Annotated in this window: 840 protein-coding genes, 8 tRNA genes, 1 other RNA gene, 8 pseudogenes and 1 riboswitch (2 of these 858 only partly in view); of the genes and pseudogenes, 521 read left to right on the top strand and 336 right to left on the bottom strand. The window is 67.3% G+C overall.

Translation table 11 applies throughout. The annotated features are described in order from the left end of the window. The 5 genes from ilvC to ACOGI8_RS13225 all read left to right on the top strand — a co-directional run. On the top strand, positions 1–82 hold the 3' end of the coding sequence (gene ilvC / locus ACOGI8_RS13245) for a ketol-acid reductoisomerase (RefSeq protein WP_419854261.1). It extends 956 nt beyond the left edge of the window; only the last 82 of its 1,038 coding nucleotides appear in the window; its start codon lies beyond the left edge, outside the window; its stop codon occupies positions 80–82. A gap of 30 nt (positions 83–112) precedes the next feature. Continuing rightward, positions 113–736 carry a YqgE/AlgH family protein gene (locus ACOGI8_RS13240; protein WP_419854260.1) on the top strand — a complete coding sequence of 208 codons (624 nt, stop codon included), beginning with the start codon at positions 113–115 and terminating at the stop codon, positions 734–736. Between the two features lie 117 nt (positions 737–853). Beyond that, complete coding sequence (locus ACOGI8_RS13235) at positions 854–1,375, top strand: RDD family protein (RefSeq protein WP_419854259.1); 522 nt, start codon at positions 854–856, stop codon at positions 1,373–1,375. A 42-nt stretch (positions 1,376–1,417) separates the two neighbouring features. After that, positions 1,418–2,296 (top strand): RDD family protein, encoded by an 879-nt coding sequence (locus ACOGI8_RS13230; protein WP_419854258.1) that lies wholly within the window; start codon positions 1,418–1,420, stop codon positions 2,294–2,296. Positions 2,297–2,533: 237 nt separating this feature from the next. Continuing rightward, the gene (locus ACOGI8_RS13225) at positions 2,534–3,109 is read left to right on the top strand and encodes an RDD family protein (protein WP_419854257.1); all 576 of its coding nucleotides are present in this window, start codon (positions 2,534–2,536) and stop codon (positions 3,107–3,109) included. A 52-nt stretch (positions 3,110–3,161) separates the two neighbouring features. On the opposite strand, the gene serC is transcribed toward ACOGI8_RS13225, so the two are convergent. Further along, positions 3,162–4,304 (bottom strand): phosphoserine transaminase, encoded by a 1,143-nt coding sequence (serC, locus tag ACOGI8_RS13220; protein ID WP_419854256.1) that lies wholly within the window; start codon positions 4,302–4,304, stop codon positions 3,162–3,164. A gap of 186 nt (positions 4,305–4,490) precedes the next feature. Here serC and ACOGI8_RS13215 point away from each other — a divergent pair, with 186 nt between their 5' ends. Next, positions 4,491–5,684: a pyridoxal phosphate-dependent aminotransferase gene (locus ACOGI8_RS13215; RefSeq protein WP_419854255.1), complete on the top strand. Its 1,194-nt coding sequence runs from the start codon at positions 4,491–4,493 to the stop codon at positions 5,682–5,684. 1 nt (position 5,685) lies between these two features. Next, entirely contained in the window at positions 5,686–6,627 is a 942-nt protein-coding gene (locus ACOGI8_RS13210; protein WP_419854254.1) for a hydroxyacid dehydrogenase, read from the top strand. A 63-nt stretch (positions 6,628–6,690) separates the two neighbouring features. On the opposite strand, the gene ACOGI8_RS13205 is transcribed toward ACOGI8_RS13210, so the two are convergent. The 4 genes and pseudogenes from ACOGI8_RS13205 to ACOGI8_RS13190 form a co-directional block, all read right to left on the bottom strand. Further along, positions 6,691–6,822 carry a hypothetical protein gene (locus tag ACOGI8_RS13205; protein ID WP_419854253.1) on the bottom strand — a complete coding sequence of 44 codons (132 nt, stop codon included), beginning with the start codon at positions 6,820–6,822 and terminating at the stop codon, positions 6,691–6,693. A 269-nt stretch (positions 6,823–7,091) separates the two neighbouring features. Continuing rightward, positions 7,092–7,700, bottom strand: a complete 609-nt coding sequence (locus ACOGI8_RS13200) for an RDD family protein (RefSeq protein WP_419854252.1) — start codon at positions 7,698–7,700, stop codon at positions 7,092–7,094. Between the two features lie 36 nt (positions 7,701–7,736). Next, positions 7,737–8,504 (bottom strand): annotated as a pseudogene (locus tag ACOGI8_RS13195) (amidohydrolase family protein); the annotation flags it as partial. A 15-nt stretch (positions 8,505–8,519) separates the two neighbouring features. Next, positions 8,520–9,035: a hypothetical protein gene (locus ACOGI8_RS13190; protein ID WP_419854251.1), complete on the bottom strand. Its 516-nt coding sequence runs from the start codon at positions 9,033–9,035 to the stop codon at positions 8,520–8,522. A gap of 451 nt (positions 9,036–9,486) precedes the next feature. On the opposite strand from ACOGI8_RS13190, the gene ACOGI8_RS13185 reads away from it, so the two are divergent. Continuing rightward, positions 9,487–10,761, top strand: a complete 1,275-nt coding sequence (locus tag ACOGI8_RS13185) for an ATP-binding protein (protein ID WP_419854250.1) — start codon at positions 9,487–9,489, stop codon at positions 10,759–10,761. A 100-nt stretch (positions 10,762–10,861) separates the two neighbouring features. On the opposite strand, the gene ACOGI8_RS13180 is transcribed toward ACOGI8_RS13185, so the two are convergent. From ACOGI8_RS13180 to ACOGI8_RS13140, 9 genes and pseudogenes are all read right to left on the bottom strand, one after another. After that, positions 10,862–15,151: a hypothetical protein gene (locus ACOGI8_RS13180; protein WP_419854249.1), complete on the bottom strand. Its 4,290-nt coding sequence runs from the start codon at positions 15,149–15,151 to the stop codon at positions 10,862–10,864. 335 nt (positions 15,152–15,486) lie between these two features. Next, positions 15,487–19,575 carry a hypothetical protein gene (locus ACOGI8_RS13175; protein WP_419856412.1) on the bottom strand — a complete coding sequence of 1,363 codons (4,089 nt, stop codon included), beginning with the start codon at positions 19,573–19,575 and terminating at the stop codon, positions 15,487–15,489. Between the two features lie 54 nt (positions 19,576–19,629). Beyond that, positions 19,630–19,734 (bottom strand): annotated as a pseudogene (locus ACOGI8_RS13170) (hypothetical protein); the annotation flags it as partial. Positions 19,735–20,148: 414 nt separating this feature from the next. After that, positions 20,149–21,144, bottom strand: a complete 996-nt coding sequence (locus ACOGI8_RS13165; RefSeq protein WP_419854248.1) for a CobW family GTP-binding protein — start codon at positions 21,142–21,144, stop codon at positions 20,149–20,151. A gap of 69 nt (positions 21,145–21,213) precedes the next feature. Next, on the bottom strand, positions 21,214–22,893 hold the full coding sequence (locus ACOGI8_RS13160) for an amidohydrolase (protein WP_419854247.1): 1,680 nt from the start codon (positions 22,891–22,893) through the stop codon (positions 21,214–21,216). After that, positions 22,893–24,781: pseudogene (locus ACOGI8_RS13155) on the bottom strand (dipeptide ABC transporter ATP-binding protein). Before ACOGI8_RS13155 ends, ACOGI8_RS13160 begins: the two are co-directional and overlap by 1 nt. A 3-nt stretch (positions 24,782–24,784) precedes the next feature. Beyond that, on the bottom strand, positions 24,785–25,714 hold the full coding sequence (locus ACOGI8_RS13150) for an ABC transporter permease (protein ID WP_419854246.1): 930 nt from the start codon (positions 25,712–25,714) through the stop codon (positions 24,785–24,787). Beyond that, positions 25,707–26,690, bottom strand: a complete 984-nt coding sequence (locus ACOGI8_RS13145; RefSeq protein ID WP_419854245.1) for an ABC transporter permease — start codon at positions 26,688–26,690, stop codon at positions 25,707–25,709. The genes ACOGI8_RS13150 and ACOGI8_RS13145 overlap by 8 nt, the downstream gene beginning before the upstream one ends. 67 nt (positions 26,691–26,757) lie before the next feature. Further along, positions 26,758–28,539, bottom strand: a complete 1,782-nt coding sequence (locus ACOGI8_RS13140) for an ABC transporter substrate-binding protein (RefSeq protein ID WP_419854244.1) — start codon at positions 28,537–28,539, stop codon at positions 26,758–26,760. 171 nt (positions 28,540–28,710) lie between these two features. On the opposite strand from ACOGI8_RS13140, the gene ACOGI8_RS13135 reads away from it, so the two are divergent. Continuing rightward, positions 28,711–29,823, top strand: coding sequence for an LLM class flavin-dependent oxidoreductase (locus ACOGI8_RS13135; protein WP_419854243.1), 1,113 nt, complete (start codon positions 28,711–28,713; stop codon positions 29,821–29,823). A gap of 7 nt (positions 29,824–29,830) precedes the next feature. Beyond that, the gene (locus ACOGI8_RS13130) at positions 29,831–30,583 is read left to right on the top strand and encodes a glutamine amidotransferase-related protein (RefSeq protein WP_419854242.1); all 753 of its coding nucleotides are present in this window, start codon (positions 29,831–29,833) and stop codon (positions 30,581–30,583) included. 19 nt (positions 30,584–30,602) lie between these two features. On the opposite strand, the gene leuD is transcribed toward ACOGI8_RS13130, so the two are convergent. Both leuD and leuC read right to left on the bottom strand, forming a co-directional pair. Then, positions 30,603–31,193, bottom strand: coding sequence for a 3-isopropylmalate dehydratase small subunit (gene leuD / locus ACOGI8_RS13125; protein ID WP_419854241.1), 591 nt, complete (start codon positions 31,191–31,193; stop codon positions 30,603–30,605). A gap of 94 nt (positions 31,194–31,287) precedes the next feature. Beyond that, positions 31,288–32,709 (bottom strand): 3-isopropylmalate dehydratase large subunit, encoded by a 1,422-nt coding sequence (leuC, locus tag ACOGI8_RS13120; protein ID WP_419854240.1) that lies wholly within the window; start codon positions 32,707–32,709, stop codon positions 31,288–31,290. Positions 32,710–33,251: 542 nt separating this feature from the next. On the opposite strand from leuC, the gene ACOGI8_RS13115 reads away from it, so the two are divergent. Beyond that, positions 33,252–34,025: a hypothetical protein gene (locus ACOGI8_RS13115; protein WP_419854239.1), complete on the top strand. Its 774-nt coding sequence runs from the start codon at positions 33,252–33,254 to the stop codon at positions 34,023–34,025. 57 nt (positions 34,026–34,082) lie between these two features. On the opposite strand, the gene ACOGI8_RS13110 is transcribed toward ACOGI8_RS13115, so the two are convergent. Further along, a complete protein-coding gene (locus tag ACOGI8_RS13110; protein ID WP_419854238.1) occupies positions 34,083–34,562 on the bottom strand; it encodes a GreA/GreB family elongation factor in 480 nt (159 codons plus the stop codon). A 66-nt stretch (positions 34,563–34,628) separates the two neighbouring features. On the opposite strand from ACOGI8_RS13110, the gene ACOGI8_RS13105 reads away from it, so the two are divergent. The 13 genes from ACOGI8_RS13105 to ACOGI8_RS13045 all read left to right on the top strand — a co-directional run bounded on the left by ACOGI8_RS13105 (position 34,629) and on the right by ACOGI8_RS13045 (position 48,975). Further along, on the top strand, positions 34,629–35,627 hold the full coding sequence (locus ACOGI8_RS13105) for a 3-isopropylmalate dehydrogenase (protein ID WP_419854237.1): 999 nt from the start codon (positions 34,629–34,631) through the stop codon (positions 35,625–35,627). A 7-nt stretch (positions 35,628–35,634) separates the two neighbouring features. Further along, positions 35,635–37,302 carry a citramalate synthase gene (gene cimA, locus ACOGI8_RS13100; RefSeq protein WP_419854236.1) on the top strand — a complete coding sequence of 556 codons (1,668 nt, stop codon included), beginning with the start codon at positions 35,635–35,637 and terminating at the stop codon, positions 37,300–37,302. A gap of 116 nt (positions 37,303–37,418) precedes the next feature. Further along, positions 37,419–37,940 (top strand): hypothetical protein, encoded by a 522-nt coding sequence (locus ACOGI8_RS13095; RefSeq protein ID WP_419854235.1) that lies wholly within the window; start codon positions 37,419–37,421, stop codon positions 37,938–37,940. A 7-nt stretch (positions 37,941–37,947) separates the two neighbouring features. Then, positions 37,948–38,634, top strand: coding sequence for a hypothetical protein (locus ACOGI8_RS13090; protein ID WP_419854234.1), 687 nt, complete (start codon positions 37,948–37,950; stop codon positions 38,632–38,634). Further along, complete coding sequence (locus tag ACOGI8_RS13085) at positions 38,628–39,944, top strand: glutamate--tRNA ligase (protein ID WP_419854233.1); 1,317 nt, start codon at positions 38,628–38,630, stop codon at positions 39,942–39,944. Before ACOGI8_RS13090 ends, ACOGI8_RS13085 begins: the two co-directional genes overlap by 7 nt. A 43-nt stretch (positions 39,945–39,987) precedes the next feature. Continuing rightward, a tRNA-Gln gene (locus ACOGI8_RS13080) sits at positions 39,988–40,062 on the top strand. Between the two features lie 228 nt (positions 40,063–40,290). Beyond that, a complete protein-coding gene (locus tag ACOGI8_RS13075) occupies positions 40,291–41,052 on the top strand; it encodes an ABC transporter ATP-binding protein (protein WP_323672600.1) in 762 nt (253 codons plus the stop codon). Next, complete coding sequence (locus ACOGI8_RS13070) at positions 41,049–41,762, top strand: ABC transporter ATP-binding protein (RefSeq protein WP_419854232.1); 714 nt, start codon at positions 41,049–41,051, stop codon at positions 41,760–41,762. Before ACOGI8_RS13075 ends, ACOGI8_RS13070 begins: the two co-directional genes overlap by 4 nt. A gap of 22 nt (positions 41,763–41,784) precedes the next feature. Further along, a complete protein-coding gene (locus ACOGI8_RS13065) occupies positions 41,785–42,843 on the top strand; it encodes a branched-chain amino acid ABC transporter permease (RefSeq protein ID WP_419854231.1) in 1,059 nt (352 codons plus the stop codon). A gap of 29 nt (positions 42,844–42,872) precedes the next feature. Continuing rightward, positions 42,873–44,699, top strand: coding sequence for a branched-chain amino acid ABC transporter permease (locus tag ACOGI8_RS13060; RefSeq protein ID WP_419854230.1), 1,827 nt, complete (start codon positions 42,873–42,875; stop codon positions 44,697–44,699). Between the two features lie 79 nt (positions 44,700–44,778). Continuing rightward, complete coding sequence (locus ACOGI8_RS13055; RefSeq protein WP_419854229.1) at positions 44,779–45,723, top strand: branched-chain amino acid ABC transporter permease; 945 nt, start codon at positions 44,779–44,781, stop codon at positions 45,721–45,723. Beyond that, the gene (locus tag ACOGI8_RS13050) at positions 45,720–47,030 is read left to right on the top strand and encodes an ABC transporter permease subunit (RefSeq protein ID WP_419854228.1); all 1,311 of its coding nucleotides are present in this window, start codon (positions 45,720–45,722) and stop codon (positions 47,028–47,030) included. Before ACOGI8_RS13055 ends, ACOGI8_RS13050 begins: the two co-directional genes overlap by 4 nt. A 229-nt stretch (positions 47,031–47,259) precedes the next feature. Further along, the gene (locus ACOGI8_RS13045; protein ID WP_419854227.1) at positions 47,260–48,975 is read left to right on the top strand and encodes an ABC transporter substrate-binding protein; all 1,716 of its coding nucleotides are present in this window, start codon (positions 47,260–47,262) and stop codon (positions 48,973–48,975) included. 147 nt (positions 48,976–49,122) lie between these two features. Here the strand turns inward: ACOGI8_RS13045 and ACOGI8_RS13040 are convergent, their stop codons facing one another. Next, entirely contained in the window at positions 49,123–50,304 is a 1,182-nt protein-coding gene (locus ACOGI8_RS13040; RefSeq protein WP_419854226.1) for a nitroreductase family protein, read from the bottom strand. Positions 50,305–50,378: 74 nt separating this feature from the next. Here ACOGI8_RS13040 and ACOGI8_RS13035 point away from each other — a divergent pair, with 74 nt between their 5' ends. Next, complete coding sequence (locus tag ACOGI8_RS13035) at positions 50,379–51,521, top strand: acyl-CoA dehydrogenase family protein (RefSeq protein ID WP_419854225.1); 1,143 nt, start codon at positions 50,379–50,381, stop codon at positions 51,519–51,521. Positions 51,522–51,535: 14 nt separating this feature from the next. On the opposite strand, the gene ACOGI8_RS13030 is transcribed toward ACOGI8_RS13035, so the two are convergent. Further along, positions 51,536–52,414, bottom strand: a complete 879-nt coding sequence (locus ACOGI8_RS13030) for a polysaccharide deacetylase family protein (protein ID WP_419854224.1) — start codon at positions 52,412–52,414, stop codon at positions 51,536–51,538. 109 nt (positions 52,415–52,523) lie between these two features. Here ACOGI8_RS13030 and ACOGI8_RS13025 point away from each other — a divergent pair, with 109 nt between their 5' ends. From ACOGI8_RS13025 to ACOGI8_RS12995, 7 genes are all read left to right on the top strand, one after another. Beyond that, positions 52,524–54,140, top strand: a complete 1,617-nt coding sequence (locus ACOGI8_RS13025) for a DUF3179 domain-containing (seleno)protein (protein WP_419854223.1) — start codon at positions 52,524–52,526, stop codon at positions 54,138–54,140. Positions 54,141–54,188: 48 nt separating this feature from the next. Further along, a tRNA-Glu gene (locus tag ACOGI8_RS13020) sits at positions 54,189–54,261 on the top strand. A 99-nt stretch (positions 54,262–54,360) separates the two neighbouring features. Further along, positions 54,361–56,025, top strand: coding sequence for a class I adenylate-forming enzyme family protein (locus ACOGI8_RS13015; protein WP_419854222.1), 1,665 nt, complete (start codon positions 54,361–54,363; stop codon positions 56,023–56,025). A gap of 129 nt (positions 56,026–56,154) precedes the next feature. Next, on the top strand, positions 56,155–57,738 hold the full coding sequence (locus ACOGI8_RS13010; protein ID WP_419854221.1) for an FAD binding domain-containing protein: 1,584 nt from the start codon (positions 56,155–56,157) through the stop codon (positions 57,736–57,738). Further along, entirely contained in the window at positions 57,735–60,113 is a 2,379-nt protein-coding gene (locus tag ACOGI8_RS13005) for a xanthine dehydrogenase family protein molybdopterin-binding subunit (protein WP_419854220.1), read from the top strand. The genes ACOGI8_RS13010 and ACOGI8_RS13005 overlap by 4 nt, the downstream gene beginning before the upstream one ends. 77 nt (positions 60,114–60,190) lie before the next feature. Beyond that, positions 60,191–61,225 carry a helix-turn-helix transcriptional regulator gene (locus ACOGI8_RS13000; protein WP_419854219.1) on the top strand — a complete coding sequence of 345 codons (1,035 nt, stop codon included), beginning with the start codon at positions 60,191–60,193 and terminating at the stop codon, positions 61,223–61,225. A 17-nt stretch (positions 61,226–61,242) separates the two neighbouring features. Further along, the gene (locus ACOGI8_RS12995) at positions 61,243–62,298 is read left to right on the top strand and encodes a helix-turn-helix transcriptional regulator (protein ID WP_419854218.1); all 1,056 of its coding nucleotides are present in this window, start codon (positions 61,243–61,245) and stop codon (positions 62,296–62,298) included. A 10-nt stretch (positions 62,299–62,308) separates the two neighbouring features. On the opposite strand, the gene ACOGI8_RS12990 is transcribed toward ACOGI8_RS12995, so the two are convergent. Beyond that, positions 62,309–63,115 (bottom strand): endonuclease/exonuclease/phosphatase family protein, encoded by an 807-nt coding sequence (locus ACOGI8_RS12990; RefSeq protein ID WP_419854217.1) that lies wholly within the window; start codon positions 63,113–63,115, stop codon positions 62,309–62,311. 77 nt (positions 63,116–63,192) lie between these two features. Between ACOGI8_RS12990 and ACOGI8_RS12985 the strand changes: the two genes are divergently transcribed. After that, entirely contained in the window at positions 63,193–63,924 is a 732-nt protein-coding gene (locus tag ACOGI8_RS12985) for an alanyl-tRNA editing protein (protein WP_419854216.1), read from the top strand. A gap of 50 nt (positions 63,925–63,974) precedes the next feature. Next, the gene (locus tag ACOGI8_RS12980) at positions 63,975–65,531 is read left to right on the top strand and encodes a DNA-methyltransferase (protein ID WP_419854215.1); all 1,557 of its coding nucleotides are present in this window, start codon (positions 63,975–63,977) and stop codon (positions 65,529–65,531) included. 6 nt (positions 65,532–65,537) lie between these two features. Here the strand turns inward: ACOGI8_RS12980 and ACOGI8_RS12975 are convergent, their stop codons facing one another. From ACOGI8_RS12975 to ACOGI8_RS12955, 5 genes are all read right to left on the bottom strand, one after another. Beyond that, positions 65,538–66,278: a PIG-L deacetylase family protein gene (locus ACOGI8_RS12975; RefSeq protein ID WP_419854214.1), complete on the bottom strand. Its 741-nt coding sequence runs from the start codon at positions 66,276–66,278 to the stop codon at positions 65,538–65,540. Beyond that, positions 66,268–66,876 carry a 2-phospho-L-lactate guanylyltransferase gene (gene cofC / locus ACOGI8_RS12970; RefSeq protein ID WP_419856411.1) on the bottom strand — a complete coding sequence of 203 codons (609 nt, stop codon included), beginning with the start codon at positions 66,874–66,876 and terminating at the stop codon, positions 66,268–66,270. Before cofC ends, ACOGI8_RS12975 begins: the two co-directional genes overlap by 11 nt. A gap of 60 nt (positions 66,877–66,936) precedes the next feature. Further along, positions 66,937–67,143 (bottom strand): hypothetical protein, encoded by a 207-nt coding sequence (locus tag ACOGI8_RS12965; protein ID WP_419854213.1) that lies wholly within the window; start codon positions 67,141–67,143, stop codon positions 66,937–66,939. Next, a complete protein-coding gene (locus ACOGI8_RS12960; protein ID WP_419854212.1) occupies positions 67,130–67,387 on the bottom strand; it encodes a toxin HicA in 258 nt (85 codons plus the stop codon). The genes ACOGI8_RS12965 and ACOGI8_RS12960 overlap by 14 nt, the downstream gene beginning before the upstream one ends. A 63-nt stretch (positions 67,388–67,450) precedes the next feature. Beyond that, entirely contained in the window at positions 67,451–67,672 is a 222-nt protein-coding gene (locus tag ACOGI8_RS12955; RefSeq protein WP_419854211.1) for a CopG family transcriptional regulator, read from the bottom strand. A gap of 74 nt (positions 67,673–67,746) precedes the next feature. Here ACOGI8_RS12955 and ACOGI8_RS12950 point away from each other — a divergent pair, with 74 nt between their 5' ends. From ACOGI8_RS12950 to ACOGI8_RS12935, 4 genes are all read left to right on the top strand, one after another. Further along, complete coding sequence (locus tag ACOGI8_RS12950; RefSeq protein WP_419854210.1) at positions 67,747–70,293, top strand: hypothetical protein; 2,547 nt, start codon at positions 67,747–67,749, stop codon at positions 70,291–70,293. Positions 70,294–70,337: 44 nt separating this feature from the next. After that, positions 70,338–71,045 (top strand): ribonuclease HII, encoded by a 708-nt coding sequence (locus tag ACOGI8_RS12945; protein ID WP_419854209.1) that lies wholly within the window; start codon positions 70,338–70,340, stop codon positions 71,043–71,045. 106 nt (positions 71,046–71,151) lie between these two features. Next, on the top strand, positions 71,152–72,048 hold the full coding sequence (locus tag ACOGI8_RS12940) for a class I SAM-dependent methyltransferase (protein ID WP_419854208.1): 897 nt from the start codon (positions 71,152–71,154) through the stop codon (positions 72,046–72,048). 91 nt (positions 72,049–72,139) lie between these two features. Further along, complete coding sequence (locus ACOGI8_RS12935) at positions 72,140–73,282, top strand: carboxylate-amine ligase (protein ID WP_419856410.1); 1,143 nt, start codon at positions 72,140–72,142, stop codon at positions 73,280–73,282. Positions 73,283–73,352: 70 nt separating this feature from the next. Here ACOGI8_RS12935 and ACOGI8_RS12930 read toward each other — a convergent pair whose 3' ends face one another. Continuing rightward, complete coding sequence (locus ACOGI8_RS12930) at positions 73,353–74,351, bottom strand: hypothetical protein (RefSeq protein WP_419854207.1); 999 nt, start codon at positions 74,349–74,351, stop codon at positions 73,353–73,355. Between the two features lie 182 nt (positions 74,352–74,533). On the opposite strand from ACOGI8_RS12930, the gene ACOGI8_RS12925 reads away from it, so the two are divergent. Together ACOGI8_RS12925 and ACOGI8_RS12920 are read left to right on the top strand one after the other, a co-directional pair. Further along, positions 74,534–75,787 (top strand): sulfotransferase family protein, encoded by a 1,254-nt coding sequence (locus tag ACOGI8_RS12925; RefSeq protein ID WP_419854206.1) that lies wholly within the window; start codon positions 74,534–74,536, stop codon positions 75,785–75,787. A gap of 13 nt (positions 75,788–75,800) precedes the next feature. Further along, on the top strand, positions 75,801–76,925 hold the full coding sequence (locus ACOGI8_RS12920; RefSeq protein ID WP_419854205.1) for a DUF1214 domain-containing protein: 1,125 nt from the start codon (positions 75,801–75,803) through the stop codon (positions 76,923–76,925). 47 nt (positions 76,926–76,972) lie between these two features. On the opposite strand, the gene ACOGI8_RS12915 is transcribed toward ACOGI8_RS12920, so the two are convergent. Both ACOGI8_RS12915 and ACOGI8_RS12910 read right to left on the bottom strand, forming a co-directional pair. Then, a complete protein-coding gene (locus tag ACOGI8_RS12915) occupies positions 76,973–77,824 on the bottom strand; it encodes a TIGR03619 family F420-dependent LLM class oxidoreductase (RefSeq protein WP_419854204.1) in 852 nt (283 codons plus the stop codon). 10 nt (positions 77,825–77,834) lie between these two features. After that, positions 77,835–79,118, bottom strand: coding sequence for an acyl-CoA dehydrogenase family protein (locus ACOGI8_RS12910; RefSeq protein WP_323670979.1), 1,284 nt, complete (start codon positions 79,116–79,118; stop codon positions 77,835–77,837). 202 nt (positions 79,119–79,320) lie between these two features. Between ACOGI8_RS12910 and ACOGI8_RS12905 the strand changes: the two genes are divergently transcribed. From ACOGI8_RS12905 to ACOGI8_RS12890, 4 genes are all read left to right on the top strand, one after another. Further along, positions 79,321–79,611, top strand: coding sequence for a hypothetical protein (locus ACOGI8_RS12905; RefSeq protein WP_323670980.1), 291 nt, complete (start codon positions 79,321–79,323; stop codon positions 79,609–79,611). A gap of 110 nt (positions 79,612–79,721) precedes the next feature. Beyond that, positions 79,722–79,988 carry a cupin domain-containing protein gene (locus ACOGI8_RS12900; protein ID WP_419854203.1) on the top strand — a complete coding sequence of 89 codons (267 nt, stop codon included), beginning with the start codon at positions 79,722–79,724 and terminating at the stop codon, positions 79,986–79,988. A gap of 116 nt (positions 79,989–80,104) precedes the next feature. Further along, on the top strand, positions 80,105–80,947 hold the full coding sequence (locus tag ACOGI8_RS12895) for a hypothetical protein (RefSeq protein ID WP_419854202.1): 843 nt from the start codon (positions 80,105–80,107) through the stop codon (positions 80,945–80,947). Continuing rightward, positions 80,913–82,757, top strand: a complete 1,845-nt coding sequence (locus ACOGI8_RS12890; protein WP_419854201.1) for a DNA polymerase Y family protein — start codon at positions 80,913–80,915, stop codon at positions 82,755–82,757. The genes ACOGI8_RS12895 and ACOGI8_RS12890 overlap by 35 nt, the downstream gene beginning before the upstream one ends. A gap of 52 nt (positions 82,758–82,809) precedes the next feature. Here ACOGI8_RS12890 and ACOGI8_RS12885 read toward each other — a convergent pair whose 3' ends face one another. From ACOGI8_RS12885 to ACOGI8_RS12860, 6 genes are all read right to left on the bottom strand, one after another. Next, positions 82,810–83,076 carry a hypothetical protein gene (locus ACOGI8_RS12885; protein ID WP_419854200.1) on the bottom strand — a complete coding sequence of 89 codons (267 nt, stop codon included), beginning with the start codon at positions 83,074–83,076 and terminating at the stop codon, positions 82,810–82,812. A 215-nt stretch (positions 83,077–83,291) separates the two neighbouring features. Beyond that, positions 83,292–84,779, bottom strand: coding sequence for a D-alanyl-D-alanine carboxypeptidase family protein (locus ACOGI8_RS12880; protein WP_419854199.1), 1,488 nt, complete (start codon positions 84,777–84,779; stop codon positions 83,292–83,294). Positions 84,780–84,998: 219 nt separating this feature from the next. After that, positions 84,999–85,850 carry a fumarylacetoacetate hydrolase family protein gene (locus ACOGI8_RS12875; protein WP_419854198.1) on the bottom strand — a complete coding sequence of 284 codons (852 nt, stop codon included), beginning with the start codon at positions 85,848–85,850 and terminating at the stop codon, positions 84,999–85,001. Positions 85,851–86,031: 181 nt separating this feature from the next. Beyond that, positions 86,032–86,541 (bottom strand): hypothetical protein, encoded by a 510-nt coding sequence (locus tag ACOGI8_RS12870; protein ID WP_419854197.1) that lies wholly within the window; start codon positions 86,539–86,541, stop codon positions 86,032–86,034. Continuing rightward, positions 86,538–88,202: an amidase gene (locus ACOGI8_RS12865; protein ID WP_419854196.1), complete on the bottom strand. Its 1,665-nt coding sequence runs from the start codon at positions 88,200–88,202 to the stop codon at positions 86,538–86,540. Before ACOGI8_RS12865 ends, ACOGI8_RS12870 begins: the two co-directional genes overlap by 4 nt. Before the next feature lie 41 nt (positions 88,203–88,243). Further along, a complete protein-coding gene (locus tag ACOGI8_RS12860) occupies positions 88,244–89,728 on the bottom strand; it encodes an amidase (protein ID WP_419854195.1) in 1,485 nt (494 codons plus the stop codon). 136 nt (positions 89,729–89,864) lie between these two features. Here ACOGI8_RS12860 and ACOGI8_RS12855 point away from each other — a divergent pair, with 136 nt between their 5' ends. Continuing rightward, complete coding sequence (locus tag ACOGI8_RS12855; RefSeq protein WP_419854194.1) at positions 89,865–93,422, top strand: error-prone DNA polymerase; 3,558 nt, start codon at positions 89,865–89,867, stop codon at positions 93,420–93,422. A 19-nt stretch (positions 93,423–93,441) separates the two neighbouring features. On the opposite strand, the gene ACOGI8_RS12850 is transcribed toward ACOGI8_RS12855, so the two are convergent. Beyond that, positions 93,442–94,479: a hypothetical protein gene (locus ACOGI8_RS12850; protein WP_419854193.1), complete on the bottom strand. Its 1,038-nt coding sequence runs from the start codon at positions 94,477–94,479 to the stop codon at positions 93,442–93,444. A 156-nt stretch (positions 94,480–94,635) separates the two neighbouring features. Between ACOGI8_RS12850 and ACOGI8_RS12845 the strand changes: the two genes are divergently transcribed. The 5 genes from ACOGI8_RS12845 (at position 94,636) to ACOGI8_RS12825 (ending at position 99,465) form a co-directional block, all read left to right on the top strand. Beyond that, on the top strand, positions 94,636–95,202 hold the full coding sequence (locus ACOGI8_RS12845; RefSeq protein WP_419854192.1) for a TlpA family protein disulfide reductase: 567 nt from the start codon (positions 94,636–94,638) through the stop codon (positions 95,200–95,202). 295 nt (positions 95,203–95,497) lie between these two features. After that, the gene (locus ACOGI8_RS12840) at positions 95,498–96,739 is read left to right on the top strand and encodes a magnesium transporter (protein WP_419854191.1); all 1,242 of its coding nucleotides are present in this window, start codon (positions 95,498–95,500) and stop codon (positions 96,737–96,739) included. Positions 96,740–96,891: 152 nt separating this feature from the next. Next, positions 96,892–98,142 carry a potassium channel family protein gene (locus ACOGI8_RS12835; RefSeq protein ID WP_419854190.1) on the top strand — a complete coding sequence of 417 codons (1,251 nt, stop codon included), beginning with the start codon at positions 96,892–96,894 and terminating at the stop codon, positions 98,140–98,142. 106 nt (positions 98,143–98,248) lie between these two features. Continuing rightward, complete coding sequence (locus tag ACOGI8_RS12830; RefSeq protein WP_419854189.1) at positions 98,249–99,106, top strand: PIG-L family deacetylase; 858 nt, start codon at positions 98,249–98,251, stop codon at positions 99,104–99,106. Beyond that, entirely contained in the window at positions 99,103–99,465 is a 363-nt protein-coding gene (locus tag ACOGI8_RS12825) for an SCP2 sterol-binding domain-containing protein (RefSeq protein WP_419854188.1), read from the top strand. The genes ACOGI8_RS12830 and ACOGI8_RS12825 overlap by 4 nt, the downstream gene beginning before the upstream one ends. Before the next feature lie 16 nt (positions 99,466–99,481). Here ACOGI8_RS12825 and ACOGI8_RS12820 read toward each other — a convergent pair whose 3' ends face one another. From ACOGI8_RS12820 to ACOGI8_RS12805, 4 genes are all read right to left on the bottom strand, one after another. After that, positions 99,482–100,327 carry a ChbG/HpnK family deacetylase gene (locus ACOGI8_RS12820; protein WP_419854187.1) on the bottom strand — a complete coding sequence of 282 codons (846 nt, stop codon included), beginning with the start codon at positions 100,325–100,327 and terminating at the stop codon, positions 99,482–99,484. A 9-nt stretch (positions 100,328–100,336) separates the two neighbouring features. Next, positions 100,337–100,804: a thermonuclease family protein gene (locus tag ACOGI8_RS12815; RefSeq protein ID WP_419854186.1), complete on the bottom strand. Its 468-nt coding sequence runs from the start codon at positions 100,802–100,804 to the stop codon at positions 100,337–100,339. 167 nt (positions 100,805–100,971) lie between these two features. Beyond that, positions 100,972–102,165, bottom strand: a complete 1,194-nt coding sequence (locus ACOGI8_RS12810; protein WP_419854185.1) for a steroid 3-ketoacyl-CoA thiolase — start codon at positions 102,163–102,165, stop codon at positions 100,972–100,974. Between the two features lie 73 nt (positions 102,166–102,238). Beyond that, positions 102,239–102,409 (bottom strand): hypothetical protein, encoded by a 171-nt coding sequence (locus ACOGI8_RS12805; RefSeq protein WP_323673672.1) that lies wholly within the window; start codon positions 102,407–102,409, stop codon positions 102,239–102,241. A 110-nt stretch (positions 102,410–102,519) separates the two neighbouring features. Between ACOGI8_RS12805 and ACOGI8_RS12800 the strand changes: the two genes are divergently transcribed. The 6 genes from ACOGI8_RS12800 to ACOGI8_RS12775 all read left to right on the top strand — a co-directional run bounded on the left by ACOGI8_RS12800 (position 102,520) and on the right by ACOGI8_RS12775 (position 109,135). Beyond that, positions 102,520–103,506 carry an LLM class F420-dependent oxidoreductase gene (locus tag ACOGI8_RS12800; RefSeq protein WP_419854184.1) on the top strand — a complete coding sequence of 329 codons (987 nt, stop codon included), beginning with the start codon at positions 102,520–102,522 and terminating at the stop codon, positions 103,504–103,506. 132 nt (positions 103,507–103,638) lie between these two features. Next, positions 103,639–104,427 (top strand): enoyl-CoA hydratase/isomerase family protein, encoded by a 789-nt coding sequence (locus tag ACOGI8_RS12795; RefSeq protein WP_419854183.1) that lies wholly within the window; start codon positions 103,639–103,641, stop codon positions 104,425–104,427. 11 nt (positions 104,428–104,438) lie between these two features. Beyond that, the gene (locus ACOGI8_RS12790) at positions 104,439–105,563 is read left to right on the top strand and encodes a RidA family protein (protein WP_419854182.1); all 1,125 of its coding nucleotides are present in this window, start codon (positions 104,439–104,441) and stop codon (positions 105,561–105,563) included. Positions 105,564–105,591: 28 nt separating this feature from the next. Then, entirely contained in the window at positions 105,592–106,641 is a 1,050-nt protein-coding gene (locus tag ACOGI8_RS12785) for a MaoC/PaaZ C-terminal domain-containing protein (RefSeq protein ID WP_419854181.1), read from the top strand. 122 nt (positions 106,642–106,763) lie between these two features. Next, positions 106,764–107,930, top strand: a complete 1,167-nt coding sequence (locus ACOGI8_RS12780) for an acyl-CoA dehydrogenase family protein (RefSeq protein WP_419854180.1) — start codon at positions 106,764–106,766, stop codon at positions 107,928–107,930. Next, positions 107,927–109,135: a CaiB/BaiF CoA transferase family protein gene (locus tag ACOGI8_RS12775; protein ID WP_419854179.1), complete on the top strand. Its 1,209-nt coding sequence runs from the start codon at positions 107,927–107,929 to the stop codon at positions 109,133–109,135. Before ACOGI8_RS12780 ends, ACOGI8_RS12775 begins: the two co-directional genes overlap by 4 nt. A gap of 34 nt (positions 109,136–109,169) precedes the next feature. Here the strand turns inward: ACOGI8_RS12775 and ACOGI8_RS12770 are convergent, their stop codons facing one another. From ACOGI8_RS12770 to ACOGI8_RS12760, 3 genes are all read right to left on the bottom strand, one after another. Continuing rightward, positions 109,170–109,502 (bottom strand): DUF7508 domain-containing protein, encoded by a 333-nt coding sequence (locus ACOGI8_RS12770; RefSeq protein ID WP_419854178.1) that lies wholly within the window; start codon positions 109,500–109,502, stop codon positions 109,170–109,172. A gap of 70 nt (positions 109,503–109,572) precedes the next feature. After that, a complete protein-coding gene (locus tag ACOGI8_RS12765; protein ID WP_419854177.1) occupies positions 109,573–110,757 on the bottom strand; it encodes an amidohydrolase family protein in 1,185 nt (394 codons plus the stop codon). A 134-nt stretch (positions 110,758–110,891) separates the two neighbouring features. Then, complete coding sequence (locus ACOGI8_RS12760) at positions 110,892–111,821, bottom strand: DapH/DapD/GlmU-related protein (RefSeq protein WP_419854176.1); 930 nt, start codon at positions 111,819–111,821, stop codon at positions 110,892–110,894. A 75-nt stretch (positions 111,822–111,896) separates the two neighbouring features. Between ACOGI8_RS12760 and ACOGI8_RS12755 the strand changes: the two genes are divergently transcribed. Together ACOGI8_RS12755 and ACOGI8_RS12750 are read left to right on the top strand one after the other, a co-directional pair. Further along, positions 111,897–113,033, top strand: coding sequence for a nitronate monooxygenase (locus ACOGI8_RS12755; protein WP_419854175.1), 1,137 nt, complete (start codon positions 111,897–111,899; stop codon positions 113,031–113,033). A gap of 37 nt (positions 113,034–113,070) precedes the next feature. Beyond that, the gene (locus tag ACOGI8_RS12750) at positions 113,071–113,955 is read left to right on the top strand and encodes an SDR family NAD(P)-dependent oxidoreductase (protein WP_419854174.1); all 885 of its coding nucleotides are present in this window, start codon (positions 113,071–113,073) and stop codon (positions 113,953–113,955) included. A 21-nt stretch (positions 113,956–113,976) separates the two neighbouring features. Here ACOGI8_RS12750 and ACOGI8_RS12745 read toward each other — a convergent pair whose 3' ends face one another. Then, a complete protein-coding gene (locus ACOGI8_RS12745) occupies positions 113,977–114,876 on the bottom strand; it encodes a metal ABC transporter permease (protein WP_419854173.1) in 900 nt (299 codons plus the stop codon). A gap of 71 nt (positions 114,877–114,947) precedes the next feature. Continuing rightward, positions 114,948–116,234 carry a metal ABC transporter solute-binding protein, Zn/Mn family gene (locus ACOGI8_RS12740; protein ID WP_419854172.1) on the bottom strand — a complete coding sequence of 429 codons (1,287 nt, stop codon included), beginning with the start codon at positions 116,232–116,234 and terminating at the stop codon, positions 114,948–114,950. Positions 116,235–116,427: 193 nt separating this feature from the next. On the opposite strand from ACOGI8_RS12740, the gene ACOGI8_RS12735 reads away from it, so the two are divergent. Together ACOGI8_RS12735 and ACOGI8_RS12730 are read left to right on the top strand one after the other, a co-directional pair. Continuing rightward, positions 116,428–117,261, top strand: coding sequence for a metal ABC transporter ATP-binding protein (locus ACOGI8_RS12735; protein WP_419854171.1), 834 nt, complete (start codon positions 116,428–116,430; stop codon positions 117,259–117,261). A 62-nt stretch (positions 117,262–117,323) separates the two neighbouring features. Next, the gene (locus tag ACOGI8_RS12730; protein WP_419854170.1) at positions 117,324–117,782 is read left to right on the top strand and encodes a Fur family transcriptional regulator; all 459 of its coding nucleotides are present in this window, start codon (positions 117,324–117,326) and stop codon (positions 117,780–117,782) included. A 25-nt stretch (positions 117,783–117,807) separates the two neighbouring features. On the opposite strand, the gene ACOGI8_RS12725 is transcribed toward ACOGI8_RS12730, so the two are convergent. Continuing rightward, a complete protein-coding gene (locus ACOGI8_RS12725) occupies positions 117,808–118,278 on the bottom strand; it encodes a phosphoribosyltransferase (protein WP_419856409.1) in 471 nt (156 codons plus the stop codon). Between the two features lie 220 nt (positions 118,279–118,498). On the opposite strand from ACOGI8_RS12725, the gene ACOGI8_RS12720 reads away from it, so the two are divergent. Then, positions 118,499–118,936, top strand: coding sequence for a nucleotidyltransferase domain-containing protein (locus ACOGI8_RS12720; protein ID WP_419854169.1), 438 nt, complete (start codon positions 118,499–118,501; stop codon positions 118,934–118,936). 59 nt (positions 118,937–118,995) lie between these two features. Here ACOGI8_RS12720 and ACOGI8_RS12715 read toward each other — a convergent pair whose 3' ends face one another. Next, complete coding sequence (locus ACOGI8_RS12715; RefSeq protein ID WP_419854168.1) at positions 118,996–119,568, bottom strand: carboxymuconolactone decarboxylase family protein; 573 nt, start codon at positions 119,566–119,568, stop codon at positions 118,996–118,998. Positions 119,569–119,913: 345 nt separating this feature from the next. Between ACOGI8_RS12715 and ACOGI8_RS12710 the strand changes: the two genes are divergently transcribed. From ACOGI8_RS12710 to ACOGI8_RS12695, 4 genes are all read left to right on the top strand, one after another. Continuing rightward, complete coding sequence (locus ACOGI8_RS12710; protein ID WP_419854167.1) at positions 119,914–120,507, top strand: hypothetical protein; 594 nt, start codon at positions 119,914–119,916, stop codon at positions 120,505–120,507. Next, the gene (locus ACOGI8_RS12705; RefSeq protein ID WP_419854166.1) at positions 120,504–120,860 is read left to right on the top strand and encodes a hypothetical protein; all 357 of its coding nucleotides are present in this window, start codon (positions 120,504–120,506) and stop codon (positions 120,858–120,860) included. The genes ACOGI8_RS12710 and ACOGI8_RS12705 overlap by 4 nt, the downstream gene beginning before the upstream one ends. 140 nt (positions 120,861–121,000) lie before the next feature. Further along, the gene (locus ACOGI8_RS12700) at positions 121,001–121,198 is read left to right on the top strand and encodes a hypothetical protein (protein WP_419854165.1); all 198 of its coding nucleotides are present in this window, start codon (positions 121,001–121,003) and stop codon (positions 121,196–121,198) included. A 55-nt stretch (positions 121,199–121,253) separates the two neighbouring features. Next, positions 121,254–122,384 (top strand): HNH endonuclease, encoded by a 1,131-nt coding sequence (locus ACOGI8_RS12695; protein ID WP_419854164.1) that lies wholly within the window; start codon positions 121,254–121,256, stop codon positions 122,382–122,384. Between the two features lie 169 nt (positions 122,385–122,553). Here ACOGI8_RS12695 and ACOGI8_RS12690 read toward each other — a convergent pair whose 3' ends face one another. From ACOGI8_RS12690 to ACOGI8_RS12680, 3 genes are all read right to left on the bottom strand, one after another. Beyond that, positions 122,554–123,714, bottom strand: a complete 1,161-nt coding sequence (locus tag ACOGI8_RS12690; RefSeq protein ID WP_419854163.1) for an exonuclease domain-containing protein — start codon at positions 123,712–123,714, stop codon at positions 122,554–122,556. Between the two features lie 34 nt (positions 123,715–123,748). After that, positions 123,749–124,294, bottom strand: coding sequence for a hypothetical protein (locus ACOGI8_RS12685; protein ID WP_419854162.1), 546 nt, complete (start codon positions 124,292–124,294; stop codon positions 123,749–123,751). Between the two features lie 99 nt (positions 124,295–124,393). Continuing rightward, a complete protein-coding gene (locus ACOGI8_RS12680) occupies positions 124,394–124,675 on the bottom strand; it encodes an ion channel (RefSeq protein WP_419854161.1) in 282 nt (93 codons plus the stop codon). Between ACOGI8_RS12680 and ACOGI8_RS12675 the strand changes: the two genes are divergently transcribed. From ACOGI8_RS12675 to ACOGI8_RS12665, 3 genes are all read left to right on the top strand, one after another. Beyond that, positions 124,674–125,315: a nitroreductase family protein gene (locus ACOGI8_RS12675; protein ID WP_419854160.1), complete on the top strand. Its 642-nt coding sequence runs from the start codon at positions 124,674–124,676 to the stop codon at positions 125,313–125,315. The two genes, ACOGI8_RS12680 and ACOGI8_RS12675, sit on opposite strands and share 2 nt — an antisense overlap. Positions 125,316–125,320: 5 nt before the next feature. Further along, entirely contained in the window at positions 125,321–126,676 is a 1,356-nt protein-coding gene (locus tag ACOGI8_RS12670) for a hypothetical protein (protein ID WP_419854159.1), read from the top strand. Between the two features lie 155 nt (positions 126,677–126,831). Continuing rightward, positions 126,832–127,638, top strand: a complete 807-nt coding sequence (locus ACOGI8_RS12665) for a 2-keto-4-pentenoate hydratase (protein WP_419854158.1) — start codon at positions 126,832–126,834, stop codon at positions 127,636–127,638. A 47-nt stretch (positions 127,639–127,685) separates the two neighbouring features. Here ACOGI8_RS12665 and ACOGI8_RS12660 read toward each other — a convergent pair whose 3' ends face one another. The 3 genes from ACOGI8_RS12660 to ACOGI8_RS12650 are packed head-to-tail and all read right to left on the bottom strand — an operon-like array spanning position 127,686 to position 129,369. Then, positions 127,686–128,072 (bottom strand): RidA family protein, encoded by a 387-nt coding sequence (locus ACOGI8_RS12660; RefSeq protein ID WP_419854157.1) that lies wholly within the window; start codon positions 128,070–128,072, stop codon positions 127,686–127,688. Positions 128,073–128,126: 54 nt separating this feature from the next. Further along, positions 128,127–128,414 (bottom strand): DUF1330 domain-containing protein, encoded by a 288-nt coding sequence (locus tag ACOGI8_RS12655; RefSeq protein ID WP_419854156.1) that lies wholly within the window; start codon positions 128,412–128,414, stop codon positions 128,127–128,129. A gap of 31 nt (positions 128,415–128,445) precedes the next feature. Then, a complete protein-coding gene (locus tag ACOGI8_RS12650) occupies positions 128,446–129,369 on the bottom strand; it encodes a TauD/TfdA dioxygenase family protein (protein WP_419854155.1) in 924 nt (307 codons plus the stop codon). A 79-nt stretch (positions 129,370–129,448) separates the two neighbouring features. Between ACOGI8_RS12650 and ACOGI8_RS12645 the strand changes: the two genes are divergently transcribed. Together ACOGI8_RS12645 and ACOGI8_RS12640 are read left to right on the top strand one after the other, a co-directional pair. After that, the gene (locus ACOGI8_RS12645) at positions 129,449–130,699 is read left to right on the top strand and encodes a mandelate racemase/muconate lactonizing enzyme family protein (protein ID WP_419854154.1); all 1,251 of its coding nucleotides are present in this window, start codon (positions 129,449–129,451) and stop codon (positions 130,697–130,699) included. Beyond that, positions 130,692–132,290, top strand: coding sequence for an MFS transporter (locus ACOGI8_RS12640; RefSeq protein WP_419854153.1), 1,599 nt, complete (start codon positions 130,692–130,694; stop codon positions 132,288–132,290). Before ACOGI8_RS12645 ends, ACOGI8_RS12640 begins: the two co-directional genes overlap by 8 nt. Before the next feature lie 31 nt (positions 132,291–132,321). On the opposite strand, the gene ACOGI8_RS12635 is transcribed toward ACOGI8_RS12640, so the two are convergent. The 5 genes from ACOGI8_RS12635 to ACOGI8_RS12615 form a co-directional block, all read right to left on the bottom strand. After that, positions 132,322–132,744 (bottom strand): DUF3237 domain-containing protein, encoded by a 423-nt coding sequence (locus tag ACOGI8_RS12635; RefSeq protein WP_419854152.1) that lies wholly within the window; start codon positions 132,742–132,744, stop codon positions 132,322–132,324. A gap of 49 nt (positions 132,745–132,793) precedes the next feature. Then, positions 132,794–133,582 carry a maleylpyruvate isomerase family mycothiol-dependent enzyme gene (locus ACOGI8_RS12630; RefSeq protein ID WP_419854151.1) on the bottom strand — a complete coding sequence of 263 codons (789 nt, stop codon included), beginning with the start codon at positions 133,580–133,582 and terminating at the stop codon, positions 132,794–132,796. Between the two features lie 71 nt (positions 133,583–133,653). Continuing rightward, positions 133,654–134,565 carry an LLM class F420-dependent oxidoreductase gene (locus ACOGI8_RS12625; protein WP_419854150.1) on the bottom strand — a complete coding sequence of 304 codons (912 nt, stop codon included), beginning with the start codon at positions 134,563–134,565 and terminating at the stop codon, positions 133,654–133,656. Between the two features lie 18 nt (positions 134,566–134,583). Next, positions 134,584–135,027, bottom strand: a complete 444-nt coding sequence (locus ACOGI8_RS12620) for a MaoC/PaaZ C-terminal domain-containing protein (RefSeq protein ID WP_419854149.1) — start codon at positions 135,025–135,027, stop codon at positions 134,584–134,586. Further along, positions 135,024–135,515 (bottom strand): FAS1-like dehydratase domain-containing protein, encoded by a 492-nt coding sequence (locus tag ACOGI8_RS12615; protein ID WP_419854148.1) that lies wholly within the window; start codon positions 135,513–135,515, stop codon positions 135,024–135,026. Before ACOGI8_RS12615 ends, ACOGI8_RS12620 begins: the two co-directional genes overlap by 4 nt. 109 nt (positions 135,516–135,624) lie before the next feature. Here ACOGI8_RS12615 and msrA point away from each other — a divergent pair, with 109 nt between their 5' ends. Continuing rightward, the gene (gene msrA, locus ACOGI8_RS12610) at positions 135,625–136,278 is read left to right on the top strand and encodes a peptide-methionine (S)-S-oxide reductase MsrA (RefSeq protein ID WP_419854147.1); all 654 of its coding nucleotides are present in this window, start codon (positions 135,625–135,627) and stop codon (positions 136,276–136,278) included. 27 nt (positions 136,279–136,305) lie between these two features. Here the strand turns inward: msrA and ACOGI8_RS12605 are convergent, their stop codons facing one another. Beyond that, complete coding sequence (locus tag ACOGI8_RS12605) at positions 136,306–137,301, bottom strand: LLM class F420-dependent oxidoreductase (RefSeq protein WP_419854146.1); 996 nt, start codon at positions 137,299–137,301, stop codon at positions 136,306–136,308. A 175-nt stretch (positions 137,302–137,476) separates the two neighbouring features. Here ACOGI8_RS12605 and ACOGI8_RS12600 point away from each other — a divergent pair, with 175 nt between their 5' ends. Then, the gene (locus ACOGI8_RS12600; RefSeq protein WP_419854145.1) at positions 137,477–137,701 is read left to right on the top strand and encodes a hypothetical protein; all 225 of its coding nucleotides are present in this window, start codon (positions 137,477–137,479) and stop codon (positions 137,699–137,701) included. A 9-nt stretch (positions 137,702–137,710) separates the two neighbouring features. On the opposite strand, the gene ACOGI8_RS12595 is transcribed toward ACOGI8_RS12600, so the two are convergent. From ACOGI8_RS12595 to ACOGI8_RS12550, 10 genes are all read right to left on the bottom strand, one after another. Further along, positions 137,711–138,295 carry a phosphatase PAP2 family protein gene (locus tag ACOGI8_RS12595; RefSeq protein WP_419854144.1) on the bottom strand — a complete coding sequence of 195 codons (585 nt, stop codon included), beginning with the start codon at positions 138,293–138,295 and terminating at the stop codon, positions 137,711–137,713. After that, a complete protein-coding gene (locus ACOGI8_RS12590) occupies positions 138,295–138,690 on the bottom strand; it encodes a LysM peptidoglycan-binding domain-containing protein (RefSeq protein WP_419854143.1) in 396 nt (131 codons plus the stop codon). Before ACOGI8_RS12590 ends, ACOGI8_RS12595 begins: the two co-directional genes overlap by 1 nt. A 47-nt stretch (positions 138,691–138,737) precedes the next feature. Beyond that, entirely contained in the window at positions 138,738–139,097 is a 360-nt protein-coding gene (locus tag ACOGI8_RS12585) for a LysM peptidoglycan-binding domain-containing protein (protein WP_419854142.1), read from the bottom strand. Between the two features lie 3 nt (positions 139,098–139,100). After that, positions 139,101–140,102 (bottom strand): type I methionyl aminopeptidase, encoded by a 1,002-nt coding sequence (gene map / locus ACOGI8_RS12580; protein ID WP_419854141.1) that lies wholly within the window; start codon positions 140,100–140,102, stop codon positions 139,101–139,103. 64 nt (positions 140,103–140,166) lie between these two features. Continuing rightward, complete coding sequence (locus ACOGI8_RS12575; RefSeq protein WP_419854140.1) at positions 140,167–141,414, bottom strand: CaiB/BaiF CoA transferase family protein; 1,248 nt, start codon at positions 141,412–141,414, stop codon at positions 140,167–140,169. Between the two features lie 29 nt (positions 141,415–141,443). After that, on the bottom strand, positions 141,444–142,241 hold the full coding sequence (locus ACOGI8_RS12570; protein ID WP_419854139.1) for an enoyl-CoA hydratase/isomerase family protein: 798 nt from the start codon (positions 142,239–142,241) through the stop codon (positions 141,444–141,446). A gap of 11 nt (positions 142,242–142,252) precedes the next feature. Then, complete coding sequence (locus ACOGI8_RS12565) at positions 142,253–142,738, bottom strand: HIT family protein (RefSeq protein WP_419854138.1); 486 nt, start codon at positions 142,736–142,738, stop codon at positions 142,253–142,255. Between the two features lie 20 nt (positions 142,739–142,758). Beyond that, positions 142,759–143,718, bottom strand: coding sequence for a type I pantothenate kinase (gene coaA, locus ACOGI8_RS12560; protein WP_419854137.1), 960 nt, complete (start codon positions 143,716–143,718; stop codon positions 142,759–142,761). 4 nt (positions 143,719–143,722) lie between these two features. Further along, the gene (locus ACOGI8_RS12555; protein ID WP_419856408.1) at positions 143,723–144,985 is read right to left on the bottom strand and encodes an NAD(P)/FAD-dependent oxidoreductase; all 1,263 of its coding nucleotides are present in this window, start codon (positions 144,983–144,985) and stop codon (positions 143,723–143,725) included. A gap of 10 nt (positions 144,986–144,995) precedes the next feature. Continuing rightward, complete coding sequence (locus ACOGI8_RS12550; protein ID WP_419854136.1) at positions 144,996–147,152, bottom strand: VanW family protein; 2,157 nt, start codon at positions 147,150–147,152, stop codon at positions 144,996–144,998. A gap of 144 nt (positions 147,153–147,296) precedes the next feature. Between ACOGI8_RS12550 and ACOGI8_RS12545 the strand changes: the two genes are divergently transcribed. Further along, complete coding sequence (locus ACOGI8_RS12545; protein ID WP_419854135.1) at positions 147,297–148,214, top strand: SDR family oxidoreductase; 918 nt, start codon at positions 147,297–147,299, stop codon at positions 148,212–148,214. 52 nt (positions 148,215–148,266) lie between these two features. Continuing rightward, on the top strand, positions 148,267–149,148 hold the full coding sequence (locus ACOGI8_RS12540) for a MaoC/PaaZ C-terminal domain-containing protein (protein WP_419854134.1): 882 nt from the start codon (positions 148,267–148,269) through the stop codon (positions 149,146–149,148). Positions 149,149–149,179: 31 nt separating this feature from the next. Here the strand turns inward: ACOGI8_RS12540 and nucS are convergent, their stop codons facing one another. Both nucS and ACOGI8_RS12530 read right to left on the bottom strand, forming a co-directional pair. After that, complete coding sequence (gene nucS, locus ACOGI8_RS12535; RefSeq protein WP_419854133.1) at positions 149,180–149,839, bottom strand: endonuclease NucS; 660 nt, start codon at positions 149,837–149,839, stop codon at positions 149,180–149,182. Positions 149,840–149,843: 4 nt separating this feature from the next. After that, on the bottom strand, positions 149,844–150,875 hold the full coding sequence (locus ACOGI8_RS12530) for an MBL fold metallo-hydrolase (protein WP_419854132.1): 1,032 nt from the start codon (positions 150,873–150,875) through the stop codon (positions 149,844–149,846). Between the two features lie 124 nt (positions 150,876–150,999). Between ACOGI8_RS12530 and ACOGI8_RS12525 the strand changes: the two genes are divergently transcribed. Then, positions 151,000–152,799 carry a PEP-utilizing enzyme gene (locus ACOGI8_RS12525; protein ID WP_419854131.1) on the top strand — a complete coding sequence of 600 codons (1,800 nt, stop codon included), beginning with the start codon at positions 151,000–151,002 and terminating at the stop codon, positions 152,797–152,799. 4 nt (positions 152,800–152,803) lie between these two features. Here ACOGI8_RS12525 and ACOGI8_RS12520 read toward each other — a convergent pair whose 3' ends face one another. Both ACOGI8_RS12520 and ACOGI8_RS12515 read right to left on the bottom strand, forming a co-directional pair. Next, complete coding sequence (locus tag ACOGI8_RS12520; RefSeq protein ID WP_419854130.1) at positions 152,804–153,625, bottom strand: enoyl-CoA hydratase-related protein; 822 nt, start codon at positions 153,623–153,625, stop codon at positions 152,804–152,806. Between the two features lie 57 nt (positions 153,626–153,682). Further along, positions 153,683–154,450, bottom strand: a complete 768-nt coding sequence (locus ACOGI8_RS12515) for a 3'(2'),5'-bisphosphate nucleotidase CysQ (protein WP_419854129.1) — start codon at positions 154,448–154,450, stop codon at positions 153,683–153,685. Positions 154,451–154,667: 217 nt separating this feature from the next. Here ACOGI8_RS12515 and ACOGI8_RS12510 point away from each other — a divergent pair, with 217 nt between their 5' ends. From ACOGI8_RS12510 to ACOGI8_RS12495, 4 genes are all read left to right on the top strand, one after another. Then, positions 154,668–155,837: an amino acid ABC transporter substrate-binding protein gene (locus tag ACOGI8_RS12510; RefSeq protein ID WP_419854128.1), complete on the top strand. Its 1,170-nt coding sequence runs from the start codon at positions 154,668–154,670 to the stop codon at positions 155,835–155,837. A 179-nt stretch (positions 155,838–156,016) separates the two neighbouring features. Continuing rightward, the gene (locus tag ACOGI8_RS12505; protein WP_419854127.1) at positions 156,017–157,561 is read left to right on the top strand and encodes an amino acid ABC transporter permease; all 1,545 of its coding nucleotides are present in this window, start codon (positions 156,017–156,019) and stop codon (positions 157,559–157,561) included. A gap of 1 nt (position 157,562) precedes the next feature. After that, positions 157,563–159,599: an amino acid ABC transporter permease gene (locus ACOGI8_RS12500; RefSeq protein ID WP_419854126.1), complete on the top strand. Its 2,037-nt coding sequence runs from the start codon at positions 157,563–157,565 to the stop codon at positions 159,597–159,599. A gap of 165 nt (positions 159,600–159,764) precedes the next feature. Then, positions 159,765–160,487 carry an amino acid ABC transporter ATP-binding protein gene (locus ACOGI8_RS12495; RefSeq protein ID WP_419856407.1) on the top strand — a complete coding sequence of 241 codons (723 nt, stop codon included), beginning with the start codon at positions 159,765–159,767 and terminating at the stop codon, positions 160,485–160,487. Between the two features lie 11 nt (positions 160,488–160,498). Here the strand turns inward: ACOGI8_RS12495 and ACOGI8_RS12490 are convergent, their stop codons facing one another. Continuing rightward, on the bottom strand, positions 160,499–160,777 hold the full coding sequence (locus ACOGI8_RS12490) for a hypothetical protein (RefSeq protein ID WP_419854125.1): 279 nt from the start codon (positions 160,775–160,777) through the stop codon (positions 160,499–160,501). A gap of 227 nt (positions 160,778–161,004) precedes the next feature. On the opposite strand from ACOGI8_RS12490, the gene ACOGI8_RS12485 reads away from it, so the two are divergent. The 3 genes from ACOGI8_RS12485 to ACOGI8_RS12475 are packed head-to-tail and all read left to right on the top strand — an operon-like array spanning position 161,005 to position 164,184. Then, a complete protein-coding gene (locus ACOGI8_RS12485) occupies positions 161,005–161,643 on the top strand; it encodes an HAD-IA family hydrolase (RefSeq protein ID WP_419854124.1) in 639 nt (212 codons plus the stop codon). 49 nt (positions 161,644–161,692) lie between these two features. Further along, entirely contained in the window at positions 161,693–163,387 is a 1,695-nt protein-coding gene (gene ettA, locus ACOGI8_RS12480) for an energy-dependent translational throttle protein EttA (RefSeq protein WP_419854123.1), read from the top strand. Between the two features lie 23 nt (positions 163,388–163,410). Continuing rightward, positions 163,411–164,184 carry an exodeoxyribonuclease III gene (locus tag ACOGI8_RS12475; RefSeq protein WP_419854122.1) on the top strand — a complete coding sequence of 258 codons (774 nt, stop codon included), beginning with the start codon at positions 163,411–163,413 and terminating at the stop codon, positions 164,182–164,184. 5 nt (positions 164,185–164,189) lie between these two features. Here ACOGI8_RS12475 and ACOGI8_RS12470 read toward each other — a convergent pair whose 3' ends face one another. The 3 genes from ACOGI8_RS12470 to ACOGI8_RS12460 all read right to left on the bottom strand — a co-directional run bounded on the left by ACOGI8_RS12470 (position 164,190) and on the right by ACOGI8_RS12460 (position 167,058). Further along, positions 164,190–166,079: an ATP-dependent helicase gene (locus ACOGI8_RS12470; protein WP_419854121.1), complete on the bottom strand. Its 1,890-nt coding sequence runs from the start codon at positions 166,077–166,079 to the stop codon at positions 164,190–164,192. A 32-nt stretch (positions 166,080–166,111) separates the two neighbouring features. Then, positions 166,112–166,381, bottom strand: coding sequence for a hypothetical protein (locus ACOGI8_RS12465; protein ID WP_419854120.1), 270 nt, complete (start codon positions 166,379–166,381; stop codon positions 166,112–166,114). Positions 166,382–166,485: 104 nt separating this feature from the next. Continuing rightward, a complete protein-coding gene (locus ACOGI8_RS12460; RefSeq protein WP_419854119.1) occupies positions 166,486–167,058 on the bottom strand; it encodes a hypothetical protein in 573 nt (190 codons plus the stop codon). Positions 167,059–167,148: 90 nt separating this feature from the next. Here ACOGI8_RS12460 and ACOGI8_RS12455 point away from each other — a divergent pair, with 90 nt between their 5' ends. The 10 genes from ACOGI8_RS12455 (at position 167,149) to ACOGI8_RS12410 (ending at position 174,835) form a co-directional block, all read left to right on the top strand. Next, complete coding sequence (locus ACOGI8_RS12455; RefSeq protein ID WP_419854118.1) at positions 167,149–167,868, top strand: helical backbone metal receptor; 720 nt, start codon at positions 167,149–167,151, stop codon at positions 167,866–167,868. A gap of 102 nt (positions 167,869–167,970) precedes the next feature. After that, a complete protein-coding gene (locus tag ACOGI8_RS12450) occupies positions 167,971–169,122 on the top strand; it encodes a CaiB/BaiF CoA transferase family protein (RefSeq protein ID WP_419854117.1) in 1,152 nt (383 codons plus the stop codon). Positions 169,123–169,444: 322 nt separating this feature from the next. Next, entirely contained in the window at positions 169,445–169,636 is a 192-nt protein-coding gene (locus tag ACOGI8_RS12445) for a hypothetical protein (protein ID WP_419854116.1), read from the top strand. After that, on the top strand, positions 169,633–169,938 hold the full coding sequence (locus ACOGI8_RS12440) for a hypothetical protein (RefSeq protein ID WP_419854115.1): 306 nt from the start codon (positions 169,633–169,635) through the stop codon (positions 169,936–169,938). The genes ACOGI8_RS12445 and ACOGI8_RS12440 overlap by 4 nt, the downstream gene beginning before the upstream one ends. Positions 169,939–170,463: 525 nt before the next feature. After that, positions 170,464–171,861: a hypothetical protein gene (locus ACOGI8_RS12435; RefSeq protein ID WP_419854114.1), complete on the top strand. Its 1,398-nt coding sequence runs from the start codon at positions 170,464–170,466 to the stop codon at positions 171,859–171,861. Positions 171,862–171,902: 41 nt separating this feature from the next. Beyond that, positions 171,903–172,166 (top strand): hypothetical protein, encoded by a 264-nt coding sequence (locus ACOGI8_RS12430; protein WP_419854113.1) that lies wholly within the window; start codon positions 171,903–171,905, stop codon positions 172,164–172,166. Next, entirely contained in the window at positions 172,136–172,369 is a 234-nt protein-coding gene (locus ACOGI8_RS12425) for a hypothetical protein (protein ID WP_419854112.1), read from the top strand. Before ACOGI8_RS12430 ends, ACOGI8_RS12425 begins: the two co-directional genes overlap by 31 nt. A gap of 158 nt (positions 172,370–172,527) precedes the next feature. Then, positions 172,528–173,370, top strand: coding sequence for a hypothetical protein (locus ACOGI8_RS12420; RefSeq protein WP_419854111.1), 843 nt, complete (start codon positions 172,528–172,530; stop codon positions 173,368–173,370). 647 nt (positions 173,371–174,017) lie between these two features. Beyond that, positions 174,018–174,446 (top strand): hypothetical protein, encoded by a 429-nt coding sequence (locus ACOGI8_RS12415; RefSeq protein ID WP_419854110.1) that lies wholly within the window; start codon positions 174,018–174,020, stop codon positions 174,444–174,446. Positions 174,447–174,463: 17 nt separating this feature from the next. Beyond that, positions 174,464–174,835: a hypothetical protein gene (locus ACOGI8_RS12410; RefSeq protein ID WP_419854109.1), complete on the top strand. Its 372-nt coding sequence runs from the start codon at positions 174,464–174,466 to the stop codon at positions 174,833–174,835. A 45-nt stretch (positions 174,836–174,880) separates the two neighbouring features. On the opposite strand, the gene ACOGI8_RS12405 is transcribed toward ACOGI8_RS12410, so the two are convergent. Next, positions 174,881–176,707, bottom strand: coding sequence for a phosphoenolpyruvate carboxykinase (GTP) (locus tag ACOGI8_RS12405; protein WP_419856406.1), 1,827 nt, complete (start codon positions 176,705–176,707; stop codon positions 174,881–174,883). Positions 176,708–176,756: 49 nt separating this feature from the next. Continuing rightward, on the bottom strand, positions 176,757–176,954 hold the full coding sequence (locus tag ACOGI8_RS12400) for a hypothetical protein (protein ID WP_323672712.1): 198 nt from the start codon (positions 176,952–176,954) through the stop codon (positions 176,757–176,759). A gap of 153 nt (positions 176,955–177,107) precedes the next feature. Here ACOGI8_RS12400 and ACOGI8_RS12395 point away from each other — a divergent pair, with 153 nt between their 5' ends. Both ACOGI8_RS12395 and recG read left to right on the top strand, forming a co-directional pair. After that, positions 177,108–178,949 carry a DAK2 domain-containing protein gene (locus ACOGI8_RS12395; protein ID WP_419854108.1) on the top strand — a complete coding sequence of 614 codons (1,842 nt, stop codon included), beginning with the start codon at positions 177,108–177,110 and terminating at the stop codon, positions 178,947–178,949. Then, on the top strand, positions 178,946–181,216 hold the full coding sequence (gene recG, locus ACOGI8_RS12390; RefSeq protein ID WP_419854107.1) for an ATP-dependent DNA helicase RecG: 2,271 nt from the start codon (positions 178,946–178,948) through the stop codon (positions 181,214–181,216). Before ACOGI8_RS12395 ends, recG begins: the two co-directional genes overlap by 4 nt. 4 nt (positions 181,217–181,220) lie before the next feature. On the opposite strand, the gene ACOGI8_RS12385 is transcribed toward recG, so the two are convergent. The 4 genes from ACOGI8_RS12385 to ACOGI8_RS12370 all read right to left on the bottom strand — a co-directional run bounded on the left by ACOGI8_RS12385 (position 181,221) and on the right by ACOGI8_RS12370 (position 189,782). After that, positions 181,221–184,661 carry a helicase-related protein gene (locus ACOGI8_RS12385; RefSeq protein ID WP_419854106.1) on the bottom strand — a complete coding sequence of 1,147 codons (3,441 nt, stop codon included), beginning with the start codon at positions 184,659–184,661 and terminating at the stop codon, positions 181,221–181,223. Next, the gene (locus ACOGI8_RS12380; RefSeq protein ID WP_419854105.1) at positions 184,658–185,437 is read right to left on the bottom strand and encodes a hypothetical protein; all 780 of its coding nucleotides are present in this window, start codon (positions 185,435–185,437) and stop codon (positions 184,658–184,660) included. The genes ACOGI8_RS12385 and ACOGI8_RS12380 overlap by 4 nt, the downstream gene beginning before the upstream one ends. Then, positions 185,434–186,186 carry a hypothetical protein gene (locus ACOGI8_RS12375; protein WP_419854104.1) on the bottom strand — a complete coding sequence of 251 codons (753 nt, stop codon included), beginning with the start codon at positions 186,184–186,186 and terminating at the stop codon, positions 185,434–185,436. Before ACOGI8_RS12375 ends, ACOGI8_RS12380 begins: the two co-directional genes overlap by 4 nt. A 386-nt stretch (positions 186,187–186,572) precedes the next feature. Beyond that, the gene (locus tag ACOGI8_RS12370; protein WP_419854103.1) at positions 186,573–189,782 is read right to left on the bottom strand and encodes an Eco57I restriction-modification methylase domain-containing protein; all 3,210 of its coding nucleotides are present in this window, start codon (positions 189,780–189,782) and stop codon (positions 186,573–186,575) included. A 310-nt stretch (positions 189,783–190,092) separates the two neighbouring features. Between ACOGI8_RS12370 and ACOGI8_RS12365 the strand changes: the two genes are divergently transcribed. Next, complete coding sequence (locus ACOGI8_RS12365; RefSeq protein ID WP_419854102.1) at positions 190,093–191,883, top strand: HNH endonuclease signature motif containing protein; 1,791 nt, start codon at positions 190,093–190,095, stop codon at positions 191,881–191,883. A gap of 85 nt (positions 191,884–191,968) precedes the next feature. On the opposite strand, the gene rsmD is transcribed toward ACOGI8_RS12365, so the two are convergent. Then, positions 191,969–192,544 carry a 16S rRNA (guanine(966)-N(2))-methyltransferase RsmD gene (gene rsmD, locus ACOGI8_RS12360; protein WP_419854101.1) on the bottom strand — a complete coding sequence of 192 codons (576 nt, stop codon included), beginning with the start codon at positions 192,542–192,544 and terminating at the stop codon, positions 191,969–191,971. A gap of 98 nt (positions 192,545–192,642) precedes the next feature. On the opposite strand from rsmD, the gene ACOGI8_RS12355 reads away from it, so the two are divergent. From ACOGI8_RS12355 to ACOGI8_RS12270, 18 genes are all read left to right on the top strand, one after another. Next, complete coding sequence (locus tag ACOGI8_RS12355; protein WP_419854100.1) at positions 192,643–192,822, top strand: hypothetical protein; 180 nt, start codon at positions 192,643–192,645, stop codon at positions 192,820–192,822. Positions 192,823–192,941: 119 nt separating this feature from the next. Continuing rightward, complete coding sequence (gene coaD / locus ACOGI8_RS12350; protein ID WP_419854099.1) at positions 192,942–193,427, top strand: pantetheine-phosphate adenylyltransferase; 486 nt, start codon at positions 192,942–192,944, stop codon at positions 193,425–193,427. After that, on the top strand, positions 193,424–194,197 hold the full coding sequence (locus ACOGI8_RS12345; protein WP_419854098.1) for a hypothetical protein: 774 nt from the start codon (positions 193,424–193,426) through the stop codon (positions 194,195–194,197). The genes coaD and ACOGI8_RS12345 overlap by 4 nt, the downstream gene beginning before the upstream one ends. A 236-nt stretch (positions 194,198–194,433) precedes the next feature. Beyond that, positions 194,434–194,913, top strand: a complete 480-nt coding sequence (locus ACOGI8_RS12340; RefSeq protein ID WP_419854097.1) for a YceD family protein — start codon at positions 194,434–194,436, stop codon at positions 194,911–194,913. Positions 194,914–194,958: 45 nt separating this feature from the next. Beyond that, positions 194,959–195,180, top strand: coding sequence for a 50S ribosomal protein L32 (gene rpmF, locus ACOGI8_RS12335; RefSeq protein WP_419854096.1), 222 nt, complete (start codon positions 194,959–194,961; stop codon positions 195,178–195,180). 49 nt (positions 195,181–195,229) lie between these two features. Further along, positions 195,230–196,222, top strand: a complete 993-nt coding sequence (gene plsX, locus ACOGI8_RS12330; protein ID WP_419854095.1) for a phosphate acyltransferase PlsX — start codon at positions 195,230–195,232, stop codon at positions 196,220–196,222. 13 nt (positions 196,223–196,235) lie between these two features. Continuing rightward, the gene (locus tag ACOGI8_RS12325) at positions 196,236–196,526 is read left to right on the top strand and encodes an acyl carrier protein (RefSeq protein WP_419854094.1); all 291 of its coding nucleotides are present in this window, start codon (positions 196,236–196,238) and stop codon (positions 196,524–196,526) included. A 1-nt stretch (position 196,527) separates the two neighbouring features. Then, positions 196,528–197,292, top strand: coding sequence for a ribonuclease III (gene rnc / locus ACOGI8_RS12320; RefSeq protein WP_419854093.1), 765 nt, complete (start codon positions 196,528–196,530; stop codon positions 197,290–197,292). Continuing rightward, positions 197,285–198,115 (top strand): DNA-formamidopyrimidine glycosylase family protein, encoded by an 831-nt coding sequence (locus ACOGI8_RS12315; RefSeq protein ID WP_419854092.1) that lies wholly within the window; start codon positions 197,285–197,287, stop codon positions 198,113–198,115. Before rnc ends, ACOGI8_RS12315 begins: the two co-directional genes overlap by 8 nt. Positions 198,116–198,142: 27 nt before the next feature. Beyond that, complete coding sequence (locus ACOGI8_RS12310; protein ID WP_419854091.1) at positions 198,143–201,400, top strand: chromosome segregation SMC family protein; 3,258 nt, start codon at positions 198,143–198,145, stop codon at positions 201,398–201,400. An 11-nt stretch (positions 201,401–201,411) separates the two neighbouring features. Next, positions 201,412–202,515, top strand: coding sequence for a signal recognition particle-docking protein FtsY (ftsY, locus tag ACOGI8_RS12305; RefSeq protein ID WP_419854090.1), 1,104 nt, complete (start codon positions 201,412–201,414; stop codon positions 202,513–202,515). 12 nt (positions 202,516–202,527) lie between these two features. Continuing rightward, positions 202,528–204,009: a signal recognition particle protein gene (ffh, locus tag ACOGI8_RS12300; RefSeq protein WP_419854089.1), complete on the top strand. Its 1,482-nt coding sequence runs from the start codon at positions 202,528–202,530 to the stop codon at positions 204,007–204,009. Between the two features lie 140 nt (positions 204,010–204,149). After that, positions 204,150–204,638, top strand: a complete 489-nt coding sequence (gene rpsP / locus ACOGI8_RS12295) for a 30S ribosomal protein S16 (protein WP_419854088.1) — start codon at positions 204,150–204,152, stop codon at positions 204,636–204,638. After that, entirely contained in the window at positions 204,635–204,907 is a 273-nt protein-coding gene (locus ACOGI8_RS12290; RefSeq protein WP_419854087.1) for a KH domain-containing protein, read from the top strand. Before rpsP ends, ACOGI8_RS12290 begins: the two co-directional genes overlap by 4 nt. Then, positions 204,855–205,385 (top strand): ribosome maturation factor RimM, encoded by a 531-nt coding sequence (rimM, locus tag ACOGI8_RS12285; protein WP_419854086.1) that lies wholly within the window; start codon positions 204,855–204,857, stop codon positions 205,383–205,385. Before ACOGI8_RS12290 ends, rimM begins: the two co-directional genes overlap by 53 nt. Continuing rightward, entirely contained in the window at positions 205,363–206,181 is an 819-nt protein-coding gene (gene trmD / locus ACOGI8_RS12280) for a tRNA (guanosine(37)-N1)-methyltransferase TrmD (protein ID WP_419854085.1), read from the top strand. Before rimM ends, trmD begins: the two co-directional genes overlap by 23 nt. A 51-nt stretch (positions 206,182–206,232) precedes the next feature. Continuing rightward, positions 206,233–206,577: a 50S ribosomal protein L19 gene (rplS, locus tag ACOGI8_RS12275; protein ID WP_419553838.1), complete on the top strand. Its 345-nt coding sequence runs from the start codon at positions 206,233–206,235 to the stop codon at positions 206,575–206,577. Between the two features lie 38 nt (positions 206,578–206,615). Then, positions 206,616–206,960 (top strand): YraN family protein, encoded by a 345-nt coding sequence (locus tag ACOGI8_RS12270; RefSeq protein WP_419854084.1) that lies wholly within the window; start codon positions 206,616–206,618, stop codon positions 206,958–206,960. 13 nt (positions 206,961–206,973) lie between these two features. On the opposite strand, the gene ACOGI8_RS12265 is transcribed toward ACOGI8_RS12270, so the two are convergent. Beyond that, the gene (locus ACOGI8_RS12265) at positions 206,974–207,192 is read right to left on the bottom strand and encodes a hypothetical protein (protein ID WP_419854083.1); all 219 of its coding nucleotides are present in this window, start codon (positions 207,190–207,192) and stop codon (positions 206,974–206,976) included. A 355-nt stretch (positions 207,193–207,547) separates the two neighbouring features. On the opposite strand from ACOGI8_RS12265, the gene ACOGI8_RS12260 reads away from it, so the two are divergent. The 15 genes and pseudogenes from ACOGI8_RS12260 to ACOGI8_RS12190 all read left to right on the top strand — a co-directional run. Then, complete coding sequence (locus tag ACOGI8_RS12260) at positions 207,548–209,065, top strand: YifB family Mg chelatase-like AAA ATPase (protein ID WP_419854082.1); 1,518 nt, start codon at positions 207,548–207,550, stop codon at positions 209,063–209,065. Positions 209,066–209,099: 34 nt separating this feature from the next. Then, a complete protein-coding gene (dprA, locus tag ACOGI8_RS12255) occupies positions 209,100–210,323 on the top strand; it encodes a DNA-processing protein DprA (RefSeq protein ID WP_419854081.1) in 1,224 nt (407 codons plus the stop codon). Positions 210,324–210,386: 63 nt separating this feature from the next. After that, on the top strand, positions 210,387–211,304 hold the full coding sequence (locus ACOGI8_RS12250; protein ID WP_419854080.1) for a tyrosine-type recombinase/integrase: 918 nt from the start codon (positions 210,387–210,389) through the stop codon (positions 211,302–211,304). Between the two features lie 68 nt (positions 211,305–211,372). Further along, positions 211,373–211,867 (top strand): murein hydrolase activator EnvC family protein, encoded by a 495-nt coding sequence (locus ACOGI8_RS12245; protein WP_419854079.1) that lies wholly within the window; start codon positions 211,373–211,375, stop codon positions 211,865–211,867. Between the two features lie 190 nt (positions 211,868–212,057). After that, complete coding sequence (rpsB, locus tag ACOGI8_RS12240; protein ID WP_419854078.1) at positions 212,058–213,122, top strand: 30S ribosomal protein S2; 1,065 nt, start codon at positions 212,058–212,060, stop codon at positions 213,120–213,122. Position 213,123: 1 nt separating this feature from the next. Then, positions 213,124–213,930 (top strand): translation elongation factor Ts, encoded by an 807-nt coding sequence (gene tsf, locus ACOGI8_RS12235; protein ID WP_419854077.1) that lies wholly within the window; start codon positions 213,124–213,126, stop codon positions 213,928–213,930. A 29-nt stretch (positions 213,931–213,959) separates the two neighbouring features. Continuing rightward, complete coding sequence (gene pyrH / locus ACOGI8_RS12230; RefSeq protein ID WP_419854076.1) at positions 213,960–214,709, top strand: UMP kinase; 750 nt, start codon at positions 213,960–213,962, stop codon at positions 214,707–214,709. 43 nt (positions 214,710–214,752) lie between these two features. Then, positions 214,753–215,319, top strand: coding sequence for a ribosome recycling factor (gene frr / locus ACOGI8_RS12225; protein WP_419854075.1), 567 nt, complete (start codon positions 214,753–214,755; stop codon positions 215,317–215,319). A gap of 20 nt (positions 215,320–215,339) precedes the next feature. Then, a complete protein-coding gene (locus ACOGI8_RS12220; RefSeq protein ID WP_419854074.1) occupies positions 215,340–216,779 on the top strand; it encodes a phosphatidate cytidylyltransferase in 1,440 nt (479 codons plus the stop codon). A 4-nt stretch (positions 216,780–216,783) separates the two neighbouring features. Further along, on the top strand, positions 216,784–217,938 hold the full coding sequence (gene dxr, locus ACOGI8_RS12215; protein ID WP_419854073.1) for a 1-deoxy-D-xylulose-5-phosphate reductoisomerase: 1,155 nt from the start codon (positions 216,784–216,786) through the stop codon (positions 217,936–217,938). Continuing rightward, positions 217,935–219,176 (top strand): M50 family metallopeptidase, encoded by a 1,242-nt coding sequence (locus tag ACOGI8_RS12210; protein WP_419854072.1) that lies wholly within the window; start codon positions 217,935–217,937, stop codon positions 219,174–219,176. Before dxr ends, ACOGI8_RS12210 begins: the two co-directional genes overlap by 4 nt. A gap of 13 nt (positions 219,177–219,189) precedes the next feature. Beyond that, positions 219,190–220,401 carry a flavodoxin-dependent (E)-4-hydroxy-3-methylbut-2-enyl-diphosphate synthase gene (ispG, locus tag ACOGI8_RS12205; RefSeq protein ID WP_419854071.1) on the top strand — a complete coding sequence of 404 codons (1,212 nt, stop codon included), beginning with the start codon at positions 219,190–219,192 and terminating at the stop codon, positions 220,399–220,401. A gap of 248 nt (positions 220,402–220,649) precedes the next feature. Next, on the top strand, positions 220,650–221,225 hold the full coding sequence (gene rimP, locus ACOGI8_RS12200; protein WP_419854070.1) for a ribosome maturation factor RimP: 576 nt from the start codon (positions 220,650–220,652) through the stop codon (positions 221,223–221,225). Continuing rightward, positions 221,222–222,511, top strand: coding sequence for a transcription termination factor NusA (gene nusA, locus ACOGI8_RS12195; protein WP_419854069.1), 1,290 nt, complete (start codon positions 221,222–221,224; stop codon positions 222,509–222,511). The genes rimP and nusA overlap by 4 nt, the downstream gene beginning before the upstream one ends. Before the next feature lie 99 nt (positions 222,512–222,610). Then, positions 222,611–222,748: pseudogene (locus ACOGI8_RS12190) on the top strand (translation initiation factor IF-2 N-terminal domain-containing protein); the annotation flags it as partial. Positions 222,749–223,029: 281 nt separating this feature from the next. Here the strand turns inward: ACOGI8_RS12190 and ACOGI8_RS12185 are convergent. Further along, the gene (locus ACOGI8_RS12185; RefSeq protein ID WP_419856434.1) at positions 223,030–223,425 is read right to left on the bottom strand and encodes a hypothetical protein; all 396 of its coding nucleotides are present in this window, start codon (positions 223,423–223,425) and stop codon (positions 223,030–223,032) included. Positions 223,426–223,705: 280 nt separating this feature from the next. On the opposite strand from ACOGI8_RS12185, the gene infB reads away from it, so the two are divergent. The 8 genes from infB to ACOGI8_RS12145 all read left to right on the top strand — a co-directional run bounded on the left by infB (position 223,706) and on the right by ACOGI8_RS12145 (position 232,868). Then, positions 223,706–225,502, top strand: coding sequence for a translation initiation factor IF-2 (gene infB, locus ACOGI8_RS12180; RefSeq protein WP_419856405.1), 1,797 nt, complete (start codon positions 223,706–223,708; stop codon positions 225,500–225,502). Positions 225,503–225,550: 48 nt separating this feature from the next. Continuing rightward, positions 225,551–225,913: a ribosome-binding factor A gene (locus ACOGI8_RS12175; RefSeq protein ID WP_419854068.1), complete on the top strand. Its 363-nt coding sequence runs from the start codon at positions 225,551–225,553 to the stop codon at positions 225,911–225,913. A gap of 5 nt (positions 225,914–225,918) precedes the next feature. Beyond that, the gene (gene truB, locus ACOGI8_RS12170; RefSeq protein ID WP_419854067.1) at positions 225,919–226,782 is read left to right on the top strand and encodes a tRNA pseudouridine(55) synthase TruB; all 864 of its coding nucleotides are present in this window, start codon (positions 225,919–225,921) and stop codon (positions 226,780–226,782) included. A gap of 38 nt (positions 226,783–226,820) precedes the next feature. Continuing rightward, the gene (locus ACOGI8_RS12165) at positions 226,821–227,765 is read left to right on the top strand and encodes a bifunctional riboflavin kinase/FAD synthetase (RefSeq protein ID WP_419854066.1); all 945 of its coding nucleotides are present in this window, start codon (positions 226,821–226,823) and stop codon (positions 227,763–227,765) included. A 151-nt stretch (positions 227,766–227,916) separates the two neighbouring features. Then, on the top strand, positions 227,917–228,189 hold the full coding sequence (gene rpsO, locus ACOGI8_RS12160) for a 30S ribosomal protein S15 (protein ID WP_323673084.1): 273 nt from the start codon (positions 227,917–227,919) through the stop codon (positions 228,187–228,189). Positions 228,190–228,221: 32 nt separating this feature from the next. Next, positions 228,222–230,771 (top strand): polyribonucleotide nucleotidyltransferase, encoded by a 2,550-nt coding sequence (locus ACOGI8_RS12155; RefSeq protein ID WP_419854065.1) that lies wholly within the window; start codon positions 228,222–228,224, stop codon positions 230,769–230,771. A 79-nt stretch (positions 230,772–230,850) separates the two neighbouring features. Further along, positions 230,851–231,618, top strand: coding sequence for a 4-hydroxy-tetrahydrodipicolinate reductase (gene dapB, locus ACOGI8_RS12150; RefSeq protein ID WP_419854064.1), 768 nt, complete (start codon positions 230,851–230,853; stop codon positions 231,616–231,618). Positions 231,619–231,689: 71 nt separating this feature from the next. Next, a complete protein-coding gene (locus tag ACOGI8_RS12145; RefSeq protein ID WP_419854063.1) occupies positions 231,690–232,868 on the top strand; it encodes a sulfite oxidase in 1,179 nt (392 codons plus the stop codon). A 17-nt stretch (positions 232,869–232,885) separates the two neighbouring features. Here ACOGI8_RS12145 and ACOGI8_RS12140 read toward each other — a convergent pair whose 3' ends face one another. Together ACOGI8_RS12140 and ACOGI8_RS12135 are read right to left on the bottom strand one after the other, a co-directional pair. After that, positions 232,886–233,317 (bottom strand): XRE family transcriptional regulator, encoded by a 432-nt coding sequence (locus ACOGI8_RS12140; protein WP_419854062.1) that lies wholly within the window; start codon positions 233,315–233,317, stop codon positions 232,886–232,888. A 53-nt stretch (positions 233,318–233,370) separates the two neighbouring features. Then, on the bottom strand, positions 233,371–233,811 hold the full coding sequence (locus ACOGI8_RS12135) for a hypothetical protein (protein ID WP_419854061.1): 441 nt from the start codon (positions 233,809–233,811) through the stop codon (positions 233,371–233,373). 790 nt (positions 233,812–234,601) lie between these two features. On the opposite strand from ACOGI8_RS12135, the gene ACOGI8_RS12130 reads away from it, so the two are divergent. Then, entirely contained in the window at positions 234,602–235,978 is a 1,377-nt protein-coding gene (locus ACOGI8_RS12130) for a fibronectin type III domain-containing protein (RefSeq protein ID WP_419854060.1), read from the top strand. Positions 235,979–236,098: 120 nt separating this feature from the next. Here the strand turns inward: ACOGI8_RS12130 and ACOGI8_RS12125 are convergent, their stop codons facing one another. Both ACOGI8_RS12125 and ACOGI8_RS12120 read right to left on the bottom strand, forming a co-directional pair. After that, the gene (locus ACOGI8_RS12125) at positions 236,099–237,346 is read right to left on the bottom strand and encodes a hypothetical protein (protein ID WP_419854059.1); all 1,248 of its coding nucleotides are present in this window, start codon (positions 237,344–237,346) and stop codon (positions 236,099–236,101) included. Positions 237,347–237,862: 516 nt separating this feature from the next. Then, positions 237,863–239,470: a hypothetical protein gene (locus ACOGI8_RS12120; protein ID WP_419854058.1), complete on the bottom strand. Its 1,608-nt coding sequence runs from the start codon at positions 239,468–239,470 to the stop codon at positions 237,863–237,865. 231 nt (positions 239,471–239,701) lie between these two features. On the opposite strand from ACOGI8_RS12120, the gene ACOGI8_RS12115 reads away from it, so the two are divergent. Further along, positions 239,702–244,858, top strand: a complete 5,157-nt coding sequence (locus ACOGI8_RS12115; protein ID WP_419854057.1) for a discoidin domain-containing protein — start codon at positions 239,702–239,704, stop codon at positions 244,856–244,858. 138 nt (positions 244,859–244,996) lie between these two features. Here the strand turns inward: ACOGI8_RS12115 and ACOGI8_RS12110 are convergent, their stop codons facing one another. The 4 genes from ACOGI8_RS12110 to ACOGI8_RS12095 all read right to left on the bottom strand — a co-directional run bounded on the left by ACOGI8_RS12110 (position 244,997) and on the right by ACOGI8_RS12095 (position 250,356). Further along, positions 244,997–246,802: a ribonuclease J gene (locus ACOGI8_RS12110; protein WP_419854056.1), complete on the bottom strand. Its 1,806-nt coding sequence runs from the start codon at positions 246,800–246,802 to the stop codon at positions 244,997–244,999. Further along, entirely contained in the window at positions 246,799–247,683 is an 885-nt protein-coding gene (gene dapA / locus ACOGI8_RS12105) for a 4-hydroxy-tetrahydrodipicolinate synthase (protein ID WP_419854055.1), read from the bottom strand. The genes ACOGI8_RS12110 and dapA overlap by 4 nt, the downstream gene beginning before the upstream one ends. 305 nt (positions 247,684–247,988) lie before the next feature. Then, the gene (locus ACOGI8_RS12100) at positions 247,989–248,723 is read right to left on the bottom strand and encodes a transcriptional regulator (RefSeq protein ID WP_419854054.1); all 735 of its coding nucleotides are present in this window, start codon (positions 248,721–248,723) and stop codon (positions 247,989–247,991) included. Positions 248,724–248,730: 7 nt separating this feature from the next. Next, positions 248,731–250,356, bottom strand: a complete 1,626-nt coding sequence (locus tag ACOGI8_RS12095; RefSeq protein WP_419854053.1) for a long-chain fatty acid--CoA ligase — start codon at positions 250,354–250,356, stop codon at positions 248,731–248,733. A gap of 101 nt (positions 250,357–250,457) precedes the next feature. Here ACOGI8_RS12095 and ACOGI8_RS12090 point away from each other — a divergent pair, with 101 nt between their 5' ends. Both ACOGI8_RS12090 and ACOGI8_RS12085 read left to right on the top strand, forming a co-directional pair. Further along, positions 250,458–251,189: a hypothetical protein gene (locus ACOGI8_RS12090; protein WP_419854052.1), complete on the top strand. Its 732-nt coding sequence runs from the start codon at positions 250,458–250,460 to the stop codon at positions 251,187–251,189. A gap of 48 nt (positions 251,190–251,237) precedes the next feature. Continuing rightward, on the top strand, positions 251,238–253,604 hold the full coding sequence (locus ACOGI8_RS12085; protein WP_419854051.1) for a DNA translocase FtsK 4TM domain-containing protein: 2,367 nt from the start codon (positions 251,238–251,240) through the stop codon (positions 253,602–253,604). Positions 253,605–253,631: 27 nt separating this feature from the next. On the opposite strand, the gene ACOGI8_RS12080 is transcribed toward ACOGI8_RS12085, so the two are convergent. Further along, the gene (locus ACOGI8_RS12080; protein ID WP_419854050.1) at positions 253,632–254,870 is read right to left on the bottom strand and encodes a cytochrome P450; all 1,239 of its coding nucleotides are present in this window, start codon (positions 254,868–254,870) and stop codon (positions 253,632–253,634) included. A 125-nt stretch (positions 254,871–254,995) separates the two neighbouring features. Between ACOGI8_RS12080 and ACOGI8_RS12075 the strand changes: the two genes are divergently transcribed. After that, positions 254,996–255,949 carry an MBL fold metallo-hydrolase gene (locus ACOGI8_RS12075; RefSeq protein ID WP_419854049.1) on the top strand — a complete coding sequence of 318 codons (954 nt, stop codon included), beginning with the start codon at positions 254,996–254,998 and terminating at the stop codon, positions 255,947–255,949. A 73-nt stretch (positions 255,950–256,022) separates the two neighbouring features. On the opposite strand, the gene ACOGI8_RS12070 is transcribed toward ACOGI8_RS12075, so the two are convergent. The 3 genes from ACOGI8_RS12070 to ACOGI8_RS12060 form a co-directional block, all read right to left on the bottom strand. Further along, complete coding sequence (locus tag ACOGI8_RS12070) at positions 256,023–256,946, bottom strand: SMP-30/gluconolactonase/LRE family protein (RefSeq protein ID WP_419854048.1); 924 nt, start codon at positions 256,944–256,946, stop codon at positions 256,023–256,025. 61 nt (positions 256,947–257,007) lie between these two features. Further along, on the bottom strand, positions 257,008–258,039 hold the full coding sequence (locus ACOGI8_RS12065; protein ID WP_419854047.1) for a hypothetical protein: 1,032 nt from the start codon (positions 258,037–258,039) through the stop codon (positions 257,008–257,010). A 4-nt stretch (positions 258,040–258,043) separates the two neighbouring features. Then, positions 258,044–258,841 carry an SDR family NAD(P)-dependent oxidoreductase gene (locus tag ACOGI8_RS12060; protein ID WP_419854046.1) on the bottom strand — a complete coding sequence of 266 codons (798 nt, stop codon included), beginning with the start codon at positions 258,839–258,841 and terminating at the stop codon, positions 258,044–258,046. Between the two features lie 150 nt (positions 258,842–258,991). Between ACOGI8_RS12060 and ACOGI8_RS12055 the strand changes: the two genes are divergently transcribed. The 3 genes from ACOGI8_RS12055 (at position 258,992) to ACOGI8_RS12045 (ending at position 261,075) form a co-directional block, all read left to right on the top strand. Next, on the top strand, positions 258,992–260,131 hold the full coding sequence (locus ACOGI8_RS12055) for a DMT family transporter (protein WP_419854045.1): 1,140 nt from the start codon (positions 258,992–258,994) through the stop codon (positions 260,129–260,131). A 112-nt stretch (positions 260,132–260,243) separates the two neighbouring features. Then, positions 260,244–260,804 carry a DUF6159 family protein gene (locus ACOGI8_RS12050; RefSeq protein WP_419854044.1) on the top strand — a complete coding sequence of 187 codons (561 nt, stop codon included), beginning with the start codon at positions 260,244–260,246 and terminating at the stop codon, positions 260,802–260,804. Next, positions 260,704–261,075: a DUF6159 family protein gene (locus ACOGI8_RS12045; RefSeq protein ID WP_419854043.1), complete on the top strand. Its 372-nt coding sequence runs from the start codon at positions 260,704–260,706 to the stop codon at positions 261,073–261,075. Before ACOGI8_RS12050 ends, ACOGI8_RS12045 begins: the two co-directional genes overlap by 101 nt. 22 nt (positions 261,076–261,097) lie before the next feature. Here ACOGI8_RS12045 and ACOGI8_RS12040 read toward each other — a convergent pair whose 3' ends face one another. Continuing rightward, on the bottom strand, positions 261,098–261,934 hold the full coding sequence (locus ACOGI8_RS12040) for an LLM class F420-dependent oxidoreductase (protein ID WP_419854042.1): 837 nt from the start codon (positions 261,932–261,934) through the stop codon (positions 261,098–261,100). A 172-nt stretch (positions 261,935–262,106) separates the two neighbouring features. Continuing rightward, positions 262,107–263,330, bottom strand: a complete 1,224-nt coding sequence (locus tag ACOGI8_RS12035; protein WP_419854041.1) for an aspartate aminotransferase family protein — start codon at positions 263,328–263,330, stop codon at positions 262,107–262,109. A 104-nt stretch (positions 263,331–263,434) separates the two neighbouring features. On the opposite strand from ACOGI8_RS12035, the gene ACOGI8_RS12030 reads away from it, so the two are divergent. Beyond that, positions 263,435–264,622: a CaiB/BaiF CoA transferase family protein gene (locus tag ACOGI8_RS12030; RefSeq protein ID WP_419854040.1), complete on the top strand. Its 1,188-nt coding sequence runs from the start codon at positions 263,435–263,437 to the stop codon at positions 264,620–264,622. A 57-nt stretch (positions 264,623–264,679) separates the two neighbouring features. Here ACOGI8_RS12030 and ACOGI8_RS12025 read toward each other — a convergent pair whose 3' ends face one another. Beyond that, positions 264,680–265,894, bottom strand: a complete 1,215-nt coding sequence (locus ACOGI8_RS12025; RefSeq protein ID WP_419854039.1) for an acyl-CoA dehydrogenase family protein — start codon at positions 265,892–265,894, stop codon at positions 264,680–264,682. Between the two features lie 74 nt (positions 265,895–265,968). Between ACOGI8_RS12025 and ACOGI8_RS12020 the strand changes: the two genes are divergently transcribed. The 3 genes from ACOGI8_RS12020 to ACOGI8_RS12010 all read left to right on the top strand — a co-directional run bounded on the left by ACOGI8_RS12020 (position 265,969) and on the right by ACOGI8_RS12010 (position 268,346). Further along, positions 265,969–266,604, top strand: a complete 636-nt coding sequence (locus tag ACOGI8_RS12020) for an NUDIX hydrolase (RefSeq protein WP_419854038.1) — start codon at positions 265,969–265,971, stop codon at positions 266,602–266,604. Between the two features lie 94 nt (positions 266,605–266,698). Then, positions 266,699–267,553, top strand: a complete 855-nt coding sequence (locus tag ACOGI8_RS12015; protein WP_419854037.1) for an SMP-30/gluconolactonase/LRE family protein — start codon at positions 266,699–266,701, stop codon at positions 267,551–267,553. A 25-nt stretch (positions 267,554–267,578) separates the two neighbouring features. Next, positions 267,579–268,346, top strand: a complete 768-nt coding sequence (locus ACOGI8_RS12010; protein ID WP_419854036.1) for an alpha/beta fold hydrolase — start codon at positions 267,579–267,581, stop codon at positions 268,344–268,346. Between the two features lie 9 nt (positions 268,347–268,355). On the opposite strand, the gene ACOGI8_RS12005 is transcribed toward ACOGI8_RS12010, so the two are convergent. Further along, positions 268,356–269,135: an SDR family NAD(P)-dependent oxidoreductase gene (locus tag ACOGI8_RS12005; RefSeq protein WP_419854035.1), complete on the bottom strand. Its 780-nt coding sequence runs from the start codon at positions 269,133–269,135 to the stop codon at positions 268,356–268,358. A 74-nt stretch (positions 269,136–269,209) separates the two neighbouring features. On the opposite strand from ACOGI8_RS12005, the gene ACOGI8_RS12000 reads away from it, so the two are divergent. Further along, complete coding sequence (locus ACOGI8_RS12000; protein ID WP_419854034.1) at positions 269,210–270,481, top strand: MFS transporter; 1,272 nt, start codon at positions 269,210–269,212, stop codon at positions 270,479–270,481. Between the two features lie 52 nt (positions 270,482–270,533). On the opposite strand, the gene ACOGI8_RS11995 is transcribed toward ACOGI8_RS12000, so the two are convergent. Together ACOGI8_RS11995 and ACOGI8_RS11990 are read right to left on the bottom strand one after the other, a co-directional pair. Continuing rightward, positions 270,534–273,080, bottom strand: a complete 2,547-nt coding sequence (locus tag ACOGI8_RS11995; protein WP_419854033.1) for a DNA polymerase — start codon at positions 273,078–273,080, stop codon at positions 270,534–270,536. A gap of 72 nt (positions 273,081–273,152) precedes the next feature. Continuing rightward, complete coding sequence (locus tag ACOGI8_RS11990; RefSeq protein WP_419854032.1) at positions 273,153–274,247, bottom strand: DNA recombination protein RmuC; 1,095 nt, start codon at positions 274,245–274,247, stop codon at positions 273,153–273,155. 118 nt (positions 274,248–274,365) lie between these two features. On the opposite strand from ACOGI8_RS11990, the gene ACOGI8_RS11985 reads away from it, so the two are divergent. Both ACOGI8_RS11985 and ACOGI8_RS11980 read left to right on the top strand, forming a co-directional pair. After that, on the top strand, positions 274,366–274,644 hold the full coding sequence (locus ACOGI8_RS11985; RefSeq protein WP_419854031.1) for a type II toxin-antitoxin system RelE/ParE family toxin: 279 nt from the start codon (positions 274,366–274,368) through the stop codon (positions 274,642–274,644). Positions 274,645–274,654: 10 nt separating this feature from the next. Then, positions 274,655–274,966 (top strand): HigA family addiction module antitoxin, encoded by a 312-nt coding sequence (locus tag ACOGI8_RS11980; RefSeq protein ID WP_419854030.1) that lies wholly within the window; start codon positions 274,655–274,657, stop codon positions 274,964–274,966. A 53-nt stretch (positions 274,967–275,019) separates the two neighbouring features. On the opposite strand, the gene ACOGI8_RS11975 is transcribed toward ACOGI8_RS11980, so the two are convergent. Then, a complete protein-coding gene (locus tag ACOGI8_RS11975) occupies positions 275,020–276,105 on the bottom strand; it encodes an aminotransferase class IV (RefSeq protein WP_419854029.1) in 1,086 nt (361 codons plus the stop codon). 129 nt (positions 276,106–276,234) lie between these two features. On the opposite strand from ACOGI8_RS11975, the gene pgsA reads away from it, so the two are divergent. From pgsA to ACOGI8_RS11955, 4 genes are all read left to right on the top strand, one after another. Beyond that, positions 276,235–276,837, top strand: a complete 603-nt coding sequence (pgsA, locus tag ACOGI8_RS11970; RefSeq protein ID WP_419854028.1) for a CDP-diacylglycerol--glycerol-3-phosphate 3-phosphatidyltransferase — start codon at positions 276,235–276,237, stop codon at positions 276,835–276,837. A gap of 34 nt (positions 276,838–276,871) precedes the next feature. After that, positions 276,872–278,338 carry a molybdopterin-binding protein gene (locus ACOGI8_RS11965; protein ID WP_419854027.1) on the top strand — a complete coding sequence of 489 codons (1,467 nt, stop codon included), beginning with the start codon at positions 276,872–276,874 and terminating at the stop codon, positions 278,336–278,338. A gap of 96 nt (positions 278,339–278,434) precedes the next feature. Next, complete coding sequence (locus ACOGI8_RS11960) at positions 278,435–279,337, top strand: TIGR03560 family F420-dependent LLM class oxidoreductase (RefSeq protein WP_419854026.1); 903 nt, start codon at positions 278,435–278,437, stop codon at positions 279,335–279,337. Positions 279,338–279,386: 49 nt separating this feature from the next. Next, entirely contained in the window at positions 279,387–280,238 is an 852-nt protein-coding gene (locus ACOGI8_RS11955; protein ID WP_419854025.1) for a TIGR03619 family F420-dependent LLM class oxidoreductase, read from the top strand. A gap of 161 nt (positions 280,239–280,399) precedes the next feature. Here the strand turns inward: ACOGI8_RS11955 and ACOGI8_RS11950 are convergent, their stop codons facing one another. The 3 genes from ACOGI8_RS11950 to ACOGI8_RS11940 are packed head-to-tail and all read right to left on the bottom strand — an operon-like array spanning position 280,400 to position 283,912. Then, positions 280,400–281,728: a CaiB/BaiF CoA transferase family protein gene (locus ACOGI8_RS11950; RefSeq protein WP_419854024.1), complete on the bottom strand. Its 1,329-nt coding sequence runs from the start codon at positions 281,726–281,728 to the stop codon at positions 280,400–280,402. After that, positions 281,712–283,016 (bottom strand): MFS transporter, encoded by a 1,305-nt coding sequence (locus ACOGI8_RS11945; protein ID WP_419854023.1) that lies wholly within the window; start codon positions 283,014–283,016, stop codon positions 281,712–281,714. Before ACOGI8_RS11945 ends, ACOGI8_RS11950 begins: the two co-directional genes overlap by 17 nt. Before the next feature lie 11 nt (positions 283,017–283,027). Beyond that, positions 283,028–283,912 (bottom strand): enoyl-CoA hydratase/isomerase family protein, encoded by an 885-nt coding sequence (locus ACOGI8_RS11940; protein ID WP_419854022.1) that lies wholly within the window; start codon positions 283,910–283,912, stop codon positions 283,028–283,030. 218 nt (positions 283,913–284,130) lie between these two features. Here ACOGI8_RS11940 and recA point away from each other — a divergent pair, with 218 nt between their 5' ends. The 4 genes from recA (at position 284,131) to miaA (ending at position 289,868) form a co-directional block, all read left to right on the top strand. Then, on the top strand, positions 284,131–285,216 hold the full coding sequence (recA, locus tag ACOGI8_RS11935; RefSeq protein WP_419854021.1) for a recombinase RecA: 1,086 nt from the start codon (positions 284,131–284,133) through the stop codon (positions 285,214–285,216). 143 nt (positions 285,217–285,359) lie between these two features. Then, the gene (locus tag ACOGI8_RS11930; RefSeq protein ID WP_419854020.1) at positions 285,360–287,162 is read left to right on the top strand and encodes a flavin-containing monooxygenase; all 1,803 of its coding nucleotides are present in this window, start codon (positions 285,360–285,362) and stop codon (positions 287,160–287,162) included. Positions 287,163–287,243: 81 nt separating this feature from the next. Beyond that, positions 287,244–288,809, top strand: coding sequence for a MiaB/RimO family radical SAM methylthiotransferase (locus ACOGI8_RS11925; protein ID WP_419854019.1), 1,566 nt, complete (start codon positions 287,244–287,246; stop codon positions 288,807–288,809). Positions 288,810–288,914: 105 nt separating this feature from the next. Next, a complete protein-coding gene (miaA, locus tag ACOGI8_RS11920) occupies positions 288,915–289,868 on the top strand; it encodes a tRNA (adenosine(37)-N6)-dimethylallyltransferase MiaA (protein WP_419854018.1) in 954 nt (317 codons plus the stop codon). Between the two features lie 41 nt (positions 289,869–289,909). Here the strand turns inward: miaA and ACOGI8_RS11915 are convergent, their stop codons facing one another. Next, complete coding sequence (locus tag ACOGI8_RS11915; protein ID WP_419854017.1) at positions 289,910–291,109, bottom strand: aminotransferase class I/II-fold pyridoxal phosphate-dependent enzyme; 1,200 nt, start codon at positions 291,107–291,109, stop codon at positions 289,910–289,912. Between the two features lie 92 nt (positions 291,110–291,201). Between ACOGI8_RS11915 and ACOGI8_RS11910 the strand changes: the two genes are divergently transcribed. Beyond that, positions 291,202–291,900 (top strand): DUF4328 domain-containing protein, encoded by a 699-nt coding sequence (locus tag ACOGI8_RS11910; RefSeq protein WP_419854016.1) that lies wholly within the window; start codon positions 291,202–291,204, stop codon positions 291,898–291,900. 94 nt (positions 291,901–291,994) lie between these two features. On the opposite strand, the gene ACOGI8_RS11905 is transcribed toward ACOGI8_RS11910, so the two are convergent. The 10 genes from ACOGI8_RS11905 to ACOGI8_RS11860 all read right to left on the bottom strand — a co-directional run bounded on the left by ACOGI8_RS11905 (position 291,995) and on the right by ACOGI8_RS11860 (position 299,438). Beyond that, entirely contained in the window at positions 291,995–292,399 is a 405-nt protein-coding gene (locus ACOGI8_RS11905; RefSeq protein ID WP_419854015.1) for a type II toxin-antitoxin system VapC family toxin, read from the bottom strand. After that, positions 292,390–292,653, bottom strand: a complete 264-nt coding sequence (locus ACOGI8_RS11900) for a hypothetical protein (RefSeq protein WP_419854014.1) — start codon at positions 292,651–292,653, stop codon at positions 292,390–292,392. The genes ACOGI8_RS11905 and ACOGI8_RS11900 overlap by 10 nt, the downstream gene beginning before the upstream one ends. A gap of 59 nt (positions 292,654–292,712) precedes the next feature. Then, on the bottom strand, positions 292,713–294,122 hold the full coding sequence (hflX, locus tag ACOGI8_RS11895; protein ID WP_419854013.1) for a GTPase HflX: 1,410 nt from the start codon (positions 294,120–294,122) through the stop codon (positions 292,713–292,715). After that, a complete protein-coding gene (dapF, locus tag ACOGI8_RS11890; protein WP_419854012.1) occupies positions 294,122–295,129 on the bottom strand; it encodes a diaminopimelate epimerase in 1,008 nt (335 codons plus the stop codon). The genes hflX and dapF overlap by 1 nt, the downstream gene beginning before the upstream one ends. Before the next feature lie 214 nt (positions 295,130–295,343). Then, positions 295,344–296,303, bottom strand: coding sequence for an SDR family oxidoreductase (locus tag ACOGI8_RS11885; RefSeq protein ID WP_419854011.1), 960 nt, complete (start codon positions 296,301–296,303; stop codon positions 295,344–295,346). 22 nt (positions 296,304–296,325) lie between these two features. Continuing rightward, positions 296,326–296,402 (bottom strand) — tRNA-Gly (locus tag ACOGI8_RS11880). A gap of 74 nt (positions 296,403–296,476) precedes the next feature. Continuing rightward, positions 296,477–296,701, bottom strand: a complete 225-nt coding sequence (locus ACOGI8_RS11875; RefSeq protein ID WP_419854010.1) for a hypothetical protein — start codon at positions 296,699–296,701, stop codon at positions 296,477–296,479. A gap of 13 nt (positions 296,702–296,714) precedes the next feature. Then, complete coding sequence (locus ACOGI8_RS11870; RefSeq protein ID WP_419854009.1) at positions 296,715–296,924, bottom strand: hypothetical protein; 210 nt, start codon at positions 296,922–296,924, stop codon at positions 296,715–296,717. Beyond that, positions 296,921–298,159, bottom strand: coding sequence for a homoserine O-acetyltransferase MetX (gene metX / locus ACOGI8_RS11865; protein WP_419854008.1), 1,239 nt, complete (start codon positions 298,157–298,159; stop codon positions 296,921–296,923). The genes ACOGI8_RS11870 and metX overlap by 4 nt, the downstream gene beginning before the upstream one ends. 109 nt (positions 298,160–298,268) lie before the next feature. Next, positions 298,269–299,438 (bottom strand): DEAD/DEAH box helicase, encoded by a 1,170-nt coding sequence (locus tag ACOGI8_RS11860; RefSeq protein ID WP_419854007.1) that lies wholly within the window; start codon positions 299,436–299,438, stop codon positions 298,269–298,271. Between the two features lie 239 nt (positions 299,439–299,677). Here ACOGI8_RS11860 and ACOGI8_RS11855 point away from each other — a divergent pair. After that, positions 299,678–299,748 (top strand) — tRNA-Cys (locus ACOGI8_RS11855). A gap of 79 nt (positions 299,749–299,827) precedes the next feature. After that, positions 299,828–299,901, top strand: a tRNA-Val gene (locus tag ACOGI8_RS11850). Between the two features lie 318 nt (positions 299,902–300,219). Here ACOGI8_RS11850 and ACOGI8_RS11845 read toward each other — a convergent pair. Together ACOGI8_RS11845 and ACOGI8_RS11840 are read right to left on the bottom strand one after the other, a co-directional pair. Further along, the gene (locus tag ACOGI8_RS11845) at positions 300,220–300,807 is read right to left on the bottom strand and encodes a hypothetical protein (protein ID WP_419854006.1); all 588 of its coding nucleotides are present in this window, start codon (positions 300,805–300,807) and stop codon (positions 300,220–300,222) included. Further along, positions 300,804–301,724, bottom strand: a complete 921-nt coding sequence (locus tag ACOGI8_RS11840) for a DNA-methyltransferase (protein WP_419854005.1) — start codon at positions 301,722–301,724, stop codon at positions 300,804–300,806. Before ACOGI8_RS11840 ends, ACOGI8_RS11845 begins: the two co-directional genes overlap by 4 nt. Positions 301,725–302,198: 474 nt before the next feature. On the opposite strand from ACOGI8_RS11840, the gene ACOGI8_RS11835 reads away from it, so the two are divergent. From ACOGI8_RS11835 to ACOGI8_RS11820, 4 genes are all read left to right on the top strand, one after another. Further along, entirely contained in the window at positions 302,199–303,401 is a 1,203-nt protein-coding gene (locus ACOGI8_RS11835) for a CaiB/BaiF CoA transferase family protein (protein ID WP_419854004.1), read from the top strand. A gap of 127 nt (positions 303,402–303,528) precedes the next feature. Next, complete coding sequence (locus ACOGI8_RS11830) at positions 303,529–304,596, top strand: 6-phosphofructokinase (RefSeq protein ID WP_419854003.1); 1,068 nt, start codon at positions 303,529–303,531, stop codon at positions 304,594–304,596. A 49-nt stretch (positions 304,597–304,645) separates the two neighbouring features. Beyond that, a riboswitch (TPP riboswitch) is annotated at positions 304,646–304,754 on the top strand. After that, positions 304,742–305,878, top strand: coding sequence for a thiamine ABC transporter substrate-binding protein (locus ACOGI8_RS11825; protein WP_419854002.1), 1,137 nt, complete (start codon positions 304,742–304,744; stop codon positions 305,876–305,878). Its footprint overlaps the riboswitch before it by 13 nt. Before the next feature lie 40 nt (positions 305,879–305,918). Continuing rightward, complete coding sequence (locus ACOGI8_RS11820) at positions 305,919–307,643, top strand: ABC transporter permease (protein ID WP_419854001.1); 1,725 nt, start codon at positions 305,919–305,921, stop codon at positions 307,641–307,643. Positions 307,644–307,679: 36 nt separating this feature from the next. On the opposite strand, the gene ACOGI8_RS11815 is transcribed toward ACOGI8_RS11820, so the two are convergent. Further along, positions 307,680–308,066, bottom strand: coding sequence for a hypothetical protein (locus tag ACOGI8_RS11815; RefSeq protein WP_419854000.1), 387 nt, complete (start codon positions 308,064–308,066; stop codon positions 307,680–307,682). 122 nt (positions 308,067–308,188) lie between these two features. Beyond that, on the bottom strand, positions 308,189–310,282 hold the full coding sequence (locus ACOGI8_RS11810) for an acetoacetate--CoA ligase (RefSeq protein ID WP_419853999.1): 2,094 nt from the start codon (positions 310,280–310,282) through the stop codon (positions 308,189–308,191). 98 nt (positions 310,283–310,380) lie between these two features. Between ACOGI8_RS11810 and ACOGI8_RS11805 the strand changes: the two genes are divergently transcribed. The 7 genes from ACOGI8_RS11805 (at position 310,381) to ACOGI8_RS11775 (ending at position 316,961) form a co-directional block, all read left to right on the top strand. After that, entirely contained in the window at positions 310,381–311,160 is a 780-nt protein-coding gene (locus tag ACOGI8_RS11805; RefSeq protein ID WP_419853998.1) for a TIGR03084 family metal-binding protein, read from the top strand. A 58-nt stretch (positions 311,161–311,218) separates the two neighbouring features. Beyond that, positions 311,219–311,845: a dephospho-CoA kinase gene (gene coaE / locus ACOGI8_RS11800; RefSeq protein ID WP_419853997.1), complete on the top strand. Its 627-nt coding sequence runs from the start codon at positions 311,219–311,221 to the stop codon at positions 311,843–311,845. Continuing rightward, complete coding sequence (locus ACOGI8_RS11795; protein ID WP_419853996.1) at positions 311,842–312,696, top strand: hypothetical protein; 855 nt, start codon at positions 311,842–311,844, stop codon at positions 312,694–312,696. Before coaE (ACOGI8_RS11800) ends, ACOGI8_RS11795 begins: the two co-directional genes overlap by 4 nt. 64 nt (positions 312,697–312,760) lie before the next feature. Then, the gene (locus ACOGI8_RS11790) at positions 312,761–313,678 is read left to right on the top strand and encodes an HAD family hydrolase (protein WP_419853995.1); all 918 of its coding nucleotides are present in this window, start codon (positions 312,761–312,763) and stop codon (positions 313,676–313,678) included. After that, positions 313,671–314,132 carry a hypothetical protein gene (locus tag ACOGI8_RS11785; protein WP_419853994.1) on the top strand — a complete coding sequence of 154 codons (462 nt, stop codon included), beginning with the start codon at positions 313,671–313,673 and terminating at the stop codon, positions 314,130–314,132. The genes ACOGI8_RS11790 and ACOGI8_RS11785 overlap by 8 nt, the downstream gene beginning before the upstream one ends. Before the next feature lie 87 nt (positions 314,133–314,219). Then, positions 314,220–315,497 carry an acyl-CoA dehydrogenase family protein gene (locus ACOGI8_RS11780; RefSeq protein ID WP_419853993.1) on the top strand — a complete coding sequence of 426 codons (1,278 nt, stop codon included), beginning with the start codon at positions 314,220–314,222 and terminating at the stop codon, positions 315,495–315,497. A 66-nt stretch (positions 315,498–315,563) separates the two neighbouring features. Next, positions 315,564–316,961 (top strand): hypothetical protein, encoded by a 1,398-nt coding sequence (locus ACOGI8_RS11775; protein WP_419853992.1) that lies wholly within the window; start codon positions 315,564–315,566, stop codon positions 316,959–316,961. 35 nt (positions 316,962–316,996) lie between these two features. Here ACOGI8_RS11775 and ACOGI8_RS11770 read toward each other — a convergent pair whose 3' ends face one another. From ACOGI8_RS11770 to ACOGI8_RS11750, 5 genes are all read right to left on the bottom strand, one after another. After that, positions 316,997–317,707 carry a hotdog domain-containing protein gene (locus tag ACOGI8_RS11770; protein ID WP_419853991.1) on the bottom strand — a complete coding sequence of 237 codons (711 nt, stop codon included), beginning with the start codon at positions 317,705–317,707 and terminating at the stop codon, positions 316,997–316,999. 6 nt (positions 317,708–317,713) lie between these two features. Next, on the bottom strand, positions 317,714–318,208 hold the full coding sequence (locus ACOGI8_RS11765) for a nuclear transport factor 2 family protein (protein WP_419853990.1): 495 nt from the start codon (positions 318,206–318,208) through the stop codon (positions 317,714–317,716). 80 nt (positions 318,209–318,288) lie between these two features. Further along, positions 318,289–319,122, bottom strand: a complete 834-nt coding sequence (locus ACOGI8_RS11760; RefSeq protein WP_419853989.1) for an ABC transporter ATP-binding protein — start codon at positions 319,120–319,122, stop codon at positions 318,289–318,291. Between the two features lie 6 nt (positions 319,123–319,128). Beyond that, a complete protein-coding gene (locus ACOGI8_RS11755; RefSeq protein WP_419853988.1) occupies positions 319,129–321,366 on the bottom strand; it encodes an ABC transporter ATP-binding protein in 2,238 nt (745 codons plus the stop codon). Next, a complete protein-coding gene (locus ACOGI8_RS11750) occupies positions 321,360–323,297 on the bottom strand; it encodes an ABC transporter ATP-binding protein (protein WP_419853987.1) in 1,938 nt (645 codons plus the stop codon). Before ACOGI8_RS11750 ends, ACOGI8_RS11755 begins: the two co-directional genes overlap by 7 nt. Positions 323,298–323,493: 196 nt before the next feature. Between ACOGI8_RS11750 and ACOGI8_RS11745 the strand changes: the two genes are divergently transcribed. From ACOGI8_RS11745 to lysS, 3 genes are all read left to right on the top strand, one after another. Continuing rightward, the gene (locus ACOGI8_RS11745) at positions 323,494–324,828 is read left to right on the top strand and encodes a hemolysin family protein (protein WP_419853986.1); all 1,335 of its coding nucleotides are present in this window, start codon (positions 323,494–323,496) and stop codon (positions 324,826–324,828) included. Further along, positions 324,825–325,949: a hemolysin family protein gene (locus tag ACOGI8_RS11740; RefSeq protein ID WP_419853985.1), complete on the top strand. Its 1,125-nt coding sequence runs from the start codon at positions 324,825–324,827 to the stop codon at positions 325,947–325,949. Before ACOGI8_RS11745 ends, ACOGI8_RS11740 begins: the two co-directional genes overlap by 4 nt. 61 nt (positions 325,950–326,010) lie before the next feature. Further along, a complete protein-coding gene (lysS, locus tag ACOGI8_RS11735) occupies positions 326,011–327,639 on the top strand; it encodes a lysine--tRNA ligase (protein WP_419853984.1) in 1,629 nt (542 codons plus the stop codon). Between the two features lie 105 nt (positions 327,640–327,744). Here the strand turns inward: lysS and ACOGI8_RS11730 are convergent. Further along, positions 327,745–327,818, bottom strand: a tRNA-Gly gene (locus tag ACOGI8_RS11730). A gap of 168 nt (positions 327,819–327,986) precedes the next feature. Next, positions 327,987–328,766, bottom strand: a complete 780-nt coding sequence (gene fabI / locus ACOGI8_RS11725) for an enoyl-ACP reductase FabI (RefSeq protein WP_419853983.1) — start codon at positions 328,764–328,766, stop codon at positions 327,987–327,989. A 198-nt stretch (positions 328,767–328,964) separates the two neighbouring features. On the opposite strand from fabI, the gene npdG reads away from it, so the two are divergent. The 60 genes and pseudogenes from npdG (at position 328,965) to ACOGI8_RS11425 (ending at position 390,986) form a co-directional block, all read left to right on the top strand. Next, positions 328,965–329,771, top strand: a complete 807-nt coding sequence (gene npdG / locus ACOGI8_RS11720) for an NADPH-dependent F420 reductase (RefSeq protein WP_419853982.1) — start codon at positions 328,965–328,967, stop codon at positions 329,769–329,771. Between the two features lie 54 nt (positions 329,772–329,825). Next, entirely contained in the window at positions 329,826–330,944 is a 1,119-nt protein-coding gene (locus ACOGI8_RS11715) for a cysteine--tRNA ligase (protein WP_419853981.1), read from the top strand. Between the two features lie 162 nt (positions 330,945–331,106). Next, on the top strand, positions 331,107–331,703 hold the full coding sequence (locus ACOGI8_RS11710) for a hypothetical protein (protein WP_419853980.1): 597 nt from the start codon (positions 331,107–331,109) through the stop codon (positions 331,701–331,703). 2 nt (positions 331,704–331,705) lie between these two features. Continuing rightward, positions 331,706–332,299, top strand: coding sequence for a CDP-alcohol phosphatidyltransferase family protein (locus ACOGI8_RS11705; protein ID WP_419853979.1), 594 nt, complete (start codon positions 331,706–331,708; stop codon positions 332,297–332,299). Positions 332,300–332,394: 95 nt separating this feature from the next. Then, positions 332,395–333,363 carry a phosphatidylinositol mannoside acyltransferase gene (locus ACOGI8_RS11700; protein ID WP_419853978.1) on the top strand — a complete coding sequence of 323 codons (969 nt, stop codon included), beginning with the start codon at positions 332,395–332,397 and terminating at the stop codon, positions 333,361–333,363. Positions 333,364–333,515: 152 nt separating this feature from the next. Continuing rightward, the gene (locus ACOGI8_RS11695; protein WP_419853977.1) at positions 333,516–334,601 is read left to right on the top strand and encodes a glycosyltransferase family 4 protein; all 1,086 of its coding nucleotides are present in this window, start codon (positions 333,516–333,518) and stop codon (positions 334,599–334,601) included. An 85-nt stretch (positions 334,602–334,686) separates the two neighbouring features. Continuing rightward, entirely contained in the window at positions 334,687–335,502 is an 816-nt protein-coding gene (locus ACOGI8_RS11690) for a hypothetical protein (RefSeq protein ID WP_419853976.1), read from the top strand. Positions 335,503–335,548: 46 nt separating this feature from the next. Continuing rightward, positions 335,549–336,448, top strand: coding sequence for a pyridoxal 5'-phosphate synthase lyase subunit PdxS (pdxS, locus tag ACOGI8_RS11685; RefSeq protein ID WP_419853975.1), 900 nt, complete (start codon positions 335,549–335,551; stop codon positions 336,446–336,448). Between the two features lie 84 nt (positions 336,449–336,532). Next, positions 336,533–337,192, top strand: a complete 660-nt coding sequence (gene pdxT, locus ACOGI8_RS11680; RefSeq protein WP_419853974.1) for a pyridoxal 5'-phosphate synthase glutaminase subunit PdxT — start codon at positions 336,533–336,535, stop codon at positions 337,190–337,192. 67 nt (positions 337,193–337,259) lie between these two features. After that, positions 337,260–338,048: a YebC/PmpR family DNA-binding transcriptional regulator gene (locus ACOGI8_RS11675; protein WP_419853973.1), complete on the top strand. Its 789-nt coding sequence runs from the start codon at positions 337,260–337,262 to the stop codon at positions 338,046–338,048. Positions 338,049–338,107: 59 nt separating this feature from the next. Continuing rightward, positions 338,108–338,668, top strand: a complete 561-nt coding sequence (gene ruvC, locus ACOGI8_RS11670; protein WP_419853972.1) for a crossover junction endodeoxyribonuclease RuvC — start codon at positions 338,108–338,110, stop codon at positions 338,666–338,668. Further along, positions 338,665–339,282: a Holliday junction branch migration protein RuvA gene (ruvA, locus tag ACOGI8_RS11665; RefSeq protein ID WP_419853971.1), complete on the top strand. Its 618-nt coding sequence runs from the start codon at positions 338,665–338,667 to the stop codon at positions 339,280–339,282. The genes ruvC and ruvA overlap by 4 nt, the downstream gene beginning before the upstream one ends. After that, positions 339,279–340,337 (top strand): annotated as a pseudogene (ruvB, locus tag ACOGI8_RS11660) (Holliday junction branch migration DNA helicase RuvB); the annotation flags it as partial. The gene ruvA and the pseudogene ruvB, both read left to right, overlap by 4 nt. 188 nt (positions 340,338–340,525) lie before the next feature. Beyond that, complete coding sequence (locus tag ACOGI8_RS11655; protein ID WP_419853970.1) at positions 340,526–341,770, top strand: S-adenosylmethionine:tRNA ribosyltransferase-isomerase; 1,245 nt, start codon at positions 340,526–340,528, stop codon at positions 341,768–341,770. Beyond that, positions 341,770–343,035: a tRNA guanosine(34) transglycosylase Tgt gene (gene tgt, locus ACOGI8_RS11650; protein WP_419853969.1), complete on the top strand. Its 1,266-nt coding sequence runs from the start codon at positions 341,770–341,772 to the stop codon at positions 343,033–343,035. The genes ACOGI8_RS11655 and tgt overlap by 1 nt, the downstream gene beginning before the upstream one ends. 167 nt (positions 343,036–343,202) lie before the next feature. Then, entirely contained in the window at positions 343,203–343,523 is a 321-nt protein-coding gene (gene yajC, locus ACOGI8_RS11645) for a preprotein translocase subunit YajC (protein ID WP_419853968.1), read from the top strand. 45 nt (positions 343,524–343,568) lie between these two features. Continuing rightward, complete coding sequence (secD, locus tag ACOGI8_RS11640) at positions 343,569–345,209, top strand: protein translocase subunit SecD (RefSeq protein WP_419853967.1); 1,641 nt, start codon at positions 343,569–343,571, stop codon at positions 345,207–345,209. Further along, the gene (gene secF / locus ACOGI8_RS11635; RefSeq protein WP_419853966.1) at positions 345,206–346,327 is read left to right on the top strand and encodes a protein translocase subunit SecF; all 1,122 of its coding nucleotides are present in this window, start codon (positions 345,206–345,208) and stop codon (positions 346,325–346,327) included. Before secD ends, secF begins: the two co-directional genes overlap by 4 nt. A 106-nt stretch (positions 346,328–346,433) precedes the next feature. Then, positions 346,434–348,740 carry a RelA/SpoT family protein gene (locus ACOGI8_RS11630; protein WP_419853965.1) on the top strand — a complete coding sequence of 769 codons (2,307 nt, stop codon included), beginning with the start codon at positions 346,434–346,436 and terminating at the stop codon, positions 348,738–348,740. Between the two features lie 67 nt (positions 348,741–348,807). Further along, positions 348,808–350,160, top strand: a complete 1,353-nt coding sequence (gene hisS, locus ACOGI8_RS11625) for a histidine--tRNA ligase (RefSeq protein WP_419853964.1) — start codon at positions 348,808–348,810, stop codon at positions 350,158–350,160. Beyond that, positions 350,160–352,037, top strand: a complete 1,878-nt coding sequence (aspS, locus tag ACOGI8_RS11620) for an aspartate--tRNA ligase (RefSeq protein ID WP_419853963.1) — start codon at positions 350,160–350,162, stop codon at positions 352,035–352,037. The genes hisS and aspS overlap by 1 nt, the downstream gene beginning before the upstream one ends. After that, entirely contained in the window at positions 352,034–352,438 is a 405-nt protein-coding gene (locus tag ACOGI8_RS11615; protein ID WP_419853962.1) for a hypothetical protein, read from the top strand. Before aspS ends, ACOGI8_RS11615 begins: the two co-directional genes overlap by 4 nt. A gap of 2 nt (positions 352,439–352,440) precedes the next feature. Beyond that, positions 352,441–352,710: a hypothetical protein gene (locus ACOGI8_RS11610; RefSeq protein WP_419853961.1), complete on the top strand. Its 270-nt coding sequence runs from the start codon at positions 352,441–352,443 to the stop codon at positions 352,708–352,710. Positions 352,711–352,778: 68 nt separating this feature from the next. Then, positions 352,779–355,406, top strand: coding sequence for an alanine--tRNA ligase (alaS, locus tag ACOGI8_RS11605; RefSeq protein WP_419853960.1), 2,628 nt, complete (start codon positions 352,779–352,781; stop codon positions 355,404–355,406). Between the two features lie 17 nt (positions 355,407–355,423). Beyond that, positions 355,424–355,840 carry a Holliday junction resolvase RuvX gene (gene ruvX / locus ACOGI8_RS11600; protein WP_419853959.1) on the top strand — a complete coding sequence of 139 codons (417 nt, stop codon included), beginning with the start codon at positions 355,424–355,426 and terminating at the stop codon, positions 355,838–355,840. A gap of 352 nt (positions 355,841–356,192) precedes the next feature. Further along, positions 356,193–357,269, top strand: coding sequence for an endolytic transglycosylase MltG (gene mltG / locus ACOGI8_RS11595; RefSeq protein ID WP_419853958.1), 1,077 nt, complete (start codon positions 356,193–356,195; stop codon positions 357,267–357,269). A gap of 44 nt (positions 357,270–357,313) precedes the next feature. Next, a complete protein-coding gene (locus ACOGI8_RS11590; protein WP_419853957.1) occupies positions 357,314–358,228 on the top strand; it encodes a shikimate dehydrogenase in 915 nt (304 codons plus the stop codon). Positions 358,229–358,276: 48 nt separating this feature from the next. Further along, positions 358,277–358,948 (top strand): prepilin peptidase, encoded by a 672-nt coding sequence (locus tag ACOGI8_RS11585; protein ID WP_419853956.1) that lies wholly within the window; start codon positions 358,277–358,279, stop codon positions 358,946–358,948. 104 nt (positions 358,949–359,052) lie between these two features. Further along, on the top strand, positions 359,053–360,138 hold the full coding sequence (locus ACOGI8_RS11580; protein ID WP_419853955.1) for a 3-dehydroquinate synthase family protein: 1,086 nt from the start codon (positions 359,053–359,055) through the stop codon (positions 360,136–360,138). An 8-nt stretch (positions 360,139–360,146) separates the two neighbouring features. Then, a complete protein-coding gene (locus tag ACOGI8_RS11575; RefSeq protein ID WP_419853954.1) occupies positions 360,147–360,635 on the top strand; it encodes a type II 3-dehydroquinate dehydratase in 489 nt (162 codons plus the stop codon). A gap of 152 nt (positions 360,636–360,787) precedes the next feature. Beyond that, the gene (gene efp / locus ACOGI8_RS11570) at positions 360,788–361,354 is read left to right on the top strand and encodes an elongation factor P (RefSeq protein WP_419853953.1); all 567 of its coding nucleotides are present in this window, start codon (positions 360,788–360,790) and stop codon (positions 361,352–361,354) included. 38 nt (positions 361,355–361,392) lie between these two features. After that, the gene (locus ACOGI8_RS11565; RefSeq protein WP_419853952.1) at positions 361,393–361,815 is read left to right on the top strand and encodes a transcription antitermination factor NusB; all 423 of its coding nucleotides are present in this window, start codon (positions 361,393–361,395) and stop codon (positions 361,813–361,815) included. 136 nt (positions 361,816–361,951) lie between these two features. After that, entirely contained in the window at positions 361,952–363,964 is a 2,013-nt protein-coding gene (locus ACOGI8_RS11560) for a hypothetical protein (protein ID WP_419853951.1), read from the top strand. Continuing rightward, a complete protein-coding gene (locus tag ACOGI8_RS11555; RefSeq protein WP_419853950.1) occupies positions 363,961–366,405 on the top strand; it encodes a hypothetical protein in 2,445 nt (814 codons plus the stop codon). Before ACOGI8_RS11560 ends, ACOGI8_RS11555 begins: the two co-directional genes overlap by 4 nt. Continuing rightward, complete coding sequence (locus tag ACOGI8_RS11550; RefSeq protein WP_419853949.1) at positions 366,402–367,178, top strand: hypothetical protein; 777 nt, start codon at positions 366,402–366,404, stop codon at positions 367,176–367,178. The genes ACOGI8_RS11555 and ACOGI8_RS11550 overlap by 4 nt, the downstream gene beginning before the upstream one ends. A gap of 3 nt (positions 367,179–367,181) precedes the next feature. Further along, positions 367,182–369,257: an ATPase, T2SS/T4P/T4SS family gene (locus tag ACOGI8_RS11545; RefSeq protein ID WP_419853948.1), complete on the top strand. Its 2,076-nt coding sequence runs from the start codon at positions 367,182–367,184 to the stop codon at positions 369,255–369,257. After that, the gene (locus ACOGI8_RS11540) at positions 369,251–370,024 is read left to right on the top strand and encodes a hypothetical protein (RefSeq protein WP_419853947.1); all 774 of its coding nucleotides are present in this window, start codon (positions 369,251–369,253) and stop codon (positions 370,022–370,024) included. Before ACOGI8_RS11545 ends, ACOGI8_RS11540 begins: the two co-directional genes overlap by 7 nt. Before the next feature lie 96 nt (positions 370,025–370,120). Then, positions 370,121–370,888: a type II secretion system F family protein gene (locus ACOGI8_RS11535; RefSeq protein WP_419853946.1), complete on the top strand. Its 768-nt coding sequence runs from the start codon at positions 370,121–370,123 to the stop codon at positions 370,886–370,888. Between the two features lie 65 nt (positions 370,889–370,953). Continuing rightward, positions 370,954–371,166: a hypothetical protein gene (locus ACOGI8_RS11530; RefSeq protein ID WP_419853945.1), complete on the top strand. Its 213-nt coding sequence runs from the start codon at positions 370,954–370,956 to the stop codon at positions 371,164–371,166. 148 nt (positions 371,167–371,314) lie between these two features. Further along, on the top strand, positions 371,315–371,743 hold the full coding sequence (locus tag ACOGI8_RS11525) for a hypothetical protein (RefSeq protein ID WP_419853944.1): 429 nt from the start codon (positions 371,315–371,317) through the stop codon (positions 371,741–371,743). Positions 371,744–371,866: 123 nt separating this feature from the next. Beyond that, positions 371,867–372,286: a hypothetical protein gene (locus ACOGI8_RS11520; RefSeq protein ID WP_419853943.1), complete on the top strand. Its 420-nt coding sequence runs from the start codon at positions 371,867–371,869 to the stop codon at positions 372,284–372,286. Positions 372,287–372,377: 91 nt separating this feature from the next. Beyond that, positions 372,378–372,767, top strand: a complete 390-nt coding sequence (locus tag ACOGI8_RS11515) for a hypothetical protein (RefSeq protein WP_419853942.1) — start codon at positions 372,378–372,380, stop codon at positions 372,765–372,767. A 4-nt stretch (positions 372,768–372,771) separates the two neighbouring features. Continuing rightward, positions 372,772–372,993, top strand: a complete 222-nt coding sequence (locus ACOGI8_RS11510; protein WP_419853941.1) for a hypothetical protein — start codon at positions 372,772–372,774, stop codon at positions 372,991–372,993. Next, the gene (locus tag ACOGI8_RS11505; RefSeq protein WP_419853940.1) at positions 372,990–373,268 is read left to right on the top strand and encodes a hypothetical protein; all 279 of its coding nucleotides are present in this window, start codon (positions 372,990–372,992) and stop codon (positions 373,266–373,268) included. The genes ACOGI8_RS11510 and ACOGI8_RS11505 overlap by 4 nt, the downstream gene beginning before the upstream one ends. 176 nt (positions 373,269–373,444) lie before the next feature. Beyond that, complete coding sequence (gene pyrR, locus ACOGI8_RS11500; RefSeq protein ID WP_416246650.1) at positions 373,445–373,990, top strand: bifunctional pyr operon transcriptional regulator/uracil phosphoribosyltransferase PyrR; 546 nt, start codon at positions 373,445–373,447, stop codon at positions 373,988–373,990. Next, positions 373,987–375,066 (top strand): aspartate carbamoyltransferase catalytic subunit, encoded by a 1,080-nt coding sequence (locus ACOGI8_RS11495; RefSeq protein WP_419853939.1) that lies wholly within the window; start codon positions 373,987–373,989, stop codon positions 375,064–375,066. Before pyrR ends, ACOGI8_RS11495 begins: the two co-directional genes overlap by 4 nt. Further along, complete coding sequence (locus ACOGI8_RS11490) at positions 375,059–376,420, top strand: dihydroorotase (RefSeq protein ID WP_419853938.1); 1,362 nt, start codon at positions 375,059–375,061, stop codon at positions 376,418–376,420. Before ACOGI8_RS11495 ends, ACOGI8_RS11490 begins: the two co-directional genes overlap by 8 nt. Further along, complete coding sequence (carA, locus tag ACOGI8_RS11485; protein ID WP_419853937.1) at positions 376,417–377,607, top strand: glutamine-hydrolyzing carbamoyl-phosphate synthase small subunit; 1,191 nt, start codon at positions 376,417–376,419, stop codon at positions 377,605–377,607. The genes ACOGI8_RS11490 and carA overlap by 4 nt, the downstream gene beginning before the upstream one ends. Then, positions 377,607–380,951: a carbamoyl-phosphate synthase large subunit gene (gene carB / locus ACOGI8_RS11480; RefSeq protein WP_419853936.1), complete on the top strand. Its 3,345-nt coding sequence runs from the start codon at positions 377,607–377,609 to the stop codon at positions 380,949–380,951. Before carA ends, carB begins: the two co-directional genes overlap by 1 nt. A gap of 37 nt (positions 380,952–380,988) precedes the next feature. Next, positions 380,989–381,915 carry a dihydroorotate dehydrogenase gene (locus ACOGI8_RS11475; protein WP_419853935.1) on the top strand — a complete coding sequence of 309 codons (927 nt, stop codon included), beginning with the start codon at positions 380,989–380,991 and terminating at the stop codon, positions 381,913–381,915. Next, positions 381,912–382,700: an orotidine-5'-phosphate decarboxylase gene (gene pyrF / locus ACOGI8_RS11470; RefSeq protein ID WP_419853934.1), complete on the top strand. Its 789-nt coding sequence runs from the start codon at positions 381,912–381,914 to the stop codon at positions 382,698–382,700. The genes ACOGI8_RS11475 and pyrF overlap by 4 nt, the downstream gene beginning before the upstream one ends. Before the next feature lie 64 nt (positions 382,701–382,764). Further along, positions 382,765–383,091 (top strand): integration host factor, actinobacterial type, encoded by a 327-nt coding sequence (gene mihF, locus ACOGI8_RS11465; RefSeq protein WP_419853933.1) that lies wholly within the window; start codon positions 382,765–382,767, stop codon positions 383,089–383,091. 131 nt (positions 383,092–383,222) lie between these two features. After that, on the top strand, positions 383,223–383,843 hold the full coding sequence (locus tag ACOGI8_RS11460; protein WP_419853932.1) for a guanylate kinase: 621 nt from the start codon (positions 383,223–383,225) through the stop codon (positions 383,841–383,843). A gap of 13 nt (positions 383,844–383,856) precedes the next feature. After that, positions 383,857–384,195: a DNA-directed RNA polymerase subunit omega gene (rpoZ, locus tag ACOGI8_RS11455; RefSeq protein WP_323672173.1), complete on the top strand. Its 339-nt coding sequence runs from the start codon at positions 383,857–383,859 to the stop codon at positions 384,193–384,195. Positions 384,196–384,235: 40 nt separating this feature from the next. Then, positions 384,236–385,456, top strand: a complete 1,221-nt coding sequence (gene coaBC, locus ACOGI8_RS11450; protein WP_419856404.1) for a bifunctional phosphopantothenoylcysteine decarboxylase/phosphopantothenate--cysteine ligase CoaBC — start codon at positions 384,236–384,238, stop codon at positions 385,454–385,456. 125 nt (positions 385,457–385,581) lie between these two features. After that, positions 385,582–386,742, top strand: a complete 1,161-nt coding sequence (metK, locus tag ACOGI8_RS11445) for a methionine adenosyltransferase (RefSeq protein ID WP_419853931.1) — start codon at positions 385,582–385,584, stop codon at positions 386,740–386,742. Between the two features lie 107 nt (positions 386,743–386,849). Further along, positions 386,850–388,712: a hypothetical protein gene (locus ACOGI8_RS11440; protein ID WP_419853930.1), complete on the top strand. Its 1,863-nt coding sequence runs from the start codon at positions 386,850–386,852 to the stop codon at positions 388,710–388,712. Positions 388,713–388,750: 38 nt separating this feature from the next. Then, positions 388,751–389,320, top strand: a complete 570-nt coding sequence (gene def, locus ACOGI8_RS11435; protein ID WP_419853929.1) for a peptide deformylase — start codon at positions 388,751–388,753, stop codon at positions 389,318–389,320. 108 nt (positions 389,321–389,428) lie between these two features. After that, positions 389,429–390,328, top strand: coding sequence for a methionyl-tRNA formyltransferase (locus ACOGI8_RS11430; RefSeq protein ID WP_419853928.1), 900 nt, complete (start codon positions 389,429–389,431; stop codon positions 390,326–390,328). Between the two features lie 82 nt (positions 390,329–390,410). Further along, positions 390,411–390,986 carry a YfcE family phosphodiesterase gene (locus tag ACOGI8_RS11425; protein ID WP_419853927.1) on the top strand — a complete coding sequence of 192 codons (576 nt, stop codon included), beginning with the start codon at positions 390,411–390,413 and terminating at the stop codon, positions 390,984–390,986. 143 nt (positions 390,987–391,129) lie between these two features. Here the strand turns inward: ACOGI8_RS11425 and ACOGI8_RS11420 are convergent, their stop codons facing one another. Continuing rightward, entirely contained in the window at positions 391,130–392,461 is a 1,332-nt protein-coding gene (locus tag ACOGI8_RS11420; protein ID WP_419853926.1) for an ATP-binding protein, read from the bottom strand. A gap of 73 nt (positions 392,462–392,534) precedes the next feature. Here ACOGI8_RS11420 and ACOGI8_RS11415 point away from each other — a divergent pair, with 73 nt between their 5' ends. Beyond that, positions 392,535–392,732: a hypothetical protein gene (locus ACOGI8_RS11415; RefSeq protein ID WP_419853925.1), complete on the top strand. Its 198-nt coding sequence runs from the start codon at positions 392,535–392,537 to the stop codon at positions 392,730–392,732. A gap of 72 nt (positions 392,733–392,804) precedes the next feature. On the opposite strand, the gene ACOGI8_RS11410 is transcribed toward ACOGI8_RS11415, so the two are convergent. Together ACOGI8_RS11410 and ACOGI8_RS11405 are read right to left on the bottom strand one after the other, a co-directional pair. Continuing rightward, positions 392,805–394,493, bottom strand: coding sequence for an ATP-binding protein (locus ACOGI8_RS11410; protein WP_419853924.1), 1,689 nt, complete (start codon positions 394,491–394,493; stop codon positions 392,805–392,807). Continuing rightward, complete coding sequence (locus tag ACOGI8_RS11405; protein WP_419853923.1) at positions 394,490–395,158, bottom strand: response regulator transcription factor; 669 nt, start codon at positions 395,156–395,158, stop codon at positions 394,490–394,492. The genes ACOGI8_RS11410 and ACOGI8_RS11405 overlap by 4 nt, the downstream gene beginning before the upstream one ends. A gap of 177 nt (positions 395,159–395,335) precedes the next feature. On the opposite strand from ACOGI8_RS11405, the gene ACOGI8_RS11400 reads away from it, so the two are divergent. Together ACOGI8_RS11400 and ACOGI8_RS11395 are read left to right on the top strand one after the other, a co-directional pair. Further along, positions 395,336–395,911, top strand: coding sequence for a hypothetical protein (locus ACOGI8_RS11400; RefSeq protein ID WP_419853922.1), 576 nt, complete (start codon positions 395,336–395,338; stop codon positions 395,909–395,911). A gap of 331 nt (positions 395,912–396,242) precedes the next feature. Then, the gene (locus ACOGI8_RS11395) at positions 396,243–397,922 is read left to right on the top strand and encodes a hypothetical protein (RefSeq protein ID WP_419853921.1); all 1,680 of its coding nucleotides are present in this window, start codon (positions 396,243–396,245) and stop codon (positions 397,920–397,922) included. A gap of 11 nt (positions 397,923–397,933) precedes the next feature. Here the strand turns inward: ACOGI8_RS11395 and ACOGI8_RS11390 are convergent, their stop codons facing one another. Continuing rightward, the gene (locus ACOGI8_RS11390; protein ID WP_419853920.1) at positions 397,934–400,387 is read right to left on the bottom strand and encodes a fibronectin type III domain-containing protein; all 2,454 of its coding nucleotides are present in this window, start codon (positions 400,385–400,387) and stop codon (positions 397,934–397,936) included. A gap of 403 nt (positions 400,388–400,790) precedes the next feature. On the opposite strand from ACOGI8_RS11390, the gene ACOGI8_RS11385 reads away from it, so the two are divergent. After that, positions 400,791–400,991, top strand: a complete 201-nt coding sequence (locus ACOGI8_RS11385; RefSeq protein WP_419853919.1) for a hypothetical protein — start codon at positions 400,791–400,793, stop codon at positions 400,989–400,991. Positions 400,992–401,144: 153 nt separating this feature from the next. Here the strand turns inward: ACOGI8_RS11385 and ACOGI8_RS11380 are convergent, their stop codons facing one another. From ACOGI8_RS11380 to ACOGI8_RS11370, 3 genes are all read right to left on the bottom strand, one after another. Then, positions 401,145–401,729 carry a hypothetical protein gene (locus ACOGI8_RS11380; protein WP_419853918.1) on the bottom strand — a complete coding sequence of 195 codons (585 nt, stop codon included), beginning with the start codon at positions 401,727–401,729 and terminating at the stop codon, positions 401,145–401,147. A gap of 200 nt (positions 401,730–401,929) precedes the next feature. Then, on the bottom strand, positions 401,930–404,476 hold the full coding sequence (locus ACOGI8_RS11375; protein ID WP_419853917.1) for an HAD-IC family P-type ATPase: 2,547 nt from the start codon (positions 404,474–404,476) through the stop codon (positions 401,930–401,932). Between the two features lie 35 nt (positions 404,477–404,511). Beyond that, entirely contained in the window at positions 404,512–405,309 is a 798-nt protein-coding gene (locus ACOGI8_RS11370) for an RNA-binding domain-containing protein (protein WP_419853916.1), read from the bottom strand. 168 nt (positions 405,310–405,477) lie between these two features. On the opposite strand from ACOGI8_RS11370, the gene ACOGI8_RS11365 reads away from it, so the two are divergent. The 11 genes from ACOGI8_RS11365 (at position 405,478) to ACOGI8_RS11315 (ending at position 416,479) form a co-directional block, all read left to right on the top strand. Continuing rightward, complete coding sequence (locus ACOGI8_RS11365; RefSeq protein WP_419853915.1) at positions 405,478–406,836, top strand: ferric reductase-like transmembrane domain-containing protein; 1,359 nt, start codon at positions 405,478–405,480, stop codon at positions 406,834–406,836. Between the two features lie 207 nt (positions 406,837–407,043). Then, the gene (locus tag ACOGI8_RS11360) at positions 407,044–407,463 is read left to right on the top strand and encodes a hypothetical protein (protein WP_419853914.1); all 420 of its coding nucleotides are present in this window, start codon (positions 407,044–407,046) and stop codon (positions 407,461–407,463) included. 1,180 nt (positions 407,464–408,643) lie between these two features. Next, positions 408,644–408,952: a type II toxin-antitoxin system VapC family toxin gene (locus ACOGI8_RS11355; protein ID WP_419856403.1), complete on the top strand. Its 309-nt coding sequence runs from the start codon at positions 408,644–408,646 to the stop codon at positions 408,950–408,952. A gap of 135 nt (positions 408,953–409,087) precedes the next feature. Further along, positions 409,088–409,369 carry a helix-turn-helix transcriptional regulator gene (locus tag ACOGI8_RS11350; RefSeq protein ID WP_419853913.1) on the top strand — a complete coding sequence of 94 codons (282 nt, stop codon included), beginning with the start codon at positions 409,088–409,090 and terminating at the stop codon, positions 409,367–409,369. Continuing rightward, positions 409,366–410,664, top strand: coding sequence for a HipA domain-containing protein (locus ACOGI8_RS11345; protein WP_419853912.1), 1,299 nt, complete (start codon positions 409,366–409,368; stop codon positions 410,662–410,664). The genes ACOGI8_RS11350 and ACOGI8_RS11345 overlap by 4 nt, the downstream gene beginning before the upstream one ends. Before the next feature lie 360 nt (positions 410,665–411,024). Then, positions 411,025–411,648: a hypothetical protein gene (locus tag ACOGI8_RS11340; protein ID WP_419853911.1), complete on the top strand. Its 624-nt coding sequence runs from the start codon at positions 411,025–411,027 to the stop codon at positions 411,646–411,648. A 112-nt stretch (positions 411,649–411,760) separates the two neighbouring features. Further along, positions 411,761–412,060, top strand: coding sequence for a type II toxin-antitoxin system RelE/ParE family toxin (locus tag ACOGI8_RS11335; RefSeq protein ID WP_419853910.1), 300 nt, complete (start codon positions 411,761–411,763; stop codon positions 412,058–412,060). An 11-nt stretch (positions 412,061–412,071) separates the two neighbouring features. Continuing rightward, positions 412,072–412,359, top strand: coding sequence for a HigA family addiction module antitoxin (locus ACOGI8_RS11330; RefSeq protein ID WP_419853909.1), 288 nt, complete (start codon positions 412,072–412,074; stop codon positions 412,357–412,359). A gap of 1,468 nt (positions 412,360–413,827) precedes the next feature. Then, the gene (locus ACOGI8_RS11325; RefSeq protein WP_419853908.1) at positions 413,828–414,874 is read left to right on the top strand and encodes an amidohydrolase family protein; all 1,047 of its coding nucleotides are present in this window, start codon (positions 413,828–413,830) and stop codon (positions 414,872–414,874) included. Between the two features lie 157 nt (positions 414,875–415,031). Next, entirely contained in the window at positions 415,032–416,348 is a 1,317-nt protein-coding gene (locus ACOGI8_RS11320; protein WP_419853907.1) for an ATP-binding protein, read from the top strand. After that, positions 416,345–416,479 (top strand): hypothetical protein, encoded by a 135-nt coding sequence (locus ACOGI8_RS11315; protein WP_419853906.1) that lies wholly within the window; start codon positions 416,345–416,347, stop codon positions 416,477–416,479. The genes ACOGI8_RS11320 and ACOGI8_RS11315 overlap by 4 nt, the downstream gene beginning before the upstream one ends. Here ACOGI8_RS11315 and ACOGI8_RS11310 read toward each other — a convergent pair. Together ACOGI8_RS11310 and ACOGI8_RS11305 are read right to left on the bottom strand one after the other, a co-directional pair. Further along, positions 416,476–416,871, bottom strand: coding sequence for a type II toxin-antitoxin system VapC family toxin (locus ACOGI8_RS11310; RefSeq protein ID WP_419853905.1), 396 nt, complete (start codon positions 416,869–416,871; stop codon positions 416,476–416,478). The genes ACOGI8_RS11315 and ACOGI8_RS11310 overlap by 4 nt on opposite strands. Further along, entirely contained in the window at positions 416,868–417,122 is a 255-nt protein-coding gene (locus ACOGI8_RS11305; protein ID WP_419853904.1) for an antitoxin, read from the bottom strand. The genes ACOGI8_RS11310 and ACOGI8_RS11305 overlap by 4 nt, the downstream gene beginning before the upstream one ends. A 258-nt stretch (positions 417,123–417,380) precedes the next feature. Between ACOGI8_RS11305 and ACOGI8_RS11300 the strand changes: the two genes are divergently transcribed. Both ACOGI8_RS11300 and ACOGI8_RS11295 read left to right on the top strand, forming a co-directional pair. Then, positions 417,381–418,109, top strand: a complete 729-nt coding sequence (locus ACOGI8_RS11300; RefSeq protein WP_419853903.1) for a DUF433 domain-containing protein — start codon at positions 417,381–417,383, stop codon at positions 418,107–418,109. Next, complete coding sequence (locus tag ACOGI8_RS11295) at positions 418,084–418,494, top strand: hypothetical protein (RefSeq protein ID WP_419853902.1); 411 nt, start codon at positions 418,084–418,086, stop codon at positions 418,492–418,494. Before ACOGI8_RS11300 ends, ACOGI8_RS11295 begins: the two co-directional genes overlap by 26 nt. A 23-nt stretch (positions 418,495–418,517) precedes the next feature. Here the strand turns inward: ACOGI8_RS11295 and ACOGI8_RS11290 are convergent, their stop codons facing one another. After that, on the bottom strand, positions 418,518–419,285 hold the full coding sequence (locus ACOGI8_RS11290) for an N-acyl homoserine lactonase family protein (protein WP_419853901.1): 768 nt from the start codon (positions 419,283–419,285) through the stop codon (positions 418,518–418,520). Positions 419,286–419,340: 55 nt separating this feature from the next. Further along, positions 419,341–420,201 carry a crotonase/enoyl-CoA hydratase family protein gene (locus ACOGI8_RS11285; protein WP_419853900.1) on the bottom strand — a complete coding sequence of 287 codons (861 nt, stop codon included), beginning with the start codon at positions 420,199–420,201 and terminating at the stop codon, positions 419,341–419,343. Positions 420,202–420,349: 148 nt separating this feature from the next. Between ACOGI8_RS11285 and ACOGI8_RS11280 the strand changes: the two genes are divergently transcribed. Together ACOGI8_RS11280 and ACOGI8_RS11275 are read left to right on the top strand one after the other, a co-directional pair. Then, entirely contained in the window at positions 420,350–421,603 is a 1,254-nt protein-coding gene (locus tag ACOGI8_RS11280) for a CaiB/BaiF CoA transferase family protein (protein WP_419853899.1), read from the top strand. 437 nt (positions 421,604–422,040) lie between these two features. Further along, on the top strand, positions 422,041–422,862 hold the full coding sequence (locus ACOGI8_RS11275; protein WP_419853898.1) for a fibronectin type III domain-containing protein: 822 nt from the start codon (positions 422,041–422,043) through the stop codon (positions 422,860–422,862). Positions 422,863–422,992: 130 nt separating this feature from the next. On the opposite strand, the gene ACOGI8_RS11270 is transcribed toward ACOGI8_RS11275, so the two are convergent. Then, positions 422,993–424,270, bottom strand: coding sequence for an ATP-binding protein (locus tag ACOGI8_RS11270; protein ID WP_419853897.1), 1,278 nt, complete (start codon positions 424,268–424,270; stop codon positions 422,993–422,995). 377 nt (positions 424,271–424,647) lie between these two features. Here ACOGI8_RS11270 and ACOGI8_RS11265 point away from each other — a divergent pair, with 377 nt between their 5' ends. The 9 genes from ACOGI8_RS11265 (at position 424,648) to ACOGI8_RS11225 (ending at position 432,855) form a co-directional block, all read left to right on the top strand. Further along, complete coding sequence (locus ACOGI8_RS11265; protein ID WP_419853896.1) at positions 424,648–425,508, top strand: fibronectin type III domain-containing protein; 861 nt, start codon at positions 424,648–424,650, stop codon at positions 425,506–425,508. Positions 425,509–425,772: 264 nt separating this feature from the next. After that, positions 425,773–426,027, top strand: coding sequence for a helix-turn-helix domain-containing protein (locus tag ACOGI8_RS11260; protein WP_419853895.1), 255 nt, complete (start codon positions 425,773–425,775; stop codon positions 426,025–426,027). Further along, entirely contained in the window at positions 426,020–427,267 is a 1,248-nt protein-coding gene (locus ACOGI8_RS11255) for a HipA domain-containing protein (protein ID WP_419853894.1), read from the top strand. The genes ACOGI8_RS11260 and ACOGI8_RS11255 overlap by 8 nt, the downstream gene beginning before the upstream one ends. 14 nt (positions 427,268–427,281) lie before the next feature. Next, complete coding sequence (locus tag ACOGI8_RS11250; RefSeq protein ID WP_419853893.1) at positions 427,282–427,500, top strand: helix-turn-helix transcriptional regulator; 219 nt, start codon at positions 427,282–427,284, stop codon at positions 427,498–427,500. A gap of 244 nt (positions 427,501–427,744) precedes the next feature. Beyond that, the gene (locus ACOGI8_RS11245; protein WP_419853892.1) at positions 427,745–429,016 is read left to right on the top strand and encodes an ATP-binding protein; all 1,272 of its coding nucleotides are present in this window, start codon (positions 427,745–427,747) and stop codon (positions 429,014–429,016) included. Positions 429,017–429,459: 443 nt separating this feature from the next. Continuing rightward, positions 429,460–429,708: a ribbon-helix-helix domain-containing protein gene (locus ACOGI8_RS11240; RefSeq protein WP_419853891.1), complete on the top strand. Its 249-nt coding sequence runs from the start codon at positions 429,460–429,462 to the stop codon at positions 429,706–429,708. After that, positions 429,705–430,013 carry a type II toxin-antitoxin system PemK/MazF family toxin gene (locus ACOGI8_RS11235; RefSeq protein ID WP_419853890.1) on the top strand — a complete coding sequence of 103 codons (309 nt, stop codon included), beginning with the start codon at positions 429,705–429,707 and terminating at the stop codon, positions 430,011–430,013. The genes ACOGI8_RS11240 and ACOGI8_RS11235 overlap by 4 nt, the downstream gene beginning before the upstream one ends. A 246-nt stretch (positions 430,014–430,259) precedes the next feature. After that, the gene (locus ACOGI8_RS11230) at positions 430,260–431,660 is read left to right on the top strand and encodes a hypothetical protein (RefSeq protein WP_419853889.1); all 1,401 of its coding nucleotides are present in this window, start codon (positions 430,260–430,262) and stop codon (positions 431,658–431,660) included. A 256-nt stretch (positions 431,661–431,916) separates the two neighbouring features. Continuing rightward, positions 431,917–432,855 (top strand): fibronectin type III domain-containing protein, encoded by a 939-nt coding sequence (locus ACOGI8_RS11225; protein WP_419853888.1) that lies wholly within the window; start codon positions 431,917–431,919, stop codon positions 432,853–432,855. A gap of 17 nt (positions 432,856–432,872) precedes the next feature. Here ACOGI8_RS11225 and ACOGI8_RS11220 read toward each other — a convergent pair whose 3' ends face one another. Next, entirely contained in the window at positions 432,873–433,301 is a 429-nt protein-coding gene (locus ACOGI8_RS11220) for a hypothetical protein (RefSeq protein WP_419853887.1), read from the bottom strand. 75 nt (positions 433,302–433,376) lie between these two features. Further along, the gene (locus ACOGI8_RS11215) at positions 433,377–434,540 is read right to left on the bottom strand and encodes an amidohydrolase family protein (protein WP_419853886.1); all 1,164 of its coding nucleotides are present in this window, start codon (positions 434,538–434,540) and stop codon (positions 433,377–433,379) included. 103 nt (positions 434,541–434,643) lie between these two features. On the opposite strand from ACOGI8_RS11215, the gene ACOGI8_RS11210 reads away from it, so the two are divergent. The 5 genes from ACOGI8_RS11210 (at position 434,644) to ACOGI8_RS11190 (ending at position 438,884) form a co-directional block, all read left to right on the top strand. Beyond that, positions 434,644–435,177 carry a MogA/MoaB family molybdenum cofactor biosynthesis protein gene (locus ACOGI8_RS11210; protein ID WP_419853885.1) on the top strand — a complete coding sequence of 178 codons (534 nt, stop codon included), beginning with the start codon at positions 434,644–434,646 and terminating at the stop codon, positions 435,175–435,177. Then, positions 435,177–436,310 carry a bifunctional diaminohydroxyphosphoribosylaminopyrimidine deaminase/5-amino-6-(5-phosphoribosylamino)uracil reductase RibD gene (ribD, locus tag ACOGI8_RS11205; protein ID WP_419853884.1) on the top strand — a complete coding sequence of 378 codons (1,134 nt, stop codon included), beginning with the start codon at positions 435,177–435,179 and terminating at the stop codon, positions 436,308–436,310. Before ACOGI8_RS11210 ends, ribD begins: the two co-directional genes overlap by 1 nt. Positions 436,311–436,490: 180 nt before the next feature. Beyond that, positions 436,491–437,111, top strand: a complete 621-nt coding sequence (locus tag ACOGI8_RS11200) for a riboflavin synthase (protein WP_419853883.1) — start codon at positions 436,491–436,493, stop codon at positions 437,109–437,111. Continuing rightward, positions 437,104–438,402 (top strand): bifunctional 3,4-dihydroxy-2-butanone-4-phosphate synthase/GTP cyclohydrolase II, encoded by a 1,299-nt coding sequence (locus ACOGI8_RS11195; protein ID WP_419853882.1) that lies wholly within the window; start codon positions 437,104–437,106, stop codon positions 438,400–438,402. The genes ACOGI8_RS11200 and ACOGI8_RS11195 overlap by 8 nt, the downstream gene beginning before the upstream one ends. Positions 438,403–438,464: 62 nt before the next feature. Beyond that, positions 438,465–438,884 carry a hypothetical protein gene (locus tag ACOGI8_RS11190; protein WP_419853881.1) on the top strand — a complete coding sequence of 140 codons (420 nt, stop codon included), beginning with the start codon at positions 438,465–438,467 and terminating at the stop codon, positions 438,882–438,884. A gap of 27 nt (positions 438,885–438,911) precedes the next feature. On the opposite strand, the gene ACOGI8_RS11185 is transcribed toward ACOGI8_RS11190, so the two are convergent. Genes ACOGI8_RS11185 through ACOGI8_RS11170 form a run of 4 tightly spaced genes read right to left on the bottom strand, consistent with a single transcriptional unit; the run spans position 438,912 to position 441,259 of the window. Further along, positions 438,912–439,361, bottom strand: coding sequence for a hypothetical protein (locus tag ACOGI8_RS11185; protein WP_419853880.1), 450 nt, complete (start codon positions 439,359–439,361; stop codon positions 438,912–438,914). Between the two features lie 31 nt (positions 439,362–439,392). Further along, positions 439,393–439,878 (bottom strand): prepilin peptidase, encoded by a 486-nt coding sequence (locus ACOGI8_RS11180; protein WP_419853879.1) that lies wholly within the window; start codon positions 439,876–439,878, stop codon positions 439,393–439,395. Beyond that, on the bottom strand, positions 439,875–440,504 hold the full coding sequence (locus ACOGI8_RS11175) for a hypothetical protein (protein ID WP_419853878.1): 630 nt from the start codon (positions 440,502–440,504) through the stop codon (positions 439,875–439,877). Before ACOGI8_RS11175 ends, ACOGI8_RS11180 begins: the two co-directional genes overlap by 4 nt. A gap of 8 nt (positions 440,505–440,512) precedes the next feature. Beyond that, positions 440,513–441,259, bottom strand: a complete 747-nt coding sequence (locus ACOGI8_RS11170; protein ID WP_419853877.1) for a hypothetical protein — start codon at positions 441,257–441,259, stop codon at positions 440,513–440,515. A 39-nt stretch (positions 441,260–441,298) separates the two neighbouring features. Between ACOGI8_RS11170 and ACOGI8_RS11165 the strand changes: the two genes are divergently transcribed. Further along, on the top strand, positions 441,299–441,868 hold the full coding sequence (locus ACOGI8_RS11165) for a hypothetical protein (RefSeq protein WP_419853876.1): 570 nt from the start codon (positions 441,299–441,301) through the stop codon (positions 441,866–441,868). 7 nt (positions 441,869–441,875) lie between these two features. On the opposite strand, the gene ACOGI8_RS11160 is transcribed toward ACOGI8_RS11165, so the two are convergent. The 6 genes from ACOGI8_RS11160 to ACOGI8_RS11135 are packed head-to-tail and all read right to left on the bottom strand — an operon-like array spanning position 441,876 to position 447,352. Continuing rightward, the gene (locus ACOGI8_RS11160; RefSeq protein ID WP_419853875.1) at positions 441,876–442,412 is read right to left on the bottom strand and encodes a hypothetical protein; all 537 of its coding nucleotides are present in this window, start codon (positions 442,410–442,412) and stop codon (positions 441,876–441,878) included. Between the two features lie 3 nt (positions 442,413–442,415). Beyond that, the gene (locus ACOGI8_RS11155) at positions 442,416–443,240 is read right to left on the bottom strand and encodes a hypothetical protein (protein ID WP_419853874.1); all 825 of its coding nucleotides are present in this window, start codon (positions 443,238–443,240) and stop codon (positions 442,416–442,418) included. After that, positions 443,237–444,184 (bottom strand): type II secretion system F family protein, encoded by a 948-nt coding sequence (locus ACOGI8_RS11150; RefSeq protein WP_419853873.1) that lies wholly within the window; start codon positions 444,182–444,184, stop codon positions 443,237–443,239. The genes ACOGI8_RS11155 and ACOGI8_RS11150 overlap by 4 nt, the downstream gene beginning before the upstream one ends. Continuing rightward, positions 444,181–445,464 (bottom strand): CpaF family protein, encoded by a 1,284-nt coding sequence (locus ACOGI8_RS11145; protein WP_419853872.1) that lies wholly within the window; start codon positions 445,462–445,464, stop codon positions 444,181–444,183. The genes ACOGI8_RS11150 and ACOGI8_RS11145 overlap by 4 nt, the downstream gene beginning before the upstream one ends. Further along, positions 445,461–446,366, bottom strand: a complete 906-nt coding sequence (locus ACOGI8_RS11140) for a hypothetical protein (protein WP_419853871.1) — start codon at positions 446,364–446,366, stop codon at positions 445,461–445,463. The genes ACOGI8_RS11145 and ACOGI8_RS11140 overlap by 4 nt, the downstream gene beginning before the upstream one ends. Beyond that, complete coding sequence (locus ACOGI8_RS11135; RefSeq protein ID WP_419853870.1) at positions 446,366–447,352, bottom strand: SAF domain-containing protein; 987 nt, start codon at positions 447,350–447,352, stop codon at positions 446,366–446,368. The genes ACOGI8_RS11140 and ACOGI8_RS11135 overlap by 1 nt, the downstream gene beginning before the upstream one ends. Before the next feature lie 344 nt (positions 447,353–447,696). Between ACOGI8_RS11135 and ACOGI8_RS11130 the strand changes: the two genes are divergently transcribed. From ACOGI8_RS11130 to ACOGI8_RS11085, 10 genes are all read left to right on the top strand, one after another. Beyond that, positions 447,697–454,416, top strand: a complete 6,720-nt coding sequence (locus ACOGI8_RS11130) for a hypothetical protein (RefSeq protein WP_419853869.1) — start codon at positions 447,697–447,699, stop codon at positions 454,414–454,416. Between the two features lie 40 nt (positions 454,417–454,456). Further along, positions 454,457–455,548, top strand: a complete 1,092-nt coding sequence (locus ACOGI8_RS11125; protein ID WP_419853868.1) for a hypothetical protein — start codon at positions 454,457–454,459, stop codon at positions 455,546–455,548. Positions 455,549–455,560: 12 nt separating this feature from the next. After that, positions 455,561–456,445 (top strand): hypothetical protein, encoded by an 885-nt coding sequence (locus ACOGI8_RS11120; RefSeq protein WP_419853867.1) that lies wholly within the window; start codon positions 455,561–455,563, stop codon positions 456,443–456,445. A gap of 971 nt (positions 456,446–457,416) precedes the next feature. After that, positions 457,417–458,463 (top strand): hypothetical protein, encoded by a 1,047-nt coding sequence (locus ACOGI8_RS11115; RefSeq protein ID WP_419853866.1) that lies wholly within the window; start codon positions 457,417–457,419, stop codon positions 458,461–458,463. Positions 458,464–458,475: 12 nt separating this feature from the next. Further along, the gene (locus tag ACOGI8_RS11110; RefSeq protein WP_419853865.1) at positions 458,476–463,584 is read left to right on the top strand and encodes a hypothetical protein; all 5,109 of its coding nucleotides are present in this window, start codon (positions 458,476–458,478) and stop codon (positions 463,582–463,584) included. A 329-nt stretch (positions 463,585–463,913) separates the two neighbouring features. Continuing rightward, on the top strand, positions 463,914–465,080 hold the full coding sequence (locus tag ACOGI8_RS11105) for a hypothetical protein (protein ID WP_419853864.1): 1,167 nt from the start codon (positions 463,914–463,916) through the stop codon (positions 465,078–465,080). A gap of 97 nt (positions 465,081–465,177) precedes the next feature. Further along, positions 465,178–465,291 (top strand): hypothetical protein, encoded by a 114-nt coding sequence (locus tag ACOGI8_RS11100; protein WP_419853863.1) that lies wholly within the window; start codon positions 465,178–465,180, stop codon positions 465,289–465,291. 266 nt (positions 465,292–465,557) lie between these two features. After that, positions 465,558–471,071, top strand: coding sequence for a hypothetical protein (locus ACOGI8_RS11095; RefSeq protein WP_419853862.1), 5,514 nt, complete (start codon positions 465,558–465,560; stop codon positions 471,069–471,071). A gap of 94 nt (positions 471,072–471,165) precedes the next feature. Continuing rightward, positions 471,166–471,891 (top strand): hypothetical protein, encoded by a 726-nt coding sequence (locus ACOGI8_RS11090; protein ID WP_419853861.1) that lies wholly within the window; start codon positions 471,166–471,168, stop codon positions 471,889–471,891. A gap of 109 nt (positions 471,892–472,000) precedes the next feature. Next, entirely contained in the window at positions 472,001–472,807 is an 807-nt protein-coding gene (locus ACOGI8_RS11085; protein WP_419853860.1) for a hypothetical protein, read from the top strand. 50 nt (positions 472,808–472,857) lie between these two features. On the opposite strand, the gene ACOGI8_RS11080 is transcribed toward ACOGI8_RS11085, so the two are convergent. Continuing rightward, complete coding sequence (locus ACOGI8_RS11080; RefSeq protein WP_419856402.1) at positions 472,858–473,463, bottom strand: RDD family protein; 606 nt, start codon at positions 473,461–473,463, stop codon at positions 472,858–472,860. Between the two features lie 155 nt (positions 473,464–473,618). Beyond that, positions 473,619–474,908 (bottom strand): ATP-binding protein, encoded by a 1,290-nt coding sequence (locus ACOGI8_RS11075; protein ID WP_419853859.1) that lies wholly within the window; start codon positions 474,906–474,908, stop codon positions 473,619–473,621. A 225-nt stretch (positions 474,909–475,133) separates the two neighbouring features. Between ACOGI8_RS11075 and hisD the strand changes: the two genes are divergently transcribed. The 7 genes from hisD to ACOGI8_RS11040 all read left to right on the top strand — a co-directional run bounded on the left by hisD (position 475,134) and on the right by ACOGI8_RS11040 (position 482,088). Continuing rightward, positions 475,134–476,450 carry a histidinol dehydrogenase gene (gene hisD, locus ACOGI8_RS11070; protein ID WP_419853858.1) on the top strand — a complete coding sequence of 439 codons (1,317 nt, stop codon included), beginning with the start codon at positions 475,134–475,136 and terminating at the stop codon, positions 476,448–476,450. Then, positions 476,447–477,520: a histidinol-phosphate transaminase gene (hisC, locus tag ACOGI8_RS11065; protein ID WP_419853857.1), complete on the top strand. Its 1,074-nt coding sequence runs from the start codon at positions 476,447–476,449 to the stop codon at positions 477,518–477,520. Before hisD ends, hisC begins: the two co-directional genes overlap by 4 nt. An 81-nt stretch (positions 477,521–477,601) precedes the next feature. Further along, positions 477,602–478,195 carry an imidazoleglycerol-phosphate dehydratase HisB gene (gene hisB, locus ACOGI8_RS11060; protein ID WP_419853856.1) on the top strand — a complete coding sequence of 198 codons (594 nt, stop codon included), beginning with the start codon at positions 477,602–477,604 and terminating at the stop codon, positions 478,193–478,195. A 10-nt stretch (positions 478,196–478,205) separates the two neighbouring features. Beyond that, a complete protein-coding gene (hisH, locus tag ACOGI8_RS11055) occupies positions 478,206–478,847 on the top strand; it encodes an imidazole glycerol phosphate synthase subunit HisH (protein WP_419853855.1) in 642 nt (213 codons plus the stop codon). Continuing rightward, entirely contained in the window at positions 478,844–479,647 is an 804-nt protein-coding gene (locus tag ACOGI8_RS11050; RefSeq protein WP_419853854.1) for a HisA/HisF-related TIM barrel protein, read from the top strand. The genes hisH and ACOGI8_RS11050 overlap by 4 nt, the downstream gene beginning before the upstream one ends. A gap of 31 nt (positions 479,648–479,678) precedes the next feature. After that, the gene (gene hisF / locus ACOGI8_RS11045) at positions 479,679–480,461 is read left to right on the top strand and encodes an imidazole glycerol phosphate synthase subunit HisF (RefSeq protein ID WP_419853853.1); all 783 of its coding nucleotides are present in this window, start codon (positions 479,679–479,681) and stop codon (positions 480,459–480,461) included. A gap of 70 nt (positions 480,462–480,531) precedes the next feature. Further along, a complete protein-coding gene (locus ACOGI8_RS11040) occupies positions 480,532–482,088 on the top strand; it encodes an acyl-CoA synthetase (RefSeq protein WP_419853852.1) in 1,557 nt (518 codons plus the stop codon). Between the two features lie 9 nt (positions 482,089–482,097). On the opposite strand, the gene ACOGI8_RS11035 is transcribed toward ACOGI8_RS11040, so the two are convergent. Beyond that, positions 482,098–482,844, bottom strand: coding sequence for an alpha/beta hydrolase (locus tag ACOGI8_RS11035; RefSeq protein WP_419853851.1), 747 nt, complete (start codon positions 482,842–482,844; stop codon positions 482,098–482,100). Between the two features lie 25 nt (positions 482,845–482,869). Between ACOGI8_RS11035 and ACOGI8_RS11030 the strand changes: the two genes are divergently transcribed. The 11 genes from ACOGI8_RS11030 to ACOGI8_RS10980 all read left to right on the top strand — a co-directional run bounded on the left by ACOGI8_RS11030 (position 482,870) and on the right by ACOGI8_RS10980 (position 491,657). Then, on the top strand, positions 482,870–483,328 hold the full coding sequence (locus tag ACOGI8_RS11030; protein ID WP_419853850.1) for a GroES family chaperonin: 459 nt from the start codon (positions 482,870–482,872) through the stop codon (positions 483,326–483,328). Positions 483,329–483,371: 43 nt separating this feature from the next. Beyond that, positions 483,372–485,621, top strand: coding sequence for an anthranilate synthase component I (locus ACOGI8_RS11025; protein WP_419853849.1), 2,250 nt, complete (start codon positions 483,372–483,374; stop codon positions 485,619–485,621). Then, the gene (locus tag ACOGI8_RS11020; RefSeq protein WP_419853848.1) at positions 485,618–486,502 is read left to right on the top strand and encodes a YgfZ/GcvT domain-containing protein; all 885 of its coding nucleotides are present in this window, start codon (positions 485,618–485,620) and stop codon (positions 486,500–486,502) included. Before ACOGI8_RS11025 ends, ACOGI8_RS11020 begins: the two co-directional genes overlap by 4 nt. Positions 486,503–486,575: 73 nt before the next feature. After that, positions 486,576–486,890, top strand: a complete 315-nt coding sequence (locus tag ACOGI8_RS11015) for a putative quinol monooxygenase (RefSeq protein WP_419853847.1) — start codon at positions 486,576–486,578, stop codon at positions 486,888–486,890. Between the two features lie 60 nt (positions 486,891–486,950). Beyond that, positions 486,951–487,625, top strand: coding sequence for a phosphoribosylanthranilate isomerase (locus ACOGI8_RS11010; RefSeq protein ID WP_419853846.1), 675 nt, complete (start codon positions 486,951–486,953; stop codon positions 487,623–487,625). A gap of 11 nt (positions 487,626–487,636) precedes the next feature. Continuing rightward, positions 487,637–488,848 (top strand): tryptophan synthase subunit beta, encoded by a 1,212-nt coding sequence (gene trpB / locus ACOGI8_RS11005; protein WP_419853845.1) that lies wholly within the window; start codon positions 487,637–487,639, stop codon positions 488,846–488,848. Between the two features lie 10 nt (positions 488,849–488,858). Then, positions 488,859–489,665, top strand: coding sequence for a tryptophan synthase subunit alpha (gene trpA, locus ACOGI8_RS11000; RefSeq protein ID WP_419853844.1), 807 nt, complete (start codon positions 488,859–488,861; stop codon positions 489,663–489,665). A gap of 3 nt (positions 489,666–489,668) precedes the next feature. Beyond that, entirely contained in the window at positions 489,669–490,118 is a 450-nt protein-coding gene (locus ACOGI8_RS10995) for a hypothetical protein (protein ID WP_419853843.1), read from the top strand. 29 nt (positions 490,119–490,147) lie between these two features. Continuing rightward, entirely contained in the window at positions 490,148–490,576 is a 429-nt protein-coding gene (locus ACOGI8_RS10990) for a c-type cytochrome (protein WP_419853842.1), read from the top strand. A 10-nt stretch (positions 490,577–490,586) separates the two neighbouring features. Next, positions 490,587–491,045, top strand: coding sequence for a 3-hydroxyacyl-ACP dehydratase FabZ (gene fabZ, locus ACOGI8_RS10985; RefSeq protein ID WP_419853841.1), 459 nt, complete (start codon positions 490,587–490,589; stop codon positions 491,043–491,045). 102 nt (positions 491,046–491,147) lie between these two features. Continuing rightward, positions 491,148–491,657 (top strand): hypothetical protein, encoded by a 510-nt coding sequence (locus ACOGI8_RS10980; RefSeq protein WP_419853840.1) that lies wholly within the window; start codon positions 491,148–491,150, stop codon positions 491,655–491,657. A gap of 15 nt (positions 491,658–491,672) precedes the next feature. Here the strand turns inward: ACOGI8_RS10980 and ACOGI8_RS10975 are convergent, their stop codons facing one another. The 4 genes from ACOGI8_RS10975 to ACOGI8_RS10960 all read right to left on the bottom strand — a co-directional run bounded on the left by ACOGI8_RS10975 (position 491,673) and on the right by ACOGI8_RS10960 (position 493,991). Next, positions 491,673–491,927, bottom strand: coding sequence for a hypothetical protein (locus ACOGI8_RS10975; protein ID WP_419853839.1), 255 nt, complete (start codon positions 491,925–491,927; stop codon positions 491,673–491,675). A 55-nt stretch (positions 491,928–491,982) separates the two neighbouring features. Further along, complete coding sequence (locus tag ACOGI8_RS10970; protein ID WP_419853838.1) at positions 491,983–492,426, bottom strand: DUF5615 family PIN-like protein; 444 nt, start codon at positions 492,424–492,426, stop codon at positions 491,983–491,985. Then, positions 492,398–493,063, bottom strand: a complete 666-nt coding sequence (locus ACOGI8_RS10965) for a DUF433 domain-containing protein (protein WP_419853837.1) — start codon at positions 493,061–493,063, stop codon at positions 492,398–492,400. Before ACOGI8_RS10965 ends, ACOGI8_RS10970 begins: the two co-directional genes overlap by 29 nt. Positions 493,064–493,196: 133 nt before the next feature. Further along, positions 493,197–493,991 (bottom strand): SDR family NAD(P)-dependent oxidoreductase, encoded by a 795-nt coding sequence (locus tag ACOGI8_RS10960; RefSeq protein WP_419853836.1) that lies wholly within the window; start codon positions 493,989–493,991, stop codon positions 493,197–493,199. A 158-nt stretch (positions 493,992–494,149) separates the two neighbouring features. Here ACOGI8_RS10960 and ACOGI8_RS10955 point away from each other — a divergent pair, with 158 nt between their 5' ends. After that, the gene (locus tag ACOGI8_RS10955) at positions 494,150–495,034 is read left to right on the top strand and encodes an alpha/beta hydrolase (RefSeq protein WP_419853835.1); all 885 of its coding nucleotides are present in this window, start codon (positions 494,150–494,152) and stop codon (positions 495,032–495,034) included. A gap of 42 nt (positions 495,035–495,076) precedes the next feature. Here ACOGI8_RS10955 and ACOGI8_RS10950 read toward each other — a convergent pair whose 3' ends face one another. From ACOGI8_RS10950 to ACOGI8_RS10940, 3 genes are read right to left on the bottom strand one after another with little or no spacing between them, the layout of a single operon-like run. After that, positions 495,077–495,775, bottom strand: a complete 699-nt coding sequence (locus tag ACOGI8_RS10950; RefSeq protein ID WP_419853834.1) for a type 1 glutamine amidotransferase — start codon at positions 495,773–495,775, stop codon at positions 495,077–495,079. Further along, positions 495,772–497,070, bottom strand: coding sequence for a cytochrome P450 (locus ACOGI8_RS10945; RefSeq protein ID WP_419853833.1), 1,299 nt, complete (start codon positions 497,068–497,070; stop codon positions 495,772–495,774). The genes ACOGI8_RS10950 and ACOGI8_RS10945 overlap by 4 nt, the downstream gene beginning before the upstream one ends. Further along, on the bottom strand, positions 497,070–498,374 hold the full coding sequence (locus ACOGI8_RS10940; protein WP_419853832.1) for a cytochrome P450: 1,305 nt from the start codon (positions 498,372–498,374) through the stop codon (positions 497,070–497,072). Before ACOGI8_RS10940 ends, ACOGI8_RS10945 begins: the two co-directional genes overlap by 1 nt. A gap of 115 nt (positions 498,375–498,489) precedes the next feature. Here ACOGI8_RS10940 and ACOGI8_RS10935 point away from each other — a divergent pair, with 115 nt between their 5' ends. Next, positions 498,490–499,872, top strand: a complete 1,383-nt coding sequence (locus ACOGI8_RS10935; protein WP_419853831.1) for a glutamine synthetase family protein — start codon at positions 498,490–498,492, stop codon at positions 499,870–499,872. An 82-nt stretch (positions 499,873–499,954) separates the two neighbouring features. On the opposite strand, the gene ACOGI8_RS10930 is transcribed toward ACOGI8_RS10935, so the two are convergent. The 4 genes from ACOGI8_RS10930 to ACOGI8_RS10915 form a co-directional block, all read right to left on the bottom strand. Beyond that, a complete protein-coding gene (locus ACOGI8_RS10930) occupies positions 499,955–501,988 on the bottom strand; it encodes a Calx-beta domain-containing protein (protein ID WP_419853830.1) in 2,034 nt (677 codons plus the stop codon). A 290-nt stretch (positions 501,989–502,278) separates the two neighbouring features. Then, positions 502,279–503,604, bottom strand: a complete 1,326-nt coding sequence (locus tag ACOGI8_RS10925) for an AAA family ATPase (RefSeq protein WP_419853829.1) — start codon at positions 503,602–503,604, stop codon at positions 502,279–502,281. A gap of 185 nt (positions 503,605–503,789) precedes the next feature. Beyond that, entirely contained in the window at positions 503,790–509,360 is a 5,571-nt protein-coding gene (locus ACOGI8_RS10920) for a GLUG motif-containing protein (protein ID WP_419853828.1), read from the bottom strand. Between the two features lie 105 nt (positions 509,361–509,465). After that, the gene (locus ACOGI8_RS10915; RefSeq protein ID WP_419853827.1) at positions 509,466–510,770 is read right to left on the bottom strand and encodes a glutamine synthetase; all 1,305 of its coding nucleotides are present in this window, start codon (positions 510,768–510,770) and stop codon (positions 509,466–509,468) included. 104 nt (positions 510,771–510,874) lie between these two features. On the opposite strand from ACOGI8_RS10915, the gene ACOGI8_RS10910 reads away from it, so the two are divergent. The 9 genes from ACOGI8_RS10910 (at position 510,875) to ACOGI8_RS10870 (ending at position 518,598) form a co-directional block, all read left to right on the top strand. Beyond that, positions 510,875–512,155 carry an ABC transporter substrate-binding protein gene (locus ACOGI8_RS10910; protein ID WP_419853826.1) on the top strand — a complete coding sequence of 427 codons (1,281 nt, stop codon included), beginning with the start codon at positions 510,875–510,877 and terminating at the stop codon, positions 512,153–512,155. Between the two features lie 98 nt (positions 512,156–512,253). Next, entirely contained in the window at positions 512,254–512,985 is a 732-nt protein-coding gene (locus ACOGI8_RS10905) for an ABC transporter ATP-binding protein (protein WP_419853825.1), read from the top strand. After that, entirely contained in the window at positions 512,982–513,869 is an 888-nt protein-coding gene (locus ACOGI8_RS10900) for a branched-chain amino acid ABC transporter permease (protein WP_419853824.1), read from the top strand. Before ACOGI8_RS10905 ends, ACOGI8_RS10900 begins: the two co-directional genes overlap by 4 nt. Before the next feature lie 8 nt (positions 513,870–513,877). After that, positions 513,878–515,785, top strand: coding sequence for a branched-chain amino acid ABC transporter ATP-binding protein/permease (locus ACOGI8_RS10895; protein ID WP_419853823.1), 1,908 nt, complete (start codon positions 513,878–513,880; stop codon positions 515,783–515,785). Positions 515,786–515,842: 57 nt separating this feature from the next. Continuing rightward, complete coding sequence (locus tag ACOGI8_RS10890; protein WP_419853822.1) at positions 515,843–516,625, top strand: Phenylacetic acid catabolic protein; 783 nt, start codon at positions 515,843–515,845, stop codon at positions 516,623–516,625. A gap of 6 nt (positions 516,626–516,631) precedes the next feature. Further along, positions 516,632–516,925 (top strand): hypothetical protein, encoded by a 294-nt coding sequence (locus ACOGI8_RS10885; RefSeq protein WP_419853821.1) that lies wholly within the window; start codon positions 516,632–516,634, stop codon positions 516,923–516,925. A 22-nt stretch (positions 516,926–516,947) separates the two neighbouring features. After that, on the top strand, positions 516,948–517,397 hold the full coding sequence (locus ACOGI8_RS10880) for an FAS1-like dehydratase domain-containing protein (protein WP_419853820.1): 450 nt from the start codon (positions 516,948–516,950) through the stop codon (positions 517,395–517,397). Continuing rightward, positions 517,394–517,771, top strand: a complete 378-nt coding sequence (locus ACOGI8_RS10875; RefSeq protein ID WP_419853819.1) for a MaoC family dehydratase — start codon at positions 517,394–517,396, stop codon at positions 517,769–517,771. Before ACOGI8_RS10880 ends, ACOGI8_RS10875 begins: the two co-directional genes overlap by 4 nt. A 38-nt stretch (positions 517,772–517,809) precedes the next feature. Next, complete coding sequence (locus tag ACOGI8_RS10870; protein ID WP_419853818.1) at positions 517,810–518,598, top strand: enoyl-CoA hydratase/isomerase family protein; 789 nt, start codon at positions 517,810–517,812, stop codon at positions 518,596–518,598. A gap of 54 nt (positions 518,599–518,652) precedes the next feature. Here ACOGI8_RS10870 and ACOGI8_RS10865 read toward each other — a convergent pair whose 3' ends face one another. Then, a complete protein-coding gene (locus ACOGI8_RS10865; RefSeq protein WP_419853817.1) occupies positions 518,653–519,120 on the bottom strand; it encodes a PPOX class F420-dependent oxidoreductase in 468 nt (155 codons plus the stop codon). A gap of 157 nt (positions 519,121–519,277) precedes the next feature. Here ACOGI8_RS10865 and ACOGI8_RS10860 point away from each other — a divergent pair, with 157 nt between their 5' ends. Next, positions 519,278–521,728: a CaiB/BaiF CoA transferase family protein gene (locus ACOGI8_RS10860; protein WP_419853816.1), complete on the top strand. Its 2,451-nt coding sequence runs from the start codon at positions 519,278–519,280 to the stop codon at positions 521,726–521,728. A gap of 5 nt (positions 521,729–521,733) precedes the next feature. On the opposite strand, the gene ACOGI8_RS10855 is transcribed toward ACOGI8_RS10860, so the two are convergent. Continuing rightward, positions 521,734–523,038, bottom strand: coding sequence for a CapA family protein (locus ACOGI8_RS10855; protein ID WP_419853815.1), 1,305 nt, complete (start codon positions 523,036–523,038; stop codon positions 521,734–521,736). A 178-nt stretch (positions 523,039–523,216) separates the two neighbouring features. Here ACOGI8_RS10855 and ACOGI8_RS10850 point away from each other — a divergent pair, with 178 nt between their 5' ends. Continuing rightward, positions 523,217–524,383 (top strand): serine hydrolase domain-containing protein, encoded by a 1,167-nt coding sequence (locus tag ACOGI8_RS10850; protein WP_419853814.1) that lies wholly within the window; start codon positions 523,217–523,219, stop codon positions 524,381–524,383. 43 nt (positions 524,384–524,426) lie between these two features. On the opposite strand, the gene ACOGI8_RS10845 is transcribed toward ACOGI8_RS10850, so the two are convergent. From ACOGI8_RS10845 to fabD, 5 genes are all read right to left on the bottom strand, one after another. Next, entirely contained in the window at positions 524,427–525,602 is a 1,176-nt protein-coding gene (locus tag ACOGI8_RS10845; RefSeq protein ID WP_419853813.1) for a beta-ketoacyl-[acyl-carrier-protein] synthase family protein, read from the bottom strand. Positions 525,603–525,612: 10 nt separating this feature from the next. Then, entirely contained in the window at positions 525,613–525,846 is a 234-nt protein-coding gene (gene acpP / locus ACOGI8_RS10840; RefSeq protein ID WP_419853812.1) for an acyl carrier protein, read from the bottom strand. 106 nt (positions 525,847–525,952) lie between these two features. After that, on the bottom strand, positions 525,953–526,699 hold the full coding sequence (gene fabG / locus ACOGI8_RS10835) for a 3-oxoacyl-ACP reductase FabG (RefSeq protein WP_419853811.1): 747 nt from the start codon (positions 526,697–526,699) through the stop codon (positions 525,953–525,955). Positions 526,700–526,724: 25 nt separating this feature from the next. After that, complete coding sequence (locus ACOGI8_RS10830) at positions 526,725–527,690, bottom strand: beta-ketoacyl-ACP synthase III (RefSeq protein ID WP_419853810.1); 966 nt, start codon at positions 527,688–527,690, stop codon at positions 526,725–526,727. Positions 527,691–527,719: 29 nt separating this feature from the next. Then, positions 527,720–528,904, bottom strand: coding sequence for an ACP S-malonyltransferase (fabD, locus tag ACOGI8_RS10825; protein ID WP_419853809.1), 1,185 nt, complete (start codon positions 528,902–528,904; stop codon positions 527,720–527,722). Between the two features lie 196 nt (positions 528,905–529,100). Here fabD and ACOGI8_RS10820 point away from each other — a divergent pair. The 5 genes from ACOGI8_RS10820 (at position 529,101) to coaE (ACOGI8_RS10800) (ending at position 534,965) form a co-directional block, all read left to right on the top strand. After that, positions 529,101–529,183, top strand: a tRNA-Leu gene (locus tag ACOGI8_RS10820). A gap of 81 nt (positions 529,184–529,264) precedes the next feature. Then, a complete protein-coding gene (locus ACOGI8_RS10815) occupies positions 529,265–529,840 on the top strand; it encodes an ANTAR domain-containing response regulator (protein ID WP_323673653.1) in 576 nt (191 codons plus the stop codon). A 69-nt stretch (positions 529,841–529,909) separates the two neighbouring features. Further along, entirely contained in the window at positions 529,910–532,645 is a 2,736-nt protein-coding gene (polA, locus tag ACOGI8_RS10810) for a DNA polymerase I (protein ID WP_419853808.1), read from the top strand. 305 nt (positions 532,646–532,950) lie between these two features. Continuing rightward, positions 532,951–534,276: a 30S ribosomal protein S1 gene (rpsA, locus tag ACOGI8_RS10805; protein WP_419856401.1), complete on the top strand. Its 1,326-nt coding sequence runs from the start codon at positions 532,951–532,953 to the stop codon at positions 534,274–534,276. Between the two features lie 65 nt (positions 534,277–534,341). Continuing rightward, a complete protein-coding gene (coaE, locus tag ACOGI8_RS10800; protein WP_419853807.1) occupies positions 534,342–534,965 on the top strand; it encodes a dephospho-CoA kinase in 624 nt (207 codons plus the stop codon). Positions 534,966–534,969: 4 nt separating this feature from the next. On the opposite strand, the gene ACOGI8_RS10795 is transcribed toward coaE (ACOGI8_RS10800), so the two are convergent. Then, positions 534,970–535,494, bottom strand: a complete 525-nt coding sequence (locus ACOGI8_RS10795) for a hypothetical protein (protein ID WP_419853806.1) — start codon at positions 535,492–535,494, stop codon at positions 534,970–534,972. A gap of 173 nt (positions 535,495–535,667) precedes the next feature. On the opposite strand from ACOGI8_RS10795, the gene uvrB reads away from it, so the two are divergent. Next, on the top strand, positions 535,668–537,782 hold the full coding sequence (gene uvrB / locus ACOGI8_RS10790; RefSeq protein WP_419853805.1) for an excinuclease ABC subunit UvrB: 2,115 nt from the start codon (positions 535,668–535,670) through the stop codon (positions 537,780–537,782). Here the strand turns inward: uvrB and ACOGI8_RS10785 are convergent. Beyond that, positions 537,779–538,870 carry an S-(hydroxymethyl)mycothiol dehydrogenase gene (locus ACOGI8_RS10785; RefSeq protein ID WP_419853804.1) on the bottom strand — a complete coding sequence of 364 codons (1,092 nt, stop codon included), beginning with the start codon at positions 538,868–538,870 and terminating at the stop codon, positions 537,779–537,781. The genes uvrB and ACOGI8_RS10785 overlap by 4 nt on opposite strands. A gap of 154 nt (positions 538,871–539,024) precedes the next feature. Here ACOGI8_RS10785 and uvrA point away from each other — a divergent pair, with 154 nt between their 5' ends. Further along, on the top strand, positions 539,025–541,877 hold the full coding sequence (uvrA, locus tag ACOGI8_RS10780) for an excinuclease ABC subunit UvrA (RefSeq protein ID WP_419853803.1): 2,853 nt from the start codon (positions 539,025–539,027) through the stop codon (positions 541,875–541,877). A 39-nt stretch (positions 541,878–541,916) separates the two neighbouring features. After that, entirely contained in the window at positions 541,917–542,495 is a 579-nt protein-coding gene (locus tag ACOGI8_RS10775; RefSeq protein WP_419853802.1) for a carboxymuconolactone decarboxylase family protein, read from the top strand. Here the strand turns inward: ACOGI8_RS10775 and ACOGI8_RS10770 are convergent, their stop codons facing one another. From ACOGI8_RS10770 to ACOGI8_RS10750, 5 genes are all read right to left on the bottom strand, one after another. Next, positions 542,496–544,799: a sensor histidine kinase gene (locus ACOGI8_RS10770; protein ID WP_419853801.1), complete on the bottom strand. Its 2,304-nt coding sequence runs from the start codon at positions 544,797–544,799 to the stop codon at positions 542,496–542,498. Further along, the gene (locus tag ACOGI8_RS10765) at positions 544,796–546,118 is read right to left on the bottom strand and encodes an ABC transporter substrate-binding protein (RefSeq protein ID WP_419853800.1); all 1,323 of its coding nucleotides are present in this window, start codon (positions 546,116–546,118) and stop codon (positions 544,796–544,798) included. The genes ACOGI8_RS10770 and ACOGI8_RS10765 overlap by 4 nt, the downstream gene beginning before the upstream one ends. Further along, on the bottom strand, positions 546,111–546,539 hold the full coding sequence (locus ACOGI8_RS10760) for an ATP-binding protein (RefSeq protein WP_419853799.1): 429 nt from the start codon (positions 546,537–546,539) through the stop codon (positions 546,111–546,113). The genes ACOGI8_RS10765 and ACOGI8_RS10760 overlap by 8 nt, the downstream gene beginning before the upstream one ends. A gap of 91 nt (positions 546,540–546,630) precedes the next feature. Then, positions 546,631–547,803 carry a PP2C family protein-serine/threonine phosphatase gene (locus ACOGI8_RS10755; protein WP_419853798.1) on the bottom strand — a complete coding sequence of 391 codons (1,173 nt, stop codon included), beginning with the start codon at positions 547,801–547,803 and terminating at the stop codon, positions 546,631–546,633. A gap of 8 nt (positions 547,804–547,811) precedes the next feature. After that, the gene (locus tag ACOGI8_RS10750) at positions 547,812–548,147 is read right to left on the bottom strand and encodes an STAS domain-containing protein (RefSeq protein ID WP_419853797.1); all 336 of its coding nucleotides are present in this window, start codon (positions 548,145–548,147) and stop codon (positions 547,812–547,814) included. Between the two features lie 177 nt (positions 548,148–548,324). On the opposite strand from ACOGI8_RS10750, the gene uvrC reads away from it, so the two are divergent. From uvrC to ACOGI8_RS10710, 8 genes are all read left to right on the top strand, one after another. Beyond that, complete coding sequence (uvrC, locus tag ACOGI8_RS10745; RefSeq protein ID WP_419853796.1) at positions 548,325–550,199, top strand: excinuclease ABC subunit UvrC; 1,875 nt, start codon at positions 548,325–548,327, stop codon at positions 550,197–550,199. A gap of 35 nt (positions 550,200–550,234) precedes the next feature. Next, on the top strand, positions 550,235–551,149 hold the full coding sequence (gene rapZ, locus ACOGI8_RS10740) for an RNase adapter RapZ (protein ID WP_419853795.1): 915 nt from the start codon (positions 550,235–550,237) through the stop codon (positions 551,147–551,149). Between the two features lie 89 nt (positions 551,150–551,238). Then, positions 551,239–552,243 (top strand): type I glyceraldehyde-3-phosphate dehydrogenase, encoded by a 1,005-nt coding sequence (gene gap, locus ACOGI8_RS10735; protein ID WP_419853794.1) that lies wholly within the window; start codon positions 551,239–551,241, stop codon positions 552,241–552,243. Between the two features lie 14 nt (positions 552,244–552,257). Beyond that, positions 552,258–553,427 carry a phosphoglycerate kinase gene (locus tag ACOGI8_RS10730; protein ID WP_419856400.1) on the top strand — a complete coding sequence of 390 codons (1,170 nt, stop codon included), beginning with the start codon at positions 552,258–552,260 and terminating at the stop codon, positions 553,425–553,427. Positions 553,428–553,589: 162 nt separating this feature from the next. Beyond that, complete coding sequence (gene tpiA / locus ACOGI8_RS10725; RefSeq protein WP_419853793.1) at positions 553,590–554,363, top strand: triose-phosphate isomerase; 774 nt, start codon at positions 553,590–553,592, stop codon at positions 554,361–554,363. An 88-nt stretch (positions 554,364–554,451) separates the two neighbouring features. Next, positions 554,452–554,730: a hypothetical protein gene (locus ACOGI8_RS10720; RefSeq protein WP_419853792.1), complete on the top strand. Its 279-nt coding sequence runs from the start codon at positions 554,452–554,454 to the stop codon at positions 554,728–554,730. Continuing rightward, on the top strand, positions 554,730–555,119 hold the full coding sequence (locus ACOGI8_RS10715; protein ID WP_419853791.1) for a helix-turn-helix domain-containing protein: 390 nt from the start codon (positions 554,730–554,732) through the stop codon (positions 555,117–555,119). Before ACOGI8_RS10720 ends, ACOGI8_RS10715 begins: the two co-directional genes overlap by 1 nt. Before the next feature lie 6 nt (positions 555,120–555,125). Further along, positions 555,126–556,721, top strand: coding sequence for an AMP-binding protein (locus ACOGI8_RS10710; protein ID WP_419853790.1), 1,596 nt, complete (start codon positions 555,126–555,128; stop codon positions 556,719–556,721). A gap of 42 nt (positions 556,722–556,763) precedes the next feature. On the opposite strand, the gene ACOGI8_RS10705 is transcribed toward ACOGI8_RS10710, so the two are convergent. Together ACOGI8_RS10705 and ACOGI8_RS10700 are read right to left on the bottom strand one after the other, a co-directional pair. Then, entirely contained in the window at positions 556,764–557,996 is a 1,233-nt protein-coding gene (locus tag ACOGI8_RS10705; RefSeq protein ID WP_419853789.1) for an alpha/beta hydrolase family protein, read from the bottom strand. Positions 557,997–558,035: 39 nt separating this feature from the next. Then, entirely contained in the window at positions 558,036–558,644 is a 609-nt protein-coding gene (locus tag ACOGI8_RS10700; protein WP_419853788.1) for a MarR family winged helix-turn-helix transcriptional regulator, read from the bottom strand. A gap of 267 nt (positions 558,645–558,911) precedes the next feature. Between ACOGI8_RS10700 and ACOGI8_RS10695 the strand changes: the two genes are divergently transcribed. The 12 genes and pseudogenes from ACOGI8_RS10695 to ACOGI8_RS10640 all read left to right on the top strand — a co-directional run bounded on the left by ACOGI8_RS10695 (position 558,912) and on the right by ACOGI8_RS10640 (position 569,465). Beyond that, positions 558,912–559,292: a poly(R)-hydroxyalkanoic acid synthase subunit PhaE gene (locus ACOGI8_RS10695; RefSeq protein WP_419853787.1), complete on the top strand. Its 381-nt coding sequence runs from the start codon at positions 558,912–558,914 to the stop codon at positions 559,290–559,292. Positions 559,293–559,339: 47 nt separating this feature from the next. Then, on the top strand, positions 559,340–560,491 hold the full coding sequence (locus ACOGI8_RS10690; RefSeq protein ID WP_419853786.1) for an alpha/beta fold hydrolase: 1,152 nt from the start codon (positions 559,340–559,342) through the stop codon (positions 560,489–560,491). Positions 560,492–560,543: 52 nt separating this feature from the next. After that, a complete protein-coding gene (locus tag ACOGI8_RS10685; protein ID WP_419853785.1) occupies positions 560,544–561,554 on the top strand; it encodes a patatin-like phospholipase family protein in 1,011 nt (336 codons plus the stop codon). Positions 561,555–561,620: 66 nt separating this feature from the next. Further along, complete coding sequence (locus ACOGI8_RS10680) at positions 561,621–563,216, top strand: thioredoxin (protein WP_419853784.1); 1,596 nt, start codon at positions 561,621–561,623, stop codon at positions 563,214–563,216. Positions 563,217–563,271: 55 nt separating this feature from the next. Beyond that, complete coding sequence (gene secG / locus ACOGI8_RS10675; protein ID WP_419856399.1) at positions 563,272–563,499, top strand: preprotein translocase subunit SecG; 228 nt, start codon at positions 563,272–563,274, stop codon at positions 563,497–563,499. An 87-nt stretch (positions 563,500–563,586) separates the two neighbouring features. Continuing rightward, positions 563,587–564,426 (top strand): TIGR03560 family F420-dependent LLM class oxidoreductase, encoded by an 840-nt coding sequence (locus ACOGI8_RS10670; protein WP_419853783.1) that lies wholly within the window; start codon positions 563,587–563,589, stop codon positions 564,424–564,426. A gap of 81 nt (positions 564,427–564,507) precedes the next feature. Beyond that, positions 564,508–564,591: transfer RNA gene (locus tag ACOGI8_RS10665), tRNA-Leu, on the top strand. A gap of 202 nt (positions 564,592–564,793) precedes the next feature. Next, positions 564,794–565,240: pseudogene (locus tag ACOGI8_RS10660) on the top strand (tyrosine-type recombinase/integrase); the annotation flags it as partial. Continuing rightward, entirely contained in the window at positions 565,241–565,897 is a 657-nt protein-coding gene (locus ACOGI8_RS10655; protein ID WP_419856398.1) for a tyrosine-type recombinase/integrase, read from the top strand. Positions 565,898–566,204: 307 nt separating this feature from the next. Beyond that, positions 566,205–567,365: a Fic family protein gene (locus ACOGI8_RS10650; protein ID WP_419853782.1), complete on the top strand. Its 1,161-nt coding sequence runs from the start codon at positions 566,205–566,207 to the stop codon at positions 567,363–567,365. A 1,654-nt stretch (positions 567,366–569,019) separates the two neighbouring features. Next, the gene (locus ACOGI8_RS10645; RefSeq protein WP_419853781.1) at positions 569,020–569,229 is read left to right on the top strand and encodes a hypothetical protein; all 210 of its coding nucleotides are present in this window, start codon (positions 569,020–569,022) and stop codon (positions 569,227–569,229) included. Then, positions 569,226–569,465, top strand: coding sequence for a hypothetical protein (locus ACOGI8_RS10640; protein ID WP_419853780.1), 240 nt, complete (start codon positions 569,226–569,228; stop codon positions 569,463–569,465). The genes ACOGI8_RS10645 and ACOGI8_RS10640 overlap by 4 nt, the downstream gene beginning before the upstream one ends. A gap of 216 nt (positions 569,466–569,681) precedes the next feature. Here the strand turns inward: ACOGI8_RS10640 and ACOGI8_RS10635 are convergent, their stop codons facing one another. Further along, on the bottom strand, positions 569,682–570,566 hold the full coding sequence (locus tag ACOGI8_RS10635) for an IS3 family transposase (RefSeq protein WP_419856397.1): 885 nt from the start codon (positions 570,564–570,566) through the stop codon (positions 569,682–569,684). 29 nt (positions 570,567–570,595) lie between these two features. Here ACOGI8_RS10635 and ACOGI8_RS10630 point away from each other — a divergent pair. Together ACOGI8_RS10630 and ACOGI8_RS10625 are read left to right on the top strand one after the other, a co-directional pair. Beyond that, positions 570,596–570,736: pseudogene (locus ACOGI8_RS10630) on the top strand (hypothetical protein); the annotation flags it as partial. A gap of 127 nt (positions 570,737–570,863) precedes the next feature. Then, the gene (locus tag ACOGI8_RS10625; protein WP_419853779.1) at positions 570,864–572,681 is read left to right on the top strand and encodes a leucine-rich repeat domain-containing protein; all 1,818 of its coding nucleotides are present in this window, start codon (positions 570,864–570,866) and stop codon (positions 572,679–572,681) included. 91 nt (positions 572,682–572,772) lie between these two features. On the opposite strand, the gene ACOGI8_RS10620 is transcribed toward ACOGI8_RS10625, so the two are convergent. Then, entirely contained in the window at positions 572,773–573,615 is an 843-nt protein-coding gene (locus ACOGI8_RS10620; protein ID WP_419853778.1) for a phytanoyl-CoA dioxygenase family protein, read from the bottom strand. Between the two features lie 196 nt (positions 573,616–573,811). On the opposite strand from ACOGI8_RS10620, the gene ACOGI8_RS10615 reads away from it, so the two are divergent. Next, positions 573,812–575,113 carry a Rieske 2Fe-2S domain-containing protein gene (locus ACOGI8_RS10615; RefSeq protein WP_419853777.1) on the top strand — a complete coding sequence of 434 codons (1,302 nt, stop codon included), beginning with the start codon at positions 573,812–573,814 and terminating at the stop codon, positions 575,111–575,113. Between the two features lie 3 nt (positions 575,114–575,116). Continuing rightward, a complete protein-coding gene (locus ACOGI8_RS10610) occupies positions 575,117–576,523 on the top strand; it encodes a glutamine synthetase family protein (RefSeq protein ID WP_419853776.1) in 1,407 nt (468 codons plus the stop codon). A 31-nt stretch (positions 576,524–576,554) separates the two neighbouring features. Here the strand turns inward: ACOGI8_RS10610 and ACOGI8_RS10605 are convergent, their stop codons facing one another. The 6 genes from ACOGI8_RS10605 to ACOGI8_RS10580 form a co-directional block, all read right to left on the bottom strand. Further along, positions 576,555–578,918 (bottom strand): xanthine dehydrogenase family protein molybdopterin-binding subunit, encoded by a 2,364-nt coding sequence (locus tag ACOGI8_RS10605; protein WP_419853775.1) that lies wholly within the window; start codon positions 578,916–578,918, stop codon positions 576,555–576,557. Next, a complete protein-coding gene (locus ACOGI8_RS10600; protein WP_419853774.1) occupies positions 578,915–579,403 on the bottom strand; it encodes a (2Fe-2S)-binding protein in 489 nt (162 codons plus the stop codon). Before ACOGI8_RS10600 ends, ACOGI8_RS10605 begins: the two co-directional genes overlap by 4 nt. After that, positions 579,396–580,256: an FAD binding domain-containing protein gene (locus ACOGI8_RS10595; RefSeq protein ID WP_419853773.1), complete on the bottom strand. Its 861-nt coding sequence runs from the start codon at positions 580,254–580,256 to the stop codon at positions 579,396–579,398. The genes ACOGI8_RS10600 and ACOGI8_RS10595 overlap by 8 nt, the downstream gene beginning before the upstream one ends. Before the next feature lie 6 nt (positions 580,257–580,262). Further along, complete coding sequence (locus ACOGI8_RS10590; RefSeq protein ID WP_419853772.1) at positions 580,263–581,288, bottom strand: hypothetical protein; 1,026 nt, start codon at positions 581,286–581,288, stop codon at positions 580,263–580,265. Next, the gene (locus ACOGI8_RS10585) at positions 581,285–582,418 is read right to left on the bottom strand and encodes an aromatic ring-hydroxylating oxygenase subunit alpha (protein ID WP_419853771.1); all 1,134 of its coding nucleotides are present in this window, start codon (positions 582,416–582,418) and stop codon (positions 581,285–581,287) included. The genes ACOGI8_RS10590 and ACOGI8_RS10585 overlap by 4 nt, the downstream gene beginning before the upstream one ends. Positions 582,419–582,613: 195 nt before the next feature. Continuing rightward, positions 582,614–583,783, bottom strand: a complete 1,170-nt coding sequence (locus ACOGI8_RS10580) for an ATP-binding protein (RefSeq protein ID WP_419853770.1) — start codon at positions 583,781–583,783, stop codon at positions 582,614–582,616. A gap of 92 nt (positions 583,784–583,875) precedes the next feature. On the opposite strand from ACOGI8_RS10580, the gene ACOGI8_RS10575 reads away from it, so the two are divergent. The 3 genes from ACOGI8_RS10575 to ACOGI8_RS10565 all read left to right on the top strand — a co-directional run bounded on the left by ACOGI8_RS10575 (position 583,876) and on the right by ACOGI8_RS10565 (position 586,669). Further along, positions 583,876–584,106, top strand: a complete 231-nt coding sequence (locus ACOGI8_RS10575) for a hypothetical protein (RefSeq protein ID WP_419853769.1) — start codon at positions 583,876–583,878, stop codon at positions 584,104–584,106. A 139-nt stretch (positions 584,107–584,245) separates the two neighbouring features. Then, on the top strand, positions 584,246–585,472 hold the full coding sequence (locus tag ACOGI8_RS10570; RefSeq protein WP_419853768.1) for a Fic family protein: 1,227 nt from the start codon (positions 584,246–584,248) through the stop codon (positions 585,470–585,472). Between the two features lie 96 nt (positions 585,473–585,568). Further along, positions 585,569–586,669 (top strand): hypothetical protein, encoded by a 1,101-nt coding sequence (locus tag ACOGI8_RS10565; RefSeq protein ID WP_419853767.1) that lies wholly within the window; start codon positions 585,569–585,571, stop codon positions 586,667–586,669. An 8-nt stretch (positions 586,670–586,677) separates the two neighbouring features. On the opposite strand, the gene ACOGI8_RS10560 is transcribed toward ACOGI8_RS10565, so the two are convergent. The 3 genes from ACOGI8_RS10560 to ACOGI8_RS10550 are packed head-to-tail and all read right to left on the bottom strand — an operon-like array spanning position 586,678 to position 588,118. After that, positions 586,678–587,496: a phytanoyl-CoA dioxygenase family protein gene (locus ACOGI8_RS10560; RefSeq protein WP_419853766.1), complete on the bottom strand. Its 819-nt coding sequence runs from the start codon at positions 587,494–587,496 to the stop codon at positions 586,678–586,680. 40 nt (positions 587,497–587,536) lie between these two features. Further along, positions 587,537–587,797 carry a DUF4160 domain-containing protein gene (locus ACOGI8_RS10555; RefSeq protein ID WP_419853765.1) on the bottom strand — a complete coding sequence of 87 codons (261 nt, stop codon included), beginning with the start codon at positions 587,795–587,797 and terminating at the stop codon, positions 587,537–587,539. An 18-nt stretch (positions 587,798–587,815) separates the two neighbouring features. Continuing rightward, entirely contained in the window at positions 587,816–588,118 is a 303-nt protein-coding gene (locus tag ACOGI8_RS10550) for a DUF2442 domain-containing protein (RefSeq protein WP_419853764.1), read from the bottom strand. A 113-nt stretch (positions 588,119–588,231) separates the two neighbouring features. Between ACOGI8_RS10550 and ACOGI8_RS10545 the strand changes: the two genes are divergently transcribed. The 3 genes from ACOGI8_RS10545 to ACOGI8_RS10535 are packed head-to-tail and all read left to right on the top strand — an operon-like array spanning position 588,232 to position 589,601. Beyond that, positions 588,232–588,915 carry an O-methyltransferase gene (locus ACOGI8_RS10545; RefSeq protein WP_419853763.1) on the top strand — a complete coding sequence of 228 codons (684 nt, stop codon included), beginning with the start codon at positions 588,232–588,234 and terminating at the stop codon, positions 588,913–588,915. Between the two features lie 38 nt (positions 588,916–588,953). Further along, entirely contained in the window at positions 588,954–589,112 is a 159-nt protein-coding gene (locus ACOGI8_RS10540; RefSeq protein WP_419853762.1) for a hypothetical protein, read from the top strand. Positions 589,113–589,121: 9 nt separating this feature from the next. Then, positions 589,122–589,601: an LLM class flavin-dependent oxidoreductase gene (locus ACOGI8_RS10535; protein ID WP_419853761.1), complete on the top strand. Its 480-nt coding sequence runs from the start codon at positions 589,122–589,124 to the stop codon at positions 589,599–589,601. Positions 589,602–590,575: 974 nt separating this feature from the next. Here the strand turns inward: ACOGI8_RS10535 and ACOGI8_RS10530 are convergent. Continuing rightward, positions 590,576–590,812 (bottom strand): type II toxin-antitoxin system HicB family antitoxin, encoded by a 237-nt coding sequence (locus tag ACOGI8_RS10530; protein ID WP_419853760.1) that lies wholly within the window; start codon positions 590,810–590,812, stop codon positions 590,576–590,578. A gap of 136 nt (positions 590,813–590,948) precedes the next feature. On the opposite strand from ACOGI8_RS10530, the gene ACOGI8_RS10525 reads away from it, so the two are divergent. Continuing rightward, a complete protein-coding gene (locus ACOGI8_RS10525; RefSeq protein WP_419853759.1) occupies positions 590,949–591,179 on the top strand; it encodes a hypothetical protein in 231 nt (76 codons plus the stop codon). Further along, on the top strand, positions 591,173–591,490 hold the full coding sequence (locus ACOGI8_RS10520; protein ID WP_419853758.1) for a type II toxin-antitoxin system PemK/MazF family toxin: 318 nt from the start codon (positions 591,173–591,175) through the stop codon (positions 591,488–591,490). Before ACOGI8_RS10525 ends, ACOGI8_RS10520 begins: the two co-directional genes overlap by 7 nt. A 389-nt stretch (positions 591,491–591,879) precedes the next feature. Here the strand turns inward: ACOGI8_RS10520 and ACOGI8_RS10515 are convergent, their stop codons facing one another. Continuing rightward, the gene (locus ACOGI8_RS10515) at positions 591,880–592,437 is read right to left on the bottom strand and encodes a hypothetical protein (RefSeq protein ID WP_419853757.1); all 558 of its coding nucleotides are present in this window, start codon (positions 592,435–592,437) and stop codon (positions 591,880–591,882) included. Positions 592,438–592,945: 508 nt separating this feature from the next. Between ACOGI8_RS10515 and ACOGI8_RS10510 the strand changes: the two genes are divergently transcribed. Next, the gene (locus tag ACOGI8_RS10510) at positions 592,946–593,152 is read left to right on the top strand and encodes a ribbon-helix-helix protein, CopG family (protein ID WP_419853756.1); all 207 of its coding nucleotides are present in this window, start codon (positions 592,946–592,948) and stop codon (positions 593,150–593,152) included. A gap of 129 nt (positions 593,153–593,281) precedes the next feature. On the opposite strand, the gene ACOGI8_RS10505 is transcribed toward ACOGI8_RS10510, so the two are convergent. Further along, complete coding sequence (locus ACOGI8_RS10505; RefSeq protein ID WP_419853755.1) at positions 593,282–593,824, bottom strand: hypothetical protein; 543 nt, start codon at positions 593,822–593,824, stop codon at positions 593,282–593,284. Positions 593,825–594,069: 245 nt separating this feature from the next. Continuing rightward, the gene (locus tag ACOGI8_RS10500) at positions 594,070–594,615 is read right to left on the bottom strand and encodes a hypothetical protein (protein ID WP_419853754.1); all 546 of its coding nucleotides are present in this window, start codon (positions 594,613–594,615) and stop codon (positions 594,070–594,072) included. A 593-nt stretch (positions 594,616–595,208) separates the two neighbouring features. Between ACOGI8_RS10500 and ACOGI8_RS10495 the strand changes: the two genes are divergently transcribed. Genes ACOGI8_RS10495 through ACOGI8_RS10485 form a run of 3 tightly spaced genes read left to right on the top strand, consistent with a single transcriptional unit; the run spans position 595,209 to position 597,594 of the window. After that, positions 595,209–595,532 carry a hypothetical protein gene (locus ACOGI8_RS10495; RefSeq protein WP_419853753.1) on the top strand — a complete coding sequence of 108 codons (324 nt, stop codon included), beginning with the start codon at positions 595,209–595,211 and terminating at the stop codon, positions 595,530–595,532. A gap of 59 nt (positions 595,533–595,591) precedes the next feature. Continuing rightward, positions 595,592–596,575 (top strand): CobW family GTP-binding protein, encoded by a 984-nt coding sequence (locus tag ACOGI8_RS10490; RefSeq protein WP_419853752.1) that lies wholly within the window; start codon positions 595,592–595,594, stop codon positions 596,573–596,575. Beyond that, a complete protein-coding gene (locus ACOGI8_RS10485; protein ID WP_419853751.1) occupies positions 596,572–597,594 on the top strand; it encodes a WD40 repeat domain-containing protein in 1,023 nt (340 codons plus the stop codon). The genes ACOGI8_RS10490 and ACOGI8_RS10485 overlap by 4 nt, the downstream gene beginning before the upstream one ends. 8 nt (positions 597,595–597,602) lie before the next feature. Here ACOGI8_RS10485 and ACOGI8_RS10480 read toward each other — a convergent pair whose 3' ends face one another. From ACOGI8_RS10480 to ribA, 4 genes are read right to left on the bottom strand one after another with little or no spacing between them, the layout of a single operon-like run. Beyond that, positions 597,603–598,238 (bottom strand): alpha/beta hydrolase, encoded by a 636-nt coding sequence (locus ACOGI8_RS10480; RefSeq protein ID WP_419853750.1) that lies wholly within the window; start codon positions 598,236–598,238, stop codon positions 597,603–597,605. Between the two features lie 36 nt (positions 598,239–598,274). Beyond that, on the bottom strand, positions 598,275–599,453 hold the full coding sequence (locus tag ACOGI8_RS10475; RefSeq protein WP_419853749.1) for a M20 family metallopeptidase: 1,179 nt from the start codon (positions 599,451–599,453) through the stop codon (positions 598,275–598,277). A 51-nt stretch (positions 599,454–599,504) separates the two neighbouring features. Continuing rightward, on the bottom strand, positions 599,505–600,692 hold the full coding sequence (locus tag ACOGI8_RS10470) for an iron-containing alcohol dehydrogenase family protein (RefSeq protein WP_419853748.1): 1,188 nt from the start codon (positions 600,690–600,692) through the stop codon (positions 599,505–599,507). Then, on the bottom strand, positions 600,673–601,356 hold the full coding sequence (gene ribA / locus ACOGI8_RS10465) for a GTP cyclohydrolase II (protein ID WP_419853747.1): 684 nt from the start codon (positions 601,354–601,356) through the stop codon (positions 600,673–600,675). The genes ACOGI8_RS10470 and ribA overlap by 20 nt, the downstream gene beginning before the upstream one ends. A 186-nt stretch (positions 601,357–601,542) precedes the next feature. On the opposite strand from ribA, the gene ACOGI8_RS10460 reads away from it, so the two are divergent. Both ACOGI8_RS10460 and ACOGI8_RS10455 read left to right on the top strand, forming a co-directional pair. Continuing rightward, positions 601,543–602,331, top strand: coding sequence for an alpha/beta hydrolase (locus ACOGI8_RS10460; RefSeq protein WP_419856396.1), 789 nt, complete (start codon positions 601,543–601,545; stop codon positions 602,329–602,331). 52 nt (positions 602,332–602,383) lie between these two features. After that, complete coding sequence (locus tag ACOGI8_RS10455) at positions 602,384–602,827, top strand: Fur family transcriptional regulator (protein WP_419853746.1); 444 nt, start codon at positions 602,384–602,386, stop codon at positions 602,825–602,827. On the opposite strand, the gene ACOGI8_RS10450 is transcribed toward ACOGI8_RS10455, so the two are convergent. The 4 genes from ACOGI8_RS10450 to ACOGI8_RS10435 all read right to left on the bottom strand — a co-directional run bounded on the left by ACOGI8_RS10450 (position 602,741) and on the right by ACOGI8_RS10435 (position 606,099). Next, positions 602,741–603,160, bottom strand: a complete 420-nt coding sequence (locus ACOGI8_RS10450) for a (2Fe-2S) ferredoxin domain-containing protein (RefSeq protein WP_419853745.1) — start codon at positions 603,158–603,160, stop codon at positions 602,741–602,743. The two genes, ACOGI8_RS10455 and ACOGI8_RS10450, sit on opposite strands and share 87 nt — an antisense overlap. A 13-nt stretch (positions 603,161–603,173) precedes the next feature. After that, positions 603,174–603,938, bottom strand: coding sequence for an ABC transporter ATP-binding protein (locus ACOGI8_RS10445; RefSeq protein ID WP_419853744.1), 765 nt, complete (start codon positions 603,936–603,938; stop codon positions 603,174–603,176). Between the two features lie 7 nt (positions 603,939–603,945). After that, positions 603,946–604,941: an ABC transporter substrate-binding protein gene (locus ACOGI8_RS10440; RefSeq protein WP_419853743.1), complete on the bottom strand. Its 996-nt coding sequence runs from the start codon at positions 604,939–604,941 to the stop codon at positions 603,946–603,948. A 78-nt stretch (positions 604,942–605,019) separates the two neighbouring features. Beyond that, complete coding sequence (locus ACOGI8_RS10435) at positions 605,020–606,099, bottom strand: FecCD family ABC transporter permease (RefSeq protein ID WP_419853742.1); 1,080 nt, start codon at positions 606,097–606,099, stop codon at positions 605,020–605,022. A 134-nt stretch (positions 606,100–606,233) separates the two neighbouring features. Between ACOGI8_RS10435 and mog the strand changes: the two genes are divergently transcribed. The 3 genes from mog to ACOGI8_RS10420 all read left to right on the top strand — a co-directional run bounded on the left by mog (position 606,234) and on the right by ACOGI8_RS10420 (position 608,865). Continuing rightward, entirely contained in the window at positions 606,234–606,818 is a 585-nt protein-coding gene (gene mog / locus ACOGI8_RS10430) for a molybdopterin adenylyltransferase (RefSeq protein ID WP_419853741.1), read from the top strand. 95 nt (positions 606,819–606,913) lie between these two features. Continuing rightward, positions 606,914–607,705 carry a uridine phosphorylase gene (gene udp / locus ACOGI8_RS10425; protein WP_419853740.1) on the top strand — a complete coding sequence of 264 codons (792 nt, stop codon included), beginning with the start codon at positions 606,914–606,916 and terminating at the stop codon, positions 607,703–607,705. After that, positions 607,702–608,865: an enolase C-terminal domain-like protein gene (locus ACOGI8_RS10420; protein ID WP_419853739.1), complete on the top strand. Its 1,164-nt coding sequence runs from the start codon at positions 607,702–607,704 to the stop codon at positions 608,863–608,865. The genes udp and ACOGI8_RS10420 overlap by 4 nt, the downstream gene beginning before the upstream one ends. Before the next feature lie 18 nt (positions 608,866–608,883). On the opposite strand, the gene ACOGI8_RS10415 is transcribed toward ACOGI8_RS10420, so the two are convergent. The 7 genes from ACOGI8_RS10415 to ACOGI8_RS10385 form a co-directional block, all read right to left on the bottom strand. After that, a complete protein-coding gene (locus tag ACOGI8_RS10415) occupies positions 608,884–609,669 on the bottom strand; it encodes a hypothetical protein (RefSeq protein WP_419853738.1) in 786 nt (261 codons plus the stop codon). A gap of 18 nt (positions 609,670–609,687) precedes the next feature. After that, the gene (locus tag ACOGI8_RS10410; protein WP_419853737.1) at positions 609,688–610,050 is read right to left on the bottom strand and encodes a hypothetical protein; all 363 of its coding nucleotides are present in this window, start codon (positions 610,048–610,050) and stop codon (positions 609,688–609,690) included. A 44-nt stretch (positions 610,051–610,094) separates the two neighbouring features. After that, on the bottom strand, positions 610,095–610,865 hold the full coding sequence (locus ACOGI8_RS10405) for a TIGR03084 family metal-binding protein (protein WP_419853736.1): 771 nt from the start codon (positions 610,863–610,865) through the stop codon (positions 610,095–610,097). Between the two features lie 135 nt (positions 610,866–611,000). Beyond that, complete coding sequence (locus ACOGI8_RS10400; protein WP_419853735.1) at positions 611,001–611,663, bottom strand: maleylpyruvate isomerase N-terminal domain-containing protein; 663 nt, start codon at positions 611,661–611,663, stop codon at positions 611,001–611,003. Next, positions 611,660–612,388, bottom strand: coding sequence for a hypothetical protein (locus tag ACOGI8_RS10395; RefSeq protein WP_419853734.1), 729 nt, complete (start codon positions 612,386–612,388; stop codon positions 611,660–611,662). The genes ACOGI8_RS10400 and ACOGI8_RS10395 overlap by 4 nt, the downstream gene beginning before the upstream one ends. Continuing rightward, on the bottom strand, positions 612,385–613,734 hold the full coding sequence (locus ACOGI8_RS10390; RefSeq protein ID WP_419853733.1) for an LLM class flavin-dependent oxidoreductase: 1,350 nt from the start codon (positions 613,732–613,734) through the stop codon (positions 612,385–612,387). The genes ACOGI8_RS10395 and ACOGI8_RS10390 overlap by 4 nt, the downstream gene beginning before the upstream one ends. 47 nt (positions 613,735–613,781) lie before the next feature. After that, on the bottom strand, positions 613,782–614,195 hold the full coding sequence (locus tag ACOGI8_RS10385; protein WP_419853732.1) for a DUF1330 domain-containing protein: 414 nt from the start codon (positions 614,193–614,195) through the stop codon (positions 613,782–613,784). A gap of 265 nt (positions 614,196–614,460) precedes the next feature. On the opposite strand from ACOGI8_RS10385, the gene ACOGI8_RS10380 reads away from it, so the two are divergent. After that, positions 614,461–615,369 carry an alpha/beta fold hydrolase gene (locus tag ACOGI8_RS10380; protein WP_419853731.1) on the top strand — a complete coding sequence of 303 codons (909 nt, stop codon included), beginning with the start codon at positions 614,461–614,463 and terminating at the stop codon, positions 615,367–615,369. Positions 615,370–615,390: 21 nt separating this feature from the next. Here ACOGI8_RS10380 and ACOGI8_RS10375 read toward each other — a convergent pair whose 3' ends face one another. After that, complete coding sequence (locus tag ACOGI8_RS10375; RefSeq protein WP_419853730.1) at positions 615,391–616,569, bottom strand: acyl-CoA dehydrogenase family protein; 1,179 nt, start codon at positions 616,567–616,569, stop codon at positions 615,391–615,393. A 221-nt stretch (positions 616,570–616,790) separates the two neighbouring features. Here ACOGI8_RS10375 and ACOGI8_RS10370 point away from each other — a divergent pair, with 221 nt between their 5' ends. Continuing rightward, the gene (locus ACOGI8_RS10370; protein ID WP_419853729.1) at positions 616,791–617,543 is read left to right on the top strand and encodes a maleylpyruvate isomerase N-terminal domain-containing protein; all 753 of its coding nucleotides are present in this window, start codon (positions 616,791–616,793) and stop codon (positions 617,541–617,543) included. A 22-nt stretch (positions 617,544–617,565) separates the two neighbouring features. On the opposite strand, the gene ACOGI8_RS10365 is transcribed toward ACOGI8_RS10370, so the two are convergent. Next, positions 617,566–617,847: a hypothetical protein gene (locus ACOGI8_RS10365; protein ID WP_419853728.1), complete on the bottom strand. Its 282-nt coding sequence runs from the start codon at positions 617,845–617,847 to the stop codon at positions 617,566–617,568. Between the two features lie 327 nt (positions 617,848–618,174). On the opposite strand from ACOGI8_RS10365, the gene ACOGI8_RS10360 reads away from it, so the two are divergent. Together ACOGI8_RS10360 and ACOGI8_RS10355 are read left to right on the top strand one after the other, a co-directional pair. Continuing rightward, positions 618,175–618,396 carry a type II toxin-antitoxin system HicB family antitoxin gene (locus ACOGI8_RS10360; protein ID WP_419853727.1) on the top strand — a complete coding sequence of 74 codons (222 nt, stop codon included), beginning with the start codon at positions 618,175–618,177 and terminating at the stop codon, positions 618,394–618,396. Next, a complete protein-coding gene (locus tag ACOGI8_RS10355) occupies positions 618,389–618,616 on the top strand; it encodes a type II toxin-antitoxin system HicA family toxin (protein WP_419853726.1) in 228 nt (75 codons plus the stop codon). Before ACOGI8_RS10360 ends, ACOGI8_RS10355 begins: the two co-directional genes overlap by 8 nt. 65 nt (positions 618,617–618,681) lie before the next feature. On the opposite strand, the gene cysC is transcribed toward ACOGI8_RS10355, so the two are convergent. The 5 genes from cysC to ACOGI8_RS10330 are packed head-to-tail and all read right to left on the bottom strand — an operon-like array spanning position 618,682 to position 625,688. After that, entirely contained in the window at positions 618,682–619,296 is a 615-nt protein-coding gene (cysC, locus tag ACOGI8_RS10350; protein WP_419853725.1) for an adenylyl-sulfate kinase, read from the bottom strand. Next, positions 619,293–621,236 (bottom strand): sulfate adenylyltransferase subunit CysN, encoded by a 1,944-nt coding sequence (cysN, locus tag ACOGI8_RS10345; protein WP_419853724.1) that lies wholly within the window; start codon positions 621,234–621,236, stop codon positions 619,293–619,295. The genes cysC and cysN overlap by 4 nt, the downstream gene beginning before the upstream one ends. Beyond that, positions 621,236–622,159 carry a sulfate adenylyltransferase subunit CysD gene (gene cysD / locus ACOGI8_RS10340; protein WP_419853723.1) on the bottom strand — a complete coding sequence of 308 codons (924 nt, stop codon included), beginning with the start codon at positions 622,157–622,159 and terminating at the stop codon, positions 621,236–621,238. Before cysD ends, cysN begins: the two co-directional genes overlap by 1 nt. Further along, positions 622,156–624,504, bottom strand: coding sequence for an SDR family NAD(P)-dependent oxidoreductase (locus ACOGI8_RS10335; protein WP_419853722.1), 2,349 nt, complete (start codon positions 624,502–624,504; stop codon positions 622,156–622,158). Before ACOGI8_RS10335 ends, cysD begins: the two co-directional genes overlap by 4 nt. Beyond that, complete coding sequence (locus tag ACOGI8_RS10330; RefSeq protein ID WP_419853721.1) at positions 624,501–625,688, bottom strand: DUF1214 domain-containing protein; 1,188 nt, start codon at positions 625,686–625,688, stop codon at positions 624,501–624,503. Before ACOGI8_RS10330 ends, ACOGI8_RS10335 begins: the two co-directional genes overlap by 4 nt. Positions 625,689–625,967: 279 nt before the next feature. Here ACOGI8_RS10330 and ACOGI8_RS10325 point away from each other — a divergent pair, with 279 nt between their 5' ends. Then, positions 625,968–626,201 (top strand): hypothetical protein, encoded by a 234-nt coding sequence (locus tag ACOGI8_RS10325; RefSeq protein WP_419853720.1) that lies wholly within the window; start codon positions 625,968–625,970, stop codon positions 626,199–626,201. 73 nt (positions 626,202–626,274) lie between these two features. On the opposite strand, the gene ACOGI8_RS10320 is transcribed toward ACOGI8_RS10325, so the two are convergent. Together ACOGI8_RS10320 and ACOGI8_RS10315 are read right to left on the bottom strand one after the other, a co-directional pair. Beyond that, positions 626,275–627,021, bottom strand: a complete 747-nt coding sequence (locus ACOGI8_RS10320) for a sulfotransferase family protein (RefSeq protein ID WP_419853719.1) — start codon at positions 627,019–627,021, stop codon at positions 626,275–626,277. A gap of 49 nt (positions 627,022–627,070) precedes the next feature. Next, on the bottom strand, positions 627,071–628,084 hold the full coding sequence (locus ACOGI8_RS10315; protein ID WP_419853718.1) for a sterol desaturase family protein: 1,014 nt from the start codon (positions 628,082–628,084) through the stop codon (positions 627,071–627,073). Between the two features lie 178 nt (positions 628,085–628,262). Between ACOGI8_RS10315 and ACOGI8_RS10310 the strand changes: the two genes are divergently transcribed. The 5 genes from ACOGI8_RS10310 to ACOGI8_RS10290 all read left to right on the top strand — a co-directional run bounded on the left by ACOGI8_RS10310 (position 628,263) and on the right by ACOGI8_RS10290 (position 633,423). Next, on the top strand, positions 628,263–628,652 hold the full coding sequence (locus ACOGI8_RS10310) for a hypothetical protein (RefSeq protein ID WP_419853717.1): 390 nt from the start codon (positions 628,263–628,265) through the stop codon (positions 628,650–628,652). A gap of 15 nt (positions 628,653–628,667) precedes the next feature. Then, positions 628,668–629,798: a methyltransferase domain-containing protein gene (locus ACOGI8_RS10305; protein ID WP_419853716.1), complete on the top strand. Its 1,131-nt coding sequence runs from the start codon at positions 628,668–628,670 to the stop codon at positions 629,796–629,798. Positions 629,799–629,844: 46 nt separating this feature from the next. Then, positions 629,845–630,267 carry a DUF1330 domain-containing protein gene (locus ACOGI8_RS10300; RefSeq protein ID WP_419853715.1) on the top strand — a complete coding sequence of 141 codons (423 nt, stop codon included), beginning with the start codon at positions 629,845–629,847 and terminating at the stop codon, positions 630,265–630,267. An 89-nt stretch (positions 630,268–630,356) separates the two neighbouring features. Continuing rightward, positions 630,357–632,504, top strand: a complete 2,148-nt coding sequence (locus ACOGI8_RS10295) for a heavy metal translocating P-type ATPase (protein WP_419853714.1) — start codon at positions 630,357–630,359, stop codon at positions 632,502–632,504. Between the two features lie 4 nt (positions 632,505–632,508). Continuing rightward, positions 632,509–633,423, top strand: coding sequence for an oxidoreductase (locus ACOGI8_RS10290; protein WP_419853713.1), 915 nt, complete (start codon positions 632,509–632,511; stop codon positions 633,421–633,423). An 11-nt stretch (positions 633,424–633,434) separates the two neighbouring features. Here the strand turns inward: ACOGI8_RS10290 and ACOGI8_RS10285 are convergent, their stop codons facing one another. The 3 genes from ACOGI8_RS10285 to ACOGI8_RS10275 all read right to left on the bottom strand — a co-directional run bounded on the left by ACOGI8_RS10285 (position 633,435) and on the right by ACOGI8_RS10275 (position 635,888). Next, complete coding sequence (locus ACOGI8_RS10285) at positions 633,435–633,863, bottom strand: rhodanese-like domain-containing protein (RefSeq protein ID WP_419853712.1); 429 nt, start codon at positions 633,861–633,863, stop codon at positions 633,435–633,437. 168 nt (positions 633,864–634,031) lie between these two features. After that, positions 634,032–635,159 carry an alcohol dehydrogenase catalytic domain-containing protein gene (locus ACOGI8_RS10280; RefSeq protein WP_419853711.1) on the bottom strand — a complete coding sequence of 376 codons (1,128 nt, stop codon included), beginning with the start codon at positions 635,157–635,159 and terminating at the stop codon, positions 634,032–634,034. An 84-nt stretch (positions 635,160–635,243) separates the two neighbouring features. Next, positions 635,244–635,888 carry a dimethylsulfonioproprionate lyase family protein gene (locus tag ACOGI8_RS10275; RefSeq protein ID WP_419853710.1) on the bottom strand — a complete coding sequence of 215 codons (645 nt, stop codon included), beginning with the start codon at positions 635,886–635,888 and terminating at the stop codon, positions 635,244–635,246. A gap of 144 nt (positions 635,889–636,032) precedes the next feature. Between ACOGI8_RS10275 and ACOGI8_RS10270 the strand changes: the two genes are divergently transcribed. The 4 genes from ACOGI8_RS10270 to ACOGI8_RS10255 are packed head-to-tail and all read left to right on the top strand — an operon-like array spanning position 636,033 to position 640,675. Continuing rightward, positions 636,033–636,473: a Fur family transcriptional regulator gene (locus tag ACOGI8_RS10270; protein ID WP_419853709.1), complete on the top strand. Its 441-nt coding sequence runs from the start codon at positions 636,033–636,035 to the stop codon at positions 636,471–636,473. Between the two features lie 55 nt (positions 636,474–636,528). After that, the gene (gene katG, locus ACOGI8_RS10265; protein WP_419853708.1) at positions 636,529–638,745 is read left to right on the top strand and encodes a catalase/peroxidase HPI; all 2,217 of its coding nucleotides are present in this window, start codon (positions 636,529–636,531) and stop codon (positions 638,743–638,745) included. Between the two features lie 48 nt (positions 638,746–638,793). Next, positions 638,794–639,627, top strand: a complete 834-nt coding sequence (locus tag ACOGI8_RS10260) for a phosphate/phosphite/phosphonate ABC transporter substrate-binding protein (protein ID WP_419853707.1) — start codon at positions 638,794–638,796, stop codon at positions 639,625–639,627. 22 nt (positions 639,628–639,649) lie between these two features. Continuing rightward, positions 639,650–640,675, top strand: a complete 1,026-nt coding sequence (locus ACOGI8_RS10255; RefSeq protein WP_419853706.1) for an LLM class flavin-dependent oxidoreductase — start codon at positions 639,650–639,652, stop codon at positions 640,673–640,675. Between the two features lie 44 nt (positions 640,676–640,719). Here the strand turns inward: ACOGI8_RS10255 and ACOGI8_RS10250 are convergent, their stop codons facing one another. The 3 genes and pseudogenes from ACOGI8_RS10250 to ACOGI8_RS10240 all read right to left on the bottom strand — a co-directional run bounded on the left by ACOGI8_RS10250 (position 640,720) and on the right by ACOGI8_RS10240 (position 642,812). Then, on the bottom strand, positions 640,720–641,640 hold the full coding sequence (locus tag ACOGI8_RS10250) for an aminotransferase class IV (protein ID WP_419853705.1): 921 nt from the start codon (positions 641,638–641,640) through the stop codon (positions 640,720–640,722). Next, positions 641,637–642,542, bottom strand: a pseudogene (locus ACOGI8_RS10245) (redoxin domain-containing protein); the annotation flags it as partial. The pseudogene ACOGI8_RS10245 and the gene ACOGI8_RS10250, both read right to left, overlap by 4 nt. 12 nt (positions 642,543–642,554) lie before the next feature. Further along, positions 642,555–642,812 carry a hypothetical protein gene (locus tag ACOGI8_RS10240; protein WP_419853704.1) on the bottom strand — a complete coding sequence of 86 codons (258 nt, stop codon included), beginning with the start codon at positions 642,810–642,812 and terminating at the stop codon, positions 642,555–642,557. A 107-nt stretch (positions 642,813–642,919) separates the two neighbouring features. Here ACOGI8_RS10240 and ACOGI8_RS10235 point away from each other — a divergent pair, with 107 nt between their 5' ends. Both ACOGI8_RS10235 and ACOGI8_RS10230 read left to right on the top strand, forming a co-directional pair. Continuing rightward, positions 642,920–643,795 (top strand): alpha/beta fold hydrolase, encoded by an 876-nt coding sequence (locus tag ACOGI8_RS10235; RefSeq protein ID WP_419853703.1) that lies wholly within the window; start codon positions 642,920–642,922, stop codon positions 643,793–643,795. Between the two features lie 111 nt (positions 643,796–643,906). After that, a complete protein-coding gene (locus ACOGI8_RS10230; protein ID WP_419853702.1) occupies positions 643,907–646,159 on the top strand; it encodes a xanthine dehydrogenase family protein molybdopterin-binding subunit in 2,253 nt (750 codons plus the stop codon). A gap of 6 nt (positions 646,160–646,165) precedes the next feature. On the opposite strand, the gene ACOGI8_RS10225 is transcribed toward ACOGI8_RS10230, so the two are convergent. From ACOGI8_RS10225 to ACOGI8_RS10205, 5 genes are all read right to left on the bottom strand, one after another. Further along, on the bottom strand, positions 646,166–647,233 hold the full coding sequence (locus tag ACOGI8_RS10225) for an NAD(P)H-dependent flavin oxidoreductase (protein ID WP_419856395.1): 1,068 nt from the start codon (positions 647,231–647,233) through the stop codon (positions 646,166–646,168). 100 nt (positions 647,234–647,333) lie between these two features. Continuing rightward, positions 647,334–648,551, bottom strand: a complete 1,218-nt coding sequence (locus ACOGI8_RS10220) for an LLM class flavin-dependent oxidoreductase (protein WP_419853701.1) — start codon at positions 648,549–648,551, stop codon at positions 647,334–647,336. A gap of 48 nt (positions 648,552–648,599) precedes the next feature. Continuing rightward, the gene (locus ACOGI8_RS10215; protein WP_419853700.1) at positions 648,600–649,343 is read right to left on the bottom strand and encodes an SDR family oxidoreductase; all 744 of its coding nucleotides are present in this window, start codon (positions 649,341–649,343) and stop codon (positions 648,600–648,602) included. A 219-nt stretch (positions 649,344–649,562) separates the two neighbouring features. Then, positions 649,563–650,762, bottom strand: a complete 1,200-nt coding sequence (locus ACOGI8_RS10210) for a CaiB/BaiF CoA transferase family protein (RefSeq protein ID WP_419853699.1) — start codon at positions 650,760–650,762, stop codon at positions 649,563–649,565. Between the two features lie 260 nt (positions 650,763–651,022). Next, positions 651,023–651,682 carry a hypothetical protein gene (locus ACOGI8_RS10205; RefSeq protein ID WP_419853698.1) on the bottom strand — a complete coding sequence of 220 codons (660 nt, stop codon included), beginning with the start codon at positions 651,680–651,682 and terminating at the stop codon, positions 651,023–651,025. Positions 651,683–652,108: 426 nt separating this feature from the next. Here ACOGI8_RS10205 and ACOGI8_RS10200 point away from each other — a divergent pair, with 426 nt between their 5' ends. Then, complete coding sequence (locus tag ACOGI8_RS10200; protein ID WP_419853697.1) at positions 652,109–653,590, top strand: 4-hydroxyphenylacetate 3-hydroxylase family protein; 1,482 nt, start codon at positions 652,109–652,111, stop codon at positions 653,588–653,590. A 4-nt stretch (positions 653,591–653,594) separates the two neighbouring features. On the opposite strand, the gene ACOGI8_RS10195 is transcribed toward ACOGI8_RS10200, so the two are convergent. Then, positions 653,595–654,275: a TetR/AcrR family transcriptional regulator gene (locus ACOGI8_RS10195; protein WP_419853696.1), complete on the bottom strand. Its 681-nt coding sequence runs from the start codon at positions 654,273–654,275 to the stop codon at positions 653,595–653,597. Between the two features lie 88 nt (positions 654,276–654,363). Further along, the gene (locus ACOGI8_RS10190) at positions 654,364–655,602 is read right to left on the bottom strand and encodes a cytochrome P450 (RefSeq protein WP_419853695.1); all 1,239 of its coding nucleotides are present in this window, start codon (positions 655,600–655,602) and stop codon (positions 654,364–654,366) included. 169 nt (positions 655,603–655,771) lie between these two features. Between ACOGI8_RS10190 and ACOGI8_RS10185 the strand changes: the two genes are divergently transcribed. After that, the gene (locus ACOGI8_RS10185) at positions 655,772–656,161 is read left to right on the top strand and encodes a RidA family protein (protein ID WP_419853694.1); all 390 of its coding nucleotides are present in this window, start codon (positions 655,772–655,774) and stop codon (positions 656,159–656,161) included. Between the two features lie 77 nt (positions 656,162–656,238). Next, positions 656,239–657,084, top strand: a complete 846-nt coding sequence (locus ACOGI8_RS10180) for a TauD/TfdA dioxygenase family protein (RefSeq protein WP_419853693.1) — start codon at positions 656,239–656,241, stop codon at positions 657,082–657,084. 10 nt (positions 657,085–657,094) lie between these two features. Here ACOGI8_RS10180 and ACOGI8_RS10175 read toward each other — a convergent pair whose 3' ends face one another. Together ACOGI8_RS10175 and ACOGI8_RS10170 are read right to left on the bottom strand one after the other, a co-directional pair. Further along, complete coding sequence (locus ACOGI8_RS10175; RefSeq protein ID WP_419853692.1) at positions 657,095–658,057, bottom strand: alpha/beta fold hydrolase; 963 nt, start codon at positions 658,055–658,057, stop codon at positions 657,095–657,097. A gap of 61 nt (positions 658,058–658,118) precedes the next feature. Further along, positions 658,119–658,751 (bottom strand): GNAT family N-acetyltransferase, encoded by a 633-nt coding sequence (locus ACOGI8_RS10170; RefSeq protein ID WP_419853691.1) that lies wholly within the window; start codon positions 658,749–658,751, stop codon positions 658,119–658,121. Between the two features lie 167 nt (positions 658,752–658,918). On the opposite strand from ACOGI8_RS10170, the gene ACOGI8_RS10165 reads away from it, so the two are divergent. The 5 genes from ACOGI8_RS10165 (at position 658,919) to ACOGI8_RS10145 (ending at position 662,694) form a co-directional block, all read left to right on the top strand. Continuing rightward, positions 658,919–659,806, top strand: a complete 888-nt coding sequence (locus ACOGI8_RS10165) for a phytanoyl-CoA dioxygenase family protein (protein WP_419853690.1) — start codon at positions 658,919–658,921, stop codon at positions 659,804–659,806. Positions 659,807–659,921: 115 nt separating this feature from the next. Next, entirely contained in the window at positions 659,922–660,326 is a 405-nt protein-coding gene (locus ACOGI8_RS10160) for a nitroreductase/quinone reductase family protein (protein WP_419853689.1), read from the top strand. 93 nt (positions 660,327–660,419) lie between these two features. Next, on the top strand, positions 660,420–661,613 hold the full coding sequence (locus tag ACOGI8_RS10155; protein ID WP_419853688.1) for an aminomethyltransferase family protein: 1,194 nt from the start codon (positions 660,420–660,422) through the stop codon (positions 661,611–661,613). A 36-nt stretch (positions 661,614–661,649) separates the two neighbouring features. Continuing rightward, positions 661,650–662,162: an adenine phosphoribosyltransferase gene (locus ACOGI8_RS10150; protein ID WP_419853687.1), complete on the top strand. Its 513-nt coding sequence runs from the start codon at positions 661,650–661,652 to the stop codon at positions 662,160–662,162. A gap of 106 nt (positions 662,163–662,268) precedes the next feature. Further along, positions 662,269–662,694 carry a PPOX class F420-dependent oxidoreductase gene (locus tag ACOGI8_RS10145; protein WP_419853686.1) on the top strand — a complete coding sequence of 142 codons (426 nt, stop codon included), beginning with the start codon at positions 662,269–662,271 and terminating at the stop codon, positions 662,692–662,694. A gap of 77 nt (positions 662,695–662,771) precedes the next feature. Here ACOGI8_RS10145 and ACOGI8_RS10140 read toward each other — a convergent pair whose 3' ends face one another. Continuing rightward, positions 662,772–665,114 (bottom strand): CotH kinase family protein, encoded by a 2,343-nt coding sequence (locus ACOGI8_RS10140; RefSeq protein ID WP_419853685.1) that lies wholly within the window; start codon positions 665,112–665,114, stop codon positions 662,772–662,774. 162 nt (positions 665,115–665,276) lie between these two features. Here ACOGI8_RS10140 and ACOGI8_RS10135 point away from each other — a divergent pair, with 162 nt between their 5' ends. The 11 genes from ACOGI8_RS10135 (at position 665,277) to ACOGI8_RS10085 (ending at position 677,106) form a co-directional block, all read left to right on the top strand. Beyond that, positions 665,277–666,098 carry an MBL fold metallo-hydrolase gene (locus ACOGI8_RS10135; RefSeq protein WP_419853684.1) on the top strand — a complete coding sequence of 274 codons (822 nt, stop codon included), beginning with the start codon at positions 665,277–665,279 and terminating at the stop codon, positions 666,096–666,098. Between the two features lie 49 nt (positions 666,099–666,147). Further along, on the top strand, positions 666,148–668,430 hold the full coding sequence (locus tag ACOGI8_RS10130) for an arylsulfatase (protein WP_419853683.1): 2,283 nt from the start codon (positions 666,148–666,150) through the stop codon (positions 668,428–668,430). Between the two features lie 10 nt (positions 668,431–668,440). After that, positions 668,441–668,980, top strand: a complete 540-nt coding sequence (locus ACOGI8_RS10125) for a hypothetical protein (RefSeq protein WP_419853682.1) — start codon at positions 668,441–668,443, stop codon at positions 668,978–668,980. Continuing rightward, the gene (locus ACOGI8_RS10120) at positions 668,977–669,885 is read left to right on the top strand and encodes a haloalkane dehalogenase (protein WP_419853681.1); all 909 of its coding nucleotides are present in this window, start codon (positions 668,977–668,979) and stop codon (positions 669,883–669,885) included. The genes ACOGI8_RS10125 and ACOGI8_RS10120 overlap by 4 nt, the downstream gene beginning before the upstream one ends. A gap of 50 nt (positions 669,886–669,935) precedes the next feature. Beyond that, positions 669,936–671,405: a N,N-dimethylformamidase beta subunit family domain-containing protein gene (locus ACOGI8_RS10115; RefSeq protein ID WP_419853680.1), complete on the top strand. Its 1,470-nt coding sequence runs from the start codon at positions 669,936–669,938 to the stop codon at positions 671,403–671,405. Next, positions 671,402–672,775 carry a carotenoid oxygenase family protein gene (locus tag ACOGI8_RS10110; RefSeq protein WP_419853679.1) on the top strand — a complete coding sequence of 458 codons (1,374 nt, stop codon included), beginning with the start codon at positions 671,402–671,404 and terminating at the stop codon, positions 672,773–672,775. Before ACOGI8_RS10115 ends, ACOGI8_RS10110 begins: the two co-directional genes overlap by 4 nt. Continuing rightward, entirely contained in the window at positions 672,772–674,001 is a 1,230-nt protein-coding gene (locus ACOGI8_RS10105) for a hypothetical protein (RefSeq protein WP_419853678.1), read from the top strand. Before ACOGI8_RS10110 ends, ACOGI8_RS10105 begins: the two co-directional genes overlap by 4 nt. Before the next feature lie 7 nt (positions 674,002–674,008). Continuing rightward, positions 674,009–675,175, top strand: a complete 1,167-nt coding sequence (locus ACOGI8_RS10100) for a hypothetical protein (protein ID WP_419853677.1) — start codon at positions 674,009–674,011, stop codon at positions 675,173–675,175. Between the two features lie 31 nt (positions 675,176–675,206). Further along, positions 675,207–676,361 (top strand): redoxin domain-containing protein, encoded by a 1,155-nt coding sequence (locus ACOGI8_RS10095; protein WP_419853676.1) that lies wholly within the window; start codon positions 675,207–675,209, stop codon positions 676,359–676,361. An 81-nt stretch (positions 676,362–676,442) separates the two neighbouring features. Continuing rightward, on the top strand, positions 676,443–676,742 hold the full coding sequence (locus ACOGI8_RS10090) for a hypothetical protein (protein ID WP_419853675.1): 300 nt from the start codon (positions 676,443–676,445) through the stop codon (positions 676,740–676,742). Next, positions 676,726–677,106, top strand: coding sequence for a twitching motility protein PilT (locus ACOGI8_RS10085; RefSeq protein WP_419853674.1), 381 nt, complete (start codon positions 676,726–676,728; stop codon positions 677,104–677,106). Before ACOGI8_RS10090 ends, ACOGI8_RS10085 begins: the two co-directional genes overlap by 17 nt. Before the next feature lie 81 nt (positions 677,107–677,187). On the opposite strand, the gene ACOGI8_RS10080 is transcribed toward ACOGI8_RS10085, so the two are convergent. After that, the gene (locus ACOGI8_RS10080) at positions 677,188–677,607 is read right to left on the bottom strand and encodes a DUF5367 family protein (RefSeq protein ID WP_419853673.1); all 420 of its coding nucleotides are present in this window, start codon (positions 677,605–677,607) and stop codon (positions 677,188–677,190) included. A gap of 216 nt (positions 677,608–677,823) precedes the next feature. Here ACOGI8_RS10080 and ACOGI8_RS10075 point away from each other — a divergent pair, with 216 nt between their 5' ends. The 9 genes from ACOGI8_RS10075 (at position 677,824) to ACOGI8_RS10035 (ending at position 688,000) form a co-directional block, all read left to right on the top strand. After that, positions 677,824–678,792: a nuclear transport factor 2 family protein gene (locus ACOGI8_RS10075; protein ID WP_419856394.1), complete on the top strand. Its 969-nt coding sequence runs from the start codon at positions 677,824–677,826 to the stop codon at positions 678,790–678,792. A gap of 84 nt (positions 678,793–678,876) precedes the next feature. After that, a complete protein-coding gene (locus ACOGI8_RS10070) occupies positions 678,877–679,896 on the top strand; it encodes a LacI family DNA-binding transcriptional regulator (protein WP_419853672.1) in 1,020 nt (339 codons plus the stop codon). Further along, positions 679,893–681,023, top strand: a complete 1,131-nt coding sequence (locus ACOGI8_RS10065; RefSeq protein WP_419853671.1) for a cupin domain-containing protein — start codon at positions 679,893–679,895, stop codon at positions 681,021–681,023. The genes ACOGI8_RS10070 and ACOGI8_RS10065 overlap by 4 nt, the downstream gene beginning before the upstream one ends. Before the next feature lie 44 nt (positions 681,024–681,067). After that, the gene (locus ACOGI8_RS10060) at positions 681,068–682,594 is read left to right on the top strand and encodes an ABC transporter substrate-binding protein (protein WP_419853670.1); all 1,527 of its coding nucleotides are present in this window, start codon (positions 681,068–681,070) and stop codon (positions 682,592–682,594) included. A 163-nt stretch (positions 682,595–682,757) separates the two neighbouring features. Further along, positions 682,758–683,624, top strand: a complete 867-nt coding sequence (locus tag ACOGI8_RS10055; protein ID WP_419853669.1) for a carbohydrate ABC transporter permease — start codon at positions 682,758–682,760, stop codon at positions 683,622–683,624. 40 nt (positions 683,625–683,664) lie between these two features. Further along, positions 683,665–684,714 carry a carbohydrate ABC transporter permease gene (locus tag ACOGI8_RS10050; protein ID WP_419853668.1) on the top strand — a complete coding sequence of 350 codons (1,050 nt, stop codon included), beginning with the start codon at positions 683,665–683,667 and terminating at the stop codon, positions 684,712–684,714. Between the two features lie 3 nt (positions 684,715–684,717). Beyond that, positions 684,718–685,782, top strand: a complete 1,065-nt coding sequence (locus ACOGI8_RS10045) for an ester cyclase (protein WP_419853667.1) — start codon at positions 684,718–684,720, stop codon at positions 685,780–685,782. 2 nt (positions 685,783–685,784) lie between these two features. After that, on the top strand, positions 685,785–686,960 hold the full coding sequence (locus tag ACOGI8_RS10040; protein ID WP_419853666.1) for an ABC transporter ATP-binding protein: 1,176 nt from the start codon (positions 685,785–685,787) through the stop codon (positions 686,958–686,960). Then, a complete protein-coding gene (locus ACOGI8_RS10035) occupies positions 686,957–688,000 on the top strand; it encodes an ester cyclase (RefSeq protein WP_419853665.1) in 1,044 nt (347 codons plus the stop codon). Before ACOGI8_RS10040 ends, ACOGI8_RS10035 begins: the two co-directional genes overlap by 4 nt. 125 nt (positions 688,001–688,125) lie before the next feature. Here ACOGI8_RS10035 and ACOGI8_RS10030 read toward each other — a convergent pair whose 3' ends face one another. The 5 genes from ACOGI8_RS10030 to ACOGI8_RS10010 all read right to left on the bottom strand — a co-directional run bounded on the left by ACOGI8_RS10030 (position 688,126) and on the right by ACOGI8_RS10010 (position 694,083). Next, positions 688,126–688,938: an SDR family oxidoreductase gene (locus ACOGI8_RS10030; protein ID WP_419853664.1), complete on the bottom strand. Its 813-nt coding sequence runs from the start codon at positions 688,936–688,938 to the stop codon at positions 688,126–688,128. A gap of 110 nt (positions 688,939–689,048) precedes the next feature. Beyond that, positions 689,049–689,525 (bottom strand): c-type cytochrome, encoded by a 477-nt coding sequence (locus ACOGI8_RS10025; RefSeq protein WP_419853663.1) that lies wholly within the window; start codon positions 689,523–689,525, stop codon positions 689,049–689,051. Then, the gene (locus tag ACOGI8_RS10020; protein ID WP_419853662.1) at positions 689,522–691,138 is read right to left on the bottom strand and encodes a copper resistance CopC/CopD family protein; all 1,617 of its coding nucleotides are present in this window, start codon (positions 691,136–691,138) and stop codon (positions 689,522–689,524) included. The genes ACOGI8_RS10025 and ACOGI8_RS10020 overlap by 4 nt, the downstream gene beginning before the upstream one ends. A 72-nt stretch (positions 691,139–691,210) precedes the next feature. Then, entirely contained in the window at positions 691,211–691,735 is a 525-nt protein-coding gene (locus tag ACOGI8_RS10015) for an O-acetyl-ADP-ribose deacetylase (RefSeq protein ID WP_419853661.1), read from the bottom strand. Continuing rightward, positions 691,732–694,083 carry a CoA transferase gene (locus ACOGI8_RS10010; protein ID WP_419853660.1) on the bottom strand — a complete coding sequence of 784 codons (2,352 nt, stop codon included), beginning with the start codon at positions 694,081–694,083 and terminating at the stop codon, positions 691,732–691,734. The genes ACOGI8_RS10015 and ACOGI8_RS10010 overlap by 4 nt, the downstream gene beginning before the upstream one ends. A 97-nt stretch (positions 694,084–694,180) precedes the next feature. On the opposite strand from ACOGI8_RS10010, the gene ACOGI8_RS10005 reads away from it, so the two are divergent. Together ACOGI8_RS10005 and ACOGI8_RS10000 are read left to right on the top strand one after the other, a co-directional pair. Continuing rightward, a complete protein-coding gene (locus ACOGI8_RS10005; RefSeq protein ID WP_419853659.1) occupies positions 694,181–694,411 on the top strand; it encodes a DUF433 domain-containing protein in 231 nt (76 codons plus the stop codon). Beyond that, positions 694,408–694,776, top strand: coding sequence for a DUF5615 family PIN-like protein (locus ACOGI8_RS10000; protein ID WP_419853658.1), 369 nt, complete (start codon positions 694,408–694,410; stop codon positions 694,774–694,776). The genes ACOGI8_RS10005 and ACOGI8_RS10000 overlap by 4 nt, the downstream gene beginning before the upstream one ends. A gap of 23 nt (positions 694,777–694,799) precedes the next feature. Here ACOGI8_RS10000 and ACOGI8_RS09995 read toward each other — a convergent pair whose 3' ends face one another. Beyond that, on the bottom strand, positions 694,800–695,570 hold the full coding sequence (locus ACOGI8_RS09995; protein WP_419853657.1) for a glucose 1-dehydrogenase: 771 nt from the start codon (positions 695,568–695,570) through the stop codon (positions 694,800–694,802). Between the two features lie 176 nt (positions 695,571–695,746). On the opposite strand from ACOGI8_RS09995, the gene ACOGI8_RS09990 reads away from it, so the two are divergent. From ACOGI8_RS09990 to ACOGI8_RS09930, 13 genes are all read left to right on the top strand, one after another. Continuing rightward, positions 695,747–696,931, top strand: a complete 1,185-nt coding sequence (locus ACOGI8_RS09990; protein ID WP_419853656.1) for an NAD(P)/FAD-dependent oxidoreductase — start codon at positions 695,747–695,749, stop codon at positions 696,929–696,931. 66 nt (positions 696,932–696,997) lie between these two features. Then, positions 696,998–698,008 (top strand): LLM class flavin-dependent oxidoreductase, encoded by a 1,011-nt coding sequence (locus ACOGI8_RS09985; protein WP_419853655.1) that lies wholly within the window; start codon positions 696,998–697,000, stop codon positions 698,006–698,008. Positions 698,009–698,064: 56 nt separating this feature from the next. Then, positions 698,065–698,547, top strand: coding sequence for a nuclear transport factor 2 family protein (locus ACOGI8_RS09980; RefSeq protein ID WP_419853654.1), 483 nt, complete (start codon positions 698,065–698,067; stop codon positions 698,545–698,547). Between the two features lie 90 nt (positions 698,548–698,637). Further along, positions 698,638–699,321: a VOC family protein gene (locus ACOGI8_RS09975; protein WP_419853653.1), complete on the top strand. Its 684-nt coding sequence runs from the start codon at positions 698,638–698,640 to the stop codon at positions 699,319–699,321. Positions 699,322–699,437: 116 nt separating this feature from the next. Further along, positions 699,438–701,519 carry a 4Fe-4S dicluster domain-containing protein gene (locus tag ACOGI8_RS09970; protein WP_419853652.1) on the top strand — a complete coding sequence of 694 codons (2,082 nt, stop codon included), beginning with the start codon at positions 699,438–699,440 and terminating at the stop codon, positions 701,517–701,519. Between the two features lie 68 nt (positions 701,520–701,587). Then, positions 701,588–702,628: a hypothetical protein gene (locus ACOGI8_RS09965; RefSeq protein ID WP_419853651.1), complete on the top strand. Its 1,041-nt coding sequence runs from the start codon at positions 701,588–701,590 to the stop codon at positions 702,626–702,628. A gap of 110 nt (positions 702,629–702,738) precedes the next feature. After that, the gene (locus ACOGI8_RS09960) at positions 702,739–702,948 is read left to right on the top strand and encodes a type II toxin-antitoxin system CcdA family antitoxin (RefSeq protein WP_419853650.1); all 210 of its coding nucleotides are present in this window, start codon (positions 702,739–702,741) and stop codon (positions 702,946–702,948) included. Between the two features lie 11 nt (positions 702,949–702,959). Then, positions 702,960–703,253: a type II toxin-antitoxin system PemK/MazF family toxin gene (locus ACOGI8_RS09955; protein WP_419853649.1), complete on the top strand. Its 294-nt coding sequence runs from the start codon at positions 702,960–702,962 to the stop codon at positions 703,251–703,253. Positions 703,254–703,268: 15 nt separating this feature from the next. Then, positions 703,269–704,135, top strand: coding sequence for an FAD binding domain-containing protein (locus tag ACOGI8_RS09950; protein WP_419853648.1), 867 nt, complete (start codon positions 703,269–703,271; stop codon positions 704,133–704,135). Next, complete coding sequence (locus tag ACOGI8_RS09945) at positions 704,135–704,626, top strand: (2Fe-2S)-binding protein (protein ID WP_419853647.1); 492 nt, start codon at positions 704,135–704,137, stop codon at positions 704,624–704,626. The genes ACOGI8_RS09950 and ACOGI8_RS09945 overlap by 1 nt, the downstream gene beginning before the upstream one ends. Continuing rightward, positions 704,623–707,121 (top strand): xanthine dehydrogenase family protein molybdopterin-binding subunit, encoded by a 2,499-nt coding sequence (locus ACOGI8_RS09940; protein ID WP_419853646.1) that lies wholly within the window; start codon positions 704,623–704,625, stop codon positions 707,119–707,121. The genes ACOGI8_RS09945 and ACOGI8_RS09940 overlap by 4 nt, the downstream gene beginning before the upstream one ends. 29 nt (positions 707,122–707,150) lie before the next feature. After that, positions 707,151–708,737 carry a hydantoinase/oxoprolinase N-terminal domain-containing protein gene (locus tag ACOGI8_RS09935; protein WP_419856393.1) on the top strand — a complete coding sequence of 529 codons (1,587 nt, stop codon included), beginning with the start codon at positions 707,151–707,153 and terminating at the stop codon, positions 708,735–708,737. Then, positions 708,734–709,723: an LLM class flavin-dependent oxidoreductase gene (locus tag ACOGI8_RS09930; RefSeq protein WP_419853645.1), complete on the top strand. Its 990-nt coding sequence runs from the start codon at positions 708,734–708,736 to the stop codon at positions 709,721–709,723. Before ACOGI8_RS09935 ends, ACOGI8_RS09930 begins: the two co-directional genes overlap by 4 nt. Positions 709,724–709,804: 81 nt before the next feature. Here ACOGI8_RS09930 and ACOGI8_RS09925 read toward each other — a convergent pair whose 3' ends face one another. Genes ACOGI8_RS09925 through ACOGI8_RS09905 form a run of 5 tightly spaced genes read right to left on the bottom strand, consistent with a single transcriptional unit; the run spans position 709,805 to position 714,620 of the window. Beyond that, on the bottom strand, positions 709,805–710,875 hold the full coding sequence (locus ACOGI8_RS09925) for a DUF917 domain-containing protein (RefSeq protein WP_419853644.1): 1,071 nt from the start codon (positions 710,873–710,875) through the stop codon (positions 709,805–709,807). Between the two features lie 45 nt (positions 710,876–710,920). Then, positions 710,921–711,919 carry a phosphotransferase enzyme family protein gene (locus tag ACOGI8_RS09920; protein WP_419853643.1) on the bottom strand — a complete coding sequence of 333 codons (999 nt, stop codon included), beginning with the start codon at positions 711,917–711,919 and terminating at the stop codon, positions 710,921–710,923. Further along, positions 711,912–713,201 carry an aspartate aminotransferase family protein gene (locus ACOGI8_RS09915; protein WP_419853642.1) on the bottom strand — a complete coding sequence of 430 codons (1,290 nt, stop codon included), beginning with the start codon at positions 713,199–713,201 and terminating at the stop codon, positions 711,912–711,914. Before ACOGI8_RS09915 ends, ACOGI8_RS09920 begins: the two co-directional genes overlap by 8 nt. Before the next feature lie 53 nt (positions 713,202–713,254). Then, a complete protein-coding gene (locus ACOGI8_RS09910) occupies positions 713,255–714,127 on the bottom strand; it encodes a phytanoyl-CoA dioxygenase family protein (protein WP_419853641.1) in 873 nt (290 codons plus the stop codon). A gap of 25 nt (positions 714,128–714,152) precedes the next feature. Next, positions 714,153–714,620, bottom strand: coding sequence for a hypothetical protein (locus ACOGI8_RS09905; protein WP_419853640.1), 468 nt, complete (start codon positions 714,618–714,620; stop codon positions 714,153–714,155). Positions 714,621–714,795: 175 nt separating this feature from the next. On the opposite strand from ACOGI8_RS09905, the gene ACOGI8_RS09900 reads away from it, so the two are divergent. The 3 genes from ACOGI8_RS09900 (at position 714,796) to ACOGI8_RS09890 (ending at position 717,318) form a co-directional block, all read left to right on the top strand. Beyond that, entirely contained in the window at positions 714,796–715,767 is a 972-nt protein-coding gene (locus ACOGI8_RS09900) for a DUF7065 domain-containing protein (RefSeq protein ID WP_419853639.1), read from the top strand. Next, a complete protein-coding gene (locus tag ACOGI8_RS09895; RefSeq protein ID WP_419853638.1) occupies positions 715,764–716,195 on the top strand; it encodes a hypothetical protein in 432 nt (143 codons plus the stop codon). The genes ACOGI8_RS09900 and ACOGI8_RS09895 overlap by 4 nt, the downstream gene beginning before the upstream one ends. Positions 716,196–716,262: 67 nt before the next feature. After that, the gene (locus ACOGI8_RS09890; RefSeq protein WP_419853637.1) at positions 716,263–717,318 is read left to right on the top strand and encodes a phosphotransferase family protein; all 1,056 of its coding nucleotides are present in this window, start codon (positions 716,263–716,265) and stop codon (positions 717,316–717,318) included. Between the two features lie 62 nt (positions 717,319–717,380). On the opposite strand, the gene ACOGI8_RS09885 is transcribed toward ACOGI8_RS09890, so the two are convergent. Further along, positions 717,381–718,376: an LLM class flavin-dependent oxidoreductase gene (locus ACOGI8_RS09885; protein WP_419853636.1), complete on the bottom strand. Its 996-nt coding sequence runs from the start codon at positions 718,374–718,376 to the stop codon at positions 717,381–717,383. A gap of 118 nt (positions 718,377–718,494) precedes the next feature. On the opposite strand from ACOGI8_RS09885, the gene ACOGI8_RS09880 reads away from it, so the two are divergent. From ACOGI8_RS09880 to ACOGI8_RS09870, 3 genes are read left to right on the top strand one after another with little or no spacing between them, the layout of a single operon-like run. Continuing rightward, entirely contained in the window at positions 718,495–720,078 is a 1,584-nt protein-coding gene (locus ACOGI8_RS09880; protein WP_419853635.1) for a pyridoxal-phosphate dependent enzyme, read from the top strand. Positions 720,079–720,125: 47 nt separating this feature from the next. Then, positions 720,126–721,409 carry a Zn-dependent hydrolase gene (locus ACOGI8_RS09875; RefSeq protein ID WP_419853634.1) on the top strand — a complete coding sequence of 428 codons (1,284 nt, stop codon included), beginning with the start codon at positions 720,126–720,128 and terminating at the stop codon, positions 721,407–721,409. Next, positions 721,406–722,332, top strand: coding sequence for an N-carbamoyl-D-amino-acid hydrolase (locus ACOGI8_RS09870; protein WP_419853633.1), 927 nt, complete (start codon positions 721,406–721,408; stop codon positions 722,330–722,332). Before ACOGI8_RS09875 ends, ACOGI8_RS09870 begins: the two co-directional genes overlap by 4 nt. 69 nt (positions 722,333–722,401) lie before the next feature. Here the strand turns inward: ACOGI8_RS09870 and ACOGI8_RS09865 are convergent, their stop codons facing one another. The 4 genes from ACOGI8_RS09865 to ACOGI8_RS09850 form a co-directional block, all read right to left on the bottom strand. Beyond that, complete coding sequence (locus ACOGI8_RS09865) at positions 722,402–722,851, bottom strand: nucleic acid-binding protein (RefSeq protein ID WP_419853632.1); 450 nt, start codon at positions 722,849–722,851, stop codon at positions 722,402–722,404. A gap of 50 nt (positions 722,852–722,901) precedes the next feature. Beyond that, on the bottom strand, positions 722,902–723,441 hold the full coding sequence (locus ACOGI8_RS09860; protein WP_419853631.1) for a hypothetical protein: 540 nt from the start codon (positions 723,439–723,441) through the stop codon (positions 722,902–722,904). A 174-nt stretch (positions 723,442–723,615) separates the two neighbouring features. Continuing rightward, complete coding sequence (locus ACOGI8_RS09855; RefSeq protein ID WP_419853630.1) at positions 723,616–724,230, bottom strand: hypothetical protein; 615 nt, start codon at positions 724,228–724,230, stop codon at positions 723,616–723,618. 316 nt (positions 724,231–724,546) lie between these two features. Beyond that, positions 724,547–725,968 carry a fibronectin type III domain-containing protein gene (locus ACOGI8_RS09850; RefSeq protein WP_419853629.1) on the bottom strand — a complete coding sequence of 474 codons (1,422 nt, stop codon included), beginning with the start codon at positions 725,966–725,968 and terminating at the stop codon, positions 724,547–724,549. Between the two features lie 376 nt (positions 725,969–726,344). On the opposite strand from ACOGI8_RS09850, the gene ACOGI8_RS09845 reads away from it, so the two are divergent. After that, positions 726,345–727,658, top strand: coding sequence for a cadherin-like beta sandwich domain-containing protein (locus ACOGI8_RS09845; protein ID WP_419853628.1), 1,314 nt, complete (start codon positions 726,345–726,347; stop codon positions 727,656–727,658). A 75-nt stretch (positions 727,659–727,733) separates the two neighbouring features. Here ACOGI8_RS09845 and ACOGI8_RS09840 read toward each other — a convergent pair whose 3' ends face one another. After that, positions 727,734–730,115, bottom strand: a complete 2,382-nt coding sequence (locus tag ACOGI8_RS09840) for an ATP-binding protein (protein WP_419853627.1) — start codon at positions 730,113–730,115, stop codon at positions 727,734–727,736. A gap of 291 nt (positions 730,116–730,406) precedes the next feature. Next, positions 730,407–730,739: a hypothetical protein gene (locus tag ACOGI8_RS09835; protein WP_419853626.1), complete on the bottom strand. Its 333-nt coding sequence runs from the start codon at positions 730,737–730,739 to the stop codon at positions 730,407–730,409. Positions 730,740–730,951: 212 nt separating this feature from the next. Here ACOGI8_RS09835 and ACOGI8_RS09830 point away from each other — a divergent pair, with 212 nt between their 5' ends. Continuing rightward, a complete protein-coding gene (locus tag ACOGI8_RS09830) occupies positions 730,952–733,573 on the top strand; it encodes a molybdopterin cofactor-binding domain-containing protein (protein ID WP_419853625.1) in 2,622 nt (873 codons plus the stop codon). Between the two features lie 7 nt (positions 733,574–733,580). Here ACOGI8_RS09830 and ACOGI8_RS09825 read toward each other — a convergent pair whose 3' ends face one another. Both ACOGI8_RS09825 and ACOGI8_RS09820 read right to left on the bottom strand, forming a co-directional pair. Further along, positions 733,581–733,898, bottom strand: coding sequence for a type II toxin-antitoxin system PemK/MazF family toxin (locus ACOGI8_RS09825; protein WP_419853624.1), 318 nt, complete (start codon positions 733,896–733,898; stop codon positions 733,581–733,583). Then, the gene (locus ACOGI8_RS09820) at positions 733,895–734,149 is read right to left on the bottom strand and encodes a ribbon-helix-helix domain-containing protein (RefSeq protein ID WP_419853623.1); all 255 of its coding nucleotides are present in this window, start codon (positions 734,147–734,149) and stop codon (positions 733,895–733,897) included. The genes ACOGI8_RS09825 and ACOGI8_RS09820 overlap by 4 nt, the downstream gene beginning before the upstream one ends. A 113-nt stretch (positions 734,150–734,262) precedes the next feature. Here ACOGI8_RS09820 and ACOGI8_RS09815 point away from each other — a divergent pair, with 113 nt between their 5' ends. From ACOGI8_RS09815 to ACOGI8_RS09800, 4 genes are all read left to right on the top strand, one after another. Further along, complete coding sequence (locus ACOGI8_RS09815) at positions 734,263–735,198, top strand: LLM class flavin-dependent oxidoreductase (protein ID WP_419853622.1); 936 nt, start codon at positions 734,263–734,265, stop codon at positions 735,196–735,198. A 131-nt stretch (positions 735,199–735,329) separates the two neighbouring features. Then, the gene (locus ACOGI8_RS09810; RefSeq protein WP_419853621.1) at positions 735,330–736,379 is read left to right on the top strand and encodes an amidohydrolase family protein; all 1,050 of its coding nucleotides are present in this window, start codon (positions 735,330–735,332) and stop codon (positions 736,377–736,379) included. Positions 736,380–736,419: 40 nt separating this feature from the next. Next, the gene (locus ACOGI8_RS09805) at positions 736,420–737,586 is read left to right on the top strand and encodes a diaminopropionate ammonia-lyase (RefSeq protein WP_419853620.1); all 1,167 of its coding nucleotides are present in this window, start codon (positions 736,420–736,422) and stop codon (positions 737,584–737,586) included. A gap of 108 nt (positions 737,587–737,694) precedes the next feature. Next, positions 737,695–738,471 (top strand): enoyl-CoA hydratase-related protein, encoded by a 777-nt coding sequence (locus ACOGI8_RS09800; RefSeq protein ID WP_419853619.1) that lies wholly within the window; start codon positions 737,695–737,697, stop codon positions 738,469–738,471. 16 nt (positions 738,472–738,487) lie between these two features. Here ACOGI8_RS09800 and ACOGI8_RS09795 read toward each other — a convergent pair whose 3' ends face one another. The 10 genes from ACOGI8_RS09795 to ACOGI8_RS09750 all read right to left on the bottom strand — a co-directional run bounded on the left by ACOGI8_RS09795 (position 738,488) and on the right by ACOGI8_RS09750 (position 747,089). Then, positions 738,488–738,982, bottom strand: coding sequence for an aromatic-ring-hydroxylating dioxygenase subunit beta (locus ACOGI8_RS09795; protein WP_419853618.1), 495 nt, complete (start codon positions 738,980–738,982; stop codon positions 738,488–738,490). A gap of 9 nt (positions 738,983–738,991) precedes the next feature. After that, positions 738,992–740,302 (bottom strand): aromatic ring-hydroxylating oxygenase subunit alpha, encoded by a 1,311-nt coding sequence (locus ACOGI8_RS09790; RefSeq protein WP_419853617.1) that lies wholly within the window; start codon positions 740,300–740,302, stop codon positions 738,992–738,994. Positions 740,303–740,366: 64 nt separating this feature from the next. Further along, a complete protein-coding gene (locus ACOGI8_RS09785; protein WP_419853616.1) occupies positions 740,367–741,203 on the bottom strand; it encodes a phytanoyl-CoA dioxygenase family protein in 837 nt (278 codons plus the stop codon). Positions 741,204–741,343: 140 nt separating this feature from the next. Beyond that, positions 741,344–741,661, bottom strand: a complete 318-nt coding sequence (locus ACOGI8_RS09780) for a Rieske (2Fe-2S) protein (RefSeq protein ID WP_419853615.1) — start codon at positions 741,659–741,661, stop codon at positions 741,344–741,346. A gap of 25 nt (positions 741,662–741,686) precedes the next feature. After that, positions 741,687–742,778, bottom strand: coding sequence for a toluene hydroxylase (locus tag ACOGI8_RS09775; protein ID WP_419853614.1), 1,092 nt, complete (start codon positions 742,776–742,778; stop codon positions 741,687–741,689). Further along, positions 742,775–743,401 (bottom strand): MmoB/DmpM family protein, encoded by a 627-nt coding sequence (locus ACOGI8_RS09770; RefSeq protein WP_419853613.1) that lies wholly within the window; start codon positions 743,399–743,401, stop codon positions 742,775–742,777. The genes ACOGI8_RS09775 and ACOGI8_RS09770 overlap by 4 nt, the downstream gene beginning before the upstream one ends. Continuing rightward, positions 743,398–744,921 (bottom strand): toluene monooxygenase, encoded by a 1,524-nt coding sequence (locus tag ACOGI8_RS09765; RefSeq protein WP_419853612.1) that lies wholly within the window; start codon positions 744,919–744,921, stop codon positions 743,398–743,400. Before ACOGI8_RS09765 ends, ACOGI8_RS09770 begins: the two co-directional genes overlap by 4 nt. Before the next feature lies 1 nt (position 744,922). Further along, positions 744,923–745,408, bottom strand: coding sequence for a nuclear transport factor 2 family protein (locus ACOGI8_RS09760; protein WP_419853611.1), 486 nt, complete (start codon positions 745,406–745,408; stop codon positions 744,923–744,925). 100 nt (positions 745,409–745,508) lie between these two features. After that, entirely contained in the window at positions 745,509–746,057 is a 549-nt protein-coding gene (locus ACOGI8_RS09755) for a nuclear transport factor 2 family protein (protein ID WP_419853610.1), read from the bottom strand. Next, positions 746,058–747,089, bottom strand: coding sequence for a type 1 glutamine amidotransferase domain-containing protein (locus tag ACOGI8_RS09750; RefSeq protein ID WP_419853609.1), 1,032 nt, complete (start codon positions 747,087–747,089; stop codon positions 746,058–746,060). 251 nt (positions 747,090–747,340) lie between these two features. On the opposite strand from ACOGI8_RS09750, the gene ACOGI8_RS09745 reads away from it, so the two are divergent. Then, a complete protein-coding gene (locus ACOGI8_RS09745) occupies positions 747,341–748,246 on the top strand; it encodes a nitroreductase family protein (RefSeq protein ID WP_419853608.1) in 906 nt (301 codons plus the stop codon). Between the two features lie 104 nt (positions 748,247–748,350). Here ACOGI8_RS09745 and ACOGI8_RS09740 read toward each other — a convergent pair whose 3' ends face one another. The 3 genes from ACOGI8_RS09740 to ACOGI8_RS09730 all read right to left on the bottom strand — a co-directional run bounded on the left by ACOGI8_RS09740 (position 748,351) and on the right by ACOGI8_RS09730 (position 751,820). Further along, the gene (locus tag ACOGI8_RS09740) at positions 748,351–749,589 is read right to left on the bottom strand and encodes an acyl-CoA dehydrogenase family protein (protein WP_419853607.1); all 1,239 of its coding nucleotides are present in this window, start codon (positions 749,587–749,589) and stop codon (positions 748,351–748,353) included. Between the two features lie 181 nt (positions 749,590–749,770). Then, entirely contained in the window at positions 749,771–750,562 is a 792-nt protein-coding gene (locus tag ACOGI8_RS09735) for an SDR family NAD(P)-dependent oxidoreductase (protein WP_419853606.1), read from the bottom strand. Positions 750,563–750,617: 55 nt separating this feature from the next. Continuing rightward, positions 750,618–751,820 carry an LLM class flavin-dependent oxidoreductase gene (locus ACOGI8_RS09730; protein ID WP_419853605.1) on the bottom strand — a complete coding sequence of 401 codons (1,203 nt, stop codon included), beginning with the start codon at positions 751,818–751,820 and terminating at the stop codon, positions 750,618–750,620. Positions 751,821–752,028: 208 nt separating this feature from the next. Here ACOGI8_RS09730 and ACOGI8_RS09725 point away from each other — a divergent pair, with 208 nt between their 5' ends. The 6 genes from ACOGI8_RS09725 to ACOGI8_RS09700 are packed head-to-tail and all read left to right on the top strand — an operon-like array spanning position 752,029 to position 758,795. Next, the gene (locus ACOGI8_RS09725; protein ID WP_419853604.1) at positions 752,029–753,249 is read left to right on the top strand and encodes a cytochrome P450; all 1,221 of its coding nucleotides are present in this window, start codon (positions 752,029–752,031) and stop codon (positions 753,247–753,249) included. Positions 753,250–753,283: 34 nt separating this feature from the next. After that, positions 753,284–754,171: an LLM class F420-dependent oxidoreductase gene (locus ACOGI8_RS09720; RefSeq protein WP_419853603.1), complete on the top strand. Its 888-nt coding sequence runs from the start codon at positions 753,284–753,286 to the stop codon at positions 754,169–754,171. 43 nt (positions 754,172–754,214) lie between these two features. Then, positions 754,215–755,876 (top strand): amidohydrolase, encoded by a 1,662-nt coding sequence (locus ACOGI8_RS09715; RefSeq protein ID WP_419853602.1) that lies wholly within the window; start codon positions 754,215–754,217, stop codon positions 755,874–755,876. Positions 755,877–755,893: 17 nt separating this feature from the next. Next, positions 755,894–756,667: an SDR family NAD(P)-dependent oxidoreductase gene (locus ACOGI8_RS09710; RefSeq protein ID WP_419853601.1), complete on the top strand. Its 774-nt coding sequence runs from the start codon at positions 755,894–755,896 to the stop codon at positions 756,665–756,667. Then, on the top strand, positions 756,664–757,746 hold the full coding sequence (locus tag ACOGI8_RS09705) for a DUF1295 domain-containing protein (RefSeq protein ID WP_419853600.1): 1,083 nt from the start codon (positions 756,664–756,666) through the stop codon (positions 757,744–757,746). The genes ACOGI8_RS09710 and ACOGI8_RS09705 overlap by 4 nt, the downstream gene beginning before the upstream one ends. A gap of 5 nt (positions 757,747–757,751) precedes the next feature. After that, complete coding sequence (locus ACOGI8_RS09700) at positions 757,752–758,795, top strand: CobW family GTP-binding protein (RefSeq protein WP_419853599.1); 1,044 nt, start codon at positions 757,752–757,754, stop codon at positions 758,793–758,795. Between the two features lie 29 nt (positions 758,796–758,824). On the opposite strand, the gene ACOGI8_RS09695 is transcribed toward ACOGI8_RS09700, so the two are convergent. The 10 genes from ACOGI8_RS09695 to ACOGI8_RS09650 form a co-directional block, all read right to left on the bottom strand. After that, a complete protein-coding gene (locus ACOGI8_RS09695) occupies positions 758,825–759,715 on the bottom strand; it encodes a VOC family protein (protein WP_419853598.1) in 891 nt (296 codons plus the stop codon). Continuing rightward, on the bottom strand, positions 759,712–762,075 hold the full coding sequence (locus ACOGI8_RS09690; RefSeq protein WP_419853597.1) for a xanthine dehydrogenase family protein molybdopterin-binding subunit: 2,364 nt from the start codon (positions 762,073–762,075) through the stop codon (positions 759,712–759,714). The genes ACOGI8_RS09695 and ACOGI8_RS09690 overlap by 4 nt, the downstream gene beginning before the upstream one ends. Continuing rightward, positions 762,072–763,553, bottom strand: coding sequence for an FAD binding domain-containing protein (locus ACOGI8_RS09685; protein WP_419853596.1), 1,482 nt, complete (start codon positions 763,551–763,553; stop codon positions 762,072–762,074). The genes ACOGI8_RS09690 and ACOGI8_RS09685 overlap by 4 nt, the downstream gene beginning before the upstream one ends. A 129-nt stretch (positions 763,554–763,682) precedes the next feature. Beyond that, positions 763,683–764,114 carry a TA system VapC family ribonuclease toxin gene (locus ACOGI8_RS09680; RefSeq protein WP_419853595.1) on the bottom strand — a complete coding sequence of 144 codons (432 nt, stop codon included), beginning with the start codon at positions 764,112–764,114 and terminating at the stop codon, positions 763,683–763,685. 6 nt (positions 764,115–764,120) lie between these two features. Next, positions 764,121–764,351, bottom strand: a complete 231-nt coding sequence (locus tag ACOGI8_RS09675; protein WP_419853594.1) for a CopG family transcriptional regulator — start codon at positions 764,349–764,351, stop codon at positions 764,121–764,123. 79 nt (positions 764,352–764,430) lie between these two features. Further along, positions 764,431–766,104 carry a thiamine pyrophosphate-binding protein gene (locus ACOGI8_RS09670; RefSeq protein ID WP_419853593.1) on the bottom strand — a complete coding sequence of 558 codons (1,674 nt, stop codon included), beginning with the start codon at positions 766,102–766,104 and terminating at the stop codon, positions 764,431–764,433. Beyond that, the gene (locus ACOGI8_RS09665; RefSeq protein ID WP_419853592.1) at positions 766,101–766,850 is read right to left on the bottom strand and encodes a 3-oxoacyl-ACP reductase family protein; all 750 of its coding nucleotides are present in this window, start codon (positions 766,848–766,850) and stop codon (positions 766,101–766,103) included. The genes ACOGI8_RS09670 and ACOGI8_RS09665 overlap by 4 nt, the downstream gene beginning before the upstream one ends. Before the next feature lie 29 nt (positions 766,851–766,879). Further along, positions 766,880–767,338, bottom strand: coding sequence for a cupin domain-containing protein (locus tag ACOGI8_RS09660; protein WP_419856392.1), 459 nt, complete (start codon positions 767,336–767,338; stop codon positions 766,880–766,882). A 119-nt stretch (positions 767,339–767,457) separates the two neighbouring features. After that, entirely contained in the window at positions 767,458–768,657 is a 1,200-nt protein-coding gene (locus ACOGI8_RS09655; RefSeq protein WP_419853591.1) for a Rieske 2Fe-2S domain-containing protein, read from the bottom strand. 70 nt (positions 768,658–768,727) lie between these two features. After that, positions 768,728–769,819, bottom strand: coding sequence for an LLM class flavin-dependent oxidoreductase (locus tag ACOGI8_RS09650; protein ID WP_419853590.1), 1,092 nt, complete (start codon positions 769,817–769,819; stop codon positions 768,728–768,730). A 222-nt stretch (positions 769,820–770,041) separates the two neighbouring features. Between ACOGI8_RS09650 and ACOGI8_RS09645 the strand changes: the two genes are divergently transcribed. Next, positions 770,042–771,646 carry an acyl-CoA carboxylase subunit beta gene (locus ACOGI8_RS09645; RefSeq protein ID WP_419853589.1) on the top strand — a complete coding sequence of 535 codons (1,605 nt, stop codon included), beginning with the start codon at positions 770,042–770,044 and terminating at the stop codon, positions 771,644–771,646. A gap of 31 nt (positions 771,647–771,677) precedes the next feature. On the opposite strand, the gene ACOGI8_RS09640 is transcribed toward ACOGI8_RS09645, so the two are convergent. Further along, on the bottom strand, positions 771,678–772,067 hold the full coding sequence (locus ACOGI8_RS09640; protein WP_419853588.1) for a PIN domain nuclease: 390 nt from the start codon (positions 772,065–772,067) through the stop codon (positions 771,678–771,680). Continuing rightward, positions 772,064–772,258, bottom strand: a complete 195-nt coding sequence (locus ACOGI8_RS09635) for a type II toxin-antitoxin system VapB family antitoxin (RefSeq protein ID WP_419853587.1) — start codon at positions 772,256–772,258, stop codon at positions 772,064–772,066. The genes ACOGI8_RS09640 and ACOGI8_RS09635 overlap by 4 nt, the downstream gene beginning before the upstream one ends. A 135-nt stretch (positions 772,259–772,393) precedes the next feature. Here ACOGI8_RS09635 and ACOGI8_RS09630 point away from each other — a divergent pair, with 135 nt between their 5' ends. Then, on the top strand, positions 772,394–773,287 hold the full coding sequence (locus tag ACOGI8_RS09630; RefSeq protein ID WP_419853586.1) for an LLM class flavin-dependent oxidoreductase: 894 nt from the start codon (positions 772,394–772,396) through the stop codon (positions 773,285–773,287). On the opposite strand, the gene ACOGI8_RS09625 is transcribed toward ACOGI8_RS09630, so the two are convergent. Further along, the gene (locus tag ACOGI8_RS09625; RefSeq protein ID WP_419853585.1) at positions 773,284–774,501 is read right to left on the bottom strand and encodes an ABC transporter ATP-binding protein; all 1,218 of its coding nucleotides are present in this window, start codon (positions 774,499–774,501) and stop codon (positions 773,284–773,286) included. The genes ACOGI8_RS09630 and ACOGI8_RS09625 overlap by 4 nt on opposite strands. A 188-nt stretch (positions 774,502–774,689) precedes the next feature. Here ACOGI8_RS09625 and ACOGI8_RS09620 point away from each other — a divergent pair, with 188 nt between their 5' ends. Together ACOGI8_RS09620 and ACOGI8_RS09615 are read left to right on the top strand one after the other, a co-directional pair. Next, positions 774,690–775,094: a nuclear transport factor 2 family protein gene (locus ACOGI8_RS09620; protein WP_419853584.1), complete on the top strand. Its 405-nt coding sequence runs from the start codon at positions 774,690–774,692 to the stop codon at positions 775,092–775,094. 33 nt (positions 775,095–775,127) lie between these two features. Continuing rightward, the gene (locus ACOGI8_RS09615) at positions 775,128–776,396 is read left to right on the top strand and encodes a PLP-dependent aminotransferase family protein (protein ID WP_419853583.1); all 1,269 of its coding nucleotides are present in this window, start codon (positions 775,128–775,130) and stop codon (positions 776,394–776,396) included. Positions 776,397–776,554: 158 nt separating this feature from the next. Here the strand turns inward: ACOGI8_RS09615 and ACOGI8_RS09610 are convergent, their stop codons facing one another. The 3 genes from ACOGI8_RS09610 to ACOGI8_RS09600 form a co-directional block, all read right to left on the bottom strand. After that, positions 776,555–778,303: an N-acyl-D-amino-acid deacylase family protein gene (locus tag ACOGI8_RS09610; protein WP_419853582.1), complete on the bottom strand. Its 1,749-nt coding sequence runs from the start codon at positions 778,301–778,303 to the stop codon at positions 776,555–776,557. 148 nt (positions 778,304–778,451) lie between these two features. Then, the gene (locus tag ACOGI8_RS09605) at positions 778,452–779,231 is read right to left on the bottom strand and encodes an SDR family NAD(P)-dependent oxidoreductase (RefSeq protein WP_419853581.1); all 780 of its coding nucleotides are present in this window, start codon (positions 779,229–779,231) and stop codon (positions 778,452–778,454) included. Between the two features lie 7 nt (positions 779,232–779,238). Continuing rightward, positions 779,239–779,625 (bottom strand): limonene-1,2-epoxide hydrolase family protein, encoded by a 387-nt coding sequence (locus tag ACOGI8_RS09600; protein WP_419853580.1) that lies wholly within the window; start codon positions 779,623–779,625, stop codon positions 779,239–779,241. Between the two features lie 194 nt (positions 779,626–779,819). Between ACOGI8_RS09600 and ACOGI8_RS09595 the strand changes: the two genes are divergently transcribed. The 3 genes from ACOGI8_RS09595 (at position 779,820) to ACOGI8_RS09585 (ending at position 782,663) form a co-directional block, all read left to right on the top strand. Next, positions 779,820–781,208 (top strand): CaiB/BaiF CoA transferase family protein, encoded by a 1,389-nt coding sequence (locus ACOGI8_RS09595; RefSeq protein WP_419853579.1) that lies wholly within the window; start codon positions 779,820–779,822, stop codon positions 781,206–781,208. Further along, a complete protein-coding gene (locus ACOGI8_RS09590) occupies positions 781,205–782,431 on the top strand; it encodes a CaiB/BaiF CoA transferase family protein (protein ID WP_419853578.1) in 1,227 nt (408 codons plus the stop codon). The genes ACOGI8_RS09595 and ACOGI8_RS09590 overlap by 4 nt, the downstream gene beginning before the upstream one ends. A gap of 106 nt (positions 782,432–782,537) precedes the next feature. Then, entirely contained in the window at positions 782,538–782,663 is a 126-nt protein-coding gene (locus tag ACOGI8_RS09585; protein ID WP_419853577.1) for a hypothetical protein, read from the top strand. An 82-nt stretch (positions 782,664–782,745) separates the two neighbouring features. Here the strand turns inward: ACOGI8_RS09585 and ACOGI8_RS09580 are convergent, their stop codons facing one another. Further along, entirely contained in the window at positions 782,746–785,469 is a 2,724-nt protein-coding gene (locus ACOGI8_RS09580) for a choice-of-anchor R domain-containing protein (RefSeq protein WP_419853576.1), read from the bottom strand. Positions 785,470–785,690: 221 nt separating this feature from the next. Next, positions 785,691–785,843 carry a hypothetical protein gene (locus tag ACOGI8_RS09575; RefSeq protein WP_419853575.1) on the bottom strand — a complete coding sequence of 51 codons (153 nt, stop codon included), beginning with the start codon at positions 785,841–785,843 and terminating at the stop codon, positions 785,691–785,693. A 53-nt stretch (positions 785,844–785,896) separates the two neighbouring features. On the opposite strand from ACOGI8_RS09575, the gene ACOGI8_RS09570 reads away from it, so the two are divergent. Continuing rightward, positions 785,897–786,025 (top strand): hypothetical protein, encoded by a 129-nt coding sequence (locus ACOGI8_RS09570; protein WP_419853574.1) that lies wholly within the window; start codon positions 785,897–785,899, stop codon positions 786,023–786,025. A 19-nt stretch (positions 786,026–786,044) separates the two neighbouring features. Here the strand turns inward: ACOGI8_RS09570 and ACOGI8_RS09565 are convergent, their stop codons facing one another. The 3 genes from ACOGI8_RS09565 to ACOGI8_RS09555 all read right to left on the bottom strand — a co-directional run bounded on the left by ACOGI8_RS09565 (position 786,045) and on the right by ACOGI8_RS09555 (position 787,772). Beyond that, complete coding sequence (locus ACOGI8_RS09565) at positions 786,045–786,464, bottom strand: type II toxin-antitoxin system VapC family toxin (RefSeq protein ID WP_419853573.1); 420 nt, start codon at positions 786,462–786,464, stop codon at positions 786,045–786,047. Continuing rightward, positions 786,461–786,688 (bottom strand): ribbon-helix-helix domain-containing protein, encoded by a 228-nt coding sequence (locus tag ACOGI8_RS09560; RefSeq protein WP_419853572.1) that lies wholly within the window; start codon positions 786,686–786,688, stop codon positions 786,461–786,463. The genes ACOGI8_RS09565 and ACOGI8_RS09560 overlap by 4 nt, the downstream gene beginning before the upstream one ends. A gap of 178 nt (positions 786,689–786,866) precedes the next feature. Then, positions 786,867–787,772: an MOSC domain-containing protein gene (locus ACOGI8_RS09555; protein WP_419853571.1), complete on the bottom strand. Its 906-nt coding sequence runs from the start codon at positions 787,770–787,772 to the stop codon at positions 786,867–786,869. Between the two features lie 80 nt (positions 787,773–787,852). On the opposite strand from ACOGI8_RS09555, the gene ACOGI8_RS09550 reads away from it, so the two are divergent. Further along, positions 787,853–789,175 (top strand): M24 family metallopeptidase, encoded by a 1,323-nt coding sequence (locus ACOGI8_RS09550; RefSeq protein WP_419853570.1) that lies wholly within the window; start codon positions 787,853–787,855, stop codon positions 789,173–789,175. A 37-nt stretch (positions 789,176–789,212) separates the two neighbouring features. Here the strand turns inward: ACOGI8_RS09550 and ACOGI8_RS09545 are convergent, their stop codons facing one another. The 8 genes from ACOGI8_RS09545 to ACOGI8_RS09510 form a co-directional block, all read right to left on the bottom strand. Next, positions 789,213–791,240 (bottom strand): acetyl/propionyl/methylcrotonyl-CoA carboxylase subunit alpha, encoded by a 2,028-nt coding sequence (locus ACOGI8_RS09545; RefSeq protein WP_419853569.1) that lies wholly within the window; start codon positions 791,238–791,240, stop codon positions 789,213–789,215. A gap of 203 nt (positions 791,241–791,443) precedes the next feature. Beyond that, positions 791,444–793,066, bottom strand: a complete 1,623-nt coding sequence (locus tag ACOGI8_RS09540; protein WP_419853568.1) for a carboxyl transferase domain-containing protein — start codon at positions 793,064–793,066, stop codon at positions 791,444–791,446. Further along, positions 793,066–793,362 (bottom strand): hypothetical protein, encoded by a 297-nt coding sequence (locus ACOGI8_RS09535; RefSeq protein ID WP_419853567.1) that lies wholly within the window; start codon positions 793,360–793,362, stop codon positions 793,066–793,068. Before ACOGI8_RS09535 ends, ACOGI8_RS09540 begins: the two co-directional genes overlap by 1 nt. Before the next feature lie 4 nt (positions 793,363–793,366). After that, a complete protein-coding gene (locus ACOGI8_RS09530) occupies positions 793,367–793,612 on the bottom strand; it encodes a hypothetical protein (protein WP_419853566.1) in 246 nt (81 codons plus the stop codon). A 64-nt stretch (positions 793,613–793,676) separates the two neighbouring features. Continuing rightward, positions 793,677–796,466: a DNA methyltransferase gene (locus ACOGI8_RS09525; RefSeq protein WP_419853565.1), complete on the bottom strand. Its 2,790-nt coding sequence runs from the start codon at positions 796,464–796,466 to the stop codon at positions 793,677–793,679. A gap of 129 nt (positions 796,467–796,595) precedes the next feature. Continuing rightward, positions 796,596–797,060: a hypothetical protein gene (locus tag ACOGI8_RS09520; protein WP_419853564.1), complete on the bottom strand. Its 465-nt coding sequence runs from the start codon at positions 797,058–797,060 to the stop codon at positions 796,596–796,598. Beyond that, a complete protein-coding gene (locus ACOGI8_RS09515; RefSeq protein ID WP_419853563.1) occupies positions 796,942–799,629 on the bottom strand; it encodes a DEAD/DEAH box helicase in 2,688 nt (895 codons plus the stop codon). Before ACOGI8_RS09515 ends, ACOGI8_RS09520 begins: the two co-directional genes overlap by 119 nt. 150 nt (positions 799,630–799,779) lie before the next feature. After that, positions 799,780–800,946, bottom strand: a complete 1,167-nt coding sequence (locus tag ACOGI8_RS09510) for a hypothetical protein (protein WP_419853562.1) — start codon at positions 800,944–800,946, stop codon at positions 799,780–799,782. A 120-nt stretch (positions 800,947–801,066) separates the two neighbouring features. Here ACOGI8_RS09510 and ACOGI8_RS09505 point away from each other — a divergent pair, with 120 nt between their 5' ends. The 3 genes from ACOGI8_RS09505 to ACOGI8_RS09495 are packed head-to-tail and all read left to right on the top strand — an operon-like array spanning position 801,067 to position 807,095. Continuing rightward, entirely contained in the window at positions 801,067–803,562 is a 2,496-nt protein-coding gene (locus tag ACOGI8_RS09505) for a CoA transferase (protein WP_419853561.1), read from the top strand. 51 nt (positions 803,563–803,613) lie between these two features. Continuing rightward, entirely contained in the window at positions 803,614–804,714 is a 1,101-nt protein-coding gene (locus ACOGI8_RS09500; RefSeq protein ID WP_419853560.1) for an LLM class flavin-dependent oxidoreductase, read from the top strand. Next, positions 804,711–807,095 carry a molybdopterin-dependent oxidoreductase gene (locus ACOGI8_RS09495; protein ID WP_419853559.1) on the top strand — a complete coding sequence of 795 codons (2,385 nt, stop codon included), beginning with the start codon at positions 804,711–804,713 and terminating at the stop codon, positions 807,093–807,095. The genes ACOGI8_RS09500 and ACOGI8_RS09495 overlap by 4 nt, the downstream gene beginning before the upstream one ends. A 25-nt stretch (positions 807,096–807,120) precedes the next feature. Here the strand turns inward: ACOGI8_RS09495 and ACOGI8_RS09490 are convergent, their stop codons facing one another. Then, positions 807,121–807,810: a TIGR02453 family protein gene (locus tag ACOGI8_RS09490; protein ID WP_419853558.1), complete on the bottom strand. Its 690-nt coding sequence runs from the start codon at positions 807,808–807,810 to the stop codon at positions 807,121–807,123. Between the two features lie 121 nt (positions 807,811–807,931). Between ACOGI8_RS09490 and ACOGI8_RS09485 the strand changes: the two genes are divergently transcribed. The 5 genes from ACOGI8_RS09485 to ACOGI8_RS09465 all read left to right on the top strand — a co-directional run bounded on the left by ACOGI8_RS09485 (position 807,932) and on the right by ACOGI8_RS09465 (position 813,887). Beyond that, entirely contained in the window at positions 807,932–808,186 is a 255-nt protein-coding gene (locus tag ACOGI8_RS09485; RefSeq protein WP_419853557.1) for a DUF6457 domain-containing protein, read from the top strand. 67 nt (positions 808,187–808,253) lie between these two features. Next, complete coding sequence (locus tag ACOGI8_RS09480; protein WP_419853556.1) at positions 808,254–809,543, top strand: O-acetylhomoserine aminocarboxypropyltransferase/cysteine synthase family protein; 1,290 nt, start codon at positions 808,254–808,256, stop codon at positions 809,541–809,543. Next, positions 809,540–810,049, top strand: coding sequence for a CoA-binding protein (locus ACOGI8_RS09475; protein ID WP_419853555.1), 510 nt, complete (start codon positions 809,540–809,542; stop codon positions 810,047–810,049). The genes ACOGI8_RS09480 and ACOGI8_RS09475 overlap by 4 nt, the downstream gene beginning before the upstream one ends. A gap of 122 nt (positions 810,050–810,171) precedes the next feature. Further along, positions 810,172–812,301 carry a thioredoxin-like domain-containing protein gene (locus ACOGI8_RS09470; RefSeq protein WP_419853554.1) on the top strand — a complete coding sequence of 710 codons (2,130 nt, stop codon included), beginning with the start codon at positions 810,172–810,174 and terminating at the stop codon, positions 812,299–812,301. An 89-nt stretch (positions 812,302–812,390) separates the two neighbouring features. Next, positions 812,391–813,887, top strand: a complete 1,497-nt coding sequence (locus tag ACOGI8_RS09465) for a glycoside hydrolase family 3 protein (protein WP_419853553.1) — start codon at positions 812,391–812,393, stop codon at positions 813,885–813,887. Positions 813,888–813,890: 3 nt separating this feature from the next. On the opposite strand, the gene ACOGI8_RS09460 is transcribed toward ACOGI8_RS09465, so the two are convergent. Continuing rightward, positions 813,891–815,048, bottom strand: coding sequence for a hypothetical protein (locus ACOGI8_RS09460; protein ID WP_419853552.1), 1,158 nt, complete (start codon positions 815,046–815,048; stop codon positions 813,891–813,893). Between the two features lie 64 nt (positions 815,049–815,112). Further along, positions 815,113–815,793, bottom strand: a complete 681-nt coding sequence (locus ACOGI8_RS09455; protein ID WP_419853551.1) for a thiamine diphosphokinase — start codon at positions 815,791–815,793, stop codon at positions 815,113–815,115. An 89-nt stretch (positions 815,794–815,882) separates the two neighbouring features. Between ACOGI8_RS09455 and ACOGI8_RS09450 the strand changes: the two genes are divergently transcribed. From ACOGI8_RS09450 to ACOGI8_RS09435, 4 genes are read left to right on the top strand one after another with little or no spacing between them, the layout of a single operon-like run. Then, the gene (locus ACOGI8_RS09450; protein ID WP_419853550.1) at positions 815,883–818,150 is read left to right on the top strand and encodes a transglycosylase domain-containing protein; all 2,268 of its coding nucleotides are present in this window, start codon (positions 815,883–815,885) and stop codon (positions 818,148–818,150) included. Positions 818,151–818,184: 34 nt separating this feature from the next. Next, on the top strand, positions 818,185–818,970 hold the full coding sequence (locus ACOGI8_RS09445) for a zinc ribbon domain-containing protein (RefSeq protein WP_419853549.1): 786 nt from the start codon (positions 818,185–818,187) through the stop codon (positions 818,968–818,970). Positions 818,971–819,012: 42 nt separating this feature from the next. Continuing rightward, positions 819,013–819,537 carry a hypothetical protein gene (locus ACOGI8_RS09440; protein ID WP_419853548.1) on the top strand — a complete coding sequence of 175 codons (525 nt, stop codon included), beginning with the start codon at positions 819,013–819,015 and terminating at the stop codon, positions 819,535–819,537. Positions 819,538–819,559: 22 nt separating this feature from the next. Continuing rightward, a complete protein-coding gene (locus tag ACOGI8_RS09435; RefSeq protein ID WP_419853547.1) occupies positions 819,560–820,156 on the top strand; it encodes a histidine phosphatase family protein in 597 nt (198 codons plus the stop codon). Between the two features lie 10 nt (positions 820,157–820,166). Here the strand turns inward: ACOGI8_RS09435 and rnpB are convergent. Both rnpB and ACOGI8_RS09425 read right to left on the bottom strand, forming a co-directional pair. Beyond that, positions 820,167–820,554: RNase P RNA component class A (rnpB, locus tag ACOGI8_RS09430), an RNA gene on the bottom strand. Between the two features lie 46 nt (positions 820,555–820,600). After that, positions 820,601–821,041 (bottom strand): hypothetical protein, encoded by a 441-nt coding sequence (locus ACOGI8_RS09425; RefSeq protein ID WP_419853546.1) that lies wholly within the window; start codon positions 821,039–821,041, stop codon positions 820,601–820,603. A 152-nt stretch (positions 821,042–821,193) separates the two neighbouring features. Between ACOGI8_RS09425 and ACOGI8_RS09420 the strand changes: the two genes are divergently transcribed. Genes ACOGI8_RS09420 through ACOGI8_RS09410 form a run of 3 tightly spaced genes read left to right on the top strand, consistent with a single transcriptional unit; the run spans position 821,194 to position 822,837 of the window. Then, positions 821,194–821,508, top strand: coding sequence for a WhiB family transcriptional regulator (locus tag ACOGI8_RS09420; RefSeq protein ID WP_419853545.1), 315 nt, complete (start codon positions 821,194–821,196; stop codon positions 821,506–821,508). Further along, positions 821,508–822,599, top strand: coding sequence for an anthranilate phosphoribosyltransferase (gene trpD, locus ACOGI8_RS09415; protein ID WP_419853544.1), 1,092 nt, complete (start codon positions 821,508–821,510; stop codon positions 822,597–822,599). Before ACOGI8_RS09420 ends, trpD begins: the two co-directional genes overlap by 1 nt. A gap of 1 nt (position 822,600) precedes the next feature. Further along, on the top strand, positions 822,601–822,837 hold the full coding sequence (locus ACOGI8_RS09410; RefSeq protein WP_419853543.1) for a hypothetical protein: 237 nt from the start codon (positions 822,601–822,603) through the stop codon (positions 822,835–822,837). Positions 822,838–822,867: 30 nt separating this feature from the next. On the opposite strand, the gene ACOGI8_RS09405 is transcribed toward ACOGI8_RS09410, so the two are convergent. Then, the gene (locus tag ACOGI8_RS09405; RefSeq protein WP_419853542.1) at positions 822,868–823,758 is read right to left on the bottom strand and encodes a serine/threonine-protein kinase; all 891 of its coding nucleotides are present in this window, start codon (positions 823,756–823,758) and stop codon (positions 822,868–822,870) included. Between the two features lie 172 nt (positions 823,759–823,930). Between ACOGI8_RS09405 and queG the strand changes: the two genes are divergently transcribed. The 4 genes from queG (at position 823,931) to ACOGI8_RS09385 (ending at position 828,031) form a co-directional block, all read left to right on the top strand. After that, positions 823,931–825,118: a tRNA epoxyqueuosine(34) reductase QueG gene (queG, locus tag ACOGI8_RS09400; RefSeq protein ID WP_419853541.1), complete on the top strand. Its 1,188-nt coding sequence runs from the start codon at positions 823,931–823,933 to the stop codon at positions 825,116–825,118. Next, a complete protein-coding gene (locus ACOGI8_RS09395; RefSeq protein ID WP_419853540.1) occupies positions 825,118–826,230 on the top strand; it encodes a glycosyltransferase family 4 protein in 1,113 nt (370 codons plus the stop codon). Before queG ends, ACOGI8_RS09395 begins: the two co-directional genes overlap by 1 nt. A gap of 150 nt (positions 826,231–826,380) precedes the next feature. Further along, the gene (locus ACOGI8_RS09390) at positions 826,381–826,821 is read left to right on the top strand and encodes an SRPBCC family protein (protein WP_419853539.1); all 441 of its coding nucleotides are present in this window, start codon (positions 826,381–826,383) and stop codon (positions 826,819–826,821) included. A gap of 25 nt (positions 826,822–826,846) precedes the next feature. After that, positions 826,847–828,031, top strand: coding sequence for an aminotransferase class I/II-fold pyridoxal phosphate-dependent enzyme (locus ACOGI8_RS09385; RefSeq protein ID WP_419853538.1), 1,185 nt, complete (start codon positions 826,847–826,849; stop codon positions 828,029–828,031). A gap of 3 nt (positions 828,032–828,034) precedes the next feature. On the opposite strand, the gene ACOGI8_RS09380 is transcribed toward ACOGI8_RS09385, so the two are convergent. Next, positions 828,035–829,540 carry an FGGY family carbohydrate kinase gene (locus ACOGI8_RS09380; RefSeq protein ID WP_419853537.1) on the bottom strand — a complete coding sequence of 502 codons (1,506 nt, stop codon included), beginning with the start codon at positions 829,538–829,540 and terminating at the stop codon, positions 828,035–828,037. Between the two features lie 59 nt (positions 829,541–829,599). Between ACOGI8_RS09380 and trkA the strand changes: the two genes are divergently transcribed. From trkA to ACOGI8_RS09365, 3 genes are read left to right on the top strand one after another with little or no spacing between them, the layout of a single operon-like run. Next, positions 829,600–830,943, top strand: a complete 1,344-nt coding sequence (gene trkA, locus ACOGI8_RS09375; RefSeq protein ID WP_419853536.1) for a Trk system potassium transporter TrkA — start codon at positions 829,600–829,602, stop codon at positions 830,941–830,943. Continuing rightward, the gene (locus ACOGI8_RS09370; protein ID WP_419853535.1) at positions 830,940–832,640 is read left to right on the top strand and encodes a TrkH family potassium uptake protein; all 1,701 of its coding nucleotides are present in this window, start codon (positions 830,940–830,942) and stop codon (positions 832,638–832,640) included. Before trkA ends, ACOGI8_RS09370 begins: the two co-directional genes overlap by 4 nt. Continuing rightward, positions 832,637–834,199: a TrkH family potassium uptake protein gene (locus tag ACOGI8_RS09365; RefSeq protein WP_419853534.1), complete on the top strand. Its 1,563-nt coding sequence runs from the start codon at positions 832,637–832,639 to the stop codon at positions 834,197–834,199. Before ACOGI8_RS09370 ends, ACOGI8_RS09365 begins: the two co-directional genes overlap by 4 nt. On the opposite strand, the gene ACOGI8_RS09360 is transcribed toward ACOGI8_RS09365, so the two are convergent. The 4 genes from ACOGI8_RS09360 to ACOGI8_RS09345 all read right to left on the bottom strand — a co-directional run bounded on the left by ACOGI8_RS09360 (position 834,196) and on the right by ACOGI8_RS09345 (position 837,386). After that, positions 834,196–834,801, bottom strand: a complete 606-nt coding sequence (locus tag ACOGI8_RS09360) for a GerMN domain-containing protein (RefSeq protein WP_419853533.1) — start codon at positions 834,799–834,801, stop codon at positions 834,196–834,198. The two genes, ACOGI8_RS09365 and ACOGI8_RS09360, sit on opposite strands and share 4 nt — an antisense overlap. 101 nt (positions 834,802–834,902) lie before the next feature. Continuing rightward, positions 834,903–836,240, bottom strand: a complete 1,338-nt coding sequence (locus ACOGI8_RS09355; RefSeq protein WP_419853532.1) for a sensor histidine kinase — start codon at positions 836,238–836,240, stop codon at positions 834,903–834,905. A gap of 157 nt (positions 836,241–836,397) precedes the next feature. Further along, positions 836,398–837,078: a response regulator gene (locus ACOGI8_RS09350; protein ID WP_419853531.1), complete on the bottom strand. Its 681-nt coding sequence runs from the start codon at positions 837,076–837,078 to the stop codon at positions 836,398–836,400. Next, positions 837,075–837,386: a hypothetical protein gene (locus ACOGI8_RS09345; protein WP_419853530.1), complete on the bottom strand. Its 312-nt coding sequence runs from the start codon at positions 837,384–837,386 to the stop codon at positions 837,075–837,077. The genes ACOGI8_RS09350 and ACOGI8_RS09345 overlap by 4 nt, the downstream gene beginning before the upstream one ends. A gap of 146 nt (positions 837,387–837,532) precedes the next feature. Here ACOGI8_RS09345 and ACOGI8_RS09340 point away from each other — a divergent pair, with 146 nt between their 5' ends. From ACOGI8_RS09340 to ACOGI8_RS09330, 3 genes are all read left to right on the top strand, one after another. Then, on the top strand, positions 837,533–838,039 hold the full coding sequence (locus ACOGI8_RS09340) for an NUDIX hydrolase (protein ID WP_419853529.1): 507 nt from the start codon (positions 837,533–837,535) through the stop codon (positions 838,037–838,039). Further along, on the top strand, positions 838,036–839,415 hold the full coding sequence (gene dinB, locus ACOGI8_RS09335) for a DNA polymerase IV (RefSeq protein ID WP_419853528.1): 1,380 nt from the start codon (positions 838,036–838,038) through the stop codon (positions 839,413–839,415). Before ACOGI8_RS09340 ends, dinB begins: the two co-directional genes overlap by 4 nt. A 92-nt stretch (positions 839,416–839,507) precedes the next feature. Continuing rightward, the gene (locus ACOGI8_RS09330; RefSeq protein WP_419853527.1) at positions 839,508–839,885 is read left to right on the top strand and encodes a DUF3040 domain-containing protein; all 378 of its coding nucleotides are present in this window, start codon (positions 839,508–839,510) and stop codon (positions 839,883–839,885) included. Here ACOGI8_RS09330 and ACOGI8_RS09325 read toward each other — a convergent pair. From ACOGI8_RS09325 to ACOGI8_RS09315, 3 genes are read right to left on the bottom strand one after another with little or no spacing between them, the layout of a single operon-like run. Continuing rightward, positions 839,882–842,122, bottom strand: a complete 2,241-nt coding sequence (locus tag ACOGI8_RS09325; RefSeq protein WP_419853526.1) for a transglutaminaseTgpA domain-containing protein — start codon at positions 842,120–842,122, stop codon at positions 839,882–839,884. The two genes, ACOGI8_RS09330 and ACOGI8_RS09325, sit on opposite strands and share 4 nt — an antisense overlap. Positions 842,123–842,142: 20 nt before the next feature. After that, positions 842,143–843,336 (bottom strand): DUF58 domain-containing protein, encoded by a 1,194-nt coding sequence (locus tag ACOGI8_RS09320; RefSeq protein WP_419853525.1) that lies wholly within the window; start codon positions 843,334–843,336, stop codon positions 842,143–842,145. 13 nt (positions 843,337–843,349) lie between these two features. Then, a complete protein-coding gene (locus ACOGI8_RS09315; RefSeq protein WP_419853524.1) occupies positions 843,350–844,327 on the bottom strand; it encodes an AAA family ATPase in 978 nt (325 codons plus the stop codon). Between the two features lie 554 nt (positions 844,328–844,881). Here ACOGI8_RS09315 and ACOGI8_RS09310 point away from each other — a divergent pair. The 21 genes from ACOGI8_RS09310 to ACOGI8_RS09210 all read left to right on the top strand — a co-directional run bounded on the left by ACOGI8_RS09310 (position 844,882) and on the right by ACOGI8_RS09210 (position 863,870). Further along, a complete protein-coding gene (locus tag ACOGI8_RS09310; RefSeq protein WP_419853523.1) occupies positions 844,882–845,517 on the top strand; it encodes an HNH endonuclease in 636 nt (211 codons plus the stop codon). 259 nt (positions 845,518–845,776) lie between these two features. Then, the gene (locus ACOGI8_RS09305; RefSeq protein ID WP_419853522.1) at positions 845,777–845,980 is read left to right on the top strand and encodes a hypothetical protein; all 204 of its coding nucleotides are present in this window, start codon (positions 845,777–845,779) and stop codon (positions 845,978–845,980) included. A gap of 2 nt (positions 845,981–845,982) precedes the next feature. Next, positions 845,983–846,219 (top strand): hypothetical protein, encoded by a 237-nt coding sequence (locus tag ACOGI8_RS09300; protein ID WP_419853521.1) that lies wholly within the window; start codon positions 845,983–845,985, stop codon positions 846,217–846,219. Positions 846,220–846,364: 145 nt separating this feature from the next. Further along, positions 846,365–846,811 carry a division/cell wall cluster transcriptional repressor MraZ gene (locus ACOGI8_RS09295; RefSeq protein WP_419853520.1) on the top strand — a complete coding sequence of 149 codons (447 nt, stop codon included), beginning with the start codon at positions 846,365–846,367 and terminating at the stop codon, positions 846,809–846,811. Next, positions 846,808–847,764, top strand: a complete 957-nt coding sequence (gene rsmH, locus ACOGI8_RS09290) for a 16S rRNA (cytosine(1402)-N(4))-methyltransferase RsmH (RefSeq protein ID WP_419853519.1) — start codon at positions 846,808–846,810, stop codon at positions 847,762–847,764. The genes ACOGI8_RS09295 and rsmH overlap by 4 nt, the downstream gene beginning before the upstream one ends. A 33-nt stretch (positions 847,765–847,797) precedes the next feature. Then, a complete protein-coding gene (locus tag ACOGI8_RS09285; RefSeq protein WP_419853518.1) occupies positions 847,798–848,256 on the top strand; it encodes a hypothetical protein in 459 nt (152 codons plus the stop codon). Next, positions 848,240–850,195 carry a penicillin-binding transpeptidase domain-containing protein gene (locus ACOGI8_RS09280; RefSeq protein ID WP_419853517.1) on the top strand — a complete coding sequence of 652 codons (1,956 nt, stop codon included), beginning with the start codon at positions 848,240–848,242 and terminating at the stop codon, positions 850,193–850,195. Before ACOGI8_RS09285 ends, ACOGI8_RS09280 begins: the two co-directional genes overlap by 17 nt. Next, positions 850,188–851,681 carry a UDP-N-acetylmuramoyl-L-alanyl-D-glutamate--2,6-diaminopimelate ligase gene (locus ACOGI8_RS09275; protein ID WP_419853516.1) on the top strand — a complete coding sequence of 498 codons (1,494 nt, stop codon included), beginning with the start codon at positions 850,188–850,190 and terminating at the stop codon, positions 851,679–851,681. Before ACOGI8_RS09280 ends, ACOGI8_RS09275 begins: the two co-directional genes overlap by 8 nt. After that, positions 851,678–852,730, top strand: a complete 1,053-nt coding sequence (gene mraY, locus ACOGI8_RS09270) for a phospho-N-acetylmuramoyl-pentapeptide-transferase (protein ID WP_419853515.1) — start codon at positions 851,678–851,680, stop codon at positions 852,728–852,730. Before ACOGI8_RS09275 ends, mraY begins: the two co-directional genes overlap by 4 nt. Next, positions 852,727–854,127, top strand: coding sequence for a UDP-N-acetylmuramoyl-L-alanine--D-glutamate ligase (murD, locus tag ACOGI8_RS09265; RefSeq protein ID WP_419853514.1), 1,401 nt, complete (start codon positions 852,727–852,729; stop codon positions 854,125–854,127). The genes mraY and murD overlap by 4 nt, the downstream gene beginning before the upstream one ends. After that, positions 854,124–855,254, top strand: coding sequence for a putative lipid II flippase FtsW (gene ftsW / locus ACOGI8_RS09260; protein ID WP_419853513.1), 1,131 nt, complete (start codon positions 854,124–854,126; stop codon positions 855,252–855,254). Before murD ends, ftsW begins: the two co-directional genes overlap by 4 nt. A 3-nt stretch (positions 855,255–855,257) precedes the next feature. Next, a complete protein-coding gene (locus tag ACOGI8_RS09255) occupies positions 855,258–856,448 on the top strand; it encodes a UDP-N-acetylglucosamine--N-acetylmuramyl-(pentapeptide) pyrophosphoryl-undecaprenol N-acetylglucosamine transferase (RefSeq protein ID WP_419853512.1) in 1,191 nt (396 codons plus the stop codon). Continuing rightward, positions 856,445–857,869: a UDP-N-acetylmuramate--L-alanine ligase gene (murC, locus tag ACOGI8_RS09250; protein WP_419853511.1), complete on the top strand. Its 1,425-nt coding sequence runs from the start codon at positions 856,445–856,447 to the stop codon at positions 857,867–857,869. Before ACOGI8_RS09255 ends, murC begins: the two co-directional genes overlap by 4 nt. Beyond that, positions 857,859–858,824 (top strand): UDP-N-acetylmuramate dehydrogenase, encoded by a 966-nt coding sequence (murB, locus tag ACOGI8_RS09245; RefSeq protein ID WP_419853510.1) that lies wholly within the window; start codon positions 857,859–857,861, stop codon positions 858,822–858,824. The genes murC and murB overlap by 11 nt, the downstream gene beginning before the upstream one ends. Positions 858,825–858,890: 66 nt before the next feature. Then, positions 858,891–859,580, top strand: coding sequence for a cell division protein FtsQ/DivIB (locus ACOGI8_RS09240; protein ID WP_419853509.1), 690 nt, complete (start codon positions 858,891–858,893; stop codon positions 859,578–859,580). A 131-nt stretch (positions 859,581–859,711) separates the two neighbouring features. Further along, positions 859,712–860,788 carry a cell division protein FtsZ gene (ftsZ, locus tag ACOGI8_RS09235; RefSeq protein WP_419853508.1) on the top strand — a complete coding sequence of 359 codons (1,077 nt, stop codon included), beginning with the start codon at positions 859,712–859,714 and terminating at the stop codon, positions 860,786–860,788. After that, on the top strand, positions 860,745–861,581 hold the full coding sequence (locus ACOGI8_RS09230) for a laccase domain-containing protein (RefSeq protein WP_419853507.1): 837 nt from the start codon (positions 860,745–860,747) through the stop codon (positions 861,579–861,581). Before ftsZ ends, ACOGI8_RS09230 begins: the two co-directional genes overlap by 44 nt. Further along, entirely contained in the window at positions 861,574–862,257 is a 684-nt protein-coding gene (locus ACOGI8_RS09225) for a YggS family pyridoxal phosphate-dependent enzyme (RefSeq protein ID WP_419853506.1), read from the top strand. The genes ACOGI8_RS09230 and ACOGI8_RS09225 overlap by 8 nt, the downstream gene beginning before the upstream one ends. A 74-nt stretch (positions 862,258–862,331) precedes the next feature. Next, positions 862,332–862,844: a cell division protein SepF gene (locus tag ACOGI8_RS09220; RefSeq protein ID WP_419853505.1), complete on the top strand. Its 513-nt coding sequence runs from the start codon at positions 862,332–862,334 to the stop codon at positions 862,842–862,844. A gap of 36 nt (positions 862,845–862,880) precedes the next feature. Then, on the top strand, positions 862,881–863,135 hold the full coding sequence (locus ACOGI8_RS09215; protein WP_323673199.1) for a YggT family protein: 255 nt from the start codon (positions 862,881–862,883) through the stop codon (positions 863,133–863,135). 21 nt (positions 863,136–863,156) lie between these two features. Beyond that, a complete protein-coding gene (locus ACOGI8_RS09210; protein ID WP_419853504.1) occupies positions 863,157–863,870 on the top strand; it encodes a hypothetical protein in 714 nt (237 codons plus the stop codon). On the opposite strand, the gene ileS is transcribed toward ACOGI8_RS09210, so the two are convergent. Continuing rightward, positions 863,867–867,052 (bottom strand): isoleucine--tRNA ligase, encoded by a 3,186-nt coding sequence (ileS, locus tag ACOGI8_RS09205; RefSeq protein ID WP_419856391.1) that lies wholly within the window; start codon positions 867,050–867,052, stop codon positions 863,867–863,869. The two genes, ACOGI8_RS09210 and ileS, sit on opposite strands and share 4 nt — an antisense overlap. 151 nt (positions 867,053–867,203) lie before the next feature. Here ileS and ACOGI8_RS09200 point away from each other — a divergent pair, with 151 nt between their 5' ends. The 3 genes from ACOGI8_RS09200 (at position 867,204) to ACOGI8_RS09190 (ending at position 869,297) form a co-directional block, all read left to right on the top strand. Further along, a complete protein-coding gene (locus ACOGI8_RS09200; protein ID WP_419853503.1) occupies positions 867,204–867,815 on the top strand; it encodes a TraR/DksA family transcriptional regulator in 612 nt (203 codons plus the stop codon). A 97-nt stretch (positions 867,816–867,912) separates the two neighbouring features. Then, positions 867,913–868,350, top strand: a complete 438-nt coding sequence (gene lspA / locus ACOGI8_RS09195; RefSeq protein ID WP_419853502.1) for a signal peptidase II — start codon at positions 867,913–867,915, stop codon at positions 868,348–868,350. Further along, entirely contained in the window at positions 868,347–869,297 is a 951-nt protein-coding gene (locus ACOGI8_RS09190; protein ID WP_419853501.1) for an RluA family pseudouridine synthase, read from the top strand. Before lspA ends, ACOGI8_RS09190 begins: the two co-directional genes overlap by 4 nt. Before the next feature lie 4 nt (positions 869,298–869,301). Here ACOGI8_RS09190 and ACOGI8_RS09185 read toward each other — a convergent pair whose 3' ends face one another. Further along, the gene (locus tag ACOGI8_RS09185; protein WP_419853500.1) at positions 869,302–869,754 is read right to left on the bottom strand and encodes an RrF2 family transcriptional regulator; all 453 of its coding nucleotides are present in this window, start codon (positions 869,752–869,754) and stop codon (positions 869,302–869,304) included. 48 nt (positions 869,755–869,802) lie between these two features. Between ACOGI8_RS09185 and ACOGI8_RS09180 the strand changes: the two genes are divergently transcribed. The 7 genes from ACOGI8_RS09180 to ACOGI8_RS09150 all read left to right on the top strand — a co-directional run bounded on the left by ACOGI8_RS09180 (position 869,803) and on the right by ACOGI8_RS09150 (position 876,284). After that, positions 869,803–870,939 (top strand): alkaline phosphatase family protein, encoded by a 1,137-nt coding sequence (locus ACOGI8_RS09180; RefSeq protein ID WP_419853499.1) that lies wholly within the window; start codon positions 869,803–869,805, stop codon positions 870,937–870,939. Between the two features lie 155 nt (positions 870,940–871,094). Beyond that, on the top strand, positions 871,095–872,387 hold the full coding sequence (locus tag ACOGI8_RS09175) for an ISL3 family transposase (protein WP_419853498.1): 1,293 nt from the start codon (positions 871,095–871,097) through the stop codon (positions 872,385–872,387). A gap of 78 nt (positions 872,388–872,465) precedes the next feature. Then, entirely contained in the window at positions 872,466–872,960 is a 495-nt protein-coding gene (locus ACOGI8_RS09170) for a proteasome activator (RefSeq protein WP_419853497.1), read from the top strand. An 85-nt stretch (positions 872,961–873,045) separates the two neighbouring features. Continuing rightward, positions 873,046–873,711: a hypothetical protein gene (locus ACOGI8_RS09165; RefSeq protein WP_419853496.1), complete on the top strand. Its 666-nt coding sequence runs from the start codon at positions 873,046–873,048 to the stop codon at positions 873,709–873,711. Positions 873,712–873,757: 46 nt separating this feature from the next. Beyond that, positions 873,758–874,426 carry a nitroreductase family protein gene (locus ACOGI8_RS09160; RefSeq protein ID WP_419853495.1) on the top strand — a complete coding sequence of 223 codons (669 nt, stop codon included), beginning with the start codon at positions 873,758–873,760 and terminating at the stop codon, positions 874,424–874,426. Positions 874,427–874,599: 173 nt separating this feature from the next. Further along, positions 874,600–874,989 (top strand): Zn-ribbon domain-containing OB-fold protein, encoded by a 390-nt coding sequence (locus tag ACOGI8_RS09155; protein WP_419856390.1) that lies wholly within the window; start codon positions 874,600–874,602, stop codon positions 874,987–874,989. An 83-nt stretch (positions 874,990–875,072) separates the two neighbouring features. Next, entirely contained in the window at positions 875,073–876,284 is a 1,212-nt protein-coding gene (locus ACOGI8_RS09150; protein WP_419853494.1) for a thiolase family protein, read from the top strand. A 184-nt stretch (positions 876,285–876,468) separates the two neighbouring features. Here the strand turns inward: ACOGI8_RS09150 and ACOGI8_RS09145 are convergent, their stop codons facing one another. From ACOGI8_RS09145 to ACOGI8_RS09130, 4 genes are read right to left on the bottom strand one after another with little or no spacing between them, the layout of a single operon-like run. Further along, entirely contained in the window at positions 876,469–877,356 is an 888-nt protein-coding gene (locus ACOGI8_RS09145) for a TIGR03619 family F420-dependent LLM class oxidoreductase (protein WP_419853493.1), read from the bottom strand. A 54-nt stretch (positions 877,357–877,410) separates the two neighbouring features. Next, positions 877,411–878,154, bottom strand: coding sequence for an SDR family oxidoreductase (locus tag ACOGI8_RS09140; RefSeq protein ID WP_419853492.1), 744 nt, complete (start codon positions 878,152–878,154; stop codon positions 877,411–877,413). Further along, positions 878,151–879,926, bottom strand: a complete 1,776-nt coding sequence (locus ACOGI8_RS09135) for a glutamine--tRNA ligase/YqeY domain fusion protein (protein WP_419853491.1) — start codon at positions 879,924–879,926, stop codon at positions 878,151–878,153. The genes ACOGI8_RS09140 and ACOGI8_RS09135 overlap by 4 nt, the downstream gene beginning before the upstream one ends. Before the next feature lie 6 nt (positions 879,927–879,932). Beyond that, complete coding sequence (locus ACOGI8_RS09130) at positions 879,933–880,832, bottom strand: SCO6745 family protein (protein ID WP_419853490.1); 900 nt, start codon at positions 880,830–880,832, stop codon at positions 879,933–879,935. 167 nt (positions 880,833–880,999) lie between these two features. Between ACOGI8_RS09130 and ACOGI8_RS09125 the strand changes: the two genes are divergently transcribed. Both ACOGI8_RS09125 and ACOGI8_RS09120 read left to right on the top strand, forming a co-directional pair. Beyond that, the gene (locus ACOGI8_RS09125) at positions 881,000–881,470 is read left to right on the top strand and encodes an SRPBCC family protein (protein ID WP_419853489.1); all 471 of its coding nucleotides are present in this window, start codon (positions 881,000–881,002) and stop codon (positions 881,468–881,470) included. Positions 881,471–881,497: 27 nt separating this feature from the next. After that, positions 881,498–881,923 carry a DUF1761 domain-containing protein gene (locus tag ACOGI8_RS09120; protein ID WP_419853488.1) on the top strand — a complete coding sequence of 142 codons (426 nt, stop codon included), beginning with the start codon at positions 881,498–881,500 and terminating at the stop codon, positions 881,921–881,923. A gap of 22 nt (positions 881,924–881,945) precedes the next feature. On the opposite strand, the gene ACOGI8_RS09115 is transcribed toward ACOGI8_RS09120, so the two are convergent. Further along, the gene (locus ACOGI8_RS09115; protein WP_419853487.1) at positions 881,946–883,493 is read right to left on the bottom strand and encodes a phosphotransferase family protein; all 1,548 of its coding nucleotides are present in this window, start codon (positions 883,491–883,493) and stop codon (positions 881,946–881,948) included. A gap of 69 nt (positions 883,494–883,562) precedes the next feature. Beyond that, positions 883,563–884,468 (bottom strand): phytanoyl-CoA dioxygenase family protein, encoded by a 906-nt coding sequence (locus ACOGI8_RS09110; protein ID WP_419853486.1) that lies wholly within the window; start codon positions 884,466–884,468, stop codon positions 883,563–883,565. A 101-nt stretch (positions 884,469–884,569) separates the two neighbouring features. Here ACOGI8_RS09110 and ACOGI8_RS09105 point away from each other — a divergent pair, with 101 nt between their 5' ends. Then, the gene (locus ACOGI8_RS09105) at positions 884,570–885,871 is read left to right on the top strand and encodes a dihydroorotase (protein ID WP_419853485.1); all 1,302 of its coding nucleotides are present in this window, start codon (positions 884,570–884,572) and stop codon (positions 885,869–885,871) included. A 50-nt stretch (positions 885,872–885,921) separates the two neighbouring features. Here the strand turns inward: ACOGI8_RS09105 and ACOGI8_RS09100 are convergent, their stop codons facing one another. Continuing rightward, a complete protein-coding gene (locus ACOGI8_RS09100; protein WP_419853484.1) occupies positions 885,922–887,112 on the bottom strand; it encodes a CaiB/BaiF CoA transferase family protein in 1,191 nt (396 codons plus the stop codon). Positions 887,113–887,251: 139 nt separating this feature from the next. Here ACOGI8_RS09100 and ACOGI8_RS09095 point away from each other — a divergent pair, with 139 nt between their 5' ends. The 4 genes from ACOGI8_RS09095 to ACOGI8_RS09080 all read left to right on the top strand — a co-directional run bounded on the left by ACOGI8_RS09095 (position 887,252) and on the right by ACOGI8_RS09080 (position 891,281). After that, positions 887,252–887,575, top strand: coding sequence for a hypothetical protein (locus tag ACOGI8_RS09095; RefSeq protein WP_419853483.1), 324 nt, complete (start codon positions 887,252–887,254; stop codon positions 887,573–887,575). Positions 887,576–887,635: 60 nt separating this feature from the next. Further along, positions 887,636–888,595 carry a D-erythronate dehydrogenase gene (denD, locus tag ACOGI8_RS09090; protein ID WP_419853482.1) on the top strand — a complete coding sequence of 320 codons (960 nt, stop codon included), beginning with the start codon at positions 887,636–887,638 and terminating at the stop codon, positions 888,593–888,595. Positions 888,596–888,761: 166 nt separating this feature from the next. Continuing rightward, on the top strand, positions 888,762–889,976 hold the full coding sequence (locus tag ACOGI8_RS09085; RefSeq protein ID WP_419853481.1) for an NAD(P)-dependent oxidoreductase: 1,215 nt from the start codon (positions 888,762–888,764) through the stop codon (positions 889,974–889,976). Between the two features lie 33 nt (positions 889,977–890,009). Then, positions 890,010–891,281, top strand: a complete 1,272-nt coding sequence (locus tag ACOGI8_RS09080) for an MFS transporter (protein WP_419853480.1) — start codon at positions 890,010–890,012, stop codon at positions 891,279–891,281. Here ACOGI8_RS09080 and ACOGI8_RS09075 read toward each other — a convergent pair. From ACOGI8_RS09075 to ACOGI8_RS09065, 3 genes are all read right to left on the bottom strand, one after another. Further along, on the bottom strand, positions 891,243–891,935 hold the full coding sequence (locus ACOGI8_RS09075; protein WP_419853479.1) for a hypothetical protein: 693 nt from the start codon (positions 891,933–891,935) through the stop codon (positions 891,243–891,245). The two genes, ACOGI8_RS09080 and ACOGI8_RS09075, sit on opposite strands and share 39 nt — an antisense overlap. Then, a complete protein-coding gene (locus tag ACOGI8_RS09070) occupies positions 891,932–892,774 on the bottom strand; it encodes a methylenetetrahydrofolate reductase (RefSeq protein ID WP_419853478.1) in 843 nt (280 codons plus the stop codon). Before ACOGI8_RS09070 ends, ACOGI8_RS09075 begins: the two co-directional genes overlap by 4 nt. Before the next feature lie 134 nt (positions 892,775–892,908). Next, on the bottom strand, positions 892,909–894,618 hold the full coding sequence (locus ACOGI8_RS09065; protein ID WP_419853477.1) for a formate--tetrahydrofolate ligase: 1,710 nt from the start codon (positions 894,616–894,618) through the stop codon (positions 892,909–892,911). A 233-nt stretch (positions 894,619–894,851) separates the two neighbouring features. On the opposite strand from ACOGI8_RS09065, the gene ACOGI8_RS09060 reads away from it, so the two are divergent. From ACOGI8_RS09060 to ACOGI8_RS09050, 3 genes are read left to right on the top strand one after another with little or no spacing between them, the layout of a single operon-like run. Beyond that, entirely contained in the window at positions 894,852–897,374 is a 2,523-nt protein-coding gene (locus ACOGI8_RS09060; protein WP_419853476.1) for an FAD-dependent oxidoreductase, read from the top strand. 28 nt (positions 897,375–897,402) lie between these two features. After that, positions 897,403–898,167, top strand: coding sequence for an electron transfer flavoprotein subunit beta/FixA family protein (locus ACOGI8_RS09055; RefSeq protein WP_419853475.1), 765 nt, complete (start codon positions 897,403–897,405; stop codon positions 898,165–898,167). After that, the gene (locus tag ACOGI8_RS09050; RefSeq protein WP_419853474.1) at positions 898,164–899,210 is read left to right on the top strand and encodes an electron transfer flavoprotein subunit alpha/FixB family protein; all 1,047 of its coding nucleotides are present in this window, start codon (positions 898,164–898,166) and stop codon (positions 899,208–899,210) included. The genes ACOGI8_RS09055 and ACOGI8_RS09050 overlap by 4 nt, the downstream gene beginning before the upstream one ends. Here the strand turns inward: ACOGI8_RS09050 and ACOGI8_RS09045 are convergent. After that, complete coding sequence (locus ACOGI8_RS09045; protein ID WP_419853473.1) at positions 899,207–899,962, bottom strand: IclR family transcriptional regulator; 756 nt, start codon at positions 899,960–899,962, stop codon at positions 899,207–899,209. The two genes, ACOGI8_RS09050 and ACOGI8_RS09045, sit on opposite strands and share 4 nt — an antisense overlap. A 211-nt stretch (positions 899,963–900,173) precedes the next feature. On the opposite strand from ACOGI8_RS09045, the gene ACOGI8_RS09040 reads away from it, so the two are divergent. The 5 genes from ACOGI8_RS09040 (at position 900,174) to ACOGI8_RS09020 (ending at position 907,182) form a co-directional block, all read left to right on the top strand. Beyond that, positions 900,174–902,189, top strand: coding sequence for a molybdopterin oxidoreductase family protein (locus ACOGI8_RS09040; RefSeq protein ID WP_419853472.1), 2,016 nt, complete (start codon positions 900,174–900,176; stop codon positions 902,187–902,189). Then, positions 902,182–903,966, top strand: coding sequence for an NADH-ubiquinone oxidoreductase-F iron-sulfur binding region domain-containing protein (locus tag ACOGI8_RS09035; RefSeq protein ID WP_419853471.1), 1,785 nt, complete (start codon positions 902,182–902,184; stop codon positions 903,964–903,966). The genes ACOGI8_RS09040 and ACOGI8_RS09035 overlap by 8 nt, the downstream gene beginning before the upstream one ends. After that, positions 903,963–904,919: a 2Fe-2S iron-sulfur cluster-binding protein gene (locus ACOGI8_RS09030; protein WP_419853470.1), complete on the top strand. Its 957-nt coding sequence runs from the start codon at positions 903,963–903,965 to the stop codon at positions 904,917–904,919. The genes ACOGI8_RS09035 and ACOGI8_RS09030 overlap by 4 nt, the downstream gene beginning before the upstream one ends. Before the next feature lie 93 nt (positions 904,920–905,012). Further along, positions 905,013–906,329, top strand: coding sequence for an MFS transporter (locus tag ACOGI8_RS09025; protein ID WP_419853469.1), 1,317 nt, complete (start codon positions 905,013–905,015; stop codon positions 906,327–906,329). Positions 906,330–906,357: 28 nt separating this feature from the next. Continuing rightward, positions 906,358–907,182 carry an EamA family transporter gene (locus tag ACOGI8_RS09020; RefSeq protein WP_419853468.1) on the top strand — a complete coding sequence of 275 codons (825 nt, stop codon included), beginning with the start codon at positions 906,358–906,360 and terminating at the stop codon, positions 907,180–907,182. Positions 907,183–907,201: 19 nt separating this feature from the next. Here ACOGI8_RS09020 and ACOGI8_RS09015 read toward each other — a convergent pair whose 3' ends face one another. The 6 genes from ACOGI8_RS09015 to ACOGI8_RS08990 all read right to left on the bottom strand — a co-directional run bounded on the left by ACOGI8_RS09015 (position 907,202) and on the right by ACOGI8_RS08990 (position 915,384). Continuing rightward, positions 907,202–908,734 carry a trimethylamine methyltransferase family protein gene (locus tag ACOGI8_RS09015; RefSeq protein WP_419853467.1) on the bottom strand — a complete coding sequence of 511 codons (1,533 nt, stop codon included), beginning with the start codon at positions 908,732–908,734 and terminating at the stop codon, positions 907,202–907,204. Beyond that, the gene (locus ACOGI8_RS09010) at positions 908,731–910,824 is read right to left on the bottom strand and encodes an ASKHA domain-containing protein (RefSeq protein WP_419856389.1); all 2,094 of its coding nucleotides are present in this window, start codon (positions 910,822–910,824) and stop codon (positions 908,731–908,733) included. The genes ACOGI8_RS09015 and ACOGI8_RS09010 overlap by 4 nt, the downstream gene beginning before the upstream one ends. 111 nt (positions 910,825–910,935) lie before the next feature. Further along, positions 910,936–911,865 (bottom strand): dihydropteroate synthase, encoded by a 930-nt coding sequence (locus tag ACOGI8_RS09005; RefSeq protein WP_419853466.1) that lies wholly within the window; start codon positions 911,863–911,865, stop codon positions 910,936–910,938. Next, entirely contained in the window at positions 911,862–912,617 is a 756-nt protein-coding gene (locus ACOGI8_RS09000; RefSeq protein ID WP_419853465.1) for a DUF1638 domain-containing protein, read from the bottom strand. Before ACOGI8_RS09000 ends, ACOGI8_RS09005 begins: the two co-directional genes overlap by 4 nt. 91 nt (positions 912,618–912,708) lie before the next feature. Further along, the gene (locus tag ACOGI8_RS08995; RefSeq protein ID WP_419853464.1) at positions 912,709–913,431 is read right to left on the bottom strand and encodes a corrinoid protein; all 723 of its coding nucleotides are present in this window, start codon (positions 913,429–913,431) and stop codon (positions 912,709–912,711) included. 240 nt (positions 913,432–913,671) lie between these two features. Then, positions 913,672–915,384 carry a proline--tRNA ligase gene (locus tag ACOGI8_RS08990; protein WP_419853463.1) on the bottom strand — a complete coding sequence of 571 codons (1,713 nt, stop codon included), beginning with the start codon at positions 915,382–915,384 and terminating at the stop codon, positions 913,672–913,674. A gap of 247 nt (positions 915,385–915,631) precedes the next feature. On the opposite strand from ACOGI8_RS08990, the gene ACOGI8_RS08985 reads away from it, so the two are divergent. After that, positions 915,632–919,210, top strand: a complete 3,579-nt coding sequence (locus tag ACOGI8_RS08985; protein ID WP_419853462.1) for a DEAD/DEAH box helicase — start codon at positions 915,632–915,634, stop codon at positions 919,208–919,210. Beyond that, on the top strand, positions 919,207–919,629 hold the full coding sequence (locus tag ACOGI8_RS08980) for a hypothetical protein (protein ID WP_419853461.1): 423 nt from the start codon (positions 919,207–919,209) through the stop codon (positions 919,627–919,629). Before ACOGI8_RS08985 ends, ACOGI8_RS08980 begins: the two co-directional genes overlap by 4 nt. Positions 919,630–919,674: 45 nt before the next feature. On the opposite strand, the gene ACOGI8_RS08975 is transcribed toward ACOGI8_RS08980, so the two are convergent. Next, positions 919,675–920,388, bottom strand: a complete 714-nt coding sequence (locus ACOGI8_RS08975; RefSeq protein WP_419853460.1) for a DsbA family protein — start codon at positions 920,386–920,388, stop codon at positions 919,675–919,677. Positions 920,389–920,513: 125 nt separating this feature from the next. Further along, the gene (locus tag ACOGI8_RS08970) at positions 920,514–922,250 is read right to left on the bottom strand and encodes an N-acyl-D-amino-acid deacylase family protein (RefSeq protein ID WP_419853459.1); all 1,737 of its coding nucleotides are present in this window, start codon (positions 922,248–922,250) and stop codon (positions 920,514–920,516) included. Positions 922,251–922,507: 257 nt separating this feature from the next. On the opposite strand from ACOGI8_RS08970, the gene ACOGI8_RS08965 reads away from it, so the two are divergent. Next, positions 922,508–922,746: the beginning of a hypothetical protein gene (locus tag ACOGI8_RS08965; RefSeq protein WP_419853458.1), read on the top strand. It continues 535 nt past the right edge of the window; the window shows 239 of its 774 coding nt (coding positions 1–239); the start codon lies at positions 922,508–922,510; its stop codon lies off the right edge, out of view.

Here is a 922,746-nt window from a genome sequence, read left to right as displayed (position 1 = left end):
TGCGGAGCTGCGGGCGATGATGCCGTGGATCACCGCGGGCCGCCAGGACGTCACCGCAGCATCAGGCGGCGCCGTTTCCTGAACCTCCGGGACACGGTGGCAGAATCGGGGTGTGGTCGACGTTGTCGTGACGCCGGTGCGGGTGCCCACTGCGGGTGACCTGCTCGTGGCGACGCCACGCTTGGTGGATCCCAACTTCGATCGCACGGTCGTGTTCGTGATCGAGCACCAGGAAGCGGGCACCCTGGGCGTGGTCATCAATCGAGCGTCGGACATCTCGTGCGCGGCGGCGGTTCCGCGCTGGGCGTCGCGTTTTGCGACCGAAGCTGCAGTTGGGCTCGGCGGTCCCGTGGAGCCTCAGGGCCTGCTTGCGCTCGGGGCCACATCAGATCCGTCCGCGGGCCAATTGCCGTCGCCCTCGGATTCCAGCGGTGGGTCCGCTGATGCCGACGGCGTCTGGCGCACGGTCAATGGGACCGTCGGATTGGTCGACCTCACCGCCGATCCGTCTGAACTCGATGCTGAAGTCACTGCCGTCCGGATCTATGGCGGGCACGCCGGATGGGGGCCCGGCCAGCTGCGAGGCGAGCTGCAGGCGGGCTGCTGGTGGGTGTTCGACTCGGCACCTGGCGATCTGACGGCGAATGCAGCGACGCTCTGGCACGACGTGCTGGCGCGCCAATCGCCCCCCGCGCGGTTGCTCGCGAATTACCCCGACGACCCGGCCCACAACTAGCGCTTCGGATCAGCTCGCGGCACCGACGCTGGCCGATGTGCGCCGGGGACTCCCCATTGGAGCGCGCTAGGTTCCACTGGCGTCTGTCGACTGCGTCAACGTCCGCGGAGGTCACTCATGAGCGATTACGGCGAGTCCCCGTCCTACGACGGAGACCGGCGCACTGGCTGGGCTGAACTCGGATCTGGGGAGACCGTCGAGCTGGCGCGCATCGGCGCGCGATTCGGTGCCCGGATTCTCGACATCATCTTCGTCTTTGTCATCTACATGGTCGTGCTCATGATCATGCTCGGCGGATGGGCCCTCTCCGACGAGGACTCGGGGGTCTTCTCCGGCGGGCTGGCCATGGCGACGCTCATCGGCCCGATCGTCTGGTTGGTTTACGAGGGTGTGCAAGTCGCTGTGTCGGGACGAACCTTGGGTAAGCGGATGACCGGCATCAAGATCATCAACGCGGCACATGGCGGAGTGCCTGGCTGGGGCAAGTCAGTCGGCCGGTGTGTGATTCCTGGCCTAATCTCACTGATTCCCCTCGCCGGTCTGCTCTTGGCGATCCTGTGCTACGTGAGCGCGACTTGGGATCGTGTGTATCAGGGTTGGCACGACAAGGCGGCAGGCACCCTCGTCATCAATGCCTGAAGTTCATCCACCGACGCCTTGAGGGAACAGGGGCGCTATTCGATGAGCGAGTACCGAGAACCTCCGCCGTCTGACGGCGGGCGACGCACCGGCTGGGCTGAGCTGCCGGACGGCGGCATCGTCAGGCTTGCTTCTGCAGGGGCCCGCTTCGGTGCGCGGGTGTTAGACGCAGTTCTCCTATTCGCAGTCGACATGGTCATCATCTTGGTGAACGTCGACTGGAGTGCATTCGGTGATGAATTGCAGGAGGAATCGCCCGACTTCACCGGAGTGTTTCCGGGTGCAGGATTCTTCTTGGTCCTCTCTGCTGTCTCGATCGCCTACGAGATCATTCCGGTCGCGTTGTGGGGACGAACCTTGGGCAAGCGCGTGGTGGGCACCAAGGTCGTGAACGCCCAGTCGGGTGAGGTACCCGAATGGGGCAAGGCCATCGCGAGGTGGGCCATTCCGGGCTTGCCTGTGACGATCGCGGGCTTGCCCGCATTTGGCTTCGGAATTTTGTGGATTGGCTGGCTGTGGTGGATCCTGTGTTACGTCAGCCTGACATGGGACCGCGTGTACCAAGGCTGGCACGACAGAGCCGCCGGTACGCTGGTCATCAAGGTCGCGCAAGCGCAGAGATCAACTAAGCAGATCGAAGGGGTTCAACCAGAAATGAACCGCGTGCAACCAGACATGAATGCCCCCTACAGCGGTCTCGCCATAGCGGCGATGGTGTGCGGGATTTGCGGGTTCATCACCTGGGGCATCGCAGGCGTCGTGGGCATTGTCTTGGCAGTCCGTGCGAAGCGGGACACGCAGTTCGGGGGCAAGCGGGGCGAAGGAATGCGCGTCGCAGGGTTAGTTTGCGGCATCGTCTCGGCGAGCATTTTGGCCGGATGCACTGCGCTCGTGGTCGTGGGCGCGGCGGCGGGATCGTGATGGCGCTGCGCTGAGAGTCGCTCCGTCGGCGACTAACTGCTCGCGCCACATCTCGGGAAGAACCTCGGCAAAGCGCGTGGTGGTCAATCCCGGATTTAGCCGCGGCCATCCCGTTCCTCGTGTGGATTGGCTGGCTGTGGTGGATTCTGTGCTATCTCAGCCTGACATGGGATCGCGTGTATCAGCGCTGGCACGACAAGGCCGCGGGCACCCTCGTCATCAAGCCGTGAGCAGCAGATGAGTGACCTCGGCAAGGCGTCTGCCGCGCAGAGCAGATGGCGGACCCGTTCAGTCGGTGTGGGCGACCTCGGGACCGTGCAGCTTGCGGGCCCCGGAACTCGATTGGCTGCACGGGTCCTGGACATTGGGGTCGTGTACACGCTCTGGTTGATCACCCGGGATGTCGTCGGCCTTTACATTGTCGAGCCCAGGGTCAGCTCTGCAGCAGGCAGGTTCTTCGTAGCCCTCGTGGTTCTGCCACTTGTCTTCGTCGGGTATGAGGTTGTCCAATCAGCGTTGTGGGGACAGACCGTGGGAAAGCGGATCGTTGACATTCGAGTGGTGAATGAATCGACGGGCCGCCCCCCGGGATGGGGCAGGTCGTTGATTCGCTGGGCGGTCCCGCTGGTTCCCTTTGCCGTGTTGGCCGTTTTTCTGTCGTTGGCAAGTGAGTTCCTTGCGCTGCTTGCCGCCGTCGCGTCGGTGGCTGTGTGTGACCTGAGCATCACGTGGGACCGGAAGAACCAGGGTTGGCACGACAAGGCTGCAGGCACGTTTGTCGTCAAGACGGGCGTTCTCGTCTCCGAGCGCTGAGGCGAATCAGCTGTCGCCCTGGGGCCGTTCGACTGCGTTGCCAGTTGCGGTATCAGAGTCGCTCGACGATGTAGTCGATGCAGGCGGTTAGGGCCTCGGCGTCGATCGGATCGATCGCAGGGAATGCGGCAATGCGGAGCTGGTTACGGCCCAGCTTCCGGTACCCCTCGGTGTCGATGATGTCGTTGGCTCGCAGCGCTGCCGCGATGTCATCGGCGCTCACGCCGTCGAAGTCGATGGTGCATACGACGGGGGAGCGCATCTGGGGGTCTGCGACGAACGGCGAGGCGAAGTCCCGGGCTGCAGCCCAGTCGTAGATGCTGCTGCTGGAGGCTGCCGAGCGAGAGGCCGCCCAGGCGAGGCCGCCGCCGTCCAGCATCCACTCGGCGGTTTCGAGCGTCAGCAGAATCGTGGCCAGCGCTGGCGTGTTGTAGGTCTGGTCTTGGCGAGAGTTGCGCGCCGCGATGGCCAAGTCCAGCGTGGCGGGCTTGTAGCGGCCGTCGCTGTCGATCCGCTCTATCCGCTCGATCGCGTTCGGTGAGCACAGCGCGATGAACAGTCCGCCATCGGCGGCGAAGGCCTTCTGGGGAGCGAAGTAGTAGCAGTCGACGTCAGCCGGGTCCCACGTCATTGCGCCGGCGGCAGAGGTCGCGTCGACCAGGACCAGCGCGGGCGAGGCGCCTTGCCTGAACGGGCCCAGTTGCGGTTGCGCCAGCGGCATCGCCACCCCGGTGGAAGTCTCGTTGTGGGTCAGCGCATACACGTCGATCCCGGCGTCGGGCTCAGGCGTCGGGTGGCTGCCATAGGGCGCTGTGATCACCACTGGGTCTTCCAGGTGCGGCGCGGCAGCAGTCACAGCAGAGAACTTCTCGGAGAACTCGCCGAAGGCCAGGTGCTGTGCCCGGCGTTCGATCATCGAGAATGCGGCGGCGTCCCAGAAGCCGGTGCTGCCGCCGTTGCCCAGCACCACCTCCCAGCCATCGCCCAGCCCGAACAATTCAGTCATGGCTGCGCGCAACCGGCCCACCACAGATCGCACGCCGGTGCGACGATGCGACGTGCCCATGTAGTCGAGCGCACGAGCTTCCAGCGCTTTCACAGCTTCGGGACGAACCTTGGACGGGCCCGAGCCGAAGCGCCCATCGGCGGGTCGCAGCTCGGCGGGAAGAGAAATCGATGAGGGAGAGGCAGCCATCGGCTGCCACTATTGCGCCCGGGCCAGTCGCCGACAACCACATTTTCACTACAAATCGCCGACGAGATTCATCGGCGACTTCACGCCTGGCTGCGCCGACAGGGTGGTTCCGCGCCTGATGCGGTCGCTGGGCGGCGAGACTGTCGGGCGCTCGCGGCAGCGCGTCGAGCAGACGGGAGACGCTCAATGAGCAATCGAGTATCGACGGCACTGGCGGGCATCGCCCCGTCGGCCACCCTCGCCGTGGACGCGAAGGCCAAGGCGCTGCGGGCGGCGGGCGAGAACGTGATCGGCTTCGGCGCCGGCGAGCCCGACTTCCCGACGCCGGAACACATCGTCGATGCTGCAGCGGCTGCATGCCGCGACACGGCGAACCACCGCTACTCGCCTGCCGGCGGTCTGCCTGCCTTGAAGACAGCGCTGGCTGCCAAGACCAAGCGCGACAGCGGCCTTGACTGGGAGGCCAGCCAATTCCTGGTCACCAACGGGGGCAAGCAGGCCGTCTACAACACCATGGCTGCGCTGATCGATCCTGGTGACGAAGTGCTGCTGCCGGCGCCCTACTGGACGACCTATCCCGAGGCGATCCGGGTGTTCGGCGGCGTACCGGTCGAGGTGTTCGCCGGCATCGAGAGCGGGTTCCGCGTGAGCCTGGACCAGCTCGAAGCAGCACGAACCGACCGCACGAAGGCGCTGCTGTTCGTCTCGCCGTCCAACCCGACCGGTGCCGTCTACCCGCGCGACGAGATCATCGCAATCGGCCAGTGGGCCGTCGAGCACGGTCTGTGGGTAATCACCGACGAAATATACGAGCACCTCATCTACGGCGACGCCGAGCACCATTCGCTCCCCGTGCTGGTGCCCGAGATCGCCGACCGCTGTGTGGTGCTGAACGGTGTGGCCAAGACCTACGCCATGACCGGCTGGCGCGTCGGCTGGATGGCCGGGCCCCCAGACGTGATCGGCGCGGCCACCAACCTGCAGAGCCATGCCACCTCCAACGTCTGCAACGTGGCCCAGGCTGCGGCGCTCGCTGCCGTGTCGGGCGACCTCGAGGCGGTCGCGATGATGCGCGCTGCGTTCGACGTGCGGCGCCAGCGCATCACCGAGATGCTCAACTCGGTCGACGGCGTGGAGTGCCCGGAGCCCGAAGGCGCGTTCTATGCATTCCCCAAAATGGAGGGCTTGCTGGGACGCCGCCTCGGCGGTACGGACGTCGACACCACGCTCGATTTGGCGGCAGCAGTGCTCGAGCAGGCCAAGGTGGCGTTCGTGCCTGGCGAGGCGTTCGGTGCCCCCGGCTATGCGCGTTTCTCATTCGCGATGGGGCTTGACGATCTCTCCGAGGGCATCAGCCGCATCGCAGACCTGGTCGGGTGACGTGGCGCGGGTCCTGGTTGCCGAGACGTTGGCCGATGCCGGCCTCGACTTGCTGCGCGCGGCTGGCCACGACGTCGACGTCCGAACGGGGCTCAGCGCCGACGAGTTGCGCGACGCCGTCGCCGGGGCGCAGGCGCTGGTCATCCGCTCGGCCACCCAGGTCGACGCCGATGTCCTCGCAGCGGGCGATTCGCTGGTGGTCGTCGGGCGTGCCGGCGTAGGGCTCGACAACGTCGATGTGGCCGCGGCGACCGAGCGCGGAGTGATCGTCTGCAATGCGCCGTACAGCAACGTCGTGTCGGCAGCAGAGATGACCGTGGCGCTCATGCTGGCGCTGGCGCGCCATGTGCCTCAAGCACACCAGGCGCTCGCCGATGGCCGCTGGGAGCGCAGCCGCTGGGGCGGCATGGAGATCTACCGCAAGACAATCGGGATCGTGGGCCTCGGCCGAGTCGGCCGCTTAGTCGCGCAGCGGATCGCCCCGTTCGACGTAGAGCTCATCTCCTATGACCCCTATGTGAGCGCGGAATCGGGCCGAGCCGCCGACGTCGAGATGGTGGAGTTCCCCGAATTGCTGGAACGGTCGGACATCATCACGCTGCACATGCCCCGCACGCCCGAGACGGCGGGGCTGCTGGGGGCCGAGAACCTGGCCAGGTGCCGCCCGCATGCGTTGATCGTCAATACCGCTCGTGGCGGCATTCTCGACGAGACGGCGGCTGCCGCAGCTTTGGAGGCCGGGCGCCTTGGCGGCGTAGCAGTAGATGTCTACGCAACCGAACCGGCAACCGAGTCGCCGCTGTTCGGCCGACCCGATGTGGTGGCCACACCGCACCTCGGCGCCAGCACCACCGAGGCCCAAGACCGCGCCGGCACCCAGATCGCCGAACAGGTCAACCTGGCCCTAGCCGGCGACCCCGTGCCCTACGCCGTCAACGCCTGACACCACGTGTCCCGTCCGTCGCGGCACGCACGGCCGACGACAGCAGTCACGGGGCGTTCAGTGTCAGCGCTGCTGCTTGTAACCGTCTGAAATGACTTGGCCGAGAATCTTCTCGCCAGGCGGACTGTTGCCGGTTCCCACGGCCGCTGTGCCTCCTGCGCCCTCGCCCATGTTGGCGACATGAGTGGCGTCCATCAGTTGTCGCGCAATTTTCTTGCGCGGGTCCGGTGCTGATGACTTTGAGCTCGGGTGCGAGAGTGCAGCAACAAAGTGGCCGAAGCTCCGCAGTCCACTGCCGATTCTCTTGACCACTTTGCGCACCATTTCCACCCCTTGACCAGATGGCTCCTGGAAATCGACCCTACATCTCGCCGAAGGTCAGGAGGCTCCAGCGATGTGTCCGAGCTGGTTTCAGTGCCGAGCGGCGACAGCGGCCGCGTCGGTGCCGGAGCAGGGCTCGGGCCTCAAGGCACTCGGACGACGAGCGTTTTCGCAGAGCGGTCGTGCCAACCCTGCCGCTGGGCATGCCACGTGATTGACAGGTAGCACAGGCAGGTGCCTACGAGGCCTGCGACGAGAAAGAACACGGCGGTACCTGTATTGCCACCGACAATGCCGAACACGAACCAGAAGTACAGGCCTGCGAGTGAGATGAGACCGCCAGCCAAAGGAATGATGGTGCGCGCGAAGGCCTGACGCCAGCGAATCCGTCGACCCGTAGTTCTGTCGACAACTCGGATACTCAGTGCCCGCTTTCCCAGCGTCTGGCCCCACAACGCGGTAGCCAACATCCGATAGACGACGACCATCACTAGCTGTAGGGCTGGAAATAGAGGGAACAACAGCGAGTTCCCAAATGGTTCATCGGTGTTGTCGATGTCCCATGACGCAAATGACAACCAGAGTCCGATCAAGAGGAACCCGGCAGAGATACCGAAGTCAATGACGCGAGCCCCGAGCCGCTCACCGTTTGACGCGAGCGTCAACTCTGATCCGTCGCTCAGTTGGACGCTTCGGTGCTTCGATGTGCGCGAGAACCTTGCAGGCTGCCATGTCCCGTCAGCCGCGGTCATGACCGTGTTGTCCGCCGTTGCACAACGCCGTCTTGTTCAGCGCAGGGCGGCGACGGCGGCCGCGTCGGGGTGATGCAGGTAACGCTCGGGGATGTCGAAGCCGAAGATGCGGGCGGCGTTGAGGCCCAGGATCTTGGCCCGTTCGCCGTCGTCGAGGTGGCTCATCGTGCGCTCGATGGCCTGGGCGGAATAGGGCCATGAGCCCTCGTGGTGCGGGAAGTCGTTCGCCCACAGGAAGTTGTCGACCAGGCCGTGCTCGCGGGCGAGATCCAGGCCGGCGGGATCTTCCTGGAAGCTCGCGAAGCCCTGCCGTTTGAAGTACTCGCTGGGCAGCATCTCGAGCTTGGGCCGCACCCACATGTGGTGCTTGAGGTACGCCTCGTCCATGGCGGTCAGCATCCACGGCACCCAGCCGATGCCGGCCTCGATCGATCCGAACTGCAGTTTCGGGTGCCGCTCGGCGACGCCCGAGGCGCAGATGTTGACCAGCGGCTCCATGGTCGGCGCCAGCGAGTGCACGGCGTAGTTGATGACGGCGCCGCCTTGGCTGCGTGACGTGCGCGGATCACGCCCGGTCGAGACATGGAACGTGACGGGCAGCTCGACCTCGTCGATGCAGTCCCACAGCGGCTCCATCTCGCGCAGGTTGTAGTTGAGGTCGTCCACGTCGGGCGGGCCGAAAACCGGTTTCGCCGGCAGGCTCAGCCCTTTGAACCCGAGCGCTGCGCAGCGCTGGATCTCGGCGATGGCTTTGTCCAGCGTTGCGGGAGCGATGCAAGCCATCGGGGCCAGCCGGTCGTTGTAGTCGGCGAACTCCTCTCAGGCCCACTCGTTGTAGGCCCGGCACATGGCGTGGCTGAAGTCGGCATCGGGCGTGGCCCAGATGCTCAGGCCCTTGTTCGGGAACAGGATCTCGGCGTCGCAGCCATCCAGCGCCAAGTCAGCCAGCCGGGCCTCGGGGCTGCGCCCGGATTGGTTGCGCAGCTTCTCGTGGCCTTCGAAGGGCTTGGTCCAGTTGAGCTTGGCCGGTCGGAACCCCTCGGCCTTCTGGAAGAACTGCTCTTCGGTCGCGCCGCCGCCCTTGCCCTTGCCGTCGTCGCCCTTGCCATGAACGTCCATCGCCTTAGTGACGGCAATGGTCGGCAGCCGGTGGTGATACGCCGGGTCGATGCGGCCATACAGAAATGTGTTCGGCTCCTGCACATGCCCGTCCGCCGAGCACATGAAGAACTTGTCGTCGGCATCGGGCCGAGCCGAGCGCAGCCACCCCTCGTTGCCCGGCGTCTCGGTCCGCCACACGTTGTTGACATCAGGTTCAGGGATCGTGATCGCCACGTCGGCACTCCAGGCTCGGAACTCAGGATCAGCGTCTCGGTGCAGTCGACTGCCCGCCCGATGAGTCTGGCATGCAACGGCCCCGGCGGCCTGAGCGCCCGTGCCAGCGGCACAGCCGCAAGCTCAATCTCGGCGGATTGCGCAGCAGCGACGCTGGTGTCTGCGCAAAAGATGCATCACCGAATGCGCAGTACATACATTCGAATGTGCGCAATAGAGACATTCCGGCCGACACGGGCCCCGGATCGGTTCACCCTCGGCGATCACATTGAGGCCAATCCGGCTTGCGCCCTCTGGGACTGACTGCTGCTATAGGTTGGTAAAACACCTAATAGCTATGCGGTAAAACAACTAGTAGCCTTATCTGGCCAAGGAGAGTGAGGACGCAAACCGGCGCATTTGCCGGGTCCGACATATCGCGCCGGGACGAGGGCAAGGGGGCATATCGGTGGTGACCGGACACGTTGAAATCCATCGTCGCCTTGAGCCCAAGTTGCGGCATGCGCTTGACACCTTTCGAGTTGTCGTGCTCGGGGGTCCACGGCAGTCGGGCAAGACGACCTTGGCGCACCGGGTCGTGGGCAGTGGCACCTATCTCAATCTCGACGATCCAACAGTTCGCTCGTTCGCGCTCGACGATCCGACAGGCTTCATAGCCGACCGCCCCCGGCCGATCGTTATCGACGAGGTGCAGCGGGGTGGTGATGACCTCGTCCGTGCCGTCAAGCTGGCAGTCGATGCCGACCCGACCCCGGGTGGCTTCCTGCTGACCGGTTCGACGAACTTCCTGACGGTTCCGGTGTTCTCGGAGTCGCTGGCGGGCCGAGCAGTGTTCTTCGACCTGGCGCCGTTCTCGCAAGTTGAGATGGAAGGCACCGGCAACGGGTTGTTGACCTTCTTGCTTGATGACGGTCGCGCCCAAGCGACCGCGACCCAAGAGCTGCTGCATGCTTCCCCGTCAACAGTGACCCGGGCCGACTATGCCGACCGCATCTGTCGTGGCGGATACCCCGAAGCAATCAACTTGGGGGAATCAGATCGTCGGCTGTGGTTCGACGCATATGTGCATACCGCTGTGACTCGCGACATTGTCGAGGTCACAGGGGCTCGACGGTCCACCGAGCTGGCGCGCCTGCTCCGAGCGGCCGCGGCCAGGACGGCCTCAGAACTCGTGATGAGCGACATTCATCGCGACCTGGAGTTGGGCAGCATCGACACCACTGCCGACTACCTGTCGTATCTGGAGATGACTCACCTCGTTACCGGCATGTCCGGCTGGGCTACCGGCGCGGCCACACGCGCTAAGCGCCGCCCGAAGGTCCATGTCAACGACACCGGACTCGCGACGGCGCTGCTGGGGCTCACCGCGAGGTCGCTGGATGGTCCGGCCAGCGAGCAGCGCGGACCGCTGCACGAGACCTTCGCGGTCAACGAACTGCGTCGCCAAGCCGCAGCGATGGGCCAGCCTCTCAACTTCTGTCACTACCGCGACTCCCGCGGACGCGAGGTGGACCTGCTCATCGAGCGACCGGATGGTCGGGTGATCGCAGTCGAGATCAAGGCCGGTGCGACGGTGCGGCCCACCGACGCCAAGTGGCTGACATGGCTCAGGGATCTCATCGGAGACAGGTTCGAGATCGGCCTCGTTCTCTACACAGGCTCAGCACCGCTGCCCGTAGCGGACCGAGTCGTGGCCCTTCCCCTGTCCTACCTCTGGGAGATCTGACCCCACTTACCGGCGCAACCGGTTCAGAGCCTCGATCACAGGGAGCCGAACTGGCTCGCGCCGCAGGTCGCGTACTCGGCCGCGGAGCGATGAACCGGTCTCAGTAGGCGATAAAGCCGGGAATACCCCAGCACTCGATGGCGCCGTCGGTGCGCACGCCGCAGACATGACCGCGACCTGAGCTGATCGATGTGAAGCGGCTGCGCGGGTCAGGCTCATGGCGGTTGTACGGCTTGTTCGGCGTGTACACGCTTCCCCAGCAGTCGACGACACCATCGACCCGCAGTCCGCACGCATGCGCCGGGTACGTGATACGGCCCTCGTCATCTTCGTACGTGCCCCAGTAGCCGCCCCCTGCACCGACAACGACATCTGAGTAGCGCTGGGTTGATGACGGCCCTTCGTCGTGCCTCAGACCTTGACCCCAGCATTCGATCCTGCCGTCCGTGCGGAGACCGCATGCATGAACCCCGCTCGCCGCCACTTTGACGAAGTCGTTGCCTGCTGGGGGAGTCGACTGGTCGACGCTGTTGTCGCCCCAGCACCGAATCGACCCGCTTGTGTCTACGGCGCAGGCGTGCCCGACATGACGCCGCTCGCCTCTCCAATACTCCGAGACAGCGCCAGTGGCCACCTGCACGTAGTCGCCGCCCCTCGGCATCGTCTCGCCACCGTCGCTGCGATCCGAACACGTCACCTCGCCCGCCGAGCCCAAGGCGCACAAGAGATGCCCGGAGTCACTGAACTGCACGATGTCTTCGTCGGTTGCTCCGACGGGGACATCGCGTTCGGCATCCAGAGACCAGCACCGCTGCGTGCCGACTTCCGTTCGGCCGCAAGCGAAGCTGCTTCCCGTGGTGAGTGACGTGAAGCTCAGTCGTTCGGGAGTGTTCGATGGCAGGTCTTGATACTCGCCACCCCAGCACTGCACTGTCCCGTCGGTCCGGCGACCGCAGGTCAACTCCTCGTTCGCGCTCACCTCGATGAAGCCAGCATCGTTGTCGAGCGATCGGCGGAATCGACCCGAACCCCAGCACCGCGTGCTGCCATTGGGGCGTTCAACGCACACGTAGTTGCCGACGGCTGTGATCGATGCGAATTCCTGACCTCGGACGTCCTCGGGTGGCTGCGCTCCGCCCAAGTCGCCCCAGCACGCGACCAGCCCATCGCGCGTAAGGCCGCAGGTGAACGAACTGCCAGCTGCGATGTCCTTGAACGTCAAGGGCGATGGCTCGGTGGTCGGTTCGTAATCTGCGTCGTCGGTTTCCTCAACGCCATGTGCCGTCGTTGGCGGCGTGAGCCGACCATCCCCGCCATACCCCCAGCACTCCGGCGTTCCATCGGCACGAAGACCACACGAGTGCCTGGACCCCAAGGCAATCGCTGAGTATCGAGCGCCTTGGGGCGGGGACCTGACGCCATACTCGTCCTCGTCCTCGCCATACATGTCAGAGCTCCAGCACACTGGGCTGCCGTCGAGTCTCAGACCGCAGCTACGACCGCCACCGACCGCAACGGCGGTGAATTCCCCTTCAGGGACATTCCAGTCATGAACCGGTCCTCGCGTTCCGATGGATGAGGCGACGATGCACTCGAGTGATCGATCAGCAAGCAGGCCGCAGGAGTGGCTGAGGCCGATGGACGCCTCCGCTCGTTGAGACAACGACACTGACGCGGCGACATGGGTATGTCCATAACCCCCGTCCCAGCCACCGCAGATCAAGTAGTGATCGACCCTGAGGCCGCACCACATCGTGCCGTCCCAATGGACGTCGAGGACGCGCGCATTTGACGGGACATAGGTCACTCCAGTGCTGTCGTGCCCCCAGCATTCGACTGAACCGTCCGAACGCGACCCGCAGCCGCCGCCGTTCGCGCCCGACGCGGATGTGAACACAGGTCGGTCGAGTCGCCGGAGGTGCAGTCTGAATCTGTTGAGCACAGTTGCTGCCTGCCCGCGCGTCATGGCACCTTGGCGGCACCTTTCGGGCGAGCGGTCGATGCACATGCTGAGGACATCTGCTCCGACCGCAGCGACGGTATGGGCCACGGCGACCGATGATCTCGCCTGCTGGTCGCTGTCGTTTCGCACATGCAGAGCGCGCTGCAGACTCAGATTGAGTTCGCCTCGGGTCACCGGCTCATCGGGGCAGAACGTCCGGGCTGCCGAATCGCATGGCCGCATGACATCCGCAGCGACGAGCCTTTGAGCGTGATCTGCCCACCAGACATCGGCCGCGACATCGTCCCACGGCTTCAGTGTCGCGGCGTATTGCGCAACAGTCGTTCGCGACAGCTTTGCGGCACCGAGTGGGTCGCCCCGATGTTTCGGTGTCGCGGCGTCTTGTGCAACGGCGGGCAGATCGGCGCCAATCAGCCGGTCGAGCCAGACGGCCAACGTCGCACGCGAGAGCGGTGCGTCGGTGCAGAATCGCTGCGTCGTGCACTCCGTGCCTGCGATGACGCCGAGTTGGTCGAGTTCCAGGACATCGGCGGAATGCCATCTCGGAAGATTGACGTCGAAAGGCACCAGCTGCGCAGGGGCGGAGTAGTTGTGGTGGCCCCAGCAGACGACACTGCCGTCAGCGCGCAATCCGCAGGTGCTGTCGTGATCGGCTTGCAGATCGCTGAGGGCTTCACTAGTCGGCGGCGTCGATTGGCCAGCGTTGTCGGCCCCCCAGCAGCGCGTCAGCCCCTCGAGGGTCACGCCGCAGCTGTGCTTGCCGCCCGCGGTGATACTGCGGAAACGAACCCCGCTCGGAGGCGATGACTGGCCAAACTCATCGGCCCCCCAGCAGACGGCGCTTTGGTCCTCGAGTAAGGCACATGCGTGATGGCGGGTTCTATCTTCCGAGCCGCCGGAGCTGTACCAAGCCCCGTCGCTGAGAGCCAGTGCTCGGTACTTGCGATCGAGACTCTCATTCCGGCCGAAGTGTTCACCGATCGACGTGGTGCCTCGGTACGGATGCACGATCTGCTCGAGTTCTTCGGGAAGGCCGTAGGCGTTGTCCCAACACTTGATACGACCGGCATCATTGATGGCGCATGCGAAGTACTCGCTCGTAGCGATCGCGATGTGCTTGCCAGATGGCGGTGGCGGCAGGTCTTGGCTGAGCCAATTCTGGTTGGCTCCCCAGCAGTGGATAAAGCGTTCTGACGTCAGGCCGCATGCTCGGTCAGCGACAATCACGAGCGTTGAGAATGTGAGTTCGTCAGGAATGTTGTCGACGACCGCATCGAGTCTTGGTTCGGAGTAGTTCGCGTAATGCCGCCAACACGTCGCATGACCGTCAAGGAGGAGACCGCAGGTGAGATCGTTACCGATAGCAATCTCAGCGAAGCGCGCACCGCCGTGGACCGGCGCTGTTGGGTCATGACCCGCGCCCCAGCATTGGGCGAGACCGTCGGCTCGCAGGCCGCAGGAGAGCACCGGTCCATGGCTGCCTCGCGCATTCCAATCGGTGAACAGTCGCGAAAAGTGCGCGAGCGCCGGGGGAGGCGTCGACTGCCCGTAGGCATCTGAGCCCCAACAGAGTGCTTCACCGGTCGTCGTCAGTCCGCAACTGTGCTGAGAACCAGCGGAGATTTCTGCGAAGACCACGCCGCGAGGCGGGCTGACTTGACCGTCGATATCGCTGCCCCAGCACAACGCGGTGCCTTCCGGCTGCAGCCCGCATGTGTGCAGACCTCCGGCCGACAGGGAGCTGAATCGAGCTTCGGCCGGCGGCGTGCTCTGGCCGTATGAGTCGTCGCCCCAGCACACGGCCGCACCATCGGTCTTGAGAGCGCATGTGTGCCCAGCCCCAGCGGCGATGTGTACGAAAGACTGCTCGGTGGGTGCATCGAGCTGGCCGGTGTCATTGTTGCCCCAGCACAGGACGCGTTTGTCGTCGCGTAGGCCGCAGACATGCGCGGTGCCTGCATTGATGGCCAAGAACTGAGAATCGGCTGACTCGTCGAGCCAGTCGGCCGTGTTCGGCTCCTCCCAGTCCCAGTAGTACCTGCCCCAGCAGCGAATTCGATTGTCACCATCGAGGGCGCAGACATGCGATACAGCGGTTGCGATTGCCTGATATGTCTCTTGCTCGAACGGTGGTGTCGGCTGATCTAAGCCGGTCAGGTATCCCCCAGGGAGGTTGCGAACCTCGTCCCAGCAGTGGATGCCACCGTTCGCGCGGAGTCCACAATTGTTGTCACCCTGAGAGTCGATCTCGACGAAGTTGCTGGATGCGAGGCTCGAAGCGTTGCCCTTAAAGGGGTAGAGACTCGTCTCTCTTCCCCAGCATCTCGCTCGGCCGTCCGCAAGCAAGCCGCATGTGTGTCGACTGCCGGCAGCGATTGAAACGAACACCTCCGGCATAGGTCGTTCCCGAACGCAATAAGTGTCCATCGTGCATGGCGAACCTGGGATGAACGGGGCCCCGTCTGCTTCGACAGCCGCCTGGTCAACCGACCGTGTGTCGCCGTGACTCGCGAATCTGTCTTGCTCGCTGAGCGCCAGTGGCGTCGCGGGCGAGGTCGACGTTCTCGCAGGAATCGGACCTCTCGGGATGACTGAATCCGACGAAGAACTCTCTCCGCTCGTTCCGGACTGCTGAACGCCGGAAGCATCGCGCTCGCTTCCGCTCGCGCTGTTCGGCAGGGACACCACCGTTGCGACCACGATCGCGCAAATGCTGGCCCTGAGAGCTCGAGCGCCGATCCTGCGAGACACCTGTCAGACTCCTAGTAGGCGATGAAGCCGGGAATGCCCCAGCATTCGATGGCGCCGTCGGTGCGTATGCCGCAGACATGGCTGTTGCCAGAGCTGATGGACGTGAACCGGCTGCGGGAGTCCGGCGTGTACCGGTCGTAGTGTTTGTTCGACGAATACGTGTCACCCCAGCAGTCGACTTTCCCGTCGACACGCAACCCGCACACATGCTTGGAATGCCAGATCGTGCCATCGTCGCCCGTGGAGTCGTACCCGCCGCCGGCACCGACGACGACATCGGTGTATTGCTCGGTCGCCCGCAGAGGCCTGCCTCTCACCAACTCTTGACCCCAGCACTCGATGTCTCCATTGCGTCGGAGCCCGCATGCGTGGACTCCGCTCGCCGCGACTTTGACGAACTCGTTGCCCGGTGGAGGAGCCGATTGGCCATAACTGCTGTCGCCCCAGCACTCAATCGCCCCATCCACCCTCACTCCGCAGGTGTGCGCGAGATAGGTCACATCGGCGGTTGCCCTCAGCTGCACTGCCCCAGTTGAGATCTGTGCGAAACGACTTCCTGGGGGTGGCGTGGCTTCTCCGGCGTCGTTGCGCCCCCAGCAGTCCACCACGCGATCCGATCCCAACGAGCACGTATGGGAGCCGGAGTCGCTGAGTTGTTCGAAGTCTCTGGTGGCTGTTTCAACGGGCACTTGGTGCTCTGGATGCAGGGTCCAACACAATGGTGAGCCATCATCGATCTCGCCGCAGGCGTACGTGCGCGCTGTCATTACCGCCGAGTAGCTGCCGGCTGTCTCCAGAGCGAGCCCGAGATTCCAGTGATCCCAGTGATCCCAGCACTGCACGGATCCGTCTATGCGACGTCCGCATGTATACCGATCACCGGCACTCACCTCAATGAATCTGGTGCCGACGCCCAAGGATCGTCGGAATGATCCGGAACCCCAGCAGCGCGTACCCCCATTAGGCCGCTGTGCGCAAAACACGCCTCCGGAGGCACTGATCGAAGTGAAGACCTGACCGTCGACATCCGTCGGCGGTGCCGTTGTCGGCGGGTGAAAGTTCCACCAATCCTCGGCATCGCCCGAGGAGGTGCGCGAACTCGACGTGCCCCAGCAGGTGACGAGGCCCTCGACAGTGAGACCGCAGGTCGCGGCGCCGGTCGCTGCCAGAGCCCTCAGGCGCATGGGTTGTGCCCGCATACTGCCGAGAATGCCGACCGCGGGTCCGACGCGGGCGGCTGGTGTGACGAGCCGTATCGATGGCGGTGATGACCGTGCGTCCGCGTCATATCCCCAGCACGCGACAGATCCATTGAAGCGAAGTCCGCACGAATGGCTGACGCCCAGAGCCAAGTGCGAGAATCGCTCGGCAGCGGGTGGGGACGCCTCTCCAAACTCGTTCTTGCCCCAGCACACGGCCCTGCCGTCAGTCTGCAGTGCGCACCTGTGGAGCTTCCCGACGGCCACGTGCACGAAGCGGCCTGTCCAGGGCAGCCATGTCCGCCGAGCTCGACGCCAATGTTCGTATTCGTGGCGGTCGACTTCCGTCAGGAGCATCGGCGAGTAGGTCTCGTCGTACGGCGGGCCGCCATCTGAGATCACGCCGCCGACGCACGTCACGGCGCCGTCGGGTTCGATACCGCAGGCGTAGATGCTTCCAAAGGCGAGTTCTTCGCGTGACTCAATATCGAGTGACTCACGGACGTGAGAATGGAGGTATCCGTCCCATCCTCGGCAGATGGATTGTCGACTGGCGCTCCTGCCGCACCAGTAATAGCCGTCGTAGTACACGTCAATGACGCGGTCACCGGATGCGACATATGTTTCGCCGCTTGAGTCTGCGCCCCAGCATTCGACGGTTCCATCAGCACGCCGGCCGCATCCATGGCCGCCCTCGGTCGAGACCGAGGTGAACTCCGGCGGTTCGAGTTCGTCGAGGTGCTGCCTCCATCTATTGAGCACGGTGGCCGCTTGGCCCCGTGTGACTGTGCTCTGGCGGCAGGCCTGGGGGGAATGATCGATGCATGCGGACATCACATCGGCGCCGATCGCCGCCCGCGCATTCGCAACCGCCGCGTCCGAGGCCGGGCTCGCGTCATGGCGAAGGTGAAGCTCGAATGACCGCACCAAGGTGTGTTCGAGCCTCGCTCGGGAAACGTGGTCGTTCGGGCAGAAGAGCCGTGCGATGTCGTCGCAGGGGAGAACCACTTTAAGAAATGCAAGTCGGCGGGCGCTGTCGGCCCACCAGAGTTCCGCCGGTACATCTTCGAATTCGATCGATGCGACGCTCTTGGTGACGACGCTCGGCGCCCCGTGCTGCAGCAGCCGGTCCAGCCATACCGTCAAGGCCGCACGCGTCAGGGGTTCGTCAGTGCAAAAGCGATGCGTTGAACACTCGGTGCCGTCGAAGATGCGGAGTCTGTCGAGGTGTTCGACGTCGTCGGAGTGTCGCTTGGGCAGGTTGACGTTGAATGGCACGAGCTGTGCTGGCGACGACCAGTCGCGGTCCCCCCAACAGATCACACCGCCCTCGGCTTCTAGACCGCACGTGTGGTCATTGTCGGCCGCCAACTCGACGAACGCACGGCCCGGTGGGGGCGCCGACTGGCCAGCTTCATTGGCCCCCCAGCACTGAGTAGCGCCCTCAACCGTGATGCCACAGGTGTGCCTTCCGCCGGCGACGAGGCTGCGGAACTGGTTCACGAGCGGTGGAGATGCTTGGCCGAACTCGTTGGCGCCGGCGCACCGGACGAACCCGGTGAGCCGGATCAGACAGCCGTGCCACCGCGTCGACTCGTGGCCTTCGGGTCCGTAGTGAGCGCCTGTGCCGACCGCAAGCGGCCGGTTGATCACGCGGTCGTCGATACCGAGTCGCTGATCCTTGGTGATCAGCCGACGGGCTTGCCGCAAACCGGCGATCTCGATCGCATCCGGCGGCAGTTCGCTCTTGTTGCTCCAGCACGCGACAGCGCCTTCGAGGCTCAGCGCGCACGCGAGATTGAGCCCGGCTTCCAAGGCGAGATGCTCGCCGCCGGGCGGCAGCAGATTCCCCCAAGAGGGGTCCGGGCCCGTTGCCCAGCAGCGGATCCTTCGCTCCGTTGTCAAACCGCAGGCGCCGTGTCCTGTCAGCGCGATTTCGGTAAGGCCGGGATCGTTGGGCGCACTCCAGATTACTGCGTCCGCGGTGCCGCCGATGTGCGTCGGCCAGCATGTAACGCGGCCATCGGCGAGCAGTCCGCAGGCCCCGTCATGCCGCGACGGCCCGAGGGCGATCTCGGCGAAGCGGGTGTTTCCCAAGATCGGCTGTGACGGATACTGCTCTGCGCCCCAGCATTGTGCGAGACCGTCGTGGCGGATGCCGCATGTCACCCCCGGACCTGTGGTCAGGCGGGCAAATACCGCGTCATCCGGTGGCGGGGTCAATCTGTTGTCGGCATCAAGTCCCCAGCAGCGTGCCTCGCCCGAGGCCATCACGCCGCAGGTATGCAGGGCGCCTGCGGTGATGGCAGCGAAGGCGATGCCCGCCGGCGGGCTGGCCTGACCGTCGAAATCACCGCCCCAGCACAGGGCCGTGCTGTCACGCAGCAAACCGCACGTGTGAAGCTCGCCAGCGGTGAGATGGACGAACTGCACGTCGGCGGGCGGGGAGCTCTGGCCGAAGTGATTGTCGCCCCAGCACACTGCAGCACCCGCGTCATCCAATGCGCAGGTGTGCCCGACACCGGCTGAGAGATGGACAAAGGACCCGCCCGCTGGCGCGTCTAGCTGCCCGGCCTCGTTGCTTCCCCAGCACAGGATGTGGCCGCTGTCCCGAATACCGCATGCGTGGACATCGCCGGCGTCGATGTCGGAGAAGCGCGCGGCGGCCAGTGTTCGTTCCCAACCGACCGTTATCGGCTCATCCCAGTGAAAAAAGGGCCAGCACCCGACGCGGCCGACCTGATCGAGGGCGCAGACCTGCCTGGCGCTTGCGGCGAACCCTCGGTAGCTGCCCTCCTCGTATGGCTGGGACTCGGAGAATCCTCCCTCGCTGTGCCAGCAGAAGAGGCCACCGTCAGCGCGCTGGCCGCACGTGGCGCCACCTTGGGCGTCGATCCTCACGAAGCCGTTCGATGCCAGACTCCATGCGTTGCCGACATGGCGGGCGCCCCAGCAATCCACTCGCCCGGTCGATCGCAGCCCGCAAGTGTGCGCGCCGCCGGCAGCGAGGGAGACGAAGCGAGTGGGTGAGGGCCATGCCCGAACGCAGTACTCATCCATCGAGCAGGGCGAGCCGGTGAGATGTGCTGGCTCACCACGGAAGGATTCAGCAACGTAGACCGGGGGATTGAGGTGCTCTGTCAGCTCGGTTCGCGGCGGCTGCGACAGTCCGGTGATCGCGGCATTCCATCGTTCAGCCGCTGAGATATCCGGAGCGGTCGGCAGGACGAGTTGGGGTGTGTGCGCCGGTTCCGCTCCGGCTCTCGCCTCCGCAAGGGCGCTGGTCGCTACCGGTGCCGCTTCCTCAGAGGACGGCACCGGCGAACACGCCGACGCGGTAATCGCTATACAGCAGAGTGCGACGCAGAGGCTCCCGCGCATGCCTGTGAATCGCACGGCTTCACTCTATGAGAGCACCTCACGTTGCTCGGAAGGCTCGTGGAGTTATCGCGTGCCAATGGTGAACTGGGTGGTTCAGCAGCCTGATTGCAGCTGTGACCGCAGCCAGTCGGGGGGCAGCGTGCCTTTGTGGGCGATAAGGCTGATGGCCCAGTGGGGTGGTGGCTGGGTGGGGTCCGTGGCGTGGGGGGTGATTGAGGTGCGTTTGCCGACGGCTTCGACCAGGTAGGCGGTTGCGTCAGCGGTCTCTGTGGCGCTCGTGTCGCTCGTGCTGGCGGCCGGCGCTGCTTGTACCAAGCCCTTGAGACGGGCGACGCCATCAGGCAGATCGGCGAGCAACGCCTCGATGACCGGCATGGGAACTGGTGTGTCGAGGACGACGGTCTGCGATTCGAAGAGATCCTCCACGACGTGCCATCCGGGAGCAGCGGCCCCCTCGGGCGCTGGTCGTTCACCGGCGCCGACCGCGTCACTGGCCGATCGGGGGCCGAGCAGCACATCGATAGGCACGGCTGCTCGACTGGCGCGGACAACGGTGGCGCCGGGTGAGAGTCCTGCCAGCCAGTCGCACAGGTCGTCGGCCTTGCTGGCATCGTCGAGCAAGTCGATCTTGTTGACCACCAGCAGGTCTGCAGCCGCGAGCTGCATCCGCACGGTGTCGGCCACCCAGCGGTCGTTGGCTTGACGTCGGACCTGCTCTGCATCTGCCATGACCACCACGGCATCCAGTCGCAGCCCGGGCGTGTGGCCATAGGCCGCGATCTGGGTCGGGTCGGCGACACCGCTGGCCTCGATGAGCAGGCGTTGTGGGAGCGTGCCCGCTGAGCGGATCTGCATGAGTGCGGCGGCGAATCCGTCGGCGAGCGTGCAGCAGATGCAGCCGTTGGCCAACGTCAGCTTGTCGCTGTCGGCGGCCACGATCAGGTCTTCGTCGATGGAGATCTCACCGAAGTCGTTGACGATCACCGCGATGCGCTCGTCGGACGAGCGCAGCACATGGTTCACCAGGGTCGTCTTGCCCGCGCCGAGATACCCGCCGACGACGGTGACCGAAATCGTGTGCGCGTTCATCTCCCGCCCATCTTGCCCCTGGCTGCGACACTCTGGCGCGACAGCACGTTCCGCCCGCCGGAGCGACCCCTACGCGTCGCTGATCTCGGCGGGCTGGGGCACGCCGCCGAGCACCGTTCCCCATACCCCGATGTCGCGCAGCGCCATCGGATCGACGGTGAGCGGGTCGTCTTCCAGGACGGCGAAATCAGCCAGCTTGCCGGCTTCGATGCTGCCGATCTCGGCGTCCATCTTGATCTGCCGGGCGGCCTCGATGGTGATGGCCCGCAGCGCGTCCGGCACGCCGATTCGCTCGTCGGGTCCCAGCACCTGGCCCGACGCGGTCACCCGGTTGACCGCGCACCACGCAGTGTGCAGATGGCCCAGCGGCGTGATCGGCGAATCCGAGTGGATCGAGAAGCTGACGCCGCTGGTCAGCGCGGTGGCACAGGCATCCATCCGTGCCGCACGCTCGGGCCCCACGGTCACGTCCCGATGCTGGTCGCCCCAGTAGTAGATGTGGTTCGAGAAGATGTTGGCGCACATGCCCAGGGCTGCCATGCGGCGGTACTGGTCGGGCGTGGTGAGCTGGCAGTGCTGCACCGTGTGGCGGTGATCCCAGCGGGGATAGCGCTCCAGCACCTGCTCGACGGCTTCGACGAACGCCTCGGTGGCCTCGTCGCCATTGCAGTGACAGTGCACGGTCAGACCGGCTCGGTGGTACGGCTCCACCAGGTCGGCCATCTGGTCGGGCGCCGTCAGCCACATGCCGTTGCCGATGTGCCCCGGCGGCGGCTTGTAGTAGTGGGGCCAGCTAATGCGGGCCGTGAATCCCTGGATCGATCCGTCCAGGATCAGCTTGACGATGCCGAAGCGCAGCTTGTCGGTCTGCTCGCTCTTCAACTGCACGCACAGCTCGGCCAGTTCCGCCGGGTCGGCCGTGGCCCCGAACAGGTTCGACATCGCCACCATCACCCGCGCCGGGTATGCGGGATCGCTGGTGACCTTCTTCCAGTTGCCGAGCTGGTCAGGATCCCAGAGCTGCGTGGTGCCCAAGTCGGTCAGCAACGTGTGCCCTGCATTGCGTGCCTCGTTGGCGTAGCGCCAGCGGGCCTGCTCGCTGCGGTTGGCCTGCATCATGTCGACGAACGCTTCGCCGGCCAGCATCATCCCGGCGGGCTCATGCAGTTCGCCGTTGGGCAGGCCGTCGCCGCCGCGGGCCACGCCGGGGCTGGTCGCCGTCTCGTCGATGCCGCAACGCTCCATGAGCGCCGAGTTGATGGTGGCCAGATGCCCGCTTGCATGCAGCACGAGCGTCGGCCGGTCGCCGGTCACCGTGTCGAGGTGGCGCGCCACCAGCCGCTCGCCCGGGAAGTAGATCGGGTCGAGACCCCACGCCAGCAGCGTCTGGGAGTCGTCGGTCATGTCCGCGGCAGCCTTGCCCAACCGTTCGAGCACATCGTCGATGGAGGTGCAGCCCGGCCACAGCTGTCCCTGGGGGTCACGGCGGTCGAAGTAGCCGACGTAGGTGGAGTTCCACAGCCCGCCCGACATGACGTGGCAGTGCGCCTCGATGAACCCGGGCATGAGCACGTGTTCGGCAAAGCGGTTGTCGATCCGGTGCTCGCCCCAGGTCACCAGCTCGGCGGCACTGCCGACGCCCAGGATGCGATCGCCCGACACCGCCACCGCCTCGCCGAAGGGGAACGCGGGATTGATGGTGATGACCCGACGTGCTGGGTAGATCACGAACGGCTGGTTCGTCCCCATCAGGCGTGCCCCTGTCGTGCTACACCGTGCTGGTCGCTCGTGGCTTGCGCCACGAGGTGTCCCGGTTCCACTTCGACCAGGGTCACGCGGTCGGGGGCGGTGCCGGCTTCGAAGACCGGGCTGGGCACCTCATCGGTCTGCACTGAGCGGTCAGTCCGGCGACGCCCCGGATCGGCGATCGGCACCGCGTCGAGCAACCGCTTGGTGTAGCCGTGCTGGGGGTTTTCGAAGATGGCTCGGCGCGGACCCAGCTCCACAATCTGGCCGAGGTACATCACGCCCACCCGGTGGGCGATCCGTTCCACGACAGCGAGGTCGTGGCTGATGAACAGGTACGACAGGCTCATCTCGTCCTGCAGGTCCATCATGAGGTTGATGACTTGCGCCTGGATCGAGACGTCCAGCGCAGACACCGCCTCATCGGCGATCACCAGCTCGGGCCGCAGCGCCAGGGCCCGGGCGATGCAGATGCGCTGCCGCTGGCCCCCGGAGAATTGGTGCGGGTACTGCCGCATGTCGTCGGGCGACATGCCGACCCGTCGCAGCAGGTCGGCGACCACATCATTGATCTCGCGCTTGGGCGCGGCACGATGGATCTCGAGTGGCTCGGCGATCGCCTTGCCTACGGTGCGGCGGGGATCCAGGCTGGCGAAGGGGTCCTGGAAGACGATCTGCGCCTTGCGCCGGTGAGGCCGCAGCGCCCGCGGCCCGAGGTTCGTGATATCGGCGCCGTCGAGCCGGATGGTGCCGCTGGTCGGATTCAGCAATCGGATGATCAGGTATGCCAGCGTCGACTTGCCGCAGCCGCTCTCGCCGACCACCGCCAGCGTCTCGCCGCGATCGATGTGCAGGCTGACCTGCTCCACGGCGTGCACGCGGGCGCCGTGACTGGCCGGGAAATGCTTGGTGAGCGCTTCGACCTCGACGATCGGCGCCGCGGCATCGTGCTGCGTCACGAGTCCGAGCCCCCCTCGCTGTCCGCCCCGGAGCCCGCAGCCGCCAGCGCATCGGGATCGATCAGCTCGAAGCGCTGCGGGGCCTCGACGCCCGCCATCGATCCGAGCCGTGGCACCGCCGCCAGCAGCGACTGCGTGTAGGGCTCGCTGGGCCGCTCGAAGATGTCCGAGACATGGCCGCGCTCGACCAATCGCGACTGCTGCATCACCACAACTTCGTCGGCGATCTCCGCCACCACGCCCATGTCGTGGGTGATGATCAACACGGCTGCGCCGGTCTCGCGCTGCATCTCGGCGATGAGGGCGAGGATCTGCGCTTGGATCGTCACGTCGAGCGCGGTGGTGGGCTCGTCCGCGATCAGGATCGCCGGGTCGCAGGCAAGCGCCATGGCGATCATCACCCGCTGGCGCATCCCCCCCGACATCTCGTGGGGGTACTGGTCGATCCGGCGCGCAGCGTCGGGAATGCGCACCCGGTTCAGCATCTCCAACGTGCGCTCGCGCGCCTCGCTGCGGTTCATGCCACGGTGGAGCCGCAGCGCCTCGCCGATCTGGCTTCCGACGGTATAGACGGGGTTGAGGCTGGTCAGCGGTTCTTGGAAGATCATCGAGATGCGATCGCCCCGGATCGATCGCATCTGGGGTTCGGGCAGCTGCAGCAAGTCGTCGACGCTGCCGTCATCGTGGCGGAACAGCACCTCGCCGCTGCGGATCTCCGCCCGGGTGCCGATCTCGATGAGCCGCATGATCGACAGCGCAGTCACGGACTTGCCCGAGCCCGACTCGCCGACCACCGCCAGCGTCCCGCCGTCGTGCAGGTCGAACGACACGTCGTTCACGGCGATGAACTCATCGAAGCCGACGGTCAGGCCCCGAACCCGCAGCCGTGGCGAATTGCCCGGCGCACCGTCGCCGTTCGCCAGATCGCTCATCGCTCAGCGTCCCCGCAGCTTGGGGTTGTAGGCATCCTGCAGCCCGTCGCCGATGAGGCTGAAGCTCAGCACGGTGAAGAAGATCGCCAGGCCGGGGAACGTCACCGACCACCACGCCGTCAGGAAGTTCCCTCGGTTCAGCCCGATCATCAAGCCCCAGCTCGTGGTGTTGGGATCACCGAGGCCCAGGAACGCCAGCCCCGCCTCGAACAGGATTGCCGTGCCCATGATGAGCGTGGCCGACACGATGAGCGGCGGCAGCGCATTTGGGAACACCACCTTGCGAATGATGCGCCAGTCCGTCGCTCCCACCGCTCGGGCTGCCCGCACGAATTCCAGGTTCTTCAGTCTCAGGAACTCAGCACGAGTGATGCGAGCGATCCCCGGCCACGCCACTACGCCGATGGCGAACGAGATCGTCCACATCGACGGTTCGAACAGCGCCACCAACACCATCGCGAACAGCAGCGCAGGCAGCACCTGGAAGAACTCGGTGAAGCGCATGAGGGCGCTGTCGAGCCAGCCGCCGTAATAGCCGGCGAGTGCGCCGATGCTGATGCCGATCACCAGCACCATCGCAGCCGCCATGGCAGCCACCGTCATGCTGGTTGTGCCACCCCCGATCACCCCGGCCAGCACGTCACGTCCCAGATAGTCGGTGCCCAAGCGGGCCTCGGCCAGCTCTCCGGGACCAGTGAGCGGGATGGCCACGATGTCCTTGGGATCGTTGTCGTAGATCCGCGGCCCGGCGACCGTCATGAAGACGATCCCGATGAGCATCACCACACCGGCCACTGCCGCCTTGTTGCGCACGAACAACCGCAGTGTTTCGCGACCTGGGCGACCCGATCCGCCGTCGCCGCCGGCGCCCAGGCCGGGTGCGACGGGCAGATCGGCGGCGGCCACCTCGCCACGTCCCATCGCGTCAGACATTGGAACGCTCCCGCAGCCGGATGCGCGGGTCGATGATCGTGTACAGCAGATCGGTGAGCAGGTTGGCCACGATGACCATCACCGACGACACCATCAGCACTCCGAGCAGCACCGAGGTGTCCCGGCGGAGAATCGAGTCGAACGCCAATCGGCCGAGCCCGGGCCAGTTGAATACGGTCTCGACGAGCAGCGCCCCAGACAGCAGCGCGCCGAACTGCAGACCCACCACGGTCACCACGGGGATGACGGCGTTGCGCAGCGCGTGCTTGTATACGACTCGGCGCTCGTTCAGGCCCTTGGCCCGCGCTGTGCGCACATAGTCCGACTCGAGCACTTCCAGCATCGACGCCCGAGACAGCCGGCTGTACTGCGCCAGGTAGATGAGGCCGAGCGTGAGCGCGGGCAGCACCAGGTGCTCGCCCACGTCGAGCACATTCGCGAGCAGGCCCTCGCCGTAGTTCACGTCGTGCCATCCCTGCACCGGCAGCAGCTTCCAGGCAGAGGCGAACAGGATCACCAGCATGATCCCGGTCCAGAAGACCGGCATCGAGAAGCCCACCAGCGCCAGCACGGTCGCTCCATGGCTGAGCGGGCTCTCGGGACGGCGCGCGGTGGCAACGCCCACCATCGTCCCAGCCGCTACGGCAAACGCCAGCGCGGTTCCCACCAGCAGCACGGTGGGCCACAGGCGTTGGAGGATCAGCGACGTCACCGACTGGTTGAAGAAGTACGAGTCACCCAGATCGCCGGTGGCGACCCGGCCGACATACGACGCGAGCTGCACGATGACCGGGCGGTCGAGTCCGTATTGCGCGCGGATCTCCTCCAGCAGCTCAGGATCGCCGGCCCCGCTCTCGCCCACGATGACGGTGGCGGGATCGCCCGGCGTGATGTGGATCAGCAAGAAGTTGAGGCACATCACTGCCAGGATCAGCCCGAGTGCTTGGGCGATCCTGGCAGCGATGGACCTCAGCATGCTCCGTCCTTGTCGAGCGAGATTCCGGCGGTCACCTCGGTGTTGCCGGAATGGTGCTCAGTTGCCGCTACTCGTCCAGCCAGACCTCGTGCATGGGCGACATCTGCCCCCAGATGTTGTTGGTCGGCGGGTTCATGACCGCCGGGTTGTAGGCCTGCCAGAACGAGGGCGTGTTCAAGAAGAAGATCGGCATGTCTTCGGCCACGATCTCCTGGAACTCGGCATACAACTCGGCACGCTTGTCAATGTCGAACTCCTGGCCGGCCGCATTGAGCAGCGCGTCGACATCGGGGTTGCAGTAGCCCGTGTTGTTCGTCCAGATCACGCCCACCCGGTTGTCGCACAGGTAGGTGCGGTGCACGCCGATGACCGGATCGCCCCAGTTCCAGACCTGGTTGATCGTCATCTGGTACTCCCCGGCGGCGACTCGTTGCGCCCAGGTCGGGAAGTCGGGTGACACGCTCAGTTCAACCTCGATGCCGGCTTCCTCCAGTTGCTGCTGCACATACTCGGCTTGCACCACGAATGCCGGCGGGATGTAGTCGATGGAGAGCTGCAGCTCTCCTGGGCCATAGCCAGCTTCAGCCAACAACGCCTTCGCTCGATCGATGTCCTTGTCGTAGTGGTTCACGTTCGGGTTATGGAACGGGCTGGCGGCCGCAATGCCGGTCGGCACGGGGAATGTGATCCCCTGGTCGATGACCTCGGAGAGGAAGTCGCGATCGATCGCGTAGGCGATCGCCTGCCGCACCCGCTTGTCCGAGAGCGCCGGGTCGTTCACGTTCATCTCCAGCCAGTTGATCTGGCCGATGGCTTCGTGGCCCTTGGCACTCACCTCGACGTCGGGGTTGTCCAGCAGACGCAGCACGTTCGCTGACGGGCCCAGCGTCGACGACAGGTGGGTCGTGCCGTTCTCGAGCCCGAGCACGATGGCTGTGCTTTCAGGTGTGATCTCCATCACGATCTCGTCCAGGCACGGCGTGCCCTCGATGAAGAAGTCGTCGAAGCGCTCCATCCGGATGATCGTGCCCGGCTCGTACTCGGTCAGCCGGAACGGTCCCGAACCCACGAAGTCCTCGGAGTTGCGGGGGTGGGTCGGCATCTCCTGGCCGTCATCGAAGATGTGCTTGGGGATGATCGGCAGCAGGCCGGGCGACATTGCCAGCAGGATCGCAGGGTGCGGCTGGCTCAGGTTGATGACCGCGGTGTGCTCGTCGGGCGTGTCCACGTTCGTCACCGGTGCGTACATCGTCTTGAACGGGTGATGTGCCTGCACGGTCTGGATCGAGAACGCCACGTCGGCCGATGTGATCGGCATGCCGTCGTGGAATACCGCGTCTTCGACCAGATGCAGCGTCACCGAGAGGCCGTCATCGGCGACGTCCCAGTCGTGAGCCAGGTACGGCATGGGGTTGTACTCGGCGTCGTACAGCAGCGGGCTGGCGTTGAGCTGCGTCCCGGGCACGGCGGTCGCATAGCCCGACTGCACGGTGCCGTTCAGGTGCCGCGGCACCTGGGTGCTGCCGATGATGAGCGTCCCGCCGACGTTCTGCCCGCCATTGCACGCAGCAGAGGCCATGTCGTCGGCCATGTCGTCGTCGGCCATGTCATCACCGCTGGCATCGCCGTCGTCCTCGTCGTGGTCGTGGCCGTCGTCCTCGTCGTGGCCGTCGTCGGCCATGTCGTCGCCGGCATCACCGCCCGAGTCCGCCGCGGCAGTGGTCGCCGGTGCGGCGTCATCGTCGTCGTCACTGCTGCACGCAGCAGCGACCAATGCGAACACCGCAAGCAGCGCAACTAGCAGCCGGCCGAAGCTCCGCTGCCTGTCGCGCGTCGTCGTGGTCCTCATGAGGACGTCTCCCTCCCTGGAGGCACCCACCGGTCACACGACGACGGGTGCAAATGTTGGCTAGGCCCTGCGTGAGCCTGCGCTACCGTAACCGACGATGTCGTTGCCATTGACGACGACGCACGCAATTCTCGATGTGCGGCACGGTGGCGTCAGCAGGGTGGTTGGCCGATGAAGGTCCACTGGTTCTTGCCAACGGGAGGCGACTCTCGCGACGTGCTGCCCGACGAGCCGGGCGCGCACTGGCGGGCGCCGTCCATGGACTATCTGGCCCAGATCGCGACTGCCTGCGATCAGCTCGGCTATGAGGGGATGCTCACGCCGTGCGGCACGATGTGCGAGGACGCGTGGCTCTCCACGATTGCGCTGGCGCCGCTGACCAAGCGCGTCAAGTTCCTCGTTGCCTTCCGGCCGGGCTTCCTGTCACCCACGCTGGCTGCGCAGATGGCCTCGACGTACCAGCGGCTGTCGGGCGGGCGGCTCCTCATCAACATCGTCACCGGTGCTGAGCCGCGCGAGCTGAACCGCTTCGGCGACTGGCTCGACAAAGACACTCGCTATGCCCGGACCGGCGAATTCCTGCGCATCGTGCGGGAGGCGTGGTCGGGTGAGCCGTTCGATTTCGAGGGCGACTTCTACAAGGTCGCCGCCGCCACCACCCGGGAGGCGCCCGATCCGCTCCCGGCGATCTACTTCGGCGGGGCGTCACCAGCGGCCGAGCAGATCGCAGCGCAGCACGTCGACGTTTACCTGGCGTGGGGCGAGCCTCCCGACATGGTGACCGAGCGGCTGGACCGGATGCGTGCGCGGGCCGCTGAGCACGATCGCACGCTGCGCTATGGCATCCGTTTCCACGTCATCACCCGGCCCGAGGCAGCCGACGCCTGGGCCGTGGCCGATGACATGCTGGCGCACATGAGCCCCGAGGCCATCGCCGCTGCCCAGGCCGACTTCGCCACGACGATGTCGGAAGGCCAGCGCCGCATGGCCCAGCTGCACGCCGAGGGTACGGGGCGGCTGGAGATCCACCCCAATGTGTGGTCGGGCATCGGACTCGTCCGCGGCGGTGCCGGAACGGCGCTGGTCGGCAGCTACGGCGAGGTGGCGGACCGAATCGCCGAATACCACGCGCTGGGCTTCGACGAGTTCATTCTGTCGGGCTACCCGCACCTCGAAGAGGCGTACTGGTTCGGCGAGGGCGTCATGCCGATCCTGCGTGAACGCGGTCTGCTCGAACCGCTTGCGCACGGCGCCGACAGCGCCCTGGTCTCGTCGTTCCGCTGAGATGCAGGTGCCAGAGAGCCCTCGAGGAGGAACCGGCGCGTCTGGCGAGCACCGTCCGCTGCGCCTGGGCCTGCTGCGCTGCGACGATCCAGTCCCCGAGCTGAGATCGATCTGCGGCACCTATTCGGACATGTTCGCCGACGTGATCGCGCGGGTCGACCCCAGCGTGCAGATGGACACGTTCAGCCTCCCCGATGACGAATGGCCTGACGACCTCGATGCCTACGACGGCTGGATGACCACGGGAACCCGCGCCTCGGTCTACGACGATGCGCCGTGGATCAGCCGGTTCGCCGACTTCGTGCGGCAGCTGCACGCCGAGGGTCGCAAGATGTTCGGAGTCTGCTTCGGGCACCAGATGATCGCCCACGCGCTGGGCGGCACGGTGCAGCGGGCCTCGCACGGCTGGACGGTGGGCGCCAACGTCTGGAAGATCCACGAGCGTCGCCCGTGGATGGACCCATCCACGGATGAGATCCGGCTCATCCACAGCCACCAGGACCAAGTGCTGACGCTGCCCCCGGGTGGGGTGGTGCTGGCGGGTGCCGATCGGTGCCCGATCGCGATGCTGGCGGTGGGGGAGCACCTTGTCGGGCTGCAAGGCCACCCGGAGTTCCAGCCCGAGTTCGTGGGCCCGCTGTATGAGAGCCGCACTGAGCTGCTGGGCGCCGATGCCGTCGCCGAAGCCCAAGCCAGCCTGGCAGCACCGTGCAACCAGGAGCTCGTCGCCGGCTGGATGCTGCGCTTTTTCGCGGGTTGAGCGGATCCGGCAACCCGAGCTAGGTCGTGGGCAGCCACCCAGGCCGGACCTGCTCGTAGCTGTCGATCTCCGATGCGCTGCGCAGCGTGATGCCGATGTCGTCGAGACCCTCGAGGAAGCGCTCTTGCGTTGCGTCGTCCATCGGGAACGGTTCTTCGATGCCCGCAGCGGGTGCGCTGAGCAGGCGCCGCTCTACGTCGACTGTCACCATCAGGTCGGGGTCGGCAGCCACGGCGGCCCGCAGGCGGGCGGCAGCCTCCTCGGACACCTGCACCGGCACCAGCCCGTTCTTGGTGGAGTTGTTGCGGAAGATGTCCCCGAAGCGGGGCGAGACCACCGCCACGAAGCCGTAGTCCATCAGTGCCCACACGGCGTGCTCGCGTGACGATCCCGTGCCGAAGTTCGACCCTGCCACGAGCACCGTGGCGCCCGCAAAGCGTTCGTCATTCAGCACGAAATCGCGCTCGTCGCGCCACTCGCTGAACAGCCCCTTGCCGAAGCCGGTGCGCTCGACGCGCTTCAGCCAGTCGCTGGGGATGATCTGGTCGGTGTCTACGTCGGAGCGATCGAGGGGCACCGCCCGCCCCTCATGGACTCGCACTGGTTCCATCGACTTCTTCCTCCTGGATCAGCTTTTTTTCGCTCTTGTTCGCTGCGCTCACGGGCCGCTCGGGCCACGGCTTTGCCTACCGGCTCAGCCTCCGTCAGCCCAGATCGTCGGGCGTGACAAAGCGACCTGCGATTGCTGTCGCCGCGGCCACTTCCGGCGAGCACAGGTGCGTGCGACCGCCGCGGCCCTGCCGGCCCTCGAAGTTGCGATTCGATGTGGACGCCGAGCGTTCGCCGGGCGAGAGCTTGTCGGGGTTCATCGCCAGGCACATCGAGCAGCCGGGCTCGCGCCAGTCGAACCCGGCCTCGACGAAGACCGCATCCAACCCCTCCGCCTCGGCCTGTGCTTTGACGGCGAATGAGCCGGGCACGACCAGGGTGCGGACGCCGTCGGCCACCGTGCGACCGCGGGCCACCGTCGCAGCAGCCCGCAGATCCTCGATCCGCGAGTTCGTGCAGCTGCCGATGAACACCGTGTCGACCTGCACGTCAGACAACCGGGTGCCCGCTGTGAGCCCCATGTAGTCCAACGCCCGCTGGGCGGTCGTCGCCTCTACCGGGTCGTCGAAGTCACCCGGGCCCGGCACGGCGCCGTCGATGGGAATGACGTGTGCAGGGTTGGTGCCCCACGTGACATGCGGCCGCAGCGAGGTGCCGTCGATGGTCACCGAGCGGTCGAAGGCCGCGCCTTCGTCGGTGACGAGCGAGCGCCAGTCGGCCACCGCGGCCTCCCAGTCGGCCCCGGCCGGGGTGTGTGGGCGACCTGCCAGGTACTCGAAGGTAGTTTCGTCGGGCGCCACCATGCCCGCCTTGGCGCCCGCCTCGATGGACATGTTGCAGACGGTCATCCGCCCCTCCATCGACAGCGCCTCGATGGCCGAGCCGCGGTACTCGATGATGTGGCCGATGCCGCCGCCGGTGCCGATGCGTCCGATGATCGCCAGCACGATGTCTTTGGCGGTCACGCCCGCTGGCGTATCGCCGTCGACGCGGACTTCCATGGTGGACGGCCGTGCCTGCGGCAGCGTCTGGCTCGCCAGCACGTGCTCCACCTCGGAGGTGCCGATGCCGAAGGCCAGCGCGCCGAAGGCACCATGGGTCGAGGTGTGGCTATCGCCGCAGACCACGGTCATGCCGGGCAGCGTGAGGCCCTGCTCGGGGCCGATGACGTGCACGATGCCCTGGCCTGGATCGCCCATCGGGTACAGCGTGATGTCGAACTCGTCGCAGTTCGCCCGCAGCACCTCCACCTGCTTGGCCGAGATCGGGTCGGCAATGGGCAGGTGCAGATCGGCGGTGGGGACGTTGTGGTCCTCGGTCGCCACGGTCAGGTCGGGGCGGCGCACGGTGCGCCCCGACATGCGCAGGCCGTCGAAGGCCTGCGGAGAGGTGACCTCATGGATGAGGTGCAGGTCGATATAGAGGAGATCGGGCTGCCCGCCGCCAGTGCGAACGACGTGGCGGTCCCAGACCTTCTCGCTGAGGGTGCGCGCACCCGTCGCGGCGGCGTTTGTCACGATGTCAGTCTGCGTCTTTGGCGCCGCGGGTTCCAACCTGCTGCCCGCGTGGCCGGCAGATGCCGTCGCGATCCGCTGTGTCAGAGTCGTGGTGTCGACCTACCGTCGGTTCGAGAGCCGCACTTGTGACCAACGATCCTCCGCCTCCGCAATCGGCCCCGCCGCCGCCCGGGAGCCCTCCGCGGTCGGAGCCGCGGCCCGCCCCGCCGCCGGCGAGCCCTCCGTGGTCAGGGCCGCGGCCCGCCCCGCCGCCGCCTGGGAGCTCTCCGTGGTCAGGGTTGCGGCCCGCCCCACCGCCGCCGGTGCGGCCGGTCGATTCCCGCCCGACAAGACGCCGACGGCTGCGGGGCATAGCCAGGATCTTCTTCAACGATGGCGGCATGGGCCCTCCCATCCGGCGAAGGCGTGGTGGGCCACGGCTGCCCCTGCCGACTGCGCCGCCGTCAAGCCAGCAGGTGCTGGAACGTGCTCGTCCGAAACGGCCGCCGCGGCCGAGACCCGTCCCCGCGCCTGCTCCCGACGGTCAGCCACGCGAGTGGGAAGTGACACCCACGACGACCGCGCGCAAGTGCGACAGCTCTGCCTGGCGCCATCTGAATCCTGTGGTGCTGGTGCGGCCCGACGGGGAGCGCTGCCATTCGCGGCGACACATAGCGCAGTGCCTGCTGATCTTCACTGCCCTCGACTTCGGCGGCGGTGTGGCCTTGGGGATCTTCGCTGAGGTGGTGCTGGCCATCGGGGATGTGGGGAGCCGGTTCACCGAGATCACCGGCGACACGTCACTGCTCGTCTGGGTGTTGCTGCTGCTGGTGTACGCGCCGCTCGGCGAGGAGGCGATGTGCAGATGGCCCATTGCGCAACGGCCGCGGACGTTCCTCCTGCTTCCCGGCATCTACATCGCCGTCGTGGGAATCACGGGCTATCCCGGTGCAGCTCAGGATCTCGGCGTCGAGATCCTCCTGGACGCCGTCGCGATAGCCGTGGGCCTCGGGCTTCACCTGCTGAGTGGGCGCGTGCAGGTGCTGACGGCGATCGATCAGCGCGTCGACCGGTGGTTGCTGCGATGGCCAGCCGTGCCGATCTGGCTCATGATCTCCTGTTTCGCCCTGGCGCATCTCGCGCGCTACGAGGTCGATTGGTCCGTGACGGCGGCACTGGTGATCCCGGCCGTGGTGCTGCCATGGCTATGGTTCGGCGCGCTGGCGAGCATCGCCCGCATCCGGTTCGGATGGTGGTCCGCGGTGATGCTCCACGCCGCAGTGAATCTGGTGGTGCTGCTCATCGACGTAGTGTTCGGACTGCTCGTGCTGCTGTGAGCTGGTGCGCCTCGCCCGCTGCAGCAGCCGCTGAACGCGTCTCGCTGTGCTGTGCGGTCAGGCTTCGACGGCGACGACTTCGATGCTGAGCTGGTTGCCGTTCGCCTCGTAGGTGACCGTCTGACCGGCTCGGGCGCCCTCGAGCGCTTGGCCCATTGGCGACCCCGGTGACACCACCTCGATGCCCATCCGGCGTTCCTCGATCGAGCCGAACAGGTACTGCTCGACTTCGTCATCGCCTTGGAAGCGGATGGACACCATGAGGCCCGGTGCCACGACGCTGTCGCCCGACCTGTCCTCCGAATCGGCGACGATCTCGCAGTTCTCCAGGATCGCCTTCAGCCGCATGATGCGGCCTTCCATCTTCCCCTGCTCTTCCTTGGCGGCGTGGTAGTCGCCGTTCTCCGAGAGATCCCCCAGCAGCCGGGCTGCCTCGATCTGGGCTGCGATATCGATGCGACCTCGCCCGGTCAGATCGATGAGCTCGGCCTGGAGTCGATCGCGGGTCTCCGTTGAGATGTGGTGGATCTCGGGCACCCCGCGAGGTTACCGAGGGCTTCTGTTGGCACACTCTCTGTGCCTTTCGAGCGAGGGGACATCACAGTGACGCATCGCATCGCAGTCGTCGGCGGAGACGGAATCGGACCCGAGGTGATCTCGGTTGCGCTTGATGTGATTGCTGCCGCCGGAGCCGGCATCTCGACCACCGAGTTTGAACTGGGCGGGCATCGCTACCTGCGCGACGGCACGGTGCTCGATGACGAGACCCTCGAAGAGCTTCGCACGTTCGACGCCATCCTGCTCGGAGCGGTGGGTACGCCCGAGGTGCCCCCGGGCGTCATCGAGCGCGGCCTGCTGCTGAAGGCTCGCTTCGAGCTGGACCTGTATGTAAACCTGCGGCCCTTCACCCTGCCTGACGGCCACAGCTTCACGGTGATCCGCGAGAACACCGAAGGCACCTATGCAGGCGAGGGCGGGTTCCTGCGCAAGGGCACGCCGCACGAGATCGCCACCCAAGGCTCGGTCAATACCCGCATGGGAGCTGAGCGCGCCATCCGGTACGGCTTCGATCTGGCTCGCGCACGGGAGCGCCGTCACCTGACGCTGGTCCACAAGACCAACGTGCTGACGTTCTCGGGCGACCTGTGGGAGCGCACGTTCAACGAGGTCGCTGCGGAGTACTCCGACGTCGAGACCGCCTACAACCACGTCGACGCAGCCTGCATCCACTTCGTCACCGATCCGCACCGCTACGAGGTGATCGTCACCGACAACCTCTTCGGCGACATCCTCACCGACCTCGGCGGGGCCGTGGCAGGCGGCATCGGGCTCGCCGCTTCAGCCAACCTCAACCCGGACCGAACTGGGCCGTCCCTGTTCGAGCCGGTGCACGGCTCGGCACCCGACATCGCTGGCAAGGGCCTGGCCAACCCCACGGCTGCGGTCCTGTCGGCAGTGCTCATGCTGGAGTTCCTGGGGGAAGCCGAGTGCGCCGAGCGTGTGCGAGCTGCATGCGAAGCCGTCATTGTCGATGACGCTGTGCCCGATGTGGGTACCGACGAGATTGCCAAGGCGATCCTGTCGGGCGTCGAGCAGGGGTGATGCAGCGATGAGCACCTCCGACCCGGCGGACGCGAGCACCGAACCGGGATCATCGGCTCCGCTTGTCCGTGAGGGTGAGCGTGACCCTGCGTGGCCTGAGCGAGTCGAGATCTTCGATACGACGCTGCGCGACGGCGTCCAGTTCGAGGGCATCTCGGTGTCGCCTGACGACAAGCTCAAGGTGGCCCGTCAGCTCGATGCGCTCGGCATCGGTTGGATCGAAGGCGGCTGGCCCGGTTCGAACCCGAAGGACGAAGAGTTCTTCACCCGGGCGGCTACCGAGTTGCAGCTCCAGCACGCCACGCTGGTGGCCTTCGGCTCGACGCGCCGGCCCCGCGGCCGCGTCGACGACGACCAGACCTTGGCAGCACTCGTTGCGGCCGGTACCTCCACGGTCTGCATCGTGGGCAAGTCGTGGGACTACCACGTCACCGAAGCGCTCCGGCAGCCGCTCAGCGAAGGCGTCGCCATGGTCGGCGACTCCGTCGAGTTCCTCAAGGGGGAGGGGTTGCGCGTCTTCTTCGACGCGGAGCATTTCTTCGACGGCTACAAGCGCAACCCGGAGTTTGCGCTGTCGGTTCTCGAAGCCGCGGCCGTCAACGGCGCCGACTGCTTAGTGCTGTGCGACACCAATGGCGGCTCGCTGCCCCATGAGGTGGAGACGATCGTGCGCAAGGTGGTCGCGCACTTCGATGGCGTCCAGATCGGTATGCACACCCAGAACGACACTGGCTGCGCCGTTGCCAATGCCGTTGCGGGTGTCGTCGCGGGCGCGACGCATGTGCAGGGAACCGTCAATGGCTACGGGGAGCGCACGGGCAACTGCGACAACACCGTGCTGGTTCCGAACCTGACGCTCAAGATGGGCATCGAGACGGTGCCACGCGAGTGCCTATCGCGCTTCACCTCGGTGGCACACCACGTAGCCGAGCTCATGAACATGCCGCCTCAGAACCAGCAGCCGTATGTGGGCGCCTCGGCATTTGCCCACAAGGCGGGCCTGCACACGAGCGCCATCGCGCGTCGCCCCGACAGCTACGAGCATGTCGATCCGGCGGCAGTCGGCAACAGCACACGCTTCCTGCTCGGCGACCTGTCGGGACGGGCGTCGGTGGAGTTGAAGGCGACCGAACTCGGCATCGAGATTGACAAGGCCGCCATGTCCGACGTTGTCGACGAGCTGAAGCGGCTCGAGCACGCCGGCTACCACTTCGAGGTGGCCGACGCCTCGCTGGAAATGCTGCTGCGCCGGGCCGCCGGACAGACCTTCGACTTCTTCAACGTCGAGTCGTTCAAGGTGCTGGTGGAGCGCGGCCGGGAGGCCGAGTTCGACACGGAGGCGACGCTGCGCATCGTCGTCGGCGGTGACCGGCGGGTAACCGTCGGCGAGGGCGATGGACCGGTGAACGCGCTCGACAACGCCTTCCGGCAAGCCGTGCGAGACGACTACCCGGAGCTCGATGCAGTTCGCTTGACCGATTACAAGGTCCGGGTGCTGGATGCTGACCGGGGCACTGAGGCAGTCACGAGGGTGCTCATCGATTCCACCGACGGCGAGACCACCTGGACCACCATTGGTGTGTCGGAGAACATCATCGAATCGTCCTGGCTGGCACTGCGCGATTCGGTCATCTACGCGCTCATGCGTCATCGCCTGGGCGACAGCCCGAGCTAGCAACGGCCTGCGCTCACGGGCCGCTCGGGCCACGGCTTCGCCCTGCGCTTTCCGCTCTAGTTCGCTGCGCTCACGGGCCGCTCTGGCCCGGGGCTCAGCCTCTAGGCTGCGCGGCAATGGCTGCGCCACGACACGTCCGGGTCGAACCGCTTTCGGCAGTGCGTTCATACTCCTCGCCCGAAGTCACGCCTCGGCGCTGGAAGGCCGCCCGTCCCGGCGATCTGGCCGGGGGTCAGCCCACAGGTGCGCTGAGGGGACACCAAGGACCCGACCAGGGGTACGCCTACGGACTGGTCCATCTCTTCGACGATCGGGTGTACCTCACCGAGAACGAGAATCGTGACGACGTCGACGCCGGCTGCGTCGCGGTAGCGCTCAAGCGTGCGTCGATCTTCGGACGTGCGCCGGTGGTGTGGGACCTTGAAGCGGGGTACCTGGCATTTGGCTTCCTCGACCAGCACCCGCCTGCGGAGCTGGTCGCGCGTCGCATGCCGCTGTTCGAGGGCGCCGCGGAGGCGCACCACTACAAGCATGTGCGCGAGCTGGTCGCCCGCGTCCCGACCGAAGTGCTCTCCCTTGCGCCGTCGGCGATCAGGCGTCGGTATGAAGCAGATCCCCTGTCACTGACGCGAGATTGAGAAACCCATGGCCCAGATAGCGAACGCCCCGACGACCGCCCAACCGCCCGGCGCGACCGCCACCATGCAGCCCGACCGCGAGCTCTTGCGGCTGCATCGCCGGGCCTGCACCGACTTCGCCGCGAGGATGCGGTTGCCCGCCTGGGAGCACATGGGCATGGGTTTGGCCCCGCCGCTGGGCGACTACACCGTGGCCGACCTGCTGGAGCGAGCCGTCAATGGCAACCTCGCGGCTGCGGCCGAGATGTGCGGGCAGCCGGCACCACCGCCGGTGCGGATCCCGACGCCCGCAGCCGGCATCGGCCTGGGCTTCGGCACCGGTGCACAGGATCGCCCCGATCCGACGCAGCCTGTCGTCGAGAGCGTCCGCACGGTGCTGTCGATGGCGGCCAGCCTGGATGCAGGCGCCGGATTCAGCCCGCGGCTGCGCGATCTCTTGTGGACGCGCGTCACCGAGCTGACAGTGCTGGGATACGACCTGCAGCAGGCCATCAGTGCCGGCGCGGGCCTCGACGAGCTCCTGGTGGATCGGATACTCGCTGCGGCCCCCGCCGTGACGGTCTGGCCGGGGCTCGAGGTGCTCCCGGTCGACCTGTCCACCCCACCGCTGCAACGGCTGCTGGCGATGGCGGGCAGGCCGGTAGGTCGCTGGGTCGATTCGAGCGACCCGAACTGCAGCACCGGTCAGTGCTGAGCGGCGCCCCTCGGCTGCGTTTCGCTCCTGCCCCCACCGGGCTGCCGCATCTCGGCACGGCGCGCACGGCGCTGTTCAACTGGCTATATGCCCGTCACTGCGGCGGGGAGATGGTGCTGCGTATCGAGGACACGAACGCGGCACTCGCCACAACCGCACACATCAATCAGATCCTGGAGACGCTCGAATGGCTCGGGCTCGACTTCGACGGCGACCCCATTTTCCAGAGTCAGCGCGGCGCTCTCTACGACGCCGCAGTCGACCGCTGGCTCGACGAGGGACGTGCCTATGTCGACGACGGGGCGGTGCGGTTCGCTGTTCCTGACGACGGCGTGACGGCATTCGACGACAGCGTGCGGGGCCGCGTCGAGTTCCCGAATGCGTCGATCGACGACTTCGTTGTCCGCCGCAGCGACGGCAGCGCGACCTTCTTCGTAGCGAACGCCGTCGACGATCTCGATCTGGGTATCACGCACGTCGTACGAGGCGAGGACCTGCTGAATACGACACCGAAGGTGGTGCTGCTGCGTGCTGCGCTCGGCGCGCCCGATATGCCGACCTTCGCCCACCTGCCGCTTATCGTCAACAAGCAGCGAAAGAAGCTGTCCAAGCGGCGCGACGACGTGTCGCTCATCAGCTATCGCGACCAGGGTGTGCTGCCCGAGGCGATGGTGAACTACCTGGCACTGCTGGGATGGGGACCTCCCGACGACATCGAGGTACGGCCGCTCAGCGAGATCGTTGACCTCTTCGATCTCGCCGACGTCAATGCGGCGCCTGCAATGTTCGACATGGACAAGCTCACGGCGATCAACGGCGAGTACCTGCGGTCGCTCGACGATGCCGGCTTTGCCGCTGCAGTCGAACCGTGGGTGCGCGCGGAACCGTGGGGCGCTGATCTCGAGACAGCGACCCTGAGCACGATCGCACCGCTTATCCGCGAGCGCACTCGCCTGCTCGGCGACGCTCCGGACCGCATCGCCTTCCTCTTCGCCGAACCCCAGATCGACCCCGACGACTGGGCCGCCGCGATGGCGGCACCGGCAAGCGACATCCTCGATCGCGCGCGCACAGCGTTCTCCGACGCGGAGTGGAGCGCCGCGACGCTGCACGCCGAGCTGCGCGCGATCGGGGAGAGCTTCGGCTTGAAACTGGGCAAGGCGCAAGCGCCGGTTCGCGTCGCCACCACGGGCCGCGCCGTCGGCCCCCCGCTGTTCGAATCGCTCGCGTTGCTCGGCCGCGACATCACGCTCGCGCGCTTGGACGCTGCGCTGGCGAAGCTCGTAAGCGCAGCAAACTCCGGGGAATAACCAAGGCCACCGAAAGAGCCGCGGCGCTAGCCTGTTCCCGCCCTCGGGGATGGTGTAATTGGCAACACAACTGGTTCTGGTCCAGTCATTGGGGGTTCGAGTCCTCCTCCCCGAACCAGGCCGTCGGTGGCATGTCCCCACGCATCAGGCGCTTGCCGCGCTCGACAAACATCCACGTCCTCGGCGTCGCCGGCACGATTTGCACCATCCGTCGATTTGTGTCCTAGCATCACCCGCTGGCCCGGCCCGCTTGAGGCTCCACGCGGAAACTCACGCTGCTGGGCCGACCTGATAACTTGCCTGCGGCCGGTCACCTGATCGGCGAGGACCGGAGGGGGTTCAGCGCGTGGCGTTGCTCGAAGTCCAAGACATCTCCGTGCAGTTCGGCGGTATCCGTGCGCTCGACGATTTGTCGTTCACTCTGGACGAGGGACAGATCCTCGGACTGATCGGCCCGAACGGTGCGGGCAAGACCACGCTGTTCAACGTGGTCAGCCGGATCTACGACCCGACGACCGGCTCGGTGACATTCGACGGGCACGATCTGCTGGCGATGCCGGCGCACCAGATCAGCCGCGTCGGCGTCTACCGCACGTTCCAGAACCTGGCCCTCTGGCGAGGCATGACTGTGATCGAGAACGTGATGGTGGGCGACCACACCAACACCAAGGCGAACTTCTTCACGGCTGCGTTCCGCCTCGGCACCCGCAGCGAGGAAAACGATCTGAGGCGGAGGGCCTGGGAGGCGCTCGAGGAACTCGGCCTCGAGGAGTACGCCTATCACCCCGCTGCCGGTCTGCCCTTCGGCACGCTGAAGCGCATCGAGCTCGCACGGGCTCTGATCTCCAACCCGCGCCTCATCATGCTGGACGAGCCGGCGTCAGGCCTGACACACCAAGAGGTCGACTCGCTCGCGCAAGATGTCAAGGACATCCGCGATCGGCACAACCTGTCGGTCCTGTTGGTCGAGCACCACATGCGCATGGTGCTCAACATCAGCGAGCACCTCGTCGTGCTCAACTTCGGCCGCAAGATCGCCGACGGTCACCCCGATGTCGTGCGCAACGACCCGGAGGTCATCGAGGCGTACCTGGGGAGTTCTTCATGACAGAAATGATGCTGAAGGCCGAGGACCTCCACGCGCGCTACGGCGCCGTCGAGGTGCTCCGCGGCCTCGATTTCGAAGTGCCCGACGGCAACGTCGTGGTGATTCTCGGCGCCAACGGCGCCGGCAAGACCACCACGCTGCGGGCGCTGTGCAACATGTGCACCACAACCGGCACGGTCACGATGGAAGGCGACGACATCTCCCGTGCCAAGACCGCCGACATCGTGCGGCGCGGCGTCGCTCACGTGCCCCAGGGCCGGGGCACCTTCCCCGAGCTCTCGGTCATGGACAATCTCAAGATCGGCGCTTACACCCGCAGGGACAACGAGGTCGGCGCCGATGTCGACCGCTGGTTCGAGATCTTTCCCCGGCTCGAGGAGCGCCGCGATCAGCTCGCCGGCTCGCTCTCGGGCGGCGAGCAGCAGATGCTCGCCGTCGCCCGGGCGCTCATGTGCCGGCCGAGGCTGCTGCTGCTCGACGAGCCGTCGCTGGGCTTGGCGCCGCTCATCATCGAAGACCTCTTCGAGCGCTTCGCCCAGCTCAACAAAGAGACCGGGCTGACGATGCTGCTCGTCGAGCAGAACGCCAACCTGGCACTGGACATGGCCGACTACGGCTACGTGATTGAGAGCGGCGAGATCGCTCTGCATGGACCAGCCGATCAGCTCAAGAACGATCCTGCAGTGCAGGAAGCGTACTTGGGCGCCTGATTCGTAGGTACGGGGGCAGACCGTGAACTGGAACTTCGAGATCCTCCCGGATTTCATTTTCAACGGCCTACGCGACGGCGCCGTCTACGCCGCCGCTGCGTTGGCGCTGGTGCTGATCTTCAAGGCCACCACGCTGATCAACTTCGCCACCGGTGAGTTGGCGATGCTCGGTGCGTTCTTCGTCTATGTGCTCAACATCGAGCAGGGTCTGTGGCTCTGGCTATCGATCGTCATAGCGATGGCCGTCAGCGCTGCAATCGGTGCGGCCGTCGAGCGAGCACTCGTCAGACCGTTCGACCCGGCCGACCACCTGCCTGTGGTGCTCATCACCCTAGGTTTGTTCCTGATCATCAATGCCGTCGCTGGCGATGTCTGGAACTACCAGGTCCGGCGGGTGAACGACCCCTTCGGTCACTTCCCGAGCTGGGTGCCGAACGGCAGCGAGCTCAAGACCTCCAGTGAAGGCACCATCGCGTGCCTCGAGAATGCCGACGGCGAACTTGTCACGGCAGCTGACGGCACCGCCGGTGCCGAGATGTGCGAGATGGTGGGCCGCACCTTCTTCGAGGTCATCGGAGCCCGCCTGCACTACCGCACCATTGGCACGTGGATCGCACTGGCCCTCGCACTGATTGCACTTGCAGTCATTCTTGGCAAGACGAAGGCGGGCCTGGCCTTCCGGGCGGTGTCGTCCAATACCGAGTCGGCACGGCTGGTCGGCGTCAACACCGGCCGCACGCTGGGGTTCGGCTGGGCGCTGGCCTCGGTGTTCGGCACGCTCTCCGCCGCCCTGGTGGCACCGGCGCTGGGCGGCGTCAACCCCAACATGATGCTGACGATCCTCATCTACGCCCTGGCCGGCGCCGCCCTCGGCGGCCTCGACAGCCTCGGCGGCGCCGTCATTGGCGGCTTGGTCGTGGGGCTCATCAAGTCGGTGTTGGTCTCATGGTTCGGCGTGGTCGTGCTCGGCCAGGCCTATTTCTCGATCTTGCAGCTGGCCATGGCATTCCTGCTGATCTTGATCGTGCTGTTGTTCCGTCCAGCGGGTCTCTTCGGAACCCGCCGTATCGAGCGCGTCTAGCTCAACGACCCAAAGGGAGTTGCTGAGGTATGAGTTCACCACTGCTCATCGTTTCCAGGGGCAGCACACAGCACCGCCAGTGGCGGTTCCTGAGCTGGGGCTACGCCGTGGCGCTGGCGATCCTGGTGCCACTGGTCCTGCAGCCGTTCGAGATCGGCAAGATGAACCGCGCACTGGTCCTCATGGTGGCCGTGCTGGCGGTCAACCTGGTCGTTGGCTTCAACGGCATGCTCGCACTCGGGCACTCGGCGTTCATGGGCATCGGTGCATTCGTTGCCGCGTCGATGGTCCAAGACGAGCTCTGGGACTACTGGATGATCATCCCGGTCGTCGTGATCGTGGGGTTCGCCATCGGCATCATCGTTGGCCTGCCTGCGCTGCGTGTACGAGGTCTCTACCTAGCCTTGGTCACCATCGCTCAGGCGGCGGTGTTCCCAACGCTGGTGAACATCGACGAACTCGGCATCGCACGCCGTACCGGCGGCCCGAATGGCCGAGACGTCATCGAGGAAGTCGATCGGCAGGAGAGCGGCTTCTCCAGCTTCTTCGAGTGGCTGCCCGGTGTCGACGGTGCGCGTGGCGCGAATGCGTATCGCTACTGGATCCTGCTGATCATGACAGCGATCGTCATTGCGCTGGTCCGCAACATCATGCGCAGCCGGCCGGGCAGGGCGGTGCTTGCGATCCGCGACAGCGAGGCTGGCGCTGCGGTGTACGGCGTGAACCTGCCGCTGTACAAGACGGTGAACTTCGCGCTGAGCGCCTCGCTGGGTTCGCTGGCGGGCCTCATGTGGTGCCTCGACAAGGGCTTCGTGGCCGGCCAGGACTTCACGTTCCTGCTGGCAGTCGACCTCATCATCGGTTTGGTGATCGGCGGTGTCGGCACGCTGCAAGGCTCGATATTCGGTGGCTTGTTCGTGGTGTGGGTGCGAGATCTCACCAAGAGAATCTCCATCCCGTTGGGCTTCTACACACTTGACGGCGATGGCCCGCTCTCCGCGGCCATCTTCGGCCTCATCCTCATCCTGTTCACCTTCTTCGCCCCGGGCGGCATCGCCTCGATGGTCACGGCGATACAGAAGAGGATTATCCAGGTGGTCCCGCTGACGCCGTCTGGCGACCCCATCACCCCGCTCGAGGATCTCGACCCCGGTCCATCCTCCACCCGAGCTACGTGGGCGATGAGATTCGCCATCGCCGGCCCGGTGCTGCTGGTCATCGGTTGGGTGCTGATGAACGTCGACAACCTCATCGTCGGCACGCTGGCATTCGCATTGCGCTTTGCCATCGTGGTGCTCGCACCGGTCGTGATATTCGTCTCGATGAACGAGCTCCGTGCGGCGAAAGCCGGCCGGCGCGGCGAGAACGCCGCTGCAGTGAGCTCGCAGGCCAAGACAGCCGGCGTCCTCGGTGTGTTGAGCTTCGCCTACATCCAGGCGTTCGCCCTGAACATCGCGCTGCGAGCCCACCACGTCGGACACCTCGCCCGCGAATCGGTCGCAGTGAATCCCGACGGCAAGACGGTGCCGGCTATCCCGCTGGTCAATGAGGCAGCGAAGGCGAAGGACTTTGTGGGCACGCCGGGCGAATTCTGCGGCACCTCGCCCTCGGGCGAGATCAGCGACATGTCAGTCAGCGAGTTGTGCAACGTGGCATCCGATGCCATCGATGCCTCCGAGACACCGGTGGGCTTCTGGCTCATCGGCTGGCCGACACAGAGCATGCTGTCGCTGGTGCTGAGCATCGTCGTCATCGTGGCGACGATCATTGTCGGCCTGCGCTACTTCGTGTTCGCCGACGAGAAGGCCGAGACGGCTCCCGAGCCAGCGCCTGAAGACGTCGGCGCCTCTGCGTAGATGTAGAGCGACGCCGAGCTTCCCGCCTCCATTGGAGCGCTGGGGTTCGGTCGACATTGCTGAAGGCTGAGCAGTAGCGATGGATGTAGTACTGCTGCTGCAGCGAATCTTCGATGCACTGTTCAACAGCGCTATCTACTCCTCGCTGGCGCTGGCGCTCGTCATCATCTTTCGATCCACCGGGCTGCTGAACTTCGCCCAGGGCGAGATGGCCACCTTCTCGGCCTACATCGCCTTCGTTCTGCTCGCCGGCGCGGCACCAGGTGTCACCGGCGGCGGGCTGGCGTCGTGGATCGGAGCACCGCTCGTGACGCCGCTGGCGATCGGAGGCGCGGTCGTCATCGGCATCGCGGCCGGCGCAGCGACCGAACGCGTGCTGATACGGCCGTTACGAAACGCGCCGGAGCTAGCGCTCGTCAATGTGACGATCGGCATCTTGCTGGCGCTGAACTCGTTGATGGGCCAATGGTGGGGAACTGGACCGCGTGTCTTCCCGCCGTTCTTCCCATCGAATCCCGGTGATCACTTCGCGATCGCAGGTGCCCGCCTGCGCTTCTCCACGGTCGGGGCGTGGCTGGTGCTGTTCGCGCTCCTGACCGTGCTGGCCCTGTTGCTGCGCTACACGAGAGCCGGTCTCGCTTTCCGGGCGGTGTCCATCGATTCGGAATCGGCCGCGTTGAACGGCATCCGCGTTGGTCCGACGCTGATGTACGGCTGGGCGCTGGCGGCGGGCCTCGGTGCCATTGCGGCAAACATGAGCGCGAATTCGGTGCTCCTTGAGCCCACCATGATGGTGCGGGTGCTTGTGTACGCCTTCGCCGCGGCGACGCTAGGCGGGCTCGACTCGCCCAAGGGAGCGCTGGTCGGCGGTGTGGTTATTGGCCTGAGCCAGACGCTGATCCCGGCATATGTGCCGTTTATCGGCTTCGAGCTCAGTGTGCTGCCCGCGCTGGTCGCCATGGTGGCGGTGCTGATCGTGCGCCCGGCTGGCTTGTTCGGCACTCAGCGGATCGAGCGGGTGTGAGCGACGACAACTGGCCCACGCCGCTGCCGCGCCCAGGCGACGATGACGAAACCCCGGGCGCCGATGCCAGCGTGTTCGCTGTCTTCGCCCCGCCCGACGACCCAGCCGCCGAGGCGCCCGTCAGAACGCCGCCCGAAGCTGGCGAGCCGGCCGAGACTGCAACATCGGCCGAAGCTGACGAGCCGTCTGGATCAGAGGCGCTGGGCGCCGAGCCTGCCGGGGCCGCGCTCAGCGTGCGCAGCGGCCCGCCAGCCGCATCCGACGTTGGCACAGCCGTGCTCGGCGCCGGCGGCGCAGATCGCGTTGTGGGTTCGCGGCGGCGGATCGGCCCGCTCAGCTGGATCGGCGCTGTATTGCTGGGTGTGTGGCTTGTGGCGATGCCGCTGACCAGCTCGGTGACCGAACTGCGGCAGAACACCCAGATCATCGTCATGGTCCTCGCCGTGCTGGGCGTCAATATCGCCACGGGCTACGGCGGCATGATCAGCCTCGGCCATGGGGTCTTCGTGGCTGTCGGCGCGTTCGCAGCCGCCTACGCAGTCGACGACTTGGCGCTGCCGTGGGCCCTCTCGATCCTGGCCGGAGCCGCGTTCGCAGGCGTCATCGGCGCATTGGTCGGCCTGCCAGCGCTCCGCATCAAGGGCATCCACCTTGCACTGGTGACGCTCGGGCTGGCCATCGTGTTCCAGCCGCTCGCCAAGCGAGTGCCGGCGTTCTCCGGCGGCGTCAGCGGCAGGGCGGTCGGCGCCGAATTGGTGCCGCCGTCGTGGTTCGGCACCAGCCGCTGGGCCGAGGGGCTGTACCACTACCTCATCTGCCTGGTGGTGGTGGGGTTGGCGATGTGGCTGACGCACAACATCATCAAGAGCAGACCCGGCCGCGCCATGCGTGCGGTGCGCGACAACGACACCGCAGCGGCTGTGTACGGGGTGAACCTGGTGGCCTCCAGGGTCAGCACGTTCGCTGTGAGTGCATCGCTGGCAGGCCTCGCAGGCGCCCTCGGCATCGTCTTGGTGCCGTTCGCCTCACAGGAGTCGTATCCGTTCCAAGAGTCGCTGGTGCTGTATGCCACCGCCGTGCTCGGCGGATTGGGCTCGCTGTGGGGTTCCGTGCTGGGTGTCGCGATCCGGGAGGTCTTCTCGAGGATCGGCGAACTGCTCGGCGATGTGAGCGGCTTGGGCCCGCTCGGGGAGTTCCTGCGCCTGCTCGACGAGGAGCAGTTCGTGTTCGGTGTGCTGCTGGTGGCCCTGACGTTCGTCTTCCCACGCGGTCTCATCGGCATGTTCAATCGCCGGCGGGACGACTAGGCAGTTCGTGCTGCAATACGGCCCATCCGGACGCGGTGAGCGAACACCCGCAGACGCGCTGCTCACACCTGCGTCGGGCGGATCACAGATTCGAAATCGTCGCAGAATTGACATAACCCGCCCGGTGACCAGTCCCAGGACGCGAACTAGCGTCTCGATGGACCGGTTAGGGCATCTGTGCGATTCCGCTGCCGGTTCATCATTTTGCAACCAATTGGGGAGACACAACATGACGAAGCGTCGAATGTGGCGCTTGCTAGCTCTGCTCTTCGCGTTCTCGCTCGTAGCCGCTGCGTGCGGCGGCGGCGATGACGACGCAGACGCTGACGCTGGCGAGACAGAGACCGAAACCACGGCCGCTCCGAGCGAAGGCGAGGAGATGGCCGAGGAAGAGGAGATGGCAGAGGAAGAAGACGAGGGTGCCACTGGTGCTCTCGGCGGCGCCGCTGCTGAGGAAGACATCGAAGCCGCCGTTGCTGGCGAGGACGAGGAAGAGGAGATGGCCGACGAGGAGATGATGGAAGAGGAGGAGATGATGTTTGATCGCTCCACTCTCCAAGGCATCTTCGACGAGGCCGCCGCCAGGCGTGCCGCCGCTGTTGCATCGCTGACTGAGAAGATCGAGTCCGGCGAATACGGCGTCGGCGACGACGGCATCCTGCGCGGTCCTGCGGGCTTCAACATCGACATTTCCGCGTGCCCCGACGACTGGTCGGACACCACGGGCATCACCGACTCGCAGATCCGCATCGGTCACACCACGGCCCAGTCGGGCAACCTTGCCGCCTACGGCAACATCGCCTACGGCTGGGAGAACTACTTCAACTGGATCAACGACAACGACCCGATCATGGTCGGCGGCTCGCCGCGTGACCTGACGCTGATCATCAAGGACGACGCCTATGTCGCCGCTCAGACGATCGAGTTCGTGGACGAGCTGATCGAGGCGGAGAACGTGTTCTCGATCCTGACGCTGGGTTCGCCCAACACCCTCGCGGTGTACGACAAGATCAACGAGGAGTGCATCCCGCACCCGTTCGTGATGACTGGCCACCCGGCCTGGGGCGACCCGGTGAACCACCCGTGGACCACCATCATGCAGATGTCGTACTCGACGGAGTCGATCCTGTGGGGCGCGTGGATCAGGGAGAACCTGCCTGACCTGCTGCCGGTGAAGGTTGCCGGTCTGGTGATGGACAACGACTTCGGTCTGGCTTACGAGCTGGGCTTCGAAGAGTGGGCACACGCCAACACTGATGTGGTGAGCGAGTACCTGCCTGTGCGTCACGACCCGGCTGCGCCGACGCTGACCAACGAGATGACCACCATCCTGGCCTTCGAGCCGGACGTGTTCATCTCGATGACGGCGGGCAACCCGTGCTTGCTGGCCATCCAGGAAGCCGGCCAGAGCGGCCTGATCGATGACATCAAGGCCAAGGGCGGCGCGCTGTTCACGCCGTCGGTGTGCAAGGGCATCGAGGCGTACATGAAGCCCGCTGGCGACTTCGCCCACGACTGGTGGATCATCGGCGGCGGGTCGAAGGACTCCACCGATCCGAAGTTCATCGATGAGCCGTTCATGTCGTTCGTCAACAGCAACCTCGAGGCGGGTGGCTTGGACCCGGCGGTGTCGCTGTACGCCATCGGTTACACCTATGGCTACCCCTACGGCGAGGCGCTGCGCATTGCTGCTGAACTGCCGGGCGGTTTGAACCGGACGAACTTCATCTTGGCGGTGCGGTCGATCGACATCTACCACCCGATGCTGCTCGACGGCATCATCACCCAGCTCAACGGCAACGCGGATGCGTACTTCGTTGAGGGTTCGGACTTCAGCCAGTTCGACGCCAACGAGCAGACCTGGAGCCAGGTCGGCGATGTCGTGGACGTCAACGGCAAGTCGACGAACTGCGCCTGGGACAAGGACAACGGCGGCTGCCGCTAGGCAAACGCCACCAGGAGGTCAGACGCCCAGCGTCTGATTCCTGACTGACCAAAACGGTCAATGGAGAGGGCCGGCGGGCAACAGCCCGCCGGCCCTCCCGCGTGCGTGCAGTGTTCGGCGGCCGCCAAGTGAATGTCTGGCAGCTCGTCAGTCGCCGTCGACGATGGCTTTGACGCCCTCGACCACGCGCTGCATGTTGGCCCGCAGCACGTCGCGGCGCCGGTTCAGCACGCGCTGCTCCTTGGCGGGATCGCGCAGAGCCATGGGCACTGTGCCGTTGTTCTCCTGGCCGATGAGCATCGAGAACCGCAGCCGGCTGCCGCCGCCCTGCTCGGCGAGGTCGAACCGCCACACGGCACCGGGGTTCTCGGTGTCGGTGACGCGCCATTCGAACGCCGTGCGCTCGTCCCAGGCGGTCACGATGCAGTCGGTCTCCCAGTCGAACACGTCGGGGATGGAGTTACGGCCCCGGAACGTCGAGCCCACGCCCGGGTCGCCATCCGAGGTCCACTCGGCGCCCAGGAATTCCTCGGAGAACTGCGCCGGCATGCTGATGTCGGTGATGACGTCCCACACGGCGCGCGGTCGGGCGTCGGTGTCGATCTCGGCCACCACGCCCTGACCGTCGGCCACCCGGGCGGTGCCGTCGTCGCTGGGCCGCTGGCGGGTGAAGCCCCACTGGTCGAAGTAGGTGATCTCGCTCGCCGGTCGGCGGGGGGCAGGCGAGAAGTCGGTTCCCTTGGTGTAGGCCACCGGGAAGCACACCAGCGTGGTGAGGCCCGGCGGCATGCCCAGCAGCTCGGCCACCTCGTCGGACTTGTTGTTGAGCATGGTGGCGTAGGCGGTGCCGAGGCCGCGGGAGCGCAGCGCCAGATTGAAGCTCCAGGCGGAGGGGATGGCGCTGTCGAACAGTCCCGGTCGGCCGCTGTCGTCGTGGATGCCCCAGATCGCCAGCATCACGAGCGCCGGGGCCTTTGCATAGTTCTCCACGAGGTAGGCGCTGGAGCTGACGATGTGCTCCTTGGGATGGCCGGTGCCGTCGAGCCGCCCCCGGGCATTGATGAAGATGGTGCCCACCTCGGCGTAGAGCTCGCCGAGCCGATCCTTCAGGTCTTGGTCGCGGATCACGACCCAGCGGCGGCTCGCATCGTTGCCGCCCGTCGGGGCCTGCTCCGCGAGGTCGATGCACTCGAAGATGAGCTCGTCGCTGACCCAGCGGTCGAAGTCGAGCCGCTTGCGCACGGCCCGGGTGGTGGTGAGCAGGCGATCCACCTGGTCGAGGTCGAAACCGGCCTCGGAGGTGCGTTCCCCGGAATCAGAATTCTGCATTTCGGTACCCTAAATCGCCGCTGCACAGCGGTGCCGAGCCCCGCTGTCCGGTGGCCGAACCCGAGGAGAGCGCAGTGCAGTTGACCGACGAGCAGCAGCAGATCCGCGACGTGGCCAGAACGTTCGCGCAGCGCGAGATCGCGCCCCACGCCGCTGAGTGGGACCGCGCCGGCGGAACGCCCCGCGAGCTCTACGCCAAGATGGCCGACGTCGGGCTCATGGGGATGATGGTCGACCCCTGCTGGGGCGGCGCAGGCGCCGACTTCGTGTCCTATGCGCTGGCCATCGAGGAGGTCTCCGCTGCCGACGGCGGCATCAGCAACATGATGGCGGCGAACAACTCGCCGGTCGCCGTGGCGATCCAGCAGTCGGGCACCGAGCAGCAAAAGCGCGACTACCTCACCAAGCTCACCAGCGGCGAGTGGCTGGGCTGCATCCACCTCACCGAGCCCCACACGGGCTCCGACGCTGCGGCCATCCGCACCCGGGCCACCCGGGACGGCGACGAGTACGTCCTGAACGGCCACAAGGCGTTCATCACCGCCGGCTCGACCTCCGACGTAGCGATGATCGTGGCGGTGACCAATCCGAGCGCCGGCAAGCGGGGCATGACGACGTTCATTACGCCCACCGACAACCCCGGCTACCGCGTGATCGCCAAGGAAGACAAGCTCGGCCACCGCACCAACGACACGTGCCAGGTGGTCTTTGAGGACATGCGCGTGCCGGCAAGCGACGTCCTCGGCGAGATCGGGCGCGGCCTCGGCATCGCGCTGGGCAACCTGTCGCTGGGCCGCATCGGCGTCGCGGCCCAGGCCACCGGCGGGGCACGGGCTGCGCTGAAGGCCGCTCATTCCTATGCCCAGGAGCGCGAGACTTTCGGTCGTCCCATCGTCGAGCACCAGGCGATCTCGTTCACGCTCGCCGAGATGGCCACCCAGATCGAAGCCGCACGTCAGCTCTACCTGCACGCAGCACAGATGCGCGACCAGGGGCTCGAATGCGCCCGAGAGGCCTCGATGGCGAAGCTGTTCGCGTCGGAGATGGCCGAGCGGGTGGCGTCGAAGGCCATCCAGATCCACGGCGGGTACGGCTTCCTGAACGACTACCCGGTGGAGAAGATCTACCGCGACGTGCGGGTGTACCAGATCTACGAGGGCGCCTCAGAGGTCCAGAAGCTGCTGATCAGTCGCATGCTCGACGGCGTCGAGGGCTAGAGGCAGAGCCGCCGCTACTCGATGCCGAGCTGGCGACCGGCGCGCCAGGCGTCGGCCACGTCGCACATGCGGGTGTAGCTCACGCCCAGGTCGGTCATCTGGTCGATCCACCGCTCCATCTCGTACAGGCGCCCGCCGCGGCCGATGGCCTGCGGATGGAACGTGACTGTGCACACGCCGTGCTGCACCTCGCTGGCCATCCACTTCACATCCGACAGGAACGTGTCGAACATCGTTCTGGGGTTCTCCAGCCCGGTCAGAATCGTGTTCTTGAACGTCACGAATTCGAGGTGGACGTAGTCGTCGAGATGCCAGCTGAACGGCAGCTCTACCAGGTCGACCTGCTCGCCGAACTCCATGGGCCCGTCGAGCGGGAACTGATCCCCGGTGCGCAGCCAGTAGGGCGCGTAGTCGTGGCCCATGAGCGACGAGTCGTAGCTCAGGCCGTATTCCATCAGCAGGTCGATCGTCCACGGGTTGATGTCGCCCGAGGGCGCCCGGTAGCCCTTCGGCGGAGCACCGGTGAGCGATTCGATCTGGGCGAAGGTGCGCTCGAGGATGGCTCGCTCCTCGTCTTCGCTGAGCCGGGGGTTGTACTCGTGGGCGTAGCCGTGCAGCCCCACCTCGCATCCGGCGTCGACCACCATGCGGGCCGCATCGGGGTAGGTGTCGATGGAGTGGCCCGGGATGAAAAAGGTGCTCGGGATGTCGTGGCGGGCGAGCAGCTTGAGGATCCGCGGCACGGCCACGGCGCCGAATTCGCCGCGTGAGATGGGCGTCGGGGTGGTCTGGCGTCGCGCTATCCACAGCGACGGTCCGTCGAAGTCGAAGGTCAGGCAGACGTACCCCGCCGGATTGTCAGGTATCGCCCCGTTGCTTGCACCGTTGTCCATCGTGATTCCCCCTTCGTGATGCCGCCGCAGCGGCCGCTCACGCTTGCCGTTCTAGCCCACCCGGCCCGACCATGGCACAGCGGGGGGCTGCCATAGGCTCGGCCGCCGTATGCGAAAGCTGATCTGCGCAGCCGTGGCGATGAGCCTGCTTGCCGCGGCCTGCTCGAGGGCATTCAATCCGGTGCCGCCCGAGACGTCGCAGCCAGATGCCGCGACGACCCAGGCTCCCGTCGGCGAATCTCCCGAAGAACAGGCAACGGCCACCGAGCCCGCCGCTGACGACATGGGGCCACCCGACACCACGCCGTCCGACACGGCACCGCCGCCGACCACCCAGCCGTTCTTTCCGGGCACCGAGGACGGTCGGCCGTTCCTGGAGCTGACGCTGACCGAGAAGATCCACGAGTTCCTGGAGCTGCCGAACACCGCATTCGCCGCGAACATCGCCGGCGAGATGGGCCTGACCGGCGACCAGCGGTGGGTGCCCTGGGTCATGGACATCATGCGCACCGCCGGTTCCCGCAACGTTTCCGATACGTCGATGGGGGCGCTGGAGCGGCTGACGGGCATCGAGAGCTCAGGCGACTTCAACACCGACTACGTGCGATACGGCTCGTGGTACCGCACCAACGGCGTCGATCCCGGCGAGGGCTACGAGACCTTCAAGAGCGAGCTGTACGCCTACCTCGACTTCCGCTTCGGGGACATGCTCGCCCAGGTCACCGACCGGGTCACGCTGGGCGCGATCCAGTTCGGCGGGGTGCGCCGGGGCGGCATTCCGGAGCTGAACAACCCTGAACGGCTCACCCCTGCCCAAGCCGACTTCATGACCGATGAGGAATTGGTGCTGGGCGTGGTGATCGGTGGCGAAGCCGCGGCGTACCCGGTGCGGTTCCTGGCACGCCACGAACTGGCGAACGACGTGGTCGGCGATGTGCCGGTGGCGCTCGGCTACTGCACGCTGTGCCTCACGGCGCTCATGTTCGACCGGCGGCTGCCCAACGGCGACGTGCTGTCGTTCCAGACCTCGGGCCTGCTGATGGACTCGAACAAGATCATGATCGACAACGAGACCGAGAGCCTGTGGAACCATCTCTCGGGCACCGCGTTCGCCGGCCCGCTGGCCGGCACGAAGCTGGAGCAGTTCCCGGTGGCCACGACGCGCTGGTCGGACTGGCTGGCCGTTCACCCCGACACGTTCACGCTCGACACACCCCCGCCGACGTATTTCCCCGAGATGCCGGAGCGTCCGCCGATCACCTACGACTACACGCCGGGCGCGGCGTACCGCACGTACTACTCCAGCGAGGATCTGTGGTTCCCCACCTTCGAGACGCCCGATGTGTTCGAGCTGAAGGAGGAAGTGGTCACCGTTGATCGCGGCGGCCACACATTGGCGCTGGGGCTGGCGGAGCTGGAGCGGCAAGGCGCGTTCGTGTACGTGCTGGGCGGCGAACCGCTGGTGATCGTGCCGAACCAGGGCGGCGCCAGGGTGTACAGCGCCGCCGATGCGGCCGGCGTGCCCGCCGAGGCGTGGCGCCACGGTGCCCCCGTGGAGGTGGCGCCTGGGGGAGTGCTGCACGACGAGCTGCGCGTCAACGGCGTGGACGGCCGCAATCGCATCGACGTCACGCTGCCGCGCATCGTTTCGTCGCAGTCGTTCTGGTTCGCCTGGTACGGCCTGCACCCCGACACCGACATCTGGCCCCCCGCCGACCAGCGCTAGCGGTCCAATCTGGGGCGGTGGCTATGCTGACTCCTCGCATCTCAACCAGCCCCCATCGTCTAGCGGCCAAGGACACCACCCTCTCAAGGTGGCGGCACGGGTTCGAATCCCGTTGGGGGTGCGCTATGCCCGCTCGATCCGGGTGCTCGGCGGGCGCCAGTCCGGTTGAGCCGCCCGAGAGCCGGGCACCGGTGCCGGTGTGCCGAGGGAGCAGCCCGAGATGAGCGATGGGCAGGAGTCGCACTGGTCCCGGCACCTGCCGGCCGGCGGCAGCGCTGCCGACGTTGATCTGAGTGCTGGTGGCACGCTGCCCGCGGTCTGGCTGGACCGCTGGTCGACCGATCCGCAGCGGTACGTGGTGTGGGATGGGCGTGACGGCTGGGTGACCGGCGGCCAACTTCTGGAGCGCGCCCAGCATGTAGCCGAACGCTTGGTAAGTGCGGGCATAGTCGCCGGCGACCGCGTGTTGATGAGCGGTCCGAGCTCGTCCCGTTTGGTTGCCGCTCACGCTGCACTGCTGGCGATGGGTGCTGTGGTGGTGCCGTTGAACGGTGCCTACCGAGCCGATGAGGTGCGCGGCGTGGTGGCCGATTGCCGTCCCGCAGCAGCGTTGGTGGAAGGCGTCGGCAAGCCTGGCGAGTGGCACGAGTGGATTGCTGGCGCCGATCCAGCAGTGCTGATCAGCGATTTCGATGCCGCCAACCTGCTCGCGGGCCGCGTAGGTGCCGCCGGGCACTCCGCTGGCAGCGCTGATGCAGTCGTTCCCGGTGGCGTCGGTGCCGCGCCCCATGAAGCGTCCGGATTCGATCTGTTGGCGTTCGCGCATCAACGTCGGGGTGACGATCCCGCGCTCATTGGGTACACGTCGGGCACAACCGGGCAGCCCAAAGGTGCGGTGCTGAGCCATGCGAACCTGCTGGCGTCGGTGCGAGCGTTGGAGCTGGCGTGGCGCTGGACACCCGACGACGTGCTCGTGCTGGCGCTGCCGCTGTTCCACATGCACGGCCTGGGCGTGGCGCTGCACGGCACGCTCACCGTGGGCGCCCGGGCTGTGCTGCAGCCCACATTTGAGCCCGACGCCGTCTTCGATGCCATCGCAGGCCGAGATGGCACGGGGGAGCACCAAGCCACCATGTTCTTCGGCGTTCCGACCATGTACTCGCGGCTCGTGAACTCGCCGCGGGCCGCTCAGCTGTCGGGGCTGCGGCTGTGCGCGTCGGGTTCGGCACCCATGCCTGCTGAGCTGCACGACGCTGTGCGGGAAGCCAGCGGCCAGCACGTGATCGAGCGCTACGGCATGACCGAGACCGTCATGCTGGTGTCGAACCCGCACGACGAGCCTCGCCGAGCGGGTACGGTCGGCTTCCCGCTGCCCGGCGTGGAAGTGCGTCTTGAAGCGCTCGACGTCAGTGACGGCGAGGGCGAGCCGGCGGCTGGCCCCGATGCTGCGGAGATCCTGGTGCGGGGGCCCAACGTGTTCTCCGGCTACTGGGAGCGGCCCGCCGAGAATGCGGCGTCGTTCAGCGACGGCTGGTTCCGCACCGGCGACTTGGGCCAGTGGGATGACGGCTACCTGCGCATTGTCGGCCGCGCCAAGGAGCTCATCATCTGCGGCGGCTTCAACGTGCACCCCCGCGAGGTCGAGGAAGTCATCGCCTCGCACCCCGATGTCGCCGAGTGTGCAGTCGGCGGCGAGCCCGACTCCGAGTGGGGCGAGGTGGTGGTGGCCTACGTGGTCGCGGAGCGCGACTTCGACGACGACGAGCTGAAGGACTTCGTGGGCGAACGCCTCGCCTTCTACAAGCGGCCCCGACGCACTTACCGCATCGCAGCGCTGCCCCGCAACGCCCTCGGCAAGGTTCAGCGCCAGATGCTGGGCGGGTAGGCGAAGGCAGAGCCCGGGCGGCCCGTGAGTCCCATCGTGCGCGAACGGGCGACATGAACGAGCAGCACGAAGTGCATCAGCGCAATGCGTTCTCTGCTGGCGGCGCAATCTGACACCCTTGTATGCGGCATGTTTCAGCTTCATGAGGTGCAGCGGGCGGTCCCGCTGCCGGGCCGGTATGTGGCCCCCAGCTCGCTCGACGAGGCCGTTGAGCTGCTCTCGTCGCACCGCACGGCGGCGCGGCTGATCGCTGGCGGCACCGACCTCATGCTCGAGCTCTCGCGCGGAGCGCGTTCAGGTGTGAAGCTGCTGGTGGACATCTCGGGGCTGCCCGGTCTCGACCGGATCTCCTACGAAGGCGAGCGGGTCACGCTCGGGCCGCTCGTCACCCATGCCGATGTCATCGCCTCGGAGCCGATGCGCACGGCCGGCCTGCCGCTCGCCCAGGCGTGCCTGGAGGTGGGCTCGCCGCCGCTGCGCAACCGGGCCACCGTGGTCGGCAACATCGTCACCGCCAGCCCGGCCAACGACACCATCTCGGCGCTCGCGGCACTGGATGCCACAGTCACCATGACCTCGGTGCGCGGCGAGCGAACTGTTCCCATCAGCGAGTTCTTCGCCGGCTTCCGCCAAACCGTGCTGGAGCCCGACGAGATCGTCACCGCTGTTTCGTTCGGTGCCCTCGACGGGGCGAACCGGCCCCATGATCGGCGCGGTGTGTTCGTAAAGCTTGGCCTGCGGAGGGCGCAGGCGATCTCGGTGGTGCACGCCGCCGTGGTCGCGGAGTTCGACGGCGGCCGGGTGGCTGACCTCGTAGTCGCTCTCGGCAGCGTCGCGCCCACGATCATCGCCGTGCCCGAAGCGGCCGAGCTGGCTGCTGGTCGGGAACTGGCCGAAGCCAGCGCCGACATCACGGCTGCTGCATGCCGGGCGGCAACGCCCATCGATGACATCCGCGGCAGCGCCGAGTACCGCTCGCACACGGTCGGCGTCGTGGTGGACCGGGCGATCGCGGCCCTCGCCAGCGGCACCGAATCCGACCGCTGGCCGGAGCAGCCGCCACGGCTCGCACCCACCGCAGCCGGCGATCAGTCGAGTTCCGCGGCGACCTCGACGGCCGCGTGGGGCGGCGGTGTGACAGCCGGTGCAGGCGCTGAGCCGAGCCGAGAGGCTGACGTACGCGGCGGCGAGACCCGTGGCGAGCTGGCCGACCGCGACGACACGATCACCGCGACGGTGAACGGCGTGCGGCGCAGCGCAGCGGGGGCTGCGGGCAAGACGCTGATGGACTGGCTGCGCGACGATCTCGGACTCACGGGCACCAAGGAGGGCTGCGCCGAAGGGGAGTGCGGCGCCTGCACAGTGCATCTTGACGGTGCCGCGGTGTTCTCGTGCCTGGTGCCTGCGGGCCGAGCTGACGGAGCGAGCATCACCACCGTCGAAGGCGTGGCTTCGCCCGGCGGCGACCTGCATCCCTTCCAGCAGGCCATGGTGGACACCGGCGGCGCCCAGTGCGGGTTCTGCACGCCGGGTTTCGTGATGAGCGCCGTGGCACTGCTCGACGAGATTCCCGAACCCACTGCCGAACAGATCACCGTGGGCCTGTCGGGCAACCTCTGTCGCTGCACCGGCTACTGCTCGATCATCGAAGCGATGCACATCGCTTCGAGTGACGCAGCAGCGGTGCACACCGCGGCCGGGGACCCGTCGTGAGGGAGGGCGCCGCCCCAGGCGAGACCGGTGCGGTTGTCGAGCTGGAGATGCCCGCAGCGACGGCGGGCGGCACCGGCCAGTCGCCGCCGCGTGCCGACGGTCCTGCCAAGGTCGCCGGGCTGGCCGGCTACCCGGCGGATCGTATTCGTGCCGATGCGCTGTGGGCCTTCGCCGTGTTCACCGACCAGCCCCATGCCCGCATTCGGCGCCTCGACCTCGCCTCAGCCGAGCGCGCCCCGGGCGTGGTCGCGGTGCTGGGCTCAGCCGAAGTGCCCTGCAACGAGTACGGGCTGACCAAGTTCGACCAGCCGGTGTTCATTGGTCTCGAGCACACCGGCCGCAGTTCGGTGCCGTGCGACGTATCTCGGTGGGAGGCCGACCACCTGGCGCTGATCGTCGCCGAGAGCCTCGACGAGGCGCGTGCCGCCGCTGCTGCCATCGAAGTCGAGTGGGAGCCGCTGCCGGTCGTAGCCGATCTGGACGCGGCGCTGGCGCCCGACGCTCCACTCGTGCACCCCTACGAAGACATCGGCTCGAACCTGTACGAGTCGATGCGGACCCGCAAGGGCGATCTCGATGCCGGCTGGGCCGCCGCCGCCGTCACGGTCGAGGCCACCTACGAAGTGCCTTACCAGGAGCACGCCTACCTGCAGCCCGAAGCGGGCACGTCGTGGGTGGATGCCGAGGGCATCATCAACGTTGAGATCGCCGGCCAGTGGGTGCACGAAGACCGCGAGCAGATCGCTCACGCACTCGATCTGCCCGAAGATCGCATCCGGGTTCGCTATCCGGCCATCGGCGGCGCATTCGGCGGGCGCGAGGACACGTCGATGCAGATCGTCCTGGCGCTGGCCGCCCGTCGGCTGGCCGAACGGGGCATCGACCGCGCCGTCGCCATGCAGTGGTCGCGTGAGGAGTCCATCGTGGGCCACCACAAGCGGCATCGCGGACGCATCTGGGCCCGCTGGGGCGCCGACCGCGACGGCAGGATCACCGCAGCACAGGCCGAAGCCTGGCTGGATGCCGGGGCCTATAACTACACCTCCAACAAGGTGATGGGGAACCTGCATCTGGGTCTCGGCGGGCCCTACGAGCTGCCCAACGCCGCCATCGACACCCATGTCGTGTACACCAACGCCACGCCCGGGGGAGCGTTCCGGGGCTTCGGCGCTCCGCAGGCGGCCTTTGCGGTGGAATGTCAGGTGAACAAGCTGGCAGAAGCGCTGGGCATGGACCCGGTTGACATCCGCCGCGTCAACACCCTGCGCGAGGGATCGCCGAGCATCGCCCACACGCCGATGCCGGCCGGTGTGACCATGCCCGAGGTGATCGAGGCATGTGCCCACGCCGCGGCGCAGCCGGCCGGCTCAGGCAGCGCCTCCCTGGAGAGCGACGCCAGCAGCTCGGGGTCCGATGACCCGATGCCCGATGGGCCGGCGCTCTTCAGCCCGTTCGTTTCGCTGCCGGCGCGGCCTTCGTCGCTGCGCCGCGGTCGCGGCTTCGCCTGCGCATTCAAGAACGTCGGGTTCTCCTTCGGCTTCCCCGAGCGATGCGAGGCCACGATCGTGTTGCACGGCGAGTCTGGCGATGACATGCCCGCGTCGGTCGAGCTGGCCCACGCCGGTGCCGATGTCGGGCAGGGCGCGCATACCGCGTTCTTGCAGATGGCTGCCGAGGCGACCGGCGTCGACCCGTCCCGTGTCGTGGGCCGCTTCAGCGACACCGGCACATCGGGCGACTCGGGCTCGGCGTCGGCTTCCCGCCTGACGTGGATGGCAGGCAACTCGATCCTGGGTGCCGCCGAGGAAGCCGAGAAGGCATGGCGTGAGGGCGCCCGGCCGGCCGTCGGGCACTTCCGCTTCACGCCCCCGCCCACCACCGAGCTCGACCCCGAGACCGGCGAGGGCACCCCGAACTTCACCTACGGCTACGTCGCCCAGCACGTCGAGCTCACCGTCGACATCGACACGGGACACATCCGCATCGACCGAGTGATCAGCGCGAACGACGTTGGACGGGCCATCAATCCACGCTTCGTGGTCGGCCAGATCGAGGGCGCGGTGGCGCAGGCGCACGGTCACGTGCTCAGCGAGCACCTGCGCAGCCGGGACGGCCGGCTGCTGAACCCCCGCTTCAGCACCTACTTGATTCCGGGCATCGGCGACATCCCGGTCACCACAGAAAGCGTCGTGTTGGAGCTGGCCGACCCGCTGGGCCCGTTCGGTGCCCGCGGCATGGCCGAGATGGGCGTGATCCCCTATGCACCGGCAGTGGCCGCAGCGCTGGCTGACGCAACCGGCGTCTGGATGGACGACTTCCCGCTGACGCCGGAGCGTGTCTGGGCGGCGCTCAAATCCGCACGCGACAACGGCTGAGACCCGGTTTCGGGCAGCACCGCCGTCGGGCCGATAACCCAACGGGCCCCCGACACCGCAGTCCTACACTCCGAAGCGTGGCAGCGAGATCACGGCCGGATGCGACCGAGCGCGTGATGGAGCTGGTGATGTACCTGCTCGCTCGCGATGTGCCCAAGACGCGTGAGGAAATCTGGCGTGACACCGGGCTGTACGCGCCCGACGGCACCACCGACAAACGCCAGCTGGACAGTGCCCGCGCCTCGTTCGAGCGCGACAAGGCGCTGATCCGCAACCTCGGCGTGCGCATCACCGAGTCGATCGAGCACGACGGCGCCACGTCGTACACGATCCGCCGCGAGGACTACTTCCTGCCCGACCTGCAGCTGACTCCCGACGAGCAGCTCGCGCTGCGCTTCGCCGCATCTCGGGTGGATATCGGCGAGACTTGGGATCTCGAAGCCGTCGCCAAGCTCACGAGCACCGAAGCTGGCGCAGGCGCCGAGGGCGGGGCGGCAGCGGGAGGCGGGGATGCGGCTGGCCACAATGCTGAGTCGCTGTCAGCAGATGTAGCGCTGGAGACGGCTGCCGCGCAGCAGACCGCCGGGTCGCTGCTGCCGAAGCTGGCCGCCGCTGCTGCCGAACGCGCGCAGGTCCGTTTCGCGTACGGGGGGCGTCGGCGCGACGCTCAGCCGCTCGGTCTGCTGTGCCGGGCGGGCTACTGGTACTTGGCCGCACGCGAAGACGACGTGGTGAAGACGTTCCGGGTGGATCGCATGGAGAGCGACGCGGACGTGGGGGAGCGAGGGGCATTCGCCCGCGCCGACGTCGATGTCGCGGCGCTGCTGCCGAGCGAGCCGATGGAGATCGACTTCGGCGACGACTTTGTGGCCCGGGTGCAGATCGACACCACCATGGCGCAGCAGCCCACGGCCGAACGAGGCCGCGTGGTCGAGCGGCATGACGACGGCTCGGTGACGGTGACGGTGCGGGTGCGCAACCGCGCCGCGTTTCGCGTCTGGCTGCTGGACATGGGACGCCACGCCGTCGTGGAATCGCCGCCGGAACTGGTCGACGAGATCACGTCGTGGCTGCGAGCACTGGCGAGCGATGCAGGGGACGGCGACCGGTGAGGGGGCCCAGTACGTCGGTGAAGATCGAGCGCCTGCTGGCCATCGTGCCGTGGGTGGTCGAGCGAGGCGGAGCCACCGTGGGCGACATCGCCGAGCGATTCGAGATGCGTCCGGCTGCCGTGTACGACCTGCTGCTCGCCGCCATGTGTTACGAGGTGACCGGGGCAAGCGCCTATGAGAATCTCGGCATCGTCGTGTTCGGCGACGACGACGAAGCTGGCGAGGCGTGGGTGCATGTCGAGCCGGGAGCGATGCTGGATCGGCCGCTTGACTTGTCGGTGCCGCAGGCGTTCGGGATCCTCGTAGCGGGTCAGTCTGCGCTGGCCTTGCGCGGCGCCGACCGGACGGGCGCGCTGGCGACGGCGCTCGACAAGCTGCGTGCGGCGTACGGCGAGCGAGTACGGGTGTCGGTGGAGCTGCCGCTGCCGCGCAGCCTGCCGACGCTGCGGGAAGCCGTACGCGCTGGCACCACCGTCAGCATCCACTACTACACCCCGAATACCAACGCCGTCAGCGAGCGTCGGGTGGACCCGCTGGACGTCTCGCTGGCCGACGGCCACTGGTACCTGCGGGGCTGGTGTCACCTGCGCCAAGACCTGCGCTCGTTCCGGGTCGACCGCATCGAGGAGTGCAGCGACACCGGCGAACTGCATGGCCGTTCGGCCGAGCCCCGCGAGGCGCCAGGCAGCCCGGCCGAGCCGCGCGAGGCGCCAGGCAGCCCGGCCGAGCCCAGCGAGGCGCCAGGCAGCCCGGCCGAGCCCAGCGAGGCGTCAGGCGAGCCGGCCGGTCTCGGAGCTGTTGCGCCGGCCGAGTCCGACGAGACGACCGATGTGGTGCTGTCGATTCCGCGCAGCGACTTGTGGCGAGTGGAGGCGTACCCATCACGGGAGGTACGCGACGACGGCGACCGGTGCATCGTGACGTACGCGATCCGCAGCCCGTTCGTGCTGAGCCAGATGCTGCTGCGCCTCGGCGCCGAGACGCACGTCGTGAACGCGGCAGAGCTGCCGCCCGAGCTCGCCGAAGCGGGCAGTGCTGCCGCTGCGTCGATCCTGGAGCTCTACGAGACCTGACGCCTCCGGCTCAATCGACCAGGTCCACGACCAGTCCGTAGTGGTCGGATGGCACGACCCCGTCGACGGATTCGGCGCCGATCAGCCGGATACTCGTGATGTTCCCCTGCGGAACCGGGCGCGGTGTCGACACGAACACATAGTCGATGCGCCGGTTCGGCCACATGGCTTGGTGCAGGTAGGGGTTCTGGCCGCTCCAGGTGAAGCCGGGGCCGTCACCCGCCTGCGCCCACGCGTCGCTCCAGACCAACTTGGGCACTGGTGGCGGGCGTTCGCCGGTCAGCAACCGGATCTCCTCGGAGCTCGGGACGGCGTTGAAGTCGCCTGCCATGACGATCGGGAAACCCTCGGGATCGTGATGAGGCGCTGCCAGCTCGCACAGCGTCGACACCTGTGCCTGGCGGATCTCGCTGAGATGGAAGCGGTGCTCGAGGTGGGTGCAGATGACGGTCATAGCGCCGTCTGCGCGGGCGATCCGGGCCACGACAGCGGTCCGGTGCCCGGACTGCTGGCCCTCGGGCGATGAGGGGTCGCCGACCGCCAGCGAGTGCGAGCTGGATTCGATGATCGCTGTGCGGCTCAGGATCGCGTTGCTGAACGACAGTCCTCGCCGCCCGAAGCGCGGGTGGTGTGCGACGTTCATGCCCAGCGTGTCGCCGAGCAGATCGGCCTGATTCTGGCCATCGCGCTCGGCCCAGATCTCTTGGCAGCACACGACGTCGGCGTCGAGCTCGGCAAGCGTCGCGGTAATGGCCTCGTGGCGGGCCTCCCAGTTGTCCCCGAATCGCCACCACAGGTTCCAGGTCACGATGCGCACGGCGTCACCGTAACGGCCACCGCCACCGCCGGGCCGACTGACCGATGCGGCGGCCGGGCGCCGTATCGTCTGCGGCGATGAGCGCCGAAGCGAATACCGACCAGATCTACCTGCGCGATGCGTACCAGCAGACTGTCGAGGCGATGGTGGTCGCTGTGCGTGACGATGCGGTTGCCCTCGACCAGACGGTCTTCTATGCCACCGGCGGAGGGCAGCCGCACGACACCGGCACGCTCGCCGACCAGGGCGGCAACACCTGGCAGGTGCACAACGTGCGCAAGGAAGGCGACCTCATCTGGCACTGGGTAGGCGGCCAGCCTCCACCGGAGGGAACTGCAGTCACCGGCACAGTCGACTGGGAACGCCGCCTGCAGCTCATGCGCACCCACACCGCGCTGCACATCCTGTGCGGGGTCATCTGGAACGAGTGGGGAGTGCTGGTGACCGGCGGGAACATGGAGCCGCTGGCTGCCCGGATGGACTTCGAGTTCAACCCGCTGCCCGAGGGCTTCGCTGCACGGGTCACCGAGCTGGTCAACGCCGAGATCGCCGCGGACCGGCCCATCGAGGTGAGCTTCTTGGAACGGTCGGTGGCGCTGGCCGATCCCGAGCTGATCCGCACCAAGGTCAACCTGATCCCCGAGTGGGTGACCGACATCCGGGTGGTCGACATCGTCGGGCTCGATCGCCAAGCCGACGGAGGCACCCATGTGGTGTCCACCGGCGCCGTGGGCCGCTTCGAGATCACCAAGACCGAGTCGAAGGGCAAGGGCAACAAGCGCGTCCGCATGGTGCTCCACGACGCCTAAGCAGCGGCCCGCTCTTGGCGGGCGCGCGCTTGTTCGGTACCTTGGAACAAATGACTCCCCGGGAGCCATTGGTCGGAACGCGCACCGTCGCGCCGTCTGCTCGCCGTACGGCAACGTCTCGCTTCGGCGCCTCCCGGCGCGAGGGCCACGATGCTTCGGCGTTCTACGAGCGCTTCACCCCGCCGGTGCTGTCCGATGACGACACGGTGGCTCGGGGACCCGACTTCGACCCTGAGCTGGCCGAACGTCTCGACGATGGCTGCTTCTGCGGCGACGCCCGGCAGATGGCCGAACTGCCCGATGCGTGCGTGGCGCTCGTGGTCACCTCACCGCCGTACTTCGTGGGCAAGTCGTACGAAGATGCCATCGCTGCCGGCACCGACAGCCGCATTCCCACCAGCTACTTCGACTACCTCGACATGTTGCGGGACGTCTTTGCCGAGTGCGTGCGGGTGCTGGAGCCAGGCGGCCGCATTGCCGTCAACGTGGCGAACCTGGGTCGCAAGCCGTACCGCAGCCTGTCGGGCGACGTCGCGAAGATCTTCGAGGAGCTCGGCCTGCTGCTGCGCGGCGAGATCGTGTGGCAGAAGAGCAAGGGCTCGAGCGGGTCGTGCGCATGGGGATCGTTCCGCAGCCCGTCCAACCCGACCCTGCGCGACACCACCGAGCGCATCGTGATCGCCAGCAAGGGCCGCTTCGATCGGGCGCGCTCGGCGGCACAGCGCGAGGAGGAGGGACTGCCGCATCGCAGCAGCCTGTCCACCGACGAGTTCATGGAAGCCACTATCGACGTGTGGGACATGGGGCCCGAGAGCGCGCAGCGGGTGCGACACCCGGCGCCGTTCCCGCTCGAGCTGCCCCGGCGCCTGATCGACTTGTACACCTACGAGGACGACCTCGTACTCGACCCGTTCATGGGTTCGGGCACCACCCTGGTTGCAAGCGTGCTGTGCGGCCGGCGGCCGGTGGGCTACGACCTGAATCCCGACTACGTGGACTTGGCACGCGCACGGGTCGCTGCCGCAGCCTCAGCGCAGCCCGACGCGCCGCCCAACACGGAACAGCCACCGTTGTTCGAGTTGAGCACGGCCGCGCCGAAGGCAGTTGCTGATGCGATGACCGCCGACGCGTTCGTCCGTCAAGCCACGGAGGCAGGACGCAAGGCCCACGACATCGCCGCCGACCTGTTGGAACGCTGTGGTTTCGAGGTGCTGCGAAGCCCCGCGACAGTACGGGGCGCCGGGGTGAAGTTCAGCTTCTTGGTGGCCGACCGGGCGAACCGTGAGTGGTGGATCGATGTGGCCGGGGCGTTCACCACCGTGCGTCCCGGACTGCTGCGCGCCGAGACACTGTGGAAGGCACTGGGCCGGGCGTCGGTGCTGGCTTCGGCCCAGCCCGGTGCACGCTTGCTGCTGTTGACGCCGCACCTGCCCCGTGTGGGTGCCGAAAGCGACCGTGCACTGCGCACGCTCGGACCAACTGCAGTCTTCGACGTCATCGAGCTGTTCGACGAAGCTGCCGTGGCCAGGCTCGCGAGTTACGCCGATGGTGCCGCGACTCCGCTCGCGGGCTTCTGGGACGACAGCGAGATTGACACCGCGCCCTAGCGAAGCTCAGATGCCGTCGATGCGCTTAAACAGCTCCGCGTAGGCGAGCCCGGCCTGCTGGCCGCTGGCCGCTGCGACGGCGTCGACCCAGTCGGCGAAGCGCTGCACCTGGGCGGGGTTGTCAGGGTCGGTGATGTCATGGGTGGTCACGAACTGGGTGTGGTGGCACAGCAGCGCCTCGGTCTTGGCGGCAGTCCAGCCCTCGACGTTCTCCGCGTGGTCGGGTTCGTCGGCCTCGAACAGCAGCAGCTCCTCGGGTCGGTGCGGCGGCAGGCCCTGCTCGGGGAAGAAGAACGGGTCGCGTGCGGCGACCACGCTCTCGACGGCCAGCAGACCCGCGTGGCGATGATCGGGATGCAGCCGGTAGCGCTTCCATGGGTCATGGCCCAGCACGACGGCTGGGCGCAGTTCGCGGATGACCCGCGCGACCTGGGCTCGGGTCGCGAGATCGCTGTCGAGCTCGCCGTCGACGTGGCCGCCGAAGCGCACCTCGCCGGTGCCGCCGAGCGCGCCAGCGGCGGCGCGCTGCTCGTCCTGGCGGGTTCGCACCAGCGCCGCCTGGTCGCACTCGGCGTCCCACGTGCCCTTCGAGCCGTCGGTGCAGATGAAGTGGTGGACCACCGCGCCGGCGGCTGCCCACTTGGCCAGCGTCGCCCCGCAGTCGAACTCGGCATCATCGGGGTGCGCGGCAATGACCAGCGCCGAAGCCGGCACCGCCAGGTCAATCGAGAAGCCCTCAGCGCCCATCAGCAGTTGCAGACCCGGTCAAGCCTGCTGCGTCGAGGTCGTCGGGTGTATCGATGTCGAACTCCAGGTCGGCACTTCTCCTCACCCGCAGGTCGAGGCCGCGGCGCAGGGCTTCGGTGCAATGTGCCCTGAACGAGCCAGGCCCGTAGTGGAATTCGAAGCCGGTGCCGAGCGGCAGCGCCATCACATTGGTGCCGTCGAGGTGCCGGTCCGGGACGATGGTCACGGTGCCGGTCTCGGCGAGGCCCGAGAGCGTCTGCGCATGCGGCAGGTCTGCATGCGCGACAACAACGTGTCCGGATCCGTCAACGTCGAGATCGAGGTCTGCTTCGAGGGCGGCGACTGCTGCGCTGATTGCCGGGTTCAGGCCATCGGCGTCGATCCACAGCACCTCGGCGCCGACCGCACGAGCCCAGTCGGCAACCTCGTCGTTGTCGCAGACGACTCGGACAGGGAGCGACCCGGCGGCTTCGACGACTTGGCTCGCCATGGTGCGCGCCAGCTCGTGGCGTTCGGTGTCGCTCAGGCGATCAGCGAGGCGGCCCTTGGCGAGCCGGAAGCCCTTGACGGGAATGAGCACGGTCGGCGTGACGCTCATAGCAGTCACCCGCGGCGAGTGTATGACCGCTCACAGGGCGGAGCGCAGCCGTGGCCGTGCTCAGGCGGGCGGCTGCGGGTCGGTCCCGGTGTCGCGCAGGCCCAGCACCTCAGCAACGACTGCCCGGATGCCAGCTTCGGCAGCCTCACGCTTGGGCTCAAGCCAGCTCGCCAGTGGGAAGGCGTCGCACAGCCCGACCCATTCCTGATCTTCCTCAGACCACTCGGTGCGAAACCGGTATTCACTCGGGAGTTCACATGTGGCCATTACGCGCTTCCAACTCCTCGATTGCTTTCAGTACTTGGCGAACTTGATACGGCTTCGCACTTGCTCCATGCGGCTGCAGAACCAGTATGCGCGACTCCGACCATCTCACATCGTAGATGCGGTGACTGCCCGCGATGCGTGTCGGCTCGCCGAAGAGCGCGTCGCACACGCTCACGAGCTCTTGCCACGGCACATTGCGCGGATTGCGCCGAATTCGAGCGATGCGCTTGCGCAACCGGACCATGTCGGAACGCTCTCACATGTTTTAAATATATTTCAACTGATTTTACTAGAGTTGGCAAGTGGATCAGACTCGCTGCCATTCATCTCGCGAGGGGACGTCGATATCGGTCAAGGCACCGAAGGCACGTGAGAAGCTCGCTGAAGCATCGGGGACATGTGACGAGAAGTAGGCGTCGATTGCCCGGCGGACGATCTCGGCCGGCGTGACTCCCTCGATGGCTGCGAGTTCGTCGATACGTTGACGCTGCTCCTCGGTGAGGTACACCTGCGTGCGAGTCGCGGCCATACAGCGCAACATACGGCGTACGCGATGTGCTGGGTACGCAAGGACTGAAGGTGCCGGATTGATGGGACAGAACGGTGCTGACTGAGCCGCCTGCGGGGTGGGTGCGACCGTGGTGGGCTGAGCGGCAGCTCGACCCGGGATCGGCGGCGTATGCGCCGGAGCCGAGCCAGGTCCGCTATTGGCTCCCTGCTCAGCAGGTTTCGGACAGCGTGCTGGCAAACACGGCGGGTCGCTCATGGACGACGATCGGGCTTCCCGAGACGCTCGACCGGGCTGCGGTGGATCCCCGGGGGCTCGTGGTGCTGGGGTGCTGGTCGCTCGACTGGTGGGTGCGGGCCGGAGATGAGTGGGTCTTCCCATCGCGGGCGGCCGCGGTGCGGCAGCGCTTGGTGGAAGGGATGCCGGTGGTCGAGACGATCCTGCGAGTCGGCGGCGGGGATGTGGTGCACCGGGCTGCGGCGGCCCGGGGTGCTTCGGTTCGGCTCGATGATGCCGAGCGGCACGTCAAGCAGCAGCGCCGCAAGCAGGTGGCGGGCGATGGCACGAGCGCCGTTCCCGAAGTGTTCGTAGTGGAGATCACCAACCGCACGGATGCGCCCGTGGCGGTTGCGCTCGCCGCGCGGCCGTACCACTTGGGCGCGTTCGAGCATGCGGACGGCGAGATCTGGGGATGGTCGAACGCGTGGGGCATCGACGAGATCTCCGTCGACAACCGGGTGACGACCATCGACGACGGACTCGGCCACGCAGTGGGCCGCGCGGCAGTGATTTTCGACCGCACGCCTGGAGACATCGTGGTCGGCAGTGACGGGGCCGACTGCGCTGGCGCACTGGTGGAAGCGGGCGAACAGGCCGCCGCAGGGCAGGAGAGCTCGGTGGCGGTGAGCATCGGCGGCGCCGCGCCGCCGTCCGACCACGCGGCATCGCTGCGATCCGAGCCGGCATCAATACCGCAGCCCGAGCGAGCTCCGGTTTCGGTGACAGACCCGCAGCGAATGGCCAATGCAGCAGCGGTCTTCCCGCTGGTCGCCGGAGCGACGCTACGCACCGCCGTTGTGGGGCGCGGTTCGGCCTTTGAGTGGGACGATGCCGGCAGCCCCGCGCTCGGCGCTGCCGTGCTCGACGCGGTGCCGAGCCTGGACCGGGTGGCCAACGGTTGGAGCCGGCGTGTCGACGCAGGCTGCCGGCTCGAGTTGCCTGGCGGTCGGCTGGCTGACGCCGCGCTCGCTGCACGCTCGGCGCAGCTTCTCTCGACGGCGCCCTTCGATGACGGCCCCGGTGTCGTGGGTCCGATGCTCGCCTCGGCGCTCGACACCGATGCGCAGTTCGCCGGCGACGACCTTGTGCAGTTGCTGGCGCTCGTCGAGGCGGGCGTGCCCCAGCAGGTCCGCGATCTGCTGTTGCGCCAGGCTCAGGCGCAGGACTACTCGGGCGCCACGACCAGCATGGGGGTCTCGGTGACGGGCACCTCGCTCGTGCTTGCCGAGCACCTGCTGTCGTTGCATCCCGACCCGGCGCTTGCAGAGGGCATCTCAGAGTTCGTGACGGCAGCGGCACGAAGGCTGCTGACACGCGACGCAGAGCACCGCGAGGAGGCATGGACGATCCGGGAAGGCCTACGAGCCGGCTACCGCCTTCTATTTCGACTCGGCGCTGAGCGCGCCGCGACTGCCTTACAGCGCGAGGCGATGTCGCTGCCTGAGGTGCTTCGCGTAGAGGTGGGCGACAGTTCGGCAACTCCCGCCCGCTCCCGGCGTCGTCGCCGCGCCGGCCCGCACGCAGCCCGCAGCGGTACTGGCATCAACGAATCCTCATCGTTCTACCGCGATCGGTCGGGACGGCTGCCGTGGGAGGTGTCTTCGGACACGAGCGTCCGGGCTCGCAGCACGGCGCAATTTGCTTGGCGTGAGACCGGCGAAACAGCATCGAGCGCGGAATCTGAGCAGCCGGACAGGCGTTGGGAGTGGGTGTCGCATGACACCGGGCTGTGGATCCATGCCGCGGTGCCGTGGGCGCCGCCGCTGCCATTCGTGGGGGCCGAGCCGGCCGACGGCACGCCTGCGGACTTCGTGGACGACACCGCTGCGTCGTGCGGTCACGACATGGTGGCCACGGCGCTGTTGGCCTTCGCTGAGGCTCGACCAGCGCCGGGACGCGCCTTCGATCGGCTTGAGGCGCTGGTCTCGGTGGCATCGCCGACGCTGAACTGGCCGACCTACATGCACCCGGCGCTGCGCACGGGCACCAACGGGACGGGGCACGACCTGATGGTGGGCGGCCTGTTCGTGCGGACGCTGCTGCGGCTGCTGGTCGACGTTCCCGACGACGGTCCGGCCAGCAGCGGGGGAGCAGGTCGCGAACCGGCCCGCCTGCGGCTCGCCGCGTACTGGCCGGCGACCTGGCTGGGCCAGCCGGTCGAAGTGCACCACGTGCCGACCGCGATCGGGGCTGTGTCGTGGGCGGTGCGCTGGCACGGCGAGCGGCCGGCGCTGCTGTGGGACGTGGTGCCACACGACCCGGGCGGCGACCCGCCGTCAGTCACAGCGCCAGGGCTGGACCCGGCGTTCACGGCCACGGGCTGGCAGGGCGAGGCGCTCCTCGCACCCCCGCCCGTGCTGTAACCGGTCTCCCGGTCGGCACGGGGTCGGCAACTAGGTTCACATCCATGACGGCGCGGCCGAGCCTCACGTTCGAGCGGCGCTGCTGGGATGCGGGCGAGACGACGGTGGTCGGCGTGGACGAGGTGGGCCGCGGTGCTTGGGCCGGCCCGTTGACCGTCGGCGCAGTCGTGGTGTCGCCGCACGGTCGCGTGAACGGCATCCGCGACTCCAAGGAGCTCCGCTCCGAGGTGCGCGAGCAGCTCTTCCAGCGCATTGACGACTGGGCCCGTGCATGGTCGGTGGGGCATGCAACCGCCGCCGAGTGCGACGAGTTGGGCATGACCGATGCCCTGCGGCTGGCCACCCGCCGGGCCCTGGAACTGCTGCCGGCCGAGCCGGACCGGGTGCTGCTCGACGGCAAGTTCAACTTCGTGGACTGGCGTCCGAGCCGGGCGCTTGTGGAGGGCGACCGGCGCTGCCTGTCGATCGCGGCCGCCTCGATCATGGCCAAGGTTGTGCGGGACCGGATCATGACGACGCTGGCCGGCGACTTCCCGCCCTACGGGTTCGAGTCGAACAAGGGCTATCCCGCGCCGGTCCACCGTGCGGCTCTGGCCTCCCATGGACCGTGCGCCATCCACCGGCTCAGCTGGTCGTTCACCGAGGCGCTGCCCGATGCCGAGCCGGTGCCGAGCGCCGCCCACTGCGACGTGGAAACCGCGCTGGTGACCTACTCGAAGGCCTTCGCCGGACCCGACACGACGTTGTTCTGACGCGCCGTTGCGACGAGCGAGCGTCGGTCGCAGTTCACGTGCTGCGTCGGAATGAAGCCGCGCACCGGGGCCGCTAGAAGAAGGCAGCTTCACAGAGAGGCCCCTGATGAGTGTGAACGACGATCCCAACGCCCAGCAGCGCGAGTTCTGGCGCAACGCAGACGTGTGGGTGCAGGAGCAGGAGCGGCTGGACGCTCAGCTCGGCCACATCGGCCTAGCGGCGATGGAGACCGTGGAGGGCCTGCCAACGGAAGCCAACGTGCTGGACGTGGGCTGCGGCTGCGGCCAGACGACGCTGCAGTGGAGCGAGCGCGTCGGCGGTTCGGTGCTGGGCCTCGACATCAGCGAGACGCTGATCGACGTGGCCCGCCGACGCGGCGCTGCGCATGCCGCCGAGCGTCCTGAGACGGCGCCGATCGCATTCGAGATCGCAGACGCCCAGACGGCGGACATCGCCGCGCTCGGTGCCGCTGCCTCGGGTCGCAACGGGGTCTTCGGCGGCTTCGACCTCGTCTTCTCGCGCTTCGGCGTGATGTTCTTCGCTGATTCGGCGGCGGCGTTCGCAAATCTGCGCGCCGCCACGCGGCCCGGCGGGCAGCTTGCATTCGTCTGCTGGCAGACGCCGCGCCAAAACCCGTGGCTGGTCACTGTCAACAAGGCAGTGCTGGAGATCGTGGAGATGCCCGACGGCGGGGGGCCGGCAGTGGATCCGTTCGCATTTGCCGATCCCGACTTCGTGAGCGACATGCTCGGTGCAGCGGGGTGGTCGGACGCTGGCTTGGAGTCGTTCGAGACCGAGGTGCTGTACGGCGTGGGCAGCACGCTTGCCGACACTGCGCAATTTGCCATGGACCTGGGCATCGCCCGGCGGGCGCTGGCCGGGCACCCGCCCGAAGTGCACGCTCAGGCGAAGGACGCCGTCATTGCAGCGCTCGCGCCTTTCGAGACGTCGAAGGGCGTGGTCTTCCCTGCCGCTGCGTGGATCGTCACGGCGCGCAACTGATCCCGCAGACGGTCGCCAGCGCTCCCGCATGTTGCGAGGCTCAACCGGCGCGACGGCAGAAGGCACGGGTTTGGCACACTCGCGGGCGATGATCGACGAACCGAGCTGGACGATAGGGATCGAGGAGGAACATCTCCTCGTCGACCGCGACAGCGGCGCATTGGTGCAGGCCCAACCGCCCGGGCTGATCGAACGGGTGGCCGAGCTGCGCCACGGGCTCGTGAGCCCGGAGCTCTTCAGCGCGCAGATCGAGATCGGCACCGGCATCTGCCGCGACATGAAGCATCTGCGAGCCGACGTCGGCCTGTTGCGACTCGCGGTCACCGAGGCCGCTGCGGAACATGGGCTTGCGCCGATTGCCGCGTCCACCCATCCGTTCGCCAGACCGGAGGAGCTCCAGATCACCGACAAGGAGCGCTACCGGGTTCTGGCCGACGATCTCCAGGACATCACGCGCCAACTCGTCATCTCGGGGCTGCATGTGCACGTGGGCATCGAAGACCCCGAGCTGCGCATCGACCTGATGAACCAGGTGACGTACTTCCTGCCGCATCTGCTGGCCGTGTCGACCTCGTCGCCGTTCTGGCAGGGCCGCGACACCGGGCTGGCCAGCTACCGCTCGGCGGTGTACAAGACCCTGCCGCGCACGGGCCTGCCGCCGAAGTTCGACTCGTGGGCGGAGTTCCGTCGCCATGTCGATGTGCTGGTGAACGCCGGGATCATCGAGGACTCGTCGAAGGTCTGGTGGGACATCCGGCCCTCCGAGCGCTACCCGACGCTGGAGATGCGGGTCACCGACCTGCCGACCCGTATGGAAGACACCATCGCCATCGCGGCTGCGTATGTCTGCCTGCTGCGGATGCTGTGGCGGCTGCGAACCGAGAACCAGCGTTGGCGCGGCTACGCGAACTTCCTCATCGGCGAGAACCTGTGGCGCGCCGAGCGCTACGGCATCGGCGGCTCGTTGATCGACTTCGGCAAGGGAACGCTGGTGCCCTACGACCACCTGGTCGACGAGCTCATCGAGCTGGTGATGCCCGATGCCGAGGCGCTCGGCTGCATCGATGAGATCCGCCACCTCCGCACCATCTGCGAGCACGGCACCTCAGCGAACCGCCAACTCGCCGTCTATCAAGCTTCGCTGGACGCTGGCGCCGATCACCACGAGGCCCTCGCCGAGGTGGTGCAACACCTCATCGGCGACACGCTGGCGCCGCCTGCCGACGACGACTAGCTCCGCATTGACCGCCGCGGCACGGTGCCGCGATGCACCGGCGTTCGGCTCGCAGCCGCAGCCTCGATCGCTAGTTGCAGGCGCCGTCGGCGCCGATGCCGCGATGGCTGTAGCACAGCGGAGTGGCCATAACGCTGCGGAGCGTGTACGGCCCCCAGGCGGTGGTGAAGTCTCCGCCGTCGGCATCCGTCAAGGCCCTGGTGTCGTCCGCCATCTGGGCGACGATGAGCAGCCGGTAGCCGCGCACCGAGTCGTCCGGCTGTCCCACGACATCGACGGCGGCTTCCAAGAGATCTCCCGATGGGTCGGGTGCCGAGGTAGTCCTGATGCGCGACCGAGGCTCATCGGAGGCGATGGTCGCTACGACCCGGTCGACCAGCTCTCCGAACGTCTCGTCGGTCGCGTTGCCACCGATGTCGGCGATGACCTCTGCAGTGATGTCCAGAGCGATTTCCGGCGACAGCGGCGCCAGGTAGTTCGAGCTGGCCCAGCCGACGATCGGTCCCGCTTGGATCTCGTGCCACGTGCTCGTGGCGAGGTCACGAGAGCGGCCGGTCGCGGTCACTCCCGCAACGCCGATCCTCGCGAACGCCGCTTCGGCCTCGGCATCGCGGACCAGCAGCGCGCTCTCGGCTGGCGACTGCGGCGACAACTGCAGCGTCAGCGTTGCCACGACCTCGCCGTTGGGAACATCGCGCACATTCAGCCAGTCGTCGTAGGCGACGCCGATGACGCCGAGTTGCGTGCCGGCCGCGGGCCCGAACGCCGCCGCAGTGCCCGGCAGTTCTGTGTCAGGCGTCGTCGCGGCGGCAGGCTCGGCCGTAGCCGCGGAAGTAGCGGTGACGACCGTCGGCGAAGGTGTCGCAGCGCCCGCCGGTGCGCCTGCGGTTGTGGTCGGCAGCGGCGACGTTGCAGGCTCGTCACGGGCGCCCGCTGTGGTGGCCGCAGCGGCGACATCCGTTGTCGATCGTGCCGGTTCCACCTCCGTGGCGCTCAACGCCACGAACAACGACAGCACCGAGATCACCAAGGCAGCAAAGGCCATCGCGGCAACAAGTCGGTTCGTCATGAATCCGCCATGACGGCAGGCAAGCTCACTGAGGTCCGGTATATCGCAGCACCGGACGAATCTGGCGGCACACGGTGCAAGCGGCTAACCGGATCGCTTGCTCCAAGGCTTTTCCCACCGACTTGCGTGCCCGCCGGGAAATGGGTTGGCAGCGGCGGGGTGCTGGTACGTTGACCGGCGGTATGGCTCATGACACCTATGCACTTCCGTCCATGCCCGAGCGGTACACCCGTCCTGACTGGGTGCGGCGCATCATCCTCATGGGCGACTCGATCGGCGGGCGGCCCCAGGACTTGGTGCCCATTGACGCCGGTGAGCTGCTGAAGCTGGCCACGGCCTCGCTCGGCGGCATGCCTGCTGGCGACCTGGGCGATCCCGACTGGCAGCAGCGCTTCGAGGCGCTGGTCGCCGACCTGGACGGCTCGCCCATGCACGTGCTCGGCCGGCTGATGACCAAGCAGGAGCTGCTGCGCTCGCTGCGCACCCGGATGCTGCTCACCGCTGCCATCGACGAGACCCCGCAGATCACCGCCGAGCCTGTGCGTGCCCCGGTGATGATTGCCGGCCCCGCCCGCTCGGGCACCTCGATCCTGTTCGAACTGCTGGGGTTGCATCCTGACCTGCGAGCCCCGATCGGCGCCGAGGCATTGCACCCCGTGCCGCTGCCCGAAACCGGCCTTGCGGATCGGCTGGAGGCGGGACAGTGTGAGCAGGAGTTCTGGGCCGACATCCAGCCCGAGTTCCTCACCATGCACGAGTTCCGGGCCGACCTGCCTGTCGAGTGCATCACCCTCACCACCGGCAGCTTCGCCGGGTTCCACTGGAGCATGATCGCCCCGCTGACGGGGTGGATCCCTGATCTGGCGGTCAACTACAGCTACGAGCGGCAGATCCTGCAGGTGCTCCAGCACAAAGCGGGCCCCACGCAGTGGGTGCTCAAGACGCCCGGCCATCTCTTCGTGCTGCCGGATCTGTTCGCCGAGTTCAACGACGCCTGGGTGATCCAGACTCACCGTGATCCGGCCCGCACCATGGCCTCCACCGCCAGCATCACTGCCATGGTCCATTGGATGCGCTTCACCGATGTGGACGCCGTCGGGAACGCCCAGTTCGTGCACGATGCCTTCGCATTCGCCCTCAACGACTCGGTGAACCTGCGCGCCTCCGGCGTGGTGCCAGATGAGCGCTTCGTGGATGTGCGCTACACGCAGTTGGTGAGCGACCCCATCGGGGCGCTAGGCCCGGCTCTCGAACAGATGGGGCTGTCGATGACCGATGCCTACGCCGCCGCTGTGCGGGACTACCTGGATCACAAGCCCAAGGGCAAGTACGGCGTGCATCGCTACCAGCCCGAAGACTGGGGACTCACCGCGGAGGGCATTCGCGACGCCACAGCCCAGTACATCGAGCGATTCGACCTGCCCCCCGAGGGCTGAGCCGACCACGGTCATGGACCCGCTTCCCGAAACCGAGTCCCGCCGGGCTCTCGCCGAACTGCTCGAGACGCTGCGTGACGCCGACGAGCGCTGGGTGTCGCCCGAGTGGAACCTGCACACCGCCGACGACGCCGTCGAGGCGCACCGCGCCCTCATGCACTACCTGCAGTGGGGCCTGGTGGGGCTCTTCGAGCGCGATCCGTCAGCTCCTCGCTTCCAGCGCCTGGTGACGCCGAGTCGCAAGCTGCTCGGCGACAACCCCGACACCGTCTACTTCGAAGCTCCGGTGTCGGCCGACTATGCGTACCGTGTGACCGGCGAGACCAAGGGCGCCACGTACCTGTCGATCACCGTCGAGTCAAGCACGGGGTGGGGGTCGATGGACAACCAGGTGCTCAGCGTGCTCAACGACTCGACCTTGGACATCGACGCCGACGGCCGCTTCGAGATCTTCGTCGGCGGCGAGCCCCGCCAGGGCAACTGGCTGGAGCTGCCGCCCGAAGAGGGGGCGATCATCAGCCGCCACTACTTCGAGGACACCACGCACGCGGCGATCAATCCCGCTCGGATCCCGGAAATGGACATCGAGGTCATCGACGGCACGCCCCCGCCCCCGCCCTCCGACGACTCGGTCAGCGCCGGCATCCGCCGCATCACCGCCCTCATCCGCGAGCTGACCGTGGATCGCGTGCCGATGGCCCAGGGCGAGCCCCGCTCGTGGGTGTCGCTGGTGCCCAACGAGTTCCCGCCGCCCGGCTATCCCGGCGACCTCGGACTGTCTGCCACTGATGCTGCCTACGGCCTCGCGCCGTTCGTGATCGGACCCGACGAGGCGCTCGTGATCCGCGGTCGCTGGCCCCGATGCCGCTACGCCAACATCAGCCTGTGGAACAGGCACCTGCAATCACTCGACTATGCGAACCGCTCCATCTCGCTCAACCGTGCCCAGATGGTCGCCGACGCCGACGGCCGCTTCACCGCCGTCATCGCCCACACCGATCCCGGCGTTCCGAACTGGCTCGACACCGAGGATCGCCCCTTCGGCATCGCCTTCTGGCGCTTCATGCTGCCTGAGGGCGACATCGAGACACCACAAGCCGAAGTCGTCCCCCTCGCCGAACTCCCCACTCGCCTCTGACGTCCTGCTGGCAGGTGCGAGCGACCGCCCCGATCGCTGGCGCGGTGTCAGTCCGCGAACGCGTCCACGAGCGGTTGGTAGCGGTCGAGGAAGCGGGCCAAGCGATCGGCGCCGTCAGGGGCACCGAGGACTACCCGTTCGGCGCCGAGGCTGCCGTACAGCTCCAGCTTCTCGGCGTCAGGGTTCGCATAGCAGTACATCGAGATCGGAATGGCATCGGGGTCACGGCCCGCTTCCTCCACCGCAGTGCGGAACCGTTCGATTCCCACTCGTATATCCCTGAAGCCGACATCAAGCGGGCACCAGCCGTCTGCGTACTCGGCGACGTGGCGCATGCCGATGCGCCCTCGGCAGCCCACCAGCACCGGCGGCCCGGGCTGCTGGGCCGGCTTCGGGTACACCCATGCCGGCGCGAAGTTCACGAACTCGCCCGAGTAGGCGGCTTCGTGCTCAGCCCACAGCAGCCGCAGCGCAGCGACCGTCTCGCGCATGGCGTTGTATCGCAGCGGCCACGGCACGTCGGAGACGTTCGCCAGCTCTTCGCGGTTCCATCCCACGCCGACACCGAACAGCAGCCGGCCATCGGAGACCTCGTCCAGCGTCGCCACGCTCTTGGCCAAGTCCAGGATCTCGTGCTCGAGCACCAGGCAGACGCCCATCGCCAGCTTGATCTTCGAGGTCGCAGCCGCAGCCGCGGCCAGCGACACGAACGGGTCGCGCATGCGCCAGTAGAACTCCGGCAGTTCCCCGCCGTCAGGGTGAACCGTCTCACGGCTGGCTGGGATGTTGCTGTGCTCGCCCACCCACAGCGAGTCGTAGCCCCGCTGCTCCGCCTCGACCGCCATGTCGGCGGTCGCGGGCCCGTAGTCGCTGTTGGTCGGCGCCAGGCCGATCTTCATGCCGGTCAGCTCACTCGGCGCGCTGGGTGCCGACCTTCAGCTCCCGGAACGGGCTGGTGGTGTCGATGCCGGGCTCCTTGGGCAGGCCCAGCACCCGCTCGCCGACGATGTTGCGCATCACCTCGTCTGAGCCGCCGGCGATGCGCATCGCCGGGAAGCCCAGCACATAACCGGCCCACGAGAACGTGCCCCACTCGCCCGAGTCCACCACCAGCTTGGGGCCGATGGTGTCAGCCACGAACTCGCAGGTGGCGTTCATCTGGCGGATCAGCCCCATCTTCGACAGCGACATCTCGGGGCCTGGGGTCTTGCCGGCGCGCAGCGCGTCCATCGTGCGCTGGTTCGACCAGCCCAGCACCTTGCCGTGGGTGTAGATCTCGGCGAGCTTCTGGCGGGCCAAGGCGTCGTCGGCCATCCCGTAGTGGGCGGCCATGGCCGACAGCTTGGTGAAGCTGCCGCCGCCGGTGCCGCCGCCCGAGCCGCCGCCGATGGCCGCCCGCTCGTTCATGAGCGTGGTCAGCGCCACGCCCCAGCCCTGGTTGACCTCGCCGAGGCGGTGCGAGTCGGGCACGCGCACGTCGGTGAAGTACACCTCGTTGAAGTTGGCGCCGCCGGTCATCTGCCGCAGCGGTCGCACCTCCACCCCGGGGGCCTTCATGTCCACGAGGAACCCGGTCAGGCCCTGGTGCTTGGGCAGGTCGAAATCGGACCGGGCGATCACCTCGCCGATATCGGAATAGTGCGCACCCGAAGTCCAGACCTTCTGGCCGTTGAGGATCCACTCCTCGCCGTCGCGCTCTGCCCGCATCTGCAGGCTGGCCAAGTCTGACCCAGCGCCTGGCTCGGAGAACAGCTGGCAGCCCACGATGTCGGCCCGGTACATCTGGGGCAGCACCTCGGCGGACACCTCAGGCTCGGCGTGGGCCAGGATCGTCGGCGCCACCATGCCTAGGCCGATGCCGAAGAAACCGCCGTCGGGCGTGTCGAACTGGCTCTCGAGCTGGCCCCAGACTCGCTCGAACTTGCGGGGCATGCCGCCGCCGCCCAGCTCGGCCGGACCGCTGATCCAGCCGAAGCCGGCGTCGTACTTGGCGGCACGCCACTCCTTCGACGCCTCCAGCTCGGCGCGCTCGCGCTCGCGGTCGATCTCCTCGAAGAGCGCCGCGTTGTCGGGCCCTTCGCCCCAGACGAACTCGCGCCGCTCAGCTTTGCGCTTGGCGTTGGCCTCCAAGAAGTCCAGCGCCTCAGCAGCAAACTGCTCCTCGGTGATCTCAGCGGTGTCGGCAGCGGCCATGTCGGGCTCCTGTTTCGTGCAAGAAGGGCGGAATATCCGGGATACGAGCAGCCCCAAGCTAGCGACATATGTGTCTGCAAGACCGTGTTCGGGACACACCGATCCGCGGTCGAGCGCATTGTTTCCCGCTCTTGTTCGCTTCGCTCACGGGCCGCTCGGGCCACGGCTTCGCCTGCCGGCTCAGCCTCTAGGCTCATCGGCCATGGGTCAGCCCGTTCGAGTAGCAGAACGACCGTCGTCCGTCCGTGTGGGCACGGTGCAGTTCGAGACCAACCGTCCGCTGACCGGGGCAGGCCACCGCTACTACAACAGTGCCGAAGATGCCGCCAGCGCCGAGGATCCGGCCGACTTGCTGGCGTGGCGTCTGTTCCAGCGGGGCGGCGTCGACCACATTCACGTGTACGGCAACGTGGCCACCATCGACCTCTCCCGGGGCCACACCTCCGACGGCATCGCCGAGCTCATCGAAGAGCTGTTTGCCCACTACCGCTAGCTCGCTAGCGGTAGCGACAAGCACAGTCGGTAACTCGTTACCGGTAGCGACAAGCACGGCGCTAGCTCGCTAGCGGTAGCAACCAGCACGGCGCTAGCTACTGTTTCTTCATGACCGAAGACGAGTTCCGTTCCGAGCTGGCAGCGCAGGGCTATGGCGAACCGCGCAACGCCGAGTTTGAGCCTCACGCCGATGGCGAACTTCACAGCCACGAGTTCTCCGCCATGGCGATGGTGACCAGGGGTGAGTTCCGGCTGGGACTGGAGGACGAGACCCGGGTCATGGGAGTGGGGGACTGGTGCGAGGTTTCCGCGGGAACGCTGCATAGCGAGATGGCGGGCCCAGTCGGCGCGACCCTGCTGGTCGGCACGAAATAGCTCGACGCAGCTCGATTCCGCTCATGCGTCGCTGTGGCGGCAGGCGACGAGCACGGGCACCGACGACGGCGGTAAACAGTCGTTTGTAAAGACGATTGTTCGTCTAGTCTGTCGCGATGGCAGTGCAGCTGCGTCGTGCCGCCGGCGCATTGGACCCAGCCGGCCCTCGTGGGGTCGGCGCATTGGACATAGCGCATGCTGCGGACATCGGGCACAGCAAGCGGCTGCTGCCCGTCGCTGACGAGTTGGCATCGCTGCTGACCCAGCCGGGGCTTGTCCCCGGAACGGTGCTGGCTGCCCACGGCCCAGGAGCGCTGACCCTGGCAACGGCCTTTGCGGCGGAGATCTCGCGTACGGGCGGATGGGTGACCGCTGTGGGGCTGGGGCGCATGGGTGTCTCGGCGGTGGCGGAACGGGGGGCGTCGCTGGACCGGTGGGCCTTCGTGGACGAACCCGGCGGTGCCGCAGCCGAAGTGCTGAACGCCCTGATCGGCAATGTCGACGTGATCTTGCTGGCGGCAGGTGTGCGGCTGGCGGCTGCTCACAGTCGACGCCTGCGCACTCGCCTGCGAGAGCGCGGAACCGTGGTGATCGAGGCCGGCGCATCGAACCCAGCCGGCGCTCGTGGCGTCGGCGCATCAAACCCAGCCGGCGCATTCAGTCCAGACGTGACCATGACGGTGGAACGTGCTGCGTGGACCGGTCTCGGGCACGGGCACGGTCGGCTGCGGGAACGCCGAGCCGAGGTGGTTGCTGCGGGCCGCGGTGCGGCGTCGCTGCCGCGACGAGCCGTCCTGTGGCTGCCCGATGCCAACGGGCACATCACCGCCGTCCACGGTGCGATCGACACCGTTTCCTGGCCTGCCCAAGTCGTCTCCGCCCAAGACGGCATCTCGATGGCCAATGCCTCGGGAAGCGGTGACGATGCCGTCGTCCCTCTGCAGCGCCGTGCGGGGTAACCACGACAGCCGGGCCGGCTTGGCCAGCCAGGACGAACCTGCCGGTAACCCGCCGCGGATGCTGGCAGCGGAGGTCGGGAACTGGTCTGCCGTCGCAGCAGGGTTCGACCCGGCCACACCAGCGGCGGTGGTCTCCGCCGGGCGCATCACCGCCGTCACGCTTGCGGCTGCTGCTGCGGGGATACGCCCAGGGATGCGCCGCCGCCAGGCTCAGACTGAATGTCCCGTCTTGGAGCTGGCCGAGCACGACCCCGATCTCGACGCTCGCTGTTTCGCCCCCGTGGTCGCTGCGCTGGAAGACCTGACGCCGAGAGTCGAAGTGCTGGCACCCGGTTGCTGCGTCGTCGCCACCCGAGGCCCGTCGCGCTACTACGGCGGAGATGAGGCACTGGCGGAGTTGGTGCATCGCACCATCACTGAAGTGCTGGCCAGCGAGCTGGGCACAGCCGGCGCTCGTGGCGTCGGCGTATTGAGCACAGCCGGCGCTCGTGGCGTCGGCGCATCGAGCACAGCCAGCATGTACGACCCAGCATCATCTGTCAGCGTCGGCATCGCCGACGGCTTGTTTGCCGCTGGCCTTGCTGGGAGGGCGGCGTCGGCCCGAACCCCGTCAATGCCGGTGCTGGTGGTGGCCCCCGGCAGCAGTGCAGAGTTCCTGGGCGGGCTGCCATTGGGGACGCTGACTGAGGAATGCTCCCTGCTGACGGGGTGTGCAGCCGATGGGACGACGGATGATCTGATCAGCATGCTGTGGCAGCTGGGCTTGCGCACTCTGGGCGACCTTGCGGCACTGCCGGTGGGAGACCTCGTGGGCAGGTTCGGCACGCAAGGGGAATGGATGCACGCACTGGCCAGCGGGCGCGATCCTCGCCTGAGCCAGCCTGCCGTCGCTCATCCTGATCTCAGCGTCGAAACCGAGATCGACCCGCCCGCGGATCGGCTCGACACGGTGGCCTTTGCTGCGAAGTCTCTGGCAGATCAGCTCGACGCCCAGTTGGCTCGGGAGGGTCAGGCACTGGTGTGCGTGGAGATCAGCGCCGAAACCGAGCACGGTGAGACCAGCAGCGGGCGGTGGCGCCACGGATTCCGCTTCAGCCCGCCCGATCTGGTCGACCGTGTGCGCTGGCAGCTCGACGGCTGGCGCAGTGCCAAGGGCAAGAACAGCCCTACCGGCGGCATCTCGTTCATCCGGCTGCGAGCGGTCGAGACGCTTCCCGATGAAGGGCGCCAGCTTGGTTTCTGGGGCGGCCAGTCCGAGGCGGACGAGCGGGCCGAGCGAGCGCTGCAGCGAGCTCAGGCCTTGGTCGGCTTCGACGGAGTCACCGTTGGCCGCTTGGGCTCCGGCCGCCGCTTTGCCGATCTCGAGCAGCGTCTCCCGTTCGGCACCGCCGGTCCTCGTGGGACCGGCGCATCGGACCCAGCCGGTCCTCGTGGGGCCGGCGCATCAAGCACAGCCGGTCCTCGTGGGGCCGGTGCATCGGATACACCCCCGTGGCCAGGACGGCTGGGCGCGCCGGCCCCTGCGGAGGTGCTGACCGAACCCGAGCCGCTCGTGGTGCTCGATGCGAACGGCGATCCGGTGGGCGTGAGCGGCAGGGCACAGGCCAGCGCGCCCCCGGCCATGCTGCGCCGGGCCGATGGGCGCACCAGCCGCATCGCAGCGTGGGCAGGGCCATGGCCGCTGGAGGAGCGCTGGTGGAGCACACAGTCGCGCCGTCAGGCACGGTTCCAACTGGTGCTCGACGACGGCACTGCCCATCTCTGCGCCGTTGAGGGCGGTCGCTGGCAGCGCGAAGCCACCTACGACTGAGCAACAGCGAGCGGTGTGTGCCGTGGCGCGATGTCGAGCGGCGTCAGCTTGGTCAGCCGAGCAACCCTGCGTACAGCGGTGTCATGAATGCCGCCATGATCCCGGACATCGACAGCATGATCGTGCGTGTCTGTCTCGCAATGGCTCTGTCTACATACGCGTGCATGCGTTCCTCGCACGCGCGGAGGTCGTCCTTGGTGGCGAGGTGGTCGGCACCGTTGGGCAGGACGCACTTCATCAGCGTGGCGGCGGGTTCCTCGCCGAGCGTGGTGATGAGTTGGTTCACCAAGGCGGTCCGTTCGATCTCGTCGATTGCCACAATCGTCTCCTTGAGTGTATGCGCGACGGCCAGGCGGGCTTGCGGTGCCCACTGCACGGATCAGTCCGGCTCGGGGCAGAGCGAAGACCGCTTGGCCGCGGTCTGTGATGGTCGGCACGCCGTAGAGGCCCGGCGGCGAGACAAGGCTGCAACCTATGCCGACGCTCGCACCGATGCCAGCGATTTTCTGACGCCCCAGCGCCAGGGCCAGCCCCTCAGTTGCCGTTCGTGGACCAGTGCCAGGGCTCGCTCGGCAGGTTGAACAGGCCATACGTTGCGGCGTGTCTCTTCAGCCACTGGAAAGCCTCTGAGCTGCGGCTGTTGACTGACCGACCATTGTGGACGAAGTCGATAGCGAGACCGAGCTCGTGCATGGAACGCCCGGGCCGGGCCGTGGGCGGCCGACACTGGTAGGAGGGTTTCTGCCAGATCGCCCACTCGCTCGTCCCGCAGTGCGCCCGCCGGAGCGCGATCTGCGAAGCAGCACTCCGGTAGCCGCCGCCGTACAGCCCGATCCCGTCACGGGCGGCATGTGCCAGCAGGTCGTTCACGTTGTTGGCAATGGACTCGTGCACCTGGATACTGCCTACTCGGATTCCGTTCTCCACGAATCCGCCGACCCAATCGAGTTCGCTGCGGTCGAAGTCGTTGCTGGTCGGCTGTCCTGCAGTGCCCTCCCGCCGCCGTCTGGCTTCTTGTTCTGCCTGCCATTTGCGGCATCGTTCCTCATCGCTTCGGCGCCTGAGCTCGGTCGTGATTCGTTGCTGCTGGCTGATGGCGCCGGCGATCTGGCTGGTTGTCTCGGCCACAGCCGCGGCAGCTTCAGCATCGACTTCTTCGAGCCACTGCAGCTCACTTAGCCGATGATCCAGTCGGTTCTCCAGTTCTTCGAGCACGATCGCTTCCTGCTCCACGGCGTCCAAGAGGTCTTCAAGAGCCCGTGCAGATTCCTCACGGCGGATGTCGCGCAGCTCTTCGGCCCGCTGGAATTCGCGCACTGCGAACTCAGCGTCCACCCCCAAGGCTCGCAGCTGGTCGCCGGTCACGGTGAGGTCGCCCAGCGCGGCACCAATCAGAACTCGGATGCGGGCGGCGTCGTAGATGTCCCCGGTGCGCACCAGGCCGTAGGAACCCTCCACCAAGGCGTCGTGACCGATGTAGGTCTGCACGACGAGTTCCACTACTCGTTCGCCCAGTTCGGCGTGCTGAGCATCGAGCGCCAGGACACGCTGGATTCCGGCTTCGACGGAGGCTTCGGCCGCGGCGAGTTCGAGTTCGGCTTGGTCGAGATCGGCTCGTTGTTGGTTGACGAGCAGCTTGAGCTGATCGGAGGTTTCCAGCACCTCGTTGACATCGGCGGTGGCGAGATCGACTTGGCCGACCTTGGCGAGCACGGCAGCTTGGGCTTCCTCGCGGACGCGTTCTTCCTCCTCGAGATCTGCTTGGAGTGCCGCCTGCCCTTGTTCCAGCTGCTGTCGGCGCTCTCGCAGTTCGGCGTTGGTCACGCCGGATTGTGTGGCGCTGGTGCGTGCCACCCGCGCGCAGAGGCGCGCCATCTCCTCATCGGATGGTTGCGACTGCGCACCGGTGCCGGTGAGCGGCACGACGCTGATGACGAGAGCGAACGCGATCGCTGCGGCTCCACGGCGCGCCGCGCTGCGGCGTGCCGTGATGGGGCGCGATTGCCGCTGTGAACCTCGCACCGGGCGCGTCCTTGCTGAGGCCGGCCTCGGGCCGGCGCCGTTGTCAGCCTGCGGTCGCCAGTGGCCGCCGCGAGCGACGGCCGGGACCTTCGGCCCAAGGTACCGATGGGGGATCGGTCGTGGGTGTCGCTCGCCGGATTCTCAGGTTGCGTTCAGACTGGGCTGTCTCGGCGGCACGACCCAGCCGCCCACGGAGCGGCGTAATCGGCCGAATACCGGCTACTCGTCGATCACCCGGTTGCGGAGGACGCCGATGCCGGGAACTTCGAATTCGATCTCGTCGCCCGGCTCAAGCCAGCGCGGCGGGTCGTGCGAGCCACCGGTGCCTTCGGGAGAACCGGTGGCGATGATGTCGCCGGGCTCGAGCGGCATCACCTTCGACAGGTAGGAGATGATCTCGGCGACCGAGAAGATCATCTCGCTGGCGCCGGCACGCTGGCGTTCCTCGCCGTTCACCCGGCAGATCACCTCCAGCGAAGCGGGGTCGGCGATCTCGTCCGCCGTCGTGATCCATGGGCCCAGCGAGCCGGAGCGGAAGAAGTTCTTGCCCGCGGCAACGCTGTGGCGCTGCCAGTCACGCACCGATCCGTCGTTGAGGATCGAGTAGCCGCCGACGTAGTCGAGGGCATCGGCCGTCTCGATGTGACGTCCGGTCCGCCCGATCACCACGGCCAGCTCAACCTCGTAGTCGAACTGGATCGACACCGAGGGCCGCACGAGGTGCTCGCCGTGGGTCACCAGCGTACCGGGAGGCTTGTTGAAGTACACGGGCTGCGCGGGGGCCTGCACGTTGCCGCCCAGCGGATATTTCTTGTGGTAGTTGGCCCCTGCGCACAGCATGCGCGCACCTGGGTCGACCGGCACGGCGAACGCGACCTCGTCCCACGCAACCGAGACAGGTGCCCCCTCGAGTGCCGCCGGATCAGCCAGGGCGGCGGCGACCGCGTGGCCGATGGTGGCGATCGGCCCGCCGCCTGCATCGAGACCGTCGAGTCGTGCAACGCCGTCGGAAGTCGCCAGGCCAATGTGGACGATGTCGGAACCCGAGCCCGTGTAACGCAGCAGTCTCACGGTGGGTCACCGTAGTTGTCGACAGCGCAGGAACTCGGAGTGGGCACCGGGCCTCAAGCCGAAGGGCACCGACGTCATGGCGGAGGAGGCGGCAAGAGACTCTGCGACATTGCGACCTGCCGGATCGCGGGAGCAGTGGGTCCTGCCTCTCCGCAGCGGGCGCGCTTGCCCGCTCGGAACATCAGTCGCTTGCCGTTCGGCGCAACGGCTCGCCGCCGCCGGCCCGGATCGTCGTCTCGAAGCGGTCGAGATCGGCGCCGCTGACGTAGCCGGTCCAAGGTTCGCCGACACCGCTGCGGTCCAGGGGCGGCTCGACGGACACCTCCACCCGGGGGCTGTCGGTACGCAGCAGCAGCGTGGCATCACTGCCTGAACTCCAGCGGGCGACGACGACCGCCCGGCGGAAGCTGATGTCGGCCAGCACGAGACCGCCGTCGGTGGCCGCCAGCAGGCGATGCACGTTGAACAGCAGCTGGTGAGCGACCACTGCCGCCACGATCAGCAACCAGCCGATGCCCCACGCAATCGCCAAGCCGGCGCCGATGGCGAATGCGGCGACCCGCACGATCATGATGCGCCGGTGCGCCCGGGCGGTCTCGATGTCGGTGACGACCACGGCACTGCGCACGCCGACACCCAGCTCGCCGAGCAGCTCCACTGCCCGTTCGAGGGCCCGGTCTGCCGGATTCATGACCCGGTTGCTTCCCGTTCTTGGTCGCTCTGCCCCCGGGCCGCTCGGGCCACGGCTGTGCCCGTCGACGCAGCTTCTCGAGGCAGGTCGCCGAGCGGGATCAGTCCTCCGGCGTCGGAGATCTGCTGCGCAACGGCGAGCAGGAGCAGCTCGCCTCCGTGCGCCGCATGCAGCTGCACACCCAGCGGCAGTCCGTCGGGGTCGACCGTAGTCGGCAGCGAGATGGCCGGCTGCCCGCTGATGTTGGCTTGGTTGACGAAGGCCGCCAGCTCGGCGATCCGCCGGGCACCGTCGGCCGGATCGGCCAAGTAGCCGAGCGGGGGCGTCACGCCGGCGAGCACGGGGGTCATCAGCAGGTCGAAACCGCGCCTCGATCCGGCAGTCGGCGCTGCAGCTTGCGCCGCGGCGGTGGGTGCTGCTGGGGGAGCGGCGGTCACCGAAGCGGCTGCCCCTACAGCGCGAGCCGGGTTCCAGAACGCCATGACGCGCCTGCGCCAGCGGGCGAGCTCTTCGAGCGCCCCGACGTAGGCAGCGGCCGGCAGCGACCTGCCCAGCTCCGCCGACCACCAGTTGGCAGGCTCGACGTCGTCGGCCGTCATGGGGCGTCCCAGCCGTTCTGCCCACCCGGCAAGCTCGGTTGCCATGCCGACCGTGCGCACCACAATCGTGTGATCGGCAAGTTCGCCGCTGAACCAGCCGTCGGGTGCTGTGTCGGGCTCGATGCGGTGGCCGAGCCGGGCGAGCAGGTTGGCAGCCTGCTCGACAGCCCTACGCACCGGTGCGCTCGCACGGCCGCGGTTGCCCGTCGACACCGCGATGCGCAGCGGCGGCAGCGACCGAAGCGGGGCTGCCAGCGCGTCGGCAAACGACTCGCCCGGTCGCAGCGGGGGAGCGACGTAGGGGTCGCCCGGCGCTGGGCGGCTGATGATGTCGTGGCACCGCGCGGCGTCGCGCACGGTGCGGGTGAGCATCCCGTCCACCGCAAACCCGCCGCGGTGCTCGCCGAGGCGCGGCGCAGTCGAGACCCGGCCCCGGGTCGGCTTCAGCCCCACCAGGCCGCAGGCAGCGGCGGGAACACGGATCGAGCCGCCCCCGTCGTTGCCGTGCGCGATCGGCACGATGCCTGCCGCAACGGCGGCTGCCGAACCGCCGCTGGAACCGCCGGGCGAGCGGTCGAGCGACCACGGGTTGGCGGTCGGGCCGTAGGCATCTGGCTCGGTGGTGATGGTGGTGCCGAACTCGGGTGTGTTCGTGCGCCCCACTGAGATCAACCCGGCACCGCTCAGCAGGCGGTAGAGGTGGCTGTCGAGCGAACCTCGCCAGCCCAGCTCGGCCAGGAAACGGGCACCGGCGTGGTGAAACTCGCCGGCCTGCTCGCAGCCGAGGTCCTTGATCGCCATGGGCACGCCGTCGAACGGCACGCCAACGTCCCACGTGTCTTCGAGCGCGCCGCCGGCCCGTCGCCGCGACCAACGCTGCGCCGATGCTTCAGCCTCGGCCAACGCCAGCTCCGGGCGGGGATGGATAACCGCATTCAACGCCGGATTCAGCCGCTCCATCCGTTCGAGTGCTGCCTGCATCGCCTCGGTGGGGTCGGCCTCGCCTGCGGCGAATGCCTGCGCCAGCGCCGTGGCGTCGGTGAAGCGGTGGTCAGCAGACATGTCCCCGCTTCTCAGCCCCTCGACTTCTCAGCAGCCGGAGGTCATCCGCTGCTGGCCCACAGGCTCGGCATGCGGCCCGCCCACGGGGCCGCCCGCTCAAGCTGGCCGGCCAGCGAGAGCAGCATCTCCTCGCTGGCATGCGCGCCCACGAACTGCACGCCTACGGGCAGATCGCCGGCAGCCCAATGCAGGGGCACCGACATCGCCGGCTGGCCGGTCACATTGAACTGCGGGGTGAACTGCAGCAGGTCGTTCAGCCGGCCGCGGCCGGTTTCGGGATTGCGCAGTTCGCCGAGGCGAGGCGGCGGCTCGGCCATGATCGGTGACACCAGCACGTCGTGGTCAGCCCACCATGCGGCGAGCCGCCGTGTCCAGGCATGGCACCACTCAAGCGCCGACACGTACTGCACTCCGCTGACGTCTCGCCCGATGTTCATGAGCGCCCACGTGTCGCCTTCCATATCGGCACGGCTCATGTGCCGACCCAAGGCCTCCTCGAAACCAGCAAGCATGACGACGTTCTGCACGGACACGATTGTGCGAAAGTGCTCGAAGAACTCCGCGTGGAACATCTCGCTCGGTGCCGAGTAGCTGACGTGGTGTCCGAGGCTCTCCAACAGCTTCCCAGCGTTCTCGACGGCCTGGCTGCATTCGGCGTCCACCGGTCCCCAATCGGAATGCGGGCACAGTCCGACCCGGAGCGTCTGCGGCTCGCGCGCCGTCGCCGACTCGAACGTGCCCGACGGCGGCGGCGCCCAGTAGGGGTCGCCGGGCCACGGCCGGCTGATGCCGTCGAGCACCCGCGCACTGTCGCGCACGCTGCGGCTGACGACACCGTCAACGCTGAACCCTGCCCAGCCGTCACCCGAGTCGGGACCCAGCGACACGCGCCCCCGATTCGGCTTCAGCCCGAACAGCCCGCAGTTGGCGGCGGGTACGCGGATCGAGCCGCCCCCGTCATTGGCGTGGGCGATGGGCACGATGCCTGCGGCCACTGCTGCGGCGGACCCCCCGCTGGATCCGCCGGTCGAGTGGTCGGTGTTCCAGGGATTGGCGGTAGGCCCGTAGGCCAGCGGCTCGGTGGTGATGGTGAGGCCGAATTCCGGGGTGTTCGTGCGGCCGAAGTTCACCAGTCCCAGCTCAGCGAACATCGTGGCCAGGTGAGCGGTGCTCGACGCGGCATACCCCGCCTCTTTGAGCGCAGCGTTGCCAGCGTGGTACGGCTGTCCTTGCGTCGTGCAGGTCAGGTCCTTGGTGAGGAACGGGACGCCTGCCAGCGAACTGCCTGTCTCGCCGGCGCTGCGTGCGGCGTCGAGCTGTTCGGCGGCACGGCGGGCGCTGTCGTCGAGCCGTCCGATGATGGCGTTGATCTCCGGGTTCACCCGGTCTGCCCGAGAAGTGGCCTCGGCCAGCAGTTCCACCGCCGACGCTTCGCCTGAAGCGAACAGCTCGGCCGTGGCCACGCCGTCAGGCAGCTGCCCGGCGGCAGTTCCGGAAGGGGCGCCAGTGGTTGAGTTCTCAGCCATGGCCGCAACGTAGTTCGGTTGCCGGCCGGGGTGAGAATTCGGGCTCAGGGGCTGAGGCCAGAGGCGAAACTGTTGGAGAGAACTTGCGTTCTCAAAAACTGTTGTTCTCAGAACTGTCGTTCGTTATTGTCATGCCGTGGGTTTCACGAATCCGGGAATTTCCTGGACCGAACTGGAGCGGCGGCTGTCCGACCGGCCGCCGCTCTCCGGCCGGCCCGGTGAGGGCCGGCGCATCAAACAGAGCTATGGCAAGAACCTCGCTGCCGACGGCGAGCGGGTCGAGCCTGTCGCCCGACTGCGGCCGACGGAGCCCGCGGTGCCGTACGCAGAGCTGCACGCCCATTCCAACTTCAGCTTCCTGGACGGGGCGTCGAGTCCTGGCGAGCTGGTGGACGAAGCAGTGCGGCTGGGGCTCGAAGCGCTGGCGCTGACCGATCACAACGGGTTCTACGGGGTGGTCCGCTTTGCGGAGGCTGCCGCCGAAGCCGGGCTGCCGACGGTGTTCGGCACTGAGTTGACGCTCGACGCGTATGGCGTCGACGGGTTGACGCTCGACGCGTACGGCGTCGACGAACTGACGCTCGACGTTTATGGTGCCGGCAGCTCGGTACTCCCCAAGCGCGGGCGAGTGCCGCGGGTACGTCCTGAGCGCACCGGATGTGCCGACCCCGTGGGCTCTCATGTGGTGGTGCTGGCCCGCTCGCCGGCGGGGTACGCCGCGCTGGGCGAGTTGATCTCGGCAGCGCAGATGGCGGGCCGCAAGCACGCTCCGCGCTTGAGCACCGGCGAATTCCTCGCAGCTGCAGCGGCACACCGCGACGAGTGGGCGATCCTCACCGGGCACCGCAAAGGCGCTGTTCCCGCAGCGCTCATGGCCGAAGGAAGGAGTGGCGGGCCACGCGCTGCAGCCGCCCAGCTCGACCGTCTCATCACCGCAGCCGGCCGTCACAATGTCTTCGTCGAGCTGTGGGACCACGGCCACCCGCTCGATAGCGACCGCAACGACGCGCTGGCTGAATTGGCTGTGCGAGCCGGCGTCGAGCCGATCTGTACCAACGGCGTCCACTACGCCACCCCCGCCGGGCGGCGGCTGGCTGTCGCTCTGGCCGCGGTGCGAGCCCGGCGCAGCCTCGACGAGCTGGATGGCTGGCTGCCGCCAGCAGCGACAGCGCACGTGCGATCCGGTGCCGAGCAGGCCCGTCGGTTTGCCCGCTGGCCGGGTGTGGTGAGTACTGCTGCGCAGCTCGGTCGCGACTGCGCATTCGATCTGTCGCTGGTTGCGCCCAACCTGCCGCCGTACCCCTGTCCCGACGGTCACGACGAGATGTCATACCTGCGGCACCTCGTGGCTCAGCGGGCACAGTGGCGGTACGGCACCCCTGAGAGCGAGCGGGTGCCGGGGGCGTGGGCGCAGCTCAATCACGAGCTCGACCTCATCGAACAGCTCGGCTTCGCCGGCTACTTCCTGGTGGTGTACGACATCGTGTCGTTCTGCCGCAGCCGCGACATCTACTGCCAGGGTCGCGGCTCGGCCTCGAACTCGGCGGTCTGCTACGCGCTCGGTATCACCAATGTCGACTCGGTCGATCTGGGGCTGCTGTTCGAGCGCTTCCTGTCGCCCGAGCGCGACGGGCCGCCCGACATCGACATCGACATCGAGAGCGGTCGCCGTGAGGAAGCCATCCAGTACGTGTACGAGCGCTACGGCCGTGCTCACACGGCGCAGGTGGCGAACGTCATCACCTACCGGGCGCGCTCGTCGGTGCGTGACATGGCCCGGGCCCTGGGCTGGGAGCCCGGCCAAGCCGATGCCTGGTCGAAGTCACTGGACAGGTACAGCCCGCTGCCCTCTTCGAACGGTGCCTCGAACGGGTCGGTGGCCCAGCCCCATCGGGCAGGTCGGCCCCGTGCACGCGACTGGCGCGACGCCGGGCCTGAGCCGACAGGCAACGGCCCCAACCTGTCCGGCCCCAGCCAGCCACAGCACGATGAGGCCGGCATTCCCGCCGACGTGGCAGAGCTGGCCGCTGCGCTCGAAGGGGCGCCGCGCCACCTCGGCATCCACTCGGGCGGCATGGTCATCTGCGACCGGCCGGTGACCCATGTCTGCCCCACCGAATGGGCCACCAAGGCAGACCGCTCGGTGCTGCAGTGGGACAAGGACGACTGCGCAGCCGTCGGGCTGGTGAAGTTCGATCTGCTCGGGCTGGGAATGCTGTCGGCCCTGCACCACGCCGTCGACCTGATCGCTGACGCGCATCACACGAACGTTGACATCGGCATGCTGCCCCAGGAAGACGAGGTCTACGACATGCTCTGCCGGGCCGACAGTATCGGCGTGTTCCAGGTGGAGTCACACGCCCAGATGGCCACCCTGCCGCGGCTGCGCCCCCGCTGCTTCTACGACCTAGTGGTGGAGGTGGCGCTCATCCGCCCCGGGCCCATCCAAGGCGGCTCGGTGCACCCCTACATCCGGCGGCGCAACGGCGAAGAGCCGGTCACCTACCTGCACCCCCTGCTCGAGAACTCGCTCAAAAAGACGCTGGGCATCCCGCTGTTCCAAGAGCAGCTCATGCAGATAGCCATCGACGTCGCCGGGTTCACACCCGCCGAGGCCGACGAGCTGCGCCAAGCCATGGGCTCCAAGCGGTCCCGCGAGCGGATGGGCCGCTTGCGCGAGCGCCTGTTCAGCGGCATGGCCTCCCGGGGGCTGGTCGGCGATGTGGCCGAGCGGGTCTGGGAGAAGATGGTCGCCTTCGCCGACTACGGCTTCCCCGAGAGCCACTCGGTGTCGTTCGCTCACCTGGTGTATGCCTCGTCGTGGATCAAGCTGCACTACCCGGCAGCGTTCTGCGCAGCGCTGCTGAACGCGCAGCCGATGGGGTTCTACTCGCCGCACTCGCTGTGCCAGGACGCTCGCCGTCACGGGGTGGTGGTGCATTCGCCCTGCGTCAACCTGTCCTCCGAGACAGCCACGCTGGAGCCGTGCGATGCCTCCACTGGCGGGATGGCTGTGCGGCTGGGGCTGTCATCAGTGCGGGAGGTGGGCGATGAGCTTGCCGAGCGGATCGCCGTCGGTGGCTCCTATAGCAGCATGGAAGACCTTCAGCGCCGAGCCGAACTGAGCCTGCAGGCGCTGGAGGCGCTGGCCGCCGCGGGGGCGTTCGACTGCTTCGGGCTGTCGCGGCGCGAAGCACTGTGGGCGGCCGGGGCTGTGCACCAGGGAGGCTCGGACCGGCTCGCGGGGGTCGTGACCGGGGCTGAGTCACCGCCGCTGCGGCGCATGTCAGCAACCGAGACCGCTGCCGCGGACCTGTGGGCCACCGGAGTAGCCCCCAACGGGCATCCGACGAGGTTCCTGCGCACTGAGCTAGCCGCTGCGGGGGTTCGCACTGCCGTGGAACTGCTCACGTGCCCACCGGGCAAGATCCGCGTCGCCGGCTTGGTGACGCACCGCCAGCGACCCATGACGGCCGGCGGCACGACGTTCCTGAATCTTGAGGACGAGACGGGCTTGGTGAATGTGGTGGTGTCGCGGGGATGCTGGCAGCGGTACCGCTCGGTTGCGCGCGACATGCCCGCGCTGGTGGTGTCAGGCCGCCTCGAGCGCCATGAGAACGTGGCGAACGTGATCGCCGAGCGGCTCGAAGCTCTCGATGTGCCTGCTTCGGTGGGGAGCCGCGACTTCCGTTGAGCGCGGTCTGCGTGCTGCGTCAGCCCAGCGGGCGGCCGAAGGGCAGTTCGTCCTGCCAGGTCTGCAGAAACGACTCGGCTCGGTAGCAGGCGGCCATGAACGGCCCGTCGTCGTGGTCGGCGGTTTCGGACATGACGGCGTTCACCGTGTCGGCCGTCGCCGAACGCAGGTCGTCGTGTGTGAGCACAGGATCGGCCCACCAGCCCAATGCCGGACCCGCGGCAGCCACAAAGTCGGCCGCAACCGGCGTGCCCGCTGCGCGCAGCACTGCCAAGGCCTTGGATGACACCGCGGCGGACGAGAAGGCGACCACCGGCGTAGAACCGGCCATCGACGCGCCATCGCCCGACATCGCACCGGGCTTCGAGCCGCAGAACAGCACGTCGACGTCGTCTTTCCAGACCGTCCACGGTTTGGCTGGCTCGTTGCCTCCCGAAAGCGTTGCCACACACATCTCGCCGTCTGCCAGCCAGGCCTCCGCAAGTGCCACCGGATCGAGCTGGCCATTCGCGCAACCTTTCGCGGTGGCTATACGCGCAATCGCCGCCCCCGCCGCAGCAGCCTCGCGTGCGATGCCCAAACCCGCCGGGCCGAATCCCTCGATGGCGATGCGCTTGCCGTCGAGTCCGCCCAGCAGGCCGGCTGCCGCCGCAGCAGCGCCGACACCGATGAGTTCGTGGTTGAACGAGATGCCGTCGCGATCGTCGTTGCCGATGAGGTTGCGCTGATCGTGCGCCAGCACAGGTGCGAGCAGCTCGGCATCAAGCCGCAGGCCCGGGCTGGTCGACAGCCGGCCGGTGGAGAAGTCGTCGCCCAGCTCGGTCGCCAGCGCCTCCACGGCTCCGGCGGCCTCGGAAGGATCGGACTTGAGGCCGATGCTGGCGCCGCTGCGCTGCTGCTCCAGCGTGGCGAAGACGTAGGTCAGATGCCGGACCAGCATCGTCGCGTTGCCGGGGATCAAACGGCTACCGAGGCGGGCCTCCCCGACGTAGTGCTGGGCACCGGGCAGGTCGAAGATGACGAAGCCGGGTGTTGATTCGAGTTGGCGGGTCTCCACGCGCCAAGTCTGCCATCGGCCGCCCGGCACGCCCCGGGCATGGCTGGCGGTTCGCGTCGGGTGAGGTCGGCGTCGTGCCTAGCCTTGGTCGCTGTGCGGCGAGCGGCGATTGTCCTGTGTGCAGTGCTGCTGGCTGCCGCATGTGGCGGAGACGATGTGTCAGAACCCGCCGCGACTGACGCCGCTTCTGCAACGACAACACCGAGCGGTGCTGCACCCGACCGGACGCAGGTTTCCGGCACGGCCTTGCCGCAGTTCGAGCAACTCGAAGACGACCCCGCTGTCGGCCGTCAGGCGCCTCTGGTTGTCGGTGCTGATCTGCTCACCGGTGCCGAGGTTCGTATCGAGAACCAGGGGCGTCCGATGGTGGTGGCCTTCTACGCCCACTGGTGCCCGCATTGCCAGGCCGAAGTCGAGGCGCTCACCGGGTGGCTGGAGACGAACGAGCTGCCCGTCGGCGTGGACTTCTACGCGGTGTCGGTTCTCGAAGACGCCACACGCGGCAACCACCCGCCGGACAAGTGGCTGCGCGACGAAGGCTGGCAGCACCCCGTCGTGGTCGACACGCCGGCGAGGTCGGTCGTCGACGCCTTCGGCTTGGTGTCGGTGCCGTACCTCGTCGCCGTCGATGCGGACAACGAGGTGGTGCTGCGGTTCGCCGGCAATGTCGGCCCCGACGACCTCGCGGCCTTCTTCGAGTCTTTGCTCGCAGCGGGCACCTGATCGCTTGCCGCCCCTCGTGGGTCTGCGAGCTTGAGTCCTTGGCCACGGCAGTCACATCTCGCGCACGGGGCAGCGGGGCTGCCACCCTTTGCATATGGCCGAGGGCGATTCCGCGCCGCGGCGCTCGTCGAAGCGCGCCTCCAGCCGTACTCGTCGCGCGCCCGGGAGGCCCCCGTACATCGCACAGGCGAAGCGGTTTCGCCGTGAGGGCACCCGGATTCGCCGCGAGAGCGTCCGGCTGGGTCGTGAGAGTGTCCGACTCGCCGGTCGGGCCGGGGCGTTCGGACGAACCCGCGTGCTCCGCCCCGTACGCCGGCTGCATCCGCTGGGCTTCCTGCGCGGGCTGTTCGGCCCCGACGCCACAGGGGCCCGCCAGAGCCTCACCGCCCTCGCCGTCAGCAGCCTGACCGCCACGGCAGCGGGTGTGCTGCTCGCGGCGGTCACCGGCACGCTCGAGCGCCTGCCGGGCTTGCTCGTGCTGGTGCCTGCCGCCATCGGCATGCGCGGCGACATCTTCGGCGCGCTGGGCAGCCGCCTCGCAACGACCATTCACGCGGGCACGTTCCGGGCCACTGCTCGAAGCGACACGATCGTGGGTCAGAACGTCATTGCGGCTGCCGTGCTGACGCTGGTGACCGCTGTGGGTCTCGGCGTCATGACCAACGTGTTGGCGCCGGTATTCGGCCTGTCTGACATCATCGGGGTCACCGACCTCATCGTGGTCTCGGTCGTCGGCGCCCAGCTCGCGTCGGTCGTCGTGCTCGTTGTCACGCTCGGGCTCGCAGCCAGCTCCACCCGGCGCGGCTGGGACCTCGACAACGTGAGCGCGCCGCTCATCTCGGCAGTCGGCGACGTTGTCACACTGCCAGCGCTGTTCTTGGCCAGCTATCTCGTGGGCATCACCGTCCTCACGCCGCTCTTCGCGATCGCCAGCGTCGTCGGAGCTGCCGCGGCCATGTTCTGGGCGTGGCGTTCGGGGCTCGAGCAGCTCTGGCAGATCCTGCGAGAATCGGTTCCGGTCCTGGGCTTGGGCGGGCTGCTGCTCATCGTGGCCGGTGTCGTGATCGAGTACCGTCTCGACGACTTTGTCGACAAGCGGGCGGTGCTCATCTTGGTGCCCGCATGCCTCGCTGCGGCGGGTGCCATCGGCTGCATCCTGTCGAGCCGGCTGTCGACCAAGCTGCATCTCGGCGTCATCGAGCCCCGAGCGCTCCCGCAGCGCGGCGCCCGCCTCGACATGCTGTTCGCCTTCGCCCTGACCGTGCCCGTCTTCGTGCTTAACGGCCTGCTTGCCAGCGCCTTCGGCACGCTGTTCTCGCTCTCGACGCCAGGACTGCTGCGGCTCGTGGCCATCTCGCTCATCGGCGGCATGATCGCGACAGCGCTGGCAGGTGTCATCGCCTACTACGGCACGGTCGTGGCCACTCGCATCGGTGTCGATCCCGACACCTACGGCATCCCGCTCGTGAACAGCACCGTCGACCTCGCGGGCGCCGCCGCGCTCGTACTCGCCGTGAGCTGGGTGGGCTTGTCGTGACCGCTGCTGTAGAGCACCGTCGTGGCCGTCGGCGTGCGTGCGGTTGTATTCGCCTTGTTCGCCCTCGTGCCGCTGTGCCTACGCTTGGTGCGGCGGCACTACGTGTCCCCAAACTGAATGGAGCTCGTCGCGCCGCAGGCTGACGATCTGAAATGCGATCAGACCCCGAAGACAAACCCCGAAACCTCAAGTCCATGCTCTCGGAGGCCAAGGACGCCTCCGAGCTCATGGTCGATCTGGCCTACGCCGCGCTCTACTTCGACGACGAAGGCATGGCAGATGCCGTGCTGGGCCTCGAAGTGGATATGTCCGCTCTCGTGCACGAGATGCGGTCGCTGGCGATGCTGGCCGTGCGCCACCCCCGCGAGGTGGACGGCATGAGCTCGGTGCTGCAGGTGGTGTCGTCGATCGAGCAGATCGCCAACGCCGCAGTGGACATCTCCAAGATCGTGCTGCATCACCTGGGCATCCCACGAGCCCTCATCGTCGACTTGGCCCAGGCGGCCGAGGTCTCGCACCGGCTGGTCGTGGCCGCCGGCAGCCACTTGGCGAATCGGCCGCTGCGCGACATGGAGCTGCCGGTGGCCGTCGGCATGCGGGTGGTGGCCATTCAGCGGGGCCGTCACTGGCTGACCGATGTCGGCGGCGACAGCATTGTGGAACCCGGCGACGTGCTGTTCATGCGTGGCGACCCGGCAGGCATCGTCCGGCTGCGGGAGCTTGCTGCGATGGAGCGCTGGAGCCCGCCCGAGCCCGACGACGACCATGCGCTCAGCGACCTCTACCGAGCGGTGGACACCTTGGTGGAGATGAAGAACCTCTCCGAGGCAGCTATCGGGCTGGCCTATTCGGCACTCGTGCTGGACGACCTGTCGCTGGCCCGAGAGGTGCGCTCGATGCAGGAGCGGCTCGACGGGATGAAGGCGTCGATGCAGACGTGGGTGCTGCGTGCGGCGGCCGATGTCGCCCAGGTGTCTGACGCGGATCCGGCGGGACTGCGCGGTCTGCTGCACGTCGCCGAAGCCGCCGAGGACATCGGCGATCAGGCGCGCAACATCACCTCGCTCGTGCTCGAGGATGAAGACATTCACCCGGTGCTGGCGCTCGCGTTGGGCGACACCGACGATGTCGTCGTGCAAGTGCCGGTTGCACCCGGTTCACAGGCCGACGACTCGACACTCGGGTCGCTCGGGCTGGCCGTGGATCCCGGCTATCACGTGCTGGCCATCCGCCGCGCCGCCAGCTACATCTACAACCCGCCCCGCACGGTGCGGCTGTGGGTGGGCGACGAGCTGCTCGCATCGGGTCCCGAGGAGGGCCGTGACCGCCTCGCTGCTATCTGCGGCTACTCCATGGACATCGACGAGGAAACCGGACACGTCGAACTCACGCCGATCGGTTGACCGCCGAGATCATGATGTTGCTTCCGCTGCGGCTGCGGCGCGTGGCATCGGACGGGTCGTCAGTGCAGCGGCCAGCACAGTGCTGACGCCGGTAGCTTGACCGCCGATGTCGCAGGACACGGGACTGTCAATCCTCGCGGTACACGCTCACCCCGACGATGAAGCGTCGAAGGGAGCGGGCACTGTCCGCCGGTATGCCGATGAGGGCATCCGCACCACGCTCGTGTGCTGCACCGGCGGCGAGGAGGGCGACATCCTGAACCCGGCGATGGACCGGCCCGAGGTGAAGCAGAACCTCCCCGAAGTCCGGCGTGCTGAGCTGGACACGTCCGCGGTGGAGATCGGCTACGACGAAGTCGTCATGCTCGGCTATCGCGACTCAGGCATGCCCGATACCGAAGCCAACGCCCATCCCGACGCCTTCGCCAATGCCGACCTCGACGAAGCGGTCGCCAGGCTCGTGACCGTGATCCGCCGGGTGCGCCCGCAGGTCATCCTGACCTACCCGCTGGTGCAGTCGCGCTACCCCCATCCCGATCATCTGCAGGTCACCGCGATCTGCATCCCGGCCTTCGCCCACGCCGGTGAACCGGCCTGGCGCCCCGAGTGCGGCCCGGCGTTCACGCCGATGAAGATGTATGCACCGGTGTGGTCGCATAAGCGCATGAAGCTGATCCACCAGGCTTTCTTGGATCTCGGGCTTGAGTCGCCGTTCGACGAGAAGTGGCTGGGGCGACCCAGCCGGGACGACCGCATCACTGCGGTCATCGAGGTGAACAACGCGGTCCGGCGCAAGGCGCTGCTGGCTCATGCCACCCAAGTCGATCCGGACTCGCCGTTCTGGTTCGGCCTGCCCGACGACGTGGCCGATGCCATCCATCCGTACGAGGAGTACATGCTCCTCGAGTCGCGTATCGCGACCGAGCCGATGGAGCATGACCTCTTTGCCGGATTGCGCCCATGAGCTTTCTCGACGATGAGTTCCTGGCGACGTGGGCCGACGCAGGTCACGAGCCGCTGGGGAACGTGACGGGCGCTGTAGTGATGAAGACCGCGGGCGGTCCCGACGGCAAGGTCGCCGTGAGCCTTACCTTCGAATCCGGCGTCCTGACGTCTGCCTCTGTTGCTTCCAAGGAGGACGCGCGAGAAGCTGATCTGACCCTGGAGGCTCCGTGGCAGCTCGCCGCCGACGTGGTCTGCGGCAATGCCGATCCCGCTCGCTACTACATGGCCGGCGATCTCAAGGTTTCCGGCGACATGGCGCTCTGGCTGGAACTGCTGCCAGCTTGGCGTGCTGCGGGTTCGCTGGGCTCGCCGGGCTGAACAGAGCCGGACTCGCTCAGCCGGTACTGGATCGCTGCAGCTGCCGCAGCGCTCGATAGCCCATCAACCGGATCTCGCTGCGCTCGATGTGGGCTCGCAGCTCGGCGTTGTCACGCAGGTGCAGCAGATCCTCCACGCGTGATCCCCATTGGGCCGTCAGCGATCGCAGCTCCGGCAGGTCCGCCGCCGGCTGGAGCTGCAATTCAGTCACGCCAGGTTCCAGCGAGTCGAGCAGCGCTTCGATGCGCCGGTACCGCCCCATGGCCCCGGGTGCAATCCGGACAACCCGATCTGGGGTCACGACGCCCTCGGACCCGAGCAGATCCTCAGCGGGGAATCCGAGCTGGCGCCGTGCGTCGCTGGAGATCAGCCGTACCGGCAACCCGAACTCCACCGCGAGCTCGAGGTACACGTCGAAGAACTCGGGGCGCACGCTGAGCACGTCGAGGTGACTGTCGAGGTGCGTGACGTCAAAGCCCCACAGGATTGCCCGCTCGATCTGTGCCCGGCATTCCCGCCGGACTTCGTCGAGGTCGGCGTGGTCCCACACATCGCCCACCGTGCTGGGCATGCCGCCGTTGCCGTCGAGCAGCGACGGGCCGTAGGTGATCGGCCCCCACCGGTACAGCTCGAACTCGGCGTTCAGCGTGAGCGCGACGCCGACGTCCTCGCCCCGGAATCTCGCTGCTGCCTCGCGCGACCACGGGCACGGCACGAGCAGCGTTGCGGTGGTTGCCAGGCCGTCTCGCAGCGCGGCGTAGACGCCTTCGTTCATCGCGTGGCAGCCGCCGAGTCCGGCCGCGCTGATGATCAGCAGTCTGTCGTCGGGGCCGTACCCGAGCCGCTGGGACAGCGGTGCCACACCGACACGCTAATGGGCACCTTCGAGTTGCCGGTTCGGGCCGCCGCAGTCGGCCCAGATTCCCCGGCCGGCGGCGCGAGCGTCGGCTTGGGCCTCGTCGAGCACGGCCCGGTGCTCTGTGTTGGGCTCGAAGTGCATGGTGCCGGCGTAGCCGTCGAGCACGAGGTAGCGATTGACGAACAGGCCATCGTCGGCCCGGTACACGTACGCCAGCAGCCGGTCATAGCGGTCATAGAGCTCTTGGTCGCGCTGCAGCAGCACTCCGGTGCCGGGCGGGAGCAGCTCGGCCGTCCGACGAGTGGCGGCATCGCCGCCGCATTCGGCGGGCAGGTAGCCGCCGGTCTTCTCCGGTGTGTCGATGCCGAGGAATCTCACCGTCGTCCGGCGACCGCCGAGGTCGACGTCCATCGTGTCGCCGTCGATCACCGCCAGCACGACAGCGTTCGGCTCCAGCACTGCCGCCTCGATTTCCGACATGGCTGTCGATTCCGGAGATTCCGCGGGTGCACTGCCATCGGCTGCCGCCGCCTCCGTGGCGGAGGGCGCAACTGTCGCTTCGTCAGATGGGCCGAAGTACTGCCATCCGGCCCAGGCCGCCGCACATGCTGCGGCGAAGGCGCCGAGGGAAGCTGCTCGGCGCTTGATCAGAGCCGCTCGATGATGGTGCCCGTGCCCAGCCCGCCACCGCAGCACATGGTGACGAGGGCTGTGTTCTTGTCGGCCCGGTGCAGCTCGTGCACCGCCTTGGTCAGCAGGATCGCACCGGTGCCGCCCAGCGGATGGCCCAGCGCGATCGCGCCCCCGTTGGGATTGACCCCGTCCATGTCGGGGTTCACCTCGCGCTGCCACGCGAGGACGACCGATGCGAATGCCTCGTTGATCTCGACGATGTCGATGTCGGACATCTGCATGCCATTGCGCTCGAGCAGGTAGTTGGTGGCCTCGATCGGCCCGGTCAGCATCAGCACCGGGTCGCTGCCGACCAGGCAGGTGTCGACGATGCGAGCCAGCGGGCGCAGGCCCAGCTCGCCGGCACGGCTGGCCCGCATGAGCAGAACCGCTCCCGATCCATCGCTGATCTGCGACGAGCTGCCGGCGGTGTGCACGCCGCCGTCCATCACCGGCGAGATCCCGGCAAGGCCTTCCGCCGTGGTGGGCCGGATCCCGCCGTCGCGCACGACGTGGCGAACTTCGTCGGTGGGCTTGCCGTCTTCGTCGAGCACCGGCGCATCGATCTCGACGATCTGGGTGGCGAAACGGTCTTCGGTCCACGCCCGGGCGGCGTTGTTCTGGCTTCGCAGGCCGTAGGCATCGCATTCTTCACGGCTGATGCCCCACTGCTTGGCCATGAGCTCGGCGCCTTGGAACTGGGTTGTGTACTCGTAGTGCTCCTTGTAGCGGGAGGTGGCTGTGCGCTGGCCCTTCTTGTAGCTCGATCCCATGGGGTTGCGCGTCATTGACTCGACGCCGCATCCGATAGCCGAGTCGACCACGCCGCTGCGCACTAGGCCGTACGCCAGCGTGGTGGCCTGCTGGCTCGAACCGCACTGCGCGTCGACGGTGGTGGCTGCGACCGACAGGGGATAGCCGGCGCCGAGCCACGCAGTGCGCGCGATGTTGGCTGTCTGCTCGCCGGCTTGGCTGACGCAGCCGCCCACGATCTGGCCGATGCTGGCCGGGTCGACCCCGGTGCGCTCCATCAGCGAGGTCAGCACATCGCTGAGCAGATCGGACGGATGGATGCCGCTCAGGTCGCCGCCACGCCGGCCGACGGGAGATCGGACGGCGTCGACAATGACGATGTCGTCGGGATGCTGGTTCACGGATGCGCTGCTCATGGCCGGCACTGTACTTGCGCGCTCGTGCCGCCCGCCCAATGGTCTGGCCGGCACTGGCCTGTCGCGGCCGGCATCAGGCGGCGTGCAGATCGATTTCGGGCGGGCGTGCCGTGGCGGCCAGCGCCGCCCGTGCCCGAGCGACGCCCCGCAGGCCTTCCTGGCGGGTAGCCCGGTTCAGCCGGTGGGGCATCCGGCTGGTTGACACCAGCCGGAGCTGAGGTGCGATATCAAGCTGTTCTGCCATGTGCCCAGTGTGATCGGGGGGTGTGACACGAATAGCCCCCAGTGCGCCTCCGGCGCACTGCGAAGTCGCCTCACGGAATCGTCTCGCCTCTGCTCACTAGCCTGCGCGCCGTGACCGACAATCGACACGACTGGCGCTACGGCATCACCGTTCCCTTCGGCGATCCGCTGCATGCCCAAGCCGACCTCTACCGCGAATTCGCAGATCTCGGCTACACCGAGTTCTGGAGCTCGGAGGCCGACGGCACCGACGGGTTCACCCCGCTGGTGCTGGCCAGCCAATGGGTGCCCGATGTGCGGCTGGGCATCGCCATCATCCCGGCCTTCACCCGCGGCCCTGCATTGCTGGCCCAGCAGACCGCAGCCATCTGCGAGGCGGCGCCGGGACGATTCGCCATGGGCATCGGGGCATCGTCGAACGTCATCGTGGAACGCTGGAACGGCATCCCCTTCGACGAGCCGTTCAAGCGAACACGTGACACCGCTCGATTCCTGCGTCAAGCGCTCACCGGCGAACGGATCAGCGAGACCTACGACACGTTCGATATCAGCGGCTTCCGCCTCGGCCGCCCGCCCGAGATCCAGCCACCGATCCTGCTGGCAGCCCTGCGGCCCGGCATGCTGCGGCTCGCAGGCAGCGAGGGCGACGGCGCCATCATCAATTGGCTCTCGGCCGACGACGTTGCCACCGTTCGTCCCTATGTCGATGAGGGCGGTGACGGCAAGGAGGTGGTCGCCCGGATCTTCGTGTGCCCCAATCCCGATGCCGACGTGGCTCGGGCGGGCTTCAAGCGGGCGATCGCCGCGTATCTCAATGTTCCCGTCTATGCCGAGTTCCATCGTTGGCTCGGCCGGGGCGAGCTGCTCGCCGCCATGTGGGAGCGCTGGTCTGAGGGCGACCGTCGTGGGGCGCTCGAGGTCATCGACGACGACCTTGTCGACCAACTGCTCGTGCACGGCCCGCCAGAAGCTTGCCGCGAGCACATCGACCGCTATCACGCGAACGGCGTCGACGTGTCGGCCATCTCGATCATGCCGTTCGGCGGCATCGACCCAGTCCAGGCCTCCCGGGACCTCGCTCCAGCAGCCAGGCGCTAGAGGCTGAGCCTTGGGCACGACCGGGCCGTGAGCCCAATCACATGAGAATGGGAAGCCGGCGCGGCACGCACGGCGCGCAGCCGTCGCCGCGTAGTCTCCCGAACAACCGGCGGCACCACACGAGGAGCAACCATGGACCTGGCAACGATCATCTACGAAGTGCGCGACGGCGTGGCGCATGTGCGGTTCAACCGACCGGAGGGCGCCAACGCCGTCAACCCCCAGTTCTCACGCGAGCTGCGGGCCGTCATGCTCGAGATCGAATTCGATGAGGCAGTCAAGGCCGCGTCGGTCACCGCGGAAGGCCGGGTGTTCTCGGCGGGCGGCGATCTGAAGGAGTTCCACGCGGCGGGCGACGGCCTGCCCCAGCTCGCATCGGACATGGTCATCGACCTGCACGCGGCGATCAACAAGATGAACCGCACGCCCAAGCCGTTCGTTGCGGGCGTGGGCGGCAGTGTCGGCGGGGCGGGCATGTCGTTGGCCGCCTCGTTCGACCTGGTGATCGCGGGCGAGTCCGCGAAGTTCACCATGGCCTACACCCGGGCCGGCGTGACGCCCGACGGCACGTCGTCGTACTTCCTGGCGCGCCACATCGGGCTGCGACGGATGCTCGATCTGACGCTCACCAACCGCGTGCTCTCTGCGCCCGAAGCCGAGCAGTGGGGCCTGGTCAACCGTGTCGTTCCCGACGACGAGGTCGACGCTGCCACCGCCGAGCTCGCCCAGTCGCTGGCCGACGGTCCGGCGTGGGCGCTGGGCCACGCCAAGCGAGTGGTGTACGCGGGCATCGACTCCCCGCTCGAACAGGCGGGCGAGTTCGAAGGCAAGATGATCACCGATGCCATGCAGACCCACGACGGCCGTGAGGGCATCGCAGCCTTCGTGGAGCGCCGCGCGCCGAACTTCACCGGCAGCTAGGAGCACGAACTATGCCCCCCCAGGAGCTCACCCCAGAGCCATTCCCCTGGCTGGACACCAGCCGGTATTCGTTCTCCCAGGGCATCGACGCTTCGGGAGCTGCATGGTTGGCGGGGCAGACCGCCGGCGCGTACGACGCCGAGTCGGGCCGGGTGACGGTGCGCGGCGACGGTGCCGAGCAGGCCAGCGTGTGCTGGGCCAAGGTGGAAGCAGTGCTCGACGCGGCCGGGCGAGACGTCAGCGACTGCTCTGAAGTGACCGAGTACATCACGGTGGCTGGGGCGCCTGAACGCGATGCAATTGCGGCGCAGCGGCCGCACAGCTTGGGCTCGGCGATGGGCGGCGTGCGCCCCTCGACATTCATCGTCGAATCGCTCGTGCGGCCTGAGGCGCTGGTGGAAGTAGAGGTGGTAGCCGGGCAGGTCGACGGCCTGGTGCACGTGCCCCAGGTGCTGCCCGTCGACGACGACGGCAATGCGGTGCTGGCGGGCGATTTCGTCGGGCAGTGCGAGTGGGCGCTCGAAGAAGCCGGCCGCCGGCTCGAGCCCCACGGCATGGACCTGAGCAACGTCGTACGAATCGTGCAGCAGACCACCGCGGCCACTCGCCGCCAGTACAACGAAACCGCGGAGGCACGCCGGCGGCTGCTCGCACCGCAGTTCCCGTCGTCGACGGGGTTGCTGATGCCTGAGCTTCCCCATCCCGGGGCGCTCGTGGCGCTCGACGTGTGGGCGTCGGCGCATCCCAAGACGGTGGTGCCCTACCTGGCTGACGCCTACTCGTCACTCACCTTCAGCCCCGCCGTAGAGGCCGGCGGGCTGCTGTTCATCTCCGGCACCACGGCGTTCAATCTCGGCACCGGAGAGACCGTTGCCGAGGGTGACATCGGCGGGCAGGCCGAGTTCGTCTACGGCGAGATCGCCGCCATCTGCGAGATGGCCGGCACCTCCATCGACAACCTCGTCAAGACGGTCGAATACGTGACCCCCGACGGCGTCGGCGACTACCGGGCCGTCGGCGAGGTGCGCCAGCGCATGATGGGCCGGCCGTTCCCCGCGTCGACCGGCGTGATGGTGGCGGGGCTGCTGAGCCGCCGGTGGCTGATCGAGGTGGAAGCCGTCGCCTTGATGCCCTGAGAGGCTGAGCAAGGTCTGGGCGCTCGCCATGACGCAGTTGCTGACTCCCGACGTGCGTGCTGCGCTCGGCTCGACGTACACCTATGCGGCGCCCGAGCGGCTCAGCCGGGCGTCGATTCGTTACTTCGCGTTGGCCATCGGCGCCGATCCCGGGCGGTGGACCGACGAAGCGCCGCCGACGCTCATCTGCGAGACAGCGCAGCTGACCGGTCGGGCCGTTCCTGACGGGAATTCGTATCTCGGGCACACCTGGGAGCTTCCGCTGCCGGTGCCCTGCGCCATGTTCCGGGGAGGCAACGACTACCGGTTCGAACGGCCAGCCCGCTTCGACGACGTCATCACCACCACGTGGACCTTGACCGATGCGACCGAGCGGCTCGACCGTGCCGGCGGATCGCTGCTGCTGGTGACCGCCGAGGCCCGCTACACCGCGGGCGACGAACTGCTCGCCACGAACACCGAGACCATGATCTTCCGACCGATCGACCCTGCGGCCGCCGACGCCGGGGACGAACACGCCGATGCCACGCCGCCTGTAGACGGTGAGCGATCCCGGGACCCTGCGGGGGAGACCGCGGAGGTGGCGGCGGGAAAACGACTCCAAGATTCGGCAGCCGATGGCGCGACGGCAACGGCGGAACCCGCGGCGGACCATGCCGACGGCGCCACGCCGCTGCCACGTCAACGTTTGGCCCCCGGCCGGTCGCTGCGGCCGCTGCATCGACACATCGCCTTGGCGGACATGGTCGCCTACGGCGCCGCCACGTGGGACTGGCATCGCCTGCACTATGACGAGGCGCACGCCCGCCGGCTGGGCGCTCCGGCACCACTGGTCGACGGTCAGATGCTGGGGGCACTGCTGGCCGAGTGCGTGCTTCGGGCCGCAGGCCCCGGCGCCCGGCTGGTCCGGCTCTCGTACCGCAATCGAGCGCCGGTGCGCGCCGGCGAGACGGTGGTCTGCGCTGGCACGATCGCGACATCCGACGATGCAGGCTTCAGCGTCGACATGTCGGTCTCGGTCGGCGAGCAGCTTGTGGTGGCGCCGGCATTCGCTCAGCTCGCCTGGACGTCCGGCTGATTCGTCCTCAAGCTTCGCCCTGTGCTTGCCGCTCTAGCTCGCTGCGCTCGCGGGCCGCTACGGCCGGGGCTCAGCCTCCTAGCATCGGGCGCCGACACGGCGCCGACCCAAGGGGGCACAACGTGGACTTCTCCATGAGCGACGAGCAGGCGCTGATCGTCGAGACCGTTCAGCGTTTCGTCGAGAGCGAGATCATCCCCCTCGAGGCCGACCTCGACCCCGACGCCGGCGAGCTTGAGCCCGACGATGCGGCCCGGCTCACGCAGATGACCCGCGACATGGGCTTCTACGGGCTCGACATTCCCGCGGAGTACGGCGGGCCGGGTCTCGACACCACCACCCGCGCGCTCATGGCCATCGAGATGTCCAAGCACCGAGCCGGCCTCTACAACCCCTGCTACGGGGTGTTCGGCGGCGCAGGCCTGGCGCAGCTCTACGAGGCCACCGACGAGCAAAAGGAGCGCTGGCTGTACCCGACCCTGCGCGGCGAGAAGATGGGCTGTTTCGCCCTGACCGAGCCGTCGGGAGGGTCCGACCCCGGCCGGGCCATCCGCACCCGGGGCTACAAGGACGGGGCCGAGTGGGTGCTGAACGGCTCGAAGCTGTTCATCTCCGGTGCCGACAAGGCCGACTACGCACTGCTGTTCGCCCGCACGTCGGACGACCCCGGGCGCAACGGCGTCACGGCGTTCATCGTCGACACCGACACGCCCGGGTTCAACGTGCGCCGGGTGGTGCACACGCTGCGAGCCACGCGCTACGCCACCGAGCTGGAGTTCACCGACATGCGGGTGCCCGAGAGCCATGTGCTCGGCGAGGTGAACGGCGGATTCGGCATCGCCAACGACCGGCTGAGCCGTCAACGCATCCCGTACGCAGCGGGCTGCTTGGGGCCGGCGATCATGGCGCAGGAGATGGCGATCGAGTGGGCCCGCAGCCGTGAGACGTTCGGATCGGTGTTGGCCGAGAAGCAGGCGGTGCAGTGGATGATCGTCGACAACGAGATCGACATCCGCCACGGGCGCTGGTGCGTGCTGGAGGCGGCCCAGAAGGCCGACCGCGGCGAGCGCTTCCGCACCGAGGCCGCGATGGCCAAGCTCGTCGCCTCCGAGGCGGCCGGGCGGGTGGTCGACCGCTGCATCCAGATCCACGGCGGCATCGGCGTCACCAAGGACCTGCCGCTGGAGCGTTGGTACCGGGAGCTGCGCATCCGCCGGATCGGCGAAGGCCCCAGCGAGGTGCAGCGGCTGATCATGGCCCGCGACATCCTCGGCGGCAGCTTCAAATGAGCGAATCGGACACCGGGGCCGGCGAGCCGGCCCGACCGCTGCCGCTCGACGGCGTGGTCGTGCTGGACCTCGGCCAGATCTACCAGGGGCCCTACGCCGGTCTGCTGCTGGCCTACTCGGGTGCCAGGGTCATCAAGGTGGAGCATCCCCGGGGCGAGGCCCTGCGAGGTCACAGCCACCAGCTGCCCTTCGCCATGCTCAACTCGTCGAAAGAGATCATGTCGTTGGATCTCAAGTCGCCCCGTGGCCGGGAGCTGTTCATCGGGCTCGCCGGCGCCGCCGATGCGGTGCTGTGCAACTTCGCCCCCGGCGTTCCCGAGCGGCTCGGGATCGACGCCGAGACGCTCTGGCAGACGAACCCCAAGCTGGTATTCGCCCAAGCCAGCGGCTACGGCCTCGACGGCCCGGACGCACAGCGCACCGCCATGGACGTCACCGTTCAGGCGCACATGGGCGTGATGAGCATCAACGGCTTCGCGGACCGCCCGCCGGTGAAGTCCGGCGCGACGTTCATCGACTTCCTCGGCGGCACTCACCTGTACGGCGCCGTCGTGACGGCGCTGTTCGAAGCACAGCGCACCGGCCGAGGTCGCCTGGTGTCGACATCGATGGCGGAGGCTGCGTACTACACGCTCACCACCTCATTGCAGGCGTGGCAGATGCACGGTGTCACCGGGCGCATGGGCAACCGCAATGCCGCCATGAGCGTCTCGCCGTCCAACGTGTATCCGTGCAGTGACGGGCACATAGCGCTGATCGCTGCGATGAACTCGCACTGGCGCGCGGTGCTGGAGGTGATCGGCCGAGCTGACCTGCTGGGCGACGAGCGCCTGCGCAGCAACGCCGGTCGCTGCGAGCACATGGACGAGGTGGACGCGCTGGTGACGGCATGGACGTCGGAGCGCACCCGTGCCGAGGCGGCGGCAGCGCTGTCGGCGGCGGGCGTGCCGGTTGCGGAAGTGCGCGAAGTCACCGACGTCGTGCACGACGATCACATGATCGAGCGCGGCTTCCTCCAGTGGACTGAGCTAGACGGCTTGGGCGAGATCCCGCTGGCGCACAGCCCACTGCGCTGGCACGGCTCAGACATGCGCGAGGTGGAGCCCTACCGGCCTGTCGGCGCCGACAACGAGACGATCTACCGCGAGTTCTGCGGGCTGGACGCCGACGACCTGGCCGCTCTGGCAGCCGAGCGCATCATCTGACCCGCCGGGTTCCCGGCCGCCCGATCTGCCGCGATCAGGCGGGGGAGAGCCTGCCGACGCGCTGTGCTTGGTCGCGCTGCGGCTCGGGAAGCTCGCCGTGGTCGGCGAGGTGCAGCATGAGCAGCTCGTCCCAGCGGCTGCGGTAGTTGGAGGTGAACTCGCAGCGGAACTGAGTGGCGCCGCCGTGCTGTTCCATTTCACGCCGAAGCGCGGACTGCATGCCGAAGAGCTCGTTTGCGCCGGCATAACCCACCGACAGCACCGTGCCCTCCGCGTCGGCCACGTGGTATACGCCGAGCTGCGAGGGCAGTGCGTCAATCGCCCCGTCATCGAGGCTCTGCCATGGCTTGTCGAGCCGGATACCCATCTGGCGTCGCCTTTCGGGTCAGGTCGTAATAGCGCGGGTGCGTCGGTTGGCGAGGTGCGTGCCCCGGGGCCTATGCAGCCGCCACGACCGGCACGTCGGTCACTGCGGTGCCCATCAGATCCTCGAAGTTCAGCCGGAAGAAGCGTTCCTGCACGTCGGCGGGCAGGTGCTCGACCTCGCGGTCGAAGCGCCGGAGCGGGTTGCGACCGCCCTCCACATGGGGATAGTCGGAGCTGAACATGCAGATCTCCGGGGCCGTGTTCTCGATGATCCAGCCGGTCGGTTCGGTGGGGTAGGGGGTCACCCGAACCTGGCGGTGCACGTACTCCGAGGGGCGCAGGCTGAGCTTGCCGAGCCGCTGTTCGTGCCGCTCGAACGCGTCGAACGCTGCTTCGAGCTGGCGAATGAAGCCCGGCACCCACACGGCGCCCAGCTCGATCACGCCGATCTTCAGCTCCGGAAAGCGTTCGAGCACGCCGTCGAAGATCAGCATCGACAGCGCCTGCAGCGGCGCGGCGGAGATCGCCATGTACGACACCGAACGGAAGTTCTCGCCGCCGCCGTGGAAGTCGGGCTCGGGCGGCAGGCCGTTGTTGCGGTGCTGTGGCGGCATCACCAGGTCGGGCGTGGCCACATGCATCACCACCGGGATGCCTGCTTCCTGGGCCGCAGCCCAGACGGGATCGAAACCGACGTGGCTGTGGGCGTGATGCTTCGGCATGCGGTTGGGGATGAGCAGCGCCGCCGCGCCGTCGTCGATGGCCTGGTGGGCGTGCGGCCCAGCTCGTTCGATGTCCTGCAGCGGCACCGAGCACACCGGCAGCAAGCGAGGATCTTCCGAGCAGAACGCGATCTGGGCCCGGTTCGCCGCCGTAGCAGCGGCATAGGTGAGGGCGGGCTCGGCTGTGTGCTCCATCTCCTCGATGAGCGTGTTGGGCATCGAGGGGAACACGAGCTGGCTGGCGAAGCCCAGGTCGTCGAGCGCCTGTGACCGATCGGCGGGGTCCCAGGCACCGGGCGCGATGTAGTTCTTGCGCAACATCACCTCGGCCGCCGCGCCGGCGCGGAACTCGGGGTCGGCCTGGCGGGCTCGGGCCTTCTCGATGTCGGCGAACACCTTGTCGTTGTCGCCGATGGAGAAGTGGTCGAGCGCGTACCGCGCCACCTCGGCAGAAGCGAACGGCTCCAGCCACTCCGGCGGCTCCATGGTGTGCGCATCCGCGTCGTGAATGATCCTGTCCTCGACATAGGCCATGCCGGTCCCCTTGATGTCCCTGCGGCGCATTCGACGATACCGCTCCCGTCGCTGGCGCTTCCGAGCTCGGATCGGTCCGACCAGGCGATCGCAGGTGTCCTGGCCTGAGCCGCCGCCCGTGGGAAGGTGCGCGGTCAGTTCTTGTGGAGTTCGGGGTTGATGCCTTCCCAGCGGCTCGGGTCGGCGACTCGCATCTCGATGGCGCCGGTGACGCTGTTGCGGATGAGCAGCATCCCTGAGTGTCCCGAGATGTCGCGGCCTTTCACCACCGAGCCGTCGGGCAGCGTGATCCGGCTCCCCGCGGTGACATACAGCCCTGCTTCGACCGTGCAGTTGTCGCCCAGCGCGATGCCGATGCCCGAATTGGCGCCGAGCAGGCAGTGCTCGCCGATCGACACCCGCTCCCTGCCGCCGCCCGACAGCATCCCCATGGTGGAAGCGCTGCCGCCGAGGTCTGAATGCGCCCCGATCACCACGCCCGCAGAGATGCGGCCTTCGACCATGGCGGGGCCGAGCGTGCCGGCGTTGAAGTTGACGAAGCCCTCGTGCATGACCGTGGTGCCGTCTGCAAGGTGGGCGCCGAGCCGCACCCGGTCGGCATCGCCGATGCGGACGCCCTGAGGGATCACGTAGTCGACCATGCGCGGGATCTTGTCGACGGCCGTCACGCTGACGGGTTGGCTGAGTGCGGCGGCGGCTGTTCGCAAGTCGTCAACGCGTTCGGGCAGCACCGGCCCGGCGCTGGTCCACGCGCAATTCGTCATCAGGCCGAACATGCCGTCGAGGTTGGCGTCGTGTGGCTTGATTTCCCGCCGGCTCAACAGGTGCAGCCGCAGGTACGCATCGGCCAGGTCTGCAGGCGGAGCATCCAGATCGTTGATCGTGACCGTGACCGTCTCGCCCACATTGACGCCGAGTTCAACCGCCAGGCACGACCGCGCCGGCGGCGAGTCCTCCGTGGCTCCTTCCGGAAACCAGGCGTCCAGTTGCGTCCCTGTAGCGGCGTCCACATAGCTGTGCCCGACTGCGCTGAAGGTGCCCGAGTTGCTCCCCGATGTATTCACCTGCGCATCCTGCCACCACAGCGCCGCAACCCGTCGCTTCAGCGGAGGAGTGCTGTGCGCCGGTAGTTTCGGGGCATGAAGACAGCTGTGTGCGAGATGCTGGGCTGCGACGTTCCGATCGTCGCATTCACCCATTGCCGGGACGTGGTGGCGGCGGTGACCAAGGCGGGCGGCTTCGGCGTGCTCGGCGCGGCCGGTCACACGCCCGAAGAACTCGACATCGACATGGGCTGGATCCAGGACGAGGTGGGTGGTCGGCCCTTCGGCGTCGACATCATCGTGCCCGCCAAGTACGAGGGCAAGTCTGAGGGCGAGCTGTCGGTCAAGGACCTCAAGGCGATGATCCCGCCGGCGCACCGCGAGTTCCTCGACGACATGATGGAGCGCTACGACGTCCCGCCGCTGCCGGCGGAGGACAAGCCCGGCGCCATTGCTGGCGACGCCGAGCCGCCCATGACCTACGCCCAGGCGGTGCCGCTCATGGACGTGGCGTTCTCGTACCCGATCCGGCTGGCCGTGAACGCGCTCGGCCCGCCGCCGCCTGACATGATCGCCCGGGCGCACGACAACGATGTGCTGGTGGGTGCGCTGGCCGGCAAGAAGGTGCATGCCGAGCGCCACGTCGCCGCGGGCGTCGACATCGTCATCGCTCAGGGCCACGAGGCCGGCGGCCACACCGGCGACATCGCCACCATGGTGCTGGTGCCCGAGGTGGTGGATGCCATCGCGCCCACGCCAGTGCTGGCAGCAGGCGGCATCGGCAACGGCCGCCAGGTAGCCGCTGCGTTGGCACTCGGCGCCCAGGGCGTGTGGTGCGGATCGGTCTGGCTCACCACACAGGAAGCCGAGACCCACCCCGTCGTGAAGGACAAGTTCCTGGCCGCAGGCTCGTCGGACACGCTGCGCTCGCGCTCCCGCACCGGCAAGCCGGCCCGCCAGCTCCGCTCGGCCTGGACCGACGAGTGGGAGGGCGAGAACTCGCCAGGCACGCTGCCCATGCCGCTGCAGCCGATGCTGATCGGCGCTGCCAGCCGCCGCATCGACCGTGCGGCCATGAACCCGTCCAATACGGGCGCGGTCGAACTGGCCAACTACTTCGTCGGCCAAGTGGTCGGGCAGCTGAACGAGTCGATCTCGGCCACGCGGGTGGTTGAGGAGATGATCAGCGAGTATCTCGACGTCATGGAGCGCTTCGAGCAGCTCAACACCTGAGCGCCGGGCGCACCGGCTGAACAAGAGGGGGACAGACATGGAGACCATGACCGGACGCGTCGCGGTGGTGACCGGGGCGGCATCGGGGATCGGCAAGGCCCTGGCACTGGGATTTGCCGGCGAGGGTGCCAACGTGGTGCTGGCCGACATCGAGGAAGGGCCGCTGCGTGCCGCTGAGGCCGAGGTTGCCGACCGCGGCGTCGAGGCACTCGGCGTCATCACCGACGTGACCGACGCCGACTCGGTGGGCGCGCTGGCGCAGGCCACCATCGACCGCTTCGGCGCCGTTCACATGGTGTGCAACAACGCCGGCGTCGGTGGGGGAGGGCTGATCCGCAACCAGCAGCTCGTCGACTGGAAGTGGGTGGTAGACGTGTGCTTGTGGGGCGTGATCCACGGCGTCCACCACTTCCTGCCGCACCTCATCGAGGCCGAGGAGTCCCACATCATGAGCACGGCGTCGGTGGCAGGGCTCATGTCGGTGCCGGGCCTCGGTCCCTACAACGCGGCCAAGTACGGCGTGGTGGCGATCATGGAGACGCTGCACCTCGAGATGCAGCGCGACCGCAACACCGATGTGGGCGTGTCGGTGCTGTGCCCCGGCGTGGTGCGCACCAACATCGCCACGGCCCAGCGGAACCGTCCGACCGAGTTGCGCCGCGAGCGCCGGCCGCGCCCCGAGGGCGAGGCGCCGTCGGAGACTGCCGATGCCCGCCGCCGCAACGCCAACATCGCAGCCGCACTGGAGCGCGGCATGGACCCGTCCGAAGTGGCCGCCAAGGTGATCGAGGCCATGTACGAGCGACGTTTCTGGGTGCTGTCGCATCCCGAGCTGCTGGCAGATGTCAATCACCGCAACCAGCAGCTCGCCGACCTCGAGAACCCAACGATCTTCACGAGCTTCACCGACGGCGAGCAGTAGCCGGAAGCGCCTCCCCGGCGCTCAGCGGCTGTCAGCGAGCATCTGCACAGGCAGTTGGTCCTCGGGCGGCGCCGGCCGCAGCGCGTGCACGAGCGCCCTGATCAGCATCGCCGCGAAGAGAATGGCGACGGCCGTCAGGGCCATCGTTGCGCCGCCCGCGAGCCGATGGTGGTAGCTCAGCAGCAGCCCTACATAGACCGACACCGCTCCGATCAGCACCGCTGCGACCATGATGAGCGGCACACGCCGCAAGAACATCGAGGCGGTCGCTGGCGGGGCAATCAAAAAGGCCATGACGAGCAGGCTTCCCACTACCTGGAATGAACCCACGATGGTGACGGCCAGCAACGCCATGAGTACACCGTGGGTGAGGCGTGGGCGAAGCCGGGCCATCTCTGCTTGTACCTCGCAGAACGTCATCACGAAGAACGCCCGATAGAAGACGACTGCACCGCCGACAGCCACCACGGCAAGCACCGCCTGGCGCACGAGGTCTGTGTTCTGTACCCCGGTGATCGAGCCGAACAGGAAGCGGTCGATGTCGCCGGTGCCGGCGGCTGCCCCCGACGACATGATCACCACGGCGAGCGCCAGCAGTCCCACGAACAGAACGCCGATGGAGGTGTCCTCGGAGAGCGGCGAAATGCGCGGGATGAACGAGATGGCGCTCACCATCACGATTGCCGCTGCCAGTGCGCCGAGGCCCGTGTCGAAGCCCACGATGAATGCAATCGCGATGCCGGGAAGCACCCCGTGCGCCAGGGCGTCGCCGAGGAAGTTCAGGCTTCGCAGCACCACCCAGGTGCCCACCATCGAGGTGGTCAGCACCGCGAGCAGCCCCGCGGCCAGCGCCTTGGTCATGAACGGGTTGGAGGTGAACGGCTCGATCCACCAGCCCACCGGATCGGTGAGGAACGTCATGTCATCCCCCTGATGGGCTGGTGGTCGGCTCGCCCCTGTTCAGGGGTGGTGTCGTCGCAACGCTAGGTCACTCAACCCAGCGCGTCCGCAATTGCTTGCGCGTTGAACCTCAGCATCCCGATCAGCGTGTCGCCGTCTTCGCCCTCCGGCGCGAGGCTGCCAGTGAGCAACTGCACCACGTTGATGTTGCCTGCGGCGGTTGCCAAGGCCTGGATATCGGCGTCGGAGTGTGTCGTCTCCGAGAACACAGCGGGCACGCCTTCGTGCTCGATGATCTCGGCGAGCTCCTCCAGCAGGGCGGGGTTGGTCTCCGCTGCCGTAGAGAGCGAGGGAATCACGGTGCCCACGATCTCGAAGCCGTAGCGGTCGGCGAAGTATCCGAACGCATCGTGGTTGGTGATCAGGATGCGGCGATCCGCAGGCACTGCGTCGAGAATCTCGGCGACCTCGGCATCGGTGTCTTCCAAGGCCGCTCGGTAGGAATCCAAGCAGCGGTTGACGGTGTCGGCATCGGCGCCGGCATGGATCAATTCGTCGGCCAATTCGCCCAGCACTCCGGCGACGCGCTGCGGATCGAGCCAGACGTGGGGGTCGCCACCGCTGTGGTCGTGCCCGTGCTCGTCCATTTCGTCGTGGTCGTCGTGCCCGTCCTCTTCGTCGTGGTCGTGTCCGTCTTCCTCGTCGTGGTCGTCGTGCCCGTCCTCTTCGTCGTGGTCGTGTCCGTCTTCCTCGTCGTGGTCGTCGTGCCCGTCCTCTTCGTCGTGGTCGTGTCCGTCTTCCTCGTCGTGGTCGTCGTGCCCGTCCTCTTCGTCGTGCCCGTGTCCGTCTTCCTCGTCGTGGTCGTCGTGCCCGTCCTCTTCGTCGTGCCCGTGCTCGTCCATTTCGTCGTGGTCGTCGTGTCCGTGGTCGTCGTGCCCACCGCTGAACTCGAACTCGATGGTGTCGATGTGCTCCGCCACCTCGAACACATGCACGCCCTCGGCTGCGACAGCTTCCAGGGTGTCCTCGATGCGCTCCTCGAGACCCAGGCCGTTCGCGACCACCAGATCGGCTGCGCCCATCGTCTCGCGGTCTCGCAACGATGGCTCGTAGGAGTGCGGATCCCCGCCCTGCGGGATGAGGGTGGTTACCGAGACGCTGTCCTCGCAGCCCACGTTGCTGACCACGTCGCCCCAGATGCTCGTCGTAGTGACCACCGATGGCACTGTCGAGGATGCATCTGTCGCGTCAGCCGCGTCGGTTTCGGCATCGGTTCCCGTGCATGCAGCACCGAACAGCGCCACAGCAGCCGCCACCACCAATCCGCTCTTGCGGATCCGTCGACGCCTTCGTTGATTCGCGCCAGCCTCGGCCGTCATTGGTGCCTCCTCTATGCTCCGATTCAGGTGTGGAAGAGCCCCGCTGGTGCTCTAGCCTCACTTCAGATTTTGAGAATGAGAATCAGTTTCAGATACCCTATCGAGGCTTGAGCACCCAACCACCTGCGAAATCCAAGTGAGGCGCGCCCTGTTCCATCTCCACGATGTCCGTGTCTCTTTTGGGCCCTGCCATGTGCTCGAAACAGGCGATCTGAAGCTCGAGGGCGCGTCGTCGGTCGCACTCATGGGTCCGAATGGGAGCGGCAAGACCACCTTGCTGCGGGTGCTCAGCGGGCTGCAACGCCCGACGTCGGGCCGAATGGAGTCTCTTGGCGACGTCAGAGTGGGGTTCGTGTGCCAGCACCACCAGCCGCATCCCTTCATGCCGATGACGGTGCAAGAGGTACTGACCATCGGGCGCTATCGCAGTCGCGGACTGCTGAAGCGGTTTCGTCGCAGCGACAAGGAAGCGGTTCGTGTTGCGGCCGAGCGGCTCGACGTTGCACACCTGCGTCAGCGTTCCTTCGGCGAGCTATCCGGCGGTCAGCGCCAGCGAGTCATGGTGGCAATGGTGCTCGCATCGGAATATGACTGCTTGCTGTTCGACGAGCCGATCACCGGCCTGGACTTGCCGAGCCAGACGACCATTCTCGAGGTGATCGAGGCTGAGCGTGCAGCCGGGCATCTCGTGGTGATGTCGACGCACCACCTGCAAGAGGCACGACGCTGCGATCGTGTGCTGCTGCTGAAGGGGATGGTGCTTGCCGACGGGCCTCCCGATGAGGTGCTGACCGATGCGAACCTGACAGCGGCCTTCGGCGGCGAAGTGGTGGCCCGTGACGGCGCCGAGCACGAGTTCGTCATGGAGAGCATCCACGCCCGTGAGGCGGGCGATCCCGGCTGTGGCCCGAACGTCGGTGTTATCTCGCACTCCCACCAGGGACAGTTCTTGCCGGCGGGCAGCCACCACGGTCACCACCACGACTATGACCACGATGCTTCCCATGAGCACGCCCGACAACTGTGACCGCCGGGGGCGACCGGGCCTCGCCTCCTTGGTCCGTTCGCGAATCTGACCGGGAGAGCCGGATGGAGCCTCCGAAGGATCTCGAGCAGCTTCACGAAGATGTGAAGCAGCGGCTTGCGGTGGCGGGGCATCGCTACACCGAAGGACGGCGCGCCCTCGTCACGGTGCTGGCGTCGGCGCAACGGCCGCTCACGCTGCGCGACATCGTGTCAACCGTTCCCGAGGTGCCCCAGAGCTCTGCATATCGCAACCTCGAAGCGCTTCGCGAGGGCGGCATCGTGGTTCGCATCAGCGCGGGCGGCGACCGTGCGCATTTCGAGCTCGCCGAAGCGCTGCTCGGACATCACCATCACCTGATCTGCGTGTCGTGCGGGACGATCGAGGACATGCGCATCGACGGTGCGCTCGAGGCCGAGGTGGATCGTGCACTGACTGGCGCTGCGGGCGAGGCGGGCTTCACGCCGCTGCGCCACAGCCTCGATCTCTACGGCGAATGCGCCGACTGCGGCGAGGTCGCGTAGCGCAGCGCCTGGTGTTGCGCCTAGCTCAGGAGCGGGCCTGCTCGTCGGTCACGATGGGCGGCTCGGTCGACCACGGGAAGTTGATCCACAGGTCAGTGCGTCGCCACACCCAGTCGCAGTTGACCGTCGACCACGGCTTCTCGTACAGCACCGCGGTGCGGACGCTGCGCACCCGCGGCAGGCAGAAGTCGTAGACCAGCTTGAGCGTATGGCCGGTATCGGCCACGTCGTCGGCGATGAGGATGTCTGAGTCGCGGTGGTCGACCAGGTCGGGCGTGGGCGGCAGCATGATCGGCACCTGCAGGCGCTCGTCGACGCCGGTGTAGTACTCGCAGTTCATGACGTAGATGTTCTTGACCGAGAGCGCGTAACCAAGCGAGCCGGCACAGAACAGCCCGCCCCGGGCGATCGCCAGGATCATGTCGGGCCGGTAGCCGTCGTCGGCAACCATCTGCGCGAGTTCCCGTACGGCGATGCCGTAGCGCTGCCAGTCCATCACCTCTCGTTCCTCAGCGTCCGTTGCCTCGCTCACCCGTCCTCCCAGCACGCCTCAGGCCGACTTCAACCTGCCTCGCCCCGAACCTAGGCGCGCCGCGACCACTAGGTCGGGCTTCGTCGCAGGAAGCCTGCGCCCTGAGGGTTTCGATCCTCAATCCAACGCTGCATCAATTGCATCAAGTGATGCTGACCAATCGTGGTCGCCGTATCGTGGGGTCATGCGGCGCGTAACGGTGACGATTCCGGATGATCTGGAGGCTGCCCTCGACAGCTACATCGCTGAGCAGGCTGCCGCGCCGTCAGTGACAGCGGTCATGCAGGCGAGCCTCAAGCGTTTCTTGGCCGAGAGCCGGAGCCGGGCGTCTGGGCCGACGCTCGGCGGTGTCCTGCGAAACCGCCATCGGATCGTGGAGGTGTTGGGCCGCTGGGGCGTGTCGAATGTGCGCCTGTTCGGTTCGGTCGCACGCGGCGAAGCGGGCCCAGACAGTGACATCGACTTGCTCATTACCGTTCCCAAGGGCACCAGCTTGTTCGATCTCGCTGACATGCAAGCCCAACTCCAGGAAGTGCTCGATGCGCCAGTGCACCTGCTGACCGATGGCGCGATGACCGATGAGCAACGCGCAGCCGTGGCCGCAGAGGCGCTGCAGTTGTGAGCCGACGTCGCTACCTCGACGGCTGATTCCCCGGGAAAGGGAGCTGGGAGGCTGGTGGGCTAGTCGGGGAAGGGGTCGTCCCAGTCGTCGGGGAGGGGGATCTCGAACGCGTTGAGCGTGACGGAGATCAAGCAGTAGTAGCCCACGGTGGTGACTAGCTCGACGAGGCCCGTCTCGCCGAAGGCGTCGATCGCTGCGGCGTAGGTGGCGTCGCTGATGCGGTGGTCGCGCACCAGCTCGGCTGCGACTGCGTGGGCAGTGGCTTCGTCGCCGGTGAAGCTGGGGGTGTCGCCGACCCGCAGGGCTTCGAGGTCGGCCGGGTCGAGCCCGGCTTCGAGCCCGAGGGTGCGGTGCGCGGCAAACTCGAATTTGGCCCGGTAGAAGGCGCCGACGGTGCAGATGGCCGCTTCCTTGACGCTCTCTGGCAGCGGCGACGCGAACCGCACCGCGGCGCCGAGCGCCTGCGCCTCAATACCCACGCTGGGTGCCCGCACCCACACGCCGTACGGCCCGGCCAATCCGCGCAGCCTCGGCCCCCGCCCCGAGGTGGCCCGAGGCCCGCCCCGGATGGCATCCAGCACCGCCATCTGCTCCGCCGTCAAGTCCTCAGCCGAAATCTCGCTCAACCGCATGCGTGTGCTCCTCCGCTCGTGCCAATGCCCCGCCATGCTCGCGCAAGCCGGTAGCCGGCGGCACCGATCGCTCCAGCCGCGCCGGTCGGCACCGTTCACTTTCCATTAGGAGAGCGGCATTGCCGCATTACCGGGTGCAGGACAGAAAAAGGGACCCCGTGCGGTCCGGGGTCCCGTCGCCGCGGTATGTCGGTTGCATTCGGCTCACGCCTACTAACCGGACCATTCGGCGACACCCACTGTATGCGCGGGCACCGGGCGACACCACCACGCTGCAGCTTCAGAAAATGTCACGCCGGATCGCTGGTTGCTCTGGCAGGATGGCTGCAGCGCAAGGAGGACGGCATGTCGGGACCAGATCTCTCTGATGTGTCTCGCCATGGTTTACCGGCGGCACCGCGCAACGACGAGCGACTTGCCGAGGCACTGCTCCACGTTGCCTGCCGCAGTGAGGACGACTACGCAGGCCGCTGCACCGCGAAGCTGGGCACGATGTTGTGGTGGGCCGACTTTGAGAGCTTCAGGGTTCGTCACCGGTCGGTGACGGGTGCGGCCTACTTCAAGACGCCCGACGGCCCGGCGCCGATCGGGCTGGAGGCCGCCGAGGACCGTCTCGTCGACTGCGGTGCCGCGGTACGAGAGCGGCGGGCGACGCTGAGCGCCGGCAACGAGACCATGCTCGTGGCCCGACGCTCGCCCAAGCCGCTGTTCGACCAGGACGACCTCAAGATGCTCGACATGTCCGTCAAGCAGTTCTCTGGCATGTCTGCTGCGGAGTGCTTGCAGTTCGTCGGCCAGCAGTCGTTCGGATGGCGCACAGTCGGTTGGCACCAAATCCTCCGCTACGAGTCGTCCATCATCGACCCCCGCCCGCCCACAGAGTCTGAGCGCTCCCGGGCGCGCGCTGTCGCAGCGGATGCCGGCCATCTGCCGGGGTGACTCAGGAACCCATCGCTGCCCGAGTCGAACGCAGCGCCCGCTTCGAGCGGCGCCTTGCGATCACATTCGCAGTCGAGCGCTCTGCGGACGGCTCTCGTCCCGCACGCTTCGAGTTCGAGTCGGGCTACTGGCCCGTGCTCGCCACGGAATTGTCGTTCGCGTGGCACTACGCGCACATTGTTGACCCCGCTGATGAACGCGTCCGCACGCTCGTTGTTCGGCCGACAGCGGTCTTTCCGCCCGCGACGGTGGTGTTTGTCGTTGTGGTTCAGGATTCTGAGACAGTCAACTTGGTCTTGGATATCGAGTTCGACTGGGGCTTCCGCTGGCCGACCGAGGCAGAAGGCCAGTAGTCACCGGGGCCTCGCGCTGTCACGAACCGCGACCGAGGTCGTGCCGGTCTGAGTGACACCGCCACACCGCGGCAACAAGTCTTGGCTCGTGAGCAGTTACGTCCACCCAGATGTGCTGCCAGCTGTGCCAGATTGGGGGCATGGAGACCACCACCCCCGACGCCGAAGCGCTGCTGCGGGAATACGAGCAGGCGAAGCATCTGTACGGCGAACTTACCGGCGACCACTTCCCAAGCACCTTGGGTGCGAAGGGCAGTGCTTTGTACGAACGCCGCTCGAACCGGCTGTTCCGCGCCGACAAAGCGCTCTACGACGCCGGACTTGGGCACCTGCGCTGACACTTGAGCGCCACACTCGCTACGAACCCGAACGGCTGGCACTACCGTCGGCCGGGTGAGTTTGGACGGCACGGGTCGGTCAGTTCGGCTGGACCCCATTCAGGGCGTGCTGGAGATACTCGACCGCGCTGCGATGACCGGCACCAACAAACTCGGTCTGCTGCTTGCCTTGCTCGACTTGGCGCCGACGCTTGACGGTGACACCGCCACCATCTCCCGAACCCAAGTAGCGGAGCGCTACCTCGAGATCCACTGGGAGCATGCGCGTCCGTATCAAGGAGTCATGCTGCGTCAGAGTTCCGCACGCAAGAAACGCGACGATGGCACGACTGCGGATGACACGACCGTCATGCAGGAAGTCCACAGACTCAGAACCCTGCTGACCGAGCGCCATCGCGGGGATCTCCAAGACAAGCCGCTGGAATTCACCAAGCGCAGCGTCGAACACCTCGATTGGCACTCGGAGTGGGAGGAGGCAATGGAGACGGCACTTGCGCGGATCCGAGCGGCCCTGTTGAAGAACCCCGTGCGCTTACTCCAGCAACTGCCTGGTAACCCCGATCCGTTCCTTTACGAAATGAAGTCCAACAAGTCGGGGCTCACGCTGCTGCCGGGAGTCGCGGAGAGTCTTACGAGATTCGCCGGCATTCTGCGACCTTTGGTCGAATTTAGATTCGCCCAGGCGGTGGTGAGGATCAACCACGAGACGCTCAATCTGCCAGTCGACGACGTCTACTCCCACCTATTCGGACACGAGCGGATCATGCCGCCTCCGAACATGCGCGAGCGCCTCGTCCAGATTCAGCAAGGGCGCTGCGTCATTACGGGTACGTCATTGCGAGCGGCCGGACGCTCGCTGGACCATGTGGTGCCGTGGTCGCGAGCTCGCCTCTCGCAAGTCGAGAACTTCCTCATGACGACGCCCAGCGTCAACAGCACCAAGTCCGATTCGATGCTGGCCCCAGTGGCGATCGAGCGCTGGCTGCGCCACCTCGATGCCAACTCGGAAGCGATTCGAGAATGCGCCGACGAGCACAACTGGCCGTCGAACCTCGACAGCGTTCGCCAGGTAGCACTGCACATGTACGAAGCCCTCGACGCGACCACCGGTGTGTGGGACTTCGACCAAGGCATCCGGCCGCTCGGAGACGATGGCAAGCGCGAGGTCATCGCGATGCTGAGTTAGCGCAAGGGTCGTTGAACTACGGCATCGCAATCATTGTCGATGGCCGTCGTCGATTAGCAGCGCTGTCCGGGATCGCCCTGTCGGCCGGCGTCCGTTGCCGCCCGGGGATGCACTGCACTGAACTGGACGTGTGGGTGGCGCGCCGCCGTATCGGCACCGTGCCAGCGCGTCACCCGAGCTGTTCGACGAAGTCTGCGACGGACAGCACTGGGATGCCGTAGTCGCGGGCTTTGCGAGCCTTGCCTGAGCTGCTCGATGTGTCGGCGGTGACCAGCAGGTCGCAGTTCTTCTTGGTCACCGAGCTGACTGGGACGAGCCCGGCCAGCGCTGCCAACCGCTCCAGCACATCTCGCCCGACGGCCTCGCCTCCGACGGTTGCCGTGCCGGTGAAGCAGACGCGGGTGCCTTCCGCCAAGTCGACGGACCGCTGAGTCTCGGTTACCTCGGGAATCGTCGCATCGGTGAGGTTCAGCGCGAGGGCGATGCGCTGCATCAGTTCGTGCTCGTCAGGGGTGATGACGTGGTCGCGCTGTGCTGCAGCGACGATGGAGTCGAAGTACGCACGATGAGCTTGGTCGATCTGGCGCTGGTTGATGCCGAGGTCTTGTGCTGTCTCGATCAGCTCGCGCCGCTCGGCTTCGGTGACGACGTGATCGTCGAGCACCCAGTCGAGCAGGTCGAGATAGCTCAACAGCGCCTCGTCCGAGAAGGGGTAGTGGGCACGCGACACGATGCGCACCATGTCGTTGGTGCTTGCTGCGCCGTCCGGGCGCCTGAGCGTTCTGGGTCGAGAGCCTTGTTCGATGTAGCCGATGCGGCACGTGTCGGTGCCGTGCTGCGGCAGCGGATCGTCGTCGAGCAGCAGTGACGCCAGTTGTGCGGTGGCTCGTGCGTCTGACAGCGCACGATGCTGGTCGGCATGGGCGATGCCGAAGCTCTCGCACGCCAACCCGAGCTTCTGTGATGTCGCACGCAACGTGCAATAGCCCGCACCTGGATCGAAGGCTGTCCCGAGGCGCTGAAACTCTTGGCCCAGCAGCCGAGCATCGAACGCCAAGTTGTGCGCCACCAAGATCGCCCCTTGCAGTCGCCGGCCTAGCGCCCCTGCCACTTCCTCGAAGGTCGGGGCTGCCGAGACCATCGATGCAGTGACGCCGTGCACATCCACCGGACCCACATCACGTTCGGGGTTGATGAGGGTGTCGATCTCGTCCACCACCTGTCCGGTGCCGACGTCAACTTCGACAGCCGCGAACTCAACGATCCGGTCGTGCCGGCTGAAGCCGGTCGTCTCGCAGTCGATGGCGACGATCCGTTGCTGAAGTGCCACGGCTGACCTCGCCTGCTGATCGCTTGGGTGGGCCCTATTGGGCCGTTGGGCTGAGCTGTGAGGCGGATTCGAGGCGGGTGAGCTGGTCTGTGTGCTGCTGTGAGGTGGTCTCGAGGCGGTTCAGCTGGTCTGTGTGCTGCTGTGAGGTGGTCTCGAGGCGGTTCAGCTGGTCGGTGTGTTGCTGTGTCACGGTTTCGAGGCGGGTCAGTTGTTCGGTGTGTTGTTGTGAGGTCGTTTCGAGGCGGGCGAGACGGTCCGTGTGATCCAGCAGGATCGCGTTCACTTCAGCTCGAAAATCCTGCATCTCGGCGCGGAGGCCTGTTTCGACGTTGTTGATCTCGGCGTGCAGCGCGGTGATGTCGGCGCGCAAAGCGGTGTAGCCAGCTGCGGCCACGGCGATGAGACCTGCGACGATGGTGGTCGCCAACGCTGTCAGCAGTGCGGAACGCCGCGGCCGGCTCTGGGCAGCGACCGCCTGCGCTACCAGCTTGGCGAGCAGTTCAGCGTCGAGCGCAGCCGCAGCGTGCTGCGCCGGATCCGGCGGCTGTTCGGACTCAGCGTCCGCTGCCTCGGGGTCCATGCTGGTCATCGTAGCCACGTCGGCTCCTTCGATTGCGAGACGCAGCGTCCTGTCTAGCCCGAGGATCTCGGTAATCTCCAGTGGTTTTCGACCCAGACATCATGCGGTTTGCGAGTCGTGCTTGTACAGCGCCGAGGCCAGCAGGCCTGACGGCACGGCGACCACGCCGAGGCCAATCAGCACGATGAAGATGCTGAGCAGCTTGCCGCCGAAGCTGAGCGGCTGATAGCCCTCGGCGCCGGCGGTCAGCGACAGCACTGCCCAGTAGAAGCTGTCGAAGATGCTGACGCCCGCGCGGTGGGCGGTGGGTACTGTTGCGCCGTCACGCTCGATCTGGTTGGCGCCGGAGGTGGGGTGGCCCGACGAGAGCGAGGAAACCATGGAACTTGGCGAGGCAGCACTGACGTCGATGACGACGCGGTACTTCACGAAGGATCCGGTGTCGGACGCGACGCTGGAGCAGGCGTTCGACTATGCGCGGCACGCGCCGCAGGGTGGCAACCGCCAGCCGGTGCGGTTCATCGTGGTGCGCGACGAGGCAAAGAAGCAGCAGCTGCAGGAGTGGTACCTCGAGCCGTGGAAGGCCTACCTGGGCATGGCTCGCAGCGGCGACATCGAGATCGTCGGCGACAAGGCGAAACGGCTGCTCGACAGCGCCGACTACTTCGCCGAGCACTTCGCCGAGGTGCCGGTGATCGTGGTGGCCTGCGGGTACATCGACGGGGTGCATCCCACCGACACCGAGCTGGGCCGGCTCAGCGTCGTAGGCGGTGGCTCCATCTACCCCGCTGTGCAGAACTTCCTGCTCGGCTGCCGTGAGGCTGGCCTGGGCACTGCGCTCACCACCCTGCTGTGCATGTACGAGCCGCAGGTCGCCGAGATGCTCGATATTCCCGAAGGCGTGGCCACGGCAGCCCATATCGCCGTCGGCTACCGGTCGACGCCGTTCCCGCGCAAGCTCGACCGGCTGCCGTTGTCGGAGCTCGTCTTCGACGAGACCTGGGGCAACGCCACCTACTAGCTGCCATGACTGAGCCGGGCGATCCACCGGCTGTCGATCCGACTGTCGCGCACGTTGCTCTGCAAGCGGAAGCTGAGGTGCTTCGGGCGGCGGGCCTCTCCGCTGACGAGGTGTTGCTTGTCGCGGCACGACGGTTGGCTGCCACCGATCCAGCAGTGCGCGCTCTCGCCCGGGAGCGTTTCGGACGCCTGTGGGATGAACCCGAATCGACGCACGCTGATGCTGAGGCCACCTCAAGCGCGACTGTCGCCGGACCGGGATCATTCGTCGCTGAGCGTGGCGCCGGACGACGCGGATTCTGGATCATGGCAGCGTTCGCGGTCGCGGCAGCGATTGCTGTGCGGCTGCCCGAGGCGTTCGGATTCAGCCTGACCGACTCCGATGACGCCAGCTTCTATGCGCGCAACTTCAGCCTGCTCGTGTTGCCGGCGCTGGCGGGGTGGTTCGTGTGGCTGAAGCGTCCGCCGTTCTGGGTGACGGCCGTGATCGGCGCTGTCGTCGCCGCCTCGGCGGCGGTCATCAACGCTTATCCGTTGGACGACGACAGCTCTACGTTCGTGCTCGCCGCGCTGCACCTGCCGGTGCTGCTGTGGCTGGTCATCGGCCTCGCTCGGACCGGAGAGCGCTGGAGGCTCGCTGGCCCGCGCATGGACTACGTGCGATTCACGGGCGAGTGGTTCGTGTACGGCGTGCTGATCGCGCTGGCGGGCGCGGTGTTCAGCGCCCTGACCGTCGGCGCCTTCGTGGCCCTCGACATCGACACGAGATGGATGACCGAGTGGGTGATGGTGGCCGGGTCGGCCGGCGCCGTTGTGGTGACCGCCTGGCTCGTCGACTTCTGGGCGGGTGCCGTGTCGAGATTCGCCTCGATGCTGGCGTACATATTCACGCCCCTGTTCGCGGCGATGCTGGTGGTGTTTCTTGTGGCGGTGCCGGCGACCGGCCGCAGCATCGAGGCCGATCGAGAGGCGCTCATCCTGTTCAACGTGTTGCTGGGCTTCGTGGTGGGCCTGCTGCTGTTCTGCGGCGCCGCGAGGCGCCCGGGTGATCGACCGGGATTCTTCGACGGTGCTGCCACGGTGCTCGCCGCTGCGGGGCTGCTCACCAGCGTCTTGACACTGGTTGCTGTCGTCGGGCGCATAGCGGACTTCGGCTGGAGCCCGAACCGGGCGGCCATCGCGGGCATCAACGTCATCTTCCTGGTGAACCTGGCCGGGAGCGTGTGGCTGTATCTGGAGCTGTGGCGCCGGCGGCGCCCCTTCGGCGACATCGTTCGCTGGCAGACCGCCCACTTCGGCATCTACGCCGCCTGGGCTGCGCTCGTCGTGGTCGCCTTCCCGCCGATCTTCGGCTTCGCATGAGCCAAGCCCCGTTCGTGGCGGCTGCCCGACCTGTCAGCACGTTCGCCGAGTTCTGCAGCGGCGAACGACTGGGGCCGCGCAGGCTCTAGCGTTCTCGGCTGACCGGGCCGGCTGGTCGTGAGGCGCGCCGGTGCGCTGGACATGGGGAGCACGACATGGCGATGACCGATGAGCAGCGGCGGGAAGCAGCTGCAGCGTTGCTGCATGCCGAGAACACCCGCGAGCGGATCGACCCGATCACCGACACCTACCCGGGCGCTGACAACGACGACGCGTACGCCATCGGCCAGTACGTGACCGACGCCAAGGTGGCAGCGGGCCGGGTCGTCAAGGGGTACAAGGTGGGGCTGACTTCGAAGGCCATGCGTTCGACATCGGGTGCCACCGAGCCCGACTACGGCACGCTGTTCGACAACTGGTTCCTCGACGAGGGCTCGATCGTGCCCGCCTCGATCCTGAACGTCCCGCTGGTGGAGATCGAAATCGTGTTCGTGCTCAAATCCGACCTCGGCGGTCCCGACACCAACGCCATCGACGTGATGCGGGCGACCGACTTCATCCTTCCCGCCATCGAGGTGGTGGACCGGCGCTACAACCGGCGCAGCACCCAGGCGGGCGTGGCCGACAGCATCGCCGACGCCGCCTCATGCGGGTTCATCATTGTGGGCGGCCGCCCCACCAAGCTCACCGACGTCGACATCCGCCACATCGGCGGTGCGCTGTACCTGAACGGCGACCTCGAAGAGTCCGGCACTGCCGCGGCCGTCATGGGCAACCCGCTCAACTCGGTGGCCTGGCTGGCCCGCAAGCTCCATGAGTTCGGCGTCACGATGTCGGCCGGTCACGCCATCTTGTCGGGCTCGTTCATCCGGGCTCGCACGATCCGCCCCGGCGATGCCATCGTCGCCGACTTCGGCCCCCTCGGCCAGATCAGCTTCGGGGTCGGAGACCCCGAAGAGTGACACAGCGGTGTGGGGTTGCCTGACGACGAGAACTGAAGCTCAGCAGCTCAGTCTTCGACGTAGGCCACGAAGGTGCAGGAGATCTGCACCGGTCCGCCGCCCTCCACCTTCATGTTGTGGCGAGCGGGGCGCGACTCGGGGTCGGGGAAGCGCTCCAGCCACGGGCCGTTCAGCGCCGGGCGTGACGCCGCCGGATCGGCGACGTAGAACGTCATCTTCGCCATGTCGTCCCAGGTGGCGCCGGCGCCTTCGAGCATCTGGCCGACGTGGGTGAACAGGTTGTCGATCTGCTCCTCGAGCGTGTCTGGAACGTCGCGGCTTCCCGGGTTGGTCGGCGGCGTGATGCTGGACACCACCAGCGGCCCGATCCGCGTGGCCGCCGGAATGGGATTCGCGTGCTGGAAGCTCTCGATCTCGATCGACGTGCGCGCCATGTTGCCTGCTCCTGTGTGCTCGCTACCCGAACGTAGGCGTCCGCGGCGGCCCCGCTAGACGCCCTCGACGACCACCATCTGAAACTCGGCGGCACCCGCCCTCACGTCGCGAGCGTGGCGGTACTTCTCGGAGTCGTAGAAGTTCTTCGCCGAGTCGACATCGGGGAACTCCAGCACCACGATGCGGCGATTCTCGTCAGGACCTTCAAGCGTCACCGAATCGCCGCCGCGCACGATGAACTTCCCGCCGCTCTCAGCGACAGCGGCGGGCGAGAGCGCCTTGTACTTCTCGTACTGGTCCGGATCGGTGACGTTGACCCGCGTGATGACGTACGCAGCCACGATGTTCCTCTCGTTGCAGGTATCGGACCGGCTACGAAACCGAGTTCATGATGGCGTCGCGGCCGTGCTTGAAGCCCGCCGTCTCGGCCGTGTGGTTGAGCGCCAGCTCCGTCTCGAGCTCGCCGGCGATGCGCGAATGCCACATCTTGCGGGGTTGGGACATATCGAACGGCACACCCTGGTGCATGAGACGACGGTTGTCCCAGATCACTGCCTCGCCCTCGGTCCACGCGTGCTGGTAGGTGCGCGGCGGCTGGCAGGCCTCGTGATTGAGCCGGTCCAGCAGTGCCACCGACTCGTCTGGATCCATGCCGATGATGTCGTGCGCATGCCGGCCGATCAGCAGATTGGGACGGCCGGTGTCGGGGTGGTATTTCACCATCGGCCGAACCGAAATGTCCAGGTCGTGGTAGCCGTACATGCCGTAGCTGCCGTCGTCCTTCTTCTTCGGCAGCAGGCCCGCCCGGCCCTGGCTGTAGTAGAGCGAGTGGTGCGCCTCGAGGGTGTGCACCAGCTCACGGTCTTCGTCGGACAGCACCTCGTACGCCGCCCGCATGTCGGCCCAGCCGGTGTCTGCCCCGTCTTTGGGCACCAGCTCGGCAGTGAACACCGCGCCCTTGGCCTGCAGCGGCATGTAGGTGCTGTCGTGGTGCCAGCCCCAGTTGCCCTTCAGCGACTTCACGAGGTCGTCGCTGGACTCGTGGTGGACCTTGCCGTCCTTGCCGACGTTCGAGATGGGTGCCGCATTGAACTCCAAGTTGCCGAAGCGCAAGGCGAACGCGTCTTGCTCGTCGTTGGTCAGGAACTGATCGGAGAAGATCAGCAGCGCGTACTCGAGCCACGTCTCGTGCAGGGCCTCGAAGGTGGCGTCGTCGATGGAGCGGAGCTCGATGTCGTGCACCCACGCTCCGAACGTGGCATCGAGCGGTTCGATATTCAGCGTGACAGCCGTCATAGCCGGATCGTACCACCGGCGCCGAATTAGCTTCAGGGGCCGGTGAGCGGCTCGGCACGCCTGAACCGGGAAGGCAGCAATGAGTGACCTGGCAGGAGTCGGCGGCTCTTCGGATCGCGGAACGGTGGTGGAGCGAGTCGAGACGCTGTCGTGCGACGCTGCGTGGCGCAACTACTACTTCTTGAAGATCACCACCGCCGACGGCGTGGTCGGCTGGGCCGAGTACGACGAGGGGTTCGCCTCGCCCGGCCTCACGACGGCCATCGAGGCCTTGGCGCCGCTGGTGATCGGGCGCTCGGTCTTCGACCACGAGCCCACCTACCAGTACCTGTTCGCCCGCACCCGCCAGGCCGCGAGCGGCATCATCGGCGAGGCCATCGGCGCCGTCGAGAATGCGCTGCTCGACGCCAAGGCACGCACGTTGGGCGTGCCCTGCTACGACCTGCTCGGCGGCAAGGTGCGCGACCGCATCCGCGTGTACTGGTCGCACTGCGGCACCTGGCGCATCAACCTCGGGCACATCTACGGCAACCGCATCACCGACCTCGACGGCGTGCGTGCACTCGGCGCCGAGGTTGCCGAGAAGGGCTTCACCGCCCTCAAGACCAACATCTTCCGCCAGACGCCCGACGGCCTGCGCGGCTGGCTGCCGGGCTTCGGCACGCCATTCGCGCCCGAGCTGAACGTGTCGCGCCAGCTCATCGACGAGATCCGGGCCACCCTGCGAGCCTTCCGAGACGGCGCCGGCGACGGCATGGACCTTCTGCTGGACCTGAACTTCAACGCCCGCACCGAGGGCTACGCCCGCATCGTGCGCGAGCTGGCCGACTTCGGGATGTTCTGGATCGAGATCGACTCCGACCATCCCGATGCCATGGCGCACGTCCGCTCCAAGGCCGGCTGCACGATCAGCGGGGGAGAGAGCCTGTTCGGCGTGCGCGAGCTGTACCCGTACCTGCAGGCCGGCTCGTTCGACGTGCCGATCATCGACGGCATCTGGAACGGCTTCTGGCAGTCGTCCAAGATGGCCGCGATGGCCGACGGCATGGGCCACAGCGTCGCGCCGCACAACTTCTACGGTCACCTTGCCACCATGATGAATGCCCACTGGGCGGCGGCCACGCCGAACATCATCATCATGGAAACCGACATCGACCGGATCGCGTGGGACAACGAGATCGTGACCGTCGCGCCCGACTACGTGGACGGCCACCTGGTGCTGGGCGATGGGCCCGGCTGGGGCACCGAGCCCGTGGAAGAGGCCCTCGCAGCGCATCCACCGCGGCTCAGCGGCCTGCGCGACCGACGTCCGCCGGCGGGCGATGACTGAGGATCTCGCTTCAGCGTCGAATCCCGCACCGCAGGTCGTCCAGCTCCGGCTCGCCGAAGGTGCAGCGCGCCTGGTGCCCAGCGCAGCCGGCGCGGCGCCGCCGCGCATCGACCGCGTCACGCCGCAGCGCAACGATCAGGCCACACCGCAGCGCATCGAACGTGCGGCACCGGCGCGCCCGTCTCGGGCACCGGGCCCGCGTGCGCTCGACGACGCCGGGGAACGCGTCTCAAGTCGTGCCCGCTTGGCGCTCGCCACCGGATCGCTGGCGTTCGTGCTCGGCACGGTCAATGTCACAGTGACCAATGTCGCGTTCCCCGACATCGTGCGGGCCTTCCCCGGCGTGTCAGGAGCAGTGACGGGCTGGATCGTGAGCGGCTACGCGCTCGCGTTCTCCTCCACGATCATCGCCGGTGGCCGGCTGGCCGATCGCTACGGCCGGCTGGTGGTGTTCCGGCTCGGCGTGCTCGGCCTCTTCGTGTCGTCGATCGTGGCAGGGCTGGCACCGGGCATCGAGTTGCTGCTGGTAGCCCGGGCAGTGCAGGGGCTGTGCGGGGCGCTGACCGTGCCTTCCTCGCTCGCGCTCGTGCTGCCGCAGTTCCCCGCGGCACGCCAAGCCAGCGTCATCGGCGTCTGGGCGTCGGCGGGCATGGCGGCGTCAGGCATCGCTCCCGGCATGGCCGCCGGCATCCTTGAGATCGCCGACTGGCGCTGGGTGTACCTGGCCATCGCTCCGATCGCTGCGCTCGCATTCCTGGGTTCGTTGTGGTTCTTGCACGAGACGGCCGAACCCGATCGCAGCCGACCCCTGGATTTGCTGGGTGTCGCCATGGGCACCGCCGCAGTGTTCCTCATGGTGCTGGCAACCCTGCAGGGCCGCGACTGGGGCTGGGGATCGACTGGCACGCTCGCATGCTTCGTCGGTGCCGCGGTGCTGCTGCCGCTGTTCCTGTGGCGTTCTGCCGGTCACGACGAGCCGCTGTTCGATCCGCGGCTCTTCCGGGTGCGCAGCTTCGCCGTGGCCAACGTGGCCGTGTCGCTGGCGATGATCGGCGCCTTCACGAGCTGGTTCCTGTGGCCGCAGTACTTGGTGGGCGTCTGGGACTACAGCCTGTGGGCTGTCGGTCTGGCCTTCACCCCGGCCCCCATCATCTCGGCGGTCATGGCAGTGCTCGGCGGCCGCTGGGCCGACAAGCACGGGTTCCGGGGGATGATGGCCTTGGCGTCGGCCATCGCCACCGGCGGCCATCTGTGGCTGCTGTTCTTCCTGGACGAAAACGTGCGCTTCTGGTTTGCGTTCTTTCCCGCCACCGTGTGCTTCGGCTTGGGCATGGGCGTGCTCGCCAGCCATCTGAACTCAGCGGCGCTTGTGGACATCGAGCCGGCCGCCCTTGCGACGGCGAACGGCGTGCATCAATCGCTGCGGTACAGCGTCGGCGGCATCGGCGTCGCCATTGCCATCGCGGTGCTGGGCGGCAACCACGAGGTGCACCTCTACAACTGGCTGTGGCTGCTGCTCGGCGGCTTGCAAGCACTCTGCATCCCGCTCATGGCGCTTGCCTATCCGCGCAAGCGCCCGGCCGCCGCCTGAGGGGCAACTGCGGTGCGCGCCGCTGTGCCCGTTACAGCAGTTCGTAGACCTCGTAGGCCAGCTTGCCGTCGTCGATCGAGCCGATGCCGATGGCCTGGATCTTGTTGAGCCAGTTGTACGGGCCTTCCATCGACGTCTGGAAGGTGGGAGCGGACCGCGGCGAGCCGTCGCCGTAGATCTTCCCCTGGTACTCCATCAGGATGTCGACCTCGTCGTCGGTGCGGATCGAGATGCGGACGTCGAGATGCATCGTGCCGTCGGCAGCGCGGTACAGCCAGTCGCCTGACGGGCCCAAGATGGTGCCGTTGATGCGCTCGCCGGTGACGGTGCCGCCGTCGACCGAGGCCACCATCCGGGTTCCGGCCGGCCCGCCGCGGATGCGTGTCGCATTCGACAGGTCGGCATCGATGTCCATTCTGAACAGGTGCCGTACTGGCAGGGATGTTTCTGACATCTGGGTGCTCCTTGCTTGTGGCTTATGGAGATCGGGGTGACTTGAGGGACTACATCGTGAAGCGCAGGTTGCGGGCGGCGTGGGCGCCGAGCTCGGCATCGCCCGACCACGTCACCAAGCCCGCAGCGATCGGGCCTTCAGGGTCGATTCGCCCGCAGGTGAGGTCCATGAATGCCATCGAGTCGCAGTGCAGCGTGACGGTGGGGTTCTCCACGTGGTCCACCTCGCGGGCCCGGCCCTCCACCTGCACGTAGATGTCGCGCTCCACGGCGCCGGTGATGTCGAAGTGCATGGAGGCGCCATCGGGAAGCCCCACCTTCTTGCCGGCGATGTAGCCGATCGACAGGTGCACCTCGTTCAGGGCCATCTCGGCCGCAGGCCCGCCGTTGTCGGTCGGCAACCCCAGCGGGGTGCGGGAGTCGCGCTCGTGCATCCAGTGGTCGAATTCCCGGATCGCCATGAAGCGGCCGTAGGTTCCGGGCCCGACCGGAGTGATCGATCCTCGGTCGAAGACCTCGTCGTCGAGTGCCTCGAGCTGCGCGGCACGCCCGTCCCACACTTCAGCGGCGAACGCCGTCAGCTCAGGTCCGCTCATGGCTGCGGCTGCGGAGACGTAGCCGGCGATGTCGCCGAACGGCGGCGGAGTCTCGACCGACTCCGGCAGCCAGCCCGACAGGGCCTGTTCCACCGACACCTGGTGTACCAACACTCCGTGGACCGTCCAGTCGGGGCAGTGCGATTGCACCTGCCACTGGTCGCCCTCGAGCGAGCCGTAGAAGTCCTTGCAGCTCGCCCAGCAAGCCTTGAGGTTGTCGATGATGAGTTGCGGCTGACTCATGGTGCATTCCTGTTCCGTGTTGGACCTGTTCTGTGTTGTGATCTCTGTGGCAGCCCGTGCGTCTGCAGGGCTCAACCAGTCTCGGCCCGGACGCGCTCGAGAATCTCGCCCAGCCGGTCGATCATGGCTTCGACCGATCGGGAGCCTGCTTGGAAGATGGCGGTGACGTTCACCGAGGTCCAGTCGAATCCCAGCGCCTTGACCACGGCGGCCCGCTCGCCGATGGCGTCCAAGTCCTTGTAGAAGCCCTTGTCGGCGTCGGTGCGGGGCGGCGGGGCCAGCATCAGCTGCATGCCGATGGAGTCGGGGTCGCGGCCGAAGTCCTCCTCGGCGCTGCGGCGGATCTCCGTCATGCACTCGAGCGCCCGCTCGTCGCTGACGCCCGACGCCATCCAGCCGTCGCCCTTCTGGGCGGTGCGTCGCAGCGCGGCGCGGCTGTCGCCGCCGATCCACAGCGGGATGGCGGCGCCCTGGGGCGACACGGGCTCCATGCCCATGTCGTGGCTGTTGTAGTGCTCGCCCGAGTACTCGATCCGGCCGCCTGCCCAGTAAGCGCGCATGAGGTCGATGGCCTCGTCCATGCGCTTCCCCCGGGTGCTGAAATCTTCTTCGAGGGCGTCGTACTCGGAGTCCTGCCAGCCCACGCCGATGCCGAGGCGCACCCGGCCGCCTGACAGCGTGTCCAGCGTGGAGATCTGCTTGGCCACCAGCACGGGCTGGCGCTGCGGCAGTACCAGCACCTCGGTCGACAGCGAGACTCGCTCGGTCACTGCCGCCACGTTGGCGAGCAACATCAGCGCCTCGAGAATCGGCATGTTGGCGGGGTAGATCGTGAAGCGGCCCTCGCCTGGGTGCCCCATCACCACGTGGTCGAATGCGGCAATCTCGTCGTAACCCAGATCCTCGATGGCCTTGGCCAGGTCGAGCACACGCTGGGGTCCCTCCCGGAACGCAATGGACGGGAAGTCGACGGCGATCTTCATGCGGGTTGTCTCCTGGGGCTACGCAGTAGGCAGGCGGACCCTAGCTGTCGCCGGCATGAGCAGTCTCCCGTCGGCGGTGTGCTCGGCGATCTCCAACTCGACGACGCCCGTTTGGGGATCGACCGATGTCACCGTGCCCGAGAACACCAGCTCCTCGCCCGGCAGACCGCTGGCGCGGTTCTGCCACGTCACGCTCAGCAGCCGCGCGGCCGGTCCCGCCCAGTCCGTCACGAACTGCGTGAGCCATGCGCCCTGCAGCGGACCGTGCACGATGATGTCGTCGTGCCCCTCGAAGCGGGCGTACTCGCGGTCGTAGTGGATCCGGTGCGGGTTGTGGCTGGCGGCGCTGTACAGGAAGAGCTGTGCCTCGTCGGGGAACTTGTGCATTGGCGGCAGTTCCTGGCCGGCCTCGAGCGTCTTGAGGTCCGGCGCTGCGGCGGCTGTGTCGGTGTCAGTGCTCATCGTGCGATGCCGATCATGCGGGAACGGGCGACCTCGTCGCCGAATTGGTTGACGAAGGTGGTCTCGCGCACCTGCCGGACGAAGGGTCCCTTGCGGCCCTCCTTCTGGTCGACTGCGGCAAGCCGGACGGTGGCCGTGATCTCGTCGCCGACGCAGACGGGTTCGAGAAAGTCCCATTCCTCGCCGCCGAACATCACCCGGTCGACCAGCAGGCGGATCCGGGTGCCCTCGCGGTACAGGCCGTCGGTGCGCAGGTCTGATGCCGTTCTCGGCTGCACCACGGCATGGGTGACGTAGGTGGGCGGCGCCACCAGCGTCCTGTACCCGGCCGCCTGTGCTGCGACCTCATCGAAATAGATGGGGTTCTCATCGCCGACGGCGTATGCGTAGCGCTGCGCCTCCCGACGGTCGATAACGGTGGTGACCGGCCCCGACAGCACCTCGCCGACACGCTCCAGCGTCTCGGCCGGAATCAGCGACTCGCTCATCTTCGCGACATTAGGAGCCAGCGCCGCCAAGTGCTGTGGGCAGGCCTCATCCGCGCAGCCCGGCGGCCCGGTCGCCAGTAGCGTTCGTGCCAGAGCAGGAGGAAACACCGTGGCGTTGTGGTCGAGGAAGCTGGAGATTCCGGACGCCGACGCTGCGCTGCCCGGCCGCAGCCAGACGATGCCGGTCGCTCCGGCGCACGTCGTGCTCGGAACGCCGATGACGCCGCCCTTCCCCGACGGCTTCAAGCACATCGTGGTGGGCATGGGCTGCTTCTGGGGGGCCGAACGCATCTTCTGGCAGCTTCCGGGCGTTCACACCACGGCCGTGGGCTACGCCGGCGGCCACACTCCAAATCCCAGCTACGAGGAAGTGTGCTCGGGCCTGACCGGCCACACCGAGGCCGTGCTGGCGGTGTTCGATCCGGCGGTCACCAGCTACGAGGCGCTGCTGAAGGCGTTCTGGGAGGGTCACGACCCCACCCAGGGCATGCGGCAGGGCAACGACATCGGCACGCAGTACCGATCGGGCATCTACGTCGCGGACGAGGCCGAGCTGGAGCTCGCGACTTCGTCCCGCGACATGTTCCAGGCGGTACTCGACCGTGCAGGCCTCGGCAGCATCACCACGGAGATCTGCCTGGCCGGGCCCTTCTACTACGCCGAGGACTACCACCAGCAGTACCTGAACAAGATCCCGTGGGGCTATTGCGGCCTGGGCAGCACCGGCCAGACCTGCCCGGTGGGCGTCGCCGCCGCCGACTGAGCTGCGCCCCCTCGGCGTGCTGCCGAATCAGGCGAAGGCGTCGGCGAACGCGGCCATCGTCTCGTCGGTCACGGCGCGCCGGTCGTCGCCCCAGGGCAGCGGCATCAGCACCGGGTACTCCACGCCCGCGTCCACGTACGCCCGCGTGAACCCACCGATCTCGGCGGGCGTGCCGATGAAGTCGATCGCCTGGATCATCTCGTTCGAGATGGCAGCGAGCGCGCCGTCGCGATCCCGTTCAGACTGGCGGTCACGGGCTTCGTCCACCTCGTCACCGAAGCCGGCTGCACGGAAGGCGTTGGCGTAGCCGTCGGCCATGGTGTAGTTGAGCAGGTCTCGTTGCGCCGAGCGGGCCGAGCGCTCCAGCTCGCCGGCGGCGGCATGGACGTAGCAGATGATCTGCGCGTCGCCGCCCTTGCGGACCTCGGCCACCACGCTCGGGACGTGCGAGGCGGGCAGGTAGTTGAGCAGGACACCGTCGGCCACCTCGCCCGCCAGCCGCAGCATCTGCGGGTTGAGCGCTGCGAGCACGATCTTCGGTCGGCGCTCGCCCAACCGCATGGCGAGGCGGAACCGGCGCACCTGCCAGAAGTCGCCCTCGAACGTCACTGACTCGCCGCTGAGGCACTCGCGCAGCAGTGCTACGTACTCGCGCATCATCGCAATGGGGCGCTCCGGCGGCAGCTCGCCGTGCTGGCGGAGGATGCCGGGTGCCGACACGCCGAGTCCTACCAGCACGTCGCGCTCGGGGCTGAGCGACTGCAGGGTGGCAGCTGTCATGGCCACCAGCGTGGGCGCGCGCAGCTGGATGGGAATGATGCCGGTGGCCAGATCGAGGCCGGGGGCAGCGTGGGCGACGGCACCCAGGAGCGAGAACGCATCGGTCCCGGTCGCCTCGACCGTCCAGATCGACGAGTAGCCCTGCGCCTCGGCCGCGCGGGCGATATCGGTGACAGCAGCCGGACCTAGAACACCCAGGCTGCCGAACGTCACGCCGTAGGGCTGTGCTTCATTCGCGCTCATGGCGGCGCACCGTACCTGCCGGCCGCGCCGCCCGCCGGTGCAGCCGGAGGCGTTTGCAAGCAGTTATGTGACGTGTTGGTGAACTGACGGTGGCCGGCGTCAGGTGCGAGATAGGGTGAGGTTCACAGCCAGCCACGCCGTCTGCACAGACGTCGGGAGCGGGAAGGGAACAGAGATGACCGAGACAACGGAACCGACTCGGACAGCTGAGCCCCGGATCATCTCCGACGCACTCGAGGTCATCGACAGTGCGCTGGGCGATTTCTTCAGCCGCGAACTGGTCTCGTCGGTCGAGGTCACCGATGTGCTGCTCGACGTGCGCACGCTGCTGCGACGCGGCGACGAAACAGCAGAGCTGCCCACGGTCACGAAGACCGATCAAGACGTCGCCCGAGCCTGAAGCGCCGGTTCAGCGCCGCATCAGCCGCGACGCCAGACGCCCGATCACCTCGCCGACGGCGGCGCCCGCAATGACGTCGCTCGCGTGATGCAATCGCACATGGATGCGTGAGACGGCCACGATGGCTGCCGCCAGGCGGTAGATGGGTCCCAGTCGCGACCCGCGCGACAGCACCGCTGCGGCACAGAAAGCTGCCGAAGTGTGGCCGGAGGGGAAGCTGGACGTGATCGGCTGGCGGAGCCGGTGGTCGGTCGGATTCTCTGCCGCCGTGCCGGGCCTGCGCCGCGCGAACAACCGCTTGACGCCCTGATTCACGACCAGCGACTCGATCGCCATGAGTGCGCTGAAGCGCAGTGCATCGGCCGCTTCTCGGCGTGGGCCCAGGGCTCGAATGGCACCCAGCACGTGCCAGATCTGGCTGAACTCGCCGACGTCGGAGGCCCCGTACATCACCCGATCCATCAGCTTGTGGCCTCGCAGGAACTCCCACCACCTGTCGACGGCACGATCAAAGCGAGCGATCTGCTGCGCAGCCGCCGACAGCGGATCGTGCGGCTCGACTGGCTCAGCGTCGCCCAGCGGCGCCGCAGACATCACCCGGTTCCTGAGAGCGTGACCGGCGGCGCGGTCGTGGTGGGGAGCAGCGGCGGGAGGACGGGGTCGGTGGCGGGAGCGATGGTGAGCGCGGGCCCAGCCGTGGGATCGGGCGGCGGCGGGATCATCAGAATCTGGCCGACGAAGATCTTGGTGGGGTCGGCGATGTTGTTCACCCGCACCAGATCGTTCAGGTGAATGCCGTACCGGTCGGCGATCTGGATCAGCGTGTCTCCTCGCACCACCGTGTACGGGGTCAGCACCGGCGGTTCGGTCGTGGTGGCCGGTGCCACCGTGGGTGCCGGAACGGTTGTGGCCGAGGCGTCGGTTCGGGACTCGCCCGGCAGCAGCGTGCACCCGAGCGCCATGCCGGAAGCCGCAACAGCGATCGCCACGATCGTCACCCTCCGGCGCCGTGAACAGGAGAAGCCACTGACCGTCGTCACTGCGAACTGTTGGCGCCGACCACGGTCGGCGGGATGACGAGCTGCTCCCCGATGCGGAGCAGCGTGTCTTCCTTGCCGTTCTCTTCCATGAGGGCCTGGACGGAGACACCGAATCCGTTGGCGATCTTGCTGAGCGTGTCTCCCGGTTGCACCACGTAGATGCGGCGCTGCGGAGGCGGTGCGGCAATGGTCGTGGTGGTGAGCTGGGGGCGCAGAGTCGTGAGCACTGGAAGGGTCGTGGGGATCGGCTCTGCCTCCGGCTCGGAACCGCAGGCGCCGCCGATCGCAGCCACCGCCACCAGCGCCGCTGCGACCCGGCCGGCGCATGGGGCACCTGCCCCACGTGGTCGAGGCATCGCTCAGCCGGTTCTCACGGCCGCCGTGGGGAGCTGCCGGGGCCAGTTGTCGGGGCTGAGCCGGCTTGCGGCACTCGCAGAAAGGAACGGCTGTGGTTCGTCGTCGGTCACGGTCAGCAGTTCGGCGCCGTCGGCGGTGACCAGCACCGTGTGCTCGAACTGCGCGGTGCGGCTGCGGTCGGCGGTCATCGCAGTCCAGCCGTCTGGCCACAGCTGCGCGCGTGGCGTGCCTGCCGTGATCATGGGCTCCACCGTGAAGGTCATGCCCTCGACCAGCTCGGTGCGCGCAGCGGGGTCGAAGTAGTGCGGGATGTTGGGCAGCCGGTGGAAGATCTGCCCGATGCCATGGCCGACGAACTCGCGCACGACGCCGTAGCCCTCGGACTCTGCCCGCGCCTGGATGGCGCGCCCGATGTCGCATACCTGGGCTCCCGGCCGTACCGCAGCTATGCCGTGATACATGGATTCGCGTGTGACCTCGACGAGCCGCCGCGAGGCCTCGTCGACGTCGCCCACCAAGAACGTCTCGGAGTGGTCGCCGTGCACGCCGCCGACGAAAATCGTCACATCACAGTTCACGATGTCGCCATCGCGCAGCTGGCGGTCATCGGGGATGCCGTGGCAGATGATCTCGTTGGCCGAAGTGCACAGCGACTTCGGGAAGCCGTTGTAGTTGAGCGGGCTCGGGTAGCCGCCCTCCGCAATGCATGTCTCGTGGCAGACCTCGTCGAGATGATCGCTGGTGACGCCCGGTGCGATCTCTGCTGCCACTGCCCTCAGCACGCGCCGCGCCGCCGAGCCTGCCAGCCGCATGGCGTCGATCGTGGTGCTGTCGGAGGGTTCCACGCCGCTCGGGGCCGGTGAGGACTTGCCGCTGAGCGCGTACGGGGGCAATTCGATGTGCGTGGGCACGGCTCGCCGGGGCGAGACCAAGCCAGCGACCACTGGCTCGAAGCCAGAAGGCCTCGTGCGCGATGCTGGCACTCGACGCTTGCGCCTGCCCATTGTCGTCACGCTACCCGTGGGTCAGGGGTGCTCTGTGATCGTGTCGCCTCGCCGGCGGGCGCGATCAGTCAGCGTCGTCGTCGAGCTCGCCGAGCACTTCGTCGTTGTGCTCGCCCAGCTTGGGAGCGCGGCGGTAGATGCCCGGCGGCGTGGCGCTCATGCGAATCGGCGGCGCGATCTGGACGATCGGCCTGCCCACCGGCTGCTCCACCGCCACCAGCATGTCGCGGGCCGCGACATGGGGATCGGTGAACAGGTCGCCCGGGTGGTTGACCGGGCCGCACGGCACCTTGCCGCCGATGGCCGCGATGACCTCCGCATTGGTGAGCGTTGCGGCCCACTCGGTCAGTGCCGTGATGATCTCGTCGCGATGGTGGTAGCGCGCTCGCAAGGTGCGGGTTTCTTCTGCCCAGGCCCACTCGGGTCGGCCCATCGCAACCGCCAGCTCGCGCCAGTGGTTGTCGGTGGGGGCGCCGATGGCGATGGCCCCGTCGATAGTGTCGAAGATGTCGAACGGCACGATGTACTGGTTCTTGTTGCCGCTGGGGGGCGTATCGGGCTGGCCCATCACGCTGTAGCGGGTGACCCCGACTTCGCTCAGTGCCATCACAGCGTCGACCATCGACACGTCCACGAACTGGCCCTCGCCCGTTCGCTGTGCATGGAACAGCGCCGCCAGCACGCCCATGGCGCCGATCGTGCCGGGGTAGGTGTCACCGATGTAGGGACCCACCACGTGCCGGTCGTCGGGACTGCTGCCGGTGGCCGAGACCATGCCGGACATCGCCTGGGCCACGACGTCGTACGCCGGCCAGTCGACATAGGGGCTCTCGCCTGAGCGGGGGTCGCCGAAGCCGCGGATGGCGCCATAGACGAGCTTCGGGTTGCGCTCGTGGAGCACCTCCCAGCCCACTCCGAGCGCATCCATCACGCCCGCGCGCATGTTCTCGACGAGTGCATCGGCGGTGTCGACGAGCTGCAGGAACTGCTCCCGCTGGTCGTCGTCGGTGAGGTCGAGCGCGATGCCTCGCTTGTTGCGGTTGTAGTTGGCGAAGCCGGCGCCGAAGTTCCGTTCGGTGTCCTCGCGGGTGAACGGCGGCATCTTGCGTGCGAGCTCACCCCGCGGCGGCTCCACTTTGATGACGTCGGCGCCCAAGTCGGCCAGCATCATCGTCGACCACGGGCCCGCCAGCGCATGGGTGCAGTCGATGATGCGAACACCTTGGAGCGGGCCCGAGTTCTGGGCGGCCATCGGCGCAGCCCGCTCATGAGCGGTGAGATGGTCTTCGTCAGGGGGATCCAGCTTCGTCATGTCTTCGTTTCTTCGATTCTCTGCCCGGGTCAGGCGAAGTTCGGGCGGCGCTTCTCGACGATGGCAGCGTGACCTTCCCGCACGTCCGCGCCGGTGAAGCCCAGCATCTCGAGCGCTGCAGAGGTGTCGAAGATGGGCCCCGCCATCCGCATCCAGTTGTTGAGGCTGTACTTGGTCCAGCGGATGGCGCTCTGGCTCCCCGCCGCCAGCCTGCGGGCGACGGCGAATGCCTCGTCGAGCACGGCATCGTCGTCGACCACCTTGCTGACGAGGCCCATGTCGTCGGCCTCTTCGCCCGTGATCGTGTCGCAGGTCAGCAGGTAGTACTTCGACTTGGCCATGCCGCACAGGATCGGCCACACGATCGCTGCGTGATCGCCGGCGGCGACGCCGAGCTTGGTGTGCCCGTCCACGATCCGCGCGCCGCGCCCGGCGATGGAGATGTCGGCCATCAGCGCCGCCGCGAGACCGGCCCCGACCGCAACGCCCTCGATGGCCGACACGATGATCTTGGAGCAGTTGATCATGTTGTAGACGATGTCTCGCGCCTCGCGCAGTGCCCGCTGGCGTGTCTCGAAGTCGTCCATGATCTCCTGGATCATGTCCAGGTCGCCGCCGGCGGAGAAGGTGCCGTTGGCGCCCCGGATGACGGCCACCCGGGTGTCAGGATCGTCGTCTACTGCCCGCCAGACATCGGCCAGCGCCAGATGCTTGGGCGCATCCACCGAATTCAGCCGACCTGGCGTGTCGATCACGATCTCGAGCACGCCGTCGTCGTCGGGACCGATGATCTGGAGCGCGGAGAAGGGGGCGTAGCGGTCGTTCATGGCGCCCGAAGCTAGTTGTTCGGGGTGGCAGCCGCCGGGGCCTGCGAGCTGGGCGCGCTGAGCAACCGGTACGCCGATTCGATCTCGCCAGCCGGCGCGAAGATCCGCTCCCAGGGGTGCAGCAGCCGGTCGCGCCCGTAGCGCGGGATCACGTGGATATGGAAGTGAAACTGCGTCTGGTCTGCAGCCGCGCCGTTGTTGTTGAGCAAGTTCACGCCTGCCGGCTTCAGCCGCTCGCGCACCAGGCTCGCCACCCGGCGCGCCGCCTGCATCACGTGTGCCGCATCGTCATCGGTGAGTTCCCAGATGTCGGTCACGTGCCTGCGGGGAATGACGAGACAGTGACCGACGGTCATGGGCAGTCGATCCATGAAGGCCACGGCGTGATCGTCTTCGTAGATGCGCAGTGCCGGGATGTCACCTGCCACGATCGAACAGAACGTGCAGCCGGGCATCCGGCTCGCAGCCGACGGATCATTCGCAGCGGAATTCGCCATGAGTCGAGGGCGTGCGGTGCCTAGTGGTACCGGAGCTCGACGTGATCAACGACGTGATCGTGGCCCTTTGCGAGCACCAGGTCGGCGCGCGCCCGTGTCGGCAGGATGTTCTCCTGCAAGTTGACGAGGTTGATCGAGCGCCAGATCGTGCGCGCGACTGCGTCGGCAGCAGACGGCGGCAGATCGGCGAACTGAGCGAAATAGGCGGACTGCTCGCGGAACACCGTCTTGCGCAGCTGCTGGAAACGCTCGACGTACCACTCTTCGAGGTCTTCGGCCTCGGCGTCGACGTAGATCGTGAAGTCAAAGAAGTCCGACACGAACGGCGTGCTCGACGGCGGCCCGGTCTGCAACACGTTCAGCCCCTCCACGATGAGGACGTCGGGCTGGTTGATGAGCTGGACCTCATCGGTCACGTCGTAGAGGCTGTGCGAGTAGAGCGGTGCGGCCACGTCGGGTTCGCCGCTCGAGATCCGCTGGAGGAAATCGCGCAGCTCGCCGCGGCGGTAGGACTCGGGAAAGCCCTTGCGCCCGAGGATGCCGCGCGCGGTGAGCTCGGCATTCGGCAGCAGGAATCCGTCGGTCGTCACCAGATCCACTTCCGGGTGATCCGGCCACGAGGCCAAGACCGCTCGCAGGATGCGTGCGGTGGTGCTCTTGCCGGCCGAGACGCTTCCGCCGATGCCGATCAGGTACGGGCGCGGCGGCAGCACCCTGCCGAAGAAGCCCTCAGTGGCGGCGCGCAGTTGGCGTTTGGCCGCCACACGCAGGTTCAACAGGCGCGACAGGGGCAGGTAGATGTCCCGCACCATGTCGAGCGTCACAGGCTCCACGAGGCCCGCCAGCGCCTCCAGCTCGGCTTCGGTCAATGACAGCGGCGTGGCATCTCGCAGCTTCGCCCACTGTTCGCGGGTGAACCTGCAATGCCGGTCATCGATGCCCGGCTCGAGCCTTCTGTCGAAGGTAGCGGCGTCCGTCACCCGCCTAGCTTGGCGAACTTATGGCACCGACCGCAACCGGGTCGTATGCGCCTTGTGCTGTCGCCATGCCCCGATGCCAGCGACGAGGCGTCGCGACGGCAGCTCGCGGGTAGTCCTCGAACATCCAGCGGGCGAATTGCCGGCGGGTCCAACCGGACCAGTCGACCGCTCGAAGCGACAGTTCGGCCAGACGCTCGTGCGCCAGGACGCGGCCGAGCCTGCGCGCCAGCCGGTGGTCCAGTGTGAACTCGGCTCGCGCTTCGCGCACGTATCGGGCCGTCACACTGTGCGGTGGGCCGCCGCGCGCAATTGCGGCCGCCGCCATCCTCCCCATCTGCAGGGCCTGGCCGATTCCCTCGCCGGTCAGTGGGTCGGCGGCCGCGGCGGCGTCGCCGCACAGCAGCGTGCGACCCTGCGCCAGCTCCAGTTCTCCCAGCCGTGCCGGTATCGGCCACGCCCGTGTCGGGCCGTCGGGTTGGTGAGGGCCGAGCACACTCGCAATGTGACGACGCTCGGTGAGGCCCGCCCAGACCGCAGCGATCTCCTTGCCGTCGAGCGTGCCCGCACCGCCAGCGGAGTCATGGCGGCGGTTGTCTCGGGGCACGCCGAAGCCGACATTGACGCGCCCGTCGCCCAAGGGGAACGACCAGGCGTAACCCGGCAGCAGGTCGGGCTCGAACCAGACCCACATGTCGCGGGCGGCAGGGCCGGTCGCGCGCAGGTAACCGCGGAACGCGTGCCAGTCGCCCCGGTAGCGGTGCGGGCCGATGCCGAGCGCTTTGCGCACAGCCGAGTACACGCCGTCAGCAGCCACCACGAATCGGGCCTGCACGACGCTGCTGTCGCTAAGCCGGACCGACGCCGCGCTCGCCCGCTCACCGAGGGCCTCGAAGCCGTCGAATGAAACACCGAGACGTACGTCAGCTTGCGCTGTCGCCGCGAGGTCGACGAGCCCCGCGTCCAGCTCGGCGCGCCGGCACACACTCGCAAATTGCCCGCGCCCTTCGGGGAGGGGCAGCCTCATGACGCGCCCGCGCGGCGTACGCACGCAGGCAGCTGCCACAGGCATCCACGAGTTCAGCCGCTCGGGTTGCAGGCCGAGCGACTCGAGCTCGCGCAACGCGAACGCGGTGAGACCGTCGCCGCAGCACTTGTCGCGTCCTGGTGCAGCGCGATCGACGAGCATCACCTCGAGCCCCGCGCGCCGCGCCCACACGGCGGCAGATGCGCCCGCTGGACCGGCCCCCACGATCAGGACATCGACCATGGTCACCCGCTCATGATCTTTCGGGTTCGCCGGTTTCGGTTACGTCATCGTCGGCGGCGGACTGCTCGTCTTCGGCATCGTCAGGGTCGTCTTCCTCGTCCGTAGTGCCTGTTTCGCCGGTGTCGTCAGGCTCGGTCTGCTCGCCCTCGCCGTCGACTGCGTCACCTTCGTCGGAATCCGCCTCGTCGTCGGGGGCGAGCGAGCTCAGATCAACGCCGAGACAGGGATCGTCGGGATAGCGCGGCAGTTCCGAGTCGCGCTCGCCGGGTTGTTCGATGCATTCGAGCGGCGGGCACTCCACGATCGATCCGTCTGCGCGCTCGCTGCCGTCTTCGACCAACTCTTGTTCAGCCTCTCCAGCGGTGCCGGGAGCACCCTCCGGCGCCTCGCCGTCAGCCGGCTGCCCGTCGGTCGGTGAATCCGGGGGTGCGAGCAGCGGATCCACGCACTGCCGCGGCACCGAACGCGAGCCGTCGCAGTCGCGTCCTTCCTCGGGCCGGTAGCGGGCATGGAACGTATCCGTGTCGACGGTGCCGTCCGAGAACACTCGAATCCGCTCCGTGCGGACCCGGCGGCAGAATTCCCGCATTTCCTCTTCGGGCTCGCCGATGGTCACCTGGACATTGCGGGTGGAATACAGCTCGACGGTGATGGAGGTGTCGGTGTAGGTCGGCCAGATGAGCAGGCCGTACGGGGTGGGATTGGTGAACTTCAGATCGGGCTTGGGGTACGAGATGGTGGGATCGAGCCCGAACGGGTAGCGGCTGAGGTACAGCGAGTGCGTCTGGTACTCGTCGATGGTCATGCCCGCCCGGATCAGGGCATTGAAGATGGTGGTGGCGAACTGCGACACCCCGCCGCCGATGTCGTCGACCAGCACGCCTTTCTCGATGAAACCGCCCTCCACGAAGCCCTTCTCTTCAGTTCGCCGGCCGACATGCCCGTTCAGCGAGAGGCTCTGGCCGGATTCGACGATCGCACCGCGCATCAGCTCTGCGAAGCGGTGGATGTTCTCGACTCGCCCCTGGCAGCACGCATGCTTCGTGGTGAATGTGCCGACGAGCTCGATGATGCCCAGCGACTCCAGGTGTGCCTTCTCCTCCCGGCTTACGGCCGGGCGCGATGGCAGCGCCAACGGCCCTTCGATGCGCGCCAAGAGCGCTTCTTCGATCAGGGCGCCGACATCATCGGCGCAGCAGACGACGCTGCCATCGCTCGCTACCACCGTCGGCACGCCGCCGACGACGGCCATGGCACCGGTGGTCACGGGTGCCGATGCGGCGGCAAACGTCTCCTCGAGGTAGGGCCCGACCTGACCATGATCGAAGGCGATCTCCGGGGGGGTCGTCTCTGGGTCGAGCCGGAGCCAGCCGGCGATGGTTTCGACGGTGAGGTCGTGGGTTGCTTCTCCGTACGCGACGAGAAGGCTGCGCCCGTAGTTCTGGTGTGCCGTGTTGACGGCCTGTTGCAATTCGGGCGTGTAGGCGATCGGTTCGCTCTGCGTCAGCTCTGCGGCGATCTCGATGCGGGTGAACGAGCGTGCAATGCCCTCGAGCACCTGGTCGACGATGGCATCTGCGTTGACGACCTGGCCGGGCAGGCCGAGGTCGACTGCCAGCGTGTCGTTGACCACGACCACCGACGGGGGAGTCGCCGTGACACCGAGGTCGGTGGCGTCGGCCAGCACGGCCCGGGCCGTCGACCGATCGACGCGGTACCGGCGCTCGGTGAACTGGGGGTCGGTAGACCACGCAACCCACGATTCAGAATCTCCGCCGGCTTCCTCAGCATCGCCTGTCCGCAGTTCCCGAACGGCCTCGAATGTGGCGTCTCGCTCCAGCGCGATGCCGAGGTCGGCCACCGTGAGCGTCAGCTCGCCGGTGCCGGTGCGCACCACGACAGGCGTGGCCGCCAGCTCCGCTGCGAGCGCGGCAATCCGCAGGTGCACGGTGTCGGGGCTCGCTTGGGTCGGCGTGCCCGGAGCGGTCGTGGGAACGACGACTGGCGCACTGGTAGTCGCGAGCGCGGCTGACGTCGTCGGAGCAGTCGGCGGGGGAGCATCATCCGAGTTCCGGATCGCCAGCACAGCCGTCCCGCCGATGGACGCGACCAGAATGGCGGCCGCCGTGATGATCGACCAGCGAGGGGCCCACGTCGGCCAGTGCACGGGGGTTGATCGTACGGGTCACTTGCAGGCTGCGGGCGGCGCGTCGAGCGTGCGATACTCCGAGCCGTCATCACAGCAGAGAAGGCTGCGTGGCGGCGCCGAGTGAGGCCCGTTGCCGGCGAGATCGAAGGGACTCACAACATCATGAGCAAGCTGTGCGAAGGTCGGGTCGTCATCGTGACCGGAGGTGCCCGGGGCATCGGGCGTGAGCACTGCCTGATGCTGGCCGAGCACGGCGCGAAGGTGGTCTGCAACGACCTGGGCGGTGCACGCGACGGCACCGGTTCCGACACCGGTCCCGCCGACGACGTCGTCAACGAGATCGCGGCGATGGGCGGCGAGGCAGTGGCCAACGGCGACGATGTCTCCGACTGGGAAGGCGCCCAGCGTCTCGTGAATCAGGCCATCGAGACCTTCGGCGACCTGCATGGCGTCGTGAACAACGCCGGCATCCTGCGCGACCGGATGCTGGTGAACATGACCGAGGCCGAATGGGATGCGGTGATCAAGGTTCACCTCAAGGGCACGTTTGCTCCGGCGCGCTGGGCCAGCTCCTACTGGCGGGAGAAATCGAAGGCCGGCGAGCAGGTGAACGCATCGATCGTGAACACGACATCGGTGTCAGGCATCTACGGCAATCCGGGCCAGACCAACTACGGCGCCGCCAAGATGGGCATTGCGGCGTTCACGATCATCGCTGCGCGTGAACTGGCGCGCTACGGCGTGCGGGTGAACGCAGTGGCGCCGGGCGCGCTCACGCGCATGACCGAGGACCTGGGCATGGGCGAAGCCTCCGAGGAAGACCAGGCCATGATGCACCCCCGCTACATCGCGCCGATTGTCACCTGGCTGTGCTCGGAAGAAGCAGCTGGCGTGTCCGGCCGTGTTTTCGAGGCCTCAGGACGCATGCTGGCGATTGCCGAGGGCTGGGAGCGAGGCCCGACCATCGACGCCATCGACGACCCGGCGAAGATCGGCGATGCAGCCCGACAGCTCGTGCGAGATGCCCGCCTCAACAGCGGCATGAGCGGCGCGCCGGCCGACGGCGGCGTGGCCGACTGAACCGTACGCTCCAAGAACCCGCACACCACAAGAACAAGAGAGGCCATCAATCATGGGACTCAACCCCGAAGCAGTCGGCGCTACCGGCACACCGACCAAGCGGTCGTGGACATTCCGCGATTCGCTGCTCTATGCCGTCGGCATCGGCGCCGGCGCCGAGGATCCGTTCGGATCCGAGCTGGAGTTCACCACCCACAACTCCAAGGACATCGCCCACCAGGCGTTCCCGACCCAGGGCGTCGTCATCGGATTCGGCGCCGGCGGTGCCATGGCCAATGCCGGTGATCTCGACTGGGGCAAGCTGCTGCACGGCAGTCAAGGGATCACCGTGCACCAGCCGATCCCGACCGAGGGATCCGTAGAGATCACCGATCGCATCGCCGGCATGTGGGACAAGGGCGAGGGCCGTAACGCCATCATCGACACCGAGGCCAGCGCGGTCGATCCTGATTCCGGCGATGTCATCTTCGAGCTTCGGAGCTCGGTGGTGATCCGCGGCTCAGGCGGTTTCGGGGGCGAGGCGGGCAGCACTGCGCCGCTGGTCAGCGCGCCCGACCGCGACCCCGACTACGAGATCTCGTACCAGACCCGCCCCGATCAGGCCCTCACCTACCGGCTGAGCGGCGACTACAACCCGCTGCACAGCGACCCGTGGTTTGCGACCGAGCTGGCCGGCTTCCCCAAGCCGATCCTGCACGGCCTGTGCACCTATGGCTTCACCGGCAGGGCACTGCTGCACACTCTGTGCGAGGGCGACCCCGCCCGCTTCCGTTCAATGGACTCGCGGTTCTCTGCACCGGTGTTTCCCGGCGACGAGCTGACCATCCAGGTGTGGGACGACGGCGAGGGCCGCGCGATCTACTGCACGGTCGCCCAGAAGGGCACCGACGAGCAGCGCGTGGTCATCGACAACGGCCTGTGCACCTACGCCTAGAAGCAGATGCCTGAGCTGCCGAGACGGCGGTTCAGAACAGCTTGAGGGCGTCGCTGGTGATGCCGCGTAGCTCGTCGTAGTCGAGCACAACGCAGCGGATGCCCCGATCGGCCGCGAGCACACGCGCTTGGGGTTTGATCTCCTGCGCGGCGAAGACGCCGCTCACGGGCGCCAAGCGGGCGTCCCGGTTCAGGTACTCGAGATAGCGACACAGCTGCTCGACTCCGTCGATCTCGCCCCGCCGCTTGATCTCCACGGCCAGCGTCGCGCCGTCGCGGTCGCGGCACAGCAAGTCCACGGGACCGATGTCGGTCGGATACTCGCGCCGCACCAGCTCAGCGCCGTCGGCCAGCGTCTCGGGATGCGCGGCCACCAGCTCCTGCAGATGGGCTTCGACGCCGTCCCGCTCAAGGCCGGGGTCGAAGCCCATGTCGTGGGCCGTGTCGCTGATCACTTCGGCGAGGCGGATCTCGAGTCGCTCCCCCTTGTCGTTCGTGACGCGCCACAGATCGGGCTCGCAGACCAGCCGGTTGGGCGCATTCATCCAGTTCAGCGGCTTGTAGGCGCCGCCGTCGGCATGAATGGCCACGCAGCCGTCGGCCTTCACCATGATCAGTCGGACCGCCTCGGGCAGGTGTGCGTCGAGCCGTCCCGAGTAGTCGACCGTGCAGCGAGCGATGACCAGCCGCACCTGACTAAGCGGCTGCTGTCAGCTCGTAGACCGACGTGAGCTTGGGCTCGCCCCCGTCGCCCCCGTCTGCATCGAGCACCCGGGCGCGGCCGCTCTCGACGAGATGGAGCATGTGCGCGTAGACCGAGCTCGCCGCGGGATACCACAGCCGTTTGTCGTAGGCCTCATACATCTTCGGCACGAAGTCCGCGATGCGGCACGGTCCTGGCCGGAGATGCTCGATGATCTGCTGCTCGCGTTCGCTGCGGTGCGCGATGAACGAGCGCACGTATGCCGTGGGTTCGGGAATCGGGGGGCCGTGGGTCGGCCAGTACCGCTCGTGGTCGAATTCGAGCAGCTTCGCCAGCGAGTCGAGGTAGTCCTGCATGGAGCCGTCCGGAGGCCCCACGACGCTCGTTGCCCAGCCCATCACGTGGTCGCCCGAGAAGAGCGAGTTTTCCTCGAGCAGCTCGTAGCACAGGTGGTTCGAGCAGTGACCCGGCGTGTGCACCGCGCGCAGCGTCCAGCCGTCACCGGCCACGATGTCGCCGTCGACCAGCGCGACATCGGGGACGAACTCGGTGTCGGCACCTTCCCGCTTCAGTTCCTCGGGCAGCTCGTCGAACTCGGCCTGGTACTTCTCCTGCTCCTCCGCGCTGATGTAGTCGGAGAAGTCGACCCGATCGTCAGGATCGAGCTTCCACACGCTGGCGTGCGGGCCGTAGCCGTAGCTCAGGGCGCCGGTGGCGGCGACCAGATCACCGGTGAGGGGCGAGTGATCGCTGTGGGTGTGCGTCACCAGAGCAGTACCGACCGTCTCGCCAGGCTCGAGTGCCGCAAGGACATCGTCGAGATGGCTCGCGAGCGGCGGGCCGGCGTCAATCACGGCAACCTCGCCGCGCCCGACGATGTAGGTGCCGGTGCCGCGATAGGTGAACGGCGTCGGGTTCTTGCAGATGACACGGCGGATCATCGGCGACACCTGGTCGCAGGCGCCATAGTCGAACTCGCCGAGATCTCGATAGTGCTCGATGGTCACCGGCATCGGCTGCTCCATGTCGGGTCGGAACGCGTGCGTGACGGTCTAGCATCACATCACGGCCTGGCCGGGCAGCCGCCATGAGGGGGAGGCGGCTGCCCGGCCCGCTGTGCTTTCACGTTCAGCACCGTCGGGAGGGAACATGGCGGATCTGACAGACCGGAGCGGCGGCTACTTCGTCGGCACCAAGCCTTCGGAGCGCTACCCCATCTGGACGCGCGCCAACGTGGGCGAGGTGTTCCCGGATCCGGTGAGGATGAGCACCTTCGACTTCGCGTTCCAGAACGACGACGGCATTCGGATGTCCGAGTGGGGATTCCGCGATGCGTATGTGGAGATGGGCGCGTTCGACTACGACGAGTTCGATCCCGACAACTGCGTCTTCTTGGGCGTCTTCGGCGGCTACACCTATCTCAACGCCGCCGTCGGTCGCGTGTTCGGCGCCCGCGCCCCCGGCATCGACGTCGACACCGTCGACCGGACCTTCTTCGGCGAGCAGCCGGGCATCCCGCCGTACGAACCGCATCCCGACGACGCCAGCCCCGCGGCGGAGCAGCGCATCGGCGAGACCTTCCTCATGCTGTTCGCGGCGCCGGCGTTGCCGGAGGTGCACGAAGACGAGCAGAACATCGCCGAGCTGCGTGCACAGCGGCCCGACTTCACCCAGATGGGCGATCACGAGATCATCGATTGGATCGACGATTTCCTCCAGTCGGGCTACGGCGACGGGGCCGGATTCCGGCTGCTGTTCGCGCGCCACCTGAAGGTGTCGTTCCTGGCGGCGGTGCCGCTGGGCGCGATCGAGCAGGTGTGCACGGCGCTGGGCCGGCCCGAGGACACGCTCAAGCTGGTGGCCGGCTTCGGCGACGTGGCCTCCGCCGCGCCCTCCGATGCGATGTGGGAGCTCGGGCGGCAGGTCGCCGCGTCGAGCGCGCTGGGTGCGCTGTTCGACGAGGGGCCGGTGGGCTTGGCCGACCGCCTGGCTGCGGCCGGTGCTGGGGAACCTTCAGGCGACGCCGCGGCGTTCAACGAGGCCTTCGCCTCCTTCGTGTACGAGTTCGGCTCGCGGGGGCCGAACGAATGGGAGATGAGCTGCCCGACGTGGGAGACCGACCCCGACATCGCGCTGGCGGCTATCGACCGCATGCGCCTGGCGCCCGCCGATGCCGAGCCGGCACGGCGCCGGGCAGAATTGGCCGCCCAGCGAGAGGCGCTGACTGCAGAGATTTCCGCGTTGCTCGAGGCCGACGCTGACACCCAGATGCAGTTCAACCTGGCCCTCGGTGCGGCAGCCGTGTACCTGCCGGGGCGCGAGCGCACCAAGACCAACTGCGTGCGCTTCGTGAACGAGTGCCGCATCGCCTCACGGGTGCTGGGTGAGCGGCTCGTCGAGCGGGGTCAGTTCAGCGGGCAGACGGAGTTCGGCATGCTGCGACTGTCCGAGATCCACGAGATGCTCGACGACCCGACCGGTTGGGCAGAGGTGATTGCCGAGCGTCAGGCCCAGTGGGACGACGCCGCGTCGCGTCAGGAGCCGTTCGTCATCGTCGGCGACCCGCCGCCGATGTCAGAGTGGCCTCGCCGAGGTGAATCTGAACTGCCACAGCTCTCGGCGGGCGAGACGCTCGCCGGCTTGCCAGGCTGCCCTGGCATCGCCCGTGGGCGGGCCCGAGTCGTGCTCGACAGCAGCGACCCGACCGCCCTCTCGCCCGGCGATGTGCTCGTGGCGCCGCTCACCGATCCGTCGTGGACGCCGCTGTTCGTCAGCGCGAGCGCTGTCGTCGTCGACGTCGGCGCGGCGCTCAGCCATTCGGTGATCGTCAGCCGCGAACTCGGACTGCCGTGTGTCATCTCAGCAACCGGGGCGACAGGACGCATCCCCGATGGCGCCCTCATCGAGGTGAATGGCGACACCGGCATGATCACCGTATTGGAGCTGTAGTCGCTCAGCGTTCAGGCCAGTCGGGCAGCCGCCGCTCGGTCAGTGCCCGCACACCTTCGAGGTAGTCCGGGCTGGGGATCATCTCGTTGAGCAGCCGATCCGATTCGGAGACGGCGGTGCCCACGTCGCGGTGCTGGTCCAGGTAGATCTGCCGCTTCGTCGTGGCCAGCGAGCTGGGCGCAACCCGGGCGACCATGTCGTACGCGTACTCGTACACGCGATCCATGAGCTCGGACGCCTCGACGATCTCGTTGAACAGGCCCCAGCCGTCGGTGTCGGCAGCCAGGAACTTGCGGCTCGACAGCAGCAGGTCGTTGGACCGCGTGACCCCAACGAGACGAGGGAGCACCCACGAGAGTCCGAACTCCGCGGGCAGCCCCAGCGGCCCGTGGGCGGCAGTGAGCTTGGCTTCCGGTGCAGCGAAGCGCAGGTCGCAATAGCAGGCCAGCACCAGCCCGGCGCCCGCCGCTGCACCGTTCACCGCCGCGATCGTCACGGTTTCCAGCGCCATCATGAACGCGAAGTTCTGGTCGAACTCGGGTGCCACGCCATAGCCCGGCATCGCCAGATCGGCCGAGGTGCCGGGGTCGTAGCCACCCTTTTCGCTGTGGCCCTCTAGGGCTTGAGTGTCGGCGCCCACACAGAAGTCGCGTCCCTCGCCGGTGATCACGACCACTCGGACCCCCGCATCCTGCTCCGCTTGCTCCAGCACCCAGCGCAGCTCGGTGTGCATCCGGCCGGTCCAGGCGTTACGGCGATGCGGGCGTGACAGCGTCAGCGTCGCGACCGGGCCCTCGACGGAGTACTTCGTTGCCTTCAGCTCCATGTGTCCCCCTCGGCGGTTCTCAAGCCTCGTCCTCGATGCTGTGTTTGACGGGTGATCTCAGGCTTCGCCCTCTATCACCTGCCGCAGCGCCTCGAGGGCATCGGCGGCGAGTTCGGGGCGGCAGATGAGCAGATCGGGCAGCCACGGGTCGGCGAAGTTGTATTCGAGTTCCGATCCGTCGCAGCGACTGGCGTGCAGTCCGGCTGCGCGGGCCACCGCCACCGGCGCGCAGTTGTCCCACTCGAATTGGCCTCCCGAATGGGCGTAGATGTCAGCCATGCCGAGCACCACGGCCATGGCCTTGGCACCCGCAGAGCCGAGCGTCATCAGCTCAGCATCGAGCGCTTGGGCGATGATGACCGCCGCCGCCGGCGGGCGCGACCTGCTGACGACCAGGCGGGGCTGCCCGTTGTGCGGCGCCGGCAACAGCGGTTCGGGGTCGGTGCACAGCGTCTGCCCGACCGCCGGCAGCGCCACGGCGCCGGCAGTGGGCACACCGTTCTCGACCAGCGCGACATGCACCGCCCAGTCCGAGCGACCGGGTTCGGAATATTCGCGCGTTCCATCCAAGGGGTCCACGATCCAGACCCGGTCCGCGGTCAGGCGAGCGAGATCGTCGCGACCTTCCTCGGACAGGACGGCGTCATCAGGCCGTGCTTCGGCCAGTCGATTCACGATGTGCCGGTGGGCCTCGGAATCGCCCGTGTCACGGACCTCCCAGGTCCCAGCCCCTGAACTGAAGAGCCGATCGCGGACCTCAACCAGCAGAGCCCCAGTCTCGGTGGCCACGCTCGCGGCAAGAGCGTGGTCGTCGGGTTGGGCCATCGGTCAAGTGTGCCCTGTGGATGTGCCTGCAACACCCAGGCAACGAGTTCGACACGACTCATCCAAGTATGCCTCCGACGAATGCTGCCTTTCTGCGCACAAGGTGTCGGGGCCGCACATCGGCACGGGTAGCCTCGCGGTTCATCAGGTGCGGCGGAATGCGACACCGCGCGTCGCGCGCCTGGGTCAAGAACAACCGATGGAGGGAATGTTCTCTATGAAGAGACGAATAGCGCCGATTTCTCGACGGTCTGCGTTGCGGCTCGGCGGTGTGCTGATGGCCATCGCGTTGGTGGTCGCCGCATGCGGTTCCGGCGATGGCGACGATCAGGATGTCGACGGCGACGAGCCAGCGGCCACGACCGAAGCAGAAGCAGCGGCCGAGGAACCGGAAGCCGAAGTCGCCATGACGCAGGACACCGGCGACCTGCTCGCGGTCGTCCAAGACCGCGGCACCCTCAACTGCGGTGTCAGCGGTTCGGCAGTGGCCTTCTCAGAGACGCAGCCTGATGGCAGTACGACCGGCTTCGACGCCGACTACTGCCGCGCAGTAGCCGCAGCGATTCTGGGTGATGCCGACGCGGTCAACTTCGTGCCGCTCACGGCGGCAGAACGCTTCACCTCGCTGGAGGCTGGCGACATCGACCTGCTGGTGCGCAACACCACCTGGACTCAGAGCCGCGACACCGACCTGGTGCTCGACTTCGGGCCGACCACCTACTACGACGGCCAGCAGATCATGGCTCGCGCCGACGATGGCTTCTCGGGAACGTCGACAGTGTCGGATCTCGATGGCGCCACGGTGTGCACCAACGCCGGTACCACCACTGAGAAGAACATCGCCGATGCGGCCGATGCAGCCGGCATTGAGATCACGCTGTCCACCTTCGAGGACTTCGACATCGTCACCGAGAACTTCATCTCCGGTGCGTGCGATGCGGTGACCACCGACGGCTCTGCGCTTGTGGGCCGGAAGGTGAAGCAGGAGGGTGATCAGAACTGGGTGATCTTCCCGCCGACGCCGATCTCGAAGGAGCCGCTGGGTCCGGTCTACCCGCAGAACCAGTCAACCTTCGGCGACGTCGTGAACTGGACCGTGTACGCCACGATCATCGCTGATGAGAAGGGCATCACCTCGGCCAACATCGACTCGATGATGGGCAGCGGCGACCTCGATGCCGAGGCAGTCCGCATGCTCGGCGGCGAGGGTGAGCTGCAGACCAAGATGGGCCTGTCGGCCGACGCGTTCTACAACGTGATCAGCCAGGTCGGGAACTACGACGAGATCTACACCCGCAACCTTGGCCCCGTTGGCCTGAGCCGTGACGGCTCAGCGAACGCGCGCTGGACTGCGGGCGGCCTCATCTACGCACCGCCTGCTCGCTGATCGCATGCCTGCCGGCTGGGTGCGACCCGGCCCGGCAGGTGAGTGATCACTGCAACTGGCACGGCCCCCGATCCGACCGGATCGGGGGCCGTTGCGCGTCTCGGCGCGGGAAGCCGACCTCTGCATGTCTCGATGCAATAGCCCGGTGCATACGACCTCGTCGCGTAGGGTGACCTGCGGTGAGCGACCCCCGAGCATCGGACCGTGACGCCTCCCTGAGCACGCTGGGAACCCGTCCGCCGTTCTACCGGGACGCGACGGTTGTGCGTTGGATCGCGCAGGTCGGCACGCTCATTCTCGTCTTGGCTGCATTGTGGTTCCTCGCCACCGAGGCGGGGGACAGCCTGCGAGCCCGCGGCGCCAACATCGACTTCGACTTCATCTCCGACCACATCGGCATCAAGGTCGGCTGGGGGATCGACACCAACCCCGACTCGGGCGGCCGCGCGCTCTGGGTCGGCATGGTGAACACCATCCGGATGGCGGCTGCGGGCATCGCGCTCGCGTCGGTCATCGGCGTACTGGTGGGCTTGGCGCGGCTGTCCTCCAACTGGCCGCTGCGCCGCCTGGCAGGTGTGTTCGTGGAGGCGTTGCGCAACATTCCGCTGCTCGTGCAGATCTTGGTGTATGCCGCAGTGCTGGCATCGCTGCCGAATGTCTCGTTCGACATGGGGCCGATCCCCGGCTGGATCCACCTGTCCAACAAGGGCCTGTCGATTCCGCGTGTCTTCGTCGCCGACGGCTTCTACCAGTGGGCGGTCGTGATGCTGATCGGCGGCGTGATTGCGCGCGTCGTCTTCCGGCGGCTGGCGGCCAGACGCGAGCAGACCGGGGTGCAGACCAATGCGGGCGCGTGGGCGACCGGCATCGTCGCAGTCTTCGCCATCGTGGGGTGGTGGGTGCACCCCATCTTCGGTTGGTTGGGCAGCATCTTCGGCGGCCTGTCGGACGCAGTCGGCTCGATCCCGCAGGGGGCTGTGCAGGTCGCCGCCGCACTGGTCGCCGCAGGTGTGGCGGTGTGGTGGATACGCCGCTTCCTTGCTCGGCACCGCACGCCGGCTGGCCTCATGCGCCTCACCGACGACGACTGGTTCCGCATGATCTTCGCCGTCGTGGCTGCAGTGATCGTGGTGCTCTTTGTAGCCGTGCTGTGGCCCGGGCTGTCGAGCTGGATCGTCAACTCATCGAGCGACGGCCTTGGCGTGCTCGCAGACAAGTTCGGAAACGGCCGGACTGGTCCGCCGATCGATGCGATGCGGCCCGACATCGTGCAACCGGGCAATTTCCCCAACTACGGGCCTGCCGGCTTGAACCTGCCTATCGGCTTTGCAGCCGTCTACTTCGGCGTGGTGTTCTACACAGCGGCGTTCATCGCCGAGATCGTGCGCGGCGGCATCTTGGCAGTGCCCAAGGGCCAGAGCGAAGCTGCCCAGGCGGTGGGCCTGCGGCGCTCGACGGCGCTTCGGCGGGTGATCCTGCCCCAGGCACTGCGGGTGATCCTGCCGCCGGTGGGCAACCAGTACCTGAACCTCACCAAGAACACCTCGCTGGCAATCGCCGTGGGCTACAGCGATCTCGTGCAGATCGGCCAGACCGTCTACAACCAGACCGGCAAAACGCTGCAGGTCATGGCGGTGTGGATGCTGTTCTACCTCGCCTGCTCGCTGACGATCTCTGCCGTCGTCAACTTCTTCAATATCCGGCTGCGGATCGTGGAGCGTTGACGTGACCGATCCGATGCTGCCCGCCGCGCCGACCGCTCTGGCGGCCGAGCCCGTCGGCCCCGCGGCGAGTCCGCCTGACCGGCCGAGCCTTCCGCCGGGCCGCTGGATCCGCGAGAACCTCTTCCCCAACGCTCGCAACTCGATCCTCACCGTCTTCGCGATCCTCGTTGCGCTGTTCGCCTACCGCGGCTTGCTGAACTTCATGTTCAGCGAGGAGCGCTCGTGGATTGCGGTACGCACCAACCTGCGACTCCTGTTCACCCAGGCCTATCCCGAGCACCAGTACGTCCGCGTGTGGGTCACGGTGGGCATCGTCATGGTGCTCGCGGGGCTGAGTGCAGGCATCTGGGCCCGCTGGGGCGGGGTGACGCTGAAGCGGTTGATGGGCTGGTTGATGTCGGGGGGCGCCCTCGTTGCCGCCGGCGTGCTGATACGCGAATCCAGCGTGCTCACCGACTCAGCCGGCGAGACGGTGCGCGACGACGCCGGTGAGCTAGTGCGCGAGTCCTTCGCTGCCGCGATGGCGGATCGATGGGTGTGGTGGGCCGTCGCGCTCGTGCTGTTCGCGCTCGGTGCGATGCTGTGGCTGCGCTTCGATGATCTGAGCCGCCGCACAATCGAGATCGGGGTGGCCTGGTTCGTCTTCGGTCTGCCGGCCCTGCTGGTGGCGTCCACCTGGGTGCTTCGCTACGGGCACTACGGATTCGCCGACGGCGAGTTCATCGCAGAGCCCGGCGAGCTTGTGGCGATGAGCACGCGCGTGCCGTGGACGGCCATGTGGCTGTTGCTGGTGTGCAGCTACGGGATCGGCCGATTCGCACGCACGCGGGCCATCGCCTCGGCACAAGCAGGCGCTGGCGGCGGCAATAGCGCTGGCGGTGGCGGCGTCGATCAGCCCGACGGCGGGGCCGACGCCGCCGCGGAGACGGAATTGCCGCGCGGCTCATTGGCGAAGACCCGGACCATCGTCAACTTGGCGTGGGTGCTGAGCCCCTTCTTCCTCTACTGGGTGGTCATGCGCGATCCCGAGATCGACTATGCCCACGTGTGGACGACGATGCTGCCGCTGGGGCTGGCCTTCGCAGTGGCAGGGTCGGCGGTGCTGTGGTGGCTGACGCGCAGCGACGCCGGCGAGGTGGGGCGCCTGGCGGCGATCGGCCTGCTGCTGCTGGCTGCGTTCCACTGGGTTTCGGCATTCTTCGGCTGGTACTCGATGCTGCAGGTTGCACGCATCGCCTTCCTGCTCCTGGCAGTGGCAGGGCTGCTGGCGCCCAACTTCGCTGGCGTGGCCGCTCAGCGACGCAGGCTGGTGGGTGCGTGGCTGTTCGTGGTGCTGCTGGTCTTCTACGGCGCAACCGTCATCAATGCGCCCTCGACCATCGAAGTGCCTACCGACATGTTCATCGGGGGGTTCAGCCTCACGCTGCTGGTCTCAGTGCTGACGATCATGCTGTCGTTCCCGATCGGCGTGCTGCTGGCACTGGCCCGCACCTCGCGCCAGCCGATCTTCCGGGTGCTCTCGACGGTCTACATCGAGGTGATCCGCGGCGTCCCGCTCATCACGCTGCTGCTGTTCTTCTCAGTCGTGCTGCCGCTGTTCCTGCCCGACGGCATGGAGATCGCAGAATTGGCTGCCGCGATCCTGGGCTACACGTTGTTCTCGGCGGCGTATCTGGCCGAGAACGTGCGCGGCGGGTTGCAGTCGATCCGCCGCGGGCAGTACGAAGCCGCCGACGCCGTCGGGCTGACCACCACCCAGCGCACGGGTTTCATCGTGCTGCCCCAGTCGTTGCGGGTGTCCATCCCGCCGCTGGTGGGTCAGGTGATCGCCACGTTCAAGGAGACTTCGCTGCTCGCCATCATCGGGCTGTTCGACTTCCTGCGGATGGCCAATTCGGTGGTACCGAATCAGTCGCAATTCTTGGGAGTGCGGCGCGAGGGGCTGCTGTTCATCTCGGTTGTGTACTGGGTGGTGGCGTTCGCGATGTCGAAGTACAGCCAGCGGCTCGAACGACGTGTCGGATTGGGCCAGCGATGAGCGGGAACGGCCGGAGGCGAAGCCGTAGCCCGAGCGGCCCGTGAGCGGAGTGAACAAGAGCGGGGGAACGGTGTCGCAGACAAAGGGGAATCGACCATGAGCACGCAACCGGCCCACGGTGACGCCACCATCGCGGTGTCCGACGAGCTCGCGGCACGCGACGACATGATCGTGTGCCGCGACGTCGACAAGTGGTTCGGCGATTTCCAGGCCCTGAGCGGCATCACCGCGACGATCAAGGAGCAGGAGATCGTCGTCGTGCTGGGGCCATCCGGGTCGGGCAAGAGCACGTGGATCAGATGCATCAACCGGCTGGAGGCTCACCAGAACGGTCAGATCATCGTGGACGGCATCGAGCTCACCAACGACCTGCGCAACATCGAGAAGATCCGCTCCGAAGTGGGCATGGTCTTCCAGCAGTTCAACCTGTTCCCGCACCTGACCGTGATGGACAACATCACGCTGGCCCCGATCTGGGTGCGCCGCAAGTCACGGCCCGAGGCAGAGGAACTCGCCGAGTCGCTGCTGGAGCGCGTGGGCATCCCCGAGCAGGCGCAGAAGTTCCCCGGCCAGCTCTCAGGCGGTCAGCAGCAGCGCGTGGCGATCGCGCGGGCGCTGGCAATGGAACCGCGCGTCATGCTGTTCGACGAGCCCACTTCGGCGCTCGACCCCGAGATGATCAAGGAAGTGCTCGACGTGATGGAGGAGCTGGCGCGCTCGGGCATGACCATGATGGTTGTGACGCACGAGATGGGCTTCGCACGTGAGGTGGCCGATCGGATCATCTTCATGGAGGAAGGCGAGATCGTGGAGGTCGGCACGCCTCACCACTTCTTCACCGAGCCCGCAGAGGAACGCACCAAGCTCTTCTTGAGCCAGGTGCTGTAGCTGCGCCCGGTTCAACCCTTGGGCTCGCCGTAGGGGGCGCCAGCTTCCTCGTAGCACTCCGGGTGGTAGTGCTCCACGCGATCCCAGCGGTTCTTGACGTACACGTTGCAGATGATCTGCTCTGCACGGATGCGCGCCCGGAACTTGATGAGCTCATCGCAGACGGCGCAATAGGCCGAATTGCCAGCGTCCACCGTGCGCGACACTGCCCTGCTCTTCCACCGCTTGCGTTTGGGTGCAACGGTCTCCGTGGAAATCTCCGATGACGACGCCGAGGTGTCCGTAGCCATGGCGGGACCCTAGCGAACGCTCGCGCGCTCAAGGTGGATATTCGCGCGATGCGCGCGATTTCTTCCCCGTTACGCGCGATTTACTGTGCATTAATCGCGCGATAGGCGCGTTGTGGTGATGACCGGCCGCCTCATGGATAACGTGCCGGTCCGTGTCCCAGGGCTCAGCTAGCACAGCCGATCCATCGCCTCGCGCCGGAGGCAACAGCCAGTCCGCTTCGGCGACCGTGAACGCCGTGCTGTTCGACTTCGGCGGTGTCATCACCGAGAGCCCATTCGAAGCGTTCAACCGCTACGAAGACCGCATCGGCGTGCCGCGCGACACCATCCGGCAGATCAACGCCACCAACCCCGACACCAATGCGTGGGCGCGACTCGAGCGCAACGAGGTCAGCGTCGACGAGTTCGCCGAGCTGTTCGAAGCAGAGGCCGCCGACTGGGGGCACGAGATGTCGGGCACGCAGGTGCTGGCGTGCCTCAGCGGCGGGCTGCGCCCGCGGATGGTGCGTGCGCTGGAGATCCTTGCGGCGCGCCTGCCGGTGGGCTGTATCACCAACAACGTGAGGACGGGTCACGGCGCCGGCATGTCCCGGGATGTCGACACCGCCGCGGCGATCGCCGAGGTCATGAAGCTGTTCGGCGTGGTGGTCGAATCGTCGGTAGTCGGACTGCGCAAGCCCGATCCGCGCATCTACGAGCTGGCCTGTGACCGGCTCGGCATCGACCCGGCCCGCACGGCCTACCTCGACGACCTCGGCATCAACTGCAAGCCTGCCGCAGCGATGGGCATGGCGGCCATCAAGGTGACCGATCCCGACGAGGCCCTGCGCGAGCTGGAAGCACTCGTCGGCTTCGAGCTGCGATGAGCGTCAGCTCGTGACCTGTTGACGGCAATGCGCTGACGGCGATGCGCTGATGGAGTCAGGGTTCATCTACACGCTGCACAAGCTCGGGCGCTTCTACCCGCCCGACCGGGAGGTTCTGCGCGACGTCACACTGGCGTTCCTGCCGGGCGCAAAGATCGGCGTGATCGGCCACAACGGCTCGGGCAAATCCACGTTGCTGCGGATCATGGCCGGCATCGACGACGGCTATGTCGGCGACGCAAGGCTGGCGCCTGAATCGTCGGTGGGGTTGCTGCCCCAGGAGCCGGAACTCGACGCTGCGCTTGATGTCGAGGGCAACGTGATGGCGGGCGTTGCCGATACAGCCGCCCTGCTGACGGCCTACGAGCAGCTGATGGCTGGCTGGGCCGAGCCCGACGCCGACTTCGACGCGCTGGGCACGCGCCAAGCAGAGCTGGAGGATCGGATCGCTGCAGCCAATGCCTGGGACCTGGACCGCCAAGTCGCCATCGCCATGGATGCGCTGCGTCTGCCGCCCGGCGATGTCGACGTGACGACGCTGTCGGGAGGGGAGCGACGGCGCGTGGCGCTGTGCCGCCTGCTGCTGTCCCACCCAGACCTGCTGCTCCTCGACGAGCCGACCAACCACCTCGATGCGGAATCGGTCGCATGGCTGGAGCGGTTCCTGGCCGACTATTCGGGGACAGTTGTCGCCATCACCCACGACCGCTACTTCCTCGACAACGTCGCCGGCTGGATCCTCGAGATCGATCACGGCCGCACCCATCCCTTCGAAGGCAACTACAGCGCGTGGCTCGAGCACCGCAATGCCCGGCTTGTCTCGCAGCAGCGGCAGTCCGACGCCCGAGCCCGCACGCTGGCGCAGGAACTGGAATGGGTGCGCATGTCGCCGCGGGCGCGACAGGCGAAGAGCAGGGCACGCGTCAGTGCGTACGAGGAACTGCTGGCGACCCATCGCCGGGCCACCGACGAGCAGCGCCGAGCAGATGCGCTGCAGATCACGATCCCGATGTCACGTCGCCTGGGCTCGCAAGTCATCGAGGCAGACGGTCTCGTCAAGGCCTACGGCGACAAGCTGCTGTTCGACGACCTCTCGTTCCGCTTGCCGCCGGGCGGCATTGTCGGGGTGGTCGGCGCGAACGGTGCCGGCAAGACGACGCTGTTCAGGTTGCTGGTCGGCGACGAGCAGCCCGATGCAGGCAGCATCACCATCGGCGAAACCGTCGACATTGCGTACGTGGACCAGTCACGGGCGGCGCTCGACCCTGACCGCACGGTCTATGAGGAGATCACCGATGGGCACGACACGTTGCGCATCACTGGCCTCGACGGCGCCCGCGAGGTCAACGGCCGGGCGTTCGTTGCATCGTTCAACTTCACCGGCTCAGACCAGCAGAAGCGCGTGGGCGACCTCGCAGGCGGCGAGCGCAACCGGGTGCACTTGGCCCGGACGCTGACCAGCGGATGCAACGTGCTGTTGCTCGACGAGCCCACCAACGACCTCGACGTGGACACTCTGCGCGCGCTCGAGGCCGCCTTGGAGTCATTCGGTGGCTGCGCCGTGGTCATCAGCCATGACCGCTGGTTCTTGGACCGGATTGCGACCCATGTGCTGGCCTTCGAAGGCGACAGCGTGGTGCGCTGGTTCGAAGGCAACTTCACCGACTATGAGGCTTTCCGCAAGCGTGAGCTGGGCGCCGATGCCGGACCCGCCCGGATCACCTACAAGCCGCTCGCCCGCTGATTTCGGCAGTTAGCGTCCGTGGCGTGCGCATTGCCACGTGGAATGTCAACAGCCTGAACGCCAGGCAGGAACGGGTCGACGAATGGCTCGACTACGCCGAGCCGGACGTGCTGCTGCTGCAAGAGACGAAGATGTCCGACGAGCAGTTCCCGCACCAGCATTTCGAGGCGCAGGGCTATGCCTCGGTGCACCACGGCGAGGGCCGCTGGAACGGCGTGGCCATCCTGTCGAGCGTCGGGATCGAGGATCCAGTTGCCGGCTTCGCCGACGGCCGTGAGCCCGACCCCGATGCACGCATTATCTCGGCTCGCTGCGGCGGCGTCACGGTGAGTTCGGTCTATGTGCCCAATGGCCGCGCCGTCGACCACGAGCACTACCACTACAAGCTGGACTGGCTGGGACGCCTGCGCGCTCACCTCGAGGCCACGTGCGATTCGGCCGAGCCGGTGCTGGTCGGCGGCGATTTCAACGTGTGCCCCGACGACCGAGACGTGTGGGATCCCGACAACCCTGAGCCGCGCACCCACGTCACCGATCCTGAGCGAGATGCCATCGCGGAGGTGTGCGATTGGGGGCTCACCGACATCTTCCGCGAGCACTACGACGCGGACGGCCTGTACAGCTGGTGGGACTATCGAGACGGCGCGTTCTACAAGCGCCACGGCCTGCGCATCGACCTGCTGCTGGGCACCGGGCCGGTAGTCGCGGCCACGCAGTTCTGCCTCATCGACCGCAACGCCCGCAAGGGAACCAAGCCCTCAGACCACACCCCCGTCTTCGCTGATCTCGCGATCTGAGCCGCTCAGCGCTCGCGCGAGCTCTCGAGGGCGGCGCGGGCGGCGGCCAGCCGGGAGGCGGCGTCGTCTGGGGACAGCGGGGGAGGCTCGGTGGTGGCCGCTGCGATCTGGGCCAGCCAGGGTGAGGGGCTGCGAGGCCCGGCTGCCGAACCGCGGCCCGATCGGTGCCGCGCCCACGTGACGTGCAGCGTGCGCGCCGCCCGCGAGACGGCCACATAGAACAATCGCCGTTCCTCGGGGTCGTCGCTGCGCAGCGGCACAAGGCCGTCCTCGACGCCGGCGATCACGACGTGATGCCACTGCAAGCCCTTCGCTGCATGAAAGGTCGCCAGTGTCACGGCCCCGTCTCGCAGATCGAAGCGGTCGCTGTCGAACAGGTCTGCTGTGAGTTCGCGGTCGCTGGCCGATAGCAAACTGACCCATGTGGCGAATCCCGCTCCGGTAGGGCCGCTGCGACTGAACGTGCGGCCCGATGTACGAGACATCTCGGTGAGATAGGCGTCGGCGAGATCGAGCACTTGCGCCAGCGCCAGCTTGGATCCATCGCCTGGCTCGGCATCCTGCACCTCTGCTCGCATGTCGGAGACCGCTGTCGAGAACTGATCACCGGTCGTGCGGAGGCGCTCCAGCACCTGCCGGGTGGCGGGCAGTTGCAGGAACGGGCTTCGCTGCCCGCTGAGGCGGCAGGGGATGCCGCGAGCGTCGAGCACGGCGGCGATGTCGGAGAGTTGGGCGTTCGTGCGGGCGAGGACTCCGAACGAATCCCAGCGCACGCCGCCGACATGACGATCAGCGATCCATCTGGCAATGCCGGCGGCCTCTGCTGCGGCATCGTCGAACGCAGTCACCGTCGGAGCGGGGCCGGTCTCATGAGGACGTGCCGGCGACTGTGCCGTTCTGCCGGCGTCTGTGGCGACCGGCTCGGAGTCGGCGTTCACGACGGCCTGCGCGGCGGTGACCAGCGAGGGGTGGCTGCGGTAGTTGAGCTCGAGCCGGACGATCTGCGCCCCATCGAAATAGCGCTCGAACTCGGTGATGTAGCGGCTGTCGGCGCCGTTCCATCCGTAGATCGCTTGATCGGCATCGCCGACGGCGCAGATGTCGGCGGCCCCGCTGTGCACCGCTTCGGCGCCGCCGATCCACTCCTGCAGCAGGTTCCACTGCAGCCGGTTGAGATCCTGGAACTCGTCGACGAAGAAGTGCCGGTGGAGCCAGCGCCGCGCCGCCGCGAAGTGCTCGTCGGAGCGCATCAGGCGCGTGCATTCGGCGAGCAGGTCATCGAAGTCGAGCAGCCGCCGGCGGGACTTGGTGCGCTCGAAGTGCCTGAACAGCTCCGCGACTACCTCGCCTGCGGACGGTCCGAGCCGTCGGCGGGCGGGGCCGTCTCGATACTCGGCAACTGACAGGTCGCTCGCCTTGGCCCAGTCGATCTCGCGCAGCGCGGTGGCGACGGTGACCGGCGGCCTCGCGCCGAACGAACGCTGGAGATGCTCCGACAGTTCGCCGCTGAGCGCAGCCCGACTCGGCAGGATCTTCCGTTCGGCCCGGCCGTGGTCTGTGTCGTACTGCCGGACCTGTGCAAGCGCAATGGAGTGGAACGTGCCGACCGGCCCCATGTCGTCGACATCCAATTGCCGCAGTCGCGATCGGAGCTCGGTCGCAGCCCGGCGAGTGAACGTCACGGCCATCGCCCGCTGTGGCTGCATCGACTCGGTGGCAGCTCGCCAAGCAATCCGCTGTGTGAGCACGCGGGTCTTGCCGCTTCCCGGACCGGCCACCACCAGCAATGCGGCGGCCCCTGCACGCACGGCGGCACGCTGGGCGGCATCGAGCCCGTCGTCGGCCGGCAGCGCCTCACCTCGATCCGCCGCCGCATTGCCCGCCGAGTCATTCATCGCTGCGAACCTACGGGCTGTGTATCAACGTGCTACGTATCGCCGTCGTCCTCAGTGGGAGTGAGACCACGGAACGGGTCACGACTCGCTGCAGCGCGCTGTAAGCGCCGCCTTTCGATCAGTTCCCCGATGTAGCTGTCTCCACCTCTCACCGCATCGAGCGCCTCAAAACCGAAAAACATCAGCAGTGCCACGGAGCCGGTGACGCCGGCGAATGTAGCGACGACGTCGCGGGTGCTCATCGAGTTGGTGAGCAGCGCGAGGGCGAACACGGCAGCGGTGCCCGCTGCGGCAGCGATCATGGTGAACGCGATGATGCGTGCACGCCGCGGCCGAGTCGTCGTTGCGCGGCCCCACAGCAACGACCGTGACGTGTCGGGATCTTGTGCTTCGCGCCACATGCCCATCAGCTGCACACTTTCTGATGCACGATGCGAATAATGCGCATCAGCGGGCCCTCCTCTTGCACCGGGGTCTCCTGTTGCAGCAGCTTGTTGCCCACTCTGATGAGCGTGACAATCGTGCGCGTCACAATGGAGCGCACAAACATGAGCACCTCAACAGCCTTCCACACGCACTTCGGTGGAACGGTGGGCTCCGCATCCCAAGGGCTGTGGCACCCGTAGCCGCGTGAGAACGAGTAATGCTCTGCTGTGCCGCACACCTGAGGCTCTCCCTTGGGTTCCTCTGGCACGGCCTGTGGCACCGCGGCCGCGGCTGCTTCGGGCTGCTCCGTGATGGTCAGCTTGTCGGGCGGATCGCCGTCAGGATCCTCTTGGGCCGCCACCGGTGACGGCGCAATGATGGCGAGCGTCGATGCAACCAGGGTTGTAACCATCAAGACCACCAGAGACTTTGCTGCCTTGCGCACTCGTTTCTCCTTCTTTGGAACGGGCAAACGCGGCAATTGTGGCACGCACTGCGGCTGAATGTAGATATCGCTACCGCATGAAATCCGTAATTTCAATTCATACAACACAATTCGTATCTAGATAACATGTGGTTTCATTCATTAGGGCGTGACGGGGACCCGTCTCACTCCGGGGTTGGCAGGCATACGCTGCCGGTGGTGCGAGTCATCAGCCTCGTTCCGAGCGTTACCGAGACGCTGTCTGCGTGGGACACAGACCCGATCGCGTGCACTCGCTATTGCGAGCGACCCGATCTGGCGCACATCGGCGGCACCAAGAACCCCGACATCGAGGCCATCGCCGAGTTGCAGCCCGACCTCGTGGTGGCAGATCGCGAGGAGAACCGCAAAGAGGACCATGACGCGCTGATCGCCCGCGGCATCGAGGTCGAGGCGCTGCATATCGTGTCGCTGGACCATGTGGCGCCACAACTGGCTCGGCTGGCCAGACGCATTGGCGTCGACTGGCAGCCGGAACCGCTGCCGGGGCGTACGGAGCTCCCGCCACTGCATCGTCCCGGCGGCGGAGAGGGGAAGCAGCCCGTGCGCGTGTTCGTGCCGATCTGGCGGCGGCCGTACATGACCGTCGGCGCCGCCACGTACGGCGTCTCGCTGCTCGAGTACTGCGGCGTGCAGGTGGCCTTCGCCGACCGGCCCGAGACGTACCCCACCCTGAGCGAGGAGGACCTCCGCAGCGAGCCAATCGATCTGGTCCTCGCTCCCACCGAGCCATACGAGTGGCACCGCCGACACTTCGACGAACTCACCGCAATCGGGCCCGCCCATCTCATCGACGGTCAGGATCTCTTTTGGTGGGGGACACGCACGCCTGCAGCCGTGACCCGCGTGGCACAGACGATCGCGGGGGCGTTGGCCTGAACGCGACCCGGCCCCGTTGGTGACTCGGGGAAGTCCACAACGGCGCGCAGTAGCGTGACCCGCAGGTCGACCGGCTACCGCTCGACAAGGACAGGAGTGACGATGGGCACAGGACCGCTGGCAGGCGTGCGAGTGATCGAGCTGCAGGGCATCGGCCCGGGGCCGTTCTGCGGGATGATGCTTTCCGACATGGGGGCGGAGGTCATCCGCGTCGACCGCTCGGCCAACGTGCGAGACCGTGACCCCGCGAGGCCGCCGATCGACGTGCTGGCCCGCGGACGTGCCTCCATCGGGCTTGATCTCAAGAACCCCGACGGCGTCGAGGCGCTGCTGCGCTTGGTGGAGCATTCCGACGCCCTCATCGAGGGATTCCGACCTGGCGTGATGGAGCGGCTCGGCATCGGACCCGACGAGTGCTTGGCGCGCAATCCGCGGTTGGTCTACGGCCGGATGACGGGCTGGGGTCAGGAGGGCCCGTACCACATGGGTGCCGGGCATGACATCAACTACATCGCACTGGCCGGTGCGCTCGATCCCATCGGCCGCAAGGGCGAGCCGCCGATCGCGCCGCTCAACCTCGTGGGCGATTTCGGCGGGGGAGGCATGCTGCTGGCGTTCGGCGTGGCATGCGCCCTGTTCGAGTCCCAGCGCTCCGGCCAAGGCCAAGTGGTGGACGCGGCCATGGTCGACGGCGCAGCAACGCTCATGGCCATGTTCCACTCGATGCGGGCACTCGGCGTGTGGAACGACGAGCGGGGCACCAACTTGCTCGATACCGGCAGCCACTTCTACGACGTGTACGAGTGCGCCGACGGCAACTACATCTCGGTCGGGTCGATCGAGCCGCAGTTCTACAGCGAGCTGCTGCGGCTCACTGGCCTCGATGACGATCCGGAGTTCGCCAAGCAGCACTCGCGCAGCCGGTGGCCCGAGCTCAAGGATCGGATTGCCGAGGTCTTCAAGTCGAAGACGCGCGATGAGTGGTGCGAGATCATGGATGCCACCGATGTTTGCTTCGCCCCGGTGCTGACGTTGGAGGAGGCCCCGCAGCATCCTCACAACGTCCATCGCGACGTGTTCTGCGAGGTGGCCGGCGTGATCCAGCCCAGCCCATCGCCTCGCTTCAGCCGTACGGTTCAGGCCGTTCAGGGACCGCCCGCGCACCCCGGTCAGCACACCGACGACGTGCTGGCCATTGCCGGTTACGACCCCGACGACATCGCAAAGCTGCGCGACACCGGTGCCGTCGCCTGACACAGAAGCAGACGCTGCGGGATCGGCCGACGCCGGCGAGCAGGAGAGCCGGGGGGAGTTGTGGCCGCTCCGACTCGCTACCGGTCGGAAGTAGAAGTGAGATAGCAGAGACGCCGGGCGACTCGCTCGCCGCGAACGGCGAGCCGCCCGACGAAGCGCCCGAGGGGGCAGCCGACGAAGCGCCCGACCTGCCCCCCGACGAAACCGCCCGGCTCATAGCCGGGGCACGTGCAGCGCTGAATCGGCCCCGACCCCTCGGTGCGCTGCGGCGCTGTGGTGGGCCGAATACCCTTGGGGCCATACCGGCGAAGGGGGCGGCCCGATGGTTCGCAAGCCAAGCGAAGCGCTGGAACGGAGCAGCGGCAGCGACACGGCCAGCGACGAAGCCCGAGCCTCGGCAGCCGCGGAGGATTACTTGCGGGCGTGCGCCGCTGTGGGGGTGACCCCCAACGGCGGGCCGCACAGCGCCGATGATCTCGCCCGCCGCATCGCGGAGCTTCGCGCCGAGGGGTGAACGGCCTCGCGTGGCGCTGGTTCGGGCTTGACCTGTTCGACGCGTGGGCCGAGGGCAAGCCCGCGGCGCTGCGCGCCGACGCGCTGGCGTTCCTCATGGCGCTGCTGGACACGCCGTTTCCCGACTACCCCGGCGGGGCAAACCCCGAGGGCCGCTCAGCCGCGCACCGGATAGCTGACGACGGCACGTTTCGGGCCGCGTTCGCGGCCGACCGGCGCAACGTGGTCGGGGCGCTGTATCTGGCGAGCTTCCGCGGCCCCGGCGACGACACGGCCCTCACACGCCCAGCCCAGCGCCCCTAGCGCCCCACGCCAGCATCGGGCGCGCTGCCGCGGTCCTGCGGGCTCATCGTCCGCAGCCTCTGTTCCTGAGACCGCCAACCCTGCCCGATGCTGCTTGAAAAAAACTCAGAATCTGTCGCGCGAAGTCAGATGCGACCCAGGCTCACAGCCGCTTTCGGGCCGATTCGCCGTTTCGGGCTGCCCGCCCACGCCCCCGCTGAGCGCGCGCGTGCTAGCCGGTGCCACAGCCTCCCAACGGCCCCGATGAGTGAACGGCGAGACCCACCCCTACGCCCCCACGCCCAGCGCTGACGAGCACGGCAGGGGTCCCCGGCGGGCGAAGCCGGCCACGCCCCCAACGCGGTGAACACACGCGCGATTGCACGCCCCGTCGAGTCGCGCGAAGATGCCGCCCGCTCAATCCATCGCGTGCCCTCTCCGGGCCGCCAGCCGGGCAGACCGGGTGCTGTGTTCATGGTTCCCTCCGCTCGGCTGGCGCGGTGGATTGAGCGATCAACCACGACTCCCGATCAGGAGGGAACCACCATGTCCAAACGTCTATGGGCCGCGCTGTGCGCGTTGCTCACGTTCGCGGCTGTGCTCGCGGTCGTGCCGCTCGTCAGCGCAGAACCCGCCGACGCGCACACCAAGACCGTGCGCCGCTGCATCGTCGACCCGCCGATCAATCACTGCACCAACGTGCCGGTACCCCACACGCACAAGGTGAAGCTGCCGCCCAAGGACTGCCTGCCCGACCAGCCGCTGCAAACAGCGCGGCCCGACAGGGTCGTGCGCAACCCCGACGCGGAAGGCCCCGAACCCCAAGCCGCCCAAGCACCCCAACAGGAACCGCAAGGCTCAGCATCCACGAACTGCGACGTGCGCGGCGTCATCGCCCAGCCCACCCCCCCCACCACCACCACAGCGCCGCCCAAGAAAGCCCCCGACCCCGACCCCGACCCCGACCCCGATCCGGACCCCGACCCCGATCCGGACCCCGACCCCGATCCGGACCCCGACCCCGATCCGGACCCCGACCCCCCCAACCAGCCCACACAGCAGCCGACACAGCAGCCCACCTACACCGTCAAGCCGTGCACCCCGTACCAAGCCCCCATGGAGGTCTGGCAGCGCCACAAGCACCCCCTCGGCAGCGGCACCACCGACAGCGACTGCCACCGGCACGACAACTCGCACTGCCCCGCCGGCCAGACCGAGCAAGGCCGCCACGGCTCGGAGGACTGCCGCAAGAACGACCCCGTCGACAGCATCTTCACGCGCATTGGGCACCTGGTCAAACAGGGCAGCAAAGCCGCCCTCAAAGCCGCTATCGAGGCGGTGAAGGACGAAGTCGAGGACCTGGACATCGACTGGGACGAATTCGGAACCGACCCCGTCGAGACGTCGAAACTGTTCGAACTGCTCAACCCAGTGCTCGAGCAGAGCAACCTCGACATCGAGGTCTACACACTCGACGACCTGCAGACCCTGTGGTCCGACATCGGCGAGGAAGGCCGGACCGCCGCCGCCGCCGGAGGCGGGGGTGTGGCGTGCTATATCGCAGTCGAGGCCATCCTCGTGAAGGCCACGAAGGGCAAGAGCCTCAAGAAGGGTAACCGCCACGCGGTAAGCGCCTTACTTTCCGGCGTGTGCGCCTATGGGGCAGAGAAGGCGCCGGTGCCAGATCCCGACGACGACAGCAGCGACGACGACGCCAGCGACGACGACAGCAGCGACGACGACGCCAGCGACGACGACAGCAGCGACGACGACAGCGACGACAGCGACGACAGCGGCGACGACGACAGCAACGCGAACAGCGAAACCAAGCCGCCGACCACGACACCACCGTTCAACCCTCATACGCAGTGTCACGCATGGCACCCAGCGTTGCGTATGTGCTTCAGGATCGTAAACGGCGTGCACCGCATCACCTATCACTGAGCCCGAGACGGCAGATGAGCGCAGCGAACTACACTGACACCATGAGCAGCCCCGAGGCGCCGGCGAGCCCCGCCCAACAGAGCCCGACCCGTTGGCGGCGATTTCGTTCGCAGCTTGGGCTGGGCATCGCCTGGCTCGTGCTGTTCGGGCTGGGCTTCGGCGGCGCTGCGCTGCTGCTCGGCATAGTCCTAGGACGTACGGACCTGATCGACGTCGTCACACGTGGGACGTACGCACTAACGGGGATACTCATTTTCATCGGGCTGAGAGCGCTGTGGCGGCGGGGCCGCGAGGCCGCCGGCTAGCGCTGCGGCTCGGGCTGGGCATCGCCTGGCTCGTGCTGTTCGGGCTGGGCATCGCCTTGCCGCTGTACGTGACCGTCGAGATAGTCCTAGGACGTAGGGACCTGATCGACACCGCCATACGTTGGACGTACGGAGTGACGGGGATACTCATTTTCGTCGGGCTGAGAGCGCTGTGGCGGCGGGGCCGCGAGGCCGCCGGCTAGCGCTGCGGCGCTTCATGTTCCCGGCCCGGAGCTAGGACCGCCGCCGCTGGGCGCCTGCCCCGCCGGTCTGCCTGCTGCCATGCTCGGGCCGCCGTGGGGCCGTGTCGGTGCCGGTTATGGCCCGTTGGCCGGCCGTCGGTCTCGTACTGTGGGTGGCCATGAGCGCCGCAGCCTCCCAGAATCCTGCCGAGGTGAAGCGCCGGGCGGCTGCGATGCTCGCCAACGGGGCGAGCGTGCGAGCGTTGGCGCGGGACCTGGGCATCGGCCGTGAGCGGGCGACGTCGCTGGCCAAGGAGATCGAGGTCGAGGCCGAGCACGCCCGCGCCGCCGGCCACGGCCGGGCGATGGACGCGCTGCGGGAGACCTTCGCTGAGGCCAACGACGCCGCGGACGAGCTGCAGGAGTTCGCCGCGGAGGCGACCGACCTGGGGACCCGTCTGGCCATCGCCCGGGAGCGGCGCCTGAGCCGCGCCCAGCGCAGCCAGGTCGCCGCACGGCTGGCGGCTGCGGAGCTCGCCGCCGAGCGAGCCGAGCGGGACACCAACGAGTACGCCCGACGCGACGCCGGACGCGACGCCGGACACGACGCCCGTGCAGCCGAAGCTGAACATTGGCGATGTTCTCCAAGCACAGCGGGACGTCCAATCGGGCCGCATCACTCGCGCCCAGTACCGCAACATTCAGCAGCGCTGGGACTGCCAACGGCTGCCCCATACCTGTTGAGAGATACGATGCAACCTGAGGGGAAACGTATGACTGAGAATCGCAAGCCGACGGCCTCGAAGCCATGGACATGGAACACGAGGCCCCGCGACGTTCGAGAGTTCTTGGCCTACGCTGCGATGTTGGTCGCCGTGCTCGCGTGGATGGTGTTGGCGGAGCCGTTGGGGAAATGGCAGGCGACGATTGGCATGGTGGTCACAGTCGCCGTGTGTATGCCGGTTTACGGCAGTTGGTGTCGTCGCCGTAGCCCCAGCGCCGCGCTCGGCAAGACTGACTAACGCCCGCGAGCGACCTTGCCACATTCGGCTAGGGCGCTCCCCTGTTGGTTGTGACGGTGCCTCCCGGTTGTGATTTCCGGGGGGCACCGTCGCGCTGCTGTTGTGTGTGGTGATGGCACCGGCGGGGCGGGAATGGCCCACGGGTACCGGCGGGGGGGGTCACCCCTCCTATCAATCCGGCCCCGCCAGCCCCCCGGCTGTGGTGATGGCACCGGCCAGCGGGCTGCCGCTGGGGGGAGTCGTGGGGGGGGGGGGGCCTTACATGCACACGTGCGGGGCTGCGGAGGCTGCGGGGCGCGTCTAGCTTCGGGGGCCATGACTGGGGCGGGCGTGTCGGGTGCTGCTGCGCTGCGGCTGTGGGGCCGCTGTGGTGCCCGTGGGGGGCTAGCAACGGCCCTTGTGGGTAGCGGTTGGGTAACTGCGGGGCAAATATCGCTGTGACCTGCGGCGATGTGTACCCCGACGACGTGCTGGCCATTGCCGGTTACGACCCCGACGACATCGCAAAGCTGCGCGACACCGGTGCCGTCGCCTGAGAGGCTGAGCCGAATGGCGAAGCCGTGGCCCGAGCGGCCCGTGAGCCCAATCGCATGAGGACTGGGAACAAGAGCGGGAAATAGCAGGTGACGCAACGAGAAGGCCCTGCCTTGAGCGCATTCTCAGATGAAGCCGACGCTGCGGGATCGGCCAGCGCCGGCGAGCAGGAGAGCCGAGAGCCGGGCGACGCACCGCCGGGGCTCGATCGCAAGCTCGTGCCGCTGTATGCCGAAGCTGTCGCCGTGGCCGACGTGTCTCCGGCGAGCGCGTGCGCGCTGGCCCGCCTGCTGCTGCGCAGCCTCATCCAGTCTCAGGGGCTTCGGGGCCGTCACATCGTGCGCGACATCGGCGAGCTGGTGTCGGCCGGGGCCCCGGTGGGGCTGCTGCGCGCGCTCGACGTCATGAAGCTCAGCGACACCGAGGCACGCCGTCCCGGCGAGCTGAACCTTGCCAATGGCCACGGAGACGCCCAGAACCTGCTGATGTTCATCCACCTGTTCACGCAGCACATCTCGTCGCCTCAGCGGCGAGATGACTAGACACAGTCGCTGCCTCAGTGAGCGCTGAGGTCTGGGCGACGGTCCACACTGCACTCGGCTGGGCGATGGTGTTGTCGAACGGCGCGGCCGGGCTGTGGGCGCTGGGGGCGAGGCGCTGGGAGACGCTGCGCCACCGCAGCCTGTGGTGGTTCTTGAGTGGCGCATGGGTGTTGGTGTTCGTGCAGCTCACTGCGGGCGTTGTCCTGATGCGGGCTGCCGCGGTCGATGCCCCGGCATTCCACGTCTTCTACGGGGTCTGCTGCGCGGTCGCGGTCCTCTTCGTCTATGCCTACCGCCAGCAGCTGGAACACCGCCGCTACGAGTTGTTCGGCCTCGGCGCGCTGTTCATCATGGGGCTCGCTATCCGAGCCATGTTCCTGGGCAGCTGACGATCCTTCTGCGCCCGCAGCGGGCGCGCCGTTCAGCGCAGCCGCTCAGAGCCCGAGTCGCTCTTCCAGCAGGTCGAGCTGGTGACGCATCTGCGGGGGCAAACGCTCGCCCAGGTTGCGGTAGTGCGCCTCGATCATGTCGATCTCAGCGCGCCAATCGTCTTCATCGACACCGAGCAGCGTTTCGATCTCTGCATCGGTCAGGTCGAGGCCACTGGTGTCGAGCGCCTCGGGCGGCGGCACCAGGCCGATCGCGGTCGGCACGGCCTCACCGTGGCCGGCAACGCGCTCCACCACCCACTTCAGCACCCGGGCGTTGTCGCCGAAACCCGGCCAGATGAAGTTGCCGTCGGCATCCTTGCGGAACCAGTTCACGTAGAACAGCTTCGGCAGCTGGGTGCCCGGCATGTCACCGATGTCGAGCCAGTGCTGGAAATAGTCGCCGAAGTTGTAGCCGCAGAAGGGCAGCATCGCGAACGGGTCTCGCCGCACTTCGCCGATCGCCCCTGCAGCGGCAGCAGTCTTCTCCGACGACATCTGCGAGCCCAGGAACACGCCGTGCTCCCAGTCGAACGCCTCCGCCACCAAGGGAACCGTGGTTGCTCGCCGGCCGCCGAACAGGATCGCCGAGATCGGCACGCCGGCGGGGTCCTCCCACTCGGGTGCAATCGAGGGGCATTGCTCGGCGGGAGCCGTGAAGCGGGCATTGGGGTGTGCAGCGGGCGTGCCGCCCGAGGCCGACCACTCGTTGCCGCGCCAGTCGATGATGCCCTCGGGAGGCTCCGGCGTGAGACCTTCCCACCAGACGTCGCCGTCGGGCGTCTGCGCCACGTTGGTGAACATGCAGTTGCCCCACATCGTGCCGAGCGCGTTCGGATTGGTGTCGTCGCCGGTGCCGGGTGCCACGCCGAAGATGCCGGCCTCGGGATTGATGGCGTGCAGGCGACCGTCGTCTCCGAACTTCATCCACGCGATGTCGTCGCCGATGGTGCGCACCTTCCAGCCGGGCAGCGTCGGGATCATCATCGCCATGTTCGTCTTGCCGCAGGCGGACGGGAACGCAGCCGCCACGTAGACCGTCTCGCCGTCGGGAGGCGTCACGCCCACGATCAGCATGTGCTCGGCCAGCCAGCCCTGGTCTCGGGCCATCGTCGACGCGATCCGCAGGGCGAAGCACTTCTTGCCCAGCAGCGCGTTGCCGCCGTAGCCGGATCCGTACGACCAGATCTCGCGTGTCTCGGGGAAGTGGACGATGTATTTGCGGTCGGCATCGCACGGCCACGGCACATCGGCTTGGCCCGCCTCCAGCGGCGCACCGAGCGAGTGAACGCACGGCACGAAGGGACCGTCGCCGAGCACCTCGAGCGCCGCCTGACCCATGCGGGTCATGATCCGCATGGAGGCCGCCACATAGGGCGAGTCGGTGAGCTGGACCCCGATGTGCGCAATGTGGCTGCCCAGCGGACCCATCGAGAACGGCACCACGTACATCGTCCGCCCGCGCATCGAGCCGTCGAACAGCTTCAGCAGTTCCTCGCGCATCTCTTCAGGTGCACGCCAGTTGTTGTTGGGGCCAGCGTCGAGCTCGCGCTCGGTGCAGATGAACGTGCGGTCTTCGACGCGGGCGACATCGCCCGGATCGGACCGGGCGAGGTAGCTGTTGGGGCGCGCGTCGGAATCAAGCGGGATGAGAGTCCCCGATTCCACCATCTGGCTGCAGAGCTGCTCGTATTCCGCTTGTGAGCCGTCGCACCAGTGGACCGCATCGGGTCGCAGCACGCCGGCCCAATGATCGACCCAATCGATCAGCTGGCGGTGAGTGGTCGCAGGCAAATTGTCCTCCGGGTCCGAGTCTCGCGCTCGCGCACGAATTGAGACTGGTATCTCGCTCTTCGGCCGGCGCGTCTGCCCCGGCCTCAGATCACGCTGTCTCCCCCCCGGCGGTGATCCATTCAGGTGTTCCCAGGTCCACTTCCGAGCCGAGACGCAGCCGTGTGGCGAGCCCCCGTTCGTCCAGGTCGTAGATCACTCGCTGGCCCTGCCGCACCATCCGGAAGATGGATCCCTCCAAGGCATTCGGGGCCAGTTCGTGCTCGGCGCGCGTGACGTCGTCAGTCACGATCCCGACTCGCGATGCCGGGTCGTACGACTTGATGACGCCTTGCACATGCGCCTCCAGTGGCTGGGATTCTGCAGGGCCGCCGTGGCGGCCCGCGCAGTCCCCGGAACGCTACCAACCGGTCGCCGCGGGCGCGTTGTAGCTTCGGCAGTCATGAGCGACCGCAACGCTCAGATTGACGTGGGGGTTCTGCCCTGCCTGGACAGCGAAGCACTGGCCGAGGTCATGCGGCGCTATCAGTCCGCGCTGAACCAGCATCGGGTCACGATCGACCGCCTCAACGTCTATCCCGTGCCCGATGGCGACACCGGCACCAACATGGCCTTGACGCTCGCGGCGGTCAGCGAGGAATTGCTCCAGTCCGGCGCCGGCAGGGGGGACATCTGCCGGGCGATCTCCCATGGCGCGCTCATGGGCGCACGCGGCAACAGCGGCGTCATCGTGAGTCAGCTCCTGCGGGGGCTGGCCTCGACGCTGGCCCCGAGTGACGATCATCCCGATGCGGAACCGCCCATCGACGCCGAGATGCTGGCCAGAGGCCTGGTGGCCGCAAGCACTGCGGCCGACAGCGCGGTCATGCGACCGGTGGAGGGGACGATCCTGAGCGTTGCGCGTGCTTCGGCGCAGGCTGCCGAGCGCGCACTGCACACGCTGGGGGCCGACGATGACAGGGCGCTGGCCATCGTGCTGGAGCGCGCCAAGCAGGCGGGGCAGGCGGCGTTGGAGGCAACCCCGCAGCAGCTGCCGGTGCTGGCCGACGCCGGAGTGGTCGATGCCGGCGCCGCGGGCTACCTGCTGCTGCTCGACGCCTTGCTGAGCGTCGTGGACGGGCGCCCGCTGCCCGACGCCGTGGACCTGCCGGCCGAGGTGGCCGAGGTGATCGCGCACGGGAACGCGGGTGCGAGTCTGCAGGGAGTCGCTGCGGATCCGGTCGCGGAGCAGCGTGCCGAGTTGCACAGCCACCTCGACGGTGACGAAGGCGGCGGCCATGACGTGCACGATCCGTCTGGCACTCGATACGAGGTGATGTTCCTGCTCGCGGCGCCCGACGAGAACATCGACAACTTCAAGATGGCCTGGGACTCGCTGGGCGACTCGATCGTGATGGTCGGCGGCGACGGGCTGTGGAACTGCCATATCCACACCGACGACATCGGCCCTGTCATCGAGGCAGGCATCGATGTGGGACGGCCGCATCGCATCCAGATCACCGATCTCCACGAGCAGGTCGCCGGCCTCGGAGGCCACGGTGCGCATGGTGCGCAGCACGCAGGCCAGCCCGATGCGCACCTAGGTGCGGCGGACGGGGCTTCGGACGAGCCTGCGCAGCGACCGCTCGTGGGATGTGCGGTGGTCGCGGTCTCGCCCGCGGCGGGCCTCGATGAGCTGTTCGCTGCGCTGGGCTGTCACGAGCTCGTCACCGGCGGCCAGACCATGAATCCCTCGACGGCTGAACTCCTTGCGGCCATCGAGTCCGCGCCTTCACAGCAGGTCGTGGTAATGCCCAACAACTCCAACATCGTTCCGGTGGCCCGGCAAGCGGGCGATCACGCCGACAAGACAGTGACGGTCGTCGCGACGACCTCGGTGCCCGCGGGCCTCGCAGCCCTCATCGGGTACGACCCCGACGCGAGCGCTGACGCCAACGCCGCCTCGATGGGCGACGCCGCGGATGCGGTGTCGGCAGGAGAAGTGACCCAGGCAGTGCGTGACACGACCGCACCGACAGGCGATGTCGCCGTCGGGCAGTGGATTGGCCTCGACGACGGGGGCATCTCCGCTGCCGGCGACACCGCGGCAGCGGCGGCTATCGGGCTGCTCGAGAACATGCTCACCCCAACCCACGAGATCCTCACGCTCATCGAAGGAGCCGGCGCCCAAGCCGCCGAGACCGCCGAAGTGACGGCGTGGCTCGCCGAGCACTGGCCCGACGTCGAGATCGAGCGGCACGTCGGCGGCCAGGACCACTACCCGTACATCTTCGGCATCGAATGAGCCCACCCCAACCCAGCCAGCCCGCCCAGGGCCGTCCCCCTGGCACCGCTGCATCGGAAACGCCTGGGGCGCAGGTCTCCGGTGCCACCGTCGGGTCTGATGCTTCGGGCTCGGCGACGAAGGGCCCGCTGACGCTGCGGGAGCTCGATGCGATCAGCGTCGATCGGCTCAACGGTGTCGGCCCGCATCGCCGCAAGTCATTGGCCGGTGTCGGCGTCGAGTCTGTGTTCGATCTGCTCACGTACTATCCCCGCCGCTACGTCGATCGCACGGCCCAGGCGCCGATCAGCGAGGCCGCTATCGGATCGGAGATCACCGTGGTGGCCGATGTGCATTCGGTGTCGAGCCGTCGCCTGCGCGGAGGCCGGCGATTGGTGAGCGTCGACGTGGCCGATGCCAGCGGCGTGCTGAGCGCGGTGTTCTTCAATCAGGCTTGGCGTGAGCGCCAGCTCACCGAGGGACGGACGGTGGCGCTGTTCGGCAAGGTGGAGAACTACCGGGGCCGCAAGCAGATGACCAATCCCGTGGTCGACGTGCTGGGTGACGGCTCGACAGCTGATCGCACCGGCAAGATCGTGGCGATCTACGCGCAGTCGGAGACCGCCGGCATCGTGACGTGGGATGTCGCGAACTGGGTTGCCGAAGCGCAACGGCGCTGTTCAGCCCGAGGCATCGCCGATCCGGTGCCGGACTGGCTGCTTGGCCAGCTGGAATTGGTCGGCCGCGCACAAGCGCTGGTCGACATCCACGAACCGCCGTCGATGGCCGACCGGTCGGCAGCCCGCGACCGGCTGGTGTTCGACGAGCTGCTGCGGGTGCAACTCGTGCTGAGAAATCAGCGCTTGGCGCGCGAAGCCCATGAACTCGGCATCGCGCACGAAGGGGTCGGCAACCTCGTCGAGGAACTCCATCGACGCCTTCCCTACACGCTGACTGGGGCACAGCAGCGTGTGACGGCCGACATCGACGCCGACGTGAGCACGCAACGACCGATGCATCGACTGCTGCAAGGCGATGTCGGCTCGGGCAAGACGCTGGTGGCGCTGCACGCGTTGCTGGTGGCTGTCCAGAACGGCCACCAAGGCGCGCTCATGGCGCCCACAGAGGTGCTGGCCGAACAGCACTACTTCGCGCTGCGCGACCTGCTCGCCGGACTGGATATACCCGACGAGGCGCGGCTCGGCGGCAAGCGGCCGCTGCGACTGTGCCTGCTCAGCGGGTCGAGCTCCGCCACGCAGCGCCGCGAAGCGCTCGTGCAGGTCGCAGCCGGCGCTGCGGACATCGTCGTGGGCACGCATGCCTTGCTCGAAGAGTCCGTGAGCTTCAAATCGCTCAGTGTCGTCGTAGTGGACGAGCAGCACCGCTTTGGCGTGTCACAGCGTGCGCGGCTGCGCGAGAGCGGGCGCGATGACCGTCGTATTCCCCATCTGCTGGTGATGACCGCGACACCCATACCTCGCACGGCGGCGATGACGGTGTACGGCGATCTCGATGTCTCGGTACTCGATGAGCTGCCGCCGGGCCGTACGCCTATCGAGACGCAGTGGGTGCGCGGTCCCTTGGAGACCGACGTGATGTGGTCCAGAGTGCGCGGCGAGATCGAGTCCGGTCGCCAGGCGTACGTGGTGTGCCCGCTGATCACCGAGAGCGAGAGCCTCGATGCACGCTCGGCCGAGCAGATGCACGGAGAACTGGAGGCCGGACCGCTGGCGGGCCTGCGGGTCGGGCTATTGCACGGGCGGCTGCCCTCGGTCGAAAAGGATTCCACGATGGGCCGGTTCCGGGACGGGAAGCTCGATGCACTGGTGGCGACCACCGTTATCGAGGTCGGCATCGACATTCCGAATGCCACGGTGATGGTCGTGCTGTCTGCTGACCGTTTCGGTATCGCGCAGTTGCACCAGCTACGGGGCCGGGTGGGTCGGGGCAGCCATGCATCGTCGTGTTATCTCGTCAGCGACGATGATCCGACTCCCACCGCTGTGCAGCGGCTGACAGCACTCTCGGAATCAAGCGACGGGTTCAAGCTGGCCGAAGTTGACCTTGAACTGCGCGGCGAGGGCACGCTGTTCGACGAGCGGCAATCCGGGCGAAGCGATCTGAAGCTGGCATCGCTCGCCCGAGACCTGAAGTGGGTTCAGGCGGCTCGCGACGCAGCCACCGAACTCATTGCGGCCGACGGCGATCTCGATGCGCACCCGGCGCTCGCAGATGAGATCGACTGGTTCGCCAGCCGTCGCGACCCCGACTACCTGCAGCGCAGCTAGCTGCTCACACGAGGCCCAGCCAGGTGACGCAGTAGACGTCGTCGGGGGTGATCTCGGGCAATGGCGCGGGCGGCTCGTAGGGCTGCAGACCGAGCGCGTCGATCACCCTGATGATCTCGACGGCCTGCTCGGCCGGGTTCGCCGAGCTCTTGAGTGCTGCGGCGAGCGTTCGGATGGTTCGCTCCGGGTAGGGAGCAGTGAGCGTGTCGACGGCGCGGTCGATGTCGTCTTGTGTCATCTCCGGTGGAGAGTGGTCACGCACCACCTGTGCGGCGCGAGCCAGCCGGGGCGAAATCCGTGGCTCGAGGTTCGCCTTGTCGGACATGACGTTCCACTTGGCGACAATGTCGTCCTGGGCGACCGTCCAAGCCTCGAATGCACCTTCGACGTCGGAGTCGTCCAACGTGCGCGGGGTCTCGAAGCCGTCCGGCGGGCGGGCGAGGTCGAGGCAGGCCAACGACTCGTCCACGACCTCACCCGGAGACGACCCATCTCGGCCGACGAATCGGAACAGGGGCGCCGGGTGATCGCCGACGCGGGCACAGAAGACGTAGCCGGCTCGCCCGTCTCTGGAGCGGGCTGCCATTCCCGATCCGGAGCCCCACGGCAGCGAGGCGATGCGTTCGGCGAGGTCCGCGTCCTCCATCGCCTGGCGCAACTCTTGGCGAAACTCCTCACCCGACAAGACGCCCTTCGCGGTTCCGCCCCGCTCGAACATGGTTGCGTCCTCGCGGCGGATGCGTTCTATCTCCTCCCGTGTCTCGGTGAAGTTGAGCTCGTGATGCTTGCCTTGATCGGGAAGTATCTCGCCGACTCCCACACTGGCCGCTGCCTGAGCGATCTTGCGGTGCAGACGTTCGGAGAGCCCGAGCAGGTCATCCAGCCGGCTGTCCGGAAAGACGCAGCGCAGAAACACCACGGCGTGGCGCGAGCCGATGCGGTCGATGCGCCCGTGACGCTGAACGAGGCGCATCGGATTCCATGGAAGGTCGTAGTTGACGATGTGGCACGCCTGCTGCAGGTTCACGCCTTCGGCCAGCACGTCGGTTGCCACCACGATGTCGTACAGGTCGTCGTCGTGGCCCTCGGGCGCATCGGTGGTGCGCGGGGCGAATCCCCACAGCACCGATTCCTTGTCGGCAGAGCCCGAGCTGCCTGCTACCGAAGCGATGCGCCCCCGGTAGGCAGCGAGCCGCGCGTCGGTGTGCGACACCGTTTCGAGGTGCTCGACGATCCAGTCGACGGTGTCGGCGTAGTAGCTGAAGATCAGCACCTTGTGCCGGTCGCGGGTGTCTTCGGCACCGATGCCATGGGCACGTGCATCAGCGGCGATAGCGGCAAGCTCGTCGGTGAGGGCAGCCAGGTTCGGGTCGAGCTCCTGTGTCACGGTGCGTGCCTCGGCCGCGAAGTCGCGCAGCAAGTCACGATCACGCTCGGTGTCTTGGCGCAGCCGCCCGATGTCGAATTCTGCGGCATCGTCGGTGACGTGGACCAGGTGGTCCAAGAAGGCGTCGAGCTGCTTGTCGTCGAGATCATCGGTGTCGGCGGCGATCCAGTCGGCCAGCACGTCCCCGGTGCCCACCCGGCCTCCCTCGAGCAGCGACAGGAACGCGTCGTGGCTGTTTGCCATGCGCTCGCACGTTTCTGCGAAGGCGTGGGGCGACGATTCGAAGCGCTTCAACAGGCCCGAGCGCAACAGCCCGGTGAGCTGCAACTCGTAGGTGTCGATCGCGTGGTCAAGCCGGTAGCGCGACGGCGCATAGCGCGCCAGTGTGAGGGCGCCTGTCTCGGCGGGTTCGTCAGCCGGCGTGCGCCCAGCGCTTGCCGGATCATCGGCCTCGGCAACGTCAGATTCCCCAGTGCTGACGACAGGGTCGGCATCGAGCGCTGCGGCGAACCGGTCGAAGAATCCGGGTAGAACCGCGTCGAGGTCGTAGCTCACCTTGCGGACCCGGGGGGTCGGAAAGACGATCGGCGTGTCGTGTCCGCCGATGCGCACGATGTCGTTGGGGTAGAAGCGCTTCACGAACGAACGGGTGCGGCGCACGGCTACGGCGTCGAGCACCTCGAAGAGATGCTCAGGGGTCAGGTCGTCGGGGTTGAGCGCAACGGCGTTGGCGAAGTGGTCACGCAGCGAGCCGATGCCGGCGTCAGCGAACTCCGCGTCGTTGCGCAGGAAGTAGCCCAGCAGGTTGTACAAGTCCCACAGGCTGTTGTTCACCGGCGTCGCGGTCAGCATGACCAGTTGTTTCGGCGGCGATCCGGCGAGCAGCCGTCGCAGCGCCTGTGCCCGCTGAGTGGACGGATTGCGCAGATTGTGCGCCTCGTCGATCACCACCATCGCGTAGTCGTTGACGTCGAGCTGGTCGAGCTTGATGCCGGTGGCGTGCTCGGGGTTGAGGCGCGAGTCACCCATCAACTCCTCGAACGACACCAGCTCCATCGGCAGGTTGTGTTCGGCTCGGAAGGCACGCCACGGGCCGTCCCGCAGCGTGGCGGGCGTGATCACCAGCACCTTCTGGCGCCGCTCCAGGGCGGCTTCGCGGATCAGCTCGCCGGCGAGGAACGTCTTGCCGAGACCAACCTCGTCGGCCACCAGCACGCCGTCCCGCTCATCGAGGATGCGGCGCGCCCGCCACAGCCCGTCTGCTTGGAATGAGGTGAGGTGGATCTGCGGGGCGCCCTCGGCATCGGCTTCGGCCTGCAGTTCGTCGCCGTAGCGCTCCCACAGCATCCGCAGGTACACGAGCTGCGGCGAGTGCGGCTCGAACCTGGCCTCGAACAGGCCGGCGAGATCGTACGGGGCCGCTTGATCCCACAGCTCGTCGAACCACTCCTGCACCTGTGTCACCACGTGCGGTGCGTAGTTGCCGAGGTTGAGCTCCAGATTGGATGCCAGCCCGGCGTAGGTGAAGTTGGACGACCCGGCCACGACGCCGTGCGATCGGTCGCCCACCACGAAGGCCTTGCCGTGCAGGAATCGGCCCTCCAGACGTCGCACCTCCACGCTCGGCGATGCCAGCCAATCGGTGAGGCGGCGTGCCGCTGCGTGGGACTGGCGGCTGAAGCCCAAGTGGTCGCGTTCGAACCGGAGGAGCTGTTCCTGTTCCGCCAGCGCGCCGTGCATCCGGGCGCGAGCCGCCCGTGCTGGGTGAGCCGGCTCGGAGTGCAGTGCTCGTCGGCGGTTCTCCGGCGGCTGCGGCTCGGCGCCCAGCAGCAGCCGGACGCCGGATGCATGGTCGAGTGCGTCAGCCAGTAGGGAGTACCCGCCGACATTGAAATAGGCGGTAGCAATGTCCACCGCGGCACCGCCCACGAAGCCGGTAGCGGCGTGAGTGATGAACCCGTTGAGCGCCTGGGCCACGGTCTGGCCGTCACGGTTGACCGCCAGCTCGGGCTTGCTCGGCATTGCAGCCGTTGCGGATTGACCCGAGGCGTCGCTCACAGCATCCCAGCGTGTGAGTCGTCGCCAGGCTCGCTGCCGTCGCTGGGGGCGGCATTCTTGCCGTAGAGCGCGAACCAGTTGCGGAGATGGCGTCGGTACGACTCCAAGGTGCTCTTGGCGTAGCCGTTGCCGTCCAGCAGCGCCGCGATCTCGACTTCGTCAGGAATGCCCGGGTCGAGTCCCTTCGACAGCGTGTGGTCGACCCACCACCGTGCGACCATCTGCATCTCTTTGGCGCTCGACTCGGCGTAGCGGTGGCCTTCTCCGGGAAAGTGGTCGGCCTGCAGCCACCATCGCAGGTGTCCGATCGGTCCTTCGTCGCCGGCGTGCCAGACAGCCCACCCATTCATGGCGATAGCGCCGGTCGCAGCCTTGGCGGCCGCGGAGAGGCTGCCGTAGAGCTCGCCGTTGTGCTCGATCTCGCCGGCTGCGGTCACCGTCGCGGTGAATTCGTGACCGCGGTAGGTCAACGTGAGCGTTGCGCCCTCGTCGAGATACCCCTCAGCGATGAGGTCGCCCACTGACGGATTGACGCCGGCGCCCATCAGGCGCGACGCGCCCGGAGGCGGCTGGTTTGGCGGTTTCGCAGGCGGCTGTGTCGGTGCCGGTGTCGGAGCTTCGGGGTCCAATGCGGCTGCGAGCAGCGCTGCACCCGAATACGACAGTCGGGAGATGCCGCCGTCGAAATGCAGGTGGACCTCATCGCCATCGGCGACGACGCGCACGAACGTGCCGTCGATGCAGCCGATGATCTCTTCGGCTTGGGGAGCCGTCATGCCAACCTCCTGAAGTGTTCGATGACCGCCGCGAGCCGGTCCAAGTAGCGGTCGGGCCGCTTCTCATCGAACGTGGTGTAGATGACCTCGAGATCGTCCTCATCGAGGCCGTACAGGTGGGCCACGCACGCGTCGAGTTCGTGGATCAGGTCCTGCTTGGTCGCCTCGTCGTTCGCTGAGCCGACGGGTACCCCGACCTCGGCGGCCCACTCCGCGAACCGGTCATCGACAGCAGCCAGCCGTCCCGCAATCTCCACCACCCGATCCCGCACCGGATGTCCCTCGCCCGGGTTCGGTACCGGAAAGTTGTTGAGGTGGCTCGCTGTCAGGTGTAACTCAACTACACGGCGCGCATACCAATCCAAGATCATGGACGAGAGAACACCCAGCAGCAGAGCCTCGTCCCGCGCCGTACCCAAGATCCGAAGCAGATACGGCGCCTGGTGAGTGATGACGACGTCCTGGGGTACGAGCGCGCAGATGATGGTTCGGGTGTTGGTGCTGTTTGTCGTGTCCCTGATGGCAATTCTTGGGGCGAGACATGGCAGCGTGGAGGGATCGGACACCCATTCGCTCGGCATTCTTGAGAACGCCGACTTGGAGTTGCGATGGCCATTCTCTCTCTTGCGTTGAAGCGCCTCGCATGCAACCGAAGGTTCGACTGATGCCGAGTACACCCCGGTATCGGCTTCCCAGAGGTTGAACGACTTCCCGGTGTAGACGGGCCAATACGTACCCACTTGGCTCACTGCACGCTCTCCGGCGTCGCGTGCGAAGAGCCACTTGTCTTTGCCTGCGTCGAGCTCCCAAACGAGACGTGCGTGCCATCCGGGTTGATGTCCCGTCTGAACAGGTACTTGTCTTTGGTGGCGTTGAGTTCTTGTACCAGTCGATGGCTCGGCTCGGGGTGAGCGTCCAATTTCTACTCTCGCCCCTCTTCGGGGAAAGGCCGAATCGCCGAACGATGGTGTCTTGCGCATCTTGAGGAAGACGCGGAACGACGATCTGCTTGGCAGCTGCGGAAACGCGCAATTGTCTGACCAACTTCCAAAGTCGGTCGTCGGGATCAACTCTGGCTTTCCGTCGACTACCTCATGGAATCGCTGCAGCGAGTTCGCGGGGCCCGGGTAGATGGCTACACAGGGTTCGCCGGTGTCCGCCTCAAAGCCACCCCCACGGCTCGGCGTTCGGGCTGCGCTTGCGAGCAGCGACGAGGGCGATGGTGTAGCGGCCGTCGACATCGTCGAATGTCCACTGCTTGGTGTTGAGGCAGGTGGCGACGCTGATCTGCGCTTGAGCGCTGCCAACACCACCGTGTAGGAGTTGTGGACGTCCTCGAACACCCACCCCTTGTGATTGATGAGGGTCGAGATCGTGACGCGGCGGTACCCCCCCCCCCCCCCACTTCAGTGCCGACGATCTCGCGACGCCAGGCCGTCATACCCGCGTCGGAAACGGCAGTGCGTGGAAGGACTAGCCCGACGTGGCCGCAGAACGAACGCGAAAGGCGCCAGTTTCGCCAAGCAAATGCCTTGTACAGGTCAGGATGCGAGCGACCGATTCCTGGATAAGGACCATTCAGGATGACTGAGCGAACCTGAGCAGTACGAACTATCTCCGCTTCGAAAGCTGCTACAAGCTCCGGCCGAGTGGCTGCGAATCGGTCAATCCGCGCGTTCATTTGGCCCTCAGGGAGCGAACGAATGCCCGGCAGATACCGACCCCACCAGATCTTGCGTTCGACCATCACCTTTTCCCAAGGCGGGTTGCCGATGAGGCAGTCGAAGCCCGGGTGCTCCCGCAGGAACACCTCAGGGAATGCCGCCGGGAAGTGGACGGGCATCAGCCGCGTGATCTCGTCGCGCACCGCTGGGTCGGCGGCCAGCTTGGCCACGACAGTGGGGTCGAAGTTCTCCGGCATATCGCACACTTCGGCGCGGCGCGCTGTAATGACATCGAAGACCGCCCGGGCGCCTGCCACTGCGTCTTGAGCGTCGACGTGCGCAGCTCGTGCTTCGTCTATCTCGTGCTTGGAAGCATCAGATGTGTGAGCCAGCCGTTGTAGCGCATCCTCAGCATTCTCCAGCAGGCCGACGAGTTGGCTTCGAAACAGGCTGGGAACCCCAAGGTCGGTGTCGGGATTGAATGCAGCAACCACCTCATCGAGGTTGCCGACGCCAGTGAGGCTGTCGCCGTGGACGAGGTTGTGGTCGAGGAAGGACAGGGGGAGGCCGGGCACGAAGGTGTGGACCCAGATCGCGAGGCGCGCCAATTCGACCGCAACGCGGTTCTTGTCGACGCCGTAGACGCAGTGTCGAGCGATCTGGCGACGCAGCAGCGAACCGGTCTCGATCTCGATGCCATCGCCTAGGTCGCCGAGCTGGCCCATGGCGACGCCTCGCAGCCGGTTCAGCTCCGCTGTGATCGCCGGAACCGGGTGCAGCGACAGCCACGCCGACAGGCGCGCCTCGATCCGGTCGACCGCCGCCACCAAGAAGTGAGCGGAGCCCATGGCGATGTCAGCACACCGGAAGTCGAAGAATGCCGATGCCACTCCAGCGTCGTCGTTGGCGTCTCGCAGGGCGTCGAGGCGGGCGAGGTGGTCGTCGAGCGCCGGTTCGAGCGCGTGATCCAGCAGGTGCTCTACCGCGAACGGCTTTGTGAAGTATGAACCCGTCGCCTTGCGGGCGCCGGAACGGTTGTGGAAGTACACCTCGCCGGCCTCCACCACCACGTCGTCCTTCGCGCCGGCGGGCACATACTGCAGGTCGCCCTTGACTTTCTTGACGGTCAGGTCGTCAGGGGCAACCGACAGCTTCGATTCCAGCAGGCCCTCGTAGATCGTTCCGAACTCCCGCACTGACAGCGATCGGAAGTCGACGGGACCCAGCCCCTGAGGGCCGTCGTCGACCAGCGCTGCCGCAAGAGCGGGACCGAACTCGGCGTTGGTGAGGCTCAGCCGTGCGATTGCTGCGCCGGTCGGGCTGACCGTCGGATCCTCGGAGAACAGGCCGCCGTTGTAGGTCGGCACGCCCCAGTCTGCGTTTCCCTCGTTCACCGCATCCCACAGGCTGCGCACGTCGTCCCACATGTCGGTGGCGCGCTCGTCGAAATGAGTCCTGCCGTTGTGCTCGTCATCGGCGAGCCGTTGCGCCATGCGCGACAGCGAGTGGTCCGCATAGCGGCCGTTGCTGCGGTAGGGGAGCAGATCCTTGTCCTCGGCGTATGCCACGAACAGCAGCCGGAACAAGATGACCATGACCTGTTCGTAAGCGCTGTCGAGGATGGTTTCGCTGATGCCCTCTGCGGGCGAGTCGTTGCCGAGCCGCGCGGCAACAGCCCGAGCCAGCGCCGGAACTGTCTCGTGATAGATCCGTTCGCGCAGTCGGACGGCGAGATCGGCGGCAAAACGCTCGGAGTCGTCGAGGATCTCATGCAGTGAGCCGCCGCGGGCGATTGCAGCGGCCGAGAACAGCAGCTGCAGGTAGCCGGCCTGCTCGGCTGCGAGGAGTGACAGGTTCAGTTCTACGAACGTTTCCGCCCGTCCCTTGCGCCCCACGCCGACGCCGGGCCGTGCCGAGTAGAGGCGAATCTCCGATGCGCGGGTGAGCACCACCCAGTCGACGTTCTCTCGATCCGCCAGCGCCAGTGCTCTCGAGACAGGCGACATGCCCTCGAAGCGGTCAGACGGCGCTTCGAACGGCTCGCTGTCGTCGCAAAACACGGCGATGGCCTCGCGCCGACCGGCGATCGTCAGCAACGAGGCGTTTGTGGCGAGCGTCGCAATCTCGTAGCCCAATCCCTCGATGAGCCGGCGGCCTCGCTTGTCGAGCAGTGGTGCGGCATCGCCTCTGGCCGATGCCCAGTCGGGGCGCAGCGGGACACCTGCGGTGAGTTCTTGGGTTGCGAGCAGGCCCGAGTTCTGGAGGCCGGGAAACGGCGAGTCCAGCTCCGGCAGGGCGGCCATCAGCAGGCGGGTGGCTGCGTGATGGTTCGGCTCGCTGAGGGCGACGTCGGCTAGACGCTCAGCTTGGGATACCTCCACATCGAGATGGGGCACCGGGTGGTCGCCGGTCGGCCCGCACAGGGCCACGCGCTCGCCGCCCGAATCCTCAGGCGACGGGTAGAACGCGACCAGCAGCACCGGTGCAGCCCGCTTGTTCCGTCGGGCCGCCCATGCGGCTCGCAGATCGGCCACGGTCGGCTTTCGGGTGGCTGTCGCGACCGCTACTTCGAGGCCATTCGGGCCCGGCTGGACAAACAACTGGACGGCCTTAAGGGAGTTCGGAAACCCAGACGGCGCCGTCCACGTCTGGGGCACCCGGTCGATGAGGAACTCCTCCATGAGAGCGCCGAGCGTAGTTCCGCGACAGCGCTCCTGTTTTGCCGTCGCGCTGCTCATGTAATGCCGTGGCACTTTGGGCTTGTCGTGCGTCGCGTGGGCGCCGGCTAGGCCAAGGCGGGAGTGAGTGGAGCGAATCAGCGAAGAGGCAACGAGCGCCGCGGTGATCGGCCGTCGATTCTCGGCTAGCGCTTCAGAAACGTAGCGACATATAAATACATGAAATTTCTAATAACTAAATGTAACAGATTTGCAATTATCTGGATGTCTTCGAATAGGTGTTCTTGTCACATGCCATGGCTATGATGAACGTATGTTCTCGCAGGTGCAGCAGGCGCTCGAATCCCTCAGCGCAGCCCTCGACGGCGTCGCGACGGCGCCGACCGGCGAACTGCGCCGTGCCCTGGGTCTCGCCAAGTCGCTGCGCACCAAGGCCGAGCTGTTGGAGGCTCGAGCCGCCTCGCTGGTTGCACAGCGCGAGCGACACGGCGACGGCGGCGCTGGGCTGTTGAGCCAAGTCGGCGGCCGGTCCCGGTCCGAGGCTGCCCGCAACGTGCGGGTCACGGCGGAACTGGCCGTTCTGCCCGATGCGCAGTCGGCAGTCGCCGACGGCGAGATCAGCTTTGCGAACGCTGCGAAGCTGGCGCAGGCTGCACGCAAGACCAGCCCCGAGGCAGTGCAGGACGATGCCGGCCTGGTGGAGATGGCCAAGGCACTGCCCGCAGATGAGTTCGCGCAGGTGGCCCAGCGCTGGACGATCCAGCACCAGAGCGTGTCGGACCTGGAGGAGCAGCATCGACGGAACCGGCGCAATCGCAGTGTGCGGTTCTGGAACGGCGAAGACGGCACCGTGCAGATGCGCGGTGCGTTCGACGCCGAGATGGGCGCACGCATCCAGAGCCGTCTTCGGGCCACGGCCGAACAGCTCCGGCGCACCGACCGCCGCAAGCTCCGCGACAGCACCCATGCAGCCGAGGGCACCGCTGACCTGGGCGAAAGCGAAGCTGCCGCCGACGAGACGAAGCCTCCTGGCGCGCGGGTGGAAGCTGTTGTTCGGACACGCGATCAGCGCATGGCCGATGCCCTCGACAGGCTGCTCGCAGGCGCCCCATCGGCCGCCGCAGCGTCAACAAGCGGCGGCGCTGGCCCCACAGCTGCCCCGGCGATCGGCCCCGCGACTGGCTCCACCGCTGCGGCTGCCCCTGCCGCTGGCCTCGCCGCTGCAACTGGCCCCACGGCTGGTGCTCGCGTTGCCGCGGAGTCCCCTGAAGGTCCCACGCCGGCACACCGTCCGTCCGCCGCTGCTCACTCTGCGGTGCTGCCTTCTGAGGCAGCGGAAGCGCTGAAGCCGACGTCTTCGGCGGACGATCTGATCAGCCTCGAGCAGCGCCGCACCGTTACCGAGATCGTCGTGCGAGCCGACCTCGACGCACTGCTGGGCAAGCCCGGCGGGATTGCCGAGATCGCCGGCGCCGGTCCCATCCCGCCGAGCACGCTGGATCGGCTCCTCTGCGGCGCCGACCTGTCATTGGTCTTGTGCGGCGCAGACTTCACGCCGCTGTACGAGGCCGTCGCCAGCCGGGCACCGACCGCGGCTCAGCGCCGCGCCCTGATCGCCCGCGACGGCGCATGCATCGGCTGCGGCGAACCCCCCGGCGAGTGCGAGGCGCACCACATCATTCCGTGGAAATCTGGTGGCAAGACGCGCGTCGACAACCTCGTGCTGGTGTGCTGGTCGTGCCACGACCTCATCCACGACCACAATTGGCGGGTGGTGGTCCGCGACGGCCGGTTCCGACTGGCGCCACCCGACCCGGCGCATCCGCACAACCCCGCCCGATCACGCAAACCAGCACACAGATCGTCGACCTATGGCTCGATGCAGTCCGCACTGAGCGGCAGTCACGCTGATGGCCGCGACCATGTGGGCCACGCAGCTGCAGGTTGTGCTGACGATGGCTGTGCCGCAGGCAGCGAAGTTGCTGGCTGCGAGGCTGCTGGTTGCGCTGCGCGGGCGCGAGATGGTGGGGGCGATGGCTTTCCAGCCGGCGATGGCCGGTCACCGCCGGAGCCTGACCAACACGACCTGTTCACCGCCGCATAACGCTGGTGGAGCGGCGGCTGCAACGACCGCGATTGCCCCGATCGCACAGCCGCCGGAGAGATCGGGACGATCTGAACCCGGGCCCTCAGGCTTGGCGGGAGGGGGAAGCCCCGGCTGCTGATGAATCGGTGCTGTCGGAGCGCAGCAGGATGGTGATGACGGGGGTTCCGTAGCGGCGGCTGCGATGCGTTTGCCACGCATGGTTCGAACCGGGCTCGATCTCGCGGTCTGACTCGCACACCAGCACGCCGGCGTTCACGGTGTCGAGGAGATCGCTCCAGCGGTCGAACCGGTAGGGCGGATCGGCGAACGCAAGGTCGACCGGCTCGCTATGGGCAGCAAGAAATCTGCCAGCGTCGGACCGAACCACGGTGGCGCGATCGCTGATGCCGAGCGCTGTCAGGTTCGTCGAGATGGTTCGGCAGGCTGCCGCGTCGGAGTCCACGAACGTGGCATGCGCGGCATCGCGCGAGAGCGCCTCGATGCCGAGCGCGCCGGAGCCGGCGAACAAGTCCAGCACCATCGCGCCGCCAGGCAATTCCAGACCCACGAGCATGTTGAAGATGGCCTCGCGGGCGCGGTCTGATGTCGGCCGAACCGCATCCGCGCCGGCCGTCTCCAAGCGACGACCGCCCAACGCCCCGCCGACAACGCGCACCATGTCACGGTACGCCCGATGACCCGTGATATCGCGTGCTGCCGCACAGAACACATAGCTGCAGGAGCCGCAGCGGCAGCGACCCGTGCGACACTGCGACCATGGACGACATCGCAGTGCCCGCAGAGATCGTCTGCGTCGACTGCGGTGGACGTTGCGGCCTGCTGAGCGTGCCTGAGCCGGACTGGGGTTTCCAGCCCGGCGATGTCGTCGCCTACCGCTGTGCTGACTGCGGCGACCGCTGGGATCTCATCGTCCCCGACACCGAAACCGCAGGCTGATCCCGGGCCACGGCTTCGCCTGCCGGCTCAGCGCGGAGGGTCCCTCGATTCGCGACCGTGGCGCGGTACGGTCGCTCCACTGGACACGGATCGATCTGGAGGAACCGTTTTCGGTGGTCATGGCGATGTATCCAGGCTCGTTCGATCCTGTGCACAACGGGCATCTCGACGTGATATCGGCGGCGTCCCGGCTGTTCGATTCGGTCACGGTGGCGGCCATGCGGAATCCGGCCAAGGCCACGCCCCTGTTCTCCGATGACGAGCGCGTCGCGATGATCGTCGAGTCGACCAGCCATCTCGGCAACGTCTCGGTGGTGCAGTTCGGAGAGTTGGTCGTGGACCTGGCTCGGCGCCTTGGTGCCGATGTCATCGTGAAGGGGCTGCGCAGCCAGAGCGACTTCGAGTCCGAGTTGCGTATGGCGCACATGAATCACTCGGTCACCGGTGTCGAGACCGTCTTCGTCCCGCCACGGACCGAGCATCTCTTCATCGCCTCCAACTACATCCGGGAGATCACCAAGTTCGGCGGCGACTGCTCGCATCTCGTCCCGTCCGCGGTGGCCGCTCGACTGCAGCAGCACATCACCCAGGAGGCGGGCGCATGAGCATGTCCGAGGGGGGCGTCGAGGCGCCGCCGCAGTCGGGGGTTCAGCCCGCGGCGCCTCAGCCGCAATCTCCATTCGGGCAGCCGTCGTTCGAGACGGCGGCGCCCACTGAGGAGACGCCGACGTCACCGCATGCCCGTGGCCCTGCGACGCTCGCCCCGCGCGCTGCGTCAGTGACGGCTGAGCAGTTCGTCCGCGAGGCCATGGAGATCATCGACGCTGCACGTCCGATGCCCTTGTCCACCTCGGTCATGATCAATCGGGACGAGGTGATGACCCTGCTCGAGTCTGCGCTGGCGGCCGTGCCCGACGAGACGCGCCAGGCTCGCTGGCTGCTCCGGGAGCGTGATGAGGTGCTCGCCCAGGCGCGTGTCGACGCCAATCTGGTCATTGATGAGGCACGCAGCCGTGTCGCCCAGATGGTGCAGCGAACCGAGGTCGTGCGCACAGCCGAGCGGCGTGCGCGCCAGCTGCTCGACGATGCCCGAATCCAAACCCGTCGCCGTCGCCACGAAGTCGACGAGTACTGCGAGCGGCAGCTAGCGCAGTTTGCGAGCGCTGTCGACCAGGTGCAGATTGCGGTACAGGCCGCTCGGCGAAAGCTCGGCAAGCGTGCCGCGACGCCGGTGGCACCTGCATCACCGGGCGCTCCGCCTGCGCACCACGGGGGAGACGTCCCGGGTACCGGAGCACCCGGACCGGCCAGCCGTGGCCCCGACACCCGTCCGCCCGATACTCATCCAGTGGTGTTCGACCAGGATCAGATGTGAGCACAAGAGGCTGAACCCTGGGCCCGAGCGGCCCGTGAGCGCAGCGAACAGGAGCGGGAAGCAGGGTGCGAAGCCGTGGCCCGAGCGGCCCGTGAGCGACAGCGAACAAGAGCGGGAAAGAACTGGTGCAACAAGGGAACGCTGACCCCAGCGCGGTGCCTGCGAGCCGCCGTCAGCGGTCCCTGTCTGTTCCCCTGCGGTTGATTTCGGATGGTCAGCTCGCGTGGTCTGCGACCGTGCCAGCGTCAGCGCTGCTCGACCCTGAATCACGAGACGCCCTGTGCATTGCCGATCTCGAAGTGCCGCTCGACAGCTATGTCGACGTGGCATTGGCGCTGGAACTGATCGGCGGCGGCCTCAGCGTTGCCGGCGAGGTCACTGCCGCTTGGACGGGTCCGTGCGCTCGTTGCTGGCTGCCGCTCGACGGGGGGGTGCGGACGACGGTCCGCGAGGTGTTCACCGCCGAACCCCGTGAGGGCGAGCAGTACAGGCTCGGCCCTGAATATGCAGATCTCACTCCGATGGTGCGTGAGGCAGTGCTGCTGGAGCTGCCCATCGAGGCCATCCGGTGCCCGCATCCCGAGCCGTGCCCGAACCTTCCTGCAGAGCTCGCCGAGGCCCGCGAAGAAGCGCCAGAAGGCGGCCCGGCGGAGCTCGCAGATCCGCGCTGGGAAGCGCTGGAGGTGCTGCGAGGCCGCACAGACGAGCCGTCGTGAAGGCCAGTTCGCGTATCGGGTCAGGAGCGCCAATGGATAGGCTGCATGGTCCGCTCGAGGAGTCGATCCGATCGAGGAGCCCGAACGGTGGCAGTCCCCAAGAAGAAGACATCCAAGAGCAAGACGCGTTCGCGTCGCGCTGCGGCGTGGCGTCTGGCCGAGGCGCCACGGAGCCTGTGCCCGCGCTGCGGCGCGGCAAAGCTGCCCCACCGAGTTTGCGGGCAGTGCGGTTGGTACGGCGGTCGCCAAGCCCTCGATATCGCCTGAGCCAGAATCGCGTGAGACCGTTCCGAATGGCGGAGACGGGGCCGGGCTGATGACGCTGCCGGTCGCCGTCGACGCAATGGGCGGCGATGACGCCCCCGCCGCCGTCGTGGAGGGGGCGCTGGAAGCGGTGCGCGAGGGTCTCGATGTCGTCCTTGTGGGCCGCCGCGATGCCATCGCCGCTGCTGGCGGCGAATCGCTCGCCGTCATCGAGGCCTCCGAGGTCATCGAGATGGGCGAGGAGCCGAGCCGCGCAGTGCGGACCAAGAAGGACTCTTCGATCAGCCTCGCTGTGAACGCCGTGCGTGACGGCGAGGCCTCAGCGGTGGTAAGCGCCGGAAACACCGGTGCCGTGGCGGCAGCGGCGCTGCTGAGGCTCAAGCGCTTGCCCGGCGTTGCCCGACCGGCCATAGCGACTGCGTTCCCCGTTCCGGGCGGCCGTACGGCGCGCGTCCTGCTCGACTCGGGCGCGATGGCCGACTGCGACGCCCAATGGCTGCACCAGTTCGCCCGTCTCGGTTCGGCCTACAGCCGCATCCGCTTCGGTGTGGCGGTGCCGAGCGTCGGCTTGCTCTCGATCGGCGAGGAGCCCGAAAAGGGCAACTTGCTCATCAAGGAGACCCACAAGCTGCTAGCAGCCGACGATGAGATCGATTTCTATGGCAACGTCGAAGGCGGCGATCTCCTCGACGGCCCCGTGGATGTCGTGGTCACCGACGGCTTCACCGGCAACGTGCTGCTGAAATCGCTCGAAGGCACGGCGTCGTTCTTCGTGCGTTTGATTCTCGAGCGTCTCGCCGAGGGCGGCGAGGCGGGCGCAGCGGCGCTTCGCCTGCTGGCACCGCTCGCCGACGAAATGAGCGCCGACAATATCGGCGGCGCGATGCTGCTCGGCGTGCGGGGAGTCTGCGTGATCGCGCACGGTTCGTCGAGCCCGAAAGCCATCACGAGCGCCATCAGGGCCGCTCATCGGATGGTTGAGGCCGATTTGCTGGGCGAGCTCGCAGCCGTCAGCCTCCCGTCGCCTCCTGCTGACCACGGGTAGGCTCATCGCCGCCATGCCTGCCGAAACCCATGTGCGCCAGAGTCCTCCCGAGCGTGAGGAGGTCTTTGATCTCATTCGCGACCAGCTCGCTGACATCCTGGAGCTGGAGCCGTCGGCGGTCGCCGAGTCGTCCTCGTTTGTCGACGATCTCGGTGCCGACTCGCTGGCCCTGATCGAGCTGGTCGAGGCGCTGGAAGAGGAGTTGTCGGACCGCACGGTGGGCTTTCGTATCGAAGACGAGGACCTCGAAGACCTCAAGACCGTGCGCGATGCCATCGATTACGTGATGGAGCGCGTCGGCTGACGTGGAGAGTGCTGTCGCTGAACTCGCTGAGCACGACAGCTTCGCGGAGCGGGTCGGCTATCGATTCACCGACGCCGGGCTGCTGACCGAGGCGCTCTCGCACCGGAGCTGGTGCCATGAACGCAACGTCGAACGGCCGACGGGATCGCAGGTGGCCTCCAACGAACGCTTGGAGTTCCTCGGAGACGCCGTGCTCGGTCTCTGTGTCTGCCAGCTCGCTGTGACGCGCTGGCCTGAGCTCGGGCCAGGAGACCTGAGTGCGGTGCGATCCGCAGTAGTGAACGCCAGCGCTCTGGCTGAAGCCGCTCGACGCTGCGAGCTGGGGCCGGCGCTGCTGCTCGGCAAGGGTGAGGCGGCGACCGGCGGCGCCGACAAGGAGTCGATCCTGGCCGATGGGCTCGAAGCGGTGCTGGGAGCGGTGTTCCTTGACGGCGGCTTCGCTGCTGCTCGCGAAGTCGTCGAGCGGCTGCTCGGCGAGCGTCTTGCCGAAGCGGCGAGCGAGCCGGGCACCCGCGAGGCAAAGAACCGGCTGCAAGAACTCGTGGCCCGGCAACTCGGCACCGAGCCCATCTACGACGTGTCGAGCTCGGGACCTGCGCACCGCCCTCGATTCGTTGCCGCGGCGCGCATTTCCGATGAGGTCTGGGGGCGCGGTGAGGGCTCCACCAAGCGTGCTGCCGAGCGCCGCGCGGCGCAAGCTGCATGCATTCGCTTCAAAGACCTCGACGAGCCATCTGTCGATACGGAGGAGCCCGCTCATGGCTGAACTGCCGGAGATCGAGATCGCCCGGCGCGATCTCGACAAGGAAATCACGGGCCGCCGGGTCAAGACGGTCGATGTCCCGGGTACCAAGAAGGCGCTTCCGGCGATGCGCTCGAAGCAGCAGTTCGCCGACCTGCTCGAGGGCAAGAAGGTCATGTCGGTATCCCGCGACGGCACGCTGCTGCTGTTCGACCTCGGACCGGACGAAGTCATGGTGGCGCATTTCGGCGCGACGGGCTCGCTGCGCCGGGCCACCTCCAGAACGCCCCAGGATCCCGACACCAAGGTGGTGCTGACGTTCACCAAGGGCGGACAGTTGCGCCTGCTCGACTCGGGTGCTGAGGCAACGCTGCGCGTTATTGCGAAGAACCGCTACCACAAGGTGTTCCCGGACCAGGGCGATCTCGGCTTTGATCCAGTTGACATGCCGATGCCCTGGACCGACTTCGCTCTCATGCTGCGCGGCCGTTCTGACACGATCCGTGATCTGCTGCTGGACCAGACCTTCGTCGTGGGGCTCGGACCGATGTACTCCGACGAGGTGCTGCATGCAGCGCGGCTCTCCCATGCACGCGTTGCCAGCGAACTGAACACCCAAGAAGTGCGACGGCTCTACCGCGCCATCGTGGAAACGGTTCACAACTCCATCAAGTACCGGGGCTCGGGCACCAGCGGCCATCTCGACATCTTCGGCAAGTCGGGGGGCTTCGATGCCTACCTCGAGGTCTTCGGGCGGGCTGGCGAGCGATGCCGCAACGGCCGGGGCGACGTCCTCACGACGGTTATCCGAGGTGTGACGCACCACTACTGCGATTATCAGGTGTAGACGCCGACCCTCTCGCTTCGAGCTGCCGTGTTCCTTCGCTCCCTGACACTGTCCGGATTCAAGTCGTTTGCAGACACGGCCACGCTCGCCTTCGAGCCAGGCGTCACTGTGGTGGTGGGCCCGAACGGCAGCGGCAAGTCGAACGTCGTCGACGCCATCGCATGGGTGCTCGGCGCGCAAGGGCCTCGCGCACTGCGTGGTCAGCGGATGGACGACGTCGTCTTCGCGGGCACTGATCGCCGGACAGCCCTGGGCCGAGCACAGGTCACGCTGGTCATCGACAACGAGTCGCGGACGCTGCCCACGCAGACGGCAGAAGTAGCCATCACTCGCACACTGTTCCGCTCGGGCGAATCCGAATATGCACTCAACGGCACGCCCTGCCGGCTGCTCGACCTGCAGGAGTTGCTCAATGACGCCGGCGTCGGCCGCCAGCAGCACATCATCGTGGCCCAAGGCCAGATCGAGCAGGTGCTCGCAGCCCGTCCCGAAGAACGGCGAGCGCTGATCGAGGAAGCGGCCGGCGTGCTGAAGTTCCGTCGCCGCAAGGAGCGGGCCGAGCGGCGGCTGGAGGGCACCGAGGCGAATGTGACCCGCCTAGTGGATCTACAGCGCGAGCTGCGTCGCCAGCTGCGGCCCTTGGAGCGGCAGGCCACCGCTGCCCGTCGGCACCAGGAGCTCAGCGCGGAACTGGCAGAGCTCCAGCTCTACAACGCGGGACGCGAGCTGGCCGCGCATCAAGGGGCGCAGAGCGCGTCAGACGCTCGACGCGTCGAGTTCGCGGCCCGACAAGAAGCGGCAGCGGCATCCATCTCCGATATCGACGGGGCGATCGACGACGCGCAGTCGCAGCTCGCACAACTGACCGCCGAGCCGGCTGATCGGCTGCCGCGGGTGGTGTCGCTGTCGGAGCGGGCGCGCGGCTTGATCGGCCAGACCTACGAGCGAATGCGTTCAGTCGAGCGGGAACGCAATGCCCTGCTCGATTCCGATGTGGTGGTGACGCTGACAGACGAGCACGCACGCGTCTCGGCCGAACTGGCAGAGATCGACGCAGCCCCCGTACAGGACGCGTCTTCGGGGGATCTGCCCGACGAGACCGGCGCGAACGCCGTTGACGCGGGGGAGGCGGCCGGTGCTGCGCAGTCGGGCCCCTCGCCCGGTGGGAGCGGTCCGGGCGGCGACGCGGCGGAGGCTGCCGCTGCGATGGATACTGCCGACGCGGCTTGTGCCGAGGCCGAGGAACGTGCGACCGCCGCTGCCGCAGCGCTGTCACAGGCCGACGAGCATCAGCGGAACGCGGCGGAGGAGCTGCAGCACTGGATCGGACGGTTCGAGGCGCTTGCGTCGGCGGTTGCCGCCGCACGCACCGATTCCGGCATCGCTGCGCTGGACGGCGCGGACGGGGTTGTCGGCGTGCTCGGCGATCTGGTGGCCATCGACGACGGCTGGGAGGCTGCCGCCGAGGCTGCCGCGGACGGCGCCCTGTCGGCTGTAGTCGTGCGCGATGACAGTGCAGCGGCTGCGGCGCTTGCCGCACTCGCCGACGGCGACGCCAGCGGCTCGGTGATCTCGCTCGGCACGCTGCCGGCGGGTCCCGACCCGGCGCGGCGGACCGGCGGATCGGCACCAGACGCTGGGGCGACAGGCGAGTTCGTGCGGCCGCATCTTCGGGTGGCCGCCGACGCTCCGGACTGGTGCCGCAACGAGCTCGAGACGTTGCTGGATGCAATCGTCGGCGCAGCGATCTGCGTTCCAGGTGACTGGTCCAGCGCGTATGACCGTGCGCTGGCCGAGCGCGACGCGGTCTTCGTGACGGCAAACGGCGACCGATTCGGGCCTCGACGTTGGCGGATCGGCAGTACGGGGCCGGCGGCGGCCACCGCGGCGCTCGATCAGGCGCGCGCACAGATCGACGAGCTCACCAACCGCCACCGTCAGGCAGCGGCAGCGTGGAGCTCGGCGCAGCAGACCCACCGAACCGCGCTCGATGCACTCCAGCAGGCACAGCGCACCGCGGAGACGCTGCGACGCCGGGCCGAGGCGGTCGCCGCCCGGCAGGCCGCTCAGGCTCAGGCCACGGAGGATCGTGCCGCGGCGCAGCAGCGGCGCCGGTCGGCGCTCGCGGAGCGACTCCAGGCCATTTCACAACGTCTGGCGGGCCACGAGAGCTCTCATGCGGCAGCGTCCGCTCGGCTGGACAGGGCCGAGGTCATCGTGTCGGGGTTGGATCGTCTTGCGCTGCTGCTCTCGCAGCGTCGTCAGCGCCTCGACGCCGAGGCACGGCACCTGCGTTCTCGCCACGAGGCCCGCACCGAGCTCGTGCGGCAGCTCACGGAGCGACTCGATGCGCTCCGTCACGAACGTGACGCTGCAGCCGCCCGCCTAGAGCAGCTGCGCACCGAGCTAGCGGCCCTCGACGTGGCGGATGCGGAACGGCGTACCAAGCGGGCCGCCCTGATCTCAGCGCTGCGTGCGGATTTTGACGCCGACCCTGCGACGGCGCTTGCTGCATCGCCGCCGCCGCTGCCCGACGGCGTCACCGCGGCGGCACACGAGCGGGCATTGCGCGCGGATCTGAACCGCTTGGGCCCGGTGAACCCGCTGGCGCTGTCGGAGTACGAGGAAGCCTCGGAGCGCTTCGAGTTCGTGGCCACGCAGCTCGCGGATGTGCGCAACAGCCGCCGAGAGCTGCACAAGGTCATCCGTGCCATCGACGCAGAGATCATGGCCACGTTCGCGGACGCATTCGAAGACGTCGCCCGCAATTTTGCCGAGCTGTTCGGCACGCTGTTCCCGGGCGGTACGGGTCGGCTCTCGCTGACCGATCCCGAAGAGCTCCTCACGTGCGGTGTGGAACTTGATGTTCGGCCTGTCGGCAAGCGCATCGGACGCTTGTCGCTGCTGTCAGGCGGCGAGCGCTCGCTGGTGGCGCTGGCCTACCTCTTCGCCGTTTTCCGCAGCCGGCCGTCGCCCTTCTACGTCCTCGACGAAGTCGAAGCAGCGCTCGATGACGTCAACCTGCAGCGCTTCCTGGATCTCGTGGCAGAGTTCCGGCGGGAATCGCAGTTGATCATCGTGAGCCATCAACGTCGCACGATGGAATCGGCTGACGTGTTGTACGGCGTGTCCATGCCGCCCGGAGGCTCGAGCGTGGTCGTATCGGAGCGGCCCTCACAAGCGGCCGCACTCATCGCTGCCGGCGGATTGCCGGGGCCTGAAGAATCTTTGCCGGAACAGCCCGAGCCCGAACACGGCAGGGAGCCCGCGACGGCACCTCGGTAGCCTGCCGACCAGTGAGCACCACGACAGTTCTCATCGTCATCGTCATCTTTGTCGTGGTGACGGTGCTTCTCGGCTCCCTTCCGTTCCTGCATCGCGCAAGGCAGCAGCGCTCGAGACCGGCGTCACCGCTCACGCCTGTCGCCGTCTCCCCGCCTCGGTTGCAGACGACCGATGAGCCGGTCGCGGTGCGGGCCCCGTCCCCAGCCACCTTTGCGTCGGGACTGGCCTCATCGCGCCGCACGCTGCGCGACCGGCTGGCGTCGATCAACCGGCGGCAACCAGACGAATCCACGTGGGAAAGCCTGGAAGAGGCGCTGCTCGGCGCCGATGTCGGAGTGACGACCACGTTGGCCACACTGGAACGCCTGCGCACCACCGCCGCCGACCAGGGCATCGTCGATGCGGATGAACTGGTGCACGCACTGGCCGAGGGGATGCGCACAGCGCTTGATGCGGATCGCACGCTGCACGCAACCGCCCCGGAGCGGGAGGGCACCACGCCCGTATGGCTGTTCGTGGGAGTCAACGGTGTCGGCAAGACCACCACGATCGGCAAAGTGGGCGCCCGGCTCTCGGCGCAGGGACAATCGGTGGTGATGGCGGCCGGCGACACATTCCGCGCGGCAGCGACCGACCAATTGCAAACCTGGGCCGATCGATGCGGGGCGGAACTGATCTCGGGCAGCTCCGGGGCGGATCCCAGCTCGGTTGTGCATGACGCTGTCAGTGCGGCCGCAGCCCGCGGTGCCGACGTGGTGCTCGCCGACACTGCCGGCAGGCTGCAGAACCGCAAGAACCTGATGGATGAGCTCGCCAAGGTCCGCCGGGTCGCCGATCGAGAGCCCGGCGCCGTTGCCGAGACGCTGCTCGTCATCGACGCCACTACCGGCCAGAACGGCCTGAGCCAAGCTCGGGCTTTCGCAGAGGCCACCGATGTCACGGGCGTGGTGCTCACCAAGCTGGACGGCTCGGCCAAGGGCGGCATTGTGTTCGCCATCGAGGCCGAGCTGGGCCTGCCGGTGAAGCTCGTGGGACTCGGCGAGGGCCCTGACGACCTCATCGACTTCGACCCCGACAGCTACATCGACGCGCTGCTCGGCGTCGATGCCGACTAGCAGGGATGGGTGATGTTCGACACGCTGACTGACCGCCTGTCCGGAACCCTGCGGGGCTTGCGGGGTCGCGGACGCATGCGCCCGGCCGACGTCGACGAGGCACTGGCCGAGATCCGCTTGGCGTTGCTCGAAGCCGACGTCAACGTTGCGGTCGTGCGCCGCTTCGTGGAGCGGGTCCGCGAGCGCAGCATCGGCGGCGAGGTCACCGCCAGCCTCACACCAGGCCAGCAGGTCACCAAGATCGTCAACGACGAGCTCACCGACATCTTGGGTGCCCACCCGCTCAACGTGCAGTTCGCGCCCAAGCCGCCCACCGTCGTGCTGCTGGCCGGGCTCCAAGGTTCCGGCAAGACGACCGCCGCGGCCAAATTGGCCCAGTGGTGCAAATCCCAGGGCCGCAACCCGCTGCTGGTCGGAGCCGACCTGCAGCGCCCCGCAGCCGTCGAGCAGTTGAGGACGCTTGCCCGCAGCATCGATGTGGAGGTCTGGAGCGAGCCGGGTGACCCTGTTGACTGCGCGGCTGGGGGACTCGCCCAGGCCCAGCAGGCGGGCCGCGATGTGCTCATCGTGGACACGGCGGGCCGGCTGACGGTCGATGCCGAACTGATGACCGAGGTGGCCCGCATCTCGGACGCCGTCGAGCCCCACTACACCTTCCTTGTCGTCGACTCCATGGTGGGCCAGGACGCTGTGGCGACTGCCGAGGCCTTCCACGCGACGCTCGAAGTGGACGGGATCATTCTGACCAAGCTCGACGGCGACGCTCGCGGCGGCGCGGCCTTGTCGGTTGCCGAGGTCGTCGGCCGCCCGGTGGCCTTCGCGTCAGTCGGCGAGAAGATCGACGACTTCGAGCAGTTCCATCCCGACCGCATGGCGAGCCGGATTCTCGGCATGGGCGACGTGATGACGCTCATCGAGAAGGCAGAGCGCGTCTACGAGGAAGAAGAGGCGGAGGCGGCGGCTCAGCGACTCGTCGAGGGCACATTCACGCTCGACGATTTCGTGGATCAGCTTCGGCAGCTTCGCAAGATGGGCAACCTGCAGAGCATCGTCTCGATGATGCCGGGTGTTGCCGACCAGGTCCGCAATGCCGAGATCGACGACGACCGCATCACCACTGCCGAGGCCATCGTGCTGTCCATGACGCCGGCGGAGCGGGTGTCGCCGGAGATCATCGACGCCTCCCGCCGGGCCCGCATTGCCGCCGGCAGCGGCACGTCGTCAGCGCAGGTCAGCAACCTGCTCAAGCAGTTCACGCAGATGCGCAAGATGATGGGCGGCATGATGGGTCTGGGCTCGAAACGCCGTCCGGCCGGACGCAAGGCTGCCCGCAAGCGTGGAAAGGGCGCCGGCCGTGCTGGCGGCGGCTCGCGTACTGGCGGGGGAGGCAGGGCGACGCCCCGCGGAGCGTCTCGGACGGGCAAGCCGGCAGGCAAGCCGTCCGTCGCCGACATCGACTGGGATGCGCTCGACCTGAAGCTGCCCGGCCGCTGAGCACTCATCGCCTCCCACACGGGCGCCCCTCACAGGGGTTAGCGAGCACTCGCCCGTTAGGATCGTTCGTCGGCGCGGCGGCCCACTCGGCTCGCCGATCCCCCACGAGCCCCATCCGAATTCACCTAACCGGGAGCAACATGGCCGTTCGTCTGCGCCTCAAGCGCACCGGCAAGAAGAAGCAGCCCAGCTATCGCGTCGTCGCGGTCGACAGTCGCAAGCCACGCGACGGCCGCGTGCTGGAGATCATCGGCACCTACGACCCTCGACAGGAGCCCTCTGCGATCTCGATCGCCAACGAGCGTGCTGTCCATTGGCTCAGCCACGGCGCCCAGCCCAGCGACACGGTGTCCAAGCTGCTCACGATTTCGGGCGCGTGGGACGAATTCCGCTCGCTGGGCTCAGCGGCGACTGCAGACGGCAGCGCTGAGGCTGCGGCATCTGCGCCTTCCGAGCCCGCACCGGCACCCACGCCCGATCTGGTGCTCGACACCCCCGAGCCGGGCGCAGACGACTCACCGGAGCTTTCCGCAGGAATGCCTGCCGATGAGCCAGCGCCCGAGCCGGCACCCGATCCGGCGAATGAGGCCCCTGAGCCGAAATCACCCGAACCTGGGGAGGTGCAGTGACCGAAGGCCCCGCTGGCGAAGACACCGAGACCACCACCGCCGAAGAGGTGCTGCTGTATCTCATCGCGCAGCTTGTCGAGCATCCCGACCAGGTGGAAGTGGAGATCGCCGAGTCGGGCTCGAAGCTGAGCTTGACGGCGACGGTGAGCTCGGACGACATCGGCCGGGTCATCGGCAAGCGAGGTCGCGTCGCGAACGCCATTCGAACGCTGGTGCGTGCCGCAGCTCATCGCGATGGCGTCCAGGTCGAAGTCGACTTCCGGGACTGATCCCCGCCATCCAGCGGGCCTGCTGGAGATCGCAACTGTCGGGCGCGCGCACGGTGTGCGCGGCGATGTTGTGATGCACCCCGTCACCAACCGGCTTGAGCGATTCGACGTCGGCTCGAGGCTCATCACCGCTGCCGGGGAGCGAGCGGTGTCTCGTGCCCGGTTCGACGGGAATCGATGGCTCGTCAGCTTCGAGGGCATTGATGATCGTGATGCTGCGGCAGCGTTGACCGGAACGACGGTGTTCGCTGAGCCGTTGGACGATCCCGACGAGCTGTGGGTGCACGAGTTATGCGGAAGCTCGGTCATCGATCAGCACGGCTTCGACGCGGGGGTGATCACGAATGTTGTGGCGAATCCGGCCGCGGACTTGCTCGAGCTCGACACGGGGCACCTCGTGCCGCTGACATTCGTGGTGCGCAGGGAGCCCGGTGCCGTCCACGTGGAGGTGCCCGATGGCCTCTTCGAGCTCGGGTAGCGCCAAACCCACTCCGGCGCAGGGGCCGGATGCAGCACTGCGCATCGACCTCTTCTCCATCTTCCCCGCCGAGATGGATGCCATGTGCGAGCTGAGCATTCTCGGGCGAGCCCGACGCAGCGGCGTGCTCGATATCCGTTGCTGGGACCTGCGGCTGGCGACCACCGACTCCCATCGCACGGTCGACGACGCCCCGTTCGGAGGCGGGCCGGGCATGATCATGATGCCCGAGCCGGTCTTCGCCGCCGTCGAGACGGTGATGCCGCCACGGCCGTTGCTGTTGCTCGACGCCGGAGGCCGGCGTTTCGATCAGGCGATGGCCGCTGAGCTGGCAGCGACCAGGCTGGCAGCGTCAGGCGGCTTCAGCCTGCTGTGCGGCCGTTACGAAGGCGTGGACGAGCGCATTCGCACCGAGCTGGTCGACGGTTCGGCCTCGGTTGGCGATGTTGTGCTGGCTGGCGGCGAGTTTGCCGCCATGGTCGTCGTGGAGGCGGTCGGAAGGCTCGTGCCTGGAGTGTTGGGCAACGAGGCTTCCAGCGAGGACGAGAGTTTCGCAACCGGGCTGCTGGAGCACCCACAGTGGACGCGCCCCGCATCGTTTCGCGGACTCGACGCGCCCGACGTGCTGCGCAGCGGCGACCACGCTCGTGTCGGTCGTTGGCGTCAGGCGATGGCACTGGTCCGCACTGCTGCAGAGCGGCCAGATCTGCTGGCAGCACGGGGCGTGAGCGAGGCGGACCGGGAGCTCCTCGCAGAGTTCGGCCTCGAACTCCCGTTGCGGCAATCCGCAGACTGACCACTAGCCTGCGGTGTTCGTCGTCACGCCGATCACGGGAGTCGGATCGCCATGGGCAGCACCGATCTTGTCGACCAGGCTCGTCTTCGAGACGATCATCCCGACTTCGGCCCCGGTGACACGGTGCGCGTCCACGTGCGCGTCGTCGAGGGCAACCGGCAGCGCACGCAGGTGTTCGAGGGCTACGTGATCGCACGGCACTCGTCGGGCATCAGCGAGACCTTCACGGTTCGCAAGCTCAGCTTCGGCGTGGGGGTCGAGCGGACATTTCCGCTGCACGCTCCCACCATCGCGAAGATCGAGCGGGTAGCGGTCGGCGATGTGCGCCGAGCGAAGCTGTACTACCTGCGCGACCGCGTCGGCAAGGCAGCGCGTATTCCTGAGAAGCGCTTCTAGCGGCACACCATCGGTCGCGGGCCGGACGTGGGCTGCGCGTGACCGCTCGGCGACAAGCGCTCGGCAGGTACGGGGAAGGTCTCGTCGAGCGCTGGTATGCCGAGCGCGGCTACCGCGTGCTGGATCGCAATTGGCGATGCCCGCTCGGGGAGCTGGACCTGGTAGTGACCGACGGAACCCATCTGGTGGTCTGCGAAGTGAAGACACGCTCCAGTGATCGCTTCGGTACGGGCTTTGAGGCGATCACCGCCCGCAAGCAGCAGCAGGTCCGACGACTCGCAGCTCACTACGTGCGCCAGCGGGGCGGCTGGAGCGGTCCGCTTCGCTGTGACGCCGCGTCCGTGATGGGCCGCAAGGTAGAGGTGCTCACCGGCGCCTTCTAGCTGGCGGCGCGGTTCACCCCAGCGGCCGCCGCCGGTCGCGCGCCTGCCAGCAGCCCCAGTGCCAGTGGCGCCGCAGATCGGGAGCGTCGATCGGCACTGCGACCACATGGCCGGTACCGGCCTCGATGGAGCCGCCGCAGCCGCCGCAGACGTACCGCTTGACCGCTTCGAAGGGCTGAACCCGGCGCACCTCGAAACCGCGCACAGGCTCGAGCTGGCGTATCGGCGGCATCAAGCCAGCACCGCCCACAGCACCAGGCCGAGTGCGACCAGCGACGCAATGGCAACGAGCACGAAGTCGAGCCGGGTGGTGTTGTGCTTGCGATACGGGTCGTATCCCACGGGTGCAGTATCGCCCGGCGCGGCTCGACCGCGTGGCGTCAGAAAATGCCGGCCTGCTGCGGACAGTCCCGGTGTACGGTCCTCCCTCGAGCCTGCAGCGATGGCTCGCATGCCGTCATGCAGGCTTAACAGATCAGTCGTCGTCGACGCTGCTGTACCGATCGTTGCCCCCAGCGGGCTTCTTCGTCGAACCCGGACTGCGCCGCCTCGGCGATGCGTCCGATCCGAGCTTCCGGAGGATGCCCATGCTGGCTACTGCAACGACCGCGACACTGGTCGGCGTCGACGGTCACGTCGTCACGGTTGAGGTGCACACCTCGAACGGACTTCCGTCATTCACCATTGTCGGGCTGCCCGATGCCGCCTGTCGCGAGGCGCGCGACCGGGTTCGGGCGGCGGTGCTGTCGTCGGGACTCGACTGGCCCGACAGTCGCGTCACCGTCAACCTGGCACCGTCGGGCCTGCGCAAGGGTGGCGCAGTCCTCGACGTGGCCATGGCAGTGGCCGTGCTCGCTGTCACCGAGCAAGTGCCAGCCGAGTCGCTGCGCGGGAAGGCATTCCTGGGCGAACTCGGCCTCGATGGGGCTGTCAGGGGCACGGCCGGCGTGCTGCCGCTCACCGATGCGCTCCGCGAGCACGCCATCGTCGTTCCGTCTGACGCCTATCACGTTGCGCTCGCAGCAAGTCCGCGAGACGTACACCCGGTTCGCACGTTGGGGGAGCTGGCGTCGGTGCTGGCAGGCCGCGCACCGTGGCCCGATCCACCGCCTGTTCCGCCACATCCGTCCCCCGTGCCGGTGCCCGATCTCAGCGACGTGATCGGGCAACCCTCCGCCCGGCGAGCGGTCGAGGTTGCCGCGGCGGGCGGTCACCACTTGCTGATGCTGGGTCCGCCAGGCGCAGGCAAGACGATGCTGGCCAGGCGGCTGGTGGGCTTGCTGCCCGAGCTCAGCCGGGAGTGCGCGATGGAGGCCACGCGGGTCCAGTCGGCGGCGGGTTTGCCGCTGCCCACCGGCTTGGCCACCCGGCCGCTTCTCCGCAGCCCCCATCACACCGCCACCGTGACCGCGCTGATCGGCGGCGGCACGAATGCGATTCGCCCCGGAGAGATCTCGCTTGCACACCGCGGCGTGCTGTTCCTCGACGAACTCGGCGAGTTCGCGCCCAGCGTGCTCGATGCCATGCGTCAGCCGCTCGAAGAAGGCGTCGTTCGAGTGAGCCGCGCGTTGGGAACGTGTTCGTTTCCGGCTCGCTTCTTGCTCGTGGCGGCCATGAACCCGTGCAGGTGCGGGCAGGCCGGTCGGCCGAACTCGTGCCGCTGTTCGGACCTCGTCCGCCAGCGTTACCTCCGGCGCCTCTCGGGGCCGCTGCTCGACCGCTTCGATCTCCGCATCCAAGTGCGACCGCCCGATCCCGACCAATTGCTCGACGGCATCCGCGGCGAGCCGACTGCCGCGGTGGCCAGCCGGGTGGCAACGGCCCGCGCGCGGGCCGCCTCTCGGGGTGTCGAAGCCAATGTCGAGCTGACCGGCGCGCAGCTCGAGCAGTTCGCGCCGCTCACGCCGGCGGCGCACGCCGTGCTGCGCGAGCGCTTGCGCGGTGGACTGCTCAGCGGCCGCGGACTGCACCGCGTGCGCTGCGTTGCGCTGACGCTGTGCGATCTCGCCGGCGACGAACCGCTCATCGACGCTGAACGTCTCAACGAGGCGCTCACGCTGCGCGCCAGCGTCGGCAGGCTGCATGCGCCTGCCACGGCAGCGTGAGCCGGGTGGAGACGGCCGCGGGGAGGGTCACGCCGTGAGCACCACCAGCCAATCCGGTGCCGGTCGAGCGGAACTCGGTGCGCTGATCGAGCTGTGCTCGTTGCCTCACATGGGCCCGGCGCGACTGCGTGCATTGTTGAGCAGCCGTGACGCCCGTGAGGCCATCGATCAGCTGCGTACCGGGCGGGCTGCGGTGCTGGCGGCGTTGCGATCGTGCCGCGGCGTGGATGAGCAGCTGATCGCGACATGGCGGCGGCAGGCCGCATTGGCCTCCGAGCGTGCGGCGATCAGCGGGCATCCCGTCGGCGCCGACTTGCTCGCCGCGCATACGCGTGAGGGCATCTGGCTGTTGGTGCCGGCTTGCAGCGATGCAGCTGAGATCTGGGAGTCAGACCCTGAGCCGCCTGCACTGCTGTTCGGCCAGGGCGCTGCGATCGAGCCGGAGATCCGGCGCGTCGGCGTTGTGGGCACACGGCGATGCACTGCGTACGGGCGCACAGTGGCACAGCAACTCGGGTCGGGCCTCGCAGCGGCGGGGGTGGCAGTGGTGTCGGGCCTGGCGACTGGTATCGACGGCATCGCTCAGCGAGCGGCGCTCGACACGGGCGGGCCGGTCATCGGCGTCGTAGGCAGCGGGCTCGACCAGGTGTACCCGGCGTCGAATCGCTCGCTGTGGGCCGATGTGGCACGGCGCGGGACACTGCTCAGCGAGTACCCGCTCGGCCGGCGTGCAGCGCACTGGCAGTTCCCGGCGCGCAACCGGATCGTGGCGGCACTGTGCGAGGTGCTGGTTGTGGTCGAGTCCGGGACGACGGGCGGCTCGATGTACACAGTCGACGCCGCAGCCGAGCGGGACCGGCCGGTGATGGCTGTGCCGGGGCCGATCACCAGCGCGGCCTCAGCCGGCGCCAACCGGCTGCTCGCTGACGGGTGCGCGCCGGTCTGCGAGGTGGCCGACGTGCTGTCGGCATTGGACACCGAGTTCCCGGCCCTGGCGGCGCGTGAGCGCAGCGAGACGGAGCGCGATGCGCGGGGCCGCACCGTGGCCCGAGCGGCCGCAGCAGTTGCTGCAGAGGCGCAGCCGGGCGAGCCGCTCGACCGCCAGATCCTCGACGAACTCACCGCCGGGCCTCGCACGCTCGACGAGCTGGCGCTGCAGACCGGTGCCAGTCTCGGTGAGCTGGCATCGGCGCTGGGCCGGTTGCAGCTGTCGGGCTGGGCCAGCGAGACCGGCGGTTGGTGGGAGAAGGCCCGATGAGGGCCCAGTGTCGCTGCGGCGGAGCTTGCGAACCGGTGGGGGCCCCTCGGTACTGTGGTGCTGGTGACGTCACGTCTGGTGACCGGGGCGCCGCCGGCGTGGCGAGTCCCCGAATTCGTGCTGTCACTGACCGCGGCATCGGATTCGACCAAGCGCGCCTACCGCTCCGATCTGTGCCAGTTCGCCGAGTGGGCCGCTCGGGCAGGTCTCGACGCACCAGGCGACGTCGATCGACGCTGGCTGCGCCGGTACATCGCGTTCCTGTCGGTGCGCGGGCTGTCGCGACGCTCGGTGGCCCGCAAAGCGTCCGCATTGAGGCGTTACTTCAGGTGGCTGGCACGCCGAGGCGCCATCGACGTCGATCCGACGCTCGGGCTTGCCGCGCCGGCCGGTTCGGGACGCCTGCCGCGTGTCCTTGCAGCGGGCGAAGTGTCCGAGATGCTCGGCGACGGCACGGTGCCCGACGATCCGACCGAACTGCGCGAACGGCTCGTGCTCGAGCTGCTCTACGGCAGCGGCCTGCGCGTCGCCGAACTCTGCCAGCTCGATCGCGGCGCCTTCCGGACCGGCAGCGCGCACATCGAAGTGATCGGGAAGGGCGCCAAGCACCGCCGGGTGCCGCTCAGCGAGCCGGCCATGGCGCTGCTCGCCGCATGGCGCGATGGCGGCAGCGACGAGTTCGACGTGCAGCGGCTGCGCGAGCCCGCCGGCCGCGACCCTGCAGCACTGCTGGTGAACCTGCGCGGCAACCGGCTCGGCACGCGAGACGTGCAGCGGATCCTGGATCGCCACGCCGCCACGCCGACCCATCCGCATGCCCTGCGACACACCTACGCCACGCATCTGCTGGACGGCGGAGCCGACCTGCGCGTGGTGCAGGAACTGCTCGGCCACGGGCGACTCGCGACCACGCAGATCTACACACGGGTCAGCAGGGAGCGCCTCAGGGAGGTGTACGAGTCGGCACACCCGCGCGCCTGACCATCGCGTTCGTTGCCGCGGGCGCAGCTGTTCTGGCTTTCGCTGGTGGCCCGGCGCGGGCGCAAGCTGTGCCGGCGCAGACCGGGCCGGCGCTCGATTACATCTGGCCTGTGCACGGCACCGTCGTCGACCCCTTCCGGCCGCCGACGCACCGCTACGGGCCCGGCAATCGCGGCCTCGAGTTCGCGACACAGCCCGGCTCGGCGTTCTGGGCCGCTGCCGACGGCATCGTCAGCTTCGCCGGGCAAGTGGGAGGGCGACTGCATGTCACGGTGAGCCATCCTGACGGTCTGCGGGTGTCGTACTCCGGGGTTGCGTCGACCAGCGTCCGCAGAGGCGAACGAGTCCAGCAGCGACAGCAACTCGGCACCACAGGCGACCGGCTGCATGTCGGTGTGCGCAGGGGCGAGACCTACCTCGACCCGGCTCAGATCTTCGGCAGCAGCCGCAGCACGAGTGGACAGTCGTCGCTTGGACGCCCGCATCTCGTCCCCTCATCGCCCTCCGTGTATCGCCTGCAACTGCGCTGGTTACACTCCGGCGTCGGCAATGCGGTGCTCTGAGGCTTACGCCGACGGAGACCTGGCATTCAGGAGGCCAAGTCTCCCGGAAGCCCGAGTCGGCGTCGGCGCGTCTCGTCGAGATCACCGTGCCACCGACCATTCACTGACCAGCCGGGGCGGCCCCACGGTCGCCGCTGTCCAAGCGGCGTCGTCCCCGGTGCAGAGATTCGAACCGTGGGGAGGAGCATTCATGTCCGCTGTTGTGACCATGTCCGACCTGCTCGCCGCCGGCGTGCATTTCGGCCACCAAACCCGCCGCTGGAATCCGAAGATGGAACGGTTCCTGTGGGGCGAGCGCAACGGCATTTACATCATCGACCTCCAGCAGACGCTCCAACTCCTCGAAGACGCCTACGCCTACGTGCGCGACACCGTGGCGCGCGGCGGCACGATCCTGTTCGTCGGCACCAAGCGCCAGGCCCAGTACCCGATCCAGCGCCATGCCAATGCGTGCGGCATGCCGTATGTGAACCAGCGTTGGCTGGGCGGCATGCTGACCAACTTCCGCACAATCCGCGGTCGAGTCACCAAGATGCTTGAGTACGAGCGGATGCAGGCCGCCGGCGACTTCGACAACATGCCGAAGAAGGAAGCCCTGCTGCACACCCGTGAGCTCACCAAGCTGCAGCGCAATCTGAACGGCATCCGGAATATGGACAAGCTGCCGGATGCCGTCTTCGTGCTCGACACGCCGAAGGAGCACATCGCGGTGGCGGAGGCTGTCCGGTTGAAGCTCCCGGTAGTCGCCGTCGCGGACTCGAACTCCGATCCCGATCCGATCACCTACGTCATCCCTGGCAACGACGACGCCATCCGCTCCACCGAATTGCTGTGCCGGGTGGTCGCCGATGCCGCGTTGGAGGGCCGATACATGGCCGAGCGCAGCGGCGTCGCGGTGGCCCCAGCAGGCGAGCGCTCGCCTGAGGAAGAGGCACGCATCGCTGCACAGCAGGCCGAGGCACAGCGGGCTGCAATGGCCGAGGCTGCGGCCCGGGAGGCCCGTATCGCCGCCGATCAGGCCCGCAAGGCCGCCGCGGCGGCCGCCGTTCCTGACATGCGGCCGGCTGAGGCCCCAGCCGCGGCGGTTGATGTCGCTGGTGACCCAGAGCCCGCTGTCGAGGCATCTGCGCCGGACGAGTCCACCAGCGATATGTCTGCGTCTGCCGAGCCTGCGGCCGAAACCGCCGAGGCTGCGGGCGATGCCACCGAGGCTGAAACCCTGGCCCCCCCATCTGCATCGCAAGGAGCCTCCTGACATGGCGGCGTTCACAGCAAAGGACGTACAGGCCCTGCGCCACGCCACCGGCGCCGGGATGATGGATGCAAAGAACGCGCTGACTCGATGCGATGGAGACGCCGACGCCGCGGCCCAGTGGTTGCGCGAGAACGGCATCGCCAAGTCCGCGGCCCGAGCCGATCGTGACAACAGCGACGGCGTCGTTGTGGCGCGAGTGATCGACAGCGGCGACGGCTCCGTCGGCGCCATCGTCGAGTTGCGCTGCGAGACAGACTTCGTCGCCAAGTCTGACGGGTTCCTGTCAATGGCAGACAAGATGCTGACCGATGTGATCGCAAGCGGTGCGTCTGCTGTCGCCGACGCAGCAGCCGTCATCGACGATCTGAAGATCACGCTCAAAGAGAACATCGCGGTCGGCACGGTGGAGCGCTTCGAGGCTCCCGTCGGCTCCTGTATCGACGCCTACGTCCATCAGCAGAACGGCCGTGGCGTCAATGCTGTACTCGTGGAGATCGAAGGTGCCACGCCGGAGCTCGCTCATGACGTGGCGCTGCACATCGCGAGCAGCCGCCCCACCTACATCCGGCGTTCTGATGTGCCAACGGAGGTCCTCGACCGGGAGCGGGCCACCTTCGAGGCAATGAGCCGGAATGAGGGCAAGCCCGAGGCGGCGCTGCCGAAGATCGTCGAGGGCCGCCTGACCGGCTACCTGCGCGAGCACACGCTTATGGAGCAGAAGTTCGTGAAGGACGAGAAGCGAACAATCGCCGATCTCGTCGGATCGGCGAGCGTGACGCGTTTCGCCCAGGTCGAGATCGGCCGCTGAGCATCGCTGTGGCTGCGGCGGTGACCCCGGTGACGCAACCGGAAGATCCGCGAGAGAGCGCAGCCCGTGAGTGGAAGCGGGTGGTGCTGAAGCTGTCGGGCGAGGCGTTGGCCGACGCGGGAGGGAACAACGTCAGCGCCGCTGTGGTGGACGCGCTGGCGTCGGAGATTGCAGACGTCTGGACATCGTTGAAGGTCGATATCGCCGTCGTCGTCGGGGGCGGCAACATCTGGCGCGGCATGGCGGGCTCGATCGGCGGCATGGATCGCGCACAGTCTGACCACATGGGCATGCTCGCCACGGTCATCAATGCGCTTGCGTTGCAAGATGCGCTCGAACGCCGGGACGTGCCCACCCGTGTGATGACCGCCATCGGCATGGCACAGATCGCTGAGCCCTATATCCGGCGCCGGGCCGTGCGCCACTTGGAGAAAGGCCGGGTAGTGATCTTTGCGGCGGGCACCGGCAACCCGTTCTTCACGACTGACACCGCGGCAGCCTTGCGCGCCGCGGAAGTCGACGCCGATGTCGTGCTGAAAGGAACCCATTCCGGTGTCAACGGCGTCTATACGGCCGATCCGCAGACCGATCCAGATGCTCAGCTCCTCAGCGAAGTCACGTTTCTCGAAGTGCTGTCCCGGGAGCTGGCGGTGATGGACTCCGCAGCAATCGCCGTGTGCAAGGACAATGCCACCCCCATCGTGGTGTTCGACCTCATGACGCAGGGCAATTTCCGCCGCGTCGTCGAAGGCGAGGCGCTCGGCACGCTGGTGCGCTGACAGGTGACGGCCACTGCCGCCAGGTCATCGCTACGCTGGTCGGGTGAGCGAATTCGCCGCTGAGATCTGTGCGGACGCTCGCGAACGGATGCGCGGCGCTGTCGAACATGCCCGCGGCAACTTCGCCACCGTCCGGACGGGTCGCGCGACACCAGCGCTGGTCGAGAAGCTGCAAGTCGACTACTACGGCGCAGCCGTCCCGTTGCAGCAGCTCGCGGGATTCTCGGTGCCCGAGGCACGCATGCTGGTCATCCAGCCGTTCGACCGGGGCGCGCTCGACGCCATCTCCAAGGCGGTGATGGAGTCTGACCTCGGCATCAACCCCTCGAGCGACGGCCACATCCTGCGACTGCTCTTTCCTCCCTTGACCGAGGATCGGCGCAAGGATCTGGTACGCGTGGTGAAGCAGATGGCCGAGGACGGGCGCGTCGCGGTGCGCAATCTGCGTCGCAGCGCTCGTCATGATCTCGATACGCTCGAAAAGGAAAAGGAGATCTCCGCCGACCAGAAGCGCAGCTTCGAACAGGAGCTCGACGCCGACACCGCCAAGTTCGTCGGAGACATTGATCGGGCGTTGGATGCCAAGGAGCAGGAACTCCTCGAGGTCTGACCGAGCAGGTGTGAAGGTAGATGTCCGAAAGCAGCGCGCATCCGCCGGCCCACTCCGGTTCTGATCCCAGCGATCCGCCGGGTGCCGACGATCCGCTGGGCTCGACCCGGCCGCTGGTGAACTTCGACGCCGACGACGCTCCAGCGTCGGACGAGCCGGCGGTGCCGCCAGCGGAACCCGAAGCGGCCGCTGCGGAGCCGGAGCGTCGCGGCGGCTCGCGCCTGTTCCCCCAACTTCCCGACGACCCGCGTCTGGCCAGCGAGACTCCGGCGGCCCCCGACCCCGAGGCACCCGCCGCAGAGAATCTTGAACCGCTGTTCGACTCGCCTGACGAGACGACCCCGCCGTCGATCCCGCCTGCTGATGCCTCCCCAACGCTGGCCGACATGCCAGTGGCACCCCCCGCTGCGGCTGCCGCCACATACGCCGACGATCCGGCGCCTGCCGCCGCGGCCCCGACCGCTGCCGAAGTACCGTCGGAGGCTGGTGCCGCGCCATCCGAGACTGATCGCTTCGCTCAATGGGCTCAGCTCGATGCGTCTGCATCACACTGGCGCGAGGGGAACCAGGACTATGAGGAGCGTGGAGTCGTGAGCGACGAAGCCCGGACTGTCTTGCACAATGCCCCATCGGACTCCGGCGGCACCGGTCGCAACCTGCCGGCTGCCATTGCGGTAGGTGCCGTGCTGGCCGCGCTGTTCTTTGGCGCGCTGCGGCTGGGCGAAGCAGCCACCGTGGCGCTCGTTGCGATCGTGCTCGTGCTGGCCGCAGCAGAGTTCTACCGAGCCGCCCGGCCGCTGGGCTACCGCCCGGCGACGCTGGCGGGTCTTGCGGGCGTCGCAGGCTTGACCGTCGCTGTGCACCTGCGTGGTGTCGAGGCCTATCCGATCGTGCTGGCCGTTGCTGCGGTGACCATCCTCTGCTGGTTCCTGTTCGGCGTCGAGCGAGACCATCCCACCGCGAACATGGCCATCACCGCACTCGGTCTGCTGTGGATCGGCGGCTTGGGATCGTTCGCCGCGCTGATGCTGCGCGAGCCGAACGGCGACTCGATGCTGATCGCCGCTGTGATCGGGACGGTGGTGTACGACGTAGGTGGCTATGTCGTGGGTCGAACGACGGGCCAGAGCCGACTCGCAGCGCGCATCAGCCCGAGCAAGACCCACGAGGGTCTCATCGGGGGCATCGTGCTGTCGGTGGTGATCACCACGCTCGTGATGAATCGCTTCCCTGGCGTGTTCCCGTGGACCGGAGGCCTGCTGGACGCCCTGTGGCTGAGCCTCGCTGTCGCACTTGCTGCGCCGCTGGGAGACCTGACGCAGTCGATGGTCAAGCGCGATGTGGCGATCAAGGACATGGGCAGCCTGCTGCCCGGTCACGGCGGTGTCTTCGATCGCTTCGACGCGCTGCTCTTTTCCTTGCCGGCGGCGTACTTCGTCGGCACACTCGTCGTCGGGTAGGTCCATGGGCGCGACGACCGTCGCGGTGCTCGGCTCGACGGGTTCGATCGGCACTCAGACGCTGGAGGTCATGCGCGCCGAGCCGGACCGGTTCCGGGCCGTCGCCCTTGCCGCGAACAGCTCGGTGAGCGAGCTCGCAGCCCAAGCGGCCGAGTTTGCGCCGGCCGCAGTAGCCATCGGCGATGCGGGGCTGGTGCCGGAGCTGCGGGCCGCGCTGCCCGCCGGAATCGAAGTGCTGGCCGGCGCCGATGCCTTCGCCGATCTCGCGGGCACGGCCGACGTTGTCGTGAATGGTGTGGTGGGCTTCGCAGGGCTGGGTGTCACCCTGGCGACGCTTCGGGCCGGGCGTCGTCTGGCGCTGGCGAACAAGGAGAGCCTCATCGCAGCGGGACCGCTGGTGCAGCCCTTGCGGGCAGTGCCCGGCGCCGAGCTCATTCCCGTCGACAGCGAGCACAGCGCTCTGCACCAGTGCCTCGCCGGCCAGCCGGCACCGCCGGAGCGGCTGATTCTCACCGGCAGCGGCGGGCCGTTCCGCGGTCGCACCGCCGCCGAGCTGCGCGAGGTGACCGTGGCAGACGCCTTGGCGCACCCCACGTGGTCGATGGGACCGAAGATCACGGTCGACTCCTCGACCCTCATGAACAAGGGCCTCGAGGTCATCGAAGCGCACGAGCTGTTCGGGGTCGACTACGACCGGATCGAGGTGGTCATCCAGCCGCAATCGGTGGTTCACTCGATGGTGACGTTCGCCGACGGCAGCACCGTCGCGCAGCTCTCGCTGCCGGACATGCGCCTGCCGATCGGCTACGCCCTCGCCTATCCCGAGCGCATCGGGACTCCGTTCGGTGCCGTCGACTGGTCGACGGTCGGTCGCCTCGAATTCGACTTGCCCGACACCGATACCTTCGGTTGCTTGCGCCTGGCGTACGACGCGGGTCGAGCAGGCGGCACCGCACCCGCGTGGCTGAATGGTGCCAACGAGCATGCTGTTGGTGCGTTCCTGTCCGGGCACCTGCGCTGGCACGAGATCGAGCGTGTGATTTCGGTTGCGATGCAGGATCACGATGGAGCCTCAGCCGACAGCGTGGATGCGGTGATCGCTGCGGATCGCGGGGGGCGTCGCTCGGTAGCCGCTGCAGTGACGGGCATCCGCGCATGAGGGGCCATACCGACGAACCGCAGGCGCCGACGTTGGGCTCGGTCGCGCGCACCGTCGGGGGCATGGCAGCGCTTGTGGTGCTTGCGTTGCTGGCTTGGGGTTACCCGTTCGCCGTCGGCGCAGCGGTCGTGCTCGCCGGGGTGCTGTTCATGCACGAGTTCGGCCACTACGTGGCCGCACGTGCTGTGGGCATGAAGGTCACTGATTTCTTCCTGGGCTTCGGCCCGCGGCTGTGGAGCTTCCGCCGCGGCGAAACCACCTACGGTCTGCGCGCCCTGCCGCTCGGGGCCTATGTGCGCGTGATCGGCATGTCGAGCGGCGATGTGGTCGAGCCTGGTGATGAGCACCGCGCCTACCGCGTCAAGAGCTATCCGCGCCGGCTGCTGGTGGTGTGTGCCGGTTCGCTCATGCACTTGGTGATGGCGCTGGTCGCCTACATGGTGTTGCATGCAGCGCTCGGCGCACCCGCCCTCGAGGAGAACCGCTGGCAAGTTGCCGAGGTGATGAGCCAGCGAGACGGCGTGACGCTTCCGGCTGGCACGGCAGGCATCGAAGTGGGCGATCGCATCGTGGCCGTGAACGGTGCCGCCACCGACGACTGGAACGCTTTCGTATCGCAGGTGCAGGCGCGGCCAGGCGAACTGGTGCTGTTGGAGATCGAGCGGGACGGCACCCTCCTCGCCACCGAGACCACGCTGGCGGCAGACCCCGAGACGGGACGGGGCCTGCTGGGCGTTCGTGCCTCTCAGGCGGTTACCTACGAGACGGCCGGACTGCCCACAGCAACGGCCCGTGCGTTCACCGACCTCGGGCGGGCGATGGTCGATTCGGTGCGTGGCATCTGGTCGTTGTTCGTGAACTTCGGCGACGTGATCGACCGCATCGTGTCGCCGCCTGGCGATCCCTCGGCGAACGACGACCTAGGCATGCGGCCGTTGGGGGTCTTCGGCATCGTGGACCTGGCTTCGGACACCTCCTGGGGGTGGTCTGAGCGGGCGCTGATGTTTGCCATGGTCAACGTCTTCCTCGGCGTGTTCAACATGGTTCCGGTGCCGCCGTTCGACGGCGGCCATGTGGCGATAGCTACCTATGAGCGCTGGCGGGAGCGCGGCGGGCGCGACCGGTACCTCAGTGATCCGCGGGCGTTGGCCCCCGTGGTCGCTGTGGTGGTGACTGCGCTCGCCCTGCTGGCGATCGGCTTGCTCTACCTCGACATCGCCAACCCGATCGACCTGTGAAACCTTCGGTGCCATGAGTACCTCTGCCAGCTACGCCCGACGGCACACCCGTCAAGTGCATGTCGGCTCCGTCGCGGTCGGGGGCGGGGCACCCATATCGGTGCAGTCGATGACCACCACCAAGACGTCCGATGTCGACGGCACACTCGCGCAGATCTACGCGCTGGCCGGCGCCGGGGCCGACATCGTGCGCTGCACGGCAAACGACATCGCGGCCGTCGAGGCGCTCGCGCAGATCGTCCCGCGCTCGCCCGTGCCCCTTGTGGCAGACGTTCACTTCCAATACCGGCTCGCGCTCGCCGCGCTCGACGCCGGAGTGGCGTGCTTGCGACTGAATCCGGGCAATATCCGCAAGCCCGATCAGATCCGCGCTGTCGCGACGGAGGCCCGCGATCGCGGCGTGCCGATCCGCATAGGCGTCAATGGCGGCTCCCTCGATCCCGACATCGAGTCGCGCTTCGGCATGACGCCGGCGGCACTGGTCGAGTCGGCCAAGCGGGAGCTCGGCTACTTCGACGAGGTGGGTTTCCACGATGTCAAGATCTCGGTCAAGGCCAGCGATGTGACCTTGATGGTGGAGTCATACCGGCTGCTTGCCGACGAGGTCGATTTCCCGCTGCATCTCGGCGTCACCGAGGCCGGCCCTCCACCCGCCGGCCTGGTCAAGTCGACTGCAGGCATCGCGACCCTGCTGAATGAAGGCATCGGCGACACCATCCGTTACAGCCTCACGGCTGACCCCGTCGAGGAGGCCACCGCCGGCCAGCAGTTGCTCCAGGCGCTGGGTCTGCGTGAGCGTTCGGGTACCGATCTCATTGCCTGCCCGTCGTGCGGCCGTGCCGAGGTGGACGTGATCTCGGTGGCCCAGGAGGCGCAGGCGGCCTTCGGTGACCTCGACCTGCCCGTGCAGGTTGCCGTGATGGGCTGCGTGGTGAACGGGCCGGGCGAGGCACGCAGTGCCGACCTAGGGATCGCCGCGGGCCGATCCCGGGGCCATTTGTTCGTGAAGGGCCAGGTTGTGTCGGTGGTGCCCGAGGACGAGATGGTCTCGGCGCTGGTGAACTGGGCTGAGATCGTGGCGGCCGATGGCGTCGAGGCGGCGCTGTCGCGGGCGGAGGCCGGCGCAGCGGCTGCAGCCGAAGCCGACCGCGCCGCGCTCGTCAGCGAGCAGGGCGACGACGTCAATCAGGCCGCCGAGCGCGTCGCCCTCATCCGTCGCCGCTGAGCCTCCCAACCAAGAGATTGAGCCGCCGCTGCCGTTCAGTCGCATGCGCCGATCGGCATGATCGGGTCACATCGCGGTCGGGAACCATCTGAGCGCCTTGGTAGCGTCGTGTTTACAGGACAGTTTCGGTCGGACCTGGGCTCTGCGCCATGTTCTTGTGGGTCGGGTTCTTGTGGCTCGGCCGCAAGGGCTGGTACCGCAGGCACAGCCCCGAGGGCGGCTGAGGCGACGCGGACAGGGAGGTTGCGATGACTGACACCGCTGCGGCCTCGCGCGCCCCGGTGCACACCTCATCTGCCGTTGACCCTTCGCAGGTCACCGCACTCGCCGAGCCGATTGCCGCCGAGACCGGCTGTGCCCTCTACGACGTGCAGTGGCGAGGCGGCACGCTCGTGGTGCTGGCCACGGCGACGGAGGGCGCCGCCATCGGTGTTGAAGCGCTGAGCAAGCTCAGCCGCAGATTGTCCATCGCACTCGATACCGCCGACCTGATCAACGGCCGCTATGTGCTCGAGGTGTCCAGCCCAGGACTCGAGCGCAGCCTGCGCCGTCCAGAGCACTTTGCGGGTGCGGTCGGCGAGCGGGCAGTCATTCGCACGAGCGCACCGCTGCGCCGGCGCATCGTCGGCGAGATCCTGGAAGCCGACGGATCCGCGGTTTCGATTCGCATCGAGGAGATCTCGGGCGGTGGCGTGGCCGAGCACGCCGACCAGCCAGAGGCCGGGCAAACGCTGTCGGTGCCGTTCGGCGACATCGCCAAGGCCCGCACGACATTCGAATGGGGCTCACCGCCACGCGGCCCCGGAGGAAGGCAGGGACGATGAACAGCCCGGAGATCATGGAAGCGCTCCAAGCACTCGCTGCCGAGAAGGGCATGACCACCGAGGTCTTGCTCGAGGCGGTCGCGAACGGCCTTGAATCGGCCTACAAACGCCGCGAAGGTGCCGCCGAACAGGCCTACGTCATCATCGACGAATCGTTCAACATCACGGTCTACGCCCAAGAAGTCGATGAGCTGGGCAATGTCCTGCGGGAATGGGACGACACGCCGCATGACTTGGGCAGGATCGTGGCCCAGACCGTGCGGCAGGTCCTGAACCAGCGCATCCGCGAAGTCGAGCGCGACATGAAGTACGACGAGTACGCCGGCCGCGAGGGCGACATCGTCACCGGCATCATCCAGCAGAACGACGCCCGTTACACGTTGCTCGACTTGGGGCGTGTCGAGGCGCTGCTTCCCCAGTCGGAGCAAGTTCCCTATGAGCGGCCCGAGCCCAACAGCCGTCTCAAGGCGTACATCGTGGAGGTGCGCAAGACCGCCAAGGGTCCGCAGATCGTCGTGTCGCGCACGCATCCGGGGCTGATCCGCGAGCTGTTCAAGCTGGAGGTCCCCGAGATCTCCGATGGCGTCGTCGAATTGAAGGCGTGTGCGCGCGAGCCCGGCCACCGCACAAAGATCGCCGTCTGGTCGAATGACCCCAACATCGACCCGGTGGGTGCATGCGTCGGCGCCCGCGGCAGCCGGGTACGCCAGGTGGTGAACGAGCTGCGAGGCGAGAAGATCGACATCGTCCCGTTCTCTGACGACCTGCATGACTTTGTGGCGAAGGCGCTGTCCCCGGCTCGGGTCCGGGAAGTTCGCTTCCACTCCGAAGAGGGTGTTGCCGAGGTTGTCGTGCCCGACCACCAGCTGTCGCTGGCGATCGGCCGCGAGGGCCAGAACGCGCGCTTGGCGGCCCGGCTGACCGGCTGGCGCATTGACATCAAGAGCGAGACCCAGATCGCCGAGGAGGAAGCCGGTTACTCAGGGGAGGAGTGGGCCGAGGGGGAGTGGGTCACGAACCCCGACACCGGCGAGCAGACCTGGGTTCCTGCCGACGGCAGCGAAGCGATCACCGCGGGCCAGTGGTCTGAAGCCGTCACCGAGCAGGAGGATGCGGACGGTGCCTCGACCGCCGGCAGCGACGGCGATGCTGCCGCGGAGACCTCCACTGCTGCTCCGGCCGCGGCTGCCGATGGCGGCGCGGACGGTGATGCTGCTGCCGCCGAGATCCCCGCAGAGGCTCGCACCGACGCCGGTACGCTTCCATCGGACTCGACGGCGCCTTGAGGCCGATGGCCCGTCTCATCGCGTCCCCGTTTCATTCCCTGAGCCCCGCCGGGCGCCCCGTCAACTCTCGACAGAACCTCCAAAAGAAAGACCGACCGCTTGCCGAAGAAAGTCCGCGTTCACGAGCTCTCCAAAGAGCTGGGCATGACGCTCACCGAGGTGCTCGACGTATGCGAGTCGTTGGGCATCGGTGTGAAGACGCACTCGTCCAGCATGGAGGATGCTCAGGCTGACCGCGTCCGGCGCAAGGCCGCGCGTGAAGGACTGATTCGTGACGAGCCGCCACCCGAGGCACGCAAGGCTCGTAAAGCGCCGGCGAAGGCTGCCGCTGCGACCGAGCGCGACGACTCGGCGGAGGTGCAGCAGTCACCGCCGGCGACCCGCCCAGCGCGCAAGGCACCGGCTCGCAAAGCCCCGGCTGAGCCGAGGCCGGCTACGCAGGCCGCGCCGGCCTCCGAGGCTGAGCCGCAGGCTCCCGCGGTCGCGCCGGCCGCCGAAGCTGCCCCCCAGACGCCATCTCAACCTGCTGCTGCGGCCGAGTCGGCTCCGCCGAAGCCGCCGAGCGCCTCGCCGGAGATGCCGCCGCCTGGCACCCCACCGCCCCCGAGCACGCCGCCACCGGCGGGTGCCCCGCCGCCGGTGCCGCCGCCACGGCGGCTGGTCACCTCGAGCGGCCAGGAATCCGCGCGGCCGATTCTGCCGCCATCCGGGCGTCCGGCAGCGCGCGCGGAGGAACCGGCAGCGCCTTCGAGGCCAGCGCCGGACGAGGCGGCCGGATCCGCACTGCCGCCGCCTCCTTCCCGTCTGCCGGTGCCGCCGAAGTCTGCCGACGGCCGGCCGATCCCGCCGCCGCCTGCGGCGCCCCGTTCGGGATCCGGAAAGCCGATCCCCCCGCCGCCGGGTCCTCCCCGCACATCAGCACGCAGCGGGGGGCCGTATCGCTCTGGACCTCCCGGTGGGTTCCGACGTCCCGCCGGCGGCGGCGATCGTCCGCACGGAGGTGGGCTAGGCGGCGGGCGCGCCCACGCCGGAGCGCCGCCGCCCCCCGGTGGCCGTCCGGGCGGGCCCCCCGGCGGTGCTCGTCCGGGAGGGCCGCGGGGAGCACCGAGAGGCGGTCCACGAGGCCGACCGCGCCGGCGCCGTCGTCGCCAGCGCGAGGAACTGCAGCCTCAGCAGCTCACCGCCTACACGCCGGTGGATGCGCCGGTTCCCGAGGGCGAGATCGTCGTGGAGCGCGGATCGACAGCTCAAGAAGTGGCCGCCCGGCTGAATCGCTCGGCTGCCGACATCGTGCGATTCCTGCTGCAGCAAGGCGAGATGGTGACGGCCACCCAATCGCTCAGCGATGACATGATCGAGCTCTTCGCTGCCGAACTCGGCGCCGAAGTGCGCATCACCGAGCCTGGCGCGGAGCAGGAAGAGGAGCTGCTGCGAGCGCTCGAAGTCGACCTCGCCGACGACGGCGCTCACATCCGACCCCCGGTGGTCACGGTGATGGGACACGTCGACCACGGCAAGACGCTGCTGCTGGACCGCATTCGCTCCTCGAACGTTGCCGAGGGCGAGGCGGGCGGCATCACGCAGCACATCGGGGCATACCAGACCACGCGGAACGACCACCGGATCACGTTCATCGACACACCCGGCCACGAGGCCTTCACGGCGATGCGAGCCAGGGGAGCGCAGGCCACCGATGTCGTCGTTCTGGTGGTGGCGGCCGATGACGGCGTCATGCCGCAGACGGCCGAGGCCATTGACCATGCGCAGGCGGCCGACGTGCCGATCATCGTGGCCATCAACAAGATGGACCGGCCCGGCGCAGACGCCGATCGGGTGCGAGCCCAGCTGGCCGAACGGGGCTTGGTGCCCGAGTCGTACGGCGGCGAGGTGATCACCGTGCCCATGTCGGCCATGACGGGTGAGGGCATCGACGAACTGCTCGACCAGATCTTGCTCGTCGCCGAGCTCGAAGAGCTCACCGCCCCTGCTTCGGGGCGCGCGGTCGGCATCGTGCTCGAGGCCCATCTCGACCGTGGCCGCGGTCCTGTTGCGACGGTGCTGGTGGAGCGCGGCACGCTGCGCATCGGCGAGCCGATGGTGGCCGGCGCCGCGTGGGGCCGTGTGCGCGCCATGACCGACGATCGCGGCGCTCCGCTCAACGAGGCGGGTCCGTCGATGCCCGTGGAGGTGCTCGGTCTCGGCGAGGTGGCGCGCTCGGGCGACCTGTTCGTGGTGGCGCCCGACGAGAAGACCGCAGGCAAGGTTGCGGAGACCCGCGAGCACTGGCAGCGCCAGGCCAGTTTGGCCGGCACCGCTGGCGGCAGCGGCGGCGGAGCTCGGCTGGAGGACATCTTCAAGCAGGTGCAGGCCGGTGAGGCCGCCACGCTCAACCTGGTGCTCAAGGCCGATGTCCATGGCTCGCTCGAGGCCGTCACCGACAGCCTGCGCAAACTCGAACGCGAAGACGTCAAGCTCTCCTTTGTGAGCCGTGGGGTGGGCGGCATCAACGAGAACGACGTGCAGCTCGCAGCGGCATCGGAAGCCACGATCATCGGCTTCAACGTGCGTCCCGACCGCAATGCGCGCCAGACGGCCGAGACCGAGGACGTCGAAGTCCGGCTCTACGAGATCATCTACGACCTCATCTCCGATGTGCAGAACGCCATGGTCGGCCTGCTCGAGCCGGAATTCGAGGAGATCGTGATGGGCGAGGCGCAGGTGCGCCAGGTCTTCCGCATCTCGGGCGTGGGACCCGTGGCCGGCTGTGTCGTCGAGCATGGAAACGTGCGCAGCGGCGCCAAGGTCAGGTTCCTCCGTGACGGCACGATCATCTGGAAGGGTTCGATCTCCTCGCTGCGGCATTTCCAAGACGACGTCGCTGAGGTGTCCGCGGGCATGGAGTGCGGTATCGGTCTCTCTGACTTCTCTGATCTGAAAGAGGGCGATGTGATCGAGACGTACACCGAGCGCGAGATCGCCCGCGTCGCCTGACGGAGCACCCGCCCGATGGCCCGTCGCTCCCGCCGTCGGCGGCGCACGATGCCGACTGCGCACCGATACGAGCGGACCGATCGGGTTGCCCAGCTCGTGCGCGGCATTGTGGCATCGGAGATGGAACGGCTCGACGAGGCGTTCGAGGGCATCGTGATTGCGGGCGTGGATGTCGATCGTGAGCTGAGCGTCGCCGTCGTGCACTACGACGTGCGCGACGACGATGCTGCAGACAGGGCGGCTGAGGCGTTCGATGAGCACCATCACCGTCTCCAGCGGGCTTTGGGCGCGAGCACCAGCCTGAGACGCACTCCCACGCTTCGTTTCCGCCGCGACCGGGGGGCTATCGCCGCCGAGCGAATCGAAGATCTGCTGGCCGGCCTCTCCGATGAGCAGGACGGGGGGCCCTGAACGGCATGGCGCGACGCCGTCCGGCCACCGTTCATGGCAGCGTCATCGTCGACAAGCCGCACGGGCCCACCTCGCACGACGTGGTGGGCATGCTGCGACGCCGCTTCGGCGAGCGGCGCATCGGCCACGCCGGCACGCTCGACCCGTCCGCAACGGGAGTCCTGGTGGTCGGCATCGGCAATGCGACGCGCCTGCTGCGGTTCGCCACCGCAGGCCGCAAGAGCTACGAGTGCGAGATCGTGTTCGGCGTCGAGACCAGCACGCTCGATGCAGCCGGCGAGACGGTCGCGACTTGGTGCATGGATCTCGAACCGGCTGAGGTTGCCGACGCGGCTGCGGGCTTCGTCGGCTCCATCTCTCAGCTGCCGCCGATGGTGTCCGCCGTCCGTGTCGGCGGTCGCCGTCTGCACGAGATCGCCCGGTCGGGTGATGCTGCGGAACGCGTGCCACGCGAGGTCGAGGTCTACCGATTCGAGGTGGAGCCCACTGGCGACCCGCAGGTGTACCGGGCGTCGGTCGATTGTTCTGCTGGCACCTACGTCCGGACGCTCGGCGCCGACCTGGGGAATGCGCTGGGAGGCGGAGCTCACATTCGAGCGCTCCGGCGAACCCGCAGCGGCGCGTTCTCGCTGTCCGATGCTGAGGCCCCCGAAGAAGCGGTGCTGCGACCGCCCGCCGAACTGGTTCGTGACCTGTCCCAGATCCGCCTCTCCGACGACGACGCCGCCCGCGCCCGCCAAGGCACCCACCTGGCCGCTCATCGCTACGGGGGCTCGGGCCCGTGGGCATTGTTCGATCCCGAGGATCGACTCATAGCAGTGCACGAGCGCGCCGGAGGTCGCTTGCGTGCCACTGTTCTGCCCAAGTAGCGAGCCCGCCGGCTCGGCCTCTGAGTAGCGTTGCGCGCATGGAGGTCATCCGCGACTTGGATTGGTGCCCGGTGCTCGAGCACGGCAGCGTCGTGACCGTGGGGGAGTATGACGGCGTTCACCGCGGGCACCGCACCGTGATCTCGGAGATGCATCGCCTCGCAGCGGAGCGAGGATGCGCGACGGCAGTCGTGACCTTCGACCGTCACCCGGCCACGGTGGTACGGCCGGAATCCGCCCCGCTGCTGCTGTGCGACCTCGATCACAAGCTCGAACTGCTGGCCGAGACCGGCGTCGACTTCACGCTGGTAGTCACCTTCGACGAGGCGCAGGCGGCAGTGCCTGCTGAGCAGTTCGCGCACGAGATACTCGTGAGATGCCTGACCGCACGGGCGATCGTGGTCGGCGCCGACTTCCATTTCGGCAAAGGACGCCGGGGCAATATCGAGACGCTGCGCCAGGTCGGCGCTGAGTACGGCTACGAAGTGGTCGGGCTCCCGTTGGTGAAGCAGATGACCGGCGACGGCGACGTGATCTCGTCCACATCGATCCGCGAAGCGCTTGCCGCGGGGGATGTGGAACGAGCCCATCGGCTGCTGGGGCGGCCGTTCGAAGTGCGTGGCGTCGTCACGCTCGGCGACCGCCGCGGCCGCCAGATCGGCGTGCCCACCGCCAACCTGCCCACCACTCCCGACCTGCAGATTCCTGCCGACGGTGTCTACGCCGCCTGGTACGTGCGCCCCGATGGAGCCCAATACCCGGCGGCTGTCAACATCGGCCGCCGCCCGACGTTCTACGAATTCGCGGAGCGCTCGCTGATCGAGGCGCACCTGATCGGCTTCCGCGGAGATCTCTACGACGAGACCGCCAAGGTCCGCTTCGTGCGCAGGCTGCGGCCCGAGCGCCGCTTCGACGGCATCGACGAGCTGAAGACTCAGCTTCGCCGAGACATCGAAGATGCCGCAAAATGCCTCCACACCTGACTCGCCTCCTCAGCGGGCGCACCACAGTTCTGCTGGTAGCCTGAACGGCTGACAAGAGACAGAAGACCACGGCCGGGTTGTCCGGTCGGCTCGTCGCAGCAGGCCTCCCTTCGGCCCTGCGACGGCAACACAGAGGGAATACAGCAACGGCATGAGTGCCAAGAGATCAAGTCCAGCGGCTTCGGTGATCGACGAACATCGCCATTCCGAGGCCGACACCGGATCGCCAGAGGTGCAGGTCGCTCAGTTGAGCGCGCGCATTGACCACCTCACCGAACACCTCCAGACCCACCACAAGGATCACCACAGCCGCCGAGGGCTGTTGAAGCTCGTCGGACGACGGCGCAGGTTGCTCGACTACCTGAACGCCAACGACGTCGAGCGGTACCGAGCTTTGATCGCAAAGCTCGGCCTCCGGCGCTGACCACCGATCCCCACCCCACAACAGGAGCAGACATGGCTGAAGCCATTTCGGTCACCGGTCCCATCGCGGGCACCGACAAGACCATCACCTTCGAGACCGGCGTGCTTGCCGGGCTCGCGAACGGGGCGGTCACGTCCCGCATCGGCGACACGCAGGTGCTCGTCACCGCAACCGCGTCGAGCCGCCCACGCGACGGCGCATCGTTCTTCCCGCTCACCGTCGACATCGAGGAGCGCATGTACGCCGTGGGCCGGATTCCCGGCTCGTTCTTCCGGCGGGAGGGGCGTGCGTCCGACGATGCGATCCTCACCTGCCGGCTCATCGACCGCCCGCTGCGGCCGAACTTTCCGAGCGACTACCGCCACGACACCCACATCGTGGGCACGATCCTCGGCGCCGACCACGTCAACCCGTACGACTTGGTGGCGCTGAACGGGGCGTCGGCCGCCCTGTGGCTGAGCGGCATCCCGTTCGACTGCCCGATCGCCGGTGTGCGCATCGCCTGGTCCACCGACGGCGAGTGGATTCCCTTCGCCACCCACGAAGAGTCCGAGGCCGCCACGTTCGAGATGGTCGTGGCCGGTCGCCAGCTCGACAGCGGCGACATTGCCGTGATGATGGTGGAGGCCGGCGGCACCGAGAAGGCCTTCGAGTACTACGCCGAGGGCGCGCCGAAGGTCACCGAGGACGTGCTCGCCAGCGGTCTCGAGGCCTCCAAGCAGTGGATCGACGACATCATCGAGATGCAGAAGTCGCTGCGCCGGCTGGTCGAAGAGCAATCCGGGCCGATCTCGGTGATGGAGTACACGTCCAGCAAGGACTACTCCGACGAGGTGCTCGATCGCGTCCGCGAGGTCGCCACCGACCGCATGCGTGAGGTGATGGCCATCGCCGACAAGGCTGACCGCGAGGCGGCACAGTCTGAGACCAGCGGCGCCGTGGTCGACGAGGTCGCCGCAGAGTTCGCCGATCTCGACGGCGCCCCCGATCAGATCCGTGAGGCCGTCAGGTCGCTGTCGAAAGAGATCGTGCGCGAGCGCATCGTGGCCGACGGCTTCCGTATTGATGGACGCGCCACAGATGAGGTCCGGCCGCTCTCGTCGGTCGCGGGCTACCTCGGCCGCACCGCTCACGGATCGGGCCTGTTCCAGCGCGGCGAGACCCAGGTGCTGAATGTCACCACCTTGGCGATGTCCCGGATGGAGCAGATCGTCGACACCCTGAATCCTCAGGACCGGCGCCGGTTCATGCACCACTACAACTTTCCGCCGTTCTCCACCGGCGAGGCCGGCTTCATGCGTGGCCCCAAGCGGCGCGAGATCGGCCACGGGGCACTTGCCGAGCGAGCGATCTTCCCGGTCATCCCGTCCAAGGAAGACTTCCCCTACGCGATCCGGCTGGTGTCCGACGTGCTCACCTCCAACGGATCCACCTCGATGGGGTCGGTGTGCGCATCATCGCTGTCGCTGATGGATGCCGGTGTGCCGATCGTGGACCACGTCGCCGGTGTGGCGATGGGCCTGGTGTATGCCGACGGCAAGTACGTGACGCTCACTGACATCCTGGGTGCCGAAGACGCCTTCGGCGACATGGACTTCAAGGTCGCCGGCACCGAAGACGCCATCACGGCGCTCCAGCTCGACACCAAGATCGACGGCATTCCCGCCGAGGTGCTTGCCCAAGCGCTGCAGCAAGCCCGGCAGGCTCGCCTGCAGATCCTCGACGTCATGCGGGCTGCGATTGCCGAGCCGAGGCCCGACGTGGGCGAGACGGCGCCGAAGATCACCAGCTTCGAGATCCCGATCGACAAGATCGCCGAGGTCATCGGACCGCGGGGCAAGGTCATCAACTCCATCCAGGAGGAGACCGGCGCCGACATCAATGTCGACGACGACGGCACCGTGGGCACGGTCAGCATCGGCGCCACCGACCGCGAGGTCGTGGACGAGGCCGAGCGGCAGATCCGGCTGATCGTCAACCCGCCGACGCCCGACGTGGGTGCCACCTACGAGGGCCGCGTGGTCAACATCACCAAGTTCGGTGCCTTCGTGAACGTGCTGCCTGGCACCGACGGATTGCTGCACATCTCCAAGCTGGGTGGCCGCCGGCGGCTGAACTCGGTCGAGGAAGTGCTCGAGCTTGGCGATGTGGTGAGCGTGATCGTCGAGGAGATCGACCCCAACGGCAAGATCAGCCTCTCGCCTGCCGATCCGACGCAGGTCGGGGGCTCCGAGGGCGACGCCGACGGAGCAGACGACGACCGGCCGCAGCGTGATCGTGGTCGGGGCCGTGACGGTGGTCGAGGCCGCGACCGCGACCGGGACAGCAGCGGCAACGGCACACGCCGATCCCGCACGCCGGTGGCCGCCGCGGTGCCGGCGGGCGATGGTGCCGATGCACCGGCTGCCGCCACCGATGGCGATGATGAGGGCGGCGCCGCATCGGCACCGAGCGGTACTGCCCGTGAGGACGTCTCGTTCGGCGAGCACTTCGAGCAGATCGCCAAGGACGTCTACGGCGACCTCGGGCCCGAGCTCGAGCAGTCCGGACGGGGTTCAGGCCGCCGTCGCGGACGCCGCTAAGGGGCTCCGCTCGCCGGAGGGGCCGTGCGGCCGTCCGGCACACAACGAGGCGTTCTGACGCGCCACTAGCGTGACCGTCGTGAGAGTGCTGGTGTTCGGCGCGGGCGGGCGTATGGGCGCAACCGTCTGCGAGGCGGTTGCCGACGACGACGACCTGCAATTGGCGGCTGGTGTGGATCCGGGCGCAGGCGGTGAGCGAGACGTCACCGACAGCATCGACATTGTCACGTCGGTCGCGGACATCGACCCGGCTGCCGTCGATGTGGCTGTCGACTTCACGGTTGCCGCTGCAGCCCGCGAGAACTTGGCATGGTGCGCGGAGAACGGTGTGCACGCCGTCGTCGGCACCAGCGGTCTCGATCCCGACGACTACGAGCGATGCCGGGCAGCGTTCACCGCCAGCAACTGCCTCATCGCCCCGAACTTCGCCATCGGGGCGGTGCTCATGATGCGCTTCGCCGAGCTTGCCGCTCCGTTCTTCCCGACAGCCGAGGTCATCGAGCTCCATCACGACAACAAGGTGGACGCCCCCTCCGGCACTGCCATGCAGACCGTGCGTGCGATGGCAGCGGCATCCGATGACTGGGGGCCCGATCCCACCCGCGACGAGGTGGTGCCGGGCGCCCGCGGCGGCAAGGGCCCCGGCGGCATTCCGGTTCACTCCGTGCGGCTGCGGGGGCTGGTGGCGCACCAGCAGGTGCTGCTGGGCACGGCCGGGGAGACGCTCACCATCCGCCACGACAGCCTGGACCGGGTGTCGTTCATGCCGGGCGTGCTGCTCGCCTGCAAGTCCATCGGTGAGTACCCCGGCGTCACGATCGGCCTCGATACGTACCTGCAGCTCTAGTTCGTGCGGGGCCAATGGTGACCGGGGCCGCGCAACCTCGACCGCTCTGGGAGTTCGCCCACGAGCGGGGAATGAGCCGCCGCAGGTTCCTCTGGCTGCTGTCGGCCGGCGGGGCTTCTGCGGCACTGGCCGCATGCACCGGCACCCGGGTTGCGGTTGAGACTTCGGCGTCGACAGCCCCGGCGGTCGGGACGGCGCCGTGGTTCAAGGATCCGGCCCCGTTCATTGTGCGCGGCACTGCGGGCCTCGAAGCCCGTCTTGAGAACATGGACGGACTGATCACGCCGGAACGGTTCTTCTTCGTGCGGAACAACTCCGTCAGCCTCGATATCGCAGTCGACGACTGGTCACTGAGCATCACCGGTGACGCCGTACCTGCTGCGGTCGAGATGTCCCATGACGACCTGCTCGGCATGGAGAGCCGAACGCTGGAGGCGTATCTCGAATGCGCCGGGAACCACCGTGCCATGTTCGACCTGGTCAATGGCCAGGCAGCCGAGGGCACGCAATGGGGAACAGGTGCCGTCGGCAATGCCACGTGGACCGGTGTGCCGCTCGCAGACGTGCTGAGCGCGGCGGGCACCAGCGACGCCGCCGCCAGCGTGATGCTCATCGGCATGGACATCGACTCGCCCGAGGCGGGCTTCCGCCGTGTGATCCCGGTGGCCAAGGCGATGGACCCCGACACGCTGCTGGTACACGGCATGAACGGCGCCACGCTGCCGCGCGACCACGGCTACCCGCTCCGGGCGCTCGTCCCGGGCTGGGTCGGCAGCACGAGCATCAAGTGGCTCAGCCGCATCGTGGTCTCGGCGGATCAGCAGTGGGCGCGCAACAACACGTCCTCGTACGTCCTGATCGGCGACGCCTACCCGCCCGAGGGGCAAGCCGAAGGCGTCGTGACGACCGCCCAAACCATCAAGAGTGCGCTCGCGCTGCCATGGCCGGCCCAGCTCGATACCGGTGAGCGCCGCATCGGCGGCTACGCCCATTCGCCGGCAGGCAGGATCGCCGCGGTGGAATGGAGCGACGATTCCGGCCAGTCGTGGCACGAAGCACAGCTCGTAGGCCCGCAGGCGCGCCTCGGCTGGGTCCGATTCGAGTTCACCTGGGATGCGCCCGCAGGTCGCCACACCGTGATGACCCGAGCCACCGATACCGCCGGCAACACCCAGCCCGAAAAGGTCCCCTTCAACCGCAAGGGCTACCTCTTCAACCAACCAGTGCCCCACCCCATCAACGTCGTCTGACCCCGGAGGCCTCTTGGCTAGTTGGTGGCAGATGCCGGAGACGTCGGCTCGTCTGACTCGGTGCCAACCAAGAGGTGGACCGGTTCTGCGTCGGGAAACGTTGCGATCAAGTGGAGATCGCCGCCTGTAGCCCGGACGAATGAGCGCAGCGTCGAAAGCAGCATGTTGCTCCGGTGTTCCAGCCGTGAGACCTCGGATTGGTCCATTTGCAGCTGCTCGGCGATGTGCTGCTGGGTCAGCGTGCGGGCCTTCCGCACCTGCGCCAGCGTGGCCTGATGCTGCTCAATCTGCCCTCGTATTGCTTCATAGTGCGCTCGGGCCTCCGGATGGGAACGGATACGTTCGAACACCGGTCCCATCGAGAGATCCCGTTCCCATGCATCCGGCTGTACGTCATCAACACTTGCCGTGTCTACAGGAACCTGTTCAAGTCGTTCGCTGTCGTTCATTGTGTCCTTTCTTGCTCCTTTGCTGATGAAGACGCGTTGCGCGCAATCGGCGCCTAGTGGCCTCCTCTCCTGACAATTGGGGTAGAGCCGGGATTCCGACTGCACCATTGATCGAGTCGTTGCTGCGCACGCTCGACGTTCGCCGGGTACCAGCGATTGCCGAGCGCCGTCTTGTCACCGCCTACCAGCGCGACCGCGATGGTTTGCCCCTGCTCGCTACGAGCGAATCCGACGAGAATCCGAATCACCGGTGGTCCGACGGCGTAGGGCGTGGTCCCCGTCGGCGGTGTTCGTCTCAAAGCTCGAATGTCGTACCGTGCCGAGACCACCTCGTGGCACTCCGGATCGCCGAGGTTCCTGCCGTGCCTCTCCAGCGCTCCCAGCAACGCAGTGATCTCTGCCGCGACCTCCCACCAATCTGTGCCTCCCGCGAGGGAGCCGTCGGTCAAGCTTGTGAGCCAGGCCTCAAAGAGCGGGTGGAGGACGACCTCCATGTAATGCACTATAGCACATATGCGTTCAAACACATATTGCCGACGGGCGGAGGAACTGTTTGCGCAGGATCCGCGTGGAGCGCGAGTGGCGAGCGGGGGATCAGGTGAGCGTGATCACAGTGGCGTAGGAGTCGGGCGCGCACTTCGCTGAGCGTGGTCTGTGTCGGCTGGTGCCGGAGTATGTGGTTTGGGGGCGAGCGGTGCTGGGTGGCTAGGTTGGGGGGTGCCCTCGTTGCCCGGCTCAGCGGCGACCGATTCTGAACCATCTGTGCGCTCTCCAGCGCCGTGACGCTCAGCGAGGGCCGATGTCCGCACCGAGCTCAGCGCGGAGATTGGCGTTCTGCGGGATGAGTTGCACTCTGAGATCGGCGCTTTGCGAGAGGAACTCCGCTCTGAGCTGCACTCCGAGATCGGAAGTCTGCGTTCTGAGTTGCATTCTGAGATCGGCAGCCTCCGCGCAGAGATGCGGGCGGAGTTCCGTGAGGTGCATGTGATTCTTCGCGACCACACAGATCGGCTGGCCCGCTTGGAGACCGCGGCCGGCCTGCCGCGACCCGATCCAGCCGACTAGGGAGGGCTTCAGGCGGCGACTGCTGTCCAGCGAGCCCAGCCGCGGTCGGCAGTCGTGTGGACATGTCGTGTTGTGTGTGACATATGAATTGTCTTGACGCTGATGTGTATGTGTTCTCGGGTTCTTGACTACTGTTTGGGGGCATGAGTTCTCACCCGTCTTCTGACCCCCCCCCCCCCGGGACTTAGCACCCCTGAGCGCCGGCCGCGAGGGCCCGGCGTGAGGAGGGGCCCGGTTCGGCGCCGCGGCAGGCGATCGCTTGCGGCGGCGTTCGTCGCGTTGGTGCTCGGCGCGGTGCTGGCGGGGGTGCCGTCGCCGGCGGCGGCTGACACCTCCGATGAAGCGGCGCTTCCCGGTCTGGTGACGAACCTGCGGGTGTCGGGCACACCGGACAGCGTGACCGTCAGTTGGGCGGCGCCCCAGAGCGGAGGCGCCCCCACGAGTTACAAGGTGCATCTCAAGTCGACAGACGGAAGCAGGGGCAAGACAAAGACCCCCAGGGCGAAGAAGACCAGCGTGACGTTCTCGAACCTGTCGCCCGGCAGCACGTACCGGGTCTGGGTGCGCGCGGTGAACGACGCGGGCCAGGGCTTGCGGCGCTACGCCAGGATCACCCTTCCGGCGCCGCGCTTCGATCAGGATTCGCTTCGTGCGCTCTACATGAGCACGTACTGGACGCACCAAATCGAGTACACCATCGGTCAGCCGCAGCCGCTCAGCGTCACCCTGCCGGCCGCCACCGGCGGCACCGGCGACTTGACCTACAGCGTCAAGAGGCGCAAGGGCGTCGACTGGCAGGGCGCGGGGTTCAGCTTCGATCCCGCGACCCGCGTGCTGTCCAGCAACACCGGGACCGGGGCGCCGTCTGCACCGCAGTGGCTGTCGATCTGGTACACGGTCAGCGACGAGTCCGGGACCACGGTGCGGTTCCCCACCAGTATCAAGGTGAACGCCGCACCGGCCCTTGAGGCGGTGGCGGATCAGGACCTCACCGTCAAGGTGCCGGTGTCCATCTCGCTGCCGAGGGCCAGCGGCGGCTCGCTTGCGCTCGGCCTTGCGCCGACGGGGATGCAGTACAGCCTCTCCGGCACCGTCGCTGGCCTCACCCTCGACAAGGAGCAGTTCACGCTGTCGGGGACGCCGACAACGCTGGGTTCCACGACGCTGACCTGGACGGCCACCGACCTCAACGGGGCCACCGCCAGCGTGACCTTCGACGTCGACGTCTCCGCCAGCACCGCGCCGACCGCAGCGCCCACATCGTTCGCTTACGCGCAGTACAACGTCGCCACGACCGTGATACTGCGCTGGGACAACGTGCAGGATGCCACGGGCTATGTGGTCCAGGTCAAGGCTTCTGCTGGCGCCTTCCCGAGCACTGTCGCCGATTCTGTCCCCTACAGCTACGTCAACATCGTGCATCGAGGCCCGCCGCAGCAGAGCATCCCGCATGCGTTTCTCTACGGCCTGCCCGCAGGCGACTACGTGGCGCGCATAGCAGCAGTCAACGACGGCGACGCAGGCCCGTGGTCCGATGAGTTCTCCTTCACCATGCAGAACACCCTGCCGCCGTTCAGCTGGACCCAGGTGGGCTAGGCGCGCTCAGTCGAGAGGGATCACGGTGGCGGAGATGGCGGGGCGGCGGCGGGTGCGGTTGCCGACGAAGCGTCCGGCCGAATGCGGCGGCGCGGTCGGTGCGCCGGCGTGCGTGCAGGCTTAGCCGGCTTCGATGGATTTGAGGGCCTCGACGACTGCTGTCCAGCGGGTCCAGCCGCGGTCGGCGAAGGTCTGCGCTTCCGCGGCTCCCATCGCGGTCAGCGTGGCGTCTGCGACGGTCTGGCCGAGCGCGACCAGCACGCGGTCCCACCGGTCGGTGTGAGCCTTGTTGTGCGCGCAGCACGGGTCGTCGCGCCACCCGCGCACCTGGGCCGCCAACGCCGCGTGCTGACTGCTGGGACGGGTCACGCTCTCGGCGCCGCTCTCGGTCGCACCGCCGGACTCGCCCGGGCCCTGCCCGGGCCCCTCACCGGGCGCGTCGTCGGGCTCGGACGGGTCCTGGCCGCCCACGGGCGGCGCGTTCTGGTCGGGGACCGACGCACCCCCTGACTCGGGGACGCTGTTGGCGGGCTGTGTCGACGCGGTCACCTCGACTCGCAGATGCTTGCGCGAGTCCACGCCCAGGCCCCGGAAATTGGCGCCGTCGTCGTAGTCGAGGTCGAGGCTGTAGGCGAGGTGCTGGACGATGTAGCGCAGGCCGTCCGCGGCGGCCGGGGCGGACACGGTGACGGTCTGCGCGATGTGCCAGTTCGAGGTGGTGAAGGTCAGCTTGGCCGGCGAGAACGAGATGTCGCTGGAGCGCTCGGTGCGCTGGTAGGGCACGATGCTGACCGTGTCGCTGGGCGCGCTGGCCAGCCGCACCGTGTAATCCGCCGACGACCCCGCCGACACCGCCAAGCGGCGCACCTGCCGCGACCCGGTCGCGGCGCCGCCGAACACCACGCCCCGACGCGCATCAGCGCTGGCCGGGATCGCATACGACGTGTCCAGGAAGCTGACCTCCATGACGGCGTTGGCCCCGATCGTGTACGGCTCGCCGGCGGCCTTGACCAGCCGGAACTGCGCAGACTCGATGCCCTCGGTCTTGCCGTCGTCGGTCCCATAGATCCGCAGCGCCACATTCGACCGCCCCGCAGGGATCGCCACCACATTGGTGCCCGAGGAGGGCCACAAGAAATCGTCCAGCGTCGCATCGCTGGAGCCCGCAACGTACTCCACCATCACATGGGAGCGATGCGCCAGCGGCGGCGACACGTTGATGTACACCTCTACGTACCCGGGATCAGGCTCAATCGAGTCGTGGGTACCGAGGGTGATGTTCTCGGGACCCACCTCGGTATGGCCCACCCAGCTCAGCACCGAGGCGGCCTGCTGGGCGTGCGCCGGCGCCGCCAGCGGCACCAACACCGCCGCCGCCAGCGCACCGGCTGTCAGCGCAGCGCGCCACCGCCGCCGACGACGGCCGGCACCGAGCCGCTGCGGCTCAGAACTGCGGGGGGGGGGGGGGTCCGAAGCTGCGTCTGCATCACTGTAGTTCTCCTGCCAGCTCGACATGTCCTCGAATGCGCCCGACACACAGGCGCACACAGCAATCCTCGAATGCACGCACCGGCAACACAGATACCACTGGGTGCACGTGCAGCGCCACACGCTACACCCCCAAACCCGCCACCCACGCCTTCGCGCCCCCTGCAAGACGCCCTCATCGTTGAGCGACGTCAAGCCGTCATCCCCGTGCCGCCACGGCCGAGCGGGCTGTGACTCTGTGGTGCAGGTCGATCGCCGCGCCGGAGTCGTCGTCCCGGCTCGTCGCATTGCGGCTTCGCGTTCGGCACATCGGCGCAGGGCGCGGTGCCCGTCGGCGGTGTCCGTCTCGGGGTTCGAGTGTGGCGGCGTGGTCGCTGCGCCGGCGTGCGCGCAGGTTTAGCCGGCCTCGATGGCCTTGAGAGCGGCGGCGACGTCGGTCCAGCGGGTCCAGCCGCGGTCGACGAAGGCTTGGGCCTCGGCGGCGGTCATCGGTGTCAGCGTGGCGTCGGCGACGGTCTCGCCGAGCGCGAGCAGGGCGCGGTCCCAGCGGGCCACGTGGGCCGCCTGCCAGCTCCAACGCGGATCGTCGCGCCAGCCGTGGATCTGGGCGATCAGCGCCGCGCGCTGGCTGGCGGACTCGAGCTCCTCCAGAGCGGCGGCGACGTCGGTCCAGCGGGTCCAGCCGCGGTTCACGAACGCCTGGGCCTCGGCAGCGGTCATGGCAGTGAGCGTGGTGTCGGCGACGGTCTCGCCGAGGGCCACCAGCACACGGTCCCACCGGTCGGTGTGGCCTTTGCTGTGCGCGCAGCACGGATCGTCGCGCCATTGGCGCACCTGGGCCACCAGCGCTGCGTGCTGACCGGCGGGACGGGTCACGCTCTCGGTGGCACTCTCGGTCGCACCGCCGGGCTCGGACTGCTGAGACCCGGGCCCCTCGGACTCGTCGGGCGCGCCGTCGGACTCGGACGGGCCCTGCCAGGGCCACTCGGGTTCGTCGCTCTCGCCGGGCGCGTCGTCGGACTCGGACGGACCCTGTCCGCCGACCACCGGCGGAACCCGATCAGAACCGGGCGCGCCGCCCTCTGCGGCGCGCTCGGGCGCACCGGCGGACTCGGTGCTGCTGCACTCGCTCCGTCTGGGGAACTCATGGCACTCAAGCTCGTCGCCCCAGATCGTCACCGTCGCGGTGTTGTAGTCGCCTACCGAGTCGTTGTTGTTGAACGGCGCCCAGCCCGCGGTGGTGGTGCTGAACGTGAGAGTGAACGTCTCGGTCTCCTCTTTGGCCCCGGTGTCCTGCTTGATCGGGATCGACAGGCTCGCCCTGCGCTGGCCCGCAGGCACCGTCACCGACGTGGGCAGTATCGCGTCCACGTCATCTGCCGTCGCCGCGCCGGTGGTGCCCAGGTTGTTGGCAACGCTGAACTCCAGACCGCCCGTGGGGGCCCTGGTGGACAGCCACAGGTCCACCACGGCGCGCTGGCCCTCATACACAGCAGCGTGCCCCGCCCAGTAGTACTTGTTCGCCGGGATCGTCAGCTTCACCTTGTTCAACGCGCTGGGTGCGTTGGGGTCGCTGTTGGGATGCAACGGGTGATAGTTGCTGGCGGAGGTGGTGAACGTCAGCACGACGCTCTCGTCCTGCTCCTGCAGGCTGTCAGAAGCGATCGGAATCGACACAGTGGCTTCATGCTGGCCCGACGGGATCGTGACGGTGCTCGGCGCCGAGGTCAAGTCAGCAGTCTTGGAGAAGCCGCCGGTCGCACCGGAGTAGCCGATGTTGAACGTCACCGCCCCGAACGCGCGGGTCTTGTGGAGCTTCACCTCGGCGGTGTATCCCTCATAGCCCAGCACAGCAGTGGATCTCGCAAAGAAGTGGTAGTGCCCTCCGCCGGTGTCAGCGGAGGCCGGCGGCGGCGCGGCCGCCAGCACCGCGCCGAGCACCAGCGCGACGAACGCCGCCGCAAGCGATCGCCTGCCGCGGCGCCGAACCGGGGCCCTGCTCACGCCGGACCCTCGCGGCCGGCGCTCTGCGGTGCTAAGTCCCGGGGGGGGGGGGGTCAGAAGACGGGTGAGAACTCATGGCCCCAAACAGTAGTCAGAAATCCGCGAACACATACACGTCTATAGCGAGACAATTCACATATCACGCACAACTTGGTACTTCCACATGACATAGGCCGTGCGCGTATCGTCGTGGCATGTCTTGTTACCCCCCCCCCCCCGCGGATCGGTCAGATGCTGAAGGTGGGGAGGCACCTCACGCGACCGTTCAGGCTGGCCGCGTCGCTTGTGCTCGCGCTGCTCGCTGTCGCCGCCGTCGCCATCGCCGCGGAGCGGCCGGCATCGGCGCAGACCCCGCCGCCGACGGTCTCGGTCACATGCCCGGCTGAGGTTGCCGCGGTCGCCAACGGCGCCGACGGCGCGGGATCGGCAGACTGCACGTTCACCGCCTCCGCGCTGCCCGACGGCCCGATCACGGTGAGGTACCAGGTCATCGGCGCCGGTCATCGCAGCATCGAGTACCGGACCGCGGTCCGGGTCGCCGCGACGCCGGCGACCGGCGCCGTCTACTTCCTGCGCGACACCACCGCGGTCACGGTGCGCATCCTTCCGGGGGACGGCTACACGCTGGGAACCCCTAACGAGGCGACCATCTCCGTCGGTCCGACGTTCACGACGGGAACGGAGTTCGGCCTCCAGGTGAACGAGGCCGCGGCGGCCGGGGGCTACACCCTGCTCACCGGCACGTTCCACGAGCAGTTCTACCTGATCGACGACCAGGGCCGGGAGGCGTTCCGGTGGGACGGGAACGCATCGCTCGCGAAGCTGCTCGGCACCGGCCGGCTGCTCGTCGGCCATACCGGCGGCTACATACGCGAGATCAGCCCGGACGGGTCGGCCGCCTACGACTTGTCCACCGAAGACCTCCAGCACCACGACGTGCTCAAGCTGTCCAACGGGAACTACCTGTACATCAACTCCGCCTTCTACTCCAGGGACGACTCCATCGCGGCCGGAGCGAACCCGGCCTGCGTGGGCGAGCACGGTTTGGAGGTCGACGAGGTGCTCGAGATCCAGCCCTCGGGAACGGATGGGGCGACGGTTGTCTGGCGGTGGAGGGCGTGGGACCACCTCATCCAGGACTTCGACTCCACCAAGGCCAACTACGGGGTGGTCGCCGACCATCCCGAGCGGATCGACCTGAACTACAACCTGTGCTGGCTGCACAATGTCACTTCGTTCGTCTCGAACCCCCATCACGTCACCCATCTGAACTCGCTGGACTACAACGCCGAGCTCGACCAGATCCTGATCACGTCCCGCCATTTCAGCGAGGCCTGGATCATCGACCACAGCGTCACCACCGAGCAGGCGGCCGGCAGCACCGGCGGCAAGAGCGGCATGGGCGGCGACCTGCTCTACCGCTGGGGCAACCCCCGTGTCGACCGGAGCGGGACCAGGGCCGGCCAGGAGCTGTTCTTCCCGCACAACGCCCATTGGATCGCCGACGGCCTGCCGGGCGAGGGCAACGTCCTCGTCTACAACAACGGGTGGGAGCAGCCTGGTCAAATGTTCGGCACAGCGACCGTGGACGAGATCGTGCTCCCGGCCACGGGGCACAAGTACCTGCGGGCCGCGGGGTCGTACGTGCCCCCGACCTCGGTCTGGAGCTACCGGCTGGCCCAGCCCACTTGGATCATGTCCAACGCGCAGCGCCTGCCCAACGGCAACACGGTGTTCACGGAGGGCAACTTCGGCAGGATCAGCGAGGTCACCCCCGAGGGCGAGGTGGTGTGGCATTTCGTGTCGCCGCTGGCGCGGGGCATCAAGGTGCTGACCGGGGAGACCACGGCCAGCAACAACGTCAACCAGAACTGGATCTACCGGACGTACCGGTACCCCGCCGACCATCCCGGCATTCAGGCGTTGAGTCTTGTGTCGGAGTCCGAGAGACGGCCTCTCGTGCAGTCAGCCTGCGACGCGGACCCGACCTCAGAAACACTGATCACCTTGGTTCGGGGGTACCACGACACCAACAAGAACCGAGCGGGTTACGACCAGAGCTGGCTCCGCGTGCTGATCGCGTTCGGCGCGGAGACGTCCGACACCCTCGGGCCGTTCACGGTCGACGAGGCGAAGGAGGCAGAGAAGACCTGGAACGGCTGGACGCCTGTCCTCGAGGAGCTCGAGCGTCTGCCCTGTGTCCCGGTCTCACCGCCGAGGCCACCGGTCACGGTGCCGTCGGTGACGATCAGCGGGGGCAGCGCGGTGACCGAGGGCACGGCTGCGTCGTTCACGGTGACGGCGTCGCCTGCGCCGTCGTCTGCGTTGACGGTGAATGTGAGCGTGTCGTCTGTTGGGGGGTTCGCGTCGGCAGCGACGCGCACGGTGACGATCCCGACGAGCGGTTCGGCCACGTTGAGCGTGGCGACGGCTGGGGACAGCGTCGATGAGCCCGACGGCTCGGTCACGGTGACGGTGACGACAGGCACGGGCTACACGGTGGGGTCGACGAGCGCGGCGACGGTCACGGTGCGAGACGACGATGTGCCGTCGGTGACGGTCAGCGGTGGCAGTGCGGTGACGGAGGGTTCTGCGGCGTCGTTCACGGTGACGGCGTCGCCTGCGCCGTCGTCTGCGTTGACGGTGAATGTGAGCGTGTCGTCTGTGGGCGGTTTCGCGTCGGCTGCGACGCGCACGGTGACGGTTCCCACGAGCGGTTCGGCGACCTTGAGCGTGGCGACGACCGGCGACAGTGTCGATGAGCCCGACGGTTCGGTCACGGTGACGGTGACGACAGGCACGGGCTACACGGTGGGGTCGACGAGCGCGGCGACGGTCACGGTGCGAGATGACGACGCCACGGTGCCGTCGGTGAGTGTGAGCGGTGGCGGCGCGGTGACGGAGGGTTCTGCGGCGTCGTTCACGGTGACGGCGTCGCCTGCGCCGTCGTCTGCGTTGACGGTGAATGTGAGCGTGTCGTCTGTGGGCGGTTTCGCGTCGGCTGCGACGCGCACGGTGACGATCCCCACGAGCGGGTCGGCGACGGTGAGCGTGGCCACCACGGGGGACAGCATCGACGAGCCCGACGGCTCGGTGACCGCGACGGTGACGGCCGGCACGGGCTACACGGTGGGGTCCGCAAGGGCGGCGACGGTCACGGTGCGAGACGACGACGGCGCCGCGGTGCCCTCGGTGACGGTCAGCGCCGGCAGTGCGGTGACGGAGGGTTCTGCGGCGTCGTTCACGGTGACGGCGTCGCCTGCGCCGTCGTCTGCGTTGACGGTGAATGTGAGCGTGTCGTCTGTGGGCGGTTTCGCGTCGGCTGCGACGCGCACGGTGACGGTTCCCACGAGCGGGTCGGCGACGGTGAGCGTGGCGACGACTGGGGACAGCGTCGACGAGCCCGACGGCTCGGTGACGGTCACCGTCACGGCCGGCACCGGCTACACGGTCGGGTCGACGAGCGCGGCGACGGTCACGGTGCGTGACGACGACGCCACCGAGCCGCCAGACGGTCCCCTTGCGGATGTGTCCTTCGTGGCGCCATCCGGGGGGACGTCGGCGTCGTTGAATGGTCGGGGGTCGCTTCTGGCCAATCAGGTGTACTTGAAGGCCGGGGAGCAGGCTGTTCCGCTGCGCCTGCCGGGGGCGTGCGGCACAACGGGTGCGACAACGTACCGGCTGGAGGGCTACTTCAGCTCCTCTAGAGCTTTGCCTGACGGCTTGGTCTTTGACGCAGCGACGCGGACGATTTCGAGCATGCCGACGAAGTACTCAAGTGTCTGGCTCCGTTTGGTTGTCACCGATTCGGGCGGCACCGCTAACGGCAGAGTGAACACGGCGGCGTTCGTGTTCCGATTGATCAACCGGGACCCCGCGCCTGCGAACACCTCCGTCGACTGCACCAGCGGCGCCGCGAGAGCGATCTCGTACAACGACCCGCCCGCCACCGTCAATGCGGGCAACCCGCCCGACCAGGTCACCGTGGCGCGGACGCCGGTGGAGGGGGGCCATGTCCCCCGGTTGAAGCCCGGCACGATCCGGACGCTGTTCGCCCCGAACACCGCGGCCGCGGGCTCCCCGGCCAACAAGTACGTGAACGACCACACCGTCTACCGGGACGCCGGCGGCAAGTGGCATGTGCTCGGCGTCTCCGACGACGAGCAATCCGGGACGGACGGCGAGTTCCAGTTCGCCCACGGGCGGGCCGACTCGCTGCTGGGGCCCTACACCCGCCGTCCGGACATCGATCCGAGCGGGCCGACCACCTGGGCGTTCGCTCCCCATGCCGTCACGCTCAACGGGCAGGCCTACATGTTCTACGGGCCCAAGCTGGGCGGGCTGGTCACCTCCTCCGACATGTCCACGTGGACCAACCGGACGCTGACGATCACCTATCCCGCCGGCACGAAGATCACCGAGAGCACGACGCCCAGGGATCAGATGATCTTCAAGGACGGCGACACGTACTACATGTACATCACCAGCCTCGACCCGGCGGCGGACGATCAGAACGTCGTGGACGTGCTGAAGTCGACCGACCTGATCAGGTGGGCCTACGTCGGCCATGCGCTCACGCTGAGCGGCGACGCTGTGCAGGCGTCGTGGTCGACCGCCGAGTCGCCGTTCGTGGTGAAGTACGGCGACCTGTACTACCTGTTCGTCACGGTCACCGACACCAACGAGGACAACGACAACTACCACCAGACGCTGGTGTTCAAGTCGGACAGCCCCACGGACTTCGGCGACTTCAACGGCGAGAAAGTCGGCCCCGGGGGTGCACAGCTCGTGGCGGAGCTGCCGGTGCATGCGCCGGAGGTGGTCCAGGACCCCGCCACGGGCAAGTGGTACATCACCACTGCCGGCTGGGACCCCCTCCAGCGCTACTCGCAGGCCGCCGACGGGGTGGCGATCATCGAGATGGAGTGGGTCGCCGCGCCCGCCAACGAGACCCCGATCTCGAACGCCCGCTGGACGGTTCGCAGCGTGTCGAGCCAGGACGGCGACCACCCCGGTTCGCACGCCATCGACCGCGATCCGACGACCTACTGGGAGTCGGGCAGCGGCGGGACCCACACCCTCGACGTCAACCTGGGGGCCGTCTATGACGTGAACGGCTTCGTCTATGTGCCCGAGCCCCATGGCGACGAAGGCGGCATCGACGGGGTGGTCACCAGCTACCGGCTCTATGTGAGCGCCGATGGGACGAACTGGGGCGACCCGGTGGCGTCCGGCACGTTCGACAATTCCATCATCGTCAACAATGGCCGCAAGCTGGTGACCTTCTCGACGAAGCGGGGTCAGTACATCCGGTTTGTGTCCGCTGCTGCTGCAGGGGGAAGCGTCTCCCGCGTGCAGGATCTCGGCGTGCTGGGCAGCGCGGTGTGATGGACCGTCGGCGCCGAGGCATTCGCCGCCTGTGGCAATTCACGTATGGCAGGGTTGTGCTGCCGATCTTTCAGGCATGACAAGGCGCGATACGCGCTGCCGCTGCCGTTCAGCTGGTCCCAGGCGAGTCAAGCGGGCTCAGTCGAGGGAGATCACGGTGGCGGAGACGGCGGGGCGGCGGCGGGTGCGGTTGCCGACGAAGCGACCGGTGGCGCGGCGCACGACGCGCTCGATCTCGTCTGGGTCGGGGCTGGGCCGTGATCCCTTGACGGCCTGTTCGACGGCCTGGGCGATGTCGGCGGAGAGCGCTTCGACCACGTCGGCGTGCTTGGTCACGTCGAGCCAGCCTCGCGAGGCGATGTCGGGTGCTGCCGCCAGACGGCCCTTGCGGTCGAGCACGACGGTCACGTGCACGAATCCTGCCGTCAGGGCCAAGCGCTCGTCGATGACTTCGGTGTCGGGATCGTCGAGCGTCCCGTCTACGTAGTGGTACGGCGCGGCAACGCCGGCGCGGACCTGGAGCTCATTGCCCTTGAGCGTGATCTGGGCGCCGTCGGTCAGCGTCAGCACCCGCTTGGCCTTCATCCCCATCTCACGGGCAAGCCCGGCGTGGCGCGCCAGCATGTGGAACTCGCCCTCGATCGGCACGAACCAGCGCGGGCGGCACGCCTGGTGCAGCTCGCGCAGCTCGTCGCGCTGGGCGTGCCCGGACGTGTGCACCTGCTCGTGCCCGTCGTGGATCACCTCGGCGCCCTGTCGTGCCAGTCGCGACACCATGCGGAATACTGCGCGTTCGTTGCCCGGGATCGGATGGCTCGACAGGATCACCGTGTCGTCGGCGCCGGTCGTCACGTCGGAGTGCGCTCGGCCGGCGATCTGCGACAGTGCTGCGCCAGGTTCACCTTGACTGCCAGTGCAGACGATGCAGACCTCGTCGGGGCTGAAGCGGTCGAGTTGCTCGACGCTGAACAGCGCACGCTCCGGAACGTCCAGAACCCCCAGCTGGCGTGCGATGCGGACGTTGTGCACCATCGAGCGACCCACCGGGACCACCACGCGGCCCTCCGATATGGCGGCGTCGCAGATCTGCTGGACCCGGTGCAGGTGGCTGGCGAAGCAGCTCACGATCAGACGCCGATCTTGGCGCTCGCCAAACAGCCGCCGCAGCGTGGCGCCGATCTCGGTCTCCGACGCGCTGCGGCCCGGACGGTCGGCGTTGGTGGAATCGGCCATCAGCAGGGCGATGCCCTCGTCGCCCAGTGCCCGCAGGCGTTCCAGGTCGGTCAGCCGACCATCCACCGGTGAGGGGTCGATCTTGAAGTCGCCCGTGTGCACCAGTGCGCCGACCGGCGTGTGCAGCACGATGCACAGGCTTTGGGGCACCGAGTGGGTGATCGGCAGTGCTTCGACGTCGAACGGGCCGATCTTGCGGCGCTCGCCGTCGCCGATGACATGAAACGACGTGCAGTCTGCCAGGCGTGCCTCGGTCACCTTGTGCTCCGCCAGCGCCATCGACAGGGCCGACCCGTACAGGGGAACCTCGATACTGCGCAGGAAGTGGGGGACGCCGCCGAGGTGGTCCTCGTGGCCGTGGGTGATCACCAGTCCGACGATGTCGCGGGCACGCGAGTTAAGCCAGCCCATGTCGGGCAGCACGTGCTGCACCCCCGGCATGATCGCCGGGTCAGGAAACATCACCCCGAAATCGATGACGAGCAGCTTGCCGCCCTGCTCGACCACGGTGCAGTTGCGCCCGACGTCGCCGAGCCCGCCCAGAAACGTGACAGTGACGCTGCCGCTGTCGCCGCCACCCTTGGCGCTGTGCGCAGGCGCTTGCCGTGTTCGGCGCGAGCGGCTGCTTCGCTGTGACCGTGCGCGGTCGTTGCGGCCGTCGGACCCGGCGGGCGGGCCCTCGGCGGGGGAGCGGCGCTTGCGGCGGCTCAAGTTTGCTTCAGACGGGCGTAGACCTCTCGGGCGCGGTCTTCCAAACCATCGGGTGTCGGGCCCATGGGCAGGCGCGGCTCGCCGACCGGCAGTCCCAGCGTGCGCAGCATGGCCTTGGTGGGCACCGGGTTGGGCGCCTCGTCGCCGGTCTCGAAGTCGTAGCTCTCGAGCAGGGCGGCGTTGATCTCGCGGGCCTTGGTGGCGTCGCCGGCGTCCCAGGCATCGAACATCGCCACGTGCTCGGGAATGCTCCAGTGCGCCGCCACGCTGATCACGCCTACAGCGCCGACAGCCAGCAGCGGCAGCGTGAAGGTGTCGTCGCCGCTGTACACCTCGAAGCCTTCGGGCGCCTCGGCGATGACCTTCGCGGTTTCACCCGGATTCGCTGCAGCATCTTTCACCGCCACGATGTTCGGGATCTGCGCCAGCTCCAGCAGCGTCGGCGTGTTGATCTTGCGCCCCGTGCGGATCGGGATGTCGTACATGATGATCGGCAGGTCGGTGGACTCGGCAACGGCGGCGAAGTGCGCTGCGATGCCGGCTTGGGAGGGCCGGTTGTAGTACGGCGTGACTGCGAGGATGCCGTCCACTCCCAGCTCGGCGGCCTTGCGGGTCTGGCTCACCGAATGCGCCGTGTCGTTCGTGCTGGTGCCGGCCACGACCGGCACCGTGACGGCCTCCGCCACGGCGCGCCAGAGTTCCCAATCTTCTTCATCGGTGATGGTGGGGGCCTCACCGGTCGTGCCGGTGATCACCAGGCCTTCGGCGCCCTCGCCTACGAGCCAGCGGGCCAGCGTCACCCCAGCATCCACGTCCAGCGATCCATCTGCCGCGAAGGGCGTGATCATCGCCGGAACCACTCGTCCGAATCGCGCGCTCATGGCTCCGAGACTACTGCCGCGCCCGCGACGGCCTGTGCTTGATTTCCTGGCGAGTCGGGTTCAGAAAATCAGTGGCCGCCCACAGACGTGAGTGCCTAGTTTCGCGAGCAGGCGGATCGCCCTGGAGCTAAGTAGAAAACCTGACTCGGCCGCTCCGGGCGATCCGCCGCTCGAAGTCGCAGCAGCAACCTCTGCGGCTGAAGCTAACAGCGGGCAGGAGCGAGATTCAACACAGTTTCGGCGACTGGTCATCGGGCGAGACGGTTGGCCTTGTCGAGACGCGACATCGCGTCAAGCGCTGGGTGTCAGACGCTGCCTTCGTCGGCGCGGTTGATGCCGAGCGTGGCCAGCAAGTCCTCGTGCAGCTCGAACCACACCGTGTGGTAGCTGGGCATCATCGGCTTGGTGAGGTAGTCCAGCTCGCCGTCCTGCAGCCGGCTGAGCGCCTCGGCGAACCTGGGCGCGTAGTTGTCGTAGCGGGCCATCACGCTGCAGAGCTGGTCGAGCACCCCGCCAAGTTCGCCATGCAGGTCGTCCAGCCGGCTGATGACGGCCGCGTCGTAATCCGGATCACCGTGGTCGTTGAGCCGACCGCCGTCGCCGGGCCCCGCGTCAGCCACAGCCGGGTGATCTTCGGGAAGCACCTGCCAGTCGGTGCACAGCTGGAGCATCTTGGGGTTCAGTGCCAGGAAGTCCCGGTAGGCCGCCGTGACGGCGTCGCGGGCACCGGCCGCATCCAGCTCAGCGGCCAGCGCGGTCTCGCCGTCGTCGCGGCCGGTTGGGGTGAGGATGAACTTCGGCACCCCGCCGACCTCGCGGAACATGCAGTGCCCGGCAGCGTCCAGCTCTGCCAGCAGCCACTCGGTGTCGTCGGGCTCGAGCCCGTGGATCGCAGCGACGTCATCGATTTCGCCCAGGCCCTTCAAGCGCAGGGCCAGCCAAACGAGCAGGCGCGGTTCGGAGCGGTGTGGACCGCTCGCATCAGACTCGGAGCGGTGTGGACCGCTCGCATCAGACTCGGAGCGGTGCGGGGTGCTCACGCCCGGCTCACTCCACCACGAGATCGGCGAAGCGGTCCCGCAGCGTCTTCTTGGAGAACTTGCCCGTCGAGGTCTTCGGAACCTCGTCGATGATCTGGGTCGCGCTCGGCAGCCACCACTTCGCCATCCGCGGCGTCAGGTACTCGACGAGCTCGTCGTGGGTGATCGTTTCCCCCTCGACCGGCACCACGCAGGCCATGGGCCGTTCCATCCAGCGGTCGGAGGCAACAGCGACCACCGCGGCCTCGGCCACCTTGGGGTGGCTCATGATCTCGTTCTCCACCTCGGCAGAGCTGATCCACTCGCCGCCGGACTTGATGAGGTCTTTCGTGCGGTCCACGAGCCGGATGTAGCCGTTCGGGTCGCAGGTGGCCACGTCGCCGGTGCGCAGCCAGCCGTCGGCGGTGAACGAGTCGGCTGCGTCGGGCCGGTTGTAGTACGAGCCGGTCACATAGGGGCCGCGAACGTGCAGCTCGCCAGAGGACTCGCCGTCGCGGGGCACCGAGTCGGTGGTGTCGGGCTCGCAGATGCGGAATTCCACGGTCGGCAGGATCGTGCCGACGGTGGTGCGCAGGTCGGCCTTGGCGTCATCGTCGAGGCCCTGCTGGCCGGAGCGGATGTGTGCGATCGAGCACAGCGGGCTGGTCTCGGTCATGCCCCACGCCTGCAGGATCGGCAGCCCCACCGCCTCCCGGTATCCCTCAGACAGCGCCTTGGGCACTGCCGAGCCGCCGCAGGGAATGGCACGCAGGCTCGACACGTCGCGCCCTTCCAGCTCACCCAGCACGCCCATCCAGATCGTGGGAACGCCGGCGGCAAGCGTGACCCGCTCGGTCTCGATCAGCTCGGCAAGCGGCTTGGGTGCCAGGTTCGGGCCGGGGTTGACGAGCTTGGCCCCGGCGGCCACCGCCGCATGGCTGAGGCCCCAGCTGTTGGCGTGGAACATCGGCACCACCGGCATGACCACGTCGCTCTCGCACACGCCGGCCGAGTCGACCAGCATCGCCGCGAGGGTGTGGAGGTAGGTGGAGCGGTGGCTGTACACCACGCCCTTGGGCTCGCCGGTAGTGCCGCTCGTGTAGCACATCGATGCCGCCTGGTGTTCGTTGGCGACGCGGAACGCCGCCGGCGACGCGGCCGCCAGCAGCTCTTCGTAGTCGACGATGCGCGGATCGTCGGGAATCTCGGGTCCGGTGCTGCTGCCCGAGTCGTCCATCACGACGACGTGGCGGACCGTGGCCATCTCGTCCACCAGCGGCCACAGCAGCGGCAGCAGCGACCGGTCGGCGAAGATCACCTCGTCTTCTGCGTGATTCGCGATGTAGGTGACCTGCTCGGCGAACAGCCGGATGTTGAGCGTGTGGAGCACCCGGCCCGAGCACGGCGCGGCGAAGTACAGCTCGAGGTGACGATCGGTGTTCCAGGCGAACGTGGCGACGCGGCCGTCGGCAGAGATGCCGAGATCGTCGAGCGCACCGCCGAGCAGCCGGGTCCGTTCGGCCCAGCGCCCATAGTTCGTGCGCTCGATGCCGGTCGCGGTGGCAGTCACCAGCTCTTTGTCCGCGAACAGCGTCTCGGCACGTTCGAACAGCGGGTCCAGAGTGAGCGGCACGTCCATCATCGTCGATTCCATGACGCCGCAGGCTAGAGGGCACCGGGCGCCGCCTAGAAAGCGAGTGTCGGAGCGTTCGTATACCGGCGCTGCGGCTGCACAGATGCGTAGCCTCGGCCGCGGTGGCTGGTGACGGCGGGGACGAATCAACGACGGGTGGAGCCGCCGCTGCTGAGGGGGCGTCGTCTGGCCCGGTGATCACCGATGCAGACCGACGGCGGATGCAGCTGCTGGCGGCAGTGCCGGTGGGCTTCGCCTTGGCGGCCTATGCAGGGCAGATCTTCTTCGCCGCCCTCATTGCGCGGGCGCCGCTGCTGCTGCTGTCGCTGAACGCCACCGATCCCATCCTGCTGGGCGTAGCCCATCAGGCCCCGCTGTGGGCGTTCATGGCCATCGGGCTGACCCGCCTGTTCATCACCGACCCGTTCCTGTACCGGCTCGGCTACGACTACGGCCCCAACGCCAAGGCCTATCTCGCCGCGGAATTCGGACCCCGCAGCCGCGTCATCCGCACCATGGATTGGCTGGAGCGCTGGTTCCCGCGAGCGGGCTGGCTGCTGCTGTTCGCCATACCCGGCTACCCGATGTGCTTGCTGTCGGGCATTGCGCGGATGCGTCAATTGCCCTTCGTGGTGGTGAACCTGGCTGGCACGTTCACTCGCCTGGCGCTGGTGTGGTGGGTTGCCGATCTGTTCGCGGGCCCTCTCGGGGCGGTCATCAGGTTCATCAATCGCTACTCGATCCCGTTCACCGTGGCGATGTTCGTGCTGGTTGCGGTGCAGACCGTCCGCAATCAGCGCCGCAACGCAGCCGCTGACCCGAGTTCGTTCGGGGCAGGAACAGACGACGCATAGTCGGCGGGGTCTCCAAGGGTCCGGTCCCGCCTCGGTACTCTCGCTGGGGTGAGTGCGCGCGGCACCGCCGGGGCCAATGGCTCAAAGGACGCGTCCAAGTCGTCGTCTGCACACGAAGGCCGCAGCGGGTTCTCGCGGGTCGTTCGCAATGCTCTGAGCGGCCGATCCCGCGAGATCGTGGCGCTGTCGCTGTTCGCGCTCGCGGTGATCTGCGCGTTGGGCCTGCTGGGCGACCGAGCCGGCATCGTGGGCCGAGTCTTGGAGAGCGCCCTCGCTGTCCTGGTGGGCGTGTTCCGGTACGTGGTGCCGATCCTGCTGGTCTGGATCGGCATCGCGCTCGCCCGCATGACCTCTTCGGAACGGAGCGGCCGTGCGGCCTTCGGGCTGAGCATGCTCACGGTTGCCTTCGCCGCAGCCGCACACCTGTCCGGATCCGCCGACGGCTTCGGGTCGCTGGAGGACCTGCGAGGCAGCGGGGGAGTGCTCGGTGCGATCGTTGCCGAGCCGCTGCGACGCCTGATCGACGACCCCGCGACCTGGGTGCTGCTGCTGCTGGTGATGCTGTTCGCCATCATGATCGTTGCCAACATCGGCCTCGGTCAGGTCTTGCGATGGATCTGGACCGGTTTGTCTGCGCTGGGCCAGAAGCTGAGCGGCTCGCTGTCGAAGGGTGCCCGGAGCCTGCAGCGCGTCGGCGAGGATCCCGAACCGCCGTCATTCGGAGAAGAGCAGTACGACCTGGAGGCTGAGCCGGCCGGCCAGATTCCCGGTCTGGACCCGGCCGCCCCGGACACCAGCGAGACAGCCTCCGACGAGGCTGTCTTCGAGCCATCGCCGCCCCAATTCGTGGAGCTGCCCGGCGACGATCCCGTCCCGACACCCGTGCCGGCGGCAAGCGCAGCAAGCGAGAGCAAGGGATCTGGCAGCCAGCGCCCGCGCTGGAAGCTGCCGAAAAAGTCGATGCTGAAGCGCAGCGGCACCCAGCAGTTCGACCGGGCCCAGCTGTCGGCGGGCGCTGCAGCACTGGTGGCCGCACTGGCCAGTCACGGCGTGGAGACCCAGGTCACCGGCTGGGAACCCGGACCGACGGTCACGCGCTACGAGCTGAAGCTAGGACCGGGCGTGAAGGTGTCGCGCGTCACCGCGCTCCACAAAGACATCGCCTACGCCATGGCCGCCGCCGATGTCCGGATCCTCGCGCCGATCCCGGGCCGGTCGGCGATCGGCATCGAGGTTCCCAATTCCGACCGTCACCTGGTTGCGCTCGGCGACATCCTGTCCGCCAAGGCCGCAGCCGACGCCACGCACCCGCTCGAGGTGGCGATGGGCAAGGACATCTCGGGTCGCGAGGTCATGCTCAATCTGGCCACGATGCCCCATGTGCTCATTGCCGGCGCGACCGGCTCGGGCAAGTCGTCGTGCATCAACTCGATCATCGCCTCGCTGCTCATGCGGTCCACGCCCGATCAGGTGCGGATGATCCTCGTCGACCCCAAGCGGGTCGAGCTCGGGCAGTACGACGGCCTGCCGCACCTGCTGACAGCCGTGGTGACCGAGCCGCGCAAAGCGGCAAATGCCCTGGCGTGGGCTGTGAAGGAGATGGAGCGCCGCTACGACGTGCTGTCGGAGGCGGGCTTTCGCGACATCACCGGGTACAACGCGGCCGTGCTCGACGGTGCGTTGCACAGCGACGAGAGCGAGCTGCTGGGCAACGACCAGCCGCACGAGTCGATGCCCTTCATCGTGGTGGTCGTCGACGAGCTGAACGACCTCATGATGGTGGCGGCCCGCGACGTCGAGGAGTCCATCACCCGCCTGGCCCAGATGGCCCGTGCCGTCGGCGTCCACCTCGTCGTCGCTACCCAGCGCCCGAGCGTGAACGTCATCACCGGGGTAATCAAGGCGAACATCCCCAGCCGGCTGGCATTCGCCGTGTCCAGCCTGGCCGACAGCCGGGTCATCCTGGATCAGCCCGGCGCCGAACGGCTGGTGGGCCAAGGCGACATGCTGCTGCTGTCGGCGAACTCCAGCACGCCGCGCCGCATCCAGGGCGCTTGGGTGAGCGAGTCGGAGGTTGCCCATGTGGTGGCTCACTGGCGGCGCCAGGCACCCGATGTCGAATACGTCGAAGGCGTGGAGGGCAGCGACGATTCGGATGGCAGCAGCATCCTGCCGGGCGGCACCACCGGCGATGCCGACGACGATGAACTGCTGCGCCAGGCAATGGCCATCGTGGTGGAGACCCAGCTCGGCTCGACGTCGATGCTGCAGCGCAAGCTGAAGGTCGGCTTCGCCCGGGCCGGACGGCTGATGGACCTGCTCGAGCAGCGCGGGGTGGTGGGTCCGTCCCAGGGCTCCAAGGCCCGCGACGTGCTGATGACCCCCGAGGAACTGTCGAACGCGCTGGGAGAGTGACGGCGAGCGGCGCCGCTCGCCGCTGGCTCAGATGCCGACGCGGATCTGCAGGTTGCGGGGGCCGCGCACCTGCACGCCGCCCCATTCCACGCCGCCTTGGCCGGCATCGGTGGCGAGCTCGAAGTTCGGGAACCGGGCCAGCCACTCCTCGATGGCGACCTTCAGCTCCATGCGGGCCAGATTCGAGCCCAGGCAGCGGTGGATCCCCAGCCCGAACGCGAAGTGGCGGTTCTCGGCGCGGTCGATGACGACCTCGTCCGGACGGTCGAATTTGGACGGATCGCGGTTGCCGGCGCCGAATGGGAGCAGCACCTTGTCGCCCTTGGCCACGGGGCAGCCGCCGATGTCTGCGTCGTCAGTGGCGGTGACGCGGGCCATGGTGACCGGAGAGTAGGCACGCAGGAACTCTTCGATGGCCGTGGGGATGAGCTCGGGCTCCGCCACGAGCCGCTCGCGGTCATCGGGGTTCATGGCCAGGTGCATCAAGCTGGCCGAGATCGAGCTCCACGTGGTGTCGATGCCCGCCAGCAGCAACAGGAAGCTGGCGCCGGTGATGTGGTGGTTGGCCAGCGGGTCGCCGTTGGGCAGCTTCATGTCGAGCAGCTTCGATGGCAGGTCGTCCGCGCGTTCCTGGCGCCGCTGGTCGGTGAGCTCGCCGAAGTAGTGGAGCACCTCACGGGTCGCGTTTGCCCGCCGGTCGAACTCATCGCCCTTGGACTGCAGCACATCCACTGCCCAGCGGGTGAACTTGGGCTCGTCCGACTCGGGCAGTCCCAGGATACGGGCAATGACCCGCACGGGAATGTGCTTGGAATAGGTGTCGGCGGCATCCGTCACACCGCTGCGGCCCTTGTCCGCACCGGTTTCGGCTGCGATGGCGTCGATGCGCTCGCGGGCGATGCTGCGAGTGACCTCGACCATTTCCTCCACGGCTGTAGGACCGAAGAACGGCAGTAGCAATCGGCGCGCGTCGGTGTGGAACGGCGGATCTGAGGTGATCGGCGGGGCGGTGAGCAGCCCGACGCCTTCGGGCGTGGGCGCCACGGCGATGTCGCGGGAGCTGAAGTTCTCGGTGTCGTAGGCGACCGCTGCGATGTCGTCCCACGTCGTGGGCATCCAGTGCCCGTCATTGTGGGGGCTGTGGGCGACGGGACATTCGGCGCGCAGCTCGTCCCACACGTCTGCGGCGCCCTGGATGTACTCGTCGCTGTAGACGTCGAAGTCCCGTTCTGCAGAAGCGCTGTCGGTGTCAGCAGTCGTGCTCATGGCGGCTCCTTTGAGTCCCCGCGGGCGCGGTCCGAGGCGCTTCCCAGCGTAGGCGACGGGTTCTACGCTGCGCCGTAGTACTGAACAAGCACGAGCGGCCGCTTCGGCAGGTTCGAGGGGGGCACATGTCGGAACATGCAGGTCATGGAGCACACGCGTCAATTGAGGCGGCGCAGCTCAGCGAGGTGGCCCGGGGCGTGTACAGCTACGTCCAGCCCGACGGCACCTGGTTCATCAACAACATGGGGTTCATCGCCGGCTCCAGCGCTGTGGTGTCGATCGACACCACCTCCACGGAGCGCCGCAACAGGGCCTATCTCGACGCCATCGCATCGGTCACGTCGAACCCGGTGAGGGTTGTGGTCAACACGCATCATCACGCCGACCACACCCACGGCAACTACCAATTCACTGACGCCACGATCATCTCCCACGCCAAGTGCCGTGACGTGATGGTGGCCGCGGGCATCCCCGACTACAGCGCTGTCTTTCCCGGTGTCGAGTGGGGGGACCTGCAGTTCCGGGCGCCTGACGTGACCTTCGAGGGCTCGATGGTGCTGTATCTCGACGACCGCCGCATTGAGCTGTCGGACCTGGGTTTCGTAGCCCACACCGACGGCGACATCGTGGCGTGGCTGCCCGATTGTCGGGTGCTGTTCTGCGGCGACCTGATCTTCCACGGCGGCACGCCGTTCGCGCTGTTCGGATCGGTGTCCGGGACGATTCAGGCGATGGATGTCATCGAGAGCTTCGGAGCAGATGTGATCGTGCCGGGCCATGGCCCCCACTTCGGCGGCGACAACATCGCTCGCGTGCTCGACGAGCAGCGCTCCTACCTGCGCTTCGTGCAGGAAGCGGCCGCCGAAGGGCTCGCAGCAGGCAGGACACCGCTCGAGCAGGCCCAGGCCACCGATCTCGGCCCGCACGGCCGCTACACCGACCCCGAGCGTCTCGCCGGCAACCTCCACGTCGCCTACCGCGAGGCAGCCGCCAACGGCTACGAATTCCCTGGCGTCCCCCAGGCGATCATGGACATGGTCGCCTACAACGGCGGTGCCCTGCCGCGCTGTGTGGCTTAGGAGCTTGCGGCGGCAGTAGGCGGCCCATCAGATACGTCGCCTACAACGGCGGTGCGTTGCCGCGTTGTGTGGCCTAGAACGGCAGCTTCAGGCCGGGGCGGGGCCAGTCGCCGACGGCGAGGCGGCCGGTGCCAGACAGGGTGACGTACGCCGTACGCATGTCGTCGCCGCCGAAGCAGATGTTGGTGGTGGCCGAATCGTCGGTGGGGGCGAACTCGAGCTCGTCGCCATCGCGGGTGAAGGTGCTGATGCCGCCGGTGAGGATCGTGGCCACGCTCACGTTGCCTTCGGCGTCCATGGCCAGCGAGTCGAAGTACTTGCGGCCGGCTGGTCGGGCCAGGAACCAGCCCCGTGCTGGTACACCGGCGGCAACCTTGCCCGGGCCCTCAAGGTCGAAGGCGAACATGGCGCCCTGGAAGGTCTCGGCCACATAGACCCGGTCTTCCTCGGGGGAGATGCCCACACCATTCGGACCGTCCATCGGGAATGCGATTTCCTCGATGTGGCTGCCGTCGGCCTTGGCGTAGTAGAGCCCGCCGCGGTCCCGGTCGCGGGTGCGGGTCTTGCCGTGATCGGTGAACCAGAAGCCGCCGGTGGAGTCGAACATGATGTCGTTCGGTCCCTTGAGCGACACGCCGTTCACGTCGGCATACAGGATGTCCACCTCGCCGGTCTCGAGGTCGATGCGTTCGATCCGGCCGGTGGTGTAGTCGGATGCAACCTCGCCGGGCACGGTGCGTCCCCGCACGGTGATCCACTCGAAGCCGCCGTTGTTGCACACGTACAGCGCCCCGTCGGGGCCCAGAGCGGCGCCGTTCGGCCCGCCGCCTGGCGTGGCCAGGATGTCCTTGCGACCGTCGGAGACATCGACGCGCGTGATCGTGCCGCGCCCGATCTCGACAACGGCCACCGAACCGTCGGGCAGCACCACCGGTCCCTCAGGGAAGATCAGGCCGTCGGTGATGGTCTCGAAGTGATCAGGTCCGAAAAAGCTCATGGCCGCCGACGCTACTTCGCGACCATGCCCGGCTTCCTGCCAAACCAACGTTGCAGCGCTGTCAGCTCAGCGCGTCGCGCCAGGGGGATGCGTCGATGCCGCGGTAGCGGGCTTCGAGAGCGTCGACCAATTCGGGTGTCCAGTACGAGTGGCCGGGCAGCGGGGCGCCGAACAGCGACAGCTCGTCGGGCGTGCAGGAGGCAGCGAACTTCGACCACAGGGGCCCGTTGGAGACCGGCTGCACGTTGTCGTAGCCGATCCAGTCGGCACCGCCGGGCTTGAACGAGGCGCTCATCAGGAATCGGCTGCCGTCGGGCCGGGTGAGGTCGACGCCACGGTGCCACACGTCTGGCCGGTACGCCAAGAACGAGCCGCGCACTCCTGCGGCAGAGATCCGATCGCCGTCAGGCGGTCCGTCGTAGGGCCGGGCGGGGTCTGCTGGGCCTCCGGCGAGCTCGGTGGGTGCCACGCCGTCATCCACATCGCTCAGGTACAGGAAGCCCTCCAGATTCCACCAGCCCGCTTCGAGACGGTCGGGCACCACGTTGTGATTGCGGTCCTGATGGAACGGCTGCTCGTAGTTGGCGACCCCGGTGTACTTGCCCCAGATGCGGGCCTGGTAGATGCGAATGTCGTCGATGCCCATGGCCATGCGGGCGAACCGCAGCACATCGGCGTGTACCTGCAGCCGGTTCAGCCGGTGCGAGGTGTACGGGAACAGAATGTGGCCCAGGAACTGTTCGGGACGGAACGCCGCCCCCTCGGGTTCGGCGTCGCCGAACTTGTGGCCCTGGTTGTAGCTGCGTCCGACGAAGCGCTCTCGAAGTGCCGGGTCGCCCGAGTGGAACTCCTCGGGCCGCGGGTACAGGTCCCAGAGCTCTTCGACGGCGTGGTCGATGTCGGCGGTCGGCACGAGCTGATCGACCAGTACCCAGCCGTGCTCGCGCCAGTGCTGCGCCGCCTCATCCAGGTCGGCAATGCCGACGCTCGTGGCGTCGGGATCAGAGCGATTGTCGACGCTCGTGGCGTCGGGATCAGAGCGATTGTCGACGCTCGTGGCGTCGGCGTCGGTGCGATCGACGGGCGTGCTCACCGGCTCAGTCGGCGCCCTGTGCGTCGTCGACGGTGATGCAGGTGCCGGACACGAAGTCAGACAGCGGTGACACCAGGTACAGCAGCGTCGAGTCGAGCTGCGAGGGCTTGCCGAGGCGGCGACGGGGGAACATCTGGGTGAAGTCGCCCATGCGCTCGAGCATCCCATCCATCATCTCGCTGTCGAACGCGCCTGGGGCGATGGTGTTGACGTTGATGTGGTAGCGGGCGAACTCTTGGGCCAGCACTTCGGCCATGCGCACCACAGCGCTCTTGGTGATCGCGTACATCGAGGTGCCCAGCGGTGCCCTGAATGCGGCTCCCGAAGAGATGTTGACGATCCGGCCGGGCAGCTCGGCGGCGATCAGGCGGCGTGCGACCTCGCACGACAGGTGGAACAGCGACGTGAGGTTGGTGGAGATCATCTCGTCGACGAAGGCTGGGTCCATCTTGAGCGCTAGACGAGCGTCGGGTTTGCCGGCGTTGTTCACCAGGATCTGGACAGTTCCCAACTGGGATTCGGCGGTGGCGACGGCCTCAAAGAGCGCCTCGGTGTCGGTCACGTCGAGCGGTATGGGCAACACGGTGGCGCCGCTGGCCTCCAGCTCGCCAGCCAGGGCATTCAGCCGCTCCACACGCCGCCCGCAAATCACCACGCTGGCGCCGCAGGCAGCCAGCACCGTGGCGAAACGGCGGCCCAATCCCGACGTGGTGCCGGTGACGAACGCCGTCTGACCGCTCAGGTCGGCCGACCACTGGGGCGGCAGGCTGACCTCGGCTCCCGCGCTGGCGTCGTCGTTCATGTTGGCCTCCTCAGCCGCCGCACCGACAGCCCGCACACTGCCCACTCTGCTCGTGGGTTCAGCACCGCAGCGTATTGGGCCGCCGTGGTGTGGCTTACAGCTTTGGCTGGTCCCGGGCTCACAGTGCCTGGCGGCCGTAGCCTCGCTCCGGTGAGGGGTGCGGGCCAGCCGGCTGCGGCGAGCGACAGCGGAACAGCCGTGCCGTCGGGCGCCGTCTTCCATGTCGCCCCGGCCATCGACCGGGCGGGCGGTGTCGAAGCGCCACTCAACGGCGTTGCCGCGGTTGCGCGGCGCGCACCGGCCGAAGGCTCGGCTGCGGGCGGCGCGACCGGTGCCACATCGGTGCGGACCGCGGGCGGTGCCCTGCCGCTGCTGGTCATGGGCCTCGTTGTCGTCTCGTGGGGCCTCGGGCCGCCGATCTCCAAGCTGCTCACTGCACCGGCGATGGTGAGCGCCTTCATCCGTTTCGGCATGTCCACGCCGTTCCTGCTCTTGGTGCTGGCGCTGCGAGGCCGGTGGTTGTCGCGGCGGGTGTTCTGGCAAACCGCGCTGCCGGGACTGTCGTTCGGCATCAACATGGTCTTCGTCTTCGCTGCCGTGCAGGAAGTCACGATCTCGGTGATGTCGGTGATGATGGCCCTGCAGCCGGCCATGCTCCTGGCGCTGGTGGGTCCGATCTTCGGTGACCGGGTGAGCGTTCGCCAGATCGTCTTCACGCTGATCGGAGTGGGCGGTGCAGTCGGCGTGATCATGGGTGCCGGCGGCGAGTTCCGTGCCAGCGGGTTCGGGCTGTTCCTCACGGCGATGTCGGTGCTGACGTTCACCGTCTATTTCGTGTTGACCCGGATGGCCAGAGCGTCTACCGATGTCGACCCGATCGAGTGGATGGCCGGCATCAACTTCTGGTCATTTGTGGCCGCGGTCCCGCCGACGGTGCTGATGGTGACACCGAGCCAGTTCTTCGAATTCGGCGGGCTGGATTGGCTGTGGATCGTGATCGTGGCCTTCGTGACCGGGGTGTTCGGTCATGTGCTGATGACGTGGTGCCACGGCCACATCGAGGTGGCCCGCTCGTCGTTGTACGTGCTGGCGATGCACATCGTGGCCGTGGGGACGGCCTGGCTCATCCACGGCGAGCCGGTCACGCCCATGCAGTTCCTGGGCGGCGCCGTCGTGCTGTTCTCGGTGGCCATGGTGATCCGCACGCCGACCGGATCGCGCGCTGCGCCTGCACGATCCGAACAGGTCGCTGAGCCCGAATCACCGGTCGCCGCGCGTTCACGAAACTGACGATCCGGTGTCGCGCGGGCTGAGTACGCTCGGCCGTGCACAGTGCACCAGCCGCGACGCAGGGGTTTGTTATCGATCCGCCTGCAGGGCTGAGGAGGCAAGGAGCATCTCCATGGGCCGATTCGCCAACACCTGGCGGCTGACCAAGAACTCGTGGTCGCTGCTGAAACAGGATCGCGAGCTGCTGTGGCTGCCCGTCCTCAGCATGCTGACCATCCTGGCCATCGCCGCTGCGGCGGCGGTGGTCGGCTTCGTGACCGGCAGCTTCGATACAAGCGGGGGCGCCGAGAGTGTCCAAGGCAGTGCAGCCGTGCTCGGGCTCGTGTTCGCATTCGTGGCAACGGCCACGGTGGTGTACTTCGAAGGCGCACTCGTGGCCGGCGCGCACGAGCGTATGACCGGCGGCGACCCCACGGTGCGCAGTGCGATGGGCAAGGCGGCGTCACGGCTGCCGAGCCTGCTCGGCTGGGCGCTCATCACGTTGACCGTCGGGCTGGTGCTGCGCTTCCTGCGAGAGCGCCCTGGGCTGGCTGGGCCAGATGCTCACATTCCTGGCCGAGGCGGCGTGGGGCGTGGCCACCTACCTCGTCGTTCCCGCCATCATCATCGACGACTACCGGTCGTTCGCCAGCGTCAAGCACTCCATGTCGCTGGTCCGCCGCACGTGGGGTGAGAATCTCATCGCCCAGGCGGGGTTCGGCTTGCTGGGCTTCGTGATCGCCCTGCCGATCATCCTCGTCGCCGTGCTGATCGCCGCGTTGGTGCCCGGGATCGGCCTGTACATCGGCATCGCCGTCGGCGCGATCGGCGTCCTCGCCGTGAGCGTGGTGGTGAGCGCGTTGAGCCTCTACTTCAAGACAGCGCTCTACGAGTACGCCGTCGACGGCGTGGCGCACGGCGGCTTCGACATCGACGAGATGGAGGCCTCGTTCCGCTCGAAGTAGCCAGCGCAAATGGGCCAGCGGTTCAGCCGCCGATGCCGTGTTCGGCGGCGAAGGCGGCGAGGCCCTCGCTGATCTCGGCGATGTCGCCGGTGTTCCAGGAGACCACGAGTTCCGTTACCCCGACGGCTGCATAGCTGGCAGCCAGCTCCGGAGTCACTTCGTTGGCGGTCCGGCGCACGGAGACCTCAGAGGGGATGCCTGACCGCCCTGCCGCCTCGGCGGCCTCGCGGATCACCGGCAGGCGCTTTGCGACGCTCTCTGGCGACAGCATCATCGGGTGCCAGCCGTCGCCCAGACGGCCGACGCGCCGCAGCGCCGGAGGGCGGTTGCCGCCGATCAGTATCGGAGGTCGAGGCTGCTGCAACGGCTTGGGCGAACTCACGGCGCCTTCGAAGGAGTAGTAGTGCCCGCGGTAGTCGGCGCTGGGCTGGGTCCACAGCAGGTCGAGCACCTCGATGAACTCGTTGCTGAGCCGGCCGCGGTCGTCGTATTCCGCGCCGAGCAGCGCGTTCTCTTCCGGCAGGCTGCCCACTCCCAGCCCGACCACCAAGCGACCGCCGCTCAGCCGGTCCAGCGTTGCCAATTCCTTGGCCAGCACCATCGGGTGCAGGTACGGCATCACCAGCACGCTGGTTCCCAGGCGCACTTGTGACGTGTGTGCCGCCATCCACGTGAGCGTCACGAGCGCGTCGTGGTAGGGCTGCTCGCCCAGCCGGTCCCACACGTAGCCCACGTTGAGGACGTGATGGTTCACCCACACAGAGTCGAAGCCGAGCTGCTCGGCCTCGACGGCCAGCGCGACCACCTCCGCGGGATCGTCGACCCCGAAGTTGTTGGGCACCGTGAAGCCGTACCTCATGACGATGTGCTCCTTTCGCTCCGCCAGCGCCGTACGTCGGCGAGCGGGGCGGCAGCGCTCCCGATCATTGCGGGCGGACCGCCTGCGAATGAGACTCGCAGTTCGCCAGTTCGGCCGCAGGATTCGCAGTGCTCGGCACAGGGAGGTCCCGAAGCAGCGCTCAGTGGGCAGCTCAGTCGAGTGCGGCGAAGGCTGCGTCGGCGATGTCGCAGGTGCGCTTGATGTCGTCGTCGGTGTGCGCCGCGCAGACGAAGTTGTTGTGATAGCTGAGCAGGTAGGCACCCCGGCGGATGCACTCGGCGACCCAGCGTGCATGGAACTTCGAACCGCCCTCGCCGACGATGCGCAGGTACGGCATGGCGGGCACGCCGCTCACCCGCAGTTCGTGTCCATGCGCCGCTGCCACATCGGTCAGCGCTGCTCCGAGGCGAGTGCCGGTCTCGGTGGCGACTGCGGCTGCATCGCACGAGCGCAGTTCTCGCAGCGTGGCGAGCCCGGCGGCCATGGGTGCCGCGTTGAAAAACTGGGTGCCGGTGAAGAACGTCTCGCCGGCGGCCTCCTTCAGCGCGTCACTGCCGGCCAGCGCTGCGAGCGGATGCCCGTTCCCGATCGCCTTGCCGAAGCACATGAGGTCCGGCGTGAATCCGTACGCGACGTGCGCGCCGGCCAAGTCGATCCGGAACCCGCTGCGCACTTCGTCCAGGATCACAACGATGCCCGCAGCCCGGCACGCCCGCTCGACTGCGGCCCAGTAGCCCTCCGCCGGCTGCTCGTTGTCGGCGAACACCGGGTGGTGGTATGGCGATGAGATGAAGCAGGCGATGTCGCCCGGATGCGCGTCGATGGCCGCCTGCACAGCGTCGGCGTCGTTCCACGGCACCTCGATGACGAAGGCTTGGTCCTCCGCGATGGTGCCCTTGTTGCCGGGCGCCTGCATCCACGGCGCCGAGCCGTGATAGCCGCCCTCGATCTTGAGGATGTACCGCCGCCCGGTGGCTGCGCGGGCCACCATCGCCGCTAGACCGGTCGCATCGGCACCGTTCTTGCCGAACAGCGCCCAGTCGGCCCCCTCCACGAGGTCGACGAGTTCCTCGGCCAGCTCGACCATGACCGGCGCCGCGAGGCTCACCGTGCTGCCGTCGGCGGCTTGCTTCTCGGCGGCCTCCTCGACGGCGGGATGGTTGTACCCCAAGATGTTCGGCCCGTATGCGCACATCCAGTCGATGTAGGAGTTGCCGTCCACGTCGGTGAAGCGGGCGCCCTCTGCCGATGAGAAGAAGACCGGGCCGTCCTCGATGACGGCGGGGCCGTAATGGCCGTACACGCCCTTGGGAACCACGGCCTTCGCCCGTTCGTACAGCTCTTGAGACTTCGAAGTTGGCATCGGCTCGCTCATAACTGCCTCACTCGACGAGAAGATCTTGATGAGCAGCATCCTGACATACCGGCGGATTCCCGGCACCCAGAAATGCAGCAAGCGGGCGGGGTTACGATCCGGCGATGGGAGCGCTTGACGACTACATCGTCCTCGACTTGTCCATCTTGGTGCAGGGCCCTCAAGCTGCGGCGACGTTGCACGACATGGGAGCCTCGGTCATCAAGATCGAGCTGCCGGGAATGGGCGACCTCGCCCGGGTGATCCCCGTGTCGCCCACCGATCCACGAAACCCGTACTACGAGGCGTGCAACCGAGGGAAGCGGTCGGTCACGCTTGATCTGCGCACTCCCGGCGGGAAGCGAGCACTCGAGCGGTTCGTCGAGACGACCGATGTCCTGATCCACAACTTCGTGCCCGGGACCATGGAGGCTTGGGGCCTGTCGTATGAGCACCTGTCGTCCATCAATCCACGGCTCGTGTACGCCACCGGTTCGACCTTCGGGCCGGTCGGCTCCAAGGCGATACGGGAGGGAGCCGACTCGTCCGGTCAGGCAGAAGGCGGGCTCATGTTCGCCACCCGGATCGACGGCGGACCCCCCATCATGAATGGGGCTGTCATCTCCGACCATGTCGGCTGCCAGAACATGGTCACCGGCATTCTTGCTGCGCTGCTCCATCGCACCGAGACCGGGCTTGGACAGCGGGTTGACGTGTCGCTGGTGGGAGGCATGATCTACGCCCAGGCGTCGGAGATGACCTACACCCTGCTGACCGGTCGCAACCCCGAACGCATCGATTCGGGCCACGCTTTCGTTCCCACGCTGCTCCACACTGTGGAGGCGGCCGACGGCTGGATCCACCTGCTCAGCGGCACCGGACCGGGATGGCCCGAGTTCGCCAAGCTGCTCGACCGGCCCGACCTTGCCGACGACGAGCGGTTCCTGGCCCTGATGCTGAGCTCGGAAGCCAGGGCCGAGCTGGTCACGATCATCGACGAGGTCTTCCTCACCAGGACCCTCGACGAGTGGGAGGCGGTGCTCACTGGGGCCGGGGTCCGCTACGGGCTGGTCCGCGACTACGAGGCGATCGTGGCCGACGAGTCGATGTACGAGAACGGCTACCTGCACCGGGTGGAGCATCCCGAGGGCGCACGCACGGTGATCGGCACCCCGATCCGCATGTCAGCCACTCCGCTGGAGCCTGGCGCCGTTGCGCCCGAACTGGGGCAGCACACCGAGGAGGTCTTGCTCGAGCACGGCTACACGTGGGACGACATCACCGCACTGCGGGAAGAAGGTGTCTTCGGCTGAGTGCCGTGATTCAACCTGTCGCCTGTGGGGCGGCAGGGAAACGGCGATGCGGCAGGTTCAGCCAGTCGCGTACGTGGCGGCGAGTGAGCGGGCGATGCGGTCGGTCTGGATCTCGGTGCTGCCGTCCACATAGTTCGCGATGCGTGCACCGATGAGGTGGTGGCCTCCAGGGTGGTCGCTGCGCAGGCCCTCGGCGCCCATGGCTTGGATGCAGGTGGCGATGTCGGCTTCGGCCGTCTCGGTGGCGAACTTCTTGGCATGGGCAGCCGGCAGAATCGCACCGCTCGCATCACCCGTGCGCAGCGAGGTGGTGACGGCTTCGATGGCGCGGGCGGTGAGCAGCTGGGCGGCTTCGAGGCGGTTCTGCACTCCGGCCAACTTCCACGCCAGACCTTGATGGGCGATGATGGGCTTGCCGAATGCCTCCCGCTCGGCTCCGTAACGAACTGCGCTCGCGAGGGTGGCCTCCACCATGGCGCAGCACATTGCGGCGACGTAGGTGCGGGCACCGTTCACGCTCGACAAGGCCGCGATGAAAGCTTCTCCTGCAGGGCTAAGAAGATCTTCGGCGGCGGCCATGTAGCCATCCAGTCGGAACCCTCCGGTGCCGATGAGGTGACCTCCGGCCAGCTCGTACGGCGGCAGCCGCTCGAATCCGGGCTGGGTGCCGTCGATCAGGAACAACGCAATGCCTCGACCCCGCGAGCCGGGCCGCGTCTGCGCATAACAGAAGATGACGTCGGAGTGTGCGGCGTTGGTGATCCATGCCTTGGCACCGTCAAGCCGCCAACCGCCGTCGACGGGCGTCGCGGTGGTGGCGATGTTGGCGAAGTCGCTGCCGGCGCTTGGCTCGGTCAGCGCTGTGGATCCGAACCGGCGTCCGGCCATCAGGTCAGCCAGGTAGCGCTCGCGGTGGGTGTCGCTGCCCAGCCGAGCCACCCGCGATGCGACGTTGCCGGTGTTCACCAGGCTGAAGGCGAACGGCATCGACACGGCGCTCAGCACCTCGATGATGCGACACTTCTGGGCGAAGCTCATCCCGAGCCCGCCCAGCTCGGCCGGCACCTCCATCGCCAGCAGCCCTATCTCTGAGGCGTCCCGCAGGGCCTCGAGTGCCATGCGCTTCTCGCTCTCCCAGCGGTTCACGTTGGGGGCCACGACCGTGTCGCGGAATTGGCTGACTTCGCTGACGAACGCTTCGAACGATCCTGCGTCCATGCCCGTCGGCGGATCGCCCGCAGCGATCGAGTTGTCAGCGTCGGCAGCAGTCATCGCGGCGACGGTAGCAGCGGTGTTCAGGGGCGAACTGAGAGCCGTCGCATGCGTCCGACCTACGCTGCGAGGCCGTGGTCGGTCTGCGCTCTGTCACTGAGGCGTTCGAAGCGGGACGCCTGTCGGCAGTGCTCAGCCAGAACCTCGATACACCGCATCACGGCCCGACTGCCGCCGTCGCCGCAGCGGTGCGCTCGGGTGACAGCGGCCCCGAGATGCTCTTCATCGAACGAGCCACCCGCGACGGCGACCCGTGGTCGGGCCACATGGCGTTTCCGGGAGGGCGCACCGAGCCCGACGACGACGACACGTTCGACACGGCGGTGCGCGAGAGCCGCGAAGAGATCGGATTCGACATCACCGCGCACGCCGGGGTGCGCTGGCTCGGCCGGCTCAACGACCTCGAAGGCAACCCGCGCTGGCGCGGCGCGGCACTGCGGGTGACGCCGCACGTGTGCTGGCTCGACGGCGCCCGCCCTGAACTGACGCTGAACTACGAGGTGGCCGACGCGTTCTGGGTGTCGGTGGCAGAACTGGCCGACCCTCGACACCACATCGACTATCACTACCCGCCTCGACCCGACGAGCGCTTCCCCGGAATCGAAGTCGGCCACGGACGGGTGATCTGGGGCATGACGCTGCGGATGCTGCAAGACCTGTTCACCCGCACCGGCCACCCCCTCCCAATCCAGTTCAGCCCGTCCAGCTGAGCAAGCCCCGTCGCTGCGGCCTTGCGTTCGTTATGGTCGCCACACTGCGGCGGGCGCGACCTATGCCTGCCCGTCGACGCCAGGGGGATGAGACATGGGCGCTGATTTCGAGTTGGAGATGCTGAGTTCGGGATGGGGCCTGATCGAGGGTCCGCGGGTGGACGAGCACGACAACTTCTACTTCTCCGACGTGCCCAACGGCGGCGTGCGCCGCAGGCGGCCCGATGGCGAGATCGAGATCGTGGTGCCGAAGCGCAGGGGCGTGGGCGGCATGGTGCTGCACGCCGACGGCGGTGTGGTGGTGAGCGGTCGCAACATCCAGCACGTCACCGACGCCGGCTCGGAAGTGCTGTTCGCTCCCGACGTCGCTGGTTTCAACGACATGCACACTGATTCTTTGGGGCGCGTATACGTGGGCTCGCTGAGGCGCAACCCGTTCGATCTATCGGCACCCGATGAGGCCGGCGAGCTGTACCGCATCAACCTCGACGGCACAGCCGATGAGGTCTACGGCGACGTGCAGCTCACCAATGGCATCGGCTTCTCGCCTGACGGTTCGCGGCTCTACCACTCCGACAGCATCCCGGGCAGGGTGTGGGTCTCTGACGTGGACGGTGATGCGGTGACCAACCGCCGGGAGTTCGTGCGGGAGGGCAAGGTGCCCGACGGCCTGGCCGTGGACGTCGAAGGAGGCGTGTGGGTCGCGCTGGCCGAAGGGGCACGAGTACAGCGCTACACACCCGACGGCGAGCCCGATCTCGCCGTTCCGGTTCCCGACCAGTTCGTCACCAGCGTTTGCTTCGGCGGTGGCGACATGCGCGATCTCTACATCGTGACCGGCGGGGCGTCGGACGGCGGCGGCACAGCCGGTGGCGGCTGCATCTTCCGCACTCGCGCCCCAGTTGCCGGCGTCCCGACCCCGCTGGCTCGGGTGCGCTCGAGCCAATGAGCCCCATCCAGTGAGCCCGAGCCCCATGTCCGGCATCTTCCGCTGGTCGTACGGCGCGTATGACGCGCCAGTAGTCCTGTGCCTGCACGGCATCGGCTCGTGTGCCGACGCCTTTCTGGGCCAACGCCCGCTCGCTGAGCGTCTCGGCGTGCGGCTCGTGGCGTGGGACGCACCCGGCTACCGCTATTCGGCCGATCCCGCGACTGCCCCCGGCATTGACGGCTGGGCTGACGCAGCCGCATCGCTGATCACGGCTGAATCAGACGGCCCTGTCGCCGTCCTCGGTGTCTCGTGGGGCGGCGTCACGGCAACCCGGCTGGTCCTGCGGCACCCTGAGCTGGTCTCTGCGCTGGTCCTGGCCGACTCCAGTGCCGGCGCCGGCACGAAACCAGAGCAGGCCGAAGCCATGCGGGCGCGGGCGATCGATTTTGTCGACCTCGGCCCCGGGGGCTTCGCAGCGGCCCGGGCGCAGCGGCTAGTCAGCCCTGAGGCCTCCGATGAACTGCGGGCCCACGTTGCCGACATGATGATCCCGTCGATCCGCATGCCCTGCTACCAGTGGGCGTGCGACTCGATGGCAGAGTCGAACCACTACCCAGACCTTGAACGCATCGCTGTGCCGACGCTGGTGGTGGTAGGCGAGCACGACGAGGTCACCCCGCCCCGCACATCACAGAGGCTTGCGGAGGGAATTGCGGGCGCTCGTTACGCGGAGATCTCCGACGCCGGCCACCTCGCCAACCAAGAGCAACCCGAAGCGTTCAACGACGCCATTGCCGACTTCTTGGCCTGACAGCGCCACTCAGCGGGGAGGCAGTCGGATGCCGCCGTCGACGCGGATGACCTCGCCGTTCATGTACGGGTTGGTGATGCACTCCATCACCATGAAGGCCAGCTCCTCGCCGTAGCCCAGACGCTTGGGGAACAGCACGCTCTGGCCCAGGTGCGCCTTGAACTGCTCAGACTGCTCGCCCTCGCCGTAGATCGGCGTGTCGATGAGGCCCGGCGCAATTGTGTTGACGCGGATGCCGGTGGCGGACAGGTCGCGGGCGATCGGCAGGGTCATGCCCACCACGCCTCCCTTGGAGGCCGAGTAGGCGGCTTGGCCGATCTGGCCGTCGAAGGCCGCCACCGAAGCCATGTTTACGACCGCGCCGCGAGACCCGTCCTCGTCGGCAGGTTCGGACTTGGCCATCGCAGACGCTGCCTGGGCGAGCATGTTGAACGAGCCGATCAGGTTCACGTTGATCACGAATCGGAACTGCTCGAGATCCATCGGCACGTTGTTGCGGTCGATGGTGCGACCCGCACGGCCCAGCCCGGCCGAATTGACCAGCGCACGAAGCGGCCCCATCTCCGATGCGGCATCCACCGCGGCACTCGCGTCATCAATGCTGGTGACGTCGCAACGCACGAACAGCCCGCCGATCGACGATGCCACCTCGGCACCGAGATCGTCCTGCAAGTCGGCGATGACCACATGGGCTCCGGCATCGGCGAGCTGGCGGGCGCTGGCCTCGCCGATGCCCGACGCTCCGCCCGTGACGATGGCTGATGCTCCGCTGAGGTCAAGACGCGGCATGTTGCTTTCCTCCAAGTCGATTACGCCGGATCGAAGCTAGCGTCGGCAGTCGGCATGTCGGAGGGTCTCCCGCGATGAAGAGCGAGCGAACAGCGACCTTCGCCGCGCTCGGCGTGCCAGCCTTCCGGCTCTTGTGGCTCAGTGGCGTGTTCTCCTTCATGAGCATCCAGATGCAGTTCCTGCTGCGCTCGCTGCTCGCCTGGGATCTCACCGAGAGCGAGGGGGCACTGGGCATCGTGTTCTTCGCCTTCGGCTTGGCACTGGGCGTCTCGACGCTCTTCGGCGGCGTGGCTGCGGATCGACTCTCCAAGCGGCGTCTCATGCTGTTCGGGCAGCTCGTGTTGCTGCTCGGCTCCATCGGGATGGGCTTGGCACTGGCAACGGACGTCATCCAGTTCTGGATGCTCCTCGTCTCGAGCGCGCTTCAGGGCCTGATGTTCGGCCTCATCGGACCGGCTCGCATCTCGATGACAACCGAGCTGGTCGGACGCGAGCGGCTCGGCAATGCGATCACGCTCTCGTCGCTGTCGCTCAGCGGCAGTCGCGTCATTGCCCCGACCGGTGCCGGGCTGCTGGCAGGGTGGGCGCTGTTCGGTCTCGCCGGCGCGTATTTCGTCTCGGCGGCCATCGCGACGCTGAGCTACGTGCTGCTGCTGCCCCTGCCGGAGACGAGCAAGCGGGAGGATTCGCCGACAGGCGCCACCCGTCTGGCTCGGCTCGCCGTCGGCAATCCCCTGGCCGAGATCCGCCAGGGCATTCGCTACGCGATGAGCCGCCCTGAGCTTCGGCGGCCGATCCTCACGTCGATCATCGTGATCATGTTCGGATTCAGCTACGTGGCCTTCCAGCCGGCGCTCGTCGAGGGCGTTTTCGGCCTCGGCGACCGGCAGGTCGGGTTCATTTCCGGAGCGTCTTCGATCGGTGCGGTTGCCGCGTCGATCGTGCTCGCCTCGCGTGCCGACTCGACGAGCGCCGGCTCGATTCTCGTCGGCTTGGGTTACGCCTTCGGTGTCTCGGTCATCATCCTGAGCGGTGCCCCGAACTACATGTGGGCGTTGGTGATCACCGCGGCCGTCGGCGGAGCATCGACCGGGTTCATCTCGCTCGTTCAGACGATCGTCATGCGTGGCACCGACGAGGCTTACCAAGGGCGCGTGCAATCGCTGGTGCAGTTGCCGTTTGCAGCATTCGCCATCGCCGCAGCGCCGCTGGGCGTTCTGGCGGAATGGGCAGGCGTGCGCGCCATGTTCTTGACCATGGGCATCGCCGTCACGCTCAGCATGGTCGTCTACTCGATGGCGAGCATGGGCGAAGGCCGGTCTCCCCAACCGACGGCTTCGCACTAGGCGCAGCAGGCCGACTCGGTGCAATTGCGGGCTCGGTGCCTAGGTCGGCTGGTTAGCTGATCTGCTCGAGGATCGAGGTCTCCGACAGGCTCGTGCGGATGTCGGTGTCGGCCACTGTGGGCACGTCGGGGCACCAGCGTGACATGGCAGCTTCCAGCGCCTGCTTGACGTCCGCGGCGATTGCGTGAGCGTCGGCTTCGTCGCACTCGATGACGACGCTGTCGTGGACGGTCTGCACAGCGTCGGCTGTGGGGTAGCGCGCCAGCACCTCGCTCAGCCGACCGTAGGCGTCGAGCATCACATCGGCGACGCCGCCTTGGATCGGGGCGTTGCGGTAGGCATTGGCCATCTGGCCGACCCGGGTGTGCAACGCGCGCCGCAGCAGGAACTGCTGGTCGGCGTCGCCCATGGCAACGCCCACCTCGTCGATGACGGCCCGCCGCAGGTGCCGCTGCTCCAGCACCTTGTCCACGGCCGGCCGCAGCGTGCCGCCCGCCGCTGCCGTCGGCGGAGCGAGGTCGAAGCGGGCCAGCACCCGCTGCCACACCTCGGCCGGCCGGGGCTTGGTCGAGCAACCGACCACAGCTGCGGCTTCGCCCAGCACCCAGTCCACGGAGAACGTGAACTGTTGCCGGCGACCAGCCGGCGTATGCGAGCTGAACGACAGCGGCGAGCCATCGGAACGGACGATGACCGGCGCGGAGAACGACAGCGCCCACGCCACCTCGGCAACGTCGATCTCGCTGAGGCCGATCGTCGGGCCGCCGGCGAAGCGGCCCGGGTCGATCGCGCCGGCCCGTTCGGCTGCGAGCAGGGCCTCGTGGACCTCCTCGGCGCTGTGATGCCGGCGCTGCTGGCTCCGAAGCGTCCGCCGAGCGTCATCGGTGCGGGGCCACAGGGCACCCAGCCGCAGTGTCAGCGGCCAATCGGCATCGAGCGAGGTGGCGGCAAAGTGCCCGATGAAGCGGTCCCGCTCGTCCACCCAGTGGGCGATGCCGGGATATGCGCTCAGGTAGGCCTCGATGAGCGCGTCGGCCTCGCCGCGGCTGGTCGGCACGCCGGCGTCGGTGAGGCCACGCGACAGCCCCGCACCGCGCTGCCCGTACAGGATCCCGAAGTTGATGCGCTTGGCCTTGGTGCGGAATTCCTCGTAGCGGGGCCGGTCGAGCGCCGCCAACCCCGCCGGACCGTCCAAGCGCACGCCGAACATCCGCTCGGCGGTGGCGGTGTGGATGTCGAGACCCTGCTCGAATGCTGTCCTCAGGCCGTCGTCGCCCGCGAGCTGGGTGGCGAAGCGCAGTTCGGCCTGGCTCAAGTCCGAATAGACGAAGACCCGCCCGGTCGGCGGTTTCATGTAGGGCTTCAGCCGCGGTGTGAAGTTCTGCGCATTCGGGTTGCGGCTGGCCAGCCGGCCGGTGTTCGTGCCCACCACCTGCAGGTACTCCGGATGCAGCCGGCCGTCGGCCCACAAGTGCTCGGCCATCGTGTACCCATAGGTGCTCAAGGTCTTGGACAGGTCGCGGTAGGCCAGCAGCGCTCTGCAGAGTTCGCCGCCGATGCCTGCCAGCACCGATGCGCCGAGCGAATCAGTCGGCGCCAGCGGCCGGGTTCGGCCGTCGGTCTTGGTCGTCCATGCCTCCACCTCGTCGGACGCGAAGCGGTTCAGCACGTCACGCGCCTGCTGTTCGCTGTCGGGGTTCCAGCTGGGCTCGAGGCCGCCGCCGAAAAGATCGCCCTGACCACCACCGGTCAGCTCGGCCAGATGGGTGAGCACCTCGACGCGCCGCGACGCCAGCTCTGCCAGCTCGGCTTCCCAACCCTGCACGTCGAAGGGCAGACCGGCACGCTCCATGCGGTCGAGAAAGGGGCGGGCTGCCTGCTCCAGACGGCAGACCTCCTCCAGCCCGGCGTCTCGCAGCCCCACACGCAGCACATCTGACACCCACAACGTCTCGACGGCGTCTGCCGCGGCATAGGCAACCTGGCGATCACTCAGCGGGCCATTGGCACCGAAAGAGAACTGCGTTGTGGCTTTGCCCTCGACGCTCAGGCCCAGGTAGCGCTCGGCCGCCCAGGCCAGCCCGTGAAAGAAGCTGAAGCCGGTGAGCCCTTGATGCAGGAGGGCATCGGCCAGCTGCGCGTCCCACCAGCGCAACGACCCGACGGCCGCACCTGCAGCCGTGGCCGGCTCCATGAGATGGGTGTCGATGACCCGATCGTCAAACGTCGCGTTCCAGGCGTCCGATGCCAGATCCGGCACCCGGAGACCCTCGTGCAGCGCGGTTGCCAGCTCCACCAGGTCGTGCCGACCGACATCGACGACCCAAGCGCGTTCGGTGCCATCGGGAGCACGGGTTGCGGCGGAGATCACCCGCAGTTTCGGTACACGGCCGCGCGTCTCGGCTTCGCGCGGCTCGAAGTCGGTCTCGGTGTCCATTGCACGGGCTGCGGAGGCGCGGAGCGCGTCGGAGAAGTCGCCGAGCCCGTCGCGGCCTACGACTGTGATGGGAACCTGGGCAGGGTCTCGCGAGGCCTCAGGACGCGGATCGAGTCGCCGGAGGTCCGCTGAGGCACGGGCGACATCGGCGGCGGCGTCCACGAGCGCACCCTAGGACGGCCCTGTCACAGTGACTTGCCTGCATTCGGCAGGCGCAATTCCAAGGTTGTCGAACTAGCCCGCTGCCACCTGTCTTGGCGGTTCGATGGCATGATCGGACTGACGTGCTGCCCCAGCGTCGGTGCTGACCGGCTTCTCAAGTTCCGGCTCGCCAGCATCGATCTCGTTGATTCGAGACACCGCCTCGTCGAGCTTCCTCTGCCGCGTGCCTGACAGCTCTTCCCAGGACGTGCTGAACGTACCGAATTGCTTCTCGGCCTTCGCCAAATGCCGCTCGAATCGGATCCATTCTTGCCTGAAGACCCGCAAGTGGTCGAGGATCTCGTCGGTTTTGCGCTCGAGTTGGAAGTTCTCGGCGGATTGCCGCACTACAGCCAATACGGCGAACAGGCTCGAAACCGAGCAGAGAATCACCCGTTCTTGGAGCGCCTTGTCAATAAGTTTGGGGTCCGCTCGATGCGCGAACTCGAAGATGCTCTCATTTGGAATGCACATCACGACTACATCGACGGAATCGTGATGCCTCGAATAGCCCTTCTTGGCTAGATCCTTCACCATCGTGTCGACGTTCCGCACGAAGGCCTGCTGGGCGCCTTTTCTTGTTTCCTTATCATTGGCCTCGGTGTAGCTGCGGTAGTTCTTCAGCGGCACCTTCACGTCCAGATGCAGTTCGAGGCCCTCGGGCAGACAGATCGAGAAGTCCGGTTTCTTGCCGTCCGGAAGAGGTTTCTGCTTATGGAAGTGGGTGCCCTCGTGAAACCCGGCTGCCTTGAGCACGTCCTCGACATGCCGCTCGCCCCATGTGCCCCGCTCTGTGGGCTTGTCGAGCAGATGGCTGAGTCCGCTCGTCGTTGTAGCGATCTCATTAAGTCGTTCTGAAATGGTGCCGCCGCTCCGAGCGGCGGCGTGGATGTCAGTAACCGCACCCTTGACGTCGTCGAGACGTGCTGCGATCACCTCTGTTTTTTCCGCAATGGGCTGCGATGTCTCGCGCAGCCGCTCGTTCGATGCCTCGACGGCACGGTCGACGATCTGGTCCACCGTTGCCGCTCGGTGTCGGGCCATCGGCCAGTAGCCGACGGTGATGCCGAGCATGAACATGAGGACGCCAACGACGGCGATGACGACGATGGCAGTTAGATAGCTCACATCGCGGTTGTATCACGCCAAGGCGAACCGGCTTACGTGCGGGGTTGCGTGGTGTCGAAGGCGGGCTGCGCCATGGATGTCATGTGACAAGTGACGCTTGTCGCACTAGGCTGACGGGGTGATCCGTTCGTTCCGGCATCGAGGCCTCCGGGCGCTCTATACGGGACGCCAGCCCAAGGGAGTGAACCCCGAACACACTCGCAAGCTGACCCGCATACTCGGGGTCCTGGACCACAGCACCCAACCGAGAGACATGGACCTTCCAGGATTTCGGCTGCATGCGCTGAGCGGCGATCTCAAGGGCCACTATGCAGTCTCGGTATCGGGCGACTGGCGAGTGACGTTTCGATTCGAGGACGGACACGCGGCTGACGTGAACTATGTCGACTATCACTGAGGAGCCAGTCATGCCGATGCAGAATCCGCCCCACCCCGGCGAGATCGTCAAGTGGGAGTGTCTTGAGCCGTTGGGGCTCACTGTGAAGCGGGCTGCGCATGGCCTAGGTGTGACGCGGCAGGCGCTGTCGAGTCTCGTGAACGGGCGCAGCGGCGTGTCGACCGAGATGGCATGCCGGTTGTCCGCTGCGTTCGGTTCAACTCCCGAGACTTGGCTTCGCATGCAGATGGCCTACGACCTCTGGGACGCCCGTGAGCGACTGGCGTCAGTCGAGGTAGAACGATTCGCTGATACGTCTTCGACAGCGGCGCCCGCTGCGTGATCGACGCGCGTAGTGAGACGCAGCTCGGCTCAGGGACTGCCTGAGCCCCTCATTCACAGCGCGTAATCGACTTCGATGAAATCCTCGGGTGAGCCGTCGCCTGCTTCGGTCTCGGCGGTGATGAGATCGTGCAAGCGCTTCGCCACAGGGCCGACCGTGCCGTCGCCGATCGGGGCGCCGTCCCATTCCACGACTGGGAAGACGTGAGTGTCGCCGCCGGACATGATGACCTCAGCGCCGGCGCGAGCCTCGTCGGCCCGCAGTGGCCGCTGTGCCACGCCGCGCAGCAGTCCTTCGTCGCTGAGCGGCCCCCTGGCCAGATCCAGCAGGCGCCGCATGGTGGTGCCGTGCAGGATGCCCTCGAACGGGGGAGTCACGAAGACGCCGTCGTGGCTCACGCTGCACACGTTCAGTACGCAGGCTTCCGCAATGAAGCCGTCGTCGTCCACGATGATCCCGAATGTCCCCCCGCCGTCGGCCGCCTCGAGGTGGGTCAGGACGTTCAGCAGGTAGTTGTTCGATTTGATCTGGGCCAGCAACGGCGGCTTTTGGGGCGTCTCGCGCACCGTTGCTTCGCGGAAGCCGTCCCGCATCGGGTCGAAGCCTCCATCACCGAAGCTCATGGGGTCGAGCACGACGCAGTAGAAGCACGGCTCTTCGCATTCGGCCGGCATGAACGAGAACCCGCCCGGGCCCGCTGTCAGCCAGTAGCGGACGATGGCGTTGCGGGCACCGGAGGCTGCCGCGGTGTCGGCGACCATCTGGATGAGCTCGTCGCGCGACCACGGAATCTGGAGGCGGGCGCCCGCAGCACTCGCAAGCAGCCGATCGATGTGGATGCCGAGCCGGTACAGCCGGCCGTTCACCAGCGAGCAGGTGTCGAAGACGCCATGGCCCCGATGCACCATGTGATCGTCGAGCGGCACCGTCATCACGGTGGGATCGGTGACGACGCCGCCCAAGTAGGAGCTGAACATGGCGTAGCAGCCGCGCTTGCCCTGGCGTCGCGCGGCCATGCGCTCGACGGCTTCGGCGGCGCTCAGGATCTGCTGGGCCGGGCGCAGGCCGCCGCCGGACTCGTCTGGTGCGGCAGCGTCGCCGTTCCCCGAGCCGTTCCCCGAAACCGTTCGCAGCGCCACGTGCCGATACTAGATGGACCGCCGTGCCGGGCTTCGGGAGCCGCTGCTGATCCCAGTCGGTCGCGGCGGAGTCGCAGCGTCCATTGAGGGGGCGCCGTTGATGGTCGGCGCGCGTAACCTCGCTGGGCAATGGCGGTTCCGGATGGGGAGGACGCGCCCCCGGCGTTCGGGCCGACGGCGCTGGCGACGCCGGCCAACTTGGTGACGGTCGCCCGGATTGCGGCCTCGCCCGTGTTCATCTGGATGATCGTGCGGACCGACGAGGCCCGCTGGTCCACGTTCGTCGTCGGTTTCGCCATCGCCATGACCGACTACCTCGACGGCTGGCTGGCCCGCCGACACGGCACGACGCGTGCGGGCGCGTTCCTGGACCCGCTGGCCGACAAGGTGCTGGTGCTTGGCGGCATGGCGGCGCTCGTGTGGAACGGCCAATTCCACGCTGTCCCGGTGATCGTCATCGCGGCACGGGAGCTGCTGATCAGCGCCTACCGGTCACGTGCCGGCCGCCAAGGCATCACGGTGCCGGCGACCAAGCTCGCCAAGTGGAAGACGTTCGTCCAGCTCTGGGCAATCGGCTTCGCCGTCATGCCGCCGCTGGCCACGAACGCCCACTGGGTCGCCACGCTCACGCTATGGCTGGCGGTGGCGCTTACTGCGTGGACCGGCTGGTCGTACCTGCGGTCGGCTCGTGGCGTGGCGGCCGCGCAGCTCGGCGACGACACTTCCGGCTGAACCGCGCCAGCCTCTGCCCCTAGGGTCACGGCTTGTGAAGACAGAGATCGTCGCAGTGGGCACCGAATTATTGCTGGGCCAGATCGTCGACACGAACTCCTCGTGGATGGGCGAGCAGCTCGCTCTGGCCGGCATCGACAGCCACTACCAGACCAAGGTGGGGGACAACTGGGACCGCATCGAGGATGCGTTCCGGCTGGCGCTCGACCGCAGCGACGCTGTCATCGTGTGCGGCGGCTTGGGACCCACCCAAGACGACATCACCCGCGAGGTGCTGGCGTCGGTGATGGGGGTCGAGCTGGTGCTCGACGAGCGCATCGCGGAGCGGATCCGGGCCATGTTCGCCAGCCGCAGCCGCCCGATGCCCGAGAACAACCTGCGCCAGGCCATGGTGCCAGTCGGCGCGTCGCCGATCCCGCAGCAGCCCGGCACCGCGCCCGGCCTGGTGGCACCGATCCGCTGGGTGCAGGGCGTCGGCGCCGTCGGGCCCGGCGCTGAGCCGCCAGCAGGCGCGGAGGTTCTCGACCGGGTGGTGTACGTGGTGCCCGGTGTGCCGTATGAGATGCGCGAGATGATGAACGGCACCGTGCTGGGCGACCTGCAGCGGCGCGCCGGCGTCAGCGCAACCATCGAGAGCCGGGTGCTGCGCACTTGGGGCCAGAGCGAGTCGGGCCTAGCGGAGATGCTGGCCGGTCGCATCGACGAGCTGGACGAGGCCGGCAACCCGACGCTGGCGTTCCTGGCCAGCGGCATCGAGGGCATCAAGGTGCGGATCACCGCCAAGGGCGCCGACTCGGCCGAAGCGTGGCGCCTGATCGAGGCCGAGCAGGCGGTGCTCGAGCCGCTGCTCGGCGACCTGGTTTTCGCCTACGACGACGACAACATGGAGACGGCGGTGCTCGCCGAGCTGGGCCGGCTGGGCTTGACGCTCGGTGTCGCCGAGACGATCACCGGTGGGCGGATGGCCAACCGCCTGTCGTCGGCGGAGGCTGCGATGCGTGCTGGCCGGGCGCCGGGCGGGGCCAAGCTGGGCGATCCCGGGCTCGCGCCTGGCGCCGACACCGACCAGTCCGACGGCGGGACCGGTCCGCGCACTTTCGCGGGCGGCATCGTGGCCCGCTCAGAGCACCTGACGGAGTACCTGCTGCATGCCGGCTCGTCGACGGTGTCGCCGATGGGCGACGATCTCGTTCCGCCGCTCGCGTCGGCCGCTGGCGCCGAGGCCCTTGCCCGAGCGGCCCGCCTGCGCACCGGAGCCAGCGTGGGCCTCGCCGTCACGGCGATCGAAGACCGCGCCGCCGCCACACCCGAGCATCCCTTCGGCACGGCGTTCCTGGCCGTGTCGATCTCGGCGCAGCCGGCGCGCGGCGACATTCCGGCAATCGCTCACCGCGACAAGGCCGACGAGATCCGCCTGCCCGGCGACCGTGAGCGCCTCGCCGACTACAGCGCCATCTCGGCGCTCAACCTGCTGCGCCTCATACTCACCGGCCGCCGCTAGGAAGCTGAGCCAAGAAGCGAAACCCCGGTTTGAGCGACCTACGGACGGCCACTCCGACATCCCACGAACGCGAACTCTGGGTGGCAGGCTGTCCCGATGCGATTCGGATTCTGGACGAAGAACGACCAAGAGACCTCGGCGGTCATCGAGTGCTGCCAGCACGCCGAGGCCACCGGCTGGGACGGGCTGTGGTTCGCCGACCACTTCATGCCCAACGAGGAGAACGTGGACCAGCCGGTCCACGAGGCGTGGTCGGTGCTTGCGGCGCTCGCCGTGGCCGTGCCCCGGGTGCGTCTGGGCCCGCTCGTGGCCGGCAACACGTACCGCAACCCGGCGCTGACGGCCAAGATCGCCACCACTATTGACCACCTGTCGGGCGGCCGGGTGGTGCTGGGCATCGGCGCCGGATGGCAGGAGAACGAGCACGAGGCCTACGGATTCGATTTCGGCACGCTGCGCAGCCGCATGGATCGCTTCGACGAGGCCGTCGAGATCATCAGCTCGCTGCTCGGCAACACACGCACGAACTTCGACGGCGAGCACTACACGGTGGCCGGGGCACCGCTCGATCCCAAGCCGGTGCAGTCGCCGGTCCCGCTGCTGATCGGCGGCGGCGGTCGGAAGCGCACGCTGCGGACCACTGCCCGCTGGGCCACCGAATGGAACTACTGGGGCATGCCCGACGACATCGCCGAACTGTGCAGCGTGCTCGACGGGCACTGCGAGGCGATCGGCCGCGACCCTGGCGAGATCAGCCGGTCGGCGTGCGCGCTGCTGTTCATCAATGAGGACTCGGCGAAGCTGGATCGATTCCGGTCCATGGACCTGGGCCGGGCCACCATCGTCGGCACTCCCGACGAGGTCAGCGAGGTCGTCGAGCAGTACCGGCAGGTCGGCGTCGACGAGCTGATCATCCCCGACTTCACCTTCGGCCCCATGGATGCCAAGAAGCACTCCATGGACCTGTTCATCAACGAGGTAGCACCCAACTTCCGCTGACGGCAGCGCAACACCACACCACACGACACTCCGACAACGGGAGAACGAGATGAAGATCGGTCTGTTTCAGATCAACATGGGGGCGCTGGGCGATGCAGCCGGCGCTGAGGGCGCCGGGCGCATTGCCGTGGCCGCCGAGCAAGCCGGCTTCGAGTCGGTGTGGACGGGGGAGCACGTGGTGCTGCCCGACCCGCAGGCGCCGCCGTCGCCGCTGCCGCCGTTGCATCCGATGCTCGACCCCGCGGTCGCCCTCGCATATGTCGCCGCGCTCACCAGCGAGATCAAGCTGGGCACCGGCATCATCATCGTTCCCCAGCGCAACCCGTTGGTGCTGGCCAAGGAGCTCGCCAGTGTGGATGTGCTGTCGGGCGGCCGCCTGCTATTCGGCGTGGGCGTCGGTTACCTCGGTCCCGAGTTCGAGGCGCTGGGCATCCCGATGGAAGACCGTGCCCGCCGCACCGAGGAGTACATCGAGGCCATGCGGGCCATCTGGTCGATGGACGAGCCTGCCTACGACGGTGAGTTCGTGAAGTTCTCGAACGTGCAGGCTCGTCCGAGGCCGGTCCAGCGGCCGGGTCCGCCGGTGGTGATGGGCGGCCACACCGCACCTGCATACCGCCGCTCGGTCACGATGAGCGAGGGCTGGTACGGGTTCGCGCTCGACTACGACGCCACGCAGCGCTGTATCGACGGCCTGTCAGAAGCCGGTGCCCGCTACGACCGCCCCGCCGAGCTCGGCAGGCTTGAGATCACGGTCACGCCACGAGTGCGCCCGACACCGGAGATGGTCGAGCGCTTCGCCGAGATGGGCGTGGACCGCCTCGTGCTGCTGCCCAACGGTCAGACGATCGACGAAGTCGCCGCCTTCGTCGACCACATCGGCTCGACGATTCTCTCGTAAGCGACACGCGGTCTCGGGAGCAATGAGGCGAATTTCCTTGCAGGCAGCGAGGGATTAGGCGAGACTGGAACGGCCGAGGGCAGTAGCCCGAGGAAGTGGACCCGGCTCCTCTCCGGACGGTGAGCGGTCGGGTCTTGCGCGTGTGCCAGTCGAATGGCGGGTCAGCTGCGCCGGGGGAGGCTCGGGCGGCGGATTGCTTCGCCGGCAGACACGATGCCCTGGTCTTCGAGCGCATCGATCGCTCTGTCGTCGAGGCCGGCGAGCTCGCGCAACACCTCGCGATTGTGCTGACCCCGGTCACCGGCGACGGCTCCCGGCGCCACGCCTGCATCGGCTGCCCTGAACCGCCACGGCGATTGCGGAACGGTCATCGGTGCGGCGGCTTCGCCCCCCACGATGTCAACGAACGCACCGCGCTCGGCTGCCCAGTCGGTTGCAGCCAGCTCGGCCACGGTGCGCACCTCTGCTGCCATCACCGACTTCACGCCGATCGCCGCCTCGACTGCTTCCGCACTGTCGAACTGGCTCACCCATTCGCCGAAGATGGCTTCGATCTCGTCGCGATGCACGACGCGATCCTCAATGCGGGCGAAACGCGGGTCGTCGCGCAGATCTGGCCGGTTCATCGCTGCCGCGATCACCTTGAAGCCGAAGTTGGCGGTCAGATCGAGTGTCACGGTGACGTGCCGGCCGTTTGACAGCGCGTACACCGCCGCCCAGTTCTGCCCGCCCTTGAAACCGATCATCGGATCCTGGCCGGTCAGGTCGGTCGCGGCCTGGTCGTTGCACATGAGCGTGCTCTCGGCCATGGACACCTCGACGGTCTGGCCGCGCCCGGTCCGCACGCGCATGTGGAGCGCCGCCAGAACGGCGCCCAGAGCATGCAGCCCGGTGTAGGTGTCGGCGTGCGACATCGGGTCGTTGCGGTAGGCGTCGCCGCCCCGCCGCCGGGAGACCATCTCGGTCACGCCGGCCTCGGCGTGCAGCACCGACGCGAACGCTCCCCGGCCGCTGCGGCTGTTGCCGTGCCCCCAACCCGAAACCGAGGCCACGATGATTCCGGGGTTGATCTCGCTGAGCACGTCGTAGCCCAGCCCCAGCTTGTCGAGCACTCCCGGTCGGTAGTTCTCCAGCACGATGTCGGCCTTGGGGACCATCGACAGCAGCACGTCGCGGCCGGCGGGCTGGGTCAGGTCGAGCGAGACGCATTCCTTGCCGACGTTGAACTGGGCGAAGTAGGGCGAGAACCCGTCGACGTTGGGAACGATGAACCTGGTGAGGTCGGCATCAGGAGGCTCGATCTTCACCACGCGGGCGCCCAGATCGGCCAGCAGGCGACCGGTGATCGGCCCCGCCACGGCGCGGGTCAGATCCAGCACGAGCACGTCTTCGAGCGGTCGTTCCACGGCGCACGACGATAAAGCCGCGCAGCGCTCGTTGCCCGCCTTCAGCGGCCGGTGCCGCTGCCCGCTCTCAGCGGGCGATGTCACTGCTCGCCGGCACCGGCACCCAGACGCTGGGCGGGGACAGATGCAAGGGCAGACGGAGTGCCGGTGCCGCGTCGGGAGGCTCGAGCGGCACCGGGTCGCGGGTCAGTCTCGAGATGACCAGCGTCCCCGCCAAGGCGAACACCGCCACGACGGCGATGGGCACGAGCGTCCCGCCGGTTTGTTCCTGCATGGTGAGCATCAGGATCGGGCCCACCATGCTGCCGATGCCGTAGCAGAAGAACAGTCGGCCCAGCACCGACCCGATGCCGGCGACGCCGAACAGGTGCGGCGTGACATCGCCCTGCAGCGCGACGAAGCCGCCATAGCCGACGCCCAGCAACACGGCGAACACCACGATCTGCCAGTAGCGGTCGGATGCGAAGAACCAGATCACGTACGCGATCGGCAGCATCCCGAACGAGATCGTCAGCAAGCGCACCGACCCGAGGGCCCGGGCGAAGCTGGTCAGCAGCAGGCGCCCGACGATGCTCGCCCCGCCGACGACCGAGAGCAGCCATGCTGCCGCGCTGGCGCTGATGCCGACCGATCGGGCGAAGGGGATGATGGCGGCGAGCGAGCCGATCACCGGCACCGCGAACAGCGCGGAGCCGATCGTCAGCAGCCAGAACGCCTTCGTGCGGCAGACGCGGCGAACGTGCTCGCGCGGATGAGCAGTTGCGACGATCGGCGTGCGCCGCACCAGCACGAGGCACACGATGAAGGTGATCGCTCCGATGACGGCCAGCCACCGGAAGGTCTCGCGCCAGCCCAGGTTGTCGATCATGCGCTCAGCGAGCGGTACCAAGAACATGGTGCCCAGGCCGGGCCCGGTCGCGACCAACCCTTGAGACACTGCCCGGTGTCGCAGGAACCATGACGCTGCGGTTGCGAACAGCGGCGAGACGAACAGGCCCGCTCCGAAGCCGCAGCCGATGCCGTACACGACGTAGCCGTGCGAGATCTGCGACACCGTTGAGGTCAAAACCAAGCCAGCCACGAACATCGCGCCGCCCACCGCCAGCAGCGGCCGCGGGCCCAGGCGATGCAGCAGCGGGCCCGAGATGATCCCGGTGCTGAAGAACAGGAGCGTGGCGATCCCGATCATCACCGACGTGCCACCCTGGCCGGTCCCGAACTCCGCAGACATCGACTCGATGAACGCGCCGAACGTGTAGATGGTGCCGAAGGCCACGCCGCACGACAGGCCGGCGCCGACCGCCACCAGCCAGGCGCGCCACGAGTCGATCAGCTCAGGCTGGCTCGCGAGCGGGGGAGCGGCACCTGCCACAGGAATGGAATTCAGCCGTCTGTGCCGTCGCCGGTGCTGATGTCGGCGACGAGATCGCCCACGCGCATCTCGCCGTCGTGCGTCTGGCCACCCAGTTCAATGAACTGCTCCATGGCGGGCTGCGCCTCCGGCGTGCGCAGGAGCCGCTGGAAGAGGTACCGCTCCTCGAACAATCCGTCCCTGAGGGGGAGTTCGTCGGCGGCGTTGACGGCCTGCTTGGCCAGTGCGACGGCCTGGGGCGGGAACTTCGCGATGCGGTACGCCAGCTCGGTGACAAACGGCCGCAGCTCGTCGGCGGGCAGTGCACGGTTGAGGTAGCCCCATTGTTCGGCCGTCTGCGCACCGATGTCGACGCCGCCCAGGATCACCTCCATGGCGCGGCCGCGCCCGACCAGACGGGGGAGCCGCTGCGTGCCGGTGCCGCCGGGCAGGATGCCGATCGGCACTTCCATCTGGTTGATGACCGTGCGGTCGAGCGCGCCGAAGCGCATGTCGCACGACATCGACAGCTCGCTGCCTCCGCCGCCGACTCGTCCGCCGATCTCGACAATGGTGGCTTTGGGCATCGTGCGGTACGTCTCGCACATGGCGTGGAACCCGACGTGTTCCGTGGGTCGTTCGGCGGGACCATCGGTCGGGTAGCCCAGGATCGCCGTCACGTCGAAGTGGGCGATGAAGAAATCCGGGTTGTCGCTGCGGAGCACCACCACCCGCACCGAGTCGTCATCGGCGACGTGAACGCTGAACTTCGCGAGCTCGCGGAACAGCGTCGGCGTCATCACGTTGATCGGCGGGGCGTCGATGGTGGCGAACACGACACCCGCGTCGCGCTCGATGTGCAGCAGCTCGAAGTCGTTGTCGGTCATCGCAGCGGATTTCTCAGCAGGGGGGCTCATGGGTCGCAGCGTGCCACATGTGCGCGACACGATGGCGTGCTCGCCGCCGCTCGGCACACGGCGGCTCAAGGCTTGACACGAACTGATGTTCGGAACTACATTTCTGTCATTCGCGCACGGCAGAAAACCACCCGTGAGTTGTCACACCCCGCTTCTACGGTGCTCCAAGACGGCATCGCACACCGGGTGCGGCCGAACGGGAGTCCGAGGAGGACGACATGAGTCAGCAAGACACAGAACGGGACCGGGCGCTGGACATGACGCTCACGCAGATCCGCCGCCAGTTCGGCGACGGATCCGTGATGAAGATGGGCGAGAAGCACCACATGGCGGTCGAGGCGATCTCCTCGGGCAGCCTCGCGATCGACTTGGCGCTCGGCATCGGGGGCTTTCCCCGCGGCCGGGTGGTGGAGGTGTACGGCCCTGAGGCATCGGGCAAGTCCACGCTCGCCATGCACTTGGTGGCCGAGGCGCAGCGAACCGGCGGCGTGTGCGCCTATGTCGACGCTGAGCATGCGATGGATCCGGTGTATGCGAAGAACATCGGCGTCGATGTCGACGAGCTGCTGATCTCCCAGCCCGACACCGGCGAGCAGGCGCTCGAGATCACCGACATGCTCATCCGCTCGGGTGCCATCGATGTCGTGGTCGTCGACTCGGTGGCGGCGCTTACGCCGCGGGCAGAGATCGAGGGCGAGATGGGCGACACCCATGTCGGCCTGCAGGCACGCCTCATGTCCCAGGCGCTGCGCAAGCTCACCGCCAACCTGAACAAGACCAAGACGATCTGCGTGTTCATCAACCAGCTGCGCGAGAAGATCGGCGTGATGTTCGGCAGTCCCGAGACCACCTCAGGCGGCCGGGCGCTGAAGTTCTATTCGTCCGTGCGGATCGACATCCGTCGCATCGAGGCCATCAAGGTCGAGGGCGAGGTAGTGGGCGGGCGTACCCGCGTCAAGGTCGTCAAGAACAAGGTGGCGCCGCCCTTCCGCCAGGCCGAGTTCGACATCATGTACGGGCAGGGCATCAGCCGTGAGGGCTCGTTGCTCGACGTGGGGGTCGAGCACGGCATCGTCAAGAAGTCGGGTGCTTGGTACACCTACGAGGGCGAGCAGCTGGGTCAGGGCCGCGAGAACGCCAAGAAGTTCCTGATCGCCAACCCCGAGGTCACCGTCGAGATCGACGGCCGGATCCGCACAGCGCTCGGCATCGGGGCCGATGGCGAGGCAGACGACGATGCCGACGTGCTCGATCGCCTCGACGACGCGCAGTCGGCACGCTCCGAGGGTGCCAGCGTCGACTGACGCTCCGATCTGCCCAACTGCGGGCGCTCGCTGGTCATCTGACGAACCGGCACCGCATGACGGTGTTGCCGTAGCCTGATCCGGTCGCAGGCGAGCGGGGCGATCCGGTTTCGGATCAAGAGCCTCGGATCGGGGAGAGTCAGGTGGCGCAGCAGACCGGGAAGCAGAAGGTCGACAAGCAGAAGACCGACAAGCCGCAGAACGTCTTCAACTTCGACTATTCCCGTGATGTCGACGGCCGCCCGCCGCAGTCGTACTACGACGACATCAAGGCGCGGTTCGCCGAAGAACGCGACCTGCGGCTGGGCTACCGGCCCCCGGGCACGCAGATCTACACGTCTGACCTCGTCGGCGAATTCGCCCGCTACGAGGAAGACCCGTATGCGAGCGAACGCATCGAGCGCGCGCCCGTGCACGACGAGGTCGAGGTGCTGTTCATCGGCGGCGGGTTCTCGGCACTGCTGACCTCGGCTCGGTTGCGCCAGAAGGGCGTAGAGAGCATCCGCATCGTCGAGCGGGGCGCCGATGTCGGAGGCACTTGGTACTGGAACCGGTACCCGGGGGTGGCCTGCGACGTCGTGTCGTACGACTACCTGCCCTTGCTGGACGAGACCGGCTATGTGCCATCCCGGCACTACGCCACTGGCGACGAGATCTACGAGTACTGCCGGCTGATCGCCCGCAAGTACGACCTCTACGACCTGGCGATGTTCCAGACCACGGTGGCGTCGACCGTCTGGGACGGTGAGGCGGAGGTGTGGCGCATCGGCACCGACCGCGGCGATGAGATCACGGCCCGATTCGTCATCTGCGCGAACGGCACCCTCGCCAAGCCGAAGCTGGCCGTCATCGAAGGTATGGAGCGATTCGCCGGGCACTCCTTCCATACGTCGCGGTGGGATTACGACTACACCGGCGCCGACCTCGAGAACCTCAGCGACAAGCGGGTCGGCATCATCGGCACCGGCGCGACCGCCGTGCAGGCCATCCCGCAGCTCGGCGAGATGTCCAAGGAGCTCTATGTCTTCCAGCGGACGCCGTCCTCGATCGACATCCGTGACGACTGGGAAACCGACCAGGACTGGGCGGCGAAGCTGAAGCCGGGCTGGCAGGCGCGCCGGCGCGAGCGAGCGATGGCCGGGCCTCGCCTCAGCGACGAGCAGAAGGCGCGCCGCGCGGCGATGTCACGCGAGGAGAAGATCCGCCGCCAGGAGAACGCCAACATCGACGCCATGATGCGCATCCACCGGCGCATCGACGAGGTCGTGGAAGATGCGGCAACGGCCGAGGCGCTCAAGCCCTGGTACATGCTCATGTGCAAACGGCCGTGCTTCCACAACGACTACCTGCCCACGTTCAACCGGCCGAATGTGCACCTGGTCGACACTCAGGGCAAGGGCATCACCCAGATCACCGAGCAGGGCCCGCTCTTCGACGGCACCCAGTACGAGCTCGATCTGCTGATCTACGCCACCGGGTTCGAGGTGCAGCAGACCGGCATCTACAACCGCATCGTGGGCGAGAACGATCTGGAGCTGAACGACAAGTACGCAGACGGCATCCGCACGCTGCTGGGCATTCACACTGCCGGCTACCCGAACCTGTTCATCATGGGCGGCTACCAGGCATTCTTTGCGTTCAACCTGACCGACGTGCTCAACAGCCAGGGCGAGCACATCGCGGAGTGCATCGACTTCGTCCGCAGGGGCGGCCTGCAGACCATGGACTGCCTGCCCGAGGCCGAGGAATGGTGGGTGCAGCAGGTCATCGCCAACCGTGGCAAGACCAGCCGCAACCGTGACTGCACACCCGGCTACTACAACTTCGAGGGCGCCGAGAACCGCCGCCAGGACGGCAACTTCAACGGCAACATCAAGCAGTACCTGGGCTTCATGGCCCACGCCCGCGAGAACATGTCGGAGAACTTCGCCTTCACCCAGCGCTGACAGCGGCCTGATCCGGCTGAATTCGACCTGACGAAGTTCGGCGCGGCTTGCGCTTCTGGGCGCGCCCCTAGCCTTGACGCCGTGACTGCGGGCGAGAACGGGGAGCGGCGCAGCTATTTCGTGCGCACCTACGGGTGCCAGATGAATGAGCACGACTCCGAGCGGATCGCTGGCCTGCTGGAAGCCGACGATCTCGTGGCCGCACCCACGATGGCCGATGCCGACGTCATCGTGCTCAATACATGCTGCATCCGCGAGAACGCCGACAACAAGCTCTACGGGCAGCTCGGCCACCTCAAGCGCCTCAAGGAGGAACGGCCCGAGGTGCAGATCGCCGTCGCCGGCTGCCTCGCGCAGAAGGATCAGAATCTCGTGCGCCAGCGAGCGCCTCACGTGGACGTGGTGTTCGGTACGCACAACGTGGCTCGTGCAGCCGACCTGCTCAGCGAAGCCCGCGTCTCGGGCCCGGTGACAGAGATCCTGGCTGAGTCCGACGAGTTCCCCTCGGCACTGCCCGTGCGACGGGATGCTCAGCACGCGGCATGGGTCACGATCCAGATCGGCTGCGACAACACCTGCACGTTCTGCATCGTGCCCTCGGTGCGCGGCCGGGAGATCTCCCGACCGTTCGGCGAACTCATCGACGAGGTGGGTCGCCTTGCAGTTGACGGCGTCAGCGAGGTGACGCTGCTGGGCCAGAACGTCAACAGCTACGGCCGCGACATGACCCTCGCACTCCGTCGCGCAGGTGATCTGGATGTTGGGGCTGCAGCCCATAGTCCTGGCGCTGAGCTCGTGCCAGACGGCGCGCACGGCCCTGCAAGCATGAATGGCGCGACTGCACCGGATGGTCCCGTAGATGCCGCATGGCGCGCTGGCGAAGCCTGGGCCAACGGGCGGCGCACTGCTCGCCCGCTGTTCGGCGACTTGCTGTGGGCGGTTGGCGCAGTCGACGGCATCAAGCGCGTGCGGTTCACGAGTCCTCACCCGAAGGACCTACGGGCCGATGTCATCGCAGCCATGGCCGAGACTCCAGCCGTGTGCGAGCACTTGCACCTGCCGTTGCAGTCCGGCAGCGACGAAGTGCTGAGGGCAATGCACCGCGGCTACACCGCCCAGCGCTACTTGGAGCGGCTGGAGGCCGCCCGCGCCGCCGTTGATGACCTCGCTGTCAGCACCGACATCATCGTGGGCTTCCCCGGCGAAACCGAGCGCAACTTCGCGGACACGCTCGAATTGGCGGCGGCGGCCCGCTTCGACAGCGCGTTCACATTCGTGTTCTCGCCGAGGCCGGGCACCGAAGCCGCAGAGCTAGCCGATCAGTTCGTGGACCCCCATGTATCGGCCGAACGCATGGAGCGGCTGCGAACCGTGATCGAGCGCTCCGCTCGCCTAGGCAACGAGTCCCGGGTGGGTCGCGTCGAAGAGGTGCTGGTCGAGGGACCGTCCAAGAGAAACTCGGGCACACTCACAGGTCGCACCCGTCAGAACCGCCTCGTGCACTTCGCTGCCGCCGAGCCCCTGCGAACCGGCACTTACGCCCGCGTGGGGGTGACCGATGCTGCCACGTTCCACCTCAGCGGTGAGCTCATCGAGGTCACCGCCCCAGCGCGACACCGCACCCGCATCCCGGTTGCCGCCCGCTGAGGCTCTCGCCATGATCGGCGGTGTGGATTCTCTGCCGCCCAGTGATGCCACTGCGTCGTCGCAGGGCACACAGCGCAGCCGGCGAACCGTCGGCGCCAGTTCGACATGACCGGGCTCAGCGCCGCAGCCGCACCGCTGGTCATCGTGGGCCCGACCGCATCGGGCAAGTCGACGCTCGCGCTGGAGTTGGCCAGGCGTACTCGCTCGGCCTCCCCGCTGCCGGTCGATGTCGAGCTGGTGTCGGTCGATTCGATGCAGGTGTACCGGGGCATGGACATCGGCACCGCCAAGCCCACGGCCGCCGAGCAGGCGCAGGTGCCGCACCACCTCATCGATCTCGTCGATCCCGCAGAGCGATTCACCGTGGTCGACTACGCCACTGCGTTCGAAGCGGCCATGGCCGACATCGCTGGCCGTGGCGCTGTCCCGCTGCTGGTCGGCGGCACCGGCCTGTACCTGCGCGCCGTCGTCGACGGGCTGACACCGCCCCCTGAATTCCCTTCGATCGCCGCCGAACTCGAGGCTGAGGCGTGTGCTGTCGGTGAGCCGGATGGGACCGTCGCTTTGCATCGTCGATTGGCCGAGCTGGACCCGCTGGCCGCTTCACGCATGGAGCCGACGAACCTGCGGCGGATCGTCCGGGCGTTGTCGGTGTGCTTGGGCACTAGCCGGCCGTTTTCGTCATACGGGCCGGGGCTGCAGACCTATCCCGAGGTCCCGTTCCGGATGGTGGGAATCGATCCAGGCCGGACGGCGCTCGACGAGCTCATCAGCGAGAGGTACCGCCGACAGATGCAGCAGGAATTTCTCGAAGAGGTGCGCCGGCTCGCCGGTCGACCGCTCTCGCGCACGGCCGCTCAAGCCCTCGGCTACAAGGAACTGCGTGCGCACCTGGCAGGGGAGTGCACGCTGGACGAGGCACTCGACGTCGCCGTCGCACGCACCCGGCGATTCGCCCGCCGCCAGCAGCGCTGGTTCGCCCGCGACCCCAGGATCACCTGGATCCCGCACGGAAGCCCTTCCGAGATGGCCGACCGGATAGAGCAACTTGAACCGTGAAGGCCCCCAGCCGCAACAAGTTTCAAGTTCTAGTTGAGAGCTCAGCCGACGCGGGACTCGACCATGTCAAGGGCGTCGTCGGTCAGCACGGCTGCGACTCGAACACGATCGGCGGCGGCCGGTCCGTAGAACTCGCCTGGCGACACGAGAATGCCCACCTCGCTGAGCAGCGTGCGAGTGAACGCCCACGCGTCGCCTTCGGGAGCTGCGGCCCACAGGTAGAACCCACCGCGAGGCAGCGCAGGCTCGGGGCCGAAACTGCCGACGATGCGCGCCAAGCGCTCCAGCCGGTTCCGGTATCGCTCTCGCTGCTCGGCAACATGGTCTTGGTCGGCCAGTGCTGCGACCGCTGCCGCCTGCGCCGGGCCCGGCACCATGAACCCGGCGTGCTTGCGAACCTCTCGCAGGTAGTGGACGAGTTCGGGATCGCCTGCGTAGAAACCCACCCGTACGCCAGCCAGGTTCGATCGCTTTGACAATGAATGAACCGCGATAACGCCGTCGACCTCGGCGCGCAGGCCGCCGCCCGGTCTTGTGTCGACCTCGTCGCCGTGGGCCTCACCGCCGCCAGCCGTCGCCGCGGAGGTCGGCGTCAAGATCGTTCTGGGCACTCCATCCCAGGTGAACTCCGCATAGCACTCGTCACTGAACACCGGCACGCCACGCTCGCGCCCCCAGCGCGCGGCAGCACCGAGATCGTCAAGACCGCCAGCCGGGTTGCCCGGCGTGTTCACCCACAGCACCAACGCTCGCTCGGCATCGGCATCGCTGATGGCATCCAGCCGGATCGACCAGTGCTCGTCTGCCGGCACCGGCACCGCCCGGCAGCCGGCCAGCTCAGCCCCCATGGCATAGCTCGGATAGCTGATCTCGGGAAACAGAACCGTGTCCCGTTCGGGGGTGCGCAGTCGCAGCCAGTGCGGCAGCCCGGCCACAAACTCCTTCGAGCCGATCGTTGCTGCCACCTCTGCAGCGCTGTCCACCTGCACACCCAGCCGTTCGGTGCACCAGCGCGCAGCTGCCTCCCGGAGTTCGGGCGTGCCGATCGACGGTGGGTAGCCGCGCTCGGAATCCGACCCGCCCAGCGCCGCCAGCACAGCGGGCGTGGGCGGATCCACCGGTGTGCCGATGGAGAGATCCACCAGCCCGCCATCGTGCCGATCAGCGAGCGGCTTCAGCTCGTCTAACCGGTCATGGGGATACGGCGGCGGGACGTAACCCCCCGGAGCGCGAGAACTCACCCGGACATCATCGCCCACGCAGAGTGTTCCGAGTCGGTCTGCGCCGAATGCAGACATGCCGTTGACTCGAATGCCTATCGTGACAGGCGCTCATGACCAGTCCTCGAAGTGATCCCAGCGATGCTGCCTCGAACGAGAACAGGCGCCTGTCGCGTGGCCTGACGAAGTGGTTGGTCGGGCTGCTGGCGTTCTACGCCGCCGTCGTTTTGGTGAAGACGGTGACGGTCGCGATGGCGTACCTCCGGTTTGACGAGTCGACCACGGAGGCTGAGCTTGCGAAGATCGCGCCTGAAGCTGAAGTCGTCCAGCTCTTCGAATCGGTGTACCTGCCGATCTTCGTTCTGTTTGTGGTCTGGACGCTCAAGGCGCATCGAGCGTCGGGCCAGTTGTGGCCGTATGACCGGCGCTGGCGACCTGCGTGGGCCGTCGGCGGCTACTTCGTGCCGATCCTGTGGTTCGTGATCCCGCCGAAGGTCCTCGCGGAGATCCACCGCATCGCGGATGCCGAGCGCGCAGGCGGCAGGGTCACCAGCAGTTGGACCGAGAGACGGACGCCTCCCCTACTGGTGACGTGGTGGATCGCATTCGCATACGCCTCGGTCGCTGGTGGCATCGCCGCGACGGTCATCGAGACCTCGTACATCGTGCCGAGGAGCGATCGGATCACGACGGTTCAGTCCGCCTACGGGTGGTCCATCAGCGCCAATCTCGTCGCTGCCGCATCGGCGGTGATGGCAGCCGTGTTCGTCTCCCGACTCGGCCGACGGCTGCAGAACATGGCAGTTGACTAGCTCGCCCTGCGAGCTGGTGTTGATGCTGGGCCTCGGACTCGTTGAGTGTCAGCATCTCACGGGAGGAGTGGCGCCACCGCTGGCGCCTACCGGATCAGTGTGCACTGATCGGCGTCCAGACGATTCCGTCGACGTGCTCGAAGTGTCGGTCGGCTGAGACGAGGTCGGCGCCGGTTTCCATTGCGTGGGCAGCGATCCAAATGTCATTGGTAGGAATCGGGCGCCCCTTCGCCCGGAGCGCGGCCGCGATGCGTGAGTAGCGGTCGGCGGTCACCGGTCCGACGTCCACGAGCGAGATGCGGGGGCTGTCCAAGAATGACCGCAGTGCATCCAGATTTTGCTCCTGACGGGAACCGCAGCGGAATCCGTGCATCAACTCGCCGACCACGACTGCGGAGAGCAGCAGCTCACGAGCTTTCCTCACGAGCTGCGTGACTTGCTGCTGGCCTCGCATCAGCAGGGCGTAGGCATTGGTATCAAGCAGCAGTCTCACTTCCATATCGCTTCGTCGATGACGTCGAGTTCCTTCAGCACGGCATCCATCTCGTCGTATTCCTCTTGCGACCACTTGCCGATGAGATGATCGAGCGACGAGCCGATGCAGTCATCGGCACTGGCGTTTTCGGACAATCCGGCGCCCTTGCGCAGCAGACGCAGCGCCGCCTTGTTCAGCGAGACACCTTCGCGTTGAGCGAAACGCCGCATCGCGTCCTCAAGCTCTTCATCGAAACCTCTGACCGTGAGTTGCTTCATGTTCGGGCTCCTGAGTGAGGCAATTATGAGTCACTATAAGTCGTGAAATGACTCAGCCATCATGCGTCAGTTGCTCGGGTGCTGCTTTGGGCCGATACCGACCGGACGACTTCCGATTCTTGGCTGTCGCCGGTCGCGAATTCTGCGAACAGGCTGCGGGCGACATCGTCGAGCCGCGCACGCACCACGGTCCCGTGGTCGTCGTGGGTCTCCGAGAGCACTTCGCCTTCCCGGTGGACTGCCGCCAGGGCATCGCCGCGGGAGTAAGGGATGCGCAGCTCGGTGACCTCGGTGAGGTGCCGGAGACGGTCGCCGACAGCGAGCAGGAGGTTCTCGATGCCGTCGCCGCTGCTGGCCGAGATCGCATGGGAGCCCTCGTAGCGCTCCAGCAACTGCCTCACGGTGCCACCGTCGACAGCGTCACACTTGTTGAAGGCGATGAGCTCTTCGACATCGCCCGCACCGATCTCGCGCAGCACCGAACGCACCACATCGATGTGCATCTCGGGCTCTGCCGCCGAGGCGTCGACCAAGTGCACCAGCAGGTCGGCTTCGGCCACCTCCTCCAGCGTCGACATGAACGCCTCCACCAGCGACGTAGGCAGCTTCTTGATGAACCCGACCGTGTCGGTGACCAGCACCGTCTCGCCGCCAGGCAGCTGCAGGCGCCGGGTGGTGGCGTCCAGCGTGGCGAACAGCCGGTCTTCCACCAGCACGTTGGCCCCGGTGAGGCGTCGCAGCAGGGTCGACTTGCCGGCATTGGTGTAACCCACGATCGCGACCGTGTGGTAGCGGGAGCGCCGGCGCGACTTGCGCTGGTTCAGCCGGGTCCGCCGCAGCCCGCGCAGATCCTTCTCGAGCCGCGCAAGCCGCCGTTGGATCCGTCGGCGATCCACCTCGAGCTGGGTCTCGCCCGGTCCCCGCGTGCCGATGCCGCCAGCCTGCTGCGAGAGCTGCCGCCCGCGGCCGCGCAGCCGTGGGAGCCGGTAGCGGAGCTGGGCCAGTTCCACCTGCGCCTTGCCTTCGAGCGTCGTGGCGTTCTGGGCGAAGATGTCAAGAATGACCGCCGTGCGGTCGAGCGCGGTGCGCTTCAGAATGCGCTCCAAGTTGAACTGCTGCGCCGGCGACAGCTCGTCGTCGAACACCACGGTGTCCGCATCGTGCTCAAGCGACGCATCCAGGATCTCGTCGGCCTTCCCCCGTCCCACAAACGTCGCCGGGTCAGGTGCATCCCGTCGCTGAACAATCCGCTCCACCGAGTCCGCGCCAGCGGTGTCCACCAGCCGCTCCAGCTCGTCAAGATTGGCGTCGACCTCATCAGCAGTCCGCTCCGCCAACTGCACCCCCACCAGCACGATCTGCTCCCGAAACGCCCGATCGATCAGCCCCGACTCAGCCCCCCCAAACTCCCCAAACCCACCCCGATGGCTTTCGTCCGCCACCTGGCCTGCGTCGTCAGACTCAGCCATCAAGCATCCAGTGATGGTGCGTCTAGTTGCCACTCATGGTCGCCAAGGTGCTCCACCCAGACGCTGAGTATGGGGTGACCGTCGTCTTCGTCGGTCGAGACGATCGCCTTGCCGCCTGGCATCTCGACGAGAGTCTCTGCGCCGGGCACCACGAGACCCCAGTCTCGTGCCTGCACCGCAGCGGTGACCGCGCCCGTGCCACACGCCTGCGTCAACCCTGCGCCGCGTTCCCAGACGGACATGCCGATCGACGATGAGTCCGCCGAATCCGAGTCCTCGGGCCCAGTCCGCCAGATGAACTCGACATTGATGCCGCGGGGAAAGTGTGCCTCGAACGCTGCACCGAGATCAGCGGTATCGCGCGCGTTGATCGGCCGACCAGCGTTGATGACGAGATGCGGATTGCCGACATCGCCGGTCTCCCGCTGCACGCTTCCGAGGGCTCGCCTGATTTGTTCGTCAAGCGCTGCCGAAATATCCGGTCCGCGGGCCACGTGAGGCATGTGGACTTCGGCGAGCGGATCGACGGGCTCGACCGATCCGTTCTCGGCTGCTGCGAATTCGGCACTCAAGGTCACGCGCCTCGCTCCGTCCGCCGTGTCAACTGTCAGTACGAGAATGTCGCCCCGCGCTTCGGCACGCCCGCCAAACTCCATGCCCGCAACGAAGGTACGGGCTACCTCGTTGGCCAAACAGGCGAGACCATTGCCGCTCACCTCTGCTGACGACCCGTCGGAGTTGTACAGCTTCATCCCGACACGTCTGGCCGGCGTTGCGGAGGCGGATTCGTCTGCGTCCGGAGCCAGGCTCGGCTGCGTGGGATTCATGCCAGTGGCCAGTATCAAGCCGTCGGCACCGATGCCCTTGCGTCGATCGCAGGTCTCTCGGGCAAGTCCGGCCAAGTCGCTGACACGTCGTTCGAGATCTGCTTTCTCGCGGTCGCTCAACAGGGCGACGAGAAAGTCGTTGCCGAGACCCTGGTGCTTCGCAACATGGAGCGTGTCCACCGCTCCATTGTCACACCTGGACCCTGAAATCCACGAGCGAATTGCATCGCAAGGTGAATGACCGAACCCGTGAGGGGTGGGCGGGGGCAGGGGTGCCCACGCGCAGTTCGCAGCGCCACAGCCCATCCACCCTGTTACGGGCGGCGCTGCGCTTGTTTGAGCATGGGTGCGCCTGCTCCCGGCCAGCCCGGGTGCGAAAAAGCTGCCGACGCAACTACGAAGTGGGTTCGCGCTGGCCGTAGTTCTTGAAGGTGTCGCCGATCGACGTTGCCACCGAGGCCAGCTTCGAACGGCCCTCATTCAGCCGGGGAGCCATCGCGGTCAGACCCTCGACGGTCCAGCGGCCCTCGGTGACGATGATGTCGTCATCGGCGAGCGACCAGCCTTGGTAGAGGCCCACCTCGTTGGCGCCCACATGGAACACGCCCCCGGTGAACGGGCAGTCTGCGGTCGACAGGTAGGCAACCAGCGGGCTCACATTGGCCGGGTCGTACACGTCGAACTCAGCAGGGTCGTCGGGTGCCTTCACCACGTCGCCCAGCCCGGGCGTCTGCAGCGTCAGGCGGGTGCGTGCCACCGGCGCCAGGCAGTTGACGCGCACGTTGTAACGAGCCAGCTCGCCCGCCGCCACGAGTGTCATCGCAGCAATGCCCGCCTTGGCGCCCGAGTAGTTGAACTGGCCGAGGTTGCCGAGCATCGCGCCCGATGCCGTGTTGATGATCGAGCCGTTGACTTCCCTGCCCGCCTTGGTTTGCTCGCGCCAGTAGGCAGCGGCCCAACGCGTCGGGCAGAAGTGACCCTTCATGTGCACCTCTACGACCGCGTCCCACTCCGGCTCGGTCATGTTGACCACGACGCGGTCGCGCAGGATCCCTGCGTTGTTGACCAGCACGTGCAGGTCGCCGAAAGCCTCGACGGCCGCATTCACCATGCGCTGGGCACCCTCCCAGTCGGTGACGCTGTCGCCGTTCGCAACTGCCTCACCACCCATGGCCTCGATCTCCGACACCACCTCTTGTGCCGGTCCTTGATCCGCGCCTGTGCCGTCGGCAGAGCCGCCGAGGTCGTTGACGACGATCTTCGCCCCCTCCGACGCCATCAGCAGCGCATGCTCACGGCCGATGCCGCGGCCCGCGCCGGTGATCAGGACCACACGTCCGTCAAGTGCACCCATGTTGTTCTCCCGTGATGGAACTTGGAGCGGATGACCGGGGTCGAACCGGCGACCTCAACCTTGGCAAGGTTGCGCTCTAACCAACTGAGCTACATCCGCGCGGCGGATCACTGTAGCAAGCGCCTACCGCACAGACGTGTGGAATCGGCGGGGTGGAGCCGCTCGCGGACGGGTTATTCGGCAGGGGGCCGCAGGTCGATGCGCAGCGTCAGGATCCCGTCGTCGAGGGTGGCGCTGGCATCACCAATCATGGCGTAGTCCATGAAGTCCAGCTCGGCCTGACGGATGAAGTGACGTCGCTCCTCGCCGCCGATGGCGGGCAGGTTGCGCTTGCGCACCGCCTCGGCACGCTCGGCGAAGCGGGTGATCATTTCCTGTGGATCGAAGGTCTCGCTCATGTCGTTCTGGCTCTCATGATGGCTCAGCCGCGGTGCTCACGTCACCTTGCCACCGCTGCGGGGCCGTCCGCCGCAGGTACACGACAAATCCGGTCCCGCACGCCACCGTGAGCAGGCCCAGCACCACCACCAGCAGCCACCACACGCCCAGGCCCGAGCCCACCGCCTCCGACGGCACGTTGGTATGCGCATCGGCCAGCAGCACCGTGCCGCTGCCGATCAACGGGTGGCTCCCGGCGATCTCGCATCGCTCTTGTAGATGTCGTCGATGAACTCGCCCATCGGCGGGCCGGTCTGGTCGGGCTCGGTGAGGAAGCCGTCGTGGCCGTTGTCGCTGTCGATGTCGACGTGCTCGACGCGCATCGTGCCCCGGCTCTGCAGCGCTTCGACGATCCTGAGCTGCTGGGGCCGCGGGTAGAGGAAGTCGGTGCGCACGCTCATCACCATGGTCGGCGCGACGATGCGAGCCAATGCGGCATCGATGCCGCCGCGGCCTCGCCCGACATCGTGGAGGTCCATCATCTTGTTGAGCACCAGGTAGGTGTTGGCATCGAAGCGGGGCACGAACTTCGCCCCCTGGTAGTCGAGATAGCTCTCCACGTCGAAGCGCTGCTCGAGCCGCAGCGGGAGCAGCGGGTCTTCGCTGTGGCGGGCGAACCGGCGATCGAACTCTTCGCCGGAGCGGTAGTGGATCATCGCGATCCGCCGCGCATTGGCGAGACCGCGATGGGGTCCGCCCCCGTCGGGTGCGTCGTAGTAGCGGCCGTCCCTGAAGTTGGGGTCGTCATAGATCGCCTGCCGCCCGACTTTGCTCCAGGCGATCTGCTGCGCGGATGCCTCCGCTGATGCGGCGATCACGACCAGCGAGCCGACCCGCTGGGGGTAGGTGATGCCCCACTCCAGCACGGCCATGCCCCCCATCGAGCCGCCCACGACGCTGAGCCAGCGACTGATGCCGAGGTGCCGGCCGAGTGCCCACTGCGAACGTACGACGTCGCGGTTGGTGACCACGGGAAATTCGGGCCCGTAGCGCTCGCCGGTGGACGGGTTCAGCGACGACGGGCCGGTGCTGCCTTGGCAGCCGCCGAGCACATTGGCGCACACGATGAAGTAGCGGTTGGTGTCGAGCGGGCGGCCGGGGCCGATGAAGTCGTTCCACCAGCCCTCGGTGATCTGAGCGGGCGGGTGCGCCGCGCCATGAGCGTGCGCATCGCCAGTCAGTGCATGGCAGACCAGCACCGCGTTGGAGGCGTCAGCGTCGAGTGCGCCCCAGGTCTCATACGCGAGCACTGGCTTGTGGAGCAGGCCGCCGCCTTCCAGCGTGAACGGCCGGTCCGGCGACAGATCGAAGAACTGCCGCTCGGCCGCGCCGAGGCCCGGGTGCCATGCACCCGAGGCGGGCAGCGGCCAGGCCGCCGCATCGTCGTTCGGGGCGCTCGCGCGCCTCGCACTGTCCACAGCTGAGCCTTCGTCCTGGGCCTTCGATTCCGGAGGCCGGGTTCCAGCGGCCAGATTGCCGCTGGATAGGCAAGGGTACCGGTAGGCCCCGGTCCGTCTAAAGCCGCTTTTAGCGGCTGGCGTTTTGGCTGCTGGCCGCGAACGCTGCGAGATCGTCGAGACGCTCGTCGTTCGAGAACACGTCGTGCAGCCGCAACCGCAGGCCGAGCCGGCGTTGCAGCTGGCGCACTTCGAGCTCTTCGTCCCACAGGAACATGGTGACAGCGGTGCCGCTGCGGCCCGCTCGAGCCGTCCGCCCGGAGCGGTGCAGGTAGGTCTTGTGCTCGGGGGGCACGTTGTAGTGCACCACCACGTCGACCTCGTCGATGTGCAGCCCGCGGGCGGCGACATCGGTGGCCACCAGTGCCGCCAGCTTGCCCTTGGCGAAGCTGGCGAGCGCACGCTCGCGCTTGACCTGGGGCAGATCGCCGTGGATGGCGCCTGCCTGCACCCCGGCTTCTCGCAGGTCACGGGTGAGCTGGTCGGCGCCCCGCTTCGTGCGAGTGAACAGCAGCGTGCGCCCGTTCGCCTCGATGATGCGGGCGGCGACTCGCACCCGGTCCATCTTGTGCACCGACAGGAACAGGTGCCCCATCTCCGACACAGTCACCTCGCGCTCGGTGACTTCGTGGAAGACCGGGTCTTGCAGGTGCCGCTTGACCAGCGTGTCCACGACGCCGTCGAGCGTGGCCGAGAACAGCAGCGTCTGGTGCTGGCCGTCGATGTGACGCAGCACCCACTCGACCTGGGGCAGGAACCCCATGTCGGCCATCCGGTCGGCTTCGTCGACCACCACTCGCTGGATGCCCGACACGTTGACGGCGCCGCGGTCGATGAGATCGATGAGCCGTCCGGGGGTGGCGATGACCACGTCCATGCCGCCCGCCAGCAGCTCGATCTGCCGGTCGAGATTGGTGCCGCCGTATGTGGCGATCGATCGCAGGTCGGCAGCCTTGGCCAGCGGCTCGACCACGGCGGCGATCTGGTTCGCCAGCTCGCGGGTCGGCGTGAGCATGAGAGTGGTGGGGTGGCCGTCGGCGGCACGCGGCGTCAGCGCCAGCATGGGCAGGCTGAACGCCAGCGTCTTGCCCGAGCCCGTCTTGGCTTTGCCGCAGACGTCCCGGCCGGCGAGTGCTTCGCCGATGGTCAATTCCTGGATGGCGAACGGCTCGGTGATTCCTTGGTCAGCCAGGGTGTCGCAGAGGGGTTCGGGTACGCCTAGTTCACTGAATGTTGTCACGGGGGTCTTTTCGAAGGGCGTGGCCCAAGGGTTGCGCTGCCAGCTACGCGAACTGCGACAACGCTGGGCAGTGGGGCCACACGGCGAACTGCCTTGGCTGCCGAGTGTATGGGAGCAGGGGTGCCTGACGGCGGAGCAAGGCGTGCGACGCCGCCGATCGGCTCCTGAAGTGCGGCGGTCGACGCTGCCGAAAATGCCGCCGTCATTCGGGGGGCAGACCACTACCCTGCGAAGTCCTGGGCGGAGTGGCCGAGTGGTTAGGCAGCGGCCTGCAAAGCCGTGTACGCCGGTTCGAATCCGGTCTCCGCCTCGCTGACCGGCCGGACCCCGAGCAGGCTGAAGGCGTCGGCCGAGCCGTAGGGGCAGGGTGCTAGCGTGAGTCGCCCTCAGGGCGATTGGCGCAGTTGGTTAGCGCGCTTGCATGACACGCAAGAGGTCACAGGTTCGACTCCTGTATCGCCCACACGGGGCATCATGGCGAGTTATGTGGGGTGATGTTCGCGAGTTAGCTCGCAGCAGGCTGTGGGCGGTTGCGGGCAGGGCTGTGGGCGGCGCGCGCGTCCGCGAGTGGGGTTTCGCGCACGCGATCTGAGGCCGGCGGGCGGGTCGGGCTGATTTCGGGCGCGACAAGGCAGGCGGTCAGGGACCGCCTGCCTCATTTGATGCGGTGGATCAATCGTTCGGCGGGGCGCGTCCGTTGGCAGGCGGCTGTCGGCGCTGCTGAGGCTTTTGGCGGCGCTTGTTCGCTTCATGCCGCTCAGCACATCAACCGCGACTGGCCCTAGAACATGTCGGGGTTTCGATCCTGTACACAGATTGCAAGCCGGTCGAAGAAGCCGTCCATATCCGGGGCGTCGACGACGACTGGTCCGTTCGAGAAGTCGACCTCAACGAGGGCGGACGCTTCCACCATGCCAGTTGCCCATGCTGGCGCGTCACGACCCGAGAGCCGCTCGATCGCCTCCCGAAAGAAGTCGACCCACCGAGTGCCATCCTGACGCATGCCATTGCCGACATGAAACACCACGAGGTAGCCAGTCACGATCTCCGGTGATAGGAGCTGGACATTTGCCACTTCTCCGGCCAAGTCATCAACTCGATTCGGGACCGTCCCCGAGATATTGCTGAGCAGCGACTTCAGGCTGATACCCAATCGCACTTTGCCTGTGGCCGGCCATCCCACATCCCATTTCTTGGAGCGCCCGATGCCCGGGACCGCTAGCTCCGCCATAGCATCAGCTATCCCGCGCAGTCCCAGTTGCTCGATACACATTGCGGCGAGCACCTCGAGCCGCTTCGTGGATGTGGGTTTGTCTTCGGTGACTGCAATTTCGTACAGGCTGTCGATGGCGTCCTGTAATGAGATCACGACGCCAAGCGTTCCGACGCTGCGGCGTGATAGCCGGCATCGATTTCAACGCCGATGCTGTGGCGTCCGCACTGTCGAGCCGCGACCTGAGTCGACGCGGTACCGGTGAACGGATCCAACACTGTGTCGCCAACGAAGCTGAACATGCGTATGAGCCGTTCTGCCAACTGGACGGGGAACGGCGCCGGGTGATTCCGCGTCGAGGCGCCACGAATGTCGTTCCAGATCTGACGGAACCAACGATCGTGATCGGCGGCGGCGATGACGCTCAGCAGGCGGGCCGCGGCGGAAGGACTGCGATAACCACCCGGCTTGCGCAGCATCAGTATGTACTCGATGTCGTTTTTGATCACGCCGTTGGGCTCAAAAGGCTTGCCGAGATAGGCGCCGCGACGATTGGACTCGGGTGAGACATTGCTGATCTTGTGCCAGATGATCGGGGCGAGATTGTCGAATCCGATGTCGCAGCACTGCATCTGGATGGATGCGTGGAGAGGTACGACCGCATGACGCCCGCCGTTCTGGCGGCGAGACAGGCAGACGTCACCAACTACGCACACGAGCCGGCCGCCCGGCACCAACGCGTCGTAGCACCGTTCCCACACACTCTGCAGACCTGCCAAGAATTCACTGAAGTTGTCAAGCCGTCCCAGTTGGCCCGAAGAAGGGGGATATTCCTTGAGTGTCCAATATGGAGGCGATGTAACCACTAGGTGCACTGATTGTTTTTCCAACTGCAGTTCTCGCGCATCGCCGAGGATGACCTTGTGGTCCGTCTCGATGTTGGCGAGAGCGCCGCGGATCCGCTCGGTGCTGACCGGGTCCTTGGCAAGCGCTGGGATTGATCGCTGATCTTCCGGCCGTATGGTCCGCAGGTCGGCTGGCAGCGCCAGATCGAGCGTTGACCTTGTGCTCACGACGTTCCAATTCCATTCACGCATTCATATTGGCAGCGGCCGAACGGCGAGAAGGGCATGCTCAGCTGCGGCTGCCGCGGTCTCGCTGCAGTGGGCCCATGTGCCGGACGTCTGTCGACCACGGCTCGCACAAGGGACTCGGCCTGGAGGGGCCAAGCGCCGCGGCGATCGACGTCGTCGGCGCCGACAGTCATATCGAGCGCTTTGGGCCGCATCTCTTCGGTAGCAGGTCTAAGGGTGATGCTGTTCATCATCGTGTTCACTCACCGATCCTCGGGTGACGGCGACCGTACGGCGGCGGTGTGACGCAACCGACTCAAATGCCTCCGCTCTCGTCGGCAAGCGCGCAACGACTGCGGCCTTCACAACTGCGATGGGCCCCGTCGTAGGGTTCGGCACGGCGGCGCAATGGTCCGGTGCGCAGCAGTCGCACTCCGACGCCCGCATTACGGCCGTGCCAGAATTCGCGGCGCTATGGGCGACAGCAACGGGGACACCGCCGACCAGAGGCCACTCGAGGGAATCCGGGTGCTGGACTTCACGCGTGTGGTGGCGGGGCCGCTGGCCACACGGATGATGGCCGACATGGGCGCCGAGGTCATCAAGATCGAACCGGTCGACGGCGATCTGAGCCGCACGTTCCCGCCGTATGTGCCGGGCGACGTGAATCCGTACTTCTCTCAGCAGAACGCCGGCAAACGCTTCTGCTCGATCGATCTGCGGGCGCCGGGCGCCCCGGAGCTCGTGCGGGAACTCGTCGGCCGCTGCGATGCGGTGGTGGAGAACTACCGGCCCGGCGTGATGGCCAAGTTCGGGCTCGGGCCCGACGAGATGTGCGCCGCATACCCCGCGCTCGTGTACTGCTCGGTCACCGGATTCGGCCAGACCGGTCCGTGGGCCGACAAGCGGGCGTATGCACCCGTGGGCCACATGGAGTCGGGCTACATCGACTACAGCCTGCGCAAGACTGGTGCCGAGCCTGAGAACCCGCCGCTGGTAGTGGGCGACATCGTGACAGCCATGTCGGCTGCTGCAACCATCAACGCGATGCTGGTCAAGGCGACCCGGACGGGCCGGGGTGGCCACATCGATGTCTGCATGGTGGAAGCGATGGTGTACATCCAGGAGTGGTCGGCCGTGGAACTGGCAGGCGGCTGGGATGAGCCCAACGCAGGGCTCGCCCACGAATGCCCGATCCTGGTGCTGCCCGACGGGCGGGTGTGGGCCATCGCCGGCAACCCCGCAGCGTGGTTCGACGACCTGCTCAAGGCGATGGGCCGGCCCGAGCTGGCCCACGACCCGCGATTCGCCGCACCTGCAGCACGCATGGCCAACCGCTACGAGCTGTACGACGAGATGACCCAGTGGGCAGCGGGCTTCGCCGACGTGGACGACTTCCGGCGAGCCATCGAGGCGGGCACTCCGTTCAGCGTGGCCGAGATGCGCTCCATCACCGAGTTGGCGGAAACCGATTGGGCTGCTCATCGCGGGTTGCTGGCCGAGACCGCCTCGGGCTTCGCGGTGCCCGCGCGTCCGGCGCTCGGCTCAGGCATCGGCACCGACGGCCATGTCGCGGCCCGCGGTGCGGATAACCGCGATGTCATCGGGGGGCTGCTCGGCTATGGCGACGAGCATCTCGATGAACTCGAAGCTGCCGGAGTGCTCGTTACCGCCTGAGTTCGCCTGCGCCAGCAGCCGGCGACTCGCAGGCTTTCGATCCGCCGGACCGCCTCGCGGCAAGCGCAGCATCTGCGGGTGATATGCCCTCGCGAGCGCCCGTGAGCACTCCGATTAGCTTGAGCCCGTGCGCATCGGGGTGCTGACCGGCGGGGGCGACTGTGCAGGCCTGAACGCGGCGATCCGGGCCGTCGTTCGAACGGCGGGCCACGAGCTGGACCGCAGCGTCATCGGCTACCGGCGCGGTTGGAACGGCGTGCTCGACGGAGACAGCGTGAAGCTCGATTCCGAAGCCATGCGAGGCGCGCTGCCACGGGGCGGCACCATGCTCGGCACCTCTCGCAGCAGCCGTCGCCTCGAGACCGAGGGCGCGGCGCCGCTGATAGCGCAGCTCGAACGAGACGGCGTCGATGCGCTGGTGACCATCGGCGGCGACGGCACGCTGATCACCGCCGGACGGCTCTCCGACGCCGGGTTCCCGGTGATCGCCGTGCCCAAGACGATCGACAACGACGTGGAGGGCACCGACGTCTGCATCGGCTTCGACACGGCGCTGGGCGTCGCCTCCGAGGCAGTCGACCGGCTCCACACCACTGCCGAGTCGCACAACCGGATCATGGTGCTCGAGGTGATGGGCCGCCAAGCCGGCCACATAGCTGCAGGTGCGGGCATCGCCGGTGGCGCCGCCGCGATCCTGGTGCCCGAAGCGCCGTTCAACATCGACGGCATCGCCGAGCGCCTCATTGCGCGGCATCACCGCGACCGCAACGCGTCCATCGTGGTCGTCGCCGAGGGCGCGATTCCCGACGGCAGCGTCGAGGCACCCGACACCGGCACCGACGAATGGGGCAACCGGATCCTCGACGGCATGGGGCAGTTCGTCGGTGATCTGCTCGCGGAGCGCACCGGCTACGACACGCGCACGACCGTGCTGGGGTACATCCAGCGAGGCGGGCCGCCGACGCCAGCCGACCGGCTGCTGGGCAGCAGGCTCGGGGCCCGTGCTGTCGAGGTGCTCATGGAGGGCACGTCGGGGTGCATGGTGGGCGTGCACTCCACCGGCATCGCCCTGCGACCGCTCGCTGAGGTCGCGGGCCGCACCCGCTATCTCAGCGACGACCAATTGGAGCTGCTCGATCTCATCTCTACGGCACCGGTGCTGACACCTCTGCGCACCTCGCGCCGCTGGTTCTGAGGCTGCTTGGGAGGCCGGCCGGCGACGCCGCACGGTAGGGTGACGGCGACAACACATACCGGGGAGCCCATGGGGCTGAGAGGGAGACGGCAGTGCCGTCGCCGACCCGAGAACCTGATCTGGGTAATGCCAGCGGAGGAAGCACATGACCACCCACCGAGTGCGCAGGCCATTTCGTCTCGCTGTCGCCGTCGCCGCAACGATGCTGCTCGTCGCGGCGTGCGGCGGCGACGACGTCCCCGAGACCGACTTTCCGGCTCCGCCGCCTGAGACGGAGTCTCCGTCGGCGGCAGCTACCGAGACCGCAGAACCGGCCGATGAGGCACCGTCGATCGACGGTACGACCGTGACGCTGATCACCCACGACTCGTTCAATCTGTCCGACGGGACGCTCGAGGAATTCACGGCGCTGACCGGCGTGACGGTGGAACTGCTCGAAGTCGGCGACGCTGGCACGCTCGTGGCCGAGGCGATTCTCACCAAGGACGCGCCGCTGGGAGACGTCCTGTTCGGCATCGACAACACGTTCCTTCAGCGCGGTCTCGACGCCGGCATCTTCGAGCGCTACGAATCGCCGGCACTCGCCGGCGTGCCCGAAAATCTCCAGCTCGACCCGCGTCACCGGGTCACACCTGTCGACTATGGCGACGTGTGCGTGAACTACTGGAAGGACGCCGTTCCGCGGGTGCCAGAGAGGCTTGAAGATCTGGTGCACCCAGATTTCACCGATCAATTCGTGGTGCAGCATCCTGAGACCTCGTCACCGGGTCTGGCGTTCCTGCTCGCCACCATCGCCGCATTCGGCGAATCCTGGGAGCTGTACTGGGAGGATCTGCGAGCCAACGGCGTGACGGTGACTGCCGGCTGGGAAGACGCCTACTACGGCGAATTCACTTCCGGAGGCGGCGAGCGATCGGTGGTGGTGTCGTATGCGTCGAGCCCGCCGGCGGAGGTGATCTTCGCCGACCCGCCAACCGATACGGCACCCACCGGCGTCATCACCGAGTCGTGCTACCGCCAGATCGAATTCGCGGGGATCCTGTCGGGCACCGACAACGAAGCCGGGGCGCAGGCACTCATCGATTTCATGCTGAGCGAGACGTGGCAGAACGACGTGCCGCTCAACATGTTCGTGTACCCCGTGATCGAGAGTGCGACGCTCCCGCCGGAGTTCGTCGAGCACACCGCTGTGCCGGATAACCCGCTGATGCTCGACCCGGCTGAGATCGAGGCCAACCGTGACGCGTGGACCGAGCGGTGGGTGGAGATCGTGCTGCGCTGACCGTTCTGCCCGCCCACAGGCTGAGCCGACGGGCGATGTGATGGAGACCCGACCGCTGCGGCGGCACCCCGTGGCGGCAGTGCTCGGTTGGGCACTCGCTGCCGCCGCGCCGTTCGCCTTCTTGGCGGTGTTCTTCGCTTACCCAGTGCTCACGGTGGTGACGGACGGGCTCAGCAGTCTCGGCGACGTACTGGGGCGCTCCGCGATACGCGGGGTGATGTGGTTCACGGTCTGGCAGGCCGTTGCGTCGACCGCCCTCACCCTCGCGGTCGGCATTCCTGCGGCGGCAGCGCTGGCACGCCTGCGGCCGAGGACACGGCGGATCGTCCGTGCCGTGATCACTGTTCCGTTCGTGCTGCCGACAGTGGTGGTGGCCGGTGCCTTCGAAGCGGTCTTCGACCGGTTCGGCCTCGATGGCGGCACCCTGTCGCTGCACCACACCGTGTGGGCGATCCTGCTGGCGCACGTCTTTTTCAACTACGCCGTGGTGGTGCGGACGGTGGGCTCGTGGTGGGCCGGCCTCGACGGTCGCAATGCGGATGCGGCAGCCGTGCTCGGCGCGACGCCGGTGCGCGCGTTCCGGCACGTGACTTGGCCGCTTCTGCGGCCTGCGGTTGCGGCCTCGGCGGCCGTCACGTTCCTGTTCTCGTTCACGTCGTTCGGGGTGATCCTGATTCTCGGCGGCCCGGCACGCGCCACCGTCGAGACCGAGATCTACCGGTACGCCATCACGCGGCTCGACTTCGCAACGGCCTCCGCGCTGGCGCTGTGCCAGCTCGTCGCCGTCGCGGCTCTGGTCGCGCTGGCGGGCGTTGCCGAGCGGCGCCGGGCGGTGGCTCGACGGGCGCCCGGACGCATGGCGCCGCGACGGCGGCACAGCGTGATCGCTGTCAATGCCATCGTCGCCGTGGTGTTGCTGGGCGTGCCGATCATCACGCTGGTGGAGCGGTCATTCGCGACGGGCGGCGGCTACGGCGTGGCCAATTTCGTCGCGCTCGCCGATCGTGTGCAGATGCTGCCGACGACAGCGCTCGCTGCGCTGCGCCACTCGCTCGTATTCGCCGTACTCGCCACAGCGATCGCCACAGCAATCGGCGCGCTCGCATCGGCGGTCGTGGTAGGCGGCCGACCGGCCTCGTCGAGGCGCAGCCCGGCACTGGGGATGGGGCCGCTGCCGCCGGACACCGCACGACGCGGTTGGCCGCGGGGCGGGTCGAACCGCACTCGGGGCACTGCATGGCTGCGGCGGCTGTTCGATGTGGGGTTGACCTTGCCGCTCGGAGTGTCTGCCGTGACCGTGGGGCTCGGGATGCTGCTCGCGCTCGACACTCCTCCCTTGGAGTTCCGCACGGTGTGGTGGATCATTCCTGTCGCGCATGCCCTGGTCGGGATGCCGTTCGTCGTCCGCACGCTGGTACCGACGTTGCGTTCGATCGACGACCGGCTGCGGGAGGCGGCATCGGTGCTCGGTGCCTCGCCGCTGCGCACCCGCCGCGAGGTCGACGTTCCGATTGCGTCACGCGCAGTGGCGGTTGGTGCGGCGTTCGCCTTCGCCGTGTCGCTCGGCGAGTTCGGTGCCACTGCGTTCCTGCCGCGGCGGCCCGACACGCTCACTGCGCCGCTGGCGCTGTTCCGGCTGCTCGGCACGCCGGGGGAGACGCTGCAAGGTCAAGCCATGGCGCTCGCCGTCGTGCTCATGGCGGCGACGGCTGCCTCTGTGCTGGTCATCGAAGGCCTGCGCCGCACCGACGAATCACTGTTCTAGCGAGCTGCAAGCCGGCGGCCGCAGCCGTTTGGTGCGCTAGGACGACTTCCAGAGACGATGCCCTTCGATCCACAGCAGCACGGGCAGCGTGGTGTCGATGATGTGCCAGATGGTGCCGTCGCCACCGTGCGCCCATGTCGCTGAGAACCAGTTGGGCACGAAGGCGATGGTCATGACGACCGTGGCCACGAACATGGCTCGGGCGCTGCGATCGTGCGGATTCGCCACCCGCCGCTGCCATGTCGTGAACAGCGCTGCTGCCAGGGCGGCCGCCATGAACCAATCCAGGACGAGCCACACATCGAGGTTGGCGGGATCGCCTGGCTCGTCACCGGGCCCGTAGAAGGGATACACGAAGAAGTTCACGACCACCGCGGCGGCAACGAGCTTGAGATAGATCGCGACGGGCTTGGCGAGGGTCATGTGACGAGCCTCCTATGGCTCCGGATGGACAGCGACATCGGCGGCGCCGGTGCCTGCCGACCAGAATAAGAAACCGCCTGCGCCAAGTGTCGGAAGCTCACGGTTCCATGCATGCGCTCGTGCTATGTCCGGAGCGCCGGATGATCGGCGAAGTGGTCGAGCGCGTCGGGATCGTCGATGGCCTCGACGTTGGCCACCGGTCGGCCCTCCACGACGTCTCGAACCGCCAGCTCCACGAGCTTCCCCGAACGGGTGCGCGGAATTGCCGGTACTTGAGCGATCACTGCGGGCACGTGCCGAGGCGATGCCCCCGAACGGACCTGCGAGCGGATCCTGCCGGTGAGCTCGTCGCTGAGCGTCACGCCCTCGCGCAGCTTCACGAACAGCACCACCCGGGTGTCGCTGCTGGCTGTCGCCCTGCCGCCGGCAGGCACTCGCTGCCCGATCACCACGCTCTCGAGCACCTCGTCGATCTGGTCGACCTGGCGGTAGATCTCCGCGGTGCCGATGCGCACCCCGCCGGGATTGAGCGTGGCGTCGGATCTCCCGCTGATGATCATGCCGCCGGCTGGCGTCCATTCGGCGAAGTCGCCGTGATGCCACACGCCCTCGAAGCGCTCGAAGTACGCAGATCGGTAGCGCGCGTCGCCGGGGTCGTCCCAGAAACGCAGAGGCATGGACACGAACGCGTTGCGGCACACCAGCTCGCCCTGCGTTCCCGCGTCGAGGGACGCGCCGTCGGCATCGGCCACGTCGACGTCGAGGCCGAGCGCAGCCGCCTGGATCTCGCCGCGGCGGACCGGGCCCGTCGGGTCGCCGATCACGAAGCCGCCGCAGATGTCGGTGCCGCCCGAGAACGACGCCAGGTGAATATCGGCCTTCACCTGCTCGTACACCCAGTCGAAGCCCTCGGGCGCCAGGGGAGAACCAGTTGAGGAGATCGTGCGCACCGTGTCGAGCGCGTGGGTTTGTGCAGGCCGCAGACCGGCCTTCATGGCACCTTCGATGAACTTGGCGCTGACGCCGAACAGCGTGACGCCCCAGTCGTCGGCCACGTCGAAGAGCCGCGCCGGACTGGGATGGAACGGCGACCCGTCGTACAGCACCAGCGATGCGCCGCTGGCCAGCCCGGCGACGAGCCAGTTCCACATCATCCAGCCGGTGGTGGTGAAGTACATGACGCGATCGCCGGGCCGGACGTCGAAGTGCAGCCGCTGCTCGCTCCACAGCTTGAGCAGTGCGCCGCCGGCCCGGTGGACGATGCACTTCGGCTTCCCCGTGGTGCCCGACGAGTAGAGGATGTACACCGGCTGGTCGAAGCCGAGCCGTTCGAACGTCAGGTCGTCGCCGCTGACGGGGCGATGAGGCGCCAGCCACTCGGTCCAGGGTGTCGCTGATCCCGGACTATCGCCCGACGGCGTGGGGGCGCTGCGGTCGTACGGCGCGATAACGAGCCGCCGCAGCTCAGCCTCGTGGCTCGCCAAGCTGGCCGCCACCTCCGCCGCCTTGCTGGACGTGTGATGGCGGATGCCGTTGTAGTAGTAGCCGTCCACGGCGACCATGACTGTCGGGGAGATCTGGCCGAAGCGGTCGAGCACGCCGTCGATGCCGAAGTCCGGGCTGACCGAGGAGTACACGGCGCCCAGCGACGCCGTGGCCAGGAACACGATGAGCGCTTCGGGGCCGTTGGGGAGCATGGTGGCGACCCGGTCGCCCACGCCGACGCCATCGGCCGCCAGTGCCCGCTGGCACGCGGCCACCTCGGCCCGCAGCTCGCCGTGCGTCATGGTCAGCTGCACTGCGTCCTCGCCGATGAAGACCAGCGCCGTGTCGCCAGACTGCGGCCCGCCCTCAGCGACCGGCCGCAGGTAGTGCTCAGCGATGTTCAGGCTGGAGCCGCCGAAGAACTGCAGACCAGGGCCCGGCATCGCGCCACCGCCGGCCGCCGAGGCAACCCCGCCGTGCGATCCCGCGGCGATGAGGTCTGGGCCGAGCTCGCCGATGCCGTCGCAGAACTCCCACACGGCGCGCCAGAACGCCTCTGGATGCTGCACCGACCACGCGTGCAGATCCGCGTAGCTGTTCCGGTCGAGCCCGATTCCCACCTGTTGGGCGAACTGCCAGAGCTGGGTTCCCGCACGTCGCTCGGCGCTGGGCCGCCATAACACGCTTGCGTCGGCGACTGCGGAGATCTCGCTGCCTGCTGAGCTGCTCATCGAGCGCAACCTAGTCAGCCGCCGTCACGTCCTCCGCTCCGATGGGCGAGGCGGGAACCAAGGATTCGCTTCAAGGCGCGCGGGTAGTGTCCCCACCCATGGACGGCATCTGCGACGACCTTCAGGCAGAAAACGACGCGCTCGGCGACGTGGTCGGCGACCTCACCGAGGAGCAGTGGCGCCTGCCCACGCCCGCGGAGGGCTGGGACAGCCGCGAGACGATGGTGCACCTGGGTATGACCGACTGGGTGGCGACGGTGGCCGTGGTCGATCCCGAGCACTTCGACGACTTCAAGGCCGCTGCGGCTCGGGGCGAGATGGACCTGCACACCGCTGCCGGGTTCGACTTCGCCTCCATGTCTGGAGCGGAGATCTGGGACTGGCTCTGTGCCGAGCGCACCAAGATGCTGGACGCCGTGCGCCCGCTGCACCCCAAGGATCGGATTCCCTGGTTTGGACCGTCCATGGGGGCGCTGTCGTTCGTGACCGCCCGGCTCATGGAGACCTGGTCGCACGGGCATGACGTGGCCGACACCCACGGCCGGGAGCTGCCCCGTACCGATCGGCTTCGCCATGTAGCCCACATTGGCGTGAGCACGCGCGGCTGGAGCTACGCGAATCGGGGCCTCGAGGTGCCTGACGGTCCGGTACGGGTAGAGCTGGACGCCCCGAGCGGAGACGTATGGACGTGGGGTCCCGAAGATGCGGCCGACAGAGTGAGCGGCGACGCCTACGACTTCTGCCTGGCGGTCACTCAGCGTCGCCACCACACCGAAACCGGGTTGTCGGTCACCGGCCCGCTGGCGACGGGGTGGATGGACATCGCCCAGGCATTCGCCGGGCCGCCGACCGACGCCGAGAGCCGCCGCGCCGCCTGAGCGCGATGCGGATCGGCGCGCGGGCGAAGGCAGTGCTGAGGCGCGCACAGGGGGCTCGGTGCTGATTGTCGGTCTGACCGGTGGCATCGGGGCGGGCAAGTCGTCGGTCGCGCGGCTGCTGGCCGGTCACGGAGCGGCGGTGGTGGATGTCGATGCCCTGGGCCGCGAGATCATCGCTCCCGGCGGGTCGGCGGTACAGGCCGTGCTCCAGCGATTCGGCAGCGAACTGGCAGGTCCCGATGGCGGCATCGACCGTCCAGCGCTCGCGTCGATCGTGTTCAACGATCCCGACAAGCTCGCAGCCCTCAACGAGATCAGCCACCCGGCGATCAACGAGCTCCTCGACGAGCAGATCGAGTCCATCGGGGCGGCTGGCACAGCCAATGTCGTGGTGCTCGACATGGCCGTGCTGGTCGAGAGCACGCTCGGTCGGGACACGAGATTCCCCTACGAGGTCGTCATCACCGTGGAGGCGCCGCCCGATGTGCGCCTCGAGCGCCTCGTCGAGCGGGGCATGACGCCGGACGATGCCAAGGCGCGTCTGGCTTCTCAGGCCACCGACGAGCAGCGGCGGGAAGCCGCGAACTTTGTCATCGGAAACGGCGGCGGGAGTGCCGAGTTGGCCGAGGCCACTGGTGAGCTGTGGGACGCCCTGCGCAGGCTGGCAGACGAGCGCTCCGCATGAGCCCCGAGGCTCCTCCCGCTCGCTACCCGCCGCAGAACCACATCCTGCGGCACCTGCGTCTCAGCCATCAGATGTCGAGCGACGGGTCGCTGATGGCAACCATGCCGATCCTCGACGATCTTGCCGACGGTCCTCTGGCCGAGGGGGGCTGGCTGCGGCTCGGCGCCGTCGCCACGCTGGTGGATTCGGTGGCGGGGCATCACGCCGTGCTGCAGGTGACGCCCGACTGGTCGGCCACATTGCATCTCTCGACTGTGCTCGCAGCACGTGCGGTGGGTACCGAGGTGACGGCTCGCTGCACGCCGTTGCGGGTCGGCCGGAACCAAGTTGTCACCGAGACATCGGTGACCGACGAAGCGGGAACCGAGATTGCCCGCTCGACCTGCACTTACGCCCGCCTTCCCCGGCGAGACGACACGCCGGTCGTGGATTCCACGGCGCGCGAGAACACCGTGGACTACCGGGAGGACCATGAGCTGAATCCCCGGCCCGCGCTGGACGATTACTTGCGGATCACACCGGTGACCGGCGAGCCGCGCATCGAGCTGCCGATGCACAACCGCATCCGCAACTCGTTCGGCTCGCTGCAAGGGGGCGCGTCGATCGTCGTGGCGGAGGTCATGGCGAACCACCTTGCCGGCATGGCGGCTGATCGCGAGCGCAATTCGCGCTGCGTGTTCGCCGACGTGCATTACTTGGCACCGGGCCGCGGCGGTCCGTTTCGCGTCGACGGCGAACTGCTAGCGCGCACCGGTCACCTGGTAACGACCCGCACCCGGATCTTCGAGACCGCCGGCGACACCGACCGGCTGCTGCAAACCGCCACCGCGACGGCGGCGTATCTCGACTGAGCTCCGAGAGGCTGAGCCGAAATAGGCATGCCGTGTGTGACACCCGCGCTCTACCGTGCAGGGCATGACCACGCCGCCCCGCACCGCGCCGGCCCGGCCCCGAGCCGGCTTGCCGCGGCTGGCAGCGTTCGATGTGGACGGCACGCTGATCGATCGCCATGGCGTACTCACCGAGCGGACTGCTTCGGCGCTGCGTGCGCTTGCCGAGGCGGGCGTCATCACCGCCTTGGCCACCGGCCGCCCATGGCCGCAGGCCCAGTCGGTCGTGCGCAGGGCGCCCGGCGTGTCGTATGCGGTGTGTCTCAACGGGGCGGTGGTGATGGACGCCGTCGCGGGCGAGCAGATCGCGGATCGCGCGATGACGCACATCGAGGCCATCGAGGCGGCGGAGATTGCCCGCAAGCTGGTGCCCGACGTCCGGCTCGGGCTCGACATGGCCGACGGCCGGCACGTGTGGGAGCGCGGCTTCGCTCCCGCCATGCCCGTCGACCTGCTTGCAGACATCAGCGTTGAGCGCGTCGACGATGCGCTCAGCGCTGTCGACGGTCCTGTCCTGACGTGGCTGGTGCATGCGCCGAGCGTCGACACGCTGACGATCATCGACGAGCTGTCGCCGGACATGCCGCTCGGCACTGAGATTCGACCGTCCGGCTTGGACATGGCAGAGATCGCAGCTGCCGGGGTGAGCAAGTCGGCGGGGCTGGAGATCATCTGCCAGCGCTACGGCTTCGGCGCCGCAGATGTCGTGGCGTTCGGCGACGGGCTGAACGACATCGACATGCTGCGCTGGGCCGGCCAGGCGGTTGCGATGTCCAATGCTCCCGACTCGGTCCGCGATGCGGCCGACCGGATCGCGCCGAGCAACGAGGACGATGGCGTTGCCGTCGTCGTCGAGGCGATGCTTGCCCCCGAAGGCGGGCCGCTGGCTGGGCGTGGCGGTACGTTCGCTGCTGCGCCGCCCGACGGGAGGTCCGATGGCTGACGGAGAGCGCCGTTCGGTGTGGGAGCGAATGCGGCGCGGCATGGCCGACCACAACGCCAAGGCCCCGCGCACGCCCCTGGGAATGCCCGAAGTTGTCGCGGACGACGACGCAGCCGATGCTGCGGATGACATGCCCGACGGGGCGACCGCCGAGCTCGTGCTGGAGCGCATCCATCACTACCGGGACACGATCCGCAGCTATCAGGTTCTCATTGAGAACCAGCGAGTCGGGCAGATCCGCGACGACCAGACCGAGCACTTCGTACTGCGTCCGGGCAGCTACACGCTGCGTCTGCAACTGCTGTGGATCTTCAGCCCCAGAGTGGTCGTCGAGTTGCCCGCCAGCACCGAGACGCGTCTGATCTGCGGCCCCAACGGCGGCATCCTGCAGGCTTGGCGGCTCTTCTTCGCCCCCACCACTGCAATCTTCCTCCGTTTTGCGGAGGAAGGGTGATGCAGGCTCCGCTTTGCGGAGGAAGCGTGATGCAGGCTCCGTTTTGCGGAGGAAGGGTGAACGGGGCCGCCGGTAGGGTTCGGCGCCATGAGCGAGCGGCGAGCCGCGACAGTGTCGACGTCGGCTGAAGAGCTCCGGTCGGAGTTGGATGGGTGGCTGGCGGACAACTGGGCACCGGACATCAGCGTGCGGGAATGGTGGGAGCGGCTGGCTGCCGCCGGCCTGTCCAACCCGACGCTGGCTGAGCCGTTCGGCAAGGGCTGGGGCCGCGCCGAGACCCGCGTGCTGGTCGATGCGATTCGCGCCGCTGGCGCCATCGGCTCGCCAGCGGGGCTGGGCATGCTGCTGGCGGCGCCCACCGTCCTCGAGCACGGCACGCCCGAGCAGATCGAGCGCTTCGTTCCCGCCATCCTCGATGGGACCGAATCGTGGTGCCAGCTGTTCTCCGAGCCCGGCGCGGGCAGCGACCTCGCCGGCCTGCAGACCAAGGCTGTCCGCGACGGCGACGAGTGGATTATCACCGGGCAGAAAGTGTGGACCTCCGAAGGCTCCCATGCCGACTTGGGCATGCTGGTCGCCCGCACCGATCCCGAGGCACCGAAGCACCGCGGACTCACCTGGTTCGCGTTCGAGATGGATCAGGACGGCGTCGAGGTGCGACCGCTGCGCGAGATGACCGGCCGGTCACTCTTCAACGAGGTGTTCATCGACGGGGCTCGTGTACCTCACGCAAATATCATCGGCGACCTGAACGACGGCTGGCGCGTGGCCAATACAACCCTCATGGTCGAGCGGGCGGGCATCGGCGGCAGCCACGGGCTCGCATTCGCAGCGGCGCATCCCGGCTCCATCGCCGGTCACCTTGACCGTCCGGCCGGCACATTCCGCGGCAAGCGGCTCCCGCTGGCGGCTGGGGGAGTGGGCCCTGGCACGTTCAACCAGCTCAGCGAAGAGGCTCGCACCCGCGGTCGTGACGGCGACCCGGTCGTCCGCCAGGAACTCGCAGCGCTGCACACCGATCTTGAGGTCATGCGGTTGTCGGCCCTGCGCGGTCGCCAGAAGTCCCAGCGCACCGGTGGCGAGGGCAACCTGGCGAAGCTGCGCATGACAGCGGCCTTGCGCCGCGCCCGGTCGCTCGCGGGCTCCATTCTCGGTGTGGACATGACCCTGTGGGGCGACGAGGCCGCGACCGACGGTGTTCTGCAGGAGATGGCGGTCTTCTCACCCGCGCCGTCGATCTACGGCGGCACCGACGAGATCCAGCGGAACATTCTTGGTGAGCGGGTGCTAGGCCTCCCCAGGGAACCTGGCCCCGATCCGGCGACGCCCTTCCGGGAACTTCCCCAGAACGCCACGTCTTGGTAGCGCGCTCTACCTTGGGGGAGGCAATCGGGGAGCGCAGGCCCGGCGAGCGGCACAGAATGTGAAGCGGTGAGCATGACCGAACCGCCCCAAGGTCCGGAATCGCCGCAGGGCCTCGAGATCCTGCCCGAGGGCGGGGCCGATTTCGCCAGTGTGCAGGAGACTGTGGTGGAGCGGCGGCCGTCGTCGGCGCCGCGCTTGGCAGTGTTCGCAAGCCTCGCTGCGGCCTTGGCGGTGGCTGCGCTGGTCGTGGCGTGGGTCCGCAGCGACGGCGAGTCCGATGCCGCACTGGCGTCGACAACCACCACAACCGAACCCCCAGCCACGACGACCACCACGGCACCTGCGCAGCCGCCGCGCACGACGCTGCCACCGCCGACCGCGCTCGACGCAGCCGTCGGCGAGTTGCCGCCCGCACGTCCCGCCGCCGAGATGATCGCCACGCTCGCCGGCGACCCGACGGGCGACGTACACGGCTTCCTGTACCAGCTCGATCTGCTGACCGGAGAGGCAAGGTATGTGCCATTGCCCGGCCTGCCGCACACGCTCGTCGATCTCGACGGGGCGCTCGTGGTGGGCATCAGGCGCGACGTGCTGCGGGTGGACATCGACAGTGGGGACACGGTTGTCATCGCCGAAGACGTGACCGAGGCGCTGCCCGCCTACAGCCCGCCGGGGATCGTTGCGGTGGTGCGCGGCACTGAGCATCTGTTCGCCCGGGTGGTCGGCCCCGACGGCGTGTTCCGCTCGGCGGTACAGATGCCCAACGAGGCGGTCGTGCATGGCGCGCTCGGCGACCACGTCGTCGTGTCCATGGCGGGCAGCGTCATGGCGCTCGACGGGCGAAATGCGGCACTGCAGCTCGGTGCCGGCCGGGTGCTCGCGGTGGGCGACGGTCATGTCGTACGGCTGCAGTGCGAGGAATACGGCTGCCAGATCACCGACACCTCCTTCAGCGCCACTGTGGGCCCAGATCGCCGCGACGACTGGTGCGAGGAGATCTGCGCAGAGGCGTCGGGCCGCTTCGGCGAGCGCGACGACCAAGCCGAGCTGGCGCAAGACTGCTCGACGTTCTGCGAGGGCTACCCGATTGCCACCGGCGTGATCTCGGAGCGGCGAGTGGAACTGCCCGCAGAGCTGCAAGCGGCGTCGCCGGACCGCTGGAGCGAGCAAGGGCTGATGTCGCCGGACGGCAATCGCATCGCGCTGCGGCTCTTGCACGGCAACGGCACGCCGGCGGGAGTCGTGGTGGTGGACCTCGCCGAGGACTGGGGCCGCCACTCGCCGGAGATCGGTGTCGACCTCGGAGACATGGCGTGGGCGCCCGACAGCCGGTACCTGCTGTACACGCTCGACAATGACGTCATGGTCTGGGATGTCGAGGCTGGGGAGGGCGAGCTGCCGTCTGGCCGGGCTCATGTGGGCGAGCCGCTGGGGCAGCTCATCCTGCGCTCGCCCGACGGCTGAGCGGGTAGCCGCCTCTGCAGCTATGGCATGGGTGCTTAGCCGTCTGCGCCGAGTTGATCTGCGGTGACGATCACGAACAGGCCGGTGGCCTCGATGAGCGGTGGAGCGTCCGGTGCTGCACTAGCCGCGTGCACGGCGAGTTCGACGTGGGACTTACGGCCCTCACGCCGGGTCTCGCGCCCGGAGAAGATCACCGGCTCGTCGATCGGGACGCCGCCCCGGTAGTCGATCTCTAGGCGCGCCGTGTACGCGGCGATACCCAGGCACACCATCAGGTAGCCCAGAACGTCGTCGACGACGGCGCACACCGAGCCGCCGTGCGCACGTCCCGGAGCGCTCTCGAAGGCGGCACCGAAGGTGACCAGCGCCCTCACTCCGTCGCCGTCGCGGCGCATGTCGACTTCCATGGCCGTCGGATTGGCCGGTCCGCTGAAGGCCCGGTCGCTGAACGCCATCACTTCGGCACCGTCGGGCGGTCTCGGGTCTACGTAACGACGGGCGAAGTAGTCCCCCGGGCGCGGCACCGGTGTGGAGCCGGCTTCGAGCCGTTCGGCGGTCGTTTCGGCCCAGGCAGCGATCTCTGCCAGCGTCTCTGCGTCGGTGCGATGACGCACGAAGGCGTGTGCCAGCCGCCGGAGTGCCCCCGCCGCGGCGCTGCGCTCGGCCAGCTGGGCGTCGGGATAGATCAGGTGCAGGTCGCCGCCGGCGTTGACATCGGCGTCGCCGTGCGGCGACGGGTTGTCCACGGGCTGTCAGCTGCCGAGCCGGTCGGGCTCGCCGTAGGGGTAGCCGACCAACTCGCTGGACGGGTGATCGACGTCGAACGTCCAGTACTGGCGGATCTCAGCGATCAGCGGCTCGCCCGAGCCGTCGGGAGGGCCGAAGTCGTAGTGCTCGCTGCCGCGCACGGCGAACGGCGCGTCGCCGCTGGGGCCCGCTGCGGCCGTGCCGGACATCTTCCATTCGATCGCCGCCGTGTCGCCATCGGTCACCAGCCGCTCGCAGTGCCAGGACGCTCCCTGCCACTTGGAGGCGATGCGCGACCAGAAGCGCCCGATCGTCGCCGCACCTCGCACCGGTGCATGGTTCGTGTCGTAGACCACGGCGTCATCGGTGAAGTGTCCCGCCACTGCCACCGCGTCGCCGCTGGTGCAGGCATCGAAGTAGCCCGTGATTCGCGCTTCGATGTCCGCCGCTGCCGCAGCGCTCGCTGCGCCGTCGGTGCCAAGATCCGTCTTGTCGCCCATGCCGCCAGTCTCGCAGGCCCCGCACAGCGGGTTCGAAGCAGTCAGGATGCGGCGCTCGCGGGTGCCAAGGGCTGAGCTTCTCAGTCCACTGCCCACGACAGCCAGCGGCCATCGCGCCGCTCCAGCCGCAGCTTGTGCGAGAAGCACTCCGACAGCGACTCGGCGGTGAGCACCTCGCCCAGGGGGCCGCACGCCAGGGGCACACCGTCGCGCAGCAGAAGCCCGTGGGTGAACGACGGGGGGATCTCGTCGGTGTGGTGGGTCACCAGCACCGTTGCCGGCGTCTCGGGGTCGGCGGCCAGCGATTCCAGGCTGGCCACGAGCTGCTCCCGGCCTGCGAGGTCCAGACCGGCGGTGGGCTCGTCGAGCAGCAGCAACTCCGGGCGGCCCATGAGCGTGCGGGCCAGCTGTACCCGCTGCTGCTCGCCCGACGACAGTGTGGCGAATGCCCGCTCGGCCAGCGGACCGGCGCCCACGCGTTCCAGGCATGCCCGCGCGCTCGATCGGTCGGTATCGGTGTAGGTGTGCCACCAAGTCTCCAGCGCCGCATAACGCGCCGTCATCACGATGTCGAGGGCGCTGATGTTCGGCCGGAACTGGTCGCGCAGCGACGAGCTCGCGAGCCCGATGCGCCGCCGGTGTTCGCGCACATCGACGGCACCCCATCGCTCGCCCAGCACCTCGACGGTGCCAGTGGTGGGGAAGCGGTAGAGCGACAGGACCTTGATGAGGCTGGTCTTGCCCGATCCGTTCGGTCCCAGCACGATCCACCGCTCGTGGGGAGCGATCTGCCAGTCGAGCGGACCCAGCACGGTGGTGCCGTCGTAGACGACCGACACATTCCGCAGGGAGGCGGTCGCATTCCGCAGCGAGACCGAGGGTCGATCTGCGGGTTGCGGTTGGGCGTCACTCACGAGTGCTCACGTCTCGTCGCGGCGGCCTTCGCCGGCGTGTGCCATCCACGTGGCATACATCCCGGCGTATTGCCCCCCTAGCTCCACCAGCTCGTCGTGGGTGCCCAGCTCCACCACTCCGCCCTCGTCGATCACGGCGATGCGATCGGCCCGCATCGCCGTCGCCAGCCGGTGCGCTATGAGCACCGCCGTGCGGCCTTCCAGCAGCAGGTCCAGCGCACCCTCGATCTCGGCCTCGGTGCTGAGATCGACGCTGGACGTGGCCTCGTCGAGCACGATCACCCGCGGCCGCGCCACAAATGCCCGCGCCAGCGCCAAGAGCTGCCGCTCGCCGGCCGACAGCGACACGCCCCGCTCGTGCACCTGGGTGTCCGCACCGTCGGGCAGGCTGTCGATCAACCGGCGCAGACCGACCAGGTCGAGCGCCGCGTCGATGTCGGCGTCGAGCTGGGTGTCGCCCTCGCTCCCGGCGCGGTCGCGCAGACCGAAGGCCACGTTGTCGCGGATGGTGCCGTGGAACAGGAACGGCTCCTGGGGAACAACGCCGAGCTGGTTGCGCAGTGACGACAGCGTGACGTCACGCAGATCCCAGCCGTCAATCGTGATTCGACCCTCGGTCGGGTCGTAGAAGCGGATGATCAGCTTCGCGATCGTGCTCTTGCCCGCGCCCGTCGGCCCAACCAGCGCGAACGTCTCGCCTGGGCGGATTTCCAGGCTGACCTCGCTCAGCACCTCGGGAGGGTCGTCGTCGGGCGGCTCATCGCTGCCGGCCATGACGCCCTCGGCGTCGCCAAAGGATGGCTGGCCGGCACCGTTGCGCTCTGGGTGCTCGCCATTCGCCGTCGGCCCCATCCCCAGCGGGTCGAACGACACTCGCATCTGTCGCGACTCGTCTGCGCCGCCATTCACGCTGTCGCCGGCTGTGCCGTAGCTGCCGTCACCGGCAGTGCTGTAGCTGCCGTCACCGGCAGTGCTGTAGCTGCTGTCACCGGCAGTGCCCGCGGTGGCCGCATCGTCGTCATAAGCGAACGACACGTTCTCGAGCCGGATGTGACCGCTCACCGGCGGCAGCTCAGCCGCGTCGGGATGCTGGCGCACGGTCGGCTGTGTTGCCAGCACCTCGCTGATCTTGCGGAGGCCGGACTGACCCTGTTGGTAGGTGCTGTAGAGCTGCGCGAGCTGCTGGATCGGGGCGAAGAACCGGGTGACATACAGCACGAACGCGCCCAGCTCCCCGACGGTGAGGCTGTCCTGCACCACCATCGCGCCCCCGATTGCCAGCACCAGTCCCTGGGCGGCAATGCCGATCGCCTCGGTGCTCGGCCCGTAGATCGCCTGCACCCGGGACATGGACAGGTTGGCGTCGCGGAAGCGAGCGGTCACCTTGCGGTGCCGCACAGCGTTCTCCAGGCGACGGCCCGTGGCTGCGATCACCCGGATCCCGGCCAGATTCTCGGACAGGTCGGCCAGCACGTCAGCGATACGGTCGCGGATCTCGCCGTAGCCCGCCTCGCTGCGGGCCCGGAACCACAGCGTCAGGGCCACCAAAGGCGGCACGATCCCCACGAGCAGGATCACCGCCAAGACCGGGTTGTAGGTGAACAGCACCACGGTCACGACGCACACCGTGAGCACCTGGATCAGCAGGTTCACGAAGCCTTCGTTGATGAGCAGCGCCACGTACTCCATGTCGGAGGTCATGCGGCTGAGCAGCACGCCGGACTTGGCCGTGGTGTACCAGTCGAGGGAGAGCCGCTGGTAGTGGCTGAACAGGCGCAACCGCAGGTCGAACATGACCTGTTCGGCAATGCGCCCGTTCAGGCGTTGACGCAGCCGGCTGAGCAGGATGCTGACCGCGACAACGCCGAGAAAGATCAGCACCACCATGTTGAGCACGAAGCGGTCGCCCGCTTCGATGCCTCGATCGATGCCCTGCTGGAAGAGCACCGGCACCGCTTGCATCGCCGTGGTCTCGAGGCAGAGCAGCAGCAGTGCTAGGCCCACAGTCCAGCTGTGCGGCACCAGCATGTCCCGCAGGCCGAACGGGCGCGCCCGCCCGCCCCCGGCACCTCCGGCCACATGGTCGAAGTCGACGTCCGGCTCGGGGTGGGCCGGCTCGGCCTCCAGCAGCTTATTCGCGCCTTCCTGCATCTCGGTCGGCACGCCGGCGAACGGCAGCCCCGCCGCGGCGCTGGCCTGTGTCGCAGTCGGCCCCATGTGGCCGGGGCCGCCGACCATCACCATGATCCGCTGCTCCCGGGCGTGCCGTCGGCGGTGGCGAATCGGCCGGGATCGGCGGTGTCGCCTCCCGCGGCCAGCACCTCGACATAGCGGGGCTCGGTGGCCATCAGCTCTGCGTGAGTGCCGTCGGCAGCAACTCGCCCGCCGTCCAGCAGGATCACCCGGTCGGCCAAGCTGATGGTGGACAGCCGGTGAGCGATCACGATGGTCGTGCGCTCGGCGAGCAGCTCGGTGAGTGCCTCGTGGATCTTCGCCTCGTGCGCCACGTCGATGGAGCTCGTGGCGTCGTCGAGGATCAGCACGGCGGGATCCGCGAGGATCGCCCGCGCGATGGCGATCCGCTGGCGCTGGCCGCCCGAGAGGTCGTAGCCGCGCTCGCCGACCACGGTGTCGTAACCCTCATCGAGTTCGCTGATGAAGTCGTGGGCCTGTGCCGCGGTGGCTGCGGCGACCACCTCGGGCCGGGCGGCGTCGGGACGTGCGTAGGCGATGTTGTCGTGAATGCTGGCCGAGAACAGGAATGGCTCGTCGGGTACGAGGCCGACGGCCCGGCGCAGGCTGTCGCCCGTGAGGGTGTTCACGTCGTGACCGCCGACCGAGATGGTGCCGCTGCCGAGGCTGTAGAAGCGCATGAGCAGCCGGGCGAGCGTCGATTTGCCGCAGCCGGTACGCCCGACGACTGCGACCCGCTCGCCGGCGCCGATGTGCAGGTTGAGCCCGTCGAAGACCAGCGGCGCATCGCTATCGGCGCTCGCAGTACCCGCGACGCCCCCGACCGTCTCGGTGCCATAGGCGAATCGCACGTTGTCGAATCGCACTTCCATGCCCGAAGGCCCGCCGTGTGAGCCCTCTCGCTGCGGCAGATCGATGGCGCCGGGACGGTCTGCCACGAGCACCGGCTCGTCGAGCACTTGGAAGATGCGTTCTGCGGACGCCTTGGCCCGCTGGCCGAAGATGAACAGCATCCCGATGAACCGGAACGGCGCCTGCAGCAGCAGGATGTACAGGTAGAAGGTGGCCAGATTGCCCACGGAGAGCGAGTCGCCGATGATCAGGTGACCGCCCACCAACAGCACCATCGCCATTGCCAAGTTCGGCAGGTTCTCGACGACCGGCGTGTAGTGCGCCCTGGTGTTGTGCTGCAGCATGTTGGCCCAGCGCAGCCGTTGGGTCGCCCGAGCCATCTCCTCCACCTGACGGCTCTCGGCAGCAAAGGCCTTCACGACACGCACGCCGTTCACGCTCTCGTGGGTGACGGTGGCGACCTCAGCGTTGCGTGACTGGATGATCCACGACAGCGGGAACATGATGTGTCGCAGCCGCTGGCCCAGCACGTAGACGGCGGGCATGATCAGCATCGTGATGGCGGTCAGCGGCAGGCTGATCCATGCCATGACCGCAATCGCCACCACGAAGCTCAGCAGCTGCACCGACACGATCGGCGCGAAGGCCAGGTACATCTGCACCGAGCGGATGTCGGAGTTGGAGCGGGAGATGATCTCGCCGGTCTGCACCCGGTCGTAGAACGCGAACGACAGCCGGCTGAGGTGGGCGAACAGCAGCGTGCGCAGCTGGAACTCCACCCGGTGGCCCATGGAGAAGAGCCCGTAGCGGTAGGCGTAGGTGAAGATGCCGCGTGCGACGCCGAGCCCCACCAGGGCGATGACAAACGTCCACAACGAATCCGAGCCGGCGCCGTCGAGGCCCGTCACAGCAGCGTCGATGGCCAAGCCGGCGACCCATGGCGCGATGGCCCCCGCGCCCGTCGCCAAGATGGCGGCGATCACCGCGGTGACGATGCGCGCCCGCTGGTGCCGCAGCAATGGCCCGAGCCGCCGGATCCAGCTCAGCGACGGGTCGGCGCGAATCCAGTCGGCGTCGGGATCGGGCTGCGCGGCGGACTCCGCGGGCGCAGTGGGTGGGGCCACCCGCATCCCGGCGAGGCTACCGGCGCCCCTGTTCGGCGGAGAGTGTGCGCGGACTGGCGTACCTTCTGGTCGCGCTGGCTGCTGCTGCCCGCTCTTGTTCGCTGCGCTCACGGGCCGCTCGGGCCACGGCTTCGCCTCTCGCCGGTGCTTCCCGGTACCGTAAACGCGGCTACTGGGGCGCTCGGGGGTGCACGGCACCGGCATGACGCTGGGACTCATCGCAGGACTTGGGATTGTCGTCGCGCTCATCGTCTTGAATGGCGTGTACGTGGCAGGCGAGTTCTGCTTGCTCGCCGTGGACACCTCGCAGGTCGACGTTCTGGCCGGCCAAGGTCAGCTACGAGCCCGCGGCGTACGGTCGCTGCTGCGGCGGCTCAACTTCCATCTCGCCGGTGCCCAGCTCGGCATCACGCTCACGTCGCTGGTGCTCGGCATCATCGCTGAAGACACCGTCGGCCGGCTGATCGAATGGGCGCTGGGCGGTTGGGGTTCCTCGCTGGCATCGGCCGGGGTCGTTGCTGTGGTGGCGATCGCGCTCGCCGCAGTTTTTCAGATGGTGTTCGGTGAGCTGCTCCCGAAGAACCTGGCCGTTTCGCGGCCGCTGGGAACCTCGCTCGCGCTGGCACCGCTGCTGCGCCTCTACGGCACCATCGCTGCGCCCCTCACGCTGCTGTTCAACGGCATCGCCAATGCCACGGTGCGCGGGCTCGGTCTCGAGCCGACCGAGGAGCTCCGCATCGTGCGTACCCGCGACGAGCTGGAATATGTGGTGCGCTCGTCGCGCCGCAGGACGCTCAGCGACGCCCAGGCCGATCTGTTGGTGCGGACGCTGCGCCTGGGTCGCAAGGACGCTGCCGATGCGCTGACGCCGCGCACCTCGATATCAGCCGTGAGCGCGGCAGCGACGCTTGGGGAGCTGGTGGAGCTGGCGCGCATCAGCGGGCATTCACGGTTCCCGGTTCTCGGTGCAAGCTCTGACGACGTGCTCGGCATCGCCGAAGTCCGCGATGTGTTCAGTATCGACGCCGCCGAGCGTGACGGCACGCTCGTGGAGTCGATCATGCGGCCCGTCGTAGCGGTGGCCGAGAGTCGCAAACTCGATGGCGTCCTCGCTGATATGGCGGCGTCGGACTGCCGGCTGTGCGTGGTGGTCGACGAGCACGGCGGCACCGCTGGGATTCTGACCCGCGAGGACATCGCCGAGGAACTCGTGGGTGACATCGCCGATGAGTTCGACGAGCCCGCTGTGCTGACCTTCCGCCGGCCGGGCCAGCCGGTGACGCTCGCCGGCACGGCCACGCTCGACGAGGTGGAGGAGGCCACAGGCCTGACCGTGCCGCCAGGGCCCTACGAGACGCTGGCTGGCTTCGTGCTGGAACGCCTGGGCGAGATCCCCTCCGTGGGAGCAACCGCTACGTGGAATGGCTGGCGGCTCGAGGTCACGCAAACCGATGGGCTTCGTGTGGCCGAAGTGCGCATCAGGCCTCCTGAGGTGACCGAAGAAGGCGACGTTGATGCGGGGGGCGACGCATCATGACCACGCTGGCCATAGCGGTGGGTTTGGTGCTCATCGTGTTCAACGGCGCCTTCGTCGCCATCGAGTTCGGCCTCATCGGCGCGAAGCGCGCTGTGGTGGACGGCGCCGCAGTGACGGGCAAGCGATCGGCCCTGGCAGCGCAGCGCATGCAGTCCGATGTGCTGACCACGCTCGGAGGAGCGCAGTTGGGCATCACCCTGTGCTCGCTGGCGGTCGGCCGCCTGACCGAGCCGGCCATCGCCAGGCTCATCGAGCGGGCCGTGCACGGCATCGTCGAGATCCCCGACGCTGTGCTGCACACCATCGGCTTCGGCATCGGGTTGGGCATCGTGACCGTATTGCACATGGTGTTCGGCGAGATGGTGCCCAAGAACCTGGCGCTCATCGGGCCCGAGCGCACCCTGCTCGTGCTGGCTCGGCCCATGGCCGCGTACCTGTACGTCGCCCGCCCCATCGCCCGGGCGCTGCAATGGGTGGCGAATGGCATGACCCGCATGCTGCGTGTCGAGCCGACCTCGGAACTGGCCGATGTGGCGACCCCTGCTGAGCTGACGCTCATGGCGCGCGACTCGCTGGCTGAGGGCCACATCGCATCCACCGACGTGGCCCTGCTCGAACGGGCGATGCGCTTCGAAGCGACCACCCTCAGCGAGATCATGGCGCCTGCAGGGCAAGTCGCGGCAGTGCGCCTCGCAGATGGGATCGCCACGGTCGAGCAGCAGTTCGCCCGGACGGGCCGCTCGCGGCTGGTCGTGCTGGGCAGTGGCCCCGACGATGTGCGGGGAATGCTGCACAGCAACGATCTGGCAGCGTTCGCCGAGCGTGGCGCCGCGGATCTGGCCGAGGCCGACCGGGTGGTCGCCGCGACCCAGCCCGGGGGCCGTGGCCTCGTGCGCCGGATGCTGCAGTTCGGCCCTGACGTGGCGCTGGATGAGGCGCTGCGCCGCATGCAGCGAGCGCGCATTCACCTCGCCGTCGTCGCCGACACTCAGGGGCGCACGCTCGGGGTCGTTGCGCTGGACGATTTGCTGCGCAGTCTGATCGGCGATCCTGACGCCAGCGTCGACGAGCAATCCGCCACGACTGGCGGGCTTGGGAGTGGCACACTCCCTTCTGACTAGGCCCTGCTGGTTAGGCCTCGCCGCTCGTTGCGAGGCCCGGTGCGGCCGAGGGCCCCACATCATGACTTGGATCGACAAAGCGCTCGACGGCTGCTCCCCGCAGGTCGTGATCAACGATTCCAAGACCCCCAGCGGCCGTGCGCACGTCGGTTCACTGCGCGGCGTGCTGATCCACGACGCCTTGGCCCGGGTGGCCCGGGAGCGCGGTTTGGACGCGACGTTCATGTACGGCTGCGACGACATGGACGCGGTCGACGAGATCCCGCACGGGACCGGCGAGCAGTTCGTGGAGCACCTCGGCAAGCCGCTGTGGGCGGCCCCGGCGCCCGAGGGTCTTCGAGGCGCTTCGATGGCCGAGGCGTACTTCGGCGAGTTCACCGGAAAGTGGTTCGATACTGCTCGCATTCCGTCCGATTCCGCTGGCTCGCCAGTGGCGGCGGCGGGGCCGTTCGACACGCTCGGCGTGGAGGTCGAGTTCTACCGCATGAGCGACATCTACCGATCCGGCCGGCTCGACGGCGTCATCGACACATTCCTGCGGGCTGCGGTCGACGTGCGGCAGATCTACCTCAGGCTCAGCGGGGCCGAGCGTTCCGACGACTGGCTGCCGTTCCAGCCGATCTGCGAGCGGTGCGGGCGCATCGGCACCACCTACGCCTCCGACTACGACGGCGAGACCGTGGCGTACGAGTGCAGGCCCGACTTGGTGACCTGGGCCGAGGGCTGCGGGCACCGCGGCCGCATCAGCCCGTTCGGCGGCAACGGCAAGCTGCCGTGGAAGCTGGAGTGGGCCGCCAAGTGGAAGCTCTTCGGCGTCTCGATTGAGGGCGCCGGCAAGGACCACATGGCTGCCAGCGGTTCGCACGAGGTGTCGTCCGCGCTCGCCCGCCAAGTGCTCCAGTGCCCGGTGCCAGTGGCGGTGCCATACGAGTTCTTCACGCTCGGCGGGGCCAAGATGAGTTCGTCGCGGGGTATCGGCATGACCTCGTCAGAGCTGGTCGAGATGCTGCCGCCCGAGCTGCTGCGCTATCTCGTGCTGCGGACCCAGCCACGGCGCTCCATCAACTTCGACCTCGATGTGCCCAGCCTCACCAAGGCATTTGTCGAGTACGAGCGGCTCTGGCGATCCGTGGTCGACGGCACCGCCAACGAGAAACAACAGCAGGACTTCCTCGTCGCGCAAGCTCAGGCACGCGGTTCAGCTCTGACCGCGCCGACCATTGACACTCGATTCGATGTCGTGCTGAGTGTCACCCAGCAGCCGCATATGGATCTTTTTGGCTATGCGAACTCGCGTCACGGCGAATTGCCGGAAGCAGATGCTGATTGGCTCGCTCGTAAGGAGAAGACAGCGAGAGAATTCGCTCGCGTCCGTCCCGATCTCGCTGACAAGTTCAGATTGCTCGACTACACCGAGGCAGCGGAGCAGCGCAGCAAACTGGACGAGCGCCAACGCGACTTCCTTGAGAGGTTCGCTCAGCGCCTGAACGAGCTGCCCGCATGGGAGGCCCGGGACATTCAGGACGCCGTCTTCGATTCGGCCCGAGATGTCGGGATAGAGCCGAGCACCGATGCGCCGGTCGTCTTCGAAGCGCTGTACAAGGTGATCTTCGGTTCGGAGATCGGTCCGCGCGCAGGCAGCCTGCTGGAATTCCTGGGCAAGCACGAAACCCTGACCCGGCTCGGCTAGTCAGCACTCCTCAGACAGCGGCCGTGCAATTCGATGGCCGCTGCACGCGGGTGGGGTTAGAGTGGGGCTCGGTCCCCGCAACCGTGTGGATCGACGAGAAGGATGCGCCCCGGACGGGACTCGAACCCGTAACCATTGCCTTGGCTGGACAACGCTCTTTCCATTTGAGCTACCGGGGCCAGCCGGTCACTCGCTAGGTGGGTGACCGGCTCTTCTCACCCTACGGCGTTGTCGCTGAAACGCACGAAATTTAATTTCGTGCTCTCTTGCTGCATTTCATTGGTAGCAAAGACCGGCCACGAAATGCGGCAATGAACGTCGTTTCGGGCGCACGTGAGAGCGCAGCGTCAGGCGCCCATGGCGTGGTAGCCGCCGTCGACGTGCACTATCTCGCCGGTGGTGCCGCCGAACCAGTCCGACATCAGTGCGAGGGTGCTGCGGGCCACAGCCTCGCTGTCGGTGATGTCCCAGCCCAGCGGCGCCCGTTCGGTCCATGCGTCTTCGAATTCGGCGAAACCGGGGATCGACTTGGCAGCCATGGTGCGGATGGGTCCCGCCGAGATCAGGTTCACCCGGATGCCCTGCGGTCCGAGCGACTTGGCCAGATAGCGCGCCGCTGATTCGAAAGCCGCCTTGGCCACGCCCATCCAGTCGTAGACCGGCCACGCCACGCTGGCATCGAAGGTGAGCCCGACCACTGAGCCCTTCGCTTCCGCCAGCAACGGCGCCATCGGCGACGTCAGCGAGGCGAGGCTGTAGGCGGAGATGTTCAGCGCCGTGGCGACATCCTCCCAGGGGGCGTGGAGGAAATTGCCTCCCAGGCAGCTCGCCGGCGCGAAACCAATGGCATGCAGCAGACCGTCCAGTCGGCCCCAGCGCCGCTCCAGATCGGCTCGCACAGCCTCGATCTCGTCGGGCAGGGTGACATCGCACGGCAGCACATCGGGCGGGTCGGGCAGCCGCCGGGCCGCTCGCTCGGTAAGCCGGATGCCCCTGCCGGCGCCGGTGAGCACCACCTCGGCGCCGTGCTCCTGCGCCAGGCGGGCCACGTTGAACGCCAGCGAGGCGTCGGTGAGCACGCCGGTGATGAGGAACTTCTTGCCTTCCACGATTCCGCTGCCCGCCACGCTCTCGCCTCCGCTGGGTGTCTGGGCGCTGCCGTGTGCAGCACCGTTCTTCGCCGGACGCTACCGCTGCGCTGCGCGCCACTTGGGTGCCGCCGCCGGCGGGAGTGCACGTGGTCCGGTGCGCCGAGGCCGAGCCGCCGGGCGAGACGCCGGCCGGTCACATTGCTGCGGGGCGCGCCCGGCCGTACCGTGAGCGCCGTGGCAACAGATGCAACCCCCAACGGGTCCGCTGACGGGGTCGCAGCAGCGAGTCCCTTGAGCAGTGCCGAGCCCACCCGGATCGGCATCATCGGCGGCACCGGGCCCGCGGGCGCCGCATTGGCAGCCCGGCTGGCCGACATCGGCTGCGAGATCACGCTGGGCTCGCGTTCGAAGTACCGGTCGATGGAGGTGGTGGACAACATCGTGGATCGGTGGCCCGACCGTCACCTGCGCATCCATCCCGGCGCCAACAGCCTCGCCGCAGCCGAGCCCACGGTCGTGATCGCAACGCCCTGGGATGCGGCGGCCATCACGGCACGGGACGTGGCCGAGCACCTGCGCGGCAAGGTGGTGGCAACCATGTCCAACGCGCTGGCCCGCGTCGACGACGAGTTCGTGCCGCTCATCCCGCCGAGAGGCTCCGTGGCTGCGTCGGTGCAGGCCACCCTGCCTGAGTCGCGGGTTGCTGCAGCCCTCCAGCACGTGCCCGCGACCGAGCTCGGCAATCTCGACGAGCCGGTGCACGGCGACATCCTCATCTGCAGCGACCATCGCGAGGCCACCTGGCACATCGCCGAGATCGTGGACCGCATGCCCGGCGCACGAGCGCTCGACTGCGGCAACCTGTCCAACGCCACCGCCATCGAAGCGTTCACTGCTGTGCTGATGCAGCTCAACACCCGGTACCGCACCCGTGTCGCACTCCGGCTCGTTGGACTGGATCACGTGCCGATCAGCGTGCTGGGCGGTGGGCCGAGCGGTGCCGACGTCGTCCAACCGGCCGCTGAGACCGTCCCCGACTGATCCGGCCTGGCTGATCCGATGAGCCGGGCTCTGCAAGCAGGGCGATGAAGCTGGATGAAGCTGTACGAAACCCAGCGCCGAGCTGTCGTGCCGCTCGACGCACAGCCGGGGAGCACCGTGCGGATGTACGTGTGCGGCATCACGCCCTATGACGCCACCCATGTCGGTCACGCTGCCACGTTCCTGGCCTATGACGTGCTCCAACGCCGATTGCGAGATCAGGGATGCCACACCCGCTGTGTGCGCAACATCACCGATGTCGACGACGACCTGCTGTCACGGGCGCGCGCAATGGGCGTGCACTACCTGGACTTGGCGGCGGGGTCGCTCGCCGCATTCGACGCGGACATGGCGGCGCTGGGCCTGCTGTCCGCTGACGCCGAGCCCCGGGCGACATCGGCGATCACTGATATCCGGCGACTGATCGGACGGCTGCTACGCAGCGGCCACGCCTATCGCACGAGCGAGAACGTGTACTTCGACGTGTCGGCCGCACAGAGCTTCGGCGAGCTGAGCGGCCTCGATGCCGCCGAGATGGTGGAGCTGGCGCGCAGCCGTGGCGGCCGGCCCGACGACCCCGACAAGCGCAACCCGCTCGATTTCGTGCTCTGGCAGCGTTCGGCGCCTGGCGAGCCCGAATGGTCTTCCGCGTGGGGCCTCGGCCGGCCGGGATGGCACGTGGAGTGCTCGGCTCTGGCGCTGGAGCATCTCGGCGAAACGGTTGATGTACACGGAGGGGGCAGCGACCTGGTATTCCCGCATCACGAGTGCTCGCGGGCGCAATCGGAGGCGGCAACCGGGCGGCCGTTCGTGCGCCACTGGATGCACACGTCGATGGTGCGGCACCACGGCGCCAAGATGTCCAAGTCGGCGGGCAACCTGGCGTTCGTGGCTGACCTGCGGGAGCGCTGGGAGCCCATGGCGGTGCGTTTGGCGCTGCTGGGCGCGCACTACCGGGCAGATTGGGACTGGTCCCCCGAGCTGGTTGCCGACGCAGCCCGCCGTCTCGAACGCTGGCGGGCCGCGGGCCGCGGCGACGGTGCGCTGGCACGGGTGCGAGCACGTCTCGACGATGATCTCGACACACCGGGTGCCCTCGCCGAAATCGACGCTGCCGCCGATGACGGCGAGCCGGTCAGCGACGCAGCGGCCCTGCTGGGCGTGGCGCTCTAGGCTTTTGGATAGGAGGACCGGCCCGCTGTGTCGCTTGGCAGAGCCAGCGGGCCAGTCGCTCCGGCACCCTACGTTCCGGGTTGCAGTCGACTGCTCTCCATTTCGCTGCGCTGGCGAGAGCGCAGCAGGACCGGTCTCAGAGCGCCGGTAGCGTTGGCCGCGATGGCCGAGCCAGACGAACTTGGCGAGGTACGCGACGAGCTTCCGGAGGATCTGGACCGAGGATTTGTCGGCGCGTACAAGTTCCCCGACAATTCGCGGCGCAAGATCACCGGCGCACTGTGTTTTGCAGTGGGTGTCTGGGCTGCCACGGCAGCACTCTCCTTGGGCAGCGATGCGGTGCTGCTCAACACCGGGGTGGTCACGGGCGGTGTGCTGCTCGCTCTCGCCGGGATCTACCAGTTCGCCGCTGGACGCCGGTTCGCGGTCAACGAGAACGAGGCGCTGGTAGCCGCCGTTGCTGACGTGGGATTCGCTGTGGGCCACGCCAGTGCCCAGCTCGGCTGGCGCGGCTGGATGAGCCGCCCGACATGGCGGGTACTCGTCTATTCGGCCGAGGATCCGCCAGAGCAGCGGGGTTTGGTGCTGGTGGACGCTCTGAACGGTGCTGTGCTGGAGAAGTGGGTCGAAGACAATCCCGAGACGTGGATAGAAACGGCCGCAGCCCCTGATGCCGCCGATGACGATGAGGCCGCTGCCGGCGACCATGAGCGCGATGCCGAGACAAGCGTGACGACGGCACCCGGCGACGGGGCCTGACGGTGTTCGACGGCAAGTTCCGCACGGGCGTCGACAGCGTCACCGCACCGATCGGGCGGGGTCTCGCCGCGATGCGCCTCAGTGCCAACATGCTGACGGCCTTCGGGCTGGTGATGGCCGCTGCAAGCGCTGTCGCCATCGGCACCGGCCGGCTCGTGCTGGGCACTGTGCTGCTCGTGGCCACGGCGCTTGCTGACCTCCTTGACGGGCCGGTGGCAGCCGCCCGGGGAACCTCGTCGAGCCGGGGCGCCTTCTTCGACTCGACGGCTGACCGGGTCACCGACGGCCTGCTGCTCGGCGGCATCGCGTGGTATCTCGCCGGCGAGCACGGCGCGCAGTGGGCGGTGCTGCCGATGGCGGTGCTCGGCGTCAGCGCAGTGATTTCCTACGAGCGAGCCAAGGCCGAGTTGTTGGGCTTCGAGGCCAAGGGCGGGCTGATGGAGCGTGCCGAGCGGACCGTGGTGCTGGCCGTGGCAGTCGCGTTTGAGGTGCTGCTCATTCCGCTGCTCTGGGTGCTGCTGGCGCTGTCTGTGGTCACCGCAGTGATGCGCTTCGTGAAGGTGTGGCGTCAGGCCAGCGCACGCATGTCGCAGTGAATGCAGTGCCACTTCGCGGGGGCGTGCGAGACCTCGCTCGCCGCCTGCGAGGGCGGGACAGGGCTCGCCGCCTGGGAGGGCGGGACAGGGCCATAGTGCTGGGGTACCAAGCAGGGGCATCAGCAGCCCGGCTGGCTCCGCTGTGGCTCACCGAGCACGTGGCCGAGCTGGCCGGACCGGTACTCGCCCGGCTGATGCCTGCCAAAGCAGCCATGGTCCGGCGGCATCAGGCCCGCGCGCAGCGCTGGGTCGCTGACCGTGCCGGGAACCCAGAGACCGGCCGAGCATCGACCCCGCCGGCATCGGCCCCCGAGTCGGCCGCCGACTCCGCAGGCAGCCTTCACCGGGCCACAGCGGCTGCGTTCAGCTCCTATGCCCGCTACTGGCTCGAATCGTTTCGCTTGCCCGCGCTGAGCGAGCTCACCTTGGACCGGGGCATCGACGTGCCGGCCTATCACCACGTGGAGCAAGCCCTCGAACGTGGCAACGGCGTCATCTTGGCCCTCCCGCACTTGGGCGGTTGGGAGTGGGCCGGGTTCTGGATGGCGACGGTCAATCGACTGCCGATCACCGTGGTGGTGGAACCGCTCAGCCCGCCGGAGCTGTTCGAGTGGTTCGCCGACTTCCGCGAACGACTGGGCATGCGAGTGGTGCCGCTGGGGCCGAACGCCGGACGCGAGGTGCTCGGCGCGCTGCGACGCAACGAGATCGTCTGCCTGCTGTGCGACCGTGACCTCACCAGCGACGGCATCGAGGTGAACTTCGGAGATGAGCGAACGACCCTGCCGGCGGGTCCGGCAATGCTGGCGTTGCGATCAGGCGCCGCGCTGCTGCCGACCGCGGTGTACTTCCGCCCCCGCGGCAGGCACCTGGGTACGGTTCGGCCGCCCATCGATGTCTCGCGGCACGGCCGCCTGCGCGACGATGTGGCCGCCGTCACGCAGCGGCTCGCCGACGAGCTGGTCACGCTGATTGCCGCAGAACCGCACCAGTGGCACCTCTTCGGCCCCAACTGGCCGTCAGATCGAGCCGCCGGCGCCAGCGACGCGGCCGAGGCGCCATAGCAGCGAGCCTCGATCGGGCTTGTTGCGGCGTCTGTGCCGCGCCTAGCGTCGCGTCCGACAGTGAGTATTCCCGCGTAGATCGTCGGCGATGTTCGCCCGATCTGATGCGCCCATCTGATGCAACCGCCCCTTCGACAGTGAGGAACGGCTGAGTGAGAATCGGGATCATCTCGCCGTATAGCCTGACCAGCGCCGGCGGCGTCCAGGTGCAGGTGCTGGGTCTGGCCCGTGCGCTGGCCGCGAACGGTCACGACACCAGGGTGCTAGCGCCCTGTGACGGCGCTCCGCCCCAGACCGGCGTGACGCCGCTCGGCGCAAGCATCCCCACGTTCGCGAACGGGTCGGTCGCCCCGATCGCGCCCGACTTCGCTTGCACGCTGCGGACCGTGCGGGCACTGCGCGATGAGGAGTTCGACGTTCTGCACCTGCATGAACCGCTGTGTCCCGGGCCCACGCAGACGGCGCTGTTCCTGCGCTCTGCGCCGATTGTGGGCACGTGGCATGCAGCGGGCGGCAGCCTCGCCTATCTCGTGCCGGGAACGCGGTGGCTGGCGTCTCGGATCGACATTCGGGCCGCAGTCTCGGCTGATGCCGCCGAGATGGCGCGCAACGGCGTCGGCGGCGATTACGAACTCGTCTTCAACGGCGTCGAGCTCGACCACTTCGACGAAGCGGTTCCTAAGCGCAACGAAGCGCCCACCATTGCCTACATCGGTCGCCACGAGCCGCGCAAGGGCCTCACGGTGCTGCTTGAGGCCATGTCACGGCTGCCCGAAGGCGTCCGGCTGTGGGTGATGTCGCGCGGCCCGCAGACCGAGGAGTTGCAGCGCAAGTACCAGCGCGACACGCGCATCGAATGGCTGGGCCGGGTCAGCGAGGCCGAGAAGCTGGCGCGCATCAAAGGCGCTGACGTGCTGTGCGTGCCTTCGCTGCATGGCGAGAGTTTCGGCGTGGTGCTGCTGGAGGCGATGGCGGCGCGCACGCCGGTGGTCGCGAGCGACCTGCCCGGTTATCGCAACGTCGTCGGCGTCGGCGACGAAGCCGTGCTCGTGGCCCCCGGCGACTCGAAGGCGCTCGCGAAGGCGCTCATCGGCGTGCTCACGCGTCCCGACCGGGCGGCCGATCTGGTCGCAGCGGGCCGTCAGCGCGCCGAGCAATTCTCGATGGCCCGCTTGGCAGACATCTACGCCGACATGTACGAGCGCGCCATCGCCCAACGCGCCTCCGCCCAAGGCTGAGCTGCCAGCGAACTGGTGGCTCGGCGAGCGTGATCGTCAACGTACGCGACACATCGGCGTGGTGCGGGTGAGCGGGGCCGGTTGAATGCTGCGGGTGGACCCGCTGTTCGCCATCTATCGCGGTCGAGCCGACAAGCTGCTGGCGGAGTTCTGGGCTGTGCATCTGGCTGCGGCGGCGATCGTCGGCGTGCTGGTGGCGCTGTTCACCGGGGTCGGTTGGTGGGCGCTGCCGATCGCGCTTCCGGCGGCGTGCGCGCTCGCAGCCGTCGAGCTGGCGGTGGGGGAGCGGCGCTTGCACCGCGCGCTCGTCGGGGCCGGCTTGGGGCCGAGCGACGCGGGCAGCCAGCCCCGCCTGGAGAACGTCGTCAACGGAGTCTGCCTGCTCGTGGGCGTTCCGGTGCCAGCGCTCGCTGTCGCTCCGAGGTCGGCCGCGAACGCGACGGTGTTCGGCCGGCGGCCAGATCGCTCCACCCTCGTGGTCACCCAGGGCTTGCTCGACGCGTTGAATCGCATCGAGCTGGAGGCCGTCGTGGCGCGGTTGCTCACGCAGATTCGTGACGGTCGGGCTGCCTACCTGACCACGGCCGTGACCACGGTGGGGCTTCCGGCGCTGCTGTGGCCGGCGCTGTGGCCACTGGTGCAGGCTCGCACCGAGCGCGAGGCCAGCACCGGCAGCGATTTCGACGACGATGCCGAAGCCGTACGACTGACCCGCTACCCGCCCGGTCTCGCCGATGCGCTCGAGACGATGTCGGCAGCTGGCGTTCGCACGGATGCACCGCGGGTGACCTGGCCGCTGTGGCTGGCTGATCCGAGGGCCGATTCCAGCATTGCTCCGGACAGCCTGCCTGACTACCGGGCCGACCTCGAGACACGAGTTGCCGTACTGCGCGAATTCTGACCAGCACCTCTGGGGCAGCACTGGGGCCGTTCCCTACACTGAGCGCATGAATTCAGGTGACGGAGCGTCTCATCTGGTCGGAACGGTGCGAGTCAAGCGCGGGCTTGCCGACATGCTCCGGGGCGGCGTCATCATGGATGTCGTCACGCCCGAGCAGGCCAAGATTGCGGAGGACGCCGGGGCGGTTGCTGTCATGGCGCTCGAACGCGTGCCGGCTGACATTCGCCGTGACGGCGGTGTGGCCCGCATGAGCGATCCGGCGATGATCGAAGGCATCCAGGCAGCCGTGACGATTCCGGTCATGGCCAAGGCCCGGATCGGCCACTTCGGCGAGGCCCAGGTGCTGGAATCCCTCGATGTCGATTACATCGACGAATCCGAGGTGCTGACCCCTGCGGACGAGGCGCATCACATCGACAAGTGGGCGTTCACCGTCCCGTTCGTCTGCGGCGCCACGAACCTCGGCGAGGCGCTGCGGCGTATCTCTGAGGGTGCCTGCATGATTCGCTCCAAGGGCGAGGCCGGCACCGGCAACATCGTCGAGGCCGTGCGTCACCTGAGGGCCATCACAGGCGACATCCGCAAGATCACCCAGGCCGATGCCGCCGAGCTGTTCGACTGGGCGAAGCAGCTGCAGTCGCCGCTCGGCCTGGTGCAGGAGATCGCCGAGACCGGACGCCTGCCGGTGCCCCTGTTCTGCGCCGGCGGCATCGCGACACCGGCCGACGCATCACTGGTGATGCAACTCGGCGCCGAGGCAGTGTTCGTGGGCTCGGGCATCTTCAAGAGCGAAGACCCTGGGCCGAGGGCCGAGGCGATCGTCGAGGCCACCACCCACTACCGCGATCCATCGGTGGTGGCCAAGGTCAGCCGAGGTCTCGGCAGCGCCATGCCGGGTCTTGAGATGGAAGGCCTCGAAACCAAGCTCGCCGACCGCGGCTGGTAGGAGGCTGAGCCGAATGGCGAAGCCGTGGCCCGAGCGGCCCGTGAGCCCAATCGCATGGGTAATCGGGAACAAGAGCGGAAAATAATGCCGGCGCGGAAGAGCGCCACCGCGAGCGACAGCCAGCCGCTGATCGGTGTTGTAGCGCTGCAGGGAGCTGCAGCCGAGCATGTTGCCGCCTTCAGGCGCGCCGGGGCCAGAGCAGTCGAAGTTCGAGTGCCTGCAGATCTCGACGGCGTCGATGCTGTGGCGCTCCCGGGCGGGGAATCGACCACGATGTCGCACCTGCTCCGCACGAGCGGGCTGTTCGATGAGCTGTCTGAACGCCTGGCCGGCGGCATGCCGGCGTTCGGCACCTGCGCGGGCATGATCCTGCTCGCTGTCGATGTGCTCGACGGCCGTCCGGATCAACGCTGCTTCGGCGCCATCGACATCTCGGTGCGTCGCAATGCATTCGGCCGTCAAGTCGCCAGCTTCGAGGCGGAGCTCACCACCGACGGCCTCGATGAACCCTTCAAGGCGGTGTTCATTCGAGCACCGTGGGTGGAGCGCGCAGGCGACAGCGTCGAGGTGCTCGCAGAGATCAGGCCCGCGTCAAACTCGTCGACCGACGGCGTTCGATCATCGGTCCCTGTGCTGTGCCGGTCGGGACCGATCCTGGTGTCGAGCTTCCACCCGGAGTTGACGGCGGACGACCGCATTCACCAGATCTTCCTGGACATGGTCGACGCATCCATGGCCCGCTGAGCGGCCGAGCGGGGCAGACTGTCGCGGCTGCACAGCCATTTGGCACGAGTCGTTCGGGAGGGGGTCTGTGTCCGGTCATTCCAAGTGGGCGACGATCAAGCACCGCAAGGGCGCTGCCGACAAGGCGCGAGGGAAGCTGTTCGCCAAGCTGATCCGCCAGGTCGAGGTAGCCGCCCGCGAGGGCGGCGGCGACCTGGACGCCAACGCGACGCTGCGGACCATGTATCAGAAGGCGCGAGACAACTCGGTGCCGCTGGACACCATCGAGCGGGCCATCAAGCGAGGCACTGGCGAGCTCGAGGGCGTGTCGTACGAGCAGGTCACCTACGAGGGCTACGCACCGGGTGGCGTGGCCATGTTCGTCGACACCCTCACAGACAACCGCAACCGCACCGGCTCGGAGATACGCAGCCTGTTCACGCGTGCCGGCGGGTCGCTGGCCGAGCCGGGCGCGGTGGCGTGGCAGTTCGAGCGCAAAGGCGTGGTGGTGGTGCCGGCGGTGGAGCCGGTGCCCGACAGTGCCGCGGCCGGAGGCACGGTGCCCGACGAAGATGAGCTGATCCTCGTAGCGCTGGATGCCGGTGCAGAGGACGTCGAGCAGGAGGGCGAGACCTGGCGGGTCACCGCCGCCGCCGGCGACACGATGGCGGTGCGTGAGGCCATTGAGGCAGCGGGCATCGCGGTGACCTCGGCCGACCTGACCTATGCGCCGCAGAACCTGATCGAGTTGACCAGCGTGTCGGAGGCCAAGCAGGTCATGGCGGTGCTCGACGCGCTCGACGATCACGATGATGTGCAAGGCGTGTATGCCAACTTCGACATCAGCGATTCGCTGCTGGAGGCAATCGCCAGCTAGGGCGGAGCGGTGTCACGCATACCCGGCTCGTACGGTGCCAAAGGCTACGGTTCGTACTGATGTTCGTATTGGGGATCGACCCCGGACTGTCCCGCTGTGGGTACGGCGTGTTGGAGCAGATTTCCGGCTCTGGAACGCAGCGTTCCCGCAACGAGGCCGTGGCGCTGGGCGTCATACGCACCGATCCAGCAGAGCCGCACGCAGCGCGTCTGGCCACGCAGATGCACGAGCTGCAGGCACTCATCTCCGAATTCCAGCCCTCGGTGGTGGCCGTGGAGCGAGTCTTCTTCCAGGCAAACGCGCGCACGGCGATTGGCGTGGCGCAAGTAGCCGGCCTCGCGATGGCGGTTGCGGCCGCCGCCGGGTTGGAGGTGGTGGAGTACACACCGACCCAGGTCAAGCAGGCCGTTGCGGGCTGGGGCGGCGCCGACAAGGACCAGATGAAGCGCATGGTCGCCGAGCTGCTCGCGCTTCCGGGGCCGCCTGAACCGGCCGACGCTGCCGATGCGGCTGCGGTCGCGCTGTGCCACCTGTCCCAGGCGACTTGGGGCAGGGCGGCGCCGCACGTTCGGGCGCGCGTGCTGCAGCCCGCTTCTGGCGCAGCAACGTCCCCGCCGTGATCGGCTCAGTGCGCGGGCGCCTGCTCGACAAGGATCCCGGCGGCGAGCTGCTGGTCGAGGCCGGCGGGGTGGGTTACCGCGTCATCGTGGCGCCCTCAACGCTGGCCGGCGCCGGGCCGGTGGGCGACGAGTGCTTCGTGTATGTCCACCATCACGTGCGCGAGGACACCTCCGATCTGTACGGCTTTGCGGAGCTCGACGAGCGGCGCTGCTTCGAGGCGCTGCTCAGCGCGCACGGCGTGGGGCCTGCGCTGGCGCTTGCCGTGCTCTCGCACCTGCCGCCCGACGAGCTGCGGCGCGCCGTCGCCGCCGATGACGCCGCGGCGCTGGAGCTGGTGCCCGGCATCGGTGCCAAGACGTCCAAGCGGATGGTGCTTGACCTGAAGTCACGGCTCGGCGCGCCCGAGACTGCCGGCGCTGGTGCTGTGGCGGCAGCCGGCGACGGCGCAGGATCTGCAGTCGCGGAAGTGCGGGCCGCGCTGAGCCAGATGGGCTTCGCTCCGGCCGAGATACGCGACGCCATGGCCGCCGTCGCGATCGAGGCAGCACGCGATGGCGATGCCGACACCGGCGCGCTGCTGCGAGTGGCGCTGCAGGAGCTCGGCCCGCGATGAACGCGGGGGGAGCCCGCAGCGAGGGCTATCGGCGTGACGATTCCGCGGCGTCAGAACCGGGCCGCAGTGAGGTCACCGACCCGGCCCGCTCGGCGGCCGATGACAGCGATGCCGAGGCGTCGCTGCGTCCGCGGTCGCTGGAAGAGTTCATCGGCCAGCCCGAGGTACGCGAACACGTGGCCATCACGCTGCGGGCTGCGCTGGCCCGGGGCCAAACGCCCGACCATCTGCTGTTCGCCGGCCCGCCGGGCTTGGGCAAGACGACGCTGGCCGGCATCATCGCCGCCGAGTTGAACGCGGCTCTGCATTTGACGTCAGGCCCGGCGGTGGAGCGGGCCGGCGACCTCGCGGCAATCCTCACCAACCTCGCTGACGGCGATGTGCTGTTCATCGACGAGATCCACCGCCTGCCCAAGGTGGTGGAAGAAGTGCTGTACCCGGCCATGGAGGACTTCGCGATCGACATCGTGCTGGGCAAGGGGCCGGCCGCGCGCTCGATCAGATTCGAGCTGCCCCGATTCACCCTGGTCGGCGCCACCACCCGCACCGGGCTGATCTCGGGGCCGTTGCGAGACCGCTTCGGCCTGGTCGAGCGCCTCGACTACTACTCGACGGACGATCTCACGGCGATCGTGGCTCGCGCGGCCGGGATTCTGGGTGTGGACGTCGACGCCGACGGGGCAGCGGAGATCGCGTCACGCAGCCGGGGCACACCGCGGATCGCCAACCGGTTGCTTCGCCGGGTGCGCGACTTTGCCGAGGTGCGCGCCAGCGGTGCCGTCGACGTGGCAGTGGCGCAGGAGGGACTCGCCGCCTTCGGCGTCGACGAGCTCGGCCTCGACAAGGTGGACAGGGCGATTCTCGACGCCCTCGCTGTCACTCATGCCGGGCGACCGTTGGGGCTGTCCACCCTGGCGATCACGGTGGGCGAACAGACCGAGACGGTGGAGGACGTGTACGAGCCCTTCCTGATCCAGCGCGGACTGCTGCAACGCACACCGCGGGGCCGCATCGCCACCGCCGCGGCGTATGCACACCTCGGCATCGAGGCCCCGCCGCTCGCCGAGCTCGCCGGGAATTCCGGTGGCGGCGATGACATCACGCTGTTCGATGCGTCAGGGGCAGCGGCCGACGAAGCTGCTGGCGCCCCTGAGCGGATGCAGCACGCAGCAGCGGATCCACCGGCCCCACCAGCCACCGAGCTGCCCGCAGATGCACCGGTGGAGATCGACGACACAGCGTGGTGAGCACGCCGCGGCTGTCGATGGACGAATTCGACTACGAGCTGCCGCCATCCGCCATCGCGCATGTGCCTGCCGAGCCGCGTGACTCGGCCCGGCTGCTGGTTGACGCGGGGCCGTGCCGAGCGCCTGAGCACCGTCGCGTCACCGATCTCCCATCCCTGCTCGGCCCAGGGGATCTGCTGGTTGTCAACGAGACGCGGGTGATGCCTGCCCGCCTGCCCCTCCGAAAACGCACCGGCGGGGCGGCTGAAGTGCTGCTGCTCGAACCGCTCGCGAGTCGGCCGTCGGGCACCGGCGACGCCGCGTCGGGGGTGTCTCGCACAGCGACGGCACCTGAGCGCAGTGAGGCGGGCTGGGCGGCGCTCGTACGGCCCTCCCGACGGATTGCAGACGGAACGGTGCTGCTCTCCGAGCGGGATCCGGACGTGCGAGTGGTAGTGGGCGAGCGCCTGGACCGGCAGCGCCGGGCCGTGCGTGTGCTCGTCGGCGAGACGCCGCTTGCCGATGTATCGCAGGCGCGGCTTCTCGAACGCGCGGGCGAAGCGCCGCTGCCGCCCTACATCGACCCGGACACCGCGCGTGCTGCCATCGCCCAGCGCCTGGGCGTCGACGCTGACGACGGCGGCGCGGCCCGAGCGGCGCTAGCGGATCGCTACCAAACCGTCTACGCCCGCTCGGATGGCTCAGCGGCGGCGCCCACAGCGGGGCTTCACCTGACCGAACGCGTGCTGGCGTCGCTGCGCTCGAACGGCGTCGGCATCGCGACCGTGGATCTCACCGTCGGCCTGGCGACGTTCGCACCGGTGACCGCCGAGCACGCCGATGAGCACGAGATGCACACCGAGCTCTACCGGGTGTCCGCGCAGACGCTCACCGCTTGTGCTGCTGCCGAGCGCGTCGTTGCGGTGGGTACCACAACCGTGCGCGCACTCGAGGCTGCGGCCCGCGAGCAGCAGCGCCCGGCGCAGGCCGCAGAAGATGTCGGCACCACCGGCGCCGCGGCAGAGCAGGCAAGCACAGCCGACGTCTGTGGCGGGACTGACCTGTTCCTGCGGCGCGGCGCAGAGTTCCTGCTGGTGGACGCCATGCTCACGAACTTCCACCTGCCCCGCTCGTCCCTGCTGCTGCTGATCGACGCGTTCATCGGGTCGCGCTGGCGTGACCTGTACGAGACGGCGCTCGCGCAGGGTTATCGCTTCCTGTCCTTCGGCGATGCAATGCTGCTCCAGCGGACGCCGCGGTGATGAGCGTTCCGAACATCCCGCTGGTGTTCGAGCAGCTGGCGTCTGACGGCTCAGCTCGACGGGGACAGGTCACGACGGCCCGCGGGACGTTCCAGACGCCGGTGTTCATGCCCGTGGGAACCCGCGGTGCGGTGATCCATCTCGATGCCACCGACTACGAGCAGCTCGGCCTCGAGGTCGTGCTGGCCAATACGTATCACCTGCTGGCGCGGCCCGGGACCGAGGTGGTGGAAGCGCTCGGCGGGCTGCACGGCTTCTCCGGCTGGGACGGCCACTTCCTCACCGATTCCGGCGGCTTCCAGATCATGTCGCTCGGCCGCCGTCCCGGCGGCGCAAATGAGCCCGGCCGCCGTCCCGGCGGCGCAAATGAGCCCGGCCGCCGTCCCGGCGGCGCGAATGAACCCAGCGGTCGCGACAGTTCCGCTCACGATGCGAAATCCAAGGTGGACGACGAAGGGGTGACCTTTCGCTCGACTTATGACGGCTCCCAGATGCGGCTGACACCCGAAGATGCGGTCGACGCGCAGCGCCGCCTGGGATCGGACATCCAGATGGCGCTCGACATCTGCCCCGAACTGCCCGCACCTCCCGACGAGGTGCGCGAGGCGACCGAACGCACCCACCTCTGGGCAGCCAGGGCAGCGGCCGCCATGGACGTCGCACGCCGGGACGGGACCGCCAGTGGGCAGGCATTGTTCGGCATCTGCCAAGGCGGCATCGATCCCGGCCTCCGGCGCGGCAGCGCGGAGACGCTGGCGTCGATCGGCTTCGACGGCTACGGCATCGGCGGGCTGTCGGTGGGCGAGTCGCGCAGCGAGATGGGCCCGGCACTGCAGGCAGCCACCGACGTGCTGCCGGCCGGCCGGCCTCGCTACCTGATGGGCGTGGGCGACCCGGCCCGCATCGTCGACGCCGTCGCCGCCGGAGTGGACATGTTCGACTGCGTGCTGCCGAGCCGGCTCGGCCGTCACGGCACTGCGCTCACGCCCCAGGGTCGCATCAACATTCGCAATGTCCGGTTCGCCCGCGACGCCACACCGCTCGACACTCGTGAAGAACGCGCCGACGGTCGCCCCCGGCCCGGCGCTCGTTTCAGCCGCGGCTATCTCCGGCACCTCATGAGCGTGAACGAGCCGACGGCCAGCCGCATCCTGACGCTGCACAACATCGCATTCCTCAACGACCTGGTGGCCGACGCGCGCGCCGCCATCGAAGCCGGCGGCTTCGACAGGTTCCGAGAGCAGGTCAATGAAGTCTGGGGCTGAGCCGCTGCCGGCGGGGGCAGCCCGGTACGCTGACCCGCCGTGCCGGCCTCGGATCGGCGGCGCGCTGCACGCAGCGCGCTGCGTTCGGAAACCTTCCGCACGGCGCAATTTGCCGGCAGCCGCTCGTATTCCGCTGGGGTGACACCCGCCGCATCAAGGAGCACACCATGAACCTCGAGTCTGTCCTCTTCCTTGTCGTCATCATCGGCTTTATGTACTTCGTGATGATCCGACCGCAGCGCAGGCGAGCCGCCGAGCGGGCGGCGATGCTGCGCTCGGCAGACATCGGCGACGAGGTTGCCACAGTCGGAGGGGTCATCGGCAAGATCGTGGCGGTCGAGGAGCCCGGTGAGGTGGTCTGCATCGAGGTGGACAGCGACGTGGAGCTGCGAGTGCAGCGCCGCGCCATCGGCGAGATCCTGACGTCTGCCGGCAGCGGAGGCGCAGACGATCCGCCCGCCTCGGACGGCGTCGACGAATCGGAATGACCCTGGCCGCAATGCGAAGCGCAGGCATCGGCGCATTGGTCTGACGTGCGCCGCTCGCAGATCGTCTCGCTCCTTCTCGCGATCCTGATCGGGTTCGGCTCGCTCGCGGGCGTGCTGGCCGCGGGCTGGGCGCCTGTGCTGGGCGTGCAGCTGCAGGGCGGTGTGGAGGTGCTGCTGCGGCCCACGGCCCCAGCCGACGACGAGCAGCTCGACCGTGCGATCGAGATCATCCGGTCGCGTGTCGATGCTCTCGGCGTTGCCGAGCCCGACATCACACGCCAAGGCGAGCAGGTGGTGGTGCAGCTGCCCGGCGTCAAAGACAAGCAGCGTGCTGTCGACTTGGTGGGACAGACAGCGGAGCTGCGGTTCCGGCCCGTGCTGCTGACGTTCAACCCCTTTGACGAGGTGGACTTCAGTGGGGCGCAGCAGCTCGCGGAGGCGTACAACGGGTCGCTCCATCCCGAGGCCGTCAACGAGTCGGCTTCCGAGGCTGATGGGGACGAGTTGGTCGGAGAGCAGGAAATGACAGCGCAGGAGCTGCTCGAGCTGATCGACCCGGAGGCAGCGGAAGAACTCGAAGCTGAGGCCGGAGATGCCGTCGCCGATGACACTTCAGAGACCGCCGACGTAGCCGATGATGCCGAGGCTGAGGAAATCGACCCCTCCGACATCGGTCTTCAGCAGTTTCCCGAATTCACCGCTCCCGAGGATGATCTCGCTGACTGGGCAGTGCTGCTGCCGGGCCGTGGTGAGCCGGTGGGTTACGTGCTCGGCCCGGCTGAGCTCACCGGCGAAGCGGTCGCCGAGGCCGCGGCAACGTTCAACAACGAGTGGGTCGTCAACGTCGACCTCACCGAGGAGGGTGCCGTCGGCTTCGACGAGATCGCAGCCCGCTACTTCGGGCAGCAGGTGGCAATCGTGCTCGACGGCGTCGTGGAGTCTGCCCCGGTCATCAGGGCCACCGAGTTCGGGGGCACGGCAGTCATCTCGGGCACGTTCGACGAGGACGGGGCGCGCGACCTCGCTGTTGCGCTGCGCTTCGGCGCGCTGCCCGTGGAGTTCGAGCAGGACGATGTGCGCACGGTGTCGGCGACCCTCGGCGAGGGCACGCTGCGAGCGGGCGTGATCGCCGGCATCGTCGGATTGATTCTCGTGGGCTTATACATGCTGGTGTACTACCGGCTGCTCGGCATTGTGGCGGTGGCCAGCCTGGCCATCAGCGGGTCGGTCCTGTGGTCGCTCATCAGCTGGCTCGGCGAGAGCCGCGGCTTGGCGCTGACGCTGGCTGGCACCACCGGCATCATCGTGTCGATCGGCGTCCAGGTCGACTCGAACATCGTCTACTACGAGCGGATCAAGGAAGAGGTGCGCCGCGGCCGGGCGGTCCGCTCGGCCGCCGATGCCAGCTTCAAGGGCGCCTTCATGACCATCGTGTGGGCCGATCTGGCGTCGCTCATCGGCGCGGGCGTGCTGTACCAGCTCACCAGCGGCACGGTCCGCGGCTTTGCCCTGTATCTCGGGCTGGCAACGCTGATCGACCTGGCGGTTTCGTACTTCTTCATGCGGCCGCTGGTGGTGTTCATCGCCCGCCGGCTGGTGAACGAGGAACCGCGGCGCCTCGGCGTGCTGCCGCCAGCCGACAGCGATGTGGCCCCGGCAACGGCGACCACAGGAGGCACATCGTGATTGCAGCGCTGCGCACCTTCTACCGAGGCGAGAACGCCTGGGACATCCTGCGCCTGTCACGCAAGGTGCTCATCGGCTCAGCAATTGCTGTGCTCGTGTGCGTTGTGGCTCTGCTGGTGCGAGGCCTGAATCTCGGCATCGAGTTCGAAGGCGGCTCGGTGTGGGAGATACCGGTGCCCGAGGAATCTCAAGGCGCCGAAGCGGATGACGCGTCGACCGGTTCCGATGGCGCAGCAGCCGACGGTGCGACGACCGACGACGTCGCGTCGGCAGCCGCGGCAGCCGGCGTGCCTGATGCACGAGTGCAGTTCGTGGTGGTCACCGGCTCGCCCGACATCTTCCGGGTGCGCGGTGTGCTGGGTCCCGATGCCGACAGCGCAGCGGTGGCCGGGGCGCTGGCCGATGCCGTCGGTGTCGACGTGGAGAGCCTGTCGTCGCGGCAGGTCAGCCCGTCGTTCGGCGACGAAGTTGCCGGCAAGGCGCGCCGGGCGCTCGTGGTGTTCTTCGTGCTGATCGCGCTGTACCTGTGGTTCCGCTTCGAATGGAAGATGTCGGTTGGCGCGCTGATTGCCGTGGGGCACGACATCGTGCTGACCGTCGGCGCTTACGCGCTGTTCGGGTTCGAGGTGACGCCGGCGACGGTGGTGGCGTTCCTGACGATCATGGGCTATTCGCTGTACGACACGATCGTCGTGTTCGACCGCGTGAAGTCCAACGAGCGGTCGTTGCCGGCGCGCAGCCACTTCACGTACCACGCGCTCGCGAACGTGTCGCTCAATCAGGTGCTGACACGGTCGGTGAACACCTCGATCACCTCGGTGCTGCCTGTGCTGTCGCTGCTGGTCGTGGGCGCCGGATTCCTCGGCGCAGGCACCCTGGCCGAGTTCGCTACGGCGTTGCTGATCGGCCTGCTTGTCGGGTCGTACAGCTCGATCTTCGTGGCGATGCCCACGGTTGCGTGGCTGAAGGGCTACGAGCCCGGCTGGGCCGCCGCCCAGGCTGCGGCCGACGCCGCCGGCCGTCACGACTCGATGGAAGCCGCCACCCAGGCGCTCGCCGCCGAGAGCTACACCCGCAGCGCCCCGCCCCGCCCCCGCAAGAAGGGCCGCCGCCGCTAGATCCGGCTCCTGATGACCGGCAGGGCGCGGCAGAATGGGAGCGTGAATCTCTCCGCGTTCGGCCCGGCGCCGGCCGAGCACCTCAGCGAGAAGCTTGGCTAGGGCCATGCCTGCGGTGTCGCGCGTCCTTCCGTGGCGGCGCATCGCGAACACGGTCGCGGCCGACATCTCGCCGGTGGTCGAGCGCTACCGCCAGCGCTGGCCGAAGCAGTCGCCCGAGCTGGTCATCCGTGCGTACGAGGCGGCCGCACAGGCCCATGAGGGCCAGCGACGCAAGACAGGCGAGGCGTATATCACCCATCCGGTCGCTGTGGCAGGCGTGGTTGCCGATCTCGGCCTCGACGACACGTCGATTGCCGCTGCGCTGCTGCACGACGCAGTGGAGGACACGAGCGTCGAGCTGGTCGCGCTGGCCGACGACTTCGGCCCCGAGGTCGCGGCCATCGTGGACGGGGTCACCAAGCTCGACCGGGTCCGCTTCGCCTCCAAGCAGGCACAGCAGGCCGCGACCCTGCGCAAGATGCTCGTGGCGATCGCGAACGACCCTCGCGTGCTGATGATCAAGCTGTCGGACCGGCTCCACAACATGCGCACGCTCGGGGCGCTCGGCGCTGCCAAGCAGGCCGACGTGGCCCGCGAGACGCTCGACATTTACGCCCCGCTCGCCAACCGGCTCGGCATGCAACAGGTACGCGACGAGCTGGAAGACCTGGCCTTCGCGGCGCTGTACCCGAAGCGCTACGCCGAGATCGACCGGATGCTCGCCGAGCGCACTCCCGAGCAGGAGCGCTACGTCGACCGGGTGCTGACAGAGGTCCGCGAGCAGCTGTCGCGGATGAAGATCGAGGCCACGGTGACCGGGCGCAAGAAGCACCACTGGAGCGTCTACGAGAAGATGGTCATCAAGAACCGCTCGTTCGACGAGATCTTCGACCTGGTGGGCATCCGGGTGGTGGTGCCGACGATCCGTGATGCGTACGCGGCGCTGGGCTCCATACACGCGACGTGGAAGCCGGTGACGGGCCGGTTCAAGGACTACATCGCGATGCCCAAGTTCAACCTGTACCAGTCGCTGCACACCACGGTGGTCGGCCCGTCGGGCACGGCGGTGGAAGTGCAGATCCGCACTGACGAGATGCACCAGCGGGCCGAGTACGGCGTGGCGGCTCACTGGCGCTACAAGGCCGAGCGCAACGGCAATGGCAACAAGGCCAGCAGCAAGGGCGGCAAGGCGCAGCGCCAGAGCAGCAAAGCGGAGCGCCACAGCAGCACGGTCGCCGAGGAGGACATGCCCTGGCTGAGCCGGCTGGTCGAGTGGCAGGCCGAGTCTGACGACCCGGCCGAGTTCATGCGCACCATCGCCAGCGACCTCGGTCACGGCGAGGTGTACGTGTTCACGCCCAAAGGCGACGTGGTCACGCTGCCGACCGGCGCTACGCCCATCGACTTTGCGTACGCCATCCACACCGACATCGGCGACACGCTTATCGGCGCCAAGATCGACGGCCGGCTCGTGCCGCTCGACCGGCAGCTGCGCTCGGGCGACACAGTGGAGGCGTTCACCTCCGACGATCCCGGGACGCGGCCGTCGCGCGACTGGCTGGAGATCGCCGTCACACCGCGGGCCCGCTACAGCATCCGGCGCTGGTTCGCCCGTTCCGACCGGTCCGAGTGGGAAACGGCCGGTCGGGAAGCGGTCTCGGACGAGCTGCGTTCCGAGGGGCTCAAGGCATCGTTGCTCATCGACGGCGACGAGATGCGCGCCGTGGCGGAGCAGTTCAGCCGGGCCGATCTCGACCAGCTCTTCGAAGCGGTGGGCAAGGGCGATGTGCGGCCTCACTCGGTGGCCAAGCGCCTCGTCAGCAACCTGCGAGGCGAGGGTGACGGGGTGCAGCTGCCGGCACGCCCGGCCCGGCAGCGAGGCTCGCGCCGGCGCCGCTCCGCTGGCGTGCATGTCGACGGCCATGACGACGCGCTGGTGCGCTTGGCACGCTGCTGCAGCCCGGTGCGCGGCGACGAGATCCTGGGATTCGCGACCAGCGGGCGCGGCATCTCGGTGCATCGAGCCGACTGCGCCAACGCGGCCGAGCTGGCGACGGCATCAGGCGCCCGCCAGGTCGAGGTGGAGTGGGACGAGAGCTGGGCGGGCGAGTTCGCCGCTGCGCTGGAGGTGCGCGGCCTCGACCGCAACCGGCTGCTGCTCGACGTCGTGCAGGTGGTGTCGGGCCGCCACGACCTGTCGATCGCGAGCTGCGACACGTTCGTCGGCGACGACCAGGTGGCGGTGATGCAGTTCGAGGTGGAGGTGGGCGATCCGATCCTGCTGGACCAGCTGCTGGCCGCCCTGCGCGAGGTGCCGGGCGTATTCGACGCCTACCGCACCATCGAAGGCCTCGCCCACACCGAGTACTGAGGCACCGAGTTCTGAGGCCCTGGTGCAGCTAGGACTGGGGGCGGCAGGGCCGTAGCCTGCGCTGGTCATGTCCGGTACGCCTCCGACGCCCGCGAGCCCTGCCGACAGCGGCGATGCAGCGGCCCCGAAGTCGTTCCGGACGCCGATCGGCACGCACGATCTCGCACCACCGGAATCGGGCCGCTGGGTGGCGTTGTTGGGTGCCTTCATCGCCGCCGCCGACCGGGCCGGATTCGGCTACTTGCAGACGCCGATCTTCGAGGACATCGGCGTTTTCGCCCGCATCGGCGAGGGCACCGACGTGGTCGGCAAGGAGATGTACGAGTTCTTCGACCGCAGCGACCGCCACCTGGCGCTGCGTCCGGAGTGCACGGCGTCGGTGTGCCGCGCTTTCGCCCAGCACCGCCCCACCACGCCGTGGAAGGTCTGGTACCAGGGGCCGTTCTTCCGCTACGAGGCACCCCAGGCCGGCCGCTACCGCCAGTTCCACCAGATCGGGGCAGAGACGCTCGGCACCGACGACCCTGATGCCGACGTGGAGATCATCGCCCTCGCCGCCGAGTTCTTCGGCGCGATCGGGCTTCAGCGGGTACCACTGCTGGTGAACTCGATGGGCGACATCGGCACCCGCGTGGCCTACGGCGAGGCGTTGAGCAGCTACCTGCAGCGCCGCGCTGGCGATGTGGACCCGCAGGACCGGGACAAGATCGAGCGCCACCCGCTGCGCATCTTGGACTCCAAGCGGCCGGCCACAGCGGCCGTGGCCGAGGAAGCTCCACGCATCACTGACTATCTCACCGCAGCCACGGCGGCCCACTTCGAGCGAGTGCGCGAGGGGCTGGACGCACTCGGGATCTCCCACGACGTCGAGCACAAGCTCGTGCGCGGCCTCGACTACTACACCCGCACCACGTTCGAGTTCCGTGCGGCCAGCCTCGACGCCGCCCAGGACACCATCTGCGGCGGCGGTCGCTACAACGGACTCGTGGAGGCGCTCGGCGGTCCGCCGACGCCCGGCATCGGCTTTGCGCTGGGCATCGAGCGCCTGCTGCTGGCCTGCGATGCCGAAGGCGTCTTCGATGTTCCGGCACAACGGGCCGAAGTGTGGGTGATCGACACGGCCGGCGGCGCCGCCGCACGCGATCTCACCCATGAGCTGCGCTCGGTGGGCATCCGGGCCGACCGGGCATTCGACGACCGGTCGATGCGGGCGCAGATGCGCGCCGCGGACCGCTCAGGTGCTGAGATCGCGCTCATCGTGGGAACCGACGAGATCGACGCCGGCTCCGTCACCGTGCGACCGCTGCGGCGTCCTGACGGCGGCGACGCCGGCATTGCGCAGCAGAGCGTGCCGCGTGGCGAAGTGCTTCCCACGCTGCGGCGCATCTTCGACGAGCTCAATGCGGAAGGTGGTACGTGATGGGCGACCGAATGCGGACCGACTACTGCGGACGGCTGAGCCGCGCCGACATCGGCCGCGACGTCACCGTGTGCGGCTGGGTCTCCCGGCGCCGTGAGCATGGCGAGCACCTGGCCTTCGTCGATCTGCGTGATCGCACCGGCATCGTGCAGTGCGTCGTGGACCACGCTCACGATCTGCGGCCGGAGTACGTGCTGGCGGTGACCGGAACAGTCCGTAAACGACCGGAGGACACCGCCAATCCCGACCTGGCCACCGGCGAGATCGAGATCGGTGATGCAACCGTCGAAGTGCTGTCGCGTTCGGAGCCGCCGCCATTCCAGATCGACGGCCGCACCGAGGTCGACGAGATGCTGCGCATCCGCCATCGCTACCTCGACCTGCGGAATCCCCGCATGCACTCGAATCTGGTGAATCGGGCACGCGTGAATGCAGCGATCCGCCGTTCGATGGAGGCAGCGGAGTTCATCGAAGTCGAGACTCCGACGCTGGTGGCGTCGACACCTGAGGGCGCCCGCGACTTCGTGGTGCCCAGCCGTCTGCATCAGGGCCGCTTCTACGCGCTGCCCCAAAGCCCCCAGCTGTTCAAGCAGCTCTGCATGGTGGGCGGCATCGACCGCTACTACCAGATCGCTCGTTGCCTGCGAGACGAAGACCTGCGAGCCGACCGGCAGTTCGAATTCACCCAGCTCGACCTGGAGATGAGCTTCGCCAGCGGCGCCGAGGTGCGCGCCGTGATCAGCGAGGCAGTGGCCGAAGCTACAGAGGAGATCACCGGTGTGCGCCCCGCAGCGATGGGAGAGATCACCTGGCACGAGGCGATCGACCGCTACGGGTCGGACAAGCCCGACCTGCGCTTCGGGCTCGAGCTCACTGAGCTCACCGATCTGTTCGCCGAGACCGGCTTCAACGCCTTCAAGGCGCCTGCTGTGCGGGGCATTCGCGTGCCCGGCGGCGGCGACATCAGCCGCAACGCGGTCGACGATCTCACCAAGCAGTGCCAGCGCTGGGGCGCCAAGGGTCTCGTGTGGATGCGCGTGAGTGCCGGCGAGCCGCTGGCCGACGGTGCCCGCAGCGCCGCGGGAGGACGGCTGGCCGTCACCTCGCCGGTCGCGAAGTTCATGTCCGACGCCGAGATCGACGGCGTGCTGGGCCGACTCGGGGTTGAGCCGGGCGACATGTGCTACTTGGTGGCCGACACTTGGCGCCGAGCCAGCGGGGTGCTCGGGCTGCTGCGGCTGGAGCTGGGCCGCCCGCCGGTGAACGAGGGCGGCTTGCACTTCCTGTGGGTGGTGGACTTTCCCCTGTTCGAGGACGTGAGTGCCGACGGTCTGCCGATCCCGGCGCACCATCCGTTCACGATGCCCCATGCCGACGATCTCGATGTTGTCGCGGCAGCTTCGGAACGCATGGCCTCAGGCGGCGGCTTCGACGCCGACACCCTGCTGGGCGTGCGCTCGCAGGCGTACGACCTGGTGCTGAACGGCTGGGAGCTGGGCTCGGGCAGTGTTCGGATCCACCGGGGCGACATCCAGCAGCAGGTCTTCGATCTGCTGGGCATCGATCCCGCCGCGGCGCAGGAGCGATTCGGGTTCCTGCTCGACGCCTTCCGGTTCGGCGCTCCGCCGCACGCCGGCTTTGCGTTCGGCATCGACCGCCTGGCGGCTCTGCTGTGCGGCGAGGAGAACATCCGCGAGGTCATCGCGTTTCCCAAGAGCCAGTCCGGCGCGGATCCGCTCACCAACGCCCCGAGCCACATATCAGCCGAACAGCTGGAAGAGTTGGGGCTCGCTCTCGTCGCCAGTGAGGGCGAGCAGGGTGACATCGCCAGTGAGGGCGAGCAGGGTGTCGTCGCAGCAGACGAGGATGAATCATGAGCAGCAGCGATCTGGCCGCCGTGGTGGTGACTGTCTGCGTGGTGGTCGCGCTGGTGGCCCTGATCGCCGTGCTGACGCAGGCGTTCGCATTGATGCGGGAGTTCCGGCGCAAGCTCGAGGATTTCGACTCCAAGGTGGGGCCGGCGCTCAGCCAGCTCGCCGACACCGCCGAGATGGCCCAGGCCGAGATCGGCCGGCTGCGCGACCTGCTGAACATTGCACAGAAGGTGGCCGGACTGGCCGAGTCGGCCGGTGCGGCCACCGCCCGTGTGGCCGCGACACCCGTTGACAAGGTGCGCTCCGCCATCTCCGTGCTACGCGGCAAGGCCGAAGAAGAAGGGCGCGAAACTGCTCCCGGCGGCGAGAGCACTGCCGCAGGCAGCGAAAGCAGGGGGCGCTGAGGATGCTGAAGCGGATGCGCTGGCTGACCTTGGGTGCTGGCCTGGGCGCTGGTGCCTCGCTCTGGTTGCAGCGGCGGTTCCGCTCGTTGCTTGACCGCTATGCACCCGTGCGAGGAACAGCCAATGTGCTGGGTACGGCACGCCAGATGCGCCGTGACCTCCGGACGGCGTGGCGCGACGGCAAGCGCCAGATGCACGATGCCGAGCAGCGCCTGCGCGACGAACGGGATCGCCGCTGGGCCGAGCGCCGCCACCGCCGCGAAGCCGCCTGAATCGCCGAGGCCGCGAATAGCTCCCGGCGGCCACGGAGGCCGCGAAAGCCCCTCGGTATCCTCTGGGGATGCGCGCTGGGGAACTGCGTGAGGCTTTCAACTCGTTCTGGGCGGAACGAGGTCACGAGGTTCGCGCCTCCGCCAGCCTGATCCCGCACGAGCCCTCGCTGCTGTTCACGGTGGCGGGCATGGTGCCGTTCATGCCGTATTTCCTCGGCGAGGAGGTGCCGCCGACGCGCCGCATGGTCACCATCCAGAAGTGCGTTCGTGCGGGCGGCAAGCACAACGATCTCGACGACATCGGCCGCACCAACCGCCACTTCACGTTCTTCGAGATGATGGGCAACTTCAGCTTCGGTGACTACTTCAAGGCCGAAGCCATCCCGTGGGCGTGGGAGTTCGTCACCGAGGTGCTCGGACTCGAGCGGGACAAGCTGTGGGTGACGGTGCACGTCAGCGACGACGAGGCCGCCGAGATCTGGCAGACCTCCGTCGGCGTCCCGCCTGAGCGCATCCAGCGTCTCGACAAGGACAACTGGTGGGCCGCAGGCGATGTGGGGCCGTGCGGACCCTGCAGCGAGATCTTCTACGACCTCGGGCCCGAGCTCGGTGACGGCGGCGGACCGGCGCACGGCGGCGAGGACCGCTTCGTCGAAATCTGGAACCTGGTGTTCATGCAGTTCGCGGCCGACGGCACCGGCGACATGACTCCGCTGGAAGCCCCTGGGATCGACACGGGTGCGGGCCTCGAGCGGATCCTGGCGGTGTTGCAGGGTGTGCCCGCGGCGTGGGACATCGACCTGTTCGCGCCGCTGCTGGCCGAAGCCGAGCGCATCTGCGGCAAGACCTACGGCGCCGATCCCGAGACCGACGTCTCGATGCGCATCTTCGCCGACCACGCTCGCACGACCGCGATGCTCATCTCCGATGGCGTGTTCCCGTCCAACGAGGACCGTGGCTATGTACTGCGCCGCATCATCCGCCGTGCCGTGCGTCATGCCTGGGTGCTCGGCGTCACCGATGTCGTGATGCCGCGGCTGGTCGAGATCGTGGTGGACGTGATGGGCGACCACTACACCGACCTGGTCAAGAACCGGCAGTTCATCGCCGATGTCGTGGCCCGCGAGGAGGAGCGTTTCCGCACCACTCTCGCTGCGGGCCAGAAGATCCTGGACGAAGCGACTTCTGGGCTTGACTCGACAGTGCTCGATTCGAACGTGCTCGACGGCGAGGTCGCCTTCCTGCTTCACGACACGCACGGTTTCCCGGTGGAGGTGACCGAGGAGATCCTCACCGAACGCGGCCTGAGCCTCGACCGCAGCGGCTTCGAAGCCGCCATGGAACGCCAGCGCGAGCGCGCCCGGGCCGGCCGGGCCGGCGGCCCGACGTTCGCGGACGAGCGCTACCGGGAGATCCTGGCGCAGTTCGGGCCCACAGACTTCGTGCGGGACGCGCCGTCGGTGGCTGACGCTCGGGTGCTCGCCACCTTCGACGTACCTCCCGGCGACGGGCAGGACGATGACGGCCCGAGCGACGATCTGGTCGAGGTATTCCTCGACCGCACGCCGTTCTACGCCGAGAGCGGCGGGCAGATCGGCGACATCGGCACCATCACCGGTCCCGACGGCAGCATCGAGGTGCTCGACTGCACGTACGCGCTCGCCGACCTGCACCGCCACATCGGGCGTGTCGTGGGCGACGGTGTCGAGGTCGGATCGCTGGCGACCGCGGCGATCGACGACGAACGCCGGGCGGCGATACGGCGCAACCACACCGGCACGCACATCCTGCACTGGGCGCTGCGGGAGGTTCTGGGCGACCATGTCAAGCAGGCGGGCTCGCTGGTGGCGCCTGATCGCCTGCGTTTCGACTTCAGCCACTACGAGGCGGTCAGCCGCGACCAGCTGCGCGAGATCGAGCGTGTCGCCAACGCCGAGATCATCGCCAATGGCCGCTGCCGCCACTACGAGACCTCGATGGGCCACGCGCAGGCCATCGGCGCCATCGCCTTCTTCGGCGACAAGTACGGCGACGTGGTGCGGGTGCTCGAAGCGGGCGAGCACTCCACGGAGCTGTGCGGCGGCACCCATGTGGCCGCGCTCGGCGACATCGGGCATCTGCGCATCGTCTCGGAAGCGAGCATCGGCTCGAACATGCGCCGCATCGAGGCGGTCACCGGTCTCGCGACCGTCGATCGGCTGGCCGACGCCGAAGACACGCTGGACTCGCTGGCCGAGATGCTGAATGCGCAGCCCGACGAGATCGCCTCAGCGGTGCAGCGGCGACTGGACGAGACCAAGGAACTGCGCCGCCAGGTGCGAGACCTGCAGCGGTCCATGGCCGCGTCACGCGCCGACGAGCTAGCGGCCGGGGCCGATGACGGCGTCGTCGTCGCCGATCTCGGCGACCTCGAACGCGACTCGCTGCGCGACTTGGCAGTGTCGGTGCGCGACCGTGCCGGCATTCGCGCCGTGGTGCTGGCCTCTGCGCCGGCTGCCGGGGGAGTGGCGCTGGTTGCAGCGGTCGATCCAGCCGGCGATCTGTCTGCGGGCGATCTGCTGCGCGACGCGGCTCGCACCGTCGGCGGCGGCTTCGGCGCCAAGGGCGACCCGCCGCTGGTCGTGGCGGGCGGCCGCAACCCTGACGGCATCGGAGACGCCCTGGCCCAGGCCCGGGCGGCAGCACTGGGGGAGTGAATGGGGCGCCGGGCCCGATGATGCGGGCTGTCGGCGTGGATCTGGGTTCGGTGCGCATAGGCGTGGCCATCGCGCCGGCCGATGCTGCGGTGGCAGTGCCCTACGAAGTCCTCGAACGCAGCGGCGAGCGTGCCCGAGACCACGAAGCACTCGCAGGTATGGTCGCTGACGTGGGTGCGGAGGTGGTCGTGATCGGCCTGCCGACTTCGCTCGACGGCAGCGAAGGACCGGCTGCGGTGAGTGTGCGAGCCGAGGCCGGCGAGATAGCGGCGGCGCTCGACGTGCCGGTGGTCTTGCACGACGAGCGCTACACGACCGTGAGCGCGGAGCGCATCCTTTCCGAACAAGGCGTGCGCGGCCCCGCTCGCCGCAAGGTCATCGACAAGGTGGCGGCCGCGGTCATCCTGCAGTCGTGGCTCGACGCGCGTGACTGACATTCTCGATGAGCCATCGCCGCCGTCGCGCCGGCGCAAGCTGTCCGATCGGCTCGTCGGCGCCTTGGGAATCGGCCCGGGAGAAACGCCAACCGAGGCCGAACCCGGAATCACCACGTCGCCGCCGCTCAGGACTCGAGTCGCTGAAGGCACAGGCGTTACAGCGGAGGAGGCGGCAGGGGACTCTGCGACCTTGCGACCTGCTGGATCGCGGGAGCAGAGGGTCTTGCCGCCTCCGCAGCGGGCGCGACTGGACCAACGCGCAGCAGCCCCGCGTCCCGAGCAGCCGCCGGCCGATGGCGCGGCGACAGGGCCGCCGGTCGGCGGTCGTCGGGGTGTCGATTTCGAGGTAGTGAGCACGCGACGCGGATTGGGCACTCCCGGCGCGTTGTTGTTTCTCGTGGTGCTGGGCCTCGTCGCCTGGATGGCGGGCAGCCGTGGCTACCGCTGGGTGACCGAACAGCTCGACCCTCCCGGCGACCCCACCGGCGAGATCGTGCTGACGCTGCCGCCCGGATCGAGCACAGCGAGCATCTCCGACCTGCTCGGCGAGCACGGAGTGGTTCCCAGTTCGCGGGCCTACGAGTGGTACGTGAGATTACGGGGCGGCCCGGCGTTCCAGGCCGGGGAATACACGTTCCAGTCCAACTCGTCGGTGTGGGAGACCATGGCAGTGCTCGAAGCCGGGCCGAGCCGTGTTGCCCAAGCCGCCCAGCAGCCGCTCACCATTCCCGAAGGCCTGACGGTGGCGCAGATGGCCGCGCTGCTGGACGAGGTGGGGGGGCTGAGCTTCAGCGGCAGGGATTTCCTCGAGGCCGTCCGGGAGCGACCCGTGCTCTCGCTGGTTGCGCCAGCGCCTCGGGTGCTGCCCGACGGGGTCATCGAACCGGCGGAGGGACAGCTCTTTGCCGACACCTACTTCTTCGACTCTCAGACGAGCGCCGAGCAGCTTGTCGCGCTGATGGTCGACCGGCTCGATGCGGTGCTGACCGATCTTGGCTACGACGATGCCCCCCGGCGCGTGGGACTGACGCCGTATGAGGCGCTGATCGTGGCGAGCATGATCGAGCGGGAGGCCCAGCGGCCCGAGGACCGGGCCAAGGTGGCGCGGGTGATCTACAACCGGCTGGCGCGGGGCTGGTCGCTCGGCCTCGACGCCACCGTCGTCTACGTGGTGGGCGACAGCGAGCTGACCGCAGAGCTGCTGGCAGTCAACTCGCCGTACAACACACGGGTGCTGGTGGGGCTGCCGCCCACGCCGATTGCCACCCCGGGGCGTGCCTCGCTCGAGGCAGCGCTGAATCCGGAAGACGGGCCCTGGATGTACTTCGTGCTGACCTCGCCCGACGGCACCCTGTCGTTCTCCGAGACCGACGAGGAGTTCCAGCGCGACAAGGCGGTGTGCCAAGAACTGGGTCTGTGCGGCTGAAAAAGCTCGGCACCCAGCACTGGTCGTTCACATAGTGTCGGAGCGTGGCCGTGCCTCGCGATGAGTCGGGCCCCGAGAAGGGGCTGATGATCGTTCCAACTGGCAGCACACGCGTGGCGGGCGTGATCGGCGATCCAGTGCGGCACTCGCTCAGCCCGGCGCTGCACAACGCTGCGTTCGCTGAGCTAGGTCTGGACTGGACGTATCTGGCGTTCGAGGTGCCCGCCGGCCAGGGCGCCGATGCCGTGGCTGCGATGCGGACGCTCGGCATTGACGGCCTGTCGGTGACCATGCCGCACAAGGACGCCGTGGCCGCTGCGGTGGACGAGCTGTCGCCCGCGGCAGCGCTGCTCGGCGCGGTGAACTGCGTGCGCCGTGACAGCGACCGGCTGATCGGCGAGAACACCGACGGGGCCGGTTTCTTGCGTTCGCTGCGCACCCAGGCGGGTATTGACCCTGCAGGGCTGCGCGTGGTCGTGCTGGGGGCCGGCGGCGCGGCGCGGGCGGTGATCGTTGCCCTGGCTGCCGAGGGAGCGCTGGTGACGGTCGTGAATCGCTCGCCGGATGCGGCGGCACGGGCTGCGGCATTGGGTGCGGAGGCGGGCGGCGCAGCAGCCGAGGCGCTAGGCGAGCGTTCAGGCTCGGCGGCAGTCGGCGGCGTCGAAGCGGTGCGCGACGCCGATGTCGTGGTGAATGTCACACCGCTCGGCATGACTGAAGGCGATCCGCTGCCGATCGACCCGGCACTGTTGAGCGACAGCCACATCGTGGTGGATCTCATCTACCGCCCTGAGCGGACGCCGCTGCTCACCGCAGCCGCCCGGGCAGGTGCGACGACGCTGAACGGTGTCGGCATGCTCCTGTATCAAGCCGCTGAACAGTTCACCATGTGGACCGGCCACGACGCTCCTGTCGACGCGATGGCAGCGGCGGTCGGCCTCGATCTTGCCGGTTCGTAACCCGCCGGCCTCCCCCCGCGTGCGGCAGGCATCCTCAGCGAGGGCTGCGTGGTGATCACCCAGGTGGGGCCGAGTCTCGTGGCCGGCGCGGTCGCCGGACTGGGCGGCGCTGTCGCTGGTGCGGCGGCAGTTCGCTGCGCGAAGCGCTGCTTCGACGTCGGTCTTCAGCCGGCATTGACGACGGCGGCGTGCATGGCGACAGGCGCGATGCTCGCGTTGCGGGTCGGCGCGGATCCTTTTCTCGCCCCGCTGCTGGCGTTCGGCTGGGCCGGCGTGGTGATCTCCGCGGTCGACCTGCGCACTCACCTGATCCCCACGCGCTTGTTGCGCGCCTGCGCCGCCGTCGCGGTCCCATTGGTGTGTGCGGCAGCGGTGCTCGACGGCGGCTTCGCAGGGCTGGCGCGCGCGTCTGCCGCGGCAGCCATAGGAGCAGCGCTCGGCTGGGGGGCCATGCACGTCATCTGGCGAGTTGCCCGGGGCGGGCTCGGCTATGGCGACGTGAGGCTCGGCGGCTACCTCGGCTTGCACTTGGGCCTCGGCGGGCTCTCCGCCGTGTGGGCGGGCCTGCTTGCGGGCTTCGCGATCGCCGCCGCGGTCGGTGCCGTCGGGGTGGTCGCGTTGGGCCGGAGCGCTGACCACCGGTTCGCTCTCGGACCGTCGCTGGTCGCCGGCGCGCTCGCCGCCGCTTGGTGGTTCCCGCCGCCGGGTCTCGCCGCCTGAACCCGTCCTAGCCTCAGGCCGTTTGCTGCCCACCAAGCCCCCCCGCTCTACGCGTGTGCATCCCACAGGGAGCCAACGAGGATGCGTCGGTACCCTCGCAACCGATGTCGGGCACCATCCGCGTCGATGTTCCGCTGGGCGACCGCTCGTACCCCGTGCTGGTCGGCGCCGGCGCGCGCCATGAGCTCGCCGCGGTTTTGCGCGAATCGAAGCTGACCGCCGGAGCGCAGCGCGCCGTGGTGATCACACAGCCGGGCATCGGCATCGACATCGACCCTGGCATCGGTTTCGAGACGTTCGAGATTCCCGACGGCGAGCAGGCCAAGGAGCTGTCCATCATCGGCGAGTTGTGCAGCCGGTTCACTCGCTTCGGCCTCACCCGCCGTGACGTTGTGGTGGGCGTCGGGGGAGGGGTGGTCACCGACGTGGCCGGCTTCGCAGCGGCGGTGTACCACCGGGGCGTGGCTGTTGTGCACGTCGCCACCACGCTGCTGGGCCAGATCGACGCTGCCGTGGGCGGCAAGACCGGCGTGAACCTGGCTGAGGGCAAGAACCTCGTCGGGGCCTTCTGGCAGCCCGCCGCGGTGCTGTGCGATACCGAGGTGCTCGACACGCTGCCCCAGCGCGAGCTGCGCGCCGGCTATGGCGAACTGGCCAAGTACCACTTCATCGGCTGCACACCGCAAGCCGCGCAGCTCATCGGTTCCCACCCGTCGCTGGCGCAGCGCCTAGAACGCGGCGAACCGCTCAGCTCGCTCGAAGGGGCAGAACTGGTGGCGGCGTGCGTGGCCGTCAAGGCCGAGGTGGTGGCGTCGGACGAGACGGAAGGCGGTCGCCGGGCGTTGCTGAACTACGGGCACACGCTCGGCCATGCGCTCGAGATCGCCGGGCGGTTCGACCTGCGCCACGGCGAGGCGGTGGCTATCGGCCTGCGCTACGCGGCCGTGGTCGCTCGCCTGCTCGGACGCATCGACGACGATCGTGTGGCCGAGCATGAGCGGGTGGTCGCCGCCTACGGGCTCAATGCGAGCCTGCCCCAGGGCATCGATCACGACGAGATCATCGAGCTGTTCGGCCGCGACAAGAAGGCCGCCGGAGGCATCACGTTCGTGCTCGACGGCCCCGATGGCCTCGAAGTGGTGCCCGGCATCGATCCAGGCGTGCTGCGCAGCGCGCTCGAGCGGATGTAATCGCCGCCATGCCTCGCCATGTCGTGCTGCTGCTGTCGGGCCCGAACCTGAACCTGCTGGGCACCCGCCAGCCCGAGATCTACGGCACCGACACGCTGCTCGATCACGTGCGTGCCGCCCGCCGGGCCGCAACCGAGCGCGGCTGGGACCTCGAACACCGCCAGAGCAACCACGAGGGCGAACTGGTCGATGCCGTGCACGCGGGCATCGGTCGGGTCGAAGCCATCGTGGTGAACCCCGGCGCGCTCACCCACTACGGCTGGTCACTGCACGACGCGCTCGCCGCATTCGAGGGCCCGATCGTGGAGCTGCACCTGTCCGAGCCCCGCGAGCGAGAACCGTGGCGTCACCTCTCAGTAGTGGAATCGCTGGCGGTGGCCCGTGTCGCCGGCGAGGGCGGCGCTGGTTACCCGCGGGCCGTCGCCTTGGCCATCGATGCGGCCGCTGTGGACAGCGAGGGCTCGGATCCCAGCAGCGAATCCCAAGGCCCGTCGTGAGCGCAGCCCCCGCCGGTAGCGTCCCGCCGGTCGTTCTGAGTGCAGAAATGCCGCCGTGGGCGGCACCATTACACGCAGAAAGTCGATTCTGCAGCCGCCGGCGAACGCTCACCGTCGAGCGGCGTTCCGGCGCCTGACCCTGCGAGGTTGACATGGCCATCTCCACCGCCGACTTCCGCAACGGCATGACGCTCGACCTCGCCGACGGGCTGTTCCAGCTCACCGAGTTCCAGCACGTCAAGCCGGGCAAGGGCGGTGCGTTCGTGCGCACCACGCTGAAGAACGTCCGCACCGGCGCCACGCTCGAGCGCACCTTCCGGGCGGGCGAGCGCATGGAGCGAGCGGTCATCGACCAGCGCGACATGCAGTACCTGTACGCCGACGGCGACTCGCTGGTGTTCATGGACATCGACAGCTACGAACAGCTCCCGGTCAGCCGCACGGCGGCCGGTAGCGCCACGAACTTCTTGGTGGAGGGCGAGATGGCCACGGTGGTGCGGTACGGCGACGAGGTGCTGGGCGTGGAGCTGCCCGCATCGGTGGTGCTGGAAGTGGCCGACACCGACCCCGGCGTGCAGGGCGACCGGGTGTCGGGTGCGCGCAAGCCGGCCACGATGTCCACCGGATTGGTGGTGCAGGTGCCGCTGTTCATCGAGACCGGCGAGCGGTTGAAGGTGGACACCCGCAGCGGCGACTACATCGAGCGGGCCCGCGGCTGACGCCGCCGGGTCGCCGATACGGGCTCGAGCCCACCGCCATGCGCCGCCCGAGCGACCCCTTCGCCGCTCCCGACGAGCCGACCCGCCGCCGAGAGGCACGCCAGCGCTCGGTGGAGCTGCTGTATGAGGCCGAGATGAAGTCGTGCGAGCTGGCCGATGTGCTTGCCGAGCAGGTCAGCGATCTCGACCCGTTCGCGCTCGAGCTGGCCACCGGCGTCGCCGCCCAGCGCGATGCGCTGACTCAGCGGCTCGCCGAGCTGCTCAACGTGGGTTGGACCCCCGAGCGCCTCGGTGCGTGCGATCGGCTGATCCTGCTGCAAGGCCTCTTCGAACTCGAACGAGGGGCGGCCCCCGCAGCGGTAGTAATCAACGAAGCCGTCGAGCTGGCACACCGGCTGGGCGCCACCGATCGCAGCGGCGCCTTGGTGAACGGCGTCTTGGCAGCCGCCGACAACGGCTGAAATCAAATAGATTGAAAATAATTGGAATGAGTTAATACAACGCGTCTAGAACTCGCTGTGTCTCCTCGCAGCGGACTCGACAGAACGACCCGCCCGCGACGGTGACTTCACACGACGAGTTCGCAGGAGCCGAGCGATGGCCATTCGACGACACGGCAGCGTGGCGATTCTGGGTGCACTGGCGGTGCTCGCAGCGGCGTGCAGCGGCGACGGCGGCGCGCCAGTCGATCCGGGTCCGTCCATCACGGCCGACGCCGGCGACATCAGAAGCGACAACGCCGATGACACCGATGGGAAACAGGGCACCGCGTTGGGCGATCGACCTGCCGGCGAGACACGGCCGATTGTGGCGGGCAACGGCGAGTACCCGATCTCGCGGGAGCACCATCGGCCGCTCGAACTGCAGCCGGCCGCCGAGATAGGCGGCGGCCGTATCTGGGTTCCGTGGCCGCCGTACGCCGCGCCGCATCCCGACCCAGGACGGCACAGTCAGCCGGTTGTAGCCGGTTCGCACTCGCAACTGCTCGGCGATGTCGGGCGAGGTCACGACTACGTCGTCGCTCAACGGGCGCAGTGGGAGGCGATGCCGCCCTACCTGCCGGAAACGCGGACAGCGTTTGCCGAGGGGACTCGGGTGGCACGCCGGCGCGGAGGCACCGAGACGGCGTGGGAGTTGGCAGTCGATCCTGCGGGACTCGACTACGAGACCCGTCTCAGCGCTGATCGCAGCGTCGCCTACGACCACGTATCGCTGTGCCCCCCGCATCCCACACCGGCAGCGCTCGGCGTGGACCCCGGCGGCACAGATGCCGGCCAGGATCGAGCCGCTGTCGCGATCGAGGCATTCATCACCGGCATGCGCTCGCCCGGGGGCCGGCCGATGCACTCGTGGGGCACCACCGTCAACGACGTCGCCAAGCTGCTCGTCTACAGCCCTGGCGAGCCGATGGAGCTGGCGCTCGGCGGCCACAGCCTGACCGACACAGGGTTCTTCCCCGGCGACTGGTCGGCACAGGCGAAACGCTGGCTGACGCGCCGCGCAGCACAGGGGGCGGTGACCGACTCGCTGGTGGGCCATGCCGTCGTGAGCACTGGACCCGAGACGCTGTGGGAAGCGTGCAGCGACCTGGCCACGATCATCCCCGGCGTCTACACCGAGTCGCACCGCACGCGCCAGCTCGAGTCGCTGTGGGCGCGCGGCCTCCGGCTGAGCTTCACCACGCCGCCCGTCGAGCGGGCCTGGGTGGCCGATCTCAGTGCTGCCGGGCACGCACTGGCGGTGGTCTGCCATCGGCCCGGGCGGTCCTTCCTGGTGGACGCGTCGACGGGCGAGCGTCTCGATGCCGGCACCGATCATCTGGCGCGGGTCGAGGCCATGTGGCTCACCTGGTCGCGTCTCAGCTACCGGGTGCTGCGCAATGCCCTGTTCGAGGGCGACTGCGACAGCGGCGCCTTCTCCAGTGCGGTGCAGTGGCTCGGCCGGGCCAAAGATGACCACGCTGCTTCAGTCGATTGGGCTGAGCCGCGAGCGTGGGGCTCGGGCGTTCGCAATCAGTGGATCGCCGTCCGCGAATGGGTGGAGGTGCCCCAACCCGAAGCGTGGCGGGCGCACCGGGACCACAACTGGCACCTGGAGTTCTGGTGCGCCACGGGCATCCCCGTCGGAGCACTGGTCGACGGGGAGCTGGTGCGGCCCTCGCTGAAGGACCGGTGCACGCCCGCGCAGTGGGACGCGCTGTCACAGGCGGCGGCGAGCTCGCCGGTCGTCGACTGGGAACTCTCCGCCACGCAGTGGGCGCCGGGCGTGAGCTGGCACGAGCGCATGTACCTCTCGCCCTTCAAGTCCTTCGAGCAGATTCTCGGCTGTGAGCCCGACGCGGGCGCCATTGCCGAGACGCTGCAACGCCAGACCGGACAGCCGGCCGAGCGACGGCCGAAGAAGCCATGGCCGCCAGGGTCGCTGCCCCAGACCCCCGACGGCCATTCCTACCCGCGCCCGATGCCGCCGTGCCCCGCGGCCAGCTGGCCGTCGCCATCGGACCGCTACTGGTGGCCCCAAGCCGAACCGCTGGCTGACGTGTCGAGTGCTTCTTGGGCCAGAACGCGTGACGGCGAGCCGGTCGCAGAGTCCGCCGGAGAGACGTCATGAGCGGCGGCGAAGCGTTGGTGTCGCCCGGCGAGACCCCGGGAATCGACGGCCGATCCGCCCGCGGCCGACTCGCTCGCGTGGCAGCCCGCTGGTCTGCGGGAGCGCTCATGGCGACGGCGGTGCTGGTCGCGCCACATGGGTTCGACGACCCTGCCGTTGCGCAGACGTCGGTGGCGCCGGTGCTGAGCTGCCCCGCGGGGATGGCTCTCGACAGCTCGGGCGGGCAGTGCCTGACGCTGCGCACCGAGACCGTGCTTCGACCGTCGAGCTGCTCGGGGGGATCGGTGCGGGTTCCCGGCGAGTACGGCGGCCATGTGTGCCAGAGGAAGGTGACGAGGAACGTCGACACCGGCCGCACCCGGCAGGCGTACAGCCACACCACCTACGCCAAAGTATGGATACCCACTGGCACCAAGACCGTCCAGACCGGCACGAACCGCCGCTGGGTTCCGGCGCGCAGGGTGGTCGAGCCGCTCGTGCCGCCGGTGCGGGTGCAGGTGGGCACTCGTACCAAGTCGAGGGTAGTGACCCGCCCCGGGCCAGAAGTGCTCTACAAGGTCAACTACGAGGCGACAGTCAGCACCAAGCGGGTTGTGCGCCGATGCTCGTACGACCCGGTCGCGGGCCGGCAGTGCTGGAACCAAACGGTCACCACGACGCGCACGGAGACGCGCACCCGTCTCGAGTGCTGCGTTCCGGGCCCGCCGATCACCAAGACCGTCACTACCGAGGTTCCTGTCTACGAGTGGCGGACGACGCACACGACGACCATTCCCGGTTACTGGAGCGAAGACCCCGTCTATGAGACACGCGAGACCGGCTACTGGGACCGGGTGCCCACGATCCACTACACCACAGTGCCGATCAACGAAGCCGTGGTGGAGTGGGTGACCACGTCGGTGACTCGGGGTCCGTGCCCGTCGGGCTGGCAGGCCGCCGGGCGCCAGTGCTCGCGCACCGTCCTCGGCCCGCCGTCCACAGCGCCGACGCAGAGCTGTCCGTCGGGCTCGGTGCCCCGCTACGGCGATGCGCTGGGCGGCACCGGTCCGTCGGTGCTGACATGCCAGTCGTCGGCGCCCGGCTCGAACCCCGACACCGGCGCCGAGCAGGAAGGCAGCGGCGGTCCCGACGACAGCCCCGACGGCGGTGCGAGGCCGCTGCACCGCCTGGCCGGCGAGAGCGACGAGCGGCTCGCCGAGCTCGGCATCCACCGCTGTGCGAATGGCCTGCTCTCGTATGTGCCCTGCGATGAGCTGCCGGGCCGCACCTGGGACAGCGATCCCGATGTCTGCGACGGCATCGAGGGCACGACGTACCGGCGCGATCACGGCGGCAGCTGCGTTACCGAGAGCGATCTGCTCAACAAGTGCACGACGCCCGGCGACTGCGAAGAGACCACTATCCGCACCTATTGCCCGGCGATCGGCGAGCTGGCAAACACGCAGATACAGCAACACGCTCACCCGCACCGCGGCGCGGAGACCTACCGGGTGTGCATCTTCGACTGCTCGAGTTTCGGAACCCTGCCGCGGTACGTGCAAACGCGCATCAACGGCTCCTACGACTACGCCTGCCTGCCAGCGCCCGAAGACGATGAAGAGCCGCCCCCGACGACCACGACTGCCCCCACGACGACCACGACGACGGAAAGGGAACAGGACGAGGAGGACGACCCGGTTGACGGTGACCCGGTCGATGATGACCCGGTCGATGATGACCCGGTTGGCCCGCCCGGGCCCGAGCGCCCCGTCGACACGGAACCGCCGCCGGTTCCCGAGTGCGATCTGCTGCCGCCGGAGTCGCTGCTCGGGGCCGATGCCGACGAGCTGACCTGGAAGTCGAACGTGGTGGCTGCGGGTCGGCGCGAGCATCAGACGGACATGCCCGGCGGCGGTGCGTACTTGCAGACAGCACCGGGGCGCGGCTGGATGGAGACGGCCGGATCCCTGGATGTGGCTGACGGCCATTGCAATTGGGTGGCGACATCGGTGCGCACCACTTGGTCAGAGCTGCAGCCGTGGGACCCGGCGGACCGCGCTCGCATGGCGGCCGACGACCACCCCATCGACGGCACCCAGCACCTCGTCGCTCGCTGGGATGCGCTCAGCCCGCAGCAGCAACAGACAGTGCGGCGGTGGCGAGCCAACCCGGTGGAGCTCGATGCAACCTGCACTGTCAGGCAGTCCCGTTTGACGCCATCGGCTCGCACCGATTGCGCGTGGGTGCTGAGCATTCCGGGCGCATACGTCTGGTCGGCACAGGTGTGTTTGCAACCAGTGCCCGGCTCGGGCAGCCCGCGGCGTGCCGAGCCCGGTGACGACCCGCTGGGAACGGATGCCGATTGCTGGATCACGCTCGACGAAGGCATCGAATGGATTCGCTCGGTCGGCGACTACGCCGACGGCCGCGTGACCCTCACCGGCGACGGGAGCGGCTCGTGACGATGCCTGCCCGCCCCGGCTTCGGCGTCGACGACTCGGCGTCCGCCCCGCTAGGCGGGCAGCGCGCCGGCATCGAACCGTGGCGGCTTGGCGTTGCCGCAGTGATCGTGGCCGTCGTCGTGGCAGCGATCTGGCTGTGGGGCCGCCCGCACCAAGAGCCGCCGCGAGCGCTCGTGGCAGTGACGTCGGAGGCGTGGCTCGCAGGCCAGCCGCCAAGCGCCTTCGAAGCAGTGGAGATCCCGCAGGATCTCGTCGGCCGGTTTGCCGACCCGGACGCCATAGCCGGCAGCGTCGTGGCTTTCGACGTCCCTGCGGGGACGTTCGTCACGCCGGCCCTGCTGGGTTCGCCCGGCGCTGCGGCTGGCGCAAGCACTGCTCTGCGCCTGAGCGCGGACACCTCCGCGTGGCCCGAGCCCGGTCCGCGTGCTGGCAGCCGTGCCGTCGTGGCCGGCGTGCTGGGCGGCTGCGCACTCGACGTGACGACGCTGGCAGGCGGTGCAGACGGAAGCATCGTGGTTCACGTCGATGCAGCCGACGCTGCGCGCTATGCGCGCGCTGCCGAGCTCGACGGGCTGGTCGTGTGGCCGGCGCCGCCCGACGGCTGGCCCGCGTGCCGATCGACGGGCGCCACCAGCACGGTCCCGTCGGCGTTCAGCAGCCAAGCGCCTGACGGACACGGCAGCCAGGCGCCGTTTGGATTCGTCGGTGACTCTGCGACGGGATTTGGCAGCGAGACGCCGCCGACTCAGCCCGCCGAGTCGGCGGGGGGCTGAGACATGCTGCTCGTGCTCTGCGACAACGCCGTGAGTGCCACGGCGCGCGACTGGGTGCGCGATGCGTTGCGGGCCGGGCTGTCTGCTGTTGCGGGCGAGGTCTGGTTCGCCGCTGACGTCGTGTCCATGCCGCGCCCAGGCGAGGCAGGTGACCCCTGCGTGGCGTGGCTGACCAGCAGTGCCGAACCCGATGCCATCGCGGCTGCGGCTGCAGCTTCCAGCGAAGTCGTGCTGCTGCTCGGTGCGCTTGCTGCTCGTGCAGCAGCCAGCGCAGCCGGCGGCCCTCACACCGCGCATGCGTGGCACGCCGTGGCCTCGGGCGGGGTGCCACGCACGGCGGTGTGGCTGCCGGCCCCAGACGGCGGACGTGGTGATCCCACCGGCGAGCTGTCTGCCGCGCTGAATGCGAACCGGGTGGTGCGCATTAAGCGGGTGGGCGCTCGCGGGACGTACCGGCAGCTCTACCGGCTCGGGCGCTCGCTGGCGTCGTCGGCATGCGCGCCGCAGCGACTCGAACGCACCGACGGCGCGGTGCGGCGGCGCACCGCCGCTCGTGCCGCCACGGATGCGCTCTCGGAACTGCTCGACGAGCCCGACGTCGAGGAATTCCAGATACGCGGCGGGGAGTCGATGCTCGTGCAGTACGCCGACGGCCGGGTGGAGCGGCGGCCGTCGCCGTTCGCTGCCGACGACGACCTCATCGAGGCGGTGCGCTTTCTGGCGAGCTATTCCGGCGATCGGCCTCAACGCTTCGACGAGCTCGACCCCCGGCTGGATGTGCGCGTCGGCGATCGCTGGCGCCTGCACGCCGAGGCGTTCGTGACGAGCCCGCCCAATGTCGTGCTCCGCTCGAACATGGCGGGCCGGATGCGTCTCGACGACCTGGGCATCGCCTCGAACGAGCTCGGCAGCGTGCTCATCGAGGCCATCGCCGGCAGGGTGCGGGCCAACGTGGTGGTCGCCGCGGCGATGGGCGGGGGCAAGACCACGCTGTGCCAGGCGCTGCTCGCGGCGGTACCCGACCACGAGCGCATCGACACCATCGAGGACACGCCGGAGTTGCGGCTGGCGGAGTACGGCATCCATCCCAACACCTACGAGCGGCTGACCCGCGACGCCAACCAGGACGGCCACGGCCGCCATTCGATGGCTGACCACATCCGCGATGCCAAGCGGGCGAACGCCGCCAAGCTCGTGGTGGGTGAGATCCGTGGCGAGGGCTGCGAGGCGCTGCTGGATGCCATGTCGTCGGGCCTCGACGGTTGCCTGGTGACGCTCCACTCCCAACCAGGCAAGGGCGTGCTGGAGAAGCTCGTGGCCTACGCCTGTTCCGAGGGTGCCGAACCCGACTACGCGCGCCGCCAGATTGCTGCTGCGGTGGACCTGTGCGTGTGGATGGGCCGAAATGACGCCGGTGAGCGGGTAGTTGCTGACGTAACGCAGCTCACTGGCATCGACGATCTCACCGGGGTCATCTCGACCACCTGCCTGTGGGCGCTGCGGCCGGGCGACCGTTGGGCGACTCCGGCCGGCCGCCCCACTGGTCGCATGGCAGAGGTGTACACGTCCGCCGGCCTGCCTGCAGCGGGCGGCGATGCCGAACTGCCGACCGCGTACTCGCAGATCGTCGACGTCCCGGTTGCGCCGAACGCCAGCACGGCGGCACCGCCCGCCGACCCGCCGATGCACACCCAGCCGCAAGCGGAGGCGCAGCCGCCGGTGCGAGCAGAGCAGCCGACAGAGGGCCAGTCTCAAGCGGCCGAACCACCCAGCGCGACGCAGCCGCAAGCAAACGCATCGTCGCAGCGCGACGAGCCACCGGATCTGCAGTCGGAATCACTGGATCCGCACGCGGAACCGCCGCAACCTCAAGAGACACGCTGCAGCAGCGGGACTCGACACCGGTCGGAATCACTGGATCCGCACGCGGAACCGCCGCAACCAGCGGAATCGCCTACGGGCGCGGCAGCGCGTGACAACGGGTTGTCGCGGGGAGCGCTGTGGGATCCCGGTCCGCTCATCCCCATCGATGACCCGCCGCCGTATGAGCCGCTCGTCGCCGAGGACACAGCGTGCTGAAGTTCGCGGCACTCGGCGCAGCGGGATGCGCAGCCGCGCTGTGGCTGCTGCTCGGCACCGGCCGCCGGGCCCGTGCGCGCGGCGAGGAATCGCCCCGCTGGCCCCTCTTCATCACTGGAGCAGCTGCATTCGTAGCCGGACTGGCCTTCGGGCCGACGGCGGCTGGCCTCGCAGGCGCTGTGGTCGGCATCGGTGCGTGGTGCGGCGCGTGCATCGTCCGCAGCCGCCAGCGTGTCAGCGCAGCAGAATCCGTGGCGCAGTTCGCGGCGATCCTCGCCAACCAGGCGCAGGTTTCGCGCACGGTGGTGGACGCACTCGAGACCTCAGCGCCGCTGGCCAGCGGGCCGATCGCCCAGACAGCCGCCAAGCTCGTCGACGAATGCCGCAGCGTGGGGGTTGAGGCCGCGGCGCAACAGTTCGCAACCGGCAGTGACGGCGCCGTCGCCGCCTGGCTGGCCGATGTCGTGGCGGTCGCCGCGGCGAGCGGCGGCCAGTGGGTGCCGATCTTGGGGGTGCTGGAAGCCGAGGCCGCAGAGGCCGCCGCGACGGCGCGCCATTTTCATCGTCACGTCGCTGCCAACCTGCCCCAGCTCGGGCTCGCCGCCGTCCTCGGCGCCGCGGTCGCCCTCGGCAGCGCGCTGGTCAGCCCTGACGCATGGGCGTGGCTGTCGGGTGCACAGGGGCACCGCATCGGACTGGCCGCCGTCGCGGTCGCCGTGGCAGTCAGCGCCCGGCCGCTCAGCGCGGCCTGGGAGATGCTCCGGTGACGGTGCCGCCCGGCGGGGGCTGTCATCGGCTTGGGGAGATGCCCCGATGACTGTGCCGTTCGCGGCCGGGCGCCTTCGGCCCGGGGAGATGCTGCGATGAGCGGGCCGTGGCCGCCGGTGGGTGCGCTCGGCCTGTGGCTGATGGCCGCTGTGGGCGCGTGTGCGGCAATCGGGCTGCTGGCGTCGAGCGAGCGCCGTCGCCGGAACCGCCGCCGGCTGACGGCTCTGGGCTGGAACCCGGCGCGGCTCACGAGCCTGACGGTGATCGTGGCCGTCTGCACGATCGCTGTCGGCTTCGTTGTCGCAGGTCGGCTGTCAGACAGCGGGGAGGCCTCGCCGGCGACGGCGCTGGCATGGTCGCTGCTGGCCGCCGTGGTGGCGGCGTGGGCCGTGCCGGGCCTGATGGCGGGTGCTGTGCTGGCCGGTCACCGGCGCCGCGCCGACGCGGCTGTGCTGCTGTGGCTGCGCCGCATACGTCTCTTCGTGGCGGCCGGGCACCCGATCAGCGTGGCGGTGCTCGACGCAGCCGAGCGCGTCACCGACCCGGCGTTCGCGCCCGCCGCCGGCGCGGTCAACGCAGCCGTGCTCGGCGGGCGCGACCCGCTTGCTGCCGTCGCGGCACAACTGGGCGACTCGCCGACGGCTTCGCTGCTGCGCACCGTGGACGCTGCCGAGCGCTCAGGCGCCGCAGCCTCGCAACTGCTCGACCGTGTCCTGGACCGCGTGGTGCGAGCCATGGACGACCGCCGCCGCGAATCCATCGACCGCCTCGCCCGCTCAGTAGGCGCATCCGCCTCGCTGCTCGCGGTTGTGGCTTCCGCCGTCGTCATGGTGACCGTCGTCATGACCCTGCCTTCGGCGTGAGCACTGCGCGCCCGTCCGATCCCCACGATCCCGACCGCCCGCGAGAGCGGGCAAGGAGCAAACACATGGATTCCCCAGTCACCAAGCTCATCTTCATTGCCGCCGCCGTCGCCGCTTCGGTGCTGGTGGTGGCGGTCATGTGGACGACGCTTGGCAGCAACGCCCCCCAGTCGACTGATGACGCTGTCGAATACTCGAAGATCCAAACCAAGGAGCTGTGCGATGCCGTCGGCGGCAAGTGGGACGGCAGCAAGAAATGCGCTCCGCAGTCCGGCTAGCGGGTCGCGAGATCGGCCAAGCCGCAGAGGCTGATCTCGCGCCACGGCGTGAGGTCGAAGTGCCCGCTGAGAATCCAGAGCGTCTCTACGTGCGGCCCGAGGCTCTCTGGTGCCTCTAGTCCGTTCGACTTGCGTGCGGTGAGGTCACATGGGTAGCTCGCTTTCGATCCTGCGGCTGTTCAGCGTGCTGGTGGTGTTTCTGGCGATGGTGATCTCGCTGTTCACGGGGCAGGTCGGCGCGGCTGCCGCGCAGGGCGCGGCCGACGCGGCGGCAATTGCAGTGACCGATCTGCTGCCAGCAGCATGGGACTGCAAGCTGGAGCCGCCGCCCGACGAATTGACCACCAAGGTGCGCGGAGCGGCGGCGAGGGCAGCGGTGGAACGCACCGCCCAGCTTGCTGCCGTCCAGCCCACCGCCGTCGAGGTGCATGCCGACCCGACGTGCTCGGTCATCGTTTCGGTGAAGGTCTCATCGGCGGGCTGGCTCGGCTCACGTGGTGCGCTCGGTGTGGCCTGTCGCCGCCCGCCGTCAGCCGAGGGCGCAGCGCTGCGAGCGCCGGTGGCACCGCCGTGCTGAGCCGTGTCGGCGACCGTGCGGCCCGCTCGCCCCGTGGCGCATTGCCTTCCGGACAGCCAGCGCATGGCCGGCTGCGACGCAGGCGGCCAATTCGGCGTGAGTCATCTCAGGAAGGATCGGCTCATGGATGAGAGCATCGGAATGCTCAGCGTGGCTGCCGTGCTGGTGTTCGGCATCTGGCTGGTGGACTACTCGGGCGACGCCGCCCGTGCCTCGACCAGCGTCCATGCCGCAAGCGTCGAGGCAGCGCACTACGCAGCCAGCGCGCTCGCCTCGCCACCGTCCACCACGATCGTCGAGCTGGACAGCTATGCCGCTGACATCGCTGAGCACGTCGTCGGTGCGGCGGCGGTCTCCGACTGCGACACCGCCGATCCTCGCTTCGATGTCGCGGCGGCTGTGCACCGACTGCCGGGAAGCGAGAAGCCGGCCGCGCTCAGCGTCGAGGTGACTTGCCCGCTGGCGGTGTCGTCACTCTTCGCCGACACCGTCAGCACCCGAGTCGCCGTTCCGGTGCCAGAGGACCCGGCGGCCCAGCGGTGAGCGCTCAAACCGGCCCTGCCTGGCGGCGCTTGGCAGCACGCGCCGAAGGCCCGATCGTCGGGCGCGCCATCGAGCATGCGAGGACGCGGCAATGAGCACGCCGTTCGTCGCGCTGGCGTTGGCAGCGATGTGTGCGCTGTTCAGCGCCGCCGCTGCCGACACGGCGCAGGTCATGGGCCTGCGGAATCAGGCCGCGAACGAGGCCCGCAGGGTGGCGATCAGCACGCTCGACTCGTGCGCTGTCAGCAGTGACCCCGGCCGCCGTTGCGCGGTGCCGCCAGGCTGCACCGCGCCGGCCTGTGCCGTGTGCTGGCGCGGCGATGCCGTCCGGGCAGACGTGTCGCTGGACTGGTCGCCGGTGCTGCTGCGGGGACTCGCCCCGGCACACGGACGCCACGCGCTCAGCCTCAAGAAGCTCGACGTCGCCAACCTGGCGGGAACAGCCCTGCCCGCGTGCGCCCCGTCACGCTCCGCGCCATGAGACCGTGATCCCGACCATCGCAGCGAGCGCCTTCAAGCACGGCATCTCCGAGGAGGACATCATGCACGCCTACCGCAACCCGATCTGGCGGCACTTCCAAGGCAACCGTGTGCTGCTGATCGGCGGCGACTGGAGCGGGAACCTCTTGGAGATCGGCGTCGAGGAGGGAGAGGGGCACGACCGAATCTTCCATGCGATGCCGGCGCGGGGTAAGTTTCTCCCATGAGCACCGCTCGTCGTTCAGAAGCCGAGATCCTCGCGGAGGCTGATGAGATTGCGGCTTGGTTCGAGAACCTCGATCCCTCCCAAGTAGAGCAGGGTCCTGTTTCGGAGTACTTGCTCAGGCGCGCAGCGCGGGCCAGAGCGCAGTGCGAACGCGAAGTCGAAAGCGCAGTCCGCAAGGCGCGCTCCGACGGGGCCACATGGTGTCGGATCGGCGAGATTCTGGGCTTGGACGAGCAGGAGGCACGCGAGACGTACGGTCTCGTCGAAGCCCACTAGGCCGGGGCGGGCACCCTCAGCGCACTCGAACTCTGACGATCTGCTGGTGCGCTCGCCGGAAATTGCGCGCCGGTTCGCGAAAGCCCCGCGCTAGGGTGCGGTTCTGACCGTGAAGCGGGTCCAGTGAGGCTCGTACGGACAGGAAGGACCTGCGCGTGGCAGACCGCGAGCGACGCATGACGCCCCCCTACGGGGGCGTTTTCGTTGCCCGGACCACCATTCTCGATTCCAGCGGGGTCCACCGGGCACTCACCCGTGTCAGTCACGAGATCATCGAGCGGAACGAGGGTCTCGACAACGTCCTCGTGGTGGGCCTGCAGACCGGCGGCGTGCAGATCGCCCTGCGGATCGTGCGGCTCCTGTTCGAGATCGACGGTACCGACGTGCCCTTCGGCACGCTCGACGTGGCGATGCACCGCGACGACATCGGACTGCGCCCCGTCATGGCCGAAGCCGTCACCGACATCCCCTTCGACCTCGACGGCATGACCGTGGTGCTGGTCGACGACGTGCTCTACACCGGCCGCACCATCCGCGCCGCGCTCGATGCCCTCAACGACTTCGGGCGTCCCCGAGCGGTGCAGCTCGCCGTGGTGATCGACCGTGGTCACCGCGAGCTGCCCATCCGCCCCGACTTCGTCGGCAAGAACCTGCCCACCAGCCGCGAGGAGATGGTGGACGTCACGCTCGAGGGCGTGCTGCTGGGGGAGATGCGCAAGTGAGCGGGCACCTGCTGACGCTGGGCGAGCTGGGCACCGAGGGCATCTCCGAGCTGCTGTCGCTCACTGACCGATTCGTCGAGGTGGGCCGCCGGCCGATCCCCAAAGTGCCTGCTTTGCGCGGTCGCACCGTGACCACGCTGTTCTTCGAGGAATCCACCCGCACCCGGCTGGCCTTCGAGACCGCCGCCAAGCGGCTGTCGGCCGACGTGCTCAACTTCTCGTCCTCGTCCTCGTCGCTCGCGAAGGGCGAATCGCTGCGCGACACCTTCGAGACCGTTCAGGCCATGGGCATCCATGCCGCTGTAGTGCGCCATCGCAGCGCCGGCGTGCCTGCCCAGATCGCCCACTGGGCCGACGACGGTGTCGCAGTGCTCAACGGCGGCGACGGGTGGCATGCCCACCCCACCCAGGGCCTGCAGGACGCCTACACCCTGTGGCGCCACTTCACTCCGATGGCCGACGGCCAGCCGGGTGCCGATGCCGCCGATGAGCCCACGCTGGCAGGGCGCCGGATCGGCATCGTCGGCGACATCGTGCACAGCCGGGTCGCGCGCAGCGACATCGAGGCGTACACCGCGCTGGGAGCCAGCATCGTGCTCGTCGCGCCGCCCACGCTGCTGCCCGCTCAGCCCCGCGAGTGGATCGACTGCTGGCTCCAGACCGATGCGGCCAAGCGGGTCGAGATCTCGCACAGTCTCGACGACGTGCTCGGCGAGCTCGACGTGGTGGGGCTGCTGCGCTGCCAGCGCGAGCGCATGGCGGATGGCCTGATCGGGTCGGTGCCCGAGTACGTCGCCCGCTATGGCCTCACCGCCGAACGCGCCCAGCGCCTGCGTCCCGACGCGGTCATCACCCATCCCGGCCCGATGAACCGCGGCATTGAGATCGCGGGCGCGGTATTCGAGGACCTGGCCGCCAACCGGGTGCTGGTCACCCGGCAGGTATCGCACGGCGTGGCCGCCCGCATGGCGGTGCTGTTCCGTCTGATCGGATCGGGCACGGCCCTGCCCAACGCAGACGGGCCGCCCGACCCGGTGCCCTCAGAGGTGGAACCGATAGGCGGAGGCGGTGCCTGAGATGGCGGAGCAGCAGTCGCCGGGCGCAGGTGAGACGTTGCTTCTCGCAGGCGGCGAGATCGTTGAGCGCACCGGCCGGCGGCACGCGGACATCACCGTGCTGGACGGCCGGATCGCGGCTGTGGATTCTCCCGGCACAAGTCGCGACGGTTCGGCACACGTCATCGATGCGACCGGGTGCGTGGTCGCCGCTGGGTTGGTGGACCTGTTCAGCCGTCTGGGCGAACCGGGCAACGAGGAAGCCGAGACCGTCGCCACCGCCACAGCGGCCGCCGCGCTCGGCGGCTTCACCGCCGTGCTCGCACAGCCCGACACCGATCCGCCGCTCGATCGGCTGGGCCAGCTCGCCGAGCTGCGCCGCAACGCCGCAGGCCGGCACTGCGCGGTCGTGGCCGCCGCCACGATCACCGCCGATCGGGTCGGGAAGCGCCTGTCGCCCATGGCCGAGCTGGCCGATGCCGGCGTCTGCTGGTTCACCGACGTGGGGCCGCTGGCCGACTCCGGTTTGCTCCGCCGGGCCCTGCAGTATGCCGGGCCGCTGGGTGGGACCGTTTCGGTGCGCCCGGCGATAGCCCATCTCGGCGGCACGGCCGCCATGGCCGAGGGCGCGGTGTCGGCACGCATGGGCCTGGCCGGGGAACCGGCTGCCTCCGAGGAGCTGGCAGCCAACGCTGCGATCGGCGTTGCGAGGCTCACCGGGGGGCGGTTGCACCTCGACCGGATCAGTGCCGCACGTACGGTCGAGCTGGTGCGCGCCGCCAAGGCGGAGGGCATCAACGTGTCCGCATCGGTCTGCGCCGAACATCTGCTGTTCGTGGATGCCGACGCTGACGGCTACGACACGCTCATGCGAGCGGAACCGCCCTACCGCACTGCACTGGACCGGGCGGCGCTTGTCGCCGGCGTCAACGACCGCACGATCGATGCGGTGGTCAGCGGCCACTCGCCGGTTCCGCCGCAGGCGAAAGACCTGCCCTTCGACGAGGCACCGCCCGGCGTGGCAGCGCTGGAGACCTGCGCCGCACTCGTCCTCGACCACCCAGACATCAGTGTCGAGACGGCACTGGACGCGCTCGCTTGGCGACCTGCCGAACTGGCAGGCGTCACCCATCTCGGCGGCGGGGCGATCGAGCCCGGCCAGCCCGCGAACCTGGTGGTCCTCGACCTCAGCCGGCCTTGGACGCTGGCTGAGCGCGGCTCGGTTTCCATGGCGCGCAACACACCGCACCGTCGACGTGAAATGAGCGCGATGGTGACGACGACGATCGTCGCGGGACGCACGGCTGTGGCCAACGGTGCGCTGTGCAGCACTGCCGGTACCGTCGCTGCGCTCGCCGCAGGAAACACCCGATGACTTCGACCGTAGACAACCCCGCTGCGCCCGCTCCCGGCGCACTCGTGCTCACCGACGGCACCACTTTCGAGGGCGAGATGATCGGCGCGCCGCTGGACGCACCCCCCGGCGCACTCAGCGGCATCGCGTCCGGCGAGGTCGTGTTCAACACCGTGATGACCGGCTACCAGGAGGTCATCACCGACCCTTCCTACGCAGGCCAGATCATCGCGTTCACCTATCCCCACATCGGCAACTACGGCACCACACCGACCGACGCCGAATCTCGCCGCCCCTTCTGCAGGGGCGTCGTCATCCGCGACCTAGCCCGCCGCCGCTCCAATTGGCGCTCCGACAGCGACCTCGACGCCTATCTCGCCCGCCACGGCATCGCCGGCATCGCGGGCGTGGACACGCGCCGCCTGACACGCCATGTGCGCGATCACGGCGCCATGCCCGGTGCGTTCGGGCCTGCGCCTGACGATGAGGCGCTGGAACGCCTCGCTGCCGCGGCCACCGCCGAGCCCGGCACCGCAGGCGTCGATCTCGTCGGCGAGGTCACCACCGCGGAGCCGTACACCGCTGGCGACGGGCCGTGGCGTGTGGTGGCCTACGACTTGGGCATCAAGCGCGCCATCGCGGTCAACCTCGGGCGCATCGCCACCGTCGAAGTGGTGCCGGCGCACACTCCCGCAAGCGAGGTACTCGCCCGCGAGCCCCACGGCGTGTTCCTGTCCAACGGCCCCGGCGACCCCGAGATAGCGGGCAGCGTCACCGACGCGCTCGGCGAGTTGCTTGACCGGGTGCCGATATTCGGCATCTGCCTCGGCCAGCAGGTGCTCGGCCTCGCGCTGGGCGGCCGCTCCTACAAGCTGCCCTTCGGCCACCACGGGGGCAACGTGCCGGTGCGCGACGAGTCCACGGGCCGCGTCGAGATCACCAGCCAGAACCACAACTTCGCCATCGAATCCGGCTCGGTGCCCGGCGTCGACGAGACGCACGTGTGCCTCAATGACGGGTCACTCGAAGGCTTCGCCTGCCGCGACCTGCCCGCGTTCGCCGTGCAGTACCACCCCGAAGCCAGCCCCGGGCCGCACGACTCGCGCTACCTCTTCGATCGCTTCGCCGACCTCATGTCGCAGTTCTGGGGCGGAGCCCCCAACGGTGCCGGTCCCGGCACTGCCGTCAGTCACGGGAAGGCTCGCTGATGCCGCGCCGCGACGACATCGACTCGATCCTCATCATCGGCTCGGGGCCCATCGTGATCGGCCAGGCCTGCGAGTTCGACTACTCGGGCACCCAGGCCTGCCGGGTGCTGCGCGAAGAGGGCTACCGGGTGGTCCTGGCCAACTCGAATCCGGCCACGATCATGACCGACCCCGAGTTCGCCGATGCGACCTATGTCGAGCCGCTCGACGCGGCCCTGCTCGAGGCGATCATCGCCCGCGAGCGCCCGGATGCGCTGCTGCCAACGCTCGGCGGCCAGACGGCGCTGAACCTCGCCACCGAGCTCTCCAACAGCGGCGTGCTCGACCGCTACGGCGTCGAGATGATCGGCGCGTCCGAACAAGCCATCAATACAGCGGAGGACCGCGACCGCTTCCGCCAGGCCATGACCGAAATCGGCCTGCGCTGCGCTCGCTCGGCCATAGCGCACTCCATCGACGAGGCCCGTCGGGCGATCGACGAGATCGGCCTGCCGGTCATCATCCGTCCCGCCTACATCCTGGGCGGGGAGGGCACCGGCTTCGCCACCACAGCCGCCGAGTTCGAAACCGCCGCAGCCGCAGGCCTCGACGCCAGCCCGATCAGCGAGATCCTCATCGAGCAGTCGGTCAAGGGCTGGAAGGAATTCGAGCTCGAGGTGATGCGCGACCGCGCCGACAACTGCGTGGTGATCTGCTCCATCGAGAACTTCGACGCGATGGGCGTGCACACCGGCGATTCGATCACGGTCGCCCCCACCCAGACCCTGTCCGACGTGGAGTACCAGCAGATGCGCGATGCGGCCTTCGCCTGCATCCGCCGCATCGGCGTGGAGACCGGCGGCTCGAACGTGCAGTTCGCCGTGGACCCCGCCGACGGCGAGCAGATCATCATCGAGATGAACCCGCGGGTCAGCCGCAGCTCTGCCCTGGCGTCGAAGGCGACCGGCTTCCCGATCGCCAAGATCGCCGCCCGGCTCGCCGTCGGTTACACGCTCGACGAGATCACCAACGACATCACCGGTGAGACGCCCGCCAGCTTCGAGCCGACCATCGACTACGTGGTCACCAAGATCCCTCGCTGGGCCTTCGAGAAGCTGCCCGGTGCCGCGCCGGTGCTCGGCCCGCAGATGCAATCCGTCGGCGAGGTGATGGCCATCGGCCGCACTTTCCCCGAAAGCCTGCAGAAGGCGCTGCGCAGCCTGGAGCAGGGCCGCTTCGGCCTGAATGCCGACGCCGGCGAGGCGCAGTACGCCGAGCGCACGACAGCCGAGCTGCTCGACGCGATCGCCACCCCCACGCCCGAACGGGTCTTTGAGATGGGAGAGCTGCTGCGCAGGGGCGCCGATCCTGACGAGGTCAGCACCGCCACCGGCGTGGACCCGTGGTTCGTCGACCAGATGCTCGCCGTCGTCGACGAACGGGCGGCGCTGGAAGCGGCCGGCAGCCCGAACCAGCTCAGTCGGCGTGCGTGGAGGCGTGCCAAGCAGCTCGGCTTCGCCGACGCGCAGCTCGCATGGCTGTGGGGCACCGGCGAGGCCGACGTCCGCGCTGCGCGCCTCGAGGCGGGCGTGCGCGCCACGTTCAAGACCGTGGACACGTGCGCCGCCGAGTTCGATGCCCGCACGCCGTACCACTACTCCACCTACGAAGACGAGGACGAAATCCGCTCTGGCACCCGCCCCCGCATGATCATCTTGGGCTCGGGGCCCAACCGCATCGGCCAGGGCATCGAGTTCGACTACTGCTGCGTGCATGCCAGCTTCGCCCTGCGCGACGCCGGCTACGAGACCGTCATGGTCAACTGCAACCCCGAGACGGTCTCCACCGACTACGACACCTCTGACCGCCTGTACTTCGAGCCGCTCACCACCGAAGACGTGCTCAACATCATCGACGCCGAGGATCCGGTCGGCGTCATCGTGAGTCTCGGCGGCCAGACGCCGCTCAAGCTGGCGTCGGAGCTGCCCGCCGAGCTGGTGTGCGGCACGCCCGCCGACTCCATCGACTTGGCCGAAGACCGTGAGCGCTGGAACGCGCTGTGCGCCGCGCTCGCCATCCCGCAGCCGCCGGGCGGCACCGCAGCCGGACCTGCCGAGGCGGCTGCGATCTGTGACGACATCGGCTTTCCCGCGCTTGTACGCCCCAGCTACGTGCTCGGGGGCAGGGCCATGACCGTGGTGTACGACCACGACGAGCTGGCCGCCACCATGGCCGAGCTGGCGCAGTTCTCCTCGCTGGGCCGCGAAGGAGGCCTGTCGGCCGAACGACCCGTGCTCGTGGATCGCTTCCTCGAAGACGCCATCGAGGTCGATGTCGACTCGCTGCGCGACCGCACCGGCGCGTGGATGCTCGGCGGGATCATGGAGCATGTCGAGCAGGCCGGCGTGCACTCGGGCGACAGCGCCTGCGCCATCCCGCCGCCGAGCCTCAGCGCCGAGACCCAGCAGACGATCGTGACCTATACCCAGCGCCTGGCAGATTCGCTCGGTGTGGTGGGGCTGTTGAACGTGCAGTTCGCCGTCAAGGCCGGTGAGGTGTTCGTGATCGAGGCCAACCCGCGGGCGTCGCGCACGGTCCCGTTCGTCGCGAAGGCCACCGGGGTGTCGCTGGCCAAGGCGGCTTCGCGGGTGATGGCGGGCGAGACGCTCGACGAGCTCGTCGCAGACGGGATGCTGCCTGGCTGGTCACGCAACGGCCAGCTGCCCGCCGATGAGCCAACAGGGCCGCGCCATGTCGCCGTGAAGGAAGCCGTGCTGCCCTTCGGCCGGTTCCCCTCGGTGGACACCGTGCTCGGCCCAGAGATGCGCTCCACCGGCGAGGTGATGGGCATCGACGCCACCTTCGGGCTGGCGTTCGCCAAGAGCCAGATTGCCGCGGGCGACGCGCTCCCGTCCGGCGGCACGGTGCTGCTGACGCTCGCCGACCGCGACAAGCCCGAGGGGCTCGAGGCGGCCCGCGTGCTCGCCGCGCTCGGCTTCGACATCGCCGCGACAGCCGGCACAGCCGACTACCTGCGAGGCAACGGCGTCGCCGTCGCGACCGAGGTGGCGAAGCTGTCGGTGGACGGCCACGAGACCTCGCCCGGCGAGGACTCGGTGCAGCTCATCGCTGCAGGTCGCATCCAGTTGGTGGTCAACACGCCCCGGGGTCGGGGGGCCCAGATCGACGGCCGCCACATCCGGGCGGCGGCACGCACGCATCATGTGCCGTGTCTGACCACCGTGGCCGCGGCCCGCGCCGCGGCCACGGGCCTGCGTGAGTGGCTCGCCAGCGATTTGCAGGTACGGCCGCTGCAGGAATTCCACGCAGAACTTGATGCGTCGATGCGACGCGAGCATGCCTGAGTCACTGCCCCGGGCCGTCCCTCGCGGAGGCGTCGACATGGCAGTGCGAGTCGGCAGCGTGGAGCTGCCCAACCCGGTCATGACGGCATCCGGCACTGCCGGCTACAGCACCGAGCTCGGCTCGTACATGGATTTGGCGTCGCTCGGGGCGATCGTGACGAAATCGCTCTCGCCGTTTGCCTGGGCCGGCAACCCGGCACCGAGGGTGGTGGGCAGCGCGGCGGGGATGCTCAACGCGGTAGGGCTGCAGAACCCGGGAGTCGCCGAATGGGTGGATCACGAGCTGCCGCGCCTGGCCCGCACGGGCGCCCGGGTGGTGGCCAGCATCTGGGGCCGCACGGTCGCCGACTACGCCACGGCAGCAGCGGCGCTGGCCGGTGCCGGGCTGACGGCGCTGGAGGTGAACGTCAGCTGCCCGAACCTCGAAGGCCGCGGCCAGATGTTTGCCTGCGATCCGTCGGCCACGGCCGAAGCCGTCAGCGCTTCAACTGCTGCGGGCGTGCCGGTATGGGCGAAGCTCACGCCCAACGTCACCGACCTTGTCGAGATCGCCGAAGCTGCCGTGAGCGGGGGAGCCGAGGCTCTCACGCTCATCAACACCGTCTTCGGAATGTCGATTGACCCAGCTACGGCGCAGCCCACGCTCGGCAACGGCGGCGGGGGACTGTCGGGTCCGGCCATCCGCCCGGTTGCGGTGCGGGCCATCTACGACGTCCGTGCGTCGCTCGGCGGCGTGCCGATCGTGGGAGTCGGCGGGGTGGCCAAAGGGGAGCACGCAGTGGAGCTCATGGCTGCCGGCGCCAGTGCGGTACAGGTCGGCACTGCCTCGTTCTGGGACCCCAGGGCACCTCGCAGCGTGCTCAACGAGCTGCGGCGCTGGTGCGAGCGGCACGGTGTCCGCTCTGCAGCCTCACTGACGGGGCGCGCCCACCGGACTGCAACCGACGCAGGGGAGACCACGTGAACCCGCCAATTGCCACTGCACCGGCATCGGTCCTCGGGCGAGTCCCAGCGCGTGATCGCTTGGCCCTCGCGCTCGATGTGCCCGATCGCAACGCTGCCATGGCGCTCGTGGAGCGCTTTGGGGCCGACTTCGGCGTCATGAAGGTCGGTCTCGAGCTGTTCCTTGCCGAGGGCCCCGGGGTCGTCCGCGACATCGTGTCGGCGGGCAGCCGCGTGTTCTTGGACCTGAAGCTCCACGACATACCGAATACGGTGCAGCGCGCTGCTCGCTGCGCAGGCGAACTGGGAGTCTGGCTGCTTACGCTGCACACCCAGGGTGGGCCGGAGATGCTGGCCGCGGGCGCCCGTGGCTTGAGCGACGGTGCGGCCGCCGCACACCGCGGTGCTGCTGATGCAAGCGCCACGGCTGCCGACGCGAACCCGAGCGCCGAAGCGCCGATCGCACTCGGCGTCACCGTGCTCACTTCAGACGCAGACGCCCCATCGGATGTGCTGACGAACCGCGCACGGCTGGCCGAGCGAGCCGGCTGCGGCGGCGTCGTGTGCGCCGCAGCCGATCTTCCTGTCGTGAACGAGACGGTGCCGGGGATGCTCCGGGTTGTCCCGGGCATTCGCCCTGCCGGGGCGCCGTCGGCCGATCAACGCCGCGTCGCCACCCCGGCGTCGGCACTGGCGGCAGGCGCCGATGTGCTCGTCATCGGCCGAGCGGTCACCGCAGCGCCCGATCCGGATGCCGCAGCGGCAGCCATCGTCGCCGAGGTCGCAGCCGCCTTGGGTTCGCCGTAAGCCTCGCCGCCATCGAGCCCGGTGTCCCTAGGGCCTATCTGGCGTATAGCTACACTGCACCTCAATGAGTCCGCTGCCTGAACTGAGTGACGAGCAGCGTGCCGAGGCGCTGGCCAAGGCCAAGGAGGCCCGCGAGGTCCGCGCAAACGTCAAGCACCGGTTGAAGATGGGCCTGCTCACCTTCGACGAGTTGCTGGCCGAAGCCGACACTGTCGAGAACGTCGGCAAGCTCAAGGCACTCGCTGCCTTGGAGTCGATGCCCGGTCTCGGCAAGGTCAAGGCCCGCCGACTGATGGCTGAGATTGGCATCGCCGACAACCGGCGGCTGCGGGGTCTCGGCGAGACGCAGCGGCGCCGTTTGAGCGAGCATTTCGCACAGGATTCCGGCTGAGGGCCACGCGTTCTTGGGGACCTACTCGTCACTCCACAATTACTTTCCGCTCTTGTTCGCTCCGCTCACGGGCCGCTCGGGCCACGGCTTCGCCTGCCGGCTCAGCCTCTGAGGCGCGTGAAGACAGTCGCATGACCGACCCGGCGCCCAGCGGCGCTGCGAGTCATGGCGCGCCTGGGCGCGCACCGGGCGACAGTGCGCCTTGGGGCGTCACGCTGTACGTGGTGTGCGGGCCAGGCGGGGCTGGCAAGGGAACCATCGTGGCCGAGCTGGTGGCGCAGGACCCCACGCTGCTGCTGAGTAGATCGTGGACGACCCGCCCTCGTCGCGTCGGGGAGCCTGCCGAGGCCTACACGTTCGTGACGGCCGAGGAGTTCGACACCCGGATCTCAGCGGGCGGGTTCCTGGAGTGGGCGGACTTCTTTGAGTACCGCTATGGCACCCCGATGCCGCCGCCCGATCTCGACCGGGATCTGGTGCTCGAAATCGATGTGCAGGGTGCTGTTTCGGTGCGGAACCGTGATCCTGCCGCCTTGGTGATCATGGTGCTGCCGCCGAGCCGCGCCGAACAGGAGCGGCGCATGCGCCGCCGGGGCGATCCTGATGCAGATGTGGCACGCCGGCTCGCCAAGGCCGACGAGGAATTGCCCGTCGGCTACCGGATGGCTGATCTCATTGTTGTGAACCGGGACATCTCGAGCACGGTGTCGGAGATCGCCTCATTCGTGGAGCGCACCAGGTCCCGCCGGTAGCCTGCGACTTGCGATGACTGAGTCAACCGACACCATGATCACCCCAGGGCTTGAAGACTTGCTCTCCAAGGTCGACTCGAAGTTCACGCTGGTGAGCCTCGCCGCCATGCGCTCGCGGCAGATCAACTCGTATTACAACCAGCTCGACGGCGGCATCGGCTCGGTTGTGCCGCCGCAGGTTGCTTCGGTTGCCCGCAAGCCCTTGTCGATCGCATTCGAGGAGATCGACGCCGACAAGATCACGTTCGAGCGGTTCGACCCCGAAGAGCGAGCACGGCTGGAGGCCGAAGCGCTCGCCGCGGCGGAGGCTGACGCAGCCATGCTCGAAGTGGTTCCCGACCTCGAGGCCTGACTTGCCTGACGCTGCGGCGTCGCCGTTCGCCGGGCGCCGCGTGGTATTGGGCGTGAGCGGTGGCATCGCCGCGTACAAGGCAGTGATCCTGTGCCGGCTGATGGTGGATGCGGGCGCCCATGTGGCCCCGGTGATGACCGCAGCGGCGCAGCGATTCGTAGGCCGCGCAACGTTCGACGCCTTGGCCAGCGAGCGCGTGCAGACGTCGATCTTCGGCGAGGACGACCCGATCCCGCACACGACGCTGGGCCAGACGGCCGACGTGATGGTCGTAGCGCCCGCTACGGCACGTGTCATCGGCAGCTATGCCGCGGGCATCTCCGACGGTTTGCTCACCGCCACGCTGCTCGCCACGCGGGCACCTGTGGTGGTGTGCCCTGCCATGCACACCGAGATGTGGGAGCACGCCGCCGTGCGGCACAACATCGAGGTGCTGACCGGCCGGGGAGTGCACATGGTGGTGCCCGAGGCCGGTCGTCTCGCCGGCGGCGACATCGGCACGGGCCGCCTTGCCGAGCCGGCCACCATCTTCGAAGCCGTGGCCGAGGTGCTCGCTGAGCTGCCCGAACCAGACCCTGCCCGGCAGTCACCGCCGCCGCGCCGCGACTTCGTCGGCGTCAGCGTTACCGTCAGCGCCGGAGGCACCCGGGAGGCCATCGATCCGGTTCGCTTCATTGGCAACCGATCATCGGGCAAGCAGGGATACGCCATTGCCACTGCCGCTCGGGATCGCGGTGCAGAAGTGACCTTGGTTACCAGCGCCCCGCTGGAACCGCCTGAGGGTGTTCGGGAAGTGCGCGTCACCTCGGCAGCTGAGATGGAGGCCGCTGTGGCGTCGCATGCAGGTGCCGACGTGATCATCATGGCTGCGGCAGTGGCCGACTTCCGGCCTGCCGACGTAGCCCCGCAGAAGATCAAGAAGGGCAACCCCGCCGACAGCGCCGAAGCCCCCGTCATCGTGCTTGAGCACACTCACGACATCCTCGCCGGACTCGGGGCGGCAAAGCCACCGGGTCAGGTGCTGGTCGGCTTCGCCGCCGAGACCGCTGACGTACTCGACAATGCTGCGGCGAAACTGGCTCGCAAGAACCTCGATGTGATGGTGGCCAACGATGTCTCGGCGGCCGGCGCAGGTTTCGCGCACGACACCAACATCGTGACGATCCTGCTGGCCGACGGCACGGTGCGGCCGCTGCCGATCTGCTCCAAGCGCGAGGTCGCCGACGCCGTTCTCGATACCGTCGCCGAACTGCGCCGGTAGTTCTCTGCGCTGGCGCACCCTCTGCTGCGTCGCGACCTCGTTCGTCTAGCCTTGCCGCGCTGCTCCGAATGCCTGCAGCGACAGGCCCAGACCACCGACTGATCACGACCGAATCGGGAGCCACATTGAACCAGTGGACCTTCACCTCAGAATCGGTGACCGAGGGCCATCCGGACAAGATGGCTGATCAGATCTCCGACGCCATCCTCGACACCCTGCTCATGCACGACCGGGATGCCCGCGTGGCCGTCGAGACACTGGTCACGACGGGGCTGGTCGTCGTGGCGGGCGAGGTGTCTACCGAGGCCTACGTGGACATCCCACGGGTAGTCCGCGACACGATCATCGGGATCGGGTACGACCACGGCGAGCTCGGATTCGACGGCAACACCTGCGGCGTGATGATCGCGCTCGACGAGCAGTCGCCAGAGATCACCAAAGGCGTGTTCGGCGGCAAAGATCAAGGAGCCGGCGACCAAGGCATGATGTTCGGCTTCGCCTGCCGGGAGACCGAAGCGCTGATGCCGCTGCCGATCTATGTGGCTCACCGGATGGCCGAGCAGCTGACCGAGGCCCGCAGATCCGGCCGCATCCCGTACCTGCGGCCCGATGGCAAGACCCAGGTGAGCTTCGAGTACCACGACGGCGAGCCGGTCGCACTGCGCACCGTGGTCGTGTCGGCTCAACACCGGGAGGGGATCGAGATCGCGGCCATGATGCGCCCCGATCTTCTCGAGCACGTCATCGGCCCCACGCTTGGCGAACAGTTCGCCGAGGAAGACTTCGAACTGCTCGTGAACCCATCTGGCAGCTTCGTCAGCGGCGGGCCGGTCGCCGACGCCGGCTTGACGGGGCGCAAGATCATCGTTGACACCTACGGCGGCTATGCCCGTCACGGCGGCGGCGCATTCAGCGGCAAGGACCCGTCAAAGGTCGACCGCTCGGCGGCGTACGGCGCACGCTGGGTCGCCAAGAACCTCGTGGCGGCCGGGGCAGCAGACCGTTGCGAGATGCAAGTGGCCTATGCCATCGGGCGTGCCGACCCCGTCTCGGTGCTGGTGGAGACGTTCGGCACTGCAGAAGTCGATCCGGCGGCCATCTCGTCGGCAGTGGCTGAGGTGTTCGACCTGCGGCCAGCGGCGCTCGTGGCTGAACTGGAACTGCGACGTCCCATCTACAAGGCGACAGCGGCCTACGGGCACTTCGGCCGCGAACCTGACGGCGCGACATTCCCTTGGGAACGCCTCAACCGGGTCGACGAACTCAAGTCCGCGCTGGGTCTGTAGATCGCGGGCGCGACCGCGCCCCATCGAAGCACGACGAGATTCCGCATGGGCTGCGGGGATGCGAATGCGACGCTCGGTGCCCAGCCGAGGCGGGGCAGACTGCAGCGATGCAGCGGGCGGTGCAGGTGCTGGTTGACGAGCCAGCCATCGACCGCGAGTTCACGTACCTGCTGCCGCCGGAGCTGGTCTCAGGTCGTGTGCCGGTCAACGTCGGCACGATTGTGCGGGTGGTGTTCAACCGCCGTCGCCTGCGCGGTTGGGTCACCGGGCTGGACGCGACGATTCCTGGCGGTCGGGAACTGGCGCCGATCAGCAGCGTCGTCGGCGTCGGACCGCCGCCGCATGTAGTCGAGCTGGCGAGATGGGCAGCGCGGCGTTGGGCCGGCACTCAGGTTCACTTCTTGCGCACCGCGAGCCCGGATCGCGTCGTCAAGGGTCTGCCGACGAGCCGTCCGGTAAGTCTGCCGAACGTCGTCTCCGATGAGGGGGCCGACACTCCCGAATGGGTCAGAGACGCGTTCGCTGAGGCCGCCCCTGCGTCAGCCGGCGGTGGGCTGCCGGCCGTCGTTCGTCTCGGCCCGTGCGCCGACGAATGGCCGCTGGTGGTCGAGGCATTGCGCCACGGCCGTTCGCTCGTGCTCGTGCCCACTGCGGCGTGGGCGGCCAGGCTCGCTGGCAGGTTGCGTCAGACAGGCGTGTCGACTGCGCTCGCTCCACGCGACTGGCCGGGGGCAGCCTCGGCACATGTGGTCGTGGGGACCCGCGCCGGGGCATGGGCCCCGTGCGGCCGGCTCGATGCGGTCGTTGTGTTTGACGAACACGACGAGGCGTATCAGGGAGAGGCGGCACCCACATGGAATGCGCGTGATGCGGCCGTCGAGCGGGCCCGCCGCGACGGCGCCCGCTGCTTGCTGGTGGGGCCGATGCCCTCGCCAGACGCGGTGCTATCCGGGTCATCGGTCATCGCTGCCGCGAAGGCCGATGAGCGAGAGGCGTGGCCCCGAGTGCAGATTGCAGACCGGCGCCAAGACGACCCAGCGACGGGGGAGTGGTGCGGCGAAGCCCTCGCCGAGCTGCTGCGCAGCGACGGCACCGTGGTGTGCGTGCTGAACCGCACCGGTCGGGCACGTCTCGCCTACTGCGCCTCGTGCGGCGAGCTGGCGCGCTCGCGCCTCACCGGCCGTGCCCTGCGGCTGGAGAAACAGCAGTTCACCGACCCCGACAGCGGTGACGTCCGCCCCGCGGTGTGCGAGTTCTGCGGAGCGACGAAGTTCCGGCGTGCTCGGGTCGGGGTGAAGGGCGTCGCCGAGGAGATGGAGCGCTTGGCTCGCCGTGCCGTCACCCAGGTAGTCGGCGGCGCAGTGCCAGATGCAACCAGCGCCAGCGCCGGCCCCGGTGCTGCCGGCGCCGGCGTCGGAGCATCGTCCCGTCGCCAGCAACCGCGACCACAAGCGAGACAGCCAGCGCTCTTCATCGGTACCGAGGCGGTGCTGCACCGGGTGCCGTCGGCAGACACGGTTGCGTTTGTCGACTTCGACCAGGAGCTCACGGCGCCCCGCTACCGGGCCGGTGAAGAGGCCTTCGCACTGCTCGTGCGTGCGGCACGCTTGGTGGGCACGCGTTCGGGCAGCGGCAGCATCTTGGTGCAGACGCGGCTGCCTGATCATCCGGTCCTGGCAGCGGCAGCCGAGGCCGATCCCAGCGATTGGCTGCGTGCCGAGGTCGAGCGTCGTTCGGCGATGCGCCAGCCGCCCGCTGCGGCGTGGGCACTCGTGTCGGGAGCGGCGGCCCCGGGCTACGTCGAGAACCTGTCAGCCGGCTTGCACGCCGAGGTACTCGACATTGCGGGACCTGCTGACGGAACATGGCGCATCCGCAGCGATAACCAGAACGTGCTGCTGGATGCGCTGGCAGCCGCCGAGCGACCGTCGGGGAGGCTGCGGGTCGCGGTCGACCCGCTGCGAGCCTGACGGGCCGCGCGCGGGCGCGCCGGTAGCCTCCGAAATCCATGGCAGGCACGTTCGAGATCCGGCTGATGGGCGATCCGGTGCTGCGCCAGCGCGCCGCCGAGATCACCGACATCGACGGCCGCGTGGCGCGCATGGTCGACGACATGCTGCCGGCCATGTACGAGGCCGAGGGCATCGGCCTTGCGGCCCCGCAAGTGGGCATTCAGCGCCGTCTGTTCATCTTCGACCTCTATGAAGGTGGCGGCCCCCAGACGCTCATCAATCCCGAGATCGTCGAGAGCGACGGCGAGTGGACCTACACCGAGGGGTGTCTGTCGGTGCCTGGTCTGACCTTCGAGATCGTGCGTCCGAAAGAAGTTCACATCGTCGGACGTGACCTCGACGGCGACGAGGTGAGCATCGAGGCAGATGATCTGCTGGCGCGCCTGTTCCAACACGAACTGGATCATCTCGATGGCGTCTTGCTCGTCGATCATCTCGAAAAGGCCGAGCGCAAGGAGGCGCTGCGAGAGTGGCGAGTCCAGCTCGCGCAGCTGCAATCCGGCACCAACGGACCGGCCGACAGCGGCCCGGTCCCGCTCGTGGGCCGCAGTGCCGCGGGGGACTGAACACTTCCTGGCTGTCGCTCGCAACGTGTGCAAGGCGAAACCGCTGTCCGGAGTCCGGTCGCGCCGGACCGCCTCCGCGGGCAGGCCCGATCACAGGGCAATCTTCCCGTGACGTCTCCCGGTTTGCCGCTGCCGCCAGCACGGCCACGCCGGATCGCCTTCGCTGGCACTCCGGATGACGCAGTGCCGGCATTGCAGGCGCTCGCCGAAGCTGGGTTTGAGATCCCCGTCGTGGTGACGGGCGCGCCGCGTCGTCGCAGTCGCCGTGGCAGCGACACCCCGAGTCCGGTTGCCGCTGCTGCCGAAGAGCTGGGCCTGCCCGTCAGCCACGACCCGTCCGACCTCGCGGGTTGCGGCGCCGACTGCGCTGTCGTGGTGGCCTACGGGCAGCTCATCGGTGAGGAACTGCTGGCGGCCACACCCATGCTCAACCTGCACTTCTCGCTGCTGCCGCGCTGGCGGGGCGCCGCTCCGGTCGAGCGGGCGCTGCTGGCTGGCGACGACCGCACGGGCGTGTCACTCATGGCGCTGGAAGCGACGCTCGACACCGGACCCGTCTACTGGCGCCACGAAGTGCCCATCGGACCGGCCGACACTGCAGCAGAGCTACGCAACCGGCTTGCTCAGGAAGGTGCTCAGCACCTCGCAGGCTCGCTCGCCGGGGGCCTCGGCATGCCCCAATCCCAATCGGGCGAGCCGACCTATGCACGCAAGCTGACCCCCGCGGACCGCCAGATCGATTGGTCCCAGCAGGCGGTCTTCATCGACCGCCAGATCCGCGTCGGCGGCGCGTGGACCACGCTCGAGGGCGAGCGCTTCATCATCCGAGTGGCGGCCGTACAGCCAGGCGAGGCTGTGGCACCGCCGGGGACACTGGTGGACGATGCGATCGCGGCGGGCGACGGCCTCATCCTCCTGCGCACCGTCCAGCCGTCAGGCCGAGCAGCGCTCGATGCCCAGGATTGGTTGCGCGGCGCTCGGCTGCCGGCCGCCGCTCGCTTCGGCTGACCACCGGACGCGATGCGCCGTTCCACGGGTCGGCTGCCGAGCCGGACAGTCGCATCGCCGATCCGTCTCGTAGCGTGGTCGGATGCGCATCGGGCTGATCTCGGACACGCACATTCCTGAGGCGGCGCCCGAGCTGTGGCCCGAGGCCTACGCGGCCATGGAGGGCTGCGATGCCATTCTGCATGCGGGCGACATCTACGACATCTCGGTAGTCGACCACCTCAACGAGATAGCACCCACCTGGGCGGCCCGCGGCAACGGCGACGACGGATCGTCAGGGCGAGACGTGCAGCCCGGCCATCCATTGCTGGCCAACGCCTGGGCGCACACCTTCGACGGCGTGCGGGTCGGCCTCACCCACCACCTGCCGGTACCCGAGATGTCCTTCTACACCGTGGCCGATGCGGTTGAACGGCACTTCGGCGCCGACGAGCGGCTCGACGTGTGCGTGTACGGAGATACGCACGTCCACCGCATCGACACCCTGTCGGACGTGCTGTGCGTCAACCCGGGATCGCCCACGTTCCCCCGTAACCTCAGCGCCCAGCTCGGCACTGTCGGCTATCTCGACATCGAAGACGGGGTCGCCACACCGTCGCTGTGGCAGCTCACCCCTGACGGTCTCGAACCCACCGAATCCTGGGACCGCGAGATCTGATACGGCTTGGAGGCCAGCCCGGGAGTCAGCGGCATTCCTTGGCCAGCGTCGAGAATCTTGCCGTCTCTTCTCTCGCCTGTTCAATGACGGACTTGTAGTCGAGCAGGGTCCAAGGAGCAGCTCGCCGCTGATCCGACTAGGGCCTAGGGGCCGAGGAGGGCTGCAGGGATCACGGCGATGCCGTCGGAGCGGCGGTAGGCGGAGGTCCCCGTAGTGACGACGGCGGCGTCGAGGAGGTCGTCGCCGATCTCGCCGCGCAGCCAGTCCAGATGGCGCAGGTCCTTGCCGCTCACGGTGCGGGACAGCTTGGTCTCGATGGCGACGACTCGGTCATCGGGCCGCACGACGATGAAGTCGATTTCTCGGGTGTTGCCCTGTTTGCGGAAATGGCATACGGAGGCTTCTGAGGCTTGGGCATAGACCCGGAGGTTGAGCGCGATCAGCGATTCGAACAGGTGGCCGAGCAGCGATCCGTCACGGGCGATGGGCGGCCCCGCGGATTGCCCGTCGAGCAGGGCATCGGCGTCTATGCCCAACAGCGTCGCCGCCAGCGCGGGGTCGGCCAGATGGTGTTTCGGTCCGCCGGTGAGCTTCGCCAGGCGATTTCTGGTGGGTGCCCATGCGGGGACCGGGTCGAGGATCCAGAGTCGCTCAAGGGTGGTGCTGTAGGGGACAGTCGCCTGTCGGCTGGGCTTGTCTCCCCGCCCGCTGGTGGCGGCGTCGCGGATGGCCTCATAGGAAGCAGTGCTAGAGGACGCAGCGGCATAGGCGGTCATCCACTGCTTGAGGCCGCTCGGGTTTCTGACCGTGTGGCCAGCGTCGGCGAAGTCGGTGTCGATGATGCGGTTCACGTAGCCGCTGAGCGAAGCCCTGGTGCCTCGGCGCGATGTGTGGGGCATGCCGGGGAACCCGCCCGTGGTGATCGCCTCGACATAGTCGTCGAGCTTGGCTTCTGTCTGGCCGTATATGTCGGGGCGCAAGCCGGCCAGCAGGGCCGACAGGCTGACGGTCGGCTCTTGGAATATTGGCCTCCACCACCGTTCGGCCAGAGCCATGGGCCGCATTCGGACGCTGACGATGCGTCCCGCCCCCGAGTGGGTGGGCCGAGTGGAGGGCGACGCCGATCCGGTGAGGATGAACCGGCCGGGACGACGGTCGTCGTCGACGGCGCGCCGGACGATGTCCCACGAGGGAGGAAAGCGCTGCCACTCGTCGATGACGGTGAGTCCCGGTGCCGCTGCCAAGCGCTGAGGGTTCGCCGCGATGGCTTCCAGCGCGTGGGCGTCGTCGAGTTTGAAGACCGTGTCGGCTCGCTGGAGTGCGGTGGTGGTCTTTCCCACGCCGCGCGGCCCGTCCAGACTGACGGCGCTCAGATCGAGGAGCAGTTCGTCGAGTTCGCCGTCGACGACTCTCCACGAGTAGGCATCTGCATTGCTGGCCGGACTCATCTCGATGAACGATATCAGGCCACTCACCTGTATATTACAGAATATCCACTTCCAAAAGTCAAATATATCCAGCAGCTACAGTACAAAATCTCCAGTTCTGGTGCGCAAGGGCGGACTCGAAGCGGACGCCATCGTCCACCGCCGCTCCGGCGGCACCTGGATCGCTGTCGAGGTGAAGCTCGCAGGCCCCACCTGGCTAGTGAAGCTGGTCGCGCCGTTGTGGGCTGTGCTGCTGATCTCTGGGTTTGTGTCGTTCCGGCGGTTCACGAAGCGATACCGGGCCGAGTTGGGCCAGTGACCTACCGGGACAACACCGAGCGGCTCGAGGGCATCGACACTGGGGCCCCGGTGTCGGCGCCCGCCCGTTTAGTCAAGGAGCTGTCGGCAGGACGACCGTGAAGCGGGCGCCGCCTGAGGGGGAGTCCTCGACGGTGATGCGGCCGCCCGACTCGGTGATGAGGGCGCGCACCACCGCGAGACCCAGCCCGCTGCCTCCGGCGTCACGGTGGCGGGCCTCTGAGAGCCGGGCGAAGCGCTCGAAGATCCGGTCGCGGTCAGCCTCGTCGATGCCGGGCCCGTCGTCGTCGATGCTCAGCACCGCCTCGTAGCCCGTCGCCGAAGCAGGGTCGGGGCTGGGGCGGGTCGTCAGACTCACCGCGACGCGCTCGTGGGCGTGGCGGGCCGCATTGTCGAGCAGGTGGGCGACGATGCGACTGGCGTCCTCGCGTGTACCGGCCACCCTGCCGGCAGAGACAGCGGTCACGTCGACCGGCACAGCCCGGCGTCTGGCGGCCTCGTCGAAGACGACGTCGTCGAGATCGATCGCCTCGGTCGAAGCCCGGCTGCGGTCCTCGTCGTGGCGGGCCAGGATCAGCAGGTCGTCGACGATGCGCTGCATCCGCTCGGCTTCGACGAGCACGCCGGCTGCGAGATCGGCCGCCGGGACGCCGTCAGAACTGCGCAGGGCAACTTCGGCTTCGCTGCGCAGCACCGCAACCGGCGTTCGCAGCTCGTGGGAGGCGTCCGACACGAACTGCCGCAACCGGGTGTCGCTGCATTCGAGCCGGTCGAGCATGGCGTTCATGGTGGCTGCCAGCCGGTCGATCTCGTCGCCGCTGTGGGGCTGGGGGACTCGCTCGCCCAGGGTCCCGGCGTTGATCCGCCGCACCCGCTGAGTGATGCGTTCCACCGGTCGGAGCGCCCGTCCGGTGAGCAGCCAGGCCACCGCTGCGGTTGCCACCAGTGCCAGCGGAGTCGCGAGCCACATGCTGGAGCGCAGGCGGTCCACGCTGAGCGCCACGCCGCTCGTGTCGGCCGCCACCACGAAGTCGAAGCCGCCGACACTGCGAGTGGCGAACGCGATGCGCTGGTGCCCGGCGAACCACTGGTCGTCGAAGGGCGCAGGCGTCCCGTCGTCCTTGAACGCCTCAGGCCCCAAGCCGCCGGTCTTGTACAGCAGGTCGCTGAGGCTGAACAGCGTGATCACCGGACCGATAGCAGAGCCGGGCGCGAGCAGGGTTGCACTGGCGCGATCCCGGTGCGAGAAGGTCGCGACGGCACCGTTGGTCATCGCAACCGGCACGCCGGCACTGCGCGAGGAACCGGTGGCATCCAGCAGGCCGTCGAGGTGCCCGCGGCCGTCGAGGCGGGCCAGCGCCTCGTGGATGAACAGCGCCTCGTTGGCCAGCATGCGCGCCTCGTCGGGGTCGAAGCCGCGCATCTCCACCTCGAGCGGGCCGGCGTGCTCGAGGCTGCCCGCCGACTCTGCGGCGGCTTCGACGAAACCGGGCACGCCCGCGGCTCGCTGTGCCATGAGGTCGGCCAGAGCTTCGGTGTCCAGCGACTGCGACTCGATGACGTCGTCGAACACGTCGTCGAGCAGTGCTCGGCCCATCCGCCCGGGTGCGATGAGCGTGACGGGGATCAGCACCAGCGCTGCGGCCAGCCCGACCAGCACCGTCATCCGGGTCCGCACTGTCACCGAGCGGCGCGCCCGCATCGCGCTGCCCCTGCCCGGGAACTTCGGTCGTCGGTCGGATGCTGCGGTTTCCCCGGTCATCTCGTCACTTGGTAGCCGACGCCGCGGACAGTGCGGATCGAGTCGGTGCCGAACGGGCGGTCGATCTTGCGTCTCAGGTAGCCGATATAGACCTCGACGATGTTGGGGTCGCCGTCGAAGTCGAAGCCCCACACGGCGTGGAGCAGCTCCTGCTTGGGCACCACCCCGGGGGAACGGCTCATGAGCGCATGCAGCACTGCCAACTCCCTGGGCGTCAGCTCGATGTCGGCGTTGCCTCGCGAGCATTCGCGGGTACGAGGGTCAAGTCTCAGGTCCCCCACTTCCAGGGCAAGCGACGGCTGCGCCTGCCCGCGGCGCATCAGCGTCCGCAGCCGTGCCACCAGCACTACCAGCGAGAACGGCTTGCGGAGGTAGTCATCCGCGCCCAAGTCGAAGGCGTCGGCTTCGTCGTACTCGCCTTCCTTCGCGGTCAGCATCAGGATCGGCACCCAGTTGTCCTCGGATCGCAGCGTGCGGCAGACCTCGTAGCCGTTCATGCCGGGCAGCAGGATGTCGAGCACTACCGCCTCGTAGCGTCCCTCGCGGGCACGCCACAGGCCGTCGAGACCGTCGTGCACCGCATCGACGCTGAAACCCTCGGCTTCGAGACCGTGCTGGACGGCGGCTGCCAGCCGCTGCTCGTCTTCGACAACCAGGATTCGCACACCGCGAGTCTGTCTCAGCCGGCGCGGGCTGCGATTCGTCACCCTGAGAACGCTCTCAGCCGCTCTCAGGCTCCTTTCAGCGTCGGGCTGTCACGGTGGGCGTCGACTCAGCACGGGCCGGACAGTCCGACCCGACGAGAACCCAGCCACAACCCCACCACAGCTAGGAGACAGAACATGTCGGTTATCGATCACCACCCCCCAGCGAGCACCGGGCCACGGGCCGCTGCGGACCTCAGGCGCCGCGAGCGTCTGCTCCGCAGCGCAGTGTGGGCCGCCGCGGTCGCCGCCGTCACGCTGCTGGCACTGCTGATCATCAGCTGGGCCGCTACCCCGGCCGCCGCAGGCGACAGCACCCCGCCGCCGGTGCCTTCCATCGGCGGCGCAGTCGAAACGCCTGAGCCCGAGCCGTCCGGACCCGAGGTGACCTACGCCGAGTGCGTGACGGCAGCGTTCGCCGCGTTCGGCCCGCCCGAGGAGGCTTCCAGTGCCGGCAGCCCGACAGGCGACACCACCGGCGATGCGCCCGACCCGCTCAAGACAGCCGGCACAGCCGACGGCGACCGGACGATCCCCGACCCCGACGGCACACCCGAAGTGCATCCGAACAGCCCCGCCCACGAATGGTGCACCGAGGACTGCCCGCAAGACGAGCAGTGCCGCAGGCCCACCGAGTTCACCATCGTCCGCGACGACAACGTAGAGACGATCAGCTTCGAGAACCCCGAACCCGAAAGCGACCCGGCCCCCTAGCCCTCGCATTCGACCCCCTGAGGCCTCCCCCTTGGGTCGGGCTGTCCCCCCGGCCCGGCCCAAGGGGGAATGTCGCGCGCTGAGTCGCCCCAGCCGGTCCCGAAGCTTGATGCAGCCAGCGCTCTCGGACTGAAGATGATGCATGAAGATGATGCATACTGAGCCGATGAGAATCCGGGTGGGCCTGACAGCTGCGGCTGCGTTGTTGTCAGTGGCGGCGCTGTTGGCACCTCCCGTTGCCGCGGAGCCCGCGGGAGGGTCGGCGACACAGCCGCATGTCCCGGAGGATTGTGTCGGAGAGGCATTCACGGGGGCGGTCGACAGGAGCGTCGTGCAACCAGATGTCTGCGCCACGGTGCCGGCAGGCGAGTCCGCTCCCCGCCGCAGCGTCCGTGAGCCGGTGCTCGCCCGCAAGCATCCATGGGCCGTTTCCGCGGACATCCCGCGTGCTGCGGTGTTCACCGCTGTGTCGGCAGGTGCCGATCACTCGTGCGGGCTGCTGATCGGTGGCGAGGCCGTTTGCTGGGGCGTCAACGATGTCGGGCAGCTGGATGCGCCCGCAGGCTCGTTTGTCACTGTGTCGGCTGGCACCGTCCATTCGTGCGGGCTGCGCGAGGGCGGTGAGGTTGTCTGCTGGGGGGCCGATGTTCTCGGGTTGCTCGATGTGCCGGACGGCTCGTTCGTCGCAGTGTCGGCTGGCACCGTCCATTCGTGCGGGCTGCGTGCGGGCGGTGAGGTTGTCTGCTGGGGCGTCAACGATGTCGGGCAGCTGGATGTGCCGCAGGGCTCGTTCATCGCCGTGTCGGCCGGCTGGGAGCATTCGTGCGGGCTGCGTGGGGGCGGCGAGGTCGTCTGCTGGGGTGACAACCTCCTCGGGCAGTTGGATGTGCCGCAGGGTTCGTTTGCCGCTGTGTCCGCCGGTGCCTTCCATTCGTGCGCGCTGAGCGTGGACGGCGCGATCGTCTGCTGGGGGGCCGGTGTCGTCGGGCAGTCGGGTGTGCCGCAGGGTTCGTTCGCAGCCGTGTCTGTCGGCCTCTTTCAGTCGTGTGGTGTGCGCGTCAGCGGTGAGATCGTCTGCTGGGACATCGACGGCGTCGGGCAACTTGCTGCGCCCAAAGGCTCGTTTGCCGCTGTGTCCACCAGCGGCTTCCATTCGTGCGCGCTGAGCGTGCACGGCGTGGTCGTCTGCTGGAGTCTCAATGATGCCGGGCAGCTGGATGCGCCGGAGGGTTCGTTCACTGCCGTGTCCGCCAATGACGATCATTCGTGTGGTGTGCGCGTCAGCGGTGAGGTCGCCTGCTGGGGCGACAATGGTGCAGGCCAATTGGATGCGCCCGAGGGCTCGTTCACCGCTGTGTCGGCTGGCTTCTGGTATTCGTGCGGTCTGCGCACTGGCGGTGAGGTCGTCTGCTGGGGGGACGAGCGCTACGGGCGGCTTGATGCGCCGGAGGGTTCGTTTGGCGCTGTGTCCGCCGGCGCCTTCCATTCGTGTGGTGTGCGCATTGGCGGTGGGGTCGTTTGCTGGGGCGACAACGGCGACGGGCAGTTGGATGCGCCGGAGGGTTCGTTTGTCGCCGTGTCGGCCGGCGGCTCCCATTCGTGTGGTGTGCGCATTGGCGGTGGGGTCGTTTGCTGGGGCGACAACGGCGACGGGCAGTTGGATGCGCCGCAGGGTTCGTTCACCGCTGTATCGGCTGGCTTCGGATATTCGTGCGGGCTGCGCATTGGTGGTGAGGTTGCCTGTTGGGGTGACAACTTCTATGGGCAGTTGGATGTGCCGGAGGGTTCGTTTGTCGCCGTGTCGGCCGGCGGCTCCCATTCGTGTGGTGTGCGTGTGGACGGCGGCGTTGTCTGCTGGGGTCTCAACGATGCCGGGCAGCTCGATGTGCCGCAGGGTTCGTTCACCGCCGTGTCTGTTGCCTTCGGGTATTCGTGCGGGCTGCGCGTCAGCGGTGCGGTCGCCTGCTGGGGCTATTGGCGGTCGGACCCGAGAATTGGCGCCGAAGCCTGAACAAGAGGCGACTATTGGGTCGGCGGACCGGGCACGGTGATGAAGGCCCGGACCCGGTCGCCCTTGCCGCCTGCGTTCTGAGCGCGCACCCAAACCCGGTAGGTCGCCCCGGCCTGCAGGTTGCGCCAGGTGGTGGTGGTCTTTGGGGCCTTGACCTTGCGGTTCTTGCCCTTGCCGCTGTCCTGATTCCTCAGGTGCACGATGTAGTTCTCGGGCGCGTCGCCGGATTGGGGGGCCTGCCAGGTCACGTCAATCGCGCCGTTTGCGGTGAGCGACAGCACTAAGCCCTGTACCGGGCCGGGCACTGCCACGGTGTCCAGCGGCTGCTCCGTCGCCTGCTGCTGTTCGGAAGCCGGCTCCGGCGGTTCCGGCTCGGGCTCCTGGACATTCAGGATGGGGGGCGGGGTGCTGTCCGTCACTGTCACGGTCAGCGACGGCGCCGTCACGCCGAGGTACACGGTGCCCCGGCCAACGGTCACTCGGTGGCTGATGGTGACGCTCTCGTCGTCGGCATCGGCGTCGGCTTCACCGGACACGGTGAAGCTCTGGGGGTCGTCCCAATTGTGTGAACCGAAGACTGCCGACGCCGGGCTGACGCTGACTGCACCCTCGTCAGCGCTGCTCGGCGTAATGGTCACGTCGCCGACTGGAGCGGCGTCCAGGACCACGGTGTAGGTGGCGGTGCCGCCTTCGGGCACGTCCAGCGTGCCACGGCTGACCGTCACCCCGGCTGTGTCGTTGTCCCGGATGGTGATCTGGGCTGTGTCCTTGCCGCTGCCCTCGGTCGCCCAGCCGGAAGTGTCAGCGGTCACGATGACGGTGAGGATCTTGTCGTCCTCGACATGGCCGTCGTCGATGGTGACGATGTCGACCTCCGCAGTACGGCTGCCCTGGGGGATGGTGGCCGAGCGGGCGAGCCTGCCCACGTCGGCGTTGGAGGCGTCACGGCCGTCGCGGTGCCAGCCTCGCTTCAAGGCGAACTTCACGCCGTCCTCCGGCGCCGCCTCACTGAGGGTGATGGTCACGGTGGCGGTCTCGCCCTCGACGACGCTGGCCGTGGCAGTGACCGAGTAGGTCCCATCCGCCTTCGCCGGCTGTTGTTCCGACGAGGCGGCGGGCTGGCTTCCGGCTGCGCCTGGCATCTGGCTGCGCTGGTCGGCCACGCTGATCCCGAGACGCTTCAGGGCGGGGTACTGGGCGGACGTGCCGAAGTCCCACGGGTCATCGGCGCTGCCGTCGCCGTCGAGGTCCACGTTCCAGGAGGCGTACAGGCCGGTGTAGCCCGTGGGCCCCTGCAGCTCGGCGGTGGTCTTGCCGTCGCCGTCGCCGCTGCGCCAGCTCACGCCGGTGGTCTGGGTGTCCCAGTAGCTGGCTGTGGTGGGGGTAATCCGGACGTAGTGTTCGAAGTTCTCGACGGGATAGGCCGCCAAGCCGCCTGCCGCCTGGGCGCCCGACAGGTTGCCGACGGCGTAGCTGGCGGTGATGGGCCCTTGGTTGAAGCCCACCAGCCCGCCGACCAGAATGCCGGTGCCGGACACATCGCCGCTGGCGTAGCTGGCGACGATGCTGCCATAGTTCACGCCCACCAGCCCGCCCACCTTCACTGCGGTGCCACCCGACACATCGCCCCCGGCATAGCTGCCCTTGACGCTGCCGAGCAAGAGTCTCCCCACCAGCCCGCCGATGAATTCGTTGCCGCCGGTCCCGTCTGCGGACACCTGGGCCGTGGAGTAGCCGTCCACAATGGATCCAGACGTTTGCTGCCCCACCAGCCCGCCCACGCTGGACCCGCCCGACACCTCGCCGGTGGTGTAGCTGCCGGTGATCGCTCCGCCCTGACTGGTGGTGCCGGCCAGCCCGCCGACGTTCTTCGTGCCGGTGACGTCGACCGACTCGAGTCCCAAGTTGCGGACAACCGATGAGCACACGCAGGCGAACAGCCCGGCGTTGGAGCTGGTGGTGTCGACGAACAGGTTGCTGATCGTGTGGCCGTTCCCCTCGAACACGACGTGTCGGCCGTGCCTGCCGCTGAACCGGTCGACAGGCGTCCAGCCCTTGCCTGCGTTCCAGTAGGTGTCCCCGGCCCCGGCGTTGCCGTCGCCGTCAGTGTCGAAGTCGAGGTCGGCGGTCAGCTCGTAGCCGTTGCAGCCCGCAGCAGGGCAGCCCATGCCGGTCGCCGCGCCACCGAAGGCGGCAGCATGGCCGGCGGCGGTGGCGGCACCGTCGCCGTCGCCGTCCCAGCGGATGGCGTTCAGCTGCGCCAGGCTGCACACCTCGATGAGCCGGTCATTGTCGATGTCGTAATCGCCGCCGGCCGGCACCGCGCACGCGCTGCTCTGCGGTTGCGACCGATGTCCCGACAGCACCTGCTGATACTGCGGCACCGGCTGGGCGCCTCCCGGCTCGATTCGGGCCGCAGCCTGCTGACGTGCGGCAGCGGGTGCCGGCAGCAGCATCGCAGTCATGCCGACCGTCACAGCGGTCAGCAGGAGCAGCGGCTTGCGTGAAAGGGACCGCCGTGCGGTCAGGCCGGGTCCCCGACGATGTTCAGAGGCGCCGAATAAGGGGGGGGGGGGGGTCGCATGCCCTGCGCGCCGCCGCTGCTGTTCCGGTTCGACATTGCCACCCGAGTCGCCCTCGTCTGCTTCGTTCGCCAGCCTGTGCCGCGAGCACGCAGGTTCCCGGCTGAAGTCATCTCGCTACCAGTACCACTACGTGCTGTGGCCGGCAACCTCGATCTTCAAGCGATGCCGGCCGGGCGGCAATATACACACGCGGACGCCCGCCGGCGCGGACGCCGCCGCGGATGTGGGACCGTCGGGAAGTTCGTGTAACCGGGCGTGATCCGAGGGTCCGCAGCCTCGCCGAGTGTCACAGGCCGAGGCCGAGGCCGCGCCCGGGCGCATCGCGTTGGCGGATCGGTCCGGCGAGCGCTTCGTTGCAGGCCCGGACGCGTTCATCCCAGGTGTCGAGCAGCCCTTCGGAAACGCCCCACTGGCGGCATGCGTCGGCGGCCAGCGCCCCGATGGCGAGCGCAGCGTCGCAATGGTCACGCAGATGGTCTTCTGAGGGCAGGTGTTGACCTCTGAACCCGAGTGGCCTATATTGATGAGGCCCTTCAGTGCTGTTCTGGAGGGAAGACGTGAGTCCCGGAGTGCCGGCCCGAGGACTTGCCGCAAGGCGAGTCGACTAGGGCGGGAGCCGGGGCTTTCGCATGTCTGGTCAGCCGTTCGTCACCTCGATGGTCCCCGCGTCGGCGAGTCGATCGAAGTGTTCGCTTTCGCTGCCCAGCAGGAACTCAGAGGCGATGCCGCAAGCGGCGTCGGCGGTCCACAGCAACGGCTCAGACTTCGACCGCCAGTCGTAGCTGAACGGGACACCGCTGGCGGCGAAGGTGTCCAGCAGGGTGTCTTGGTCGCGTTGATCGGTCGCTTCATCGCCGGACTCGATGATCAAGTGCGAGACACCGTCGCTGGCCAACTGGCGAGCATGCACAGCGAGCAGGTCCCGGCGCGCTTCAACCTGGTGGCGCCGCCCTACTGAACGCCACAGCACCGATGCCAACGCGCCCGACTCTTCCAGCACGGCTGCCATCCGTCCGATCGCCTCACGACCCTCGCTGCGGTAGTGAAAATGCGAGGTCCGTCCGCCGACGACGTTCTCTACGCGTTCGCGAACATCCGGCCAGTCGAAGATCACGACGGCAGCGACGATGTAGTAGATGCCGCCGCCGGCTTCCGGCGATGACTCGTCGATGACAGCAACCAAGTCGCCGTGGATCGGTTTGCCATCGCTGAGTCTCGTCATTGGAGTGGCTCGCTGTTCCTCGCTGCTGGGAATGCAGGCTGGGCCAGTTCAGCCTGCGATGTACGGCCACGTGGAGTCGTGCTCGCAGGGCAACCACATACCGGTGCCGACGGCGGGGTGAGGTTATGTGGTGAGGATGCCTCGGGCTTCGGAGTTCGCGTAGGGCACTTCGCGCGCGGCCCCGGCCTTGGTCGTGATGGCTACGTCGGTGTGGGGTGGTCGTGTGGGGTGCGGCGCCAGTGGCTGATCAGGGGGACTGTGCGGCGTAGCACGGCGCGCAGCGTGAGCGTCCACGCCACGACCGCAGCGGCGAGGGCGGCGTAGCCCCATCCGGGGATCTGGGCGAGCTCCAGCCAGGAGCGCAGCCCGGTGGTCATGATCGCTACGAGCAAGGCGACGCTGGCGACGACGAGCGCGGCGGGCCGCCAGTCGGCGTGGAGGGGCTGGCCTGGGGCGGTGAAGAAGCGAATGGGGGGCTGCAGGAACAGGATGGTCAGCAGCCCCGTGAGGATGAGAAACACGACCAGGGTGGTGCGGCCGAGGATGGCGGCGACTTCCGGTGCGCTTGCCTGGTCGGCGCCGAGGGCGAAGCCGACGATGCTGTCGAAGCGGCCGTCGAAGAGCTGCAGGCCGTGCCTGGTGATGTAGTAGGTCGCGACGAACACGGTGCCGCCGTAGAAGAGGTTCACCAAGGCCACGGGCATCACGAAGCGTGTGAGCTCCGCGGCGTCGACGGTGCGGGCTCGCTCCGGCCGTGCCCACAGCGCAAGCCCGACGGTAGGGATGGTGATGGTGATGAGGCCGTAGATGGTCTGGGCGCCTGCGGAGAACGGGAACACCTGGTTGACGATCATCATGGCCACGGCGACCATCCCGAGCGTCGCGGAGCGGGCGACGGTGAGCCGCAGGATGTCGCGCATGCCTGAGACAATGCGACGCCCCTCGGTGATGGCGGGCCTGACGGCGGCGAACGAGTCGTTGAGCAGGACGAGGTCGGCGGTGCCCCTGGCTGCGCTGCTGCCGGACTCCATGGCGATGCCCACATCTGCGGCGGTGAGTGCGAGCGTGTCGTTGACGCCGTCGCCGATCATGGCGACGTAGCTGCCGCCGTCTCGCAGGGCGGTGACGAGGCGCTCTTTCTGGTGCGGGGCGATGCGGCCGAAGACATCGGCTCGGCGGGCTGCCGCGGCGAACTCGCTCTCGTCGAGCTCGTCGAGTTCGGGGCCCGAGACAACGGCGAGATCTTCTGGCAGGCCCACCTGGCGAGCCAGTGCCGCGACCGTGTCGGGGCTGTCGCCGGAGATGATCTTGAGGGCGACGCCATCGTCGAGCAGCCCGCTGACGGTCTCGCGGGCGTCGTCACGCAGCTCGTCAGCGAACCCCACCAGGGCGAGCGGCTCGAGCGGGGGCAGCGCCGGTCGGCCCTCATGGTCGTGCAGCGCGTCGGTGCCGTGGCCGGCGGCGAAAAGCAGCACACGGTGACCGGCCGCGGTCCACTGGTCGATGGTGTCGCGCCCCTCGAAGCCGGCGGGCATGTGCGGCTCGAGCGCTTCGGGGGCGCCCAGCACGTAGGAGGCGCCGCCGAAGGACGCCGCGCTCCAGCGGTTGGCCGACTCGAAGGGAACCTCGTCGGCCAGTGCCTCGATCCGACCGGGAAATGCTGCACGCAGCGCACCGGTGGTCGCGTTGGCGCTGGTGACGCTGTTCGCGAACGTGCCGAGCACCTCGGCCACGGCCTCCCGAGAGCGGCCGTCATCGGCGGCCTGCCCTGCGGCCTGCCCTGAGCCCGTCTGCTCACCGACGGGCTCCATGGCGGCGAGCTGCAGCCGGTTGGCGGTGAGCGTGCCGGTCTTGTCCGAGCACACCACATCGACATGGCTGATCGACTCCAGCGCGTTGAGCTGCTGCACGAGCAGGTCATGGCGGGTGAGCCGGGCGGCGCTCATCGAATAGGTGACGACGAAGATCAAGAACAGGCCGACGGGCACGATGGCGGCGGTCACTGTGGCGGTCTCGACCACGCGCACCGCCGAGGTCTCCGAGACGATGCCCTGGGCGACGAAGAGCAGGCCGAAGAAGGCGGCGGCGGTGATGAGCACCCGCAGCACGTCGTCGACGAGGCGCTGGAGCGGGGTCTTGGCAGCGGTCGACCCCTGCGCCGCCGCGGTGAGCGAAGTCGCCAGCGAGTCGTTGCCGACCCGTGTGGTGAGCGCCGACGCGGTGCCGCTGATGCAGAACGTGCCCGAGTGGAGCTCGTCGCCGATCCGCTTGGCGACCGGCTCGGACTCGCCGGTCAGCAGCGACTCGTTCATCGTGACCGGTCCGCCCTCGATCAGCATGCCGTCCGCGACGATCTGCTCGCCGGGGCCGACGACCACGATGTCGTCGAGCACGACGCCGGCGGGGCTGATGTGCACATCGCGCCCGTCGCGGCGCACGGTGACCGTCGGCGTGGAGAGGATGGCGATGCGATCGAGCCGGCGCTTGGCGCGGATCTCCTGAAAGCTGCCGATGGCCACGATGGCGATGATGAAGCTCAGGTTGATGACGCCGTCGCGTGTGCGTCCCATCGCGACCAGCGCGGTTCCCAGCACCAGCAGGACGATGTTGACGGAATTGAGCGTGTTGGCGACGAGGATGTCTTTGATGCTGCGAGTGGTGTGCGCGGTCGCCGCCGCGTTGGTGCTGCCCGCTGCTGTGCGCTCGCGCACGTCGGCTTCGGTGAGACCGGTGCGGGCATCAGCCATGACGGGGTTGCTGGACACGTGCGCGGGCGGTTTCCTCAGGTTCGGCGGATGACCTGGCGCCACCACCGCCAGCGGGCAGCGGCGTAGGCCATGGCCTCGTCGGTGAGCAGGAGCCGGGTGGAGTTGCCGGTGCGAACGTAGAAATCGGCTGATCGCTGGCCGCCCGACGGGTTGGCGAACACCGCCCGGGCGTGCGGGCGGACGTCGATGCGGGCGACACGGTGAGGGCCGCATCTGGGAAACGAGACCGTGACCGACGCCAGCACCGAGCTTCCCAGCGCGGATTCGAGCATGTCGGTCAGCCAGAGCTGGTAACGGTCGAGATCGGGCTGCTTCATGTGCCCGAGGTCGGCGTCGAGCCCGACCGGCTCGGCGTCGTCGCTGACGCCGATCAGCAGCGTCCCGCCGCTGCTGTTGAGAAAACCGGCGACAGTCTTGGCCACGGCGAATTCGACCTTGGGGTCTCGGCCGCCGGTGTGGATGTTGTGGCGCGCTGTCTGCTTGAATTCCACCCGATCTGACTCGCCCGCCTCGATGATGTCCTCGACCGGCGTGGCCGATTGGCCGCCCAGCCGCGAGGCCACCAGCGCGTAGATCGCGAGCACCCCGATCGAGCCCCCGAGGGCCGACGCCGCCGACAGCAGGGTGAACTCGAACGCCCCGCTGCCCCGGAACACCGACAGCAGCGTGGTGCCCACGCCCGCGCCGACGATCCCGACCAGGATGGTCGCAGCCCACGACAGCGAGATCCGCTTCCACAGCACGAGACGGGCTACCGACCCCAGCACGAGGCCGCCGAACAGCAGCCCGATCCAGCCCAGCCCGCCCGACATCAGCGGTGGCCGCCGACGGCGTCGCCGCGACCGCTGGCGGTGAGGCTCACTGCAGCACTCACGGTGCCAACGCGACTCTGCATCGCATCAGGCCCATGTTACTTTCGCTGCCCTATGTGTCCGGCGTCGCGACTTGGGGATCGTCCTCGGCCGCCGCGGCTCCGACGCATGCTCGGTCGCCGTCACGACTGGCGGCTGAAGATCCCCAGCGTGCGCATCCTGCGGCCCCACCGCGGCTGGATCGGCCCGTTGCTGGTGCTAGTGACGACGTTCGTGTCGATGATCGCGGTATCGGGCGGATCGGGTCCGCAGGGCACCGCATCGGTCTCCGGCCTCACGATCGGCGCGGCGTCGATGACGCTGATGGCGTGGAGCTTCGTCCTGGCGGTTCGCATCCCGTTAATCGAACCCATCTTCGGCGGTCTCGACAGCGCCTATCGCGTGCACCGCTGGGCCGGTGCGCTGTCGATCCCGATGATGCTGTTCCACGCCGGTTCCGCCGAGGTCGCAGACGGGTTTCTCGAACTGTCCCGCTCGGCGTCGGACACCGGCCTTGCGCTGGCCAGCGCCGCGCTGATCATGGGCATTGCGCTGTTCGTGCTCAGCATCTTGAGATGGATGCCTTACCGCTGGTGGCGGCTCACGCACAAGCTGTTCGGTGTCGTCTATGTCTTCGCGGCCTGGCACATCTACACCGTGGAAAAGCCCTATCAGAACTGGTCGGGGTGGGGCACGTACCTGAACGTGATCATGGCTGCGGGGCTTGTCGCGTTCGCCTATCGGGTCATCGTGCGCGACATGTTCCGGCGGGGGCTGCGTTACCGGGTCGTGTCTGCCGCCCGGGTCGGCACCGCCACCGACCTGGTGCTTGAGCCGATGGGCAAGGAACTCGACTACCGGCCTGGGCAGTTCGCGGTCATCAAGGTGCAGAAGCAGGGCCTGTCCGAACCGCATGTGTTCACGGTGGCGGCACCGCCCCGGTCGGGGCATCTGCGTTTTTTCATCCGTCGGCTCGGCGACTGGACGGCGAAGCTCTATGACGCCGATCTCACCGGAGTCGAAGTGCTCGTAGAAGGCCCCTACGGCACCTTCGAGGCTCTCAAGGAAGGCGGCCCCACCGTCTGGGTGGCTGGCGGCGTGGGGATCACCCCGTTCCTGTCCAACTCCACTGTGCTGCCGGCCGATTCGCCCGATCCTCCGGTGCTGTTCTACTGCGTGCGCAGCCGGCAGGACGCCATGGGCATCGAACTGCTCGACCAAGCCCACCGCGACGGCAAGATCGAGCTGTGCATCATCGCGTCTGCCGACGGGCAGCGGTTCACCCGCTCGACGCTCGCCGAGCACTTCGGACCCGGGGGTCTCAAGGGCGGCCATGTTGCGCTCTGCGGCCCCAAGAGCCTGATCGTCTCAGCCGAGAAGGCCAGCCGGAAGCTGGGCGCCGCATCAGTCGAGACCGAAGACTTCGACTTCCGCCAAGGGCTCGGCCCCGACCTCCCCGGCCTGCCGCGCGACAGCACCAGCCGGTGAGGCTGGGCTGGTGAGATTCAGCCGCTGACGCATCGGCCTTCGACGACGGCTTCATCGGCCCGCCGTCCATGTTCGACGTCGACGAGTTCCGCGGTGTGCGTGGCAGCACCGCCGACCGCGGCGAGCACACCGACGAGGTGCTGGCGACCCTCGCATAGCGATCCGCCCCACCGGCGATGTGTGTGCTGTTTGAATAATTATCGATAGATGTCTTTGTATTTCGTGGGCCAGGCGGCTATGGTGCCGTGGTATGTTGACGATGTGGAAGATCTCGGCGCAATGGTGATCGCACAGATCGTCACCGTCGCCGTGGCTGTTCTGGCCATCGTGTGGAACCAGCAGCGCACCGTGGCCGCGCTGCGCAGCGAGATGCGCACCGAGATCGCCACGCTGCGTACTGAGATGCGCGAGGAGATCGGGGCGCTGCGCGGCGAGATGCGCGAGGAGATCGGCGTGCTGCGTGAGGAGATCGGGGCGCTGCGCACCGAGGTGGCGGCGAACGGCGAGCGTCTGTCGCGTATCGAGGGCTATCTGGGGATCGGCATGTCCGCCGAGGCCGCAGCGGGCGCCGCAGGGGCGTTCATCACCGCCGGCGCCCGAGCGGCCCAGCCCCAGCCCGCCGACTGACGACGCCCCTCTCGGCACGCGCGTCCCGGCCCGTCACCCGGTCGCGCTCTTGGCGCGGGCTGCGTCCTCCTTGGGTCGCCTGCTGGGCTCTTGGGACTGCTCGTGTGGGGTGCGGAGTCTCGCAGCGCTGGGGTCCGGGTTCTCGTCTCGTTGTGCGGCCGGCGGCGGGTCGAGCGTCTCGCTGGTGTGCGGCGCTGCGGGCGTGGGGGGCTGGATGCTTGTGGTTGTCGTGGTGTCCTGCTGTGTGCTGCGGCGCGGCCGGTCGGCTAATGTGCGAGGCGACTCTCGCTCAGGAGGTGCACATGCCCGCCAGGACCGTACACAACGCTTCGGGGTTCGCAGCGGCGCCTTTGGCGCGCGGGCGCGCCCATTCTGCGGGGGGGGGGGGGGTAGAGCACTAGCTCGCCGTGGCGTCCGCCTACCCCTGGTCGCGCTGGTTGCCGCAATCTTGGCCGCGGTCTTGGCCGCATCGAGCCCGGTCGCGGCCCAGACCGGGCCCTCGGATGGCTCGGAGGTAGTCTGGTCTGCCACCCTGAGCGTCTTGCAAATCGACGCCCATTACACCGGCTGTAGTGACACCGTCATCGCTACCAGATGCTCTTTGCTACTTACGGACACCACGATCAGAATCGGGAGCACGACCCATAGGGTGACGGACATCACCACGGACAACCAAGCTTTGGCCATTTACGCTGAACCCAGCTTCCCAAGTCGGTTACACGGAACTTGGGAATTGACAGTGGCCGGAGACGAACAGCAAGGGACGCGAACGTACAAGGTAGAAATCGACGACCTCTATGGGCTCGACAATATTGCGGTTTTCAATAACTACCCATTGTTGCGAGCGGGCCAAACGGTAACCTTCACGCTGCGCAGGCCCTACGAGGAAGTAGTGGCCGAGCAAGCGCAGAATGGGGCCACCCGGTCGGCCAGCGCGTGCCCCGGAGCCGTAGACGCTGGCGCCCACTGGCATTGCCACGGCGACGCCGTCTACCACCAGCACGGGCCGGAGTGGAGCTACCGTCACCCGGCCCCGGGCCAAGCGGTGCGCACGACCCCGGACCCGAACCCGGTCGCCCCTGCTCCGGCGACTGAACCGTCAAGCGCGGCCGATAAGGCGAAAGGCTTCGGCGATTGGCATACGCACCCTGACGGCAGGTTCCACCGTCACGGGTAGGCGATTGGGCGCATCCCGTTCGGCACCATCCCGTACAACCCCCCCCCCAAAGAAATCCTGCGCCGGTACGTCGCCATCGACCGGCTCGATGCCATAGACCCCGCCTTCGCGGCCTTGGACGCCATTCTCGACGACGTCCTGGCCTTCGGCGTGGCCGAGGTGCGTGCTGCCCGTGCGCTGGTGGAGAACACCGCCGGCCTCTCGGCGCGTGACGCCCTTCACGCAGCGGTGATGGCGAATGCGGGCGTGACACGCATCTTCAGCTTCGACAGCGGCTTCGACACTGTCAGAGGGTTGGAGCGGCTGCGCTAGCCCCGCACAACACTGCGGTTCAGCGTCAAACTGCCGAAGTCCCAAGTATTGAAGGGCGCGTCGTCATAGCTGAGACTCATTCGAATGTATGATTTGTATTGCATCAGTCATGTCGGGGCAAAAGGATAAAATATCATGCATCCTGCCGCCTACCTCACCGGCATCACGAACCGGGCGCGGTTGGGGCGAGCCGTCAGGCGCCTTCGGAAAGAACGCGAGATGACGCAGGAGCAGCTCGCGCAGGCATCGGGAGTGTCGCGCTTGTGTGTGCGCGACCTTGAGACGGGCAACCGATCGGTAGGCAGCACCAACGTCATCCGGATTCTCCGCTCGCTCGATCACGAACTGGTCATCCGGCCTCGGCGTGCCGCAGAGCCATCAGATCGCTCATGTGCGCACCTGGAGGATGCGGAGTGAGTGCCGAAGCGGTGGTGGTGCTGCACGGCCGAGTTGCGGGGCAGGTGTCCAAGACGAGGCGGCAAGGCGCCGTGCTGCGGTACGACGAATCGCACCTGGCGAGGTACGACCCGACGCCGCTCTCCCTCGCCTTCCCTCTGGACCGACGCGAGCACCATGTGACGGACTGGCTTGACGGACTCCTGCCTCCCTCGCTTGATCTTCGCCAGTTCATCGGTCGGCAGTACGGCGCAGCCGGCCAGCATCCGGTGGACCTCCTGTGCACGCCCATCGGGATGGACTGCGCGGGGGCCGTCCAGTTCTACGCGCTCGGAGACGGCGACATCGGCAGGAACAGCGGCGCCGATCTTCTGTCAGAGCAAGACATCGAGCATGGGCTGCTCTCCTTGCGACGCGGCGCTGACGCATGGGCCGCCGCAATGGGCCGGCCGCTGTCGTTCAGCCTGTCGGGAGCGCAAACGAAGATCGCCCTGCGGCGGATGCCAGACGGGCGATGGGAACTCCCCTTCGGCGACGAGCCGTCAACGCACATCTTGAAGATCTCCAGCCCCGGCTGGACCGGCAACGACATCATCGAGCACATCTGCATGAGCGCCCTCAGCGCAGTCGGCATCGATGCCGCTGACACGGAGATCGTGGAATTCGGCTCGGCGAGAGCGATCTGTGTGACCAGGTTCGACAGAGAGCCCGGTGACGACGGCCGCCTGCGCCGAGTCCATCAAGAAGACCTGTGCCAAGCGGCAGGGGTGCCTTCCCACATGAGGCAGCAATGGGCCGGCGGCCCGTCGCCCGCCCGGATCGCCCGCATTCTCTGGGATGAGACCTACGACGGCGACAGATGCGTGCGGGCATTCCGGGATGCGCTGATCGCCAACTGGGTGCTGCTCGCCGGCGACGCTCACTCCAAGAACTACAGCCTCCGGCTGGAGGGCAGCGATGTGTCGCTGTGTCCGCTGTACGACGTTTGCAGCGAAGCGCCGTGGAAGAGCGAGGAAGAGCGCAGGTACATCCAGATGGCGATGAAGTGCGGCGACTCGTTCGACGCACGCGACATGGGCCGACAGGAGTGGGAAGCATGCGCCGAGTCGCTGCGGCTTCCCAAGCGCGAGACGATTGAACGAGCTGAAGAACTGTCCGAAGCGATCCCCAAAGCGGTCATCGACGCTGCTGCGTCCTTGCCGGCCCACCTCCGAGAAGTCGACGTCGTCGATGCCTTGCATGGCGTGATGACCGGCAGGACTGCGACATGCCAAGAGGTACTCGCCGGTGGCGCCGCACCCAGTCGGAGTCGTTAACAGCGGCCCGGCCGGTCGGCTAATGTGCGAGGCGACTCTCGCTCAGGAGGTGCACATGCCCGCCAGGACCGTACACAACGCTTCGGGGTTCGCAGCGGCGCCTGTGGCGCGCGGGCGCGCCGATTCTGCGGGGGGGGGGGGGGTAGAGCACTAGCTCGCCGTGGCGTCCGCCTGCGCCTGGTCGCGCTGCTGCTGGCCGCGCTGGCTGCGGCGGTGTTGGCTGCATCGAGCCCGGCCGTCGCCCAGACCGTCCCCGATGGCGGGGAGGAAGCTTGGTCCGCCACGCTGACGGTCCAGACACGTGCAGACGGGGTTACGCGTGGCTGTGACAACAGCGGCGCCAATCGATGCGCTGCGCATTTGACTGACCCCACCTTCCAGATCGGGACCACGACCTACACGGTGGTAGCGGTGACGGGCGGTACCAGCGCGTTGGTGATAACGACCAGGCCCGCCCTGCCGTGGGGTCGGGTCGCGGGCTGGCAACTGGCGATAAACAGAGGCCCATCTCGCGGGCTGAGCACGTACACGGCGCGCGCCGAGTCTGTGAGCATCATCGTGTCGGTGTCGGGTTACCCGTTCACGGCGGGCGAATCGGTGAAGCTCACGCTGTACAGGCCCTATGAGGACGTAGCGGCCGAGGACGCGCGGAAAGGGGCCAGCCGCTCGGGCGCGTGCGGCTCGCCAAACCTGGAAGGCCTATCGGCTGCCAAGCAAGCCGTTCAGGCAGAAAGCGCCGAGCAGGGCTTGTGGCATTGCCACGGCGACGGCGTCTATCACCGGCACCCGGATTGGCGCTACCGTCACCCGGCCCCCGGCCAAACGGTGCGCCCGACCCCGGACCCCAACCCCGTCCCGCCTCCTCCTGCGACTGCCCCGTCAGGCGCATATACGCAACAGAAAACGGGTGCTCCGGCTATCAAGACCGAAGGCTTCGGCAACTGGCACTCGCACCCTGACGGCAGGTTCCACCGCCACGGCTGAGCGATTGGGCGCAGCCCTTCCGGCGCCATCCCGTACAACCCCCTTTCGAAGCGTGCTTGGGAACCCGCTGGAACCACAATCCAATATTGCGCACCATTGACGTTAGTAATGAATGACGTTATGGTTGCCTCCGGTGAAGCGCTTCAGGAACAGCGACGCCGAGCGCCTCTTCGCCGGGCAGACGGTTCGACGATTGCCCATTGACATCCAACGGCGAGCCCGGATGAGGTTGCAGCGAGTGGTGGCGGCTGCGGCTCTCTCTGATCTTCGGGTACCGCCGTCCCACCGACTCGAAGCCCTCCGGGGCGATCGCAAGGGCCAATACAGCATCCGCATCAACGACCAGTGGCGCGTGTGCTTCGTCTGGACGGACCAAGGTGCCATGAACATCGAAGTCATCGACTACCACTGAGGAGAACACGTATGACTGCCACCGAGCCAATCCACCCCGGAGAACATCTGACGGAGATCATGGAGGAGTCGGGCATTACCCAGTACCGCCTGGCCAAGGCGGTGGGAGTTCCCCAGGTTCGCATCCATGACATCGTCCACTGCCGGAGGTCGATCACGGCGGATACGGCGCTGCGAATCGGCCGAGCCCTCGGCATGACTCCTGAGTTCTGGCTGAACCTTCAGCGCATATACGACTTGGATGTTGCTCGCGCCAAAACCGACGTGAGCGCCATCGAGCCCCTCATTGAAGTCGCCTGACACGACTGATGCATCGTGACCGAGGGCGTGTTCCACCAGGCGGTGACTGGCTGGCAGAAGCCGGCAGCGCGTCCGGCGATGTCGTGCGCGGCACTGTAGGCGACGATGGTTTGATGAGCGTCGGCTCGATGCCGCCGGACCCAAAGGCCGATGCGTCAGCGGCCGAACCTCACCGGCCCAGCCTCACCGGCCGGCGGGTCGAGCGTCCTCGCCTGCTTTGTGCTGCGGCGCGGCCGGTCGGCTAATGTGCGGCGCGACTCTCGCTCAGGAGGTGCACATGCCCGCCAGGACCGTACACAGCGCTTCGGGGTTCGCAGCGGCGTCTTTGGCGCGCGGGCGCGCCGATTCTGCGGGGGGGGGGGGGTAGAGCACTAGCTCGCCGTGGTGCCCGCCTGCGCCTGGTCGCGCTGCTGCTGGCCGCGCCGGTTGCCGCTGTCTTGGCCGCATCGAGCCCGGCCGTCGCCCAGACCCCGTACGGCGCGGAGGAAGTTTGGTCCGCCACGCTGACACCCCAGCGAGTAACAGGCGGGTCGTTCGGCTGCACTCAAAGCGGCACCACCAGATGCGCTGAGCACTTGACGACCCTCACCTTCAGAATCGGAAGCAGGACCTACAGGGTGCAATCAGCGGCCGCCGGTAACAGCGCGTTCCAAATTTGGACTATCCCCCCGCTGCCGCAGGATGCGGTCAAGGGCTGGCAGTTGGTAGTAAACAGAGGTCCAAACGGCGGGACGAGCAAGTACACGCTCCGAGAGGGGCAAGGCATTTGGGCGCAGGAGGGTAACGCCTGGTCGTCGGACCATACGGCAGAGATCACCCTGTACAGGCCCTACGAGGACATAGCGGCCGAGGACGCGCGGAAACCGGCCGGCCGCTCGGGCGCGTGCGGCTCGCCAAACCTGGAAGGCCTATCGGTTGCCAAGCAAGCCGTTCAGGCAGAAAGCGCCGAGAAGGGCTTGTGGCATTGCCACGGGGACGGCGTCTATCACCGGCATCCGGATTGGCGCTACCGTCACCCGGCGCCGGGCCAAGCGGTGCGCCCGACCGGGGACCCGGTCGCCCGGCCTCCGGCGACTGCCCCGTCAAGCGCGGCCGATAAGGCGAAGGGCTTCGGCGATTGGCACTCGCACCCTGACGGCAGGTTCCACCGCCACGCGGGCGGGCATTAGCCATGAGCGACCCGCCGCAGCCCTGTCCCTTGCGAGTGCGACTCGGGCGGGTTCTGCGGAGGCTGCGGCCACGCGGGATGCGGGGGCCGGAGATGGCCGGCGAGTAGATCGGGGCCACTCCGTCGTGATGCGGCGTCCGATGAGTGAGCGGCCCCGCGACACCGTCGCTGTGGCAGATCACCTCTGACGGCTTCGAACCCGCCGAATCCTGGGACTGCGTCTGAGTTCGTCACGCACTGCCGGTTTGCTGCTTCGGCGACAACTGCCTCGTGCGTCTGTGCCGCCTACAGTGCCGCGCGTTGCTGTACAGGTTCGATCAAGGGGGAGTGGCAGTGGCCGACGACAAGGACGCGTGGCTGGCAGCCACCGTTGAACAGCCGATCGACGCCGACGAGGAGATCGTCGATCCGCATCATCACCTGTGGGACTTTCCGGCAGGCACGTACCTAGTGCCCGAACTGCACGAAGACACGGGCGCTGGCCACAACGTCACCCAGACCGTGTTCGTGGAGTGCGCTGCGGGCTACTACACGAGCGGGCCTGAGCACATGCGCCCGGTGGGCGAGACGGAGTTCGTGCGCGAGCAGGCGGCGATCTCTGCTGAAGCCGACGGCGCGACCATCTCGGCCATCGTCAGCTTCGCCGACCTGACGCTGGGCAATGCCGTCGAGGAGGTGCTGGCGGCGCACGACGAGGCCGGCGAGGGGCTCTTCCGCGGCATCCGCCACGCCAATGCCTGGGACGGCAGCGACCAGATCCGCGAGAGCCACACCAAGCCGCCGCCCGAGCTGCTCGCCGACCCGGACTTCCGGGCCGGCTACGCGACGCTGGGCCGGATGGGCTTCAGCTTCGACGGCTGGATGTTCCACACCCAGGTCAGCGAACTGGTCGACCTCGCGCACGCCGTGCCCGACACGCCCGTCGTGCTCGACCACCTCGGCGGCCCGCTCGGCATCGGCCCCTATGCGGATCGCCGGGATGAGGTGCGCGCCGCCCTCCGCCCGGCGCTCGAAGCGCTCGCCCGCCACCCGCAGGTCACCGTCAAGGTCGGCGGGATCGGCATGAGCATCTATGGCGTGGGCTTCAAGCGGCTGCCGCAGGCGCCGTCGTCGGAGCACGTCGCGGCCACCTGGAGCGACGACATCCGCCACTGCATCGAGACCTTCGGCCCTGACCGGGCCATGTTCGAGAGCAACTTCCCGGTCGACAAGCAGGGCTGCTCGTACACCGTGCTGTTCAACGCCTTCCAGCGCATCTGCGATCAAGCGGGCTACACCGCCGCCGAGCGTGCCGACCTGTTCGCCGGCACAGCGCGCCGCTTCTACCGAGTCGACCCGCCCGCATAGCGCTGACCGACGAGCCCGTCTGTGCGCCGCCGGCCAAACCGCCCGCTCAGCTGCACACCGGCTGATTGGCGTTGATGCCCCATAAATAGGGGTGCAACGCCCCCATATATAGGCCATCATGCCCCCAAGTTGTGGGGCATCTGCTTAGGCTGGTGCCATGGGGAGCGACCATGCACCGCCGTTGGCAGGGCGGCCGGCCGGCGGGCCGGACCCGGGCGCATACCTGCCGAGGGTGGTGGACAGCGAGATGAGCGACGCCCTGCGCGCTTCGCCGGCGGTGCTGATCGAGGGGCCGAGGGCGTGCGGCAAAACGTGGACAGGCCGCCGGTTCGCGGCCGGCGAAGTGCTGATCGACGCTTCGGTCCGGGCGCGGCTGGCAGCCAGCCTCGATGCAGCAGTGCTGCTGGACGGGCCGCCGCCGCTGCTGCTCGACGAGTGGCAGCTCGCGCCCGACATATGGAACCCGATGCGACGCGCCTGCGACGACCGGGGGCGTCCCGGCCAGTTCATCCTCACCGGCTCTGCGGACCCGCCAGATGACGTCACACGGCACTCAGGAGCGGGGCGGGTGCTGAGAGTCCGCATGCGTCCCATGAGCCTGTTCGAGTCGGGCGAGTCTGACGGCGGCGTGTCTCTGGAAGCGCTGTTCGGGCCGGGGCGGTGCGCGGCCCCGGACTCGGGCCGTCACCTGGGAGACATCATGGCGCTCGTCTGCCGGGGCGGATGGCCCGCTCTGGTGAACAGCGACGCCGACCCAGCCTCGGCGTTGCGCGTGCTGAGGGGATACCTCGACGAGATCAGCCGCACCGACGTGTCCCGGGTGGACGGCGTGGCCCGCAATCCCGCTGGGGTTCGCAGGCTGCTGGAGTCGGTGGCTCGCAACGTCGCGACCGAGGCAAGCTTCGCCACATTGGCGTCGGACACCGCAGGCGACGATCCCACGGTCGACCGCAAGACGGTCTCGTCGTACATGGCTGCCCTGGCACGCTTGTACGTGGCAGAGGACCTTCCCGCCTGGAGGCCCCACATCACCTCGCGCTCAGCATTGCGCAAGGCGCCCAAGCGCCACTTTGCCGACCCTTCCCTCGCTGCGGCTGCGCTCGGACTCATGCCCGAAGCAGTGATGTCGGATCTCAAGTGCGCGGGGCTGCTGTTCGAGTCGCTGGTCGTGCGCGATCTGCGGGTGTACGGCCAGGCCGCCGGCTGCGAGGTGTCGCACTACCGAGACAGCGACGGGCTCGAGGTGGACGCCATCGTCCGGCGCGCCGACGGCCGCTGGATCGCGGTGGAGATCAAACTCGGCGGCGAGGCCGCCGTCGAGGGGGCCGTTCGAACACTGAAGCGGCTGCGAGACCGCGTCGACGCGGAGCGCACCGGTGAGCCCGCCCGGCTCGTGGTGGTGACCGCGGGGGGCTATTCCTACGAGCATCCCGAGGGAGTGTCGGTGGTCTCGATCACCGCTCTCGGCCCATGACAGGCGCCGCGGACGCGGTCACGGCCTCGGTGAGAATCGTCGGCATTGCCGACTTGACGCTGGGCAATGCCGCGCAAGAGGCACCGGCGCACACCGGGGAGCTGGGCTGTGTCTCGCCGGAGCGGGGCTAACGCAGGCGTTCCAGCCCTGCGACAGCGTCGAAGCCGCTGTCGAAGCTGAAGATTCGCTTCACGCCCGCGTTCGCCATCACCGCTGCATGAAGGGCGTCACGCGCTGAGAGGCCGGCGGTGTTCTCCACCAGTGCACGGGCAGCACGCACCTCGGCCACGCCGAAGGCCAGGACGTCGTCGATGATGCCGTCGAGGGCCGCGAAGGCGGGGTCTATGGCATCGAGCCGGTCGATGGCGACGTACCGGTGGAGGATTTCTTGGTACACCTCGACGTCGGTGACCAGTGCTTCGCCGGATTGCACCAGGCGTGTGAGCATGGCGACTGTCCGGTCCTTGTTCGGGTGCGCCGCGCCGACGAGATACATCGGGATGTTGGAGTCCACAAAGATCATGGGGTGCCACGACCGGCATCGATGTCGCGCAGCATGTCGTCGATGTCTGCCGTCGGGAACTCGTGGTTCGACGCTGCGGCCACGGCTCGCAGCTTCATGCCGATCGCATCAGCCGATGGGTGCTGATCGCTTCGAGCCTCGCGCATCGCCTGACGAACCCACTCTGCGACCGTCAGTCGAGACGCTCGTGCGGCCCCTTGGATCTCTGCGTATTCGTCCTCGGGCACCAGAACTTGCAGTCGCTTCGACACAACGATGAGTATATCCGACTACCAACGGACGAGATTTGACTCATGCCGATGCTGACGCGAATCGACACTGAGGTTCCTTGGGCGGTGCGCCGTGGGGTCATGAGGACTTGTCGATGTTGAACGTGAATCCCGACGGTCGGGCTACGCCGCCGCCTCTACGGCGTCGACCCGCCCGTGAGTGCTGACCGATGAGCCTGGCGTTCAATCGCCGCGCCGCTAATCTCGGGGAGTGAGAGACTGACAGTAAGGCGCATTCTGATGTCGGAAGTGTCGTCGTGGCAGCTGCGGACCCAGCGGCCGCTGTACACGATCGCCGAGGCGGCCCAGATTGTCGATGTCCCCGCCTCGACCATGGGTACATGGGTGAAGGGCTATCGCCGCCGACCTCGCGACGGTCGCCCGGTCATCGGCGAACCGATCATCACATCGTTGAAGGCAGGTTCGCGTGGAACGCCCTCGATCCCGTTCATCGGGACTGCTGAAGCGCTCGTCGTCGCTGCCGTTCGCCGTCGGGGTGTGCCACTGCAACGGGTGCGACCTGCGCTGGAGACACTCATCCAGGAGCTCGGGGTCGAATACGCCTTGGCGTCGCGGAGGCTCTACACCGACGGTGCTGAGATTCTCTTCGACTACGGCGATCGATTCTGCGACACCGAGGTGGGTCATGCGGCTATGGAGCTCGTGGTCGTCAGGAATGGCCAAGGGGTGTTCGCAGAGGTCATCTCCGACTACCTCGAGCGCATCGACTATGCGACCGATGGGTTTGCCGAGCGGATTCGCATTCCGCCTTTCGAAAGCGGCGTGATCGTTGCTGACCCGAAGCGGGCTGCCGGTGCGCCGATCTTCGCCCGCGGCGGTGCCCGCGTCATCGACGCCATGAGCCTGCTTGATGCGGGCGAATCGGCGCGAACGGTGAGCGAGGAATACGGGATGCCTGAAGAGCATCTCTGGGATTTCCTGCGTGTCACATCCAGCTGGGCTGCCTGACATCTTCTTGGACCGAAGCCTGGGGCGCAAGGGTGTCCCGGATCGGCTTCGCTCTGCCGGACTGCGCGTGGTCACGCTGGCCGAGCATTACGGCGTGCCCGCTGACGAAGACGTGGCAGATGAGACTTGGCTCGAACTCGTGGCACAACGCGACTGGATCGCCTTCATGAAGGACAGGCGGGTTCGCACACGCGAGGGATGGGCCGTCAATCTGCACGGTGTTCGCTGCTTCTGCCTGCATCCGTCCCAGGGCTTGAAGGTGCAGGCGATGGCAGATCGCTTTCTCGACAACTTGGCCGCTATTCGTGCAGCATGCATTCGACCGGGGCCGTTCTTCTACCACGTGCAGGCCAACGGAATTCGCCTGCAGCGGCTCCCGATGTAGCTGCTCAGGAGCCGCGCAGCGGGCTAGGTCAGGCCGATCCCTTCGTGGGGCAGGGTGGCCCACTGGGTCTCGTCGTGCCCGTACAGCAGGTGGCAGCCACCCTCGTCGCGCAGTGACTTGAGGTGACGCATCGACTCGAGCTGCATGTCGTGGTCGTAGCCGAAGGGCGGCAACAGCATCCGGTCGAGCACGTCCTGCCAGTAGATGCAGTCGCCGGTGAGCACCACCGGACCGCTGTCGAGCTCCACCCGCAGTGACTGGTGGCCTGCGGTGTGGCCCGGCGTGGGAATGCACGTGACCGAGCCGTCACCGAACACGTCGTGCTCGCCTTCGATGAGCAAGAGATCATGCCCGAGGTCGAAATCCTCGGGCTTGTACACCTCGTACTCGATGAGCTTGGGGTGATGCCCCGACTCCCACTCGGCCCGCTGGCAGATCAGCCGCGCATTGGGCAGCAGCTCGGTGCCGCCGCAGTGATCGAAGTGCAGGTGGCTGAAGATGACGAACGTCAGCTCGGCCGGATCCACGTCGACGCTCTCGAGCCGGGCCGATACCTCGTCTTCCGCGGAGTAGTCCGCTGTGAATTGCTTGGCCAGCCGCGGGTAGCGCGCGCCCACGCCTTCCTGCACCTGGGGGTGCATGCCCGTGTCGAACACCAGCGTCTGGCCGCTGGGGTGGCGCACCAGCCAGCTCGGGATGGGCAGCCGCACGTTGCCGGGCGCATCCTTGATCACCGACGCGGTGGGAGTGGACAGCCAGCCGCACTCAAGCGGGACGAGTGAGAGGCTCATCAGGCTCAGTACCTCCTGCGCGCCCTGTCCGGCGCCGTATCTCCTGCGCGCCTTATCAGGCGCCGAAGCCCTTGCCCATGGGGCGGTGATCGGGGAAGTCGGGATCACGGCGCTCCATCTGGGCCTGGAAGGCCTCGCCCATGTCGTCGGTGTCGAACATCGCCGCGTTCCACGTGGCGATGTACTCCAGCCCGTCGGCCACCGAGTGATCGCGGCTGAAGTTCATCGACTGCTTGGTGCCCCAGATCGCCATCGGGCTCTTCGCGGCAATCTGTGCCGCAATGTCGCCGACCGCTTCCATCATCGAGTCGTGGTCGTCGTAGACGGCGTTCACAAAGCCGCGGTCGAGCGCCTCTTCAGCATCCATACGACGGCCGGTAAAGGCCAGTTCGCGCACCACGCCCTCAGGCACCAGCTTGGGCATGCGCTGCAGCGTTCCCACATCGGCGGTCATGCCGATGTTGATCTCCTGGATCGTGAAGAACGCGTCCTGTGTGGCGTAGCGCAGGTCGCAGGCCGACACCATGTCGACGCCGCCGCCGACGCATGCGCCCTGGATGGCCGCGATGACCGGCAGCCGGCTCTGCTCGAGGGCATTGAAGGTCTGCTGCGCGCGCAGTGCTGTGTTGCGGATCTGCGCACGTGTCCGGCTGCTCTGCCCGCCGCCCACGCCGCTGGTCGGCTCACCGAAGTCGCCGAACACGGAGAGGTCCATGCCCGAGCTGAAGTGCCTGCCGATCGCCGACAGCACGACGACCCTGGCGTCGGACCCAGAGGTGATCCCTTCGGTGATCTCGGGCAGTTCCTTCCAGAACTCCAGGATCATCGAGTTGGCCTTCTCGGGCCGCTTCAAGACCAAGTGGGCGACGTGATCGCGCACTTCCACGTCGAAGCAGGTGTACTCGGACTCGCTCATCGTTCATTCCCCTCGTCGCAGGACTGTCCGCTCGTAAGACAGTCCGCCATAGTCAAGCGCAACGGCGGTCTCGCCGGGCGAGCTGGCATCGGGCCGGCTGCGGGCTGCCTGCGTGACAGCAGCGAGCCCGGCGCTACTGTCGCCCGCGATGCCCGCCGAGCCTGCCAGTGAGCCCGCCGCCGAGCCGCCTGCTGCGACTGCCGCCGACGTAGCTGCCGAAGCGCCGCTTGCCGGCATCCGCGTCGTCGAGATGACGATGTACGTGCAAGGGCCCACGAGCGGGCTCACCCTGGCCTCCCTCGGTGCCGATGTCATCAAGATCGAACAGGTCGGCCAGGCCGATTACATGCGCAACTTCACGAGCCTGTTCGGGGTGACCTTCGACGAGCGAGGCCAGGAGTGGCTCTACGGCTCGGTGAACCGCAACAAGCGATCCTTGGTGCTCGATGTCGCATCGGAGGCGGGACGCCCCGTCTTCGAGCGCCTGATCGGCCAAGCCGATGCGTTCATCTCGAACATGCGAGCCGACGGCCTCGAGCGCTTCGGGGCCGACCCCGACACGCTGCTCGGGATCAACCCCCGGCTGGTGTACTGCCGGGGCGGGGGATTCGGGATGCGGGGCGAACTGGCCGACGACATGTGCCAGGACACGGTGGGCATGGCTCACGCCGGGTTCATGGACGCAATCTCGGATTCGGATGTGCCGACGTACCCGCCGGGTGCGCTGAGCGACATCCTGACCGGCACCAACATGGCCTCGGGCGTGATGGCCGGCCTGATCAAGCGAGCGGGCACGGGCCGAGGCTGCGTGGTGGGCACGTCGCAGACGCAGGCGCTGCTGTGGCTCACCAGCCAAGCCGTGGGTGTTGCCGCGAATGTCGGCCAGCGCATGGATCGCTTCGACGTCTCGGGAGCGTGGAACCCCCTGTTCACGGTGTACGAGACCGCCGACGGCTGGATCGCGATCGCCGCCCTGCAGGATCCGCAGTGGCAGGGGCTGGCCCGCGCTGTCGGCATCGAATCGTGGCTCGACGATCCCCGATTCGCCACCTTCGAGGACCTAGTGGCCAACCGTGACGAATTCACCCCGCTGTTCGCCGAACACATGCGAACCGACACGACGGACCGGTGGTGGCGGGCCATCCGGGGCTCCGGTGCATGGGTGTCGCCGGTGAACCGCGTCGAAGACGTCGCCCGCAACGAAGACATCCTGGCCAACGAGTACCTCGTGACCTTCGACGACGGCTTCATCGGCCCGCCGTCCATGTTCGACGTCGACGAGTTCCGCGGCATGCGAGGCAGCACCGCTGACTACGGCGAGCACACCGACGAGATCTTGGCCGAGCTCGGCTACGACGACGAGCAGATCCTCGAGCTCAAGATCGCCAACGCCGTCTGGTAGCGCCCGCCCACCGACGGCAGGCGCCGCGACCGAGTTGCCGCTGCGCGCTCGGCAGGAACAGGTTGCACTTGCCGGCTCAGGGTGCCGCCCGCACAGGCGTTGCGGTGCGTTCTATGGAAAGAGGGCGGGTTCGCGTGACAGGCCGGGTTTGGGGGACGGTGCGATGCCGAGGCGCACCGCGTCTTCCGAAGACCCGCTATGCGCAGCCGCTCTGGGTCGCTGTGTTTGGGGTGTGCCGTGCGGTGGTGGGTGTGCCCTAGAGTGCTGTGGCCGATGGGCTGGCTGCGTGCGTTCGCGGTCGGCTCACGAGAGCTCACCAAGAAATTCGAGAAATTCGGAGATTGCAATGAAGCTTCTGGGAAGGCCTATTGCCGGGGGGGGGGGGGCAGGCTAGCCCTTCCCGTTGTGTCGGCGGGATTCGCCGGCGCATAGCTGCGGTGGCTGCGGTCGCAGCGCTGTCGCTGGTGCCGACAGCGTCAGCCGGTGCTGCCGAGCCGGTCGAGTCGCCGCCCGAGCCGCCTACCGGGCTGCTGGTGGACGCTGCAGGCGACGGCATCACCGTGAGTTGGCAGGCAGCCACGACCGGCACCACGCCGACCGGCTACAAGGTGCGCGTCAACCCTGACTGCGGCGCGCGCAAGACCAAGACCGTTGCCGCGGACACGCTCACGGTGACGTTCGGCAGGGTCAAGCACTGCGACACCTACAAGGTGTGGGTCAAGGCCCAGCACAGCGCAGGCAGCAGCGACAAGCTCGCGACGACATGGCAGCGGCCCCAAGCCCAAGGACTGGACGTCGAGCCGGTCACGGAAGCCGGCCCAGCCGACCAGCCGGTGCTGATGCGCTGCTCCTCGCCGTCAGAATCCGGCTGCGTGCCCATCGCCGACGCGAGCAACGATCCAGACCTTGCTGAGGTGCTGCGCTGCTTCCAGAACCCGAGCGACTGCGAGTACGCCGAGGAAAGCGGCAACCACGGCGACGGCTGCTATGCGATTGTGCTCAATCGACACACCCACTTTCGTGCCTCAAGCAGCAACACCGGAGGCTGGTACCGCACCCCGTGTTTCGGGTCTGAGGAATACAGGCGACTGTACGATGCCTCGGTACGCGCTGGCTCACGGACTCAAGCGATCAAGTGGTACCCCAACTACCCACCCGACCCCATCTGCGTGGACGCCGGTGAAGGCGGTCGCGTTTATCATCCACAGACAGGCAAGCAAGTCTCGCTCTGGCGGTTCTACAACTGCCGTCCCCAATAGAACGCTGACGGCTTCGCCGGGCTGTTCCTCGATCCACGGGGAGCGGCCCGGCGTTGTCGCGTTCGCGCGAGACTCGCGCCATGAGACGGTTGATGCATCTCGCCGTCGCGCGGTGAGGGAATCGATGCAGCTAGGGGCCGAGGGCGGTGACGGGTATGACCGCGACGCCGTCGCGTCGCCGGTAGCCGTTTCCGACCGCGGTGATGACGGCGAGTGCATCCGGTGATCCTGCAGAGGCCGTATCTACCGTGTTACGCAGCTTGAGCAAGGTCCGCGCCGCGTGCGCAATTGCGGACTCTCCTCCCAGCTTGATCTCGATGGCCAGCCACGATCCGTCTCGCCGTTCGACAATTGCGTCCACCTCAAGACCGTTGCTGTCGCGGTAGTGCGCAAGCTGACCACCGAACGCCTGCGCATAGACCCGAAGATCCCGAATCACGAGCGATTCGAACAGCAAACCGAAAGTCTCGAGATCGCCGAGCAGTTGCGCCGGGCCGGCATCGAGGGCCGCTGCGGCAAGCGATGGGTCGGCCAAGTGACGCTTCGGTGTCTGTCGCAGACTTGCCCTTGAGCGCAAGGCTGTGGACCACGCCGGAAGGTCCTCGGTGACATACACGCGAGCGAGCGCGTCGAGGTATGCCGCCACGGTCCGCGGGTCGAGCGGCATCTCGCCGCCGACATCGGTCGCGAGCGTGCGCTGGGAGACCTCACTGGCGGTGTTGCGCGCCAAGGACCGCAGCAGGCGCCTGAGACGGACCGGGCTGCGGGATGCGCCGAGCTGCGGGATGTCGGCACGGCAGACTTCGTCGAGATAGGACGTCGCGTATGCCTGCGCAGCCACGACGTCGAGGCCGATGCTCGCCGGCCATCCTCCCCGGCACGCTGTCTCCACCAAATCTGCCAAGTTGACCGGTGATTGCTCGACATACCCGACTGGGCTCTCAAAAAGGCTGTTGAGGCCGACTTCTCCAGTCGACAATCCCGTCTCGAACAGCGACATCGGGCGCATGCGAACCCGCTTGATGCGACCGGCCCCAGTGTGGCGGGTGACGTCGTCGGCCGGAACTGCGGAACCGGTCAAGATGAAGCGCCCAGGTCGCCGACCGTCGTCGGCCGCGGCCCGCATCTGATTCCAGATCTCGGGTGCGAGCTGCCACTCGTCGAGCAGACGTGGCTCTGGGCCGGTGAGCAGCCCCACCGGATCCACGTCGGCCGCAATTCGAGCCCCCGCATTCCCAGCGAAGAGGACCTCGCTGCGAGCGTGCTCACGTCCTGTCGAGGTCTTGCCGCATGCGCGAGGGCCGTCAAGTACGACAGCAGGCAGTGCGCGCAGCGCCGACTCGATCTCTGCATCGACGACGCGCCGGACGTATCCCGTCGTCGGAGCATCGAGCCCGGTGTCGGTCACAAGATCGATTGTACTCAACGAAGACAAACTGATACATCATTTATGGCCAGCACAATGCATCAAAAAGGGAGTGTCGGATACACTGTTTGGGGACCAGGCATCCGAGCCGGCAAGGGCGAGCGGGCTTCGATGCAGACATTCAGCTGCTTGCATTGCGAGGGCCGGCTCGCCCTGCTGGCCGTCGAAGGAATAGCTGCGTTTGGGATGTGCCGCGCGGCCGTGTGCGTCTTGTAGCTTGTGGCGACCGGTGGGCCGGCTGCGTGCGTTAGCGGGCGGCCCACGAGAGTTCACGAACAAATCGGAGATCGTAATGAAGCTTCTGGGAAGGCCTATTGCCGGGGGGGGGGGGGCAGGCTAGCCCTTCCCGTTGTGTCGGCGTGATTCGCCGACGCATAGCCGCAGTGGCTGCGGTGGCGGCGCTGTTGCTGTTGCTGGCGCCTGCGTCAGTCGGTGCTCAGCAACCGGTTGAGCTGCCGCCCGCGCCGCCTACCGGGCTGCAGGTGGACGCGGCCGGGGACAGCCTCACCGTGAGTTGGCAGACAGCCGCGACCGGCAGCACCCCGACTCGCTACAACGTCAAGGTGAAGCCCGACTGCGGCCAGCCCATGCGCGAGACCGTCCCCGCAGACACGCTGACGGCGACGTTCCGCGAGGTCAAGCACTGCGACACCTACACGGTGTGGGTCCGCGCCCGCAACAGCGCAGGCACGAGCGGCAAGCTGACGACGACATGGCAGCGGCCCCAGCCGCAAGCACAGCCCCACCAGCCGCAGCCGCCGCAGCCGCAGCCGCAGCCGCAGCCGCAGTTTGAGGTCGAGGAAGTCCGAGAGCCGCAGCCAGCACAGCAGCAGTTCGAGGTCGAGGCGTACGAGGAGCCAGAAGCGCAGCCGCAGCAGCCGCAGCAGATCGAGGAAGTCGAGCAGCCGCGGCCGCAGCAGTTGGAGGTCGAGGAAGTCGAGGAGCCGGAGGCCCAGCCGCAGCAGTTGGAGGTCGAGGAGATCGAGGAACCCGCGAAACCTGCGATCCCGGAAGTCGAACCCGATCAGCCTGAGGCCCAGCCCCAGCAAGACAACACCCAGCGCAGCGGCCAACCCTGCCAAGACGAACAGTTTGCGGGGACCTACACAATCGTCGTCCCCGCGCACTTGGTCCCCAAAACCCCCGAGAACCCGAATCCCGTCGGCCACTGCATCGTCTCGGGCAACGGCGACGGTACCCACGACGTCTACTGCTTCTAGAACGCTGACGGCTTCGCCGGGCTGTTCGGCGATCCACGGGGAGCGGCCCGGCGTTGCTGTCGGGCGGCGTTGCAGCGAGCTGTTCGCCAGGGTGGGTGAGCGCAGGCGCTAGAGCATCACGCCGAACAGCAGCGCGGCTAGGCCGCACAGCAGCGACATACCCGCCCCGGCACCCCGCTTGGCCACGTTGTCGCCGGCATTCTGACGCACCAGCGCAACGAGCAAATTGTCAACGAGAAGCGTAAATTTGTTATACTATTTTGTATGACATACGAGGTTGTCGTTCTCTCTACGCCCGGGAGCGTTCGCCGTTGCGTGCGCTATCTGCGCCGGCACCGTGGCTGGAACCAGGCCCAGTTGGCAGAGGCCGTGGGACGATCCCAGCAGTGGGTCTCCAAGTTCGAAAGCGGGCGCTGCGAAGCGTCTCTGGGCGATGTGATGGCCGCCTTGTCCGCACTCGGCGCCGGCATCGCTGTGCGACCAGCCGAAGCCCATCGAGGAACGGTTGAGCATGGCTAGAGCGACACGAGATCTCTATGTGTTCTTGTACGGCGAGGCAGTCGGAAGCCTCGTGCAATTGCGGCGCGGGGCCGTGCATCTCCATTACGAAGCCCACCTCAGCCCGGCTGCTACGCCGCTGTCGCTGTCGCTGCCGATTGACCCGCGAGAGAGGTACGACGTCTCCGACTGGATAGACGGACTGCTGCCGGAGAATCCGCGAACGCGAACGCGGTGGGCGCGGGAGCTGGGTGCAGCGTCGACAGCACCGTTTGACCTGCTGTGCACCCAAGCGGGACTCGAGTGCGCCGGGGCGGTGCAGTTCTATCCGCAACCGGACCTGCCTGACCCGCAGATGGAAACCTTGGCACAGCTCACCGACGCCGATCTGGCGTCGCTCTTGCGTCTCATTTCGCGAGACGCCGAAGGCGACCCGGCAGCAGGGATGGGCGAACTTCGGCTGTCTCTGCCGGGCGCTCAGCCCAAGATGGCGTTGAGGTACAGCGACGACGGGTGGCATCTGCCCACCGGCTCGCTTGCTACCACCCACATTGTGAAGCCGCAGCGCGGGCATCTCAACCCGGCGCTGCGGGACTCGATCGCGGTGAACGAGCATCTGTGCCAGGCAGCGGCTTCGGCGTTGGGACTGGACGCGGCACGCACATCGCTGGAAGCGTTCGAAGACGAGATATGCCTGGTAGCGGAGCGCTTTGACCGGGCGGCACACCGAGACGAGGTGCGTCGCTCCCATTTTGAGGATCTGTGTCAGGCGCTGGGGATCGCTTCAGATCTGAAGTACCAAGAAGATGGCGGTCCCACCCCCGAGGCCATTATTGACATGCTGGAGCACGAGACAAGCCGCGACGGGGCGCGCCAGTTCTTTCTGTCGGTGTTCTACAACTGGCTGATCGGCAACACCGACGGCCACTCCAAGAACTACGGCCTGCTGTTCGACGGGCCACGCCCTCGGCTGGCCCCCCTCTACGACTTGAACTCGCTGACCCCGTACGTGGGCGCCGACGGCGAGCCGAGGCCCCCAGCAATGCGCTTCGACGGGCCGACTCCCACCACATCGCAGGAGTGGGAGCGAACTGCCGCACGGCTCGGGATAGACATCACCGCCGACGCGCTCTGGGGCATGGCCGAAGCGCTGCCCGATGCATTCACAGACGCAGCGGCGCAGTGTCCCGAATGGGCATCTGAGACCGCTCACCGCCTCTGTGAGAGCGTCGTGCGGGGCGATCGGAGGTCGGTGCTGTGAACAGCAGCCACCAGGTGGCATCGGCCGCGGGCGTCGGTGCGCTGGTACGCCGACAACGGCGTGCGGCGGCGATGACCCAACAGCAGCTCGCCGACCGGATCGGCGCCACACGGCAGTGGGTGATCCGGCTTGAGCAGGGCCGCCATGGCACAGCGATGAACACCGCGCTGATCGCATTGGAGGAGCTGGGGCTGGAAATGGTCGCACAGCTCGACCTCCGTTCCCCGCAGTAGGCGGGTGCCTTTGATCATGTACTCGTGATTGCCGCCCGGCCGCGGCCCGACCGTGCCGAGGTGAACCTGTCGAAGTTTGCCGCGAGCTTCGTCAGATGTGGCACCGAAGGCCGATGCATCCTTGAACTGTGGGTTGAGATTCCCGCAATCTGCGGCCCAATTGATTGGCAAAGTGCGGGTTGAGATTCTGATAATCTGCGGTGTCCTGTCAATTTCAAGGCATTGAAATATGCTTCCTTGCAAAATGGACGGCACACTCACACCAGTCGGCTACCGAACGCGTATCGCTGAGCGCGCGGTCGGCGAAGCACTGTCGTACATGCCGACGGTCGTGATCGAAGGACCCAGAGGCTGCGGCAAGACGTGGCTTGCCCGCCACTTCGCCCGCAGCGAAGTGCTGTTCGACCAGGACATCGATGCCCGCACCTCGGTATCGGTCGCACCGGGACGAATCCTTCGAGGCGAAGAGCCTCGCCTGCTCGACGAATGGCAACTCGCCCCCGAGGTCTGGAACCAGGTGCGCCACGCCAGCGACGAAGGGCGCGGCAACGGAAGGTTCATTCTGACCGGGTCCGCGAGCCCCCCCGATGATGCGACCAGGCACTCTGGCGCGGGCCGCATCTCGCGAGTGCGGCTGCGCCCCATGTCGCTGCTGGAGACGGGCGAGTCCACCGGCGAGGTGTCGCTCCGAAGCCTGTTTGCCGGCGAATCGGTTGCAGTAGCTCGGCCGGATGCGTCTTTGGAGGACATCGTCGATGCCGTCTGCCGCGGCGGATGGCCTCGGCTGCGGGGCGAATCCGTGCGAACCAGCCAGATGTTCCTGAATGATTACCTCGACGAGATCTGCCGGACCGACATCGCCGCAGTCGACGGAGTGGCCCGCGACCCCATCAGAGTGCGACGGCTGCTGGAGTCCTTGGGGCGCAATGTGGCCACGACCGCAGCATTCGCGACCTTGGCAAGAGACATCGATGGCGAGACGGGCGTAGACCGAGAAACCGTCTCTGCGTATGTGAGGGCACTGGAGCGACTGTTCGTCGTCGAGGACGTGCGTCACTGGTCCGTTCACCTGCGATCGAAGGCGAGGTTGAGGAAGTCAGCCAAGCGGCACTTCGTCGATCCGTCGCTGGCAGCGGCGGCCGTTGGCGCCACGCCCGACCGGTTGCTCAAGGAGCTGGCGACGCTCGGGTTCCTGTTCGAGTCTTTGGTGGTACGCGATCTGCGCATCTACGGCCAGGGCAGCGATGCCGCCGTGTACCACTACCGCGACAGCCACGATCTGGAGGCTGACGCCATCATCGAGACCCGGGACCGGCGATGGATTGCCGTCGAAGTCAAGCTCGGCGGCCAAGAGTGGATCGAAGAGGCCGCCGGGTCCCTGCTGCGGCTCAAGAACAAGGTCGACACCGAACGTGTCGGGGAGCCGTCCAAGCTGCTCATCATCACCGCCGCCGGCTACGGCTACGACCGCCCCGACGGCACCACCGTGGTCCCGATAACCGCGCTCGCCCCATGACCGCCGGCGAAGCCTGAGCCGAAGGAACCCTCGGAGACCCTCTGCACTGTCGCTGAACACCCCGACGGTCCGATGCCGAGGCGCACTGGGGTCTTGCCGGCTTGAATCACGCCGGGTTTGGTAGAGACTTTTTTGTTGAGTCGCAGCCGTCTTGGCTGTGACGTGTTGACGGTAGCAGCCGGTTTCGTGGTCTGCGGGGGTGGTGTAGGCGTAGCGGCCTTTGAGCAGCTGGCTGTGGCTGCGCCGGGCTGTTCCTCGACCCACGGGGAGCGGCCCGCCGATGCTGCATGGCGGTGTTGCAGCGAGCGGTTCGCCAGGGCGGGTGAGCGCTGGCTTGTGGCAGGAGTCGGTTGGTGCATCTCCCCGTCGGGCGGTGAGGGAATCGATGCAGCTAGCAGCCCGAAAGTAATGCACTGTGTAATGCGATTCGTTAGACTCAATATATGACGCAATTGGTAGCACGGATCGACGACAGCCTGCTCGCTCAGCTTGACGAGCTCGTAGCGAGCGGCGACGCACGGTCTCGTTCCGATGCGGTGCGGCGAGCGCTCGAGGAGATGCTCGATCGGCGGCGGCGGCGCCAAATCGGCGAGGCCATCGTCGACGCGTACCGCCGAATACCCGAGACCGACGACGAACTGGAATGGGCGGCGCGCAGCACCCGGACGATGATCGCCGAGGAACCCTGGTGACGCCTGCTCAGTGCGACGTCTGGTGGGCGGAGAGCGAGAACGAGGTTCGGCCGGTGCTCATCGTCACCCGCAACGAGGCGATCGGAGTGCTCAACAAGCTGGTCGTCGCCCCGATCACGCGCACCGTCCGGGGCATCCCGACCGAGGTAGCGCTCGACGCAGATGACGGTCTCCCCCAACCCAGCGCAGCCTCGTTCGACAATCTTCGAGTGGTGCTCAAGTCACACTTGACGGAGCGCATCAGCGCTTTGCCCCACCGCCGCCCAGAAGTCTGCGCCGCGCTCGGCGCCATGGCGGACTGCTGACCCGCAAGGGCTAGCTGCGCCTGCTGTGTCGGGCATGTGCCGTGCGGCGGCGGGTGTCCGGTAGCTTGTGGCGACCGGTGGGCTGGCTGCAAGTGTTCGCGGTCGGCTCACGAGAGTTCTCGAAGAAATCGGAGATTGCAATGAAGCTTCTGGGAAGGCCTATTGCCGGGGGGGGGGGGGGCTAGCCCTTCCCGGAGTGTCGGCGTGATCCGCCGGCGCATAGCCGCGGTGGCTGCGTTCGGGGTCTTGGCTATTGTCGGCGTGCTGTTGGTCCACGACGCCCGGCCCGCCGAGGCGGCGTTGGAGTCGCCCCTCTGGCAGGCGACGATGACACCGAACGAGTGGCGCGGCACCAGCTTGGCCGTGGTCGGTTGCTCGAACGCAGCCGGCAATGAAGATTGCTCCACGACGGCAAGCACGACGAACAGGCTGAGCGACGACGACTTCGTGATCGACGGCACCACCTACACCATCACGAAACTGATGTATATCGTCTACGACGGCGGTAGCCCCACCCCCGACGTGCGACTCGATATTGACCCGGTCGCCCCGGTGACGCAGCTACAGAATTACGTGTTGACCGATGGCAGTCAAACCCTGCCGCTGGGTTCCTGTCAACGCCACTCCACCAAACACGAGCGATTCGTGTGCGCCAGCGTCGGTTCGTTTTCGCTGACCGCCGGCTCGGCGGTCACATTGCGCCTGATACCCAAGCCGCCCGCAGCGCCGACGGGGCTGAGCCTGGCTCCCGGCCCCCGGGCTGACACGATCGCTGCGGCGTGGACGGCGCCCGACACCATGTCGACGGCGCGGGTGACGGGCTATGAGGTGCGCTACAAGGAGGTGCATGCCCCCAACGCCGCGGCTGCCGTGGCGGGTGATCCGCTCACGGGCTGGGTGACCGTGCGGGTGGGGACGACCCCGCGCGCGATCCTCGACGCGGAGTATGCCCTTCGCCGTGAGTACTACGGGCAGGTGCGGGCGTTGAGCGCGTCGGGCGCAAGCCCGTGGTCGGCGCAGGCGCAGGGCGCGCCGAAGGATCCCCCCGGCGGGCCCGCGGCGACGCCGCTGCGGCTGTTGAGCGCGAGCCGCACGTCGGTGACAGAAGGGGCCACGGTGACGGTCACCGCCCGCCTGCGCGTCGCCGTGGAGTCCGCGGTGAGCATTCCTTTGGTCGTGGAGGGCACGGCCGGCGCCGGCGACTACACGCTGTCGTCGCCTGCGGTCGCGATTGCGGCGGGGCAGCGCTCGGGCAGCGTGACGCTCACCGTCGTCGACGACAGCGACGCGGAGGGCGCGGAGATCATCTACATCACGCCCGACATCGGTGCGGTCCGCAACGAGGCCGTGCCCGACTCCGGCGCCGTCGCGTATCAGGTCGCGGCGCTGCGGATCGACATCGCCGCGAGCGACCAGCCCGCGCCCGCCGCGCCCGCCGGGGTTCCTCCGGCGGTGGGCGCCACGGTGGGCGGGGCCGACCCGGGGATCCCCTCGGGCACCCGCTCGACCTACGACGCCGACAACAGCGGGGTCATCGACCGCAGCGAGCTCGTCAAGGCCGCCCGCAAACTGGCCGAAGGCGAGATCGACATCGAGGAATACCAGCACGTGGCCATCTGCGTCCTGCGCCCCGCCGACTGCAACTGACATCGCCGGCCATCGCAGCGGGCTGCCGAGCATGAGCTGAGCGGTCTCGGGGCCGCACGAGGCGCCTCACCAGCCTGCGCCTCTGGCCTACGCGCGCAACCGGACCTGTCTCGATGCCGACAGCCGCCTCATGGAGCTGCCGGATTTCCTGCGGGCGCATGTCGAACCCGAGCACGATTCATCGGGAGAACTTGCGTCTTTTTTCGCATAAATGAAGGAAAAACCAATGAATTCTGAATATTTGGCCTGAACACGCATGGTTACCGTCTCAGCGACAACCCCCTACCACCAGATCGGCGGTACCCATGCTTTCAACACAGTTCGTTTCGGTGCGAGCACGAGCGCAGTCTGCGCTGGTCGCTCTCGTGGTCGCCATGGCCGCGGTGTTCGTGCCGTTGGCCTCGCCTGCTGCGGCACAGGCTGCCGTGCCCGACCCGCCCGGGGCGTCCAAGCTGGCGCTGCCTGGGTCTGCTGGCGCTCAGGAGCCGGCGGAGCTCCCGCCGGGCGCGCCGACCGGTCTGAGCGCGCAAGAGGCGGCCGGGACGCGGTCGCTGTCAGCTGGCAAGCCCTCGCGTCGGGCAGCGCGCCCGCCGGTTACATCGTGACGGCCGATCCCGACTGCGGCGGCAAGAAGCGCACCAAGAGGGTCAGCGCCGACACGACATCGGTGACGTTCAACAAGCTGCGCCGCTGCGACATCTACCGTCTGTCGGTACGCGCCAAGAACGCCGCAGGCAAAGGCGACAAGGCCGAGCTCATCTGGCAACGCCCCCAGCCTCAGAACAGCGAGCTGGCATACCAAGGCGGCGCTTCAACTGTCGAGGTTGTCGACGCGTCCGTGACCTGGTCCGATCTCGGCTATGCGCGTGGTTGCTCAGGAGCGACGCAGTGCTCTACTGCGGTCGGGGGCGATCCGGTGTTGAGCGGACACAGCCCGCTCAAGATCACTGGGATATATGCCGTGACGGCCGACCACCTGCCGTCGGGTGCTCTCACCCAACCCGTTCTGTTCACGATTGTGCTGAGCGGCGACTGGCCCGATACCACGGACTGGACGGCGAGTCTCACCGACTTCCACGACCCGCTGCCGTTCAACGATGCGAACGTTCACGGGCGCTATGCCGTGTGGACGAGCCTCTCCGCCAACTCAGCATTCCAATTCCTTAGCACTCTCGAGATACATAAGCCTGCCTAGTCTGCGAAGGGCTGGCGCTAGAGCATCACGCCGAACAGCAGCGCGGTCAGGCCGCACAGCAGCGACACGCCGGCTGCTGCGCCCCGTTTGGCCACGTTGTCGCCGGCATTCTGATGCACCAGCGCGCCGATGCCGGAGATGAGCACGAGCAGCATCTTGATGCCGAGCAACATCGACCAGCCCGTGCTCGTCTCTTCGCTGGGAATGGCCAGCATGCCCCACAGGCCGGTAACGACCGCAATGCCGAATGCGGGCCACGCCACCCGTGAGAAGGCCTTCGCCGCGACCTTGCCGGAGCCAGGGAACGCCCGCCCCACCACCGGCACGACGGCCCCGACCACGATCTGGCCGCCGATCCACACCGTCACCGCCAGCACGTGCAGCACGACACGGACAGTGTCGAGGTCAAACGCGACTTCCCGCGTCACTTCGCTGAGTGCTGTCATGAGTCGTCTCGATTCTGGTTCAGGGCTGGAGCGGCTCCTGCCGCGGGGATACCACGGATGGAACCGGTCACGGCGTCAGGCCCCCGATTCGAGCAGGTCGGCCATGTTGTCGGCGAAGAAGCGGTCGAGCACGTATTCGTCGAACCCTTCCAGCGACGAGTTGAAGCGACCCAGCGGATTTCGCCCACCCTCGATGTGGGGGTAATCACTCGAGAACAGGTACAGGTTCTCGTTGGAATCGCGGATCATGGCGCCGACATCCTCGAACGGGTACGGCGTGAACGCCATCTGGCGGGTGATCTGGGCTGAGGGCGCCTCGCCGAGCGCCGCCAACTCGGGCTCGGATCGCTTCCAGATCTCGACGATCTGGTCGAGCCGGCGCAGCATCGGAGGCACCCAAGCGGCGCCGAGCTCGATGACGCCGCCGCGCAGGTTCGGATGTCGGCTCAGCACCCCGTCAAGAACCATCACACCCACGAATGTCTCCGCGGCGTGATGCAGCGCCACCATGTCCTTGCCGCGAACGTTCTCGCCGCCGCCTAGCCAGTCCGTCGGCATCGGGCGGCCGGTGTCCATCCACTCGGGCTCGATCTGCAGCGGATCGCCGCCGACATGGAGGACGAAGGGCACTCCCGCCTCGGCCATCTGAGCCCAGACCGGGTCCAGATCGGAGTGGCCGGGCGAGGCGCCTGCGGCAGGACGGTGGGGTACCCACATGGCGCCGAGCCCGAGCTCGAGTGCATGGGACATCTCCGCCGCGGCCAGCTGCGGGTCGTCCAATGGCAGCAGCGCCACGCCGATCAACCGGTCGTCGCCTGCGCAGAACTCGGCCATGCCTCGGTTGTGCGCCCGGGCGGCGCCATACCGGACATCGAGGTCCGCCTTGGGGTCGAACGCCACGCCGACGCTGAACGTCGCGAACACGAACTGCTGGGCGAATCCGAGCAGGTCCAGCGCCGTGGTGCGCTCAGCAGGGTTGAAGGCACCGAGCGCCTGGTACCCCTTGGGCCCGGCGATCAGATCGTCCCCGAGCGCGGTGAGATCCGCGACGGTCTCGGGCGGATGGGCACGGTTCTGTGCTGCTAGCTCCATGTCCTCGGTGAGACGACCGCCGTTGGCGAAGTCGATGTCGGGGATGCGATCGCGGATGCCGGGGTCGGCATGCGCCCGCAGGAAATCCGGCAGCTCCATGAGGTGGCTGTCGGCATCGAGATAGGTCCGGTTGCGCGCGTAGGCCATAGGCGCAGGCTAGTGAAGCAGCCGACGGGAGTCGCCGGATCGAGAGGCTGGCTTCGCCCCGCCGTCAGCGTCACGCCCAAATGGCCGTCGGTAGCCTGCCGCGATGGCCACCGATCACGGGGCGCACCGACACCAGCACCACCAACAGCCTCACGCATCAGAGGCCGATCATCCGCTCGCGGCGAAGGTGCTGACGGTCTCGGATGGCGTCGTGGCGGGCACCCGCGAGGATCGCAGCGGCGAAGCACTTGGCGAAACGCTGGCAGCGGCCGGATACGAGGTCGTCGAACGTCGTGTCGTCGCCGACGGCGTCGACACCGTTGCTGAGGCGCTGACCGAGATGTCAGCCGGATTCGAGGGGCTGATCGTGTCGACCGGCGGCACCGGCTTCACCGAACGAGATCTCACACCCGAGGGCACCCGCGCCGTGATCGAGCGCGAAGCACCCGGCTTGGCCGAGGCCATGCGCCTGGTGAACCCGCTGGGCCGGCTGTCTCGAGGTGTCGCAGGCATCATCGGCAGCACGATCGTGCTGAACACGCCCGGCTCCACCAAGGGATGCGTGGAGTGCTTCGAGGCCGTGGCCGACGTGCTGCCCCATGCCCTAGCCCTGCTCGCGGGCGAACGGCTGCACTGATGCCCGCTGAGCATCCGGCTCCAACCGGCGCGCCGGCGGATTCCGCTGCTGACATCGCCCACATGCACCGTGCCGCGCAACTGGGGGAGCGCGTGCGGGGCACCACTGCACCGAATCCTTGGGTGGGCGCGGTGCTGGTCACTGTCGACGACGAGATCTACGAGGGTGCCACCGAACCGCCGCCGGGCCGCCATGCCGAGATCGTGGCGCTCGACGCAGCGCGCAGCGCCGGAGCGGATCCGGCCGGCGCGGCGCTGTACACCACGCTGGAGCCTTGTTCGCACACCGGCCGCACGGCGCCGTGCATCGACGCGATCATCGCCGCGAGCATCAGCCGGGTCGTGGTCGGAGTGACCGACCCCGATCCCCATGTGGCTGGCAGCGGAGTTGACGCGCTTCGGGCCGCGGGCATCGAGGTCGACGTGGGGGTTGCCGTCGAAGCCGTCTTGCTCTCGCTGCGCTCCTACCTGCACCAGCGCCAGACAGGTCGTCCGTGGGTGGTGCTGAAGCTTGCCGCCACCCTCGACGGCCGCACAGCAGCGCCCGACGGCACCTCGCAGTGGATCACCTCGCCTGAAGCGCGTGCCGATGCTCACGCGCTGCGAGCTCGCTGCGACGCCGTGCTGGTGGGAGCAGGCACCGTGCGTGCCGATGACCCGTCGCTCACCGTGCGTGAGCTGCCGCTCACCGATCCTCACCGCCCCCTGCTGGACATGCGCGAGGCACGTGACGAGCCAGCCGATGTGCCGTTCGCACGCACGGCCGCTGATCAGCTCGATCCGCGCCGCTTCGTGCTCGGCATGGCACCGGCGGAAGCCAAGGTGCAGCCGTGCATCGAAGTCAGCGGAGCGCTCCGGTCGGTGGTGCCCAGGCTGGCCGACGACGGCGTCGTGGAGCTGCTGGTGGAAGGCGGTGCCAACGTCGCGGGAGAGCTGCACCGAGGTGGATTGGTCGACGAGTACGTCGTGTATCTGGCACCGGCGCTCGCTGGAGGCGACGACGGGCTGCCGACTCTCGCGGGACCAGGAGCACCGACGATTGCCGAGTTCTGGCGCGGCGACATCGCCGATGTCCGCACCGTCGGCGGCGACCTGCGCATCACCATGTACCCGGCCGCGCCGAACAACCCCTGACGCGCGGGGCAATTCGAGCGCGATCTCGCCGGGGCTACAGCTTCGCCATTCGGTTCGGCCTGTTGGCCCGGCGAGCGCCGGCGGACGCACCAGCAGGCTTCCCCCGGTACCGTTCGATACCGGCCTGTGACGAACAGACCGGGCAGTCAGGACAGCTCGTTTCTCCTGGAAGGAAGGGCGATGTACACAGGTCTCGTCGAAGAACTCGGCAGCTTCGCTGGCCGTAACGGCGAGCGCTACCGGTTCAACGCCGCCTTGGTGCTGTCCGACGCCACCGTCGATGACTCCATTTCGGTGAACGGGTGCTGCCTGACCGTCGTCGAGATGGGGGACGGCTGGTGGGAGGCCGACGTCAGCGCCGAGACCGAGAAGCGAACGGCACTGGGATTGCTGTCCGAGGGCGACCCCGTGAATCTCGAGCGCTGCATGCGCTACGCCGACCGGCTCGGCGGGCACCTCGTGCAGGGTCACGTCGACGGGGTGGCGACCATCACCCATCCCGCCCCTGACCTGCGCGTCGCCGTTCCGCCCGAGGGCGGCCTGCGCCGCTACCTGGTGGAAAAGGGCTCGGTGACCCTCAACGGCATCAGCCTGACCTGTTTCGACATCACCGACGACGACGAGGGCGGCTGCGAGTTCTCAGTTGCGCTCATCCCGCACACCATGGCCATGACCACCATGGGCACCGCGCGGCCCGGCGACCCCGTCAACTTGGAGGTCGATGTGCTGGCCCGTTACGTCGAGCGTCTGCTGGGGCAGAATGGTGCCGTGACCGACGATGTGCGAGTCCGCCATGACTGACCGCCCCGCGGCAGACAACGCAACTGCGACTTCGCCCTTCGCCGCGATCCCCGATGCAGTCGACGCCATCGGGCGTGGCGAGATCGTGGTGGTCGTCGATGACGAGGACCGCGAGAACGAGGGCGACCTCATCATGGCGGCCGAGCACGCCACACCTGAGGCGATGGCGTTCTTCGTGCGCTACACGTCGGGTGTCATCTGCGCCCCCCTGATGGGGGAGCGCCTCGACGACCTGGCGCTGCCGCTCATGGTGACGGTCAACACCGAGTCCATGCGCACGGCCTACACCGTCACGGTGGATGCCGCCGACGGCACCACGACCGGGATCTCGGCGGCGGACCGCTCACTCACGCTCAACCTGCTTGCCGACCCCAAGTCGAGCGCGAACGACTTCAACCGTCCTGGCCACGTGCTGCCCCTGCGCTACCGGCCCGGCGGCGTGCTCAAGCGGGCAGGCCACACCGAGGCGGCCGTGGACCTGGCCCGGCTGGCTGGCTGCCATCCGGCGGGCGTGCTCTGCGAGGTGGTCAACGACGACGGAACCATGGCCCGCGTGCCTGACCTGATCGAATTCTGCGAGCAGCACGACCTGCTGCTCATCTCGATTGCCGACCTCATCCGTTACCGGCGGGTCAACGAACGCCTGGTCGACCCGATCTCTCAAGCCCGCATCCCCACCATCTACGGCGAGTTCACCGGACACGTCTTCCGCGACTTCGACGACACCGAGCATCTGGCGCTGACCTACGGATCTGTGATGGGCGCAGAGCCTGTGCTGGTGCGAGTCCACAGCGAATGCCTGACCGGCGACATATTGGCGTCGATGCGCTGCGACTGCGGCTCGCAGTTGCACGGTGCCCTCGAGGCCATCGCCGAAGCAGGTGCTGGCGTGCTCGTCTACCTGCGCGGCCACGAAGGCCGCGGCATCGGCATCGGCCACAAGATCGCTGCGTACTCGCTGCAGGACCGTGGGCGCGACACGGTCGATGCCAACCTGGAATTGGGCTTGCCGGTCGACAGCCGGGAATACGGCATCGGAGCGCAGATCTTGGCGGAGCTCGGCGTGCAGCGGATGCGGCTGATGACCAACAACCCCAACAAGATCGGCGGCCTGTCCGGCTACGGGCTCGAAGTGGTCGAGCGAGTGCCGACGTCGTCGAATGCGAATCCCTTCAACCGGGCCTATTTGCGCACCAAGAAGATGCGCCTCGGCCACCTCATGGAAGACGAGGCCGAAGGCGCGGCCGAAGCCGACGCCGATCTCGAAGAGGCGCCCCCGCTCGCCGACTGATGCCCAACCTTGTCGCTACCCGGCGGTCCAGCAGCGGCCTGTCGACGTTGGGGTGGCTGCTGTTGACGGCTGCCGTGGCGGCGTTCGCGGCTTCTGCGGTGGTTGCGGTGGGGTCGGTGGTGCGTGATGTGGGTGTGGATGCGGGGGGTTTTAGTGCCCGTTTCCGGGCGGCTCGGATCCATGCGGATTCGTTGACGCGGGAGTGGCGTGCGCATCATCCGACCAGTCAGTTCGAGGCCGATTTGTTGAATCGGCGCTATGGGGAGCGCTGCGCCCGTCTCGGGATCACCTACGCGGACACCGAGGCGCTGCCGTTTTGGAAGCCGGGTGTGCTCGACTCCGGGGGCGGCTGGTACGAGGTACACAAGCTGCCGGTGTGCAGCTTGCGCAACGTGCGTGGGGAGCGGGAGCGTTTCGGGTCGTCCCCAATGGTCCCCAGCGACGCCCCGCCCGTCGATCTGCAGGCGCGTCAGCTCGAGTGATGTCCGCCGGGGCGCGCTGCTGGTGCCTCAGGTTGTCTTGCGGCGACAGACAGCTTGGGGTTTGCCTGAGCCGGGGGCTGCGTCGTTGGCTTTATTGAGCTCGCCGGTGAGGGGTTGAGCGTCGTCGCCCTTGTCGGTGGGCCCTTCGAAGATGGCGTCGACGTCGAGGTTGGTGTCGCTGTAGAGGATCTCGAGGCGTTCGCAGCGGGCGGTGAAGTACAGCTCCCATCGCTGCCATGTGTTGAAGCGGGCGTCGTTGACATCCGCTGTGCGTGCTTCGCGGATCACCGTGTCGGCGGCGACGTTGGCTGCGGTGGCGCGTGCACTGGCGCCGCCGAGCTGCTCGGCGGTGTCGTCGACGACGTTCTGGACGAGCACGACGGCCAGCGCGGCGAGTCCGGCGACGGCGGCCACGATGAGCAGCCATTCCAGCGTGGTGAGGCCGGCTTCATTGCGGGGAGTGGTGCGGTGGGTCATGGGAGTTTCCTTTGGTTCGGTTGTGGGTGTGTCATGGGAGCGGTCCGACGGAGGTGAGGCGGGTGGTGAGGATGAGCCCGGCACCGAGCGTGAGCGCGGGTGCGCAGCGCACCGCGGTGCCGCGCCCGCGGCGCAGCGTGGTGACAAGTGCTCGCGGCCACGCGGCGGCTGCGCCGGCGGCGAGTGCCCACCATGGCCACGCCGGTCCCCACCAGCTGAGCAGGAGGCTGTTGACGATGATGAGGCGGATGTCGCCGTAGCCGATCGCCTCAGGCCGGGTGCGGTAGGCGATCTCCGCGAGCGCGGCGACGGCGGCGGTGCCGGCCAGCACATACAGGTACCGGCGGGGGTCGCTGAGCGCGAGCGTCGATGCGGCCAGCAGGGCAGCGATGGCGATGCCCGCGGCCCAGCAGGCGCGCCGGCTGATGACGGCTCGACGCAGATCGGTCCATGACGCATGCACGCCGAGCAGCGCCCAGGCGCCGACGGCGGTCCACACGCCCGCAGCGGCGCTCATTGCTGCTCGCCCTCGCCGAGGTCGCCGGGTGTCTTGCCGGCCGGCTCCGGCGTGCCGGTGTGCACGATGACGTGCGCGCCGTGTCCGTGCACTGTGCGGCTTGCAAACAGGCCGCGTATGGGGGCGACGGCGCCGTCGGCTTCGCAGGTGACGTGGGTGGTCACGATGTGGACCCGCTGGGCGTGTTCGGCTGCAGAGGGGGGCTGCTCGAGGTCGACGCGGGCTTCGGTGACGAACCCAGTGGTTCCTGGGGCGGGCCGTGGCCCGCTTGCGCAGAGGTGGTCGAGTCCGGGCCGCGTGCCCAGCACCGCTGCTGCGGTGATTTCGCGGCGCTGGGCGTCGTCGAGGCTGCCGGCTTCTGTCGCGCGGCCGTCGGCGCAGCACACCGCAGCGGCGACGGCTGCCTCTTGCGCGGCGAGGCTGGTGACGAGTTCGGCGCGGGCGCCTCGGCCTGACCACAGGATGAACAGCACACCCAGCGCGAGCATCGGCGTGAGGGCCATCAGCTCGAGCGAGGAGGTGGATCCGCGCTCGTCGCGTGCTGTGCGCGGGGTCAGAGGGCGTGTCGTCAGGGCGACGCGGCCGCGTCGCGCTCGCCGGGCAGGGACAAGTGCCGTCAGTCGCATGGGCGCGCCTAGTTGCCGAACGCCGTGCGCGTGGGGAGCGTTTCGGCGAACGACTGCGCTTCGTCGCTGAGCCGCGGCAGCCCTTCGTGCAGCGCTGTGTCGAACAGCCCGCCGCAGTCGGGCGGCCCGGCGCTGTCATCGCCCGTTGGCCGTGTGATGCGCCCGATGGCTTCGCTGCGGATCGTGATGCCGTCTGGCCACACGTGGGCTGTGGCCCAGTCGCGGGTGCCCCAGTCGGCCGCGAGGGCGACATGGGCGGCGTCGGCGATCACGGCTCGGCCGCCTGCGCGGCAGAGCAGACTGGCTGGGTGAGCGTCGCTGTGTGCCGTCGAGCCGGTCGATGTCGTGTAGGCGCTGCTGTAGAAGCCCGCGATGGCGGATTCGTCGAAGCCGCGAGCGCCCAGATCGGCGAGCAGCGACCGTGCGAGGGTCTCGCAGGCGCTCTGCAGATCCGCGTCGAGCGCTTCGGGGGCTTGGCTCGCGGCGCGGTCGGGGGCGGGGTCGCAGTCGGGCGGGAACCAGCCGATGCGGCCGTGGTCGCGGCCTTGGGCGTCGCGCCATCCGGCCGCGAGCGAGGCGAGATTGGCGGCTGCGCTGTCCGCCGAGGCCTGCGCTGCGATCCTTCGCGGCACCGCGGCGGCGACCACGGCTGCGAGCACGCAGACGGGCACCATCAGCATCACCAGCAAGGTCACGGCGCCGCCGGTCTCGTCGCTGTGTCGCGGCGACCCTGCCTGTCGGGCACGGGCCCTCACGGCCGGTCTCCTGCCGCCCGGCGGGACGAGCGCGGCGAGGTGCTGCCGCTGCTGATCCTGTGGCCCGGGATCATCGTGCTCCTGCTGGTCCTCGCGGCGCACGCCTTTCTGGTGACGGGCGCCCGGGCGCAGGCCGAGACTGCAGCGTCTGCGGGCTTGCGTGCAGCGTGGGCCGCGGTCGGTGACGCAGGGCTGGCGCATGCAGGCGACGGCAGCGTGTACGCCGAGGCCGACCCGCACCCCGGTGTGTCGTCGATGTCGGCGGCTGCGCACGACGCCGCGGCGCATGCGGCAGGGGCGAGCGCGGAGGGATGGCGTTGGTGGACTCCCGGAGCGGTGACGGTCAGCAGCGATTGGTGCCACAGCGGCGCCGACGCGGCTCTGCGGCCCGGCCCGGGCGCTCCGGGATGGGTGCGGGTGGAGGTGTCCGGCGAGGTGGTCGGCCCCTTCAGTGCCCTATGGCCCGGCCGGCTCGACCGGGTGCACGCGGCAGCGGCCGGGCCGGCGGTGCTGGCCCCGCTGCCTGATGCGAACGCGTTGGGTACGCAGAATGCGGCCAATCTCAGCGGCGGGCTGCCTGTGGTGCCCGCGGACCTGCCTGAGTGCTGATCGGCGTTCATCGGGGCGGGCGGCTGATCCGGCACACCCAGCGTCCGCTGGTCTGCGGCGCATCGCCGGTGCCGAGAGTGGTCTCGGTGCCAGGCGCGAGCGTGACGGTGGTAGGGGCTGTCTCGTCGGGAGCCGTCGTGGGCGTCGGCTCAGTGGTGGGCGCCGTGGTCGGCGGCGGTGCAGGGATGTCGATGGGGACCGTGCTCCAGGCCCAGCTGGCTGCCTCCAAGGTGTCGGGGTAGGCCGATGCGAGGTCTTCGCACTGGCGCTCGAGCGTCGCCAGGGCTGCGTGAGCCTCCGCCAGCGCGGTGTCATCCGCGGAGGTCTCGGCGATGATCTGCGGGGCGATCGCTTCGGAGGAGATGCGGGCAGCGTCGATGCCGGCGTCGATGAGGCGGCCTGCGGGGTCGGGGGGTGTGCGGGGGGCGTCGTCGAGCAGGTTCTGGAAGGCGATTGTCATCGCCGCGGCGAAGCCGCCGGCGGCGGCGATGACGAGCAGCCATTCGAGGGTCGCGAGCCCGGCGGGGTCGTGGCGTGGCGGCATCGTTCAGGGGGCCTGGGTGATGATGCCGCCGGTGAGCGACACGAACGGCGGGTAGATCAGGATGGCTGCGAGCGCCAGCGCCACTGCGGTGGCGGGCAGCACGATGATCTGGTTGCGCCGCTCGGCCGCCTCGCGTTCGCGTCCGAGGGTGTCGCGCCACAGGTTGTCTGCCGCGGCGAGCACGGCGTCGGCCATGCGGGTGCCGCGGCGCGCGGCGAGTTCGAAGGCGCCGACTGCGGCGGTCAGGCTTGTCAGGCTGTACCGCTCGACGAGTTCGGCGAGGCCTTCGGCGGCGGGGCGGCGCTCGTTCTGGGCTCGCTGCAGATGCTGGTGCAGCAGTTTCCATCCGGCCCGGCGGCCGACCCCAGCGGCAGACAGCATCGCTGTCTCGGGGTCTGTGCCGGCGCTGACTTGCTGGGCGGCGAGCACGATCCACAGCCGCACCACTTGGTCGAGTTCGGCTCGGGCGCGGCGGGCGGCGTCGCGGACGCTCTGGGCCGGCAACTGCCATCCCGCGACCGTGACCAATGCCACGGTGAGCACTGCGGCGACGGGTGTATGGGTCCACAGGGCTGCAGCAACAGCACCGACGGCCAGGCCGCCGGCGAGACCGGCCGCACGCTGCGCTGCATAGGCGTGCGGCGTGACCCCGGCAAGCCGCAGGTCGGCCCGGCGGCTCTGCCTCGGCTGGGGCAGCAGCCCCAGCATCGCCTCCGCGGTGCCGCGCCGCGCCGGACGCTCTCGCGGGGCAGCGACCGCTGTGACGGCGAGAGCGGCGCCTGCGGTGAAGACGCCTGCGGCGGCCAGCACCAGCACGGTCGTGCTCACAGCGGGTCCCGGGCGCGCCCGCGCCGTCTGGGATCGACCAGGACCGACGGGTCGGCGCGCACGACTGAATGGCGCACCAGGAATGCAGTGGCGCCCAGCAGCACGAAGGCGATGAGCATGAGCACGGCTTGGCCGGTCGGGGTGCGGTAGGGCTCGAAATAGGCGGGGTTGTTGCGGTACATGAGCGTGATCACGCCGCTGGCCAGTGCCAGCAGCGCGATGGTCTGCGTCCAGAGCTGCACGACGGCTTCGGTGCGGGTGCGGTGCAGGGCGACGATGTCGCCGATACGCCCGGCGAGCTCTCCCAAGGGTCCCGCCAGCGACCCGCCGGAGGTCGCGGCAACCCGCAGTCCCGCGGCAACCTCGGGCTCCCAGGTCTGCCCGGCCGCGGCGAGTTCGCCGGTCGCCGCGCCGAGGCCGGCGAGGCGCGCAGTGCGGGCTGTTCGGGCGACCGTGTCGGCGATCTGGGGCGGGGCGTGGGAGGTGCTGGCGGCCAGAGCGTCGCCGAGCCCCGCACCGGATCGGGCCAGTTCGGCAATCTGACGTGTCCAGGTCTGCCAGGCCACCGCCTCGGCGGTGTGGCGCCGCCGCTGGGCGGGGGCTGCGACGAACGGCGGCAGCAGCAGCCCGAGGCCCCCGGCGAGCACTGCCATGCCCCACAGCCGCGTCGCCGCGTACCCGCCGCCGGCGCCGCACGCCGCGGCCGCGCCCTGGATGATCCACAGCCGCCGGCTAGGGCCCAGTCCCGATCTGGCGAGCACTGGCGAATTGCGCGCCGAGTGCGCTGCGGCAGCGGCGCGGTGCTCAGGCTGTGCGTCGCCGCCCGGCGCGGGGGCGGCATCATGGCGCCCCCGGGCCCGCCCCCCGATCACGCCGGTCCCGGCCAGCGCCGTCACTGCCGCGCCGGCTGCGAACAGCAGCCCGAACCACACAGCGCCCGTCATGGCCGGCGAGGCTCGCTGGGCCATGCGGCGACGTCTGCACCGCCTTCAGCCAGCCGTTCAGCCAATTCAGGGCTGCGCGGCCGGCCGGTCATCACGAGCGGGTCTCCTCGATTGGGTCGGGCGAAGATGTCGTGGACCTCGAACCGGTCGTCGGGAGCGCCGAGCACCTCGGTGATCGAGCGGATGCCCCGGAACCCGGTGTGCGGGTTGCTGCCCATGTGAACGACGAGATGGATCACGTCGGCTGCTTCTTGGATCAGCGCCGACTGCGCTCCTGCGAGACCCGAGCTGAGGCAGTAGCGGACGATGCGTGCAAGGGCTTGGCGGGGCGACGATGCGTGGATGGTGGCCATGGAGCCGTCCGAGCCGGTGCCGCATGCAGACAGGAACGTCGCCGCCTCGGGTCCGCGCAGCTCCCCGACGATCACCCGGTCTGCGCCCGACCGCAGCGAGCGCCTGGCGAGCTCCTCCATGCCGATCTCGCCCTCGCCGTCGCTGTTGGGCTCGCGGGTCTCGGCCGCGAACACGTACGGGTGCGTGTCATGCAGGAACAGCTCGAAGGTCTGCTCGAGCGTGCACACCACCTCCGTCGGGCCGATCTCGCCGAGCAGCGCGCGCAGCAGCGTGGTTTTGCCAGACCCGAGCGCGCCGCAGATCAGCACGTTCGCGGGCGCAGGCGGCCGCACCGCCGCGGCGAGGAACTCTGCAGCCTCGTGCGTCAGCGACCCTGCGGCGACGAGATCGTCGAGCCGCACGATGCGGTGGCGATGGCACCGCACGGTCAGATACGGCTGCCCGCACACCTCCATCGCCGCGAACACCCGCTCGCCGCTGCGCAGCCGCAGATCCAGCAGCGGCGCCGACTGATCGAACCGGCGGCCCGTCTGGCCGTGCGTGACGGCGAGGTGCGCGACGAACCCGATCATCTCCTCGGCATCCGCGAACAGCCCCCCGATGGCCTCCTGACGGCCGCCGACCAGGCCCAGCACCCCTGTGTGCGGGCCGAACAGCCAGATGTTCTCCACGTCGTCGCGCCGCAGGTATCGCTCCAGCGGACCAGTGCCGAGCAGCGCTTCGAGCTGGCTGCGCAGCCACGACAGCTCGTCGTCGCTCAGCGACTCGCCGCGTGCGTCGAGCGCCTCGGCCTCCCGCGCCCGGGTGATGTCCTCGGCGATCTGTCGGCATGCGTCGGCCACCGCCGGCAGCGGCTCGGCTGTGCTCAGCCGGCGCTCCTGAACCCGCGGCAGCACCTCGTCCCAGATCGCCGCCGCCAGGCTCATCGCCGCGCTCCGGTGGCCGTGGGCGCCGAGACGTCCCTGCGAGGCGGTTCCGGCTGGCTGTCGGCAGGACGGTGTGCCCACAGCAGCCCGTTGGTGCTCGCTGTGTCCAGCGACAGGCCGGCCGAGAGCTCTGCGCGACCGTGCAGGTGGTCCGAGGCGACGCCCAGGGCGTCGAGCGCGGCTCGGTCCCGCCTCCTCGCACGACCGCCCAGCAGTGCCGACTCGTTCACCGGCCCGAGCCGGCCGACGACCGGCAATCCCGCAGCGGCACCTCCCGCAGCCGCCAGGCGCGGGCTCTCCATGTCGCCTGCACCGGCGCACACCAGCGTCAACGTGTCGGGATCGAAGCGCAGCCAGAACGCACCGAGCACACCGCGCAGCCCACCGGGCGGCGCAGTGCCCGATGCAGGCGACAACGTCACCTGCAACGCTGCTGCGCGCGTCAGCGCCGCATAGGGCTCGGTGCGAGACCCGGGCATCGACACGACGACGGCCCACCGGCCGCCGAGTTCGGCGACAGCGTCGGCCCGCTCGGCCAGCCACGCCGCCGAGCGGCGGGCCCCAGCGGGATGGCCGGGTGCCCCCAGCAGCAGGACCGACCCGCTCCCGCCCGCCCGCAGCGCCCAGCAGTGAGCCGGCACGCTGCGCGCGTTGAGCGGCGTGCGCGCTGCGATCAGCGACGGCAGGCCCCGCTGCGCGGGCGGCACCCCAGTTCGGGTCGCCGCACCGATGCGCCTCGCCAGACCGGTGCCGTGCGCGTCAGCGTCGATCACCAGCACATCGCGGCCCGCTCGGGCCCACGAACGGGCGACGCCCACCGCGAAGGCGCCCGTGTCGAGCGCCCCCGCAACGGGCTCTGGCGCATCCGCGTCGAGATCGCCACCGGCGCGCACGGCGAGCATCAGCCCTGCTCCCACGCCTGCCGCCACCGGTCGTTGAGCTCGGCGGCGACAGCGTCGGTGTCGGAGCCCTCGGTGACGCGCAGCACCATCGGGGCCGCGCCGAGCCGCTGGGTAAGCGTCCTCCACCACACCCACTCGGCGGGCTCGGCCCACACGCCGAGCATGCCGTCGCGGTAGTGGTCGAGCCGGATCGCCCGCAGCACCGAGCGAGGCCTGCCGCCGCCCGCACCGTCGGCGGGCGCGCCGGGGTCGACCAGCAACGCCAGGTCCCCTTCGGTGATCGTCGACGCGGCCAGGCTCAGGTCGAGCGCGATGATCACCTCCAGCTCGCCCGGCGAGGCTCGGGCACGCCACTCGTCGCCGAAGGGATGCAGCGCTGCGGCCTCCTGCTCATAGGAGGCCGCCCACAGATCATCCAGATCGGCAGCCAACGCTGCAGCGTCACCGCCCAGCGGCACCGGCAGCACCATCGGCGGCGCGCCCAGCTCCGCGGGCAGCGCCCGCCACCACACCCACTCCGCAGGCGGCACGAACAACCGCATGGCCGAGCCGTCGAAAGAAGCGAGCTCGAGCGAGCGGATCACCGACCTAGGCCGCCCCGCCCGCTCACGCGACGGCGCGAGGCCGGGGTCGACCAGCAGCACCAGCCCGCCCTCGCTCACCCCCGACGGCGCCAAGCTCGCATCGAGCGGAACCACCACCTCGAGTGCGTCCCCGAACGCACCGGCGGACGGTTCGACGAGCAGATGCGCGCCCAGCAGCGACCCCGCCGGCACATCAGCCGACACGGCGAGGCCGGCCAGCGCATCGGGCACCTCCGCTGACCACGCGATGTGCGGAACGTCGCCGAGCAGCACCTGCGCGGGTGCCAGATCGGTCGCACTAAGCACGTGCCCCTCGGGCAGATCCCGGGCTGCGATCACTGCGGAGACACGCTCGTCGAACGCGTCGGCCGTCGCCCAGAACCCCGTGATGCTGGCTGCCATCAGCGCCAGCCCGCCGAGCCCCCCCAGCGTCCGTTTCGCCGCGCGCGGCAACCGCCGTCGGGTCCGTGTCGGCGCTGCGGCGTCGGCGGTTCGTGCCCCTGCGGGCGGCACCTGGGCCCCGTCAGGCATCGGGGCAGGCAGTGGTGCGGGCGCGGCCCACAGCGGGCCTGCGCCGATCGGGGTTGTTGACGGCGATGCGGTGCGGGGTTAGCGTGCCCCGCTCATGGCCCGCCTCCGCCGACAGTCCGCCCAAACGGGGGGGGGGGGGGGGTACTGGAAATTGCCCTCCCCGCCGCGCGAAGCCGCCGGGGCGCGCCGGCCGGCTGGGCTGGGCGTCGCGGCTGGTGGTCGCGACGCTGGTCGCCACCTCGGTGATCTCGGGTGTAGGCGCCGTGCCCTGGCTGGAGCGCTCCGACAGTGACGGCGACGGCACCGAAGAGCTCGGCGTGGAGTGGAACAGCCTGGCCGGCGAGGCCGGCGCCGCAGCGTCGAGGGCGCCCGGTCTGAGCTGCCCGTCGGGCATGGTGCTCGACGACGGGCTGTGCAAGACGCCCAAGACCGAGACCGTGCCGGTAACGCGTGTGTGCCCCCAGGCTGCCGACGGCTATGTGGTGGTCAGCGCGGTCGACAAGCTGGGGGAGTCTCATAGCTGCCAGAAGACCGTACCGGCGCACTGCACCGGCGGCAAGGTACTCCACGAAGGCAAATGCCAAACCGCCACCGTCGAGCACGAGCCGGCGACATGGATCTGCGTCGACGGCACGCTGGAGACGAGCTCGGGCGACCACGGGGTGGCCCACAACTGCAAGATCGCACTCGACACGCCGACATGCCCGACCGGGGAGACCTATCGCACCGCTCCGAGCGCGGGCTGCTACAGAGACGACTCGTACTACAAGAAGCGCGGCTTTGACTGGGGGTGCAGCGAGGGCACGTATGTGAGGACGTCGGGCGATCATGGGGTGTCGCATTCGTGTCGGGTCACGCTGAACCCGCCGCAGTGCCCGGCTGGGGAGACCTATCGCAACAGTCGCTGTGAGATCGAGGAGGATTACTACAAGAAGCGCGGCTTTGACTGGGGGTGCAGCGAGGGCACGTATGTGAGGACGTCGGGCGATCATGGGGTGTCGCATTCGTGTCGGGTCACGCTGAACCCGCCGCAGTGCCCGGCTGGGGAGACCTATCGCAACAGTCGCTGTGAGATCGAGGAGGATTACTACAAGAAGCGCGGCTTTGACTGGGGGTGCAGTCAGGGCACGTATGTGAGGACGTCGGGCGATCATGGGGTGTCGCATTCGTGTCGGGTCACGCTGAACCCGCCGATGTGTCCTGACGACGAGGAGTATCGCACCACTCCCCGCAAGGCCTGTTACGAGGAGGAGAGCTATTACGACTCGGCGCCGTTGGACTATTCGTGCCCGGCGACCTACACGCTGCGCACCTCGGGGCTCACCCGGTCGTGCACCAAGGTGGAGAAGTACCGTCAACAGGTGTGCAGGTCCGACCCGTTCCAGGTGTGCTGGTACGAGAACCGCACCCGCACGGTGACCACGGCGGTGATCGAGTCGTGCCCGTCGGGCTACTCCCCTGACGGCACAGGCTGCACCGCCGACACGGCGTCGACCAGGTGGAAGCGCACCCGCAGCACGCCGACGAAGTACCGGTACGACCCGGCGGTCAGGTCGTGCCCGAGGGGCTATACCGACAACGGCACCCAGTGCCAGTCCGACACGGCGTCGACCAGGTGGGTGCGCACCGGCAGCACGCCGACGAGGTACCGGTACGACCCGGCGGTCAGGTCGTGCCCGAGGGGCTATACCGACAACGGCGTCCAGTGCGAGTCCGACACTGCGTCGCAGCGGTGGGTGGTCACCGCCAGCACCCCGGCGAAGCACCGCTACGACCCGGCGGTCAGGTCGTGCCCGAGGGGCTATACCGACAACGGCACCCAGTGCCAAGCCGACGTCCTCACGCCGAAGTGGACCCCCACCACCAGCACCCCCAAGACGCATCGCTACGTGCCAGCAGACCCGCAGTGCACCACTGCGGGCTTTGAGTACGCGTCGGTGGCGAGCCGCTGCGAGAAGACCGCCTACACAGATCCGACCGAGCCGCTCACCAAGCTGGTCGGGCGCCCCCCCAAGCCGACATGCGCCGACGGCTACACGGCCGCCGGCGCAGGGCGCTGTGAGCGCACGGTGCTGGGCGACCCGACCCAGACGCCGATCGGCGCCGAGTGCATCGAGCATCTCGGCACGCTGGGGGCGGGCACCGTCACTCGCAGCGGCACGCTCGTGGCGGGCACGGTGCCCCGCAGCGGCATGCGGGCGTCGGGCTGTGCGTCGCTGCGCAAGGGGGATGCTCAGTCGCCGCACTGGGCGCGCCGGTACACGCTGTACGTGCCCGCGGCGTCGACCGCGACGATCACCGCGTCGTCGGCGGCGGCTGACGTGTACCTCTATGTGCTGTCGGGCACAGACGCCAGCTTGGTCGTGGAGGACTCCGATGACGACTCGGGTCCCGGCACCGACGCCGAGGCCGCCGGTGTGGCTCTGGCGGCGGGCGTGCTGTACACGATCGAGGTCACCACCTCAGCGGACCGCGTCACCGGCGCGTTCACCCTGACCGTCACGACCGTGCTCGACGAGCCGCCGGTGGTGATCACCGATCTCGCGGACGCCGCGGTGACCGGCAGCGGCACCCTCACCGCTCGGGACAAGTTCACTGTCGAGCCCGCCGGTGCGGCCTGCACCGCCACCGCTGCAGGGGTGACTCCGTCGGTGGCCAAGACCAGTACGCCCGGCGAGCGCACCGTGAGCCTGACGCTGGCGGCGCCGTTCAGCCACGACGTCACCGTCGTCTGCGACGCGCCGCGCCGGTCGCCCACATCTGTCGTGGTGACTTTGGCGGGGCGTCTGCCGGCGGTGTCGGTGACCGGTCTGGAGGACTCGGTGCCGGCCGACGGCGCGATCTACGCCAGCGACAAGTTCACCGTCAGCCCGGCCGATGCGAGCTGCACCGGCACCGCTGTGGGCCGCGGTGTGGGCACGCCGTGGGTGAGCAGCCTGTCCGCCACGCGCACCGTGCTGGCGCGCGTGTGGGCCGGCGGCGCCGCGACCGTCACGGTCACCTGCACCGCCGCGGGCCACAGCCCCGGGGTGGCCAAAGCGGTGTTCTCCGCCCAGCCGCGGCCTCAGATCGGCACCGTCACCGCCACGTTCGCACCCAACGACGCCTGCACCGCCGCTGTCGCCGACCGAGCCGACGCCGCTCACAGCTGCACCCTCGCCGAAGGCAGCTCGCTCACCGTCACGCTCACCGCCACCGCGGATCACGCCACCATCGCTGCTAGGTGGAACACCGACAGCACAGTCACCGCCACGCCTGGGAGCGTGCCCGCTGCGACGCCGGTCATCGGCCCCGACAACGCCGCCACCGGTCACTGGCAGCGCACCCACACCGCCACCTTGGCCTGCACCGACGACGGCGCCGCCACCGCGATGGTCACCGCCGGACGACACCCCGCCACTGACACCCACACGACGCACGTCAGCATCGACTGCGAACAGCAAGTGCGCATCAGCGGCCTCGCCGACGCCGCCGGCTACAGCGCCCCAGGCACCAAAGCCACCGTCACCGACGCCTTCACCGTCGAGCCCGCCACCGCCGACTGCACCGCCGCGCCCACCGGCACCATCACCGCCCCCGACACCCGCCGCCCCCACGAGCGGCTGCTCAGCGCACAGGTCACCGCCGGCACCACCGCGACGGTCACCGTCACCTGCACCAACAACGACCGCGCCGACGGGACGGCATCGGCGGTGCTGTCGGGGGTGGCGGCGGACTGCGACGATTCGCTGGGCAGTCTCGTGCACGGCGTCACCGTCGCCCGCGACGGCGCTGTCGCCGCGGATGCGGGGTGCACGTCGGCGGGTCGCGGCCTGAGCGGCACGTTCTACGCGCGTCGGCACACGTTCACCCTCGACGCCGCAGCACGGGTCAGCGTCGACCTCGCCGCCGCCTCGGAGGCGGCGCCGCTGGACGCCTATGTGGTGCTGTACCGCGGCCACGACGCCACAGCGGCCGCTGTGCTGCACAGCGACGACGACTCGGGGCCCCGCAGCGACAGCCGCCTGAGGAACCTGCGCCTGGGGGCGGGCGACTACACCATCGAGGCCACCACCGCCACAGCGCAGGCCGTGGGCGGCTACCGGCTGGGGGTGCGCGCCGTGTACAGCTCCCCGGTGCGCATCAGCGGCCTCGCCGACGCCTCCGGGGCCGGAACGGGCGCGGTGACGGTATCCGAGCCGTTCACGGTGTCGCCGTCGACCGCCGCCTGCACCGCCGCGCCTGCTGCGGCGTCGGTCGCCGCGGGCAGCGGCAGGCGGCGCACCGTGACAGCGACCATCGACGAGCCCGGGTCGCTGCCGGTGACGGTCACCTGCACTGCTGCGGGCCGCGGCCCCGCCCGCCAGCAGGCCACCCTCACCCACGCCGGCGCGCTCACCACCATCACCGCGCGCACCGCCAGCAGCGGAGGCGAGTGCGAGACCGCAAGGACCCGCCGCGGCATCGACGCCGCATATCGGTGCAGGATCGGCCGCGGCAACACCGTCACCATCGCCGCCGACGCTGTCGCCACCGGCCCCGGAATCGAGATCGCCTGGAACACCACCGGCGCCATAACCGCCTCGGGCCACCAGCTGGGTGCTGCGACGCCGACCTTCGGGCCCGACAACAGCATCGCCGCCTGGAAGCGCACCGCGACCGTCGATCTGGCCTGCACCTCAGGCGGCACCGCCACAGCCAAAGCCACCCTGGCGGGCACCACCGCAAAGAAGACCGCCCGGCTGACAGTGGTCTGCGCTGACGCCGTGCAGATCACAGGCCTCGAGGACGCCTCGGCCGAGGGCACCGGCACGGTCACGGTCACCCGCGGCTTCACCGTCACCCCCCCGACCGCCGAATGCAGCGCCGACCCCGCCACAGCCGGGGTCACCGAAGGCGTCGGCGGCGCCCGCACGCTCAGCGCCCGGGTCGCGGTGCCCGCCACGCTGGAGACCGTCGTCACCTGCACCGCCGACGGCTACGCGGACGCCGTCCGCCACGTCGCTTTGACCGCCCGCCGGCCGTGCTCGACCCACCTCGGCACACTGGCCACCGGCACCGTCACCCTCAGCGGAACCATCACCAAGGGCCAATGCGCCGCCAAAGCCCGCCGGACGGCCACCGAAAGCGTGTTCTACGCACAGGGACGCCACTGGGCCAAACGGCACACCTTCACCCTCGACACACCCGGCTGGGTCACCATCAGCCTCGACAGCGCCCCCGCCAACGCCAAAGCGCTCGACACCTATCTCGTGCTGCTCAAAGACAACAACAACACCGGCACCCCGATCGCACGCAACGACAACCGCACCAGACGCGACAAGAACGCCCAACTCGGCGACATCTTCCTCCAACCCGGCGAATACACCATCGAAGCCACCACCAAAACACCCCGAACCGCCGGCAGCTACGACCTCAACATCGAGGCGGTCGAGTCAGGGCTGCAAGACAGCTACACGGCCACCGTCGGCTCGCCCAAGACCATCACCGTCAACTACTGGCCCCCAGATGCCGAGGTTGCAGTGAGCGCCGCCGCCAACGAAGAACTCCGGCCATCCATCGCCACTGCCCGAACCGTCACGGACGGCGTCGTCCACGGCACTGCCACCATCACCCTCACCCCGCAGCTCGTCCACACCCACAAGGACCTCAGGATCCGCGTCCGCCACAACACCGCCACCGAACAACTCCTCGGGCCCGTCGCCCTCACTGCCCAGCTGCCTTGCAACGACCACCTCGGTGCCTTGGAACCCGGTTCGGTGACTCGCACCGGCACCATCACCGCCGACACCGCCTGCGCCAGCGCCAACCGCAGCCGCGGCGTCCGCTACGCACGCCGGCATACCTTCACCCTTGATGCGCCCGGTCGGGTTACCGTCGACCTCGTCGGCGCTGGCCGGCTGGGCACGCATCTGATCGTGCTGCGCGGCCACCGCGTCTCAGGCACCACGGTGGCCAGCAGCTCGGGACTCGGCAACAGCAGCTCCCTCTCGGGCGTCCACCTGCGGGCCGGCAGCTACACCATCGAGGCCACCACCAAGACGCCTGGGGCTGTCGGCGGGTACAGCTTGCGCGTCGCGCTCGCAACGGTGAACGGCATCAGCACCGCGATGCATGTCGTGAAGGGCAAACCCGCTTCTTTCGTGTTCGACTACGAGCCCGCAAATGCCACTCTCGCGGTCGCCGAGGACCTGCTGCCTGCTGGCGTCACTGCCAAGCTCAGCCACGGCGGCGGGTCGGGCACCCTCACCGTCACCGCCGCTAACACCGGCACCTACACGGGCAGGCTGAACGTCGCCATCCCCTCAGAAGGAACCGACAGCAGCCCCACACCCGGCAGCGTCACCGTCCCGTTCCCCGTCGGCGGCACGGTATGCGCGACGGCGATCGTGATAGGGCAAGCCGTGTGTGCTGAGTCGTCGGGCTACTCGCTCACGGTCCGCAAGAACTCAACCGTGACCATCCCCGACAGTTGCATCCAGCGCGTGCCGCCCGGCCGCTGGTACCGGAGGACCCTGGCCTGGCCCACTGATGCCGCCTGTGTCGTGCCCATCAAGCGGGCAGACCGCCGGGCGCAGTTCTTTGCATTCGAAGTCCGCGACCTGACCGCCGAGGTCACTCTGAGGCTGTCGTCGGACGATCAGGACACCTATCTAGCACTGTTCGCAGCGAACGCGGACCCCGTGGTTAATGGCCTGAACGTTGTCGATCTGACCAGAGCGCACTCCGATAACAACGACGTCTTCGAGAATGCAGCGGAAGACAGAATGTTCCGCTATCGCGATGGCGACACCACGGATTCGCGTGTTCAGACGAGGCTCGGCCGCGGCGTCTACGTGGTCGCCGCCACGACTGCGACCATTGCGGTGCCGACGGCCACTGACCGCTTCACCTTCAACATCAAGATTCCGACGAGCACCTGTCCCGTCCCGCCACGTGACGGAGCGGGCGCATAGAGATGCGGCGCGTAAGTCCGGCTGTACATGAAAGGCACAGATGACTGAGATCCCGCGACCGATGAGCCGGCGCCGCTTCCTAGCGATCGTGGGTGGCGCCGGCGGCGCCGCCGGAATTGCTGGCTTGGTGGGCTGGCGAGCTATCGCATCGGCCGATGGCACGAGCGTGGCGGTTGGCGCAGGCGAGGGCGTGCTCGCAGTGGAGGTTGAATCAGGGTTCGTGGGCGCTGCAGGGTGGAGAGGCGATCTGCTGACGCTGCGACCGGCTGACGGCCCCAACGGAGGCATGCTGCTGCGCGCAGAACTCTCAGGCGTCGAGCACCAGGTAGAGACCCCCGATGGGTTCGCGGGGCGTTGTGTCGGCGTCGTCGGCAACACGGTGGCCGTGTGCGGCCATCGTGTGATCGAGACGGGCCGGACTACGTTCGAGACGGGCACCGACTACCAGGCACTAATCGTCGACGCAGGGCCGGTTTCGGAGCTGCTAATGGGCCAGCCGGTCCTCCCGCAGGTCTCCGGTTACACATACGTGCTCGTCGAGCGATTCGCGTCCGTCGTGACATCCCCTGACTTGGAGACATGGGAGCACTTCGACCTGCCGCTGATCGACGATCGCGGCGGCTCCTTCGGAGCGGTGTTGAGTCGCAGCGCTGTGCTCGCTGCTGACCACTACGCGATCGCCGAAGTGCCCGACTCGGTGTTCGAAACCGCTCTGATCAACCTCGCCGGTGCCGCAAGAGGGCAAGTCACGTTGGCTCGTGAACCGATTCCAATCCACCACGGCTCATTGTGGGGCGGCGCGGACGACGGCACCAGTGATCTCGTCATCGTTAGCGATCAAGACGGCATACGAGCCTACGACAGCCAGACCCGCATCTCGTTCAGCATTGACGATGGCAGCGAGCTACTGGGGGTCAACGTCACCCAGACAGGCCTCAACGTGACAGTGGCAACCGTCACCGGTGAGCGGGAGGTTCGTCTCTACCGCAATGGCGCCCATGCCGCTACCACCCAGCTTGCTGACGACGACCTCGTCCAGCACCGCATCGCACCCGACATCACAATCGCTGCACCACATGGTCAATACAGTTTGGTGCCCAATTCGCAGATCGCCCGTCCTGAGCATGCATAGAGGCAAGAAACCATGGCAGTGAATGTCTGTGACTACTCACCTTCCGAGGCTGCCAAGGCCACGGAAGATATTGACGCCAATTACCCTTACAACAACCCCATGGGAAAGCTCGGCCGTGTCGGCGCGCATTTTCGTAACGCACTGAGAGGCACATCGTCCAGTTGGCCAGTACATGATCTGAGTCTTGATGAGTCGATGCGCAGGCCGATTTACGATTTTGTTGACAATTTGAGCTGGTTCTCTCGTGAGGTTGGTGATTCCGGCTACGGCAATATCGCTTGGATCGGCCATGTCGGAGGGCCACCCGGAGACCGAAGGGATACATACCATAATACGGGCCATGCACTCGACATCGTCCATATTCAATGGGCGGGTGGAAATACATCGTATCCAAAAGATGGCACTTCTGAGGTTCACGATGACCAAGGCAATTGGCTGCAATCCGCACACCGCAGACTAGTTGCTGTTGAGGCGGCACTCCGCAAGCACTTTGGTTATGTTCTTAACCGCTATATCGGCGATCCCAAGAAGAACACTGAGGGTCCAAATAGCCCTCATCAGAATCATTTCCATGTGGACAATGGATGCGAACGGTCGCTGCGCGTCGATCGCACCCACCTAAGAAACCCACTTCTCAGGCGTCGACCAGTTCGGTCATGCCACTATTTCGTCCAGGATTGCATTAACGCATTTACTGACTTAGAAGTCGAATACGATGGGCGGTGGGGCAACGCCACTGAGCACGGGTATATGACCTTGATGAGCGATCTCGGCATGGAGTGTCTCGATCCAACGGTATATCTAACGCACTATATGCTATTCTTGGATTACATCATAGTCCACGGCTTGAGCGACAATGGTGCAGGCACCTATCGCTGGGGCGATCACATATTATGAAGCGATCAGCGAAGAATAAGGTGCGTCGCTTGGCGCTCGCGATTGCTGTTGCTGGTTTCGCCGTTCTTGGGCTAGTTGGACGGCCAGCGGCTCAGGTCGACTCGATTAGCAGTAGCGTTTCATATCAGGCACCTGATTGGCCCTTCCAAGGTGCCGTACACTACTACGGCTCGGGCTCCGGAAATCCGTTAACGTCGGATGCCTATCTCGAAGTGCTACACGGTGTTCAATACCATTCGTCAACGGACGGTACCGTTACAGAGTTGGATGTGGGCGCAGGCGAGGGTCTTGAATTCTGTGGCCCCGGGGAGATGTACGTAGGTCCATTAGGGATATGGTTGAGTTCCTTTGACGGCATCCGCAATTGGGTGGATTGGTACATTCCTTGGGGCGATACCGCATATCCGATGTATACGAGATCTCTGTTTGCCTCAACGTTCTTGGACTCATGGCAATCACATACCAGAGTGGGTGGCTCATCTATTGAGGTGAGACACGCCGATTACGGGTGGGTGACTGTGACCATAGGTGCGATGGAACGGCATTACCCTTACGCGGACCCCGACCATGATGGGAGCGGGCCGCCTCAGTCTGGTTTCTCGTTACCGTCGGAGCCGCCACCCGACTGGGAGATAGGCAGCACTGTCAATATGTCTCATTCGGATGGCGTGCATTATGGCATCACTGTCACACCGAGTGAGTACACCTGCGGTGGACAGCAAACGTATGTCTTCTCAGTGAAATCCGGAGAATTGGTTGGGTGCGGATGGGGTTATCTCGGCCCGATATTCGTCGCGCCGCGAGATGTACTTGATTCCTCGCCGCCTCCCTCGTTTCCCGTCGATGCATATTGGCATGATCCACTACGCGGATGCGAAGGAGCATTTCCGATGGATGCGCTGCTCCACACAGCAAATCGTGGATCTCAATGAACTTGGCCGATGAGTAGAAGTTTGGATCCGGAGCCGAGAATGAGCGAGACTAACCACCCGCAGGGCCAACCGACCCATTTCATAGGTATCGGTGTGCTGTGGACGGCGCTGCTGCTGTTGTCGGGGTGTTCAGGCGGGTCAAACCCTGTTGCCGAGGGAGCGACGTCGTCGGTGGCTGCCTTGGCACCGTTGGACACTGCCGTCGATGTGGGCATGTCGGGTGAGGATGAATCGCTTCGGGCGGAAGTAGGCGAACAGGCTGAGACAGCAGGGGGCGGTGTCGAGACTGCTGCTGGCAGGGCACCGGTGGGTTCGACGCCTGCTATTTCGTCTTCGCCGGATACGTCTGGGTTCACGCTGGAGCGGCCGCGATTTTTGGAAGGGGTGTCCCCCGAGTGGCCTTTTGTGGGTGTGGTGCAGTTGTGGGCGAACGGTGGCGAAACGGCATCCGGAGAGGCGGAGGCGGTGTGGTGGCTGTGGTACTGGTCTGAAGAGCTTGATGCAGCGGCCATGCCGATGGTACCGCTGCCAGGTCTGGAGATCGAGTGCCTCGGGCAGGTAGGCATGGTGTCTCACGGTGAGCGTGGGATCGAGGTGGGCGGAGCACCAGACGCGACGTCGGGGTCGTATCTGGTGCGGTGGGGCATGCCTGCACAGCGTTTGGATACGCCGTCAGAGGCGCTGCTCGGCGAGATCGATCGCCGTCCGTCATCGGTCACGGTGAGCTCGGTTGGCGACGTGGTGTCGCTTGCGGCGGGCGAGCAGTATGCGTCGTATGCGATGCGCGAGCCGGCGCGCATGAGCGGTGACTGGTGGCGGGTGCAGGCTCGTCATGACGGGGATTTGTTGGTGCTGTCGGTTCATCCGGCCAATCACGAGTGCTTCTCCGGAGTGACGTGGCTGGTAGACGGCGCTACCGGCAAGACGGTGGCGTGCGGCGCGAACACATGGGCGACCCGATTCGTCGCGCCCGATGACCACCTTTCGGGTGAGTTGGTGCTGCCCAGCGCTGAGGAAATGGGCACCTATCTGGGCTGCGGGGCCAGACTGGAGCTGACGCAGGTGCCCATTCGCTCCGGCGGCTGAGGCTCGCTGGCGATGCCGTCGGACAGGTCGAAGCAAGTCGATCCGGTCAATGTGTGCTGGTACGAGAACCGCACCCGCACAGTGACGACCGCGGTGATCGAGTCGTGCCCGTCGGGGTACTCGCCTGACGGGACCGGCTGCACCGCCGACACGGCGTCGACGCGGTGGGAGCGCACCCGCAGCACGCCGACGAAGTACCAGTACGGCACGGCGGACAGGTCGTGTATCTGTGGCTATTCCGACAACGGCACCCAGTGCGAGTCCGATGTCGCCACTGTCACATGGGACCGCACCGACAAGGCCCCCACGAAGCACCGCTACGAGCCAGCAGACCCGCAGTGCACCACCGCGGGCTTCGAGTACTCGTCGACGGCGAGCCACTGCGAGAAGACCGCCTACACCGATCCGACCGATCCGTTGACCAAGCTGGTGGGCGACACGCCGACCGTGTCGTGCCGAGAGGGCTATGACGCTGCTGGGGGAGGGCGCTGTACGCGCACGGTGCTGGGCGAGCCGACCCAGACCCCGATCGGCGCGGAGTGCGTCGAGCATCTCGGCACGCTCGGGGCGGCCACCGTGTCCCGTAGCGGCACGCTGGAGGCGGGCTGCACGTCGCTGCGCAAGGGAAACGCCCAGTCGCCGTACTACGCGCGCCGGTACTCCCTGAGCGTGTCAACGGCGTCCACGGCGACGTTCACCGCGTCGTCGGCGGCGGCCGACATGTTCGTCTATGTGCTGTCGGGGTCGAAGTCGGTGCCGACAGTGGTGGCCTCCGACGACGACTCGGGTCCCGGCACCGACGCGCGGGCTGCGGGCGTCAAGCTTGCTGCGGGCACCACTTACACGATCGAGGTGACCACCTCGGTCGCGGGCCCGGCGGGCGCGTTCACCCTCACCGTCGCCACCGCGCTCGACGAGCCGCCGGTCGTCGTCACCGGTCTCGCCGATGACACCGAGACCGGCAACGGCACCCTCACCGCCGCCGACACCTTCACCGTCGAGCCATCCGATGCGACTTGCACCGCCACAGCTGTAGGTGTCACACCGTCGGTGACCAACACCGGCGCCGCTGCCGAGCGCACCGTGAGCCTGACGCTGGCGGCACCATTCAGCCACGACGTCACCGTCGTCTGCGACGCGCCGCGCCGGTCGCCCACATCTGTCGTGGTGACTTTGGCGGGGCGTCTGCCGGCGGTGTCGGTGACCGGTCTGGAGGACTCGGTGCCGGCCGATGGCGCGATCTACGCCAGCGACAAGTTCACCGTCAGCCCGGCCGATGCGAGCTGCACCGGCACCGCTGTGGGCCGCGGTGTGGGCACGCCGTGGGTGAGCAGCCTGTCCGCCACGCGCACCGTGCTGGCGCGCGTGTGGGCCGGCGGCGCCGCGATCGTCACGGTCACCTGCACCGCCCCCGACCACAGCCCCGGATCTGACAGCGCACTGTTCTCCGCCGAGCCGCGGCCCCAGATCGGCGACGTCACCGCCGCGTTCGCGCCCGCCGACGCCTGCACCGCAACAGCGGCCCAGGACGCGGATGCCGCTCACAGCTGCACCCTTGCCGAAGGCGCGACGCTCACCGTCACACTCACCTCCACCGCGGATCACGCCATGATCGCCGCCAGGTGGAACACCGACAGCACAGTCACCGTCACACCGGGGAGAGTGCCTGCTGCGACTCCGGTCATCGGCCCCGACAACGCCGCCACCGGCGACTGGCAGACCACTCACACCGCTGCCTTGGCCTGCACCGCCGACGGCGCGGCCACCGCGACGGTCACCGCCGGCCGGCATCCCGCCACCGACATCCACACCACGCACATCGGCATCGACTGCCAGACCCCCGTGCGCATCAGCGGTCTCGGCGATGCCACCGGCTACAGCCCAGCAGGCACCAAAGCCACGATCAGCGACGCGTTCACCGTCGAGCCCGCCACCGCCGACTGCACCGCCGCGCCCACCGGCACCATCACCGCCCCTGACCCCCGCCGGCCCCAGGAGCGCCTGCTCAGCGCACAGGTCACCGCCGGCACCACCGCTACTGTCACCGTCATCTGCACCGCGGACGGCCGCGCCGATGGGGTGGGCGAGGTGCGACTGACCGTGGCGGTGCCGCGGGTGACCTCGGTGGCGGTCACCGCGACCTCGGGCGGGTCGTGTGCCGTGTCGTCGTCGCCGCTGCCTGCGGGCGCGGACGCGGCGTACGGGTGCACGGCGACGCGCGGCGCCGATCTGGTGGTGTCGGTCGCGGCGGACGCAAGCGTCAACGGGCCGTCGCTGGGATGGGATGCCAGCGGCGCGGTGCGGGTGGTGCGCAGCGCTCAGGATCGGCGTGCTGTTCCGCTGATCGCGCCGGGAGGGTCGCTGAGCGGCTGGCGGCGTACCGGCACTGCGACGCTGAGCTGCACCGCCGGCGGCGCTGCGACGGTCACGACAGCCCTGCCGGGCGCGGCCGACTATGTGACCCGTCTCGATGTCGCCTGCGGGCAGCGGGTGCGCATTGGCGGTCTCGACGACACGGTTGCTGCGGGCACTGCGACGGTGGCCGTGTCGGACACGTTCGCGGTCACGCCCGCCGCCGCGCAGTGCACCGCGACAGCCACCGCGGGCACGCCGGTCGTGTCGGCTGGTGTGGGCGGGGTGCGCGCTGTGCAGTTGAGTGTCGGTGTGGGGGCGTCTGCTGTGGTGACGGTCACGTGCGCCCACGGCGGCTACGACCCCGCCACGGCGACGGCGACGTTCGCGGCCGCCGCAGCAGGCGGCTGCGGGGATCCGCTGGGAACGCTGAGCGTCGGCAGCGTGACGCGCAGCGGCACGATCGCCGCCGATGCGGCGTGCATCTCGCCTCAGCGTGTGCGCGACGGCGGCGATGCCAAGCGGTACTGGGCGCGCCGTCACACCTTCACGCTGGCCGCCCCGACGAAGATCACCGTCGACGCCGGCTCGCCGACACGACGCGGCCTGGACGCCTATGTGGTGCTGCTGGAGGGCCACAGCAGCGACGGCGCCGGCACCGTGGCAGGCCGCGACAACAACTCAGGGCCCCGCCGCGACGCCCGTCTGGCCGCACTGGTGCTGCCTGCAGGCGACTACACCATCGAGGTCACCACCGCCAGCAAACGCCGCACCGGCAACTACCGGCTCCAGGTCACCACAGCGGCCGCGTCCGCGGCATGCACCGACGACCTAGGCACGCTGGCCGCGGGCCGCTACACACGCACCGGCACCATCACCGACACCTGCGTGTCCACACGCCGCGGCACCCCCACAGGCCGACCCGGGGCGCGCTGGCACACCTTCACCCTCGACGCCCCCGCCTGGGTCGACATCGACCTCGCCAAAACAACCGGCAGCCCCCTGGACCCCTACCTGGCGCTCATCGGCACCGACAACGGCACACCCACCACCATCGAACAAGACGACAACAGCGGCACCGGCAACACAGCACAAATACAAGGCCGGTATCTCGAAGCCGGCACCTACACCATCGAAACCACCGCCGCCACAGCGACCGGCACCACCGCCACCGGCGACTACACCCTCACCGTCACCGTGCCCATCAGCGGTCTTGCGGCCACCAATAGCGTCACTGTCGACGAGCAGACCACGCTCACCTTCAACTACTGGCCGGGGGATGGTACGGCGCGAGTTGGCATTGAGAACGATGGCGCCTTGCCGTTGTTGGTGGAGGGACGTCTTGGGAAGGCAACGTTGACGGCGGAGACTTGGGGACGCGGTGAATTCAGTTACACGCTGAAGTTGGCGCATCAGGCCGATTCGCAACAGCGCAACGCGAGATCTCGCTCAACATTCTATAGCTCGAGTCCTCAGGAGATGACTATCCGGGACTTTCCTTTTACGATGACAGGCTCGTGCCCGACTGATCGAGTCGGAAGCAAGAACAACCCAGCATTTTGTATCACCGATGCGGATCGTGATGATCCACAATCGGCGACGGACTATCTGTATGCCGTATCGCCGGCTACTTTGCGGGAGGTCAAGGAGGCAGTCAGGTCGGCCAATCTGCTTCATCGCCCACATTGCGGCATCATGGTTTCGGATAATCAACTGTTGGCCGTGTTGCTGTCGATCGCGATGTGGGAAACGCCGGTAGTGCCGCCGGGGACCAATACAGTGCTTCCTTATCCGGCACGGTCCCCGATGTCGCTCTCGCGGCTAGACACTCATTCTCATTTGTATTCGCAACGAATCGTGAACGGTCAGGAGGAGAGCGGGCCAGTGCGTGCTTTCTGGCACCCAGGAATCGGTTTGTTTCAGATCGATGACACCTTTGGACCGGACGTGGCTCGTACATTTGCGCATGCAAAGCACGCAGACATTCTGTTGTCTGCAAGCACTGTCGCGAACCACATTTTGACGGCGATTTGTCCGGGTGCATCATCTGCCACATCTGCCGAAGAACGGTCCAAAGAGTTTGTCGACCGAGTAACGAGGCTGGCTATCCCCAATTGGTTCGCTTGCTACAAGAATTGGAAGGCTCGTACTGGCGAACGCTGTATGGCGAGGACTTATCCGAAGATGTACAGCGGCGATTATGACGATCCGAATGTCACTTACCTCGTGTCTGGACCGTATTCCGGTTTGCCCTCGCACCCGGAGCTGGCCAACGAGTTTCCGCTGGATCATCGATTTGAGTTCAAGCGATCGGGCGGTGTGGCCGAATTGTGGTGCCGCTGGAGGTTGGGCGCCGGTCGAGCGACCCAGGAGTTTCCGTGTTTCTACTATGATACGAGCCGCCGGGAAGGCTGGATGGACGTGAGTGATCCGCTGGGGGATCCGAACAGCCCATTGGCCGCTGGCTTCATGAGCTTCGAGTATGCACGCAAGCGATTCGCGGTATTCCCGAAGAGCGTGCTCGGCGGCACGGAGACGTGGATCAAGACTGTGCCCTATGGAGCCAAAGTCAGGGTGCACTCGGCCTTGTCATGGGAAATTGACAAACATGACCTAGGTGTCGGTTCTCTTGGCGAGCTTGAAGTCGAGGTGTGCCGTTCGTTGGTCGGTGTGCCAGTTGTCTTCAGGGATCCACCGTGTAGCTGGCACAGTGTGAACGCGACGGGTGGCTCCAGCTTCGCGAACTGGATTGTTCTCGGTTTGCACTGATGAAGACGATGCGCATTCAGCGATCGCGCCGGTCAGGTCACAAGAGTCTCTTGCGCGTGTTGAGCAGTCCCGTGTTCTTGGTGGCATTGACGGTCCTGTTTGCGTGTGACGGATCACCCGCTCAAGGCTCGCCAGCTGCGCCGGTGTCGGAACCGGGGCGAGCACGGGCACATCTTCCGGTGCCCGGCAGTGTGAGTGACGTACGGGTAGGTTCGTCGGGGTCGTCTGAGCGTTCCGCGCGGGAAGACTCGGCGGGCGAATCCGTTCTCGCGTCCAGTTCCCTCGGGTCGCCCTTCGGCCGTTCCGACTATGTGCGCGCGTTGCCGGTGGTGCGCGACGGTTCGTTGTTTTCTCTTGGCGCTGATGACCTGCCCGGCCCGTTCTGGGACGAGCCTTTGCCGCTGCCATCGCAGGCCGGTGGGCCGAGCGGCCAAGTGTTCGACGTATGCGACATTCGGGGCGCATATGTCATCTGGTATGGGTTCGAGCCCTCGGTAAACGCTCTCGCGGAGTTTCAGTCTGATTGGGGCCGCTTGTCTGCAGACTGTCGCATGGAACGCGAGCCCGACGGGCTCTTTGCACGGTATGCGTTAGTCGTCGACTACGTCTCCAGCCCGCTCTTCGAGACGAAGGACGAGGCATTCGCGTGGGGCCGACAATATGCCCGCGAACTACGCGTCGAACAATGGGATTCTCTTCCCTTCGGGATCGAAGCGCGTGGCATCACGGGATACTCAACACATCATCCCTTCATCCAGTTCGCACCGGCGGACACGCCGGTGGGGCGCGTCGAAGTGGTGGCCGGTTCGGTGGACCAACGAGACGGGGTAATCCGCGGGTTGATCCGCAACAGATCCCGCCGTCAATTCGCATACGATGTGCGCGTCACCTATCGGGGCGAGAGCTGGTCATGGCCATTGGCGATGCAGCCCGGTGAGCTGGCCGCGTTCGAGCTGAAGCACGCCGAGACCGACACGACTCTCCAAGTCGACCAGATTGTTGTCAAGGCGCGCCTTAGTGCCGAGGCTGACCTTTCGCGCAATGTGAACTTTAACTGCGGGCACGGACCATTCGAAGCTAACGCGCAAACAGTGCCGATCATGCTGCCTGAGGAAATTCGCTCAGCGCTTCCGTCGAACGGTCGACATACCATCCAGTCCGACTGCGGCAGAATGGGTCTGCGCACTACATCGCACCCAGGACTCCCTCACTACGCGGACGGAGTCAGCGTCGACGTGCTCGCCGCATTCGTCGCATTCTTGGACCAAGAGCGTGTCGTGGAAGTCCTGCGGGTTCCGGTAGCAGCGACCTACATGCACAACAACGAACAAGGCGACGAGATTTGGGCATCCCGCGTCATCACGAGCCTGCCACTGCAACATCCTCATCTACGAGGCTTTGAATACCCCGAACTCACCGTCACCGTTGCAGCTCCCCCGTCAGAGGGCCCGGATCCCTACCAATACCTTGTGTGGATCGGCAGAGCCCATGAATGAGTGCAGGGTCGTTGGTGTTCCGTGGGTCTTGCGCGGCGGCGGTGCTGGGTTCTGCTGTCATGAGCTGTGAGGAGGCTCTATAGCGCCGAGGAGATATTTGGCAAAGTTCCGGCGGCGTGTTATCGACCTGGTCGAGGCTGGCCGGCTGGTGGCAGCGGTCGCGGCGGTGCTGGGTATCAACGGCCAATCGATGTGTACATGGCGCCGCTAAGCGCACATCAACGCCGGGATCGAGCGCGGCGAGGGTGTCCGATTCGTTCATGGTGTCGCCGTCAACTGCCGTGTGCACCGCGGTGCACTGTCTCCTCGACCCTCGACGGGCTCGGATCGTTGTGGGTCACGGTCTCCTGCATCGCTGTGGGCCGCGGCCCCGCCCACCAGCAGGCCGTCCTCACCCCCGCCAGTGCACTGACCTCTATCACAGCGCGCAACCACCAGCGGCGGCGGAGATTGCAATGCAGCAGCGACGCGGCGCGCGTGGTGCGCAGCGCTCAGGGTCGGCGCGCTGTTCCGCTGATCGCGCCGGAAGGGTCGCCGAGCGGCTGGCGACGTACCGGCACCGCGACGCTGGGCTGCACCATCGACGCGGAGTGCATCGAGCATCTCGGCACGCTCGGGGCGGCCACCGTGTCCCGTACCGGCACGCTCGCGGCGGGCTGCACGTCGCTGCGCAAGGGAGACGCCCAGTCGCCGTACTACGCGCTCCGGTACTCCCTGAGCGTGTCAACGGCGTCCACGGCGACGTTCACCGCGTCGTCGTCGGCGGCCGACATGTTCATCTACGTGCTGTCGGGCTCGGCGGGCAGCGTCACCGTGGAGGACTCCGACGACGACTCGGGCACCGACACCGACGCCGAGGTCACCGACGTGCCCCTGGCAGCGGGCATCACGTACACGATCGAGGTGACCACCTCGGTGTCGATCGCCACGGGCGCGTTCACTCTCACCGGCACGATCACGCCCGACGAGCCGCCGGTGGCGATCAGCGGTCTCGCGGATGCTGCGGTGACCGGCAGCGGCATCCTCACTGCCAGCGGCACGTTCACGGTCGAGCCCGCGGATGCGGCCTGCACCGCCACCGCTGCAGGGGTCACCCCCTCGGTGACAAAGACCCGCACACCGGGCGAGCGCACCGTCAGCCTGAGGCTCGCAGCGCCGTTCAGCCACACCGTCACCGTCGCCTGCGACGCCGTGGGCCGCTCGCCCACAACCGCCGAGGTGACCCTGGCAGGGCGCCTGCCGGCGGTGTCGGTAACGGGCCTGGAGGATTCGGCGCCCGCCGATGGCGCGATCTACGCCAGCGACAAGTTCACTGTCAGCCCGGCCGATGCGAGCTGCACCGGCACCGCTGTGGGCCGCGGTGTGGGCACGCCGTGGGTGAGCAGCCTGTCCGCCACGCGCACCGTGCTGGCGCGCGTGTGGGCCGGCGGCGCCGCGACCGTGACGGTCACCTGCACCGCTCCCGACCACAGCCCCGGGGTGGCCAAAGCGGTGTTCTCCGCCGAGCCGCGGCCCCAGATCGGCACCGTCACCGCCAAGTTCGCGCCCAAAGACGCCTGCACTGCAACAGCGGCCCAGGACGCAGACGCCGCTCACAGCTGCACCCTCGCCGAGGACAGCTCGCTCACCGTCACGCTCACCTCCACCGCCGACAGCGCCGCGATCGCCGCGAGCTGGGACACCACTGGCGCAGTCACCGCCGCGCCTGGGAGCGTGCCCGCTGCGACGCCGGTCATCGGCCCCGACAACGCCGCCACCGGCGACTGGCAGCGCACCGCCACCGCCACCTTGGCTTGCACCGACGACGGCGCCGCCACCGCCACGGTCACCGCCGGCCGGCATCCCGCCGACGACACCCACACCACACACATCGGCATCGACTGCGAGACCCCGGTGCGCATCACCAGTCTCGGCGACGCCACCGGTTACAGCGCAGCGGGCACCAAAGCCACGGTCAGCGACGCGTTCACCGTCGAACCCGCCACCGCCGACTGCACCGCCGCGCCCACCGGCACTGTCACTGCCCCCGACACTCGCCGGCCCCAGGACCGGCTGCTCAGCGCACAGGTCACCGTCGGCACCTCCGCCACCGTGACCGTCACGTGCACCAACGACGGCCGCGCCGACGGGGTGGGGGAGGTCGATCTCACAGCCGAGGAGCCGGGCTTGTCGGGGGTTGTCGGCGGGCAGACCTGTGCTGCGGTGTCGCCGGCGCCCGCAGGTGCGGATGCGGGCTACCGGTGTGTGCTGTCTGACGCGCATCGGCTGGTGCTGGCGGTGACGGCTGATGCCAAGGTGCGCGGCATCTCGGTCGGCTGGTCGGCCTCAGGGGGAGCTGCGGTCAGCAGCCGCCGGACCGATGCGGTCGCGGCGGTCGCAGCGCCGAACGGGGAGTTGACCGGCGTATGGCGCCGGGCCGGCTCGGCTGTGCTGGAGTGCTCCGCGGACGGGTCGGTGACGGTCACCGCCAAGGTCGGTTCGGGGCCCAGCGCGGTCACCCATGTGTCGAACGTGAGCGTCGTGTGCGAGGACCAAGGCGCCATTGCCGGCCTGGAGGACGCTGCGGGAGCTGGCACGGGCACGGTGACGGTGTCGCGCGTGTTCACGGTGATGCCGGCCGCCGCGCGGTGCACGGCCGCGTCGGCGTCGAGCGAGCCGAAGGTGACTGCCGGGATCGGCGGCACCCGTACGGTGTCGATGGGTCTCAAGGCGGTTCCGGGTCGGGTGGTTGGGGCGACGGTGAGCGTGGACTGCACCCCGCCGGGCCACGCCCCCGTCACCGCGACCGCCGTCTTCACGGCGAGCTATGTCGATTCCTGCGATGATCCGCTGGGCGCCCTGGCCGACGGTGTCACGACCCGTTCGGGCGCGATCGCGCAGAACCCTGCATGCGTGTCGCCCCAGCGTGTGCGCGACGGCGGCAGCTCCAAGCATTACCCGGCGCGCCGGCATACCTTCACGCTCGTCAACCCCGCCACGGTGCGCATCGACGTCGCCTCGCCGACGCGGCGCGGCCTGGATGCCTATGTGGTGCTGTTGGAGGGGCACTCCCAAGACGGCACCGGCGCCGTGGTGGGCCGCGACAACAACTCAGGGCCCCGCAACGGCGCCCGCCTGACAGGTCTGCGGCTCGCCCCGGGTGACTACACCATCGAGGCCACCACCGCCAAGAAGCGCCGCACCGGCGGCTACGACCTGCGCGTCGACGCCCAGCTCGAGGTGCTCATCTCCAACCTCAACGGCAACCCCCGCGTCGGCACAGGCACCGCCACCGACTATTTCACCGTCCTGCCGGCCGACGCGACCTGCACCTCCAACGTCGGCATTGTCACCGACCCCGGCGGCGGGCGGCGCGTCCTCAGCGCCGAGTTGACCGCGCTGGGCGACACCGACATCACCGTCACCTGCCGGCGCGCCGGCTACGGCACCGCCACCGCCGCCTCCACGCTCACCGCCCTCACCCCCGTCAGCAACGTGACCGTCGAGGCCGCCTCAGGCGGCACCTGCGGGCCCTACCGCGGCACGCTCGATGCTGGTGTGGACCAGGCGTTCGCCTGCACTGTGACCGCAGGCACCCCGCTCACTGTTGACGCGGAAGCCACCGGCTCCTCCAGCCGGATGAAGCTCGTTTGGACGGCGCAGGCCGGTGCCACGGTGATGACGCCCGACGACGGCGACCTCAGCGTCAGTGTGGTCGGCGGCGAGGTGGTGTTCGCCCGGTCCGGTGCTGGCACGGTCACCTGCACCTCCGACGCCGAGGTGACTCTCGACGTGCGGATTGACGGGACGGCCGAGCACACTACGGTGCTCAAGATCGACTGCGAACCCCCCGTGCGGATCACCGACTATGTGCCCGACTCGCGCGACGGGGCCGGCGTGATGACCGGCACGTTCGACGTGGCCCCTGCCACGGCACAGTGCAAGGCACGCCATGCCGGCGGCATCGCCGGGCGGCCGAGCGAGGACGGCACTGGCACGAGCCGCACGGTGTCGGTGACCACGACGGCGACGGGCTGGCTCGACGTCGAGGTCGAGTGCGGGGCGGCCGACTACGCGGCCGCGACTGCCGCGGCGAGGTTCGTGGCGCGTGACGAGTCGAACTGCATGTCGCCGCTGGGCGTTCTGCGCCACGGCACGCGCACGCTCTTGGGCTCTCTGTCGCGCACGAGCTGCCTGTCCCGACAGCGGCTGGCAGGCTCGCAGACGACGTTCCACGCGCACCGCTACACCTTCACGCTCGCCACCTCAGGCTGGGTCAGCGTCGACCTCGAGCCCACCGACACCGGCAACGACGCACTCGACACCTACCTGCTGCTGCTCGACGGGCACGGCTCGGGCGGTGCCGTGCTGCACAGCCACAACAACCTGCACGGCGACGCCACCCAACTTGACGGCATCCGTCTCACCGCCGGCACCTACACCGTCGAGGCCACCACAGCCCTCAGCAACAGCACAGGCGGCTACCGGCTCACCGTCGAAGGCGACTTCGCCGTCCAATCAGACGACCTGCCCGCCACGCTCACCGCGACCGTCGGCCAGACCAGCCGCGTCGAGATCGATTACGCCCCAAGCGACGCTGCTGTGACCGTGCAGTCCGTCAGCCCCCGAGGGTTGAACGCCGCGGTCTCCGCGGGGGACGGCAGCGTCGATGTCGACGTCACACCCGACAAGGCCCTCACCACCACCATCACGCTCGCATTCACCGCGTCCGGGCACACCAGTACAGACACCATCACTGTCACCTCCTACTGCCAGACCGGGTCCCGGCCCGGCCCCGACGGCACCTGCCAACCCCTCACGCCCACACTCGACGCGGGTTGCTTTGCTTCGATGCCGAACGGCCGTGATCTGGGGCGGCGCTGGCGACGGGTCGTGACCCGGGAATTGTATGTGCAGGACTGTGACTCGGTGTCAGTGGCGGGAAGGACGGCCGGCTATTTCCTGTTCGACATCCCGGCGGAAGAAACGTCTCGGTCGAGCTATGGGTTGCAGATCGACTTTATGTTGCCTCCCAATGCCCATCCGATCGGCACGGTGAATCGACCTGGTCCGCGTGCTGTTCTGCCACAGCTGTCTGTGGTCGTGTGGCCCTTGGGCCCGGACGGCGCGACTGCGCTGACCCCGCCGCTTGCCCTCTTCAGGGAGTCAGCGGTCGCTGAGGACGGCCGCGCGCTGCGCTTTGCTGCAGCCGACATTCGGCCGGGCAGCTATCTCATCGAGGCCGCGATGCCACCCGCCAGCCTGCGTTCGCCTCTCACTACAAACAGGTTCACGGTCGCCGCGACAATGCCTTCAGTGGATGAGGCCTACGAGGATGTCAAGAAGCTCGGGAACATCTGGCTTGACGGTGCGGGCTTCACGCTCGAGGAGTTCCTCGATGCCCGCGGTACACGCGACTACGATGCACACCCGATCGAGGCGAACCGGACCGGTCCTGACGATCTGTTTGATCCCAACAGTGAAGAATACCCGTGGCTGTCTTTCGGAGTTGACCGCTGCAGCATTCCCGAAGGAGCCGTGGCCGCGGGTGACGCTGTCGTCGACAGGGTTATGGCTGCGCTACTGCGGGATTTTTGGGGTGTTGTAATTGGCGAGACTGACCGAACAACCTGGGACGAAGCAATCCAATCCCAATGGTTCAGGGACTATCCGCGTTTCAACGGTGCCAAAGTGGCTTTCGTGTACGCGTGCATGCGGCACGATTTCAACTGGAAGAACCTGCACCGAATGACCTGGCTCAACCAGCACACCACGGAACCTGCCATATGGACAGAAGCATCCTCCAAGGAATCAAACGCCCGAATGCTCGCCGATCTACGCCTTCTATGCAACGCGAATCGCGACGGAAACTCGCCGACTTCCGCCTACTTCACGTGGAGAATTCTCACGTTGGACGCTCTCGGGGACTGCCTGCGAACCGCCTTATTCATAAGGACGGCATTGGATCTCGTCCCGGTCAGCTACTCATCCTATGACTGGGGAACGCTATGACTCATAGCTGTATGGAAGCCGTTCGGGCGCGGCCGATGATCTGCCAACCGAAGGGACCGGCTGAACTTCAGCCATCGTTGAAGGAAATCAGGGCATGAACAAAAACCGTGTCGCGCTTGGATCTGCGATCGCAGTGCTTGTGCTGACGCTTGTCGCTATCGGCGCATTCGTCTGGGGGCGCGGCGACAGCGTGGATTTACGAAGTCTCAACGACGCCGAGTTTCGCGAATATGCAGACGAAGTGGTCGGGGTCGATGAGGTGATTGAGGAGTATCTCCATTCTGGCCAGGTATTCGCGCGATTCCGAACCATCGAAGAACGCTATACACACGACGACGAGCAGACGAGATGGCTCAACGAGGATGCCTCGGATACGGAGCGAAACCGCTGGTTCTATGCAGAGGCTCTTGTTCTGCAGATCATTGCCGCCAAGGAAGATATGCCGAAGGAAATCGGGCCCGGCGGAAAGCTTGAAACTGCGCACTTCGATGCTATGCGAGCGTGTGCCGAGGATCACGGCTGGCCAGCCGACGTGCTGGACGACCGCCCGTGGGACAATCCGGCGCGTGACGAGGCGCAGACTGGACCTCGGCGCGAGGAATACTTGGATCTGCGCCATGAGTGTGCGCAGTGGGCCGAGTCCTATCCGACACTGGATGCTATTGAACGCGACAGTCTCTTGGCGTTAAGAGACGAGCACTACCGGAAGGCGATAAAGGACTTCATGGTCGCTAACCCTGACATTGTCATCCCCCGTCTCGATCCCTCGGAATGCACCGCTGAATTCTTGCCTGAATGCGCACCGGCAGCGTCTCGGTGAGATTGTGATGAGCGGCTGCCCTCACTGTGCTCGACGACGTAACTGGTGCAAGCAGAGGGCGGCGATCATTCCGCAGGAAGATCGCGGGAACATGCATAAGTAGCTGAATATGGAACGCATGCTGCGACCTTCGGTCCTGTCAGGGTTGGTCGTCGTTGGGTCACTGGCGGCAATCCTGTTCGTAATGTTCTGGGGGGCCCACTACATCCAGAAGTCTGATGAGTGTGATGAAGCGATCGACTCGCTCAGGGGCGCAGTAGCTTCCACGGGGAAGCATTTGAACGATTTCCTGTTGACGATTCCGCTCTCGCTTGATTCAGGGGATTTCGGCGATGTCCAGCGGTCAGCTGGCAATGTGAACCGTTACATGACCGGCGCGGATTCCTACAGCGCGAGCGACCGAGTCGACCCATGGTTGCCTCGGGCGCTGGAGGGTTTACGAGGTTGCGAGGGCAATCTCGAGTCGCGCGGGGTGGCGGACAGTGCGGAACAGGCCTACCTTCTCGCCAGGGCAGACGTCCTTGAATCCGTCCGGATCATTTCGACGAGGCCTCTGCCATGGTTCCGAGCTGCGGTTGAGGCCGAACCTTGGCAGCGTTGCCGGGCTGAGTTTCTTGCCGTGAAGATCGACGTCGCCAAGGCAATTCACTCATCGACCGCGATGGGGCACGCAATGTTGGATGAGAACTTTAGCGCTGCCGAAGAGAGTGCGCGCCGATGGAGAACCTCGAAGGCGGCTGTCGATTCGTCATACAGGGGCGTGTCTTCGTGTCTTCGGGCTTTGGCACCTACGCCGGCGGGCAGCGAATTCCTGGCTCGTGTCGACGAGGGGCGACTCGCGGAACGAGCGGCGGTGGAACACATTCCGCACGCACTCGAGGCGCTGAGACACCTCATCGAGGTCGCTGAGCAATGAGAGCTGCTGCACCGATTGGTGATCCACGCTTGCCCGGCGCGGCCGATCCCTTATGGCCTGCCGGGGTGGACGCGGATGGTGACCGTCTCGGCGGCCGTGTCGTTCCAGCCCTGGCCGAGGCGGCTGAATGCAGTCGAGAGATGCGCGATGAACCAGCAAGCTCCGCCGATCTGCAGGACAGTCAGAACTGATCGAGGAGGGAGCGCTAGGAGGATCGCACTGACCGCGACCGTCGCAGCGCCGACGGGCAGAAGCTGGCGAATAAGCGCTTGGGATAGCTCAGGCAAGCGGCCGTTCTCGACTCTCACAGTCCGAATGCCACTCGCCCGTTCGCCCAACGACTGACCTCGTTTGGCGATGCGGCGCGCTCCGTACCACGCGGCCAGCCCTGGAGATGTCACCCACATGGCCCACAGAATGATCTTCAGGTTGGTCAACCACTCAGAGTCCGCAGAGCCGATGTCATAGGTGATGAATTGCGGTATGTGGACAATCAAGGCGACAACGCTCACAATCGCGGCGGCGGTCACAGGTATCAGCAGGTCAATCACGGCCGCTCCGAGTCTGCGTCCGACATCTGCTGCTACGACGATGTCACCGTTCACGAGCGACACCCGCGAACCGAGACTCTCGGTTTCCCAGCCCGCCGGCTGCATACCGGTCACAGCATCAACGTACCCACGCCCGCTGGCCGCTGCGCGGTGCACGGCTCGCCGACAGCGGTTTCGATCGAAAACAGCTCCGCCGCGCTGATCACCCGCGGCACGCTAGCCACCGTGTGGCTGAGGCCGGCCGTATCTCCATTCGGTTTTCAAGGGCCGAGGGCGGTGATGGGGATGACGGATACGCCGTCTGGGCGTTGGTAGGCGTAGCCGCCGGTGGCGGTGATCACGGCGAGGGCTTGGAGTCGGTTTCGCACGGTGTGGGCGACGCGTTCTGCGAGCTTGGTGAGTGATGTGGCCGCGTGTTCGATGGCTTGTTCGCCGCCCAGCTTGACCTCGAATGCTGCCCAGGCGCCGTCGCTGAGTTCGACGATGGCGTCGGCTTCGAGGCCGGTCTCGTCGCGGTAGTGCCCGATGCGGCCGCGTAGCGGTTCGGCGTAGACGCGCAGGTCGCGCAGCGCGAGCGATTCGAAGAGCAGGCCGAAGGCCTCGAGATCGTCGAGCAGGCGTTCGGGGCCTGCCCGCAGCACGGCGCACGCCAGCGCGGGGTCGGCGAGTTGGCGTACGGGTGCGGAGCGCAGAGCGACTCTGGATCTCATGCGCGGCGACCACGCAGGGACGTCTTCGACGACGAACACTCGCTCGAGGGCAGAGAGGTAGCTCGTGACAGTCTTGGGGTCGAGGTCGGCGCCGTCGGTGTCGCGAGCCAGGGTGCGGAGCGCGGCTCGGGTCGAGATGTTGCGGGCCAGCGACTGCAGCAGCCGGCTGACGCGGACAGGGTCGCGAGCAATGCCGTCGACACGGGCGAGGTCGACCCGGCTGATCTCCTCAAGATAGAGCCCCAAGAAGTGCTGTGCATCGTCGGCGGGCATCCCCAGCGTCTGCGGAAAGCCGCCCCGAACTGTCCATTCGGCTATTTCGCTGAGGGTGCGCGTGGTTGTCTGGGCTCGAGGGGCCGAGCCATCGAGGATCTTCTTCATCGACACGGCTCCATCAGACAAGCCCGACTCGAACAGCGACATGGGCCGCAGCCGCACACGCCCGATTCGCCCGGCGCCGGAGTGGCGCGTGATGTCGTCGGCCGGGCTTGCCGAGCCGGTCAGGATGAACTGCCCGGCGGCGCGCCGGACATCGCTGGCACGCCTTACTGCGTTCCAGATGCCGGGAGCGAGCTGCCATTCGTCGATCAGCCGGGGCGTGTCGCCGTCGAGGATCGACCCGGGCTCCACCAGCGCTGAGCGGCGTGCGTTGGGAACCTCGTCGAGGGACACCTCGCTGGCCGCGAACTGCCGGGCGCTGGTGGTCTTGCCGCATCCGCGAGGCCCTTCGAGCACGACGGTCGGCACCAGGCGCAGCAGGCGCTCTATCTCGGCGTCGACGACCCGCGGCAAGTAGCCGGCGAACTGATCGCCGACGTCATCTGAGTTCTCGGCGTCCACAGGCTTCAGCGTACGTGGTGAGAAGCGCCTGATGGACGTTTTGGGGAGATTCCAATGGATAATTTAGGAACAATTCGATGGATGTTCTGGGACACTCTCAGTGCCGTATTGCCAGATTTTGGGAAGCTGGGACCAGCGGGGACGAACAGCAGCCGCCAGCGCAGGCTGGAGGGCCGTCGAGAAATCAAGGCGAGGGCGGGGGAGGGCAGGGGTACCCTCAGCGCGGTGTTGAAGCGGCTTGACCTGCGGCGCAGAGGCCAGACAGCGCGTGATGACTTGGCTGACCTGTTGCCGCGCCCTCAGGTGGGTGACGCGGTGCCGGCCGAGATTGTCCGTGAGCTGATTGCCGAGGTCCGGGGTGGCGGCGATGCGGCTGTTCGGGAGCTCACCGCTCGGTTCGATGGTGTCGATGTCGCCGACACACGGGTGCCGATCTCGGAGCTGTCGGCAGCGTGGAAGGGCCTGTCGCCCGGCTTGCGCTCGGCGATGGAGACCGCCCATCGCCGCATCCTGGAGTTTCACTGGGCCGAAGCCGCAGCGGGTCACACCTATGAGCGTGATGGCGTCACTGTGCGCTCGGTCAGCCAGCCGGTGGATCGGGCCGGCATCTACGTGCCGGGCGGCCTGGCTGCCTACCCGTCCACTGTGTTGATGACCGTGCTGGTTGCCCGCGCTGCCGGCGTCGACGACATCGTGCTCTGCTCGCCGCCTGATCCCGACGGCGACCTCGCCGCACCTGTGCTGGCAGCCGCGCACTTGTGCGGAGTTGCTGAGGTGCACCGCGTGGGCGGCGTGCAAGCTGTCGCGGCGCTCGCATACGGCACCGAGACGATCCGGCCCGCCGATGTCGTGGCCGGGCCCGGAAATGCCTGGGTGGCCACCGCCAAGCAGCTCGTGGCCGGTGACGTGGGCGTGGCCTCGGCGTTCGCCGGACCGTCGGAAATCGTGGTGATCGCCGACGCGACCTGCCCGCCGGCCGCGGCCGCAACCGATGTGGTGTTGCAGGCCGAGCACGGCCCTGGCGGGCGCGCTTGGCTGGTCACGTGGGATGAAGGCTGCGCCGACGCCGTCTGTGATGCCATCGGCCAGATCGTCGACCTGTCGCCTCGCCGCGACGAGACGCTGGCCACGCTGGAGGCTGACGGATTCGTGTGCCTCGTGGATGGGCCGGCGCAGGCTGCCGACGTTGCCAACTTCGTCGCACCCGAGCACCTCCAGCTCATGTGCGACGGTGCCGAAGAGCTCGTCAGCAGCATCCGTCATGCTGGCGCCGTCTTCATCGGGCCCTGGGCACCCGCATCGGTCGGCGACTACGTGGCGGGGCCCTCGCATGTGCTGCCCACCGCCGGCACGGCCCGCTTCGCCGGAGCGCTCACCACCGACGACTTCACCAAGCGAATGCACGTCGTCGACGTGAGCGAAGCTGGCTTCGATCAGCTCGCACCGGCGGTGGCCGAGCTGGCCGAGGCCGAGGGCCTGTGGGCGCACGCCGCCTCAGTGTCGCGCCGCAAGGAGTGGACCACCACAGGAGTGCGGCCGTGAAGCCCGCAGTGCGTGACGACCTGCGCCTGCTCGACGGCTACCACTCGCCCCAGATCGACGTGGAGGTGCGGCTCAACACCAATGAGGCGCCGGTGGGGCCGCCGCAGGAATTCGCCGAAGCCCTTGCTGCCGAGCTGCGCAGCGTCGAATGGCACCGCTACCCGGACCGTACGGCCGCTGCGCTGCGGGCCGATCTTGCCAAGCTGGCCGGCACCGATGCCGAGCGGATTTTCGTGGCCAACGGCTCCAACGAGGTGCTGCAGACGCTGTGCCTCACCTACGGAGGGGCAGGTCGCAGCGTCGCGACATTCGAGCCCACCTATGCGATGTACGGACAGATTGCGCGCAGCACGCAATGCGCTGTCGTGGAAGGCGAACGCCACGCCGACGGCAGCGTGAGCGTGTACGAGCTGGAGCGAGTGATCGAGCGGCACCAGCCGTCGATCGTGTTCCTGTGCTCGCCGAACAATCCCACCGGCACGCCCGAGCGCCTCGAAGTGCTCAGGCGGGCGCTGGAGATCGCACCCGGTCTCGTGGTGGTCGACGAGGCCTACGGGCAGTTCGCCGACTGGAGCGCCGTCGACCTGTGCGACAGTGCAGGAGGCCCCGGCAACCTGGTCGTGACGCGCACCTACTCGAAGACGTGGGCGATGGCCGGGGCGCGGCTGGGCTACGCCGTCATTCCGGCGGGCATGGCCGCAGAGTTCGAGAAGGTGGTGCTTCCGTACCACGTCGACACGTTCAAGCAGATCGCCGGACGGGTGGCGTTGCGCTTCACCGATGACATGGAACAGCGGGTCGCGGCGATCGTGTCCGAGCGAGAGCGGATCGAGGCCGCGCTGAGCGGGATGGGTCTCGATGTCTGGCGCTCGCAGTCCAACTTCATCCTGTTCCGCACGACGGCCAGCGGGCACAGCGGCGACGGCATCTGGCAGGCGCTCGTGGATCGATCGGTGCTCGTGCGGAACTGCTCGGGATGGCCCCGACTGGCCGATTGCCTGCGTGTGACAGTGGGAACCCCGCCCGAGAATGATCGCTTCCTTGAGGCGCTGGCTGAGATTGTCTCGTGAACATGCGATGGCGGGGGTGCGAAACCTGCGTCGGGGCCGCAGGCTGATGTGGCCGAATCTGAAACACCCAGAGAGTGCACCATGACAGCTCGAACTGCCTCCGTGCAGAGGAACACCAAAGAGACCCGGATCGACCTCACGCTCGACCTCGACGGCAGTGGCCAGAACGACATCTCGACGGGCCTGCCGTTCTTCGACCACATGGTCGCCCAGCTCGCCAAGCACGCCCGCTTCGACCTGCAGCTGCGCACCGACGGCGATCTTGAGATCGACGCCCACCACACGGTGGAAGACACCGGCATCGCCCTCGGCGAGGCGATGCGGCAAGCCTGGGGCGACAAGGCGGGTGTGCGCCGTTTTGCCTCCTACGTGGTGCCGCTCGACGAGGCGGCAGTCGAGGTGGTGCTGGACCTGTCAGGCCGGCCGTACCTGCACTACGACATCGAGCCGCCCGGCGAGAAGATCTTGGGCGACCCGCCCTTCGACCCCCAGCTCTGCGAGGAGTTCTGGCGTGGGCTCGTCATGTCCGCGGGCATCACCCTGCACCTGGTGATGCTGCGAGGCCGCAACACGCACCACATCATCGAGGCCAGCTTCAAGGGAGCGGCGCGAGCCTTCTACGACGCCGTCCGCGTCGCCGACGACGTGCTGCCTTCCACCAAGGGCGTCCTGTGAAGGACGTCAGGTGAATGGCGATCGTCCTCTCGTTGCGGTCCTCGACTACGGCATCGGCAACCTGAGGTCGGCTCAGAAGGCACTCGAACGGGTCGGTGCTGATGCCCGCTTGACCGCGGACGCCGGGTTGATACGGGACGCCGCCGGTGTCGTGCTGCCGGGGGTGGGGCATTTCGGCACCTGCATGGACCAGCTGCGGGCGACGGGCTTGGAACAGCCCGCGTTCGATGCCATCGAGAGCGGGCGGCCGTTCCTGGGCATCTGCGTGGGCATGCAGATGCTGTTCGAAGCATCCGAGGAGGCACCGGGGGTCCCAGGCATGGGCGTGATGCCCGGCACGGTGCGACTGCTGCCCGACGGCATCGTGCGCCCGCAGATGCAGTGGAACCGTCTCGATGTACAGCGGCCGAGCTGTCCGCTGCTGGCCGGCCTGACTGACGGCGCCTGGATGTACTTCGTCCACAGCTACGTGCCCGACACCGACGACAGGTTCGTGGTGGCGACCTGCGAGTACCCCACGCCGGTTACCGCCGTAACCGAGCGCGGCCGGCTGTGGGCCACCCAGTTCCACCCGGAGAAGTCCGGCGATGCCGGCAAGCGGCTCGCTCAGAACTTCCTCGCCGCAGTGAGGGCCGACCAATGCCGCCGGTGAGCTTCGATCTGTATCCCGCAATCGACCTGCGTGGCGGGCGCTGCGTGCGCCTCGTGCAGGGCGACTACGAGCGTGAGGTGCGCTACCACGCCAACCCGGTCGAGGTGGCGCACGAGTTCGCAGAGGCGGGCACCCGCTGGATCCACATGGTCGATCTCGACGCTGCTCGCACCGGAGAGCCGCAACCGCAGAACCGGGCCGTGATCCGGTCGGTCGTGGCCGCGGTGGGCGACGCCGGTGTACAGGTGCAGGTCGGCGGCGGCGTGCGCAGCCGTGAGCGCGCCGAAGCCCTGTATGACGCGGGAGTCGCCCGATGCGTGGTGGGCACCGCTGCGATTGAGAAGCCCGATCTCGTGGGGGAATTGACCTCCGCCGGTCACCGCATCGCGGTGGGTCTCGATGTGCGGGGCACCGAGGTGGCCACCCGTGGCTGGGAGCACCAGAGCGGGGTCAGCCTGGGCGATGCCCTCGCCCAACTGGCCGGCAGCGGCGCTGAAGCGGTGATCGTGACGCAGATCGCCCACGACGGCATGGGCGGCGGGAGCGACCTGGCCGGGTTGCGGGAGGTGCTGGATGCGCCCCAGCGGCCCCCGGCGATGTCGGTGATCGCCAGCGGCGGGGTGGGCTGCCTCGCTGACATCGCCGACCTGCGCGACCTGCGCTCGCCGCATGGGCACACGCTCGCGGGGGCCATCGTGGGCAAGGCACTCCATGACGGCGTGATCTCGCCCGTCGCTGCTGTGGTGGTGGCGCGCGGCAGTGCCGCAGTGGACGAGCCCGACCCGGAGCCGGGCCAGTGACGGAGGCACCCGGACGAGAGGCTGAGTCGACATGAAGAGCGTGCGGGTCATCCCCTGCCTCGATGTGGACGACGGGCGGGTCGTCAAGGGCGTCAACTTCGTCGGGCTGCGCGACGCTGGCGATCCCGTCGAGCTGGCGGCGGCGTACGACCGCCAAGGCGCCGATGAGATCGTCTTCCTCGACATCACGGCGTCTGCGCACGACCGCGACACGATCATCGAGCTTGCCCGTCACACCGCCGAAGAGGTCTTCATCCCGTTCACGATCGGCGGGGGAATCCGCTCGGTCGACGACGCCCGGGCGCTGCTGCGGGCGGGGGCCGACAAGGTGTCGGTGAACTCGGCTGCGGTTGCCCGCCCAGAGCTGGTGCGCGAGATCGCCGACGAGTTCGGCACGCAGTGCGTTGTGGTGGCGGTTGACGCGAAATCGAACGGCACCGGGGCTGATGGCAGCACAAGCTGGAACGTCTACGTCAAGGGCGGCCGGGAAGACACCGGCATCGACGCTCTCGGCTGGGTGCGCCAGGTGGCTGAGCTGGGCGCCGGTGAGATCCTGCTGACGTCCATGGACGCCGACGGCACCAAGGCTGGCTTCGATCTTGAGCTCACACGGGCAGTCGTCGACGCAGTGGAGATTCCCGTGGTCGCCAGCGGGGGAGTGGGCACGTTGCAGCACTTGGTGGATGGCGCCCTCATCGCCAACGCCGACGCCTTGCTCGCGGCCTCGATCTTCCACTTCGGCGAGCACACGATCGCCGACGCCAAGCGAGCGCTGCTGGACGCGGGCGTCGCCGTCCGCCCTCCCGCAGCCTGACTGACAGCCGGGGTTTCACGGCGCTCGCCGGATTCAATCCTGCCCGAAGGCGCCCGCTAGCTTCCCCGCCATGAGCTATCCCGGCACGTATTCGGCGACCGACCCCGAGCGCCCAGCGGTGATCATGGCCCGCGACGGCCAGACCCGGACGTTCGGCGAGCTCGAGGACCGCAGCTGCCGGTTCGCGCAGCTCATGTGGGCGGCGGGTTTGCGGCCCGGCGACCACGTGGCGATCTTCGCCGACAACAACATCGGCTACTTCGATGCCTACTGGGCGGCCATGCGCAGCGGCCTCTACTTCACGACGGTCAACCGGTACCTGACGGCCGACGAGGCCGCGTACATCGTGAATGACTGCGGGGCCCGGGTGTTGGTGGCGTCGCCCGCGGTGGTCGATGCGGCGACCGAGATGCTGCCGCTCATCGGCGACTGCGATGTACGGCTCATGTTCGACGAAGCCGCTGAGGGGTTCGACTCATTCGAGGACGCCATCGCGGCTCATCCCGCCGAGCCGCTTGCTGAACAGCCCCGGGGATCGGCCATGCTGTACAGCTCCGGCACCACGGGCCGCCCCAAGGGCATCATGCGACCGCTCGACGGAACCTCGATCACCGATCCCGATCTTGTCGGCGTCGGGCTCGTAGGAGGCATCTTCGGCATCGGCGAAGGCGCCGTGTACCTGTCGCCAGCGCCGCTGTACCACTCGGCGCCGCTGGCCTTCACGACGGGCACGCAGTCGATGGGCGGGACGGCGGTGGTCATGGACCGCTTCGACGCCGCGGAGGCGCTGTCGTACATCGAGCGCTACCGCATCACCCACAGCCAATGGGTGCCCACGATGTTCAGCCGGATGCTGAAGCTGCCCGACGAGATCCGGACCCAGCACGACCTCTCCAGTCACCAGGTCGCGGTGCATGCGGCGGCGCCGTGCCCCGTCGAGGTGAAGCAGCAGATGATCTCGTGGTGGGGCCCGATCCTGCACGAGTACTACGCCGGCACCGAGCTCAACGGCTTCTGCTACGTGAACTCCGATGAATGGCTCGAACGGCCCGGCACGGTGGGCAAGCCGCTCATTGGTGTGATCCACATTTGCGACGATGAGGGCGACGAGCTGCCCGTCGGCGAGGCGGGCACCATCTACTTCGAGCGTGAGATCCCGGCCTTCGAGTACCACAACGACCCGGCGAAGACCGCCGAGTCGCGGCACGACGATCACGAGCTCTGGTCGACCCTCGGCGATGTCGGGCGTGTCGACGACGACGGCTACCTCTACCTGACCGACCGCAAGGCGTTCATGATCATCTCGGGCGGGGTGAATATCTATCCCCAAGAGATCGAGGACTGCCTAGTGCTGCATCCCAAGGTGGCCGACGCGGCGGTGTTCGGCGTGCCCAATGACGACTTCGGCGAGGAAGTGAAGGCCGTGGTGCAGCCGCTCGCTGGCGTGGAGGCTGGCGACGCATTGGCGACCGAGCTGCTGGGGTACTGCCGGGGGCACCTCGCGAACTACAAGGTGCCCCGCTCGATTGATTTCCGCGCCGAGCTGCCCCGCCATCCCACCGGCAAGCTCTACAAGCGCATCCTGCGGGATGAGTACTGGGGCGACCGGTCCTCACGCATCGTGTAAACCGCGGCGTTACCGCAAGCCGCTGACAAACGAGGCGATCTTCTCGCCGACAACCCGTGCGTGGCCCATCAGGAAGTGATCGCCGCCAGAAATCACGTCGACTTGGGTGTTCGTCCAGCCCTCGGTGATCTCGGACGCTTCGGCGGGGGAGCGGAACTGGTCGTGCTCGGGCACCAGCAGCAGCTTGGGCCGAGGATCGGCTGCGGCGCCCATCGATACGGGGTCGACGATCCGCAACGGCGCGGCAATGCCGATCCATGCCGACAAGGCGTCGTGTCCAGCCGCCAGCGAGACATCGCCGCCGAACGACCAGCCAGCCGAGACGACCGGCGGCGGCCCAGCGCTGCCCGACCGGTCGGCTGCGAGGCGTACGGCCGTGCCGAACGCCGCCGCGGCGTCGAGCTGTTCGGCCTTCCCGTCGTCGTGGCTGCCGCCAGAGCGGCCTGTGCCCCGGAAGTTGTAGCGAAGCGTTGCGATGCCGCTCGCAGGCAGGGCCCGAAAGAGGTGGTCGACAAGCGGATTCCACATGTCACCGCCGTACAGCGGGTGAGGGTGAGACAGCACAGCCACCGCAGCCGCGGTGCCGCCGGAACTGCCGTCGTCGGCCCCAGCGCTTTGGGGCCGGGGCGAGCCGGGCCAGGCAGCCTCGGCCTCGAGCTCGATGCCGTCCGAGGTCACTGCGGTGACGGCGAACGCCTCGACCGTGAAGGGAGGCCCAGGAGCGGGCGTGCCACCGGAATTCTCTGCGTCAATCACTCCGGTGAACGGTACCGTGCGGGCGGTGAGCGCTCCCGAGACCAGCAACGAGCACGGCGCCGCTTCGGCGACGAAACCCGCTCGTGCCTCGAAGAGCTCGAAGTCTGGCAGTCGCCCGAAGGCCGCGGCCAGCAAGCCGAAGCCGTCCGCACCGCCCGACTCCGACGGCGAGCGCCGGCCCATCAAGATGCTGCACGATCGGCTGCTTGTGCGGCTGCCCAACGACGGCTCGGAGCGGCGCACCAGTGGCGGCATCCTGATCCCAGCGACAGCCCAGCAGAACAAGCGCCTCGTGTGGGGTGAGGTCATCGGCGCAGGGCCGAACGTGAGGACCGCCCAGGAAGGCGATCGGGTGCTGTTCAGCCCCGAGGACCGCCACGAGGTCGAGGTGCACGGCGACGATTTCCTGATCCTGCGCGAGCGGGATGTTCACGCCATCGCTGCACCCCGCATCGAGCCCGGCAGCACCGGCCTGTACCTGTGATCGTGCGGCTCTGCCTTCGGGCCTGCGCAATGACCCAGATCCGATGAGCACGGGCGAGACGCAGTTCCAAACCGGCGGCGGCATCACGGTCTCGCTGGCGGCGTCGACGGTCGATGGCAATGCCGAGATCGAAAACCTCGTCGATCGGTTGGACGAGGCGCGGGGCGTGCTGCTGTCGTCGAGCTACGAATACCCTGGCCGCTACACCCGCTGGGACATGGGATTCGCCGATCCGCCGCTGGCCATCACCAGCCGGGCGCAGGACATCTGGGTGAGCGCCCTGAACGAGCGGGGCGCCGTGCTGCTGGAGCCGGTCCACGAGGCGCTGGCAGCGTTGGGCAGCGCCGCTGGCATCGTGGATCTTCGCCATGAGACTGGCGATGGCTCAGGCGCCGTGGTCTGCCGTGTGGAGCGGGCCGACCGGCGGTTCGAGGAAGAAGAGCGCAGCCGCCAGCCGTCCACGTTCACGGTCGTGCGCGCCCTGGTGAACCTGTTCTCCTGCGACGATCCGCACCTGGGCCTGTACGGGGCGTTCGGCTACGACCTTGCCTTCCAGTTCGAGCCCATCGCGCTGACGCTGCCGCGCCCGGCCGAACAGCGCGACCTGGTGCTCTACCTGCCCGACGACCTGCTCATCGTGGACCACGAGGGTGGCATCGCCCAGCGCTTCCAATATGACTTCGCCGTGAACGGCCGCAGCACCGCCGGGCTGGCAGTCGGCGGTGCACGCGTGCCCTATGAGCCCGACTTCGAGCTGGAGGCGAGCTGCGACCATGAGCCCGGTGGCTACGCGGCGGGTGTGCGTGCGGCCCACGAGTACTTCGCCCGGGGCGACCTCTTCGAAGTCGTCACGAGCCAGATGTTCTCCGAGCCCTGCATCGAGTCTCCCGCAGAGCTGTTCCGCCGGCTCAAAGAGCAGAATCCTGCGCCGTACGGGTTCCTGATCAATCTCGGCCCGGCCTCGGCCGGGCGCAGTGGGCACAGTCCGGCGTCAGCCGGGCGCATTGAGCACAGTGCGGCGGGTGATACGGGTGAGTGGCTCATCGGCGCCTCGCCCGAGATGTACGTGCGGGTCGAGGGCGAGCGGGTGGAGACCTGCCCGATCTCGGGAACCATCGCCCGAGGCCAAGACCCCATCGACGACGCCTCGCAGATACTGGCACTGCTCAACTCGGCGAAGGACGAGTCCGAGTTGACGATGTGCACCGATGTCGACCGCAATGACAAGAGCCGCATCTGTGTGCCTGGGTCCGTCAAAGTGATCGGCCGCCGCCAGATTGAGATGTACTCCCGCCTCATCCACACGGTCGACCATGTGGAGGGGCGTCTGCGCTCCGGCTTCGATGCACTTGATGCATTCCTGTCGCACACGTGGGCGGTCACGGTGACCGGCGCGCCCAAGACAGCGGCGATGATGTTCCTCGAGCAGCACGAACGCACTGCCCGGGCCTGGTATGGGGGCGCAGTCGGCAAGGTGGGCTTCGACGGCAGCCTCAACACCGGGCTCACGCTGCGCACGATCCGCGTCGCCGACGGACATGCAGAGGTGCGTGTGGGCGCCACGCTGCTGTGGGACTCCGAGCCCGACGAGGAGGAATCGGAGACCGAGCTCAAGGCGTCGGCGTTCCTCGACGCGATCCGCCGGCCGCGCTCGGCGGCGGCCACAGGGGTTGCCGCTTCGGCCCCCAGTGATCGGCGGGTGCTGCTGGTGGATCACCTCGACTCGTTCGTGCACACGCTGGCCAACTACCTGCGCCAAACCGGTGCCACCGTGGTGACCCGCCGGGCTGGCTTTTCCACCGAGGAGATCAGCGCCGACGATTTCGACCTCATCGTGTTGTCGCCGGGCCCCGGCCGGCCCGACGACTTCAGCATCGGACCGGTGGTGCGGGCCACGCTCGATGCTGGGCTGCCGCTGTTCGGGGTGTGCTTGGGATTGCAGGGCATCGTGGAGTACTTCGGCGGCGAGCTGGGCCAGCTCGCCACGCCCATGCACGGCAAACCGTCTGCCATCCGCATCCTCGGCGGGCAGCTGCTCGACGGTCTGCCAAAGGAGTTCCGGGCGGGCCGCTACCACTCGCTGTTCGCCCGCCGCTCCGAAGTACCCGATTCGCTCGAGGTGACGGCGGTCAGCCTCGATGACGACATCGTTATGGCGGTGGAGCACCGTGAGCTGCCCGTTGCGGCCGTGCAGTTCCACCCGGAGTCGATCATGTCGCTCGATGACGGGGTCGGCCTAGCGCTGATACGCAACGCCGTCGACCGTTTGGTGCCCGGATGGAGGGCTGGATGACTGTCGTGCCTGTGCTCGATCGGCTGGTGACGGCGACAGTCCCGCGCGAGGTGCTCGTGGTGACCGGACCCGAGGCCGCCGTGTACCTGCACGGCCAGATCTCTGCCGACGTGGAAGCCATGGAGGTCGGCCAGAGCGCGCTGTCGTTCCTGCTGGAGCCACGAGGGCGAATAGAAGCGCTCTTCGTCATCAGCCGGACCGGCCCCGAGACCTACATCGCCGACATCGAGCCCGGTTTCGGCGAGGCCACGTCAGCGTCGCTTGAGCGCTTCAAGCTGCGGACCCGTGCCGACTTCTCCCTGCATGAATGGCAGATGCATGCCGTGCGCGGGCCTCGTGCGGAAGGCGAATCGGCGGTTGGCGCTTCGAGCACCGGCCCGGCCGAGGCCCCTGAGCAGGTAGTGCGCCCCACGCACTGGCCGCTGGCCAGCGGCCACGACCTGCTGTTCGGCCCCGGCAGCGAGGCCCTTGCGTTCACCGACGGCGCTGAGCAGGTCTCGGCCGATGAGTTCGAGGCGCTGCGCATGGCCTACGGCCTGCCTGCGATGGGCACCGAGATCCAACCGGGCGACATACCCAACGAGACCGGCCTCGTCGAGCAAGCTGCGTCGTTCACCAAGGGCTGCTACCGGGGCCAGGAGCTGGTGGAACGAATCGACTCGCGGACAGGCGGCCGCCGGTGCATTCAGCGCTTCCGAGCCGCCAGCGATGTCTCACCAGGTGACCAGCTGTGCCGCACCGACGGCGCTGGCGTCGGCACGGTGCTGAGTACCGCTTCGCTGGCTGGCGCCGTCGTCGGATTCGCATCTGTGCAACGAGATGTTGGCGGCGATGTGTGTATCGACGACGGCCCGCCCGTCGCTCTTGCCGACCTGTTCTGATCTCGCCGCAGGGTTCGCTACGGGTACGCTCGCAGGCTGTTGTCGAATCAAACGGATCACAGGGAGCAACGCCATGGCAAAGACGGCACTGCTGGCCAAACTGACCGCCAAAGAAGGCATGCGTGACGACCTGCTCGCAGTGATTGCCGACCTCGGCATGAGCAACGTCGCCGGCGAGCCGGGCACCGAGATATACGCCGTTCACAAGGATCAGAACGATGCCGACGTAGTGTGGTTCTACGAGCTCTACAGCGACCAGGATGCACTCGCAACCCACGGTGGTTCGGACCAGATGAAGGTCGTTGGAAAGGCCATGGGCGAGTTCATGGCGGCCCGCCCCGAACTCATCTTCCTCGACCCTGCCGCGGCCAAGGGTCTCGATTTCTGACTCTGGCGCCGCGACCTCCTGCTCGATAGGCGAGGGGTCGCCTGACATGCCGGTAGTGACATGTTCGTAAAGATCTGTGGCGTCACGAACGAAGAGGATGCGCTGGTCGCTGTCGGCATGGGTGCCGACGCCGTCGGCTTCAACTTCGTGCCCGGATCGCCACGGCAGATCTCCCCGAGGCTGGCACGAGACATCGTTCGCCGGCTGCCGGGCGGCGTCGTCACGGTCGGTGTGTTCCGCAACGAACTGCCCGAACGGGTGGTGCAGATCATGGATGGCGCCGGTCTGCGCCTGGCTCAGCTGCACGGCAACGAGACCACAGCCGACAGCCGTTGGATCGCCGACCGAGTGCCCGGGCTCATCAAGGCGTTCGTGGCAGGTGATCCCAATGTGGAGCGGGTGCGCGATTACGGCGCCTCGGTCTTGATGCTGGATGGTCCCGAGCCTGGCAGCGGCAACGTCTTCGACTGGCGGCAGCTCGAGGGCCGAGATCGCGGCATGAGGCTGCTGCTCGCCGGCGGGCTGCGCGCTTCGAATGTGGCGCAGGCGATTGAGGTCGTGCGGCCGTGGGGCGTGGATGTGGCGTCGGGCGTCGAATCCGAGCCCGGCCGCAAGGACGTGCTCGCCATGCGTGAGTTCGTCACGGCGGCCAAGGAGGCCGGGGCCCTCTACGAGGAAGCCGACGAGTCGGAGCCGCCAGAACAGGGCGCGCCGTACGACTGGCGCGACGACTGAGCGAGGGGCACATGGCTGCAGCAACTGACGGTTCCACGCCGAGTCACCGGTCAGTCATGGGCGAGCCCACGACTGATGGCCGTTTCGGCGAATTTGGCGGCCGATTCGTTCCCGAGACGCTGGTTGCAGCGTGCGAGGAGCTCGAGGCGGCGTTCCGGGAGGCCTGGGCCGATCCGGCGTTCGTGTCCGAATTCGAGACCACGCTGCGCGACTACGGAGGACGGCCCTCGCCGCTGACCGAGTGCCGCAACCTGTCGAGCCAGCTCGGCGTGCGCCTGCTGGTCAAGCGCGAAGACCTCAACCACACGGGCTCGCACAAGATCAACAACGTCATCGGCCAGGCGCTGCTGGCTCAGCGCATGGGCAAGACACGGCTGGTGGCTGAGACGGGTGCCGGCCAGCACGGTGTCGCCACGGCAACCGCAGCGGCGCTGCTGGGCATGGAGTGCAAGGTGTACATGGGCGCCGTCGACGTCGATCGTCAGGCCCTGAACGTGTTCCGCATGCGGTTGCTGGGGTCCGAGGTGGAATCGGTGCAGTCCGGCAGCCGCACGCTCAAGGACGCCGTCAACGAGGCGCTGCGCGACTGGGTGGCCACCGTCGAGAACACGCACTACTGCCTCGGCTCGGTGATGGGCCCCCATCCCTACCCATGGATGGTGCGGACGTTCCATCACATCCTCGGCGACGAGGCCGCGGCGCAATGCAAGGACCTCACCGGCGGTGACCCCGACGTGGTGGTCGCATGCGTCGGCGGGGGCAGTAATGCTGCCGGCATCTTCTCGGGTTTTGCCGACGGCGGTGCCCGGCTCGTGGGCGTCGAGCCTGCCGGCGGTGCCGCGGTCGGGCGCGGCGTGCCCGGCGTGGTGCACGGCATGACCAGCTATCTCATGCAGGACGAAGTGGGCCAGGTGATGGAGGCCGAGTCCATCTCGGCCGGGCTCGACTATCCCGGCGTCGGGCCCGAGCACGCCTATCTGGCAGCGATCGGCCGTGCCGAGTACCCGAGCGTGACCGACGACGAGGTAGTCGAGGCGTTCACGCTCATGAGCCGCGCCGAGGGCATCATCCCGGCGCTGGAATGCGCGCATGCTCTGGCGTGGATTGTCCGGGCGGCGCCGGAGATCCAGGGCCAGACCGTGTTGATGAATCTCTCGGGCCGTGGCGATAAGGACGTCGATCAGATGATGGATGTGCTCGGGATGCATGGGCTGAGCCAATGAAGGCACGTTCGTGAGCGAGGCGGCCGCAACTGGCCTGACAGGAGCTTTCGGCCCGCTCGAGACGCATCTGCGAGCTCAGCGCGACAGCGGCGCGAAACTGCTGGTCCCGTACGTCACGGGCGGTTACAAGGGCTGGCAACGCGCCGTGGAAGCGGCCGTGGCCGCTGGCGCCGATGCCATAGAGATCGGGATTCCGTTCTCTGATCCTGTGATGGACGGGCCGGTCATCCAGCAGGCATCCACTGCCGCTCTGGCCGACGGAGCGACCCCGGCGTCCGTGCTGGAGGAAGCACGGGAACTCGATACCGGCGTGCCGCATGCGGTGATGACCTACTACAACCTCTGCCACCACCAGGGTCATGAGCGCTTCGCTTCGGCACTGCTCGATGCGGGTGTCTGTGCCGCGATCCTGCCCGACTTGCCATTTGTTGAGGCGGGACCATGGCTGGAGGCTGCGGCCGAGTCGGGCGTCGAGGCGATCTTGCTGGCAGCCCCCACGACGCCCGAGCACCGGCTCGCCGCGCTGTGCGGAGCATCCCGAGGCTTCGTCTACGCGGTCGGCCTGCTCGGCGTGACGGGCGAACGGACAGCCCTGGCGCGCACAGCCACCGAGATCGCCGCACGTTGCTTGGCCGTCACCGACCGGCCCGTGCTCACCGGTGTCGGCATCGGTTCGCCGTCCCAAGCCGTCGAGGCGTGCGAAGTGTCCGACGGCGTCATCATCGGCTCCGCAGTCGTCCGCACCTTGATGTCCGACGGCCCCGAGGCTGTGGGCGAGCTCGTGGCCTCCTACCGGACGGCGCTGGACCACGGCTGACCGGTGACGCAGCACGGACCGAACGCGGACGTTGACGGCCCGGTCGCCTCGGCGCACTGTCTGCATCCGGCCGCTGCGTCCGGGCTGGGTCGTGATGCAGCCGCAGCGTTCGATCCGGAGTGCGAGCTGTGCGAGGCCGCCCGCTTCACTCATTGGTACTACGAGGATGAGCTGTGCTGGGTGGCCGACTGCGAAGTATGTGCCACGCCGATGGTGGTGTGGAAGCAGCACGGCACCGAGCCCCCTCCCGATGAGGTGGCAGCGATGCTGGCCCGACTGGTCGAAGCGGGTGAACTCAGATTCGGTCCCGACGGTGGGAAGGTGGATCAGGTGATGCGCCAGATCCCCGACCATTTCCATGCCCACTACCGCGATGCTGACTGGATGTCCCGCCGCTGGATGGAGCCCCCAAGCCGCTACACCGGCGTCGGCACGCCAAGGGAAACCCGATGAGGGGCCGCTGCGCGCCTGTCAGAGTCGGCATGAGGCTTGATCGGCCTGCCGCTGCGGCCTCGGCGAGCGGTGGTGCCGCACGCAGCGCTGGCGGCGCTCGGCGGCTCCTCCCGATGTGGGTGCTGGTGCTCGCGGTGATCATGGGCCTTTCGGCCTGCGGCGGCAGCGATGCGACAGAGGCCGACTTGGAGCGGCTCGAGCTGGCGTTCGAGAGCGCCGATGTGACACTCGGAAGCGAAGTCTTCGGCGACAGCTGCTCGGTGTGCCACGGCAGCGACGGCAGCGGGGGCGTGGGCGCAGCGCTCGGCGGTGTCGACGAGCGCCTGACCATTCGCGACCACCTAGCTGTGGTGTGGACTGGTCGAGGCTCGATGCCCCCGTTCGGCGGGATCCTTACAGACGCCGAGATCGCCGCCGTGGTGGCCTACCAGCGGAGCACCTTCGGCGACGAGCGGTAGCTTCGCCGCAGTGAACGACTCAGCGAGCGAGCCAGAATTCCCTCGACCCGCCGATCTGCTGCCACACCGGGCGCCGTTCCTGCTGGTGGATGAGATCATCGAGCTCGAGCCTGGCGAACGCTGTGTGGCGCACTGGCACCTGACCGGCGACGAGGCCTTCTTCGCCGGTCACTTCCCGGGCCGCCCCACGCTGCCCGGCGTGTTGATGGTCGAGGCCCTCGCCCAAACCGCTGGCCTCGCTGCGGCCTCAGCATCGTCGCTCGAAGGCAAGCTGGCGCTTTTCGGCGGCATCGACAAGGCCCGCTTCCGCCGCCAGGTCACCCCAGGCGACACGCTGCGCCTCGAAGCCACCATCGACCGCCTCTCGGCCCGAGCCGGCAGAGCCTCGGGCACCGCCAGCGTCGAAGACCAAACCGCCTGCGAAGCCTCGATGATGTTCCTCATCGCCGACGCCACCACCGCCAACTAACCCCCACCGAAGCGCTCTCTCGGCACAGGGTCTTCCAGACGTTCTCAACCTCAACACTGAGTGAGATTGGCGCATTTGCGCAGGTCGCGCGAGGCTTTGGGGATGCTCCGCGAAGTCGGCGACGACTTCCAAGCTGACTCACGTCGGCAGGGCACTGCATTCGAGCAGCAGGCCAAGGCGTACTTGGGCGCGCTCGGGTTCGAGCTTCACGGTAAGCAGAGATTCACCGATATCGGCTGCGAGGTCGATGACATCGCCGAAGCACCCAACGGAGAGCTCGTGTACTTCGAGTACAAGGGCTCCTTCAAGGGGCAGCGACCAGGAATGCGCCGCACGGACACGGTCAAGAAGGCGCTGCTGACCGGCTTCTTGCTGCGCTCCATCGGTGACGACACTCCGTACTACGTATTGACCTCGCACCTGCCCGAGGGCGGAGCAGCTCAACGAATGATCGACACGGCGGTGAGCGCAAAGGCCGTGTCAGGCGTGCTGGGGCTCAACGACCCAGCAGCCAGTCAAGCGCTCGCTGAGCGTTTTGGCCCGCCGGCGAGGCCCCGCATCGGACCCGAGAGAACCTGGCAGCCAGCCCTGCCAATAGCCCGCCGCGCCTAGCTTTCGGATTCAGCGCTAGGACTGGCCGGCTTCGACGACGGCAGTCACGGTCTCGCGCCCGAGTCCCGACACTTCAGCAATCTGGCGTAGCGAAGCACCCGATCGGTGAGCCACCCGGATCATGTCGTCGCGCAGCTCGGCTTCCTTGTGTGCCCGCTCGGCGCTGAGTCCGACTACCGCTAGCGCTGCTGCAACCTCACCGTCGAGCTTCCCTCGGTACTCGTCCATTGCGGCCTGCGCTGCCGACACGTCAGCTTCGGTGTAGCTCATCGATCACCCCGTAGTTCCGTCGCGAGCTTGTCTCGAATCGGCATCATCGTCGCCATCATTCTGATGTTGAAGCTGGATCCGGTCGATCCTCACGTAGCGCTCCACGGCGGTGCTGAAGCCAGACACGCGGTGCATAGGCGAGCCGGCCGAGTATCTGCTCCCACAGCGGCACCCGCCTTGCGACCGTCGAGACGTGATTGCTGAGGCCGGCGAGTTCATAGGTAAACACGATGACCTCGACTCCGGCCTCCTGGATCGCTTGTGCTCTCTGCCGTCGGGATCGGAAGTCGTTGTCGCAGGTCACCAGCACGTAGTCGTTCTCTGCGCACCAGACGGCAATGTCGTAGTCGTGCGCATCGCAATGACCCCCGTGCGTACGGCTGAGCGCATCCAGTTCGGAAACGTGAATGACGTTGTCGATGCCCGCAGCTGCCCTCGGAGAGATATTCGCGTCGAGGCAGAAGCGGATGTCACGTGGTGAGTCGCGCGAACTCCGCACAGGCCTTAACTCGGGTCACGCTGAGGTTGAAACCCCGTGCGACTTCTTCGGGCGAATCTTCCTTGAGGCTGGCGACGATGGACTTGACTGGGATCCTGGTGCCCGCCACCACCGGGGCGCCGAAGCAGATGCGTGGGTTGATCTCGATCCATTGGGCGACATCCCACGACGCCGCGCGCCCGTCGATGAACTGGATCTCCTCGGCGAACGTCTGGATGGCAGAGGTGATCGCCCGTTGCCCTTTGCGGTCCCCGACAATCTCCTCCGCATGCCCTTGGAACTCAATCCAGACGTTGTGCCCGTCGGTGTAGAACGACTCGTGAGCCAGCGGGTGTTGGATCTTGGGAAACCGTTCGCGCATGCCATCCAGCACTCGACGGACCCTTTGGAGTGAGGCGCCTCGGTCGCGGAAACGGCAAACCATTTCCAAGCCGATCAGATCGACAAAGCCAATCGTCGCTGCGGCGTCCTTGTCATGTGAGGGTGGCCTGACAACTGTCATCCAGCGACGGATTTGGTCGCGCGAAACGTCACGGTTTCGCTCGACAATCTGCGCCGCTTGGGGAAAAGAGTAAATGCCGACCCCCATAGCAGCGCCAGTTGCGACTTCGCTCTCGCCATGCTTCTTCGTCGCCACATCTCCTCCGCGCGACTCCAGTCACCAGCCTAAGGGCGACCTGTCACACGCCTGTCGATGCTTGGCCCAAGTGCCATGGCAACCGTGGACAACAACGGAACGAGGGTGTTTGGCTGTCGCGGAGAGATGCCGGTCAGCGGAGGTGGGTGGGGCGGGGGTCGGCTAGGCGGCCGAGGGGTGATTGGGCTCGCAGGCCGCCGTCTACCACGATGGCTTCGCCGGTGACGAACGACGACTCGTCGCTGGCGAGCCAGGCGGCGACGCTGGCGATCTCGTCGGGATGGCCGAGGCGGCGCAGCGCATGGGCTGCCAGGTTGCGTTCGAGCGCGGCCGGGTCCTGCATCATCCGTTGCACGGGCGGCGTCTGGATGGTGCCGGGGCAGATGGCGTTGACGCGCACGCCGTCGGGGGCGTGATCGGTGGACAGCGCCCGCGTCAGGTTGATCACGGCCGCCTTCGAGGCGGCGTACACCACCGAACCGCCGTCGCCGTGCAAGCCGCTGATCGACGCCGTGTTGATGATCGAGCCGCCGCCGCGAGCTTCCATCGCCGGCACTGCGTACTTGGCGCCTAGGTACACCGACCGGACGTTCACGTTCATCACGAGGTCCCAGTCACGAGGCTCCAGCTCCACCGCGGTGCCGGGGCGGATGGTGCCTGCATTGCTGTAGAGCACGTCCAAGCCGCCCCAGCGGTCCACGGCCGCGGCCACCATCGCCTCGACGTCGTCGGGCTCTGCCACGTTGGCACCGAATCCATGCGCCTCGCCGCCGGCTTCCATGATCGATTCGGCCACGCCCTCGGCTCGTTCACGGCGGATATCCACCACCAGCACCGACGCACCTTCGGCGGCGAAGCGGTGGGCACTGGCTTCGCCGATGCCCGATGCACCGCCGGTGACGATTGCGATCTTGTTCTCGAGCAGCACGGGTGGCCTCCCTCGTCGGATTCCGGCCGTGCCGGCACTCCTCACCGGCGCGGCGCATCGACACTACGACTCCACGTCGGGCCTCGTCTTGCCAACGTGGCTACGTTGTGGCGGCCGATCAGATCGTCCCGATAGGGGACGAAACAGGGGAGGGCTCGATGGCGAGCGAAGCGTTCTACAGAATCCGCGAGATCATCGCGTCGCAGGCCATGCCTGCCGACATCGATGCGATGCGCAAGGGCATCGAGCTCACCGCGCGCCCGCTGCCGGCGGGCGTCACGGGCGAGATGGTGGACGCCAACGGCGTTCCGTGCGAGCTGCAGACGCCCGACGAGACCACAGGCGACGCCATCGTGCAGTACGTGCACGGCGGCGGTTACGTCGCCGGTTCGATCGGCTCGCACCGGAACCTCACCGGCAACTTGGCCCTCAAGCTGGGCTGCCCGGTGCTTTCGGTCGACTACCGCCTGGCGCCCGAGCATCCGCACCCTGCGCCGGTGGAGGACTCGGTTGCTGTGTATCGCTGGCTGCTCGACCGCAGCCACTCCGCCGACAAGATCGCCATCGCCGGCGATTCCGCTGGCGGCGGGCTGACGATGTCGACGCTCATGAAGCTGCGCGACCTCGGGCTGCCGCTGCCGGCCGCAGCCGTACCCATCTCGCCGTGGGTGGACATGTCCGGCACCGGCGAGAGCGCCGTCACCCGCTCGGACCGCGATCCGATGGTGACTGCCGACGATCTCACCCGGATCGCCGGGGTCTTTCTCGGCCCCGACGGCGACGCCACCGATCCCTATGCGTCGCCGCTGGAAGGCGACCTCTCGGGCTTGCCGCCGTTGCTCATCCACTGCGGCGACGACGAGGTACTGCTGAGCGACAGCGAGCGGCTGGCACACAAGGCCCGCACCTCCGGCGTCGACGTGACGCTGGAGGTCTGGCCCGAGATGATCCACGTCTGGCACTCGATGGCCGGCCTGTTCCCCGAAGCCGACGAGGGCGTGGTACGGGTAGCCGAGTACCTCGGCGAGCGCCTCGCCATCTGACGTTGCCCGGCGGCGCCGATCAGCGAGGCGGCGACGGCGGTCCTACGACTTCGCCACGTCGTCGAGGAACCAATCCACCAGGTCGAAGCAGTTGCGGCGGTTGGCGGCCTCGTTGCGCGCGATCTCGGTCAGGATCTCCTCGCGCACGATGCCCACAGATGCCAAGTAGTCGTCGCTGGCCTCGCGCAACCACTCGCTGGCCAGCTCGGTGCTGATCTCAGGATGGAACTGGGTGCCCACGCTACGGCCCATCCGGAACAGCTGCGGGCATATCTCGGTGCTGGCGAGCAGCTCAGCGTCGGGGGGCAAGTGGAAGCGATCGTGATGCCATTCCATCCACGGCCCGGCCGAAATCGGCAGCTCGACGCCGTCGGGCGGTGAGATCCGGTACCAGCCAATCTCAGTCTCGGGGGAGAGATCCACCGATCCGCCCAGCGCCGCAGCCAGCGCCTGACCGCCGAAGCAGATGCCCAGCACCGGCGTGCCGCGCTCGTGCGAGCGGCGAATGAGATCTAGCTCAGCGCCGATCCACGGCTTGATCGCGTCCTCGTACACCGAGAAGTACGAACCCGTCACCACGAGCGCATCGAAGTCATCACTGGGCAGCGGCTGGAATTCTGCCGGCCGTGAGGTGTCGGGCACCATCACGTGGACGTGCAGCTCGACGCCCCGCTCCACCAAGCGATCACCGACGAAACCGGGCCGCGATGTCTCCTCGTGCGTGACGACCAGCGCCCTCATGCAGCCAGCTCGACCACGTGTACGGGCAGGTGCTTGATGCCGGAAATGAAGTTGGACCGCAGCCGCTCGACCGGGCCGTCCTGCTCGATGCGGACCACCCTCCGCAGAAGCTCTTCGAACACCACCTTGATCTCCATACGAGCCAGCCACGCTCCCAAGCACAAGTGTGGTCCGTTGCGGCCGAACGCCATGTGCTCGTTGTTCGGACGTACCAGGTCAAACCGGAACGGATGAGCGAAACGATCGTCGTCGTGATCGGCGCTGACGTAATACAGCACCACCTTGTCGCCCGCCCGCACCTTGGTGCCACGGATCTCGGTATCGCAGGTGGCCGTGCGCCGGAAATGCGTCGTCACCGAGCTGGCCCGCAGCACTTCCTCCACGGCGCTCGCGGTCAGCTCGTCGTCGCCGGCCAGCACCGCGGCCCGCCAGGTGTCGAACAGGTGAGGGTGGGCCATCAGCACCCACAGCCCGTGGGTCATCGTGTAGCGGGTGGTGTCGTTGCCTGCCGCGATCAGCAGCGTGAAGAAGTTCTTGAACTCCAGATCGGTCAGCGGCGTGCCGTCGGTGGTGGGCGCCAAGAGCTGGCTGATCACGTCCTTGGTCGGGCATTCGCGCCGCTCCGCGGCCTGGGCCGCCGCGTACTCGAAGATCTCCACGGTGGCCGGGCTGCGGAACGGCATGAAGCGGAACTCGTCGGTGTCCACCAGCCCCACGGGGTAATCGGTGAAGTCGGGATCGGTGTTGCCGAGCAGCGCGTCGCCCCACTCCACGAGCTGGTGGCCGTCGGCGTCGCTGGTGCCCAGCATGCGGCCCAGCATCCGCATGGGCAGTTCGGTTGCAACGTCGGTGACGAAGTCGAAGCGTTCCTCGGTGAGGGCGTGGTCGAGCACCTCGCACGCCAGCCCACGGATGGCGGCCTCATAGGTATTCACGACCCGAGGCGTGAACCCGCGGCTCACCAGGCGCCGGTAGCGGGTGTGCTCGGGCGGGTCCATCTCCATCATCGTCTTGCGTGCTTCGAGCTCGTCGGGCGCCATGTCCTCGAGCCGGATGCCCTGCGCGGAGGTGAAGGTCTGGGTGTCACGGCTGATGCGGAACGCATCGTCGTACTTGGTGACGGCCCAGTAGCCGCGCCCGTCCACCTCGTCGACCCAGGCCACGGGATCCTCCCGCCGCATGCGGGCGAACGTGGCATGGGGCACGCCCCGGGTCCAGACGTCGTGATCGGAGATGTTGGCGTCGTCAGGCCCGAGGTCGTCCAAGTACGGCTCGGCCCAGGTGCTCACTGCCATCAATTGTTACAGGAGGCTCGCACAGCCACCGCCGGCTTGGCCACTGCAGCTTCCACTGCCACCTCCACCGAGGCGACGCCGTGAACGAAGTTCGACGGGATCCGCACGAGGTCGGCAACGCTCGCCGGCCGGATGCTGCGGTCGAGCATCGCTTCGAGCAGCACAGTCAGTTCCATGCGGGCCAAGTAAGCGCCCAGGCAGAAGTGCGGCCCCCCGCCGCCGAAAGCGATCTGTGCGTTGTCGGCCCGGCCGATGTCGAACTCGTCGGGTCGCTCGAACACCGCCTCGTCCCGGTTGGCCGACGGGTACCACATCACCACCTTGTCGCCCGCTGAGATCTGAGTGCCTGCCAGCTCGGTGTCGACCGCTGCGGTGCGGCGCATGTGCAGGATCGGCGAGGCCCAGCGGATCACTTCTTCGACGGCGTTGGGGAGCAGCTCGCGGTCGGCCGCCAGCCTGTCCCACTGCTCGGGGTGCTCGGCGAACGCCATGGTCCCGTGGGTGATGGCGGTGCGCGTGGTCTCGTTCCCGCCGAACACCAGCACCTGGAAGAAGTTCCGGAACTCGGTGGCCGTCAGGCGGTCGCCGCCGACCTCGGCATGCACCAGGTGGCTCACGACGTCGTCGGTGGGCTGTTCCAGACGCTCGTCGCCCAGCTTGGCCCCGTACTCGTACAGTCCCCACGCTGCGGGGCTGCCGAAGGGGAGCAGGCGCAGCGGCGTCGTGTTGCCGTAGGCGTCGGGCGGCAGCGATTGCGTTTCGGTGGTGCCTTCGACGAGGTGATTCGAAAGCTCCACCATGTAGTCGGCGTCTTCGGGCGGCACGCCCAGGATCGCGATGATCACCCTGATCGGCAGCGGCGCCGCCACCAGCTCCACCCAATCGCCACCGCCCCGCTCGACCACCACGTCGAGCAACTCGTCGGCAATGGCACGGGTGCGCTCCGTGTACCGGCGCATCTGGCGGGGTGTGAACGCCTTGGACACCACCCGACGCAGCCGGGTGTGCGCCGGCGGGTCGTGTTCGAGGATCGATCGGCGGGCCTCCAGCGCGTCGGCCTCGAGATCCCACAGGTTGACGTGCCCGATGGCCGACGAGAAGCGCTCGGGATGGCGTGACACCTCGCACACGTCGGCGTGGCGCGTCACCGCCCAGAAGCCGTGGTCCTCGTAGCGGTTCCAGTGCAGCCCCGGTCGTGCGCGAAGCGTGCGGAAGTCGTCCCAGGGAATGCCGTTCCCGTAGCGGCCGGCATCAACGATGTCGATGTCAGCGGACCGCTCGCTCCGCGCCGATCCACCGGTCACGATGTCGTTCCGGCCAATGAGGTTTCGGGAGGCACAGCCGAATGGTAAGTCTGTGCCCGCCCGCGAGCCGACCAGACACGTCCATCGCATGCGAACACGACGGAGGAATGAACCCATGAGCGAACTTGCCGACATCCAGAGCACCCTGCGGATGGCCGATGTGCACACCGTCGAGGTGGCCATCGTCGACACCTACGGGCACCTGCGCGGCAAGCGCTTTCCCGTCGATCATTTCCTGCGCTCGGTGGCCGAGGGCGGCTGTCACCTGGCAGACGCCATCTACATCTTCGACCTGCACAACGACCTGGTCGACAGCCCGTACATCAACATGGGCAAGGGCTATCTCGACACGCATCTGGTCCCCGATCTCGGCACGCTGCGCCTCTTCGGCCACCGTCCCGGCTACGCGCTGGTGTTCGCCGACAGTCTCGAACCGCCGCACCGCCTCCACCCCATCGCACCCCGCACGGTGCTGGCCCGCCAGATCGCGCGCTGCCGGGCACTGGGCTACAGCCCGCTCGTGGCCACCGAGATGGAGTTCTACCTGTGCGAGGCCGACTGGTCGCACACCCAGAGCCACATCCAGTACTCATCGCTCACCGACCGGTCAGACCTCGAATCGGTGCTGTTGGCCATGCGCCTCGCGATGATCGATGCCGGCATCCCCGTCGAGTCGTCGAACCCCGAGTACGGGCCCGGCCAGATCGAGATCAACGTGCAGTACTCCGATGCCATGACCACTGCCGACAACACGGCGCTCTACAAGAGCATCGTGAAGGAGATCGCCGAGGAGACCGGGCTGAAGGCCACGTTCATGCCCAAACCGTGGACCGAGCCGTCGGGCAGCGGCATGCATGTGCACACGAGCCTCGTAGACGTGAGACACCGCGCTCCCGGCGGCGGCGAGCAGCCGCACGAGGCAGCGAGCTCGAACGCGTTCGCCAGCTCCGAGGAGCGGCCCAACGACGTGATGTCGCACTGGCTCGGCGGCCAGCTCGACAACGCCGGGGCGCTGTCGCTGCTCGGCAGCCCCGTGCCCAACGGCTACAAGCGAGTGCGCCCCTACACGTTCGCCCCCACGCACGTGCACTGGGGGCTCGACAATCGCTCGGTGATGTGCCGCTGCACAGTCGGCGCGGACAATGCGAACCGCGTGGAGTTCCGGTCTGCGGGCGCGGATGCCAACCCGTACCTGATGATCGCCGGCCTGCTGGCAGCAGGCGCCGACGGCCTCGAGCGCCGCGCCGACCCGGGCCCGATGAGCGTGGGCGACATGTACGACGACCCCGGCGACGCAGTGCCGCTGCCCGCCAACGCCGCCGACGGCATAGCGGCCTACGAGGGCAGCGCTCTAGCTGCAGCGTTGGGGGAGGAGTTCTCGACCAACTTCGTGCTGATGGCCAAAGCCGAGCTCGACAAATTCGTTGACGCGGGGTGCGATCCGGCCGGCGACGAAGTAACCGACTGGGAGCGAGACCGCTACCTCGAATTCACCTGAACGGCAGGCTCGGGCACTCGGCTGCGCTGAACGCTGAACAATTTTCGGTGGCCATGCGCCCGAGGTGTGCGAGCTGCATAGTCTAGGGGTCGTCGTTTTTGATGATTCCGTTTGCGTTGCGGTGCATTGCGCGCAGGAACGCTCCTTGGGGGTTCGAGAGCTTGAGCGTGAGGGTCTCTTTGCTCTCGTTGATGGCGTCGTCGAGCAGCGTCACCGAGACGGTCTTGTGCGTCTCGCCCGGCGCGAAGGTCAGCGTGCCCGACGCGGCGGTGTAGTCCGCCCCTGCCGCTGCCGTGCCGTCGTTGGTCGCGTAGTGCACCGAGACCGGCCCCGACGCCGCGCGGCTCAGCGTCACCGTGAAGTCGAGCGAGGCGTGCTTGCCTTCTTTCGCCCGGGCGTCCTGGGCTCGGATGCGCGCCGGGCCAGGGACCTTCGCTGACGCGTCGCCGAGGGCGACTGTCACGTCTTTCCAGGACTTCGGCTTGACGCGCACCCGCCACAGCACCGGGTCCAGCGACTCCACGCCCGTGACCGTCCCGTTCGTCACCGTGAACGCGTCGGCAGCGGGCTTGGCGCCCGACTGCACGTCCAGCGCGAACGCCGTCCGCCCGTCATGCTCCGCCGGGACCTTGCCGAACGCCGCCGCCACGGTCTGGGTTGCCGCCCGCGGCGTGGTCAGCACCGCCTGCTGCTGCTGCGGATCCGCCGCGACCCTCGCATACGACGTGTTCGACAGCGCCCGCCCGTCCCGCGCGCACACCGCGCCCGACGGCTCGTGGTCGCAGTCCCGCCCGCCCGCGAGCGTCACCGTCACCACGGCGCTAGGCGACGCCGGCCGCACCGTCACCCGCCACAGCCCGGCGCCGATCTGCTCCACGCCCGTCACCCGGCCCTGCGTCACCGCGAACGACGACGCGCGCGGCGACCGGCTGAACTTGCCCACCGTCTCGCTCAGACGCACGTCCAGCGTGAACGCCGACTGCCCGTCATGCGTCGCGGGCACCTTCTCGAACGATGCCGTCAGCGGGTCGCGCTGCTCCTCGTCGCCGGAGCTCGGCCCCTCGCCGCCCCGTTGCTGCGACACCCGCTCCAGGCGCAGCGACACCGACTGGGCGGGGTCAGTGGTCCAGCTCAGCCCCGTGTTTCCCCATTGGTAAGAGCCGTCGATGCCCGTCGCGTCCGCCAGCCGAAACTCGGTGCTGCCGTCCACGGTCAGCTTTGCGACCGCCTTCAAGGCGTCCGAGAGGGGCCGGTCGAACGAGAGGGACAGCGTCCCGCCGCTCAGGACCACGCCGAGGACCCTGTGCGCCGACCCGCCGTCGACGAAGCCGTTGTCCGAGAGCGCATTGTTGCCTTGCGGGAGACACTGCCCGCCGCTCTTGCCGTTTTGGCATCCCACCATGGGGAAGCTCGTCGTGCCGGTCACCTCGCTCAGCGCCACCCGCTCGTACACGAAGTTGTTCTGGCAGCGCTCGTTGGCGCCGAAGGCGCCCGCGCCCCACTCACTGGTGGCGCCGCACGGGATGTACTGGCCGGCGGGGCCCTTCTGCTTGCGCACCACCATGGGGTCGCTGCCGCGCTCGTGGGACACGTCCCTCACCGTCAGCGTCGCCGTCCAGGGCAGCGCGCCCGACACCGCGAGGTGGTCTTGCTTGATGCCGGCATTCAGGTTGTCAAGCATCACGACATTGGTGGACGCTGGAGCGCCGATCTTGTAGGGCGCATTGGTCGTGTCGATGGATGTCAGGGTGAAGAAAATGTCCTCATTTTCCTCCACGATATCGTCCGGGATGACCCGGACCTGGAGGAGCACCTGCGTCGCACCTGCCGGCAGGTCCACATACTCGGTGTGGGTCACGGCTCCGTAGGCCCCGGGAACAGTGTGCCTGCGCAGCCCGGTAACGGTGTAGTCCACGTTGCGGATGGCGGGGCCGCTGGTGGTGAACTTGACCCGGCTCGCGGTGGTCAGCGCCGGAGAGATCGTCACCCCGACGTTGAGCCCGCTCGCGTCGTTTTCCTCGATGACGTAGGTGACTTCGGCGAATTGCACTGACGGCCGGTTGTCGTCCTGCGCCTGGGCTGGCTGGGCGGGCAACGTGAGCGCGGTGCTGACCATGAGCGCGCTGGCCGCTGCGGCCAGGGTCAGTTTGAGGGCGGAACGTCTACCCCCCCCCCCCCGTACATGCGTGCTGGTGGGGTCGGGGTACGTGCCGGATCGCTCATCATTCATCCTTCATCTCTCTTTATACGGTCATTGATGCGGGCGAGACTACAAGCCGCAGACCGTGGACACGAACATGCCGGCTGCGCCGCGGCCGCACACTCCGCACACGTGAGGAATCGCCCTCATGGTGCGGGGAGGATGCAGCGTGCGCCCGTCGCCTTCTCAGAGCCTCGTTTGGGGGTTCAGCGAGATCGGCAGTTGCCGCTGTGCCCGGCTCGAAGAATGCAGTAAGCGTCTTTGGTCTTGAGTCGCCGTCCGCATCGCGGAGCCGCCGTGCGGCGCGCTGCGACGGACACTGCCAGTTCGGCTGAAGCACCGCTTTCGAGGCTGGCTGCTTCTTCGAGTTGCTCGTTGACGAAGTCCAGCGGTGCGAGCGTGCCGAGACGCACGTCGGCTTGCGGCGAGTCTGCGTCGCGGGTGATGACGCCGAGGCGTCTGAGCCGATTCAGCCTTGTGGCAAGGCTGCTCGCTGACGCAGGCACGGCGGCGCCCAAGGTGCTGCGAGGCACCGTGCCGCCATGCTCGGCTGCCACGCGCAGCACATGACGGTCTATCTGATCGAGGCTGTCCCAGATGTCGCTGTACACCTGCGTTCGCAGGTGCCGTTCGGCGGCTGTGACGGCCATCTCGGCGGACGTCATGTCCACGGGACGGTCCGGTGCTCCGGAGATAGTCCAAGCGCGTCGGCCGATGAGCTGCATCCGATATGCGAAGCCGTCCGTCGCGTCGGCCATCCGTTCGAGTGTTGCCGTGTCGCAGGAGCCTCCTGCGTCGGCAATGGTCTGCTTGAAGAACGACAGCACGCTCGGATAGGGGAGTGGGGCGAGATGCTGCGGATGGCATCGTTGGAAGAAGGTCATCTTGGGGTCGCGCAGGATTGTGTCCTGCATGGCAGGCAGGCCGGCGCCGATGAAAGCGATCGGCAGCCCGTCCTCTTTGGTGAGCCGCTGCAGGTCCGATGCCAGCCGTCGCAGTTCGTCTCGATGTCCGGCTTGGAGCTCGTCGACGCACAGCAGCACCGCCGACCCGCGTTCGGCTGCGTGATTCCCGATGATTTCGAGCTTCTTGGTGAGGCTTCGAGTGTTGTGTACGGTCTTGGAAAGCCGCCGCGACAGACCCACCGGGCCGGCATGCAAGGCTGCGGTCGTCTCGCTGGGGGAGCGTTCCTCGACGAGATCGCCTGCGACTGCCGGGTTCGCGAACTCGCGGATTTCGGCGTCGATGCGGTCTTGCAGATTCGCGGTGGTGGCATCGGCCCGCAAGATCACCCAGCCGGCTTCGGCGGCTATGCCCCGGATCTCGCTCAGCAGCACGGTCTTGCCGGAACCGCGGTGCCCGATGATCACCGAAGTGAACCTCGGGTCCCGCGGACCGGCGCCGAGGCCGTCCTGCAGTTCTCTGAGGTCGTCTTCGCGTCCCACGAGGCGATGCGGCGGCAACCCGAAGCCGGGTGTGAACAGGTTCCCTGCACGGTTGGCGTCCATCGGACGTCCGAGCAAGTCCTTCATGACCGCAGTCTAGCTGCAACGCAAAGCGCAGTGCGATTCACAAAGCGCAATGCAAACTCAAAAGCGCGAGTGCGGATACAACAGCGCGACGCGCGCACCGAACGCTCCCAAGTAGCTCATGCGGAACAAATGCGTTCGGATTTGTGTCGTGTGCCGGCGCGGCACCCGGCATCTGCCGCTCCCGGCTACCCGGCGGCCTTGGGGGTGGTGTGCTCGCCCTTGACCCGCACCCACTGGCTGGAGTGCTCGCTGCGTTCCGAGTAGCTGCCGTCGGTGAATGAGCGCACGAAGACCCCCGTCGCCACGCCGTTGTCCAGACCGGTGATGGTGTAGGACGCGACTCCGCCTTCGACCACGATGCCGTCTTCAGCAGCGCCCGACGGTCCCGGCGGGTTGGCCCAGACGCCGGACTGCTGGCTCCAGCGCAGGGCGTGGCGTATCGCGTCGTCCTCGAGCCCCTCGCGGGGCGCGACCGTCCAGGTGACGGTGAGCGTGCCGTCGCCCGGCGTGACCTGCACGTTGTACGGCTCGGTCTGTCCCGGTGTCGGCGGGGCCTCCGGGACGGTCTCCTCCTCCACCGGGGCATCCTCCACCGGGGCATCCTCCACCGGCGCATCCTCCACCGGCGCAGCATTGTCCGGCGCATCCTCCACCTTCACCGTGGCGGGCCCGCACGGCGAGCTCTGGTCGTCGGGGTTGAGGCCGCCATACTTCAACACCGGGTACTGGCACGACGTTCCGAAGTCCCAGGGGTCGTCGGCGCTGCCGTCGCCGTCGAGGTCCACGTTCCAGTTGGCGTAGATGCCGGTGTAGCCGGTGGGAGTCTGAAGCTCGGCGGTGGTCTTGCCCTCGCCGCCGGGTCCGGTGGCCTGGGACTCGTCTGAATCCCAGTAGCTGGCGGTGATTGAGCCGCCGCGGTGGCCCACCAGGCTGCCCGCGTCCGTGCCGCCCGCCGTTGCGCCGGCCGCGTAGCTGAAGGTGATTGCTCCCGCGTAGTGGCTGCCCGCCAGCCCGCCGATGTACCGGCCGCTGCCGGTCACGTCCAGGCGGGCGTAGCTGGCAATGACGGCGCCGCTGTTGAACCCCACCAGGCCGCCGGTGTTGTTGGCCTTGCCGGACACGGCGCCGGTGACGTAGCTGGCTCGGACGGCGCCCGCGTTGTAGCCCACCAGGCCGCCCACGTCCCGGCCGCCCTCGCTGCGCGGCTTGGTTCCGGTTACGCTCGCCGTCGAGTGGCTGCCGGTGACGACGCCGGACGGCAGGGTATGTCCCACCAACCCGCCTACGGCGCTCTCGCCCGACACACTTCCGCTCACGCTGACGCCGCTGATGGTACCGCTGGCCTGGCCGGCCAGACCGCCGACCCGTTCGCCACCGGTCACGTCAACGGATTCCAGCACAACGTTGCGGACGACTGCGGGGATGACAACCGCCTCGAACAGCCCGACGTTCGCATCGCTAGACCTGTCGATGAACAGGTTGCGGATGGTGTGACCGTTGCCCTCGAACACGGCGGTGAAGCCCGTTAGAGCGATAGGAGACCAGCCCGAGCCGCCGTCCCAGTACTCATCGCCGGCGTCGGCCGCGCCGTTGCGGTTGGTGTCAAAGTCCAGGTCGGCGGCCAGCTCATAGCCGATACAGCCCGAGGAAGGGCAGCCCATGCCCGGCGCCGCGTTGGGGAAGGCGATGGCATGGCGGTCAACATCACCGTCGATCACGAGTGAACCGTCGACATCGACGACCCAGTTCTCGATTTTCCCTGCCGAACCGTCGCCATCTTCGTCCCAGCGGATGGCGTTCAGCTGGTCCAGGTTGGACACTTCAATCAGCCCGTCGTCGTCTGCGTCGTAGTCCCTGTCGCGGAATGTCGGCTGCTCGGCAGCGGGATCATCCGACGACTCCGGACGCTGGCCGGCCACGCTGGGGCCGGTGTTCTTCAGTACCGGGTACTGGCTGCCCGTGCCGAAGTCCCAGGGATCATCCCCGTTGCCGTCGCCGTCGAGGTCCCGGTTCCAGTTGGCGTAGATGCCGGTGTAGCCGGTTGGCGCCTGCAACTCGGCGGTGGTCTTGCCCGCGCCCAGGGAGCTGCCGCTCTGACCGGAGGTCTGGGTATCCCAATAGCTGCTGACGGCGTTGCCGCCCCGACCCAGCCCGGTGGTGAGTGAGCCCCAGCTGGACACGACGCTGGTGGAGTAGCTGGCAGTCACGGAGCTCTTCACGGTGCCGTATCCGATGAGGCCGCCCGTGGCCAAGGCCTGACCGGACACACGGCCCGCGGCGTAACTGGCGATGACGGCGCCGTCATCGTTGTACCCGACGAGACCGCCGATATATTTCCCATTCCAGCTCTGCGGCATGAGTCCAACCACGCTGGCCGTGGAGTAGCTTTCGATAATCGAACCGTTGAACAACCGTCCAACCAATCCACCCGCAGCGTGCGGTCCGGTTATGGACCCGGTCACGTAGCTGCGGATGATTCTCCCGCGATTCAATCCGACCATTCCGCCAACGTGCTTCGTGCCCGTGACGTTCACTGATTCCAGTCCGACGTTGCGGATCACTCCCCGGGACGCGCCGAACAAACCCTGATTTTCATACGAGCGGTCGCGCCACCAGCCCCACGCCGTCGCGGTCCGGTTGATGTAGAGATTGCGGATCACGTTGCCGTTGCCTTCGAACACGCCGGTAAACGGGCCGGAACCGAGGCAGTCCGAGCCGTACCTCCAGCAGGCAACGCCCACGGGATGCCAGCCCGCGCCGCCATTCCAATAGGCATCGCCGGCGTCGGCCTCGCCGTTCCCGTTGGTGTCAAAGTCCAGGTCGTTGGCCAGCTCATAGCCGGAGCACCATGACGACGGACAGCCCATGCCGTTCATGGCGTCAGGGAAGGCGACGGCGTATGGATCCAACAAATACGCATAGCCGTTTCCGTCCGGATCCCAGCGCATGGCGTTCAACTGCGCCAGCGTGGACACTTCGATCAGTCCGTCGTCGTCCACGTCGTAGTCGGTGCTGCCATTGGGGAGCTGGGCTCCGGGCTGCCGCACCGGCGCGCCGACGATAACGGCCGCTTCGCCGGTGAAGGTGAACTTGGTTGTCAGCCAGTCGGTTGGGTACTTGACAGGACCCGCGTATTCCTCCGAGGTGTTGCCTCGACCCCTGACCCGGTACTCGGCGCCGTTGACTGCTGCATCAGGGAGCGTAGTGGCCTCCCTGAATGACTTCGAAGTCGGCTTTCTCGCGTGTCCGGGCGAACGCGGCGTAACGTAATTGTCCAAGAATTTCCACGGGCCGTCGTTCTCGCTGACCTCAACCGTATAGCCATCCACGATGCGCCCGGCACAAGTGCCCGGCCCGGAAGTGGCCCAAACCTCACCGCGTTCGTCAATGGATACGGACGGAGCGGCGAGCGTGCGACACTCGCCCGGTTTGGAGCGGATCACCTGAACCGTAATCGTGTCCAGGTCGCCGTTGTAACGCGGGTCGTCGCTGACTCCCACGTACGTAATGGTGAAGGTGCCGATGGCATCGTGAGTCACGACATATCCCAACGCTTCTCCAACTGCCCCCGGCTGGTAGCTGCTGGCGCTGAAATGGGCAGAACGCTGGACGTGGTAGGCCTTCTCAAAGAATGACGGTGGATCCATTTTCAGAGTGATCGTCACGTCAGCCGTGGGAGGATGCTTCAGAGCGATGTAATGAACGGCGGTCATTCCTTGCGTCACGGTCACGGGACGTATCAGTTTGGTAAAGCCGACAATGCTGGAATCGCCGATCATTCGACCTTCGGAGAACCGCAGCACGCCGTCATCCTCGGTGGGGGAAAGGTGGATGCTCCCCGCCGTGATCTCTCCCCTCAGCGTGTCGGTCGTGGAGGCCAGGGTGTAGTTGCCTGCCTTGAACGAGCCGTGGTCCTGTAGCGAGTAGGTCACGCTCACGTCGTGCGTTCCCGCAGTCGCGGCATTGAACGACCCGCTCACTTGCAGACCGCCCGCTCGAAAGTCGGCAAGCTCCGATGACAAGACGCCCGTTCCCTGGGCATTGCCGGTGTCGAAGGTCGCGTCCGTGGTTCCGTCCGCCGTCCGGCTGTTCACGGTCACGCCGCTGATTGCCGTTATCTCCTTGGCCGTGATGGCGTAGGTCGCGACGGACGGACTGGACGGCAGCGTGTACTTGTCCGCGTAGGCGCCGGCTATCGCCAGCGTCCCCAGGTTGATGGCGTAGCTGCCCGCGTCGTCGCCGGTCGCCCGAGCCAGCGCTCCCGTAACCACGCTGGCCGCCGCGTCGCCCGGCGCCAGCCCGCCCACCGTGTAGCTCAGGTCGTCCGTGCCCCCGTACTCCCGCGTGGGGTTGGCAGGAGTGATGGTCAGCTCAGTCTTGGGCTTGACCGGCGTCTGTCGCGCCGCCACCCAGCCGCTGGCCAGCCAGTCGTCCTTGCGCTCGTCAGGCACATTGCGGTCGATGTTGCGCCCGCCGCCCACCAGGGCCTCCAACTGCACCTCATACTCCACTCCGTTCTCCAGCCCGGTGATGGTGTAGGTCAGCGGGTGGGATCCCTGGCTCCAGACCCACGCGCCGCCTTCCGCGCCAGTGATGGCGCTATCCAGTGCCGTGTCCCGCTGACCGGTGTTCAGCCAGGTCGTCGTCCCCGCCTTCCGCCAGCGGGCGAAGTAGTTGTGCGCCTTTCCCGACGCCGGATGCTCCCAGGTCAGCGTCAGCTGCCCGTCTCCCGGCGTCAGCTTCACGTTCCGCGGGTCTCCGGTCGGCCCGTACTCCACCTTCACGCTGTACGTCTTCACCGTCTTGCCGTCGGCCGCGGTCACCTTCACGTCGACCCAGGTGTACCCCGGCGGCGTCGCCCACGGCCCGCTGGCCCACGGCCCGTTGCCCTCGCCCTCCCCTACGGCAGTGGCCGGGTGAGTCTCCGGACGGACCGGCGCCCGCTTCGGGTCCCGCGTCTCACCGCCCAGCCGCCTGCCCGTCACCAGGAACGTCACCGGCGCCGGCGCGTCCGACGCCACCACCGCCGTGATCCGCGGGCCGTTCCCAAATGTGTCTTCCGCGGATGAGTAGGCCGATTCCGGTATCCGCACCTCGTACTGGGTGATCTGCGGGTCGAAGGCCGGAGTCAGCGTGAAGGCCGAACCCTTGGGGGTCACGTACCAGCCGGCGTCTGGGCCGGTATTGTCCGTCATGAATATCTGAAGTCGGCTCAGGGTCGCGTCGCTGGAGGGCGGCGCATCCTGCCGCTGCAATTCGGGCTGGGTGTCCGGCTCCGGTGTCCGCACCACCGGCTCCGGAGTCGGCGTGGTCTCCTCGGGCGCGGTCTCCTCGGGCGTGGACGCCGCCGGCAGCTGGCCGTCGATGCCAATGGTGTAGGTGCGCGTCGTCGAGCCGTCCGCCGCCGTAACCAGCACCGTGATGTTCGCGGGCCGCGGGTCCAGCGACACGATGAACCAGCCACCGGGGATCGACCGCGTGCCGGGGACCGCCGCAGTGGCCTCCGAGTGGTTCACCCGTACCCGCACGAAGGCTGTGGACTGGTTCTGCCCCACGGTGGCGGCGTACTCGGTGCGTGCCGGGTCGAAGGGCTCGGTGAAGGGGGCTCCGGAGATGTACAGGTCGCGCAGGCTGGCGTCAGACGACGCATCCTGTGCTTGGGCGGGCGGGGGCGAGAGCGCGAACAGCGAGAGCGTGACGATCAGGACGGCGAGAGCGCCGACGGCGATGCAGGGGCGGGACCCCCCCCCGAACATAGGTGCAGGTGGGGTCGGGGTACGTGCTGAATCACCCATTATTCGGCCTCTTGTCGTTCATGGATACGGGCGAGATTACAAGCGGCAGATCGTGGAAAGGGACATTCAGTGGTAGGGGAGGTACTCGTTGATCTCCCATTCGCTGATCTCGTCGGAAGGTTCGCCTACGGCGGCTACGTAACGCTCCCACTCGGCGTCTTTGATGGCGAGGAAGTTGTCGACGAGGTCGCTGCTGACGGCATCGGCGAGTGCGGTGTCGGCACGCAGATGGTCCAAGGCGTCGGTCAGGTTGAGCGCCGAGGTGACCTCGGTGTTCCATGCCTCCATGCCGTCGTTGGTCTCCGGCTCTGGGCAGGGCAGTTCGTCGATCACGCCGAGGCGAGCCGCCTGCAGCACTGCGGCGATCGCCGTGTGGACGTTGCAGGTGCCGTCGGCCAAGCGTGACTCGATGCGTGTGCGTTCGCCTCGCTCGGACGGGACGCGGGTGCCCACCACACGGTGGTCGTAGCCCCAGTTCGCCCGCCGGCCGCTGAAGGTGAAGGGCCGCAACCGCCGGTAGGCGTTCACCGTGGGAGCACACAACGGGGTGAGCCCCTGGTGATGGGCGCACAGCCCGGCCAAGCAGCTCTTCGCCAGCTCCGACAAGCCGTCGTGGGCACTGGGGTCGGCGAGCGCGTTGTTGCCGTCGGCATCGACGAGCGAGAAGTTGACGTGGACGCCGTTGCCTTCGAATTGCTCGTAGGGCTTGCCGAGGAACGTGAGCCGGCGGCCACGGTCCATGGCGCACTCACGGGCCAGCACCTTGAACAGAAAGGCGTCGTCGGCAGCCCGCAGGGCATCGGCATAGCGGAGCGTCAACTCGAACTGGCCCGAGTCGAACTCGGCATTGACCGACTCCAGCACGATCTCGCTTCCCGCAGCGAGATCCACAATGTCGTCGATCAATCCGATCGGGTCCACGAAACGCCCGGTTCCGTAGACATACGACTCAGGCGTGTCCCACCGCTGCCAGCCGTGCTCGTCGGTGCGTTCGAGCACATAGGCCTCGAACTCGATTCCCACCATCGGGCGGTAGCCCAACGCCTCCCAGTCGGCGATGGCCTTGCGCAGCGCGTACCTGGCCGAGAATCGGAAGGGCTCACCTTGCTGCGACAGGTCGCAGACTGCCACTTGGGTCCGGTCGTCGTCCCAGCCGGGCCGCAGGTCGGCCTCGTCGAAGGTGGCGTGCATGTCGGGAAAGCCGTGAAGCACGCCCGATCCAGGCGCAGCGATGAACGAGCGGTCGTAGGCCAGGCTGAACACGGCCGCTGCATGGCCGGTGCCATCGGGGGCGAAAGCGGCCGGCACGTACTTGCCCCGCGCCAGACCGAGATGGTCGGGCCACAGCATGCGGACGCGTTCATTGGCCATGGCTGTTCCTCATCGCTCTCTGAGCCGGGACGATCAGCCGAAGCTATACGAGCCCGTATCCGCGGAGGGCTAGCATCGATTCGACCCACGGGGAGGGGCCCATCATGAAACGACGCGTCTTGGCTTTGCTGGCCGTAGTTGCGCTGCTCGGTGCCGCATGCGGAAGCGACGACGACACCACGGAGAGCCAGCCGGCCGCCACCGAGGCGCCTGCCGCAACCGAAGCGCCGGCGACAACCGAAGCCATGGCGGAGATGGCGACCCACGTCGACATCGACGCGGCGTTGGCAGCCGATCTCGACAACTGTGTCGATGCGCCTTCTGGCGATCCGATCCGTGTCGGCATGGCCATGGACTTCGGCGAGGTTTCGGGTTTCGCCGATATCCCCGGCAGCCAGGCAGTCACCCACCTCGCGGACTTGATCAACTGCATCGGCGGCGTTGGTGGACGGCCGGTCGAAGTCTCGGTACAAGACATCCAGGGGGATCCTGAGGTGACTGCCCGGGCCACTCAAGACCTGCTTGAATTCGGGGCCCACTTCCTGATCGGTCCGCCATTCGCCGATTTCGGCCAGCCGGTGCTGCAGGTCACCGAGGGCAATGTCCCCGTGTTCTTCGCAGCGTCGACCGAGCCGAGCCTTCCCGATGTCGGCGCCAACTCATTCTTGGTGACCTTCGATGACACTCGGCAGGCTTCGGCGGCGGCAGAGTGGGCGCTCGAGCAAGGCCATACCAGGGCGATCACCTTCAGCTCGCCCGGCCCATACTTCGGCTACAACCCGGAGATCTTCACTGAGGTGTTCGAGGCCGGCGGCGGCGAAGTCATCTCCGACCAGAACTACGTACCGATCGAAGACGTCGACTTCTCGGCGCAGGTGAACGAACTCGCGGGCATTGCGCAGGGCGACGAGGTCCTGTACTCGGCGATGCTCGCATTCCAAGTCACTGCGCTGCGCAGCCAGCTCGAGGCGCAGGGCCTTGCCGAGATCACCTACCTCGGCACAGATGCGTTCGAGGCCACCGGCCTGCTGTTTGCTGCACCCGAAGAGTCGGAGGGCATGGTGCATACAACCCACGCCTTCGCCGAGCCAGGTGGCCGCATCGACCTGTTGCTGCAGAGCTATGCGGACCGTCATGGCGAACAGCTCGAATCGGGCACGTTCGCCGGCCTGTATGCCGACTCGATGCTCTTGGGCATCCAAGGCATGCTCGATTCCGGATCCGACGACCCCGCCGAAATCGGAGCGGCCGTTGCGGCAATCGAAAGCTTTGAAGGGTTTACCGGAGAGATGGGCTATGCCGGAACGAACGGCATTCCCGACAAGCCCGTGTCCATCCACAGGGTGGTCGGCGGAGTCGACACGCTCGTCGCGAACTGGGAGTAGCCAACGGGCACCGGATCGCCGTGCCCGGCTTCCGTCACAGGGACTTCGTGCCTGCTGACTCCGCCCGCGTGCTGTGCTCTGCTTGCTCGGCATAGGCAATGCTTGACATCGATGGGCTGACAGTCCGCTACGGCTCGATTTCGGCCGTGCGCGACGTCAGCCTCTCGGTGTCGGGAGGCGAGGTCGTCGGGTTGATCGGCCCGAATGGTGCCGGCAAGACGACACTGCTGAATACCGTCGCCGGTTTGCTCCACCCAGCGTCGGGGCACGTGCGGCTCGACGGCACCGACATCACGGGGTTTGCGCCGGATCGGCTTCTGCGACTCGGCGTAGCGCTCGTGCCCGAGCACCGCCGTCTCTTCACAGATCTGACGGTTGTGGAGAACCTGCGGGTGGGCGCCGCCACGCTGCCGGGGCGGGAACGGTCCGTCATGCTCGACGAGATAGCGGACCTGTTCGATGTGCTGCGCCAGAAGTGGACGACGCCAGCGGGTTACCTGTCCGGCGGCGAAGCACAGCAGCTTGCGATCGCACGCGCACTGATGTCGCGTCCGCGCTTGCTGATGATGGACGAACCATCGCTTGGTCTCGCGCCCGTGCTGGTGGACGTCGTGTTTGAGCTGATCGACCAGCTGCGAGCCCAGGGCAGGACACTGCTGGTTGTCGAGCAGAATGCCGCCCGCATGCTTGAGGTCTCCGACCGAGCGTACGTGCTGCGCAGCGGTGAAATGGTGGCGTCGGGGAGCGGCGCTGAATTGGCGCGCCGATCCGATCTGTTCGAGACGTTCGTGGGCAGCGTCGTAGGCGACACCGAGGACGCCGGTCCATGACCGAGCTGGCACAGAATGTGATCGACGGGCTGGGTCGGGGGAGCATTTACGCGCTGCTGGCGCTCGGCATCGCAGTGATCTTTGGGGTGATGCACCTTCTCAATTTCGCTCACGGGGAGCTGATCACCGTGAGCGGCTATGTCGCCTATTGGGTCTTCTCCGCAGGGCTGAATTGGTACTGGATAGCGCCCCTCGTCGTTCTCGTGAGCGTCGGCACCGCACTGGCAATCGAGCAAGTCGCCTTTCGGTGGGTGCGCGGCGCAGCGGACTTCACGATGCTGCTCACGTCGTTCGGCGTTCATTTCGTGGTGCAGGCGGTGTTCTTCATGTACGTGTCGGCCTCGGTACGGAACTTCGATCGGCCGCGCTGGATCACCAACACGTTCGATGTCGGTCCCGTCACGATCGAGGTGTTCGACGTGGTTGTGATTGCCGTCACGGCGTTGACGTTGGTGGCCACCGCAGCGGTGCTGCAGCGCACGATGTTCGGGTTGTCGCTGCGCGCCGCAGCCGAGGACTTCGACGCAGCGCGCCTGATGGGCGTGAAGTCGGATCGCGTGATCCGCGGAGCGTTTGCCTTGTCGGGGGTTCTCGCAGGAATCGCAGCCATTTTCTGGCTGATGCGAGCCGGTCAGACGACTCCGTCGGCAGGGATCACACCCATGCTCAAAGGCGTGTTGGCGGCGCTCATCGGCGGGCTCGGCAGCCTGCGCGGCGCCGTGCTGGGCGGCCTGTTGCTGGGCCTCGCCGAGGTTCTGTTGCGATCACGGCTGCCCGACGGCGTTGCTGGCCTCACCGACGGTGTCGTATTCGTGCTCATTGCGCTGCTGTTCATCTTCCGGCCGGGCGGGCTCATCACGGTGAGCCGGGCCGAACGGGTGTAGGGCGCGCCGTGAAGCCCTTCGGGTCGTTCGCAAACGTGCGCCGAGACGTGGCGTTCCCGATGACCGGGGCGGCGTTGCTGGCAGCAGTGCTGATCGTCGGTGGGGCGGTGTACAGCGCGGCCGGAGGAGCGACGGCGGACAAGCTGGTCACAGCCATGCTGATCGACGCCATCATGGTCGTGGGTCTGCAGATCTACATCGGCAATACGGGCGTCTTCTCGTTCGGCCATATCGGCTTCGCCGCGGTCGCGGGTTACGCCTTTGCCGTATTGGCGATTGAGCCGGCCCGGAAGAGCACCGTCATCCGCAACGCCCCATGGGGCCTGAATGAGGTGTACCTGTCTCCGCTTCAAGCCACAGCACTGGCAGCGCTGGTGACGCTGATCGCGGCGGTCGTCGTCGGCTTGGGTCTCGCGCGGTCGGGTGCGAAATCGGGTTCGGTGTCCGCAGCCGTCATCACGTTGGCGCTGCTGTTCGTCACGCACGAGCTCGCACTGAACTGGACCGACCTGACCGGCGGAGACCGGGCAGGGCTCTCGTTCCGCATTGGCAACACCTTGGAAGGGCGCACCGCCATCTATGTCGTGCTGGTGATCGTGATCGTGATGGCGCGATTGTTCGCTCAATGCCGGATCGGCCGTTTCGCCCAAGCGGCCCGAGAGGACAACTTGGCTGCGAGGGCAATGGGCGTGAACCCGGTTGCCGGCCAGATGGTCGCGTTGCTGCTGTCGGTGCTGGTGGTTGCGGTTGCGGCGTCGCTGCGTGTGTACGACATCGGGAACATCACACCCAAATTCTTTTTCTTCGACTACACCCTGCTGACCCTGGTCATGCTGATCGTGGGCGGTCGGAACAGCGTCACCGGCGCGCTCAGCGGCGTCGTGATCATCACGGCAGGCCGAGAGTTGACTCGACGGTTCGCAAGCGATGGCTTCGAGTTCTTCGGCGCCAGCCTCGATGCTCCGGTAGTCGACTGGCTGCTGCGTGAGGGGTTGACCCAGATCTTCTTGGGCGCAGCGATGCTGGGGTTCATGATTCTCCGGGCGAACGGACTGCTCGGGGACTGGGAGCTGGACACATGGCTCTGGCGCCGGTGGCGGCGCCGCAAGCCCGAAGAGCGGCCTGAGCCTCTCGCCGAAATCGCGCCGGTGGGGCTGCACGTCGAGGTCGACCGCGAGGGCGCGGCCCTGGAGGTACACGATCTCGCTGTTGATTTCGGCGGCTTCCGCGCTCTGGATGGTGCAGGGCTCACCGTTTCGCCCGACGAGGTCGTGGGCCTGATCGGCCCCAATGGTGCCGGCAAGACGACGCTGGTCAATGTGATCACCGGCGTCGTCGCGCCGTCAGCAGGCTGGTTCAAGGTGGGTGAGCGAGAGCTGACCAGTGCGCCCAGCCACGACATCGCGCGCGCCGGTCTGGTGCGCACATTCCAGAACCTGCGGCTGTTCGGCGCACTGACCGTGCGCCAGAACGTGGAGCTTGCTGCTCGAGTAGCCGCCCAGCACCGGCCGGGGAGCCACCCCTCGGTTGACGCGCTGATCGCCGAAGCCGGACTCTGGGATGTGCGCGACCGCCGCGCCCGCGAGCTCGACTACGGCAGTGCGCGACGGCTGGAGTTGGCCCGAGCGGCCGCCATGGCGCCGGCCTACCTGCTGCTGGACGAACCCACCAGCGGCATGAGCGACGCCGAGTCGGCGGAGATGATCGGGCGTATCCGGCACATGGCTGCCGCGGTCGATGCGGGCGTGCTGGTGATCGACCACGATCTCAACTTCATCACCGGCATCAGCGATCGCATCTATGTGCTCGATCAGGGCCAGGTGATCAGCGCCGGCACGCCCGACGAGGTGCAGGCCGACCCCGCCGTGCGCGCGGCCTACCTCGGAGCCGAGAGCGACGCTGAGGGGCGAGCCTGAGTACTCTCGGATGCTGCGAGCGGAGAGCCGCCGAGACTGTGGCGATGTGAGGATGACATGAGCACGTCAACGCTGGAACGCACAGGGTCTGATCGAGTCGGGTCTGATCCCGTCAGCACTGATTCAACAAACGCAGTGCAGCGCATCTGGAACGAGGGCGACGCCGACATCCCCGCCGAGTTCCATGAGCTGCTCGTGCGGATGCTGAGCTACCACGTCGAGAATAGTGCCAACCCGCACTACACCGACCTGCTCACCAAGCTGTGGGACCGCTGCCTGCGGTTCGCGCCCGACGAAGCCACCAAGGGGCTCCTGGTCAAGCTGATGCAGCAGGAAGTGGAGCACGGGATCATCAATGCCCAGATCCTGGCGGGCCTGGGTGTCGACCATGTCGATCGTCCGATCGAGCAGTACGCATTCCGGCACCCGATGGAGACGTTCTGCGACCTGTCGTACTTCCATGCGCTCATCGACCGGGTGGGCGTCTATATCGGGGAGACCTGGGACGGCGTGCCCTACAAACCCCTGCTCGACATCGCCACGCGGGTGCACAAGGAAGAGCTGTTCCACTGCACGCTCGGTCTGCGGAACCTGCGGCTCATCTGCAAGACGCCCGAGGGGCTGGCCGAGGCGAACGAGAAGATCCACTTCTGGTGGCCGGCGGCGCTGGACATGTTCGGCCGGTCAGATTCCGACTTCGGCGACGCATACGTGCGCTGGGGCTTGCGGAAGAAGAACAACGCCGACCTCCGCAGGCAGTACATCGCCGACACGAGGCCCCTGCTCGTGGACCTGGGGATCGAGGTGCCGCCGAACCGGCTCAACCGCCGGTTCTTGTAATCGGCCATGGATCCGGCTGCTGCGGGCGGGCTCGCCGTCAGGGTGACGCGGCCCGCGCCGGAGGTGGCCTTCATCGAGACGTCGTCGTCGGCGCACTGGGAGTGCTTCTGGGTGGCCGAGGGCGAGCACACGCTGGTGGTCGGTGCGTTCGACCGGGGTGACCGTTCGACCCCGGAGCCGCGCATTCACGTGATCAACAAGCCCTACGGCTGGGACATGCGGCCGGCATCTGATCCGCCCACCGCTGGCGACGACCAGGACCTGCTCGTGGCGGTCTGGCAGCTGCTGAGCTCGAACTGAGCATGTACAGGAGCGAGCGCAGGTGAACCTGGAGACACTGGGCCAAGTGCTGGTGGAGACCGAAGTGGTGGTGGAGCCCGACTCGGTGGCGCTGCTGGTAGATGCGCTAGGCACGCCTCAGGCTGAGGAAGTGGCGCTGCGGCTGCCGTTCTTCGGGCCGACAGTGGGAGGTGGCGACTCGGTGGTGGGGCCCATCGATCTCAGCCTCGAACGGGGCCTCGCCGGTGGCCAATCCTTCGAATGGCACCGTTCGTTCCGCCCCGGCGAGCGGGTGTCGGTAGTGGTGTCGGTGGAGGACATCATCGACAAGGGGACGCTGCATCTGGCCACGGTGCTGTCGGAGTATCGCGACGCTGATGGCGAGCTGATTCAGCGGCAGCGCACGGTCTTCGTGGAGCGCAAGCCGCCCGATGAGCTGGCGCAGGAGACGGCGGCCGGTGACGGCGGCGAGGCGGGGGAGTCTGCGTCATGAGCGAGCTGGAGTTGACACCGGCGACCGCGCCCGCCATCACCAGGGAAGGCATGCGCAGCTTCGTCGACGGCGTGAGCGATCCCAACCCGGTGCATACCGACCCCGAGTTCGCGGCCAAGGCCGGGCTGCCCGACGTGGTGGTGCAGGCCTCGCACACGACCGCGATCGCGCTCGACGCGCTCATCACACAGTTCGGTGCCGACGCAATCCTGAACCTCGACGTCCGGCTGCGAGGGCCGATCTTTCCCGGTGATGAGGTGACGGTGTCGCCCGTGAGCTACGGCGCGCTGGATCGGGGTGTGGAGCTGCGTAACCAGCGGGGCGACGTGGTCGCCACGGGCATCGTGGTGATGCGCGGCGACCCCGACGAGTGATCTAATCCGCGCGTCTTCAAGCCAATGAGGGAGAACCCATGAGCTACGAGCACCTGCTGAGCGAAGACCGCGACGGCGTTCGGATCCTGACGCTGAACCGGCCGCAGAAGTTCAACGCCTGGAACGCAGCCATGCGGGCCGAGATGCGCGACGCCGTCGAAGACACGGCGATGGCCACTGGCATCCGGGCGCTCGTCATCACCGGCGCGGGCCGGGCCTTTTCCGCCGGCGAAGACGTTTCCGAGATGGGCGACCTGACCGAGATGGGGACGCGGGGGTTCCGTGCCGTGGCCCGCGGCATTCACTCGGTGTTCGATCTGATCGAGGCGCTGGAGGTGCCCGTCATCGCCGCGGTGAACGGCGTAGCCGCAGGTGGAGGCTTCGAGCTGGCGCTGTCGTGCGACTTCCGGGTGATTGCTGAGAACGCCCGCTTCGTGATGCCCGAGGCCAAGGTGGGGCTCATTCCCGGCTCGGGCGGCTGCTCGCGGCTGGTGCACTACGTGGGGTTGGGGCGTGCCAAGGAACTCGTGATGTTGTCGCGCAACGTGAGTGCCGACGACGCCAAAGCGATGGGACTCGCCACCGAAGTGGCCCCCGAGGGCGGAGCTGTGGACGTGGCCTTGGAGCTCGCGGCGGAGATGTCGGCCTTCGCGCCGCTCGCGCTGGGCATGGCCAAGACCGTCCTCAACACTTGCACCGATGTCGATCACGAGACCGGTCGGCGCCTCGAGCGTCTCGGCCAGAGCGTGCTCAAGACCACCGCCGACCATGCCGAGGGCGCGAGCGCCTTCCTCGAACGCCGCGCTCCCGACTGGCAAGGCCGCTAGCGGGCGCGTTCTATATGGCCACGTTCGACGATGTGCGGCGGCTGGGCAAGGCCGCTAGTCGCTGGCGAGACGGGCGGGGAAGCCGCCTTTGGAGATCGGCCCCCAGCTCTCGATGTGCAGGCGCAGCAGCACCTTGTCTTGGCGGGTCATGGCCTCGCGATATTCATCCCAGTCGGAATGCTCGCCGCTGATCACCCGGAAGTACTCCACGAGGCCGTCCATGGCCTCAGGCAGGTCTTCGACCTCGCCGCGGCACTCGAGCTGGACCCACTCGCCGTTCCACGCATCTGACATCACCACAACCCACACCTGGGGGTTGCGACGGAGGTTGAGCGATTTGGCCCGGTCGGGGTAGCTGCTGACGAGTACAGCGTCTCCGGCCTCATCGAGACCCATGGTGACCAGCGATGCCTGCGGGCGACCGTCCCGCCGTAGCGTCAGCAGCACACCGTGATGACGTTCTCGCACGAACTCCTGGAGTTCGTCGCGCTCCACGATCCGGTCGGTCGCTATCGACACCATCTGGTCCTCCCTGGCTCGGCCCAACGGCCCCGGCAGTCTCGCCGATGCTCTGCCGTTCGGCACGGCAGCAGCCACTCACTGCCCGTTGGTTCGCATGGCGTGCCCGCACAGGGAAGAATCAGCCCCACGCCGCGCGTGGAGCCGGCGCGGATGAGGGGTGACGTTCGAGATGTTGCAGCATTACCGGGTCTTGGATCTCTGCGAGGGCATCAGCCAGTTCGCGGGCTACCTGCTCGCCAGCTTGGGCGCAGAGGTGATCGCCGTCGAGCCTCCTGGCGGGGTCCAAAGCCGCCACGCGGGCCCGTTTGTCGACGACGAGCCGGATCCAGAGCGCTCGCTGGCCCACTGGGCCTACAACCAGGGCAAACAGAGCGTCACGGCAGATCTGACCACCGCCGAGGGCCGGAACCGCCTGTTGGAGTTAGTGCGAGGCGCGGATGCGCTCATCGAGGACGCGCCGGTCGGGCATCTGACATCGCTGGGCCTGTCCTACGACGAGCTCGCCGCTGTCAACCCCGCGATCGTCCACGCCTCCGTGACGCCTTTCGGCTCCACCGGTCCCCGCAGCAGCTGGGCCGGCTCCGACCTGACGGCGGTAGCCGGCAGCGGCTTCCTGCACGCCAGCGGCGACAAGGACCGCGCTCCCGTTCGTGTGTCGGGTGTGCCCCAGAGCTTCCTGCAAGCCGCCGGTGATGCCGCGGCAGCCACGCTCATCGCGCTGCGCGAGGCCCAGCGCAGCGGTCGCGGCCAGCACGTCGACATCTCCGCCATGGAATCCATGACCCACGGCCAGCCGCAGAACCTGTCACCGCGGGTCAACGCGAATGCCATCGAGCGTCTCGCCGGCGGCCTGAGCCTCGGTGGCATTGACGTGCCGATGATGTTCCCGTGCGCCGACGGCAACACCATCTGCGTGGCGCTCATGGGTGCGGCATTCGCGCCGTTCACGCGGCGGCTGGTGGAGTGGGAGGCCGAGGAAGGCTTCGCCGATGAGGAACTCCAGGCGGTGGACTGGGAGACCGTTGCCACCGAGGTCCTGAGCGGCCAGCGCTCGCCCGAGATCATCGGCAAGTCGTTCGCGACCCACGCCCGCTTCCTGGCCACCAAGACCACCGAGGAATTGTGGGCAGCGGCGTTCGAGCGGAACATCCTGATCACGCCATCGGCGCTGGTCAGCGACCTGCTCACGAACCCGCACTTCGCGGCTCGCGATTTCTGGCGGGACATCGAGTTGGATGACGGTCGCACGGCTCGCTATTGCGGCCCGCTCGTGCACTTCAGCGACGACGCTCCAGAACGTGTGCCCGTCGTTCCAGAGCTCGGCGCCGGCAACGACACCGTCGACACCGACCGCCGGCCCCATGCGGCCACGACGGTTGCCGCCGGCGGCCCAGCCTCCGATGGCAGCGACCTGCCGCTGGCGGGCCTGAAGGTGGTGGAGTTCTCGTGGGTGATCGCCACGCCGTCAGCGGTGCGGATCCTGGCCGACTACGGCGCCACCGTGGTCAAGGTCGAGACCGAAAGCCGGCCCGACACGATGCGCACGGTCAACCCGTTCGTCGACGAGGAAGCCCATCCCGACAACAGCGTCGGCTACGGCGTGTACAACGCGGGAAAGCGCAGTCTCAGCCTCGATCTGAGCAAGCCCGAGTCGCGCCAGGTAGTGGAGGACCTGATCCGGTGGGCCGACATCGCCACCGAGTCCTGGGCGCCGGGAGCGGCGGCGCGCATGGGCTTCGGCTACGACGACTTCTCGGCCATCAACCCGCGGATCATCATGCTGTCGAGCTCACTGCTCGGCCAGAGCGGTCCGTATTCGAGCCTTGCTGGTTACGGGTTCATGGCGGCGGCGATCGCCGGCTTCTACGAGATCACCGGCTGGCCCGACCGCGGCCCCGCGGGCCCGTACGGCCCCTACACCGACTTCCTGGCGCCGCGGGTGATCGTGGCATCGCTGATGGCGGCGCTCGAGCGCCGCGACCGCACCGGCACCGGCTGCTACATCGACATCTCCCAGACCGAGGCGGCGCTGCACTACCTGGCGCCGGCCATCCTCGACGCTTCGATCAACGGCCGGGACCAGCAGCGGTGCGGCAACGAGGATCCGCACATGAGCCCTCACGGCGTCTATCCGAGCACTGGCGAGGATCAGTGGGTCGCGATTGCCTGCACCGATGACCGGTGGGCGGCGCTGGCCGGCACCATCGGGCTCACCGGCGAGGGTGCCGACGGCTGGGATCAAGCCGCACGCCGTGAGCGAGCGGCGGAGATCGACGAGGCCATCTCGGCTTGGTCCTCAGGGCGCAGCAACGCTGAGGCGGCCGAAGCGCTGCAGGCCAGCGGCATCGACGCGTACCCGGTCAACAACGCCCAGGGCTGCTGCGACGACCCGCAACTACAGGCGCGCGAACACCACATCAATGTGCCCCAGAGCTATCGCGGCACGATGTGGACGCAGCACTGCCGGACGCGCATGTCGCGAACGCCTCCGGTGGTCTGGCGTGGCGGGCCGTGCCTCGGCGAAGACAACTTCGAGGTGCTCACCGAGTTCCTGGGCTACGACGCCGACCGGGTCGCCGATCTCGCCGCAGCCGAGGTGCTCGACTGAGCAGTTCAGCCCTCGCTGGCTTCGTCTTCGGTTTCAGGTTCGGCCTCGTTCGCGCCTGGGTCCTCTTCGTCCTCTGACTCGCTTTGGTCTTGTGACTCGGTGTCGTCCTCGGTGTCTGCCTCGGGTTCCGGAGCGGCGGTGGTCGGGGGCGGCTGGTGCTGGGCGCAGTCGCCCGACACGATGTCGTTGATCCGATCGAACCGAGCACCTTCAACGGCAGGTACTGGCGCGCCGTTGATGTCGAGCAAGTGCGGGTGGAACGACCAGCCCAGCATCTCGGTGCCGTCGAAGTCGATCTGCAGAACACCGGTGTCGCCGGTGATGCCGGACCGGTAGTGCCACACGAAGTTGCCCAGCGAGTAGGCCACGAGCTTCCCGCCGTCGAACACCACCGGCTGCAGCACGTGCGGATGGTGGCCGATGACGGCATCGGCACCGTTGTGCAGCAGCTCGAAGGCCAAGTCGCGCTGACGACCCTCCGGGCAGGTCATGCGCTCGATGCCCCAATGGATCACCGCGATCACCACGTCTGCGTCGCTTGCAGCCGCCCGCACGTTGGCGAGCACCCGGTCGCGCTGGTACGCCGACGCGATGCCGGGTCGCGTCTGTGTGGCCGGAAACGCGAGCGGCACCACCATCGAGGCACCCACGAACGCCACACGCACACCGGGCCGCACTTCGATCACCCGGTGCCCGTACGCATCGCTGCTGGTCGCCCCCGCACCGAGCGCGATCACCCCGTTGGCTTCGAGCAGGTCAACAGTGTCGACCAGCGCGTCAGGGCCGTAGTCCATGGCGTGGTTGTTGGCCAGGTTGGCGACATCCACGCCAGCCGCGGCGATCCGCTCGGCCGCCGACGGCGGCGCCCGGAACACGTACTGCTTGTCGGCGGGCTCACCGCGCTCGCTGATGACCATCTCCACATTCACGACCGCAATGTCTGCTGATCCCAGAGGGGGCTCAATGCCGGCGAACGGATCGACGCCGGCTGCTTCGCTGCGGTCCATCAGCACGTCGCCGCCCGCCAGCAGCGTCCACATCAGATCCGGCTGCGTTGTCGTCGGCACGACGGCCGTCGTGGCGGCTGCTGCAGACTTCGTCGCCGCGGCTGAGGTGACCGGCGCGGCCGACGGTCTCACCTCGCCCACCGCTGCGCTGGACCCGGCTTCGCCAGTTGCTGGCTGGGCGACGGCCGGAGCTTCCGTTGACGTGGGCGGGGGTGGCACGACCCGCACAGGGCTGGTGCTGCACGCCACCGCCAGAATGGCGAGGCCCGCAATGCCTGATGCAACGAGTGGCCGCCCCACCATCGAATTGAGGGTACGGCGGACGCGGGGCGGGCGTCCCTTGCTCGTCGGCTGCGCGCCGCGGCCTCTCGCACCCGCGATGGCCGGTGTCAGTGCCGTCGCGACTCCGAACTAGCGTCGCGCTCGCGGGGCCGACGCACGCCCTGCGCAGTGCTGCGTCCAGCCGAACAGGAGGCCTGATATGTCGCTCGGAAACACAGTTCAAGGGATTCTCGACCGGGGCGTCGCCGATAGCGATGTCGTGGGCGCGGTGGCCAAGGTCATCAGTGCCGACGGCGAGATCTGCTCGGCGGCGGCAGGCACCCGTGGCGCCGACAGCGATGTTCCGATGTCGAATGACACCGTGTGCTGGATCGCCTCGATGACTAAGGCCATCACTGGCACCGCGGCGATGCAGCTCGTGGAGCAGGGCAAGCTCTCGCTCGACGATCCGGGCGCAGAGGTACTGCCGCTTCTCGGCGAGCTCGACGTGCTGACCGGGTTCGACGACGACGGCAACCCAGTCACCCGTGCCCGCAACGGCGACATCACGCTGCGTCACCTGCTGACCCACACCGCTGGCATGGGGTATGACATCTGGAGCCCCGAGCTCGGCCAGTACGAAGAGGCCACCGGTACGCCGGGCGTGATCGAGTGCCAGAAGCAGACACTGACCATCCCGCTGCTGTTCGACCCGGGTGATCGCTGGTTCTACGGCACCGGCATCGACTACGCGGGCCAGATGGTGGAAGCGGCATCAGGCATGTCGCTCGGCGAGTACATGGCCGAGAACATCTTCGAGCCGCTGGGCATGAGCGACACAGCGTTCAAGATCAGCGACGATATGCGCTCCCGCATCTCGGCGATGCAAGCGCGCATGGAGGACGGCTCGCTGGTGGAGATGCCGTTCGAGATCCCGCAGGAGCCGGAGTTCGAGATGGGCGGCGGCGGGCTGTATTCCACCGTCGACGACTACTGCCGCTTCCTGGCCATGATGCTGAACGGCGGCAGCCTCAACGGCAGCCAGATCGTGTCGGCCGACACCCACGCGCAGATGGTCACCAACGCGATGGGCGACCTGCGTGTCACGATGCTCCCGACGGCCATCCCGCCGTACTCGTTTGACGCGGAGTTCTTCCCCGGTGTCGAGAAGTCGTGGGGCCTGACGTTCCAGATCAACGAGGAGCCAGCGCCGACGGGACGCCCTGCCGGGGGCCTCATGTGGGCCGGACTGGCCAACTCGTACTTCTGGATCGACCTGCAGAACCAAGTGGCGGGTTGCTACATCAGCCAGCAGGTGCCGTTTGCGGATCCGCGCTCGTACGCCCTGTACGAAGCCATCGAGACAGCGACGTACGACAGCCTCTAAACCGCGCTCGCCGCTGCGGCGGCAGGATCCTCTGTTCCGGAGCTCAGGCGGGGCCGAGCACTACGCAGCCGTTGTGGCCGCCGAAGCCGAACGAGTTGCTCAGCGAGGGACCCGGCTCCCAATCGGCCGCCTGACCGGTCACCAAACGGAACTCCGCGAGCTCAGGATCGGGAGTGGTCCAGCCGGCTGTGGCTGGGATCTTGCGGTAGCGCATCGACAGCAGCACCGCGATCGCCTCCAGCGCACCGGCTGCGCCGAGCGCATGCCCGGTGACACCCTTGGTGGAGGTCACGAGCGGACCGTTGGGCCCGAACAGCTTGTTGAGCGCCTCGGCTTCTGCGGCATCGTTCAGCGGGGTTGACGTGCCATGTGCATTGACGTGGACGATGTCGTCAGGCGCGAGGCCGGCGTCATCGATGGCGAGCTGCATGCAGCGCAGCGCCCCGGCACCACCGGGGGCTGGCGCAGTGATGTGGTGGGCATCGGCATTCGAGGCGGTGCCGAGCACTTCACCCCAGATCGTGGCGCCCCGCGCCACCGCCGAGTCCCATTCCTCCAGCACCAGGGTGGCAGCGCCCTCGGTCATCATGAAGCCGTCGCGGTTCTTGTCGAAGGGCATCGAGACACCGCTGGTCGACAGAGCCGTCATGTTGACGAAGCCAGCGGTGCCCACGGGCGTCATCACCGATTCGCAGCCCCCGGCCACGATCACGTCGGCGGCGCCGGTGCGGATCAGCCGCGCTGCGTAGCCGATCGCATGCGTCCCCGCCGCGCACGCGGTGGTCAGGACTTCGCAGGGTCCGGCCAGGCCGTACCTCATCGAGATAGCAGCGCCAGGAGCGTTCGGCATCATCATCGGGACCATGAACGGCGAGACCCGGCGCGCGCCCTTGCGGTCGAGCACGAGCACCTGGTCTTCGAAGGTCTGCAGGCCGCCGACACCCGTGCCGTAGATGACGCCGCAGCGATCCGGGTCGGTCGCCAGTTCCCCTGCGTCGGCGATGGCCTGTGAAGCCGATGCCATGCCGAGCTGGGTCGAGCGATCTGCCCGCCGGGCCTCCTTGGGATTGTCGTAGTACGGCGCCGGATCGAAGTCATTGACGCGGCGCTCGCCCTCTGGCGGCGCGGAGTTCAGCCCCTGCCAGAAGTTGTCGACGCCGGTTCCGGCGCACGAGACGACGCCGAGGCCGACGACAGCTACCCGACGGCTGGCGCTCATCGGCTGGCGCTCACAGTTTCGATTCGACCAGCTGGATCGCGTGGGCGACGGTGGTGACGTCTTCCAGTTCTTCCTCGTCCACGCTGATGTCGAACTCCTCTTCCAAGGCCATCACCAGCTCGACGAGGTCCAAGCTGTCGGCGTCGAGGTCATCCGCGAAGCTGGCCTCGGGTGTGACTTGCTCAGGATCCACGGCCAGCACCTCGACGGCGCAGTCACGGAATCGATCCAACGTGTCACTCATGCTGATCCCCTCATGTGTGGGCGGTCACCGCACGAGCGCCCGGCGGCCGTGCGAACGCGAAGTGTAGGTGCCGCAGCGGCATGGACCTGCACCGATTGGGCATGGCTCAATGGCCCATTCCCAGGCCGCCGTCGACGGGTATCACGGCGCCGGTGATGTACGCGCCCTCGTCGGATGCGAGAAAGGCCACCGCAGCAGCTATCTCCGACGGTTCTGCTACCCGTCCCAGCGGCACGGCGTCGGTGATGGCGGCTTGCTGCTCGTCGTTCAATGCACCGAACATCTCGGTGGCCACCGGCCCGGGCGCGACCACATTCGCGGTGATGCCGCGCGAACCGAGTTCGCGAGCCAGCGATCGGGCCATGCCCACGAGGCCCGCCTTGGATGCCGCGTAATTGACCTGCCCGGCCGAACCAAGCAGCCCGACCACCGAGGACACGAAGATCAATCGTCCCCAGCGTGCGCGCAGCATCGGTCGGGCCGCCCGCTTGGCCATCCGGTAGGCGCCGGTGAGATTCGTGTCGACCACAGCCGCGAAGTCGTCGTCGGCCATGCGCAGCACGAGCTGGTCGCGGGTGATCCCGGCGTTCGCCACCAGGATCTCCACCGGACCGAGCTCAGCCTCGATGGAACCGTAGGCAGCATCGACCGCATCGCTGTCGGCTTGGTCGCATGCCACCCACAGCAGGCGTTCGTCGTCAGGGGCCTCGGTGCGGCTGGTCACGGCCACGCGGTGGCCTGCATCGGCAAACAACTGGGCCGTGGCCAAGCCGATGCCGCGGCTGCCGCCGGTGACGAGGACGGTGCGTGCTGTCGCGGGGCGCACTCGAGGCAGGCTCGTGGGCGGATTCATCGTGAGCCGTGTACGTGGCGCTCGTTCAGCTAGCGCGGGCGGGGGCACCCGACCAGCGCAGCAGTGCCGACGCCGATGTCATGCCGGCGCCGAAGCCGACGAGCAGCACGTTGTCGCCCTCGTTGATCCGGCCGCTGCGCACGGCGTCGTCGAGTGCGAGGGGAATCGAGGCCGACGATGTGTTGCCGGTGCGCTCGATCACCATCGCGGCCTTCTCATAGGGGATGCGCAGCCGCTTGCAGGCCGTCTCGACGATGCGGACGTTGGCCTGATGGGGCACCACCACGTCGATGTCGTCGGCCGTCAGGCCCGCCTGCTTCATCGACTGGCGCGCCGACTCCTCCATCACCAGCACGGCTTTCTTGAACACCGCCTGGCCCGCCATCTGGATGTAGCTGTCGTGCTCGCAGTACAGCTGCTCCTCCATGGAACCGTCGCTTGAGACGTGCCAGCCGAGCAGGTCTGAGCCCTGCTCGCTGCGCTCGAGCACGGCGGCACCCGAGCCGTCGGCGAACAGGATGCAGGTGGCCCGATCAGTCCAGTCGGTGATCCGGGAGAGCACTTCGGCACCGATGACCAGCACGCGCTCGTGACCCATCGCGATCATGCCGTGGCCCGCCACCAGCGAGTAGACGAATCCTGAACAGGCGGCATTCACGTCCATGGCGCCGCAGTCGAGGCCGAGTGCCTCTTGCACCCGCGACGACGACGCCGGAACGCAGCGATCCGGCGTGGTCGTGGCCAAGATCAGCATGTCGATGCTCGACGGATCGACGCCGGCGACCTCCATGGCCGCGGTTCCGGCGCGTGCGGCCAGGCCGGCGGTGGTGCCGCCGATGTTCCGCTGCCTGATGCCGGTGCGCTCGATGATCCACTCATCGGAGGTGTCGACCATCTCGGCAAGATCTTCGTTGGTGAGGACGCGCTCGCCGAGCGCGGTCCCGATGCCGACAATGCGCGCGCTGGATGCGTTGCCCACGCTGAGCGTCATCTGTGGCCTCCCCTTCAGGTGCCGGCTGTTCAGCTGCCGGCTGGCGTCCGCAGCCACGCAACGGGCTGCCGTGCGGTGACCCGTTCGCCTTCTACGGCCATGATCCCCATGACAGTACCCGCGAACGCAGAACGCACTTCCTCCCCGGCCACATGGCCGATGACATCGCCCACGTTGACTTGCTGGCCGTCGCCGACACCGGCGCTGAGCGTGAAGATGCCGGCGCACGGGCTCACGATGAGGCGCTCGGTGACGTAGAGGTTCTCGCCGCCCAGCACGGTCGGTGCCGAAGGAGCGTCGGTGGCGAGCGTCTCCATCAGCGTGTCGATCTCGGCCGGCGTGCCGACCGACATCGAACTCGCACCCCGATGCGTCCGCTTGGTCATGCCGGTGAGCACTTTGCCCGGGCCGAGTTCTACGAACGTGGTGACGCCAGCGTCGGCTAGCGCATGAAGGCTGGCGCGCCACAGCACTGGGCTGGTGAGCTGCTGTGCCAGCAACGTGCGCCACTCGTCGGCGTCAGCACGCGGCTGGGCATCGACATTGGCGACCACCGGCACGCTCGGGGCCCGGATCTCGACTTCGGCCAGCGCCTTGCGCAGCCGATCTCTGGCCGGCTGCATGAACGGTGTGTGGAACGCGCCGCCCACGGGCAAACCCATGAGCCGTTTCGCGCCCGCCGCCTTCGCTTCGTCACCGGCGACGGCGACGGCGTCCGGCGCGCCTGCAATGACGACTTGGCCCGGCGCGTTGTAGTTGGCGACCCAGACGTCGCCGGGCGTGGCTTCGCACGCCTCCGCCACGAGATTGTCGTCGAGACCCAGCACGGCCGCCATGGTCCCTTCCTGCTCGTCAGCCGCAACCTGCATGGCCTCGCCGCGCTCGGCAACGAGCCGCACGGCGTCGTCGTAGGCCAGGGCCCCGGTTGCGGTCAGCGCGCTGTATTCGCCCAGTGAGTGCCCGGCGGCACACGAGAATGTCGCGCCCGTGCGCTCGACCGCATCGAGCACCACCATCGACAGCACGAACGTCGACAGCTGCGAATTGCGCGTATGGCGCAGCTCGTCGGCATCGGCTTCCAGCAGCAGCGCAGCGACATCACGCCCGCAGGCGTCCGACGCCTCGGTGACCAGCTCCCACGACTCGTGCGCCGTCCACGGCTCACCCATGCCTTGCTGCTGCGAGCCCTGGCCCGGGAATGTGAATGCGAGCACTCGGCCTCCTATGCAGCGCCAAGGCGGAAGACCGGATCGGTGCCCGAACCGCAGCGCAGTGAACGCACAATGGGGATTAGGGCAAGAGGGTAGGTGGCGACCCAGGCTGAGAGCGACCTTTCCAACTGAGCGCCCCGCTCTTGTTCGCTCCGCTCACGGGCCGCTCGGGCCCCGGGATACGCTGAAGCGCCCCAAGGCCCGGGTGGTGAAACGGCAGACACGGGGGACTCAAAATCCTCTGCCCTCACGGGCGTGCGGGTTCAACTCCCGCCCCGGGCACTCGACGCCTGCATGAATCTCGGGGAGGCGCGACAACCCGACCGGTAGGCTGACCGACCCTGTCCCGCGAGGGGAGCGTGCGTGTCGAAGCGAGTCGTGATCGCAGAGGACGAGGCCATCATCCGGCTCGATCTGCGCGAGATGCTCGAAGACGAGGGCTACGTCGTGGTGGCCGAGACGGGTCGCGGCGACGAAGCCGTGGAGCTCGCACGCCAGCATCAGCCCGAGGTGTGCATCTTCGACATCCAGATGCCCGGCCGCGACGGCCTCGATGCGGCACGTGAGGTCGCCGGTGACCGCACTTCTGCAGTGCTCATCCTCACAGCGTTCAGCAAGCGCCATCTCATCGCCGAAGCCCGCGACGCCGGCGTGCTCTCGTACCTGGTGAAGCCGTTCCAGCGGGAAGAACTGGTCTCGGCCATCGAAGTGGCGTGGGGCCGTTTCACCGAGATGCGAGAGCTCGAGGACACGGTGGAGAGCCTCGAGGAGAAGCTGGAGACGCGCAAGGCGGTGGAGCGCGCGAAGGGCCTGCTCATGGACGATTTCCAGCTTTCCGAGCGGGATGCGTTCGAATTCATCCGCAGTACGGCGATGGCCAATCGTGCGAGAATGCGTGACATCGCCCAGCAGATCGTCGATGGCTTGCTGACCCCCTGAGTCCGCCCTCCGACATCTGCGGTTGGCAGGCTTCCGCAACCGTCGCCCGGCATCGTTGGGAGAGTTCCCATGTCGAAGCTCCTCTTGCTCGACGGGAATTCGCTGACGTACCGGGCCTTCTTTGCCGTGCCCGAAGACATGGCCACCCGCTCAGGGCAGCCCACCGGCGCCGTCTTCGGGTTCACATCCATGCTCATCAACCTGGTGCGCGACCACCGTCCTGACGCGATCGCCGTGTGCTTCGATCGCCGGGAGCCGACGTTCCGCCACGCCGCAGCACCCGAATACAAGGCTCACCGCGACGAGACCCCGACAACGCTCATCGATCAGCTCGGCCTCGTGCGCCAAGTGCTCGAGTCGCTGAGCATCCCGGCGATCGACTGCGCCGGTTTCGAGGCCGACGACCTGCTGGCGACGCTGGCGTCCGAGGCAGAACAGCGCGGCGACGATGTGCTCATCGTCAGCGGCGACCGCGACGTGTACCAACTCGCGCACGACCCCAAGGTCCAGGTGCTCTACAACCGCCGGGGGGTCACCGACTACGCGCTCTACGACGAAGCGGGCATCGCCGAGCGCACTGGCGTCACACCGGACCTGTATGTCCAATACGCCGCGCTGCGCGGCGACCCGTCCGACAACCTGCCAGGGGTGCCCGGCGTGGGGGAGAAGACGGCCGCCAAGCTCCTCAACAAGTACGGCAGTATCGAGGCGCTGCTGGCTGCAGCAGCCGAGCAGACTCCGAAGCTGGCCGAGAACCTTGCGGCCCACGGCGAGGTCGTGCGCCGCAACGTCGACTTGATGACGCTGCGGACGGACGCGCCGATCGACGCCACGCCCGCTGATCTGCAGTGGAGCGGGTTCGACGCCGACCTGGTGACGCGCACGTTCGAGTTCCTGGAATTCGGCACCCTGCACGCTCGTCTGCGTGAGGCACTGGCCGGCACGGCCCTGGATGGCCTGCTGGCGCTGGGCGCAGGTTCGGCGGAGACTGCCCAGCTCGCCGAAGTGCAGCTGCTGCCGGTCGATGCCGACTCGGGTGCTCGTGGCGCCAATGCCGCAGTGCAGCTGAGCGAGCTCTCGCGCCGCGATGAGCCGGTCGCGCTCGGGTTCACCGTCGAGGCTGACGGCACCCTGGGTGTGCTGGCGGTGGCGGTCGATCCCTCGCAGGGCACGGTGCTCGCGCTCGGTCCACATGATCTCGCTGTGCCCGAGATCGCGGCGGAGTGCGCCCGCCTGCTGGGGGGTGACGGGCCGGGCATCCACATCCACCATGCGAAGGAGCTGATGCGTGCTCTTGGTCGCCTGCCCGGCGATCTGGATGCCGGTGCGGCACTCGCCGGGCTGGCCGTCGATACCTCGATCGCCGCCTATCTCATCCAACCGTCGGAGGGTCGCGACGAGCTGAGAGCGCTCCTCGCCCGCCATTGCCGTACGGAGCTTGCCGGCGGCGACACCGAGGGCCAGCTGGGCTTCGATGACCTCGACGCCGGCGGACCCACCGATGGCGTCGTTGCCGCTCGTGACGCCCTGGCGGTGGCGATGCTGGCGCCGATGCTCGATCAGCAGCTCGAGAGCTTGGGCATGTCCGACCTGTACCGGGATGTGGAGCGTCCGCTCATCAGCGTGCTGGCTCGCATGGAAATGGCCGGCATCGGTGTCGACCGCGGCGAGCTCGAATCGCTGCGCGACCATCTCACGGGCGAGGTGTTCTCACTGGAGGCCGAGGTACGGCGCCTGGCCGGCCGTGACGATCTCAACGTCAACTCACCCAAGCAGCTAGCGGAAGTGCTCTTCGAGGACTTGGGGCTGACACCCCAGCGCAAGACCAAGACCGGCTACTCCACGAGCGCAGCGGCGCTGGAGTCACTACGGGGCGAGCACCTCATCGTGGACCGGCTGCTGGCGTTCCGGGAAGTGGAGAAGTTGCGTTCCACCTATGGCGTCAGCCTGCTCGAATGCGTCGAGCCCGACGGCCGCATTCACGCCACGTTCAACCAGACGGTGGCGCGCACCGGCAGGCTCAGCTCCGAAGACCCGAACCTGCACAACATCCCAGTCCGCACCGAGCAGGGCCGACTGTTCCGACGTGCGTTCGTGCCAGCCGACGGTTGCGAGCTGCTGATTGCCGACTACAACCAGATCGAGCTGCGGGTGATCGCCCACCTGTCCGGTGATCCGGGCCTCGTGGGCGCCTTCGAGGCCGGCCACGACATCCACAGCGCGACTGCCGCATCCCTGTTCGGCATCGGCCCTACCGAGGTCGACCCGCAGCAGCGGTCGGTGGCGAAGATGGTGAGTTACGGCCTGGCCTACGGGATGGAGGCATATGGCCTTGGCCAGCGCCTGGGCGTGCCCACGGGCGAGGCGGCAGAGATCCTCGACGCCTATTTCAAGGCGTTCCCCAAGGTGCGCTCGTTTATGGAGGGGGTGGTGGAGCAGAGCCGCGAGCGGGGCTACACCGAGACAGCCTTCGGCCGGCGCCGCCCGCTCCCCGAGTTGACGTCGCGCAACTTCCGGGTGCGCCAGGCCGCCGAGCGGCAGGCCATGAATGCCCCCATCCAGGGGCTCGCGGCCGACATCTTCAAGGTGGCGCTCATCCGGCTGGACGAGGCGCTGCAGGCCCGTTCCGCAGCCAGCCGGCTGGTACTGCAGGTGCACGACGAGGTGATCCTGGAAGTACCTCCTGCCGAAGCCGCCGAGGTGACCGAGCTGACGGTCGACGTGATGCGCAGCGCCGCCGACCTAGCGGTGCCGCTGGAAGTACATGTCGCTGCCGGCGCCACGTGGGCAGACGCCAAGGGCTGACCCTGCGAACAGGCCCCGTCTGAGCGCCCCGGGCCTGATGGACGGCGCCGCCGGTAGCCTTTCCGTGCGCTGTGTGCGGCGCGCTCAGCCGCCTGCGCCCGTATTCCCGACCTGAGCATTCCCCCGTGACCGACGCAATTGCCCCCGCTCCAGACCTCGAAGACCCAGCACTCGCCGAGTCCCCGGCACCCGACGACTCCCCGGAGACACCGCCCGAGGCGCCAAGCGTCGAGAGCGCAAGCGACGAGAGCGGCAACGGGGCGTCTACGGGCGACTTCGGCACCTTCACCGACGCCGGCGACTATGTGCCGCGGACCGTCACCGTCGACGATCTCGGCGACACATCGTTCGAGGACGCCGTCGCGCAGACCATCGTTGAGTTCGACGACGGTGACATCGTGGCCGGCACCATCGTGCGGGTCGACCGCGACGAGGTGCTGCTCGACATCGGCTTCAAGTCTGAGGGTGTCATCCCGTCGCGCGAACTCTCCATCCGTCACGACATCGACCCGTCCGAGGTCGTGGAGGTCGGCGACCAGATCGAGGCCCTCGTCCTCCAGAAGGAAGATCCCGACGGTCGCCTGGTGCTGTCCAAGAAGCGGGCGCAGTACGAGCGCGCTTGGGGCCGCATAGAAGAGATCCGCGAATCCAACGGCGTCGTCAAGGGCCCCGTCATCGAGGTGGTGAAGGGCGGGCTGATCGTCGACATCGGCTTGCGGGGTTTCCTGCCGGCATCGCTGGTGGAGCTCCGGCGCGTTCGTGATCTGGCTCCCTATGTGGGCCGTGAGCTTGAAGCGAAGATCATCGAGCTCGACAAGAACCGCAACAACGTGGTGCTCAGCCGGCGTGCCTGGCTCGAAGAGAGCCTCAAGGAGGAGCGGGAGGGCTTCTTGCGGGATCTCCAGCGCGGCGAGCGGCGGACCGGTCGGGTCTCGTCGGTGGTCAGCTTCGGTGCATTCGTCGACCTTGGCGGCATGGACGGCCTCATTCATGTCTCGGAGCTGTCCTGGAAGCACGTCGATCACCCCAGCTCGGTGGTCAGCATCGGCGACGAGGTCACGGTGGAGGTGCTCGAGATCGACCGTGAGCGCGAGCGCATCTCGCTCTCCCTGAAGGCGACGCAGCAGGATCCGTGGGAAGCATTCGCGAACTCCCACCGGGTCGAGGAGCTGGTTTACGGCCGGGTCACCAAGCTCGTGCCGTTCGGCGCGTTCGTGCAGGTCGGCGATGGCATCGAAGGCCTGGTGCACATCTCGGAGATGTCTGCCCACCACGTCGAGCTGCCCGAACAGGTGGTGACGCCCGGCGAGGAGCTCTGGGTGAAGATCATCGATCTCGACTTGCAGCGCCGACGCATCAGCCTGTCGATCAAGCAGGCCGCCGAAGGCGGTGTGGTCGCGGAGGAATACCGCGAGGCGTTCGGCGATCACGCCTACGACGAGGAAGGCAACTTCATCGGCGAGTTCAGCTACGAGACGCCTGCCGACGGCGAGGAATCGGAAGCCGAGCGGGCGTGGCGTGAGTACTACGAGGAGCACGGCGAGGAGGCCTACCGTCAGGCCCTCGCGCACTATGAGAGCCAGGGCGCCGACGGCGAGCCCGCCGCGGCTGCCCCGGAAGGCGACGGCTAGCCCGCCAGTTTCCTGCTGAGCTTGAACCTGCAGCCGTCAAGCCCCCATCGGTTGACTACGGCCCGATGATCACAGTCGGGCTGACCGGCGGCATCGGCAGCGGCAAGAGCACAGTCGCTTCGGGCTTTGCCCGCCGCGGTGCCGTGCTGATCGACGCCGACGCCATCGTCCGCGAGCAACAGGCACCTGGCAGTCCGGTCTTCACCGAGATGGTGGAGCGCTTCGGCGATCACATCGTGGCGCCCGACGGCACGCTCGACCGCGGCTCGGTTGCAGCCATCGTGTTCAACGATCCTGACGCACTCGCCGATCTGAATGCGATCACCCATCCGCCGGTTGGTCGGGAGATCCGTCGCCGGCTGGGCGAGCTGGAGGGCACCGATCATCTGGTGGTGCTCGACATCCCGCTGCTCGGCGAGGGGCTGGCCAAGGGTCAGCGGCCGCGCTACCAGACCAGCGGGATCCTGGTGGTGGACACGCCGACCGAGCTTGCTGTGGAGCGGCTCGTGACCTCGCGGGGGTTCTCCGCCGATGATGCACGTGCGCGCATCGCCGCACAGTTATCGCGTGACGAGCGGCTGGCCATCGCCGACTGGGTCATCGACAATTCCGGCGGCCTAGAGGAACTCGAAGCTGCGGTCGAAGCAGCCTTCGACTGGGCCAGCGCGTTACCGCACCTGCCGACCTGAGCAGTCAGAAAATGATCGGGGTCCCGCAGTGGGGGCAGCTGGGCTCCGGTGAGCGCGTATCGAACTGGGACGGCTTGATCAGCAGGAAGCAGCCTTGGCACAGGATCTCGTCTTCCTGCTTGGAGGCTGAACGGGATCCTGTGACGATGCCGATCTCGTCGTCCTCGTCGTCTTCGTCCTCGTCCTCAGACGCCAGCCGCTCCTTGAGGATCTCGCCGAGATCCGCCTCGAGCTCCTCGTCGTCATCGTCGTCGTCTTCATCGTCTGTGGCGGGGCGCACCCCGGCGGGCACTTCGCGGCTCGGCCCGGAGTCATCGTCTGACGACGCCGTCTCGCCTGTGTCCAACCCGTCGCCATCCAAGTCGTCGACGTCCTCGATGTCGTCGTCGAGTTCCGTCACCCCCAGCTCTTCGGCTTCGAGATCGTCGGGGACCGGTTCGAAGTCGTCGCCCAGCAGGTCAGGGTCATCCATGGCGTCGTCGAGCGCGTCGTCGTCGGACTCAGATGCGTCTGGTTCGTCGCGGCTCATGGGCGGTCTCGGGTCGTGAAAGAGTCGGGTATCGACAGGTCGGCGGTCAGCGCGGCAGGATAACCACCCGGCCGGTCGCACGGGGGCACCGCGCTGGCGGGGTCGTTCCCCATGCGCGCGGGCGGTTGATAGCTGCCGGAATCGCGTGACGCTACGGCCGTAGCCTCTCGGTCATGGCATCCGTCTCTACGGCGCCGTCGCAGCAGGACGCAGGCGCAGTCGAGCCCGGCCGAGCCCGCCCCTGGCTGCCTGAGCCGACTGCCGCCCACCCGTTCCGGGTCAGCGCGGGCTTCGAGCCGGCCGGCGACCAGCCACGCGCCGTGGCCGAGCTCGCGGATGGCGTCATCCGCGGCGACCGGTTCCAGACGCTGCTGGGCATCACCGGTTCGGGCAAGAGCGCCACGATCGCGTGGACGATCGAGCGGGCGCAGCGTCCGACGTTGGTGCTCGCTCCCAACAAGTCGCTGGCGGCACAGCTTGCGAACGAGTTCCGCGAGTTCTTTCCCGACAATCGTGTGGAGTACTTCGTCTCCTACTACGACTACTACCAGCCCGAGGCCTACATGCCGGCCTCGGACACCTACATCGAGAAAGACTCCAGCATCAACGACGAGATCGACCGGCTGCGGCATTCGGCCACGGCTGCCCTGCTGACCCGCCGGGACGTGATCGTGGTGGCATCGGTCTCGGCCATCTACGGGTTGGGCGCGCCGGAGGAATACCTGCGCCAGATGCTGTACCTGCGTGTGGGCGAGGTGGTCGACCAACGGGCGGTGCTGCGCCGGCTTGTCGACATGCAGTACGAGCGCAACGACACGAACCTGGTGCGGGGTCGATTCCGGGTGCGCGGCGACACGCTCGAAGTCCATCCTGCCTACGAAGAATTCTTGGTGCGGGTAGAGCTGTTCGGCGACGAGATCGATCGCATCAGCCGCATCGACCCGGTGACCGGCGAGCGTCTCGGCGAGCTCGAAGAGGTGACGGTCTTCCCGGCGTCGCATTACGTCACCGGCGAGGACAAGATGCGGACGGCGATCGCCAAGATCGAGGCCGAGCTCGCCGAGCGACTGCAGTTCTTCGAGAAGGAGAACAAGCTGCTCGAGGCGCAGCGGCTGCGGATGCGCACCGAGTACGACCTCGAGATGCTGGCCGAGTTGGGCTACTGCAACGGCGTCGAGAACTATTCGATGCACCTCGACGGGAGGGTGTACGACGAGCCGCCGTACACCCTGCTCGACTTCTTCCCCGACGACTACCTGCTGGTCATCGACGAGAGCCACGTTGCCGTGCCCCAGCTGCACGGCCAGTTCGCCGGCGACCGGCGGCGCAAGGACACCCTGGTGGAGCACGGCTTCCGGCTGCCCTCCGCGCGTGACAACCGGCCCCTGCGCTTCGAGGAAGTGATGGAGCGGCTGAACCAGGTGGTGTTCCTGTCGGCCACGCCGGGTGACTACGAGCTGCGCACGAGCAGCCAGGTGGTGGAGCAGATCGTCCGCCCGACCGGTCTGGTCGACCCCGAGATCGTGGTGCGGCCGACCAAGGGCCAGATCGACGACCTGATGGGTGAGATCGAGCGGGTCACCGAGCAGGGCCAGCGGGTGCTCGTGACCACGCTCACCAAGAAGATGGCTGAAGACCTCACCGACTACCTGCTGGAGCTGGGCGTGCGAGTGCGGTACCTGCACAGCGAGATCGACACCATCGAGCGGATCGAGATTCTGCGCGACCTGCGGCTCGGCCACTTCGACGTGCTGGTGGGCATCAACCTGCTGCGGGAAGGTTTGGACCTGCCCGAAGTGAGCCTCGTGGCGATCCTGGACGCCGACAAGGAGGGGTTCCTGCGCAGCGAGACGTCGCTCATCCAGACCATCGGGCGAGCGGCACGCAATGTCGACGGCCAGGTGGTGATGTACGCCGACGAGTTCACGCCGTCGATGCATCGCGCCGTGTCCGAGACCAATCGGCGGCGGGGCCTGCAGCAGGCGTACAACGCCGAGCACGGCATCGACCCGCAGACGATCCGCAAGGCCGTCACCGACATTCTTGAAGTGCTGCGAGGTCCGGCGGAGACGGCGCCGGTGCCCGAGAAGCTGGTGTCGGGCCGCGTGACGGCCGAACGGATGAAAGCTGCCTACGGCGACCTGCCGGCCGACGATTTGACCCGTCTCATTGCTTCGCTGGAGGAGGAGATGGCCGAGGCCGCCGCCGACCTGCGATTCGAGTACGCAGCCCGTCTACGAGATGAGCTCAGGGAACTCCGCCGGGACCTGCGCGACGCGAGTGCTTAGAGCATCACGACGGAGCGCAGCACCTCGCCGTGCTCCATCTTCTCGAACGCTTCCTCGACGCCATCAATCCCGATCGTCTCGCTGACGAACTTGTCCAGCGGCAGCCGGTCCTGCAGGTGCAGGTCGACGAACATGGGGAAGTCACGGTTGGGCAGGCAGTCGCCGTACCACGAGCTCTTCAGCGAGCCGCCGCGCCCGAACACCTCGATCATCGGCAGCTCGATCTTCATGGTCGGGTTCGGTACTCCCACCAGCACCACGGTGCCGGCCAGGTCGCGGGAGTAGAAGGCCTGCTCATAGGTCTGGGGCAAGCCCACGGCCTCGATGGCCACGTCCACGCCGTTGCCACCGGTCAGCTTGCGGATCGACTCGACGACCTCGTCGTTGCTCATGCCGGTCGAGTTGATCGTGTGGGTGGCGCCGAACTCGCGGGCCCATTCCAGCTTGCGGTCGTCGATGTCGACGCCGATGATCGTGTGTGCTCCGGCTAGGAGCGCACCGCAAATCGCCGCGTCGCCGACACCGCCGCAGCCGAACACGGCCACGCTGTCGCCGCGGCTGACACCGCCAGTGTTCACAGCGGCACCCAAGCCGGCCATGACTCCGCAGCCGATGAGTCCGGCAACCTCCGGCGGAGCCGCAGGATCCACCTTGGTGGCCTGTCCCGCGGCTACCAGCGTCTTCGGGGCGAACGCCCCGATGCCCAGAGCCGGCGACAGATCGACGCCGTCAAGGGTCATCTTCTGCGAGGCATTGTGGGTGGCGAAGCAGTACCACGGGCGGCCGCGTCGGCATGCCCGGCAGTTGCCGCAGACAGCCCGCCAATTCAGAACGACGAAATCGCCGACGGCGACATTGGTGACGTCGTCGCCGACCTCCGATACAACGCCAGCGGCCTCGTGCCCCAGCAGGAACGGGAACTCATCGTTGATGGCACCTTGGCGGTAGTGCAGGTCGGTGTGACACACGCCGCACGCTTGCACGTCGACGATGACCTCGCCCGGACCGGGGTCGGGGATCACGATCGTCTCGACCCTGACCGGCTCGTTGACGGCTGTGGCGACGACGCCTTGTACTTCGTATGGCATGACGCGACCCTAGTTCTGCCGATTGCAGCGCCTAGTCCGTCAACTGCGAAGGCGGCAGGATCCTGTGCCCCGCGATCCGCACGAACTTGTGTTTGAGTCCGGGGGCCGGCCGAGGTGCATGGGTAGGATCGCCGCAGCATGGTGAGGCACCGGCATGGGTGAGCAGTTGATCGTCCGCGGGGCGCGCGAGCACAACCTGCGCAATGTGAATGTCGAACTGCCCCGCGATCGCATGATCGTCTTCACCGGCTTGTCGGGCAGCGGCAAGTCGTCGCTCGCCTTCGACACCATCTACGCCGAGGGGCAGCGACGCTACGTCGAATCGTTGTCGGCCTATGCGCGCCAGTTCCTGGGCCAGATGGACAAGCCCGACGTCGACTTCCTTGAAGGCCTGTCGCCGGCGATCTCCATCGACCAGAAGAGCGCCAGCCGCAACCCGCGTTCCACGGTCGGAACGATCACCGAGGTGTACGACTACCTGCGGCTGCTCTATGCCCGCATCGGCATCCAGCATGACCCGCAGACCGGCGAGGTCGTCGAGCGACAGACGGCGCAGCAGATCGTGGACCGGATCATGGAGCTCGGTGAGGGGTCTCGTTTCGAGGTGCTCGCCCCGGTGGTGCGCGGACGCAAGGGCGATTACCACACGCAGCTCGGCGACTTCGCCAGGCAGGGTTACGCCCGCGTGCGTGTCGACGGCGATGTTCTGGATCTCGGCAGCACCGATGAGATCGAGCGACTGGATCGCTACGTCAACCATGACATCGAGGTCATCGTCGACCGGTTGATCATGCGTGGCGACATCTCCCAGCGCCTCGCCGAATCGGTGGAGGCTGCGCTGGGGCTGGCCGACGGCCACGTCTGGATTCACCAGGTTCCCGGCGGCAACGGTGAGGCTGACGAATCGGAGATGCTCACATTCAGCCAGCACCTGTTCTCGCCGACCACCGGCCGTTCGTTCGAGGAGCTGGCACCTCGCAACTTCTCGTTCAACTCCCCGTACGGCGCTTGCCAGACCTGCGATGGCCTCGGCACCCGGTACGAGGTCGACCCCGAGCTGGTGGTGCCCAACACCGAGTTGTCGGTGGCGGCTGGTGCGCTCGCCCCGTGGGCGGGAGCAACCGGCAAGTGGTTCACCCGTCTGCTCGAAGCGGTCGGCGAGCAGCACGGCATCCCGCTCGATGTGCCGTGGGCTGAGCTGGAAGCGGCCCAGCGCAAGCTGCTGCTCGAGGGAGCGCCTGCTGGCGAGCAGATCACCGTGCGCTACCGCAACCGCTATGGCCGCTCGCGCAGCTACACCACGCGCTACGAGGGCGTGATCCCGTTCCTGCGCCGCCGCCATGCCGACACCGAGAGCGACTGGTCGCGCAACCGCATCGAGGGCTATATGCGCGAGGTGCCATGCGGGACCTGCCACGGCGCGCGGCTCAACGAGGTGTCGCTGGCCGTGCGCGTCGCCGGCCGGAACATCTTCGAGCTCTGCTCGGCGTCGATCGGCGAGGCAGCGAAGATCATCGACGGCCTCGATCTCACCGAGCGGCAACGCATCATCGCCGCGCCGATCGTCAAGGAGATCGATGCACGGCTGAACTTCCTGCTCGACGTCGGCCTGGACTACCTGACGCTGAACCGTTCAGCGGCCACGCTGGCCGGCGGCGAGGCGCAGCGCATCCGACTGGCGAGCCAGATCGGCAGCGGGCTGGAAGGCGTGCTGTATGTGCTCGACGAGCCGTCCATCGGGCTGCACCAGCGCGACAACCGCCGCTTGATCGACACGCTGCTGCACCTGCGCGACCTCGGCAACACCGTGCTGGTGGTGGAGCACGATCTCGAAACCATCTCGGTGGCAGATTGGGTGGTCGACATCGGCCCGGGCGCCGGAGAGCACGGCGGCGAGATCGTCTACAGCGGTCCCGTCGACGGGCTGGCGGGCGCGCCGGGCTCGGTGACGGGGGAGTACCTGTCGGGCATCCGGGAGATCCCGACGCCGCCGCAGCGCCGGCCCCGCGGCGACGACCGCCTCATCGTTCGGGGCGCGCGGGAGCACAACCTGCGAAAGATCGACGTCGAGTTTCCCTTGGGCTGTTTCATCTGCGTGACTGGCGTGTCGGGTTCGGGCAAGAGCACGCTGGTGAACGAGATCCTCTACAAGGCGCTGATGCAGCGGATCTACTCGTCCAAGCAGGTGCCCGGCCTGCACACGGCAATCGAAGGCGTCGAGGCGCTCGACAAGGTCATCGACATCGATCAGTCGCCGATCGGCCGCACGCCCCGGTCGAACCCGGCCACCTACACCGGCGTCTTTGACCACATCCGCAAGCTGTACGCGGCCACCAACGAGGCGAAAGTGCGGGGCTACCTGCCGGGCCGGTTCAGCTTCAACGTGAAGGGCGGGCGCTGCGAGGCTTGCTCGGGCGACGGCACCATCAAGATCGAGATGCACTTCTTGCCCGATGTGTACGTGCCCTGCGAGGTGTGCAAGGGCGCCCGGTACAACCGCGAGACGCTTGAGATCCGGTTCAAGGGCATGACGATCGCCGACGTGCTGAACATGCCGTGCGAGGACGCCCTGGAGTTCTTCTCGGCCCAGCCGCCCATCCGCCGTCACATGCAGACGCTGGTCGACGTGGGCCTGGGCTATATCCGTTTGGGGCAGCCCGCCACGACGCTGTCGGGCGGCGAGGCGCAGCGGGTGAAGCTCGCCAGCGAGCTGTCGAAGCGGTCCACCGGCCACACCATCTACATCCTCGACGAGCCCACCACCGGCCTGCACTTCGAGGACATCCGGCGCCTGCTGGGCGTGCTCGACCGGCTCGTGTCGGGCGGCAACACCGTGGTGGTCATCGAGCACAACCTCGACGTGATCAAGACCGCCGACTGGATCGTCGATATGGGTCCCGAAGGGGGCATCGGCGGCGGCACCGTGGTGGCCGCAGGCACGCCTGAGCAGGTCGCGGCGACGCCCGAGTCTCATACCGGCCGCTACTTGCTACCGCTCGTCGGCTGAGCATCCCCGGACGAATCCCCCGCACGAAGGAGCACCCAGATGAGACTGCCCGAGATCACGCCTGAAGAGCTGACCGGCGGCGGGCGCGAGGTGTACGACGCCTTGCGCAGCGGTCCGCGCAGCGCAGCGACGGCCGACCTGAACGTCAAGAGCATCGTGGGCCCCTATGGCGTCTGGGTACGGGCGCCTGCCATTGGGGGACCCACGCAGGCGCTGGGTGCTGCTGTCCGGTTTGCGGGCGGCCTTCCCGAGGCGGTCAAGGAGGCGGCCATCTGCACGGTCGGGGCGCACTACCGGTCGAAGTTCGAGTTCGCCGCCCACGAACGCCTGGCCCAGATGGCGGGCATCGAGCAGCGCCACCTTGATGCGCTCCGGGAGGGCAGGCGCGCGGAGTTCACCGGGCAGGAAGCCGTCGCCCACCGGGTCGCGGCAGAGCTGCTCGAGTCGCACGCCATGAGCGATGAGACCTACGCCGCCGCCACCGAGGAGTTCGGCACCGAGGGCGTCATCGAGCTGGTGACCACGGTGGGCTACTACTGCTTGATCTCGCTGACGCTGAACGCCTTCGAGATCCCGCTGCCGCCTGACTGGGAGGATCCCTTCCCCGACGGAGACTGATCAGCTCGCCGGGGACGGTTCTTCGGTCTCGATTGGCTCGACGGGGCCTGCGCGCTCGAGCGGCAGCTCCACCGTGAACTCGGTGTACTCGCCCTGCTCGCTCTCCACCGAGATCTGACCGCCGTGGCCTCGCACGATGTCGTTCGACATCGCCAAGCCCAGCCCCGTGCCCTCATTGGTGGGCTTGGTGGTGAAGAACGGCTCGAAGATGCGCTGGACGACGTCGGCCGGGATGCCGGTGCCGTTGTCGCGCACCTTGATCACCGCAGACTCGTCGGTTCGCTGTGTGCTCAGCCAGATCGTCGGGAAATAGGGCGTGCTGTCGCTGTCGCCCGCGGTGACCATCTTGCCCGGCTCGCCGCCGAGGTCCCGCCATCGCTCATTTGCTGCATAGCCGGCATTGGTGACCAGGTTGAGGAACACGCGGCCCATGTCCTGCGGGATGACCTCCAGCTCGCCCACGTCGGGGTCGAAGTCGCGCTCGATGGTCACGTTGAAGTCGGCGTCCTGCGCCCGGGCGCTGTGGTAGGAGAGCATGGCATGCTCTTCGAGCAGGGCGTTGAGCTCCACCGGGCGTGACTCGCCGCCGCCCCGGCCCATCATCAGCATGCTCTCCACGATGCGGTTGGCCCGGTCGCCGTGCCCGCGGATGCGGGTCAGGTTCTCCTTGAGGTCGCCGGTGATCTCGGTGATGTAGTCAGCTTGGTCGTCAGGCGGTTCGGGATCGGCGATCGCTCCGAGCAATTCTTCGAGCAGCTCGTCGGACGACTCAGCGAAGTTCTTGACGAAGTTCAGCGGATTCCGGATCTCGTGGGCGACGCCGGCGGTCACCTCGCCGAGCGCCGCCAGCTTCTCGTTCGCCACGATCTGGTCCTGCGCACGGTCCAGGTCGGCGAGCGTCTGCGACAGCTGCTCGTTGCGCTCGCTGAGCTGACCGGCGAGCTCCTCGACCAGATTGAGCCGCTGCACTTCCAGTGCTGCCTTGCGGAACTGTTCGAGAGCGTCGGCCATCTCGGCAACCTCGTCGCGGCCCCTCGTGTCGACGGGGGTCTCAAGATCGCCGCCCGCCAGGGCCCGCATGCGGTTCGACAGCTGGCCGACGCGCCGCAGGATCCGCTTGCCGACGAACAGCCAGCTGATCAGCAGCGCACCCAGAATGCCGACGATGCTGATGACAACCAGCAGCAGGCGCCCAGTGTTCACGGCCTGCGCTGACGCTTCGGTGGCGACATCGACGTCGGTTTCCACGGCACCGACGAGCGACTCGATCTCGCCGACCAGCGCCACGCCCAAGGCTTGGTTCTCGGCAAGCAGCCGACGCTGGGACTCCTCGATCTGCAGGCGTCGCTGAGTAACGTCGAACACGCTGCCGTCGTTGAGCCCGAGCGCGAAGAGGCGGTCCATAGCCGCACGAAAATCGTCGCCTGCCGCGTCGCCGAGTGCCGCGACGCTGATCTCGATGCGATCCCTCGTCGATTCGAAGCTCTCGCGCAGCGGCTCGATCAGTGTCGATTGCGATGCGCTGAACGCACTCGCCAACAGCTCGGCAGATCCCGCTACGTCGCTGGTCAACGCGGACCAGTGGCGGTACAGGAGCAGGTCGTCATCGGTGCGGTAGACGAGGGCGTATGGCACCGATTCTTCGTCCAGTTGGCGCCGACCGGTGAGGAGGAAGAAGAGCTGATCGTCGAGCGATGGCACGATGTGGAATTCGAGGTCTCGCACGGCCTCGTCGGCGTCGGCCCTGAGCACGTCGGCCTGCAGCCTCAGCGCGAAATACTCAGGCATGTCGGCCTCAATAGCGGCGATGTTCGAGTTGAGCTGGGCGGCGTAGCCCCGCATCTCGCCAAGCCACATCGAACCCGTGCCGCGATTCCACAGCAGTTCGAGCTGGGTCTCGAATTCGGACCGTGCGGCGGCGATCCCATCCACTACCGTCTCGAAGTCCTCCGGGGTCGAGGACGCGAGCTCAGGGCCGCCTGCGACGAGGCGGTTGCTGGACTCAGCCACGCCGAAAGCGGCAGTCAGCTCCGGGATGGCGCCCTCGTTGACCTCCTTCTCTGCGGCACCGACACGGGTGAACGAGATCCAGGCGACGAGCGAGGCCGCCAGCGTCAGCAAGAGCGGGGCAGCGATGCCCGCATACATCTGGGTCGAGATCCGGTGATAGATCGCCGGCTTGCGATGCTCGCTCGGGGCGCCGCGCTGGGACGCGTCGGCGGGCTGCTCAGCGTCAGCAGCGTCGCCGGCCGGCGTGGGTTCGTCGCCGAAAGGTGCCTCTTCGGCGGAAGCTGTCTCGGTCATCGGTCTGCGCTCGTCAGCGTGTCAATGGGGCGGTAGGCGCCGTCGGCTCCGATTCGGGTGACGAAAACGGCGTCTGAGCCTTGATTGTCTTCAGTGACGCTCTGGCCGTCGCCGAAACGCAGCACAAAGCCGTCGATGTCAAGTGCGTCGGCGCCCAAGATGGCGTCCAAGAAGCACCGGCGCGTCACCGCGCTGCCGCATCGCTCCAAGCCGGCGATGGCGAGCCGTCCTGCTATGTAGCCCTCCAGCGACACGAAGCCGGGCACCGGATCGGCATCGACATGGTCGAAATCGGCGTGCAGAGTTCCCAAGTGATTCAGGGCTGCCCGGTACGCCGCGACGACAGGCGTGGAGTCGTCGAACGGGAATGGCACGACTTGGGTGACAAGCACGCCTTCGCCCTCGGCACCGAGCTGGTCGGCCAGCGCATTGGCTCCGACGAAGGACAGCGTGATGAACACCGGATCGAAGCCCGTATTGCGTGCCCAGGAAATGAGCGTGCCCACTGGCTCGTACGCACCGACCATGATGACGGCCTCGGGGTTGCCTGCTCTCAAGTCCAGCAGAGCCGTCTTGATGGCTGTGGTGTTGCGCGGGTAGAAGCCGATTGCCACCGGTTCCATGTCGCGTCGCTCAAGTGCGGCCAGGGCACCGAAATAACCCGCTCGTCCGAACGAGTCGTCCTGGAACAGCACGGCGATCCGCCTGATCCCCAGATCGGCCGTCAAGCGCTCCACCATCTCCTCTGTCTCCTGGGCGTACGAGGCACGAAGGTTGACGATGTTGGTCCATTCGTCGTCGCGCAGGAACCCGGCCCCGGTGAACGGTGCCACGTAGGGGATGTCGGCTGCGGCCGCCACGGGGGTGGCCGAACGCGACGTGGGCGTTCCCACAGCGCCGATCAGCGCGAACACTTCGTTGCTCTCGATGAGTGCTGTGGTGTTGGCAATGGCGGCTTCGGGTTCGTATTGGTCGTCGAGCGACCTCAATTCGAGGCGCCGTCCGTTCACGCCGCCAGCGCGATTGGCCTCTTCGAACGCGGCCAGGATGCCGAGGCGCATGCCGACGCCGAGTTCCGCTGCCGGGCCGTTCAGCGCGGCCGATTGCCCGAACACCACCCGATCGGGGTACACGCCGGTTTCATCGCTGAGATGGTCGGGAACAGTCGGGCGCACCGGCGCAGCGACGGTGTTGGTGGGGCCGGTGCCGTCTGAGCCGCTGCGATCTGGGTCGCTGCAGGCGCCGAGCAGGGCAGCGGCGGCAATGGCAACGGCGGCCGCCGAGACGCCCGCGCGCATTTTGGCCGTGCCGTCAGGCACCAGCCCGGGCGACCAGCGTCAGGTGGTTCTTGCCGTCGGCGTGCTTGTACGCAAGATCTTCGGCCATCGTGCGCACGAGGTGCAGGCCCAAGCCGCCGATCGACCGCTCCTGCAGCGGTAGATCCGTATCGGGAGACGGTTCATCGTTCAGGGGATCGAATGCAGCGCCGTCGTCGACGAGGGTGATGGTGACCGAACTTTCGCCGCTCTCCAGCGTGATCTCGATGTCGCTGAGTCCGCTGGTACGCCCGTGTGTGAGCGTGTTCAAGATGAGCTCTTCGAGGATCAGATTAGACCTGAGGACGAGGTCTGGCGTCCAGTCGTCCAGCTCGGCCATTTCCTCGACGAACGCCACGATGCGCGGGAGCGCTTCGGCGGCAGCAGCGCCCGGCACTGGTGTGATGTTCAGCGAACGTCGCATGAGTGGTGCTCCGTAGTGGGAGTTCTGCGGCGCGGTCGAGCGTGCACGAGCGGGTCAATCGCCAGACGGGCGCCGCTGAGCGTGAACCTGTTCATGAGGCATTCCGATGCAGTGCCAGACAGGTGATGTCATCGGAGGCGGGAGCTTCCCCGGCGAACTCGTGGACCGCATTGAATATCGCGGTCATCGCGGCGTCAGCGTTCTGGGGCGGGCTGCCGACGAAGAGCTCGAGGAGTCGAGCAAGACCGAATTCCTCGTCGTCCGCGTTCATGGCCTCGCTGACACCGTCGGTGTAGAGAATGAGGGTCTCGCCGGGTCCCAGCGAGATCGTCTGCTCGCTCAGATTCGCCGTGAAGATCTCTTCGGGCGCGATGCCCAAGGCGATGCCTCCGGTAGCGGGCAATTGCTCGGCGCTTCCGTCGGCACGGACCACCACCGGTGGGTCGTGGCCGGCGCTCGAATACGTGATCTCGCCGCTGTGGGGGTCATACACCGCCATGATGACCGTCACGAACATGAAGGTCGGGTTGTCGGCCTGGAGTACCCGGTTCGCCTCGATGAGGGCTTCGCGCGGCGAACCGGTACCGATGGCGGCACCCTTGAGGGCAGTCCGGCTCGACATCATGAACAGCGCTGCAGGAATGCCTTTGTCGGAGACATCGGCAACGGTCGCGAACATCCGGTCTTCTGGAACGCCGACGTAGTCGTAGAAGTCGCCGCCGACGTTGCGCGCCGGAACCATATTGGCGTTGATCTCGTACATGGCCGTCGCCGGGAAGTCGGATGGCAGGATCGACTGCTGCACGTTGGTGGCGATGTCGAGCTCGTTTTGAAGCGTGACCAGCTTGTCGCGCGATGCCGTGGCCTCCCGCCACTGCCGGAGATGCTCGACTGTGCGCTCGATCGTGATCTGCAGATCGTCGAAGTCGACCGGCTTGGTGACGAAGTCGAACGCGCCCCGGTTCATCGCCGTTCGGATGTTGCCCATGTCGCCGTAGGCGGAGATGATTACGGCTCGCAGATCCTGATTGAGCGAGCCGAGCTGGGACAGCAGCGTCAGCCCGTCCATCTGCGGCATGTTGATGTCGGACAGCACCAAGTCGATGCTGTCGTCGGCCCGCAGTTTCTCGAGCGCCTCCAAGCCGTTTCCGGCGAACTCGAATTCGTACTTGCCGCTGCGGATGTGTCTCCGCATCCGCTGCAGGACGAGCGGCTCAAGATCGGGCTCGTCGTCGACGACGAGGATGCGCCAGGGCTGGGACATGGGCGTGACTACGCCAGCTGTGCCTTCGCCTCGTCGAGCGTTCCGAACACCGTGATGATCTGATTGAAGCCGCTGATGCGGAACACTTCGTCGACCGAGGCTGCGAGCGAGCAAACGGCGAATGGCGTCGAACTGCCGCCCAGGTGCTGAGCGAGCAGCAACAGGACACGCAGGCCGGCGCTGCTGATGTAGTCGATGCCACCCATGTCGAGGATGACGCGATTGTCATCGCCCGAAAGAGCAGCCATCAGCGACTCGTGAAATTCGGCGGAGTTCGATCCGTCCACCCGACCCGCGGGACTGATCACGTTCGTGCCTGCGTCCCGCTCCTGTGCGAGTTCCATATTGTGCAGCCTCCTGCGCAGCTACGAGATGCGGAGGTACCGCATCATGCCAGTCCTGAGGCATGCCCGATCCGACACCCCAAAGTTCAGGCCTTACGTCGGCGAAACCTACTACACACCTTTGCGGTATCCACCTCATCGGCCCCCCTCTTGGGCGCCGCCTCTTAACCTGCGAGTGTGGGTCTGCGTCCTGAGGGGGGATCGGTTCCGGATACACCGGGCAGCTACCAGTTCTTGGACGCGGACGGACGGATCATCTACGTGGGCAAGGCGAAGAGCCTTCGATCCCGCCTGAACAGCTACTTCGGCGATCCCGCCGGCCTGCCCCTCCGTACCGCACAGATGGTCGCCTCGGCCGCGTCCGTCGAGTGGATCGAGGTGTCGACCGAGGTCGAGGCGCTCATGCTCGAGTACAGCCTCATCCAACGGCACCAGCCGCGATTCAACGTCAGACTGCGTGACGACAAGTCGTACCCGTTCCTGGCGGTAACCCTGCTCGACGAGTGGCCTCGTGCCATGGTCATGCGCGGGCGGCGCAAGCGCGGCAACCGATACTTCGGGCCATACGGACACGCCTACGCCATCCGCGAGACGCTCGACCTGCTGCTGCGGACGTTCCCGATCCGTACATGCAGCGACAACAAGCTGGCCACGCACCAGCGGCTCGGCCGGCCGTGCCTGCTGTACCACATCGAGCAGTGCGCCGGCCCGTGCGTGGGCGAGATCGGGCGCGACGAATACGACCGGCTCGTCAGGGAGCTAGTGCGCTTTCTCGAAGGCGATACCGACGCAATCGTCAACGATCTCACCCAGCGCATGGCCGATGCATCGACTGAGCTCGAGTTCGAGCTGGCAGCCCGGCTGCGGGATCGGCTTGCCAGCGTCCGGCGTGCCATCGAAAAGCAGCAGCTCGCCGGGACGCGCAACGAGGACTTCGACGTGGTCGGCATCAGCGACGACGAGCTGGAAGCGGCCGTCCAGCTGTTCTTCGTGCGCAAGGGGCGGGTGATGGGCCAGCGAGGGTTCGTCGTGGACAAGGTGGAGGCACTCGACGGCCCGCAGCTCGTTTCCCGCGTGCTCTCGGGGCTGTATCACGAGGAGAACCCGCTGGGCTGGCCCAAGCTCGTGCTCGTTCCGGAATTGCCGTCCGACACAGCGCTGTACGAGCAATGGCTGAGCGAGCAGCGTGGCTCTCGAGTGACACTGCGCATTCCGCAACGGGGCGACAAGCGCGCGCTGATGGACACGGCGCGCCACAACGCGCGCGAGTCGCTCGCACGGCACCGGATGCGTCGTGGCAGCGATCACAACAGCCGGGCTCGGGCGCTGAATGAGCTGGCCGAGTACCTGGAGCTGCCCCGACCGCCGCTGCGCATCGAGTGCTACGACATGAGCCACCTGCAGGGAACCAACTACGTCGGCTCGATGGTGGTGCTCGAGGACGGCCTGCCGCGCCGCAGCGAGTACCGGCACTTCAGGCTTCGCAATGTCGATGGCAACGATGACTACGCGGCCATGGACGAGGTGCTGCGCCGGCGGCTGCGGAACTACCTGGCCGAGCGAGACCTGCCGGCATCCGAGCAAGGTCGCTTCGCCTACCCGCCCCAGCTGCTGGTGGTGGACGGCGGCAAGGGACAGCTCAGCGTGGCGGGGGCAGTGCTCGACGAGATGGGACTCCGCGAGCAGATCCCGGTGTGCGCCCTCGCCAAACAGTTCGAGGAAGTGTTCGTGCCGGGCCGTTCGGAGGCGGTGCGCATCCCTCGTCAGTCCGAGGCGCTGTACCTGCTGCAGCGAGTGCGCGACGAGAGCCACCGCTTTGCCGTGTCGTACCACCGCAGGCTGCGCGGCAAGGCCATGAAGCGGGGGGTGCTCGACGGCATCGCCGGGCTGGGGGACAAGCGGCGAGCGCGGCTGGTGCGCGAGCTCGGCAGCGTCGGTGCGGTCAAGTCGGCATCGCTCGACGACTTGCGGGCGCTGAGCTGGCTGCCCGACGCCGTGGCGGAGGCGGTGTTCGCTGCGACTCACCCAGAGGCGACGCCGACGGGCTCCTGATGCTCAACCGGTAGGCGCGCCGTACGCTCGGCGACATGGCTGGGGGGCCGGAGTTTGTGATTGTGGCCGGCTTGTCGGGCGCCGGGCGCTCGACGGCTGCCAACGCGCTCGAAGATCTCGGCTGGTTCGTCATCGACAACTTGCCGCCGCACTTGATCGGTGACGTGGCCGACATGGTGGCTCGGCCCGGTGCGCGGCTGCGTCGCATGGCGTTGGTAGCGGGAACCCGGGAGTACCGGGAGGATCTGGTGACGGCAATCTCACAGTTGCGCGAGCGCAATGCCGCCGTGCGCGTCGTCTATCTGGATGCTCCGACCGACGTGCTGGTGCGGCGTTACGACGACACCCGCAGGCGGCACCCGCTGCACACCGGCGATCAGCCGGCGATCGCCGATGCGCCCGAGCCAGCGATGGCGGAACCGGTGGCGGAGTCGGTCATCGATGCCATCGAACTGGAGCGCGAGCTGCTGGCCGACGTACGTGACACGGCCGATGTCGTTATCGACACGGGCGATCTGAATGTCCATGAGCTGCGAGATCGAGTGCACGACGAGTTCGGGACAACCGGCGATGAACTCCAGATGCGGACCGCTGTCATGTCATTCGGGTACAAGCACGGCGTGCCGCGCGAGGCCGACCTGGTGTTCGACTGCCGCTTCCTGCCGAACCCGCACTGGGTGCCCGAGCTGCGGCCATTCACCGGTCTCCATCCCGGGGTGCGCGAGTGGGTGCTCGGCCAGCCGGCGACCATGACGTTTCTTGAGCACCTCATGCCGCTGCTCGAAGCGCTGCTGCCGTCGTACCGGACCGAAGGCAAGTCGTACCTGACGATCGCACTGGGCTGCACCGGCGGACGCCACCGCAGCGTGGCGATTGCCGAGGAAGTGACGCGGTTGCTCGCCGGGGCGGGCCACGATCTGCACAGCCGCCACCGCGACATCGCCCGCTAGCCACCATTTGCCCGCTAGACAGCTAGCGACGGAATGGGCCGGGGTGCAGGCAGCCCGCCAGGCCCGCAGAGCGAAGAGGACAGCAGCAGATGAGCGTGCGCGTGGGCGTCAACGGTTTCGGCCGGATCGGGCGCAACTTCTACCGGGCGGCCGACCGCCCCGACTGCGACATCGAGATCGTGGCGGTGAACGATCTCGGCGACACCGCCACCATGGCCCACCTGCTCAAGTACGACTCGGTGCTCGGCAACCTGCCGCACGACATCGCTGCAGTCGAGGGCGGCATCTCGATCGACGGCACAGTGCTGCCGGTGCTGTCAGAGCGCAACCCGGCCGACCTGCCCTGGGGTGACTACGGCGTCGACGTCGTTGTGGAATCGACCGGCATCTTCACCTCCCGTGACAAGGCGTCGATGCACCTCGACGCGGGCGCACCGCTCGTGATCGTGTCGGCACCTGCGTCCGGTGCCGACGCCACATTTGTGGTGGGGGTGAACGATGCCGACTTCGACCCCGAAGCGCACAAGGTGGTCTCGAACGCGAGCTGCACGACGAACTGCTTCGTGCCGATGGTGCAGGTGCTCGACCAAGCCTTCGGCGTGCAGCAGGGCCTCATGACCACCATCCACGCCTATACCGGCGACCAGTCGCTGGTGGACGGGCCGCACGGCGACCTGCGCCGGGCCCGCGCGGCAGCCGTGAACATCATTCCCACCTCGACCGGTGCCGCCCGGGCGACAGGGCTGGTGCTGCAGGCGATGGACGGCAAGCTCGACGGCACCTCGCTGCGGGTGCCGATCCCCGACGGCTCGATCACCGACTTCACGGCGACGCTGGACGCCAGCCCCAGCGTCGACGACGTGAACGAGGCATTCGCTGCCGCTGCGGCCAGCGGTCCGCTGGCCGGCGTTCTGGACTATTCCGAAGACCCGCTCGTGAGCAGTGACATCGTGGGCAACCCGGCGAGCTGCGTGTTCGACGCCGGTCTGACCATGGCGATGGGCAGCATGGTCAAGGTGCTCGGCTGGTACGACAACGAGTGGGGCTACTCGAACCGGCTGGTGGACCTCGTGGGCATCACCTGCAACCGATGAGCAGCGCCGGCAGCCTGCCGGCGCTGGACGACCTCGAGCTGCGGCTCGGCGGTCTCGACGGCCGGCGCATCCTGGTTCGGTGCGACTTCAATGTTCCGTTGCGTGACGGCGGGGACGGTCGGCCAGAGATCGCGGACGACTTGCGCATCCGGGCGGCATTGCCGACCTTGCGCTGGCTGACGGAGCGCGGAGCTTCCGTCACCGCCTGCTCGCACCTGGGTCGGCCGTCAGGCGTCCCAGATGAGCGTTACTCACTGGCCCCTGCGGCGGAACGTCTTGCGGAGCTGGCCCCCGGCGTCGCGCTGGCCGAGAACCTCCGCTTCAGCCCGGGAGAGACGTCCAACGATCCGGCCTTCGTGGAGGCGCTCGTCTCCGGCGGCCTCTTTGTCCCGTTCGGCGGTGCGCCAGCGGGTACAGATGTGGTTGCGTTCGACGGCTACGTGAACGACGCCTTCGGGGCGAGCCATCGGGCGCACGCCTCCATCGTGGGACCGCCACAGCGCCTACCGAGCGCCGCGGGCCGACTGCTGCAGCGGGAAGCCGACGTGCTCGGCGGCCTGCGCACCGACGCCAAGCGGCCGTTTGTGGCCGTGCTCGGCGGCGCCAAGGTGAGTGACAAGCTCGGCGTAGTCGAAGCGCTGCTGGACGTTGTCGACACGCTGGTCATCGGCGGCGGCATGTGTTTCACCTTCTTGGCCGCATTGGGTCACCCGATCGGTGACTCGCTGTGCGAGCCCGACTTCATCGAGACCTGCGAACGCCTGCTCGGGAGCGGCGCCAGAATCGTTCTGCCCAACGACATCACCGCCCTCGATGCCGGCGGGACGGTGCGCCAGATGGGCCGCAGCCTGCCCGACGGCTGCCGCGGCCTCGACATCGGCCCCGGCTCAGCGGCCGAGTTCGACGATGTGATTGCAGGAGCCCGAACGGTGTTCTGGAACGGCCCGATGGGCCTGTTCGAAGACGAGCGATTCGCCGCGGGAACCCGCGCGGTGGCCCAGTCGATGGCGGATTCCCGCGCGTTCACCGTGGTCGGCGGCGGAGACAGCGCCGCGGCAGTGGCCCAATTCGGGCTGGCGCCCTACATGGATCACATCTCGACCGGGGGAGGGGCGGGCCTCGAGCTCATCGAGCACGGCGATCTGCCCGGGCTCGCCGCCCTGCGAGACTCGCCGCAGCGGTGAGCCAGTCGGGGAGAGCAACGATGAACCGAACGCCACTGGTTTCGGGTACGACCCGCCGCTTCGGCGGGCCAATGAGAAATGGGGGTAGACGATGAGCCGAACGCCTCTGATTTCGGGTACGACCCGCCGCTGCGGCGGGCCAATGAGAAATGGGGGTAGACGATGAGCCGAACGCCTCTGATCTCGGGTAACTGGAAGATGCACCTCAATCACCTGGAGGCCATCCAGCTCTGCCAGAAGCTCAGCTACGAGCTGGCTCGCCACCGCTACGACCAGGTGGAGGTGAGCCTGCACCCACCTTTTGTCGATCTGCGGAGCTGCCAGACGGTCATCGACGCGGACCGCTTGGAGTTCAAGCTGGGCGCGCAGAATTGCCACGATCAGGCTCAAGGCGCGTTCACCGGCGAGGTATCGCCCGCAATGCTGGCCAAGCTCGACGTGAGCTACGTCATCGTCGGCCACAGCGAGCGTCGGGCGCTATTCGGCGAGACCGATGAGTTCATCGCCGCCAAAGCGGCGGCCGTCGCCAAAGCTGGCATGACACCGATCGTCTGCGTCGGCGAGACGCTTGCCGAACGCGAAGCCGGACAGGCGGTCGATGTCGTCAGCACGCAGCTGCGAGGCAGTCTCGCCGAGCTCGCCAAGGCCCACTTCGAGACGCTGGTGGTGGCCTACGAGCCCGTCTGGGCCATCGGCACCGGACGCAACGCATCTCCTGACGACGCGCAGGAGATGTGCGCAGCCGTCCGTGGCGTTGTCGACGGCATGCGCCGGGGAACCGGCGAGCAGGTCCGCATCCAGTACGGCGGCTCAGTCAAGCCCGCCAATGCGCCCGAACTCCTAGCGCAGACTGACATCGACGGCGCCCTCGTCGGCGGCGCCTCCCTCGACCCTGTCCAGTTCGCTCGAATAGTCCACTCGGCAACGCATTTGTAAGTTGCAAGTTGTTCCCGCAGTGGGTACTATTTCTAACAGTGTCGGTGACCCCCGCCGGCACTTCCCCCTTTCCCCAGGAGCACGTCACATGGCCGTCCTCGATTCCATCCGCGACATGCAGGACCGCACCCTCGAGCAGATGAAGACTGCCCAAGAGCAGTTCGTCTCGATGAACGAGCGCGTCGCTGAGGCTTGGCTGTCTGCCGTGCCGGCTACGTCGAGCCCGTTCGCGGAGTACCTGCCCAAGCCCACCGAGATGATCGACACCTACTTCAGCTTCTGGAGCCAGGTGCACGAGGCCAACAAGGACTGCGCCGCACGCATCGCCGCAGCCTGGGAGCGGGCCAGCGAGGACGCCCAGGCCTGATGGCCGCATCCGACCCTGAGGCCGCCGAAGCGGACGGTCAGCGGTCGGCGAACCCGTTTTCCGGCTTCGACCAGCTCGGAGACTTCATACGGGCCCAGCGTGAGCTGATGGAGCTGAGCCAGCGGCAGCTGGCCAAGATGGCTCGGCTGTCGAACCCGTACCTCAGCCAGATCGAGCGCGGCCTGCACGAGCCGTCTGTGCGCGTGCTCAAGGCGCTGGCCGAAGCGTTGAACGTGCGCGCGGCCACGCTGCTGTCGTATGCCGGTCTGATGGACCGCGACGACGTGCCTTCGGTGGTGGAGGCGGTGCAGGCCGACCCGAACCTCACCGATGAGCAGAAGGCAGCGCTGCTGGGCGTGTACCGCAGCTTCGACACCGGCGGAGACTGAGGCTCTGTGCCCGGATCCATGATCGCCGGCGACAGCATGTGGAAGGTCGCCTTGCGCATGGGGGCTGCCGATGCAGCTCTCGGCTCGGCGCGCTGGTGGGCTTCGGTGCAGTGGGGCCTCGGCACCGCTGCTGCCGTGACGGCCGCGGCGCTGCGGTTCGGCGGTCGCAGCGCGATCACCGACGATGCCGGTTCGGTCGATTACCGCACGCTCGACCGCAGTGCATCGAGCGTCGCAGCCCGATTGCGCGCCGAATCGACCCAGCCCGACGGCAGCCTCGGCGCCGTCGGCATCCTGTGCCGCAACCACCGGTGGTTCGTGACGGCGCTCGTGGCGTCCGAGCGCGCCGGCTGCGACTCTGTGCTGCTCTCGACAGCGCTGCCTGCGTCGAATCTCGCAGAGGTGTGCGCACGCGACGGCATCGCCGTGATCGTCGCCGACGAGGAATTCGCCGAGGTCGTGGCCCAGTCGGGCATGGATGCCGCGGTGCTCGTGGCCGACGGGAGCGGCCCGGATTCGCTGTCCCATATTGCAGCGGACGGCTCGCCGTGCTCGCCGCCGTCGCGCCGGCCCAAGCTCGTCCTGCTGACATCGGGCACCACCGGAGCGCCGAAGAGCGCAGTGCGCGCGCTGAAGACGACGCGCACGGGCGGTGTCGGCATGCTGCGACGCGTCCCGTACCGCCTGGGCGACCGCTACTTCATCGCCTCGCCGCTCTTTCACGCCTGGGGCCTGAGCCAGCTCGTCGTCGGTCTCGCTACCGCCAGCACTCTCGAGATGAGGCGGCAATTCCAGGCGGCCGAGGTGGGCCAGCTGCTGTGCGAGCGGCGCTACGACGCCCTTGTGGTGGTGCCGCTGATGCTGCGCCGCATTCTCGACCTGCCGATCGAGCCCGGCGCGGTGCGCCGACCGCGCATGGTGCTCAGCAGCGGCAACGTCCTGTCGGGCGACCTGGCCCGGGAATGGATGGACCGCTTCGGAGACCGCTTGTACAACGTGTACGGCTCCACCGAGACCGCCATCGGGACCATCGCCGATCCTGTCGACCTGCGCGCAGCTCCCGGCACGGTGGGCCGACCTCCCGACGGCGTGACGCTGACGATTCTCGATGATGACGGCATGCCGTCGCTCAACGGCAGTGCCGGCTGGGTTCACCTGGCCAGCACAGCGCAATTCCTCGGCTACACCGACGGGAGCGACGGCGACCGAGCGGGCACGCTCATGGCCACCGGCGACATCGGCCGTCTCGACGCCGACGGCCGGCTGCATATCTCAGGGCGCGCCAACGACATGATCGTGACGGGCGGTGAGAACGTCTTCCCCTCTGGTGTCGAGGAGGTACTGGGGCGTCATCCGAGCGTCGAGATCGCAGCCGTCGTCGGGGTGGACGATCCCGAGTTCGGTCAGCGTGTGGCGGCGTTCGTGGTGCCGCGCCCGCGGCGCCGCGTCGATGCCGACCAGCTGCGTGCTTGGGTCGGCGAGAACCTTCCGAGCTTCATGGTGCCGCGCGACGTTCACTTCGTGGATGCCCTGCCCATGACCACCACGGGAAAGGTCGTGCGGCACCGCCTCGCTGTGCTGGGGCACCCCGACCGGGTGTAGCGGGCTCAGCCTGTCGTTTCCCGCTCTTGTTCGCCAGCGGGCTCAGCCTCTTGGCGGCACCGGCGGCTGCTGGCCGAACGTCTCGACGGCGGCCCGGTCGACGTAGCGAGCGACCTCGCGCTCGAACGGGTACGACAGGTGCGAGCCCTGGTACCAGAGCATGTCGGGGCGATCCCAGTGCTCCCAGAGCGTTTTGACGTTGCCCGGCCGGACCCAGCGGTCGAGGAGCCCAGCGAAGATGTAGCGCCGCTCGTGGGGCACCTTGCAGGGAAGCGACAGCGGCGATACCACCGAGAGGGTCTGCTCGTAGGGCTCCCACGACAGCCCCCACTGCTCGTAGAAGGGCGGGAGCAGCGGTTCGACCTGCCGGCGGGTGCCGCGCGCCAGGTCGCTCTCGGGCACACCGGCGATCACCGCAGCCAGGTCGTCTTCCAGCGCCGCGGTCATGGCGGCCATGTAGCCGCCGAGCGAGATGCCCGACACGGCAACGGCCGGCGCTTCATGCTGGTCGCGCACCCATCCGATCACCCGGCGGATGTCCCAGGCGCCCTGCGCCACGGTGAACACCGTGTTCATGGCGCCTGCGTGGATGACCCGCGAGCCGCTGACGCCGATTGCCCGGGGGCCGTGCAGCGGGAGCACCACGGCGATCACGTTGAGGCCCCAGCGCCGGTGCAGGCGGTGCGCGTACAGCATCCACATGTCCATCTCGGGCTCGCCGGTGCGGTAGCCGTTGACGGCAACCACCCAGGGACGGGGTCGGTCGGGGTGCTGCAGCATCCACGCATGGGTGGTGCGAACCGGCCGGTAGTCCATCCAGCGGTCGCGTCCCGGCTCGCCGGGCCACGGCTCGAACTCGCTGGCGAATCGGACGTGCCAGAAGTCGGCGTCGCCGGCTGAGGTCGCGCTGATCTGCACCCCGCCATTGAGCGGCGGGGGAGTGCGGTGATAGGCAGCGGGGTCGTCGAGCCAGCCGCATTCGGCATACAGGCTGCGGGCCTCGGCCAGCTCGGAGCGAAGCCGCTGGCGGAACGGCCCGTCGGGGATGCGCATGCGAGCCGACGCCAGCTCCAGCTGGATCGACCACTCGTCGATCATCCACTTCCACGCTGCGGCCGGTGTCTGGCGCACCGCGGGCAGATCGTCTTCGTTGTGCCCGCGGATCCACTCGGCCACCGAGCCCGCCGCCCGGCAGCCGGCGCGCAGCGGCGACGCAGGCCGCTTCGAGGCCGGTCGGCGGCTGTCCGTCGGAGCGTCGGAGGGAAGGGCGGTCATCGGCGGTCGGGATTCTTTCGCTGGTCGCTTGATCTCGCTCTACAGCGCCCGGGCATCGAGCCGGGCGAGTGCGGCATCGGTCGACACCAGCATGCGCTCCAGCAAGTCTGCAAGAACTTCGCGCTCGCCGGTGTCGAAGACGGTGAAGATCTCCTCGTAGATGCGGTAGGCGCGGTCGACGAAGTATTGGTGGCGGGCCGCGCCGAGATCGGTCAGCTCCACCAGCACCTCCCGGTGGTCGCGGTCGGCTCGTCGCTTGAAGACGAGCCCATCGGTCTCGAGCCGGACGACGGCGCGTGTCACCGTGCTGGGCTCGACATCCATGATGTCGGCGAGCGTCCGGATGGAGACGGGACCGTGACCAGCCACCGCGTCGAGCGCCCGGAACTGGCCGGGCTCGATCGACTGGGATCCACCCCCGAGCACGTGCCGCCGCAGCCGTTCGACGGTCGGCCCCAGCCGTGCGGCGCGCCACAGGGCAGCGACCTTGTGATCGAGGTCCCATTCATCGCCCCAGTCGGCAGACTCGGGCGCCCAGGTCTGCTGCGCGTCACGAACGCGAGGCAGCCCGAGCGTGCGGCGAGCGCTGCTGTCCCCCGACTGCGCTGGGCCTGTCTGGCCCTGCTGGTCCGTTTCGATCAAGCTCATGGGCGGTCTTCATAATCTAGCCGATCTGCTGCGTCCCCGCCAGCAGATCATTGCAGCGTGTCACACAATTTCATCAAGCGAAATCTGCTTGTGACCTCGCTGTAACGTAGATATGATTGCATAGCGTCATGCAATTGGCGGACGGCCAAGTTGGACGACGGCATGTGTCCCATCAGTCCGCCAATTCGCTCCGGCAGGTGTCTGGTACGCCGCCGGGATTCGTGACATCAGACCGGACACCCCCCTTGCATTCCGGAGGAACCAAACATGGCCAAGCAATGGCGTGAGATCTATGACGAGTGGGAGAAGGCCGTAGCGCCTGGTCTCCAGCAGCTCACCGCCTCGGACGGCTTCCGCGACTTCATGGCCGCGAGCGCCAAGGTCACCAGCGCACTCACTGCTGAGTTCGAGCGGGCCAGCCGGCGTTGGCTGCACTTCTGGAACCTGCCCGCGGCCACCGATGTTCGCAAGCTTCGCCAGCAGGTCGCCGCAGTCGACCGTGAGCTGAAGGGTCTCAAGAACCTCGTGTTCGAGGTGGCCGCCGCTGCGCCCGGCGATGTGGCACCGGCCACGAACGGCGCTGCGCAGCCGGTTTCGAGCAAGCTGGCTGCCAAGAAGGCCCCTGCCAAGACGGCCTCGAAGGCCTGAGTCCCCCGAACACCCCGATCACATCTGAACATCCTGAAGGAATAGCCATGCCCCCAACGACACTGGCCAAGCCCATTCCGAAGAACGACGCCAACGGCGCTGCGCCCGAGGCTGACGCCGCGGAGTTCAACCCGTTTGCCGGCTTCGCCCCGTTTGCCGACATGTGGGAGACCGGCATGCGGCGCTGGTGGAACCTGACCCGCCACGTCATGGGCATCGATCGTGCCCCGGTCGGCCAGACGCCCCGCGACGCGGTATGGAGCAACGGCAAAGCAGTGCTGTACCGCTACCGCAGCGAGAGTCCCACGGTGCGCCCGCCGCTCCTGCTGGTGATGAGCCTGGTCAGCCGCTCGTTCATCTTGGATCTGCAGCCGGGCAACAGCTTCATCGAGCGACTCGTGGCCGAGGGCTTCGACGTCTTCCTGCTCGACTGGGGCGTGCCCGACGAGGAAGAGGCCAACAACACCCTCGAGACCTACTGCGACGAGCTGCTGCCCCAGGCGGTGGCCAAGGTCAACCAGATGGGCGGCGAGAACGGCGTCACCGTGTTCGGCTACTGCTACGGCGGCCTGCTGTCGCTGCTGTACGCGGCCGGCCATCCCGACGATCCCGTCCGCAATCTTGTCGTGATGGCCACCCCGGTCGACTTCACCAAGATGCCCGCGGCCATGACCGGTGTCGGCAAAGGCGGCATCGATCCCGAACACCTGATGGACCACACGGGCAACGTGCCCGCCGAGGCCGTGCGGGCCTCGTTCACGCTGCTCACGCCCACGTCGGATCTCAGCACGGTCATGGACTTCTGGGAGCACCTCGACGACGACAAGTTCCTGAGCTCGTACCAGGCCATGACGTCGTGGACCCGCAATCACATCCCGTTTCCCGGCGCCACGATGATCCAGACAGTCGAGATGTTCAACGAGGGCAACGGCTTCATCACCGGCGACCTGATGCTCGGCGGTCGCAAGCTCGACCTTGCCGACATCACGGTGCCGTTCCTGAACGTGATCGCCGAGCGCGACCACATCGTGCCGCCCGAGTCCACCTACGGCCTCGATGAGCTGGTCGGCTCCGACGATGCCACCGAGATGCGGCTGCCTGCCGGCCACGTCGGGCTGATCGTGGGCAACGGCGCCCGCAAGCGCTCGATCCCGTCGATGATCGGCTGGATGCTCGAACACAGCGACGTCCAGAGCTAGCCGACGCCACTCGTGGCCGAGAGCCGAGCCTGAGTCGGGGACGCTGCAGCCCGTGAGCGAGACAGCCACATCGGAGCGCCCCCGGGCGGGTCAGCGCGTGGCGCTGGTGATGGGCTCCGGCGGCATCGTCGGCGGGGCGTTCCACGCCGGCGTGCTCAAAGCGCTGGAAGACACCTGGGCGATCGACGCCCGGGAGGTCGACCTGATCGTGGGCACGTCGGCCGGGTCGATCTCCGGTGCCCTGGTGGCTGCCGGGCTTAGTCCCAGCGATCTGTTCCGCCGCGAGACACGTCAGCCCCTCAGCTCCGACGGCGAGCGGCTGCTCGGCGCGGCACGGGCCCGGCGCGGCCCGAAACGCCAGGCCACCGCCAGCTTCGGGGCACCGATGGCACCCCACATCTGGATGCTCGCTGCGGCGATGCCGGGCCAGGTGGCGCCGGGTACCGCGCTGGCCTCGCTGCTGCCCCGTGGCAGGGTGCCGACGTCGCACGTGGCCGACATGGTGCGCGGGTTGTTCGAGGGGGAGTGGCCGACCGGGCCAAGACTGCGTGTGCCGGTTGTCGGTCTCGACACCGGCCAACGGGTGGTCTTCGATGCCGACGGCCCGGCGACCCCTGCGGAGGCTGTCGCGGCGTCGTGTGCTGTGCCGGCGGTCTTTGAGCCGGTCGAGATCGACGGCACCGCGTACATCGATGCCGGCGTGCACTCGTCCGACAACCTCGATGTGCTGCGGGACGAGTCGTATGACCTGGTCGTGGTGAGCTCGCCGATGGGCATTGCCGAACTGCCGTCTGCAGCGCGTCCGTGGGCCATGCCGATTGCCGCGGCGATGGACTTCGGCGCGACAACACTCGGCTGGAGCGCATTGCGAGTTGCCAGCCGGATGGCCACCGAATGCGAACGACTGAGCTTGACGGAGTGTGAGCGTGTGGAAATCGTCATGCCGGCATCGGCCGACCTCGATGCCATGGGCGCCAACCTGCTCGACCCGCGCCGCCGGCCGGCTGTGGCCCTGCAGGCCTACGCCACGGCGAGCGAGCAGTTCACGGCGCACCCCCTGTAGCGGATCGCTCGTGCGCCGGCGCCGGCCGGGAGGCCGCGGGTAGCGGCTCAGATCTAGAGTCTCAGCGTGCCTGCTGAAGAATCGTCCACCGCCGCCGAGATGCCGAGTCTGCGCGATGGCCTCGTGGCGTTCGTGAAACGCGATTGCCCCACCTGCCGCGACGTGGAGCCGGTGCTCGCCGAACTCGTCGACCACGCCGTGCGCAGCGGCACTCGCCTGACGGTGTTCACCCAGGACGACCCCGAGTTCATGGCTGGGCTCAGCGGGCAGTCTTCCGAGGTGGTGCACGACCACGATCTGGCAATGTCGTGGCACCACGAGATCGACACCGTGCCGACGCTCATGGCAGTGATGGACGGCCGTGAGATGGCGCGCACCGTGGGCTGGGATCGCACGAGCTGGGAGGCGCTGAGCGGCGCCGACGATCTCGGCACCTCGCTGCCCGAAATGCGACCGGGCTGCGGCTCGATGTCGGTCGACCCATTGCTGGCAGATGAGCTGGCATTGCGTTTCGGCGCCACCGCGTTCGCGAGCCGCAAGGTGGAGCTGGCTTCGGCGGAGGACCCCGTCGAGGCGGCATACGACCGCGGCTGGTCGGACGGGCTGCCGGTGGTGCCGCCAACCGAGGCACGGGTGGCCGCCATGCTGGCGGGAACGAGCCGGGCGCCCGACGAGATCGTTGCGGTGGTGCCGCCGACGCTGGCCGAATGCACGGTGGAGAAGGTGGCGGTCAACGCCGTCATGGCGGGCTGCAAGCCCGAGTACCTGCCGGTGGTGCTGGCGGCGGTCGAAGCTGCCTGTACCGACACGTTCAATATGCACGGCCTGCTGTGCACGCTGTGGTTCTCAGGACCGATCGTGATCGTGAACGGCCCGATCCGGCACCGCATCGGCATGAACACCGACAAGAACGCACTCGGCCAAGGCAACCGCGCCAACTCCACCATCGGGCGGGCCCTGCAGCTCGTGATTCGCAACGTCGGCGGCGGCAAGCCCGGCATCGGCGGTATCGACCGCTCGGCGCTCGGGTCGCCCTCCAAGGTGGGCTGGTGCTTCGCCGAAGACGAGGAGGGGCTGCCCGACGGCTGGCCGCCGCTGTCGGTGAGTCGCGGGTTCGAGCCGGGCCAGGACACGGTGACCCTGTTCGCCGGGCATGGTCCAGTGGGCTGCATCGACCAGGTCTCCCGCACGCCCGGCTCGCTGATCCGCACGCTCGCCCAGCAGCTGCTGTGCGTGGGCAATCGGAAGCTGCCGGCTGAGGCGATGGTGGTGATGACGCCCGAGCACATGTCGACGTTCGCCGATTCGGGCTGGACCAAGGAGCGCTTCTACGACGAGCTAGACCCGCTGCTGCAGATGGATCTCGACTTCGCCGCCTGCGGTGCGGGCGGCATTGAGGAAGGGTTGCCTGCGTCGTTCGTGCAGCACCTGAGGGGCACTGCTGACGCCGACGGCGATGGTGACAGCGGCGTCCCAACCGACGGCGGGCACGTGTTCGGTTCGTCGGAGGGCACCACCAGCGGGGGCTTGCGCAAGCTGCCGCCGTGGTCGCCCATGGTGGTGCGTGCCGGCGGGGGAGCGGGCGGCTTCAGCGCCATCATCGAGGGGTGGGTGCCCGGCGCCAAGGGCAGCATCCCCATCACCCACCCGATCCGCCCGTAATCGCCCAATCCCCGCTCGGGCCCGGCGACGGGTGCCGGTAGCCTCGACAGCCGTGATGACGTGGATTGTCGGTGCGATTCACCTGCTGTCGGCCTTCGGGCTGATCGGCTTGGTGCTGCTGCACAGCGGTCGTGGCGGCGGCGTGTCCGACATGTTCGGCGGCACCGTGGGCTCTACTGCAGCGGGCTCGACGGTTGCCGAGAAGAACCTCAGCCGCATCACGGTGGTAGTGGCCGTCTCGTTCGGCTTCACCACGCTGATACTGGGCCTACTGCTCGCCTGACGGCACCGGATTGCTGCTCGTTTAACAGCGAGGTGCTCGCTGAAGGTCAGCACGTATCGTTCGGCTGGCCTGCGACAAGGAGCCCTCATGGGACGTCACGCAATCAAGACACCGCCGCACCACGCCACGTGGCCCGAATATCTGGCCATCTGGCAGGCCGCCGATGAGATCGAGGTGTTCGAGTCGGCCTGGAACTGGGACCACTTCTATCCCCTGGCGCCCCCCTACGACGGTCCCAACCTGGAGGGCTGGACGATGCTGGCGGGCCTGGCGCAGGCCACCACCCGCATCCGTCTCGGGGCGATGGTCAACGGCATGCACCACCGTCATCCAGCGGTCACGGCGAACATGGCAGCCACGCTCGACCACATCTCGAACGGCCGCTTCGAGCTGGGGATGGGCGCTGGCTGGAACTTCATGGAGAGCGACGCCTACGGCATCGAGCTCGGCCCGCTGCGCGACCGATCGGATCGGCTCGAAGAAGGCATGGAGGTGATCATCAAGCTGCTGACCGAGACGACGACCACCCACAAGGGCCGGTTCTTCGAGCTCACCGATGCCTGGTGCGAGCCCAAGCCGATCCAGAAGCGCATCCCGATCGTGATCGGCGGGCAGGGCCGGGTGCGAACGCTGCGAACGGCGGCAAAGTACGCCGACCAGTGGGACATGACGTTCCCGTCCGATGTCGCTGCGTGGCGGGAGCTCGACGACATCTTGCGGGCGCACTGCGAGCGCGTCGGGCGTGACGAGGCGGAGATAGACCGGTCGATCCACCTCGGTTTCGAGGCCGGCGGTGATGTCGACAAGGCCGTTGCGGGTGCGCAGGATTTCTTCGACGCGGGGGTCGACATCGTGGTGTGGTCGTGGCGAGGCGAGCTGGATCCGGTGCGCCTCGACGCCCTCGCAACGGCGATCGGCGAGGCCTGATCTCCGCCGAATATCTGACCCTGCAGCGCTATGCTGATGCGCCCCGAAATGGCTGCCCACCGGCCGGTTTTGGGGCGTTCAGTCGGAGTGGCGGAATTGGCAGACGCGCTAGATTAAGGATCTAGTGCCCGAAAGGGTGTGGGGGTTCAAGTCCCCCCTCCGACACCCAGGAACCATGTCAGGGATTCCCAGAAGTTCTCAAAAGCACTCGTCAGAACAAGTTTGTTGAGAATTCGCCCTCTCGGCAGTTCCCCCTGTTGCGGTCAGTTGCCGCCTAAAGGGGGAACGGTTCCCCCTCCGCAGTCGCCGAGGAGGAGCACATGGGGAATCCGTCCGCCAAGGGCGTCGAGCATGCCCGCGCGGCAAGCACTCAGACGGCGACGGGCTCAGCTTGGTCGTCAAATCGAGCGGTACACGCAGTTGGGTAGTCCGCGTGAGCGTGGCGGGCCGCAAGCGCGACATCGGAATCGGGCCGTGGCCGGCGGTGGGACTTGCCGCCGCAAGGCAACGACGCGACGAGATCAAGGCCGAGGCGAGAGCCGGCAGAGATCCGACCACTCTGCGCTCCGATGTGCCGACCTTCGGCCAGGCGGCCGAGCGTGTCTGCGACATGATGCGGCTGACTTGGCGGGACCCGCGTCACGGTGACATCTGGCTCGGAAGGCTTCGCAAGCACGCCGCGCCGCTGTGGCACATGCGGGCCGACAAGATCACCCGGGCGGATGTGCTGGCCGTTCTGTATCCGATCTGGCACTCCAAGCCCGAGATTGCACGGCGGATCCGCCAGGGCATCCGCAAAGTGCTCGGCTGGGTCATGGCCCACCATGAGCATGTTGTCGCCAACGCGGCAGGGGAGGGGATCGACGCAGCACTTCCGCGCACTCCGAAGGTTGCCAGTCACCAACGCGCAATCCCCTACGACGATGTGCCTGATGCCATGTGCCGCATCGAACGCTCCGAGGCGTCACCGGCGTCGAAACTGTGTCTGCAGCTCCTCATCCTCACAGGCGTTCGCAGCGGGGAGGCCCGCGGAGCGCAGTGGTCGGAGGTCGATTCCGACAGAGCGACCTGGACGATCCCCGCCGAACGCATGAAGGGGGGCAGCTTCGAACACCGAGTTCCCCTCTCCAAGCAGGCACTCGACGTGCTGGCCGAGGCTCGCGTGATCGACGACGGCTCCGGCCTGATCTTCCCCAGCCCGCTTCGGCAGGGCCAGGAACTCAGCCGGCAAGCCCTTCTGAAAGTGCTCCGCACGAACGGGATCGACTCGACCGCTCACGGCTTTAGAACCTCGCTGCGGCAGTGGCTCCTCGAGTGCTCAGGCGCATCGTGGGCGGTGGCTGAGGCCTGTCTTGCGCACACGCTCGGCAACAGTGTCGAGCGCGCCTACGTCCGGCAGGCCGACCTGTTCGACCAGCGGAGCCAAGTCATGTCCGACTGGGCCAACTTCGCTTGTTCCTCGCTGCACTGAGTGTCGCCGAGCCGATTGCATAGGCACTGGCCTGACATCCCGGACGAGGCCATCGAAATGAACTCATCGCAATCCGCGGCGTCCCTTGATCGTCTGCGCGCGGGCTTTGATGCGCTGCCGATCGGTTGCTGATGATGGTCGCGACGTTGCTCGGAACTCGCCATACGCAACGCGTTCGCCCGACGGACGAAGCAGCTCCGATGGACAACCGAATGCCTCGACTTGACCGGATTCCCTTACCATTGCTGACAAATTGTATGGACACCTAAACGGCCAGAGGTAGGACCTGTGTATCTATACTCTTGTCATGAGACAGTACGAAGAGTCGCATCCGTGGATCACGTTCGACCTTGATGCTGTCCGACGAATGAGCCAGCGGTCGTGGATGTTACTGGGCGAGGCACAGGGTCTGTGCAAGCAGATCAAGCGGGCCCCGCTTCCAGCGAAGGATCAAGACGAGTTGCTGATGGTCTCGCTGCGACGTGGAGTGATGGCGACCACGGCCATCGAAGGCAACACACTGAGCCACGACGAAGAGGTCATCGCGGCCATCCGAGCGGGTACCTACGAAGCGACACCATCCCGCCAGTATCAAGCGCAAGAGATCGAGAACGTGTTCGAAGTTCTCGGTTACATCGACGGGCGAGCGCGGGCTGGCGGTTCGTTCCCGATCACTAGCGAAGAGGTCTGCAAGATCAACCGCTTACTGCTGGAGGACACCGAGCACGAGCCCAACGCGATCCCGGGCCGCATCCGCCATCATTCTGTCGGGGTCGGGGGTGTCTACCAAGGCGCACCGGCCGCCGATTGCCACTACCTGCTGAACCGATTCGCGGATTGGTTCGCTGGCGCAGAATTCCGCAGCGAGAGTCCTGACATCGACTTCGCGCTGACAGTCATCGGGGCGATCTACGCGCATCTCTACATCGCGTGGATACACCCCTTTGGTGACGGCAACGGTCGCACGGCCCGAATGCTCGAGTACGTGTTGCTAACCCGCACCGGCGAGATCCCCTACGAGGCGACCCACCTGCTTTGGAATCACTACTACGAGACCCACGACCGGTACTACGCCAAGCTCCAAGAAGCCAGCAATAGACGATGCCCCCTCGGGTTCCTCGAGTACGCCATCGAGGGCTTCACCAGCGGCCTTCGCGAGCACACGAAGAAGATCGAAGTCGCTGTCGCCAGGATTTCCTGGATCAACCACGTCCATGAGACCATGACGCAGTTCCCCGCCACCAATGTCCGCAAGCGGCAACGCGATCTAGTGCTGCGAATGGAGCGGGGACAGGTGTACCTGCGCCGCGAACTCAAACGGCTCTACCTAGAACTCGGCCTCAGTGACTCGGTTGCACGCGTAACCGATCGAACGCTCAGCAGAGACTTGGCGAGTCTGGCTCGGGCCGAATTGATCGTCCGCGATGGACTCGGCTGGCGCACCAACTCCGAGCCCTTCGATCTCTAACTGTCGGTTCGCGCGAGGGGGACTGTCAGATTCTGACAGTCCCCCTCGCAGCCCACGGCCTCCGAGCACGCGTCTGGACACACGACGGCACCACAGCGGTGATGGTGCACCGTGACGGCGCCGCGACATACACGATCGGCGACGCGCTCGAGGGCGGACCGGAGATCGTCACGGAGGTGGCTGCTCAGATCGCCAAGGGGGGCCGACTCCCTGATGATTGGCTGAGCCGGATCGGAAGCGACCGAGCGCACCTTGAGTCCACGCTGGGCCGCTCGACGATTCGAGAACGCAGCCTCCTTGCGATGCTTGGTCAAGATCGCTGGCCGGTGCGTCGCCGCCGCCTGGCGGTCTGACACCGGCGTGCTCAAGAACCGCCTCGCACTGGGCGGCATTCGCATTATGGGTGTCGCTGTCAAGGCCATGAATCTCACCGGCTATTGCGCAGGCTCTGACCCTTGAGCCGGTGCGCAGGTTGTGAAGCTGTGCATCGTCCAGCCATCCCTGCGGGGCCAGGTCCAGCGGGACGGCGGATTCGCAGACCAGCGCCCAATGATGCTTCGACGGCTGCGCGTTGTGAATGCCGCTGGTCACCGGCCCTCCCGCCGGCATCTCGTACGGCTCACCGTCAAGTCCTGCAGCGGTTGTCCAATGCCCGACAGCGCGCGGGGCGATGTCCCGCGCAGCAGGACGAGCGCGCATACAGGTGAACACGACCGTCGGCTCCCGGGTGCTCTCCACCAGCTCACGGATTGACGGGCCGACGCTGCTGCCGATACCCCACAGAAACACACCGCCGCCATCGAGTCGCTGCCGGTCCTTGCTGTGCACGATGTCACACAGGACCATGCCCGCCTCAGGCCCGATCTTCGTCCAGCAGAACCGCTCAGGGATCACCGGGAATCTCGCTTCGCCGGTGCTCGGGCTGTCAGATCAGGTGTTGCGTGCGACTGTCGCTGCCTGACGAGCGGCGCGGTGCGCTTAGGCCTCTCGGGCACGCAGCGAGCGTAACCCCCTGCCGGCGCCAGATCGAGATGTGTTTCCGCTGCTCAGAGCGTCGCGATACCCCGTCAGGAAAGCGACTCGGATCAGGTCCGCGAGCCCGGCTGCCTCGCTTCGCACGGTCCGATGCCCGACACGCTCACCGTGCCTGGTTCGGCTCTCAGCATCTCTCGCGAGGACGACGCACGCGGTTGGCGTGTGCGTTATCGCCCGGCCGACGGGGTTTCCATGCCGTGGTTCCAGTTGCTCAGGTCGAGTGTCACGCAGAGCGCCACGACTAACGCGAGCACGGCAGCGAGGCTGAGGATTTTGCTCAGTCGACAGCAGGTCCTCATCGCGGCCGGTGTCATGCACGTTCCGTAGCGGGTCGCTGTGGCTTTGTGTGGTTGCTGTGGCTGCGAATCTGGGTATGACAGCGCCCTGCGGTCAGGAGCGATAGTGGCCATGGCCCTAGCTGCACCGGATTTCTCACGAGCCTTGGTCTTGCGCTCCGCGTGCAGCATGATCTCTCGCCGCCCGCGCGGTCACTCACCGCTGTAATCTCTCGATGTAGGGCCGCGGGTCGCGTTTGTAGGCATCACTGCTGACGCATTCGGGGGACCCTGTTCGAGTAGTCCATATCAAGCAGGGTTCCCCCACCACATGAGAGGCAGCCATGCTCAAACGGATCGCTCGACAGGTCACCAGTTTCCTCAACGCCTTCTCTGCCACCAAAGACCAGCCGGTGACGGACAGCCGCCGTCAGGTCGCCAAGAACATCAGAGACGCAATGGGTCCCGAGGACTGGTCCGGTCCCGGCAGCAACCGCGTCGACAAACTAGTGGGTGAGGAAATCCGTCGAGGCCACCAACAAGGACAGTCATGATCAAACCAACCGTCCGCTGGGTCAGGCAACTCTTGAACGCGTTCGCTGCGACCAAAGGCAAGCCGTTGCCGCCCGACCCGCGCCGCAAGATCACACGCCAGCTGTACGACGCCACCCACGTCGCCCACGGCGGCAAGGCTGGCACCAGCGGCAGCGCCACAGGCGGCCACCGCAGCGGCGAAAAACTTCTCGGCAAAGCCATCAGAGACGGCTACAACCAGCCCAACAGCCCCTAGAGCAGGTTTGCCCACAACGCGCAGGACCCCGCCGAGAGAACGAATCTCGGCGGGGTCCTGATTGGCGAACGACGTGATCAACCAGGTGGCGGGTGAGGATCGTTGCCGTAGCTGTTGCGCTCACCGATCTGACCGTTCTGCTTGTGGATCAGATGCTCTGTGGAGTCCCGCATCGGCATGGGGGTCCCTGGGTTTGGTGGAGGCGTGATGCTGGATTCATGCTGCTGTTCGGTGTTGATGTCGAGTCCCGAACTCGATCGGGGCCAGCATGCCAAGGGACGTGTGGCGGCGCTGTCTGTTGGGCCAGATCTCGAGGTGTTCGAAGATCGCGTTGGCGAGCTCGATGCGGGTGTGCCAGCGTTTGCGGTCGAGCAGCTTGACTTGCATGCGTGACCAGAATGACTCGATCATGGCGTTGTCGAAGCAGTCCCCGACCGAGCCCATCGAGGGCACCAGCCCCGAGTCGACCGCTGGCTGTGTGAACGCCCACGAGGTGAACTGAGTGCCTTGGTCGCTGTGGATGACGGTCTCGCCGGCGACCGGGCTGCGGTTGTCGATCGCCATGCCCAACGCGTTGGTCACCATCGACACCGTGGGTCGCGAGTCGATCGACCAACCCACGACCCGGCGGCTGAAAGTGTCCAGCACAACCGTGCAAAAGACCTTGCCCTCGCGTGTGGGGTGCTCGGTGATGTCTGTCACCCACAGCCGATCCGGCTCGGCCCGGGCAAAGTGCCGGTCGACGAGATCCGCTGCAGTGGCCACGTTGGGAACCCTGCGGAACTTGGGCCGTCCCGAGACGCCTCGCAGCCCGGCCCGTCGCATCAGGGTCTCGACGGTCTGGCGGCACACCGCGATGCCCCGGCCCGTGGTGAGCTCGGCGTGGACTCGGTTGGCGCCGTAGGTCTGCCGCGATCCGGCATGAACCTCGCCGATGATCCCCGACAGCCAGGCGTGCCGGATCGACCTCGTTGAGGGCGCACGGCGCATCCAGCCGTAACAGCTCGACACCAACACGCCTAACAACGCGCACGCCCGCTCGACAGGAAGTCCTTCCGCGGCCATCACCCTGATGGCCGCGAACCTCCTTTTGGGAACTATCGGCTTGATTCCCCACGCTCGGCTCGACCGCGCTGGCGCTCCCCACCGACATCGGCGGAGGCGGTGCTGGGCTCGCTGACCTGTGCGTGCTGGCCGAGGAGCTCGGACGGGCTGCCGCATCGACGCGCCCCTCGAGGTCGCCGGCACCAAGGTCTTCGCGAACGAGGTGATCGTCGAGGTGATCGGGTGCTCGCCAGAATTCGCCCTCGCCCTAGCATCGGCGGGTCCATGAGGAGGAGCATCATGACTGTGCATCTCAGACGAGCCAACCCTGGCGCACGGCGAAAGTCGGTTCTGATGCCGAGGCCGCTGTTGGCGCTGGCAGCGGCCGTCTTGTTTGCCGTCGTCGCTGCCGGCGCTTCGACCGCTGCGGCTCAGCCGGCCCCGACCGCGCAGCCCAAGCCGCAAGCGGTCGTGGGGTCGCAGGTCGGTGAAGTTGTCGTCCAGTGGGATTCCGTCGAGGACGGGAACTACTTCCGGATCGGCTGGATCTCCAAGGCCGACTATGACGCCGCTGTGGCAGCCGGCAGGGAATGGATGGCTGCGTTCAGCTCGGTGAGCGTGGCCAACAGCGGTCAGGCGTCGCATGTCGTTGCGCACTTGATTCCTGGTGCGTCGTACTGGTTCATCGTCGGCGCCAGCGATCATCGTTATGGCGAGCCGCAGTGGTCGCCTTGGTCCGATTTGGTGCGGCTGCCCGGCGGACCGGCTGCCTGTGCCGGCGACCGTGAGGCGCTGGCAGCTCTCTACGATGCTGCCGGCGGGCCCGACTGGCGGAACAGCGTCAACTGGCTCAGCGATACCGCTCCCATCGATGAGTGGTTCGGCGTGTCCACCGACAGCGACGGCTGCGTGCTCGTCCTGTACCTCGACAGCAACGACCTGAGCGGGTCGATACCGCCGGAACTGGCCCGGCTGTCGAGGTTGCGCTCGCTGCACCTGGGGAACAACGACCTGACCGGCCCGATACCGCCGGAACTGGCCGGGCTGGGCGATCTGCGGGTGCTGGCGTTGGTGAACAACGACCTCAGCGGGGAGATCCCCGGCGAGCTGGGCGGCATGGCCAGGCTCAGCGTTCTCGATCTCGACGGCAACGATCTGACCGGGCCGATACCGATCGAGCTGACCGGATCCGCTGAACTGCGTGTGGTGTCGCTGAACCGCAACATGCTCAGCGGCCCGATACCCCCCGAGTTCGGCGCCATGACCAATCTCACCAATCTGGAGCTGTGGCAGAACGAGCTGACCGGGACCGTCCCCGTCGAGCTGGGCAACCTTGTCAACCTCAGAACCCTCGACGTCGACGAGAACGAGCTGACCGGGACCATCCCCGCCGAGCTCGGCAACCTCACGGGTCTGAGGTACTTGTGGCTCCGCCAGAACCAGTTCACCGGCGGGATACCGCGGGAGCTGAACAACCTGTCCAATCTGGTTGTGCTGGGGCTGGACGGCAACCGCCTCACCGGCGAGATACCCGCGGCGTTCGGCAGCTTCGCCCGGCTGGAGTCCTTGTACCTCTACGACAACGATCTCACCGGCGAGATACCGGCGGAGCTCGGCAACCTGTCCGATCTCGAACGGCTGTACCTCTATGGCAACCGGCTGACGGGAGCAATTCCCGCAGAGCTGGGCAACCTGACCAGTCTGGAGCGCCTGTATCTCGACAGGAACCGTCTGACCGGGGAGATCCCGACGAGTCTGGGCAACCTCGCCAGCCTCGAACGGCTGATCCTCGATCAGAACATGCTGACCGGCACCATCCCGACAGAATTCGGCAACCTGGCCGAGCTGACCTACCTGAGCGTGAACCGCAACCAGCTGAGCGGCCCGATCCCGCCCGAACTGGGCAACCTGACCGACCTTGAACAACTGCGGCTGGACAACAACCAGTTCAGCGGCTCGATCCCCCCATCGTTGGACAAGCTGATCAAGCTGGAGCAGCTCCACCTCGACAACAACCAGCTCAGCGGCTCGATCCCCACCTACCTGAACGATCTGCCCGACCTGGCAGTGCTGTACCTCTCCAGCAACCAGTTCACCGGCTGCATACCGGCAGCGTTGCTCGACGTCGCCGACAACGACCTCGACGAACTCGGCTTGCAGACGTGCCCATGAGGGACATGAACCGGGCGAACCAGTGGGAACCGGAGACTCAACCCCGCCTCTGACCTGCGGAAAGACAGTCTCCCTCCGATACGAACAGCAGCTACAGCGTCGGGGCCCGTTCGGGGGGAGGCTGGGCACCCTTGTAGAGGAGTTCGCGGACTGCCACGCCGGCTCGCTGGTGGAACTCCACGGCGACCGGATCGAAGTCTCGCTGCGGTCGCGGGGTCAGCTCGAAGTTCCCGTAGTCGTCAGTGCCGCGGACGAGGGTGGCGAAGTCCCAGTCGACGAGGCGCTGCCTGGTCCGGGTGGGCATGTACTGCAGCGACACGCCGATGCGACGGTCGTCGGTGGTGTTCGGCCCCGATCCGTGGGCGAGCCGCACGTTGTGCATGGACATCTGGCCGGGCTCGAGTGCCATCGAGGCGACCTCTCGCTCCGAGACGTCGATCTTGAGCTCCTGGCCCCGCGTCAGCATGTTGTCCGCGTGGTAGGTCTCGTCGTGGCCGAGCAGTTCTCGATGGCTTCCGGGGAGAACCGACATCGCACCGGCCGCTTCGGAAGCGGGTGAGAGTGCGATCCACGCGCTGACGAGTTCGTCGTTGTCGAGCCCCCAGTACTCGAGGTCTTGGTGCCAACCGACGTAGCTGGGCGAGGCCGCCTCCTTGATCCAGAAGATCGAGTTCCAGCACAGGATGTCGGGGCCGATCAGATCCTCGACCGCGTCGAGCAGGGTCTCGTGGCGCATGAGCTCGTCGAGCCACGTCCACAGCAGATGACCGCCCGCACGCTCAGCGCCGGCGAGCGGGCCGCCGGATTCGGCCTCGTAGGCCTCGAGCTTCGCCCGCGCCTCGGCAGCCTCCCCCTCGGTCAGAAGGTCGACCGGCGAGACATAGCCCCGGTCGCGGTAGTGGCCGACCTGGGCGTCGGTCAGGTGCTTCGGCATGGCGTCCCCCTCTCGGCCCGCCGTGACTGGTCGGTTTGGCTCATTGCCGAAACTACCAATCGTCTGGACGCGCACGAGGGCCACAGGCGGTTGTGCCGCAGTGAGCCTCGTGAGCTTGGCTTGACGGTGTGGCCTTGGCGCAGCGGTTGGCCCATGGCATCGTTGTCTCAGATTCGACGGCTTGGGGGAGGCTCGCATGGTCAGTGCCGATGAGAACCGACTCTTGACCGAAAGCGGCCCGGGAACTCCGGGAGGCGACGTGCTTCGCCGGTACTGGCAGCCGGCGGCCCTCACTGAGGAACTCGACGGCGACCGGCCGGTGGTCCCGGTTCGCCTGCTGGGCGAGGACCTCGTGCTGTTTCGTGACGACCAAGGCCGGCTGGGCATGATCGGGCGTCGGTGCCCCCACCGTGGTGTCGATCTGTCCTATGGCCGGGTGGAAGACGGCGGTCTGCGCTGCCCGTTCCATGGGTGGCTCTTCGATGTGACCGGTGCGTGTCTCGAGACCCCGGCCGAGCCCCCGACATCGACGTTCCATACGAGGGTGTGTCAGGTCCACTACACGGTGGCCGAGCGCAACGGCATCGTGTGGGCCTTCCTGGGCGAGGGCGACCCGCCCGAGCTCCCCGGGTTGGACTGCTTCGTGGCACCGGGCCCGCAGGTGTTCGCCTTCAAGGGCATGTGGGGGTGCAACTGGCTGCAGGCCCACGAGGTCGGCATAGACCCGGCGCATGCCGCGTTCTTGCATCGCTTCCTCGGCGCAGAGGACGGCACCTATGGGCTGCAGTTCCGCGACACCATCGCGGACACGGACGTGACCGTCGCCGAGCTGATGCGGGAAGCCGCTGCGCCCGACATCACGATCGAACTCACGCCGTTCGGCTTCCGGTCCCGGACGCTGCGCCGGTACCGGGATGAGTTCACCCATGTCCGAGTCTCGAACTGCATCTTCCCCAACGCCATCACCATCGCGATGAGCCGGGAGATGAGCATCTTCCAGTGGCATGTCCCCATCGATGACCGCCGCTGCTACTGGTACTCGATGTTCGTCAGTTACGGCGACCCTGTCGATGCCGAGGTCATGCGAAGCCAGCGCATCAGCCAGGTCACGCTGCCGGGGTACCGGCCAATCGCCGACGAATCGAACAACTGGGGGTTCGATCCGGTCGAGCAGCGCGAGCGGACCTACACCGGCATGGGCGCCGACATCAATGTTCACGATCAGTGGGCGGTCGAGTCGCCCGGTCCCATCTTCGACCGCACCGCCGAACACCTCAGCCCGACCGATGCCGGCATCCGCACCCATCGCCGCATGTTCCTGGCCGCCCTCCGCCAGCCCGACGCGGACACGCTCATCGGTACGGCTGATCCCGGCGGGCTCCGTGGCCCCGGCGCCATCGACGGTGTCGCCACCGGCGACGACTTCGATGCTGCGTGGCGCAATCTTGAGACCCAACGACGCGAAGCCTCAGGGTGGGCTCCCGCGCTGGCGGACTGACCATTGAGCGACACACCCACGCTGGAGGACCGCTGGGACGCCGACTGGGCCGACGCTGCGGCGGCGGTCGAGGACCAGGTGCGCGACAAGCGGCTGCGCAGCGTTCGGGTCTCGTTCGCCGATCAGCACGGGTTGCTGCACGGCAAGGTGCTCGATGCGGCACAGATCCCGCAGGCGCTGCGGAGCGGTGTCTCGTTCCCGGGTTCGTTGCTCACCAAGGACACCGGCCAGAACTACGCGTTCAGCCTCTGGGAGCCCGACGGCGGCCCCACGCTCGCCTCGGTCACGGGGGCGCGCGACGTGCTCATGGTCCCCGACCCCACCACGTTTCGCGTGCTGCCGTGGCTGGACGGGACCGGGTGGCTGCTCAGTGACCTGTACAGCGTCGAGGGTGCCCCGATCGAGCTGTCGACGCGCCGGGTCTGCGCCCACGCGCACCAGAAGCTGACGGACCAAGGGCTACGGCTTCGGGCGGGTCTCGAGATCGAGTTTCACCTCTACCGCGTCGACGAATCCTCCGGTGACCATCAACGCGTCCACCCGGGATGGGATCTGCTGGCTGAGGACTACTCCGACCGGATCGAACCGCTGCTCGAGCCAATCCAACGCCACCTCACGGCGCTCGGCCTGCCGCCGAGGACCATCGAGGCCGAGCACGGACCGAGTCAGGTCGAGCTCACCTTCGCTCCCGCCGACGGCATCGAGCTGGCAGATCAAGCAGTCCTGATCCGCGCCGCGGTGAAGCAGATAGCGAGACGGCACGGCCTGCATGCGACGTTCATGTCCAGGCCATCAGGCGACGACACCTTCACAACCGGCTGGCACATCCATCAGTCGATCGTCAGCGTCGACGACGGCCGCAACCTGTTCGCCCCGACGATCTCCGGTGAAACGCTCTCGGAGATGGCAATGCACTATCTCGGTGGGCTCCTCGCCCACGCCCCCGAGTCGTGCCTGCTCACCACGCCGACCGTCACCGGCTACAAGCGCTACCGGCCTTACAGCATCGCTCCCGATCGGATTGTGTGGAGCCGCCAACACCGTGGCGCCATGCTGCGCGTCATCGACGAGCCGCCGGGGCCTGCGACCAGGATCGAGAACCGCGCCGGAGACCCCGCCGCGAACCCGTACCTCTACCTCGCATCCCAGATCCTCTCGGGGCTCGACGGCATCGATTCGAAACACGAGGCGCCACCCCCCAGCGAGACGCCGTATGGGGCCGAGGCCGGGCCCCTCCTGCCCCGCACGCTCGGCGATGCCATCGACGCGTTCGACCGCAGCGGCTTCTACCGCGGCACGCTCGGCGACGAGATCGTCGACTACCTCGTTGCCCTCAAGCGATCCGAGTGGACCAGATTCCACGCGGCAGTCACCGACTGGGAACAACGCGAGTACTACGACGCCTTCTAGCCGCCGCACTCAGCACCGCGGCGACGGGAAATCAGCCGCCGGCTTCTCGTATGAGGCGTGACAGCAGCGCGGGCCGGAGCGGCTTGGTGTTGACGTTGACGTCGAGATCGGACAGTGCGTCGGCGACGGCGTTGACGAGCGCTGCCACTGCGCCGATCAGCCCGCCTTCACCCACGCCCTTGAACCCGCCGACGGTGTCGATCGACGGCGACTCGATGTGAGCGATCTGGTAGTTGGGCACGTCCACCGAGCTCGGCAGGAGATAGTCCATCAGCGTCGCCGTGCGGACCCCGCCGTCGGGGTCGTAGACAAACTCCTCCATGAGCGCCTCGCCGATGCCCTGGGCCACACCGCCCATCACCTGGCCGTCGACGATCATCGGGTTGATGACGCGGCCGCAGTCGTGCACGACGACGTACCCCTCGATGTCGACGGTGCCGTCTGCGGCATCGACAGCCACCTGCGCGATGTGGGTGGCGTTGGCCATGGTGACCAGGGGCGGGTCGTAGAAGTCGGTCTCCTCGACACCGAAGCTCTCTCCTTCGGGGAGGTCGCTGGTGTTCATGGCGTACGCCGTCTCGGCGACCTCTTGGAATGAGAGGGCGCGGCTCGGCACGCCGGCGACGTGCATCTGGCCGTCGGCGACCACGATGTCTTCGGGCGTGGATTCGAGCATGAACGCGGCGATCCGCGCCAGCTTGAGCCTCGCTTTCTCCGACGCACGTATCAGCGCTCCGCCGCCCGTGACCGCGCTGCGGCTGGCGAAGGTGTTCGTGCCGTAGGGCCCAGCGGCAGTGTCGCCTTCGACGACGGTCACATCTTCAAGTCGGGCCCCGAGCGCGTCGGCGACGACCTGCGCGAAGGTCGTGAAGTGGCCTTGCCCTGAGTGGGCGTGGCTCACAAAGGCTGTCACTTTGCCGGTGGGCTCCACTTTCACTGTCCCGCTGTCGAACCCGGGCAGGCGGGTCAGCCCACGGGCACGCCAGCCCGGTGCGCCCGTGCCGCTCACCTCGGTGAAGCTGCAGATGCCGATGCCCCGGTACTTGCCGTCGACGAGTCGGCCCTGCGCCTGGCTGGCGCGGAACTCGTCGTAGTTGGCCATCTCCATCGCAAGCTCGAGCGACTCGACGAAACTGCCGGTGTCGTAGCGGACACCGACGATGTTGGTCCACGGCAGCTCTGCGGTGGGCACCATGTTCCGCAGCCGGACCTCGGCTGGATCCAGCTCGAGCCGGCGGGCGATCCGGTCCATGATGCCCTCGATCGCCATGAAGCAGACCGGCTGGGCCACGCCCCGGTAGGCCAGCACGGGCGCAGTGTGGGTTGCGACGGCAGTGGCCGTGTACTCGTATTCGGTGATGCGGTACGGCCCGACGATCATGCGGGCGCCGCCAGTGGTTTCGAGAGTGCAGCCGAACGGCAGCGCTGAGTAGGCGCCGCCGTTGGTGCGGATCTCGGCCCTGAGCGCCAGCACGATGCCGTCGTCGTCGATCGCGGCCTCGACCCGGTAGTGGTTGTCGCGGGCGTGCACATCGGTGAGCAGGGCGCCGTAGCGGTCCTGGATCCACTTCACGGGCCGGCGCAGGCGCAGCGCGAGCGCGGCGCAGACGAACTCTTCGGGGTACAGGGCGGCCTTGATGCCGAAACCGCCGCCGACGTCGGGCACCACGACCCGCAGGGTCGACTCCGCAACATCGAGGAATTCGGCCAGCGCCGTCCGCAACAGATGGTGGATCTGGGTCGAGGAGTAGAAGACCAGGTTGGCCGGCTGCTCGGGCACGGCAAGGCACCCGCGGGGCTCGATCGGCACAGCGGTCACGCGGTTCGAGTTGAAGTCATCTGCGATGACGTGGGCAGCCGCGTCGAAGCCGGCAGCCACATTGTCGGTGGCGAACCGGCCCTCGAAATAGACGTTGCCCGGCACCGTCGGGTTGACCTGAGGTGCGGCGGGATCGGTGGCCTCGTGAATGTCGGTGACCGCGGGCAGCGGCTCGTAGTCGACCTCCACCAGCTCGATGCCGTCTTCGGCGAGATACTGGCTCTCGGCCACCACCACAGCCACCGCTTCCCCCGCAAACCGCACCTCGTCCACTGCCAGCACGTCGCGGGTGTTGAAGCTGTAGCCGGGCAGCTCGATCTGGGCAGCGATCGGCTTGACCATGGCTGCGAGATCGGGTCCGGTGAGCACATCGACCACGCCGTCGAGCGCCATTGCTTCGCTCGTGTCGATCGAGGTGATCCGAGCGTGGGCATAGGGGCTGAGCACGAAGGCAAGGTGCAGGGTGTTGAGCGGCGTGGGCAGGTCGTCGACGAAGCGGCCTTGGCCTCGCAGCAGGTACTCGTCTTCGCGGCGCAGCACGCTCTGCCCGACAGCGCCGTTCTGGTCGCCGCTCATGCTGGGCTCCTCCGTCGCAGCTCCACCGCGGCCTCGGCCACCGCGTCGACGATGTTGGCGTAGCCGGTGCAGCGACAGACGTTGTTCATCAGTGCCTCCCGGATGGCGGCCTCGTCGGGGTCGGCGGTGCGCTCCAGCAGCTCGACTGCCGTGAGCAGGAAGCCCGGCGTGCAGAAGCCGCACTGCAGCGCATGTTTCTGATGGAACATCTCCTGGATCGGATGCAGCTCGTCGAGGTCTGCGAGATCTTCCACGGTGCGGATGTCCGATCCGTCGACCGTCACAGCGAAGTGCAGGCAGCTGCGGGCGGTGCGGCCGTCGAGCAGCACCGTGCATGCGCCGCACACCCCTTGCTCGCAGCCGATGTGGGCGCCCGTCAGGCCGAGATCGTGCCGCAGGTAGTCGATGAGCAGCCGCCGAGGCTCCACCCGGGACTGGCGGGTGCGCCCGTTGACGGTGACCGTCACCTCGACTTCGTCAGTCATGGACGCTCCCTTCCAGCAGGCCGCGTTCGAGGAGAACGCCGACGAGGTGCCGCCGGTAGTCGGCGTCGGCGTGGATGTCACCGGTCGGGTCGACCTCGCTGCGCGCCGCCGCAACCGCGGCTGCGATCGCCGCTGGGCCGACGTCGGAGCCGACCAGCGCACTCTCGGCGTCGCCCAGGCGCTGGGCCACCGATCCGACGCCGAACGCCGCGATGCGTGCCATCGTGCAGATGCCGTCCGAGCTGGCCCACCGCAGTGCCACTCCGCCCACCGGGAACACATGGCCCCCGTTCGAGACTTCCCCTACGGCGCTTCGCTCGCCTGGGTCCTGTCGGGCGAACGTGACCGCCGAAACGACCTCGCCCGGCTCGATGCAGGTGGTCATCTCAGCGACGAAGAAGTCGTGGGCCGGCACCCGACGTTCGCCGGCGGCACTCGTGAGCACCAGATCGGCCTCCAACGCGAGCGCAACGGCCGGCAGCTCCGCCAGCGGGTCGCAGTGCGCCAGGCTGCCGCAGACGGTGCCGCGGTTGCGCGTGGCGGGCAGCCCGACGTGGGGGAGAGCCTTGGCCAGCAGCGGGCACTCGGCCTGGACAAGCGGGCTGGTCTCGGCATCGATCTGGCGTACGAGCGCACCGATGACGAGGCGGTCGTCGACAAGCCGGATGTAGTCGAGCTCGTGACAGCGGTTGATCGACACGACCACCTCGGGTCGAGCCAGCCGGAGGTTCATGAGCGGAACCAGGCTCTGGCCGCCAGCGAGGATCTGGGCGTCGTCGCCGTGCCCGGCCAGCGCTTGCACCACCTCGTCGAGCGACTCGGGGGCGACAAACGAGAACGGTGCGGGTTTCATGGCGACTCAGACGACCGGTTGCAGGTCGGCCGCCAGGGCCACCAATGACTCAGGGCCCACGATGGCGCCGTCCTCGACGACACGCTGCCCGTCGATGTCGATGGTGTGCATGAACAGCACCGCATCGGGGTGGTTCTCACCGCCGCCGGGATCCCACCACGGCATTCCCATGCCGATGGCGTTGTTGCCCTGGGTACGGGTGTCCTCGATAAACGAGCTGCCGGTGACCCGGGCCGTGGGATGGATGCCGTGGGTGAAGTGGATGACGTAGCCGTAGTTGCCGTCGGAGCCCGCTCGCCGCAGCGCCCGGTCGGCGACGGTGCGCTCGTTGCCGCCGCCCGTCACCGAGCGGATGCGGCCGTCGATCTCCAGCGTCATGGGTGCGGCGAGCGAGGTGTAGTACTCGTGAAAGATGGCGCCGATCTCGATGCGCCCCTTCACCGATTCGACTTCGGGAAACAGCGTGCACTGCCCGGGAACCAACACCGTGCCGGGCTTGTCGGCTCGTCTCGGCTTGGAGAACCCACGCTCCCCGAGCGTGAAGCTCACGTCGGTGCCGCCGCTGTCGGTGATGCGCACCGTCTTGCCCTCGGCGTCGTTCACCAGAGCGTCGAAGGCGTGGTGCACGGCGAAGTAGCGGTCGAGATCGACCCGCCCGAACAGCCTCAGCAGGCCGCCGGCGTTCAGGTCGGCACCCAGCAGGTAGCGGATGTGGTTGCTCTCCATCGCCTGATCGTGCAGCTCTGATCCGGCGAGGTAGGGGAACGTGAGATCGATCCACACATCGGCGGCCAGCGCCGCGGCCGAGACAGCCGGCGTGAGGTACGGGTCGGCGAGGCGGCCCTGATACGGCAGCGGCGGGATCAGCAGCACCGACGAATTGGCGCCGGCGAGCAGCGATGCCCGGTGTATCGCCTGCCACACCTCCGGGTCGCTGTCGGTGTCGGCGGTGATCACGACGGTCTCGCCCGGCTCCAACGCCATGTAGTCGCGCATCAGCACGTCGGCTGCGCCCGCAACCGTCGCGGTCATGGGGTCGCCCCGTCGACAATGCGGTCCAGGTAGCCGTTGAGGTAGTTGTGAATGCCCTTCTCCAGGGTGCTCATGCGCCCAGGCCGGTAGGCGGGCGAGCTCATCGCCTGCTGCATCGACTCGATCATCAGCCGATCCTCTTCGAGCACCAGGATCTGGTAGTCGTGGTAGATCTTCAGCGTCTCGTCGAAGTCGGGCCGGTCGAAGAACTCCTCGGGGAACAGGTGGTAGATGACCACCCGGGTGTGGCCCTCGTCGATCGGCCACGCGATCATCGGTCGGATGCAGTCGATGCGGCCGAAGAACGTCAGGTTGGGCGCCCTGAACGCCGTGCAGGCAAAGCTGTGCGGCCGGTCCTCCAGCCACGGCATCTTGCCCAGCAGCGGCTCGGCCCCCGGGGTGGGCGGGCCGGCGTTGTAGAAGATCGAGAGGCCGCCGTCGGGCTTGATGTTGACGTGGTCGGGCTCGAAGCTGAAGTTGGCGCCGAAACTGCCCGCGTGCAGCACACCGACGTGGTAGAAGTCCATCAGGTTCTCGTGCACGAACTTCCAGTTGCACGCCAGGTCGATGTCGATCTTGTTGCCCAGGCGGCACTTCTCCCACCCGAGGAACGAGAACTCCTCGTCGAGCACGGCCATCGCGTCGGCCAGCGGCCTCGCATCGGGGTCGAAGTTGATGAAGATGTTGCCCCGCCACACATCGAGCCGCAGCGGCGTCAGGGCGCAGTCGGCGACGTCGAATTCCTTGGAGTCGGCCATGTAGGCGGCGCCCTTCAACTGGCCGTCGAGACCGTAAACCCAGCCGTGGTACGGGCAACTGAAGGCCTTGAGATTGCCCGATCCGTACGCAACCTCGACGCCCCGGTGGACGCACATGTTGTAGTTGGCGTGCAGCTCACAGTCTCGGTCGCGAGACAGCAGCACGGGCTCGCCGACCAGGCGCAGCGCCATGAAGTCGCCCGGATCAGCCAGCTCCTCGACTCGCCCGACGTACAGCCACTCGCGCTTGAAGTACTCATCCACCTCGCGGCGGAAGATCTCCGGGCTGGCATAGATCGCGCCCGGCGCATGGCTGGCCTCGTCTAACGCTGCCCTGGTTCCCCGCGGATCCAAATCGGACAAATCCGACATCGCGTTCCCCTTCCCCCGGCTACGCAGCGCGAGGTTCACTCCGCTCTTCGGAAACTAACAGGGCACCGGCCGGAGGTCCGTCGAAACGCCGATGCGCAGGTCGGTCACGACGTGCCCGCCTGCCGCTCCGCTACTCCCCGACCTGACCACGACGGACCGACCTCGCTGTCGGCGCGGTGAGACGCCCCCAAGGGCCTACGCCATGTCGAACGGTGTCTCGCTGGTCAGCAGTTCGACGGCGCCGATGGCGGTGATGCGTTCGTCGAGATTGAACCGGTGCGCGCCCGCATGGACGACGTAGAGGTGGTCGAGTTGGAGGTCGGCGAGTGCGCTGCGCATGGAGCGGGTCACCGAAGGCCGCTCGGTGCGCTTGATCTCGAATCCCAGGGTTCGCCCGCCACTCGCCAACCGCAGGTCGAGCTCCGCGCCGCTGTGGGTCGACCAGAATGCCGCAGTCGCACGGGTGGGCTCATCGAGGCGGGCAAGGAGATGTTCGACCACCAGTCCTTCCCAGCTCGCGCCGAGTCGGGGGTGGCGTTCGAGCTCGACGTGGTCGGCGATCCCGAGCAGTCGGTGCAGCAAGCCGGTGTCTCGGATGTACACCCGCGGAGACTTGACCTGCCGCTTGCCGACATTGGCGAGCCATGGCGGAAGCTGGCGCACGACGAGCGCATCGGTGAGCGCGTCGAGGTACCGGCGCACTGTGCTGGTCGAGACGTCGACGGAGCGAGCAACAGCCGCGCCATTCCAGGTCTGGCCGTGAAAGTGCGCAACCATCGTCCAGAACCGTCGCATGGCAGCCGCAGGGATGCGCACGCCGAGATTGGCGAGGTCGCGTTCGAGAAACGTGGTGATGTAGTCGTCCCGCCAGCGGTTGGAGGCAGCGAGGTCCGAAGCGAGGTACGAGAGCGGCAGTCCGCCGCGCAGCCAGAGGTCGTCGAGGCGGTCGTCGCCGATGTCGCTGAGGCGGAAGCCAGCCAGCTCCACGAAGCTCACCCGACCGGCGAGAGACTCGGCGCTCAGCCCCGTCAGGTCAGGGGAGGCGCTGCCGAGAACGACGAAGCGGCCCGGTCGGCGATCCTCGTCCACCAGCACCCGCAGCGACGCAAAGAGCTCAGGCATGCGCTGCGCCTCGTCGATCACGATGGTCTCGCCGCGGTCTCGCAGGGCGAGCATCGGCTCGGACAGTCGGGCGAGATCGCGATAGTCCTCGAGGTCGAAGAACGCCGCAGGCGAGGGTGCGATGACACGGCGGACCAGTGTTGACTTGCCCGCCTGGCGCGGCCCGGTCAGCAATGTCACCGGAGCGTGGGCGACCGCCGCACGCAGTGCCCGTTCGTCAGCCGGTCGAGGCACGAACTCCATATGCCAAGTTTAGCCTTGAAAATCAGTTATCCGGTGGCTGTTTTTCAAGCTAAGTCAGTCGAGCGGGTCAATCTTCGCTGGAGTCTCACCTCGTGGGAAGCTGCGACGTCAGGCCGAGCGTGGATTCGAATCTCGACCGGGCTGGTCTCGCCAGCAATGTCCTGCTCGATGCCGTGGTGACCGGTCTGCCCTTTGACTCCGTTGCCGTGCCGCTGGGACTGGAACTCGTCGAGCGCTCGTGGCTGGGGGAGCGTGCGAGCCGGCTGCCCCCGGCCCTGGTCGATGCCATAAACGACGGGCTGCGCGCCGTCCTGGATCTGTGACCATCGCTCAGAAGCAAGCCTGAACGTTTGCACTCAGTGTTTAGGTAATCGCTGTTAATCTTACATATATTGTTCTGATGTTAAGGTGCGGAGGCGGCAAGTGTCCCGATGGCCGGCAGCGCAATTCCAGACCGCGACTGTGGAGAACGAGCTGTGGCGGTCATGGGACGACGAGAGCCCGCGCACTATCACGGTCTCCCGGACCGTGCCCCCGCACATCGGCAATCTTGCGATTCCCGCACTTGAGCCAGCGACGGGTGAGGCGCTGGTCGAGGCAACGCGGGCGGTGAGCGACCTTCGTGACCGCGCCGCCGAAACGACCGGTGTCCTCGGGCACCTCAGCGCCGTGCTCATCCGGGCCGATGCAGTCGCCTCGTCGCAGATCGAGCACATCACGACCTCCAGCGAATCACTGGCGGTCGCTCTCGCCGATCTCGGCGACGACGATCCCGACCGGAACCCATATCCGGTCGCGACTGAACTGGTCGCTGCGAACGTCACCGCCGCGCTGAGCGCTCAACGTGGCGGCGAGGATCCGACCGAGGACTGGTTCCACCGTCGGCACCGCAGCTTGCTCTCAGTGGATCCCGAGATGGAGAAGCGACACCTCGGCGCGTGGCGGGACTGTGCGGTGTGGGTTGGTCAAAACCGCCAGAGCGCCGAATTCGAAGGCCCGCCGTGGGAGAAAGTTCCCGCATTGATGGCCGACCTGGTGCGCTTCGCCGCCCGCAGCGACGTGCATCCCGTGGTGCATGCGGCCATCGCGCACGCCCAGTTCGAGACGATCCACCCCTATGTCGACGGCAACGGCCGCGTCGGTCGGCTGCTGATCCACCGGCTGCTCGACGCGCAACCCGCCGCACCGACGGCGCCAGTGCCGGTCGCACACGGCCTGCTGCACAATCCAGATGGCTACGTCAGCGGCCTGACCGCGTACCGCCAGGGCGACCTCGACCAGTGGATCACGGTGTTCGCCGAGGCGGTCACCGACGGCGCACACGCTGCTGTTCGCCTCGTTGACCGTATCGACGGCATCGCCGCCGACTACCGCCAGCGTGTCCGCACTCGCCAGGGGTCCTCGGTCTCGCAGATCCTCGACAGGCTGTTGGGAACACCGGCGATCACCGCCGGCGAGATCCAAGCCGCCTACAAGCTGACACCTGCCCGTGCATCACAGATCCTGCACCAGCTCGCCGATGCCGGGATCGTGCGGCTCAGCGAACACCGCGCCGGTCGATCCCGCGTGTGGGTGGCGCACGACGTCATCGATGCGATCGACACCATCAACGCCACCATCCCCCGACGCCTCATCGACACGCGCAACGGCCCGAGCGCCAGCGGCCCGATGCCATCCCCACCAGCCTGAGTCGGCCTCACACAGCCGTGTTTCAGTCGTTGCCGTTAGCGTCACGTCGCTCGACAATGCACGAGGGGGTAGCGAGCGATGGCGACGAGGATGTCGTTGTGGCGGCTCAACGACGACGGTTCCGCGGTCCCGGTGCCCGAAGAAGAGTTGGCGACTGAGGAGCAGATCGAATCGGCGGTTGAGTCGGCACCTGAGTTGCTCGGGATCGACGTACTGATCATCGGGCGCCAAGTCCAGACGTCCTCTGGAACTCTCGACCTGCTCGCCATAGATGCCGATGCGCAACTCGTCGTGATCGAGAACAAGCGGAATCGCACGCCGCGCGAAGTCCTCGCCCAAGTCATCGACTACGCAGCATGGGTGGCAACTCTGACCTTCGCCGAGGTGGAGGCCATCTACGCCAGGTACAAGGCAACGCCGGGACAGGAGGGCGCGGACTTGGCGGCGGATTTCGAAGCGCAGTTCGGAGAGCAGCTCGACACGCTCGGTGACATTTCGAGGATGATCGTGGTAGCGGCGCATCTCGACGATGCGACCGAGCGGATGATCGGCTTCTTGAGTGAGTCGTTTGGCGTTCCCGTGAATGCAGTTCTGTTTCAGCCTTTCGAGGGCAGTCTGTTGGGGCGCACCTGGCTTCGGCCGGACGCGACCGGTTCAAGGGCCTCTGGCAAGCGGTCGTCGTCGAACGCGGAGAAGAACGCAGAGAAGCGGGAGCAGTCGAGACAGTTCTGGGACGCTTGGTTGCCGGTCGGACGGGAAGTCCTCACTGATATTGAGCTTCCAGATAGGGGACGGAAGGCATGGTGGCTCAAGAGCAAGCGGAGCATCGCTCCCGAAGTTCCCGCCGCGCTCCACCTGTGGGTCAGGGCATCATCCGCCTATGCAGGGGTCCAGTTTGACCACGCTGACGACATCTTCAATGACTCAGTCCTGAGCGCGCTCAAGCGACGGCGTTCGGAGATCGAAGGTGTATACGGCGCGGAACTGAAGTGGTACGGCCTAGCGGACCGCTCGAGTCGCAAAGGGCAGGTCAACGCGCCGGAAGTAGACATCGGGCAACTGACCGAGCCGCACGACGAGGGCTTGCAGGCGCTGGCCGACTCGGCCCGTCGGCTCGTTGATGCGGTGAAGCCATACCTTCACGAGGCCTTGGAGGCGGCGTCGGCGGCGGGCAACGACCAGATGGGGTCGGACTAGGGCAAGGGCTACCGGTCCGCGGGGCGGGGTGCGAGTACGGAGCGGTCGTAGAAGCCGAGGGCGTTCTCGTAGTCCATGTCGAACCCGAGGCGGCCGCGGACGGCGTCGGGGAGTGCGAGCACATCGGCCAGAGGAATCGACACGTGCTGGTTCTCTTCCTGGCGAAGCCAGCCGAGGTTGTAGGTGAGCACGATGCCGTAGCGCCAGTCTTCGGGGGTGCTGTTGGCACCGGCGCCGTGCAGGGTGCCGCCGAGCCAGTACAGCACCGAACCGGCCGCCATCTCGGCGCGCACGACCTCGTCGGGTGCAGCCTTGCGCTCGGCATCCCAGCGGTGGCTTCCGGGCACGAGCTGCGTGCCGCCATTGGCGACGGTGAAGTCCGACATGGCCCACATCGAGGCGAGGATCAGGTTCGGGCGGGGAAGCGGGAAGTACGGATAGAGGTCTTCTTCGCGGTGTAGGACCTGGTCGCGGGCGCCTGGCCCGACCTCCAGTGCGGCGGTGACGTTCAGGGTCCACTTGGAGCAGTTGGGCAGCAGGTGGCGGTCGGCGAGCTGCTCGGTGACCGGGTGCATCATCAGCTCGCGCATCGTTGGCGATCGGTGCATGAGCGCCACCACCCGGCGGGTAATGCCGGGGTAGAACGCGTCCGGTTTGTCGTCGGCCACCTTGGCGGAGGCCATCTGGTCGGCCAGTTCGGCACGGACTGCGGCCACCTGCTCTGGAGTTGCCATGTCCTCGACGACGAGGCAGCCAGCGCCGTCGAGCGTGGCGTACATGGCATCGGGATTATCGCTTGCCGAGCATGCCGGAATGGTTGGCGACATCGAGGCGCTCCTTTGGTTCTCGGGCTAGTCCTGCATTCGTTCAGTCGAGTGGGTCAATCTTCGCTGGAGCCTCGCCTCGGTTGAGTTGCCGCCACGACTCTGCGAGTTCGGTCCGGTGGAGCTCGGCCCATTCAGCGACGAGATTGCGCGCTCGGCGTGGCAGATCCCCGCGAATCATCCGGAGCGTCGCGATTTCCACGAGAGCTGATCGGTCGGCGTAGACGGCATGAAAATGAGGCGGCGCGTGATCGTTGCCGTACATGCGGATGACGATCCCGTAGAAGCGGCTGAGCTCGGCCATGAGGAGATTGCGCCGATCTCAGCCAACCAGTTCGGGCCACGGTTTCGGGTGCAGGTCCTCGAAACTCTTGCCAGTGAGGTCCAAGTACATGGCGGTGGAATCGAGTTCGAGCGCATCGTCGTCGCCCCAAGCGATGGCGCCGTATGGCCGTAGGTGCGCAGTCTCGAAGAAAGCTGCGTCTGACCAGGCAGCGAAGTTCCCTCGGTTTGACCAGTGGGTGAGGTCCACGATGCCGCTCACGCCATCGTCAAACCTGATCCACAGCTTGAATTGCTGCCGCGCTTCAACCTCGACAGCCTGAGGAGGCAGCGACACGTCCATGCCAAGAACTCTAGATGCGTTCAAGTCCTGCCCATCTGTCCCGGGGTCTGTGACTATGTGTCAGCAGCCGAGCAACTCGGTCCGCGGCACACGGCAATCGGGAGCGAACCCGAATGACATCACCGCTGCATGATTCTGTGCTGGAGGGGCTGCTCGACCGGCTGCACGCTCAGAGCGACGCGCAGGTCGCCGAGACCTCGGCGTTTACTGCCGAGCAGCGACGGCTCAGCGGTCAGGACCGGAGCCAGCGTGGCTTCGACGACAACATGCGCCGTTTCTTTAGCGACAAGCTCGTCGCGCTCGATCGCGACAAGGCGACGTTCTGTTACCAGGTGTGCCGCGCGCTTGGTGCTCGTCGTGTGGTTGAAGCCGGGACGTCACACGGCGTTTCCACGCTGTACCTGGCTGCCGCAGTGCGCGACAACGGCCATGACGACGGCGTGGTGATCGCCACCGAGTACGAGCCGGCCAAGGCAGCCATCGCCCGGGCCAACTTCTCCGAAGCGGGTCTCGTCTCTTGGATCGAGCTTCGGGAGGGCGATTTGCGCGAGACGCTGGTCGACTGCGGGGGACCGGTCGACTTCCTGCTCGTCGACATCTGGCATGTCGCGCTGGACGCGCTGGAGCTGGTCGCCCCAGCCCTGCGTCCCGGCGCGGTCGTCGTCACCGACAACACCATCGCGTCCGCTGAGGGCTACCAGCCCTACTTCGAGTTCCTCAATGACCCCACCAACAAGCTCCGCACGATGACCCTCCCTTTCACCGGAGGCCTCGAATTCACCATTCGTGTCGAGTAGCGCGCGCATATTTCAGGCTGCCTGCGATAGGAGTCCACATGCGACATCGTGCGATCAGGACGCCGCCCCACCACGCGACATGGCCGGAATATCTGGTGGTCTGGAAGGCGGCGGGCGAACTCGAGGCGTGCGAGTCGGCGTGGAACTGGGACCGATTCCATTCCTTGGTGCCTCCCTACGACGGCCACAACCTGTAGGGCTGGACGATGCTGGCGGTTCTGGCGCAGGTCACCACGCGGGTGCGCGTAGGCGGGATGGCGAAGGGCATGCATCACCGCCATCCGGCCGTCACTGCGAACATGGTGGCGACGCTGGACCGTGACTCGGGTGGACGCCTCGAGCTAGGGATTGGCGCGGGCTGGAATTTCATGTTATGCGATGGGTACGGCATCGATCTCGGGCCGTTGCGCGACCGCTCGGACCGGCTCGAGGAGGGCATGGAGGCAATCGTCAGGCTGCTGCCCGAGACGGCTACCACCTACACGGGCCGGTTCTTCGATATGGCTGATGCGTGGTGTGAGCCCAAGTCGGCGCAGGAGCGCATCCCGATTGTGATCGGCGGGCAGGGCCGGGTGCAGACGCTGCGGACGGCGGCCAAGTACGCCGACCAGTGGGACATGACGTTTCCTGCCGATGTCGCCGCGTGGCGCGAGCTCAACGAGGTTCTGCGGGCGCGTCGGGCGTGACGAGCCAGACATCGACCGTCGGTCCACCTCATCTCCGAGGCTGGCGGCGACACTGACAAGGCGGTCACGCGCCCGCAAGACTTCTTCGACGCAGGAGTCGGCATAGGGGTGCGGTCGTGGCGAGGCGAGCTGGATCCGATGCACCTCGAGGACTTGGCGAGTGCGATCAGCGACGCCTAGACCCGCCGGACTCGACGTCCGTGGGCCATTCGCGCATGCACGGGAGCATGTAGGTCTTCGACATAGGCGCTCTCCGAGGCCGGGCGAGCGACTTGGTGGTGAATGCGGCACAATCTCGCCATGAACGATGATGCCGAGAGGGTGCTCGCGACAGCGGAAATCGGGCACGGGGTGTCTCACGGTGCCGCCGAGCCGCCGACATGGCGAGGGGGGCAAGCGTGAAGCGCAAGCCGATGAGGGACCTCAGGCCACCGGTGCCGGTTCCACCGCCAGAGGGGCGTGTGGCTCGCTCTCCGAGACACGTTCCGAGGACGAAGAGCGACAGATGTCGACGATACGCGCGGAACTTCTGGATCGCCGCAGCCGTCGTCGCCGTGCTCGGCGTAGTGGATTATTTCTTCCGCTATTCCAATTGCACAGACAGCTACTGGACCAGCGCAGGAATTGATCAGTGCATGGAGAGTGCCAATACGACTCTCGGTTGGGTGCTGTTCGGCGTGTTCTCTCTGTCAGCGCTAGCCCTGCAGGTGATAGCGGGGGTCCTGGAGGGAGAGTGAGACCCAATTCCGCAGCCTCCTGTCTCAAGGCCGCCAACCCTGCCTGATGCTGCCCAGAAAATTCAGGTTCGGTCGCGCGAACGCAGATGAAACGCAGTCCCGGGGCGCAGGTCCCCCAGTTGGGGATCGTGGTCCGCGTGCTTGTGGCCGGGTTGTGCCAAATCTAATGCGATCCGCGCGACTGGCGATCGAATTCGCAGCCGAGTGATTTCAGTTTGCGGGCCAGTTCCCGATAGGTCACACCGCGATGACGAGTTCGCCGGCAGCAGCAATTGACTGGGGCAATTCGTCGCCATGTTCGTTATACGACGCGATGAAGTCCGCCGCAACGCCGTCAAGATTGTGCAGCGCTTCTTCGGCGGTTTCGCCCCACGCACGGCAGCCCGGCAGCACAGGCACTTCAGCCAGATACATGTGCTCGGTTTCCTCGGAAGGCACCTTCAGCGTGTAGGGCAACGTGTACGTCTTCGACATCGGCGCTCCCCAGGAATCACGCTCGCGTGCCGACAAGGGTAGTTCCCGCGTAGACGCGCTCAGCATCGGTGCTCGACGAGGCCGAACTCGTCGGTTTGGCAGAGCCTTCGGAGTTCTATGTACGTATAATACGTACGTGCCTAACAAGACCATCAGTGTGCCCGATGACGTCGTGCCGATCATCGAGAGCTTGCACGTGCCGTTCTCGAGGTGGGTGACCGATCAGCTCCGGCGCCACGCGGCCAAGTCGACCATGTCCTTCGCCGATCAGCTTGTTGCGGATGCGGCCCTGGCCGCTCCGGAGGCACTGATGCCTGCGGACGCCTTGGCAGTTGGTGAGCGGATGGAGCGATCTGCGCCGTGGTAGTGCGCGGCGGGGTGTACTGGATCGATCTCGACAAACATCGGCCGTGTGTCGTCGTGTCCTCTGACGACGTGCTGGGTGTCGATGTCTGGCAAACCCAGGTCGTGCCGCTGACCTCGAATCTCGATCGGGCAGGTCTCGCTGGCAATGTCCTGCTCGACGCCGCGGTGACCGGCCTGCCCTCCGACTCCGTTGCCGTGCCGCTCGGACTGGAGCTGGTGGAACGCACATGGCTGGGGGAGCGTGCGGGCCGGCTGCCCCAAGCCCTGGTCGATGCCATCGACGACGGACTGCGAGCCGTCCTGGGTCTGTGACTATGTGTCGCCGGCCGAGGAACTCGGCCCGCGACACACGGCAATCGGGAGAGGAACCGCATGACGTCACCGCTGCATGATCCTGTGCTCGAAGGTCTGGCTTCTCCGAAGCGCGGCTCGCCCCGTGGATCGAGCTTCGAGAGGGCGATCTGCGCGAGACGCTGGTCGACCGCGGGGGACCGGTCGACTTCCTGCTCGTCGACATCTGGCATGTCGCGCTGGACGCGCTGGAGCTGGTCGCCCCAGCCTCGCATCCCGCGTGGCCGCACCCTCCGCAGAAGGCCGCCCGAGTCGCACTCGCAAGGGACAGGGCGGCGGCCGGTCGCTCAGGGCTTGCGCGGGGAAGCCAGGCGTTCAGCGTGCCATGCCGTAGGGCTGCGGCCGGTCGCCTAGCCGTGGCGATGGTAGATGTCGCCGTGCCAGTGCCAGTTGCCGAAGCCTTCGGTCTTGATCGCCGGAGCACCCGTTTGCTGTCGCGTATAGGCGCCCGGCGGGGCAGTCGGCAGACGCGGGGCGACCGGGTCCCCGGTCGCGCGCACCGCTTGGCCCGGGGCCGGGTGACGGTAGCGCCAATCCGGGTGCCGGTGATAGACGCCGTCGCCGTGGCAATGCCACAAGCCCTGCTCGGCGCTTTCTCCCTCGTCGGCTCGCTTGTCAGCCGGCAAGCCTTGCAGGTTCGGCGAGCCGCACGCGCCCGAGCGGCTTGCCGCTTTCCGCGCGTCCTCGGCCGCTACGTCCTCGTAGGGCCTGTACAGCGTGAGCTTTGCCGTATGGTCCGGCGACCAAGCTCTACCCGACAGCCCCGACGCCCCAAAAATCCCCCCGAGCGTGTACGTACTCGTCCCGCCATTTGGACCTCTGTCCACTATCAATATCCAGCCCTTGACCAAATCCTGCGGCATCGGGGGGACAGTCGTAATTCCGAACACGGTGTTGCCGGAACTCATGTGTGTCACCCTGTAGGTCGTGCCTCCGATTCTGAAAGTGCGGTCCGTCAAATGCGCAGCGCATCCGGTGGTGCCGCTGGAATCGCAGCCAGTCGTTGACCCGTCTTGGAGTGACTGGGCCGTCAGCGTGGCGGACCAAACTTCCTCCCCGCCATCCGGGGCGCTCTGGGCGACGGCCGGACTCGATGCAGTCAAGACCGCCGCAGCCAGCGCTGCCAGCAGCGCGGCCAGGCGCAGGCGGACGCCACGGCGAGCTAGTGCTCTACCCCCCCCCCCCCGCAGAATCGGCGCGCCCGCGCGCCACAGGCGCCGCTGCGAACTCCGAAGCGTTGTGTACGGTCCTGGCGGGCATGTGCACCTCCTGAGCGAGAGTCGCGCCGCACATTAGCCGACCTGCCGGGCCGCAGCACACAGCAGGACACCACGACAACCACGAGCATCCCAGCCCCCCACGCCCGCAGCCCCGCACACCAGCGAGACGCTCGGCCCGCCGCCGGTTGCGTTCTGGGTGCAATCCTCCATTGCCTATGCAGAAGTCCAGTTCGATGACGCCAACCCCAAGTTCAACGTCTCGCTGCTGAGAGCCCTTGAGCGCCGACGGCACGAAATCGATCCTGAGCTGAAGGCGGCGATCGAGACCCGAGCAGAGGCCGACCACACCAGCACCAGCGAGATCATCCGAGCCGCTCTCCGTAGGTTTCTCGACGTCGCTTGACTCCGGGTCGGAGCGCATGACCGCTGCACGCGTGCTGCCCAAAGGCGCGAGCGCCTCCGCCAACCGATCAGACCGCGGTCGGCGTGGTAGTCGATTCCGCCCTTTCCGCTCCTGAACCGCACCTGGCACTCAGCCGACCAGGGCTTGGAGGTCCGAGCGTTCTGCGTCACCGAGGTGGGCCCGGTGATGGCGGAGTTCGAGACCGGCGTTGATGGCCGCTCGTAGGTGGTCATCGGCAGCGTCGCTGAGCAGAGCGTTGAGGTTCTCTCGGAGCCAGGCTGCGACTTCGTCGCTGCGCCAGAGCCGGTAGCGGCTGCGGGGATCGGTGACGGCCGGCGGGAACCCGCCGGGTCCGCGCTCGCCGGAGATGAGGAGTCGCACGCTCTCGCGGGTTCTGTTGGTGCGGGCTGCGATGTCGGCCATGGACACCAGCCCGGCATCGGCGACACGAACCACGGTGACGCCCTCGATGGACTCGAGCTGAGCGACGGCGGACAGCATGGCCTGCTGGAGGGTGTCGGCCTCGCGGTCGAAGTCCGCGAACTGGATGCCGTCGGCTCGGCCGATCAGGGCGTCATCGCAACCGGCCTCGAACACCTCATCGATGATCTCGTCATCTTGGAGGTCGGGACCGTCGATGATCAGGGTGAAGGTGTGTGTGGTCATGGTCACGTGTCGCTGTCTCGCTCGGGGGCTTATAGCTGTGTTTCCCCACGCCATGGGTGGGCTTCCCCCGAATTTAGGAGGCATGCTCTCAGAGGAAGGGGAGTTATGCCAGAGACACGAAGAAGGTTCGATCCGGAGTTCCGCGCTGGTGCGGTGAGGATCGTGATCGAGACGGGCAAGCCGGTCGCTCACGGCTTGCGCGGGGAAGCCAGGCGTTCAGCGTGCCATGCCGTAGGGCTGCGGCCGGTCGCCTAGCCGTGGCGGTGGAACCTGCCGTCAGGGTGCGAGTGCCAGTTGCCGAAGCCTTCGGTCTTGATAGCCGGAGCACCCGTCTGCTGTTGCGTATAGGCGCCTGCCGCGGCAGTCGCCGGAGGAGGCGGGACAGGGTTGGGGTCCGGGGTCGCGCGCACCGCTTGGCCCGGGGCCGGGTGACGGTAGCGCCAATCCGGGTGCCGGTGATAGACGCCGTCGCCGTGGCAATGCCACAAGCCCTGCTCGGCGCTTTCTCCCTCGTCGGCTCGCTTGTCAGCGGGCAAGCCTTGCAGGTTCGGCGAGCCGCACGCGCCCGAGCGGCTGGCCGCTTTCCGCGCGTCCTCGGCCGCTACGTCCTCGTAGGGTCTGTACAGCGTGATCTTCACCGACTCGCCCGCCGTCCAGGGTGTGACACCGAGCGTGAACGCGGTAAGGCCCCCATCCGAGTCCACCTGGTACGTAGCCGTCCCGAGCGATGGACCTCTGTTGACTACCAAATCCCATTGCTCGACCCGACCCGTCGGCAGTGAGGGGGTAATCGTCATGTGCAGCGCAGCGTTACCGGCAACCAGTCGTAGCACCCTGTAGGTCGTGCTTCCGATCCTGAAAGTGCGGGGCGTCAAATGCTCAGCGCATCCGGTGGAGCCGGCGCGCGAGCAGCCCGACGACCCGGCTGTCACTTGCTGGGCCGTCAGCGTGGCGGACCAGGCTTCCTCCCCGCCATCCGGGACGGTCTGGGCGACGGCCGGACTCGATGCGGCCAACACCGCCGCAGCCAGCGCGGCCAGCAGCAGCGCGGCCAGGCGCAGGCGGACGCCACGGCGAGCTAGTGCTCTACCCCCCCCCCCCCGCAGAATCGGCGCGCCCGCGCGCCAAAGGCACCGCTGCGAACCCCGAAGCGTTGTGTACGGTCCTGGCGGGCATGTGCACCTCCTGAGCGAGAGTCGCGCCGCAGATTAGCCGACCGGCCGGGCCGCAGCGCACAGCAGGACACCACGACAACCAGAAGCATCCCTGCCCCCCACGCCCGCAGCGCCGCACATCAGCGAGACGGCTCGGCCCGCCGCCGGCCGCGCAATGAGACGAGACCCTAGACCCCCACGCGGCGAGACTCCGCACCCCACACGAGCAGTCCCAAGTGCCCATCAGGCGACCAGGGAGGACGCAGCCCGCGCCGTCATGCGGCCCCCGGGAGGCCCGTCCTGACCTGGTCGGGCTGCTGCACACGCCCGCCATCACCGCCGGCGAGATCCAAGCCGTCTACGAGCTGACACCGGCCCGCGCCTCACAGATCCTGCACCAGCTCGCCGATGCCGGGATCGTGCGGCTCAGCGAACACCGCGCCGGTCGATCCCGCGTGTGGGTAGCCCACGACGTCATCGACGCGATCGACACCATCAACGCCACCGTCCCCCGACGCCTCATCGACGCCTCCGACGCCGGTAATTCCGGAGCCGTTTGACCCCAGCACCAACTGGTGCCGCGGTGTACAGGGGAATGGGAATCATTACCATCTACGTCATGGTTGATGATCGAGTTCCTGTAACGGTGTTGACGGGCTTTCTCGGTGCGGGCAAGACAACGCTGTTGAATCACATCCTCACCGAGCAGCACGGCAAGCGGATTGCGGTGATCGAGAACGAGTTCGGCGAGGTGGGCATCGACGATGCCATCGTCCTCGATGCCGAAGAAGAGATCTTCGAGATGAACAACGGTTGCATCTGCTGCACCGTTCGCGGCGATCTGATCCGCATTCTCGGCAACCTGATGCGGCGCAAGGACCGGTTCGACCAGATCCTCATCGAGACGACGGGGCTGGCCGACCCGGCACCGGTGGCTCAGACGTTCTTCGTCGACGACGAGATGTCGGCCCAGCTGCGGCTCGATGCCATTGTCACGGTGGTCGACGCCAAGCACCTGGTTCCGCACTTGGACGAAGAGAAGCCCGACGGGGTCGAGAACGAAGCCGTCGAGCAGCTGGCGTTCGCCGATCGGGTGGTGCTCAACAAGATCGACCTCGCCAACGACAACGAGCTGGACGATGTGGAGTTCCGCATCCGGCAGATCAACCCGCTGCCGCCGATTATCCGGACTCAGCACGGAAAGGTCGATCTTGATGCCATCCTCGAGGTCGGCGCGTTCTCGCTCGATCGTGTGTTGGCCGACGATCCCGAGTTCCTCGACCCCGATGCCGAACACCAGCACGACCTCAGCGTCACATCGGTGGGGATCGAAGCCGATGGCGATCTCGATATCGACCGGCTGAATGAATGGCTGGGCGATCTCCTGCGCACAAAGGGAACCGACATCTTCCGGTCAAAGGGCATCCTGTCGATTGCTGGCTGGGACGAGCGGTACGTGTTCCAGGGCGTTCACATGTTGCTTGACGGCCAGCCCCAAGGGACGTGGGGAGACGGCGAGGAACGACGCAACCGTCTCGTGTTCATCGGACGCAACCTCGACCGAGATTCATTGGAGGCCAGCTTCAGGTCCTGCCTGGTATGACCGACGCTGCGACATCACCCATCGCACAGTGGCGGGTGGACGTCGACGACTACGTGCAGGTTCTTGAGGTCTGCCGGGACCAAGGCCAGGCGGTGGTCGGGTCGCTGGGCGGCGACGCTGCCCTCATCGACATCGACGACGGCTCGGCCACTGCGCTGGAACGGCACGAGATGGGAGTGCTGAGCGCGGCCTGGTCCTCCGATGGCAGCCGTGTCGCGGTCGGGGGCCAGGACGGATGCGTGCGCATCTACGACCACACCGGAGCTGCGCAGGGCGTTGTTGACGCGTCGGCCTGGGTGACGGCACTGGCCTGGTCGCCGAACGCTCCCGTGCTTGCGATCGGTGCGGGCCGGCACCTGCTCATCACCGACCAGGACGGTGCGCTTCTCCACGACTTCGACGACCAGCCCTCGACGGTAACGGCGGTCGCCTGGTCGGCCGACGGCAGCCGCGTCGGCGCTACCGCATACGGCGGCATCGGCTGGCACGATGTCGTCGGACCACGGACCGGCCGTCGACGTCGCTTTGACTGGAAGGGGTCGCTGCTCTCGCTGGCGATGTCTCCCGACGGAGCATGGGCCTGCGCCGGCGCCCAAGACGCGACCGTGCATCTGTGGCGGCTGTGGAGTGGCAAGGACCTCTCGATGTCTGGCTATCCGTCCAAGATCGAGCGACTCGGGTTCCGCCACGACAGCCGATGGCTCGCGGTTGCGTGCCTCGGCGAGATCACCATTTGGGACTTCAGCGGCAAGGGCCCCGCCGGTACAGCGCCGGCAGCTGCTTCCGGTCACGACAAGCACATTGAGGACCTCGATTGGGATCCCTCCGGCAAGTCTGTCGCCACGGGGGGAGGCGATGGCCGCACCATTGTGTGGGCGGCCCCGACCCGCGCCGGTCAGGACCTGTCGCCGGTGACTGCGCTCGAGTCCGACGAGGCGACCAGCCGGCTCCGGTGGGTCAGCGAGGACTGCCTCCTGGTCGATCGGGCCGACGGAGGCCTGGTCAGACTCGCTATCTGAAGATCAGGTCAGAGGACGCCGGCGAGCCACTCGCGGGCGTCGATCATCATTTCGATGGTCTGGCTGTGAGCCATGTCGTAGGCGTGGTGCCGCAGGTTCCACCCGCCATCGCCGAGAGTTGCGATCACCTCTTTGGGCTGTTCTTGGCCGATGAGGAGGTCGCGGGTTCCCCACTGGAAGAGCGCTGGTCGGCCGTCTCCGTTGGACAGGTCGAGGCTGAGCCCGGGCGCGCTCGGAAGACCGCAGCAGATGGCCCACACGCCGGCGTAGCGGGGCGCACCAGCCCTGCCGGCGAGCGCCAGCGACAGATAGCCGCCCTGGCTGAACCCGCCCACGATGCACCGCTCAAGCGGCACGCCAGCCTTGCCGGCCTCGTCTGCGATGAACGACTCGAGCCTCTCGAGCGAGGGCCCGAACTGCGAGATGTCTTGTTCGAACGTCTCGAGGTCGATCGACCACCAGCCCGCGCCGTCGCCGTCGGGCATGTCGATCGGCCCCCGCGGCGCGATCGCGGTGAAGCGTTCGTCTGGGTCGACGAGCGGCACATACGACGCGAGGTGGTGTTGCTCGGCGGTGTAGCCGTGCATGAGGAAGAGCAGACGGTCTGCACCGTCGCGGTCAATCCGGTACTGGGTCAATGACATGGAACGCAACGCTCCTGTGCTGTTGGTTCGGTGAAGCTATGCGCTAGGGGAAAATGCCGCACGGACCTCTTCACGAGTGTCGGCGCTGGCGAGGCAGTCGACCATGGTGAGCGCGAGGGCGAGCGCACCGTCGATGACCGCCTGATCGCCTTCCTCGCGACCCGTGTACACCTCGAACTCCGGGGTGTGAATCGGGGTGCCCTCGGGGGCGACCTTGATCATTGGGTGGATCGACGGGACGGCGTAGCTGACGTTGCCCATGTCGGTCGATCCGACCACCATCGACCCTTCCTCTGAGGGCAGCGGGTGGCGCCCGACATCCATGGCGTTGCGCACGTACACGTCGAGCAGGGGGTGGTTGTCGATCATGTCGTAGAAGGGCGGGTCGATCCACTCGGCCTGCATCTCGCACCCAGAGGCGTCGGCGCCTCCCTGCAGGCAACGCTGCACCCGCTCCTTGAGCGTCTCGAGGCTCGCCATCTTGTGGCTGCGCACGTACCACTCGGCGGCGGCGCGCGACGGCACGATGTTGGGCTTGTCGCCCGCGTCGGTGAAGATGCCGTGAATCCGCTCGTCGGGCCGAATGTGCTGGCGCAACGCAGCGACTGCGTTGTAGCCGAGCACCGCCGCATCGAGGGCATTTCGGCCCCGGTGCGGTGAGGCAGCAGCGTGGGCCGCCTGGCCGTCATAGGTCACGTGCAGCTGCTGGATGGCGATCGCATGGAACGTGCGGAGATCGCGATCGGCGGGATGCACCATCATCGCCAGGTCGATGTCGTCGAAGGCGCCGCGGCGGACCATGAACTCCTTGCCGCCGCCGCCCTCTTCGGCGGGCGTACCGAGGATGGCCACCCGCCCGCCGAGAGCCTCGGCGACCTTCGCCACTGCGATGCCCGCGCCGAGCCCTGCCGAGCCGATGATGTTGTGACCGCAGGCATGGCCGATCCCAGGGAGCGCGTCGTACTCGCACAGCACAGCGACCGTCGGGCCGTCGGTTGTGCCGACGCGAGCGTCGAACGCCGTCGGCATGTCGTAGGCACCCCGCGTCACGTCGATCCCGTTGTCTTCAAGCACACCGGTCAGTGCTTCGTGGGCGTGGTGTTCTTCGAAGTTGAGTTCGGGGTTGGCGTGGATCGTGTGCGAGAGATCCAGCAGCGTCGGCGTGAGCCGCTCGATCTCGGCACGAACGATGTTCTTGGCATCGGCAACGTCCATGACGGCGAGATTACTCAGGCCCCCAGAAGCAGGACGGTTGTGCTGGCTCATTTACATCGCCTGCTCGTACAGCGCATGGACTTCCTCCCGGCTCGGGTAGCGCGGCGTGTTCAAGATGATGAGGTCGCGCAACGCGTCGGTGGTGAGCGCGCCGATGTCCTGCGCCTCAGCACCGAGGTCGCTGAGACTGCGGTCGGTACCGACGGTCGCAGACAGCGTCTCGACAGCCTCGATGGCCGCCAGCGGGTCGCGGGCGACGCCGAGCGCTTGGCCCACGTCGGCATAGCGATCGGAGACCGATTCGAGGTTGAAGCGCATGATGTGCGGGAGCATGGTGGCGAGCGTCTGCCCGTGGGCCGCGCCGAACGTGCCCGAGACTGGGTGACCGGTTGCGTGGACGAGCCCGAGCAGCGGGCCCGACGAGAATGCACGGCCCGCGAGGTGGGACGCGATCTGCATCGACGCCCGGGCCTGCACATCGCTGCCGACGGCAACGGCCTGGGGGAGCCACTGCCCGGTGAGCCGGATGGCCTGCAGCGCGAGGCCGTCGGCATAGGGGTTCGACGCGGTGGACGTGTAGGCCTCGATGGCGTGCGTCAGCACATCCATGCCGCACACCGCAGTCGCACCTGAGGGAAGCCCGACAGTCAGGAGCGGATCCAGCACGACAGCGCGCGGCCGAACGTCCGGGTGACTGAAAGTCAGCTTGCGATGATCCTCTGTCCGGGTGATCAGGCCGCCGCCGTTGGTTTCCGATGCCGTGCCAGAGGTCGTCGGGACGGCGACGGTGGGCACGCACGGCGCACTGGCCCGAGCCGGGGGCGCCAGCGTGGCGAAGTCGATCCGGTCGGCGTCGTCGAGCTCGGGCGAGAAGGCAAGCGACGAGTCCTCGATGCCTGACGGAGCTGCCATGGCGATGTACTTGCCGCAGTCCATAACCGACCCGCCGCCGACAAGCACCATCACAACGTCCTCGGTGCCGAACCCTCGCAGCGACTCCACCCCCGCAGCGACATTGGCATCGGTCGGATTCGGGTCGACGTCGTCGAAGACCGTCCACTCGAGGCTGTCTTTCGTGAGCGCGTCGATGACCGTGTTGAGGACGCCCGCGGCGCGCACGCCCGGGTCGCTCACCACGAAGGCACGACTGCCGTGCGCCCTCACGTGCTGGGCGAGATCGGCGACGCTGCCCTCTCCCACGAGGGTGGTCGGCATGGGTTCAAGCGTGTAGGTGCTCATCTGTCGGGAAATTCCTCTGCTGGTGCTGCCACTCTGGGTCGTGCCCGTTCGTGGCGGGAAGTTGATGGCCCAGTCGGCGGGCCTTGGTCTCGAGGTATCGGTGGTTGTGGAGGTTCGGCACCACAGCCAGCGGCACGCGTTCCACGGTGATCCCGTGCTCGCGGAGGCTCTCTGCCTTGTGGGGGTTGTTCGTGAGCAGCTCGACGTCGGTGATGCCGAGGTCTCGAAGGATCCAGGCTGCAGGCGCATAGTCGCGCTGATCGGCCTCGAAACCCAGCGTCGTGTTTGCGTCCACGGTGTCGAAGCCGGCGTCTTGGCACTGGTAGGCGCGGATCTTGTTGGCGAGCCCGATCCCGCGGCCCTCCTGGTCGAGATAGAGGATCGCGCCAGCCCCTGCGGCGGTTACATGCTGGATTGCGAGCTCAAGCTGCTGCCCGCAGTCGCACCGCAACGAGCCGAACACGTCGCCGGTGACGCACGAGGAGTGCATCCGCACCGGGACCGCGCCGCGACGCGAGTGCGGGTCGCCGAACACCAGTGCCACAAGCTCGCCTGCGCCCTCTCCGGTGTAGGCGAAGATCGTGAACAGGCCGTGCTTCGTGGGGAGTTGGGCCTCACCCACCCGTTCCAGGGTGTGCGGGGTTTCGTCGGGTGCCGTGCTCATGGGGGTGTGTTTCGACGATGGAAACCGGATTGGGACTCTAACCGGAATGAGAACCGTTCCTACGATGCTGACCGCAACGGGCGGCAGTGTGGTCACCTGGGCCGGAGCGTCTCGCCGGAGGGCTCTAGCTGCGGATATGTGCTGGTCGCACCGGTGCGCGGGAGTGCTAGAACCGCACCCGTGCCGATGTTCGCTGGGTCAGAGGGGTCGATTCACTACGAGCGATGGGTCCCCGACGGCCCGGCGCGCTGTATTGCGGTGCTGGTGCACGGCTACGCCGAATACGCGGCCCGTTATGGCCACCTAGCCGAGCGGTTGATGGCCGATGGCGCGGTGATCTACGGCGAGGATCACATGGGGCACGGTCGCAGCGACGGCGAGCGGGCGCTCATCACCGACTTCGAGCATGTGGTCGATGACCTGCGGACGCTGGTCGACATCGCGCAGGCCGAGCATCCGGGGCTGCCGGTGGTGATGATCGGGCATTCGATGGGCGGGCTGCTCACTTCGAGATTCGCCCAGGAATACCCCGACGACATCGCCGGCATCGTCCTGCTTGGCGCCGTGATCGGCGACTGGAACTGGGCCCGGGAGGTTTTGGCGCAGCCAGAGTTGCCCCCCGCCACGACCGATTTCTCGGGCATGTCCCGCGACATCGCCGCAGTCGAGGCCTACGCCACCGATCCGCTCATCTACCGGGGCCGGTACAAGCGGCCCTTGCTCGAAGCCGAGGTCATCGCCTTGGACCGATTCCAGGCCCAGGTCAGCGCCCTCACGATGGGGGTGCTGTTCTGCCACGGCACCGACGATCCCTTTGTCGACTACCGCACCTCGCTCGAGGCGGTGCAGTCGATGCCCAGCAACGACAAAACCGTCCGCCTCTACGAGGGCGCCCGCCACGAACTGGTGAACGAGACGAACCGAGACGAGGTGATCGATGAGATCGCCTCATTCGTTGCCCGGGTCACCGCATAGACGCTGTGTCGAGCCTTCAAGCCGGCGCAACCGGTCTCGGTAGAATGTGCTGATGGGCGAGCGACTCGCCGAGACTCACGAATTGGTGTCGGCCCGCCTGAATGACGCCGGGCAGCTGTACACCAAGGGTCGGCGAGAACTTGTGGAGCTTCTCGTTCGCGCCGCTCGGCCGGCGACCATCCCCGAGATGCTCGAGCTCCGACCTCGCCTCACCCAGAGCTCGCTGTACCGCAACATGGCCGACCTCGAGAGTGTCGGCATCGTCCGGCGTGTTGTCGGGATCGATGACCCGACTCGCTACGAGTTCTCCGAGGACATCATCGGCCGCCACCACCACACCATCTGCACCGTGTGCGGCACGGTCGACGACTTCTTCATGCCCGCTGCGGACGAACGCAGCCTCCAGACATCACTCGACAATGCGCTGGACACCAGCGGGTTCCAGCCGAACACTCACCGGCTCGACGTCTTCGGCATCTGCCCCGACTGCACTTGACTTGCGGATGAAGACCTTCGACTGAAGGACCGGAGGCGGCGGTTGCGTGGCGCCGTCGACAAGCCATTCGCACACCGCATCAGTGAGCGCTGCGTCGTTGATGCCGCCAAGCCACATCGATGTCCCGTCGCTGCGGCGGACGATCACGACGTTGGAGTAGGCGCACTCGTCCACGCAGTCCACCACGCGAGTTCGAGCGACGGCCGAGATCGCGGCGAGCTGCCCGTCGTGATCGGTCTCGGGGTGCTTTCGCTCGGTTCCGCAGCAACAGCCGCGGCAGACCTGCACACGTACGGAAGCACCCGAAGCCCAGCCGTTCGGCGTGGCGTTCATCGCTCGCTGCCCATCACGTCGAGAGAGGGCCGAACGCGAAGTGGGAGTGCGGCCCATCGGCCAGTCGTCGCACCTCGATGCCGTAGACGGGTCCGAGCACCTCGCTTTGCAGCACGTCGTCGGGCCGGCCCTGCTGCACCACGCTGCCGTGGTCGAGCAGGGCGAGATGATCGCAGTAGCGGCTGGCCAGGTTGAGGTCGTGCAGCACGACGATGCTGTCGATCTGGAGGTGCCGGACCAGCGCGAGCACCTCGTGCTGGTAGCGCACATCGAGATGGTTCGTGGGTTCGTCGAGCAGGATGACTGGGCTCTGCTGCGCGATGCACCGGGCGATCAGCACCCGTTGGCGTTCCCCGCCTGACAGGTTGTGGATGCTGCGATCGGCGAAGCTCGACATGTCCACCATGTCCAGCCCGTCAAGCACGGCTTTGCGGTCGTCGTCGGTGAAGCCCTGATAGTCGCTGCGATGAACGTGGCGTCCCAAGAGCACGAACTCGCCGACCGAGATATCGATCCCGTCGGCTGAGGTGTCCTGAGTGACGACGGCGACCGCACGGGCAATCGAGCGCTGCGACATCGACCCGATCGCGACGTCGTCGATGAGAACGGCGCCTCTGTGCGGGCGAAGCATGCCGTACAGGCAGCGCAGCAGCGACGACTTGCCGCTGCCGTTGGGCCCGATGAGGCCGACGACCTGCCCGGGGCGCGTGCTGAGCTGCGCTCCGGACAGGACGTCGACGGCGCCGAGCCGTAGGTCGATGCCGGTCGCCGTGATCACGGGTTCGTTATTCGGTGATCTGGTCGCTGAGCTCGGACAGGCCCTTCACCACAAGCGGTGTCGGAGGCTCCGCCCAGTTGAACAGGAGCGGATACACCGCGCCCTGCTCGACTGCAGTGATGCTGCCGGCGCCCGGGAGATCGGTGACCAGTGCGCTGATCTCATCTGGGGTGAGGCCGAAGTCGTCATAGAGCAGCACCAAGATCTCGGGGTTGCGGCCGATGACCTCTTCGATTGAGACCTCGGGCACCCGCTCGCTGAGCTCGGCGAACACGTTGGTCATGCCGAGGGCCTCCATCAGCGGATGCACCATGCCGAGCGAGGAGTAGGCGTAGATGGCGCTGCCGTCGGAGCTGACATACAGCGCAGCAGCGGTCTGGCCGTCGGCAACCGGCGCATCGGCTGCGGAGTTCACGGCGGCCTCCAGCGCGTCGGCGCTCGCGTTGGCGGTCTCGGTGGTGCCGAAGAGCTCTCCGTAGAAGCGGACCTCGTCCAGGATGCTCTCGAACGACGGCGTCGGCGGGTTGTCGCAGAACGGGGGCATCACGTAGAGCTGGATGCCGACGTCGCCGAGCGAGTCGTGGGTGAGGGTGACGGTGTCATAGCCGATGACGATGTCGGGGTCGTGGTCGATGATTGCCTCCACCGATATCTCGACACCGCCAGTCGATGTGTGCTCGGCCACCAACGCCGGGATGTCGTTGAGCAGGGCCAACTCCTCGGCTGTGTAGTACTCCTCCGGGAAGTTCTCGATGCGGGCGATCACCCGGTCCATGGCGCCGGCGGCGAACAGCAGCGAGGGCGCCGCGGCCTCCATCAGCATCACCCGCTCAGGCGGGGCGTCGAGGGTGAATTCCATTTCGCAGTTGGTGAAGGTCAGCGGGAAGCTGTCGTCTTGAGCTGCTGCGGTGGGGGAGTCATCGCTTCCTCCACAGGCCGCAGCCAGAAATCCGACCACGACGAGCAATGCGATCGCTCGACGCCAAGTTGCTAACCGTTTCATAGGGGTTTCCTTGTTCATAGGGGGATTCATTGGGGGGTTTCCTTTCAGGGAGGGGGGCTTGCACGAGCGCGGGCGCGCTCAGGTGTTGTGACTGAGCTTTCGAACGAGCGCGACGAGGACAGGAGCGCCGAGCACGCCGGTGACGACGCCGATGGGCAGCTCGCGGGGCTGCAACACCATGCGAGCCACGACGTCGGCCCAGACCAGCATGAGGGCGCCGAACGCTGCGGATGCCGGGATGAGATGGCGGTGAATCGGGCCGATGATCCGTCGCGCGATGTGAGGTGCCGCGAGACCGACGAATCCGATGCCGCCCGACAGCGACACGGCGAAGCCGACGCACATCGCGACGACGACCACGAGCTGCAGCCGGGTACGCCCCGGATCGACGCCGCTCGACATCGCTGTCTCGTCGCCGAGCGCCAGCAGGTCGAGTCGGCGGCGCCACCAGAACACCAGGATCATGCCGGCCCCCATGCCGAGGTAGCCGATGGGCAGCGTGGACCAGTCGGCGTTCGCGAGCGAGCCGAGTAGCCAGAACATCACCGCCCGGGCGCCGTACTCGCTATGGGCGAAGAGGATGAGCAGGCTGGTGACGGCACTCAGCAGGTAGGCGACGGCCACGCCGGCTACGAGCATCCGCGACGGCGTCATGCGACCGGAGGAACGGGCCAGCGCCAAGACGAGCGCAAGGGCGCCGAGGGCGCCGAAGAACGCCATCAGCGACACCGATTCTCGGCCCAGCCAGGAGCCGACTCCGAACAGGATCGCCGCGGCTGCGCCGGCGGATGCACCCGAGCTCACGCCGAGGATGTACGGCTCGGCCAGCGGGTTGCGCACGAGGGCCTGGAGTGTCACTCCCACGACCCCGAGTGCCGCACCCACGATGGCGCCGAGCAGCACCCGTGGCAGGCGCACTTGCCAGATGATTGCGTCGTCGGTTCGGGCCCAGCTCTCGGCATCGAACAGGCCCATCATGTGGTGCCCGATGATCTTCAGGACCGTCGGGGGCGCTACGCCGACCGGACCGAGCCCGATGGCGACCACCACCGACACAACGGTGAGCGATGTGAGGGCAATGAGGGTGGGCCGGCGACTCCATGCCCAGCCGTCGTGCGACGCAGCCGGGGCGCGACTTGGTGCCTGGAGGAGAGACACGGCGGGGGATCATAACAGGAATAGGAACGATTCCCATTTCGTGCCGGTATGTGGATTTGTTCTGCTCTGCGGCCGCAATGGGGATGGGCGTATGGGAATGGCACTCATTCCCAATCGAGCGGTACCGTTTCGGCGTGACCAGCACCTCCGATGGAACGCAGAACCTCTCGACGCACGCGCTGATCGGCATCGTCACGGTCTCGGACAGGGCCAGCCGCGGCGATTACGAAGACCGGGGCGGACCGGCGATTCGTGACTATCTCGAGCGTGTGATGGCCTCGGAATGGTCTGGGCAGGCTGCGCTCGTTCCCGACGAGCAGGACCAGGTGGCCCAGGCGATCCGGGAGCTGGCGGCAGCGGGATGCTGTCTTATCCTCACCACCGGCGGCACCGGTCCGGCACTGCGCGACGTCACCCCTGAGGCCACCGAGGCAGCCTGTTCCAAGATGCTGCACGGCTTCGGCGAGGCGATGCGCACCGCTTCGCTGAAGGCAGTGCCGACAGCGATCCTGTCCCGCCAGACAGCGGGCATCTGCGACGGCGCCCTGGTGATCAACCTGCCGGGTCAGCCCAAGGCAATCGCAGAGTGCCTCGACGCAGTGTTCGCCGCAGTCCCGTACTGCGTCGACCTCATCGGCGGGCCGTACATCTCGACCAACTCTGAGCACATCGACGCGTTCCGGCCGGCTTCAGCCATCCGACCAGCCGCAGTGGACTAACGGCAGAGACCGCCGACAGCGGGGCATCTCGGCAGGGATCGGCTTCCGATATCCCAGCGGCGGTGTCGTGCGCGGCTGAGAAATAGGGTCGGGTGATGGGTGACGAGCGGGTGATGCACTTGGGCGTGTCCGCCGCCGATCTGGGCGGGGCCACGCTGGCGATCGTGCCGGGCGACCCCGCTCGGGTAGCGAGGATCGCCGAGACGATGGACGAGCCGGCGCACCTGGCCTCTGTCCGGGAGTTCACGACCTATCAGGCGTCGATCGAAGGCCAGCCGGTGGCGGTCTGCTCGACCGGTGTCGGCGGGCCGTCGACCTCGGTCGCGGTCGAGGAGCTGGCCCAGCTCGGCGTGCGGACGTTCCTGCGGGTCGGCACCACCGGTTCCATCCAGCCTGATCTTCGGATCGGTGACCTGGCCATCACCCAGGCGGCGGTCCGCCTCGACGGGGCCAGCAGGCACTTCGCCCCGCTGGAGTATCCGGCTGCGTCCTCGTTCGAGTGCACCCGTGCCCTGGTCGATGCTGCGGTCGCCCTCGACGCCCCTCATCAGGTGGGGATCACGGCCTCGAGCGACACCTTCTATCCCGGCCAGGAGCGCTACGACACGGTGGCCGGCGATGTCGTCGGGTGGCTGCGGGGCAGCCTGGCCGAGTGGCGCCGCATCGGCGTGCTCAACTACGAGATGGAGTCGGCGACGCTGTTCACGATGTGCGCGGCCAACGGCTGGCGGGCTGGGTGCGTCGCCGGGGTGATCGCCCAACGCACCGAGTCCGAGGCCGTCGTCGACGAGGCCCGCATCGCTGCCACCGAGGAGCGGGCTGTCGGCGTGGTCGTCGAGGCCGCCCGCCGTCTGCTTCATCAGAAATCTCACCGAGGTGAACCATGAGCAAGATCAACCGCATCGTCGTTCAGGCCTACACGTATCAGCTCCGCGACGTTGGGCCCACGATCTGGACCCACTCACCGGGGGCAGAGACGAGCGTCTCGAAGTTCATGGTGTCGATCGAGACCGACGACGGTCTCACGGGCAGCTACGCACCCCACTACGGCGCTACGGATCACGCCATGGCGCAGGTCTGCGACATGGCGCCGCTGCTGATCGGCAGGGACCCATCCCAGCGCGAACGGATCTTCGAACTCCTCAAAATCCAGTTCCGGCACTTCGACAAGGTCGGCATCGCAGCGCTTGACACCGCCCTGTGGGACCTCGCCGGCAAGAAGTACGGCGCCTCCATCAGCCAGTTGCTGGGCGGGTACCGGGACCGGTTGCCGACATATGCGAGCACGACTCCGGGCCAGCAGACGCCCGGCGGCCTCGACAGCATCGAGAAGTACGCAGACTTCGCCGAGGAATGCCAGGAGCGCGGATTGCCGGCGTACAAGATTCACGGCTTCTTCGACGGCAGCGTGAGCAACGAGATCGGCATCATGACAGCGGTCCGCGATCGTGTCGGGTCCTCGATGAAGCTGATGAACGACCCCGCATCGTCCTTGGTGTCATTCATGGATGCCGTAGAAGTCGGTCGGGCGTGCGACGACTTGGGATTCTTCTGGTACGAGGACCCCTACCGCGATGCCTCCTCGAGCGCTGCCGCGCACAAGCGCCTGCGAGAGTTCGTACGCACTCCGATGCTCATCGCCGAGCACATCCGGGGATTCGAGCAGAAGGCCGACTTCGTGCTGGCTCGTGGCACCGACATCATGCACATCGATCCCGAGCTGGACGGCGGCATCACCGGCACGATGAAGCTGGCCCACTTCTGCGACGCCATCGGCATGGATGTTCAGCTCCACACGGCCGGCCCGATGCACCGGCACTGCATGTCCGCCATCCCCAACACGCTGTTCTACGAACTCGGACTGGTCAATCCCGACACATCGCAGAACTGCCTGCAGCCGCCGATCTACGCAGACGGTTACGGCGAGGGCCTCGACGATGTGGGTCCCGACGGATGCGTCGCCGTACCCACCGGCCCGGGACTCGGAGTGGAGTACGACTGGGACAAGATCAGCGCTTGGGAAACAGCCAGACGCACCTTCGAGTAACCCGACCCGCCGTTCGTCTCAGCGACTCGGCTGTTGAGAGTGAGGCTTCAGGGGCTCGGTGCCGAGGCTTCGCCCGCCGGGCTCGGGCATGCGGCCGGCGGGAACGTGCTGGAACTCGCGGTTCACCCTGCGGACAGCCGGTGTGATGGCCACGGCGTAGCCGACCAGAGCGAGCAGGACCCGGCGAGCCGGCAGGAGCACAAAGCAGATGGCCCACGCCGCGGCGAAGCCGATGAGTCGTGGCTTCATCGCGGATATGCGAGCGGACGGCTTGTCGTCGGGTCGGCCGAGCGGGAACCGCTTCGGCTTGATGAACCATCCATGGGCGAACAGCTGAGCCACGAAGTACGGCCAGAAGGCCTCTGGGGCGTCGAGTGGGGGATCGGTATCCCATGGGGCGTCGGTGTCGCTGGCTAGCCCGTCTCGGATCCGAGACCACATATGCGACGCGGTGACTCGACCGGAGGCGCCGCCACGGTTCTGGTGAGTCGGGCGACAGTGCCACCGGTACAGCACTCGTCGGTCCTCGTTGAGGGCCAGAAGCCCGGCCTGGAAGATGCCGTTCGGATGCGAAGACCAGTGTCGCTCCAGCACTCCGGTGTCGCCGATGTAGAGATCGAACCGGCCATTCTCACGGCAGTCTTCGAGGATCTCGTGGTGCGGGTCGCCGACCGCTTGATATTCCAGTTCCCATGTGTCCTGTGCTTCGCTCGCGAGACTCTGGGGCTCACTGGTGACGGCGAAGATCTCGCCGCCAGCAGCCCGGATCTCCTCGACGACTCCCGATTTGCCAAAGCCGCGCAACTCGCGGCGGCATGGAGGTCACCACAACCCGCGGTAGAACACCAACACGACGAACTTGTGCTTGTCGAGTTGGGCGTTGAGCCATCCGGCGCGTACCCCGATCGGCGGGTCGAGCAGCGGCGGGATCAGCGGATCGTCGACTTCGGCGGCCGACACTCGGAAGCCTTCGGCTGATCGTTCGATCACCACCTGCTCACGGGCACAGACGTCGCCGTCGCACAGCACCAAGCCCAGTTCGAAGGAACCCGCTTGCGCTCGTGCCACGGTGTCTTCGGCGTCGATGACTCCGGTGATCTCGAAGTGCGCTTCTTGCGTTGCGTTGATCCACTCGAGCGCGGCCTCCGCAGCAGCCTGAAGCTCAGTGGGGGTTTCTTCGCTCACGTTCATGCGTCGCAGTGCCTTGGATTCCTCGAGTCGAATTGGCGTCAGGCCATATCGCTGATCCGCGGCGGTTCGATCCACGGTTGAGCGATCTCCATCCATTCGGTGGCGAGGCGGCCCTGTGTGTGGACGGCGGAGTCTGACAGCGGTCGACGCCGTGTCAGGACCAGGCAGAATTCATAGGCGGTGGCAGATACCCGGTGGGCAGCATCCTCGGGTCCCCAGGCCCAGATGTCTCCCATTGGGCCGGTGAGCTCAACTCGAACTGGATCGACCGGCGGTGTCAATCCTCGATTGACGTAACTGAAGTCGCGGGTGATGACGCCAATGTGTGCAATGTTGCGCAACCGGTCGGTCTGGGGATACTCGACGCCGAAAGTGTCGGCCAGATCGTGGGAATGCGTCCACGTCTCCACCAGCCGGCCAGTCGCCATCGACCGCGCTCCGATCTCCGGACCGACCCAGGCAATGCGATCCTTGGGATCCCGCCGGCGCAGTGCGTCGATCATGTCGGTACGCACCTTGAGGAACCACCGCCACAGATCAGCTCCCAAAAGAGACCGCACTTCTGGGCCGACCATCGAGTTGAGCGATGCCTCACCGCTCGACATTCGGCCCTGAGCGACGGCAAACGACGCCGGATCGGTCAGCGTGAGATGTGCGAGCCAATCTGCAGCGCCGAGGTGCAGGACGGTCTCGTGGCTGTCCCAGCCCTCGGCGACAGTAGGTGCACGCCACTGTTCTTCGTTCAGGTGGCCGACGACGGCGGTCAGGGCCTCAGTCTCGGCTTCGAGATCGTCGCAAATCTGATCCACGACCGAATGCTAGAGCGGCGCTCGGGGCGAAGTCCCTGGTCAGCGTCGACACCAGTTCCCGCCCTGCCGGTGGCCCTAGGTCAGCAACGCGCGCAACTCAGGAGTGATCGTGGCGTGTGCGTTGTGGGATGAGGTTCAGAAGACGGGGAAGACGGTTCCTGTTGAGCGTTCGGCTCGGGTCAGGGCGTAGAGCACGCCCCAGTCGCCGTTGCGATCCCGGGCGATGTTGATGCAGATGTCGATGATGATTGCTGCGCCCTCTGGGTCGGTGGCTGGGCGGGGTTGGCCGATGCTGGCGGCAAGGTCGTCGAGATGGAGGAGAACCTCGATCAGCCTGGTGCAGCAGAAGTCGTCGAGGGTGAGCAGTCGGCCTCCCAGCGCGGCGACGAGACGATCATCGGGTTCCTCGGCCAGTCGTGTTTCGAGGTCGGCGGCCAGTTGGCGGCACTTGGCCACGGTGGCTTCGTGGCCGATGGCCGATTCGGTGGCGGAAACATCTTTGATCTGGTCGTGAATGGGGGAGTCGACCGCGGCGTGGAAGTAGGTGACCGCGGTGAGCAGATCGCCATCTGGGCGCCGGTCGGGCGGGGTGCGGTCGAGGTAGGCGATCGTGGCGCCGGCGGCGCGTACAAGGTGGGCCGAGAGTGCGCCGACCGTCATGCCTTCAAGCGCGGACGGCTGGTCCCACCGCTCGGCGGTGGCGCGGGTGGCGATGAGATCGGCCGCCTTGGCGACAGCTTCGACCACGAGCGCCCGGACGCGGGCCGAGTCGTTCGACGGTTCGGCGGCAGGCGTCATGGGTTGACCTCGAGTCGTTTCATGGATGGTCCGTTGGCGTCGGTGTCGCCCCAGTACTCCGGCAGGCGGAGATAGCCCACTCGGGGCAACTCGACGTTGAGGGCGATGCCTTGATGGGTCTTGAGCCGTTGGATGGTGCGGATGTGGGTGAGCAGCTCGTAGAAAACCATCCACAGCGACCCTTCGAGGTCGTAACGGATGTAGCCGGGCCGGTCCGGGTCGGCGCTCGCTCCCCGAGCGAGGGTGGTGATGACATAGGACCAGAAGTGCGTGCCTCGAATGCTGGTGGTGTCGGCGCGGAGCTGCTCGATGGAGTTCTCGCTCACCACCCGCTCCAGCCAGCCGATGCCGATCTCCATCTTCTCGATGAGATCGGGGACCTCCCAGTAGAGGTCCTCGTCGAGCATCCGGTCGTACTTCATGTCGGGCCCGAGATGGTGGTGCTTCCACACCACCGGTTCGGGCTCGTCGCCATCGGGCCAGAGCAAGTGGGCGCATCTGCGGTGGGTGAACACCAGCGAGTCCCATGCGATGTGGGAGACCTGACGGCGGATCGACCACCACATCCACTCCTTGTCTGGGCTGGCGTCGTCGAAATCGAGTTGATCTGGCGTCAGGCCGTCGACCTCGGCTCGCACCCACCCGACAATGCGGCGGTAGGGCGGCATGGCGCCAACATTCGGATCATCGGGCATCTCGACGATTTCATGGTCGACCACGGTCATCGGGGTTGCCTCCGGGGGTAGGTGGGGTGCAGGTGTCGTTGGCCGGGGCCGAAGAAGTTCTCCCGGAAGGTGGTGCCCTCGTAGCTGGTGCGGAACCGGCCGCGCCGTTGGAGCTCGGGCACGAGATAGTCCACGATCTGCTCGAAACCCCAGGGGACGGGTGCCGTCGTCACGTTGAACCCGTCGACGCCGGTGGTCTCCATGAACTCCTCCAGCTGATCGGCCACGGTGGTGGGCGAACCCACGAATCCCAGCCCGCCGGCGGTGTCCGACAGCCGCCGGGCGACATCGCCGACGGTCCAGACCTTGTCGGGGTCCTCCAGCTTCCAGCGCTCGACCTGGGTGCGGATGGCGTTCGCCTCGATGTCATCGATCGGCGTGTCGGGCGGGTGGCCGCCCACGTCAATGCCCGTCCACCCGCAGAACAGGGCCAGGTAACCGTCGACTGAGAACAGCCGAGACCACGCGTCTCGCATGGCCCGGGCCTCTGCGTCGGTCTCGGCAACCACCACCCGCGCCACCTGTAATGCCTTGATGTGCTCGGGGTCGCGGCCGGCCGCTGCCGCCTGCTCGCGCAGCGACGCCACGACGGCGGCGCCCTTGTCGTTGCCCGGCACCGACATGAACACGACCTCGCCGGTGTTGGCCGCGAACTCGACGCCGCGTGCCGAGTTCCCCGCCTGGTACAGCACCGGCGTGCGCTGAGGCGAAGGCTCGACCATGTGCGGGCCTTCCACCGTGAACCACTCGCCGGCGTGGTCGATCTCGTGCACCTTGGCCGGGTCGGTGAAGGTGTCGGCCTCGACATCGCGAACGATCGCCCCTTCGTCCCAGCTCTGCTCCCACAGCTTCACGCAGACATCGACGTACTCGTCGGCGCGGTCGTACCGGGTGTCGTGGGGGAGGATCTTGCCCAGCCCCTGACGTTCGGCATCGGACAGGTACGACGTCACGATGTTCCAGCCGACACGGCCGCCGGTGAGGTGGTCGAGAGTCGAGAACAGCCGGGCCGTGTGGTACGGGGCGTGGTGGCTGGTGGAGAAAGTCACGGCGAAGCCGAGGTGCTCGGTGCATGCCGCCAGCGCCGGGATCAGCAGCGTGGGGTCGATGCCGGGGATCTGGACCGCGCCGCGCAAGGCAGCCTCGCGGCTCGCTCCGTACACGTCGTAGGTGCCCAGCACGTCGGCGAAGAAGATCCCGTCGAAGTAGCCTCGCTCGAGGGTGCGCACGAGGTCCTGCCACCAGCTCAGCGTCCGGTAGCCCCACGACGTCTCGTCGGCAGGGTGCTTCCACATCCCCTTGATCTGATGATTTGGGGATGCCTGGATGAACGCGCTCAGGTGCATATCGTTCCGGCTTGTCAATCGCGGTTCGTGGGCGGGTGCGCCGTCCGTTAGGTGGCTGCTACGGCCGGCCGAGTGGTCAGCAGGTCTTGGCAGAGCAGTCCGGCTGCGCGGTGGCGGTGCATCTCGGCGTAGTTGGCATGGTTCAGGGTCTGAATGAACGCAGCCCGGTTGGGGAAGTGCATGATCAGCACGGCGTCCCAGTCGCCCTGGCCGATGAAGTAGCGCTCAGCGTGGCCGTAGAGCAGGCAGCTCCCGCCGACCTCGGCGGCCGCAGCCCGGAAGGCATCGACGTAACGCTGGTAGGCGGCGACGCCGGACTCGTCGTTGGCGTGCTCGGGCTCATCAGGCCCGTAGCCGGCCTTCACCCGGAACTTCAACAGGTTGACCTGCGCGATGGGCCCGTCGTGGGGGTCATCGCGGAAGGCGCGGAACTGGTCGGCGGTCGGCTGCATTGCAGGCATGGCACCTCGCTGTCGGTTCGGGGCAGTCGCACGGGTCGTGCGATGCGGGCCCCCTCAGTGAAGCGCAATGCGCCCGCCGCCGCTGCGTCCGGTGGCCAAGATGGCCCAGACGTGCTTCAGCGAGGCGCGTAGTTCGCGATGGGATGATCGTGGTCAGACACGCGCACGCAGCGGTGCGTCGTGGCGCCGACGCCTTCGACTGTGATGGTACTGACATCGCGGTCGGCAGCTAGCCGAACTCGCACCCACAGAGAAGAGAATCACCATGAGCAACCATGACGGCGAAGTCGAGACGCTGTGGAACGGCGATGTCATCAGGCATCGATTCTTCGAGGCGGCTGGCTTGAACTGGCATGCCATCACGGCGGGCGATGCGGAGAACTCCGAAGTCATTGTCTTCCTGCACGGCTTCCCTGAGACGTGCTTCGCGTGGCACCACCAGGTGGCCGGCCTCGCCGACGACTTCTTCACCATCGCACTCGATCTCAAGGGCCACGGCCAATCTGACACCCGTCTCGACAGCGACTACGACTACGCGGCACAGGCAGCCGAGCTGCCCGCAGTGTTCGACGCGCTGGGTCTCGATCGGTTCTTCCTCACTGGACATGATCGGGGGACGGTGATCGCCGACCACCTGTGCTCGGTGCCCGGCATGGCGCAGCGCATCCGGCGCTATGTCCGCATGCAGCAGTCAGGCAACCGGCCCCATTCCGAGCCCGTCCCGCCGCATGACTTGTTCCGCAGCCCGATGGGCGCGGAGTTGCTCTCTCAGGGGGTCATCCAGCGGATGGCATTCGGGCTCGACCCATTGCCGCACGGGCTGCCCATGGTCGCGAAGCCGATTGCGCGTGAGGACATCGATCGCATCATCGAGGAGAGCACCCAGCCGGGCGTGCCTGAGGGCATGTCGGCCAGCTTCGTGTCTGCCGGCTTCGACCGCGAGCTCGAGGACCGCATGAACGGCCTGTTCGCCGGGATGACGATGCCGGTGCTCTTCTTGCAGGGTGCCAAGGACCCAGGTCAGCAGCCCCACGAATACGAGACCGTCACTGACGAGGTCGCGAACGGGCACCTCCAGTTCCTGGAGCTGGGCCACTTCCTCCACTTGGAGGATCCACCGGTGGTGAACGCCGCGATCCGCGAGTTCCTCACCCGCGACGATCTGCCCAGTTGAACCGTCCGGTCGAGCGGCGGCTCACACCATGAATCTGCTGGTGGGCTGGCCGAGCAGGATGCGCCCGTAGTCGGCGTAGCGGACCTCGCGGTCGAAGATGAGGTGGTTGGAGCCGGTCGTGATGTCGCGCAGCGCCCGCTGGATGGGATTATCCAGCCGGCTGCCGCCGGCGCCGGTGACCGAGCAGATGTCCCTCACGGCATCGCGGCACATGTACACGGCGTGGGTCAGGCGCGACAGCCAGATGCTGCGGGTCTCGAAGGATGCGCTATTGCGCTGGGCCATCACATCGGCGAGCACGTCGCGGAACATGAGCTCGGCTGCGTCGATCGACAGCGCGGCCCGTGCGGCGATCGCCGGCTTGCCCTGGTCGCGTTCGGGGCCGCCGATGCCGGTGTGGTTCGCCGCGATCTTGGCCTTGGCCTGGGAGCGGTATTCCTCCAGCGCCATCTGGGCCGCGCCGAGCATGGGCAGCCCCGCAGCGAACCCGAGCACGGGAATCAGCGGTGTGCGGTAGAGCTCTCCGGGGTGAACCCGGGTGGATTCGCCGGCTGCGTTCATCAGCCCGACCATCGAGACAACCCGATCAGCGGGTACGAACACGTCGTCGACGCGGATGTCCCACGAACCGGTGCCGCACAGCCCCATCACGTACCAGGTGTCGACGGGCTCGACGTCCTCGGGCGGCAACGCGAAGAAGTTCGGCAGCACCCGCCCGTCGCCCTCGTCGATCATCGCGCCGACCAGCACCCAATCGGCATGGACGATGCCGGTGCCCCATTGCCACTGACCGTCGAGCCGGTAGCCGCCCTCGGTGGGGGTCGCCCTGCCGCCGCCTGCGTTCAGCGTGGCAGGGGCCAGGATGAACTGGCGCTCGGCGAACACCTCCTTCTGGAAGCTCTCCGGATAGCCGCACATCCAGAAGTTGTGCTCGATGTAGAACGAGATCAGCCAGCCCATCGAGGCGTCAGCGCGAGACAGCGCCAGCGTCACTTCGAAATAGGTGTCGAGGTCGGCTTCGTGGCCGCCGTAAGCCTGGGGAACCATCAGTGCGAAGAGCCCGCTGTCCCGGACAGCGTCGATCACCCTGTCAAGCGGACGCCGGGCCAGCTCCGCCTCGCGGGCGGTCTCGCGCAGCAGCGGGGCGATCTCGTTCGCGGCGTCGATCAGTTCCGCAGAGCTCATTGGAGAGTCGGCCATGTCGCGCCCCAGCGGTTCGTCTCAACCCTGCGAGGTCGGCCGGGGCGCCCCTCGGTGATTCGCCCGGCCGACGCCCGTCACCGTAGCCGGGTGCGATTGCGAAGTCGCCGTGGTGTGGCCGTCGGACCACTTCGTCTTCGCCCGCAGGCCTGACAGACTGCGTCGGGCATATCTGCGCCGTGCCGACGACGGGGATCGGATGCGAACGCTGGGACTGGACGATGCTTGATCATTCCGAACGGGTCGCGGCAGCGCGGTCCGCCATCGACTACATCTGCGGCCGCAGTGATGAAGAGCAGGCGGTGCCGGTTCCGAACTGTCCGGGCTGGACGGTGTACAACGCGGCGTCACACATCGGCCGTGTCGGGATCGCGTGGGAAGAGATGATCACCTCAACACCCGACGACCCCGAGTCCCGGGCACGGGGTTACGAGCGCGCCGGCCGCAAGCCGGTCGGAACATCGACGGCAGAACTCGCAGCATGGGCCCACTCTGCCATCGACCAACTCACTGACGACCTCGACCGGCGCTGCTACTTCTCGATGACCGGCGGGGAGGGCAACCCGCGGCTGTGGGCTTGGCATGCGGCCTCAGAGCTCGGCATGCACCGCCTCGATGTCGAGGCGGCACTAGGCCACGAGCACTCCATGACGCCAGCGCAAGCACTCGATGCTGCCGACTACACGTGTCAGTTCTTCCTGCAGGCGATGCGCCGCGTGCTCGAACGAGACCCCGGCGGGCTCACCGCCCGGCTCATCGATGCCGGCGGCGAGGTCGGCAGCCTGTCCATCGAGCCCCTGCCCGAGTCCGAGTCACCGCCATCAGTGGACATCGAGGGCCCGCCGATCCCGGTGTTGCTCGCACTGTGGGGCCGCCCTCATGTTGGTGTCGAGGTAGCCGACGGCGACCCGCAGGTCTGGCAGCAATGGCGAAGCCTGCCGAGCGAAGCTTTCCAGTTCGGCACCTGGGACTAGCCCCGTGGCGACGCGGACCGGATCAGACTGCGGTCCCTCCTCCGCCCTCGATGGGCGAGACGATGCGGGCCGCCTGTTCGGCCGGGTCAGGCTCGGCGTGAGAACCTTTGCGAGCTGAACGCTTCGTCCATTCTCTCTTGGCCTCGCTGAGATCGTCGGAGACGAGGTCGGCTAGTTCTTTCCTGATCGCATCGGCCTCTGATCGCAGCGCGTGCTTGCGTGCAAAGGCGTCGTCTGGCAATGCCGTCAGCTCGGCGTCGATCTCGGCTAACCGGCGACGATGATCGACGGCGGGATCTCCCATGTGGTCACCCCATTTGGTTGCAGACTCAGCACACCTCGAAGCGGGTGCTCAACCTTGATCCGCCATCGGAGTCGGCGCTGCGGGCGAAAGGCTGGACGAAGAAGAGCGGTGCCTCGCCTGTCGATCGAGTACTGCATCAGCCCAGCGGAGGTGCTCGGGATCAATCGGGCCAGCGTCTGCCTCCCAGCGTGTTATCAGTTCGAGCAGTACGTCGTCGTCACGCGGCATGGCCCGCAAACCTACCGATATCGAGAGATACGGCAAGCGCTCCACCCCGGCGCTCGCCCATAGGCTGAGGTCCTGCCCGATGAGCCTCGGAGGTGCGCGATGAACAGGCACTTGACTGCAATCGTCGAGCGGGAAGGCGATGGCTATGTGGCTCTGTGCCCGCAGGTCGATGTAGCGAGCCAAGGGCTCACCGTGGACGAGGCCCGAGAGAATCTGGCAGAAGCCCTGACCCTGTTCTTTGAGACCGCGTCCGCGAGCGAGATCGACCAGCGGTTGCGCGGCGAGGTCTATGTGACTCAGATCGAGGTCGCCGTTGGCTAGGTTGCGCGTCCTCTCGGGACGAGAGTGTTGTCGCATCCTGTCAGCCCACGGCTTCGTCGAGGTCAGGCGCCGCGGCAGCCATGTCGCGATGCAGAAGTCGTCAGCCGACGGCACGGTGACAGTGCCTGTGCCGGATCACCGGGAGTTGCGGATCGGGACGTTGCTCTCCATCATCCGCCAGTCAGGTGTGCCCCGCTCGGAGTTTGAAGAAGCGCTCTAGTTGACACGCATGTCATGCCGACAGAGGTCGGCGCTTCCCTCCGTTTAAGCCGCCGCTTGTACCGATCATCTTGGAGACACGGGCAGGGCGGCGAGGAGTTGGACTAGGCAGTCTTCTAGGGGCTGGGTGGTGTCGATGGTGATCTCGGGCGAGGGTGGCGGCTCGTAGGAGGCGGAGATGCCGCTGAAATCGGGGATCTCGCCGGCTCGGGCCTTGACGTAGAGGCCCTTGGGGTCGCGGGACTCGCAGACCTCGAGCGAGGTGTCGACGAACACCTCGATGAAGGCGCCCTCGGGATGGATGGCCCGTACCTGGTCACGATCGGCCACGTAGGGCGAGATGAAGGCTGTGAGCACGACGACGCCGGCGTCTTGGAACAGGCGGCACACCTCGCCGATGCGGCGGATGTTCTCAGCGCGGTCTTCGGGCGAGAAGCCGAGGTCACGGTTGAGGCCGAAGCGGACATTGTCGCCGTCGAGGACATAGGCAGCGACACCGCGTTCGAGCAGGGCCGCTTCGAGGGCGAATGCAAGTGTGGATTTGCCGCTGCCTGAGAGCCCCGTGAACCACACCGTCACCGCACGGTGGCCGAAGTGCGCCTCGCGGTCGGCGCCGGTGACGTGCCCTTCGGCGCGCACGATGTTGCGCGAGACCGGTTCGCTCCCTGCGCCCGCACTCATGGCGTGTTCTGCCCTCTCAGAAAACCGCGCTCGGTCAGCATGCGCACGATGGCGTCGATGCACTCGTCGACGTCTTGGGTCGAGGTGTCGACGCGCAGATCGGCGTCGGTCGGCCGGTCGAAATCGGCAGAGACGCCGGGGAAGCGGGGGATCTCGCCGCTGTCGGCCATCGCGTACAGGCCGTGAGGGTCCCGCTCGCGGCACACCTCGATGGGCGTGTCCACGAAGACCTCCACATAGCGATCCGCGCCCACCAGGTCACGGGCACGCTGCCGCACGTCACGGTCGGGGGCCACCATTGCAGCTATCGCAATCAGGCCCTGGCCGTTGACGAGTCGTGCCACCTCCGACACCCGTCGCAGGTTCTCCGAGCGTTCCTGGGTGCTGAAACCCAAGTCACGCGAGATGCCCATGCGAACGTTCTCGCCGTCGAGACGGATCGACACCTTGCCCCGATCGAACAGCTCCCGCTCGAGCGCCGTGGCGAGCGTGGACTTGCCGGCCGCCGTGAGCCCTGTCAGCAGGATGGTGCACGGCTGCTGGCCGAAGCGGATCGCCCGCTCCGCATCGCTGATCTCCGAGCGCTGGCGAACCAGTGCCGCATCGGGCGTGCGGTCCCACGCAGACGCCGCGCCCATGATCATTCCTGCGGCCACTGTGGCGTTCGTGAGCCGGTCGACGAGCACGAACGAGCCGGTCGCCCGGTTGGCGCTGTAGGGGTCGAAGGCGAGCTCCCGGTCTGAGGTGATGACGCAGTGCCCGATGTCATTGAGCCCAAGGCCCGGGGCCTGCTCGTGTGCGCCCGTATTGATGTCGATCCGGTGCCGGACGTTGCGGATGGTGCAGTTGGAGACCGTGTTGGCCGTCTGCAGCAGGTAGGAACTGCCGGACTCGGCGCCGGCCTCAGACATCCACACCACCATGGCGTCGAGGTCGTGTGCCCGCTGGGGCTCACTTCCTGGAGTCACCAGCAGATCGCCTCGGCTGACATCGATGTCGTCAACGAGTGTCACCGTGACCGCCCGTCCCGGCCCGGCCACATCAAGGTCGCCATCGAAGGTGGCAATCCGTTCCACCGTCGAGCCGAGCCCCGAAGGCAGCGCCACCACCTCGTCACCGGGCCGGAGCACGCCCGAAGCTACGGTCCCGGCGTACCCGCGGAAGTCGGCATCGGGGCGGGCGACCAGCTGCACCGGCATGCGGAAATGCTCCAGCTCGACGCTGGCATCGATGTCCACTGTCTCAAGATGCTCCAGCAGCGGCGGACCGTCGAACCAGCCCAGGTTGCCGCTGGCGTCGACGACGTTGTCGCCCAAGAGCGCGGACATCGGCAGGAAGTACGGCTGGCCAAACCCGAGCGGCTTTGCGAACGAGCGGTAGTCCTCGCAGATCTCGGTGAACCGATCCTGCGACCAGCCGACCAGGTCCATCTTGTTGACCGCCACCACCACCTGGCCGATGCCCAGCAGGCTGGCGATGTAGCTGTGGCGCTTGGTCTGGGGCAGCACGCCGTGGCGGGCGTCGATCAGGATGACCGCCAGATCGCACGTCGAGGCGCCCGTCGCCATGTTGCGGGTGTACTGGGGGTGCCCTGGGGTGTCGGCGATGATGAACGTGCGGCGGGCCGTGGAGAAGTAGCGGTAGGCCACGTCGATGGTGATGCCCTGCTCGCGCTCGGCTCGCAGGCCGTCCATGAGCAGCGCCAAGTCGACCCCCTCGCCCGCCGAGCCGTGGGTAGCCGAGTCGGCCTCGAGGCTGGCGAGCACGTCCTCGTAGATCAGCTGCGAGTCGTGCAGCAGGCGGCCGATCAGGGTCGACTTGCCGTCGTCGACGCTGCCGCAGGTCAGCAGGCGCAGCAGGTCCTTCTGTTGATGCGAAGCCAGGTACGTCTCGACATCCGACATGGCGGGAGCGCCGCCGCCGGTCTGCTCGGGGGCCATCAGAAGTACCCCTCGCGCTTCTTCTGCTCCATGGATCCCGACTGGTCGAAGTCGATCACTCGGCCCTCCCGCTCGGAGCGGGTGGCCACCAGCATCTCGCCGATGATCTCCGGCAGCGTGGTGGCCGTCGACTCGATGGCACCCGACAGCGGGTAGCAGCCGAGCGTGCGGAACCGCACCAGCCGCTGCTCGGCCACCTCGCCCTCATCGAAGACGAACCGGTCGTCGTCCACCATGATCAGCACGCCGTCGCGTTCCACCACCGGCCGCTCGGCCGCGAAGTACAGCGGCACGATCGGGATCTGCTCGACGTGGATGTACTGCCACACGTCGAGCTCGGTCCAGTTGCTCATCGGGAACACCCGGATCGACTCGCCCTGGTTCACCCGGCCGTTGTAGAGATTCCACAGCTCGGGCCGCTGGTTCTTGGGGTCCCAGCGATGATGGGCGTCGCGGAAGCTGAACACCCGCTCTTTGGCCCGCGACTTCTCCTCGTCGCGCCGGGCGCCGCCGAACGCCGCATCGAATCGACCGGCGTCCAGCGCTTGGCGCAGCGCCTGGGTCTTCATGATGTCGGTGTAGTTCTTCGACCCGTGATCGAACGGGTTGATGCCCTGCGCGACCCCCTCAGTGTTGGTGTGGACGATCAGCTCGAAGCCGATCTCGCCGGCCATGCGCTGGCGGAACGTGATCATCTCGCGGAACTTCCACGTCGTGTCCACGTGCAGCAGCGGGAACGGGATCTTGCCGGGAAAGAACGCCTTGCGGGCGAGGTGCAGCAGCACCGAGGAGTCCTTGCCGATCGAGTACAGCATGACCGGCCGCTCGCACTGGGCGACGACTTCGCGCATGATTCCGATCGCCTCGGCTTCGAGCTGCTGCAGGTGGGTCAGCCGCAGCTCGGCGGGCAGAGTCGCGCTCATTGAGAACCCCTCGATTGCTCCACCATGACCTGGCTGACGTCCCACAGCTTGGCCCCGTTGTCGGGGTCCCCTGCACTCTCGGACACCTGCTTGCGGTGCATCAGGTGCAGGTAGAGCCCGGTGGAGCTGCCGGCCTCGGGCGCGCAGCACAGCCAGACGATCGGCTCGACGGCGTCATCTGGCGACCGGAAGAACAGCCGAAGCAGCGGGTCGACGACCGATCGGAGCGGCGCAGGCGCGCCGCGGGTGATGTTGGTGGCGACGCCTCCTGGGCACAGCGCATGCACTGCCACCTCGAGTTCTTCGCTGTCGTCGACGTCATCGCCAACGCCGCCCTGGCGATTCAGCCGGCGCGATAACTCCGTGGCGTAGGTGCACAGCGCGAGCTTGCTCAAGCCGTAGTGCCGCATGCTGTCCTTCATGCCGTAGGGGGCGAACTCGCCGAGGCGATCGAACTCGATGGCCGCACTGGATCGGTGAGCTTCCGAAGAGACGAACACGATCCGTGGCGGGTCACCGCCCGGAATTGCCGGAACGACGACGCCATCGGACAGCCAGCGGTCGATCATCACCCGGTTTGCCAGGAAATGGACTGCGAACATCTCGTCGTAGCCCTGCGCAGAGCGCCTTGCTGCCGGCGTCATCAGGCCGGCATTCATTAGCGCGATGTCGATGCGGACCCCACGATCACGCAGCTCATCGCAGCAACGGTGCACCGACCGGAGATCGGCAAGATCAACGTCGATCAGCTCCACCGACACCGAACCGGATTCGCGCTTGATCTCCTCGACGACGCCGTCGTGGCCGGGGCGGCAAGCCAGGATCATGCGGCCGCCACGCCGTGCGAGCTCGATGGCGGCTGCCCTGCCGAGCCCGCTGTTGGCGCCGGTCACCAGGCAGGTCTCGCCGTCAATCCTCACGTCGTCGGGGACCGGTTCGATGTCGGGCGCTGCCGGATTGCGAAGGTCACGGACAGCCGTGGCCAGGGCACCGACGAAGCCGCGGTCGCCGATCCCGCGTTCCGGCTGTCCCTCGGCCGCAGGATTCTCGCCCGCTGCCGACGATGACGGCGGGGCATCGGCGCCCGACGGCAGGCGCCGGTCGCTCTCGAACGGGATCGCGTATGCCTCGCGGTACGCAGCGAACGTCTCGTCGATGCCGTGCTCGGTCAGCCCGAAGTCTTCGAGCCGGTAGTCGTGGGTGCCGAACCGGTTCTGCGGATTCGCTGCCATGAACTGCTCGGCTTCGCGCTCGGCTGTTTCGTCGAAGCCGACGCTGGCCGCCTCGCAGATCTGTCGAACTTCGCTGATCGGGTCGGCCACCAGGTCGTAGTACGACACGTCAACGAACTGGCTGGCCGGTGACCCGGCGCGAACCTGCATGGCCCGCTCCACCATCCGGTGCGTCTTGCGGCACCAGTGCCGGCCGATCTCCGCCGGGTCGACCTGATCGCTGAACATGCCGCGGCCATGGGCGACCATGCTGCAGAACGAGGCGAGCGCGATCCGCGGGTCTCGATGGGTCTGCACGACGGTGGCACCCTCGAACACGCGCAGGAACACGTCGAGGTGCTCGAGGTGGTGCGGGGTCTTGAGCACCCAGGTGCGGCCCAGTCGCTGCCACGACAGCACCTGCAGGACCCGGCGGAGGTACTCATACGCGGGGGTTTGATCCTGCTCTTCCAGCCAGCGGGCGTAGCTCGGCACGTGCATGGTCGCTTCGGGCGACTGGCTCATGAAGTTCAGATCCAGCAGCAGGACGTCTTCTTCCGGCTCGTCATGGCTGATCGGGTGGATGGCCATGAACTCGGGCGCCAGGTACGAGATCGACTTCTGGGCGATCATCGCCTGTCGTGTGCGGGTCCGCTCGGCCCGGTCGCTGTCCTGGCTGCCCGGCACCGGTACCAGCGCTTCGGCCCCGGAGATGCCGCGGACATCGGGGTGGGAGATCAGCAGGCGCTGCAGCAGGGTGGTGCCGGTGCGCTGCAAGCCGCTGATCACGATGATCCTGCCGAGATCGATGTCGGCAATCTCGGGATGCCGCTGCAGCAGGTCTTCGATTCGCAAACGCTGCACCAGCGCCCCGGTGAGCCTTGACTTCTGAATCAGGCGCCCGGCGGGGGTCAGGCGGGCTTCGGCGTTGATCGAGGTGACCAACACCTCGAGGGCTTCCGCGTGGCCGTCGTCGCCGAAATCGCTGAGACCGGTCTTGCGTCGCGCCGCATCCCGAAGCGCGTTGACATCCAGGCGATCCGACAGCCCGAAGTTCGTGCCGGCCTCGCTGAGCCGGTTGAAGGCTCGCACCCCCAGCGGACGGTAGGGGTGCTCGTAGTCGGTGGAGGTCATGACGATCGCAGGCTGGCGAGCTTGACCACCCGGCACGCCGGTTGGGGGTGCTCGTTGGCTCGCACCCAGCGGAAGCACATGGTGCCGAAGGTATGGCCGGCGGTCTGCAGCCAGTTGGGCAAGCCCGGGTCGTCGTGCGCAACGACGAGACGCACCGAGCCGTCGTCCTCGTACCGGGCGAGATGCATGTTGGTGTGGACGGTGAAGTGGCGATAATCCAACGACTCCATCCAGTAGTTGTTCAGCTGGAAGTTCCAGTGTTCGCATTCCGGCGGCATGACCTCGATCAGCAGCGCCTCGTCGGCTTCCAGCGCCCAGTGGCTGTGGTAGTAGGCGATGTTCGGGTCGCCGCCCGCTGCCAACGAGACGTCCGGGTCGAATCTGGGCAGCTCGTTGCTGTGCTTGGAGAAGTCACGGGCCCACTTGGCGAACAGCAGCGGCGCGCCTATCACCAGCGCCCCGGCCTTGCCCAGACCTTCGTCGAGCGCCGCAGCCGTGAGATGCGAAGGCTGGCCTTCCTCTGGGGTGCAATTGATGCGTTCGATCGACAGATCTGCCGGCGTCTCGGAGCTGCGGTCCCCGAAGGTCTGGCGCACCACCAGGGCACCAGTCTCGGGTGTCATCGGCAGCCAGTTGCCTTGCTGCGGGCTGCTGCTGAGCACCAGCTCGAACCGCCCGTCGGCGTCCATCTCGATCTCGTCGGATTCGATGTAGCCGGTGGGGGGCAGCCCGCCTCCCTGGCCGTAGTTGCCCGACTGGGTCCCGAAGCTCAGGTAGGCGATGGTGTTGCGCCGGCCGGTGATCCTGTAGTCGTAGTTCCCGTCGAGCGAAGCCGTCAGGTAGAAGTTGTCGGGATTGTCCGCTCCCATCTTGGTGTTCTCATTGACCACGCGATGCAGCACGGGTGCCTTGGGGTCGGCGTGCTCGACGAAAGCCATCAGGCCTGCCCTCGTGATGCGGCTCAGATAGCGGTATCCCTCCGCCTGGCTGAAGGGGTCCTGCGGCGCTCCCGGGAAGCTCAGCGCAGCGCCCGCCGCCTTGAGCGAGTCGCAGAACTCGTTCCACGACTGGCCGCTCGTGACGCGCCGCTCAGCCACGTCGTCGTCGGTGACGCCTCGAACCCGCCGCAGGAGCTGGGTGGCCTTCCGGAACGCAGCAAGCAGACCGATGACGAACCGTCGCATGGCGTAGGTCTACTGACAAATTCCCTTGCGTTGCTTGTCGTAGGTTCCCTAGACAGCTACGGTGCCGAAGCGAACCGAGCTAGTGCGTCAAATCCGTCGGCTCGCCGATGGGTATGGCTGCACGGCTGTAGTCCTGCGCCAGGGCAGGCATGAGATCTGGGAGTGCGCCGGCTTCAGATTCCCGATCCCGAGGCATCGAGAGATTGCGGACGGAACAGCGCGAGCGATCCTTGGCAAGCTGGAAGAGCATCTTGAGCAAGTGGCGCCGGGAGAAGACTCATGAGCGCACCATTTCGAGCAGTTGCAGAACGAAACGGTGACTGGTGGGAGATCGAGATCATCTCGGGCCTGCCTCGCAACGTCCTTGGTGTCAGTCAAGCCCGCCGCAAGAGCGACGTAGAACGAGTTGCGCGAAGTGTGGTCGCCGAACTACTCGATGTCGGGTCCGACGGCATCGAGATCGACATCGAATTCAGGCCGGCATCTGATCGCGGTACGACTGCCGTCGCATAGCGGGCCCAGCGCAAACCTGACCTCGCTCCAAGGGACGTAACCGTCCAAGACGACACCGCAGCGGACGGTGCTCTTACGCGAGCGTGGCGGTGGGGTCCAGCTTGTGGGCGGCCATGGCGTCATACAGCGGCAGGCAGCGCTCGTACATCTCCGCGAGGCGCGGCGAGTCCTCCAGCGGCGGGTACTCGGTGCGCGGCGTTGTGATGCCAGAGCTGTGCCGGAGATTGTCGTGCCACGGTCCCGTGCCCTCGCCGTACCAGCTCACCTCGGTGCGCTCGCCCGGTTCCCACGACATCGCCGCGGGCATGAACTCGATGCCGACTGCAGCGCAGAATGACCGGACCGTGCCTTCCGGATCGCCGGTCAGGTCGGCGGCATCGATGACAGGCGGGGGAGCACTGTCTCGCTCTGCGATCCGGCAGAACAGGCGATGCAGCGACTCGAACCCGACCTCGTCCCAGGTGCAGTCGGGCCAGTGATGCCCGAGACCCTGCACGACCCGCTCGGGGTCCCTGACAAGAAACGTGTGGGTCATCGCGGAGAGCTCGCGGTCGTCGAGGTCGTGCTCGACTGAGTAGGCGAAGTCCTTCACGAACACGTTCTGTGACTGAGAGAGTTCCGACAGGCGGTTCCAGAGCGCCGGGTAGGTGTGGCCAGGGCGCGCCTCAACGTGGGCGTCGCGCTGCGACCGGCGGCCCTCGCCGTAGTAGTAGAGCTCGTTCCACGGTTCGTGGAAGCACTCGAAGTCGCCTCGCTGGCGCATCATCCACTCGAAGGCGGTGGAGACCGAGCGAGGCGTGGCCCACAAGGTCAGGAACATCGAGCCACCTCCGCGCCCAGCGTGCAACAACCTGCGCGGGCCTGCGAGTTCAGCGGGCCTTGGTCCGCTTGCGGGAGCGGTGAGACAGCGCTGCAGCGCCCTCTGGCGTTCCGTCGTGGAACGCACCGATCAGCTCGTCCAGCGGCGACTCGTAACCCCCGTAGTTGCATTCGATGAACCGGTGATGGATCTGGTGGTGGAAGTCGCCCAGCTCGAACCGCGCTTGGCGGCCGGCCCGCGGCCCCAGCAGCAAGGCGTCGTAGCCGGTGTGCGACAGGGGTGCCCCGAGGCCGTGGTGCATCATCATGAAATACAGGTGCAGCGGGTGCGACGGCACGAGGAACAGCAGCACCACGTCGGAGAAGAGCACGAGGTGCTCGACGGGGTGCATCGAGAGCCCAGACCACGGGCCGACGTTGGTGTTGCGGTGGTGCCACGAATGGATGTGACGGTAAGCCGGGCCGGTGTGCAGCAGCCGGTGGTGGGTCGAGAAATACAGGATCGACCACCACGGGATGACCACCAGGAACAGCACGAACCAGACAGGGTTGCTCTCGAAGGTGATGAGGCGTGCGTGCCCATTGGCGTACGCCCACAGCAGCAACGAGTCGAATCCGGTCCAGATCAGCACAGCCGGCACGAGCGTGAGGAAGACGTTCTCCCGCACCTGATTGCCGAACAGGAACACCCGCTTGTTGCGTCCGAACGGGCGGGAGTCGTAGCGCAGGCCGTCGCCCTGACGACGCACGACGTAGAACCAGACGTGCAGCCCACCGGCGACGAGTGTCACCAGGATCAGGTTGCGAAGCCAGATCCCGAAGATCCAGCCGAATTCGAAGCTCTCCGTGCGTTCGAGCGACGGCATGAACCACGCCCAGACGCCGAACGCCACCGCGAGCATGAAGAACCGGGACCGCAGCGGCAGCCATGTGCGCCCGAGGTGCTTCGCAATGGCGCCCGGTCGGGGAGGCCAGTGCAGGAATGGTGCCGTGCGCAGCGGCAACTCCGGCGCGAAGTTCCACATCGCGCGGCCGCCGTCAGGCGACGATGACGTCAAGGGCATCGCATCACCCCCGAGCAACCCCACGCTGCTTCCGTCAGGCCTGTCAGCCTGCTACCTACACCAGTGTATGTTCGGAAATGAGGTCGCCGACCGCCATTTCACAGCCCAAAACGGGGCAGCATGAGCAACCCGGCGGCTCACCAACCACCAGTGTGCGAAAGTCTGAGAAGCTAGGGGGATGGGCGAGCAGACGGCGCCGCAAGCCCAGCCGGTTGAGGGGCGCAGCTTTCCGACCACGGCGCGCGGCGCCAGGCCGACGTTCTTCGATGACGATGGTGCGACTGATGCGGTCTTGGCGATCGTGACGGCGCTCGCGGCCGAGGTGTGGGCGTTGCGTGAGCGGCAGACCACGCTCGAGGCAGTGCTTGCCGAGGCCGGCATCGATGCTGCCGCGGCGATCGAGGCGTACCGGCCTGACGGTGACGAGACCGCAGCCCGTGCTGCCGAGGCGGCGGCGTTCGCCGGTCGCGTCTATCGCGTGTTCGAAGAGATGCGCGAAGAGGCGCTGGCCGGCGACACACAGGACCGCTATCTCCAGATTGTCGATCGCGCATTCGCAGAGCTCTAGATGGGGGACAGCCAGATGAGCCAGAAAACACACCCGCTCCTGCCCACCGAGACGCACGACGAGAGCGCTCGGGAGAGCTTCGTGCAGGCGCTGAAGTCGCACATCGCGACCCGGGTCAGTCCCGGTGTTCGCGAGATCTACGACCGCCGGGTTCGACAGCAGTGGGTGGACGAGCACGGCGACGAGCCGGCGGACCGGCACGAAGTCCGCGAAGCGCTGAGCTCCGATACCTACTACCGCCTGTGGAGCTCGGTGCGCCGGTCCAGCCAGCACCTGCTGTGGAGCTCGGTCGGCGATGCCATCGCTCGCCAGGCGGGCGACCTCGCAGAACGCGCCCGATCGGCCGATGCGGGGCTCGGTTCGTTGCGCCTCGATCCCGATCTGGAGATCCCCTGGTACAACGCCGAGGTCGACATTCACGCCATGCCGGGCGGCTACCGGGGCGAGTACATGGACGACGATGTCTCGGTCGGGGCGCTGTTCGACCGCGGCGTCTATGTGTACGCGATGGGCCAGATGGGTGCCCTCAACGATGACTACGGGCAGTCCGTCTGCCAGAACTTCCTGGCTGTCTCCCATCCCGAGTTCTCGCCGCGGCGGATCCTCGACATGGGCTGCACCTCGGGCAATTCCACGCTGCCCTACGTCGATGCGTTCGGGGACGCGGAAGTCCATGCAATCGACCTGGGCGCACCCGTGCTGCGGTACGCCCATGCACGGGCCGAATCGCTCGGGCGGGCAGTGCACTTCTCCCAGCAGAACGCCGAGTGCACCGACTATCCGGACGGGCACTTCGACTTGATCGTCTCGCACATCGTGATCCACGAGATGTCGCCAGCGGCATTGCGCCGGATGTTCGCCGAGTGCCGCCGACTGCTGGCGCCCGGCGGGCTCATGGTGCACGCCGACTTCGCGGGGTACGCGGGCGTCGACCCGGTCACCCAGGCGATGATCGACTGGGACACCTACTACAACCACGAGCCCTTCTGGGGCCCGATGCGCGACATGGATCTGGTGGCCGAGTCGGTCAGTGCGGGATTCGACGACGGCGCGGTCGAGATCACGTCGGTACCGACGGGGCGAGTGCTGCAGACAGGCAAGCAGCAGAAGACGGGTCAGCTCACCCTTCTGGTCGGCCAGGCCTGACGTAGTTGACTGATGGGGCCGTTGCCCACGACAGGAGCGTGACCCGATGGAGGTCGTCAACGAAGTGATGCCCACGAGCCCCGAGCGCATCGACGAGATGATGCAGCCCGGGCCTGACGGGCCGATCTACATGGTCAACCTTCTGAAGTTCAAGGACAAGGCCGAGTATGAGGACGGTCGCGAGACCGATCTGACCGGCTTCGAGGCGTACCAGCTGTACGGCCGGGCGGTGTCGAGGATCATTCGTGACTACGGCGGCGAGATCCAGTTCGCAGCGAACGTGACGTTCCTGTCGCTCGGCCAGGTCGAGGAATTGTGGGACGAGGTCGCCATCGCCAAGTACCCGAACAGGGGAGCGCTGCTGGCGATGTCGTCGTCACCGGAATGGCGCGAGGCAGCGGTGCATCGCACGGCCGGGCTGGCTGGCCAGTTGAACATCGAGACGGTCGCTCAGTTCGTCCGCGAGTGAGCCCGAGGCGGCTCGGCCGCACAGGTTCTTGCTGGCCGGCCCTTCGTCAGGATTCCTTCCGGCTGGAAGGTTCAACTTAGAGTGGTCATGTGACGGCGGCGACCGCTCGATCCGACTTGGCAATCGACGGCATGACCTGTGCCGCGTGCGCGAGCCGGATCCAGCACCGACTCGACGAACTGGACGCCGTGGCAGCGGCGCAGGTGAACTTCGCTACCGGGCAGGCCACGATCACCCACGACGGGTCGCTCGACGAGGCGTTCGTTGCGGCGGAGATTGCAGCGCTGGGCTACTCGGTTGTCGCAAAGGGCGAGAGCGAGACGGCTGAGCAACGGCGCCAGGCCGAACTGCTGGCCCGGCTGGTCAGCGGCGTGGTGCTGACGGTGCCGTCGGTGCTGATCTCGATGATCCCGGCGCTGCAGTTCAGCGGCTGGGAATGGCTGGTCGCTGTGCTGGCGGCCGTGGTGATCGTGGGAGCCGGCTGGCCGTTCCATCGAGCAGCGGCGGTCAACCTGCGGCACGGCGCCACCACCATGGACACGCTCGTGTCGATGGGATCGCTTGCCGCGTTGGCGTGGTCGCTGACGGTGTCGATCAGCGGCATCGGCGACGGCCACGTGTACTTCGAGACCGGCGCCGTGATCGTCACGCTCATCCTGCTGGGCAAGTGGCTGGAGCTGCGGGCCAAGCGCCGCTCGGGTGACGCCATCCGCGCACTGGCAGATCTGGGCGTGCGGACCGCCCGCCTGGTGGACGGGCGTGAGATCGCGATCGCCGATCTGGCGGTCGGCATGCGGTTCGTGGTCCGGCCGGGGGAGCGCATCGCCACCGACGGCGTGATCGTGGACGGGCGCTCGGCAGTCGATGCGTCGATGGTGACCGGCGAGCCGGTGCCCGTGGAGGTCGGGCCCGGCGACGAGGTGATCGGCGCCACGATCAACGCCAACGGAGCGCTCGTCGTCGAAGCGGCCAAGGTGGGTGCAGACACGGCGCTGGCGCAGATCATCCGCTTGGTTGACGAAGCCCAGGGCAGCCGGGCAGAGGTGCAGCGGCTCGCCGACCGGGTGTCGGCGGTGTTCGTGCCCATTGCCATCGTCATCGGGATCCTCACGCTGGCGGCGTGGTTGCTGCTGGGCAACGAGGCCAGCGCTGCATTCAGCGCCGCGGTGGCAGTGCTGATCATCGCCTGCCCGTGCGCCCTCGGGCTGGCGACGCCGCTCGGGATCATGGTGGGGACCGGCCGGGGCGCTCAGCTCGGCGTCATCATCAAGGGGGGCGAGGTTCTCGAGGACACCCGCTCGGTGGACGTGGTGCTGGTGGACAAGACCGGCACGATCACCGAGGGTGCTATGACGCTCGCCGATGTCCAGGCGGGACAGCTTCCGGCCGCCGAACGCGACGAGGTGCACCGGCTGGCGGCATCGGCCGAGGCGTTGTCGTCTCACCCGATCGCTGAAGCCATCGCCGGCTCGGTCGACGAGCTGGTCGAGGTCGAGGAATTCGAGACTGCGCCCGGTTCGGGTGTGATCGCAACGGTCGGCGGCGTCGAGGTCCGGGTGGGCCGCCGCAGCCTGTTCGACGCTGTGCCGGCCGGCGTGGCGAACTTGGCTGCCGACGCTGAGGCCACCGGGGCCACGGCTGTGCTTGCTGGCCGCAATGGCACCGCGGAGATCGTGCTGGTGGTCGCTGATCGCATCAAGCCGACCTCGGCGGAGGCAATAGTGGCACTGCAAGAGCAGGGCCTGGCGGTGACGCTGCTCACCGGCGACAACGAGCGCACGGCACGGACGATCGCCGCCGAAGCCGGCATCGAGTCGGTGATCGCCGAGGTCTATCCCGACGACAAGGCCGCCGCCGTGCAGCGGCTTCAAGCCGCCGGCAAGCGAGTGGCGATGGTGGGAGACGGCATCAACGATGCCCCGGCGCTGGCTCAGGCCGACCTGGGCATTGCCGTCGGCACCGGCACCGATGTAGCCATCGAGGCGTCCGACCTCACCGTCGTGAGCGGCGATCTGCGGGCCGTTGCCGACGCCATTGCGCTGTCACGCCGCACCCTGTCGACGATCAAGGGGAACTTGTTCTGGGCCTTCGCCTACAACGCCGCCGCCATCCCGCTCGCGGCGTTCGGCATCCTGAACCCCATGATCGCTGCCGGCGCGATGGGCGTCTCATCGCTGTTCGTCGTGACGAACAGTCTCCGCCTGCGACGCTTCACAGGCAGCCGCCAGACTGTCTGACTGAGTGACTGGCGACACGTGGACATCTGAGGACATTCCCGATCAGTCGGGCCGGGTCGCCGTGGTGACCGGGGCCAACTCGGGGAACGGCTTCGAAACGGCGCGGGCGCTTGCCGGCCGCGGTGCGCTGGTGGTGCTGGTGGTCCGCGACCTCGCCAAGGGCGGCGCAGCAGCCGACGCCATACGCGCCGAGCATCCTGGCGCTGAGCTGGCGCTGCAGGAGGCGGACCTAGCATCGCTCGATTCGGTGCGCCGGGGGGCTGCGGCCATCGCCGATCGGTACGAGCGCATCGATCTGCTCGTCAACAACGCCGGGGTCTTTCACACACCCCGGCGGCAGACCTCCGACGGGTTCGAGATCCGCTTCGGCACCAACCACCTTGGACACTTCGCGTGGACAGGCCTGCTGCTGGATCGTCTGCTGCCAGTCGCTGGCTCTCGGGTCGTCACCGTGAGCAGCAACGCCCACCGGTACCGCGCCCGGATTGACTTCGAACGCTTCGGAATGGAGCAGGGTCGCAGCCAGTCGGCCGCCTACGGCCGTTCGAAGCTGGCGAACCTGCTGTTCACCCACGAACTGCAGCGCCGGTTGGCCGCAGCCGGCGCGGAAACCATCGCATTGGCGGCCCATCCTGGATGGGCCGAAACGGAGATCCTGCGCGACTTCCCGTTCATCGGGCTGATGCGGCCGCTGATTCGTCCGCTGCAGCACCGTGCGGCCGCAGGGGCCTTGGCCACGCTGCGGGCCGCGACCGACCCTGCCGCTGCGGGCGGCGAGTTCTACGGGCCTGACGGACTGTGGGAGATGCGAGGTCATCCGGTGCTGGTGGGATCCAGCGACCGCTCACGCGATCCAGGGCTGCAGCGGCAGACGTGGGAGGCGTCAGAACAGGTCACCGGGATCAGCTTCGAGGTGTGACCCGCTGCGTTCTATGCGGGTGATCCCACCAATGCGAAGCCCTCGTCGAGCCAGCCGATAGCGCCGCCGATCATCTTCTTGACTGGCCGGCCCAGTCGGGCGAGCCGGACAGCCGCCTTGTCTGCCGCGTTGCAGTGCGGTCCGGCGCAGTACACGACGAACAGCGTGTCTGGTGGGTACTGCGCCAGGGCCTCCTCGGTGATCGTCGTGTGGTGCATGAAGATCGCGCCCGGTACGTGTCCCGCATCGAAGCTGGCTTGATCGCTGTTGGTCTGCAGCAGCACAAAGCCGGGCGACCCGCTCTGCATGGCCTCATTCACGTCCCAGCAGTCGGTTTCGAGCGCCAGCAAGCGCTCGAAGTGCTCGACGGCCAGCGCCGGCGAGCCAGCAGGGATCTCGGTGACCGGGTTCGTGACAGGGGTCAGCGTTGCGTTGCTCATCGGGGGAGACGTCCTCAAGTCGGTTCCAGCGCAGCAGCGTGGTCAACTGCCGGTCGGCAATCTAGGAGGCATTGGCTGCCGCGACCTGCATCTGCCGAGTGACTCTCGCCGTTCGGATCGGCACCACGCCCCGCCGGTACCGCGCCGCGTTCCGGACTGACGCACCGGTCAGTCGAAGGTAATGACGGTTCGGCCCTCGCTGCCGCTGAGCATTGCGTCGATGGCGTGCTGCACGTCGTCGATGCAGTAGCGCCCCGAGATCAGGCGATCGACGGGAAGCCGGCCCTCGAGGTAGGCGCCGCACAGATCGTCAATGGAGCGTCCAGCGTCGGTCTCGGCGTAGTAGCTGCCCCTGACGGTCTTGCTCTGGCGGGACAGCTCGGCACTGTTGAACGGTGTCGTCTCGTCGTTGCCCGGTATTCCCACGAGGACGAGCGCGCCGCCCGGCCGCACGCCACGGATCCACTCCTGCTGGAGCCGGGCATTGCCGATGGCCTCGAACACGACATCTGCGCCACGGCCGCCAGTCAACTCGAGCACCCGGTCGATGGAATGGCCGATGGCGTCCCCGTCAGCCCCTTCGTTCGCCTCGACGAAATCCGTGGCACCGAGCGAGGCAGCCAAGTCGCGTTTAGTCGCTTCCCGATCGACGGCGATGATCCGTTCGGCTCCTGCCAGCGCCGCGCCCATGATCACGCTGAGCCCCACACCGCCTGCGCCCACGACTGCCACACGGTCGCCCGGTCCGACGTCGCCCCGGTACCGAGCGGCCCCGACGCCGGTTGCCACCGCGCAGCCGATGAGCGCGGCAACCTCGAACGGCACGTCGTCGTGGAGCGTCACACAGCACTCTTGGGCAACGACCATGTACTCAGCCCAGGTCGAGACACCCGAGTAGTGGCGGATCGTCTCGCCGTTGCGTGAAAGCCGGCTGCTGCCGTCGGTCATGAAGCCCGGCCAGAGGCTGCCGACGACCTCACGGCAGAGATGCTCCTGGCCACGGCTGCAGTAGAAGCACGCCTTGCAGCTCGGGAGCCAGTTGAGCGCCACCCGGTCGCCGACGCGCACCGACTCGACGCCGGCCCCTACCGCCGCCACTTCGCCTGCGCCTTCGTGCCCGAGCACACACGGCAGGTCCGCGCTGTGGCGGCCGGTGATGACGTGCTGATCGCTGTGGCATACGCCGGCGGCTCGCATCCGGATCAATACCTCGCCTTCCCGCGGCTCAGCCAGATCCAGCGTGTCGACCCGCACCGGCTCGCCGACGGCGTCCAGCACCACCGCCCTGATCTTCATGCCCCTCCAGCTTGCCGGAGCCGTCCCAGCCCGAATGACCGGCCGACACGTTGGCGCGCCGGACGCTGACAAGGACGCGTGCGGTCAGCAATCGCCATCGACGAGCGCGGCGTCAGTCACCACTTCGCCGGTCCAGCAGTAGAGCAGCACCGTCGGCGTCGCGCCGAAGTCCTGCTGGTGCGGCTGCCACGGTGCATGATGCACGGCGCCACCGGGCCCGGCCGTTCGGGGCACGCCGTCGCCGCTGGTGAACGTCGGCTCGCCGGCCAGCACGTGGTACAGCTCTTCGGCCTCATGGTGGTGGCTGGGGTAGTGCAGGTTCGGTCCCCAGACACCGATGCCGACCCTCACCGAACGGTGCTCGACAATTGATGTCGGGCCGATGAGCTGCACGTAGCCGTAGTTGTCGTGGAAGTCCTGGCTCAGCACGTCCCGATAGCCGGCGGTCTGGATCCACGGCAACGCTGGAGCGAGAGCTAGGAACTCCTCGAGCACGGCATCGACGGCGACGTCGCCGCAGAGCTCGACTGCGTCGAGATGCCGCAGCACCGGCAAATGGCGAGCTTCGACCAGGGCGGGGCTGCGGGCCTCGTCGAGCGCATCGAGCACCCTGGCAACCATCGGGTACCCGGGGACAATCAGACGGCTGCGGTGAAACTCAGCGATCCGCTGCAGCAGCTCATCAATGACACCCGCCACATCGCAATTGTCCCAGCCGGGGCCAGTCATCAGTGCGCATATGGCTATGCCGGTTTCGCCTTCCGTCGAGTGGGCGGCGCCGGTCTGCGGACCCGAGACGCGCTCGCTGGCGGCTCGACGATTTTTGTTCTGTGCTGGTTTTGGACTAAGTCCAGAATCTGATATAGTCGCCACATGCCTCAGGACACCGTGCAGATGCTGCGGGACCGTGGGATCCAGGTGACCGCGCAGCGGTTGGCGGTGCTCAATGCCGTGTCTGCCCGACCTCATGCCGCTGCTGACGATCTGGTCGGCGATGTGCGTGCCAATATCGGGTCTGTATCCAGACAGGCGGTATTCGACGCCTTGGCCATGTTGACCGAAGAAGGTCTGATCCGGCGCATCCAGCCGGCACGCTCGGCGGCGCGTTACGAGGACCGGGTCGACGACAACCATCACCACTTGGTGTGCCGGAGCTGCGGCCGGATGGTCGACGTCGACTGCGCTGTGGGGTACCAGCCCTGCCTCGAGGCTGCCGAAGACCACGGCTTCACGATCGACGAGGCCGAGGTCATCTATTGGGGCATCTGCCCGGTCTGCCAGGCAGAGCCCGCCGTCGCCGAGAGCTCTGCATGACGACGGCACTTTCCATCCACCAATCCATTCCACAACCATCAAGGAGCAAGACAAAATGACTGACACCAGTACCGCTGATGCCGCAACACCGGCAGCCGGAAAATGCCCGGTGCTGCACGACCAGGCAAACATGGGCTCACTCGCCAACCAGCAGTGGTGGCCCGAGCAGCTGAACCTGCGGCCCTTGGGCAAGAACTCGCCGCTGATCGACCCCACCGACGAGCAGTACGACTACGCCGCCGAGTTCGAGAGCCTCGACCTCGCCGCAGTCAAGGCCGACCTGGCGGAGGTCATGACCACCTCGCAGGACTGGTGGCCAGCCGACTTCGGCCACTACGGGCCGCTCATCATCCGCATGGCATGGCACAGCGCCGGCACCTACCGCATCCACGATGGCCGGGGAGGCGGCGGCTCGGGCACGCACCGCTTCGCCCCGCTCAACAGCTGGCCCGATAACGCCAACCTCGACAAGGCCCGCAGGCTGCTGTGGCCGGTCAAGCAGAAGTACGGGCGCAAGATCTCCTGGGCCGACCTGATGATCCTGGCCGGCAACGTGGCGCTGGAGTCGATGGGCTTCGAGACCTTCGGCTTCGGCGGCGGCCGCGAGGACGTGTGGGAGCCCGAGGAGGACATCTACTGGGGCCCCGAGAACGTCTGGCTCGACGACGAGCGCTACAGCGGCGACCGGGAGCTGGCGAACCCGCTCGGGGCCGTGCAGATGGGCCTCATCTACGTCAACCCCGAGGGGCCGAACGGCACGCCTGATCCGCTGGCCGCGGCACGGGACATTCGCGAGACCTTCGCCCGCATGGCCATGAACGACGAGGAGACCGTCGCGCTGATCGCCGGCGGTCACACGTTCGGCAAAACCCACGGCGCCGCCGACGGCGATGCTCATGTCGGCCCCGAGCCCGAAGGCGCTGCCCTGGAGGAACAGGGCCTGGGCTGGACGAGCACGTTCGGCAGCGGCAAGGCGGGCGATGCGATCACCAGCGGCCTGGAGGGCATCTGGACACCGACACCGGTGACGTGGGACAACTCGTTCTTCGAGGTCCTGTTCGGCTACGAATGGGAGCTGTCTCAGAGCCCCGCTGGCGCCAACCAGTGGGTGCCGACCGATCCGGCCGCGGCCGGCACGGTGCCAGACGCACACGATCCGTCGAGGCGCCACGCGCCGGTGATGCTCACCACCGACCTGTCGCTGCGGATGGACCCGATCTACGAGCCGATCTCGCGGCGGTTCCTCGAGAACCCCGACGAGTTCGCGGATGCATTCGCCCGCGCATGGTTCAAGCTCACCCATCGCGACATGGGACCCGTCTCGCGCTACCGCGGGCCGGAGGTCCCCGACGAGCAGCTGATCTGGCAGGACCCGGTGCCCTCTGTTGATCACGAGCTGGTCGATGACGCCGACATCGCAGCGCTCAAGACAGCGATTCTCGAAGCGGGCCTGTCGGTGTCGGAACTGGTGAAGGCGGCGTGGGCATCTGCGTCGACGTTCCGCGACAGCGACTTGCGAGGCGGCGCGAACGGCGCACGCATCCGGCTTGCTCCGCAGAATGGCTGGGAGGCCAACGACCCGGCCGAGCTGGCAGCGGTGCTCACAGCGCTCGAAGGAGTCCAGGCGGCGTTCAACAGCGCCCCGGACGGTGGCAAGCGAGTGTCGATGGCCGACCTGATCGTCCTCGGCGGATGCGCTGGGGTCGAACAGGCCGCCCGCGCCGCTGGCCACGATGTCGTGGTTCCGTTCTCGCCGGGACGCACCGATGCCTCGGCGGATCAGACCGATGCCGAGTCGTTCGCGGTGCTCGAGCCCACCGCGGACGGGTTCCGCAACTACTGGCGGGCCGACGACAAGCGCCGCCCCGAGGTGATGCTGGTGGACCGGTCGAGCCTGCTGTCGCTGACGGCGCCGGAAATGACGGTGCTGGTCGGCGGTCTGCGAGTGCTGGGTGCCAACACCGGCGGCTCGTCGCTGGGCGTGCTCACCGACCGTGCCGGTGCGCTCACCAACGACTTCTTCGTGAACCTGCTGGACATGGGCACCGAATGGCAGGTGTCCGACATCGAGCACACCTACGAAGGCCGCGACCGTGCCTCCGGCGACGTGAAGTGGACAGCCAGCGCGGTTGACCTCGTGTTCGGCTCCAACTCGCAGCTGCGAGCGATCGCCGAGGTCTACGGCTGCGACGACGCCGAGGCCAAGTTCGTGGCCGATTTCGTGGCGGCCTGGGCAAAGGTCATGGACCTCGATCGGTTCGATCTGAGCTGAGTCACGCCGCCGAGCGCGGCACTACGTTGGGCGGCGGGGGATGATCCCATGACCCAACGCCCGAGACCGCTCATGATCGGTGCCACGGCGGCCGATCCGAAGCGTGCCGTCTTCATCTGGAACGCCATCCGCAAGTACTTCAACGAGGCTGGCCTCGAGACGGAGTACGCGCTGTATTCGACCTACGACGCGCTGTGCGGAGCCGTGCTGGACGGCCACGTCGACATCGCCTGGAACGCCCCAATGGCCCACGCCCAGCTGCTGCTGCGGTCACCGGGCGCATGCCGGACGCTGGCGATGCGCGACACCGACGAGGACGTTCACTCGCTGATCGTCGCCCGGGCCGATGCCGCCATCGCCGACCTCGACGATCTGCGCGGGCGGAGGCTCGCCTTGGGCGTGGACATTTCCAGCGAGCTGTTTCTGTTACCGACGGCCCAGCTCGCCGAAGACGGCTTCGACATCACGTCAGACTGCGAACTCGTCGAGCTTGAGCCCACCGAGTACTCCAACCTGCAGATGTGGGTGGACGACCGGACGATCTTCGGTGCAGTCATGGACGGCCGAGCTGATGCAGGCGTGATCTTCGAGCCATGGCTCGGCTACCTGCTGAGCCGCCACGAGCTTGCCGCCGACGACGTCGTCGAGGTGTGGCGCACCCGCCCGTACTGCCATTGCGCATTCACGTCCGGTCCTGACCTGAGCGACGAGGCGTGCGAGCAGTTCGTAGAGCTGCTGGTGGCTATGGACCCCGACGACCCTGAGATCGCCGAGATGATGCGCATGGAGCACCTCAGCAAGTGGGTGCGTGCCACCGACAACGGCTGGAGCGACCTCATGAACGCCGTCCAGAAAGCCGACCTCGTCGGCAAGATCTTCTAGGACCCGCAGAGAGGAATCTGACATGTCGAGACCCGCGCTCGGGCTGTTGCTTGGCTTCGAGGACACGATGGCCGACTTTGTGGAGCTGGCCCGTGAGGGTGAGGCCGCGGGGATGGACTCGATGTACACGGTTGAGGCCGGTCGCAGCGCGTTCGTGTCAGCTGCTGCGGTCATCGCCGCGACCGAGCGAGTGACGGTCGGCATCTACATCGCCAATGCGTATGCCCGCGAACCGTGGCTCACGGCGATCGCCGCCAGAGACCTCGACGAGATGAGCGGTGGTCGGTTCACGCTCGGCCTCGGCACCGGCAACCGCCACTTCAACGAGTGGTACATGGGCGTCGACGACTTCCGGCCGCTCGGCAAGCTGCGCGACTACATCGAGATCGTCCGCAGCGCCGTTGCCGGCCGTGCGGGAGAACCGGTGCGTTACGAGGGCGAGCACCACCGGATCCGCTGGCGGGCGAGCTGGGAACCGACGCGGCCGTCGATACCGGTGTACCTGTCGGCGTCGGGACCCAAGATGGTGCGGCTGGCAGGCCAGGTAGCCGACGGGGTCGGCGTGGGGGTGATGTCGTCGGTCGAGTTCATGCGTGACATCGTCCGTCCCGCGGCCCAGCAGGCCGCCGGCGATGCAGGCCGAGACCCCGACGGCGTCGGTTTCCTGATGGGGTCGTTTCTGAGCGTCAACGACGACGAAGAGCTGGCCCGCAACGCCGCCAAGGCGACCATCTGCGGGCTGTTCCACCCGGTACCGCACCCGTACTACGACTCGCAGCTGCGCCAGCTCGGCTACGCCGAGTTTGCCGACGCCGCGACCCGGCTGATGCCTCAAGGCCAGATACGCGAGGCGATCGGACTGGTGCCCGACGAAGTCGTCGACACCATGACCATTACCGGGACGCCCACCCAGTGCGCCAGCCGCATCGCCGACTACAGCGGCCTGACCGCCGAGATCATCCTGTTCCGCGTGCCTCAGCGCACCGATCGACCCGGACTGGCGGGCTACGAGTCGCTGTTCGAGGTGGTCTCGCTCGCCGGCGCCTGACTGGGCTACCGCCAGCTCCCGTCGGCCCAATGAGCCAGTGCCGGTCAGTAGGCAACCGGCGTCGTCCAGCGCGGATCGTCGTGGGCGTCCCAGTAGGCCTGCCGCAGCCTCATCGTGATCGGGCCGGGGGTGCCGTCGCCGAGCGGCTGACCGTCGATCGACGTGACCGGCATGACCCCGCCCGCCGTGCTGGTCATGAACGCCTCGTCGGCCTGACCGACATCGGCGACCGGTAGCGGGGCCACATGGGCAGTTAGTCCCCGCTCTGCGGCCAAGTCGAGGACGGTCCGGCGGGTGATGCCTTCCAGCACACCGGCATCGGGCGTGCAGAGCTCGCCATCGACGACGAGGAAGATGTTGAACCCAGGTCCCTCGGTGAGGTTGCCGTCGAGGTCGGGCAGCACCACCACGCTGCCACCACGCTCACGGGCTTCGAAGGCGCCACGGGTCAGGTCGCCCCAGTGGAAGTTCTTGACCGTCGGATCGACTGAGGCCTCAGGAATGCGCACAGTGTCCCGGGCGATGATCAGGTGCGACCCGGCCTCCTGCTTGTCGGGTTCGACGATCCAGATGTAGGGGATGGCGTAGGCGTAGAACTGATTCTGAAAGGTCCACGGGTCGCGGGCACTCCGGCCCGGCCTGCCCCTCGTCGCGATCATCTCGACATAGGACTCGCGCAGCCCCGACCGCCGGACGCATTCGTGCAGGATCGCCGAGATCTCGGTGCGGTCGAGGTTCAGGTTCATCTGGAGGTGCTTCATGCTCCGCTCGAAGCGGTCGAGGTGCGCATCGAGGCGAAAGAATTTCCCGTCCCACACGGCAACCACGTCATAGGTGACGTCTGATCGGCTGAAACCGGCGTCGAGCAGCGAGATCTTGGCTTCGCCGACCGGCACGTACTCACCATCGACCCAGGCGCAGCCCCGGCTGTAGGGGTTGTCGTCGGTGGCAGTGGGTTCGGTCACTGGTCTTCGGCTCTGGTCTCGGTGCCGGCACGGCGGTCGATCAGACGTTGGAAGTGCTGAGCGCCGTTCATTGCCGGCACACGGCCGACGCCGGGGCCCATGTCGCCGAGCACTGGGAAGCCCGCCTCGACGCGGAAGCTGAACGGCATCGACTCGGGAAGGAAGCACTCGACATCGTCGCAGACTTGCCAGCGCACCTGCCCGCTGATGGTGACGAAGCGTCCGTCGTCATCCTTCTGCATGTTCCGTGCGTTCTGTGCAACAGGCAGCCGCAGGACGACATCGCCCTCGTACACGGCGAGCGTGTCCCCCGAACCGGACAGGGTCAACGGCGTCGTGAGTGGTGCCAACAGCTCGTAGGACAGGATCCCGTCGTTGTCGTCGAGCTCGATTGCGGCGGCCACCAAGCCGTCTGGCACTGGCTCGCTGTACAGATGCTGACCATCGGGCACCCGAAACGTGGCGACGATCTGGCGCGTGACGCCCATCGGCAGCCGGTCACCGTCGATGGCCACGTCAACTGACACCCGATCGGGCAGCCGCTCGATTTCCGGCGCATCGAACTCGGTGCCAAGGGCTGCAGCGAGCAGCTGCTCGGGTCCCGGCCGAATGGCGAAGTTGTGCTCGAAGAACTTCGCCACAACGATCCCGTCTGCGTCGACGACGTACGACCCCGGGAACGGAAGGCCGTGCCACGGGTGATCGTCGGGCGGGATCAGCGTGTTGAGGATCCCGAACGACGTGATCACCTCGCTGTCGGGGTCCGACAGCATCGTGAACGTGGTGTCGTGAGCCTCCGCGTAGTCGGCCAGGGCATCAGGTTCGTCGTAGCTCAGCGCGTACAGCCGGACGCCCGCCGCGCGGTAAGCATCCATGCCTCGTTCCAGCTCGACCAGCTGGGTGCGGCATGGCGGTCACCACACCGCCGAGCGATAGAACACCACCACCGCTGGCTGCCCGTTCCGGTCGGCGTGCAGGTGCACCTGACGGCCGGTCTGGTCGGTGGCCACGACATCGGGCAATCGGGTGCCGACCTCAGGACCAGTGGGGAAGTCTCCACGCGGGATCCGCCGACTCCCGTGGCCCGGCGGCTCAGGCATGTTGAAGCCCTCGAAGTCTTCGTAGTACGGCCCGCTTGTCGGGCCGCCCCTGGTGTCGAGCTCGATCCCCATCACTTGCTCCGATCCCTTGACTGACGGCGCCTGTCTGCGCCGTTGATCATGGCACGCCAGCCAATGCAGGCCAGGGCTAGCGTCGGGGGCGCAGCAGAGGGGGAGACATGGCTGAGCGAATGGTCAAGGCCAACGGCATCGACATCTGTACTGAGGACTTCGGCGACCCAGCGGACATCCCCATCCTGCTGGTGATGGGCGCGAGCGCCCAGATGATCCTGTGGGAGGACGGCTTCGTCGCCGGGCTCGTCGACGGCGGGCGCTACGTCATCCGGTTCGACAACCGGGACACGGGCCAGACCACCAGCTTCGATCTCGCGCAGGAGTCCTACGGACTCGCCGACATGGCCAACGACGCTGTGGGCGTTCTCGATGCCTACGGCCTCGCCAGCGCACACCTCGTCGGGGCATCGATGGGCGGGATGATCTGCCAGCAGGTCGCCATCGACCATCCCGGGCGCATCCGGACCATGACCTCGATCATGTCGACGCCTTCCGGCGGAGAGATCGCTCGGGCGATCTTCATGGGGGAGACGCCCGACCTGCCGCCGCCGGAACAGAAGGTCATCGAGGTCAACATGAAGTACACGCTGGAGCCGCCGCTCACGCGTGAGGACCGGGTGCGGTCGCGGCTGGAGATGTTCGAAACGCTCGCCGGCAGCCGTGTGCCCTTCGATGTAGAGCGCTTCACGGCGATCTTCGAGCGCGAGTACGACCGGGCAGCGAATTGGCCGGCGATGAACAATCACGGCCAGGCGCTGATGGACGAAGAGAACCGTTCGGCGAAATTGCGCAACATCTCGACGCCGACGATCGTCATCCACGGCACCGAGGACTCGATCCTGCCCTACCCCCACGGCGAGGCCACCGTCGAGGCCATCGAAGGGGCCCGCATGGTGACTCTTGACCGCGTGGGCCACGAACTGCCCGAGGCGGTTTGGCCCCAAGTGTGGGAGGCCATCCTCACCCACACCGCCGAGTAGCCCGGCCTCCCAGCTCCGGCCGCCTTCCGCCGCGGCTGATGGGTCGGCAGCATCGCAGGTGCGCCGTGTCTGACGCCATCCATGTCGCACGCGGGGAGCTACGTTGCTGCCGTGGCTACTGAGGGATTCCGTGGGCGGCGCGAAGACGAGCCGCTGCTGCGAGGCGAGAGCACCTACATCGACGGGCTCGACATCCCCGAACTAGCCGGCGCAGCCCAAGCGGTGTTTGTGCGCTCGATCGAACCCCACGCCCGGCTCGCATCGGTTGATGTGACCGGAGCACGTGATGCGGACGGGGTGATCGCGGTGTACCTGGGACCCGAGGTGGACGGCTGGCCGCTGCCGCCGCGGCTGCCCTCGATGAACGGCGACCTGTGGCGCCCGCTTATGGCCTACGACACTGTCCGCTTCGTCGGCGAGCCCATCGCGCTCGTGATTGCCGAGACACGTGTCCAAGCCGTCGACGCTGCAGAGCTGGTGGTAGTCGACTACGAGCCGCTGCCACCGCTGGTCGATCTCGATGCCAGCCTCGCCGGCGATGTGCTTCTGCACGAACACGCCGGCACCAACGTCGCCCTGGCCTGGGAGCTCGAGCCGCTGCCCGATGACGTCTGGGAGGGCTGCGATGTCGCCGTGGAGTTCGACATCCGGCATCCGCGTCTGGGGCCGCATCCGATCGAGCCGCTCGCAGGCGCTTCGGCCTGGGGCGCCGATGGCCGCTGCACCGCGTGGGTCTGCTCGCAGCGTCCCGCAGGAGCCAAGCACGTCATCGAGACGCTGCTCGGTCTCGAGCCCGGCACCGTGCGGGCGATCTCGCCCGATGTCGGCGGCGGCTTCGGCGCCAAGGGCGGATGGGGCTGCTACCCCGAAGACGTCGTCGTGGCCTGGGCGGCACGCGAGCTCGATCGGTCGATCCGCTGGGCGCAGACCCGCTCAGAGGCCTCCCTGGCCATGGGGCACGGCCGTGCCTCGCGCCACCGGGTTCGCATCGGCGGCATGCGCGACGGCACCATCGTGGCCTACTCGGTGGACGCGCTGCAGGACAGCGGCGCCTACCCGGCCATGGGCACCAACGTCACCGGCAACCTCCGCAACAGCGGCACCGGTGTCTATGACATCGCGCATGCGACGCTGCGAGGCACGTCGGTGGTCACCAACACGACTCCCACGGTGGCATTTCGAGGAGCCGGCAGGCCCGAGGCGGCATGTTCGATCGAGCGAGCAGTCGACCGGTTCGCGAGGCTGATCGACCGCGATCCGCTCGAAGTCCGGTTCGCCAACCTGGTGACGCCTGACCGGTTCCCGTACCGCACCGCAGTCGGGTCCACCTACGACAGCGGCAACTATCCGGCGGCGCTGCGGCTGGCGGCGGAGTCGGCCGGTTACGAGGGGCTGCGGGCTGAGCAGGCGGCCCGGCGGGCAAGCGGCGACAGCGAGGTGCTGCTCGGGATCGGCGTGAGCTGCACCACCGAGATCACCGGCGGCGGCGAGGGCGAGCGGGCAACTGCGTTCCTCGATGCCGACGGCACGGTCGATGTCGTCGTCGGAACGTCGCCGCACGGTCAGGGCCACGAGACGACGTTCGCTCCGGTCGTGGCCGCACAGCTCGGCCTCGACGTCGACCAGATCACCATCTCGCACGACGACACCGACCGGTCGCCGATCGGGGGCGGCACGATCGGGTCGCGTTCGGCACAGCTCGGCAGCGCAGCGGCGTATGGGGCAGCGGCGGACCTTGTGGCGGCTGCGCGTGAGCGAGCTGCCGAACTGCTCGAAGCCGACCCCGACGACGTGACGTTCGACACCGATCGGGGGAGCTTCCACGTGGTGGGAACACCCGCCCGCTCGCTCGGCTGGGGCGACCTCGGAGAGCTCAGCGCCCATCATCACTTCAGGCCCGAGCGTGGAGCCGGGGCCTTCTCGTTCGGAGCGTGTGTCGCGGCGGTGGAGATCGACACGGCAACCGGGGAGGTCGAGCTGCGCCGGCTGGTCAGCGTCGATGACGCGGGGGTGATCCTCCAGCCGGTGCTGGCGCATGGCCAAGTACACGGCGGTCTCTCCCTGGCTGTGGGTGCCGCCCTGTACGAGGAGATGCAATACGACCAAGACGCCGTTCCGATGACCGTCGGGCTGGCCGACTACCTCATGCCCTCCGCGGCGGAGGTGCCCTTCTTCGAATCCCACGAGACCGAGACGCCTTCCCCGCTCAACCCGCTGGGCGTGAAGGGCATCGGCGAATCCGGGACGGTGGTGGCAACCCCGGCCATCCACAGCGCAGTGCTTGATGCGCTGGCACCGTTCGGCGTCGAGCATCTCGATCTGCCGCTGACACCCGAGAAGGTCTGGCAGGCGCTGCAGACCTAGGGGCCGTCAGTCTCGACCGAGCAGCTCCCGGGCCTCTTGGACAACTCTGGCGACGACCTCGCCAGCGCTCGGCAGATCGCTCAGCAGATCGAACCCGGCGCCGGCGTAGAGCGGCTGCATCTGGTCGTCGTCGGCTGCCATCGCGGCCCGCTGCAAGTCGGCGCGTGCGGCAGCCTGCAGCAGGCCGGGCAACGGCTGCCCGCCGTGGGCGACCCAATGGTCGGTGAAGTCCGACCGAAGAACCCGGGCCCACTGGCCGGTGAACCCGTCGGTCAGCACGGTTGTTCCCGCCCCCGACGTGAGCTGGTCCTTCCACAGGCGGCTGGCCTGTGACTCCGCGGTAGCCACGAAGCGGGTGCCCATGAGCACGCCCGATGCGCCGAGCATCATCGCCGCCGCCAAGCCCCGCCCGTCCACGATGCCGCCCGCCGCTACCACCGGAACGCGGTCGTCGATCGCCTCGATGACCTGGGGGACGAGCGTGAACGTGCCGATCCCGGCGGCCTCCCCGGCGGGCAGCTTGCGGCCGTGGCTGCGGTGCCCGCCGGCTTCGAGACCCTGGGCGATCACCGCGTCGCTGCCGCAGTCCACGGCGCTGCGGGCATCGGCAGTCGTGGCAACCATCGTCACGACCTTGGCGTCGACGCTGTGAAACTGCTCCACCAGCTCGGGCTCCGGGATGCCGAGACCCGCCGAGAACACCGGAATCCGCTCATCGATCATGACCTCGAGGGCCGCGTCCACCAGGTCAGGCATCGGCCGAGGAGCCTCCAGCGTGGCGGGCAGCTCGAAGCGGGGACGCAGCTCGTTGAAGACGCTCTGCACCGAGCGGACCAAGTCAGCGTGTTCGCTGACATCCGGGGGGTTGCGCACATCGTTGTGGAGCCAGATGTTGACGCCGAAGGGCCGGTCGGTCAGTTCTCGCACTCTCCGGATCGCGTCCCGGACAGCATCGGGCCGCAAGTTGAGCGCAGCCAGAATGCCGAGCCCGCCGGCGTTGCAAACGGAGGCGACCAGCTCTGGACCGGCCACCCCGCCCATGCCCGATTGCAGGACCGGGGCAGTGACTCCGATGGCGGATCTCAGCCGCTCAGGATCGCCGGGAGTGAAGATCCCCGCACCCTAGACGTGCTCACCAAATTGTCTGTGGCGGATGGTCTGCAGCGTGATGCGCTCAGTCGGCTTCGGCTGCCGCGCCCACATTCGGCGTGAAGCCTGACTTGGGCGTCCCGACACCCTTCAGCGCTTCGGCGGCCCGCTCGTTCTCGAAGATCTTCGCCAGGATCGCCTTGCCGGCCCGATCGAAGTACTCCCGGTTCTCGATCACGAACTCGTTGGACTCCTGCATCGAGGCAAGTTGGCCGTTGACCGCAGGCATGACGTGGCGCGCCACCAGGTCCCAGCCGCGGAACATGGCTTCGGGCTCGGCCCAGTCGTTGACGAAGCCCATCATCACGCCGAACCCGCCGGTGATCTCCTGCATCCGCAGGATGTTCTCGATGAGGTCGTCGGGCGTGCCGATGACGCCGGCCGCGGAGTCGGGGTCGGCGTAGAAGTCGATGGCCTCTGCCGTCGATGCCAGCGGCTCCAGCCCCGGTCGCTGCAACGTGGCGACGTTGTAGTCGTTGTGCCAGCGCAGCAGTCCGTGCTCGACATCACGGCGCGCCTGATCGCGGGTGAGCGCCACGTGGAAGTTGAACATCACCCGCCAGTCGGCCCGATCCACGACCCGGTCATGCTTGGCGGCGGCTTCCTCGGCGAAGCTCCACTGCAGCGGCAGCGACGCCAGTCCCTCGGTGGACATGGAGCCGATCGAGAGCACGCCCATGCCGTGCTTGCCGGCGAGCGTCATGCCCGACGGGCTGATCATCGACGCCGTCACCATCGGGATCTTGTGCTGGTACGGCAGGATCTGCAGCTTCGCGTCGTACAGCGAGAACCAGTCGCACTCGTAGGTGAAGCGCTCGCCGCCTGCGAGCAGGCGCTGGATGACCGGGATTGCCTCGTCCTGGCGGTCCCGCAGCAGCATCGGGTCGATCCCCAGGGTGTGGGCGTCAGACGGCAGCGCACCGGGCCCGGTGCCGAGCATCGCCCGCCCGAAGCTCATCTGGTCGAGCTGGACGATGCGCTGGGCAACCATGAACGGATGGTGGTACGGGATGGACGTCACGCCAGTGCCCAGCTTGATGCGGCCGGTGCGCACCGCCGCAGCAGCCAGGAACATCTCAGGCGAGCCGATGGTCTCCCAACCGGTCGAGTGATGCTCGCCGCACCAGAACTCGTCGTACCCCAGCCGGTCGAGGTGGTCGACCAGGTCGAGATCTCGCTGCAGTTGCAGCGCCGGGCTCTCCCCAGGCAGGTGATGCGGTGCGAGAAACGCTGCGAACTTCACCGCCGGGACCCTATCGAAGCGCGGCTGTTGCCCGATGAGCGACGAGCGCTAGCTGATGCTGCGGCCCCCGTCCACGTCGAGGCAGACGCCGGTGAGGAAGCCGGCTTCGTCGGACGCCAGGAACATCACGGCGTTGGCGACATCGACGGGGTCTGACATCCGGCCCATGGGGATGCCCTCGACGACGCCTGCTCTCATCTCGTCGGTCATCGTGTCCAAGCCGGTCGCTCGCTCGAAGAAGCGGGTCTCCGAGGCCACGGGCGCGACGCAGTTGATGCGGATGTCAGGCGCGAACTCTTCGGCCAGGCCCCGGGTCAGCATGATCGTGGCCGCCTTCGAGGTGTTGTACGGCGTCAGGCCGGGTCGGGGCCGCTTGCCGCCGATCGACGCCGTGCTCACGATCGAGCTGCCTGGCGGCATGTGCGGGGTGAAGTACTTGGCGGCGAAGTAGACGCTGCGGGTGTTGACCGCCCACATGAGATCGAACTCCTCGGTCGGGATGTTCAGGGTGGAGCCCATCCGGTGGGCGAACCCGGCATTGGCGGCGACGATGTCGATGCCGCCCCAGGTGTCCACCATGAGCTGGGCCAGCTCGGCGTGGGGTGCCTCCTCGGTGACGTCGAGGCGGAACGACTCGGCACCGTCGAGACCCTTGGCCACCGTGGCGGCGCCCTCGCCGTCGATGTCGGTGACCATCACCCGGGCACCGCGCCCGGCAAATCCCTCGCTGATCGCCCGACCGAAGCCCGAAGCCCCGCCGGTCACGATCACCCGCTTGCCGTCGAATCGCATCGTCGCTCCCTCGCTGCTGTGCGAATTGCTGTAGTGCGAATTCCGCCCGAACCTTGGGTGGATGGTAGGTCGCGCCGCGGCGCCGGCCTGTTACGTTGAGGCACAGAGGCCAGTCACCCCGGTGTTGGCAGAGCACCCGCTTGGGTAGCAACCGGGGGCCTGGCCCTGTCGCGTCCGTGTTGATGGCACCTTCCGGGCGGACCTGAGTCTTGAGGTGAATCAAGGCGTCGTGAGGATGCCGTCGCCGATGAGACCGTCGATGGCTTCGGTGTCGTAGCCGATCTCGCTCAGTATCTGGCGGCCGTGCTCACCGATTCCCGGAGCGGGACGCCGGACGCTCGGCGGCGTCTCGGAGAACTGTTCGGATGGCGGGATGACCCGGTATGGGCCCGCAACCGGATGCTCATCGATCGGGAGCTGCGACACGAGTTCGTCGAGCGTCGCTGCCTCGGTGGCCGGGATGCCGTGTTCTTCGCACAGCTCGAGCCATTCCGCCGTCGTGCGCTGGCCCAGCACTGACGCGACATCGCGATACAGGCTGTCGCTGTGGGTGACGCGCTCGATGGGCGTCGCGAAGCGCTCGTCGGCAGCGAGATCATGCCGCCCTCCGGCTTCGAACAACGCGACGTAGTGCTCCTGGTCGTAGGGGAGGATGTTGATCCACCCATCCGAGGTCCGCTGGGGTTTGCGCTCGGGCGTGAGGATGCGGGCATATCCGGCGCTCGCCACCGGTGGCTCGGAGATGGCGCCCGCACCGTGCTCGGCGAGCACGAAGGCGCGCATCACATCGATCATCGGGATCTCGATGCACTGGCCCTGACCGGTCAGCGCCCGGTGGTACAGCGCCGCGGTCACCGAGTTGGCGATCGTCAGCCCGCAGAACTTGTCGGCGACGAGGCTGGGCAGCAGCATCGGCTCGGCGCCCATGCGGCGGAACAGGTCGCCGATGCCGCTGGCGGACTGGATGATGTCGTCGTATGCGGGCGCATCGGCCTGCTCGCTGGCAGACGGGTAGCCGTGCGCCCGGCAGAACACGATGTCGGGCCGAACCTGCTGCACGGCCTCGTAGTGCAACCCGAGACGACGCAGCGGTCCCGGGCGCAGGTTGGTGATCATCACGTCGCACGTGGCGACGATGTCGAGGAACGCCTGACGGCCCCGCTCGTGCTTGAGATCCAGGGAGATGCTGCGCTTGTTGCGCAGCAGGTTGAGCGAAACACCCGAGAACCCGTCGACCGGACCCGAGCCCATGCTCCGGTTCCGGTCACCCGCCGAGGATTCGACCAAGATGACGTCAGCGCCGAAGTCGCCGAGCATGCGCGTCGCCGCAGGCCCCATGAGTACCGACGACAGGTCCAGCACCCGGACGCCCGCCAGCGGCCCCGCCGCGCCCACGACTTCGTTCTCGCCCAAGCTCATCTCACTCCCGTTACGTTGCGAAGCAGGATGCAGGACTATCAGATGTGCCGGCTGCCCGTGCGGGTCGGAGCCTTGTGGGTGGCACCCAGGCCGAATTGCCGGACCTTGGCAACGCCTTCAACCGTGCGACCCAGTGGGGGGCACCATGTGGCTGCCCTCGAACACGACGGGCATGGGCTGGACTAGGGCACTGGCAGGGGAGGAGACGCCATGGCACCCGCCGAGCCCAACGGCATCGCCGACATCACCGGCGCCGTGCGTCAGCAGGCGAACCGGCTCCGAATGTATGGGCCCGGATCGGGCACTTCGACGGCGGTGCCGTCCGGGTTGCGCCCCATCGTGGTGGTGCCGTTGCCTGCCCCGGAGTAACAGAACGCCGCCCCAGCACCTTGACCCTGCGGCACCCTCCCGCTGGGGGGGACGGGCTGCACGGAGTGATCGAATGGCTGGGGAGACACCGTGGGGAAGTCGCGCACCGACAGGCCCAGCCGCACATTGTCGTCTTCGGCCCAAGTCTGCGCGGAAGAGGGCCACTCAATCGAGTCCGAACTCACAACTTGGGCGGAGATATTGCCGTTCCCAAGATTGTACGGCTTGCCGTTCACGGTCAGCCGGAGGGCTCGGCGCATCTTGGAGGGGATCGGCTGATCCAGAGTGAGGAGGAGCTTGCCGTCTTGATTCACCTGGACACGATCGACTTGGTAGGTCACCCCGTCGTAGGTGAAGTCTGAGTCCGTGAGATCTGTGGTGCACGAATCTTCGCCGACGTTATCGGTCTGGCATCCCGTAGTCAGCCACCCAACATTAGGGATGTCGAGGATCGTCTGAACATCCAGCGTGGAGGACCAGACGACGGTTCGCGGCGTTTCCTCCGCGGCGGCTGGCGGCGGCACGGCCGCGAGCACCGCGCTGAGCACCAACGCGACGAACGCCGCCGCAAGCGATCGCTTGCCGCGGCGCCGAACCGGGGCCCTCCTCACGCCGGGCCCTCGCGGCCGACGCTCTGTGGTGCTAGATCCGGGGGGGGGGGGGGTCAGAAGACGGGTGAGAACTCATGCCCCAAACAGTAGTCAGAAACCCGCGAACACATACACATCTGCAGCGAGACCATTCACATGTCACACATGACACGACCCATTCACACCTTGCATCGCCCGATGTTCGTGGAGTGTCTGGAGGTCCTTGAGTTTCGTGGAGGCGGATTACTGGATTCATGCTGCCGGTGCCAACCTCCCCGCAGCCCCTCAGGCCCACAAAACTGATTAGGGTCAGTTCTCCGTAGCGCTGTTGCGAGATTCAAGGCGCCGGCCGCCTGCGGCACCGCCACCAGGCATCACGGGGGCGACATGGGGATGAAGTCCGGCGAGGAATACCTCTCGACGCTGGCCGATGGGCGGCGGGTCTATTACGACGGCCACCTCGTGACCGACGCGTCGACCGAGCCAGGCCTGCGCACCACGGCGCTCACCGTGGCGCAGTACTACGACATGCAGCACATTCCCGAGCTCGAGGACACGGTCACCTACGAGACCCCCGACGGCGATCGCGCGCACCTGTCGTTCATCGAGCCCCGATCGATCGACGACCTGCGACGGCGGGCAGCGGCGTTCAGCGTGTGGTCGGAGGTGACCGGCGGGCTGATGGGCCGGGCGCCCGACTACATGAACGCCTGCATGATGGCGCTGGGCAACACCGGTCACATCTGGGGGATGAACGACGAGCGGTTCGCCCGCAACGCCTATGACACCTACCTGCACTGCCGCCGCAACGACATCTGTATGACCCACACGTTCGTGAACCCGATGACCGACCGGTTCACGCCGTTCGCCGAGCAGGAGAAGTTCGTCAACGCCGGCATCGTGGACACCAACGACGACGGCGTCATCGTGACCGGCGCACGCATGGTGGGCACGCTCGCCCCGTTCTGCGAGGAAAACCTGAGCTTCGGCGCTCCCCTCGGCCTCGAGGGCAACGGCGACGAGATCTACGCGCTCGGCTTCACCTGCAAGGTCAACCACCCGAACCTGAAGTGGATGTGCAGGGACAAGCTCGATCCCGAGCGATCTCACTACGACCGTCCGCTGACCGGGCGCTTCGAGGAGATGGACGCGCTCGCCATCTGGGAGGAGGCGTTCATCCCGTGGGAGGACGTGTTCATCTGCAACGACATCGAGCCGCACAACCTGTCGATTCCCGGCATGAAGTTCTTCCAGTCGCTGGGCCATCACGTCGTGGTGAAGAACGTGGCCAAGACGCGTTTCCTGTTCGGTCTGGCGCACCTGATGGCCGAGTCGTCGCAGATCTCGCAGTTCGTGAACGTGCAGGACCGACTCGGCGACATCCTCATGTGGCTGCACACGATGGAGTCGCTGGCCATTGCGGCCGTCGAGGGCGCCGAGCTGAACCCCGCCAACGGGCTGTACTACGCCAACGAGAGCGCCATCCAGGCGGCGCTGCGGCTGTATCCCGAGGTGTACCCCCGCATCATCGACCACATCATCCAGCTCGGCGGCGGCGGTTATGTCTCGCTGCCCCAGGAGGCGACCTTGGAGATGGCCGAGCTGGCGATCGACCGCTACTACCAGGGAGTGAGCCAGGAAGGCAAGGACAAGGTCGCGCTGTTCCGGATGGCCTGGGACATCTGCGGGACCGGCTGGGGCGGCCGCCAAGAGCTCTACGAGCGGTTCTTCTTCGGCGACACCCAGCGGATGAAGGGCCTGAACTACCAGTTCTACGACAAGGACGAAGCCGTGAAGATGGTGTCGCGGATCCTGCAGCCGCCCCAGGGCTCCGAGCGGCTCCCGTGGCCCGAGTGGTCCGCGGGTTGAGCGGTCAGGTCTTCGGAGTCAGGCCCCACAGCGCGACTCGCACGCATTGGTCGAGCTCCGCGGCCGTCTGGCCATAAGAGAACCTGTCGGTGACGAGCCGGCGCATGAGCAGCTGCCATTGCGCGTAAATGTTGAGGGCCAGCCTGTCCTTGGGCACGTCGGGATCGAGGTGGCCATTCGCACTCGCGACGTCGAATAGCTGGGCGAGTCGTGCAAGAAACCAACTGACCAGGGTGTTCGCACCGGCGAGCCCGGTTTCGCTGAGGAAGGGAAGCTCCTTGAAGAACGAGCGAGCCAACCGGCGATCCGCATTGTGGTGCTTGGTGACGTGCAGCAGCAGCGCCATGACCTGATCGACGACGTTTGCTTCAGGATCGACTCGTTCGAACGCCTCGGTCCAGGCGCCGCCGGCCACATTGAGGAAAGCGCTGACGAGCAGGTCCTCCTTGGACTCCACGTAGAGGTACAGCGTCCCGGCACCGATCCCCGCGGCCGAGGCGATCTCGGCCGTGGTGGTGTCGTCGAAGCCCTTCTCCTGGAACAGTTCCGTGGCCGCAGCCACGATGCGCCTCCGCTTGTCGAGCTTGTTTCGCTCGCGCTTGCCGAGCTCAGTTTCGTCGAAGGCGGCGTCGGCGCCGAGGAGCGGCAGGTCTGCGCTCAGGAGCGGGGTATCGGTAACCGACATCGCCGTACAACGCTAGCCGGACCGAATTGGGGGCCTGCGTTGACCCCGTCGTCTCGATTGTCGGATGGCATTGCGCAGGGGCGCTGGGTCAGTCAGCCGATGGGAAGCGGATCGGGAGGTGGCGGGGGCCGCGTACTTGGCCGCCTGCCCACGTCACCTCGTCTGGTTCGCTTACCTCGAAATCCGGGATGCGCTTGAACCAGGTGCGCAGCGCGATGTCCATCTCGAGTCGGGCCAGGTTCGAGCCGGCGCACCGGTGAATGCCAGCACCGAATGCGATGTGCCGGTTGTGGGGCCGGTCCAGGATCACCTCGTCGGGACGGTCGAAGATCTCCGGGTCGCGGTTCGCTGCAGGGAAGTTCATGAGCACCTTGCTTCCGTGCGGAATCGTGACCCCGCCGTAGGACACGTCTTGGGCTGCCCGGCGACCCATCGTCACCGGCGAGTAGAAGCGCAGCAGCTCCTCGATCGCCGTCGGCCACAGCTCGGGCTCGGCCACCATGCGCTCACGATCGGCGGGGTGGGTGCCGAAATGCCACAGGGCCGAGCCGATCGAGCTCCACGTGGTGTCGATGCCAGCGATGAGCTGCAGGTTGAGCATGCCCACCACCCTCATGGGATCGACCGGCTCGCCGTTGTCGTCGGTGCCGGCCAGCAACGCGGAGACGAAGCCGTCATCGGGGTTGGCCAGCTTCTCCTCCACGACTTCCTGGAAGTAATCGCGGATCACTCTGCGGTACTTGAGGCGGAGTTGTACGTCTGCCAGGCCCAGTTCCAAGATGCACTGCACCCAGTAGGTGAAATCGTCCACTCGGCTCTCGTCGACGTCCATCAGGTGCGCAATGACCCGGGGCGGGATCTGCTGGGCGTACTGCCCGGCGGCGTCGGCGGTGCCTGCGTCGATGAAGTCGTCGATGAGGCGGTTCGCGAGGTCGAGCGTGTACTGGCGGTGAGCCTGCACGGCCTTTTGCGTGAAGTGCGGCAGCAGCAGGCGTCGGGTCCAGCCGTGAACGGGCGGGTCCTCAGAGATGGGGGCGGCGTTGGCGCCGTACCTCTCGAACACCGGGTCCAGCATCAATTCTTCGATGATCTCCGGAGGGGGTGTGGTCACCAGCGGGTCCGCGCTGGACAGCTCGGGCACCATCTTGGCGAGCGCCTGCACGTCCTGGTAGCGGGTCGGCAGGAACGAGCCGCCCCAGCGCTCCGTGTGTGCGACCGGGCAGCGTTCCCGCAGCTCGTCCCACACGGGCGCCGGGTCGCGTACGTATCCGGCGTCGAAGATGTCGTAGTCGGTGCCCCAGTCCTCGACGGGTGCCGTGTCGGTCATCGATGGTTCCCTCGGGTCGTGACCGGCCGGTCGAACGGGCCGATCAGGTGGCAGCCAGCCGGAGTGCGGCGAGCGGGCTGATGGGCTCAGCGTAGGACCTGCGTTGACGCTTCAAGCGCTCCGTTGCCGTCTCGCTGCTGGCACTTGGACTCAGGGTTAGTCTCCGTCCATGGCAGGCAAGGTCATCCGTTCAGAAGCGCTCATCGAGGCGCATCCAGTCCCCGAGCTGATCCGTTCCGGGGCGTTCGCGCCGGCGGTGAGGGCTGGTCCGTCGGTCTATGTCTCGGGCTGCATCGCCAACGATCTCACCAAGGACATGGGCGGTCAGACCGAGGAGATCTTCGAGTACATCCAGCTAGCGCTCGCTGAAGAGGGCTTTGAGATGTCCGATGTCGTCAAGCTGCAGGCGTTCATCACCGATGTCGACCAGTACGGCTCCTACAGCGCCGCCCGCAAGAAGTACTTCCCGGGCGAGCCGCCGGCGAGCACGACGGTCATCGCCGGCATCATCATCCCGGGGGCGCTCATCGAGATCGAGGCAGTCGCCTACAAGGAGTAGCGGCCGCCGATTGTGGTTAGCTGAACCATCAGGAGCGGCTGCCCCGTGTGTCGTGTGCGTCGCTGGGAGGAAATGACGTGCGTGTCGATGCGGTAAAACCGGGCGACTACAACCGCATCCGGGTAGAACCGCTCACGGGTTCGATCGGTGCGGAGATCGCCAACGTCGACCTTCGAGAGCTCGACGACGAGCTCATTGCAGAGCTGCAGGACGCCTGGTTGGCCCACAAGGTGCTGTTCTTCCGGGACCAGCAGTTGACCCAGGCCGAGCACGTGGCCTACGGGCGGGCGCTCGGCGAGTTGGAGATCCACCCGTTCGCGCCGCATGTCGAAGGACACCCCGAGATCTTGGTGCTCGAGTCCACGGCGGAGAGCTTCTATGCCGCCGAAACCTGGCACTCCGATGTGACGTTTCGCGAGTGCCCGCCGCTCGGCTCAGTGCTGCTGGGCCGCATCGTCCCGCCGTATGGCGGAGATACCTGCTTCGCGAACATGGAGCTGGCCTACGAGCGCCTGCCCGACGATCTCAAGGAACAGATCGACGGCAGCTTTGCGATCCACTCCTATGTCAAGGCGTTCGGGCGTGGCATGAGCGACCGCAAACGTGCCGAAGCCGCTGAGCGATTCCCGGATCAGAAGCACCCGGTCGTGCGAACGCACCCGGTCACCGGGCGCAAGAGCCTGTACATCAACCGGATCTTCACGCTCACGATCGACGGGATGACCCCCGGTGAGAGCCGCTCGCTGCGCCAGCGCCTCTACGACGAGGCGGCGACGCCCGAGTATCAGTGCCGGTTCCGGTGGCGGCCCGGCTCGATCGCGCAATGGGACAACCGGTGCACCCAGCACTACGCCGTGCCCGACCACGGCGGCATGCGCCGGCGCATGGAGCGGGTGACGCTCATCGGCGATCGCCCGGTCTGATCGGCGCTGTCTAATTCTTGGCGCGTCGCAGGATGTGCTCGACGATCTCGGGACCGTGGGTGAATTGCAGGAAGTGACCGGCGTCTGCCAGCACGTCGATCGGCGCATTCATCTGGCCGGCCCAGGTGCGGCCCCAATCCTCGTCGAAGCCCTCGTCTTGGGCGCCCCAGATGAAGTGGGCGGCCTTGTCCCAGCCCAGCAGCACCCGGTAATGCAGGGCCTGCCCGGCACCGTTGCCGCTGTCGTAGTTCCCGACGGGGATGGACAGCGGGAACCACCGGGCGCCGTTGAAGCCCTCTTCGGGCAGGCCCCGGAACGGCGCCGAGAACCCCGCATACCGCAGAGCTGCTTCGCCCTCGAGTTCGGGTTCGACTCTCGCTTTGATCGCAGGCACCACATCGCGTGAGCGCACCATGCGTCCAGCCAGCAGCGGTACGAGGCCGATGCTCGGCTGCGGGTGCGCATAGCGGCCACCCGGCTTCCAGGCGTCGATCCACTGCAGGAAGCTCTCGTCGTAGTCGAACTCCGGATGGTGGAGCCACGTGTTCATGATGACGAGGCGGCTGAAGCGGTCGGGCATCATCGCTGCTTGGGCGAGGCCGATCGGGCCGCCCCAGTCCTGGCAGACCACCGAGATGTCTGTCAGGTCCAGGCCGCTGACGAGCGAGCTCAGCACCTCGGTATGGCGGGCGATCGAGTACCAGTTCGGATCGGTGGGCTTGTCGCTGCGGCCGAAGCCGAGATGGTCGGGGGCGATGCATCGGTAGCCGGCGTCGACGAGTCCGGGGATCATCGTGCGGTACAGGTATGCCCAGGTCGGCATGCCGTGCAGCAGCAGCATGACCGGCCCGTCGGCGGGACCTTCGTCGACGTAGTGGACACGCAGGTCTTTCCACTGGTGGTAGCGGGGCTCGTAGTCCCAGTCGGTCAGCGCGTCGAAGTGGGCGTCGTCGGTGCGAACGAAGTCGGTCACGGGTGGTCTCCGGCTGTGTCGGGGCCAGCGCAGGGCACCGGCATCGGATTCGGCGTGCAGTTCAGCGCAGATCGAGCGACATGCGCTGTTCCATCGGCACGCCGTGGCTGTGGGGGATGGGCGCGACGGTTTGGGCCAGCACTTCGAACCCGAATGCCTCGTAGAACTTGACGGCGGGATTGTCCGACAGCACGTCGAGATGGACGACCCGGTATCCCTCGTCGGCAGCTCGATCGATGGCGTCCTTCATGAGCGCTGCGCCGATGCCCTGGCCGTGCAGTTCGGGCCGCACCGAGAGCGCGTGGACGTAGTAGGCGCTTGCGGGTATGACCACGTTGAGATAACCGGCGAGGTAGGTGCGCCGTCCCAGCTCGGCAAGCTCGTCATGGGTGACGACGCCGTCCTCGATGATTGGCGACCACAGCGGGCGCAGTGTCTTCTTGCGGTGCTCGAATTCCGGGCCTGCGAAGCCGATCTCGATGCCCAGCAGGTCGTCGCCGTCGAGAGCGACGGTGGTCTCGTCGTAGCCAAAGAGGGTGCCTTCAGCGAGCCATGAGTCGCCGACCAGGCGGTTGAAGACGGCCCGCGAGCCGAATTGGTAGTCGTAGGTCGAGGGACCGGTCGCGTGAGCCAGCTCAACAACTTCGGCGGTGAACTGTGCCGCCCGCTCCCGATCCACGGTGACGAGTTCCATCGATGCCCCCAGGACTGTGCATCTCCGCCGATGCCTCGACACTGGACGCTAGCCCTGCGGCAAAGCCCGGCCCGAGGGAGCGCCGCAGTCTCGCTGATTTGCGGGTCGCGGGGTAGTTTCTGGGCAGACGGCCCGATGGGCGGGCCCGGATGCCGAGACGTGCTGCCATGAGCAAGACCGCCGTTCGTTCGTTGCAGAGGACTCCGGCCTCGGCGGGGCTGGAGCCGATTCTTGAGGCGATGCGGGAGGACGGCGGGGTCATCGTCGAGGGGATGTTCGGCGCCGACACCATCGCCCAGATGCGTGCTGCTGCGGACGAATTCGCCCATGGCATCGAGCCGGGCGGTGCTACTCAGGGCCTCGGCGATGACGGGAAGCGCTTCGTTGGCGCCAACACGATCCGCTTCTCGAGCCTGGCCCGGCTGACTCCGGCATTCTTCGACGTCCTCGACAACGAGCTGTACGCGCAAATCGCCGATGCCGTGCTGCTGCCGATCTGCGGTTCGTACTGGCTGAACACGGCGCAGGTGATGTACATCGGTCCGGGCGAAACGGCGCAGATGCTGCACCGCGACGCAAACAACTGGTGGGCATTTGTCAAGGCCACCTGGCCCGATTCGCCCGAGGTGACCGTCAGCGCCATGATCGGCTTGGAAGAGGTCACCGAGGAGTTGGGTGCGACCCGGGTGGTGCCGGGCAGCCACCGCCAGAACGAGCTGGCTCGCTACGAAGAGCGTGAATCGGTGCCGGCCGAGCTCGGGCCTGGCGACGCGCTGGTCTACTCGGGGTACGTGCTGCACGGGGGTGGCGCCAACCAGACAGCCGACCAGTGGCGCCGGGCCTTCCACGTCAGCTTCGTCGCCGGCTGGCTGACGCCCGAAGAGGCAAGCCCGATGGATTTCAGCCTGGGAGAGCTCGCTGGCCAGAGCGAGCGAGTACAACGTCTGCTCGGCCACAGCTCCTACGACCCCCGCCCGTATAACGGAGGCGGGCTGTGGCTGCGCCATGCCCGCGAGATGCAGGACGTGATCGCCTCGAACGGCGACGCTGGTTGAGACCGCTTCACTCGACACAACCCGGATTGATCGGCAGTCGCGGCGGTAGCGTTCGCGCCCGGCGCTTCGGCGCAGCTCACCCGACAGGCAGGAGCCCCTAATGGACTTTCTGAAGATGAACGAACCCGTGATCAAGGAGTTCCGAGAGAACGAGGGCAATTGCAGCGGCTGGCTCAAGGGTGCGCCGATGATCCTCGTGACGATGACCGGGGCCAAGACCGGCCGCGAGCTGTGCTCGCCGCTCGTGTACTCGACCGCCGGCGACGACATCGTGATCATCGCCTCCAAGGGCGGCGCCCCGACCAACCCGAACTGGTACTACAACCTGGTCGCGAACCCGACGGTCACTGTCGAAGTGGGCACTGACACGTGGAAGGCCACGGCGCACCTCACCGAGGGTGACGAGCGCAAGCGGCTGTTTGACGCCCAGGCGGCGCTGATGCCGCAGTTCGCCGACTACGAGAAGAGCGCCACCGAACACGGCCGCGAGATCCCCGTCTTCCGCCTCGTCCGCAACTGATCCACGATTGCGGCAGGGCCATCGGCCCCGATGTCTGAGGATGGTGCAGCGCGTTTTGTTGTCTGAAGGCGCGCCGTCGCGCATGCTGTGGCGGTGACGAGGTCGCCGTTGAGGTACGTGGCGAAGGCACTGTCGACCGAGGGCGTACCCCCGAGCGAGCTCGGCATGTCCATGGTGCCGCACCCGCTGATGTACCAGGAATTGGCGCACGATCCCGAGTACCAGATCTACAACGGGCGACTGACACCGGTGCGTTTCGCCGACGTGTCGGCAACCGAGATGTACTGGAAGGTGCGCCGGGAAGTGATCTTGCGGCACACCGGCGAGCTGCCCATCGAGCTGGTCGGGCCTGATGCCGAGCGGCTGGCGAATCGGATCTTCCCGAGGGATATATCGAAGGTGCGCGTAGGTAGGTGCAGCTACCAATTCGCCTGCTACGACGACGGCGGCATCATCAATGACGGCGTGTTGCTGCGACTGGCCCCCGACCGGTTCTGGATGGCCCAAGCCAACGGCGACCTATACGGCTGGTATCGGGCCCACGCTGCTGACCTCGATGTGGAGGTGCGTGACCCTGACGTGTGGGTCAGCCAGGTGCAGGGGCCTCGCTCGCTGGATGTGCTCGCTGCGGTCGTGGACGGTGAGCCGCCCGAGCCGTTCCGCTATTTCGATATTGCCGAAGTGTCGATTGCTGGCCAGCCGCTCGTGATCACCCGCTCGGGGTTCACGAACGAACTCGGATGGGAGTTCTACCTCGGCCCCGAGATTGACAGCGAGGCGGTAGGGGATCGCATTCTCGAGGTGGGCCAGCGGTTCGGCATGATCATCACCTCGGCCCAAGTGTTCCGAGCCCGCCGGATCGAAGCCGGATTGCTCAATGCCGGGGCTGATTTCGACCGCACGGTGACCCCGTTCGAGGCGGGTCTCGGCCGTTTCGTCGACCTCGACAAGGAGGACTTCATTGGCAAGGAGGCGCTGGAGCGGGCCGATCAGCGCTGCCGCACCTGGGGGATGCGCACCGAAGGCGGCATAGCCCAGCTCGGCCGCACCCTCAGCCGCGATGGCGTCGCCCTCGGCCAAGTGACTTCCACCGCATGGTCGCCCTACCAGCAGTGCGGCGTTGCCATCGCTCGCATGGAGGACCCCACCAACGGACCAGGCACCCTGCTCGACGTTGAGTCTTTCGAGGGCCGGAAGCTGCGCGGCGAACTCTGCACGCTCCCGATGTACGACCCCGACCGCCTCATCCCCAGGGGCCACCTAGTCGACATCCCCAACCGCCGTTGACGGCAAGTTACCGGACACCCTGAGGAGCAGACAGCTATGTGGCGGTCGTTGATTCGGGATGTTCCGGGGTTTCCTCGGGCGGGGGTGGTGTTCAAGGACATCACGCCTTTGCTGGGGGATCCGGACGGCTTGGCGGCGTGCGTGACTGAGCTGGTGGAGCCGTTTGAGGACCAGGGTGTTGAGCTTGTGGCTGCACCGGAGGCCCGGGGCTTCGTTATCGGCGGGATAGCGGCGGACCGGCTGGATGCCGGGTTTGTGCCGCTGCGCAAGCCGGGGAAGCTGCCACGGCCGACGCTGGGTGCCGACTACGAACTGGAGTACGGCGCAGAGCGCCTGGAAGTGCACACCGATGCGATTGCGGCTGGGGCACGCGTACTGATCGTGGACGACGTGCTGGCCACCGGCGGGACTGCCGCAGCGTCGGCTCAGCTCGTCATGCACGGCGGGGGTGAGCTTGTCGGTTTCTCGTTCATCGTCGAGCTCGCTTTCCTCGACGGCCGTCGCCAGCTGGGCGATGCATGCATTGAGTCAGCGCTCGTCGTCGAGTAGTTGAAGGGATCACCCAGAGATTCCTTTGCGAGCAGGCGCGGGGTAATCGCTCACGCGCTTACGGTGAGCGTCGGCACGATGGCCAGATCACGAAGCGAGGGATTCCATGACGACGCCGACTCCGAAGGTCATGAGCGCTGAAGCCCAGAACCTCGTACGCAGGCCGAACTTCGCACACCTCGCAACCATCCGGGCCAATGGATCGCCCAAACTCGACCCGGTCTGGATCGAGCTCGTCGACCCTTCCACGGTGATCATCGCCACGGGCGGGGACTCGCTCAAGACGCAGAACGTGTTGCGTGATCCCCGGGTTGCCATCTCCATCGTCGACATCGACAACCCCTATGAGGAGCTGCAGATGCGTGGCACCTGCGTGGTGGAGCCTGATGCCGACATGGCCGCTCTGGACGCGCTGAGCCACAAGTACACGGGCAAACCGTTCCCGGAACGTGGCGATTCCGGCGTCGTGCTGCGCATCACCGTCACCCAGTACCTGTACCAAGATCTGCCGTTTGAGCACACGCCGGCCTAGGCGGCCCTAGCCGCTGCCGTGGCACCTAGCTCTCCACTATGGCGTCATCCCCACAGGTGCAACTGGGTGCCTGCATGTCACGGCTGGTTGGCGGCCCCTGGAGTGGGGGTGTCGACCGTCGCGAACCCGCCGGTGACATCGGGCACACGGGCATAGCTCTGGCCCGCGCCGGACTGGCCATCGTCCCAGTCGACGCTGGCAACGAGCGTGCCGTCCAGCAGCCAGATGCCCAGTTCCTCGTCGCTCCCGAGCGCGAAGCCGGGCCAACCGTCCTTGTCGAGGCTGAACTGCATGTATGCGCCCGGCTGAATGACGGTGCCGGCCGGGAAGGGCACTCGCTTGCCGACATCGGTGAGATCGTCAGCCATCTCGAAGCCATCGAGCGCTATCGGCACTCGCGACGCGTTGTGCAGCTCGAACCAGTCGAGCGGGTCGCCCTTGGCGGCCACCTCATTGATGACCAGTCCGACATCAAGCGGGGTCTCCGAGCTGTCGGCGCCCTGTGCACTTGGGTCGGCGTCGCCGGATGTCGGTGGGGACCATCCGTAGGCCCCCGAGAAGGCGCCGGCGATCACCGCGCCGGCAGTCGTCCCGCCGCTTGACAGTTCCAGCGCACCCTCGGTGAAGGGCGAGAAGCTCTCCGGCGACGACGCGCCCGGCGGGATCGACCAGATTCCTCCGGCGATGGCGTCCACGCCGATGACCAGCGTTCTGCCCGCCGCGATTTCGCGGGGGTCGACGACCAGCGACATTCCGTTGACCGAGCCGTCGGGACCAAGCCCAGCGACGATGATGGAAGCGGGCACGTCGACGCTCGGAAGCAGGACACGCTCCTCGGGATTGGCGTGACCGGCGAAGACCCCGATGCGTTCGATCGATTCAGGGGTGCCGTTCAGCAGCAGGCTGTGGACCGTTCCCTGCCCGAGCGGGTTGGGACTCGAGCTGCTTCCCCAGGTCGTCTCGAAGGTGATTTCGAGGGTTCCTGAACCCGCGGCGGATGGCGCGGAAACCTCGGGCTCGGGCCATTCGGGTGGCTCTGGCGAGAGGTCCGCCAGGATCTCGTCTCGACGCTTGCCGATGAACGTCCGCACTCGCTCGGTGTCGGCTTCGGCCGCCCTGGCCTCGGCGGGGAGGGCATGTTGCTGCACGATGGCAGCCATCGCGTCGACCGCAGCCAGCAGCTCGCTTTCGTCCCAGGCGTCGTCCAGGATCTGCTTCAGTCGGGCAACGTATTTCGCCCGCCAGTCAGGGTGGTTGTACAGGCGGTTGGGAATCGCAGTGAGCGCCAGCACTGACGGCGGCGGGTCGGAGATGTTGTCGAAGGGATTGGGGTCGTCGGAGAGGTGGAACGTGCCGTCGGTACCCCACGGCAGGAACACGAACCGGTCGCCGGGCACCCGGTAGAACCAGTAGTTGTTCCGGTCGCCGGCGTAGCCGTCCCAGTGACCCACCAGCACTTCCGCCGCCCAGAACGAGAGGAACCGGTCGAGGTCTACGATCGACTCCAGCGCCGTCAATCCGGCGTCGGAAGGGTCGCTCAAGGCGGCGACCACGGCGTCGATGTCGGACCAGTCGTCGGCATCCTCGTTGGTCTTCTTCTCGAACGTGCCGCGGAACTCCAGCGTGAAGTCGCTGACCGTGCCTTCGTACAGGTTGCCGTCGGCGTTCCCGAAATGGTGCGACAGGAACGGGGCCTTGAACTCCTCCACGTGCACGTACAGCCCCAGATCGGTGCCGTTCACTGACACGGTCGCGAAGTTGCAGCGCGGTGCGGGGCTGCCGGCCGCAGCGAACATCCGGTACGACATGCAGGTGTTGATCATCGAGGGGTCCTGGACGCTGTTGTTCAGCGTCATCCGGTTCATGTCTCCCGGAAGGGACTGGCCGTCGACGTACTTGTCGAACCGGAGCTTCAGGGACGGCTTGGTGGAACTCTGCGAGCCGACGAAACCCTTCTTGCGCACGCCCACGTCGGCGTGCGTCTGGCCGTCGACGGTCACCGTGGCGCTGAACCAGGTGTAGATGCTGGCGAAGGGCCGCGAGAGACCGTATTCCTCGATTTCTGCGAACACGTCCCCGAGCGTGCGGGTCTGGTGGCGCAACGTGTCCCAGTCCTCGACATCGATCTCGATGCTGATGTCGAGCACGCGATCGAGGGCGAAATAGGCGTCGCGCGGATCGGTTTCGACGCCATCTTGGGGCGTCGAGTCGGGAGCCGTGGCAGCGGGGGCTGCGTCGCCAGCGAGAGTCGTGGCCGCTGTCGTCGTGGTTGCCGCTGTTGGGGCGGATGGGGCCGTGTTGGCCGTGGGCGCTGCGGCCGGGAGAGCGCCGTCGTCGCCGGCATCGGTGCAGCCGGCTGCAACGAGTGCCAAGGCGACCAGTGCGACGGCGAAGCGGCGCTGGCGGCGAGGTTGTCGCATGCAGCCTGCCTTCGCGTGCGGGTAGGACGTGAGCGGACCATACAGCGAGGCCCCGTCCGCAACGCTTACGAGATATTGTCAGAAAAACTGGCAAAAGAATGCTAGGGTGCCCGCCGATCCGCCGAGGCTTGGCTGGATATACAGGGCCGTCAGGGGAGTGTCATGGACATCGTGCTGACCGGAACCGGCTCTCCGCTGCCTGACGCCAACCGGGCTGGACCGTCCACGCTTGTCAAGGCCGGCGACACCCACATCCTCATCGACGCCGGCCGAGGCGTCGTGATGCGCATGGCGGGCGCCGGCTCGCTGCCCGTCTTTCTCAGCGCCGTGCTGATCACCCACCTGCACAGCGACCACGTGTGCGCGCTGAACGACGTGATCACGACCCACTGGGTCCTGGGTCAGGGCAACGCCACGCTGCAGGTGTACGGACCGCCGGGCACAGCACAGTTCGTCGAACGGCAGCTCGGCGCGCTCGAAGCCGACATCGGCTACCGCATCGCCCACCACGACGTGCTCGTCAACGAACCGCAGGTCTCGGTGACTGAACTTGAGCCGGGCGCGACGTTCGAGATCAACGATGTGAGCATCAGCACAGCGGCAACCGTGCATGCGCCCGTGCGGCCCACGCTCGGCTACCGCCTCTCCCACGACGGCGCGGTCGCCGCGATCGTCGGAGACACCATCCCCTGCGACGGCGTCGACCAACTCGCCGCCGGTGCCGATGCCTACGTGCAGACCGTCATCCGCAAGGACCTCATCGGGCTGAGCCCCAACCCGATGGCGCAGGACATCCTCGACTACCACTCCGATGTCGTCGAAGCGGCACAGACCGCGGCCAGGGTCGGCGTGAAGCGGCTGGTGCTGACGCACATGGTTCCCGCGCCCACCCCCGAGCAGTACCCCGAGTGGGTCGATCTGGCAGCGGCACACTTCGACGGCGAGGTCGTCATCGGCGACGACCTCACCACTGTCACGCTGTGAGGCAGCGCAGTCGCGCCAACTGGTTTCCGGCATCGTCCCAGGAGCTTCGATGACACATCCGATACAGCCGACGCCGTTCGAAGGCCGCATCGGCCGCACGCTCGCCGAATCCGAACCGCACTTCACCTCCCGGCCGCACCCCGGACCCGATGCGCCCAACGTCGTCATCGTGCTGCTCGACGACACGGGATTCGCCCAATTCGGCTGCTTCGGCTCCGACATCGACACCCCCCATGTCGACGCGCTCGCAGCCGCCGGGCTGCAGTTCACCAACTTCCATGTCACCCCGCTGTGCTCGCCGACGCGGGCGTCGCTGCTGACCGGCCGGTCCCAGCACGCCGTGGGCATGCGCTCGGTGTCGAACCACCGCACCGGCTTCCCGCACCAGCTCGGCCACATCACCAACCACGCCGCGACCGTGGCCGAGGTGCTCGGCGCACAGGGATACGCCACGTTCTGCTGCGGCAAGTGGCATCTGGCGCCGACCGAGGACATCTCGGCCGCCGGGCCGTTCGACCAGTGGCCGCTGGCACGAGGGTTCGACCGCTTCTACGGCTTCCTCGAAGGCGAGACAGACCAGTTCCACCCTGAGCTGGTGGTGGACAACCACCACATCGACCCGCCTGCGGGGCCCGACGACGGCTACCACCTCAGCGAGGACCTCGTGGATCAGCTCCTGCGCATGATCAACGACAGCACGGGCGTGCGACCGGACCGGCCGTTCTTCGCCTACCTGCCCTTCGGGGCAACCCACGCGCCGCATCAGGCACCGCAGGCCTACCTCGACAAGTACCGGGGACGGTTCGACGACGGCTGGGACGCAGTCCGCCAGCGCTGGTACGAGCGACAGCTCGCGCTGGGGATCATCCCCGAAGGCACCCAGCTGGCGCCCCGCAATCCCGGAGTGAAACCCTGGGACGAACTGCCCGACAGCCATCGCCGCTTCGCCTGCCGCCTGCAGGAAGCCTTCGCCGCCTTCCTCGACCACACCGACGAGCAGATCGGGCGCCTTGTCGACGGGCTGCGCCAGATGGGCCAGCTCGACAACACGATCTTGATGGTGCTGGCCGACAACGGGGCCTCCCAAGAGGGCGGGCCGTTCGGCGTCATGCACGAGATGAAGTACTTCAACGGCATCGTCGACGACCCCGATGACGTGATGGACAGGCTCGACGACATCGGCGGGCCCAACTCGCACACCAACTACCCGTGGGGATGGGCCCAGTGCGGCAACAGCCCCTTCAAGTGGTACAAGCAGAACACCCACGAGGGAGGGGTGCATGTGCCGCTGGTGGTGCACTGGCCGGCCGGCATCGCCGCTGACCAGCAGGGCACCCGTCGGGATCAGTTCGTGAACGTGTCTGATCTCGTTCCCACGATCTACGAGCTCCTGGGCATCACGCCACCCGAGGTCTTCGGTGGTTACGCACAGCTTCCGGTGACCGGCAGCTCCTTCGCCTCGGTGCTCGCCGACGCAGACGCACCGGCCACGAACACGCTCCAGTACTTCGAGCAATCCGGATCCCGAGCGCTCGTGGCCGAGCAGGACGGTGTCACCTGGAAGGCGGTGGCGCGCCACATCAGGGGCGATTCCTTCGACGACGACCGCTGGGAGCTGTACGAGCTGTCATCGGACCAATCCGAGTGCAACGATCTCGCCGAAACCGAACCCGGCAAGCTGGAGGAGCTGATCGGGCTGTGGTGGGCCGAGGCTGAGCGCAACGGCGTGCTGCCGCTCGACGAACGGATGATCGAACTCTTCGTCGCCCGCCTTGACGATCACTCGCCGCACCCGACGAGTCGGCGATACCGCTACCGCCCGCCGTTGTCGCCGATCCCCTCGGCAGCTTCAGCGTCACCGTCAGGTCGATCGTGGGAACTCACTGCGCACGTGAGCCGCGGCGCCGACGATGCGGGCGTGCTGTGGGCGACCGGCAACGCCAACTCGGGCATGTCGGTGTTCGTGCAGAGCGGCCGTCTCGTCGTGGACTACAACTCGTTCGGCGAGCACACCGTCGTCGAGTCCGCCATCGAGGTGCCCGCCGGGGAATGCATCTTGACGGCACGGCTCCGCCGCACGAGCCGCACCGAAGGCGTCATCGAACTGGCGATCGACGGCGAGCCCTGCGGGAGCGCGGAGCTGCCCTACATGATGCGCATCATCTCCTCGATCGGCTCCAGTGTCGGTTTCGACCACGGGCAAGCCGTGTCGCCGCGCTACGAGGCCCCATTCGCTTTCAGCGGGGCTCTGCACGCCGTCGAGATCGACCGGAGCGGTGCGTCTCAGGCCGATGCCGAGACGGCTGCACGTACCGAGATGGCACGCCAATAGGGGAGCACCGATGACCCTCACCGCCGATTCGATCCCTGTTGCGTACACGCCGGCAGGCGGCTGGACGCAGTGGCCGCCGCCGGTGCTGGCCGGCTGCACGCAGCCGCTGTGCGACGGCGCGCCCGACATGCGGGGCTTCTGGCAGACCGTGGAGGTGTACGTGGACGGCACTGCGCAGCCCGGCCATCCTGCCATCGGACATGTGCAGCGCATCGAGCAGGCCGCCGACCGGGTGGTGGTGACCGGTGCGGGCATCATCCACGACATGCGTTGTGACGGCACGCTGCGTAACGGCGTGCATGACGTCGCCGAATTCGACAAGTCGACCGAGATCCACGTCGTCGCCAGCTTCGAGGACGGCGTGCACGTGCTGCGGCCGCACGGTCTCAATGTGGGCACCGGCCCGATCGAGGTTCGCCGCTGGCGTGACGGCGAGCACCTGATGTGGGACTACATCGGTTTCACCGCCCGCCTGCGCTGGCTTGCAGCGCCCGACGCCGACCCAGAACTCGTCTTGGCCCAAATCGAAACACAGGAGCAAACACCATGAAGACCCTTCGCACGCCCGACGAGCGCTTTGCCGATCTGGCGGGATACGACTTCGAGCCTCACTACATCGAGATTCCCGACGGCGTGGGCGGCTCGCTGCGAGTCCACTACCTCGACGAGGGACCGCCCGACGCCGACCCGGTGCTGCTGCTGCACGGCGAGCCGTCGTGGGCGTACCTGTACCGCCACATGATCCGGCCCATCGCCGATGCCGGGCACCGCGTGATCGTGCCCGACCAGGTCGGCTTCGGGCGCAGCGACAAGCCCACAGAGCAGTCCGACTACACCTACGCCCGCCACGTTGCGTGGATGTCGAGCCTCGTGTTCGACGTGCTCGATCTGAGCAGCATCACTTTCTTCGGCCAGGACTGGGGCGGCCTGATCGGCCTGCGGCTCGTGACCGCGCAGCCCGACCGGTTCGCCCGGGTGGCTGTCGCCAACACCGGTCTGCCCACCGGGGACCGTTCGCCCAGCGATGCCTTCATGAACTGGCAGACGTTCGCCCGGGAGTCGCCCGTCTTCCCGATCGGCGACATCGTGAACGGCGGCTGCCTCACCGAATTCGCTCCCGAGGTCATCGCCGCGTACGACGCGCCCTATCCCGACGATTCCTACAAGGCAGGGGCACGCGCATGGCCATCACTCGTCTGCACTTCGCCCGACGATCCTGAGGCGCAGCCGAACCGCGAGGCCTGGGGGGTGCTGCAGCAGTTCGACAAGCCGTTCCTGTGTTGCTTCAGCGACCAGGACCCGGTGACTGCCGGGGCAGACAAGCCATTCCGCAAGCTCGTGCCCGGTGCGCAAGGCCAAGCGCACGTCACGATTGAGGGCGCTGCGCACTTCCTGCAGGAAGACAAGGGGCCCGAGCTGGCCCAGGTGTTGATCGACTTCATCGACGCCAACTGAGCGCACCTCCACCTGCGCCGCCGCTACCACGGGCCAACTACGGTCGCCGCATGATCGCGGGTTACTGCTGGCCGCACAGCGGCGTGGCGGGGGACACCATCGACCTGATGATCAGCGGCGATGGTGGATCCTGCCGCGTCGAGGTGCTGCGGATAGGCGCCGCCGAACAGCTTGTCGAGACCCGGGACCTGGCGGTCAGCGAGCAGTCGGTGCCCGACGGCTGCGCCGCCGAGGGCTGCGGCTGGACTCCCTCGCTCTCGCTCGGCATCGACCCGGCGTGGCTGCCCGGCTTCTATCTCGTGCGCCTGCACGGCACCGACGGCGAGGTGGCCGAGGCGTTCTTCGTGGTGCGGGCCGCCGAGCCGGGCGAGACGCTGCTGGTGCTGTCCACCTCGACATGGGCTGCCTACAACGACTGGGGCGGGCCCAGCTTCTACACCGGCGGGCACGAGTCGTCGCAGCACCGGCCGCTGCCACGGGGATTTCTGGACAAGCCCGACCCCCACCGCTACCGGGTCGCCCGCTTCGGCCAGCTGCCGCGCCCCGAGGTCGACGAGTACTTCGACAACTACTCCTACTGGTCGGCTGCGGCGGGATGGGCGAACTGGGAACGGCTCTTCGTGAGCTGGGCCGAGCGCAACGGCGTGACGCTCGACTACGCGACCAGCTTGGACCTGCACTCCCGGCCCGATCTGCTCGACGGGCGGCGGCTGTACATCAGCGTCGGCCACGACGAGTACTGGACCGAGGCCATGCGCGATCACGTCGAGGGTTGGGTGGACCGCGGCGGCGCGGCTGCGTTCTTCTCGGGCAACACGTCGTTCTGGCAGGTGCGATTCGGCGGCGACGACCGGGTGATTGGCTACAAGCTCGACTTCGACCTCGACCCGGTGATGGGCACCGATGAGCAGCACACCGTGTCCACCATGTGGAGCGACCCGCTCACGGGACGACCGGAGAACGAGATGACCGGAGTCTCGTTCACCCGGGGCGGCTACGCCCACTGCCGCCGCGCCCCGAAGGGATCCGGCGGGTACACAGTCTGGAGGCCGGGTCACTGGGCGTTCGACGGCTTGCGGCTGATCGCGGGCGACGTGGTGGGCGGCGAGCCGGTCGTGGTGGGCTACGAGTGCGACGGCTGCGAGCTCGAGCTGGTGGACGGGTTGCCCGTCGCCAAGCCCACCGGCGGCACGCCGCCCAACTTCGAGGTGCTCGGCACAGCACCGGCACACCTGTGGGAGACCGCCGAAGCGCCGCCCGGCATGCCCGACAGCTACATCGGCGAGCTCAACTGGGTGACCGAGCGTCTCGGCGGCGGCGACACGCCCGAGAACCGGGAGCGCTTCGCACACGGCGCGGCCGTGATGGGCTGGTTCGAGCGGGGTCTCGGCGAGGTGTTCACTACAGGTTGCACCGATTGGGCCTACGGCCTTGAGCATGACGATGTGGCGACGGTGACGCGCAACGTGATCGGTCGCTACATCGACCTCGCCGCCGACCGACCTGGGAGCTTGCCATGAGCGAAACCACCGAAGCCCGGCCTCAGAACACCTACAGCGAGGGCAACTTCGCTCCAGTGTCCGAAGAGGTCACGGCGTTCGATCTCGACGTGATCGGCGAGATACCCGCAGCGCTGGAAGGCCGCTACCTGCGCAACGGGCCGAACCCGATCGCGCCCACCGATCCGGCCACGAGCCACTGGTTCGTCGGCACCGGCATGGTGCACGGCGTGCGGCTGCGCGACGGCCGCGCCGAGTGGTACCGCAACCGTTGGGTGCGCGGCCAGGACGTGGTGGACGCGTTGGGCGAACCTGCCGTGCCGGGGCCCGTCGGCACGCTCGACTTCTCAGCGAATACGAGTGTCTGGGGCTTCGCCGGCACGACGTGGGCGCTGGTCGAAGCGGGCGTGGTGCCGGTGGAGATGGGATACGAGCTCGAGACAGTGTGCCGCAACGACTTCTCCGGGACGCTGAAGACCGGCTTCACGGCGCATCCGAAGCTGGATCCCCGCAGCGGCGAGCTGCACGCCGTCTGCTATGCGTGGCAGGACCTGTTCGATCACGTCGAGTACGTCGTGGTGGGCGCCGACGGCCGGGTGCGCAAGACGGTCGATGTGCCGCTGCCGGGCATGCCGATGATCCACGACATGTCGCTCACCGAGAACTACGCCGTCATCTACGACCTGCCCGTCACGCTCGACCTGGATCTCGCGCTCAGCGGCAAAGCGTCGTTCCCGTTCCGGTGGGACCCCGGCTACGGTGCCCGGGTCGGCCTGCTGCCCCGCGATGGCACAGCCGAGGAGATCATCTGGTGCGACGTCGGGCTCTGCTACGTCTTCCACCCACTGAATGCCTACGAGGACAGCGACGGCCGGGTGGTGATCGACCTGTGCCGCTACGACAGGATGTTCGACCGCGACAAGCTGGGCCCGGCCGGAGATTCCCGGCCCACGCTCGATCGCTGGACCGTCGACCCGGTGAGTCGCAGGGTCAGCGAGGAACGCGTCGACGACCGGTTCCACGAGTTTCCCCAGGTCCGCGCCGAACGGACCGCACGCAAGCACCGGTTCGGGTACACCGTTGGCGTCGGCGACGGCCTCATCCCGGGGGCCAACTTCAAGTTCGACTACGACAGCGGCACGGCCGAGTACCACGACCACGGCCCCGGCCGGGGCAGCGCCGAGGCTGTGTTCGTCCCTGATCCCGAGGGCAGCGCCGAGGACGATGGCTGGCTGATGTCCTACGTCTACGACGAGACGACCGACGCCAGCGAGCTGGTCATCCTCGATGCCCGCGACCTCGGCCGCCCTCCAGTAGCCCGGGTGCCGCTGCCGCAACGCGTGCCGTACGGATTCCACGGCAACTGGTTGCCGGATGCGGAGGCGACATGACCGACACAGCGATCATGCCTGAGACTGCGACGCCGATCGTGAAAGCCGTCGACATCGCCTACATCCGGTTTTCGGCGCCCGATCTCGACGCCATGGAGGCGTTCGTGAACGACTTCGGTCTCGTTGTCGTGCACCGAGACGACGAGGTGCTGATCTCCCGGGGCCTCGAGCCGATGCCGTTTCTCCATGTGGTGCATCGCGGACCCGCGAAGTTCATGGGCTGGGCGTTCGAAGTGGAATCTGAAGGCGACTTGGATGCACTGGCCGACGCTGTTCCCGGCTGCTCGCCGGTGCACGACATCGGCGGCGTCGAAGGCGAGCTCGGCGGCGGCAAGCGCGTCCACTTCGTCGAGCCGATCACCGGATTCGTGCTCGAAGCCGTGCACGGCCAGCAAGCCGAGCCGCTTGCACCCCGCCGCGATCGCATCACCTACAACCACGCCGGCGTCGACGACCGAGTAGGCGTCGAGCAGGACGTCAGCGGCAATCGCTACCCGATCAAGAAGGATCCCGGTCCGCCCGAGGTGTACCGGCTCGGTCACGTGGTGGCGGCCGTGCCGCCAGGAGCGCACCAGGCCTTCATGCGGCTCCTCGAAAACACCTTCGGCATGCTCGTCAGCGACGCAGCCCGGATGATCATCCCGCCGGGGGCCGAAGAGCACTTCCCGCCGCCGCTCGTGGAGCTCATCAAGTCGACGGGCTCCGATGTGATGTTCCAGTTCATGCGGATGGACCGGGGCGCGGCTGAAACCGACCACCACAGCATGTTGGTGCTGCCGCTCATGGACGGAACCCCCGAGGCGCAGTTCAGCCATGCAGCGTTCGAGGTGTTCAGCATGGACGACGTCTTCCGGGGTCATATGCACTTCCGGGAGCGGGCGGCGGAGGGCGCGCCGTATGCACTGGCGTGGGGCGTCGGACGTCACGTCTACGGCTCGCAGATCTACGACTACTGGCATGATCCCTACGGCCACGTTCACGAGCACATGTGCGACGGCGACCGGGTGGATGCCAGCTATGGGCCGAACACGATCGACATGACCGATCCGGGGCAGCTCGGCGACAATGGCGGAAACCAATGGGGCCCGACCGTGGAGGAATCCGGGGTTCACAATCTCAATGGCCCACAGTGCGACCCGAGGTTCGCGGACCGGCCTGACGAGATCCGAGCGTCGTTGCTGTCGCGGGACCTCAGCGAGCTCCAGCACGTCGTGGACGCGATCTGAGCGGGCAGTGGGCGCCCACGCGAACGAGTTTCCGAGGGACCGGGAAGCCAACCGGGCCCGCCTGCTGGCGGCGGTCGATTCGGCCGCCGATGCGCTGACGGCCGGTCGGGACGAGTCCGAGAAGTTGCGACGACTGTCGCCGACCTCGGTGGAGGCGCTGCGATCTTCGGGACTGTTCAAGATGAAGTCGCCGCACGAGGTGGGCGGCGCCGAAGCGCACCCGGTCACCCAGATGGACGTGATCGAGGCCGTGACGATGATCGACCCGGCGGCCGCGTGGTGCATGTTCATCACCTCAGCCGTGACCGGCGGCGTGTTCGCAAGCCTCTCCGACGACTCAGTTGACGAAGTGCTCGCGGATGGCTTCCCGTTCATGGCCGGCTCGCTGCGAGCCGGCGGCCAAGCACGGCGCGTCGAAGGCGGCTACCGGGTGTCGGGCCGTTGGGCTTGGGGCAGCGGCGTCGAGCACTCCGACTGGGTGGCGGTGCCGGTCTTTTCGGATGGACCGCCAGTGATCAGGGCGCTTGTGCCCACCAATGAAGTCATCCTGCACGACAACTGGCACACGCTCGGCATGCGAGGCACCGGCAGCTGCGACTACGAGCTCGACGATGTCTTCGTGCCCGATCGATTTGCCATCGATGCACTCGGCGGTGGGCCGCCGCGGGGTGGCGCGCTCATGCGGCTCGGGCTGCCCGCCTATGTCGTGAACGAGCACGGCAGTTTCGCGTACGCACTCGGACGCTCGGCGTTGCAGACGATGACCGAGACGGCCATCGAGAAGAAGCGGGGCTACCTCGGCGGTGTCAGCCTCGCCGACAGGCAGGTTTTCCAGCGAGCTATCGGACAGGGCACCATCCGCATGAACGCGTGCGCGCTGGCGATGGCTGAATCGCTCGAGCGCATGTTCGACTCGGCAGCTGCGGGCCCACCCGATCCAGCGCTGGTCACGGAGGCGCAGGCAGCGGCCGTGTGGTGCACTGACGAGGCCGTCGATCTGGTGAGCGAGCTGTTCCGCTTCACCGGCGGCAGCGCGGTGATGGACGGCAACGAGATGCAGCGCATCCTGCGCGACATGTACACCGTGCAATCGCACCTGATGGTGTCGGCTGTCACGTACGAGCAGTACGGTCAGATAGTGCTCGGCATGACCGAAGGCGGAGCGCTTCCCTGAGTCTTGGAATCCGACCTCTCGCGGTGCAAACGTGATCATTCTCGCCAACGACCAGACGACAGAAGTCGCACAGCGCACGGATGCGCCGAGCGGGCTCTGGGTGCGGCTCGACGAGCTGCAGAAGGCCACGGGCTGGCAGCTGAAACCCGAAGGGGCGTGCCTCGGCGAGCTCTGCGTGCCGCTGCCGGAGGCCAAGCGGGAAGCGTGGATCGCGGACGCCGACGACTGGGTGTGGCTCCATTACTCGGCCTTCGCCGACATGATCGGCCAGAGGTACGTGCGCGACGGCGACGTGTGGAGCGTGGGGTCGGTGCCCGAGGTTCGCCGTGTCGGGCTGGAGTCTGGCGTCGCGCCCGATTTCGAGATGGTCGAGCGCAACGGGAACATCCTGCGGCTCTCCGACCTGCGAGGCCGCAAGGTGGTGCTGTTCACTTGGTCGTCCTGGTGAGGCTGCCGCGTCAGCCTGCCCGTGTGGCAGGAGCTGTACGAATCGATCGGCCCGGACCGGGTCGAGCTGATCAGCGTGGCGCAGGACTCGGGCGGCGAGGATGCCGTGGCCAAGTGGTTCGACCGCGCCTCGCCCACGTACCGCTGCATCGTCGATCCCACCCATCAAATCAGCTCGCTGTTCGGCTGGGTGAATGTGCCCTCAGCGGCGTGGATTGACGAGGAAGGCCGCATCGTTCGCAGCAACGAGGGCGTGTACCCGGCGGAGACGACCATCAAGTTCGGCCTCGGCAAGGTTCGGCTGGGTGACAACGCGTTCGCGCAGGCGACCCGTGACTGGATCGAGCGGGGAGCCGACAGCGAGCACATCTGGTCGAGTGTCGACCTCGCCTCCCGGCTCAAGCCCATCGACGACGACGCGCTGCTGGCGGAAGCAACCTTCAAGCTGGCGCTCTACTTCGAGGCCGCTGACGACAGCGAGCGGGCGCTGAAGCACTTCGCCGCCGCACAGGAGCTGGCGCCCGACAACTGGAACTACCACCGGCAGGGATGGACTCACAAGGGGACCGTCTACGCCTACCTGCAGGTGTTGAAGCGGACGAACAATCTCCGCAAGAACACCGACAAGGGCTACTACGACCCGATGGGGCTGCCCGGAGAGGACTACCGCCGCTTCACCGAGCCCGAGTGGTTCTGGACGCCGGCCGTTCGCCGCGTCAAGAGCCTGCTCAGCCGCTGACTGCCACACCCGGCTCTGCCGCCGTCGGATCGCCGTTGCCTGCGATGGTTCTCTGCGGCGCAGTCGCAATACGATAAAGGTATGACGAAGCGTCGGGTTACCTTGACGATCGATGCAGATCTCCTTGATGAAGCCCGTGCTGCGGTGAGCGACGGCGACGCCTCGTCAGTGAGCGCTTGGGTAAATCAGGCGATGGCCGACAAGAGCGAGAACAGACGCCGCCTCAAAGCACTCGGCGAGGCAATTGCGGATTACGAAGCAGAGTTCGGCAAGATCACCGACGAAGAGCTGGAAGAGCGTCGCCGGCTTGATCGCGAAGAAGCAGACCAGTTCCGCAAGGAATGGCAGCGACAGAGGGCCGAGCGTGAGCTTGGTGCTTGATGCTGGGGCGCTCATCGCCTTGGAACGCGATGCGTCAGCGCTCTGGGAGCGCATGGAGGAAGCTCACCGGGTCGGCTACCCGCCTTTGACTCACGGTGGCGTTGTGGCGCAGGTATGGCGTGGTGGCTCAGGTCGCCAGTTCCGGCTAGCGAGAGCCTTGTTCGGCACCATCGTGGTACCTCTCGATGAGAGCCTCGGACGCCGGGCCGGTGTCTTACAAGCGCGAGCCGGCAGGTTTGACGCCATCGATGCGGCTCTCGTCGCGATGTGCAGCAGCGGCGACCAGATTGTGACCTCGGACCCTCACGACATCGCGGCGCTTGCCGACGCAGCACGACTCGACGTCGACATCCTGTTGGCGTGACAGTTGTGGCCAAGGCAAGCCTGCTGGCGCCATCAGCTCGGCTGCTCGGCGCGCTGTGCCGTCGCGCGCCCAGGCGGCAAGCTACGACTTGTCGGCGGTGGGCTTGTTGACGATCATCGCCACGAGCAAGCCGATGCCGGCGGCGCCGAGAATGAGCGCCGAGTAGGCGGTGTCGTCGTGGATGCCCTGGTCGAACCAGTCGTTGTAGTAGGTGGTGGTCAACGCATCGAGGCACATCGCCGGCGCGAACAGGGCAATGGCGGCTGAGCTGCGCCATTGCCGGGGTGTCTGCAGCAGCCGGAAGCACACGAACATGGTGATGACCGTCACGATGGTGCCAACGATCAGCCAGACCCACCACACCGTCCGGGACACAGACGGCTCGTAGTTGTCGGTGAAGATCAGCAGGAACAGCCCCAGGAACACGGCCCAGCCGACGACGGCGATCACCATCATCAGGACCATGTGCTGGATATAGGAGAGCCGGCTCTGTGTGGGCATCGAGGACCGTCCTTCCGCCGAAGGCATCGCGGTGTCGCGGGACCGTAGCTGCCAAAACCAGGCCTGTCGATGCTCGCGGGGACCGTCGCGACCGCCCGAACGCAGGGTGCGAAGTTGCTGACCGTCACTCACGATGGTTACGTATGCAGTGCCGCATCGAGCCCCAGCATTCCTTGTAGGGGTCGTTGCGATCAGGCGAGGAGTCACAACATGGGCATGGAGGGATTCGGCGGGGAATTTCGTGATCCTCGCGACTTCATCCTGGGCGTTACCGAGACCATCTGGGAACGCCGCGGCGTGCACACCCTCAATCGTTTCTACAGCGATGACGTTGTTGTCCGATCACCCGCAAGTGTTGTGGTCGGCAATCAGACAGTCATTGGCGCCACGCTCGCCACACTCGCCGAGTTTCCCGACCGCCAGCTGCTCGGCGAGGATGTCATCTGGTGCGACGACCCCGACGGCGGATTCCTGTCGTCGCATCGGATCCTGTCCACGGCCACCCATCTTGGCGACGGGATCTATGGCCGAGCCACGGGCGCCCGGCTGAAGTACCGGATCATTGCGGATTGTGCTGCACGGGATGGGCAGATCTACGACGAATGGCTGATCCGGGATCAAGGCGCCATCGTGCGCAACCTCGGCATCGAGCCAAAGAGCTACGCGGCCAGCCAGATCGAGGCGGAAGGCGGGCACGACCATGCGGCCCGACCTTTCTGCCCGGCACACGACGTCACCGGTCGCTACGGCGGAACGGGCAATGACCAACCCGATGGCGTGCGATATGCCGAACTGCTCGGCCGCATCATGACAGGCGATCTGGCCGCCATCAGCACCGAGTACGACCGCGCCGCTCACCTCGAGTTGCCCGGCGGCATCACCGATCATGGAAGGAGCGGCGCCGACAGCTTCTGGCTTGGCCTGACGTCGTCATTCCCGTCGGCACGCTTCACCATCCACCATCGGATCGGCCGTCGCGACCCTGACCGCCCGCCGCGGGCAGCCATTCGCTGGTCACTCGATGGCACCCATGACGGCGAGGGTCGTTTCGGTGTCCCCAGCGGTGCTGACGTACACGTCATGGGCATCAGTCACTGCGAATTCGGACCTGACGGTGTTCTGCGCGAATGGGTGTTGATCGACGACACGGCGGTGTGGAAGCAGGTTCTCCTGCACACCGGCTGAGGGTTTCATTCCGAAAGGTGCAGGCCAGAGCGCTGCAACCGGTTGCTGTTGACGCAATGAATACGTATTCATAGGATTCGCCGCATGGCGGGGGGGACAGAGGTTCCTGGCGGCGGGGCGCGTCCAGCGACCTCCACCGATGTCGCCATCGAGGCGGGCGTGTCCCAGGCCACGGTGGCGCGCACCTTCTCGGCCCCGCACTTGGTGTCCGAAGCAACTCGACAGCGGGTCAGCGAGGCTGCCGCACGGCTCGGCTACGCCCCCAACGCCTTCGCCCGCAGCCTCAAGTCGCAGCAGAGCAACGTGGTGGGCGCAGTGGTGCCGGCGTACGGCGAGTACTGGCAGAACGTTCTGTCGGCGGTGACTCGGGAGCTCGCTGCACGCGGGCGTCAACTCCTGCTCTTCAGCTTCACCGACCCAGGTGAAGTCGACGATGTGCTCGACATCGTTCGCCAATACCGCGTCAGCGGGCTGCTGCTGGCCTCAGCAAGCATCCGACCAGACCAGCTCAGCGCCATGCGTCGCCAGTCGAGCCCCACCGTGGCTTTCAATCAGCCGGCTGCATCTGGCTTGGTGTCGTCGGTGTCGGTCGACAATGAGAGCGGCTGCCGCTTGCTGGCGTCCCACCTCGTCGACCAGGGCTGCCGGACGGCGGTCTTCGTCGGCGGCGTGTCGTCGATCTCCACCGATCAAGCCCGCTATCGGGGAGCGGCCAGGGAGATGGGCGACCACGGAGTGGCCTTGCCCTACATCGAAGCCGGCGCGTTCAGTTACGACGCGGGGTACGGCTGCGCCGAACGCATCGCCCGACTCGCACCGGATGCCGTCATGGTCGGCAGTGACGAGGTCGCGTTCGGCGTCATCGACGGGCTGGAGTCGCGGGGCATCCGGATCCCCGACGACATGGCCGTCACCGGATTCGATGGTTTGCCACAGGCCGCGTGGGCCGGCATCGACCTGACGACGCTCGTGCAGCCGACGGATCTGCTTGCGCGGCATGCCGCCGAACTGCTCGTCGACATGGCATCGGCATCGCGGCCGACAGATGTCGTCGTGGATGGCCATCTTCGTATCGGCCGAACGACGAAGCGCAGCGACCGGTGACTGCGTCCGGGCGGACAGTCACCGCATCCGAATTGGCCACGCGGGTACTCGAGCCGGAGGACTTCGTGGCCGACACCGAGGCCTTCGTGGATGTCCGCATCGAGAGATCCAAAGGCAAGGCCAGCTATTCGTTCGTAGGCCCCGGTGTGTCTCAGAACGCCGACCAGCACATCAGCATCGCCGAGCCCCACGGCTTCAACGTCGGCGCCGCCACCATGCCTCACGGCATCTACAACAACGCCCATCTGCACTACACGCCGGAGGTGTTCATCTGCACCAAGGGCGACTGGCGGATCGACATCGGCAGGAAGCGTGAGCAATCCGTTGAACTCTCCCCTGACACGATCTTCTCGGCGCCGACCTGGGTGTTCCGCGGCTTCGAGAACACCGGCCCCGACGACGGGTTCCTGTTCGTGGTGCTCGGAGGTGATGACACGGGCGGGATCATCTGGGAGCCGGAGGTGCTGCGAGAGGCTGCTGAGACCGGCATGTATCTCGGGCGCGACAACTCGCTCGTCGACGGGCGAAACGGTGATGTTCCGAGCGATGTCCTTCAGCCGCTGAGCGACGCCCAGCTTGCTGGGATCGACAGTTACACCACGGACGAACTCGACGAGCGCCTCGTGCGGCCCGATGGGCTGTGCTGGACATCGGCAGGCCTGCTGTCGACCGTCCTCGGTCCGCAGCATTCGGTGGAGCTGGCGCCCGTCATCGGATACGGCCTGTCCCAGGATCGACGCAGCCGGCCACCGATCTGCACGCCTCACGGTTTCGCGGTCGAATGGCTTCGGGCGAACCCCGGTGCATCGACCGGCCTCCATCGCCACGACGACAGCCAAGTGGTGCTCCTCGTCGATGGCGATTGGGAAGTCGCGCTCAACGAGCCGGCGCAGGAAGTCTCCACGCGGCCCGTCATGGGCTCACTCGCATCTATCCCCGCATCTGCATGGCGGGATCTGCGCAATATCGGCACCTCGCCGGCACGCGCAGTGATCGTCACCGGCGGCGACAGCCCCAGCAGGGTCGAATGGCCCGCACAAACGCTGGTGCGTGCCGCAGATGCGGGGTTTGGTCTCGATGCGGCCGGCTATGTCGCGCCGCTCGAGTTGTTGGGGACCGGGTCCTGAGCCCCCTGGTTCCCGTTCGCATGCACAACCCGGGAGGGAAGCTCATGATTACTACCAAGGGGAAGGCATGGCGGCTGATCGCTGTGCTTCTCACGTTCGTGCTGCTGGCTGCGGCTTGCAGCAGTGACGACGACGCCGGAGACGGCGATGCGTCGGACACCGCCAGCGCGTCCGAGCCTGCCGATACGGCCGCGCCCGACGATGACGATGGCGACGACCACGATCACGACGAAGACGACGGCCACGATCACGACGAAGACGACGGCCACGATGACGACGATGACGACGGTCACGATGACGACGGCGACATGGACGACGAGTCCATGGACGACGGGGACATGATGGAGGTCGAGCTGATCTCCGACGAGTGCCCGATCCCGAATCCGTCCGAGGTCATCGAGATCGACGCGATCGGCTGGGAGTTCCCGATCATCACCCAGTACGCCGATGAGCTCGAGGACTGCGAGGAGGGCAACTACCGCTTCAATCTGCAGTTCCTTGACAGCGTCGAGGCTCGCAGCGCCATGACCCAGGACGCAGCGACCGGTTCGCCCACATTCGAGCTGTACCAAGGCTCCAATGCGTTCATCGGCGAGCTGGCCAATCAGGGCTTCCTGATGCCGCTCAACGATCTGGTCGCCAAGTACAGCGACCAGTTCGACCTCGATCAGATCGATGACGCCTTCTGGCGTATGGCCTCGATCGGCGACCAGATCTACGCCGTGCCCATGGTGTCCAACACCATGCATGTCTTCTACAACAAGCCGGCGATGGAGGAACTCGGCCTGTCGGTGCCCACGACGTTCGACGAGGCGTTCCAGACGTGTCGAGCGATCATCGATTCGGGTTACGACATCGGCTTCCTCTACATGTTGTCGGCGGGCTGGGCTTGGCAGATCGAGTTCGACTCGGTCCTCGGTTCGATGGGCGTCTCGCCGATCGATCCGCAGACGGGCGCGCCGAACTTCAACAGCCCCGAGGGTGTTGCTGCGGCCACGACCCTCAAGCGGATGGTGGACGAGTGCGCTCCCGGCATCGCCAGCTCTTACAGCACCGACGATGTGCAAGCGGCCTTCCAGACCCGAGAGGCGATTCTGGGCCACACGTGGGCATCGCGTGCAGCAGGCATGGACGATCCGGAGGCTTCCATCGTCGTGGGCGAGATCGAGTTCGCCCCAGCGCTGGGCACCGGCAGCGGCATCTTGGCCGCGCCTGCGTACATCGACGGCTGGGGCATTCCCGTCGGAACTCCTGCTGACAAGGTTGAGGCGATCTTCCTCGCGATGCTCGCCGCCACTGACTTGGAGAGCATGCAGGCTGCAGCCGAGTTCGGCCTGGTCACCCGCAATGGGGTGAGCCACCCCAACGGTCCGCGTGACGCTGCCGCTGCCCAAGCAAGCCTCGTCAACGGCCGTGGTGCTGACCTCACACACCCCGCGGCGGGCATCGCCCGGGCGAAGCTGGGCGAGGCGCTGATCACGATTCTCGACGGCACGCCGGTCGAAGAGGCGCTGGCCGCCGCTGAGGCCGCGTACCTCGCCGAAGCCGGCGATCAGGGGCTGCTCAACTAGGCCAGCAGCTCGTCACGTTCCCTCCGTGCACCTGGGGCGACACTGTGCTGCGGTGTCGCCCCAGGGCGGCGGGACCGGGGAACAATGCGTGGATCGCAGGTTTCCCATCTCGGCCAGCCTCGTGCCGGCCCAGAATCTTGGAGTGAGCCAAAGGGGGACATGAGTGGAACGCAAGACGTTCTGGTTCTTCACCGTCCCCAGCGTCGCGGTGATGGCGCTGCTCATGGTGGTGCCCTTGGCCACAACCGTCTGGCTCGGCTTCCACCGTCTCCTGCTGCGCGACTTGAAGAACCCGACGTGGATCGGCCTGCAGAACTACACCGACCTCCTGACCGACCCGGAGTTCTGGACTGCGTTCCGGTGGACGATGCTGTTCGTGGTCATCGTGGTGCCGATCCAGATGGTGCTCGGGCTCGCCGTGGCGCTCATGCTGGATCGGGTGGTGCGGGGCCGCAGCTTCTACATGGCTGCGATGCTCACCCCGTTCATCGTTACACCGGTGGTCGGGTCGCTGGTGTACAAGGACCTGTTCGACAGGGGCGGGCTGATTGCGTGGCTCTGGCAGGTGATCTTCGACGACCCGTTCCAGATCACTTCGGGCAATGTGCGATATCTCATCATCATCCAAGCCGTGTGGGCGGTGATGCCCTTCGCGATGATCACCTTCTTTGCCGGATTGCAGACCCTTCCCGGCGAACGCCTCGAGGCAGCAGCGATCGATGGGGCGGGATTCTGGCGGAACCTGTGGCACGTGATCCTGCCGCACCTGCGAACGCTGGTGCTGTTCGTCGGGCTGATCTCGGTGATGGACATGTACCGCATCTACGACCAGGTGTTCGTGTGGACCGGGAACCGCTTCACCGACGCGCACACACTGCAGGTGTACAACGTGCGCATCGCGACTGCCTTTGACATCGGCAGGCTGGGCAAGGGCAACGCCATGGCGGTGCTGACCGTCATCGGCATTCTCGTGGTGCTGATCCCGTTCCTGTACCGGTCCTACAAGGACCAGATCTCGGAGCGCACCTGAGATGCGCAGTGCGACCGCTCCCCGTCGCGTTGCACGCCGCGTGCCGCTGCACGTCACACTCGGCGTGCTGTGCATCTGGTCGGTGCTGCCGTTCCTGTGGACCGTCCAGACATCGGTCAAGTTCACCCGCGACGTGCTCGCACGCGAGCCTGTGCTGTGGGGATATGAGACGACGGCCAATGCCTACCGAGCGTTCTGGCTGGGCGATGACGACATGAGCATGTGGGGTGTCTTCGCCTACGTCGTCGGTGCAGGGCTCATCGCCGCCGTGCTCGGACTGGTCGGAAAGCGAATGCGGCACAGCTGGCCGTGGTATTGCGGCGCCGGGATCGTGCTGCTGGTGGCCATGTGGCGGTTCCCGAAGATCTGGGAGACGAACGACGAGTACGACTTCCTGGTGAACAGCATCGTGGTGACGATCCTCACGATGTTGATCTCGCTGTCGATCGGTCTGCTCGCCGGTTACGGTCTGGCTCGCTTCAGCGGGATTTCAGGCGCCGTCATCTTGATCGTGGCATTGGGGTTCAGGGCACTGCCCCGCAGCGCGTTCGTGCTGCCGTACTTCTTCGGTGCCACCTGGATCGATGATTGGCTGGAGTCCAGCGGGGTGGGCACGTTCGACTTCCCGCTGATCGACGTCCCCTTCATCGACCAGCTGCAGCTGCTCGACACCCGGCTCGTATTGGTCCTTGCGCTGGTGGCGGTCAACCAGCCGTTCACCATCTGGATGTTCCGGAGCTTCTTCATGGATGTGCCGAAGGAACTCGAAGAGGCGGCGATGATGGACGGCGCCACCCGGCTGCAGGCATTTCGCAAGGTGATCATCCCGGTGATGTGGCCCGCAATCATCGCCACCGGGTTGTTCACGATGCTGCTGGCCTACAACGAGTTCCTCTTTGTGCGAGTGCTGGCACCCACCGAATGGACGCTGCCCGTGGCCATCGTCTCACTGACAGGCGGCGAGAGCAGCCGAACCATCACCGAAGCGGCGGCGGCAGCCGTGTCGATCACGCTGCCGATCGTGATCGTGATCATCTTGTTCCAGAAGCACCTGGTCAAGGGCCTCGGCGCCGGAGCAGTGAAGGGCTGAGCGATGACCGAGCACCTGCAGCGCGCAAAATCCGTTGTCCTGGAGTATCACCGCAATCTCGACGGTGTGCTGGCGCGTCGGCCCGGTCACGGCGGCACGTCTGATGATGACATCACGGACGCACTGGCTTCGAGCGTGACCGAGGGCTTCCTGTGGAGGGGGATGCACCCCTTCTATGAGCAGCACGGCGCAGACTCGGTTGTTGATGTCTTCTGGGCGCCGCTGCGCGCCGCGATGGCGCCATTGCAGCGTCGCGTGGACGTGTTTCTGGCCGGCGACAACGACGCTGATGGAGGTGCCACGACCTGGGTTTGCTCCATGGGGCACTTCGTCGGGCTGTTCGATGCCGCATGGCTCGGCATCCCTCCGACCCGTCGCGCAACGCCGATTCGCTACGTCGAGTTCAGCCGCGTCGACGGCGACCGCATCGCTGAGTCGGCACTGTTCCTGGATCTGATCGCAGTCATGCGTCAGGCAGGCCAGTACCCGCTGCCGCCGACCACTGGACAGCCCGGCATCTACTTCGGTCCCCGTACCGCGGACGGTGTGCTGACCGAGCCGCAGGGTCCCGGCGAGACCGCAGCGACGCTGGAACTGGTCTGGCGCATGGCAGGCGACCTTGACGAGGCAAACCGGATCGCACGTGACCAGGGCTCGGACCGCATGCCCCGTGACGTGCTCGCACGCTGCTGGCACGAAGACATGTTGTGGATCGGGCCCGACGGCATCGGATCGTCATACACCATCGACCGTTACCAGCAGCAACACTCCTACCCATTCCGGTTCGGACTGGGCGACAAAGAGTTTCACGGGCATGTGGCTCGCATCGCCGAAGGGCGCTATGCCGCCTGGTTCGGCTGGGCGAATGTCACCAACCGTCCGCGAGGCGGGTACCTGGGACTGCCGGCCAGCGGACCGTCGGAGATGCGCGTGGTGGACGTGTACCGGCGCGAGGGAGACAAGCTGGCCGACAACTGGGTCTTCATCGACCTGCTGCACTGGCTCGCTCAACAAGGGCTGCGGCCCTTGGAACGGATGCGCCAGCTCCTGGGCATCGAGGAGTTCTGACCATGGCAACAGTGACACTGAACGAGCTGAGCAAGGTCTATCCGAATGGCTTCGAAGCGGTCACCGATCTCAGTCTGACGCTCGACGACGGTGAATTCCTGGTGCTCGTGGGCCCGTCAGGCTGCGGCAAGTCGACAGCGCTGCGCATGATCGCCGGTCTCGAGAAGATCACCCGCGGCGATCTGTACGTCGGCGATCGTCGGCTCAACGACGTGGAGCCGAAGGACCGCGACATCGCCATGGTCTTCCAGAACTATGCGCTGTACCCGCAGATGACTGTCGCAGAGAACATCGGTTTTCCGCTGAAACTGCGCAAAGTGCGAAAAGCCGAGCGCAATGAGCAGGTACGTAATGCTGCGCGCGTCCTTGAGCTGACGGATTACCTCGATCGCAAGCCGGCGCAGCTCTCCGGCGGGCAGCGTCAGCGGGTGGCGATGGGGCGCGCCATTGTGCGGCGACCGGAGCTGTTCCTGATGGACGAGCCGCTCTCGAACCTCGACGCCAAGCTGCGCGTCCAGATGCGAGCCGACATAGCGGGCATCCAGCGGGAGTTCGGCGTCACGACGTTCTATGTGACCCATGACCAAGTCGAGGCCATGACCATGGGGGATCGGGTAGCCGTCATCAAGGATGGCGTGCTGCAGCAGGTGGATTCGCCCGAGGATCTCTACGCCCATCCTGCCAATGCCTTCGTCGCGGCGTTCATCGGTTCGCCCTCGATGAACCTGTATGAGGCAACGCTTCGGCGCGGTGATGATCCGGGCGGTAACTGCCAGATCGATCTGGGGGATCAGTGCCTGGCCGTTCCTGCCGACGTCGTCGCTGCGCGGCCCGCCTTGGCGAAGTATCTCGATCAGCCGGTTGTGATCGGTTTCCGGCCGGAACACCTCGAGGATGCGGCGGTGGCCACCGAACATCCCGACAATCAACGCCTCGATGCGGTTGTGGATGTGCGCGAGGCGCTGGGCGCAGAGACGCTGGTCCACTTCAACCTCAACGCACAGGGAGTGGAGAGCGGCGATCCCGATGCACTCGACGAGATGCGAGACACGGGACGCTGTACCGCCCGCTTTGCGGCGGAGACTCGTGCCCGGGTGGGTGACCAGATTCGAGTCAATGTGGATGTCCAGAATCTGCATTTCTTCGACCGCCAGAGCCACCTGGCCATCAACGCATGAGTTCGGCCGACGATCCGCACCGCGGCCTCCAGGTGCTGCTATCGCCGCTTCGAGCAGCGCTATACGACTACGACGCGACGAACGTGCAGACGGCCCTGCGGGGTGTGTTCGCCGACGGCGCAGCGGTGCACCTCACCCATCCCTTCGAAGATCTCGACGGCCCTGACGGCCTCTACAACGTGGCATTCGCACCGCTCGCAGCCGCGTGGCCGGATCTCGAACGGCGTGATTACATCGTCATTGCTGGTGCCGACTCTGGCGGACAGCACTGGGTTGGTTGCGCCGGTTCCTACATGGGAACCTTCAGCGGTTCGTGGCTGGGCATCCCGGCCACCGGTCGGCCCGCAGCGATGCGCTACCACGAGTTCTTCCGGTTCGAGGGTCGTCAGATTGTCGAGATGCAGGCCGTTTGGGACGTGCCGGAAATCATGATGCATGCGGGCGTCTGGCCGATGACGCCGAGCCTCGGGCGCGACTGGTTGGTGCCATCCCCAGCGACCGGGGACGGGATCACCGGAGGGCCGCGCGACGAAGCGGAATCGCAGGCCAGTGTCGATCATGTGGTCGGCATGCTCTCCGACATGGGTCGCCATCCACGTGAACCCGTTGAGGTGATGCGCCTGGAGCACTGGTGGCATCCCAAGTTCAGTTGGTACGGGCCGCACGGCATCGGCACCGGCCGCGGTGTCGAGGGATTCCGACGCTTCCACCAGATCCCCTTCCTTCGGGCGATGCCGGATCGCCGTGGCGGCTACGCCGGCGACGGCCACTTCTTCGGCGATGGCGCCTACGTCGGCGTCACTGGGTGGCCGGGCATGGCCATGACGCTGACAGGCGATGGATGGCTCGGCATTGCAGCTTCCGGCCAGCAGATCACGATGCGCAGCTTGGACTTCTGGCGCGTCGAGCGCCGCGAGTTGCCCGATGGCTCGGTCGAGCGCAAGATCCGGGAGAACTGGGTGCTCATCGACCTGCTGCACGTCTACGACCAGATCGGTGTCGATGTGCTTGCTCGCATGTCCGAGCTCGCTGCTAGGTAGCCAAGCCGGGACGCTCAGGCGTGCTCACGACCCGTGTGCCGCGGCAATCACCTCGGACGATTGTCGAGGCAACCTCGCAGCTCGACTTGCGACCTCGTGCGGGGCAAGGGCCAGACGAGGCGCGGTCAGCTGCGGCGTGAACGTGATGCGGGGGAGTCCTTGGGGTCGGCCCACCCGACGGTCATGCCAGCCGCGAGGCCGCCGTCCACCGGCAGGTCCGCGCCGTTGACCCAGCCCGAATCGCCGACGAGCAGCCAAGTCACCACCTCGGCTTGGTCGTCGGGCGTGCCGACCCTGCCGACCCGTTCGTTCAGCCATGCCATCTGATCGACGCCCGTGTCCTGCTCGAAGTACGGAAACAGGGGAGTGTCGACCGGGCCGGGGCTGACCGAGTTGACCCGGATGCCTCGGTCGAGCACCTGTCCCGCCAGATGTTTGGTGTACGACACCACCCATTCCTTCGACAGCGTGTACGCAGCCGGTCCTCCCCGCTCGTAGGACTGGGCGACCTCGATGCCGGCAGCGAAGTCCTCGGCTGCGTCGAGTTCTGCGATGCGATCGAGATGGCGGTTCCACACCATGCCGGCGATCGAGGCAATGTTCACGATCGACGCCCCGTCGTTGATCTTGCCTGCAGCCAGCAGCGTCTCGGTGATGTGCCGCAGCCCGTACACGTTCACTCGCAGCACCAGCTCGGCGCCCATGCTTCCGGCCACGCCGGCGATGTTGCCCAATCCGTCGAACGTGCCGTCGAGGCCGGCTACAACGCTCTCGATCGAAGCGGGATCCGACAGGTCGCAGTGATGATGTTCAGCAGCGCCGTCAGGGGCGTCCTTGACGTCGAGGTTCACGACCTCGTGACCGGCAGCGACGAGTCGCTGCAGGGTTGCATTCCCGATTCCCGTCGACGCTCCAGTGAGCAGGATGCGCTTGGCCATGTCGTTGTCTCCGTTCGTTGTCGCAGGTCTGAGCGCTCGGCTCGGCCGAACTCCGTGAGATTAGGCGCACCGAGCCCGTCGAGTCCTGACCCGGCAGTGGTGATTGCAGATCACTCTTCGAAGCCGAGGCGCTCCTGCTCGCTGCGGACGAAGCTGATCACCTTTTCGATCTCGAGATCGGTGATGCCTTCCACGGGCGGCATGTCGCCGAACCACCAATGATGCTCCCGCACCCCGTCACGGATGGCCACGCGATATGCGTAGTCGCCGTGATGGTTGGGTTCGTAGATGATCGAGAGCTGCGAGGGACCCTTGTCGGTGCCGCGCAGGTCGGCACCATGACACTCCGCGCAGTATTGCTGGTACACCGCAGCGCCGTCTGGAATAGCCAGGGCAGCAGCAGTAGTCGGAGGCGCAGGTGGGTCCGATGTGACCGTGGGGGCCGGCGCAGCGGACGTCTCCGTCGGCTCCGCCTGGGCGACCGACGCGTCCCTCGCATCGTTGACATCGGCGCCGCAGGCGAAGGCGATCGCGCATGCAGCGAAGATGGCCGCTGAGAGCCTGAGGTCGTGTCGGTTCAGCGTCATAGAGCGGAGGCGCCGACCAGGAACGCGGTGACGACGCCGACGCACACAAGGATGGCGGCTTCGATGCTCACGGCCCTGCGCAGACGCTGGTGGGCGTGGCGCTGAGCGTGTTCCTCGGCGTGCGCCAAAGCGGGCATGTGCACCCAGCGGTTGCGCGCGCCGAGCACGACAGCCACGGCTACGAGCGCGACCTTGGCGATCAGCAGACGACCCCACCCCGTTGACCATAGGTCGGCGAATCGATCCATCACGAGCACTGCCATGACGGTGCCCGCAACACCGGCGAGCACGAGCGCCGCAGCTGCCAGCTGCGAGAAGCGATTCAACGGCCCGGCCATGTCGGTGCCGCCGCGACGGCGCCGGAGCAGATCGGCCAGCAACACCAGGCCTCCGCTCCACACAGCGGCGGCAGACACATGCATCGCATTGGCAGCAGCGTGCAGCAGTCTCGGCCCCTCGGTGACCGTGTGGCCGTCGAACGAGTACGAGACGATCACCAGCGCCGCGCCAATCAGGCCGAGAGCGCAGCGACGGATCCGGCTGGCACTCGCAGTGTCCGGGCGAGCCAAGGCAAGCACGACGATGCCGCCGAGCACGCGCAAGCCGACGGCAATGCCGAAGGGAGCGGCGAGAGCGTCGCTGATCGCATCCACCGACACGACCGCACGCCAGGCATCTTCGATCACCACCGCTTGGGTCGGCGCGGCAATGACGGTCGCGGCGATGAGCGCGATGGCGCCGACGAACAGCACGCGGTGCACTCGGGTCCGCTCCGACGGCTCATCGCGGACGATGAACGACACAAACGCGAGCCCGCCGACGACCGCCAGCGTCGCGAGCAGGCTCAAGATTCGCAGGGTGTCTGCGATCCGTTCGGCGCCTGTGGCTCCTGAGCTGCTGCGCGCCCGGCGCGGCGGGTCGCCCTCAGAGTCCGCACCGGAATCCGCAGAGGCCGTGGTACCCGATGCCGCCAGCTCCGAAGGCGTCGTCGTGGCCGCCGACGGTGTCCCGTCGCCTGCCCGAAGTGTGGTGACTGGCGCCGACAACCCCGTCTGGACGGTGCCCGCCCCGAGCGTTTCCGCCGGCGAATCCTCGGCGTCGTCGGCTGCTGCGACGGTGCCATCAGAGGACTCCGCTGTTGACTCTCCGGTCGAATCCGGAGGTGCCTCGGTGGGGGGTGCAGCTTGAGGAACATCGACGGCGAACCCGAACGTGCCCTCGACGATGTGCCCATCCTCCGCCGCAACTCGCCACCAAACCTCATAGACGCCGTTGCCCAGGGGCGTATCGAAGTGCAACCGCCACACCTGACCATCGGCCGAGCTCAGCGAGTCGGGCAGGTATCGGGGGCCTTGCCCTTCGGACACCGTGAACCCGTCGCCCGCCGGCTCGACCGGGCGATTGAACGTGAGCGAGATCTGAGCGACCGGCTCGTCGACCACCTGCCCGTCAGATGGTTGCGAAGACTCCAGGCCGGTATGGGCGGCAACCGGCGCTGGCATCGCAATGGCGAGCACGGTGCTGACGGCCAGTGCCAGCGTGAGCTTGACTGCGGATCGCAATGCCAGTCGGCGAGCCCGCTGACCGGATCGATCTGTTGCGTAAAAGCGCATCTCAAGGGTCACTACAAGCGAGTTTCGCCGCGCACATTGGCAATCGTCCGTCAATTCTCCAAGAGGACGCTGTCATGTGAGGTCGATTGCCAGTGCCGTGGTGTAAGCGCTCAGCGCCTCGTCGTTGAAGCAGACGAAGCGAACCAGCTCGACGTTGGTCGGCGTGCTGCGGACCGCGTCCACCGCGACCTGTGTGGCAGGCGCGATGGGGTAGCCGTACACGCCGGTCGATATCGCCGGGAAGGCGACCGAGCGGGCGCCGACCTCGTCGGCCCGGGCCAGCGATTCTCGGTAGCACGACGCCAGCAGCGCTGGTTCTTGCTGGCTACCGCCGTGCCAGATCGGCCCAACCGTGTGTATGACCCATCGCGCCGGCAGCCTGAAACCGAGCGTAACCTTGGCCTGACCGGTCGGACAGCCGCCGAGCTTCCGGCAGTGCTTCAGCAGGTCAGGGCCGGCAGCGCGGTGGATGGCGCCGTCGACGCCGCCCCCTCCCAGCAGAGTCTCATTGGCCGCGTTCACGATCGCGTCGACCTGCTCGGTCGTGATGTCGCCGACAGTCAGCTCCAGCCGCGGCGACGGCCGATCGCTGCTCATTCGAGCGCCTCGGCCACGGCCAGCTCTGCGATGCGGTCGGTGTCGTAGCCGAGCAGGTCTTCCAAGATCTCTATCGCATGCTCGCCGTAGGTGGGGCCCGCCCAACTGAAGCCGTTGTGTGCAGCAGAGAGCGTGTAGGGGATCGCGTCAACGACAGTCCGGCGTGCGTAGCCGTGCGGCGCCCACTGGAAGTGGCCGCGATGGGCGAGCTGCGGATCGTTGAGGCAGGCGCCGGAGTTCTGCACGTGGTGCGCGGCGATGCCATGCGCTTGCAGGCGGTGCGTGAGGCCGGGCCCGTTCTGGCGGGACGTGAACTCCGTCACGATCGCGTCCAGCTCAGCCTGACGCTCTCGCCGGGCAGCGCTGTCCAGATCGGCGAGATCCTCGCGGCGCATCTCGGTGGCCAGCGAGCGCCATGACTCGTCGCCATCGCTGGCGATGGCGATCCACTCGTCGTCGCCCATCGTCGGGTATACGCCGTGGGGCACCATCTCGTCATCGGCGTTGCCGCGCCGGCTGCGCATCTCGCCGGTGGCTTGCATCTCGGCGATCGCTGGCGCCAGCAGGTGTACAGCCGCTTCCATCTGGGAGAAGTCCAAGTGCTGGCCCTCGCCGGTTCGCCGCCGGTGGTCGAGCGCTGCCAGCAATGCGCACACGGTGAACCGCGGCGAGCAGTAGTCGGTGTAGGCCAGGTACGGGCCGGCCGGACCGCGGTCGGTCCAACCGGTGATGTCGAAGAACCCGGCCACGGACGCAGCCATGTTGCCGAACCCGGCAAAGTCTCGGAACGGCCCGGTCTGGCCCATCACGCAGCTCGAGACCATCACCAGATTGGGGTTGATCTTCCGCAGATCCTCGTACCCCAAACCCCACGTCGTCATCGTGCCCGGGGTGAACGACTCAACCACAACGTCGGCCCAGGCAGCCAGATCACGCACGACCTCACGAGCCTCGGGCTTGGACAGGTCGAGCGAGATCGTCTTCTTGTTGGCATTGGTGGAATGCCAGGCGATGGCATTCTCCTGATCGGGCACGTCGTCGCGATGGCCCAATGCGCCCCGCAGCAAACAGGGCCGGTTCTGCGTCTCCACGCGCACGACCGTGGCGCCCCAGTGGGCGAGGATCTTCGTGGCGAGCGGGGCTGCCGCCACCCAGGCCAGATCTGCCACCTTGAGCCCGGCCAGCGGCCGGTCCGACGGAGCACCTTCGGGCAGGGTCTCGGTCGGCGAGGGCTGCGATGGGGCGTTTGCCCACTCGTCGGCCACGTCGGCAGTGTGTGCACCCGCCGCAGGAGCCGGGCCGAGCGGCGCGAGCGGGGTGCCCTTGGCAAGCACGAAGCGCCCCGGCAGTCGGAGGCCGTCGACCTCGTCCCAGAAGTCACGAGCCGCGAGCTGCGGGCTGTCGAGCACGTCACCCAAGGTGTTGACCGGGCACACCAGCAGCGAGTCCTGCAGGCCGCGCTCGATCATCTCGGCCTTGGTTTTGGTCAGGCAGAAGGCGGCGATGTTGTCCATCAGCTGCTCGATGACGTCGATGCTCTCCTCGCCGCTCTGCAAGAGCAGGGCGAAGTTCACCCAGTCCTTGTTCAGCATGTCGTCGTCGCAGAACCCTTCGGAGTGCATCCAGGACAGGAACCGCTGCACCATCGGCCCGATCATCGGCCCGAAGGCGACGGTGACGATCATGTAGCCGTCTTGGCACGGGTAGATGGTGCGCAGCATCAGGTTGCCGAAGCGCACCCCGCCTGCTTCCCGCTGCACTTCTTCCAGCCCGGCCGGCGCGTAGAGAATGGCCGACAGCGCTGTCTCGCAGACGGCCTGCTGGGCCGACAGGTCGACATGCTGGCCGCGGCCGGTGCGGGCTCGATGCTCAAGGGCCACAGTGGCTGCGACGGCGGCTTGCGCGCTGGCGTGCAACCACGCCTGGGGAATGCTGATGCGCACCGGAGGCCGGTCGCTGTCGCCGGTCACCGCCAGCTGGCCGCTGGAGGCGAACAGGGTGAGATCTGTGGCGCTCCAGTCGGCTTTCGGGCCGGTTTCACCCCACGGGGTGATGTGCACCGTGATGAGCCGCTCATTCGCATCCCGCAATGCGTTCAGATCGATGTCGAAGGGCGTCGCATCGTTGTGGAGCACGATGTCGGTCGTTGCCGCCAACGCTGCCACCTCATCGGCGCTGGCCGCTGTCAGGGAGCGCTTGCCCCGGTTGTAGGCGTCATGGGCGAAGCCGCGCGGCCACCCGCCGGGCGGTTCCGCCATCACCACGTCGGCGCCGAGCTGGGCCAGCAGGTTGCCGGCGAACCAGCAGCGCTCGTCAGTCAGATCCAGTACGCGATACGGACCAAGCATTCCGCTTCCCCAAGCGTCGATGCGGCGGCAACACTTCACCGCAGCTCCTGCGCCCGGACACTAGGGCTCATCGACTGCAGATGACTAGCCTGTGATCGTGCTCTTGGACCGGATCACCGTCGATCCCCATCGCATGGGCGGCCGGCCATGCATCAGGGACTTGCGGGTAACTGTCGCGACCGTGCTCGCGCAGCTTGCCGCCGGCAGGAGCCACGAGGAACTGCTGTCTGACTATCCCTACCTCGAGGCGGACGACATCAGTGCAGCACTTGAGTTCGCCGCTGCTCGGGTGAGCGAGCGAGAGTTCCCCGTTTCGCTACCTGCGTGAGACTCCTCCTCGACGCGAATCTGTCTCCCCGTGTTGCCGAAGTGCTGCGCATCAACGGTCACGAGACCATGCATGTCGGCGACGTGGACATGCTCACCGCAGCGGATGAGGCCATTCTCGAGTGGGCTGCCGAGCACGGCTACGTCGTGGCCACCGCAGACTCGGACTTCGGCGCCCTCCTATTTCGCAGCCGTTCGGCGAGCCCTTCGGTCGTACACTTGCGCGGCGTGTCGCACCGGCCGCCAGAGGCGCAAGCAGCGCTGCTCGTTGCAGGTCTGCCGACCGTGGCGGGGGCATTGAACGCTGGTGCCATCGTCTCGCTCAGTCCGACCAGCGTTCGGGCTCGGGACTTGCCCATCTGGTGAGGTTGCGTTGCGGTGCCGACGCATTATTCGGGTGTGACGTAGGCGGCGGTGAGGCCCCCGTCGACGTGCAGGTCGGCACCCGTCATATAGGACGCGTCGTCGGAGGCGAGGAACAGGGCAGCCGACGCCATTTCTTCTGCCTCGCCGAAACGCCCCATCGGCACATGCACCAGGCGTCGCTGACGCTTCTCGGGTGTGTCGAGAAACGACATCAGCATCTCGGTGCGCAGCGGGCCGGGAGAGAGCGCGTTGACACGGATGTTCTCCCGGGCATGAACGACCGCCAGTTCACGCGTCAGCGCCAGCACTGCGCCCTTGGAGGCGGTGTAGGCGATCTGCGGTGTGGCCGCGCCCACCGAAGCCACGAATGAGGCGGTGTTGATGATGGAACCCCCGCCGCGCCGCCGCATCGCCTCCACGGCGTACTTGCAGCCGTACAGCACGCCCTTGACGTTGACGTCGAAGGTGCGGTCGATGGTGTCGTCGCCGGTCGCGACAGCGTCGGTGTCGTCGTCGAGCATGATGCCGGCGTTGTTGAACGCCACGTCCAGCCCGCCGTAGTGCTCTTCGGCCCGGCCGAATGCGGCAGCGACATCGGACTCGACCGCGACATCGGCTCGCACAGCTATGGCGTCGCCGCCGGCTGCAAGCACCTCGGCCACGGTGTCGTCGACCGAGTCGGCGATGTCGACCGCGACGATCTGCGCTCCCTCTGCGGCGAAACGCATTGCCGTGGCACGGCCGATACCGCTGCCGGCCCCGGTGATCAAGGCCACCTTGCTTCCCAGTCTCATGCCAGACCTCCCCGTGAACCAGCGTCGTTGTCGCGAGCCATTGTTCCCGACAGCACACGACTGTCTGTGCGCATCCCTTCGCAGCGCCGGGCAGCCGGAGCGGCGGCTGCCATCATCTTGGGCGTTCGACGAGCGGCCCGGCCCGGTGCTGGGCCCCGCTGGCAGGACGGTGATCGGTGCGCGATGCATACGACGTGGTGATCGTGGGCGGCGCCGTCATGGGGTCGTCGATCGCCTGGGCGCTGTCGGCCAGCGAAGGCTTCGACGGATCGGTGCTGGTGGTGGAGCGGGATCCGACCTACGCGAACGCATCCACCACCCACACCAACAGCTGCATGCGTCAACAGTTCTCAAACCCGCTGAACGTGCAGATCTCGCGCTTCAGCGCCGACTTCGTGCGCAACTTCCGGGAACGCCTCGGCGGCGATCCTGAGATCCCCGACATCTTCGTCCACCACTTCGGCTACATGTACCTCGCCGCCGATGAGAGCTTCGCAGACACGCTGCGCCACAACCAGGCCATCCAGGCTGAGCTGGGCTCGGGCACGCGCATCATGAGCCCGGCCGAGATCACGGCCGACTATCCCTTCTACAACGTCGACGACATCATCTGCGGCAGCCACAACCTGACCGACGAGGGCTATTTCGACTCGGGCACCATGTTCGACTGGTGGCGCCGCAAGGCACGCCAGAACGGCGTCACCTACATCACCGACGAGGTCGTGAGTCTCACGACGGCCGCGGGACGCGTGACCACGGCAGTTCTGGCGTCGGGGGGCGAAGTCGGCTGCGGAACCCTGGTGAACGCCGCTGGGCCGCGCGCAGTTGAAGTGGCCCGTATGGCAGGCGCGACCTTGCCGGTGGAGCCGCGCAAGCGGTACACGTTCATCTTCGACGCAGCAGAGCCGCTCGATCGCGCCCTGCCGCTGACCATCGATCCGACCGGTGTCCACATGCGCAGCGACGGCGATGCCTACATGTGCGGATGCACGCCCGACGTGGACCCCGCCGTCGAATACGACGACTTCGCCATGGACCACCACATCTTCGAGGACAAGGTGTGGCCGGTGCTGGCCCATCGCGTGCCCGCCTTCGAGCGCCTCAAGGTCACCAGCCAGTGGGCCGGTCACTACGCGTACAACACGCTCGACCACAACGTGGTGGTCGGACCGCACCACCAGATCGGGAACTTCATCTTCGCCAACGGGTTCTCCGGGCACGGCATGCAGCAGTCGCCCGCCATTGGCCGGGCGGTGTCGGAATGGGTTGCCTACGGCGAGTACCGCACGCTCGATCTCACGCCGCTGGGCTACCGGCGCATCGTGGAGAACCGGCCTTTCGTGGAGAGCGCCATCATCTGAGTCGTCCGAGCGGGTCCGGCTGACGCCTCGGCCGCGCATCAGGTCTCACCACTACTCTCGCTGCCCATGCGATTCGGCATCTTCGACCAGCTCGAACAGCCGGGCGATGTGCCGTGGCATGAGCTCTACCGCCACCGCCTGGACCTGCTGGTACGGGCCGAGCAAGCCGGTGTGTGGGGGTGGCACAAGTCTGAGCACCATCTGATCCCGCTGGATGCCGCCCCCAGCATCAACGTGTTCCTGGCCGCCGCCATCGAGCGCACCAGCAGCATCCGCATCTGCTCGCTCGTGCACCTGCTGCCCTTCTACCACCCGATCCGGCTGGCCGAGGAGCTCTGCATGCTCGACCAGCTCTCCGAGGGGCGGCTGGAGTTCGGCTTCGGCAAGGGCATCAGCGTTCCCGAGCACCTGCTCTGGGGCCTCGACCCCGATGAGGCCATCGCGAAGACAGACGAGTCGCTCGACCTGATCCTCGCCGCCATGCAGACCAGCGGGAACTTCAGCTTTGAGGGCCAGTTCTACGAATTCCGTGATGTGCCGACCGAATTCGAGCCCTACCAGCGGCCCTACCCGCCGCTGTGGCGACCCGGCCAGCTCGAGACTGCCGCCGAGATGGGCGTGCGCACCATGGCCGCAGGACCGCTCGCTGCCGTGGCAGCCAGCACGGCTCGTTACCACGAGCTCCTCGGCGCGGACGGCATCGGCCGGTACCACGCGCCGATGATCGGCGGGCTGCGCCGGCTGATCGTGGCACCCACCGATGCTGAGGCCGACGAGATCGGGCGCCGCACCTGGGCCGCGTTCACCGAGCACCTGACACGTCTGTTCAGGCGCTACGAGATGACCCCACCGAATGACCCGACCCTCGGCGGCGACTACGACAAGGCCAAGCAATTCCAAGCCGTGGTCGTGGGTTCGCCCGAGACCGTGCGTGAGCACTGCGAGCAGTTCGCCGAAGAAGCCGGTACGGACTATTTCGTCGGCGTCTTCGCCTGGGGCGACCTCTCGGCATACGAGGTGGACCGCTCGTTCGACCTCTTCGCCGAGCAGGTGATTGCCCCGCTGGCGACGTCATGACGACGCCGTCATTTACATTTCGCTCTGCGCCAACCAGCAACCGAGGATGACGAACGATGAGCCAATGGAGCCGTGCCGAGATCACCGAAGCGCTTGCCACCTATCAAGCGGCAAGCAAGAAGGCGGGCCAGACCGGTGACTGGCGCGACTGGGCCGACTGCTTCACCGAGGATGCCACCTACGTCGAGCACTTCTTCGGCACGATGACCGGGCGGGAGGCCATCTACCAGTGGATCCAGTCGCAGATGAGCGAGTGGCCGGGCTCCGAGATGATCGAGTTCCCCATCGAGTGGTACATCATCGATGAGGAGCGGGGCTGGGTGGTGTGCCAGATCTGGAATCGCATGACCGATCCAGGCGACGGATCTGACCATCGGGAGTACAACTTCTCACTCCTCAAGTACGCAGGCGACGGCCTGTGGAGCTACGAAGAGGACATCTACAACCCAGAGCGGTTCTTGGAGATGGTGGGGAACTACGAACGGCACAAAGAGACGCTCGCTGCCGGCGCGGAGCAGGCTTCCTCACCTGGGTCGTGACGGCTGCACCGCCAGAATTCTGAATGCACTCAGGTTCGAAGTGAGGGCTGAGCGAGGCATATAGTCGCAAGCGAAGAGGGAGCCATTCGAATGACCGCATTGCATCCCAATGGTGTGAACCATCTCGCCCTGTCCACCCGCGACATGAAGGGCCAGCTGGAGTTCTGGTGCGATGTGCTGGGACTGCCGCTCAAGGCGCTCTACTGGATGCACGGCGTGGATGGCACCTACCACGGCTTCGTGGAGCTGGCGCCCGACAGCTACGTGGCCTTCGTCCAGCACCCGGACAACGCCAAGGACATCGAGCTCGGTGTCACTCACGCAGGTGGGCCGGGCGAGCCGGTGACTGCCGGCACCATGCAGCACGTGGCGTTCAACGTGGACACCTTCGAGGACCTGATGGCACTGCGTGACCGCATCCGCGATCGCGGCGTGCAGGTGTTCGGTCCGATCGACCACGGCTTCATCCAGTCGATCTATTTCGCGGGTCCAGAGGGACTGGCGCTCGAGGTGGCCTGCGGGTCGGCCATCCCCGTCGAGCAGTGGGTGGACCCTGAAGTCCAGGACCTGTGCGGCATCTCTGCGGCCGAACTGGAGCAGTTGAAGTACCCGGCGGAATACAGCCGCCCGGTCGAGCCCGTGCCTCAGCCGTCGGGGGATACCGGCATGCCGCGGCTGATGCCCGAAGATCACTACGACATGGTGATGAGCCTGCCCGATCAGGTGGTGTGGGACCGGATGAGCGAGACCACGCCCCCGGTCGCCGCCGGCTGAGCACCGCACGCCGCGGAGTGAGTGTCGGCGGCATGACTGACACGCAGCCGAGCCGCAAGCGCCGGAGCCTTTGAGTGCTCCAGTGCGGGCGCGCCTGACTGAGGGACGGCTGCCGCATGCGCTTGTTCTCACACCGCAAACGAGCCGCGGCGGCCGGTCCGCTGCCCACCGAGCTGCTGCCCCGGCTCGCGCCCGGGGCGTTCGACGCGACTAAGGAGTTGCCCGGCCCGCTACCCGCACCGGCCACACCTGGCGAGTGGAGCGTCTCGCACACGTTCGGTGACATCGTCGACGTATTTGTGGCGTGCCGGACAGCCGATGTGCTGGCCGCGCCTGCACCCATGCCGAGCGCACAGGCCGCGGTGGACAATATGCGCGGGTATTGCTTCTTCCTCGATGCCGACCTTGCGGGCATCTGCGAGCCATCGCGCGAGTGCTGGACTGCGGAGCCGATCGAGGGGCACTGCAGCGCCATTGCCATCGTCGTGGGGCTGGGACGGCCCATCCGGCCGGGCGAGCCGGGATACGACTGGATCGTCGGCTCCGAACAGGACAACGCCGATCTGCGTGCCACCGAGATCGCCACCGTGCTCACCCGCTATCTGGGCACGCTCGGATATGCGGCCACCGCACACACCGCAGCGGCCTCCGACGTAGACCGCTGCAGGGTCGGCGTCGAAGCCGGGGTGCTCGAGGCCGGGCGTCGCGGGCTCGGACATCCCTTCCTGAAGCGGGGATTCGCCATCGCGGCAGTGACGACGAATCTGGACCTCACGCCTGACGGCCCGCTCGCGCCGCGAAATGCGGTGCAGAACCTTCGCATCTCCCTCCGGCACTGGCTGGGCTGGGGTGGCACCCGGCCGGGGTGGAGCCGTTTGGACGGGCGGCACCGGCCGTGGCACCTCGGCCGCTACCCGATGGAGAAGGTGAAGCGGGTCGACGAGCCGACCACGCTGGTCATACCCGAAGAGGTCACGCGACCTGCGGCGCGGCACAACTTCTTCGTGCGGGCCGGCGCTGGCGACCTGGGGCCGCGCCCACGCAAGGAGGTGGCTCGCTTTATTCGCAAGGCACCTCATGGCATCGCCTCGCAGGAGATGCTGCGGCGGTTGGTTCCGTTGCAGCGCGGCGAGGCGGCCCCGGATATTGGCCCCGGCGCCGACGACCCGGGAGTGAATGCCGATGCGGTCAAGGCGCTGGGTCATTTCATCGGCGCGGACATGACCGGCGTGTGCGAGGCACCCGAATATGCCTGGTACTCCCACCGTCCCGACGGCTCGCCGATCGAGAAGCTGCACCGCAACGCCATTGTGTTCGTGCTCGACCAGGGCTTCGAGACCATGGAGGGCGCCTCGGGCGACGACTGGATCAGCGGCGCGCAGTCGATGCGCGCCTACCTGCGGGCGTCGATCATCGCCAATGCGATCGCTGCGCAGATCCGCCGACTCGGCTACGACGCGCAAGCACATACCGCCGCCGACGACGAGATCAACCACATACCGCTGCTGCTGTCGGCCGGCATCGGGGAGCTGTCACGCATCGGTGAGCTGGTGCTGAACCCGTTCGTGGGACCGCGCTTCAAGTCGGGCGCCATCACCACCGACATGCCGCTCACGCCGGACCGGCCGATCGACTTCGGTCTGCAGGACTTCTGCACCAAGTGCACCAAGTGCGCCCGCGAGTGCCCGGTGGGGGCTATCCGCTTCGGCGACAAGGTGATGTTCAACGGCTATGAGATGTGGAAGCCCGACGTCGACCGCTGCGCCCGCTACCGCATCACCAACATGCGCGGCTCGGCCTGCGGGCGCTGCATGAAGACCTGTCCGTACAACGTCGAGGGAGTGCTGGCCGAGCGGCCGTTCCAGTGGGCAGCGATGAAGCTGCCGTTCGCCCGCTCCTGGATCGCACGGCTCGACGACAAGCTGGGCCGAGGCGAGATCAACCCGGCCAAGAAGTGGTGGGTGGACATCGAGGTGCTCGACGACACGCCGGTCGAGCCGCCGAAGGGTGCAAACACGAGGGGCCTCAACCTCGAGCGCAAGCCGCGGGACGAATCGGGCTTTGCGATGTTCCCGCCCGAGATGGCTCCACCTGGCCCGGACGGGATGGCGCCGTTCCCGCTCGATCGCGAGGCCGGCATCACAGCGTCCCAAGAAGCCGAAACACCCGAGGCAGCACGGGAGCGCATCGGCCGATAGCCGCCCGAAGCACGGAACTGCGAAATCGAGCCTGCGAGGCACGTGAGATGCTGGGAGAGGAGATGCTGATGGCTGAAGTCCGAGGTGCTCACTTGGTGGGCAGCGCTCCAGTATCGAAACCGGACGAGTTGTTCACGCTCGTCCGCGACCATCTTGCGAGCCACCTGCGGCGGGTACCCGACGGCGAAGTCGGCGAACGAGACACTTGGATCGCTTGGCAGTTTCCCAAGCTGGCACAGTGCCCGCAGCTCGAGACCAAGTCGGTGAACTCGGCGTACTTGGGACGCGAGATTCCCCAACACGAGATGATCGACGGTGCCGGGCCGCTCGAACTTGTCGATCTCGGGTATGCCGACGCTGCGCTCGCCTCGTGGGAGCGGTTCGATGCCGCCCAGCGTGCCGGCACGCTGCCCGAGCGGGTGCGCTTCATGGTGGGACTGCCGTCTCCGCTCGGCGTGGTCACCATCTACGTGGCGCCGAACTCTCGCCCGGCCGTGCTTGAAGCATGGACCGCTGCCATGGAAGCCCAGTTGCAGCGCATTCTCGACGGCATTCCGAGCGTTCGGCTGGCTATCCAGTGGGAGGTCTGCATTGAGTTCGGGATTCTTGAAGGTCTGTGGACCTACCAGGACACCGACAACGGCGGCGCAGCGGCTCGCGAGGGCATTGCGCAGCACATCGTCCACCTCGGAAACCTCGTGCCTGCCGACGTCGAGATGGGCTACCACCTGTGCTACGGCGACGCTGGCCATCAGCACTTCGTCGAGCCGAGCGACACCGGACACCTTGCATGGGCGGCCCAGACGTTGCTGGAGCAGGTGAACAGGCGCATCGACTGGATTCACCTGCCGGTGCCGAAGCAGCGAGACGACGACGCGTACTTCGAAGCGCTGGGAGCGGTGGAGTTCCCCGACGAAACCGAGCTGTATCTCGGGTTGGTGCATGTCACGGGCGGCGAGGAAGGGACTCGCCGCCGCATCGCCACTGCGTCGCGGCATGTGTCTCGATTTGGCCTTGCCACCGAGTGCGGGTTCGGGCGTCGTCCGCTGTCACAGATCCCTACGCTGCTCGATCAGCACGCAGCACTCAGCGAACCCTGGCCGCCGTGATCTGTCGAAACCCGAGGCCAGCAAGGAGGCTGTAGCAGCGGACGGCGGACGCGGCGCGACAGTGACAGCTGGAGTTCACCGGTGCTAGCAATCAGTGCTATAACTTAGTGATGGCTACCACGAGGACAACGTTTACACTTGACCGTGAACTGGCCGCGCAGGCTCACCGGCTGAGCGTCAACATCTCTGCCGCCGCTAGAGAGGGCGTTACAGCTGCCGTCAAGCGAGCTCTGGGCGAATCCGACCGGGCGGCGTACGAACGCTTGCCGGAAGAACCTGACGACTTCTGGGATGACGCCGAGGCTTGGGGCAGCGAGTGACCAGAGGTGAGGTGAGGTGGGCCCACGTCGGCGCCAAGAGTCGGCCCGTACTTGTGCTGACACGCCCAGAGGTGATCGATGTGCGTGAGCTGGTGACGGTGGCCGAGATCACCACGACCATTCGAGGACTCGCGGTCGAGGTTCCCCTCGACGCTGCGGAGATCGGACTTCCGTCGGACTCGGTCGTCAACTGTGACGGTTTGCACACGATTCGACGGTCGGCGTTCGGCGAACGCGTCGGCGAAGTGGACGAGACGACCCTAGGGTCGGTCTGCCGAGCAGTTGCCTACGCCTTGGGCTGCTGAGGGAAGTCGGCGGCGGTGCAGTTCTGCAGGGTTCGCAGCGTCGCAGAGGCGGTTGACGAGCTGAGCCGCTGGGGCACGGAGGGGCGGATCCTGGCGGGTGGAACCGACGTGATGCCGCAGTACTTGCGAGGCGAACATGCGCCTGCCGCGCTGATCGACATCAGCGGGATCGACGGCTTGCAGGGCATCTCCGAGGTCGGCGGGGTGACAAGCATCGGCGCGCTGGTCACGCTGCGCAGGCTCGCCACGGCGTCGCTCGTTCAGCTGCGGCACCCGGCGCTGGCGCAGGCGGCTGCGTCGGTTGGGGCTTGGCAGACCCAGACGGTGGCCACGGTGGGCGGCAACGTGTGCACTGCAGCGGCAACGGCCGACACGCTGCCCGCCCTGCTCGTCGCCGATGCGCAGCTGACGCTAGTGTCGAAATCTGGCCGGCGACGCATCGGCCTGGAGGAGTTCCTCGAGGGCCCCGGTGCGACGGGGCTGCGGCCGACCGAACTGCTGCGTGCCATCGAGGTGGAGCCGCTCGGAGAACGCAGCGCCGAGGGGTATCTGAAGTTTGGCCGGCGCAGCGCCATGGATCTGGCGGTGGTGGGCTTGACGCTCCGGCTGTCGGTGACTCCGAGCGGCGTCGTCAGCGACGCCCGCATCGCGGTGTGCGGCGGCACCCGGTCGCCGCACAGAGTGTCGAGCGCCGAAGCTGCGATCGCGGGCAGCCAGCTCATAGATGGTCGTCTCGACTGCGCGGAAGCGGCTGCAGAGCTCGCGAGTGCTGCAGTGCCGGAACGGGCTGACTCCGCGCAGTACCGACGTCGGGTGCTGCCCGGTCTGCTGAGCCGGTTGGCGGAGCGGTGCGTCGCCGAGATCTCCGGGGCAGGTGGCTGATGCCTGGCGCTGCGGGCGAGCAATCCGTCTCGATCCGGCTCATCGTCAATGACCGGCGCCATCAGCTCGAAGCATCCGCAGGGGAGACTCTGCTCGGCACCTTGCGTGAACGTCTCGCGCTCACCGGACCGAAGGAAGCCTGCGGTGAGGGCGAGTGCGGTGCCTGCACCGTCTTGGTGGACGGCGCGCCGGTGGCCTCGTGCATATTGGCCACCGGTTCCGTGAACGGCCGCGCCATTCTCACGGTCGAAGGGCTTGCCGGGACGGGCGAACTCACTGCGTTGCAGCAAGCCTTTGTGAACCATGCCGCCGTGCAATGCGGCTACTGCACGCCCGGCGTGCTCATGGTGCTCACCGCCCTGCTGGACGACGTTGCGGACCCCTCTGAGGCCGACATCCGCCGAGCGCTCGCCGGCAACATCTGCCGCTGCACCGGGTACCAGCAGATCATCGAAGCAGCGCTGGATGCTGCGGCGTCGGTGAAGCCATGAGCGTCCTGGGAACCAGCCCCGATCGCAGCGATGCCGACGCGAAGCTGCGCGGCCAGGCGATCTTCGGTGCTGACCTGTCACGAACCGGGATGCTGTGGGCGGCGCTTGCCCGGTCGCCTGTTGCAGCCGGCCGGATCCGGGCAATCGACCCAGCGCCCGCACTCAGGGTCGACGGGGTGCTCGAAGTGCTGACGTCGGCAGACGTGCCGGACTGGCGAACCGGTGTGATCGTGTCGGACACCCCGTTGCTGGCCGCGGACTATGTGGCCTACGAGGGCGAGCCCGTTGCAATCGTGGTTGCCGAGAGCCGAACGGCTGCCGAGGCCGGCTCTCGGGCAGTGGCACTCGACATCGAGACGGCCGAACCCGTCTCCACGCCTGAGCAGGCCCTCGCCCCCGGCGCGCGCCTGGTGCATCCCGATTGGAACCGTTTCGCCGTGGCGGGCGGCGCGGACATCGGGCGAGGCGGCAACGTGGTCGCAGAAGTCGTGCACGATCCCGGCGACCTCGATGAGGCATTCGCCGCTGCCGACGTCGTGGTGGAGGGCACCTACCGCACGCCCCGGCAGTACCAGGCGCATCTGGAACCCAAGATGGCGCTCGCCACCTACGAATCTGGCCGCTTCACCATCGAGGTATCCCACCAGTATCCGTTCCGCCTTCGTGACCGGGTGGCCCAGATCTTGGGTGTCGCACCGTCAACTGTGCGGGTGGTGGGTCATCACATCGGCGGGGGATTCGGAGCAAAGCTAGATGTCAGCCTTGAGGCATTCGCCGCGTTGCTGGCCCGGCGCTTTCGACGCCCCGTGCGCATGCAGCACACTGCTCTCGAAGAGCGCCTGGTGGCGCCGTGCCGGGCCAATGCGATCGTGGCGGTGCGTTCGGCCGTGCGGCGCGACGGCACGATCCTGGCAACCGATGTGGAGATCGTGTCCGACAGCGGTGCCTACGCCAACAACGGGCCGGCGCTGTCGTCGATTCCCATGTTCGTTTTCGGATCGATCTACCGGGTCGGCACGGCGCGTATTCGGACACGCAACGTGTACACGAACACGGCGCCGACGGGTGCCTACCGAGGCGTCAACGGACCGTGGCTGGTGTTCGCCAATGAGCGGCACATGGACGCAATAGCCGATGCGCTCGGCCGCGATCGCCGGGACTTCAGACTGGAGTCATTGGCTCAAGACGGCGATCTGATGCGCAACGGCCAGCCGCTCGTGGAGGCGTCGATCCTGAGGGAGGCCTTCGACCGAGTCGATGAGCTGGCGCCCTGGCGCGACATCGTGTCGCGCAATCAGGAACAGAGCGACGTCGTGCTGCGTGGCGCGCGGCAGAGCGGTGCCGTGTCGCGTAGTGCGGAGCAAAGCGGCACAGTGCAGCACGGCGTGCGGCAAGACGACATCGGGTCGGGTGAGGCAGGTGGGCAACGCGCGATTACCGGCGAGCTGCGAGGCGTCGGGCAAGCGGCGGCGGTGTGGCTGACGAATCCCATGCCCGGCCACGCGACCGTCAAGCTGAACGAGGACGGCACTGCCACGGTGATCACTTCGGCAACCGAGAACGGCTCGGGCGCCGTGGCCACTGGCCTGCGCCAGATCGCCGCCGAGGCGCTCGGTCTTGCTGCTAACGCTGTGACGATCACTATGCCCGACACAGACGCCACGGGGTACGACGCCGGTTCGCAGGGCAGTCGGACCACCCACGTTGTCGGCCGGGCCATCGCCGACGCTTCAGCCGACGTTCGCAGCCAGGTGCTGGACCGGGCAAGCCAGATGCTGGAAGCGGCTCCCGAGGATCTAGTGATCGCCGGCGGCGTCGTGACGGTTGCGGGCGTGCCCGCTGCCAGCCTGACGCTTGGTGCGGTCGCACAAGCGGCCACCTGGTCCGACGGGCCAATCACGGCGGGGGCTTCCTATGTCACCCCGACGCCGCCGCACGATCCCATGTGCGCGACCGGCATGCTGATCAAGGGATGGCCGACGCCCACCTACCACCTGCACCAGGCCGAGGTGAGCGTCGACCCGGTCACCGGCAGGGTCACCGTCGACCGGTACGTGGTGTGCCAGGAGGTGGGCCGGGCCATACACCCCGACGCCATCGCCGGACAGATCCAGGGCGGAGTCGCCCAGGGCTTGGGCTTCGCGTTGAGCGAGCGTGTCGATCTGGACCACGGTCGCTACGTCCTGCGCACGTTCAAAGCACACGGCTTGCCGCTGGCGGAAGATGTCCCGAAGGTGGAGATGATCGTGATGGAACACGCCGACGCTGCCGGGCCCTACGGAGCGAAGGGCGCTGCCGAGCCCCCGATCGTCCCGGTGGCGGCTGCTGTTGCCAATGCCGTCTCCGATGCCATTGGCGTGCCGTTTGACACGCTGCCGATCACTCCCGAAGCGGTGCTGGAGGCTCTGGAGGCTGAGCCGAATGGCGAAGCCGTGGCCCGAGCGGCCCGTGAGCGCAGCGAACAAGAGCGGGAAACAACAGGGCGGGCATCGTGAGTTCAACGCAGCCGGCCGCGCCTGGAACGTTGCGCATCGGTGTGGACGTGGGCGGCACCAACACCGACGCGGTCGCCATGTCTGGCAGCGAGGTCGTGGGGTGGTCCAAGGCGGTCACGACGCCGGAGGTGACCGAGGGCATCGTGACCGCTGTCCGGGCGGTGCTTGACGACTGCGGCGCGTCGCCCGATGCGATCGGTGCGGTCATGATCGGCACGACGCATTTCACCAACGCGCTGGTGGAGGGTCGCCGCCTCGTGCCCACCGCTGTGGTGCGACTCGGGCTCCCCGCCACGCGGGGACTGCCGCCTTTCATCGACTGGCCCGAGCGCTTGCGGGCGGTGCTGGGCGATCACATCTATCTTTGCCATGGCGGCCACGAGTTCGACGGTCGGCTGATCAGCCCCATCGATCACGACGAGCTGCGGGCCGCAGCGCACGACATCGTCTCGAAGGGCGTGGGCTCGGTGGCGGTGGCCTCGGTCTTCTCGCCCGTCGACGCCAGCTTCGAGGCTGAGGCCCGCGACGTCTTTGCAGAGGAGGCACCGGAACTCGACATCAGCCTGTCGAGCGAGATCGGCCGGCTGGGGCTGCTCGAACGTGAGAACGCAGCCGTCGTGAATGCGTGCCTGCGGCCGCTTGCTGAGCGAACCGTGTCCGGGTTGATCGGGGCGCTGGTCGAGCTCGGCCTCGATTGCCCACTGCACGTCAGCCAGAACGACGGCACGTTGATGAGCGCCGACTTCGCCCGCCGCTACCCGGTGGCCACGTTTGCCTCGGGACCCACCAATTCGATGCGGGGAGCGGCATTTCTGAGCGGCGTCCGGGATGGGGTCGTCATCGACGTGGGGGGCACGACCTCCGACGTCGGGGTGCTGGTGCACGGCTTCCCCCGAGAGGCCTCGACGGCGGTCTCGGTGGCAGGCGTGCGCACGAACTTCCGGATGCCCGATGTGCTCTCGCTAGGACTCGGCGGAGGGAGCTTGGTGCGCTCCGGCAACGGCGTTGAGGGCGACGTGACGGTGGGGCCCGACAGCGTCGGTTACGAGCTCACCGATCGGGCGCTGGTGTTCGGCGGTGGCGAGCTGACCGCCACGGATATTGCCGCTGCTGCGGGCATGGCTGACATCGGCGATCGGGGCCCGGTCAGCGACGTGGGCGCTGGGCTGGTGGGCGGTGCGGTCGAATGCATGCAGGACATGCTGGCCACCGCAGTCGAACAGATGAAGACGTCGGCCGACCCGGTTCCTGTCGTGGTGGTGGGCGGCGGGGGAGTGCTGGTACGTGACGGCTTGGCGGGAGCGTCGGAGACGATACGACCCGACTATTTCTCGGTTGCCAGCGCGATCGGCGCAGCCATCGCGCAGGTCGGCGCCGAGACCGACCGGGTGTACTCGATGGCGTCGATGACCCGCGACGAGGCAATGGCCGAGGCCCGCTCGGTTACGACACAGCGCGCGGTCGACGCGGGCGCCGACGCGGCCACCGTCGAGATCACCGACATCGATGAGATCCCCCTCACATACCTGCCGTCGAACGCCATACGGATCCGGGTGAAGGCAGTCGGTGACCTTGCTGCGGGCAACGGCATATCCGGCGGGGGAGGTGGCCCATGAGCACACAAGGCAAGATCGGCCTCATCCTCGGCAGCGCGATCGCCCCCGAGGACATCGCTGGGGCTGCCACGCAGGCCGAGGACAGCGGCTTCGACGAGATCTGGCTTGCGGAGGACTATTTCTTCACGGGCGGCATCTCCGGTGCCTCCGTGGTGCTCGGGGCCACGAGCGAGATCACCGTGGGCCTGGGTGTGGTGTCGGCGGTGGCCCGCCATCCCTCGGTGCTGGCGATGGAGCTGGCCACGCTGAGCCGCTCGTCGCCCAGGCGGCTGATCGCAGGTGTGGGCCTAGGAGTGCCGGCATGGGTACGCCAGATGGGCCTGCATCCCCGTTCGCCGCTGCAGGCTGTCCGGGAGTGCGTGACGGCGGTCAAGTCGCTGCTCGGCGGCGACACGCTGGACCGGCACGGCGGCCTGTTCGACTTCGACAACGTCAAGCTCACCTTTCCCGAGACGGGACCGCCGATGCCAGTCCGCCTCGGCGTGTCAGGGCCGAACATGCTGCGGCTGGGCGGCGAGATCGCCGACGGCACGATCCTGTCGGTGTGCTCAAGCTTGCGCTACGTGGAGTGGGCCGCCGAGCGCATCGACGAGGGTCGCGAGATCGCCGGCCGCACCGATCCTCACCCGATCACTGTGTTCGCGCTGTACGCCGTGGACGAAGACGGCCAGGTAGCTCGCGACTCGGCCCGGGCGTCGTTGGCGTTCTACCGCCAGCACGGGCCGAACGCCCTGACGGATGTGTACGGCATTTCCGACGAGTTACAGGTGCTGATCGACCAAGGCGGCTACGCCGCCGTGCGAGACGGCATGCCCGACCAGTGGGTCGCCGACCTGACCGTCGCAGGCACCCCCGCAGAATGCGCCGCCAAGATCCGGGCGCTGCTGGCCGGCGGTGCCGACTCGGTGGCGCTGGCGCCCCTTGCGACCGACCGGCTCTCGGAGATCATCGACCTCACCGCGAGCGAAGTTCTGCCGCTGGTCTGAGTTGCTTGTGCGAGCGCCAAGGCTTCGCCGGCGCTCACCCGACAAGGCGCCAGGGCTTCGCCGGCGTTCAGATGCGAAGCTTCAAACGGCGGGCTGGTACTCGGCGTCGATGCCGAAGGCGTGGGGGCCGACGACGGCCAGCGCTTCGGGGGTGCGCAGCAGGTCGGGCGCGGGCAGCACCAGCACGTCGGCGCGCACGCCGAACCGCAGCAACTCGGTGGTGATCGGCTCGCCGGTGTCGGTGGTGACCAGCGTGATGAGGTCGGGCACCATCACCTGGGGCACGTCGTTTTCGTAGATGGCGAGGTTCTCGTTCTGGAAGTCGATACGGACGGTGCGCCCGGCATCGTCGCCGATGCCAGCCACGGTCATCTGGCCGCGCGCAAACCCGGCCGCGTTGCGGCGATGCACGTCGGTGACCTTGCCGCGCAAGTAGCGCATGCCGCCTGCGACACCCAGGATCGCCTCGGTGGGATCGTCCTTGACATCGCGCGCACGGTGCACTGCATGGCCGATCTCGCTCGCGAGACGCAACGTGTGGGGAATGATCGAGCGGCGGCAGTACGCGCCGTCCATCACGGCGGAGGCCAGCCCGGTGTGTGCGCCCATCTCGACCGTCGCAGCCCGGGCGATGCGCTCGAGCCACTTGGCATCCAGCACGTCGGAGATGATCACCTGGTTGCCCCGCTCGTCGGCGATGGCGGCGGGATAGGGGCTGCCGCCGTAGATGAGGTAGGTGATCATCTGCAGCTCGGGGAAGGCCCGGCCCATGCCGTCGCCGTTCACGATGGGAATGTCCATCGCCGCGGCGACCACCATCGGCACCATCGAGTTGCTGCCGCCCATCTCGAACGGTGCGATGGCGTCGAACTTCCGGCCCAGGTGGCCTTCAAGCGCCCGGGCGGCCACCGTCTCCTCGTCGCCGCTGGCTAGCTTCTCGTGGCTGACCATCGGCGAGCCCATGCCGCCGACGGCCACCAGCAGGTCGTCGTCGGCGATCTCGTCGGGCTCGATGACGCGCACCCGGCCACCGTTGCGTATCACCTGCAGCACCCGAAGCCGCCCGAGATACGGATTGCCGCCGCCGCCGGTGCCCAGCACCGCAGCCCCCAAGGCGATCGGTGCGAGATCGGGCTCAGTGATCTCCCACACGGCACCCCTCCTGCCCCCGGCCCGCCAGCACAGCAACCGCCGACGCTAGCCCCCGGCGAGCAGGCGCCGGCAGCCGCCGAGAACACCGCTCAGCAGCAGCTCGAATTGACCGTCGGGCCATTCCACCTCGGGCCGCTGGGCCTTCCATCCGATGATGGCCATGCCTCGGATCAGCTCGAACATCGGCACCAAGGCCAGATCGTTGTCGCTGATAGCCCGCACATCTCGGTAGCCGTTCAAGAACTCCGTCGCGGCCGCCTCGAAGTCGGGAGCGGCCCGCGAATGGAACATTGCCACGGCGATGTCGTACTGGTGCCAGCCGAACCCGGCGTCATCGAAATCGATGACTGAGAGCTGGCCGCCTGATACCAGCAAGTTCGCCAGGTGCAGGTCGGCATGGATCATGCTGAATGTCCGCTCGGGCTCGCCGTACCGGTCCAGTGTCTGCCGGCAGGCATCACGAGCGGCCATCAGAAGGTCGCGCTCGCCGGCAGTCAGCTTGGGATGTTCCCAGAACGGGCCCCAGAAGGGGGCATCGCCGAGCAGGCCATCGCTGTCCAAGCGATGACGGGTGAACGACGACGGAGGCGTCCACGTTGTCGCTTGGTTGTGCATGGCGGCCATCAGCCCGCCGAGTTGGCCGAACGACTCCGATATCTCCGAGAGCGCTTCGTTCGTGCCTCCCGGCTGGGTGAGCAGCACGCCCACGATCTCCCCGTCAACCCACAGGTTCAGCCCGGCATTGCGGGTCTCATTGGGCCCGGTGTCGACGGGCACGAAGTAGCGACCGTCGGGAGCGCAGACCGGTGTGGGCACGCAGATGCCCGAATCGCGCAGCGCTGCCAGCCAGATGCGCTCGGAGTCGAGCTCTGCCGCTGTGTGGTACCCGGGCCGGTGCAATCGCAGTACATAGGCCTGCCGGGAACCGGCTTCGACAGCCCGGAAGGTGATGTTCTCGCTGATGCCGACCAACTCGAGGTGGGTCGTTTCCACGCCGAACGCTTCGAGCGCTTGATGTGCCGCGCTCAGCCAGCGGCTATCCATCGATGTCGTCGATGACTGCGTCGAAGGCTGACAGGAACTCCTCTGCGTGGGACTGCTGCAGCACGAGCGGCGGGCGGAGCTTCAGCACGTTGGCGAATGCACCGGCGTTCGAGGCAAGGATGCCGCGCTCCTTCAGCCGGTCGGTGACCTCGACCGCTCGTGCTCGGTCTGGAGCCAGACCCTCCCCAGACACCATCTCCACGCCGATGAACAGGCCGTGCCCGCGAACGTCGCCGATCCACGGGCAACCCGCCGCCCGATCGACGAGCGCGGCCTTCAGATAGCGGCCGATCTCGCTGACGCTCGACGCAAGGCCGCGTTCCTCGATCTCGTCGATCACCGCGTGACCCACGGCTGCTTGCAGGGGACTGGCGGCGAACGTGTTGAAGTGTCGCGTCCGCGCGCGGAAGCCCTCCACGACCTCCCTGCTGGCGACCGTCGCCGACAGCGGCAGACCGTTGCCCATCGGCTTGCCCATCACAGCGATGTCCGGCTGGAAACCCGTGACCTCGTATCCCCACCAGTGACCAGTCCGGCAGTAGCCGGCCTGCACCTCGTCGGTGATGACCAGCCCGCCAGCGTCGCGCACCATCTGCGCGGCCCTCGCCATGAAATCGCCTGGGATGTCCGGCAAGCCCTCGTTCGCCAGGATCGAGCACAAGATGATTGCCGCGACGCCGTGTCCAGATTCTTCGAGGTGTCCGATGGCGGCTGCGAGCTCGTCGAGATAAGCGTCGGCCAGCTCAGCGTCATCGAGGCCGTCTTTGATGGGACGGAAGCGCTGCGGGAAGGGGATCGTCGCGACGTCGGGATGCGCCTCTGGCTCCCTTGCTGCCAGCGTCAGCGCAATGACCGCCTCGCTGTTCCCGTGGTAGGTCGCGTCGGTGGCAATCACGCCGCGTCGGCCCGTGGCGAGTCGTGCCATGCGCAGCCCCACCTCGACAGCTTCGGTGCCGCTGCAGCTGATGACCGCGCTCTCGATGCCGTCGTGATGCAGCGCCACCAGGCGCTCGGCGAAGCTCACGATGCCCTCGTGCAGGTACCGGCTGTGCACGTTCAGCGTGGCCTGCTGGGCGGCCATCGCCTCGGCGACCCGAGTGTTGCCGTGGCCCACGCATGGCACGTTGTTGTACATGTCGATGTAGCGGCGGCCGTCGGCGTCGAAGAGCTCGACGCCGTCGCCCCGCACGATGTGCAGGGGCTCGGTATAGAAGAGCTGCGCACCGGCGCCCAGCGCCCGTTCCCGGCGCTCAAGCAGCTTTCTGGCAACCGGCGCGCTCATCGAAACGGTGATGCGTGTCGATGCGGCCGTTGGCTGAGCCGGCGGAGGGCGACTCAGTCGCCGACGAGCAATGAGGAGTTGTCGTGCTTCGAGGTCGGCTTGCGGCCGAGCACGATCTCCGGGGTGAGCAGGTCAACCGGTCCGGGCATGCCGTCGGGGTCGGAGTAGTAGCCGAGCGCATAGTTGCCCATCGAGTAGCCCATCAGGTCTGCCAGCTCGGGATCGAGGTCTTTGGCGATGCTGGGCGGGCACGAGAGGAACTGGTTCTCCTCGGTGCGCAGCCAGCCGAGCGTGTAGGTGATGTTGATGCCGGTACGTTCGGCATCGCTGCGGTTCTCGCCCCCGCCGTGGATCACCGAGCCCGAGTACAGCAGCACCGATCCGGCGCCCATCGCGGCCTGGGTCTTCTCGTCGTCGTCGGCCCTGCGCTCGGGATCCCATCCGGGGCTGCCCGGAACGATGCGGGTGCCGCCGTTGTCGGGTGTGAAGTCGCTGAGCGCCCACATCGTGTTGAACTGCGGGTCGATGTCTCTGGGGACGTAGCCGCCCCATGCGTCCCGGTCGCGATGCAGCGGCTGGGTGCCCTGGCCGGGCTTGATGTTGATGACCTGGGTCAGGTGCAGCTGGATCTTGTTGGTGTAGGGGCCGAGGAACCGGTTGGCCATGTCGATGACCTTCGGGTGCATCACCAACTCACGGCACGCCGGCGAGCGTGCGACCAGCGCCCCGGTGCGGGTCGTGTTGTGGCCGGAGAAGTTGTCGAGCCCGCCCGGGGTTCGGTCGATCCACGGACGCAGCTCGGCTTCGAGCCAGTTCAGCATGTCGACATCGATGGCATCCTCGATGATCGCGCCGCCGTCGATCCGCACCACCTCGACGATCTCGTCGTCCGGTGTATCCAGGGTGAAACGCGCAAGCTCGGCCATGCCGCAACAGTACGCGTTGCTGCCATCACGTACCGGCCCGGCGTCGCGCTCGCATCGCGGAGGGCAGGGTGGCCGGGGAGTTGGCAGTGCGGGCCGGTTTGGGGCGCCAGACGGTCTCGGTTGCGCGCCGCTCCTGTGTAGCTGCCCGCACGGCGGCGCATGCTCGGCGTTCTGGCACCGCTCTCGCTCCGATCATGTGAGAGACCGCCACGAGGCCGTGGTGGAAGAAGCGGTCGTTCGCGTCGCTCCATACGCCGTAGGCGTCGAGCTCGGCGCGTATCTGCGCCATCTCTGCGTTGACCCTGCGTTCATAGTCGTCCATGCGCTGTTCGAGGCGCTGCAGTTTGGCCTCGGTCTCCCGGGAGAGCTGGTGCAACTGCTGCACATTCCGGAAATGGCTCACGACGCAGATCGCCAGCAGGATCGCCGACCAGGCATAGAAGATCGGCTTGGGAATGCCCGCCGCGAGCAGCGACGCGTAGTCCGCCGTCACGATCCGGCTCCGACCGTGCTGAGTGGGCGAGGCTCGTGTGGGTGTGGAGTCATGCGGGCATTCCAGCAGGTCGCATCACCAAGATCAATTGAATTTATCGAAATAGCCTGTTAAGGCATGAACGATGGCTCGGCGCATCTGAGCAGGACGAGTTGGTCGTTCTACGCTGCGGCCTGTGAGTCAGGCATCGGGCAGCATCCCCGTCTTCACTGCCGAGGACGACGGTTTTCACGCCCATCTGCGAGGCGACGACTGGTGGTTCACCGAGACGGCCTGGTTCTCGTTCCATCACCGCGAGCGGCAGCTCGGAGGATGGCTCTACACGCTGGCTCGCCACAACATCGGCACGATCTCGGGTGGAGCCTGGGTGTGGGATGACACCGCACACCTGCCGTGGGAGGTGCCCTACAGCTCCAATCTCACGGCCCTGCGCCTGCCGCCCGAAATCGATCTGCGGGATTCGACCCTGCCCAACGGCGTCAGCATCAAGGCCGAGACGCCGACGATGGCGTACCGGCTCGGCTACGACGACCCGGGACGCTTCAGCGCTGATCTGCGCTTCGATGCCGTGCTGGCGCCGCGGCCGCTGACGGCGGGAGGTTCGACGTTCGGCAGCTCGGCGCACTTCGACCAGATCGGACGGGTCACCGGCCAGATCCAGCTCAACGGCGAGGACATCGATATCGATTGCTGGTCGATGCGCGACCGCACGTGGGGTCGGCGACCTGAGGACCGTCCCCGCCAAGCCGCATATGTCACAGGCGCGGGCGATGACGGCTCGGGTTTCCTTGCGGTCACCAACACCCGAGGCGGAGTCGACCGGGTCGCGTACGGGTTCGTGCAGCACGGCGATGCGCAGGCGAGCCTTGTCGATGGTGAGCGCACAGTCCGCCGGAGCCCCGATGGCTGGATCACCGAGATCCGCATCGATGCCGTGGACGCCGCCGGCGAACGCTTCGTGGCGGCCGGCAGCCCGGTCAGCCGGATCATCATCAACCGCCACAGCTTCATCGACATCAACAGCCTCATCCGCTGGGAGGTCGACGGGGCAGGCGAGTGGTGGGGCGAGGATCAGGACATGTGGCCCACCCATCGTTTCGCCGTCGCCAAACGCAGCGGCGACTGGTCGATCGGCGGCGGCAGATGAGCTTCGAGAGCCATGTGCTGTTGGAGCGCCTCGCCGGCCAGATGCGTCGCGAGATCGCGCCGGCTGTTGACGACGAATACCAGCGCACACAGACCCACATGGCTGGTGTGATCCTGGAACGGCTTGCCCGCGAGGCGGCGCTGGGAGAGCGGCACCGGGCCGCCGAGGCTGCTGATGTGGCGCGGTTAGCGGCGGAATTGAACGACATCTTGGACGTCGCCCCGACGTCGACGACGGAAGCCGTCCCGCAAGAAGTTCGCGGCGCTGTCGCACGGTTGCAGTCGGACCGATCGGTGATGTCGTTGAGGCCGTTGTTGGAGGCCCTGTATGGCTGGGGTCCTGATGGCCCAGTCGCCGCCTCCGTGCTCGACGCGATCCGCCAGGTGCTGCGCCGCGACATCGACCGGCGCATGGAGATCGCCCGGTGAGTGCGGCTGAGGGCTCGGGGAGAGGTCGCGGTTGGCGAGTCGCAGCCCGGCGCATGGAGATCGCCCGGTGAGTGCGGCGGGTGCAGCGGGTGACGCCAACGTCGGCCTAGCGGGTGTTCTCAGCGACTACCTCGCCGAGCGGCTGGACGCCGCTGGACCCGTTGCCGTCAGCAGCATGGAGCGCATCGCAGTCGGCTGGTCACACGAGACCTGGCTGTTCGACGCCGTGTGGTCCGACGGCGCCGGCGAGCAGCGGCAGGCGTTCTGCCTGAGACGCGATCCCGGCAACGCCCTGCTGCGGCACGAGTCCGATCTCGGCGAGCAGTTCCAGGTACTGAAGTGTCTCGAACAGACCGATGTGCCCGCCCCGCGTGCGTACTGGTACGAAGCCGACCCAGAGGCTCTCGGCGCCCCCGCCATCGTGATGGAACGGGTTCCCGGCGAATGCCCGAGCCCCTGGCGCAGCGCTGGTCGCGAGTACTACGCCGCAGCGGCAGAGCGGGGCGTGCTGCCCGTCAGCTTCACCGATGCGCTCGCCGCCGTGCACAACGTCGACTGGCGGGCGGCAGGCCTCGACTTTCTCGGGGTCCCCGAGAAAGGCAACGACTTCGCGTTGCGTGAGATCGCCAAGTGGGAGGCACTCATCGACGAGTCAGGCCATCCGGGCCACCCGATCCTCGCCGACCTGATCGGCTGGTTGCGACACCATGCGCCGGTCACGGAGCAGCTCACGCTCGTGCACGGTGCGTACCGCACCGGGAATGTGCTGATCCATGAAGACCGCGTGTCGGCGGTCCTCGACTGGGAGCTGCAGGTCATCGGCGATCCGATGTACGACGTGGCCTACGTGCTCACCGAGCTCAACCGTGAGGGCACGGAACTGCTCTCGAACGTGGTGCCGCGGGACCTGTTCTTCGAGCGGTACCAGCAGGCCACCGGCATTGAGATCGACGAGATGCGCTGTGCGTACTACCAGCTGCTCTACGCCATGCGCTCGGCAGCTTTCTGGATGAGCGCCGCCGGGCTGTACGCAGACGGCTCCAACAGCGACCTGCGATTGGCCCGCACGCACTGGTCGGTCATCGTGGCGCTCGAACGCGCCGCTACTGAACTCGGCTATTAGCCGGGTCTTGACGACGGTCGCTGCGCCCACGGGCCGCTCGGGCCCAGGGCTCAGCCTCCTGATCAGGCGGCGAAGGCGTCGATCATGGCGTGCACGTCGCCCAGCGGGTACAGGATCGGGCAGGTAGCGCCGGTGGCCAGGTAGCCGTCGACGGCCTCGCGGGCCTCTGCGGGCGTGCCTGATGCGGTGAGCATCTGCACGATGTCGTCGGGCACGAGGCGTGATGCCGCTTCGACCTGCTCGGCAGTGGCCGGCCAGGTGAGCACCTTGCCGACCTCTTCGAGCAGGGAATCGGGCACGCCGGACGCCTTCATGATGTGGGGCTGCTGGCCCAGGTACTGGGTGACCATGTTGCGGGCCATGTCGAGTGCGGTCGCACGGTCGTCATGCACCGAGCACACCACGAGCTGGGGCCGGTCCAAGTCGTCGACGCTGCGTCCCGCCAAAGCTGCGCCGCGCTCCAGCGCGTCCATGGCCCGGCTGTTGTAGTCGGGCGAGACCAGGTAGTTGAGCACGACGCCGTCGGCGATCTCGCCGGTCAGCTCCATCATCTTCATGCCCGTGGCGCCGATGTAGATCGGCACCTCCTTGGGCCGCCGCTCCTGGTACACGTAGTCGAGCTCGACATCGTCGAGGTGCACGTGATCGCCGTGAAACGTCACATTCTCGTTGGCCAGCAACGCCCGCACCACCGTGGTGATCTCGCGCATCGCCCCGAGCGGTCGGGCGCGGTTGATGCCGACCTTGGCCGCCAACGGATCCCACCAGGCGCCCAGCCCGCAGATGATGCGGCCCGGAGCGAGGTCGTCGAGCGTCGAGAACATCGACGCCAAGCGAGCCGGGTTGCGGGACCAGATGTCGATGACGCCTGCGCCCACCTTGATGAACGACGTCGTGGCCGCGAACGCCGCCATGGGCACGCTGGCCTCGCGCACGAGCCGTGAGTCGGCCTGCCAGACGGCCTCGAAGCCGCGTTCCTCCGCATACTGGGTGAAGCCCATCGCCTCGGTGATGGTGTGCGCGTCCTGCAGGTACAGCGCATTTCGTGCTGTTGTCATCGATCTACCGCCATGGATCTGCCGTCACGAGCTCCGAACCTCTGATTTGTCCAGCATCCCAGCATCGCCGGCCTCGCGGGCGTATGGAGCCGTTCGCGGAACCTAGCCTCGGTTCGGTATGGCCAACCACATGTCGTCACTTCAGGCATCCGGGCCGAATGGAGCGCCCGCTGCAGCCTTCCCCGCCAGTTACAGCGCCCAGCTCGCCACAGAGGTCACCGATCCGCAAGGCCGGGCACATGTGGTGGAGCGATTCCGGGAGCAGGGCATCCGGCTGCCGACCTTCGCCGAGCTGACCGATCCGACGCTCATCGACCCCGACGTGGACACCGCGCTTGCTGACATCGACCACGATTTTGCCGATCCGCTGAACCTGTTCCGGGTGCACTGGTTCAACGACGGCGCCGGCGGACGCACCGATGTGCCCGAACACGTGGTGCTGCCGAGCGAGCTGACCGGCACGCCGGCGAAGGTCGTGGTGCTCTTCGGGAACCGCTTCCCGATGATCGGTGCGCACAAGGTGCTGGCGGCGTATTCCTGCCTGGCGCCGCGGGTGGTCTCCGGCCAATTCGACCCCACCCGGCACCGGGCGGTGTGGCCGTCCACCGGCAACTACGCCCGCGGCGGCGTGGCGATCAGCCGGATCATGGCGTGCCGCGGAGTGGCCGTGCTGCCCGAGAACATGAGCCGCGAGCGTTTCGAGTGGCTTGAGCGCTGGATCGCCGACCCTGCCGACGTCATCCGCACCCCCGGCTCGGAGAGCAACGTCAAGGAGATCTACGACGCCTGCGCAGAGCTGCAACAGGATCCCGGCAATTTCATCCTGAACCAGTTCAGCGAGTTCTCGAACCACATCGGGCACTACGAGGTCACCGGCGCTGCGCTCCTGGCGGTGTTCGAACACCTGCAACAGGGCGCGCCCGCAGGCAGCGAGCTGAACCTGGCCGCGTTCGTGGCGGCCAGTGGCTCAGCGGGCACGCTCGGCGCCGGCGATCGGCTCAAGGACGCCCACGGCGCCCAGATCGTGGCGGTCGAGGCGCTGGAGTGCCCGACCATGCTCTACAACGGCTACGGCGAGCACAACATCCAGGGCATCGGCGACAAGCACATCCCGCTCATCCACAACGTCATGAACACCGATGTGATCGTCGGTGTCAGCGACCGGGCAACCGACGGGCTCGGGCTCGTGTTCAACACCGAGGCGGGCCGGGACGCGTTGCGCGAGCACCTCGGTGCAGCGTCGTGGGTGCTCGACGAACTCGGGCATTTCGGCTACTCGTCGATCTGCAACTCGCTCGCCGCCGCCCGTGCCGCGAACGAACTCGGCCTGGGGCCCGACGACGTGGTCATGACCGTGGCAACCGACGGCTTCGAGATGTACTTCTCCGAGCGGGAACGCCACCTTGCAGAACGTCATGGGGGCAGCTTCGACGCCGGTGCCGCCCGCGGCATCATCGAGCGTCACCTGACGCCCGAAGCCCACAGCGACGATGCCCCCCACATCGAGGTGCTGTCAGACCGGGGTCGCGACCGCATCTTCAACCTCGGCTACTACACCTGGGTCGAGCAGCAGGGCGTCCCCCTCGACGACTTCGAGGCGCGCCGCGACCAAGCGTTCTGGGGTTCGCTGCGGGGCCTGCCACAGCTCTGGGACGACATGATCAGCGACCTCAACGACGAGGTCGCCCTCACCTTCGTGTGAACGGCAGCCGACGCGAGCACAGCGCTGGGTGATGAGAGAATGAGCCGATGAGCGGATCCACTCCAGCAGCGCCGCGCATCGACGGCGAGCGTCTGATGAACCGGCTGGACGAGCTCGCCCAAATCGGCGCAATCGAGGGCACGACTGGCAACTGCCGCCTGGCGCTCACAGACGAGGACCGCGCCGGGCGCGACCTGGTGGGCACGTGGATGGCGGATCTGGGGCTCGATGTCACTGTTGACGGGCTGGGCAACGTCGTGGCGTGCACCGAGCCGGGTCGTGTTGCCGACTCGGTAATGATGGGCAGCCACATCGACACGGTGGCCACCGGCGGTCGCTACGACGGCAATCTCGGCGTGCTGGCCGGCTTGGAAGTCATCGAGTCGGTGCTGGCGAGCGGCCGGATGCCCGCTCGCCCCCTGTCGGTGTCCTACTTCACCGACGAGGAAGGCAGCCGGTTCGCGCCCGACATGCTGGGCAGCCTCGCCTACGTCGGGGGCATGGCGCTCGAGGAAGCCCTGGAGATCACCGACCGCGACGGCATCGCCGTGGGCGACGAGCTGGATCGCATCGGCTATCGCGGCTCGGCCCCGGTGCCCGGAACGGTGCCCTACGCCTACATGGAGTTGCACATCGAGCAGGGGCCGGTGCTGGAGTTTCACAAGACGCAGATCGGCGTGGTGGAAGGCGTGCAGGGCATCTCGTGGACCGAGGTCACGCTCAGCGGCCAATCCAACCACGCCGGAACCACGCCGATGCCGCTGCGACGCGACGCAGGGCTCGCAGCGTGCCGCATCGCCGGCGAGGTGCGCGACATGGCGCGCAACATCGGCGACTCGCAGGTCGGCACCGTGGGGGCGATCTCGCTGGTGCCGAACCTGGTGAACGTCATCGCCGGCTCGGCAGTGATGACCGTCGACTTGCGCAACACCTCCGAGGGAATGCTGCAGCACGCCGAGTCGCGGCTCGACGAGATCGTGTCGCGCAACGCCGAGGAGGAGCACCTCGACGCGTCGATGCGGCGCACCGCCCGATTCGAGCCGGTGGAGTTTCATCCAGCGGTCATCGATCTGGTCGAGCGCTGCGCTGCTGAGGCTGGATTGACGCACCGTCGCATGCCGTCGGGTGCCGGTCACGATGCACAGATGCTGGCCCGTGTCTGCCCGACGGCGATGATCTTCGTGCCCAGTTTCGACGGGGTGAGCCACAACCCGGCCGAGTACACGTCGCCCGAGGACATCGAAGCGGGGGCGAACCTGCTCGCCGACGTCGTGTGGCGCTTGGCCAACGGTGACATCGACGACGTACTTGCGTCAGGCAGCGCGCCATGAGGCTGCTGACTGTTGGTGCCGCGCAGCTCGGGCCGATCGCCCGTTACGAGACTCGCGCCAAGGTGGTCGAACGGCTGATCGCGCTGCTGCAGCAGGGGGCAGACCGGGGATGCGAGGTGGTGGTGTTCCCGGAGCTGGCGCTCACCACGTTCTTCCCGCGCTGGTACTTCCCCGACGACTCGCCGGAGCTGCTGGCGTACTTCGAGACTGAGATGCCCTCGGCGGATACCCAGCCGCTGTTCGACGAAGCCAAGCGCCTCGGCATCGGCTTCCACCTCGGCTATGCCGAGATGACGCCCGACGGGCATCGCTACAACACGGCGATCCTGGTCGACCGAGACGGCAGCCTGGTGGCCAAGTACCGCAAGGTGCACATTCCGGGCCACGAAGAGCACGAGCCCCAGCGGCCCTTCCAGCACCTGGAGCGCCGCTACTTCCAGGAATCCGACGAGGGCTTCAACGTGTGGCGAGCGTTCGGCGGTGTCATGGGCATTGCCCTCTGCAACGACCGGCGCTGGCCGGAGACGTACCGGGTGATGGGCCTGCAGGGGGTCGAGATGATCTTCATCGGCTACAACACGCCGCTGCACTACGCCCCTGACCCCATCCAAGATCCGCTCCAGGCGTTCCACAACCATCTCGTCATGCAGGCGGGCGCCTACCAGAACGGCACCTGGGTGGTCGGTGTCGCCAAGGGCGGCACAGAAGAGGGCGTGGAGTCGCTCGCTCACTCGGCGGTGATCGCCCCGTCAGGCCAGATCGTGGCCCAAGCGGTCACCGACGGCGACGAGCTCATCACCGCCCAGTGCGACTTGGACTGGTGCTCGCAGTACAAGGACACGCTGTTCAACTTCGACCGTTACCGCCGGCCCGAGACCTACAAGCTCATCGGCCAGCAGAAAGGCGTCATCCCCCCGCCCTGACCGGGGCGGACCACCACGTTGACACCACGTTCGTTTGAACGGGTTCGTGTGAGCCGGGGCATCCGCGAGCTAGATCTCTGTCCAGTGTTTTGCTTCGACGAAGCGCTCGAGATGGGCGACGTTCGTGGTTGCTGTGACGACCCATTGGGCCGGGTCGGCGGCGGCCACGCTGCGGGCTTGGGCTGCGAGCAGGACATCGCCGTCGAGCGCGGCTTGATGTGCGGTGGGGTACCCGCTGTTGCGTGCCTCAGCCCACAGTGACGCGGCGTCGCGCATGACCGGCGTCGACAGGGGCGCGTAGCTCAAGGCGGCGCGGAGTTCGTCGAGTCGGGCGAGCCCGGCGGCGCGTCCTGCACGGACCAGCTCTCGCCGCACTTCGTAGTCGGCGATCTCGGGGAGCACGATGCTGGCGCCGGCGGCTGCGTGTGCTCGTGCCCACTCCCAGGCATCGTTGCCGGGCCCTCGTGGCGTCGGATTGCTGAGCAGCCCGAGGGGACCGCTGTCGAGCACGATGACCATGTCAGAACCGACGTCCTTCGGTGCGCCGACAGTCGGCGAACGCTTCCATGTCAGAACCGACGTCCTTCAGCGGGCCGGCTGTCGGCAAGTGCTTCCATCAGCATCCGAGCCGTCTCTTCGCGCTCTTCGTCGCTGCCGATGGCCGCGACGGCATCGAGCGCTGCGAGTGCCCGCGAGGAAGCATCGGCGTATGAGGAGTCGTCGAGGGCGAAGTGCTCGGCCTTGGAAAAAAGACGGGCGCCCTTGACGACGCCTTTGCGGCCGGTGCCGCGCCAGCCGAGCTTCGCCATCTTGAGCTTGACGGCGACGCCGATGGTCTGCCGTGCGCGCACGGCGGTCTCGTCGCTTGAGATCAGTGCTCCGATGATCGGATCGGCCTCGATGAAGCGGGCCACCCCGCAGAGTGCCGGCAGTCCGTGCATCTCGGCGTCGATGAGCCGCTGCTCGTTCGCAGGGTCGTTGAGCAGCGACAGCAGCCGCAGGTACGCCTCAGGGTGCCGGCTGAGCTCGCCGTGGTACTTGACGCCATGCGCGTCGGCAGCAAAATCGGCTGCGCACAGCTCTCGCCTCAGCCCGGTTCCGCTGGCCATGCCGCCAAGCTAGACATCCGATTTGCAGATGTCAAAAATACGGCGCTCACGGCACAGGGAGCCGCACATCCGCTGGCGAGCCCGCACACGCCGGCACTCACCCTGAATCACTCCGGGTCAGCAAACAACCCAGGGTGATTCACCGGCACTCAAGCCGAGCCGCCTGCTGCGCCCCTACTCGACCGGAGCGGGGCGCGGCAGGCCGGCAGCGGTCTCGAGGCGGGCCAGCCGATCTGTGTGGTCGCGAAGAATCGCGTGCACCTCACGGAACCCCTCCCGCATCTCCGCGCGGAGGCTGCCGATCTCTGAGTGCAACTCCGCCCGGAATTCCTCGCGCAGAGCACCGATCTCGGCGCGAAACTCAGAGCGCAACTCATCGCGCAGAGCACCGATCTCGGAACGAAACTCCGCGCTCAGCTCAGTGCGCACGCCGTCGATCTTGTCACTGAGACCGTCGACGCGATCCGACAGCACGCCCATCTGCCAGACCATGAACACCGCCTGCGCCCCCAGCAATGCCGCGACCAGGCCGCCGAACACCGTGATCAGGGCATTCGACACCCCCGGCCTCGCCGCTGACGCGACACCTGCGGCCGCTGGCAGCCCCGTGTCAACCGCAGCTTCGGACACAGCGTCATGCGCCGCATCTGCCACCGGCCCCGATGATGCCGTGGAAGCCGGCGCTGCCTCGGGCGCGGACTCGTCCGGCGCAGGCGGGCCGGCGGGCGGCTCGTCGTCGGTTGACGCCGGGTCGGTCATCACGGCGATCGATTCATCGGGAGCGGACATCGGCCCTCGCTGAGCGTCACGGCGCTGGAAAGCGCACAGATGGTTCAGAATCGGTCGCCGCTGAGCCGGGCAACGAGGGCACCCACCAACATAGCCACGGGACACCACCCGCCTCCAACCACTTTCCGCCACCGGCCCATGCAGGCCACGCTCCGCGAAGCGCGCACCCGACACCGACCCGGCCCGCGCCGTAACGGCCGCCTTGGAGATCCGCCTATGGCGACTGACGCTGTCGACGCAGCTCGGTTCTACAAGGACTGTTCGGGCGACAGCGTCGGAGCGTGGCCGGCTGCGGGCAGGGGGAGTTCAGGGGAACTCAGGAACGCAGATAGGCCTTGACGACCTTCAGCAGGTCGTCGTAGTTGATCGTGCCAGCGGCGTAGTCCTTGAGCGCTGCGCGGTACTCGGTGGAGTCGATGGCACCGTCGCCGTTGGCGTCGTAGCGGTCCACGACATCATCGGACTCGGGTGCCGACTCGGGCTCTGTCTCGGGCGCCGGTTGGGAGTCGGGTGCCGATTCGGCGTCCGACTCGGACGCCTGCGGGGACTCGGACTCGGTCTTGGGCGCAGATTCAGCCTCGGTCTCGGGTGCCGATCCTGACGCGGTCTCGGGCGTCGGCTGGGAGTCGGCTGCTGACTCGTTCTCGGGCTGTTCGGGCTGCTCCTCCTGCGTCGGCCGCTGGAGCACTCCGATCCGAAAGCCTCCGCTGTTCAGGCTGGCCGTGGTGGTGACTGCGACCGAGCTCCAGCCGCTGTAGCACGCGGTGATGGTGCGCGCGTTCAGCCCCACCCAGTAGTCCGTCGTCGGAGACAGTCCGGGAATCGTGTGGCTGTATGTCGCGGGCTCGTACCACTTGGCTGTCACGAATCGCATCTCGGAATGCGAGTTGTCAGCCGTCTTCACCCAGACCAGGAAGTCGGTGATGTGGTCCTTCCGCCCGGAAGAGGTAGTGCCGTACACGGGCGAATTCCAGTACAGGGTGACGCTGTTGTGGGTTGGCGTGAAGGTGGTGATCGTGGACGGGCCAGGCGGCGTGTACCCGGGCAGGTTGCATCGGCCTGAGGTCACCGACGTGGTGCCCATCTGCGGAACCGCCTCCAGCGCCCTTGAGCTGGCCTCCTGCCCACCGCTGCTGAACGCGCGGACCCACACGTCGTAGGTGACGCCTGCAGTGAGCCCGGGCACCACAGCGGTCGTCGCGTCCGCGCCGACAAGACTGGCCGATCGAGTGATGAAGCTGCCGTGCTCGTCTTCCCAGCGATACAGCACCTTGAATCCGACCACCGCGGCGCCGCTGACCAGGGCCCCGGCCTCCCAAGTGAGCGTCACCTGCTCCGGCCCGGCCACCGCCGAGTGCAGCAGCGGCGGGTTGGGCCGGCCTGCTGCGCAGCGGCGCGCCGTTCGGATGTCATAGTCCTGATCCTTGGGCAGAGTCCAATCGCTCTTGATAGTGCCCTTGGTCGCTCGGATCCGCCACCGATACTCGGTGCCGTGAGTCAACCCCGTGACGATCGCCGGTTGCGTGATGCCACTGTGGGACACGCCCGAGCTGGACCACGCGCCCCAGGTGCCGCCGCTCTTCGAACTGATCTCGATTTCGTAGCCGGTCGCTCCCGGCGACTCCACCCACCACAGATAGAAGCCCAGACACGACCGCTGCATCTCCGCGGTGGCGGGCATGCCGAGCGTCTGCGCTTGGACTGGCGGTGCATCGTGGGCAACAACGACCGCCAGCACTGCCAGCGCGGTAGCAATGAACCGCAGCCGAACGAGAGGGGGACGGCCGCGGGCTGCCCTAGAACACATCCTTGGGGGGGGGGGGGTCAGACAACACGGACTGCTTCTCCATCTTCTTGGGCTTGGACATCTTCAGGAAGCCGCGTGCCTAAGCAGCGGTGGGCGCCGGCCGAAACACAAGCAAGGTCGCCAGCAGAGCGGCCGCCATCGCAGCCATCGATATCCGAGCGTTCCGCATCCCTGGGTTCCTTTCTCCGCGAGCCGTGCTCGCAGCGTCAGAGGATGCCAGATGATTTCTATGAAAGAAACACCATTTGCCAAATAAGTTTGGCAAATGACATATGATTTTGTGCATAGTTAGGTACCCTGCCCGGCCATGCGAAACGTCATTCGGTCTCTTGCAGTGTTGGTGCTGGCGCTCGGGGTGGCCATTCCGTCCCCTGCAGCAGCGCAGGGCGTGTCCAGCGACGCCGACCTTGCCGGGCTGACCCTCGTCAGACCCTCCACGTTGCACGACCTGCTGAGCGAGGACACCATCTACACCCTGCTGCGCTTGCGGACGGAGGAACCGCCGCTGGCGGTGTCGCTCAACGAGCCGTTCTCGTCTGCGACCACGGCCTACACGGCCGATGTGCGAGATCACGTCCGTCAGGTGCTCGTGACCCCGGCCCTCAGCGACTCCAATGCCACGGTGACCGTGAACGGCAGCGATCCAGCCACCCCGGTGAGCCTGTCCAGCGGCGAGAACGTCATCGACATCGTGGTGACCGCGCAGGACGGCCTGACTTCCAAGAGCTACGCGGTGACGGTGACACGGACCGACTACCCGTTGCTCAAGGGCGATTTGACCGGCCTGACGGTGACCGACGACAACGGTAGCCCGATAACCCTCATGCCGTCGGCGCGCCATGTGCCTCGCTTCGCGCTCCACCAGGTGCCCGACTTCTACTCCTGGATCTCCTCGTATTCGCTGTGGGTGCCGTCGGATGTGTCGAGCGTGACTGTCACGCCCACCTGGGACGCAGGATCGGACTACTGGATAGAGGTGCGGGCAGCCACCGACTTCGAGCATCCGACCCGGCACAATCGATTGACCACCACCAGGGTCAACGCATCCGGCGAGACCAGCTCGGCCATCACCCTCGCTGAGAACCTGCGCCAGCGGACTGAGATCTGGCTCGGTGTGCACGTCGACGGCGGGGTTCACCTCTACTTCTTGAACGTGCTGCGGGGCACCGGGCTGGAGGCCTTCTGCTACGGCCGCCAGGGCACACATTCGCTGTGCCCTGCGGAGCCTGACGTTCCCGAACAGAAGGAAGACCAGCAGCTCGAGGCGCAAGAGCAGGCCCCGACCATTGCAATCGCCAAGCCACAGGAGACGCAGGACGGCGCTGAGAGCGATGACTCCGAGACGCCGCCCGGTCCCGTGCAGAATCTAGAGCTCACAGCGAAAGGCAAGCGCGTCGTCGTCTCGTGGAGCGCCCCGGCCGGCGGCGGCGCGCCCTCGGGCTACCAAGTGAAGCTGGAAGACAGCAGCGGGGGGAAGGCGAAGGTCAGGCGTCCCGGCGCGAAGAAGCTCAAGATCGTCTACCGCGACCTGGAGCCGGGCACGACGTACCAGGTGAGCGTGCGCGCCCGGAACGAATGGGGCCAGGGCGCTTGGACCAGTTCCCAGATCACCCTCGACTAGGGCCCAGATGCCCGCGCATGAAGTGAGAAAACTGGAAACAGGATTCTCAGTTGGCGGGGCGGCGGCTTCGGGCGGTCAGTCCTCTGTCTGACCGGGGGGCATGCGGTAGCCGACGCGGGGCTCGGTGAAGATGTAGCTGGGGTTGCTGGCGTCGTCGCCGAGCTTGCGGCGGAGTCGCTTGATGACGTCGCGGACCAGCCAAGGTTCGCCGACCCGTTCTGGTCCCCAGACGCGGTGCAGCAGTGCGCTGTGGGTCAGCACCCGGGGGGCGTTGGCAGCCAGTTCGTGGAGCACGTTGTACTCCGTGGCGGTGAGATCCACCGGCTCGCCGCTCACTGCGGCGCGGCGCCGGGCGTAGTCGATGCTCAGCCCGTCGGCTTCATACGGCGCCGATGGCTCGCCCTCGAGGAGGTCCACCTGCTTGCGCAGCGCGGCGCGGATTCTGGCGGTCAGCTCGGTGGGCGAGAACGGTTTGACCACGTAGTCGGCTGCGCCCATGTCGAAGGCTCTGGCAATGGTCTCGTCGTGGCCGTATGCCGACAGGAAGATGACCGGCACGTCGGCCCTCGCCCGCACGTCGCTCATCACCTCGATGCCGTCGCGGTCGGGCAGCACCAGGTCGAGCAGGACGAGGTGGGGTTTCTCCTCGGCCATGATGCGGCCGATGTCGGCGGGGTTGCCGGTTGCGACGGTCGCGTAGCCGGCCTTGGCGAGGATGTCGGTGATGTAGCGAAGCGCCTGGGGGTCGTCGTCGACGGCTAGAACGCGGACTTGGCGTTGTGCCGACGGCCGCGACCCGGGGAGGCCTGGTACCGCAGTGGTAGTCGCGGCCTCCGCCGGCGGCAGAGTGAAGGTGAAGCGCGCTCCGAGGCCCGCTCCGTCGCTCTCGGCCCAGATGCGGCCGCCGTGTGCCTCCACGATGCCCCTGCAGATGGCGAGCCCCAAGCCCGAGCCGGCGACGCCGGTTCCGTGGTCTGGGCCGTGTGCCCGCGAGAACTTGCGGAACAGATCGGGCATCTGCTCGGACGGTATGCCCCGGCCTTGGTCGGTGACTGAGATCGCGACCTGGGTTCCGTCTCGCGCAGCGCGCACCTCTATCGGGGACCCGTCGGGCGAGTACCCGGCGGCGTTGAAGAGCAGGTTGCTCAACACCTGGGCGATGCGTCGCCGGTCAGCCATCACCAGCGGTAGGCCCGGCGCCAGATCCACGTTCACGGGGTGGCCGGCGCCGCCGGTGAGAAACCTGCCCCTGGCATCGTCCGCCAACTGGTGTATATCGGCGGGTTCGGGGGTGACGGGCAGGGTGCCGGTGTTGATGCGGGCGACGTCGAGCAGGTCGCCGATCAGGTGCCGCATCTGGTCGGACTGGTCGCGGATGATGCGGAGGAACTGCGTGCTCTCGGCGGGATCCAGCCCGTCGGAGCTGTCCAGCAGCGTGTTCACCGAACCCATGACTGCGGCGAGGGGTGTCCGGAGCTCGTGGCTCACCATGGCCAGGAATTCGGCCCGCAGCCGCTCCTGCTCGTCCAGCGGCGTCAAGTCCTGGAGGGTCACCACCAACGAGGCCACGACGCCGTCATCGGAGCGAATCGGGGTGGCGTTGAGCAGGGCGCTGACGCTGCTGCCATCGGGAACCCGCAGCACGATCTCCTCGGCCCTGATGGTCTCGCTGGCTCCGAGCAGCTCCGACAGCGACAGCTCGCCCAGCGACAGCTCCCGGCCATCGGCCCGCACGCAGGTCACGGTCTCCAACAGCTGCTCAAGAGGCTGATCGCTTTCCCGCAGGCTCTCCACGAGGCGTGCGGCCTCCCGGTTGAACAGCACCAGTTCGCCGGAAGCGGCATCGATGACCACGACACCCACCGGCGAGGTATTCACCAGTGTCTCCAAGTCGGCCCTAGTCCGCTGCTCGTTGCGGTGGCGTCGAGCATTGGCGGTGACCAGCGCCGCTTGGGAGGCGAACATTACCAGCGTCTCCTCGTCGGCGCGGGTGAACTCAGCTCCGCCGTCCTTGGCGCCCACGAAGAGGTGGCCCACCCGGTCGCCCCGGAAGAGCATCGGCACCGCCAAGAAGCTGAACACCTCGACCGGCACGGGGATCTCGAACTCGGCGAAGCCCAGCGATCGGACGTGCTCCGTCAGGTCGGTCACCCTCAGGGGCCCGGAGATCTCCGTCAGGGACTCGAAGATCGCATAGGGGTCGGGAGTGAGCCAGAGCCGCTCGGCTTCCTCGGCGGTGGTTCCCGACGACAAGAAATCGGCGATCTGCCCGCCTTCATCGAGCAGGGTCATCACTCCGTAGCGGGCGGCCGTGAGGTCTCGGGCCGAGTCGAGCACTCCCTGGAGCACAGTGTCGAACTCCAGGCTCTTGTTGATGCGCAGGCTGGCCTCGCTGAGCTGCGTGAGCCGCTGCTGTAGCGCCTTGAGTTCCTGGTCTCGTTGGTTTTGTTCGGCCACGACATCCGTTCTGGCTTGGGCGCAACTGCGTTGCGGCGCCTCCCTGCCATCTCGAATCATATGGCTTCATAGACCAATTTATCTGGATATCTGCCTATGTAATACGGTTGCTGAGCGCACGGGCGCGGTGCGCAGGCATCGGCGCCTCGCGGCGGGGCTACTGCTTCCCGTCGTCGATGACGCTGTCGCCGATGGCGGTACGGCCACCGAAAACGAGCAGTTCGGCGGTGTGGCGCAGGTAGCTGGCGGTGAGCCGGCGGGCTGAGGCCGTCGGCGGTGCCGAGAGTGTGATCAGTCGGCGGTTTGAGGCTGGGCGGTTCGGGCGCCCGCGGTGATGAACGCTCCTGCAGCGCCCGCTGCGGCCTCAGCGGACATGCCGATGCCCAGGTAGCCCTCGATGCGCGACAGGCGCTCGCTGTTCGCGGCCACTTCGGTGCGCAGCGCCCCGATCTCCTCGCGCATCTCGCTGCGCAATGCGGCGATCTCGGCGCGCAGCGCTGCGTTCTCCTCCCGCATCTCGGTGCGCAGCGCAGCCACGGTGCGCTGCTGGTTCCACACGATGGCCAGCGCTGCCACCGCGACCGTGATGATCTGTGCGATCACCATTGCGCCGAGGTCTTCCACGTCGTCAACATAGCACGGCACCCTAGCCGTCGATCTTCAAAATACTAAGAAATTTATCGGTAATGCTTTAAATATCACAAACCTTGTGAGCGGCACGTCGGTGGCGGGCGCAGTGGCTGCGGTGCGGTGGTGCGAATGGTTGCGCAGCGGTGCGACAATGGCCCTCGGGGAGGGGACAGGACAACGCCGCTGTCCCGGAGACGAGGTTGCCGATGACGGCGAGTTCGGAAGCAAGCACCGGTTCGGTGACGGAGTTCGTGCTGAACGGATCGCCGGTCACGGTTGCCAGCGATCACGAGCACCTGCTGGCGGCATTGCGAGATGAGCTGGGGATCATCTCGCCCAAGGACGGGTGCGCGCCGTCGGGTCAGTGCGGCTGCTGCACGGTGCTGGTGGACGGCAAAGCCAGGGTGGCCTGCCAGACCAGCCTCGAGCGCTCGGCGGGCACGGAGATCACCACGGTCGAGGGCTTCGATGAGGCCGAGCTGGATGCGATGGCGAATACGTTCGCGGCGCACGGTGCTCTGCAGTGCGGCTTCTGCACCCCGGGCATCGTGGTGCGGTTGAAGGCCCTGCTCGACCGCAAGGGCTCGGCGCTGACACGTGAGGAGGCCAGCCGTCACCTGGGCGGGCACCTGTGCCGGTGCACCGGCTACACAAAGATCCTCGACGCGGTGGAGTCGCTGGCGGCGGGGGAGGTACCCGTGGCGCTGCCGCCCAAGGGCGTCGGCAGCTCGGGCGTTCGCTACGAGGCCCGCGAGCTGACGCTGGGCAGCCGCCCCTACATCGACGACATGTATCCCGACGGCATGCTGCATGGCGCGCTGCGCTTCGTCGACCATGCCCGCGCCGACGTGCTCGCCATCGACACGAGCGCTGCGGTGGCCGAGCCCGGCGTGCAGGCGGTGTTCACTGCGGCCGACATCCCCGGCGTGCTGCGGGTGGGCCTGATCCACAAGGACTGGCCGGTGATGATCCCAGTCGGCGGGCGCACGTCGTATCTCGGCGATGTGCTCGCCATCGTGGTGGCCGACAACCGGCCGGCCGCTCGACGTGCCGCAGAGCTGATCGAGGTGTCCTACGACGTCCTCGAACCCATGACCGACCCGGTGCGAGTGAAAGACAGCGATATCGACGCCGTCTGGGAGCTCGACGGCAACATCCTGTCTCGCTCCACCTATTCCCGCGGCGATGTCGACGTTGCGCTGGCCGCCTCCGCGCATGTCGTGACCGAGACGTTCCAGACCCAGCGCATCGAGCACGCCTATCTCGAACCCGAATCGACACTTGCCGTGCCGACGCCGGCCAATGGAGTGGCCGCCGGGTTGCACGTGTACACCGGCGGGCAGGGCATCTGGGACGACCGCAACGACATCGCTGCAGTACTGGCTCTCGACCCCTCCATCGTCACGACTGAGCTGGTCTCGAACGGCGGGGCGTTCGGCGGCAAAGAGGACATGTCGAACCAGGCCCATACGGCGTTGGCGGCATGGCTGACGGGTCGTCCGGTGCGGATCACCCTGTCGCGTGAGGAGTCGCTCCTCATGCACCCCAAGCGGCACCCCATCCGCATGACCTACGAGGTCGGCTGCGACGCCGACGGCAAGCTCACTGCAGTACGGGCCCGCATGTTCGGCGACTCAGGCCCCTACGCCTCGGTGGGCATGAAGGTGCTGGAACGGTCGGCCGGGCACGCCACTGGGCCGTACCTGGTGCCATCGGTGGACGTCGAGTCGGTTGCGGTGCGCACCAACAACCCGGTGTGCGGCGCGTTCCGGGGGTTCGGTGCCAATCAAGCACAGTTCGCCATGGAAGGCGTGATGGACCGGCTGGCTGAAGCGGTGGGCATCAGCGGGTTCGAAATGCGCCAGCGCAACGTGGTGGTGCCCGGGGGAGTGTGGGGACCGGGCCAAATCATGGACGACGGCTGCTTGGGCGCCCAGGCGTGCCTCGATGCCGTGCGCGAGCCCTACGAGGCGGCCCGCGCCGCCGGCAAGCCGGTTGGGATCGGGCTGGGGCTGAAGAACTCCGGCCTCGGGAACGGCTTCAAGGAGATCGCCAAGGCGATTGTGCGCTTCTGCGGTGACGGCACCGTCGAGGTGCGTCACTGCTGGACCGAGATGGGCCAGGGCGTGCACACCGTGGCGCTGCAAGTGGCCGTGGAGGAGCTTGGTGTCGACCCCGAAGCGGTGCGGGTGATCGTGGACTCCACCCGTGAACTGGGCGCCGGCCAGACCACCGGCAGCCGGGGCACGCTCATGGGCGCAGGCGCAGTGGCCGATGCGTGCCGTGCTGCACTCGCCGACGGCTGCCGGCCCGAGACGGACTACGAGGGCGAGTACCGGGTGGACTGGACGAACTCGCTGTCAGAAGGCCTGGAGAACCCGGTCATCCACTCCACGTTCGGCTACGCCGCCCAGGTGGTGATCCTCGACCCCGACTCCGGCAACGTGGAGCGAGTCATCGCCGCGCACGACGTGGGTCGGGCCGTGAACCCGGTGCTGTGCGAGGGCCAGATCGAGGGCAGCGTGCACATGGGTCTCGGCTACGCGCTCAGCGAAGGCTTTCCTGCCGACGCCGACGGGCGACCGCTCAATTCCACGCTGCGCAGCCTCGCGATCATCCGGCCCAAGGACATGCCCGACGTCGACGTGATCCTGGTGGAGTCGCCGCAGCCCGGTGCTCCCTACGGCATCAAGGGCGTCGGCGAGATCGGGCTCGTACCCACAGCCGGCGCGGTGGCGGCAGCGCTGCGCGAGCACGAGGGTGTCTGGCACAACGAGCTGCCGATGCGCAACCCATCCAACCGAGAGCGCGCCGACGCCTGGGTCTGACGGCGATTCAGCAGGCAACCGCGACGCGCAAGGCATCGCACGCGGCGGCCAGACGGTCCGGGCGGAGACCACAGATGCGTTCGGTGAGGAGCGCCTTCGGAACCACCCGCAGGTTGTCGAAGCTGGCGGCGCACTCGACCGTCAGGCCGTCGTCGGGGCCGAGCGGCAGCTCCGTGGGGATGTTGCGCACTGTGCGCGTGAGCGGTGCGGCGACCACGGAGCGGAGCACAGGTATCGCAGCGGAGCGGGTCATGACAAGGAAGGGACGGCGGCCGAGATCTTCGATCTCGCCCCACCAGATGTCTCCGCGCTGTGGCGAGGTCACCACGGCTCGTCCTCGATGGCTGCGCGCAGTTGGGCGACGGCGTCTTGGTCTTCGGCTGGACTCGGAGGATGGCGGATATAGCCGGCCACGATGGCCGCGTCGAGCTCACGCTCGCGTTCGATTGCGATGATCTTCTCGATACCCGCACGAATGGCGGCGGTGCGCGAACGGTATGTGCCGCTGGCCACGAGAGCATCCAGATCGACGAGCACCGCAGCGGGCAGTCGCACGGGGACTTGGCGGGACGTCATAGCCTCAACATATCGGGAATGAGATGCAAAACGGGATACAAGATGGTATCTATTCGGGCCTCAGCCACGTGCTGACGGTGTCGTCGGCGGCATGAACTGGCAGAGTTCACGCCATGACGTCACCCGGATCAGTCACCTTCGGCCTGCTGCTGCCCTCGCGAGAGCTGGCGATGTACCCGCCGCACGACGGCGACCCCCGGCGGCTGGTCGAGTGGGCCGTGCGAGCGGAGGAGCTTGGCTTCGATGCCGTGTGGGTCGGCGACTCCCTGCTTGCGAAGCCGAGGGCCGAGCCGCTGTCGGTGTTGGCGGGCGTGGCGGCGGTCACTGAGCGCATCGATCTCGGCACGGCGGTGCTGCTGGCCTCGATGCGCAACGCCACACAGCTTGCTCAACAGGCCGCCACGGTGGATGCGCTGTCGGGCGGCAGGCTCATCCTGGGTGTCGGCGCAGGACCTCCCGGAGAGGAGGTCAACGCCGACTTCGATCTGGTCGGGGCCGACTTCGACCGGCGAGGCACTCGGATGGTGGAAGTGGTCCACCGCGCCCGTGAGCTCTGGCGCGCCGAAGGCACACCCACCCAACAGCGGCTGCAGCCGGTCTGCGCAACCGAAGGCGGGCCGCGCCTATGGCTGGGCGGCTCAGGCCCGCGCGGGCTCAAGCGGGCGGGCCAGCATTTCGACGGCTGGTTCCCGACGGCCCCGGTGGCTGAAACCTTCGGCGAACAGCTCGCGACCGTGCGCGGCCATGCGGCTGACGCAGGCCGCGACCCGGCATCGATCACCGCTGCGGCGTACTTGACGGTCAACATCGGCGAGCCGGAAACCGCAGCCGCCGAGGTGGCCGAGCATTCGAAGCTCTACTACGGCGTCGAGATCGAAGTGCTGCGGCGCGTCATGGGCACGCACTCGGGCTCGCCGGCCGAAGTCGCTGCGTGGCTGCAGAGCTACATCGACGCAGGTTGCGAGCACATCTGCATCCGGCTGGCCTCGCCAGACGTGGACGCCCAGCTCGATCGCCTCGTCGAGATGCTCCCCGAACTCCGCCGTTAGCCAGCGCGAACCGCCAGCCGCCGTCTTCCGCACCAGGCCTGTCCGGCGCTCAGGCCGGGATCCGCTTCACCGCCGTCTGCTCGCCGCGTTCTGATCAATCGGCGCCGAGGCCGGGAGTTACGCTCGCAGCCGTGAGCGAGGGGGGGGCGACGACGCCGGGACTGGTGTGCTCGCATCATCACCTCTACTCGGCGCTGGCCAGGGGCATGCCTGCGCCGCCACGCACGCCGGGAGGCTTTGCCGAGATCCTCGAACTGGTGTGGTGGCGCCTCGACCGGGCGCTCGACCTCGAGATGCTGGAGTGGTCGGCGAAGCTGGGCGCGCTCGAAGCGCTGGAATCGGGCTGCACGGCCATCGTCGATCATCACGAGTCGCCCAACGCCATCGACGGCTCGCTCGACGTGATCGCAGCGGCGTGCGCCGAGGTCGGCGTGCGGGTGAGTTGCTGCTACGGCGTCACCGACCGTCACGGCGCCGGCGGCGCCAGGCGCGGCCTCGCAGAGAACGAGCGCTACCTGGCCGCTGGCGGCTTGGGGTACGTCGGCGTCCATGCGGCGTTCACCTGCACCGATGACACGCTCGCGGCGGCCGCCGACTTGGCCAGCCGGCACGGTGTCGGCGTGCACATTCACGTGGCCGAAGGCCCCCCCGACGCAGACGCCGCAGAGCGGCTGGCCGGCCTCAGCGACGATCGCTGGCTGCTCATCCATGGCGTGCACCTGCCCACCGACCACGGTCTCGCCGGGACGATCGTGCACAACCCTCGCTCCAACATGAACAACGCAGTCGGCTACGCCGATCCGAGCCGGTTCGCTGCCACGAACCCCGTCGCGCTCGGCACCGACGGCATCGGCTCAGACATGCTCGATGAGTTCCGGGTGGCTTACGCCCGGCTGAGAGAGCACGACGTCACCGCCTCTCCCGACCCGCCGTGGGAATGGCTCGCACAGGGCTGGGAGCTGATGCCCGACGCCCGCAACGACACCGTGCGCTGGTCATACCCCAGCGCCGATCCGTGGCACCTCGCCTACACGCCCGGGGTGCACCCTCTCGACATCACGATCGACGGGGATCAGGTGCTGGTCGACGGCGTCGTGACGCGTGTTGACCCTGCCGAGGTGCGGGCCAAGGCAGCCGAGCAGGCCCAGCGGCTGTTCGCTGCGCTCGACGAACTCGACTGAGACCGAACTCGACGGAATCACTGGATTGGGGAGGTCAGCAATGGGTGCTCTGGTCAACCGGAACCCGCTGTTCGACGGGCGCGACTGGCCGGCTGTGTCGCCTGAGGTGATGGCGTTTCACCGCCGGCTGCCGGCGTACGCGCCGACGCTGGTTGTCGATGCTCCCCGGCTGGCCGACAGCCTCGGCGTGGGGCGAGTGCTGGTGAAGGCCGAGACGCAGCGCATGGGCCTGCCCTCGTTCAAGATCCTGGGTGCGTCGTGGGCGTCGTACCGCGCTGTCTGCGAGCACATCGGCGGCGAACCGCAGCCGTGGGCGAACATCAACGAGCTGGCGGCCAGCCTGGCGCACCTGCGGCCGATGACGCTGGCGGCTGCCACCGATGGCAACCACGGGCGAGCGGTCGCGTTCATGGCGCGCCTGCTGGGCTTCGACGCGCACATTTTGGTGCCCGACGGCACCTCGGAGGCTCGCATCGCCGCGATCGAGGGCGAGAGCGCCACGGTGACCGTCGTGGACGGCACTTACGACGACGCCATCACCCAAAGCGCCGAGATGGCCGGTGAGCGCTGCCTGGTCGTGTCGGACACCTCGTGGCCGGGGTACGAGACGATCCCCGCCAACGTCGCCGAGGGATACACGACGATCTTCGCCGAGGTCGACGACGCGCTCGCAGCCAACGGCATCGGCCAGCCCGATCTGGTCGCAGTGCCCGTGGGCGTCGGCGCCTTCATGGCTGCCGCCGTCACCCACTACCGCAGCGGGGAGCACCGGCCGGTGCTGGTGTCGGTGGAGCCAGACGACGCCAACTGCGTGCAGATGTCGACGATCAACGGGGAGATCACTGAGACCCCCGGCCCGCACCGGTCGATCATGGTCGGCCTCAACTGCGGCGTGCCCTCGCCGTTGGCGTGGCCGATGATGGCGAGCGGCGTCGACTGGTGCGTCTCGGTGAACAGCGACGCAGCCGGTGCTGCCATGGGGGACTTGGCCGATTCCCAAGTGGTCGCTGGCGAGACCGGCAGCGCCTCGCTGGCCGGCGTGCGGGCACTCCTGGCCGATGAGCAGGGCCGAGGGGTGCTGGACGACCCCGCAGGCGCCACCGTGCTGGTCATGGTGACCGAGGGCGCTACCGACCCCGCCAACTACGAGCGCATCGTTGGCCGCCCCGACACCGAAGTAGGCAGGGTGCTCACCGCTGCACGGTGAGGGCGGTCGGGCACAGCGTCACCGCTGCACGGTGAGCACAATTGGGCACAGCTATCCGCAGTACGTTGAGCGCCAGCCAAGTGACCTGAGATATGGGGGAGGCTCGTCATGCCGCTGGACCAAGCGAACTACCAGGCAATGCTCATCGACAAGCGCGACAACGGCGTTGCCGTGGTCACGCTGAACCGCCCAGAACGGCTCAACGCCGTGAACGGGCAGATGCATCACGAAATGGCGACGTTCACTCGCGACGCCCAGACCGACGACGACGTGAAGGTGGTGGTGCTCGCGGGAACCGGCCGTGCGTTCTGTGCTGGAGGCGACTTCAGCGACACCGGCGGGCCGGCAGTCAGCTTCGAAGAGGGGCGCCAGATCGTCGATCACCTGCTTGAGCTTCGCAAGCCGATCATCTCCGCCGTGCAGGGCTACGCGATGGGCCTCGGCGCCAACATCGCCCTGCTATGCGATGTCGTGGTGGCAGGGCACAGCTCGGTGTTCGCCGACACGCACGTCAACATGGGCATCGGCGCCGGCGACGGCGGCCAGGTGATCTGGCCGCTGCTGATGGGCGTGAACCGCGCGAAGTGGCACCTCATGACCGGCGAGCGGGTCACCGGCGAGATGCTCTACGACATCGGGCTCGTCAACTTCCTGGTGGACGACGACGCGATTCTCGACACGGCAGTCGAGAAAGCAGCCCAGCTCGCCGCCGGCCCGCAGAAGGCCATCAGCGCCTCGAAGGTGCCGATCAACAACTGGATCCGGCAGATGTCGGCGCAGATCCTGCCGCTGTCGCTCAGCCTGGAGGGCGAGACGTTTCACAGCAGCGACGCCCGGGAGGCCCAGCGGGCCTTCGTGGAGAAGCGCCCGCCCCAGTTCGACTAGCCATTCGTGGCGCTGCTCAGATAATGAAGGGCAGGTTCGGCAGCGGCGAAGTGGAGTTCACCAGCTCCACCTTCTTGGCGGACATGCGCAGTCCGTCGGCTGTGCGCCGCAGGCGGTGTGTCGCCCGGCCCGCCCACAGGCGCAGATGGCCCGTGGCCTGCACAGCGTGCTCGTAGAGCACGAAGTTGCTGGCGACTTCGAACTCGTCGCCTTCGGCGCCCAGGATCTCGATGTTCGACACCACCCGGCGCATCGACGACGGCGGATCCTGCGCGTGATGAACGCCGGTGGCGAGCTGCCGGATACGGGTGCCCAAGCGGGCCCGGTTGTCGTTGATGTAGCTGACCCGGGTGCCGGGCTCGTAGTCGCCCGGTCCGAATGGCACCCAGTAGTGCATGTCGTCGGTGACCAGCGCTTCCCACTCGTCGTAGCGGGATTCGTCCGCGAGCCGCGCTTCGAGATACACGAATGCCTCGATGTCGCGACGCGTTGGCTCGTCGACGATCGCCATCGCAGCCGCTCAGGCGTGGCCGTTTGGACTGCTGCCCGCGACGCTGGCCATGACCTTGCGGTAGTGGTGCCAGAAGCCGCGATTAGTGGTCTCGTCGGTGATGTCGCTCCAGCGCTGGCCGTCTTCGACGTGCTCGCGCTCGAGGCCCCGGCTGAGATCCACCCAGCCGTCCTCGCCAACTGCAGCCCCTTCGAAGGCACGATGCATGCGTTCGGCAATCACCGCGTCGTCGGTCAGGAAGAACGATGCAGGCCCCATCGCCGCCTCCGACTGCAACACGAGCCGCCGGTTGACGCTCTCGTCGGTGCCCTCGACCAGCAGGGGAGTGTGGTGGTGCACCGTCACGCCCGGCGAGACCGGTTCGATCCGGGCGATGTTCATTTCGGCCAGGAACAGGTTCGGGAACACCAGCGCGTGCGGCGGGCCGTCCCACATGATCGTCTTGGCCTTCTCGAAGCCATAGGACCCCTCAAGGGCCTCGCAGTAGTCGGCGACCTTCTCGCGTGTGGTGCCGAGCCAGGCCAGTTCGGAGGTGTAGCTGCGGCGGAAATCGAGTTCGACGTGGCCTCCGTCGTAGGCACGTGTGACCGACGCCGAGGCATCCTCGCCGGTCATGACGACTTCGTCGTAATAGGTGTCGGGCACCGCACGAGCCATCGAGGCATGGGTGAAGTTGAGGTGGTAGCCGTCGTTGTCGCTCTCGGGCCACATCTTCCAGTTCGAGTCGATGTGCTGGCCGATCCAGCCCGCCGAGAGGCGGACACTGCCGGTGGGCGACATATTCGATGTGCGATCAATGAGATCGGTGCCGCCGGCGCCGAGATGATCGCTCAGCGGTCCAGCAGTGCCGCTGCGGTTGGCGAAGACGAACCCCCGGTAGTCGTCGACCTGCCCGGGCCGGTCGAGCCCCAGGTCGGCGGTGTCTTTGTGGAAGCCCTTTGGTCCGGGCACGCCGAGCAGCGTGCCGTCGAGGTCGTAGGTCCAGCCGTGGTAAGCGCAGCGGAAGTTGCGGTGGTTGCCGTCGTTCTGCGGGCAGAGCGTGGTGCCGCGGTGCGCACAGCGGTTCGCCACGACGCTGATCGCACCGTCACGGTTGCGCACCATGAGCACCGGCTCGGCGCCGAGGCGCCGGGAGACCCAGTCGCCGACTTCGGGTACCTCGGACTCGTGGCCGACAAAGACCCAGCCGTCGGTGTAGATGCGTTGCATCTCGTCGGCGAACACAGCGGGATCGGTGTAGAGGCTGCCGTGGATGCGGTCGTCCTGCACGAGGTGCCGGTAGTCGTTCGATGCCGGTGAGCTCTGCACGGTCAGTGCCATCGATGTCCCCCCTCGGTGTCATCGAACGCTAGGCGTTCACGCGCCCGGTTGTCGCTGATGCCAGCTAGATGCCCGGCGTGCGGTAGCCGTCACGCCGCCACAGGATCGGGAAGTGGTTCTCGTCCATCTCGTCATCGGCGAGCCGGGCATAGCGCGAGTAGATCGGCCCGTTGCCCTCGCCGAAGCCGGCTCGGTTGAACCGAGTCTCGCTGGAGGCGCAATGCAGCACGAGCGCCCGCCGGTGCCGATCTGAGCTGTTCGGCCCCGAACCGTGCCACGCCCAACCGTGATGAAACGACCCGCCGCCGCCGGGCACCTCTACCGGCGCAATGTCGAGTTCAGCACGCGCGGCATCCGCCGCGGCAGTGACGGTCGCCCGGTAGTCCTCCGGCGCGTGGAACTCGCCCATCTGATCGCCGCCGGCGGGCCAGCGGTGCGATCCCCGTGCGATCTCCATGGTGCCGCCGCCGGCTGCCGTGTCGTCGAGCGCGATCCAGCACGAGAACATCTCGGTCGGCCTGTACCAGGCCAGGTAGGCGTTGTCTCGGTGGAAGCCCACCGAACGTGCGCCAGGAGGCTTCCACAGCACGTTGTCCTGGATGATGCGGGCACCAGGCCAGCCCGCCAGGGTGGCCACGGCCTCGCCGAGACGGGCATCGAGCACGGTGGAGGCAATCAGCCGGTCAGCCTTCCAGCCGTTGCAGATCTGCCGTGTCAAGGTCGGATCGTCGCGGCCGGAAAGCCAGTTGACCTCGTCGGGAGAGATGCCGGTCTCGAAGTCGCCGCAGAACAGCCGGTCGAACCGCTCCCGCAGCGGCTCGATCAGATCGGGGTCGATCAGCGAGTCAACCGCAACGAAGCCATCGGCGTTGAACGACTCCACATCGCCAGCGGCGAGCATCGCGCCAACCTACCCCGGCGTCGCCCGGCGGGCGGAAGCCTCGGACGGAGCGATGGGGGTGTCGCGATGAGGGCGCTGCGGCGGGGTGGACCGGAGCGGCGGGAACGGTGGGGTGGAGGGAACAGGTCGGCCGGATTTGGTCAGGTTGCTGGGAATCGGACCTCGATGCGGTCGCCGCTCACACGGGCTTCGTACGCCGTCAGGCACTCACCGACCGGGTTGATGGCCTCGCCGGTCGTGGTGTCGAACATCCAGTTGTGGAATTCGCAGACCAGGATCTCCTCGTCGAGCACACCGGTGTGCAGCGGGTTCTCCTGGTGCGGGCACACGTCGCGGAAAGCGCGCACCGCCTCGGCGTCCCGCACGAGCAGCACGGGCTTGCCGGCGACCTGCACGCCCATCATGTCGCCTTCCCACAGGTCGGCTTCATCGCACACGTCGTGCCAGCCGTCGCTCATGAGCGGTGCCGATCAGCCGAATGGTTCAGGCAGCTACGGGCGCCTGGGTTGCTGCCAGGCGTGCATCCATCGCAGCCTCCGCAGCGGCGGCGATGTCGTCGGCCGACAGCGGAGACCCAGGCACGGCGGCCACAGCCTCCGCCAGCGCGGCCGCCGCATCGACCGCTCGCGGCCTCCAGCGGCTGACCCACTTGGCGAACACCGCGACGTTGTCGGCATTGGCCGCCACGCTGAAACGTGCAACCTCTGCTGACCAGCGCCCCGCCCGTTCGCCGTCGTCACCCAAGCTCTTGAGCAGGAGCCAAGTGAGATCGTCTTCGTTGGCTCGGGCCACCTCGCCCAGCGACTCGAACAGCACCGACTCGACGGCCGGCCGGATCACCAGATTCGTCGCCGTGAGGGCCTCGCCGAAGTCGTAGGCGATCATGGCCGTCTCGATTGCCCGGCGGAGTGGCTGCCAAGCGGCCCCGCCCTGCCAGTGCTCTCGCTCGTCAGTTCCAAAACCGGCATCCGGGTGCGTCTGGTTCAGTTCTGTCGTGCGATACGCAGCGAGATTCACCACGCGGAAGCAATCCGCAGCCGCGAACGATGCAGCGTTGGTCAGGTACGACGTCGGCGACACCAGCCCGATGTAGGCCTGGATCTGCTGGATGCCGTGGTAGGGAAAGCGCAGCGGGCAGAACAGCGCACCCAGCGCCGCGAGCCAGTCTGTGCTCAACCCGGCGTCGTGTCCGGCTTCGCTGTACTCGTCCAACAGCGTGGCAGCCGTGTGCTCCGCCTCGGCCTGCCCGGTCGTATAGGCGCGGTAGGTCAGCCGGTCGGGATCACGGTATGCGTGCCAGTCGTCGACCTGCAGCGGCGAGCGGTCGCGGTAGGTCGACAGCCACATGTTCATCGGGCTCGTCGGGTTGGATTCGAGCGGTGCATGCCGGTCGGCCCGGGTTGTGTAGTTGAGATCGTGGCTGACGATCTCGTACTCCGTCGGCTTGCGGCGGATATCGCCGAAGGAGCTCCAGGTCCTCAGCTTGCGGGGCTGCGGCGCGGCCTCGGCCTCGGCCGGGGCGCCGTTGCCGGACCCGTTCTCGGCAGCGGTGTCGTCTGTCGCTTCGTCGCTCATGACCCGGCTTCCTCGTCGTACTCCCAGACGATCTCGTCGGTGCTGGTGTGGATGCGCCCGCTGAATGCCGACATCGACGCCTCAAGCTGCCGGAGCTCGAAGCGCTGCCCTAGGCGCCGCTGTGCCGACTCGCGGGTGAGTCGCAGGCGCCCAGTGGTCTGGATGCGCACATAGGCGCCCTGGTCGACGACATCGATGTCTGCATCGGGGTTGTCGTCCTCGATGGCCGCCAAGACCGGCCCGATGTCATCGCTCATGCGCAGCACCGGGCCGACCAAACGCCGTTGGCCGATGTCGCTGACCGTCATGGACTCGGCAGACGGCCCGCCAGTCGCTTGGTCATCGTCGTACACCCAGTCCACGTAGACGTTCGTGAGCGGGACGATTCCCGATTCGACGAGCATGGTGTCGCCGTCGAGCACCTTCCCCTCGTAGATGACCTTCTTCGGCAGGCCCAAGTCGCGCAGGCGCTTGCCGACCGAATGCACCGCCACCGCCTCAGCGAACTGATCGATGGTCATGTCGGTCATGCCCAGCACGAGCTGCGTGACGAAGTCATCGCCGAAGACGGCATTGACCGGGAACGGCTGCGGCGCTGGAGCGGCTTCCGCTGTGTCGCTCATGCCCCGCCGCCTGCTGCCGCGGCTGGCACGCGCTCGGAAGGCAGGTATTCCGCCGCCCAGGCGTAGCCCTCGGCGTCGTCGCCCATGACCTCCGGCGTGAGCCCCATCCAGGCCAGAATGCCGGGCACGTCGGGCTGGGCGATCTCGCCGCCGAGCAGACGGTGAATCACCGAGTTCTGGTGCAGCAGATCACGATCCTCCCACCAGATCTGGCGCGACACCTTCGAGTCGAAGTGGTACGTCCTGCCGCCGTAGGTGAGCGGGTAGCTCTTGATGGGGTACTTCGGATTGTTCGGCGCCCCGCAGGTGCCGATCGGCAGGTGCGTGAGGTCGCACAGCCACGGCAGCGTGGCCGGAAGCGTCTGCTCCATGTTGCCGTTGTTGATGTTCTCGGCGATCTGGTCCCAGATGAACCCGAATTCCTGCTCGAAGCGCGGGTACTTCTCGTTGAGCCACTCGCGTTCGTCCTTGCGCATGCCGGCTTTGGGCATCCACCACACGGTCGGTCGCCAGAACCACAGCCCCAGCGCCAAGGAGTGATGCCAGAGCTCCAGCCCGTCGAGGAATTCCTGCCAGTACCACGGCTTCTTGAGGCCGTACGACTCGATCGACGACACGAACTGGTCGACGATCCACTCCTCCATGAACTCCTTGTACGACTGCTTGCGGTGCTCGAGCGGCGTGTAGTAGTCCATCGCCGGCCCGGTGAGCACCGAGAAGAGCCGCGCCGCAGCCCAGAACGTCTTGTCGATGACCCACTGGGCTCGCTTGGGATCGTGCTCCATGAGGATCTCGAGCGTCGGCCCGCCCTGCTGAGCGTGACGGGCCTCATCGGTCTGGATGGACGAGATCATGTTGGCGAAGTTGATGTCGCCCGACGCCAGCGCATCCGACGCAAGCCCCACGAACTGCAGGTTCGTGAAGCCGGTCTCGAAGGTGAACGGCAACTGGATGGCCGTGTCGACGGCGTTGGGGTTCATCATCAGCCCGTCGAACACCGCCCGGGCGGCGATGATGCCCCACTCGTTGGTGTGATACGCCTTCTGCGTCCAGTCGAACTGCGGGTCCTTCTCCACAAGCTCGTGGGCCAACCACATGTTCATCTGCGTGTGGCGGATCTCGTCGAGTGCCCCGTACACGGCCGTATTGCGCCACGACGGAGCGAGGCCGAACCGGGCCATCTTCAGCTCGGCCGGCACGGCGATGAACTCGATCAGCGCAATGCCGCCGAAGTGCATCTTGGCCGCCGATTTCCAGCCCTCGTCGAGGGTGTCGAAGACCGATGACCGCTCCAGCGCCGCCTTGACGGAGTAGGCGCCGGCGTCCTTCTCAGCCTGGGTCGCCACGTACTCGGGGTACGAGGTGACATAGGGCTCTTTCCACTGCTTCCAGTCGTCGAGCGGGATCTTGCCGGTGCCTGAGATCCACTCCGGATACACGGCTTCGTGATCGACGTGGGTGAACTCCCACTCGACATCGCGGGTCAGGTCGAACCATTGCTCTCGCTTGAGCTTTGCCATGTCAGCCCACCTCCATCCAGTCGAGCTGTTGGTACCAGTCGGCGTTGTCCCAGTACGCCCGGTTGTTGTCGATGAGTCCCTCTTCGTTGACGTGCAGCACGAACAGGTGGGGCAGCCAGTAGGGCTTGCCGCTGTTGGCGACTGCTGCGAAGGGCTTGGCCTGCGTGCCGCCGATGTGCACCTCGACGGCGACGTTGCCGTTGTCGTCGGCCACCATCGAGGTGACGGCGTTGGTGAGGTTCGGGAAGGCGTCGATGAGGCTGTCCCAGATGGCCTTGCCCACCCCTCGCACTTTGCCTTCGCCACGGACCACACGCTGGCGGCCCCAAGCCTCGAAGGGGATGTAGTCGAAGCCGGCGTTGTCGTCGCACAGGTCGACCATGGCCTCGACGTCGCGGGCGCGGTAGGCGTCGAAGAATCCGCCGACGACCTGCACGGCCGTCTCGGCGCTGGCGCCGGATCGTTCGGTGGTGGCGGTTGCGGTCATGGGTGTGTCCAGTGTTGTGGCGGTGGTCTCGGTGGGTTCGGTGGCGGTGGGTTCGGAGGCGATGGTTTCGGCGGGTTCGGGTTCGGTGCAGCCTGCTCCCTCAGCTGGCTGCAGCGATATGCGGTGCTTCGGGCGACGTGGCCACGGGCGGGGTGGTCACGCTCTGGCCCGCCTCGGTGATGTTGATGTCGTCGAGTCGTCGCACGGCGAGGCGCCGCAGCAGGATCGTCTGGTCCCAGAAGCCCCGCAGCCGGGTGATCTTGCCGTCGGGTGCGATCGTCAGCCGCCAGGCCTGGTCGAGGTCGCAGTACTTCTCCTGGTTGGTGATGCCCAAGAAGTCGTCGCTCTGCGTGCCCGCGGTGCGAACCTCGACAGTCTCGACCGTTCCGTCGGGGTGCTCGGGGTCTGCGGCGAGGAAGCTGGCGCGCACCGTCACCCGCAGGTCGGCAAACGCGGCGAGCAAATCCGAGAAGTAGGCACGCCCCTCGGCGCCGAGCGTGCCCGCTGCTGCGAGATGCGGCAGCACGGCTTCGCCGTCTGGATCGCACAGCGCCATCGCTGCGTCGAGGTCTCGGGCGTTGAGGGCGCGTACCAGTGCGTCGCCGACCGACAGGCTGGCGTCGGCTGTGCTGTTCTCCCCAGCGGGCATCTACAGCACCTCCAGCTTCTTGAGAACTGCATCGGCCACTGCATCCGACGACGCTGGGTTCTGGCCGGTGACGACATTTCGATCGACCACCACGTGACTGACCCACTCGTTGGGGGCATTGTCGACCACGGCACCCTTGTTGCGGACCGCCGTCTCGACGTACCACGGCGCGCCGAGCTGGCCCACCGGTACTTGGTCTTCCTCGTCGTTGGTGAACACCGTCATGCGGTAGCCGTCGAGCAGCCACGCGCCGTCGTAACCCGTGCCGACGCTGAGCAGCGCCGCGGGACCGTGGCAGACGGCCGACACGACTTGGCTGCGCTCGTGGAAGTGCCGAACGAGGCGATCGACATCGGGATTCGCCGCCAGGTCGACCATCGGCCCGTGGCCGCCTGGGAAGAAGACCCCGTCGAAGCCCTCCAGCTCTTCGTTGGTGATGCCTGACAGCGATCGAGGATTCATCAGCAGGTCACTGGTGGTGAGCTCGATGCGTACGCGCTCGGCTTCGGCGGACGCCTCGCGCTGGACATCGCCCGCGATGGCACGCAGTTGTGCCTCGCCGGGGAACTCGCTGGGCGCCGCGCCCGTTGCCGGATCGCAGAGAGCGTCGACAAAGTTGCGGTCCTCGAACCAGGCAACGCGAGCGGCTGCTTCGATATGCGAGCGAGCGTCAACCGGATCGACGCCTGCGGAGCCGGCCGCAAGCTGGATGCTGCGAGCGGCAATGAGATCGAGCCCGGTCAGGTGGTGCAGGGTGATCCGGATGTCCTCGGGATCGACCGCGAACGTCCGGATCACCGATGCGAGGAAGTCTTCGTCCTCGTCGCGGTAGTGGAAGCGAGGCTCTAGGCCGAGCGGGTCGGGCGTGGGCGCTGCGCCGTCGGGCGTTGCAACCACCACCTCCACGTCGGCTTCGAGGTAGCGGTGCAGCGGTCGGTACACCTCTTCGGGCCAGTAGCCGATCTCGTGCGGCGTGCCATCGGCGAGCGCCATCTCCGTTGCACTGGACACCACGAACAACAGTCGTGCCATGAGCTTCCCCCGTGCTTGCCCCCATTGCTGCTGACCTTGCCCGGCGAGAGGAAAGGGCCAGTGCTCAGAACGTAGTCAGCATGGGGAAATACGTCAACGTAACGGGCGTTCAGGCGTGCCGCGTGAGCCGGATCTGGAGCACGCCGGCAGTGCTGAAGAGCCACGCGATTACTCTGCTGGCGCGGCGGACGAGGTTGCCAAGTGGAGCGATTGCACGGCGGCCAACGAAGGGCAGATGGGACCGAGGTGGCATGAAGACTGAGCCGGCCTTTGGGCCGGGCACGCCCGAGTACCAGGCGATCGTGGATCACGCGCTGATGACCACGCGGGGCGTCCGTCAGCGCCTCGACTTCGGCCGGGATGTCGATGACCAGACCATCCTCGACTGCATCGATGTCGCCGAGCAGGCACCGACCGGTGGGAACAACGGCAGCCGCCGTTGGATGATCATCAGGGATCAGCAGACCAAGGATCGGATGGCCGAGCTCTACCTGTCGGCTGGCGTCGATTGGGTCATCGAGACCGCGAAGCGGCTGGAAGGCAGCGGCCATCAGAACGAACGGCTGATGGCTGGTGCCCGTCATCTCGGCGAGAACATCGCCAGGACGCCGGCGCTCGTCATCCCCACGATTCTCGGACGCCACGACGGCAGCGGACGGCCCGGGTTGTTCGACTCGGTGATCCAGTCGGCGTGGAGCTTCATGGTGGCGCTGCGGAGCAGGGGCCTGGGGACCGTCTGGACCACGATGTACCTCAACGAGGCGCCCGCGGTCGCCGAGCTGCTGGAACTGCCGGACCATGTGACCCAGATCTGCCTGTTCCCGGTGGCCTACACGGTCGGCACCGACTTCAAGCCCACGTCGCGGCGTTACCCGGCCGCCGACATCGCCTACTTCGACCGTTATGGGCGCACCAGGACGCCCGCCGGACCAGGCGTTGTCGATGAGATCGATCTCAAGGCCAAGCCCGACTCGGTCCGGGCCGCCATCGAATCGCTCGACTCGCCGCCCGAGCGCTGGCGCTTCGACGTCGAACAGGTGCCCGGAGGAAGCCGGCTGCGCCTGCACGCCCTAGTGGATTCTGAGGGCGACGCATCGACGGTGTTGGCCGAGGTTCGACAAACGCTCGACGCGTTGGCTCAGCGGCTCAAGAGCTAACTCGTCCTGTCGGATCTGATGTTCCGGATGTCCTAGGACATCCGGCTGTGTCCGATGTTTCGGATGAGCTAGCTCATCCGGCTGTGTTTGATGTTCCGGATGTCTTAGGACATCCGGAAGTCGGGGTCGTGGCGGCGGAGTTCGCGGCGGGCGATGGTCATCTTGTGGACCTCGTCGGGGCCGTCAGCGATCCGCAGCGTCCGCATCTGGGCGTACATCTCGGCCAGCGGGAAGAACTGGGTGACGCCGCCGGCGCCGTGCACCTGGATGGCCCGATCGATGATCTTCAGCGCCATGTTGGGCACCACCACCTTGATGCCGGAGATCTCCTGCGCGGCGGCCTTGTTGCCGATGGTGTCCATCAGATGTGCCACATGCAGCACGTACTCGCGGGCCTGGTCGATCTCGATGCGTGCTTCGGCGATCCAGTCCTGGATGAGGCCTTGCTGGGCAACTGACTTGCCGAAGGTGTGGCGTTCGAGCGCCCGCTTGCACATGTACTCCAGTGCCCGCTCGGCGACGCCGATCGAGCGCATGCAGTGGTGGATGCGTCCGGGGCCCAGCCGGGCCTGGCTGATGGCGAAGCCCTCGCCCTCGCCGCCGAGGATGTGATCCTCGGGCACGCGCACGTTCTCGTACACCAACTCGGGGTGACCGCCCCGGTGGTGGTAGCCGAACACCAGCGGGTCGCGTTCCACCGTGATGCCCTCGGCATCGCGAGGCACCACGATCATCGACTGCTGGCGATGGCGCGGGCCGTCGGGGTCGTTCTTGCCCATCACGATGAGCACCTTGCACTCGGGCCGCAGCGCGTTCGAGGAGAACCACTTGCGCCCGTTCAGCACGTACTCGTCGCCGTCCTTGTCGATCCGCAGCCGGATGTTGGAAGCATCCGAGCTGGCAACCTCGGGCTCGGTCATCGAGAAGGTCGAGCGGAACTCTCCCTCCAGCAGCGGTGCCAGGTACTGCTGCTTGACCCGCTCGGAGCCGTACAGGTTCAGGATCTCCATGTTGCCGGTGTCAGGCGCCGCGCAGTTCAGCGCCTCGGAGCTGAACGACACCTTGCCGAGCTCTTCGGAGATCGGCGAGTAGTCCAGGTTGGACAGCTTCGTGCCGGGGGCCTGCGGGTCGAGGTGGGGGATGAACAGGTTCCACAGGCCACGCTCGCGTGCCGCTGCCTTGAGCTTCTCCATGATCGCCGGGGTGGCGTGCACCTGCCCGGCGGCTACGAGCTCTTCGTACTGCTCGTTGTACTCCTCCTCGTTGGGATAGATGTGGTCGTCCATGAACGACTTGACGGCCTCCTGCATCTCGAGGCCCTTGTCGGTGTAGGCGTGCGCCATATCGGTGCTCCCGTTTCGTCGGTGAGATGGGGCGAGGTTGGCACCTTGCGGTGAGCGGGCGCCACTGCGCCCCGAAAGCTAGCCCGCGGACGTGCGGCGTTTCAGGGCCGCGGCTGGGCGGCGGCAATAGCGGGTGTGGCCCACGTGCGCGGCACGCCGGGACAGATCAGGCTGCGGAAGGTCAGATGTAGCTGGCGACGCCGCCATCGATGGTCAGGCAGCTGCCGTTGATGTAGTTGGCGGCGCCAGACGCCAGGAAGACCACGCCGGCTGCCACCTCCTCCGCAGTGCCGTAGCGCCCCTGGGGCACGCCGGTGGAGTTGCGGGCGAAGATGGCCTCGGCATCGGTGTCGTTCGCCTCGGCAATCTCGGCTGCCGCCCGCTCCCACATATCGGTGCGGATGAGGCCGGGGATGATGGTGTTGGTGAGGACGTTGTCGGCGCCGTACTTGCCCGCCAGTGCCTTGGCGGTGGCCACCATTGCCGCCTTGGTTGCGGCGTAGTCGATGAGCGCTGCGTTCGGCGAGAATGCGGCGCCGCTGGCGATCATGATGATCCGACCCCACTTCTGCTCACGCATGTGCGGCAGGCAAGCGCGGGTGCAGCGCACTGCCGACATGACGTTCAGCTCGTGCAGGCTGGTCCAGTCATCGTCGGACATATACAGGAAGTTGCGTGACGGCGACGCCCCTACGTTGTTCACCAAGATGTCGATGGGGCCTATCTGGGCTGCGACCATTTCCAGGATCTCTTCGATGGCATCTACCTCGGTCATGTCGCCGAAGTAACCGTGCACTGCTCCCGGCCCTGATGGCGGCCGATAGGCGCTCAGCTTGATGACTGCCTCTGGACCGCGGGCGCAGAAGGCGACCTGTGCACCATGATCCGCGAGCAGGCGGACCGACGCGTTCCCGATGCCCTTGGAAGCCCCGGTCACTAGCGCCACTCGTCCCGAAAGATCCATGTCCAGCATCAAGTGTCCTCCTGATAGTCGGTGATCCTGATCGTTGCCTTGTGACGCAGGACGCTCAGTCCGTTACGGCGAGCGGCTTATCCGCGCCAGCGTCGGCCGCAGCGTAGGCGGCACTCGCTCGTGCGCCGGAGGCAGCGTGGGGGGCATGCGCGTCGAACTCGGCGACGCCCTGCTTGATCCGGGGGATGAGCTCGCGGCCGAAGTCGACGGCGTCGTTGAAGGGGTCGAAGCCGCGGATCAGCACGTAGCCGACGTCACTCACGCCGCCGCCGGCTGGCATGCCCAGCTGGTAGTAGCGCAATATCGCGTCGGCTACTTGCTCGGGCGTGCCGACTAGGCATGAGGTGTTGCCGGGAGCACCGGTGGCTTCGGCGATCTTGAGCCACAGCCGCTCGTCGTGCACGTCGCTCGCAGCGGCATAGCCCAGCATCCGCTCGCCGCCACGGTCGTAGGGCATGCCCCGGTGACTGCCTGCCACGGTCAGCTTGTCGGTGCCGGCAGCCTCGATGCCGCCCAAGATGCGATGAGCCCGGTCCCACGCCTCGCCTTCGGTGTCGCCCAGGATGGGTCGGACGCTGATCGAGAAACGCGGCGTGCGTCCGTATGCAGCGGCCCGGCGCCGGAAGTCGCCGAACCGCTCGGCCACGGCGGCGCGCGGCTCTGCGTAGATGGCGTACACGTCGCAACGCTGTGCGCCCATCTCCAGCGCTTCTTCGCTGGAGCCCCCGAAGAAGACGGGCGGCGACGGCTGCTGCAGCGGTTGCACGTCGGCACGCACGTTGCTGAACCGGTAGTACGGCCCGTCGTGGTCGAACGGCTCGGTTGAGGTCCAGGTGCGGCGCATCACGTCGATGTACTCGCCGGCACGTGCGTAGCGCTCGGCCTTCGGCAGGTAGTCGCCGTCGCGCTGATTGTCCGTGTCGCTGGCCCCGGCGATGATGTGCAGTGCGAAGCGCCCCCCGCTGAGCTGGTCGAACGTGGCTGCCTTGCGGGCTGCCAGCGTGGGGGCCACGAAACCCGGCCGGTGTGCGACGAGATAGCCGAGCCGCTCGGTCACCGAGGCTGCGTGGGTTGCCACCGACCACCCGTCGGCCGATGTGGAGGTGTAGCCCACCAGCACCAGGTCGAAGCCGGCCTCGTCGTGTGCGCGGCTGAAGTCCTCGAGGAACTGGCGAGACAGCCCGCCCTCGATGACATGCACGGTCGAGTCGTCCTTGGGCGGCGACACGCCGATCATCCCGATGACATCCAGCGGCACATCACCACGGTACGCGCCGTGTCGAAGCGACGCAGCGGCCGAGCGTTGTACTGCGCATGCAGGAACGGGACGCCGCGACCGTCGCCCGGGAACTCCGGCGCAACAAACCACTTGCGGAATACCATCGGTGTTCGTGCGGATCGCTGGCTGCGTCCGTGCTTGCCGTCACGATTCCGTGGCGGCTGCCAGGAGTGGAGCGCCGACCGACATGCCAGAACGACCACCTGTCACCGACTGGGCAACAGACTTCGACCATCTCAGCGAGGAGTGGGCCGCGCAGGGACCTGAGATCCTGGCCGACCTACGCGAGCGCTGCCCGGTAGCCCAGACCGAGCGCTTCTACGGCGCGTACCTGGTGACCCGTCACGACGACATCGTCGAGACCGCCCGTGCCACCGACACGTTCTCGAATTGCATCACTGCGGTCAACACCAATCACCCCGACAACATCAAGCTGGACCTGTCGCCGATCACGCTGGATCCGCCCGAGCATGGACCGGTCCGCCGGCCGCTGCTGCCGTCCTTCAGCCCGAAGGCCACCGACGAGCTGGAACCGACGGTCGTCGCCATGGCCGAACGCCTGCTCGACGACATGGGTGATCGCAAGCTGGTGGATGGCGCCCTCGACTTCGCGCAGTTGTTGCCCGTCGAAGTCATGGGCCACCTGTTCGGGGTCTCAGCCGAGATGGGTCCGACGTTCCGGCAATGGGTGGACGGGATGCTCAAGGAAGGCCAGATCGACCTCGACATCGCACGCAAAGCCGCCAGCGAAGTGCAGCAGTTCTTTGCGGCCCAACTGGCGGATCGTGAAGCAATGGGCGACGACGCGCCCGATGACCTGGTGACCATGGTGCTGAATGCCGAAGCTGAGCTGGGCAACGGAAGCACACGCCCGTTCGGCCGCAAGGAACGCATCGGCGCGCTGTTCGTGCTGATGCTCGGCGGCATCGACACGACGTGGTCGACGCTGGGCTCGATGCTGTTCCACCTCGGTTCCCACCCGGACGATCTCGAGCGGCTGGTGAACGAGCCTGAGCTGATGCCCACGGCCATCGAAGAGTTCCTGCGCTACTACAGCCCGGTCACGATTGCCCGGTACATCACCGAGGATGCCGACATCGCGGGCTGCCCCGTGTCGGGCGGCCGCCGTGTGCTGCTGTCGTACCCGTCGGCGAATCGCGACCCGGACTACTTCGAGAATCCCGACGAGTTGATCCTGGACCGCCAGAACAACCGACACATGGCGTTCGGGGTGGGGGTGCACCGGTGCCTGGGCTCGAACTTGGCGCGGATGGAACTGCGAGTGGGGCTCACCGCATGGCTCGAGCGTTACCCGAACTTCGAGCTAGCCGTCGAGCCTGACGAGGTGAAGTGGTCGGTGGGTCCGATCCGCGGGCCCCGCAGCGTGCCCATCCGGATCCTGGACTGACCCGGCGAAGCAAACAGCCCATGAAGTTCGGCCCATGAAATTCGGCGCGGTCCTGCCGACGTGCGAGATCGGCTCTGATCCGCTGGCCCTGCGTGACTGGGCGCAGGCAGCCGAATCGCTCGGCTACTCGCACATCGTCACCTACGACCATGTGCTCGGTGCCGAGCACGCCGGACGCGAGCCGGCTTTCTGGGGTCCCTACACCGAGCACGACGACTTCCACGAGCCGTTCGTGCTCTTCGGCTACCTGGCCGGTGTCACCCGCACCATCGAATTCGAAACCGGGATCATCATCCTGCCGCAGCGACAGGCTGCACTGGTGGCCAAGCAGGCGGCCGAGGTCGATCTGCTGTCCGGCGGGCGCTTCCGCCTGGGCGTGGGCTCGGGCTGGAACTACGTCGAGTACCAGTCGCTCGGCGCCGATTGGCACCGGCGCGGTGCGCTGCTGGACGATCAGATCGCTGTCATCCGGGCGCTGTGGGAGAACGGCGTCATCGACTACACGAGCGAGTTCCACCGCATCGACCGGGCCGGCATCCAGCCCCGCCCTGCGCGGCGCATCCCGATCTGGTTCGGCGGCTACACGCCGGCAGCGTTGCGGCGCGCTGCACGCCTGGGCGACGGCTTCACCTTCGGCGACTCAGGACCCGACACCGTTGCACTGGCTGACCGGCTGCGGGAGCTGCTCGCCGACCAGGGGCGCGATCCGGCTGGGTTCGCGCTGGAGGGCGAGGCCAACTACGGCATCGGGGCGGACCGTTGGACGGCCCTCGTCGACGAATCTCGGGCTGCGGGCTTCAGCCACTTCTCGATCAACTGCCAGAGCACCACCTGCGAGTGGGGCGGCAATCCGGCTGCCAACCTGCAGAACACGGCCGAGCACATCGCCGCACTGGAGACCTTCATCTCGTCGGTGCACTGAACTAGAACCGGGTGGGACGCCCACAGCACGAGCGGGTTGGCGCATGGAACACATCACGGTGTACCCGGCGGCCCGGATCCACACGATGGATCCCGGCAGACCACATGGCAGCGCCGTCGCCGTTGCAGACGGGCGCATCGTGTCGGTGGGCTCGATGGAGTCGATGCAGCCGTGGCTGCGGCGCTACCCCTACGACGTCGACGACCGCTACGCCGGAAAGGTCATCTTTCCGGGCTTCATCGACCCGCACACCCACCTGCGGCTGAGCGGCACCTACATGGGGCTGCACTACGTCGGCCCCATCGACTCGGCCTCGCCGACCGGCATACGCAAGGGGCTGCCGAGCCGCGACGCCGTGCTGCACCAGCTGCGGGCGCTGGCCGCCGAGCATGCCGATCCCAGCGAGCCGCTGACGGCATGGGGCTACGACCCCGCCAGCCAGGACGGCCACCTCGACCGCGACATGCTCGACCAGATCAGTGACACGGTGCCGCTGTGGGTCTGCGCCTACGCGCCGCACATCGTCTATGCGAACTCCCCGATGCTTGACCTGATCGGCGTGGACGACGACTCGATCGGCCACGGCCTGGGGCGATATCCCGACGGCCGGCTGAACGGCTGGTTCGTGGAGACCGAGGCGACGGCTCGAGCTAACCGGCCCGTTGCGGCCTCGATCTTCGGGCCCGGCACCGGCCGGGCCGCCATCGACCGCATGGGAGCGGTGGCCCGTGCTGCTGGGGTCACCACCACGGCGGACCTGGTGTGGGGGATGGCCGACGGGTTCGAGCCCGAGTGGGACGACCATGCGGCAGCCATCGCCGAGGGCACGTTCCCGCTGCGTATCTACATGATCCCCTTCGAGCCGAAACTGGTGCGCAGCTACGGCGCCGAGATGCTCGACTTCCTGGCCTCGAAGCGAGCCGAGGGCGACGACCGCCTCAACACCCACGGCGTGAAGTACGTGAACGACGGCTCGTACCCGTCGATGACGCTGGTGATGAATTCGCCCGGATATCTCGACGAAGACACGGCCCACACGGGCGAGGTGCCATGGGAGGACATGGTGGAGCGGATGCGGCCGTTCTGGCGGGCGGGGGTGCAGATCCACTCTCACGCCAACGGCGATCGCACGGTCGACATGACGCTGGACACGCTCGCTGCGCTGCAGGCCGAACAGCCGCGCTTCGATCACCGGTTCACGATCGAGCATTACTGCATCTCGACGCCGGCGCAGGCGAAGCGCCTCGCAGCGCTCGGCGGGCTGGCCAGCGTGAACATCTACTTCGTGCACTTCCGTGCGCAGCTGCACGCCGATCACGGTTTCGGCCCGGATCGCAGTGAGGCCACGGCCCGGCTGGGCTCGCTGGAACGGGCCGGTGCCACGTTCGCGCTCCACAGCGACTTCAACCTCGTCGTGACGCCGCTGTCGCCGCTGCTGGCTGTGTGGTGCGCTGTCAACCGGGTGGGCGCCGACGGTGAGACCGTGATGGCGCCGGGGGAGCGGATCTCGGTGGACCGGGCGTTGCGTGCGGTCACCATCGACGCAGCCCACGTGCTGGCTCGCGACGACCGGCTGGGGTCGATCGAGGCCGGCAAGCTGGCCGACTTCACCGTGCTCGACGACGATCCCTACGAGGTCGACCCGATGGCGATGCGAGACATCGGCGTAGTGGACACGGTGCTCGGAGGCGAGCCGACCTCGTGAAGCGACAGCGTCCCCGGTTGCCGGACAGATACGGGACATGGGCCGTGGTGGCCGGTGCCTCGGAGGGGCTGGGAGCAGCGTTCGCGCGCGAGCTGGCGACGCGCGGCATGAACGTGGTGCTCGTGGCACGCCGGGGGCAGTTGCTCGCCGAAGTTGCCGAAGAGCTCAAGCGAGAGCACGGCATCGAAGTTCGCTGTGTGGTTGCCGATCTGGCTGATCCGGCCTTTGTCGAACAGCTGGCAACCACGGCCGACGGCCTGGACGTGGGAATCGTCATCTACAACGCGGCATTCGCCCCGTTGGGCCCGTTTCTGGACAATTCCGAACCCGAGATCGCCCGAGCAGTGGATGTCAATGTTCGTGGACCGATGCTGGCAGTGCGAGCGCTGGCTCCGGCGATGTGCGAGCGGGGCAGGGGAGCGGTGGTGCTGATGTCGTCGCTGTCTGGCCTCCAGGGGACACCCCACATCGCCGTCTATGCGGCGAGCAAGGCATTCAACACCCACCTCGCCGAGAGCCTGTGGTACGAGCTTCGGTCGAGCGGCATCGATGTGGTTGCCTGCTGCGCCGGGGCCATGCCTACTCCGGGATACCAGAAGAACTTCGGCAAGAGAGTGCCCGGCATGCTGAGCCCGCAGGAGGCCGCCCGCCAGACACTCGATGCGCTCAGGCGGGGGCCTCGATTCGTTCCGGGGTTCGTCAACCGCATGACAGGGGCGCTCATGGGGCGCCTGCTGAGCCGTCGGGGCGCCGTCCGCCTCATCGGCAGGAATACAAGAGACGTGACGTGACGGACTTCCTGGCGGGCTTCTTCGCCCCGTGGGCGGCCTTTGCTGTCATTGGGGTGCTGCACCTCGTGCTGCCTGCGCGGCGTGTGACCGGCTACGCGCGCCACGAACGCAGCGGCGAAGCGCTGAGCTACCGCATCAACGGCCTGCTGGTGTTCGCGGTCACCGTGGGGCTGTGGTGCGTCGGATGTGCCAGCGGCGTCATTGCGTGGGACTGGCTGTGGCACCACCGCTGGTCGGGGGCTGCAGGAGCGGTGACGCTGGGGCTGCTGGCGTCGGCTGCGGTGGTGCTGGGGGCGCCGTCGCAAGGGAAACAGCTGCTCGCTGAGCTCTATCTCGGACGCCGGGCCAACCCCCAGCCGTTCGGCGGCCGCGCCGACGCCAAGATGTACCTGTACCTGGCGGGCGCGACGCTGCTCGAGCTCAACCTGCTCTCGTTCGCCGCCCACCACTTCGAGACGTACCCCGGTGACGTGTCACCGGGGGTCGTGCTGTATGTGGTGCTGTTCAGCTGGTTCGTGTGCGACTACCTGGTCTTCGAGCACGTCCACCTGTACACCTACGACCTCTTCGCGGAGCGGGTGGGGTTCAAGCTCGTGTGGGGCTGCCTGTGCTGGTACCCGTACTTCTACGCCGTCGGGCTGTGGGCGGTGGCAGATCGCCCGAACCCGGAGGCGCCCGTCTGGCTGGCGGTTCTCGCTGCCGTGGTGTTCCTGTTCGGATGGACGCTGGCGCGCGGATCGAACATGCAGAAGTACAGCTTCAAGCGAGACCCCGAGCGATCATTCCTGGGACTGGCGCCCCGGGCGCTGTCCGACGGCGATCGCCACCTGCTCGCCGGCGGCTTCTGGGGTCTGTCCCGGCACGTGAACTATTTGGGCGAGATCGCCATGGCGACCGGGCTCGCGCTGGCCCTGGGGCGACCAAGCACAGTCTGGCCGTGGCTGTACCCCCTGTACTACGTAGCGCTGCTGGTGCCGCGTGAACGCGACGATGACCGGCGTTGCGCGGCCAAGTACGGCGAACTGTGGGAGCGGTACCGCAGCGAGGTGCGGTGGCGCATCGTGCCCCGGATCTACTGAGGCAGATGAACGCCGAGACGAACTCGGGCGATTGGGGGCCTCTGCGAGCGCAGCCCGGGGGGATCGACGAGTTCGACGCTGCGTGGCAGGCCACCGTCGGCTCGATAGCAGCGGCGCGGCGACAGACCGGCGACGGCGGTGCAGAAGCCGTCGGCGTCACGGTGCTGACTGGTTTCCTTGGCAGCGGCAAGACCACGGTGCTGCGCCGGCTGCTGACTGAGCCGGCCGGGCTGCGCATCGCTGCCGTGGTGAATGACATCGGGCCTGTCAACATCGACGCTGCTGCTCTTGAGGGGCTGCGGGTCGCGTCACGAACGCCCGACCGGGTCGAGCTCACCAACGGATGCGCGTGCTGTGCGCTGGTGGACGATCTTGCCGAGACCCTGGAAGCGCTGGCCGGCGCCCAAACGAGCGATGCCATCGTGGTGGAAGCCAGCGGCGTCGCCGATCCTGCCACGTTGGCGCTGGCCGTCGAGGGGGCCGCAGGCTGCACGCTGGACGGTGTCGTTGCGGTGGTGGACGCACAGCAGCTGGCTTCCCAACTGAGCGACCCGCGCGTCGGACCCGCTGTACGTCGTCAGATCGACGTGGCTCACCTGGTGGTGCTGTCGAAGGTGGATCTGGCAGGCGGCGACGAAGTTGCAGCGTTGACGGATCAGCTCAGCCGGCTTGCACCGGGCCGGATGGTCGTTCCTGCCGTTCACGGCCGCATCGACCCCCGGCTGCTGCTCGGCGCAGCACTGCGTGGAGCTACCTTCCCAGCCGACGCGGGTGAGCACCCCTTCGAAGTGGCGAGTGCTGTCGTGACGCCGACAAGACCGTGGGAGGTGGCCGAAGTCGCCCGCTGGTTCGAATCGTCGCCGCCGGACCTGATGCGGGCGAAAGGCTGGTTCGCCAGCCCCGATGGCAGCTCCCACGAGCTTCAGGCCGTGGGCAGGAGCTGGCGCATCATGCCTGCAGCCGGCGCGCATGACCCGGCGATCGTGCTGATCTGCAGTAGCCAAGAAGCCGTCGACAGCGCAGCTGCTTCCCTGCGGAACCTCGATTAGCCGAATAGCCGGCTGCACAGGCGCGGCGGCTATTCAGGCGCTCCGGCCATGTGCTGGCGCATCTCGGGTGACGGTGGGCCGGCTGTTCCCCATCGATCAGACAGCTCGGGCGTACGGGGCCAGGTACGCGGCACCCAACTCGCCTCGTCGATCTGTTGCACCTCGGCGGTGATTTCAGGAACGGTGCCTGCCGGGTCGACGAAGTAACCGAACGCGTTGTTGCCCGGCCCGTGGCGTCCGGGACCCCAGCCGACGGTGTGTCCGGCGCGGTTGAGACGCCCCAGCGATGCCATGTAGGCATCCAGCGACGGCACCTCATACGCCACGTGGTTGAGCGAGGCCCACTCGGCCCGGTTGAACGCGATGGAGTGATGATCGGCGTTGCAGCGCAGGAACACCATCTGGCGCTCGCTCCAGTCGCTCACCCGGAAGCCCAGCACATCGCACCACCAGGCGCACAGTGCTTCGATGTCGGCGGAGTTGAGCACGACATGCGCGAGCTTGACCGGCGTGGCATCAGCATCGAGCGGCGCGACGGCTTCGGTGCGAGCGGCCAGCTCGATGACACGCCCTTCTGGATCAGCAATCCGGAATCCATAGCCGCCGCCGGGACGATCCAACTCGGCGGGTTCGCTCAGCAGTCGCACGTTGCGTTCTGCCAGCCCGGCTGCCGCAGCGTCGACGGCACGGTCATCGGCGAGTCCCAAGCCGATGTGGTCGATGCCATTGCGATCTGCTCGTTGCAGCTCAAGCACGTGATGCTCCGGGCCTGTTGCCCGCAGCACGGCCGTGCCATCGTCGGAGTCGCCGAGCCGTTGCAAGCCCCACGGCCCCGCGTAGTAGTGGACGTTCTCGTCGAACGCCGCACAGCGCAGCGAGATATGACGCAGATGGGTGATCGTCCAGATCGCCGAATTCATCGCTCGCCCCGTGTCTCATCCAGCGCAGCGAGCACGGTCTCCGGTGTTAGGGGCATGGACGTGACGCGGGCTCCCGTGACATCGGCGACAGCGTTCGCTATGGCCGACGCGATCGGCAGCATCGCTCCCTCGCCAAGGCCTTTTGAGCCGAATGGTCCCGGGCCGTGACCCTGCTCCTGGGTGACCGACACGAACTCAGCTGGAAGGTCGCTGGCTCGTGGCACCCGGTAGTCGACGAGCCGGCCGTTGGTGAGCACGGGACCGTCGAATCGCATGGTCTCGAACAGGGCACCGCCGAGCCCCATGATCGCCGCGCCCTCGTCCTGCCCCCGGCAGGCGCCCTCATGCAGGACAGTCCCGGCATCGCCCGAGACCACCAGCCGGTGCACCGTGACCGCACCGGTCTCGGCGTCCACCGACACCTCCGCCGCGCCCCAGCCGTACTCCCACGACACGCACGGCGATTCCAGTGGGGCCCGATGGTCAGTGGGTGCCTTGAAGAAGCCCTCGCCGGTGAACTCGTAACCGGTGCCGCCGTAGAAGCCCATGACCAGTGGCGCCAATGGACTGCGCTCGGCCTCACCCGAACCGTCGGGAGGGGTCACCATGACGAAGCCGTCCCGGAAATCGACCTGCTCGACCGCGACGTCCAAGGCTGTCGCGCAGAACTGCAGGACGCGTAGCCGGGCCGCTTCGGCAGCTTTCTGGACCGCCTGTCCCATCACCGAGATCGCAGACGAGGCATTGGTGCCCTGATCGAAGGGGGTGTGGTCGGTGTCGAGGTCTGACCAGTGGACCCGTTCCCGGCTCACGCCGAGCACGCGTGCTGCAACCTCCCGCAAGGCGGTCTGGGAACCTTGGCCCATCTCGACCGTGCCGCACTGCACCCAGGCGTCGCCCGAGGTGGCCACCTTCACCCGGGCTTGCGCCGGCTTGTTCACCCCGCCGGAATCCTTGAATCCCACCGCAACACCGCGACCCCGTCCCGCCGGACGTGGGCTGTGCATCCCGATATGGGACGCCACCAGATTGAGGCCCTCGACGAGATCGGAGTCCATGGCCGACTCGCCCGGCACGTACGACTCGCCCAGACGGATCAGGTTGCGGCGGCGCAGCTCCACCGGATCCATGCCGAGCCGCTTGGCGATCATGTCGATCTGGCTCTCGCAGGCGAAGTTGGCCTGGGTGCCTCCGAAGCCCCGGAACGGTCCGGCCGGCGTGGTGTTGGTGAGCACGGCATCGGTGACCGAGCGGATGTGCTGCCAGCGGTACGGCCCGGCGACGCGGTAGCCGGCCTTCTCGGCTACCAGGGGGCTGGCGTCGGCGTACGCGCCTGCGTCGAGCAGCACCTCGGCGTCGCGCGCCACCAGCGTGCCGTCGGCCATGACGCCGGTGCGAAGCGTCAGGCGGGCGTTGTGCTGGCGCATCGTCCAGAAGCCCTCGTCGAGCGTCAGGCAGTAGCGGACCGGCGCGCCGGCCTTGAGCGCCAGCAGCGCTGCGATGGGTTCGGTCTTGCAACCGTTCTTGGCCCCGAAACCTCCGCCGAGATAGCGGACATGCATGCGCACCCGCTGTTCGCCGATGCCCAGCAGGCGAGCCATCTCCTTGCGGACCGGGAAGGGGTTCTGGCAGCTCGACCACAGTTCCAGCCGGCCGTCGTCGCCGGTCACCTGTGCCGACCATTTGGCCACTGCGACGAACGGTTCGAGGTGAAGATGCTGCTGGCGACCGTCGAACGCGAAGACATCGGTGAAGACGTGGTCGCAGCGTTCGAAGGCAGATGGATCACCGGTCTCGTAGCCGAAGCGGTAGCAGACATTCGGCCGCGGCCGGGCGCCTCCGCTTGCACCCTGCCCGTAGGCGGGCGTCATCCCCAGCGGCGCTTCAGGGAAGATCTCCGGCGCCCCATCTGCGAGCGCTTCGTCGAAGTTGGTGACCGCCGGCAGCGGCTCGTAGGTGACCTGCACCAGCGAGAGCGCCCGGGCCGCTTCGAGCTCGGTCTCGGCGGCGATGGCGACCACCGGATCGCCGATGCAGCGCACGCGGTCGAGCGCCAGGATCGGCTGGTCCTTGATGAAGTAGCCGTAGCTGTGCGCGGCGACGAGCGGCGTATCCGATGGACGGTGCTGAAGATCATCGGCCGCCCAGTGCTCGCGGTGCTCGCCCGCGAGCAGGTCACGTCGGGTGAGCACGGCCCGCACGCCGGGAGCCCGCTCAGCAGCGGCGGTGTCGATGCGGGTGACGAGCGCATGGGCATGGGGCGAGCGGAGCACCTTGGCGTGCAACATCCCGGCGAGCGCGACGTCGACGGCATACGGCGCTGTACCGGAGACCTTCAGCGACGCATCCGACCTAGTCATGTCGATGGTTCCCGGTGCAGATCGCCGCGGCTGCGCAGTGCAGCCCCCGCTGCCTCGACGGCTTCGATCACCATCAGGTAACCGGTGCAGCGACAGACATTCGAGTCGAGCCAGTCCGCGATCGTGCCGCGGTCAGGCTCCTGATGGTGCGCCAGCAGGGAGCTGGCAGTGAGGATCAGGCCCGGTGTGCAGTAACCGCACTGGAAGGCGCTGGTGTCAGCAAACGTCCGCTGCACCTCTCGCATGACTGCGGGAAGTCTTCCCGCCGCTTCTGGGCCGGGAGAGTTGTTGGCTGCTTCGATCGTGTGGACCTCGCATCCGGCGGCCTGCCAAGCGAACGTGGAGCACGACGCCGTGGGCAGACCGTCGACCAGCACCGTGCAGGCACCGCAGACGGCCTGATCGCAGCCGACGCGGGTTGCACCGAGGCCGGCCCGCGTACGGATCGTTTCGACCAGCATCTCCGAAACCGGCGCAGTCGTCGCGAACGGCTCGCCGTTCAGATGCAGCTGGAGGTTTACCGAGTCGGCGTCGCCTGCTGAACCGCCGTCGACTCGCTGCGAGGCGACCTGGCCGGGCAGCCCGGCCGGCGCAGCACTCGCACGCCAGGGAGCGTCGGCTGACGATGGAACTCTGTCCTCGTAACCGAGACTCGCCGACCCGTCTTCGGCGTGGGCTTGCACGCAGCGCTCCATGAGCACCGCGATCACGCGGCTCCGGTATCGGGACGAGGCATTGGCATCATCGAGCGGCTCGCCGAGAGCGTCCAGCCCAGCACGTACGGCTTCGAGGTCAGCAACGCCATTGGTGCCAACTTCAAGCTCGATGACCTTCACATCGCTGTAGGCACAGCCGATGGCGGCATACCGATCGCCGACGGCTACCGAGGCGACCGGTTTCAGCGATCGGTCGTAGACGACGCGGCCCTCAAGAGGCACCTCGCAACCCACGAGCAGCCTGCCCTCAACCCTGTCGGCCACCGAGCAGCGTTGTTCACTGCCGTCGGGTTCGAGGAAGATCAGCTCGGCGCCGGCTGCTGCGAGGATCGGCGCGGCGTCGTAGCCGGCATCGAGCGCCATGAGGTTGCCGCCAACGGTGCCGGCGGTGCGGATGCGCACATTGCCGATCGTCCGCCACGCGGCGGCCAGATCAGGCCGACGGGAACGCACCAGCGCGTTGGATTCGATGCGGGCGTGCGTGACCGCCGCCCCGATGAACAGCGCGCCGTCACGCAGTGAGATCTCGGTGAGAGCTTCGAGCCCGCCCAGCGGCACCACGGACTCGGTCGATTCGCCGTGCCGCAAGCGTTGGGCAACGTCGATGCCGCCCGCGTGCGCCCACGCGCCGTCGGCTACGCCGGCCGCGGCGTCGGCTAGTGACGCCGGCCGAACCAGCGCAAACGGCTCGATCCCCAGATGGCTACGCGAGATCAGTCCACTCGTCGACGCATCCACTGCGGGTTCCGGTCCGACGGTCATGGCTGCGCGCCCGAGGCGCCACCGGACCCTGCGGCATGGGCACTCATGGCCTCATCATCGCCGCTCGCCGCCATCGCCCGCCATTGTGCAATACCGACGCCAGTCAAGCCGTCACGGCGTAGTCCAGCGCTACGCAGCTGACGTCGGGTTGATCCAGCGCAGTTCGGTGAAGCGGGCGAAGTCGGAGTCTGCTGAAACGATGGCTAACCCGTGTTCGATGCACAGTGCCGCGAGCGCAGCGTCGGGTATGAGGTTGGCGGTGAGATGCAGGTCCTTCACCAACTGCCCCAAGATGGTCCGGTAGCCCCGGCCGGGTGCAGGTATCCACGCGCTTGGGGCGTTCAGCCAGTCGTCGACGAACGCCCATGCCTCGGCGGGTCCGAGCGGGTTCGGCACTGCCCGCGGATTGGTGACGATGCGCATGAACCCGCTCAGCGACTGCCACGGAAGCCCGACACGGCGTGGCCCGTTCAGCGCTTCTTCGAGCCAGCTTCGCGTCGCCTCGTGAAACGGACTCCGTTCGTCGACCGCGTACAGCAGGATGTTGGCGTCGACGAGCACCTGCCGCTACCTCGCGTGGGGGCCTTCGAGCAAGTCGATGACCTCGGCCACGTTGCTGACGTCGATCGCGATGCCGAGCGGATGGGTTCTCTGGACGAAGGGGCGTGCATCGGGTGACGCTGCGAGCCCTCGCCGCATCAGGTGGTTGACGGCCTCGGAGACGCCCATGCCGCTGTCTTGGCGCAGACGCATCAGTGCCCGGGCCGCGTCCTCGTCAAACTCGATGGTCGTACGCATGCGTGCAGGTTAGCATGCATATGCGAAAGTTTGCGCACGGTCATGTGATACTGAATCTCTGGCACCGCTGGGTGAGAGTTCACGTCGCTGCTGACCTGGGCACTTCGACGGGAGGGACGAATGGCACGGGCATCGGGCCGAGTGCAGTGCAGTCCACCCGGATCAGCTGCGGGGTACGGGCGGCGGTGGCGCGCTGGTATGCATCGGCGAACTCGTCGGGTGTCGATGCGTTGGCGTAGGCGATGTCGAATGTGCTGGCTAGTGCTGCGAAGTCGGGCGTGAGGAGATCGACGCCGGAGCGGCGGCCGACATGGCGGTCTTGGGTGTTGCGCAGCACGCCGTAGCCGCCGTCGTCGAAAACGACGACCGTGATGGGCAGGTTCTCCTGGGCGATGGTGGCGAGTTCGCCGATCTGAGGGGCGAGGCCGCCGTCGCCGACCATCACCATGGTGGGCTCGTCGGGGCGGGCCACTGCGGCGCCGATGCCCATACCGACGGCTTGGCCGATGCCGCCGCCGCGGGGCACGACGTTGGTCGACGGATCGATCACGGGCAGCAAGCGGTTGCCCCACGAGCTGTTCGGGATGGTGATGTCGCGGACACGAGGCGCCCGGTCGCCGAGCACGCTCGCCATGGCGTCACAGATCCCGGCATACGACCCGATGTCGCGCCGAAGCTGGGCCCGGCACTGGTTTCGGGCTCTGGTGATCGCTGCGGTCCACGAGGGTGCCGTCCGCGGTTTGCTGTCGGCGAGTCGTTGGCCGAGCGCATCGAGCACGACGCTGGCATCGCCGAGAATCCCGACATCGACCGGGTACACGCGCCCGACCGCAGCGGGGTCGACGTCAATCTGGATGTGCACCGGCGGCACACCGAGCCGGTAACTGCGGGTCTCGTTGGAGCGGAAGTGCGTGCCGACGGAGATCAGCAGGTCGGCTTGGGCGAGCAGTTCGGCGCCCGCCGCCGAGGCCGCAAAGTTGCCGATGACCCGTTCGTCGGTCTCGGGCAGCACGCCTCGACCGGCGTTGGACGTGAACAGGCCAGCGCCGGTCTGCCGCACCAGATCGTTGATCTGGGCATTGGCACCGACCGCTCCGCCTCCCGCCCACACCAGCGGCCGTTCCGCGGCGGCGATGAGTTCGGCGGCACGGTCCAGCGCGACATCTTCAGGTCCGGGTATCTCAGCCGAACCTGTCGAGTACGCCGCCGTGCCGCCCGCAGACAGCTCAAACGGGGCCGTTTCGCCGTACTGCAGGTCGATCGGCCACTCCAGGCTGACCGGGCCGCGCGGGTGGCAGCCCAAGCGACCGGCAGCCGCAGCGAAGGCGGCCGAGGCTTCGGTCCCGACGGTTGCCGCCGACACCGAGCAGGCCTGCAGCATTCCGAGCTGGTCACGGGTCTCGTGGATCACGCCGCGGCCCTGCCCCAGGTATTCGCTAGGGATCTGGCCGGTGACGTGCAGCACCGGCGAGCCCGCGGTGAGGGCTTCCACGAGCGCACCGGCGGCATTCGCAGCGCCGGTGCCGGTGGAGGTCACTGCGCAGCCAGGCGTGCGGTTCGCACGGGCGTATCCGTCGGCGGCGTTGACGGCCGCTGACTCGCTGCGAGTGGGCACCCATCGCAGCTGATGTGTCAAGGCATCGACCAGGGGGAGGTTGTGCACGCTCACCACGCCGAATGCGGCCTCGACATCGAGTGCTCTCAGTACCTCGACGAGCAGGTCGCCGCCATGTCGAGGTTGCTGTGTGCTCATGGCATCACGAATCCGCCGTCGACGACAATTGTCTGCCCTGTGATGTAGGCGGCGTCGTCCGACAGCAGGAATGTGACTGCACCCGTCACGTCCGCTGGCTGCTGAGGTCGGGTGATGGCCCGGTTGGCGGCGTACAGAGCGTGGCGCTCCGCGGGAATCCGTTCGGCCGATGGTCCTTCGGTCAGCCCCGGCGCCACCGCGTTGACGGTGATGCCGTGGTCGCCCAGCTCACGGGCCATCGCCCGTGTCAGCGCGATGAGCGCTCCCTTCGAGGCGATGTAGTGCGCCAGCCGGGGAGAGCCGTACAGCGCCGCATCCGAGGCGATGTTGACGATCCGGCCTGCGCCTGCGCCGATCATCTGCGGAGCGAGCGCGCGACTCACCAGCCATGGCCCCCGAGCATTGGTGGTCTGGATCCGGTCCCACTCGTCAGGCGTGATGTCCCAGAACGTCTTGCCGCCTACGGCGTCGGCCAGGCCAGCGTTGTTTACGACGCCCCAGAGCCCGCCGGCGGATGAGACATGAGCGGCTAGATCGGCGATGGACGATTCATTGTTCACATCGGTCGGGACAAACTCGGCAGCGCCGCCTGCAGCCCTGATGTCGCCGGCTACTTGCTCGCCTAGTTCCGGCACCAGCTCGGCCACGACGACCGTTGCACCGTCGGCCGCGATCGCGTGCGCCATGGCCTCACCGAGACCGCGCCCGGCGCCGGTGACGATGACGCGGCGATCGTGCAGGCTCATGTTGGAGCCGGCCGTATGGTGCTCAGCCTCTAGTCCCGCGTGATCCCCGCCATGGGGGAGTGCGGGGGATAGGTGGGCAGCTGGGGCTTCGACGCACCCAGCATCACCACGAACAAAGCGTCGGTCTCGCCGACATTGCGCAGCGACCGGGCAGTACCGGCCGGGATCTTGATGAGGTCGCGATAGCCGAGCAGCCGGCTGGCGGAGTCATCGCCGTCGTGAATCGTCACTTCGAGCTCGCCTTCGAGCACGAAGAACGCCTCCTCGACGTCGTGATGGGTGTGCTCGGGGCCTTCGGCGCCTGGCGGCAGCAGCATGTTGGAGAACGTGAAGTGCTCGGCAGCCAGCGCCCGCTCGTCGCCTTCGTGGTTGCCGGTGCCGCCCGAGCCGATGTAGCGGATCTGCGCGCGCCGGTACTGCGGGCCTGCCTTGGTCTGGAACGCCAAGGTGTCCCAGTCCTCCCGGCGGGTGTCGCGCATGGCGCACATGTCGTCAATCCGAGCCTCCAGCTCGGCGGTCTCGATTCTCGAAGCCGTGTCGGCGGCGGTCTGGCTCATCGTTGGTGTCCTGTAGTGGTCGACGGTCGCAGGTTACGTGAGGCCTGGCATCAGTCAGCCAGGGCAATGGGTGCCGGGGGCGACGGTTCCTCGAGGCCAAAGCGCCGCCGTTGCTCGGTGAAGGCTGGCTCGAGCGCCCGGCGCAGGTGCACCACGGGCCGGTCGGCCTGAGCGAGGTGCTCGTCGCGGCGGGCTTCCTCGACCGTGCGCAGGCCCTCCAGCATCTCCTTGTCCTGATTGAGTACGTGCAGGTGTGTACCGCGCAGTCGCAGCCGGTACAGCGTCCGCCAGATGCGACGCTCGCGACCCGACACCGCACGGAATCGGGGGAAGTGCACGAGCGTCGCTGCATTGTCACGCGGCGTCAGGAATCCCAGGATCCGCAGTGGCGGGCCCGGACCGGCACTGGGCGGCAGCGGGATGTCCAAGCGGACGTACGCAAGCTCGCCGGTGTGGATGTCGATCCAGTCGAAGTTGGTACCCGCCTGGTTTCGGCGTCGGACCTCGAAACCGTCGTCGTGATCGTCGACCACCACACGGTCGTTGGTGATCCCCTCGTTGAGGGTGATCGAGCGGGCGTGCAGGAACGGCGCATGCATCAGATCCACGAGGTTCTCGAGCGCCAGCAGCCAGTTCGCGCCCCATTCCACGGTCTCGGGGAACGTCGAGTAGCGCTCGTCGGTGAACTCATCCGGAAGCCTGAGCGGCGCAGGCTCGCTCTCGCCAATCCATGCCCACAGATAGCCGGCCTGCTCGCTCACGGAATAGCTCACGCTGACGCGGGTCCGCTCTGCCAGCGAGCAGGCACCGCCCTGCGACGGCACCGACGTGCACTGGCCGTCGCCGTCGAATCGCCAGTGGTGATACGCGCACTGCAACTGGCCGCCGACGACATCGCCGACCGACAGCCGAGCGCCCCGGTGCGGACAGAGGTCGGCCATGAGCCGCACAGCGCCGTCGCCGTCGCGCCACGCCACCAAGTCCTCGCCGAGCAGGCGTGTCGGCACTGGCTGGCTGCCGACCAGATCGGCCACACCCAGCAAGTACCAGCGATCCCGCAGTCCGAGACGGGGGTCGCCCTTGGGCAGTTCGGGCGCCGGCGGCCAGCTCGGCGGCCGTCGCGCCGCGCTCCGGGCGCCGACGCCCGAGTATTGAGAAACGCGTCGCCGGGCGAGATCGACCAGCGCCTCGGCCTCAGCTCGAACGGCACGAAGTGCTGGCGAGGTTGCTGCTCGCGGTGCCGACACCATGTCGCGCAACTGTATTCGCCCTAACCGCCGGACTCGGCGGGCTCAGGCTGCTTGCAGCGTTTTGGCGGGTTCAGTCTCCGGTGAGGTGTGCCACCCGCGGCATGACGTCACTGGCCAGCAGGTCCATCGAGCGCCGCCAGGCATCGGGTGCCTCGGAGTAGTCGAAGCAGAACAGCAGCAGGTGGCCGAACCCGCCGACGTCGGCGTACACCTTCTCGATCGACGCTGCGACCGTCTCGGGCGATCCCACGAACCAGTTGTTACGGGCGCAGTACTCCACGGTGACGACGCCGTCCGCCGGTGGGTTGCGCTCGTCGATGAGGAACTTGTGGAAGTCGAAGGCGCCGAGCAGCGGGATGAAGTACTCGGTCATCATCCGGCCCATCATCCCGCCATAAGACAGCTCCCAAGCCTCCTCATCAGTCGGCGCGACGAAGACCTCGCGGACCATCCGCCAATCGCTGCGGCTGACTTCCCGCCCCGCCCGGCGAGCACCGGCTTCGTATGAGTCCCAGTGCCCGCTGACGTACTGCGGGTTGAGGTTGAGGCTCATCGGGATCCAGCCCTTCTCGCCTGCCATCTCCAGCGTCGGCGACGGCGAGTTGAGCCCTGCCACACCGATCGGCGGATGCGGCTGCTGCAGCGGGCGAAGGTGATGCACCAGGTCCATGTCGGGCATGCCGTGAGGCACCGAGCCCTTCCAGTGCTTGCCGTCGTGGGTCCAGCCGGGCTCCTGGCTCCAGAGGTTCAGGATGAACTCGACCGATTCCTGGGTCATCTCACGGTTCTCGCCGGCCATGCCGTCCACGCCGAACATCTCCCAGTCGCTCGGCAGGCCGCTGGCGGCGACACCAAAGTTGAGCCGTCCCTCGGAGATGTGGTCGAGCAACGAGATGCGGTTGGCCAGCTCGGCAGGGTGGTAGTAGGGCATCAGGAAGCCGCCGGGGCCGATGCGGATGTTCTCGGTGCGCTGCAGCGCCGCCAGCGTCAGCAGGTCCGGTGCAGGATGCGGCTCCCACTTGGCGGCATGGTGCTCGCCGATCCAGGCCTCGCCGAAGCCGAACTCATCGGCCCACTCGATGACCTGCAGGTCCCATTCCCAGCCTTCGCGCAGGTCGCGCTCGGGCGGGTGGCTCGGCATGGTGAACAGTCCCAGTTCCATCGTGGTCCCCTGTCAGTCTCAGCGGCGCCCAGAAACCTGCGCCTCGCCGCCGCAACTTACTGCGGCCACCGAGATGGGGCAGCAGTGATCAGCGAGTTGTCAGGACAGCCGCAGGCGCTGGCTCGTACATTCTTCAGAGACCGCAGTTCGAAGCGCGGTGCGGCGCCGGAACTATGCCGGATGTGCCGGCCTTGCTGACGAGCCATTGATCGGAGCGCACGAATGCCAGTTGATCCGGATCGGGAGACGTGGAAGCCGGGAATGTCCTGGGAGGACGCGATCGCCGAGATCGCGTACCTCAAGGAGCTGGCTGCCGAGATGGGCGGCCCGGAACGCATCAACCGCCAGCACCAGGGCGGTCGGTACACCGTGCGCGAACGCATTGCCAAGATGGCCGACCCGGGCTCGTTCATTGAGATGGGTGGGCTCATGGGCGGACCGGAGTACGACGACGAGGGCAACATCATCGGGTTCACGCCCGGCGGCTACGTGATGGGCCTCGCCGAGCTCGACGGCCGGCCGGTGGCGATCGGCGGCGACGATTTCACGATCTCGGGTGGCAGCCCCCACAACGTCCACAAGATCCCGCACCAGTTCGCCCAGCCGCTGGCCATCACCTACGGCATCCCTTATGTGCAGCTGCGCGAGGGCGTCGGCCACAGCTCACGGTCTGACGAGGAGTCGGGCCAGATGGCGCTGCCGGAGGGCGATATGTGGTGGCAAGGCGTGGAGATGCTGACCAAAGTGCCGGTGGCGGCAGGGATCATGGGATCCGTGGCGGGCTGGCCCGCTGCTGCGGCGCTCATGTCTCACTTCACGGTGATGGTGAAGGGCCAGTCGCAGATCTTCCCGTCAGGTCCGCCGGTGGTGCAGCGGGCTACCGGTGAGACGCTGTCGAAGGAGGAACTCGGCGGCTACCGGATGCACGTGTACGAGAGCGGCCAGGTGGACAACGTGGCCGAGAGCGAGGAGGACGCGTTCGACCAGATCAGGCAGTTCCTCTCGTACTTGCCCAACACGACCGCGCATGTGGCACCTCGCGTGGACACCGGTGACCCGCCTGATCGCCGGCCCGAGGAGTTACTGAACATCATTCCCACCAACCGGCGAGCGGGCTACGACGCCCGGGCGCTCATCCGCCACGTCGTCGACAACGGCGAGTTCTTCGAGATGCGCCGCCACTACGCAGGGGCGATCATCACCGGGTTCGCCCGGCTCGATGGTTACAGCGTGGGTGTGGTCGGGAGCGATCCGATGCGGCTGGCCGGCGCCATGGACGGCGACGGCGCCGACAAGTACGCGCACTTCGTGGACCTGTGCGACGCGTTCAACCTGCCGATGCTGATCTTCCTGGACATGCCCGGGTTCATGCTGGGGTCTGCTGCTGAGCGCAAGGCCACCATGCGCCGGGGCGTGCGGGCGCTGATTGCTTCAGCAGAAGCGAGCGTGCCCAAGGTGGAGTTCAACGTCCGCAAGTCCTACGGCGTGGCCGCCGATGCACCCAACAGCATCGGGCTGCCGCATGCGCTCAACCTGCGCTTCGGCTGGCCCGCGGGGGAGTGGGGCGGCATCCCGATCGAGGGCGGTGTCGCGGCGGCATACCGGCGCGAGATCGACGCGGCACCCGATCCGGAGGCGCATCGAGAGATGATCGAGGAGCGACTGCTGCGGCTCCGTTCGCCGTTCAAAGCAGCGATGCACGGCGATGTCGTCGACCTCATCGATCCACGCGAGACCCGGCGCCTGGCCTGCACGTTCGTGAAGCTGGCCCAGCCGGTGCTCGAGGAACTCGCCCGTCGCCCCAACAAGCGCGCCGTCCGCCCCTGATCCCACCATCGGGTGGCGCCGGAGATGCCGGTCAGAGCACCTGCAGTCCGAGGTGTTCGGCCATTGGGTCGAAGTCACGGTCTGCGTGCAGCAACTGGTGACCGTTCTCGATGCAGAACGTGGCAATCAGCATGTCGATGGTCTTACGTGCAGTGATGCCTCTGGCGCGCAGTTTCCGGTAGTTGAGCGCACTGGCGATGGCGATGTGGCGTCCCACCATCGACTCGTAGAACAGGGCGTCCATGGTCTCTTGGGCGCGGCGCATGTGAGCATCGTTTCGGAACCCTTGGAGCACCTCCGCCAGGATCAAGTCGCCGGTGAGGACCGGCTGCGCTCCCAGCAGCTCGTCCAGCAGGTCGGACTGGGAAGTTTCGATGCCGTTGAAGTAGTCGATCCAGACGGATGAATCGACCACGATCATCGGTCGATTCGCATCTCGTCAAGCGAGCCTTCCCACGCCAGCTTGCCTCTCAGACTGCGTATGCGTCCCTGTGATCTCGTTCGGATCAGCAGGCGAAGTCCAGCCTCCACAGCTGCTCGCTTAGTGCGAAAGCTGCCATCACTCATGGCTGCGTCCATGAGTTCGTCGTCGATTTCGATGTTGGTACGCATCGCTGCCTTCCCGTTGCCCGAATGCCGACGCCCGGATACTTGTCGATGTGCGCCCCAGATCCTGATGTGTATATTTCCTCCGATTCTACACATCGCCCGAAGAGCTCGGACCAGTCGCACGGTTAGCGTGACGCCGTGACTTCGGGGAATGGGCTCAGGTTCGGGTGGCTGTCGCCATGCATCGGCAACCGGTGGAGTGACCATCGGCCGATCGTGGCCGACCAGGTGGAATGGCTCCTGCCCGAAGTGATCGGGCACTTCGACTCGCTGTGGATCGCCGACCATTTCTACGGGTTCGACGCCAAGACCGACCCGTTTCTCGAAGCCTGGACCACGATCACCTGGTGTGCGGCTCGCCTGCCCGATGTGCAGCTGTGCCACCACGTCCTCGGACACGGGTACAGGCCGCCGGCCTTGACAGCGAAGATGGCCGCGACGCTGCAGTACCTGTCGGGCAACCGTTTCATCTTGGGCATCGGGGCCGGCTGGCGGGGCGACGAGTACGAGGCCTACGGCTACGAGTTCCCCTCACCGAAAGTGCGATTCGCACAGCTCGAAGAGGTGGTCACGATCTGCCGGCTGATGTGGACGCAGGATGACCCCAGCTTCGAGGGCCAGCACTATCGCATCGACGGTGCGACAGCGCCTCCCTTGCCGGAGGTGCCGCCGCCGATCTGCATCGGAGCCTCGGGAGAGCAGATCGGCCTGAAGGTTGCCGCCCGTCACGCCGACATCTGGAACACGCCATGGCGGCGGAATCTTGAAGCGCTGAGGCGCAAGTGCGGCATCGTGCTGGATGAACTCGAGCGGCTCGGACGCGATCTGGCAGGGCTGGAGATGTCGACCACTGTCGAGCGGGCACTGCCCACGACTGACAGCGAGTCCGCCGAGTACGCCGAATTCCTGGCTTCGCTGGTGGAAGTGGGAATCCGGCACTTCGTGCTCGACTTCGGAAACCCCGACAGCGCCGAGCCAGCCCACCGCTTCGCCGAGCAGGTCATCTCCCCGCTGCGTGCGGGTAGCGGCTAAGCGAATGCAACGACGCTGGTGCCGGTGAACTCGACAGCGACCGAGTCGCCACGACGCACTTCGGGATCGGGTCCGCAGCGCACGCGCAGTTGAGTGCCGTCGAGATTCGCCACGACCATCGAGTCGTGCCCGTAGAACTCCACCAGTTCGACTTCGGCTGTGGTGCCCTGGGCCAAGCTGAGCTGCTCCGGGCGCAGCATCACGTCGACAACTCGGTCTGCGGCGTTGGATGCCGTCCCGTTGCCGCTCTCGCCGGCGGCGTTGCTGAGAGGGAGGCGTCCGAGCGGGGTGTGCGCGAAGCCATCCGAGGCGCCGCAGCGCACCCATGACGCTGTGCCCACGAAGTCGGCCACGAACGGGTCGACAGGTCGGCGGTAGAGGCCATCGGGTGTGTCGACCTGCGCGAGACGGCCCTCGCAGAGCACGCCCACGCGGTCGCCGACCACAAAGGCCTCGTCCTGGTCGTGGGTCACGAAGACGGCCGTGATGCCCAGTTCGATGAGCAGCCGCCGGACCTCGCTGCGAACGTCCTCGCGCAGCGATGAGTCGAGATTGGAGAAGGGCTCGTCCAGCAAGAGCACACCAGGGCGGGGCGCCAGCGCTCGCGCCAGCGCGACACGCTGCTGCTGCCCGCCCGACAGCGTGGAGGGCATGCGTTCGGCAAACCCGGACAGACCCACTAGGTCGAGTGCTTCGGCGATACGGCCCGGCGTTCGTGTCGACCGTTCGAGCCCGTAGCCGACATTCCGGCCCACGGTGAGATGCGGGAACAGCGCCCAGTCCTGGAACACCATCCCGACACGGCGCGACTCGGGAGCCACCCAGGAACCGCCTCGCCCCGGCGGTCCCGAGACGAACCTCTCGCCGAGCTGAATGGTGCCGGCCAGGGGACGTTCGAGCCCTGCGATCAGGCGCAGCAGCGTGGTCTTGCCGCACCCGCTGGGGCCAAGCAGCGCGACCGATTCGCCGGGCTCGACACGCAGCGACAGGTCGTACACCGAATAACTGCCCTCGGCGATTTCGTCGGCGGGATCGAGGCCCTCGGGGGAGCTGACGCCCTGCGTCTGGCTGTACGAGTGGGTGACGCCGTCGAGGATGATCGAGCGTGCCCCCGGCCAGTGTCGACCTCGGCCGTTCCGGGCCAAGTCATCCGGCGCCGCCGGGTCGGCGTCTCGCCGGTCTCGCTTTGACCGAAATGCCCGGACCGTGCGCACCAATCGAAGTATAAGCAGGGGACTCGGCACGTATCCAGATGACCGAATGCTGAATAGTGACGATGCCTGCTGCAGTTCAGTAGGCATAGCTAACGCCCAAAGGAGCCGACGCCCGGAGGGCCAGAGCTACGCGACCCGTGCCGCAGTAGGTTGACGCCAACAAGCCGGCAGAGCACGGGGGGCGAGCTGTGGCGCTGACGAATGATGATCGAGTAGAGATCCGGGACCTCATCTCCCGCTACAACAAGGCGATCGACACCGGCGATGCCGACGGGTACGCCAATACGTTCGCTCCCGACGGGCAGTTCATCGGGATCGTCGGCACCTTCAACGGCCGGGACGAGCTACGGGCGTTCGCTGCCGCGTACTCGACTGAAGAGCAGTACGCCGAGTTCGCTTCTGCACAGCACTGGGTAACCAACGTCGTGGCCGACGGCGACGGATCCGAGGCCACCGTGTTCAGCCACTTGCAGATGGTCAAGCCGTTGGCCGACGGCGGCAGGATCCTGCTGGTCGGGCACTACGACGACATCGTCCGCAAGGTCGACGGCCAGTGGCTGTTCGCGCAGCGAATAGTGGTCTCGGACGCCTAGCCGAGCCCGCCGAGCATCACCGGAGAGAGCATCGTGCCGCAGACCGGCCCACCGCACGGCAACGCGTCAGCGAGCGCGTTCGACATGGCAGCCAAGATGGCCGAAGGCCTGCCTCAGCCGGCGGGGGCGTGGACGCCGATCCCGCGCTTCAGCTTTGTCGGCGGGAACAACGACTCGCCGAGTGTGCCGGTGGGCGGCCTGACCGAGGCGGCCATGTCAGTGCTGACGAAGCATGGCTCCGAACTCGCCACCTACAACCTCGGCGGCAATCCGCAGGGCTTCGAGGGGTTGCGTGAGTTCGTCGCCGGATCGCTGGACGCGAATGCGCATATGCCGACGAGCAGCGAGCAGGTGCTGGTGGTGTCCGGTTCGCTGCAAGCGCTCGATCTGGTCAACGCGGCGTTCCTTCGCCCGGGCGACGTCGTGGTGGCCGAAGAGGCGACATACGGGGGGATGATCTCGAAGGTCGCCCGGCGAGGCGCCAGATGCGTCGGCGTCGAGCTCGACGACGACGGGATCGTTCCGGAACGACTTGCCGGCCTGCTCGACGAGCTGGCCGCAGCCGGCACGCCGCCCCGGTTCATCTACACCATCCCGACGGTCCAGAACCCCACGGGCTCGGTGATGCCCATCGAGCGCCGGCGGGAGATCCTGGCCATCGCTCGGCACTTCGGCGTGCCGATCTTCGAGGACGAGTGCTATTCCGATCTCCAGTGGACCGGAGAGCGCCCGCCGACGCTGCGTGCGCTGGACTGTGCCGAAGCCGAGGGGCAGAGCGCAGTGATCTACTGCGGCTCGTTCTCGAAGTCGATCGCGCCTGCGCTCCGCGTCGGCTACATCGTGGGCGACGTGCCCATCGTGCGCCAGCTCATGGCCCTCAAGGACGATGCCGGCACCGGTGCAATCGAACAGCTCGTGCTCGCCGAATACGCAGCAGCCCACTTCGACGACCACGTAGCCCAGCTGCGGGAAACGCTGCGAGAGAAATGTGCGGTGATGCGCCACGCCGTGAACACCCACATGGGTGCGCTGTCACAAGTGGCGATCAAGCTCGGCGGACCGGTGCAGGTGACCGATCCCAAGGGCGGCATCTTCGTATGGCTCACGTTCCCAGCCGGCACCGACACGTCGAGCTATCTGGCGCCAGCGGCCAAGCGAGGCATCCAGTTCAACGAAGGCGCAGCCTGGTCGGTAGAACCCGCTTGGGGCGCACGCCGTATGCGCCTCTGCTTCGGCAGCCTCTCGCACGACGACATCCAAGAAGGCGTAGCCGCCCTCGCCCAAGTCATCGCCACGACCTAGTCGCGCAATACCACTGCGCCAAGGTAGGCGGGGTGGGTGGCACCGAACGGGGCCCCCGCAGCCCGCAGCTTGCGAGGACTGCGGGGCGCGCGGGCGCTTGCGCCCGTGCAGGGAAAACAGTGGTGACAGGACCCGCCCCGCCGGGCGGCACAGAGGCTCTAGCCGCGGCCGTGGCGCAGGAGCTTGCCCGGTGTGGCGCCCGTGCACTCCCCGTCTTGGAACGTCTCGACGCCGTTCACCAGGATGTGGCGGTAGCCATGCGCACGCTGCACGCGGCGCCACTCGCCGCCGGGCAGGTCATAGACGGCCTCGCCGATCCACTCGGGATCGATGGCCAGCTCGTCCATGTCATAGACGAGCACGTCGGCCGGGGCGCCCTCCTTCAGCACACCGCGATCCTGGAATCCGGCCGCGTGCGCTGCAAGCGCCGACATCCGGTAGTGCGCCTCCTCGACCGTCAGCCGCTGCTCGTCACGCACGATCCACGCCAAAAAGTCCGTCGTCCAGGCACCGCCGGTGAAGAACTTGGTGTGCGCGCCGCCGTCGGACACGCCCGGGATCGTGTACGGCGAGTCGGTGTACACCGCCGACATGTGGTCCACATTGAACTCAGGACCCTCGCCCAAGAACTCCGTCTTGAGATCGGTCTCGAGCGACAGGTCGAGCATCACGTCGATGTAGTGCTTGCCTTCCATCTCGGCGATCTCTCCCAGCGACTTGCCCACGTACTTCTGCAGGTCCTGACGTCGCGCCACGCCTTGCACAACCAGCTTGCGGGGTGGCCCGCCGACGGCGCCCTGCGTGTTCGCGAACAGCGTCGCCGCCTCGTCAGTCTCGGCACGCAGCCGGTCTCGCAGGGCAGGGTCGGACATCTTGCGCATCTTGTCTTCGATCGAGCCCGTCGTCGCCTCGCGCCATGCCGGGCTGGAGTCGTACAGGTTCCACTCGTCGAGCGAGAAGGCGAAGCCCGTGCGGATGGAGGCACCCTGGCCGAAGATGCGCAGCCCGTCGTTGTGGGCCTGCTCGAGCCATTCGAGCCGTTCCTCGTGGACACGCGGGTTGCGCTGGCTCACCGGCACCACGTTGTCGATGATCGGTCGGCCGCTGACCTCGGCCAGCCGCCGCTTGAAGTCGAGATCCTCCGGATTGTTGACGTCGGGGCTCGTGGCCTGCGTGAGCTGGATGAAGCCCTCGTCGCGCTCGCGCAGCACTTCGGCCAGCACGAAGATGTCGTCGTCGATCATGGTGTCGGTGACCATCGGCGAGCCGTCGAAGTCGGCCTGGGTGGAGTTGGGCCCGAGACGCTGGATGGAAAAGCCGCACAGGCCGGCGTCCATGCCCTCGTGCAGCAGGCGCTGCATCTCCTTGCGCTCCGCGTTGTTGGCCGGACGGGTCTTGGCCGCTTCGAGGCCCATCACGTAGATCATCAGCGAGGCCGTCGGCATGTACTGCAGCACGTTGACGCCCTTCGGCGTGCGGTCCAGCGAGTCGAGATACTCCGGGATGGTCTCCCAATCCCACTTCGGCAGCATGCCCTCCTGCATGGCCGCTAACGGGATCGCCTCAGTGCGCACCATCGTGAGCATCGACCGCTCGCGGAAGTCGGGCTTGCAGGGAGCGAACCCGAAACCGCAGTTGCCGAGCACCACCGAGGTCACCCCGTGCCAGCTCGAGATGGAGCAGTACGGATCCCAGCGGATCTGCGCGTCGTAGTGGGTGTGCAGGTCGATGGTGCCCGGGGCCACGATGCAGCCACCCGCATCGATGACTTCCTTGGAAGGCTTGTCGGGACGGCCGCCGATCTGGGCGATACGCCCGTCGGATATCCACAGGTCGCCGCGGAAGCTCGGCACGCGTGTCCCGTCGACGATCGTGCCGTCCTTGATGTGAATGTCGTATTCCTCCACGATGTCCCCCTCGTGACTCAGCGCCCAGCTCGCTCGGGCACCGAATGCCGCATCGCTGTGGGACAGCGCGGTGGTTCGGACGGCGCGAGCCGGAATCCCCGTTGGAAAAAACCTAACACAGCTTCGTAAATCGGTTGTCGCGGCTGGGTCAGAAGATGCTGAAACCGCCGTCGATCTTGATGACGTCGCCGGTGTGCCAGCGGGCTGCGTCGCTCATCAGGTACACCGCGATGGCACCGAAGTCGTCTGGTACGCCCCACCTGCGCATGGGAATGCGCGGCATCACGTTGTCTACGAACTTGTCCCAGTTGAAGAGCCGTTCGGTCATGGCGGTGTCGATCCAGCCCGGAATGACGGCGTTGGCGTTGATCTTGTAGCGGGCCATCTCGACCGACAGGCCCATCATCATCGCCAGCATGGCGCCCTTGGTGGCTGCATAGGCCTGGCCCCGGGCGGCGCCCTGGATCGCGGTGCCGCTCGAGGTGAGCACCAGGCTGCCGCCCTCGCCCTGGGCGATCATCTGCTGGGTGGCGGCGCGCAGCGTGAAGAACACGCCGTGCAGGTTCACGTCGATGACGCTGAACCAGTCCTCGTTGGAGTGCTCGTGGAAGCCCTTCTGGTTCTGCGTGCCGATGCCGGCGTTCGGGAAACAGGCATCGACGCGCCCGTATCGCGCGACCACCGCCGCCATGGACTCCTCGACCTGCTCCTGGTCGGAGACATCGCAGCGCAGCGCGCTCGCCGACGGGTTGATCTCCTGCAACTCGGCTTCGGCCGCAGCGTTCTTGTCGGGGTTCGTGCCCCAGATGCTGACATCTGCACCGGCGGCCGCGACGCCACGGGCGTAGCCCAACCCGATACCGCCATTGCCCCCCGTAATGACAGCGACTTTGCCAGTGAGGTCGAAGCCCTCGTACTGGTACGCCACAGCGGGTTCAGCCCTTGATCTGGCGCATGAACATGCCGTTGTCGAAGTAGTCCCGCCAGAAGGTGATCAGGCCGTCGTTGACTTCGAAGATCCCCATCACCGGCAGCTCGATCAGTCGGCCGGAGCCGGTGTGGAAGCGATCGACCCGCTCGTTCATCACGGTGTTGCCGGTGGCCGTCTGGCGGACGACCTCGAACTCCACGGGCCCGTCGCCCTTCGTCAGGCCGCTCAGGAACTCCTTCATGGCGTCGGGGCCAGTCATGTCGCCGACCGGCACATTGTCGTAATAGACGTCGTCGGAGACGTGGGCGGCCGCCCCGTCGAGGTCCTTCGCTTCGATGCAGGCGATGAACTTTCCGACGACTTCGGTCGGTGAATCGGCGGATTCAGTCATGTCGGGGCAACCCTCCGGCTTGGCCTGGCGGCAAGCGGATCCCGCCGCCGGGATCTTGTCCTAGCACGCGCCGCCGGCCGGTGCCGCGGCTGCTGTCGCTAGCGATACTGAGCCCAGTCAGCCGGCACAAGTCCCGCAAGCGGCCGGGAGTAAGGTCACCGGGCTATGGGATCGGAGCACATGAGGTGTCATCGATGACGGCGAGCGCTGACCGCAGACCGCTCTCTGGGATCCGGGTCTTCGAGATCAGCATCGCGGTGGCGGCACCGTGCTGCGGCAAGGCCATGGCGCATCACGGGGCTGAGGTCTTCAAGGTGGAGGCCCACAGCTATCCCGATGTGGCGCGAGCGTTCGGCTCGGCATGGGCTCGCGATCCTGAGCTCGCGGATGTCTTCTGCGACACCGGTCCCTACGTGCCCGAGATGTCGGCCGGCAAGCGCTCGGTTGGCCTCGAGCTGAAACAGCCGGAGGCGCTCGAGGCTGCGAGACGCCTGCTGGCCACGTGCGACGTGTTCCTGACGAACTTCGCAGCGCCGGGCATCGCCGAGCTGGGACTCGATTACGAGTCCGTCAAGCAGGTGTGCCCCGACATCATCTACGCCGGCATGACCGGGTTCGGGGTCGACCCCGACAAGCCGTACTACCCCTTCCGAGCCTTCGGCCCCAATCAGGCACCGCTCGTGGGATGGGACGCGCTCACCGGCTTCCCGCATGAGGAGCCCGCCGGCATTCCCTCCATCGCCCCGCCCGACTACATGGGCGGGCTGCACACCATGCTGGCGATTGTCACGGCTTTGCACGAACGGGACCGCACCGGGGAGGGCCGGTTCCTCGACATCAGCCAGCTCGAGACCACGGTGTCGTTCCTGGGGCCGTACTTGGTGGGCCAGGACCTCGGCGTGCCCGAGCCGTTCAGAAATGGCAATCGGGTGTCGTGGGCGGCACCGGCGGGGATCTACCGATGTGCGGGCGACGATCGGTGGATCGCTGTCGAGGTGCCCGATGACGAGGCATGGGAAGCGCTGGCGGGTTTGGCCGAATGGTCTGATGTTCCTGCGCACGACGCCGTTGATCAGGCGGCGTTGTCGACCTACCCGCACGGCACACTGGCCGATCGCATAGCCAACCACGATGCGATCGATGCCGAACTGTCGGCGTGGACAAGCCGCCGCAGCCCCCAGCAAGCGGCTGCGGAGCTGCAGGCGCTGGGCATCGCGGCATACGAGGTGCTGAACCACACGGGCGTGCTGGCCGATCCCCAGGTGCACGACCGACGTCCGTACTCGATCGCCCCCAGTCCACGACTGGGCCGCGACCTGTTCGTTCGCAACCCGGTGCGCATGAGCGAGACGCCCCCATACGTCACCCGCGCCGGCCCCAACATGGGTGGCGACACCGTCGACGTCCTCACCGAGATCGGCTATGCGCACGACGACGTGGACCAGATGGTCGCGGACGGGACGGCATTCGTCGATGCCCGACCCGAAGTCGTGCTGGAGCGGCCGTTCGACCGCTGGTACGAATCGGTCGGGATAGCGGAGTTCTACGACGCTGAGGGCAATATCACCGGCGGCAATCAATGAGCCCCGCACAGCAAGGCCACGGGCCATGGAGCGGCGTGCGCGTGCTCGATCTGACCGGGCTGTCGGGCGCGTACGGCACCCGCGTCTGGGCGGCGCTCGGCGCCGACGTGATCTGCGTGGAACCCCCTGGGGGGAATCCCATCCGCAACATGCCGCCGCTGGCACCGGGTCACGAAGGCCCCGAGGCCAGCCTGTGGTGGGCGTACTACGCGGCGTCGAAACGCAGCGTGGTGCTGGACCCGACCGATCTGAGCGACGTCGACGCGCTCGTGCAGCTCATTGCCAGCGCAGACGTGGTGCTCGACGATGCGATGCCCGCCGCCCAAGAGGCCTACCCATGGCTGGCAGACGTGGGCGAGGGAGGGCTCGGGGTCGCCGGGATCGTCGAGCGGTACCCGCACCTGACGTGGGTCTCGATCACGCCGTTCGGCATGACAGGGCCGCGACGTCACTGGCGTTCGTCGAATCTTGTCGCTTGGGCATCGTGCGGGCTGGCATCCACCGTGGGCTTCCCCCATGGCCCCCCACTGGCGCCAGCCGGTGAGATCGGCGTGCTGATGCACGGAGCATCGCTGCATGCGGTGATCGGCTCGATGATGTCGGTGCGCGCACGCAACTTGGCGGCAGCGGCGGGTGAGCCAGCGCTCGGTCAGACCATCGACCTGTCGCTGCAGGAAGTGGGACTGTGGCTGTCGCCCGAGACCGGTGTGCCGCTGTACCTCGACGACCAGGTGCCTCGGCCCCGGGCCGGCAACCGCCGCCCAGTCACCAGCCCGATGGGCATGTACCCCGCGTCGGATGGTTACGTGGCGATCATCGCCATCCAGCCGACTCACTGGAATGCGGTTGCGCAATGGGTGAACGAGCTGACCGGCAACGAGGGCATCCTCGACGAGATCTTCGTCGACATCGTGGTCCGCCGTGAGGCGCTGGAAGCCGTGGACGCGTGGGTCGAGGAGCTGACCACCCGCTTCACCAAGCAGGAGCTGTTCGTGGAAGGCCAGCGGCGGCGCATCCCGATCACGCCGGTCAACACCGTCGGCGATCTGCGCAACGACCCGCATCTCGAAGCCGTGGGCTGGTGGCGTCCCGAGGAGCACCCGGTGCTCGGCACCTACACCGTTCCCGGCTCGCCCTTCACCACGGACGGCGACTGGTGGGCCTGGCAGCGCGCACCGATGCTGGGCGAGCACACCGATGAGGTGCTGGCGACTCTCGCCTAGCGATCCGCCCCGCCTAACGGCGCAGGTCGGACGTCGGTACCGATTCTGCGGCGAGCGAGGCCGTCATCCGGGGCTGATTCCGACGGTCGAGCGCTGTCCTGCGGCATTGCCGACGTTCTTGGAACTCCGGACTGCAGCGATATGGTGCTACCCCGTCGAAGGGGACGCCCGACGCGACAACCACGACAACGACACCGACTGGGAGCGAGACCGCTACCTCGAATTCACCTGATCGGCAGGCTCGGGCAGTCGGTTGGGCTGGACGCTGGACGATTTTCGGCGGCCGTGCGCCCGGGGTGTGCGAGCTGCATGGTCTAGGGGTCGTCGTTTTTGATGATTCCGTTTGCGTTGCGGTGCATTGCGCGCAGGAACGCTCCTTGGGGGTTCGAGAGCTTGAGCGTGAGGGTTTCTTTGCTCTCGTTGATGGCGTCGTCGAGCAGCGTCACTGAGATCGTCTTGTGCGTCTCGCCCGGCGCAAAGGTCAGCGTGCCCGACGCGGCGGTGTAGTCCGCCCCCGTCGTTGCTGTGCCGTCGTTGGTCGCGTAGTGCACCGAGACCGGCCCCGATGCTGCGCGGCTCAGCGTCACCGTGAAGTCGAGCGAGGCGTGCTTGCCTTCCTTCGCCCGGGCGTCCGCGACCCGGATGCGTGCCGGGCCCGGGACCTTCGCTGACGCGTCGCCGAGCGCGACCGTCACGTCCTTCCAGGACTTCGGCTTGACGCGCACCCGCCACAGCACCGGGTCCAGCGATTCCACGCCCGTGATGGTCCCGTTCGTCACCGTGAACGCGTCCGCAGCGGGCTTGGCGCCTGACTGCACGTCCAGCGCGAACGCCGTCCGCCCGTCGTGTTCGGCGGGGATCTTGTCGAACGCCGCCGCCACGGTCTGGGCCTGGGCGGCCCGCGGCGTCGTCGACTCGCCCTTCACGCGGACCCACTCGCTCGAGTGCTCGCTGTGCTCGGAGCGGAGCCCGCCCACGAAGGCGCGCACGAACACCCCGGTCGCCACGCCGTTCTCGAGCCCGGTGATGGTGTAGCTGTTCACACCGGCCTGCACGGCGACGCCGTTGTTGCCCTGCGGGTTGGCCCACACGCCCGCCTGCTGGCTCCAGCGCAGCGCGTGCTGCACCCGCTCCGCAGCGAGGCGCGGGTGCGCCACCGCCGTCCAGCTCACCGTCAGGCTGCCGTCGCCGGGCACCACCCGCACGTCGGCCGGTTCCGGCGTGGTCAGCGCCGCCTGCTGCTGCTGGGGGTCCGCCGCGACCCTCGCGAACGACGTGTTCGACAGCGTCCGCCCGTCCCGCGCGCACACCGCGCCCGACGGCTCGTGGTCGCAGTCCCGGCCGCCGGCGAGCGTCACCGTCACCACGGCGCTCGGCGACGCCGGCCGCACCTTCACCCGCCACAGCCCGGCGCCGACCTGCTCCACGCCCATCACCCGGCCCCCCGTCACCGCGAACGACGACGGCCGCGGCGACCGGCTGAACCTCCCCACCGTCTCGCTCAGACGCACACCGAACGCGAACTCCGTGCCGTCATGTGCCTCCGGCACGTCCTCGAACGCTGCCGTCAGCGGGTCGCGCTGCTGCTCCTCGCCCGAGCCCGGCCCTTCGCCGCCCCGGAACTCCGCGGCCCCGGAGCTGCCGACGTTGGCGCTGCCGACGTTGATGTCGTAGGTCACCGACGACTTCCCCCAGGGGTGGTACACGGTGACCTGCGATGTCAGCGTCTGGTTCGCCACGTCGTGCTGGACTTCCATGATGCACAGGTTGAACGTGGTGCTCCGCTGCCCCGCCTGGATGTAGGCCATCGGATACTTGCGATCGTTATTCAGGAAGACGGGGTCCCACGGATCGATCGGATCGCAATGGCTTATCAGGTCGGGATCCCTCAGGTCCGTCTGCACACGGTGGCCGACCCTGCCGTAGGTGGACAAGGATATCTGGGTCTGCCGGGTGACCGCCGTGGGCACCGACACGGTCACCGTGTGCGTGCGCGCCGCCGGACTCGTCACGGTCACGGTCACAGGCTCCGGCACCTCCACCACCGCCAGAGTCACACCCGCGTCGTAAGCCCCCCACACGGCGGGATTGCGTTGTGGGTCGGAGTGTGGCTTACCGTACGAGCCCCAGCCCATGTCGTCGACGGGCCAGGAGGCGGTGGCCGAAGTACCGCTGGCGGTCAGATTCCTCAGCGGCAACCGCAATTTGGCGCCAGCGGGATACTCGACGATCAGCATCAGCGACTTCGCAGCGTCGATAGCGGCGGCGCTGGTCGAGCTCAAGCCCGCGGACAGAGTGCCGGCGCGGTGATAGAAATCGGTGATGGTGTAGCTATTGCCCGCGTAAGCGAAACTGTTGCTGCCCATCGCGACGGGGCAAGTACCCCCCGACACACCGGCCTTGCAGCCGGACGAGTTCGTGCCCCATCTCGTCGGCTCGAGGTTCTTCGCCGACATCGTGGTGGACCAGACCTGGCGTTCGCTCTGATGCCGGGTTCCCTCCGGCCACGGGTACGGGATCGCGCCGTTGACGCGGATCTTGATCCTCGGGGCTGAACTTGTCCAGGCTCCTCCGCTTGCACGCCAATACTGATTCTGGAGGCTCCAGCCCGATGCGGCTCCTGAATCCTCAGTTGTGGCGTCCGTCGTCCGCATAGTCCCGCCACTGCCCGACGCCCGGTACAGCACCACGAAATAGGTGGTGTTCGCTCTGAGCCAGGTGCCCGTCGGCGCGGCGAAGGTCGTGGCGCCGCTGGAGATGGTCGACGGGACGGTCAGATTCCCGAGTTTCGCGTCCGGGGTTCCATCGCTGGCCGCGGACCACAACTCGACCCTCACACCCGCAGGAGCACCGACTGCTGACGTGTCGACCTCGATGCTCATGAGGCCGTAGCCCGAGGCGTGGTCTCCGGTCGTGAATCCCTGTGCATGCAGGCGTGAGGTGAGGAAATTGATCCCCCCCACGTCACTTTGCCCGATGTTGCTCACCAACGCGCCGCCGAGGCGGGACTGCGCCTCGGCCGGCTGGGCGGGCAACATGAGCGCGGAGCTGACCATGAGCACGCTGACCGCTGCGGCCAGCGTCAGCTTGAGGGCGGAACGTCTACCCCCCCCCCCCCGAACATGCGTGTTGGCAGGGTCGGTGTGCGTGCTGGAGCAGTCATTGTCTCTCCTCTCGATGTTCATGGATGCGGACGTTACTACAGGGCTGCATGCTGCAGATCGCGGGCAGAAACATGCCGGCTGCGCCCGTCGCCTTCTCAGAGCCTCGTTGGGGGTTCAGCGAGATCGGCAGTTGCCGCTGTGCCCGGCTCGAAGAATGCAGTGAGCGTCTTTGGTCTTGAGTCGCCGTCCGCCGCTCCCAAGCAGCTCATGCTGACGGTGAGCGTGCCGTCGCCGGGCGTGACCTGCACGTTGTACGGCTCGGTCTGTCCCGGCGTCGGCGCTGCCCTATGTAATGGATCAGGTGGGCGACCTGTTTGACGAAGTCGTGAACCCTGCCGAGGTCATGGCAGAACTCGGCGCCACCTCCGGCGAGATAGCCGACCTGGCCGATCGGGGGGTGCTCCGATCCGCCGACTCACGGGTCCGCTGATACAGGCCGGCTCGCAGGGCTATTCGGGAAGGTCCGCGGGCAAGAGTGTGAACGCCTGACCGGTCAGCGATCGAACGACGCGGAAGTGCCGTTCGTCGAGCGTCGCGATCTCGTGGGTTCCGTGGCGGTGGGCGAGGACCACGAGTGACGCGTCGGTCAGGCCCAGCCGCAGGTCCCGGTATCGCTCAATGACGGCTCTCGCACGGATGAGGTCGACGCGTTCGAACGGGGCGAGTTCAAACATGCCCGATCCAAGTTCGTCCAGAATCGCCAGTTCAGCATCGACGCCGGCGATGCGCGCGGCGAAGTAGTCGATCTCGGCGAGCACGAGCGGTGAGACCACCATCGACCGTGCAGCCGACAGAAGCGCCCGGCAGGAGGCATGCAGTTGCTGATCGGGAACCAGTGCCGCCAGGAGAACGCTGGTGTCGACGATCACGAACCGAAGCGCAGTTCCTCGAGGATTTCATCGACCCGTTCAGCAAGCGTCGGGTCGCCCCAGCCGTCCTCGAACAGCGGAAAGTTCGGCCGCCTCTCGCGACGTGCGATTGCTTCCTCCAGCGCTTCGCGGATGATGGATGCCTCAGTCCGATTTTCCTGCTTGGCGATCATCTTGAGGTCGTGCTTGAGTTCTTCGGGCAGGTACACCGTGGTCTGCTTCATCAGAGGTTTCACAAAAGGTATTGTACTAGGCATTGCGTGGGTCCTTCTGCTCGGTGAAGGCGTGCGCGACAGGCGGGCCGCGAGGCCCGACTGATGCGCTCTGCTGATACGTCCGACGAAACTACAACGAAATCTACTGAAATAGGTAGAAATTATTGTCAGACGAGGCTCTGAGTGTTTACTGAGGCGGGTCGAGCAGGGGTGGCCCGGTGGCTGTGACGGTTACCGGGTCGCCTACGGAGACCACGGCGCCTTCGGGGTCGATGGTGCAGGCGATGCCGAACATGGCATTGCCCTCCAGCATGCCTCGCATGCCCGGCGAGAAGCCTTCCGCGACCGAACACCAGCGATGCCTGCGCAGCACCAGGGCGGGCTCGCGGTGGCGCTCGCCGGTTTCCTGGTCGATCTGGGGGACGGCGCAGCGGGGCCACACCACGCGAGCGCTGAGCTGGGCCGGGCCGATCGAGAACTCCGTCCAGGTGTCCTCCGACCACGGTTCGTCATTGGTCACGATGAGATTCGCCCGGAAACGCTCGATGCCGAAGGGCTCCGATGCCCGCTCCACCAGATCGTCGAGCGAGGCCGTGTTGGCAACCAGCACCGGGGCCGCGTCAGCGAAACCGGTGAGGCGTCCCCGGAACAGTCGCATCGGACGGGATGACTCAGGGGTCAGCGCTGCGAGTCTGGCCGGGAAGCCGAGCACCTCGCTGAGGAACTCGGCCGCCTCGTCTCCTGCATCTGCGCACGCCACTTCATCGCCGATCAGCGCGAGAACCGTGGTGTCATTGACATCGGGCCGCTTCACGTCGATCGTGCCCATGCCGGGTGCGCTGATCGTCAGGCCGCCGTCGATCGGCACGGGAGCGACGGTGGCAAGCGCCGCATTGCGACGCTGGGTGACCGCTTCCCCGAGTGCCTCGGTGTCGTTGGGGGCCGTCACCACCTGCCATGCACGGTCGCCTTCGAGCCCTGTTGCCGTGACCAGAGCCGAATCGAGCTCGACGCGGCGGCAGCCCTTGATGGGGTGAATGGTGATACCGGTGAGCGTGCCGGCGGCCCCGCCGTCATGTCCTTCTGCGGTCATTCCTAGACCCTAGGCTCGCCGCGCATCAGTGTCTCGGCCTCACAGCGGGGCTGTGCAGACCTTGGGAGGGGCGAGCGGTCATGGCACTGCAGGGGTTCGAACGCCACCACAAACCCAAGATCGGCGTCGGCCGGGCCGAGCCTCCCGAGTGGTTCCTGGACCACACCGACCTCAACATGCATGCGCTCGGCCCGGGTGCCGATCTGGAGGCCGAGTGGGTTGCTGCGGGGCTGCAGCTTCCCGACCGCTCAGCGCTGCGCCGGTACCGCGTGGAACGGGTCCGCGAGCAGCTGCGCAGCGCGGACTGCGATGCGGCGCTGCTGTACGACCCGCTGAACATCCGCTACGCCACCGACACCACGAACATGTCGCTATGGACCATGCACAACGCCGTCCGGTATGCGTTCGTTGCGACAGAGGGCCCTGTGGTCGTGTTCGAGTTCTCCGATGGGGAGTTCCTGGACGCGCACTCAGAAGCAGTCGACGAGATCCGGCCGGGGACGTCGTACATCTATTTCAAGGCGGGACCGAGGTCAGAGGAGATCGCCGGGCGCTGGGCGTCGGAGATAGCCGAACTGCTGGCTGATGTGACCCGAGGAACACGGCGGCTGGCGGTGGACCAGCTTGATCTGGCGGGGTATCGCGCTCTGGAATCCCACGGCGTCGAACTGGTGAGCGCAGGTCCGATCATGGAACTGGCGCGTGCGGTGAAGGGTCCCGACGACCTCGCCGCCATGCGCTGCGCTATCCACGCATGCGAATCTGCCATCGACGAGATGCAAGCCATGTTCGAACCGGGGGTGAGCGAGTTCGATCTGTGGGCGGAACTGTGGGCCGGGAGCCTGCGCCGTTACGGGGAGTGGATCGAGACGAGGCTGCTGTCATCGGGGCCCAGAACGAACCCCTGGTATCACGAGGCCAGCAGCCGTCGGGTCCAGTCTGGGGAGCTCATGGGTTTCGATACTGATCTGGTGGGCGCGTACGGAATGTGCGTCGATATGTCGCGCACATGGCGGTGCGGGGGCGGCGCCCCGACGGCGGCACAACAGGACTGCTGGTCGCTCGCCGTCGAGCAGATCCATCGCAATTCCGAACTGCATCAGCCCGGAGCCACGCTGCGCGAGATCACTGACAAGGCGTGGTACCCCGACCCCGACTGCTACCGCGGCTACACGGTCATCTCACACGGGGTCGGGCTGTGCGACGAGTACCCGGCCATCTACCACCGTCACAAGTGGGACGCCGGTGGCTACGACGGCGTGCTCGAACCGGGCATGGTGATGTGTGTCGAAGCCTTCATCGGTGCGCGGTCCGGCGGCGAGGGCGTGAAGCTGGAAGAGCAGGTGCTGATCACCGAGACCGGCAATGAGGTGCTGACGACCCTCCCGCTCGGGCTCGTCTAGACGGCTGGACCCGTCGAGTCAGGCGTGCTCGGCGCTGTCAAGCAGGATCGGGCGGCAGGTCGTGCCCGTGCTGTTCGAAGCTGACGAGGATTTGGTTGGCTTCGACGGCGTCGCCGGCGCTGCAGCGGATCTCGGCGACCGTTCCGGCCCCGTGCGCTGTCAACGAGTGGAGCATCTTCATCGCCTCCACCACCACGACCACGTCGCCGGCGGCCACCACGTCGCCAATGACGACGGGAACTTGGACAACCACGGCGGGGAAGGGCGCTGCAACAGCGTCGACCGAGCCGGTGTCGTCGGTTGCGGTGGGTGCCCACGCGTCGGACCGGTCGGGCACCTCGAAGGTGACGGTGTGCCCGGCGATGTTGACCGCCACGGAACCGGCATTGGCGCTGCTGGCCGTGGCGAGGTTGGGGGGCGCTTGCCGCGGGTCGTTCGCCGTCGGGCCGGTCGGCGCGTCACTGCCGGTGCCGTTCATGGCTTCGGCGCTGACCTCGTGCAGCAGGCCTGCGCTGTCACGCAGCAGAACTGCTGCCTCGGCACGGTGCTCAGTCAGGCGGAACGACCCGAGCGCCGACCAGGGGCCGGCTGGCTGGGCGGCCCGCTGGCACCGCAGCCGGGTCAGCCATGCCGCTGCCGCTACTGGTGCAGCATCGTCCACCAACGGTGGCGCTGGCATCGCTCCCGATCCGGGTGGCTCTGTCGCATCGCCAGACTTCTCGCCGAGGCCGGGTGCGCTGGTGGGACTGTCGGGCTGCAGTGCGTCGATGACGTTGGTGGTCATCCCGCCGCTTCGCAGCGCGGGCATGTCCGTCAGCCAGCGCAGGAAACCGGCATTGGTAGGCACGGGCCCCACGACGAGCCCATCGAGCGCATCGCGCAGCGCATCCAGCGCCGATGCCCGGTCGGGGCGCGTGACGATCAGCTTGGCGATGAGCGGGTCGTAGTAGGGAGTGACCTCGGACCCTTCGGCGACCGAGGCATCCCAACGCACGCCGGCAGGCACCGACAGGTGGCGCACCGGGCCTGCCCGCGGGCTGAAGTCGTCGTAGGGATCCTCGGCGTTGATGCGAGCCTCGATGCTGTGCCCTGTGAACGTCACATCAGATTGGCCGAGGCCCAACGGCTGGCCAGTCGCCGCCCGCAACTGGAGTTCCACCAGGTCCAGGCCGGTGACCGCCTCGGTCACCGGATGCTCCACCTGCAGGCGAGTGTTCATCTCCAAGAAGAAGAACTCGCCGGATGCCGCATCGACGATGAACTCCACCGTGCCCGCATTGTCGTACCCGATGTGCCGGGCGAGCGCCACCGCGGCATCATGCAGGCCGTCGCGGGTGGCTGCAGGCAGATTCGGCGCCGGGGCTTCCTCGATCAGCTTCTGGTAGCGGCGCTGCGACGAGCAGTCGCGGGTGCCGAGATGGACGACGTTGCCGTGCCGGTCGCCGATCAGCTGTACCTCGACGTGCCGCGGCTGGGAGATGTAGCGCTCCATGATCACCCGGTCATCGCCGAACGAGCGCGTCGCCTCAGTGCGCGCTTCACTCAGCGCAGTGTCGAACTCGCCGGCCGAGCGCACGATCCGGATGCCCTTGCCGCCGCCACCGGCCGACGCCTTGACCAGCACCGGGAAGCCGATCTGATCGGCAGCAGCGGCTAGGTCGCCATCGCTCGCGCCCGGAATCGTCGGCACTCCGGCTGCCTCGGCCAAGGCACGTGCTTCGATCTTGGCTCCCATCTGAGCGATGGCCTCTGGATGCGGCCCCACCCAGACCAGGCCCGCATCGATGACCGCCTGGGCGAAGGCCGCGTTCTCGGACAGGAACCCGTAGCCGGGATGCACGGCATCGGCATGGTTGTCACACCCCGCGGCAACGATGGCGCTCATGTCCAGGTACGAACGATCGAGTGCCGCCGGCCCGATGCAGATTGCCTCATCGGCGTCGCGCAGGAAAGGCGCATCGCGGTCGGGTTCGGCATACACCGCGACGGTCTGCCAGCCCAGCCGCCGAGCAGTGGCGAACACACGGCTCGCGATCTCGCCCCGGTTTGCCACCAGCAGCTTCACGACGGACCTGCCTTGCCAGACGCCGATGCGCGGCATCGCTGCCGGTGTGGCGCGAGCACCGCCTCGACGTGCGTCGGCCCGCAGACGCGCGAGGAGCGAAGCGGGTCGAACGTGACAGACACGCGTAGAGCTTGCGGTCGGCGGTGCCGTTGCCGTAGAGCGCGCGAGGAGCGAAGCGGGTCGAACGTGACAGACACAGCCAGCTACATCCTGTAGACGAGGCCGCTGCCGGGAGCGGGGGCGTCCTGGCGTGCCGCTAGCGCGAGGCAGAGCCCAAGCGTGTCGCGGGTGTCGGTGGGGTCGATGAGTCCGTCGTCCCACAGGCGCGCAGTGGCGTAGTAGGGGTCGCTCTGGCGCTCATACTGGTCGGCCACCTCGGCCCGCATGGCAGCGATCTCTTCGTCGGTGGTCTCGGTGCCGCGCATGCCGGCCAGGCGGATGTCCACCAGCACTGTCTGAGCAGTCTCGGCCGACATGGTGGCGATGCGGCTGTTCGGCCATGCAAACAGGAGTCTGGGGTTGAAGCCCCGCCCGCACATGCCGTAGTTGCCGGCGCCGTAGGAGCCCCCGATGAGCACCGTGTAGCGGGGCACGGTGGCGTTGGCCACAGCGGAAACCATCTTCGCCCCGTGCTTGGCAATGCCCGCTGCCTCCGAGTCGCTGCCGACCATGTAGCCCGTGGTGTTCTGCAGGAACAGCAGCGGCACCCGGCGCTGCTCGCAGAGCTCGATGAAGTGTGTGGCCTTCAGAGCGTCGGAGGAGAAGATGATCCCGTTGTTGGCGATGATGCCCACCTGGAAGCCCCAGATGCGGGCGAAGCCGCAGGTGATGTGCTCACCCCATTCGGGCTTGAACTCGCCGTAGCGGGAGCCGTCGACGAGCCGGGCGATGATCTCGCGGGCATCGAAGCCGATGCGGTCGTCGGCGGAGATCACGCCGTAGATCTCGGCCGGGTCGAAATGCGGGACTTCCGGCTCGGACCACGACAGCCAGCCCTCCCGGTGGTCGACCAGCCGTTGGTTGGCGGCGGCGCAGAGCTCGCGCAGCTTGCCGTAGGCGGATCGCTCGTCGGGTGCCATGTAGTCGGACACGCCCGAGATGCGCGTGTGCAGCGCCGCCCCGCCGAGGTCGTCGGGCTCGATGATCTCGCCGAGGGCCGCCTTCACGATCGGGGGACCGCCCAGGTAGATGCGCCCGATGCCCGACACCATGATGACTTCGTCGCTGAGCGCGGGCACGTACGCCCCGCCGGCGGTGCAGCCGCCGAGCACCACCGAGATCTGCGGCAAGCCCTGGGCTGACAGCCGGGCTTGGCGGTAGAAGCTGCCGCCGAAATGGTCCTTGTCGGGGAAGATGTCGTCCTGCAGCGGCAGGAACGCCCCGCCGGAATCCACCAAGTAGATGACGCCGAGGCCGTTCTCGGCGGCGATGTCCTGGGCTCGCACGTGCTTCTTGATGCTGATCGGCAGCAGCGAGCCGCCCTTCACGGTGGCGTCGTTGGCGATGAACATCCACGGCACGCCATGGACCACGCCGATGCCGGTGACGATGCCGGCGCCCGGGGCGCTGTTGTCATACATGTCCCAGCCGGCCAGCGTGGACAGCTCCATGAACGGCGTGTCGGCGTCGCACACCAGATCGATCCGGTCGCGAGGCAGGATCTTTCCCCGGTTGTGATGGCGCTCGATGGAGCGCTCGCGGCCCGCACCGCCGGAGATGGCGAACTGCTGGCGATCACGCAACGTCACGAGCAAGTCGGCATAGGCAGCAGCGTTCTTGGAGAACTCGCTGCTGCCGGTATCGATGCGGCTCTCGAACTGTCTCATCAACCCGTACTGCTATAGAGAGCCTGCACTTCATCGACGGGCAGCCCGAGCAGCTTGGCGATGCGCTCCGGTGAACTGCCAGTACGGCGTGCCTCCTCGACTAGGTCGCATACGCGCTGGCCGTCGTTCGCGGCGCGCAGAGCACAGCGCCAGAGTTCCTGTTCCGCTGTGGTCATCGGAGTCGTGTGGTTGGGGTCCAGTGAATGCGCATACGCGCAGATCTCATCGGCATGCGCTTCGCAGTAGCTGTCGATTTCCTCTTCGGTCATTCCCGAGAAGTCGAGATTCAGAGGCATGTCTTCACCTTAGGCGTGTCGTTCTCGCTGGCATCGCGTGGATGATCCGGAGCTTCCCGCCGGCACCGTCATCCACGATCACGAGCTCGAGGAATGCGCCGTCGCGTCGGGAGCCGATGGCGAAGATGCGCCCGTCGTCTCCGAAGTCGATCTGGTGAGGGTTACGAAGGGCATGCAAGATGTCGGCATCGGGCACGCCGTGGCGACGCGCTGACGGCGTGATAGCCGCTGGATCCTCGTCATTGCCCATCTGCGCGGCACGGTAAGAACGGCGACGTGCTCGCTGCAAGCGAATTTCGACGGCGTATACAGCTTCAGACGATGAGAGGGTCGAGCCAGGCGTCGGGATGGATGACGGTGTTCATCTCAGCACCGGTGTGAGTGATGACCTTGACAGCGATGGGCCGTCCATCCGGCGGGATCGGAAACGGCTGCGACCGAAACGAGATGATCTGCGCCTCGGCGTCGGATGCAAGGTCACCGGCAAGCGATTTCATGGCTGCCTTGAGTCCGGCACTGTTACGGACACCGTTGGGGAAGTAGGTGAGGCGGGCAAGGAACTGCATCTGGTCGTGGTCTGTATCGACCATCCAGCAATCGATGCCGTCTTCGTCGGTCTCGCGCACCATGCCGCTCGACGGGTCATATGCGTCACAGCCCAGCAGGCGCACCGTGAGCGAGGTGCCGTCCGATGTGCGACGCACCTCGCAGTCCGGTTCCCCGAGCAGTGTGAACGTTCCGCCGTCGGCATCCTTGCGAGCCAGTTCGGGTATCTGCAGATCTTTTGACGCCACGACCCGGTGAACCGAGCATGCGCCGATGCGTGCAGGCACGTCAGGCTCGAACGCGAAACCGACCGCGATGAGGTTCTCGCAATCGGCGGCGTTCTGGCGCGCTTCGATAACTGCTCGCTGTGCCTGTGCCATGGTCACGGTGGCATCTGGCGCAGCGATCATCAGCGCGGCGGCAATCTCGGTGTCCCGGCCGGGCCGTGTGCATGTCACGCCGTGGGAGGCGAGGTGGGTGTCAGGCCAACGCTCGTGGTCGATGACTTGCAGCAGCACAGTGCCGGTTGAATCGCAGATTGGCGATCGGTACAGCGCATCGACGATCGTCTTCTCGGTATCTCCCGAGGCAAGGCCGAAGTCGACGATGGGCGTTTCGCTGCCGTCGAGATCGGTGACCTCGTCTGCCCCTGTGCTTGGTGATGTTCGATTCGAGGCGCCGTCGAAGGGCAGGTACGAGTAGGGGGAGTGCGATTCGACGGTGAATGGGCTGGCGAGCCGGACGCGTTTGGCCTCGGTCTCAGTCTGGTCGACGAGCTTGATGATGTTGTCGGGATGGCTCCAGTCGGTATTCGGATCGGCGAGGCGACCGGCGGACACTTTGCGCATCGTCTTGCAGATGAAGTCGGCAGCCGGGTCGGTGCCGCCATCTGTGGTGCGATGCCACGTGTAGGTGGAGGTCATGAACTTCTGACGGGCGACGGCGATGGCGACGCGGCTGACATCCATCGTGATCCAGCGCCGCCCCCACTCCTCGGCCACATCCGCGGTGACCCCGGACCCGCACGTCGGGTCAAGCACCAAATCGCCCGGATCGGTAGTCATCAGCACGCACCGCTCGACGATTGAACTAGCCGTCTGAACGACATAACGCTTTTGGCCTCGCACCGTCACTGAGTTGTGCCAGACATTGTCAATCCGACGTCCGGCGGTCTCGGACTCCAATTGCTTCCAATACAGCGCGCGCTTCGTGCCGTATAGACGGTTGGTCCATCCGAGCCAGCACAAGCCGCATGGCTCGGAATCGGGACACGGAGGCGAAGCCTCCGTGCGCGCGCCATTGTCGTCCGGCGGGGTACACACTGGTGCGTCTCCGGCATGGACGGAGACGCACCAGTGTCGTCCGTCCCCGCAGTGGTACCTATGACCATCGTACTCAACCCAGCGTGTACGACCGGTAGTGGATGCGCCCATCGAAGTGAGATTTTCTCGGTTCCAGATCACTGCACCCGCCGGAAGTTCAGCCTCTGGCCGTTCTCGCTCCCGCGCCGTCATTCCTCGGCTACGGCGATCTACTTCTTCGACCATCGGCGTCGAGAATCCCCCAAACAGGTCAGCGACGCCTTTGCGGTCGAGAGGCTCGTATAGCTGCCGGTATCTGCACCGAGACTTGTCCTTGGCGTACCAGAGAAGGTACGAAGCGCTCTCTGGCAGCGTCCTTGCCGAGGAGCCTCCGGTTGGTCGCCAAGTGATGGTCGCAACCCGGTTTTCCGGGCCGAAGACCTCGTCGAGTACCAGCGCTAGACGGTGGACGTTGATGTCTCCGATCTGGCAAAACAGTGAACCAATGTCCGTGAGCAATTCGCGTGCGAGTACGGCGCGTTCGTGGATGCCGTCGAGGTAGGAGTGGATGCCGTTGCGGTAGCTGTCGCGAAACGCCCGTAGCGGGGCGGTGTCGCCCGCGGGCAGCCCGTCGAGCTTTTCGGGGGTCTCAAGCTTGCCGGTTGAGGTCTGGAAGTTGGACTTGAAGTTCTGCCCGTAGGGCGGGTCGAAGTAGATCATCTGCACCTGTCCGCGCAAGCCGTCCTTGGCGATGAGTGACTGCATCACCGCTGACGAGTCGCCGTGAATCAACCGGTTCTGCCAGTGACCTGCGTGCTGGTACCACTCCCATTCGACCGCGTCGTCGGCCAAGCCGTCGAAGTCGAGCTGCAACGAACGGGCGGCATCGGGCCGGCGCAATTGCTCCACGAGCGACGCCGGTGTGACCTTCTCGCGGGTGTACAGCGGCGCACCGGAGAACTCGTGCTCGGCGTCGGCCTGCTCCCCGCCATCGATTGTCGAAGTAGGGCCTTGACGATCCCAGGCCAGCACGGGGTGCGTGCTCAGATCACGGTCGAGCTTCACATCGGCACGGTCGACCGCCGCCTCGTATGCCCGCGCTATGGCCTCGGGCAGCCGACGCGACGCGCTGAACGGCGCTGGCGCTCGGTCGTCATCGCCCATTAGCGGCGCCGTCTCGGCCGTGGGCTGATTGACGCGAGACGCGGAAGCGTGTTCGTACGCGCCGGGTTCAGACTCGTTCGGCGTTTTCGCCATGATGGTCTCCTCGTCGAAGTGCACAAGTGCGGCCGGCTGGTGTGGCGTTCGTGCGTGCAGGCCGGCTATCGCCGCGCGTAGAGCCGGGATGCCCAACGACGCCTGACCGCTGCATGCGGGCGCAAACTCTCATGGCGACGCCTGCGCCAAGTCGTTGATACGTCCGGGCAGATGGGCGGCGTCGGTAATGACCTCATAGGCCCAGCGGCGCAACTCAGCGGGCAGCTCCGGAGTGCCCTCAACAGCGGGAATCCAGTGCTCACGCGTCCATCGCTCGGCCGCAATCGCCTTGTCGTCGACGATGCCCTTGCACTCGATGACGACATTCAGCCCGTTGGCCAGTCGGGCGACGAAGTCCGGTTCATAGTTCCGCCAAGCACCGTCGAAGTGGTACGGCAGAGACCAGCCGAGGCTGAAGTTGCGGGCCCAGGCGGCTACTGCGGGATGCTTGTCGAGGATGCGTGCTGAGTCACGCTCAAGACGCGAGTGGCACGCTGCATGCGACAGCTCGCTGTTGCGGGCCGCGTGAATGTGGCGCAGCGTCGTCTCGAAGCTGACGTCGGCCGTATCGCCCAGCGATGGTTGTCCCAGCACCGCTCGGCGCAAGTGCGCCGCGGGCATGTTGGGGCTGCCGTCCTCTCCCACATCCGAAGTGGGGGGGGGGGGGGGTCACCGCGAAGCGGCATGCCGCGATGAGCCCGTTGTAGAACTCGCGCTTGTTCCTGTGGCGCAACAGCACCGACGCGCTTGCGCATTTCACATCGGGATGAGCGAGCCAGTCATCCAGTGCGCGGTAGGCCGACGCGAACAGTGAGCATCGCCCGACGCCATGCAAGCTGTCGGCGGATTCGCCGGGCGCCTGGAGCGATGCCGCATTGTCTGCAACCGTGAGCAGGTTCGCGATCTCGGCGGCACAGCGGACGCGAGCCGTCTTGTCTCGACGCCAATCGTCGGGCGACAGGAGGTTTGTCTCGCCGGTTACACCTGCCACCTCGACCAACTCGGCAGAGGCATCCTCGCTCAGCACGGCTAGGTGCACCGCTGCGGGATCCAGAACGAACCCGGCGGGCGGCGCCACTGTTCGATACTCGATCACGTGGGGCCAGGTGATCCTGTGGTTGCCACGTCCCCGCACCGTACGGACTTCCGTGCGATCTGGCGGCGGCGTTCCGCGGTGCGATCCCCGCGCAGGCATGAATTCGAATGGGATGCCAAGCACCTCGGCGTACTCGGGGGAGAGGAGGTGCTCCTTGCCGGGCTCGTCGCGGAACGATTCGTAGGACGTGCGGCGCAGCGCCCTACCGGTCACCTGCTCGCACAGCAACTGCGACGAGAACGCACGGAAGCCCACGATCTGATTGACGGTGCGGGCATCCCAGCCTTCGGTGAGCATCGACACCGAGATGACGCAGCGCACTCCCGCCCCGAGCCGGCCTGGCTTGCCCACAGTGTTGAGCGCCTCGCGTACTGCATCGGGTGGTACGTCCTCGCCCATGTGGGCTGCCTGCTCGCGCATCAGCTTGGCGAAACGCGTGGTGATGGCGTCATCGTCATCGGGCCGGGAATGGACCAGCAGCGTCCGCGGATCGGCTCTCCAGCGAGGCACAGCACCATCTGCTCCGTCGACCACATTGGAGAACTCCGCGAACCGCCCCGCCACCAGCGCCCCGTCCGCGGTCTCGCAACCGGCTATGTGCTCGTACAGCGCCACCGCGTTGTCGATGGTGTTCGCCACCACGATCATCACCGGGGGCGTGGGCTGGCGATCCTGCGTGTCCTCGTGTGTGCGGCGCCATTCGTTGACCGAGGCACTGAGGGCGTCTTCGAGCGGTTGCGGCAGCGTTACGGCGGGATCGGCACTGCGCTTGGGGAGCTTCTTGGTCGGAGTGGCGTCGTAGAGCCGGCGCCACGCAGTTCGCGCCTGCTCCGTGTCGTCGTCGATGGGCACCCGCGGCACCTTGACCAAGCCCGACTCGATGGCGTCCATCAAGCCGAAGTCGGAAGTGACCCATTCGAACATCGGCGATTCGCCGCGATTGGCTCGGGCGATCCACATCGGTGTCGCCGAGAAGTCGTAGACCGGCGACGCTTGGCCGCCGAACCGGTCCAGTTCGCCCAGCGCTCCCATGTCACGCAGCGTGCGAATGGCGCTGAACCACACTGCGGCGATCTTGTTCTCGTTCCTTTCCTCTGCAGATTGCTTCGCTCGTCCGTCCGTGGCAGGCAGGTAGCAGTGGTGCGCCTCATCGTTCATGACGACGAGGTCGCCGTGGGTGCGACGACGCTTGAGCAAGTCGCCGACTACGCGACGCACCATCGCGGCGGGCGTCTCGGTTTGATCGGCCCGAACCGCGCCGAGAACGGCCTTCTGGGCGCCGGTGGATTCGGTGGGATCGCGACGGCGAAACGCCTGAAAGTTCACGATCTCGACCCGGGCAGCGTGCAAGTCGCGCCAAAGATCCTTCGGCACGAGGCTGAACTCTTCGTACACGTTTCCTGGGTGCGAGGGCCGCAGGACGGCAAGGCGGTCACGCACCGTCAGGCCGGGGGTGAGCACGAGGAACCGCGACGAGTGCTGGAGGTTGCGTCTGCGGCGTGAGCGCACCGCGTTGAGCGTCTGCCACGCGATGAGCATTCCCATGACAGCGGTCTTGCCGGTACCGGTTGCCATCTTGGCGCAGTAGCGGACAATGCCGTCGTTGTGGTCGCGCGCTGCTGCCTCGATATCGCGGCGCTCAGGTGTGTCCCTTCGGGCGACCTCTCGCAACCAGATCAGCGTTTCGATGGCTTCGCGTTGGGCGAAGAACGGGCGAAGCTGGCGGTGCGCGGAATCCTCCGCCCAGTGCACCAAGAGCCTTCGCGTGACTGACGTGGTGCCTTCGTATCCGCTGAGCCGCCACGTTCGGACATGGTTTCGGATCTCATTGATCAGCTTGTTCGACGTCGACATCGCGTCGAAGTCCATCGCCAGCATCCCGGTCTTCGCGTCGTCGGGTACCGGCCGGAGCAAAGCGGACGGGCGACGCCCGGTGAGTGGTGCCTGACCGGCCAGGGCACGGCCGGCTTCATCTAGCTGCCAATGCAGATCGGGCTCGGCGTAAGGCGAGCAGATGATCGGATCGACGGCCGGATCAAAACCGGGGCCGCTTGTTGTTTCAGCCACCGCAGTACCTGCCCCGGCAGCCAGTCGGCCGAACACGCATGGATCGCAAACTAACGAACCGGTGCAACAACGTCCGGCATTGGCGCCTCCATGTGTCGGTGCAATGAACGGATCTATGCCGCAGCGACAAGGAATCGCCCGTTCTGGCGCTCAGAAGTTGGGATCGTCTGGGTCCAGGCCCAGCAGCATGCGTCCTGCAGTGTCCATCTGGTAGCTGCCGACCATGAAGTGGCCGGCGACGGCCCTCACATCGTTCAGCAGGGTGCCGAGCGGTGACGATGTGTAGTTGGCAGTGCTGCCGGTGGCCGTCACCAGCGTTTCCACTGCAGCGATGCAGTTCTGCACGCTCCACGAACACGCCAAGCGCGCCCGAGCATGCTGCGCCGGCGTCACATCGCCGCAGGCTGAAGCGGTCTCCCATATCTCCGACAGCAGTTCGGCGACGAAGGCGCGACCGGCACCGGCGAGTGCGGTGGCGCGGGCCATCGCTGCCTGGGCGTCGGGCCGGTGGGCCAGGGCCGAGCGGTTGTACAGCGGGGTCTTGGCGTCGGCCAAGGCTGCGAACTCGTCGATGGCGCGGTCCGCTATACCCGATGCCACACCGGTCTTGGGGAAGGGGAATCGCAATCCCGACGGCAGGCGGTAGTAGGGGTGCTCGTTGGGCTTGGGCAGCGAGAAGTTCTCGACCACCGAGGCCCGCTGGTCGGGCACGAAGTGCTCATCCAGCACAACGTCGTGGCTGCCGGTGCCCCGCAGGCCCACGGTGTGCCAGGTGTCGTCGATCAGGCTGGTGTCGGCCGGAACAAGCACGAAGCACAGTTGCCTCGGACGGGTGCCGTCGACGATGTTGGCCAGGACCCACCAGTCGGCTGCGGTGCAGCCGCTCACGAATGGCCACCGGCCGTCGACGATCCAGCCGCCGTCGGCAGGCCGGGCCACTCCCTTGGGCACGCCGGAGCCGGCGATGACCGCATCTGGCTGCGCTGCGTAGAACTCTGCCACTGTGGCGGGTTCGAGGTAGGCGGCGAAGATCTCCGCTTCCTCGTTGCAGGTCATGGCGACCCAGCCCGCTGACGGGTGCTCATAGGCAACTCGCCGGCTGAACTCGATGAACTCGGCCGGGTGGCGCCCACCGCCGCCGAGCTCGGACGGCACGAGCAGTCGCATGAGGCCGAGCCGCCCCAGTTCGGCGACGATCTCGAGGTCAGGGTTGCGTACTGCGTCGCTGTGCTCGCCGCCGGCACGAACCCGCGCCAGCAGCTCGTCGGTCAGTTCCGGCGGGGGCGGGTGCTGCCACGGCGACGGGCTGTCGGCCATCCGGGCAAGCTAACCGCCGCGCAACGGCAAGCGCCTGCGTATCGTCGTACCGGCCCACACGGCGCGGCATTCCGTCCGGCGCAGAACCAGACACATCACGAGCGTGAGTTCAGGCACCACATGAAGGCATCCGAAGCCACCCAGCACACGGCATCTGCGCCGCTTGCGGGCATGACCGTTCTGGATCTCACTGATCACCGCGGCGAGTTCGGGCCGTGGATGCTGGGCGAGCTCGGTGCAGACGTGATCAAGGTGGAACCGCCCGGCGGCACTCCGGGTCGTGCGGCGCTGCCGCCGAGGCCGCAGCAGGGACCGACGGGCGACCTGCGCAGTTGGCAATTCTGCGCGTACAACTCCAACAAGCGCTCCATCGTGCTGGATCTGGATGACACCGACGACCGGCAGGTGTTCGAGGCCCTGGTCAAGCTCGGCGATTTTGTCTACGAGTCGGGTGTGCCAGGGGCGTTGGCTGCAGCCGGATACGCCCACGACGACCTCGCAGCACTGAACGAGAGCATCGTTCACGTACAGGTCACGCCGTTCGGCCTCGACGGGCCTCGCAGCGGTGATCCGGCCTCGGAGCTGTCGCTGGCGGCGCTCGGTGGGCCGGCAAACATGCAGGGCATCTTCGAGCGGGCGCCCGTGAAGGCATCGATCGCTCAGGCGTGGCGCCATGCGGGAGCGGAAGCCGCTGCGGCAGGGCTCATGGCCCACGCCCGCATGCGCGTCACCGGCTCGGCACAGCACGTCGGCGTGTCAGCTCAGGCGGCGATGACCTGGACGCTCCTCAATGCCATGGAGACCCACGCGATCTGCGGGCGCGACTTCAAGCGCTCGGGCACGGTCGCGCAGTTGGCCGTGCCGCTCGAGATGCGCTACCGCACCCAGGACGGCTGGGCGATCGGTGTCGCCCGGGGCGTGGCGACGGGTCGGCTGCTCGACTGGTACATCGAAGAAGGCCTCGCAGACGAGAGCTGGCGAGCCGAGGAGTGGGACACCTACGACCTGCGTGCCGCAGCCGGCGAACCGATCAGCCGGACGTTCGACGAGCTGTACCAGGCGATGGTGGGGCTGTGCGAACGGCACACGAACGGCGCACTCCTGCAGCGTTCGATGGTGCTGAAGGAGACGATTGCGCCAGTCCACACCGTGGCCGACCTTGTCCAGTTCGAGCACCTGCGCGTGCGCGACTTTTGGCGGTCAATGCAAGAGGGCGATGCGGCGGGAGTCGAGCTTCCCGGCGGCCCTGCGACCATCGACGGTGTCCGTGTCGGCACGAAGCGGCAGCCGCCACGCCTCGACGAGCACGGCGCAGATATCAGGTGGCAACTCGCTGAGGTCAGCGCCAATCCCGTGCCGCCGGCCGAGGCGCCCGCTCAACCGACAGCGTGGAGCGTGGGTGATGCCGATCTGCCTTTCGCCGGCCTGCGCGTAGCGGACTTCAGCTGGATCGGCGTGGGGCCCATCACGGCGAAGGCGCTCGCCGATCACGGCGCGACCGTGGTGCGGATCGAATCCAGCTCGCGACTCGACGGCCTGCGCGCCAACCCGCCGTTCAAAGACGACGTCATCGATATCGATATGGCCCACTTCTTCGGCACGTTCAACACGTCGAAGCTGAGCATTGACATCGATCTCAAGACGGCTGCTGGCGTCGACATCGCCCGTCGGATGATCGCGTGGGCAGATGTGGTGGTGGAAGCCTGGACACCGGGCACCTTTGCGCGCACCATCGCCAGCGATGAACTGATCGCCGAGCTGAACCCGAAGGCAATCGTGGTGCACACATCACTGCTGGCCAGCGGCGGACCGATGTCGGCGCTCGGCGGATTCGGCTATCACGCGGCCGCCATAGCGGGCTTCTACCCGGTCGTGGGCTGGCCCGATCTGCCGCCCGACGGCCCCTACCTCGCCTACACCGACACCATCTCCCCGCGGATCATCACCACCACACTGCTGGCGGCGCTGGATCGCCGTCGCCGAACCGGCGAGGGCTGCGTCATCGAAGCAGCGCAGCTCGAGTGCGGATTGCAGTTCCTGGCTCCCGAGCTGGCGGACTACGGCGAGAGCGGCACCGTGGCCACCCGCATGGGCAACCGCGACCCCGAGATGGCCCCGCAGGGGGTGTACCCGTGTGCGGGGGAGGACCGGTGGTGCGCGATCACCATCGCCGACGATGAGCAATGGGCGACGCTGGTGAAGCTCATGGATGCTCCGCAGTGGGCCCTAGCGCCCGAGCTGTCGACGGTGGAAGGGCGCCTCGCAGCCCACGATGCGATCGACGACGAGATCGCGGCGTGGACCGCCGATCAGGATGCAGCCTCGCTGGAACGGCAACTCCTTGATGCCGGGATCGCAGCAGGCATGGTGCAGCGCAGCAGCGACCTGCTCGCCGACCCGCAGTATGCGCACCGCGGCTTCCATCGGTGGCTGGAGCATCCCCGGATGGGGAAAGTGCCCTATTCGGGCCACCAGTACAAGATCGCCGGGTACGACCATGGACCGAGGTTTGCGGCGCCCATGATCGGACAGCACACCTACGACGTGCTCAGCGGCGAACTGGGCCTCAGCGATGACGAGATCGCAGAAGCCGCCGCAGCCGGCGCGCTGGGCTGACACCTCGACTCAGCGGGCGCACCCGCCTGCACGGCTCTTTAGCCTGACGCCGTGAGTGCTGCGGAGCCCCTGCCGCTGGGGGTGCTGGATCTGGCGACGGTGTCGCACGGGGCGACCAGTGCGCAGGCGCTGGCAGAGACCGCTGAACTGGCTCGGGCTGCAGACCGGCTGGGGTACCGGCGGTTCTGGGTAGCAGAGCATCACAACATGGACACGGTGGCGAGCACGTCTCCGGCTGTGCTGATCGCGCACCTGGCCGCGCAGACCGCCCAGATCAAGCTCGGCTCGGGCGGGGTGATGCTGCCCAATCACAGCCCGGCGGTCATTGCTGAGCAGTTCGCCATGCTCGAGGCACTGCATCCGGGCCGCATCGACCTCGGCATCGGCCGGGCTCCGGGCAGTGACAGGCTCAGCGCGGCCGCCGTGCGCTCGGGCGGCTCGCCCGCGCACGGGGCCGTGGCTGACCCGTGGCAGGTTGATGACTTCCCGTCCAATCTCATCGACCTGATGGGCTATCTCGGCGATGTGCGTACTACTGACGGCCCGTGGTCCGACTTCGCCGCCACGCCGGCCGCTGAGACCATGCCCCAGGTGGTGTTGCTGGGTTCGAGCGGCTATTCGGCGCAGCTCGCCGGGTACCTCGGATTGCCGTTCGCCTTCGCGAATCACTTCGGCGGCGGCGGAACGGCCCAAGCCGTCGAGCAGTACCGGCAGCGATTCGAACCGTCGGCCGTGCTCGACGAGCCGTACATCATCGTGAGCGTGGCGACGGTGGTGGCTGAAGACGCGCAGCGAGCCCGCCATCTGTCGGCACCGGGACGGCTGCGACGCTGGGGCATCCGCACCGGCCGCTTCTGGCCGCTGTACTCGCCCGCGGAGGCTCAGGCTCATCCCGAATGGGAGCGCGCGGCCGCCATGCCCGGCAACTCCGTGGTCGGCGATCCCGACGATGCGGTTGCCGGGTTGGAGCAGCTCGCTGCCGAGACCGGTGCTGCCGAGCTAATGGTGCACACCACCACCTTCGGTCTGCCCGAGCGCATCGAGAGCCTCGAACTGACGATGCAGGCATGGCAGCGGCGGGCAGTTGACACAACGGGGCCCGTGGAAGCGGCCGAGCCCGCCACCTCCGACGTCTCGGTCTCGGCCCCATGAGCGCGCCGGACGGCGCGACGGCGCCCGACGTGCGTACGACGGCCATGGGGACGCACTTCGGGTCGTTCCTGGTCGACTCGCGCGACGGCGAAGTGGTGGCCGTGCGCGGCCATCCCACTGACCCCGAGCCGTCCCACCTGGGGGAGTCGCTGCGCCACTTCGCGGAGAACCGGGTGATGCGGCCTGCCGTGCGGCAGTCCTGGCTGGCCGACGGGCCCGGCGCGGCCACTCACCTGCGCGGTAACGATCCGTTCGTCGAGGTCGACTGGGACACGGCACTCGACCTCGTGGCCGCCGAGCTGACCCGGGTACGCGACGACCATGGCAATTCGTCGATCTTCGGCGGTTCCTACGGGTGGGGTTCCGCAGGGCGATTCGGTCTGGCATCGAGCCAGCAGCACCGCTTCATGCGCTTCTTCGGCGGTTGCACCGACCAGAAGGGCACGTACTCCTCGGCCGCTGCCGAGGCGGTCTTCCCTTACATGGTCGGCACGAGCTATCACGCCGGGCTGGCACGGCAAACCTCGTGGTCGGTGATCTGCGAGCACACGGACCTGTTCGTGTGCTTCGGCGGTATGCGTGCCAGCAACAGTCACGTGACCTACGGCGGTCAGGGGCCGCACCATCACAACGACTGGGTCGCCCGTGCGAGCAGAGCAGGGGCGCAGTTCGTCAACGTCGGACCTCTGCGTGACGATTTCGACAAATCCGCAGATGCTCGCTGGCTCCCTATCCGGCCTGGCACCGACGTTGCGCTCATGGCGGGAATCATTCACACGCTCGTCACCGATGGGCTCGCTGACGAGGACTTCCTGGCAAGCCACTGCGAGGGCTGGGACCGGCTGCGCGCTCACATTCTCGGCGAGGGCCTCGCCGCGGCCTGTGGCGACTGGCGCGGCCCCACGCCGTGGGCCAGCGCTGTCGACTACGACACCCCCAAATCGGCACAGTGGGCGGCAGAGGTGACCGGCATCGACGCCGATGACATCGTCTCGCTGGCGCACGAGATGGCCGCCAAGCGCACGCTCGTCAACCTCTCTCTGTCCACCCAGCGGGCCCACCATGGCGAGCAGCCGTACTGGATGGCGCTGGCCCTGGCGTGTGTGCTCGGCCAGGTCGGGCTGCCCGGCGGGGGATACGCCTTCAGCTTCGGCACCCAGGGCAATACTGGTGCGGGGCAGACGAGGGCGCGCATACCGGGCCTGCCGGTGCCGATGCGCCAGCCGGGGCCTCCCACCATCGCCGTCTCGCGCATCACCGAGATGCTGGAACGGCCGCTTGAGCCGTACGACTTCGATGGCCGCAAGGGCCGCTTCCCCGACATCCGGCTCGTGTACTGGTCGGGCGGCAACCCCTTCCATCACCACCAGGACCTGAACCGATTGATGCGGGCGTGGCAGCGGCCCGAGACCATCGTGGTGCAGGAACCGTTCTGGTCGCCGGTTGCCCGGAGGGCCGACATCGTGCTGCCGGCAACGACGCCGCTCGAACGCAATGACATCGGCGGCGCCGAGACGATGTTGATCGCCATGGCCGCGGTGGCAGAACCGGTGGGGGAGTCGCGCGACGACTACTGGATCTTCGCTCGACTGGCCGAGCGCCTCGGCTTCGGGGAGCAGTTCACCGAGGGACGCACCGCCGACGAGTGGATAGAGGTCATCTACGAGATACACCGTGCTGCTGATCCGCAGGCGCCGACCTATGAAGAGTTCCGCGCCGAGGGTTACGCGATGGCCCCCGGCAAGGCGCTGATGGGGGAGCCCACGCAGGTCTATCTCGATGCGTTCCGCGCCGATCCCGAGGGCAAGCCGCTGCGCACGCCGAGCGGGCGGATCGAGCTGTGGAGCGAGACGATCGCCGGCTACGGCTACGACGACTGCCCGCCGCATCCGGCCTGGATGGAGCCCTTCGAGCGGCTGGGCGGCGCGGGGAGCGATCGTTGGCCATTGCACTTGGTGTCGAACCAGCCTCGGGCCCGCCTGCACAGCCAGTACGACCATGCCGCTCCCAGCCAGGCAACCAAGGTGGCGGGCCGCGAGCCGGTGCGCATGCACCCGGCGACTGCTGCGTCCCGCGGCATCGCTGACGGCGACGTGGTGCGGCTCTACAACGACCGGGGCGCGTGCCTGGCAGGCGCTGTTGTCGACGATGCCGTCATGCCCGAAGCGGTTCAGCTCTCGACCGGCGCGTGGTACGACCCCGCATCCGATGGCACCTGCCGTGCCGGCAATCCCAACACGCTGACCGCCGACGCAGGCACCAGCCGCCTGGCGCAGGGGCCGTCGGCGCACACGTGTCTCGTCGAGGTCGAACGGTATGACGGCGAACCGCCCCCGGTGGAGTCGTATCTGCCGCCGGAAATCATCCCGCTCAGAGGCTGAGCCGAACGGCGAAGCCGTGGTCCGCTCAGAAATTCAGCCCCACGGCCCCGCAGAGGAATGCCATGAGCGGGCGGGTCTCGTTGCACCATGCTGTGACCACAGACGGGAACTCCGGCTTGAGGGCCACGCCGTGGTCGAAGTCGCGCACCGCGATGAAGCTCTTGCGTTTGAGATCCTCGATCATCGGGTGGTCCGCCGACCAATCACGGGGCGAGCGCTTGAGCCGCTCGCCTTCCATGCGCCAGCCGTCGGTCTGGCAGGTATCCCGGGCCCCGATCCACGCCGCAGATCGCTCGTCGATGGCAACCCGGTAGGCCGCCAGCGCGTCTCGATCCGGCATCCAGCTGCCGGCACCGAAGAAGCAGCTCTCGGTGGACAGGTGAACGTAATAGCCCGGAGCATGCACATCGCCGCCCCGGACATGGCGGAACTGGATGCCCACGTTGGTCTTGTAAGGCGTCTTGTCGGCGGAGAAGCGCGTATCGCGGAAGACGCGCATCAGCGAGCCTCCGACCTTCGTGTCGCGTGCGGTCATGTGCGGTGAGATCTCGCCCAGCAATGCGCCCATGGCACGGATGAAGTCGAATGCAGGCTCGCGCACTTCCTCCTCGTAGCGCTCACGGTTCTCGTTGAACCACTCCCGGTTGTTGTTCGCCCCGAGTTCCTCGAGGAACTCGAACAGCTCCGGCCCAAAAATTCCCTCGTCGTCGCTCATGGGTGTCCTCTCGGCTCGGCCTCTCGCGGCGCCTACCGGGTTCGCACCGTAGCGATCCAATGAAGGTGGACGAGCCTGCATTGCCCGCGGCGATGCGACCGGCCAAACGTACGCTGTGGCGATGAGCGACGAGACGGGATCCGGGCCGCCGGGCACGACGGCGCAGGAGTGGTTGGCGGGCTTTGCCGCAGTGATCGGCGCGCCTGCGCCCGATGAGGCTGTCAATGAGGCGTTGCTGAATCTGGCAGGGGTGGCCGCGCACGACTCCGAGCGGATTGCGGCACCGATCGCCTGCTGGATGGCCGGCGTCGCCGGTGTGGACCCGGCGGAGGCCCTCGAACGTGCTCGGCGGTACGTCGAGAGCCGGGCCGGCTAAGAAGCTTCCTGCAGTTTCTGCAGCGGCCGACCTTGGCCCGCAGGGCGCCCGTCGTAGGCTGCGGTAGATGAGCGATCACCAGTTCGGGTTCCGCACTCGGGCGCTGCATGCAGGCGGTCGGCCCGATCCGACCACTGGCGCACGCGCAGTCCCGGTCTACCAATCCACAAGCTTCGTGTTCGAGGACACTGCAGACGCTGCCGACCTGTTCGCGTTGCAGAAGTACGGCACGATCTACACCCGGATCTCGAACCCCACCGTCAACGCCTTCGAGGAGCGAGTGGCGAGCCTCGAAGGAGCCATCGGCGCGGTCGCGGCGGCCTCGGGCATGGCCGCTGAATTCCTCACTGCGGCCGCACTCTGCAGCGCCGGCGACAACCTGGTCACCTCGACCGCGCTGTACGGCGGCACCCACACCATGTTCGATGTGACGCTGGGCCGCTTCGGCGTAGAGGCCCGATTTGTCGACGGCGACAGCGTGGACGCGTACGCAGCCGCAATCGATGAGCGCACCAAGTTCTGTTACACCGAAATCGTCGGCAACCCCTCGGGCTCCATTCCCGACTTGGCCGGCATCGCTGAGGTGGCGCACGCTCACGGGCTGCCCTTGGTGGTTGACGCCACGTTCGCCACGCCGTACCTCTGCCGGCCCATGGAACACGGGGCCGACATCGTGATCCACTCGGCCACCAAGTTCATCGGCGGGCATGGCAACTCCATTGGCGGGGTGGTGAGCGAGTCGGGCCGCTTCGACTGGGGCAGCGGGCGCTTTCCGAACATGACCGAGCCCGTTGCCAGCTACAACGATCTGCGCTTCTGGGAGAACTTCGGCGAGTACGCCTTCTGCACCAAGCTCCGAGTGGAGCAGCTGCGCGATATCGGGGCCGCCATGTCGCCGATGAACGCGTTCCTGCTGCTGCAGGGGCTCGAAACGCTGCCCCAGCGCATGGACGAGCATGTCGCGAACGCCCAAGCAGTTGCCGAGCACCTCGAGGCGCATCGCGCGGTGAGCTGGATCAGCTACGCCGGTCTGGAATCGTCGCCGTACCGCGAGCTTGCTCGTCGGTACATGCCTGGGGGGCCTGGTGCCATCTTCACCTTCGGCGTGAAAAGCGGCCGTCAGGCGGGTTCGGATTTCATTGAGGCGCTGCAGATGATCAGCCACCTGGCCAACGTCGGCGATGCCCGCACGCTGGTCATCCATCCCGCGTCGACCACCCATCAGCAGCTGTCGGACGAAGCACTCGCAGCCGGCGGCGTGAGTGCCGACATGATCCGGCTCTCGGTCGGCCTCGAGGACCTCGACGACATCATCTGGGATCTCGACCAAGCCCTCGCGAAGGCGGTGCCCGCATGACGATTGCCCATGAACCGGTCGATGGCTGGACCGAGCCCGGTGCCGCCGAGCGGTTGGAGCTCATCCAGCGCACCGAAACGGTGGCGATGGTGGGTGTTTCCGCCAACCCGGCGCGGCCGTCGAACTTTGTGGCGACGTACCTGCTCAGCTCAAGCACTGACTTCGATGTGTATTTCGTGAACCCGGTCGTCGACGAGATCCTGGGCCAGCCCTGCTACCCGAGCCTCGCCGATCTGCCGGTGGTGCCCGATCTGGTGGACGTGTTCCGGCGGCCTGCCGATCTGCCTGGCGTGGCTTCGGAAGCGATCAACATCGGGGCGCAGGCCTTCTGGGTGCAACTTGGGCTGTGGAGTCCTGAGGCCGCCAAGCTCGCCCACGATGCAGGCCTTGATGTCGTGATGGATCGCTGCCTCAAGATCGAGCACGCCCGATTCCACGGTGGCCTGCACCTCGCTGGGTTCGACACAGGCGTAGTGGATTCGCGCCGCACCGCGCGCAAGGCCTAATCAAGATGCCGGGCGCCGAGCGGGGCGTCGCTCGCAGGCGCCGCACTCGGTGCGGGTGCGCGGGCGCCGGCCGGCGATCGAGAGGCCGGCTCGCCCGGCTGGCTGCTGGCGTCTGTGCGGTCGTGCTGGTGCTGGCTGGCTGCGCCGCCGTCGAGACCGACGAACCGGCAGCCGAACCGAGCGGCACCGCCGCTACCGAAGCTGGCACATCGCAGCCGACGCCCCAGAGGGACGCCACTGCTCCCGCCGACGACACCTCGACTGACGCCACCGGCGACACAGCCACGAGGGAGGCCGAGCCGGTCGAGCTGACCTTCGAAGGCAGCGTCGCGGCACCGGAATTCCCGGCTGGCTATGACTGGTTCAACGTCAGCCGGCCGCTGTCGATGAGCGGTGACCTGCGCGGCAAGATCGTGCTGCTCGATTTCTGGACCCAAGGCTGCATCAACTGCATCCATATCATCCCGGATCTTCACCGGCTGGAGCAGGAGTATCCCGACGAGGTGGTGGTGATCGCGGTGCACTGGGCCAAGTTCCCCAGCGAGCGTGAGTCAGAAGCTGTGCGGGAGGCATCGATCCGGTACGGCCGCCGACACCCGATCGTGAACGACGACCAAGAACTGCTGCGCCGGGCGTACGGCATCAACGCCTGGCCGACCGTCGTTGCCATCGATCCGCTGGGCCGGGTGCTGGGCCCCATCGCCGGAGAGGGCGTGTACGAACGGCTGGAACCCGCGATCGGGGTCATGGCCGATGAATACACCCAGAACGGTCTCATCGATCCGACACCGCTCGGCGAGCTCCTTGAGATCGAGCCGGCGCTGCCCACGGTGCTGAGCTTCCCCGGCAAGGTGCTGGCCGACGAGGCAGGCGGTCGGCTGTTCATCGCCGACACCGGCCGTCACCGCGTGCTCGTCGCAACACTCGCCGGCGAACTCGTCGAGGTGATCGGCACGGGCGCCGAAGGCCGAACCGACGGCGGGTTCGCCGAGGCGTCGTTCCGGCGCCCGCAGGGCATGGCCCTGTCGAGTGACGGCGACACCTTGTACATCGCCGACCGTGAGAATCACCTGATCCGCGCAGCCGACCTGCGCGCCCGCGAGGTGAGCACCATCGCCGGGACCGGCGAACCGGTGGTGGTCTTCCGGGCTGGACCGGCCGCACAGACCAAAATCGCCTCGCCGTGGGACCTGCACCTCGAAGGAGATGTGCTGTACATCGCGGGAGCCGGCCGCCATCAGCTCTGGCTGATGAACATCGCGAGCGGGGTCATCGACGTCTTCGCAGGAACCGGCGCTGAGGGCCTCGATGACGGTCCTCGCCTCGCCGCCACGCTTTCGCAGCCCTCCGGGCTGGCGGCCGGGCACGGCGTGCTCTACTTCACCGATCCCGAAGCCAGCGCGGTGCGGCAGGTCTCGCTCGGCCTCGGCGGTCAGCTCGACACGCTGGTGGGCAAGCACCTGTTCGTGTGGGGCGACGAGGTGGGCAGCTTCGAGGACACGCTGCTGCAGCACGCCATCGGCATCGAGTTCGTGCCGGGCTCCCAAGGCGACGGACTGCTGTACGTCGCCGACACCTACAACCACCGGATCAAGGTGCTCGACCTCGACACGCAGACGTCATCGGTGCTTGCCGGCGGCGGTACGCCGGGACTGCAGGACGGCTTCGGCACCGACGCCCTGCTGGCCGAGCCGAGTGGGCTCAGTGCGACGACCGACACGCTCTATGTGGCCGATACGAACAATCACCGCATCCGTACGCTCGATATCGCCACCGGCGAGCTGACCACCCTGGCGCTGTCGAATCTCGAGATCGCCACGGTGACGATGGCCGGCGTGATCGACGACAATGTCGTGCTGCTGCCCCAGCGCGTCGCCCCTGACAATGTCGAGATCGTCCTGGACCTCAAGGTGCCCGAGGGCTACAAATTCAACACCGACGGACTGTTCGAGTTCGAATGGTCTGCCGAGGGCGATCTGCTGAGTCCGCGCGACACGGCCCGCTACGAGGCTCGGGGTCCTGAAATGCCGGTACGGCTGACTGGCACCGTCGGCGCAGACAGCGGCACAGTGGTTCTGACGGCCACTGCCGTGGTGTTCTACTGCCCGGCGGTCGACGAGACCTTCTGCCTCATCCGCGATGTGAACTTCACCGCGCCCATCGAGATCGACCCTGCTGGTGGCAGCAGCATCCAGCTCACGCACCAACTGCTGTCTGCTGAGGAGCTGGAACAACGCCTGGGAACGGGTTGACGCCCGATTTCGGCTGCTCGCATGAGCCGCCGCCGAGCGCGCCGCTCCGGCATGGGCGATCACGAATCAAGCGCATCGTCTCGGCCGCGATGGCGCTGCTGACTGCGGTCGGCTGGTTTGCGGTGCTGCCGCGCGCGGCCGCCCAGTCGTCGGGCGAGTCGGAAACCCCGCCGCTGGTCACTGTCGCGCCCGACGGGGAGTCTGGGGGAGGTGAGGGAGCGCCTTCCGTACCCCGGATCGTGGCGGTGCTGCGCGGTCCGGGCGGCGTCGGCTATTGGGTGATCGGCGCCGACGGCACCATCGAGCCAGTGGGCACATCGATCCTGCCGATCGTGGGCGAGCTGCCTCAATTGACCACCCAAGTGGTCGGCGCCCGCCTCGGCGCACCAGGAGCACTCGGCGTCTGGCTGCGGCTCGCCGACAATTCGGAGGTGGCTGTCGGTGATCCTGGGCCGACGGTCTTCACCGGCGAGGAGCGTCCCCTGGGCTGGCTGTCGGGAGTGGCCGTTCGTCAGCTGCTCTCAGGTGCGTGGTGGAACGACGTCGATCGGTGGTGCACCAGCGAGCTGACGCTGGCGGTGCGGATCGGCCAGACGATCATGACAGCCCTGGGCGAGCGCTCTTTGGGCTTCGCTGTGGAGGAGGCACGTGACCGCCGGATCGCCGGCATTTTGGTGCAGGGGCCCGTGACCGAGCATGTCTGGCGCCGGATCGCCGAATTGCAGGATTTTGCGGGCCGCATCCCGTTGATCTTCGCGGTCGACGAGGAAGGCGGCCGGGTGCAGCGGCTCGCTGCGGTGGTGGGGCGGTTGCCCTCGGCGGCAGCCCAGACGGCCAAGTCGCCCGCTGAGGTCGCCGACCAAGCCGCTGATCACGCCCGCAAGATGTACCGACTCGGTTTCACCATGAACTTCGCGCCGGTCATCGATGTCGGTGCGGGTGAGGGCATCGGCGATCGGTCATTCGGCAATGACCCGGCCACCGTCACCGAGTACGGCCTGGCAACCGTCGAGGGTCTCAGCGCCGGGGGAGTCGTGCCGGTGGTGAAGCACTTCCCGGGCCACGGCGCGGCCACAGCCGACACCCACGACCAACTCGCCTCCACGGCGCCCATCGACGAACTGCGCCAGCGCGACCTGATCCCCTTCGCGGCCGTGGTCGGGGCCACCGACGCGGCGGTCATGGTCGGGCATCTGAACGTCCCCGGCTTGACCGGGGGAATGCCGGCGTCGCTGTCGCCTGCAGCGATCGACGGCGTGCTGCGCAACGAGCTCGGCCACTCGGGACTGGTCGTGACCGACTCGCTGATCATGGGAGCCATCCGCAGCCACTGGTCGGTGAGCGAGGCGGCACTGCTGGCAGTGAGCGCAGGGGCCGATCTTGCACTGGTCGGCGGCCTGGAGGATGCCGCCGCAGCGTTCTCTGAGATCGACACTGCAGTTGCCGAGGGACGATTGAGCCTGGATCGCATCGACGATGCAGCCACCAACGTGCTGCGCGCCAAAGGCGTCTACACATGCACCCTCGTCGGCCGCGACGGCCTCGGCCGCGCCGTGCTGTACGACCCGACGCTGGTCGGCCGCTAGGCGCTAGGGGAGCGTGACGGTGACTTCGGGCTCGGGGGGCGGAGGGCCGGTCTCGAAGTTGCGGACTACTTGGCTCCAGGTGAGCTGCCATTGTTCCCAGTTGGCGCCCACGTAGGCCGGGTCGGGCCGGTAGGGGTGCACGGTGACGCCGAACTCGCTCCACTCGGGCGTGCTGACGATGTCGCTGCGGGCTGGTCTGGAACCGAAGCGATCGCTGATGCCGAACTGGAACAGGGGCTCACCCATGGCGTCTATGAGTCGACCTCCGAGCGATGCGTTCTGCGCTCCCGCCACCACCCCTGCATAGAACCCGACGCGGACGCAGTCGTCGGTGACGACCGCTATGTCGAGCGCGGGAGGCAGTCCCGGCTGGTACTGGGCATACACCGATGGCAGACCGGTGGTGCCCCAGGTCATCGGCAGGCGTCCGCGCAGCGACTGCAGCGTCACCGGATCGGGATCGTCTTGGCTGATCGGCCGCTCTGGGGGTGGCTCACCGCCGGCGAAGCGCTCGAAGGTGGCGATCTCCCAGCTGGGGGCCAACTCGACGCCCCACCTCAGCATCTGGTCGAGTACCTGGGGCCAGGGCGTCGCTTCGTCGTCATCGCGTTCGGGATGCAGCCGTTCGAGCGCGACCAGCAAGTACACGCCCATCCTGCTGGCGGCGGCGTCGGGGATTACGGCGGTGTTTGCATGAGCCGGGTCCCAGAGGGCGGCCAGACCGGCCGGTACCGGCGGCGGCAACAGCTCGGCGTCGGGCAGTTCGTCGATACGCCGTTCGGGCACCACGTAGAACGACGGCAGGTAGTTGAGGCAGGCGTCGATGTAGCTGATCGGCGTCATCGCATGGTCGCCCACGGCCAGGTCTTCGACTAGCGGACCGGGCGCGAGCGGCACGTAGGGCTGGGTGAGGCCGCTGTCGATGACGTGCTGAAGGTCGAGTGTGTCGACGCCGACCACCACGTCGGCGACCGGATGGGATCGGCTGCGTTCAAGCAGGTCGATGACGTCGTCGGGCGTGTCTTCGCGGAACACCACCACCTCGATGCCCGTCTCTTCGGTGAAGGCTTCGAGCGCGTCGGCGGGCAGGTGAAAATCGCGATGGGTGAGGACGCGCACCGCGGCGGAGCCCTGCCCTGTCTGGGCGCATCCGGCTGCCATCACGACGACTGCACACAGGGCTATGGCGAGGGCCCGGGCATTCCCGGCATGCCAGCGCGCGGCGTTACGGAAGCGGCTTGCCATGTGTCTGCATTGCCAGCACGGTGCCCGATTGGACCCCGACGTGGGCTACCGGTTCGGTGAGTTCGTTGCTCAGGCCGAGCGATGCCGCGCTGGTCAGCGGCGTCGCTGAGGTCAGGTTCCATCGCAGGCCGCTCGTGCGCAGGCTCGCAGCGCCGCCCACCGCCAGCAGCGTCAGCAGGTTGCCGTCTTCGGCAGGCAGTGCGATGTCCATGCCCGCGGTTGCGGCCCGCACGACGCTCGCACCGATGTAGGCCGCGAGCGGCAGTGCGGCGTAGCGGGGCCGTGCCAGCATCGTCACCGAGATCATCATGTGGTCGAGTCGGCCCCCGCCACCGGCGACGAGTGCGATCTCGGCGGGGTCGAGCCCCCAAGCGAAGCTCAGCGCCAAGTCCAGGTCGCTGTGCGCTTTGTGCCGCTCGTGTCGCTGGACCACAAGGCCGGGCCATTGGTCGCGTGCGCGCTGCAGCATCGCGGCGTCGACGGAATCGAAGTCACCGAGCACCACGTGAGGCCGCAGTCCCAGCCGCAGCGTGTACGCCAAACCACGGTCGACCGCGATGACGCAAGACGGCTCGCCCGGCGGGAGCCGTCGAGGCGCCACAGGCCCCCCATCGACGATCCAAACGCAGCCAGCATCAAGCTCCGCCACATCGCCGCTCATAACACCAGTGTGACCCCAAGGGCCAAGGAGCAGATGTCATAGCGGGCGCACACTGCGGCGCAGCCTGCCCCGGTACCTTGCAGTGCAACGTGGACCTCGCCCGCCGGCTCTCCCGGCTGCCTCTGCTCGCCGTGATGATCGCAGTCTGCGCAGCCGTCATGACAATTGGCGCCCGCGCCTCGGCGCCGCACGCTGCGCGCACCCTCGACGCCGTCGAACGGGATCGAGACCACATCACCATCGACCTGCGTCCCGGCGCCCAACGCACCCAGGTGTTCGACTCCGACGGCAACCCCATCGGCATTTTGGTGAACGACGTCGACCGCGAGATCATCACGCTCGATCAGGTGCCCGACGATGTGATCGCCACGATCGTGGCTGTGGAGGACAGCAAGTTCTGGCTCCACAACGGCGTTGATCTGCGGGCGACAGCACGAGCCCTGGTGTCGAACGTGTCGGCTGGCGGGATTGCATCGGGCGGCTCCACGATCACCCAGCAGATCGTCAAGCTGCGTGTGGTGGGCAGCGAGCGCAGCTTCAACCGCAAGATCCGCGAGGCGGTCATCGCTGCCCGACTCGAGGAGGACTTCACCAAGGAGGAGATCCTCGAGTTCTACGTCAACGAGGTGTATCTGGGGAACGGGGCGTACGGCCTGCAGGCCGGGGCCGAGACCTACTTCGGCAAGGACGTCTCGGCGCTCGACGTCGGCGATGCAGCTTTTCTCGCGAGCCTGATTCGCAGTCCCGGTTTGTTTGACGGGTTCGACCAGAACATCGACACGATGACGCGACGCCGCAGCAGGTCGCTGCAGCAAGCCGTCGACGCGGAGATCATCACCGAGGCCCAGCGGGATGCCTTCGAGCGGCGACCGCTGCCGAGCCGCAATCTGTCGCCGCGCCGCACCGACGTTGCACTCCGGCGCGACTACTTCCTGGTCGAGGTGCGGCGGGCGCTGCTGGCAAACCCGGCGCTCGGCGACACGTACCAAGCTCGCTTCAGCCAGGTGTTCGGCGGCGGATTGCGGGTGTGGACCACGCTGCGCCCCGAGCTGCAGCGTGCCATGCGCACCTCGGTGGTAGAGGTGCTGCCGGAAGGCACCGGCGAATTCGAGGTGTCGATCGTGAGCGTCGACCCGGCGACCGGGGCAGTGCATGCATTCATCGGCGGCCCTGCCTTCAGCGATTCGGAGTTCAACCTGGCCACCCAGGGACGGCGCCAGCCCGGGTCGTCGTTCAAGACGTACGTGCTCGCTGCGGCGATTGAACGCGCCGGCCTGTATCCGTTCGACACGATCAGCGGTCAGGGGCCGTGCGTGTTCCCCAACCCGCCGCTCGACGACTACGAGGTGAACAACTTCGCCAACAGCCCGGGCCGGGTGGCCACGCTGGAAGAGCAGGCGACGGCCAGCTCCAACTGCGCCTTTGTACGGCTGGGCTTGATCACCGGCTTGGACGAGGTGGTCGGCATGGCGAATCGGCTGATCGGCCGATCCGATGGAGACAGCTACCAGCCGTTCCCCTCCATCTCGCTGGGTGCGCAGGAGATCACCCCGCTGGAGCAGGCCGTGGCGTACGGCACGTTCACCAACGGCGGCGTGCGGATGGAGCCGTTCTATGTCACTCGCATCGAGAACAACTTCGGGGAGGTGCTCTACGAGCACGTACCGCACGGCCGGCGGGTGGTGTCGCAAACCACGGCCGACTGGGTGACCTCGGTGCTGGAAGAGAATGTGCGAACCGGCACCGGCACCAGATCGCAGCTCGGGAACGGTCAGGTCTCGGCAGGCAAGACCGGCACCACCCAGTCATTCCACGACGCCTGGTTCGTGGGCTACACGCCGCACATGTCGACCGCGGTATGGATGGGCCATCCAGACGAGCAAGTGCCGATGGACGAAATTCAGGAACGGCGGGCCACCGGTGGCTGGATCCCGGCGCGCATCTGGTCGGCCTACATGGGACGGGCGTTGCAGGACGAGCCATTGCGAGGGTTCGCACCCGCGCCGCCGCCGCCACGGGCCAGCCAGTACCTGTTCCTGTCGGGGGACACCTGCTCGATCGCTGTCGGCGTGTCACCCTCGGAGCCCCCGCTGGAGTTCGATCTGCCCTGCAGCATGGTCCGCCCGACCGGCGGCAACGAGTTCGAACCGCTGCCCGATGCGCTGTGCAAGGTGGCGGTACCCGAGGACGACGGCGAGTCGAGGTTCGAGTGGCTTCGCTGCACTCAGATCGCCACCGTGCTCGGGGCGCGGGCGACCGAACCCGTGGGCGATACTGACGAGTCGCCGCCGCCCGATAGCTCAGATGACACCGGTGAGGACAGTGGCGTGGACAGCACTGAAGAGGACCAAACCTGAGCCCGATGCACGTTCACTCGACAGGCCGACAGCAATGACAGCGGGCGCTGCGGCGGCCAGTGCCGCCGGGCCGGGCTCCGCGCCAAACGACGGCGGCGCTGCGGCGAGCCCGCTCGAAGTGCTCGCTCAGATCAACGACCTCGACGTCCGTCTCGATCAGATCACCCATCACGTCCGGAACCTGCCCGAACGCGAAACCCGGGCCGGCATCGAAGCCGAACTTGGCGTGCTGGCATCGGAGGCGAAGGCGCTCGACGCGCAGATCGCAGATCTGGAACGCCAGCAGCGCCGTCATGAAGACGAGGTAGCACGCATCGAGGCCAAGCGCGCTCACAATTCCGAGCGGCTCTACGACAGCCACCTCACCTCGCCCAAGGAAGCCGAAGCGCTCACGGCCGAGGCAGACGCACTCGGGCGGCACCAAATCCAGATCGAGGATCAGATCCTGGAGCTGATGGAGGAGCTGGAGCCGCTCACTGGCACCCGGGCCGACCTAGGGCAACGTCAATCTGCGGCCGCCGAACGGATGGCCACCGTGGACGCCGCAATCGAGGCGGCTGAGAGCGAGGCAGGCAGCGAACGCGACGAGGTGCTTGAAGGGCGGGCGGCGCTCGTTGCCTCAGCCGAACCCGCGCTGGTGTCGATCTACGAGGACCGCCGGGCCGCCGCTCGGGGCACACCCGTGCTCGGCCGGCTCATCGGCCTCACCTGCAGCGCGTGCCATCTTGAAGTTCCGTCGGTCGACTACGAACGCATCACCAACCTCGATCCCAGCGAACTTGCCGAGTGCCCCCATTGCGGGGCACTGCTCGTCCGCTGAACTGTTGGATCCGCCGGTGCGCTGGCGCAAGGGCCCGAGCTGATGCTGCTGTGGTTTGTGGCGACCTCGCTGGTGGCGATGCGCTGGTGCTTCGGAGATCCTGCGATCGATCATCGGCTCATCGTGGCGGGAGCTCTCCTGCCCGACGTGCTGCACGCCGTGACTGGCGGAGCACCGCTTGCCCACTCGCTGGCGTTGCCAGTGTGGGGCCTCGCCGCGGTGATGCTGCTGACCATTGGGCGCCGTCGCACCCGGCGCAGGTGGCTGGCGTTGCCGATCGGCGTGTTCTGGCACCAGGTGTTCGACGGTGCGTGGACACAGCCGGCGCTGTTCTGGTGGCCCTTCGGTGGCGATACCGCCGATGCAACGCTTCCGCTGGCCACCCGGGGCATCTGGCTGATCTGCGCCATGGAACTCGCAGGTCTGGTGGGCTGCTGGTGGATCTGGCGTTCCTCCGGCATGGCGCACCACCCGACGGCGCGGGCTGATTTCGTGCGCACCGGCCGCTTGGCCTACCGTTCAGGACCGCAGTACCGGCGCAGAGCGGGCGGAGAGGATTCCTCATGATCGCCATGAGCCACGGCCGCCCATGCTGATCGTCGTGCGCCACGGGCGCACGAGAGCCAATGCAGCGGGCTTGTTGCAAGGACGCGTCGACAACGAGCTCGACGAGGTAGGTGTGCAGCAAGCCAACCAGATCGCCGCAGCACTGGCCCGAGCTGATCAGCGACCCGACCGGATCATCTCCTCCCCGCTGCTGCGGGCACGCCAGACGGCGCGAGCTACAGCGGAGTTCACGGGCCTGGACATCTCCATCGACGACCGCTGGGCCGAACTCGATTACGGCGAATGGGACGGGATCCCGATTGCCGATGTGCAAGTGTCCGACTGGCAGCGCTGGCGGGCTGACAGCGACTTTGCACCGCCCGGAGGCGAATCGCTGGCGCAGCTCAACAGCCGCGTCGGCGCGGCCTGCGATGAGTTGACCGCTGTGGCCGCAGACCGGAACGTCGCGATCTTCACCCACGTCTCGCCCATCAAGTCGGCAGTGCGATGGGCGCTGGGAACCTCCGACGAGATCTCGTGGCACCTGCAGGTGTCACAGGCGCAGATCACCAGCATCGGTTTCCGGGGACCAGTGCCGAGGCTCAGCACCTTCAACGACACGTCCCACCTCGACACGTGAGCTGTGCAGGGCGGTGAGCCGGCCTGTAGGCGGGATTCTGTCCGTCGGCTAACGCCGTCGGGGTGGCCATCCATCTGAGCGGCCTACCCGGGATCATCGGACGGGCCGCCCGATCCCTGCTTGGCCTTGCTCCGGGAGGGGTTTGCCGATCCGTCGGAGTCGCCCCCGGCGATGGTGCGCTCTTACCGCACCGTTTCACCCTTGCCTGTGACCGGGCACCGGGCCCAGCCCATCGGCGGTCTGCTCTCTGCTGCACTTTCCGTCGCCTCGCGGCGCCTGGTTGCGAGCCAGCTCCCTGCCCTATGGAGTCCCGACCTTCCTCGAACTGTGCCTTTCGTACTGCTCCGCACGCTGCGGACGGCCGAAGCAGCTCAATCCGCGGCCACCCGGCCGACTCACCGCAGGCTCGAATGCTACTCAGAGGCGAAGCAGCGAAATGCCCGGTCAGGGCCGGCGGCGACGCGGCTCACGGGCATCCAACAGCGACTGCCGTCGGCGCTGGGCGATGCCGGCCAGGATGCCGCCCAGCGTGGCCAGCGACGCTGCCAGCAACATCACGAGAGGAAGGCCGAGGGGTGCCACCGCGTCACCGGATCCGAATCTGCGGATCAACTGCACCACGACGGCAAGGACCATCACCGGGCCCGAGCTGAGGACCGCTGACAGCAGATGGTGTTCCGTTGCCTTGGCCGCAGCAACCGCGCCTCCGGCGATCATTCCCCCGAACAGCAGGCCGTTGACTACGTACGCCGCTCCAGTTCGTTCCGCCACCCAGCTCCCCGCCACAACGCCCACCACCAGCGCTGTTCCGGTCGACACGAGGGCACCGCTGAAGACTGCTCGCCGCTCGACGCTCCGACCGAAGACTCGCAACAGGCTGCGCATAACGCTCCATACTGAACGCTCAATAAGGTCTTGACAAACGGCAGCGCATCGGCAAGATTGCGCGTCAGATGCCTCCTGTCACAGCACCGGCTCCCTCCGTCGCACGGACCGCGAGCCCACGTTCAACCGGTCCTGACCCCATCCGGGTCATCATGGACCAGCACGGCGGTCTCTCCACAGACCTGCTCGCTTGGCAGCGTCATGCGGCGTGCCGGGGTCTCGAAGCCGAGATCTTCTACCCACCCGACAGCGACGACACCGGCGATGACGAGGCCGCATTCGAGGCGAAGGCGGTCTGCGCAGCTTGTGCCGTATCGGGCGAGTGCCTGGAATACGCCATCGCAGTGCGGGAGAAGGAAGGTGTCTGGGGCGGGCAGACCGCAGCCGAGCGTGTGCGCATCATCCGGCGTCGGCGCCGCGCCGCTGCACGCGCCCGCAACGCGCAGGCGGCTGCTTCATCGAACTGATGGGCAATTCTGAGCCTGACGAGGCTCACCCCCTCGAGCACTACGGCGGCTGGAAATCAGTCCTCACGGATCTGGTTGCAGGCATCGACTTGAGCCCCGAAGTGGCGCGGGCGGCGCTGGGCAGCATCCTCAGCGAGCGCGCAACTGACGCCCAGCTGGCTGGTTTCATCATTGCCTTGGGCATGAAGGGCGGTTCGGTCCCTGAGCTCACGGGCCTCGTGGACGCCATGCACGATGCAGCGGTTCCCCTGACGGCTCCCGATGGCGCAATCGACATCGTGGGGAGCGGCGGGGCGCCAGTCCGGCAGCGGCACGCGCTCAGCGTGTCCACCATGGCGGCCTTCGTGGCCGCGGCAGCCGGCGCCGTGATCTGCAAGCACGGATCCGTCGCAGCTACGTCATCATCAGGCTCGTTCGACACTCTCGGAGCGCTCGGCTTGGTGATCGACCTCGATGGACCGGACGTAGAACGATGCATTGCTGAAATCGGATTGGGATTCGCTTTCGCCAAGAAATTCCATCCGGCCATGCGCTTTGCGGGACCCGTGCGCAGCGAGCTCGGCGTGCCCACGACGTTCAATTTTCTCGGGCCGCTGTCGAACCCGGCGCGCGTCAAACGGCAGGTGCTGGGGGTGAGCGACCCCGTCATGGCGCCGCGGGTTGCCGGCGTACTCGCGGCCCGCGGCTCGGAACGATCGCTGGTCGTGCACGGCGCCGACCGGCTGGACGAGATCACGCTGACCGATCTCACGCGCATCTACGAAGTGCGCGATGGCGAGATCGCGAACGAGTACCAGTTCGATCCCACGTCGATCGGGCTGGAGCGGGTGAATCGAGCAGAGCTGTGGGGCGGGAGCCCGCTGCAAAATGCCGAAATCCTGCACAGGATCGTTTCCGGAGACGAGACCGGGCCCCGAGCTCAGATCGTGGAGCTCAACGCCGGTGCCGGATTGGTCGTTGCAGGGCTGGCGGAGAACTTCGCCGAGGGCTTCGAGATGGCGCGTGATGCCGTGGCCGACGGGCGAGCAGCGGCGAAGCTGGAAGCTGCCGTCAGGCTCACGAACGAGCTGGCCGCCAGTTCAGCCTCTTGACGTGGTTGTCGGACTCTCCCTGCCGTTTGGCGTCGGTGACATCATCCGGTTGGCGAACACCTCTGATGATCGCCGCGCCTCGCTGGTAGGCACAACGGGCACCGTCGTTGGGGTTCGCCCGGGGGATCGGCGGGTGATGGCGATCGTGGCTTTCGAAGATGGGCCGGCCGAGACGGTGTTGGTGTACGGGATTGACGAGGCTGAGGTTGTTGAGCGTTATTGTCACGGAGTCGACTGAGTCCGCTGCGCAGGCGGCAGGAAACTCTGCTCAGGTGCGGCTGGTCAGCCTTCGTAGGAGACCTCGGCGTCGTTCGTGCTCGTGGGTGGGGATTTCTACGGTTGCCAGGGCGGCGGCTAGGTCGGCACCGCTCGCGAAGCGGTCTTCGGGGGCCTTGGCCATGGCAGTCAGAATGATCTCGGACAGTTCGGACGACACGCCTCGCTCTGCGGGGTCTGGCGGTGGTGTGCGGACATGTGCGTGCAGCAGGTCGTTCCGTTCGCCGTAGAAGGGCGCTGAGCCCACGGCGAGCACGTACAGCGTCGACCCCAGACCGTAGATGTCGGTGCGAGCATCCACCGGCTGCGCCAGTGCCTGCTCGGGCGACAGGTACATGGGCGATCCGTACACCCGGCCCGGTGGAGACGGGGGCCCGTCGAGGTCGTGCGCCAAGCCGAAGTCGAAGAGCACCGCCCGCTCGCTGCCGTCGGGTTGAGCATCGAGCATGATGTTCGACGGCTTGACGTCGCGATGGACGATCCGGTGTTCGTGGACGTGATCGAGCCCTGCGCAGATCTGCTGGACGATGGCAATGCTCTCGGCGAGGCTCGGCGGATGGCGGCTGCCGCAGCGGTCGGCCAAGGTCTCGCCCTCCACAATCTCCATCTCCATGAAGTGGGCCCCGCCGATGACTCCGGCCCCGTGCACGGCGAGTACGTTCGGATGGTCCAGCCGCGCCATCAACTCGTATTCCTGCTCGAAGAGCGAGCGGATTTCCGCCCGTGCCTCGGCGAAAGGCGTCAGCACCTTGAGTCCGACTTCGTCGCCTCTGAGCGTCGTTGCTCGGTAGCAGTGCGCCACGGTGCCGCGGCCCAGCACCCCGGTGATCTTGTACGGGCCGTATTGGCGGCCAACCCAGACGTCAATTTGGTCTTCGTACATTGCACCGGCCGCGGCTCGAGCGCCGCTTCCAGCATAAAACGATGCGAGAACGAGTGAGCCTCATCGTCGCGGCACACTTGGACGATGCCGTGGCCCGAGCGGCCGGTGAGCGATAGCGAACAAGAACGGGAAACGACAGGTGCGACAACGAGAAGGTTCACCTATTTGCGCCGTGGGCCAGGGCGCAAACCGGTTGCTGCTCGAGCAGATCCAGCACGCTGCCGTGAGCGCCGGCCTTGACGCGGTCGGCGTGACGGACACAGCGCCGTTCACCCAAGCGCGACGAGCGATCGATGAGCGAAAGGCGGCTGGTCTGCACGCCGGCATGTGGTTTACCTACGGGCGCCCCGAGCGCTCGACGACTCCCGCGAGCATCCTGGCCGGTGCCCGCAGCATCGTTGTCTGTGCTCGCATCTACGAGTCACCAGATTCCCTCGCGCCTGAGCGGTCGACGGCCGACGGGGGCGGCAGGGCAACCGTGGCGGCCTATGTGGCGAGCGATGCCTATGGCGCGTTGCGGACCGGCCTCGAGCGAATCTGCGGGATCCTGCAGCGCAGTGGCCACGACGCCGTGGTTGTCTGCGATGACAATCGCCTGGTCGATCGGGCTGCTGCGGCCCGAGCCGGACTGGGATGGCTGGGTCGCAACACCATGCTGCTGTCGCAAGAGCTCGGCTCGTGGACCGTGCTGGGTTCGGTGGTCACCACCGCCGAGTTGCCGTTCTCAGACCAGGCCCAAACCGACGGCTGCGGCGCCTGCCGCCGCTGCCAGACAGCCTGCCCGACAGGCGCGCTGGACACAGCGGGGGTGCTCGACGCGAACCGGTGCTTGGCGTGGCTGGTCCAGGCGCCCGGGATCTTCCCGCCCGAGCATCGCGTGGCCCTTGGCGATCGTCTCTACGGCTGCGACGACTGCCAGACCGTGTGCCCTTTCAACGATGCTGCAGCCGGGCCGTCGCACAGTCAGCCCGTCGAACTCCGCCTGCGCAGCGACAGCGCTGCCCGTGGCGGCTCTGTTGGTGTCGTCGAATTGCTCCAGATGACCGACGACGACCTTATGGCCGCCTTCGGGCACTGGTACATCCCCAGGCGACGTGCGGAATACTTACGACGCAATGCGCTCATTGTGCTCGGCAACGTGGGCGATCCTCGCTCGCCCGCCGTCGACGAGGTGTTGCGCAGGTCGCTCTCGTCGTCGTCAGACGTGGTCGCAGCGCATGCGGTGTGGGCGGCGCGCCGGCTGGGACGGGACGAGCTGGTCACCGAGGCACGATCCGCTGGGCTCGGCAACCCCGACCCGGATGGCTTGGTGGCCGCTGAGCTCGTCAGACCGGTGTCCGCGCGGCAGGCAGCCGGCTGATGCGCCGTCACCTCTTGGTCACCAATGACTTCCCACCGAAGGTCGGCGGCATCCAGAGCTACCTGTGGGAGCTGTGGCGCCGCCTGCCACCCGAATCCACCACGGTGCTCACGACACCTCACCGCGGCGCCGCCCCGTTCGATGCCACTCAACCCATGCGGATCGTGAGAACCCGAGATCGTGTGCTGCTGCCGCATACGGGCTTGGCCACACAGATCCGCACCCTGGCCGACGAGGTCGGCGCCGAGATCGTGCTGCTCGACCCGGCGTTGCCGCTTGGCGCGCTGGGACCACGGCTTGGTGTGCCGTACGGCGTGGTGCTGCACGGTGCAGAGGTGACGGTGCCGGCACGATTGCCCGGCCTGTCTGCTGTTCTGTCACGGGTGCTTCGAGATGCCTCCATCGTGATCTCAGCCGGCGGGTACGCGGCCGGCGAAGCTGAGCGATGCGCATCTCGTGAGCTGCCCGTCACTGAGGTGCCCCCCGGGGTTGACACCGACAGGTTTGTGCCTCTCGCGGCCGAAGACCGGCGGCGTGCTCGCCGCAGGTTCGGCCTGGAAGGGGGACCGCTGGTGGTCTGTCTGAGCAGGTTGGTCCCGCGCAAGGGCTTCGATGCAGTCATCGACGCCGTATCGCGTCTGAGGTCAACCCATGCCGGGCTGCAGCTGGCGATTGCAGGTGCTGGGCGCGACCGGCGGCGGCTGGAGCGGCGTGCCCAGCGCCTCGGCGTGCCGGCCGTGTTCTGCGGCCGCATCAGCGGCGACGACGTACCGCTGTTCATCGCCATGGGTGACGTTTTTGCCGCGCCGTGCCGCAGCAGGTGGGCCGGACTTGAGCAAGAGGGATTCGGCATTGTGTTCGTCGAGGCCGCTGCATGCGGCGTGCCTGCGGTCGCGGGCCGATCAGGCGGCAGCCACGAAGCGGTAGACCACGGTCGCACTGGGCTGGTGGTGGAACGGCCCGCGGACGCGGGCGATGTCGCCGCCGCCATCGATGACCTGTTGTCCTCAGAGCGCCGACGGGCAGACATGGGCACCGCGGCGCGTGCATGGACTGAGCAGCAGTTCTCCTACGACGGGCTGGCAGCCAAGCTCGAAGCGGCCCTGTCCTGATAACGGGCAGCGGCAGCGGGAGCAGTGGATGTCAGAACCGTGAAGATGCTGCCAATATGAGCCACTGCCGGCCGCGATCCTGAGACAATGGAAACAGTCAGCACGCAGGACCCAGCACACAGGACAGAACACGCAACGATGATCGACGAGATGACGATGACCACGGTCGTGACCGCGTCGCCTGAAGACTGCTATGCGCTGATCTCCGACATCGAGCAGTACCCCGAATGGGCAACCGACGTCTCGTCGGCGATGGTGATCGAGAGCGATCCGGAGGGGCGAGCAGCGCAGGCCTCGTTCCGCGTCGAGGCATTGGGACGGTCTGCGAGATACACGCTCGCCTACGACCATGGAGGCGCACCCCATCGCCTCTCGTGGAAGCTCGTCGACGGCGATGTCGTCAAGCAGCTCGATGGCCGGTATGAGTTCAATCCGGCAGCGGAGCCCGGTCGCACCGAGGTGCTCTACCAGCTCGCCTTGGAACTGGCAGTGCCGCTTCCCGGTTTCGTCAAGCGCCGCGCCGAACGGCGCATCGCACATACCGCGCTGGCCGACTTCGCGGCGCGTCTCGAATCGGGCCCGGCGAGCTAAGGCGCCGAGGGTCGCCGCCAGCGTCATGGAATTCCGCCGGATCGGTGGCCTGCCGCCGTATGTGTTCACCATCATCGACACGCTGAAGATCGAGCGTCGGCGCGCCGGCGCTGATGTCATCGACCTGGGCTTCGGCAATCCCGACTTACCGTCGCCCGAGCGTGCCGTGAAGAAGCTGGCGGAGGCTGCTCTCAATTCCCGCAACCACCGGTACTCCGCCAGCCGGGGCATTCCGAAGCTGCGCGGCGCAGTGGGCGACCTGTACCGGCGCAAATGGAACGTCGAGCTCGATCCCGACACCGAGATCATCAACACAATCGGTGCGAAGGAGGGCTTCTCGCACTTGATGTGGACCTTGCTGGCGCCCGGAGATGCTTGTCTCGTGCCAGCGCCGTCCTACCCGATTCATATCTTCGGCCCGCTCTTCACTGGCGCGAGCGTGCGAGAGGTGCCGCTCGACACCGGCGACACCTTCTTCGAGCGTCTGGTAGAGCGTTTCGAATACTCCTGGCCGCGGCCACGGGTGATCGTGCTGTCGTTCCCGCACAACCCCACCACCGCCTGCGTCGATCTGGAGTTCATGCAGCGCATCGTGGACTTCGCACGCGAACGTGAAGTGTTGCTCGTTCACGACTTTGCGTACGCAGACTTGGGTTTCGACGGCTACGAACCGCCGTCGATCCTGCAGGCTGAGGGTGCGAAGGACGTGGCTGTCGAGTTTTACAGCCTCACGAAGTCGTTCTCCATGGCGGGCTGGCGGGTTGCGTTCTGCGTGGGCAACGCCGAGGTGATAGCGGCGCTTGCCAAGCTGAAGAGCTATCTCGACTACGGCACGTTCCAGCCCATTCAGATCGCTGCCACGGTGGTCATGAATGAAGACCAGGACTATCCCCGTGAGGTACGCGATACCTACCGCAACCGGCGAGATGTCTTGGTGCGCGGGCTGGGCCGCATCGGCTGGGAACTCGCACCGCCGAAGGGAACGATGTTCGCATGGGCCAAGATCCCCGAGCCGTACCGGCACATGGGGTCGGTCGACTTCTGCAAGCTGCTCGTGTCCGAGGCGAACGTCGCGCTTTCACCTGGCATCGGTTTCGGCCCGGGCGGCGAGGGGCACGTGCGCTTCGCGCTGGTCGAGAACGAGCATCGGATCCGCCAGGCCATCAGCCAGCTCCGAGGTGCCCTCGACCAACTGACACAGCCCGAGTGACGCTTACTGATTGAGTTCATCCGCCGACCAGTGCAGCGTCCGTTCGAGTGCTTGTCGCCACAGCGCATGAAGTCGGTCAGCTTCGGCTTGATCGCCTGACGGCTCGAAGCGCCGGTCCAGCCGCCACACCGACGCTGCTTCGGCAGGGGACGACCACACGCCTTCCGCCAGCCCGGCCAGCATCGCCGCCCCCAAGGCCGTGGTTTCGGTCACCATCGGTCGGCTCACCGGCGCGCCCAGCTGGTCGGCCTGGATGCTGCACAGCATGTTGTTCACCGCTGCACCGCCGTCGATCCTGAGTTCGGCGATCTTGCGCCCCGCAGCTGCACTCATCGTCTCGACGACGTCGCGGGTCTGCAGCGCCATGGATTCGATCGTGGCCCGCGCGATGTGCGCCGGCGTGGACGCAAACGTGAGGCCCATGATTGCCCCCCGCGCTGTCGGATCCCACCACGGACTGCCGAGGCCGGCGAACGCCGGCACCACCACCACGCCAGCGCTGTCGGGCACGCTTCTCGCCAGCATCTCGATCGCTGCGGCGTCCGCAGCCCCGTCCAAGATGTCGGTGAGCCAGCCCACGGCAGAGCCCGTCGCGAAGATCGAGCCCTCCAGCGCGAACGTGGGTCCAGACCCGAGATCCCAAGCCACCGTCGTGAGCAACCCGTCGACCGGTTCGGGGCAGTGGTTCCCGACATTCATCAAGACGAACGAGCCCGTTCCGTAGGTGTTCTTTGCCATCCCGACGGTGTGGCAGCCCTGGCCGAACAGCGCAGCCTGCTGGTCTCCCGCGACACCGCTGACGGCGATTCCCGGCCCCAGGGCAGTCGTATCCGCCGTCAGGCAGAACCGGCCTGCTGACGGTCGCACCTCGGCCAGCGCGGCCATCGGCACTGACAGCAGATCGCACATCGGCGCCGACCAATCACCGTCGTTGATGTCATAGAGCAGCGTCCGCGAGGCATTCGTCGGATCGGTGACGAACGCGGCTCCGCCGCTGAGCTTCCACATCAGCCAGCTGTCGACAGTCCCCAAGGCGAGATCCGGGCTCACCGGCACGCCACCATGGCGCAACAGCCACTCGGCTTTGGTGCCGCTGAAATAGGGGCTGAGTACGAGGCCAGTTCGCTGCCGGACCTCTGGCAGATGACCGGCGGCCTGCAGTGCGGTGCAACGCGACGCCGTGCGCACGTCCTGCCAGACAAGGGCCCGTGCAAGCGGCTGCGATGAATGACGATCCCACGCCACGACGGTCTCGCGCTGGTTGGTGATGCCAATCGCCGCAACTTCGGGAATCTGCCCGTCTTCGAGTGCCCGGAGGCTGGCGCAGAGCTCTTCGAGGGTGGCGACCGTGGCATCCCAGATCTCGTTGGGGTCATGCTCGACCAGGCCGGGAGCCGGATAATGCTGGGGGAACGACCGGTAGGCGTAGGCCACCTCCGCGCCGGTCTCGTCCACCGCCATCGAACGCACGCCGGTGGTGCCTGCATCGATCGCTATCACGAGCGCCATGGAGCCTCCCGCGTCATGATGACTTCTCTTTCCAGTGGCCCGAAGTAGGGTCGCCCATTGTGAGGATTCTCGTGGTGGGGGCCGGCGAGGTCGGAAGCTACATCGCCGGGCGCCTCAGCCGTGAGGGCAACGATGTGATCGTCATCGACCAACACTCGCGGCGTCTCGACGCGCTCGCCTCCGAGGTCGACCTGCTCACCGTCAGCGGGAGCGGCACCAATCCCACCGTGCTGACCGAAGCCGGCCTTGATCGCGCCGAGGTCGTGGTGGCCGTCACCGATTCCGACGAAGTCAACCTCCTCGTGTGCATGCAGGCGAAGCAGGAAGGCGTTCCAGCGACCGTCGCACGGCTGCAGGACGGCGACTTGCGCGGCATGCCAGGTCGCAGCCTGCGAAACGCAATCGGCGTCGATCTGGTGCTCGACCCCGATGAGCAAACCGCCGACGCCATCATGGACTTGCTCGTGTACCACGGTGTGTCCGACATCAACGAGCTCGCGAACGGTGAGGTGCTGGTGGTGGGTGCGCGCCTGGCGGAAGACGCCCCGCTGGTCGGCAAGACCATGGCCGAGATCGGCGCGTACTACGAGCCGGAATGGGATTTCATCTTCGGCGCGCTGTCGCGAGGCGGCGAGGTCACCGTCATGCGCCGCGAGACCACGCTGCAGCCGCACGACTTGCTCAGAGTGGTGTGCCGGCGCCAGGGGCGACGTGAGCTCATGGAGATCATGGGGCTGAGCCGCTCAGCCGTGCGCCGCGTGATGATCCTGGGCGGGGGGCGCACGGCCGGCTTGCTGGCCGGCCGGCTGCTCGAACGTCACATCGAGGTCGTCATCATCGAGCAGGACCATGAGCGCTGCCTCGAGCTGAGCGAGCGCCATGCAGGCGCGCTCGTGCTGCATGGCGACATCACCGACATCGACGTGCTCGCACGCGAGGGCGTCGGCAGCTTCGACTCTGTAGTGGCGGTGACCGGAGAAGACGATGCCAACGTCTTGGCCTGCCTGTATGCCAAGTCCGAAGGGGCTACCGAGACCATCGCCGTCGTGCATCGCCTGTCCTTGCTGCCGCTGCTGGAGCAGGTGGGCATCGACGCGGCGCTGTCGCCCCGCACAGCCAGCGCCAACATGGTCCTGCGGATGGTCCGGGGCGATGTCACTGCCGTGGCGACCTTCCTCGAAGGCGACGTCGAAGTACTCGAATTCGAAGTGGGTGCGGGTTCGAGCGCCGATGGCTCGTTCGTGCGCGAACTTCACCTGCCCGGCCAGATGCTGCTCGCAGCGATCGTGCGGGATGGCAAGGCCCGCATTGCCCGGGGCCGGAGCGAGCTGAGGGCGCGGGACCACGTGGTCGCCTTTGTGACGCCTGACTGCGTGGACGAGGTCAAGCAGGCCTTTCGGTGACACCCCGTCCGGCTCGCCGGGCTCGAGAGCGCGAGAGGCTTCGCCGTCTGGTGGTGCGAGCGGTGCGGGCCGCCGATGGCCTGCTGCACAGGTGGGCTCGCGGACCGTACGAATCGACTCTTGCCATCACAGCCCTGGTCGTGCTGGCCGCCGCCGCGCCCGTGTTTGCGGCCTGCGCCGTGTTCGACTGGCTGTTCGGCGGACGGGTTGCTGCGAGCCGGGAGTTCGGGACTGACTCAATCCCGCTGCTGGCCGCGGGAGCTGCCGTCGCGCTGTTGGCCCTAGGCCTCCTGCGACTGTGCCGGTTCGAGCGGCGCATCACCGAGCGCCAGACCCTGACGGCGCTGGTGCTTGGATCGTTCGCGGCGGTCGCCGCCATCGCGATCGCTCACCTCGCAACCGGTGCAGTGGAGCCCACCGCGTTTGCGACGGCATTCGCAGAGGCTGCCGCAACGGTGACCGGCACCAACAGCACGACGATCCCAGAAGCCGACCCTGGCAGCGGGATGCTGGATCTCGGCGGCGGGATGCTGGCATTGCGAGCGGTGGGGCAGTGGTTGGGCGGGGCAGCATTCATCGTCGTGCTCGTCCGCGTGCTGCCCCATCTCGGCGTCGGCGGCTTGGACACCGACGGGGGAGTGGCGACCCGGTCGGCTCGCAGGCTGGCACCCCGCAGCGCCGGCACGATGGGTCGCCTCCTGCTGCTGTACGGCGCGCTCACCGTGCTGGTTGCGGTCGGCTATGCGGTGGCTGACATGCCGCTGCTGCAAAGCGGGCTGCATGCGCTGACCACGGCCTCGACCGGCGGCTTCTCCACCCAGGCAGCCTCGCTGGGCGCATTCGACTCGGCAGCCATTGAGTGGGTGGCGATCTTCGGCATGGCGGCGGGCGGCGTGAGCCTGCCGCTCATGTTCCTGGCGATCCGGCGCCGTGACCCGGCCCGGTTCATTCGCAGCTACGAGTTCCGTCTGTACCTCGCGCTGATCGTCTTCGCCACGGTGGCGGTGGCGCTGTGGACTCCCGACAACTTCGAAATCATGCACGTCTTCGATCACGAACACGTCCGTGGGTCGCTCTTCTCCGTCGTGTCGGCAATCTCGACGACGGGCTTCGAAGGCACCATTTCTGTCTTCGAGCTGTCGGTCGGCGGCCGGGCAATGCTGATGGTGCTCATGCTGATCGGCGGCATGAGCGCGTCGATGGCCGGCGGCTTCAAGGTGGTACGCCTGCTGACGCTCGCTTCGTTCATCGGGCGCGAGCTGCGCCGTGCCATCTACCCGTCGCTGGCCGAGCGGCTGCGCCTGGGTCGCTCGACCATCTCCGAAACGACGATCAGCCGCATCACCGGCGAGCTGCTGCTTGCAGCACTGCTGATCATCCCTGCCTCCATCGTGCTGGGTGCCAGCGGACTCGACATTGTCGAAGCGCTGACCTACGCCGTGTCGACGCTGTCGAACGTCGGTCCCGCCATGGCCGCGGTCGATCCGAGCGGGAACGTGGCCGCCGTGGGCTCAACCGGGCACTTGACCGCGCTCAACTGGCTGGGGCACATCACGGCGGGGCTGCTGATGCTGTGCGGGCGCATGTCGGTGACTGCCGCTGCTGTGGCGCTGAGTGTTGCGGCCTATCCGGCGGTGGCTGCGGTTCGGCACGGGCAGTGGCGCCGGCGCCGGCCTCACGGCGTGAGAGTGCGATGAGCGATTCCGTCAGTCTGCGCTCGCTCTGGGCTGGTCCACGCCTTGAGTCCACGCCAGTGCACATCAGCGGGGTGGCACTGATGTTCGTCGGGATCGGCATGGCGATCTCTGCTGTCGTCGCGCTCATCGACGGCGGCGGAGGTGCGCTCGCGCTGGGGGCCTCCGCGGCGATCACCGCAGGCGTGGGCAGCGCCATGTACCGCAGCACGACGGCGTCGGACCGGGCGGATTCCCCGCTGGCGTTTGCCGCGGTGGCATGGGCATGGCTGGCGGTATCGATAGCCGGAACGATGCCGTACCTGTTCAGCGGCGTGATCGGCTGGAGCGAGGCCGACAACGCACTGTTCGAGTCCATCTCGGGGTTCACCTGTACGGGCGCCACGATCCTGGCCGACATCGACGGCGTTCCTCACGGCGTCCTCTTCTTCCGCAGCATGACCCAATGGTTCGGCGGCATGGGCTTGATCGTGCTCGCCGTGAGCGTGCTGCCCGCACTGAAGGTGGGCGGCTTGGAGCTGATCGCCAACGAGGCACCCGGCCCGACGGCTGACCGGTTCACGCCGCGCATCGCCGCCACTGCCCGACGGCTGTGGATGCTGTACGGAGGATTCACGCTGGCGGTCGCGCTCGCCCTGCTGGCAGCGGGAACGAGCCTGTTCGACGCGGTGGCGCACGCTTTCACCACAGTGGCAACCGGTGGCTTCTCGACGCATTCGGACTCGATCGACTACTTCGACTCGGTGGCCGTCGAGCTGGTGTTGATCGTCGGCATGATCACCTGCGGCGCGAGCTTCTCGATCCATTGGCACCTGCTCACGCGCACGAAGTCGCAGCGACGGAGCTACTCGGAGCTGCGCTGGTATTTGGGACTCATCGGCGGTGCCGCGGTAGCCCTGCTGGTGCTGAATTCGGGCAAGCTCGATCTTGGCGACAACCTCCGGGAGGCGGCGTTCTACGCAGCGTCACTGGGGTCGAATACCGGCTACGGACTGACCGACTACACCCACGCGCAATTCTGGACGCCTTCCGCTCAGCTCGTGCTGCTGGCGCTGTTTGTGATCGGCGGCATGACAGGTTCCACCGCGGGCGGCATCAAGGTGCTGCGCCTGCAGATCGTGGCCCGCTACGCGGTCAGGGAGGTCATCCGTGCCCGCCATCGCAGAGCCGTGCTGCCAATGCGCCTCGGCGATACCACCGTGGCCGAGGACGTCGCGGCGCGGGCGCTGGGCTTCGTGCTGCTGTATCTGGGCCTCGCGTTGGCGGGCGGCGTGTTGATGACCGCGCTGGGCAACGATCTCGAGACAGGTTTCTCCGGCGCGGTCTCGGCCATCGGCACCGTCGGCCCGGCGCTGGGCGAGGCGGGGCCAACGAACTCGGCGCTGGCGTTCGAACGTGGGTCGCGGCCGGTGATGATGGTGCTCATGCTGTTCGGCCGACTCGAGGTGTTCCCCACAATGCTGATGTTCGTTGCGGCGGTGCGTGCTGGCACCCGCTCGCGCTACCAGCGGCCGACCACAACACGCGGACCTCGCCGACTCACACGCCGACCGGTCCCTTAGGAAACCGAGCGAAGCGGGGTCAGCGGCATGAGCTCGCTGAAGTCGTCAACCCGCAGCACTCGGGGCAGTTCACCAGGCCGCACTTGAGCAATCGTGCCGGCACCATCGGGAAGCGACTGCGCCACCCCGTCGAGAAAGAACAGCACGCCCTGGCTGTCACGTGCGAGCGCCGAGGCGGTGAGCACCAGCTGCGCCACGGCGCGTACTCGCTGCGCTCCTTCCACTTCGAAGAACACCTCGTTGAGGTGGATCGACACGACGTTGTTACGCAGGAGCTGCACGTCGACCACTTCGGTGCCCGCCGGGATCGCTGACTCGAGCCCGTTCTCGGCTTCGGTCGGTGTCGGGCCAGCCAGCAGGTTGTTGAGCGGGGCGTCGAGGAAAACCGGGGCAGCCAGCGGCCGCTGGAGTTCCACGAGCAGGCCATCACGCAGGAAATAGACCGCGTGCAGGGACGTGGTGGGAGTGTCAGGTTCGGCACCCACCACCGGTTCGTTCCGGTCGGGAAACACACCTGCCGGCACTTCGATGTGAGTGGGGGCGTCATCGGTGGGCAGACCGCAGGCGGCGGCTGCGAGCAGGCACGCAATCGATGCGCTCACGCGTCCCAGCACGAACCTGCTTGGCCTGCGCCCGCACCGCTTGCACCCGCTCCCATCGCGCTCGCTCCACATGCGCCCATTCCATATGCGAGGGAGGTGTCTCACCGGTGCCCCGCAATGGGAAGCTCGACCACGAACCGGGCGCCGCGCCGGCCATCAGGCCGTGACTCGACATGCACCGAGCCGCCGTGACGGCGGGTGTGCTCGTACACCAGGGCCAGGCCCAGACCGGCACCAGTGCCGGCACCCCGCTTGCGCGCTGCCGCGCCCCGTGTGAAGCGCTCGAAGACCAGATCGCGCTCGGACGGCGTGACGCCTGGCCCGTCGTCCTCGACGGCGACTCGCACTAGGTTGCCGGGCCGTGAGATCCCTACCCGGGTGACACCGCCGCCGTGCTTCTCGGCATTGCGCAGCAGGTTGTCGAAGACCTGTGCGAGTCCTCGCTTGTCACCGATCACCACGGCATCGGTTGCAGCAGCGCTGATGTTCAGCTCCACATCGGGTCCGAGCGTGCCGACGCGATGCTGGACCAGCTCGGTGATGTTGACGAGACCTCGCTCGAAGACCGATCCGTCGGCATCGGGTCGGGAGATCTCCAAGAGGTCCTGCACGAGCTGCTGGAATCTGTCGACTTCGGCTGCGAGCAGGTCCAGTGCGGTTGCCCCTTGAGCGGACAGCTCATCGCGGTGGCCGTTCAGATAGTCGATCGAGCTTCGCAGGGTCTGCAGCGGCGATCGCAGCTCATGGCTCACATCGGAGGCGAACCTCGCGTCGCGCGCTATGCGGCGCTCCATGGCGTCGGCCATGTCGTTGAACGACTCGACGATCACGGCGAGGTCGGGATCGTCGCTGCGCTCGACCCGGGTGTCGAATCGACCGTGCGCGATCGAGTTCGCTGCATCGGAGACGGTCGCCAGCGGCCGCAACAGCCGCCCGCCGGCCCAAGCCCCGACGGCCACACCGATCAGCACTGTCAGTGCCGCCCCGACACCCAGAATCAGGCGCAGGCTGGCGAGCGTGGCCTCGATCTCCGAGAGGGGGACAACCTCGAAATACAGCGTCTCGCTGAGCTGTGACACCGCCGCCGGGCGCAGACGCAGGCCGAGCGCGAGCTGGGGGGCGCCGTCGAGCCGGTAGCGCATCGCATGGGCTTGATCGGATCGCTCCACTGCCTCCACGAGCTCATCGGGAAGATCGCTGGGCACGAGAGACGGCGACCGCCAGACGTCGGGCCCGGTTCGGACGATGGAGCGGCTGCCGCTGAGGCTCGGGAGCGATTCGAGCAGCACCGCGAAGTCAGGGCTCTCCGCACGCAGCGAGCCCTGCACCTGGGTGGCGTTCGCGAAGAACTGAGCCTCAGAGGAGTCTTGACGCAGGCCCAGCATCGAACCCCGGGAGAGGCTGTAGGTCATCACCACGAGCAGGAACGCCGCCAGCATCGCGCCCAGGGTGAAGGCACCGACAACGCGGGCGCGGAGCGGCAACCGGCGAAGTGGCCGGGGCCAGCGCAGCCTCATGTCACGCCAGGAATCCGGTTGCCGTCATCAGACACAACAGCGGGCGCCGGGGCTGCGGCCGGCGCAGCCTCATGTCCGCTCAGCCTCTGAGCTTGTAGCCCAGGCCGCGAGCTGTCGCCACGTAGCGCGGGCTGGCTGGATCGTCCTCGATCTTGAGGCGCAGCCGGCGGACATGAACGTCGACCAGGCGACCGTCGCCGAAGTAGTCGTAGCCCCAGACTCGTTCGAGCAGCTGTTCGCGGCTCAATACCTTGCCGGGGTTGTCGGACAGTTCGCAGAGCAACCGGAATTCGGTCTTGGTCAGGTGCAACTCGGCGCCGCCCTTGGTCACGACGCCCTCGTCGGGATAGATCTCGAGGTCGCCGACGGTTCGCGGCAGGTCACTGCCGTCCACGGTCCGGCTCCGTCGCAACAGGGCCCTGATGCGCGCAGACAACTCCTTGGGGGCGAAGGGCTTCGTGAGATAGTCGTCGGCACCAGCCTCGAGCCCCGCAACGACGTCGTGGGTGTCATCGCGGGCGGTCACCATGATGATCGGCACATGACTGATGCGCCTGATGGAACGGCACAGCTCGAACCCGTCGAGGCCGGGCAGCATGATGTCGACGAGCACGACATCGGTGCTCTCGGGCGTGAATCGCTCGAGGGCTTCCTCGCACGACTCGGCTTCGCTGACCTGCCAGCCTTCGTCCTCCAGCGCGAGACGCAGCGCCGTGCGGATCCGTTCGTCGTCTTCGACCGCGAGAACGTTGGTGGTCAACGCCGTGCTCCCCTCTTGCGGAGCTGTGCTGGGGCCTGGTCGGCCCATTCGCTCATGGAGCGCAGCACGAGGGCCGCGAGCGCGGCCACGCCAGCAGCGGCAGCCAAGGCGCCGATTGCCGTTCCGCCCAACGCCGGTCCGACGCATCCTTCGCTGCACTGCAGGGCGCTCGTCGCATATCCCGCGAGGCCGCCGCACACGGCCGCAATCACAATTGCACTGAAGGCCAGGGCCCGAGCCAGCACCGATGGCAGCGCAGTGGGCGCCGCAGTGAGCCCGATGCCGTCGCCGTCGTCGTGCGTGCTCACCCGCGCCATGGTACGGCCATTCGTGTAGCACATCGCCAATCGCCCTCCCTTCTTCCCGCTCATGTTCCCTGTCTTCATTCGATACAGGCTCACGGGCCGCTCAGGCCCGGGGCTCAGCCTCGCGCCTTGCATGGCAGACTGCGCCAATGCCGCCTGAAGTGCACCGATGGGCTGTGGCCGGCGGCATCCTCGCTCAAGATGATGCCGTGCTCATGGTCAACAACCGGCGGCGCAACGGCAGCACCGACTGGAGCACGCCTGGCGGTGTGGTCGATCCGGGCGAGACCGTGCTCGGAGCACTGACACGTGAAGTCGCCGAGGAAACTGGCCTGCAGGTCTCAGCTTGGGACGGCCCGCTGTACACCGTCGAGGCAGATGGCAGCGACGGACCCGGCTGGTTCCTGACAGTCGAGGTTCACGAAGCCCAGCAATGGAGCGGAGATCTGGACATCGCCGATCCCGATGGCATCGTCTTCGATGCCCGGTGGGTGAGCGTTGGCGAACTCGAAGATCTGCTCACCGGCCAGTACGCATGGATGGCCGAGCCATTGCTCATGTACCTCGACGGCAATGCGCCGCGCGGCCATGTGTTCCGGTACACCGTGACCGGGGACCATCGCGACGGATTGGTAGTGACGCCCGCCACCTCATGAACCAGCCACAGCGTCAACCGCCTGATGAGGCTGCGCCCGGCGAGCTGCCGATCCTGCATGTCGACATGGACGCGTTCTACGTGGAAGTCGAGCGCATGCGCGACCCATCGCTGATCGGCCGCCCAGTGATCGTCGGGGGATCCGGCAGGAGGGGCGTTGTTGCCTCCGCCAGCTATGAAGCACGGGCCACAGGCGTGCATGCGGCGATGCCCACAGCGCAGGCGCGCCGTCTCTGCCCGTCCGCCGTCGTGGTCACCTCGGATTTCTCCGGTTACATCGAAGCCTCATCGGCGATTGCAGAGGTCTTCGAGTCGGTCACGCCCCACGTGGAGCCCATCGCGCTGGACGAGGCCTTCCTGGATGTCTCCGGTGCCCACCGCTTGTTCGGCTCATCGTCGGAGATTGCCTGGCACCTGCGCAACGCCGTCCGGGAAGCGGTGATGCTCGACTGTTCTGTCGGTGTGGCTTCAAACAAGACGCTGGCGAAGCTGGCCTCGGTGGCGGCAAAGCCGACCGTGCACCCCGACGGACCCCAGCCGGGGCTCGGCGTCTGTGTGGTCAGTGCCGCTGAGGAGCGGGACTTCCTGCAGGCTCACCGTGTGGAGGCGTTGTGGGGGGTCGGCCCCGTCACGCTCCGCCGGCTGAACGAGATCGACATCTACACCGTGGGCGACCTGGCGGCTGTGCCGCTGGAGCAGCTGGTCTCGACAGTCGGTGCCGCGCACGGCGCGCATCTCGCTGCGTTGGCGCGGGGGATTGACGACCGGCCAGTCCATCGGGGAGGTCTCCCACGTTCGGTGAGCCACGAGCAGACGTTCGAGACCGATGTGACTGATATCGATCGCGTCCGGAGCGAAGCGGTACGCCTCGCCGATGCCGTCGCATCACGCCTGCGCGCCAGCGGGCTGTCTGGGCGGACCGTGACCGTGAAGGTCAAGCATCCCGACTTCTCATTGCGGACGCGAGCACACACGCTTCCCGAGCCGATCCAGACCGGACATGCGCTCGCCCATGTCGCACAGAAGCTGATCGGCACGCTCGATCTCCACTGTGGAATTCGCTTGCTGGGAGTTGCCGTATCCAACCTGGAAGAAACGGCGTCTGCAGAGATGGAGCCCGCGACAAGGTCACTCGACGAGCGCGAGGCAGCCTCAACGCAGCCCCACCAGATGGCACTCGACTTGGACCTGCCGCCCGATACCGCGACTGAGCGTGGTGACGAGACAATTCAGGGACCGACCGGTGACACCGAGCTTGACCTCAGGCTGGCAGATGCCCTTGATGCCATCCGAAACCGTTTCGGCCGTTCTGTCATCGCCCACGGCTCAGCAGCTCTGCGTGATGGCACGCCAGGCGAGCGTCGCTGGGGCCGCTGAGTGGTGCCGCACGTCAAGGGTGCGTGGAAGTAGGGCCGAGCGCGGTCCTACACTGGCAGCAACATCGGCAATACAGCATTTGGAGCCTGTGCGTGCCGCTTTCGGAAGACGAACAACGCATCCTGCTCGAGATCGAGAAGGACTTCTACGACACCGATCCCGAATTCGCGCGGGAGGTGTCGGAAACCACGCTGACTCGCCACGCGTTGCGCAACATCCGCTGGGCAGTGCTCGGTGGCATCTTGGGGCTCATCGGAATCGGCTTGGGTCTGCAGGTGCACTTCGCGCTGTCGTTCGTCGCGTTCCTGATGGTGTTTGCAAGCGCAGTGGTGATCGAGCGCAACGTTCGCAAGATGGGCAAGCTGGGGCTCGAGAAAGTCTCGGATTCGATCGCCAAGCGCTCCCGGCCGAACAACCCGGATTCCTTCGGCGACCGCATGCGGCGCCGCTTCCGCAACGACCCCAGCTAAACCCTGCCGTTGACGACTGCTCGGTTCCGGCGGCGGGAACGGGGCCCTGCCGTCAGCGTGGAAGGTCGGCATGCAGTCCCGATGCGATCCCAGCGGCTGCGCGCAGACCGGATGCGCGTTTCGAGATGCTGTGCATCCAGCCTGGCCTCGGTGACCGTCTGCGGTGCCGGGGGCTGGGCCGCATAGGCAGCCTCCTGAGCTGCGGCCGCTAACGAGCGCAGTTCGCCTGAATCGATGCGCAGCCGCCGGTCGACACGGTCGGCAAACTCAGCGTGGGTCTCGACGGCACGCTGATCGATGCCGAGATTGAACAGCGTCTCTGCAACGTCGTCCCATGCGGCACCGATAGCTGCGCGTGCATCGTGACGGGCGCGGCGATGGTGCAGTGCCCGGCGGATTCGCACGGCCGACGGCACGATGATGAGCCAGCCGATCCCGACCGCCAGCACTGCATAGAACGGAACGACGAGCCACTCCGACCAGCTTCCCGTCGGCGCCTGCGAGCCCTCGAAGTCGAGGACGTCCACGAAGCCTTCGAGATCGCCTGACAGGCCTTCCAGATCTTCGAGGCCCAACTCGCCGATGAATCCCGAGCCCGCCTCGCCAGCCGCCTCGGGGTCGCCCGGCACCACTTGCTGTGGCGCCACACCGGTGTAGACGACAGCTCCGGGAGCGCCTCGCCCCGGGGTCGGCTCGAAGTACACCCAGCGTCCGGCAATCCAGACCTCGGGCCACGCATGATAGTGCTCGCCCCTGACCACGTAGACGCCGTCGATCAGCTCTCCGGGGGTGAAGCCGACCGCGACGCGCGAGGGCAAACCGATCGCCCGGGCCATAGCTGCATACGTTCCCGCGAATTGCTCGCAATAGCCACGCCGCTCTTCGAACAGGAACTGCTCCATGCGTTCGGTGTCGTGCCCGCTGGGCACTCTCAGTGCGTAGACGAAGTTCTCGAGGAAGAAGTTCTGCAGCTCCAGCGCCTTCGCGTACGGGCCCGATGCGTCGGCCGTGATGTCGGCCGCAAGGCCGGCCACCCGCTGGTTGAAGCCGTCGGGCAGCGCCAGGTACTTCTCGGCGATGTCTGGCGGGACATCTCCGCTGGCCGCCACGAGACCTGCGACGGAGGGAATGCCCACACTTGAGCTGACCGTGTAGGTCATGCCCGACTCCAGTTCGCTGCTGTGCTCGGTGACCAGCGTGCCGGTCTCCGGGTCGTACAGCGCCTCGGGACCGTCGTAGGCGACGGGTTCGTATGCGGCGGGCAGCCAGATGCTGTCGAGCGCTCCAATCGTGAACTGCTGGGTGAGCAACTCATCGGTGGCTCGGCCGTCCAAGTGCCGGGCTGCATCCCCGTAGAGCTGCTCGGATCCCCAGAACGTCCCATCAAATCGGCTGAGGCCTGAAACCCTCCAGTACGCAGGGGCATCGGCCTCAACCCGGAACAACTCGGCACCTGAGGTGCCCACCAAGCGGCCCTGCGCATTGACCAGAGGGCTGATTGTCACCCTCGAAGCGGGGGCACTGCCGTCGAGGTCCTTCCATGAGACGATCGCCGGGGCGTCGCTGCCTGGCAGCAAGGGCACCAGCAGCGCAGCGCCGAGCGCGGCGGGGATTCCCAAGCGCAGTGCCGTGCGCATCGGCACGGTTGTGCGCCGCCGGTCGGACGCGCCCACCGATGTCCGGTCCCCGGTGTGGTGGATGCCATGTGCGGCCACGAACGCTGCTGCGCACACGACCATCGCGGCTGCACTGCGGATTCGCCATGCATCGGTACCCAATGCGGCCACGAAGGCGAGCACGAAGAAGGCGGGAAGCAGCCCTTCTCCTACCGACTTCGCGCGCAGCGCCAGTGCGTCGGCGACAAAGGCCGCTAGCCAGATGACAGCGCCGCCGACGAGCAGGAAACCCGCGGTGGCCGGCGTCGGCGCCTCCACGATGCCGAAGGCGTCCCAGGCCGCGGTCACGTCGGTCACCGCTTGCCGCAGCGTCTCGGCGGTGGGAAGCAATCGCAGCCAGAGCGTGTCGGAGTACAGGGCCAGTCCTTCGACGATGATCAGCATCACCGCCGATGCCGTCGCAGCGGCTGCAAAGGGCCAACGCTGGCGACGTGTGACCGCAGCCGAGGCATGGCCGCCCAACGCCAGGATGAGCCACAGCGGCGCGTAATCCCAGGCGTCGAACAGGCGGCGAGCGGTGAGAACCGAGAGCAGCGTCAGCAGCCAGAGGGAGACCTCCACCTGCCACAAGCTTCGCCCTCTCATGTGCGCACCGCGTTCGCTTGGGACGATGTCTGTGCTGCAGCCCACTTGGGTCCCAGCTCGGTGAGTGTGCTGATGTCGACAACTCCTGGGCCGCCTGCTGGCAGGGCATCCCCCGGTCTGCACACGCGGATGACGGTCATCGACGGGGTGCGCGATCCCGCCGCCGAGATTGCGTCTGCATCTCGCGCTGCGTCGAATGCGGTGCCCCCGAGCACCACGACCACTGCACCTACGGCCGTCGCCGCGGCTGCCGCAAGCGTGCTGCGCAGGGATCCCTGCGCCGATGTAGAGACGTCGGCGAGATGATCGAACAGCTGCGCCAGGCCTTCCCCTGACGTCACGAAGCCGGTGTCCGCTCCCGCCACCGTCAGCAATCGCAGCGGGTCGTGCCGAGTGGCGCTGGCGAGCACGACGCTTGCGGCAGCGGATACCGCAAGCTCGAAGCGCCCATCGGTAGGCGAGTCGGCATCAAAGGCGGTGCTGCGAGTGTCAAGCACCACCGTGACTCGGCTCCGGCGAGGCACTTCGTCTTCGCGCACCATGGGACGGCCGAGACGCGCCGTCGACGGCCAGTGAATGCGACGGACATCGTCTCCGGCCGTGTAGTCGCGCAGTGCGTAGAAGTCCTCGCCGATGCGCTGCAAGGTGTGAACGTCCGCAGCGAGGCCCAACGGTTCAGGCCCGCGAGCCAGGCGAGGCGGCACCAGTGTCTGCGTCGCTGGATAGACGACCAGCATCGTCCGTGGGCCGTCGCCGATGGAGGTGCGAGCCAGGCCGAGCGGATCGACGACGCTGACATCCGCCGGTCCAATTTCCAAGCGGCCCCGGCGTTGAGTCGGCAGCAGGTACGACGTGTTCAGACGCTCGGCGGCGAGCAGCGGGCCGACTCCCAGGCGCGCACCCAGCGTGCCGGTCACCGGGTCGGTCAGCTGCAGCACCGGCGCGGGCCCGCCCAGGTTCGTGACGACGAGTTGCACCCGTGCCTTGCCGCCTGCATGGACGCGCGCAGGCTGAACCGAACGCTGGATCCTGAGACGGATCCGGCGCGTCCGGGTCCACACCACCGAGCCCGAGATCAGTGCGATTCCTGCCAATGCGAGCACCAAAAGCTCGCTCATGCCGAACAGCCGGCCAGCCCCGGCGGCGACTGCTGAGCCGATCCCGACGGACCAGCCCCGCCGCGTCAGCATTCGGCTCAGCCTCTTAGCCGGCGGTGGGGACAGCGACAGCGTCGAAGATGTCGCGCAGGGCAGTCTGGGGGGTCAAGCCCTGCAGCTGAGCATCGGCGCTCAGGCGGATCCGGTGACCGAGCACTGGCTCAGCGACGGCCTTCACATCGTCGGGCACCACGTAGTTCCGGCCGGCGGCCAGTGCACGCGCCTGTGCCACGCGCTGAAGGTCGAGCGTGGCTCGCGGGCTGATGCCCAGCGTGATCGTGCCGCGCTGTCGAGAGGCATCGGCCACGGCGACGATGTAGCGGCGCAGCACCGGCGCAACGTGGACTTCGGTGACGGTACGGGTCATTGCCAGCACCTCGCTGGCTGTGGCAACCGGCTCAAGCGTGATCTCTGTGGTGCCGTCGTGGAGATCGAGCACCTCGACGGCCGAATCCGCATCTGGATAGCCAATGCTGACGCGCATCAGGAAGCGGTCGAGCTGAGACTCGGGTAACGGGTAGGTGCCCTCGTGCTCGATCGGATTCTGTGTGGCGATCACCATGAACGGCTGACCGAGCGGCCGCGTCGTGCGGTCGATGGTGACCTGGCGTTCCTGCATCGCCTCGAGCAGTGCCGCCTGCGTCTTCGGGGAAGCCCGGTTGATCTCGTCAACCAACACGATGCTGGAGAAAAGCGCGCCAGGACGGAAGTCGAACGTGCGCTCGCGCTCATCCCAGACGTTGACGCCGATGACGTCCGACGGCAGCACGTCCGGCGTGAATTGGATCCGGCCGAACGGTGCGTCAATTGAGGCTGCGAGCGATTTGGCGAGGCTGGTTTTGCCGACTCCCGGCACGTCTTCGATCAGCAGGTGTCCATCGCACAGCAAGCACAGCAGCGAGAGCCCGACCGCGTCGGATTTGCCACGAATGACCCGCTCCACGTTCGCAGTGATGCGCTCGAACGTCTGCCGGAACGTCTCGGCATCGGCCACGTGCGTTTGCGGGGGAGTGTGATTGCGCACGGCGTCTGGCTTTCGGGACTGGAAAATTCCGTGTAGCCGGCCTCTGGGCCGGGACTCGGAGAACGCTGTGAGGCTACTCAGCATCACTTGTGCTCACGGGCCGCTGCAGGGCGGCATGATCCTCTGTTCCCAGCGATCCAGTGCGTCAAAAGGTCACAGCGTTTCCCAGCGCCTCCGCAGCTATGGCATCTGTGCCGATCCGTGAGCGCTCTAAGGTGGCCCGGTGCGCCGATCACGGACTCCACGCAGCCCCCGCATTGGGGCGGCTCTCGTGGCTGTGGCAATGTGCCCGCGGTTATGGCTCACTGCTGGGCGAGCCATGAGGCGGTTGATTCCATCGCGCTGGTGGATTCGCCCGCCGTTCCTGCCAGTGCCTCACCGCGACTATGTCCGATTCCGTCTGTTGACCGCCGTCGGCTCTGACGGCAGTGCGGCCGCCGAACCCGCTGATCTGATCCAATGGCTGGAATGGTGCCGACGCTGGCCCTCCGCTACTGCGGTACAACCGTCGCATGAAGCCCGGGGTCCTGAGCCAGCGACACTGAGGCCATGACATGACCTCCGTTCGAACGGCCGCGCACGCGCCGCAGCGGGTCGCCGATGCGGTCAACGGGAATGGTGCGACCAACGGCCATGCGGCCATTCGCGATGGGAAGATCTTGCGGCCCCGCACGGTGCTGTCGGAACGGACACTGGTGCTCAACGTCACCTACCAGCCGCTGTCGATCACGACCGTGCGGCGCGCCCTGTTGCTCGTGCTGGCGGGCAAGGCCGATGTCGTTCACACCAGGTCAGGCAGCATTCGCTCGCCGCGCCTGACGATGTCGGTGCCCTCAGTCGTGCGGTTGACATATCACGCGCGGGCGCCCTACCGGAGGCGTGCGCCGCTCCACCGGCGGGCCGTGTTCGCGCGCGATGCCTACCGCTGCCAATACTGCGGGAGCCGAGCCGAGTGCATCGACCATGTCCACCCGCGCAGCCGCGGTGGGGAGCACACGTGGGAGAACGTGGTGGCCTGCTGCCGGGCGTGCAACGTGGGCAAGGGCGATTCGTTGCTCTCAGAGGGCCGGTACAGGCTGCGCCAGACCCCGTACGCCCCCGAGCCGCTCGCCGTAGTGGCGGCAATGCGCGGCGATACTCCCACCGAGTGGACCGACTACCTCGGCGATCTACGGCCTCAGCTCGTCTGAACTGCGCGGCACGAAGCTGCGGACGGCCATCTGCCATCGTGTGCCTGTGGCCGCGTGGGTATGCGACGAATGGCACGCAAGCGCTGAGTTGCTGCATGCACGCGCGATGCCGTCGGACCGCCGACGCCGCGTCTCATGGTTACGCCCGACCGCGCCGGCAGTGATCCTGGGCTCCGCCAGCCCCGACCCTTTCAGCGGTTCACGAGCCGATCTCGTCCGACGGCACAGCGGCGGGGGGTTGGTATGGCTGGATCCCACGATGAGCGCGTGGGTGGACGTGTTCGTTCCCGCCAGCGACCCGCTCTGGCATGCAGATGTCAGCAAGGCCTTTCATTGGCTGGGCCACACACTGGCAGCCGCATTTGCCGACGTCGGTCTGCAGGCCAGCATGCATCCCGGCCCGTACGAAGCCGGCCCGTCCCTTGCCTGGTGTGCTTTGCATCGCTTGGCCCAGGCGAGGTAGTGGTGGACGGCCGCAAGCTCGTCGGCATCTCTCAGCGTCGTACACGTGAGGGCAGCCGCTTTCAATGCATCGCCTACGAGAGTTTCGGACTCGGCCCCATCGAAACTGTCCTGGATTCCGCCACCGCCATCCGCGTCCACAACCAAGCAGTCGGCTGGGCCGATCTCGGCATCACAGCCTCACCCGCCGACATCGCCAAGCACATGGTGGCGTACATCACCGCACACGACACTGAGTAGCTCTGCCGGCCTCCGCAGCGGGCGCGGGACACATCCGGGGTGGACAGGGTGGGTGCTTTGCCCATAAAGTGGTGCGAAGTGGTGTGCGGGGGCAGAGATACCCACGCAGGCCAGGTACCCATTGCGACGCTGCGGAGGCCCTGCGGTGGAGAGTCTGTTTGTCGGCCAGCACGAGCATTCGCTCGATGCCAAGGGCCGCATCGTGCTCCCTGCGAGCTTCCGCAGCGCATTTGAGCCGTCCGGCTTCCTGATCAAGCACAGCGAGGGCTGCCTCGCACTCATGACCCCCGACCGATTCGGCGAGATCGCAGGCCAGATGTCGGAACGGTCCCAATCTGGCGGTCCGCATGGGCGGGCGGCCAAGCGCTCCTTCGGAGCGGGAGCCGCCCGCGTGCTGCCCGACAAGCAGGGCCGGATAGCAGTTCCTGAGGAACTGCGCCGCTTCGCCGGCTTGCAACGCGAGTGCGTCGTGATCGGCGCCATCGACGAAGTCGAGATCTGGGACGCGGGCCGCTGGAACGAGATGAACGCCCAGGGCGAATCGCTCCTGGCAGCACCCGAGAGCGGCACCGAAGCAGCGGAGCGGGCGTGAGTGTGACCACCGCAGCCAAGTCCTTCCACGAACCGGTCATGGTCGACGAGATCGCCGAGGTGTTCGCACCCGTCGCCGGCGGGCTGTTCGTGGACGCGACCGTGGGGGGCGGCGGCCACGCCGAGGTGCTCCTGCGGCAGCATCCTGAACGGCAATTGCTCGGCATAGATCGCGATCCCGAGGCCATCGCAGCAGCGCAGGAGCGGCTTGCGGCCTTCGGCGACCGGGTCAGCTTGCGCTGCGAGCGGTTTGACCGCCTCGGCGAGCTGCTCGATGCGGCTTCTGCAGGCCCGCTCGCCGGTGTGCTGTTCGACTTCGGCGTCAGCAGCCACCAGCTCGATGCCGGTGAGCGCGGCTTCTCCCACCGCTACGACGCCCCGCTGGATATGCGCATGGATTCCCGCTCGGGACCCGATGCGGGCGTAGTGGTCAACGCCTATGAACTCGCTGAACTGCGAGATCTGTTGAGACGCCATGCCGACGAGCGCTACGCCCAGCGCATCGCCGCAGCGATTGTGGCCGCCAGACCGGTACGCACCACCCGCCAACTGGCCGACATCGTCAAGGCCGCTGTGCCTGCTGCGGCGCGGCGCAGTCGGCGCCATCCGGCGATGCGCACGTTCGCGGCGATCCGCATCGAAGTGAACGACGAACTGAACCTCATCGAACCCGCAATGCGAGCGGCGCTCGCGCGCCTGCAACCACGTGGGCGCCTCGCAACGCTCGCCTATCACTCAGGAGAAGACAGCATCGTGAAGATCATTTTGCGAGAAGCGGCCGACGGCGTGTGCGAATGCCCGTCGACGCTGCCATGCATCTGTGGCGCCGCGCCCACCGTTCGCCTGCTGCGTCGCAAGGTCACGCGGCCCAGTGCTGCTGAGGTCGAACGGAACCCGCGCGCCGCGAGTGCGGTGATGCGCGCTGCAGAGCGCCTCGAGCCTGCCCGTCCCTGACCCGGGCCTTGCTAGGGAACCGAGCCTCGCCCAATGGCCCTCGCCACTGCCCACCTCACCGTCGCGCATGCGCCGCCGGCTCTGGTGCAGACGCCGGCACGCCGCGCCGTGGGACTGCGTCTCGTCGGCGTCACCGCGCTGCTGGCGGCCGCTGCCATCACCGTGCTCGCTGGGCTAGCGGTATTCCACTCGATGCTGGCTGCGGGGCAATACCGGCTGTCGGAGCTGGAATCGGAGATCGCTGCGGAGCGAGAGCGCTTGATCGATCTTCGCTACGAGCTCCAGACGCTCCACGGTCCCGCGGAGATCGAGTTGATGGGCGTAGGGGCACTTGGCTTGGTGAGCGCGACGGATCCGATCGATGTGCGGATCGAGCCCCGGCATATTGCCGCCGTCGATCCGCCGCAGCGAAGCATCCATGAGGGCGGTGACTGGCTCTCGATCAAGACGCTGCTGACCGACGCGTCCACAGCGCATGACCGACGTTCTTGAGCACTCCGAGCCCCGCCAGAGGCTGAGCCGCACGGCGGCGCCCTGGCACCCGTCGATGGGTGCTCCGCCGGGGTTGCGATCGCCGGCTGCACGTTCGGGATCCGCAGCGCATGCGGGGACGACGACAACCCGGCGGCCTGATGCGGCGACCGTGCGCCGATGGCACCCGTCGTCGGGAGCGAAGGGACCACCCGGCGGACCGAAGCAGGAAGCCGCCGCAGAGCAGGCCAAGCGAGGCCCTCGCCGGCGCACGGCTCGCGCCGGACCGCCGCGCCGGCGGGCGCTGCTGCTGATCATCGCCTCGGCCGTGGCGCTGGCCACTCTCGGCGCTCGCCTGGTCCAGGTACAAGTGCTCGACCGCGAGACCTATGCGGCCCTCGGCGAGCGTCAGGGGACGGCTCAGTGGGAGCTCGAATCGGTCCGCGGGGCGATCCTGGACCGGAATCTGAATCTGCTCGCTGTGTCAGACAACCTGCCCACGATCTGGGCCGATCCCCGCCTAGTCACCGACCCGTACCAGACGGCCGCTGTTTTGGCGTCAGTCCTGGATATCGACGCCGACATCGTCGCCGAACGGCTCGCTAGTGACCGGCACTTCGTCTACGTGGCGCGTCAGGTGAGCCCCGAAGACGGGTTGGCAGTGCAGGAGATGCAGCTGGCCGGGATCGGCGTACGCGGCGAATCCTCACGGCTGAGACCCAACGGGGATGACTTCGCTCGAGGGCTGCTCGGCGCCACCGACATCGACCAGAACCCATTGGGCGGCGCCGAAAAGCAGTTCGCCGAGGTACTCGACGGCACAGACGGCCGTGAAGTCGCTCGGATCGCCCAGAGCGGGATGCCGCTGCCGACGGGAACTGAGCTTTTTGAACCCGTCAGCCATGGTGATGACGTCGTGCTCACACTGCATACCCAGATGCAATGGGTTGCGGAACGATCTGTCAGCGAAGCAGTTCGAGCGACCAGTGCCAAAGGCGGCATGGTGGTAGTGATGCAGAGCGATACCGGCGACGTCCTGGCGTTGGCGGCGGTTGCCCGCGATCAGGACACGGATGAGGTCAGGCCGGTGGCCTACAACCCCGCCTATACCGACGCATTCGAACCAGGCTCGGTCGCGAAGAGCTTCACCATCGCCGCAGCACTGGAGGCAGGACTCACCACCCCGGTCGAGATGCACTCGACGCCGGCCGCGTACACATTCGCCGACAAGGAATTCATCGAGCCCTATTCCAAGCCCAGCACCAGCATGACGACTTCGGACATCCTCGTTCACTCATCGAACATCGGGACCATCAAGCTCGCCGAACGGGTTGGCGCCGCCGAACTGCAGCGTTCCCTGCGTTCGTTCGGCTTTGGTCGCCTGACTGGAAACGACGACGCTCCGGCGCTGCCCGGCGAGAGCCGTGGCATCTTGCGTGCTGCGAACCAATGGCGCGGCACCGATCTCGCCACGATCGCGTTCGGCCAAGGCATCGCGATCACTGCGATACAGCTCACTGCTGCATACAACGCCATTGCCAACGACGGTGTGTACGTCACGCCGCGCCTCGTGCTGGGCAGCGTGGGCAGCAACGGTGCACTGCGACCGGCTGAGCGAGTCCCGACTCGCCGGATCCTGTCTGAGCGGACCGCGCAGCAGATGCAAGCCATCCTGGCTGAGGTCGTCCGTTCCGGGACAGGCAAGCGAGCCGCCATCGACGGCTACCAGGTGGCGGGCAAGACCGGCACCGCGCAAAAGCCCAGCCCTGAAGGCGGCTACTCGTCCGAGGCGTACACCAGCTCCTTCGCAGGGTTCCTCCCTGCTGATCGTCCTGAACTCACCGTCGTCGTCGTGCTCGACGAGCCGGACGAATACCGGGCCGCCATCGTGGCCGCACCGGTCTTCGCTGAAGTCGCCGAATACGCCCTGCGCATGCTCCAGGTGTCGCCAGATGCCTAGCTACATCAGCAGCGCGCCGGCAGAGCCGATACCGCTGGAGGAGTTGGCTGCGGCAATAGGCGGTACCTGTGCGCTGCCCCCGCACCGGCGCATCGACGAGGTCGCGGCATCAGCGGTCCTCGTGCGCGGCATCACCCACGACAGTCGTTCAGTCGCGCCCGGCGCCCTGTTCGGCTGCGTCGTAGGGCAGCGCCACGACGGCCACCATTTTGCCGCTGAGGCAGTGAACGCAGGAGCTGCGGCGCTGCTGGTGTCGCAGGTGCTCGACGTCGATGTGCCCCAGATCGTCGTGCCCGACGTGCGAAAGGCACTCGGGCCGGCGTCAGCTGCGGTGTGGGGACAGCCATGGCGCCGCCAGCCGGTGGTGGGCGTCACCGGGACAGCGGGCAAGACCACGGTCACGCACGCAATCGCCGCCATTGCGAGCGCATGCGGTACCACTTGTGAGGTTATGGGCACGCTGGACGGAACGCACACCACGCCCGAGGCACCAGACCTGTGCCGACGTCTCAGCCAGGCTGCCGACGCGGGAGCCGGGATGGTCGTGCTTGAGGTGTCATCTCATGCGCTCGCCCAGGGCAGGGTCGATGGCGCCAGCTTCGCTGCCAGTGTGTTCACCAACCTCGGCCATGAGCATCTCGATTTCCACGAGACGATGGAGGACTATTTCAACGCCAAGGCGCGCCTCTTCGACGGTCGCAGCGAGATAGCGGTGTTGAACGTTGCCGATTCGTGGGGTCGCCGCCTGGCATCGATGGTCGCTGGCACAACTGCCGAAGTCGTCGAGTGGCAGCCTTCCGATATCGATCGCATCGTGGTGAGCACCGCGGGAATCAGCGGCAGGTGGCACGGCCGATCCGTGCACTGCGGGCTGCTGGGCCGATTCAATGCCGCAAACGTGGCGGCCGCAGCAGCAACGGCCAGCGCCCTCGGATTCGATGATGACGCGATCGCCGACGCGATCACCGCCGTCTCCCCGGTACGAGGGCGTCTGTGGCCTGTCAGCGGCCCGGATGATGACATCACGGTCTTGGTCGACTATGCCCACAAGCCAGACGCACTTGCCGCCGCATTGGCCAGCGCCCGCGAGCTCGGGGCTGCAGGCGGCCGCCTGTGGGCAGTATTCGGAGCGGGCGGTGATCGGGACCAGTCGAAGCGGGCTCTCATGGGCGCGGCGGCGGACCGCCATGCCGATGTGCTCATCCTGACCTCCGACAACGCTCGCAGCGAGGACCCTGCCCAGATCGCGGCCGACATCGCCGCAGGCGCGGTCAGCCGACATGACGCAGATGACGGCTTGCACGTCGAATTGGACAGGTCGAGCGCCATCTCGTACGCCGTCAGGAACGCTCAGGCTGGCGATGTCATCGTGGTCGCCGGAAAGGGCCACGAGACCGCGCAGGTGAGCGCAGGGCATTCCGTACCGTTCGATGACGCAGATGTCGCTGCCGAACACCTGAGGCGGCGCGGGAACGCAAAGCGATGATTGCGCTCCTGATCGCCGCCAGCTCTGCCATGTTCGTGTCGCTGGTAGGAACTCGCTACCTCATTCCCTGGCTGCAGGCCCGCGGGGTGGGCCAACCCATCCGCCTCGATGGCCCCCGAGGCCACATCACCAAGGCGGGCACACCGACGATGGGCGGCGTTGCGGTCGTCACGGCAGCCGTCGTGGGGTATGTCGTCAGCCACCTGCGCGCCGAGACCGTCATCACTCGATCAGGCATCGTGCTGCTGGCAGCCGTCTGCGCTGCAGGACTCGTGGGTTTGGCGGACGACTGGATCAAGGTGAGCCGCGAGCGCAATCTGGGATTGAACAAGCGGGCCAAGCTGATCGGGCTGATCGTCGTGGGCATCGGCTTTGCCGTCGCGTCGGTGTGGTGGGTCAATCTCGATACTGCCGTCGGATTCGCACGGCTGGAGGGCAATGCGCTGCGGATTCCCGCCGCTGTGTGGATTCTGTGGGCAGTCATCATCGTCCTGGGCACGTCCAACGCCGTGAACTTGACAGATGGCCTGGACGGCCTCGCCGCCGGCGCCGCCTCGGTGGCGTTCGCGGCCTTCGTCGTGATCGGCTACTGGGCCTTCCGTCACCCCATCTCCTACGACGTCAAGCACCCCCTCGACCTCGCCATTGTCGCCGCTGCTATGGCTGGAGCGTGTGCCGGATTCCTGTGGTGGAACGCGCCCCCGGCGCGGATCTTCATGGGCGACACCGGTTCGCTGGCCATCGGCACCGCGATGGCGGGGCTCGCAATGCTGTTGCACGTCGATCTCCTATTGCCCGTGATCGGTGGCCTCTACGTCATCGAGACCGCATCGGTGATCATCCAGGTCGGTTCGTTCCGGCTCTTCGGCCGCCGCTTGTTCCGGATGGCCCCCATGCATCATCACCTTGAGCTGGGCGGATGGCCGGAAACCACGGTGCTGATCCGTCTCTGGGTGGTGAACAGCCTGCTCGTCGCGCTGGCGCTGGGTATGTATTACGCAGACTTCCTGAGTCTGGATCTGGTCGAAATCCCGGCGGGTTCGTTGTGAGCGCCGACGTGACGCCCGCAGACGGACCGGTCGTCGTGGTCGGCATGGGCGTGACCGGATGCGCGGTTGCCGCCGCGCTCGCAGCGCGCGGTCACGAGGTCATCGTGGCGGACGACCGGCCGAGCGAGGCGGCGGGCAGGATCGCCCGGACAGATGCTGCGTTCGGCGAGATTCACGACTCCACCGATGCGGCGCTGCTCAGGAACCTGCTCTCGGGTGCTGCGGCCGTCGTGCCCGCTCCGGGCGTGCCGCCACGACACCTCAGCTACACGCTGGCGGCCGCGGCCGGAGTGCCGGTGGTGAGCGAGTTGGATCTGGCAGCGCAGTGGGACAGTCGACCCCTCGCAGCGATTACCGGCACCAACGGCAAGACGACCGTCACGGTCCTCACGGAGCGAATGCTGAACCGAAGCGGAATCGCCGCTGTCAGCGCCGGCAACACCGACATCGCCCTGGTAGACGCCATCGACCGTGACGTTGCTGCGTTCGTCGTGGAGGCGTCGTCGTTCAGGCTGCACCGGGCACGCAGATTCGCTCCCGCGGTCGCTGCGTGGCTGAATCTGGCCCCTGATCATCTCGACTGGCATGCAGATCTGCACGACTATGCGGCTTCCAAGGCGCGCATCTGGGCGGCACAGGGTCCCGACGACGTCGCGGTGGTGCCGTTCGGCGACACCGACATCGAACCGTGGACCTCCGGGATCCGTTCACGGCGTGTGGCCTTCGCAGCGCCCCAGCAGCTCGAGGCGCCGTGCGATGTGCGCTACGAGCGTGGCGTCCTCGTCGCGCACGGCGACAGCATCGTGGCGGCGGCCGAGATGCCCCGACGGCGTCCCCATGACTTGTCGAACGCTGCCGCTGCAGCGGCTGTCGCGCTGGAGATGGGTGCATCCGTGGAGGCGGTGGCAACGGAGTTGCGATCGTTCGACGGTCTGCCTCACCGGCTCGCGTTCGCGGGGCACATCGGAGACGTGGGCTTCTACAACGACAGCAAGGCCACAGCACCGCACGCGACGGTGGCAGCGCTGCGGGGCTTCTCCGATGCGGTGCTGATCGCGGGCGGCCGGAACAAGGGCCTCGATCTCGGAGAACTCGCCGCCATTGCCGCGCATGTTCATGGCGTCGTGGCGATTGGCGAGGCCGCCGGCGAGGTTGTCGACTGCTTCAGCCAGCCTGCATGCGGCCGGATCGAGCTCGCCCGTGCCGATTCGATGCCCGAGGCTGTGGAGGCTGCCCACCGGATGGCGCTGCCGGGCCGCGACGTGGTGCTGTCGCCCGGGTGCGCCTCGTTCGACTGGTACTCGAGCTACGGCGAGCGGGGTGAGCACTTCGCGACGACTGTGGCGGACCTCGCTGAGCGCTTGGGCTCACGCATTCCAACCGGGGACAGGCGATGAGCAAGCTGGATCTTCCGAGCACCCCGTCAGGACGGCCTCACTCAGGCCCGTCGGTGCGCTACGCCGCACTCCTGTCTGCAGTGTTCCTGCTCCTGCTCACCGGCGTCGTCCTCGTGCTGTCGGCCACGTCGGCGACCGGGGTCGATTCATCCGACCGTCCCCTGCAGTACTTCACCCGGCACCTGTGGTCGGTCGGGATCGCTGTTGCGGTCCTGCTCGTCACGCTTGGCGTCGACTACCGGCACTGGCGGCGCATGGCATTGCCCCTTGCAGCTGCGAGCGTGAGCCTGCTGGTGATTGTGCTGGCGGTAGGCAGACGCACCGGCGGTGCTCGCCGCTGGATCGAGATCGGTCAATTCAGCGTCCAGCCGTCGGAAATCGCGAAACTGGCACTCATCGTTGCGTTGGCCGCTTTCTTGGATGCCCGCAAGGATCAGATCGAACGGCCCGACCGGATCCTGCGGCCGGCGATGCTCCTGCTCACTGCCGGGTGCTCGCTGGTACTGCTGCAGCCGGATCTGGGAACAACCCTCATCCTGGCGGGCATCGGGGTCGGGATGCTCTTCGTCGCGGGCCTGCCAGGCCGCGACCTGGGGAAGATCGCAGCGATGGTCGTTGTGGCGGCACCGTTGCTGGCGTACGCGGCGCCTTACCGCCGTGCGCGGCTCGCCGGCTTTCTGGATCCGATCTCTGAACGAGCCTCGAGCGGCTACCAGACGTTCCAGAGCCTGGTAGGTCTGGCGCAAGGGGGGCTGCGGGGCACCGGGCTGGGGGCAGGCCAAGCCAAGTGGGGCTGGGTGCCCAACGCGCCCACCGACTTCATTTTCGTCATCGTCGGCGAGGAGATGGGTCTCCTCGGCGCCCTCGGGCTCCTGACGCTGCTCGGGGTCGTCGGCATAGGGGGGCTCCGGACGAGCCAGAAGGCGCCCGATCTGTTCGGTTCCCTGCTCGCAGCCGGCATCGCCATCTGGTTCGTGCTCCAGACGCTGGTGAACGTCGGCGGTGTGGTTGGATTGCTGCCGGTGACCGGTGTGACACTGCCATTCCTGTCTTTCGGCGGTTCGTCACTGGTGGTGACGGCAGCGGCCGCAGGCCTGCTGCTGAACGTGACGCGGCGATCCGGTTGAGCCGTGGCTATTCCCGGCAGCATCCCTAACGCCCCCAGCGTCTTGATCGCGGGGGGCGGGACCGCCGGGCACCTGATGCCCGGCTTAGCGGTGGCTTCGGCGCTGACTGAACGTGGCTGGCCCTCCGAAGGCATTCATTTCGTCGGCAGTTCCCGGGGCATCGATGCGCAGATCGTGCCAGATGCCGGTTTCAGCGTGACCTTGCTCGGAGGTCGGGGCCTTACTGCGCGCCGGGTGAACCTGACGAACGCGCGTGCTGCAGTGAGCTTGGCGTGGGCCACGGTGCGGGGCATCGCTCTCGTGAGACGGCGGCGTCCAGCTGCGGTGCTGTCGCTGGGCGGCTACGCCGCGCTTCCCGCAACGGTGGGAGCGGTGATCTGGCGCGTGCCCCTGGTGATCGCCGAGCAGAACGCAGTCGCATCGGCAACGAACCGCCTGCTGGGCAGATTCGCACGCGCCGCCGCCGTACCCGTCCGCGGGACGGGGTTGCGCAGAGAAGTCGTGACCGGCAATCCCGTGCGTCCGGCAGTCGTCGAAGCGGCACTTGGAGCGGGCGACGCCCGTGCCCAGCTCGGCTGGCCCGCAGATGCGACCGTTGTGGTGGCGTTCGGTGGTTCGCTGGGCTCGTTCCGGATCAACACCGCCGTCTGGACGGCGTTGCCGTCATTGAGGGACCGCGACGGCTTGTTCATCTATCACGTGGTCGGCAAGCGCGACTGGGCTGAGCGACCGCCACCACCGCCGCAGCGACCCGATGGCTCGCGGGTATGCGACTGGTACCGCGCCGTGCCGTTCGATGAACAGTTGCCTGCCGCCTTGGCTGCGGCTGACGTCGCGATCTGCCGTGCCGGGGCATCGACTGTGGCAGAGCTGTCGGTCATCGGCACACCAGCCGTGCTGGTCCCCTTGCCGATCGCGACCAACGACCACCAACGTCGCAACGCAGAGGAACTGGCCGCCACGGGCGCAGCACGGGTTGTTGCCGACGCTGAGTTCGATGCGGAGCGGATGCTCGCAGAGCTCGAACAGATGCTGGAATTGCGGCGCCCCCTCAGGCCGGAGCGTCTCTCCGAAGAGACCTTCGGTCGTCGAGACTCTGCACAACGGGTCGCGCAGCTCGTGATACAGCACAGTTCAGCGGTTCCTGGCTCAGTGGTACACGAGGATCGTTCGCCGAGAAAGCACACGACGTGACCACATCTCCGTCCATCGAGCCAGCGCTCCTGATCGAAGAGATGTCAAGCCGGCTTCCCGACCTTGGGGAGCCGCGCAGCATCCATTTGGTAGGAGCCGGCGGCGCCGGCATGAACGCCATCGGGTTGGTGCTCGCCGAGATGGGCCATGCCGTCAGCGGCAGCGACCTGAGAGCGGGCCTTGGCATGACGCGGCTCGCAGCTCACGGTGCCCGGGTCGTGATCGGGCATGAGGCCGCCAATATCGGCGCGGCGGACATCGTGGCCCATTCAAGTGCGGTTCCCCAGGCCAATGTGGAGCTGATCGAGGCCCGCCGCCGGGGCATTCCGGTGCTCAGCCGGGCTGAGCTGCTCGCAGGAATCTGCCGGCGCAAGCAGACGCTGGCGGTCGGCGGAACCCACGGAAAGACGACCACCTCGTCGATGCTGGCGCTTTGCCTGGTCGCGGCCGGCGAACATCCGTCGTTCCTCGTGGGCGGCGAGGTGAACGAAATCGGCTCCGGTGCCGTTTGGGACACAGCGGGGGAGTGGTTCGTCGTCGAAGCAGACGAGTCTGACGGGACGTTTCTGGAGCTCGGCGCCGATGCGGTGGTGGTGACGAACGTCGAACCTGACCATCTCGACCATTACGGCAGTTTCGACGAGCTTGCAGCCGCATTCGAAGAGTTCGTCACCAGCGCTGGAGGGCCACGCATCGTGTGTGCCGATGACCTGCGGGCCGCCGCCATGGCCGAGCGCGTCGGCGGCTGCGTTACCTACGGAAACGCTCCGGGGGCCAAGTACCGGATCATCGACGCGCGCAGCTCTCGTACCGGTGCTCGCTTCGAGCTGGTCGCCGGCGCAACGTCTATCGGCCGTTGCGAGCTGCCACTGCCTGGGCTGCACAACGTGACGAATGCGGCCGGCGCTCTTGCGGCGGCACTCGAGCTCGGGGCCGCGGCGTCACCGATGATCGATGCCCTTGGCCGATTTGCCGGTGTCGCCCGGCGATTCGAGCGACGCGGCGAGCGTGACGGGGTGTCGTTCATCGACGACTATGCGCACCTGCCCACCGAGGTCACCGCGGCGATCGCCGCAGCTCGCAGCGGAGGCTGGAAGCGGATTGTCGCCGTATTCCAGCCGCATCGCTACTCGCGGACCGCAGCGCTCTGGCAGGACTTCGCGGACTCGTTCGCTGATGCCGACCAAGTGGTCCTCACCGACATCTACGCCGCCGGCGAGGTACCGCGGCCCGGTGTGTCCACCGAACTGGTACTCGGTGCCGTGCTCGACGCCCATCCGTATGCGTCGGTGGCCTATCTCCCGGGCCGCACCGAGCTGCGTTCGTACCTGCGCAGGAGTCTGCGTTCTGGCGACCTGTGCCTCACCTTGGGTGCCGGTGACCTGACGACGCTCGCCGATGAGATGTTGCATGTCTCCTGAGCAGTGGTCGGACCCGGATGCAGTTCGACGCGCCGTGACCATGCTCGGCGATGACGCTCGTGTGAATGCGCCGCTGGGGGCGTTGACCACGTCGAGAGTCGGCGGTCCGGCAGCGGTGGCGTTCGTGGCAAGCAGCCCATCCGACCTGCAACGCGCGGCAGAGGCCGCAGCAGCTTCCGGGCTGGAGATGCTCGTCGTCGGGAGAGGATCGAACCTACTGGTCGCCGACCGAGGATTCGAAGGCATCGCGCTCTTCCTCGGCGATGCCTACGCCACAATCGAATGTGATCGTGCGAACGCCACGGTCACTGCAGGGGCATCTGTGGCACTGCCGGTGCTCGCGCGCCAGTGTGCCGCGGCAGGTATCGGCGGCCTCGAATGGGCCGTTGGCGTGCCGGGCTCCGTGGGCGGGGCCGTGCGCATGAACGCAGGAGGGCACGGCAGCGATATGGCGTCGTGCTTGATCGATGCAGACATCGTCGATCTGGAGGCTGGGTTCAGCGGCAAAGCAGTCGCCCGAGCGGTCCGTGATGTCGAGGCCCTGGAGTTGGGCTACCGCAGCAGCGGTCTCCAAAATCGTCACGTCGTGGTTCGTGCGCGGCTGGCCGGGCACCAAGCGCTCCCGTCGACGGTGATGGATCAGATCGCGGACATCGTCCGGTGGCGCAGAGAGCATCAGCCCGGCGGGCAGAACTCCGGTTCGGTCTTCATGAACCCGCCCGCCGAGTCCGCAGGAGCCCACATCGACCAGACAGGTCTTCGGGGCTTGCGCATCGGCACAGCGGAGGTGTCGCGCCTGCACGCAAACTTCATCGTTTCGGACCCCGGCGGCACGGCAGCAGATGTCGTCGCGCTCATGGCCGAAGTCCGGCGCCGCGTCACCGAGTCGACCGGCATTGTGTTGCAGCCCGAAGTCCGCATGGTGGGCTTCGAGGCGGCACCGATGCCGTCTTGAGCGATGTCGGAGGGAGCTCCGAAGCCTGCGGAACGGAAACGACATCGTCGGCGCCGATGGCTGACCGTGGCGGCGTTTGCCGCTGTTGCCGCATCAGTTGCAGCGATCCTTTTCGCAGCAGGCACCTTCGAAGTCGACCGGATCCATTTCAGTGGCCTGCATCGCGTGAGCTACGACGAGGCATACGGGGCCGCCGACATCCATGCCGGGGACTTCATGGGAACCCTCGACACCGGCGAAGCAGAACGGTCACTCGAGAGCCTGCCCTGGATCGCCGACGCTCGAATCCAGCGGCGGTGGCCTGCAACGGTGGAAGTGGATGTCGTTGAGCGCAGCGCAGCGGCGATTGCATTGGCCGCTCCCGGCAGCTGGGTTCTCATTGACATCGAAGGCCGGGTCCTCACTTCACCGCTCGCCATCCTGCCCGAACTTCCGCGCTTGTCAGGCATTGCTGCGGCGCCGGAACCGGGTGCGTTCCTCGCAAGCGATGCGAATGCGCTGCTTGCCGCGTTGAGTGCAGCGCACGGGCAGCCCGAGTTCGTGATTGCCGCGCTGTGGCGCGACGGGCGCGGGGACATTAGCGCGCGCGTGTGGCAACAACCAGGAGATCTTGTGCTCGAAGTCGCGCTGGGGGACGAATCGGCGATCGGGGCCAAGACGGCGGCGATCGCTGCAGTCATCGGAGAGATGACAACCTCCGCTGCCATCTTGGATGTGTCGGTTCCGCACTTGCCGGTGCTCCGCCCGTCGGGTTAAGGGGCTCAGCGCAGGGTCTTGCCGATAGACAGAGGCATCAGTACTGTCGTCAATTGCGCTATTTTCCCCTAGAAGACGCCCGTCGGCGGCATGTGTGATGTCGCGGCTGGCCAGTGAACGCGAGGAGCCCTGTGGCCTCACCACAGAACTACGTGGCAGTCATCAAGGTGGTGGGCGTCGGGGGCGGCGGCTCGAATGCCGTCAACCGGATGATCGATTTCGGTTTAGGCGGGGTTGAGTTCATCGCCGTCAATACCGACGCCCAGGCCCTGCTGTTGAGCGACGCCGACGTCAAGCTTGACATCGGCCGGCAGTTGACGCGCGGGCTTGGCGCGGGCAGCGATCCCGAAATCGGCACCCGAGCCGCAGAAGAGCACCGTGATGAGATCGCCGAAGCGCTGCAGGGTGCGGACATGGTGTTCATCACGGCCGGAGAGGGCGGCGGCACCGGCACCGGAGGCGCCCCGGTGGTGGCAGAGGTTTCCAAAGAGGTAGGAGCGCTGACGATCGGAGTGGTCACGCGCCCGTTTGCCTTCGAGGGCAAACGCAGGCAGATCCAGGCCGAACAGGGCATCGAGCGACTGAAGGAGCGCGTCGACACGCTGATCGTGATCCCGAATGATCGGCTGCTGACCGTAGCGAGCGAGCACACATCGATCATCGATGCCTTCCGCATGGCAGACGACGTTCTGCGCGAGGGAGTGTCTGGGATCTCGGGCCTGATCACCACGCCGGGCCTCATCAACACCGACTTCGCGGACGTCAAGGCGATCATGTCGAGCGCCGGTACCGCCTTGATGGGAATCGGCCGTGCTCATGGCGAGAACCGCTCCAAGAATGCGGCCCGACAAGCAGTCTCGTCGTCGCTGCTCGAGGAGTCCATCGACGGTGCCCGCGGCATCTTGCTGAACATTGCCGCAGGACCGGAACTCGGGCTGTTCGAAGTCAACGAAGCAGCGGAAGTCATCCGCGAAGTTGCGCACGCCGAGGCCAACATCATCTTCGGCACGGTGATCGACGATTCTCTCGGGGAAGAGATCCGCGTAACGGTCATCGCTGCAGGTTTCGACCGTTACGGACCGGGCCGCTCTGGAGGTGCTGCGCTGGGCGACTACGCAGCCTCAGAGGAGTCGGGTGATATGGCCGACCCGTTCGGCGACCTCGATGAGGACGACGAATCGTTCGACGTACCCAGCTTCCTGCGGTGACGCCTGGGTTACCTCGCAACCACTCCACACTGCCGTACATCGACGCCCATCGCGGTCTCGCGGCGGGGCTGCACGGCCCGGCACGCCACGCCGGAGGGCGCTTCGGATGCTGACGCTGCGTCGCCGCTGCGGGAACAGCTGGGTGCGCATCTCGGTCTCTGAGCGCTCCGACGGTGACTGCGCTCCAATCGACGGTTCCGCCCCCAGCGACGTGACTGTCTTGCGGCAGGTCCATGGCGCGCGGGTTGTGGAGGTGGGACAACCTGGAGAGCATCGGGGCATCAGCGCAGACGCAGCATGGACATGGACGCCACGAGCCACACTGGCCGTGCGAACGGCTGACTGTGTGCCGATTGTGCTGTATGGGACCGATGCGGCGGGTCGGGGGGCGGTCGCGGCGGTGCACGCGGGGTGGCGAGGCCTGCTCGACGGCATCGTCGCGGCAACCCTCGCCGAGCTCAGGTGCCATGGATTCCGTCGCCCACGTGCCGTCGTCGGGCCTCACATCTGCCCGCAGCACTACGAATTCGGCACCGAACAGCTTGAAGCAGCCACCCAGGCACTTGGTCCGTCGGTTTCGAGCACGACGCGATGGGGCACCCCAGCGTTCGATCTGGGCGAGGCCACGCGGCTGGTGTTGCGACGGAATGGGGCCATCATTGACAGCGAGATCGGCCGCTGTACCGCTTCGGATGAGCGCTATTACTCGCACCGATGCCGTGGGGAACACGGACGAACAGCCGTGTTGGTCTGCCTCGAGGCCGGGCCGACAGGCGAGATGTTCGATGATTGACGCCGAGGACGTCCGCCGACGCACCGAGCGCGTCAAGCAGCGGATAGCCGATGCCGGCGGCGATGCTGCTCACGTCGGCATCGTGGCGGTGACCAAGGGCTTCGACAGTTCGGCTATCGAAGCTGCTGCTCGTGCCGGTCTGGTGATGATCGGTGAGAACTACGCCCAGGAGCTGCACGGCAAGTGGCACGAGGTGGACACTGCGACCAAGACGGCAGTCGAGATCCACTTCATTGGGCGGCTGCAGTCGAACAAGGTCCGGCAACTGGCTGGAGTGGTGGACGTGTGGCAGAGCGTGGATCGGATGCGGTTGGTTTCCGAAATTGCACGCCACGATCCTGGTGCTTCCATCTTCGTGCAACTCGACGTGAGCGGCAGTGCTACCCAGGGCGGCTGCCCGCCCGGTGAGGCCTCGTCATTGGTAGCTGCCGCTCGTCGGGAAGGACTCGATGTGGCGGGTTGCATGGCTGTCGGCCCGCAGGGTTCGGCTTCTGAGATTGCACGGGCCTTCAGTGAGGTCGCCCGATTCTCTGATCTCCATGAGATTGAGCATCGCTGCATGGGAATGAGCGGAGATCTTGAGGAGGCGGTCAGAGCGGGTTCGACAATGGTGCGTATAGGGACTGCCCTCTTCGGCAATCGCCCACCCCGAAGTGCCTCAGCGCGGGGTGCCTGACCGTAACTTGACAAGTCGGTACCCTGTGCGACCGAGACAGCTTTTGATCGAGGCTGTTGTTACCGAGGTTCTGCATGCCATCGTTCATGAAGCAGGCAATGAGCTATCTGGGCTTGGGCCCGGATGACAGCTATGCGCCGCCACCCGAACGCGCCATGCCGGGCGACATGCCAGCGACCGAAGCCTTCGCCGATCAGACCGGCCAGAGCGGCGTCACCGTGGTTGAGCGGCCAGCGGCAGCGACGCCCCAGGCCGCACCCGCCGCACCGACATCGGCCGTGCGCCGCGTCGCCACATCAACAGCACAGCCGTTCGTGCTGATGCCACGGATGTTCGATGATGCACAGCAGATCGGAGACCGCTTCAAGCGCGATCAACCGCTCATTCTGAACTTGCAGGGGCTCGATCGCGACACCGCTCGTCGGCTCCTCGACTTTGCCAGCGGGTTGTGCTACGCCCGCGACGGCGAGATGCGCAAGGTCGCAAACGCCGTGTACATGCTCGTGCCGGCAAACGTCGTAGTGAGCGATGACGAGCATCGTGCAGTCGCCGCACAGGACGACCCCGTGCAGGACATCGGCCGCTGAGACGCTCCGGCGCGGACCACCAAGCGGAGCGATGAGATGCTGTGCACGCTGATATCGCTCTACGTGTTCGCCATCTTTGCGCGTGTGCTGTTCAGCTGGATCCCGCTTGCTCCCGAGAGCCCAGTCATGGTGGTGCGAACTTGGCTGGTGCGCATTACTGAGCCTGTCATGGGTCCACTGCGGCGGGCACTGCCCGCAGTGCGACTCGGCCGGGTGGCGCTCGACCTGTCACCGATCGTGCTGATCATCGGGTTGCAGGTCTTCGTGGCGGGCATGCTGCTGGGATGCTGAGACGCTGGTACATTCCGCGCCATGGCGAGCCCTGATTCTCCTCCCGTCGAACCCTCCGATACCGAGGGCGAGGGCTTGCTCGAGACGATCGGTGCGCAGCTAGCGACGCTCGCAGCGCAAGTATCCGAGATCGACCAGCGCATGAGCAGCGTCGAATCGGGAGGGCCTGCACAGCCTGTGGAAGTGCGGCTGTCACCCGAGACGGTGGCGCAGATTGCCGATGCACTTGCTGCATTGCAGGCGGCAGGCAGCCAGGCACTGGACGAAGCGTTCAAGACGGCGAGCGACGACCTCACCGAGGCGCTGTCCGGTCTCGTACGGTCCGAGATATCGAGGACGCTGACTGACGCCGGTTACACCGTCGAGGTCACCGAGGTCGCTGAATCGGACATCGACGATGAGCCGTTCGAGGGCGGCTCAAGCTCCGACGCTGCCGCAATGCTCGCAGACAGCGACGTGGATGAGCTGCCTGAGCCAGAGCCGATTGCGGCCTCCGTTCGCTCTGGGCCAGATGCTGGCGCCATGCCGTCGATCGTCGCGCCGCTTGCGGCGGCCGAACGGGTCGACGCCGCGTACGAATCGATCAGCTCCGGCTCAGAGAGCGACACGGACGGCGAAGACACTGACGATGTGGACGGTGATCTCATCGACGCGGACCGGGCGCCACTCGCACTCGACGAACTCGATGATCCCTTCCTGGATGCGCTGATCCGCAAGGAACCCCTGTCTGCTTAGACAGCCGCCCGCGAGCAGACCGCCAGATCGAGGTCGGGCTCGTCGCTGCCGTCGAGCCAGTGGATCTCCTCCGCTAGCACGGCGGCTTCCACCAATGGCTCATGCTGACGGATCGCATCCAGATTCGGCGGGCTCCAGCGGATCGTCAGATTGATGCGGTCGGTGACTTCGAGACCGTGCTCCTTGCGCGTTTGCTGGATGTGGCGAATCAGATCGCGAGCTGCACCTTCGGCCTCCAGCTCGGGTGTGACCGTGGCGTCCAACGTCACGACCAGTTGCTGGACTTCCAGCACCGAAGTGGTAGCCGGGTCCGATGGTTGCAGGGTGAGCTGGTATTCGCCGTCGCGCAGTTCGTGGCCTCCGGCAACCACCCCGCCTCCGGCTGTGACGCTCCAATCGCCCGTTCGGGCGGCCACGAAGACTTCCTGAACGGCGGCGCCCAACCGCGGCCCCAGCACCGAGCCGTCTGGGCGCAGCACATGAGTTGCGAGGTCGCCAAGCTTATTGTGGAGCTTCACCTCCCGGACGTTGATTTCCTCGGCCAGAAGCAGGGCGAACGGCTCGAGCCGCTCTGCACCGGCACCGGCCACCGTCACGCTACGCAGCGGCAGCCGGACGCGTAAGCCGGCGTCCTCACGCACTCGCAGCGCTGCCGAGGCCGCAGCGCGCACGGCATCCATGTGTTCGACGAGGTCGGAATCCAGCGGGAGCATCTTGGGGTCAGGCCAGTCGCTCAGGTGCACGCTGTCGCCGCCAGTCAGCCCGCCGTAGATCTCTTCGGTGATCATCGGCAGCAGCGGGGCCGCCATGGCCGCAAAGATCCTCAGCACCGTGTACAGCGTGTCGAAGGCGTCAGGTTCGCCCGTGGTCCCGCCTTCGACGGAAAGGACGCGGGTGAACTCGCCCCAAAAGCGTGTCCGGCTACGGCGGATGTACCAGTTGTTCAGTGCGTCGATGAATGACTGCAGCTCGGCGGCAGCCCCAGGCAAGTCGTACGCGTCGAAACTTGCCGTGACTGACTCCAGCGTGGCCCTGGTCTTGGCCAGCAAGTAGCGATCGAGCACATGAGCAGAGTCGGCTCGTACCTTGGCTTCGTAGCCATCGGCATTCGCGTACAGCGTGAAGAAGGCATATGAGTTCCAGATCGGGATCAGCACCTGCCGGGCGACCTCGTCGATACCGCTGTCGGAAATGCGTGTATCGCCGCCCCGGACGATGTTCGTCGCCATGAGGTACCACCGCAGTGCATCGGACCCCTGATTGGCGAAGATGTCGGTGGGCTCGGTGTAGTTCCGCAGCCGTTTGGACAGCTTGTTGCCGTCGGCGGCGAGCAGCACCCCATGGCAGATCACGTTCTGGAACGCTGGCTGGGAGAACAGCGCTCCCGCCAGAACGTGGAGCGTGTAGAACCAGCCACGGGTCTGGTTGATGTACTCCACGATGAAATCGGCCGGGAAGTTCTTCTCGAACCACTCCTTGTTCTCGAACGGGTAGTGCACCTGCGCGAATGGCATGGATCCCGACTCGAACCAGCAGTCGAGCACCTCGGGCACACGTCGCATGGTCGAGCGGCCCGTGGGATCGTCCGGATTCGGGCGCGTCAGCTCGTCGATGAACGGCCGGTGCAGATCCGTTGGGCGCACGCCGAAGTCGGCTTCGAGCTCCTCGAGGCTGCCGTAGACATCGATCCGGGGATAGTCAGGGTCGTCGCTCATCCAGATCGGGATGGGCGAGCCCCAGAACCGGTTGCGACTGATGGACCAGTCACGGGCACCTGCCAGCCACTGGCCGAACCGGCCGTCGCGCACATGGCCGGGCACCCAGTTGATCTGCAGGTTGGTCTCGGCCAACAGATCGGAGATCTCGGTGACCTTCACGTACCACGAGCTGATGGCCTTGTAGATGATCGGCGTATCCGTGCGCCAGCAGTGCGGGTAGTTGTGCTCGTAACTGTCGTGGCGCAGCACCCTGTCGCGTCGCTTCAGCTCGGCGATGATCTGCGGGTTTACCTCGAAGACGTTGCGGTCGGCCCACGGCGTCACCGGTTGGGTGAAACAGCCTCGGTCATCCACCGGCACGGCATCGCCGATCTCGATGCCGTGGGCTTCGCAGAGAAACTGATCCTCCTCGCCGAAGCCGGGCGCCAGGTGAACCACACCGGTGCCTTCGGTGGTGTCCACGAAATCGCCGGCGAGTACCCGAAATGCCTCAGTGCGATGAGCGAAGAACTCGAACATCGGCGAGTAGCGGCGGCCTGCCAGCTCAGCGCCGCGCATTGTGTCCAAGACGGTGTACGGCTCGAGGTCGGCTGCGTACTGCTCAAGACAGTCTGACGCGAGGACGTAACGGCCAGCACCGAGGGCTTCCGATTGCACCACGGCATAGGAGATCTCTTCGCCGACGGCGACTGCGAGATTGGACGGCAAGGTCCACGGTGTCGTGGTCCAGGCGAGCAGTCGCAACGGGCCCTCTGCGCCAGCCGTGCTGCTTGCGCCGGCCGGCCCGTCGGTGTCCGTCAGTTCGAACCAGACGGTGATAGCGGGGTCCTGGCGAGGTCTCGTGGCGTCGTCGAGCCTGATCTCGAAATTGGACAGCGGGGTCTCCGCGCCCCACGAGTAGGGCATGACCCGGAACGCCTGATAGACGAGGCCCTGATCCCAGAGCTGCTTGAACGCCCACATGACCGATTCCATGTAGGGCAGGTCCATCGTCTTGTAGTCGTCGTCGAAATCGACCCATCGAGCTTGGCGGGTGACGGTCTTGCGCCACTCCGCCGTATACCGCAGCACTGAGTCGCGACAGTGGGCATTGAAGCGCTCGATGCCGAAGTCGGTGATGGCGGCGCGCCCGCTCACGCCGAGCTCGCGTTCGGTCTCCATCTCGGCAGGCAGGCCATGGCAATCCCAGCCGAAACGCCGGTTGACGCGGTGGCCACGCATGGTCTGGTATCGAGGTACCACGTCCTTGACGTAGCCAGTCAGCAGGTGTCCATGGTGCGGCAGCCCGTTCGCGAAGGGCGGACCGTCGTAGAAAACGAACTCGTCATTCGCGGGCCTATTCGCGATCGACGTCTCAAACGTGCCCTCGTCCTGCCAGCGCGCAAGAATCCGTTCCTCGATCTGCGGGAAGTCTGCTTGCGCAGGTACACGTGGGTACACGGTCTCGGTCGGCTCTCGCTTCACCAGTGCCTCCTGGGCCTCGCTCGAGCCCACGGGCCAGCCCACGAGACAGCGAGGGTACCCCTGAGGCAAGGAAATCAACGGGGTTGCGAACTGCCAAACGCAGTCGAAATCGGCGACCTAGACTGCCGCGTCGCTTCTGTGGGGAGGAGCCATGGCCACTGCGAAGAAGGCTTCCGCCCGTAAGGCTGCCGCGAAGAAGGCGCCGGCACGAAAGCGGGCAGCGAATTCCTCGAAGGCCAAGACCGCCGCGAAAGCTGCAGGCACAGCCAAGAAGGCACCCGCGAAGAAGACTGCTAAGAAAGGGACCGCTGCGAAAACAGCAGGCACAGCCAAGAAGGCACCTGCGAAGAAGTCCACACCCCGCCGCAAGGCTCCAAAGCCCCGCTTCGGCGAGGCGTTTCTCGAAAAGCAGCGACAGGCGCTGCTGGCTGAACGCCATCGCTACACAGAACACGCCGAACGGTACGAAGCCGAGGCCGAACAGCTCGTCAGCGAGCGCGAGCCGGGAGATGTCCAGTTCGATGAGGAGTCGGGTGAGGGAGACTCCATCGCCGTGGAGCGCGATCGGGCACTGCAGATCTCAGCCCGCGAGCGCGAGGAGATCGCCGAGATCGATGCGGCCCTAGCGCGCATCGAAGACGGCACCTACGGCATCTGCGTTGTTTCGGGCAAACCGATCCCCAAGGAGCGTCTGGAAGCGATCCCGCACGCTTCCATGCGCGTGGAGGTCAAGAGCAGCGGTCCGGCATGGCGTCGGCCGTAGAGGCTGAGCCGAGGTGTTTGCAAAAGCTCCATCAGCCTCGCAAGCCCGCGTGACGCGCAACCTCAGCATCGCTATCGCCTCGGGTGCAGTTCTCTGCTTGGATCAGATCACCAAGGCATGGGCCGTGGCCGCTCTGGACGACCGCATCATCGACCTGGTGTGGACGCTGCGCCTGCGGCTCGTGCACAACACCGGCTTCGCCTTCTCAGCAGGCCAGCAACTCGGTCCGGTGTTGGCACTCGTGGCCATCGTGATCGTCGGTTTGCTTTGGTCGTGGCGACGTCGTGTCCAGGGCCGATGGGCATCCGTCGGTCTTGGTGGGATCATTGGGGGGGCGCTGGGCAACCTCACTGACCGTATCTTTCGCGGCGCAGCCTGGGGGCGTGGCGCGGTCGTGGACTTCATCGACCTGCAGTGGTGGCCGATATTCAACGTGGCCGATGCCTGCATTACCGTCGGGCTCGCCATCGTGTTGCTCCACCTGTATCGCAGCGAGCGGGGCCGGTCAGGGGCTCCGCGAGGGGCGCGTGGGTGAGCGACCTGCGGAAACACCTCGAGATACCGGAATCGCTGTCCGGGGAGCGCATCGATCGGGCGCTGTCGCTGCTGACCGGGCGGTCGCGATCAGATACGGCGAAGATGGTCGCGCAGGGCTGCGTTCTGATCGATGGGCAAGCGGCTCGAGCCGGCTCGGTCCGGGTCACTGCGGGCTCGACCGTCGAAATCACCGAGGTGCAAGCGTCTGCAGCGGTCCAGGAGCAACGCCGTGAGACGGTCCCCTTCTCTGTCGTGTACGACGATGCCGACATCGTGGTCGTCGACAAGCCATCCGGAGTCGTCACCCATCCCGGCAGCGGACACGCTGCAGGCACACTCGCGGATGCGTTGGCCGAGCGCTATCCGGACATGGCCGATGTGGGCCAGCCCGGCAGGCCCGGCATCGTGCACCGGCTCGACCGTGGAACCAGCGGGCTGCTGGTGTGCGCGCGCACTGCGCAGGCGTACGACGCGCTTGTCGAGCAACTCGCGAAGCGGCAGGTACGCAGGACTTACGCAGCGTTGGTACGAGGGCACCCGTCGTCTCCGACGGGAACGATCGACGCGCCGATCGGTCGCGATCGGGAGCATCGCACCCTCATGGCCGTGACATCTGAGGGTCGTGAAGCCCGGACGCACTACAGCGTGGTGGAGACCTATGCGCATCCTGCGGAGGCCTCACTGCTCCACTGCCGGCTCGAGACGGGACGGACACACCAGATCCGGGTGCATCTGGCCAGCATCGGACTGCCGCTGCTCGGCGACCTGACCTACGGCGTGCCGGATCCGTTCGGCATCGGCCGTCCGCTGTTGCATGCAATCCGGTTGGCATTCCGGCACCCAGCCACCGGTGCGAATATGGGCTTTGGGGCCGTGATGCCAGACGACTTCGTAGAGGCGCTGAGACGCTTCGGTGCCGAGCCGTCGGTTTTCCCGACGGATTGACTCTCTACGGCGATTCGACGGCGGGTTTGGGCCAAGGCGCGCGTCCGCGTGCGATCTCAGCTACTGCAGCGAGGCTGTAGGAATCCAGCTCGGCACGCATGCGGTGGCCGACCGAGTCCCAGATCGCCAGCAAGACGCACTGCCCTTCGTGGTCGCAGGCGCCATCTTGGTGAGGCTGACCGAAATCGCCGAGAGCGATCGGGCCGTCGACTGCTCGAACGATCATCCCAATCGTGATCTCGGCTGGGTCGCGAGCCATCACGTATCCGCCGCCGACACCTCGCTTCGACCGCACCAACCCGGCCCCTTTGAGTGCAAGCAGAATCTGCTCGAGGTAGGGCTGGGGCAGACCTGTGCGCTCCGCGATGTCGCGCACCGAAGTCGGCCGGCCGTTGTCGTTGAGGACCAGGGACAGCAGCGCGCGGCTTGCGTAGTCTCCCCGCGTTGAGACCGCCACGGTGGCAGCGTAGCCCCGGTACCGGTCTCGCCTTCTAGGGTCACCACTATGGAGGCAGGCGTCATTGACCATGGCGGGGACGGCGAGACCTTGGCGCTCGACCGCACGCTGCCGACGTACGACGACCACAGTGTCACCGCCGTGACTCCGGCTCTGTGCGCTGGTATGGAAGCGGACCTCATCAGCGATTCCGTCGCTGCTGCACGCACTGTGGTGCTGCTGGTTGTGGACGGCCTCGGCTGGCACCAACTGCGTCGCCATCGCTCGCTCGCACCGTCGCTGGCAGCGGCGAGCGACTCGACGCCGCCGATCACCACGGTTGTTCCGAGCACGACCGCAACGGCCCTGACGTCATTGGCAACCGGGGCGGCGCCGGGTGAGCATGGGCTCGTCGGTTACCGCATTGCGACCCCTCTGGGACTGCTGAATGCGCTTCGCTGGCGGGCCGGCGGCCGGGATGTGCGAGCTGCGTTGCCGCCTGTTGAGATGCAGCCTGTCGAACCATTCTGCGGCCAAGCTGCCGCTGTCGTGACCCGTGCGGAATTCCGCCACAGCGGCTTCACCGATGCTCACCTGCGCGGCGGCTCGTTTTGGGGATGGCACGACATAGGGGGCTTCGTCGCCGCGGTGCAAGGTGCCGTCTACGAAGGCTCCCGGTTCGTCTTCGCCTACTACGACACGCTCGACAAAGTCGCTCACGAGTTCGGCCTCGGCGAGCGTTACCACGCCACCCTCGTGGAAACGGAGCGCCTCGCTGTTGCCCTCCGCAGCGTCCTGCCTGCCGAGATCCCGCTCATCGTCACAGCCGATCACGGTGTCGTTGAGGTTCTCGAACCGCCGGTGATGGTGGATCCCGACATCGTCGAACTCACCGACGGCTGGTCGGGCGAAGCCAGATTGCTGTGGCTGCACGCGTGCGCTGGCGCAGAATCCGAGCTTGCAGCCGCCTGCGAGCGCTACGCCGCTTTTGCCGAAATCGCCCTCGTCGAGCAGGTGCTCGACGAGCAGTGGCTGGGGCGTCATGTCACCGTGACGGCCAGAGGTCGGCTCGGTGATGTCGCGCTCGTGCCCCGAGGTCTGCAGGCGTTCACCATGCCCGACGAGGACCAGCCCCACCATGCACTCATCGGCCGCCACGGAGGATTGACCGCCGAAGAAATGCTGGTGCCGTTCGCCCAGCTCTAGACAACGCGCACGACCCCGCCAGAGCGACATGTGCCCAGTGTTTATGCGGCGCTTCGCGTTTGCGCGTGGAGTGAGCCGTTGAGGGTGCGGGCGGCATAGGGAGGGATCCCCCAGAATCGGAGGTGCTCGACATCTCTGAGTTCTGGAGGATCCCTGTGAGGCTTGACGCTATTCGCGCGTTGCATGCTGTTGTCGGCTTGGGCGCCGGTGTGGCGGTGACCGAGGTGTCGGACCGGCGCGACGGCCCGCTGTCGGTCGGGATCGAGCTGGTCCGGCGCCCGTGCTGTGAGGGCTGCGGGGGGCCGGTGTGGGCGCACGGTTCGGCCAAGGTGAAGCTGGCCGATCTGCCGGCGTTCGGTCGGCCGGTGCGGCTGGTGTGGAACAAGCGCCGCTGGCGGTGCCCTCACAGCGGCTGCGGGGTGTGCACGTTCACCGACCAGGAGCCGGGGGTCGCGCCGCGGCGGGCGCGGATGACCAGCCGGGCGGCGCGGCATGCGACCCGCCGCGCCGGTGCGGGAAGGGCGATCAGCGAGATCGCCGCGGGCCTGGGCGCGGGGTGGCACACGGTGATGCGGGCGGTGCATCGCTGGGGCGGCGCGCTGCTCGAAGCCGACATGGCACGGCTTGAAGAGGTCACCGCGCTGGGCCTCGACGAGATCGTGCTGTTCCGCCGCGGCCGCTACCGCGAAAAGCACTGGGGCACCACGATCGTGGACACCCGCCGCGGCAAGCTGCTCGACATCGTGCCCGGCCGCAGCGCCCAAGGAGCGACCAGGTGGATCGAGGCCCGGTCGCCGCGGTGGCGAAGACGGGTCCGCTGGGGCGTGATGGACCTGTCGGGGCCGTACCGCAAGACGTTCACCGACGCGCTGCCCCGCGCCCGGCAGATAGCTGACCCGTTCCATGTGATCAAGCTCGCGAACTCGGCGATCGACGACGTGCGCCGCCGAGTGCAGAACGAGACCACCGGCGGGCGAGGCACCAAGCACGACCCCCTCTATCGGATACGGCGGCTGCTGCTCACCGCCGCCGAGCGGGTCACCGACAAGGGACGACACAAGCTGCGGGGCCTGCTCGCAGCCGGCGACCCCCGCGGCGAGGTGCGAGACGCGTGGCACGCGAAGGAGACCCTGCGCGGCGTCTACCGGATCCCCCAACACCCGCTCGCTGTCGAAACGCTCGACGAACTCGCCCGCGACCTCCAGGACGACACGTTCTCCCCGGAGCTGAACAAGCTCGGCCGCACCCTCGCCGCCTGGCGCACCCAGGTCACGAACTGGCACCGCTCACGTGTCACCAACGGGCCGACCGAGGCAGCCAACAACCTCGCGAAGCTGATCAAGCGGGTGTCGTTCGGGATCACCAACTTCGACCACTACCGCACACGAGTCCTGCTGTATGCAGGCAAGCCCGACTGGACCCTGCTCGACACGCTGACTCCACGCTAAAGCGCGAAGAGCCGTTTATGCGGCCGGGAGCACCGTGGCCCGGCGGGGATGGATTTCCCGCCAGATAGCATTTTGCTGGTGGTCGGCGATCCAGTTCCAGACCCAGAACAGGGCGAGTTGCTGGAGGGCGGGCCGCTCACGGAAGACAACGTCGACGACGAGGCCTTCGTTCCCGAACCAGCGAAGCTCATGCGTATCGGCGGCATGATCCGCAAGCTGCTCGAAGAAGTCCGCCATGCGGAACTCGACGAAGCAAGTCGCGACCGCATGCGCGACGTGTATCACCTGTCGGTTGACGAACTGGCAACCGCGCTGTCCGAACCACTCGCTGAAGAGCTGAACCGGATCGCGCAGCCGTTCGACGAGGACATCCCGTCGGGGCCTGAGCTGCGGATCGCCCAGGCTCAGCTCGTGGGATGGCTCGAGGGGCTCTTCCACGGCATCCAAGCGGCGGTATCGGCGCAGCAGATGATGGCAGAGCGGCAGCTGCGCACCATGCGCGGCAATGCGCTCGAGGCCGGCGGGCAGTCCCAGAACTCTCCGGCAGCGGGTCGGGGCGGTGTCTATCTGTGACCAATCACTGAATGCAATAACCAAAGGAATCAGCTGACCGGCACCGGAGCACCGGCCAGCGAGCATCGCAGGGAGCGAGAATCACATGGCGCTCGAGGTTGAGACAAAGGACTGCACGGCACTCAGCGATGCTGAGATCTCCGAGATGGCCGAGCTGGTCACCGGCGAGAACGTTCACTTCGACGTCGGCCATCTCTCCAAGCAACGCGACGCGTGGGTGCTCATCACCCATGTACGAGACGGTGCCAAGCTCGCTGCATACGGCTTCTGCACGCTCGAGCGGGTGGGCGGCGACCCGACTGTGCTGATGGGCGCCGGCGCCACACGGCGTTCGGCTCGCCGCGACAGCGCGTTGCGGGCAATGATGACCGACCAGCTGCGGCGCGCCGTGCTGGCGTTCCCCGACGAGGACGTGCTGGTGGCCTGTCAGATGGCTGACGCAGCCGCTTTCACGGCATTCAAGCCGCTCGATCGGGTAGTGCCCCGTCCCGGCTACGAGCCAAACGGCGAGGACCGTGCATGGGGGCGGCGGCTGGCCAAGCGCTTCGAGGTGCAGGGCGAGTACAAAGCGCGCGAGTTCAAGGTGTATGGCGACGGCGGGCCGTCGTTTGTGCTGAACCACACAGCACCACGGCCTGAGAAGGTCGATCCGGCGATGATCGGGCTGTTCGACGGCTTCGATACGGCCAACGGTGATGCGTTGATCGCGTTCGGCTGGGCCAGCCGGGAAGATCTCGCGAAGCTGCTGTAGCCCCCGCAACCCATCGGCTCAGTCTCTGCGGGAAGCGCATGCGCCGGTGACCTCTGGATTCAGCGAACTCGCTCGTCGCCGCAAGATGACGCGGCATTTCCTGCCGGACCCGATCGGTGACGGCCTGCTCGAACGAGTTCTCGACATCGCCCGCCGTGTCCCGTCGGCGGGCAACTCGCAGGGCTTCGACTTCGTCGTGCTCCGCGGACCCATCGAGACCGCTCGCTACTGGGACATCACCTTGCCGCCGGAGCGCCGTGCCGCCTTTCGCTGGTCTGGGTTGCTGGCCTGCCCCGTCCTCGTGACGGTGTGGGCCGATCCGGCGGCGTATATCGCTCGCTACGGCGAAGTCGACAAGGAGAGATCCGGGCTGGGCTCGAGCACGGAAGCCTGGTCGACGCCGTACTGGACCGTGGATGCGGCATTCGCATCGCTCGCACTGCAGTACGCCGCGCTTGACGAGGGTCTCGGAGTGCTGTTCTTCGGCATGTTCGATCACGCTGCCTCCGTGGCAGCGGCTCTCGGTGTGCCGCAGGCACACGAGCCGGTTGGCGTCGTGGCGCTGGGGTGGCCTGATCAGGCAGCCGAGGCTTCCGGCGGTCCGGCGGCGAGCCAGCACAGGCCCCGCCGCCCGCTGTTCGACGACGAGCCGGGCGAAGCAGCGACCGCTGCCGACCGCCCATTAGTGCACTGGGGGCACTGGACCGGCGGCTGAGGGCCGATGCTGCGCCTTGCGGCTCATCCCCGGGAACAGGCGGCTGCCGGTGAGCCGCTGGTAAGTTGCTGCAAGGCGGCCGCCGAACACGTTTCGGCCCGTGCCCGTCCCGACCCGGGAGGAACGCTGACGTGGGCGACGAGACTGCGCCAGATGACATCGGGCCGAAGCAGATGGCGATGGTGGAATACCTCAAGCTCGGGGACGACCCGCACTTGGTCGCCTATGTCTGTGATGCATGCGGGGCCAGCTACTTCGACCGGCGCAATGCCTGTGCCGCATGCGGTGCGCGCGAGTTCTCCACTGAACGGCTCGCGAACACTGGCGCGGTACGCACCTTTACGATCGTTCATCGTGCCGCGCGAGGTGTGCCCGCTCCCTACGTCTCCGCTGTCGTCGATCTGGACGGGGGCGGCCGCGTCAAGAGCAACATCATCAACATCGAACCCACGCCGGCCAACGTCGGCCTCGGCATGCGAGTGCGCCTCGCCACCTACGTGACCGCCACCGATGACGACGGCAACGAGGCCGTCGCCTTCGGCTACGAACCCGAAGCGGCCTGAGCCCGCCCCGTTACCCGCCCTACCTCGCGAACCGACAAGCAATCCCATCAGCAGCAAACCTGCCTAACGAACAGGGAGCACCCATGAGCAACCAAGACCCGGTGTGGATCCTCGGCACCTCCATGACCAAGTTCGGCCGTTATGCCGACAAAGACCTCATCGATCTGGCCGCGGAGGCCTCACTCGGAGCGCTCGATGACGGCGGGGTGACCATGGCCGAGATGGACGTCTTGGCGGCGGGCTGCCTGTACGAGGCCAATGGCGGCGTCGGCCAGCGCTTGCAGAAGCAGCTCGGCCAGACCGGCATTCCCGTCTACAACGTCGCCAATGCCTGCGCCACCGGCGCCACCGCAGTCCGCACTGTGATGATGGCGATCAAGTCCGGCGAGGCGCAGATGGGCTTGGCGGTGGGTGTGGAGCAGATGGGCAAGATGGGCATGCTCGGCGCCGACCGGGCCGCCCGCTCCGACAAGCAGGTGTTTGAGCGCAAGGGCCGCTTCGGCTCCGTCGTCGGCGTCGAGGGACGGCTCGGCACCAACATGATGCCCGGTGTATTTGCGCAGGCCGGCATGGAGTACGCCTATGAGAACGACGGCGTGGGCTTCGAGCAATTCGCCAAGGTGGCCCAGAAGAATCACGAGCACTCCACGCTGAATCCGCTAGCGCAATACCGCAAGGCGTTCACGCTCGACGAGGTCATGAGCTCGGAGGTGATCGCCTACCCGAACACGCTGCTGATGTGCTGCCCGACGGGCGACGGCTCGGCGGCGGTGGTGCTGGTCTCCGACGAGAAGCTGAAGACGCTGTCGCGTGAACAGCAACGGCGTGCGGTCAAGGTTTCGGCCTCGGTGCTCACCTCAGATCCTTGGACCGAGGGCTGCCAGGTTCAGCCTGATGTCAACACGCTCACTCGCAACGCCGCTGACGCGGCATACGAGGCCTCGGGCGTGGATCCTGCCGATCTCGACCTGGTGGAGCTGCACGACTGCTTTGCAACCGCCGAGCTGCGGCACTACGACAATCTGCGGCTGTGCGAACCGGGCGGCGCCGGCGAGTGGATCGACAAGGGCGGCCCTTGGCGCGATGGGGAGATCCCGGTCAACGTGTCAGGCGGCCTGCTGTCGAAGGGGCATCCCATCGGCGCCACCGGCGTGGCCAACCTGTTCGAGGTTGCGACCCACGTCCGCGGCGAAGCCGGCGACCGTCAAGTGCCCGACGCCAAGGTCGGCCTCGCCCACGTGATCGGCCTCGGCTCCAGCTGCGGCGTGCACATCCTGGAACGCTCCGGCCTGTAGCCCCATGCGAGCAGGGCCGCTGGCCTGTGCGAAATCCAGCGAAATTCACTGGGTGTCAGCGTGAGGGCGTCACTACGCTCGCGAGAGGGCCAGCCTCTCCGGGTGAAGCGCCTTCTCAGACTCGGCCACCCGGTTGAGGCTGGCCTCTTCGGTCACTGTACTCCGGCGAGCACTCCAGCAAGACCTAGTTTTTGAACGCGGCCAAGGTGGGGGCGAGTTCGTCGAGGTATTGCAGGGTTTCGTCGGCTGAGGGCAGGTCGAAGTTGACCGGCGTGAGAATGAACTGGCTGACGCCGGCTTCGGCGTAGGACTCCAGCCGGTCCATGCGGGGCCGGCCCCAGATGTAGAGCGTGATCGGGATGTCGTCGGCGTTCTCGCGCCCCGCTTCGGCAGCGAGGCGGCGGAATCGTTCGATGCCGCCGAGCACGTCGGGCTTGCCGGTGGTGTTCATGACACCAACGTCGATGGGCGCCCATTCGTCGGCGTACTCCGCCGCATGCTGGATGCCCAGCGGGCCGGCGTTGCCGAGTGCGATGGGCACGGTGCCGTTGGTGGGTTTTGGGTAGATCCACGACTCGCTGTAGCTGTCCCACTCGCCCTCGAAGGCAGGCACGGGATCGTCGGCCCAGATCGAGCGCATCGCAGCGATGCGCTCGCGCATGGCGCCGTAGCGGCGGCTGAAGGGCATGTCGGGGCGATGGTCGGCTAGTTCCTCCTTGTTCCAGCCGACTCCGACGCCGAGCACTACACGGCCACTGGCCAGCACATCGGCGCTGGCGACAGTGCGTGCGAGGTCGATGAGGTCGTGCTGGAGGATGAGGCAGATGCCAGTGCCGAGCGTGATCTGGCTGGTGCGTGCCGCGGCGACGCCGATGGAGACGAACGGATCCATCATGTGGAAGTAGGTGCCGGGGAGCTGGCCGCCGTTCGGATAAGGGCTTTCGCGGGACGTCGGGATGTGGGTGTGCTCGGGATACCACACGGATGCGAAGCCGCGTTCTTCGAGCTCTTGCGCCAGGTCGCCTGGGTCGATGCCGCCGTGGTGATTGCCTGTGAGATACCCGAACTTCATGGCGCGCAGCCTAGGAAAAAGGAGTGAGCCGCGGCTGTGTTCGATATGCCGCGGTTAGCCGCGGCCGACGAGGGGCATGTTGTTGGCCATGACGGTCATCGTGAGCACGTTGGTGTCGGCGGGCAGTTCTGCCATGTACAGCACAGCACGAGCTACGTCGTCGACGTCCATCAGCGGCTCGGCACGGATGCTGCCGTCGGCTTGGGGGACGCCCGTGGCCATCGGGGCCGTCAGGGGCGACTCGGCATTGCCGATGTCGATCTGGCCGACGGTGATGCCGTGATCTCGCCCCTCCAGCGAAAGAGCCTTGGTCAGCCCGGTTATCGCATGCTTCGTCGCTGTGTACGGGGACGAGTGCGGCCGAGGTGTCTGCGCCGACACTGATCCGTTGTTGATGATCCGTCCGCCGGAGGGCCGCTGGCGCTTCATCTGCGCGAACGCCGCGCGGGCGCACAGCCACGAGCCGGTCAGGTTCACCCCGACCGTGGCCATCCAGTCGTCGATCGGCAGTTCGTCCACCGGCACCGGGCGGGTGCCCATGCCGGCATTGTTGAACAGCAGGTCCACACGGCCGAACTGTTCGACGGCGGCGGCGAACAAGGCGTCCACGTCAGAGGGATCAGACACATCTGAGGTCACGGCAAGTGCGTCAGCAGCGCACTGATCCACCACCTCGTCAAGCAGCTCCCGGCGGCGGCCGCAAACAACGGTCTTCCAGCCAGCGTCCGAGAGTGCGAGCGCACATGCCCGGCCGATGCCCGTGCCGCCGCCGGTGATAATCGCCACGCCCTTGCTCATCGTCGAACTCCTTGCTGTTGCTGGCGCTTCTGGATGTTGGCCCACTCATCACGCAGGCCGACGGTGCGGTGGAAGAACGGTGCGTCGGGACTGTCCGGCCCTGGATTGTCGGCACAGAAATAACCGAGGCGCTCAAACTGCACCACCTGGCCGGGGGCGATGTCGGCGACAGCAGGCTCGGCGACCCCGGCGCACAGTTCGCGTGAGTTCGGGTGCAGGTCGTCGAGCGGATCGCCGGTGTGCTCGCCCGGAAGCTCGGTGCGGAAGAGCCGTTCGTACAGCGCCGCCTCGATGGGCACCGCATGCGCGGCGCTGACCCAATGGATGGTGGCCTTGACCTTGCGACCGTCTGGGGCCTGACCGCCAGAGGTCTCGGGGTCATAGGTGCAGTGCACTTCGGTGACGTTTCCATCGGGGTCGGTCACCGCGTCGGTACAGCGAACGAAGTAGCCGGCGCGCAGTCGCACCTCACGTCCCAGCGTCAGCCGGAAGTACTTGGGCGGCGCTTCCAGCCGGAAGTCGTCCTGCTCGATCCACAATGTCCCGCTGAACGGCACCTGCCGTGTTCCTGCCGACGGATCCTCGGGATTGTTGACAGCTTCCCGGTACTCGACCACGGGCTTCCCGTCATCGTCGGTCGGCCAATTGGTGATCACCAGCTTCAGCGGCCGCAGTACGGCCATCCGTCGAGGCGCGGTGGCGTTCAGCTCGGTGCGCACGAACGATTCGAGCAACTCGGGTGCGTGCCGACTGTTGGTGCGCGCCACGCCGATGAAGCCGCAGAAATCTCGGATGGCCGAGGGCGGATAGCCGCGCCTGCGCAGTGCCCGCAGCGTTGGCAGCCGGGGATCATCCCAGCCGTCCACATGACCGACTTCCACGAGACGGCGAAGGATTCGCTTGGAAGTGATCGTGTGGGTCAGCTCTAAGCGGGCGAATTCGGTCTGATGCGGGCGATCGCCCGCATGACCCAACTCAGCGAACGGCAGGTGCTCCAAGTACCAGTCGTACAGCGCCCGGTTGTCGCGGAATTCCAGCGTGCACAGCGAATGGGTGACGCCTTCGATGGCATCGCTCTGACCGTGAGCCCAGTCGTAGGTGGGGTAGATGCACCAGCCATCGCCGCTGCGGTAGTGGTGCTCGTGACGGATGCGGTACATCACCGGGTCACGCATCTGCATGTTCTCGTGCTGCATGTCGACACGGGCTCGCAGCACCCTGCTGCCTTCAGGATGCTGACCGGCGGCCATCTCCCGGAAGAGGCGCAGGTTCTCGGGGGCACTCCGATCCCGGTAGGGGCTCTCGATGCCTGGCTGTCCGAAGCCCCCGCGCCCCGCTGAAATGGTTTCTGCGTCCTGGTCGTCGACGTAGGCCAGGCCTCGCTCGATCAGGTATTCCGCCCATGCGTAGAGCTGTTCGAAATAGTCCGAAGCAAAGCGAACCTCGTCGGGCTCGAAGCCCAGCCACTTCACGTCGTCGACGATGGCCTCGACGTACTCGGGACTCTCGGTTGCGGGGTTCGTGTCGTCAAAACGCAGAAAGCAGCGGCCTCCGAACTCGGAGGCCACCGTGAAATCCAAGCAGATCGCCTTGGCGTGACCAACGTGGAGATACCCGTTCGGTTCCGGCGGAAAGCGGGTCTGAACCCTGCCCGCGAAACGCTCCGACCCCAAGTCCGCCTCGACTTGGTCTCGAATGAAGTCGCGACTGCCGCCGTTCGCGGACTCGCCGGTAGGGGCGGCTGAGCTGGCGGGCCCGAGGGGGTCAGTCACAGATCCTCAGGCGTCGACGGTGACGTGCGGAGGCGGCCAGACGCCCGCCACGATGCCGGTTTCGACGAGGTAGCCCATGATGCGCTCGAGCCGTCCCAGCAAGGCTTCAAGATCGGCTGCGGGCAGTGCGTCTGCCGCTGGCAACGACAGCCTGTCCGTGTCGTGCTCCACGGCTCGGCGTGCCGCATTTCCTTCGGGTGTTTGCTCACCGTCAGCAGTGATCCAGCCCCGATCGATGAGTCGTTGACACGCGGCATCCCATTCGTCGGCGCTCCAGCCCCGGATCTTCTGGATCGTGGCGCCATTGCCATGGCCGCCGGTGGTCATCATCACGTGGCATTCAACGGGATCCAGATCGCCGGCGGCGAGCGCGATGTTGTGGCCGTCGAAACGGAACTCTCGCAGCAGCGTGCAGCCGTGCCAGAGGTCCATGACATCACCGCCACCCGTGCTGTCGCCCGGCCACGGCTCCGATGCCCATCCTGCATAGAGCGGTCGAGCGCCGATGGGCAGATCGTCGGCGAAGCTGCGCAGCGCAGACGCGGCCGCTGCGATCTCGCCGGCATCGGGATACTCGCCAAGCGCCCGTTGCATAGACGCAGTGGTGAGCTCGAGCTGGCGGGCACGGACGGCGTCAGGGTCCATGATGTCCCAGCAGCCCGGCACCGCCCGTTCCACCATGCGTGGGGCGAAGTTGTAGAACACCGCCGTGACGGTCGCAGCGCTCACCCTGCCCATGGGGGCCGAGCGGTACGCGAAGTACGCATGCCACCAGCCCTTGAACCCGTCGTCGTTGAAGCCGTAGATCTCGGGCGAGTAGTAGGCGACCGTGTGAATCGGCTCGACCGTTCGTCCGAGCCGCCGGATGGGGCTGCGACGGTCCTCGGTTCGGGGAATCTCGCCCATGTGTGCTCCTCGTTCCCGTAACTCTCGGCATCGGCGGCTGCGGAGGGCATTACGGCCCGCCGCGGTCGCCGCAATGGTATGGCGCGGCGGGCTGCATCGCAGTGCCCTGCTCGGGGCCATAACCGGGGCCTGCGCCGACGTAGGTTGGCGAAACTACGGTTTCGCCCATGACCGTTCATGGAATGCAGCACGAAGCAAGCGTCGACATCGCGGCCTCACCCGATGCCGTCTATGCCTTGGTGTCCGACGTACCCCGGATGGGGGAGTGGAGTCCGGAGAATGCCGGGGCGGATTGGACGAGCGACACACCCGGTGCAGAAGGCTCGACGTTCGAAGGGCACAATCGAATCGGTGACCGCGAGTGGAGCGTGCCCTGCACGGTCACCGTGGCCCAGCCGTCGGAGTGCTTCGAGTGGGTGACCCGTCCACAGGATCCTGAAGGCCCCTACGTGCGCTGGACCTACCGCATGGCGCCCAATAGCACGGGCGGCACATCGCTGACTGAAATCTGGGATGTCCTCAGCCTGCCGCCTACGCTTCAGCCGCTGAGTGCCGAACAGTTGGCGGCGAGGGCAGACGTCGTACGCGCGGGCATGGCCGCAACGCTCGCGGCCATCAAGGCAACCGCCGAGTCATAGCTCGTTTGGGAATTCAGGAGGACGCACATGGACGCGATGGACCTAGGAAGCCTGAACTGGTGGGCGATCATCGTGGCAATCGTGTTCAACCAGGTGCTCGGGGCGGCGTGGTACAGCACGCTGGCCAAGCCGTGGATGGCCGAAGTCGGGCTGACCGACGAGGACATGGAGGCCATGAAAGGCACCCCGCGCCAGTGGTACCCCTACGCGCTGGCCATCGTCCTGGCATTCATCTTCACGCTGGTGCTGGCACTGCTGGGCCAGGGTCTCGGTGTCAACAGCTTTGGTGAAGGTCTCGGCCTCGGCTTGTTGGCAGGGGTGGGCTTCGTGCTCACCTCGCATGGTGTGAACTATGCCTTTGAGGGCCGCAGCCTGCGGCTCTGGGCGATCAACTCCGGCTACCCGCTGATCTCCTACTGCGTCATCGGTGTGCTGCTGGCTCTCTGGCGCTGAGCGCCGGCGTCGCGATCCGCCGTCACAGGCTGGCGATGTGGCGGAACGCTGAGTACTTGGGTTGGTCGATCGCCACCTGGTGGGCAACGGAGGTGCGCAGGTAGTTCGCGAGGCCAGCCGTTTCGAGCGGCATGGAGCCGTCGCGCAGCGCGTGAACGAGACGCCACCGCAGCGCCGTGACCTGCTCGGCGACCTCCGCGTCGCCTGCCGAGTGGCCGCCGGTCGACGCCATGCCATCACCGACCAGCGCTGTGAGGCGTTCCAGCTCGTAGCGGTGCAGTTGCGGCGCGATCAGGCGTTCGCGCAACGCAATGTCGATGGAGTTGCCCGCCACGAGCGCCAGGAAGTTCGTGCGACCCTCAGTGGCTTGACGGACCTCGCCATGGAGGAAGTCGCGCACACTCTCGAGCAACTCGTCCACGCGGGGCATGTCGCCGGCGGCGGCATGCGCCTGAGCACTGGTGTGACTGCCGCCGAGCGGCGACGGCTCGCTCGGCCTCCGACCGAAATCAGGTTCAAGCAGGCCCAGTTCGCGCACGGCCGGTTGGAATTCCACCGACCCCGGGATGATCAGGTTGACGCAGTCGAGCTGGCATTCCGAGCTGCGGCGACCGATACCAGGCCGCTCCACGGTGGCGTCGGAGCCCATCCGGTAGCGATCAGCCATGCCTAAGCAGCCGACCGCCCACCAAAACGAGCCGAATACCTCCCAGTACTGCACACGACTCCGATCGACGGAGTGGCCGGCCACGCTCTCATAGCCAGCAAACAGGTCCTCGTAGTGACCGAAACCGCCGACCGGCAGGTGCCGCTGACCGAAGCGCCACGAGTTGGTGCACATCCAGCCCAGGTCGCGCATGGGATCGCCGATGTGTGCCGTCTCCCAGTCGAGCACAGCGATCAGGCCGGCATCGGCATCCACCATGATGTTGCCGTTGCGAAAGTCGTTGTGCACCAGGGTCAACTCGACAGATCCGCGCCCTGAGAGCTGCTCGGCCAGCCAGCGGGCCGCGTAGTCGATCATCGGCTGTGGCGTGGGCATCTCCTTGCAACGATCCCATGTCTCGGCCAAGTAATCGGCCGGATCGAAACGGCGGAGCACCGGGGCGAGTTCCGCCGCGTCCACGTCGACACGGTGAATGCGCGCCATCTCCTGACCGCACTGGAACGCCAGCTTCGAACGGGCGTTCTCCAACTCGGGCAAGCGGGCGATACGCGCTCCGAGCGTCACACCGTCCAACCACTCCATGAGAAATCCGGCGCCGACACCGTCATCGGCCCTCAGCACGTACAGCACCTCGGGTTCGGGAACCCCGGCCGCGCGGGCTGCGGTCATGCACTGCGCTTCGGCCGCTACACCGGTGACATTGTCGCCCTCGCGGTCTTCGCCGTCAGGCCCCCGGCGCAGGCAGACAACGAAGCTGGCGTCAGGGTCGGACACTCGCCGGCACACCAGTCGGTATGTCTCCATGCTGGCCCCGCCGCTGAGTCGCTCGGCGTCCGCCAATCCGGCGCAATCAGCTATCTCCCGGCGCACCACGACATCAAGTGCGTCGGAGAATTCGGGCATGGGGTGAGGGTGCTCGCCGGTCACGTCGAGCTCACCACGAGGTCTACCTCGCTTGACCGGTACGGCCGCTCAAGCTTCCTCGGCGTCTTTCTGCTGGGAGCCGAAGATCGTCGGTGGGCCCTTGCGCGACCAGTCGGGCGCACCGTGCATCTGGCGGCCGCCGATCGTGAGCATCTGGGACGCCTCGCCGCCGCAGATGTGGCCGCCGCTCGATCCCAGCACGCCGTTCGCGCCAATATGGCTGATCGGGTAGGAGTCGACCGCCGAGTAGGTCTGCAGCAGCAGCGGTCGGGGCCGCGGCGAGTTGTTGGGCAGCGAGCCGTGGATCATGCAGCAGTTGTGGACGGTGACCGAACCTGCCGGTCCGCCGAGGTACACCATCTGGTCCAGATCCAGGGTTGCCACATCGGCATCGGCCATCGATCCCGCCCAGCTCCCATCGGGCGCATACTGGTCGAACAGCGGACCCCGGTGGCTGCCTGGCAGCACCCCCATCGGTGACATCTCAGCGTCGACGTCTTCGAGATAGACGCCGATCGTGAGAGGGGTGAAGTCGGTGTGAGGCCAGAACTGGATGTCCTGATGCCACTTCACTTCCTCGCCACCGCCGGACCATTTGAAGTTGAGCTTGGAGTGGTGGTAGCGGACTGGGCCGCCGAGCAGGGCCGCGGCAAGCTGCGCCGGCGGGCCTTCGAAGGTGAACCTCGCATAGGTCGGGTGCTGATCGACCGGGGAGATGAGTCGCCGCAGCCGGGGCGCATCGGCCGTGTGCGTGGGTTCGAGATCGAAGATCTTGCCAGAGGACGTCTCCGCACGGCTGGTGTCGATGAACTCCGCCGTCACAGCGCGAAGCTCGTCAAGCCACTCCGGCCCGACAAAGCCCGGCAGGCACAGGTAGCCATTCGCCTCATAGCCGGCACGCTGGCTATCCGAGATGAGAGCGCTGGCAGGCGGGGCAACGTCGGCAAGTGTCATGCCCAAACCGTACCGGGAGACTCAGTCTCGCTTCACTTTGCGGAGCAGATTGCCTGATCGCGGAACGCCCGCCATAGCGGCTGGTTGCTTAGGGTGAGGCAGTGGCTGTGGACTTGGTGATCTCGGGGGGTCGGCTGGTGGCTCCGGCTGGTGCCGCTGAACCCGTCGATGTGGTCATCGAGAGCGGACGCATTGCAGCGGTGGTGCCGGTTGGGGAGGCCCCGGCGGCGCAGCGGACGCTGGACGCGTCGGATGCGTTGGTCATGCCCGGATTTGTCGACATCCAAGTCCACTTCCGTACACCAGGCGCCACCGACAGCGAGGACATGGCTTCCGGCGCCGCAGGTGCGGCGATGGGTGGCGTGACGGCCTGCGTGATCATGCCCAACACCAACCCGCCGATCGACACTCCCGACATGGTCAACGAGGTGGTCGCCGTGGCCGCCGGTGTGCCGTGCGATGTCCGGACATCGGCGGCTATCACTGCAGGACGAGCGGGGGAGCGGCTCGCTGATCTGGCGGCGTTGTATCAGGCAGGCGTGCGCGTGTTCACCGATGACGGCGACTGCGTGGCTGACGATGCACTAATGGAAGCCGCTCTCGCGGCAACCGTGCGGCTGCCCGGCGCAGTGATCAGCCAGCATGCGGAAGACCCCGCGATGGTCGCCGGGGGAGTCATCAACGCCGGCGCTGTGGCCGACCGACTCGGACTACGTGGGCGGCCTGCCGAAGCAGAGGTCTCGGTGGTCCATCGGGACATCGAGCTCGCCCGGCGGACAGGAGGTCGCTACCACGTGTTGCATCTCTCGGTTGCCGCGGCCATGGATCTGGTTGCCCGGGCCAAACGAGACGGAGTGGCGGTGACTGCGGAGGTCACCCCCCAACACTTGGTGCTCACCGAGGACGACGTCGAGCGGCTCGGCACGACGGGCAAGATGAACCCGCCGCTGCGGTTGGCCGATGACGTGGCGGCGCTTCGCCAGGGCATTGTCGACGGATCGCTGGATGCCGTTGCGACCGACCACGCCCCCCACCATCCCTCGCTGAAGGACCGGCCGCTGGCCGATGCCCCGCCAGGAATGATCGGTGTGGAGACGATGGCGCCGGTGGTGTGGTCGGAATTCGTCGCTACCGGTCAGATGTCACCCGAGCGCTTCGTGGAAGTGGTCTCAACTGCACCCGCCCGCATCGCGGGCATTACTGACCACGGCCAGCCGATCCGCGCCGGCAGCCCCGCGAACGTGACCGTGTTCGACCCCACCGAGTCCTGGAAGGTGCGCGCCGCGGACCTGCAGTCGCGCAGCCTCAACTCGCCGTGGGCCGGCCGCACGCTGACCGGCCGCGTGCGTCACACAGTGCTGGCAGGCAATCCCGTTGTGGTCAACAACGAACTGGACGTGTGACCGGCAGCGCACAGACGCCCTAGCTGCGGGGGCAGCGGGAGGCTCTGCAGCTACCAGGCGCCAGCCTCGCGCCACGCTTCGAGCTGTTCCCACTCGGCACCGGCCTCGAGCAATGCCTCTTCGGTGTGCTGGCCCAGCTCGGCCACATCGATGCCAGGCCGCGTGGGCGTGTCCGACATGGTGATGGGGCAGCCCACCCAGGTCTGCGTGCCCCACTCGTCATGGTCGGCCTTGACCAGATAGCCGTTGGCGTACGGCTGCTCGTTGGCCACCACCTCTGAATGGCTGCGCACGGCGCAGAAGCGCTGTTCTTCGGCTTCGAGCCGCTTCGACCATTCCTCGGTGGAACGGGTGGCGAACACCTCTGCGAAGAACGCCCGCAGCTCCAGTGCTACCTCCCGAGGCACGAAGTAGGCATTCCACTGCGGATGGTCTTCGAGGTCGGGCCGTTCGATGGCCCGGCACATGCCCGGCCACAGATGCTCGGGACAGCCCGCCATGGCGATGGCGCCGTCGGAGGTGGGGAACACGCCGTACAACGCGTGCACCAAGGGATGCCCGCCATTGGACCGGCCTGCTTCCTCACCGGTCAGCAGCAAGTGGGTGTACTCCACGGCTTGCAGCCAGATCTGGCCGCCGAGGAGGCTCACATCGACCCGCTGCCCCCGACCCGTGCGTTCGCGGGCGTACAGCGCAGCAAGAATCCCCGTTTGCAGATTCTGCGCGCCGCAATGGTCGGCGACGAGCGCCCCATAGGTCGACAGCGGCCCGCCGTCAAAGCCGCTCGAGGCGATGACGCCGCCGGAGGCCTGCCCAGCGATGTCGGCGCCCTCACGATCCGCCTCCGGACCGTAGGGACCCAAGAAGCTGCCCGCCGCCCAGATGATGCCCGGGTTCACGGCCGCGAGATCGTCATAGCCCAGACCCCACTCGTCGAGCGTGCCGGGCTTGAAGTTCGAGAGCACCACGTCGGAGGTCTCGACCAGCTTCAGAAAGGCCTCCTTGCCCGCGTCGACACGCAAGTCGAGCGTCACCGAGCGCTTGCCACGGTTGCACGCTATGTAGACCGACGAGTGGCCGTAGTCCTCGAGGACGTCGACGTGGCGGCCCACGTCGCCGACCTGGGGCAGTTCGATCTTGATCACCTCGGCGCCGAGACCGTGCAGCATGGCTGCTGCTTGCGGTCCCTGCACCAGCGTGGACAGATCCAGAACTCGTACTCCATCGAGTGCGCCGGCCATGGTTTCCCCTTGGTCACAGTGGTCTCACAGCAATTGGTGACGATGGTACTGAGCACTCGCCGATGCCCCCGCACGACGGCAGATCGGCTGGCTCTTCGCAGTGCACCATCGCAGCTCGCTGCTGCGAGAATGGACCACCGTGACAGACACCGCCGCTGCAGCTTCGGAGCTCGAAGAAGCATCCGCTCGCACGCTGCGGTTCTCCATCCTGATCTCGGCCATTCGCTGCACGCTGGCGTATGTGATCCTGCCGTTCGTGGCGCCATTCATCGGGCTGGCGCCGGGTGTCGGGCCCGCGGTGGGCATACCCATTTCGCTGATTGCACTGTGGGCGAACATCGCGAGCATCAAGCGGCACTGGCACTCCGATCACCGCTGGAAATGGCCGGTCAGCGTGCTCAACGTCGGGATCATCGTGCTGCTGGTGATCCTGCTCGTTCTCGACTTCGGGCAGCTGCTGTAGCACGCCACGGTTCGGCACCGGCAGAAGCGTCTGAGACATGTCCGAAGTGAGGTCCGCTGGATGCACGTGCTGATCACCGGGGCCGCGGGAATGCTCGGCCGGAAGCTGACCAGGCGGCTGGTGGATGTCGGAACGCTGCGTGGGAGCCCCATTGACCGGATGGATCTCATCGACATCGTCGAGACACCCACCGAGGACAGCATCTGTTTCGCATGCGTCGCCGACCTCTGTGAGCCCGGCGTCGCCGAGGATTTGCTGAAGCCAGTGCCCGATGTCGTGTTCCACCTTGCCGGAGTCGTATCAGGCGAGGCTGAGGCCAATTTCGACAAGGGAGTGGCCGTCAACATCGATGGCACCCGAGCGCTGTTCGATGCGCTGCGTTTCGCCGAGGGGATCCCGCGAGTCGTGTTCACGTCGTCAATCGCTGTGTTCGGAGCGCCCTTACCCGATCCGATCCCCGATGATTTCCACCTGACGCCGCTCACTTCTTATGGCACGCAGAAGATGGTGGCCGAAGCACTCCTCGCGGACTACAGCCGCCGTGGCTTTTTCGATGGCATCGGCATTCGACTGCCCACCATCAGCGTTCGCCCGGGTTCGCCCAATGCTGCCGCGTCAGGTTTCTTCAGCGACATCATCCGCGAGCCGCTGGCTGGAGCACCGGCGGTGCTGCCCGTATCGAGGGAAGTACGCCACAGCCACGCCAGCCCCCGGACCGCCGTCGGGTACATGGTCCATGCAGCAGAGCTCGACGGCGCCATCGTGGGAGCACGACGCAACCTCACCATGCCCGGGGTGTCAGTGACCGTCGGCGAGCAGATCGAAGCCCTCGCTCGCGTCGCTGGACCCGATGCAATGGCTCTGATCACCGAATCACCAGATCCGACCATCGGAAAGATTGTGGCCGGGTGGCCCGAGCGGTTCGACACTCGACGGGCTCTGAACCTGGGCTTCGTGCCCGACCGGAGTTACGACGACATCATCCGCGCCTACATCGAAGACGACCTCGCCCCCGTCTGAGCCCAGAGCCCGAGCGGCCCGTGAGCGCAGCGAACAAGAGCGGGAGACTCAGCGTGGCACCGCGCGGGGTCGCGCGTTTGGCACACTGGCTGAACATGCGGGCATATGTCTCAGCGGCCGCTTCGGCGGCGCTGTGAACTCACGCCCTGTACTAGCGGTGACGCCGATGCGCATTCTGTTTGCCGACAAGATCGACACCGGACGCTTGGGCCGGCTCGAAGCTGCAGGCCATGAGTGCATCGTCAAGCCCGAACTGACGGCGGACGATCTGGCCGAACACATCGAAGGCATCGAGGTGCTGGTGGTGCGCAGCACCGAAGTGAACCGCAAGGTGTTCAAGACCGCTGACCGGCTCAGCATGGTGCTGCGAGCCGGTGCCGGCACCGACACGATCGACTGTGACGGGGCCTCCAAGTTCGGCATCTACGTCTGCAATGTGCCGGGCCGAAACGCCGTGGCCGTCGCCGAATTGACCATGGGCTTGCTGCTAGCGGTCGACCGGCAGATCCCCGATGCCACGTCCGACCTGCATGAGGGCCGCTGGAACAAGTCTCAATACATGGGCGCCACAGGTTTGAAGGGCCGCCGGATGGCGATCGTGGGCATGGGCGCCATCGGCATCGAGGTTGCTCATCGCGCGGCGGCATTCGGCATCGAACTCTCGGCGCTGTATCGCTCGGATCGCTCTGCGGCCCTGCTGGCTGAGATGAGGCAACTCGAGATCGAGATCCATCCCGACTGGGACAGCCTGCTCGCAAGCGCCGACATCGTCTCGGTGCACCTGCCGGCCACGCCCGAGACGTGCGGCCTCGTCGATGCCGACTTCCTGGCGAAGATGCCGGACGGGGCGATCCTGCTCAACACGTCTCGTGGGGAGATCGTGGACGAGGGGGCATTGCTGCGCGCTCTGGACGAGCGGGGGATGCGGGCAGGACTCGATGTGTTCCGCGGGGAGCCTCCCGGTGCCGACTCGGACTGGCACTCGCCGCTTGCGTCGCACCCGAGGGTCACTGGCACGCATCACATCGGCGCGTCCACAGTGCAGGCCTCCGAAGACATTGCCGACGGCGTCGTCGAGGTGCTTGAGGCCTTCACTGCGGGCGACGTGGTCAACTGTGTCAACCGTGCAGAGCGGCCGTTGGGTCGCAGCACCATCGTCGTGCGTCACCGTGATCAGGTTGGCGTGCTGGCGGGAATCCTCATGGCTTTGCGTGCCAGCGGCATCAACGTGCTGCAGATGCGCAACGAGATCCTGGCCGGTCCCAAGCACCATGCAGCGGTGGCCACCATCCGGGTGTCTCGCCGGCCATCACGCAAAGTGCTGGGTGAGCTGGGCGAGATGGAAGCGGTGTACGGGGTCCGCCTGATCAACCCCCGCTGAGCGAGCATCTGGTCCCAGCCATACCCTGATCCGGTGCGCCCCGGGACCGGCAAGAACTCCATTGCGCCGATCCTGATCACCGGCAGCATCATCACTGCGCTGACGCTGGGCGTACGGGCCACTATGGCGCTGTTCCCTGATGCCATCGACCAAGCACTGGGAGTGGGCATCGACACAGTGGGGCTGACTGTCGCCGTGCAGAACCTCGTGTGGGGCTTGGGTCAGCCGCTCGCAGGCACCATCGCCGACCGGTTCGGCGCGGCGCGGACGCTGCTCGTGGGCGCCATCGCCTATGCGGTGGGCTTGCTGGTGATGGGTGCGGCCAACGGGCCGGCTGGGCTGCATCTCGGTGGCGGGGTGATCGTCGGCCTCGGTATGTCTGCAGCGTCGTTCGCGGTGGTGCTCTCGTCGATGAGCCGGCTCGTGGACCCTCACCGGCGCTCGATGGCCCTGGGCGTGGCCACGGCCTGCGGCTCGCTCGGGCACTTCGTGCTGGTGCCGCTGACCGGCGCTGTCATCAGCGCCTTCGGCTGGCGCAGTGCGCTGACCGTCCTGGCCGTCGTGACGGTGTCCATCGGGTTGTTCGTTCGACCGCTGCGCAGCCGGCCAGGTGCTGCCGAAGCCGTTGAGGCGGGGCCAGACGACGAATCGCTCCTGACGACGTTGGCAAGAGCGGCCCGCCATCGCGACTACCTGCTGATCAACTGCACGTTCTTCGTGTGCGGCTTTCATGTGACGTTCATCGGTGTGCACTTGCCGAAGACGCTCACCGACGCGGGCCTCGATACCGCCGTCGCCACCATGTCGTGGTCGCTCGTCGGCCTGTTCAACATCGTGGGGGCGTTTGCCGCCGGTGCGCTGGGCATGCGATTCGCGAAGAGCCGGCTGCTGAGCATCATGTACAGCACCCGGGCGCTTGCCTTCGCGGGTCTCGTCCTGTTGCCGGTGACACCCATCGTGGCCCTCGGGTTCGGCGTCGTCGTGGGAGTTGTGTGGCTCGCCAGCGTGCCATTGACCTCTGGCATCGTGCTGGGCCAATTCGGCGTGCACAGAGCCGGAACGCTGTTCGGCTTCGTGTTCCTGTCACACCAGATCGGTGCATTCCTGGGCGCCTGGGGCGGTGGCGTGATCCGCGAGCTGACCGGTTCCTTTGACCTGTGGTGGTGGCTGGCTGCCGCACTCGGCGTAGCGGCCGCAGCACTGCACTTCAGCATCTCCGAAGAGCCTGCTTCGCCGCTGCCAGAGCATCGACGCGGAGCTTCGCCTTCAGCCTCCCAGGACGCTGTAGCTGCCGTCGACGGCTAGGCGGATGGAGACGTACAGCCCCAGCAGCGGGACCACGATCCAGGGGGCGTTGAACCCCAGGATCATGCCGTACACCTCGCCTCTGCCGATGTCTCGGTGACGCTTCGCAATGAAGAAGCTCAACAAGTAGATAGACGTCGCATACGTCCACTGCCAGAAGAACATGACCCCGAGGATTCCTGCTGCAAGAGGCGACAGGAACTCCGTCGTGAACGTTGTGTAGAGGATCAGCGTGGGGATCGCCGTGACGAAGCCATTGCCTACATCCACGTTGAACCCGTAGGTGCGGCGATCGGCATACGAGCCGTCGTATACGGAATAGGCGGCCCACACGTCGGCCCAGACGGTCGGAGAGAACGCTGACCGCAGCGGAACTTTGGTCGTGAGGAACGCGAGCGCTGGGCTCCTGCGGGTGTGCAGCCGTTGTTGTTGCCAGTAGGCAAACCGAGACTCGATGTAGTCCCGGCGAAAGAAGAGGCAGATCTCCCAGAAGCAAATCACGAGGTTGGTCGAGAGGAACACGGCAAAGACCACGTACGTGATGTCGATGCCCCCGTGCCAGTACACGCGATGCGCAATGCCCAAAGCCGCCAGCAACGCAATCTTGAGCGCGGCGAGCAGTCCCGCCGGCAACGTCACTTGGCTCGCGCTCACCTGCGGCGTGACGACGTCTCGGCGAGTGCCGTCTCGCGCCAGGCGATCGTGTCGGCGATCGCGTTGAAAGTGAAGACGTGCAGGCCGGCTATGCCGAGCCGCTCCGCGTGGGGGGCGATCTGGTCGAGGGGCCCGCTCGGGTCGTAGCCGCCGGGGCGCAGCAGGCGGGCCACGGCTCCGGTGTTTTTGCGCAGGTAGCGCAGGGATGCTCCGACTCCGAGGCGAGTGCCGATCCGCAGCAAGCGTGCCGGATCGACCGCTCCGGGAATGCCCAAGTGCACGGGAAGGATGAATCCGCTGTCACGCTCGGCAGCCAGCCATTCCAGGATCGCCTTGGGATGAAAGCACATTTGGGTGGCTGCGTGGCCCTCAATGCCCGCCTCGGCGAGCAGCACCTGCTTCACGTGCAGCGCTTCGTGAAGCACAGCATCGGTGATGAGCGCATGTCCCTCGGGATACGACGTGACGCCGATATGGGTGAGCGAGTGGCTGACCTCGCGCAGCGCTTCGAGCAGCCCCACGGCACTGTCAAATGGGCCGGCAGGGGAGGTGACGTCGCCGCCGACGAGGAATATCTCGCTGAGACCCATCGATTCGATGCGCCCCAGCAGCTCTTCGAGGTGGTCGCGACTGCGCACCATGCGTGCGGCGATGTGAGGAACCGGGCGGTGTCCCAGCGCGCGCAGTTCGGCGGTCAGGTCCAGCGTGTCCTCCAGCGTCTTGGAGGCCGACGCGGTGACGGACACCGGCGCAGCGGGAGGCAGGTGCGCGAGCTGCTCGGCCAGATTGCGCAACGGGATCAACTCCCACTGGGCGTCGGCCAGCAGCCTGCGGCGCACCTGTGCGTCGTCGCTCGACAGCCTGCGACTGCTGGGCAACCGGCGACGGGCCGAGTCCGGCCGCCAGATGCTGGTCCAGCTCTGCGTCCGGTTGCTCTTGGGATTCGAGAAGAAAGCGAGCAATTGAAACTCCGTCAGCTCAGGCCGACGATGTCGCCGTCGGCATCGAGGTCGATGTGGCGGGCTGCGGGGTCACGCCCGAGCCCGGGCATCGTGCGCATGTCTCCGCAGATCGGGTACACGAACCCGGCGCCCACCGATGCCCGCACCTCGCGCACCGGAAGGGTCCAGCCGGTCGGGGCGCCCTTGAGCGAGGCATCCGACGAGATAGACAGGTGAGTCTTGGCGATGCACACCGGCAGGTTTCCGAAACCGTTGCGCTCGTACCCGTCGATCTCACGGTTTGCCCGGGCGGTATAGCTCACATCGTCTGCGCCGTACACGTTGGTCGCGACGGCGCTGATCTTGTCGCGCAGCGACATGTCGTCTGGGTAGAGCACCGAGAAGTCCGTCGGCTCTTCGGCTGCTTCGGCCACCGCTTCGGCAAGGTCAGCGGCGCCAGCGCCGCCGTCGGCGAAGTGCGTGCAGCGGGCAGAGCGGGCACCGTATTCGGCAGCGATGTCGGCGATGGCGGCGAGGTCGGCCTCGTGATCGCCGGGGAACTGGTTGATCGCCACCACCGGCGAGACACCGTGCATCCGCACGTTCTCGAGCTGTTTGCGGAGGTTGTCGCCGCCGGCGTGCACCTCCTCGGGGTTGGCCTCGAGCAGGGCCGGCGGCAACGGGCGGCCAGCCACGATCCGGTGCTTGCCCGAGTGAGCTTTGAGGCCCCGTACAGTGGCCACGATCACTGCGGCGTCGGGCGATACACCCGAGTACCGGCACTTGATGTTGAAGAACCGCTCGGCGCCCATGTCGGCGCCGAACCCCGCCTCGGTGAGCAGGAAGTCGGACGTGCCGATACCGATCTGGTCGGCAACGATCGAGGAATTCCCGGTCGCGATGTTGCCGAAGGGACCCGTGTGCACGAGTGCCGGGGATCCTTCCAAGGTCTGCATGAGGTTGGGTTTGATGGCTTCGCGCAGCAGCACCGCCATCGACCCGGCGGCGCCGATGTCTTCGGCGGTCACCGGCTCGCCGCCTTTGGTGTAGCCGAGCACGATGCGGCCGAGCCGGGCACGCAGATCTGACATGGAGGTGCACAGCGCAAGTGTCGCCATCACCTCCGAGGCAGCGGTGATGTCGAAGCCCGACTCGCGGGGGATGCCGTCGAGGCGGCCGCCCAATCCGATGGTGATGTTCCGCAAGGCCCGGTCGTTGACATCCAGCACCCGCCGCCAAGTGATGTTGTGAATATCGAAGCCGGCCTCATTGCCGTGGTACAGGTGCGCATCCAGCATGGCGGCGCAGAGATTGTGCGCTGCGGTGACGGCGTGCATGTCGCCGGTGAGATGCAGGTTGAACAGGTCCATCGGCACCACCTGGCTGTAGCCGCCGCCGGCCGCTCCGCCCTTGATGCCGAAGGTGGGACCCATCGACGGCTGTCGGATGGCGATGGTGGCGGTTCGCCCGATGTGTCCGAACGCCTGCCCGAGCCCAACCGTGGTGGTCGTCTTGCCCTCGCCGAGCGGCGTCGGGGTGATGGCCGTCACCACCACGTAGCGCCCGCGGGGCCGGTCAGCCATCGCTTCGACGGCCTCCAGCTTGACCTTGGCCACGCCGGAGCCGTACAGCTCGAGGTATTCCAGCGGGATGCCCGCCTCCTCCGCGATCTCAGTCAGCGGCCGGATCTGTGCAGCCGATGCAATCTCGAGATCACTTGGAAATCCGCCTGTCGTTGCCATGCCGTGCACCCCCACACGAATTGAGCCCTCTACACCCTGCCAGAACCTCGCGGCCTCGCTGCGCCACTGGTTCGATGTCGTCAATTGCCGGGTCGTTCGGCTACTGTTCCCCTAGTTGCTGTTCCGCTGAGCGGAACTGTTCCATCATACAGAACAGCATCGATCCATAGCAGCGATATGCGGCAGCGGTGCTGCGGCATGCTGTTGACCAGCAATGGCGGGGGATGAGAGTTATGAGTGACTTTCCGGCGCGGGCAGATTGTGTCGTCATTGGTGCAGGCATCGTCGGCAACTGCCTGGTCGGCCATCTCAGCGATCTCGGCTGGACCGACATCGTGCTCCTCGACAAGGGCCCGCTGCCCAATCCGGGCGGATCCACCGGCCACGCATCGAACTTCATCTTCCCCGTCGATCACTCCAAGGAAATCGTCGATCTCACGGTCGACAGCCAGCACCAGTACGAGGCACTGGGTCTGCAGAACACGTGCGGCGGCATCGAAGTGGCACGCAGCCCCGAGCGCATGGAAGAGTTCCGCCGCCGCATGACCTCGGCGACGTGCTGGGGCATCGAGTCGAAGCTGCTCACGGTCGACGAGGTCGTCGAAATGGTGCCGTTCATCGACTCCGATGTCATCTTGGGCGGCTTCTACACCCCCAGCGTCTCGGCTGTGGACTCGCTGGAGACGGGCACGCAGATGCGCCGCCGGGCCACCGAGGCCGGCCACCTGCAGACCTTCGCCAACACCGAAGTGCTCGACATCGAGACCGTGGCCGGAGCGAACCGCCCCCGCATCTCCGCAGTGGTGACCGATCGGGGCCGCATCGAATGCGACACCGTGGCGATCGCCTGCGGCGTATGGAGCCCCAAGCTCGCCCAGATGGCCGGAGCCACCATCCCGCTCACACCCGCCGTCCACCAGATGGTCGATGTGGGCCCGTTCGACGTGCTGGTCGAGACAAATCAGGAGCTGGCATACCCGATCGTGCGCGACATGGACACCTTCTGCTACGAGCGCCAGTCGGCCGGCTCCATGGAGGTGGGCAGCTACGCCCACCGGCCGATCCTGCACCGTGTCGAGGACATCCCTTCCAACGAGGAAGCAGCACTCAGCCCCACCGAGATGCCGTTCACGCCCGACGACTTCGACGAACAGCTCGAGCAGGCCATCGAGCTGATGGAGTTCCTGGGCGACGGTGAGATCAAGTACGCCATCAACGGCCTGCTCTCGCTGACGCCCGATGCTTCCCCGGTCTTGGGCCCGACACCAGAGGTCGAGAACCTGTGGTCGGTGGCGGCGGTGTGGGTCAAGGAAGGTCCTGGTGTGGGGCGCCTGATGGCCGAATGGATGACCTACGGCTATCCCCGCATGACCGATCCCCACGGCTCGGACGTCACGCGCTTCTACCCCCAGGACCGCAACGTCATCCACATCGAGACCCGGGCCGACGAGCACTTCAACAAGACCTACGGCATCGTGCACCCTCGCGAGCAGTGGGCGACGCGCCGCAACCTGACCTGCGGCCCCGCCAAGGCCCGCACCGATGACCTCGGCGCCTACTACTTCGAGGCCGGCGGCTGGGAGCGGCCGCACTGGTACGAATCGAATGCCGACCTCGTCGAGCAGTACGGCGTCGAGGGCCGTACCCACGAGTGGGACGCTCGCTGGTGGAGCCCCATCACCGATGCCGAGCACCTGCACCTGCGCGAGCACTGCGGGCTGGTGGACATCTCGCCGTTCCAAGTGTTCGAGGTGTCGGGCCCAGGCGTGGTGCCCTACATCGAGAAGATGGTGGTCAACAAGTGCGACCTGCCGGTTGGGCGCTCGATCTACACCCCGGTGCTCACCGCCGACGGCGGCTTCCGTTCGGACCTCACGATCGTGCGCCTGTCCGAGGACCGATTCCGCATTGCTACCGGTGCATTCGACGGCGGCCGTGACGAGTACTGGTTCCGCCACAACCTCCCCGCCGACGGAGTGCACTTCGAGAACCGCACGGAGGCCTTGGCCACCTATGGCGTGTGGGGTCCCAACGCGATCGCGCTGCTGCAGACGCTGACCGAAACCGATCTGTCGCAGGAGGCTTTCGGCTATGGCCAGGTGCGCGATGCGCTGCTCTCGGGGATCCCGGTGCAGATGTTCCGCATCTCCTACGTCGGCGATGCCGGCTACGAGATCTACTGCCCCACGAGCGCAGGGCTGGCCCTGTGGGACGCCATTACACAGGCCGGGCGGGAATACAGCCTGAGGCCGGTCGGTGCCGGGGTGTACGGCACCACCGGGCGGCTCGAGAAGGGCTATCGGCTCATGGGTGCCGAGCTCGAGAGCGACTACAACCCGGTCGAAGCGGGCCTGGCCCGACCACGGGTGAAAGCTGCCGATTTCATCGGCAAGGAGGCCTATCTGGCAGCCCGGGAGGCGCCGCCGGCAGCCCAGCTCGCCATGCTGCGCTTCGACAGCCTGCGCTGTGCCGAGGGCTACGACCGCTTCCCGATGGGGGCTGGCAACGAGCCTGTGCTGACACCGGCGGGGGAGCGGATCGTCGACTCGCACGGCAGGGTCAGCCGTATCACCACCGCGGGCAATGCCCCATCGCTCGGCGCCTACTTGGCAATGGCCTACCTGCCGCCTGAGCTTGCTGCCGTGGGCACCGAGCTGTCGGTCATGTATCAACATGAGCAGTACCCGGTGACGGTGGCGGCCACTGGGCCGAACCTCGCGCTGTTCGATCCCGATGACAGCCGCATGAAGGCCTGAGGGCGCGCCGGTGCGCATCTTGGTGTGCGTGAAGCGAGTGCCTGCTGTCGGCTCGCGCATCAACGTCACCGATGACGGACAGCAGGTAGACACTGCCCACTTGGGCTTCACCACGAGCCCGCATGAGGAATGCGCGGTGGAGGAAGCCGCGCAGATCGTGGAGCGGCTTGACGGCGACGACCATGCGGTCGCGGTGCTCACGCTGGGCCCCGAGGCGTCCACTGAGCAACTGCGCTATGCGGCCAGCGTGGGCGGCAGCGAATTCGCGCTGGTGATCGCAGACGGTGGCCTCGACTGGGATCCCCAGCGCACCGCCGCCGCCATCACCTCCGCTGTGCGGGAACTCGAGGCCGCCGGGGGGCAGTTCGACCTGATCCTGTTCGGCAACGAATCTGCCGACGGGGGCAACTTCCAGGTCGGTATCCGGGTCGCGCACGCACTCGGGAGGCCGATTGTGAACGGCATCAAGGGCATCGACCCCCATGAGCGAGGGTTCACCGCGCGCCGCGAGACCGATGCCGGCTACGAGGTGTACGAGCTCGAGGCGCCCTGCGCGCTCGGTGTCAAGGAAGGCATCAACCTGCCCCGCTACCCGACCATGAAAGGGCGCCTCGCCTCGCGCAAGGCCCAGATCCAGTTGCTCGACTGTGCCGCCGATGCTGACGCCGGCGGGCAGTCGCGGGTTCGGCTGCACCGGCCGCCCGAGCGTGCCAGCACCACGGTGCAACTCGGTGACAGTGCCGCGGCGGCACCCGCCGTGGTGGACCTGCTGGACGAGTTGGGGGTGCTGTGAGCGGCGTCGCCGTCCTGATCGACCACGACCGTGGTGTCCCCTCCGGCGGTGCCCTGGAAGCCCTGACTGCGGCCCGCTCGCTCGCCGCGGACCTGAACGCGGAGCTCGATGCCGTCATCCTGGGCGACAGCGAACTGTTCGATGCGCACGGCGCCGATCTCATTGCCACCTGCGCCGACTACGGCGCCACTGCGGTGCACTGCGGATGCCATTCGTTCCTGGCCGACTACGGACCCGACGCCTGGGGCGCTGCGCTCGCGATATTCGTCGAGGCTGCGGGGCCTGTGGCCGTCGTGGCGGCGGGCACCGATCGTGGTGCCGAGGCCATGGTACAGCTCGCCGCCCGCACCGACCTGCCGCTCGTGGCCAACTGCGTGAACGTGTCTCCAGCAGGCTCTCTGACCGATGCGCCGTCCGGCCCCGCAGGCGGCGATGCGTGGCGCATCACTCGCATCCAGTGGGGCGGCTCGCTGCTCGAGGATGTGACTCTCACCTCGACCCTGCCGCTGCTGACCATTGCGCAGCACTCCATCGAGGCCGAGCCATGCGAAGGCGGTTCCGTCCATACGACCGTTGCCGATTTCGAGCCCGACCTAGGGCCTGAAGTGCAGCAGACCCTGGTCCGCGATCGGGTGACGCTTGCCGAGGGCATCACGCTGTCCACCGCGCCAGTCGTGGTGTCGGGCGGTCGAGGCGTCGGCTCAGCAGACGGGTTCGCCCCGCTCGAAGAACTTGCGGAACTGCTCGGCGGCCGCGTCGGATGCTCGCGAGCGGTCACGAACAACGGCTGGCGCTCGCACGCAGACCAAGTCGGCCAGACGGGCACCCGGATCGCCCCGGAGATCTACATTGCCTGCGGCATATCGGGCGCGATCCAGCATTGGGTCGGCGCCATGGGCTCGAAGAACATTCTGGCGATCAACATCGACCCGGAAGCCAACATGGTCACCAAGGCGGGCTACGCAGTCATTGCCGACCTGCACGAGGTCGTGCCCGCGATCTGCGACGAGATCCGGCGCCGCCGCGACCGTCCGCCCAGCTAGACCGGCAGCGGCGCTCGTCCGGCCAAGTGCTCTGCCAGGTTTGACGCGGCCTCGATGAGCAGAAGGCCGATGTCGTGGGTGCTGTTCGGATCGGGAAAACGGTATGCCGGCCCGTGAACATGCAGCGCCGCCACCACCGCCCCCTCTTCGTTCAATACCGGCGCAGCCACCGAGTTGATCCCGATGGCGAACTCCTCGTACACCCAGACGTATCCGGCGTTGGCAACTTGGCTCAGCCGAGTCTTCAGCGCATCGGCATCGACCATGCTGTTCGCGGTCGTCGCCTCGAGACCGGCGCGCATGTATTCGTCGAGTGCCGCGGTGCCGAGATGGGCCAAGTACACGAGCCCCGAAGGCACCAAGTGCATCGGGCAGTACTCACCGGTCCACGAGCGCACTTGTACTTCCGATTCGGGCTCGACCTGGTCGAGGTAGTACACCGTCCGATCAGCACGAACGCTCACGCCGGCTGTCTCGCCGACCTGGTTGACCAGGCTGTGCAGGTGCGGGCGCGCCGCGGCCAGCAGACTCCGATCTGCACCAGCAGCTCCGATGATGTCGATGAGTCCCTGTCCGAGCCGATAGTCGCCGCCTGCGTCGTCCTGGACGACGGCGTCGACTGCTTCGAGCGATGTCAGCAGCCGGGCCACCGTGCTCTTGGGCAGCCCGACGTGATCGGCAACGTCGGTGACACCCTGCGGACCCACGGCCAATGCCCGCAGGACAGCGAACGCGCGAGAGATCGACTGCACCGGCTCCACGGTAGCCCGCGGGCAGCATGGACCTGTCGGTTGACGGTATTTTTGTGCCGTATTGTGGAACTGTTCTGCTCTACGGAACGCCACACTGCCGATACGGGGCAGCGAATCTGTAGTCAGGGTAAAACTGTTGTAGTCACGGTAAAGGGTCCGGGGACAGCGTAGAATTCTGGACCACGGCACTCAGGCGTATCGGGGAGGGGCGATGCCGCGGGGGAACAGTGCACGATCGGGGGGGCGCCAAGCACCTCTCGCGCGACTCGACACGCCTCTCGTACGCGACGGCGGCGTCCTGCGCCCTGCGAGCTGGGACGATGCACTCGACCGTGCTGCATCGGGGCTGCGGGCGGCCACTCAGCAGCACGGCGCCGGCGGCGTCGGCATGTTCTCGTGCTCGAAGAGCACGAATGAGATGAACTACGCAGCCCAGAAGTTCATGCGGACGGTGCTGAAGTCCAACAACATCGATTCCTGTAACCGCACCTGACACGCTCCGTCGGTCGTCGGTCTGGCGACAGTGTTCGGACTCGGGGGCGGAACGTGCTCGTACCAGGAAATCACCGAGACTGACGTCATCCTGCTGTGGGGATCGAATGCCCGTGAGGCCCACCCGATCTTCTTCCATCACCTGCTGCGCGGCCTCGACAGCGGCGCTGCCATGTACGCAGTGGATCCCCGCCGAACCTCCTCGGCCGAGTTTGCCGACGTGTGGCTCGGCCTCGACGTGGGCACAGACATCGCGCTGTCCAACACGGTGGCTCGCGAGATCATCGCCCGCCGAATGCACAACCAGTCCTTCATCGATCATGCGACGACGGGGTTCGATGCCTACGCAGCATCGGTAGAGCCGTTCACGCTCCCCGAGGGCGAGCGGCTGACCGGCGTGCCGGCAGAGGCCATCGCGGAGATGGCCCACCGTTATGCCACGGCCGACCGAGCGCAGATCTTGTGGACGCTGGGCATCACCGAGCACCACACGGCGGTTGAGAACGTGCTCTCGCTGTGCAACTTGGCGCTGCTGACCGGCCATGTCGGTCGGCGCGGCTCGGGCCTGGTGCCCCTGCGAGGCCAGAACAACGTGCAGGGCGGCGGCGACATGGGTGCTCTGCCCGATCGACTGCCCGGGTTCCAGCTCCTCACTGACCCCGAGGTCCGGGCTCGCTACGAGAGCACATGGGGTTGTGAGCTGAATCCCGTCCCGGGAAAGCACCTCACCGCGATGTTCGACGCCATGGAAGATGGCGAGCTGCGGGCCCTCTACGTCATCGGGGAGAATCCGGCCGATTCCGAAGCCAACGTGGCGCACGCACGCAAGCTGCTCGAAGGGCTGGATCTGCTGGTCGTTCAGGACATCTCGCTGACGCGTACCGCACGGATGGCTGACGTGGTGCTGCCCGCGGCAGCGGGTTGGTCCTCCAGCGAGGGAACAGTCACCTCCTCCGAACGACGTGTCCAGCGGGTGCGTGCCGCGGTGCCTCCCCAGGGTGACGCACGCGACGATGTGCACATCATCAGCGAGTTGGCATCGCACATGGGCGTGCAGTGGACGGCCACGTCCGCGCAGGAGTTGTGGGACGAGATGCGATCGCTGTCGCCGCTGCATGGCGGCATGAGCTGGGAGCGTCTCGAGGCGAGCGGCGGCCTGCAGTGGCCCTGTCCCCACGACGACCATCCCGGCACAGAGTTCCTGCACGGCTGGCTCTGGGAGCCCGGCCTCGACGGTCATGCGCCGGCACCGTTCTCGACCGTCATCCATCGTCCTCCTGCGGAGGCACTGAGCGAGCAGTTCCCGTTGCGCCTGACCACCGGCCGGGTGCTCGACTCCTACAACACGGGCGCGCAGTCCGCCGGCTACTCCTCGCCGATCCGCTCCGGTGACGCCATCGAGATCAGCCCTGCCGACGCAGCAGACCTCAGAATTGTCGAAGGCGACATTGTGCGTGTGAGCTCGCCACGGGGTTCGGTCGATATGCGCGTGCATGTGACCGATCGCCTTCCCACAGGCCTGGTTTTCACGACGTTCCATTTTCCGGAGTTGGTGGATGCGAACCTGCTGACGAACGACGCCTGGGATATCCGCAGCGGCACGGCGGAATTCAAAGCCGCGGCCGTTCGCATCGACCCGCTGCCGCCTGCCACGGCCGCGGCTGGCGGTACATTCGGCACAGCCGTCGCCGGCCGCGCATCTGGCACCGCAGCGGCAGGTGGCGCTGGTGGCTGACCTGCACTTCTCCGATGCGGAGCCCACCGCATCGGAGCGACGAGCGGTGCTGGCTGCACTCAGCGTCGACGAGGCCAGCGACGGTGCCGTTGTGATCTCGCATCCGCGTGTTGTGCGCGCAGGGATGCAGCGGCGCAAGCAGATGCGGCACCTGTTACTGCCCGCGCTGCACGCTCTCCAGCGCGAGGCCGGGTGGATCTCGCCGGGCGGCCTCAACTTCGTCGGCCGGACGCTGGGCGTGCCACCGGCAGAGGCCTACGGCGTGGCCACGTTCTACGAGATGTTCCGCACCGAAGCCCCCGCCCATGAGCTCAGCGTTCGTCATGTCTGCGTCGATCCCATCTGCGCGCTGGCCGGTGCGGCACCGCTGGCGGAGCACCTGCGCTCACAGGGCCATGCCGTGCACGAGGGTCCCTGCCTCGGGCAGTGCGAACGGGCGCCGGCGGTCTTCATCCAGGGTCGCCGCGAGCCCGACCGCGTCCCCGCAGACGGCAGCGGTCCGGATTCGCTGCTCATCAGCGTCACGGCGTCAGCGCCTGAGGCGCCCAGCCTGCTGCGACAGATGATCGGACGGGATCCCGACCACAGCGAGAGCATGTCGATGGAGGCGTACCGGGAACGAGGCGGGGGAGCAGCCCTTGACACTGCACTGCGCCTGGGAACCGACGAAGTCATCTCCCAGGTGACCGCAGCGGGGCTGTCGGGGCGCGGCGGGGCCGCTTTTCCCACCGGCATCAAGTGGCGAGCGGTGGCCGATGGCGAAGGCCCCAAGCACGTCGTCGCCAACATCGACGAATCCGAGCCCGGAACATTCAAAGACCGGCTGCTCTGCGAGCTGGAACCCTTGGCCATCATCGAGTCCATCACTGTTGCCGGCCTGACCGTGGGCGCTGAACACGGCTGGATCTACATACGCGGTGAATACCCACTGGCCACCCAACGCCTCCAGCACGCCATCGCGCAGGCCCACAGCGCCGGCTGGCTCGGCGATGACGCAGCCGGGTCCGGGCAACCGTTCGACATCGAGCTGCGCAGGGGAGCGGGCGCCTATATCTGCGGTGAAGAGACGGCCCTGTTCAACTCGCTCGAGGGCTTCCGGGGAGAGCCCCGCAATAAGCCGCCATTCCCCACGACCCATGGGCTGTTCGGCCGCCCCACGGTGGTGAACAACCCTGAGACACTGCTCAACGTGAATGAGATCCTGCGCATCGGTCCTGAGGCGTACCGCAGCGTGGGAACCGACGGCTCGCCGGGCACGAAGCTGTTTTGCCTCTCCGGTCACGTCGGCCGGCCAGGGCTGTACGAAGCTCCCTTCGGGATGCCGCTTGGCGAACTGCTGGGGCTGGCCGGGGGAGTGCAGGGCACGCTGGCCGCAGTGCTGCTGGGCGGTGCTGCCGGCAGCTTCGTCGGACCCGACGCCGGAGGGCTGCAGCTCTCCCTGGAGGACACACGGGCTGCGGGCACGACGCTCGGCTCAGGCCCGGTGATGGTCTTCAACGAGACGGCCGACATGAGCGCCGTGGTCGAGCGACTGGCCAAGTTCTTCCGCGACGAGTCGTGCGGCCAGTGCGTTCCCTGCCGCGTGGGCACGGTCCGCCAGCACGAGCTGGTGACGCAGATCCGTCGCACAGGACGGTCGACGGAACCTCAGCGTGAGCTGCTCGGAGACATCGCAGATGCCATGGGCGACGCTTCCATCTGCGGGCTCGGCCATACGGCAGCCTCGGCGGTGCTCTCCGCCATGCGGCTGGGTCTGCTAGGAGACGAGCAACTATGAGTTCTGGCAATGGCAGCAGTGACCGGCAGGTGACGCTGAGCATCGACGGACGCGAAGTGACGGTGCCCGAGGGGGAGACGATCCTGGCGGCCTGCACGGCAGCCGACGTCGACACGCCCACCATCTGCTGGGCGCCCAACCTCACGCCGGTGAACGTCTGCCGTGTCTGCGTCGTGGAGCTCGAAGGGTCTCGCACCCTCGTGCCGGCGTGCTCACGACCGGCTGAGGCGGGGATGCAGATCAGCACCGATTCCGAACGAGTGCGCCACAGCCGGCGCATGGTGCTGGAGTTCCTCGGCTCGGCGAATGACCTCTCACAGGCGTCAGAGATTGCCGACTGGTCACGAATCTATGGCGCCGATCCTGCCCGTTACGAGGGCTCGGGCATCCGAGGCGACTCCGGCAGCTCGGCGGACGACGGCGGCGGTGATCTGCCCTTGCGCCCCGAGCCCGAGCGTGTCGACGAACCTGTGCGCATCCAGGACGATCTGTACATCCGTGCGTACGACCGCTGCGTGCTCTGCTACAAGTGCGTCGAGGCCTGCGGCGACGATGCCCAGCACACCTTCGCCATCGCAGTGGCAGGACGCGGATTCGATGCCCGCATACGCACCGAGTACGACGTCGAGCTCCCCGACAGCGCCTGCGTGTACTGCGGCAACTGCGTGGCGGTGTGCCCCACCGGCGCCTTGCAGTTCCGTACCGAGTTCGACTTGCGCGCCGTGGGGGAGTGGCGACCTGACGATCAGAGCGTCACCCGCACGGTGTGCTCCTACTGCGGTGTGGGCTGCAATCTCGAACTGCATGTGCAGGACGAGCGCATCGTGAAAGTTACGTCGCCTGCCGATCACTCGGTGACCAGCGGCCATCTGTGCATCAAGGGCCGGTTCGGCTGGCAATACGTGCACGCTCCAGCGTTCGAGCCCCCCACAACATCGGCAGCGGAGCACTAGCCGCAGGTGTCGGCGCAGACGCCAGCACCTGAACCGACCCCGACCTCCGAGGACGGAGCAACGAGCACTGCACGCCAGACACGGCGAGCACGGGTGCGGCGGCGTGCACGCACATTGGCCGCCGAGCAGCAGCAACAGCAGCAGTCGAGCGACGTCGATCAGGCCGCACCGGTCGTCGGCGGTCCGGCGCTTGCCGGCCGATTCAGCCGGAGCGCAGCGCTGTTCGGCGGCATCACGCTGCTCATGGCCGGCCATGGGCTCCAGAACACGCTGCTGGGCGTGCGGGCCGAAAGCGAAGGCTTCAGCTCGACAGTGGCTGGGCTGGTGATGGCCATGAACTTTGCCGGCTTCCTGGTGGGCGCTGCGCTGGCGCCGCGGCTGCTGCGTCAAGTGGGTCATGTGCGCGTCTTCGCCGCACTCGCCTCGCTGGGCAGCAGCGTCACGCTGGTGCAGGCCGTATTCGTGACCCCGTTGGTCTGGGGCGCATGCCGGCTGGTGTGGGGCATGTGCCTCGCAGCGCTGGTGGTGGTAGCCGAGACATGGCTGAACGAGCTGGCCACCAACCGCAACCGCGGTCAGATGATCGCTACCTACATGGTCGTCACCATGGGCTCGATCGCGACCGGCCAATTCCTGGTCACCACAGCCGACGTGAACGGTTTCACCTTGTTCGCCGTCTCCTCGGTGCTGGTGTCGCTGGCACTGGTTCCGATGTCACTGTCGGCTTCGGCCAACCCGCCAGTGGTCGTGCCCGAGCCGCTCAGCCTGAGGGCGATGCTGCAAACAGCGCCGACCGGGGTGATCGTGGCATTCCTGGTCGGCGGAGCGCTGGGCTCCATCTCGGGTCTCGGAGCGGTGTACGCCGCCAACCGGGGGCTCACGCCCTTCGAGGTCGCGCTGTTCGTGGGTGCGCCGATGATCGGCAGCCTGTTCGGGCAGATCCCGCTTGGCCGCCTGTCCGACAGCGTGCCTCGGCGCGTGGTGATCCTGCTGGCTGCGCTTGCGGCGGCATCGGGCTGCCTGGCGATGCTCGCACTCGACGAGCGCACAGTTGCAGGCCTCGCAGTGATGGCTCTGATGGGAGCATTCGCCTACCCCATCTACTCCATGGCCGTGGCGCAGACCAACGACTGGCTGCGAGATGAGCAGCGAGCCAGCGCCAGCGCCGTGCTCGTGCGCATGAACGGCGTCGGTGCCCTGATCGGGCCGACGGTGGCCGCGCTCGCGATGTCGGTGACGCTGAATGCGTTCTACCTCGTGATGGCCGCAGCGCATGTGCTGATCGCGCTGCTCGTGACGGCACGCATCGTCCTGGTGGCTGGACCGAGCGTCGATGCTCAAGGCAACTTCCTGCCCATTCCTGCTCGAGCCTCAGCGGCCGTGGCGGCCCTGCTGAGACTCCGCAGATGAAGCCTCGTTTGCGCGCAAGGGCCTGCTGATGGGAGCGCTGTTCGGTCTGCTCACGTCATTGAGTATCGGCACCAGCGACCTGTTCGGGCGCCGGGTGGTGACCCGCTGTCACGTTCTGTCAGCGATGATCGTGTTCCAGGGCGCCGCAGCGCTCGTATCGCTCGGGATCCTGCCGTTCATTCCGAGTGCGTTCGCTGGCGACGACTTCACGCGCGGCTTGGTGTCGGGCCTCGGGCTGGGCGCTGGCCTGGCGCTGTACTACACGTCGCTCGACCGGGCTGGCTCTGCGATCGCTGCACCCATCGTGGCGACGCTGTCCGCCGTCATCCCGTTCGCCTACACAGCACTGCGAGGCCACGATCCGCCGCTCATCGGCATCATCGGTGCCGCCGTCGCCTTCGGAGGGCTCGGCCTGGTGACAGCAGGAGGCACTCGGGGCAAACACGTCGGGGCCGGAACGGTCTGGGCAACGCTGTCCGGCCTCGGGTACGGGGTAGGGCTCAGCGTGCTGGTCGACCTGTCCGAAAGCTCGGGGGCTTGGCCTGGGTTCGGCCAGCGGCTGACCTCAGTGGGGCTCATGGCCGCTGTGGTCGCGCTGCGGGGTCTCCCGGCGCTGCCCCCGCCCGACGTGATGGGCTTCGCATTGCTGACGGGTGTCGCCAGTGCTGCGGCGACGATCTTCTACATCGTCGGCATTTGGTTCGACCCGCCCACGACCGTGGTAGGGGCGTCGATGTTCCCGGTGATGAGCGTCATCGTCGGCAGGGTCGCCTACCAGGATTCCCTCAACGCACGCCAATCCATCGGCATCGTGGCTGCTGTTGCTGGCGTCACCGCCGTCGTCGCCGCCTAAGTGACTGAGCGCATGGGCGCTAGACGATGGCGTCTGGCTCTTCAGCTTTACGGCGAGCGATGTAGTCGCGCAGCTCGGCATCGATCGCATCGTCGATGGGCGGCGGCTCGTAGTCGGCGAGCATCTGCTTCATCAGCCGGTTGGCTCGCTGGGCCGCATCGAGCGAGCCCTCATCGGACCATTGCTCGAAGCTGTTGTTGTCGGCGATGGACGATTGGTAGAAGGCGGTCTCGAAATTGGCCAGCGTGTGCGGATGGCCCAGGAAGTGGTCGCCGTGGGGGTTCGTCGTGAACGCCTCGACCGCCTGGCCGTTGTCGGACATGTCCACGCCCCGGGCGTACACCTCCATCATCCCGAGCTGGTCCGCATCCATCAGCAGCTTCTCGTAGCTCAACGTCAAGCCGCCTTCGAGCCAGCCCGCTGCGTGCAGCACGAAGTTCACCCCCGCAGCGATCGTCGGCAGCAGCGTGGATGCCGATTCGTAGGCCGCTTGAGCATCGGGTGCCTTGGACGACGTGAACTGCCCACCCGAGCGGAACGGCACCCCAACACGCCGTGCCAGCTCAGCCATGACATAGATCGCCAGACCTGCCTCGGGCGTGCCGAACGTCGGCGCACCGGTGGCCATCGACATCGACGACGCGAACGTGCCGAAGATCACCGGTGCCCCTGGCCGCACGAGCTGGCAGAACGCCATCCCCGACAGCGCCTCTGCCAGCGCCTGGGCGGCCAACGCCGCCACCGTGACCGGCGACATGGCGCCGGCCAGGATGAACGGCGAGATCACGCATGCCTGGTTGTGCTGCGCGTACACCTCGGCTGCGCCCAGCATGGTGGCGTCCCAGCGCAGCGGCGACGATGCGTTGATGAGGCTCGTCAGTACGGTGCGATCGCTCAGATCGCCGCCGAAGGCGATGCGGCAGAGTTCCACCGAATCGGCTGCGCGCCGGGCTGCCGTCACTGAGCCCATCAGCGGCTTGTCGCTGTAGCGCAGGTGCGCGTACACCATGTCGAGGTGGCGCTTGTTGACCGGGACGTCCACCGGCTCGCAAACCGTGCCGCCGCTGTGGTGAAGGTGGGGGAGCATCCAGGTCAGCTTCACTACCCTCTCGAAGTCGCCGAGGGTGGCATACCGGCGTCCGGCATCGAGGTCAGTGACGAACGGCGAGCCGTAGTTGGGGGCGAACACGGTGGCGTCACCGCCGATCGGCACCGACCGAGCCGGGTTACGGGCGTGCTGGACATAGGTGGCCGGCGCGGTGGCCTGAACGAGCTCGCGGCACATGCCGCGCGGGAACCGGACCATCTCACCGTCGACCTCTGCGCCGGCGTCACGCCAGAGCTCGAGCGCCCGGGGGAAGTCTTGGAAGGCGACCCCCACCTCGGACAGGATCGTCTCGGCGTTCTCCTCGATCTGGGCCAGGCCCTCGGCGTCGAGCACGTTCACCGGCGGCAGCCTCCGCTGCACGTGGGTGTTGAATGCCACGTCGGCTGCCGTTCGCTGGGCCTGGCGGGCCGCTCGACCGCCTCCTCGCCGTCGTCGCTCGCTCATGCTTCCTCGCTCATCGGGACCGCTCGCCGTCGTCTCGTGCGGTGGTCGGGACTCGCAGTTCTACGGGATGGGCGGGGCAGGTCCACCGCCATCGCGAGCAGCGGGCTGGATGCGGTGGCATGGGGGAGTGCCATGGCTGCCACGAAGAGCTCCTGAAACCTCGGCTCGGTGGCAGTCTCGATCTTGCGGATGCTGCGGACCACTCGCTCCATCTCGGCCCGCTGGCTCCCTGACAGCAGCGCACGCACAGCGCCGGTGCCTGCTGCGTTGCCGACCGACCGCACCTCGTCCGGGTCGCAGTCGCCGATGAGTCCGAGCACCATCGCCCGTACCGGATCGATGTGCGCCCCGAAGGCTCCAGCGAGCAGCACACGATCGGGGGCCTCGATGCCAGCGTGCTCGCACAGCAGGTCGATGCCGGCGCGCAGCGCCGCTTTCGCCAGCTGGATGGCTCGCACATCGTTCTGGGTGATGGTGATGGTCGGTCCGGCGGCACCGTCGGGAGGTTCGTACAGCACGAATGACGATGTCCGGCCATCGGAGATCACACGAGGCGCCCGCTCGCCCTCACCCGGCGGCGCTGCGATGACGCCATCGGCCGAGAGCACCCCGGCGAGGTACATCTCGGCGATGACCTCGATGATTCCGGAGCCGCAGATTCCCGTGACGCCTGCTGCCGCGCTGCGAGCGCCTACGGCGACTCGCCGTTCGACTGCTTCTGCGAAGCCGGGCTCATCGGACCACAGGTCGCAGCCGATGACACGCACCCGGGGAGCCCAGGTTGCCGGATCGATGCGCACGCGCTCGATCGCTCCGGGCGTTGCGCGCTGACCGCAGCTGATCTGCGCGCCCTCGAATGCGGGCCCGGTCGGGCTGGACGCTGCCCACAGGCCATCCGAGTTGCCCAGCACGATCTCGGCATTGGTGCCCACGTCCACGAGGAGGGTGACGGTGTCGTCGCGATGCGGTCCTCCGGCAAGCACTGCCGCCGCAGTGTCCGCGCCCACATGACCGGCGATCGCGGGCGCGACGTAGACGCGAGCCGATGGGCACGGCAGGCCCATCTCGGGCCCGTCAACCTCGACGGCCGCATCGGTCGCCAGAGTGAACGGCGCCTGTCCGAGCGGGGTCGGGTCGATGCCGAGCGCGATGTGCATCATGATCGGGTTGCCGACCAGCACCACCTCCAGCACGGCGTCCGGCTCGGCACCGGCGTCGGAGCACAGCTCGGTGATCAGCGCTGCGAGCGAGTCTCGGACGAGCGCGGTGAGTTCCCGAGCGCCGCCGGCGTTCATCATCACGTAGGAGACCCGACTCATCAGGTCCTCGCCGAGGCGAATCTGCGGGTTCATACGGCCAGCCGAAGACAGCACCTCACCGCTGTGAAGGTCGGTCAGGTGGCCCGCAATCGTGGTCGAACCGATGTCGATTGCAACGCCGAGCGCCGCTGTCGCGACGCCAGGCCATACCGCCGTCACCATGCCGGTGCGTTTGCGGGGCTCTGGTCCGCTCCAGCGAACGGCAACCGTCACCAGCCGACCGCCGGCGTCGTCGGGGAAGCCGGCGGCGACCGACGCGTGGAGCCCCGCGAGTGCCCCCGGCAAGATGCCGGCCAGGTGAACGCCCCATTCATCGGCCACGCAGTCGATGACGACTTCGGCAAGTCCGCGGCGCTCGTCCAGCGTCGGCGGCGGCACGGTCACCGCATGCAGCGTCGCCAGTGGGTCGAGGGCGATGTCGCCGACGTCGACGGTTTTGCGTACCACCGGTCCGTGCAGCTGGCTCTCAGGCGGCACATCCACCACCACATCGGCCTGCACACGCGCCTGGCAACCCAGCCGTGCGCCCGGACCCAGCGGGCGTCGGCCTTCGTATGCGGCTTCGACGGCACCCAGCGAGCTCAGCGCTTCGGGGCCGGCAGTGATGGCCCACTTGGGAAAGGAACCCACTGACGGCACGACCTGGCAGCGGCCGCAGATGCCGCGCCCGCCGCACACGCTGTCGAGATCGACGCCCAGTTCCCGAGCGGCATCCAGCACAGTGGTACCGGCGCTTACCGCGCCATTGCGACCAGATGGCGTGAACACCACCCTGCAGTCGGCGGCCTGAACTCCGAGTCCCTCGCTGGTGGCTTCGCCTGAAAGGTCAGTCTGCGACACGGCGTCGGCAGTCGGCAGTGCATCCGGCGGCACGGGAACCCGTTAGCCGGTGCGAGCGCGACGTCCGCCCCGTCGGCGGGGACGATCGCCGGACCCTGCGCTGGCAGCACTGTCGGCCCCCATTGCGCTGCGGTCGCGGTGCTCGGAGATCCACGCCGCACAGTTCTCGTCGTTGCCAGCGAGGACATCGCCAGCCATGACTGCTGCCTTCACATCGGCGTGGAGCGGGTTCATGATGGCCGATGTCATCCCGGCGCCGATCGCCATAGCCAGGAAGGTGCCGGTGATGATGTGCCGGTTGGGCAGCCCGAAGCTCACATTGGAGGCCCCGCACGTCGTGTTCACGCCCAGTTCGTCACGCAGCCGGCGCACCAGATGGAATACCTGCCGTCCTGCCGTGGCCATGGCGCCTATCGGCATCACGAGCGGATCCACCACCACGTCTGCCGTGGGAATGCCGTAGTCGGCTGCTGCGCTCACAATCCGCTTCGCCACGTCGAAGCGGACATCAGGGTCCTCGCTGATGCCGGTCTCGTCGTTGGAGATGGCGACCACTGCCGCCCCGGCCCGCGCCACCAGCGGGAGCACCCGCTCCATCACCTCCGGCTCTCCGGTCACCGAGTTGATGAGGGGCTTGCCCACGTAGGCGTCCACGCCGGCTTCGAGCGCCTCGATGATCGACGAGTCGATGCTGAGCGGAACGTCGGTGACCGACTGCACCAGCTTCACCGCCGAAGCGAGCAGTGCAGGCTCGTCGACGAGCGGTACGCCGGCATTGACATCGAGCATGTGGGCGCCGGCCGTCACCTGGGCGAGTGCGTCTGCTTCGACCCGGCTGAAGTCGCCTTCCTTCATCTCCTCAGCAAGCAGCTTGCGACCGGTGGGATTGATGCGCTCGCCGATCATCACGAACGGCCGGCCGAAGCCGATCACCACCTCACGCGTGGCGGAGCTGATAACGGTGTCGGTCACGCGGGCACCTGGTGCTCGTCGTTGTGTCTTGGCGCAGCGAGCTCGGAATGCACTGTGTTGCGCCTCGGCGCAGCGACGCTGGTCAGCGTGGTCTCGAGATCGCCGTAGCCCGTCTCGACGATGTCGAGTGGCAGGCCGAGGCGTTCGGCCCCGGCGCGTGCGCACGCCTCGACGCGTGCGCGCTGCGAGCCATCCGGCGTCTGAGTCAGCAGCACCACCCGGCGGTAGTTGCCGAAGTAGAGCTCTGCGAGCTCGGGATGATCGGCAATGCCTAGGCCCTTCCAGACCAGCAGGTCGAAGTGACGGGCGAGATAGTCAGTGAGGTAGAACGTCGCCGGTTCGGCTTCGGACATCTCGTCAAATCGCGGGGCGGTGGCAAAGAACTCGTAGCAATGGGCACCGGGCACCCGGGTCATCGAGGGCCCGTTGCCCGCGGCATGAGCGCGCTCGAACTCGGCACACAGGTCGTCGATGGCCCCGGCACTGCCGCAGTCTCCATAGCCGAGGAGTACCTGTTCGTAGGTTCGACCCTGCTGCGCGAGCCGGTCCAGCCGCGCGCGCACCTCCGGCGCGATGAGCGCAGGACGGTTATGCAGCTTCGCCGGCAGGCACTCCACGTCGATGTGCTCCAGGCCTCCGGTGCCGACGATCGCCTGCAGCTCGTTGGCGAGTGCGCCGCAGCCAAGCACCAGCACGCGGCGCGACGGGCCCTCGGCTGGAGCGGCGGCAGGCCGCGACGCGCGCCGTGCCATGGTCGGTTTCGCTGCTGCTTCGGCTAGACGGCGCGCACGCGAGCGCCGCCGCGGGCGAGCGGTCGATTCCGGAGACGAGGTGGCTGTCATCTCACGCTGCGGCAGCACGCCGGGCCCTGATGAGGTCTGTGGCCGTCTCCGCCGCAACGGCCGCATCGCGGCAGTAGGCATCGGCACCGACCGCTTCGCCGAACTCCTGGTTCAGCGGGGCGCCGCCGACGATGACGAGGTAGTCGTCGCGCAGCCCCTGCTCGATCAGCGTGTCGACCACCACCTTCATGTACGGCATGGTCGTGGTCAGCAGCGCTGACATGCCCAAGATGTCGGGCCGATGCTCAGCCAGGGCGCCGAGGAACTCATCGACGTCAGTGTTGATCCCCAAGTCCACTACCTCGAAGCCCGCACCCTCGAGCATCATTCCCACCAGGTTCTTGCCGATGTCATGGATGTCGCCCTTGACGGTGCCGATCACGATCTTGCCGATCGGCTCAGCACCGGTCTCCGCGAGCAGTGGCCGGAGCACCTCCATGCCGGCCTTCATGGCGTTGGCCGCGAGCAGCACTTCGGGAACGAACAGGATCCCGTCGCGAAAATCGATCCCGACGATGCGCATGGCCTCGACCAGCGCCTCATTGAGGACCTTGTCGGCCCCCCAGCCGCGCCCGAGCAGCAGTTCGGTGCCTTCGACGATCTCGGGGCCGAGCCCGTCATAGAGATCGTCATGCATCTGTGCGATGAGATCGTCGTCGTCAAGGGCTGAGAGGTCGATGTCCTCATCAGCATCGGCGCTGTCGACGGTTGCCGCATCGGCCATGCCTTGCCCCCTCGCCATGGTCATGACGTGTGCCGGGCACCCCCGTCCCGGTCAACTGTCCAAGATTCAGCATGGGTCCTGCGGCCAAGTCGTTCCGCTGTGCTGTTCAGCATCTTGCTGTTCCGCATAGTGGAACTGTGCCGCAGAACGGTACAGCAGTACGGTACCACGAACCCTGCCGGAACAGCGACATAGGAGCACGTGAATTCAAGGCGACATGCCGGCGTCTGCCGGCGTGTTTCAGCGGCGATGCGCGTCGATCTCTCCGGCTGTCACGGCCGCCGCCTCGGCCACTGTGAGCAGGCGTGTCTCGCGGGTTGAGCGTTCGGTCAGCTCCACGTTGCCCTCCGCCAGGCTGCGCGCGCCGACCGTGAGCCGGTAGGGCACGCCGACGAGCTCCGCATCTGCCAGCTTTACACCGGGCCGCAGCGGACGATCGTCATAGAGGCAGTCGATACCGACCGCAGCCAGTTCGCGCTCGAGCCTCTCGCCTGCTGCCGATTGGTCTTCATCGGCAGGATCGAGCACGGTGATGACCGCCTCGAACGGCGCAACACCGACCGGCCAGCACAGGCCCCGCTCGTCGTAATGGGTCTCGGCCACCGCAGCCATCGCCCGCCCGATGCCGATGCCGTAGCTGCCCATGATCGGAGTCTGGGCAACGCCGTCCGCATCCAGCACCGACACGCCCATCGCCTCGCAGTACTTGCGGCCCAGCTTGAAGATGTGGCCCGCCTCAATGCAGCGCACGATCTCCAGCGGCTTGCCGCACACGATGCAGGCCTCGCCTGCTGTGACCTCGCGCAGATCAGCCCACTGCGGATCGATGATGTCGCGCTCCACGTCCACGTGACGCAGGTGCCAGTCGTCCTCATTGGCGCCGGTGGTCATGGATCTGCGGCCCCGCAAGGCCTCATCTATGTAGATCGGCAGGCCCTCGACGCCGACCGCCCCCAGACTTCCGGGACTGGCTCCGAGCTGAGCCACCGTCTCGGACTCGGTGGCAGGACGCACATCGGTCGCGCCGCTGAAATCGGCCAACTTCTGCAGGTTGAGCTGGTGGTCGCCTCGCAGGACCACCAACGTGAGCTGATCGTCGAGAACCATGACCATCGTCTTGAGCTGCCGGCCGGCCGGTGCGCCGCCTTCGAAGGACGCGAGCGCATCGATGGTGCGGACGCCTGGTGTCGCGAAGCGCTCAGGTGCGTCGCCGGAGGGCGGATCATCGATAGGTGGCACTGCCGCACGGGCCCGCTCGATGTTGGCCCGGTACCCGCAGCCCGCGCATCGCGCCACGTCGTCCTCGCCTGCCGGCGACTCCACCATGAACTCGACGCTGGCATCGCCGCCCATGGCGCCCGAAGAAGCCTGTACGGCCATGGCATCGAGGTCGAGCCGCTTGAAGATCTTCTCGTATGCCTCGCGGTGCGCCTCGAAGGACACATCGAGACCTGCTTCGTCCATGTCGAAGCTGTACGAGTCCTTCATCATGAACTCGCGCACCCTCAGCAGGCCGCTGCGCGGGCGGGGCTCGTCACGGAATTTGGTCTGGATCTGGTACCAGGTTTGAGGCAGTTCCCGGTACGAACTCATCTCCGCCGCCAGCGCCGCGAAGACCTCTTCGTGCGTCATGCCCAGCACGACGTCTGCATCGTTGCGGTCGCGCAGGCGGAACATCTCCGAACCCATCACGTTCCACCGACCGCTGCGATGCCACAGATCAGCCGGGTGCATCGCAGGCAGCAGGAACTCCTGCGCGCCGATGGCATCCATTTCCGCTCTGACGACATCGGCCACTTTGTTGTGCACCCGCAGTCCGAGCGGCAGCAAGCTGTAGTGCCCCGAATGCAGCTGCCGGATGAACCCAGCCCGCACGAGCAGCTGATGACTCACGGCGGTGGCGTCGCCAGGCGCATCACGCAGCGTCGGGATGAACGAATCAGACCATCGCATCCGACGCAGGGTAAGCGAGCAACCGCGTTGCGATGCAATGCGTGTCCAGTACCCTCGATCTGCGTAGCCGGCGACTGCACACCGGCGACCATGCATCGGTCGTGCGGTCTCGGCAGCGGACCAGGGCCACAGTGCCGACCACGGTGACTGTGTCCGCAACAGGTCCTGCATCAACGGTTCGGGCCATGCCCCAAGCGCAGTCCGGACAGGCGCTGCAGCGCACCTGCCCGTGCCCCTGCATGACGCGATGAGCGACGAAGACTCACCGACCCATACTCCGACCCGGGGCGCGCCGGCGCTTCAGCAGCTCGCGCCTGCCGATGACATCGCTCGCAACGGCGACATCTCGGATTCCGCCACCGGGTCCAACGGCACAGGGCGCAATGGCGCGGCGGTCTCTGCGCTCGCAACGATGCGCTGGTCCCAGATAGCGCGTCTTGTCTGGGCCGAGGCGCAAGGCACCGCCGGAAAGGACGACGTCGCCGCGCTGGAGACCGACCGGCTGCGCTGGGAACGAGTTCTTCTGGATCTGCTCGACCAGACGGAATCCTCGCTGTCAGGGGCCCGACGGCTGCCCCGGCCGATCCGTCGGCAAGTCGTGCGAGACTTCGAAACCGATTTCTCCGAGCTTGCCGCCGCCTATGAGCGCCTGACGGGCCTCGATGCCACCGAGTCGCCCGATGACGCAGCCTCGGATCCAGGCACCGGCGATGCCGCAGCAGGTCCGCTGCCCGAACCGGCCGCACTGCAGCTGTCGTGGCAACCGGGCCGGATCGTTGCGTGGGCCGCAGGCGCCGGCACCGAGCCCGACCCCACGGATCGGATCATGGACCGCCTGGTGGCCACCGGAGCCCCAGACAGCGTCTGGCGCCCCCATCCGAACATCAAGCTGCCGGGCGGGATGAGCGCCGAGGCACTGGTGGCGGATGTCGGCGACGTCCTGGGTTGGCTGGTCGGCCTCCACGGTCCGGCGGCCAGCAGCTCGGCCGACTCGTCGCCCACATCGGGGAGCTCTCCCGGTGAGCTGGCCGGCAGCGATCCAGCCAGTGACGACGAATCCCTGCACGGCAACGAGCAGATCGATGCTGCCGAGAGCAGCCCGAATGGCGACCTTCTGCTCGGTGCCAGCACGCTCTGGCTGCGAACCGCGGCCAGGACGGCGGTGGAACTGGTGGCGGGAGGGCGAACAGTGCCCCGGCTCCACCGAGTCCGCAAGCGCCGCAACCGCAAGCGGCCCGACACCGCGGAATTCTCGGTGCAGTGGCAGCCGGCCTCGCCGCCAGCAGATCGACTGGCGACGCTCATCGACTGCCTGCCAGGTGCGGTGGCCGCACCCGAACCCAAGTCAGAGGCGCGCACCACGGTGCAGTCGGCCCTGTCCGGCATGGTCGACGCGATTGTGACGAGTGCTGCGAAGCGGCTCGATGTTCCTGCGGCATCGCCCGAGCCTCGGAGCCGGGCAGAGATGGCCGAGGCTTTCCTGGCGTATCTCGACGGCACCCGCTTTGTCGGCTCGGCGACTCAGGGCTCCGATCTGGCCCGGCGCGTCGAGCTGTGGGCCAGGCCGGTGACTGGTGCCGCCCGGCAATCGCTGGTCGTCCGGTTGGACGAGCCTGACGACGCCGGGGCATGGCACATGGAGGTGCTCGCCACCAGCCCAGAAGGAGTGACCGAGCCCGTCGAGGTCGCGATGGTGAGCGGCGTCAGCTCGCATCGCACCGAGGTGCGCGATCAGCTCACCCGCCTCGAACGGCTGCTGCCGGTGCTGATGCGTCCCGGGGGCAAACGGCGCGGCGAAGTGATCCTCAGTCAGGACGAGGCATGGGAGCTCATGTCGGTGACGGGGCCGGCACTGCAGTCCGCGGGCTTCAAGGTCGAGGTCCCGAACCTCTCCCGCGATCGCCCGGCCCCCTCGCTCCGACTCACCGCCACCGAGGACGCCGACAGCGCCCTGGGAGCGCAGCAGCTCACCGCCGTGAGCTGGACAGCGGTATTCGGAGACGTGGAGCTGACCGCAGATCAGATTCATGAACTGGCCTCCCAAGCACGGCCGCTCGTACGCGACCGGGGCCAGTGGATCGCGCTGGATCACGCCGACCTCGCCGAGGCGGCCGCCGCGCTCGCCGAGCGCGCAGAGGTCACTGCCCTCACCGGATCCCAGATGCTGCGCCAGGTACTGGGCCTCGAGGGCCCGTCGGTGCGCGGCGGCATCACCATCTCCGGCAGTGGCTGGGCGGCCGACCTGCTGCGCTCTGCGTCGGAGATCTCGTCGGCCGCCGACCGCACGCCCGGCGGCTTTGTCGGCGAACTGCGCAACTACCAAGCTGAGGCACTGGCGTGGCTGGAATTCCTGGACGGAGCCGGCCTCGGCGGCTGTCTCGCCTTGGACATGGGCCTGGGCAAGACGCCGACGGTGCTGGCGCGCATCGCCGTCGACCGTCGCAGCGCTCCAGCGCTGGTGATCGCGCCGCCTGCTGTCGTCAGCAACTGGGCAGCCGAAGCGGCGCGCTTCACACCGGGGCTATCGACGATCATTCATCACGGCCCCGCCCGGCGTGAGCCCGCAGAGCTGGTCGAGGCGCTGCGCGATGGCGCCGGCTCAGTCGAGAACGGGCAGATCGATGTGGTGTTCACCACTTACGGCACCGCCGTGCGCGACATCGATGCGCTCGAAGAGGTGGCGTGGGACCGCATCGTCGTGGACGAGGCGCAGGTCATCAAGAACCACAACAGCGAGACGGCCAAGCAGCTGCGACGCCTCTCCGCTCGCGTCCGCGTCGCGCTCACCGGCACCCCCATCGAGAACGGGCTGGGCGACCTGTGGGCGATCATGGACTTCTGCAACCCCGGCCTCGTGGGAGGCCGCCCGCAATTCATCGCGCAGCTCCAGCAACCCGGTGATGCCCGCGGTGCCGCCGAGTCGGCGCTTCATGCGCTGAACGGCGTGCTGGTGTTTCGTCGCACGAAGGCTGAACCGCAGATCGCGGCCGAGCTGCCCGACCGCATCGACGAGATTGCGCACTGCGCCATGACCTCAGAGCAGATCGGTCTGTACCAAGCCGTGCTCGATCAGCTCATCGTCGACACCGCCGAGAGCGAGCAAGCCGGCGAGAGACGCAAGGGCGCGGTGCTGGCGGCCATCACGGCCCTCAAGCAGATCTGCAATCACCCGCTCAACTACCGGCCCGACGACATCTTCGACGAGATCGAAGGGCGCAGCGGCAAGCTCGACCGGCTCGACGAGATCCTGGAGTCGGTGTTCGCGGCGGGGGAGCGCGCGCTGGTATTCACGCATTTCGCCACCTGGGGCGAGCGTCTGGCGGGCTATCTCTCGAAGCGGCACGACCTCGATGTCGAGTGCTACCACGGCGGGCTGGGTCGCTCGGCGCGCGACCAGATGGTGGGACGCTTCCAGTCCGGGGGCGGGCCCGGGGCGATGGTGCTCTCGCTCAAGGCAGGCGGCACCGGCTTGAACCTGACCGCGGCGAGTCATGTGGTGCTCTACGACCGCTGGTGGAATCCCGCTGTCGAGGACCAGGCTCGCGACCGGGCATGGCGCATCGGTCAGACGCGCACGGTCATCTGCCACCGCCTGGTCTGTCCGGGCACGGTGGACGAACGGGTGGAGGAGGTCGTGGCCGGCAAGCGGCGCATCGCCGACATGGTGCTGCCGAAGTCCAGCTCCATCGGTGATCTCGACGCTGAGCAACTCCGGCACGCCTTGGGCATCGATCCTGATGCACTCCTCGCCGACGATTCCAACGGGATCGACACCAGCACGCCCCCGGTGGCAGACCTGGTGCCTGCAGGCGCAGGTGCGTCATGAGCAATCGTCGTCGACGCAAAACGTCGCGTACCCGCCGTATTGACGGGGCTGAGGTCCAGCAACGGCAGGCCGCTGAGGCGAGTGCAGCGTTCTGGCATGGAGCTGCGGGCGCGACGACGCCGCCAGAACAACCTGATGCCGCGGCCAATGGAACAGCAGACGGATCGGCCAACGCTGACGCTGGAGACGCTGGACCCGATCAGCCGCCCGACATTCTCACCGAGACGCGCCGTATCTCGGTCACGACGGATCCGACGTCGACCGTGCGCTCGCTCGGCAAACCACCGCTCGCCGGACGCGAGGCAGCCGCGGAGCACTACTTCGAAGCCGTCTACCAGCGCGCCGTAGCGATGGCCGGGGCGCTGGCCGCAGCAGGGGACCTGCTCGCGTCAGACGACGAGGAATCGACGACGCCCTGACCGGGCTGGGGAGGCGCGCGATGCACGCTCGCCGCCTCGATCGGATCAGTCCGCTGCTGCAGGCTCGAAGCCGACTTCCTTGCCGCGGTTGATGCTCACCCAGTCGCGTGCCTCGAGGTACGGCCTGAAGGTGTCGAAGATCTTCTTCTCGTCGCGCGGCATGTGCTGGATCTCGTACAGGTGCGGGAACTCCAGCCAGCCGAGCACTAGGTCCCACATGCGCAGCGCTGCGTCCCCGGTGGGTGGGTCGAGCAGCACCGGTCCGAAGATCGCCGTGTCGCCGAAGTACAGCGTGGGCACGCCGAAGCCGCCCGAGTCGATGACCCGCTGGTGCTCGGCCTTGATCTCGTCGTGGGTGCTCTGGTCGTCGATGGAGAGCTCGACAATGCCGGGATCGGCCCCGATCTGTTCGAGCAGATGACGGGCCACGTCGGGATTGTGGGGACGGTTGCCGTCGACATGGAGGGCCTCGCCCGACACGGCGTACCACTGGTCGAGCAGGTCCATCGATTCGCGCCGCAGGATCGCCCCGATGCGCATCATCGACCAGCCGTAGCTCCAATCGCGCTCCCAGGGATGCTTCTTTCCCTCGCGCAGGTTCACCTCTTCGAGGCTGAAGAACTTCCAGTTCACCGTCAGCCCCAACTGGTCGCGGACATCGCGCATCCAGATGGACGTCTGGTATGCCCAGGGGCACATCACGTCGAAGTGGAAGTCGACCTCGGTGGGGCCGTCGTAGGTCTCAGGAGTGATAGTCATGTGTCGCAGTCCTTTCTGCAGATGCCCGTCGCGTCGCCATTGCTTCCCGCTCTTGTTCCCCATGCTCATGTGATTGGGCTCACGGGCCGCTCGGGCCACGGCTTCGCTCTTCGGCTCAGCCTCTGTCAGCCGCGGCCGTGGCGCAGCAGCCGGCCGGGGGTTGCGCCGGTGCATTCGCCGGACTCGAAGGTGACCTCGCCGTTGACGATGATCTGGTCGTAGCCCTTGGCCCGCTGGACCCGGCGCCACTCGCCGCCCGGAAGGTCGTGCTCGACGTTGCCGATCCACGGCGGATCGATTTCGAGCTCCTCCATGTCGTAGACCACCACGTCGGCGGCGGCGCCTTCACGCAGCGTGCCGCGGTCCTTGAAGCCGGCAGCATGGGCCGCCAGCGCCGAGAGCCGGTAGTGCGCTTCCTCCAGTGTCACGGTGCCTTCGTCGCGCACCAGCCACGTCAGGAAGTCGGTGGTGTAGGAGCCGCCGCTGAAGAACTTGGTGTGCGCGCCGCCGTCGGAGACGCCGGGGATGGCGTACGGCGACTGCATCATCTCGCCCATGAACTCAGCGTTCGAGCCCTTGTCGGGCCCCAGGAACTCCACGTTGAGATCGCCCTGCAGGGACAGGTCCAGCATGACCTCGACGGGGTGCTTGCCCTGTTCTTCGGCGAGATCACCGACGGAGCGGCCCACGTACTGCTGCATGTCAGCCTGGCGGTTGACGCCCTGGACGACCAGGCCCTTGGGGTTGCCGCCCACGCCTGCCTGGATCACCTGCAGCCGGCGGTCGGCTTCCTCAGCCTCGTCCACCAGCGCCTTGCGCAGCTCCGGATCGGACATCTTTTCGATCTTCTCCTCCTTGGAGCCCGTGGTGACGGCACGCCAGGCGGGGGAGGCGTCGTAGAGGTTCCAGTGCTCGAGCGTGAAGGCGAAACCTGCGCGCCCGGTGCCGCACTGTGCGTAGATCGGCAGGTCTTGGTTCCAGCACTTGTCGATCCAGCGCAGCGGCCGGCGATGCACCTCGGGGTCCTTGCGGGCGGGTGCTACCACGTTGTGCAGGATCGGCCGCTGGGCGGCGCCCGCAAGCACCTCGAGGAACTTGATGTCGGCCCGGATGTCGCCGGTGCCTTGGGTGATCTGGATGAAGCCCTCGTCCCGCTCGGCCAGCACACGCGCCAGGTTCAGGATGTCCTCGTCGCACATGATGTCGGTGACCATGGGGGAGCCGTCGAAGTCGGCCTGCACGCTGTCTGGGCCGAGACGCTGGATGGAAAAGCCGCAGAGCCCCGCATCCATGCCCTCGTGCAGGAGGCGGGCCATCTCCTTGCGCTCGGCTTCGGAAGCCGGCTCGCCCGCCTTGGCCTTGTCGAGGCCCATGACGTAGGTCATGAGCGACGCCGTCGGCATGTACTGGATGACGTTGACGCCCTTGGGAGCACGTTCCAGCGAGTCGAGATACTCGGGGATGGTCTCCCAGTCCCAGTCCATGCCCAGCCGCATCGACTCATAGGGGATCGCCTCAGTACGGGTCATGGTGAGCATGGAACGGTCGCGAAACTCGGGCTTGACGGGGGCGAAGCCGAACCCGCAATTGCCGAGTACCACCGAGGTCACCCCGTGGTAGCCCGAGATGGTGCACCACGGATCCCAGCGAATCTGGGCGTCGTAGTGGGTGTGCAGGTCGACGAAACCGGGCGCCACGATCTTGCCGACGGCGTCGATCTCGCGTTCGGCCGTGCCCTGCGGGCGGCCGCCGAGCTGGGCGACCTTGCCGTCGCGGATCCAGACGTCGCCCTTGTAGCGAGGCACTCGTGTGCCGTCGACGACCATCCCGCCCTTGATGTGAATGTCGAACTCAGCGCTCATGGCATGCCCCCGTACTGCTCGGCGTGATCTGACCGCGCCGGTTGCAACCGAGCCCAGCGCCCGTGCAACCGTCTCTTCACGCTACCCGTCCCGCTCCAGGCCTGCCGGGACGCTGACAGCTCTCAGCGAGTGCCAAGCCATAGGCTCCCGCCTCGTTTGCCGACCCCCCCAAGGCAATGTCCCCTCTCTTACGACATCTCAAACGCATCGCCACGGCCACGGTCTGTGTATCGGCCGTCGCCACCGGTGCATTGATCTTGGCTGCCGCCAACTCACCGGAGACGGGCACCACGTCGCCCCCGGCGAGTCCATCCGCGCAACGCTCGACGCTGTCATCAGCAGATTCAGTCTCGACGGCCCTACGCAGCCCGCTGACAGCACCGCCGGTCATCATCGAAGCCAGTTCCGAGCTGGCGTCGCCACGCAGGGAGGGAGTGGAAGACAACGCAGTCGTCGAGCATCCGAATCTGCCCGCGTCGCCCATCGCGACCGCATA

It is taken from the genome of Candidatus Poriferisodalis sp. (assembly GCF_965204195.1).
GTDB lineage: Bacteria > Actinomycetota > Acidimicrobiia > Acidimicrobiales > Poriferisodalaceae > Poriferisodalis.
Note: the sequence above shows the minus strand (reverse complement) of the source record. Positions and strands in the feature narration are given on the sequence as shown.

Coding starts and splice junctions, on each gene's coding strand:
- ACOGI8_RS11180 (WP_419853879.1), bottom strand. CDS start 439,878: ATGAGCGCCGCTGCGGGCGTGTGGACCGCCGTCGGCGCCTGGGCGCTG.
- ACOGI8_RS12325 (WP_419854094.1), top strand. CDS start 196,236: ATGCCTGCCGAAACCCATGTGCGCCAGAGTCCTCCCGAGCGTGAGGAG.
- ACOGI8_RS10070 (WP_419853672.1), top strand. CDS start 678,877: ATGGCGGGGGGGACAGAGGTTCCTGGCGGCGGGGCGCGTCCAGCGACC.
- ACOGI8_RS12825 (WP_419854188.1), top strand. CDS start 99,103: ATGAGCTTTCTCGACGATGAGTTCCTGGCGACGTGGGCCGACGCAGGT.
- recG (WP_419854107.1), top strand. CDS start 178,946: ATGAGCCCACCCCAACCCAGCCAGCCCGCCCAGGGCCGTCCCCCTGGC.
- ACOGI8_RS10550 (WP_419853764.1), bottom strand. CDS start 588,118: ATGGACGTGTCGCTGCCTCCTCAGGCTGTCGAGGTTGAAGCGCGGCAG.
- ACOGI8_RS13205 (WP_419854253.1), bottom strand. CDS start 6,822: ATGGACGCCACTCATGTCGCCAACATGGGCGAGGGCGCAGGAGGCACA.
- ACOGI8_RS11815 (WP_419854000.1), bottom strand. CDS start 308,066: ATGACCCTCGCCAAGCCCGTCGCGATCTATCTCAAGCTCGTTGCCGCC.
- ACOGI8_RS12685 (WP_419854162.1), bottom strand. CDS start 124,294: ATGGACCCCGAGGCAGCGGACGCTGAGTCCGAACAGCCGCCGGATCCG.
- ACOGI8_RS09340 (WP_419853529.1), top strand. CDS start 837,533: ATGCCGCCTGAAGTGCACCGATGGGCTGTGGCCGGCGGCATCCTCGCT.
- ACOGI8_RS10090 (WP_419853675.1), top strand. CDS start 676,443: ATGACGAAGCGTCGGGTTACCTTGACGATCGATGCAGATCTCCTTGAT.
- ACOGI8_RS10300 (WP_419853715.1), top strand. CDS start 629,845: ATGGAGGTCGTCAACGAAGTGATGCCCACGAGCCCCGAGCGCATCGAC.
- ACOGI8_RS11630 (WP_419853965.1), top strand. CDS start 346,434: ATGCCTGCGGTGTCGCGCGTCCTTCCGTGGCGGCGCATCGCGAACACG.
- ACOGI8_RS12035 (WP_419854041.1), bottom strand. CDS start 263,330: ATGAGCGAGCCGATGCCAACTTCGAAGTCTCAAGAGCTGTACGAACGG.
- ACOGI8_RS12025 (WP_419854039.1), bottom strand. CDS start 265,894: ATGACTGCTGCCGACGCTGACAACTCGATCGCTGCGGGCGATCCGCCG.
- ACOGI8_RS10360 (WP_419853727.1), top strand. CDS start 618,175: ATGAACAGGCACTTGACTGCAATCGTCGAGCGGGAAGGCGATGGCTAT.
- ACOGI8_RS12900 (WP_419854203.1), top strand. CDS start 79,722: ATGACCGAAGACGAGTTCCGTTCCGAGCTGGCAGCGCAGGGCTATGGC.
- ACOGI8_RS09785 (WP_419853616.1), bottom strand. CDS start 741,203: ATGCTCGCCGCTGGCGATGTGGAGTCGTTCAACGCCGATGGCTTCGTT.
- ACOGI8_RS11575 (WP_419853954.1), top strand. CDS start 360,147: ATGCCTCGCCATGTCGTGCTGCTGCTGTCGGGCCCGAACCTGAACCTG.
- ACOGI8_RS10470 (WP_419853748.1), bottom strand. CDS start 600,692: ATGAGCACCTACACGCTTGAACCCATGCCGACCACCCTCGTGGGAGAG.
- ACOGI8_RS11150 (WP_419853873.1), bottom strand. CDS start 444,184: ATGACGGGCGCTGTGTGGTTCGGGCTGCTGTTCGCAGCCGGCGCGGCA.
- hflX (WP_419854013.1), bottom strand. CDS start 294,122: ATGGCTGAGTCTGACGACGCAGGCCAGGTGGCGGACGAAAGCCATCGG.
- ACOGI8_RS10900 (WP_419853824.1), top strand. CDS start 512,982: ATGACCGAGCTGGCACAGAATGTGATCGACGGGCTGGGTCGGGGGAGC.
- dinB (WP_419853528.1), top strand. CDS start 838,036: ATGAACCAGCCACAGCGTCAACCGCCTGATGAGGCTGCGCCCGGCGAG.
- ACOGI8_RS09460 (WP_419853552.1), bottom strand. CDS start 815,048: ATGGCAGCCGGATGCGCCCAGACAGGGCAGGGCTCCGCCGCGGTGCGC.
- ACOGI8_RS10285 (WP_419853712.1), bottom strand. CDS start 633,863: ATGAGCAACGCAACGCTGACCCCTGTCACGAACCCGGTCACCGAGATC.
- trmD (WP_419854085.1), top strand. CDS start 205,363: ATGGCCTCTTCGAGCTCGGGTAGCGCCAAACCCACTCCGGCGCAGGGG.
- ACOGI8_RS10640 (WP_419853780.1), top strand. CDS start 569,226: ATGATCAAACCAACCGTCCGCTGGGTCAGGCAACTCTTGAACGCGTTC.
- ACOGI8_RS11350 (WP_419853913.1), top strand. CDS start 409,088: ATGCATCCTGCCGCCTACCTCACCGGCATCACGAACCGGGCGCGGTTG.
- rpmF (WP_419854096.1), top strand. CDS start 194,959: ATGGTCCGCTCGAGGAGTCGATCCGATCGAGGAGCCCGAACGGTGGCA.
- ACOGI8_RS12810 (WP_419854185.1), bottom strand. CDS start 102,165: ATGAGCAGCGCATCCGTGAACCAGCATCCCGACGACATCGTCATTGTC.
- ACOGI8_RS12660 (WP_419854157.1), bottom strand. CDS start 128,072: ATGGCGCGCACGTCGATCGAGATCGAGAGCTTCCAGCACGCGAATCCC.
- ACOGI8_RS12600 (WP_419854145.1), top strand. CDS start 137,477: ATGACCGAGACAACGGAACCGACTCGGACAGCTGAGCCCCGGATCATC.
- ACOGI8_RS09380 (WP_419853537.1), bottom strand. CDS start 829,540: ATGGCGCTCGTGATAGCGATCGATGCAGGCACCACCGGCGTGCGTTCG.
- rapZ (WP_419853795.1), top strand. CDS start 550,235: ATGGCTGGGGGGCCGGAGTTTGTGATTGTGGCCGGCTTGTCGGGCGCC.
- ACOGI8_RS12645 (WP_419854154.1), top strand. CDS start 129,449: ATGAGTGACCTGGCAGGAGTCGGCGGCTCTTCGGATCGCGGAACGGTG.
- ACOGI8_RS10420 (WP_419853739.1), top strand. CDS start 607,702: ATGAGCAAGATCAACCGCATCGTCGTTCAGGCCTACACGTATCAGCTC.
- ACOGI8_RS10335 (WP_419853722.1), bottom strand. CDS start 624,504: ATGACCTCCACCGACTACGAGCACCCCTACCGTCCGCTGGGGGTGCGA.
- carB (WP_419853936.1), top strand. CDS start 377,607: ATGCCGCGCCGCGACGACATCGACTCGATCCTCATCATCGGCTCGGGG.
- ACOGI8_RS09120 (WP_419853488.1), top strand. CDS start 881,498: ATGGACGCGATGGACCTAGGAAGCCTGAACTGGTGGGCGATCATCGTG.
- ACOGI8_RS09895 (WP_419853638.1), top strand. CDS start 715,764: ATGAGCTTCGAGAGCCATGTGCTGTTGGAGCGCCTCGCCGGCCAGATG.
- ACOGI8_RS11185 (WP_419853880.1), bottom strand. CDS start 439,361: ATGACCCACCGCACCACTCCCCGCAATGAAGCCGGCCTCACCACGCTG.
- ACOGI8_RS09660 (WP_419856392.1), bottom strand. CDS start 767,338: ATGTGCGCCATGCGCGACACCCGCCGGGAGGACTGGGACACCTTGGCG.
- ACOGI8_RS11135 (WP_419853870.1), bottom strand. CDS start 447,352: ATGGCAGCCAGCATCACGGGGTTCTGGGCGACGGCCGACGCGTTCGAC.
- ACOGI8_RS09780 (WP_419853615.1), bottom strand. CDS start 741,661: ATGAGCGACGGCTGGCACGACGTGTGCGATGAAGCCGACCTGTGGGAA.
- ACOGI8_RS09125 (WP_419853489.1), top strand. CDS start 881,000: ATGACCGTTCATGGAATGCAGCACGAAGCAAGCGTCGACATCGCGGCC.
- ACOGI8_RS12680 (WP_419854161.1), bottom strand. CDS start 124,675: ATGGTTTCCTCGCTCTCGTCGGGCCACCCCACCTCCGGCGCCAACCAG.
- ACOGI8_RS10060 (WP_419853670.1), top strand. CDS start 681,068: ATGATTACTACCAAGGGGAAGGCATGGCGGCTGATCGCTGTGCTTCTC.
- yajC (WP_419853968.1), top strand. CDS start 343,203: ATGAACCTCGAGTCTGTCCTCTTCCTTGTCGTCATCATCGGCTTTATG.
- ACOGI8_RS10650 (WP_419853782.1), top strand. CDS start 566,205: ATGAGACAGTACGAAGAGTCGCATCCGTGGATCACGTTCGACCTTGAT.
- ACOGI8_RS10890 (WP_419853822.1), top strand. CDS start 515,843: ATGAGCACGTCAACGCTGGAACGCACAGGGTCTGATCGAGTCGGGTCT.
- hisF (WP_419853853.1), top strand. CDS start 479,679: ATGAAGAGCGTGCGGGTCATCCCCTGCCTCGATGTGGACGACGGGCGG.
- ACOGI8_RS10030 (WP_419853664.1), bottom strand. CDS start 688,938: ATGGCCAAGCGCATCCTGCTCACTGGAGCGTCGACGGGAATCGGGAAT.
- ACOGI8_RS10195 (WP_419853696.1), bottom strand. CDS start 654,275: ATGTCGGTTACCGATACCCCGCTCCTGAGCGCAGACCTGCCGCTCCTC.
- trpB (WP_419853845.1), top strand. CDS start 487,637: ATGGCTGCAGCAACTGACGGTTCCACGCCGAGTCACCGGTCAGTCATG.
- ACOGI8_RS09000 (WP_419853465.1), bottom strand. CDS start 912,617: ATGGCACGGCGCGCGTCGCGGCCTGCCGCCGCTCCAGCCGAGGGCCCG.
- ACOGI8_RS10920 (WP_419853828.1), bottom strand. CDS start 509,360: ATGTTCGGGGGGGGGTCCCGCCCCTGCATCGCCGTCGGCGCTCTCGCC.
- ACOGI8_RS10655 (WP_419856398.1), top strand. CDS start 565,241: ATGGCCCACCATGAGCATGTTGTCGCCAACGCGGCAGGGGAGGGGATC.
- ACOGI8_RS12470 (WP_419854121.1), bottom strand. CDS start 166,079: ATGAATGACTCGGCGGGCAATGCGGCGGCGGATCGAGGTGAGGCGCTG.
- ACOGI8_RS12370 (WP_419854103.1), bottom strand. CDS start 189,782: ATGGAGGAGTTCCTCATCGACCGGGTGCCCCAGACGTGGACGGCGCCG.
- ACOGI8_RS10125 (WP_419853682.1), top strand. CDS start 668,441: ATGACCCTCACCGCCGATTCGATCCCTGTTGCGTACACGCCGGCAGGC.
- ACOGI8_RS10010 (WP_419853660.1), bottom strand. CDS start 694,083: ATGCTTGGTCCGTATCGCGTACTGGATCTGACTGACGAGCGCTGCTGG.
- ACOGI8_RS12910 (WP_323670979.1), bottom strand. CDS start 79,118: ATGGCCGCTGCCGACACCGCTGAGATCACCGAGGAGCAGTTTGCTGCT.
- ACOGI8_RS09580 (WP_419853576.1), bottom strand. CDS start 785,469: ATGTTGCCCGCCCAGCCGGCCGAGGCGCAGTCCCGCCTCGGCGGCGCG.
- ACOGI8_RS12435 (WP_419854114.1), top strand. CDS start 170,464: ATGTCCAAACGTCTATGGGCCGCGCTGTGCGCGTTGCTCACGTTCGCG.
- ACOGI8_RS09280 (WP_419853517.1), top strand. CDS start 848,240: ATGACCGACGTTCTTGAGCACTCCGAGCCCCGCCAGAGGCTGAGCCGC.
- ACOGI8_RS12140 (WP_419854062.1), bottom strand. CDS start 233,317: ATGAACGACAGCGAACGACTTGAACAGGTTCCTGTAGACACGGCAAGT.
- ACOGI8_RS09215 (WP_323673199.1), top strand. CDS start 862,881: ATGCTGTGCACGCTGATATCGCTCTACGTGTTCGCCATCTTTGCGCGT.
- ACOGI8_RS12155 (WP_419854065.1), top strand. CDS start 228,222: ATGGCTGAAGCCATTTCGGTCACCGGTCCCATCGCGGGCACCGACAAG.
- ACOGI8_RS09085 (WP_419853481.1), top strand. CDS start 888,762: ATGCGCATTCTGTTTGCCGACAAGATCGACACCGGACGCTTGGGCCGG.
- ACOGI8_RS08995 (WP_419853464.1), bottom strand. CDS start 913,431: ATGGCCGATGCGGCAACCGTCGACAGCGCCGATGCTGATGAGGACATC.
- ACOGI8_RS10190 (WP_419853695.1), bottom strand. CDS start 655,602: ATGACCGACACGGCACCCGTCGAGGACTGGGGCACCGACTACGACATC.
- ACOGI8_RS09060 (WP_419853476.1), top strand. CDS start 894,852: ATGAGTGACTTTCCGGCGCGGGCAGATTGTGTCGTCATTGGTGCAGGC.
- ACOGI8_RS09440 (WP_419853548.1), top strand. CDS start 819,013: ATGCTGCTGTGGTTTGTGGCGACCTCGCTGGTGGCGATGCGCTGGTGC.
- ACOGI8_RS09880 (WP_419853635.1), top strand. CDS start 718,495: ATGGCCAACCACATGTCGTCACTTCAGGCATCCGGGCCGAATGGAGCG.
- ACOGI8_RS11260 (WP_419853895.1), top strand. CDS start 425,773: ATGACATACGAGGTTGTCGTTCTCTCTACGCCCGGGAGCGTTCGCCGT.
- ACOGI8_RS12785 (WP_419854181.1), top strand. CDS start 105,592: ATGACGCAGTTGCTGACTCCCGACGTGCGTGCTGCGCTCGGCTCGACG.
- ACOGI8_RS10620 (WP_419853778.1), bottom strand. CDS start 573,615: ATGCCGAAGCACCTGACCGACGCCCAGGTCGGCCACTACCGCGACCGG.
- ACOGI8_RS13040 (WP_419854226.1), bottom strand. CDS start 50,304: ATGCAGAATTCTGATTCCGGGGAACGCACCTCCGAGGCCGGTTTCGAC.
- ACOGI8_RS09540 (WP_419853568.1), bottom strand. CDS start 793,066: ATGAGACAGTTCGAGAGCCGCATCGATACCGGCAGCAGCGAGTTCTCC.
- ACOGI8_RS10015 (WP_419853661.1), bottom strand. CDS start 691,735: ATGAGCAGCGATCGGCCGTCGCCGCGGCTGGAGCTGACTGTCGGCGAC.
- ACOGI8_RS12765 (WP_419854177.1), bottom strand. CDS start 110,757: ATGGCCTATGTCGAGGACAGGATCATTCACGACGCGGATGCGCACACC.
- ACOGI8_RS11315 (WP_419853906.1), top strand. CDS start 416,345: ATGACAGGCGCCGCGGACGCGGTCACGGCCTCGGTGAGAATCGTCGGC.
- ACOGI8_RS12515 (WP_419854129.1), bottom strand. CDS start 154,450: ATGGCCCAACCCGACGACCACGCTCTTGCCGCGAGCGTGGCCACCGAG.
- ACOGI8_RS12565 (WP_419854138.1), bottom strand. CDS start 142,738: ATGGCGAATTCCGCTGCGAATGATCCGTCGGCTGCGAGCCGGATGCCC.
- ACOGI8_RS11565 (WP_419853952.1), top strand. CDS start 361,393: ATGCGCCGCCCGAGCGACCCCTTCGCCGCTCCCGACGAGCCGACCCGC.
- hisB (WP_419853856.1), top strand. CDS start 477,602: ATGACAGCTCGAACTGCCTCCGTGCAGAGGAACACCAAAGAGACCCGG.
- ACOGI8_RS12730 (WP_419854170.1), top strand. CDS start 117,324: ATGGAGCCTCCGAAGGATCTCGAGCAGCTTCACGAAGATGTGAAGCAG.
- ACOGI8_RS11175 (WP_419853878.1), bottom strand. CDS start 440,504: ATGCGACTGACGGCACTTGTCCCTGCCCGGCGAGCGCGACGCGGCCGC.
- ACOGI8_RS09590 (WP_419853578.1), top strand. CDS start 781,205: ATGAGCCCCGCACAGCAAGGCCACGGGCCATGGAGCGGCGTGCGCGTG.
- ACOGI8_RS11290 (WP_419853901.1), bottom strand. CDS start 419,285: ATGAGCCTCTCACTCGTCCCGCTTGAGTGCGGCTGGCTGTCCACTCCC.
- ACOGI8_RS12145 (WP_419854063.1), top strand. CDS start 231,690: ATGAGCCGCCGCAGGTTCCTCTGGCTGCTGTCGGCCGGCGGGGCTTCT.
- ACOGI8_RS11885 (WP_419854011.1), bottom strand. CDS start 296,303: ATGGGTGCACTTGACGGACGTGTGGTCCTGATCACCGGCGCGGGCCGC.
- ACOGI8_RS11310 (WP_419853905.1), bottom strand. CDS start 416,871: ATGATCTTTGTGGACTCCAACATCCCGATGTATCTCGTCGGCGCGGCG.
- ACOGI8_RS11120 (WP_419853867.1), top strand. CDS start 455,561: ATGGCAGTGAATGTCTGTGACTACTCACCTTCCGAGGCTGCCAAGGCC.
- ACOGI8_RS12220 (WP_419854074.1), top strand. CDS start 215,340: ATGTCCGAAAGCAGCGCGCATCCGCCGGCCCACTCCGGTTCTGATCCC.
- ACOGI8_RS10280 (WP_419853711.1), bottom strand. CDS start 635,159: ATGAAGATCAGGGCGGTGGTGCTGGACGCCGTCGGCGAGCCGGTGCGG.
- ACOGI8_RS10380 (WP_419853731.1), top strand. CDS start 614,461: ATGAGCAACCATGACGGCGAAGTCGAGACGCTGTGGAACGGCGATGTC.
- ACOGI8_RS12750 (WP_419854174.1), top strand. CDS start 113,071: ATGGAGACCATGACCGGACGCGTCGCGGTGGTGACCGGGGCGGCATCG.
- ACOGI8_RS09200 (WP_419853503.1), top strand. CDS start 867,204: ATGGCCACTGCGAAGAAGGCTTCCGCCCGTAAGGCTGCCGCGAAGAAG.
- aspS (WP_419853963.1), top strand. CDS start 350,160: ATGGGCGACCGAATGCGGACCGACTACTGCGGACGGCTGAGCCGCGCC.
- ACOGI8_RS12395 (WP_419854108.1), top strand. CDS start 177,108: ATGAGCGACCGCAACGCTCAGATTGACGTGGGGGTTCTGCCCTGCCTG.
- pyrR (WP_416246650.1), top strand. CDS start 373,445: ATGACGCCCCCCTACGGGGGCGTTTTCGTTGCCCGGACCACCATTCTC.
- ACOGI8_RS10605 (WP_419853775.1), bottom strand. CDS start 578,918: ATGAGCGGCGACCAGAACGGCGCTGTCGGGCAGAGCGTGCTGCGCCGC.
- ACOGI8_RS13200 (WP_419854252.1), bottom strand. CDS start 7,700: ATGACCGCGGCTGACGGGACATGGCAGCCTGCAAGGTTCTCGCGCACA.
- ACOGI8_RS11400 (WP_419853922.1), top strand. CDS start 395,336: ATGTCGGTTATCGATCACCACCCCCCAGCGAGCACCGGGCCACGGGCC.
- ACOGI8_RS10365 (WP_419853728.1), bottom strand. CDS start 617,847: ATGGGAGATCCCGCCGTCGATCATCGTCGCCGGTTAGCCGAGATCGAC.
- ACOGI8_RS12630 (WP_419854151.1), bottom strand. CDS start 133,582: ATGAGTCAGCCGCAACTCATCATCGACAACCTCAAGGCTTGCTGGGCG.
- ACOGI8_RS12015 (WP_419854037.1), top strand. CDS start 266,699: ATGGGCGCTGATTTCGAGTTGGAGATGCTGAGTTCGGGATGGGGCCTG.
- ACOGI8_RS09140 (WP_419853492.1), bottom strand. CDS start 878,154: ATGAGCAAGGGCGTGGCGATTATCACCGGCGGCGGCACGGGCATCGGC.
- ACOGI8_RS12495 (WP_419856407.1), top strand. CDS start 159,765: ATGATCGTGTGCCGCGACGTCGACAAGTGGTTCGGCGATTTCCAGGCC.
- coaE (WP_419853807.1), top strand. CDS start 534,342: ATGATCACAGTCGGGCTGACCGGCGGCATCGGCAGCGGCAAGAGCACA.
- ACOGI8_RS11225 (WP_419853888.1), top strand. CDS start 431,917: ATGGTTACCGTCTCAGCGACAACCCCCTACCACCAGATCGGCGGTACC.
- ACOGI8_RS10600 (WP_419853774.1), bottom strand. CDS start 579,403: ATGACTGACGAAGTCGAGGTGACGGTCACCGTCAACGGGCGCACCCGC.
- ACOGI8_RS09995 (WP_419853657.1), bottom strand. CDS start 695,570: ATGAGACTGGGAAGCAAGGTGGCCTTGATCACCGGGGCCGGCAGCGGT.
- ACOGI8_RS09975 (WP_419853653.1), top strand. CDS start 698,638: ATGACCGCATTGCATCCCAATGGTGTGAACCATCTCGCCCTGTCCACC.
- ACOGI8_RS09385 (WP_419853538.1), top strand. CDS start 826,847: ATGGAATTCCGCCGGATCGGTGGCCTGCCGCCGTATGTGTTCACCATC.
- ACOGI8_RS11715 (WP_419853981.1), top strand. CDS start 329,826: ATGAAGCTGTACGAAACCCAGCGCCGAGCTGTCGTGCCGCTCGACGCA.
- ACOGI8_RS11085 (WP_419853860.1), top strand. CDS start 472,001: ATGGAACGCATGCTGCGACCTTCGGTCCTGTCAGGGTTGGTCGTCGTT.
- ACOGI8_RS09130 (WP_419853490.1), bottom strand. CDS start 880,832: ATGGGCGAGATTCCCCGAACCGAGGACCGTCGCAGCCCCATCCGGCGG.
- ACOGI8_RS12635 (WP_419854152.1), bottom strand. CDS start 132,744: ATGTCAGAAACATCCCTGCCAGTACGGCACCTGTTCAGAATGGACATC.
- ACOGI8_RS11255 (WP_419853894.1), top strand. CDS start 426,020: ATGGCTAGAGCGACACGAGATCTCTATGTGTTCTTGTACGGCGAGGCA.
- ACOGI8_RS11710 (WP_419853980.1), top strand. CDS start 331,107: ATGGCCGAGCCAGACGAACTTGGCGAGGTACGCGACGAGCTTCCGGAG.
- ACOGI8_RS13010 (WP_419854221.1), top strand. CDS start 56,155: ATGTTTCAGCTTCATGAGGTGCAGCGGGCGGTCCCGCTGCCGGGCCGG.
- ACOGI8_RS11440 (WP_419853930.1), top strand. CDS start 386,850: ATGCAGCGGGCGGTGCAGGTGCTGGTTGACGAGCCAGCCATCGACCGC.
- ACOGI8_RS09700 (WP_419853599.1), top strand. CDS start 757,752: ATGAACGCCGAGACGAACTCGGGCGATTGGGGGCCTCTGCGAGCGCAG.
- ACOGI8_RS10785 (WP_419853804.1), bottom strand. CDS start 538,870: ATGCCATACGAAGTACAAGGCGTCGTCGCCACAGCCGTCAACGAGCCG.
- ACOGI8_RS11220 (WP_419853887.1), bottom strand. CDS start 433,301: ATGACAGCACTCAGCGAAGTGACGCGGGAAGTCGCGTTTGACCTCGAC.
- ACOGI8_RS12945 (WP_419854209.1), top strand. CDS start 70,338: ATGACGGCGCGGCCGAGCCTCACGTTCGAGCGGCGCTGCTGGGATGCG.
- ACOGI8_RS12570 (WP_419854139.1), bottom strand. CDS start 142,241: ATGAACGACCGCTACGCCCCCTTCTCCGCGCTCCAGATCATCGGTCCC.
- ACOGI8_RS09845 (WP_419853628.1), top strand. CDS start 726,345: ATGCGAAACGTCATTCGGTCTCTTGCAGTGTTGGTGCTGGCGCTCGGG.
- ruvX (WP_419853959.1), top strand. CDS start 355,424: ATGATGCGGGCTGTCGGCGTGGATCTGGGTTCGGTGCGCATAGGCGTG.
- tgt (WP_419853969.1), top strand. CDS start 341,770: ATGAGCGTTCCGAACATCCCGCTGGTGTTCGAGCAGCTGGCGTCTGAC.
- ACOGI8_RS11025 (WP_419853849.1), top strand. CDS start 483,372: ATGAGCACGGGCGAGACGCAGTTCCAAACCGGCGGCGGCATCACGGTC.
- ACOGI8_RS09645 (WP_419853589.1), top strand. CDS start 770,042: ATGCCAGTTGATCCGGATCGGGAGACGTGGAAGCCGGGAATGTCCTGG.
- ACOGI8_RS09210 (WP_419853504.1), top strand. CDS start 863,157: ATGGCGAGCCCTGATTCTCCTCCCGTCGAACCCTCCGATACCGAGGGC.
- ACOGI8_RS12960 (WP_419854212.1), bottom strand. CDS start 67,387: ATGGTCCGGTTGCGCAAGCGCATCGCTCGAATTCGGCGCAATCCGCGC.
- ACOGI8_RS09150 (WP_419853494.1), top strand. CDS start 875,073: ATGAGCAACCAAGACCCGGTGTGGATCCTCGGCACCTCCATGACCAAG.
- ACOGI8_RS10045 (WP_419853667.1), top strand. CDS start 684,718: ATGACCGAGCACCTGCAGCGCGCAAAATCCGTTGTCCTGGAGTATCAC.
- ACOGI8_RS09110 (WP_419853486.1), bottom strand. CDS start 884,468: ATGACACTTGCCGACGTTGCCCCGCCTGCCAGCGCTCTCATCTCGGAT.
- ACOGI8_RS10515 (WP_419853757.1), bottom strand. CDS start 592,437: ATGAGTTCCGGCAACACCGTGTTCGGAATTACGACTGTCCCCCCGATG.
- ACOGI8_RS13235 (WP_419854259.1), top strand. CDS start 854: ATGAGCGATTACGGCGAGTCCCCGTCCTACGACGGAGACCGGCGCACT.
- ACOGI8_RS11810 (WP_419853999.1), bottom strand. CDS start 310,282: ATGAGCAGCTCAGCAGGCAGCGAGATCTCCGCAGTCGCCGACGCAAGC.
- ACOGI8_RS12815 (WP_419854186.1), bottom strand. CDS start 100,804: ATGTCGGAAATCGAGGCGGCAGTGCTGGAGCCGAACGCTGTCGTGCTG.
- ACOGI8_RS09390 (WP_419853539.1), top strand. CDS start 826,381: ATGACGATGACCACGGTCGTGACCGCGTCGCCTGAAGACTGCTATGCG.
- ACOGI8_RS12525 (WP_419854131.1), top strand. CDS start 151,000: ATGGCGGATCTGACAGACCGGAGCGGCGGCTACTTCGTCGGCACCAAG.
- ACOGI8_RS09885 (WP_419853636.1), bottom strand. CDS start 718,376: ATGACAACAGCACGAAATGCGCTGTACCTGCAGGACGCGCACACCATC.
- ACOGI8_RS12860 (WP_419854195.1), bottom strand. CDS start 89,728: ATGGCTGAGAACTCAACCACTGGCGCCCCTTCCGGAACTGCCGCCGGG.
- ACOGI8_RS11825 (WP_419854002.1), top strand. CDS start 304,742: ATGACCACCCACCGAGTGCGCAGGCCATTTCGTCTCGCTGTCGCCGTC.
- cysC (WP_419853725.1), bottom strand. CDS start 619,296: ATGAGTGCGGGCGCAGGGAGCGAACCGGTCTCGCGCAACATCGTGCGC.
- ACOGI8_RS10270 (WP_419853709.1), top strand. CDS start 636,033: ATGCCTCAGGACACCGTGCAGATGCTGCGGGACCGTGGGATCCAGGTG.
- ACOGI8_RS10110 (WP_419853679.1), top strand. CDS start 671,402: ATGAGCGAAACCACCGAAGCCCGGCCTCAGAACACCTACAGCGAGGGC.
- ACOGI8_RS11805 (WP_419853998.1), top strand. CDS start 310,381: ATGGACGGCATCTGCGACGACCTTCAGGCAGAAAACGACGCGCTCGGC.
- ACOGI8_RS11750 (WP_419853987.1), bottom strand. CDS start 323,297: ATGCGGGTGGCCCCACCCACTGCGCCCGCGGAGTCCGCCGCGCAGCCC.
- ACOGI8_RS09495 (WP_419853559.1), top strand. CDS start 804,711: ATGAGCGCGCCGGACGGCGCGACGGCGCCCGACGTGCGTACGACGGCC.
- truB (WP_419854067.1), top strand. CDS start 225,919: ATGGCGCGACGCCGTCCGGCCACCGTTCATGGCAGCGTCATCGTCGAC.
- ACOGI8_RS09860 (WP_419853631.1), bottom strand. CDS start 723,441: ATGGCCAGCGGAACCGGGCTGAGGCGAGAGCTGTGCGCAGCCGATTTT.
- ACOGI8_RS12615 (WP_419854148.1), bottom strand. CDS start 135,515: ATGAGCGAGTCGCTGATTCCGGCCGAGACGCTGGAGCGTGTCGGCGAG.
- ACOGI8_RS13140 (WP_419854244.1), bottom strand. CDS start 28,539: ATGAGGACCACGACGACGCGCGACAGGCAGCGGAGCTTCGGCCGGCTG.
- rsmD (WP_419854101.1), bottom strand. CDS start 192,544: ATGGTGCGCGTTGTCGGCGGGGCGTTGGGCGGTCGTCGCTTGGAGACG.
- pgsA (WP_419854028.1), top strand. CDS start 276,235: ATGGCGGTTCCGGATGGGGAGGACGCGCCCCCGGCGTTCGGGCCGACG.
- hisS (WP_419853964.1), top strand. CDS start 348,808: ATGTCCGGTACGCCTCCGACGCCCGCGAGCCCTGCCGACAGCGGCGAT.
- ACOGI8_RS10915 (WP_419853827.1), bottom strand. CDS start 510,770: ATGGCCAATGAACGCGTCCGCATGCTGTGGCCCGACCATCTCGGTCTG.
- ACOGI8_RS12920 (WP_419854205.1), top strand. CDS start 75,801: ATGGACCCGCTTCCCGAAACCGAGTCCCGCCGGGCTCTCGCCGAACTG.
- ACOGI8_RS10530 (WP_419853760.1), bottom strand. CDS start 590,812: ATGTCGAAGACGTACACGTTGCCCTACACGCTGAAGGTGCCTTCCGAG.
- ACOGI8_RS09475 (WP_419853555.1), top strand. CDS start 809,540: ATGACGATTGCCCATGAACCGGTCGATGGCTGGACCGAGCCCGGTGCC.
- ACOGI8_RS09600 (WP_419853580.1), bottom strand. CDS start 779,625: ATGACTGAATCCGCCGATTCACCGACCGAAGTCGTCGGAAAGTTCATC.
- ACOGI8_RS13060 (WP_419854230.1), top strand. CDS start 42,873: ATGAGTTCACCACTGCTCATCGTTTCCAGGGGCAGCACACAGCACCGC.
- ACOGI8_RS12135 (WP_419854061.1), bottom strand. CDS start 233,811: ATGGAGGTCGTCCTCCACCCGCTCTTTGAGGCCTGGCTCACAAGCTTG.
- ACOGI8_RS10500 (WP_419853754.1), bottom strand. CDS start 594,615: ATGACGATTACCCCCTCACTGCCGACGGGTCGGGTCGAGCAATGGGAT.
- ACOGI8_RS10830 (WP_419853810.1), bottom strand. CDS start 527,690: ATGACGCTCAGCGTGGGCAACGCATCCAGCGCGCGCATTGTCGGCATC.
- ACOGI8_RS10955 (WP_419853835.1), top strand. CDS start 494,150: ATGGCGAGCGAAGCGTTCTACAGAATCCGCGAGATCATCGCGTCGCAG.
- ACOGI8_RS09795 (WP_419853618.1), bottom strand. CDS start 738,982: ATGGCGATCGTCGACGAGCCAACGCGTCGCGACATCGAGGCATTCGTG.
- ACOGI8_RS12640 (WP_419854153.1), top strand. CDS start 130,692: ATGACTGAGGATCTCGCTTCAGCGTCGAATCCCGCACCGCAGGTCGTC.
- rpsO (WP_323673084.1), top strand. CDS start 227,917: ATGAGTGCCAAGAGATCAAGTCCAGCGGCTTCGGTGATCGACGAACAT.
- udp (WP_419853740.1), top strand. CDS start 606,914: ATGGGTGACGAGCGGGTGATGCACTTGGGCGTGTCCGCCGCCGATCTG.
- ACOGI8_RS10395 (WP_419853734.1), bottom strand. CDS start 612,388: ATGACCGTGGTCGACCATGAAATCGTCGAGATGCCCGATGATCCGAAT.
- rplS (WP_419553838.1), top strand. CDS start 206,233: ATGGGCAGCACCGATCTTGTCGACCAGGCTCGTCTTCGAGACGATCAT.
- ACOGI8_RS13095 (WP_419854235.1), top strand. CDS start 37,419: ATGGCTGCGCCACGACACGTCCGGGTCGAACCGCTTTCGGCAGTGCGT.
- ACOGI8_RS10080 (WP_419853673.1), bottom strand. CDS start 677,607: ATGCCCACACAGAGCCGGCTCTCCTATATCCAGCACATGGTCCTGATG.
- ACOGI8_RS09980 (WP_419853654.1), top strand. CDS start 698,065: ATGAGCCAATGGAGCCGTGCCGAGATCACCGAAGCGCTTGCCACCTAT.
- ACOGI8_RS12905 (WP_323670980.1), top strand. CDS start 79,321: ATGGGTCAGCCCGTTCGAGTAGCAGAACGACCGTCGTCCGTCCGTGTG.
- ACOGI8_RS10700 (WP_419853788.1), bottom strand. CDS start 558,644: ATGAGCTTGATCGAAACGGACCAGCAGGGCCAGACAGGCCCAGCGCAG.
- ACOGI8_RS10330 (WP_419853721.1), bottom strand. CDS start 625,688: ATGCGACGGTTCGTCATCGGTCTGCTTGCTGCGTTCCGGAAGGCCACC.
- ACOGI8_RS11160 (WP_419853875.1), bottom strand. CDS start 442,412: ATGCCGCCACGCCACGACCCCGCCGGGCTCGCGACCCTCGAATGGCTG.
- ACOGI8_RS11780 (WP_419853993.1), top strand. CDS start 314,220: ATGAGCGAGCGGCGAGCCGCGACAGTGTCGACGTCGGCTGAAGAGCTC.
- lysS (WP_419853984.1), top strand. CDS start 326,011: ATGACTTGGATCGACAAAGCGCTCGACGGCTGCTCCCCGCAGGTCGTG.
- ACOGI8_RS11200 (WP_419853883.1), top strand. CDS start 436,491: ATGTACACAGGTCTCGTCGAAGAACTCGGCAGCTTCGCTGGCCGTAAC.
- ACOGI8_RS09685 (WP_419853596.1), bottom strand. CDS start 763,553: ATGACCGTCGGACCGGAACCCGCAGTGGATGCGTCGACGAGTGGACTG.
- ettA (WP_419854123.1), top strand. CDS start 161,693: ATGGAGTCAGGGTTCATCTACACGCTGCACAAGCTCGGGCGCTTCTAC.
- ACOGI8_RS10485 (WP_419853751.1), top strand. CDS start 596,572: ATGACCGACGCTGCGACATCACCCATCGCACAGTGGCGGGTGGACGTC.
- ACOGI8_RS09970 (WP_419853652.1), top strand. CDS start 699,438: ATGCGCTTGTTCTCACACCGCAAACGAGCCGCGGCGGCCGGTCCGCTG.
- ACOGI8_RS12555 (WP_419856408.1), bottom strand. CDS start 144,985: ATGGTCGATGTCCTGATCGTGGGGGCCGGTCCAGCGGGCGCATCTGCC.
- ACOGI8_RS12700 (WP_419854165.1), top strand. CDS start 121,001: ATGGAGACCACCACCCCCGACGCCGAAGCGCTGCTGCGGGAATACGAG.
- ACOGI8_RS09740 (WP_419853607.1), bottom strand. CDS start 749,589: ATGGCGCACGCCTACACCGACAAGGGCCTCGAGATGCAGGAGGCCGTC.
- ACOGI8_RS10075 (WP_419856394.1), top strand. CDS start 677,824: ATGGAGGGATTCGGCGGGGAATTTCGTGATCCTCGCGACTTCATCCTG.
- ACOGI8_RS10930 (WP_419853830.1), bottom strand. CDS start 501,988: ATGGTCAGCACCGCGCTCACGTTGCCCGCCCAGCCAGCCCAGGCGCAG.
- polA (WP_419853808.1), top strand. CDS start 529,910: ATGTCGAAGCTCCTCTTGCTCGACGGGAATTCGCTGACGTACCGGGCC.
- ACOGI8_RS10615 (WP_419853777.1), top strand. CDS start 573,812: ATGGTCAGTGCCGATGAGAACCGACTCTTGACCGAAAGCGGCCCGGGA.
- ACOGI8_RS13015 (WP_419854222.1), top strand. CDS start 54,361: ATGAGCGATGGGCAGGAGTCGCACTGGTCCCGGCACCTGCCGGCCGGC.
- ACOGI8_RS09770 (WP_419853613.1), bottom strand. CDS start 743,401: ATGAGCGACACAGCGGAAGCCGCTCCAGCGCCGCAGCCGTTCCCGGTC.
- ACOGI8_RS09355 (WP_419853532.1), bottom strand. CDS start 836,240: ATGCTGGCGGCGTTCCTGCTCGTGGTGATGACCTACAGCCTCTCCCGG.
- ACOGI8_RS10875 (WP_419853819.1), top strand. CDS start 517,394: ATGAGCGAGCTGGAGTTGACACCGGCGACCGCGCCCGCCATCACCAGG.
- ACOGI8_RS11145 (WP_419853872.1), bottom strand. CDS start 445,464: ATGAGCCTGGCGGCGGCGATCTGGGACGAGGTGCTGCCGCGGGTTCAG.
- ACOGI8_RS11375 (WP_419853917.1), bottom strand. CDS start 404,476: ATGGCTGATGCCCGCACCGGTCTCACCGAAGCCGACGTGCGCGAGCGC.
- ACOGI8_RS09775 (WP_419853614.1), bottom strand. CDS start 742,778: ATGAGCGACGAAGCGACAGACGACACCGCTGCCGAGAACGGGTCCGGC.
- ACOGI8_RS10115 (WP_419853680.1), top strand. CDS start 669,936: ATGATCGCGGGTTACTGCTGGCCGCACAGCGGCGTGGCGGGGGACACC.
- ACOGI8_RS11475 (WP_419853935.1), top strand. CDS start 380,989: ATGGCAGTGCGAGTCGGCAGCGTGGAGCTGCCCAACCCGGTCATGACG.
- mihF (WP_419853933.1), top strand. CDS start 382,765: ATGAGTCCGCTGCCTGAACTGAGTGACGAGCAGCGTGCCGAGGCGCTG.
- ACOGI8_RS09465 (WP_419853553.1), top strand. CDS start 812,391: ATGGCGCTGCTGACTGCGGTCGGCTGGTTTGCGGTGCTGCCGCGCGCG.
- ACOGI8_RS13215 (WP_419854255.1), top strand. CDS start 4,491: ATGAGCAATCGAGTATCGACGGCACTGGCGGGCATCGCCCCGTCGGCC.
- ACOGI8_RS13025 (WP_419854223.1), top strand. CDS start 52,524: ATGCGAAAGCTGATCTGCGCAGCCGTGGCGATGAGCCTGCTTGCCGCG.
- ACOGI8_RS11525 (WP_419853944.1), top strand. CDS start 371,315: ATGGGTAGCTCGCTTTCGATCCTGCGGCTGTTCAGCGTGCTGGTGGTG.
- ACOGI8_RS10130 (WP_419853683.1), top strand. CDS start 666,148: ATGACACATCCGATACAGCCGACGCCGTTCGAAGGCCGCATCGGCCGC.
- pdxS (WP_419853975.1), top strand. CDS start 335,549: ATGAATTCAGGTGACGGAGCGTCTCATCTGGTCGGAACGGTGCGAGTC.
- ACOGI8_RS10975 (WP_419853839.1), bottom strand. CDS start 491,927: ATGAGCTACACCGAAGCTGACGTGTCGGCAGCGCAGGCCGCAATGGAC.
- ACOGI8_RS12075 (WP_419854049.1), top strand. CDS start 254,996: ATGTCGGAACATGCAGGTCATGGAGCACACGCGTCAATTGAGGCGGCG.
- ACOGI8_RS11835 (WP_419854004.1), top strand. CDS start 302,199: ATGGGCGACAGCAACGGGGACACCGCCGACCAGAGGCCACTCGAGGGA.
- ACOGI8_RS11285 (WP_419853900.1), bottom strand. CDS start 420,201: ATGAGCGAGTCCGAGTACACCTGCTTCGACGTGGAAGTGCGCGATCAC.
- ACOGI8_RS09165 (WP_419853496.1), top strand. CDS start 873,046: ATGGCGCTCGAGGTTGAGACAAAGGACTGCACGGCACTCAGCGATGCT.
- ACOGI8_RS09815 (WP_419853622.1), top strand. CDS start 734,263: ATGACGTCACCCGGATCAGTCACCTTCGGCCTGCTGCTGCCCTCGCGA.
- ACOGI8_RS10040 (WP_419853666.1), top strand. CDS start 685,785: ATGGCAACAGTGACACTGAACGAGCTGAGCAAGGTCTATCCGAATGGC.
- ACOGI8_RS12210 (WP_419854072.1), top strand. CDS start 217,935: ATGAGGGGCCATACCGACGAACCGCAGGCGCCGACGTTGGGCTCGGTC.
- ACOGI8_RS11520 (WP_419853943.1), top strand. CDS start 371,867: ATGGATGAGAGCATCGGAATGCTCAGCGTGGCTGCCGTGCTGGTGTTC.
- ACOGI8_RS08975 (WP_419853460.1), bottom strand. CDS start 920,388: ATGACTATCACTCCTGAGACCTACGACGGCCCCACCGAGGTCGACTTC.
- ACOGI8_RS09490 (WP_419853558.1), bottom strand. CDS start 807,810: ATGAGCGACGACGAGGGAATTTTTGGGCCGGAGCTGTTCGAGTTCCTC.
- ACOGI8_RS10990 (WP_419853842.1), top strand. CDS start 490,148: ATGAGGCTTGATCGGCCTGCCGCTGCGGCCTCGGCGAGCGGTGGTGCC.
- ACOGI8_RS12420 (WP_419854111.1), top strand. CDS start 172,528: ATGAGCGCCGCAGCCTCCCAGAATCCTGCCGAGGTGAAGCGCCGGGCG.
- ACOGI8_RS12895 (WP_419854202.1), top strand. CDS start 80,105: ATGGCAGTGCAGCTGCGTCGTGCCGCCGGCGCATTGGACCCAGCCGGC.
- ACOGI8_RS12175 (WP_419854068.1), top strand. CDS start 225,551: ATGCCGACTGCGCACCGATACGAGCGGACCGATCGGGTTGCCCAGCTC.
- ACOGI8_RS13055 (WP_419854229.1), top strand. CDS start 44,779: ATGGATGTAGTACTGCTGCTGCAGCGAATCTTCGATGCACTGTTCAAC.
- ACOGI8_RS09435 (WP_419853547.1), top strand. CDS start 819,560: ATGCTGATCGTCGTGCGCCACGGGCGCACGAGAGCCAATGCAGCGGGC.
- ACOGI8_RS12265 (WP_419854083.1), bottom strand. CDS start 207,192: ATGCCGCCGATACGCCAGCTCGAGCCTGTGCGCGGTTTCGAGGTGCGC.
- ACOGI8_RS11545 (WP_419853948.1), top strand. CDS start 367,182: ATGCTGCTCGTGCTCTGCGACAACGCCGTGAGTGCCACGGCGCGCGAC.
- ACOGI8_RS10705 (WP_419853789.1), bottom strand. CDS start 557,996: ATGACCGCCCTTCCCTCCGACGCTCCGACGGACAGCCGCCGACCGGCC.
- ACOGI8_RS09525 (WP_419853565.1), bottom strand. CDS start 796,466: ATGGCGAAAACGCCGAACGAGTCTGAACCCGGCGCGTACGAACACGCT.
- ACOGI8_RS11765 (WP_419853990.1), bottom strand. CDS start 318,208: ATGGGCGACAAGACGGATCTTGGCACCGACGGCGCAGCGAGCGCTGCG.
- ACOGI8_RS12790 (WP_419854182.1), top strand. CDS start 104,439: ATGCCCCCCCAGGAGCTCACCCCAGAGCCATTCCCCTGGCTGGACACC.
- ACOGI8_RS12520 (WP_419854130.1), bottom strand. CDS start 153,625: ATGGAGCTGAAGGCAACGAAGTACTCCGTCGAGGGCCCGGTCGCGACG.
- ACOGI8_RS10750 (WP_419853797.1), bottom strand. CDS start 548,147: ATGGAACTCGCACAGGAGCGGGACGCAGGCACGAACGTGATCAGTCCC.
- ACOGI8_RS11110 (WP_419853865.1), top strand. CDS start 458,476: ATGCCGTCGGACAGGTCGAAGCAAGTCGATCCGGTCAATGTGTGCTGG.
- ACOGI8_RS12770 (WP_419854178.1), bottom strand. CDS start 109,502: ATGGGTATCCGGCTCGACAAGCCATGGCAGAGCCTCGATGACGGGGCG.
- ACOGI8_RS10845 (WP_419853813.1), bottom strand. CDS start 525,602: ATGAGCGCCAGCCGTCGGGTAGCTGTCGTCGGCCTCGGCGTCGTCTCG.
- ACOGI8_RS10690 (WP_419853786.1), top strand. CDS start 559,340: ATGCCCCCAACGACACTGGCCAAGCCCATTCCGAAGAACGACGCCAAC.
- ACOGI8_RS09635 (WP_419853587.1), bottom strand. CDS start 772,258: ATGCGTACCAACATCGAAATCGACGACGAACTCATGGACGCAGCCATG.
- ACOGI8_RS11125 (WP_419853868.1), top strand. CDS start 454,457: ATGACTGAGATCCCGCGACCGATGAGCCGGCGCCGCTTCCTAGCGATC.
- ACOGI8_RS12625 (WP_419854150.1), bottom strand. CDS start 134,565: ATGAAGATCGCCGTCGACTTCCCGTCCATTGCGTTCCGGGAGGGACCC.
- ACOGI8_RS09720 (WP_419853603.1), top strand. CDS start 753,284: ATGAAATTCGGCGCGGTCCTGCCGACGTGCGAGATCGGCTCTGATCCG.
- ACOGI8_RS10625 (WP_419853779.1), top strand. CDS start 570,864: ATGCCGAGGCCGCTGTTGGCGCTGGCAGCGGCCGTCTTGTTTGCCGTC.
- ACOGI8_RS09455 (WP_419853551.1), bottom strand. CDS start 815,793: ATGAGCGGCGATGTGGCGGAGCTTGATGCTGGCTGCGTTTGGATCGTC.
- ACOGI8_RS09745 (WP_419853608.1), top strand. CDS start 747,341: ATGAAGACTGAGCCGGCCTTTGGGCCGGGCACGCCCGAGTACCAGGCG.
- ACOGI8_RS08980 (WP_419853461.1), top strand. CDS start 919,207: ATGAGCAATCGTCGTCGACGCAAAACGTCGCGTACCCGCCGTATTGAC.
- ACOGI8_RS11960 (WP_419854026.1), top strand. CDS start 278,435: ATGCGATTCGGATTCTGGACGAAGAACGACCAAGAGACCTCGGCGGTC.
- ACOGI8_RS10555 (WP_419853765.1), bottom strand. CDS start 587,797: ATGGCCGAGCTCAGCCGCTTCTACGGGATCGTCATCCGCATGTACGGC.
- ACOGI8_RS09100 (WP_419853484.1), bottom strand. CDS start 887,112: ATGGCCGGCGCACTCGATGGAGTACGAGTTCTGGATCTGTCCACGCTG.
- ACOGI8_RS10760 (WP_419853799.1), bottom strand. CDS start 546,539: ATGCGACGTTCGCTGAACATCACACCAGTGCCGGGCGCTGCTGCCGCC.
- ACOGI8_RS12380 (WP_419854105.1), bottom strand. CDS start 185,437: ATGACGGCTCCCCAAGCCGAAGAGATCATCGGCTGCATCGACGGCACG.
- ACOGI8_RS09675 (WP_419853594.1), bottom strand. CDS start 764,351: ATGCGTACGACCATCGAGTTTGACGAGGACGCGGCCCGGGCACTGATG.
- ACOGI8_RS12870 (WP_419854197.1), bottom strand. CDS start 86,541: ATGAATCCGGCAGACCGGGCCCTCGAACGGGCAGTGGAGCTGCTCGGC.
- ACOGI8_RS09910 (WP_419853641.1), bottom strand. CDS start 714,127: ATGGCCGAGCTTGCGCGTTTCACCCTGGATACACCGGACGACGAGATC.
- ACOGI8_RS09420 (WP_419853545.1), top strand. CDS start 821,194: ATGGACCAGCACGGCGGTCTCTCCACAGACCTGCTCGCTTGGCAGCGT.
- ACOGI8_RS11320 (WP_419853907.1), top strand. CDS start 415,032: ATGGGGAGCGACCATGCACCGCCGTTGGCAGGGCGGCCGGCCGGCGGG.
- ACOGI8_RS13030 (WP_419854224.1), bottom strand. CDS start 52,414: ATGGACAACGGTGCAAGCAACGGGGCGATACCTGACAATCCGGCGGGG.
- ACOGI8_RS12000 (WP_419854034.1), top strand. CDS start 269,210: ATGAAGAGCGAGCGAACAGCGACCTTCGCCGCGCTCGGCGTGCCAGCC.
- ACOGI8_RS10035 (WP_419853665.1), top strand. CDS start 686,957: ATGAGTTCGGCCGACGATCCGCACCGCGGCCTCCAGGTGCTGCTATCG.
- ACOGI8_RS11080 (WP_419856402.1), bottom strand. CDS start 473,463: ATGCAGCCGGCGGGCTGGGAAACCGAGAGTCTCGGTTCGCGGGTGTCG.
- ACOGI8_RS11980 (WP_419854030.1), top strand. CDS start 274,655: ATGCCGATGCAGAATCCGCCCCACCCCGGCGAGATCGTCAAGTGGGAG.
- ACOGI8_RS10440 (WP_419853743.1), bottom strand. CDS start 604,941: ATGAAACGGTTAGCAACTTGGCGTCGAGCGATCGCATTGCTCGTCGTG.
- mraY (WP_419853515.1), top strand. CDS start 851,678: ATGATTGCGCTCCTGATCGCCGCCAGCTCTGCCATGTTCGTGTCGCTG.
- ACOGI8_RS10865 (WP_419853817.1), bottom strand. CDS start 519,120: ATGGTGTCGATAGCGACCGACCGGATCGTGGAGCGCGACGAACTCCAG.
- ACOGI8_RS10275 (WP_419853710.1), bottom strand. CDS start 635,888: ATGACTGGCCCCGGCTGGGACAATTGCGATGTGGCGGGTGTCATTGAT.
- ACOGI8_RS11940 (WP_419854022.1), bottom strand. CDS start 283,912: ATGAGCCCCCCTGCTGAGAAATCCGCTGCGATGACCGACAACGACTTC.
- cysN (WP_419853724.1), bottom strand. CDS start 621,236: ATGGCCCCCGAGCAGACCGGCGGCGGCGCTCCCGCCATGTCGGATGTC.
- ACOGI8_RS10980 (WP_419853840.1), top strand. CDS start 491,148: ATGCTCCGCGAAGTCGGCGACGACTTCCAAGCTGACTCACGTCGGCAG.
- ACOGI8_RS11875 (WP_419854010.1), bottom strand. CDS start 296,701: ATGAGCGAGACCTTCGATCCACAGGAAATGATCACCCGCTTCGCCGAG.
- ACOGI8_RS10775 (WP_419853802.1), top strand. CDS start 541,917: ATGAGACTGCCCGAGATCACGCCTGAAGAGCTGACCGGCGGCGGGCGC.
- ACOGI8_RS11425 (WP_419853927.1), top strand. CDS start 390,411: ATGCGCATCGGGCTGATCTCGGACACGCACATTCCTGAGGCGGCGCCC.
- ACOGI8_RS09750 (WP_419853609.1), bottom strand. CDS start 747,089: ATGGCACGACTGTTGTTCGTGGTGTCCAGTGCAACGGAGATGGCGCTC.
- ACOGI8_RS12890 (WP_419854201.1), top strand. CDS start 80,913: ATGCCGTCGTCCCTCTGCAGCGCCGTGCGGGGTAACCACGACAGCCGG.
- ACOGI8_RS09555 (WP_419853571.1), bottom strand. CDS start 787,772: ATGACCGCAGAAGGACATGACGGCGGGGCCGCCGGCACGCTCACCGGT.
- ACOGI8_RS12430 (WP_419854113.1), top strand. CDS start 171,903: ATGAGCAGCCCCGAGGCGCCGGCGAGCCCCGCCCAACAGAGCCCGACC.
- ACOGI8_RS13070 (WP_419854232.1), top strand. CDS start 41,049: ATGACAGAAATGATGCTGAAGGCCGAGGACCTCCACGCGCGCTACGGC.
- ACOGI8_RS11335 (WP_419853910.1), top strand. CDS start 411,761: ATGACGTTATGGTTGCCTCCGGTGAAGCGCTTCAGGAACAGCGACGCC.
- ACOGI8_RS09425 (WP_419853546.1), bottom strand. CDS start 821,041: ATGCGCAGCCTGTTGCGAGTCTTCGGTCGGAGCGTCGAGCGGCGAGCA.
- ACOGI8_RS10490 (WP_419853752.1), top strand. CDS start 595,592: ATGGTTGATGATCGAGTTCCTGTAACGGTGTTGACGGGCTTTCTCGGT.
- ACOGI8_RS10560 (WP_419853766.1), bottom strand. CDS start 587,496: ATGTCGCCAACCATTCCGGCATGCTCGGCAAGCGATAATCCCGATGCC.
- ACOGI8_RS12585 (WP_419854142.1), bottom strand. CDS start 139,097: ATGCCTCGACCACGTGGGGCAGGTGCCCCATGCGCCGGCCGGGTCGCA.
- ACOGI8_RS11240 (WP_419853891.1), top strand. CDS start 429,460: ATGACGCAATTGGTAGCACGGATCGACGACAGCCTGCTCGCTCAGCTT.
- ACOGI8_RS12720 (WP_419854169.1), top strand. CDS start 118,499: ATGCGGCGCGTAACGGTGACGATTCCGGATGATCTGGAGGCTGCCCTC.
- ACOGI8_RS12060 (WP_419854046.1), bottom strand. CDS start 258,841: ATGAACGACGACGCCAGCGCGGGAGCCGAGGTCAGCCTGCCGCCCCAG.
- ACOGI8_RS09870 (WP_419853633.1), top strand. CDS start 721,406: ATGAGGCTGCTGACTGTTGGTGCCGCGCAGCTCGGGCCGATCGCCCGT.
- ACOGI8_RS11530 (WP_419853945.1), top strand. CDS start 370,954: ATGGATTCCCCAGTCACCAAGCTCATCTTCATTGCCGCCGCCGTCGCC.
- ACOGI8_RS11795 (WP_419853996.1), top strand. CDS start 311,842: ATGAGCCCCGAGGCTCCTCCCGCTCGCTACCCGCCGCAGAACCACATC.
- rimP (WP_419854070.1), top strand. CDS start 220,650: ATGACTGACACCGCTGCGGCCTCGCGCGCCCCGGTGCACACCTCATCT.
- ACOGI8_RS10455 (WP_419853746.1), top strand. CDS start 602,384: ATGGGCGAGCGACTCGCCGAGACTCACGAATTGGTGTCGGCCCGCCTG.
- ACOGI8_RS12795 (WP_419854183.1), top strand. CDS start 103,639: ATGGACCTGGCAACGATCATCTACGAAGTGCGCGACGGCGTGGCGCAT.
- ACOGI8_RS12715 (WP_419854168.1), bottom strand. CDS start 119,568: ATGCGGTTGAGCGAGATTTCGGCTGAGGACTTGACGGCGGAGCAGATG.
- ACOGI8_RS10305 (WP_419853716.1), top strand. CDS start 628,668: ATGAGCCAGAAAACACACCCGCTCCTGCCCACCGAGACGCACGACGAG.
- ACOGI8_RS09725 (WP_419853604.1), top strand. CDS start 752,029: ATGCCAGAACGACCACCTGTCACCGACTGGGCAACAGACTTCGACCAT.
- ACOGI8_RS12095 (WP_419854053.1), bottom strand. CDS start 250,356: ATGGAATCGACGATGATGGACGTGCCGCTCACTCTGGACCCGCTGTTC.
- ACOGI8_RS11410 (WP_419853924.1), bottom strand. CDS start 394,493: ATGACCGGGGAAACCGCAGCATCCGACCGACGACCGAAGTTCCCGGGC.
- ACOGI8_RS10260 (WP_419853707.1), top strand. CDS start 638,794: ATGACCCAACGCCCGAGACCGCTCATGATCGGTGCCACGGCGGCCGAT.
- efp (WP_419853953.1), top strand. CDS start 360,788: ATGGCCATCTCCACCGCCGACTTCCGCAACGGCATGACGCTCGACCTC.
- murB (WP_419853510.1), top strand. CDS start 857,859: ATGTCTCCTGAGCAGTGGTCGGACCCGGATGCAGTTCGACGCGCCGTG.
- ACOGI8_RS12830 (WP_419854189.1), top strand. CDS start 98,249: ATGTCGCAGGACACGGGACTGTCAATCCTCGCGGTACACGCTCACCCC.
- carA (WP_419853937.1), top strand. CDS start 376,417: ATGACTTCGACCGTAGACAACCCCGCTGCGCCCGCTCCCGGCGCACTC.
- ffh (WP_419854089.1), top strand. CDS start 202,528: ATGTTCGACACGCTGACTGACCGCCTGTCCGGAACCCTGCGGGGCTTG.
- ACOGI8_RS10755 (WP_419853798.1), bottom strand. CDS start 547,803: ATGTCCCAGCCCTGGCGCATCCTCGTCGTCGACGACGAGCCCGATCTT.
- ACOGI8_RS10310 (WP_419853717.1), top strand. CDS start 628,263: ATGGGCGAGCAGACGGCGCCGCAAGCCCAGCCGGTTGAGGGGCGCAGC.
- ACOGI8_RS10870 (WP_419853818.1), top strand. CDS start 517,810: ATGAGCTACGAGCACCTGCTGAGCGAAGACCGCGACGGCGTTCGGATC.
- ACOGI8_RS11580 (WP_419853955.1), top strand. CDS start 359,053: ATGTCGGGCACCATCCGCGTCGATGTTCCGCTGGGCGACCGCTCGTAC.
- ACOGI8_RS12365 (WP_419854102.1), top strand. CDS start 190,093: ATGTTCTCGCAGGTGCAGCAGGCGCTCGAATCCCTCAGCGCAGCCCTC.
- ACOGI8_RS10475 (WP_419853749.1), bottom strand. CDS start 599,453: ATGGACGTTGCCGATGCCAAGAACATCGTTCGTGCCGAGATCGAGCGG.
- ACOGI8_RS11905 (WP_419854015.1), bottom strand. CDS start 292,399: ATGGAAGTGAGACTGCTGCTTGATACCAATGCCTACGCCCTGCTGATG.
- ACOGI8_RS13145 (WP_419854245.1), bottom strand. CDS start 26,690: ATGCTGAGGTCCATCGCTGCCAGGATCGCCCAAGCACTCGGGCTGATC.
- ACOGI8_RS12985 (WP_419854216.1), top strand. CDS start 63,193: ATGAGCGCCGAAGCGAATACCGACCAGATCTACCTGCGCGATGCGTAC.
- ACOGI8_RS11210 (WP_419853885.1), top strand. CDS start 434,644: ATGGCCACCGATCACGGGGCGCACCGACACCAGCACCACCAACAGCCT.
- ACOGI8_RS13150 (WP_419854246.1), bottom strand. CDS start 25,714: ATGTCTGACGCGATGGGACGTGGCGAGGTGGCCGCCGCCGATCTGCCC.
- ACOGI8_RS09690 (WP_419853597.1), bottom strand. CDS start 762,075: ATGACTAGGTCGGATGCGTCGCTGAAGGTCTCCGGTACAGCGCCGTAT.
- ACOGI8_RS12620 (WP_419854149.1), bottom strand. CDS start 135,027: ATGAGCACTGACACCGACACAGCCGCCGCAGCGCCGGACCTCAAGACG.
- ACOGI8_RS12115 (WP_419854057.1), top strand. CDS start 239,702: ATGCTGAAGGTGGGGAGGCACCTCACGCGACCGTTCAGGCTGGCCGCG.
- ACOGI8_RS12465 (WP_419854120.1), bottom strand. CDS start 166,381: ATGATCGCTGCCGCAGCGGGCACCGCTGCCGTGTTCGCCCTCGCGCTG.
- ACOGI8_RS11560 (WP_419853951.1), top strand. CDS start 361,952: ATGGCCATTCGACGACACGGCAGCGTGGCGATTCTGGGTGCACTGGCG.
- ACOGI8_RS12490 (WP_419854125.1), bottom strand. CDS start 160,777: ATGGCTACGGACACCTCGGCGTCGTCATCGGAGATTTCCACGGAGACC.
- ACOGI8_RS09530 (WP_419853566.1), bottom strand. CDS start 793,612: ATGGGCAATGACGAGGATCCAGCGGCTATCACGCCGTCAGCGCGTCGC.
- ACOGI8_RS10905 (WP_419853825.1), top strand. CDS start 512,254: ATGCTTGACATCGATGGGCTGACAGTCCGCTACGGCTCGATTTCGGCC.
- serC (WP_419854256.1), bottom strand. CDS start 4,304: ATGGCTGCCTCTCCCTCATCGATTTCTCTTCCCGCCGAGCTGCGACCC.
- ACOGI8_RS10390 (WP_419853733.1), bottom strand. CDS start 613,734: ATGCACCTGAGCGCGTTCATCCAGGCATCCCCAAATCATCAGATCAAG.
- ACOGI8_RS08985 (WP_419853462.1), top strand. CDS start 915,632: ATGAGCGACGAAGACTCACCGACCCATACTCCGACCCGGGGCGCGCCG.
- ACOGI8_RS13090 (WP_419854234.1), top strand. CDS start 37,948: ATGGCCCAGATAGCGAACGCCCCGACGACCGCCCAACCGCCCGGCGCG.
- ACOGI8_RS09510 (WP_419853562.1), bottom strand. CDS start 800,946: ATGGCCGACAGCCCGTCGCCGTGGCAGCACCCGCCCCCGCCGGAACTG.
- ACOGI8_RS11690 (WP_419853976.1), top strand. CDS start 334,687: ATGCTGCGGGTGGACCCGCTGTTCGCCATCTATCGCGGTCGAGCCGAC.
- ACOGI8_RS09830 (WP_419853625.1), top strand. CDS start 730,952: ATGACGGCGAGTTCGGAAGCAAGCACCGGTTCGGTGACGGAGTTCGTG.
- ACOGI8_RS11195 (WP_419853882.1), top strand. CDS start 437,104: ATGACTGACCGCCCCGCGGCAGACAACGCAACTGCGACTTCGCCCTTC.
- ACOGI8_RS10855 (WP_419853815.1), bottom strand. CDS start 523,038: ATGGTGGGGCGGCCACTCGTTGCATCAGGCATTGCGGGCCTCGCCATT.
- ACOGI8_RS09275 (WP_419853516.1), top strand. CDS start 850,188: ATGCCTAGCTACATCAGCAGCGCGCCGGCAGAGCCGATACCGCTGGAG.
- ribA (WP_419853747.1), bottom strand. CDS start 601,356: ATGAGCACGGCACCCGACGAAACCCCGCACACCCTGGAACGGGTGGGT.
- ACOGI8_RS10910 (WP_419853826.1), top strand. CDS start 510,875: ATGAAACGACGCGTCTTGGCTTTGCTGGCCGTAGTTGCGCTGCTCGGT.
- ACOGI8_RS10545 (WP_419853763.1), top strand. CDS start 588,232: ATGACATCACCGCTGCATGATTCTGTGCTGGAGGGGCTGCTCGACCGG.
- ACOGI8_RS12940 (WP_419854208.1), top strand. CDS start 71,152: ATGAGTGTGAACGACGATCCCAACGCCCAGCAGCGCGAGTTCTGGCGC.
- ACOGI8_RS10210 (WP_419853699.1), bottom strand. CDS start 650,762: ATGAGCTTGGGCGAGAACGAAGTCGTGGGCGCGGCGGGGCCGCTGGCG.
- rpsP (WP_419854088.1), top strand. CDS start 204,150: ATGGCCGTTCGTCTGCGCCTCAAGCGCACCGGCAAGAAGAAGCAGCCC.
- ACOGI8_RS12260 (WP_419854082.1), top strand. CDS start 207,548: ATGCTGGCTACTGCAACGACCGCGACACTGGTCGGCGTCGACGGTCAC.
- ACOGI8_RS11555 (WP_419853950.1), top strand. CDS start 363,961: ATGAGCGGCGGCGAAGCGTTGGTGTCGCCCGGCGAGACCCCGGGAATC.
- ACOGI8_RS10160 (WP_419853689.1), top strand. CDS start 659,922: ATGAACGAACCCGTGATCAAGGAGTTCCGAGAGAACGAGGGCAATTGC.
- ACOGI8_RS09560 (WP_419853572.1), bottom strand. CDS start 786,688: ATGAAGCAGACCACGGTGTACCTGCCCGAAGAACTCAAGCACGACCTC.
- ACOGI8_RS12355 (WP_419854100.1), top strand. CDS start 192,643: ATGGACGACATCGCAGTGCCCGCAGAGATCGTCTGCGTCGACTGCGGT.
- pdxT (WP_419853974.1), top strand. CDS start 336,533: ATGCCGGCGCGGAAGAGCGCCACCGCGAGCGACAGCCAGCCGCTGATC.
- ACOGI8_RS09670 (WP_419853593.1), bottom strand. CDS start 766,104: ATGAGCACACAGCAACCTCGACATGGCGGCGACCTGCTCGTCGAGGTA.
- ACOGI8_RS12315 (WP_419854092.1), top strand. CDS start 197,285: ATGGCTGAACTGCCGGAGATCGAGATCGCCCGGCGCGATCTCGACAAG.
- ACOGI8_RS09065 (WP_419853477.1), bottom strand. CDS start 894,618: ATGGCAACGACAGGCGGATTTCCAAGTGATCTCGAGATTGCATCGGCT.
- ACOGI8_RS10400 (WP_419853735.1), bottom strand. CDS start 611,663: ATGACGCCTGCCGCCGAACCGTCGAACGACTCGGCCCGCGTCCGGGCG.
- ACOGI8_RS09755 (WP_419853610.1), bottom strand. CDS start 746,057: ATGCCCGCTGGGGAGAACAGCACAGCCGACGCCAGCCTGTCGGTCGGC.
- ACOGI8_RS11360 (WP_419853914.1), top strand. CDS start 407,044: ATGTCTTTGTATTTCGTGGGCCAGGCGGCTATGGTGCCGTGGTATGTT.
- ACOGI8_RS10370 (WP_419853729.1), top strand. CDS start 616,791: ATGCTTGATCATTCCGAACGGGTCGCGGCAGCGCGGTCCGCCATCGAC.
- ACOGI8_RS12915 (WP_419854204.1), bottom strand. CDS start 77,824: ATGAAGATCGGCCTGGCGCCGACCAACAGCGACTACGGGCCCGCGACC.
- ACOGI8_RS12450 (WP_419854117.1), top strand. CDS start 167,971: ATGGGCACAGGACCGCTGGCAGGCGTGCGAGTGATCGAGCTGCAGGGC.
- ACOGI8_RS12775 (WP_419854179.1), top strand. CDS start 107,927: ATGAGCGAATCGGACACCGGGGCCGGCGAGCCGGCCCGACCGCTGCCG.
- ribD (WP_419853884.1), top strand. CDS start 435,177: ATGCCCGCTGAGCATCCGGCTCCAACCGGCGCGCCGGCGGATTCCGCT.
- ispG (WP_419854071.1), top strand. CDS start 219,190: ATGAGTACCTCTGCCAGCTACGCCCGACGGCACACCCGTCAAGTGCAT.
- ACOGI8_RS09805 (WP_419853620.1), top strand. CDS start 736,420: ATGGGTGCTCTGGTCAACCGGAACCCGCTGTTCGACGGGCGCGACTGG.
- tpiA (WP_419853793.1), top strand. CDS start 553,590: ATGAGCCGAACGCCTCTGATCTCGGGTAACTGGAAGATGCACCTCAAT.
- ACOGI8_RS09985 (WP_419853655.1), top strand. CDS start 696,998: ATGCGATTCGGCATCTTCGACCAGCTCGAACAGCCGGGCGATGTGCCG.
- ACOGI8_RS10540 (WP_419853762.1), top strand. CDS start 588,954: ATGCGACATCGTGCGATCAGGACGCCGCCCCACCACGCGACATGGCCG.
- ACOGI8_RS10885 (WP_419853821.1), top strand. CDS start 516,632: ATGGATCCGGCTGCTGCGGGCGGGCTCGCCGTCAGGGTGACGCGGCCC.
- ACOGI8_RS09365 (WP_419853534.1), top strand. CDS start 832,637: ATGAGCGATTCCGTCAGTCTGCGCTCGCTCTGGGCTGGTCCACGCCTT.
- ACOGI8_RS09695 (WP_419853598.1), bottom strand. CDS start 759,715: ATGAATTCGGCGATCTGGACGATCACCCATCTGCGTCATATCTCGCTG.
- ACOGI8_RS10165 (WP_419853690.1), top strand. CDS start 658,919: ATGAGCAAGACCGCCGTTCGTTCGTTGCAGAGGACTCCGGCCTCGGCG.
- ACOGI8_RS10105 (WP_419853678.1), top strand. CDS start 672,772: ATGACCGACACAGCGATCATGCCTGAGACTGCGACGCCGATCGTGAAA.
- ACOGI8_RS10795 (WP_419853806.1), bottom strand. CDS start 535,494: ATGAGCCGCGACGAACCAGACGCATCTGAGTCCGACGACGACGCGCTC.
- ACOGI8_RS09595 (WP_419853579.1), top strand. CDS start 779,820: ATGACGGCGAGCGCTGACCGCAGACCGCTCTCTGGGATCCGGGTCTTC.
- ACOGI8_RS09765 (WP_419853612.1), bottom strand. CDS start 744,921: ATGGCAAAGCTCAAGCGAGAGCAATGGTTCGACCTGACCCGCGATGTC.
- ACOGI8_RS09320 (WP_419853525.1), bottom strand. CDS start 843,336: ATGCTGACGCGGCGGGGCTGGTCCGTCGGGATCGGCTCAGCAGTCGCC.
- ACOGI8_RS09115 (WP_419853487.1), bottom strand. CDS start 883,493: ATGCCCGAATTCTCCGACGCACTTGATGTCGTGGTGCGCCGGGAGATA.
- ACOGI8_RS09550 (WP_419853570.1), top strand. CDS start 787,853: ATGGCACTGCAGGGGTTCGAACGCCACCACAAACCCAAGATCGGCGTC.
- ACOGI8_RS12575 (WP_419854140.1), bottom strand. CDS start 141,414: ATGACGAAGCTGGATCCCCCTGACGAAGACCATCTCACCGCTCATGAG.
- ACOGI8_RS09180 (WP_419853499.1), top strand. CDS start 869,803: ATGGAGGCAGGCGTCATTGACCATGGCGGGGACGGCGAGACCTTGGCG.
- trpD (WP_419853544.1), top strand. CDS start 821,508: ATGGGCAATTCTGAGCCTGACGAGGCTCACCCCCTCGAGCACTACGGC.
- cysD (WP_419853723.1), bottom strand. CDS start 622,159: ATGAGCGCGACTCTGCCCGCCGAGCTGCGGCTGACCCACCTGCAGCAG.
- ACOGI8_RS09310 (WP_419853523.1), top strand. CDS start 844,882: ATGACCTCCGTTCGAACGGCCGCGCACGCGCCGCAGCGGGTCGCCGAT.
- ACOGI8_RS12030 (WP_419854040.1), top strand. CDS start 263,435: ATGGGAGCGCTTGACGACTACATCGTCCTCGACTTGTCCATCTTGGTG.
- ACOGI8_RS10460 (WP_419856396.1), top strand. CDS start 601,543: ATGTTCGCTGGGTCAGAGGGGTCGATTCACTACGAGCGATGGGTCCCC.
- ACOGI8_RS09650 (WP_419853590.1), bottom strand. CDS start 769,819: ATGGAACTGGGACTGTTCACCATGCCGAGCCACCCGCCCGAGCGCGAC.
- ACOGI8_RS13225 (WP_419854257.1), top strand. CDS start 2,534: ATGAGTGACCTCGGCAAGGCGTCTGCCGCGCAGAGCAGATGGCGGACC.
- ACOGI8_RS09220 (WP_419853505.1), top strand. CDS start 862,332: ATGCCATCGTTCATGAAGCAGGCAATGAGCTATCTGGGCTTGGGCCCG.
- ACOGI8_RS13045 (WP_419854227.1), top strand. CDS start 47,260: ATGACGAAGCGTCGAATGTGGCGCTTGCTAGCTCTGCTCTTCGCGTTC.
- ACOGI8_RS12725 (WP_419856409.1), bottom strand. CDS start 118,278: ATGGACTGGCAGCGCTACGGCATCGCCGTACGGGAACTCGCGCAGATG.
- ACOGI8_RS10150 (WP_419853687.1), top strand. CDS start 661,650: ATGTGGCGGTCGTTGATTCGGGATGTTCCGGGGTTTCCTCGGGCGGGG.
- ACOGI8_RS12675 (WP_419854160.1), top strand. CDS start 124,674: ATGGAACTTGGCGAGGCAGCACTGACGTCGATGACGACGCGGTACTTC.
- ACOGI8_RS11365 (WP_419853915.1), top strand. CDS start 405,478: ATGCTCGGTCGCCGTCACGACTGGCGGCTGAAGATCCCCAGCGTGCGC.
- ACOGI8_RS09285 (WP_419853518.1), top strand. CDS start 847,798: ATGGCCCTCGCCACTGCCCACCTCACCGTCGCGCATGCGCCGCCGGCT.
- ACOGI8_RS09535 (WP_419853567.1), bottom strand. CDS start 793,362: ATGCCTCTGAATCTCGACTTCTCGGGAATGACCGAAGAGGAAATCGAC.
- ACOGI8_RS11745 (WP_419853986.1), top strand. CDS start 323,494: ATGACGCTGGGACTCATCGCAGGACTTGGGATTGTCGTCGCGCTCATC.
- ACOGI8_RS12965 (WP_419854213.1), bottom strand. CDS start 67,143: ATGGCCACATGTGAACTCCCGAGTGAATACCGGTTTCGCACCGAGTGG.
- ACOGI8_RS11370 (WP_419853916.1), bottom strand. CDS start 405,309: ATGTCGGGCGGGCTGGGCTGGATCGGGCTGCTGTTCGGCGGCCTCGTG.
- ACOGI8_RS10535 (WP_419853761.1), top strand. CDS start 589,122: ATGCTGGCGGTTCTGGCGCAGGTCACCACGCGGGTGCGCGTAGGCGGG.
- ACOGI8_RS09790 (WP_419853617.1), bottom strand. CDS start 740,302: ATGGCACTGACCGTGCAGAGCTCACCGGCATCGAACGACTACCGGCAC.
- ACOGI8_RS09030 (WP_419853470.1), top strand. CDS start 903,963: ATGAGTTCTGGCAATGGCAGCAGTGACCGGCAGGTGACGCTGAGCATC.
- ACOGI8_RS09875 (WP_419853634.1), top strand. CDS start 720,126: ATGAGCGGATCCACTCCAGCAGCGCCGCGCATCGACGGCGAGCGTCTG.
- ACOGI8_RS10135 (WP_419853684.1), top strand. CDS start 665,277: ATGGACATCGTGCTGACCGGAACCGGCTCTCCGCTGCCTGACGCCAAC.
- ACOGI8_RS12510 (WP_419854128.1), top strand. CDS start 154,668: ATGAAGAGACGAATAGCGCCGATTTCTCGACGGTCTGCGTTGCGGCTC.
- ACOGI8_RS12980 (WP_419854215.1), top strand. CDS start 63,975: ATGACTCCCCGGGAGCCATTGGTCGGAACGCGCACCGTCGCGCCGTCT.
- ACOGI8_RS09930 (WP_419853645.1), top strand. CDS start 708,734: ATGAGCACACAAGGCAAGATCGGCCTCATCCTCGGCAGCGCGATCGCC.
- ACOGI8_RS10145 (WP_419853686.1), top strand. CDS start 662,269: ATGACGACGCCGACTCCGAAGGTCATGAGCGCTGAAGCCCAGAACCTC.
- ACOGI8_RS11460 (WP_419853932.1), top strand. CDS start 383,223: ATGACCGACCCGGCGCCCAGCGGCGCTGCGAGTCATGGCGCGCCTGGG.
- ACOGI8_RS09940 (WP_419853646.1), top strand. CDS start 704,623: ATGAGCGTCCTGGGAACCAGCCCCGATCGCAGCGATGCCGACGCGAAG.
- ACOGI8_RS11280 (WP_419853899.1), top strand. CDS start 420,350: ATGCCCGCCGAGCCTGCCAGTGAGCCCGCCGCCGAGCCGCCTGCTGCG.
- ACOGI8_RS12650 (WP_419854155.1), bottom strand. CDS start 129,369: ATGACGGCTGTCACGCTGAATATCGAACCGCTCGATGCCACGTTCGGA.
- ACOGI8_RS13230 (WP_419854258.1), top strand. CDS start 1,418: ATGAGCGAGTACCGAGAACCTCCGCCGTCTGACGGCGGGCGACGCACC.
- ACOGI8_RS11215 (WP_419853886.1), bottom strand. CDS start 434,540: ATGGCCTACGCGCGCAACCGGACCTATCTCGATGCCGACAGCCACCTC.
- ACOGI8_RS10235 (WP_419853703.1), top strand. CDS start 642,920: ATGGCTGAGCGAATGGTCAAGGCCAACGGCATCGACATCTGTACTGAG.
- ACOGI8_RS12545 (WP_419854135.1), top strand. CDS start 147,297: ATGAGCAAGCTGTGCGAAGGTCGGGTCGTCATCGTGACCGGAGGTGCC.
- ACOGI8_RS10185 (WP_419853694.1), top strand. CDS start 655,772: ATGGCAGGCAAGGTCATCCGTTCAGAAGCGCTCATCGAGGCGCATCCA.
- ACOGI8_RS09155 (WP_419856390.1), top strand. CDS start 874,600: ATGGCGATGGTGGAATACCTCAAGCTCGGGGACGACCCGCACTTGGTC.
- ACOGI8_RS12605 (WP_419854146.1), bottom strand. CDS start 137,301: ATGAGCGCGAATGAAGCACAGCCCTACGGCGTGACGTTCGGCAGCCTG.
- tsf (WP_419854077.1), top strand. CDS start 213,124: ATGGCGGCGTTCACAGCAAAGGACGTACAGGCCCTGCGCCACGCCACC.
- ACOGI8_RS10140 (WP_419853685.1), bottom strand. CDS start 665,114: ATGCGACAACCTCGCCGCCAGCGCCGCTTCGCCGTCGCACTGGTCGCC.
- ACOGI8_RS09855 (WP_419853630.1), bottom strand. CDS start 724,230: ATGTCCGCTCCCGATGAATCGATCGCCGTGATGACCGACCCGGCGTCA.
- ACOGI8_RS10215 (WP_419853700.1), bottom strand. CDS start 649,343: ATGCGATTCGACGGCAAGCGGGTGATCGTGACCGGCGGGGCTTCGGGC.
- ACOGI8_RS12835 (WP_419854190.1), top strand. CDS start 96,892: ATGCGATCAGACCCCGAAGACAAACCCCGAAACCTCAAGTCCATGCTC.
- ACOGI8_RS12925 (WP_419854206.1), top strand. CDS start 74,534: ATGGCTCATGACACCTATGCACTTCCGTCCATGCCCGAGCGGTACACC.
- rpoZ (WP_323672173.1), top strand. CDS start 383,857: ATGACTGAGTCAACCGACACCATGATCACCCCAGGGCTTGAAGACTTG.
- ACOGI8_RS09655 (WP_419853591.1), bottom strand. CDS start 768,657: ATGGTGTCGGCACCGCGAGCAGCAACCTCGCCAGCACTTCGTGCCGTT.
- ACOGI8_RS13180 (WP_419854249.1), bottom strand. CDS start 15,151: ATGGACACTTATTGCGTTCGGGAACGACCTATGCCGGAGGTGTTCGTT.
- ACOGI8_RS12955 (WP_419854211.1), bottom strand. CDS start 67,672: ATGGCCGCGACTCGCACGCAGGTGTACCTCACCGAGGAGCAGCGTCAA.
- cimA (WP_419854236.1), top strand. CDS start 35,635: ATGAGCACCTCCGACCCGGCGGACGCGAGCACCGAACCGGGATCATCG.
- ACOGI8_RS12165 (WP_419854066.1), top strand. CDS start 226,821: ATGGAGGTCATCCGCGACTTGGATTGGTGCCCGGTGCTCGAGCACGGC.
- ACOGI8_RS11040 (WP_419853852.1), top strand. CDS start 480,532: ATGAGCTATCCCGGCACGTATTCGGCGACCGACCCCGAGCGCCCAGCG.
- ACOGI8_RS12710 (WP_419854167.1), top strand. CDS start 119,914: ATGTCGGGACCAGATCTCTCTGATGTGTCTCGCCATGGTTTACCGGCG.
- ACOGI8_RS12050 (WP_419854044.1), top strand. CDS start 260,244: ATGGGCCGATTCGCCAACACCTGGCGGCTGACCAAGAACTCGTGGTCG.
- plsX (WP_419854095.1), top strand. CDS start 195,230: ATGACGCTGCCGGTCGCCGTCGACGCAATGGGCGGCGATGACGCCCCC.
- ACOGI8_RS12540 (WP_419854134.1), top strand. CDS start 148,267: ATGGGACTCAACCCCGAAGCAGTCGGCGCTACCGGCACACCGACCAAG.
- ACOGI8_RS12975 (WP_419854214.1), bottom strand. CDS start 66,278: ATGGGCGCTGAGGGCTTCTCGATTGACCTGGCGGTGCCGGCTTCGGCG.
- ACOGI8_RS09020 (WP_419853468.1), top strand. CDS start 906,358: ATGGGAGCGCTGTTCGGTCTGCTCACGTCATTGAGTATCGGCACCAGC.
- ACOGI8_RS09485 (WP_419853557.1), top strand. CDS start 807,932: ATGAGCGACGAGACGGGATCCGGGCCGCCGGGCACGACGGCGCAGGAG.
- ACOGI8_RS12665 (WP_419854158.1), top strand. CDS start 126,832: ATGGCGATGACCGATGAGCAGCGGCGGGAAGCAGCTGCAGCGTTGCTG.
- ACOGI8_RS12445 (WP_419854116.1), top strand. CDS start 169,445: ATGGTTCGCAAGCCAAGCGAAGCGCTGGAACGGAGCAGCGGCAGCGAC.
- ACOGI8_RS10580 (WP_419853770.1), bottom strand. CDS start 583,783: ATGGAGTTCGTGCCTCGACCGGCTGACGAACGGGCACTGCGTGCGGCG.
- ACOGI8_RS12595 (WP_419854144.1), bottom strand. CDS start 138,295: ATGTCTGCGGCGCCGCTGGGCGACGCTGAGCCAGTCGAGCCGCACGAT.
- ACOGI8_RS11245 (WP_419853892.1), top strand. CDS start 427,745: ATGGACGGCACACTCACACCAGTCGGCTACCGAACGCGTATCGCTGAG.
- miaA (WP_419854018.1), top strand. CDS start 288,915: ATGACCGGGCTCAGCGCCGCAGCCGCACCGCTGGTCATCGTGGGCCCG.
- ACOGI8_RS12040 (WP_419854042.1), bottom strand. CDS start 261,934: ATGAGGTACGGCTTCACGGTGCCCAACAACTTCGGGGTCGACGATCCC.
- rpsB (WP_419854078.1), top strand. CDS start 212,058: ATGTCCGCTGTTGTGACCATGTCCGACCTGCTCGCCGCCGGCGTGCAT.
- ACOGI8_RS10925 (WP_419853829.1), bottom strand. CDS start 503,604: ATGAAGGACTTGCTCGGACGTCCGATGGACGCCAACCGTGCAGGGAAC.
- ACOGI8_RS12080 (WP_419854050.1), bottom strand. CDS start 254,870: ATGAGCACGACTGCTGACACCGACAGCGCTTCTGCAGAACGGGACTTC.
- dapA (WP_419854055.1), bottom strand. CDS start 247,683: ATGAGCGCGCGATTCGGACGAGTGGTTCCGGCGATGATCACGCCCTTC.
- ACOGI8_RS09445 (WP_419853549.1), top strand. CDS start 818,185: ATGACAGCGGGCGCTGCGGCGGCCAGTGCCGCCGGGCCGGGCTCCGCG.
- ACOGI8_RS10255 (WP_419853706.1), top strand. CDS start 639,650: ATGTCGAGACCCGCGCTCGGGCTGTTGCTTGGCTTCGAGGACACGATG.
- denD (WP_419853482.1), top strand. CDS start 887,636: ATGCACGTGCTGATCACCGGGGCCGCGGGAATGCTCGGCCGGAAGCTG.
- ACOGI8_RS11505 (WP_419853940.1), top strand. CDS start 372,990: ATGAGCACCGCTCGTCGTTCAGAAGCCGAGATCCTCGCGGAGGCTGAT.
- ACOGI8_RS09505 (WP_419853561.1), top strand. CDS start 801,067: ATGAAGGCATCCGAAGCCACCCAGCACACGGCATCTGCGCCGCTTGCG.
- ACOGI8_RS12670 (WP_419854159.1), top strand. CDS start 125,321: ATGACTGAGCCGGGCGATCCACCGGCTGTCGATCCGACTGTCGCGCAC.
- ACOGI8_RS10715 (WP_419853791.1), top strand. CDS start 554,730: ATGGCCGCATCCGACCCTGAGGCCGCCGAAGCGGACGGTCAGCGGTCG.
- ACOGI8_RS11740 (WP_419853985.1), top strand. CDS start 324,825: ATGACCACGCTGGCCATAGCGGTGGGTTTGGTGCTCATCGTGTTCAAC.
- ACOGI8_RS13165 (WP_419854248.1), bottom strand. CDS start 21,144: ATGAACGCGCACACGATTTCGGTCACCGTCGTCGGCGGGTATCTCGGC.
- ACOGI8_RS09715 (WP_419853602.1), top strand. CDS start 754,215: ATGGAACACATCACGGTGTACCCGGCGGCCCGGATCCACACGATGGAT.
- ACOGI8_RS12745 (WP_419854173.1), bottom strand. CDS start 114,876: ATGACGTTCCTCACCGATCCGGTGGGCTGGTGGATCGAGCCGTTCACC.
- ACOGI8_RS09820 (WP_419853623.1), bottom strand. CDS start 734,149: ATGACGTCCCGCCAAGTCCCCGTGCGACTGCCCGCTGCGGTGCTCGTC.
- ACOGI8_RS11610 (WP_419853961.1), top strand. CDS start 352,441: ATGCTGAAGCGGATGCGCTGGCTGACCTTGGGTGCTGGCCTGGGCGCT.
- ACOGI8_RS13135 (WP_419854243.1), top strand. CDS start 28,711: ATGAAGGTCCACTGGTTCTTGCCAACGGGAGGCGACTCTCGCGACGTG.
- ACOGI8_RS10480 (WP_419853750.1), bottom strand. CDS start 598,238: ATGTCATTGACCCAGTACCGGATTGACCGCGACGGTGCAGACCGTCTG.
- acpP (WP_419853812.1), bottom strand. CDS start 525,846: ATGAGTGACACGTTGGATCGATTCCGTGACTGCGCCGTCGAGGTGCTG.
- ACOGI8_RS09965 (WP_419853651.1), top strand. CDS start 701,588: ATGGCTGAAGTCCGAGGTGCTCACTTGGTGGGCAGCGCTCCAGTATCG.
- ACOGI8_RS12345 (WP_419854098.1), top strand. CDS start 193,424: ATGAGCATGTCCGAGGGGGGCGTCGAGGCGCCGCCGCAGTCGGGGGTT.
- ACOGI8_RS10320 (WP_419853719.1), bottom strand. CDS start 627,021: ATGTTCCTGACCTTGTGGGCCACGCCTCGCTCGGTCTCCACCGCCTTC.
- ACOGI8_RS10315 (WP_419853718.1), bottom strand. CDS start 628,084: ATGCCCTTGACGTCATCGTCGCCTGACGGCGGCCGCGCGATGTGGAAC.
- ACOGI8_RS09920 (WP_419853643.1), bottom strand. CDS start 711,919: ATGGATAGCCGCTGGCTGAGCGCGGCACATCAAGCGCTCGAAGCGTTC.
- ACOGI8_RS09760 (WP_419853611.1), bottom strand. CDS start 745,408: ATGACCGCAACCGCCACCACCGAACGATCCGGCGCCAGCGCCGAGACG.
- ACOGI8_RS09225 (WP_419853506.1), top strand. CDS start 861,574: ATGATTGACGCCGAGGACGTCCGCCGACGCACCGAGCGCGTCAAGCAG.
- recA (WP_419854021.1), top strand. CDS start 284,131: ATGAGTCAGCAAGACACAGAACGGGACCGGGCGCTGGACATGACGCTC.
- ACOGI8_RS11535 (WP_419853946.1), top strand. CDS start 370,121: ATGAGCGGGCCGTGGCCGCCGGTGGGTGCGCTCGGCCTGTGGCTGATG.
- ACOGI8_RS11900 (WP_419854014.1), bottom strand. CDS start 292,653: ATGAAGCAACTCACGGTCAGAGGTTTCGATGAAGAGCTTGAGGACGCG.
- uvrA (WP_419853803.1), top strand. CDS start 539,025: ATGGGTGAGCAGTTGATCGTCCGCGGGGCGCGCGAGCACAACCTGCGC.
- fabG (WP_419853811.1), bottom strand. CDS start 526,699: ATGAATCCGCCCACGAGCCTGCCTCGAGTGCGCCCCGCGACAGCACGC.
- ACOGI8_RS09405 (WP_419853542.1), bottom strand. CDS start 823,758: ATGTACGAAGACCAAATTGACGTCTGGGTTGGCCGCCAATACGGCCCG.
- secG (WP_419856399.1), top strand. CDS start 563,272: ATGACGTGGATTGTCGGTGCGATTCACCTGCTGTCGGCCTTCGGGCTG.
- ACOGI8_RS10585 (WP_419853771.1), bottom strand. CDS start 582,418: ATGTCGGATTTGTCCGATTTGGATCCGCGGGGAACCAGGGCAGCGTTA.
- ACOGI8_RS10200 (WP_419853697.1), top strand. CDS start 652,109: ATGGGGATGAAGTCCGGCGAGGAATACCTCTCGACGCTGGCCGATGGG.
- cofC (WP_419856411.1), bottom strand. CDS start 66,876: ATGAGCGTCACGCCGACCGTGCTCATTCCCGTCAAGGGCTTCCGGCTC.
- ACOGI8_RS10850 (WP_419853814.1), top strand. CDS start 523,217: ATGTCGCTCGGAAACACAGTTCAAGGGATTCTCGACCGGGGCGTCGCC.
- ACOGI8_RS11090 (WP_419853861.1), top strand. CDS start 471,166: ATGAACAAAAACCGTGTCGCGCTTGGATCTGCGATCGCAGTGCTTGTG.
- ACOGI8_RS12005 (WP_419854035.1), bottom strand. CDS start 269,135: ATGCCGCGTCTTGACCTCAGCGGAGCATCAGCCATCGTCACGGGCGGA.
- ACOGI8_RS10670 (WP_419853783.1), top strand. CDS start 563,587: ATGGGACGTCACGCAATCAAGACACCGCCGCACCACGCCACGTGGCCC.
- dxr (WP_419854073.1), top strand. CDS start 216,784: ATGGGCGCGACGACCGTCGCGGTGCTCGGCTCGACGGGTTCGATCGGC.
- ACOGI8_RS11015 (WP_419853847.1), top strand. CDS start 486,576: ATGGCAAAGACGGCACTGCTGGCCAAACTGACCGCCAAAGAAGGCATG.
- ACOGI8_RS11010 (WP_419853846.1), top strand. CDS start 486,951: ATGTTCGTAAAGATCTGTGGCGTCACGAACGAAGAGGATGCGCTGGTC.
- ACOGI8_RS10240 (WP_419853704.1), bottom strand. CDS start 642,812: ATGGGGATCGAGCTCGACACCAGGGGCGGCCCGACAAGCGGGCCGTAC.
- ACOGI8_RS09305 (WP_419853522.1), top strand. CDS start 845,777: ATGAGCGCGTGGGTGGACGTGTTCGTTCCCGCCAGCGACCCGCTCTGG.
- ACOGI8_RS09145 (WP_419853493.1), bottom strand. CDS start 877,356: ATGAAGTTCGGGTATCTCACAGGCAATCACCACGGCGGCATCGACCCA.
- ACOGI8_RS12070 (WP_419854048.1), bottom strand. CDS start 256,946: ATGAGCTTTTTCGGACCTGATCACTTCGAGACCATCACCGACGGCCTG.
- ACOGI8_RS11300 (WP_419853903.1), top strand. CDS start 417,381: ATGTCGGAAGTGTCGTCGTGGCAGCTGCGGACCCAGCGGCCGCTGTAC.
- def (WP_419853929.1), top strand. CDS start 388,751: ATGGCAGGCACGTTCGAGATCCGGCTGATGGGCGATCCGGTGCTGCGC.
- ACOGI8_RS10945 (WP_419853833.1), bottom strand. CDS start 497,070: ATGGCAGTGAGCACCTGGGCCGAGCCGTACTTGGACGACCTCGGGCCT.
- uvrB (WP_419853805.1), top strand. CDS start 535,668: ATGGCATCCGTCTCTACGGCGCCGTCGCAGCAGGACGCAGGCGCAGTC.
- ACOGI8_RS09665 (WP_419853592.1), bottom strand. CDS start 766,850: ATGAGCCTGCACGATCGCCGCGTCATCGTCACCGGCGCCGGGCGCGGT.
- ACOGI8_RS09865 (WP_419853632.1), bottom strand. CDS start 722,851: ATGGTCATCGTGCTCGACAGCGGTCCCCTCGGGCTGCTCAGCAATCCG.
- ftsW (WP_419853513.1), top strand. CDS start 854,124: ATGAGCAAGCTGGATCTTCCGAGCACCCCGTCAGGACGGCCTCACTCA.
- ACOGI8_RS10950 (WP_419853834.1), bottom strand. CDS start 495,775: ATGAGGGCGCTGGTCGTCACGCACGAGGAGACATCGCGGCCCGGTTTC.
- alaS (WP_419853960.1), top strand. CDS start 352,779: ATGCGCGCTGGGGAACTGCGTGAGGCTTTCAACTCGTTCTGGGCGGAA.
- ACOGI8_RS11020 (WP_419853848.1), top strand. CDS start 485,618: ATGACTGTCGTGCCTGTGCTCGATCGGCTGGTGACGGCGACAGTCCCG.
- ACOGI8_RS10935 (WP_419853831.1), top strand. CDS start 498,490: ATGAGCGAACTTGCCGACATCCAGAGCACCCTGCGGATGGCCGATGTG.
- ACOGI8_RS11330 (WP_419853909.1), top strand. CDS start 412,072: ATGACTGCCACCGAGCCAATCCACCCCGGAGAACATCTGACGGAGATC.
- ACOGI8_RS10595 (WP_419853773.1), bottom strand. CDS start 580,256: ATGAAACCCGCACCGTTCTCGTTTGTCGCCCCCGAGTCGCTCGACGAG.
- ACOGI8_RS10590 (WP_419853772.1), bottom strand. CDS start 581,288: ATGACCGCGACGGTTGCGGGCGCAGCCGACGTGCTGATGCGCGACTAC.
- ACOGI8_RS11515 (WP_419853942.1), top strand. CDS start 372,378: ATGAGCACGCCGTTCGTCGCGCTGGCGTTGGCAGCGATGTGTGCGCTG.
- ACOGI8_RS11615 (WP_419853962.1), top strand. CDS start 352,034: ATGAGCAGCAGCGATCTGGCCGCCGTGGTGGTGACTGTCTGCGTGGTG.
- katG (WP_419853708.1), top strand. CDS start 636,529: ATGACTGACACCAGTACCGCTGATGCCGCAACACCGGCAGCCGGAAAA.
- ACOGI8_RS11790 (WP_419853995.1), top strand. CDS start 312,761: ATGACCACGCCGCCCCGCACCGCGCCGGCCCGGCCCCGAGCCGGCTTG.
- ACOGI8_RS10170 (WP_419853691.1), bottom strand. CDS start 658,751: ATGGAACTCGTCACCGTGGATCGGGAGCGGGCGGCACAGTTCACCGCC.
- ACOGI8_RS08990 (WP_419853463.1), bottom strand. CDS start 915,384: ATGCGATGGTCTGATTCGTTCATCCCGACGCTGCGTGATGCGCCTGGC.
- ACOGI8_RS11115 (WP_419853866.1), top strand. CDS start 457,417: ATGAGCGAGACTAACCACCCGCAGGGCCAACCGACCCATTTCATAGGT.
- ACOGI8_RS09395 (WP_419853540.1), top strand. CDS start 825,118: ATGCGCCGTCACCTCTTGGTCACCAATGACTTCCCACCGAAGGTCGGC.
- ACOGI8_RS09735 (WP_419853606.1), bottom strand. CDS start 750,562: ATGCTGGACATGGATCTTTCGGGACGAGTGGCGCTAGTGACCGGGGCT.
- ACOGI8_RS12530 (WP_419854132.1), bottom strand. CDS start 150,875: ATGGAGCAGCCGATGCCGGTGACCATCGAGCACTATCGAGATCTCGGC.
- ACOGI8_RS11390 (WP_419853920.1), bottom strand. CDS start 400,387: ATGACTGCGATGCTGCTGCCGGCACCCGCTGCCGCACGTCAGCAGGCT.
- ACOGI8_RS10375 (WP_419853730.1), bottom strand. CDS start 616,569: ATGGCCGACTCTCCAATGAGCTCTGCGGAACTGATCGACGCCGCGAAC.
- ACOGI8_RS09640 (WP_419853588.1), bottom strand. CDS start 772,067: ATGATCGTGGTCGATTCATCCGTCTGGATCGACTACTTCAACGGCATC.
- ACOGI8_RS10385 (WP_419853732.1), bottom strand. CDS start 614,195: ATGCCTGCAATGCAGCCGACCGCCGACCAGTTCCGCGCCTTCCGCGAT.
- nusA (WP_419854069.1), top strand. CDS start 221,222: ATGAACAGCCCGGAGATCATGGAAGCGCTCCAAGCACTCGCTGCCGAG.
- ACOGI8_RS11910 (WP_419854016.1), top strand. CDS start 291,202: ATGACCAGTCCTCGAAGTGATCCCAGCGATGCTGCCTCGAACGAGAAC.
- ACOGI8_RS10450 (WP_419853745.1), bottom strand. CDS start 603,160: ATGAACGCCACGCCGAACGGCTGGGCTTCGGGTGCTTCCGTACGTGTG.
- ACOGI8_RS10770 (WP_419853801.1), bottom strand. CDS start 544,799: ATGACCGAGACAGCTTCCGCCGAAGAGGCACCTTTCGGCGACGAACCC.
- ACOGI8_RS10695 (WP_419853787.1), top strand. CDS start 558,912: ATGGCCAAGCAATGGCGTGAGATCTATGACGAGTGGGAGAAGGCCGTA.
- ACOGI8_RS10120 (WP_419853681.1), top strand. CDS start 668,977: ATGAAGACCCTTCGCACGCCCGACGAGCGCTTTGCCGATCTGGCGGGA.
- coaD (WP_419854099.1), top strand. CDS start 192,942: ATGGCGATGTATCCAGGCTCGTTCGATCCTGTGCACAACGGGCATCTC.
- ACOGI8_RS11820 (WP_419854001.1), top strand. CDS start 305,919: ATGGAGACCCGACCGCTGCGGCGGCACCCCGTGGCGGCAGTGCTCGGT.
- ACOGI8_RS10020 (WP_419853662.1), bottom strand. CDS start 691,138: ATGCGCTTTTACGCAACAGATCGATCCGGTCAGCGGGCTCGCCGACTG.
- ACOGI8_RS10325 (WP_419853720.1), top strand. CDS start 625,968: ATGAGCGCACCATTTCGAGCAGTTGCAGAACGAAACGGTGACTGGTGG.
- ACOGI8_RS10025 (WP_419853663.1), bottom strand. CDS start 689,525: ATGACGCTGAACCGACACGACCTCAGGCTCTCAGCGGCCATCTTCGCT.
- ACOGI8_RS12010 (WP_419854036.1), top strand. CDS start 267,579: ATGTCCGGCATCTTCCGCTGGTCGTACGGCGCGTATGACGCGCCAGTA.
- ACOGI8_RS11955 (WP_419854025.1), top strand. CDS start 279,387: ATGAAGATCGGTCTGTTTCAGATCAACATGGGGGCGCTGGGCGATGCA.
- ACOGI8_RS11140 (WP_419853871.1), bottom strand. CDS start 446,366: ATGCTCGCCGTGCGCGCCGGTGGCGATCTCGACGCGGATGCGCCAGAG.
- gap (WP_419853794.1), top strand. CDS start 551,239: ATGAGCGTGCGCGTGGGCGTCAACGGTTTCGGCCGGATCGGGCGCAAC.
- ACOGI8_RS12740 (WP_419854172.1), bottom strand. CDS start 116,234: ATGACGGCCGAGGCTGGCGCGAATCAACGAAGGCGTCGACGGATCCGC.
- ACOGI8_RS09800 (WP_419853619.1), top strand. CDS start 737,695: ATGCCGCTGGACCAAGCGAACTACCAGGCAATGCTCATCGACAAGCGC.
- ACOGI8_RS13160 (WP_419854247.1), bottom strand. CDS start 22,893: ATGGGGACGAACCAGCCGTTCGTGATCTACCCAGCACGTCGGGTCATC.
- ACOGI8_RS10720 (WP_419853792.1), top strand. CDS start 554,452: ATGGCCGTCCTCGATTCCATCCGCGACATGCAGGACCGCACCCTCGAG.
- ACOGI8_RS12755 (WP_419854175.1), top strand. CDS start 111,897: ATGAAGACAGCTGTGTGCGAGATGCTGGGCTGCGACGTTCCGATCGTC.
- ACOGI8_RS12930 (WP_419854207.1), bottom strand. CDS start 74,351: ATGACGAACCGACTTGTTGCCGCGATGGCCTTTGCTGCCTTGGTGATC.
- ACOGI8_RS09960 (WP_419853650.1), top strand. CDS start 702,739: ATGGCTACCACGAGGACAACGTTTACACTTGACCGTGAACTGGCCGCG.
- map (WP_419854141.1), bottom strand. CDS start 140,102: ATGGGCAGGCGCAAGCGTCGAGTGCCAGCATCGCGCACGAGGCCTTCT.
- ACOGI8_RS11785 (WP_419853994.1), top strand. CDS start 313,671: ATGGCTGACGGAGAGCGCCGTTCGGTGTGGGAGCGAATGCGGCGCGGC.
- ACOGI8_RS09480 (WP_419853556.1), top strand. CDS start 808,254: ATGAGCGATCACCAGTTCGGGTTCCGCACTCGGGCGCTGCATGCAGGC.
- ACOGI8_RS10645 (WP_419853781.1), top strand. CDS start 569,020: ATGCTCAAACGGATCGCTCGACAGGTCACCAGTTTCCTCAACGCCTTC.
- ruvC (WP_419853972.1), top strand. CDS start 338,108: ATGTTCGTATTGGGGATCGACCCCGGACTGTCCCGCTGTGGGTACGGC.
- ACOGI8_RS09015 (WP_419853467.1), bottom strand. CDS start 908,734: ATGAGCGAGCGACGACGGCGAGGAGGCGGTCGAGCGGCCCGCCAGGCC.
- ACOGI8_RS09915 (WP_419853642.1), bottom strand. CDS start 713,201: ATGAGCGCGCCGGTTGCCAGAAAGCTGCTTGAGCGCCGGGAACGGGCG.
- ACOGI8_RS11755 (WP_419853988.1), bottom strand. CDS start 321,366: ATGGTGATGGTCGGCGGCCCCGGCCACATGGGGCCGACTGCGACACAG.
- ACOGI8_RS12865 (WP_419854196.1), bottom strand. CDS start 88,202: ATGTCTGCTGACCACCGCTTCACCGACGCCACGGCGCTGGCGCAGGCA.
- leuD (WP_419854241.1), bottom strand. CDS start 31,193: ATGGAACCAGTGCGAGTCCATGAGGGGCGGGCGGTGCCCCTCGATCGC.
- ACOGI8_RS08970 (WP_419853459.1), bottom strand. CDS start 922,250: ATGAGCGCTGAGTTCGACATTCACATCAAGGGCGGGATGGTCGTCGAC.
- ACOGI8_RS11380 (WP_419853918.1), bottom strand. CDS start 401,729: ATGACGAGACTCAGCGATGGCAAACCGATCCACGGCGACTTGGTTGCT.
- ACOGI8_RS12805 (WP_323673672.1), bottom strand. CDS start 102,409: ATGGCAGAACAGCTTGATATCGCACCTCAGCTCCGGCTGGTGTCAACC.
- ACOGI8_RS09230 (WP_419853507.1), top strand. CDS start 860,745: ATGAGGACGACGAATCGTTCGACGTACCCAGCTTCCTGCGGTGACGCC.
- ACOGI8_RS09945 (WP_419853647.1), top strand. CDS start 704,135: ATGCCTGGCGCTGCGGGCGAGCAATCCGTCTCGATCCGGCTCATCGTC.